Source organism: Psychrobacter pocilloporae, from assembly GCF_029872915.1.
Lineage (GTDB): Bacteria > Pseudomonadota > Gammaproteobacteria > Pseudomonadales > Moraxellaceae > Psychrobacter > Psychrobacter pacificensis.
Genome location: NZ_PGFT01000001.1, coordinates 2,422,200 through 3,072,783 on the forward strand (window position 1 = coordinate 2,422,200; position 650,584 = coordinate 3,072,783).

Below are 650,584 nucleotides of genomic sequence, written 5' to 3' on the forward strand. Positions count from 1 at the left end.
TCCTTCGAGAACTGGCCATCTTGGCAGAATACAGTCAACTCGATAGTGACGAGATGAATAAATGGTTTGCCCTACAGCCACAGTTTTTGTCCGCAGCACGCTTTAACAATGTACAAACGCAAGCAGTGCCTACTCTTGAGTCAGAGCGTGCTAACAGCGAGCCGGCCACACTGACAGAGTCTGTAGAAAACAAAGAGTCTTTGGAAAATCATGCGCAGAGTGTAGAACTCAAACTATTACACGCTGAGCAGCTATCAAGCACCCCGCCACCTTTTGATAGCCACTGGTACGAGTTGACAGGGTTCGAGCCTAAAAACCATGAACCTGTACAAGACATGCAATTGGCAACGGGTAATTACCTAAAAGCTATTGGACGCTCACCGGAGAACTTGCCGCAGGGTCGTCACAACGACATGCTGGTATTTGAAGAGATGCATGCTATTGCTTTGCCACATCAGCGCTGGTTACTGCAGTTGGCGAAAATCTCTGATATTTATCTTATTCGAAACCGACTGCGCATCAACTCTGAACCCGCCAATCCACCAAAGCCACCTTTGGTAAGCTTAGGATTGATCGGTGGCAATAATGACAACACGCCAGCGACAACGAGCGAAAAGCCGATAGAATATGATGCTTCCACACCGCTTTGGAAAAACCCTGTCATTCTTATTATTATACTTGTCATCGGTGTACTGGGGGCGCTCGCTACACTCAAATATCAATCGCAAAAGTCTGATGGCGTCGTGCTCGCCACCGAAGAAATATTAGCACAAGATATCACTGATGAGCGGCAGCAACAAGATGTCGCTATTGTGAGAGTGGACGATGAAGAGTCTGATACGGCAGAGACAGCACAAGCTCAATAAAGACATGTGCTTTTAATAAACTGATGTTCAAAACGGAGTCTTGATAGAAACGCATCAGCCATAAAAAAAGAGGCGCTATTTATATAGGCCTCTTTTTTATTGCTGTTGAGCTAAATAGTTAATTAACTATGTATAATCGAAACGCTTATTTAGACAAATCGCGACCACGGCTAGCTTCGATAGCCAAACGCAGACCATTTAGACGGATAAAACCTTCTGCGTCTTTTTGATCGTAAGCACCTGCATCATCTTCGAAAGTTGCAATTTTTTCGTCAAATAACGAATCATCTGACTTGCGACCGACGACGCTCACAGCACCTTTGTATAATTTTACACGTACCGTACCGTTGACGTATTCTTGTGATTTGTCAATTAATGCCTGTAGCATCATACGCTCAGGGCTGAACCAATAGCCATTGTAGATGATTTTTGCATAGCGTGGCATGAGCTCATCTTTTAGGTGGGCAGCTTCACGATCAAGCGTTAGTGACTCGATACCGCGATGGGCTTTTAGCATAATTGTGCCAGCTGGCGTCTCGTAGCAACCACGTGACTTCATACCAACATAACGGTTTTCAACGATATCTAAACGGCCGATACCATGTTTACCGCCGATTTCATTCAGCTTAATCATGACTTCATAAGGCTTTAGGGCTTCGCCATCGATAGCAACGATATCTCCTTTCTTGTATTCTAGTTCTAGATATTGCGCTTCATCAGGCGCGTCTTCTGGACTGACAGACCAGCGCCACATGTCTTCTTCTGCTTCAGTGTACGGCTCTTCTAGAACGCCACCTTCATAAGAGATATGTAGCAAGTTGGCATCCATTGAATAAGGCGATTTTTTCTTATTGCCTGCATAATCAATAGCGATGTCATGCTCTTTGGCATATTGCATTAAGCTTTCACGGCTTGATAAATCCCACTCACGCCAAGGAGCAATCGTTACCACGTCTGGTGACAAAGCGACAGCACCTAGCTCAAAACGAACTTGGTCATTCCCTTTACCAGTTGCGCCATGACTGATGGCATCGGCATTGTGTTCTTTAGCAATCTCAACCAAACGCTTTGCGATTAGTGGACGAGCGATAGACGTACCGAGTAAATACTCACCTTCATAAATGGCATTGGCACGGAACATCGGGAATACGTAATCACGGGCAAACTCTTCACGCAAATCTTCGATATGGATGTGCTTGATACCCATTGCTTGAGCTTTGGCTCGTGCTGGCTCAACTTCTTCGCCTTGACCGATATCAGCGGTAAAGGTGATCACTTCCGCATCATAGGTTTCTTGCAGCCATTTAGCGATGATTGAGGTATCAAGACCACCTGAGTATGCCAATACGATTTTATTAATATTTTTTGGATCAAGTTGAGCCATGAAAAACTCCTGTTATGAGAATTTAGTTTTAGTAAACGCGCTAAGATCAAATCGTAAGCAAGTTAAAAAGAAATTACCTGCTCAGTGTACATCATATTTACTATAGGCAAAAGTCTAACTGCCATAAGGCGTGTGCTTTTGGCTTAAATCTTAAAAAGGGTTAAATAGTACTCAATGAATTATGTACAGATATTTCGCCTTATATTTAGTCAACTGGGCAAATCTGTTATGATAGTCGCACAGTATTATCCTCTTTTTTTCCTTTATTTGACGATATAGAGCGCTTTGACACTATGACTGATTCGATTAGAGAATTAACCATCCTTCAGCCAGATGATTGGCATATTCACTTGCGCGACTATCAGGCTTTGAGCACCACTGTGCCGCACGCAGCAGGTAGCTTTAACCGTGTGATCTGTATGCCAAACCTTGTGCCGCCAGTCAAAAATGCACATGATGCGCAGGCCTATCGCGCGCGTATCATGGAAACTTTGGCAGCAAGCGATTTAAGTCTTGAGCGAAAATCAGCCTTTGATCCACGTATGACTCTGTACTTAACGGACAATACCACTGCTCAAGATATCGAATTGGCCGCACAGTCAGGCATCGTACAAGCGGTCAAACTTTATCCTGCTGGAGCGACCACCAACTCTGCCGATGGTGTTACCAATATCAATGCCTGTGTCGATGTATTTGAAGCACTAGAAAAGCACAATTTACCACTATTGATACATGGTGAAGTGACGCAAGACCATATAGATATCTTTGATCGCGAAAAACGCTTTTTAGATGAAGTGTTGGCGCAAATCATCGTCAAATTTCCAACATTAAAAATCGTGGTAGAGCATATAACGACCAGCGATGCAGCAGATTTTGTATTGGCTCAAGGCAACCATGTTGCTGCTACTATTACGCCTCAGCATTTAATGTTTAATCGCAACCATCTATTAGTTGGTGGTATCAAACCGCACTTTTATTGCTTACCTATCTTGAAGCGTGAAAGCCATCAAAAAGTCCTGTTGGATGTGGCCACGAGTGGTAATCCAAAATTCTTCTTGGGTACCGACTCTGCGCCACATGCTACCGACAAGAAAGAAGCCGCTTGCGGCTGTGCTGGTTGCTATAGTTCAGCAACTGCCCTGCCGTTATATGCCACTGCGTTTGATAGCGTTGGCAAAATAGATAAGCTAGAAGGATTTGCCAGTCGCTTTGGCGCGCAGTTCTACGGTCTACCTCTAAACGAGAGTACTATTACGCTTGTCAACACGCCTATGCAAGTACCAAACGACTACCCTTACTTTGATGGTGCATCATTAACGCCGCTCATGGCAGGTGAAACGTTACCTTGGTCGCTTAAGATTTAGTAGCCACACAGCCTAGCACTAACAAAGCAACCTATTATTTTTTCTATAATGCCAATGATACCTTTGTACTAAACCTCATTAGTGCAAAGGCGTTATCGATGTTATGAAATAATGATGTGCAATTCCATATACCAGCACGACTGATAAAAGTGATTGAACTTGATATGACCAATCAAAATACAGCAACCTTGCCTGACGCAGATGTCTCAAATTCCACGGATGACGACCTGAACGTAATTCCAAGTGCTGCTACTGAAGACAAGGGCGACGATGAGCAAACACCCTTGAGTCTAAAAGACCGATTTCGTAAGTTTTTGCCTGTCGTCGTCGATGTCGAGACAGCGGGTTTTAACTCTCAGACTGATGCGCTACTAGAAATCGCCTGTATTCCTGTACTACTTGATGAACATGGCGTATTTTACCCAGGTGAGGCATTCAATGCGCATATTGAGCCATTTGAGGGGGCAAATTTAGAGCCCAGTGCCCTTGCCTTTACTGGTATAGACCCTAACAACCCAATGCGCAAAGCCATTGCTGAAGATGAAAAAACGGCCCTTCGCCGTATCTTTAAAGGCTTAAAAGAAGTACGCCGCGAAGAAGAGTGCCGTCAATGTGTTCTGATTGGACACAACGCGCATTTCGATTTGGCATTTCTCAATGCAGCTGTGCTACGTACCAATAGTAAGAATCACAATCCTTTTCACAATTTTTCAGTGTTTGATACCGTGACTTTGTCTGCACTGGCATTTGGACAAACTGTACTAGCACGGGCATGTAAGGCAGCAGGACTCGAGTTTGATGGTAAAAATGCTCACTCAGCACTGTATGACACTCAAAAGACAGCCGAGCTGTTCTGTCACATACTCAATAATTATCCTATGCTCGCTAATGCGATGCACAATGAAGAAGCTACAGAAGCATCAGCTGATAACGATAGTGAATAAGTCACATATCATATATTGCCAATCATACATAATAGTGCTATTTGTAATATTTGATGACTTTGACATCTTGATTTGATAATCAATAGGGATATGATTGATATCACGATAAGCAGATGGAATTATTTTGTATAATAATAAATGTCATATTTTTGGACGACTAATATGACTACTTATGATGAATGTCGCGCTTAAGCGATGCAGTTATATCCTATAGATAGTTCAAGTTGCTCACTCTGCCTTGTTAGCGAATACTATCGAGGCCTAATAGGAGGAACTTTATTATGGATCCACAACTTAAGTTATGGGGAACCATCCTAGGCTATATGTTGCTCGCTTTAACTATTAGTGTTTGTACTTCCCTATGGGTTCGGTATCATTTAAAGCGCAATGATCTCCATCCTCGCCGTGCAATTAAAAAAAGATATTTAATTTTAAAAAGACGTAGAAAAAGGCTTGACAGGAAACGCAGACGCTACTAAAATACGCACCACTTCAGCATAAATGGTGAAAGCAGTTGAAGTGTTGTTACTAGTCCCCATCGTCTAGAGGCCTAGGACACCGCCCTTTCACGGCGGTAACGGGGGTTCGAATCCCCCTGGGGACGCCACTATTTGGCGTCACTTGTTAGCACTCAATAAGACTAACAATGGTACCACCGAAACCCCCACTCATAATATGTTATGAGTGGGGGTTTTTTATGTCTGCTCTTAATATCCAAGCTAGTTGTTTAAATAGAAAAAGCCAGCATTGAATCAATGCTGGCTTTTTCTTGTTTGTCTGCTCAACTAGATATAATTAGTATTTAGCTCGATGAGCAATCGTATGAACATACTTAAAATCATAAGAGAATTAACGCCTATAACTATATTATTTATCGATTACAGCATTAGCCATAGCAATGTGGCAGCTATCATCAAGCCGAGTACCGTCTGAATTAAAAAGAATGCTTGGTGTTGACCAACGACCTTACTCAACGTCACCCCTAGCGTACTGTATTTGACAGGAGGCGTATCAACGTTACCTGTTCTCGTTTGCTCTTCATAGTAGCCCTGCAATATGTCCAAGAACTTCTGCCACTCATTAGAATCCCACTCATACGGCTTAAATGGCATTAACTTTTTAAGCTCAGGCTCTTTAGTCATCCAACGCTCAAGGGTAATTGAACGTAATGACCAACTGGCAAAACGACGTTTGGTAATCTCAGAAAAATCTAAAACCTTCAATTCTTTATGTCGATCATCTATCAACAAACGATTTTTTAGGTTGGTTAGTGCCTGCTCTGAGCCTTCGACACACTGCAAAAAGTAGCCATTGCCATAGCAAAGAATACCCGTGATATTATCTATTTGATTGCGTTCGACCGCGATCTCTGAGATATCATTAAGCGTGCTAGGACTTGAAAGACCAGTAGAGGTAATCCGGCTTATATATACAAGCTGGCAGAGATCTGTCGTTACTGGATTTGTTGAATCGTTGATTGTTGACAATCAGCTTCTCCCTATTATCAGGTAAATGTCGCTAAAACAATCATGCTAACTTCAGAAAATATAGAGACAACATAACTAAGCGCAATGAATCGGTCTGATATATTATTGATTTTATAAGCTTTTTATATTAATTGTATTAAGTTAGTTACATCATAGGTTAGATTGGTCATCAAAGCAACCTTTTATTAATTGATAGTCTTGCTTATATACAAAAAACATGTTTTAAATATATATTATATATTAAATTAATATATCTTAACTTTTATTGAATCTAAAAATTGCCGTGAAATTGATGCGATATTGACAGTCATTACCTTGAGTTATCTGATATAAATACGAAGCAAATCTATAAATTTGATTAATGTGAGAATTGGATATCCAGAATTGCTGCCAGTAATATGGCGTCATCAGGATACGTAAGCTTGATGTTTTGTCGACTACCCGGCACCAAACGTATAGGTAGCGCTAAGTGCTCAAAAGCACTGGCTTCATCTGTGATGCTAAGCTGATGTTCAGACACATAGCGTAGGACGCGTTTTAGCTGACCTAAACGAAAAACTTGCGGGGTTTGTGCTTGCCATATGTTGCTACGGTCAATAGTGCATTTCGCATAAGGAATGAGTCTATCTTCCTCAGTAGGTGTGATTTTCTGATAGGAGCTCTTCAACGTATCGGCCGCCGGTGTCGCTAAGATAGCACCATAAGGCTCCCTCATGGCCGCTTTAATAACTCGATCGACATCTACACTCGGTACAGCGGGACGTGCCGCATCATGAATGAGTACCAAATCCGAATCATCGGCGCCTGACTCACTGATGGCCTCTACCCCTGCCTGCACTGACTGCCAACGCTCGGCCCCACCAACTGCGTAATATATAGGAAGCTCAAACTTTAGCTCCTGCGCTGTGCTGTCGTCTGCTGCTACGACCAATAGGCATTTATTAATATAATCGCTATGACCAAGCCTAGCCACGCTGTGCTGCAACAACGTCTGCTCTTGTAGCATTGTGTACTGTTTGGCAATGGATGCACCAAAACGGCTGCCGCGACCAGCTGCGACGATCATGGCGTGTATATTAGGGGTTTTATTCATAGTGTGATACTCATGGTTGAACCCATGACGATATATTTAAAGAGAGATAGTGAAAATGATAAGAATGACGGATGGCTTTATAATAAATGATGGGGCTTGATATCACATCATACAGATCGATAGCTATAGCTTAATAGCTACTATGCGTCGTTGGTGCAGTTGATACTTGGACAAAAGTTTCATTTGGTTTGATTAAGCCCAAATCTAAGCGAGCGTGCTCTTCTACCGCCTCAAGTCCAGTTTTTAGATCTTGCACATCGGTACGTAATAGATTGTTTGCTGCCACTTGGTTATCATTTAAGCGTTGTTGCTCTTCAATTTGAGCCGTCAACTTGTTATGTTCAAAATGGCCATTTTCCCCCAGCCAATACTGATATTGCAATCCCAAAAGCACTGCAACGGCTAGAGCAAGTAGTATAAATTGGCTAAAATATTTCATAAGAGGACAACGCCAAATAACATAGAAAGAATGATATAAGAGTTTTAAGATGATTAGGCGATACACAAATGATTATATATCGCCTAGATTCAATGATAAGTTCGGCTTTTGAGCTTAGACTTTTTGACGCATATTACACGTTAAAAAGCCAAGTCAGTCTGTTAACCACGTAGACCGATAAACTCTTCACGGCCACGGTAGCTTGCACGTACTTGCTGCTCGATGCGTAGCAATTGGTTGTACTTAGCAACGCGGTCTGAGCGGCATAGTGAGCCTGTTTTGATCTGACCGGCAGCGGTACCAACTGCTAAATCCGCAATGGTGCTGTCTTCGGTTTCGCCTGAACGATGCGAGATGATGGTTGCATAGCCATTTTTCTTCGCCATATAAATCGCATCTAGCGTCTCTGACAATGTACCGATTTGGTTGAACTTAATCAAAATGGCATTGGCAATATGCTTATCGATACCTTCTTGCAAGATTGTAGGATTGGTCACAAATAGATCATCACCGACCAACTGGACTTTATCACCAATCTGCTCGGTCAGATACTTCCAACCATCCCAATCTGACTCATCAAGACCGTCTTCGATAGAGATAATAGGATACTGACGCGTGAGCCCAACGAGATAGTCTGAGAACCCTTGGCTATCGAAAGCTTTGTTGCCTTCGCCTGCCAATACGTATTGACCGTTCTTGTAAAATTCACTAGCCGCACAGTCTAGCGCAAGATGAATGTCTTCACCCGCTTTGTAGCCGACTTGTTCGATCGCCTGCATAATAACCGTGATGGCTTCTTCGTTGCTACGTAGATTTGGTGCAAAACCACCTTCATCACCAACAGCGGTATTTAAGCCTTGTGATTTCAATACAGACTTTAAGCTGTGGAAAATCTCTGTACCAGCACGCAGCGCTTCTGAAAAGCTGGTAAAGCCAACTGGCTCAATCATAAACTCTTGAATATCAACGGTATTGTCCGCGTGCTCGCCACCATTTAGGATGTTCATCATTGGCACAGGCATGGTCAATGACGTCTGATTACGCAAGTTAGCAATATACTGATGCAATGGCAGATTCTGTGACTTGGCTGCCGCTTTGGCTGTGGCAAGTGACACCGCTAGCATGGCATTCGCACCAAGGCTCTCTTTGTTTTCTGTGCCGTCTAGTGCAATCATGGCATCATCAATACCCTGCTGTTCAGTCACATCTTTATCAATCAAAGCACTGCGAATCTGACTGTTGACGTTGGAAACGGCTTTTTTGACGCCTTTACCCATATAGCGAGATTTGTCGCCATCACGTAACTCAAGCGCTTCACGTGAGCCTGTGGATGCGCCACTTGGCGCCGCAGCACGGCCGACAGTGCCATCAGCTAAGATCACATCAGCTTCGATAGTTGGGTTGCCGCGCGAGTCTAAAATTTCACGAGCGCGAATGTCTTTAATTGCGGTGACGTTGTTGGTTTCTTCAGCGTACATAATGTCTGTTAATTCCTTTGGTCATGCCAAGTTTGTGAGATAAATAACGGCAGCTAGCATACAAAAAAGATAAAGAAAAATATCATATAGCCAATATACCTAGAATCCCTTCAAGCCTTTCTGCCATATGGCTGTATTTGCATATGAAGGAAGGCTTATTGAACAGATTAACGGTTGGCTATCGTGCTTGGCATCATAGCATATATTTTACCAAACTTCCCTTATCTTACACTGACTTGCGGTCATAAATATCATCATAGATAGGTATATCTCAAATACTCGTTTGGTCTACGTTGATGAAATATCAGTGCTAATACAGCAATTATTATTTCGCTAAACGCGTTTCATTGGTGTGCGGGTCAGATACCGTATTCTCAAGCGCAACCTCTGTCTTAAATCGTGTCAAGCGTAATGCATTCATCAAAACTGAGATGGAGCTGAGTGCCATCGCTGCTGCTGCAATCATCGGATTTAAGAAGCCCAAAGCGGCAAGCGGGATACCAAGGCAGTTATAAATGAAAGCAAAAAACAGATTTTGTTTAATATTGCGTAGCGTTGCTTGGGCAATCTTCTGCGCCGCATCAATATGCATGAGCGACTCGCCCATTAGACGGGCAGAAGCGCTGTGCTGCGCGACATCTGTTCCCTCAAACATTGCAAAGCTGGCATCGGCAGTGGCCATCGCTGGCGCATCATTGACCCCGTCTCCTGCCATCGCCACCTTATGACCAGCAGTTTGCAGCCGTGCAATTTGACTGGCCTTATCGCGTGGACTCATTTTGCCGTAAGCTTTTTCAATACCCAGCTGCCCTGCCACATGATCGACGACCGACTGCTTATCACCACTCATCAAGATCACATTAATACCCGCATTTTGTAGCGCAGTGATTGCTTGCGGGGTATCCGCTTTCAAGTCATCTGCTAAGGCAAATGCGCCTAGTGGCTCATCATTGATACTAATGGCAACGGTACTGGCAATTTGCCATACTTTTGGCATCAGCTTAGGTAACGTCATATTAGCAAATTCAGCCGTCCCGACGTTTACTCGTCCAAGTCCTTCGATGTTTGCCTGTATACCAGATCCTTTTATCACACTGATATCAGTCACATCGAACAAAGACAGCTGACGCTCTTTAGCCGCGTTGGTCAAAGCAGTTGCCAATGGATGACTGGCATGTGCTTCGACACTGGCGGCGATCTGCAAGACATCATTAACAGCGATCGACTTATCCATCATGACATGATCGACGATAGTGGGTCTGCCAATGGTCAGCGTGCCTGTCTTATCGAGCACCACCGTGTCAATATTCCCTGCCGCCTCGAGACTTTGCGCGTCTTTGAACCACACGCCATGACGCGCCGCAACCCCCATACCTGCCATGATAGCTGCTGGCGTGGCCAAACCAAGGGCACAAGGACAAGCAATGACCAATACTGATACGGCATGCATCAAAGCAGTATCGACCATACCAGTCAGCCACCATGTTAGGCCAAAAGTAACCAAAGCGATGGTCACTACAATTGGCACAAACACGGCGGTCACTCTATCAGCCAGCCTCGCCAAGTTAGCTTTTGAGCCTTGCGCATCACTCAATGCTTGCACCATATCGCCCAGCTTGGTGTCACTACCCTTGGCACTGACGCGATAGAGCAAACTGCCATTCTCCACCAAAGCACCTGCCAGTAATCCATCGCCCACTTCTTTTTTGAGCGCTATTGACTCACCTGTTAAGTGACTCTCCACGCACCAGCCGCTACCATCTGTGACGATGCCATCGGTCGCGATACGGCTGCCTTGCTTGGCACGCAAGATATCGCCTATTTGCACATCAGACAATGCAATAGAGTGAAAATCGCCATTTGGTTGCTGCTGTTCGACTTCATCTGGCGTCAATGACAACAGTAAATCGATACTGTTTAAACTGTGTTTTTTGGTACGTTCCTCCAAGTATTTACCAGTCCGCACAAAAGCAATAACCATCACCCCTGCTTCAAAATATACGGCTGGGCCATTACTAGCAACGTGTCCGCCCATGTGTCCACTTTGCAAGAGGCTCCCCAAAGTGCCATCGCCATGAGTAAGCCACAGATAAGTCGAATATGCCCATATCGTCACGGTACCAATCACCACCAGTACATCCATATTGGCAAGACCGCCTTTGATGGATGCCCATGCGCTCTTATAGAATGGTAACGCAAAGCCAAACTGTACAATCGTCGCTAAAATAAACTGAATCCAAATGGGCGGCATCCACGCCATCCCAGCACCCACCAACATGCCTGCCATACCCACCAAAAATGGCACCAAACACAACCATAAGCCAATCAATCGCCATGGATATTGGGTGGCTGTGTCTTCATCTGTTTTTGCAAATAAACTGTCGCTGGCCTGTAGATTGGCAACAAAACCCGTCTTGTTTACCCATTCTGTGACCTGTTCTGGCGTCGTTTGCGTTGGATCATAATCTACATTTGCCGTCTCACCAGCAAAATTGACACTCACTTCATACACCGAAGGCTTTTTATTCAGCACCTTTTCGATTCGTGAAGCACAGGCCTGACACGTCATGCCATCAATCGCCAATTGCAGATGCGCACGTTGCGGTGCAAGTGGCGTATTTGATTGAATGTCAGTCTCGACATCGTAGGATTCATCACTAGTGGTACGGGTAGTATCATTCATAAAAATAACTCTTTATAGCGTCTATATACTCATAGAAGCCATAATAAAATATCAGTGGATTGACAAAAAAATCAAATGAAACAAATAAAACACGATAACAATCAGTATGAATACGCTGTTTAGGCTATCCAATTATTATAGACAGACATATTGCAATATATTCAGGTAGCACCTATTAGATGGTCACAACCATCATCTATTCAAGTAAGCCTCAATCATTTAGTAAATAGCAGCAAACTAGGACAGCTATGGACGTAATCTATAATCAGAATTTTTAACCATTAAAAAACCAGCTAACATGCCAGTAATAACATGGTAGCTGGTTTTTTAGATAGATGACGACATTTATGAATTAGCGACAGTCGCCTCAAATCCAGCCTCATCAATGGCCGAAGCAATCGCTTCTGCACTGGTTTTGCTATCATCAAAGGTGACCGTCGCTAGATTGTCAGCTAGATCAACGGTGATCGTATCTAAACCGTCGATGTCGGCAGTAGCAGTATGTACACTTGCCACACAGCCGCTGCAAGTCATGCCATCAATTTGAATAATACGTGTTTGGCTTGCCATGGTTGGCTCCTTATTTTTATTAGTGAAAAGTAGCCTTGATAGCTGTTCTTCAATATTTACTTCTCAAAACCTATCAAAGTACCACTAAACTAGCATAAGCCCTATCATCAGCGACAGCAAGACACTTTGGTTGTTACTTTATTAACGAGATGCTATTAACAAGACAGGAACTTCTTAATAAAAACCTGAACGCTACTCATTGCTTATATAGCATTCAGATCGTCCATATATCTTAGTCTTTATGATGCGGATTTTGCGGCGCATCGATAGGAAATGGCTGAGTCACATAATCAACCATACTAATCGCCGCCGTCAAAGCATGAATACTCGTATCCGTATCATCATAACTGACCGTTGCAACATCATGCACAGGATCTAGATCGATAGCAGTCACGCCTGAGATATTTTTAAGAGCGGTCATTACACTATCTAGACCATCTTGATCGTCGATATTTTCTATACTGACTTGTGCGGTTTGAATCGCCATTGCATCACCCTCTTATCATTTATAATATCAATGAGTATCTAATGTCTCAAAGCCTTTGACCAGATCATCAATCTGCTTAAGCTGACGCAAAAACGGCTCTAGCTGGCTCATGCGCAGCGCACATGGCCCATCACATTTCGCCGTTTCTGGATTTGGGTGCGCCTCTAAGAAAAGCCCTGCCAATCCTGTCGCCATACCAGCACGTGCCAGTGTCGTAATCTGCTCACGGCGCCCACCTGCACTGTCACTACGCGCGCCTGGCTGTTGCAAGCTATGTGTCACATCAAAGAATACGGGGATATCCATCTGCTTCATGGTATCAAAACCGAGCATATCGACGACGAGATTGTTATAACCAAAGGCGCTGCCACGCTCACAAAGTATCAGCTTATCATTACCGCCTTCTAGACACTTATTGACGATATGACGCATCTCATGCGGCGCCAAAAACTGTGCCTTTTTGATATTGATAATCGCGTCCGTCTTTGCCATCGCATGAACCAAGTCCGTCTGACGTGACAAAAAAGCTGGCAACTGGATAATATCAGCAACTTCAGCGACTGGTGCTGCTTGATGAGGTTCATGTACATCAGTGATAATCGGTACTTGGAATTTTTCTTTAATTTGCCCGAGCCAATCGATACCTTGCGCGAGTCCCGGCCCTCGGTATGAATGCAGGCTTGAGCGGTTGGCTTTATCAAAACTCGCTTTAAACACATAGCCGATACCCAAGCGCTCACATATCTCAACGTATTGCTCAGCAATCTCAAACGCCAACTCTTTAGATTCTAAGACGTTCATCCCACCAAATAATACAAAGGGTTGATCATTACCAATGTTGATCGTCTTATTATTAGGCGTGTTAAGTGCAATGTGTGATTGCGCCGTTAATAGGTTTTCCATTTAGCCACTACCTCTTATTTTGTTATTAATATCTCCATCCCATATTGTAACCGATAGCCTGATTAAAAAAAGTATGCAAGCGTAATTAGAGATTATTAATGAGGATATTGACTCGTTAATAACAACAAACAACCTGAGTTGAGCAAAAAAAAGACCAATCCGAAGATCAGTCTTTTTTATAATAAATACTTTTACTTTACACTACATTATATAGAGTTACTCTATTATGAAGACTATTTTGCTTCGCTATGGTTCTTCGCCGCTTTGACAAAACTATTAAACAGTGGATGACCACCGCGTGGTGAGCTAGTAAATTCAGGATGGAACTGTACAGCAACAAACCATGGATGCTCGCTAATCTCTACCGACTCTACCAAATGCTGCTTGGCAGAATAACCAGATATAGTCATACCCGCTTGCTCTAATGGCTCAATATAACGGTTATTCATCTCATAACGATGGCGATGGCGCTCAGTGATATTGTTAGCACCATAAATCTGAGCAAGCTTGCTACCAGAAACCAGCTCTGCTTGCTGCGCGCCTAGGCGCATGGTACCGCCGAGGTCTGAGTCATCGCTACGAATCTGTAGCTCGCCGCGCTCATCTAACCATTCGGTGATAAGCCCAATGATAGGCTCAGCTGTCTTACGATCAAACTCAGAAGAGTTGGCATTGATATTCAGTACATTGCGCGCATACTCTATCACGGCCAGCTGCATACCAAGGCAAATACCTAGATACGGCACATTATTTTCACGAGCATAGGTGATGGCTTTTATTTTACCCATCGTACCGCGCTCACCAAAACCGCCTGGTACTAAGATAGCATTGGCTTCTTTTAGCTGCGCTAGTAGAGTGTCGTCATCTTCTAAACGCTCAGCATCGATGTAGTCGATTTTGACATCGACTTTATGCGTGATACCTGCGTGTAGCAATGCTTCGTTGATCGACTTATAAGCATCTGGTAGCTCAACGTATTTGCCAACCATCGCAACTGTCACTGTTCCTTCAGGATTTAGCTGGGCTTCAACCACTTTATCCCAATCGCTCAAATCCGCTTCGGGCACATCAAGACCGAAACGCTCACAGATGAGATCATCAAGGTCTTGCTCATGTAGCGTGCGCGGGATCTGATAGATACTTTGTGCATCTTCACACATGATAACGGCACGCTCTTCTACATTGGTGAATAGCGCAATCTTGCGACGGTTATCTTGTGAGATATGATGATCAGAGCGGCAGATTAAGATGTCAGGCTGTAGACCGATTGAGCGTAGCTCTTTTACAGAGTGCTGTGTCGGCTTGGTTTTGGTCTCACCGGCACTGGCAATATAAGGTACTAAAGTAAGATGCATCAGCATGGCACGATTGCGCCCCAGCTCTACTTGCATCTGACGGACAGCTTCCATAAAAGGAAGGGATTCGATATCACCGACGGTACCGCCAATCTCAATAATAGCAATATCATATCCTTCGCCGCTCGCGAGGATTTTGTTTTTGATTTCATCGGTAATATGCGGAATAACCTGTACCGTACCGCCAAGGTATTCACCGCGACGTTCTTTATTTAAAACATTTTGATAAATACGGCCACTGGTGAAGTTATTACTTTTACTCATTTTTGAGTGACGTAAAAAACGCTCATAATAACCCAAATCCAAATCTGTCTCTGCGCCATCTTCGGTGACGAACACCTCACCATGCTGAAACGGACTCATCGTACCTGGATCGACGTTGATATACGGATCCATTTTGGTCATCGTGACAGTCACGCCACGTGCTTCTAAGACCGCTGCAAGAGAGGCTGCGGTGATACCTTTTCCTAGTGAGGACACTACCCCACCGGTCACAAATATAAACTTGGTCATAGTACTCTGTCGGTAATTGGTAAAGAAGGATTTTACTAAAAATACGCCACAAAATATAGGGCAAAAATGCAAACTGTCTGAAACTCTTGTTTTCTACCTCAGCGGTAGACTTTTGTCACAAATAATACATACAACAAAAAAACCCACCCCGAAGGATGAGTTTTTTATAATACGTTTTCTAATGTTTAGATTAGAATTTGTATTCAATACCCGTACCTACAATCAAGTCATCTTTGTTATTGTCACGGCTGATTTGCCCTGCATAAATATGACCCGTGGTCGCTTTATTGAATGCATATTCTCCACCAACTGCGATTTCATTTACATCAGCATCTTTTACGCCTTTTTCGTCAGTGGTATTAACATACTGTGCTTTAACTGCCCAAGGTGTTGCACCAACTTTATATTTACCACTAATTAGCCAAGATTTTTCATCTTCACTGGCTTTGTTAACGCGGTTGTTGTTAACGATGCTATAATTATCGTAGTATTGGCTTTGTTGGTATAGAGCACCTAAAGTTAAGCCCGAAACCATATTCATTTTGCCCATATCTAAACCAGCAACCAAACGCCACGTATTATCAATCACGCCAGTATTTACATTGTTAGCACCCATGTCTTTGTCATAAGCACCGGCTAGATAAACACCATTTTTGTCATAGGCTAATAAAGCAGAATAACCGTTATCTTTTACTTTTCTATCACGATAGACTGCAGGCTTCGCACCAGATGCTGCGGAAACGAGAATATCACCGTCGGCATCAGTTTCTGATAATGCGGTAGCTGCCATAAAACTCACTGGCATACCGACAATAACAGGTGATTGATAGGCCACCATATTGTTAGCACGGTATTCACCTGAAACACCCGCATTTTTAATATCAAATAAGCTATCATTAAACACGTCAACTTTGTTTTGTGCAAGTTTCAATGGGGTATCATGGCGTCCCGCTAGTACAGTACCTAAAGTGTTGTGGGCTAAGCCTACATAAGTATTACGTGATCTAAACTGTTGGCTATCGTCATCAACATCAATACCATATTCCAATTGATAGACTAATTTAGTGGTATCAGTAAGATCATCTTCACCTTTAAAACCGATACGTGATTGATTAGAGTTAAGTTTAAATGTATCTTCATCTGTCTTGTTAGCTGCATCGTAGTCTGTACTAACATAATCTAAGGTTAAAAATGCTTTGCCATAAACAGTCGGTGCCGCTTGAGCTGTAGATACTAATAGCATTGCGACTGATGAGGCTAAAAATAGTTTTTTCAAAAGACATCTCCACTTTACGATTTGAATGATGAATTGGCTAGGATTGGCCGATATATATAATGGCAGGGTGACTACCCTATAGAACATTTATATATATGAGCTAGAAGCATTACTTAGACACAACTTTACCAACCAAATATTACAGTAAGGTGAAAAAACCAAAATTTACACAAATGTTATTATTAATTTTACGGATTCTGTTATTTAAGACACGCTGTTGTTCAAGACACAGTATTGATTACAAAACAAAAAAAACTCACCCCGAAGGATGAGTTTTTATATGCTATTTACTTGCGTGTGATATTAGAATAAGTATTCTAGACCAGCACCGATAGCGAATACATCAGCGTCGCCACGTGCATCAATCACTTCACCGGCTTGATCAGTTTCAGCATCTCTTACGATGAATAGACCGTTGTCTAGGTCAGCTGAGTTTTGACCGATATAAGCGTGAGCAATCATGTTGTCTTTGAAAGAGTACGTGCCACCCAATACAACTTGGTCTGAGTCATTGCCGTTAAGACCACTTAAGTTTTCAGTTTTGTTGTACTGAAGGTATACAGTTGCTGGACGAGCAAAGTTAGCCAGACCCATTTTAGCACTGATGATTAAACCATCTTCTTCATCTGCACCATCATAATCAGCTTGCTGATATAGTGCACCCAATTTTACTGGATAAGCACTGTACTTGCTCAAATCGATAGTCGCACTACCACGTAAGATCTCACCATCGATACTCATATCGTCATCTAATGCGATACCAGCAGTGAAGCCGTTACCTGGGTTGTACATCAATGATGCACCATAGCCTGCGTCACGACCACTCTCAGATATAAAGTCTTCATCAGCACTGTACTGTAATGCAAGCTCTAATGGTAGATCGTTGTATTTAGGAGCAAACCAGATGATAGAGTTGTTGATACGGCTACCATCAGTAAGGGTCAATGCTTCGCTCAATGTCCCTTCATCAAGAGAGCTTGAGCCGATGTTGTACCAATAGCCTTCAGTAACAGTTACGTTGTTGATGTAATCAGATACTGAGTAGTTACGACCAAAACGGAACTGACCGAAATCTTTGTTGACTAGACCAAGATAAGTGTCACGGCTTTTGAAAGCGATGTTGTCTTCGCCAGAATCATCGATATTGATGCCATACTCTAACTGATAGATAACATCAGTGTTAGCAGTCATAGCTTCAGAACCTTTGAAACCTAAACGCGAGAGGTTTGAGTTGATTTGTACTGAATCGCTGTCTGTACTGATGCTAGTATCGCCGTCCATAGTTTCGCGATCAAGTTCAGCATTTACGTAGTCAGTAGTAACGAATGCTTTACCATATAAGGTAGGTGCTGCTTGTGCGGCAGATACAGATAGGGCTGCGATTGCTGTCGCTAAAAGTAGTTTTTTCATGGGGTATCTCCACTTTACAATTTTAGTAATGAGCAAGCTATTATTAGCTGGCGCCCATAATGGTATCGTCACAAATCCTCAAAGATATAATGTGTAACTGGCTACCGAGATTAGTCAGAAACAAGTGTGGCGAAGTTCTATTACAGTAAGATAAAAAACCATGACTCACATGACTGGGATTAAACAACGTAACTGCCATGTAATCTTTAGTTTTTATCCTTCCATTGCGTAACATCCGTTACCAAACTCATACTTCGAGTACAAGCATAACAACTTTGACATAATTTGCAACATATTTTTTCGCTTTTTCGATACCCCCAGTATCAAATGACAAGTCACCTATAAAATCCAAATAGCTACAAAAAAAAGCACTATCTACTCAAGCAGATAGCGCTTTTATTGATTAATATCATTACTTATAGTATTAAAATATTTTAATAAAAACAAAATAATTGCCCAAGAAATAGCGCTATCCATTGATAAATAAATAGCGCTTATGAAGAATCGACCAACGTATTTATGACATATTTAGCGTTACAAACGAGCAAGATTAGATACTACACCTTAGACTTCAGCATACGCTAAAATACCCATTGCTAAGCCGGCCTCTCTAAGCATTGGCTTTTAGATCAAGGCGCGCTTGATGCAACAATGGTTCAGTATAGCCGCTAGGTTGCGCGCGTCCTTTAAAGACCAAATCACAGGCTGCTTTAAATGCATAAGAGTTATCAAAGTTATCTGCCATTGGCTGGTAATCACTATCGCCTGCATTTTGCTCATCGACGACTTTTGCCATACGTTTCATTGTGTCCATCACTTGCTGCTCGCTTACCACATCATGATGTAACCAATTGGCAATATGCTGGCTAGAGATACGTAAGGTAGCACGATCTTCCATCAAGCCAACATCATTGATATCAGGTACTTTGGAACAGCCTACGCCTTGATTTACCCAGCGTACCACATACCCTAAGATACCTTGAGCATTATTTTCAAGCTCTTGCTGCTTCTCTTCTTCTGTCCAATTGGTATTTTTTGCCAATGGAATGGTCAAAATATCATCTAAGCTCGCACGCTCACGTGATTTAAGCGTATCTTGTACATCGGCCACGCTAACTTGATGATAGTGTATGCTGTGCAAGGTAGCGCCCGTTGGTGAGGGTACCCAAGCCGTACTGGCACCAGATTTCGGATGAGCCGCTTTGGTGTCCATCATCTCTTTCATCTCATCAGGTTTTGCCCACATACCTTTACCAATTTGAGCATGACCTTGCAGACCAGTCTCTAGACCGATATCAACGTTCCACTGCTCATACGCAGGTAGCCATGCTTGCGACTTCATGTCGCCTTTTGGCACGAACGGACCGGCATTCATACTGGTATGCATCTCATCACCCGTACGATCTAAGAAACCTGTATTAATAAAGATAACACGCTCTTTTGCTTGGCGAATCGCTTCTTTCAGATTGACTGTGGTACGGCGCTCTTCGTCCATGATACCGATTTTGAGCGTATTACGCTCTAGACCCAATAAGTCCTCTGATGCGTTGAATAAATCATTGGCCATTTTAACTTCTTCAGGGCCATGCATTTTTGGCTTCACAATATACATAGAGCCTTGGCGTGAGTTTGATAGCTCGTTTTTGCCTTTGATATCATTGAGTGATAATAATGGTGTGATTAAACCATCCATTAAGCCTTCAAATATTTGCTCTTGGCCATTGCCTAAATCAACCAAAATTGCGGGGTTCTGCATGAGATGACCCACGTTACGAATCAAGAGTAGCGAACGACCTGGCAAAATCAGCTTACCGCCATCAGGTGTATTATATTCACGATCTGGGTTTTGTTTGCGAGTACGGGTTTTGCCACCTTTTTCAAAGGTCTCTTGTAGATCGCCGTTCATCAAGCCAAGCCAATTGCGATAGACTTCCACTTTTTCTTCTGCATCTACAGCAGCGACCGAATCTTCACAATCTTGAATCGCAGTCATGGCTGACTCAAGTAGCACGTCTTTGATATTTGCTGGGTCATCTTTGCCAACTGGATGATTACTATCGATCTGAATCTCAGCATGCAAGCCATTGTTTTTGAGCAAAATACCAGAGGGGCTATCTGCCTCGCCGACATAACCGACGAACTTAGCCGTATCTTTTAGCTCGGTACTGCTATCACCCTGTACGACTTCAAGCTTGCCATCGATCACTTTAAAACTGGTCACATCATTGTAAGAGCCTGATGCTAGTGTGAAGTGCTCATCTAAAAATGCTTTGGCATAAGCGACAACAGCAGCACCGCGAGTAGGATTATAGCTACCACTCGCTTCTTGACCATTGTCACTACTGATAACATCGGTGCCATACAACGCATCATATAGGCTGCCCCAACGTGCGTTGGTCGCATTTAATGCATAACGAGCGTTACGTACTGGTACGACCAGCTGCGGCCCTGCGATATGCGCGATTTCGTCATCGACATTTTCTGTACTGACCGTAAAGTCATCACCTTCTGGCAACAGATATCCAATTTCCTTCAAAAACGCTTTATAAGCTGGATAATCGATTTCGCCATCTTTTGCAGGGTGTTGTAGGTGCCACTCATCAATCTGTGCTTGAATCTTGTCTCGAGTTTCTAGCAACGCTTTATTACGTGGCGTAAATTCCTTGATAACCTTCTCAAAACCTGACCAATAACTGTCTGAATCAACACCAACTTTTGGCAGCACTTCGTTTTCAATAAAGTCATACAACTGTTGGTCGATGGCAAGAATGCCTTTTTGAATGCGATTGGCGTTAGAAGACTGGCCCATGTCGTTATCCTTATCTATTGGTGAGTATTGGTAATACTAAATTGCTACAGCGACTATTTAAGACACGTTATTTTTATCAACAATTATTTATACAATGAAAGATATCATTGCTACCTACGACAACCTATGGTATTTAATGCTGATAAATAATTATTCATTAAAGAGTTTTTCATCAGCCCTAAAATAGACTGTATAAATCTTCTGTTTTGATACAAGAATTGTCATTGGTATAATGCTTGCGATTCTCTACTAAGTGCTATTGATAGCAAGACACTGTGACTAAAGAGCAAAATCTCATCCTACTATCAAATAATAAAATAAACAAGCAAACGCCATTTAGAAAATAAATATTGGGGTTGTATAATAATGATATCGTATAAGACGTAAGCCTCACAGACCATGAATACTATCTAGAAATTAATGAATGCTCAGTTGAGACTAAACTGTAAGTAATCATTACCATTTATAGTTATATAGTGAAACCATTATAAAAATGGTATAGCAAGATTAAACGCTATTTTTCGCAGCCTCTGGAGACGCAGTCACAGCAAGCAAGAAAAGTAGCGTTTAATCGAGCGCGTTTCCTATGCTGTATCAATTTTATTGAGGTTCTACTATACTTAAATACTGTCCATGATCTAGACAACTTACTTAGCCGTAGTAACTGTAGCCCATTATTTTGAAAGCATCTATAAATTAGCTGCTTTAAATTCTCATTTATAAAAAAGCCCTTTTAGATTATGACTATAAACCAGCCCGACCTCTCGTCCTTACAATCATCAGCGCATGGTACTGATCACTACGATATTCATAAGGATAACCTCGAAAAAGAAGCGCCCTTTTCACCAGTAAATGTCGTTGACGAAAGCAGTATGGACGTAGGGGAAGACAGCGTCGATATTACGCATCTGCGTACTCCTATAAAGGTAGACCTATCCCCTATTTATAATTTTTTGGGTGCGCGCACGACGCAGGCGTGGGTAGATGCGGCTATAGATAACCTACCACTTATCATTCAGGATCATGCCAATTGCGAAAAAAAAGCCGCTGGCACTGCGATGAATTTGATATTTCGATATGAGTTCTCTTATGATTTGCAACGTAAATTGGCACAGCTCATACGTGAAGAGATGCTGCATTACGAGCAGGTGCTTGGCATCATGAACGAACGCGGCCAGGACTGGAAGTATTTGAGTGCAGGTCGCTATGCCAAGGGCATGCTGAAACATAAACGTACTTATGAGCCAGCAGCGATGGTCGATGTACTGATCATTGGGGCGTTCATTGAAGCGCGCTCTTGTGAACGCTTTGCAGCGTTGGCGGAAGTCATTGATGATGCGCGTTTAGCAAAATACTATCGCTATCTACTAAAGTCAGAGAGCCGCCATTTTGAGGATTACCTTGCGCTTGCCCAGTCATTATCAGATGATAATATCGATGAGCGCGTTGCATTTTTTAAAGAAGTAGAAGCAGAATTAATAGACAGTCCAGACGCGGAGCTACGCTTTCATAGTGGTACGCCTGCTTAATAGACAGGCATCATTCGTTTGTACTTTGAAATCTATAGGTTTTTGAAATCTATAGGTTATAGACACAAAAAAGGCATTACCGTTATTGGGGTTATATTTGAACAACGGTAATGCCTCTTTATTTATGCTGATTATTTTCTGACGATCAGCGATACTTTTATGGATCAGAGATACTGGTATATAAATAGTATTACTTATCATCTTCCATCAATGGGCTGTCGTACTGCTTGTCACTCTTAGCCACATTATGCGGATCATGATCGCCTGCTGCTTTGTCTGCTGCCGCTGGATTTACTTTTTGTAGAGCGTCGTCTGGTACGATACCGTTGTTGTCATCTGCATCTTTTAGACTATACTCATCAGTGATGGGCTTGTCATTTGGCATATTTGTCTTACTCCCTATAATAACTATTCATCCAATATTGTAAGCGCCTTTAACTGCTATCTAAATAATGTAGATATCAGTCGATAATTACGCAAATATCATAGTCTTTTGCTCAGCTTTCTATTGTCGTTCTAGTCTTTATCATCAGGATTTAAGGTGCGAGTCTGAGCATTATCAACATTAGCATAGCGATTCATGTTGTTAATTTTTTGGCTATCAGGCCCTTCGCTTGCAACGGTGCTTTCATTGATATTATCATCAAAACCATTACCTGGTTGATCACGGCGATCTGGCTGGCGCGCTGGGTTATCACCATCATTGACGTGCTCAGACTCCACTACACCCTCTTCAAAAGTGTCGGTACCTTTATTTTCATTGACGTTTTCTTCGAGCTTCTCATGGTTTTTCACCGTTTGAGCACTGTCTAAAGTTTCATGCGTGTCCGTTTCTGCGATTCGAGTTTTACTTAAAGCAGGATCTCTGGTTTCCATTGTTTTGTCCTTATTATAATTATTGTTCGTATCGATAACATATTGTGCTTATCATTTGTTAGTCGTCTCGACTCAGATCATAAGCATTTAGGTCCGATACGTTTTTGCCACCCGCAGGCAGATTTTCTTCTTTGCGCGGGTCGACATAGACCTCGTCTGTCTCCTGTGAGGCTTGTTCCGGCCCATCTATATTTGGCTGGTACTTTCGGCCTTCGTAGCTGCCTTGAGGATTTTCTTGCGTCGTAACGGCGGGATCCTCTACAAGGAATTTTTCTTCAGTATTGTTTTTTTCTGGCATGGTCATGGCGTCTCCCTCGCATTATTTATTATCGTTATCTGATTAGTGCTTTGGACGTATGCTGCAAACACACTCTTATTTGTCAGTGCGTAGGTCATCCTCAATGAACGCTGTTTGCTCTTCTTCGCTTAGTGATTCAGGCGCATCGACTTTTTTGTTGTCTTCTAGATTTTTCTCAATCTCTTGACCGTTTGCTTGCTCTGCTGCTTTTTTGATGTCTGAGGTATCATTGTTCGTCGTACTCATGATTTATTCCTTATTTTTATTGTTGACTGAATTTAGAGTTTCTCCGGTGCGGTATCATTATGTACTCAGCCACTTTTAGTCAGTTGCTTTTGTTCAGTTACTTTTAGATAGATGAGTGATGAGGTTTTTGATAAAAATAATAAACTGCACCAGAACTGATGTTAATTATAGGTAGGATACTGTGAGATTCACCAGTGTACTGCCGTATCAATATGTGAATAAATGTGAGGTTACAACACAGTTTGTAACTTTTACAGCGCATTAACCAGAAAAACCAAGCACTGGTATGTACCAATACTTGGTTAAATAGTGTTTGACTAAATAGTGCTTGGTCAAATGATGAAGATAGCACTCAATCAGTTAGCTGGACTCTTCAACACCATTAATCACTTTCAATAAGTGCTCTTGAGCAACGTGTGGCACCTCCCCTGCTGCTGGCTGAAGCTGCTGCCAAACGCCTGTGCCATCCAGTGTCCACGCTTGCGTGTTGTCTTGTAAGTAATTGATCAAACCATCTTGATATATCTGCTTAAAAAGCTTCTTATTTTCGATTGGAAAGGCCACCTCAACGCGGTGGAACAGGTTACGATCCATCCAGTCTGCGCTGCCACAATACAAACGCTCATCCCCATTATTATAGAAATAATAAATACGAGTATGCTCCAAAAATCGGCCAATAATAGAGCGTACAGTGATGTTTTCAGACAGTCCTTTTACTTGCGGACGCAAGCAACACATAGAGCGCAGGATCAGCTCAATCTTGACACCTGCCTGCGAGGCGTCGTACAGCTTATCGATCAGGCGCCGCTCGGTCAAGGCATTGGCTTTGACGATAATATGAGCGCGCTTGCCTGCTTTAGCATGAGCAATCTCATCATCGATAAAGCTCATTAGTTTTTCGTGCAACGTAAAAGGGGCATGTAGCAGTTTTTTGAGATTGGCAGGTTTGCCCATACCAGTGAGCTCTTGAAATATCTTATGCACATCTTCTGAGATATCAGGATCGGCACTGAATAAACCATAATCTGTATAGACCTTGGCATTGGCCGCATGATAGTTGCCTGTGCCTAGGTGGACATAGCGGCGGATTCGATCTTCTTCACGGCGCACGATGAGCATGAGCTTGGCATGGGTCTTGTAGCCGACGATGCCATAAACCACAACCGCACCTGCTTCTTGTAAATAGTTGGCGACAGCAATATTGGAAGCTTCATCGAAACGCGCACGCAACTCAATGACGGCAGTGACTTCTTTGCCGTTACGAGCGGCAGCGGCAAGCGCTTTGACGATCTCTGAATTGGTACCTGAGCGGTATAATGTCTGCTTGATCGCCAACACTTTGGGATCGCTAGCTGCCTGCCAAAGCAGATTAATAATGGGTAAAAATGCATGAAACGGATGATGCACCAGTACATCGCTTTTACGCATAGCGGCAAACATACTGGATGATTTATCTGATTTATCCATCTCTCGGCGAAAGGCTTTTGGCACGGCATAAGTAAATGGCTGATAACGCAGTCCCGGAATATTAAAATCAAACAATAAGCGCGTCAGATTCACAGGGCCATTGACACGATACAGCTGATTGTCATGCAACTCAAACTCGTTGAGCAGATACTCACTGATGTGCGCTGGACAGTCGGTTGTGACCTCAAGACGGACTTTGTCACCGAAGCGGCGATTTTCAAGCTCGCCTTCTAGCGCTTTGGCGATATCTTCTACATCATCCGCCAGATCTAAATCTGCATTACGCGTGAGCCTGAACTGATGACAACCCGTCACACTCATACCAGGGAACAGCTCACCGATATGCTCATGAATGATGGCTGATAGCATCACATGATGCTCTTTACCGCCCGTTAGCTCATCTGGCAGACGAATCACACGCGGCAGACTGCGCGGCGCTGGTACAATCGCCAAGTTGATGTCGCGACCAAAAGCATCTTTGCCTTCTAATGTGGCAATAAAGTTTAAGCTTTTATTGACCAAACGCGGGAATGGATGCGCAGGATCAATGCTAATCGGTGTCAATACTGGCACGACTTGCTCGGTAAAATAACGCTTCATCCATGCAGACTGCTCGGCATTGAGCTCATCACGTTTTAGGTAGCGGATATCCTCGAGCGCAAGAGCGGGCAAAATATCTTCATTCAGAATGCGATATTGCTCATTGATAGCGTCGTGAGTGATCGCAGAGATCTCGTTTAACACCTCGCTTGGGCGCATACCATGCGCACTGGTCGATACGTCACCGATATTGAGCTTTTGCATGATACCTGCAACACGAATCTCAAAGAATTCGTCGAGATTCGATGAAAAAATAATGAGAAAAAACAAGCGCTCAAGCAGTGGGTGACGAGGACTGGCTGCCTGCGCCAATACACGCAGATGAAACTGTAATAAGGACAGATCTCGGTTGATATAACTGCTGGGTGAATAACTGCCGTCTTCTAAGCGTTGCCAGTCGATGTCGGTCAGATCATTATAGTTACTGCTTACGCTCATATTTTTATTAACGTTTTCGTTGCCATCTTCACTCACACTATTAACGTCGATCATCTTGTTCATATCACCGCTGTTCTGATTATTATTTATCTCTACCACGTTACTACTCCTTTTGCGTTATCGATACGCCGTCGTCTTTATACTATCGTCTTAAAGGTTATTAACTATAGTCGGTTCACTATAAAATCGATACAATAAGATTAAACGCTATTTTTCGCAGCCTCTGGAGACGTAGTCACAGCAAGCAAGAAAAATAGCGTTTAATCAAATGAATTTATTATCCTGTATCGTTTTTATTTAGACTTAACTATATTATTCTTTCCCGTTATTCTTGTTGTTAAGGCTTCTTTTAAAAGATTAAGACGCTTGCGGTAATACCGCATTTTTCATACGTTTTTTGATAATACGTTGCTTGTTGCGCAAGCCTCTGTCACCTTGATTGTCTTCGTAATACTTCGGATTGGTAAGCATCCCAATGAGGAGCGCTGATTCGTCTCGGTTCAGATTGGCCGCAGATTTATCAAAATAATGGTGCGCGGCGGCATCGATACCATAGATACCATTACCAAATTCTGCCACATTGAGATAAGCGGTCAAGATACGCTGCTTGTCCCACAGCGTTTCTATCATGACAGTAATGACAGCCTCTTCTGCCTTACGCACATAAGAGCGATGCGAAGTCAAAAATAGGTTTTTTGCCAGCTGTTGGGTGATGGTTGAACCACCAGCGGACATTTTGCCCGTTTCTTCATTTTTCTTTTGTGCCGCTTTGATACCGTCGATATCGAAGCCATTGTGCTGGCTAAACGTGGAATCTTCACTCACGATCGCTGCTTGTTTGACAGACTTGGCGATGGCATCGTACTCAGCCCATGTCTGCGTGACCGTGCCACCCGTTAGGCGATGCGTCAACATAAACATGCTGTTGTTAATCGGCTGCGTTTTCCAGATTAGTAGTAGTCCGGTGACCAAAATATGGAATGCGACAACCAATAACATAATAGCCAATAACAGACGTTTGATAAACTTGCCAAAACTTGTCATGCGCGATATCCGAGTGATTAAAAAAGTAATAAGATAATATAGGTCATCTGCTAATAACTAAAAACAGCAACTATGAACCAATAGTCCTAAAATAGCTGTCATTTCCTTTTATTAACAAGCAGTCATTAGTAATGACCAGTAGCAGGTCATCTTACCTAATCTCACAATCGCTGTCATTATTTACACCACTTCTTTATGATGTAATAATAAACCAACTATTTTTTACTTTTTATCAAAATAGCCTAATAATCAGCATTTTTTGGCATACTTTAAGCTCAGAGATCTCACCATGCATAATAATAGTATAGAAGTATTACGAGCGCGTGTTATTGCCGCAAGCCCAAACCTCAATACTACTGAAAATAGCAATCAATGGTGGCTACTAGGGACCTCTGGCTGTCATTTATGTGATATCGCTGAGCAAATACTTGCACAGTTTCAGTCGGTACAACCAATCACTTACCAAAATGTCGATATTGCAGACTTTGATGAGGCGCTTATGATGGATTTTGCCACGTCTATCCCTGTGATTTTGACTCCATCACAGCGATTAAATTATCCGTTTTCAGTGATGGATTTGCAGCAACTGCTTACGTCATAACATCAAACCGTCTATACATTATTTGTAGTGAGGATCCTATGATAAATCTAGAAAAAATGACCGATATTGAAGATCTGCGCCGTGTCGCTGAGCGTAAAGTGCCGCGTATGTTCTATGACTATGTCGATTCAGGCTCGTGGACTGAGACCACCTATCGTAATAACGAGACTGACTTTGACCGTATCAAGCTGCGCCAGCGCGTATTGGTCGATATGGATAACCGCAGTCTGGCAACGAGTATGATCGGTGAGCCAGTCAAGATGCCTGTAGCCATCGCCCCAACGGGATTTACCGGCATGATGTGGGCAGATGGTGAGATACATGCCGCACGCGCCGCTGAAAAATTCGGCGTGCCCTTTTCACTCTCAACCATGAGCATTTGCTCTATCGAAGATGTCGCCACTCATACTAGTAAGCCGTTTTGGTTTCAGCTCTATGTCATGCGCGATCAAGACTTTATGGCCAATCTGATTCGCCGTGCCAGAGATGCCAATTGCTCAGCACTTATCTTGACCGCCGACTTACAAGTGCTTGGACAACGTCACAAAGACATCAAAAATGGTCTATCCGCACCGCCCAAACCCACATTAACCAATATCATCAACCTCATGACCAAGCCGCAATGGTGTATGAATATGCTGGGCACCAAACGTCGCACGTTTGGTAATATCGTCGGTCATGCACAAAATGTTGAGGATCTGTCATCACTCTCTGCTTGGACGGCAGAGCAATTCGATCCACGTCTGAGCTGGGACGATGTAGCGCGTATCAAAGACATGTGGGGCGGTAAACTTATCATAAAAGGTATCATGGAGCCTGAAGATGCTATTATGGCGGCTCGCAGTGGCGCGGATGCCCTAGTCGTCTCAAACCATGGCGGTCGTCAGTTGGATGGCGCGTTATCTTCTATCTCTGCCCTCGCAGACATCGTACAGGCAGTCCATGCCGAAAACAGCGACATCGAGGTGTGGCTCGATAGCGGGATTCGCTCAGGTCAAGATGTACTAAAGGCTATCGCATTGGGCGCAAAAGGCACGATGATCGGTCGCGCTTTTCTCTACGGATTGGGAGCGTATGGTGAAGACGGGGTGCGCCGCGCGCTTGAGATTATCTATAAAGAGTGTGATATATCTATGGCATTCTGTGGTCATACCGATATCAATACTGTCACGGATAATATCTTGGTAAAAGGCACGTATGAAAACCTCAAAGTGGGTCGTTTTTAGAGCGGCTTAATGTCTAGCGATCGACGTTTAAAACTGGCTATACATAACATAATTTGCTCATACCCTTTATACTGTCTCTATAACTTTTTGATGACAGTTAGCCTTTATGACCATTCAACAATTATTAAAAACAGCGCCCGTCACTACCCTGCTATTAGCCAGCTTTATCGGGCTATTTGTCATGCAGCTAGTCACGGGCGTCGATGCCAATAACCCGTCAACTGAAGCGTTAGTTAAATGGGGTGCCAACGCCTTACCCTTAACGATGATGGATGATCCATGGCGCTTGGTGAGTAGTGCGTTTTTGCACATTGGTCTCATGCATCTCCTATTTAACGGCTTTGCCATGTATTTTTTTGGGCAGATTGCCGAGCCGATATTTGGCTCAGCCAAGTTTTTGGCATTGTTTTTACTAGCAGCCATCGGTGGTAACTTGCTCAATAACTATGTCACATGGCAAAGTATCATAGAAGGAACAGGACAGCCCGGCCTATCAGCGGGAGCTTCTGGTGGTATCATGGGTATCGGTGCGGCGTTACTGATCGCTGCCCTGTTTAAAATATCGGTCAATGGCATGGTACTCAATCTCAAGAGCTTGATCATCATCATGGCGATTAATTTGGTTTATGGCTTTGCCGTACCGGGTATCGATAATGCCGGTCACATCGGCGGCGCGATTACTGGCTTGCTTATCGCCTTGCCTATTGCTCTCGTTTATCGTAAGCGAGAGCTGGCACAGCAAGCAGCTATGGCGCAAGCTCAGCAAGCTTATCAAAACGCGGTCCAAGCGAACTATGCAAGCAATCATCAGCCAAGCTATCAAACGAGCTTACACGATAATCAGCGCGGTAATCCGCCGCTTACCAATATATTTGCTGATAATAATATCCAAACCCCTGTAGACTTAAACAACACCGCAGATACTGCCGATTTCGACCAAAGTGGTGGCTATATAAATAACTACCCCACTTATATTGATCCCAAGAAATTTGCACCAGAGCCTGTTAACGTGAGCATAATCTGGCAACTATTGCCATGGCTTGCGATGCTGATTATTAGTATTGGCTTTGTCTGGTGGTGGCAAGATATTCATCAGCAAATCCTACAAGTGCTAAAAGCCATTGAGTAAATGCTCATACTTATCTATCATTGCTAAATAACTACCAATAACAGCCGAATTATTTAGACCATTTATTCTTATTCGCTTTTTGCTCGTTTTTTACCTGACCTTACTACCCCGTTATTTATACTCACTTACGAGACCCAATTATGTCAAAACTTGCAGCGCAACCTCACTTCTCTACGCGAGCCATGCTGAGCACATTAACCGCTACGGCATTACTCAGTGTGTCTAGCATGTCTAGTGCCATCCCTTTTCTTAATAAAAACCTACCGACTGACAAAGACGCCGAATTGAGCGTTGGGGTCAATGCCATGGCGGTAAAATCCGCCTATGATCTCGAAGACAGCACTGAAATGCGTGTGTTACCGGGCGTGTTTTATGACAATAATAGGATCTATGCGCGCGGTGCTCAAGCGGGTGCGTATTTGATCAATGATGGTGTCAATCAGCTCTCTGCTTACGCGCAGCTCGCAGGGAATTCGTTTGATCCTGATGATGCTAATGGTGCCCTGCAAGGTCTCGATGAGCGCAAACTATCCGCAGAAGCAGGTATTAGCTACCAGCGTCGCACGCCTATCGGTGCGTTTCGTGGTCAGTTTGCGACCGATGTGTTGGACGAAAGTGGCGGCAATACGGGTCGTTTAACCTACCTTGCCAAAATTACTAGAAACAAGCTGACGGTCTATCCAAGCATCGGCTTTGAGTACCATGATGCGGCCTACAATGAATACTACTATGGCGTCAGTGAAGAAGAGTCAGCAGAAACAGGCGTTGCCGCTTATAAATCTAACTCGAGCTTGAATCCGTATGTCAGCGTTAGTGCCAACTACGACTTTAACGATAAATGGGCAGGGTTTGCCAATCAAAGCGTGAGCTATGTACCCAATGAGCAATATGATAGCCCAATGGTCGACTCACGTACTGAAGCGTCGACCACGCTTGGTTTGCTTTATAAGTTTTAGGGATTGATGTTAAAACTTAAGTTACGATATTTGACGTAGGCTGGGCTTTTAGCCCAGCTTTTTGTTAAGTGACATGATAAAAGGAGAGAAGATGGCTGACTTATTAAGTGTAATAAAACGCGATTTTGATGAATTTCACAGTAGCGGAAAAATTGAGCGGGCTAAAGCGTTAACACGAATAACAGGCATGCACATGAACCATAACGAATATCCCGAATATTTTTTTGGTGATCTCAATGCCAAGTTCGTTTTAGTGCACCTTATGCCTAAACAAAACGATAACTTAGATGCAACATATCAAGGTGAGTTAAAATTTCAAGATTTTACAGACTACGTTATGTATTATCAGCACTTTGGTGAAAATCACTACGGTAAATCTCTGAAGAACAGACGTAAATCAATATTTGATACCAAACAAGTTCACTTTATTCGCCCCTTTAATGCCTTGAATTTAAGCGCTGATGATGAGTTCGTTAACTTACAGTGCGTCATAGATGACAAACTACAGCTCGAGCTGGTTCCGTTTGGTTCAAGCTCATTTAAAACTGATTTGATGACTCACGAAGCGTTGCAAACTTACATAGAACTCTTATTAGATACTATTATTAAAACAGATAGAGACTATGTCATTTTTTGCGGTAAAATATTTGAAAGCTTATTAAGAGCTCATATAGTAAAAAAAGAAGACTATTCTTTTAAACTGATAAAAACTGATGGCTCATTATCAAAAAACAATGCAAAATTCTCACGTTTGATTTTACGTTATAAAGGTCAAGAGTTTAAGGCAGGCATTGCTCATTCTTTTGCACAGCAAGGATTAACAGGCGCTGTCATGGAAGATTACGGTAAAAAATGTTGTGAACGTTATGATCAATAGTCCATATAAATAATACTGTTAAAAAAAGACCTTGCCGCCCCTCATTTAAGGATGCGACAAGGTCTTTTAATTTATATAGGACTAAGTATCAGATTAAGACGGATGTACCATATCAGCAGGAATGACCCACTCATCAAACTGCGCTTCAGTTAATAGCTCCAGCTCAACCGCCACCTGCTTCAACGTTTTGTTTTCTTTATAAGCCGTCTTAGCGATTTTTGCCGCGTTTTCATAACCAACATGACGGTTCAATGACGTCACTAGCATCAATGAGTTATGCAAGAAGTCATCGATTTTTTCTTTGACTGGCTCGATACCAACCGCACAGTTTTCGTTGAAACTGTTGCACGCATCGCCCAGTAGCTTGATAGACTGTAATAGGTTAAAGGCGATCACTGGCTTATACACGTTTAGCTCAAAGTTACCTGACGCGCCCGCCATGCTGATAGTCGTATCGTTACCCATGACCTGAGCGACAACCATAGTCATTGCTTCTGACTGCGTTGGGTTTACTTTGCCTGGCATGATAGAAGAGCCTGGCTCATTTTCAGGAATCGTCAACTCACCCAAACCACAACGAGGACCTGATGCCAACCAACGTACGTCGTTAGCGATTTTGTTTAAGCTAGCGGCTAGTGTTTTGAGTGCGCCTGATGCAAATACTTCTGCATCACGAGCGGCTAGTGCTTCAAATTTATTTGGGGATGTGACAAATGGCAAGCCCGTCAAAGTCGCTAGTTGCTCAGCTGCTTTTACTGCATAGTCAGGATGGGCGTTTAGACCAGTACCAACCGCAGTACCGCCTAGTGGCAATTCATATAGACCTTGTAGCGCATTGTCGATGCGAGTCAATGCATGGTCAAGTTGGCTGACATAACCGCTGAACTCTTGACCTAAGGTCAAAGGTGTAGCGTCCTGCAAATGTGTACGACCAATTTTAACAATGCTATCGAATTCTTTGGACTTTTTATCTAAGGTATCGCGTAGTGCTTTTACCGCTGGAATCAATAAGCTGTTGATTTGACGCGCAGCCGCCACACGAATCGCCGTTGGGAAGCTGTCGTTGGTAGACTGTGCATGGTTCACATGGTCATTTGGGTGAATTGGCGTGTAGCTGCCACGCTCAGAACCCGCGATTTCGTTAGCACGGTTGGCCAGCACTTCGTTCATGTTCATGTTTGACTGCGTACCAGAACCGGTCTGCCATACCACGAGCGGGAACTGATCGGTAAGACCACCATTGATGATTTCATCTGCCGCTTGTACGATAAGGTCGCGCTTGTCGCCTTCGATACGCTCTAGGCTTGCATTGGTAATCGCAGCGGCTTTTTTGACCAGTGCCATCGCTTCAATCATTGGACGCGGCAAAGTCTCGCCACCGATTTTGAAGTTTTCGCGGCTACGCTGTGTTTGCGCGCCCCAATAGGCATCAGCTGGGACTTCTACGTTACCCATGGTGTCTTTCTCAAGTCGTGTTGCCTGATTCTGTGTCGACATAACTACCCTCTTTGATGGTTTGTTGTTTTATGACTGCTCTAAAAAATGCAACATCCGCTGCACATAAAGGAGAATACGATATAAAGTGGCATTATGATAGCATGACTAGGACGTGTTGAATATTCACAAATCGCTTTGGTCAATGCCTAAAAACGAATGTCTAAAAGCGCCCCTCATCAATCTGATATGTCATTGGATAAGATACCTATGCACTCTGAAACCATGCCCACTGAGTCAAAAATGCTTAACTCACAAGAACCTACGCTAAGTAATCCACCCAGACGGCACTTCACTCGCCAGCGTCGTCAATTAAGTGATGGCGCGCGTAGGAATATGGCGCAAGCAGCGAGCTTGCATTTGAGCAAATTACAGCAGCGGCTATCAAAAAATGCACGTATTGGGCTATATTATGATGGATTTGGCGAGCTACCCACTCAGCCACTGCTGGATTGGTGCATATGCTTAGGCTATTCTCCTTATTTACCTGTCGTTGGTTCTCTCGGTCGTACTAGTAATGGCAGTGATGATAAACGGTTGCGTTTTGTACCTGTTTACCACTCAAAACTAATCAACCTCCCCACTCGCATTCATCAGCTCGGCATGAAACAAAATCATAGCCGCGCTCTGCTCTGGGCGTCAGAATTAGATATGATCATCTGTCCGTTAGTCGCGGTAGATAAACACGGCAATCGTATGGGCATGGGTGGCGGTTTTTATGATACGACGCTTGGCAAAAGCTATCGCTCAGGGGCCAAGAAACCATTAAAAATTGGCTGGTGTTATGACTTTCAAGTGGTTGAACAATTAGCGCGTCAGCCGTGGGATGTGCCATTAGATGGCTTAATTACGCCAAGTGGCTTAAGGTGGTTTTAATGAAAGACGATGAACAATTTGAAAAAGACTCTAGCGCTGCTGTTTCCAGTGCAGACAGTGTGGATGAATATTTGCAAACATTAGGCAATGAGGACGCTAGAGAGCAACGTTATTACAGTCAAGAGCAGCCGTTTAGCACTGATGAGATGACACGATTAGTCAATGAAGAACGCTTAAATGAGCTGCTCGCGCAAAGTGATGCGTTTTTGAGCAGTTTGAATGGTGAGATTGAGGATTTTGATGAAGATTGTTAAAAATATAGGCAGTTTGAGCAATTAATAGAAACGAAAAAAGGCGAGTATAGTGATTGTTTATACTCGCCTCTCCTATCAAACCCAATCATTCAAATCATTTACTAAAGCACCATCGCGGCTATCCAACCAAAGGCCAGCAGCGGAATGTTGTAATGTAAGAAAGTCGGTATCACACTGTCCTTGATATGGTCATGCTGTCCATCAATATTAAGACCCGATGTGGGACCCAATGTCGAATCTGACGCAGGAGAACCGGCATCACCCAGCGCGCCAGCTGTACCGATAATTGCAACGGTTGCTAATGGCGAAAACCCTAAAGAGATACATAGCGGCACATAGATCGCGGCCAAAATAGGAATGGTCGAGAAGGACGAGCCGATACCCATGGTCACAATCAAACCAATCAAGAGCATGATAAAGGCTGCCATCGCTTTATTACCACCGAACAGTGACGCCGCCCCATCAACGAGTGGCTGAATCTGCTCTGTCGCTTTCATGACTTCAGCAAAACCTTGCGCGGTAATCATAATAAAGCCAATCATCGCCATCAATTTGATACCATCATTAAAGACACCATCAGCATCACGCCATTTCACCACGCCTGTCGCCATAAACACGCCAAAGCCAAACATCGAGCCAAGTAGTAGCGAATCAGTGTATAGCTGCACGACGAAAGCCGTCACGATAGCAGCCAATGCAACCAGCGTCTTTAGCTTGCTTTGCGACTGAGCGCCAGCGGCTGTTTTACTTAATGCATCGCCTTCTAAGACGGCATCATGCGCTTGCTGATCTATCGCTATTTGCTGATATTCGCGCGGCTTACGGTAACTGATAAATACCGCGACCAGCAGACCAATGAGCATGCCAAGCGCAGGAATTGCCATGGCCTTCACCACAGAAATATTGGCAACATCAATGCCCGCTTCACCGACGTTTTTTAGCATAATTTGATTGAGGTAAATATCACCAAACCCATACGGTATAAACATATAGGTGGTGACCAGTCCAAAGGTAATCAGACAGGCAATCAGGCGGCGATCTATCTGCATACGGTTGAACGCCAAAAGCAGTGGCGGTACCAGCAGTGGAATAAAGGCAATATGAATGGGGATTAGGTTTTGGCTAAAACAGCTCATGGTAATAAGACCTGCAAACAGCATGTACTTAATCATCCCACTCGTGCCCGCGGCATCAATGCGTCTAATCACCGCCCCTGCCAATGACTGCGGCAATCCCGAGTGCGCGATCGCCACGGCAAACGCCCCTAGCAAGGCATAAGATAGCGCAATCTGTGCGCCATTACGGATACCTTCTTGGAAGGCATTTAACGTATCGGTAATACCAAGCCCTGCCAGCAATCCACCTGCCAGCGCCCCGATTAATAAACTAAGCACCACGTGCACGCGCGAAAGTGACAGTCCTAGCATAATAATAACTGCCAGCAGTACCGCATTGATGGCCATGTATTGCCCCTTGCTCTTTATAACTTGGTCTCATTGAGACTGATGAATAGTAACACTGATGACTAGCGCTATGATGTCTAAAATACTACCCTAACAACCCCTGTTTTTAGACGGGCGCCAGTTTACCTTATTTTGGATATAAAGCCCATGCATAGAACCGATTAGACACCCGCATCTCACACACGCTCTCGCTATCTAATGGTGAGATTTTACTTATTTAATCCAGACACAGCATTTTTAATCCAACTTTTTAATCCAATAACCGCATTGAAACGTCGGCGTTTGTCGCACTATTTAACAAAGATAACTGTGCATCTTTGCCAATGAGACTTGCAATTTTATATGCGGACACCATTTATCTAGACATGAACCACGAACTTGACTTTACAAGTCCGGGGAAAGAGGAAAAATATATGAGTGAACATAAAATAACCCAAGACAATATCGACATTGATGTCGACGTTTCATCTACTGCTACAGACAACAATGAGGCAGAGACCTTATCGAATGCAGCACAAAAAGCGGCGTCAACCAATGAGACAGACACTGGTCTTGATAACACTGACTCTAATAATAAAGATGTAAACGACAACCAACCTGAAAACTACTTGCCACTCTTGGCATTGCGAGATGTCGTCGTCTATCCGCACATGCAGATTGCCTTATTTGTGGGACGTGCGCCATCGGTGAAAGCCGTTGAGCTGGCGCAGGCTGAGTATGGCAACAAAGTACTGGTCGTCGCCCAAAAAGACTCATTGACCGAAGACATTGATCAAGACAACTTGTATCAATACGGTACCGTGTGCCGCATCGTCAGCACCATGCCGCACGATAGCGATGAGAACTGCATCAAAGTACTCATCGAAGGTCAATATCGCGCCCGTGTCGACAATATCGAAAGTCATGACGACTTATTGATGGCGAGATTTGAGCGTGCTGATCTCGATGTCAGCATGGATGAGAGCCAGAAGAAAAACACTATTCAGGCGTTGACCACCCTGTTTGAAGGCTATGCGGATGCGCGTCTGCGTAATGCCCGTGAGCTAACTCGCGTGGCCAAACGCATCGATGATTTGCTTGAACTGGTTTATTTCATCTCAACCCGCGTGTCAATGGATTTGGATGTTAAACAGTCGTTCTTAGAAGAAAATGATATCAAAACGCATATCAACACCTTGACGGAATATCTGGTCAAGCAAAGTGCTGAGCAAAATATCGAGCAAGATATTCAAGATGCGGTCCGTCAGCAGATGGAAGACAATCAGCGCGAGTACTTCTTAAATGAGAAGATGAAAGCGATCAAAAACGAGCTATCAGATCTCAATGATGGCGCGTTTGATGGCGAAGATGATGTCGCTGAGCTAGAGCAGCGTCTAGAAGATGCTGACTTGCCAGACGATGTGCGCAAAAAAGCGGAGCAAGAGTTTAAAAAGCTCAAAATGATGCCACCTGCATCAAGCGAATCGTCAGTGGTACGCAACTACATTGAGTGGATTTTGGATACGCCGTGGAATGCGACGACCAAAGTCTCAATCAATCTAGACAAGGCAAAAACGGTCTTAGACGAAGATCACTATGGCTTACAAGATGTCAAAGACCGCATCTTAGAATATCTCGCCGTACAATCTCGCGTGAAAAAACTGCGTGGCCCAATTCTTTGTCTCGTCGGTCCTCCAGGTGTGGGTAAAACTTCACTGGGTGAATCGATTGCGCGCGCAACGGGTCGTAAGTTTGTCCGTATGGCGCTTGGCGGCGTCCGTGATGAAGCGGAAATCCGCGGTCATCGCCGTACCTATATCGGTGCGATGCCAGGTAAAATCGTGCAGTCACTGGCCAAAGTAGAAGTCAAAAACCCACTATTCTTATTGGATGAAATCGATAAGATGGCGCAAGACTTTCGCGGTGATCCAGCATCAGCATTGCTCGAAGTATTGGACCCTTCACAGAACGATACCTTTAACGACCATTATTTAGATATGGACTTAGACTTGTCGCAAGTGATGTTTATCTGTACGGCTAACAGCATGGATATTCCACCTGCGCTACTTGACCGTATGGAAGTCATTCGTCTGCCAGGTTATACCGAAGAAGAAAAGGTCAATATCGCGCAGAAATACCTCGTGCCAAAAGCGATCAAGAATAATGGCCTTAAAGAAGGTGAAATTGAAATCGTTGAAGCGGCCCTACACAGTATCGTGCGTAGCTATACCCGTGAAGCGGGTGTGCGTAACCTTGAGCGTGAAGTCAATAAAATCTGCCGCAAAGTCGTTCGCGGTTCGGTTGAGACTCATGGCGCGCGCGCACCGAAAAAAGCAGAGCGTCAGCTGGTGGTGGTCGATGACAAAAACATCGATGATTATCTAGGCGTCCATCAGTACGACTACGGTCTGGCAGAAGAAGAGCCTGAGATCGGCCGCGTGACTGGTCTTGCTTGGACACAAGTGGGCGGTGAGCTACTTACTATCGAAGCGGTGGCGATGAAAGGCAAAGGTGAGCTGAGCTTTACAGGCTCACTCGGCGATGTGATGAAAGAGTCGATTCGCGCGGCAATGAGCGTAGTACGTGCTCGCGGTGACAGCTTAGGGATTGATTATGAGACCTTTAAGACTACTGACGTCCACGTCCATATGCCAGAAGGCGCCACGCCAAAAGACGGTCCTTCTGCTGGTGGTGCATTGACGACTGCACTGGTCTCTGCCTTGACAGGTATTGCCATTCGTCCAGATATCGCCATGACAGGTGAGATCACCTTGCGCGGCAAAATCCTACGTATCGGTGGTCTCAAAGAGAAGCTACTGGCAGCGCATCGCGGCGGCATCAAGCATGTCTTGATTCCAGAAAGTAATGAGCGTGATTTGGCTGATATCCCTGATAATGTCAAAGAAGGCTTGACCATTCAGCCAGTTGCGACGATTGAAGAGATTTTAAAGGTTGCTTTGGTAGATATGCCAAAACCGCTCAAGCCTGCAAAAGTAACGGTTGATAAAACGGCAGGCAAAGCGCTACACAACTAATTGAGTATTCGTTAGTCAATGCTTAAAACATAAAAGCCGCTCATCACTATGATGGGCGGCTTTTTTTTGGCAATAATAAACAACAATCTCTCTAGAGCCTTGTGATATATTTTAGACAAATGTTTATTTGTTGGAAAGTTATAATGTCAAATAATTTACGGATGCCTTTAGCGATAATAAGCGCCTTATTACCTCTCGCCCTACTAGGTTGCCAAACAAACAACCTCAATCATTCAGCGCAAACCAGTACCGTCATTGACGATAAAAACTGGTCAGCGGCTACCCTCAAACCCAGACTGTTTCAAACCATTACAGGCTATAACTGGCAATTAACACAGATTAGTGATGATAAAGGCAAACTCACACGCCTCAACCTTCAGCCGCCGCTAATGATGGACGTTCGCCCAGACCTGTTAACTTTTGATGACGGCTGTTACCGATACATCGTGTCCTTTGATATGTGGCTGCCTCTACCTTATCCTTATACACAAGCATCAATACAAGATACAACTAAATCACCAGTCACGGCTGCTGATTGCACTGCGATATATCAAGCAACTACCCAAGATTGGCGCGGTAATACAATCATCCCTAGCGATACAGCACATCTATTAAACGCAACTTTTAAGCCTTATGCAGGAACGAATTTTACATTTGTTCCCGCGCTGCCTCAGTCAGTACGTGCTACCAAAACCTTAGAAAAACAGCTGGCTTTAAGAACGGATAAGGGCAAAACCCTAATCTTTACGGGCACGCCTAAACCTGAACGCTCCGTAGCTGGCATACTACTCACCAATGAATTATTAGAGGGCTATCGTTGGCAACTGTTACAAGTGACGGACCAAACAGGCTCCGTCATGAGCGAATTTACGCAGACAGAAAAGCCCATCACCCTTTCCTACGGTTTGGATAACTATGGTGGCGATGAAAGTGACGAAAAAAATGGTTTTGAGTCAGGTATATATGGTCAAAGCTTTGGTATCTCTGTTGGCTGCAACGGCGTTAGTGGGCCTTATGCCCTTTCTGTCAATCAGAATTTACTCACTGGCGGTTTTCCTTCCACAATGATGAGCTGCGGTGACGCTATTGATGACATTGAGTCACGGCTTCGACGTATGATGGCCTATAGCACGAGTCGACTGATCTTAACGCACGCGGATAATAAGGCAAAGGCAACTATAGAGCAGTCAGAGCAAAACTACTTACTCACCCAAACGCTAGATTCTGGCGAGATGTTGGTTTGGAAAAATATCAAAAAAAATAAATAAGCCATTCAACACTGAAAAAAGGACACACTCATGAAAAAACTGATGCTCGCCAGCGCGTTATTTTGCAGTACTGTGCTTGCCATATCAGGCTGTCAGTCGATGAGTAAAAATACCGTATCCGTAGCGTACAGTACCACACAAGCCGATACGCTCGATATTCCAAAGAATCAAGTCATGCAATGGAGTAGTGGCTACAACTGGCAACTGTCAGAAGTGACGCGAGATGATGGTCAGCTTATCCCTATCCAAAGTACGAACCCCATACGTTTGGCTATTGATCCAGGTAGACTGCATTTTTATCAGGGCTGTACGCACGATAAAATCGACCTATTCTCTGGTGCACCCCCATTCAGTTATAGCAGCTATATTGTACAGCTACCTGCGACCTGCACGAACAGCAGTACTGATGACTATAATATTCGCACGTTGTTTGAGGACTATGGTACGTATATGTTTGGGATTAAGTTACTACCTACAACATCCCTAACAGCACAGGACGATACCACAGCCTCGCCAAAGCGCCTTGCACTGACTATGGAAAATGGCAACCAACTTATCTTTACAGGGATAGCAAAACCGCTACTTTCACCACCGATAGGGTTACCAATCAGTACTAAACTGCTAGCGAACTATAAGTGGCATTTGGAAAGCGCGGTTGCCAATCATTATGACGAGCAAGGAAAGCTGATGAATAGAGAACCGATTAGTGATTTTTATCATCCTGATTATCCCATTTCATTCGAGATTTTTAGTCAATCTGAAAATTCAATCATCTCTTTTGGTTCGAATTGCAATGGCTCTGGTGCACCTTATTTTCTACTTGACGATAATACGCTAAAGGTTGGCATGATTATCAGCACAATGATGGGCTGCGGCGAAACAGGCAATCGCATTGAAACCACGCTATTTAACTTTATGCAGGAAAGCAGCAGCACCCTGACGTTAAGTATGCAGCTACAATCAGCAACAGGTAATAAAGGCGATTATCCACGTTATAACTTACTGCAAACCATGGCAACAGGCGAAACCTTAATTTGGAAAAATGAGCCAAAGAAAATCCCTTAATACATTTTCAATCCTATACGTTACTTACATTTATTAACCGATTGTTGCGCATTTAATGAATAACTATAGGGTTTGCTTGGCTATACTGACGATGATGTTAACGAATATCGATACGCGCTCTAACAGAACAATAAATACAGATATTTGTGACTTTAACTACGTTCTAAATAATGAATAAAATAACTGGAGATAATAATGAATAAGACAATGCTTGCAAGTGCCCTACTATGCGGATCAGCGTTAGCCATGACTGGTTGCCAAACGGTCGAAGGTCAAATGCAAACAGGCAATCCTGTCAATCAGCCAGCACTAAAATCTACCATCAAAGCGGTGAGCGGTGATAAGAACGAAGTCGGACAGATGTTCCTGCGTCCTGTCGATGGCGGTGTACAAGTCTACGGTAAACTCATGAATCTACAGCCGGGCCAAACGGTTGCACTACATATTCATGAGACAGGTAGCTGTGCTGATATGGGTAAAGCGGCAGGCGGTCACTTCAATCCTGACAACAAACCACACTCTAATCCCGATGACATGAATGGTCATGCAGGTGACCTACCTAATCTGACAGCAAATGAAGATGGCGTCGCTACTATCAACTATGTAAACAAAAAAATCACGGCCGATAAGGCAGGTAAGTATAGCGTGAATCGCCGTGCCTTTATCGTCCATGCTGGCGCTGACGACTACACCAGCCAACCATCAGGCGCATCAGGCGACCGTGTTGCTTGCGGTATTATCGAGATGAACTAATACTATATATATTAGCCATAAAAAACCTCTTAACTATATTGTATATGGTTAAGAGGTTTTTTTATGACTGGTAGAAAAGTGGTTACTCTTCTACCCACTCGCCTTTACGCCAGTACACACCCCAACGGGTGGCCTTGCCGTTTTTCTCAGAGCCGATGTACTGCTCTTTTTTCTTACGTGACCAACGTAATATAGTTGGGTTACCATCTGGATCTTCATCTGGTCCCTCAAACAGATATTGGAACTTGTCTTCCATCTTGTCTTTAATTTCCCGTAGCTCAGCGAGCTTGGGCGCACGAGTCTCACGCACCTTTGGAAATTTAGAAGCCGCTAAGAACATGCCTGCCGCCCCTTCACGCAAAATGAAGTAATCATCATGTTTGGTCGATTTTAGCTCTGGTAGATGAATAGGATCCATACGCGGCGGTGCTGCTTCGCCTGTTTTTAGCACCTTGCGGGTGTTATCGCATTTCTGACAAGCAAAATACGGACCAAAGCGACCTGTCTTTAGCTCCATCTGACCATCACACTTGTCACAGTCGATGGTTGGCGCATCTGATCCTGGTACTTCAAACTTACCTTCTTCTAGAATATAACCGTCACAATCAGGGTTATTACCGCAGATGTGTAGCTTGAGACCACCATCGACGATATAACCATTCATCGCGGTGCCGCATTTCGGACAGCGTTTTTTCTCCATCAAATCTTTGACTTCTGCCGTTTCATCATCCCCTTCTGGATCATCTAGATTGGCAAATGCTTCGACTGGCATTAGATTTTTGGTGCCTTTACAGCGCTCTTTTGGCGGCAGGTTATAGCCCGTACACCCTAAGAATACGCCTGTTGAGCCTGTACGCAGCTGCATCGGACGATCGCAAATATCGCAATGCACATCTGGCACATCGGTTGGATCATTCGGACGCATACCATCTTTGCCTTTGGCATGCTCAAGGGTGGTTTTGAACTCACCATAGAAATTATCGAGCACGTCTTTCCAATCTTGCTCACCCTCGGCGACATGATCGAGCTTGTCTTCAAGCGCAGCAGTAAAGGTATAATCCATCAAGTCTGGGAAGCTTGCGGTCAATCTATCGGTGACGATATCGCCCATTTTTTCGGCAAACAAGCGCTTGTTTTCGAGCTTGACATAGCCGCGGTCTTGAATGGTGGAGATAATTGAGGCATAAGTCGAGGGACGACCAATACCTTTTTTCTCAAGCTCTTTGACAAGACTTGCCTCAGTATAGCGCGGTGGCGGCTTGGTAAAGTGTTGGCTCGGATCGAGCTTATCTAGGGTGAGCTTATCGCCTTTTTTGACATCAGGGAGCAGCGTATCATCAGTTTTGGCCGGCGGCATAACACGAGTATAGCCATCAAAAGTCATCGTACGGCCGCGCGCTTTTAGCTCGACATTACCCGCCTCTACCAAAAGATTGACTGATAGATACTTAGCAGGCGTCATCTGACAAGCCACAAACTGCCGCCAGATCAGCTCGTATAAACGAATAGCATCACGCTCAACGCCTTTCATTTGCGTTGACTTTAAGTTGACATTAGAAGGACGAATCGCTTCATGCGCCTCTTGAGCACCTTGCTTATTGCCATAAAAATTTGGCTTTTCTGGCACGTATTTTGCGCCATAGCTGTCTTCAATATGACCACGGACAGCCGCGAGCGCATCGCCAGACAAAAAAGTCGAATCGGTACGCATATAAGTGATGTGACCCGCTTCATACAGACGCTGCGCCAAAATCATGGTCTTTTTGACCGAAAACCCTAGACGCGTACTGGCTGCTTGCTGCAAAGTTGAAGTGATAAAGGGTGCGCTAGGACGTGACTGGGTTGGCTTCTCTTCACGCTCTTTAACGATAAAATCGCTTGCTTTGAGTATCTCAAGCACTTTATCGGTTTGCTCTTTATTACCAAGCTTTAGCGTTTTGCCGCCCTGCTTGGTCGCCTCTAGACGGATACCGATTTGCTCTGCATCTGAGGCTTTTTTGGTTTTATCATGAGCGACATGTGTATCTGCATGAATCTGCCAGTATTCTTCTGGAATGAACGCGCGAATTTCATGCTCACGCTCAACAACCAAGCGCATAGCAACTGACTGCACACGGCCTGCTGATAGTCCGCGAGCAATCTTTTGCCATAATAGTGGCGATACCATAAAGCCAACGACACGGTCCAAGAATCTGCGCGCTTGCTGAGCATTGACGCGATCGATATCAAGCTTTGAGGGTTGTTTAAAGGCATTTTGGATGGCTGATTTGGTAATCTCGTTAAAGACCACACGTTGATACTTGCTATCAGGCCCACCGATAACTTCTTTTAGATGCCAAGCGATCGCCTCCCCCTCTCTATCCATATCCGTTGCCAGATAGATTTTGTCAGCGTCTTTGGCCAGTGCTTTGAGCTCTTTGATGACCTTGGTTTTGTTTGGCAATACTTCATAGACCGCCGCCCAATCATGCTCTGGATCTACGCCCATACGGCGCACCAGTGCTTGCTGTGCTTTTTCTTCTTTGGTCAGACTGTCATCTTTTTTGGTCGTGGTTGCTTTTTTTGCGCTTTTATTTGCACTAACTGGCAAATCACGGACGTGGCCGATGCTCGAGCGTACGATAAAATCATCGCCAAGATATTTATTAATCGTTTTTGCTTTGGCTGGTGATTCTACAATCACCAAAGACTTGCCCTTTGGGCTGTCAGCAGCTGATGCTGCGGTTTTTTTGGTTGTGGTTTTTGCCATATTTGACGACACCATAATATAAGTGATTAAAAGTATAAGTAGATTGAAAGTAACATTACAGTCAGCAGCAGAGTAATTTATGGGTGCTGATGATCAGGGGTTAGCCATGACTCAGCGATTTATAGTAATAGTAGCTGCTGATAAAAAAGGTTATAAAACAAATTATAACCATAAAATAAAGATATAGTTATAAAGACGTTACACTGCTAAGCGATAAACTGTCAACTTTAAATAAACTGAATATGAAAAACTACTTGCATATCGCCCTTTAATGGAGACAAAAAAGCGCTTTACTAGCCTCTCGCGTCTTTTTGCATTTGTATCGCCCATTTCTCAAGATTGGCTTTGAGCACTAACAGATCTGCCTCAATCCGTTGCTGATGATACGTGGGATTAGAGTTTGGGCGCACGTAAGCAATGTCTTCCCAATAAATGATAATGCTATTGGCCTTGGTCATCAGCCCTTTAACAAACGGCTCAATGCTCACTGGTAGCTCTAATGGTGCTTTGTCCAAACTAAAATCGGTTTTTTTCACCGTCACATTATTGCTGCTTTGCGTAGAGCGAATGGCACTTGGAATATGGAGTGTTTTTGCATCATCGCTGGTATCAACAAAACTGCTATCTGGTCGCCATTGTCCATCGATCACTTGATAGCGTGTGTGCGGCAGTTTGGTCTCTTCTAATATCAGACAATACTGTCCAAGCATACCGCGGCCATATTCATTATCACGACCTTTGATCCAATCAGGGCAAGCAACGAGCTTTGGATTAAGCTGCAAACGGCGTGCGGTCATACGCAGCTTGTCTAAACGCTGATCGATACCATTCGGTTTGAGCGCCATCATACTCCCTAAGACGAATAGTACAATGATAACGCCAATCAATGTTCCCATGATGCTCTGGCCTTTTAACTAAATAAAAATGATGCTAAACAATATCAATATAACTGCCACGGCTAATAACCGCTGTCTACGCCAACAGTAAAAATAACGGCTTTATAAATAACTATCCTATAAATCGTTAACGTGAACTGGCTGCTACTCACATGACAGATAACGATATAGCAAGACTTATAATGAGCTCGAACCCGCAAAAATCAAGCACTGCCACTCAACTACTATTCAAAAACTGGCTATATGGCTCACTCTTTATTTGTCAGTTATACTGTTAAATCAGACATTTAGCGTGCCTAATCATCAGTAGCATAGCCACATACAAAAACCAGATACAAAAAGTGGTCGGCGTAAAAAAGTGCTATGATAAACCATAATTTTAAACGCGCGCAGGTTTATTATGAATTATCTTATTAAGTCAAACTCGTCAAGCGCTTATATCGCTAGCAAGCTGACAGGTAAACTCCTGAGCAACACTGGCATAAGCTTATCATTACTTGGCGCAATCGTACTAACAGTGTCAGGCTGTGCCACTACCCAAAGCCTGACCCCGCAGCAATGTCAAAGCAGTAACTGGCAAGAAGTCGGTTATGCCGATGGTCTACAAGGTCGTTCAGGGGCTTACTTCGGGCACTATACCAACAGCTGCGCCAGTGTCGGAGGCGCCAGTCCTAACCGCATACAGTGGGAGCAAGGACGACAGCAAGGTCTCAAAAACTACTGTACCGAGCTGAACGCTTATAAGCTCGGTCGCGAAGGCTATGACTGGCAGCCAGTCTGTCCATTAGAAGGTATTGAGAAATTAGAAGAAGCTTACTCTCAAGGACGCTACTACTATATCCGTCAGCGCGATCTGGATTACTTGCGCTCGCCTTATCCGTTTGGTTACGGACATCTGGGCTTTGGCTACCGTCCATTTGGCTATGGCTGGTAAAAAGAAAACCTCAGTGATGACTTAATTTGAGGTTTAAGTCGTCACTGAGGTCGGAGAGAAGCTTATTATTTTGATCGTTCTTATTATTGTTATGGCGCTCGTGCTATTCATTGGCTTGTTGATTTATATCGACAATTTTTTGCTGTAACGGACGTTGCATTTCGCTGCTTATTACTACTTACTACCGTTTATCGCTGCTATTATTCATTGACAAAGGCAATCTTGGTAAGTCCTGCTTGACTGGCAGCCGCCAAGACCTGAGCGACCGTATCATACTTACCTTCTTTATCGGCGCGCAGTTGTACTGAAGGATCTTTGCCGGTTGCGCCTTGCTCCTGCAAACGCGCCTCTAGCGCTTCCATGCTGATGGGATCGCTGTCCCAAAATATCCCCGCGTCTTTATCAATACTGATTTGAATGGCTTCTGGCGGCGTTTGATTGACCTCAGCACTGGTCTTTGGCAAATCTAAAGGAACCGTCGGATTCAGCACGGTCGCTGTCAATAAAAAGATAATCATCAATACCAGCATGATATCGATAAGCGGAATGAGGTTCATCTCATTCATACCTTGAACGTCATCATCACCCAGTTGAAATGCCATAATTATTCTCAATACTTGTGTTTATTGTCATGCCACCAAGAGGTGCTTTTTTATTCTGCCACAGAGCTGCTGTAGTGGCGCGCTTGCTGCGTGTCTACTGCTGCATCGATAGTATTTGAGCGATTGCCTTTAACCGCCTGCACCGATGTTGCGCCCGCATTCGGGCTAGTAGACGATGGCACAGGCTCAGCAGACCCGGACAACAGATCATGTGCTCTATCATTGGCTTGATACATCACACGGCGATTGATACGTACTGCTAGGTTGTAAAACACCACAGCTGGAATAGCCACAGCGATACCAAGACCCGTCATAATTAGTGCCTCACCAACGGGGCCTGCCACTTGTCCCAATCCTGCCTGTCCACTCATACCAATATTATGCAGCGCGTGGAAAATGCCCCACACCGTGCCAAATAAGCCGATAAATGGCGCGATCGCTGCCGTCGTTCCAAGAATAGGTAAGCCGCGCTCGCTGGCAAAACGGTAGCGCCCTATGTGCTTGAGTAACGTCTGTTCAGTGACCAAACGACGAGCGGCAGCATCGGAGCCGACCAAATCGGCCTGCTTTGCTTGTAGTTGTTGACTCAAGTCATCTGCTACACTGGTCGCCAGTTTGCGACTTTGCAATACGCGGACGATACCTGTCACCCAAGAGAGAATAGATAACGCAAGTAACAAAAAGAATAACGTCTTTGTCACCATGTCGCTGATCTGCCAGTATTGCATAAAGTCCATATCAGACTCCTTAATGTTTTATGCCATCACATGCTACTAAAATGAGTATCATGCCTTGTCTTATTATGAAAGATTATCAATAAATACGTTGTTATAAAATATAAATACTTAAGGAACCGCATAGCTGATCGGCAAGGTCACATTGCCCACCACGGGTGCGCCATTCTTGGTAAAGGGTTTGAACTTGCCAGAGCGTACTTGACGCTGGGCTTCTTTATCCAGCAAAGTATTGCCTGAAGACTGCGCCACTCGCACGCTATCGATACCACCTTGTTTATTGACACGCAATACCAATACCACGTTGAGCGTATCACCTGAACGCGCTCTACGTGCCGCACGATCAGGAAAGCTAAAGTTTGGCGCAGAGGCCCAATTGGCAGCGCTCGCAGTAAAGCTTACAGGCTCATTACTCTGTGCTCGAGCAGCAGCTTCCGCAGCTGCCTCAGCTGCTTCTCTAGCGGCTTGTGCTTGGGCGGCGGCTTCTGCTTCTCTAGCAGCTTTTGCTTGTGCCGCAGCCTTAGCATCCGCGACTCTTTTGGCTTCTTGCGCTGCTCTGTCTTGTGCTTCTTGAGCGGCTTTTTTGGCTCGAGCAGCAGCCTCTTTGCGCTGTTCATCAGCAGCTGATGTATCAACTGTCGGTTCTGGGCTGATCTTTTTGGGTGCTGCTTCTTTTGGTACAGGCTTTTGACTACTCTCAGTAGATGTTTTTTCGGTTGCGATGATTGGCGGTGTTTCAGATACTTTTTTCACCACAGGCTTCGCTGGTTCTATAGGTGTCTCGACACGCTTCTTAGGCGGTGGCTCTGCTTTTGGCTTTTGTACAGGCTTAGGTTGCACTTCTTTTTTGACGGTGACCTTTTTGACCTGCTGCACAGGTTCTTTCGTTTCTACTTTCGCTACTGCATTATTAGCAGGTAACGTCACAAACTCTATTTCGACAGGCGTGATATCTTCTTTTGGCGCAGGCTGTGGTTTGGGCGTTTTGATCACCGCCAAGGCGACTGCGGTGAGTACATGCAGCCCTACTACTACGAGAAGAGATAGCAGTATCAATCTGGTTGGTGGTGTCTCTAAATCCGTTGAACTCATAACAGCCTAATGTTTATTATCCGAGGTGGAATGGCGTTGATAATAATGCAAACGATAATTATTATCAATAATAATTTATAATATTTTCTTTGCTTTGTGAACTCATTGCCTCTTATCTCTGACAGATGTCCTATAACTATTGAGCATTACTGCCATCTCGCCCGTATTTAGCTCGCTTTTTTAATAAGTCTTTTAGATAAATACTTATCGTCAATAAAAATCATTATCATTATTATTATTGATAATGAGTCTCAACTACTTTATCATAACGGCTGTTTGGTTTTTCCGTATCATGATCAAAAACTGATACCCATAAAAATATCCAAACCATAAAACGCTCAACCCAAAAGAATAAGGCTAGAGAGTAAAACTGACAGGCGCTCTATCGGCACCCCTTTGATATGAGCATTACTCTGCCCAGCTGCTCTCATCATTTTCTATTTCTATTGTGCTACCTGTGCAGTTGTCTTATTAACAGACTGCTTAAACATCCTGATATACCGAGTCCCTTATGTCTACTACCCCATTATCACACCGTCGTACTAATCCTATTTTTAAACGTCCATTATTGATGATGACAGCTCTAGTCACTGCTATCAGTGTGACAGGTTGTAGCTCGCCTGAGACTGACACCGCTGATGCTACAGCTACCAATCAAACGGCCAATGAGTCGTCAAACGTGGCCAATAACGATGCCGTCTCTGCTGAAAAAATCACGGTGAATACGGTTAAGGGTGATGTTGAATTGGCAATGAGTCCCTCACCGTTGGTGGTTTATGACATGACCTTGATGCAAGACTTGGCAGCACTAGATGTGGCTGTTGACGGTATGCCAGGCAGTTTGTTGTTAGACAATTTACACTCAAAAACGCAGCCTGAACCAAAAGCGGTCGGCACTGTGTTTGAGCCAGATCTTGAGGCATTGAATGCCATGCAACCACAAGCAATATTGGTGGGCTCACGCATGGCAGAAAAGTATAATGAGCTGTCAAACATCGCGCCGACGTTGGATATGTCTATCGACACGGCTAATATTTATGAGTCGAGTAAGCAGCGTTTGCATGATTTGGGTGCGTTGTTTGGCAAAAGCGATCAGGCCGCTAGATTGCAACAAAACATAGATACGCTTATTGACGAGACAAAGGGTGTCACTAAAGATAAAGGCACTGGTCTGGTCGTTATGGTTAATGGCAATAAAATGTCAGCATATGGCGATAAATCTCGTTACGGGTTTATCCATACGGTGCTAGATGTGCCAATGGCAGATAAGCAAATTGCCGATGCCCCTCATGGACAGCCGGTCTCTTTTGAATATATCCAAAAAGCCAACCCAGACTGGTTGTTTGTTATCGATCGCAGCGCCGCGATTGGTGAAGATGGTATCGGTGCCAAAGCCGTATTGGACAATCCGCTGGTCGCGCAAACCAACGCTTGGAGCAAGCAGCAAGTGGTTTATCTAAGCCCAGACTCTTACCTAGCGTTTGGTGGCTATTACCAATGGATGCAGGATCTCACAACGATTAAAGATGCTTTTGCTAACGCTAAATAACGTCGTTCTCTATACAAGCGATTATTGCACAAGTAGGTAATTATTACCGTTAACCTTGCTCATTTTTAAGCCAATAAAGATTATGTCGTTATTTTCACACCGTGCTCGTGCTAGGCTCAAACCTAACGCTTCTCTGCCAGTATCAAATTGGCAAGGAAGCGCTAGCCATACTTTAGGCTCGAAATATCGACGTGCTGCCATGCCACCGTGGTTAATCAACACCGCAAGCCTCATTATCATGGGGCTTTTGGTGTTATTGAGCTTATCTATTGGTGTGGCTGACTTTTCGTGGTCGGGTATCTTACAAAGTATCATTAGTCATAGTGCAAACTCTGATAGCTCGCTACTACTGGTCAGCCGTATCCCGCGCACCGTTGCGATTATTTTGACGGGCATTGCGATGGCAGTGGCGGGAATGATCATCCAAGTGGTGCTAAAAAACCGCTTTGTAGAGCCGTCCATGGTCGGTGCTACCCAAAGCGCCGCGCTCGGTTTGCTGGTAGTCAGTCTGCTATTTCCTGCCAGTGCGCTCATTGTGAAGATGAGCGTAGCGACCATCGCCGCTGTATTCGGCATGATGCTATTTATGCTATTGATTCACCGTATTCCGCCGACTGATTTTTTGATGGTTCCACTGATTGGTATTGTCTTCGGCGGCATTATCGAAGCAGTCACTACCTTTATCGCCTATCAAACCGAATCGCTACAGATGCTCAGCGTGTGGCAGTTTGGGGATTTCTCAGGCGTCTTGGCAGGTCGTTATGAGCTTTTGTGGCTCACGGGCGCGCTGTGTGTACTCGCCTATATCATCGCCGATAAGCTAACCATCGTTGGTTTGGGTGACAATATCGCCTTGAACTTAGGTATTAGTAAACGCCAAGTGACGTGGATTGGTGTGGGGATGGTGGCCATGATGAGTGCCGTTGTCGTCGTGACGGTCGGTATGATTCCTTTTATTGGCCTCGTCGTGCCAAACATTGTGAGCCGACTGATGGGAGATAAGTTGCGTCGTAGCTTGCCTGCAGTCGCGCTACTTGGTGCTTCGGCAGTATTGCTGTGCGATATTATCGGTCGCTCGATTCGCTATCCATTTGAAGTGCCTGTTGCCACCATATTTGGCGTGGTCGGTACAGTGCTGTTTTTATGGCTATTACTGCGCGCGCCAGCTGAGCAATAAGACTAAGCAGTAAAGCTGAATAATAAAACAGCAATCTTTAATCGATTAACCACTCACTTACCGTCGTTCATTTTTTGCCTTATTTAGATAAGCTTGGCATCATAGGATTTATTTATGTTCTCATCAACTAAGCTTAGTGCCACAAAGGCTCGTTCTACGGAAACCAACACAGCGATAGATAACTCATCTGCAGCAGATGGTCAGTATTCAGCTGCTGCCCAAGGTCAGTTAGCAAAGCTTTGGGCATGGATAGCTGCGCATCCGAAATCCATTGCAGCTATTATTCTACTGATCTCGATGACCTTGTTTATGACACTCAATGTCAATGGCTATTGGGACTTTGCGCTACCGCTACGCGGCAAAAAACTGCTGGCACTGATGGTGGTTGGCTATGCGATTGGCGTGTCGACGTTATTGTTTCAAACGTTGACTCACAATCCAATTCTAACGCCCTCCCTACTCGGGTTTGATTCGCTCTATGTTTTGCTACAAAGCTTACTGGTTTTCTTTTTAGGGGCGATTAGTTTTACCAGTCTCGATCCTATTGCCAACTTCACGCTAGAGATTGTCCTGATGTTTGGGGCATCTTTATTATTATTTAAGCTATTATTTTCTAAAAGCAGTCAGGATCTGACACGCTTGATATTGGTAGGCGTTATCTTTGGTGTGTTGTTCCGCAGTTTATCAGCACTCATTGCACGGCTGATTAACCCTGATGATTTTGTGGTCGTACAGTCCGCTAGCTACGCGCAGTTCAATACGGTCAATCCTCAGCTATTAGGCATTAGCCTATTTATCTGTATCATCACTGCGGTGTTTGTCTGGCGCTGGCGCTACCAATGCGATGTGCTGATGCTCGGACAAGCCCAAGCCATTAACCTTGGTATCCATTATCAACGTCTGGCATTTGGCCTATTAACTGTTATCGCAGTGCTAGTCGCCACAGCCACGGCACTGGTCGGTCCAGTGACTTTCTTTGGTCTATTGGTTTGTGCATTGACCAATCGTATCGCTCGACACATGTATCATACTGAGCGGCTGATATTGGTCAGTTTGGTCGCTATGATTTGCTTGGTGTTGGGTCAGACACTCTTTGAGCAAGTGCTAGATATGGCAGGCGTATTGTCCGTTGTGATAGAGCTCGCAGGTGGCCTCGTGTTCTTGGCATTGATATTTATGTCCCAGCGCCGTTCGTTATAACGACTTAGCCGACATTGTTTATTTGGCTGATGCTGTTGATAAAGAAAGCCCTAAGACTTTTTAAATAAGACGATTATGATTAAACTGAATAATATCTCTCACCATATTGGCAAACAAAAAATCTTGCATGACATTACGTTGTCCCTACCAACGGCGCAGGTCATTGCTTTGATTGGGCCTAACGGCGCTGGAAAATCGACGTTGTTTTCTGTCATGGCTCGCTTGCAACCGTTACAGGCTGGGCAAGTGAGCTTCGCTGTAGATAATGAGGAACGTGATATTGTCAGTTGTCAGGCGCGCACACTTGCCAAGACGGTCGCGATGCTCGGACAAGACAACCATGTACAAGGACGACTGCGCGTGCATGAGCTGCTGATGTTTGGTCGTTACCCTTATCATCAAGGACAACCAACCGCAGAAGATCAGCAAAAAGTACAGGAAATCCTCGAACGCTTTGAGCTTGAGCCACTTGCCGAGCGTTTCTTGTCAACGCTATCAGGTGGACAGCGTCAGCGCGTGCTGATTGCGATGATTGTCTGCCAAGATACGCCCTATCTATTGCTTGATGAGCCACTCAATAACCTAGATATGTATCATGCTGGTCGACTCATGCGTGAGCTACGTACGCTTAGCCACAGCCAGCAAAAAACCGTGGTGATCGTCCTACATGATATCAATCAAGCAGCACAATTTGCCGATACGGTCGTTACAATGAAAGCAGGAGAAGTGATGGCTGTTGGTCGCCCTGCTGATGTTATTACTCAAGAGACAATGAAAGATTTATACAATGTCGATGTGACTGTGCTCAATCATCAGGGTCGTCCTGTGATTGTTGATACGGTGTAAAACCCCACTTCTTCTTATGTAAAAAAGCTCAATATAATGCTAGTACATTGGTACTAGCACTATATTGAGCACATCAATTTTATGTTTTAATATCTATTTGAGCTTTTGCAACGCCTTTAAACGCTGCTGTCGGCCTTTCCACCATAGATACACACCTGTCCCTGATAGCACCGCAACTGCCAGTCCAATCATTGCCAAAAATGCTTGATACAGTCGATGGCTCCAACCTTGACCTACATGTCCCATATGCAGCGTTGACAGCCATTGGTCTACTTTATTACCAAAACCGCTTTGATAACCAAAACTAACACGCGCAACCTCTCCTGTGGCAGCATCAACCGTAATAGATGACGCGCCGCTGTGTGTACCAATATCTCTATCTGTTTTGAAACGCATTTGCCATTGCTCGTCCTCTGCAACCCAGCGGATACCCAATAACTGCTGTACAGCCGTGCCATTCTGCCGCGCCGCAATATCGGCTTGTGCACTCAGATAGGCAATGCTGTTGCTCTTATTGACTGCTTGAGCAATGGCATCCGCTGTATTGCGGCTATCGTTAACAGTCGTATTTGAGTTTATAGACTTATCTGCCCTACCCTGATTTTCTACTGTTTTATTCGGTTCAGGCTTGGTTGGCGGTCGCCCTCTTTCTTTTGGCGTCAGTCCGACCACTGCCTGCATCACAGGCTGATAAACGGGTTTTAGATTAAACCCAACGCTCGACCACGCGATGACAAACAGCATCACCCATAGCCACAGACCAAAAGCATGATGCAAATCATAGTTAAGCTTAAAGGTATTGGTCTTAGTACGGATTTTCCATGCAGGTAGCCAGCGCTTAAACAGCGAGGCGCGTTTTTTGCTAGAGACTTGTTTTGACTGACTCGATTTGACTGCTCGAGGAAACGTTAAGTAAAAGCCAATAAAGCAATTAATCGTCCAAACTAGCGAGACAATGCCCAAGACCCATTTACCAATATCACCCAGCAATAAATCACGATGCAGCCAAAATACCTTCCACATGGTATTGTGCCATGCCCATGCCTCCTTATCACGCGTACCGATAATCGCGCCGGTATAAGGGTTGACATAAACCTCATTAAAAGCAGGCTCAGGCGTGGTAGGCTTGCCGCCGCGCCATCTATCTACCGAAAACACCGCTGACTTGCCCGCCTCAATGGTCGTCGGCAAACTTGAAAAACCATATTGCGGATAGGTACGGATCACACTATCATGCAGCGCAGCGACAGACTGTATCGGCGTGTTTTGCGCCTCGACACGCGCCAGTTTATGGTTAAACAAGTCATCTAACTCATGATGAAAAGCGAGCAGCGCCCCTGTCAAACCTGCAAGCAATAAAAAGCCTGCCACCACAAGACCCGTATAGCGATGAATCCACAAGCAGGCTTGACGAGGATTGAATGTAATCATTGGTCTTGGTTCTTTATTATATGTTGTTTGGGTAGGTATTTATCCGTTAGCACGTCATTGCTGCTATAGCCAATCCAAAAGCCAGTAGGCAATAAAAAGCCAGCTCCCATGTACAGACAGCTGACTCTATAAGTACGATTAGACTCAAACCAGATAAGCTATATTAGAACTGATACGTTAAAGACGTTTTGATATTACGTCCCATCTCAAAATCAGTATAGGCATCATCGATAGAGTTGCGAGATGCATGACTTGCATAAGTCTCATCAAAGATATTGTAGACACCTAGCGTGGCCTTTAGACCTTCGATTTGAGTTGGTGCATAAGTCATAAAGATATCATGCACGTCATAGCCTGGTTTTTCGTTGTCATCACCGGCGGTATTTGGTGTCACATCGGCGACATAAGTACTGCGCCAGCCAAGCTCGGTGGTGCTGGTTGGAGCGTAACCAAGATTGACCATGTACTTGTCACCAGACTCTGAGCCACTGCCGCTGACAGAAGAGATATTGTAACCCGTATCTTCGCCTTTGCTACGTGCACGAGCATAGCTTAGACCCATGTTGAAATTATCTGCGCGATAATCAGCTGATAACTCTACGCCTTTGATCTTAAAATCTTCGTCATTGTTGATGACACCTTGGCAGGCTTCAGGGGCAGCACTTGTACCTAGTTGCCCAGTGGTACAATTCATACCAGTTCTACTGCCACCTGCACGTACGAACTCAATATAGTTTTCGATATTGGTTTCAAAGTACTTAGCGCTCAGTTTTAAAGAGTCATCAGCCATGGTCAAACCACGCAGCGTTGTCGCAATACCGATTTCTGCATTGTCACCTTCTTCTGCTTTTAGGTCATTGTTCACATAGGTATCAACACCGTCGGAATTAAAGATCGTTTGGCTAAGATCTGGGCCATTAAATAACTGCGTATAGCTCGCAAATAGCTGGGTACGCGGTGCAATCTCATAGCTGGCGGCCAATGCGCCAACGACATTGTCGTAAGTCTTGCCAGCCGATACGTACTCTGGAGATTCATAACGGTCATAACGGACGCCTGGCGTTAAACTAAGCTTACCCATTTGCCATTGGTCTTCTAGATAGACTGAGGTATTGGTTGCCTCATCAGTGCTCGCTTTGCCAAAATCACGTGTCATCTCAGATTCTTTTTTGTAATGCTCAACCCCAGCGATTAACTTATGAGTCCCTGGCAAACCATTGATAATATTGCTATCAACGATACTGGTGTTCTGTATTTTGCCGCCTGTGGTTTTGACTTCCGCATCAAACTCAAACCCAGGTACGCCATCAGAGTTACGCAAAATCTGCGTGCTGGTCTGATATACATTGGCGTCTACATTGACCAACTGGTTGGCAGGACTGTATGCGTAGTCAAGCGCATAGGTATCGCGTTTGACTTCCTGCGGGATGATTGGGTTCCAGCCACCAGCAGGAAAATCTGGACGTAATGGGAACTTACCTTTGTTTTCGGTACGGCTAAAGCTAGCGCCTACATGATGATCACTACCGACATACGCACCCGCTTTTAATAAGATGTTTTCGCCTTCGCTATCTTCCGTTTGGATTTTACGGCCTTTACCATCTTCACCAGCATTAGCATCACGTTTGCCATAATAAGCCAGTAAATCAACATTTTCTGTTGGCGCACCATATACAGTAGCTGAGGTTAGCAGTTCATCATTGTTGCTGCCGTAGCCTGCATGCAGCTTAGCACCTACTTTTTGACCAGGCTTAAGTAAATCTGCCGCGTCGACTGTCTCAAAAGCAACCGCACCGCCGATAGCATCATTACCGAGCGTCACTGAGTTATTGCCCACTGACACCTCTGCTTGTTTTAGCAGATCTGGATCAATCGTGACATCACCCATATGGTAGAACAACGCGCCTTCTTGACGTGCGCCATCAATCGTTACTTTTAGATTGGTATCATCAAGACCACGTACACGAATACGTTGGTTGACTGATGAGGTACCGCCTACGCTTACCCCCGGTACGACGTCCAGAAAATCGCTCAGATGGCTTGCTTGAGCTGCTGGCGTATAGTCATCTATATAGACAGAGTCTTCTTGTACACTATCGCGGACAGAGCTATTTGCTGTCACGGTAATCGTTTGCAACGTCGTATTTGGCATATCTGCTGCCGTTGCAGCACTGGCAGCTTGTGCACACAATGCCGCTGCTACACCCATAGATAGCACAGTCAATCTGCTAGATAACTTTACTTCGCGCATAACACATCTACTCACTTTATTTACTGTCAAAAATTAGAATTATTTTTAAAACCTATCATCGAATAGTCCTGAAAATAACGCCTATCAGAAGATTCATTACCTTAAAAACACTCAATCATGTCGTGCAAATAACACTATTAATACTAATGATAATGATTAGCGTTTAAATAATGAGAGGCATAATAACTAAGTATTAACAATTTGGCAATAATTAATATCATACATTCTCAATTCTAGTACTTAGTACGCCAGGTGGACGTAGCAATACAACGCAGCAACGCTTGGTACTAACTATAAATATGCTATCGAATATGATGCTGGCCACGAGTTGAATCTATATAAACAAAGCTTAAAAATCATCACTTCTATCATCACGTCTATAGCAGCCTGCTATTAACTTAGCTCATCACTTGTATTTCTTGTACTACTGTACTAGAATGCTGATACAAGCCAAAAATATCATGGTTATCCTGGCTATTTTTGATTAAGACGACTGATTATAAGACGATAAATTATGAGTACCGACCCTTATCACAGCTTACTGAGTCATCTGGCAAACTGTACTGATAGCACAGAGATTGAAAAGCTACTCAGTGCCCTGCTGACAGATAAAGAGCAGCATGATATTGCTAACCGCATTCGTATCTTTGACTTGCTTGATCGAGGTATCACGCAGCGTGACATCTCTGAGCAACTAGGCGTTGGTATTGCTACTGTCTCTCGCGGTGCTAGAGCCATGCACAGCCATGATGTGAGTGCATTACTTGCGACTCATAGAGAACGGTCTTAAACCACCGATCCCAATACCGTTTACCCTTTTCCTCATTACTTTATTAATTGTTGATTGACACATATTTGAACCATTTTGGACTTTATTATGACTGCTAGTACGCCCATACATACCCAACCTGCACCTATCGATATCCCGAGCAAACCACAACGTATCAAGCTCACGCAAGATATCGATTTTTTTGCATTATTCAAACGTATTGAGAGCGCTTTTGACACCTGTTATTTGCTCGAATCATTGGGTGAAGAAAGCCACATCTCACGCCACCATGCCATCGGCTTTGATCCTGTGACCACCATCGCTGCTATTGACCGTAATACGCTCGCTATCACGGACAATAAAACGGCTGAAACGACTCGTTATCAAACTGAAAATCCTTATCAATTGCTCCGCGCCATCACGCCGCAACACGTCATCGCGCGCGATCAAAGTGGTGGTCTCGTTGGCTACTTGGGTTATGACTGCGTCAATTTTTTTGAGCCAAGCCTGACGGCCAAAGCCAGTGACGACTTTGAGCCGTTCAAATTCGGTGTCTATTTAGATGGATTGACGCTCGATAAAATGACGGGTGAGATTTTCTACTTTTATTATCCAACCGCTCAACAGAATAATCGTATTGAGCAAATCAAAGCCCTACTTGATGAGCCAGTTCCCAGCTACGAAGCGCCCACCGTTGAATTTTTGGGCGATGGTATGAGTCAAGAGGAGCATGCCAAGGTAGTGATGCAGGTCAAAGAAGACATCATCTCTGGTCGTATCTTTCAGTGTGAGGTTGGCTTTAAGTCCAAATATCGCATTACTGGCGACAAGATGCCGATTTATGAAAAACTACGCGCGGTGAATCCTTCACCGCACATGTATTTTATGAAATTTGCTCAGCAGTGCATCATTGGCGCTTCCCCTGAGCTACTGTTTCGCTTGCGTCAAGGCGAGATGGAAACTTACCCACTCGCAGGTACTGCCAAGCGTGGCGTCGATGTAGCAGAAGATCGCAAACTTGCTCGCGCCCTACTCAACGATGATAAAGAAATTGCCGAGCACAATATGTTAGTCGACTTGCATCGTAATGATATTGGCCGCGTGGCGCGATTTGGCACGGTAAAAGTGCGTAGTTTGATGGACATCAAGCGCTTCTCGCACGTACAGCATATTTCCTCTGAGATCGTCGGCATCCTGCACCCTGACGAAGATATGTTCAGTGCCCTTGCCAGCAACTTCCCCGCTGGTACGTTATCAGGCGCTCCTAAGGTAGAGGCTATTAAGGTGATTAACGAGCTTGAACCAGATGGTCGCGGCGCGTATGGCGGCGCGCTGGGTTCATTTAACTTCAATGGTGATTGCATCTTTGCCATTCCAATTCGTAGCCTGTTTATTAGCGGCGAGTCAGCCTACGCGCAGACGTGCGGCGGCAACGTCTATGACTCAAACCCAGCGGATGAGTATTTGGAGATTCAGCGCAAACTATCAGCAATGAAAGTGGTGCTCGACAGCTTTATGACAGCATAATTCATACTAAGCATCATCGCCAGCTGACACTATTTTACCCAGTTATATTTTTACAAAAGAGTTTATACACCATGAATGTTTTAATTATCGATAACTACGACTCGTTTACCTTCAATCTGTACCAATATGTGGGCGAGATTCTGCAAACCTTGAGCGATGATAAAGAAACCAGCGTTACCGTGAAGCGCAATAATGAGATTACCCTCGCAGAGGTAGAAGCAATGAATCTGGATAGAATCATCATTTCACCTGGCCCTGGCTCCCCTGATGATCCTGCCTATTTTGGTATATGTAGCGAGGTCATCGAGAAACTGGGCAAAACTGTGCCACTACTCGGCGTGTGCCTCGGTATGCAAGGTATCGCGCATGTGTTCGGCGGCGATGTGATACGCGCTAGTGTGCCGATGCATGGCAAGGTCTCATCGATTCGCCATGATGGTAAGGGTATCTATCAGGGCTTGCCGCAAGCGCTTGAGATCATGCGCTATCACTCACTTGTGGTGAAAGCCGATACCATCCCAAGCTGCCTAACGATCACCTCAGTTGTCGCCAATGACGAGCGAGCGACATCAAGCTTTGATGAAGCTGCGCTGACGGGCGATGAGATTATGGGACTAAAGCACAAAGAATACCCAATCCAAGGCGTGCAATTTCACCCTGAGTCCTTTGCCACTGAAGGTGCTAAGCGGTTGCTGAGTAACTTTTTACTGCAGGTGTAAATGCTACTATCCAGCCACGTCTTCCATTTTAAATAATAGTCGATTGAATTTAGACCACGCCCTAGTAGCAGTTTATAATCTTTTAATGATAGACTAAAAGAACAAACAAAAGACAGCCCTTGAACCGGTTGTCTTTTCTTATTGCAATATGGCTTGGTGCTTTTACATCACAGGCGCTCTGGCAATAGCCCAATGTCATTTAGATCGTAAGAAGAAACCACTATGGCAAATATCGACAGTACAGCGGCGATACACTCGCATCAGTCATGGATAGGCATTGTCCAAATCATTACCGCGGCAACCTGCTGGGGGACGCTTGGAATATTCTCAACCTACCTCAATCAAATGGGCTTTAGTGGTTGGCAAGTCACGATATTACGCATCGTGACAGCGGCAGTGATTGTGCTAGCCATGTTACCGACCCTATGGCCACAGCTGATCAAACTACGACCCAAGCAGTGGTTTGGCTTGGCACTTCAGTCCTTGATTGGTGTACTGGGGATGTCCGTCTGCTATTTTTTTGCTGTCAGTTATGTTGGCGCGGGCCCTGCGGTGGCTTTGCTGTATACCGCGCCTGTGTTTAGCCTGCTATTCTCAAAGTTTTTGCTCAGTGAGTCCGTCACGCGAAAATCTATCGCGCTGGCATTCATGGCGGTTTTTGGGGTTGGGTTGACGATGCTGGGTGAGCAAGCAGAGGTCAATTGGGGTGTTTTGCTCGGGTTGGCAGCAGGGATGTGCTACTCCTTATACGGCGTGCTCGGTAAGCGCGCGATGCATGACGCGCATCCAGCTCCTTTGGTGTTTTTTACCTCTGTGATCATCAGCGCGGGCGGGCTGCTACTACTACCCGAAACGTATCACACCTATGAGCAGCTAATGTCGTTACCACTACTGACTTGGGGCTATGTGTTAGGGCTGTCGCTCTTGGGTACTGTCGTGCCCTTTGGCCTGTATATGAAAGCGCTGGAGAAATTGCCTGCCTCGCGTGCATCTGTGTTTACGATTTTTGAGCCGTTGACGGCGATTGCGCTGGCAATGATACTGCTACATCAAGCTCTGTCTTGGATTCAATATCTGGGCGTGACACTGATTTTGCTGGCGGCGTTGTTAAATGCAGTGGTTAATGGCACGACCACGCGCGTCCCTCGCTGGCTTAAAAGACGGCAAACGGTCTAGCCTTGTTATTTGGTTGTCTGGTAGGGCGCGATAACTAAATCTAGATTAAAAAAACGACGCAATAGATAAACTTTATTAAAAGGTATTTTTCTCGCTTGCTGTATCTCCGCTGACAGAGGCTACGTAAAATTTACCCCAAACCGTCAAACTCAAATTATACACACAAAAAAAGCCCTCAATGGGCTTCTTTCCAACTAAACATATTGCAACGATATAAATCGCTTACTGCTCGATACGCTGCAAAAATGCCTGCGTCCGCGGATGCGTTGAGTCTTCAAACAGCTGCTTAGCGCTGCCCTCTTCGACAACGACACCGTCTTCGATCAAGACCACGTGATCTGCCACATCACGGGCAAAGTTGATTTCGTGAGTGACCACCACCATCGTCCAGCCTTCTGACGCCAACTGCTTCATCGTCTCAAGCACATCTTGTACCAGCTCTGGATCTAGTGCAGACGTTGGCTCATCAAACAATAGCAGATCAGGCTCAATCGCCAGCGCACGGGCGATGCCAATACGCTGCTGCTGACCACCCGATAGCTGGAACGGGTACAGCTCAGCTTTGTCCGCCAGTCCGACTTTTTCAAGCAATACCAGCGCGTCTTTACGCATCTCAGCCTTGTTTTTACCTTGTACCACTATCGGACCGAGCATGAGATTTTCGATCGCAGTCTTGTGCGGAAACAAATTATAAGACTGAAATACCATGCCTGATTTGCGCTGCAAAGCGAGCAGCGTTTTTTTGCTTGGCTTAGTTGCAAAGTCAACTTTTAGGCTGTCATCATCGAATGCAATGACCCCTTTATCAGGAATCTCCAGCGCATTGAGACAGCGCAAAAACGTGGTTTTACCCGAGCCTGAGGGTCCTAATATGACGACCACCTTACCTTTATTGATGGTCAAGTCGATGCCTTTTAGCACCTGATTGCCACCAAAGGCTTTATGAATATTAGTGACTTTGATCATAAAAATTCCTGTTGTGCTAGGGCGTGTCTATTGAGCCATAACTTATTTTACTACGTAGCTTATTTTGCTACATAACGATCAAGGCGCGTTTCAAGCTTGCCTTGGATAAAGGTCAAGAACAGACAGATACCCCAATAAATAATCGCTGCTTCGGTATACACCAGCATAAATTCATAGTTACGAGCTGTGATGATCTGCGCTTGTTTAAACAGCTCAGTGACCAATACCAGTGATGCAAGTGAAGTGTCTTTTACTAGACTGATGAAGGTATTAGATAATGGCGGCACTGACACGCGCAGCGCTTGCGGTAAAATCACATGACGGAAAGTCTGTAAATACGTCAAGCCAACCGTTGAACCCGCTTCCCATTGCCCTTTTGGAATCGACAAAATCGAGGCGCGCACCGTCTCTGATGCATACGCACCAATGTTGAGCGAGAATGCAATGATCGCTGAAGGAAACGGATCGAGCTTAACGCCTACACTTGGTAAGCCGTAGAAAATAATAAATAGCTGCACCAGCATCGGTGTACCCCGAATCGCGGATACATAGATACGGGCCAAACGATAAATAATCTCATGGAACCAACCAGTACGCGGTACGATTCGAATCAATGCGACGGTCAAGGCAATGGCCATACCGATAGAAAACGAGATCAATGCCAGCGGTATCGAATAATAGATACCGCCTTTGAGCATTGGCCAAAACGACGAGATGACAATCTGTGCTCGATCAGGACTCATAAATGGCAATAATGCCAATAAGTCAGCAAGCACAGACGTGATAGAAGCCAACATTACTTCTGCTGACTTACATCAGCACCAAAGAACTCTTCGCTAAGTTTGGTGAGTGTACCATCAGCAGCGAGTGCGGCCATTGCTTCATCCAATTTTGCCACCACTTCATCGTTGCCTTTGATAAGCACGAGACCTGAGCCTGTTTGTTCACTTGGTGGGGCTGTCAGTTTGATCTCAAGATCAGAATCTGGGAATTTTTTGAGATAATCAAGCACGGCTAGATTGTCATTCATTGTAAAGTCAGCGCGGTCTTGCTTCACCAATTGAATCGCTTGCGCCATACCATCGACAGGGACGATTTCTGCGCCGTATTTTTCTGCCAGCTCGCCGTAGTTACTGCTGAGTGATTGAGCCGTACGTAAGCCTTTTAGGTCATCCCAAGAGCTATAACGGTTGTCATCAGTCGGTGCCAATGCAACCGCGCCTGACCAGCTATAAGCCATGGATTTGTCATATTTGGCTTGACGCTCAGGCGTCGTTAAGCTGACTTGGTTGGCTACCATATCAAAGCGTTTTGAATCCAAACCTGCTAGCATCGCATCCCACTGAGTCTCTTTAAACTCAACATCAACGCCCAGTTTGTCCGCGACTGCGCGAGTCACTTCGACGTCATAACCTGTCAGCTTGCCACTCTCATCATGATAGGTAAATGGAGGGTACGTACCCTCTGTACCGACGTTAATCGTGCCGCCGTTATTGATACGTTGCAGCAAATCAGAACCGCCTGTTGACGCAGTGTCAGTGGCAGTAGTGTCAGCTTCATTAGTATTAGACTGACCACAAGCGGCAAGCAAAACAGTACTAGCAGCAAGGGCTAAAAGAGTACGACGTTTCATAAGACGTCCTTATAAAAGTAGATAAATGAGATAAAAGGGTTTACATGAAAACAGTTAGCGCCAATAAATAGGGAAAAGCCGATACAAGAGGGCAATATAATAATCGCCCTGCAACATTCGGCTTTGGTTGCTCGATTTGAGGTTAGTCAGCATATTTTTCAATGCTGCGACCCTGTTATTTTCGAATTTTTATAGCGTATGATCATTCAATAGGCAGCCGATCAGACGTTCATAGTTGCTACTGGATCAATCGCTGCTCATAAATATAATATCTTACTTTAGATAAAAAAGCGTACAAACTCCGTGAGCGTGCGTCAGGTAATGACCGCCATTAGCGCAAAACTACAACTCACCCGAGAATTGATAGCGATCTCCTGCATGCCACATCTTGACAAAGGTGACGACTTGACCAGCTGAATAAGTCTGGCGACGCAATACCAATGTCGGCGACTGCGGCGCAATCTGCAACGCATCTGCCACCTCGTTTGGTGCTGCAAGCGCACGTATGGTGTAGCTGCCACTCTCTAGCGGTATTTTGGCAACCAGATAATCACTGGTATTAACCACGGTAAAATCCTGATCAATAAAATGTGGCACTTTTTTGGCATCAACCCAGCGCTCTTCGAATTGTATGGGCTGACCATCTGCAACGTGAATGATTTTCACCTCGTATAAAACGGGCGTATCACTAGCGTCTGTATGAGTCACGGTAGCCATTTCATCAATACCAAACTTACGGCGCAACTCATCATCGAGCATAGCAGCAGTCACCGCGCGCTTACTCACCACTTTTGCTTCATAATCGCGATTGGCAGATTTGAGATCCTCTGCGATATTACGCACTTCTACAAAGGTATGGTTGAATTTCTGCTGCGCGACAAAGGTTCCTGAGCCTTGACGCCGCTCCAATACACGCTCTTCGCTTAGCTCTTTGAGCGCGCGATTCACCGTCATCCGTGAGACACCAAACTCTGTCGCCAGTGCCATTTCTGTAGAGATCGCACTGCCCGCTTGCCATTTGCCAGAGTGAATATTGTCTAATATCGCATTTTTAATCCGCTGATACGCCGGAATCGTTTTTGTCATATTTGTTTTAAACCGTCAGTTCCGCTAATAAATAAGAGTAGCGCCATAATATCACGACAATCATGCGAACTTTTATTCATATCATTCTATCAGTTATGCTCTTTTTTTCATTAATTCTAATTTTTATCAAAAATCCTTGCATGAAAAAAGCATCTTTGATAATTTGTATATACAATTTATAGCAATTCTAAAAATCTTGATCTAGCTACTCTATATTTCGATGCCTTTATAGACTGCCTATAAAACACTTACTCTTATTATTTTATCGCCCTATGAGCTACCACAAGGATATGACCATGACTACTGAAAACGGAACCAACAAAAAACTTACCCGCCGTGATGAGTCTCGCGATATCGCCGCCCCTACTGGCAGCACGTTGCACTGTAAAAGCTGGCTGACCGAAGCGCCGTATCGCATGCTGCAAAACAACCTACATCCTGATGTAGCAGAAAACCCAAAAAGCCTTGTGGTATACGGTGGTATTGGACGCGCCGCGCGTAACTGGGAGAGCTATGATCAAATCCTAGAGTCGCTCAAAGAATTAGAAGATGACGAAACCTTACTCGTACAATCAGGCAAGCCTGTGGGCGTGTTTCAAACTCATGAGAACGCACCGCGCGTATTGATTGCCAACTCTAACCTAGTACCACGCTGGGCGACATGGGAGCACTTCAATGAGCTCGATCGCAAAGACTTATTTATGTACGGTCAGATGACGGCAGGTAGCTGGATTTATATCGGTACGCAAGGCATTGTCCAAGGTACATACGAGACTTTTGTCGAAGCAGGTCGTCAGCACTATAATGGCAGCTGGGCGGGTCGTTGGATTTTGACCGCAGGTCTTGGCGGTATGGGCGGTGCGCAGCCACTAGCCGCAACCTTTGCAGGCGCAACCTCATTGAACATCGAATGCCAGCAATCAAGCATCGATTTCCGTTTGCGCACGGGTTATGTCGATAAGCAAGCGCGCGATCTCGACCATGCTTATGAATTGATTGAGCAGCATACCAAAGCAGGCGAGGCGATCTCTATCGCGCTACTTGGTAACGCTGCAGATATCTTGCCTGAAATCGTTAAGCGCGCTCGTGAAGGAGACATCAAACCTGATTTGGTGACCGATCAAACCTCAGCGCACGACCTGATCAATGGCTATCTACCAAGCGGCTGGACTGTTGAAGAATGGAGGTCCGCTCAAGAAGATCCAGAGCAACATGCAGCTCTCACCAAAGCCGCTGCTCAATCTTGTGCCGTACACGTCCAAGCGATTTTAGACTTGCAAGCGATGGATATTCCAGCGACCGATTACGGTAATAATATCCGCCAGGTGGCGTTTGATGAAGGGGTTGAGGATGCCTTTAATTTCCCCGGTTTTGTCCCTGCTTATATTCGTCCGCTGTTTTGCCAAGGCAAAGGCCCATTCCGCTGGGTGGCGCTCTCAGGTGATCCAGAAGACATCTATAAGACCGATCAAAAAATCAAAGAGCTGTTCCCAGAAAACACCCACGTCCATCGCTGGCTCGATATGGCAAAAGAGCGTATTCAGTTCCAAGGCTTGCCTGCACGTATCTGCTGGTTGGGTCTGGGCGAGCGTGACAAAGCAGGTTTGGCATTTAATGAGATGGTCAAAAACGGTGAGCTAAAAGGCCCAATCGTTATCGGTCGTGACCACCTCGACACGGGCTCGGTCGCCAGCCCCAACCGCGAGACCGAAAGCATGAAAGACGGCTCAGATGCGGTATCTGACTGGGCACTATTAAACGGCATGCTCAATGTCGCAGGCGGCGCAACGTGGGTATCACTACATCATGGCGGCGGTGTCGGCATGGGCTACTCGCAGCATTCAGGCATGGTCATCGTGGCGGACGGTACAGATGCCGCAGCCAAACGCTTGTCACGCGTATTGGTCAATGACTGCGGTTCAGGCGTTATGCGTCATGCCGATGCAGGTTATGAGTTGGCGATTAAGACAGCGAAAGATTATGGTTTAAATCTGCCAATGATCAAATAGTTTGAACTACCTTAATATTATAAAAACAAACACTTATATGACTATGCAACTAGGATTACCCTTATGAGCAACATCAAACAACTTACCCTACACCCACGCCAGCTTAGCTTTGAGATGCTACGCGACATCTACGATCAGCCCGTGGTATTGAGCTTGCCTGAGAGTGCGTATGAGGCGATTGACGCCTCGCATAACAATGTCAAAACCATTATTGAGCGTGATAAGAGCGCCTACGGCATTAACACCGGCTTTGGTCTGCTTGCCAAAACCCGCATCAGTGATGACCAGCTTGAGCTGCTACAGCGTAACCTAATCATTTCTCACTCGGTAGGTACAGGTGATGCGCTACCAGAGAGCGTGGTGCGCCTGATTATGGTGATGAAAGTTGCTAGCCTAGCACAAGGTGTGTCTGGCGTACGTCGCGAGGTGGTAGATAGTTTACTTGGTTTAATCAACAATCAAATCACCCCAAATATCCCAGCCAAAGGCTCAGTTGGTGCCTCTGGTGACTTAGCGCCACTATCACATATGACACTTGCGATGATGGGTGAAGGTGATGTGTTTGTCGCTGGTAAAAAAGTGCCAGCTGCTGATGCCCTAGCAAAGCATGGACTTGAGCCAATCACATTGGCAGCCAAAGAAGGCCTTGCGCTTATCAACGGTACGCAAGTCTCAACTGCGCTAGCATTACGTGGTTATTTCTTAGCGCGTGATTTACTTGAGACTGCTACTATCGTCGGCTCACTGTCAATTGATGCCGCCAAAGGCTCAGATTCACCATTTGATGCGCGTATTCACGAAGTACGCGGTCATCATGGTCAAATAGAGATCGCCAAAGCACACCGTCAACTGATCAAAGGCAGTGCTATCCGCGCCTCGCACGATGGTGAACAAGATGATCGCGTTCAAGACCCTTATTGCTTACGTTGCCAGCCACAGGTCATGGGTGCTTGTCTTGATATCATCAACCAAGCAGGGAAAACGCTGCTCATCGAATCTAATGCGGTAACAGACAATCCGCTTATCTTTAATAATGAAGATGGTCCGGTCGCCATATCAGGTGGTAACTTCCATGCTGAGCCAGTCGCTTTTGCCGCGGATATTTTAGCATTGGCAATCGCTGAGATTGGCTCGATGTCTGAGCGCCGTGTCGCTTTGCTGATCGATGCAACTTTGTCAGGTGGTCTGCCACCATTCCTAGTCGATAACGCTGGGGTCAACTCAGGCTTTATGATTGCTCATGTAACCGCAGCAGCACTGGCTTCAGAAAACAAATCTATCGCCCATCCAGGCAGCGTCGATAGCATCCCGACTTCTGCCAACCAAGAAGATCACGTCTCAATGGCTACCTATTGCGCACGCCGCCTATATGAGATGGCGCAAAACACTGCGACTATCATAGGTATTGAGCTATTGGCCGCTGGTCAAGGTATTGATTTTCATCGAGGACTCGAGACATCAGAGCCGTTGACTGTGGCACATCAAAAACTACGTGAAAAAGTGACGTTCTATGATAAAGATCGCTACCTCGCCCCTGATATCGAAGCGGCCAAGCAGTTAGTACTAGACGGTACACTTGCTGAGCATTGGCAAGAACTACGTCAAAACTGGTACGAGTCTAAATAAGCATTGGCTGGTAAAAGGAGAGCCATGATGGCAGTCACAAACATGACCACACCCATTAGCCATACACCTGCTGATATGACTCAGTGGACAGGACGCGCAGAGCCGTTTGAGACTGCACGCGCCCGTTATTGGTATCAGCTTGCTCAGCCTTATGAGGCTCAACATATTGGGCTAATTGGCTTTGCCTGTGATCAAGGCGTCAGACGCAATCAAGGCCGCGTGGGTGCTAGAGCTGCCCCGCCATTGATTCGTCAAGCTTTTGCTACGCTGCCAGTCATCGCTGATTTGCAACAACGTTTTGATAGTCAATTATCAACCTTATTGGGTGATGCTGGCGATATTCATTGTGATGACAATGATGGCTTTGCCGACAGTATTCTTGAGCAAGCTCAGATCAAATATGCCGATGCAGTGAGCACTATCGTCAAGCAAGGTGGATTACCCATCGGGCTTGGCGGTGGTCATGCCATTGCTTATGGTAGCTTTTTGGGATTATGGCAGGCCTTAGAAAAGGCAAACGATACAACTATCAGCACAAACACAGCGCCTACTATCGGGATTATTAATTTCGATGCCCATCTTGATATTCGTCAGTCTGATGTGGCGACTTCTGGTACACCGTTTCGCCAGATTGCCGAGCATCTTGACGCACACGATCAGCCCTTTCATTATTGCTGTATTGGCGTCAGTCGCTTTTCTAATACCGCCGCGCTCTTTGATCGCGCTGAGCAACTGGGTGTACAGGTTATTAGTGATGAAGACTGTCATTATAAGCCTTGGGACACCATTACCGAGCAGGTCAAAAGCTTCATAGATCAGGTTGATATTATTTATCTCACTATTGATATGGACTGTCTCCCCTCTAGTGTCGTTCCGGGTGTCAGTGCGCCTGCTGCTTTTGGTATTGAGCTTGGTTTTGTTGAGCGTATGGTCAAGCTGATTGTGTCATCAGGCAAAGTAAAAATGGCAGATATTGCTGAGATCAACCCGACCTTTGATGTGGATAGTCGTAGCTGCAAAGTCGCTGCTCGACTGCTGGCAACGATTGTAGAACAGCACTTACTTGTCAGATAGCTCTTACAAAAAAGGTCTTAACAGGTTACTCGCCTCCCAATTATTAGGAGCATACTATGAATGAATCAGAAAATTTTAAAGAGCAGACGCTCGACGAATCTACTATGACCTCATTTGACCACCTTATTATCAATGCCAATATTGCGACGTTTTCAGCGCACTATGGTTTTAATAACGATAAGAATGAAGACGCTCGTAGTATCCCATATGGTCAGTTAGAGAACGCGGCTATCGGTATTAAAGACGGCAAGATTGCATGGATTGGGGCACAAGAGCAAATCACGACGCATCTGCCACATTATCAAGACAATCAGGTTACAGACGCCAATGGCAAATGGCTAATGCCTGGGCTTATCGATTGTCATACGCACATTGTCTACGGTGGCAACCGCAGCAATGAATTCGAAGCGCGTTTGCAAGGGGCCAGTTACCAAGACATCGCTGCACAAGGCGGCGGTATTGTCGCAACCGTGAGTGCCACCCGCGCCGCCAGTATTGAGACGCTATTTACCCAAAGTGAAAAGCGCCTAGTCGCGCTGATGAAAGAAGGCGTCACCAGCATCGAGATCAAATCAGGTTATGGTCTTGACTTAGATACTGAGCGCAAAATGCTTACCGTCGCACGCCAGCTTGGCGAAAAATACGACATCCACGTCAGCACCACGTATCTTGCAGCGCACGCCTTACCACCTGAATATAAGTCTCATATGCAGGACCGTGCGGACGACTATATCGAGCAAGTCTGCGAGTGGCTGCCCATTCTGCATGCAGAAGGCTTGGTTGATGCAGTCGATGGCTTTTGTGAAAACATTGCGTTTAGTAGCGATCAAATCAGACGCGTTTTTGAGGTTGCACGCTCCTTAGACCTGCCGGTCAAACTACACGCTGAGCAGTTATCTGACATCGGCGGTAGCGCTTTAGTTGCCGAATACAAAGGGCTATCTAGCGACCATCTAGAGCACCTATCAGAAACTGACATAGAGAAAATGGCTGCTAGCAACACGGTTGCGGTGATATTGCCCGGAGCGTTTTATACCTTGCGTGACACCAAGCTGCCACCGATTGAGGCACTGCGCAAGCATCAAGTTCCTATGGCGATTTCAACCGATTGTAACCCTGGTACATCACCTTTGACATCGCTGTTGTTGGCAATGAATATGGGCTGTACGCTGTTTTACCTCACGCCTGAAGAAGTATTGGCAGGATCAACCGTTTATGCAGCCAAAGCTTTGGGTCTATCTAATAAAGGCAAAATAGAAGTGGGCTGTGATGCTGATTTAGCACTATGGGATATCGCCCGCCCTGCTGATTTGGCCTATCAGATGGGACTGAACCCTATTGCAGGCACTATGTTTCAAGGTCAATGGCGTGATAAAGCTTAACGAATACGCCTTGATTTATCGTCACTAAAAAAGCCCCTATCATTGAATGATGGGGGCTTTTTGGTCGTTACGTTACAAGTTTTATGAAATAGCAGAAAAAATTTATCATAACCTTAGTTTAAATAGGGATTTACTATATCAATATTTTTAGTAAGGATTTATAATACCCTTTTTTAAACAGGGTTATTTTTGGCTAACTATAGTTCATAAATAAAAATTACCACACAGTATAGAGAAAGCGATATGCGTACAGACTCATTTCAACAGATATTGGAAGACTTAAACAGCTCATCAGCAGATGTTGAAGCATCTGCCCTAATCTCTAACGATGGTCTGATGATTGCCTCAGCTCTACCAACTGGCGTTGATGAAGATCGCGTGGGTGCGATGTCAGCAGCACTGCTATCATTAGGCGACCGTGCAGGCCGCGAATTGGCACGCGGTAGTATCGATCGCATCATGATTCAAGGCGAAAAAGGCTATGTGATTATGACCTCATCAGGCGATGAAGCGGTACTCACTATCATGGCAAAACCCAATGCCAAGCTTGGTTTGATATTCTTGGACATCAAGCGCGCCTCAGAAGCCCTAGCAAAACTCATTTGATTGGTGGCTTTGGCTTTTTGACGAGTGCCCTATGTACTCGATTTTACTCATTATAAATATAACGACCAACGAAGGAGATGACCATGGGTTCTCCAATCCCTGATGCACACAAGCCTGACCTGCCTGCTGAGCAAATCACCCTGACCTATCATGATGGCACCTCTCGGACTGTCTATGATACAGGTGTAGAGCGTCCCTACCCAGATGGTAAGCTCATTGTCTCACGTACCGATTTAGACGGCATTATCACTCACGTCAACGACGCCTTTGTTGAGATTAGTGGCTACCACGTCGATGAGCTCATCGGTCAACAGCACTATATTCTGCGTCATCCTGATATGCCAAAAGCCGCTTACAAAGACCTGTGGGATACTGCTGAGTCTGGACAAAAATGGCATGGCTATGTCAAAAATTTATGCAAAGACGGCAGTCACTACTGGGTATATGCCACGGTCGTGCCCAATGTTCGCCGCGGCGAAACTGTAGGATACACTTCAGTACGCCGTAAGCCATCACGCAGTAAAATCGAAGCGGCAATGGCTCAGTACGCCCAAATGAAACAAGATGAGGAAGGCTAAATCATGACGACACACAATATGTTAATCGCCCCTGATTTTTCGCCTGAGCGCTTTGCTGGCTGGCATATGTTTAACACCTTGATTCAAAAGCGTGCCAACCTAAACATGCACCTCAATATCCCAGCCTCACATGCTGAGCAAGAGACCTTGATTGAGGCAGGTGATATTCAAATTATCTACGCCAACCCTTTTGATGCCGCTGCCCTCATCCGTGAGCAAGGCTACCGTGCAGTTGCACGTCCCATTGGCAAATCTGATGAGATGGTCATTGCCGCGGCGGCCAATAGCGACATCAATCACTTAGACGATATCCATAAAGGCGCAACCGTTGCGATGGCAGACAATCGAGACGTCAAGCTGATCGGTTTGCGCCTGCTCGAAGCTGTCGATATAGAAGAATCTGACCTCAACTGGGATATCACTGAGACCTATCAAGCAGCTGCTCGTAAAGTCATCAAAGGCGATGCCCAAGCGGCGTTTTTCTTGGCGGAGATTTTTCACAGCTTCTCACGCTTGACCAAAGCTCAGCTCTCAGTATTGATTGAAAGTGATCTGGCAGACATAAGCCACGTCCTTCTCATCAAAGACGACTTTCCAGATGCGCAAATTTTTATAGAAGCCATTCTGGATTTGCATAGCGATGATGATGGAAAAGAAGCCTTAACTGAGCTTGGTATGCCTGAAGGGTTTGAGGCAATGAGTGAAGAGGATGCTGAATTTATGATTGATTTGATGCAGACATTGCTGGATTGATGACTCATTGACACTCATATTATCAGAGGTTGTTTTGCTGAATGAGCTCATAGCCTGAGGCGCTGGTTGTCGTCACGGCTATGACACAAGGAGACCATTATGTCTGACTCAGACCTGATCAAAGAAAACGAGAAAGTGGCGCACCGAGTCTTTCGGTTTTATTCACGCAAAGTGTTTTTGGCACCCAACAACCGTTACTTTCATGAGCAGCGCATCAACGCCGCCTTATTACTCACCGAAAAAGAACCCCTACAGGGCGCGGTAGCAGACTTTTTCTATGGGTGCTGGTTTGACATTCCATACGATGTCAATAATTTGTTTACGCGTATCAAAGACCGTTTGACCCCTGAGGCCAAGCAAGGGTTTCGCGATTGTATTGATAAAAAAAGCTATATTCAGCGCAATAGTATGCTGGCCACTCGCTGGAGCGTTTTGGTATCACCGTCGCTCAATGAGCAAAAACAACGACTGCGCATCAGTAGCGATGATGCGAAAGAAATCGCTAAAGACATCACCGCTGAGCTGCTGCAAGCACGTGCGGATCAAGACTGGGGCACGCTTGAGCAAATTGAAAATGAGTTTTTTGCCTACTGTACGGCGCGCAACGATCGTCTGGCATTTTCCTTAGTATGGTTTAGCTTGGGCAAAAGTGATTGGCAATTTGATCAACGCTGGGATAACTGCCAACAGCATTTGGATCAGACCATCAAGCCTACCACGACATCATAAACTGTCATGCGTTTATAACTTAACTTCTATCACTTTTTACCACTTTTTCATCGCTAAGGTAGCCGCTATGTCTTCTTATTTGAATGCCGATAAGACCTATCTAACCTTAACGCCTGCTGGTATTTTTGAGGCGTTTTCACAGAATGAGCCGACTGACGAGCAGTTGGCGCTACAAGACTTGTTGTCTTATGGACAGACGCTGCTTGCTGCTGATTGGTTGCAGCATTATTCTGATATATGGCTACAAAGCTTTATCGAGCAAGGCTGGATTGAAAAACTGTCTTTGCTTTTGCCAGCGCCCAATCTACCATTGGATCAGTTTTTGCCTTACGTAGTCGCGAGCTTATCTGGCAAACGCCGTGCCGCAATTGGCTCTGATGAAGGGTTTTGTCTGGCTCGGATTGGTTATAGTCAAGAAGAAGCGGACATGCTCAGTGTCGCTGCTGCTGACTTTTCCGGCTTTATGCTGCGCCAAAAACAACGCGGCTGGGCAGTAGAGAGTCAAGCGATCTCGTTTTTTCAGCAAGTCGACTTGCTCATACCTGAGACCAGCTTTGTGTTTTTATGGATCGATGGCGCAGGTTATGTGCTCATCATCGATGGCGAACCCTTAACCAACAGTCGCGCCTTTGTAGAGCTGGTCTGGGCGCTCAAGACCTCTGGACTCAAATTTCTAAATTGATTCAGCAGCACACGCCAGCTTTAATCCTCTCTTGTATGGGCTTGTCAAAATAAACGACAAGCCTATCATGCCAGCATAAAAGCCACTCAACATCTCTCATGCGCTTCTTTTACCGTCCGCTTTCACCAGCCCTTTTATCCAGCAATAACAATACCTTCAGAATTAACAATAACTTGTCATCGTTTAAGTCATACTCTCCTCACACTTGTAAGACGCTTTTCTTGGCGCTGCCTAGTCTTTTCTAAAACAATAGTTTCTACAAACGCTCATTTTCTACCATTTCTAAGATTTAGATACCCCATTCCAACGTCCTACCTCATCGACAGTGGCAACCTTTGCCAAACCTTGCACTTTTGCTTATTTTTTAGGACAGTTTATGACTTCGCTGACCACCGTGCGCGTGCGCTATCAAACGATCGAAATTGGCAATACTGACGTTTGCACCCTGCGTGACAATCAGCAATTTAGCGATCCTGATGATGAGGCATTAAATTTGGGTATTTGCTCTGCTTCTTGGCCGATGTTTGGGGTGATATGGCCGTCAAGCTTGGTGCTGGCCAATCACATGCTTGATTACGATATCGCGGGCAAACGAATTTTGGAGGTGGGCTGCGGCATGGCGCTATCAAGTTTGCTGCTCAATCATAGACATGCTGACATCACAGCGACCGACTATCATCCGACCGTTGAGTATTTCCTTGATAGAAATACCACACTGAATAATAACAGAGGCATCAATTTTGAGCATTTAGACTGGTCAGAGGATAACAGCCATCTTGGCAAGTTTGATATCATTATCGGCAGTGACTTGCTCTACGAAGACCAACATATTGGGATATTGGCTGAGTTTATCGAACGTCATGCGCTGCCAACTTGTGAGGTCATCGTCGTTAACCCTGGACGCGGGCGTAAAAACAAGCTAACCAATAAGATGATTGAGTTTTGCTTTAGTAGCAAGCACGTCAAACCTGACAATACGACTTATCTAGCGTTGCCGTTTAAGGAGCATATTTTGACGTTTTCAAGATCGGCCGTATGATATAAATAGAGTCCGTTATACTATAAGGGCTTGCCACTCTTGACGCGTAATCTTGTACAGCACATGCTCAGCCAGTCGATGCTCAGCATCGAGCATCGGATGAGAGAAGTTGTCCTGCGTATCAGTCATACCAAGACACTGCATAAGCTTTTGCGAGCGCTTATTGATAACCGCCGTAAATGACACCACGTCCTCAAGTGCCAGTTCGGTAAACGCAAAATCCAACGCTGCACGCGCCGCCTCGGTGGCATAGCCTAGCCCCCAATAATCCTTGTGCAAACGCCAACCAATCTCAACAGCAGGAGAAAACGGCATATCAGCATGCGCGTTATTTAACCCAACCATACCGATAAAATCATCGCTTTTATCTGCGCTATCTTTACGAGCCACCGCCCAAAATCCCCAGCCATGCTCTTCAATCAATTTTTGACACTTATTGGCAATGGTATTACTCAATGCAGGGGTTAATAACTTGGGAAAATAAGCCATCACTTCAGGATCAGCATTCATCTCGGCAAACAGCGCAAGATCACTTGCTTGCCACTGTCTTAGGTAGAGACGCTTGGTTGCTATCATGCTTGTCATGTCAGTCGCTTACTATTCATATTCGTTCAGAGTGCTGATCAAGCCAGCCTTTTTTTTGAGCAAACGCTAGCTGTGCTGGCGTATCGATATCATAACTGAGCTGCTTATTGATCACTGTATGTATTTGGCTTGGCGGTAATGCTCTGATTAAATGACGCAAGCCTTTATCACCTGTCAATTCAGTTTGCCATTGTCTGAGTAAACCTGTATCAATCACTAGCGGTAAGCCGATGATATTTTTTGGCTCTGTAGCGCTTAATTCATCTGAATACGTCCAGCTATGATAACTGCTGGCTACCACAGACTGTTCACCAGCCAGCAAAGCCATTAAATGCGACTGATCTAATAGAACCTGATCAACCCCCATGATAAGCACGCGCTCGATTGACGAATTTCCAAGACCCGCAATGCTCTCAATACCCAAACGCAAACTGTCCGCCATACCAGTTTCAGGTTTTGGGTTTACTACAGCTTGAACCGCTGGATATTGCACAGCCAACTCTGTAACTACACTAGCAACTGCAGGATGCTTATCAGGAATCACAACGATGACGGCTTGCGCATTGGTGCTCACTGCCGATCGGATCATGTGCACGATTAATAGCTCGCCATTCTTAACGAGCAGCTGCTTAGGTTGGCCAAGGCGCTGACTGAGGCCACTTGCCAATATGATGACCGCATGATTTTGCACCTGTCTGTCCTTGTCTTCTAAGACGATACTACTCATACGGTACTCGGCACAATATCAGCATCCGTATTACCAACGCTTGCTTCTGAATTCGAGACCCTACTGTGAGAGCCTTCTACTGATGCAGTTTGATCGTGCATGACTGCATTTATCTGTGCCATGATACCCAGTGCGAGTGCCTCTGGACCATCTCCTCCTAGCTTATAGCCAATCGGATAATGCAGTTTTTGAACGCCAGTATCCAAGATAGCAGGATGATCCATGTTAGCGCTTATCTCATTGATTAAGCGTTCGGTACGATAGCGCGGCCCTAACTGTCCTAAGTATCTATAGTTTTGCGCATGTGCTAATAGTATCGCCAAACGAGCGCGGTCTTGGGTCAGACTATGTGACATAAGAGCGATCGCAGCATTTTTACTCAGCGTCAGCAGGGTATCACTGTCCTCTAAAGATAATGACATTACTGCATCTGCCTGAGGAAAGCGCATACGAGTCGCATATTGCGCGCGACTGTCTATGACCGTGACATGCCAATCTTGTAGCTTGGCCATGGTCACCAATGGCATCACATCATTACCTGCGCCACAAATTAATAAACGCAATTGTGGTTGCAGGCGTTGTACGAGCCACTCGGTGGTTGCCTCGTCCGTTTTTATGGTCACGTATTCAGTATTGCTCTCAGACAGCTTGTACTCTGCTAACTTTTCTACAATATCGGCCATTATATTCGAAGGGTTTATTATCTCTTGTTTTGGTAAATTTTCCGAATTGTGATATTCGTCTAGATTGATACGCAGGCCAACTTGCAACTCGGTATTCTGACAACCGTTGTTGCGAATCAAAGTAGCGACCATAACTGGCTGCTGATGACGTCGCACCTGACGCACTGACTCTAAAAATGGTGCGGCTGTTGCCAGACGCTCAAACAGCACATGCACACGTCCATTACAGCCAAGCCCAAAATTCAACTCATCAAAGTCCATGCCATCCAAGTCGTCTAGATCGTCTGTATCGCCAGCTTCTTTGTTGATCGCTACCTGCGCTTGACCATTATCAGCGTACTCAATGTCATCACCTGTCTGATAAACCTGCACATTGGCACCGTCACGCGTGAGCCAAAAGGCACGTTTGATGATGTGAGGCTCCAAGCAACCACCGCTGATCATTCCGACTGAACGACCATCTTCACAGATGAGCATCATGGCACCAGCGCGGCGATACGCTGAGCCTTCTGTATGAACGACAGTAGCCAATACAGCATCAACACCTTGCTGCTGAGCCTCGCTTGCCAGCTTCAGAATGTCAGCGACTTGATTCATAATGCCTCTTATTTAATAATTGTTTTTTGTTAGTGAATTTTTTGCTAGTAATAAAATATACTACCGACTCAGTTACAAAAACCCGCTCAGTAAGCGGGTTCTTGTCATACATAAGCTGATAAAACTACTCTGGCATCTCATAAAGCAGCTTGTCGAGGGTAATCGGGAAGTCATAAACACGCACACCGACCGCATTATAGATAGCATTGGCAATCGCGGCAGCAGCACCTGAAATAGCCGTCTCACCGATACCTTTGATGTGCATTGGATTGGTATAAGGATCATCTTCTTCTACCAATATGACATCTAACTGCGGTACGTCCGCATTAACTGGCACATGATACTCGGCAAGGTCATGGTTACAGAGACGACCGTCACGTTTGTCATGAATCACTTGTTCCATCAACGCTGAGCCAATACCGAACACCATACCGCCATAGCATTGCGACGTTGCAGTTTTGTGGTTCAGAATACGACCAGCGGCAAATGCACCTGTCATACGTTTCACCCGAATCTCACCAGTGACTTTATGAACCGCCACTTCAGCGAAGTTCGCACCAAAAGAGGCTTGGCGATGGCTCTTACCGTTCTTACCCGGTTTTATCTGGCCTTTGGCAGTGATTTTTTGCTCGTCATAGTCAGCGACCACATCCGCAAGCGCATAAGACTCTGTATTATCAAAATCATACTTTTGTGATGCTGACTGTCCTGATAGTGAAAGACCTGTGGTTTGCGATAGCTTATCAATAGTGCTGTCAGCAAATGATTGGCCGCTCTTTTTGGCAGCTTCCATTGCCGTTAAAGCATGCTCGCCTGTTTTCTTGATTTGACCATTGTCTAACTGAATGTTGTCAGGATACAGACCAACTTTTTCTGCTAGCATTTCACGCAGCTGCTCACAAGCAAGATAGACACCACTACCCGCACTCGCAGCACCCCAACTGCCACCTGAGCCTGATGCTGGTGGCGATGCAGTGTCACCTAGTTTCATCTCAACATGGTCGATAGGCAGTCCTAACAGGTCTGCCGCTACCTGAGAAAACACCGTATAAGACCCTGTACCGATGTCTGTCATGTCTGTCTCGATAACTGCTTTGATACCAAGTGCTTTTGACTCATCTACCTGTAGGGTTGCACGTGCTTCAGATGGCTGTAGTTGGTTACCACGGGCAGCCGCCGCCATGCCTGTACCTATCCACCAGTCACCTTCTAATTGACTGGCAGGCTTGGCGTTTCGCTCACTCCAACCAAAATGCTCAGCACCTTGTTCCATACAGGCAATCAATTGGCGCGTCGAGAAAGGAATATCTTTACTCGGATCTTGCTCTGGCTCATTACGACGGCGTAGTTCAACCGGATCAATATCCAACTGTGTGGCAAGCTCATCCATGGCACATTCAAGCGCGATCATACCTACCGCTTCGCCAGGCGCACGCATAGAACCTGACAACACTTGGTTCATGTCTACCATCTCATAATTCACACGGCGGTTTTTGCCCCTATATAGATGGTGCGTAGATAGAGCAGTTGGCTCAAAGAAAGCCTCACCTGGCAAATTACTAGAGATCGTATCGTGAATCAATGTATCGATCACGCCGTCGTTGTTCGCGCCGATTGCGATACGCTGACGCGTGTTTGAACGTCTGACCGTTGCTTCCATCACTTGTGAACGCGTCATAGTGATTAACACAGGACGACCCAGATCTTTTGCAGCAATCGCCGCTGCAATAGATTCAGGAGCAATACCGAGCTTACTACCGAACCCACCACCCACATAGTGTGCGATCAGTTGTACTTGATCTTCATTTAGGTCCAGAGCATCCATGACTTGCTGTTTGCAAGAAGCGAGCATCTGATTGGAAGTATACAGAACGAGCTTATCGCCTTCCCAATGAGCCAACGTTGCATGGGGCTCCATTGGAGAGTTGCTTTGACTTGGGGTATGATAAAAGCGATCAACGGTCACTGACGCATCAGCTAAGCCTTGGTCTGGATCGCCTTGGACATTATTTTTATCAGAGCCTTTTTTTTCATCTACCGCATGGGCGTTAGAGAGCTCTTGGGTAAAGTTCAGTGCCGCTTGGTCAGTCTCATCCTTATAAGTCACTTTCAGCGCTTTAGCGCCTTCTCTTGCCGCCTCAAAAGTCTCAGCAACCACGACAGCAATAGGCTGGCCATGATAAAAAATCTCGCTAACCCCTTGCTTGGGTGCTTTAGTTTTTGTCCCTTGTTGAGAGTTACGCAAAAAGTGCTCAGGATCGGTCACGACTTTAATAATATTAGGAATGCCTTTTAGAGAGTCACTATCGATACTCTCAATTTGACCTTTAGCAATGGTCGCGCCTACCAATACACCATAGGCTTGATTGTCCAAGTGTATTTCGGCACTGTATTTCGCTTGACCGCTAACCTTTAGGGAACCATCAACACGGTTGATTGGCTTACCAACTAACTTGCTTGCCGTTGTGCTAAATAGCGTTTCAACAGGCTCATCCATGGTCAGTTTTTTGGTTGGTTCTGACTGGGTGATTGATTCTAATAGTGCCATGATTATGCTCCCTCGCCCGCTAATGCGCGCTGAATAACTTGTTTTAGTAGGCGACGCGTCAACGGTATTTTAAAGTCGTTCTGACCATTACCTTTGGCATCACGCAATAATAGATCAGCGGCCTGCGTGATAACGTCGCTATTGCCATCGGTATCCGTTAATAGTGCCTCAACCTCTTCATTACGCCATGGCTTGGTACCGATGCCACCGAACGCCAAGCGTACTGTCTTTAGGTTGCCATTGTCGTCAGCATCGATGACTGCGGCACAAGATACCAGTGCAAAGGCGTAAGAAGCGCGATCACGCACTTTGTCATAGGTATGCATGCCCTTAATAGGGGCAGGTAATACAACATGAGTAATCAGCTCGCCTGCTTCTAGCACATTTTCGATATGCGGCGTGTCTTTTGGCAAACAATAAAAATCTTTGACATCGATAGCGCGAGTCGAGCCATCTGCTTTAACTGTCTCTATCTTGGCATCCAGTAAGCGCATTGCCACTGCCATATCGGATGGGTGCTGAGCAATACATGAATCACTGGTACCTAAGACAGCTAGGGTACGGTTCTCCCCGTTGATAGCAGGACATCCTGTGCCCGGTTCACGTTTATTACAAGCGCTGTCTGTTTGATAAAAATAATAGCAACGAGTACGCTGCAAAAAGTTGCCGCCCGTTGTCGCTCTGTTACGTAGCTGACCAGTCGCTCCTGCCAAGATAGCTCGGGACAATACTGGATAGTTTGCAATCACCTCAGGATGCGCGGCCAAATCGCTATTGGTCACAAGCGTACCAATACGTAAACCACCATCGGCAGTCGTTTCCACTTGCTCTAATTCTAAACGAGTGATATCGACCAGTTTGATTGGGGTTTCGATCTCTAGTTTCATAAGATCTAATAAGTTAGTACCACCTGCGATAAAAGAAGCGTCTTTGCTGCTAGCAGAGGTTGCGGCTTGCTTAGGTGCATCAGCGCGGCTATATTCAAAACGTTTCATGAGTGGTCTCCTGCCTTACCTGTTATTGTTTTGTTATTCGCTGAGGCTTTATGGAACTGAGCCTCGCTTGACGGCGGTGACCAAATACCTGTTACGCTTGAGTTTTGCGCAGCGTTGTCAACTGTTTTAGAAGTAGACGCTGATGCTTCATTCTCAAGCACTTGTGAGATGGCTTTGATGATATTGGGATAAGCGGAGCAGCGACAGACATTACCACTCATGCGCTCAGCGATTTCTTGTACCAGAAGGCTATCAGGATGTTGTAAGTCTGTACTCACATGGCTTGGCCAATTTTGTTTTACTTCTTCTATTAAGGCAGTCGCTGAACAAATTTGACCTGGGGTGCAATATCCGCACTGAAAGGCATCGTTATCTTTAAAGGCTTGTTGCAGCGCCGATAGTGAGTCCGGCATACCGATGCCTTCGATGGTCGTAATCTCATCACCATCATACATGATAGCAAGTGTGAGACAAGAGTTGACTCGGCGACCATTGATGAGCATGGTACAAGCACCGCATTGGCCGTGGTCGCAGCCTTTTTTGGGTCCAGTAATTTGTAAATGTTGACGACAGACGTCGAGCAGTGTCGTACGGGCGTCAAGATTCTCGAGCTGATAATCCTGCTTATTGATTGTTAACGTCAAGGTAGACATGCTGGCTTCTCGCTGGCAGATGAATATAATGGGTGAAAAAAGCGCCTTTTAGCTACATAGCTACGGCGGCAATAAATCCATTATGGCGTACCAAAAAACTTGTTTTGTTTTTATTTTGTAGTGGTTAGAGTGTAGTTTCTAATCCACTCGCATTTTGGATATGAGCGGCGGCAATGACTGAAGAGTTATTGATAATCATTTACCTATCTAAACCTCAATACTGCTCATTGGTTTATAATCACTAGATATCACTGACCAAACTCCTAAATATAGACCTCATTCTCTTAATATTGACTGAGTGTTATTATCCAAAGCTGATTCAACCAAGACGCTTTGGCTGATATGTCTAGCTATAAAATACCGTCATAAAAAATAAACAATAATGCCTGCGAGGATATATGAGCACATCAGAAAAACCACTCCGAATAGACATCGTCTCAGACGTTGTATGCCCTTGGTGCGTCATCGGCTATCGCCAGCTGGCAGCAGCACTTGAGCAAACCAACACAAAACACACCATTCATTGGCATCCGTTTGAATTAAACCCCAATATGCCAAGCGAGGGGCAAAACTTGCGTGAGCACATTATCGAAAAGTATGGCTCGACTAAAGAAGAGTCAGATGCTAGCCGAGTCAGAATGACTGAAGCTGGACAGGAAGTTGGCTTTGAATTTAATTTCAATGATGACACTCGCATGCACAATACATTTAATCTGCATCAGCTGCTGCATTTTGCAGACCAGCAAGGATATATGCATGAGTTAAAACAAGCGTTATTTGCGGCACATTTTACCGATAACAGAAACATCTCCGATATCAATGTGCTTGCTGACATTGCAGCTGAGACTGGACTGGATCGTAGTGAGGCACTGGCAGTGCTAGAAGGTCAGTTCTTTGCAAAAGAAGTGCGAGCAGAAGAACAGCATTGGCAACAGCAAGGCATTCAAAGTGTGCCGGCGATTATCTTCAACGAGCGTCATTTGGTCAGCGGTGCGCAAGGGGTTGAAAATTACATCAGCATATTAGAACAATTGGCGAATATGACTGACTAAACCGTCTGTCATTGTAAAAAATAAAATAAAAAAAAGCTGCTTCAAAATTGAAGCAGCTTTTTTTATTGTAGCGTCATCAGGTTAAAACTGTGATTTTGATATTACTGTCAGTAACGACGCTTAGAAATTGACAACCGTACGAATGCTCTCGCCTTTGTGCATTAAGTCAAACGCTTCGTTCACGTCTTCTATTGGCATCGTGTGTGTGATAAAGTCTTGTAAAGGAATCTCACCTGCCAGATAGCGCTCGACATAACCTGGTAGCTCCGTACGGCCTTTCACACCACCAAATGCTGAACCTTTCCAGACGCGACCCGTCACTAACTGGAATGGACGGGTTGAGATTTCTTGTCCAGCACCAGCGACACCGATGATGACTGACTCGCCCCAACCTTTGTGGCAGCACTCTAGCGCTGAACGCATGACATCAACGTTACCGATACATTCAAACGAATAATCCACACCGCCATCGGTTAGCTCAACAATAACTTCTTGAATCGGTTTGTCGTAGTCTTTTGGATTGATGCAATCGGTTGCGCCTAGTTTTTTAGCCAACTCAAACTTGCTCTCGTTAATATCAATCACAATGATACGGCTGGCTTTTGCCATCGCCGCACCGATGACTGCGGATAGTCCAATGCCGCCTAGACCAAAGATAGCAACGGTAGCGCCCTCTTCGACTTTAGCCGTATTCATGACCGCACCCATGCCTGTGGTAACACCGCAACCAAGCAAACAAACTTCTTCTAGTGGGGCCTCTTTATTGACTTTAGCCAAAGAAATCTCTGGTAAAACCGTGTACTCAGAAAACGTTGAGCAACCCATATAGTGATAGATAGGCTCGCCGTCTTTGTAAAAACGCGTCGTGCCATCTGGCATCAAGCCTTTACCTTGCGTCTCGCGTACTGCTGAGCAAAGATTGGTTTTGCCTGAGCGGCACATTTTACAAACGCCGCACTCTGCCGTGTATAACGGAATGACATGATCACCGACCTGAACGCTGGTTACGCCTTCGCCGACTTGCTCAACGATACCGCCACCTTCATGACCCAAAATCGCTGGGAATACGCCTTCTGGGTCTTCACCAGATAAGGTAAACGCATCTGTGTGACAGACACCACTGGCCACGATTTTTACCAGTACTTCGCCTTTACGTGGTAGCATGACGTCTACTTCTTCGATAGACAATGGCTGCTTTGGGCCCCAAGCGACGGCGGCTTTTGATTTGATAAATTTATCTGACATAGGAATCTCTCTTTTTGATTGTTATCGATGGATTGTAACGTAGCGTAAACTTAAAACGTCATTCACGCCCAATCATTATTTTTGTTCAATAAGGCTATCTGCTTGTTTTAATCGTCACGATTTCTGTGACTAAAACGGATAAAGACAAACTGAGCTTATCTTGCCTGCCCTATATAGGCAAGCATCGATGACCATAAAGCAGCATCTATTTACATTGATACTAACCATTATATTTATTTCTGAGAAGATAACAATATGCTATATTTGCAAATATCTTTTACATATTGGTAATAATCATGCGCTGGGAAGGGATTAGTGAGTTTGTCTGTGTGGCAGAGTACGGGAGCTTTACGCGCGCTGCAAAAGCGCTTGGTATCTCGACTGCGCAAGTCAGCCGTCAGATTAGTGCGTTAGAGGAGCGACTGAAGATCAAGCTGCTATATCGTACAACGCGTAAAGTCTCACTCACCGAAGAGGGCCGCGTGTTTTATCAGCATTGCCGCAGTGTGCTCGATGGTTTGAACGCGGCTGAGCAAGCGGTGAGCAATTTGCAATCAAAGCCTCAAGGCAGAATCAAACTGACCGCGCCTGTGACTTATGGCGAGCAACAATTGCTGCCCTTAATCAATGATTTTATGATGCAATATCGGGACATTGAGGTGACCGCTTTTTTGAGTAACCAAAAAATTGATTTAATCGAGGGTGGCTACGATTTGGCCATTCGTATTGGCAAGTTGTGCGACTCTACGATGATGGCAAAAAAGCTTAGCCTGCGCACCAATTTTGTCTGTGCGACACCAACCTATCTCAATCAATACGGGGTACCACGCACGCTTGACGATCTCAGCCAGCACAACTGTTTACTAGGGACACGCGACTATTGGCATTTTGTCGAAGATGGTACAGAAAAGAACTTGCGCGTCTCTGGTACCATACAGTGCAACAGCGGTTATAGTCTGGTTGATGCGGCGTTAAAAGGGCTGGGTATCGTACAACTGCCCGATTACTACGTACAAAAACATCTGGCATCGGGTGCGTTGGTGAGCGTACTCGACGACTATAGAGAACCCAAAGAAAGCATTTGGGCCATCTATCCACACAACCGTCAACTATCGCCAAAAATCAGACTACTGGTCGACTATTTGGCAGAGCGCTTGGTATAACGATCGATTGGAATATATTGCCATCCCCTACCTGATGACGCACAATGGATATTCGCCATGACTCACTAATGAATCGCTCAAGGATATCGCCATAATTAAGATCGTCTCTGATGAATTGCGAGCAAACCGTCGCCATTGATTTACCACAAAAAATCCTCATTAGCAAAGATGCCAATAAAAAGGTATGTCTCTCATACAACAATCCTGACTACCTAAAGACACGCCACCATATCAAAGGCTGTGATACTGAGCTTGATAATGCCTCAAAAGCGCTCAACGCGATCAGCAAGGCGGCAGTTGCCAAATAATACCAAACCAGAAAAGTATCATCTAAGCAAAAAAAAGGTGGGTGAGCAAAATCTCTACCCACCTTTTTCTTTGTGTAACTTATAAGCTGCATCAGTCACTATCAGATAACGATATTTCAGACTGCAGCTCTACTTTTAACTTCTTGGCGCACTCAATAATTTTTTTCCTGTCGGCAGGCAGTGCCCCATTCTCAAGGGCTGTTTCGCGCATTTGCACAGTAATATCATAATGCGGGTAGCTTGCGGTGCGGTGGAATAAACGTGGATCTACCTCAATCAATGCTGCAAAATCATGCAGCTCTTGCAAACTATCCGCAAGCATATGACACCATTTATAGCCTTTGAATTTTATCTGCACAAAATCTACATATACCGCCATATTACACTCTCTTGCTAACTCATTTTATTGAACAGTTCTAAAGCAATTTATCAGACATATAATAATTAAGACGTCCAATCTCAATACCAAGTGATTGAAAAATCACAGTAGATCGCGTACATTTTTTTTCAGCTGCTTAAGTAGTTTTTGATATTCACTATGGTTAGTATCCAAGTTACTCAAACGCCCATAACGTAACTGACGGTAGTTTTGCTTAATTTCAACCAGCTTTGTCTGAATCGCTATCGGGTTTTCACTGTTTGTTAAATGACTTGCATGACGGCGAGTATCGTCATCTAGGCGACTATCGATAGCAGATGCTAAGCGTTCTAGCCAAGCTAACTGCCCTTCATGATCCTCTCGAGCCAATAATTTATCGCGCTTGCCGATATGTTTTGAGAGCTGGGCAAGCAGCAAATCTGCTGGATGCCAGCGTTTGCGCCGGCGGCGCCAAATGATGAATACTAAGGTAGTCATAATAATAACAGCACTGGCCGCTAACCAGATGATTTGCTGCATGATAGAGCTGATGTTGAACCATTTTAGGAGCGAATCTGCTTGTTTGTCTTGGTCATAACCGACCACGTCTTTTTGCCAGTAATAGCTGGCTTGGTCAGACAAGCGACGTAGTGTTTGCAGCATTTGATACTGCTGATAGCTGATTTGCGCGCTGGCACCACTGCCAAACATGGCTGCGCCTTGCTGCTCGGTCATTGCATTCATACCCTGCTCAACGCGCTCAGGCGCCACAAATGACGTGGGATCGACGCGTACCCAGCCTTGGCCTTCGAGCCAAACCTCAGTCCATGCATGCGCATCCATCTGCCGCACTTCCCATACGTTGCCATTGCGACTGGGCTCGCCCCCTTGATAGCCCGCTATCACCCGCGCTGGGACACCAGCTGCGCGCATCATAAAAGTAAAGCTTGAAGAGTAATGCTCACAAAATCCTGCTTTGGTCTGAAACAAAAACTCATCGATACGATCAGTATTGAGTCGTGGCGGTGACAACGTATAGCGAAACTCTGTTTGATTGATCCAGCGCTCGATAGCAGCCATGTAGCGCACGGGATCTGAGCCTGATTGTACAAATAACTGCTGAGCAAGCGCGCGTGCTTGCGGATTACCCTCTGCTGGTAGTGCCAGATTTAGGCGTCTTGATGCATCAGTCAGAATCGGGTCAATACGCATCGGCGCAAACTGCAATACATCATAACGCAGCTGCTGCGTGACTGGCTGATCTTTTGATAATGTAAAGTTGGAAGTAATGTTGATATCTGGCTGCTGAGAAAAAGGATAATCGAGCCCGAATAACCAGTTCTGCTGAGTAGGTTCTAGGATAATTTGATAGCGAGTAGGTGTGGCTTGCACTTGCTCGGGAACAGTAGCAAAGGCATTTTGAATCCATGTAGGGGTTTGCGATCTAGTCGACCATTGGCTTACCTGATTGCTTGGTCGCCAGGTAACTCCGTCAAAATCACTAAACACGAGTCCGCGCCAATATAGTTGCTGTTGCGGTGGACGCTCATCGCCAAACTCTACGCGAAAAGCCAGCTCAGTTGACTGGCCTAAATTGGCAAAATCACCGGGTGACATACTATCAGACACACCTGTGGTCGCTTGCTGACCTGATAGTTGTACAGACCACAGTGGCGGCAGTCTTGGGAAAAATAGAAACAGCACCACCAACAATGGCAGTGCCCCAATCCCTAACACCCCTAAAGTACGCAGGCGTCCATCACCGTCATCATTGCTATCGTCGTTTAGGGCAATAAACGCCAATAGTACAATCACCGCTCCTACTATCACTTCTAGAGTGGTAATCAAACCTTGATCCATCAAAAACAAGGCCGCCAGTACAAATAACGATAGATTCAACACCACGTAAGCATCGCGCCGCTTGTACAGCTCCCAAAGCTTACTAGCGAGACATAGCACCAAAAATGCTACGCCCATGTCCAGCCCAAAGGCTGTGTTATACGTTAGCCACAGACCCACTAGGCCTAATAAAAAACCCAGCATCTGCATGCTTTGATAGACACGTTTTAAATGCGAGAGTTTTTTTAGCCGACTCTTGAGACGCGGTAGTTGGGCAATAATACTAATCGCCGCAAACCCGATTAACCATATTGGCAAGTGAGCAGCATGTGGCAACACGACTGCTATTTGAGCAATTAGCACCCAGTGGTAGGCTGGTAGAGCCAGTAGTCGCCGATACCATTTATTATCAGCTGCTATGCCACTTTTCGCTTGTATATTTTGACCGAGTGCTAACTGCTCAAATCTTGCCGTTTTTGTGGCATCGGTTGCAGAAAACTGTTTGGGTTCATTCATGGTGCTTTCGCCAGCCTTAGCAAGCACGCTTGCGCAAAAGTCTCGCCATCACCCACCGCTGCGCTAGTAGGCGTATCATTGGGTAAACGCATTTGAAAGGGCACGCCTAATTGACCCAATGTCAACGCCCCATGAGCCAATTGCGCAAGCTTCTGTTCATGATGAGCACCTGGCATATCTGCATAATCAAGCGTTTGCTCATGACCGACAGGGTCTGCAAAGTGTTTGGTAAACATGCCTTGACCCCGTGCCACATGGCCCCAAGAGACACGAGCCAGCGACTCCCCTTCGAGATAATTATCCAGTCGCTCAAAGTCGTCTTGCCCTTGTCGATATTGTCCGCCAATTGGCAGATCCTCCGAGCTTGCAACTGAATACTGCACCTGCCAGTCAAATGCTTCAGGTTTGGGATACACCCAAGTCTTACGCGCAAAATAGACATAAGACCAAGCACGCATAATACCCAAAGGATAAACGGTTTTAATTATTAGTCGTGGCAGCTCAAGAGGACCGCGATTGTAAGTTTGAACAGGTAGGCGAATAGTTTGCTCACTTTGTAGACTCGTTACGAGTATGGAGCTTTGCCGATTCGTGCCACTTTTATCCTTCTTGTCAGCTGCTTGCTCAAACTCAAATAATAACTGTCGCCGTGGTTGACGGCTCTCACTTTTGAGTTGCAGTGTCACCCAAGCAGGAGTACCGGCCTCTGTCATAGTCACTTCTAGCAGACGCACTTGCAGACCCGATATGTGCGCAAAAGTCACATGAAAACTAATCAACCAAACGCTGACCAGATAAAAGCACAAGCCAAGTACCAAGTTATTGCCATAATTGATACCCGCGATAAAGGTAATCACTAATAGCACAGCAAATAGCATACCCTCACGACTAAAAAAAATATAGACGTTGCGTAGATTGAGCGTCGCGCTATCATTTTTGGGTGCGCGCGAGGCAAACCAACGGCTCATTGCTGACCTGATTGACGCGGTTAAGGCTTTTGGTAAAAAGCTCATGACTACCCTATTCTTACCATGTAATTGACTCTAGTCGCTAGTCCTCAGACTAACGGACTCGATGATATAGCCATGTATTATTAAACCTGCTCGTACTTCAATATAGATAACTAAAAATATAGACAGCTAAACGATGACAGGCACGTCTGCTAAAATGCGTTGGGCGATGGTCTGCGGTGCTTGCCCACCTACCACTTGTGCAGGTGCAAAACGCTGCCCGAGACGATGATCAGCCACGGCAGCAAAGACCGCTTGGATATCTTCAGGCGTCACCTCCATATGCCCCGACACATAAGCATAAGCCTGTGCAGCACGCTGTAGCGATAGCACGCCACGTGGTGATAACCCATGATACTCTTGGCTTGCTCGAGTCTTTGCAACAAGTCTTTGTAGGTAATCCAATACCACGTCCGCCACATAAACTTGTTTTACGCCTTGTTGTGCCAATAGCACAGCCTCAGTATCAAGCACCGTATCTAGATCCTTTAATAGCTCACGGCGATCTTGACCTTTTAGCAGCTCACGCTCTGCCATAGGTGATGGATAGCCCAATGACACACACAGCAAGAACCTATCTAACTGTGATTCAGGTAACGGATAGACGCCAGCTTGTTGCAGTGGGTTTTGGGTTGCAATAACAAAGAACGGCTGCGGCAAGGGATAAGTTTGTCCATCTTGCGTCACTTGTCGCTCTTCCATTGCTTCAAGGAGTGCGCTTTGCGTCTTGGGGCTGGAGCGGTTGATTTCGTCAGCAAGTAGCAGTTGAGTAAAAATAGGACCGGGACGAAATTCAAAACGCAGTTTACTTTGGTCATAGATACTCATGCCTAAGATATCGGCAGGGAGCATGTCATTGGTGAACTGCACTCGGCTAAAACTCAGGCCTAACAGCTTAGCCAAACCTTGAGCCAGAGTTGTCTTACCCATACCAGGTAAATCTTGTAGCAATAAATGCCCACCTGCTAGTATGCCACTGAGTGCCAATTTAACTGCTTGCGGTTTGTCCAATACAATTTGGTTCAATTGCGCCATCAATTGTGCAATTTTCTGCTGATTGCATTGCAAATCGGTGCCACTAGGAACGGATTGACCAAGCGTTTTGGCTATTTTTTGATAGGTAGGTGATGGTGCTCTATCGTTAGGGGCATGGGTCATAGTAAATTATCGGCTCATTTTTTGGGTCATAACGATCAACCAGTAAGGTCAGTTCGCATCATCTACGACGATCGGCGCATCAGCGCGGAGGGTTGATAAATACGCAATAACATCCGCGCGCTCTTTAGCATCTGGCATAGGGTCTGATAGCATCTTTGAATCTGGCATGGCTTTTTGTGCATCCGCGATATAGGGATCGAGTGTTTTGGCGTCCCATACCCATCCTGACTCTGTGAGCCCTTCGCTATAAGTGTAATCTTTTAGCTCAGCAGCTGGTGCGCCGTATATATTCATTAATTGCGGGCCCTTTTTATTGAGACCAGCGTTGAGCTGGTGGCATTGACTGCAAGCATCTTGATAAATTAACGAGCCATTATCTGCATCTCCATTGACATATAATGGTAGTGTCACAGGGTCGCGATGATCAGGCGGGGTATGCTCACAAGCAGTGAGCAATAAAACAGCGGCAAAAAGACTGCTTATTTGATATTTACTAATAATAGACATTTTGGCAATCTTTGGTTGGTGAGCATTGGCGATAAAGATTTTGTAGCATCGCAATATGTTAACTGGCAATCTTTAGCGTTTTGCTAGGCTTTTCTAAATAGTATCCTTGCAGATAGCGCGCCCCCACACTCCATGCGACTGACATAGTCGCTGCATCTTCAATATACGGCATTAGCACATCAACATTTACCTCATTGATGCGCATGATAAGTGATTTAACCGTGTCTAAGTTATCTGCTGAATTGATATCTTGTACATAGTTACGCGCCAAACGCACGATATCCGGCTGCACTAAATTGGCAATTTCGATAGATTTGGCAGAAGAACCAAAATTAGTAATGCCCATTTGACAGTTGACTTCGTTAAGGGCCGAAAACTGGGATTTTGCCACAGTTAAATGATCCGAGATGTCTTTTTCGTTAAATTGCAACGTTAAGACACCAGCGGCGCCGCCTACTGCCTTGATCAGTTGGCTTGCAACATTAGGCAGTTTCTTATCAATTAATGAGGCACTGGTTAGCTGCACCAATAGTCTGGCTTCAGGATGCTCTTTACGGACATCATTGATTTTTTTGCACGCATTAATGAGTACCCAGCGATCTATCTTTTCAAGTAGCTTGTGTTTTCTGGCCACAGCCATAAACTGATCAGGAGTCAATACCGTGTTATCGGCATCGGCCAATGGCAGACGTAGATACACTTCAAAAAAGTCACTACGATCTTGATTGATATCGTATATTGGTTGAAATGACAGCTCAAATCGACTGTTTGTAATAGCATTAATCAGAGACTCAGCAAGCGCCTGATCATCACTATTGGCATGCTCACTCGGATCATATAGATGATAAGTACCACCATGGTTAGAGGTTTCGACCATGATCTGGCTAATAGCATCCATAGCACGCTCTATTATTATAGCGGGCTCTGCGGTATTTTTTTCGATTTTGACGATTGCGATACTTACCGTGGTACTCGTCGTACGCTTATCTACCTCAATGAGCATCTCACTGATACGCGAACCGATGTTCTCAGCCAGCTCTTCGAGCTCTGAGGTAGTTTTGTTTTTGACAAGTATCATAAATGCGGTATCACTAAAGCGGCTGACATGTCCATCCGATACCAGTTCATCTAGTGCATAGGCAACCTGTTTGACAGTCGTATCTACTCCTTGCAGACCGAGGCTACTTCTTATTTTTCCAATGTTATCGAGCTGTACATAGAGCAATGCTGCTGTCAGCACGCCTTGAGTTGCTTGCTGGTGCACTATCGCCATTTGCTCTTCAAAGCCGTGGCGATTATTCACACCTGTCAGGTTATCTTTACGCTCTGCTTCAGCCAAGCGTTTGGCAACCTCTGCGCTGTTGCTAGCATTTTGTTGTATGATAATCTGAGTAACGGGTTCGCCATCTAAAGTCGCAGATGCCAACTGTAATTTTGCCTCAAAAGTACTGCCATCCGTACGCACGCTTTCAAAGTTAAACTCGACTTCGTCACGGCTACCTTTGTCGAACTGACGTAGAAATTGCTTGAAGTCCTTGACACTATCGCCACCTGAAATCAAATCAATCACAGGTACCCCTATGACATCATTCATTGACCGAAAGCCAAACAGTTGAAGATAGGGATCATTGGCAAAGATATGGATACCTTCATCGATATAGGCAACTGCACTTTTCGAGTTTTTAATCAGCACATTGGCACGTTGCTCTGCTTCTGATAGGACATGGCGTAGTTTCTTGAGCTCACGGCGACTACGCAAGCTGTCATGCTGTAAGCAGATAGCCATAACGATAGCCATCTCTTGATCAGCCTTGAGTGCTTTGACCATGGTTCCGCTCATCACCGCAGGCAACCCTTCATCATTACACGCGGTCGATATTGCCTCACCCTTCATCAAATAAATCATCGGCAAATCAATGCTTTGCTCTTGAATGATGCCAACCACATCCGTAAAGCTCATATCATAAGCACTAACGAATACCAGCACATCCCACGACTGGCGCAGTACTTTTAGTAGCTCTTCTTTATCATCCAAAAATCCTAAATTCACGCTGTCATAATAATCACTCAGTAGATGTACAAGACGCTCAGCATAGAGCTGATCATCGTTAATCACTAATAGATTTAAGGTGGACTGAATGCGCATAGGTGGCCTTTTAATCTTATGGTTGTATCTTTATCTCTTATTTTTGACACCTTATACTGTTTCCAAAAATTAATCTGGCTTAGAAAACATTATAGAGAGTAGGCTCAGTAAGTATTGTGATAGTAGCTGAGTTTTAGTTGGCGTAATATATTCTAGCGCCCGAGGCATCTTATAAATTAGAGTAACAATATCGCTCATTATAGACAATAATTTGATTGACTGCAGGTTAACTTATGACCTTGTTTGTTTAATATCATTATCAAAAAAAACATCAGCCTTTTTTCTTATACGGTGCAACCCCTCTTTCTTTCAATATAGTAGAACCTCAATAAAATTGATACAGCATAGGAAACGCGCTCGATTAAACGCTACTTTTCTTGCTTGCTGTGACTGCGTCTTCAGAGGCTGCGAAAAATAGCGTTTAATCTTGCTATACCATTTTTATAATGGTTTCACTATAAATACATAAATAGACATTATTTTGCTATTTCGTATTGACTAAACCCTTCAGTTATCATCAATCTACGACCCAAACGTAGATGGGTTTGTTTACTGCTGATACGCATGATGACTCTATCACCAGGCTGAAAGTAAGACGAAGGTACAATCAGCGAACTCATGGTTTGCAGCTGCTCATCCTTACCCAGAATCAGCGCTGGCACAAAACAATGCTTCTGTGGGTCCCTCCCTTCCAAGCGCAATCCGCATGCCACAATCTGATGACCAAGCAATTGCCATTCAACCTCTTTGTTTTTGGTATCAAAATGCCGCCAACGTACTACCCCTATTGACCGATCAGGCTGCTCTGTCACATCAGGTTGACAGAGTAAGAACAAACTCATGATATGTAATGATGGCGGTGTGGTTGCAGCAAGCTCGCCATCTATCATATCCATATCAAGAGCTTCCTCTCCAACATGCTCTTCATTCAACACATCTACTGTTGGCACCAATCGCAGTGTACGAAATAATGACAGACTGTCATGGCTGTCAAACACCTCTATGTCTAATACGCTATTACTGTTTTGCTCTGTATTAAACGTGTCATAACGAGGGCGCTCATCTATGGATAACTCATCTATTGCTATCAAGCTAGCAAAGCTGCTTGAGTCAGCAACATGGTGATGGATACTGTTAAAACCAGCGATTAAACTCGCACGGTGTTTGAGACTATATTTAGTAGGCAGCGTGAGCTGTGGTTGTAGATAACGATAACTGACTGTCATTGATATTGTATTCAACAGACCGTGTCCTATCCCCACATTACTGCTCTCAGTGGATAGCTGCCTACGTGAATTAAAATACTGCACCATAGGAGTCAGCTCTAAAAACAAACAGTCATAGCGATCTTCATAGGGATTTATCTCAGAGTTGGGCGTTAGATACGTTGGTGGTTTATCACTCTGTAAATCTACGAACACGCGTGTTTCCGTCTTTGGTTCTATTGTCGCAACAATATAATGAGACCATTCAGGCAATAAACGTTGTACCAATAGAACATTAGGACGACGCATGGCACATACATTCAATAAACTATGCAAACATATTTGGCAATAAAGCTGATGAATACTATTTGTGTAGGGTGTCACTGTTTCTCGATTCAACTCGAGATGAGACACACGCTGTTGATAAGCGAGGTGGTACAACTGATTAATTCTGAACCAGAGATAATCTGATGGCTTGCGATAGCAAAGTGCCTCTTCACACAATAGCTTGTGGTACCTCAGCAGCGACTGATAAATGGCAACCGTAAGCGTATTGGCGCGCTTTTTATTGGTATTAAAATAGCGCGGAAAACCTTTCTTTAAAATATTTTTTGGCGGACTGTTTGATATTAATTCTTGACGACGTACAACCTTGTCATAAGCCAAAATAATTAAATAATGCAAGGATTTTACTTGAGCCACATAACCCAACTGCACCTCACTCAGCGCGCCTGTTTCATAAATATACTGCTGTCGTAACGTGGCAATCAACCGATCTGAAGCATCGCTCACAGCCGTCATCAGTTTAAGGCATTGAAGCTCATCTATATTGGCCTCGCATAATACGGAGAGAACTTTTTCTAAGTGCTCAGCTTGCTGCTCTTGGGTTTGTGAAGATAGCGTTGTCAATAGTTTGAGCAAATGATGCTCTTGGCCGCTCACTGATTGGTTTGGCGTTGGTAGTGGCTCTTTGGAAGAAAGGGCTTCTTGAAACTTAGATAAAGTTATCATCAGTATTCCTACTCACTGTTGGTCACTCTGAGTAAGTTGACAAGAGGCAAGTATGCAACCACACAAAGTAGAGCAATATCAGGTAAAAAGCATGCAAACTGTGTATTGTTTTAAAGAGACTATGGGTATGAACGATAGAAGTTTTATTGTTAGACAATATATTTTAGGCGTTCTATCAATATAATGTCTGATACCGTGACCCCCTTCTTATAAAAATCAGTCACTGACCAATTTTTATCAACAATCGTCTCTTTTTAACAGGTTTTTTCTGCACCCCTATATTGCCTGCATTAAATATGTTTGTAAATATCAATCGGCACCTTAAATGGCCTATTCGGCAGTTCTCTGACCAACTTAGGTACCAAATATCCCGGTAATGCTGCCAATATCGACCAGTAGAGCTCAATTGACGACCGCTCGTCGCTATCAAAATGCGCGGCACCAGCCACCTTATCCAATACGTACAAATAATACGGTAGTACGCCACAAGCAAACAAACGCTGGCTTAATTCTGTCTGAGCATCGATATTATCGTTAACACCTTTTAATAGTACTGCTTGATTTAGCATCGTCACGCCAGCTGCGCGAGCACGTTGAAGGTACTCTGCTGTCAGATCATCAATCTCATTTGCATGATTGCAGTGAATCACCATCACGATACGGCAACGACTTTGAGACAGTCTGTCTAATAGTGCGTCATCCAATCGGGCTGGAATAACCAACGGTAGACGAGTATGCAGTCGAATTGTCGTCAGCTGCGGAATAGATTCCAAAGTATCTAACCATGCAAACAGACGTCTATTGGTCACATTTAAAGGATCACCCCCGCTCAGAATCACTTCATTGATTTCAGGATGCGCGCTGATATAGTTGATGATATTTTCTTTTGCATCAGCAGTTGGCATATTGGCGCTATAGTCGAAATGCTGACGGAAACAGTAGCGACAATGAATCGCGCACGCCCCAGTAATCGTCAGTAATACTCTTGATTGGTACTTGTGCAGCATTCCTTTGACAGGGTTTTGGCTGTTTTCGCTTAAAGGATCTGCTACATAGCCTGTTACGTTGATTTGCTCTTGTTGGTCTGGCAGTATTTGTCTTAATAGCGGATCATCACGGTCGCCCACAGTCATTTTTGCCACGAAGCCGCGCGGCACACGCAGCACAAAATGCTTCGGCACATAGACGTCTGCGCGTAGTGAGTCGAGTTTTAGGAGACTGAGCAACTCGTCAACAGAGGTAATGGCTTCCGATAATTGCGTTTGCCAGTTTTTTTGTGTGATTAAATGGTTTATCATGACAGCCTACTACCTGTGCCCAAAATCGGATATTATACGCCCTTAGTGTCTACCCTATCAAAGTATATCGCTAATACGTAAGCACTTGGCTTGGCAGCAACTTTTGGTACAGTCAGCCTCATATCTATCTACTACCATATCTACAACCCCTAGGAGTCTCTTGTGGCAAGTTTTTCTACTAATGAATTTAAAGCTGGTCTAAAAGTCATGCTGGATGGCAACCCTTGTGCCATTCTTGAAAACGAATTTGTCAAACCCGGTAAAGGTCAAGCCTTTAACCGCGTTAAGCTGCGTAATCTTCGTAGTGGTAAAGTACTGGAGCAAACATTCAAATCAGGCGACAGCTTAGAAGCGGCTGATGTGATGGATACGGAAATGAACTATCTATACAATGATGGTGAGTTTTGGCACTTTATGCACCCTGAAAGCTTTGAGCAAATTCAAGCTGACAAAAACGCGATGGGCGACGCGATACAGTGGTTAAAAGAGAACAGCAATGCTCTATGCACCATTACTTTGTTCAATGGCACACCTTTATCAGTAACGCCGCCTAACTTTGTTGAATTACAAATCACAGAAACCGATCCTGGTGTACGCGGTGACACCTCAGGTGGCGGCGGCAAGCCGGCTAAGCTAGAAACTGGTGCCGTGGTACGTGTACCGCTATTTGTACAGCAAGGTGAAATCGTCCGTGTTGATACGCGTACGGGTGACTACCAAACTCGTGTAAACTAATAGCGCAATAAGCATGATTGATCGCTGAGATTGTTGTGTTGATCACTAATAAAAAAGCTTAACCGCTATATAAACGGTTAAGCTTTTTTGTGTTTACAGCGGCTGTATTCATTGTCGCATAGTCGCCTTTAACGTTTGGTAGCGCCTAGTATTTAGTTAGTCGCGCCTAATATTTAATAGTCATTGTCATGGCAATTATCATGATAACGACCTGTGACTTACTCCTCTTCTGATAGCTGCTTTTGTATCAACCAATATTGTACTAAAGCATTTAGCTGCTCCTTTTTAAAAGGTTTGGTGCAATAATCTTGCATACCCACTTTTAAGTACTTTTCGCGCTCTCCATCCATGGCATTGGCAGTCAAAGCGATAATAGGTGGTAGGTCTTGAGGGTCATAAAGCTCATGCAGCTTAATAGTGGCCTGTACACCATCCAAAATCGGCATGTGATGATCCATCAAGATGACATCATAACGTTTGGGAAACAAGGCAAAAGCTTCAATCGCTTGTTGACCATCAGTCACATGAGTGACGGTATGACCGCTATTGGTCAATGCCTTTCTGGCAATAATGGCATTGACGGTATCATCTTCTACCAATAAGATATGACCTGCACGCTCGTGGCTAGGCTCTGCCATTGTGAGATCATGAGAGTCTTGCCATGTTTCGTATTTCTCTTCATCAATAGTCGGTAGCGGCAATAACACTCGAAATGTAGTACCAACGCCTACGGTACTATCGACACAAATATACCCACCCATCAGATCGACAAGAGATTTGCAGACGGAGAGCCCAAGACCTGTACCACCATAAAGGCGATGCGTGAATTTATTGGCTTGATCATAAGCATCAAATATTGCCTCTAATGACTCAGCTTTTATACCGACACCTGTATCTGTGACCTCAATACATAAGGTCATATTTTTATCCGCCTTACGTTCTAACGTCTCCTGCCTCATGCTATTTTTGTCAATATTTTCGCGATAGCAATTATTCATATGCTTGACATCAATACTCACTCTCCCGCCTTCACGGGTAAACTTAATCGCGTTATTCACAAGATTTGCGATGATTTGTTTGAGGCGTACTGGATCCCCTTTCACATAAGGTGATAATGACTCGGTATAATGATAATCTAGCGTCAAACCTCGTTGACGTGCCTTAATAGAAAATAGGCTGACCACTTCATTACATAATGTAGATAAATTGAGTGGGATAGAATCGATAGTCATTTTTCCAGACTCAACTTTCGATAAGTCCAAAATCCCATTAATAATCACCATCAAATGCTCATTAGAGACTTTGATGTTATCTACATACTCTCGCTGTTCAGCGCTAAGCTCGGTGTCACCTAGCATCTCTACCATACCAATGATACCGTTCATTGGTGTTCGTATTTCGTGACTCATATTGGCCAAAAAGTTAGATTTCATCTCATTGGCGTGTTTGGCATCACGTTCTTTATCCTGTAGCTTCAACGCATCTGCTGCCATCATCGCAAACTGCGCCAATACCTCTTTTTGTTGGTCACTAAAGCTATGGTTGGGCTTGGTATCCATCAGGCATAATGAACCTAACCGGTAACTTTTATTGCCCTCATGCAAAATGATCGGTGCACCCGCATAAAACCGCAAATGAGACAAGCCAGTAACTAATGGGTTCTGACGAAAGCGACTGTCCTCCAATGCATCTGGCACCACAAAGACTTCGTTAGATAAAACCGTATAATTACAAAAGGCTACTTCACGTGTTGTGGTACGTACACTCTCAGTCTCACTGTTGAATTTGCAGGCTGTTTTTAAATATTGCGTTTCCTCATCCATAAAAGTGATCGTTACCACCGGCACATCAAAAAACAGCTTTACGAGTGCAACGAGTCGATCAAATGCAGGCTCCTCATCTTCATTGAGTACCTGATATTTTTTCAACTTGTTGATACGCTCTACTTCATCTACCGCTACTGGGTAGCTGCTTTTAGGTGAGTTAGATATAGACAAGATCGACTCCATTAAATAATATCAGACGCTCGATTGGTGACTCGTCTGCTTTATCAATAATTGTAACGCTTCATTGACCATAATCATTGCGACCACCGATGTGACGACCACTGCCGACCCATAACCACCACATTGTAATCCGCCTGCTTGGCAGCTCTTATCCACATGTGGTGGCTCGGTAGAATAAACACATTTGATACCGAACTTCTCTTTTAGCGCGCTATTGATGCCTTTTTCGTGGCGCAGCTTGTTACGCAATTTGGCAAGCAATGGATCTTGATAGCTATCACGCAAGTCGCTCACTCTTATTTGACTTGGATCTATCTTACCACCTGCACCACCTGCACAGACCAGCTTTAATTTATTAAAACGGCAATGTAGGGCAATCGCCAGCTTGGCATTCATATCATCCACGCAATCTAAAATTACAGTAGGCCTACCTTGATCGGCAGCTGCTTTCGCTTCGTGGCGACTCGGCAGTAGCGCTGCGACGTTTTCGACGGTCAAGAAATCATCAACGAGATTTAAGGTGACTTGAGGGTTGATCTCCTTAATACGTGCCGCCATTGCCTCAATTTTGCTTTGACCAAACGTACTGTCTAACGCCGGTAGCTGCCGATTGACATTAGAGGCCACCAAAACGTCCAAATCAATCAAGGTAATCATACCGACTGCCGTACGTGCCAGCGCTTCTGCCGCCCAAGAACCAACACCGCCTACCCCAATGATATAAACATGCGACGCTGCAAACGTATTGACAGCTGATGTGCCATAAAGCGTACGCGTACCTTGGAAGCGGCGGTCATACTGCTCATTTTTTTCATCTACGCTAGCTTGTACATTATCATATTCGGTAGTGACTGGCTCTACGACTGGGTGCTCAATTTGTCTGGTTTCATTCATAGCTTTTTAAATACTCTTTTTAAATATTTTGACTGTGCTTACTTCATCTTTTAAGTATAAGTTTAATAATTATGTTGGGTAGGCCCAGTTTACTTTTAGAGCATCGCAGCTATTTTGCCATAACTGCTTAGCAAGTTTATCCTGTGAGACACCCAATAATTCACTTAAACTCGACAATACCCAAGGCAAATTAGCAGGAATATTCCTATCATGTGCGTGGGCTGCCTCCCATTCATTGTCTAGGCTTTGTCCAACGGCTGAATGCTGACTATTTGAATTTTGACACATAATCGGCGTCATATCCGGACAGTCTGTCTCAATCACCAAGCACTCAATACCATATGTATCCACAGCGGCCTGAATAGCACGGCGCAGTTTTTTGGCGTTCGGATTGGTCACCTGACCTGTAACACCCAGCTTAAACCCTAGTTTCACAAATGCCTTGGCTTCTTGTTCACCACCACTAAAACTATGCGCAATACCGCCCAATGTATGAGCATCGTATTCATGCGCTTTTAATATAGCAAGCGCTTCGGCATGCGCCTTACGAATATGAAGCATCACTGGCAACTGATAGGTCACAGCGATATCTAGCTGCGCCTTAAAGAACCGCTTTTGTTTATCAAAAACATCAGGCTCTTTCATTGCGTCAGTAAAGGTATCCAAGCCAATTTCACCAATGGCTAATGGTCGACAGGCAGCAACCATTTGTGCCAATTCTGTCAAATGAGCATCAGTATGCTGCTCGATATAAAAAGGATGTAAGCCTAGCGCAATATGGGTACAGAAATCAGACTCGTTATGCTCGCCAGTGTCTATGCCAAAACGCTTTGATAACTTATCGATCAACTGCTTAGTGTCATACATACGCTCAAAATGCTGATAAAGATAACCAACCAGCACAAGATGACGTATACCTTGATGGTAAGCTTTTTGCACCTGTTGCTCTCGATCATTATCAAATACTGGCGCATCAAAATGTGTATGGGTATCAATGAGCGGATAACAATTGCTCAAGGCTTGATTTACCCTATTTGATGACTCAGGACCAGACATAAATACCCTCCAAAAACAACGTGTTTAGCAAAATACCTTATCAACCATCATATTATACACATGGTTGTAGTAACAGCTTATTCAAGCAATGCCTCGTTTATTATAAAGCGCTATGCGCCCCTACTGGGTATCCTTATCCCCGTGATGAGCATTCTTATTTTTTAAATTTGCGATATTAGTGTCAGTCACCTTATCGGATTTTCGACTACTACGCCGAGGAATAATCAATAAGGCGGTGGCCACAGCACCCAAGACCAGCCAACTTTTACCCCTTTTATGATTTGCCATGACTGTCTCTACCTATTGATACAGCACCAATTTTATGGATATAAATGTGCATACTTATTTTTATCTCACTAAAGTTTAGTATACGTAAAATACGACGGTCGCTCTGTTTAGCTGTGTTACGAATACGCAAGCCAATGTATGATGTAATTTTTGTTTATTACACCGTACATTGGCTTGTGCTGATTTAATATATCAGTTGTTTAAAGTGGTGGTTAATAACTGCTTTAACGATTGAGAGGATATGTCGTTATACCATCGTTGGGACTATCTACCTTAGTGAAACCTTGAGGGGTTGACCGCAGGGTTTGATCGCGCTTAGGAATAAGGGGGTTGAGCGGCATCAATTCATAGTCTGAATCGACATTACCATCCCAGCCCTGTGTTCCACTCAACGGGAGCTGTTTGATCGTACCATTTTTATCGATGACCAATTGCAGTACACGCATCTGGTTAAATTTACGCTCAGTCACACTGGCAACCGCGCCGCCATCACGTAAGATGGTTGGTTGTAAAAATATGATCAAGTTACTCTTTTGAGTACTGTCATTGTCGGAGCGGAACAACCTGCCAATCACTGGTACATTTCCTAAGCCCGGAACTTTTTGCTGGCGTGTGGTGCTATTGTCACGCATCAAACCACCTAGGGCGATGGTCTGCTGATCATCGGCTAAAATCGTTGTATTAATGAGACTTTTATTGGTAGTCAAACCACTAGCATTGCCAGTAGTACCTGGTACGACGGAAGATACTTCTTGTGAGACCTCCAAACGTACGGTGCCATTATCACCAATATGAGGGATAACGTTAAGATTGATACCAATATCTTGACGATCAATGGTCTGGAAAGGGTTGTTTGAGTTATTACCACTAGTAGTATAAGAACCTGTGACAAAAGGTACGTTTTGACCAACCAAGATACTGGCCTTTTCATTATCCAATGTCAAAATAGACGGCATGGACAATAGATTGGCACTAGTAGAAGAGTCGAGTGCCTGCAAAATGGCACCATAAAATTCCGTATTACCCTGACTGTCTTTTCGGCTATCGCCAATCCCAACCAAAGCACCAACGATAGAGCTGGCAGCGGAGCTAATACCTGCGGCGCTCGCAGCAGCACTACCACCCAATGCGGCAGCGGCCAAGGTGGTCGCACTAGCACCGACATTATTGAAGTTGACGACACCATAGCCACTATTGGCATTACCAAGCGCCCACTGAACGCCTAGCTGGGTTGCATCATCACCTGAGACTTCAACGATAGCAGCTTGAATTAAGACTTGGGCGCGGCGACTGTCCAATTGATTGACCGCATCTTCAATCTCAAACATGAGCTCAGGGGCAGCATTAACGATAACGGCATTTTGCGTCTCGTCAGCGATGATACTAAAGGGTTTTCCACCAACGCCTGTACCGCTTCCACTGGTATTGCTAGCAGGCACAACTGATGTACTACTGCTACTGCCAATACTCTCACTCGCCGCACTGTTAATGGTTGCCCCTGTACTGCTTGCATCATTTAAAGAAGCGGACTCTAACGTTGAGGTGGCTCCAGCGCTATTAATCGATTGATTGGCCAAAAGGCCTCGTAGCATATCGGCAATATGGCTAGCACTGGCATACTTTAGGCGAAAGACACGTAAACCGCTCAGTCTTCTTGTCGGTGTGGTATCTAGTTGATTAACCATCTCCTGTACTTTGGCAATCATCTCAGGACTGCCTTTGACCAGCAATCGATCACTTGATGAATCAGCGATCACTTTGAGCTGATTATTACCACCTTGTGCTTGTCCGCTACCAGCGCTTGCCACCAAGGCACTGATTAGCTCCATCATACGTTCGGCATCGACGTGGCGTAGTGGTATCACTTGCAGACTGTCATTAATATTGCTATCCAAGTCACGGATAAGTGCGGTGAGTTGATTCAGGCTATCCGCGCGATCTGATAGCACCAGCGCGTTCACACCAGGCACAGCGGCGGCATGTGCAGACTGTGGCATCAAAGGTCTTATAACGCCCAACACTTCTGCTGCTTGAGTGTTTGTTAAATAAATCACTCGGGTTGCGAGCGACTCACCGACACTATTGCCGCGTAAATCAACGGCGACACCAGACTGCTTGGCGACATTGTCTGGCACCAGTTTGATCGTCGTACCTGACTCTATCGCTGCAATCCCATTGACCTGCATGACACTTAAGAACAGCTGATAAATCTCATCACGCGATAAGGCTTTGTTTGAGATGACCGTCACATTGCCGTTGATACGAGGATCAAGGACAAAGTTTTGGTCGGTGATGGTTGCCACTTCATTAATAAAAGCTTTGATATCGGCATCTTGTAAGTTTACCTTCCAGCTCTCAGCACTCGCTAGGCCCATGCTAGCAGCCCATAAGGGTACCGCTAGGCAAAGAGGACGACACAGGCGCATCAAACGCGGCAGGATACGGTGTAACGGTGTGGCTGAAAATTGATGAAAACTTACCATATTGATAATTACCTACAGTGATATTGCGTCATATGTACTGAGTGTTTAACGAGCAATCTTTGCTAAAAGTCCGTCTTATTAGAACTGTTGACGGATAGTAATAACTTGCTCACCACGTTGAACCTCGATTTGTGCTTCGCCTGCTTGCTGTACTTGCTGTAATACGCTTGCATCCTGAGCAGGATTATTGCCCACGTTTTGCCCGTTTACTGTCAACACTTTGTCACCTGGCTCCAGTCCGAGTCGATTGCGTAACTTCGATGGCATCGCTGCGGTGACTTGATAGCTTTCACCTGAGGCCATCACGCCCATTCTACTTAAATAACTGGCAGGATTTTCTTGCAGCGCGGTGACCGCCTCTTCAATCGCCGTTTGCGGACTGCTTTCACCATTCGTCTCTGTCGGTTCAGGCGGCGTATCTTGTAGTGTCTGAGGCGCAGTCGGTAACATACTATTGTCTGGCAGACGCTGATTACTGACGCCGCCTGCCAGCATATCACTTTGATCTAGCGGGATAGCATCTGGCATGCTAATCACTGTTTCTTTATCATTGGCATCCGCGATAATAACCGAATTCCAGTCAACAGCGACAAGAATATAGTCGCTGTCTTTTAGTCCATCACCAATTCGGTAATTTTTCACCTCACCATTTATGTTAAGCAACGCTGAAGACATGCTCTCCGGTATGGCGAGTAGTACGCCTTTAAGCTCAACATTGGGTGGTGGCTGGACTGCCGCTGCAATAGGGTCAGGATCAGCAAATATCGCAAACAAACCACTATAGTCATTGGCAGACTTTGTATTGTTTTGCAAAGGGGCTAGCGGCAATGCTGGTGCTAAGGGCGCTGCTAATAGTAACCACAAAAGACGCGCCGCTGTCCAACATAGCCAAGCAATTGCCAGTAGCAACAACCACCCTGAAAAACGATTGAGAGTATTCACGACAGGCTTTAAGCTGGCAGCAATATTTGACATTTAAGGTGCCCCCAGACCAGCTAGCAGCGGCTGGCGCACACTAACGACTGGTGTATCCTGCGGTGCTTGCCCTTTATATTCAGGCATGTTTTCTAGTAGGCGCTGAGTCAGACTGACATCTAGCATGTTATCCCCGTCTATATACAGATCGCCTAAGCGCTTATCTTGATTATTCAATAGATTGATATGCAGCAGGTTTTTATTGTTTTTTTGCTCAGCACTCAGCTCAGCTCGCAATGCAGGCATAGTAATATAAAAAACCTTACCACCACTTGGATAGCCGACTTCACCGCCAACCCAGGTCAACTGACCATCAGCTTCACTAAATCCCGCCGCATTTTTAGCAGACTCATTCTCAGCGGATTCCGATGATGCATTGTCGCTAGACTGACGCTTTAACGAAACGCCATTGACTTGAATGGGTGTGTTAGGCAGTTGCCAATCAACCACACTTACCAAAGTCTCAGGAGCAATCTTTCCGCTCATATCATCAACTTGCCATGAGTTTAAACCCAGCTTTACCTGTCCGTTCAACCTCGTTTGCTCTGAGTTGATAGTCACATCGGCACCAAGCTTGCCTGTGAGCAGTTGCCATGGCTGCCATGACCATTTGGCCATCCCTGTGAGCGGTGTCGATGATAGAGGAATTTGCCAAATGGCAGAGCCCTGCCATACATTGCCAGACACATGCTGCACATAAGGCGTATTGGGTGCATACTTTTGGACTAGCCATGCCGCTGGCATTTGCAATAGGGCAAATAAGGCAAACAATACAAATCCGATCAGCCACCAAAGCTTGCGGGGACGCTTATGAGACAACTCAGATACTTGGGCCACGGTTGCACAACTCTTATATAAGACAAAAACGTCATTATCATAACAAACAATGACCTATAGATGACAGAAAAAAAGCCAGTATCTTTTTACCAAAATATTGGCAATAGAGATACTGGCTTTTTTATTTTGCAAAGCTTCAGCGTTTATGACTAAATGATTGTAAATAAACCATTATCCATAAGACTGATAAGCTCCGTCCCGTACTGTGTTACGACTCAAAACTATCTAATTGGATAGCCTAATTAGATAGCAAAATCCTCAAGGTCACGACCTGCTGCTAGCGCTTCAACCAACCATGTTGGCTTACGTCCGCGACCAGTCCAAGTTTCTTCCTTGTTATCAGTATTGCGATACTTAATACTGCGTTTTTTCTCTAGTTTTTCACCAGCTTTTAAGATCTCTTCAATCGTAGCGTTGCTGTCTTCTGCAATTTGCTCAAACTGAATATAAGCATCATACAAACGCTGATGCTGTTTTTTGGCAATAAGCTGCTGTGCATTTTCGCTGATGGCACGTAGTTCATCTACGTTTAAGTTATCTAAATCAATTGCGTTATTTTTACTCATAGTAAGTCCAACTGTCGGATAAAAAATATCACCTCAATAGAGACATTGTACCTATTGAGATACCTGAATGATGACTCATTCATTATTCAAAAATTAATAGTTTTTAAGGGTTAATTTGATTTTTGATTAATCAAAGATTATTCATAATTATTTTAATAAACATGAATAATAAAAATATTGCTGGCAAACACAAGCATTCATTATACCTTATATAGCAAATGGCTATCGACAATAATTACTTATCGAAACTTAGCTCAACAAATTTCTATTTTCTATAGTGTTTCTTAAATGCGGTATTCCCTGAATATTAGTACTTTTTCATTTTTTAATAAAATAATATTCATTAATACACTATATTAATAAATCTGCTTTATTAGCATCTGATAACTAGGCGCTGTAGCAAAAACATATGAGCTTGCGAACGAATGCTTGTCTAAACCCTAACGACTTTTATTTAGCCTTTTTGTGCACTCAGCTCATTCATCAACCCATGAGCAGATTCAGCATTTAGCAGGTAAGGGTTAAAACCAATAGTCGTAGAGTACTTTAAATAGATTGCGGCGTTCTCTTCGGTCGGAGACGCATAGTTCATCGACCATTTCGCCCACTCCCTATGCTTTAGCTCACGTGTGTCAATAATCTGTAGGTCGTGATGACGCTCATCGGAAATGAGACTGTATAGCAATCGATTAATTTGCGCTCTTGGGCCTTCTATCGTCTGCAAAAAATAATCTTTATTGAACGTTAGCATCCCAGTGATACTATTAGCAGCGTTATTTATCTGTGCTTGCTGTAATATTTCATTGAAATCGGTCGCTGATACATTTGGGTTTGCACGGCTAGCATAGGTCATGCTCACTAAGATATGGGCATCTGCGTGTGTTGATGTCATGTTTGTTCTCTTATACAAATATTATGAAAGCGGATCGCATTTATAGGCATTACTCAATTAACCAAGGGCATACCACGGTTTTTTCTTTTGAGAGGCACGCTGCTCTTCTTGCTCTTGAAGCTCTGATAAGGTGTCAATCAACATCATAATCTGATTGGTGCTCATCAAATAAGGATTGAATTCGTTACCTGTCGAAAACTTCAGTGCCAGCCCCTTGTTCTCATCGCTTGGAATCAAATACTTCATTGACCATTTGTTCCAATGACGCTGCTCAACCTCACGGCATTCTATGACTTGCAGGGAATGATGACGCTCATCTTGCACAAGCTTTCTAAGCAAGCCATTGATAATCGGCCTAGCCCCTTCGATACTTTGTAAAAAGTAGTTATGGTTAAACACCAACGCACCAGTGATGCCATTGCGCTCATTGTTTTGCCGAGCCTGCTCAAGGATACGAGTGACCTCACCATTAGCATTATCAGTGTTGTAACGGCTGATATAAGTCAGACGCAAAATGATATGCTCACCCTGCCGCATTTTTAGACTATTTGACTCTGAGAGATCGACTGATTCCATAATTTTTTCCAATTAATTTGCTAGATTTATAAAAAAGGCGGTGCAGGTATTGCTAATCACTCATCAATGGCCGTACTAACGTGACTGTTGAATTTTTTTCATAAATTTGCTCATACCACGTGCTAGATTCGCGTTACTGCTCTTTTGTACTTCTTGTGCCAACAGTAATAATTGCGCGCTGTCCTCACACTGCTCTAGACTCAGTAAATAGCCCCAAGCTTCTGCAGGTGGTGCATTTTTTTCAATGTAGGTCGCCAAGTCAGATTTAAGGGTTCCATAGTTGGCACCAGCAACTTTTGCCTTAAACATACTACCGATAGACTTTTTGCCAGTCTCTGCAATTTTGCTTGGCGGTTTGCTATTAAAAGTACGATCGAACTCTATCTCAGTACTGATATCAAATGAGTTGTCTGTAGATTGAGGTTGCTTAGCGACTGGTACTTGAGGAACAGTAGGTGCTTCGTTTACAGTAGATACCTGAGGCGCTGTTTGGATTTGCGAACTAGCGTTAGCAGCACCAATCAGTTCAATACACTCAAGCTCTAAAAGCAACTCAAATAAAGGCCCAACACCGCCAAAATCAGCAAACATTTTGCTATTATCAAGCGTATCAAGGTAGTTTTGATACGTGCGTTTGCCATCAATCATAATCAGCAATGTTCTCGCTTCTCGCGGCAATATACCGAGACTTTGAGACTTTATTTCTGCTCTACCTAAATCGCTTTTGCGAAACACGTCACCGTAGTTCATGCTTTATACTCAGTATTGACAGCAAGATAGGCATCTTACCGATAAGACGCTGACCCAGATAATTTTTGTTCTTTTCAGCCATGAATGGCCAAACTCTGATAGATTTGAATTTATTGTTAACTGATGCTTTACATGCAACTTTGGCGCTTAAAATCAGCTACACTATTTAATTAAATAGAGTATATCAATGTCATTAATAGACTGTTAGCACTAATTGAATTGGATAGCACAAACGGTTTATATAAGGTATAGAAGGTAGTTTTTATAAGTTTCAATATAAAAATTGAAAATAAAAATAATGACAACAACGCTTTTAAAAAATAACGGTTATAGTCAATCCTAAATAAAACAGATACATTATATATCAAGGTGGAACTGGTCTAAATTTCCCTTGCGTGCTGTGCCTACGCAGACAGAGGCTGCGAAAAATTTATCCCAGTCCCACTGTATCGTTTTTATACTGAATTCACTATACATACAACAGTGAATAACCACACTTCCTTGATAAACCACTCAATAGTAATCGCATATATTTCCAGCCTTTAATAGCAGAATGAAAAATAAACATAAGTTTTTTTTATTAGCAAAATAACAATAAGTAAGTCTATTATTTGATACTTAATCTCTGATATCGCGTGAATATAAACATATAGGTAATTTTCTAATAATTTATTCATAAAACTAAAAAAACCCGCTATTAACGGGATTTTTAATTCAAAGATACTTGTTCAAATCTCTATCTTTTAAACAAAAAAAGAGCCTATAAATATAGGCTCTAATGACTTTTCTCTACACTATCAGGTTATTGTATTCCTAAAACGGGATATCATCGTCTACAGGGCCATCTGGCATTGCCGTAGGCTTAGATTGCGCGGGTTGATTAAACTGATTTTGCGGCGCAGGTGCATTTTGGTTATTAAAGCTGTTCTGACCGCCACTCGGTTGGTTATTGTAGCCGCCTTGCTGTGCTGGCTGGCTACCTGCTTGCTGACCGAAATTATTTTGGTTGCTTTGACCGCCTCGGTTGCCGTAACTGTTTGAGTTCTGTCCACCTTGATTGTTACTAAAGCCTCCATTATCGCTTTGGCCACCACTCATACCATCAAGCATCTGCATTTGCTCAGCTCGAATCTCAGTGATATAACGGTCTTGGCCGTTCTGGTCTTGGTACTTACGCGTACGCAAGCTACCTTCGATATAGACCTTGCTGCCTTTACGCAGATACTGCGCGGCAATTTCGCCTAAACGGTTAAACAGTGAGATACGATGCCACTCTGTCGCTTCTCTTTTTTCACCGCTTTGTTTATCCGTCCACTGCTCAGATGTCGCAACCGAGATATTAGTCACGCTACCGCCATTATTGAACTGGCGTGCCTCAGGATCTGCTCCAAGGTTACCGATGATGATAACTTTATTAACTCCGCGCATGATACCGTCCTTTTACTTATGAATAATTATTCGATAGAAAAAATGATTCCTATCAATGATATGATTTTACTTTAACCAATTTTTGTTTAAATATCTAGCAGGTTTTATTAATATACGACAACAAATGTCGCCTAGACATATTAATTAAGATTTAAAATTTTAATAGATAAAGATGCTGTTATTTTGCCATTTTAAAACGCTGATGAAAACTTTCAAACTATATCAATTCTGGTTAGCACCTTGATTGCTATCACGTAATTTAGAGGAAGAGTTCTTGCGATGCATACTTAATGTCACGCTGCCAAGCTCGACGCCAAACTTTGTCATCACTGAACGATTGAGCATGACATCGTCATTAATGAGATACATCCAATCGTCAAAATTCACTTTGTAGGTTTTGTCCTCGACTGGCAGATTTAATACATAATCCCAATGCAGGGTATTGCCTACCACATCGCCTGTTGCCTCGCCAACGACGTCGTCTGCTGTACCAATCCAGCGTCCATTACTTTTCTCAGTCAGTCGCCATATACGCTGCGATTTTGACCCATCTGCCCACGAAAATTTTTCGTCCAGAATTATGACATCATCGCCTTCGTGAGTCGCATCGATATCGACATAAAAGCGTTTTTTGACCTCACCATCACGCCCTTGGAACATGCCCCACCCCTCGATTTGACCTGAGAAAAACTTATGCATATCAAGCGTTGGTGTGGTGTTCTGATAGGCTTGAATATTTTGCGTGGCACAGCCAGAGGTCAGTAGCGCGACTGAAAGTCCAAAACCTATCGCCAGCTTATTAAACTTACTCATATCAATTCCTTTTAAATAGAGATAAATATCTGACACTCACCGATTGATGATTATCTATACGCTACACGATCTATACGGCTGCTGCCCATTCAATTCTGCCTATTTGCCCTTATTTCTATAAATTTGGGTCTCTGCCGCTATTTAAATATCTAGTGGGCTTTGTGCCAGATGCGACAGTGCTTGTCGCGAATCATCCGTCAGTTGGGTCTTGTCTAATTTTAAATAAGCGACCTGTTCTTTTGCCATAACGACCAGCTCATCCACGCCATCAACTGCTAGCATCTGCCGAGACCAATCTTGGATATTGATGTTTTTAGGAATGGTTACTGTCGTGCTCGACAGATAAGGTGGCTGGGCAATGGGGATAATCAGCAGCAATGCGATGCCCATGACAAGTGACAAGAGCCCCCATGCCAGCAAGTTAGACTGATTCAATAGCAGCCCGCCCATCGCGCCACCAACAAAAGCCCCTAAAAACTGGCTAGATGAATTAAGCCCCATCGCGGTTGCTTTATTGGCGACTGGTGCACGCTTAGATATCCAAGATGGAATCGTCGCCTCAAGTAAGTTAAAACCCATAAAGTACAGTAGCAATCCAAAAATAATACCAACACCAACCTGACTACCAAAAGCAAGAAATGCCAAGGCTGCAGTCATTAAGGCGATAGCAGCTAGAAAGACTTGGCGCATTTTACGCTTCTTTTCAGCGATAATAATAAAGGGAATGGCGACGGCAAAGCCGACAAACAATAGCGGCAAGTAGACCAAGCCTTGCTGACGTACCGATAAACCCATCACCTCTGTGAGCTGATGCGGCAAGAGGACAAATATCGCTGTCATGGTCAAATGCAGCGCAAAAATTCCAACGTGCAAACGGTTTAAGTCGCCGATTTTGAGCACAGTAGCGAGTTGCTCACCGATCGATTTGTTATCCAGATTGTGCTTGAGCACGCGCATTGGCGTGGGTACGACAAAAAGTAGCAGCATCGCTAAAATAGCAAATGCTGCCGTCAGCCAAAATAATCCTGAGATACCAAGCGAGCCTACTAATAACGGCCCAAAGGCAAAGGCGAGCATGATGGAGGTAGCAATAGTCAAGCCCATCGTCGCCATTGCTTTGGTACGCATCTCCTCACGCGTCACATCAGCCAATAGCGCCATGAGTACAGCAGAAACCGCGCCACTGCCTGCCAGCGCTCGACCAATGATCACCTGATAAATATCAATGGCATTGGCGGCAATAATACCGCCCGCCGCAAACAGTATCAGACCAAGCATGATAATCGGCTTACGCGGAAACTTATCGGCGGCAAGGCTCATCGGTATCTGAAAGATCGCTTGTCCTAGTCCATAAATACCAACTGCCAAGCCAATCAAAAACGGCGTCGCGTGTGCATAATTGTCACCATAAACAGAAAACACCGGCACAATCATAAACAAGCCAATCATACGCAAGGCAAAGATGCCACCGACTCCGAGGATTGCCCGTTTCTCTACGCTATTCATACTTGCCTCACTGATTGATCATTGCTGTTTTTTCACTGCTGGTACTTGTACTGCACCATGATTTATCACTACTGGTTTATCAAGACACTGGCCTATAAATCAAGCCCCCTAGTATAAGACATTCGCCGTTTGGTTGCCGAGACTTTTGTCTTACTGACGCCCCCGCCTATAGCGCATCAACCCAAGCCATTCATACTACGCAATTATTTTGTTACCAACTGCGTCAGATGCGCAATCATACCTTGAATAATGCGGTCGCCATAACAATAAAGTAAGGCGTTATAAACATTATTATTCATTAGCTCGAACGACAGTTCAAACGACAAACTCCTCTGTAAAATGACATTTTTGGTCAAAACCATAACAAACGATGCCTGTTACTTATCAGGGATTTGATTTAGATTTGCTTAGTCGAACAGAAATCAATCGCATCAAAGACTGCAAAATAAGCAAACAGTAAATTGGCATGTATAGCCCTTACTTCACGAACGTATGAACACTTTATAAAAGCACTATTTATAACCATATTTTTTATAACAGAGCTATTTATAACGACATTATAAATTTAGAAATCATTCGCGTTTTTAACCCATAATTTTACTGATCTGTATTTACCTTTTAATTTGAGATATTTCCCAATACTCTTTTAGCAAATAGGAAACCCATAAACGATGGCACATGACCATATCGCAATACGCGGCGCACGTACTCATAATTTAAAAAACATTGATTTAGACATTCCACGAGATAAATTCGTGGTAATCACTGGTTTATCCGGTTCTGGTAAATCGTCCTTGGCTTTTGATACGCTATATGCTGAAGGGCAACGTCGCTATGTCGAGAGTTTGTCAGCATATGCGCGCCAGTTCTTATCGCAGATGGAAAAGCCGGAAGTCGATAGCATCGAAGGCTTGTCACCGGCAATTGCTATTGAGCAAAAATCGACCAACCATAATCCACGCTCAACGGTCGGTACGATCACTGAGATTTATGACTACCTGCGTCTATTATACGCGCGTATCGGTACGCCTTATTGCCCAGAGCATGGCGAACCTATGGTGGCGCAGTCGGTGACCGAGATGGTCGATCAGGTTATGGCACTCCCCGATGAGACCAAGCTTATGATCCTTGCGCCAGTAGTGCGTGAGCGTAAAGGAGAGCATACAGTGCTGCTTGAGCAATTGATCGGTCAAGGGTTTGTACGCGTACGCGTCGATGGTCATGTCTATGATACTGACGAGCTACCGACACTCGATAAAAAGAAAAAACACACCATCGAAGTGGTGGTTGATCGCTTTAAAGTACGTGATGACTTGGGCAACCGTGTCGCTGAGAGCTTGGAGACCGCGCTACGTTTGGGACAAGGTCTAGTGACGCTGCACTTTATGGATGGTAACCCTACTGAGGGCGGCTCTGATAATCAAGTGATGTCTGCCAAGCACAGCTGTCCGATTTGTGATCGCGCTGTACCTGAGCTTGAGCCGCGCATGTTTAGTTTTAACAACCCCTACGGTGCTTGCCCAACTTGTGATGGACTCGGTAAGCGTCAGTATTTCGCTGCTGAAAAACTTATTACTCACCATGAAAAATCGCTTAATCAAGGCGCGATTAACGGTTGGGATAAGCGCCACTCGTACTATTTTGGGCTGCTAACCACCGTTTGTAACCATTTTAATATCGATATGGATACGCCGTGGACGGAGCTGCCCAAAAAGCAGCAAGAGCTGATCATGCACGGCTCAGGTAAAGAGAAGCTCACCTTTAACTTTACCGATGAGCGCGGACGTAAAACCAATAAAACCGTTCCTTTTGAAGGCGTACTACCCTATCTTGAGCGCCGTTATGCCAAAACGCAAAGCAACTTAGTGCGGGACGAGCTGGCAAAGTATCTGGCTGACACCACGTGTAACGTTTGCGATGGCGCGCGCCTCAATGAAATCTCGCGTAACGTGCGTGTCGATGAACAAACCATCGCTGAAATCGTCAAGCTCTCCATTGGCGACGCGGCGGACTATTATAAGACTCTAAAGATTGACGGTCATAAAGGTGAAGTGGCAGAGAAGATCTTTAAAGAGATTAACGAGCGCTTAAACTTCTTAGTCAGCGTTGGCCTCGATTATCTAACCCTAGCGCGCTCTGCCGAAACCTTATCCGGCGGTGAAGCGCAGCGTATTCGTTTGGCCAGTCAAATTGGTGCGGGTCTGATGGGCGTGATGTATGTCCTTGATGAGCCGTCGATCGGTCTGCATCAGCGTGATAACGACCGCTTGCTTAAAACTTTAACACGCCTGCGTGATTTAGGTAATACCGTACTGGTCGTTGAGCACGATGAAGATGCGATTCGTCAAGCGGATCACGTCATCGATATCGGTATTGGGGCTGGCGTACACGGTGGTCATATCATCGCCGAGGGCACGGTCGATGAAGTGATGGCAACGCCAGACTCGCTCACCGGACAATATATGTCGGGCGAAAAACGCATTGAGATACCAAAAGTGCGGCATAAAGCCAAAACCGTAGAGGTCGAGGTTAAAGGTAAAGCTAAAGCCAAAACAAAAAAGGTACCGATGACTATCGAGCTCAAAGGCGCCTCAGGCAACAACCTAAAAGACGTCGATCTGAGCCTGCCCGTTGGGGTGATGACGTGTGTCACGGGTGTATCGGGTTCTGGTAAATCAACGCTGATTAACCGTACGCTTATGCCTATCGCCGCCACACAATTAAACAATGCCTCAACGCTAATCGCAGATAAGCATGACAGCATTAGCGGTCTTGAGCATTTGGATAAAATGGTCGATATCGATCAAAGCCCAATTGGTCGTACCCCGCGCTCCAATCCTGCGACTTATACTGGCGTCTTCACTCCCGTGCGTGAGATGTTCGCCCAGACACCAGAAGCCCGCGCACGTGGTTATAAAGCTGGGCGCTTTAGCTTCAACGTCAAAGGCGGACGCTGTGAGATGTGCCAAGGCGACGGTCTCATCAAAGTTGAAATGCATTTTTTACCGGATATGTATGTGCCGTGTGACACCTGTGAAGGCAAGCGTTATAACCGCGAGACCTTAGAGATTCACTATAAAGGCAAAACCATCGCTGACGTGCTCGAGATGACGGTAGAGGACGCCACTGAGTTCTTCTCGGCGATTCCAGCGATTTATCGTCGCCTGCAAGCGCTAATGGATGTGGGACTGAGCTACATTCGCTTGGGTCAGTCTGCACCGACCCTATCTGGCGGTGAAGCGCAGCGGGTGAAACTGGCACGCGAGCTTGCTAAACGCGACACGGGACAGACGCTCTATATCTTGGATGAGCCAACCACAGGTTTGCATTTCCATGATATCGATAAACTGCTCAACATCTTGCATGCGCTACGTGACAAAGGTAATACCATCGTGGTCATTGAGCATAACTTGGATGTCATCAAAACCGCGGATTGGGTCATTGATCTTGGCCCTGAAGGCGGTAAAGGCGGCGGCATGATCATCGCTGAAGGTACGCCAGAAGAGGTCGCAGAGGTCGAAGGCTCACACACGGGTGAGTTTTTAAAGCCGATGCTTACGCAGGTGGTTTCTGAGGCGGGTTAGTTTAGTTAATTGTTTGGTTTTAATTTAAAGGCTGCTCTTTTGGGAGTGGCTTTTTTGTTGGGTATCAATCTAATCACTTGCTCATTTTATCTCCAATCAGTAAGCTATGGCTTTATCTCTGAGAGCTATAGCTAAATGTGATATTTGACCAACAACTCTCTTTATCAAAAATCACCTCAAATAATAGAGTTCCAATTATGAATGGATTTAGATTATATAACCTAGAAATAGATAGCAAAGCACTTAATACTGGCAGAATAGAACTGGTTGATTACTCCAATTCTTCACATGACAATTATTTTACACTAATTATTGGAAATAATGGAACCGGAAAAAGTAGAATATTAAGTAAAATAGCAAGGTTTTTTAAAGGAGAAGACAAACATTATAAAGAAAACTATTTATTTAATCGTTTAGAATTTGAATACAACTTTTTACCATCAAAAATAATAGCCATAACAAACAGTATTTCAGATAAATTTCCTATCGATAAAATCCATAGAGAATCTAAACATTCTACTCTTGAATTGCATCACAGAGATTTGTATTACAACTATCTAGGAATGAGAAATAAGTTAAATAGCTTTTCAAGTACAGCTTCGATGAATCGGGCTCTAGAAATAATTCTTGAAAGTTATTCACAGTTTGAAATCTCAAGAAACTATAGACACATATTTGATTATTTGAATTACGAACCTGTACTGAGCTTAGAATACAAGCTAAAAACTTCGTCATTTAATTACTTTTACGAAGGTATTAATCCAGAAATGTTAATAGCTTATGCTGAAAATTATTACGAAAATAAATTTTTTGACAATAATAAAGACACAATAAATACAGTAAAAGAAAGGGCTTATGAACTATGCAAATTTATCAATTCTAAAATTTTTTCTAGAAAAAATACAAATGAAATAATTATTAACTTTTCAGAAAAAAATATTAATAGAATCAGACAAAACAACTCCTTATACATTGAAAATATTCATGAATATGATTTAATTAATATCTTAAGGAGAATAGGAATTATCAGTACACTTAGAGTTCAGGTGTATAAAAAAGGTGGAAATTCATTCAATTTTAGAGAAGCAAGCTCTGGAGAAGCAAATATTTTAACAACATTAATATCACTTGTACCATTGTTAAAAGATAATAGTTTAGTACTAATTGATGAACCTGAAATAAGCCTTCATCCCTTATGGCAATCTAAATATATTGACTTGTTAAATAAAATTCTAGAAAACGTTTCTGGCTGCCATATAATTATTGCTTCTCACTCACCCTTTTTAGCTTCTGATCTAAATCCAAGTAATTCCTCTGTAGTATCTCTAAAAAATAAAAAAGGCATTATATACGCAAAAGGAATTGAAAAATCAACTTACGGATGGTCAGCTGAGGATATTTTGCTAAATGTTTTTGAGATGGAAACAACTAGAAGTTTTGATTTATACCAAAGCGTTTCTAAAGCTCTTTTACTATTAAGCGATAATAAAAGATCTAACGAGGAACTAAAGCTTATTCAAAGAAATTTAAAGTCTTTCTACCCTTCTCTTCTTGATAACGATCCTATAAAACCTGTTATTGAAGCAATATTTAAAGCGATTTCTTATGACTGATAGGATCCATACTCCATATACTTTTTCTGAAGAAGAACTACAACGTATCAAAGACAACTTTACTTTTCATGGCGACTGGGAGAAGGTAGTATTTGATGATATTAAAAAAAATATTGTTGATCATCTGAGACAACAACAAGGGAATACTTGTTGTTATTGTAAATACCAACTAGGCTATGATATTAAACAAGTTGATATTGAACATATAGTACCTAAAAGTAAGTATGAGAAATTTACTTTCAATGGTAAAAATTTAGCGTTGAGTTGTCCAGCTTGTAATACGATAAAAAGCACTAAAGAAGTTTTAAAAAAAACAGTAGTAAGGTATCCACAAAATAGCAACCATTTTAGAATAATCCATGCACATTACGATAATTACTCAGAACATATAGACATAGTCAATAAATGTATTTTTGTAGCCAGAACAAGTAAAGGTTCTGAAACAATTACTTTTTGTAATTTATTTAGATTAAGTGTAATTGAAGAGAAGGTTAAAGCATACCAAGATATAAATTTGAACTCGATATATCAGATAGTTAGTAATTTAAGTGATGTAGATCCAGACGTTAAGAAGAAATTAATTGATATAATTCTAGATACTATTCGTTAGGTATTTATGAATAAATATTAAATAATCGTCTTGAAACGCGGTCTGGCTCCGATTGTGGTGGTCACCTTTGGAGAGTCATAGGGTTTCGGGATAGGCTTTATGAAGCCTCTCCCTAAACAAACTCCCGCTCAACATCCATTATCCTTGCATCCACCGTGCGTTCTATTTTTTCTTCGATCTGACTGCATTGCGACTCGATGTCCCGTTTATAGAGTCCGACTATAACGAATGTCCATTCGCTGGCGTCATGCCGATCGCGCGCGCCGCTTTCGCACACCGCAACGCTTGGCGTATTGCCAAAACGTGCGTGCAGGCCGCCCATACGTTGGCGTTTTTCTTTTAATGAGCTACAACCAGGTAGCGCAAAAGTCAGCGTTAAGATAGCGATATGCATTTTATTCTCCTTGTGACAGTGGTTTACGCTTTATAATAGTAGCAAATAAGCAAGGCAAGTTATGCTATCTTTACCTCTATCCATATCGATATCGCAGCCAATATGCACATTCCTCCAATGACTTCTATCAGCTACGTACAGCAGCAACGCATCACTCGACTCTGCGTGCGCTGCGGCTTACTCCTTATGCAGTATGGCGCTGAGTCTGCCGTGGTAGTGGACTTATCGAAGCGTTTGGGGTTTGCATTGGGAATGAGTAGCGTCGAGTGTTCGCTAAATTTTAATGCGATCACTTTGACGACTATCTGTGATGAGCGCTGTATTACCACCACCCGAGATACGATCAATCAGAGTATCAATGTCAATTTATTGGTACAAATTCAGCAAATCGTCAATAAAACCGAAGCTACTGTCGATCGCAATGAGTTGATTGACCGCACAACGCTTGCGTTTGATGAGTTGGATAAAACCGTATATCCGACATGGCTAGTCAGTATATTTGTTGGTGCGTCATGTGCAGCGTTTGCTTATTTAAATGGCGGCAGTTGGTCGATTACCGCCGTAACCTTTATCGCTGGTATGGTGGCAATGTTCACCCGCATCTACTTAGCAAAGCACCACTTCAATCCCTTTATCACCGTCATCGTGACGGCTTTTATTGCCTCGCTCATTGGCGCGACGACCTATTATTTTGATATTGGCAATAATGCCGATATTGCCGTGGCTTCTAGCGTGTTGCTACTGATTCCAAGCTTTCCGCTGATTAACTCTTTGTCCGATATCTTAAAGGGCTATGTCAATATTGGGATTGGTCATGCCGTCTTTACCTATATGCTGACCTTATCCGCGTGCGTTGGCATCGTGATGGCGCTGGTGTTACTACGCATACAGCACTGGGGGTTTTAGATGTGGTTTATTGAGACCGTTGTGCTGTCGTGTATTATCACCCTTGGTTGGACGCTGATGTTTAGCGTGCCCAAACGCTATATTTTGCCGTGTCTGCTGATGACGGCGTTTGGCTTTGGGTTAAAAACGGCGCTGGTCTATCAGCATATACATCTGGTGGTGGCCAGCTTTTTTGGCGCGATGCTCGCCAGCTTTTTGGGGGTGTACTTTTCTAAAAAATACACCCTACCGCCCAAAGCGTTAATCTCACCCAGCGTCATCTGTATGATGCCAGGTATCGCCGCTTATAAGGCGATGGTCAGTATGGTGCAGATTGGTTACTTTGGCTTTTCAGACGAGTTATTTAGCCAAATGATGGTGTATTTATTCGAAGCCTTGTTTGTGACCTCAGGGTTGGTGCTGGGTCTGTCCATTCCTGGGTTGTTATTTTATAGACGTCGCGCCATTGTTTAGGTATCGTTTATAGTATGTTGGGTCCTTGCCCATTTTCTTCATAGCGGCTGTTTATGTTGTACTATACCCACAGTGGTCGGTTGCACTCTGCCGCGAAAATACTCAAGACAGCACTTATCAATCATACATACAAGGATAAAACATGAGCAAACATTATGATTATATCGCCATTGGTGGCGGTAGCGGCGGTATTGCCTCAATCAACCGCGCGGCCAGCTACGGCAAAAAATGCGCCATTATCGAAGCGGATGAATTAGGCGGCACTTGCGTCAATTGGGGCTGCGTACCCAAAAAGGTGATGTGGTACGGCGCGCAAGTCGCCGAGGCGATTGAGAAGTACGCGCCAGACTACGGATTCGAGGTTGAGTTAAAGAATTTCGATTTTCAAAAACTCATTCAAAGCCGTCAGCAGTACATCGAGAATATCCATCGCGCTTATGACAATAACTTAGCCAAAAACGGCGTGGAAGTGATTAAAGGCTTTGCTAAATTCGTCGATACCAATACGGTTGAGATCAATGGCGAGCAAATCACTGCTGACCATATTTTGATTGCGACGGGCGGACATCCTATCAAGCCTAATATCAAAGGCGCAGAGCACGGTATCGATTCTGATGGTTTTTTTAAATTAACTCATTTGCCCAAACGCGTCGCTATCGCAGGCGCAGGTTATATCGCTGTCGAAATCGCAGGCGTGCTGAACAGCTTAGGCGCTGAGGTACATCTATACGTGCGTCAGCATTCGCCGCTGCGCTCTTTTGATCACACTATCGTCGAGGCGCTGCTGATAGAGATGGAGCAAGACGGTATCCATCTACATACCAACACCACCCTTACCGAAGTCAATAAAAACGAAGATGGTAGCTTAGAGCTATTTACTAAAGATGGCACGCTTGATACGGTCGATAGCTTGATTTGGGCGATTGGCCGCGCGCCTTCAACCGACAACATCAACCTACAAGTAACGGGCGTAGAAACCACCGAGTTTGGCAAAATCAAAGTCGATAAATTCCAAAATACCAATGTCGATGGTATTTACGCGGTCGGTGATATTATCGAAAACAGCATTGATCTGACACCAGTTGCCATCGCCGCTGGTAGGCGTCTGTCTGAGCGCTTGTTTAACAACAAGACCAATGAGCATTTGGTTTATGATTTGATACCGACGGTTATATTTACTCATCCCGCTATCGGTACTATTGGTTTATCTGAGATTGACGCGGTCAAGCTACATGGCAAAGACAACATTAAGTGCTACACCTCGACCTTTACCTCGATGTATAGCGCCGTGACTCAGCATCGCCAAAAGTGCGTAATGAAGCTGGTGTGCTTAGGTGAGGAAGAAAAAATCATTGGCCTACATGGCATCGGTTACGGTGTCGATGAGATGCTGCAAGGCTTTGCCGTAGCAGTGAAGATGGGCGCGACCAAAGCAGACTTTGATAATACCGTTGCTATTCATCCAACCGGTGCAGAAGAGTTTGTGACGATGCGTTAGACAGACTGAATGAGAAGAAAGGCTATTTTTAACAAATGGCCTTTTTTATTGTCTATTTTTGCTTTAGTGTAAAACCACATACAGACAGCACAATCCTGATACTGCTATGATGCGTTTAATAATGACCGTTGCGAGATGACTGTGTGGCAGGTGTACCTTTTTATATTACCCGTGGGCTTAGGCATCATGACCTTGGCAGGAAGTTTGCTATTTTTATTCGCTTTTCTCATGTCTGATGATAATGCCACGCGCGTGCCCGCTTTTACTTGGTTCAAGCGCTTAATTATTGTGGCATTTATCTTGCTCAGCATTGGGCTGTTTATGACTTTTGGTCACTTTTGGGGGCCATCAAGATAGGGGCTATGCACTGACCCTTTTTTCTAACTCCAATAACTCTAAGTCTTCACGTTTTGGCTCGCCATTATTACCATCGTTGGGAAACGGTATTTTATTACCATTTAACTGATAGCCACGGCGCTGATAGTAAGCCAAAAGCTCAGGCCGATGGCTCAAGATTGACATGGTTAAGCGTGCAGGCTGTTTATCAGTGCCATTTTCAGTTGATAACAGATGTCGTATGGCAAAAGTCTCGGCAGCCTGTAGTACCACATTGCCAACGCCCTGCCCTTGCAGTTCAGGATGTACCGCAAACATACCGATATAGGCTTTTTTGTTTGAGTTGGCATCAGTTTTTATATCGACAGCGATACAACCAAGTATTTCACCTGTTTCCTCTGCATCACGCTCACCTGTCGTGGTTTTTGGATAGACAAACAGATAGTGTGTGGGATTATTAATCGTACTCGCCAGCTCCTCTGCCGTGATACGGATACCGCCGACTAAGTCAGCCTCATTGGTCCAGCCCGCTGTCTCTCGATAGCAGCAGTTCAATAACCGCTCAAGTGCGCCAATATCACTCGCGTCAGCCTGACGTAAAAATACGGCATCTTTGCTCAAATTACTTTTATTCATATTATAGTGTTCCTTTTTTATTTATAAAAAAACTGGCCTAGTTTCCTAAGCCAGCTTAAATACTAATACTTATCTGTCTATAGTACTAGCGCGATAATGCATGCGCCTGATCAATCATATCAAACCCTGCGTTAAGCTGTGCGCGCGTTGGTGCATGACCTCGGCGTAATAGTTCAGAGAAAGCAACCAGCTCTTTATCACGTCCGAGCGTACTTGCCGCACTCGCACGTGTATCCGCGCCTTCGTCATCAAAATAATATTCGATATAGTCGAGCGTATCTGGCGTACCAAATAGGATATTGTGATCGGGCGTTGCCGCATGACCGCTATAGCGTAGGCTTTTGCCATATTGCATGGTCCAAAAGAAGGGAATGCGCGCCTCTAGCGAATCGACATTGTCATCGTTTAGTATTGCGGCTGCCGTGACCATGCCATGCTGCAACGCCACGCGCCAATGTTCGATACGCATACGACCCATTTGGTTGGTAGGTTTAGCAATATCACCGAGCGCATAGATACCATCGCGCAGTTGTAGATGAGCGTCAACTTGCACACCATCTGGATCATTGACCTCATGCAATATCTCTGTGCGCGGGGACACACCTGTACCTAAGACCACAATATCAGCATCAATATGCTCGCCATTCGCCAACGTCACACCGCCTACATTTGAGAAAGCCTGATTATTGCTATCTCCATCCTTGTCCACTTGACGCTCAATCTTAGTGATTTCATTGACGGTTGCATCGAACACAAAGTTAATGCCCTTCTCTTCATGTAGCTTAATTAATGCGTTACTCACCGTTTCTGAGACGATATTGCCCATCACACGGCTGCCTTGTCCAATCACGGTAATAGAAGCAGTCGTGCCTGCTTGTGCCAATGCCGAAGCGGTCTCCATACCGATAAAACCTGTACCAATAATCACCACGCGCTGGTCATGACTAGCCGCTTTGATCAATTTGGCATCTGCCATACTGCGCAAGGTATAGACGCCGTCTACATCTGCTCCTTTGATGGGCGGAATGGTCGGCGACGCCCCTGTTGCCACCACTAAGAAGTCCGCTGTCTGCCGCGTGCTATCGCCGTTTTCATTTTCTATCACGATGGTCGCCTCATTAGGCAATACTTCGCTGACCGTTTGATTCAGATGCAGATCAATATCGTTGCTACTCGCCCAATCTGATCCGCCCAATAATAGCTTATCTTCATCCATGTTCCCTGCCAAAAAGGCTTTCGATAATAATGGGCGGTTATAAGGAGCTTTGTCATCTTTGCTAATCATGGTGATTTTGCCGCCATAGCCACCTTGGCGCAACTGATGCGCGGTCATAAACCCAGCACCGCCACCACCTACGATAATGGTGTGAGTGTCCGTCAATTTGTCGTTTTCTATCGGCTTGTTTATCGTGGCTGAGGTATCAACCGTCACATTGTCACCGTCATTGATAAGCTCATACTGCGTCAGACCCTCTGTCGCTATCGGTTCTAGAAGCGACCCATCGCGGCTATCAAAACTTGCATGATGCCAAGGACAAACCACTCGATGACCGCAGCGTAATCCATCACCCAAATTTGCACCCGCATGCGGGCATTTACCATCGAACGCATGGAACTCATCGTCATCACGAGTGATTAAAATGATACTATCGTCGTCTTGCTTGTACGATTTCATTCCGCCATTTGGAATATCCGATTTTGTTATCGTGACTGTGTTGATCATCGCCTTGGTCATAATGCTTCCTTAACAGTTATAATGAGTTCCTGATGACGGCGTGTTGAAAATAGCCCTAACCATTCAGAGCGATTCAACCTACCTTATTATTTTTAGCGTTCTATAGATTGATAGTAGCAAGACCATTTGACACACGATGTTTTTTTGTATGCGTGCTGCGTTGCAAAACGTAATTGCGCCGTTTTTATCAGCGTCTTTGCTATCTCCATTTATTATAAATAAACACAATAAAAGACTATTTTATGACTCCTCAAGACACCTCTAACGATATTGAAAACAACTCCGCTCCTCAGTCCGTCTTAGATAGCGACTCAGATAGCGATACAAATAATCAGGCTGCCGACAGTTTTGATCTCAGTGATATTGATATTGCCGCTGTCACTGACACCGCAAACTTACCGCAGCCAAAGCCTCAACCGATACAGCGAGCTACTTATAAAGCAGATGCTACCGACTTTGTGGTCAACGAAATACTCCCGCTGGAGTTGACAGGTGATGGTGAGCATCTATGGCTGCATATTAAAAAACTAGGCATGAACACCGCGTATCTGGCAAAACTGTTGTCAGAGTGGGCAGACATACCGCTACGTGATGTCGGTTACTCAGGACTGAAGGATCGTCATGCGGTGACGACCCAGTGGTTTAGCCTGCGTATACCCAAAAAGCAGTTGCCGCCTACGGAGTTTGCGCCGATAGATATTGGCGAGCATGAATCTGTCGTTATTCTGGCGCAGCACTGGCATAATAAAAAGCTCAATCGCGGTACCCACCGTGCCAATCAATTTATCATTACCTTGCGTGATATTGAGTTTACGAATGATGATGAAAACACTGAATCAACTGAGCAATCGTTATCCACTCAGCAGACCGCTAAGCAACGCGTCGAGGAGCATTTAGCACGCATCGATGAAACAGGTGTGCCTAACTACTTTGGCCCACAGCGTTTTGGTCGTCAGGGTAATAATGTCAGAGAAGCGTTGGCGCTATTTGCCCGTCCAGCGCGCGAGCCAAAGCCGCAACCCAAAAAGAGCAAACGCAAACGTGCGCCGCGCGAGCAAAATACGATGGAGCTGTCGGCAGCCCGTAGCTTGATATTCAATGAGATATTGGCAGCGCGAGTTCGTAATGGCAGCTGGGACGCTGGCCTAGCAGGGGAAGTATTTAATCTGGATGGTTCGGGGTCGATATTTACCAGTGAGGAGATAGACGATACGTTACGCGCTCGTATGAGTAGCGGCGATATTCATCCAACTGCCGTATTGTGGGGTACAGGTAACGATAAAGTCAGTGGCAGTGCAGCCGCGTTAGAAAACGAAGTTGTACAACACAGCCCATTACTCATGCAGCTAGCAACGGGATTGGAGCAGCGTGATATCAAAGCACAAAGACGCCCGTTAAGACTGCCTATTGAGCAATTAAGCTGGGAGTGGCGGGATGAGCAGATATTGGTATTGAGCTTTACGTTGACCACTGGTAGCTTTGCCACTAGCGTGCTAGCAAGTTTGGTTCAGCAGATGGATTCATGATTGAGTTATTGATAGTGCAGAGGGGCAGCTAACGGTTTTTGTAGAGTGAATGGATACTACCATTTTTTTCAGCAAACATATGGTTGGCACTGACGACTTGATTGCGTCCACGGTGCTTGGCTTCATAAAGAGCCTTATCTGCTGCGCTAATCAAACGTTGGCAGATGTCGCTAGGCAGTTTTTGCATGAATGCCATTTGGCTCTCAGCGCGCTGAGTGGCAATCGGCTTGATAAGAGGTGATGCATTTGATTGAGACTGGGCTTTTTTTGCTAAAATAGATTTATAGTTTTTGGCAATGCAAGCTCTTTCTTGATGGGTCAAGGTATACAGCCCAAAACTCGCTGTCACGCTAAAATCAAACACATCACCGACATTGATGATATGCTCAGCAATACTAAGCCGTAATTGCTCCGCAATCACCATTGCACTATCGTGCGACGTATCTGGTAGCACAACCAGAAACTCCTCACCACCGTAACGGCTAATGATGGTTTCATCTGATAACGACTGCAATAGCGTCTGCGATATTTCGATCAACACTTGATCCCCCACATCGTGGCCATAGTTATCGTTGATGCGTTTAAACCAATCCAAATCAAAGAGCATCACGCTCAAATCCTGATTGTCTTGTACCGTTGACAACGCATACTTCATTTTCTTCAGGCCGTAGCGACGGTTTTTTAGCTTCGTGAGCTCATCTTGATTGGCATACTGCAAGGTTTCTTGCCTACTATCATCTAAAACCAATAGCAAAGCACGAAATATATAAACGATAAAAATCGCTTTCGGGAATGCTAAATACAAGTGGGTTGAGCGCCAAAAAAAAGCTGATGAACGCTGTATCTCAGTGATACTATCCCAACTTAATACATTATTTTCAAACGCTGAAGCAGCAACGGCATTTTCAACCGCCATAATCTCGTTGTAAGTCAAATAATTATGAGTTTCTAGTAACGGGTGGATAACGGTCAACTGACGCAGATTGGGTAAAGTGATACCAAAATAAGGCGAGGTAATGGCCAATAACATAAGTATGATTTGTAGCCAAAACATGCGCCAAGCATAGCGGCGTTTGATGAGCATCATGCCAAGCATCGCACCGCCAACTAGCGATACTCCAGCAAACAAGCTGCTATAACCTATCACCACGATGACGGTAGCAATATAGAATGTATAAGTCAGTACTAGTGCGATTTGCCATCTGTCTAAAATATCCCGCCTACTTCCAGAGTGCGGCAAATATTTGACCATACATAAGAAAAATAAACCCATTACGCTGATTCCCAGCCATAGCGGGTACAGATAGTGCATATTGACATAGGCATGGAGCGCATCTTGTCGCCACCAAACGAACAGACACCACAGCCAATGCAAGGATACTTCCATGACAATAAATAACGCCATCAATGACGTTCTGTCAGCCGCTTGCCACTCAAAAATCATTTGAGAGAGCTTTTTGTATCCAAGATGAGAGACCGACACAGCCATAGATGGGCTACCGCAGAAAATATAAATGCACTGACTTTACAGGCATTGTGATCGAGTTAATCGAGTTAAAGGGCGTTATACCTTTTATAAACTTTTCTAGATATCCCTTTAAGTGTTACAAGTTCTGTCTGTATTATCAATCTGTTTTGTACATTTATTTATCAATCAGCAGTTTTTGAATATACAGTTTTGAGCGTCATGATATTCACATAAAAGACTCAGTCATCTTGGCGACGAAACACAAAAGTGACTAACCGCTAAAATGTCCATAAAACATGATAAAACCATCAGACTAAGCAGGCGTGTTAAACAACTCCCAAATACCGCGTTGATCTTCATTTAAGATAGGCACATCCCCTAAGCAGCGCCACGGCATATTGCTACCATGAAAGTCACTGCCAATCGAGGTGACAAGATTGTGCTCGGCAATACTACGATCAACCATTCTGCGCGTGCTGATTGGTTCACTTGTGGCTGGTAGCTCACAAGCGTCACCGCCAAGCTGAGCAAACTCCCCAATCAGCTTGCGCACTCGTGTGGCCGATAGCTGATAACGCGTGGGATGCGCGAGCACCGCTCGACCACCGCAAGCATGAATCAGCTCAATCCCATGCTGCATCGTCAACGCCTCGATCGCCACGTAAGCAGGCTTATTATCTGCCAAATATTTATCAAAGGCTTTTTGAACGGTTTTGACCTCGCCCCGCTCAAATAATACCTGCCCAATATGTGCGCGTCCAACCGCTTGTGGGTTGCCACCTGCCTTATCGAGTACGGCTTGCCACAACTCATCGAAATCTATATCCAGCAGCTCACTGAGCTTTTTGGTGATGCGCTGACCACGTGTGGCCCGACTGTCTTGTAGTTGCTGCAGAGTAGCATGCATCTTTTCGCGATCAGTAAAGTCCAGTCCCAGCACATGAATGATCTTATTGGTAGATTTGTTTTTGCCATAGCCACCGCTCAACGTATGCTCACAGCTGATTTCCACCCCATTGATCAGCTGTATATCATAAGCATTAGCGGCTTCTCTTGCCTCATCAATGCCTGCTAGCGTGTCGTGATCAGTCAATGCCAGTACATTGATGCCCGCTGCGTGCGCGCGCTTTACTACTTCAGTTGGTGCGTAAGTACCATCCGAACAGGTACTGTGACAATGTAAGTCATATTTCATAAGATAAACCTTAATATTTTAAAAAATAAGCGTATAAACAATTTAGTAGTAGATAGTCACTATTCATATTGGTTGCTATTGATTGCTATTATTAATGATAATGTCTGAGCCAACTCTCTGGATTTAGCGACTATTGCTGCTGTATTTGATGGTTATATTTGGTTAGCGCTATGGTCATTGCTCGCAATAAGACCGTATTACTCTGTAGGTGACGTATATCGCAGGATTATCGTGTTGATTGCTTTTTTTTGCGGCAGTAGACGTGTAAACTACCTCATACGTTTTTGTTGGACACAACCTTTGCTATGAAAGCATTATTAGACTTTATCCCTTTGATTGCCTTTTTTATCGCGGCGCGTTATAACGGTATTTTGGCAGCGGCAGGGGCTTTGCTCGTCGCTACTATCATTGTTTATGCCATTCACTTTATTCGCCAAAAAGGCAAGTTTGATAAGCAACAATGGGTCGTCTTACTATTAACCATTTTGTTTTGCGGTGGCACATTGCTGCTGCGTGATGATATCTATCTGCGCTGGAAATCGCCCATTATCAATGGTATTTTTGCGTTGACCTTGTTTGTCAGTGCCGCTATCAATAAGCCATTAATGCAGCTAGCAATGAAAGAAGTATTTACTTTAACACTTAGTGGTTGGAAAAAACTGACCGTTGCTTGGGCACTTTTCTTCGCCCTCATGGCTGTACTCCATTATATTACAGCATTCACCATGTCAGATGAAGCGTGGATTAACTTCAAGACTTATGGCTGGATTCCGATTATGCTGGTATTCGTCGTGGCTCAGTTTGCTGTACTCAAAAAGCATCTCAACCCTGCGCTGACGGACAAAACCACTAAATAACAGTTATGCGCTGATTGCAGCTACTGTCTTATAATTGATAAAACTGCTTTTAGAGCTCAAAGTAATCAGCCGTTAGCGTTATACGATGTATTTCAAATCAATCATTACGTTTTATTATCAACTAAGGAAGTTCCATGTCTTTATTTGTCATTATTGGTCATGATGTGGCTAATAGCAGCGCACAGCGTCTGATTACTCGCGCTGAACATATTGAGCGATTACAGGCGCTAAGTCGTGAAGATCGTCTGGTGATTGCAGGCCCAACGCCGATCGAACATGGCAAGAGCGATATGTCAGGCAGCTTAATCATTGCTGAGTTTGACTCTATCGAGGCGGCACAAGCGTGGGCAAACGATGAGCCTTATTTACGTGATGGCGTTTATAGCCACGTGGATATCAAGCCATTTATCCAAGCATTGCCTGCGCCCACTGATAAAGTAGCTGCATCGTGAGTCAGAAAGTCCTTTATTTGAATACTCGATTCTATAAAAGTAGCTTGGCTAGCCTGCTACTGATGGCAGCAGTATCAGTGCAAGCCGCGCCAACGGCACCCAACGCAGAGGCAGCGAATCCTACAGTAGCCTCTATAAATCAACCTGCTGTAGGCGATGCAGCAACAAGTTCAGCACTAGATATCAATGATACTCTGGCAGCACAGTTGCAACCGTCTACTAAAGCACTGTCCGAGGCCAATCAAGAACTACTCAGCCGTAATGCACAATTGCAACGCCAAGTAAATGACTTGCAGACTCAAGCAAACGTCTTAGTCTATGAGAGCAAAGGTCAGCTGTTTTTGTATGGTGCATTTACCGTTTTGATCAGTTTATTGGTGGGTATTTTTATCTCGTGGCTGGTGTTCGTTCGCCGTGATCGCTGGTAAGCGATGCGCTCTTTATAGATTTAGCCTTTTACCTGCTCTATTCTGCGACGTCTCATTGTATTTTTATGAACTTGATTCTGTCATCAACAACATTTTTATTATAGTAAATCATCCTACTAAGAAGTTTCCATGTCTATCGCTCATCACACAAACGCTGAACCATTAAACACTATCACACCTGCCAAGGTTGAGTGGCAAATGGATGATACTGGAAATATGGTGCCAGTATCTGGTGAGTTCGGCGATGTGTATTTTTCGCATGCGGATGGTCTGGCAGAAACACGTCATGTATTTTTAGCGCACAATCAGCTGCCTGATCGCTTGGCAGGCCTTGTACCACAGCAATGTTTTACGATTGCCGAATTGGGTTTTGGTACTGGGCTTAACTTGTTAGCGACTTGGCAGTTATGGCGACAGCTGCGCGATACCTACCCACAACTGGCAGATGCCCGCCTACATTTCATTACCACTGAAAAATTCCCAATACCGCTTGCAGATCTGACGCACATACTTGCCCTATGGGGTCAACGTGCTCCTGAGCTTGTAGCGTTGATTGAGCCACTTTTGGCTGCGTATCCGCCTCTTATCGCAGGCTGTCATCGTTTGGATTTTTCTTATGATAATCTGACGGTCGATATATGGCTTGGTGATGCAGCTCAGAGCCTTAGCAAACTGGCAATAGAGCGCTCTCAGCAGTCTGCGCCTCAGCCTCATATCGATGCGTGGTTTTTGGATGGCTTTGCGCCTTCTTGCAACAGTACCTTGTGGGCTGACAGTATTTTTGCACAGATGCAGCGCTTATCGCGTCCGCATACCACCGCCGCCACTTATAGCTGTGCAGGTATCGTCAAGCGCGGGCTCAAGGAACATGGCTTTGCCATCAAAAAGGTAAAAGGTTTTGGTCGAAAGCGAGAAATGCTCACCGCCATTATGACCGATACAGACCATATTGACGTTACTAGTGATAATAAAAGTTGTGATAACGAAAGCCACGATGCGGAGCAGATAACAACAGATAGCACCTTTAATCACACTGCCATCATTGGTGCAGGCGTTTCAGGGTTGCTAACGGCTTGGTCGCTTGCCAATCGCGGCATTGCGGTCACTTTATTAGACAAAACGGCGCCTCTGGCTGGCGCTTCAGGCAACCCTCGAGCATTGCTTGCCCCAAAAATGACGCCAATTCACCACGTTGATGAGCATTTGCATACCATCGGTTATCTTTATAGCAGCAGGCTATATCGAGACCTTAATCAGAAAGCCACACAGCTCAATACAGCGCCAGTACTAGAGCCGACTGGAGCGCTTGATTTACTGGTGAAAGCCAATATTGGCACCGAGCAAATCGCAGATTATCCTGATGAGATGGCAACCACCCTACCCCATGAGCAAGCACAGAATATTAGTGGAATAAAAGAGCAAGACTTATCAGAGAACTTATACTTACCACAGTCTGGTTTGGTCAATCCGCAAGCATTGAAAACTATTATATTGACACATCCGCTCATTCGCTTTCAGCAATTAGAAGTGAGTGAAATTAACGAAACTGAACAGCAAGTGTGTATTGAAGGCAGTGATCAAAATCAGGAGACTGTCTCTATTCTTGCTGATCATGTCGTTATTTGCGCCGCCTTTGAGAGTCATCAATTAGATGAGCGTATTTTTGATTGCCGTAAAATTCGTGGTCAACTGTCTTGGTTTCGTCCTAGCCTAGAGCAACTGATAAATTTGCCAAAAATCCCGCTTAAATATAGTGGTTACTGTGCGCCCTTTAACGCACAAGCAGGAGATGATAACCTAAACACTGTCACCGCTGGCAAGCCATATCTATTATTAGGCGCAAGTTTTATCCGCAATGATATAGGTACTGACATTCGAGATGAAGAACATCAGATTAACCGAGACAAGCTCGTTGCTGCCATTCCTGAGATGGCATCTATCGTGCCAGCCGATACTAGCCTGTGGCAAGGGCGCGCTGGCATTCGCACTCAGACACCTGATTATCATCCAATCGTTGGGCAACTAACCAACAGTCAGCGAATTTGGACGATGAGTGCAATGGGTGCAAAAGGTTATGCGTTGGCACCCATCTGCGCTGAAGCGTTAGCGGGTATGATGCTAGGGTCATTTGCGCCACTATCTAATGCAATGCTCGCACGTCTATCGCCCAATCGTACCCGTTTGCAAACACCGCTCACTTGATATCATTTAGGATGATATTCATGTACATCAAAACAACGCTTTCGACGATTCATATTATCTTGTGATATCTTTATTTAATGTTCATTCCGACAATGAGATAAGCATCATGAGCTATCATCAAACCACCATCACCCTACCTACTTATGCCCGTGGTATTCATGTCATCACGCCTATCATCGAGGAAGCCATTGCTCAGCTCATACCGTCCAGCGCCAAAGCGGGGCTGGTTCATTTGTTTTTGCAACACACGTCAGCCAGTCTCGCCATTAATGAAAATGCTGACCCAGATGTAAGATTGGACACAGAGGATTGGCTCAATAAAATCGCCCCATCCGATCAGCCAGAGTACCGCCATACTTTAGAAGGCTCCGATGATCTACCAGCGCATCTCAAAAGCATGATGCTTGGGGTAAGTTTGACCATTCCTCTGATAGATGGTGTCTTGGGTCTAGGTATGTGGCAAGGGGTTTACTTATGTGAGCATAGAGACGTGACTGGATATAGCGGACAACGCAAGCTGGTTATTACGGTCAATACGTAATAATATAGAGTCAACCTGCCACATTGATATAGCGCGCTATTAACGGATAAACCTGATTATGACCACTTTTGTCTTAAAATTACCAAGCTCAACAAACGCTAAGGTTCACTGTCTCAAAGCTTCTGCTCTTTTTTTGAGTGTGTTTTTGCTGACTGCCTGTCAAGAAACGCCAGAACCTGAAGCACCTACCGAAACACCAACACAGACAACGCCTGTCACCACAAATATCAATGTCAATGAAGCGGCGGATGACAGTATAGAGAATGCTCAGAACCCATCACAGACTGAAGCTAATTCAGAGCGCGATGTGAGCTTGACTGAACTAGAGCAAGACCTTGGAGGCACTGTCGCTGCACCAAGTAATACTGCTACATCGCCCAATCCAGAACAGGCCATCAAAGGCGCACAAATCACTGATGTCCGTTACAAAAGTGAAGCAGGCGACACCTTATCGGTCGTTTTTGAAACGTCAGCTGCAGGGTTGCTCAATGCCATCGTCACTCGACCCAACCAGCCAAAAATGACACTCAGCGCACCAGAAGGTCAAGGCAACAACCCCACTTATCGCTCAGCTGACGGTAACGTCCAACTGGTGAGTCATGCAGGTGGCGGCACCATTGATCTTATCCAAAACAATACCGTCACTAGCTTTGATGCAGTCAGTGCTGAAGCAGAAGTCGTCACTGAATAAGTGCTAATTGCATCCTTTTTGAAAGTCTTATCTTAAATAATTAAAAAGCGGCAAACGTTACTATCGTTGCCGCCTTTTTTCACTAATACTGAATGCTCTCCGCTTACTTGCATTCACTCAAATTTCTAATATATAACTTTATTTATCCAAACCCAGTCGATTGACCAAAAAGTCCGACCAACCAGCTTATCGCCGTCCATATCCCCCAACCAACAAATACAATCACGATGAGTCCCAATATGTCAGGGATATGCAAGTACAGCCACGCTACTATAGAATTGCGCCAAAATGCACCAAAGCGGCCTTGCTGCTTGTCTTCTAATGACTGATGTAAAAAAGGCCGATCCATATGCATGGTTTCAGTGATGCCGTACTCCTGATGCAAATGCTCGTGTACGATACCCAATGTCTTGCGGCTAGGGCGAATAAAAATATCTAGCAATGTCCCAATGCCGGGCACAATACCGACCACCATATCAATCAGCGCCAGTCTGACCGCAGGTGTCATTTTATCGGCAGGAACACCCAGCTGACGACCCAGTATAAAAGCATAGCTGGTCAGTATCAGTCCTGCGACATCCCCTGCGAGAGGAATGGTAGAGAGCGCCGCATCCGCACCTATGCCTTGCTTGGTAAAAGGCACGCGGACAAGAGAATCCATTGTATTAGCAAACTTTGCCAGTTTACGCTCGGTGGCAATGACTTGCTCGCGTGTCAGTCCCTGCTCAGCAAGTTTTGCCTGATAATCGACGACTGAGCCATTTGTATTAGAGGATTTCTTTGCTTTAAATCTCGACAACTTCTTAAATTTATCCATTTAGAGTCGTCCATATACAAGCAATTGCAACGAGGGCAAAAACATAGCGTCCTACCCAGATATTGGCTAAGAATGCCTGAAAGCAAGCCTGCGCATTGCGACTGGCACAAGCGCTGTTTTGTTTGGCAAACATCATCGCCACCAATGCCAATCCGAATACGGGTGTCACGCCTAGCGTTGTTGGGGCAAAGTAATGCCACATAGCCGCGCCCATCATCAGCAAAAATAGCATTTGCAGGATTGAGATAATAATCACATCATAGCGGCCAAATAATATCGCCGTTGATTTGACCCCAATCTTGAGATCATCCTCGCGGTCAGCCATTGCGTACTGCGTGTCATAGGCCACCGTCCAGCACATATAAGCAAAGAATAATAGCCAGCACCAAATATCGGGAGCGCCCTGCACCGCCACATAAGACATCGGTATGGCCCAGCCAAACGCCGCTGCCAAAAATACTTGTGGCAGATGGGTATAGCGTTTCATAAAGGGATAAATAAAGGCCAATACAACAGCACCCAGCGACCAATAAAAAACGGCAACGGGTAAGAAAAACAGCAAACTGGCACTGAGTAATACCAGTACCAAAAATGCAGCAATGGCTTCTTTGCCAGATAGACGTCCATCTGCTAATGGACGACCTTTGGTGCGAGTCACATGACCATCTACTTTACGATCCGCAAAATCATTAATCGCACAACCAGCGGCGCGCATAAATATTGCACCGAGGGCAAATATTACAAATATCTTGAGCGTTGGCAGACCTGCTGTAACTCCTTGCTGCTGGGCTTGGCCCATGGCAGCTAACAGTACGCCCCATAATGTCGGCCATAGTAGCAGCTCAATACCCACTGGTTTATCAAAACGCGTGAGCTGGATATAGGCTTGTAGTTTGTCTTTGAATGTCATGGCTTCTTATTATCGTCAATAAAGAGTGTTATATGCTTTTTTGCTAGGGCGTGTCGCTATTTTAAAAATAGTGATAAACGTTTGAATTAGGGACACGCCCTAATCGTTAGATTTGTTTCCATAAGTTATTCGCCTCAATTAGAGACAATTCAGGATACTGTTTACGTAACGCTTTAATCGCAGGGATTTTATCTTTATGTGCTGCTTGTTCGCAAAAATGCCAATTGCTCTTGTGGACTGCTCAATTCCTTTAAACGTGCTTCAAGCCGAAGAATCTGAGTGCGCAGCATGATATTGACCAACAATAACAATAAGCCTGCACCCATGACCCAAATGATTAGCGCTGACATTTCCTGCTCCTGAATACATGTATTCTAAATACTCAAGCTAATGAATGACGTATGTTTATGCTGATACACTTATTTATCACAAACAGTGGCTATGAAATAATCCTCGAAAAACCGATGTCAGGCAAAATACCCATCAAAGCGCACGGCTTCATTATGCCAGCTTTCACTAACCGGCTCATCGGCAAGTAATGGCGCAAATTGTGGCCGCTTGACGATCACGCGACCTTGTCCTTGCGCGCTTCGACTCACAATTGCCTTAGCACTATTTAGCAGTCGGCGCTCTTCCTCTAGCGTTGGTGGACGCGCCAATTGATGCAGCGCTTGCATGTGCTTGCCGACTTTGGCACCTTTACCTGTCTTACTGTCTTGGTAGCTATCCTCTGGAAACATGGGATCTAAATACACCACATCGACTGCATTGCCATCATTCGATATATCGTCAGCTTTTAGGCTCGCAAAATAACTCAGTGCATCAGTATTGATAATATGTAGACGGCTCATGAGCTTTTGCCAATTAGGCTGCGCGCTCATACGCTCTTGTTCTACAAGTAACAGCAACGCCATTAGCGGCTGCTGCTCAAGCATAATGACTTGTGCGCCAGTACTGGCCAATATCAAACTATCATGGCCAAAGCCGGCCGTGGCATCGATAACATGGCTATCTGCGGTAATCTTTGCTGCTTGCAGTAATAGCTCCGACTTACGACCAGCACTCACCACGCGGCGTTGCAATTTATCCCACTCTGGTGACACGCTCAGTCCATCACTAAGCCACGATAGCTTATCTTTTTTATCAAGCAGCAAAATAAGTTGAGAGGATGTTTGGCTCAGTTGCTGGCGACGTTTTTGTGTTAATTTCTCCGTGGAGAGCTCAGTCTTTAGGACGATTGGTAATTTGTGCTCAGCTATCAATGCCTGTAAGCGCTCAATCTGAGCTTGTTGGTTGTCATTCACATAGAACAATTGGCACTGTACAAGGTCACCTGACTTATTATCTGTGTGATGCAGCGCTGTCATAACCATCATCCTTTTTACTTATAACTGCTTACTTTTTACCTATAGCATTACAAGCCATCGTACAAATCTAGCCCGCCATTTGGTAACCAAAGCCCCAAGCCGCGACCAACACGATAACACCCGTGATAATGCGTAACCAAGCAAAAATAGTAAAGTCACGGCGACTCACCCATGCTACAAGCAAGCGAATACAGAGTAGCGCCACGACAAACGACACGATGGTTCCAACACCTAATACCAACCAGTCTTCACTACTACTCAGTATCTCCCTATGCTTAATCAAATCCAATAAGGCGGCGCCAACAATAACAGGAATACCCAAAAAGAAAGAAAACTCAGCGGAGGCTTTACGCGAGACTCCAAGCCATAGCGACCCAATGATCGTCGATCCTGAGCGTGACGTGCCTGGTATCAGAGCCAGACACTGAAATAGGCCAATCATTAAGGCCGTTTTTATACTGACATCTTCTGCTTCTTTTGCAATGATGGTTTTAGGGCGCTTTTCCACATAGAATATGAGCAGACCACCGATGATGAGCATAATGGCAACGACAATAGGATTAAACAAATAAGCTTTGATTTCATCAGCAAAGGTAAAGCCAACAATCATCACAGGAATGGTCGCGACAATGAGACTGAGTCCCAGTTGCCTAGGATTGGTCATGCCTTCTGCTTTACCTGTTATGAGACCCATCAATGCTTGCCACAGTCTGCCCCAATAGTCATATATCACTGCCAAGATAGCACCAAGCTGTACCACGACCACAAACAAATCGACTTTTTCTTTGGTCCAAAATCCCATCACATCGGCTGATAAAATCAAATACCCCGTGCTGGAGATGGGCAAAAACTCTGTGATACCTTCCACGATACCCATGATGACAGCTTGAACGAATAACAGTATATCCACAATGACTTTCCTAAAAACAGGCCGATTGGCTGTCCTATGTTGACGTTGGTTTTATATTGATTAATGCTTAAAAAATACTCAAAAGCTACGCTTTGCCTTGCTCTTTAAGTGTTTTCCAAGCTTGGTTACGTAGATATTTTGGTAGCGCTTGCGCCGCCTCCGTACCACCATCGTTTGCAAACTGAGCAACACCAAGCTGCCCGATGATAACAGCGTCTGGCCAGACGTCTTCATGGCACACTTGCTGATCATGCAATGCTAATAGCATCGCGCCATTCCCCGCGATAGGGAGATTCAGTGCTGTTTGGCTATCATAATCTAATAGCTGCTCAGTGCTATCACTGCCATAAGCCCGTACTGGCTGCATGATGCTATAACCTAACTCGTCGTCAACTACCAACTCATACTGTCCGAAATAGACTTGCTGCATACGAGCATCAAGGGCGCTGTATAGGTGTGTCAGCCCGTACTGCTGATACGCAGATTGTGCAATCGCTTGTAGGCTAGAGACACCAACACAAGGCAAGTCATGCGCGACAGACAACGCTTGCACCACTGCCGTGTTGATACGAATACCGCTAAACGCACCCGGCCCGCGATTAAATATTAAAGCCTGTATATCAGCAAGACGTAGCTGCGCCTCAGATAGTGCAGCATCAATCATCGGTAAGATCTGCTGAGTTTGCTGACGCTTGCCTGTTTCGGTATGGTTCGACAGTACCTGTCCGCTCGAATCTAAAATCGCGATCGAACACTGATCGAACACGGTATCCATTGCTAAAAACATCACAACCTCGGCTTTTACTTTTGGCGTTCTAAATGGGTTTGTCAGATCTTAATAATTTTTAATAGTTATTTATTATTTATGTACTATCAAAATTTAGACAGAATGAAACAGCGCCTATCATAGCATTTAGGCTAAATGAATTTTATCAATTTCTACGCTTTTCCACACTTTATTCATCTGTACTTATTCATAGCTAACCATAAAAAACCCTAAAGCTTAGGTAGCTTTAGGGTATATATAAAATACTTCCAGTATGCATCACGATGGCTTAGAAGCGTGTTTTAAACTTCTTTGGCGCTTGGTTTTGCATTTCTTGCATTTGCTTTTGCATCTCTTCGGTGCTTGGCATATTGTTCGGATCCAGTCCCATTTGCTTGGCCATTTGTTCTGGATTCACGTTTTTAGTGCCTTGCTGACCGCCGCCAAACAATGGGCCACCACCGCCTGCGCTACCACCACCCATGAGGCCTTGCATAGACTTCATCATTTTACTGATGCCTTCAGGCTTTGAGATCATTTTCATCATTTTTGCCATTTGCTTGTGCTGCTTGAGCAAACGGTTAACATCTTGAATCTCACGGCCTGAGCCTGCAGCGATACGGCGCTTACGACTTGGATTAATCTTATCAGGGTTTTTGCGCTCAAACGGCGTCATTGAATTAATCAACGCCTCCATCTCACGTACTTTTTCTTCTGGCTTGGCATCTTCGACGGCTTTTTGCATGTCTGAGCCGCTCATACCTGGCATCTTATCTAAGAAACCTGCCATACCACCCATGCTCTTCATCTGCTGGAACTGGGTTAATAGATCCTCAAGGTCGAAATCACCGCCTTTTTGCATCTTTTTCGCCATTTTTTCGGCTTTATCACGGTCGATTTTCTGCTCAACCTCTTCGACCAAACTCAGTACGTCGCCCATACCAAGGATACGCTGGGCAATACGCTCAGGGTGGAATAGCTCTAACTCGCCTAGTTTCTCACCGCGGCCCAAGAACTTAATTGGCTTGCCGGTGATAGCACGTACAGACAGCGCCGCACCGCCTCGTGCATCGCCGTCAGTCTTAGTTAAGATAACACCCGTCAATGGCAACGCATCATTAAAAGCTTTTGCGGTATTGGCGGCATCTTGACCCGTCATTGCATCGACGACGAATAGTGTCTCAGATGGGTTAACCGCCGCCGTTAGCGCCTTAATCTCATCCATCATGGTATCGTCGATATGTAGACGACCTGCCGTATCAATGATAAGGATATCTTGATACTGGATTTTGGCCTCTTCAATCGCACGCTTTGCGATATCGATTGGATTTTCATCCGTGCTTGAGTTGACAAACTTGGCATTTACCTGACCGGCAACTTGCTCAAGCTGTTTGATCGCCGCTGGACGGTAAACGTCGGCCGATACCAGCATGACTTTTTTCTTTTGACGCTCTTGTAGATATTTGGCCAATTTACCAGCTGTGGTCGTTTTACCCGCACCTTGCAAACCTGCTAGCAAATAAACCACAGGCGGTTTGCCTGTCATCTCTAACTGCTGATTGGCACTGCCCATCATTTCGGTCAGCTCGTCGTGTACGATTTTGACAAAGGCTTGACCTGGCGCTAGCTCTTTTAGCACTTCAGCACCAAGCGCTTGCTCTTTGACGCGTTTGACGAAATCACGAGTGACAGGCAGTGCTACGTCAGCTTCTAACAATGCCATACGTACTTCACGCAGGGTGTCTTTGATATTGTCTTCAGTCAGTTGTCCAGATCCTACGATATTACGTAGGCTGGACGATAAGCGTTCTGTTAAGGTATCAAACATAAATAACTCTCAATTAAAATGGTTTTCAATTAAATAATACGCAATTAAAATAACTTTCAATAAAATGGTGGCGAATCAAACGATTCAAATGGTTCATCAATACTATTAGGATGGACTATCAAATACTGGGACATTCTCTTATAAAAAATCATATTATCAATACTATAGCATCAACACGACTCAAAACTTATAGTGGTTTTGCAAAACTTGGCTCTGATATTTATAAGTGACTTACGATATATTTTGCGGATTGCTGCTTTGTCAATCATATTTATAAGCAATAAGTAAGATGATGCTCAACTGGCACCCATTTTATGATAAATTGGACGATTATTCTAATCATTCTGATAATACCACTTTAGCGACACATTGAGCGGCAGTTTATGCTCAGTATAAGATGAGGCTTTTTATCTGTGCACCTTGCATTCTTACTTGCTAGCATGGCTTATGTCTTAGTCAGCCTCCATATTGGTTGGGCGCTGATTCAGGACAAACCTATTCATAAAGGCGTCAGTTTGGGGCTTTTATTGGTAGGGATGGCCGCACATGCGACCTTACTTTATCCATATGTAGTGACGCTTTATGGTCTGAATTTCAATTTGTTCAATATCATTAGCCTGACCAGTTTATTCTTCTTATTCTTTTACCTGCTGTTTTGTTTGTACCGCCCTATTCTGAGCCTTGGTATTTTGGCTGCGCCTACTGCACTAATAGGTATGACCGTCGGCTATATTGGCCGCGCACCCTATCAACCGCTTACTGAAGTCAGTGTCGGTCTTGAAGCTCATATCCTATTATCGTTAGCGGCCTATTGTGTGCTGTTAATGGCGGCAGTACAAGCGCTATTTTTGCGTCTACAAATTCGCGAGCTCAAGCATCATACCATTCACCGATTTTGGGTCAATAAATTACCCTCATTACAAAGTATGGAGAGTCTATTATTCGATATGCTCTTGGTAGGCTTTGTATTACTCAGTATCGCACTGGGGATTGGGTTTATCTATGTCGAAGATTTGATGGCACAGCATATCGTGCACAAAACAGTATTTAGTCTGCTCTCGTGGTTATTATTTGGTACGTTGCTGCTTGGCAATTGGCGCGCAGGATGGCGAGGCAAACGTGCGGCGAATATCACTATTTATGCCTTTATTCTGTTAGCGATTGGCTTTGTGGGTAGTAAGTTTGTTTTGGAAATGCTGATATAAAATATCACATTATAAAAAAGGCGATCAGTAACTGTTGCTACTGACCGCCTTTCTTACTCAATTTTCTACTGATTTTTTAGTTAAAAACTACGGTCTTGTTGCCTGCTACAATCACACGGTTTTGCACATGCCAATTGACAGCACGTGCCAATACATTACGCTCGATATCACGGCCAATAGCGCGCAACTCTGTTACCCCTTGGCGATGGGTCACACGGTGTACGTCTTGCTCAATAATAGGCCCTTGATCCAGCTCAGCAGTCACATAGTGCGCTGTTGCGCCAATCAGCTTGACGCCTTTATCATAAGCCTGACGATAAGGATCTGCACCCACAAACGCAGGCAAGAACGAATGATGGATATTAATCACTTGCATCGGCCAACGCTTCACGAAATCAGCTGACAATATCTGCATATAACGCGCCAACACTAGTAAGTCATTACCTGCCATCAGCTTATGGATTTGCTCCTCCGCTTCTACCTTATTCTCTTTGGTCACGGGCACATGGTGAAAGGTAATGCCAAAGTTTTCGACCGCTTGTTGTAAATCAGGATGGTTACTCACCACGCAAGTAATCTCGCAATCCAGCAAGCCACGCTGGTGTCGCCATAATAAGTCCAATAATGCGTGATCAAACTTTGACACCAAAATACCCACTTTGGTCTTGGTAGCATTGTTATGCAGACGCCAGTCCATGTTATGGCGTTTAGCCACAGTATGTGCAAAGCTGGCTTCAAAGTTCTCAATGATATCGCTCAAGCCTGCCAACGCAAATTCCAAACGCATAAAATATTGACCACCTTCATGAGCTGTTGAATACTGATCTAAGGTGATGATATTCGCGCCATAGCGATGAATAAATTCAGAGACTGCCTGTACGATACCCGCCTGATCTTTGCATTTGATGAGCAATGTCGCTGTATCAGTAAAGCTAGGAATCTGTTTGCTCTGAGAAGCGATGTTTGTTGTACGTGATGATGAAGCCGTTTTGGTGTTGTCTGACATAATACGCCCAATATAAGAAGTGATGACTGTTCGCTGAAAAATTGCTGGCAGCGGAGTAAACCGGTTATTTTAATCTTTTTTGCGATGCTTTGCTGAGCGAGTTGGTTGTTTTTGGTTATTTAGGATAATTTAGTTATTTGAGAATATAACGTAAAAACCCCCAACATAGGGTTGGGGGTTCTATACTTTTAGCTTAATTGACTTTATATAAATCTAATCAGTTTTGTAGAACTGTTTGCAGCTGGAGATGGCGTTACCACTGTTAGTTTAAGTTGATCGTTAGGGCGGCAACCACTGTAGCTAAATGTGTAGCTGACCGCACCATCTGTTACCTTGCCAAAAGTACCATTTCCTACTGGTACACCAGCTCCTAAGTTAACAACATCAGGTACAGTCAAACTACCAGAAACGAGTTCAGCTTCGCATGTTGAACTTGTATCTGCTACTGTCAATGAAGAGTCTGCTGGTAAATTACCACTAGAGGCCGAACCTGTACCGTTTGTACCGATAGATACATTAAACGAAGATGAACCTGCTGTAACAATAGCAACCGTATTTGGCTCAGCATTTGATACTTGAATTCTGCCATCCGCCAAAACGGCTGTAGGAGAGTAACTGGTCTTATCTTCAGCTGCGATGCTAATATTCGTTCCAGATGGCATGCTAACCGTTTGAGCGCCGTTACCGTACATTTTGAAGTCTACTTCAACAGGAGAGTCCAAATCAGTTAATGGGTTTGCTGGCAAAGTTCTTCCCAAACTTGGATATAGAGGACTGTTTGATGCCAAACCTAATACAACCTGATAACGTAAGATAGCATCTAATTTGTCATCACATGTTCCGTCAATATTAGGATAACTGAATGATGAGCTACCGCATTGTAGATTAGAAGCATTTCGGCGATAGATAAATTCACCTAGATTATCATCATACTGGTTATTTTCATTATCATCTCGGAAGAAGTCACCGATATTACGGGTTAGTATATCTCCAGCACTAAACTGGTTATCCCCATCTCTATCTATATAGCTTTTGTCTCCTTCTACATACGCCATAACAGAGATACGATCATCTACAGGACGTGGATTTTGCGTACTAAATTCCACGCTACATTGACCATTAGCAGTTGCACAACTTGGAATAATTCGACCACCTTCGCTAATAAAACTTACGACTGTACCATCAGGTACAGGGTTACCTACTCTATCCACTAGTCTTGCTGTCACAGTAGCAATATCACCATCAACGCCAGCAGCTAATACGTTTTTACTTAGTGAAATACTAAAGCCATTTTGTGTGGCACGTCCGGTCGCTACAGAAACATTTTTAGATAAAGCAAAGACACTACTGTTCGATACTAAAGCGGCCTTTATCTCTACTGGGCCAGGTAAGGCTCCAGGATATAAATTGACTACGACCCTACCTTGAGAATCACTCGTAACTGTCTCAGGGGCTCGATTGCCCAGACTCACGAAACTAAAGTCAGTAGGAGCGAACACCTTACTTATCTGAACTCTTTGGTTAGCGGCAGGTCTACCATTTGAATACACAGTAAATTCTATACTTCCTGAGCGTGACGAACCGCTATTATTGGCACCTAGCTGTACATCATCTGTAGTGGTATATACTATTGAGCTGGCTTCCACACCTTCAATATTAACGGTTACCGTTTGGCTGTTAGAAGGATTACTTACAGGTGCAACTGTAATGGTTTGCTCACCTTCACATAAGTTGCCATTATCATCTATTGCTTGATAAGTTGCAGACACATCACCTTGGTTGCTTGAAACCATACTATTATTGTCAAAAGTGCCACAGCTCGTATCGAACGTAACTGAAATATTGTTTTGATTGGTATTACTAATGACATCTCTTGTCTTCAACGTAATATTTGTACTACCACCTGATTCTAGACTGCTAGAAGATAGAGCAACATTTGTTAATACAACCTCTAAGGTTTGCAAAGAGAAATTATAACCTGGGGTAGTTGCGGTTAGATCCTCATAACTGGCAGTTGCTCTGAGTTGGTAACTACCTGTCGTACTATTATCTAACGGTTTGACAGATATGTTCGCTTCACCGTCCTCATTAGTTAGTATGGCCGCATTACTAGTGCCGAAGATTACATTTTCACCTTCAAAGGTTACCAACGCATTGCTAACTGGTGCACCATCGTTATCGGTTACCACGACTTTTGCATTGGCTCCTGTAGATGTTATAGTACGGGTAATATTGCCATTAGTATCTGTCAGCGCGATAGGTGTGACATTTAGCTCACCCACTTCTTGGCCTCCATTATCAGACCCATTACCCGTACCGGGCTGTTGCGTACCCAAATCAGGCGCCGGTGCAACCGTATCCGTGCCCCCACCACCACAACCCGCTAAGGCCAATGATAAGGTTAGCGCTGTCAGTTGAAACAATTTAGAAGTAGGTAGCAAATGATGTGACATGTTTTGACTCCGCATGAGCAGTAATTTATTCGAGCAAAAAGGCAGAAAACCATTACACAGAATTAAATAAGATTGGTAATGATACTTAGATTTACAGTGATACCGATGTATTAACAGATTGTATTAAATATATAACAGCAACTTTACTGACTTTTGTTATAACTTACAACCAAAAATTAATCTTTACTATTAAACAATCAACAACATAGCACGCTCATTTCAGGGTATAATATCTCTCTTTAAACCAACAACTATCATAAAAATATTTGAGTATTTGTCTGTTTTATGGTATAAATGTCGGCTTTAAAATTTTCTGAATTGGTCAGCCTGTTATTTGCCTTTAGATAACAGCAAAACCAGCTCAACCTTCATATAGTTTTGTTTGGTGCAAAGCTGCCGCTTGCTGTGTCCATGCCGCATAAACGTGCAACTTGCCCAGACTGGTATGAGAAAAACTCATACCTCATAGATTAGGAGTTCGCCATGTCTCGAGTTTGCCAAGTGACTGGAAAGCGCCCTATGGTGGGTAATAATGTTTCGCATGCAAACAACAAAACCCGTCGTCGCTTTCTGCCAAACCTTCACAACCATCGTTTTTGGGTAGAGTCTGAAAACCGCTTTGTACGTCTACGTGTGTCTACCAAAGGTATGCGCATCATTGACAAACTTGGTATCGATAAAGTGTTAGCGGATCTACGCGCACAAGGTCAAAAAGTTTAAGTTAAAAATAGCAGCTGAGTGATGACTCTCATTATTTAGCTGCCGTTTTGCTACATTAGCTGTGGCAACTTGCTCTTTGAGACACGTACCTATCGTTTGAAGACCCCTCATTTACAGGAAAGCTATCATGAGAGATAAAATTAAATTAGTATCAACAGCTGGTACTGGGTATTACTACACCACTACTAAAAACAAGCGCACTATGCCTGGCAAAATGGAAATCAAAAAGTTTGATCCAAAAGTACGCCAGCACGTGATCTTTAAAGAAGCTAAAATCAAATAATCTTCATTTTATCAATGGTATTATTTGAACAAAAAAAGGGTTTATCAATGGATAAACCCTTTTTTTATGTTTGTATATTTAGCTATCTTCAGCTCACTAATAACTAGATCAACTGTAGTGCGTTGGTTCTTTATCATATACATGCGCATGCCACTTACTCATTTGCTTTTGCATAATGACCTGAATCGCAGCATGAATCATGTGTTGACCAATCACTTGAGTGTCACTACCAAGTAGCTCTTTTAGCTTGTCAGAAAAGTCGATAGTCATCAGCGGCGCTTCATCTTGCTCGGCATCACGCAACAACAATCTACCATCATCTGCTTCCACTAACTCTAAGGTGGTTTCTTTGGCAAACCCTGCAAACTGATCGCTACTTTCGTTGTCTACTTCTATATCATTATCGATATCATATGGCATTAATATGTTCCTTATTATCCCGTTTAGTACTGGTAGAGAAACTAGTGATTGCAAAGCCGTTATTTATTGAAAACAAACGCATTCGGCAAATCTATCATCTTACAGTAACGCGGGTAAATCTGTCTTACTCATACAATGGACGCTTTAACACTAGAATTCAAGGGCTATCACATCAGTCTTCACTATAAAAAACTTGGATGCCTTGCAATAAGGACACATTAGCGCCAATAGCGCAGTTTCGCTAACGTAAATAAGAAAGCAACGAACATCCCAAGGTAATAGACCAGTTTTAGCTCAAGGGTGGGATCGCGGTATTTAAAAGGCAGAGCAACAGTCGCCGTTGCAGTCGGAAGTATCAATAGCATCAGCAGCCAGTTCTCAATCACATTGAGCCAACCCTGTAAATCCGTCCCGTTACGCAGTGAAGCGAGCCCCATCAAAAGACAAGCTATGATTAAGCTGGTAAATAAGCCATTTGGTAAATCTTTTGGATAGATAATTTTGGCAATACTGGCCGGTACAATTCGCATATAAAATTCCAGCCATGCACATAGAACATGGCTTAATGATTAAAAAGTATAAAATAGCACGTCACAATGCAAGCATAAAAAAGCACTATATTTATAGCAAAACCCTTTAACTATAAGTGCCCATCAGCCATAACATCGATACACAAGAAGTCAAATAGCCCAAACTAATGGCATTCCAGCTCTCGATATGCAGTCCTTTAACCTTGTTGACTATACGAGAACCTACCCAAAAAAACAGCGGAATACCTAACATGAACGCAGGCACAATGACCGCAGCATGGCGCAACACTGTTCCGACATCATCACCCACCATCAAACGAAAGCCATAACCTGCCAAGCTCAGTACCAGCGCAAATATAGCCATGCCAATGGTAATACCTTTGGGCACCAAGCTACGTTGTGTCTCACTTTTCGGTGTCTGATCAGTATGTTTCATCGTCTCAGAAGGTTTCAATGAGTTGGTAGAATGTTTGTTGTCCATGATTCACCTTTACATGACTGGCCACTGCGCACAATTGCAAATGATATGGCCTACTTCAATACTGTTTTTTGGTCGCCAACACCGTTTATCGATCATGTCACAATATGCAGATTAGCTATTATTGGCTAAAGCCAACTCTGCGCGCATCTCATCAATAGCCGCTTTATAGTCTTTTTGGTTGAATATCGCAGACCCAGCGACAAACATGTCAGCCCCTGCTTCAGCAATCGCACGAATGTTGCTGGCTTTGACACCGCCATCTACTTCTAATCTGATATCTCGACCACTGGTGATGATACGCTGACGTACCTGACGTATTTTGTCTAATGTGTTATCGATAAACGACTGACCGCCAAAACCAGGGTTAACACTCATCAATAAAATTTGATCCACTTTATCCATCACACAATCTAGATGGTGTAATGATGTGGCAGGATTGAGTACCAAACCGCACTCTGCCCCACCATCTTTGATAAGCTGAAGAGAGCGATCAACGTGATGACTGGCTTCTGGATGAAAGGTGATGATACTTGCTCCCGCTTCCAAAAACTGCTCAATCATACTATCGACAGGTGATACCATCAAATGGACATCAATTGGCGCTTCCACACCATAGTCACGCAATGCCTTACAAATCATGCTACCAAACGTCAAATTGGGTACGTAATGGTTGTCCATTACATCAAAATGAATCACATCAGCACCCGACTCTAATACCTTCTCCACTTCTTCGCCCAACCGCGCAAAGTCAGCTGAGAGTATCGATGGGGCAATAAGATAAGGTCTAGCAGGACTGTTCATAATTGGGCTACCTAATTCATGTTTATATAAGATATGGATAGATTAAAAGAAAATTCTAATTGGCTCACATATGCTGCGAGCCTTTGACATATTGATACTAAATACTTAGTTGTTTAGCGCTGCTTGTATTGGGTCTTACAATAAGCACGACCAACTTCAAAAGAGCGCTTTGCCTCATGCTTGGTAGCACGATTACTCACGCGCTTGCGCTATAAACGAAAAGATGATGGCTTTAACGTTTGGCGCATAAATTTGATAACCGCAGTCTCATCGAGACCATAGCTATGCTCTATCGCACCGAATGGCGTTCTGTCTTCCCATGCCATCTCTATCACGCGAGATATTTGCGTCTCATCAAGTACTCTCTCACCTGCATCGTTGACGGTTTTTGCGATATACTCTTTTGCTTTCGCTTCGGATACGTGGTCACTATCGACATCATGTTGCTTTTTTGCCAAAGCAGCATCCATATCCGCTTGCATAGTCGTTTTTGTAGCGCTTGTATCTGCTGACTTATTCTTCGAATTAGAAGCTGTCAAGTCTTGATAACCTGCCATAAAAACTACCTTTTAAACATGAATGCAATAGCAAAAAATGTATTACGGTCATCTGAATGACCTCTTAGCTCATCTGAGCCATATGCCAATGATGCTCGATATGATCATTAATCACCGTTTGGATAAAATAATAGCTGTGGTCATGCCCCGCTTGATAGCGTAATGTTAAGGGCTGTTCGGCTTTCGCACAAGCGTCTTGTAGTTTAGAAGTCTGTAGCTGACCTTCTGCTAAGAAATTATCAGCCGCGCCTTGATCAACCAAAATACTGGCATACTGCTGTCCCACTTTTTCGATCATCTGCGCCGCATCGGCTTGTGCCCATAGAGACTTATCATCACCGAAGTACTCTGTATAGGCGGCTTGCCCCCATGCAGACTCACTGGCAGCACACACTGGCGATAATGCCGATACGCTGACAAACTTACTCGGATACTTGAATCCTAGTAATAACGCGCCATGGCCACCCATCGAGTGCCCTGTAATACCGATGCTATCGATAGGAAACTCTGAGCGTAATAAGTCATATAGCTCATCAACGATGTAACTTTGCATATTGAAGTTGTCTGACCACGGTGCTTGAGTGGCATCTACGTAATAACTTGCACCTTGACCAACAAAATAGCGCTCATCATTTGGTACATCGCTGTCTTCACTACTTCTAGGCGAAGTATCAGGTGCGATAAGTATCATACCAAGCTCGCTACATTTTTGTTGAAAATGACCTTTATGCGTCACATTGTCCGCGTTACACGTCAGACCCGATAGATATAATATCGCAGGACAACGTCGTCCAGCCAAGGCCTCATCAGGTAGATAAATACTAAACGTCATAGAGGTTTTGGTAGACGTCGATTCGTGACTATAATAATGCTGCTCACCATTAAAACAGCGATTTACACTTTTTTGGGTAAGCTGTTTATGGTTAGACAAACTATGACTATAAGAATTCTGCATGAGTGATATCCTTTTTATTCAAAAAACCAACGATGGCGTTTAATAAGTGCTCGTTATTTGATACTAGCATTTGCCAGTTACTAGATCATTTCTCATATTTATTCGGCAGCTGCATCTACTTCGCCTACCGATAGATTAGCAGTAGTTTCAGGTAAAGCATTGACGGTCGTAGAAGCAGTATTATTCGTAAGACTTGCAACTGAAGGTCGCGCTTTATCAAACAGCACTTGCTCAAATGCAGGTAAGGCGGTTTCCATCAAACTGCCGATTACCATCTGCGGCTCTGATGGCTCAAACCCCATTGCGCTCTCACGCTCATTGACACGTATACGAGCATCCTTAAAAGCCAACTCAAAACTGGTATTCCCTCTCAAGCTTTCAGCAAAAAATGCTTGACCAAAATACGTCATCTCAGCCGTATTGGTACAACCAAAAGATGCTTTGTCAGCGGCTGATGCCGTTATCACCACTGTGGTCGGAGACGCTAGTTCATCGATGAATGATCCCGAATAACAAGCAGACACCACAATCACACGCCAGCGAATACCCGAGGCGTCCAGTGCTTCACGAAGCCATGCAGCATCTAGATTGTCCATCGCGATTGGCGGATTCGCTAACTGAACGATATCCTCGTTACCATGTGAAGACAACGTCAAAAACAACACATCTTCATCAGCATTCATCTGCTGACCGATCTTCTTTAAGCCGCGTAGGATGCTGGTTTTGGTCGCAATTGGCTCGTCCATCCAACTATACGTATTGTTAATCAAAGACAACGAGTGCCCGCTGGTCCCAAAACGCACATCAAACAGCTCACGTACTTTATTGATCTCAGAACGAAAGACGTTTTGACTAGAGAACCCTGCCACACCCATAAAGTACCAGTCGGTTTTGCCATCGATACTTGGGTCTATACTATTTAATGCTTGCTGTAATAAACGGGGCTGCTCATATAGTGCCGCCTCTTCCAACACAGGCTCTACTGGAATTTGCTTAAAGATAGGCTGATCAGCGACATTGCGCTGCCAGATCGTCAACAATGCCACAGCACCAACTAGGATAATAATTCGCTCCCACCATGGTATGCGCAGGCGACGAGAAAAAATCCATAGCAAAGCAAGCGTCTGCCATAAAAACAATACCAAAAATAGTATGGGTAAAAACGAGTAACTCCACTCAGGTAACCAGCCATAGCTACCAAAAAACTGTACCAAGCTCTGCAATAATGCAGATAAGGTATCAGCAACCAACCAAAGAACGACGGGCACAAAAACCAGTGTCTGATTGCTGGCTCGCCGTGCCAAAATAATACCGCTTAATAAAATAATCATCGGCCAGATCAAATAACTGACCAGCCCCTGCTCATTGAATATACTACCACTTTCAGCCGCCAACCACGAAAATAGGACGTTACTACCAAGTGCCAATAAGGCAAATACAGCAAACTGTATAAAGGTGGGCTTTACCCAAGAAAACGCCCGAGTTGAACCCACCAACATCCACAAAGTTGCGATAATATTGGCAGCGAAATTAAGCGAAAAACGCTGGAGCGATACGGTTTTTAACGACGTAAGTGACAAAGACTTAGACCTCTAGCCAGTCGAGAAAAATAAAATGACCCAATGATAACTATCATGATGTCGTCGCCGCTTGATGTAATCGACTTACGATTTTTTCACGGCTGTAGACATCTATTTATATTGAATTCACGATGGAATGTTTATCGAAGATGACTAGCATTAACCAATAGTTTAGCTCGCTAATCTATCGCGATTGTAACGGATTGTCGGTCAAGAGGATAAGGATGATTTGTAAAATTCATTCAAATATAACCATAAACCTCAATAAAAAAGGAGGCCTTGCAGACAAGACCTCCTTTTACATCAATTACCAGACATTATCTCATCAATAGCTCATTAACGCGTTTTAGATAAGCGGCTGGATCCTCTAACTGACCGCCATCTGCTAACAATGCTTGATCAAAAATCACTTGCGCCAAGTCGTCAAATTGCTCACTGCTCTCAAGCTTTTTAATCAGCGGATGATCTGGATTGACCTCTAGTGTTGGCTTACTCGCTGGTACATCTTGACCCATTTGCTGCAGCATCTGAATCATTTGTGGCGATAACTCACCTTCACCAACAACCAAGCACGCAGGGCTATCAACCAAACGCGTCGAGACTTTGACATCTTTAGCACGCTCACCAAGTGCAGTTTTGAGCTTATCAACGACAGGCTTTAGAGTTTCTTCAGCTTTTTCGGCTTCGGCTTTTTCGGCTTCATCCTGCAAGTCACCCAAATCTACCGCGCCTTTTGCGATGTTTTGTAGCGGTGTCTCATCGAATGAGGTCAAGAAATTCATTGCCCATTCATCGACACGGCTGGTCATCAAAATAACTTCGATACCTTTTTTCTTGAATAGCTCGAGCTGCGGGCTGTTTTTTGCCGCGGCTAAGTTATCAGCCGTTAGATAATAGATCGCTTTTTGCCCTTCTTTCATACGAGCTTTGTAATCTTCAAAACTGGTCTCAAGACCGTCTTGCGTGCTGGTTGCATAACGTAATAGCTTAGCAATACGTTCTTTATTGCCGGCATCTTCGCCCAGACCTTCTTTGATGACATCGCCAAACTCTGCATAGAACTGCGCAAATTTTTCTTGCTTATCGCTGTCTTCGCTATTGGCAAGGCTTGCCAGCAAAGTCAAGATACGGCGCGCGTTACCATCACGGATAGATTTTACATCACGTGACTCTTGTAGTAGCTCGCGGCTCACGTTCAGTGGTAAGTCAGCAGAATCGATCACCCCTTTCACAAAGCGTAAGTACATCGGTAATAGCTGCTCAGCATCATCCATAATAAAGACGCGCTTTACATAAAGCTTTAGACCGTGCTGCTGCTCGCGAGTGTATAGATCCATCGGGGCTTTTTTAGGGATATATAAAAGCTGGGTATACTGTACGCGGCCCTCGACACGGTTGTGCGTCCACGTAAGCGGCGCGTCCATGTCATAAGTGATGTTTTTATAAAAATCGACATACTCATCATCGTCGATTTCAGAGCTTGAGCGTGTCCATAGCGCACTGGCTTTATTGATGGTTTCCCACTCATCAGTGAGCACCATTTCGCCACCAGTAGGCGTGTCATCATTTTCGTCATCGACGACATCTTCTTGCCAGATCTCTTTACGCATTTGAATCGGCAGACTGATATGGTCAGAGTATTTATTGACCAAGCGCTTGATCTTGCTTCGGTCTAGGTAGTTATCTTCGCCCTCGCTATATTCTTCTTTTAGGTGCAAAGTGATCGCGGTACCGCGCGTGTCTTTGGTAATAGGCTCAACCGTAAAGCTACCAGTGCCATCTGATACCCAGCGCACGCCTTTATCAGCAGGCTCACCCGCTTTACGTGATTCAACGCTGATGGTGTCAGCCACGATAAAACCTGAGTAAAAACCAACACCGAATTGACCAATTAATTGTCCGTCTTGTTTTTGTGATTCAGACAATTTATCCAAAAAGGCTTTGGTGCCTGATTTGGCGATGGTACCTAAGTTTTCGATGGCATCGGTTTCATTCATCCCAATACCGTTATCAGTAAAGGTAATAGTTTTGGCGTCTTCATCGACGGCGATACGGATTTTTAATTCGCCATCGTCTTCATAAAGGCTATCATCATTGGTGGCTTCAAAGCGCAGCTTATCGCAAGCATCCGACGCGTTAGAGACGAGCTCACGGACAAAAATATCAGCGTTAGAATATAGTGAATGCGTGACCAAATGCAGCAACTGCGCCACTTCTGCTTCAAACGTATGTTTTTTTAATTCTGGATTCAGACCTTCAGCTTGAGTTGCTTCACTCATAAAAACTCCTTTAAATTCTATGAAAGACCTATTATCAGATAACGATATACTCACTAAGGCCGCTCTCATAATGTTAGAGACCCTGCCGTATGTGATACCGTTAAACTGTCTATACTAATAGGGTCATTGAGAAAAAATTCAAGCTCAAAAGCCCTATTCAATAAAAAACACCGCGCTTGTTTATCAAGGCGGCGTTCTGGTATCAGTCATTTTTTAGCGCAAGAACAAAAGCTAACCACTATTCTGAATAAGCCTCTATTAATAACTCCCAAATAGTCGTCAGTTTTTTGGAAAATTGAGTATATGCTTTCATAGTAACCTCTATGTCGATTGATATCATCTGGTTGGTAATATCGTCTTATTAGCTACTATTAAAACCATTTCTCCAATATTTGTATAATTAATTGATTACAACATATCGTTTCGTTTTCCAAAATTACTAGACAGTTGATTCTTTCTCTTTTAACGTGGCATCGGGCGAATGGTGAGAATCTGTTCGCTACGACCGAACGGCCCGTATATATCGTGCAATACTGCACTGGTCAACCCAATACCATCATCGCCATATTGTTGTACGGCTTCAATACCGAGCCAGCGACCTTTAGGGACACGGTGCATATGGATTTGCAGGTCTGTATTAGGGAACATCCACTCTAACTTAGACAACCCAAGACCCAATCTTGGTACAACACCATTGGCCGTATCGACCATGCCCAGCAGATGCACCATATCATCAGTGGGTACGCCCTCTACCATCTCGACATCGTTGGTTATCCAAACCATGCCGCGACCTTCTCGGCGATCTGGAGCGGCCACCAAACGCACACTTTCAATAAACCCGCCCGGCCAGCCTTTCATGTCTTCCCAAACGGGCAACTCTTCAGGTTTGTATTTTGCTGGTTGATCTTCAAGTCCGGCAATCTCACTGGTATCTTGCGTCATCAGACGCCACGCTCGAGCAATGATGGCATCACGGCCACGGCTACTCATAACCGCTTCAATCAATTCAATGGTCTTGCCCGGTCGAATACAGCGAGTGGTGACGGTAAAATCGTCCAGCGGTATCAATCCTAAAATGTCAAGGCTGATACGAGCGATACGCATATTGGCTTGCGGCGCATAATTGTTTAATTCAGCCATAAGCAGTCCTGTCGCTGGGGCCATATGCTGTTCGTGCTCATTCCAAGCGCCTTGTGCATGCTTGGTTGGCTGGTAATGCGCCAGACTAACTCCGTCTTCTGGCTGTTCGCGTTTAATAAATTTGTAATAAGCAGTCATAACTATTCTCTATTTCCTATATTTGGCATTTTCACCTGTATTTTTTATTTATGCTTGTATTTTCTATTTATGGGTAAGCTCTTGTTTTCTTAGTATGAGAATACCGCGAGCTTTTTGTATGAAGAACAGTAAGCAAATCATTATGACTGCGAGTACAGCGTAAAGAACGCTTTTTTCTACCATAAACTTCATGATATTCATAAACAGTACAAAGACCACTGCCACCATGACAAGCATATTGAGTCTCAGTTGCTTATTCACTTCAGCGAGCGTGGCTTCTGCCAATACAAATCTGGCTTTTGGTTCTTTCATGCGAGCTTATCCATATAAATGATGATTCATACAAATACGAGGGCGTGTCCTAATTACTTACCAACTTGATTACTTACCAACTTGGGTGACAGGAATCCGCAAGGCTTTCGGCAGACTAAACGTTACGTTTTCTTCAATACCAGATAGCTCACTAGGCAGATCGCCCCCCCAGTCCTGCAACTGTTGTAACACTTCTTGGATCAGCACTTCAGGCGCAGATGCGCCAGCGGTCACGCCGATACTCTGCACACCATCCAACCAACGCTTATCCATCTCACTAGCGTTATCAATTAAATATGCACGGCAATTCATACGCTCTGCTAGCTCGCGCAGACGATTAGAGTTTGAAGAGTTTGGCGAGCCGACGACTAAAACGACTTCGCAACGACTGGCCAAATCTTTTACCGCATCTTGGCGGTTTTGGGTGGCATAACAGATGTCGTCTTTACGGGGACCTTGAATACTAGGGAACTTTTCACGCAGTGCATCGATAACACGAGCCGTATCATCCATCGATAGGGTTGTTTGAGTCACAAAAGCCAAGCGTTCGGCATTTTCCACAGTGAGAGCAGCAACATCAGCTTCGTCTTCCACTAAATGGATTTGCCCACCGTTTTTTGCATTGAATCGACCCATCGTGCCTTCTACTTCTGGATGTCCGGCATGTCCTATCAACACGGCATCCATACCGTCTTGTGCAAATTTTGCCACTTCAATGTGTACTTTAGTGACCAAAGGGCAAGTGGCATCAAATACGGTAATATCACGGCGACCAGCTTCATCTTCGACTGCTTTAGAGACGCCGTGAGCAGAGAAAATCACCACAGACCCATCCGGTACTTCGTGAAGCTCTTCGACGAATACCGCGCCCCGATTTGCCAAATCCGACACCACAAATTTATTATGTACAACTTCATGACGGACATAGATGGGTGGCTCAAAACGTATTAGTGCTTCATTAACAATCGCAATCGCACGGTCCACACCAGCACAAAACCCACGGGGATTGGCAAGATAAATTTGCATAAAAAGGCCTATCGTCGGATAATTTATATCTAAAGCTTATGTATAAAAGCTTTGATTCAAAAGTTGGGGCAAAATCAATGCTCTACTTTAGCATAATTTGATTTTATTGCCCTCAAAAATAGCAGCGCACTCATTGCAATATGTCAGGTGCAAACATCAACATGCTAGCTACATATTGCAAAACCCACTTTATCTCATATAAAAGCAGTTTATAATGACGCAACTACGATGATTTCTATCGCCATACATGATGGCGTTTTTTCTTTTTTCCAGTCTCTACCACTGACTGAATCGTCTTTTAGTCTGTTACTAAGACGCATTTTACTAGCACATATTCCATTAGGATAAATTGTATGACAGGTTCATTATTTATTGTTACTGCCGCCTCAGGTACGGGCAAGACCTCACTGGTTAAGCAATTACTTGCTACGACCAACGACTTAACGGTCAGTATCTCACATACGACTCGCACCCCGCGCCCAGGCGAGATTGATGGTCAGCACTATCATTTCACAGATACTGATAGTTTTACCAATGGTATCAATGCGGGTCTATTTTTAGAGCATGCAGAAGTATTTGGTAACTATTATGGCACGTCAGAGAAAAGCGTACGCACCCAACTAGCAGCGGGGATTGACGTTATCTTGGAGATTGACTGGCAAGGGGCGACGCAAATCAGAGAAATCTTTGCCGATGCCATTATGATTTTTATTCTACCACCCAGCATTGCTACATTGCGCCAACGTCTCTCAACCCGTGCGCAGGATTCTGTAGAAGTGATAGAGCGCCGTCTAGCTGGCGCGGTCACCGAAATGGCACAATACGTAAATGCTGACTATGTCGTGATCAATGATAATTTTGATGTAGCCTTAGCTGAGCTAAAAGCGATTATCGTGGCGGATAGACAAACCCTTAGCCGTCAGCAGCAGCGTTATCATCGCACGATTAGCAACTTGCTAAATAAGCAAGTAGAAGAGTAAACTAGGCTACAATGCTCGTCAGGTGCTTATCTAACAAGTAGATATAAAAAGCAACTACGCGACTTGGCAAAAAATGCTATAATATTTAGCTATCCCCTTTTATGTATTTGATATTATTTTTATTGAGTGGCGGGCAAGGTCCGTGGCTAATAAAAACAACCGAGGTAGCTATTTATGGCACGAGTAACGATTGAAGATTGTTTGGATAATGTTGATAATCGCTTTGAGCTAATTTTGGCCGCAAGCAAACGCGCCCGTCAATTGGCCAAAGGTATTGCCGAGCCGTTGGTTGATGTCGATAATGACAAGCCTACAGTATTGGCGTTACGTGAAATTGCCGCTGGAAAAATCACCCGCGACATTCTAAATCAACCAGAGCATAACTTTGCAACGAGCTCATTAGATTTAGCATTGTCAGGCGATCATAGCTTCTAAAAAGCTATTTTTGATAAGGTTTGTTTTGCCAAGTCTTTGAAGCTGATAATGGCTTTATAAGATAAACATAACTTTATTGATAACAAAAACCACAGCATAGGCTGTGGTTTTTTGGTTGTAACTGTATTGTATTTGCTGTTTTGATAGCCATTTATCTATCAAAATAGCCCACTGAGTCAAATTTTTTCATCGCCTACTCGCTTATCAGTTGACATTGAATGCGATTTGCGATTAATTAGAGAATGGCCTATCCCTACTTAAGTTTCGTATGGTTGGTCAATATTCAGTCACCATTCACTGCTTACTTCAATCCATAATCAAGTCAGTCATGGACAATAGGATCGTCATTTATGAGTCAAACCCTACCCAAACTCAGTCATCATCTCGTCGATGACGCTCAATATAACTTGCTGCGTTCAGTCGGTTATCTCACTGCTGCTGAGCGCCGTGACATTGTTGATGCCTGTGAGTTCGGTGATATTGCGCACATTAAAGACAAGCGTAAATCAGGGGAACCTTATATCACTCACCCTATCGCAGTGGCTGAGATACTGGCGGGCTTTCGCTTAGATCGAGATACCATTATTGCAGCGATTTTGCATGATACGGTCGAAGACACCGACGTGAGTGACGAGCAGCTCGAGCAGCGTTACGGCAAGATAGTGGCTAGGCTGGTCGATGGTGTGACGAAGCTAAAATCCTCCTCTCACAATAAGCAGCAAAACAAAGCCGCGACCTTTCACAAAATTTTGACCGCCACACTCGCAGATCCACGGGTACTTATCATTAAGCTTGCGGACCGCCTGCATAACATGTCCACGCTTGATGCCGTGCGCCCTGAAAAACAACGTACGACAGCACAAGAAACGTTAGATTTTTATGTGCCATTTGCACGCTTGATGGGGCTTAATGATATCGCCGATTATATTGAGGTGCTGTGTTATCGTAACCTTGATTCTGATATGTACAACAAGATATCTGACAAGCTGCTACAGCATGGACTTGGGCGTAATTTCCAAAGAGAAGCCATTCATCGTTATCTGAGTATCGTGCTTAATAATTTGGGGCTCAACGGACTGGTCAAAGTATTAGACAACCGCGTGGTCATTTACCGTCAGTTTTTCCGCAATCGCGGAGAAATTAACACGCTGCTACGTCACTATGCATTTGAGATTGTCCTCGATAATATCGAAGCTTGTGACAAGTTGGCGTATTATCTTATTAAAAAGTATCAAATTGATGATACGCACATTGCTGATAATATTCGCAGGCCGTTACCAGGTGGCAATCAATCACTCACGCTCATTTATGAGCGCGACAACGATGTCGTAAAAGTGACTATTTTGACCAAGCAAATGCAAAGTGCTGCAAGGCTCGGCGTTATCGGTGCAGAGCACGCCTCTGAAGTCAGTCAATCAGTTATCCAAGCGTCACTGCGTAACATGAAAGACTTGGTCGATGAAGACAACTTAAATGAGAATAGTCCTAACTTTTCGGCAGCGGTCTCGACTATTAATGAGCTGATGGATTATTTGCATTCGAGTAAGATTATTTGTTATAGCCCGCAAGGTCGTGCCTATGAGCTACCACAAGGGGCAACGGCATTAGACTTTGCTTACGCAGTCGGGCCTATGGTTGGTAACGTCGCTGTCGGTGCCAATATCGATAATAAAGCAGCAAAACTCGGTACCGTGGTAAAAAACGGACAGTCCGTTGAAATTGAGATAAACAGTCACTCAGAACCAAAAGCAGAATGGTTAGGATTTGTGGTGACCAACAAAGCGCGTGAAGAGATATTACGTTGGTTCAAAGACTTATCTACCGCTGACAAGCAGCATCATGGTCGTCAAGCGTTAGATCGTGCCCTTAAAACCTATCAAAAAACGCTCGATGACCTAACAGAGGATGATTGGAAAGATCTGACTGAATGGCGCGGTGTGACTGAAAAAAACGCCCTATTCGAACAAATAAGCTCCGGTACACTACTGCCACAGCTTGTAGTCACTCGTTTGTTTAACGATGAAGTCAGTGACGTACAAGCCAAAGCGCACAACGAAGACATGACGCAGCCACAGCAGCTGATCGCCAATGCCTCTGGGGTTGAGCTCGATTTTGCTAACTGCTGTCATCCAATCTATGGTGACCCTATCGTTGGGCACTTATCTCGGCACGGCTTGGTCGTTCATCGACACAAATGCTTTTCGCTTGACGACATTCGTAAAGACAATCCCTATCAGGTGATTCAACTGCGTTGGCGTAGTGATAACGCTGTAAAACAAGGTGAAACAGACGAGCATGATATAAAAAATAGCGGCAAAATACGTTTTCCTGCTTACTTAAAGCTGTCTATTGCGCTTAGCGATGAGCAAATCAGTAAAGTGATTTATCATCTGCGCCAGCTGCATATGGGGGTTGAGACCGTTGACGTGCGTAATAGTGATACTATCATCCATATCATCGTACGCAGTCGCAATCACTTAGCTCAAGGCATTCGTGAGCTGCGTTCATTACTCGGCTTCCCTAACATCATACGGCTATATCAATTATAATAACCCTGCCTGTCTAGCAAACTCTTTGTCTAGTCAGATTTGAACGCATCGCGCTGAGGTTTTGACAACCTCTAAAACAATAATAGGCACTGTTGCTTGTCAGTGAGCAGCAGACCAACGAATAAAATACGAAAAGGACACAATATGGCTCGTCAAACAATCCAAACAGATAAAGCTCCCGCAGCTGTAGGCACTTACTCACAAGCCGTAAAAGTTGGCAACACCGTTTATATTTCAGGTCAGCTTGGTTTTGACCCTGAAACCATGGAATTAAGAGAAGGTTTTAAAGCACAGGCTGAGCAAGTGTTCGAAAACATTAAAGCGATCTGTGAAGCGGCTGGTGGTAGCATCAACGACGTGGTTAAATTTAATGTATCTTTGACTGATTTAAGTGACTTTGCGGTTTTAAACGAAGTATTTGTGGCGAACCTAAGCGAGCCATATCCTGCTCGTGCTGCCGTACAAGTCGCAGCCCTACCTAAAGGTGGCGTGGTCGAAATCGAATCTATCTTATATATTGACTAAACTGATAGTAATTTTTTTAGATACTCCTATAACAGTCAATCTATCATAAGCTTAGCATCATGCTAAGCTTATTGGACTCTGCCTCTTTTTCTTCATTTCACATCAATATTAATCTGATAAGACTGCGAAGCCGTTTATGTTGGTACAAGTTGCGCTGCCCGTACCCCTTTATCGGGTGTTTGACTATAGCTTACCGGCGGATATGCTTGCTTCGCCAGACCGTCTGATGCCGTCAATTGGAAGTCGCGTTGAGGTTTCATTTGGTCGCCAAACCTTAATTGGTATCGTGATTGCTCATGTTTCTGAAGATGAAAGCAGTGTACCCGTCAATAAAATCAAACCGATTAATAAATGTTTGGACGCTGACCCTATTTTGGATCCCAGCATGCTCAAGCTGGCTTATTGGCTGGCGCGTTACTATCATTATCCACTCGGTGATGTCTTAGTCGTCATCCTGCCAAGCCTTGTCCGCCAAGGTAAGCCACTAGATCTGCTAATTACTCATTGGCGAATATTGCCACATATCACTGATGATGATTTTCGTGCCAATGCAAAAAAGCAAAAGCAGCAGTTTGACATGCTAAAGCTACATGGTGAGCGCGGTGCTAGTGAAGATGTTTTGCTATTAGAAGGGATGCAGCGAGCATTTTTAAAAACGCTCGAAGACAAAGGTCTAATCGAGCGCTATATCCAAACCAAGCAATCCCCTTCTCCCGTGAAATTGGCAAAAATGCCGCTTGATCTCAATGATGAGCAGAAACTTGCCGTTGATGCCATCGTTGCTGCGCATAAATCTGAAATCTATACTGGCTTTTTATTAAATGGTATTACTGGTAGCGGCAAAACTGAAGTCTACTTACAAGCGATGCAGGCGGTACTAGAAGCAGGCAAACAAGTGCTGATCTTGGTGCCAGAAATTGGTCTCACACCGCAGACACGTGCACGCTTTGCTAGTCGATTTGCCGCTCATATTGTTTTGCTGCATTCCGGCTTGACTGATACCCATCGTTTGCAAGGCTGGCAAGACTGCCGCACCGGTCATGCACAAATTATCATCGGTACGCGCTCAGCAGTGCTCTATCCATTTGCAGCATTGGGATTGATAGTCGTTGATGAGGCGCATGATGGCTCGTACAAACAGCAAGACACACTGCGTTATCATGCGGCTGATGTCGCACTCTATCGCGGCCTACAGCACAACATACCAGTCATATTAGGTACGGCAACGCCTTCTCTTGAGCATCTGAAACTGGTCGAAGACGGCAAGCTGATAGAGTATCAACTACTGACTCGTCCCGGCAATGCCAAGCCTGCAACCATGCAACTGATTGATGCGCGCCTGCAAAGCACTCACCAACAAACACAAGATAATGGCGATCGCTATGACACGGGGCTGACAGACTCAATGATTGGGGCAATTAAGCAAACGTTAGATGCCGGTGATCAAGTCCTGGTATTTTTGAATCGTCGTGGCTATGCGCCTGTTTTATTGTGTGAGGCTTGCGGTTGGCAGGCAGATTGTCCCCGCTGTGATGCTCATTTGACCGTTCACTATAACAGTCTGGCGCAGCGCAGCGGCTATTCAGGTAGCTCTTATTTAAAATGCCACCATTGCGATTGGCAGGCATACATTCCTACAGTATGCCCTGATTGTGGCAGTCAAAACCTAGATGCCAAAGGCATGGGTACGACAAGGCTCAGCGAAAACCTGCATGCAATCTTTGCCAATCCCCAAACCAGCAAAGTGATTTATCCGATTATTCAAATTGACCGTGATACCACCAGGCGCAAAGACAGCTGGGAGAACATTTATCAGCAAATCAATCAAGGCGATCCTGCGATATTAGTTGGTACACAAATGGTGGCTAAAGGTCATCATTTCCCTAATGTCACGCTGGTCTGCTTACCCAATGCCGATCGCGGATTTTTATCAGCAGACTTTCGCTCACCTGAGCATACAGCGCAGCTCATGATACAAGTAGCTGGCCGTGCGGGTCGAGGTGACAAAGCGGGTCGCGTGTTGATCCAGACCCTACAGCCTGACAATGAGTTACTGTTAAAACTGGTCAAAGATGGTTATTTATCGTTTGCCCGCGAGCTATTGCAAGAGCGTAAAATGATGGGCTTACCGCCTCACAGTTATGCCGCACTGATACGCTGTGAGGGCAAGACGCTGGCAGCCACCACTCAAGCGCTCAAAGATGCCATTGCTCACTTACCCAGTGCGCACCATCTTGCGGTTCTTGGTCCTATTGACGCTCCGATGAGTAAAAAGAACAGCCGCTATCATGCGCAGCTACTACTCTTAGCCAAAGATCGTGCGCACTTACATCATGTATTGAACCAATGGTGGCAGCCCGTACTTGCCTTACCAAGTGCTAAATATCTCAAGCTAACCTTAGATATCGACCCCATTGGTTGGTAAAACCGACACTTATCATTCGTCGGTGTTCTATATAGTGTTGTAATTTTTGTGATTTGTGCCTCCTAATGATTTTTACTTCGTCGTTACAGCTTCTCAGGCGTGGCTATGTTAGATTTATAACCACTATCAGGTGGTATGTATCCAAAAACCTCCTGCTACCTGAACCACAATGGATATTGTTTACTAAACCTCGCTATTAGCTGACTTGAGTGTTGTTATGAATCAAAATAATCTTAGCACTGACGAGCACGATCATAATCACCATAGCCATGAGTACAGTCATGACCATGACGACCAGTTAGAATCGTCATCATCGCAAGATACCAAAGGTTATCAGCGCACCTTGCTGTTTAGCTTTATTATCATCACCGGTTATATGTTTATAGAGGCTATTGGCGGCTGGCTTACTGGTAGCTTGGCGCTATTGTCCGACGCAGGTCACATGCTGAGCGATGCGGTTGCTTTGGGCGCGACCTTGATGGCATTCAAAATTGGTGAAAAATCAGCCACGCACCAAAAGACATTTGGCTATAAGCGTTTTGAGATACTGGTCGCGACCCTGAATGGCGCTACGCTCGTTTTTATCGCCTTGATGATTTTTTATGAAGCGATCAAACGCTTTAACTCTCCACCAGAAATCGCAACCCAAGGTATGCTGATTGTGGCGACGGTCGGTATGCTGGTCAATATCTTAGTTGCATGGCTTATGCACCGCGGCAGTCATGCGGTAGAGGATGACGGACACGAGCACAGTCATCATAGCGATACTAAAAAAGAGCGTAAAAAACCTGCCAACTTAAATATGCAAAGCGCGTACTTGCATGTGCTTAGCGATTTGATGGGCTCTGTTGCTGCTATTATCGCTGCGCTATTGATGTTGGGGTTTGGTTGGGTATGGGCAGATGCTGTGGCATCCGTGATTGTCGCCATTCTTATATTAGTCAGTGGATACCGTGTCGTACGTGATTCTGTGCATATATTAATGGAAGGCACCCCTGCCAACATATCGCTAGTCAACGTTGAGCAAAAATTACTCGCACACCCTCAAGTACAAAAAGTCCATGACCTACACGTTTGGAGTATTACCAGTGGCCTACACGCCCTATCCTGCCATGTTGTAGTCGATGGAGACATGAGTATTCATGAGTCGAGTAGCCTCATTGCCAATCTTGAACAAAGCCTATCAGCGCTCGGTATTCATCATGCGACTATTCAAGTTGAAAGTTTGTCACATCCAAAAAACAGCTCACATAGTGAGGCTCTTGTTTGCGATATTTCGGGACAAGCACCTGCTGGCAACAGTCATATTGGTCATAATCATTAAGAGCAAATACCAGTATTGTTAGAAACCTGACCAATTATTGGTTATGTTTTATCAAATGATATAAATAAAGCAATATGTGCCAAATAATCCAAGCAGCCACCAACACCCAAAGGCTGATACCAACCATGAGTAACATCATTCTGACCCATATATCGAGGCAGCCATTGCAGATATTTGGCAAATAGACTGAGCCCATGTTTGACATCATCAGCAACCAAAACCCAAGTGCGAGTATGACACCGGTACAAATGACGATAAAGGCTCTTTTGTCAATCATCTTCAATGAGGCTCGCCACTTAGGACAAGCTGTCAGTTCTGATGAGTAGTTACTCATAACGGTCATTCTCAATAATCTGATTGGCTATAAATCATTGTTGTCTTACATAGTATTAAAAATGAAAACCTATGAGCCAATAAAATAATAAGGTTTCACTTAAGTTTGCCTAAAACTTGTTTCTACGATTGTAATAGCATGTTAAAACTGATGAAAAACCCTATCTCTCGACCATATTTTTGATATAAATTCTGTATACTTAAGACTGAATACCCCTTTTCACGATCTATTGATGATATAACATTATGTCTAGACGTTCAGCACCCTTTGTCGCCCCAGACTATATCGATGATCCTACGTCAAAAGACGGCAAAAAACACGCCAAAGTTTTGCTATCAACGCTGCAAGAAGATATTGCAAACTTTCGTCATGAGCAATTTCCGCCTGATATTTTGCGCCAGATTCGCGATATGCCTATCTATGAAGGCAACTTAGCAGAGGTACAGGCTTATCAGCAACGTTGGCAAAATCTACTTGAGCGCGCCAAGGATTTTTATCCAGCGGCCAATATGCCACCTGATTATCTGCCACTGCCTGCCAGTCTTGAGATACCGCAGTTTATCTACCATGTTCAGCGCCTACATTTGACCAAAACGCGAGCCAAGGAATCTAAAAGCTTTGGCTCAGTTGGGGCACTGACTGATAAATGTGGTGACTATACTGATGATGAAGTCGCTCGCATGACAGCGGTACTGGATAATGATGACGACGCTCGTTTGGTCGCTCATCGTGAGTTTATTGATCTGCGCGCTTATGTGTTTTGCCGCGATAGCAAGGGTGAGATGCTAGAGCCTGAACGGGTACGTTTTTATCGTACTGGTCTTATTGTCCATGCTTTGCCTGATTTTAAGATTGTCGACAGCAGGCAAACACCGCGCAAGCGCCGCAACGACGCTTATAACAATCCGCTTGCAGATAATGGTGTTTGGAAGATTTATCGCAAAAAATAATGTATGTTTATGCTATATTTTTTCGCGAGTCTAATTTTAGTTATACCCGTTTTAAATTGCTTATTTTGTCCTAATTTCTGAGGATTCCAGATGTTCGCTGCCGCCGCCGGCTCACCAAATTTAATGTTACAGGCCACTATCTTTTTGGGAGCAGCGCTGCTCTTTGTTCCCCTTGGTAAACGCTTCGGTATTGCAACGGTCCTAGGCTACCTCATCACAGGGCTTATATTGGGTCCAAGCGGTTTGGATGTGGCGGGTGATGCTGAAAGTCTACTGCACTTTTCAGAGTTTGGCGTGGTCATGCTGCTATTTATCATCGGGCTTGAGCTGCAGCCATCGCGGCTTTGGGCGCTGCGTCGCTCTATATTCGTTCTTGGCGGTCTACAGGTTGGGCTGACTGGTACACTATTGATGGGGCTATTGCACCATGTTTTCGCCTTACAGCTAGATACTGCTTTTATCGTTGGCTTTGGTTTAGCACTCTCCTCGACCGCTTTTGTGCTACAGATATTGACCGAAAAACAGCAACTTTCGAGCACACATGGCCGCGAAGCTTTTACTATCTTACTATTCCAAGATATCGCGGTTATTCCTTTATTAGCAGTCATTCCGTTCCTATCGGGGGTTCGTGAGCAAAGCTACGATTTACTGTATTTTGGGAAAGTATTTGCCGTGTTTGCTGGTCTCATCTTTGCCAGTCGTTATGTGGTTCGACCATTCTTTAAGTTTGTGGCCTCAAGCGGCGCTTCAGAACTACTAACAGCGGTCGCGTTGTTTATTGTCATGGGCGTGTCTATTTTGATGGGTCAAATTGGTCTATCAATGGCACTAGGTGCATTTTTGACAGGCGTGTTGTTAGCTGACTCTGAGTATCGACACGAGTTAGAAGCCAGTATCGAGCCGTTTAAAGGATTGCTATTGGGTCTATTTTTCATGTCGGTCGGTATGCTCACTGACGTCAAACTCATTTTGGCCAAGCCGATATTTATCATTGGCTGTGCCCTCGCTTTAATGTTTATCAAATTTGCAGTGATTGCAGCCATTGCCAAAGTATCTGGCAACCGCTGGCCAACCAGTATCAGATTGGGTGTGACCTTGGCGCAAGGCGGTGAGTTTGCCTTTGTTCTGTTCAGTGTCGCCACCGCCCAAAGTGTCTTACGTCCTGATCTTGCCAATACGCTAAACCTTGTTGTTACGATCTCAATGGCACTGACACCATTAGCCTTTTTGTTGTTAGAAAAAATAGGCGAACCATTATTTGCCAAACGCAAACCAAGTCGAGAATACGACACCATTCCCGATCATGAGCATCAGGTAATTATCGCAGGCTTTGGCCGAGTCGGTCAGATCATTGGTCGTGTGCTTCGTATGCATAATATTGAATTTACAGCCATTGAACGTTCTGCCAACCGAGTAGATTTCGTGCGTAAATTTGGTAACCAAGTCTATTACGGCGATCCAAAAAACCCTGAGATTCTACGAGCTGCTGGTATTCAAAAGGCGCGTGTCTTTATTTTGGCAATCGATGATTTAGAGCGCTCCATCACTACCGCTCAGTATTTACGCAAAAACTATCCTGAGCTGATTGTATTAGCCAGGGCGCGGGATCGTCAGCATTACTACCGCTTACGCGAAGTTGGTGTGCGTCACATTTGGCGTGAGACTTACTTGTCATCTTTAGACATGTCACGTGAATCGCTACAGCTACTCGGTATCTCTCCGGAAAAAGCTCGAGAGACAGTAAAAACATTCCGTGATTATGATGATGACTTAATTGAGCGTCAGCAAGCCATTTACGATGATGAAGCCAGCATGATTGAGTCTGCACAATCAGCGATGGCAGAGCTTGAAAGCCTATTTGATGAAGATATCGGCAAAGCGCGCAAGATGGATTTGACCGATTTCTACGACGCCTTAAAGAGCCAAGCGACGCCAGTTGACGAACCACACGATACCGCAACAGACTCTAAACACTAGCAAAAACTAGATAGGTATAGCCCCTAGTCAGATAGACAGTTTTTAGGGGCTTGTTTTTTATTTAGTGAGCTTGTGCAATCCCAGTTATCACTGTCTGGTATATGATAAAAAACCAATGTCTGCTCGTTCAGATAGCGGATTGGAAATGTCACGTTCTGGATCGTAGCAATTACCGCGCAATCCGTCTCTAGCACACCAGCCGCTTGACTATCGACATGCATACGTACCTGTTGCTGCTCGGTACTGAGTGGCAAATCTACAGGACACCGCCCAGTCTGCTGATAAATCAACGCCACTCGGTTTTGGGCATTTTTGGCAATGTCATAAGCATCAAATAGCACCTCATTTTCTTTTGGTTTGGCGATAATAGGTAAAAACTGCACCTTAATGACCAATAATGCAAAGGCGAAAAAACCAAACCCCAATGCTAAGCCAAATAAACTGACGCCGCCTTCTTTTTTCAAATGCGCTTGTTGTGCCGCCTCATCACGTGGATAATCGTTAATCGCATCCGCGATCTCACGTCGCGCCATCCGGTAATAATATGCATCTGTCCAGCGTGCCACCATAGCAGACCAAAACAACCAAATAATCGCAGCAATACCGATCCGCGTCGCCATTTGATAAACGTCTGGCACATAAGACATCGCCACAAACTCAAAGGCAACAAGCACAATGGCGACATTAAGCTGAATAAATGACCATCCTGCCACGCTATACACAATGGCATCCATATAGCGTTTACGGTATAACAGCCAAGGAAACGTCATAAAAAATGCAGCCCAATGCCATTTTGGCGACAGATAGCCTTGCTGATCAAACTGCTCAAAGCGCTTGAGATAATAGCGCTGGGTACGATCACCGATAAACCATTGATCCAGTTGCTTGCGTTTAGCAGGTGTTAATGACTCTTGATAAAACGGTGGCGGTGAATCTGTCTCAATAAATAGCATGGCAATACGCTCTACTGACTCTAAAAAACATCCTTAACGATGACACTATGATAACGCTAAAACCCATATCTAGGATAGAGAAACGACAGAACTGAGCAGCAAACGCGCTAAAATAAGATTGTACGTTCACAGTTGTATGGATTTGACTTATAATGAGTCAACATCACCCACTTAATTAAGCCTTACAAATCCTATGAGTCAACATTCTGATATCAATGACACCATCAACAGCCTTGACACTACTGATGAGCAAACCTCTAATAATACTAGTGCGCCTATCGATACGGATACAAACGCTAGACATGAGATAGAACCTGGCTCTGACAAACATATCCGCATCGTTAATACTTTTATGAAGCGGCGTACGCACATGAACAAAAACGCCGAGCTAGCACTTACCGCGCCAGAGTTTTCTGAGTATCTGGTCAATAACAGTTTCGGCAATGGCGATCTTTCAGGTATTGATGATTTGCGAGCATTGTTCGCTGATAGTCCAAATGGTTCTGACGCACCGCTGACCTTGGAGATTGGTTTTGGTTTGGGTGATTCATTTATCGAGATGGCAGCCGCAGAGCCCGCGCGCAATTTTGTCGGTGTCGAAGTGCATGAGCCAGGTATTGGTAAATGCGCTTATATGGCAGGAACGCAGAACTTGAGCAATGTCAAAATCATCAATGGCGATGCTATTCAATTGCTGAAGCAATTACCAGAAAATCATATTGACCGTATCCAGCTTTACTTCCCTGATCCATGGCAAAAGAAGCGTCATTACAAACGCCGTTTCGTCAGTCCTGAGCGTATGGCTATCGTTACGCGCAGTCTAAAACAAGGCGGCTGGTTTCATACAGCCACGGATTGGGAGCACTATGCATTTTGGATGGTTGAGGTATTGGATGGGTTTGCTGGATTGACCAACAAAGCAGGCGCAGGCAACTTCACCGACCGTCCTGACTTTCGTCCAATGACCAAATTTGAGCGCCGCGGCCTTGAGCGTGGTCACGGGGTCTGGGATTTGATCTATATCAAAGACTAGCAAACACAATCTTGCTATCGATAATTTTGACAAAGCGGCTATTCTATTTAGCCGCTTTTTTATGCCCGTTTATAAGCTTGCTATCACAGCAATAAATATGCTTGGCGGGTCGTTGGTTGCTTTTATCTCGTCATACTCTTGACTTCAAAGCCCTATAGTATGGTAATACGTGGAAGAATCACAAATTGTAATTATGTGAAACATAGCGGCCAGAGCACAGTTTGTCAACGAAAAATCATCTTCAACGCACAATATTGGAAGCTTGCAATATATAACCTATACACGCAAGCATAGATACCATAAGGGCTTCAAGAGTTCTCCCCATAAGCTGTGGATAACCCTGTGTATAAGTGGCCACTTGACAACCATATGCCTAGGTAACTTAAAGGTTAAGATAAAATCGTTCATTTTTTGTACAATTTAAAAATCATTTAAAAACAATAACTTATATTAAATATAAAGCCATAAAAAATTATTTTAAATATTTTTAAAAATAATTTAGCCGTTTATAATGTTTCACAACCAGTAAAAATGAGTACATTATTTGCTGTGGACAACTCATAAGTCTATTGACAAACATAGCTGTTATCAGTTTCAAAAACACATTTGAAGAGATGGCTATCTTCGTGAATCCTCACTCTTATATCGTACGACATTCAGTGTCGTTTAGCGTCGTCCAAGACTCAATATCGCGCTTGGATTTTGTTATAATTACTCTATCGAATCAATAGCACTACAGAGATTCAGATAGCTATTAGCCGTTAATATCCGACTCAAAAGCTATTGTAACTGTGATTGATTATGAACTTATTTTTACTTCTCTCGTTATTTAATTTTACTGTATAGTAGAGCGATATCTCGATATTACTACTGATAGCAGTCATATGACAACCTGTGTATTTAAGCCAGTTGTCAGAGCGCGAATAGCTATATGATTTATCTTATTAGCGCTGCTCAGTATGCACCAGTTATCACTCTTAGACGTATAAATCTTTTATCTATAGCGCCAAATCAATTATCAAAAAAGGAATCCAGTATGGACGACAATAAAGCCAAAGCCCTCAAAGCGGCATTAGGTCAAATTGAAAAGCAATTTGGTAAAAATACCATCATGCATCTGGGTGATGATTCAGCCATTCTTGATGCCGATGTGGTCTCAACAGGTTCTCTTGGTCTAGATATCGCACTTGGTATTGGTGGATTGCCGAAGGGTCGTATCATCGAGATCTACGGCCCTGAGAGCTCAGGTAAAACCACAATGACCTTGCAAGCAATCGCGGAGTGTCAAAAACAAGGCGGCACCTGTGCATTTATCGATGCTGAGCATGCGCTTGACCCTGTGTATGCACGCAAGCTAGGCGTCAATACCGACGACTTATTACTGTCACAGCCTGATAACGGTGAGCAAGCGCTTGAAATTACTGACATGCTCGTGCGTTCAGGCGCAATCGATATGATCGTTGTTGACTCGGTTGCTGCCTTGACTCCGCGTGCAGAAATTGAAGGCGAGATGGGCGACTCACATATGGGCCTACAAGCGCGTCTGATGAGCCAAGCGCTACGTAAGATTACTGGTAATGCTAAACGCTCTAATTGTATGGTTGTGTTTATTAACCAAATCCGTATGAAAATTGGTGTTATGTTTGGTAGCCCAGAGACTACAACTGGTGGTAATGCCCTTAAATTCTACGCCTCTGTACGTATGGACATTCGCCGCATTGGTGCGGTCAAAAATGGCGATGACATCATCGGTAACCAAACTCGTGTTAAAGTCATCAAGAACAAAATGGCACCGCCGTTCCGCCAAGCTGAGTTTGAGATTACTTATGGCGAAGGTACCAACCACTTGGCCGAAGTGATTGACTTGGGTGTCGAGATTGGCGCGGTTGGTAAGGCAGGTTCTTGGTACAGCTATGGCGATGAAAAAATCGGTCAAGGTAAAGCCAACTCTGTGCTTTTCTTAAAAGAAAACCCTGCTATCGCCAAAGAGATCGAAGATAAAATTCGTGATGAAAAGCTTGGTAAGAAAAAAGATAGCAAAGCGCCTGAAACTGACGATGTAGAACTGGCACCTGACTCTGTACAATAATGGTCTGTCTATTATCAGTAGCTGCTATAAATAATCATGACTTATTATGAAAATTAAAACATTGGCTGAAATCTTAGCTGAGTCGGAAACCGGCTCAGCTAGTTCTGTTGATAGCAAACGAAAAAAACCTACTAAACACTCCTATCAAAACACATCTAACAAATCAGGTAAATCTAGCAAGCTTTCTAAAGTCCCAGATCAAGATCATTCAAGCACTAGTGAGCCTACTGTTGACACATCATATTTTGAAGAATCTTCTGCTAAGATAAAAAAAAACTCTAAATCCAAAAAACGTAAAAAACGCTTTCATCCAGCTGCTAACTTCACCGCTGAGTCAAGCGATACACCTGCTTATCAGCCACCTGAAGCACAAACCATCAAAGAGATGCTGGCCGAGGTCAAGAACAGCGTACATAGTGGTGATGCAGAGAATGACATAGCTGAAAACGACAACTATGCTCCCTCGTTTGAGCAATCAGAATGCGGAAGTGAACGTCCATCATTTGATGATAGTGCAGTAGAAAACCAAAACGATAATATACCAGCCGCGCTTAAAGCTTACCTGCGTACCCCAGAGCAAAAACAAGCAGAGATTGATGCTATCAAAGCTGAGAGCCGGCTACGTTGGCTTGCCTTCTATTACTTGTCACGACGCGAATACGGCAAAGCTGAGCTCAAGCAAAAGCTAATCGACAAAGAACAAGACCCAGAAAAAATAGATGCCCTACTTGATGAGTTTGAGGAAAAAGGCTATCAAAGTGACTACCGCACCACTCTTATGCTGATACGTGAGAATATCCGTAAAGGTCGGGGACGCGGGCGTATCAAGCAAGAGTTCTATCGCAAAAAAATCGCGATGCCAGGTAACATCGATGAATTGATTGATATGGCAAATAGTGAGTCTGAAGAGTTTAGTGAGTTTGTAGATGATAGCTCAGACAGTCTGGTAGATGGGGTAGATTGGCTAAAACTGGCTGTGGTAGCCCGTACCAAAAAATACGGTGATGACTTACCTACTGAGCAAAAAGACAAAGCCAAACAACTGCGATTTTTGCAGTACCGAGGGTTCAATACAGATATCTGCTTTGCAGCACTCAACTACACAGTGGAAACCTTAGATGAGCGATTTTAAAACTTTAATACTACTATAATAGACATAAAAAAGAGCACGTCGTTAGACGCACTCTAAATTTATGACCCTAAGCTTTTTTAACTCAGTCTGTCACTTTAAAGTACCGAGACGATTAGATAGCTGGCTGATAATTTGATCAATCTCTTCGTTGGCTTCTACTTCATTATCTAAATTACCATTGGGCGTTAGCTGGTTCATTACCTCAGGTAGTAATTCAGCCAAACCTTGACGTACTTCTGTTTCGTTTGCACCCGTACGCGCTGCTACTTGCTGAATCTCACGCTCATCAAACAGCTGATTTATCTCATTTGGGTCCAAGTTCTCGTTGGCCTCATTCGTGCTCATCCAAGAACGTACTTGTTCAGCATGACCCATACCAGTAATTTTCGATAGTGCACCGCCGATACCGCCATTACGCTTGATCCAGCTCAGCACCATTGGCATAAGGACAGCGATAAGCATCCCCTTACCACCAAAGCCACTGCTGTTACGCTGACCCCCTAGTACACTGCCTAAAATATCGCCCAGTCCACCAGCGCCTGAGCTGACGCTACCACGCTGATTACCACCAGCCAGACCACCAATGATATCATCTAAACCAAAACCATTATCTGGCTTACGATCGTATTGCTGCGGATTGTAGCCACCTGCTTGACTACCGCTGCCCAATACGCTGCCTAGTATATCGCCCAAGCCACCTGTACGACGTGGATTGATACGTTGATTCACTGGATGGCGTTGAGCATCCTCTGGATTCATTGCACTACGGGCCACTTGGCTCACTAAATTCCCTAATAAACTCATGATCTCTTCCTCTTATCGTCATATTATTTATGATACAAGCCGACTGCCTACCGTTGTCCATACTGGTTTTTCATGGCATAAACTGGAAGTACAATGCAGTTGGTTCATATACTTTATTTATGAGTTTCAATATAACAAAACTCTTTGGAGACCAAGATAGGTATTTTGTTATGACATGTAGGCATTCGTAAGCCTATAACAGATGAGTAAGACTAAATAGAAACGTGAAGATCAATCAGTATATTTTACCCTGTTTAATCCTTATTAATATTGGCTAAAACACTAAGCGTTCGCCATTCCTCTGGGCTTACTTGATCACAAAATATGGTGATAGATAGAGGGCGCTGATAAGGCTCTACTATGTTGAACTCAAGATTTATCGCCCATTGATAGTAATGTGTAGAGAGTAGCTGTGCTTGCCACAGCTCATCGCCTCGACTTGTCTGAATCAACAACTGCCACTGTTTATCCATACGTTGATCAAGTGGCGGCTGACTCAGATGTCGTAGTGTCAAACGTGTCAGAAATAAATAGCCAACAATGGCTAGCGAGACAGTCAAAATCAGCAAATATTGCCACCATGCCAAAGCCGCAAGCCACGCTAAGACAATCATGATCGCACTTAAACCCACATAGAGCAGCCGGCGTAGCCGACTGGTAGAATGAATAGCTGTATCAATGCGCAGCGCCGTTGCTAGGGTCATATGGGCGCGCCATGAGAAATCATCAGTATTGTGCCTATCAAATACAGAGCCTCTAAACCAAGTCTTTGGTGTGTCGCCATGTTTTTATTTTATTAACGAGTGCCCATATATCATCCTCTGCTGGACGATTTTGATTGGTAAAATAATCCAATAGATCCGGGTCCTCATGGGTGAGCATTTGGGCAAAGGTCTCTTGCTCAGCAGAATCTGCTGTCAGATACAGCTCTTTGACATAAGGATCGATATAAAAATCTAACTCTTTCAAGCCGCGACGAGCTTGATAAATAATACGGCGCTGCTCATTGGTCGGTTCTGGCTGAGTGATACTGGTCATAAAGATACTCTCTTTCATTTCAATAGTTTTTGATGTGGTATTCAATCATAGTGGAAAATTAGATTGTAGATATTGTATTTATCACGGTGTGGCTTTATCGAGTATTTGTATTAATAATACAATGCTCATGATGGTACGCTGATAATTGACTCCATAGTGCCACTGCTTGCTGCATCATGCTTACATTATGCGTGCGAATGATGCTGGCACCTTGTTGTAGCGCAAATATCCCAGCAGCAGTCCCTACTGCGTCTCGTTCTATGGCTTGAGTGGTCTGTACTGTTTTGACACCACTATTGGTCAATACCTCTCCTAAAAAGCGCTTACGTGAAATACCAAACATCATTGGCAAACCCAATGCCTGTAAGCTGTCTAACTGACTTAATAAAGCACAATGATGCTCATAGTTTTTGGCAAAACCAAAACCTGGATCAATAATAATATTTTCCTGCTTAACCCCAAGGCGCGTTACCTCTTTGATACGTGTGGTCAGTTCTGTGCTCACTTCATCAATCACATTATCATACTGTGCCAGATTGTTCATCGTCGTTGGCTCACCGCGCATATGCATCAGCATGACAGGAATATCAAGGCTAGCGGCCAGTTCTGCAGCGTCAGTACGTTTTAACGCCCTGACATCGTTCCAAATATCAGCACCAGCATCAAACGCTGCCTGCATGACCTCTGGGTTGCTGGTATCAATAGATAACCAAATATCATCTCCACAATGCTGGCGTATAGCTTGTACCACTGGCACAACCCGTTGTAGCTCTTCAGTAGTCGATACAGTATCTGCATTGGGGCGAGTAGATTCACCGCCAATATCAATAATAGTAGCACCGTTATCCATCATCTGCTGACAATGAGCAACGGCATTCTCTACCGCATTAAACCGCCCACCATCCGAGAATGAATCTGGCGTTACATTCAAGATACCCATGATATGCGGCTCAGACAAATTCAAGGTTTTATTACGGCTCGATATTTTATAGTTGGGTAAAGGCTGAAATAATGACATGAGCGATCCATCATAAATAAGTTGTATAAAATAGCTCGAGAGTTCGTTATCTGTGCTTATGATACCAGTAAATCTTATGACGTCCTAAGCCCTTAAAAGAATGATGACAATAAAAAGGCCCTTTATGATAAAGGGCCTTTTATTAAACTTCAATCAGAACTGCCTTACATCGCCGGTAATGGTGGCGGTGTAGAAGTAGTCGTCTTAATGTCATTTTTTGACAAGTTGACTTCGTTATGTTGATAGACTCTTGGTGGACGCGGTTCTTCACCTGCTAGAATATCTTGCAGCTGGTCACGGTCGATGGTTTCCCAATTCATGAGCGCTTCAACCATTGCATGCATTTTATCTTGATTGGCTTCAATCAATTCGCGAGCGATATCGTACTGCTCTTCTAGCATACGGCGCACTTCTTCATCAACCTTTTGCTGCGTGGCTTCTGAAATCGTACGACCACCACCGCCAAAGTATCCTTGCGAGCTGTCATCATCTTCATACACCATGATACCTAGTGCATCAGACATACCATACTTAGTGACCATCGCTCGTGCCATTTTGGTTGCACGTTCAAAATCATTTGAAGCACCTGTTGACATCTGATTAATAAAGACTTCTTCAGCAATACGACCACCGAACAAAATCGCAATGTCGTTTAACATCTTAGATTTATACATGCTGGTTTGATCGTGCTCAGGCAGCTGCCAAGTAACACCAAGCGCAAAACCACGAGGCATGATAGTGACCTTATGCACCGGATCTGTACCTGGCAGTAGTTCAGCTACTAGCGCATGACCCGCTTCGTGATACGCGGTCGCACGGCGCTCTTCTTCGCGTATCACCATAGATTTGCGCTCAGGACCCATGTATAGCTTGTCTTTTGCATCTTCAAAATCATTCATGTCGACACTGGTCTTGTTACGACGCGCGGCAAACAAGGCTGCTTCGTTTACAAGGTTAGCAAGCTGTGCACCACTGAACCCTGGCGTACCACGAGCAAGAGAACCTGCATCGACACTGATGGTGTTCGGCAACTTTCTTAAGTGTACTTTTAAGATTTGCTCACGGCCTTTGATATCTGGCAAGCCCACTTGAACCTGACGGTCAAAACGACCTGGACGCAACAATGCTTTATCAAGCACGTCAGCACGGTTGGTTGCAGCAATAACGATAACACCTTCATTGCCTTCAAAACCATCCATCTCAACCAATAATTGGTTCAATGTCTGCTCACGCTCGTCGTTACCGCCGCCCATGCCAGAGCCACGATGACGACCGACTGCATCAATCTCATCAATAAAGATAATACAAGGGGCGCTCTTTTTCGCCTGCTCAAACATGTCGCGTACACGTGATGCACCAACACCAACAAACATCTCAACAAAATCAGAACCTGAAATTGAGAAGAATGGCACTTTAGCTTCACCAGCAATGGCTCTTGCTAGCAATGTCTTACCCGTACCCGGTGGACCTACCATCAAGATACCACGAGGAATCGTGGCACCAAGTTTGGTAAATTTATCCGGATCACGTAAAAAGTCAACCACTTCAACGACTTCTTCTTTGGCTTCTTCACAACCAGCCACATCTTCGAAGTTCACCTTGATTTGGTCTTCCGTCAGCATTTTGGCTTTTGACTTACCAAAGCTCATTGGGCCGCCGCCTTTACCGCCTGCACCGCCCTGCATATTACGCATAAAGAATAAAAACAGACCAATAATCAGTAAAATTGGGAAACTGGCTATCAGTAGTTGCATCAATACGCTTTGGCGCTTTGGTGCGGTCCCTTGGACTTCGACTTGGTTCTCACGTAGCATTGGCATCAACTGGTCATCTGACACAGCCGGTCTAATGGTCTCAAAAGATGAGCCATTTTTCTTTTCGCCGGTGATCTGTTCGCCGTCAATTTCGACACTGGCTACTTGGTTTTCTGACACAGCGGTCACAAACTCAGAGTAGTTAAGGTTATCTGGCTCAGATGATTGATCAAAGCCGCTAAACACCAGCACTAAAACGCCGATTACCACCAGCCACAATAAGGTATTTTTTACCATGTCGCTCACTAGTTATTCCCATCCCTTACTTATTGGTGTGTTTACTAAACACGTGACGTCTATAAACGTATTGCTCATTTTTAACGAGTATCCCGATAATAAAAAGCTGCTAAATTAAATTTATATGATTTACAGGTAGCATAAAAATTGCTTTTATAAATAATCAGTATGAGATAAACATAGATATACGATCATTGAGCTTGTAAAACGCTTATTATCAGACGACTTTGTCTAAAACGTATGCTAAAAACAAAGGTAATATACCATGATATATGGCGCTAACCTGCATAATTCAAGCAGGTTTCACGATTATTCAGTTAATGAATGTAGCGCTTTTTATACGACCATAATGATAGTTTATGGTGACTGATTAACTCGCTTACAATAGTAGCAACTCATTGATGTTAAAACTATTTAATCGCCACCCAAAACATCTCTTTTGAGCGCGGACGTGACGCACTTGGTTTTATACTACGAATCTTACTAAAATCCTGCTGCATCTGCTTGCGTAATTCTTGTGTGCCTTCGCCCTGAAACACTTTCATAATAAGTGCGCCACCTTTTGGTAAGGTTGATAAAGCAAAGTCCACTGCCAGCTCGCATAAGTACATCATACGCGGCTGATCGATAGCGCTATTCCCCGCCGTATTGGGTGCCATATCAGACAATACCACGTCGACTTGCTTATCGCCTACTTCTGCCATAATGGCGTCAAACACTTCAGCTTCACGAAAATCACCTTGAATAAAGGTAACATTAGGCAAAGCATCCATCGCCAGAATATCAGAGGCAATCAAGATACCGTCGTCACCAACCAACTGTCCCGCTACTTGAGACCAACTGCCAGGCGCACTACCCAAATCTACCACCGTCATGCCTTTTTTAATCAGGTTGGTTTTTTCGTTAATCTCTAATAATTTATAAGCGGCACGGGCACGGTAGCCATCTTTTTGAGCCTTTTGTACATAATGATCGTCAATGTGCTCTTTCATCCAAGCACTGCTGCTCTTTGATAGTTTTTTGTTTTCGATACGCGTGGCCAAAATACCTGCTCCTATTGCTTTACTAAATCTAGCTGCTTTAATTGCGCTATCGCTTACAAACTGATACTAATCCGTTGCGGATTATTCTAAATACGGTGTTAATCAGATTTTTTATTCATGGTTGGTCGCAAACTGACCAAATTCTATTGGTTAAATGACTGTTTTATAAGGCAGTAGCGTTTATAATGTACCAAACATTCAGTTTAACATTTTCGTCACGTAAAATCGTGCAAAATCCTGCTGATCTCATGCAAGATGGTCACAGATTATCTATAATGATCCATAACTGTTTTTGACAGTACCATTTTTATTTTTACCAACACCTAGGAATTCTATGCAACTCGATAACGCTACCATCAAACGTCTAAAAGGCATCGGTCACGAGCTAAAGCCTATCGTTATGATCGGCAACAAAGGTATTACCCCAACCATTACCGAAGAGATTGATCGCGCGCTAACAGATCATGAGCTTATCAAAGTAAAACTGCCTGCTGGCACCAAAGAAGAGCGCGACATCGTTGGCGCTGAACTTGCTAAAGCAGCTAATGCGTCTTTGGTCCATTCTATTGGACGTATGGCATTATTGCTACGCCAAAATCCAAATGCCAACCCTAAACTGTCTAACCTAGCACGTCACGCGCAGTAATATGTCATGACAAGCTTTGCTTGAATAACAGTAGGCCGCATCAGCTTAAATAATGACGGTAACTATAAAAGCCGCGATGCATCTTGCTCGCGGCTTTTGTCTTGTCTGCTGGTTTTGGATCTGCTTAGTGTAACGTATCAGCCTAGGGCATATCCCTATTTAAAAATGGTGATAAACGTTTGAATTCGAGGTGCGCCCTAGTTATTCGGTTTAATCTTTTACCATTAATTTTTAAAAGTATTATAGAGTTTGATAAATAATGAACCAATTTTTTAATCTTGTTATAGCCGCCGAGACGCTAGAAAAAGACGCACAGCAACTGGACGTGACGGTAGAAGCATTACAGCGTATTTGTGTCAAGGTGAACGCTAAGATCGTTCGACAGCCAATATTACAATTACAGTTAACCTATCAAATTACTTTACCCAGTCAAATATTAGCCAATCAATTGGTTTGGCCAACTTGGCAGCAAGCCCGAGTAGGATTTGCTGATTATCTGTGGGAAGAGACTTGCCTTGAATGCTTTATCATGGGTGACACTCTAAGTGATGAGGCTGCTACTGAGACTCAAGACGCTGAATCTTACATTGAGATTAATGCCAACCCTGATGGCCGCTATGCACTCTATGAGTTTAAAAGCTATCGTCAACCTGCCACATTGCCACCAGCACCTTTATACGAGACTGATGGACACACACGTGCCTCTATTGAGTGGACGGATAATATAAATACACAGGACATAATACAGAAATCGTTGTTTGACAAATCACCAGCAGCGTATTCCATTCATCGCTACGAGCGAGGCTTTAACGTTCCTCTGGTCGAACTTCCTAATCAAAAATACGCCATTGCAAATACGATTATTGAGCAGATACATCCTTGTGTTATTTTACAGCTCGGTAAGACCGCTTTATATTTTGCCTCTCAGCACGCCTCCCCGCCTGATTTTCATAATCAAGACTATTGGCCAAAATTTGCACTTTGATTTACTTTTATGATCTGCACTCACTTAGATACAGTTATTATTAGATATCATTAGGGCGTATTGAACATTCGAAAATAGGCACTGCTGATCGCTAAAATTGTTCCAGACAAGGCACAAAGCGACGATAATGCAGATGCCTTAGCGAGATTTGTAACGCAGTATGGGGCAATTTTAGCATCAGCCCCAACGATAAAAGCAGGGGACAGGACTCTTTTTTGCCGCTTCATCGTTAAAAATAAGCGCTTAGAATGACTAAACTTATTATTTTTAACATCGAATCGCCTAAAAAATAGTCGCTGTCAGTGCCATGGTCGAATGTTTAACACGCCCTATTTAAAGCACAAAAAAAACCCAGCAATGTCATAAAGAGCATTACTGAGTTTGGAGAAAACTTTTAATTCGTTTAACTGATACTTATTTGTCAGCCATCGCAAGGTAGATACCACGGTCTGATGCATCATCAACATACTGCGAATCACGCCATGTGGTATAGCTGTAAGTACCGCTATATGGGCTGATGCTGTTTTGACGGAAATCAGATACCCAGTCATTGCCATCAAAAATCTGGATATGACCATGTGGACGGCTTGAGGTGCGGTTATAGACAACGACGTCACCAACTTGAGGTTCCATATCGTTACTAATTTTGGTAAAGCCTGCTTGGGCTAGTGTGCCACGAGAGGCATATTGATAAGCTGAAGGATTAGGCGTAAATTTGTAACCTGCTGACTGTAGCGCTTTACGTACATAGCGAGCACAGTAGCCAGAACTTCTAGATAGTGCAACTCGTGAGGCATGTGCTGCTGCGATAGCAGGAGCAGAATTGCGATCAGGAACACGACTTGCTTGCTGTTGACGCTGCTCATATGACAAACGGCTAGTGAGTGACGCAAGCTGATATTCTTTTTGCTTAGCATGAGCGCTTAAATTGTCAATGGCTTGACTGATCTCATCGTTGCTATATACATGAGCACCACTGTTAGTGCTGTAGATGTTGCGACTAGAACCATAGTTCGCAGAAGTAGAGATATTTGTGATGGTATGACTCAAGGTATTATTTGGTTGAAAGGTTGTTTCGGCAGCACCACTCGTCTGTGCGATACCCATTCCCAATACTGACAAAATTAATAAAGCTTGTTTCATAAATTTACTACCTATTGTTAATACAAGTCTGCTCGTCATCCGTGACGAAACATCAATTAATTTAGAGGATATAATCATTAAAAAACATGATAAAATCCTTATCACAACAGCTCGTTCTTTTATAGTGACTAACACCAGTATTACCACCCGTTTAGTCAACTACCTCATAAAATTTTGCTATATATCGCTTTTAGCATGTCTATTCTACATATCGAGTTTGTCACCTAATAGATGAGTCATCACGATGTCAAAAAAACAGCCTAATCGGCTTGCCCAGCTTATAGATCATCAAGCCTTTGCTGGTAGCGCGCTACCTCAACCTCTTGCTAATAACATGCGGCTATATATAGAAGCGACCAATGAGGTAAAAGAGCTGCTGGTAGACTGTCTACCTGAGGAAATCCTCAATACTTGTTGGGTCGTAGGTTTAACCTCTGAGCAGTTAATACTCAGTGTGGGTTCGATGACAGCTGCTAATCATATTCGCTATTTACAGAATGCGTATTTGCAAGTATTAACAGAGCAGTCAATTACATTTAAACAACTCAAGCAAATTCGCGTTGTAGTAGCTAAAACATTTGCTGATAATTATTCATCTAGACAATCATCAGCGTTATTAGCAACCTTGCCCAAACCTAGTAAAGCCAATGAAAATCAGGCTCTTAGCCAAAACACAAAACGGACTATATCACAGGCTGCAGAGCATGTCACCACTGATGAAAATCTAAAAAAAGCCCTCCTACGCCTAGCAAATCATTAAAAATACAGATATTACAATGTAAATTTATGTAAACAAAACCATAAAGTGAGATTGGTAACGCTGCTTTTTTGTAATGTCTTAAACAAAAAAAATCATCTATTGGGGCCATTCAATTTATGAATAGCACCAATAGATGATTTGGAAATCACCTACAGCTTTTACGCACTCTGCCTTAGAATAAAATTCACAAAATGCTATAAACTTTATATTTAAAATATTGCATATTATATAAATGTAATTATAGCGTTGCTATGTAATATTGCGTAAATGTTTCGATACTTCGTGTATATTCCTGTATTTATCCTTCAACTGCTAAACCATTTAGCGGTGAATATTCGATCGGGCATGTTACATTGTCATCAAAAGTTACAATTTCAAAGTTATTTTTATCAGAGAGTATTTCACGCACTAACAAATTATTTAATGCATGACCAGATTTGTAGGCATTGAAACGACCGACGATAGGATAACCAATCAGATATAAATCCCCGAGCGCATCTAAAATTTTATGGCGAACAAATTCATCATTAAAGCGTAGGCCTTCTTCGTTAAGAATATTGGCATCATCGATGACGATGGCATTTTCCATACTGCCGCCCAAGGCCAGATTATTCTGACGCAATTGTTCTATGTCACGCAAAAAGCCAAAAGTACGTGCTTCGCTTAGCTGCTCAATAAAGTTTTGGGTAGAGAATTGCAGTTGAGCATGTTGAAAATTTCTGTCGATGGCAGGGTGATCAAAGTCAATCTCAAAATTCAATTCAAATCCATCGTAAGGGCGTAGCTCTGCCCATTTATCATCTACTTTGACGCGTACTGGTCGTACAATCTTAATGAACTTCTTTAAAGCATCTTGTTCACAGAATCCTGCATCAAGTAGCAAAGCAACAAAAGGAGCGGCACTACCATCCATAATCGGTATTTCTGAAGCAGAAACACGAATCAATAGATTATCTACCCCAAGCCCAGCGATCGCACTTAGCAAATGCTCAACCGTACCTACACGCGTACCACCAAATACTAAGTTTGATGACATCATGGTGTCTTGCACCAAAAAAGCACTTGCTGGAATAGGCTCGCTGCCTACAATATCAGAGCGCTCGAAAACAATACCAGTATCAACCGGCTGTGGATGAAACTCCAAGTCAACAGGCTGACCACTATGGAGACCAGTACCTGTAACGGCTATCGCTGTCTTTATGGTTCTTTGGTTCATGGCTGTCTTCTCACATATTTTGTTACAATTGACATAGTGTACCACTACCTTCCCCATATCCGCTACAAATAAAAAGGGTTAATTTCCTTATCTCTTTGATTGATAACACTTATCGTCATTATCTCATCATATATTTTCACAGTTTTATGCCCTGTTGAAGGCTTCGAAACACTAGATTCTGGATATATTTTTTCGATCAGAAACATTTTGCGATACTCCTGATTGTGTTACTCTCCTTTTATAGGCCAGTCTTTTCTATGTAGACACAAAAAAGCCAGCGTTTGAGCGCTGGCTTTTTTTAATTTAATACTAAAAAACTATTTGTTCTGTTGACGCTTCAGATAGTCTTGGATGCTATTGGTTTTAGTTTTTGTCTGCTCTTGAGGCGCGCTTGGACGTGCAGTATTAACGTTATCTTGATGCAGTTGAGCTTGTGATTTCTTCTGACTATTTAATGCACTGGTATGTACATTAGGATCAACAGGTTGTGTACTATTGACAGAAGGAATCGGCTGCTCCACTACTTCTGGCTCTTGCCCTGCGTTTTCATCTAAGGTCAGACCTGTTGCAATAACCGTTACATGCAAGTCATCACCCATTTTTTCATCGATTACAGAGCCGTAGAAAATATGAGCATCGTCGATATCCGTAATCTCTTCAACGATAATGCTGATTTTGCTCATCTCGTCCAGTGATAATGACTCAGAAGAAATCACGTTGACCAATAGACCTTTCGCATTTTCTAGACGTAAATCATCAAGTAGTGGTGATCTGATGGCTTTTTCGGTGGCTTGACGTGCACGATCATCGCCACTTGCACGGCCAATACCCATCATTGCATGACCTTTAGCCGTCATTGCCGTACGGATATCGTTAAAGTCAATATTGATCATACCTTCGCTAGCGATAGTCTCTGCAATACCTTGAACCGCATGTAGCAAAACATCGTCCGCTTTTTTGAAAGCGTCTTGCATAGAGATGTTACCGTATACGCTCATAAGCTTGTCGTTTGGAATCGTGATAATCGAGTCCACGAAATTAGTCAACTGCTCGATACCTGCTTTCGCAGCTTTAATACGTTTGCCACCTTCAAATTTAAATGGTGTGGTCACAACCGCAACCGTCAACACCTCCATTTCTTTGGCAATACGTGCAACCACGGGTGCTGCACCTGTACCTGTACCACCACCCATACCAGCAGTGATAAATACCATATCTGAGTTTTCAAGCAATGCACGGATAGCTTCTTCTTCGCTTTCTGCTGCTTCACGACCAACTTCTGGATTTGCACCTGCACCTAGACCACGGTTCGTTTTTGCACCAAGTTGTAGTTTGTGCGGTGCAGTCAGACGATCTAGCGCTTGCTTATCTGTATTAGCACAGACGAACGTTACACCTCTAATCCCTTGTTGTACCATATGTTCAACCGCATTACCGCCGCCGCCGCCAACACCGAATACAGTGAAGCTCGCTTGGCCGTTATTTTGAAGCTGGTTATCATCTGGCATGGTGTATTTTGACATAAAAAAGATTCTCCAGTTGCAGATAGCGTGTAGGTCGATACGTAGTAACGCACTCATATGGCGCGCTATCGACATACTATATATAAATGTATTTAAATAAAACAGGGCTATGGATCAAATAGTTCAGCGCGGACCATAATAGGTCATCATCGCTTAAGGTATTACTGTTACTGCTTAGCGTATTACTTTCAATATGACTTCAATTTTTACTTACTTTATTTAAGAGCATCCTACAAAAGCGCTTATGCTCTACATGTTTGGTAAGTATGTCTATAGTATTTTTTTCAACACATCAGCAAAACGTTTGCCTGCGCTTTGAAAGACCCCTGTGACTCGATTTTTTTGAATCGTATCAGGTTCGCTTTTTTCACTGCGGCGAAACTGCTCACTTTGACTATATAATAGTGTGCCAAAAGCTGTTTGGTAAGCCCGGTCATTGACCTGACTATTAAGCTGTTTAAATGACTCATCGTTATCAAAATGATTGTAAGCACTAATAGCAGGATGCGTATTGGTCAATACCACTGGCATTTTGAGCAGCCGTTTAGCAAACGGTATCATTCCTTTAATCGTACTACCGCCGCCTGTCAGCACGATACCTTTGTCAATATAGCCTATTAAACCTGCTTCATGCAGTTGACGAGCGACTTCAGTGAATATCTGCACATAACGCGCTTCAATGATACGTGCTAAATTATAGATACCGATGTTGATTTCATCGCTCGATCCTTGCGGTTTAAACAAAAAGAATGAGCTTGGGTCGACACTATTGGCATCAGCCGTACCATGAGACTTTTTCAGTTTCTCAGCTTCAATCATCGATATACCAAAATCAGCTGAAATATCCATTGTTACTTCATGGCTGCCAGTAGCAATACAATGCGTAAAAATCAATTTATTTTCTTTGTAAACACAAATACTGGTCGTACTGGCACCGATATCTACCAAGCAAACCCCTTGCTGACGCTCTTCGGTCATTAAACTGTATTCAGCACTGGTCACTGCATCAAATACGATATGGTCAATACCGACATCGCAGCTTTGTAGTAGTTTTTGAATATTTTGGCGGCTAGCGACAGGCATCATCATCATGTGATACATCACAGTGATATTATGTGCCATCATCTCAATTACATCGTCGACCATGAAGTCTTGATCATCAACATAGATACCTTGCTGGCAGCAATGCATGAGATAGTAATCGGATGGCAGATCGCGCGACTTGGCATTAGACAAGGCCTGTACCATATCTTTGGCACGTACGAACTCGTCCTCAACCCTCACCTCTCCAGCACTGTTTTTACTAGATAGCTCAGGTGTTGCGAGCGTCAACCACACGCTATGCACGCGGCAATTGGCAGTATCCTCTGCTTCTTGGATGGCTTGCTTGATAGCACCTTGTAGGCGTTCACGATGCTTAATTTGGCCTTGATAAAAATCGCTATTTTTAACTTGCCCTACGCCTAAGATACGAATGTCTTTTGCAGAGACAACATTGCCAATTACGACATACACTGCCGTGGCACTTAGATGGACAACAACCAAATTTTCGTTATATTTCATGGTAGCAGACAAATTATTACTAAATAGGAGCGCAAATAATGCCATCCTATTGAATCATTAAAAAAAGCGCTGTTAATACGCTATGATGTTGTACATATATTATTCATTTTGGGCAAACAGTTTCGACTCAAGTAACCACTCATCAGTATTACTTCAATTATTTGGGCTCATCAACTGGCGGCGCTGACATATCCCAGGCAATCGTAAAACCATTCTTGTAGCGTAAGTCTACAGATTGCATCTCATCTCGGCGTCCGCTTAACTGATTACCAAGTAACTGGCTTAGATTCAGTAATTTTTGTGCGGTGTTCTCATTATCGACGATGACGCGCAAGCCATTATCAAAACGAATGAGCCAAGTCATTCTTGGTGACAAAATAATGTCTTCAACCTGCATATCAAGTGGCGCATACCAATCATTGACTTGCTGCATTTGCTGCATAATGACTGGCGCTTGAGCCATTTCACCTTGCAGAGTAGCAAAGCGCTCTTGCGTCAAGTCGCTACTATCAGCAGGAACGAACACAGATCCTTTGGCATCAACCAAGCGCTCTGTTCCAAAATTAGCGACTGCTTGCTTAGGTAGTGCAGTAACTACAATGCCGCGTTGCCAGTCTCGAGAGATACTCACTTGATCAACCCATGCAAGGCTTGTCGTAATATCTCTTAATGCTTGCAAATCAGAAGTAAAAAAACTGCTGACCTTTTGCTGATCCATCACTGTCTGCAATGAGTTGTATTGAGCGGTAGAGAGCCCTTGATTGCTGATATGAATCTCAGCAGGCGGTGCATCACGTAACGCTTTACCACCCATTATCAATATTAGTACCAATAATCCTAATACCAATATCATAAAAAGATATCGGGCCGAGGTTGGTAATTGGAGTTTGGATGCTGGGCGACCGGCTTTATCACTCATCAAGTCAGTTACCTCGTTGACAGTTTGAGCCATAACGACCTTTGTCCCTATATTTGCATAAAACTGATCATGCTAATTATTGACGTAAATCTGCAAGTTTTTGCAGAAGCTTATTAAAGCAATATATTATCAAAGACTGTCAATAAAAAGACTGATAGTCAGCGATTATTCTTATTTAAACGTAACATTTTTCTTGGGTTATGAATAACTTATAGGTTATCCCTACAAAAAACGTAAATATTACTAAAACAAAGCTATTCTTACAATATTAACGTATTTTATAGGCAAACAATAGCGTAACGCTCGCTAGTAGCCTTGAATTTACACAAGTTTACATGAAGCTATGTTATAGCAGCTCTAGTGATACATTGACGGCTTTTTTGACTAAAATCGCCATGCTACAAAAGTGATAAAGCTGAGAAATTATAAACCTCTATATAATTTCTCATTGCCCATGCTTTAACATAGCTCATTTACTCAATATGGTTGTCATCAGACTCATTGCTAAAAAATCGTGATAAATATGATGAGCGCCACATCAAAAAATTAGACTGTCTGAGATAATATGTGCCAGCACAATGTGTCAAAATCCATGCCTCTAGCTTTGGCTGCCATTGGTACCAAACTATGACTGGTCATACCGGGCACGGTATTGATCTCAAGCAACCAGAAATTCCCTGCTTCATCCTGCATGGCGTCAATACGTCCCCAACCTTTTGCATCTACAGCACGGAATGCCGCCAGACTTAACTCTTGCAGATGCTTCTCATCAGCAGCGCTCAATCCGCAAGGAATATAGTAGCTGGTATCGTTACGATTATACTTGGCCTCAAAGTCATAGAAATTGGTGATATCAGCAGGCTCAAGTCGAATGACAGGATAAGCTTCGTCATCGATAATCACAATCGTAAACTCACGACCTGTGATCCAGCGCTCAGCCATCACGGCATCACCACACTGTACGGCAGTAGCATAGGCCGCAGGCAATTCATCGAGATGATTGACCTTGGTCATGCCAATACTTGAGCCTTCGTGAACGGGTTTAATGATAAGCGGCAGTCCTAGCATATTGACCACTTGCTGCCAGTCGGTATCAGCCGTCAATAATGAAAACGGTGCTGTGGATAAGCCGCAACCTTGCCAGAGCTGTTTGGTACGCACTTTGTCCATACCTAATGCTGATGCCAAAACGCCAGATCCCGTTTGCGGTATATCAAACCACTGTAATACACCTTGCAGTAGACCGTCTTCGCCGCCACGACCGTGCAAGACATTAAACACGCGATCGTAATCACGTAATTCTGTGATGTCTTGATGCTTAGGATCAAAATGAGTGGCGTCGACACCTTGGTTTTGCAGTGCCTGCAATACAGCCGCACCGCTATCCAAAGACACGCTGCGCTCATTGCTGCTACCACCATAGATCACAGCGACTTTACCAAACTGAGCGGCATCTTTTACATGACCAGTCATCGTACTGATAGATTTTTTATTCTCTTCCTCATTTGGCGAAATGCTCGCGTCGCTTTGTCCTGCTTGTGCAGCCGCCGCCAATGCTGGTTCTGGATTGGTGATGGCTGATCTATCTTCGGTATCATCGATAGCGAGGTTCTGAGTACTCATGTTTTCTTTATTATTAGTCGTCATGAAGATAGTTCCTAAATTTTAGCTTACTTGATGTAAAGATTATTGGCAGCCAAATCAATAGCGATATGCCCCACATTACCCGCGCCTTGCGTGATAAGCATGTCATTGGCTTTTAATAAACGCTGCATCACAGGGGCAAGATTGTCTTTGTCAATAATCGTCGGTTCAACTTCACCGCGCAGACGAATACTACGCGCTAATGACTTGGTATCAGCGCCTATAATCGGGCTTTCACCTGCTGAATATACATCCAATAGTAGCAGCTCATCAACACTTGATAGCACTTCGACAAAATCGTCATAACAATCACGGGTACGGCTATAACGATGCGGTTGAAATAACATCACTAAACGGCGATCAGGAAAGCTTTGGCGAGCGGCTTTGATGGTTGCGTCAACTTCTTTTGGATGATGACCGTAATCATCAATCAATAGGACATTGCCATCATCGATATCGACTGAGGCATGCTGCTCAAATCGGCGGCCTACCCCTGCAAACTTCTGTAGGGCACGCTCAATCGCGGCATCATCAACACCTTCATCCGTGGCCATGGTGATAGCAGCCAGTGCATTATAGACATTATGTGTACCAGGTATGTTTAATGTCAGACGCAATGGCTCACGGTCACGGCGCAATACGGTAAAGTGCGTCTTGGTACCTTCTGCCACCAGATCGACAGCTTGTACGTCATTAAAAGGCTCAAGGCCAAAGGTCAATACTGGGCGACCAATGTCATCAATCATCGCATACAGTTCAGGGTCATCACCGCATACCACGGCCAACCCGTAAAACGGCATGTTTTGCAAAAACTGAATATAAGCAGCTTTTAACTTATCGAAGCTGTTCTCATAGGTTTCCATGTGATCTTGATCGATATTGGTCACAATTGCTGCCATTGGGCGCAGTGATAAAAAAGACGCATCGGACTCATCCGCTTCTGCTACCAAGAAACGGCTGTTGCCTAGTGCTGCATTTTTACCTGAGGCATTTAGCTTACCACCAATCACATAGGTAGGATCTAGCTGTCCTTCTGCCATCATGGTGGTGAGCAAACTGGTCGTCGTCGTTTTACCATGCGCACCAGCAACGGCAATACCATGACGATAGCGCATCAACTCGCCAAGCATATCGGCGCGGCGTACGACTGGCAGGCGAGCTTCAAGTGCGGCTTTTACCTCAGGATTGCTACGATCAATCGCTGATGACACGACGATCACGTCAGCGTTGGCAATATTTTTGGAATCATGACCAATCGATATCTTGATGCCAATCTGCTGTAGACGCTTGGTCACCAAGCTTTCTGCAATGTCAGAACCACTGACTTGATAACCTTGATTGTTCATTACCTCAGCGATGCCGCACATGCCTGAGCCACCAATACCAATAAAATGCAAATGCTGAATACGGCGCATTTCTGGTATTTCAATCAAACGCTTAGGAAGGGCTTTGGCAGAGGTAGACATAAAATTTTCTCTTTATTAAGGGATAATAAAAATTGAAGGACAGTAAAATATGATCAGTAAAAAATAACGAGTGGCAAAAGCCGAAACTATAAGGCTTGCCAAATAATATCAGCCACTTGTTTACTCGCACTGCGATTGGCAAGCGCATGACCTTTTTTGGCCATCTCAAGGCATTTCTCTCGATTGAGTACGCTAAGCTCATCGCTTAAACGTTTGGCCGTTAGCTCTGACTGTGGCAATAAAACCGCAGCAGCATGCGAGGTCAATGTGCGCGCATTGGCAGTTTGATGATCATCAACCGCATGTGGTAGCGGTACAAAAATAGCAGCGATGCCGACATTTTGGATTTCAGTCACTGTCAATGCACCAGCGCGGCAAACGATAATATCTGCCCAGTTGTAGGCCGCCGCCATATCATCGATAAAGGGTTGCACTGTGAACTGATGCTTGCTTAAATCTTGCTCACTATAAGCCGCCTGAGTGGCTGCTTCGTTATTGCGTCCGCATTGATGGAGGACTTCAAACGGTTGGTCTAGCAAAGCCAGTGCTTTTGGCACGGTCTCATTCAATACCTGAGCACCAAGCGAGCCACCCACGACCAGCAGTTTAAGCGGTGAGCTATCATTGATATCATAACGCACCTTTGGCTCTGCGACACCAGTGATGGCGTTACGCACAGGATTGCCAACTGTTTCAAGCTTGGCATCTTGTTCACTATTGGCAAAAGTGTTCTCGAATGCTTGTAATACTTTGGTAGACAGCTTAGACAGATAACGATTGCTCATACCAGCGATGGCATTTTGTTCATGGATAATCAGCGGTGTATTGGTCAGACGTGCAGCAAGTCCACCAGGCGCACTCACGTAGCCACCGAACCCAACGACCACATCGATCTGGTTACTGCGAATCACTTTCACCGCAGCCATCGTCGCTGACAATAACGTTACTGGCAGCTTAACTAAACGACCCACGCCCTTACCGCGCAGCCCCTGCATATTGATGGCATGAAAAGGATAACCCGTCGGTTCAACCAAACCATTTTCCATACCATTTGGCGTTCCAAGCCAATGAATAACCGCACCGCGACCGGTCAGCTCGTCGCTCACTGCAAGCGCGGGAAAAACATGTCCGCCCGTCCCAGCTGCCATCATCAATATGTGCGGTGTTTTCATGGAGATCTGCCTATCTTTACTTTACTGATATGAAGGATTTGTCCTACTACTATGATGCCATTTACTAAAAAAATGACACGGTAAAAGCCCGCATAGTATAGAGGAAATCATTGTCTTATATACAGTACTTTATGCAGTAGAAATAACAAAAAAACCAAGCCATGAGCTGGCATGACTTGGCGTCATTTACTACTGACATACGACCATACAAGGCAATGATAAACGAGGTATTAAGACGTACTTTCTTTAATGGACATCTGTCTTAGACTGTCTAAAACTATACCGTAAATTTATTTTCGATTGCCATGATAAAGTCGGTCGCGATATCGGTACCGCACTGATCATCAATCTCACGTACGCACGTTGGGCTGGTGACATTAATCTCAGTAATACGCCCACCGATCAAGTCCAAACCCACGAACATCAGACCTTTTTCTTTGACAATCGGCGCCACAACTTCTGCCACTTGACGCTCAATATCGGTTAATGGCATCGCCACACCGCGACCACCTGCGGCAAGATTGCCACGGGTCTCGCCTTTGCTTGGGATACGCGCCAAGCTATAGTCGACCACAACGCCATCTACAATAAGTACGCGTTTATCACCTGCTTTAATCTCTGGCAAATAACGCTGCGCCATGATTGGTAAAGTCTCAAGCTCAGTCAGCACCTCAATCGTCACGCCAATATTTGGACTATCAGCAGTCAGACGGAAGATACCCGTACCGCCCATACCATCTAGCGGCTTAACGATGACATCTTGATGCTCAGCGATAAACTTGCGAATGTGAGCCTGTTTGCTGGTCACAATCGTTGGGCTCATATACTCACTAAACCACGTCGCAAATAATTTCTCATTACAATCACGGATGGCTTGCGGATCGTTGACCACGAGCACGCCTGCGGCTTTGGCATGATCAAGCATATAAGTGGCATAAATAAAGCGCATATCAAACGGTGGGTCTTTGCGCATCAAAATCACGTCATAGTCAGCAACTGAGCCTGTCGTTTTATCACCCAGTGTATAAAAATCTGCAGGATCACGCTTCACCGTAAGCGGCTGAGTATCGACCATTAATTGTCCACGATCCAACCACAAGTCATGAATCTGACAGTAGCCAAGCTGATGACCACGGTCTTGAGCGGCCCACATCATAGCGAGACTGGTGTCTTTTTTATAATTGACCCGCTCGATAGGATCCATAATGACGAGTATTTTTAGCGATTTTTCTTGGTTTTGTTGGCTCATTGTTTGACTCATGGTAGGGCTCACTTACGTTATATTATTAGTATAAAACAGGCTCAGTGCCTAACTATACACCGTACTGCTCACGGTAATGTTGCATTTTGGCTAACTGGGTCGCGTCTTTATGTTGGCCGTTTTGTGCACCATGGTCATCTGCCAGATAGCTGATCAAATCATCGATATCGACCAATGCCCGTACTGGTACTGCTAGTGTTGCTGCAAGCTCTTGAATAGCAGAGTGCTCAGCTTGGCCTTTTTCTTTGCGATCAAGCGCGACGATAATACCCGCAACGCTTGCTCCTGCTTGCTCTAAAATCTCGACCACTTCACGCATCGCTGTGCCTGCTGTGATGACATCGTCAAGCACCCAAACAGCCTTGCCACTTACGTCAGCACCGACCAAATTGCCCCCTTCACCGTGGGTTTTGGCTTCTTTACGATTGTAACCCCATTTTGCATTGATGCCATGATGTAGCCATAACGCTTGTGCGGTCGCTGCGACAAAAGGAATACCTTTATAAGCCGCACCAAAGATGACTAGCTCTTGCTCATTACCGTCATTATTTGCCGCAATTATCTGTTCAGCTAAGGCATCTGCATAACCACGTGCTAGCAGTGATAACATCTCACCCGTTGCAAGCAAACCTGCATTAAAAAAATATGGACTGATACGACCAGACTTGAGGACAAACTCGCCGAATTTAAGTACTTGGTTATCTAAAGCCAGTTGAATAAATTGATGAGATGAAAACGTTGGGTCTTGCGGGCGCGATACGTGAGACATGATGACATTCCTATAGGCAAAAAGAGGGGCGAAAAAATTTGCATTATTGTACGCATTATTGATCAGCTTGACCAACCGTTGATCTCGTAATCCTGCATATTGGCATAGCGAGTCAACAAACCACTACGCGACGAGATATTAAAATAACTCTGTCCATCTGCCCGCACTTGTATCTCCCAGCCTAAATGATACGCAGCAACAATGATGTGACCAGCAAATATCCGGATCTGACGATATGCATGGCGCTGCGTAGGCTCACAGACAATCTGACTGAGCAAATAACTACGTACGTGCTGGCAAATTTGCGCGGCACTATAGCTATGATTGATACTTTTACGAGTACTACATTGCTTTAGCGCATGGACAGCAGCGCTACAGGCCATAATATCTGTCGCCAAACTGCCCTCGCCTGTCTCAAATTGCTGCGGTTGCAAAATCACTTGCCAATCATCGGCATACAGGCTACTCAGCAGTTCATCAGGATTATAGCGTTTGATCAATGCGCGCAGAGAGGCTAAAGACTCGTTAACTTTGTCATTGTTATTTGGCTCAGCCATCTCGTCGCTATCAGCAGAGCCAAACCCATAACGATTGAGTTTTGGATAGGTACGAATCGCCTGCTGGATATCTGACATATCTAATAATGTCATCTTTGATAATGGCGATAATAAGGGCTGATCACTGTGATTTTGATAAAAGCTATCAGGCAATTCGACAAGCTGTGCCGCCTTGAGTAACGATAGATGCTCCGCCAAGGCTTCTGAAGCAATCAGCGACCATTTTGATAAGCTATCTGCATTAGGCTGATAGAACCGCGTCGAATTACCATAAAGCCGGCGCAGCTGACCATCTAGGCGACGAGCAGGCTCAGGAATATCACTCAATGGTCTGGCAGGATCAAGGGGAGATCGTTTGGGATCAAAGTTCGGATGTACGATCGCAGGTTGCTGTGAATCAGCTAGCATAGAAGACTGCCCAGCATCGCCTTTTGTGAGCTTGCTACCTTCTGCTGCCAGACTAGCGTGAGACAAACGGTCATCAGAAGTAAACGGCTGAGTCATGAAATCTCCATAAACTATCACATATAAAACGAACAAAAACGTTCAAACCGAACAATGATCTTAACGCTAAAAACTACGCTTGATGGTCTAAAATATCACGATAGCCTGTTTGCCAATCAGCATACTCAAGCCAAGCTAACGGAATGTTGCTATGTAAACGCTTTCCTGTCACTGATGTCTTTTTGTCATCGATAGTAGGCGCAGCTTCACCGACTTGTTCACTCAACCAAACGCCAAGCTCAAAGGTGGTTACAGGCCTGTAGTCTGTCGCAAGATAGAGTGGCTTTGGTGCGGCTGTCGTCAACACATTGGCAATGATAGTGACCAAGTCGCGATCCATGATACGATTGCTCCAATGCTCGGCGGCTACTGGCTCTTTTTGTGGCTCGCGCGCTTTACGCACGCGCATAAGGCGCTCACGTCCATAAATGCCGCTAGGACGAATGATGATGGCTTTATCACCAAAGCTTTGCTGCAGTGCTTGTTCGGCTTGTAATATAACCTTTGATGCGTCACGCTCAGGCGTCATAGGTTCAGTATGCTCATCGATCCATTCGCCATTGTCTTGACCGTAAACACCAGTAGAAGAAATAAACACGACGCGCTGCAGGTTCGCCAGATTAGCAGAAAGCGTTGCCAAATGCTGGCTGATCGCTAAGTAACTGTCATGATAACCGCTGGTCGAATACTCATCAGGGGTGACGATAATCGCAATATAGGTAAATGATTGCAGCTGCTCGCTCGTCAGAGTCAGCGCATCAGCCTGCAAAAAATGGGCGCTATCCACTAATGCATAATGATGACGCTCACTACGAGCCAGCCCTGTCACCGAAAAGCCGTCTTGTGCCAGCTTATTGGTAACAGGCAAGCCGATATCACCTTGCCCGATAATAAGTATATTTGGTGTACTCATAAAGCATCTTTCCTTTTATACCACTTATACAACGATTACAGCGCTAAAAGATAACTCTACTTAAAAATACCGTCTGTATGACAGCTGTATATCCTCATTCGCATCGACGCGCTCTTGCCAGTCGTAGCTGGCATTGATACGTAGTGCTTGTTTTTTATCAATATCGTATTGTAAACCGAGGCTTGAGATCGGTTGCCAATAATGACCACGAACGTTGGACTCATCGCTGCTGCCATGATACCAATATGGCAATTGCAATTCAGCTTGCGCGCGTAACTGATTGTTAATCTGATAACGACAGCCGGCATTAACGCCTGCCCCTACCCGAAAGCCTTTATTGATAGCGCGCCCTGCTTGCGCGGTCCCGGCCAAAAACGTATAGCATAGTTGCGGCGGCATCTGACCCGTACCACTGCTTGGCGTACCAAATGCCCACGACCAGCCCGTCTCATAACCCACACTACCCACCAGATGATCTCGCCCGCCCTCTTGTGAGCCATCATTCACTCGCGTCGCCTCAATGCTTGTACCCCACGTTTTGCCTTTTTTGCCAGCATTGATAGGATTAAAAGAGCGTCCACGAATCAAAGTCGCATTTTGCAAGACCACGCTGTCTGGTTGATTGGGCTTATCATCATCTGTGTCATATAGACGTAAGGTCGCAGCTACCCCTTCTAAATTAAAAAACTGTGAATACCCTGACGCGTGGTCAAGCGTATCATGAAACCCTGCTCTAAACCCAATATCGATATAGTCATTGTCACCGCGCTGACCGATAGCTATCACTCCCAACTGTAGTGGATGCCTATCTATTGGATTATTATCCGATACCTCGATTTGACGTTTGCGTAACCGTTGTCCATCATCTGATAGGCTTGATACAGGATTGATCTGTGCCGATTTTATCTCATTTAAGGTTTGTTTGGCGCTGTTATAATAGCCCAACTGCGCGCGTTGTTGCTTAACGTCATTAAGCTGAGCTTGACGCAACGTATTGTCGGCCGGTGTATAAGTGGCATTTGCCAAAAGATTTTGACTGTTTAATAACTGAATGACATCAGAGGGCACGACCACATAAGCCAGTTGCTTCAATAAATTCTGCTGCGGACGAATAACGTCAATCAGGCGCAGAATCTCAGAAGCACAATTATCCGTGGTAAAGTAATATGGCATTTTTAGCGACTTGGTCTCCCAAACATGGCGCATAACCTGCTGTACTTCACTAGATGTCAGATTCAACTGATACGTCCACGTATCACGCTCGTCATCTTGTAGATACTTTGCGAGCTTTTGGGGATAAGGATCAATCTCGATGGCGCTGTCATAACTGCCAATCATGGATTTGGTCGCATAGATTGGAAAGCTATCGTTTGGATCACCATCCACCGTATAATTGAGCGCATACGCCTGACTGATTTGATTGGGATCTGCTACGCTCGATTTTGAATCAATGCGCAATAACGTATGACCAAAGGCAGAGAGTGGGTTGTCCAAATACTCCTCAGCAAACACAATAGATAACTGCTCAGGCGCCAATGTCGACATCCAGTCATCCAGCTCTGGACACTCATTTGTCAGACTCGCATCATCGATAGCTAACTTTTCTTTTAGCCATGCCACTCGTGCTGGAAAACGGCACAGAACGGAATTATTATTTGCTTGAGTTTTTATATGAATGTTTGCTTGGTTATTACCAGTTGTCTGCGATGTGAATTCTTTTGCCAGTGCGACTAGTGTCGCGTCTAATTCTGCGGCTGAATCCTGCTGACCGTTATCACTCAAAAAAAAGCGTGGATCATCGACCAGACTCTCCGTTTTCTTTTTAGATAAAATGCTGCTTTGATCATCGTAAAAATACAATAAGCGTCGCCATGTTGTATTCTGTGCTAGATTGTCAGTTTTTGCCTGTCGACGCCATGTTGCCAGTAACTGCTCTGTCGCCATATCTGACCCAGACGCAATATTATTTTGAATATTGTTTCCAGTATTACTGAGAGTAGATGTCTCAATGCGAATAGCATCTTTAGCGTCACTAGGTGACGTACTATCTGATAATTCAGATGAGAGCGCTCCTTCGGTGACCAATAAAGGCGTCGGTAAAAATGCCTGCGTGTTTGCAGAAAACAATAGCGCCGCTATCGCCAATGGCAGTCGCGCTCGCTGACCAACGGTTATTAGAGTATAAGTTCCAGACGTAGACATCGGTTTTATAGACATGAGGCAGGCTCTCACACGTTATTATTTATACGCTATTCGCGCTGCGAAGGTTTATTCTGCTAGAGACTCAAATGATATAAGCAAGCTGCGACCATCTAACTACTTTGATAGACTTTCTATCACAACATCACCAATACTGTTATAAAAAGAGAGCTTTATGCCCGATTCATCATTATCTACATTGCCAATGACAATCACAGATGGTTTGCTGTCAGCCGCTACTTGGCTGGCCTCACCAAACTATAATATCAGGCCAAAAGGTCTAAGTATTGATGCCATCATTATTCATAATATTAGCCTACCACCCAATGAGTTTGGTGCGTGCGACTCTAGCGGCACGCATTATGTAAAAGCATTATTCACTAATCAATTAGATTGGGATGCGCACCCTTATTTTCAGACAATCAAAGGTGCAGAAGTGTCAGCGCACCTGTTTATTGAGCGTGACGGGGCTATCACTCAGTTTGTCAATTTTAACGAACGCGCTTGGCACGCTGGACGCTCTAGCTACTTAGGCCGACCTGAATGTAATGATTATAGCATTGGCATTGAGCTTGAAGGGTCAGATTTTGTGTCCTTCACTTCCGCTCAATATGAGAAGCTCGCAGCGGTAATCGCGGCTATTTATGAAGCGTACCCGAAAACGCAGCGACATTTGACAGGGCACAGTGATATTGCGCCAGGGCGTAAGACGGATCCTGGTGATTATTTTGAATGGGCAAGGTTGCGGGAGCTAGTTGCAGGGTTATTACGAAATAACTCTTTATCACTGCAAAAATGATTTCCACATCCAATCCATTTATCTCCGTGATGAAAGTGCTATAATTCGTCAGTTTTTTTGCAACAGCAAATCAGCACACTACCTCTTACACAACCCTGTACACAACTTAGCAAGATAGGTTCTCATGGCAAAAAGTCGGTTATTTCGTTCAACCATGGTGGTCAGCAGCATGACCATGTTATCGCGTATTTTAGGTTTGGTACGCGATGTCGTATTGCTAGGGGTTTTTGGGGCTGGCGGTTTGATGGACGCCTTTTTGGTCGCCTTCAAAATCCCAAACTTTTTGCGACGACTGTTTGCTGAAGGGGCGTTTAGCCAAGCATTCGTTCCTGTGCTGTCCGAGTACAAGGAAAAGTACAGCTTACAGCAAGTACAGATTTTAGTCAGTCGCACCTCGGGCGCACTCTTGCTGGTGTTGTCGATGCTGACAGTTGTTGTTATCTTAATCGCGCCTTGGGTAGTGACGTTGTTTGCCCCCGGGTTTGCCGATCAACCTGACAAATTTGCCATTACCGCTGAATTACTCCGCCTTACCTTTCCTTATTTGCTGTTTATTTCTATGACGGCTTTTGCCAGTGGTATTTTGCAAAGTTATGGCCGTTTTGCTGCGCCCGCCTTTGCCCCAGTCCTATTGAATTTATGTATGATTGGTGGTGCGCTGATTTTGGCGCCGATGTTTGATACGCCTATTATGGCGCTTGGCTATGCCGTGGCGATCGCAGGACTATTGCAATTCTTAATACAACTGCCTCAGCTATGGCAACAAAAACTACTGGTCGCGCCCAAGATTGACTTTCAGCACGAGGGTGTTCGCCGCATTCTAAAATTAATGCTGCCGGCTATCTTTGGTGTGTCTGTCACTCAGATTAACTTATTGCTGAACACCGTTTTTGCCTCATTGATGATTGGTGGTTCGGTGTCTTGGCTCTACGCAGCTGAGCGTATGAGCGAGCTACCACTAGGGCTAATTGGTGTAGCGATTGGTACGGTCATATTACCAAGTCTGTCAAAAAGTGAAGCGCAAAAAGACGATGTTAGTTTCAAAAAGACCATCGACTGGGCCGCGCGCCTTATCATTTTGGTCGGTGTGCCTGCCTCGGCTGCGCTCTTTGTACTCGCAGATGTGCTGATGCAAGCCCTGTTCTTACGTGGTGAGTTCACCCTTCGTGATGCCCAGATGAGTGCACTGGCATTGCGTAGTATGGCAGGTGGTATCTTAGGATTCATGCTGATCAAGATCTTTGCCCCTGCATTTTTTGCGCGTCAAGACACCAGAACACCTGTCAAAATCGGCATCATTTCTGTTATTGCCAACATGGTATTTAGTGTCATTTTTATCGGGATATTTTATTTCTTAGAAATGCCATTACATGGTGGCCTAGCCTTGGCAACGACGGGCGCAGCGTTCGTAAACGCAGGCTTGCTCTATTACTTCTTACACAAGCGCGATATTTTCCGTTTTGGCCCCCATTGGAACAAACTATTCACACAGTTTGCCATTTCAACTGGCTCCATGATCGGCGTACTTTATCTCATGTTACCCTACTTTCCTACTGATGAAGCCCAGTGGCAACGCATCATCGCACTCATGATTATGTGTGTCGCCGGAGCGCTCGTTTATGGCGTGGTATTGCTAGCGACAGGTGTCCGTCCTCGCCAGCTCAAACACGGTTAAGCCAACGTAGATATAGGCATGAGCTTGGCTTACGAAACCAAAACAAGCCTATCATCAGAATTGACAATGCTTGCCACCAATCGTTGTCATAATGACCTATTAATGAATAACTGACATTTGAGGTTCGATATGACAACGAAACAGCCACTCTTCCAGCGCTTACCGCTTCTCCTTGCAACAGGTGTACTCGGTACTGGACTACTGCTGAGCGGTTGCAGCAACAATGAGTCTGCAGACACTGAAACTGCTACCAACAATGAAGAAGTTGCAGCTGTCGTTGATACTTCAGAAGAAGACACAGCAGATAGCACAAGTGAAACGACTCAAGTCACAGATGATACTGAGAATACAACGACCATTGATAATGACAATATCAATCCAGTCACTGCTCCGATTAACCAAAAAAGCCTAGTGACCAATCCAACTCAAGCGGGTACACCAGAGGACACGGTCAAAAAAGCACTAAATAGCTTGTATTATGGTGATGTGAAGGATGCGGCAGGCTACTATCAAGTAGATATGGCAAATTTTGAGCAAGAGCTTGCCAACACTCAATCGGCGTTTCAACAAACGGTCGATGGCGTGACGATTACTGATACAACGTACAATGATGACAAAACGCGCGCTACTATTACGGGCGAGTTGATGCTCAAAGGACAAAGCGACCCTGCACCATTGACCTATCAACTACAAAAAATAGATGGTCAATGGAAAATTTTGGGTTAAGGCATTTTGCTCTAATTATCTGCAATGTTGTCCGATGCCACGGCTTTACCAAGCATCACAACATCAGCGATAAACCCGTCCATATCGCAAACTTCTGGCATATATCCCCACTGCTCAAAGCCAAGTTTACGGAACAGTCCCAAACTTGGCTGATTGTGGGCAAAGATAAGGGCAACGATATTTCTGATTCCTAAACTGGGCGCTTGCGTCAACATCCAGCGTGTCAACAGACTGCCCAACCCTTTACTCTGATAATCTTGGTTCAGATAGATGCTGATTTCAGTGCTGATATGATAAGCGGTACGCGCATATAAATCACTGAAACTGCCCCATGCAACAATTGGTAGTTTTGTACTCTGTCTATCGGCATCACCTTCTAGTAATGCTTTGACTACATAAATAGGCCTCGTTGGACTATCTAAATGCTCATCGAACCAAGCTGTACGTTCTTCGAGCGTTACTAATGCCAAATTTGCCGTTGCTTGTTTGCCAGGAATACTTTGGTTATAAATCGCCAAGACTTCTGCCAAGTCTTCTTTACTGGCACGTTGTACCATAAACTGCCGGGTCAGCTGATGTGTCAACGGGGCAGTTGCTATGATATTTAAGGCAACATCGGACATAGAGTCTCCATATTAATTGGCATTATTATTGGTATTCATGATGATAGTAAAAAATCGTCATACTGATAATAGACGTATGTACAAACCATGAAATTCATAGATCGTCATTCATACTTGCATTATCCGTAGACTATAGGATGTTAGTGTGGCTATTTTACTTTATAATGGCTAATTTTCGACACATCAATTTTGACCATAGATGTGTTTTTTCGTTTTTTATCTGGTCTCATCATAGCTGAAAACTTATGAAAACCTATTTTCTTGAGCAACTGATTGCATCATCAAATGCCGCGTCTACTACTAATGACCCAGTAGAGTTAGCGCCTTGTGTGCTCACTATTGGCAATTTTGATGGCGTACACCTTGGTCATCAGGCAATGCTGGCACAAGTTCGTGATATTGCGCATACCCAAAACTTGGACGCTGCGGTCATGATATTTGAGCCACAACCACGTGAGTTTTTTGCGCCAGCTAAAGCCCCTGCGCGTTTGACCAATCTAGCAGAAAAGCAGGCACTCCTAGCACAACATGGGGTTAAAACCTTAGTGGTGGCAGGTTTTGATGAGGACTTTCGCTCATTATCAGCACAAGCCTTTGCCGATATATTAGCCAAGCGCTTAAATGTAAAAGCGCTGGTACTAGGTGACGACTTCCGCTTCGGTCATGATCGTACTGGCGATAGTCAGTTTTTGCGCGATTATGGTTTGGATGTGACTAACCTACATACCATCACTGATAGCAATATTGACAACGACCACTTGAATGATGTCAATAATGAGGCTGCACGTATTAGCTCTACTCGCATCCGTGACTTGCTATTGGCAGGTGATATTCATGCTGCCAATATACTGCTGGACCGCGACTACGCCATTACGGGGTCGGTCGTCCGTGGCGATCAAATTGGTCGCACTATGGACTTTCCTACTGCCAATATTGATTTGCAGCGAATAAAACCCGCTTTGCACGGTATTTTTGCCGTTGATGTCGTCAGCTTAGATGAGAATGGAGAGGTCATACCTGATGGTTTAATAAAGCTGGCTACTGATAATAATATAGGCGTCGCAGGTTTGCGTCCACATAGTTTGTTCGGTACCGCTAACATTGGCAAAAGACCCTCTGTTGATAAAGGTGATGACTGGCGATTGGAAGTACACTTTCCCAAACTAAAAGCAGATTTGTACGGGTTGAATCTAGAAGTGCGCTTCTTGCACTTTTTGCATGGTGAGCGTCGCTACGATGGTTTGGACGCCTTGAAAGCGGGTATTCATCAAGATGTCACTGACCTACTAGAATGGCGTGATAATCAAGTTTAGCAGTCAGACGTATCTTACATTTTATCAAGTCCAAACTTCTTTGCTGTTGCGATTCCGGTATGTCCTTGACGATAGTATGTGATGACTTTGATCTTAAAGTCTAGATCGTAACGCATAAAAATACCCCATAAGTTGTGTCCAACTTATGGGGGTCAGTTCAATATATTAGGTTTTTTATATCAGCTTTTAGGCATCAGGATGCATTCGTACATTTAACTCATCAATCGTCTCTACCCATGCTGCATCGTTTTGCCATTCTTCTTGCAAGAACATACGCTGGCTATCGGTCCAGAAATTAGCTTCTATCAATTTCTCTTCACTTGATAACTGGTTGTCTGCGATAAACTTATCAATTGCTTCATCAGAGCTATCTAGACCTAACTGAGCAAATAGCTCATTCATATTATATTCTGGCTCACCCAACATACTTTTCTCCTTAAATGGTGTAGTGGTAATTGTGCTTATTATTCAAATTAACCCATTTATTGTAGCAAGCTTTGTGCTAATAGCTGTTAATCAACGTTTATCTAACGTTATCAATTGTATAGGCAGCAAACAGATATTGCCATTTCAAGAGATGCGATAGATTACTTTTTATTTCATCATATCTTTTGGATAAAGAAACTTATAGACATAAAAAAGCCCTCCTATATTAAGATTAAGAGGGCTTTTTTTCACTCATTACTTAAGTTAAGACAGCTATATAACTGCTTAGCTTATTAGCTTATGGTAGTAGGTGTGCTACTGCATCACGCTCTTCGCTCAGCTCTTGCTCAGTGGCGGCCATTTTCTCTTTTGAGAATTCTGATGACACATCAACGCCGTCTACGATAGACCAGTCGCCGTTTTTGCATGTGCATGGGAATGAGTAGATAAGGCCTTCAGCGATACCATATTCCCCATTTGAATAAACACCCATAGAGACCCAGTCGTTCTCGTCAGTACCGAGTGCCCACGTGCGCATATGGGCGATAGCAGCGTTGGCAGCAGAAGCTGCAGATGAGGCGCCGCGAGCTTTAATGATGGCCGCGCCGCGCTGCTGTACTTCTGGGATATACGTGTTTTCGTACCAATCACGATCAACCAACTCTAGCGCTGGTTTGCCATTGACAGTCGCAGCCGTTAGGTCTGGATACTGGGTCGATGAGTGGTTGCCCCAGATGGTCATGTTTTTGATGTCATTAACAGTGCTGTCAGTTTTTTCGGCTAGCTGTGCCATCGCACGGTTATGATCTAGGCGAGTCATGGCAGTAAAGTTACGTGGATCTAGGTCTGGTGCGTTACGCTGAGCGATTAGCGCGTTGGTGTTGGCAGGGTTACCGACGACCAATACTTTTACATCACGGCTAGCGACTTCGTTTAATGCTTTGCCTTGTGCTGAGAAAATCGCAGCGTTGGCTTCTAGTAAGTCCTTACGCTCCATACCTGGACCACGTGGACGGGCACCGACGAGTAACGCGTAGTCAGCATCTTTGAATGCCACATTTGCATCATCAGTTTGGACAATACCAGCAAGCAATGGGAATGCGCAGTCTTCTAGTTCCATGACCACACCCTTTAGGGCATCAAGCGCTGGTGTGATTTCAAGCAATTGCAAAATAACTGGCTGATCTTTACCTAGCATCTCGCCAGATGCAATACGAAATAGCATCGCGTAGCTGATATTACCAGCGGCACCAGTGACGGCAACACGTAAAGGCTGTTTCATTGACATTGAATACTCCCTAATTGATGATTAGATCATTCATGATTGTAATAGATGATTATCTTTTTAGATATCGACTTGTTTGCTGCACAAAGGCAGCGCTAAACCGAGAGCTAGTGTAGCACTTCGTTTGGCAAATCGTCTAGAGACAATCAGAGGCTTGCCGCGGATTCTCACGGATTATATTGTTACATTTTATACGAAAAGAATATCTATAAGCTCAGAGCCTATAAATAAAGGGCTGTATAATTTTTAGATACGGCCCATAGTATGTTTTATCGCTATGAGACGAGTAAATAAGAGCATAAAAATGACAATGTAATACGGGCAAGTTTACTCAGATTTTATTAAAAACAGTACCGAAAAGGATGTAGAAAAAGAACGGTAGACTATCTAAAAAATAGTTAAATAAAAGCTATCTACCACCTGAAATGATGAATTGGCTGCCGCAGTTATCTACAACATTGTGACAAGTGCCAAAACTGCTACCCTCATAGCACACATGGATATCCGTCAGTATCGATTGACGACGACTGCCTTCTTGGCAAATGAGATCGACACTATTTGATGACATACCACTATTTAGGCGCGTCATTTGACTAATAAATCGAGATTTAGAGACTGTATAACTGTTGCCCGTATTCAGCTCGTTAGGAAGCTTTAGTTCACCAGCGTAGTTAGTGATTTGTCGGAAGTAGCGACTGGCACTCAGTGGGCTACAAGCACCATAGCGCTGCCACGTTTGGCTACGTACTGTCGTATCAGGCATGATGCGATTGACAACCTTTAGTTGTAGTGGTGTCAAACGTGGCTCGCTACCACGACCACAGCGTTCGCCGTAGCCCATGTCTAAGCCTGAAACTGTTAACGAATAGCCTTCTAGACATTGACGCATGCGGGCTCTTGTCGGCTGCATGCTACATAGCGCGGGGGTCATCTCGACCATCAATACGCGCTGGCCAGCTTTGACCGTGCTCGCCGCATATGCTGGCGTAAGCATAAGACCTTGTATGATTAACAAAGCACCAAAACTCGTCGTTTTATTAACTTTACCCATATGATGCCTATTTTTCAAACTTCCACGGAACTGCACCAAGAAACTGGATGTCTTAAATTTTGAGCTTGTTTCTGCTTTCGTATTAGATGACCGGGGCACCTGAATCAGTAACGGTTGCCGAGTTTTCGATAATACAGGCAGTTTGAAGTATTTTTTGATCATAGGGCTGAGAGCAATTAGCAATGATAAAACATGGGCTATCACTTAAATCATTGTGCTAACAGCATTAAACACATAGCGATCTAAGAACAAGACTGAAGAACATACACGTCAATTAAAGCAATGGTAACAAAATGTCTTTTTTAATCTATAGCAAAAACGTAAACGTTGTCGTGCTCGTCAACAATTGCAAAATTAAGTTCAGTATTTATTGTATAAAGTACTAAGACTTGCTGCCATTTAGCCCATAAAAAATAGACCGTTAACTATAAAAGCTAGTGGTCTATTAAATACGAATTCACTGATTAAAAAGCAGCAGGTACTGTACCCATACGTTGACTGATTGGCTGACCACGACCCAGCAGACTACTATAGATAGTAGCGTTTTCCATCACGTGTTTGACATAGTTACGCGTTTCAGGAAAGGCAATCGATTCGACATATTGATCTGCGGCGATTGCGCCATAGGTTGGTTGCCAGCGTTTGGCATTATTAGGACCTGCGTTATAGCCTGCGGTTGCCAGTACTGGCTGATAGTTCAGTTTACTTAAGATATCACCCATATACCATGTACCATAACGGATATTGGTATCACCACTATTGGCACGGCTCGCACTATAAGTCTCACCTAAGTTACGCGCGATATATTTTGCCGTATCAGGCATGATTTGCATCAACCCACTGGCGCCTACATTTGAGCGCGCAGAAGACACAAAACGGCTCTCTTGACGCATGATGCCATAAGCCCACGCTGGATCAATGCCTGCTGATTGACTATAACGCACCACTGACTCTTGGTGTGGCATAGGGTGCGAAAGTGCCAAGCTATTAACTCTATCGGTATTATCGACGGCATAAATCGCCCGATCGAGCCAGCCCATGTCATACGCTTGACGCGCCGCCGCGATAATGAGATTGTCATCACGGTTATCGCGTGCTTGCTTCACAGCCCAGTTCCACTCGCGGTTGGCGTAGCCGCGACTCGCGTCAGAGTTGTATAGTGCAAATGCACGGGCAAAGTGTGGGTTTTGCATCACGCGCGCGCGGTCAGCGGTACTGACATTAGGCAAATTGCTACCACCTAAGCGGCTGGCATCAAAGCGCTGACCGATCCTGTCTTTTGCCATCAAGCCATAGTAGTCATTATTTTTCGCTAGGTTTTGATACATTTTTTTGGCGGTATTGCGCTTACTGCTATTGCTTGATTGTTCATAGGCGCGTGCCAGCCAGTATTGCCACTGACCATCCTTCTGAATTTCACCATCCATTTTTGAAATAGCTTCAACCACATCATCCCAGCGGCCAAAGCGGATTGCCGCCATGGCATAGTCTTCCGCTTCTTCAAAGTTAAAGTCATCATCTAAGCTATTGCGGAACCAGTCTACTGCTTCAGCATTAAAACCGTCATCGGTATTGTGGTTCATGCGCTTCACGCCAAGCGTACGATAGGCGTAACGACGCGTTTCGTCATTTAATAACTTTATAGCGCGCTGATTGTCTTGCTTGATATCGAAGTCTAACTGCAGTGCCGCTTCTCGATAGGATTTATCTGCGACACGGCCAATAGCATATAGGTATAGGTATTGATTGGTTTGACTGGCGGGCTCGCGGCCAAAGCGGCTAAAAAACGATGAAGGATTGAGCTGAATTTCACTAAGCGCCGAATAGGCAATCGGTGTCCCTAAGCGCGATGACAATGCCATGATGTCGCCGGTCTTACCGACACGCAGCATCCGCTTGAGTCGAGCGGCGCGATCCTGATTGCTAATCAGCGCGTTGTTATTCATCTCCATCGCTAGCTGGTCACAAAGGGCTGGCTGCTTTTTGGTGGTTAGCCAAACATCAGATTTGGCAGCCATGGCACGCATGGTATCACCGCCATTATTGAACCCAAGGGCGATAGCGCAGCGCTCACTGGCATCAGCATTGGTAATCAGATTCGCCACTTGTCTGACAGAGGCGTAGTCATTCGACCCCGCTTTGGTCTCCGCAAAGTCAGCCACTAGCTTCTCGGCCATGACCGTATCTGGATACTGGCGTACAAACTGCGATACGGCCGCTGAACTTTGTGAATTGAGGTCTAGATTCATCCGCCAGTAAGTTGGATACATGGCAAATAGACCACCGCTCATGATTTGCTCATAATTATAGAGCGCACCCACATCCCCACGATCCGCTGCGATAGCCGCTGCCATAAATGAGTCAATACTACGGTCTTGCTGATAATTTTGCTGATAGTTACCCTCTTGTTGGTAGCTTTCCTCATCACCCCACGTCAGCTCTGCACAAGCCACTTGTGACATACCAAGCGCACTTATAGCGGTTGCCACACTCAATGCGCTTATCCACAACGAGCCTACTGTGAGTCGTTTCGACGTCTGCTTTTGACTGGTAAATTCTTCATCCTTGATGCTATGAGCAACACGCAACTTTGTCATACTGACTCTCTTTATAATATCTCTACAAATATTTGAATAAGGGTTCGCTAAGTACCGCCAAGGGTATCGCAATCATCATACTATACTCATTGTGCTTTCAACTATCTCCTTTACCTTTTGTTAATAAATAGGAGAGCACGGTGTAACATAGAAATGATAACGAGCCTCAGTTTTTATAAATGGTAATATTAATCACAGTAAATAATTGATACTGCTATGAATTATTTATCATATTGACAACCCATCGCCTATGCTAATTTTTCACATTAGTACAGGGTTGTGATAAAATACGCCACCTGTTAATCGGCTACTCCGTTATATTTTTGGTCAATCATGGACTTTCCCTTATGAGTGTTACTGTATTCAATCCCCGCATCGATGACGATGCTGCTGCTGAGACGACTGTCACCGCACGTGCTGTCACTGCACTCAAGGAGCAAAGTTCAGCCCAAGCACCAGTCGAAAAATCATCGACTAAAAAAGTCTTTATCACCACCCAAGGCTGTCAGATGAATGTCTATGATTCAGACAAAATGCTCGATGTGCTCGGTGACTCGCACGGCATGCAAGTGACGCACAACATTGATGAAGCCGACGTGCTGTTGATGAATACCTGCTCTATCCGCGAAAAAGCGCAAGAAAAGGTGTTTTCAGAGCTTGGGCGCTGGCGCAAACTCAAAGAAAAACGTCCTGATCTCGTGATTGGCGTTGGTGGCTGCGTGGCCTCACAAGAAGGCGACAATATCCAAAAACGCGCGCCTTATGTGGATATGGTGTTTGGCCCGCAAACCTTGCACCGTCTGCCTGAGCTGTATGATCAATCCAACGATCAGCGCCACGTGTCACCCAAAAACCGTATCGGTACGATTGACGTATCCTTCCCCAGTATTGAAAAGTTTGACTTTTTGCCTGAGCCAAGAGTAGAAGGCTACAAAGCCTTTGTCTCAATCATGGAAGGCTGCTCAAAATATTGCTCATTCTGCGTCGTTCCTTATACACGCGGTGAAGAATTGTCGCGTCCACTTGACGATGTGCTGGCTGAGATTGATAGCCTTGCCGCGCAAGGTATCCGCGAAATCAACCTACTTGGTCAAAACGTCAACGGCTATCGCGGCGAAAAAGACGATGGCAGTATTTGCCGTTTCGCTGAGCTGCTGCATTATGTCTCGCACGTCGATGGTGTGGAACGTATTCGTTATACCACCAGCCATCCGCTTGAGTTTACCGATGATATCATTGACGCTTATGCACAATTGCCAGAGCTGGTATCGCATCTGCATCTACCTGTACAAAGTGGCTCAAACGCGATTTTGGCGGCGATGAAACGCAACCATACCATCGATGTGTATATCGATCAGATCAATAAGCTCAAAGCCATCCGCCCAGACATTCACTTGTCGAGCGACTTTATCATTGGTTTCCCTGGTGAGACTGATGAGGATTTCCAAGACACGCTAAACTTAGCAAAAGAGCTGAACTTCGATCACTCGTACAGCTTTATCTACTCCAAGCGTCCGGGCACGCCAGCTGCTGAGTTACCAGATGATGTCAGCTTCACCACCAAAAAAGCGCGTTTGGCTGAGTTCCAAAAAGTGATCGTTGACTCGACATTGGCCAAAACGCATGAGATGGTCAGTACAACGACTCGCGTCTTGGTTGAACAAGTCGCCAATCGCCATCCAGACTGCCTAATCGGAACAGCAGACAACACCCGTACGGTGATGTTCCCTTACGATCCTGAGCGCAGTGATGAGCTGCTTGGTAAAATTGTCAGCGTACGTGTCACCGATTTTGTCAGTCCGCACATGGTAAAAGGCGAGCTAATCGAAGTATTAGCATAGTGGTTAAGTAACAATGGTTAAATTATAAGTTTGAGTAAGAATAAAAAAGCCGTTCACTATAATAGAGAACGGCTTTTTTGCGGGTGAATGTTAACCATCACTATTCTGATAACCAATCTGTCTTCCGTAGCTGCTGCTTGGTCTCGCGGCGACGTTTCTTGCGGACGATATCGATATCTTCTTTTTCATGAATACCACCCTTTCTTAACAGTGGATCAAGCGCCAAGTAATTACGCGGTTTGACAGTGCCTAGCGAGTGCTGTGCACCTGATTCAGTCTGCTTGTCTAACTGTCTCTCAATTTGTTTGGCTTTCTTTAACGTTTGTTTTAAGCTCATATAGTTACCTATTAGATCTCTTGCAAAAGTACCAGTTCATTGACTTCAACTGACGGAGTTACAAGGGCTGACGATGACTTATGCAAGAAGTCTAATAACTTTTTATAGCATAAAACTATTAATTACTTCAGCAAACAAGGCCGCTGCAATGATGATAAAGATAATGCCGCAACCACGATTAAGCCATGCTAAACGATTACCAACATCGAGCCAACTTGCCAGCTTTTTTCCGCCTAGCGTATAGACAATCTGCCAAATCGTTTCGCTCATGAATAGCCCAATGGTCAATAAGATATATTGCGGCCATAGTGGCGCACTAAAATTAATAAACTTAGGAAAGAACGCTGCGAAAAATAATATCGCTTTTGGATTAGATAAAGATACCCAAACCCCTGTACGGAATAAAGTGAGATTGCTCGGACTTGTCTTGACCGCAGCACTCGACAGCGAGCGCGGCTGCGGTGTACCAGCTTGACCTTCAAAAGCCCCATAGTCGGCCTCAACCTCAGCACTTAACTCTTTGGCATCGCTCATCAAGCTACCATCACCCGCATCACGCCATGAGCTGATGCCCAAATATACCAAGTATGCCGCGCCCACGGCTTTGATAATTGTGAGCAGCCATGGCGACTGGCGACTGATCACATCCAGCCCAAGTAAAGTCGATAGCAGCAAGATAAATAGCCCAAGGCTTAACCCTGCCAGCGTCCATAATGTGCGCTTCACGCCATAGTTCATGCCATACTGGAATGCCAACAACATGTTGGGACCTGGTGTTGCGGAAATCAAAAACGTACTTGCGAAAAATACTGCAAACAGATGCCAAGACATCAGCTAACCCCTACTTTGTTATATATAAATGCTTCTTATACGAACAGCCACATCGCCAAAAAAAGAAATACCGCCATTCAGGCGGTATTATTGATACTTCTCACATTATATACATATGTTTGCCACTTTTATAGCGTATCGACACCTCTATAAGCTACTTGGCAGTACAACTGTCTAATAGTTTTTGCAAAAAGCCGTCACAACGTTTGATTTCGATCAGTTCTACATATTCATCCGCTTTGTGTGCCTGCTCAATACTACCAGGGCCACAGATGATCGTTGGGATGCCTGCATTGGTAAACTGACCACCTTCCGTTGCGTAAGCGACTTTATGACGCTCATCATCCCCTGTCAGAGCTGCTATCAATGATTGTAGCTCAGCGCTGTTATTATCCGTCATGGCAGGAACACTCTCTTCCTGCATCAGCTCGATACCCGTCTCAGGCGCACGCGCTTGCATTTGCGCATTTAACTCAGCAACTTTTGCTTGAATGGGCGCTAGTATATCGTCTTGGGTCATGTGCGGCAGGTTGCGATAGTCAAAAGTGAACTCACACAGATTGGGCACGATATTGGTGGCTGTACCGCCGTGTATAGTCCCTACTGACAATGTCGAATAAGGCACGGTAAACAATGCATCATTGTCATCACGAGTGCTCAGTTCTTCAGCAAGCGTGTCGACATAGCCCACCAATTTGCTTGCATAGCTGATCGCATTGACCCCTTGTCCAATCAATGAAGAATGCGCCGATTTACCATGGACACGGCAACGATACACCGCGATGCCTTTGTGCGCGACCACCATCGCCATATTGGTTGGCTCACCGACGATGCAATAATCAGGGGTGATACCGCGCGCTTTTAAATCCGCCAAAATCAATGGCGCACCCAAACAGCCCACCTCTTCATCGAACGACAGCGCGAGGTGCAATGGGCGACGCAGCTGACCGCTATTTGATAGCTGTACAGCTTGTGGCAATATTGTCAGCGCACACGCAATAAAACCCTTCATATCGCACGCACCGCGTCCGTATAGCTTGTCACCACGTATCGTCGCGGTGAACGGCTCTGATGTCCAGTCTTGACCATCGACAGGCACGACATCAGTATGACCTGAGAGCACCAAACCGTTATTAATTTGGTCAGCGTTTTCGCCAGCGGGTACGGTCACAAACAAGTTGGCCTTGGTCTTTGCCTCGTTAAAGGTCAAATCTACCGTCAGACCAAGCTGCTCACAATACGCTCTCACATCATGAATCAATGCTAGATTGGAGTGTCGACTGACCGTATCGAAAGCGATAAGCCTAGACAGCCAATCAAGGCTATTACTCGGATGCGTAGCAGGGTTTAACTGTTGGTCATTGCTAGCATTGTCATTAGTATCTTGGATCATAAAATATCCCTATTATGATTTTTAAGAATTATGTCTTAAAAGTCATTTCTTAAAAGCCATTTCTTAAAAACTATGAGGTATCAGATTTGTCTTATGATGGATTATTCTGATTCATCACGTCAAGCACGGGTGGCATCGGTTTTGGCAACTTGCCTTCTGCTTGTAGCTCTTTGGTGGTTTTGGCATTGATAGATAGTCCAGCAATCAGGGCGATGTCTTTTACAGGCTTGCGCTTACGCGTCGCAAAACTCACAGGCACCATACGAGCAAACTCGTAGATATAAAGATAAGACTCCTCTCCCCCCTCAAAATCCTCTTCTTCTTCTAACCGAATGCCACCAATTTTAGCCAAATCTGAGAGCATCTCATTCTCTTCGCTACTCAAATTACAATCAGTAATACCAAAACCCGTCATAAAGCCGTTTGACCACTGTTTCAATGCCATCACGCGCTCGTATAAATCATGTTCATCATCAGGGATCAGCGGCATATAAGCGTAGGCATCATCTTTATCTTTTAACTGAAACACCGTGTCTTCTGCTTCTTCTGTCAGCAACGTCAATGCCGCCTCTGGTAGCGGTGCAAAGCTCAGCTCTTCAAACACCTTTGCCCATGTGGCCTCATCAGGCGCGTTACACGCCGTCATCAGCCCTGTCATCAGGCCGTGCACCTCACTGATAGACACGTCCGTCCAATCATCAAACGCAGTCAGCCAAGTATTCCAGCCAGAGATATTATCATTCATAATAGAGGTCCTAGTAGTTGATTACTGTTCAAAAAATAAAAATAGTCACGACAAAATGTCTGGGACAAATCATCGATAGATAAAAGTAAAAAGACAAAGCCTCGTACTTGTAATTACTTTGTTGATATAGATATTATGCGGTCACCTATGGCATTATTAAATGCAGCGAACAAAATTCATTCACGCTTACTTGTTAAGGATAAAAACTGACTATGTATGATCAACTTAGAATATTAGAAAAAATGGTACTCGACATCAAAAAACAGTATCAGCTTGTCAGTGCTGAACTTAGCAGCCTAAAACAACACCCTGTTAGCGATGCAAAAGAAGTCTCTGCTCTAAAAAACAAGCTTGATGCCAGCCACAGCGAGCGTGATGGCGCAAAAAAACAATTAAATGACCTCGACAAGCGCTATCAAAGCCTTGCTGAAGCGCACCATATGATTGGTGAAGAACAAGACAAACTACAAAAACAAATCAGCCAATTACAACAACAAAATAGCGAGTTGCAAAAGCACAATAATGAATTAAAGCAGCAGTATAGCAATATCAAACAACAAAACAGTGAACTGCAAAAGAAGAATCAGTTGGCAGCAGAGCGTACGCAAGTCGTCTTGCAACGCTTAACCCGCATCGATCAAGCAGAAAGCTAACGCATTCCTGTAATAGATAGCAAAATATGCTACTTATTAAACCGCCCAACGCTATTTGTAAAACCTGATATCACTCATTCCACTGACCAGACATTGTAGGATGTATCATGACCGACAACCAAAGCAACGCTATAGAAAAACAGCCAAAAAATAACCCATCACAAAATACTCAAGTACCGAATAAAGACGTAGCCGTACAAAAATCCACTCAATCGGGGGCGAGCACATCCAGCACATCGTCTCAAGCCAATGGCAAAGCGGCTGAGCCCCAGATCAAAAAAGTCGATATCGCGATTGCTGGCGTGACTTATCCAATTTTTTGTCCCGTTCATGAGCAAGAAGAGCTACTATCGGCGGTCTCTTATATCAATAACTATGCGCTTGATCTAAAGCGAGATGCACCAAGCCTCAGTCAAGAAAGCATACTGGTGCTGTGCTGCTTGAATTTATACGAAAAAATCCATGCCAACCAAAGAAGTGATGAAGACCGCTTGCAAAAAGATAAGCAATCACAGGCATTGCTAAATAAAATCATGAAAGACGCCCACTCTATTTTGTAATAGTGCGGTGTTGTCTCAGCAGACAGATCGTTCAAAACATGCATGATCTAATAGTGTGCGATATGATGAAAAAGCATCAAATCTATTAGCGCTTAGCCTACTAAAGCTAAGCGCTTTTTTATGGTCAATCGTTTTTATCTACCTGCTTACGCATAAGGTTTGTAAGTCTTGCCTGCGTGAAAGTCTGCCTGATGCTCATAATTGCAAAAGAATAATTCTTGGGCTGATTCAGTATTACCATCCCTGGTTGTCGCTAAGCTAGGCTTAGTTTCAAGGACACCGCGATATTCCGCCAAACTGTTACCACAAAAATTGCACTGACGCGGTGTGGTGACATCACCCTCTTTTGGCATCATGCTTTTGGGTGGACGTGGGTACATAAACTTGTAAAAAGCCCACATGGAAGCCCAGATAATAAGAATGACAATAATAACGGCAAACACGGCAGCGCTCCTTCAACGACAAATAAACGTAATGAATAACAAGAGTGATGACACTTACCATGATCCAAGACGCTCGAATGCCTAAATTTTACCGTCAATAATGGTAATGGCACAATGCCTTTACGGTTAATTGTCGATGATGCTGGGTTGTCATTCATAGCACTGACGAATAGCCAAGTGCTATAGCAACAAAAAACTGGCCACAGTGAGCCAGTTTTTGTATCAAAACCTAAGATTAAAGGCTAGCAGTTATAGCTGTAGCTCGCTGATATCAGCCACAGACAAGAACAAGGCGCGTACCTGCTTGAGCAAGGCTAAGCGGTTATTTTTGAGCGCTGCATCGTCGCTGTTGACCATCACATTATCAAAGAACTGCGTCAACGGCTCATCTAAGCTCGCCAGCGTTTGCAATACTTGCGTATAGTCCGCTTGCTCAAGCAATGGCTGTACCACTGTCTGTGCTTGCTGCACATTTGCATATAAATTTTGCTCAGCAGTCTCAGATAGTAGCGCTTCATCGACCGTATCAGCAACATCGACTTCTGACTTGGCCAATATATTGGCAACACGTTTGTTTGAATCCGCGAGCATTGACGCTTGTGACAGCTCGCTAAATGCTTGTACGGCGCGAATACGCTGATCAAAATCAAGCGGCATATGCGGGTTAATCGCTTGTACGGCCTGAATCGTATCGACGCTGACACCCTGCTCGGTATACATCGCACGATAGCGCGAGTTTAAGAACGCCATCACTTGGGTAAAGGTGTCACCCATTTTGGCAATCTTGGTACCTTCAGCATCGCTATAGCCTTTAATCGCTTGCTCAACGAGCGCTACCAGATTAATAGGTAACTGCTTTTCAATCAAAATGCGCAAAATACCAATGGCAGAACGACGTAGGCTAAACGGGTCTTTTGAACCCGTCGGTGCTTGGTCAATCGCAAAGATACCAACGAGCGTATCTAGGCGATCAGCCAACGCTAAGCAAATACCAACTGGTGTTTGCGGTAATACATCACCACTGAACTTGGGCAGGTATTGCTCTTCCAAGCTTGCTGCAACTGCCTCAGGTTCCTCATTCAAACGTGCATAATACGTGCCCGCGATACCTTGCAATTCAGGATACTCACCGACAAGCGAGCTGGCCAAATCTGCTTTGGATAAAATACCCGCACGTACAGTGTCATCGACGTTGATATCGTGGCCTTGCTGCTGCATTAGGGTAGCAATAAACGCGGCAAGCTTAGCAATACGCTCAGACTTCTCCCAAATCGTACCCAATTTGTCTTGGAATACACGAGTTTTTAGGCTCTCTGTGAGTGCAAATAACGGCTGCTTTTGATCTTGTAAGAAGAAAAACTCGGCATCAGCCAAACGTGGACGCACCACTTTTTCATTACCTTCAATAATCTGATTGGGGTCTTTAGACTCAATATTGGTGATAAAGATAAAGTACGGCTGCAATTTGCCCGTTTTATCCGTCAAGCAAAAATACTTTTGATCCGCTTGCATGGTCGAGATAAGCGCTTCTTGTGGCACTTGTAAAAAGCGTGCTTCAAAGCTTGCTCGTAGCGCAATGGGGAAATCAACCAATGCGGTAACTTCGTCCAACAAATCCTGCGGTACGATAGCATCAGAATTAACTTCATCTGCCAATGCTTTGACTTGGTTTTTGATCAGCATTTGGCGCTTATCAAAATCTGCCACGACTTTTAAACCATCTAACAGTTGCTCATAGTCATTGGCATGAGCAATATCATGGTAGTCAGGGCTGTGGAAACGGTGCCCACGAGTTTGCGAGCCTGTCTCATGCCCTTGGATAGTGGCATCGATAACAGTGTCATCCTGCATCAATACTACCCACTGGACGGGACGAACAAACTCGTTGCGACTGGCACCTGAGCGCATACGTTTGGCAATCGGTAGGCTATCTAACGCTGTTTGAAAAATAGCTGGCAGTAGCTCGGTAGTCGCTTGACCACTGATCGTTTGCTCAAAGCCGACATAGTCACCTTTATCGGTGTTAATGGTCGTAAGCTCGCTCGCTTCGATACCTAAGCCTTTAGCAAAACCTATCGCCGCGCGGGTTGGATTGCCATCGCTATCAAATGCCGCTTTGATAGCTGGTCCGCGTTTTTGCTCAGTGCGGTCAGGCTGCTTATCGCTAATGCCTTCAATTTGAATCGCCAAACGGCGCGGTGTGGCAAAGGCTTTGATGCTATCAAAGGTGATCTCAGCTGCAGATAATTGCTCAGTGACACTAGTTTGCAGCGCATCACGCAATGGTTTTAGGCTTTTTGGAGGTAGCTCTTCACACCCCAGTTCAAATAGAATAGTACTCATGGGATGCTCCTATTGCTTGTTCGTCGGTTGATTGTTGTCAGTGGTTTCTTTTGCTAAGCTGTCTGTTGATGAGCCTTCTGTTGCCGCGTCTTCTTTTGGCAAATACTTCTCAAGAGCTTCGGCACGGTGCGCCTCATCAGCCAATGGGAAGCCTAACTTGGCACGAGCTTCGACATAACCAAACGCAACCTTACGCGCAAGCGTACGTACACGCAGAATAAAGCGTTGACGCTCAGTGACCGAAATCGCACCGCGGGCATCAAGCAAGTTAAACGCATGAGAGGCTTTTAATACCATCTCATAGGCTGGCAATGGCAGGCCTGCTTCAACCAACTTATCTGCTTGCTGCTCATAAAAATCAAACATCTCACCCATCATTGGCACATCAGCGTGCTCAAAGTTGTAGGTCGATTGCTCAACTTCGTTTTGATGGAACACATCGCCATAGGTGACGCGGCCAAACTCGCCATCTGCCCAGACTAAGTCATAGACGCTATCAACGCCCTGCACATACATCGCCAAGCGCTCAAGACCGTAAGTGATCTCGCCAGTGACTGGGAAGCACTCAATACCGCCGACTTGCTGGAAATAGGTAAACTGGGTCACTTCCATACCGTTAAGCCAAATCTCCCAGCCAAGTCCCCACGCGCCAAGCGTTGGTGATTCCCAGTTGTCTTCCACAAAACGTACATCATGCACCAATGGATCGATACCAATAGCGCGTAGCGAGTCCAGATATAGCTCTTGAATGTTAGGTGGGTTCGGCTTTAGTACGACTTGGAACTGATAGTAGTGTTGTAAACGGTTTGGATTGTCACCGTAGCGACCATCAGTCGGGCGACGCGATGGCTGTACATACGCAGCGTTCCAACGCTCAGGACCTAACGAGCGCAAAAACGTGGCGGTATGAAACGTGCCCGCGCCGACTTCCATATCGTAAGGTTGCAATACCACGCAGCCTTTGTCAGCCCAATAATTCTGTAAGGTTAGGATTAAGTCCTGAAAAGTCATCGGTTGAGGAGTTTGGTCTTGTGTCATCGGGGTTGTCGCTTCGGATGTCATAGTTTGGGTTTTCATAGTAAGTCACTGTGAAATGGGTATGATTAAATAAATCTCTGATAGTACTCATCACCTATTTGGCAACGACGCTATTTGCCTGCTCACCTTACTAAAAATTGACTATTTTATCCATATTTACGTTAACTAAATTTGCGTTGTCGATAAAAACACGCGACTATATCCCTGATTTACGACCGAACTAACATAAAAGAAGCCTGACCGGCGACTGATCTTGAAAACAAAAAAATACCCAAATGCGTGAGCATTCGGGCAGGAGGAAAATTGTATCTTGGGCATCCTGATGATTCAGGCTTTTTATTTTTGGAGACTACTTGTTGGACAACTGCTTGTGGTACAGATTTATTTCTTTTAACGGGTATTAATGCCTAAATATCAAGCTTGGTTACTGATAGGAATCGCTATTGGCTTTTGGCATGACTATCCATAATACGATATAGATCAAAATACCCGGTACAGCAGCGCTTAGCGACGAGACAATTACAAATAGTAATCTGACCCACGTAGGTGACCAGCCGACATATTCTGCAATACCGCCCATCACGCCCGCTATCATGCGATTATTTTGTGAGCGATGTAATTTTGCTAACTTAGCCAAACTAAATACCTCTCTGTTATCTATTTTTATAATGTATTTTTTATTTTTTCTTGCTTTTTTAGTCTCAAGGCTACCTTGCCTTGCCAACTTATAAATAAGTATATCAATTCTTGAGAATTTATCTGTTGAAGGTATAGACGTACTTTGTGAGTTTATGATACGTAAGCTTGCCCTAACCTGTCATATCACCACGCAAGCCCCTGATTTTAAATAATTATTTCAAAATGTTTCAGAATTTACTTTGTTGCTAAAACCTTGCTTTAGCTATTTACACAGTTCATTATTTTTTAAATGAATCAAAGAGATAAGTGGTGTTTTGATAGCAACTTGATAGTGGTAATAAATGCTCAAATCTTCAATTGTCAAAAAATCATCACTCGCTTTTTATTTTTAGATTCACACAAAAACCGCTGATGAAAAACATAATAATCTGCGTAAGAGTCAAATATAAGTCAGATTTACAATAACCTACCTGTAAATCCTCCAAAACCTTTATACCATGCTCATAAGTAACTCAGGTTTTAGAGAATTTATCCTTAAATCTGAAACAAATATAAGCCCAAAACAGAATAAGGATGGCTATGTACGACAACGGATTGATGATTGGACACTTTGAGCCCTTACATTTGGGGCAAATGCGCAGCATATTAGAAGCAGCAGGACAAGCAAAGACCCTGCATATCGTCATTATGACGCATCCATCACCGCATCCAGATTTTACGATCACCTTACAAGACAAAGCGCGTTGGCTACAGATGGCCTGTGCGGATTTGCCATTTATTCATATTCATACTACTGATGAGATCGAGTTACCGCTTCATGAGCATCTTTATGATAGTAATGATAGTAGCGAAAATGTCAGGATCGATGTGGCGACTAGTAATGTCAAATTGCAGCGCTTGATAAAGGCATTAGCACTCCCTGCAGAGACAGCATTGTTTATGGCGGAGAACCACCCACTGACGCAGAGTGATTTACAAGAGCAACTTATCTTACAAGTGGTCACTACTACGCTACAGCCTGAGTTCGACTCGTACGCCATTGCTCGCGAACCAGTCGCCCATTGGTCAGCAATCCATCCAGAGGCACGCGCTAACTATACAAAAACCGTTGCGATTGTCGGCGGCGAAAGCTCTGGCAAGACAACACTGGTGCATAAGCTGGCTAATTACTATGGTGCCAGCTTTGCGCTGGAGATGGGCCGTCTGTATGTGGGCACAGATTTGGGCGGTAGCGAAGTTGGGCTGCAGTACAGCGATTACGGCCCTATTTGTCTGGATCATGCGCAAGCGATACGCGATGCTAAAGCCAATGCAACAGCTCCGGTTACGATCGTTGATACGGATTTTGTCACCACACAAGCGTTTTGTGAAGAGTACGAAGGTCGCACGCATCCTTTTGTCGCTGCTTGCGTTGATGAGTTTCGCTTAGACCACACCATCATGCTCGATAATAATACGCCATGGGTTGATGACGGCATGCGCTCTTTAGGTACGCCTGAAGCACGTGGACGGTTCGAGCAGCGCTTGCTAGATATTTTTGCGCGTCACGATATCGCGCCGCATATGATTGACCAGCCCGATTACGATGCTCGTTATCAGCAAGCACTGCAATTTATCGATCAGCATATCTATGGCAAAACATTATAAGAGGCATCAAAGAGTGCCCTATTTATCATCATTTATTCAGCTAGCGCGTTACAGTTAACATTATGTTGTCGTTAGCACTATATTGAAATCAGTATCAATTTTAGAGGAAAAATTTATGCGTATTCAGCTACTGGATAACATCACCGGAGAATGGTCAATGCAATGGATCATCGTTTGGTTTATTTGCGGGGTCATTGCTCTGTCCGCAGGTTTTTGGCTCACAACCGACCATACCACGCTTGATTGGTTTTACTTGGCTGTCTCGTTTATTGGTCTGATTTGTGTGGTGTCACTATCTTTTCGAAAAAACGTCATGGGCAATGGCTTTGGTATGGGCGCAACCGCAGGAGAAGTCATTGTACAGGCCACATCTGGCGCCGTAGGTCTGATGCTCGCGCCTCTATTTAACTTTTTTACCCATGTCTATGGCATTTTTTATTGGTCAAAACACACCGACCCTGATGGCGACATGATCCCAAAATCAGCGAGCAAAGCGGTGTGGTTGATCACTGCCGCATTTATCATCATCGGTCTTGCCCTTTTCCCAACCGTCAATGATCTACTGGCGAGCTACGGTTATGCGGTCGTCGAGGATGATAATAGTCTGTTTTTGGGATTTATCTCTTTCTTTTGGATCAACGTCATTGCCTTTGTGCTGTCTATTACCGCTCAGGCAGCCATGATTCTGCGTTATTCCTTTAACTGGTGGTTATGGATCATCGTCAACTTTGTCTGGCTGATCGTCAATCTCATGTCTGGCAACTATATTTTTGCGATTCAAACCATGGTGTATCAGGTAAACGCCTTTGTCGGTCTCTATGAGTGGCATCGCAGCGAACGAGGTTAATAGCAACATCTGTAGAAAAAAGCGTTTGAGATATTGAGATAAGTCTTACCAATATCGCATTGGCAATACGAGCGAAATTGACTGTGCCGTCTAACAGATAACATGGTGGACACGCGCAATTAGTGCTACAACTGGTACTAATTGCGCATGTTAATATTTAAATTGATAGCGCATGTCGGCGTCTTATTTCATTTACTAACAAGGAGGTTAGTATGTCTCGTCAACCCAAAATGTCCAAACGCACGCTTGAGCAGTGGCTCAGTGAGTATGCGGTCAGTCACCAAAACCTGATTAATAAGAAAATCCATTGGCTATGTGTGCCGACGATTTTTGTGAGTTTGTTGGGGATGGGAATGTCGCTGTCTGTATGGTTTACTCTCGTACTGAGCGCATTAGTCTTATTATTTTATATACGCTTATCGACCCCGCTATTTTTGGCAATGGGGCTGTTTATTCTGATTTGTCTGTCGGTTATGGCGGCTATGCCATGGGGATTCAAAGCGTGGGCGGCAGTATTTGTTGTTGCTTGGATTGGTCAGTTTATTGGTCATAAAATCGAAGGCAAAAAACCCTCGTTTTTTGAAGATTTACAGTTTTTATTAATCGGTCCAGCATGGGTCGCCAACAGTTTGATGCAACGTAAATAATCATTAAATTGTCGCATCAGTTCTGCAAATATCCAATGTAGCTTTGCTGTCTTTACCCTTTATTCATAAAAAAACGCCACCCGATGCTTGGGTGGCGTTTTTTACGTGCTCTGTAGTTTATTTAGCAAACTTCCTAAGCAAGGCCATAGGTTGTCTATTCTCAAACAACAACATTAAGCACCAAACACTTTCATACGCTCATCAAGTGGCTTGAATTCTTTGTCGCCTGCTGGCTGCTCAATCTTACCAAATACCAGCTGTGCTTTTAGCTCCCAATCTGCATCAACATTCCAAGTGCTCGCGACTTTCTGATCGATCACTGGATTGTAATGCTGCAAGTTTGCACCGACATCAATGCTTGCTAGTGCCGTCCAGATGACGTATTGATGCATTGCGTTGGTTTGAGTTGACCAAATTGGGAAATTTTCAGCGTATAAAGGCGCTGCTTCTTGCATGCCTCTTACCACTGCTTGGTCTTCAAAGAATAGTACGGTGCCAGCACCCGATCTAAAGCCAGCAATTTTATCTTTGGTAGATTTAAACGCTTCTTCGTCACCGACGATAGCGCGTAAGGTCTCTTCAGTCATATCCCATAGTTTGTGATGATCATCGCCGAATAACACAACGACACGCGTTGATTGCGAGTTAAATGATGATGGTGTATGCAAGACAGCATGCTCAACTACTTTTACGACTTCATCGTTAGATACTGGCAGCTGGTCGCTGAGTGCGTATATAGAACGGCGCTTTTCTGCTAATTGTTGTAAGTCTTTTAGTTCTGACATCGTACTTCTCCATATTGTTGTAGGAATGATTTGCTCTGGGTTGATAGACCTTGTCGATCTTGTGATCAACAAGTCGTTATAAAACAGTTTATTTATGTGGGCTATTATCGGAACAATTTACCTGAAACCCCATGTATTTTTTGTAAAAAAACTTAACGATGATGATTACCTTTGAAAAATAGATTAATAAATTTTTCGTGTTGATAATTAGCCTTTGAAGCCTTTGGGTAGTTCTGGTGCCACCAGACGCTGCATATTAGAATCCACTTCACCAAAACGCTCATGACCATTGTTCCAATCAATGACCGATTGCTTGAGCTCCTCTTTGTTGTCAGCGACAAAATTCCACCACAGTAATACTTGGTTGCTTAGAGGCTCCCCACCAATGAACATCAAACGTGTGCCCTTGTTTGCGACCAGCGTTATCGTTGTATCGTTAGAAACGTCTGTACGATGAAAACGTAATAACTGGTCTTTCTTGTATACTTGACCTTCAGACTCTAGCGCACCGACAACCACTAAAATACCGTACTCAAAGCTCGCCTCCAAATTCAGCGTGACGTCTCCATCTTCTAAAAAATGTACATCGATACCAACTATCTTTGAGTACTGCAACGTTGGCGCTTGATGGTGCTCACCAGATGCTGATTGATAACTACCCGTGGTCAGAATCAGCTCGACGTTGCCCTCAGTCCATGCTGGCAGCTCTGGGTAATGATGAAAACTGCGTTCAATCTGCTGGTCAGTGGGTAAAGCTATCCATAGCTGTATCATATTGATACTACGTGCAGCGACGCTTGAGTGAGCAACATCTGAGTCAGCATTGTCCAAAAAAACGCTTTGTTCTGTGTGGCTAATACCTTGCATCAGCCCAGTACCTGCGGTCATGAGGTTGACTTGGTTTTTGGCAATGACTTGCTCGCTACCCAAGCTGTCCTTATGTAAAATCTCACCATCAATCATCCAGCTAAAAGTTTGTAGATTGGTATGGGGGTGGCGACCAACTTGAACCCCTAAATCATCTTGAGCAAACTCAGCTGGCCCTGCGTGATCCAAAAAGCACCATGCGCCAATCGGTTGTTTGCCTTTATTGGGTAATAACCGTGCGATAGGAACACCACCAACCTCCGTTGATCGTGGCTTTAGAGTTCTAATCGTCATGTGGCACCTCTTGATCTGTATGCGGTTAGTCGAGCGAACGAACGATGCTACGGCGCTCATCCGTGATCTACATAGAAAGCGGCACTTCCATCACTAATACTGTTGCCGCCTCTTTCACTTCCATAGTGACGTCCTTAGTATCCCAAACCCCAAGGCCATCTCGAGTAGACAAAATGTTACCGTCTATCACGACTGTTCCTGCAATCACAAAAATATAAACACCATTATTAGGATTGTTTAGTTGGTAGGTCTGCGTCACGCCTTCATCAAACTCTCCCATACTGAACCAAGCATCTTGATGAATCCAAACCCCTGCATCATCTGCATTTGGTGATAGAACCTGATTGAATTCATTGGGCGTCATGATGGTTCCCATGTGCACTTGCTGATAGCGAGGAGCAACACTCATTTTATTTGGCATGACCCAGATCTGTAAAAATCTCACAGCTTCTTCACGACTGCCATTCATTTCACTATGAGTGATGCCTGTGCCCGCTGACATGACTTGGATCTCACCCGTCTCAATCATGCCCTCATTACCGATGCTATCGCCATGCGCAAGTTTGCCAGCTAGAGGAATGCTGATAATTTCCATATCACGGTGCGAGTGCTTGCCGAACCCTTGACCACCAATGACAAAATCATCATTGATGACACGTAACACCCCGAAGCCCATACGCTCAGGATTATAGTAATTGGCAAAACTAAAGGTATGACGGCTTTTTAGCCAGCCGTGATTGGCATCGCCGCGGGAGTCTGCTGCATGATAGATCGTTTTCATTATTTATCCTTAACTGTCCATACGTTTATTATCTATATATTTGTTATTAATTCACGTGATTGAACAATGTATCTATTATAATTGTTGACTATATAGAGATAAACAGACATAAGTGCAAATAACTATTCTTTTTATTAGAACAATAATGAGGCATCGATAATGGGACAGTTAGAAGACATGGCAATGTTTGTACGCATTGTCGAGGCAGGCAGCATCACTAAAGCCGCCGAACAATTAAATATTGCAAAGTCAGCCGTCAGCCGCCGCCTAAAAGACTTGGAGGCACGCCTAGGCACTCAGTTGATCAGCCGTACGACGCGCCACTCTCACTTGACACAAGCAGGTGAGCAGTATTATCAGCAGGTCAACAGTATCTTAAACGCGGTTGATGCCTTGAACGAGACTACCAATGATACGCCAACGCGCATTGGGGGTACGCTAAAGATGACCGCGCCATTATCGTTTGGTCTTATGCATCTGACTGATGTGATTGATGAATACGCCAATCAGCACCCAAACCTGAAGTTTGAATTGGATTTTTCTGATCGGCATGTTGATCTGATTGAAGAAGGATATGAGCTGGCTATTCGAATCAGAGAGCTACGAGATTCTAGTTATCAAGCAAAGCCGCTGGCACGGATTCGTTGCGTCATCTGCGCCAGCCCCGACTATTTAAAAAAAATGGGCACACCTGATACATTAGAAGATTTGGAGGAGCATGAGTTTTTGCAATACAGTCTTGGTCAAACAAACAATATAGAGCTGATTGACGCCCAAGGAAAAAAACATTATCACGCGATGAACGCCAAAATTAAAGCCACCAATGGTGAGTTTTTAACGGATTTGGCAGTAAAAGGACATGGCATTACCGTCATTCCAACTTTCATCGCTTATAAAAAGCTGGCACGTGGCGAGCTTGTACCGATTTTGCAGCAGTATCAATTGCCAATACTAAACGCTTATGCCGTCTATCCAAAAAATCGGTTTTTATCGCAGCGTTGTCGTTATTTGATTGACTTCATTGCTGAGCGCTTTGGTGATCATCCGTATTGGGATGATTTTTGATAAGATTTGATTAAGCAAGGTTAATCTTTTACAAAGTATAGCGTTGCAGCTACTCTAATCTAAGAAGCGATCTACTAGCAATAATTTCACGTTACTCGGTAATAGATGAGATTTCACCAATCAGCTTCTTAGTCTTATATCTTGCTTCTGCTAATGCCATCTTGTCTTGTGCCACAACGGTCAATACACATGGTTTGCCGATATAGTCTGTTTTGACAAATAGCATATTGCCAGACGTGGCTTCAACGATTGTGATATCGCACTTACCTTGTTTCATCTGGGCAGCTGATGAGTCGCTGAGCGCTGATAGCGTACTGCTCATCGCCGCAAACTTGTCAGATTGGTTGCTCAACTCTTTGATCGAGAAGCAGCTAATAGGAAAACCATCTGTGGTGCATAAGCTGACCAATACGATTTCTCTATTGGCCTCACACAACGCTTTCATGTGACCCAAAAGTGCTATTTTTGCAGGTGATTTTTCGTTTTGTGTAGTCATATCTAACATCAACCTTGATTGTTCAGGGTATTAAATAATGATAATAGAGACACAGCGGACTCTTTGTTTCTTGGATCTACATTGATCACAGGCGCGACTATATCGTGTTCCATCAGCATGACTCTGATCTCTTGTCCGAGCACAGCCACGCTTTGTTTATCGGCATCTTCGCAGTGAGTAATACCAACGATACAGGTCGTCTGCTTTTTTGCTGGTGCAAAAAAGTGTAGCAGTTTATCTAAATTTGCATAACCAGGCGTCTCGCCATGCTTGATTAAGATGAGCAAACCCCACAAAGAGTGGTTGACAAATTCCCACAAAAAAGAAAAACGCTCTTGACCTGGAACTCCATAGATACCTAGTGCCATATCATCAGATAAAGTAATTCTGCCATAATCAATACCGACAGTCGTGTACTCTTTACCAATATCGATACTCGATCTTGCCTCTGTCTCAAAAGGGCTGATTTCACTCAACGTCTTAACCATTCGAGTTTTTCCAGCACCTACTTCACCAATGATAGCTAACTTCTGATAATTCAATTTTTTACCTCATTCCTAAGAATTTCTTGATCGCGCCATAAAACTTATTAGGCTTTTTTTCATTAACCTTTGGCTCGTCTAACGGCTGTGTCTCTGTCACGCTCAGTATACCTGATTGATCAAACCCATTGATTATTTCTGTGACTTGAGGAGACGAACCAAACTCACCACTAGCGACCAATGTATCAAACGGATAAGGTTTTTTTGTCAGTTTGACACATAAATCCATAATCATTTGAGGATTACTGACATGATTTAGGTCAGGCCAAGCCAATAATTTGAGACTTTTACCTTTATAATCCTTTTGGGAGGCGGTATTAGACTTGTGTATATCAAAAAATGGCTGAATACGTTTTGTTTGCTGCTCATCGAAACTGTTTAAGACAACGCTATTTTTTTCAATAAAATCATCAAAAAAAGTGCCTTGATCCACAAAGTCGAACACGCTGATGCCCCAATTACGAAAGCTACGTTCAGTTACACTTTTATTCAGAAAAACCCAGATATTTTCATGCCTAGTATCAGATGATATCTTAGCCATCAGTCTATCTACTTCAATATCAGGACCTTCCAGCACCTGAAGATACTGCCCTTCACGATAGGATATGATGCCTGTGATGTGTGACTGTGGATTATTCTTACTAGAGACGCTAATGATGTCTGATAACCCACTAGGCATACGAATACTGCGATCTTTGATAGGCACTCTGCTGACGTATGCAATACATTTCATTTTGCCACCATTTGATAGAACATCTAAAACTTAATTAAGTTCTTATAATTATATATAAATTAATAATTCGTTATATACATACTGTATATAACGAATTTGACCTTATTGTGTATCCTAGGTAATACATCAGATGTAATAAGGCAGAATCAATAAACTATAGTAGAGCCTCAATAAAATTGATACAGCATAGGAAACGCGCTCGATTAAACGCTACTTTTCTTGCTTGCTGTGACTGCGTCTCTAGAGGCTGCGAAAAATAGCGTTTAATCTTGCTATACCATTTTATAATGGTTTTACTATAGTGACTGGCTCAATTGATTTTGGCCAAATTATATTTCTAGTTTGCTTTCGATTGACTGTACTTTACGGCGTGCCAATGCAAGGTTCGCTTTTGATTTATCAAGTACTAAGTAGATAAATAAATCTTCATGACTGGCTGTCGGACGAATGATGTGTAGCTGAGACTCTAGTGTGATCAACATATCTTCGATTTCACCTTTGATATCTAGTGATTTCATCGTTGCTACTTTTGCCTTTACAACTTGTGAGTTACCAGCAGCAGCCAGCTCAAGATCGACACCGCCACCAATCGTGCCTAACACCATACCTGACATATAATCCACAATGCAGGCACCCATCGCACCATCAAGATCCATTAACTCTTGTAAAGACTCATTGATATTTGACATACTTTTTCCTATTTTTCTGTGTTGAGATAATTCTCGATTAGAGACACTTGCATAATCGAGCAATATCAAATTATGCTAAGCTGAATTGACTATATAAACATTAGTATAACTTAAATATGCTTACTTGCACTTAAGGAATTATGATAATTGAATACGAATAATTAAATGTATTTTTAGGTACAGGAACTATAGCGTAATCGTAAACAAATTTCCGTAGTGACTGTTATTATATTCTATATACGGGGTCAGGTCACATTTCTACTTGACCATTCAAGGAGAAATAACGACCACTAGGTAGGAAAAATCATACTAATTGATAATGATTATATTTTAGAGCCTAGAAACTATGTTTTTGACGTTAAATGGTAATCACCCCAAAAAATAATAACACTTAAAAGTAGAAACTAACTGCTAAAATACCAGCAGGAGTTTTGATATGAGCAAACGAATGACTGAGACCCAAATCGTATCGATATTAAAAGAAGAAGACGCTGGGATACCTGCTAAAAAGCTGTGTCGTAAATACGGGATTGCTAGCTCGACTCTTATAATGAGGAACGTTAAGAAACAGTCTGGGAGACTGTTTTAGTGACGCAAGACGAAGTGATAGCGAAGTTAGATCCAAGTATGGTGGTATGGAAGCCTCTGATGTCAAACGACTAAAAGAGCTTGAAGAAGAAAACCGTAGGCTTAAACAGATGTATGCTGATTTAAGCCTTAAAGCGCAAATGCCCGAAGAGATCATAAAAAAGCTATAGCGCCTGTACCCGAGCGCAAAGTCTGGGCGCAAGAATTACAGGCGCAGTATGATGTCAGCATTGCAGTGAGTTGTCAGGTTGTCTGCATAAGTCGAACCGCTTACTACTATAAGCCTAAGCTATCTGATGATAGTGAGATTATTGATGTCTTAAACAAGCTTACTGACAAGCACAATCGTTGGGGTTTCCCAAAGTGCTTTAAACGCATACGTAAGCTTGGCTATCAATGGAATCATAAGCGAGTACACCGTGTTTATACCGCGTTAAACTTAGACCTACGCCGTAAGTCTAAAAGACGGCTACCAGCACGTAACCCCCAGCCGCTAAGTGTGCCAAATACATTAGGGCACACATGGTCTATGGACTTTATGAGCGACAGACTACACAACACTATTCGCTTTCGAACCTTTAATGTGATTGATGATTACAACCGTGAAGTATAGTTGATCCAATTTGAGAGTGGTACAAGGCAGCCGAGTGCAGATGTATCTGTCATACTTCAAGCAAGGTTAACGCTGTAACGCTTTTATAGTGGATTGACTATATTAGGCATTGATATTGGTACCAGTATGCCTTCACTCCGAGTAATTCGTTACCTTGACCAGCTAGCCGAGTGGCATGGCTATCCTAAGCAAATTCGTGTGGATAACGGCAGTGAGTTTACATCCAGCGTATTCACTGATTGGGCATCAGCTCATGGCATCTATATTGATTATATCTAGCCTGGCTGTCCTTATCAGAATGCTTATATTGAACGGTTTAATCGCAGTTACCGCAATGAGGTTTTAGACTGTTATTTATTCAATGATTTAAATGAAGTTACTCAACTGACTGAGGAATGGATCAAGGTTTATAACAACGAAAGACCCCATGATTCACTTAATGATATGACACCTGCTGAGTACAGGCAGGTGGCTTAGTTATTCTACGATGATGTTGTGTTAAGAATGGGGTATTTACAAAAGCACTCAAGTATTTAAGTTGATACGCCTAGTGCATAGCACCCATGACAGCTATTGCTATATTCTCTTCTTTCCATAGAGCGTCGATCTGTACTTTATCTTCCATTATTTATCTAAAAAGTAGCGCTAAGTCGGATTTTACGCATAAAAAAAAGCCTCACTATAAAGTGAGGCTTTTTGTGCTTTTTCAAGCCATATTTGGAGCGGGAAAAGAGATTCGAACTCTCGACCCCAACCTTGGCAAGGTTATGCTCTACCACTGAGCTATTCCCGCTTATTATCGAATCATCGTGTTGTTAACAACTACTCCGTCTCGATAGGCTGGCTATTTTAGCAAATATTCTGTGGGTGTCAACACCTTTTTTAAAAATTATGGCTGATATTTCCAGTCCAGACCTTCGTTTTTGAGAAAATACCACATAAGCAATTGATTTAAAAACGGAATTTCTTTTAGAAAAATATAAATTATTTCATATTAATAATAGCACTTTAAGGTTTATCCTCTGACATTGATACCTACTACTTCGGTTAAACCCTATCAGTCCATAGTTTACCTTACGTCACGTTTGTAAAAGATTATAAATTTTTTTGCTATCACTAAAAGCAAAACGTTACTTCATTATGAACAATGTCTATTTCACTTACAATCATACGCTCTATTGTTACTTTTCCTATCTTGGTTTTACTTGGTTAACATTATTATACTTATTTACAATGATAGCTCTAACAGGCTTTTACTGTCTTAGTAGGTGATTGGACGTCGATAAAGAGCCATAAAAAATAGCGCCATTACTTGCTGCAACGAGATTTACTTTGTTTGATTTTTCTTTTTACCATTTATCGAGAGGATGCTTTTTATGAAAAAACTATTGACCACTGGTGTGATGGCGGCTTCATTGTCCGCGCTGACATTGACTGGTTGTACCAGTACGACCAATACTGGTGCCGTCGGCGTCGATCGTCAGCAGTTATTGTTGGTTTCTAGCGAGCAAGTATTGCAACTGTCAGCACAGAGCTACGCGAAGACACTGCAAGATGCAAGATCAAAAGGTGTATTAGATACCAATACCGCCCAATTGAATCGCTTGAAAAACATTGCTAATCGTTTGGTTGGTCAAGTGGGTGTTTATCGTGCAGATGCAGCAAGATGGAAATGGGAAGTACACACGATCAAATCTGATCAGTTGAATGCTTTTGTTATGCCAGGTGGTAAGGTTATGTTTTACTCAGGCATTATTGACCGTCTGAACTTAACTGATGATGAGATTGCTGCGATCATGGGTCATGAAATCTCTCACGCATTACGTGAGCACTCACGTGAACGCATCTCACGCGAATACGCGACCCAAACAGGTATCGGTGTTGCTGCTAGTATCTTTGGTCTATCACAAGGTCAAGCGCAGCTAGCAAGCGTTGCTGGCGATCTAGGCTTGAGCCGTCCGCACAGTCGTACCCAAGAGAGCGAAGCCGATCAAATTGGTCTTGAGTTAATGGCGCGCGCAGGTTATAACCCGCAGGCCGCTATTACTTTATGGCAAAAAATGCAGCGTGCGAGCCAAGGCGAGCCGCCTCAATTCCTAAGCACTCACCCAACGAGCAGCAGCCGTATCGCGGAGCTACAATCATTGATGCCAAAAGTAATGCCACTGTATCAAAAGGCGCGTCGTTAACACGTGACTTAGCGTATTAAGCTACGACTCATGAAGTGCGCAAATACCAAAAAGCAAAGTACAGACTCTGAGCTGTGCTTTGCTTTTTACTTTTACTATTTATGGTTGTCACAATTTAAGAGGTCTTAAAACGCGCGCTATACTGGTTTCTATGTCTGCTATAATGCCGATAGATATCATTTGCAGATTGCCTAATAGAGTTGCGCAATATACATTGAAGGATTGTTATGAGCACTACACCTACCGCCGATGCACTTCATGCCAAACTACAGGCTCTAGAGCCGCAGCACATTGAACTAATCAATGAGTCAATGGCCCATGCTGGCTATTTCGAAGGCAAAGAAAGCCACTTTAAGCTCACTATTGTCAGTGAGGCATTCGAGGGCAAGCGACTGGTCGGGCGTCACCAGCTAATATATGGATTGGTTACGCCTTTATTGACGTCACAAGGCGGTCAAGTACATGCCTTAGCCATTCATGGTTATACACCGACAGAGTGGCAAGGTCAAAGCCCTGACAGTCCATTATGTGCGGGTCAAAATAAATAGCTGACAATAAAATGTTTTAAATAAGCCCATATAATGCAGTTCTAGCAGGAGCAATATTCGATGAAACATCTACACATGCTGATGGCAGTACTGACCATTGTGCTGTTCTTATATCAGAGCTACTTAGTGCTCAGCGCAAATAGACGCGCGCCACGCGTGGTCAAAATCGCCACTCATATTATCTATGCATTACTGATCCTGTCAGGTGCGATCATGCTCATGCAACTGATGAGTGTTAATGCGCCTGTACAGTGGGTATTTGCCAAAATCATCTTACTTATCGCAGCGATTAGCTCAAGCATCAAAGCCTTTAATGCCCATGCGACACCCACTCAGAGCAAAACAGGTATCCTGATTTCAGCTATCGCATATGTTGGCATTGTAATACTCGCCTTTGTCAAACCCGCCAACCTATTCTGATAAGCAATTGTCGTTGTAGCAGCGCTTTAATATTTTGAGTAAATATTGTATTGCTATCGCACAAGCAGACGTATTGATAAGACCGTAAAATATTTAACCATTTATATTTTTTCAATATCTTAAACATGCTATTTTTGCTATCTTAAATAGATATAAATACAATTACTTAGCTTAATGGAGCCACTATGAAAACGTTTACCAAAGCGACACTACTGGCAACAGTTGGCGTTTTTGCGCTCTCAGGCTGTGCCTCTACGGGCAATGTCACGCCGCAATATGTGCCGCCCAGCACTTATCAAAACTATGATTGCCAAGCATTGAGCCAAGAATACAATCGCGTCAACCGTTATGTCGAAGCGGCGCGCAATGAGCAATCTACTTTTGCAGCGTCCGGCGTGGGCGTGGGGATTTCTGCAGGACGCTGGGGTATCTCTCCCAATATTAGCTTTGGGGTTGGCAAAAGCAATAATACCAAAGCGCGTGACGCAAAGTTATCGCGGCTCTATGGTGAGCGCGATGCGATTGTCCAATCTGCCCGTATTCAACGTTGTAGTTTTGCCAATGGCATCAAGATTTATGGTGAATAAGATTTAGCGATCTGCACTCTCGTTAAGATAGAATCGTGACATAACAAAAAAGCCAATACGCGCTCAGCATATTGGCTTTTTTATGGCTATAACTTTGATGAGTCATAATCTAATCTGAGTAATACTACTTACTTTACTAAGCCCTACGCCTGCAGGCTTTGCACCCACTGGATGATTTGATTGCTTGGTAGTGCGCCTGACTGACGCGCGACTTCCTTACCATTTCTAAAAGCAACCATCGTCGGTAAGCTTCGGATATTATAAGGGGCTGCCGCTTGCTCGTATTTATCCGTCTGTACTTTGGCAAACACTACCTGCGGCAATTGACCAGCAGCCGTCTTGAACTCTGGTGCCATCATAATGCACGGCTGGCACCAGCTCGCCCAAAAATCTACGATGGTCAATACGTCGTTTTTTTGGATAACCTTATTGGCCGTTTGTGCATTAAGCTCATGCGGGCTTGCGGTCAATAATGATTGACTACATTTACCGCATTTCGGTGCAGCGCTTAGCCGTGCAGCCGGAACACGGTTGGTGGCCTGGCAATGCAGGCATACTAAATGAAAACTGTGTTCACTCATTATCTGTGTCCTATTTTAATTGTTCTGGAGTGTCTCGATCGGTTTGTATCAATAATTTTAGCATAGTCATTTATAGATAAGTGCCTACCCTACAGCCCGATACGATATATCATATTTTTTAGTCATGACACGCTTTGATTTATTCACCAAGGACATTGATAGGTACTTTTAGATAGCGCGTACCGTTGTCCTCTGGCGCGGGAAGGTTCCCCGCATCAATATTCACTTGTACCGCTGGTATAATCAGACGCGGCATGTCCAAGGTCGCATCGCGGCGCTCACGCATTTGCACAAACTCTGCTTCGTTGATACTGTCTTTGACATGGATATTTCCTAATTTTTGGGCAGCAACGGTAGTCGTTGGGCAGTGCTGGCGACTCTCACGCGGATAGTCATGGCACAAGTACATCACGGTATCTTCAGGGAGTGCGAGCAGTTTTTGAATAGAGCGATAAAGCGTCTTTGCGTCACCGCCTGGGAAATCACAACGAGCCGTGCCCACATCAGGGGCAAATAACGTATCGCCGACGAAGACCACTGTTTTCTCATTATCAGCCGCCACATAAGCCATATCAGCACGAGTATGACCTGGCACATACATGGCTGTGATTGTAATACTGCCGAGCGCTAACGTCTGACCGTCGTCTGTCAAAATATCAAACTGACTGGCATCCGTGCGAAAGCTGGTATCAAAATTAAAGATTTGCTTAAATATTTTTTGTACTTCAGTGATGTGCTGACCGATGACCAATTGTCCACCAAGGCTTTCTTTGACATGGATCGCCGCCGATAAATGATCCGCATGAGCGTGCGTCTCAATAATGTATTTCAGCGCCCAACCGCGCTCACGTACGAACTCAATGACCTCGTCAACACTGCTTGTGCTCGTCCTACCTGATTTTGCATCAAAGTTTAATACTGGATCAATCATGGCACATAGCTGCTGCTCGACATCAGCCAGTACATGTGTGTAGGTTTCTGTGTCTCTGTCTAAGAAAGAATGAACTTGCATGGCTGCCTCTTTGTCTATTTATGAGTGTTGTGGCAATGTGGTTTTTATATTCAATTAACGCTTAAGTATGATATTGAGTCGTATATAATGATTGCTTATCATTACGATTTATTTGTTATTACTAATATAGCAACTGCAATACATTTTATCAATTTATATAATGTAAATAATGATATCTTGCTATGTGGCGCGATATCATTGATAATCAACCATATATTATTAAAAATAATATGGTAGTGACTGCCCTATTATATAAGGAGCTTATTCTGGCTACTTCTACTTCATCAATGAGTACATCTACTCACAGCGCTAACCATGATACCTCCTCTGATAGCGCCGACTTTTCATCTATTGATCTTGCCAAACAAATGCAACAAGCATCGATGCAGGCCAGCCAATTACTAAAGTCGCTCTCTCATCCTGATCGCCTACTTTTACTTTGTCAGTTGACACAAGGTGAGTACTGCGTCGGTGAGCTTGAGGGGTTGGTTGGTGTTGGACAGCCAAGCTTGTCGCAGCAACTGGGTATCTTGCGTAAGGATGAGCTGGTTGCCACTCGCCGTGAGGGCAAGCAAATTTACTATCGTATCGCAAGTGATGATGCTTTAGCCGTATTAGATCTGCTTTATCAGAGATTTTGTGCCAAAACCGAATAATGCCGTACTCGCCTGACTGTTTTATACTGCTTTCTATCTTGGTGATGTATTAATATGTCTTCTATCGCTGCACGTCTGATTCCTACTTGGCTGCGCCAATACCAGCTCACAGCATTACCGACTGATCTGGTCGCAGGACTGGTGGTGGGCGTACTGGTGATACCACAAAGCCTAGGTTATGCGGTACTTGCTGGTCTGCCGCCCGTGTATGGTCTGTATTCTGCGATCGTACCTGTACTCGTCTATGCTTGGCTTGGTTCTAGCAACGTACAAGCTGTTGGGCCCGTCGCGATCACTGCCATCATGACGGCCAGTGGTCTACTGCCTTATGCTGAGCAAGGCACAGAGCAGTATGCCCTGATGGCGAGTTTATTGGCATTAATGGTAGGGGCATTGCTGTGGATTGCAGGGCGGCTAAAGCTTGGCTGGATTATGCAGTTTATCAGTCGCGGCGTCTCAGCAGGGTTTGTGAGCGGCGCGGCAGTGCTTATCTTTGTCAGTCAGCTGAAGTATCTGATGGCGATACCTATCGCTGGTAGCAGCTTGGTTGGCTATTTATCTACCATGCAGTGCTATGCCAGTCAGGTGCATCCGCTGACCTTAGTGATTGGTATTATCGCGTTTGTACTTTTGGTCGCTAACCGCTATGCGAGTCAATGGGTATGGCGAACGTGGCTGTCATCATCGTATGCCAAATGGGCCGAACGTTTATTTCCATTGGTTTTACTGGGTATTGCTATCGTTCTAAGTATTCTATTGCACTGGAATTCGTTAGGGGTTGCGACCATTGGTCGTATCCCGCATGGTCTACCCAGCTTTACACTACCGCATATGACCGACCTACAAGAAGCGCTCAAACTCTTGCCGACCGCAGGATTGATGGCACTAATTGTTTTTGTCTCTAGCAGTTCCGTTGCCAGTACTTACGCACGCTTGCGCGGTGAGAGCTTCGATGCCAACCATGAGCTGACGGGTCTTGGTCTTGCCAATCTATCTGGCGGACTGTTCCAGAGCTTTGCGGTCGCAGGTGGCTTTTCACGCACGGCGATCAATGCAGATTCTGGAGCAAACACACCCCTTGCCAGCCTTGTGACGGTGCTGGTAATGATTGCCGCGCTGATTGCCTTTAGTAATGCACTTGCACCCTTGCCTTATGCGTTACTCGGTGCAACCATCATGGCCTCTATCATTGGTCTGATAGATATTGCGACTTTAAAGTCTGCTTGGCAACGCGATCGCTTGGATGGAGCTAGCTTTTTAGCAGCGTTCGTCGGTGTGCTCATATTTGGGCTAAATACGGGTTTGGTTATTGGGCTAATGGTGTCATTCGCCAGTCTCATCTGGCAATCAAGCAAGCCACATGTCGCCATCGTGGGACAGCTGGGCGGTACCGGACACTTTCGCAATATCAATCGTCACGATGTGGTGACTTTTGACAATTTATTGATGCTGCGTATCGATGAGAGTCTGTTTTTTGGCAATAGTGAATCGGTACACCGCCGTATTCTAAATGCCATGCAGCAATATCCAGCAGCGCAGGAAATTATTTTGATCATGGCCGCGGTCAATCATATTGATCTGACAGCACAAGAGATGCTCAGTACCTTAAATAAAGAGCTTGCGCTGCAAAACAAGCGCTTACATTTTAGTTTTATTAAGGGCCCTGTCATGGATATCATCGGGCAGACCCCGCTCATTAGTGAGCTGTCAGGGCAGGTATATCTCAGTACGTTAGATGCCGTCGATGCCTTGAAAGACATTTAGCTGCGTCATTATTTTTGTACCGCGCTTTTAATCGCTACTGTCGTCTATCGTACAATATCGCTATGATAGAGCCTGTGTTATGCTAGATTGACTGAACATAGGCTAATGGTACATAAACACATATCACCCGTCGTTTCAGTCTCAACAATGCATGACCTTATTTTTATCATCTCTGCCACGAGCTCAATAATAAATATATATTAATAACGATAACTGAAGCTATTTATGACCGATGACCTAACGATTTATAAGCAAATTTATCCAAGCCAATGTATCAAAATTGCCGAGCTTGGCTATCGCTCAGTACTCAATATACGTCCAGACGCTGAGATCGAAACACAGCCTAACAGCTGTGATTTGGCAACTGCTACAAAAGAAGCAAACTTAACCTATCATCATCTACCATTCGATGATGAGCGCTTGAGTATGCTGACCGTAGAGCAGTTTGCTGAGTTTTATCATGCGATGCCAAAGCCCATATTGATGTTTTGCGGTACGGGCGCACGCGCCAAACTGCTGTATCAAAGCGCATTGATGCAGGGCTTGCTATAGTCATATTGCTCGCTTTGGCTCAATCATAAATGTATTTTACACCACCAACTCAACCAATAAAAAAGGAGCTCCTATGAGCCATGAAGTTAGCTTTACGGGACAGATCACCCCTGACCAAGTCCCTATGATTGCCGAAAATGGCTTTAAAACCATTATCAACAACCGTCCTGACGGTGAAGAACCAAATCAGCCAACCAGTGCAGAGATTGAAGCTGCTGCTAAAGAAGCAGGACTTGCTTATAAAGAGATTTCATTCTCAGGTAATGGCTTGACGCAGCAGCATGTCGAAGCATTTGCAGATTTCTTTAACCAAGCTGAGCAGCCAATGCTTATCTTTTGCCGTACGGGTAACCGCTCAAACGGTATCTATGAAGCCGCCAAGCAAATGGATTTGTTAGACGACTAACACGCGCCTTTACGCGCATATATAGTCGCCGCATACCGTGATCAGCTGCGCCTGTCCAAAATTTGGATGGGCGTTTTTTTGTTTGTACATTTAGACAAGTTCAATTTTGTTAGTAAATAAATCAAGGGTATGATAAATTTAGTCTAGTGAAGGAAACAGCAATTGGTTTAAGTCTGGTTCTGAATTTAAGCATCTGTAAAGATCGCTGCTGGGTAGAAAGCTACCTCAGTTAAACTAATATCATATTGTGAGCAGTTAGCACAGATATTCTGTACTATTAGTGTAATAAGGTATTGAAGCATCATAGCGACAATCTCCGTAAGCATGAAAGTTATTATTTCCAAAAAAAAGGGGCGTTACCTCTTATGGTGACGGCAGAACAGTTTCATCACGTTTTCATCAATCGCTCTTGCGTAAAAATGCTAGCCCCGTTCCTTCACTCCAAATACGCCTCGTAATTTTATGAAAAATAAAGATAATATAGACGACTGGTACAAGATTAAAAAATACCCTCATATTGGATACCCTTCTAAAAGTCGCCGACAGACCATATCATATATAAAAAACAGAGATAAAATAGCTGTCCACGGTTTTGCTCCATTCATTCACAAAATCATATCTACGAATCGGTATAGAAAAGATTATGATAGTGATGGAAAATCAATAAATAGTAGAAGACGTACTAATAGAAGTAGAAAGAACAGAGATATCTATTATGCGAATAATTTAGATTCAAATATTTATGCCTACTACTCTTATATACTAAATATCCATTATGATGAAATACTAGAAGAAAAGTCACTTAGTGAAGTAGTTACTGCTTATCGCAAATCACGAGAAAATCCTGATATCATTCAAAAAAATTCAAAGAGAAATAATATTGATTTTGCGGATGAGGTCTTCAGATATATTAAAAATCAGGTGGATATTAACGGTGACGTTGTTGCTATAGCTTTTGATATCAAAGATTTCTTTCCTAGTTTAAGTCATAGAATTCTTAAGCAAACATGGTGCGATGTTCTTAAAACAGATCAGCTGCCAGCTGACCACTATAACCTTTTCAAAAATATTACTAGATTTTCTTATGTTGAAGAAAGCCACCTTTTTAATCTATTTAAAAATAGAGTTATAGTAAGAAAAAAAGATGGTAGCTTGATAGAAAAATCTATAGAACGTATTGAACATCTATATAATAAAAATGCTGTTGCATATTGTGAAATGCAAGGTATACATGAAATTCGTAGAAAAGGTCTCATACGAACAAGTAAAAGAGTCAATGGAAAGATTATAACTACTGGTATATGTCAAGGCTCTGCTATTAGCGCAATATTGGCAAATATATATATGCTGAACTTTGATGAGTTAATTCACAATGAGATATCAAAAATCGGTGGGCTTTATAGGCGCTACTCTGATGATATGATTGTCATCTGTCCATCAGATAAAAAGTCAGATATTATTCAGCTTTTTGAAGAAAACATTAGAAATATAGAATTAAATATTCATGAGGATAAAACACAAGTTTTTCATTTTTCTCATTATCAAGGTAGGATAATTTGTAAGCAAGAGTTTAATGGTAAGATAACCCCGTATAGCGCGAATAGAAATTTTGAGTATCTTGGTTTTAGTTTTGACGGTGAATATGTCCGTTTAAAGACAAGCTCTTTAGCTAACTACTACCGGAAAATGAAAAAAGGTGTACGAAGAAGTGGCTTTTATAGCAGTAAGATAAACAACGATACTAAAGGTGAAATATTCAAAAGAAGACTATATAAAAGATATTCTTATATTGGCTCCAAACGCTGCGTGAAATATAAACGTATACAAGGTACTACAAACCAGTGGCATCCTGATAAGCATATAATAAATTGGGGTAATTATATAACCTATGCGAAAAAAGCTCATGCAAAGATGAGTAGTTATAGTAAGATTGACTCGCAAATTAAGAATCACTGGAAGAACCTACACAAAGAGATTGAGAAATCTAAAAAACCTTATTAAATAATTTTTTAATATATTTTTAGTCACAAAAAAAACCACTTTAGCCAAGCTAAAGTGGTTTTTTATTTGATAAGACTTCGAGTATAACGTTTTACTGTTTTTGCTCTAATGCCTCTTTTACTGCTTTTTTGCCCCATGCACTCAGATCGAGATCTAATTTCTCATACTCTTGCGCATCGAATAACGGCTCTTTGACGCCTGATTTTAATTGACGGGCAAAGTCGTCAAGTAAGCGCTTGGCACGCGGGAACAGCATAATCAAGGCCAATAAGTTGGCAAGTGCCAGTACGCCCATCAATGGATCGGCGAAGAAGAACACGCTGGTAGCTGCTGGAGCGACTGCGCCCAAGAATAAGATCGCAACCACCACAACACGCAACACCAAGGTTGCCGTTTTAGTATTCTTCTTAACCAAGAAGTTGATCGCATTTTCGCCCATGTAGTAGTTATACATGATAGAGCTTAATGCAAATAATAGTAGCGAGATGGTCAACACATACTGAGACCAATTACCCAGCTGCGCGGTGAGCGCTTGCTGCGCGAGTACGATACCATCAACTTCGGCACCTGGCTGATAAACACCGCTGAGCAAAATCATAAATGCCGTGGCACTACAGACCACGATGGTATCGATAAATACCGACAGTGACTGCGAGATACCTTGACTGACTGGATGCGTGGCATAAGCAGTGGCGGCAATGTTAGGCGCAGAACCCAAACCTGCCTCATTAGAGAACAGGCCGCGCTTCATGCCTTGCTCAATCGCCACACCGATACCGCCACCAACGACGGATTCAATACCGAATGCATTTTTGACAATCATTGCCATCAGTGCAGGCAGATCGGCGATATTCAACACGATGATAATTAGTGCCATCCCAATGTAAATCAGCGCCATCACAGGAATCACAACGTCAGCGACTTTTGCAATACGCTGGATACCACCAAAGACGATAAATCCACCCGCAACCACCAGTACCGCACCTGATATCCAGCGATCAATCCCGAAGCTTTCAAGCGCGGAACCTGCTACTGTATTACCTTGGAATGCGATAAATCCAATGGAAAAAGACAGTAGTAAAGCAATAGCATAAATGACAGCGAGCCAACGATAATCTTTACCTAAACCGTGTAAAATATAAGTTGCAGGGCCACCGCGAAAGTTACCATCATTGTCTCTGCGCTTGTAAAGCTGAGCCAAGCTACATTCAACAATACTGGTCATCATGCCGATGAGTGCCACAACCCACATCCAAAAAACTGCACCGGGACCACCTAAAGAGATTGCAACGGCAACACCAGCAATGTTACCACCGCCAACACGTCCGCCGATCGAAACAAGCAACGCCTGACGGGCAGAAATGCCGTCGTCTCCTACTTCGTCCGTCTTAAATACACGGAACATACGTTTAAAATATGTAAACTGAGCGAACCTGCCCACAATGGTAAATAATAAACCAAAAATAATTAACATAGGCACGAGTGCCCAGCCCCATGTTAGATCCCCGACTAGGGCAAAAAAAGATTCTATATATTCCATGCCTATTTTCCTTATAGTTCGTGACGCTATGATAGGTTTTATTGGGCTTATTATCGCATCTAAGACCCATATTTGTAACGAAAATGGCGCATTTGTAACGTAGATGATGACATTTTTCAAGAGAAATTGCTTTGTTCACTCATCAAAATGACTGGTTTTTAAACTTTAGGCGCTATTCTATAGAAAAATTCCTATAAAAACGCAAAAAAAAGCCACCTCAATTAAGGTGGCTTTTTCTTCTAATATTAATTCTGATATTAAAACTTACTGCATAACCAAATATTCAAATGCTGCCAATGCTGCTTTACTACCCTCACCCATTGCAATATTAATCTGCTTAAATGGTACGGTGGTCACATCACCGCAAGCAAAAATACCTTTGCGATCGGTGCGGCAGCGCTCATCAATCTCAATCTCACCAAAGCGGTTTAAATCGACAAAGCCTTTGACAAATTCAGTGTTAGGTACGAGACCGATTTGTACAAACACGCCTGATAAGTCACGCTCATGCGTCTCGCCTGTGCTGCGATCTTGGTAGACGATAGATGATACCTTTCCATCAGTCGCCTTAATTTCTTGCGTCGCCGCACCAGTAATGAATTCAATATTGGATTTTTCTTTGGCTTTATTGATCAATACTTGGTCTGCTTTTAACTCATCAGCGAACTCTAATACAGTGACGTGCTTAACAATACCTGCCAGATCTAACGCAGCCTCAACGCCTGAGTTACCACCGCCGATCACTGAGATGTCTTTACCTTTGAAGAATGGACCGTCACAGTGGGCACAAAAAGCCACGCCTTGACCGATATTTTCTTCTTCGCCCGGTACGCCAAGCTTACGCCATTGGGCACCTGTCGCCAAGATAATACTACGAGTTTCAAACGTCTCGCCGGTATTTAGATTGATGCTGTAGTTTTCTTCTTCTGTCTCGCCGATATCTTTCACACTGACATGCTCTCTTAGCGTGATATTGTACTCAGCTAAGTGCTTAACGAAATTAGTCGACAAATCAGTACCATTGGTTAAAGGTACAGAGATTAAGTTTTCGATATCTTGCGTGTCTTTGACTTGTCCACCGATACGATCAGCGACCATGGTGACTTTTAAGCCTTTACGCGCGGTATAAATAGCTGCTGCAACGCCTGCAGGACCTGCACCAATGACAGTGACATCTTGCTGCTCTAATTGCTCAGCATCATCTTCCACATCTGACAACAGATCAGGAAACTGCTCTTGTAATTTTCCAATCAGTTTGGCAGTGTCAATCAGACCATTGGCAAATGGTTTACCGTTCAAGAATACGGCCGGTACACCTTGGATTTTGTTTGCTTCTACTTGCTCTTGGAAGAGCGCACCATCGATCATCTCATTGCTGATACCATCGTTTAGTAGCGCAAATTGATTCAACGCCTGAACCACTTCTGGGCAGTTATGGCATGATAGTGACACGTAGGTCTGAAACTGTAGCGGCTTGTTGAAGCGTTTGATTAGCTTTTGGATACCTTCATCCAATTTCAGCGTATGACCACCCGCTTGCAAAATGGCTAGGATCAATGAGGTAAACTCATGACCACCAGGAATACCACTAAATACGATACCTGTATCAGCAGTCTCTCCATCAACATGACTGACTACTTTAAAACTAATCGCGCTTGGCAAACTGTCATCGATAACCTGCTCATCGAAATTGATTTTGTCAGTCGTACCCGCAATCTTGCTCAAAAAGTCGATCAATTCAGCGCGCTTATCGTGCTCACCGCTGCCCAATACAAAAGTAATCGGGCGCGTCATGTTTTCGCTATATGTCTTAACTGCGTCTAATAAATTTTGATCTATCATGTTAGTTCCTCATTATGACTGAATATGTAACGGCAACTATCGAACTGCCTGTTTAAATATGAAATTCTCACACTTAATAATTTTATAAAAAACCTTGTATATATCGAGCTTTCGCTCTTGAATGACCCTATTATCAGGTGTTCGCAGTATTTGGGCAAGCTGAGAAACTCAAACTTTACGTTTTATAAAACCAATCGTTAATAGGTTTAATTAATTAAATACAAATATACTGGTAGATAATAGCCATAGTATCTAGGCTATTTTTTCGCTACAATCGAGAATAGTTCTTAAGTTAAGCCGTCTTTTTAACACCATACGCGATTGCTTATGAGAAGCTTGCGTTTCATGACAAGGATGAACACATGAGAAAAACAGATACTTTCCACGATAACAGAGATATTATTGCCGAACTGAAGCTCAAAGACAGTCATTTCGCGAGTATTTTTGATGAGCATACCGAGCTTGATCAAAAAATCAATTATCTCGAAAAAGATCTAGTCAAGCATGCCAGCCGTGAAGAAGAAATAGAACAAATGAAACGGCGTAAATTACATCTCAAAGACGAGATTTATAAGATTATTGATAAAAATAAAGAACAATCTCGCGCCTGATATAGTCAATCCTAAATAAAACAAATACATTATATATCAAAGTGGAACTGGTCTAAATCTTCCTTGCGTGCTGTGGCTATGCAGACAGAGGCTGCGAAAAATTTATCCCAGTCCCACTGTATCGTTTTTATACTGAATTCACTATATAGTCAATCAATATTAAAAGTGGTACAAGGCAGACGAGTGCAAGTACTACAGTAGTAGGCTAAACGAGTCTAACGCTGTAACACTTTAATAGTGGTTCGACTATACTACGCCTACTACGCTTATGATCAATAAATAAGACTCATAAGATTGTAGCTAGCGCCATAAAAAACCCCATCAACATCAGTTAATGGGGTCTTTATTTGTAGAACTGATTCACACTAAAAGTATAAAAGTCAGCGCTACTTTATCTAAGGGATGAAATAGCTACTTAGATTTTACCAACTAGGTCAAGACTTGGCTTAAGTGTATCGCCGCCTTGCTCCCAAGCTGCTGGGCAAACTTCGCCATCGTTCTCACGAACATACTGAGCGGCTTTTACTTTACGTAGCATATCTTTTGCGCTACGGCCGATACCGCCAGCATGAATTTCTGCTACTTGGATCAGACCATCAGGATCTACTAGGAACGTACCACGCTCTGCTAGACCTGCTTCTTCAATCATAACATTGAAGCCGCGAGTGAGTTTACCAGTAGGATCGCCGATCATTGGATACTGTACTTTGCCGATCGCTTCTGAAGAATCATGCCATGCTTTGTGCGTGAAATGCGTGTCAGTTGATACTGAGTATACTTCAACACCCAAACCTTTTAGCTCGTCGTAATGAGCGGCCATGTCTTCTAGCTCAGTTGGGCAAACAAAGGTAAAATCAGCTGGGTAAAATAGGAAAATCGCCCAGTTGCCTTTTACGTCTTCTGAAGTAATGGTTTTGAACTCACCGTTTACATAGGCATCGGCTGAAAATTCTGGGATTGCTTGATTGATAATAGACGCCATGATTGGCTCCTCTCTTGTTGAGTAAATTAAAATTATTTATAGGGATTTTTTAACTAGCCCTTTAGCTTTCTGGGCTACCCGACAAACTATACGCGAATTCTACGGTTAATCCAGTTAAAAGTTTTTAATGTGATGTTTTGTTTTATTAAACTTGTTAAACTATGCTTTCTATATCCTATCATTGGTACATAACTGGTAATTTGCTGCCTTATAGAGGCTTACTGACAGGATAAATTACATTAAAAACCCATTAAAAGAGAGGTTTTATGATTACTTTACGACAACTTGAGTTTGCCTTAGCCGTCGCCAAACATCGTCACTTCAAACGTGCTGCCGAAGATTGTAATATTTCGCAGTCTGCCCTGAGCTTGGGTATCGCAGAATTAGAAAAACAGCTAGATACACAGATTTTTGAGCGCAATAACAAGCAAGTACTGATTACGCCTATCGGTCAAGAAATCCTCACAAGGGCACAGCGCGTGTTCTCTGAAGTGAGCGATTTGACCACACGCGCCCATAGCCATCAGACACCGCTGGCGTATCCGATGACCGTTGGTATCATTCCCACGATTGCGCCTTACTTGCTACCAAAGGTTCTACCAGCCCTGCGTGCTCAGTATCCAGAGTTTCGCATGACGATCGTTGAGCAGCAAACCGAGCGGTTGCTTGAGCAAGTGCGCTACGGTCATATCGATACGGCTATCATTGCGCTGCCATATGCTGTAGATGGCCTGCACAGTTTTGAGTTTTGGAGTGAAGACTTCTTTGCCGTCTTCCCAAAAGACGATGTACATGCCAAGCTTGATACCATCAGCGCTGACGAGCTAGCTACTGCCAATCTTATGCTCCTTGGTGAAGGCCACTGCCTAACCGATCAGACGCTATCTGTCTGTCATTTTGACCGTGCACAGATGAAATCAAGCTTCTCGGATGCCAGTCTAAACACGCTGATTCAAATGGCGCTTGCCAACATGGGCACGACCCTAGTGCCTGAAATGGCACTCGATCAGTTGCACTTGCAAAATCAAAATGCTGTCGCTGTACCTCTAGCTGAAGAAGGACCACACCGCCATATTGCTTTTGTCACCCGCTTAAATTATGCCCGTGTCGATGATATCAGCTTGCTCGGAGAAGTATTTAATAAGGCATTTAAAGATGCGGCTAATACAAAATAAATGGCAAGTGACAAAGGTTAATTATGAATGAATTGCCACCTATAAATATGGAGCTGGGCAATCATTTTTACTTATGCTTGTCTGCTCTCAATAGTGATGTGACACCAGACGACGCACAAACCCTCTGGCAAGATATCTCTGTGCGCTACGGTGAACCACAACGAGCTTATCATACCCTGAGTCATATTGAGCAGTTATTGGTACAGTTTGAAAGCATTAAACACCATCTAACTGCTCCGTATATCGTGGTGTTGGCACTGTATTATCATGATGTGATATACGACCCAACACGCGTAGATAATGAGCAAAAAAGCGCTGAATATGCCGTAGGCGCGTTGAGTTCTTATCTACGCTCAGAGCAGTGCCAAGACATCTACGCATTCATCATGATGACGGCCAATCATCAGGTAGATGAGTCGATAGATAGTGTTAAATACAGTGATGCGGCATATCTGCTAGATATGGATTTGAGTATTTTGGGTGCGCCTTGGTCTACCTATCAGCAGTATGCACAAGCGATACGTCAAGAATATGCACACGTCGCAGATGACAACTACCGTGATGGGCGCACTGCGGTATTACAAGGATTACTAGCGCATCCCAAACTCTATTTGACTGATTATTACTATAGCCAATTAGAAGCGCAAGCTCGGGACAATATCAAGCGCGAGCTTATTTCGCTCGCAGCTTTATAAATAACTCACTACCTTGCCGTGCTGGATGTGAATTATAGCTAGGTTCCATAATATCAATATCAAAATGGCTTTGAAAACGCTGCTGGTACTCTTCTTTAGTGCCACCAAATGGTGGTTCCTCTCGTCCAAAGTCAGTATCAAATAACAAACCAACCAGTTTGCCTTGTGGTTTTAGTAACCTTGCCATCTGCTGCACATACTCATCACGGCGCACTGGATTAATCGCACAAAAAAACGTCTGCTCCAGTATCCAATCAAATTGATACTGCTCAGCTGATAAGTTAAAAAAGTCCGCACAAATTAACTGCTCAGATGGGAAGTCGGGATAACGCGCCGCAAAGGCTTCAATCGGGGCTGGCGCAAAATCGACCAACGTGACATTGGTAAATCCTTGCTCATATAGATAGCCTACCTCGTAAGCATTACCAGCACCTGGTACAAGTATTGCCTCATCCTTGGCACTTTCGAGTAGCTGGTCAATGTAAGCTTTGAGCGGTGGTGATACTTGTCCCATATCCCAGCCAGTACTGTTTTTCTCATAGCGCTCCTGCCAAAACTCAGCTTGATTGACATTTTCCATCTGCCATCCTTGTATATAAAATTGGATTTAAACGACACGATTTGTATCGTTATTTCTTATCATATCAGTCTTATCAACATGTGTCGCCGTTTTAAATAGGATGAAAAAAGAGAGACAAATTACTCTCACACAGTGAAAGCCATTTAGATGGGAAAGTCGCTCAAAGAATTAATGGACTCATAGACGAAAGTTATTCTAAGTGTGGCAAAAGGCTTATCAGAACGATGTCATCAATATATGGATCTCTCAATCCAACTGCCCTCTCTTGCCTGCCAGTATATTATGCCATTGCCGATAATCTGGCATGGCACTCGCCACCGTTTGCCAAAATGCAGGGCTATGATTGGCATGATGCAAATGGCACAGTTCATGGACGATCACATACTCGGTGCATTCGATAGGATAGGCAGGAAGATAAACGGACAGCCAGATTCGCTTCGCGCGCGTGTTGCAGCTGCCCCAGCGTGTGTGCATTTTTTTTACTCGTATCTCATTGGCGTAAGTGCCAACGATTGGCTGCCATTTCTCAAATAGCGACGGCATGACATCGGAGAGCTGCTGGCGATAGTAGGCAACTTTTTCACCATGACTTAAGGTAAGTGGCTGTACTTTACCCCATAAATAAATAGGCTGGTCAGCAGTTGTAAGGTCTGATAGTGCGCCTTGTTTACGCTGGTGTTGCTCTAGTACTTGTGGATGGTGGTTAATCGCCCAAGACACTCGCCGCGCCACCGCGTCAGCAGCTTGTGAATCACTAATATGCAGTGGTACAGAAACCATCAAGACATGCGGCTTTAAACGAAAATTGATGTTTTTGACACGCTTTTTGCTGATATGTAGCTCAATATCTACCTGTGCGAGCTGCTGTCTAATAGTATCTAAACGGATTTCCAAGCTAATGTTTTGTCTCCTCAATGACAGTAACTGTGCCAATGGCTACGTATTATAACGCTTGCAAATGGTTATCAAAGGACATCATATGCAACTGGCTGTCTGTACTAATATGCTTATCATCTTTACCATTCAATTTTGAATCTGGCGAAACACTTACTCTTAGCGCGGTCAATTGCCCTTGCCCATCACTTACAATAAATTCTGATGACTCGATAGGATCGTCGACTTTGTTCGTTGATCTACTGGCACTGGATAAGACGGATGCCCCTGCACAATCAGGCAGGCTCACATCATCAATCAACTCTCGAGTATGTAAGTCATAAATTGCCGCACAGCCACCAATCGGAGTGGTCACACAAAGCAAATTACGGTCGCTATCAACGGCGACGCTCGCAATATATTGATGAAAGCGTTGCCATTGATTGTTTGGCATAGTCAGTGGCGCAAAGCTAACATCACCGCGCTGGTGAGTCAGTACTAACGGTACATTGATATGCTTTTCGCCTTGGAACTGAATACCGATCATGACAGTGCCATCATTGTGCATCGCTAAATGACGTATGCTCATCTGATTGTGCTCAGGCACCACTTGCTCAAGCAGTGTGCCGTCATGACGATTCAGGTAGACCAGCGATGGTCGCATAGTGTCTAAATTTAGCTCTTCACGTGAGGCCTGCTCAGTCTTAATGCCACCGTTTGCAATGACTAATGTTTCTCCATCGGGATGCATAATCAGCTCATGCGGGCCGATGCCATAAGAGTTAAATTCTGCTACTTTTTTATAAGCGTCGTTAGTATCATAAACACCGATTTTACCTGCCAGACTGACGGTGTCATTTTCAGTCACATACAGCAGCTCACCATCTAAGCTATAGCAAGCATGACCATAAAAGTGACGATGTAAATCCGCTTTGATCGCATGTTGTACTTGTCCATTTGAGGCATCAAGCACCCAGAATTTTTCACTTGGACGACGACCCATGACGACGACATCGCGCCTTTGGTCGACATTGCTATCCTGAACTTGAGATTCAGATACATTTGTAGGCTGAACAACGATGTCATGGACACGCTCAGGCATGGTCGTCTGCCAAACGATTTGTCTATCAGCATCAATGCCTACCACGCCAAAGTCATGCTCATTTTGATTCAATGACGCGTTATTTTTTGGCATAGAGGCAACGCCGCTGACCCAGCGAACAGGCCGTGCGAGCATCGTCGTCGTATGCACAGCAGTAAGATCAAGCACGTTACTCTCATCATCTATCGCTTGATGATAAGCCTGCTGCCACTTCACCGCTGCTTGCTGACAAGCATAGCGAAAGCGTTTAAGGTTTGGCGTTGAGCCAGTGGCCGGCTGCAATGCTTGTAACTGCGCTCGCATACCCGCCACATAATCTTGTAAACTGGCATCTGGATGCTGCTGCTTACGATAATGATGGTGAATACCGACCAGAGCCGCGGTGCCGACTGCCGTGAGCATTGACGTCGTCAAAAGCTCACGGCTTATTGAACTGGCTTTTGGCTCATTTGATCTGTCATGATGCTCACCTTCTGACACCGTATTACCTTTAGCAGTAAACATCACTTAATCGCCATCGGTGCTATTAAAGCCCACACGGATACCGAGTGCTGGGATTAACTCGCGTTTAATCAAGCGAGTGACGGTAGTGAGATGGTCATATAACGCTTGTTGATCGTCTTTGTCTGCGGCTGATAAATCTTCTGGCATTTGTGCCAATAGGGTCGTGGTATCAGCCAGTGCCGTCGATAGATTATTAGCGACTGTGCTCTCATCATTGCTATTAAGTATCGCCGTCAATACGGGATCTGTCATGGCTTTATTGATAGCATCTAGTTTTGCATTGATAATAGCTCGGCTTTGACCAGCAGTAGCCGCTGGCAAATGACCTTTTGCTTTACCCGTCAGACCGAGCGGCTGGTCAATAGCATTAGACTTCATTGTCTCAACTAATGACAATAGCGAGTTAAACCATTGGTTCAAGCCTTGATCGCTCTCAGCAGACTTGTCTATCGCCAATAACTCAGTCGCGTTTTGCTGCCAGTTTTTGTCGATGTCCTTTAGGCGTGTGCTCAAAGCACCACTCGCACTAATCACGTAAGCGCATTGACCAGCATTTAAGCTCTCATTGGCAAACAAGGCTTCTTCTAGTCCTGGTACACCTTGTACGATAGCGCTTTCGCCCGCGAGCTGCTCTGGCGTGAGTGTTGGATTGGCAGCAATCAAATCAGACACACCGCTATGTACCAAGCCGCGCTCATCAGGATAATAGTTGATGTACAGATTGCTCATGCTGGCAGTCGCAGGACCAAAATTAATCATCTCAGCACTCGACCACGCTTGTGCCAATACTAACCACTGCGCGCGTAATGCCTGTAGCTCAGCGCCGCTGACGGGTGCTTGCTGACAATGTTTCTGCGCCAATTCATTTAATAGATCACTTTGCTTTGCGGCACTAGCATACGCAGGAAGGACAATGTCCTCTGCCACATGCGTCAAATACGTTTTTTGAGTCTCAGGGCTGATATCTACCGCAACGATCTGCGCAGTGCTTTCCTTGCTGCTTTCTGCTGAGCTGTCAGTAGCTGTATTGTCTTTTGCAACTTCTTGACTATCCACTTCTGCAGATTTTTTGTCGTCGGCAGGTTTAACACAGCTAATCAGCAGACCGGCACTCAATGCAGATAGCGCCATCGCCAAAGCGTGATTTATTTTCATAGATTTCTCGGTAATGTTATAGGTAGTAATTTATAGCGTTTTTATGCTGATTTTATAATAGTGACTGTATTACAGTGACCTTATTATAGCGACTTTAAGAACGCATTTAGCTCGGCGCGACCTTGCTTGTCTAACTTCAATACTTGTTGCTGTTGCTTTTCGGCTTCTCCGCCGTGCCAAAGAACCGCTTCCATCAGCGTACGAGCGCGTCCATCATGCAAAAACGTCGCTTGTGGATCAACCGTTTGCGCAAGTCCCACGCCCCAAAGTGCGGGCGTGCGCCATTCATAAGAATTGGCTAAAAACTCAACTTGAGCGTCTTTGGATGGTAGCTTACCCGCGATAGTACGATCAGCAAGGTCATCTCCCATGTCATGTAGCAATAAATCGGTGTAAGGATAAATCACTTGTCCATGCTGCTCAAGATGATCGTCGTCAGTTTTTGGCAGCTGATATCTTGGCGTATGGCAGCTTTGACAGCCCATGTCATAAAAACGCTTTTTACCCGCCAGCACAAGCTTATCATCCGCATTACGGCGGTGCGGCACTGCCAAATTACGGGTATAAAACTCCACAAACTTGGCAACATCGTCGTTCACTTCAACGGGCGGTTTGCCATTGCCTTGCTCATCAGCACCTGTTGTCGCATTTAAGCAGACGGTCTGGGTCGGCATGCAGGACTCATGAGGACGAATGTTTGACGTCAACCCCATGTCTTCGTTAAAAGCACTTTGATTTTGGGTAATCAGTTTGGTTTGACCGGCTTTCCAGCCAAAACGTCCAAGCGCACGTTTACCCGTCTGTGGATCCATCACCCAATTGAACTTACCACTGATGTCGCTATTGCTATTATCGTTTGCTTGTTTTTTAATATCATCCTCAGGTATTTGCTCTAGCAGCCCAAGCCCAATCATTGGGAGCGCCACTCGTGGTGATACCATCATCGCCTCATCAAAAGCGCCATAACCAGGGTTGGTCAGATTAAAGGTTGGCGCACGTAGCGTCTCAATATGCCCATCAGCGAAAGTGACTGGCTTATCTGTCCACTGCACCGCAATTCTGGCTTCAGCAGGGACACCTTGGATACCCCGATCTTGCAATTGCCCACCATACATAGGGTGGACGACCTTTTCAATCAGCGAGTCCTGTAACTGTTGTCGCTGCTCATCCGTTGTTGCTGGCATAGAGAGACGAAGCAATAAACTGTCCGCATCATCATCGGCAGTCATGGGCGCATGACCGCGGCCGTCTTTGATATGGCAAGACTGACAAGCCGCCACATTGAATAGCGCACCAAGCCCATCTCGACTGTCGGTACTGGCAGGAGCGACGACCCAAGGCTGCTTAAAGAATGCATTACCGATAAAAAACGAACCCTTACGCGACGCTGTCAGGTTCGATGAAGGCTTAGAGTAGCTTTCAGCACTGGTAATACTGATACCCGTATCACCGCCTTGCTTGATCTCTTGAGGATCAAAGCTGATCAATTGCTGCATCGGCACGCCAGCCAGTGCTTCGATATTTTCGGCACGTTCAAAGGTGAGCGGTTGAGTTGTTTCACTGGTGCTTGCGCTGCCCTCATTATCCGAGGTCTTATTCGAAACGCTATCAGCTGGTTGACATGCGCTTAGCGCCGCTGCACCCATCATGAGCAGTGCAAGCTTGGATGGCAAATTTTGTATTATGGCAGAAGGAAGAAGAAAAACAGAAGACTTTGGATAGATGGCTTTCATAAACATCAAGCGCCTTAGTTTTAGAGTAGAAACATCAAGTCGATATCGATCACGTTGTCATTGGCATCGATAGTCTGGTTCAGAATATAGCCTTATTGGCCTATTTTGAAACGGATAAATAGACGTTGCCAACCATCGTTGATAACGTCTATTTACCCAACTGATCATTTTATCAAGGTAAGTCTTATACAGATAATAAGCACCTTTTAGCTACTTGGTGTCTGCTTAAAACTGTGACCCTGCATCTGCATCAAGATTATCAATACCAACGGCTTTTGCGGCATTTTCGATACCAGCGGTCAGCTCTTGCAAGCTATTAATACCCGCTTCTACCCAGCCGCGACGGATATTCTGCTCTTCAGCAGAAACGCCTTCTTGACTTGCTTGACCAACCGTTGCAATCATTTGGTCAATTTTGACGCCTTCTTTCTCGCCCTTTTCAACCATGACGTTGAATGCACCTTCGACTTTACTAAAGTCAGCGGCCAATTTATCAGCTTCCTCTACATGACTGCTGTCAACGAGATAGTCTTTAACACCATAGCCACCGACTGTTTTACCAGCGACTGTCTGGTAGCTACCATTAAAGACATTTTGGATACCGCGGGCATTATTGGCATAGCTCAGATGCGTCAAGTCACTAAAGCATTCGTGCTCATCTTCGGTAGACCCTGTGACAAAAGCGACCTGCATACGCTCAGACGCAAGCTCACCCAGTGCTAAACTACCCATTTGGTACATGATCTGACGCAGGCCATTGTCATATTTACGCGCAAGCAAATCACTGCGTAAAGTATTTTCGGTATCAGGCTGCCACTGGGCTTCCATTGCGGTCAAATCATCCACCAATAATTGAGTAGCGGCTTTTAAAAACTCACCGCGGCGCTCACAAATACTGGCATCTTCATTGACCGTATCACCGCTGGTACATTGTTCAGCTTCCGTCACATAATCAGTGACTGGGCGATTACCCGCGCCTTCTTTTACGCCATTGGTGTCTTGACCCCATAGCATAAACTCAATCGCATGATAGCCAGTCGTTACATTGGCTTCGCTACCGCCAATCTCGTTCATGTCGGCAAGCAGCTCAGGTGTAATTGTACTGGTATCTTGCTTGGTACTACCGACCGTAATGCTATCGCTATTGATGATATTTTCTTGACTGTTGTACTCACCTTCATAGTCATCACTGACATAATCGATCAGCGCCTCATCTAGCGGCCAAGCGTTGATTTGACCTTCCCAGCTATCGACGCTTTTGATCGCGCGCTTATCATTTGCCGTCACAAACCCTTCATCAAAACGGAAAATTTCCGTCTGTGAGTACGGCTGACGAGCCGCTTTGTACGCAGCTTTGGCAGCATCAAGGTTGGCTTGTGTCGGTGTTGCCACAAACGTATTTACCGCTGTCTGGAGTTTTTCGGCTGTCTCTAGCGAATCCTTGTAGGCTGCATGGGCCATATTTGCGTAGCTGATGACTAACCTATCAATATGTGCTTTTTCGGCAGCTGATATTTCTGTATTGTCGCCTGTTTCTGTGCTTACAACCTCTGTCTGCGTCTCAGTAGCAGCAGTGTCTTCTTCGGTTTTTTTGGTACAGCCCGATACCATTAACAATCCTGCAAGTGCAACAGCTAAAGTAGTTGGTAAAATCTTACGGCGTGTTTCTGTGGTAATCGTCATACAAATCCTCAAAGAGATAGCAAAATTCGTTTTGGTTAAATGGCTTCCATCATATCGATTATCAAATCACGCCTTAATCAGCTGATTTGATCTCGTATATTTATGCTTATCGCATATTATCAAGCTTGTAACTATTCAGTAATAAAACACTAACAAATTATAGTGTTATTGATAATCGTTATCAATACTTAATTTTATGTTAATAATCATTAATCTTTATGATCCTTTTATAAAATGTCATCAAATACTAAACGAGCACTATTCTATTTTGGACAGCAGATATTATACCTGCGCTATCCTAACTATCGAGTTTGTTCAATCAAAATTTAGCGCATAAAAAAAGAGCCAACATATCGCTGACTCTTTTTGCTAGATAAGTGCGTGAAAATCATTTGCACCTATCAAATAGCTATATAGAACTGTCGATTAGTTGACGCTTTGTGGTGCATTAACCGTTAGCTCAACACGGCGGTTTTGCTGACGACCAGATTCAGTGTTGTTAGTAGCAACTGGACGTGACTCGCCATAAGCAACTACATTGATACGGTTAGAAGCAATACCGCGAGCCGTTAGATAGTTGGCAACTGAGTAAGCACGGTCGCGTGACAGACCCATGTTGTAAGATGCTGAACCTTGGCTATCAGTGTGACCAGCGATCGTGATTGTGTTCTGGTTATACTGGTTCATGGTTGAAGCAAGCTTGTCTAGCGTTGGCTTGAATGATGAGTTAAGTGTTGCACTATCAAACGAGAAAGTGATGCTACCTGGCATAACAAGATCAATGTTACCCGTGGTTGGGTTTTGGTTAACAGTCACGCCTGTACCAGCCATTTGCTGCTCAAGCTGACGAGCCTGACGCTCCATGTAATAACCAACGCCAGCACCCAGTGCCGCACCGATAGCAGCATCACGACCAGTCTTTTCGCCGCCTGTTGCTTTTGAGATAGTTGCGCCACCTGCTGCACCAACTAGGCCGCCCAATGCAGCTTTATTCAAACGTTGCTGCCCAGTGTTTGGATCAGTCGTACAACCGCTAAGTGCTAGACCTGATGCTACTGCTGCAATTAATAATGTATTACGCATGATATTTCCTCTATAAGTTTAAAATATTATAAATCGTGCTTTATCAAGATTGTCCGTTAATCTTATTAAGTACTTATTTACTTTCGTCATTATTATGGCAATTACAATCTAACTCTGTGTAATATTTTGTCACACCTATGTATGAGAAGTGCAGATTAACTTTACGGTATTTCTTAGCATCTAAACTATCCAATACCTGTTCCTTGTTATCACTAGTCACGTTTACACTCGTACACTGCGAAACGTTTCTGCTAAAATTATGTGGCCAAATTTCTCATCGTCAAATGACCGCTGTATCAGGAATTAACCAGCAACGCTTCTATGATTAGCGCTTAGTCCACTGGATTATTGGTCATCAATCATATGAGCAGTTTTGGCAATATCTAAAACATCGACTTGTGAAATATATGGCTTACTTATTAATTAAACTGAACCAAGAGGATTAAGCATGCGACTGACATCTACCATTCGAAAACTGCACAAACGCACGCCCAAACTGGGTAAGGCGGTTTCATTAGCGACAGCAGCAAGCGTTATCACTGCCAATAGCTTTGGTGGTAGTATTCCTTTGTGGTTGATGGGTGTCAGCAAAGTCATCACGGGTGCACCTATTGCAGATAAAGCGGTCATCAAAATCGCGACTTACTGGATCAGCAGCAACAGTGCACTAATCGATGACATGCTGCCTCGCAAAGATTGGCGTATCAGCCTACCAGATGATATTCGCATCGATGGTAAATACCTTCTGGTCAGCAACCACCAATCTTGGGTCGATACCAGCATCGTGCAATACATTGGCGAAAAGCGCCTGCCATTGACGCGCTTTTTTACTAAATTTGAGCTGATCTATATTCCCATCGTTGGGCAAGCTTTTTATTTTTTAGATTTCCCCATGATGCGCAGGCATTCCAAAGAAGCCATCGCCAAAAACCCAGCACTTAAAGGTAAAGATATCGAAGAGGCCAAGCGTGCCTGTGCCCTTTTAAAAGACAAGCCGTTCACCTTGCTAAACTATCTAGAAGGTACGCGCTTTACCAAGGCCAAACATGCCAAACAGCAGTCTCCTTATACGCACTTGCTAAAACCACGAGCAGGCGGCTTATCCCTTGCGATTAACGCCCTAGGCGAGGATATCGATGGCATACTGGATATGACCATCGTCTATCCTGATGGCGTACCAAGCTATAGCGATCTGTGGAAAGGCAATATCAAACGTTTGGGCGTGGATCTAAGATATATTGATATACCAGATGCGTTGTTTGAGGGAATTAAGCAAGGCGGCTATGAAAATGATGAGGCAATAAAAGCACAGATGTTTGACTGGGTTGAACACATCTGGCGTCAAAAAGATCAGCGCATCACTGACATGCTGGCTGATTTTGAGACAGCCCCTGAAACTCAAGTGGCTCAATAAATGACTCACTTACGCCGTAAGTCATCACATACCTTTTAAAAGACGCAGCACTCATAGTCCGATAACGGACAAAATCTAGTCATACTGCCATAAGCGCTTGAGTAATCAATAACGCAGGGGCTAATGATGATACGTGAGCACTGTACTGATGATAGTCGCGTTGCAAATGATCATTATTACTTTATAAGTGGCTATGCATGATTTTTAATCATAGATGGGTTGTTTTTTGGCCTTATTCATTGATAATGTGATTAATCATGTACGCATCGATTTTTGATGGTTATTTTTAATAGCCGTCAAAAATTTACTCATTTCTTTGTGCCATTTATCATTTATAAGGTATGACTGTGCCCGCCTCTCCTACTACCAGCCCGCCTATTGCAACTGCACCGGTGTCGCCTCATCTTGCAAATAGTGAGCCGCCAAGGCCAAACCGTCCAAAACCCAGTCGTTTAAAGCTCACTTATGATATCGTGATGCTTATCGCTATCAGTATTGACCTTCTGCTGATCAGTCTGGATGCTGTATTGATGAGCGACTTTAGTGCCAATGCTGCACAATGGCTGTCAGTCAGCGAGGGACTCAACTGGTATCAGGCGACGTTGCATGAGCCGTTGCGTACCGCTGGTGGGTTTTTTACCATATTTTTGGTTGCTGAATTACTATTACGCTGGGCAATCGCAATCAAAGAAAAAGTCTATTATCGCTGGTTTTTCTTCCCTTTTGTCCACTGGTACGAAGTCTTAGGCTGTTTTCCGCAGCTACGTTTGTTACGGTTATTTAGAGCCGTTGTTATCGGACGCCGATTGTACCAGCTTGGCTACCAAGTACTCCCGCAGCCATGGATCAATCGTATTAAGTTCTATATTGACCTATTATTAGAAGAGCTCTCTGATCGTGTCATCCTGACGACCATCCAAAATTTTAGGCAGGAATTGACCAACCCTGAAACGCACAAATCTTTTATCGAGTCAGCCATCACGCGCAACCGTGCTGAGATTGAAGCGGCTGTATTATCCATTCTGCGCTCAGAGCTTGCACCAAAACTACAGGAGCTGACTGCCTCATCAGGTGGTGGCAGTCTATTAGCCAGCGAAATGGGCAACGCTATTGAAGAAGGTCTAGCCAATACTCCTGAGCTGCGACGCTATTTGCGCATGATTCCTATCGCCGGTAGCCTGATCGAATCACAACTGCAGCATGTCGGACACAACATCGGTGAAAACGTTGTTTATGCCTTAAATAAGCGCCTGCTTGACCCTGAGCGGCTTGACGCATTGATGGTGGAGATTGCCCATGGTATTGCGCAAATAGACACCGATAATAGTGCACTTGATACTCTGATTTCGAGTATCATTGATGACAGTTTGACTGCATTTGAAGCACAAGTAAAAGTACAACAGTGGAAGCATCAAGACATGCTAAATCTATAGCAGAGCTGGCTATGAGCATGACACAATAATAACAATGACACCGTGAATACAGCGACAGAATTATTTTTAAGGGTTTATATATGACAGTTTCAGACAATAATAATCAGACTGCAAGCGCAGCACCAGCCTTAGCCCTATATGGCAAGATGCTGACCTTTTCACGTTTACAGTTTAGTACCAGCGATCTAGGTACTATTGAAGCCCAGCTTACTGAGACATTGAGCAACAAATCCAGTAATATCCCAATCCTTATCGATAGCGACGTCGAGCAAGATTTATCTGCCTTAGTAGAGCTATTATGGTCATGGGGACTACAGCCGATCGGTGTGGTGACAGGCCTACTTGATGATCAAGCGCGCGAGCAGCGCTTGGCCATCTTTCCTGCAGATGGTAAACGCATTGAACGTATCGTACCTAGCAAAACAGCCCCTACACCGTCCAATAAACCTAAAGAAGATAATCGCGCAAAATCAGCCAACGATACTAGCACCGAGAGTGCGGCAAATATACCTGCCACTGAAACCACCATCTCCAGTCTTCCAGATGAGACATTGTTAAGTGCTCAGCATATTACCAGCCTCATCTACGACCAGATGCTACGCTCAGGCCAAAGCTTAAACCATGTCGGCGGCGATTTGATTCTGACAAACAGTGTGAATAGCGGTGCTGAAGCCATCACTGACAACAGCTTACATGTCTATGGACGTGCGCAAGGCCGCTTGGTGGCAGGCGCAACAGGCGACAAAGATGCTCGTATTTTCTGCCAAGTTTTCAATCCTTCTCTGGTTTCTGTAGCAGGCACTTATTGTTTGCGAGACAACCTACCTGAGCACGTGATTGATAAACCTGTACAAGTCAAGTTTGTGGAAGGTGAAGGCCTAGTATTTATCGTAATGGATGAAGCTTAATTATTGCTCAGTTAAAAATAATAAACGGTTAGGTGATTGTCTAGTAAAGTAAACTGGGTAAGGTAAGCTGTAATTATATAAGCTGCTGTGTCAGATAAATAAAACAAGATATATTAAATTAATCGTTACAATTGAGCTATTATTAAGTGTTGGTTCTAACGTTATTTGCCGTATATTTAAATAGCTATCATACGGCTAAAAATTATCGCCATTAACTGTAAAATTTATAAGCAAAAGCCCTTTATAGCTCATATCTCAGTTGTTTTTCTGCTTTAATATAGACTTGCTATAAATATCTATATATTTATGCTAGGCTATCTTCGCAGATAGTACATATATAGTTAGTAGATAAATACCATGCAATTGTGCTATTTATATAAAAGATATCCCATTGATTCATAGGAGTGTGCCATTGTGGCGAAGATAGTTGTAATCACTTCAGGTAAAGGCGGTGTAGGCAAAACCACGACTAGCGCCTCTTTTGCCGCTGGTTTAGCATTGCGTGGCTATAAAACGGTTGTAATTGATTTTGATGTAGGTCTACGTAATCTAGACTTGATCATGGGTTGTGAAAACCGAATTGTTTATGATTTCGTTGATGTCATTACCGGTAGCGCACGCTTGTCGCAAGCACTTGTCAAAGACAAACAGCTTGAAAACCTGTATATCCTTCCTGCTAGTCAGACGCGTGATAAAGACGCATTGACGGATGAAGGTGTCGCAGAGGTCATGACTGAGCTGTCTAAACAGTTTGACTATATCATCTGTGACTCACCTGCTGGTATCGAGCGCGGTGCACAGTTGGCCATGTATCACGCTGACGAAGCCATCATTGTTACCAACCCTGAGATCTCTTCAGTACGTGACTCGGATCGCATCATCGGTATTTTGCAAAGTCAAACGAAAAAGGTTGAAGAAAACCTAGGCTCTGTACGTGAGCACTTGGTTATCACTCGTTACAATGCAGAACGTGCTGCTGCGAACGAGATGATGGACATCGACACTATCTCAAATGACATCTTAAAAGTACCATTGCTCGGCGTTGTGCCTGAGAGCCATTCTGTGCTCGAAGCATCGAACCACGGTGAGCCTGTTATTCATTATACCGACTCTGTTGCTGGTCAATGTTATGATGATATCGTCGCCCGTTTCTTAGGCGAAGAGCGTCCACTACGTCATATTGATGTGAAGAAAAAGAGTTTACTACAGCGCTGGTTTGGGGGTTAATGATGACTAAGAAAAAAGGATTTTGGAGTAGCCTATTCGGTACTGACGATGGCAGTAGTGCAGGCAGTGCCAATCTAGCTACCGAACGTCTCAAGGTTATCGTTGCTAGCGAAAATCGTCTAAATAACCGCCTAACGGTTGATCGTATCGAAAAAATGAAACGTGAAATCTTAGAAGTGGTCAACAAATATGTGAATGGCGTGCAGATTGATGATGTCAATATCAATCATCGCTCAGAAGACAGCTTAGATGTGTTAGAGATGAACATTAATTTACCTGAACACAAAAAGTAAATTTGTAATCAGACCTTTAGACCGTAAGCACTTTCATTTATCACTTAAAAAGCCCTAAGTAATGTACTTAGGGCTTTTTTGCATCTTTAAGTTTATTGGTACGGCATGCTGTATACAGCATTCGAGCATTGATCAATAGCAGATCATTTCATACGTGATATTAAATTGTCTTTTTTGATAAACTGATGATACAAGGCAGCACCAATATGCAGCGCTGTAAAACCGATGATCATTGGCCAAATAATATCGGTATGTAAATCATTATAAAAGCGGGCCAAACTCCTATCAGGAGTCACAAACACGGGTATTTGGAATAAACCAAAGATATCGACAGGACGACCACCATATACAGTCATCAATAAACCAGCAAGCGGCATAGCAATCAGAATGGCATAGAGCGCAAAATGCGATAACTTAGAGACCATCGATTGCCATTTTGGCATTGGTATAGACGGTGGCGCTTTGGTAAAGATGCGGTTGATAACTCGCGCAATCATCCAACACAACAAGCTTATCCCAAACGCTTTGTGAAATCCGATATATAGATTGCTATCGAGATTTTCATGCAGCAGTATCATCACCCATGTGATCAATAATAAAACTGCGCTGATCCAATGAAATATACGACTGCTGAGCGACCATTTTGATACGTTAGAATTATTCATGAGCGGCTCTATAGTTTTTATTAAACGTTATTTATAATTGATATTATATATAGGGCAGCAACTCATTCAATAACAAAAAGTAATCAGCATTGCTCGGGTACTACCTATGAGGTGAAGCATAACTGAAACTTAGACGAGAATCTAGTCATCTGAATTCACCAAATGATGCGCAATTTTGTCCAAGTCTGGTACCAAATAAACATTGTCGTCAATCATAACGGTTTGATACAGATAAGAGAGCACAACGTTTTCGTCATACTGCCCTTCTATTTTATCAACGCTAGTATCCGCAAACTGCTCGGGAAGCTCTGTATCTTTGACGTCAGAAATACGGGCTTGTAATTGGCGCAACTCACCTGCCGTTTGCAAAGCAAATCGATGCTCGGTGGTATTGCCCTCTAGTATGATGACTTTCTCTGGTGTTCTATCCTGCGGTAACAAGTGAAAGACAGCAAGATTTTGCGCTTGCCACTGATACTTGGATATACGCTCTTGATAATCGTCGACGCTCAAAATCAAACTGCTCGGAATAATCCAATCGGGTTGGTTAGATGCTGGCACGATAGTCACATCGAGCATACCATTGTTGGTTGTCAGTAAACTTACCGCTTCAAATGAGTGTTTCAAAATTTGTTTCATACGTCGCTCACAATCAGTTAGCGTGAATGGCTTGCTGCCCTTTCACCAATATAATCAGTCAGTTTTTTTGCCAAATCTGTCGGACTACCAACGAAACCACAATACCCTGAGTCAATAATAGCCTGAGGTTGACTCGGACATGCACTCAAACTAGGGTCTTGCGCCCACAACTGGCTGTTGTTGTCTTGAACCATATCCAAATACTGAGAGCCATCATTGCCCATACCCGAAAATATAATATTGATTAGATCGCTACCATAAACATCACTGGTATTTTTTAGAATCTGACCAATAGCAGGCTTATATTCACCGCTCCAAGCTTGATCTAACAAGATGACCCTACCAGCTGAATCACAGACTATTTGCTTATCAATAGGGGCTATGAGGCAATGCCCTGCTCGCAAACGCTGCGAGGACGCGATAACCTCACAGCGCCAATCATTATGGCGATTGAGTATCCGTGGTAACGTACCAATCATGGTCTGATTGAAATGATGCGCCAATAAAATACACACTGGCAGTGTCGCTGGCACATTGTCTAAAAATTCTTTTACCGCACTAGGACCGCCCATAGACGCGCCCAAAAATACGACATACTGCCAGCTTCTTTCAGTGTCATCGCCCTTGTATTCGGGAGTATCGATCAGGGCTGGTAGTGCTAAAAGCTTTGCAAGTTTACGTTTTAACTTACGCTGCCATTTACCATATTGCTGTGCCTCATTGAGATATGGTGCTTGGCTAAAGCCCACCAAGACAGCCGCTGATTTTGACGCGATTGTTGCGGTTGCTACACTGTCATCATAATCACTGTCTATCAGCCAAATATCAATATCTACATTAGACAGCTCACTTTTTGCTTGCCACTGTGCTCTTGACACACAACCTACAAGGGTAAAGCCGCAACTACGTACGGTATCTGAAAAAGCCAAGCGCTGGCGATGATCCTCTGCCATCACCAGCACTTTGATATCATGATTGCTTTTTTGTCGCAGTGCTAAAACACGTGCATTATCCGTCATTAGTTAGGCTAACCTCTTCACCTAGTAGTCTTTGAATTTTTTCAAGAAGCTCTTTTTCTTGGAATGGTTTACCCATATAGTCGTTCACCCCAATCTCTAGAGCACGCTCACGATGTTTTTCTCCAGTACGTGAGGTAATCATAATAATTGGGATATGCTGTAATCGACTATTGAATCTGACCTGAGTCGCCACCTCGAATCCATCCATACGCGGCATTTCGATATCTAACAAGATCATATCTGGTGTTGTATCTTGTAGTATCTCGATTGCATCGATGCCATCTTTTGCAACCGCCACATTGAATCCTTGACGCTCCAAGAAGCGAGACGTTACCTTACGTACAGTCACTGAGTCGTCGACTACCAGTATCGTTGATTTGGTGGCGATACGTCCTCGCTTGGTACTCGCAGATTTTGAGAGGTTTTTGACCAGCTGTGCATTACGCATTAATGCAATTAAGTCTAGGATGAGCATTACCGATCCATCACCCATGATAGTAGCCGCTGAAATACCCGGTATATTCGATAATTGCTGTCCTAGAGGCTTAACAACAACTTCGATACGTGATCCTGCAATCTGATCAACTTGCAGTGCAATATTTTGCCCTGTGCGGTTTTTAATAATAATCAGCGGCAGACTGGTGTTGGTATTAACCACCAGCTCGTTCAGTTTATTACCAGATAAGATCTCGTTGAGATAGCGTACACGATACTCCGTGTCTTCAAAGTTCAATGTAGCATCATCTGAATGATAATAGTCATAGAGCTTTTCTGGGTTAACCCGTACCACGCGCTCAATCTGTACCAATGGTATTGCATAGTAACGATCTGCGGCGCGCACAACCAGCGCATCAGAAACAGCAACAGTCAATGGCAAGCGCATCGTAAATTTAGAGCCTTCTCCAAGCTCGGAGACAACAGAGACCGCACCGCCTAACTGACGAATTTCACTAATAACAACGTCCATGCCAACGCCGCGTCCAGAGATCTGTGTCACCTGCTTACTAGTACTCAGCCCAGCATTAAAGATATATTGCATAATATCAAGATCAGAAAGACTGTCATCGTCTGCATCAATAAGACCTTGAGAGATCGCTTTATTTCTTACCGCTTCTACATCGATACCACGGCCATCATCTGATAGTTGGATGACAATCTCACTACCTTCACGATGTACCTCAAGCGTAATATTACCACTGCGCTCTTTACCTGCTTTTAGACGTGCTGATGTGGTTTCGATACCGTGATCGACAGCATTTCGTAGCATATGCTCAAGCGGTGAGGTAATCCGCTCTAGGATGGTTCTGTCCATCTCATCATCAGCGTTGATGATGGTCAGCTCAACCGATTTATTCAACTCATTAGCCGTCTGCCGAACAATACGCTCAAGACGCGGTGTCAGACGCGTGAATGGTACCATACGCGAATTCATCAGCCCATCTTGCAACTCAGTCTGTGTCCGCGATAGCTGTAGCAACAGGCTTTCACTATCACGAGTCTTTTCTAATAGAGTATGATTAATATCCACCAAATCCGAGGCAGATTCTGTCAATGATTTTGATAATTGATTCAGTGAAGAATACTGATCCATCTCGAGAGGATCGAAATCCTCATTATCAATCAGCTCATCATCTATTTGTGACAAAATCTGAGCTTCAAGCTCAATCTCCATACGGCGTAACTGATCTGCCAGTCGCTGTACCGTTGTACCCATCTCTTCGATACTATTGGTCAAGCTACTAATACCCATATCAATACGGGCGCGGTTAATCGCTGACTCACCAGATAGATTAATCATATGCTCAATCAGACCACCTGAGATACGAATCATTTCATTACTACTAGTGCTGTCGTCCTCCTTATTGGTATTACTGAACATAGATGGCATCTCGCTAATATCTTTTGCAAGATAGTGAGAGTCTTGGTTTTCTTTGGCAATCAAAATTGCTTCGCGCTGAGACTGTAGGGATTCTTTAGGAACTTGTTTGAGACTATCAGGATTTCTCCCAAACTGCTCTAACGCCTCGATCAATAGTGCAGGTGTTGGCGGATTGACATGATGCTGAAGTATAAATACGGCATCAGCAAGCCAATCATGACTGGCAACTAGCAATTCTAATACTTTCTGAGTAGGGGGACGACGGTTACTCACAAAATCCGTATAAACCGACTCCATTTCATGCGCCAAATCAGCGATACCGGACGCAGTCACCATTCGGGCACCGCCCTTAATCGTATGCAGATCTCGCTGAAGTGCTTGTAATGCTGTGGTATTATTTGTGTCGTTCAAGAACAAATGCAGGTATTTATTACGATTGGTAAGCTCCTCCGCCTCTTCTAAGAACACCGATAATATGTCTGGATCAGGCAACCCATTAGCCCATGATTGCTTAATCATGGTATCTAGGCTGAGCAATTCTGATATTTCGGTATTGCTAATGGCCTCATCCGCCACTACGTTTTGAATGTCTGGTTCAAGATAGTTTTTCGGTACTGGTATGATCAGCTCTACCGTTTCTGGTAAGGTTTTTTCTTTTTCAAACGTTCTTAGTTGCTCAATCAGCTCTGAGGTGAAAAAGGATTTTTTATGATTCACGATATGCATCACTTGTTGCGACATCGTGTCTTGCACCATTTGCATAATCTCAAGCCACTGTGTCGTCGGCTCTCGTCTGTTTTCTACAAAAGACTCATAAACACTTTCTGCTTCATGAGTTAGATCACCAATACTACGAATGCCAGCCATCCGTGCACCACCTTTAATGGTGTGCAAATGACGCTGTAATACTTTTAGCGAGTTGATATTAGTAATATCGTCACGCCATTTATTGAAACTCTCATCTAGGGCGTTATCAAGTTCTTGAGCTTCTTCTAAGAAAATCTCTAATAGCTCAATATCCGTATCAATCGTTTCAAATTGGATTTTAGGTGCTGAAATAGCTCGAACGACAAAGCCTTCGTCGTTATCATCAAGGTTATCATTTTGATAGATACCTTGTAGCTCACTCATTACCTGCTGGTCTATTTTCAATGACGTACTACCAGCTAGGGCATCGAATAGCCCAATCAACTGGGCATGACCTGATAGCAGAATAGATTGAATGTCTCTATCTCTCGCTTTATCAATATTATCACTCAGGTAACTATAGGCATTACCTAGCTCATTCAGAACGGTAATGAATTTTGGAAATGCTTGAGCTTTATCTATTAAACAGGTGATTTGTGAAATTTGCTGCGCGATATAGTCTTGACTGTGTTCTTTTTCAGCATGACCAAGCGCCTCCTCTAACTCCCACTCAGCATCTAATAACGTGTCGATATTATTATCTAATAACTCTTCTATCGTTGGTTTGCTATTAGTAACAACGGTCGCATCAGCATCACTAATGACATACTGCTCAGCCAGCATTGCTTGCAATGACGCTATGTCTTGCTCTTGCTGACTGTGTGAATCTTCTACTATGACACTACGCTGCTGAATATTTTGTTTGTAGCTACTTAAATAACCATTTATCAGCTTGGCAGATTGAGCTAAAGCCTCTAGATGTTGGGCACTCATCGCTATATCTTGCTGATGCAATAGCTCCAAACTGTGCTCTATCGCTGCGCTAACTTCGCTGATAGCAGCCAAAGCACTGGAGCCAGATGCGGCTCGTAATGTGTGAAATGCACGTACTATTTCATCCGTTATCTCAATCAGTTGCTGATCTTGATTGTCGCTGACAAATTGATCAATGTGATGAAGTAACTCTTCTGCTTCATCAATAAATATCTTACAAAATGCTTTTTCTTCTTCGCTTTGAGGCGCTAAAACAACAGTTGCCTCTGCCATTTTTTCGTTGACAGAATGGAAGGTCTGTAGCGTCATGTCTATCGCTTCATTAGTCTCATCATAGGTAGGACTGTCTTCGTCTATGCTAGTTATCAATACAGGCTCTTGCGCGGCGTCAGCTTCAGCTTCAGAATGGCTTGTTGCTTGCTCATATAAGCGAGAGTAACTAAACGCATCACCCTGTTGCTTACTATAGGCATTGGCGCAGGCAATCCATAAGGGCACTAAAGCTGGGTAATCTTGGCTGTTATTTTCAAATGCTACTAACATTTCAGGATAAGCGGCCAATACATCTGACATCAGCTGACACATATCATTTGAGACAACAACACTATGATCCAATACGCGATTAAGCATATTCTCTATCGCCCATGCTAGCTCGGCGGTGTAGTTAGCGCCCACCATGCGACCAGAGCCTTTTAGAGTATGAAAACCGCGACGGATATCTTTTAGAGCGGCAAGGTCAGTCGAGGCTAGCTGCCAACCTTCATATAAAGGTACGATTTCGGCAAGTACTTCCTCGGCCTCTTCTATAAATATCTCTTTAATATCAGGATCTGCATCATTCGCATCGGCTGCTAATTGCTCGGTTTCTTGCATAAACGGGATAAGTACTGCTGGAATCTCTAAACCAGATAGCGATTCTGGTATATTTGTATTATTGCTTTCAGAATCTGCTCCTTCAGCACCATCAACGCTCGAAAGTAATGTTTCTAACGATACATCATCCATTGAATCAGAGTCATTGATACCTAACGCTACTTCAGCTGATGTTTCAGTGATTCCAGTCTCAAACGTATCTAAACCAGCATTGACAGGCTGCTGCGTCATTAGGTTACGACTTTTCAGAATAGTAATAGCAGGATCAGAGCTCGGTAATTGTTGTGCGGCAAAATCTGTCAGTAGCACTGGCAAACGTTCCGCCGTCTCTATTACCAGACGTACGACATCGTCTGTTACAGGGAGTGTCTTATCCAACAGACGGTTAAGTAGGTTTTCTATTGACCACGCCATCTCACTGATGCTAAAGGCACCAACCATGCGGCCTGAGCCTTTTAAGGTATGAAAGCTTCTACGGACTTCGGTCAAGGGTGTTAGATTTTGTGAATCCTGCTGCCAAATAGGAAGAAAATCTTCTAAATCAGTAATGACGTCGTTCACTTCTTCGATAAAAATATCACGAATCTCTTCATCAACTTCAAAGTTGTCAGGCTTGAGTTGTTCACGAGCACGCAGCAATGCATCACTCTCTACATTAGGATTAGTATCAGTGGTGTCTTGCGTTGCTATCACCGTTTCATTATCTGAGCTGGTCACAGGTGCGATCTCACCACTATCATCATAACGAAGCACATTCATCGCGACTGGCTTTTGCGTCAGCCATGTATCGTGAGTTGTTTCTGGTGATTTCGCATACGCATTAAGAAGCTGTGATGCTTTCGCTGCATACTCATTTGCCTGCGTCAATAAGTTTTGATCAAAGACTTGCTGCGCAAGATAGTCGAGTAACAATTCAATCGAGGTCAGACTCTCTGCCAAGGCTTGGGTCACATCCCAGCTAAGTACAGCAACCTCATGAGTGAGCAGTTGTGTGAATATACTACCTATATTTTCTACCGTCTCACTAATGACTGGCAGTCCCATATCATCAAAAGCATGGGCAATCTTGTCAAAGTCAGCAATGACTGGTAAAGACTGGATATCTTGACGTTGTATATACTCGTTAAAGCTTTCCTTGATCTCTTCAACGGCAATACGTAGCTCACGTAAGTCACTGTCAGTAGAAACTGACTCATGTCTATCTTTATCCTTTACATCACTGCTATCAAACGCTTCAGGTATAATAGCAAAAGAAGAAGAAGCGCCAATTTTGAGTGATATTACCTGCTCGGTATCGTAAATAGCACTATATAGCTCTTGTAACTTGCGCTCTATGTGCCATTGCTGCTGCGTAAACTCTGTCTCTGATAAGCGTGCTTGCTCTAAATCTGTAAGGATCGATTCAACTTGCGACGCATATTGCACCCAACCTCGACTCTCAAGCTGGCTCTTTATATGTCGTAGAGGGTTTATTAGCGTATCTGGCTTATCTAGATTGAAGATAAGAGTCTCAATCTCACTGAGCAATCGCGTTAAAAAACGTAAGGTCGCAGGCTCACACTGTGATATCTCATTAAGGGTAGATTGAGTTCGCTCGCTACTATTCTCTAGGTAGATGAGCTGAATATAGACACTGTTGATTAAGCCTTTAACAAGGCTCGAAGATAAGTGCGTAGGCTGAGTAGCAGATTCTATGACGCGATCAAGCTGACCCAATAGTGGCGCATAATATTCAGGTGATGGCGCTTCATTATGGGCAAGATCACTCAGCCACAACTCGCTCAAATACCATAGACGCTGTAAATCATTGTCTTGAGTATTCTGCCATAGATATTGACTAACTTTTTCTAAAATTTGTAGAACAGGTGCCTGATTGATATTGGCAACCAGCAATTTTTGTACTTGCTGTCGCCACACCAGTAACATCTGCTGATAGTGTTGATCTTCTAAATTGGTCGTAACATTACTCGTGGGTACTGCGATCTGAATGCTATTGACAATATCTTCATGAACCATACCTTCATGAGTATCATCATTGTTTAGATGCGCATGCTGGGTATCAGTAGCATCTATAAATGCATCTGCTTCCACACCTCGTTGCGATAGTATCTGGGCAAGCTCATTAGTAGCCTTATTTATTAGAGCAGGGTTGTATTTGCCTAGATGCGTATATTGACTGAGCGCATGTTGCAATAACTTATGAGAAAACTTGCCTATTTGACAGTCTCTAGCAGACAGATTGTGACTAGCCCCCAAGCTCGCCATAAAACTCAACTTATTGGCAAGATCTGCTAGTAGAGGCAAGCGAATCATAGTCAGCGCACCACTAACTTGATAGTAGTGCGATGTCATCTGTTGATAACTGTCGATATCGGCACCTGATTGCCAGCCATCAGATATCTGTGATAATTGCTCATTGAGCAGTGGCGACAACCACTCAAGCGTCACTATGTCATTGGGCTGCTTTTTCATAGGTTTATCCTAACTCGTCTAGGCACTAATTTAGGCACTAATTTTTTGCCACACATTCACTTGTGGGTGCGCAATACGGCGCATATTCGAAGGGCGCCAAAACAACGCCTCACCTGGAGCCAATATAATATATCCCTCTACCGCACACTGCTCTGATAGCCATGCCAAAATATCACGCTGATCAAACTTGCGAAAATACAGCAGCATGTTTTGGCAGATAATCACATTTTGAAGATGCGAAGTGGGTGATTTTTGTTCAATAACATTGTGTAGAGCAAAGCTAACATAAGGTCGTAAAGCTGGCGCTACTTGCCAGTCAAACTGAGTATTGATAGACCTTTCTACTTTACTAGAAGTATCAGCCATACTCAGCTCATTACCTGCATTTTTGGTGATCAAAGGGTAAACAAACTGCTGACAATTTTGAGGAATTAATGAATACTGCCGTTGATCATATTGTCCTAATCGCGCGTTTGTAATCGCTTGCTCGCTCACATCTGTTCCCAGTATCACATGATTGGATAACTGCGCTGCTGTCAGACTCATGGCCAGTGACCAAGTCTCGTGCCCACTTGCACAACCAACGCTCCAAATGCGAAAGGGCTTACTCCTGTCATCTGCACACTTGTCTATTGCATATCGTGTGATGAAATCGATAGAAGGTTTATGACGAAAAAAGCGACTCTCATGAATCAGCACTTTGTCTAATAGCTGCTGACGAATCTCATTATTCTTTGGTAATTGATACCAGAGCTGCTGAGTAGTGAGTCCATTTAATGTTGCTGTGTGGTCAATGGCATTGGTCAACCACTGCAGCTGTGTATTTGGCAATATAAAGCCAATCTCTTGTTCTATATATCTCTGCCATTGCTGTAAATTAGCACTATCGCCCTGTATCATCTCATCACCCCATACAGGTTCAAATGTATTAGATAGAGCCTTTTCTGCTTGTATATGATTGTTCACGTCGCCTGCTATTATTAATGCTGCACGGCGTCAGAACCTATACAGCATTTTAATTAAAATCTTATACAAAAAGACGTATCGATACCGATTCAATATTCAAGCTAAAAGGTTAGACAATTTCTGATAAGGTTTGTTCAGAGTTAATCATTTCATCATCTAACAATTCATCATCATTGGATACTTTAAAGCCAGTAACCGACTCTTGTAGTGCGGCAGCCATTTCACTCAACTCACCAATAGAACGTGCTGTGGCCAACGTACCAGATGAGGTTTGTGAAGTAATATCTTGAATGATATTCATAGTATGAGAAATATGGCCAGCAGATTCAGCCTGCTGTAATGCAGCATTTGAGATGTTCTGAATCAAGTCAGCCAACGTGTTAGAAACGCTCTGGACCTCTTCTAGTGCTTCACCAGCATCTTTTGCCAAACGAGCACCACGTACTACTTCAGATGTCGTCGATTCCATCGACATAACCGCTTCGTTGGTATCCGCCTGAATGGTTTTTACCAATGTTTCAATCTGTTTGGTCGCATTCGCTGAACGCTCAGCCAGACGCTGAACCTCATCAGCAACAACTGCAAAGCCTCGACCAGCCTCACCTGCCATCGATGCCTGAATGGCGGCGTTCAATGCCAGAACGTTGGTTTGGTCTGCAATATCGTTAATCAAGCCAACGATATCACCAATCTCTTGAGAAGACTCACCAAGGCGCTTGATACGTTTCGATGTCTCTTGAATCTGATCACGAATAACGTTCATACCTTCAATCGAACGCTGTACAACTTCTGCCCCATTATAGGCAATGGCAACTGAACGCTGAGCAACCGTCGCAGACTCTGACGCATTATTCGAAACTTGGTCAATTGATACGGTCATCTCATTAATAGCGGCTGATACACCAGCAATTTCTTGCGCTTGATGTTCAGAAGCTTCAGCAAGCTCAACAGCGTTCATCTGCGTTTGATCTGAAGACTGTGCAACTCGGTCGGCAGTACTGTTAATAACCAAGACCAATTGACGTAATTGGTCAATTGCGAAGTTTACTGAGTCAGCAATTGCCCCTGTAAAGTCTTCTGACACGGTAGCATTGACCGTCAAATCACCTTCTGCCAAATCCCCTAACTCATCAAGTAGGCGTAGAATAGCGATCTGGTTACGTTCATTTTCTTCTTGAATTTGACGAGCTCGTTCAGACTCTGCTTCTGCTTCTTGACGGCGGCGTAAGGTTTCTTTTTCAATCAGCAAACGCTCCGATCCACCACGTTGCTTAAGCAATTGATACGAGGCAAACATAATACCCAAAGCACCGATAGCAAAGACAAGTGCTGGTAAAACAATTGTTTGGTTAAAGTTAGTAAAGTCTTGACTCACCGATAACACCGCGTTAGCCAACCAAACGACACAGACCACACTCAGCAGAATAAAAAATCCTAATAATAGCTTCCACGTATTATTGGTCTCTTTGCCTTCTACAGTTGTGTTGCCTGTACCAGCTACAGGTTTTCTTTTAACATCACTCATCTTGCGTATCCCTTTCAAACAATCGTCAAAGTCTTATCGTGACTGACTTTGACAATCTTGTTGTTATCAAAACAATGATTAGCAAAGCCTGTATAAACTGACATCCCACTGTATCGTGTCAGCCGCTATTAATCTGTCGTTACCGAATAAATAGATGTTTTATTATCGATTACTATATCGCAGCATCTGAATACTGCAGATCTTGTGCCAGCAAGCTTGGCATGAAAACGTACCACTCCTGCTCGTCTTTCAAAAACTTACCATGGTTATAAGGTGCAAATGGTGAATTGGAATCAATCGCTTCTGGGCGGTAATGTTCCTGAGTGAACTGTTCGATACCAAGCACTTGATCGACCAGTAGCCCTGAAAAGTTATTATCGTGATCGATCACAATAACTTTGCGCTGGCTTAGCTGTGGCAAGCGGCTTGGCACTTGTAAAAAGCGTGACAAATCCGTCAGAGGTAGTAGTCGTCCGCGAATATTGGCAATACCTAGCATCCAAGGCTTTACTAGAGGTAAGCTAGTGTATTCTGGCATGGATAACACCTCTGATACCTGACCCATAGGAGCAACTAAGCGCTGACCACCAATCTCAAATACCACCCCTTGCCAATCAAACTCTTGACCACCGCGGCGACCGCTTTTGCGCGCACGTGCCAAATCTGCTAGACGCAGAAGCTCAATGAATCCTCTAGAGGCCACAAGTTACTCCATCACTTTGCGAATCATATTGACCAATACGTTTTCATCGACTGGCTTATTCATATACTCTTTGGCGCCTTGACGCTTGCCCCATACTCTATCGGTTTCTTGATTTTTGGTACTGATCATAATGACAGGTATATGAGCGGTGGTTTTGCCGCGAGTGATTTTCCGCGTAGCCTGAAAACCGTTCATTTCTGGCATTACTACATCCATTAAAATGACATCTGGCAGATGATCAGCTGCCATCTGACAGCCCTGCTCGCCATTTGATGCTTCTAGTACTTGAAAGTTATTTTTAGAAAGCATGTCGCGAAATTTCGCCATTTCTGATGGTGAGTCGTCAATGACTAAAACGGTAGCCATAGGATTTTCCTTTATTTTCTAAAATATCTATGAGGATATATTGTTGATAAAACGACTGAAAATAATGGCCAACAACTTATTCGTGATTTATTTTTATGCTAGTCACTTAGTATGTTAGTCACTTAAATAGTGAGTCATTATTTTTAATCTTAGCAATCACTATATTTGAGTCTATAGAGCTGATTAACGGTACTGGTTAATCGCATCAAAAAGCTCATCTTTACTAAATGGTTTGGTCAAATACTCATCAGATCCGACGATGCGGCCACGGGCTTTATCAAATAAGCCATCTTTAGATGACAACATAATCACGGGTTTATTAGCATAATCAGGGTTATTTTTTATGAGTGCACAAGTCTGATAGCCATCTAAGCGCGGCATCATGATGTCGACAAAAATAATATCTGGGTTGTTATCAACAATTTTTGCTAAGGCATCGAAGCCATCTATAGCGGTTACGACTTCACAACCCGCTTTTTGTAGCAAGGTTTCTGCGGTACGGCGAATGGTTTTTGAATCATCAATCACCATTACTTTCAAACCTTCAAAATTATTTTCCATTATCATTATCCTATGAACGACTATTTATTCGTAACGCTCTCTGTCTATATAAAGCTCTAACAATCATCTTAAGTCATGATATCAGTCAATATGAGACCAATACAAAAGACTGAGACTTCATTAGACCTTTTATGACAGTGAATACCTTTTATCAGTGTCTGCCCATCAAACACAGCGTCAACATGAGTTACTATACGCACTTTGCTCGTAATAAGCTCATAAAATTGAGTGCGATTTTTAGCTTTTTAGGCCTGATATTTTACTTCTATAACCATCAAGCAAAGTCGTATTATCTCTTAAAACACTCAAAAGTTTTTGAACTCACTTACTTTCAGTGACAACGTCATTTAAACAATGAGGCAACCAACTTTATGATATCCCTGCATTATATAGAATCAATAACCACATTGCTGAATAATTTTCTTTTGTGATAAAAATGTATCACAGTATTTCGTTATGTTTGTTTTAGCACAGTTATTGATGCTTTTCCAGTCATTAGCGAATTAATGTTCTAACTAATGAGTATCATAAACCGCTGTTCTTATTTAATAAGTCGGCAACCTCATCTATTTTCTTATGACAAACGCTTACGCTATCTAAGATTAGTAAGTGTGGCGCAATTGTTCCACCGCGTATCTATTCACTATATAATGAAACGACGACTATAACGGTGACTGCTATGACAGCCTTTAAACATTCCAAAAAAAGCCTCTACTTGCTCAGCGTTTTATTGCTTGCTGCTTGTCAACCCTCACCATCTGAGAATGAATCAGTCGCTCCCGAAAACACGGCAACGGCAGACTCCCCCGTTGTCATTACCAGTGATAGTGTCACGATCACACCAGAACACATACTCAGTATAAAGTCTTCCCGTTATCAGCCAAGTCTAGGGCTGCAAGGTAGCATCGAGCCTATCAAACAAACCAAATTTGTTGCAGTACATCCCGTCAATATAGAAAAAACGTTCGTTAGCGAAGGTCAATGGGTAGAAAAAGGTACGCCTTTACTAGTTGTCAGGCGTTTGGCGGCGGTGAGTGATCCTACCGTAAAATCAGACACATCTACAGAAGCCAACTCTTCTAAAGAAGAGATAGTGACAAGCACTACCAATAATAAGAAACCAGAGAGTACACCAAGTATCGACGACAATTCTGACTCTAGCTCTACTAAGGCTTTATCTGTTGATAATGATGCTAATGTAAATAATACTAACAATGATAAAAAAGAGTCGTCAGCAGCAAACCTTGTCACAGATAATAGTGACAACACCGATGGTAATGGTATAAAAGCTGCTACTAAAAAACCGAACCCACAATATAATTTGGTGACGATAGCTGCTAGCTTTTCAGGTCGTGTAGAAAACCTATATGCCACAACTGGTGAAAAAATGGCGGCGCGCACGCCCCTATTAGAAATTAGTGACGAGACCAAATTGCACTTTGCGGCGACACTACCCATTCAAGCGGAGCCTCAGCTTTCAGTTGGTCAGACCGTCAATTTTACGACCGAAGGTATCACTGACAAGTTTACAGGTCAGGTCAGTAAGCTTGTGCCTACTAGCCAGCCAAAAAAACTGTTGGTGTATGTTAACGTCATTGACAATGAAGCCAGCCGTGACAAGCTACAACCAGAAATGAAGGTCACGGGGCGAGTCAATTATGGACAAATAGACGTAGGTACTATCGTGCCCAAGCGCGCCTTGCATGATGTTGACTTAACAGAGTTACAAAAACCGCCTTATATGCCGCTTAAACCGTTGACCGCCAATGTCTGGATTATTGGCCAAGACCAGCGTCTGACACGCCAGCCTATTGAGGTTGTTGAGTATGATCCGACCACGCAACAATATTTGATTGCTGGTGTGAGTAACGATAGTTTAATTTGCTTGGCTGACTTACCTATTGACTCTGAAGGCAAAAAAGTCATCGTGTCATAGCCATTCACGCTGACAGTTACATTTGGTAGAAACATTAACAAAGCCTATCTTGTTTTGTAACAGCATCATTAGGCAATATAGTCGTACTATATATAGCACTATCCGAGTATTTAGGACTATTTTTATCACTACGTATTTTTATCATCATGATAGTTCAGTACTCTAAAACACCTGAAAACTTAGAGGCTCAGAGGTTTAATGGCATAGAATGTAAAAACTACTGATACTTCTATCATAGTTAAGCGACTAGCATAGTTAAGCGACTAGCACACATTAGACCTTTGGCAAATTATAAGAACAATTAGAGGATATCCCATGAGCAAGCAGATTTTATTGATTGAAGATGATCCAGATTTAGCAGAGCTGATCAGTGATTATTTGACCATGAATTACTATGACGTCCATCATGCAGGTTTGGGTCAAGAAGGCCTTGATCTATTAGATACCAAAGAGCGCGATATCGATTTGGTGGTGCTTGATTTGATGCTGCCCGATATGGATGGTATGCAGGTCTGTCAAAAGATCCGTGGCAATAAAAACAACATGACCAATAAAGTACCTATTATCATGTTGACGGCCAAAGGTGATACCACAGATCGCGTGTTGGGCCTTGAGATGGGTGCCGATGACTATATCGCCAAGCCTTTTGAACCGCGTGAGCTATTGGCTCGTATCCGCGCTGTGATTCGCCGTCATGAGCAACCAAACCAAGCAGACAGCCAGTCAGATAGCTTGACGTTTGGCCGCTTAAGCGTATTTCCTGACAGTCATGAGGTGACGATTGATGATGAGCCGGTACGTTTGACCACGCATCAGTTTCAATTACTACACTACTTTGCCACGCATTCTGGTAAAGTACTCAATCGTGAGCAGCTCTGGCAGGCGATGCCAAATGATGACAGCTCAGACAATATCGACCGCGCCATTGATGTGCATATTTCACGTTTACGCGCCTTGATTGAAGACAACCCTCGCCAGCCCAAACGTATCATCACCGTACGCGGCGTCGGTTATCAATTTGCCACCGATCAGGTCTGATTTTTTGCTCATATTATGAGCGGCAGCACGCTATAAACGGCAGACCATATAGTAACCGTTTTGAATCGTTATAAACGTCTGATAATAGAGATGGTTTAATGCAGCACTTGGGTTTTCGTTCCGTATTTGCCAAACTATTTGCCAGCGTTATGCTGGCGCTTATCTTATTTGCAGTGGCGATGGTGCTGTTGACCCAGCTGGTCCATGATAAAGATGCGGGAATTCGCTCCGAGGTATTGGCCACTCAGATCTTAGGGCAAATCGATCCTTTTTTGCATGAGCTAAATACCGCCATTAGCAAAGACAACCGTTTGCAGTCGCGGTTTATGCTGGCGGTCGTCAAAAAAAGCTTTGATATTTTTGACGAGTCTTTACAGGCCAAAATGGGTCTGTATGACAGCGATGGTCATTTGCTGATGCAAACCGACCACAGCGATTTGCCATTAGAGCTGCCGCCTACCCCATCTTTGTTATCACGCGTTTTCCCTTCTTTTTCTGATACCGCCACGACCCAGCAAGCACAAGTATATAGCAGCACAGGCTATACGCTGCTGTACGAATCGCGTTTACCGCCCAAAAAACCAGCCCTTTCTGCGGCATTGAACCTATTTACTGGCACCTTATTGCTGCTGCTTATCATGGCAGGGGTTTTGTGGATTATTGCTCGCACCATGACGTGGCGTATCAATCAGATGAGCCAGCAGATGACGCAGCTGGGTGATGGTGATTTTACCGTGCGAGTCAATGCGCGCGGTAATGATGAGATTGCTTCCTTGGCGCGCGGTTTTAACCAAGCGGCACAAAAAATCGAGCACCTCGTTGATGCCAACAATTTATTATTGGCGCATGCTTCTCATGAGTTGCGTACGCCTATCACGCGCATTCGCTTGCAGATTGAAATGATGGATATGTTGGCAAGCGGGCTGCCAGCAGATACCAAGTCCAAGTTTGACAAACGCGCTCATGCCATCACTCGCGATCTGTCAGGTCTCAATGATTTGGTCGAAAGTATATTGTTGGTCAGTCGTCTAGACGCAGGTCATGCTTTGCAGCAAATTGAAAACTTGGATTTATACGATTTGGTCAATCAAGAACGTCAGCACTATCCTGAAGCCACGTTGATTGGTGAGCACATCATGATCGACGGTCAATCATCAATGTTGACTCATCTCATTCGCAATCTACTGACCAATGCCATGCTTCACGGTAAGCCGCCCATTACCGTGTTACTGTACGGCGTTCAGACTATCGAAGATGCTGGCACTGTTCCTGATTACCTATTGCAGACCGTGCTCTCTAGCAGTTTCACCGATTATAATAGCTTGTTGGATTTTGACTCTTATGAAGAGCCGCTTGATACCAATAGTGATGAGCAGGAGTCTGCTTCTCCCGAAAATGCCGACTCTACTCTGAGCAATAAAGACAAAATTGATTCAGTCGAGCCAATAGCTGTCTTGCCAGCACCGCCAATCTACAAAAATGGTGAAAATCTAACAGTCGGTGAAGATGTAAATGCTGATCTTAACTTTATTAAAAATATCCCAAGTTCTGTAAAACCTGATGCTCATATTACTAGCACCGATTTAGATAAAGTGATTTGGAAGGCCGTTCCTGATTCTAAAGACACTTCAGACTCTAATAAAGACGCTAAGAAATCCGTACATGATAATCTTATCGAATCTACAGATGGAACAATCGACAATCGTGCGCATGCTCTTGAAAACGATAGCAATCGAAAAACTGACAAAGTAGCAACTGATACAACTATCCACAAAAATGGCAGCAAAGATAAAGCGAAAAACAGTGCTAAAGCCAACACCCAAAATAATAACGAAGCCGCAGCCACACCGCGCAAAGAAGGCTTATTTGCTAAGCATCTAAAAAAGGCAAAAACTGAGCCGGTGCGCCCACTACCGAAATACGCGGTGCTAGCGGTGATTGATGAAGGCACAGGTATTCCTGAAGAAAAACGCGAAGAAGTGTTTAGTCCCTTCGTACGGTTACAGCAAAAGAATAAAGGGTCAGGGTTGGGGCTTTCTTTGGTTTCTCAGATTGTCACCGCGCATCAAGGGCGGATCACTACTGATACGCTAAACGGTCATACTCGCTTTTTAGTCGCCATACCCGTTGAACATAACCCTCATTACAATCAGCATGAGTAATCAGCTATATTTGAAAATACGTTACTTTGTTGATATTACTCCCACTGATACCCCTCAAACATTCCTTCCTTAATAGCTATTCATCATAAGTCAGTCACGGATGTGCATATCCAAAGTGACTGATAATATGCTATATTACCGCCCCTTATTATACGGTTATTGACTATTGTCGTTTTGATGGGCTTCTTATCTAGTAATAGAAGCATAACGACACACGATGACCATTAAAAAATTTATTGAATTTTGAGCCCTCCATGAATGACATGATTGTCTTAAACGATGTGACCAAAAGTTTTTTAAGCGACCGATCAATCAAAGACAAAGACGGCAAACCACATTGGTTTACTGCTGTTGAGCCGACATCTCTGACTATCAAACAAGGCGAGATTTTTGGTCTAATGGGCTATTCAGGCGCAGGTAAATCTACCTTGTTGCGCTTGATTAACATGCTTGAGCGTCCAGATTCAGGCCAAGTGGTGATAGACGGTACTGACTTGACCACGCTATCTGCCAGTGAACTGCGTATTGCTCGTCATAATATCGGTATGATTTTTCAGCAGTTCAATCTCATGACTAATCAAACCGTTTTTGACAATGTGGCGTTCAATCTAAAAATCTCAGGCTATCCTAGCCGCGATATTCATAAACGCGTTATGGAATGTCTTGAGATTGTCGATTTAACTGATCGCGCTGGACATTATCCTGCGCAGCTATCCGGTGGGCAAAAGCAACGTGTCGGTATTGCACGCGCGATTGCCCCGAGTCCAAAAGTATTGCTGGCCGATGAGCCAACCAGTGCGCTTGACCCTGCAACGACTCGCAGTTTGCTGACTTGTTTGCGCGATATCAATGAGCAACTTGGTGTGACCATCGTCATCGTAACCCATGAGATGAGCGTCATTCGCAGACTCTGTGATCGCGCAGCATTATTGCATCAAGGTCAGCTATTAGAAGTGGCCGATGTACGAGATGGTCTGATTCAGGCAACTACCCCGATTGGCAAAGGCTTAGTCGTTGAGGACTAATGAGGCAGGAGAAATAAATATGTTAACTGGTACTGAATTATCCGCCTCTATAGACAAGCTGCTTGCCCTACGCAAAGAGATTATGAGTGCGTTTGTTGATACGTTTATCATGCTTGGTATTTCAACCACGGTCGCCATCCTTATCGGTGGGCTCTTTGGCGTATTCTTGTTTTTGTCTAGTGACCGACAATTTTTGCAAAACAAGACACTCTATGGCGTACTTGGCGCCATTACCAACTTTATGCGCGCCTTCCCTTTTGTGATTTTGATGATTGCGATGAGTCCGTTTACCAAAGCTATCGTCGGTACTGGTATCGGTCCTATCGCCGCCTCTCTCGTCCTTGCGATTGCAGGTTCGTTTTATTTTGCGCGTTTGGTTGAGCAAAATTTGCGTGAAGTACCGCGCGGTATTATTGAAGCAACTGAATCGATGGGCGCCAGACCTTTTACAATCATCAAAGTACTGCTCAATGAAGCGCGCTCAGGATTGGTACTCTCGGTCACTATTCTTTGTATCAGCTTACTCTCTTACTCAGCAGCGGCTGGTATGATCGGCGGTGGTGGTTTGGGTGATTTGGCCATCCGTTATGGCTATTATCGCTATCAGACCGAGGTGATGATTTTTATCGTGCTGGTGTTGTCAGTGATGGTGATATCGATTCAAGCGTCTGGCAACTGGCTCGCCAATCGTTTAGACAAACGTTAAACCGCTTTAGAGAATACTTGACATTACGAGCGACTAGGTTTATTTTTGGCAACACTCAACCCTTATCTCAGCTCTCACAAAAAAGCAGCATTACTATTTATAATGTTGCTTTTTTAATGTTCAGACGATAAATGTTTCACTCAATTTTATTCATTATTAAGGACATATTATGAAACTAACAGATATCAGCCGTCAGTTAGCCACCGCATTTGCCGCGGTTGGCGTATCAGGTTTGGTCTTAGTTGGTTGCAGCAACTCATCAGCGCCAGAAGCGAACCAAGAGCCTGTTACCGAAGGTGCCACTGCAGAAACGACTGCGAGTACTAGTGACATCGATCCTGAACACACCAAAATTGTTATCGGTACGACTGAAGGTGATTTTGCTGATATGGTTCGTAACCAAGTAAAAGGCACACTTGAAGCTCAGGGTTATGAGGTTGAGTTAGTTGCATTTACTGATTATGTTCGTCCCAACCTTGCCTTGGCAGAAGGCGACTTGGACATCAACATCTTCCAGCACAAGCCATATCTTGATACCTTCAAAAAAGAGAACAACCTTGATCTCGTTGAAGTATTCCAAGTACCAACCGCACCACTTGGTATCTACTCAGGCAAAAAGTCTAGCCTAGATGAAGCATTCAAAGGCATGAGTGTTTCTGCGCCGAACGATCCAAGTAACTTTGCTCGTGCGTTGGTCATGATGGACGATCTTGGCTGGATTAAACTAAAAGACGGTATCGACCCATTGACTGCATCAAAAGCTGACATCGCTGACAACAGCAAATACGATATCGATATCGTTGAGCTAGAAGCGGCTCAATTACCACGCGCGCGTGATGAAGTTGACTTTGCAGTAATCAACGGTAACTATGCAACTGACTCTGGCATCAAGCTGACTGAAGCTTTATTCCAAGAGCCAAGCTTTGCTTATGTGAACTGGTCAGCGATCAAATCTGCTGATACTGGTAAGAAATGGGTCGAAGATGTCACCAACGCCTATAACTCAGAGGCTTTCAAAAAGTACGCGCATGAAACATTCCCTGGCTACAAGTACCCAAAAATCTGGGGTTCTGACACTAGTGCAAGCACTGATACCGCAGCTAAAACTGACAGTACTGAAACGGTAGAAACAGAAGCCGCGGCTCAATAAGACACTAAAATCATCAGTGCCCAGCCATACGGGTACCTCAATGATTATCGACGCTCATCACTTAACCCTGGTGGGCGTTTTTTAATGTCTTCGTTTTGCTGATCTTACCTCTTTTTAAGCTTCCTATCATCCTAACAGGTTATCGAGTTCACGTTACAGCCTGTTTGTCCTTTGTAGGGATGCGTCACACGCTCTTCCACTTTGCTCTAGTTTTTCTTATAGTAGACAAACTTGATTATTAGATGAGCTAAACAACTGCTAAGTTTTCCTACTAGTATTAAATGTTTTGTTTAAAACCATTTTTAACTCAAGACATACTATAAATTATAAATAAAATAAGGATAAAAATATGAGCGCTAAAAACTATAATATTCGTACCGCAGGACAAGCAAATATTCCCGTTTTAGGACTGGGTACTTGGCAATCAACTGGTCAAGACTGCATAGACGTGGTTAAAAAAGCCCTAGAAATGGGCTACGAGCACATTGATACCGCTCAAGCTTATGGCAACGAAAAAGAAGTGGGTGAAGGTATCAAGCAATCCGGCGTGGCGCGCGATAAATTCTTTTTGACGACCAAAATTTTTCCAGATGACATGAAATTTGAGCCAGAAAAGCTCAAAGCTGCAGCTAAAAAGTCTCTAGAAGATTTGGATGTAGAGTACGTTGATTTGTTACTACTGCATTGGCCAGATGATCGTGTACCATTATCTGAGACCATCCCTGCCTTGTGTGAGCTGCAAAAGCAAGGGTTGACCCGCCATATCGGTGTGTCTAATTTTAATATTGATCACATCATCGAAGCCAAAAAATATGCGGATGTACCTATTGTCGTAAACCAAGTAGAATTCCATCCGTTCATTAAGCAAGATACCTTGCAGGCATTTTTGAATAACCATCATATTTTGCTAGAAGCTTACTCACCACTCGCTCGTGGCGATGTATTTGATAACGATATCATCAAAGAGATTGCAGATAAGCATAACGTCACGCCAGCGCAGATTTCATTGGCATGGATCTTATCAGACAAACACCGCGTTGCCATCCCAAAAACGTCTAACCCTGATCACTTACAAGGCAATTTAGACGCCATCAAAGTAGAGTTGAGTGCAGATGAATTAGAAAAAATCGGCAAGCTAGCCAGTTCTGATGGTCGCAAGATTGAGCATCCTGATTATAGCCCTGAATGGGATGACTAATCATTGATTGAATAGTCTCAGCTCAAAAAAAGGCCACCGATTATCGGTGGCCTTTTTTATATATGGTTGATACTTATGATAATTACTGTTGCAAGGTTTCCGTTTCATGGATTCTTTGGGCAGGATTGTATTGCTCAGAAGAAGGCACTGCCCCGCTACGATTGTTTTCTTTCATTGATTTAGCGACTTCTGGTGGCATATAGTTTTCGTCATGCTTTGCCAATACTTCACCAGCGACAAAGGTATCTCCTTGCATTTTACCGGTGGCTACGACGCCTGAGTTTTCGGCAAATAAGTCTGGCAGAATACCTTGATAAGTCACAGGTACGGTTGATTGAAAGTCAGTAATCGCAAACTCAACATTCAATGGATTGTCTGCTGCACGCTGGACACTACCAGCCACCACCATACCTCCAGCACGAATACGCTTGTCTTGAGGCGCCTCACCTTGAGCGATAGCGGTCGCATCAAAATAATAGTCGGTTTGCTGCCCGATAGCATAAATAACCAATATGACTGCTACAGCTGCACCTGCCAGCGTAAACATCACCCACATCAGCTTTTTCCGACGAACTGCATTCATACCTCTACCTCGTTGATGAGTCTCTGTTTTAAATACAATTAGCCCATAAAACAGAAAATATTAAAGAAACGACGATTAGAAAAACGCTTGCAAGAAACATTGTCAAAAAATCTTTCTAATCGTAATCTTCTAATGATCATATGATAGCATTTTTCGGACAAATCAATAAGCCCTATAGCTACTCGCAAGGTCATATTTTTGTCAATAAAAGCATATAGTTTCTTACGCTAAAACCCTGATATTAATATATTTTCTCAGTCAGATTGCTTGGTGATCGGTGTGGATTTTTTGGTCGTGCGCTGTGCCTGACGTGCTTGTTGAATCGTCAGCTGCTTGATAAGCGCTTGTCTTTGTCTGCGACTATAAATAATAAAGGCCAGCATCACGCCGATGGTAATCGCCCAACATGACCATACAAAGACCCCATGCTTACCCATGGCGATAAACTCAGATATGCTATAAAAGTAAGGCTGCATAGTAGGTTCCTAGCCGTTATTTGTGTTGAGCACGAATGTATTCTTTGACCCACGCTTTGCCTTGGTCACGATGTAAGATCAGCGTATTGGTACGATAAATCGCCATGGTCGCAACCAACAAATAACTACCGATAATCATGAGCAACAGTGGCATCCACATGTCAGCTGACATCTTCGGTGCTTCGGTCAGACTGAAAGTGGCACCTTGATGTAAGGTATTCCACCATTCTACGGAGTACTTGATAATCGGTAGATTCACCGCACCAACAATAGATAAAATAGCAGCCGCTTTACCACGATTGGCCGTGTGCTCAAAAGCAGCAAACAGCGCCATCACCCCTGCATACAGAAACGCTAATATCAGCATTGAGGTAAGACGCGCATCCCATACCCAGTAGGTCCCCCATGTTGGCTTGGCCCAAATAGACCCTGTGAGCAAACTGATCACACAAAGCAAAAACCCCATCGGAGCAAGTGCCTGCGCGACCAGACTGGCTGTCTTAATCTTCCACACCAAATAAATCACCCCCAAGACGGCAAGGGAGAAATAGATAGAGATAGCAAGACTGGCTGCTGGAACATGGATAAAAATAATACGGTAGCTATTGCCCTGCAAATAATCAGGCGGCGCAAAAGCAAGACCCCATACGCTACCAATGAGCAAACAGAGACTGGCTAATATCGCGAGCCACTTGACCCAAGGACTAAAAATCTGAAAGAACTGCTTGGTGCCTACGGTGGTCAAGAAGCCCTGCCAAATGCGCTGCCATAGGCTAGGAGACGAGACGTTATTCAGGTTGGGCATGGGAATAAACCTATTACACAGCTTACTGGTCATGACCGATGTGGCCTACAAAAGCACACTATCAGCTCACCTGCTGGCGTTAAACACTGGATAGAATCTACAAAGAGCTGTTTACGTATTCAATTGACTATTATAGCAAAATTGCCCGTTTTCAACACGATGTTAATACATGGCGTTTAGATAACTGGATTTAGACGACTGGGTTTTTAGTCTTTCGCAAATGTACTTAATTGAGCCATGACATTTTTAGGGTCAGCGCAATGACCCACGGCATCACTAGAACGGAGAGGATACTCCCTGCCAGCAATAGCGCCAAGATGGGCAGACCATTTAAACCAGTCGCAAATAAGTCTACCGCGCCTGTAGCAAAAATTAATACAGGCAGCTGCATTGGCAATGCAATCAATGGTACCAATACCGCGCCATTCTTCAATGATAGCGTTAGGCTACTGGCGACTGCGGATAGCATCAAAAGCATCGGACTGCCTGTCACGATAGACGCCATCAATATCCCCGCCTCAAACCAACTCAGCTGAAATAAAGGGACTGCCAGCAAACTGAGTATCGCCACGATACCACTACTAAAAATCCAGTGAATGACCAACCTAATAAGCACCCATAGCGGCAATGACGCTTTGGCGACGACCAATTGTGCAAGCGTACCGTTATCAAGTGCAGGCTTGAACAAGCCATCAACACCCATCACCAAGGACAGCAATGCAGCAATCCACACGGCTGATACGCCAAGACGCCGCAAAAGCGCAGGCTCACTACCGACCGCTAGTGGAAACAAGGTGATAATCACTAAAAACAGTACCAATGGGTACAACCATTGTACCGCCCCTTGCTGCTTAACTTGCCATTCACGGCGCCACAACTGCATAAACCCAATACTGCGCGGCGTTGTGACAATAACATTTGATTTTTTATTCGCGGTTATGGTTGTGCTCACTTGCATTGGACTGTCTGTCATTATTCATCCTTTTACCGATACTGATGGTACTGATAGCAGTCATATTTAGACCATGTAATCTGACAAATCGAGCATTTGATTGGCAACACCAACGGCTTGATGACTGGTCATGAGTATCGAGCCACCAGCATGAGCAAAGTCGCATAACCGTGCTTCCATACGTGCCACCATATCGACATCGAGTGCGGTAAACGGCTCATCAAGTAACCACAGCGGTGTCACATCTGGCGTCAATAAATACAATCTTGCCAGCGTGATGCGCCGTGTCTGACCAGCGGATAGATGACTTGAGCTGATTGTTTCAAACCCCTGTAGCCCAACCCAAGTGAGTGCATCGTCAATATCAGTAGCGCTAGGCGTGATGCCATATAAGTTTAATAAAAATGTCAGGTTTTGTGCCACGGTTAGATTTGGATGGATGCCAAGCTGGTGCGAAACATATAACGGTTGAATAGGTAGACCTGATAGACCTTGATAAGAAATCTCACCTGTTAAAACCGGTAATAATCCTGCCAGCTGCATGAGTAACGTGGTCTTTCCGGTTCCATTTGCGCCAATCAGATGACAAATACTACCCGCTGACAGGTGCAGCGTCACCCCTTCACAGAGCGGTATCTCGCCGCGCTGAACCGTCATCTCATCAAGCGTTAGTACAGGCGTATCCAAAACCGTCATCAAAACCTCTGGTTATTTATCAAGCAGCAATCAATATTCATCACAAACAAAGGTAATATTCGTGGCATAATACCCTATGCTCACCACAAACACACAGTATAACAAATTGTCGATTACTCTTACTTCAAAAAGTACGAACTCAAAAAAATACGACCTCAAAATATGACTTCAAAATCTATGCAGACTTCACAAGATAGCCAAAATCAAATGCCAGATGCAGAGACTAACAGTGTCAATGTAGACACCAACTTGTCAAAAGCACCATTAACCAGCCGCTTGACGATAGACAGCTTGATTGACGCGCAAGTTGATTTTATGCAGCAGTGGTTGCACAAGCAGGCCGAGCCTTTATCGATGGAAGCTTGGCGCTGGTTTGGTGCTCAGCCCTTAAGCAACTACATCAATTGTGACCATTTACAGCATTTAATGAAAGACTGGCTGTTAAATCAGCCAATGACTGAGGTGATGCGTACAGATATCCGTGATATTTTGCATACCATTATCTATCACCCAGTCAATGACAACGTGCCTTTGTCTGAGCTGGTCGATGACACCCAAGTTCAAACTCTTGCTAACTATATTGGTAGCCATGAGCAGCAGCGTAACGTCCTCATTCATACGCTGGTGGGTAACGAAACCTTTGCGGATCTATTGACCCAAACGCTCTATCACGCTATCAATGATTTTATGGAGACCACGCTTGATAAAGCGGGCGGTGTTGGTAAACTGATGAAGCTTGGGCGCAGCTCGTTTGAGAAAGCGACCAATAGAAACCTCGATGAAAAACTACAAACGTACTTGCATCGCAATATCAAAGACTTGACGCGCAAAGCTGAAGCCAATGCACAAGCGCATTTATCAAATCAAGAAGTGGCGCGTTTGCTCATCATGGGCTGGGATCGTATCAAAGACCAACCAATCAGTGAGCTACAAACTTACTTAAGCGATGAGCCTAATAATAGCAGTATCGACCATATCGAAGCGGGTATCCAGCAAAGCTACAACCGCCTGCGACTGTCACCCTATCTACACAGTTTGGTATCAGCGAGTATTGATACTTGGTATGCCAATCATCAATCCGACACGATAGCGACCATTGCGGCGAGTTTGCATATCAATGAAGAGGCTATGGCGCAATGTAGCAACACTCTATTACCTATCGTATACGACGCCATTGAAACACCTTGGTTAACGGCTCATATTCGTGACATGCTAGAAGCATTCTATGCACAGCCTGCTGTCAAAGAAGGCTTGGCGCTCAATCACGATTAATTTACACCCCTTACTTGTCAGCATACGATTATGAGTCAACACGATAAACTCAGCCTGTGGCAAAAAATCAAACAGTTACTGACTGCTTCTGCCCCGCAGCCAGTAACTGATGCTGCGAGCAAGAAAAACAGGATGGCTTCTGCTAATACCAGTACTCAAGCAGCGGACAGCATCAGCCCTGTAGACGGTTCTCATTCGGGCAATGATCAATTGCCAACGCCTGATGCCACGCTCAAAACCGATGAAAAAAACACAGCCCCACCACATCATAACGAGACGCCCATCGTTGATTGCTTAAAACAGTACTTCAATGATAAGCAATGGCACTATACGCACTATCTTCCCAAAACCGGCGACAGCCAGCAATCGCATCATTTATCCCTAAGAATGCGTCATAAAAAAATAGACTGTGGTTACCTGTTTCGTGTTCAGGAAAAAAATAAACTGTTAGCAATCTATGGCATTTTGCCGTTTTTGATACCAGAGAGTCATCAGAGCGCTGCCCTACTACTCATCACTCAAATTAACTATGACATGCTGATTGGCAACCTAGAGATGGATGTCAATGATGGGGAAATACGCTACAAAAATGCGATCGATGTCGAAGCGGTTGGTATCGATACTGAGATCATTGAGCACTCACTACAAAGCGTCGTTGCGATGACCACGGTTGCAAGCGAGCTATTTGGCGACTTGATTAATAATCAAGACCCTGCTGAAGATATGCAGACATTACTGACAGAGCTGCGCCAGCAATCAGATGCACGCACATTCTTTTTGCCAACTCAGTATGTTCAGTAATCCACTGATTCTGATGGCTATCCGCAGCTTTTACAATTCCTCACCAACCCCTTATTTTCAAAGCGTTTAAACTTCTCTATCCTTAAAACACTTTTCAAAAAAAACATGCTTTAACACTATGCTAAAAATCGCCTATTCTGACGTGTTTCGTTATAGCGTGCCCGACAAGCATCGCTTTCCCATGCAAAAATACACCATGATACCTGAGCGCTTATTGAGTGAGGGCACGATCAGTCAAGATAACTTCTTTGCTCCTGCCTGCTTAAGCGAAGAGGAGATTTTGACCACTCATACAGCAGAGTACTGGTATCAGCTCAAAACCCAAACGTTACCGCGAAAGGCGGCACGAGCAATTGGGTTTGAGATGACACCGCAGCTGGTGGAGCGCGGTCGCTATATCGCCCATGCAACTTATGAGTGCGCGCTATATGCTCAGCAATATGGCGTGGCGATGAATGTCGCGGGCGGCACCCATCATGCATTTGCCGATCATGGCGAGGGGTTTTGTGTGTTTAACGATGTCTGTATCGCCAGCAATTTATTATTAAATCGCGGACAAGCGAAGAAAATTTTGATTGTGGATTTGGATGTCCATCAAGGCAATGGCAATGCCAGCATTATGGCGGATGAGCCACGCGTTTTTGTCTTTAGCATGCATGGCGCTAAGAACTACCCGTTTCGCAAACAAGTCTCTGACCTAGACATTGAGCTCGATAATGATACAGACGATGCGACCTATCTTAGGTTATTAAAAGACACCCTACCACGCTTGATTACTGAGGTTGCACCAGATATGATTTTTTATCAGTCTGCAGTCGATGTGCTGGCGACCGATAAACTAGGTAAACTTAGCTTAACGCAAGCAGGTTGTAAGGCGCGTGACGAGTACGTATTGCAGCAAGCAAAAGCCGCTAGCATTCCAGTTGCTATCGTCATGGGTGGGGGTTATTCTGAAAATATTGAAGATGTGGTCGAGGCGCACTGCAATACCTTTCGAGTGGCACAGCAGCTGTATTTTGGTGAAATAGCTGGTTAAGGTTCAGCGCATGTATGGTGGAGACAAAAGAGTAAAATAAGATTAGCGAGGCTTATATGGCAAAAATACTGATTGTAATTGGCATCGTGTTAGTGGTTGTCGGGGTCATTTGGCTGGTTTTTCCCAATGCCTTTTCGTGGTTCGGCAATCTGCCAGGCGATATCAAACACACCTCAGGCAATACACGGGTTTATTTTCCAGTGGTCACTATGGTAGTTATCAGTGTTATCGCGACCATCGTGTTAAATTTATTCAATCGTTAACCTGAAAAACACTCCCTATAGTCAACTTACTTTAAACCGAGTCAGTGCTACTGGGAGGTTGTTTGTGCCGCATCGAACGATAGCAGCACGTAAGCAAGATTTATACCAGTAGCCCGTAATAGTTGATGGTTTGATTCTGTTTATTACTGACCATACTACAAAAACGCCATCACCCCCTGCCAGCCCACACGCAGCCCTAGTACGGTGAGAATCACTAAAATAAGCTGACGAAAACGCGCTTGTGGCAAATAACGACGTAGACGAATTCCGACTAAAAGCGTAACAATAGATATCACACTGAGCAAGGCAATCAGCTGCCACTCACCGCTACTCAATGCCATGATAGGCTCACGCAACACGATAATTTGTGCCACTTTGCCTAAGAAATAACACATGTTACCCACTTTAGCGATGGTGTTTTTATCGTCACTGGCAGAGAGCAGATACATCATCAGGATGGTCGACATCGCATTGGTTGAGCCGCCAATGACGCCTGCACCAAAACCAACAGCAATCAACATGGGCTTCGTATCTGGTAAGCGGATTTGTTTGCCCAGCATGCTACTGGTGACATAAAAACCAATGACCGCCGCCAGCATCAATAGGATATAAGCACTATCGACCCATAGCAGTAGCTTCGCACCTAGAATACTGCCTAGTAAACTGGTAAGCGCAAGCAGCCAATAGCGTCTGCCATAATAAATGAAGTTTTGCCAAACACTGCGCTCACCACCTGCTAGCCAAGTCATGATATTAACCACTAGCGAGGGGAAAATCACCAATACAATGGCATATGGCAATGGGTACATGCTAGCAAGCGCGGTAGTCGTGACGAGCGTCGCACCAAGTCCGCTAATACCGTGTAGCAGCGATGCCAGCGCAAAAATGAGCGTCAGCACTAGCATCTGAGTGCTATCGTCACCAGCTATATTAGTCATATTGTTTATACCATTTGAGGCTCAGCGCCTATATTTATACCACTAGCTGTTTTGACATTGAGCGATTGTTTCACCAATAATACTGGCTAACTGCTCAGCGATCTTGTCTTTGCTGGCTTTGTCTAACGTTATCGCATCACGCTCATAGCGCTCAGAGAAAAATACCTGCATGGCATTATCGTCACTAGCAAAACCAATATCTGCCCGTGAGACATCGTTACAGGCAATCATATCTAGCGCTTTTGCAGCTAGCTTACCACGCGCATAACGCTCGACATCCTGTGTTTCTGCGGCAAAACCAACGACAAACAGTTCTGGATGAGCAAGAGAAATCGTCGCTAAAATATCAGGGTTTTTAACCAAGCTGAGATTCATAGCATCTTGTGTCTTTTTAATTTTTTGCGGTGCGGCTTCTTCAGTACGATAATCTGCTACTGCGGCGGTCGCGATAAAGATATCTGCCTTTACGAATTGGTGTTCAGTATAAGCCTGCGGTAGTTCATGCTCATCACCGCAACCACAATCGCCATGATGGTCATGGGTGTGAGAATGACTATGTTCATGTGCGTGTTCATGTGCGTGCTCATGAGAATGGTCATGCTCATCTTCAAGATCCAATTGAAGCTCGCTATGCGTACCATCCACACATTGCTGGGCAGCGATCAGCATATCTTTGGCAGACAGCACATCAATTCGTGTGACATTAAGTGGCGTGGGCAATGCCACTTTACCACCAGCGATTAGGATCACCTCTGCGCCAGCCGCCACGCAAGCTCGTGCCAACGCAAAGCCCATTTTTCCTGAAGAATGATTGGACAAATAGCGCACAGGATCAATTGCTTCTACTGTAGGTCCTGCGGTAATGACCACTCTTTTGCCTGCTAATAATTGCGGCGTCGTGTTCATTGCTTTGAACAAGAGTACCTCAGCTAACAACTGCTCAGGCTCAGGCAGCCGCCCTGCGCCCACGTCACCACACGCTTGTTCACCGCTGGCTGGCTGGATAATCTGATAGTTCATATCACGTAGGGTTTGTACATTCAGATTTACCGCAGGATGCGCCCACATCTGCTGATTCATGGCAGGAGCGATAATGACTGGTGCGGTTGTGGCAAGGCACACTGTGGTCAACAAATCATCAGCCATTCCCATAGCCAGACGTGCGAGCGTATTGGCGGACGCAGGGGCAATGACAATTAAGTCCGCCCATTTAGCCAGCTCAATGTGCCCCATCCCCGCTTCTGCCTGCTCATCGAGTAATGAGACATGCACCTCGTTACCCGTCAACGCTTGCAGAGTCAGCGGTGTGATAAATGCTTGTGCGCCTATCGTCATAATGACGCGCACATCAAAGCCTGCCTTAATCAACAAGCGGGCAAATATAGCAGATTTATAAGCGGCGATACCGCCAGTAATAGCAAGCACAATATTGGACATAAGCGTAGCATCAATAAAAAAGTGAAAAGATAAAATTGCGCTTATAGTAACAACTATGAGATAAATTGGGTAAAATTTTCCGTATTTACCTCAGATAACAATTAGCAATTTATTCTTAAGGAGTGGCAATGGCGATTAAAGACTGGCATGAGGATGACAGACCACGCGAAAGATTATTGAAATTCGGTGCCGCTCACTTATCTGATGCGGAGATACTGGCCATATTTTTACGTACGGGTACGCAGTCACAGTCAGCGATTGAGCTCGCGCGTCATTTGATCGATCAGTTTGGCAGCCTAGCTGAGCTGCTTGCCGCACCGCAAAAAACCGTTCTTGCTTGTCATGGGATCGGTCCCGCCAAGTACGCTCAGATATTGGCATCGCTTGAGATGGGCACACGTTATCTGGATAGTAAGCTAAAAACGGGGCAAGCACTTGGGCGCTCGCAAGTGGTCAAAGATTATATCAGCACCCAGTTACGCGGTGAGCATCGTGAAGTATTTGCTGTCCTCTGTCTGGACAATGCGTTGAACCTGTTAAACTTTGAGATACTGTTCACAGGTGGCATCTCATCGTGTTCCGTCTGTATCAAGCATGTACTCCGGCACGCACTAAGCCATGCGGCTAGCCAGCTCATCATTGCGCATAACCATCCTCATACCGATGCCAAGCCCTCAGCTGCTGACAATCTACTGACCTATGAGCTAAAAAAAGCGTGTGACCTACTAGATATCTCACTGGTCGATCATATCATCGTTGGACGTAACGATACCTTATCTTATGCCGAAAGCAATCTGATACCTTTTGGTTAGTTCATGACACTGACCACTCAACTGGTCAGCAAATTTGAGCTACTTGGCAAACCCTACTCATTAGAATCTATTGGGTATGATACCTGATACATATTATCGACACAGCGTAGCACTTTGGCTATTGATAGTCATCAACATCTGTTTCATATTAGTAGCTTGTTCTATGGCAGCTGACGCAGTACGCTTTTGTTTTAGCCGTATACAGTATAAGAGTCTGCTAGCAGCACCAAGGTTACTTATGCTGCCAACTATTATATGGATAGAACTGTTTGTTATAAGACACAACAATAATCATAACGGTTCATATCTTTTTATTTTCTTATATTTCACACTTTTTATTTAGTATCCCACAGGAGATAGTCATGGCAATTGGCTTGTTTATTTTGGCAGTCATCATTCAATTAGCTGTGGTCTTGGCCATCTTTTTGCTGTCCTTATCACGAGTCACGGGCAGTATTGTTGCCTTGATCACCGTCATTGTTACTGCCATTATCAGTCCATGGTCGCTCCTCTTAGGGGTGCCCATCGCGCTGCTTTGTTTGGTTTTACTCATCACTCCACTGCGCCAATCACTCATTACCAAACCTGTCTATAAGGCTTTGGGTGGTGCAATGCCTAGTATGAGTGATACGGAGCGTGAAGCACTGGATGCTGGTACCAGTTGGTGGGAAAAAGAGCTGTTTATGGGAGCGCCAAATTGGGAGGCTTTTGCCAATTACCCTTATCCAAAGCTCTCAGAGGAAGAGCAAAGCTTCATTGATAACGAAGTAGAAACGCTATGCGCTATGCTCGATGAATGGCAAATCCAGCACAAAGATAAAGAGCTTTCACCTGAAGCGTGGCAATTTATCAAAAGTAATGGCTTTTTAGGTTTAATTATTCCAAAAGAGTTTGGTGGTCTAGAATTTAGCTCTTATGCGCAAAGCCGCGTGATGAGTAAAATCGCGTCGCGCTCACCGACTGCGGCAGTGACCTGTATGGTACCCAATTCGCTCGGTCCTGGTGAGCTACTAATGCACTATGGCACGGACGAGCAAAAACAGCGCTGGCTACCGGGTCTCGCCAAAGGTGATGAAGTACCTTGCTTTGGTTTAACGGGTCCTGAAGCGGGCTCTGATGCAGGTGCGATCCCTGATACAGGCGTCGTCTGTTATGGCACGCATGAGGGCGAGCAGGTACTTGGTCTGCGTATGAACTTCTCCAAACGCTGGATTACATTAGCACCTATCGCTACTGTCGTGGGTTTGGCTTTTAAGATGCATGATCCTGAAGGGCTGCTTGGAGATCCCAACAAAACCGATTATGGTATCACCTGTGCACTGATCCCTGCCAATCATGAAGGGGTGGTCACGGGCCCACGTCACAACCCAATCGGCTCGCCATTTATGAATGGTACGGTCGATGGCAAAGATGTCTTTATCCCCTTAGATTACATCATCGGTGGTGTCGAAAACGCTGGTCGCGGTTGGCGTATGCTGATGGAGTGCTTGGGCGTGGGTCGTGGTATCTCCTTGCCTGCTCTATCGACCTCAGCCAGTGAAATGACCTATCTGTCTGTCGGTGCATTTGCAAAAGTTCGCGAACAGTTCAAAATATCAGTCGGTAAATTTGAAGGTGTACAGGACGCCACCAGTCGCATGGCAAGTAACACTTATATGTTAGAAGCGTTCCGTCATTTGGTAACTTGCGGGTTAAACCAAGGCGGTACGCCATCAGTCATGACTGCAATGGCAAAATATTATGCGACCGAAACCATGCGTAGTGTGGTCAATGATGGTATGGATGTCGTTGGTGGTCGTGCCGTACAGATGGGCCCACGTAACTTCTTAGCGATACCTTATCAAGCAATTCCTGTATCTATCACTGTTGAGGGTGCCAATATTTTGACCCGCTCGCTGATGATTTTTGGTCAAGGCGCGATGCGTTGTCATCCTTATCTATTCGATGAGCTGCAACTGCTACAGAGTGAGGATAAAAAAGCGGCAACCCAAAAGTTCGATACGCTGTTCTTCAAGCATTTAGGCTATACCTTTAATCGCGGTGCAAAAGCCTTTATCGCAGGTTACGTCGGTGGTAGTGATAATGCGCCACGTTTTGCTGATGCCTTTACTCGTCCTTATTACAAGCATATCAACCGCCTAAGCGCAAGCTTTGCCCTAACTGCAGATATGGCGTTAGGACTGTTAGCAGGGGATCTAAAACGTAAAGAGATGCTGTCTGGTCGCTTAGCGGATATTCATAGCTACTTATTTATCGCGACGGCTATTTTGCAATTTTATGAGCATGGTAGTAAATCCGAAGCTGAGCGTTTACATGCCAAAGTTGCACTCCAAAACAGCTTATATACGATTCAAGAAGCTTTTGTGTCTTTCTTTGCCAACTTCCCTAATCGTATGGCCGCCAATGTGGTGAGCTTTGTGACTTTTCCAAGTGGCCGTATCTTTACGCCAGCAAGCGATGAGCTAAAACGTCAGCTGGGTGATACCTTTATGGATGATTTTTCTGCCAACCCATTCCGCGATTATCTCAAAACCATGGTTTACTACAATACCGACCCAGATGATGTGACAGGCCGTATGGAGCATGCTTATCAGACCTTGGTTGAGATCGAACCACTGTGGCAGAAGTTTAAAAAGGCAGAACATAAGGATAGCTTTGAAGGCCTAACCTTCGAAGACCATGTGGTACATGCGAGCCAAAACGGCGGTATTACTGAAGAAGAGGCAGAAGTGCTGATTCAATACAATGCCATGCGCTTTGATTCATTATTAACCGATGTATTTGATAAGCATCTATCAGAAGCTCAAGAGCGCGATAATCCACATACGCTCGAAAATGCAGTCAATCAACTGACCAATTATGCTGAGCTAAAAAAAGAAGTAAAAAACAAAAGTAGCGTATCGACTGACAGTGAGATGCCAGTCACGCATGAGTTAAATGATACGACAAATACAGAACCACAGACTGGTGATGCCAATCCTAATCACGGCTATGAGAGCGATGGTGATGTAGAAATGGTCAGTGAGCAAGATACTGTGAAAGAAATCAAGTCACAGGCGAATTTTGAGAAATCAAATCCTGAAGCCGAAGCGCTTGAGCATCGTTACCGTGATGCAGAGTCACACCTCAATGAGCGTATGAGTAACAACCACAGTCGCCGCATTGCTCCACATGATGAGGTCGACGAAAGCGCAAGTGACAAACACCATCAAACCTTAGATGATCAGACGCATCTGCCGCGCGAACGTGAAGAAGATGATAAGGTATAACTAAAAGGTCAATTCAAACGCGTAAACTCATGAGTATCGTGATTATTCATGACGATAAATATAAAACTTCAAAAGCCAGACTGTCCACACGTGACAGTTTGGTTTTTTTTGGAGTTGCCAAAATGTAAACGTATTTTATGACATCAAAGTGATAACACTGGCTTAATATCAATAGTTTGATATATCCATTTACCCTAAAAACTCTTTCATGAATATATTGTTTCATATCAGAAACAAACCGTTTACAATAAATAATCACTATTTTATGGGCACATAGTTGTGACAGGGATTGTTCTCTTGGAATAAAATGATAAAAAAATCTTGCAGTGCCCTTAACTATTCTTTTATATTGTCCTCGAAAATGTGACATCAAGCGACAATCACAAGAACTTAATAGTCATAACACGCATTATAGTTAGATTGGCAAACACGGTCACATAGATTTGGGTGACACTGACTATAGCGCTGTTATGCACACAAAGGATATGGATATGTGGAAAAATATGGGACTGACAGGCAAGATTATCGTTGCCATGGTGCTCGGTATCATACTGGGTCTATTTTTAAACTACTCAGGATTGAATGGCGAAGGCAGCTTCGTTAATACTTATATCACAAATGGTGTCTTTGCTATTATCGGCAAGCTATTTGTTAACTCGCTAAAAATGTTGGTCGTACCTTTAGTACTTATCTCACTGATTTGCGGTGTGTGTGGCATTGGTGATATCCGTCTGCTAGGACGTATTGGTACCAAAACATTTATGATCTATATGATGACAACCGCGCTTGCTATTGCAACGGCGATTGGATTGGGTGTGCTATTTGGTATCGGTAAAGGCATGAATATCGAATCCGAAGCCACGTTTGAAGCTGCATCAGCGCCGCCACTGCTTGATGTATTCTCAAACATTATCCCCTCAAATCCCATCAGTGCGATGGCAAATGGCGACATGCTATCGATTATTTTCTTTGCCATTCTAATCGGTATCAGTATTTTGATGGTGGGTAAACCTGCCAAAGGCTTGGTTCAGAGTCTAGAGCTTATCAATGAAGTCATCTTGAAGATGGTGACCATCATTATGAACCTAGCCCCTTATGGTGTATTTGCACTGTTAGCCAAGGCGATGTCTGAGCTAGGCTTTGAGTTAATTTTGTCACTGCTAAGCTATATGGCAGTATTGGTTGGGTCTTTGGTCTTCCATTTCTTCGTTACTATGATGATTGTACTAAAAGTCTCTTCAGGTCTATCTATCAAGACCTTTTTGGCAAAAATGCGCGAAGTACAAATCTTTGCGTTTAGTACGTCAAGCTCAAACGCAACTATTCCGATTACCTTGCGTACCGTTACTAAGCGTATGGGTGTGAATAACTCAGTTGCTTCGTTTACCGTTCCTTTTGGTGCCACCATCAACATGGATGGTACAGCCATCATGCAAGGGACAGCGACCATCTTTATTGCCAATATTTATGGGATTGATTTGGGCGTGACAGAATATCTAACCGTTATCTTGATGTCAGTACTGGCCTCTATCGGTACGGCTGGTGTCCCTGGTGTCGGCTTGATCATGCTATCGATGGTATTTGCGCAAGTTGGCTTGCCAATCGAAGGTATTGGCTTGATCTTGGGTGTGGACCGTATCCTTGATATGTTACGTACGGCTGTCAACGTGGGCGGTGATGCTGCCGTGACAACTATCGTAGCAAAATCAGAAGGTAAAATGGATCTGGCGCTATACAACGATCCTAACGCTGGTGCTAAAGACGTGTTCGATGGTCACATCGATGAAGAAAACGAGCGTGAATTCTCTAAAGTCATGAATGATGGCATCATGGGTAGTGAGTACGATGACGTTGATCGTCGCCACTAATCATCTCTGCTAGATAGACATTCATAAAACAAAAAACCTCAGTCACATTGGCTGAGGTTTTTTGTTGGATAACGTATTTGGTTACTCTCATTTAGCCAAAAACGTATTTGGTCAACATTGCCAAACACACCAGCACAATCATCGGACGAATCAGCTTACTACCGCCCTTGACGACCATATGTGAACCAAAATAGGCACCGATGGTTTGTCCCACCATCATTGCCAATCCCACTTTCCACAACACATTGCCACCCAAAATAAAAAATATCAGTGAGCCGATATTGGTCGATAGGTTCAACACTTTTGCGGTGCCTGTCGCTTCAATAATCTGACGACCACGTAGTGCCACATTACCCAGCGCAAAAAACATCCCTGTGCCGGGTCCAATATACCCATCATAAAAACCAATCAACGGGGCCACCCCTTTTTGCCACTTACCCTCTGATATACGGGGAGCGGCCTCTACCTCACCAAGCCTAGGGGCAAATAAGGTATAAATACCGATAGCGGCAATCAAAAAAGGGATCAGTTTTTCAAGCAAATCAGGTGGTGACATCTGCACCGCAATGGTACCCAAGACAGAACCGATAAACGCGGCAATAATAGCCACTTTAATACGCTGCGGTTTGACGACGCCCTTTTTTATCATGGTAACAGACGCAGCCAATGCACCTGACGCCGCTTGTAGCTTATTGGTGCCAAGCGTGAGCACTGGAGGGATATTGGCCAGTAGCATGGCAGGTATGGTCAACAGACCGCCGCCGCCAGCAATCGCATCAATAAATCCTGCCAATGCTGCGACAGCCGCAAGCATCAAAATAATCTCTAGTGAGAAGGTTAAGTCCATAATACTGACCTACAAAATATGGTGATAGGTGATAAAAGAAAAGAAAGCCTCAGATACTAGGCTAAAAACTTACTAATGACACTACTATCGTTGGTAATAGCTATTGTTGATAGTAGTAGTGATGAGACGATAAATTCCCTGAAAACTTCTTAAGACATGAGATAACGTCATAATGCGTCGATCATTATAGATATAAAACCGCAAAAAAAGCCAAAAACGTCACAAAGTCTGCTAGATTTAGCCAATAGCGTTCCAAATCTCTCATATAACGGACAATTTGTTAAAAAGATTTAACGACTTACAACTATTTTGCTCATCGCAGCGCCTTTATAATGTCACTATCATTGAGACGATATAATGGGCTAATGGCGTTATTTCAGCGTATTTTATTGTCTATATTAATAAGAGTGTGAGAAACTGTTTTTGTCTGCTTGCTATATCGTCATGAATAATAGCGTGGATATTTGAGATTATTTAGTAAATTGTACTTAGGAGATGAGGATAATATGGCAATACGAAGGATTAAGGCATTTTTTGAATTTGAGGCAGCAGGCGGTATCGTCTTAGCACTGGCTGCCGTTGCTGCAATGATCATTGCCAACTCCCCTCTTAATGTTTGGTACGAAGGTTTTATTCACGCACCAGTTGCCATTCAAATTGGTGAGTTTGCCATTGCCAAAGATGCTCACCACTGGATCAATGATGGTCTAATGGCCGTTTTCTTTTTCTTGGTCGGGCTTGAGCTCAAGCGTGAAGTATTGATTGGTGAGTTGTCTAACGTCAAGCAGATTATCCTACCAGCTGGTGCAGCACTGGGCGGTATGATCATGCCTGCGATTGTTTATCTACTCTTTAACTACAATGAGCCTGAGTTTTGGAAAGGTTGGGCCATTCCTGCGGCAACAGATATTGCTTTTGCGCTTGGTATTTTGAGCCTTCTTGGCAACCGTGTACCCAACTCTCTAAAAGTCTTTTTGGTCTCTATTGCTATTTTTGATGATATCGGTGCGATTTTGATTATCGCTCTGTTTTATACCAGTGAGTTGTCACTAGAGTCGTTAGCTTTGGCTGGCCTATGTCTGCCATTCTTGTACCTTCTTAATCGTCGTAACGTCACTAGCATCACGCCTTATCTACTTATTGGTATTATCATGTGGATTGCAGTGCTCAAATCGGGTATCCATGCAACATTGGCCGGTGTGGTCTTAGCACTATTTATTCCTATGTTTGACCGCACTGATCCTGAGCACTCTCCGCTTGAAGAGCTAGAGCATGACCTACATAACACCGTCGCCTTTGGTATTTTGCCAATATTCGCTTTTGCCAACTCGGGTATCTCACTCGAAGGCGCAGGTCTTGCTGAATTATTCCATTCAGTACCACTAGGTATTGCCGCAGGTCTGTTTATCGGTAAGCAGTTGGGCGTCATGATTATGTGCTGGTTAATCTTTAAGCTTGGTATCTCAACCATGCCAAAAGGTATGAACTATAAGCAAATCTACGGCGCAGCGCTATTGTGCGGTGTTGGTTTTACCATGAGCTTATTCATTGGTAGCTTGGCGTTCGCTGGCGACACCACTATGTTTGATGAGCGCTTGGGTATCATCATGGGTTCTATCGTTTCTGGTATCGCAGGTTACATCATGCTCAAAGTGAGCTTGAAAGATAATGTCAGCGGCACATCAGTCGATTTGACTCGCTCTCATTAATAGCAAAACGAGTGACTTATGAGCCTATTAGCTTATAAGTCGCTTTTTATTATCTGCAAAAACTTTTAATGAAAAATGTGTATTCAGCCAAGGTTGATTATTGTTAATGAACCCGCTGTAGCATTAGCAATAATTGTCATGTCGGCAGACGAGAATATCCAATACATCGTGCCTGCCGTATCGTTAGGGCGAAAGACGCGCGTGTAAGACTGCCGTTCTTATCTGATGAAATATATGACCTAAAATCTCGTATCAGTACGATACAAAGACAACGAGAGTCATTGAGTCCATCAATTAACGCTTATAAGTGATGGTTATGGATCGCTCTTACGATACGAATGTTGTTTTATAGCTGACTTATAAAGGTGTTTGATCATATGGATAAGAAAATCAGCAATACTGCAAATATTCCCACCAATAAGACGCAGCATCCATCAACAGCGTTGTATTTGCGTCATGGGCGTACGACTGCTATCGATGACCATAGTGATTTGCAAGTGTTAAAGCGGATTAAGCGATATCTACTACCAAAAGACTTTGCTATCTCGCCTGCGCTACTAGAGGAGATAGTCGCCGGCTACGATATTGGCGATCCACTCGCAGATGATTTGGCCGCTAACAATATCCGCTTTGCAAAGCCCCTACAACAGATTATCAGCGGCGGCGATGGTCTAGACCTAAATAGCGATCTCGCAACCAACGCCTCATTTAATGCACTAACCGAGCAATTTAGCAGTCATCCTGATTGGTTCGATCCCAAACTCGCTCAAATCGGTGCGGTCGCCTATCGACGCTATCCACTGATGCTCATTTGGCTACTGCGTAATGTCGCGCTGATGGCAGGTTATAGCATCCCAGCCCTATCACTACCACTCATTCAGACGGGCGCGTTGATGCACGATGCGCTACCACGGCTCATGCGTACCTATGCCTATATCTTGGCGGTGTCTGAGCATCCACAATCAGATATGGGCATGCGCAATCACTCTCAACCTATCGATCAAGTATTGGCGATTGGCTCTGAGGGCTGGCGACAATCCATCAAAGTACGTCAGATTCATACATTGGTACGGCAAAACTTGCTCAAAGGTAAGGGCAATGCTGCTACAGGCGTGATACCAAACGCCGAGCAACATCATAACCCTGATGGTAGCTGGAATACCGATTATTGGGGCGTGCCGATTAACCAAACCGATATGATTGCCACCCATTTACAGTTCTCGTTGTTAATTATGCGTGGCCTACGCCTGCTCGGCGCCCGTATTAGCCCTGAGGAAGCGGAAGGTATTTTGCACTTATGGAATCTTGCCAGCTACTGGATGGGCGTTGATTTAGAGCGTCTGCCAAAAGATGAAGCGGCTAGCTGGGAATGGCTGTATACCTACTTATCAATACAGCAGCTAGACTTTAAGACGGGGCAGCCACTGGCAAAAGCCTTGCATGATCTACCGCGTCAGTTGATGGGCGAAGACAATCGACGTGGACGCTTTGTGGAGATGGTCAATGCCAGTGTGACACGCACCTTAGTCGGTGATGACATTGGTGACGGCTTAGCTTTACCAAAATCAAAGATACGCTTTGGCGTATTGTCTTCAGTGCCGATTCTTTTTGCGCTTGATACTGCGCGGCAGCACAATGCAACGGTTGCCCAAAAATTAGAAGCATTTCGTGCCAAGCGCCAAGACAATATGAATTGGTGGCTTAAAAAGAACGATGATTATTATAAGTAGATGATATCTATCAGCGTTTGTTTTCTACGCGGTAATACCATTCTAGCTGACGATCAAACCCAGTTTCTAGCAAACTGGCAATGACGCGCCCTGTCAGTCCCCACACCGTCTCACCATCCACTTGCCAACTCGGCGTCAGTATGGTCGCGGTTTGTTCTTGCATTTTATATTCTACCGCATACTCCACCGTTGGCTGGTTGACTAACGACTCTAAATCCGCCCAAAAGATACGCGATATCTCTCCCACTTCAGGAACTAATACCAGACCTGGGGCGATGAGCGCGACAATGGGACGTACACTCATACCGCTTTTGGACGTTTGGATCGGTAGTTGTCCCAGTAATTGCACTTTATTAGGTGGCAGCGCCGTCTCTTCACAAGCTTCACGTAATGCGGTCACGACGTTGTTGCCATCACCTATCTCATGTTTGCCGCCTGCACAGGAGACCTCTCCTGCATGGCTGTTCATATGAGCGGCTCGGCGCGTCAATAAAAGCTTGGGTCGACGCTCATTGGTAATTGCCACCAATATTGAGGCATCGGCAATCGGTGTCTGATACAAGCTGTCCAAAATACGCGTACTTTGTGAGGTGTTGCCACTCTCGTACATCGCTGGACTCGTGAGCGCATTCAATGTCTCGTGTTGTACTCGCTCGGCCAGTTTTCTGAGTGTGGGATGACGAATAAAGCTTGGGACAGCGACGCTAAACTTATTAAAAAAATCAATATTTTCGGGTACGGTCATTATCAAATCCTATGAGTGGTCATTTTCATATTACTCATGAAAATACCGGTGCCAGCATAACAGTATAACCTGTCGCTAGTATGGCAGCCTTTTTTATTAATCAGATTATCGCTTTTGTAGATGTATCTCATATTTACGTTATTTTCGACAAAGTGCGATTTATTGATGCATCAGCTGACTGCTATACATACAGTAGAACCTCAATAAAATTGATGCAGCATAGGAAACGCGCTCGATTAAATGCTACTTTTCTTGCTTGCTGTGACTGCGTCTCCAGAGGCTGCGAAAAATAGCGTTTAATCTTGCTATACCATTTTTATAATGGTTTCACTATATATGTGGTCACTATGATAAATATAAAACGGCTTACCGCTTGTGTATAAGCTTTGTTATATAGACTGAGCCTCTATCCAAGTGAGCCTTTCAACTAAATGTCTATTTTTTTGCCGCGTCTTTACACCTTTCTAAATCACTCAATATCTCATACCGTCTGTCTCAAACGGTGATCGTTTTATTAATTAAGATTTTCTCAATATCCTTTTTGCCTGGTACTTATCAATGATAATAAGTATCATAACTGCAGCTTTAAATTACCAAACATTAACCGAGTAATATTTCAAAAAATGCATTTGGGTATTATGATAACTGCTAGCAAGACTATGAGGCGGACATCCTAAAATAGCATTATAAAAATACTGAGGCCAACGTCATAGGATTGCTGTAATAACAATAAACAATACCTCAAAAGAACAAAGGATACAGATTATGACAGACCAAATCGACAACATGATGCCACCTGCTGAATATATCAATGATAACTATAAAGGCTCAGGAAAACTGGCTGATAAGCGCGTTTTAATCACTGGCGGAGACAGTGGTATCGGTCGCGCAGTGGCTTTTCATATGGCACGTGAAGGCGCCAAAGTTGCCATCCTTTATCACTCTGATGAAGAGAGCGCCAATGAGACGCGTAAAGGTATTGAAGCAGAAGGCACAGACGCGGTGGTACTGCAGGGTGATACAGCAAATAGTAGTAGTTGCAAAGAGGCAGTCGAAGCGGTCGTGGCACAATGGGGCGGCATTGATGTGCTAGTCAATAACGCTGGTATGCAAAAGCCGTATCATGATTTGTCTGAAGTCAGTGATAAAGACTGGCAACAGCATTTCGATGTCAATATGGCAGGAATGTTTTATGCAACCCGCGCCGCCCTTGAGCATATGAAAGAAGGTGATAGCATCATCAATACGACATCTGTTAATGCGTATGTCGGCAATGATGTATTGGTGCCGTACACCGCAACCAAAGGCGCTATCGTTGGCTACACCCGCGCGTTATCGCAACAACTACTTAGTCGCGGTATTCGCGTCAATCAGGTAGCACCAGGTCCTGTAGTGAGCGAGATTCAACTGGTATTTAAAGACTTTGATAAAGATATTTTAGAATCGATGTCCTCACCAATGGGGCGTATGGGTCAGCCACGCGAGATGGGCGCTGCCTATGTATTTCTTGCTTGCCAAGACAGTAGCTTTGTGACTGGGCAGACCTTACACATAAACGGAGGCATGATTACCAATGGCTGATATCATGGATTCTCCTGACTCTTCTGACCTGCTATCTGTCTGTTGGGCAGATAGCAGTAGTCATCGCCGCTGGTTGCTCGCTGAAGGACAACGTTTGCTCGATCATTATGCCAAAGCGCGCGTGCCATCAGGGTTTGCTACTTTGGGTCACGATGGCAACATGGTAGATGACACAGCAAAGAGCATCATCACTGCGAGGATGGTGCATTGCTATGCGCTAGCGGCACTAATGGGTATACCGGGGACGGCAACACTTGCTGACCATGGCCTAGATGCGTTACTTGATGGCCCATTGCGCGACTCGGTACATGGCGGTTGGTTCAGTGATGCTTCTTCAACTCATGAAAACCCATCACGCAAAAACGCCTATCTGCATGCGTTTGTCGCGCTTGCTGGCGCGTCTGCTAGCATTGCTGGTCGCCCGCGCGGTACAGAGTTGATGGAGGCTGCAATAACAATCATTGATCAGCATTTTTGGTTAGAAGATGAGCAATCAATGCTGCCTTCTTTTGCCGCTGATTGGTCTGATCCCGAAGATTATCGCGGCGCCAATTGCAACATGCATACGACCGAAGCCTGCTTAGCACTGGCAGATGCTACGGGTGAAACGCGCTGGCTAGACCGCGCACTACACTTAGCCAAGCGCTTCGGTCATGATATGCCTAGTACTTACGATGGTCGCCTACCTGAACATTTTGATAGTGAGTGGAATCTGTTGCCCGACTACGATGCGAATGAGCCTTCTGATGACCTGCGTCCTTGGGGACTCACACCTGGTCACTTTGCAGAATGGGCAGGACTGCTGCTCAAGGTTGAGTCTGCTTGTACGGCACGTGATTATGAGGTGCCTGATTGGCTGCTACCTGATGCCATCGCATTATTTGATAGCGCTATCAATCGTGGCTGGGCACCTGACGGTCAGCCCGGCATGGTTTATACCATTGGCTGGGATGATGAGATTTCAATACCAAACCGTCCTTACTGGGTACAGGCGGAGATGGCTAATACCGCACTAATGCTATCGCGCCGTACGGGTGATCCGCGCTTTGAATATTACTACCGCTTAGCTTGGGATTATATTGCCAGTACTTTGATTGATCTTGAGCACGGCGGCTGGCGTCATGAGGTAGATGCAGATGGCAACTTAAGTACGGTCATATATCCGACGCGCGAAGATCTTTATCATGACTTTCAAGCCACGTTGACGCCATTGATTCCTATCTCTGCGTCGGTAGCTGGTGGACTACGCACACAAATGCTCAAAATAAAAACCTAATTGCTATGATCTAATTTTTATGACCTAATTCCTATGTAGGATATACTCGATAATATAAGAACGCTTTGATGGCAATTAAAATGCGCTATCAGAGCGTTTTCTTTGTAATCATAAAAATTAAATAAAATAACTTTTTCGTTAAAAGTAAAAGGATATCCTCAAAAGTATTTGTCACTATCGCTGCTGTATACAAAAGCAAACATCAGAACGGCAAAAAAACTTTTAACATAAGTGGACATACAATATTTACTAATAAAGGTAGTTGGTATGAGCTATTGTCTCCAATGCGGTCATAAAGCAGAACGAAAAATCCCACCTACAGATAATATGCCGCGCTTGGTGTGCCCCAATTGTCACTATATCCACTACGAAAACCCAAAGGTTATCTGTGGTTCGCTAGTCGTACACGAAGACAGAGTCCTACTGTGCCGCCGAGCGATCGAGCCGCAATATGGGCTATGGACGATACCTGCAGGTTTTATGGAAAACGGCGAAACCATGGCTGAAGGCGCCGCACGCGAGAGCTACGAAGAAGCTGATGCCATCGTACTGAATCCGCATCTATACTGCATTTATGACCTACCAGATATTGGGCAGATCTACTCTATTTATCTCGCCGATCTAAAAGATGGTGCGTACGGTATTGGCTCAGAAAGCCTTGATTGTGCGCTATTTAGTGAAGAAGATATTCCATGGGATACGCTCGCCTTTGAGGCCATTCGCCTTACCTTAAAAAACTATTTTTCTGATCGTAAGCAGTATAACGAGTTGTCAGAATTCCCGATCCATCAAGACAAAATCGGCAAAGATTTGAGTATCAAACGGTACTAAGCAAATACTACATACAAAAAAGCCAAGCATCATGCTTGGCTTTTTATATTTAACTTTTAATAAAGAACAAACCTAATTGTCTTAGCTCTTAATTCTACATACTTCAAAACCAAGACCTTTCACCGTCTCTTCTTTATCATAAGGTGCTAACACGGCACGTACATGGTTTTGACCTTGCAGATATTGCTTGGCAACACGCTGCAAGTCATCGATAGTCACGGCTAGGATAGCGGCGCGCATTTTACGTTGCCAGTCAGCACCGCGATGATGCAAGTTGGCAAAGCACGCTTTGATCGCCTCCCCTGCAGGCGAGCCCGGTTTATCCATACCGGATATAATACCCAAAATGGCCTCTTCTAATTGCTCATCGTTTTGTGGCTCGTTTAAGATCCACTCAATACTGGCCTCAAAATGCTCAAAGGTTTCAGCGCACTGCGGATCGCGGTAACTAAAAAATTTAAAGGCGCAAGCATTGGCATCATAGCCCGCACCGCCGCCATAAGCACCGCCGCGCTCACGAATGGCACTGTGCAAATAGCCATTACGTAGGTAAGGCGCTAATACCATGAGTGCGGCAGTATCAGGATGGTCAGCCGCTGGTACCGTATAAGCGCTGGCATTATGGTAAACGTTGGTTGGCACCAGCCATGCTAGATCTGCAACATCGAGCACATCGTTTTTAACATCGTCGCCACTCTCTAATACCTTGACTGCATTAGTCTCACCATTTAACGCAGTATCTATATGCAGATTTGCAAACTCACTTGGAATGTTAGCTTCAGTGTTGATTACATTCTCAGCAGCTTGTAGTGCTTGGCTATCTTTCCAACTATTGACGATGAGGCCACTCAAGCGTTCCGTTTGCTCGGCTTCACAAATGATGATGGCATGCTTAGGTAAGCTGATCAAACGTTGATGCAAGTCCATCAAACTGGTCGCTAATTGATCCCACTGTGCATCATCAGTACTGGCATGACCCAAGAACGCTTTTAGTGCGTTTAGTGCTGGTAAACCACTACGCACATATTCTAGCTGCGCTTGACGACTCATACCGCGACTGGCGGTTTGCATTGCATATGAGTGACCAGAACCTGCCAAATTAGATTGCCAGCTGGCTTGACGCTGCTGCAAGATTTCTTTGATACGGCCATGCTCAGTAAAGATGCTATGCTCCATCACCTCTTTGAGCAAATCAATCGCTTCAGGTTTGCGGTTGAGCGCGCGCGTTGCCACGACAAAATAGCTGCTAATCGATTGACTATCATCCACGTGGGTACGCTGGCTGATACGAGCGGTCACACCCGAAGAATGCGCGGCTTGCTTGGCCTGCATCTCATGGGCGCTGAGCGAGTCTGTGCCCAGCTCAGACAGCAAGCTCAGATAGATAGGCAACAATGGATGATTAATCACATCATTGACTGGCAGCTCAGCGACGCTGCTGTTACCAATTGCCTCAGTCAACGGCACAATGACTTGATAGTAATAGATACCGTTAGTACCTGCTTCGTACTCAAATAGGGTACTGTCTTGTCCGCTTAAACGTACTTGTTTTTGCACGCCTTCTTTAAAGCTAATATCTGTTGGTACGTCTTCTAGACCTACCTTTGGCAATAAACTCAAATCATCAGGCGCGGCTTGGCGTGCGGCCAGATCTAATGCTTGCTTGTGCAAGATGTCTTTGTCATCAGCGCTCAAGTCCATCGCGATGGTATCTAAACGCACTTGCTCTGCTGCAGCAAGGCGCGCTGATTTTTCGCTATCTGGCGTCATGGTCACGCGCACACGGTGCTGATTGTCCAGCAGATGCGTTTTGATTAAGTTCGGTAGCCACTGCGGATCGACCACTTGCTCGCGCAACCACTGTAGATGCTCATCCACTTCCCACACATCGATAGGGTTACCATCATGAATGGCAGTACTAAAGCCCTCTAACATCAGGTTTAGACCATAAGGAATGCTATCACCGCCAATATGGCGCTGATCAATTTCAATCTGATGCAGAATGGTTTCGATCGTTTCGTCATCAACTGGCGAGTTTGCCACCTCAGTCAGCAAGTCAATAATGCCTTGCTCGACCGCTTCGGCATGCTCTGGGTTAGAGCCGCGCAGTCCCGTATAAAAGACCATTTCATAATGGCTGTCATCCAGCCCTAATAGCGGACTTGGCGCTTTGCCCAGTGGATGGCTGTCCAAATAAGCACGTAGTGGCGAGCCTGAATGCTCAATCAGTACGCCTTCGAGCAAACGCAGCGCCAAACGCTGCTTAGGATCAGTGATCGACGGCAACAACCAAGCGACCACGTGATGGGTCTGATCTGGACCGGCTTCATCAGCAGTGTACGTGTCAATTGCACTAATAGGTGCAGACAAACGCTGCTCTGGACGCGATACGTGTTTTTTACCTGCTTCGAATTGAATCAAAGCATCTTCGTGTATTTTCGCTTGCGTCTCAGCAACAGGAATATTACCAAAACTCATGATGACACTATTCGATGGGTGATAGTGACTCTCATGAAAAGCTGTCAGCTCAGTATGCGTTAAGTCAGGAATCTGAGCAGGATCGCCACCTGAATTGTAGTGATAAGTCGTCGTTGGGAATAGATGATGCGCAACTGTATGATAAAGCTGATCAATCTCACCACTCATCGCGCCCTTCATCTCGTTAAAGACGATACCTTTAAACTGTGGCTTATCGTTTTCGTCCAGCTCTACGCGGATGCCTTCTTGCGCAAAATCAAGCGGATGAATATTGGGAAAAAACGACGCATCAAGGTACACAGCAAGCAAATTAAAATAGTCGTTTTTGTTTTGCGTGGCATACGGATACGCCGTCCAATCGGCTGCGGTCATCGCATTCATAAACGTGTTTAATGAGCGCTTGATCATTGAAAAGAACGGGTCACGTACTGGGAATTTCTTAGAGCCACACAATGCGACGTGCTCCAAAATATGCGCCTCGCCTTTTGAGTCCATCGGCTGAGTACGAAAACCTACTAAAAACGCATTTTCATCGCTTGGGTGCGCTAAATGATAATGCATCGCGCCTGTCTTCACATGCTGACTGATCAGCACATCCATCGATAGCGCCTCAATATGGCGATGCTCAATCAGCTCAAATGCTGGATGCAACGTGAGATCAGCAGTAAATGGAGTATCAGTCATAGTTATCCTTATCGCTTACAATGCGTATCGTGTGCCCTGACTATCAGGGTAAATAGAGTGGTAAAAATTATTGAACTATCAGTCGTAAAAATGGCTATTAAAACATTTTGACTTACAATTTCTGAAAAAACTGAATGCTAAAACCCAATACTGGCTTCTGAACTCAATTATGCAGGTATTTATAGTGACTATATTGGCTAAAAAAGAATTGGCTTAGCGCTATTAGTGGGGTTTGGTCGTTGATAAGTCAAGTCAGCACATGGGCAATAATATATCGTGAAATGCTCGCCACTCTTTCAAACAACCCAACACAATTCCAACAAAAGCCACATTCAAATGATGATCATATCGCTTAACAGAGACCGTTTGCACTGCTATAGTCAATCAATATTAAAAGTGGTACAAGGCAGACGAGTGCAAGTACTACAGTAGTAGGCTAAACGAGTCTAACGCTGTAACACTTTAATAGTGGTTCGACTATACCATGAAGTTCGCTACCAATAGGAGCTAGGAGCACCTCATGAGCTACCAACACGTTTTACTGGTTACTGACTTATTATCCGATGCAGACAAGGTTGCTCTAAAAACCAAACGTATACTCGCAGGCTCTCCTAAGGCCAGACTGTCTGTCCTGCATATTGTGGAAGACGATATGGTGCGCTTTGGGTATGAATTAGTACCTTCCTCTAGCCTATCAGGCGATGTCCATAATGAAAAATGGCAAAAAGCGCGTGCTAAGCTGGCGCAGTTTCTGGAGTGCAACGAGCTAGAAGCAGTCAACTCTGAGGTGACAGCTGCCATTTCTAACAGTAAAGGTATTGTTGACTACTGTCATGAAAAAAAGGTCGACTTACTCATCATTGGACGCCATGAACGTCACGGTATCGCCGCTTTGTTAGTCGGTGCAACAGCCGATAGTATCTTGCCAAACGTCCCTTGCGACAGCCTAGTCGTCAAGCTTGATGAGCCAGTATCAGAATAAGGGGTCTGGCTCATCATTCGAGTTAACCTGTTATTTGTTAGCATTGCACTCGGGTGTTGTTCTATATCAAAGTCTATGTCTCAGAGATAGACAAGCATTACTTAACAGCGCTCTATAGTAGTGCTATAGTAAATACTATCTGACATGAGGAAGACGTTATGAGTTACGAACATATTTTACTGGTCACCGACTTACTCTCTGATGCGGATATCGTCGCGCAAAAGGCCAAGCGCATCGTTGAAAACCGTCCCGGTTCTAAGTTGTCTGTGCTGCATATTGTCAAAGATACCATGGTGGGCTTCGGCTATGAGCTGGTACCTGCGTCAAGTCTTTATGATGAAATTGATGACGAACGCTGCCAAGAAGCACGGGCAAAACTGGCACAATTCCTTGAACGCAACCAGCTCAATGCGGCAACGTCAGAAGTCACTACCGCTATCTCTAGCAGTGAAGGTATTGTCAGCTACTGTCATAAACACGACGTCGATCTGTTGGTAATTGGTCGCCATAAGCGCACGGGCATTGCCGCATGGATCAGTGGCGCGACAGCAGATAATATCTTGCCTAACGTGCCTTGCGACAGCTTTGTAGTAAGGCTTGATAAACCAGTTTCGACGTAGCAATTTGCTTTGGCTATATGGAATTATCAGTTAACAAAAAGCGCCCTATCATGATTGATACGGCGCTTTTTTATTCCTCACATTTTGACATTATCTCAGTTAATCTTGTTGGATAATATCTATAAACGTCTGCCAAATGGGGCTTTGATGACGGGCTTTGTGCCATACCAGCCACCATGTCCGCGACAGATCGATTCCTGCAACGCTTACTTGCACCAGCTCACCTGTTGCCAATCCTGTCTCAATCACATGCTGCGATAGGCAGCCAAGACCAATGTCTGCACTCACCATATGTTTGATGGCTTCTGATTGGTGTATGGCCTTTACCACTTCTGCATTGGGTAGATACTTTAGCAACTGCTCATCGATAATCTGCCGTGTGCCCGACCCTGCCTCACGTACGAGTAGCGGCAACTGTGCTAGCTGATTAATAGTCAGCTGATAGCAGCCCTCATCTTGGCTATAGGTAGCGACGTTCTTTAACCATTTACTATCACGTTTGGCAAATATCATCAGCGTATCCGTTCGCCATTCGCGCTGCTCAATGGCTTTCATGTCTATCGGACGCGGCATCCCTTCTACTAAAGCAATATCGATATTGAGCTGCTCAACCTCACTCACCACCTCCTGAGTATTGGCAATATACATATCGACATTGGCATCTGGTAGCGCCTCATATAACTTACCAAGCAATGATGGCAGCACGTAATTGCCAATCGTGGTACTCGCCCCGATATGTATCTGCCCCGCCTGATATTGGTGATAATGTTCAAGCGTGAGCGATTGCCCCAAGATAGCCTGTGCCTGTATATAAATAGGATGGGCATTGGGATGCTGATTAAGCCTGCGACCGACGCGCTCAAACAATGGCATCTGTAATCTAGACTCAAGCTCTGTCAGCGCACTGCTGACTGCCGACTGTGATAAATGCATCTCTTCACTGGCACGGCTGGTGCTACCTGTCTGGTAAATACTGACAAAAACAGCGAGCTGCTTAAGTGTAATCTTTGGCAATGTCTGTACAGATTTTTTCATGTTATTGATGATGCCTTATGTCATTTTTTAGCCTGTCTTATTCGCTATACATGTCTTTTTTTGCTACTCATGCGCGGTATATCTATTTCTACCGTAAACACTAACCTAAAATATCGATAGTTTATATCTTATTAATCTGTTTTTATTATAAATATAGTCAGCTTATACTGTCTACTCATAAGCTTATGCTTATTTTAATATCAGTAATAGGATATGCCTCTTATGCATACACTAGCCAAATCAGTCAGTCGCTCAGTGAGTAAATACATTCCAAGCCAACGCCACTTGGCTGGTTTGGCTGTGGTACTGATCGGTGGTTTGTTTTGCTTATGGTTAAACACGAGTTTGAATATGTGGTCAAACGGGCGTATCGTTGGCTTATCCTCTTTAACGCTCGCCATCTTGCTGGGTATGATATTGGGTAATACCATTTATCCCAAGTTCACTGAGCGTCTAAACGGCGGTGTTTGCTTTGCTAAGGGTCAGATTTTACGCCTCGCGATTATGTTTTATGGATTTAAGCTGACTATGACGCAAGTTGCGAGCGTTGGTATGCCAGCGATTATGACCGATGCACTCGTATTGACGTCGACCTTTCTACTGACCTATTGGCTAGGTACTAGATGGTTAAAAGTCGATAAAGAAACGGTGATTTTGATTGGCTCAGGCGCAAGTATTTGCGGTGCTGCTGCCGTCATCGCCGCAGAGCCAGTGGTCAACGCGCAAGCCCACAAAGTCACCATCGCTGTGGCAACGGTCGTGGTATTTGGTACTATTGCGATGCTGCTCTACCCTTTTTTATATCAGCTTGGTTGGTTACGGCCTTGGCTCAGTGCCGAGCAGTATGGCGTGTACACGGGCTCAACCGTACATGAGGTGGCGCAAGTCGTGGTCGCAGGCAATGCAATCAATACTGAGATTGGCGATACCGCTGTCGTGACCAAAATGATACGCGTTATGATGCTCGCGCCTTTCTTACTTATGCTCTCATTTGCGCTAACCAAAGATCGCCCCGTAGATAATGCCGTTATAGACGATGAGGACAGTAAAAACGAGGCAGCGTCATTTATGACCCGCGTCAAGCAAGTCAAAGTGCCATGGTTTGCGTTTATTTTTATCTTAATCGTGCTGCTGCATACTTGGATACCAATGTCTAAAAGTATCGAGCAAAGTATGGTGATGTTAGATGATGTGATGCTGACGATGGCGATGTTTGCGTTAGGCTTAACCACACATATGAGCGCTATCAAACAAGCTGGCGTCAAGCCGCTGATTTTAGGAGCAGTGATGTTTGCTTGGTTGCTGCTCGGCGGCGGGGTTATCAATATCGCTATCAGCTCATTTGCCTAAAACTAGAAAGGCCAACGATAGTGAAGTCGTTGGCCTTTTTTATTGCTCGTCTGTATAAGCGATGATAGCCATCATAGACGACAACTATTTATAATCTTATAACCTACAACCTATGATTGCAGACGAAAAAAAACGAACCCAAAGGCTCGTTTTTTTATCCTGCTCTATTTATCTATAAAAGACAAATTAGATAGCAACGATGTTATGTGCTTGTGGGCCTTTTTGGCCTTGAGTTACAGTGAACTCAACTTCTTGGCCTTCAGCCAAAGTTTTGAAACCTGAGCCTGAGATTTCGCTGTAATGAGCGAAAACGTCTGCGCCGTTTTCTGGAGCGATGAAACCAAAACCTTTAGCTTCGTTGAACCACTTAACTGTACCTTTTTGAACGTCTGACATAGTCATAACCCTGATATTTAATTTATTTGTGGTCTAACAGACCGATAACGCTTGCAAATAGCTACTGAACGATAAATATTAAAACGAAGGATTATAACTAATACTACGAGGTAATGATTTGGTGCAGAACTGCTCTTAAGCTTGAAAGTATTATAGGGGGAACATCCTAGTATCGCAAGCCTTATCTCAGGTTTTATGTAACTGGACTTAACTATTGCCCTATATATTGGCGACTTTATTTGGCATTTGGCAGACGAAACAAATAGACGGCAACCCCGCTACAGACCAGTGCTACCAGCCATGCCGCCCATGTCATATCAGCGGGCAGACGATAAAACAACATAATAGTTGACGCGGCCATCATGACCGTTGCCAAAACCTTGGCATAAAGCGGCACGGCATGATTTTCTTCCCAATCGCGGACGTATTTGCCGAAGTATTTGTGATTGATTAGCCAAAAATGAAAGCGCTTAGAGCTACGCGCCCAGCAGCCTGCTGCAAGTAGTATAAAAGGCGCAGTCGGCATCACGGGTAGCAAGATGCCGATGAGACCCAGCACAAAAAACAACCAGCCTAATATGACAAATGTCCAACGCACCGTTGGGCTGTGGTGCTGATTGGTCTTTGGGCGGTAGTAGAAGTGCTTTTTTTGGCTCATAAAGAATGTCGTTGGATAGTGTCAGATAGTCAGGTTTTGGCCGGCAAATTTATGACAAAGACGGCGGCTGATAGAACTCACTAAGGATGCCGTATCAGGAGACAGGCTACAAGACTATTTTTATGAGGGTTTTGCTATCAATCGGTATGTTTGGTTAGTGATTGGGTAAGTACCAATGACAAATACTGCGCTCTTCTACTAACACGTCGATTGCAAGCGCTTATAAGATTGAAAGCGCTTATAAAAAGCCGTCACAAATGAGAACTGTTATAAAGGGCGGTTAACGAGCGTCAGTCATCACCTTTCATTGTCATTCCTGATACGCTTGCATCACCGCTTACAAGTCGTCTATAGTAGAACCTCAATAAAATTGATGCAGCATAGGAAACGCGCTCGATTAAATGCTACTTTTCTTGCTTGCTGTGACTGCGTCTCCAGAGGCTGCGAAAAATAGCGTTTAATCTTGCTATACCATTTTTATAATGGTTTCACTATATGATAATGCAGTAGCCATCAATAATAGTCATTAGCAGTACTGATCAAAACTAATGCAGCACCACTCAATCTTGTCGGGGTGCTTTGCTTTTAACCTTGTAACGATTGTTAAAACCATCGCTGAGACACACCCGTGAACCTGAAGCAGTTAGCACTGACGTAGGAAACAAGCGTGACACTTTTTAATGAATCTTTTGGCCATACGTTCATGGTGATGGCGTAGCTGACTTTGAGAGTTTGCCTTTCTTGTTTTGCCTTTTTTGTTTTATTTAAACAGCATCAGTCTGATTGTTTTCTATCATTAAAAAGGAAACAACCATGCAGCCGACCACCAAATTGACCCTTACCCTCGAATGGTTTTTAAACCCTGATCACCTGCCCTTTATCGCGGGTGTGACCACAGGCGCATATGAGCAGGCAGGGCTAGATATCACTATCATTGAGCCTGATGACCACTATGATGGCTTTGCTGAATTGCAAAACCAAAGTATCGATCTGCATATAAATGAGCCGATTCATCTGTTTGAGCATTACGCGCCGAATCTGCGTGCGCTTGGCTCCTTTTTTGAGACCGATGGCGGCATATTGATGCAGCAGTCCAGTATGGATAAGCTCAAGAACAATCAGCCGATTCACATTTGTACCCCAGCGGCTGAAGGAAAAACCAATCGCATTGGCTTTGAGATATTAGCCCGCTATGCCAAGAAAAACGGCTTTAGTATCAGCCGTGATAATGTGACCTTTGTGCAAAAGGACTTTTACCATATAAAAAACCTGCAAGAAGACCCAAGCCTTGATGGCGCTTGGCTGTGCTTTTATAACTTTGAAGGCGTTGAAGCAACTCATGAAGGCCTAGACTTTACGTTTATCGATCAGCACCTGTCACCTTATCCGAATTTTTCGGCGTTAGAAATCCTCACAACTGATGAGATCTATAACGCGAAAAAAGACGCGATAGATACCTTTATCCAAGTGACCAATCAGATGACGGAGCTGTGTAAAAATGATCCAGAGACTGCCCACCATATGTATTACAACTATAGTAAAACTGAGGCGGACGCGCTGATGGATGCCATCATTGATAATACGTTAGGCAGATTGATTACACCGATCACACCTGATTTAAGTAAATGGCAAGAGCTACGCGAGATGCTGACCGAGATCGATATTGTGACCTTAACCGATGAGCAGTATCAATCGCTGTGGGTGCTGTAGGCGTTAAAATAGTTTGAGTAATAAAAAACCGCCATCGTTTTACTGTGGCGGTTTTTTATTTGGTGATGATAGAATAATTAGATTACTACTGCACGATACCAAGTTGCTTGGCTTCTTTAAGCCAGCTTGGGAACTCTTCTAGCATATTTTCATACAAGGCTTCTTCGCTAATGTCATCCAAATCATCGAGTTCAAAAAAGTCGCAATTATCAACCACGCGCCCTGCCATGTCGTCTAGTTTTTTTAGAATGCCATAACCACGACCACCCAAGCCCACAAACTGCCAAAATATCGGCAGTTTCGCCGCTTCCGTCATAACTCTTGTAATACCGCGATTGTCATTCACCCCGCCATCACTGATAAATAGCACGTAGATAGGCACATCTAAGCCGTCTTTTTGATAAAACTCCGTCACGGCTTTCATGACCTCTGCTTCGTTATTAACGCGTGGACCAAGTGCCCATTTGCGCCAGCCGCCATGAGCGTTGTCAATAAAATCATCATAGTTGCTCAGTCCAATCTCGCCCAAATACTGCGGATCTCGGGCAAACGCCCAGCAGTCTAGTGCTTGGTCATCATCGAAGCTCACTGCCAATGGCAATATGCGATTGACTACCTCTTGCACGCGGCCTTGTTTATATTGTCTGTTCATTGAGCCTGAGGCATCTAGCACCAACGCTACTTTTGCGGTTAATTGCTGCAATTGGCGTTTCTCAAGCGAGATGGTGACTTTTTTGGCAAGATTCACCAGTTTTGGGGCTTTGTCTAGTATGACCTTTTCTAAAGGGACTTTTGAGGTATTGATCTTGGCTGGGGCAATGGTTTGTGCAGGCACAGTATCACTATGATCTTCCGCTACGTCACCGCCAAAATGCTGCACGATGGCAGCAAGTCCACCATTAAAGCCTTGCACGACGTTGGAGACTCGCCACACGCCACCCTTACGATACAGCTGCATCAGCATACTAGCTTGCTGCTGGGCAAAATCTGCTGCTTGATACGCTGCCTGTACCTTTTGCGATTGTTGCCAAAGGCCAATCTCTAACGATTGAATTTGATTGAGCGGCGTGTCGGCTGATAACACAAAAAACAAGCTGTCTATATTCGCAGACAGTTTGGATAAATTCACTTCAAATTCGGCTTGGATACCTTTATTCGCCGTTGGCTGCGACTCGTAATGGGTGAGCTTGATTTGTCCGCAAGGTGAGGTTGGGTGATTATAAAACACCATGTAATCATCATTGATCAGTTTGCCCGCTGCGTCTAAGGCAAAGCAGCTGATGTCCATCTCGATTGGGCTTTGGCGAGTGAATTTGAGCGTGATTGGTGCGGTCTCGTCAATAGCAAGGTTGCTTAAAGGAGCGCGTTGTCCGACGGTAAGATGGTTCATGGTGTTCCTTAACGTTGAGTGTTATTCCTTTAAAGATAATAGACTAATTACTGGTATTAAAAAACCGTTACAGCATGATGCGGTAACGGTTTTTCCGCTCTAGGCAAGCTAAAAATTAATTTTTAGTTATTGAAAATTAATTATCTATCCGACTCTTTAAACTTTCAATCTGTAACTAACATCTTAATCATACTTTGGTGGAATTACTAGAAAACTCTTCAATTCTAAAAAACTTATCATTTTGATGAAGCTCTATAGTCAATTCCACCTAAAAGTGTTATAAACTAATTATCAAATTCAATTGTTATTATAAAGACCATGACTTACTCACTAGATTTTCGTATGCAAGTACTAAAAAGCTTAGACGAGGGTATGACCTTTGCCGAGGCGGCTGAGTTTTATAATCTGAGCCCAACCACCATACAGAACTGGAAGCGGCGTATTCATAGCAAAACAACCAGGCAAACCAAACCCTATAAAATACCAGATGACGTGCTACTTAATGATGTCAAAGAACATCCCGACGATTACCAGTATGAGCGAGCACGTCGTTTGAACTGTAGTAAAACAGGCATTCATCATGCCCTAAAACGGCTTGGTATCAGTCAAAAAAAAGACCTTAGAACATCCAAAAGCCTGTCCGATTAAAAGAGCGATATATCACAGTAAGCTTGATATCTTTAAACAACAAGGCTATCCCATTGTTTACATGGATGAAAGCGGCTTTGAGTACGAGACTATTCGCTCTCATGGGTACACATTAATTGGTACACCTTGTATTGATAGCTACAATTGGCAAGGTAAAAAGCGAACCAACGTTATCGGTGCTCTCTATGAAAAGATGCTGTTTGCACTAGATTACTTTAAGCACAACATTAACAGCAGCATATTCTACAACTGGTGCAAACAAACCCTAATCCCAAGTCTTAAAACCAAATGCGTGATTGTGATGGATAACGCTCGATTTCATAAGAAGAAGCGCATTCAAAAGCTACTGAATAGGCATGGTCATCGTATTCTATGGCTGCCACCGTACAGCCCTGATTTGAACCCTATTGAAAAGAAATGGGCACAAGTAAAGTTTCTACGCCAAGGCTGGTTGGAAAACGACTTATCCAAGTTGTTTTATGATGTTTGTCCTAACCATAACAATTTTATTTTGAACTGACTATACAATAATGGCATCTTTAATTTCAGGATTTGTAAAACTATCAAACTTATCTTCGATAATAGGCAGTATTAATTGTCCATTGACCGTAAAAACCATCTCATATAGTTTTTCCAAATAAGATATATCAATAATCTCAACTTTATCTTGAGTAGCAAATCTTGGATAAGGTAATTTTATATCTTTATCTTGAATATATGCCATATAAGCTATATCAAAAGAGGCTACTAACATTTGCTTCTTACCACTACCAGTATTCTGTGTCAAAGAATCAATATTAAACTTAAACAAGGTTCTTTCTTCATTCGGAGAGAAGGTTACAAACCATTTTTCTTTATATAACTCATTTGAAAACCTAGAGAAATAACTGTTAAATTTTTGGAGATTAAGACTCTTGAACGTATTTATACTTTCCTCTAATTTAAAAGAAAGATCTTCTAAATTCTTCTCAGCGTTAATTTTATCTTTTGTTGCTTTTTTTAATTGATTTATTTGTGTTTCAATACTAGAAATATCCATTTTATATCTTTCGATTTCATTATTTAGTTCCGTATATTCCCTTAAAGAACCCATACTTCCCAACTTTTTAAGAACATTATTATATTGACTTGCAATACAAGTATATTCATCATTCAAAGCCTTATTTTCATTATCTTTACGTACCACCCTATCTCTTAGATAACTAATCTCTTTCGATAACATAGAGTTATGAAACTCTATAGTCTGTTTGAATTTTTTCTGTATATCAATATCTAAAACCCCTGCTTCTTTATACATATATTCAATAGTTCGAACATCATCTTTAAACAAGCTATCTTCAACTGCTTTGATTCTTTCAATTAAAGTATTTTTCTTAAGTACGACGCTATTGATTGAGTCTTTAATTTGATTTAGCCTGTCTTGTATAAGAAAGAGTTCATTTTCATCTTTCTCAAACTTGTCATCAATTTTAAAACTATCTCTTAACCCTTCTTTTTCTCTAACACTAACTCTAAGCAAATCTATTCTTTGCTCAAGACCTTCAGGAATTATAGAGTTTAAAGCTTTAAGATTTTTAGTTGCTTGTTGGTATTCAGAGTTCATAACAGCTTTAGTGCTAAGTAGATCAGGTAAGTTAAATCCAAATAGAAAAAAATGCACTAACTCGTAATCTTGTTGACTCGTGGCTTGATGAAGAAATTTTAAAATATTGAGCTATGCTGAAGAAACCGTACAACTAAACTTGGTAAACTAAGCACAATTATAGGAGTTTACCATGACCAAGAAATTAAGAACCTACAGTAACGAATTTAAAGCTGAAGCTGTCAAGAAGATAGCAGATAATAATGGCAATATCTCAGCTACTGCAAAGCAGTTAGGTATTGCCATGCAAACGCTATCAAACTGGCATAACAAAGCCAATCAAGGCAAGCTTGTTGGCACAGAGCAATATGATCCTGACCTTATGAGTGCTCTTCAAGAAATAAAGCAGCTCAAGCGTCAGCTCAAAGTGGCTGAAGAGGAGCGCGAGATTCTAAAAAAGGCGACCGCGTACTTCGCGAAAAACAGCCCGTAAAGTACGCTTTTATCAAAGACAATCGTCAGATATTTAGCACCACTACTATGTGCCGTGTATTAAGCGTTAAGCCCTCAAGCTACTACGATTGGCTAAGTCGTGACATCAGCGAACAGCAGGTACACCGCAATCAGTGCGAGCTACTAGTTAAAGCCGCTCACAGTGAAATGAAAGAACGTTATGGCGTAGATCGATTGCATGCTCATCTAAGCAAACAAGGCCACAACATTAGCCTGTATATGGTAAGAAGCATCAAAGAGGAACACGGCATCAAATGCCGTCGTCATAAGCGCTTTAAAGTCACTACTGACTCAAACCACAACAAGCTGGTCTATGACAATGTTTTAGATCAGAGGTTTGACGCTAAGCGTCCTAACGAAGCATGGGTCAGCGACATTACCTATATCTGGACTGCTGAGGGCTGGTTATATTTAGCTGGAGTGAAAGATTTATACACCAAAGAGCTTGTCGGCTACGCTATCAATAAGCGCATGACCGCTGATTTAGTATGCCGTGCACTCAATATGGCAATCAAGAACAAACGACCTACTCAAGGACTGATTGTTCATTCAGATAGAGGTAGCCAATATTGTAGCCATGCGTACCATAAGATTATCGAGCAGCATAAGTTTACAGGCTCAATGAGCGGCAAAGGTAATTGCTATGACAACGCACCTATAGAAAGCTTCTGGGGCGTCTTGAAGAATGAACTAGTATATCATCAAGATTATAAAACGAGGTTTGCAGCCATTAGCGATATCATTGGGTATATTGAGCTGTATTATAATCAGACTAGGATTCAAAAGGGCTTGGGCTATCGAGCGCCAAGACAGGTGTGGTTTGACTACTATCGTCAGGCTGCGTAATTAAAATCTCCCAAGTTTGGTTCTACGGATTTGACAGCATGGGTCATATTTGAAATTTGCTTATCGCTACGCCTTACAAACTTAGGTATAACCTGTCTAAAAGTTGGTTTAGTTACATCACTATTAAATAGTCTAATTTTTAATTGTAAACAAAATTTTTCAAAGCTTTTCATCTTCTCATTTTGAACAAAATTTACTATTTTAATAGGATTATTATTTATAGGATTATAAGTAATCTGCCTATACAGTTCAAAATCTCTTTCACTAGGTTTATCGAAATCTTCAACAAACGATAAATTAAACTTAACTTCATTTTTAGTTAAAAAATCTTTTACAGTAACATCAATTGCTCCCGACTCTTCTTCCGTATAAAATTCGGAAACCTTACCACCTAAACAAAAATTTATACATCGCATCAAGGTGGTCTTTCCTAGATTGACCCATGCTGTCAAATCCGTAGAACCAAACTTGGGAGATTTTAATTACGCAGCCTGACGATAGTAGTCAAACCACACCTGTCTTGGCGCTCGATAGCCCAAGCCCTTTTGAATCCTAGTCTGATTATAATACAGCTCAATATACCCAATGATATCGCTAATGGCTGCAAACCTCGTTTTATAATCTTGATGATATACTAGTTCATTCTTCAAGACGCCCCAGAAGCTTTCTATAGGTGCGTTGTCATAGCAATTACCTTTGCCGCTCATTGAGCCTGTAAACTTATGCTGCTCGATAATCTTATGGTACGCATGGCTACAATATTGGCTACCTCTATCTGAATGAACAATCAGTCCTTGAGTAGGTCGTTTGTTCTTGATTGCCATATTGAGTGCACGGCATACTAAATCAGCGGTCATGCGCTTATTGATAGCGTAGCCGACAAGCTCTTTGGTGTATAAATCTTTCACTCCAGCTAAATATAACCAGCCCTCAGCAGTCCAGATATAGGTAATGTCGCTGACCCATGCTTCGTTAGGACGCTTAGCGTCAAACCTCTGATCTAAAACATTGTCATAGACCAGCTTGTTGTGGTTTGAGTCAGTAGTGACTTTAAAGCGCTTATGACGACGGCATTTGATGCCGTGTTCCTCTTTGATGCTTCTTACCATATACAGGCTAATGTTGTGGCCTTGTTTGCTTAGATGAGCATGCAATCGATCTACGCCATAACGTTCTTTCATTTCACTGTGAGCGGCTTTAACTAGTAGCTCGCACTGATTGCGGTGTACCTGCTGTTCGCTGATGTCACGACTTAGCCAATCGTAGTAGCTTGAGGGCTTAACGCTTAATACACGGCACATAGTAGTGGTGCTAAATATCTGACGATTGTCTTTGATAAAAGCGTACTTTACGGGCTGTTTTTCGCGAAGTACGCGGTCGCCTTTTTTAGAATCTCGCGCTCCTCTTCAGCCACTTTGAGCTGACGCTTGAGCTGCTTTATTTCTTGAAGAGCACTCATAAGGTCAGGATCATATTGCTCTGTGCCAACAAGCTTGCCTTGATTGGCTTTGTTATGCCAGTTTGATAGCGTTTGCATGGCAATACCTAACTGCTTTGCAGTAGCTGAGATATTGCCATTATTATCTGCTATCTTCTTGACAGCTTCAGCTTTAAATTCGTTACTGTAGGTTCTTAATTTCTTGGTCATGGTAAACTCCTATAATTGTGCTTAGTTTACCAAGTTTAGTTGTACGGTTTCTTCAGCATAGCTCAGATTGTTACTGCTTCCTGTATCATTATTATAGCCTACTACTAAATTCAAGCCTTTTTTGAATGATACTTCTCTTATTACTCTGTTAGTGGAAGTGCTAATCACTAATTCTTTCAGATACATAAGTAATCTCTCCTTCCTCGTTACCAGTTATAACTCCAATCATAAATAACCAGTCTAGAACAAGCATAAACCTGCTAAAGGGTATAGATTTATGTTCATTGAATTTCTGATAGAGTAAACTCAAATGCACATTGCTAAGGTTAGACTCTACCATTAGCTTGATTAAGGTAGAACCTAGGTAATACAATGATGCATCGGGTCTATCTTTACTAAGTATTAGCATTGCTTACTCGAAATTTATAGGAGGTTTATCAAATATTTTACATTTAGCGAATACATGAAATATTACATAGTCCACATGATTGATCTCATCAATAGAAAGTTTTCCTGTATATACGCTTCTCAGTTCATTAGAAATTTCTGTATCTAAGCTAAAGATTAGTGCATCAGGAGAAATGTTTTGACAACTCAATAGCCTATATTTTTTACATACATAATTGATTATAAGTTGTCTAACATCTGCAAACCCATTCATTTCTAGGTCTCTAAGTCTTGTCTCTACAACCGTATATCCATCTTTAAATTCATCATAATATTTATCGTAAATAGATATCTCATTATAAGAGATTTTCTTTTCAATGCTATATGTCTGATAATCTTCGTTACTCAAACTAGCATCTTCTCTTTTTTCAATATTTAAAATATTCATTAAAAGATTCTGTATAGCAGAACCTTTTGGTTCAGGAACTTCATTGATAACTATATCTCTTTCAGCGTTAAGCTGATTACCATCTCCTGAATTTATATTAGTGACTGAAGGTCTATCAAACATAATTATTTTTTATCCGTATCATTGAGATTGATATCTCTTCCAGCATTATATTGACTCCCTTTGCCAGAATTAATATTACGAGAAATTTCTGCACGATGAGACTTTTTACTCGTATATTGCTTAATCAATACCAAACCAAGTATGCCTAGAACAACACTCAAGATTCCTAGCCAATTGTCTAAGATCCATTCCATAATATTTTAGTCCATCTGAGAAATTTTCAAAATCTCGAATTTAAATTAAACGACATATAGTGTCTCGTTGTGTAAAAACATAACCTACTAGTGAAGTATAACGGTAATACTATAAAAACTGATAATTATATCTTTGAATTCAAGTCTTACTATATGCTGGCTTCACTCCTAAACCACGATTGATAGAGCGGGGTTAGCTACATAGTTAAAAACTACAACGCCTTCAACTGCTCCATCTGCGCTGTCATCGCCGCAAGCTGCCCTTCTAGCTCAGCCAGTTTCGCTTTCTTAGCATCGACCACTTCCGCAGGTGCTTTACTGACAAAGCCTTTATTGCCTAGCCTTTAGTTGTTTTGGTTATGAAATAAGTCATAAAAATACGAGATTTACCAATACTCAGGTTTTAGAATTGGTTTTTTTGCGGTAGGCACTTTATCAGGTAAGTGGCTATCTGCCAGCTCATCATCGGTAATATAGGAGCGTGTCCAGTTTGCATATTTGCTTAGCCTCTCATTCTGTGGGCGACGGCTATTAGCACGTATAGGGATAATAATGCCAATGACAATAGCATCTCCCATATCTTCCCTTAGCGCTCTAAGTGCGGGCTCGATATCAGTATCATTGGTGACAAAAACCACTTGCTGTGCTTTGTTCTGTATTGCATCTCGATAAGCGGTCAATGTAATGTTAACGTCGGTTTGCTTCTCTTCTAGACGCCATACTTCAACACGGTCACTTTTATCAGGTGGTTGTTTGTATCTGAGTAAGTTGCCCTTCTCCAGTGCATAGTACCCTTTTATAATTTTCATGTTACTAGGATACATTTTTTCGAGTGCTCTATGGTACGCCTGCTGAGCGTTTTGGGCAGCTTCTCCTTGCGTTGATATCTTCGACTTGATATCTGCGGTAAAAAAGTACACAGTCTCAATCACCGCATTTGGATCTTGTGCATGAATAATACGATTTGCAAATAGGTGGTATAAATCCAACCATTTATCATCACTGTGCTTTAAACAGCCATAAAACAGGTTATAGCCATCAATATATACATTGGTTTTCAAGTTTAACCGCCTAACTTTTTTGTCGATATAAAAAAACCGCTACAGCATGACACTGTAACGGTTTTTTTGCCCTATGCAAGCTAAAAACTTAATTTTAGATACTAAGGGTGAGTTGTAAATTTATTATATCTACCCCAAAGGTATTATGCAAATATATTTAGTGCGTTTATTTGCAATGAAATTACTAATTTACAACGCCTTTAACTGCTCCATCTGCGCCGTCATCGCCGTCAACTGCCCTTCTAGCTCAGCCAGTTTCGCTTTCTCAGCATCGACCACTTCCGCAGGTGCTTTACTGACAAAGCCTTCATTACCGAGTTTACGAGCGATACCGTCGGCTTGCTTTTGTAGCTTATCAAAAGATTTACCCAGACGTTTTAGCTCAGCGGTTGGATCGATCAGCCCTTTCATGGGTACAAGGACGCGTAGCTGGCCAACCATGCTCGATGACGACAGTGGCACTTCATTGCCTTCTTTGACGATATCCAAACTCTCAACTTTGGCAAGCGCTTTGAACTGGTTTTTGATACGTGATAGACGCGCTTCTTCATCGGCAGAGACGTTTTGTAAGAGTACTGGCAGACGTACGGCGTTACCCAGTTTCATCTCACCACGGATGTTACGGACGCTAGCAATCAGCTCTTGTAACCATGCCATATCCGCTTCGGTCTGCTCACTGATTTGGCTGGCTTCAGTTTGTGGATAGTCAGCGACCACGATGCTGTCGGTGTTTTTGCGACCCAGTAGCGGCGCGATGGTCTGCCAGATTTGCTCAGTCAGATACGGCATGATTGGATGGCTAAAGCGTAGCGCCGTCTCTAATACGTGCAGTAGTACATAGCGGATTTGCGCTTTACGCGCATCCGTCACCGAGTCATCATTTAGGCTGGCTTTGGCAAGCTCCACGTACCAATCACAGTACTCGTTCCAGATAAACTCATAGATATCTTGGCTGACCATATCGAGACGATACTGGGCGAAATGCTGATGAATGTCTTTGATACTAGAGTTCAGACGACTCATGATCCATTTTTCTGGTAGTTCCCATACGTCAGGGTTCGCCGTTTGGTCGATAGGCTTGGCATTGCTGTCACCATCGACACAGTTCATTAGGACAAAACGGCTGGCGTTCCAGATTTTATTACAGAAGTTACGATAGCCCTCAACGCGTTTCAGATCAAAGTTGATATCGCGACCGGTACTGGCTAATGAGGTAAAGGTAAAGCGCAGCGCATCGGTACCGTAGGCTGGGATACCCTCTGGGAACTCTTTACGTGTTTGTTTTTCAATCTTAGCCGCGTCTTTTGGATTCATCATATTGCTGGTGCGTTTTTCGACCAGCGCTTCTAAATCGATACCGTCGATTAGATCGATCGGATCTAAGACGTTACCTTTTGATTTTGACATTTTTTGACCGTTGCCATCACGGACGAGACCATGCACATAGACGGTCTTAAACGGCACTTGCGGCGTGCCGTCTTCGTTTTTGACAAAATGCATGGTCAGCATAATCATGCGCGCGACCCAGAAGAAAATAATATCAAAGCCCGTGACCAAGACGCTAGTTGGGTGGAAAGTCTCCATCACGCGTGGATCGGCGTTGACGTCTGCCCAGTCAAGCGTACTGAACGTCCATAGACCCGAGCTGAACCACGTATCGAGCACGTCATCATCTTGGCGCAATACCACATCATCGCTTAGGTTGTATTTAGTGCGTACTTCCGCCTCATCACGCGCGACATACACCTCACCTGTCGCATCGTCATACCATGCAGGGATACGATGACCCCACCACAGCTGACGGCTGATACACCAGTCTTGCAGATCGGTCATCCATGCCATATACATGTTTTTGTACTGGGCAGGGACAAACTCGATGCTGCCGTCTTCTACCGCGTCAATCGCAGGCTTGGCAAGCTCTTTGACCGCGACATACCACTGATCGGTCAACCATGGCTCAACGATCGTACCGCCACGCTCAGCGCGCGGGGCTTTAAGTGCGTAGTCCTCAATGTCTTCTAGCCAGCCCTGATCGCCTGCTTGCTCAACAAGGAACTTACGCGCGGCAAAACGCTCAAGTCCGGCGTACTCGCTAGGCGTAGTCTCTAGCTCTGGCTCACGTGTCTGCAAATCAGGATAGACTTCCATCGCTGGCAAAATGTTGGCGCGCTCATCGAGAATATTGATGAGTGGCAAGCTATGACGACGACCCAATTCATAATCGTTAAAGTCATGCGCTGGGGTAATTTTGACACAGCCTGTACCGAAGTCGCTCTCGACATAGTCATCAGCGACGATAGGCACGACGCGACCCGTGATTGGCAAAGTAATGGTTTTGCCGACCAAATGTGCATAACGCTCATCGCTAGGATTGACGGCGACAGCCGTATCACCAAGGAGTGTCTCAGGACGGGTGGTTGCGACGACCAGATAGTTTTTGCCATCTTGAGTGGTTAGGTCTTTATCGGTGAAATGGTAGCGGAAATGCCACAAGCTGCCTTTTTCATCGTGGTTTTCGACTTCAAGATCTGACAGCGCAGTTTGGAATTTTGGATCCCAGTTGACCAAACGCTTACCACGATAGATAAGACCATCGTCAAACAGGCGTACGAATACTTCTTTTACCGCGTTAGACAAACCATCATCCATGGTAAAGCGCTCACGAGACCAGTCAACCGAGCTACCCAAACGACGAATTTGGCTAGTGATACTGCCGCCCGACTCTTCTTTCCATTCCCACACTTTATCGATGAAATCTTCACGTGTCATATCACGGCGGCGGATGCCTTGCGCTTCCAAGCGACGCTCAACAACCATTTGGGTTGCAATACCGGCATGATCCGTACCTGGTTGCCACAGCGTGTTGTCGCCATTCATACGGTGATAACGTGTGAGCGCATCCATGATTGCATTGTTAAACCCATGACCCATATGCAGCGAGCCCGTGACATTTGGCGGTGGCAGCGCGATAGAGAACGATTCATCTTTATCAAATGTTGGGGCAAAATAGCCGCTTTCTTCCCAGCCTTGATACATACCTGCCTCGACTTGTGCAGGGTTATAGGCGTTTTCTAATTGATTGAGTGCCGCTTGAATAGAGGCAGTTAGGTTATGGTTACTCATAATGGCATTATCTTTTATTGATTGAATGTGATCAAAGTTAATTGAATTAAAGAGAATATAAAAATTAGGAAAATAATGAATAGAGTGATTTTAACGCAGATAGGCAGATTTTGTTAGATGGTAAGGCAATTTATAAAGCCTGAAGGTCATTTTTCATGCCGTTATCGAACAATTAATAACCGCAATTGGTTAAACACTCAACAGAACCTACCACAGTCATACGCTAAAATAGCATCGATAGCGTTGTATCAGCTCTATCCATATACCAGCCGACCAACAGTGAATCACCCTTGTCCCAAAATAACAGACCTAACCAAAGCCGTCGTCAGGATGCTCAGGATATCCTACCAGATAGCGCGCGCGTGAGTACCACCAGTCATTCATCTCAGGATGATGATGTAAGCGATCCTCATAAAAAAGACAATATGGCGCACAGTCATACGCTACAGCACAGTCACACTCCTGAAAACAACGATATAGATATTCATACGCATAGCCACGCAGATGATCATATAAAAGCCACCGAAGATTTAGACAATGATGACCTGCCAGAAGAAATCAGCGACGAAGACAAAGAAACCATTAAAAAGTTGCCAGTGACGATAATTTAAGCCAAGCGAAAAGCTATGCCAGTATTTTGGTGGAGCAAGTCATCCATGCCAAAGAAACCTTTGAGCGCTCGCTTGGCTCGCTGTTTACCAGCGCCTTTACAGCTGGGCTTGAGATTGGTATCAGCTTTTTTGTGATTTTATCGGCGTTTGCCTTACTTAATGATGTGCTGCCGAGTCGCTATGCGATGGTACTGTCCTCCCTGCTCTATCCGATCGGCTTTATTATCGTGGTGATTGGTCAGTCGTTATTATTCACTGAGCAGACCTCCCTACTCAGTCTACCTGTGCTAAACAAGATTGAACCACTGCATAAGCTGCTGCGTCTATGGGGCATCGTTATCGCTGGTAACATCGTCGGTGGCTGTTTGTTTGCCGCTTTAATAATTGGTTTGGGGCTGCATATGCATCTGTTTACCGACCATGCTATCGATGCTTACGCTGAGCATATCTTAGGGTTTGAGTGGTGGGTCATCTTTGGTAGTGCGGTACTGGCAGGTTGGATGATGGGCGTGGCGGCATGGCTAGTCACATCTGCACGCGATACCCTTAGCCGTATTGTTTTGGTTTCCATTATCACTGGTAGTATCGGGTTTTTGGGTCTGCATCACAGTATCGTTGGCAATATTGAAGTGTTTTCAGCATTGCTGTATGGCAATACGGTCAGCCTATGGCACTATTTGATATTTTTAGTCGTGGTCTTGGTGGGCAATACGGTCGGCGGCGTGGTATTTGTCGCGGTACTCAAAAACCGCACATTCTTGTTTGAAATTGAAAGGGTCAAAGAGCAGGCCGCTGAGGCACGAGCAGAAGTAGATAGGCGCAGATTTTAGCGTTGAGCGATGCTATCCGTATTGAATCAACCCACACACTTTAAGAAACCATGATAAATATAACAGCCCACAATAACTCTCATCATAAAAAGTATATTGTGGGCTTATTTTATTGGGTCGTGCACTGCGTACTTAGCAATGCACTGCGGCTTACATTCTGATTAAACTACATTCTTCTTGCAGCCAATACGCTATTTTCTCTGTCTACTCTATTCGCTTTATTGTGTTGCGCGGTAAATACTCTGACCATGATACCTGCGGTTAAGAACATGATTAGCGTATAAATAGCTGGAGTCAACGACATCTTATAGTTAGCGAGCAGCGTCAATGCCATAAACATCGACAGCGTACTGTTTTGTAGACCCACTTCCATGGTGATTGATCTTCTCTGCGCAGGATTTAGACCGAACCATTTACTGGTGTAATAACCAAGCGCCATCGTCGATACGTTCAATATAAGCGATACAGGGCCAGTGGCAACTAAGGCCTCGACCAAAATATCTCTTTGCACATATCCTAAAAAAATTACCAAGAAGCTCAAAAATATCACACCAAAACGAGACACCATCACCTGTGCCTTATCGGCGAAGCTTGCCGCATAGCGTTTGATGAGCATACCAATACTAACTGGCAGTATCGTCAGAGTAATCAAGCTGATCATGGTCTTGGCGACTGGCAACTGAAACTCACTACCAGCACCCATGAAGTACACGAGCGAAAAACTCAGCACGATAGGAATGGTAAAGACGGTGATAACACTGGCGATCGCCGTCATCGTGACCGAAAGCGCGACATCCCCTTTTGCCAAATAAGTAAATAAGTTAGATGTCGTGCCACCAGGACACAGTACTAGCAGCATAACGCCAACGGCATACTCAGGCTCGAGTGACATGAAAGTTGCCAAGGCAAAACCGACCAATGGTAAGAATAGTAGCTGATTGGTCAGTCCGATTGCGACTGCTTTGGGATATTTGACGACTCTTTTAAAGTCATTGGTAACTAAGGACAACCCCATTCCCATCATGATCAAAAAAATACTAATGGGAATGACTTTTGAATTGACAAACGTGATTAACTCCACACCTTCCATAACTACATCCTTGTAGATATAACCCTTACACGGGCAGGTTTATGACAACGTTATGATGCTCAATCAGCCAATCCTGCTGATATCTTGGGTAAAAGCCACCGACATTGTCAGCGTTTTTATACGACACTTTGTACACAACACTTTTTGGAATCATCACTACTGACATACACCCAAAAAATGTCGAAACATTGAAAGTCAGTATATCGTTGTAAAAGTGTATGTATTTGATTTTTCTGACTACTGGTCAGTCAGCGTTGGGTTTTGTGCTGCGACAACCACAGAGGAGAATCTAAATAGCAGCGCTACGAGGTATTAAGAGATGCTAGGAAGTGCAGAAGGTACACGTGCAGGCGATGTGTGTGTAGCAGAAACGATAGGTGTGTGATCAGTACTGATGACCGCCGTGCCATAAGCAATGGCTTCTACCATACTGCCCAATTGGTTGATGTTAGTGACTTCTAGACGTACACCATAAATATGAGTATAGCCTTTGGCTTTCGCTTGTGTACGCATACGGACGATTGCCTCACGGCGCGCGCGATCAAGCAGGGTCTCATAGGTGGTTAGGTTTTTGCCAAAGAGACTAAGCACGCGAGCAATAATCATCTTAAAGTAATCTTGAGCAATAACGACGCTGCCAAGAACTAGCGCGCCCTCACTACCGACAGCCAGCTCAGGACGGTAGAAACGCTCGCTTGAAACCGTAATATCCCCTAGCGCCTGCTCTGCTACTGTTAGCTGTGCCAAATGCTGACGCTCGTAACGCGACCCAAAAAACCAACCAGCGGCGAATAAAAAGATAAACGGCCCATAATTGATAAGCACTTGCGTGAGTGAGTCATTCATGGGACGTTTCTCATTATAAAAATCATTACGGTTTTTAGCATTGTGTTTTTTAGTGCTACAGCTTTTAAAGCGCTAAGATCAACCAAAAGGGTTAAAACGCGGTAGATCATCTGGCGCAGTCTGGACTTGAGGATTGGGTGTTTGACCGGACGGATAGTGATTATCGCTTGGTGGGTTCTGGAGCTGCTGCGATACTGGTACCGCTTTGACCGCTGTTCCATAAACAAACAGCTCAGAAGCCCCTTGGGCGATACTAGAGGTAGAGAAACGCAAGCCGACGACAGCATCGGCACCAAGCGCTTCTGCCTTGACCACCATACGATCGATCGCTTCTTGGCGTGACTCTTCCAACAGCTCGGTATAAGCGGTCAGCTCGCCACCAACGATGTTTTTTAGCCCAGCAAATAAGTCTTTGCCCACATGCTTTGAGCGCACTGTACTGCCATACACAACATCTAAGCGCTCGGTAATTTGATAATTGGGTAAGTGTTCAAGATTGGAGAGTTGCACAGCCATAGTAAGACCTTATCGGTGACTTATAATGTATCTAAAAGAATGACCAGAGCTGCATGATGCAGTATAAATAAAAGACAGTACTATCAGCAGTACTGTCTTTTAGAATGACTAGTCATTGGTATGAAACAACAAAAACAGCTCGGTCAAATTGCCTTCGATGCTGTTGGCCATTTGAACCATCTTATCTTCATCGCGACGCATTGCTTCTAGCTCTGGATCTTCATCATCAATGCCGCTTAATACAATCATTGGTAAGGTCAACACAGCCACGTCTTCTGCTGTCTCTTCGTCTTCAAACCAATCACTTGCTTCATCGCCATACATGGCATCAACAAAACCAATCGACCAAGCCACAATATCTGACTCATCTGAAAAATCAACTGCCACTTCTTCGTCACCAGCATCTTCACCAAATGGCAGCTCAATCGGAGTCTCGTTTTTTAGCTCAGCCATGATCGAGTCACGCCAGCGCTTGATACCATCGATGACGTTTTCTGGAATCTCACTCACATGACCCTCAAAAAGCGCGTCCATCCAGTTCGGTAATGGGCGACCAATGACCGTCGCTGTCAAAAAACCATGCGCAGCGACACTATCGAGCACGAACTGGCTCTCTTGGTTATCCAAATAATCGAGCAGTTCATCAAAACTTAATTGGTTATTCATGGCTTAACAGTCCTTGAGAGATAGCCAACGTCAATCACAGTGATCGATCGGTTAAAGGCAAAAGGGTTTTAAAACAAAGGCTGCTTGAATAGTGAAAAACAAGCAGCCTTTACAACGTAAATATCATTCAATAGAGCGGGTTACACACGTTTATAAAAAGTAATAAACATCTAGCAACCTATATGACTGATTAGATGATGGTCAATCATTAGAGGACTTTAGTCAGCTTAGACAATGATGCCAATGAATTAAAAATCGTCGTCATCCCAATCATCACCATCTTCATCAAAATTGTCTATATCATCTAGATCATCTTTTAATTCTTTAGCCAAACGCTTCTCTTCTAGCAAATTATCGATCAGTCGACGCTTCTCAAGACTACTTAAACGCGTACGTACACTTGTCTCAGCTTCTTCAACCATCTTTGCGTCATCATCGTCGACAAAATCATCATCAAAATCGTCGTCAATATCAGCGTCACTCATGACAAACTCCTATCATTTTTAGGCAAGGGTATTAAATATACATCAATATATATATGCCTTATAAAGTCTCTATTGAAAGTTGTCAATCCTTTTTCTTAATATGTCACATTTCAGCCTGAGTACCAAGACTATGATATCAGTTATATAATGGACAATTGTAGTATAAATGAGCCATGTTAATACTGCTATGTCGCTGACTCATCTTCGTCTTCAATCATGAGCACGGCATTACGAACATCTGCCAAACGCTGAATCATCGCGTCGTTCCCGCCATCGAATATCGCACACTCGCGCTCGTAGACAGTGGTTGGGCGCATGATGCTATGGACCTGTACATGATTGCTGATTTGTTTGAGGCCAGCAGCTGGCAGCAATATCAGCAGTTGCTCTTTTTTACCGATGCTCTGTAGTAGATGGGTCATGGGCTCTGACTGCGCCTCATCACTCACGCCTGCTTTTGCTGGTAGTGCAAAGCGCGACAGCTCGATATGCTTGTCATGAATGATTTTATTGAGCATCAAGTACAGCTTGGCAAGCATGACCCCAGCCAGTGCTACTTTGGCATGGCTGTTGTCCGCTTTTAGCACCACGCTTGCACCATTGTCCTCAAAGTGTGCCTCATTGGTCGCACTGACACCCAGTAGTAATGGCTGTTTGAGTAGTTCGGTCACCGCTTGATTGAGCAGCTGCGTGCATAGCGCTAGATAAGGCAGGCGCTGCGCCGGTGCAAGGCGCTCAAGCATATTGAATTCATCATGAAAGAGGATTTGCACTCTCACGCTATCGACTGCGCGTGTGGCAGACAATTTAGACGTCTGACCACCAGATTGCGAACTATGACTATGACGCTTTGCGGTGCTAACAACCTTGTCTTCAATATCGCCTTCAGACGTAGCTGTTAGACTGCCAGTTTCGTCGCTGCTGCTTTGGTTTTGCTGTGTTCTTAGGTACTCATTGACTTCGTTATGTACATTGAATGTGCGTGCGTTCGTTACTTTATTCTCTGTAACGCTTTCAGAAGCACCACTAGATAGTCGAGCATCAGCTGGGTTGTTAACTGTGCCGCCTGTGCCGCGCTCAAGGTCACGGCTGTAGCCGCTCTGATCGCCCTGATTGTACTGCTCGCGATACAAGTCCTGAATATTACGGCTCAGCGCACTGATTTGCTCTTTGGTCGGACGAGCAAGATAGCCATAGATTAACCACAGTAATAAATGCAGCAGCATCGTACCGATCACAAACGGCCACTGCATCGCGATGATTTCACCTTTACTAACGTCTTTTAACGTCAGTGCAACGCTACCAATCACCGCATCGCCGTTAGTTGCGATTTGGCGAATCGTATCACCTTGCTGCATCGGCGCGTTGCCCACAGGCACCAAAATATCGTCTTTATTGTCTTTAATCAGTATTCTTGTTACGTCCTGCTCGCTGGTATAACGGTTAGCAATCACACTGAGACTGACACGGTCTTTGTTTTCTAAAGACAACCTTGCTTCATCAATCAGCTGGGCGACCATTTGCTCGCCTTTTAACGCACGACTTTTGCTCAGCTGCTGATCGGTACTGATGACCAATAACAACGTCTGCAAACAAAAACTAACCAGAAGAATAATGGCAAACAACCCTTGCCGCGGCGCTAAATACGTCATGATATGTTAAACTTTTTTGGAGAAAAGAAATTAAAAAACGAGTCTATTGCTCATTTTTTGGCTAATTTTTAAACAATTGTAATGCGCGAATATTGATCGATATTCACGGAAAATCGATAGTATTTCATTGAAATCAGTCATCATATAAAATGCTACTATGTAAAATGACACTTATTTATTGAGCTAAATTTGAACGATGATACTATCGCGCGCTGCCTCATGATTATCGCTGCTATTTTTGCCACAGCATCGTTACCAAGGGGTCAGTTTAAGTCATCTACTATATCACCATAATAAGCCTTATAGCGTTAGTCGATTTATAAATTTATCATAATAACTTTGTTGCATTTCAGCAGATTTTAGGCGCTGATAAGCATTTTTGAACACCCATGATACTTTGCATGTCATCTATAGGCGCTGCTCAGTAAAACTGTTATTATTCCCAATCTTATATGAGCATACAAGGGACAATTGAGCCATGCCAAAAAATACATCTTATTCGTTACCAAAAGACAGCAAAGCATGGCAACAAGCCGTCGACTCTATTGCAGAATTATTACCTGATGATACCAATCTGCGAGATTTTGATGCGCTACAGTCGCTGCCTGTTTTTGCGCTCATTGTCGTGCTGCCTACTCAAGTATCAGCGATGGACATTCATCAATATGTTCAGTCTTGGGTCGATGAGCAGCCAAGTTGGCATTTGGTGACGGTCGCTGAGGATACTGAGGCGAGCTTTGTTAATATTACGGTCTCTGATACAGAGCCAACGGCAGCCGATGCACAGCGTCTGCCCTTTACCAATGCTCAAGTATACCGCTATTTGTTGGTACCTGTGACCGATACGCTGATGCACCCTGGCAAAAAGACCGCCGCCGCTCACATCATTGACGATCAGCTGACCACTCGTCTGCGCCATGACTTGTCTGAAGAATACAACCGCACACGCAGTGCGGATAGTACAGGCAATCTAGACATCGTCGATTGTCACATCCTATCGGTCGGTCATATGCTACGTACTCACAAGCTTGCCTGTTTTGACATGGATTCGACGTTGATTGAACAAGAGGTCATTGTAGAGCTGGCAAAAACGGCTGGTATTGGTGAGCAAGTTGAAGCCATTACTGAGGCGGCGATGCGAGGTGAAATTGACTTTGATGAATCATTTGCTCAGCGCGTGGCCTTATTAAAAGGTATCTCTACCGATGTGCTTGATGATATTTGCAACCGCTTGACGTTATCGGTCGGTGCCCGTACCACCATTAGTGCGTTAAAAGCCTTGGGCTACCATACGGTACTGGTGTCTGGTGGCTTTACTTACTTTGCCCGCTATATCGCTGAGCAGTTAGGGATTGACGAAGTCCATGCCAATGCCTTAGATATCGAAGAAGGAAAAGTGACCGGTCACATACAGCTGCCCATTATAAATGGTGCCAAAAAAGCCGCGATTGTCGAGCATACGGCTGAGCGCTTGGGGATCGAGATGTCGCAAGTGGTCTGTGTCGGTGATGGTGCCAATGACTTGCCGATGATGGCGCTTGCCGATTTAGGAGTGGCTTATCATGCCAAGCCCATCGTGCAAGCACGTGCTGATGCCGCGATCAATGTGACAGGACTTGAGGGGACATTATATGCGCTTGGTTATCCAGCATTTGCCTCTACTAAATAAGCGCATCACCCCTTAGATTTCCGATAAACGGGATTGATGTCTGTCTCATTAATCCCGCTTTTATGCGTTAGCACATGTTTCATAAAATGATGTTGCTTTAATTTTTAAGTACGTTTCGTTGTAATAACGCCAGATATTTATTTTTAGATAACATTTATTCTCAGATAATAAAGGACTGTTCATGACGGCACCACAATCCCCACGGCCAAACCAGCCGTCAGTAGCAGAGCCATTAGACGCAAGCACGGTCCCCGTCTCTGTCCCTGTGTATACGAATAACCCAAAAGAGCTGCTAGGGGTTTATGTCAAAGGCATGGCGATGGGTGCTGCTGATATCGTTCCTGGTGTCTCTGGTGGCACTATTGCATTGATTGCAGGGATTTATGAGCGCCTGATTAATGCACTCGGTAGTATCGGCCCCAACCTTTGGCAGATATTTCGACAAGACGGCGGAATCAAAGGACTCGCTGCGGTATGGCGACAAGTTGATGCGACATTTTTATTGTGTTTGATACTTGGTATTGCGACGAGTTTTGCTACCTTGGCTGGTATTATCAAATATTTGCTAGACAATCAACCACTGCTTATTTGGTCGTTCTTTTTTGGACTGGTCATCGCAACGGTATTTATCTTATTAAGTGAGATTAAGCGCTGGAATATAGGACGTGTGGCGCTGTTTGCTGCCGGAATCATTGCTGCTGTGGTCATTAGTAGTCTGCCATTACTCGCGGCGACACCTAGCTTACCGTACTTATTTTTTGCAGGCGCGATTGCGATTTGCGCCATGATATTGCCTGGGGTCTCAGGGTCTTTTATATTGTTGTTGCTAGGTGCCTACGATACCGTATTAGAAGCCGTGCATACTCTTAACTTTACGGTACTATTAACTGTGATGGCGGGCATGGCAACTGGATTGTTATTATTTACCCGTGCTCTAAAATGGTTATTAGCCCGCTACTATCAAGCCACCTTGGCATTGCTGACCGGTTTTATTGCCGGCTCTTTGGTCAAGGTATGGCCGTGGAAAGTAGATGTATTAGGCGCTCTTAACAGCGAGGCGATCAATAACGTTATGCCATGGCAGTATCCTACTGGTCCCCACTGGCTGACCACAGTTGGTCTTATGCTACTCGGTGCTATTTTGGTGTCGTTACTATCTTGGTGGGGCAGACGGACCAATAAGGCTTAACTGTTGATCCTCCCTGTGTAAATATTTGATTAAAAAGCCTCTGTTTGAACCATTACAACGGCTCCTACCCTCCCCAATATAAGCGCCCTTTTTTGCGGCGCTTAGCCTACCAGCTAACGATTAAAAATCGTACAAGCTATCCAAAAAAAAGCAACCTTAATCTAAAAAATCAAACGTCAACGGTTGTCGCAAAGTCGCCTAGCGCCTCTTTAGCTTTGCTCAGCAACCTTCCATAATAGTCTCATTGGAGTTCACCTTATGAATAGCGAGATGAATGATGGCAATGACTATTTTTTCTTTTATTGGCGTAGAGATGTGGAGCAGCTCAGCATGGCTAGGCTATAGCTTGCTAGCAGGTATGATCGTGGCGCTCGCTCTATCATCGCAGCGTTGGCTGTTGCTATATTTATTTGGTGGTATGGTCTACTGGTTGGCTGTTGAGATGATACAGAATATCTTGGTAGGTCGTCCGATGCTATCTGCGCTTTCGGAATGGCACCGTTACGTCATCGCGATGGGAATCAGCTGGTTACCTTTGGCCGGCTGGGTACTATACCGAGCACTACGCTACGAGGATGTGAGTCATGCAGTCAGTCGGCAGCGCAAGTTAGAAGCGGCTCGCTATGTCGAACATACGCCTGTTTACGATGATGATTATAAGCCACGCTTTCATTGATACTGCCATACTGATATGAATACCCTACCCATAACAGTGATATTTAATGTTACAAGATACTTAACGCTTTCTACTTAACTCCTAAAGAGTTGAAATCACTCAGTAGGTTATAATCTAGTTATATGTTTATCATAAAAACTGGTATAAAGTACGATTTATTTTTATGCCCCATTCTTTAGGAGTTCCACTATGTTTACTATTCCTGTATTAGATATCAAATCTGACCCATTAGATGCGTTATTGGCCGTGGTTGGCTATCGTCTGTCCATGCTCGCTGATAGCGACAACGAAGACGTCAAAGCACTCTTTGCCGATCGCAATGTCACGATTGAGTTTGCCAGCACCGAATCTGATATCGCGCGTTCTTTTCGCTTTGATAATGGACAATTTAGTCAACAAAGTGGTCATGCAAAAGCAGCAGATTTGACCATTACTTTCAAAGATTCTATGACGGGCGTCAAGCTATTGACCAAAGGTAGCTTGCCTGCATTTATGACTGCCGTGCAAGAAGGCAATCTAAGCATCGAGGGTGACTATAGCCTAATGATGTGGTTCAACAAACTTGCTAAGCACATCGTGCCAGCTGTTCCAGAAGAGTGTAAACCCTACCTCCAAAAAGCCAAGCCTTATGCGTATAAAGCACAGAAGTTTGCTGAGCACTGGGTGGGTTTTGCTAAGCATAAATTGGGCAAGTAAATAGCTGATCCTTTCCTATAAATGAGTAATGCATTGCATGATATTCACTGGTAAAATGGCTGAAATAGGATCAACTAGATAGTTGCTATTTATGTGCGCTATTGTGACAATTATACATGCTCTCTAGCAGTGTTCTGATTTTCTAAAAAGGTTGCGGTATACTATACGGCAACCTTTTTTATTACCTTATAAATGACAATAGACACATACATTGATATTACCTGATACCATTTAATTTTATAAAAGGATTTACCTTATGGCAGGACTGCTTAGCATCTCTGAACCAAACGCCGATAGCACAACTGACCTACTCAGCCAACCTGATACTCACAAAGCCGCTCGCACATACAGTCGTGACGACATCGCTCAGTTGTTTGATTTGCCTTTGATGGACTTGTTGTTAAAAGCCCAGACCATTCATAGAGAGCACTTTGTCGCTAACGAAATACAAATCAGTACGCTACTGTCTATTAAGACGGGTAACTGTCCTGAGGATTGTGGCTATTGCTCACAATCAGGTCATCATCGCGATACGACGAAACTGCAGGCAGAAAAACGCATAGAAGTGGATAAAGTCATCGCCGCGGCCAAACGCGCCAAGGCAACCGGTTCATCTCGCTTCTGTATGGGTGCTGCATGGAAACACCCAAGCGCCAAAGACATGCCTTATGTGGTCGAGCTTATCAAAGAAGTCAAAGCGTTAGGACTTGAGACTTGCATGACGTTAGGTATGCTCGATACCAATCAAGCGGCGCAACTCGCGGATGCAGGACTGGATTATTACAATCATAACCTAGATACCTCGCGCAGCTATTACGAGCAAGTCGTCAGCACGCGTAGCTATGATGAGCGCTTAGATACCATCGAAAACGTACGCAACTCTGGTATCAATGTTTGTAGTGGTAACATCGTTGGTATGGGTGAGAGCCGGGATGACCGTATTGATTGGGTGCATGAGCTCCTAAAAATGCCGAAAGCCCCTGAGTCGATTCCTGTTAACCTGCTAGTCCCGATTAAAGGCACACCGATTGGCGATAAAGTATTGGCAGAAGGCCAGTTATCAGTGCTAGAGTGGATTCGTACCATTGCCGTGGCACGTATTTGCTGCCCGACTAGTTATGTGCGTTTGTCTGCTGGCCGTGAAAGCTTATCAGATTCAGAGCAAGCCTTGGCATTTATGGCGGGTGCTAACTCCTTCTTTTATGGCGACAAGTTATTGACGACGGGTAATGCCAGTCAATCAGGCGACGACAGACTCATGCGTGAGCTTGGTCTCACCAAGCAGTTTGCCGCACCAAGAGCGCCCAAAGTGTTGCCTGTGATGGATGCGATGAGCGGTCATCAATCGCAGATGGTATTGGCCGATTAGTTTGGCTGTTTGCTGCTAACAACAATTTATGAAAACAAGCCTGATATTACACGGCTGATAATAAGAGATTAAGTAATGGCAGATTATTTTAACTGGATTAAAGCTGCACACATCATCTCGGTGGTCTGCTGGTTTGCGGCGATATTTTATTTGCCGCGTCTGTTTGTCTATCATGCGATGAGTGACGATAGCATCAGCCAAGAGCGCTTTACTATTATGGAGCGCAAGCTGTATCGCGGTATTATGACGCCATCGATGATAGCGACATGGATATTCGGTCTATGGATGTTAGGACTGGGCTGGGATGTTTATAAAACCCAAGGCTGGCTACACGTCAAACTACTGCTCGTCGTGTTGCTATCAGGCTATCATGGCGCTTGCGGCTTTTATCGCAAAAAACTGATTGATAACCCTCATTATAAATCCCATAAGTTTTGGCGCTGGTTTAATGAGGTACCTGTTTTTGCCTTGGTGATTATTGTCATTTTAGTGGTCGTTAAACCATTCTAAAATCCAGTCGAAATGCTTATAACTGATGACCTACCAATAAAAAGCGTCCGCCACTTCCATAAGTGACGGACGCTTTTTTATTCATTTTTTGGACTGTCTACCAAATATTATAGATCAAACACTAGGCCGCATGATTTGATAGACATTGCTCAAATCATAAACACGATAACGCGCCGGCTCACGGCGGTTTTCACCAGCATAGCTTAATATCAATGCTTGCTTAGCACGCTCATCGACCCAACCGACGAACAGTCCACTGTGCTCAATGCCATTGTAGCCATGATTGATATAGTAAAGCCAGTCACCTGTCTCAATGTCGCTACTATTGGCATAAGGGCCTTGCGCATACGTGCCTTTATGAATGGTATTACGTGAAACTCCCGCTCGATTAAACACCGCATTCAAATAATCCCAGCAGCCGCCTTTGATAATCGTCCGCTCATTCAGTGCCATTTTACGTGCCGTGCTGACCACTTCGCGGGCAGCCATACTGCTTTGCGTCTCCGCACTACTCAATAGCGGTAAATACTCGCTATCGACATTGTCATAACTCCCTGATAAAAATGCTGGCAACACCGTAGGTGCCTGACGCTGCATTTCAGGATAACGGTAAGTGGTACTTAACGCTGGCTGATTGCCATAACTGCTCATGCTATCATTGCTATATGATGGTGAGCGCGCGCGTTGAATAGTAGATTGTGTACTGACTTTGACGGAGGGAACTGCTGGATAAGAAGACATATAGCGCGCACTAGAGTCAGACTGGACGGACTTTTGAGCGATAAGGGCACTCATACTATCTGCATGGGCTTGTATGCTACAAGTAAATAATAATAAACTGCAAGACGCTGCGACTGACGACATAGGCAAACGCGACATGACTAACTCCTGATCAAAAAAGTATCAATGACAGTATGGATAATAGTGAAGATTGAATTTTGTAATCTTACTTATAAACCATTTAGACAGGCATCTGCAAGAACTATTCACCTTAGATTGGCGATAGACGGTATAAAAATCATGACGAATGGTCATAATAAAGAAGAGCGTTCAGAAGGGTCAAAGAAGACAAAGCGCGGTGGTGTTAGATAGGATAGAGACTGGAGTGACTTTTAATGAATCAAGCGACCGAGGCGTAAAAATACTAATCACTACTCATTTTAATATTTACGTGGCGTTTTGTCAGTGCTTGCCCTTCTAATATGGCTTTAGTCACTTTCGCCTCTTGGGCACTCTCAAAACCAGTAATATGATACTTGCGTGCCTCACTGCTATCGACAATCTGCAGCCCATCACCGATAAGCACAACTCTATCGTCGTCAGTCAAATGAATGTGTTCACGTTTGCCTAGATTGTCATGTACCAACTCATCCGCTCGCACCCATAATGTACCGCTACTAATCATGCCACTCATGGCTTTTTTATGCTGCTGACGTTTTTTGTTAAAAATAAAACTACCAACGATAAGCAGTGCCAGCGCACCGATAGCCAATCGCTCAGACAATAAGCTCATTGCCATAGCGACTGCCACCGCCCCTATCAGTAATGCAGACCCAAACCAAAACATACCGTTGTCAGCATTATTCGGCTGACCCTGTAAGGTGATTTTGGCGCCATCATCAGTCAGCTTGAGCATGCATTGTTACCTATTGCGAAATGTAAAAAGTGTTTTTTATGAAAAAACTGCCTATCAGAAACCAACAGGCAGTTATCAAAACTAAAAATAAAGACAGCAAATTTTATCTAAATACCAGACTACCAGCCAAGTGCAGTCTGCTGCATTTTAATCAATTCAGCAATGCCTGTTTCAGCCAATGACAGCATAGCGTCTGCTTGAGCGCGAGTGAACGGCTTTTCTTCAGCAGTACCTTGAAGCTCAATAAACTCACCTTTTTGAGTCATAACGACGTTCAGGTCGGTATCACAGCTAGAGTCTTCTTCGTAGTTCAGATCAAGATAAGCTTCACCACCTTTCATACCAACAGAAACCGCAGCAACCAATCCAATCAGCGGATCAGCTTTGAGTTTTTTGCTCTTTTGGATAGTTTCTAACGCATCGATCAGTGCAACTGCCGCACCAGTGATACTGGCCGTACGAGTACCGCCATCCGCTTGCAACACATCACAATCAAGATAGATGGTGTTTTCACCAAGCTTACTTAAATCAATCATGGCACGTAAGCTACGACCGATCAGACGCTGGATTTCCTGCGTACGGCCTGACTGCTTGCCGCGAGCCGCTTCGCGTTGATTGCGAGTATTGGTTGCGCGTGGCAGCATACCGTATTCGGCGGTTACCCAACCTTTACCTTTACCTTTGAGCCAGCGCGGTACACCAGATTCGACACTGGCCGTACATAGCACTTTGGTATCGCCAAAACTGACCAATACTGACCCTTCAGCATGCTTAGTATAGTGGCGCTCAAAGCTGATAGAACGAAGTTGGTCAAGTTCACGATTGTCAATACGCATAAAAATTCCTAGTACAATGTTATAAAAGCAGTGTCATAAAAGTACGCTATCAGTGGCTAATAAGCAGACCGACAGGTATCTGGTAGACTAAAATCTTAAGATATCCTAACGTGACAGCGGCGCAATGGCAAGATTCACGCCCGCCATTGCGCCGTCAGTTAGGCAATAATGGACGATAGAGGCTATTCTAAGCCTTCCATCTTACGCAATTCTTTACGTAGGATTTTGCCAACGTTCGACTTTGGTAATTCGTCAACGAACTGTATGTGACGCGGACGCTTGTAGCCAGTCAGTTGTTTTTTGCCGTACTCAAGCAGCTCTTTTTCAGTAACATCGCCTTTTTTGACCACAAATAGTTTTGGCTCTTCACCGCGCTCATCATTAGGAACGCCAATGGCACCGCACTCTACCACAGCTGGATGCTCACTCATGGCTTCTTCGATTTCATTTGGATATACATTAAAACCAGATACCAAGATCATGTCTTTTTTGCGATCAACAATTTTGATAAAGCCTTTTTCGTCCATGATGCCAATGTCACCGGTTTTTAGGTAACCACTAGCGGTAAAGGACTCGGTTGTTTCTTTTGGACGGTTTTGATAACCAATCATCACTTGTGGACCTTTGACGCATATCTCACCGCGATCACCCAGCGCGACGACGTTTTCTTCTTCATCGATGAGCACGACATCGGTGCTAGGTGCAGGAATACCAATCTTGCCAGTAAACTCTGCGATGGTCATTGGGTTAAAAGCAACGACTGGTGACGTCTCAGATAATCCATAGCCTTCAACGATAGGTAGACCTGTGATTTTATGCCACTCTTTGGCAACGCTCGGCAATACGGACATACCACCGCCGATAGAGGCTTTTAGATTAGAGAAATCTAGGTCTGCAAAGCTGTCTTTGTGCACTAAGCCATTAAATAGCGTATTCACAGCTGGGATAAAAGAAGGTTTGTATTTACCCATCTCTTTGATAAGCCCATCGAGATCGCGCGGGTTAGGAATAAGCAAGCCTGTATAACCCTGGTACATGCTACATATACCGCATACCATAAATGAGAACACATGATACAACGGCAGTGCTGTCAAGATGATATCTCTGCTGTCTATATCATCTTCGAACGCACTATTCATCAGTGCACTAACCTGTAGCATATTGGCGACTAAGTTGCCATGAGATAGCATTGCCCCTTTCGCCACGCCTGTCGTCCCGCCTGTATATTGTAGTAATGCCACATCACTCAAGTTCAACTCAGGACGCTCATAATGACTGGCAGAGACTGCGCCCAATGCCTCCTTAAAGCTCACGCTATTTGGGATTCGATAAGGAGGAATCATTTTTTTGATATGACGAGCGACGAGGTTGACCACGACCCCTTTGACCGTACCCAGCATATCCCCAATCTTACAGACGACAACATGCTCAATCTGCCCTTTATCTTCGGCATCTTGATAGGTTTTCGCAAAATTCTCAACGATGAATAAGGCTTTGGCACCACTGTCATGGAGCTGATGGGACAATTCGCGACTGGTATATAAAGGGTTTACATTGACGAGTATCATACCGGCGCGAATGACACCTAACGCGATGATCGGATACTGTAAGAGGTTGGGCATCATAACCCCAATCTTATCGCCTTTAACCAACCCTAGCGATTGCAAATAACTGGCAATCTGGCGGCTATATAGGTCCAATTGCTTAAAACTAATCGAAGCGCCCATGCAAATATAGGCCGTTTTTTGGCCATAACGGTTAAAATTACGCTCAAACACATCAAGTAAAGAGGTACTGTCCTCTGGCATCTCAATCGTAGCATCAATGCTATAACGCTCATAAGCGCTCAACCATGGACTGTCACTGGCGATAGTCGGCATAGTAGGGAATGCATTGTCTTGATAAATATACTCAGATGCATTGCCTTTATCACTAGTGCCAGCGTTATTATCTGTTGTCTCTTTATTGATATTGTCCGTCATAATTTTCCTTAAATATTACTGTTAAAAACATAGAATACTTTATATAAAAATTCTGTTTTTTTTGATGGTGTAATGTTTGATGCAGCATGGTGAAATCGTATTAAATAAGCTCACAGGTCAGCGTAGCTATATCATTTTTATAATAATCGCTTTGCAAGTCATATTGAGTAAAATCATCACTCTATTATAAATAAAAGCAAAAACCTCTTGGCTGGCACTATAGCAGTTTTACTAAAAATTCTCTATCTATACTCCTTATGCCCCACTATTCACAACAAGCACAAAGACAAAAAATGATAAGGCAGCACGAGACAACCTTATCATTTTGGTTATAACAATAACTAAATCTGGTTACTCAGCATATTACAAGTACCAATCATAGAGGTACTTATAAATAGCCAGTGATAAAACCCCATCTAAAGATAAGCCTTCGTAGATTAACCGTGGTTTTTCTCTTCGAGTGCTCGTAAGTCTTTACGTAAGATTTTACCGACGTTCGATTTTGGTAGCTCGTCAATAAACTCAACATGGCGAGGACGTTTGTAGCCAGTTAAGTTTTCTTTACCGTAAGCGATGACTTCATCAGCAGTCAGACTGGCGTCACTACGTACCACGTAAATCTTCGGTACTTCACCGCTCTTCTCATCATCGATACCGATCACACCACATTCCAAAATCTTTGGATGTGTCGACATGGCGTCTTCTACTTCGTTTGGATAAACGTTAAAGCCAGATACCAAGATCATGTCTTTTTTGCGATCGACAATCTTAAAGTAACCGTCTTCATCCATGATACCGATATCGCCTGTGCGGAAATAACCGTCAGACGTCATAACCTCAGCGGTCGCATCTTCACGCTTCCAGTAGCCTTTCATCACCTGCGGACCACGAATACTAATCTCACCACGCTCACCCAAGGCCACTTCATTGCCTTCTTCATCCAAGATAGCCATATCAGTGGCAGGCATTGGCAAGCCGATGTTTCCTGAGAACTCACCCGTACCATGTGGGTTCGCTGACGCAACTGGCGAGGTCTCTGACAGACCATAACCCTGAACGATGATATTGCCCGTTACCTGCTCCCATTTGGTCGCCGTGTCTTTGAGTACTGCCATACCGCCGCCCATAGACATCTCAAGCTTGCTATGATCTAGCGATTGGAATTCTTCGTTATTGGCAAGCGCGGTAAACAAAGTATTTACTGCTGGGAAAAACGCTGGTGGATAGTCTTTATATGCTTTGATCAAACTTGGTAGATCACGTGGGTTTGGTACTAGCAGCCCGATGCAACCACGGTATAGACCAAACATACCGCAGACCGTAAACGAGAAAATATGATATAGCGGCAGAGCCGTCATAATCACTGGCTGCTCATTACTCTTCTCAAACTTATCAAAAGCATCGCCTAAGTAGGTATCGCTTTGGATCAAGTTAGCCACCAAGTTACCATGCGTTAGCATAGCGCCTTTGGCCACCCCTGTCGTACCGCCCGTGTACTGAAGTACAGCGACATCATCGAGGCTGATATTGTTAGGACGTTTATAGCTTTTAGCAGAAAAAAGGTTCATTGCTTTTTTGAACTTGACGCTGCCTTTGATATGATAAGCAGGCACCATTTTTTTGACGTGACGTACCACGGCATTGACAATAAAGCCCTTGAGCGGACTCATCATATCACCCATTGAGGCAACTACGACATGATCGACTAAGTCTTGGCCGATATCTTCATAAGTTTTGGCAAAGTTCTCAAGCAAAATCAAAACTTTGGTATCTGAATCTGTTAACTGATGTGACAGCTCTTTGCTGGTATAAAGTGGGTTGACGTTGACCAATGTCATACCAGCACGTAGCACCCCTAGCACCGCAACTGGTAGCTGCAAAATATTAGGCATCATTACTGCCACTTTATCGCCTTTTTGTAGTCCTAATGACTGAAGGTAAGCGGCAACTTGTTTACTATAGAGATCCAACTCTTCGTAAGACAGCTTAACATCCATACAGACAAACGCCGTTTTGCCTGCATGATTGATAAAGTTTTGCTCAATGATATCAATCAATGAGGTGTTGGCTGGCGGCATATCAATATCATACTGAATGCCAAGTTTTTCGTATGTTTTGAGCCATACTTTGTCGTTGCGACGAATCAGGTTACCTTGATCTTCCATAATCTTTTCTCTCCTAGTAATAATACATTACCGTCAGCTCATGCAAATCACAGTGTGATAAACAGACGAAAAATCAGAGCGCAGTCTCAACATCATGATGACAAGCGAGGCTGCGATATAGTCGTAAGGTGATGAGCAAACAATGTAGTGGTAAATAGCCCTTTGTTCATTAACATACACACTTTATATAGACTACTCAATACAAAAGATTGTTATACGAGTTCTCAAACTGGCTTGACGGCTGATATTTTCATTAATATCAATTATTTATACCAACAAAAACTGGTCATGTCACTGAATTTTACCCACAGTATCTCTTTTATTTTAGTCACAATATTTACATAATAAAATTGCCTTCGCCTGTGCTCTCGAGGGCATCAGCTGGCCCAGTGAGCGTTATAAACTTATAGCAAACTTCCTCTTTGTCACTGCCTGATCGAGATATGCTAATTCTTGTCACTAATTCGGCACTGTCACTCTGAGATATTTATTAAAAACAAATGTTAGTTTTACTATACTTAACTTTATCTATAAAAGCCACGTACGGGGACATGGTAAGTAAAGTCTATAAAAGCCAGTATAAGCACGTCATGAGCTGTCGTATATTCTGATACATGTCTTTTTAATTGGATCAATATCCTTTACGATAGCACTATCTTATTTTTACGTGAATATCGCGCCCAACCTAAATGAGCATACGGTGCAGTTCACACCTATACTATGCCTAATTATACAAACCATACTAATTAAAAACTCATAAGCGAAGTCTATTTTATGTCTGATGTTATTGATCCTACTGTTGCCCCAATCATTCCTAATGAGCCGATGGATACTCGCTCAGTGGCAGAGTTCACTGAGCAGGCCTACCTCAATTATGCCATGTACGTCATCATGGATCGGGCGCTACCAAATATCGCTGACGGCCTAAAACCTGTTCAGCGCCGTATTGTCTACGCCATGAGCGAGCTTGGGCTAAAATCCTCTGCCAAGGCAAAAAAATCTGCGCGTACGGTCGGTGATGTGCTCGGTAAATACCATCCACATGGTGATAGCGCGTGTTATGAAGCCATGGTATTAATGGCACAGCCGTTCAGCTATCGCTATCCGCTTATCACGGGTCAAGGTAACTGGGGTAGCCCTGATGATCCTAAGTCCTTTGCGGCCATGCGTTATACCGAAGCCAAAATGTCTGCTTATGCCAACACCCTACTTGCAGAGTTGGGACAAGGCACGGTCGATTGGCAAGATAACTTTGACGGCACGATACAAGAGCCAACCACACTACCCGCCCGCCTGCCCAATATTTTATTAAACGGCACCACAGGAATCGCGGTTGGCATGGCAACTGACATTCCGCCGCATAACCTTAACGAAGTGGTACGTGCTGCTATTCGTCTACTAAAAAATCCTGAGCTGTCTGTTAAGCAGCTTACCCAGTCAATACCAGCACCAGATTTGCCAACGCCAGCTGAAATCATCACGAGCAAAAAAGACTTGCAGACGATGTATGAAACAGGGCGTGGAAGTTACAAAATGCGCGCGACTTTTCATATCGATCCCAAAGAGAAGAATTTAGTCATTATTGACGCGCTGCCCTACCAAGTCTCAGGCAACAAAATCCAAGAGCAAATCGCCAAGCTCATGACGGATAAAAAACTGCCTTGGATTACCGATATTCATGATGAATCAGATCATGAGAACGCTTGTCGTATCGTATTAGAGTTGCGCTCAACGCGCGTCGATGTCGATCGCGTTATGAGCCATCTGTTTGCTAGCACCGATCTTGAGAGCAACTACCGCGTCAATATGAACATGATTGGCCTCAATGGTAAGCCGCAGGTCAAAAATCTAAAAGAAACCTTAGAAGAATGGCTCATTTGTCGCCGCTCAGTGGTCACGCGCCGTCTGCAATATCGCCTCGACAAAATCGATAAGCGCTTGCACGTCCTTGCAGGTTTGCTAATTGCGTATCTCAATATCGATGAAGTGATACGCATCATTCGTGAAGAAGACGATCCAAAAGCAACATTGATGCAGGACTATGACCTGACTGACATTCAGGCCAATGCTATCTTGGATATTCGTTTGCGTCAGTTGGCAAAGTTAGAGGAAATTGAGTTACGCCGCGAGCAAGATGAACTCGCTGCCGAACGCGCCAGCATTCAGGATTACTTGGACAATCCAGATAGTCTGACCAATCTGATGATTGAAGAGCTCACCGCCGATATGAAAGAACACGGCAATGAGCGTGTGTCGCCATTAGCAGAACGCGAAGAAGCACAAGCATTAAAAGAGTCAGACCTCGTACCGAGCGAGCCGGTCACCGCTATCCTATCGAAAGCGGGCTGGATTCGCGCGGCCAAAGGCCATGATGTTGATGCCGCTGGTATGAGTTATCGCTCAGGGGACAGTTATCAAGCGCACGTGCGCGGCAAGTCCAATGAGAAAATTTACGTCCTCGATAGTACAGGACGCAGCTATAGTATTGATACGCACAACCTTGCCTCCGCGCGTGGTCAAGGCGATCCGCTGACCAGTGTGTTAAAACCGCCAGCAGGTGCCAGCTTTGAGCAGCTATTGACTGGTGCTGACGATCAACGCATCATTCTTGCCAGCTCGCAAGGTTATGGCTTTATCAACACCCTTGGTAATTTAGACAGCAATCAAAAGGCAGGCAAGAATGTCATTAACCTCGCTGCCGATAGTCGCCTGCTGTCTGTCGCTCGTATCGATGCGCCAGTAAAAATGGCGGATAACACTGACGACGAGACCACCAAGTTAGAGATAACGCCTGACCATGTCGCAGTGGTAACCAATGCCGGATATCTACTAATATTTGCCCTCAATGATTTGCCCGAACAGGCTCGCGGTAAAGGAAACAAACTGATTAAGCTGAAAGATGATGAAGAAGTGCTGGCTATTACGCCACTCAGTTTACAAAACAGCCTCGTCATTACTGCTGGCAAACGCCACGTGACGCTAAAGCCAAATGACTTGGCTAACTATACGGGCACTCGCGGTAATCGCGGCGGACAGTTACCACGAGGCTTTCAGAATGTAACGAGTGTTGAGGTTGGGTAGTTGTGGTCTCTCAAGTTTGATCAAGCTAGATTAAAACCCAGCTATCACGCATCAAAAAGCCGCCCATACACAATGTATGGGCAGCTTTTTTGTACTAATAAAGGTTTGTATTACCAAGAACAAAAATTTGTACTACAGCAGAAAAATGTCTGGCCATATTTGAATATTAAAACTAAGAGCCACCGAAACTAGAAACGATCAAAAGTAGAGTGAAAAAACACAGTTGTAGCGAACAGATACGCTCCATTTACATATCGTTAAGCAGTTCATCTGTGAACAGCGCATCCATAAAACTTGTGATTCGATCTTTCGGCATTAGGTAGGGATTAAAGTCAGTACCTGCCGAAAAATGTCTGAGGGTATGCACTTCATATTCAGGAGTTGGTGTTAAGTATCTGATCAAAAATCCATCCCATTTACGTGTCTCTACCTCTTTAATATCTACAACATGGATAAAAAGATGTGGACGTTCCGTGATAATCCTCGTTATCAGCTCGTTGACATCAAGTCTTGAACCTTCAATATTTTGAATAATATAGTTGTCGTTGATGGCCAGTGCTGAGGTTATACCGCTTTTCTCGTTGTTTCGTCTTGCTATCTCAAAAGTACGGGCCATTTTCACGCCATTATCTTTTTCGCGGTTTTTGCCAATATACGTTAGACTGGTGAGAATGTGAGCACCGTTTTTATTTCTCTCGTCTGAAATCATTCCCTTCTCTCTTCTAAATTAGAATTCAATAAATCTACGCATAAGGTATCTAATTAAAAATCCATTTAACTTAAGATACTATTTAAGAATTACCCTAATCAATAGCCCCTTATTTTTTTGTTATATAGTTACTAATTAATAACCTTAAGTTATTAATTCTCGAAGACCCATCTTGTATTTTTATTCCAATTCCACTCAAAAAAAATCTAAAAACAGCATCTATAATATCTTTCTCTGAGAGTTCTGTAGCGAGAACAACTCATCAACTCTTTCTTCACAAACCTTTTCAGTCATTATGTCGTTATAATTTTTTTTGATCTGCAAAAATCTCATGTAAAAAGTTCTCAATCTGACTACTTCTCATAAGGTAAGGATTATAGTCAGCACCTGTCGAGAAGTTTCTCAAAGCATACAATTCATCTTCATTACTTGACGTTAAATGTTTGATTAAAAAACCATCCCATTGGCGTGATTCTATTTCTTCTATGTTGATAATGTTAGGAAAAATAGTTGGATGCTCGTCTAATATCTTGTGCAAGGCAGTACTGATAGCAGGTCTTGTTCCCTGAAAGCTTTGGACAAAATAGCCTTCACTGATAACTAAAGCTGAAACGATGCCGTTTTCTTCGAAATACCTTCTCCAATACTCAAGTGCACGAGTCAACTCGATGCCTGAGTCTAGATCGACATTTCTGGCGATATATGTCATGTTGATAAGAATGTGCTCGCCATTTCTTTTTCTGTTCTCTGAAGCATGGCTTGTCGTTGTATGCATAAGAAACCCTATTTGCAAAATACTTATCTAAATTAAGATACACTTTATTATAAAATATAATCAATGAAATTATTACGTTTTGACCGAATTTTTACCATCTATTATTATTTTTTAAATTGTGAAATGACCTTTTTAATGAGATAGGACACCAGTATTTACTGCCGCGAATTTTACTACAAATGTTGGTGAAAACTGTGTGATTGTATTATTCTAATAGCTCAAAAGCCTAATCTATATCTGACTATAATTACTATTTTTTAATCCAAAAATAGCAATTACTAAGCTCTCCTTGATCGAAAATCTCGAGTTTTCAATGTTTTGAATAAAATAATGATCCTTAATGACAAGCGCTGAAGTGATATTGCTTTTTTCGTTATTTTTTCGTGCCGTCTCAAAGGTACGAGTCAGCTTTATGCCATTATCTTTCTCACGATTTTTACCGATATATGTGAGGCTAACCAGAATATCTGCCCCGTCTTTATCTCCCTCCTCCAAAACTTCAGTACCAGATTCTGAGATGTAATCAATAACTTTATGCATAAAAGATTCCAATGATCAAAAGCCACTTTAAATTAAGATATCCTTTACTCTAAAGTACAATCAACAACATTTTGTATTTTTTAGTAGGTTTTTACCCGTTATTACTATTTTCTAGAGAGGCAACGTTGCAGTTTCAATAAGATAGCGTACTCATACTCCTATCGCTACATCGTAGTACTATAGTCAATCAATACTAAAAGTGGTACAAGGCAGACGAGTGCAAGTACTACAGTAGTAGGCTAAACGAGTCTAACGCTGTAACACTTTAATAGTGGTTCGACTATACAGATTTTGATACATTCAGTGCGGTAGTCTTGTCTGATAAAAAATGAAGCTGAACTATTTTTCGCTATAACACTAATTTAACCCCAAAATAGGAATCACCAAATCTTCTTCATCAGTGAGGTGTTGCGACAGTAACTCACTTGCATCCATTAAGCGCTGATGCAATTGCTCAACCAGCGCTTTATCTTCAGTATTGCTTGATGCTAGCCTGCTATTTAGCACTTGCAGCTCATTAAGTAGTGTATCTAAATGCACATGATCACGATCTAATATCTCAAACCCTGCTTTTAGTTGAGGGTACATGCGCATGAACTGTGGAAAGTAGCCTGTATCTTCAATATTATGGTGCTGATGTAATTTAAAAATATATTGATTAATCCGTGGTGAGATTTGTGAGCGGTATTCTAACCATTCAATATCACCAGCATGATAGGCATCACTGATTTGGATAAGAACGTGTTGGCGTTTACGTATGTCAGCGTGAATACTTAGCCAAAACGATGTCTTATAAACATAGTCGTTACTGAACCATTGATCTGGTGGCAGTTTGTCATACAAAAACAGCCATTCTGATTGTAATCGGCTCTCAGGGTGACGTGGCATAGACGCATCGAGCGTGTTATCTGCTATGGCATCATGATTTGATTTTGGGGTAGAAGCAGTCATAATCTTGTCCCTATAAATTATTTTGCTTATTCAATTTTCTCTATAAGTGCTTGAGTCGTTATCAATAAACCCTCTTTAAAGAACTTAGCTCAGAAAACGACATAGTAATTTATTAGATAAAATTCATTAGATGAACTAAAAAATATTTAATTTAAGTGTAGTCTATATATAGTCTAAACATAGAATGTCAACGGTATCTTCGGTAATACGTTAGCAATTTTATGAATCATCAAAGTGAATAGCGTAAGACCCATGCGTTACACAACCTAGTCAAAACCATCCTCATTTTTGGCTAATGAGCCTGTAGGATAAGACGAATAATAAAGTCGCTCAGGCATTAGTAATCAGCTACTATTACCTTTAGTAGCAGCGCTTAAAATGTAGAGGATCATCATGTTTATCGAAGATAAAATTGCTCAAGAAAGTATGAATACCAAAGTTTCTACACCTAAAATCATCTTTTTCGATATCGATGATACCTTGAGTCGCAGCGGCGTCATTGCCGAACATAATAAAGCAACCCTTGAGCAACTGGCAGACACTGATATCAAGCTGGTGATTTCAACTGGGCGCTCCAAGGCCATATTGCCTGAGGATATCTTAGCATTGCTTGATGCAGATATATTGGATGCCATTATTTGTATGAATGGACAGTATAGCTTTGATAAAAAGGGCCGAATCAGCCACTATCCATTGTCAGATGAGCAAACAGATAAAATCGTGCGTCTTTGCCAGCAGAGCGACTTGATTCATAAGTTTGACTCTGCTACTCATATCGCATGGTCAGATGAAAACGACCGTTTGCGTGAATTCAACGCTGTCACACCCAACTCTATTCTTGACCCTGAGTATTACAAGTCAAATATCGTCTATCAATGCTCAGTATTTTTTAATAATCAATTCGATAAAATGCAGGACATCGATTTTGCGCAGTATGATTTAAAGCTGGTACATTGGCATCAAATCGGTGCAGATATTTTGCCAGTAGATGCTTCAAAAGCGCGCGGCATCAAAGATGTCTGCGAATACTATGCGGTCGATGTCAGCGAGTGTATGGCGTTTGGCGATGGTATGAATGATTTAGAAATGTTTGATTTGGTGGGGTTTGCGGTTGCGATGGGGGATGCTCAGCCCGCTCTGATAGAACGAGCTGATTTTGTCACTGGTACGATTGAAGAGTATGGTATCCAAGCCGTGCTTGAGCAGTTCTACACTGCCGCGTCCACCAAATAAAAACCTTGCTTGAGCCTATATCAAGTACCCGTTAGCTTTTTGCTAAGGCATCGTCAAACCACCATCAACCGCGATGGACTGACCGGTGATAGCCACGCTCAAATCAGACGCCATGAGTAGTACAGAGTTAGCAAAGTCGGCAACTGAGGTGGCTTGACGCAGCGGCGTGGTGGTAGCGATATAGTCAAAGACTTCCTCAGTCGTGAGGCTGCTAGCATCGGTAGTCTTTAACAGGCCGCCTGCTAATAGGTTTACGCGAATGCCGTGCGGACCAAGCTCGCTAGCTAGATTGCGCGTGAGCCCCAGCAGCGCCGATTTGGCGGTCGTATAGTCATAATAAGTCACGACAGGATTGTAGACAAGGTTGGTTGAGATATTAATGATTTTACCCATCTGCTGCGCTTTCATCTGTGGCAATACCGCTTGTACAGTGTTGACCGCGCCTTTGACGATACCGTCGATTTGCTGAGAAAAATGCGCCCACTGCACGGTCTCGATGCTAGTATTGTCAGCACTAGGGTCAAATTGATAGTGTGGCAATGCATTATTGACCACAATATCGATACGACCATGACGGCTAATAACTTCAGCCGCCATGGCCTTTACCTGCTCAAGCTTGGTGACATCCGCCTGATATACGAACGCCTGCCCGCCTGCTGCCATGATATCAGCCACTACCGTCTCAGCCGCCTCTTTACTGTTGAGGTAATTGACACAAACGATTGCGCCAGCTGTTGCCATTTGCTGAGCAATTTGTGCACCAAGTCCACGACTGGCGCCAGTGACGATGGCGACTTTGTCCGTAAGTAATGCTGGTATAGCGACAGGTCTGTTAGTAGAGGTACTTTGAGTCATCACGCGGTATCCTTTATTATTGTGGTATGGTTCATTGAGAGCCAAGTGCTTTTTGCGATTTTGCGCTTGAGCCTACGTTTATAGTAGCATGGTTATATCACCTCATTGCCCAGCACCTTGTGAGCAGTTTTTTAGAAATTCGACTGATTATCATCTGTGTTCAAATCAGCTGTTATGACAAATTTGATTTGTCTCATGAGCGCTATGTATGCGCATTACGACATATTGTCTTAGTAATAGCCCTTTAAATTGTGCAAAGTGATAACCATAATAGTGTTATTAGCGACATTAGGCATTAATTGCCTTATCATTTTTATCCGCATCTTTGATTTGAATTGTCTTTATTTAGGAGAGGTATTTTGACCCATTTATCATCGTTCCATTCAAGCAGCCCGGCACGCTTTGGACGTATGCTGCCAAAAGCATTACTAGCAGCCACTGTTGGCTTGGCATTATCCAGCTGTAGCAATTCTGACAATGCGGCAGATGCTAGCGCTGCTGCGAGCAATGAGACGCTTAATCTGTATAACTGGTCAGAGTACATGCCACAAGAGATTTTGGATGGTTTTGAGGAAGAAACTGGTATCACGGTCAATTACACAACGTTTGATTCCAACGAAGCCATGTACGCCAAACTCAAATTGCTTGATGATTCTAGCCAGTATGATTTGGCCATTCCATCGACTTATTATGTCGAAAAAATGGCCAAAGAAGGGTTACTGCAAGAGTTAGATAAGTCTAAATTAAGTAACTTTAAAAACCTCGATACGTCATTTACCAACACCAAAGTCGATCCTGACAATAAATACTCTATACCGTACATGTGGGGTAGCACCGGTCTTGCGATCAATGGCGATAGTGTCGATCCTGCAACTGTGAATAGCTGGAACGACCTATGGGATCCTAAGTACAAAGGTCAGGTGATGCTTACCAACGATGTGCGTGAAGTGTTCGGTATGGCGTTACTGACGCTAGGCTACTCGGGCAACAGTAGCAATCCTGATGAAATCAAAGCGGCTTACGACAAGCTTACAACGTTAATGCCAAACGTCAAAACGTTTAACTCTGATGCGACACGTATGCCGTACATCGAAGGTGAGACGTCTCTTGGCATGACGTGGAATGGCGAAGCAGTCATGGCGAATGACGAAGGTCTAACGAGCCTGGCTTATAAATACCCAACTGAAGGCGCTATCTTGTGGATGGACAACTTTGTCATTCCAAAAAATGCCAAACAGGTTGATGCAGCACATAAATTTATTGATTACTTATTGCGTCCTGAAAACGCCAAAATCGTGAGTGAAGAAATTGGTTATGCCTCACCAAACCAGGCAGCACGAGAGCTGATGGATGAAAGCGTTCGCAACAATCCAACGATTTACCCATCTAAAGACGTGTTAGCCAAAGCGGAATTCCAAGAAGATGTGGGCGATGAAGCACTACAAGTGTATCAACAATACTGGGATAAGCTAAAAACGGGGCGCTAATAGCCATGGTTTAATACCTTTAAAATAAAGTAAATCTTTAAGAAAAAACGCTGATCCTAAATGGTCAGCGTTTTTTGTGCGTTATAAATGCAAATCTGTCTCGCCGCCCTGCTCTTTCATCCGGCGCTGCTCACGGCGCTGATAACCCAGCCCAGATGCAGCAAACCAGTGTGGCTTAGAGGTTTGTAACAGATCACTCAATTGCTGCAACTGGGTTTGCAACGTCTGTGTTAACCAAAAATACCCCTGCCACTCAAATGCTAAGTGCTGCACACTTGGATATTCTGACACAGCAATACGAGTAATCGGGCGAAACACTTCATCGCTTGGACTTCGGAGTACCGCCGCCATATGCTGCATGGCTTGCGTCAATTCGTGCTGATAATGCATCAGTAACACATGGTTTTCTTCATCAATTTCGATATTCGCCAAACGCGGAGCAGCGCTTAATAATAAATCAATCGTTCCGATAATATTACGATGGGTACGCTGAATGGTCTCTAGCGTCTCTTTTTCGATTCCTGACTCACTTGCTGTCGCAGCGATATGTGGACGCACAGCTAGCAGGCGCTTATTGATCTGTTGTAATGTGGTGACCAACGCTCTATCAACAGGTACTTCTCCAGCTGAAAAAGCCACTGGATTTGATTTATGGGTCGTGTTGCCCGCCGCTCCGTCCGCTGCATCAATATGATTACCCACGCCAGCATAGAGACTGCTACAAGCGTCAAGATTACTACTCAATAAAAACCGCCACATCAACGTTGATTTGAGCGGTAAAATCAGCGTCACTGCTACCGAAACACCTGTACCCAGTAAGATATTTAGCGCGCGGTAGATGCCATCTTGACCGATGCTGTTGTGACCCAAGTCAGAGACAATCATCAACATAGTGATACCCGTTAGCAGCCCTGTATATCCGAGCTTTCTGACGGCTAAATAGCCAATGATGCCGCTTAATATACCGATAAGTGCATAATCGATCCATAGCCATGCACCTGCATTTTGAATGAACCACAGCACCCCAAGGGCCGTACCTATGCCTAATAGAGTACCCAAGACACGCTCTTTGGCTTTGGTATAGATAGCGCCTTGATACTGCAATAATCCCAAGATAATAAAAACCGTAATGGTGGTCCACTCACCATGCGGCAGGTTGGTAAGTTTATTGGCCAGTAGCGCCAGTATGACAGCCGTTCCTAAGCGAATGGCGTGCAAGACGTCGGCATGTTGATAGCGAACATAAGGCTCAGTAAATGGAGCAGTAATAAGCTGGTAAAGGGTTGATTTCACGCAAGGCTACTCTTTTTAGTGAATAAACGAGTTTTAGTGGATAAATGAGGTAAACGATAAAGCATATAGGGTACGCAAAAACATGCTAGCAGTCGAGCCTCGATTTACCAAGCATCACTCAAAAAAAACGCCTTTTGTCTGATAAAAGACAAAAGACGTTTACATCACAAACCACTAATAAATCGTGGAATCTAAATCGAGGTAATTATACTTCTAAAAAGTCTAGTATACCTTCTGCTGCTTCGCGGCCTTCCCAAATAGCCGTCACGACCAAATCAGAGCCACGTACCATATCACCACCTGCAAAAATTTTGGGATTCTGCGTTTGGAATTTAAAGGTTTGTTTTTCTGCAGCCAACACTCGACCAGAGCTGTCCATTGCCACTTGCTGCGACTCGAACCAATCAGCAGGACTTGGTCTAAAGCCAAACGCCATAATCACGGCATCACATGGGATAATCTCTTCAGAATTAGGAATCGGCTCAGGACGCTGACGTCCGCGGTTATCTGGCGCACCCAAGTGCGTCGTGACTACTTTCACCCCATTGACCTTGCCGTTTAAGCCAATGATTTCAGTAGGCTGGCGGTTGAATAAAAACTCAACCCCTTCCTCACGAGCATTGACTACTTCGCGGCGTGAGCCAGGCATATTTTCTTCATCACGGCGATAAGCACAGACGACTTTTTCAGCACCTTGACGAATACTGGTACGGTTACAATCCATCGCTGTGTCACCACCTCCTAGTACGACAACTCTTTTGCCTTTAAGGTCGATGTACTCTTCGGCATCTTTTTCCCAGTCATTACAACGGTTGACGTTGGCAATCAGGTAATCTAGCGCATCGTAGACGCCTGTCAACTCTTCACCAGCGAAGCCGCCACGCATATAGGTGTATGTACCCATGCCCATAAAGACCGCGTCATACTCAGCCAATAGCTCATCAATGGTGACGTCTGTACCGATCTCTGTCTCTAAGCGAAATTCCATACCCATGTCTTCAAAGATGACACGGCGGTTACGCATGACGTCTTTTTCCATTTTGAACTCAGGAATACCAAAAGTTAATAAGCCACCAATTTCAGGACGTTTGTCAAAGACGACAGGCTTGACACCATTTCTGACCAAGATATCTGCGCAACCAAGACCTGCTGGTCCTGCGCCAATGATAGCAACTTTTTTGTCTGTCCAAACAACTTCAGACATATCTGGGCGCCAGCCAAGTGCAAACGCGGTATCGTTGATATATTTCTCAACATTACCAATGGTCACTGCCCCAAAGCCATCGTTCAATGTACAAGCGCCTTCACACAAACGGTCTTGCGGGCAAACTCGTCCGCATACTTCAGGCAAGGTATTGGTGCGATGGCATAATTCAGCCGCTTGGAATATCTGTCCTTCTGTCGCCAACTTTAGCCAGTTAGGAATATAGTTGTGTACTGGGCATTTCCACTCGCAGTACGGGTTACCACACTCAAGACAACGATGCGCTTGCTGAGCAACAGCTTCGTTTTCAAAAGGTTTATAAATCTCAACAAACTCTGTTGAGCGCGTTGCAATGTCTTTTTTGGTTGGATCAAATCTCGGTACATCTAAAAACTGGAAGTTATTTTCTAAGCGTTTTGCCATGGTGCTATCTCTTTTATATAAGGCTCTTTTGCAGTGGGTGGCGACAGTCATGCGATGTGTTGTTTGTCTAAAATCTAAGACATATATCACTGCTGTCACGTACCTGCTGAAAACCTGTGAGTTAAAACGTCTCTAAAAACGGAACGCTGGCTACCCTAATTAAAGTCATTGTCGATTCCTCAATACGATCTCTTAAGACAATCGATTGACACGACCGACAATGACAAATCGGCTATTGTGGGTCGGCCATGGTAGTTTTAAGAAGACTTGCAATGTTCGCCGCTTTTGGCTTCACCAAATAGAATTTACGAACATAGTGCTCAAAGTCGTCCAATATCGTCTGACCCCACGCACTGCCTGTTTTATCTACATGAGCTTCAATCACTTGTTGTAAGTGAATGCGATGCTCTTCTGTTTGCTCGCTTGAGATACGGTTGAGATCGATCAGTTCATGATTGCAACGATCAAAGAAGTCACCTTCCATGTCGAGTACATAAGCAAAACCACCCGTCATACCAGCGCCGAAGTTGAGCCCAGTACGGCCAAGAATCGTGACGATACCGCCAGTCATATATTCACAGCAATGGTCACCTGTACCCTCAATGACTGCATGCGCACCAGAGTTACGGACGCCAAAACGCTCACCTGCGGTCCCAGCAGCATATAACTTACCGCCCGTTGCACCATATAGACAAGTATTACCGATGATGGCGGTTTCTTGTGCCGTAAAGTTTGAGTCTTTAGGTGGATAAATGACAATCTCACCGCCAGCCATGCCTTTACCCACATAGTCATTGGCATCGCCTTCAAGCTCAATATTTAGGCCGCCAGCATTCCACACGCCTAAACTTTGCCCTGCAGTACCTGACAGGCGAAGCTTGATCGGCATATCGCTCATGCCAAGGTTGCCCCATACTTGTGCAATCTCACCAGAGATACGAGCACCAATAGAGCGGTCACAGTTGCCAATGAAATAGCTATAATCGCCGCCTGAGCCTTGGCGAATATTGACGAGCATATCGCGAATCATCTGCTCAGCGAGCAAGCCTTTATCAAACGGCTCGTTACGCTCCACCTGACACGTTTGGGCTTTGCCCACACTAGCTGGGTGACTAAATAGCAATGGCGTTAAATCAAGATGACGCTGCTTGTCCGTATTACCTTCTAAGATATCTAGCAAGTCAGTACGACCGACCAGCTCTTCCATACTACGAACACCTAGCGCTGCTAACCATTCACGTGTTTCAGTCGCCACAAATTTAAAGAAATTAATCAGCATTTCTGCTTCGCCAATGAAATGCTCATCACGCAGCTTGGCTTTTTGGGTAGCAACCCCTGTTGGACAATTATTTAAATGACAGATACGAAGGTACTTACAACCAACCGCAATCATCGGCGTGGTACCAAAGCCAAAGCTTTCTGCACCAAGAATGGCAGCCTTGACGACATCCAATCCTGTTTTTAAACCACCATCGGTCTGAACACGTACCTTATCACGTAATCCATTCACTCGTAGAGACTGATGGGTTTCAGCCAAACCTAGCTCCCATGGCGAGCCTGCATGATGGATAGACGATAGCGGAGATGCTGCTGTACCACCATCATAACCTGAGATCGTAATCAAATCGGCATAGGCTTTTGCAACGCCTGTCGCGATCGTACCAACACCGGGACGCGACACCAATTTAACGGATACCAATGCATCTGGATTGACTTGCTTCAAATCAAAAATCAGCTGCGCCAGATCTTCGATAGAGTAAATATCATGATGTGGCGGCGGTGAAATCAAGGTCACGCCTGGCACCGAATAACGCAAGCGCGCAATCAACGCATTCACTTTACCACCAGGTAGCTGACCCCCCTCGCCCGGTTTTGCGCCTTGAGCGACCTTAATCTGCATCACTTCTGCTGAGCGCAGATATGCAGGTGTGACCCCAAAACGACCAGAGGCCACTTGCTTGATCTTTGAGTTACGCAACGTGCCATAACGCGCAGGATCTTCACCGCCCTCACCAGAGTTTGAACGTCCACCGATAGTATTCATCGCCATTGCAATCGATTCATGCGCCTCAGGAGACAGCGCGCCTAACGACATGCCTGCTGAGTCAAAACGCGTCAAAATCTCAGAGATGTCTTCAACATCATCGACATCGATACTGTTGTCAGTCTTTAGTTGCAACAAGTCACGTAAGGTCGCCACTGGGCGGCCATTGACTAGATTGGCATAATTCTGATAATTCTCATAATCGCCCGTACGTACTGCCGTATGCAGGCTGTTGATCACGTCAGGGTTAAAGGCATGGTACTCTTTATTGAAGACAAATTTGAGCAAACCGCCCTGATCTAGTGGCGCACGACGCTTAAATGCGTTGGCAGCCAGTTGCGCTTGGTCAGCGGCAAGATCTGCAAAGGTAGCGCCTTTGATACGGCTTTGTACGCCTTTAAAACATAGGCTCACGACCTCTTCAGAAAGACCAACTGCTTCAAACAGCTGCGCACCGCGATACGACACAATGGTAGAGATACCCATTTTTGATAAGATTTTTAGCAAACCTTTATCCAAGCCTTTGCGGAAATTAACGCGGGCTTGAATTGGATCACCAAGCAACTCACCAGTAGCCACCAAGTCATCGATGACATCATAAGCCAAATATGGATAGACGCAGGTGGCGCCAAAGCCAATTAATACCGCCACCTGATGCGAGTCACGCGCCAGCCCCGTCTCGATGATGAGATTGGCATCGGTACGGATACCTTCTGCAATCAGGTAATGGTGCACGGCTCCTGTGACCATGATGGCATTGGCAGGTACTTTTTCTGCATCGATCTCTTTATCAGACAGTACGATCAAGGTATTGCCCGAACGGATTTTATCTGCCACTTCTTCGCAAATAGCAACGATAGCATCAGATAACTCTAAAGTACGGTCATAGTTCAGATCGATACGAGCCATCTTGAATGCTGGATCATCCAAGGTTTCAAGCTGCTGCATCTTGCTGGCTGACAAGACTGGTGATGACAAAATAATACGGTGAGCATCTCTTGCTGATGGCGCAAACACATTAGTCTCAGCACCTAGGCAAGTTTGTAGTGACATCACGATTGATTCACGTAATGGATCGATTGGCGGGTTGGTCACCTGTGCAAATTGCTGACGGAAAAAATCACCGACATGGCGGATTTGCTGCGATAGTACTGCCATTGGCGTGTCATCACCCATCGAACCTACTGGCTCTTGGCCATTCTCTGCATTAGGACGGATGATCTCTGTACGCTCTTCATTGGTGATGTGATACATTTTTTGTAATGCTTTTAACTTGTCGCCACGGCACGCTTGCGCTGCTAAGGTTTCTTCTAAGCGCTCATCATCACGGACACGTGTCGCTTCTTCACGCAGCCACTTTCGATACGGATGCGCATTTTTCAGCAACGTTGCAACAGCAGTCGTATCCATCACTTGACCTGTCAACGTATCAATAACCAGCATTTGACCTGGGCCGACACGACCTTTTGCCAACACATCTTGTGGTGAGTAGTCCCAAACACCAACCTCTGATGCGACGGTGATATAACCGTTCTTGGTGGTCACCCAACGTGACGGACGCAGACCGTTTCTATCGAGCATACAGACGGCATAGCGTCCATCTTGGATCACAAGCCCTGCAGGACCATCCCACGCTTCCATATGCTGCGAATAAAACTCATAAAACGCTCGCAAATCCATATCCATGCTATCGACGTTCTGCCACGCTGGTGGCACCAAAATCGACATCGCATGGAACAAATTCATACCACCAGACATTAGCACTTCAAGCATGTTATCTAGGCTTGATGAATCAGAACCTGTACTGTTTACAAGCGGCGTCAATTCATTCAAGTTCGGCAGTTTGTCTGATTTGAGCTTTGGCGTGCGTGCTTTAGACCAGTTGCGATTACCTGTAATGGTATTTAATTCACCATTATGAGCCAGATAACGGAACGGCTGTGCCAATGGCCAACGCGGCAAAGTATTGGTGGAGAAACGCTGATGGAAAACCACGATATGTGACGCCAAGCGCTCGTCTTGAAGATCCAAGAAAAATGCTGGCAGGTCTGATGGCATGACCAAACCTTTATAAATAATGGTCTGGCAGCTTAATGAACATACGTAAAACAGCTCGTCATCTGTCAGGCGCTGCTCTGCTTTTTTGCGTGCAACAAACAGCTTACGGTTGAAATCTTCAGCAGCCAAGTTATCTGGCGCATTGACAAATACCTGCTTAAAATCTGGTAATGTCTCACGGCCGATCTCACCCACAATACTCAAATCAAGTGGCACATCACGCCAGCCAGCGACTTCTAATCCTTGGGCGGTAATCTCATCGCTCAATACTTGCTGGCTATGCTTGGCTTTACCATCATCCAAATTGACGAACACCATACCAACGGCAAAGTTGTCTGTGATTGCGAATTGCTGCTCATCAGCGATCTGTTTAAAGAAGTCGGTAGGCGTCGCTAATAGTAGACCGCAACCATCACCAGTTCTACCATCTGCCGCCACACCACCACGATGTGTCATGCAACTTAAACTATGAATGGCGGTTTTTACCAAATTATGGCTGGCTTCACCCTTAATATGAGCAATTAGACCAAAACCGCAATTATCAGAAAAATCATCTGGCGTGGCCAGGTGTGTTTGCGAGGAAATCATTGACATAGCTTGTCCTTTTAAGTAGACGGGCAACTTACATCTCCAATGCGGAGCATAAGCTGGTACCCGTAAGCAGAACGGGCTGATAGTGGATATTCGGATAGTTGAATTAGTAAATGGTGCGAGGCTCAATCAACATCATGCTATAAAAGCAAGTAACCCTTTGACCCTCTTGGTCATTAAGTAATGTCGTGACATATGCGTCATATATTAAAGACAGTGAATGGCAGCCCTTTGAAACAGAGTAATTTATACCCCCAAATGCCAATTGCCCAATCAGTAATACGTTATGTCGTTCGTTTAAGCATCGTGTGTTATGTCGTTATATCTAGCAATGAGAGCTGGACATCCAACCATTTAATAATCGTGCATGTGGTTCGTCTTGAATATCTGACGCTCTGTATTCAAGCGCCTTATTCACTCTAAAAAGAGTGACAATAAGAGAGGTTGCGTCACTTACAATGATCTTGATGTCGGTTGTAAGTAGCCGCGCTTGAGACAACAAATTTCAGTAATAAACTCTATAAATGATAGATCTATCACTAAATGCTTGTTTAACAATAGTTTTTTACGATAACTATACAGAACGTCGCCCACAGTTATATTAGTTAATGATTCACAAAAAATCTAGTCTTTTCTATCGATTCATCAGCCATAATTTGTATATGGTCTCATTACTATTGGTTATAGGACGATTAAAAACCTATTAGAAATATAATATAAAGCGCCTATGTTAGGGTTACCTGAGGCAATGGATGATATCTGTCTACCTTGAATACTTTGCCCCAAAATAGCGACAGTAGCCACTAATATATTAAAAAAACGAAGTATAAAAAAACCCACTAACCAATTAGCTAGTGGGTTTTCAATAACAAAAAATGCGTATCAGTTGCTTTTGTCCTCTATTAACGACTTGATACTGTCACTATTATTTTTAGGCGCATTATTATTTTTAGGTGCATTTGCATTAATCTTTGCCCCATTGTTGCTCGTATTGGGCGGTTTTGGCGCAGGTACAGCGGGTGGTTTTTTAGCGGTGCTATTATCTGCACCTGCTGTTGACGGCTTTTTATTTTCCTGCTTGGAGTTATTGGTATTACTTTCCGTTTGACTTGATGCCTCATCAGTTGACTGTGGCTCATTACCAACTGTGCGCTCTTCTGTGACAGATAATGTTTCAGAGGTATCTGCAGATTGACGGATGCTTTCTACTGGGGCGCTATCGTTAGAGGAACGTTGACTATCGCGACTCGTATTAGTGTTAGCGGCTTCTTGCTCATTAGCCGTATTGTTGACTGCTTGCGCTTGCTGACGTACTGGTATTTCACGCTTAGTCGGTTTTAGATTGACAGCGCGCGTGCGCTTCGTACTTAAGTCTTTTACTGGATCAGGACGCTCGTAGTTATCGATAATACTTACGTATCGATTGATCTCCTCCGGTAGTACACGTACATTGGCAGGCAGTTTAAAATCTGTGAGCTTTGCTGCCCCAACGGCCTCCTGTGGACTACTCATGATTCCGTAAGTCAGCATATAACGGACTTGATTTTCACTATCAAGATAGCGGAAATAAGCGAACTTATCACGATCTTCACGGCCTTCTAAATAACTGACAATCACGTCATTTTCAGCGACATTCATCACCTGCACGGTCCACTTACCCTTGTTGGCAAGTAGATAGCGCTTGTCTTTAAACTCGTCAGGATAATTACGCAAATCACGGACAGTCGTATCAAAACTAATCGGCTGTACATCGGTATCCAGCTCGTGAAGCGACTCGATTTTTAATGGTTGCTCAAACTCATCAGCCAACATTTGCGGTGCTGATACTGGTTCATTTTCAATTTTGGCACCCATCGCTGGCGTTTGGCTTAGCATCCAGACCAACGCTGTCACAACACCTAATAGTAACGTCGCGACCAGCCAGATCAGGGCTTGACGACTGTATGATTGGCCAGCGGTACGCGTCTTCGATTTTGATGCTGCCATAGGAATATCCTTGGTAAAAACATATTTAAGAGCATTACATCAATGCTCATTCAAATAGAAGTGCAGTGAGTGCAGCCTATGAATCTGCTGTACATATCAAGTTTTGGTACGAATACTCACTAAAATTTTGATACATTATGCGCTGTGTTGTGACAATACTTCGAGCAACATATCGTTATCGAAGTCATTGGTCACTACTGCACTCCCTATTGATTTTAACAAAATCAGCCGGATTTGTCCTTGTTTCACTTTTTTATCGTGTCCCATCAAGTCCAGAGCAGTTTGTACATCAATGGCAGGCGGTTTGGTTGGCAGGTTACCTAGCATCAAAACACGCTCAATGCGCTCAACCTCATCAAGGGTCAACCAACCAATTTTTTGGGACAGTTCAGCTGCTTGCATCATGCCCGCCGCTACCGCCTCACCATGCAACCAATTGCCGTAACCTTGATGGGTCTCGATCACATGACCAAACGTATGCCCAAAGTTCAACAGGGCACGCACACCTGACTCTCTTTCATCTTGAGCGACCACATCTGCTTTGTATTGACAGCAGCGCTTCACGGCTTCGCCAAGTACTGCCAGATCCAACGCCATCATTGCAGTTAAATTCTCTTCAAGCCATGTCAGGAATGCTTCATCCATGATAAGCGCATACTTGATAATTTCAGCGACTCCTGCTGACAGCTCACGTGCAGGCAATGTTTTGAGCGTACTCATATCAGCGAGCACCATTTGTGGCTGCCAAAATGCCCCAATCATATTTTTGCCTTGCGCATGATTGATGCCCGTTTTGCCGCCAACGCTAGAATCGACTTGCGATAATAAGGTCGTTGGAATTTGGATAAAGTTGACCCCGCGCATAAAACTTGCTGCAGCAAAACCTGTCATATCACCCACCACGCCGCCACCAAGTGCGATAAGCGTGACATCACGATTGAAATGCTCTGCCATTAGTGCATCATATATTTGGTCAATGCTTGTCTGGTTCTTATATTGCTCACCATCTGGTAACACGCAAACTTTTACCGTAAACTGCTCTGCTAGCTCGTCTTCTAAAGCTTGCAAATATAGAGGTGCCACGGTATCGTTAGTCACAATCAATACTTGGCAACCCTTAATATAAGGTGCGACTTGCTTTGCCATACTGCTGTCTTTTGACGTCGCATCTTCAGTAATAATGATTGGATAATCATGACTTTGCGTACGAACTGTTAAGCTATCATGAAACAGTGACGTTGCCATGAGACACTCCTTAAGCATTTATAATTGGGTAAAAGTAGCTGAGTATACCTACCTATCATATCAATAGCTAATATCGGTCTACTCTTTATTGTCTTTTGGTGTTGTGTCAGTACAATCAAAAAATGCGTTCAGCTGCTGCATTAATTGGCTGACCATATGACGCGGATAAGTGTGACCAGTGGGCATAATAATATGCGCGACCTGACGATATAATGGATCGCGAATACTATATAGATCTTGCAGTATTTTTCTAGGATTAGGCTGTTGTAAAAGAGGCCGTGACTTGTCTTTAGAAGTGCGGGCCATTTGCACATCGACTGGGGCATTGAGATAAACCACGATGCCACGCTGTCTTAAGAACTCTCGGTTTTCAGCAGCCAATACTGCGCCACCGCCAGTTGCCAATACAATTTGGGGGGCTTGAGTCAGCTCATCAATGGCACGTGTTTCACGCTCACGAAAACCCGCTTCACCTTCTTTGGCGAATATCCAAGCAATGTCAGCACCGGTTTGCGATTCGATATACCAATCACTATCTACAAAAGTGCGACCTAACTGCTTGGCCAGTAACTTACCGATCGTCGTCTTCCCCGCTCCCATCGGACCCACTAAAAACACCGACGGCAATTCCTGCACCATAATACTCACTCAGCTAAATTAGCTATCATACAACGTCATTGATATTCTGGCTAGTAATGCGCTGTGATTATTGTTAGTAATATTTAGCGCTTAACGTCCATTAATCCATGCATATAGCTCGCAATATTAAAGATGCTAAGTTTATGCACAAAAAAAAGTAAGCACTAAGGCTTACTTTTTTAGTGAATAATAAACAAATTTATGATTAATTTAAGCGAGTTGTACCATCATTGATCAATTTTGGTGTGACAAATATCAACAGCTCTTCCTTATTGTTATTGCGCACATCTCTGCGGAATGCACGGCCAATGTATGGTAAATCGCCTAAAAACGGCACTTTGTCCACGTTATTATTAGTGCGGTTTCTAAAGACCCCACCCAATACCACCGTTTGACCATCTTCAACGATCACATTGGTTGAGATAGAATCCTCAGAAATAGCCACCTGATTGTTGATAATAGTCGGCGTACCATTAGTAATAAGTAACTGCAGACCAATTTTGCCATCAGGGGTAATATTTGGCGTCGCCTCTAAACTCAGTGCCGCTTCTCTAAAACTGGTTGTAGTTGCGCCGCTCGCTGAGGCTTCTTGATAAGGAATCTGGGTGCCAGAAGAAACTTTTGCGGTTTGCTTGTCGGCCGTCAACACTTTCGGGGTTGAGATGACTTCACCGCGATTGTCCGCTTGCAATGCTGATAGTTCAAGATCAAGCATCACATCAGATAAACTTAATAAGCCAAAAGCGATACTACCGGCTGGATTATCCACCCCTAAATCAACGTTTAAGTTATCAGGACGGCTGATGTCATATGAAGGATAAGAAACCGTTTGTCCATTGACAGTCGTGGTTTCTACGTCAAACTCTTTTAAGTCCCATAAAGTTTGATCACTACCACCAACCAACAAGCTACGATTATTGGCTGCACCATTTGATAAGATTCCCCAGCGAACCCCAATCTCTTTACTAAAGCTGTCAGTGGCACTAACAATACGTGCCTCAATCATAACCTGACGCACAGGGATGTCAATCTTACTAATGAGTTTGTGAATATTTTCGATACTGTCAGCCACATCTTTGACAATCAAGGTATTGGTACGCTCATCAACTGTTACCGTACCACGATCCGACAACAACGTATTATTGTCATTTCCACGATTTGTAAGTCCGCTCGTGCCCCCTATACCGCTACTACCAGATGAGCCACTTCCTTGAGAAATCAAAGTCAGGACATCTTGTGCTTTTGCATAGCTCAAACGAATATATTCAGTACGTAATGGCGCATAAGATTGAACAGCTTGCTGCGCTTCAAGCTCACGTGCTTCTTGTTCAGCGAGTTCAGTAGAAGGCGCAACCAAAATCACATTACCATTTTCGCGCTTGCCTAGATTTTTACTTTTTAGAATAATATCGAGTGCTTGATCCCAAGGCACGTTGATCAAACGCAAGGTGATGTTACCAGCGACTGAATCACTCGCAACGATATTCATCTCAGTAAACTGCGCTAAAATATCTAACACGCTGCGAATTTCAACGTCTTGGAATTCCATGGACAGTGGCTCGCCGCTGTATACTCTCTCCTCAAGTGTCGGCTCACGTAGCAGCTCAGGCTTGCTAATACTAATATTTAACTGATTGCCTGACTGATAAGCTTGATACTCGTAATCATCAAACATATTAATAGTGATGACACCATTTTGTCCTTGGTTTTTAGTATCGATGCTACTCACCAGACCACTATTAATATTTAATCGACGTAGCAAGTTTCTTGGGACCGTACTGCCTGTTAAACGTACGACAAGCTTATTACCTTGGCGTTGTACATCTACCGGAATGGCTTCGTTGGCAAGTACCATGCTGACGTTACCGCCACCATCATTACCTGCCGAAAAATTGACCGCGCTGAGACCATCATAGCTGTATTGCTTACTCACTTGTGCCGAAGCAAGTTGCGGGTTCAACAGTGGATTAACTCTGACTACCATCGTATCGGCTGGTACTTCGTTTTCTACCACGACGGTATTATTTGTACTGACAGCTGCAACGGGAACCGTGCTGGTCTCAACGATTGGCGTGACGACTGCAGTGGTGGTGATGCCGCTAGAGTTATTAAGGACATCTTGTACAGGGTCACTAGTAATCACTGGACGATCAGGATCTGTAATGGTCAGTAGTAGCTCGTTACCCTCAATCGCTGTTGTATAATTGCCTGATTGCTTGAGGCCAACGATAAGACGCGTCGTACTGTCGCTACTCAACGTGGTGACATCATTGACCATACCGATATTGTATTCGTTGAAACGACTGGCAAGACCGTTTTGTACTTGTTCAAAGTCTAATACCAAGCGGCTAGGATCATCAAGCTCGTAGGCTGCAGGCAATACTGGTAAACCTGTGAACCCCAAACGCATTTGTGTCACTGCTGGTGCAGTTTGCACTACAGACACATTATTGATGCGCTGTGCAGCGTGGGCGCTACTACTTACTGCCACCATGCTGACTGCCAGTGCTGAAATGGCAAAAGCAGAAGAAACGCGGTTGCTCATCATCATTACCTTGTTATTGCGTACTGTCATTATTTATTCCTCAAAAAATCTGCCGACTTAGCTTATAGGGGATACCAGCGACTGGGGTTTTTCAATAAACCCAGCGCGGCTGTCTGGCACAATTTCAATCAAATTGATCTGGGTCGGCGTGATTTCAACAATACGGCCGTCATTCAATCCAAGATAATCACCTACCTTCACACTAGCAACTGAACCATCAGGACGTTGTACCAATGCGTATCGCTGACCTTCAGGCGACACTACTACGCCTCGAAAAACCAGTTGCGATAACTCGTATTGTTCAAGTGGTTCTTTTACACGTGTAATATCTGGGCGCACGCCATCAATAGAAGTGGTAGGACCCTCTACATTCACCAAGCTCGGTGGTAAAAACGGGCTGCGCTGTGAGCTTGCACTATAGACGAAGTCTTCTACTAGTTCAGCTTTGGGTGGTGGTTCGATAGGCTGCGCTGGCTGGTTACGGATGTCAGTCATCGCTTGCTCTGCCATACCGATACGATCCGTACAGCCAGTCATCGCTAGCACTGAGATACTTAAAGTCAACAGCATGGGTAGTTTTTGCATACTCATTAGTTACCTCCTGCATTTGCATCAGTAGCGGCGGCATCACCTGCAGGAGCCGTTTCATCTTCAGGAGTCGCTTCTTTTGAACGATAGGTTTTGGTTTGCAAGACTAGATTAAGCTCAGGTAAAACATCTAAGCTCGGTTGTGGGTTACTCACCTCAAAATCGTGCATGGTGATGATACGAGGCAGTGCTGCAAGGCCACTAATAAAACTACCAAACTGATGATATTCACCTAAAGCAGCAATGCGAATCGGTTGCTCAATGAAAAATTCATTTTCAATCTCAGGTTCGACAGAGATGTCTTGAAAACGAATATTACTACCGACACCTGTCATATTGATACCTTCTACCAGCTCTGACACACGCGTGTCTTTTGGCAACTGGTCTAATAAGGTATTAAACTCCGTCTCCATCTGAACGACCTGTGCTTGATAGGCTTGTAGGTGACGCGCGCGCGATTCTTTTTCACGATAGCTTTCAAGCAAGGTCTGTTGCTGACTTTCAGCAGCATTGATCTCATCGATTTTGCTACTAATTGGTAGCGCCCATGATAGGGCCGCTATAAAGGTAATAATAAGACCGATCACCGTCACCTTCACTGGTAGCGGCCAGCTGCCATAATTTTCAGAGTCTAGTGACTCAAAACTGCGACGAAATTCATTAAGATCAAACTGCTTCTTTGGTTTTGAAGCAATTTTTTTGGTCTTAATCAGGCTTTTTTTACGGACAAGTTTCATAACTCCCCTCCCACACCATCTTCCGCAGGGACAGGCGTTTCTGATTGTACTTTAGTCGTCACTACGAACTGTACATAACTGTCTTCAGGATAGACTGGACGCGGTGTCTCACCAGCCGTAGTGACGGTATTATTTAGTACAGGGGCCGCTTCATAAGCGCTAATGTTCTGTTGAATATTGCTAACTGCTGAGTTACCCATCCACTTGCTACTATCAATATTACGAATTAAGCTAGATACAATGTTTGGGTTATCAGCCAGACCAGTCAATGTTAATACATCGCCTTCGCGTTTGAGATTGGTTAGATAAAGCGCTGGTGGAATCGCTCTTGCCAGATCATCCCACAAACGTACTGGTACAGGACGCCGACCTTGCAAGTCTTGAATGACCTGCATACGTGAGATAATATCTTCACGGCGCTGCTCTAAACTGTCAATCTCAGTCAATGCGGTGTCTAAGCGTGCATTTTCTTGTTCAATCAAAGCATTAGCATCAAGCTGTTCATCAAGCTCATTGTTAAAATAGCTCCATGAAGCAAAGGCCGCCAATAAAGTGAGCAAAGTCACCGCAACGATCAGAGTCATAAACTCTTTGTTACGACGCTCGCGCTCTTCTTGTCGCCAAGGTAAAAGGTTAATACGAGCCATTAGTCAAAGCTCCTTAACGCAAGACCGCATGCAGCCATTAATCCTGGCGCGTCAATGGTCAATTGCTCATTATCAATATTAGGCGCAATGGTCATATTGGTAAACGGATTGGCAACACTAACTCTCACACCGAGTTTTTGTTGTGCCATCCCAGCAAGACCTGCAATGGAGCTACTACCACCCGCAAGTACCACGTGGTCAATACTGCTATACTGACTTGAGGAGAAGTAAAATTGTAAGGAACGAGTGATTTGCTGAATGGTATTTTCTATAAACGGGGTCAAAACTTCAGGATAGTAGTCATCAGGCAATGTGCGCTCACGTTTGCTCAGCGTTGCCTCTTCAGCTGACAGTCCATACCGGTTTTGAATCGCTTCTGTTAACTGAACACCACCAAACAATTGCTCTCGACTATAAATAAACTCACCATTTTTTGCGATATATAAAGTGGTTTGATTATGGCCGATATCAACCAAAGCGACCAGTTCTGGCATATTGGGTAGATTATCCGCCATCAGTCCAAAAGCACGCTCTATCGCATGTGATTCGATATCCATGACTTTTGTTTGCATCCCGCCAAAAGTCAATGCATCCACACGTTGATCTACGTTTTCTGAGCGAGATGCTGCCAGCAGGACTTGAACCATATCTTCGCTAACCAAAGAGGGGCCTAATACTTCAAAATCTAAATTCACATCCTCTAAAGGATAAGGTATGTATTGATCAGCATCGAGACGTATCTGTGCTTCACGCTCAACATCGCTTAGCATCATATCCATATCAATAATTTTGGTGATGACGGCAGATCCTGATACGGCCGTTGCAGCATTGCTGCCCGCAACTTGGCAACGTCTTGCTAGACTCGCTATAATGTTGCCAACCGCCTCTGTATCAACTAGGAGTTTGTCGACGACTACACCTTCTGGTAGTCTCTCAATACCGTAAGATTTTAGGTGGAACATGCCTTGTTGACGCTGTATGTCCACTATTTTTACTGAAGTGGCACAAATATCCACACCAATCAAATGTCGACTTTTTGAAGTAAATAGCCTCACAAACTCTATACCTTATATTAAGTGTACAATCTGATAGTTATTTGTAATAATTGAATACAATACTTTACTTAATTGGTAGATTCAAGCGTTTAAAAATATATTAAGGCCTACTTACACATTTATTATGACCTGTTGATTTTGTTCAAGGTATAATACCTTATCCGCTACAAATTCTAATGAATAAGTCTTATTATGGCTAAAAAAAATGCTACCGCTCGTCTCATTCATTTCTTGGTGGGACTTTTTGTCGCTTGCCTAGCATTGGCAGTTATCTTAGCGCTTGCTGTACCTATTGGTTTTTATGGGATGGCGATGTATTTATCGCCAACTTTGCCCAGTATTCAAGAGATAAAAACTGCCAATTTAGAAATGCCATTGCAGATTTATAGTAGCGATGACAAATTAATCGGCCAATACGGCAATCGTTTATCGTTACCAGTCACATTTGATGAAATTCCTGAAGATTTGACTCACGCTTTTTTAGCGGCAGAAGATGCTTCTTTCTTTCAGCATAGTGGCATCAGTATCAAAGGTCTTGGGCGCGCGGTCACTGAAGTGGTGACTGATGATGACAGTCAGACTGGTGGCTCAACTATTACGATGCAGGTCGCCAAAAATTATTTTTTAAGTCCTGAGCGTACTCTAAACCGCAAACTGACGGAATTATTTTTAGCACGTAAAATCGAAGACGAGCTGAGTAAAAATGATATTTTGACTTTATATGTCAATAAGATTTATTTGGGCGAAGGTGCTTATGGTATCCGCGCCGCTGCCAAAAAATACTATAGTAAATCACTAGATAATCTTACTATTGCTGAAATGGCAATGCTTGCCGGTTTACCAAAAGCCCCTTCTAAATATAATCCTGTTGCCAATCCTAGCCGCGCGTTGACTCGGCGTAACTGGATTATTGGCCGTATGTATGAGTTGGGTTATATCACCAAAGCTCAGCATGATGAGGCCGTTAACTCCCCCGTTGGCATTAAGCTATATCAAGAAAAACTCGACGTTAATATGCCCTATTTGGCAGAAATGACACGTGCGACCTTAGTTGAACGCTATGGTGAGCAAGTCATGCACAGTGGTTGGCGCGTTCGTCTCACGGTCGATAGTAAGGCACAAACGGCGGCAGAGGCTGCCATATTAACTGGGTTGATTGCTTACGAGCATCGTCATGGTTGGCGCGGCGCAGAGGCAAATGACGAGCCTCTCGAAAACTTTCAGCGCTATAGCAATATGTCTCCTGCCAAAGTTACCAAAGTCAACTCTCGTAGTTTTGAAGCGATATTACAGTCTGGTGAAAGTGTAACGGTCAATTGGTCTGGCATGAGCTGGGCACGCAAATACATCTCTGCCAATCGTATCGGTTACTACCCTAATAATGCTAGCCAAATAGTGAGCAAAAACGATATTGTCCGCGTGATACCTACCGCAAATGGTAATTGGCAACTAGGGCAGATACCCAAAATACAAGGTAGTCTGGTTTCATTAAATCCAGAAACCGGCGCGGTTAATGCATTAGTAGGCGGTTTTGATTTCAAACACAGTAAGTTCAACCGAGCCTTACAAGGATGGCGCCAACCTGGCTCAACCATCAAACCATTAGTCTATACCGCCGCTTTGGAAAAAGGCTACCGCCCAGACAGTATTGTTTCAGATCGCCCTATTCAAGTAGGCGACTGGAAACCTAAAAACTCTGATGAACGCTTCTTAGGGGATATCACGCTACGTCGTGGTTTGTATTTATCTCGCAACTTGGTTTCTATCCGTCTCCTACAAGCCATTGGTATCTCTGATGCGCGCAACCTCTTAGATGAGTTCGGCCTAGACAAAGAAAAACTACCAACAACTTTATCGTTGGCTCTAGGGGCAGGACAAGCAACCCCATTGCAAATGGTAACGGCGTATTCAACCTTTGCAAATGGTGGTCACCGCGTACAACCTTACTTTATTGAGCAAATTTATAACTATAAAAATGAGTTATTATTTCAGGCCAATCCACTTCAGGCTTGCGCCTTATGCTTTAATGAGCAACTTGAAGCGGTTAATAAAAACCTGATAGAAGAATATAACAAGTCATTAGAAGATAAAAACAGTACTACTGAAGAATTGGCTACCGAGAGCACAGAGCTAGAAAATAGTGAAAATGTAGAAGTAACGGATGAAGCAATCGACCTTACCGTCTACGACGCTGGTCCACAATCAGATCGCCTAAAAGCACCTGTCGTACAATACATAGCAGCCAAACAAGCACCAAGAATATTAAAGCCTAGAGTAGCATTTGAAATGGCAGATATTTTACGTGATGTGGTGCAACGTGGTACTGCAGTACGAGCAAAAGCCTTAGGCCGTGATGATATTGGCGGCAAAACCGGTACAACCAACGAAGCCAAAGACGCTTGGTTTGCAGGGTTTCATCCTACCAATGCAACGGTTGTATGGATGGGGTTTGATCAGCCAACATCTATGGGTCGCCGAGAGTATGGTGGTGTGGCTGCCCTGCCCATCTGGATGGACTTTATGAAAACTCAGCTCAAAGACACGCCAAACCAATGGGTGTCTATCAATAACCGCTCAAAATCTAAAAAGCAGCAACAGCAAATTATAGAAATGACCGATGATGGTATTATAACTGATGATGACGACATCTCTGATAATAGCGCACCAGCAAAACCGGTCAAGACTCAAATTCAGCAGCGCAAACCGACAGTCGCCGAGCCCACTGCAGATACTAACAACTCAGCAGTAGCTCAAGCAAACAATAGCCGTAGTAACGATAGCGTGCCGCAAAACCCTTTATCGGTCACGCCGGTCCAGCGTATGCCCCCGATGCCAGAGTAATCTACTGGTATCTCTAGCTACCGATATAAAAAAAAGGCTTATTCAGTCATCACTGAATAAGCCTTTTTTTGTAGATATTATATTTCGAATAGACTCATCCTGCTAAAACTCAACCATCCCTGCACGTAGTTGCTCGATCAGTTCTAAAAGCTGATTACGCCATTCTCTTATCGTTGCCTCATCAGGTAACCATTGATTTGACAAAGTAACGACATTCACAATAAGGTCGGGCGCAGATAAATCGCTACTTGGTTTTTCATCCACAACCGTATCTGGTGGTACCGCATAGAGACAACGCTCATAAGCGCGCTCTATATTTGCAATAAAGCCTTGCTGCTGCAATTGCTGCAAACGCTGAATCTCAGGAGATACCTGCGTGCGCTCGCTTAGTGCTTGCTCAATATCTGACAAAGTTGGTGCGGTCATATTTAAGCTATAAAAATGACCCAGTTCTTGAGTGAATGCCAGCAGCGCACCATACAAATGAAAAATAGCCGTTTCACAATGAGCTTGATATAGCTGCTTATCATTGGTGCTGCCTGCTGCTTGACAAGAGAGACGGCAGAAATACAGTTTTTGATTGGTACGATCTGCTTGATATTTGGCAACGCGAGTTTTACCTGCCATGTGCGACTTATCCTTCTATAGATAGTAAATTGAGGCTTATTTTCCAGTGTACTATTTTTTTAGATAATAGCACCATGCCTTTCTCAGTTTTTATACACACAAAAAAGCCAGCGACTTAGGCTGGCTTTTTCTTAAATTGGGAATGAAACAAAATACTTAATACGATTAATTATTTTGATTTAGCTCTTGAGCAAAGGCCTCATCAAAGCTTGCAAAGTCTTTGCTGTCAGTGCTTGCAGTCATATCAAACGCTGCATTTAGATCACTGTCTTGTAGCTTCTGATCCGCTGTCTCTTTGCGTGCCTTGTGATAAGCAAGACCCGTACCTGCAGGAATCAAGCGACCAACCACCACGTTTTCTTTCAGACCACGTAGCTCATCCACTTTACCAGTCACAGCCGCCGCCGTTAGTACACGGGTTGTTTCTTGGAAAGACGCCGCTGAGATAAAGCTTTCCGTTGCAAGACTTGCCTTAGTGATACCTAATAATTGACGTTCAAACTGTACTGGGAATTTGTCTTCCGCTTCTAGTTTCGCATTCAACGCTTTGATATCTGCATACTCGACCTGATCACCTTTGAAGTGGCTTGAATCGCCGCCGTCAGTGACTTCAACTTTACGCAGCATCTGACGAATAATAACTTCGATGTGCTTATCGTTGATTTTTACACCCTGCAAGCGATAGACGTCCTGTACTTCGTTGACGATATAATCAGCAAGTGCCGTCTGGCCTTTCAAACGCAAGATATCATGCGGGTTTTGTGGACCATCTGCAATAATCTCACCACGTGCTACCGTCTCGTTTTCAAAGACGTTGATTTGACGCCATTTTGGAATCAGCTCTTCATGTACTTCGCCATCTTCATTGGTAATAATGAAGCGGTTCTTACCTTTGGTCTCTTTACCAAAGCTTACGACACCTGTCATTTCTGCCATGATGGCGTGATCTTTTGGACGACGTGCTTCAAATAGATCAGCAACACGTGGTAGACCACCGGTAATATCTTTTGTACCAGAAGAGGCTTGTGGGACACGGCCTAGAATCGAACCTGCTGCTACTTTTTCACCATCGCTCACGCGAATGATCGTTTCAGCTGGTAAGAAGTAAACCACTTCTTTGCCTTCGTCAGTGTTCAAGATAATGGCAGGACGTAAGTCTTTTGCTGAACTTGAACGGTCACGAGTCGCTAGAATCTCAAACGAGCTCATACCAGTGGCATCATCAACCTTAACGGTCGCCGTTGAACCATCAACGATATCACTGAAACGTGCTGTACCAGCAAATTCTGTGATAATTGGATGGGTATGCGGATCCCATTTAGCGATGGTTTGACCGCTTTCAACCTGCTCTTCGTCTTTCACAAGAACGCTTGAACCGTACGGTACTTTATAGCGCTCACGCTCACGGCCAAGCTCATCAGTCAACGCGATTTCAGCTGAACGCGATACGATGACTAAGTGACCATCAGTATGCTGTACCGTTTTCATGTTTTCAAAGTGCGCTTGACCAGCATTACGTACAGAGATGCTGTTGTCCACAGATGCTGAACTCGCGGCCCCGCCCACGTGGAACGTACGCATGGTCAACTGAGTACCTGGCTCACCGATGGACTGAGCGGCCATAACACCAACTGATTCGCCGATGTTCACTTTATGACCACGTGCAAGGTCACGACCATAGCATTGTGAACACACACCATGTTCGATATCACAAGTAATCACCGAACGTACCCAGATATCATCGATTGCGTTGTTATCAAGGACATTAACCCAATACTCATCAATCAAGGTACCCGCTGGAATCAATACTTTTTCACTGTCATCATTGTAAGTAACGTCACGGGCAGTCACACGACCAAGTACGAGATCACCTAGCTTCTCAATGATTTCACCACCTTGGATATGTGGCTTCATGAGTAGGCCTTCTTCAGTACCACAGTCATCACTGGTGATCACCAAATCTTGCGCCACATCAACTAGGCGACGAGTTAGGTAACCCGAGTTAGCCGTTTTCAGTGCTGTATCCGCTAGACCTTTACGTGCACCATGCGTTGAGATGAAGTACTGTAGTACAGTCAAACCTTCACGGAAGTTCGCTTTAATTGGTGTCTCAATGATTGAGCCATCTGGTTTCGCCATCAAACCACGCATACCGGCCAACTGACGAATCTGTGCCGCACTACCACGAGCGCCAGAATCCGACATGATAAAGATCGAGTTGAATGACTTCTGCTCGTCTTCTTCGCCTTGCGCGTTGATAACTTTATCTGTTGCCAAATTATCCATCATCGCCTTAGCGACTTTGTCATTGGTACGTGACCAGATATCAACGACTTTATTATAGCGCTCACCAGCGGTCACAAAGCCTTGCTCAAATTGATCTTCGATTTCGCGAACTTCGCCTTCTGCCACTTCGATGATTTGTTTTTTCAGTGGTGGAATGACCATATCATCGATACCGATAGACACACCAGATAGCGTTGCTTGAGCAAAACCAAGATACATCAATTGGTCAGCAAACATAACGCTTTCTTTGACGCCCACTTTACGGTAGCAAGAGTTGATCAAACGAGAGATATTTTTCTTCGTCATCTCTTGGTTACACTCATCAAACGTCATACCTTTAGGCATGATGTTCCAGATAAGTAGACGACCAGCAACCGTATCTTTGATACTGGTTTCTTTGGTCTCGTTACCGTCTTCGTCAATTTGCGTTTCAGTGACACGCACTTTGATCTTCGCGTTTACATGCAAATCATTTGAACCAATTGCACGCAAAGCTTCGTTGACGGTCGAAAATATCATGCCTTCGCCTTTGGCATTGATAGACGAGCGACTGATGTAATATAGACCTAGTACAACATCCTGTGATGGTACGATGATCGGATCACCGTTCGCAGGTGATAAGATGTTGTTAGTAGACATCATCAAGGCACGCGATTCAAGCTGTGCTTCTAGGGTCAATGGCACGTGAACGGCCATTTGGTCACCATCGAAATCGGCGTTGAATGCAGTACAAACAAGCGGATGCAACTGGATTGCTTTACCTTCGATCAATACTGGCTCAAATGCCTGTAAACCCAAACGGTGAAGGGTTGGTGCACGGTTCAGAAGCACTGGATGCTCACGGATAACCATGGCCAGCATATCCCACACTTGTGGCTCTTCACGCTCTACCATCTTTTTGGCAGCTTTAATCGTAGTCGCTAAACCATGAGACAATAGTTTGTTATAAGTAAATGGCTTGAATAATTCTAGAGCCATTTTCTTCGGTAGACCACACTGATGTAAACGTAGTGTTGGGCCTACAACGATAACCGAACGACCAGAGTAATCGACACGCTTACCAAGTAAGTTCTGACGGAAACGACCTTGCTTACCTTTGATCATATCAGCCAAAGATTTCAATGGACGCTTGTTACTACCAGTGATGGCACGACCGCGACGACCGTTATCAAGCAACGCATCCACTGACTCTTGCAACATACGTTTTTCGTTACGTACGATGATATCAGGTGCGCTCAGCTCAAGCAGACGCTTAAGACGGTTGTTACGGTTGATGACACGGCGATATAGATCGTTTAGATCTGACGTCGCAAAACGACCACCTTCTAGCGGTACTAACGGGCGCAAATCTGGTGGTAGTACTGGCAAGATATTCATTACCATCCACTCAGGCTTGTTATTAGAGTCACGGAATGCTTCTAATAATTTAAGACGCTTAGACATTTTCTTAAGCTTGGTCTCAGAACCTGTTTGTGGAATCGCTTCACGCAGCTCATCAATCTCAAGATCCATATCGATATCTTTCAATAGGTCTTGGACAGCTTCCGCACCCATCTTGGCAGTGAACTCGTCGCCAAACTCTTCAAGTGCTTTGTAGTAATCTTCATCATCAAGCAACTGATACTTCTCTAAAGAAGTCAGACCAGGATCAGTCACGATGTAGCTTTCAAAATATAGGACACGCTCAATATCGCGCAATGTCATGTCTAGCAATAGACCGATGCGGCTTGGTAGTGATTTTAGGAACCAAATGTGTGCCACAGGACTGGCTAGGTCAATATGACCCATACGGTCACGACGGACTTTCGCAGTGGTGACTTCAACACCACATTTTTCGCAGATAACGCCTTGGAACTTACGGCGCTTATATTTACCACATAGACATTCAAAATCTTTTACTGGGCCAAATATTTTGGCACAAAAAAGACCATCACGCTCAGGTTTGAACGTGCGATAGTTGATGGTTTCAGGTTTTTTTACTTCGCCATGCGACCATGACTTGATGACGTCAGGTGAGGCTAGAGTAATTTGAATGCTATCAAACTCTGTATTACCGTTGCCGGTAGGGCTTTGCATGATATCGAGTAAATCTTTCAAGTTGCTTCTCCGTTATCTTTATAATCATCTGACAGCGTACCATTGACGCAGATAAGATGAATGAAGGCAATGAATAGGGTTGAGACAAATCACTAAAAGCAGCAGCAATAAAGCAGACTGCCTTTAGTGGACAACTAAGTTAAACAACGGGCTAGTTGCTTTGTTTTAACTCAATATTAATACCCAATGATTTGATTTCTTTGGTCAGTACGTTGAACGACTCAGGCATGCCTGGATCCATATACTGCTCACCATCAACGATGTTTTTGTACATACGAGTACGGCCTTCAACGTCATCCGACTTCACCGTTAGCATTTCTTGCAACGTGTAAGTCGCGCCGTATGCTTCTAGTGCCCACACTTCCATCTCACCGAAGCGCTGACCACCAAACTGAGCTTTACCGCCGAGTGGCTGCTGCGTGACTAGAGAGTAAGAACCCGTTGAACGCGCATGCATTTTGTCATCAACCAAATGGTTAAGCTTGAGCATGTACATGTAACCCACGGTCACTTTACGGTCAAATTTCTGACCTGTACGACCATCATATAATGTCTGCTGACCATCGCGATCCATACCAGCAAGCTCAAGCAGGTCTTTGACTTGGCTTTCTTTTGCGCCGTCAAATACTGCTGTGCCCATTGGTACACCGCCACGTAAGTTGTCTGCTAGCGCCATGATGTCATCATCACTTAAGCTATCAAGATCAACTTGCTCACCGCCTACTTGGTTATAGATTTTGTCCAAGAAGTCACGTAGCTCTTTGATCGCTGCTTGAGATTTGAGCATACCATCAATCTTCTCGCCCAATCCTTTCGCTGCCATACCCAAATGCGTCTCTAGAACCTGACCAATGTTCATACGAGATGGTACACCAAGTGGGTTCAATACGATGTCAACGGTATTACCATTTTCATCATAAGGCATGTCTTCAACTGGCATGATGCGCGATACCACACCTTTGTTACCATGACGACCAGCCATCTTATCACCAGGCTGAATACGACGCTTAACCGCTAGATATACTTTAACGATTTTTTGTACGCCATGTTGTAAGTCATCACCAGCAGTCAATTTGCGTTTTTTCTCGGCAAACTTCACATCGATGTCTTTTTGCTTATCAACCAAGTAATCAGAGATTTGCGTCAGACGCTCAGAGATTTCTTCTTCTACTGGCTGGATATCAAGCAATGTTTCAAGGCTCATATCTTTCATATCAGCCAATGCCATAACCGTACCGGCTTTTAGACCAGCACCGCCGCTGACTTTTTGGCCATCTAGTAGAGTACCAATACGACCGCGAGCCGCTTCTTCAAAGATACGTAGCTCTTCTTTCAAATCTTTGCGATAGCTATCAAGCTGCGATTTTTCAATCGCTCTTGCGCGTGCGTCTTTTTCAACGCCATCACGGGTGAAGACCTGCACATCAATAACCGTACCTTTACTTGAAGTTGGTACGCGTAGTGAAGTGTCTTTCACATCCGCCGCTTTTTCACCAAAGATAGCGCGTAGTAGTTTCTCTTCTGGCGTTAGCTGCGTTTCACCTTTTGGCGTCACTTTACCAACGAGAATATCACCAGCATCAACTTCAGCACCGATATAGACGATACCTGCTTCATCAAGACTTGATAGTGCGGCTTCACCAACGTTTGGAATATCAGCCGTGATCTCTTCTGTACCTAGCTTGGTATCACGAGCCACACAAGTCAATTCTTGGATATGAATCGTAGTGAAACGATCTTCTTTTACGACTTTTTCAGATAGTAAGATTGAATCTTCAAAGTTGTAACCATTCCACGGCATAAATGCGATGCGGATGTTCTGACCAAGTGCTAGCTCACCAAGATCCGTTGATGGACCATCAGCCAAGATATCACCCAAAGCAATCTCGTCACCTTGGTTAACGATGATACGTTGGTTGATACAAGTGTTTTGGTTAGAGCGCGTGTATTTGATCAAGTTATAGATATCAATACCCGCTTCACCAGCAACCATCTCGTCTTCGTTGACACGAACCACGATACGTGATGCATCAACATCTTCAATCACACCGCCACGCTTAGCGATGACACAAACACCTGAGTCACGAGCAACGTGACGCTCCATACCGGTACCTACCAATGGCTTATCAGCACGCAGGGTAGGAACCGCCTGACGCTGCATGTTCGAGCCCATCAAGGCACGGTTAGCATCATCATGCTCTAGGAACGGAATCAGACCTGCTGCAACCGATACTACCTGACTTGGTGATACATCCATATGCGTCACTTTTTCTGGCGGCATACGAACAAATTCACCATAGCTACGTACACTGACCATCTCGTCAGATAACGCGCCATCCTCAGTCATCGGAGAGTCAGCCTGTGCAATAACAGTACCGACTTCTTCGATTGCTGATAGATATTCAATATCATCAGTCACTTTACCATCAACCACACGGCGATATGGCGTTTCTAAGAAGCCAAAGCTGTTGGTTTTAGCAAATGTCGCTAGTGAGTTGATCAGACCAATGTTTGGACCTTCAGGAGTCTCAATAGGACATACACGGCCATAATGCGTATCATGTACGTCACGTACTTCAAAGCCTGCGCGTTCACGAGTTAGACCACCAGGTCCTAACGCTGATACACGGCGCTTATGGGTAACTTCAGACAATGGGTTGTTCTGATCCATAAACTGTGACAACTGGCTTGAACCAAAGAATTCTTTAACCGCAGCCGCTACTGGCTTAGAGTTAATCAAATCTTGTGGTGACAAGTTGTCTGACTCTGCTGAGCTCAAACGCTCTTTTACGGCACGCTCAACACGTACTAGACCAACACGGAATTGGTTTTCTGCCATCTCGCCCACTGAACGAATACGGCGATTACCTAGATGGTCAATATCATCAACATCGCCGCGACCGTTACGAATTTCGATAAGTTCTTTTAGAACATTAACGATATCATCGTTGGTCAATACACTGCGTTCGCGCTGTACGTCTGGATCATCGGTGTTTTCAAATGGCAGACCAAGACGACGGTTGAACTTCATACGACCGACGTTAGATAGGTCATAACGATCGGCGTTGAAGAACATGCTCTCAAACAGTTTCTCAGCCGTTTCAACCGTTGGCGGCTCACCTGGACGCATAACCTTATAAATTTCGATCAATGCTTCTTCGCGGGTTGAGGTGCTATCAGCACGTAGCGTATCAGCAATATAGCTGCCTTGGTCGATATCGTTAGTGAACAGAATGCTGAACTCTTTGATGGCACCACTGGCTTCAAATGAGTTCAATTTTACCAATAACTCGTGGTCGATTGGCGTGTTCGCTTTAGCGATGATTTCATCATTAACAACGATGTCTTCAGCTAAAATACGCTCATATAGGTATTCATCAGGTACCGCAATTTTCGTCATACCTGCTTCTTCAAGCTGACGGATACGGCGTGCGTTGATACGTTTGCCCTGCTCTACAATAACGTCACCTTCAGGTGATACGATATCAAACTGCGCCATTTCGCCACGTAGACGATCAGCAACTAGATCAATTTCAAACGTCTCTTCAGCTTTATAAACAGCAACTTTATCAAAGAACAAATCTAGAATTTCAGATGTAGTCAGGCCAAGTGCACGTAGAATGATAGAAGCCAATAGCTTACGGCGACGGTCAATACGAGCAAAGACTAAGTCCTTTGCATCAAATTCAAAGTCTAACCATGAACCACGGTAAGGGATGATACGCGCGTTATAAAGCACTTTACCACTTGAATGCGACTTACCTTTATCATGGTCAAAGAACACACCAGGTGAACGATGTAGCTGAGATACGATAACACGCTCAGTACCATTAATAATGAAAGTACCGTTCGCAGTCATCAAAGGTATCTCGCCCATGTAAACGCTTTGCTCACGGATATCTTTGATAGCGGCTTTGCTATCTTTATCTTTGCTATCTTTATCTTTGATGATCAAGCGAATTTTGACACGCATCGGCGCCGCAAACGTTGAACCACGTAAGATACACTCACGCTCATCAAATTCAGGCGTACCTAAATAGTACTCAACAAATTGCAACTCCGCGTTACCAGAGTGACTCTCAATTGGGAAAATAGAGGAATACGCAGCTTGCAAACCAGTATTCTCACGAGCTTTTGGCTTTTTATGCTCTTGCAAAAATTGCTCATAAGAATCTACTTGAATAGACAATAAATAGGGAACGTCCATTACAGTGGGCAATTCAGCAAAACTTTTGCGAATACGCTTTTTTTCAGTATAAGAATATGCCATCGAGAGTCCTTACAGTAAACGTGGAAACAAATTAAAAGCGTGGCCAGTATGCATAAATACGATGCACACTTAGCGACGTAAACGATAATATAAAACGGGTTTTCGTGTTCAGTTCATGTCTTTTCTGTCAATTACTACTTTACTCATCAGTGCTTACCTAGCACACTTCACTTAATCTCGTCTTTGCTTGCTAAATTCATGGTAAGTGAATCAATCTATATGACTGTTGCAACCAAAAAATTCAATATTATATAGTCTATAATGCATTGCCTATGAGGCTTAATTTACAAATACATTGCTGGAAAATCACGTCTATTAAGATTGCATATAAGCCACTTGCCATCTAGACTGCTTATTACCGAACTATGTTCCCTACACATGCAAACTGTCTATAAGACTTAATATCGACAGTCATGCCACACCAAATAGGCAACTTATGATCAACAGCTTTTTCAGAATACCGCTTTTTTCAGGATTAATAATCGGGGTAACTATAACTTTAAGAATCAGTATAAACTATAGTGTTGATAGGAAAGCATGCAGACACAAAAAAATGCCAAACATCTACAGACGTTTAGCTGATATTAACTGATTTTAAAAACTGCTATGTGTTCTTGCATGTATATCGTCTGTCCTTTTGATGGGTATCCACCGTTAATGCATACGTATGTTGGCAGACACAAAAGGTCAAGCTACGAATTATAATAAAAAAAAGCTGGCAATGCAAGGCATTACCAGCTTTTTTTTTCTGTACAGTGTTAAACTTATTTTAGTTCAACAGTTGCACCAGCTTCTTCAAGTTTCTTTTTCAACTCTTCAGCTTCAGCTTTAGATGCGCCTTCTTTGATTGGAGCTGGAGCGCCTTCAACCAAATCTTTCGCTTCTTTTAGGCCAAGACCAGTTGCTTCACGTACGGCTTTAATTACGCCAACTTTCTTGTCGCCGAAGCTAGCAAGAACAACGTCAAACTCGTCTTTTTCTTCAGCAGCAGCAGCGCCACCAGCAGCAGCAACAGGTGCAGCAGCAGCAACAGCAGCAGTTACGCCGAATTTTTCTTCCATATCGCTGATTAGCTCAACGATGTCCATTACTGACATTTCAGCGATTGCGTTTAACACATCTTCTTTAGATAGTGCCATGAGAACTCTCCGTTATCTGATAAAAATTAATTGATTTTAATATCGCTTTGATTGATTGCCGAATGTGGCAATAAACTTCAACCAAAATTAGCAATGTTAAAGTTACGTTAAAACAAGCAATTAAGCAGCTTCTTTTGCGTCTTTGATTGCCGCTACAGTGCGAACGAACTTGCCAGGAACAGCGTTCATAGTCTGGACAAGCTTGGTCACTGGTGCGTTCATAGTAGCCATCAAGATAGAGATTGCTTCGTCGCGAGTTGGTAGCTTCGATACGCGCTCTAGCTCTTCTGGACCATAAACTTCACCACCGACTGATACTAATTTGGTCTCTAAAGCTTTGTTATCTTTACTGAAGTCGAAAACGACTCTGGCAGCAGATCCCAAATCTTCCATAGAGAAAGCCAAAAGTAGTGGACCAGTCATACGGTCTGACATGCTCTCAAACTTAGTGCCTTCAAAAGCACGTTTTGCCAGGGTATTTTTTACCACTTTCAAAACGACGCCTTTTTCACGGGCTTGTACGCGAAGCTGAGTAAGCTGTGCAACACCAATACCGTGATATTCGGCAGCTACTGCTGAGTAAGCATTAGCAGCAACTTCAGACACTTCAGCCACAACTTGTTGTTTTTGCTCTAGCGTTAATGCCATAAGTTGACTCCTTTAATCTTATCAATCTGCTTATCATAAAAGCGCTAAAAATCGAAATTTCTGCAAGCTTAAATTTCAAGCTAGGACTGACTTGATACGACACATTACCAGCGGATTCAATTAATAAAAAAAGCATCTACTGGTAACGACTGATTACGGCACCGTTATCAGAATGACGTTGAGTAATAGTTTGAAGATTATATAAATAACCTTACCGCCCTATTCGCTCGTGTCTTAAACTGTATGGGCCACCGTCTGCGTAGGACAACTAAGATTTTCATCTGTCGTCGATTAACAAAAGTGACTCAGTGTCATATTTAACCATTCGAAAATTGTTACTTATGACGCTAAACCACTCTCTACCTACGGTCTTAGACAGCGTAGCAAATACTACGCTGACCTAATTTTTGAATATAGTATGTGCTCATCATTCAAAATACTTGAAGTTCAAGTACTCAAAAATAGAGACTTTAATTATTTTGCAGTACGATAAGGAACAGCGTCAATCGTTAGACCAGGGCCCATCGTGCTAGACAAGGTGATTTTCTTGATGAAAGTACCTTTAGAAGTAGCAGGCTTAGCACGCTTTAAATCAGAAAGAATCGCTTGCGCGTTTTGCTCGATTTGCTCAGCAGTGAAACCAACTTGGCCGATAGTTGCATGGATAATACCAGCTTTATCAACACGGTACTGAGCCTGACCCGCTTTCGCATTAGTCACAGCTTCAGCAACGTTTGGCGTTACCGTACCAACTTTAGGGTTAGGCATTAGACCACGTGGACCTAGGATCGTACCCAATTGACCAACAACACGCATAGCATCAGGAGCTGCGATCACAACATCAAAGTCCATGTTACCGGCTTTGATTTCTTCTGCTAGGTCTTCAAAACCAACGATGTCCGCACCAGCTTCTTTAGCGGCTTCAGCAGCAGCGCCTTGAGCAAATACAGCAACGCGTTTAGTTTTACCAGTACCAGCAGGTAGATTGGTTGCACCGCGAACGACTTGGTCAGATTTACGTGGGTCAACGCCCAAGTTTACTGCAATATCGATAGACTCTTTGAATTTTAGCGCTGGCAAATCGTTTAGGATTTGAACGGCTTCTTCTAGCGTGTATTGTTTTTCGTTATCAACACGGCTTTGAATTTCTTTTTGACGTTTGGTTAGCTTAGACATTATACACCCTCCACGGTAATACCCATTGAACGTGCAGTACCAGCGATGGTACGGACAGCAGCGTCAAGATCAGCAGCCGTTAAATCTGCATTCTTAGTCTTAACGATTTCTTCTAGTTGTGCACGGTCCACTTTGCCGACTTTAGCAGTGTTCGGTGTACCTGAACCTTTAGCGATGCCAGCAGCTTTACGTAGTAAGTACGCAGCTGGTGGTGACTTCATGATGAAGGTAAAAGATTTATCGTTATATACTGTGATCTCAGTTGGGATCGGTAGACCTGGCTCCTGGCCTGAGGTCGCAGCGTTAAATTCTTTACAGAACGCCATGATGTTCACGCCTTTTTGACCCAAAGCTGGACCAATCGGTGGTGAAGGATTTGCTTTGCCTGCAGGCACTTGCAGTTTGATGTAACCATCAATCTTCTTAGCCATGATACTCTCCTAAATGGGTGATAGCGCCAAATCAACGTGATACGACATATAACTGGTTGACTAACAGCTCCCCGGTTGATGAACTTTTTGCTGATTTAGTCTAGTTTTTCAACTTTACTAAACTCAAGCTCAACCTGCGTAGGTCGATTAAATACGTTTACCGTTAAATGTAGTTTAGACTTCTCATAATCCACTTTTTCTACTAACCCTTTAAAGTCAGTGAATGGACCATCGATAACCAATAACTCTTCGCCTGGCTCAAATAGAGTCTTAGGACGTGGGTCAGTTTCAGTCTGGTTCAAACGGTTTAAAATGCGATCAGCTTCTACTTGCGTAATCGGTGCAGGCATCTCAGGCGTACCACCGACGAAGCCCATAATACGAGGGCAATCTTTTACGATGTGCCAAGTATTATCGTTCATCTCCATCTGGATCAATACATAACCTGGAAAGAATTTACGCTCGCTCTTACGCTTTTTGCCGTCTTTCATTTCGACGACTTCTTCAGTAGGAACCAGTACATCACCGAATGACTCAGCAAAGTCACTACGGTTAATACGATCAGTTAACGAACGTTGTACTTGTTTTTCATATCCTGAAAACGCTTGGACAATATACCAACGCATATCACGCTCCTGATCATTATGAATAAGTCGTTATAAGTAAATCTCGTTAATAGTCACTAATACATGCTATTAACCGATAAAGATACCAACGAACCAATTAAAGAAATTATCTAATAACCAAATAAAAAACCCAACAATTCCGATCACGACAATGACTTGCCATGTGTATTGAAAGGTTTCGTCTTTACCTGGCCATGTCACTCGGCGAAGCTCAACACCTGCGTCTCTTAATAATATTTTAAAAGCACGACCTTGATGCGTCAGCGCCAAGCAAATTAATGCAAATACAACAAGTGCAACAATAATACCAATACGTACCCAGACATCGTTGGCAGGTTGCCAATAGCCTGGTAAATATTGATTAACGAGAGTCGCACCGATCAAAACAATTGCGGCAAGTAGCCACAAAATCAAATCTTTGATTGAGCCAGTCTTAGCAACTTCAACAGCAGAAGTACCGCTCGCTGAGATGTGCTTATTTTTAGACAGCATTCCACCAGCAACCGCCTTGGCATCAGATAACTTAGTCTCGAGGTTATCTTGATTATTGCTCATAAAGAACTCGCTTCGGAGATGATGGGGTACAACAAAGATGAGATAAGAAGATGGCAGGCGATGTAGGACTCGAACCTACAACCCTCGGTTTTGGAGACCGATGCTCTACCAATTGAGCCAATCGCCTATGGATGTAAAGGACAGCATTATACAATATCCAGCATAGAATGCAAGCCTTTGGCGGTAAAATTGTTAATTTTTACCTGATATTACATCTATCAAAAGTCACTATATTAATTATAGGCTTTCTCGTTATGGTTTAGATTAACCATACACGTTAAATGCAGCGCTAATATAGCAAGCTATGTGGCAAATTACAATACAGTGCATTATAAATAAATAGCCAGTATCAAAAGTCACTCCATCAAAAGAACCATTTTACCAAAACTTAGATCTAATGCTGCAAATACCCCTATTTACCTCCAAAAAAAAGCCACCCTAGATAGGATGGCTTTTTTATGACTAATTCATAATCTCATTACTGAGACTTAAGTCTTAGTTCAATACGTTAGCAACAACACCAGCGCCTACAGTACGGCCACCTTCACGAATAGCGAAGCGTAGACCTTTGTCCATAGCGATTGGGTGGATAAGCTCTACGCCCATCTCAACGTTATCACCAGGCATGACCATTTCAGTACCGTCTTGTAATTGGATTGCGCCAGTTACGTCAGTGGTACGGAAGTAGAACTGTGGACGATAGCCGTTTAGGAATGGTGTGTGACGACCACCCTCTTCTTTTGACAGTACGTATACTTCTGCGTCAAATTTGGTGTGAGGCGTGATTGAACCTGGCTTCGCTAGTACTTGGCCACGTTGTACGTCTTCACGCTTAGTACCACGTAGTAGTACGCCACAGTTTTCGCCAGCACGACCTTCGTCAAGCATTTTACGGAACATCTCTACACCTGTACAGGTGGTTTTTTGAGTGTCACGGATACCAACGATTTCGATTTCGTCACCAACTTTTACGATACCAGATTCAACACGGCCAGTTACTACGGTACCACGACCTGAGATTGAGAATACGTCTTCGATTGGCATTAGGAATGCTTTGTCAACGTCACGCTCTGGCTCTGGGATGTAGGTGTCTAGTACGTTTAGTAGTTCTACAACGGCTGGTTGGCCGTATTTTTCTTGTGAGCCTTTTAGGGCTTCAGTAGCAGAACCGTGGATGATTGGGGTGTCATCACCTGGGAAGTCATAGTCGTTCAATAGTTCACGAACTTCCATTTCTACTAGTTCTAGTAGTTCTTCGTCATCTACCATGTCACATTTGTTCATGAATACGATGATGTATGGTACGCCAACCTGACGTGATAGCAAGATGTGCTCACGAGTCTGTGGCATTGGGCCGTCAGTTGCTGATACAACTAAGATTGCGCCGTCCATCTGAGCGGCACCGGTGATCATGTTTTTAACATAATCGGCGTGACCTGGGCAGTCTACGTGTGCGTAGTGACGTGTGTCTGTGTCATATTCTACGTGTGAGGTGTTGATGGTGATACCACGTGCTTTTTCTTCTGGTGCTGAGTCAATAGATGCGTAGTCTTTTGCTTCGCCACCAGAGGTGATTGCAGCTACGGTTGCGATTGCAGCGGTAAGGGTGGTTTTACCATGGTCAACGTGTCCGATGGTACCGACGTTGACGTGTGGCTTGCTACGTTCAAACTTGGCCTTTGCCATGGGTATTTCCTCTTTTTTTTGGTTCCAAGGCTTAATTCATATAAATATGACAATTAAGAAAATCTTGGTCACCTTAAGATAATTGTTAAAAGGTTACACATACTAATGTGCAGATATTATAAGAAAATTGCGACCAATAACAAGTCTTTTAACAAGTTATTGGCCGATTCTTTAGTGACAATACACAGAGATACTCTATATTGTCACCTTTAGTAAGCTTTATTTACTCGTCATCATCTTTAGAGTTGTACTTAGAGATGATTTCAGCAGCAACTGATTTTGGAATTTCAACGTACTTTTGGAATTCCATTGAGTAAGTTGCACGGCCTTGCGACATAGAGCGCATTTGAGTGGCATAACCAAACATTTCCGCTAATGGTACTTCAGCACGAATCTGTTTAGTGCCACCAGGTAGGTCTTCCATACCCTGTACCAAACCACGACGACGGTTAAGATCGCCCATGATGTCGCCCATGTAGTCTTCAGGTGTTTCAACTTCTACTTTCATCACTGGCTCAAGTAGCGCTGGATCAGCTGCTAAGAAACCTTTTTTGAAGGCCATAGAACCTGCCATCTTAAATGACAATTCATCAGAGTCAACGTCATGATAAGAACCATCATACAAAGTCGCTTTTACGCCAACTACTGGGTAGCCTGCAAGTACGCCGTTTTTCATGCGCTCTTGGATACCTTTATCAACAGCACCGTGGAATTCTTTTGGTACCACACCGCCAACAACTTCTTCAGCGAATTCATATTCAGTGTCGCCAGCTGGATCAAGTGGTTCAAGACGTAACCATACGTGACCAAACTTACCACGACCACCTGTTTGACGTACGAATTTGCCTTCTTGTTCAACAGTGTTACGAATCGTCTCACGATAAGCAACCTGAGGTGCACCGATGTTTGCTTCAACGTTGAATTCACGCTTCATACGGTCAACAAGAATCTCTAGATGCAGCTCACCCATACCACTGATAATCGTCTGACCAGATTCTTCGTCAGTGTGTACACGGAACGATGGATCTTCTTTTGCCAAACGGCCAAGCGCGATTGACATTTTTTCTTGGTCAGCTTTGGTCTTAGGCTCAACCGCTAGAGAGATAACTGGTTCTGGGAATTCCATACGCTCAAGCGTGATCACGTTGTCTTCGTCACATAGCGTATCACCAGTCGTTACATCTTTCATGCCGACTAGGGCTGCGATATCACCTGTACGAATCTCTGCAAGCTCTTCTTGAGAGTTTGCCATCATCTGTACAATACGGCCAACACGCTCACGCTTCATTTTAACTGGGTTATAAACACTGCTACCCTGCTTCATGACACCAGAATAAACACGTACGAAGGTTAAGTTACCAACGAACTTGTCGTTCATGATTTTGAACGCTAGTGCTGAGAAAGGTGCTTCATCTGATGCTTCACGGCTGCCTTCGCTTTCGTCTTTGTCATCAAGAATACCTTTAATAGCAGGTACGTCAATTGGTGCTGGTAGATACTGGATAACCGCATCTAGCATCTTTTGTACACCTTTGTTTTTAAAGGCAGTACCACAAAGAAGTGGGATGATTTCGTTATCAATAGTCAACTGACGAATAGCACTGTGGATCTGCTCTTCAGTCAACTCACCATTTTCTAGATATTCGTTCATCAACTCTTCATTGGCTTCAGCAGCACTTTCTACAAGGTACTCGCGATACTCGTCCGCTTTGTCTTGTAGTTCAGTTGGGATATCACGCTCATCATACTGCATACCTTGAGACGCTTCGTCCCAATAGATAGCTTTCATAGTCACTAGATCAACAACGCCTTCGAAGTCATCTTCTTTCCCAATTGGAATAACCAATGGTACTGGCTTGCCGCCAAGACGGGTTTTGATCTGTTCGATAACACGATAGAAATCAGCACCAACACGGTCCATTTTGTTTACAAATGCAAGACGTGGTACTTTGTATTTGTTCGCTTGACGCCATACGGTCTCAGACTGTGGCTGAACGCCGCCTACTGCACAGTAAACCATGCAAGCGCCATCAAGTACGCGCATAGAACGTTCAACTTCGATCGTGAAGTCAACGTGACCTGGGGTATCGATGATGTTGATACGGTGTTCGTCAAACTGTTTAGCCATACCTGACCAAAAACAAGTTGTTGCTGCTGAGGTAATAGTAATACCACGCTCTTGTTCTTGCTCCATCCAGTCCATAGTGGCTGCGCCATCATGTACTTCGCCAATTTTGTGGCTAACACCGGTATAGAATAAAACACGCTCAGTAGTGGTCGTTTTACCAGCATCGATGTGCGCTGAAATACCAATATTGCGATAGCGTTTTAGGGGAGTTTTACGAGCCATAGTGTTTTCCTAGGAAAAGTCGTGTATATAATAATGTATTGTGTCTCTACCTCATACTCTATGACAAAGCGTTCAGCTTCGTAATATTACTTACTGATTATTGAGCCTAATACGGACAAAAAAAGAGCAAATACTAAGAATAGTGTGGCATCAAATTTGGGATGTTCTCTAATGAAAGGATGAAAGTCATACTTGTTAAGAGAGACATCTTGATAGATGTCCGCCACCCCAGTCATTAATAAATAACATTTATATATGACCGAATGATGATGGCGGCAATCAATAGAATAAACAACAATGTAAGATTAATGAGTATGAGCTATTAATCTCAAGCTACTGTTAAAAAGTAGCTTAGAAACGGTAATGAGAGAATGCTTTGTTAGCATCTGCCATGCGGTGAACTTCGTCACGCTTTTTCATAGCAGCGCCTTTGCCATCAGCAGCATCATTCAATTCGCCAGCTAAACGCAAAGCCATTGATTTTTCAGAACGCTTAGCAGCAGCTTCAGCTAACCAACGCATAGCCAAGGCAGTACGACGGGAGGGGCGTACTTCCATTGGTACTTGATAGGTTGCACCGCCAACGCGGCGAGCTTTTACTTCTACCATTGGGCGTACATTTTCAAGCACTTCTTCGAAGAAAGATACTGGATCTTCAACTTTACGCTTCTCACTTACTGTCTCAAGTGCACCGTAAACGATACGCTCAGCAGTAGATTTTTTACCATCACTCATTACATGGTTGATGAATTTTGCAACAGTTTGGCTACCAAACTTAGGATCCGGTAGGATCTCACGGGCAGCAACGACGCGACGTCTTGGCATAATAAATTTCCTTATCTTCAGGAGTGTCTAACATTCACAACATCGACTACTCATCATTAGGGTATAGCAGTGAGTTATCAGTTAGCCTTACTGCATGGTGGTATGTTTTAAGAGCAAATCACTGATATAAAAGTAATATGACTACTGACACCAAACCCATGCACAGTTATTGGGTAGTACAAAAAGCTTTGTTAATAACGTTTAGTTATTAAACTTTAGGCTTCTTAGCACCGTACTTAGAGCGACCTTGCTTACGGTCTTTAACGCCTGCACAATCTAATGCACCGCGAACAGTGTGATAACGTACACCTGGTAGATCTTTTACACGACCACCACGGATTAGAACTACACTGTGCTCTTGTAGGTTATGACCTTCGCCGCCGATGTAGCTTGATACTTCATAGCCTGAAGTCAAACGTACACGACATACTTTACGCATGGCAGAGTTAGGTTTTTTTGGCGTGGTAGTATATACACGAGTACATACACCGCGACGCTGTGGGCACGCTTCCAACGCAGGAACTTTTGACTTTTCCTTGATGGTTTTGCGACCTTTACGAATCAATTGGTTAGTTGTTGCCATAAGGCATCCTTCTCCCGTTTGGTATAAAACAAAAAATGGGCCAATGCACCATCTATCTGACAATAATTGCAGATTTCTGGGCACCCATTTTTAGGACAGTGTATTATAAAGAGTTGTTGCTGCTATTTCAACCACTTATGAATGGTTTCGCTTTACAACATTTGATAGATATGCATTCATCCTCGCATTATATCACTTTATCGTTTTTTTGCCGAAAAACAGCGTCATAAATAAAGTAAACAAGGCAAGCTCAAGCATCATTAAGAAAAGATATTCGAATATAAATGCTACTTGATAGTAACTAAGTGGTGGTATTTATCCTGATTTCAAGTCACTCTACTCAACCCAACCAAGATAAATACCATTGTGCTTATTAATATACAACCTAACTAGCAAATAATATGTCTATTACTTGGCTTTTTTATCAGACGTTTGCTTTTCTGAGTCTTTTTTGCTAATGGTTTCTTCTGTATCGCTATTTTCTTCTGTCTTTTCTGTGTCTTTCTGCGCATCGTTATTACTGGCTTTTTTTACTTCAGCCTCGCTATTACTATCATCAGTAATGGCACGATTGGCAAGTTTTGCCTCTGGCGCAAAAGTCGCTTTAGCAACGCCAATCACTTCATCAATCAACTGACTGTTATAATGTACGCCGATGGCTACTGCTGTAACGGGAATAAAACGGCGAACCCATAATAGGTTTATTTTGTCCAAATCAATTCCTACTTGTCTAGCAATACTGTCTATTTGCTCAGCATAGTAGTTTACGTTTTGATTTTTTAGACCCAAGTTCTTCAGCTCGCTATGCAACCCGTGGCTCTGAGCATTATCCAGCAAACCTTTACCGATACCCATACCTGCTAGCAATGCTTGTTTTTCTTGCATTTTGCTTAGATCGGCACTTGAGAGCAATTCGTATGCCATTTTCACACCTTGTTTACCTGTGAGCGGCTTATTGTATATAGCTGCAATTTGGTAGACAGTGCGTAGAGATACCAATAATAGCCATAAGGTATCAGCAAGTAGACCTGGCAGTCCTGCTAAACCCGTAAGGCCGCCCATTGCTGCAAGTGCACGGTTTTGGTTAGCGATGTCAGTTGCAAGTGCATAACGCTCTTCATCATCTAAACTAGCAATATTGGCAAAGCGATGCTCGTTCGGTAAGTCTAATTGACTCCAGTTTGATGCAAGTTTCGCAACTTGAGCAAACGCGCTATCTACTGTCGATTGAAAAAAGCTGTTTGGTACGACTTTTTTGGCATATTTGCCATAAGTAGCAAAACGTGGACCTAATAATTGCTGCGTAGCCTTTAAGGTTTGCTCACGAAATAAGTCTTGTTGATAATCCTCATCGCCTAAATCTACCGCTTTGTATTGGCGCGGTTTGCCTGTTTTGGCATTCATGCTATCAATCATGGAGCCCACGCGCTCTAGGTTGTTGCGTGTGAAAGAGCCAATAGTATTGATACTTTTTGAAAGAGTGCTAGGCTTTGCCATTGTGATGTCCTTAATATGATGAATAATAATGTGATGAATAATTTTTTTAGTAATAGTGATATGAATGTATTTAATCTTCAAGCTGTCAGTGTAATAAGTCAAGGCCGTTCCTGTCAGTGCGAACAATGTTATCGCAATCACAAATTTTGTATCTAAAAGTACAACTTAATTTTTGTCCGACTTAACCATAGCCTTTAGCTTGCCCACATTGTTTTTCATAAACAATAAAGCGATTGCTCAAACAACAAGGTTTCATAGCCACTCAATTTCTCATTACCTTGTAGCGATAGAGGCTATTTCGCCATTATTTTACACTTGTCCAAAGATTTTCACTGCTTGATACGTTATCATGTGCCGTAAGTGAGAGCATAATTGTACACTGAAATGACATTGTCTTTAATAGTCTGGCGTTAGCTAAATTCATGCTATCGTTATCTACATAGGCTGTTTTTTCATTATAATGCTCAAATTCATTCATCGTTAAACATTACATATAGATTTACAACGATTATTGCAACCAATTGCTAGCAAGTCGTTACTCATAAGGAATAGCATATGCGCCGCGTCGTCATCACTGGAGCAGGGATTGTCTCTTGTATCGGACATGATCTAGACACTGTCACTACCGCTCTTAAAGAAGGGGAATCTGGTATCACATATAATGATTCTTACGCTGAGCACGAGTTTAAATCACACGTGAGCGGTAGTATCAATCAATCAGAACTGGATACTAGTGGTATCGATCGTAAACTCAAACGCTTTTTTAGTGATGCCAGTCTGTACGCTTATGTCAGTGCACTAAACGCCATTGAACATTCAGGACTGTCACTTGACACCATTAATAACAATCCACGTGTGGGTGTGGTCGCAAGCTCAGGCGGTGCGTCAACAGAAAACATCGTGAACGCTGTGGATGCCATGCGTGAAAAAGGTCTACGCGGTGTCGGTGCGATGGCTGTACCTAAAACCATGGGCAGCTCAGTATCAGCAGCCCTAGCCACTGGTCTAAAAATCCAAGGTGTCTCCTACTCGCTTTCCTCTGCTTGCGCAACCTCGACTCATTGTATCGGTCATGCCGCTGAGCTTATCCAACTGGGTAAAGCTGATGTAATATTGGCTGGTGGTAGTGAAGCTGAGCATTGGACACAGTCTTGTATGTTTGATGCGATGGGTGCAGTGAGTACTCAATATAACGACACACCAACACTCGCCTCAAGAGCTTATGACAAAGATCGCGACGGGTTTGTGATTGCTGCTGGTGGCGCGATGGTTGTGGTAGAAAGTTTAGAGCACGCACAAGCACGTGGCGCCAACATCTTAGCTGAAATCGTCGGCTACGGTGCTACCTCTGATGGTGCAGAAATGGTTGCCCCAAGTGGCGAAGGCGCTGTACGTTGTATGCAACAAGCCTTAGCTGAAGCTGGCCTAGAAAGCGTTGATTATATCAATAGCCATGGTACCAGCACACCGCTGGGCGATATCACAGAACTCAAAGCGATTGCTAAAGTTTTTGATAATGATGTCAGTAAAGTACCTGCGATCAGCTCAACCAAATCGATGACAGGTCATAGCTTAGGCGCTGTTGGTGCGCAAGAGCTGATTTACTGCCTACTTATGCTACAAGACGGCTTTATCGCACCGAGCATCAACGTTGACAACTTAGATCCTGCAGCTGAAGGTTTCGATATTGTTACCCAGATGCGTGAATCAAACCTTGAAACCTTGATGAGCAATAGCTTCGGCTTTGGTGGTACTAACGCCACGCTCATCATCAAAAAATTCGACGCTTAAACCATGCTCGCACCAAATCAAACGATAACTAAGCAGACAGATTCTACGCCATCGCCAGCTAGTAAATCTAGCTGGCGTTTTGGTGATTTGTCAGCGGCTGAATTAATGCCACAGCTAAGACGCCATTTACTTAACCAAGATGATGCAGCAAATTGGCAATTGGCTTGGTTAAATAATGATGGACGACCAGTAATTGGCTTACTGCCTAAAGTCAGCTGGTCGGTTTATCCAACTGATCAAAAACCTGCTAAAGATTCAGTCAATACTTATAGAGTGGTTAAAAACTGCCGTGATAACTGCTCTACTCATAGCGAAAATACCATGACAGCCTATATGAGTTATCTAGAATGGCAAAATGAGCTTATTGCTTATAGCAAAGCTTATGATACCGATAATAATAGCTCAAATAACGTAAACCCGAAAAGCACAAAACCCTGTTATCATCATGGTCTGATTGGTTTTATCGGTTACGATATCGCTGCTTATGAGTTAAGTCCTGCAGACAGAATCGAATTGGCAAATCAGCCTTGTGCCTCATTAGGGCATTACGATATTTATCTAACACCCGCAGCCGATACTGATACTGGTTGGGAGCTAAAAAGTATTCAAACCAATAGTAGCCCTAATGAAGCTGTCGGCAACAAGTCAAAAGATGAGTTCATAGTTGCTCTGACATCCTACCTAGATGAACTGGATAAAAAGCTGTCCGACAAACATCTTAATCAAGCACAATCTAAGTACACATCACATACTATACCTGTCGTCCTAACGGCACGATGGAGTAAGCGTGATTATCAGCAAGCATTTGATCGTACTCAAGACTGTCTAGAGCAAGGTGATTGCTATCAAATCAACCTGACGCAAACGTGGTCGGGCTACTTGCCATATAAAAACGATGCGACTCAACCAACTTCAGCGCTTATCGATTATCTGCCTGCGCTACATCATAATACCAAAGCACCTTTTGCAGGCTATTTGAGCGTTGATGGTACGAGCGTTGATGGTACAAGTGTTGAGCACTTTGATATCTTTAACCACAATTTTGAGTTATTAAGCTGCTCGCCTGAGCTGTTCTTTACTTTTATCAAAAACAAAGTGACTGATAAGCACCATATTCTGACCAAGCCAATCAAAGGCACTATGCCTCGTGGCTCCACTGACAAGCAAGATGAATCGTATAAGCAACAACTGGTCGATAGCGAAAAAGACCGTGCCGAAAATGTCATGATTGTGGATTTACTACGCAATGATTTGGGTAAATATGCCAAAATCGGTAGCGTAAAAGTGCCGCAACTGTTTGCGATTGAGAGTTTTAGTAACGTGCATCATATGGTCAGCACTATTACTGCTGAGCTAAAAGCGGATACGCATCCATTAGCTGTATTATTTGGCAGTCTGCCTGCTGGCTCTATCACTGGCACGCCCAAAAAACGAGCCGTCGAAATTATCTCTGAGCTAGAGTCTACACCACGCGGTGCTTATTGCGGCACCATGGGTTATATGAATTTTGATGGCAGTGGTCAATGGAATGTACTCATTCGTACATTGCAAGCTGGTGCTTCATTAACTGATGAATTTAATAAAGAAAAACACATAAATCTGTGGGCGGGTGGCGGTATTACGGTCGCGTCTGATTGTCATGCTGAATATCAAGAGTGCTTAGATAAGGTAGGCAATCTACTGGCGGTGTTGGCGAAAAAAGTATAAACGACTGAAATACTATTTTGCGCTGGCCTCTAAAGAAAAAAGCCTGCTTAACATTGCGCTAGCAGGCTTTTTTGGTACTTATCGATAGCATTTACTACACAAGCAGGTAAACCATTAATCAGCCGTCATGCTAGTCTCTGTATGCAGCTCTTTTAGCGTATCAATCAAGCGCTCATGCTGCTCGGCGGTACCAACAGTAATACGCAAATACTCACTAATGCGCGGCTTATCAAAATGGCGAACGATAATCCCTTGATCACGCAATGCACTCGCCACAGCACTTGCATTACCATCTTTTGGACGGGCAAAGATAAAGTTGGCATGCGAGGGCAATACTTTATAGCCTAGCGCCGTCAACTCTTCGGTCAATGACGTACGCAAATCGATAACCTGTTGGCGCGTTTGATCAAAATAATCCACATCTAGCACACTTGCCGTCGCACCAGCTTGCGCTAGCTTATCCAGTGGATAGCTATTAAAGCTATTTTTCATACGCGTCAATGCTTCAATCAACGAAGCACTACCAAAGGCCATCCCAACACGTAAACCAGCAAGTGACCGTGATTTTGAAAAGGTCTGCGTCACGATAACGTTGTCACACTCATTGATTAAACTGACCGCTGAGACTTGCGAGCCTGTACTGTCTGCATCAGCCTGCGCAAAATCAATGTATGCCTCGTCAATTACAATCACCGCATTGGAATGCTCGCTGGCTAGCTTACGGATATCAGCAAGCGATAGGAGTAAACCAGTCGGCGCATTTGGGTTGGCAATGATGATACCGCTACAAGGCTGGCGATAAGCATCAGGATCAATACTAAAATCGTCTTCTAATGGGATTTTGACGAGATGCACGCCAAAAGTCTGCGCGTAGACAGGATAAAAGCTGTAGCCAATATCAGGTGATAAAAGCGGACGCTCTTTTAGGAAGAAACTGGCAAATATAAGCGCCAATACTTCATCTGAGCCATTACCGACAAATACCTGATTGACATCAAGGTCATATGCTTGTGCCAATGCAGCACGCAGGTCATTGGACTCAGGTGCCGGATATAAACGCAGCTCTTGCGCTTGCTGGGTGAGTACTTTAGCGATTGCCTCCCCTACTTTTGGTGAGGGCGGAAATGGGTTTTCATTGGTGTTCAGTTTGCATAAATTGTCGTGCTGTGGCTGCTCACCCGGTACATAGGGTGATAAGTTGCGTGCTTTAGACGACCACAGCCTATTATCTATCTTTGACTCACTCATAAATTATCCTACTAATTAGCCATACAGACTATTAAAAATATCTATCAAAAGTAAAAATGAAGACGCTCAAAATATCTTACTGATAACGATAACGGGCTGAGCGCGCATGGGCTTCTAAGTCCTCTCGCTGCGCTAGAATATCAGCCGTCTTGGCCAATGGCTTGCTGCCGGATTCACTGCAATAAATAATTGATGATTTCTTCTGAAAGTCATAGACACCTAAAGGTGAAGAAAAGCGCGCAGTACCAGATGTTGGTAGCACATGGTTCGGTCCTGCACAGTAATCGCCAATCGCTTCAGGCGTGTGGCGACCCATAAAGATAGCACCCGCATGACGAATATCCTCTAGCAATGCATCAGGGTTATCAACGGATAACTCCAAATGCTCAGGGGCAATACGATTAATCAGTGCCATCCCCTCGCTACGATCTTTCACTAAGATAAGTGCACCACGATTTTGCAGCGAGTCACGCGCGATATCTGCTTTTGGCAGCTCAGCGAGTGCTCTTTCTATCTCTAACTCGACTTCTTTTAACTGCTCTTCACTGGTCGTCACAAAGATAGCTTGAGCGATACGGTCATGCTCTGCTTGCGACAACAAATCCATCGCGAGCCAATCAGCTCGATCTTGTGCTTCACCCTCTGCATATACCAACACTTCTGAGGGGCCTGCAATCATATCAATGCCGACTTGTCCAAATACTGCGCGTTTGGCTGCCGCGACATACTTATTACCCGGCCCTGTGATTTTATCCACCGCTGGAATGGTCTCAGTGCCGTAGGCTAAAGCTGCTACCGCCTGTGCGCCGCCAATGGTAAAGACACGGTCAACTTGAGCCAAATGAGCGGCTGCTAATACCAAAGGATTGAGCATCCCTTTTGGCGCTGGTACGACCATGATGACTTCAGCGACGCCAGCCACTTTGGCAGGGATAGCATTCATCAATACTGATGATGGATAAGATGCCAAGCCACCCGGCACATAAATACCAACGCGATCAAGTGGCGTAACTTTTTGACCTAAGCGATTGCCTAGCTCATCTTCATATTGCCACGTTTCTTGCACTTGGCGCTCATGAAAGGTCTGTACCCGAGTAGCTGCTGTGGTCAATGCCGTTTTTACATTCTCATCCAGATTGGCAAATGCATCGGCAAGTGCTTCTTTAGACAGCTCTAGCTCTTGCATCGTTGTCGCTGGATGCTGATCGAATTGCTGAGTTAATGCCAATACGACGCTATCACCATCCGCACGTACTTGTGCGATGATATCGTCAACGGTATGCAATAATTCAGCATCACTGACGGTTTCAAAGGCAAGCAGTTGTGTCAATTGATTGTCAAAATCGGCATCTTGGGTACTTAACTGGCGCATGACCTAATCCTATATCTGAGCATAAAATACTGCTGAAAATAAACGGCGTGAATATAACTAAAGTATGCTTATTATTCACAAATATGGCGACTTACTGGCTGTCTTCTTGTCTAAATTTTACGGTGATTTTATTTTTTCGCAAGCTAATACAACAAAACCAGTGTAGCACGCTATGACAGACATAGAGCGCTAAACTGGTTTAAAAATTCGTATCACCATGCTTTATATTACCAATGATTGACACCGGTTTACTAGGCATTGGCAATACTGTTTTTAAAGCTATCTAAAATGGGTTCTAGTAACGCAAATTTGCGCTTATAGCTGACTTGATTGACGATAAGACGTGATGACACATCACAAATATGATCGCGCGCTTCAAGTCCATTCGCGCGTAGGGTATTACCCGTATCAACCACATCGACAATCAAATCGCCCAAGCCCACCAATGGTGCCAGCTCCATTGAACCGTAAAGCTTGATAACATCAACTTGCTGACCTTGGCTCGCAAAATAAGCGCGCGCTACATTGACATATTTGGTCGCGATACGCAGACGACGATTGGGCAGTGGTGCGTCTTTTACGCCAGCGGTCATCAATTTGCACTGAGCGATTTTTAAATCAAGCAGTTCATACACGTGGTTCGCGCCATGCTCAAGCAGCACATCTTTACCTGCTACACCAAAATCAGCCGCACCGTGCTCGACATAGGTTGGTACGTCGCTTGCACGCAAAATTAATACACGTACATTTGGGTTTGAGGTTGGAAAAATAAGTTTGCGCGAGGCTTCAGGGTCTTCTAAAAGATCAACACCCGCTGCACGTAGCAGTGGCATCGTCTCTTCTAAAATACGGCCTTTTGATAACGCCAACGTTAGACCTGAAAACGCATCGTTTACTTCGTTTAGTAGACCATCGGCTGGTGCAGGTTTGCTTGTCTCAGTCATAATGACATCGTGTCCATATGCAGTTAGTTTCCCCATTCAAGGGAAGTTTTAATGTATAACGTAATTCATGTATAAACTACGGTTGACCTATCAGTATTAGCCGTTGGTATTGACACGCTGGATATTCACACCAAGGCTACGCAGCTTGTCTTCGACATGCTCATAACCACGGTCAATATGATAAATGCGGTCAATCAAGCTCTCGCCTTCTGCCGTTGCAGCCGCCATCACCAGTGACATAGAAGCGCGTAAATCTGTTGCCATAACTGGTGCCGCCGTAAAGTTCTCGACACCTCTGATCACCGCAGTATGTCCATCCACTTGGATAGATGCACCCAAGCGGTTTAGTTCAGGTACGTGCATATAGCGGTTTTCAAAGATGTTTTCGATAATGGTACTGGTCCCATCAGCCAGACAGCAAATCGCCATCAACTGAGCTTGCATGTCTGTTGGAAAACCTGGATGTGGCTGAGTCCGAATATCCACTGGCTTTGGACGACCTTTCATCTGCGCGCGAATCCAGTCATCACCTGTGGTGATCACTGCACCCATCGCTTCAAACTTCTCAAGCACTGGGTACAATAAAGAGGCTGTAGTTTTTTTGGTCAACACATCCCCTTGAGTCATCAAGGCACCAGCAAGATATGAGCCTGTCTCAATACGATCCGGTACCACTGAATACTCACAACCGTGTAGACGTTCGACCCCTTCAATGGTCATCGTCGAAGTACCGATGCCGCTGATTTTGGCGCCCATCGCAACCAGCATATTGGCTAAATCGACTACTTCTGGCTCTAATGCACAGTTAGCCAAAACGGTCGTGCCTTTAGCTAATGCCGCTGCCATGATGACGTTTTCCGTACCGCCAACTGTCACCATATCAAATGAGAAGTGGCAACCAATCAGCTTACCACCTTTAGGCGCTTGCGCTTTCACGTAACCGTTCTCTACGCTGATTACCGCACCCATCGCTTCAAACGCTTTTAGATGCTGATCAACAGGACGTGAACCAATCGCACAGCCACCTGGTAACGACACTTCAGCTTCGCCAAAACGCGCCAGTAATGGACCTAATACCAAAATTGACGCGCGCATGGTTTTTACCAAATCATACGGCGCATAAAAGTTATCAATAGTTTTGGTATCACAAGTGACCGTATCGCCCTGCTTTTGGATATCAATCCCCATGCCACTGATCAATTCAATCAATGTTCGTACGTCTTTTAATGACGGCACATTATGCAATGTCGTTGGCGTCTCAGCCAATATCATCGCAGCAAGCAATGGCAAGGCGGCATTTTTGGCGCCTGAAATAGTAACTTCCCCTGCGATACGACTACTACCAGTGATTAAAAATTGATCCATAAAGGTGACAACCTAGCGATGAGTATAGAAAATGGTGAAAACGAGCAGTAAAGAATCCTTATGTCTGTTAAACGAACTCTTCGATTGCCAGTTAGATAGATAGCTATATAATTAGCCTTTTGATTGAGCGTCCCACTCAGCAGGCGTTAGCGCTTGAATATTGAGGGCGTGAATATCGCCACTCGCAATCTTATCATTAACCAGCGCATAAATGGCTTGCTGACGTTGAACGGCGCGTTTGCCTTCAAAGCTTGCATCAACCACGCGCACGTCAAATTTATTGCCTTGATTGGCAGCTTGGATAAAAGCGTCTGGGAAGTGAGTCTGTAAAAATGCGATCAAATCGTCAGCGTTCATGCTCATAAAATAGTCTGCCTTAACGTTTAGAATAGGGTATAGATTTAAAGTGATGACATTATAACAAGAGTTTGCCTATCTTACAGTACTGTCTTGCTCAAGTATATTTGAGGACTGAAACCGTATCGAAAAATAAGCAGTCAAAAGCCCATGATATGAATAACAACAAGCTATTTGAGCATTGTGTCTAGATACGTCACTACTTGCGCGCGTACATCATTGACCCAGCGTAACGGCGGTGCCATTGCTCCAATGATAGTTGCGTGACTCGCGCCTTCGATCTCACCAGTCTGCACCGTTACCCCTGCCTCTTTCAATGCTTGCGTCATTTTGAGTGCATTGGTTGGATGCACCACTTTATCTTTTTCTGCGGTTAATAACAAATATGGTGGCTGTGCCCCTTTGATCTGACGGTCAGGCATGACTTGATCAGGTGTGGCATCCGAGGGAAAAGCTGACGCACTACTAAACTTACGGAAGTCATAACTGTAAGGCCCTGCAATACCGATAACCGTCGCAATGTCTGTTGGCTTAATACCATAGGGCGCTAAAAAGTCTTCGTTGGCGACGGCTGCGACTGCATTAAACGCGCCAGCAGAGTGGCCCATGACAGCAACACGTGACGGATCAGCATGCAAACTGGTCGCATTCTCGATACTCCAAGCAATCGCTTGGGCCGTATCATTGACATAATCAGGATAGACGCGCTCAGGTGCTTTGCGATAATTAATCACTGCGGTGACATAGCCTGCCTGCGCTAAGCTTTGACCGACAAAGGCATATTGATCTTTATTACCACTCTCCCAAGAACCGCCATGCACGAATAACACCATAGGGTAGTCATTATTGATAGCGCTTTGGGCTTTCATTGCCTGTGCCAAGGGCTTTGGATAGTAAATATCTAAATCTTGCAAAGGCTCATCACCGTATAAGATATCTTTACTTACCCCTACACCGCCACTAGAAGTAATGCCATTGACAAAGCCTAGCGGTGATAATGCCTGTGCACTTTGGGTGGCAAGCGCGATGCTGCCTAGCGCCAATGCTGCCGCTCCTACAACCCTTAGTCTGCGCGGGTGTTTACCAAAAGAATTATGATCAAAGTTCTTGCAGTTGTTCGCACCTGTCTTTTGTTTTATGTGATTTACCGAATCCTGCATTGCCAATACCTTGTTACAGTTATGGATCTTAAGATATGCATCTTATAGTTATGAATCATGCCTAACATCGTGAGCGCTCTATGGTCTCATTAGAACCTCTGATTCTGTGACGTTTCACTATTGATATAGTACTCACTGGCTGAGGATTTCTCGTGCTTTTACTGTTATATCTATTTAGGCTTATTGTGATTAATATCAAAAAAAAGCTACTAGCATCCTATGATGTGACGGGTATCACATATAGCGAAGTAGCTATTATACAAGCTCTTATTTATCGTCAATCATTGCTTGGTAGACTCAGCTTGGCAAACTCAGTAGTTTTACTGATTTTGATAAAGATCGATATATGGGCTTGATGATGGTTGCGCCGTAGTCGCCTCTTCTTCCGTTATTACTATCGGCGTTGCGGTACTGACAGCAGTATCTTGGACAGCTGGTGCGACTGCCGGATTGGCTAGGTTATTCTCGTACATAATATCATCATCGTTTATCTTTACACCTCTATCATCGACAACTGTCGTCAGCAGTACCAGCTCGGTCACCCCAACAGTGCTGTTCGCAATATCAATTAAGTTACTTTGTTGGGTGGGTGTCATGCGGCCCATAATATAGACCACGCCATTGTTGGTGACTGCTTTGATCTGTGAGGTTTTGACGCCATCGCTGGCGGCTATTTTTGCCAGTAGTTTTGAGGTGATATAACCATCATGAACCGTTGAGCTATAGCCTTTTGAAGCACTTACTTCCATCTCGTTGTAGACACGGCGTACATCTGGCATGGAGCTGACGACCTTTTCTACTTCTGCTTTGAGCGCTTCAGACGGTACTTCCCCTGTGAGCAGCACTTCGCTATTGAAGCTATCGATACCCATACGGCTGGTCTGCTGCAAGTCTTCTTTTAACCCATACACGTTGATTTTGGCAGTATGCTCGATACTACGATCTAGTAGACGCTGTGGAATGGTGCGCTCAGTCATTGGCACACCGTAAGTTCCTTCTGTACTGTTGGTCAGATAGTTGGTGGCACAGCCTGTACTGACCACACAAGCAGCAAGCATAATGCCCGTCGTAATACAGCGTGATGAACCAAAAATAGCAGTGCGCAAATGCATCCGTGTCATTGTTTACCTCTTAGAGCATGGTGGTGACGGTGTTATAAATTCAATGAGTTGAGTCAATTTTTATCTAGCAGTGATAAGACAAATTTTGTTAACAGCTACTTTACTTAATTTTGGCCAGCAGCGGTTAGGTTTTTGGTAACGAGTATTGCGCGCTAGATTCAGTCAGGCGCGCGAGTCATCCCGTATTTGCGTTATATATTTACTACCATGCACTGGCTACAAAGGCACCTTTAAGCCATTGCAGCTCATCACTCAACGGATTCTCTTTTGAGCTGAGCTTACCCGCCGTATTATAAGCAATGACATCAAAGCGGCAGTCATAATGAGCGTACTCAGGATGCTGCTGCAAAAAACATTGCGCCGCTTTAATCACTTTACGCTGCTTGCTTGTCGTCACGCTGAGTGCTGCATCGCCATAGACTGACCGCTTGCGTTGACGAACTTCGATAAATACTAGCGTTGACCATGCAGGTCCTACTTCCGTCATAATCAGATCTAGCTCGCCTATTTTTGGCTGTTGCCAGTTTTGCGCCACCAACCGTAACCCTTGTGCTTGTAAATACTCACACGCCTGCTGTTCAAACAGGCTGCCTTGGCGTTGTTTCGGTGAGGTTAAAATCAAAGGTTTGTGATTCGCCATAAGGTCAATTCGTCTGCTTAACATTTGAGAATTATCATAGCACAACATGCTAAACTAGCCACTTCTGCGCGTTATGCTCTCAAAATCTATCGATTTATTCACTCACTATTTGACTGAAAAATCATAGATAACGACTGGATATAATGGCGCACTATTATTGTTAATAACCCGAGGTTTTCATGTCTACCCCTACTGCGATGCCAGCTTGTCTCTATATCGTTGCCACGCCGATTGGCAACTTGACCGACATGACGCCACACGCGATTGCTGTTTTAAAGCAGGTCGCGATCATTGCCTGTGAAGATACTCGCACTTCAGGTAAGCTGTTGTCGCATTTTGGTATTGATACCAAAGGAAGCAAAACGGATGAGGCAAAAAGCTCAGAGACCCATCATGCCACAAGTAGTGTAGAAGATGATGAGGCCACAACGAAGCAAAAAGGTCATAACAAGCTATGGGCTTATCACGAACACAATAGCGCTATTCAAACGCCTAAAATCATTCAAATGATTGAGCAAGGTCATTCGATTGCCTTGATTAGTGACGCTGGTACGCCACTGGTTAGTGACCCAGGTTATCAATTGGTACAGGCTGCACATGAAGCTGGCGTGACCGTATCTCCTATCGTTGGGGCTTCTGCTGCTATTGGCGCATTGTCAGTGGCAGGGTTGCCATCAGATCGATTTAGCTTTATTGGGTTTTTACCAGCCAAAACTCACGGCCGTCAAAAACAACTGAACGATTTGATCGCACGTACCGAAACTCTGATATTTTATGAAGCGCCGCATCGTATCGTATCTAGCCTGGAAGATATGGCGACGATATTTGGTGCAGGCCGTGCAGTGACTTTTTGTCGTGAATTGACCAAAACGTTTGAAACCGTACATAAGAGCACCCTTGGCGATTTAGTCGAGTTTGTCAAAGCAGATGACAATCAGCAACGCGGTGAGATCGTCGTGGTCGTCGCTGGCGCCGGTGTGGCAAAGGATACTGACGACATCAGTACTCATGATAAATTGCTACAGCGTTTGCTAGAGGATCTATCGGTCAAAAAAGCAGCCGCGCTGGCCTCTGATATCACTGGTGTAAAAAAGAATGCACTTTATCAGCGTCTACTAGAGCTGCAAGCTGACTAGTTTTTAACAATAAGAAAGATAACTGTTTATAAATTAATTGAAGAGAGGTAAGCAATGTACGATGTAATGGCGATAGGTAATGCGTTGGTTGATCACGAGTATGTGCTGTCAGATGCGGCACTAGAAGAGACCGAGCTGACCAAAGGTAATATGACACTAGCAGAGTTTGAGGAGCAGCAGCAACTACTGGCTTACTTTAAGTTGGCTGAGATTGAGCCATCAAAACAAGCCGGCGGTGGCTCAGCAGCCAACACGATGTTCACCTTTGCTAGCCTCGGTGGCAAGCCGTTCTATGCATGCCGCGTCGGTGATGACGATCAAGGGGCATTTTACCTCAGAGACTTGCACGAAGCAGGCGTTGCCACATCAGATAAATCTATCCATGAAGGCGGTGTGACCGGCTCATGCGTGGTCGCTGTCACCGAAGATGGCGAGCGTACCATGCAGACCTATCTTGGCACCTCAAGCGAAATCGCAGCTGACAATGTTGATTTTGATGCGTTGACGCAAGCAGACTGGCTATATTTAGAAGGCTATTTGGCCATGTCTGAAAGCATTCAACCAGCAATGACGCAACTGCGCCAACAAGCCGGTATTCATAATGCAAAAATTGCCGTGAGTTTTGCGGATCCTGCGGTAGTGAAATTTGCCAAAGACGGCCTGCTTAACATGCTCGGCAATAAAGTTGCCGTGATATTCTGTAATAGCGAAGAAGCCAAGCTATTCACCGATAAAAAACAAGTCAAAGCCGCTGCCCGTGCTTTGCTTGAACATTGCCAAACAGCGGTCGTCACTGATGGTGCCAACGGTGCGGTCATTGCCCACAAGCCTGATGACGAATCGGAGATTGAAGTTTACGACGTAGCAACGCCAGCAGTAACGAGTGTCATCGATACCAATGGCGCAGGTGATAACTACGCGGGTGCCTTCTTGTATGCGCTATCACAGCATTATAGCTTGCCAGAGTGTGGACGTCTTGCTAGCGAAATATCGTCACAAGTCATCCAGCAGTTTGGACCACGTCTTGCCTCGCAGGATTACCGAGATATCGCTCAGCGTGTCCTATCTGCTTAAATGCTGAATATGTATATTTAACGCAAATAAAAAGTCCATATCAAGTCGATATGGGCTTTTTTGTTTATAGATTATAATCACTCAAATAATTTTCCTAAATGAGCACGCTTTTATATTAGGGCGTGTTGAACATTCGCAAATAGGCACTGCTGATCGCTAAAATTGTTCCAGACAAGGCACAAAGCGACGATAATGCAGATGCCTTAGCGAGATTTGTAACGCAGTATGGGGCAATTTTAGCATCAGCCCCAACGATAAAAGCAGGGGACAGGACTCTTTTTTGCCGCTTCATCGTTAAAAATAAGCGCTTAGAATGACTAAGCTTATTATTTTTAACATCGAGTCGCCTAAAAAATAGTCGCTGTCAGTGCCATGGTCGAGTGTTCAACACGCCCTAAGCAGTAGCTAATGCTTGCGCAAGATCGGCTTTGATGTCTTCAATATGCTCGATACCAATAGACAAACGTACCATATCTTCACTAACGCCAGCTTGCTCAAGCTCCTGCCCATTTAACTGGCGATGCGTCGTCGAGGCAGGATGACAGGCCAATGACTTGGCATCACCGATATTCACCAAGCGCGTAATCAGCTGTAGCGCATCGATAAAGCGCGACCCTGCTTCCAAACCGCCTTTTACGCCAAAGGTCAAAATAGCAGAAGGTGTGCCTTTCATATATTTTTTGGCAAGCTCATGCTCAGGATGGTCAGACAGGCCAGCATATTTTACCCAAGCGACCTTGTCATGGTCACGTAAGTATTCTGCAACCGCTTGTGCGTTCTGTACATGACGCTCCATCCGTAGGCTCAGCGTCTGCATCCCTTGCAAGATACTAAACGCATTAAGCGGACTAAGCGCCGCGCCCGTATTGCGTAGCGGTGCGACACGAGCACGCGCGATAAAGGCAGGCGCGCCCACGTCTTTGACAAAATTCACCCCATGATAACTGGCATCTGGTGTGTTCAGTAATGGGAAACGCTCAGGATAATCGCCCCACGCAAACGTACCACTATCGATAATCGCACCACCAATCGACGTCCCCGTACCGCTCATATACTTAGTCAATGAATGCACCACAATGTCCGCACCAAACTCAAACGGACGGCATAGCGCAGGGGTCGCAACGGTATTGTCAATCACGACAGGCACACCGTACTCGTGAGCAATATCACTGAGCGCCTGAATATCTACGATATTACCTAGTGGGTTACCGATACTCTCGGCAAAGACCATTTTCGTCTTATCATCGATTAAATCACGAATGGCTTCTGGATTTTTGTGGTCAAAAAAGCGCACCTCGATACCTTGACGCGGCAATGCATGCGCAAACAAATTGTAAGTCCCGCCATATAGCGTCGATACGGCGACGATATTGTCACCTGCTTCACAAATGGTCTGGATCACATAAGTGATAGCAGCCATACCAGAGGCGACCGCAAGCGCACCGATACCACCTTCAAGCGCAGCAACGCGCTCTTCTAGCACCGCATTGGTCGGATTCATAATACGCGTATAGATATTGCCCGCGACCTTTAGATCAAACAGATCAGCACCATGCTGAGTGTTATCAAACGCATAGGAGCTGGTATGGTAGATAGGTACGGCGACAGATTTGGTGGTCGGCTCCACGCTATAGCCAGCATGAATCGCCAAGGTCTCAAGACGCTGGTTGTTCTTTAGTTCTTGGGCTGCTTGTTCATCACTCATCGTACATTCCTTTGTATGGATCAAATGTATTGATCAAGATTTACTGATTCAAGAGTTCGCGTTTAAAAACTATTTTAAAAAGCTGTCTGCTAAATCATAGCAATAAAAAAAGCTGAGTTCATCATAACTCAGCTTCTTTATTAAAAGAATAGCAAAATACTAATTGTTTAATGACAAACATGCATAAGCGTTTTTATAACCGCTATGCTGCTTTTATTGGTTTTTTGCATTTATTTATAATAAGCATTTTCTGTGCGCGTATGGTCGGTATCATCAACCACTTGCGTCAGTTCTGGTATTTGCTGCTTAAGCTGTACTTCAACGCCTTGACGCAGTGTCATATCAACAGCTGAACAGCCTTGGCAACCACCGCCAAACTTCAAGACCGCGGTCAGGCCAATACCTTCTTCTTCAATCAATTCAAGCAACTGTACGTCACCGCCATGCGCTGCCAAGCCAGGGTTAATCTCTGACTGCAAGACATAGTTAATACGCTCTTCGACACTGGCATCAGCACCTACTTTCGGTACTTTAGAGTTTGGCGCGCGGAAGGTCAGCTGACCACCAAAACGATCTTTATTGTAATCGATGACCGCATCTTCCAAATAAGGCACCGAGGCCGCTTCGATAAAGGCTGAAAAATCATCATAGGTCAAGCACAAATCAGCGCTGTCTTCTTCGCCTGGTTGGTTGTAAGCCATGCAGCACTCTGCGCGCGGCGTACCAGGATGCTCAACGAAGATACGCACACCGATACCATCAGTGTCTTGCTTGGCTAACAAGTCTGCCAAATAGCCTTGAGCAGACTCAGTGATGGTGATATTGCTTTTTGCTTCAACTTGCTCAGTATCTAATGCTGACTCATAGTCAGCGGCTTGATTTTGCTCACTCATAATGTTTCCTATGCGTTATGACACAAGCGCAATATCTATTATGGCGACCGTGTCGTGAATTTGAATTTTTCAAAATTTTTATGGCTTATATCAGTTTGCAAGCCATCAGTGCTTGAGGTTTATTATTGTAATGCACTGGCAGCAATAGTCATAAAATTTAATCCGTCTATAATGGCCATTATACCTGAATCAAGGAGTAATTCCGACCGCGCTACTGTGAATTGAACCGTGACCGCTGCAAATGGTTGTCATTGGTTTTTTCAATGGCACTACAAGTCAGTAGATTAGGCATTGTTTATATAATGACTGATAAGCTACCCTCTATATAAAGACAGCTGCATTATTTATCAAGCAGACTAAATATAAATATTGCCTACTAAGGATACACCCCTAAACATCTTTCCACTTGTCAGAAAGTCACAGGCTGTGTCAGTATTAGCGTCATTAATTTTTTATCAATAAAAATAAATTGTAGGAAATTGGCGTCTATGAGTGAATTATCAGAGCAAGCTTCAGATAAGCAAAACCCCGAGCGAAAAAACAGCACACACTACCGTTATTTGGTTTTTATCGGGCGTTTCCAGCCGTTTCATTGTGGGCACAAGGCAGTCATTGACGAAGCGCTCAAACGCTCTGATGAAGTGATTATGCTGATTGGTTCGGCCAATCTACCACGCAGCTTACGTAATCCATTTAGCGTCGCTGAACGCGCTGCAATGATCAAGGGCGCTTACTCAGCAGAAGACGCCGCTCGTATCCATTGCGTCGGTCTAGACGATGCGCTCTACAATGACACGCGCTGGCTACAATACGTCCAAGCAGGCGTGAAATCGGTCACGGGTGATTTGCAAACGGATATTGGCTTGATTGGTCACTCAAAAGACAGCTCATCATATTACTTATCGCTGTTCCCTAACTGGGCATCGGTGTCAGTACCCAATTATCATAATCTATCAGCCACGCCTATTCGCGACAGCTATCTGATGGGCGCTACGCCAACGCCTGAGCGCACGCCTGAGTCAACGCGCAGCGTCCTCGATGCATTCAAAAAAACGGACGACTATCATCAACTGCATGAAGAAGCGGACTTTATTGATAAATACAAAAGACAGTGGCAATCTGCCCCCTATCCACCAACCTTCATGACGGCTGATGCGTTGATTGTACAATCTGGGCACATCTTACTAGTCGAGCGACGTAGTATGCCAGGACGCGGATTGTGGGCATTACCGGGTGGTTTTTTAAACCCAAAAGAGACGCTATTTGACGCTTGTATTCGCGAGCTGCGTGAAGAGACACGCCTGAAAGTGCCTGAGCCCGTATTGCGCGGTTCTTGCCACAGTCAGCATACCTTTGATGACCCGTATCGTTCAGCACGCGGACGCACCATTACCCAAGCCTTTTACTTCCAGCTCAAAAACGACCCAAAAGGGTTGCCAAAAGTCAAAGGCGGTGATGACGCAACCAAGGCTTTTTGGCTGCCACTGGCAGAGCTTGATGCCAAAATGATGTTTGAAGATCATTATGCGATTATTACCAAAATGGTTGGCTTATAGTTTTTTAACAAATGATTACGTAAGCGATAGCTGTCTCAATCATTAATAAAAACCTCACTATTTACTTTGTTATTTTTATACCAGTGCCGATAGACGGCACTCAACCGCCGCCACTGTTCTTTCAAGGCAGCTGCGGCAGCTCAAAGCAGAGGAGTTCTGTGATGTACACCAGTAATCTAAACAATTTAATCTTAAATAGTGACAGCTATAAAACCTCACATTGGGTGCAATATCCAAGTGGTAGTGAGTATCTGTCCAGCTACATTGAAGCACGCAAAGGCGACTATGATGTGGTGTTCTTTGGTCTGCAGGCCTTTATCAAAGAGTACCTAAGCACTCCTATCACGCATCAAGATATCGACGAAGCCGAAAAAGTGATTAAAGCGCATGGCTTAACCTTTAATCGTGCGGGCTGGGAGCACTTGATTGAAAAACACAACGGCTATTTGCCACTGCGTATTCAAGCCGTTCCTGAGGGCAGCATCGCTCCGGCATCAAATGTAGTCTGCCAAGTTATCAACACTGATCCTGAGTTTTATTGGCTACCAAGTTATATCGAAACAGCGCTATTACGCGCGATTTGGTATCCGTCAACGGTCGCTAGTGTCTCTCGCTATTGCAAAGAGATTATCCGCCAAGCGCTAGAAAAATCAGCGGACAATACAGAGTCGCTACCTTTTCGCTTACATGACTTTGGCGCGCGCGGTGCGTCGAGTCAGGAGACGGTTGCCCTTGGCAGCTTGGCGCATTTGGTCAACTTTGCTGGTACCGATTCAATGACAGCACTTATTGCAGCCAGTCGCTGGTATCAGATGGGTGATGACATGCCTGCGTTCTCTATCCCAGCGGCCGAACACAGCACAATGACGGCTTGGGGACGTGATGGAGAAACCGCTGCTTTTCACAATATGATTGAGCAGTTTGGCGGCACAGACAAAGCGTTTTCGGTGGTATCAGACAGTTACGACCTATGGAACGCGATCGATAATATCTGGGGCGACGCCTTAAAAGACGACATCAAAAACATGGGCGGTACCTTGGTCATTCGACCAGACAGTGGCGAGCCGACTAAAGTGGTTCGTGAGGCTTTAGAGCGTTTGGCGGTGAAGTTTGGTACAACTGTCAATAGCAAAGGCTATAAAGTGCTGCCTAATTATGTGCGCATCATTCAAGGTGATGGCATCAGCGCACAAAGCTTAAGCAAAATTATTGATGTGGTGTTAAAAGCAGGGTTTAGCATAGAAAATGTGACCTTCGGTATGGGCGGTGGTTTATTGCAACGAGTCAACCGTGACACCATGAGCTGGGCGATGAAATCGAGCGCTATCTGTATCGATGGCACATGGAAAGATATTTATAAAGACCCTATCACCAGCCGCTCAAAACGATCGAAAAAAGGACGATTGGCACTGGTACAAGATGGCAATGGTCAGATCAAAACCATAAAAGAGCAGGCATTGGGTGCACCATCAGACAACCTATTACGCGATGTCTATGTTGATGGTCAATTATTGATTGAGGACAGCCTTACAACTATTAGGGAGCGTGCAGGATGGTAGACACCAACAAACTAACATCTATCGCAAAAGATGTATTATTTGCGCCTGTTTATCTTTATCAAGGACGCAAAATCAAGCGTGAAACCGTTCGTTTGCCGGAGCCAAACGGCGAAAGACATGGTATGGTTGAGCTATCAAAAGCAGATGATGGACTGTCATCTAAAAGCCAAGAGACGCTCAATTTGATGATCGTGGGCGACTCAGCAGCAGCAGGTGTTGGCAGTCAGACTCAGCAAGAAGCGCTGGTTGGTAAGCTGATTCCGATATTGGAACAGAATGCCGTTATTCGATCGAACTTTGCACAGCTCAATTGGTCATTACAAGCGACGACTGGTCATACTAGCTTTGATATTTTGCGCAGATTATATGTCCTCCCTACTCCTGACCAACCTATCGATGTGATGTTGCTGAGCGTTGGGGTCAACGATACGACGTCCAATGTGGCAGTCCACAAATGGCAACAACAGATCGAAGACATCATCCATATTGCACAGCGCAAGTTTGGTGTCCGCGAATTGATTTTTTTGAGCTTACCACCGATGGCGCAGATGCCTGCGATTCCCTCCCCACTCAATAATTTTGTTGGGGCAAAGGCCTCAATACTTGATGAGATATTGCAAAAAGTCTGCGCTGCTCATGACGGTGTCAACTATATGGCAACTGACTTTGCACGCATGATAAAAGAGCATGGCAATGGTCAGCCTATTGATATTGCCGTGATGTTCGCCAGTGATGGCTTTCATCCTAGCAGCCTAATGTACGGTTATTGGACACAGCAAATTGTAGAAAACATTACGCAGTTATTGGCTCCATCTGCCATTCAGGCTGATGACCAAACACACTCAAGTGTTAGTGCCTAAAAACACATGTGTTTAAAAACAAAAAAAACCGCTGAATCATCAGCGGTTTTTTATTACTTAGCAAAACACATTTACACCATAGGTATAAATTATTCAGCAGCGTCAGCAGCTTTCTTGCTACGGCCACCAAATGCACCAAAGCGTTTGTTGAAGCTTGCAACACGGCCTTCAGTAGAGGTTTTACGTTGCTCACCAGTATAGAATGGATGCGACGCACTTGAGATATCAAGTGGGTAGTATGGGTATTCTTTACCTTCGTATTCGCGAGTCGCTTTAGTCTTAGCCGTTGAACGAGTCAAAAAGAACACGTCAGCGTTTGTATCATGGAATAAAACTTCTTGGTAATCAGGATGGATATCTTTACGCATAATAAACTCTCTAGGTCCGATGTATGTATGGCAATTTGCGTCAACATCATGAGCGATGTCTCAAGCAAACGAAAACATACGTTACTGAGGCACTAAGGACATTATAAGTATGGCAACTGCGTCACTGGCTTATTCCAGCACAAAGCACCACTCTTCTGCTCACTTAGCCTTTCCCCAGCGGGAAAATTAAACCGCGATTTTAACGGTTTTTGTCACCCAACGCAAGCCGCAGTTGTGATAGAGATATGTGATAAGTTGTCACCAATACACAAATAGTGTTGAGATGTACGAGTTAACCCAGTACAATAATTTGGTTAGTTTAATTAATCAATTATATAGATATCTGTAGTTAAGCTAACGAGCTTTAGCTTTTCTTTGCCATTTATCTATCGAACATTTATGCGATATGGCTAGTCAGTTTTCTACAAAAAATATCGCATTCTTTGTTCATCGGTAAGCACAACTTCCCTAACACTAAATAAGGACTATTCAATGATAAACACTACCATCAAAACCACTACTAAGGCACTATTAATCAGCTCAGCACTTGCTATCACGACTATGGCAAGCGCTGCTCTACCAACTCAGTGGCAACTAGATAATTCACATACTCGTGTCGGTTTCTCTGTTGAGCATATGGGATTTTCTACGGTTATGGGGCACTTTAGTGATGTCGACGGCACTGTACAGTTCGATCTAAAAAACCCAAATCAAACTCAATTTAACTTTGTTGTAGATACAGACAGTATTGATACTGGTTGGGAAGCCCGTGACAAGCATCTGAAAACCGATGAGTTTTTCAATGTTGAGAAGTACCCTACCATGAGCTTTAAATCCACTCAGGTTAACTTTATCAATCCACAACAAGCAAAAGTCACTGGCGACTTTACTTTACTTGGTCAAACCAAACCATTAACACTTAACCTAACGCTAAAGAAAATCGATAACAGTCCTTTGACCAAAGAACCTGTGGTTGGCTTCCGTGCAACAGGTAATATCGATCGTACAGCGTATGGCATGGACGCTTACTCACAAGGCATCACCACCAACGTCCCTATTCAGATAGATGGTGAGTTGGTAGAAAAGAAGTCAAAATAAGTCTTGTTAGCTTCTAGCATTTACTACTAGCCATAAAAAAGCAGCCTCTATGATAGGGCTGCTTTTTTGTCTTAAGCTACTTTTACCTTAAGATAATATCATGACACCTTATTTGGTTGGAATAACATGCCAAACGTCGAATTTGTCATCGCCGTCTTTGTCACCCACCTTTGTATCATTAGCATAGAAGTATAATGGTTTACCATTCATCGCCCATTGATACTTACCATCTTCACGCTTGAACGCCGCAAACTGGCCAGAAGCTTTAGCATTGCTTGGTGCTTGGAAGATTGGCCACACAACTTGACACGCTGTGCCGCAATCTGACTTATTCATTGAATCTTTGTCATAGGTATAAAGCGTCATGTAATTGGTTGCATCAACCAACACGCCATTTTTGCTAGCAACAGGGGCAGTGTTATTATTGGTCGCTTGGACTTCGTGCGTGCCTGACATGTCATTTCCAACAACACTTTTTAGGGTCGTACAGCCTGTCAATGCTAATACGCCAGTTAGTGCAGATAACATCATGATATTTTTCATAGCAAATTCCTTGTCATTTTGATAATTGTAATAGTAAATTTTATGAGCCATTTTTATTTTATGATGTGAAAGTGATAAAAACAAAGCTTTAACTTTACTTGAGCAAAATGAATATAACACACAGTTTTTAGCGATAATGGCCATCAATATACAAACTTACAAAAGTGGCTGAATCTTACAAAATGCTTAAACACAGGCCTTTTTGGCTACAGAAAACTGACCTTATCCCCATTCTCCAGATGTTGCACTCGACCTCGCCTATTAGAAACTGCCCAAGGCCACCTCACCTCGTTGACAAAACTCATGCATCTACTTACGTATTTGTCATCATATTGTCTGTAGTTCTTCGTAAAATGAACTTATAGAAATGAAGTATTACTACACAATAGAAAATACCTCTGTTGTGGCTTATAAATAAATATTGAACTTAGCGACCTTCGCACGCATATCAATAGTTACAAGACATTTAACGATGATACCAGCATGGCCTGATGCAAATGCTACTAAGGATATAATGACGACAATGACTCAGTCTTCTAATAAAAATCACGCTCATTCTGTCAAACAAGATGATTCTTCTAAGGTGCTGTCTTATGGAGATCATCAAAACTCGCCAATCAAACGTCCTACTAAACGCGTCGGTATTTTGGGCGGCGGTACTGCAGGCTCAACGATTGCTATTCGCCTTGCCGCACTAGGGCTTGAGACTTATTTGTTTGAGAAGAAAAAATCACTCATTGATGGCCCACCAATGTGCCACTTGCATGCTGGCGGCAACTTGTACCGCGAGATACCTGATGAAGATTGTGTGGCGCTCCTCAAGCAATGTATTGACATATTACGTCTCTATCCTTATACCATCGACGTTCGTCCTACTGTATTTGCGGTGCCGACACGCGATGAAGGACTGCCTGAAGACTTGCTGCCGCGTTTGGATATTTTGACAGAAGCTTATCAAAAACTTATCGAGCAGGATGTCAACAATAAAGTACTTGGCGAACCTGAGGATTACTATCAGCTCTATAGCCATGAGCAGTTGCTTGAGTTGTCTGAGCGTGAGCAAGTTGAAGTACCAAGTACGGTTGATGAGTGGATGATACCCGTTGCCAAATACTTAGACTTAAATAAGGTAAAATTTCCACTGATTGTCGTACAAGAATATGGCTGGAATATATTTCGCTTGGCGGCTTCTGCGCAGTTGGCGCTTGAAGAATATGATCATGCCCATGTCTTTACTGACACCACAGTACAAAAAGTAGTCCCTGTGGATTGTGAAAACTGCACCAATGCCGATCACCATGTTACCAAATGGCGCATTGACTATCAGCAAGCAAACGACTCTCAAGCTGAATCTATCGAAGTCGATTATTTGGTCAATGCTTGCGGTTTTCGCACTGGTGTCATCGATGATATGGTCGGCGTAGAAGTCACGCGCATGGTCGAGTTTAAATCCTCTTATGTCACCCATTGGGGCGATGCAGGTGGACAGATACCTGAGATTATTGTGTATGGTCAACGAGGTACGCCCGAAGGCATGGCGCAGTTAACCCCCTATCCGGGTGGGTATTTTCAGATACATGGCATGAGTAAAGCCATTACCTTATTTGATGACGGTCTGGTCGCATCTAGCTCAGACAGCGCTCAGCCTAAACTACCACAGCAATACGTACACTATATCGAGGATGGCTGGGACAAAGCGCCACTACAAGCGCGTAGCCAGCAGGCGATTGAATATGTGGCTGAGTTTGTACCGACATTCAATAGTGCACGCACTGTTGGCAATGCGCTATATGGTGGGCAGCAAATTCCTGGAGAAGATGATACGTTGCGAGTGGCTGACGTAAGCTTGTATTCTAATATACGTTACGCTCGCGCCGAAAACGTCAAAGCATCTTCAACCTTGATCGCTGCTGATCAGATAGTGAATGAGCTGACGACGCTCGGATTGATACAGAACGATACGCCAATGAATCGTAGCCGCTACGCACACGAATGGTCGTACTTGATACATAACGATGGTCTGGCTGTTGATAAGGTTGCACGTGTACTCGCTGAGCAGCGTGGATTTCCAATAGCAATGGCAGATGTCAATCATAGTATTCGTGAAGCAGCACTGGATGATCTCTCACCCGCTGGTGTATAGCAAGTATTAGTCATTTCTAGCGTTTACGGTTAGCTTTATGAATATAAAACTGACTATAAAAAAGGAGCGGACAACCAATAATCGGTTATCTGCTCCTTTTTTACGTGGTTGCTTTTAATTGCTCGATTTTATAAAGCTTAGCTGTTGCTACCAGCCATTTTTTCTGTATCTACATGATCATTGATGGTCACGACGGTCTGTAGCATCTCGATTGCCTCGTTGATGGTATTGCACACCACCAAACGATCTAAATCTTGCTGCTTCATAAACCCTTGCTCGGTGGTATATTTTAGATGCTCAATCATACGGTCATAAAAACCATTGATATTGAGAATAATCATTGGTTTTTCATGTTGATACAGCTGACGCCATGTGGCGATTTCCATAATTTCTTCTAGTGTGCCCAGTCCGCCCGGCAAGGTAATAAAGGCATCAGCATACTCTGCCATAACGGTCTTACGCGTGTGCATGGTATCGGTCAAATGCAAGCGAGTCAGCTGCTCATGAGCGATTTCGTGCTTGAGCATAAAGGTTGGAATGACGCCTACCGCCTCAGCGCCGCCTTTGATGACCTCATCTGCGACCGCGCCCATAAGACCAATGCTAGCACCGCCATATACCAGTCCCATACCGTTATCTGCCAACGCACTGCCAAGCTCGCGTGCTGCCTGCTCATACACATCATTGTTGCCCAAGCGTGAACCGCAATATACGGCCACTAGCGGCATCGTTAGTGTTGATTTATCCACGGCTTTTTCTATATTGGTGATATCTTTGCTCGTGATTACATCATAAGTATCATCGTTGATTTTCATTTGCATATAGTTTCCTTAATTTATCGATCATTTTTTTATTGAGTGTTTGTTATTCGTAAAGGTCAAATACCACACGTTTCATTTATAGTGTTATGCATATCATTTATAGAATGAGTTCAACCAAGTCATACAAAACTTGAAAGTCATATTTGAGTACCTGTCTCGCTAGTATTTATCTTAACATAAGCAATGCTACCACATAGTCACAACGATTTATCACTACGCAACAACTACATTTTAAAGATGGGAATTGATGACTCATCGCAGTTTAATAATCACTATCTACTCATAAAAAACATAAAGGTATCACGATGGATAATCACAACGCTGTTTCTGCCGCAGAGTATGCAGAAAGTATTATTAACAATCCTTTGATTAGTCCTAATATTGCTGATGGCGCAACCAATATCGACACGTACTCGTTGAGCATCATGACCGATCGCAATCGAGTGTTGGCCGCGACCGTCTATCGTCCTAAAGAGGGAACGACAACAGCGATTATGATCGCGCCCGCCACAGGAATCAGACGTCATTTTTATCATAGCTTTGCTATCTATTTAGCAGAGAGCGGCTTTGGCGTACTGACTTTTGATAATGAAGGGATTGGTGAGTCGCTTTCGACCAATCTGGCAAAGTGTGATGCTTCGCTCATAAGTTGGGGGCGACACGATATGCCTGCCGTACTTGATGCGCTGCAAGATGAGTTTCCTGAGGCGTCTTACCACCTTATCGGTCATAGTGCAGGTGGCCAGCTTATCGGTTTGATGCCAAATTATCAGGCGATTACGTCCGTATTCAATGTCGCGTGCTCTTCAGGCCGTATCAAAAACATGGGCATGCCTTATAAGCTCAAAGCCATGGGATTTATGGATGCCTTTATCCCACTATCAAACTTAACCTTAGGGTACACACCATCAGACAAAATCGGCATGGGCGAGCCACTACCGCGCGGCGTGGCTCGTCAATGGCGTGAATGGTGTAATGGCGCAGGCTATATCAAGACTGCTTTTGGTAAAAGTATACACACCCATTTTTACGATGCACTCAGCATGCCAGCATTGTGGCTTGGCTTTAGTGATGATGATATTGCCAATAGCGAAAACATGGATGACATGATACGCGTATTTACGAACATGCCCGTCGAAAAGCGGTTTTTAAATCCTGAAGATTTCGGATTAAATCATATCGGTCACATGCGCTACTTTAGCAGTAAAACCAATGCTAAAGCGCCAGAGCTGTGGCAAATGGCAGTAGATTGGTTTAGTAAAGGTGAATAGCGTTGTTCATCCATCAGTATAAGAGGCCGTCGCGACTGATATCATTTATTTGTATCAATACACAAAGTCGGTAAATGCGCTTTTATTACTTAGCATTGTTTGTTTTTTCTGCTTCTATCCGCTTCTTTAGGGCAGAATACAGTGACGGCTGCATATTATGAATATTGCCTATCATCCATTTAACATAGCTGATAGGCACCTCTTTGATTGGCTTACCTTTATGCTTGCCAAATGGCATCTTGCTCACAGGCGTCGCTTTATTTGAGATAGCATGTGCCGCTGCAAAATCGGTCGGCGCAATCTCTAAACGCTCGCAGCAGGCTTGATAAAGTAGATAACACATCCGTGCATCCCCTAGCGCATCATGAGCGGCAATCGTCATCGTGCTCGCCTCGCCCTTACCCAATAATTGCTCGATACACTTAGACTGACCATAAGCGCGCCACTCTGGAAAGGCAGCACGCGCGAGTCTCACAGTACAAATCAGCTTAGCAGAAGGGCTGCCAATCACTCGCCAATCAAAGCGTACATTATGACCAATCAAATACTCTGGCAGCTCAAACTGATCCAGCTCAAAACGCTCAAGACCAGCCACGTCAGCATCAGTAATACCATGCACCTTGATGACGGCAGGGGATATAGAGCGGCCGCTATTGAAGTACTTCATCCATTCAAATCCAGTTGCCACGTTGATCGTCGCCACTTGAATGGGTCTCGGATCACGGCCTTGATCGGTTTCAGTATCGATGACAAGCGCTGTTTCAGCCATAGTAGCCGTATCTGTCATGTCAGCGGTGTTCAAAGCATCATTCATAAAAAATTAACCATCCATAGCACCATCATCGCTCAACCGAAGCGTTAAGTAGATAAAGTTATATTTGCTGTGCTTGTATTTAACCACACCTGTATTTATGGGGATAAAAGCCATAGATAACAATGCGATACATACCTTAGCAGATAGGGCTTTTATAATAGGGATTCAGACAATACCAAACAGATAAGAGACATCAATGCTAGCAGATGGAAAAAACCAACCACCGAAGCCTTCTTTTGTCAGTCGTGTACTCGGCGTACTGATTAAGGCGGTTGTATTGCTAGGGTTTTTATTTGTCTTTGATAAGCTGCTACCCAGCATTAGCGAGCAGACCCAATCGTTTGTGGTCGCCAAATGGCAGCAGATGAGCCTATTACAACAAGAACTGCCAACAGAGAACAGCTTGCCAAATCCGCTACCAGACAAGCGTCTGACCGATACGTGGGGTGCGGCACGCAGTCAAGGGCGCTCACATGAAGGCATCGATATCTTTGCAGAACGTGGCACGCCGATACAGTCAACCACGCAGGGAATTGTGAGTAAGGTTGGTGAGAATAACTTGGGTGGGCGCGTGGTCGTCGTGGTAGGGCCTGGCGGTGCTGGTCATTATTACGCGCATCTAGAAGACTATGCCGATATTGCGCCCAATGATTGGGTCAATCAAGGCGATATTATCGGTTATGTGGGTGACAGCGGTAACGCAAAAGGGACACCGCCACATGTACATTACGGTATTTATATCAATGGCAGTGCCGTCAACCCTTACCCGCTGTTGCAAAAAGACTAGGTATACTAAATTAGGCATGCTAAATAAATCCGCATGACGAGTCTAAACAATATGGGCAAGGCCTGTACTAATTTGTCGCAGCCGATCTCACATACGCGGCTGGAAATACCACACTAAATGTCGACCCCTCTCCCTCTATTGAGTCAATCTGCAACTGCGCCTCGTGCTGATGCAAAACGTGCTTCACGATAGCCAGCCCTAATCCTGTACCGCCTGTGGCACGACTACGCCCTTTATCAATACGATAAAAGCGCTCCGTCAAACGCGCAATATGCTCTGGTGCGATACCAAGTCCATCGTCCTCAACGGCAAATCGGCACCCATCCGATGTCTGCGTCCAACTGATGGTAATATTACCGCCTTTTGGCGTATATTTAATCGCATTAATGACTAAGTTGGACAAGGCGCTGATCAAGTACACCTCCGACCCATATAACCCGTCATAGGTATCTATGTGCAAATGAATGGTGTGCTTGTACGCTTGGTTATATGCCTGTGCATCATCATAGATATTGGTGAGGAGTTTGGTCATATCGACATCATTAAACTCATGCGTCTCTTCGATTTCAATCTTGGAGAGCAGTAATAAGTCATTTACGATTCGATTCATACGGGCTGTTTGCTGGGTCATCAGCTCAAAACCGCGACGCCACTGTGGCGGCATGTCTGGTTGGTGAGAGAAGTTCTCCAAATAGCCCATCATTACTGTCAGCGGCGTGCGTAGCTCATGAGAGACATTCGCCACAAAGTCTTGGCGCATTTGCTCTAAATGCTGTACGCGGGTCACATCATAAATAAACAATAGCTTCTCGTCACCAAAAGGCGTGAGCTCACACTTTAGATAACGACTGGGATCGCGCCACGATTCTATATGAATACCATCATTGGGCAGGGTGGTGTTTTGATAGTACTGGCGAAACTCGGGCACAATGATAAAGTCAAACACACTTTGGCCTTTGTCAGCTGGCTGCAGTGACAAGAGATCCTGCGCCGCCTGATTCCACCACTCTAACCCATCATCTTCATTCAGTAAGATGACCGCATCTCGCAATGCTCGCAGCGCACTTCTGATTTTCTCTAATTGCTCCGCCGCATTTTGGCTAGCGATTTGTGCTGGCGCATCTTGCTGGTCATTATTATAGTTATGGTCTTTTTTCTTTTTTGCTGGCGCTATCTTGTTCATTTCTTATCCTTACCACTATCCGCTATTTTATTTATTGTTATGGTGGCATTGTTCATACAAGATCAAGTTATCAAAAATCAACTTATATAAGATTAGCTTGGCTCAATAAGACTAGAGAACCGATAGCCTGTACCGCGCACCGTTTGTATCAATGTATCACAATCATAAGGACGCAGTAGTTTACGTAGACGCTTGATATGTACATCAATGGTTCGATCTTCGATATAAACGTTACCGCCCCAAACCTGATCGAGCAGCTGCGTTCTTGTGTAAGCGCGCTCTGGGTGACTCATAAAAAATGCCAGTAGACGATATTCTGTCGGGCCGACCTCGATGACTTTTCCTGCGGCTGTCACGCGCTGGCTTTTGGTATCGAGACTCAGCTGACCAATTTCGATAGGCTTGTCGCTACTCATCGCGCTACTACGGCGCAAGACGGCTTTGATTCTGGAAATCAGCTCGCGCGTCGAAAAAGGCTTGGTCATGTAATCATCTGCACCTGCATCTAGGCCGTGAACCTTGCTGTCTTCTTCGCTTTTGGCCGTTAGCATAATGACGGGTATCTCAGAGAGCATCTCATCGCTTTTGAGCATACGACAAAAATCAACACCGCTCTTGTCTCCGGGCAACATCCAATCTAATAATATTAATGACGGTCTATGATCGACCACTTGCTGATGCGCTTCTGATACGTCAGCCGCTTGTAGGCTATCAAACCCAGCCATTTCTAGCGTCATCACAACCATTTCACGAATCGCAGGTTCATCTTCAACAATCAAAATTTTCTCATTATACATAGGACATTCTCGGTGTTAGCGGACAAAATCTGGCATATAAAAAGGCGATAAATACTCACCAGTCTCTATCTATTAAACGGATTAATTATGACAGCCTGATGACACTCTGATGTCAGATCTCCAATAGAAAATTAAGTGGTCCATCATTGATGCTTTCAACTTGCATATCAGCGCCAAACTGACCAGTGGCTACATTCGGATACTGGGTTTTGGCATAGTCGATGAGTTGCTCGAACAGCACTTGGGCCGCATCAGGTGCCATCGCGCCATCAAAGTCAGGGCGGCGACCTTTATCCGTTTTTGCCATCAGCGTAAATTGTGACACTAATAACAATCCGCCGCCGACTTGCTGGACGTTTTTATCCAGTTTACCAAATTTGGCAGGATCGTCATCATTTTCAAAAATGCGATAGGTCAATATTTTGTCAATCATTCGCTTGGCGGCGGCGAAATCGTCATCATGACCCAACCCAATATAGGCCAATATCCCATGATCAATTTTGCCAACACAATGCTCATCGATAGTGACGCTGGCACGGCTCACTCGTTGTATCAGTGCTTTCATTTACGACCTTCTTTATTTATAAATGGCTTACAGTTTATGGTCAGACAATAATACGCTGTCCATGATAAAATATGGCCATTAACTTGCCTATGCAATAATGACATCACATCCTATTTTGGTAGCCTTATTATGAATGTATTTACCACCTTACAACAGCTGGTACCGCAGCAAAAGCTCAGTAAAGTCGCTGGACGTTTGGCCGCCAGTCGTCATCCTTATGTCAAACGCACCTTTATCCGTGGTTTTGCCAAAGCTTATAATATCAGCCTAGATGAGTATGAGCGCCAGAGCCTTAATGCTTACGAGAGTTTTAATGACTTTTTTACCCGTGAACTAAAAGAAGATGCTCGCACCATCGATACCACCGCAAACGGCATCGTTAGTCCTGCTGACGGTATCATCTCTCAGCTTGGGCAAATTAAAGATCATAAAATGCTACAAGCCAAAGGGCGTCACTATGACGTTGGCCAATTGCTGGCTGATAGCGAAGATGGCCGTTATTTTGCCGATGGTAGTTTTGCGACAATCTATCTAGCCCCTAGCAATTACCACCGTGTTCATATGCCATTTGCCGGTACGCTGACCAAGACTCGCTATGTCCCTGGTACGCTGTTTTCGGTCAACAATACCACGGCAGCTAATGTGCCGGACTTGTTTGCGCGTAATGAGCGTTTGGTCTGCATATTTGATACCAAGTATGGCAAAGCGGCCGTTGTCATGGTAGGCGCTATGATTGTCGCTGGTATCGAAACCGTCGCCACTGGCAAAATTACCCGCACGGATGATATACAAGAAGCGGATCACGATATGCAGTTTGCGGCAGGCGAAGAGCTTGGTCGTTTTTATTTAGGATCAACGGCTATCGTAGTGTTGCCAAAAGCAGCAAAAGCCGACTGGCAAGAGACCATGAAAGCCAATAGTTTTGTAAAAATGGGTCAATTACTGGGTGTCACGAAACCGTAATTTATTTCTAATATAATAAAAAATAAAAGCCCAGTGAAGCGTATATCACAATGCTCAACTGGGCTTTTTTATACCTAGCGTTTTTATAGATTTACGCGTCGATCAACCATCCTTGCTGGGTCGCATAGTCAATATTGTGTGATAGCCATTTATGAATAGGAGCAAAGCTGTCTTGAATAAACGCATGTGCACCTGCCACTTGACTACGTGTCACTCCAAGCTCACGCCACGTTTTGCCTTCAGTATTTAAGTTGAGCAAAAATGGCAGTAAGCGATCGACCACTTTAAGTAGCGCAGTCTCTTTACTACTGCCTGTCTCTTGCGCCTCCCAAATCTCACTCAAATTGCCAATCCCATTGCCGCGTTCGCCTTGCAATCTGGCGATACCCGCTCGCTCCTCAACATGTGCATCATGACGCGAGTCGGCGTACAAAAACGTATCGCCCGCATCAATCTCGCCCAAATCATGTACCAGTGCCATCTTTAGCAATTGTTCATGATTGACATCCAGCTCAAACAACTCAGCGATCGACCAGCATGCCATTGCTAAGTGCCAAGAATGTTCGGCAGAGTTTTCTCTGCGATCAGTCTCAGTCACGTAACTACGGCGATTCACGCGTTTGAGCGCATCTAGCTCTAGTAAGAAATGAGTGACGTCCTCTATATCGATAGTTACAACGGATTTTTGATCGGTCAATGACGTCAGTGTGTTTGAAGACATATTTCTCTCTGATTTTTTGATAATTTTACACATTACGGTGTGGCTAACAACAAAATAGCGCTGATGTTATCAAGCGCTATCTCTTATAAGTCATTGGGTCAAATGACTGAGCACCCTATTATATAACCATCTACTTAATCAAATTCAGAATGGTTTTGAAAGCAGGGTCTTCACTGCTACGGCACAACTCAAACAAAATGGTTTCTACTGTCGAGATTATCCCACCTGCACGGCGAATACGGCGAATGGCTTGTTTTTTGTCGTATGGAAAACGCGAACCAACGGCATCGCCAATAATGACCGGTTGCATACCATTGTCTAGCAAATCAAGCGCGGTCTGTAGCACACAGACGTGTGCCTCAACTCCGATAAGCAATACGGTACTACGGTTTTGCTGCGCTAAATGATGCCATGTGTCATTGTTATCGCAGGCACTAAAGGTGACTTTTTCAAAGCTCTTTGCATTGTCGCCCTCTAGCACATCACGAAGCTCTGGCAAGCTATCGCCCAATCCTTTTTTATACTGCTCGTTGAGCATGATGGGAATACCAAGCGCTTGCAGTCCTTTGATTATGGTCACTGTTTTTTTGACGATATTTTCGTGATCATAAATGTACGGCGTGAGGCGTTCTTGTACATCGATAATCATCGCTTGGGTGTTTTCGCGAGCAATTCGGTAAGTACGATCAGTAATCATGGTAGACATAGTACACTCCTTGTACGGCTGATATTTATTATAAAAAGCTATTTTAGAATGGTCATTATTAGAGTTGTCATCAATAACATCTTAGCTCAGCTCACCCTTATTTAGTCACAGTTTCTTGAATGCGTCAATGGAGATAATTTTCATACGTACCTGTGTGCTCTTTACTACGCCAAGCATTAACTCGCTTATTATATTCACAAAAAACCCCCAGCCATCACGGCTAGGGGTCATTATTAGAATATTTTTAATCAACAAATGTTACAAACTGGTTGCCGATTTTAAAATTAAACACGCTCGATAATAGTCGCGATACCTTGACCCAGACCGATACACATGGTTGCAAGGCCAAGCTCGGTATCTGACTGCTCCATTGCATTGAGCAATGTCACTGTGATACGAGCACCTGAACATCCTAGTGGATGACCTAGAGCAATCGCGCCACCGTTGATGTTGACGATATCTTGCTTGTCCGTCAAGTTCAACGCTTTTAAGACTGATAGGCCTTGTGCGGCAAAGGCTTCGTTTAACTCGATGGTTTGCATGTCATCGATGCTCATGCCAGCACGCTTCAAGGCTTTGTTGGTGGCTGGTACAGGACCATAACCCATAATCGCTGCGTCACAACCAGCGACAGCCATGCTACGAATACGGGCGCGCGGCTTTAGACCAAGATCTTTGGCTTTTTGTGCGCTCATGACTAGCATCGCTGACGCACCGTCAGAGAGTGCAGATGACGTCGCAGCAGTCACTGTACCGCCTTTAGGGTCAAAGGCTGGGCGCAGTTTTTGCATTTGCTCCATGGTTGCATCAGGGCGAATCACTTCATCCACGGTACATAGTTGCAAGCGACCATCTGCATCATGACCTTCGATGCCGATGATTTCATTATCAAAACGGCCTTCAGTGGTCGCAGCCCATGCACGGCGATGCGATTCAAGACCAAAAGCATCTTGCTCTTCACGCGTAATGCCATTCATACGGCCTAGCATCTCAGCGGTCAAGCCCATCATATTTGAGGCTTTTGCATAGTGCTTAGAAGCGGCAGGGTTTAGATCAATACCATGCATCATGCCGACGTGACCCATGTGCTCAACACCGCCAATGATAAACACATCACCTTGGTTGGTCATGATTTGTGCAGCTGCGGTATGTAGTGCCTGCATAGATGAGCCGCACAGACGGTTAACCGTTTGTCCACCAGCAGTCTTTGGAATACCTGCCAATAGGCCAATATTACGACCGATGTTCATGCCCTGCTCTAAGGTCTGGTTGACACAGCCCCAAATAATATCTTCGATGTCATTGGTATCGAAGTCGTTACGTTCTACTAGCGCGCGTACCAGTTCAGCGGATATGGTATCCGCACGTACATGGCGGAACATACCGTTTTTAGATCTTCCCATCGCCGAGCGTACGCCATCTACGATGACCACATCTTTTGGACTTAAAGTTGTCATACTATCTTCCTTTTCAATTTTTATTGTCAGTGTTGTCGATTTAATCGGGCTCTATAGCCATCTATCACGCGATCCGTACATCAGTACGATAACTATCTAGATGTTTTCGCGCTGGATATTATCGCGGCAGGCCAGACCTGATAAAACCGACCAAAACGGTGCGTCTGCTATTTTTTTATCACCGATAGCGACGTCAGCAAACGCACCCCACTTATCCTAATACGGTATGTTCGTTACGCTGTGGCGTAAAAAGTCTCGCCAGCGGCTGCCATATCGCGAATCTTCTGCGGCGCTTCATAAGCTTTGCCAAGGTGTGCGTATTTTTCGCATAGTGCCAAGTAGTTATCGAGACCCATTTGGTCGATATAACGACAAGGACCACCGCGGAATGGCGGGAAACCGACGCCCATAATCATCGCCATGTCAGCCTCGGCAGGCGTGCTGACGATGTTGTCTTCTAGGCAGCGAACCGTTTCGTTGCAGAAAGCCAGCATAGTGCGGTCGATGATGGTTTGATCATCAAACTCTTTTTTGTCGCTATCTGTCGTGGTTTTAAGTAGCTCATAAGTGGCGTCGTCAGCGACTTTCTTTGGCTTACCGCGCTTGTCAGTTTCATATTTATAGAAACCTACGCCGTTTTTCTGACCGAGACGCTCATTCTCATATAGATGCTGAATCGCCCCTTTATAGTCTGGTTTCATGCGGTCAGGGAAACCATCCGCCATCACTTCTGCGCCATGTACACCTGTATCTAGACCGACCACGTCGATTAGGTATGCAGGGCCCATTGGCCAGCCGAATTTTTCCATGACTTTATCAACATGAGCAAAGTCAGCACCTTGCTTGAGCAATAAATCAAACGCGCCAAAGTATGGGAACAAGACACGGTTGACCAAGAAACCTGGGCAGTCGTTGACCACAACTGGCACTTTACCCATTTTTGAGGCGAGTGCTACGGTAGTCGCGATGGCTTCTTCAGAAGATTTTTCACCGCGAATCACTTCAACGAGTGGCATGCGATGTACTGGGTTGAAGAAATGCATACCGACGAAGTTTTCTGGGCGCTCAAGCACTTCTGCTAAATGCGTAATAGAGATCGTTGAAGTATTCGAAGCCAAAATCGCGTCTTCTTTGACTAAGCCTTCGACTTCTTTGAGTACCGCGTGCTTCACTTTTGGATTTTCTACGACCGCTTCGATGACGATATCAGTCTCGCTAAAGTCGCCATAGTTCAAAGTAGGACGGATGCGGCTTAAGGTTTCACCCATTTTCGCTGGGGTCATCTTCTTACGTTCAACCATTTTACCAAGCAGTTTGCTGGCTTCACCCATACCAAGATCTAATTGCTCAGACTTGATATCTTTCATGATAATTGGCAAGCCTTTGCTGGCCGCTTGATACGCGATACCGCCACCCATGATACCAGCGCCTAGCACAGCGGCTTCATTGATATCATGTGCAAGCTTGCTGTGTTTTTTGGCCAGTTTTTTGACTAGCTGATCGTTTAAGAATAGACCAACCAAGCTCTCTGCTTGCGGGGTTTTGGCCGCTTTGGCAAAGCCAGCAGCTTCAACTTCAATCGCTTTGTCACGTGGTAGGTTGACGTGCTTTTCAATCGCTTCAATAGCAAGAGCTGGTGCTGGGTACTGCTTAGGATTGGCTTTAGCGAAAATAGCACCTTTGGCACTATTAAATGCCATGGCTTGCTCAAGCTGGTTTAGCTTAACAGGAGCCAGTTTTTCTTCACGTTTTGCTTGCCAATCAAGCTCACCTGAGATACATTTTTTGACCAAATCAATGGCTGCATCTTGCAAGTCGTCAGCTGGTACGGTTGCATCAACCAAGCCGAGTTTTAGCGCATCAAGTGGTTTTTTTGGTGTGCCAGTGGCGATAAGCTCAAGCGCGTTATCGATACCAATGATACGCGTACTACGAACCGTACCACCGAAGCCTGGGAAGATACCTAGCTGAGTTTCTGGTAGACCGATAATCGCTTTGTCACTCATGACGCGGTATTCACAAACCAAGGTCATCTCACAGCCGCCGCCCATTGCCGCGCCATTGATGGCAGCCACTTTCGGGAATGGCAAATCTTCAAAACGATTGAAAGCGTCATTGATATGAACGACCCAATCTTTGATCTCGCTTTCTGATTTTTTGAAAGAAGCCACAAACTCTGTGATATCAGCCCCAGCGATAAACACGCCTTTGCCTGAAGTGACGATAAGACCTTTGACGTCGTCCGCTTTTTCTAAAGCAGTCACGGCTTCACCAAACTGTTTGTTGGTTTCGGCATCAAATTTGTTCACGCTCTCATTTTCGGCGTTGTAGTGCATGTTGGCGATGCCATCTTCTAGCATTGTCACCGTGATGCGATTTCCTTGGTATACCATTTGAAACTCCTTTCTATATAACGAAAGCTACGTTTTGAATTAAAATAAATAGCCAGTTACTGTTAGTAAAATGGGTAATAGCACTGTGCGCCGCCTTCAAGACAAACATCGTCATGACGACAAACCACTAGCGGGCGCACAGTGAAGGTGTCTTTATTATCCAGCGCTCATGATTTGATACTTATTTTGACGTCTCTTGTACCCCATTACACGGCGCTTCATTTATATGTTGCAAATACCGCTATTAAAATACTGACTGAGACATGGTCTAACACTGACAATTGCTGAATTAATACGCTCAGTAAAAACCCATTACAGTCAATATCAGACCATTTTCACGTCAATTAGTGTAGGGGATTATGCCCCCAACTGTCACAAGCTAATGCCATACTCGCAAGTCACTCTTAAATCACCTGTAGGCATTTACCTTATGCGCAAAGTGTCTTAGTGAATACTTGTATACTGAGTTGCTATTTTGAATGTATTCGGTCTTGCTCGTCTTTACGGTCTACCACCTCAAGGGTGATAAACCGTTGGTGTAGCCCAATTAATATAATTTACTTAGCTTGCGCTTTTATCAAAACATATTCAACCAGCAAGTGACATCAGCGATGCGTAACCAAGACTTGTTGTAAGATTACGATTGTATTGCCTCGTTTTTGGATAAATCAGAGCTATAAAATGCAAAAAACAAACGATTGATACCGTGTCTCACACGAGCAATATGGCCTATCATGCTACACTAATACCGTTTGTACCTTATCCTTAATAAGTTTTCATTGTATCCCTGATAAATGGTTGGATTATGACGGTTTCCCTTACTTCTAGCGCTATCTCTTCTGGCTTTGCCCCTTTTAACGCTGTCTCTTTTCAAAGCACTGAGCAATTTCATGGTGCTGTGCGCGCGCAACTGGCAAAAGATATTGAGGTCTTGTTTGCTTATGCCAAGCTGCCTAGTCCACTGGTAGACGCCTGTCGTTATGTCATGACGGGACAAGGTAAATTGGTGCGCCCATTGATGGTTGCCAGTGCTTTTGCCAGTATTAATAGCGGTGATAGTGAACGTAAAGACGAGCGCAATGACGACATCGACATGCTCAATTCTGATCTGGACTCATTGCTAGAAAACGACTCAGACTATGATATGTCGCGCCGTGCTGCATTGGCCGTAGAGCTACTACATACCTATTCGTTGGTGCATGATGATTTGCCATGTATGGATGATGACGAGCTGCGCCGTGGGCAACCGACTGCTCATATTGCCTTTGATGAAGCGACGGCACTGCTGGCAGGCGATGTATTGCAGACGCTCGCGTTTGAAGTATTGACCGCGGAAATGCCAACCTTTGCGCCATTCGATGCGCATATTGCAAGTCAGCTATTGGCCATATTTGCCCCGCGCGCTAGACGCATGGTGTCAGGTCAAATGCTGGATCTCAATGCCGAAGCCAGTACTGATATTGTGCAAAACGATTTAGAAGCCATCCATCGTGACAAGACAGGCGCACTGATTGAAGCGGCGATGCTCATGGGCGGCGTCTGTGCTGGCGCAACGGCTCCACAGCGTATGGCATTGCAAGAGTGCGCCCAACATATCGGTCTTGCCTTTCAAGTTCAAGACGATGTATTGGACGTCACGATGACGACTGATACGCTTGGTAAGCCTGCGGGTAGCGATGAAAAATTGGACAAATCTACCTATGTAAAACTGATGGGCGTCGATGACGCGACCAGCTATGCGCAATCGCTATTTGATGATGGGCGCGCGGCTATCAGCCGTGAACTTAGCAATAATCAAGACAACACTGTCAAAAACAATGATGCGCTACTGGCATTGATTGAATGGCTGTGGTCACGTAAGAAATAGCTAGTGAATAGCCGCTGAATAAAAACAGCTCAGAAAGTTTTATCACCTCAACCGGCAGTGAGTGGTCAACATGGACAGTAACCCTACCCCGCGCATTTACCTCGGCACTGGTGGCTATAGCGACACGGATTTGCTCGGCACGCTGTACCCACAAGGCACCAAAAAGACCGACTTTTTACGTGAATACGCCAAACAATACGGTGCAGTCGAAATAAACAGCACATTCTATGCGCCCATCGGGCAAAAAGCCTTTACCGGTATGATTGATAAGGCCTACGTACAAGCCGATAGCGAGTTGAAGTTTGCCGTCAAGCTGCACCAAGATTTTACTCATGCACGTAAAGGCACTGCCGCACACGCACAGGCTTTTCTTAACGCCTTGTCGCCACTTATTGAAACAGATGCTTTAGCGCCGTTACTGCTCCAGTTCCCACATGGCTTTGATCGTACTCGTGAGCATCGGCTATATCTAGCCAATCTAGTCAGTTGGTTTGGCGATTATCCGCTAGCAGTCGAGTTTCGTCATAACGGCTGGCACACGCCGCAAGTGGTGGATAGCTTTCGCGAACAAGGGCTGATTTGGTGCAGTGTCGATTATCCCAAAGTCAGCGGGCTGCCGCCCTCGCGCCTGATATTTACCGAACGTACGGGATATCTGCGAATGCATGGCAATAATTTGAGCTGGTGGGATGCGATGAGCGCGGCTGATCGTCATGACTACCGCTATAGTGAGGCGGAGATGCAGGGCTGGGCGCAAGCGATTGCCAATCAGCGTCAGCATTTTGATGTGCTATATATCTTTTTTCAAAATACGGTGAAGGCGCACGCGTACTATAATATTGCGATGCTGCGAGAAGCGTTGGGTAATTTTGGGTTTGAGGTTTTGTAGGATTAAGTTTAAATAATAATCTTAACTATATTTGTAGGCTGGGTTTTTAACCCAGCATTTTATCTTTGCAAAGTTTCAAAGCTAGGTTAAAAAACCAAATTACGTCTACTAAATATTATCAACTGGTATCAATTATGAAACATCGTTTTGTACTTACCCTAGTCTTATTATCTTGCTTTCAATTGGGTTGTGTCAGTACAACAAAAAGTATAGATATAAATAAAAATAATATGGAACAAAAAGACGTTATTGTAGAGCCAGCCAAAGTTGTTATAGAAGAAAAAAAAGCTCGTAAAAGACCGACTGATCTTTTTACTCATTATCCATCTGAGTCACAGATGGTGGCTATTATCTATGGCGAGTTTGTACTTAAAAATAATTGTCTATTGCTTGAGCTTACTGGACAAGATGCTTTTATAACCCCTGTCTTTCCTCAAGGCAAAGCCACTTTTTTAATAGAGGAAAATGCTGTTATGCTAGGAGATATTAAAGTGCCATTGGATGTACAAGTAGGCACAGGCGGCGGCGCTTTACCTAAAAATAACGTGGTTTATGCTACTAAAGGTGATGCGTCATGCCTAACAGATAGAGTGTTTATAACAGATGCTGATGTGATTGCTATTGAAGAGGACACAACAATTAAATAAGGTCTATATTCATTAGCGGCTCCCAAACTGTCCATTAAAACCAAAAAAAGGACGCCTCTCAGCGTCCTTTTTTATTAATCGAAACTTAAGCGTCAAGATTACTCTTCAACGCCTGCGTCTTGACCTTTATATTTTGCGTTTGCGTAGTCCCAGTTCACGAGCTTGTCTAGGAAGGTATCTACGTAGTCAGGACGACGGTTACGGTAATCTACATAGTACGCATGTTCCCATACATCACAAGTCAATACAGCGACTTGGTCGTGTGCCAATGGGGTATCAGCGTTAGCAGTTTTGGCGATTGATAGTTTGCCACCCACTTTATCAGCGACTAGCCATGCCCAACCTGAACCGAACTGAGTCAATGCTGCGTTTTTGAACTCTTCGCGGAACTTGTCATAGCTACCGAAATCTTCTTCGATTTTTGCTTTTAGATCGCCAGTAGGTTCGCCGCCGCCGTTGGTTGGCGTCATGCAGTTCCAGTAGAACGTGTGGTTCCAAACCTGAGCGGCTTGGTTGAACATACCTTGCTTGCTGTCATCTTTGGCAGTTGCTTTGATGATTTCTGGTAAGGTTTTGTCTTCTAAACCAGAACCTGGTAGTAGCTCATTTAACTTGTTTACGTAAGCAGCATGATGCTTGTCATGATGATATTCTAGCGTCTCGGCACTGATATGTGGCTCTAGCGCGTCTTTTGCATATGGGAGATCTGGTAAAGTAATATTTGACATAATTATTTTATCCTTGCTTATTTGGCCACTCATACTACTGTCTCTCTAAATACAGACATACCTAAAATAGATACGCCTTAAGAATAGAAACACTTGGTATCGAGCTAAATTGGCTGAGTTTGTTGTTTGAAGTGAATGTTATCGCTTAATACACGTGATTGCTTAACACTGTATCACGTATTATTATGAATCCAAAATTAACCTAGCTGTTATTGTTCGTCCAAAAGCCAAGTGTTTGACTCTATAGACTTTTATTAACTTAATATTCACAAGCTATAAGATATATTTCACTGTAGCTTGGTCACTATTATAACAACAGCCCCTAATAATATCAGTTACCAAATGTTATAGCTCGTATATTCTGCATCGTCACTAGTTATTTATTCAACGATGACCTTTTACCTCGTCAAACCCTATGTCATCAGTACTAACATCGTTATCTAGGTCGATCTATATAGCATCTATAAAAATACCAAAAGTTAAAGCTCGGCTAATTCATTCATATTTTTTATATAACGGAACGACCCTATGAGCACTACCGATACCGTACAACTTGTTCCCCAATCAACCTCTGATAACCAGTGGGTGCTCGCCAGTAATAATAAAGGCAAATTGGCTGAGTTTAAACGGCTATTTGCCGAAGCGAACTTGGACGTGACGATTGTCCCGCAAGGTCAGCTCGATATCGACGATGCGATAGAAGATGGGCTCAGCTTTGTCGAAAACGCCATTATCAAAGCACGCCATGCTAGCCGTATCAGCGGCTTGCCTGCGATTGCTGATGACTCAGGACTGTGCGTGCCTGTACTCGGTAATGCCCCCGGCATCTACTCGGCGCGCTATGCTGGCGAGCATGGCAATGATAGTAAAAACAACGCCAAGCTCATTGCTGACTTGCAGCCATTACGCACGACCCAGCCTGACACACCGATTGAGGGTATGTTCGTTTGCGTGCTGGCTATGGTGCGTCATGCAGATGACCCATTACCGATTATCGCTCAAGGCTTATGGCACGGTGAGATCTTAGACGCACCGCATGGCGACGGCGGTTTTGGCTATGATCCATTGTTTTGGTTACCTAATCTACAAGCCAGTGCGGCAAGCCTAAGCGCGGCTGATAAAAATCGTCTCAGTCATCGGGGGCAGGCTATTCAGCAATTATTGGCACAACTGCCTTTATAGGTTCTCTTATAAAAACTTTATAGGTTCTCTTGTAAAATAAGTGCGCTTGTCATCGAAAAAAACCTTAGAAACCCTGCCGTCAAAGAGATAATTTTTACTTTAATAAGCAGATAGATTATACTGTTCTACTTTTAAAATTTTGTTGAAGGCCGTTATTTGCCTGTATAATTCACCAAAAAGCGTTATTATGCGGTGCATTAACGGTTTATAACTGATATTTGGTAACCCTGACAACTTCGACAGTGTCACCCTTTAGTATCAGCGGCGATTGCTACTGGTGCTGATTTTGAAGTGGCGGGCTTATCATTATCCCCTATTTATTCCAGCGGCAACCGTCGTACACGCCCGTAATTTGAGGCACGGTTTGTCTATTACCATTTAACCCTAAGTACTATCTCAGCAATCAAACGTACTACTTAATCCTAAAGGTGTAATGAACATGGCTACAGATTTGCAAGTCACAACCAACAAGCTATCTAATAAAGAGACTCAGCTCACGGTTAAAGTACCCGTTGAAAAAATCCAAAACAAAGTAGAAGGCCGCATCAGCCAAGTGGCGAAAACCGCCAAAATCGACGGTTTCCGTAAAGGCAAAGTGCCAATGTCGCACATCCGCTCACAGTACGGTGCGGGCATCCAGCAAGAAGTGATCAACGATGTGATCCGTGATACGGTCTTTGAAGCGATCAAATCTGAAGACATCCGCGCGGTTGGCATGCCAAACATCGACGACGTCAAACTTGAAGACGATTTCTTGGTATATCAAGCCACCGTTGAGATCTTCCCAGAAATCGACGTACAAGGTATCGATGAAATCGAAGTTGAGCGTCACACGGCAACCGTCAGCGATGAAGACGTCGACACCATGATCGAAAACCTACAAAAGCAGCGTCAAGAGTACGTTGAGAAAAAAGGTAAAGCGACTAAAGATACTCAGGTCACTTTCGACTTTGAAGGTTCAATCGACGGCGAGAAGTTTGAAGGCGGTAGCGCTGAAGACTTCAAACTAGTCATCGGTAGCGGCCAGATGATTCCAGGCTTTGAAGACGGTATCAAAGGCATGAAAGCTGGCGAAGAAAAAGTTATCGATGTGACTTTCCCAGAAGATTATCAAGCAGAAAACCTAGCAGGTAAAGAAGCTCAGTTCAAAATCAACGTAAAATTGGTTGAAAAACCTAAGTTACCTGAGATCGATGAAGAGTTCCTTGAGCTATTTGGCGTGACCGAAGGCGGCGTAGACAAACTAAAAGAAGACGTACGCAAAAACATGGAACGCGAAATCAAGAACGCCGCGCGTAGCCAAGTGAAGCAAGCGACTTTTGATGCATTGCTAGAAAAGAACGAGTTTGACGTACCAAGCGCCATGCTAGAGCAAGAAATCGAGCGTCAACGCAACATGATGATGCAACGTTTTTCTCAGCAGTTTGGTGCGAGCGCTGATAGCTTCGATAAAGACATGCTGCCAAATGAGCTCTTTGAAGAGCAAGCGCTACGTGCAGCCCGTCTTGGTATCATCGTTGCCCGTGTTATCGACACCGAAGGTCTAGAAGTGGATCAAGAGCGTGTTGAAACCTTCATCAAAGAAGCGGCTGAAAACTACGAAGATCCAGCGGAAGTGATCGAGTACTACACCAATGACAAGCAGCAACGCGCTAACATTGAGTCTGTGGTACTAGAAGACCAAGTAGTAGATTACTTGATCAGCCAAGGCAAAGTGACTGACAAAGAAGTCAGCTACCAAGATTTGCTAGCGGCTCAGCAACAACAGCAGCAAGGTATGTAATCTAGACTGAGCGCTGTATGGTGTTAAACCATAACACCATACAGCACGCTTGTTCTACATATCAAAAAATACGGCCCCGATCATCGATCGGGGCCGTATTTTTTTGTGCACGCTCAATGGCTTTTTCGATTAACCAATCGCTAGCATGGTCGTTACGCAAGACGTATCAGCTAAAACTACGCTCAAAGTCTTGCAATAATACACCCTATACTAGAGCAGGTACAAACACCGCGCCCAGTCCAAGTACGACTAGCCCGCGCTGTAACCATAAGTTACCACCTAGGCGCTGCTGTAGCTGCTGGCTGACCAACGTACCAACTGCATATAGCGCCAGCATCGTCACTAGCATCCCTGCATAAAAACCCAACTGACCACTTACGCCAGCATTCGCTGGTACTTCAAGGGCATGTGCCAATCCATGAAAGACCGCCAAACCACCAAAACCAAACAACGATAGTTGCTGGATGCTTGGCGTATGCGCTGGCTGCGTACGCGCTGAAAAAGCTTCTTGTCGACTCTTATCACTCATCAAAATCAGAGCCAATACGACCACTGATAGCGATATGGCAATCTCAATCCATCCAGATGATGCCGCAAACCCAACACCGCCAACCAACACCCCAATAGTGCCCAAAACGGCCCCTAGTGATAATCCAGCTGTCAGTGACATCATACCTAGGCGCTGCTTTTGTAGTCCATAAAACAACATGCCCATACCGACTGCCAAAAACAGATGATCAAGACCCGTCACTGGATGCAGCAGTCCCGCTTGCAATGTGCCCAAAAACGAGGGCGCTTGTATAGTAGCCGAGTGAATATGACCCGAATGTGCCTGCGCCAACGACGGTACCATCGTAAAGGTTGCAAGCGTCATTGAAGCCGCTGCTATTTTTCGAGAAGATAAAGCCTGTGAAAAACGGGCTTTATGACTGTGGTGCTCTTTTGTATGTTGTGTCATGGGGTTGACTCCTTATGATGAATATTTTAATGATTGATGAGGGGCTATTGGTTAAGCGAGCATACCGTGCTCTTTGATAAAGGCAATAATTTCATCCAGACCATCACCGGTTTTCATATTGCTAAAGACAAAAGGCTTATCGCCACGCATTTTTTTGGCATCGCGCTCCATCACCTCAAGCGATGCGCCAACCATTGGCGCAAGATCGGTTTTATTGATGATTAATAAATCCGACTTGGTGATACCAGGGCCTCCTTTACGAGGTATTTTGTCACCCGCTGAGACGTCAATGACATATAAGGTCAAATCAGACAGCTCTGGGCTAAAGGTCGCGGCAAGATTGTCACCACCCGACTCAATGATAATCAATTCTAGGCCTTCAAAGGTTTCTTGCAACTCGGCAATGGTCGTCAGGTTTATCGACGCATCTTCACGAATCGCAGTATGCGGACAGCCGCCCGTTTCTACGCCGCGAATACGTTCAGCGGGCATCGCATTATTGCGTGTCAAAAACTGCGAATCTTCTTTGGTATAAATATCATTGGTGACAACTGCCATATTGATCGTATCACGCAAGTTTTGACACAATTTTAGGGTCAAAGCGGTCTTACCACTACCGACTGGCCCGCCGATGCCGAGGCGTAAGCAGGATAAAGAAGCAGGCGGATTTGACTGGTCATTATCAATATGTGAGTCAGGTGTAGATTGGGTGCTTTTTGGTTTGATCGGGGTTAGAGACATGGTAAGCTCCTTAAATGTTTCATATAGGAATAGTGATAAATAGAGATAAAGGTACAGTTATGAGCGGAACAACCGGCTGTATTGCTCCTCATGCATACTTGAGAGAATCGCCAAATTGGGCAAGCTATTAGAAATATTGAGCCTGTCATAGAGGTCTTCGCACAGCTTTTGACAACCCTGATGTTCACTCATATTGAGCGTGTCGGTCGCTTTTGATGACGTGATTACATCCTCAAAGGCTTGCTGTATGCTATCGCTCAGCGCTCCAACTTCAGAGCCAAGATCACTTTGCAGCTGCCACAAGATACGCTGACCCGCCATTTGCCCGAGTGGTACGGTCTTGACAGCAGCGAGCACCATATTTTCCAATTGAGCAAATCCATAGGTGGTCATCGACTGCATGAGTGGCAGCTGCCAATGCTGGGCAATGTGAGCAAAAAGTGGTAAATAACCATCATCAGGTATCTCAGCAGGTATACCAAGATTCAGTACCTCGTTGAGCCAAGATACCATTGCTTGTGCCAACTGCTGCGACTCTAGTATAAACTCTTTACTCTCAAGGCCTGCATGATAATCATGTGCCAGATTTGCCGCTAGCGCTTCATGACCTTGATCAAGCGCACACATGATCAGTGCCAATATAGGTAGCTCGTAGCCAATGATAGCCAGCGCAAGATAGTCTTGCATAAAGGTAAGCGTACTGACTTCATGAGAGATAATGCCTGACTCAATCGCTGACTCTACGCCTTGCGAGTAGGTATAGCTACCAATCGGCAAGTTACTAGAGGCCAGCATCAACATCTGCCCAAGTTGGACAGACTGAGTAGGCTGAGTACTGCCATCAACCCTCATTTGAATGACCTATAGACACATTATGTTGGCTGTGGCTGTCATCATGGTTATGATTGTGATTGTGATTGTGGTTGTTGTCATGGTCATCATCATGGTTATGCGCGTCATTATGCGAATGCGTATGAGCGTGAGAATGGCTATGCGAATGCCCGTGTCCTGTCTGATAAGCGCCTGTTTCAGGCTCAAACGGCACTGATGCAGACTCAGTATGCAGCCCAAGATTTTCTAGCATTTGTGCCAGTACATGATCGTTTTCAAAATACAGCGCGTACCCTGCTGCACTGTGCTCAAACATCAACGGCACATGGCGATTGCCCAAATGATACGCGCCTTTCATTAATAAAAAATCATCGGCTGCCATCACTTTGGTCACCGCTTGCGGCTTGGCAATAACTTGCATTAACTCCCCTGCGGCATTGGTGAGGACGTCATCTCCTTTTAAGACACCAGTACGCGGCAAATCGATACCGACCGCCTCCCCTGAAACTGTCACAGCTCGAAATCGCGAATGCTGACGAGTATCAAAGTCCAAAAGCAGATAGTCATCCGCTTGGCGCTGGGCAGTCAATTGCGCTTGTTGGATATCACTTAAGGTAGGGAGACGGGTATTAAATATTTTCATAAATATAATGCTCTGTTTACTGTGGCTCAAATGATTGAATAATAGTATTGATAATAAAAGTGCCCAAAATGGCTGTCAGCAATCAATGAGAAGATCACGCCAAAACCAGCTCTCTATAAGCCTGTGACACGCTTTTTAAGACAGCCTTTAGCCGTTTGTCTTTAAATCTTAAAATAAAAATCAGAATAAAAAATAACGCTGTGCCATGGGCAGTACCTCAGCAGGCTCACAGGTAAGCGTTTTGCCATCGGCACGTACTTCGTAGGTCTCAGGATTGATGTCCATATCTGGGCAGTAGCTGTTGAGGCGCATATCGCTTTTGCGAATCTCACGTATCCCGTGGACAGGCTGAATCACTTTGGTCAGTCCAAGCTGCTTATCGACTTGTTTGTCTATCGCCGCTTGCGACATAAAAGTGATACTGGTTTGAGCGACTGACTTTGGATACGACGCAAACATAGGACGATAATGCACAGGCTGAGGGGTGGGAATAGAGGCGTTGATATCGCCCATCGGTACCGCAGCGATCAGGCCGCCTTTGATGATGCATTCAGGTTTTACCCCAAAAAACTTGGGCGACCACAGCACCATATCCGCCCATTTACCCACTTCAATGGAGCCGACCATATCGCTAATACCATGCGTAATCGCAGGATTTATCGTATATTTTGCGATATAGCGTTTGATGCGAAAGTTATCATTGTCCGCGCTTTGATCGTAGTCGGTCAGAGTAATATGCTGCGCTTGATGCTCTGTTTGTGCTGTCGCATCTGGAGCCAGATGACCACGCTGAACTTTCATTTTGTGCGCCGTCTGCCATGTGCGAATGACCACTTCACCCACGCGCCCCATCGCTTGTGAGTCACTACTCATCATCGAGATAGCACCCAAATCGTGCAAGATGTCTTCAGCCGCGATGGTTTCTTGACGAATGCGGCTTTCGGCAAATGCTACGTCCTCAGCGATAGCAGGGCTTAAATGATGACAAACCATGAGCATATCGAGGTGCTCGTCAATAGTATTGACGGTATAAGGCCTAGTAGGATTGGTGGAAGATGGCAGCACATGCGACTCGCCAATGGCCTTTAGAATATCAGGCGCATGGCCACCGCCTGCGCCTTCGGTATGAAAGGTATGGATACAGCGGTTTTTAAATGCGCCTAGTGTACTCTCAAGATAGCCACTTTCATTTAACGTGTCAGTATGAATCGCAACTTGCACATCATAATCGTCAGCAACGCTCAGACAATTATCAATAGCTTGCGGCGTCGTACCCCAATCTTCATGTAGCTTTAACCCCACGGCACCCGCTTCGATTTGTTCAGCAATTGGAGTGGGCACACTCACATTGCCTTTACCCAATAGCCCAATATTCATAGGGATACTATCGGTAGATTGTAGCATTGAGGCAATATGATATGCCCCCGGCGTACAAGTAGTCGCGAGCGTACCTTGGGCAGGGCCTGTGCCACCGCCTAGCATCGTGGTCACCCCCGACATCAGCGCCGTCTCACACTGCTGAGGCGCGATAAAGTGAATATGACTATCGACGCCGCCTGCGGTGAGGATTTTGCCTTCACCAGCGATGATTTCGGTCGCGCCGCCAATCGGAATATCGATGGCAGGCTGGATATCAGGATTGCCCGCTTTACCAATCGCGCTGATACGGCCATTTTTGATACCGATATCGGCTTTGTAGATACCCGTATAATCTACAACCAGCGCATTGGTAATCACGGTATCTGCAACCTCAGCCCCCAGCAGTTGCCCTTGACCCATACCATCACGGATGACTTTGCCGCCGCCAAATTTGACTTCTTCACCCTTAATCTCGGTAGTATGGCTAGTACCTTCATCACTTTGTGACGTATTCGCTTGGTCAACAGCAGTATCTTTATGGCTGGTCAAATCCGCCTCAACTTGTAGCCAAAGCTCAGTGTCGGCAAGACGCACTTTATCCCCTGTGGTAGGACCAAAATGCTCTGCATAAATCTGCCGACTCACCCGCTTTTGCGAAGTAGCCAGTTTCTTTTCATCGGTCTTATCTGGTTGAACCGCGCCCATGACACGACCTGCAAAGCCATATACTTCCTGCTTGCCAGCATAAGCCACCAATTCTACCTCTCGCGACTGCCCCGGCTCAAAACGAACTGCCGTGCCGGAGATGATATTTAGGCGATACCCACGGGTCTGCTCTCTATCAAAGCTCAGCGCATCATTGACTTCATAAAAGTGATAATGCGAGCCGATTTGGATCGGTCTATCGCCAGTATTACTCACACTGATGGTCTGTACTTGTCGTCCTTGGTTTAGGATAATGTCACCATCTTGGATGTTATATTCGCCTGCTTGCATGGGAGCCGCCTTATTTTGGAGTGATCATTTAGTGATAGACAGAACTATACGATGGGATTGTGTACCGTGACCAATTTGGTACCATCAGGGAAGGTCGCCTCGATTTGCACTTCATCGACCATCTCTGCCACCCCTTCCATGACATCATCGGCAGACAGGTAAGTAGCCCCTTCACTCATTAATTCAGCCACTCTTTTGCCATCTCTAGCCCCTTCCATCAGCAGCATACTGATATAAGCGATGGCTTCGGGGTAATTGAGCTTAACGCCGCGGTTTTTGCGGCGCTCAGCCACCATGCCAGCGGTAAATAGCATGAGCTTGTCTTTTTCTGTTGGCGTCAGATGCATGGCAAATCCTTATTTTATTTATTATAAAAGTTATAGCAGATTATCAGGTCGTGTGGCTTAGCTATGAAAAACCGTAGACTTAGGTGTCCCAAATACGCGGACGGCAAGGCTCAAGCTGCCACCAATGATGTCGCAAGCCTTCTCTGATTTGATAAAAAGCTTCAAAACAGCCGCGCACATCTGAACCGATATACCGAATATTAATGGCTTGACCGTTATGAGTACAATAAACCGGTAATCTAGCCTCAGTAATCATATGGCGTAATGCAACGATGGTATTGTCTAAATAGCGAGCTAGGGCCTGCTTCATCGTTGCTAAGGCTGTCTCGTCTGATTGTGCGGCAGAGGCAGGCAGTGCAGCGTTGTCATGTACATCGCTCAAACTTGGCACTGCCCAAAATGACCCATAAATATGCTGATCTGCTAGTCCTAGACTCGATGTAAACCAGCGACTTTGGGCAGCCTGTTTGACACGTTCAGCAACGATAACCTTACCTTCTCGGTAGATATTTAATCCAGTATGATAACGCCCTTGCAAGAACTGCTCATCATATGCTTGCCGCCCAAATACGCTAATCTCCCAAGTCAGCAAGCTAGATGAGTCAGCTAAATCAAAACGGCTCACTGCATGCATATTGGCTTCGTTATAAATAATACTCTCTTGTGGTAGCCATTCTAAGCGAACATGTGCGGCGAGTTTGGCTTGCAGATGTTGGCTTGCATAGGCAGCTATCTTGTCTTGGCTCATACTTTGGTGCGTGTCGTTGTCGTCCGACCGAGCTTTATGTTTTTGGCTGACACCGTCATTACCATACCACTTGCCAGCCCCTGGTGTAGTGATAACAGCATGGCTGCCATTGTCTAAATGCAACTCTATCGTCAGCGTATCACCGCCTGCGATACCTGCTGGCGGATATAACATCAATATATGACAAATGCCTTGCTGCCCACGTGGCTCAGGATATAGGGCACGCTGTACCATAAGCGCGCCCGTGTGCTCACGATGAGATAGCCGCGTCTTAGCGGTAGCAGCCGCAATTTTGGCAATATCTGTGCGCTTAACAGTGTCAAAACTCAATGTTAAAGAAGAAGCCCAACTCATTTTATATACTCATTTGCTCATTTTACTCATTAAATACAATCTAGTAATCTGGTTCCTGACCAAAAAGTCAGTTAATTTCACTGTCTATACAAGCATTATGCCAACTCATATGCAAACACTCTTACATACACTCCACCATCACACCCAACATAATGATTTTACTTTGGTTTTGACTGTATATTTTTTCTTACTAACATGACAAAGCTGGTTTAGCTATTTTTTAATCAGCCTTTTACCGCTGATAACTATTAGATAAATAACGGTTTGCACCAAATTGTGGCGTTTTTCGTTAATATGCACCATTTTTTAGCATTCAAACTTGGACTATTAACACACTATGTCAGGCCGCACTTTCTACTTATAAGAATAACTATGAGTAAATGCACTTAAGGATTCTTTTGACAACCCACATTTGCACAATTGAATAGTAAGATAGGTAGATTGCAAGGCAGTTAATCAGGTATTCTATGTTAAAAGTATGGTGAGACACTGCTCTATGATATCCATATCGGGGTAAGTTTCTGTGGGATACGCCTGATTTGCAGATAGAATCTGCCTTTTTTGGATATTCTTTCAACTTATATATAAAAATATAGCGGACTCACTTTTTCACCTATTTTATGTACAAACGGGTTTTATAGGCTTGAATAGTGGGCGTAGTCCCCCTATAAACTACCCATTAGCACAAAACATACCAGACAATAAAACCATTTTAACTGTTTTTTATTTTATCCCTTTATCGATAGGACTTTTCTATGACAGATTATGAACGCATCACTGCTAACCCACATTTTGATATGCTAATGAGCGCTCACAAAGAAGTACAAACCACCCAAGCGGCGCTAGTACCAATGGTGGTTGAGCAGTCTTCACGCGGTGAACGCTCGTTTGATATTTTTTCACGCCTATTGCGTGAGCGTGTGATCTTTTTGACAGGCCAAGTCGAAGACCATATGGCCAATCTAATCGTCGCACAGCTGCTATTTCTAGAAGCTGAAAACCCTGACAAAGACATTCATTTGTATATCAATTCACCAGGTGGCTCAGTAAGTGCAGGCTTGGCAATCTTTGATACCATGAACTTTATCAAACCTGAAGTATCCACCATCTGTATGGGCGGTGCTTATAGCATGGGCTCATTCTTGTTGGCCGCGGGTCAAAAAGGTAAGCGCTACTCACTCGCCAATGCTCGCGTGATGATTCACCAGCCATCAGGCGGCGCGCAAGGCCAAGCGACTGATATCGAGATTAATGCTCGTGAAATCCTCAAAATCCGTGATCGCCTAAACCGCATTTTGGCTGAGCGCACCGGCCAGCCACTCGAAAAAATCGAAAAAGACGTCGAGCGCGATTTTTGGTTAGATGCTGAGGAAGCCAAAGAGTACGGTTTGGTTGATGAAGTATTAGAGCGCCGTCCTGAATCTTTGTAATCTCAAATAAGCGCTACGCCTCTCAAACGAGTGCGCCATCATAAGAATAGTTATAGTCTGTTTGTATGGTAAATCAATATGCCGCTCATACCTGATAGATCGTAAGCAGGTATGAGCGTTCAACCAATACAACCATCGATATGTCGCAAATAGACTAACCAGTTTTAAACTTTAGGAGCGCCTTTTATGGCAGAAGATAACACCCCGCATTGTTCGTTTTGTGGTAAAGCCAAAAGTGATGTACAGCAGCTGATTGCTGCTGATGACGCCAATATCTGCAATGAATGTATCGAGCTATGTACTGATCTAATCGCAGACAGTGCAGAACACAGCGATGACGACAGCGACGTAGATACCTCATGGGTCAACAAAAAGCTACCTACCCCAAAAGAGCTGCGTGCCAAGCTTGATGAGTATGTCATCGGTCAGGACGCTGCCAAAAAAGCGTTATCGGTCGCGGTATATAACCATTACAAACGTCTAAAAGTCAGCCAGACACTTGCCAATAACAGCAAAAAAGCCAAAATCGGTGCTGATGATGCGATGGTAGAATTGGCAAAAAGTAACATTTTGCTGATTGGCCCAACGGGTTCTGGTAAGACCTTGCTGGCGCAAACCTTGGCTCGTCTGCTTGATGTGCCATTTGCAATGGCCGATGCCACCACCTTGACCGAAGCAGGGTATGTCGGTGAAGACGTTGAGAACATCGTGCAAAAGCTACTACAAGCGTCTGACTACGATGTGGCCAAAGCGGAACAAGGCATCATCTATATTGATGAAATCGACAAAATTAGCAAAAAAGGTGATAACCCATCGATTACCCGTGATGTATCGGGCGAAGGCGTGCAGCAAGCGCTGCTAAAGCTGATCGAAGGCACCGTTGCTGCGATTCCGCCGCACGGTGGTCGTAAGCATCCACAGCAAGAGCTGATCCAAGTCGATACCAGTAACATCCTAATCATCGTCGGCGGCGCGTTTGCAGGACTTGATAAAGTCATTCAGCAACGTACCGAAAAAGGTGGTATCGGCTTTAACGCAGATGTTAGCTCAAAAGACGACAGCCGTCGTAGCTCAGACTTGCTACAAGAAGTTGAGCCAGAAGATTTGATCAAGTTTGGTTTGATTCCTGAGCTCATCGGTCGTCTGCCTGTGCTTGCAGCGCTCAAAGAGCTTGATGAAGAAGCCTTAGTCCAAATCCTTACCGAACCTAAGAACGCACTGGTCAAACAGTACAAGTACTTGTTCGATATGGAAGGTGCTGAGATCAGCTTTACAGATGAAGCACTTGATGCCATCGCCAAAAAAGCAATGGAGCGTAAAACTGGCGCGCGCGGTCTACGTTCTATCGTAGAAAACGCCCTGCTTGAGACCATGTATGAGCTACCTTCTATGGAAAATGCCAAGACCGTGATGGTTGATGCAGAAGTCATCAATGAAGGTAAAATACCTAAAATTGCTTAATGCATAATGCGACTTAGATGGCTCATTATTAGTAATGAGGTATTCAAAAAAAGCGTCTGGCCTTATAAGCCACGGCGCTTTTTTATGTCTATCGATCGCCTAAATTATTTATCAAAAATTTGATTAACCTTTATATTCCAAGAACACTTAACAGTATAGTGCTTTAGAGATAATTGACGCTCCTCATTACAAAATGATAGCAGTATTTATCAATCGCAAGTAGACCTCATGATTAATCATGCTAATGTAGATAGTCTATTGCGACTTTTATTCTACTGCTGTTTTCCAACGTCTATGGCACCTATGAATACTCACTCTTAATAATACAAAGGACTGTTTATTATGCTTAACAATATAACCACGATGGCGTCCTCATTACGCCAGCACCTGCCCTTTTATACACCCAGCGAACAAGATAATGATATTGCACCTTATTACCAAAATCATGTCGCCGCCATTACTGGCGCAGGTTCTGGGATGGGACGCGAGCTTGCGCTTCACTTAGCAAAAATGGGCTGTCATGTGGCGCTATCAGACATCAATGTAGAACAACTGACACGAACCAAAGAGATGCTGGTTGGTTATGATGTTAAGGTCACCATGACTGTACTTGATGTATCAGACAATGACGCTATGCAAGCGTGGGCGGATAGCGTGATGCGCGACCATGGCAAAGTCAATTTCATCTTTAACAATGCAGGCGTGGCCTTCTCTTCGACGATAGAGGGCGCTAGTATTGAGGAGCTTGAATGGGTGATGGATATCAATTTTTGGGGCGTGGTTTATGGCACCAAAGCGTTTTTGCCACTCATCAAAAACAGTGTCAAACAAAGCGAGGTGACGAGTGATAATCAAAACGATCAACCCCGCCAGTTTAAAGAACATGGTCATGTGATCAATATCTCCAGCTTGTTTGGTTTGACCGCTCAGCCTTCATATTCTGCTTATAATGCCAGTAAGTTTGCGGTACGCGGCTTTACAGAAAGCCTGCGTCAAGAGCTTAACATTCAGAATTGCGGTGTATCAGCGACCTGTATCCATCCAGGCGGTATCAAAACCAATATTGCCAATAGCGCACGTGGCAATGATAGTACCAGTACGGTCGGTATGCCTACTGGTGATAAAGCCATTAAAAGCTTTAATAAACTGTTGAAATTTGATGCCAGCGAAGCAGCTTGGATTATTTTACATGCCGCTGCGACCAATCAGCAGCGCTGCTTAATTGGGAATGATGCCAAAATGGTTGATGCCATTCAGCGGGTATTCCCATCACATTATAGTGAAGTTATAAACGACATCACTCAGTTATCGCGTAAACTAAAACCAAGACGCAATAACAAGCGTAGTGATAAAACAAGTACCGCACCATAACTAACTGACGCTCCTTAAATAAAAAAGCCCTACTGTTTTTGAACAGCAGGGCTTTTTTGTTGTATGGTCACGAATACAAATTTTTAACCGTTTTTAGGGCAGCTTCATATCACCAGCGACTAGCCAGCCCATACGGCGCATGATGTAAGCGACCAAACCTGCAATCACTGCAGGCAATACAAACATCAGAAGGACAATCGCTGTCCATAATTGGGTCGTACTCATGATTTCTTGTGATGCTTCAATAACGCCGAACACACCAACCAGACCAGCGGTACCCATGCCCGCCCCTGTCGCCGTACAAGCCAAGCCAAATCCGACAGTCGCGATAGGGCCAACGATCGCGCTCGCAATAACGGCAGGCAGCAAAACGATAGGTTTTTTTAGCACATTAGGGATTTGCAGCATGCTGGTTCCCAATCCTTGAGATATCACGCCACTAAATCCATTATCCTTAAAACTGGCCACGGCAAAACCAATCATATGCGCGGCACAGCCAACAACTGCGGCACCGCCCGCCAAACCCCCAAGGCCAATCGCAATACAAATGGCAGCGCTCGATGTCGGTAGCGTCAATAAGATACCAACGACGACTGCAATCACGATACCCATCAGCAATGGCTGTAGCTCAGTTGCCGCGTGAATCCCTTGCCCAATCGCATTAACTGCCGCAACAACAGGCGGATTGAGCAGCGCACAGACCAATAGCGCGATACCACACACTGCTAAGGGCACTAATAAAATATCGAGCTTGGTCTTGCCTGCGATCCACGTACCAGCGCGATAAGCGAATACAGACGTCAGATAAGCGCCGATTGGGTTGCCTGGCAGTGCTACAAAGGTCGCAGGGCCACCCTCTTGTGGTATGAATAGCGTTCCTGCCATTAGTGCTTCAGAATGCGCACCCAACATACCTGCTACAAGGCAGCTAAGCATCACGAGTGTTGGCGCTTTTAAATAATAAGCGATACCTACCCCAATGCCCGCCCCCATCAATATTGACGCAAGCTTACCCACGGCGATTAATGCGGGCAAATTCAACCAGCCACCGATTTGCGAGATAATCAAGCCAGCAATTAGTGTGACAAATAGCCCTAACGCCATGCCCGTAAAGGCATTGATAAAGTACTTTTGAAAGAATGCTTTGATAACGCCTGCTTGCGGTACTGCTGAGGGAGATGCTGTCATAACCATACTCTTTATGAATATTTTGATTAAGGAGAAAAGATAATAGAGTGCTTAATAAATTAAAGAGATAAAAAAAGCGTCATGACGACGCTTTTTTATGATCACAAATACTTCTTATATATACCGATTATTATATATAGCGCTTGGACTAACGACGCTGTTCAACGATAATAGAGTCAATACCGTTATTTTGTAGGCGCTGCTGTGCTGTTGTCACTGCCTGACGGTTACTTAACGGACGCGAGATTACCTGATAGATAGGTAAGCCATTACCTGTCGTATTTTTGACTACTCTGGCATCCACGCCTGCCATCAATACTTGGGCGCGGCGACGATCTGCTTCATCTGCATCACTAAAGCTATTGATCTGCAAAATATAGGTCGCAGCAGGTTTGGCCGCTTGAATACTTGCCGTACCTGCTCCTGCATTGTTGTTACGGGTCGCAGAGTTGCTGGTGTTAGCAGGTGGCGTGCCATCATAAGTTGCGTCCTCTTCAACAACAACAATATCGTCGCCCGCAGCAGTATTACTACCGCCACTGGTCTCGCCTGCAGGACTTTCCACATTACCAAAGCTACCAGCATTATCTATACCATTAGCTGCCGTACTATCCGGCTGGGTCACGACGACATCCGGCTCAAACGCGCCAATATCTCCTATCTGATCGTTATCAATCTCAGCGATATCTTCATCAGGAATGGTTGCCATCTCTTGATTGGGCAAAATATCGTAGAATTCATAATCGCCATTATCGGTATCAGTATCTACGCGCGGCTGCACCTGCCTGTCAGGATCGTTCTCGGCGCTACCATCAGCGGGACTAAAGTTGAATAATGGTGAAAGGTAGATAAATACCCCGATCATAAGGGTCAATACCGCCCCAACAAACATCCACAATAAGCCCGATACGCTACTTGATTTGCGCTTTTCTGTTGCGCCTTTCGGTTTTTTGGCTAGCATGGATCTCGTTCTCCCTACTGAATTTAACGGTCATCATCGAATTAATGCTATTGGCTGTCTATACTCATGTCACATGTTAGAAAATGACTACATAGCAGAAGGTGCTGACAAACCAAGCAGACCAAGGCCGTTCGCCAAGACCTGTCTAACTGCTTTGGACAAGCGCAAACGTGCTTGCATCAATGCCATCTCATCTGAGCTTGGTGTTTCACCTGTCGTGAGACTGACAGGCAAAATGCGATTGGTGTCATACCAACCATGGAACAATGCAGCAAGCTCTTTTAAGTAGTTAGTCAAGACATGCGGCTCGTAGCCAGTCGCTGCACGTAATAGTGTCGCTGGATAACCAGCTAACAGTTTAATCAACTCGTCTTCATTGGGCGCATTAAGCAAATCTTGATGTGCCAAACCAACAGCATCATCTACTGCCAAATCGTAGGTTGCCAGTTTTTCTAATACACGGCAAACGCGCGCATGCGCATACTGAATATAATACACTTGATTGTCTTTGCTTTGTGATTTGGCAAGCTCTAAATCAAAGTCAATGTGTACTTCAGGCTTACGCGCGACATAGTAAAAACGCGCCGCATCATTGCCGACTTCTGCACGTAAATCACGCAAAGTAACGAACTGACCTGAGCGTGAAGACATTTGTACTTTTTCACTGCCGCGCCACAATGCCACAAACTGTACGAGCACGACATCAAGACGTTCAGCATCAATCCCCAACGCGAGCAGCGCCGCTTTTACGCGTGGCACATAACCATGGTGGTCGGCGCCCCAAACGTTAATCACTTTGTCAAAACCGCGATCAAACTTGTTTTTATGATAAGCAATATCCGAGGCAAAATACGTCGACTGACCATTAGCACGGCGAACCACGCGGTCTTTTTCATCACCAAAATCGGTCGATTTGAACCAGATGTTGCCGTCTTTTTCGTACAAGTAACCTTTGTCATCGAGTATTTGTAGGACAGGCTCAATCTCGCTATCAATCGATCTTTCACTGAACCAGCACTCGTAGCTCACACCAAAGTCATTCAAATCGTCTTTGATATCGGCCAAAATACTGCTCAAGGCGGCATTTAAAAACAGCGCATAGCTGTCACCAAGCAAGGCTTTGCTACCCGCAATCAAGCCATCAATATGCGCTTCTTTGTCACCTGAAATGAGCGTTTTTTCGCCATCCGCATTGATCTCAAACTTTGCGTCTTCTGGTACGTCTTTGGCAACATCGGCAAAACGATGAACGTAGCTGTCACCATGCTGCGTTTTTAATGTCTGTGCGATATCACTGACATAATCGCCTTGGTAGCCGTTGATTGGGAACGTGATTTGCTCACCATTTAGCGCCAAATAACGCAAATAGGTACTGGTCGCCAAAATATCCATCTGACGACCCGCATCATTGACATAATACTCGCGAGTGACGTCGTAACCGATGGCTTCTAGTAAGTTTGATACGCTCATACCAAACGCTGCACCGCGTCCGTGACCGACATGCAGGCTTGAGGTCGGATTGGCAGAGACAAACTCGACTTGTACCTTTTGACCATCAAACTGATTACTCAGACCAAAACGATCTTGCTGAGTAAAAATATCGTCCAATACCGCAAACTTAGCCTCTGAGTTTAAAAATACGTTGATAAACCCAGGACCGGCGATTTCTACTTGGCGAATGTCTTGATTCTCAGGGAGTGCATTGACGATTTTTTCGGCAAGTTGGCGTGGATTGGCCTTGGCCGCTTTGGCCGCCGTCAGTGCGATATTGCTGGCAAAATCACCGTGGCTTAAATCTTTCGTACGCGTGATTTGGCTGTTGTTCTGCCAGTCGCTTGGTAGCGTACCATCTGCTTGTAGGGTTTGAATGGCATCATTGAATAGGGATGCAAGCGTATCAATTTGGGCTTGTGACATAGGGATTTGAACTCAATTAAATAAACAACAAAAACGGTGCGAATGCGAGCAGTCGATAACTGCTTATTATAGTGCCGACCGACATTGCAGGGATAAAATAATGCAAAAAGATAAGTAATCTGTAAATATAACAATCTTTGCGCTTTATTGCACCATTTGCGCCAAAATTAGCCCTAAAATCTTACCGTTATGACAACTAATATTGATAATTGGGATTAATATAAATTTTGTTCGCTCGTTTGCTGATGCTTAGTAAAATAAATCTGGTATAAATAATATAAAATCAATGAGCGAATGACTTTGTCAATTGTAGCGTTCCTGTTGCCCGATACTGGGCAGTCGTTTATACCCAACCGCTTACACGTTATAATGATGGTTTATATTGCGCTTCTATGACGCTTTTACGCCATAGAAGACGCGTTATTACCCTATAGGATTACGCTATGTTTGCTATTGCTGCCAGTACGGTCACCAGTTGGGGCTTGTACGTCTTACTGCCGATATTCATCGCTTTCTTATTCTTTATCATGTGGGATATCTCTAAAACTTCTGATGCTGGGCGCGCAGGTACCTTTTGGATCTTTTTGGCCCTTGGCGCAGGCTCTGTTGGTTTCATCCTTAAAATAGTCATGGAAGTCGCTTTCAAAAAATGGCTGATATAATCAGTCATTTTTCGTCATTAAATCCCAAATATTTCTTATCGAGCCTTATCGATAATTGCTTGTGTTTGCTTAGCAGATAGATCATATAATGCAGCGTCACTTCCAGCGGGCTGCAATGTCCCATAGTTTTTATTATTTAACCACAGCTCAGCCTTATCTTTGGATACTTTTGATGCCAACTGAATTTGTGCCTTTGGCAGCGCTACTTTTGGCGATACGGTGAATAGCACTGAAACAGGCTTATCTATTGAGGCGTCACTTGAGTAGCCTGCCACTCGGCAAGTACGCGTATTATCACAAACCACTTGCCAGTCGTCTTGTACAAAACCTGAATCTTTGGATGGTGTCCCGTATCCTGCGAGAGCAGGTAGCGATAGCAAGCTGATGGTAGCTACAATAAAAGTCTTGCTACTTTTTCGCAATCAAAGTCGCACGCATGGGTGCAGGATATCCTTCGATGGTCTTAGTTGAGTCATTAGGATCTAAGAAGTCTGCTAACGAATGATAGGTCATCCATTCGGTTTTTCGTTGTTCCTTCATTGAGGTGACAGCCACATCGACACAACGCACTTCTGAGAAACCTGCTTTTTCTAGCCAACCTATCAATGCGGCGACCGATGGTAAAAAATACACGTTATTCATCTGCGCGTAGCGGTCGTGCGGTACTAGGACTGTATTGGCATCGCCTTCGATAACTAACGTCTCAAGCACTAGCTCACCGCCTTTGACCAACTGCCCTTTCAACTGTTGTAAATGCTCGAACGGTGACTGGCGATGATAGAGCACACCCATGCTAAATACGGTGTCAAACAGTTGGCTATGCTCTGGCAAGGCCTCGAGCGGCACAGGAATATAATGCGTACGGTAACGGCCTGTATTATGAGTATGGGCATCCGCGCTACCGACAAAATGACGAATCGCCATAAACTGATGGTAAAACAAGCATGACGGATCAATAATAATGACCGTGTCCGCGCCAGCCCCTGCCATACGCCAACCGTGATAGCCAGAACCTCCGCCCACATCCAATACACGCCGACCATCAAGCCTACTTAAATGCGGCGCAACACGTTGCCATTTCCAATCACTATGCCACTCGGTATCGATCTTAATACCTGACTCATCATCGCCGATTTGACCGCCAATCTGAAATGGGCCTTTACGCCACGGCATCAACTGCTTTAATAACGCCGTTGTTTGTTTGCGCTGAGACTCATTTAGACTTGCCTCAATCGTCAATATATCGCTGTTGAGATCGACGTGATTGACAGCCAATTGTGGTAAACGAGCGACTGACGCTTGATAAGCAGGCGCATGTGCGTAGTTAGCTTTGTCCTTGATGTCATTTAACCATGTTGGCAGTCGCGTCAGCCACTCATAAGCGCTCGGCTGCTGCTGAGCCAGCTCTAATAGGGTTAAATATAGTTCGCGTTCGGCGTGCGTAATTGTGTCGTTTAGCATAGAAGCAGATTACCGTAATGATGAAGAAATAACTGTGTTAAAAGTAAGGATTATTTAAACGCCACAATAGAGACAAAATTTAAAAACTGAAACCACGTCAGATGACGTTTAAAGCCAACCTGATCTAACCGTGCATGATGCTCATCTAGCGTATCGGTAATCAGCACGTTTTCTAATGCATTACGCTTGCCACTGATTTCCATTTCGGTATAGCCATTGGCACGCTTAAAGTCATAATAACGCTCAACCAACCACGCATCATACTGCTCATCAAAGGCATGAGTTTTTTCGGTTAATACCAGTATGCCGCCTTCGCTCAAGGCCGCATAGATTTTTTCTAATACTGCGACTCTATCGGCTGCTGGTAAAAACTGTAGCGTTAGGTTTAAAATCACCATGTCGCATGGCTCAAGCTCAACGTCGCGAATGTCTGCAGTAATGACTTCGATATCGTGCTCAGGATAATTGTCACTCAATAACGTCGTGGCTTCGGACGTCATCGCGGGGGAGATATCAATCGCCTTAATCTGCAAGTCTTGCGGGTCAAACTCACCAGCCAGCGTCATACTGGCGGCACCAAGCGAGCAGCCCAAGTCATAAATACGGCTAACGCGTTGACCACTATCGCCCTGCTGACGATACTTGCAGTGACGACGGGCAAATATGGGCAGCATGGCCAATACCTGACCATAACCGGGTACGCTACGGCGAATCATATCGGGGAAACAAGCCACCACTTGCTCATCAAAAGAAAAACGCGCCGCTTTGTCCAGCGGTGTGGTAAATAGCGTATCATGCTGGATGGCTGGGGCAGTATCGGGCGTTGGCTGGCTCATGGTCACACTCATTATTCAAATAAAATGATTGGCAAACCGCACCGTTTTTATTAGCGCTGCGGTCATACCACACGTAGCAAAAGCCCATTATAACATTACTGTTTGTTACTTATCGCCACCAGATGCCCTGCTAAGCTAAACGATATTGTTTGATAGATAACACCTAGGCAAACAACGATGATTTTATATTTATAAAAATAGGAAAAAATTATGCAAACAATCGTATTAGGCGGTGGCTGCTTTTGGTGCACCGAGTCTGTCTTTTTATCCGTAAAAGGCGTGCAGTCTGTCGTTTCAGGCTATATGGGCGGCGATGCAGTATCAGCCAATTATGAAGCCGTATGCGGTGGTGACACTGGACACGTCGAAGTCATCAAAGTCGAATTTGATGAGACGACCGTCCCGTTGGAAGTCATCCTCGACGTATTTTTTGCCACGCATGATCCCACAACGATGGATCGTCAAGGCAATGATGTTGGCAGTCAGTATCGCAGCGTGGTCTTTTATACTGAGGAAGATCAAAAACCAACGGTTGATCGCACCATTAATAAGCTGCGTGATATGGGCATCAATGTCGTCACAGAAGTACACCCTGCTGTTGAATTTTACCGCGCAGAAGAGGCGCATCAAGACTTCTTTAACAGAAATCCAGGACAGGCTTATTGCAATTTTGCCATACCACCAAAGCTTGCCAAACTGCGTAAAGAATTTAGTCAATATATGACGAGCTAAACGATTGATTAACAAATCCTGCTTGCTAACAGCCAAATGCTTATAAAATAGGTGTTTGGCTTTTTATTGTGTTCAGCATTTTCAAATAAGACGTTATTATAAAGATATCAACAAATACCTATAGATAGGCGTAAATTATGAATCCCGAATTTTGGCACAAACGCTGGCAAGAAAAGCGTATCGGATTTAATCAGTCAGCTGTTAATCCATTATTAACTGAGTATATTGATCACTTAGATTTAGCAGTCGGTAGCCGTATCTTTGTTCCTCTTTGCGGCAAATCTATCGATATGGTTTGGCTCGCGGCACAAGGGTATGATGTGGTGGGCGTTGAGTTGGTTGAGACAGCCGTACAAGCATTCTTTGCTGAACAAAATATCCAACCTATTGTCTCTCAGCATGTAGAAAATCCAGATATTAAATACTACCAAGGTCAGCTGGTAGATGGTGATGAGCAGCGAAATATTACACTCTGGGCCGCTGATATCTTTGCTTTGACCTCTACAGATCTAGGTACTATCGATGCGATATATGATAAAGCAGCTTTGATTGCTCTGCCAGCTGATATGCGTCCCGACTATAGCGAACAGATACGTAAAGTTAGCGACAATGCGCCACAATTGCTAATAACGCTTAATTACGATCAAAGTAAAAAAGATGGGCCGCCGTTCTCTATCAATCATGAGCAAGTGCAGCAATATTATGGCAGTCACTATCAGATTTGTAAGCTAGCAAGCGAGCCTAGCTCTATTGGCTCCATGCCTGACCTAAAAGTGACAGAGCAGGTTTGGCTATTGAAATAAGCAATAAAGAATTGGTTTGCGCAGCAATGATCAATGTTCAATCATGATGGAGAAGCGCAATGAAAATATTCGTTGGTCTGATAAGTTTGATTGCTGTCTTACTGGTCGTGCTCGCAGGGCCACTCTATCAATTTGGCATGATCGGTTTAGCGACTGCATTTACAGGGTTTAAATTTGGGGTATTTGCTGGTATCGCGGCATTGATACTACTAGCCATACAGCTATTGTTTAAACGAAACACGGCGAGTATTGGTAGCGCGTTAATCTCGGCAGTGCTTGCCATCACTGCCATTGCTATTCCTTTAAGCATGATGAATACCGCCAAAAACGTACCGCCCATCCATGATATTTCTACCGACTTGATGAACCCACCTCAATTTGTGGCGATTGCCCTACTACGCGCTGATGCACCCAATCCAGTCGCTTACGATGGTATCGAGACCGCAGAGCAACAGCGTATCGGTTATCCTGAATTACAGACATTACGCTATGACCAAACGCAACCTGAATTGGTTGCGGCAAGCACACAAGCCATTGAAAACTTGGGCTGGGAGCTGGTCAATATTGATGCAGATAAAGACATTATAGAAGCGATAGAAGCGACGGACATCACTGCTTGTTTCGGTTTTAAAGACGATATCGTCGTCCGTATCACGGATAGCGAGAATGAACGTTTAGTCGATATACGTAGTAAGCCGCGGATTGGTGGCGGCGATTTGGTTAAAAATGCGGCGCGGATTCATGGCTTTATTAAAGAGTTGGATAATTTGCTAGCTAAGTAGATAGGTTCTATTTGCTAAAAAATTTCTGAAATTTAAATGCTGTCTGACACTTTGAACTTTTAGCTCAACAAAATACTCTCCCAACCTCACGCCATCGTCAATTTATCGTAACCATTCATAATCTTAGTACTTCGACAGCTTTTCTTTACTGTTTAGATTGGTTACTCTACCTTGATACCACTTTTAGCCTTTTGATTTTTGTCTCTTAGCAGCCAACTTAACGTTTATAGGATATTTTCATGCGTTTGACTCCTTTTTCTACCTTGTCATTGCTTAGTGTTGCAGTTGGCATTAGCCTTGTGAGCACTGCCCAAGCAGCTCAGCCGCCCGCTCCAGATCTGTCCAATAGTGAATTTCAGCAATGCTTGGATGGCCTAAAAAATTCGAGCAAGTTTCGCGGTGTCAGTAGCTATACCTTTAACAACTATCGTCCAAGCCAGCCTGATCCTAGTGTCATTCAGTCACTCAACTATCAGCCAGAGTTTCAAAAAGATGTCTGGGATTATCTCTCAGCGCTAGTAGACAAAGAGCGTGTCGAAGATGGTATTCGTGCCAAGCGCCAGTGGCGTGACACGCTGCGCCAAATCGAATCGCGTTATGGGGTAAAAGCAGAGCATGTGCTTGGCGTATGGGGTGTAGAATCCAACTTTGGTCAAACCTTAGGTAAAAAACCCTTGTTTGAATCGTTAGCGACATTGTCTTGTTTTGATCGTCGTCAAAGCTACTTTCAAGGTGAGTATGCCAATGCCCTAAAAATCGTACAAAATGGTGATATCGCGCCCAATGATATGACAGGCTCATGGGCAGGTGCGTTTGGGCAAACGCAGTTTATGCCTAGTACCTTCTTAGAGCTAGCAGTAGACGGTGATGGTGATGGACGTCGTGACCTTGTTAATAGTGTGCCTGATGCGCTCGCCTCTACTGCAAATTTTTTAGACAAACGTGGTTATCGTACGGGCGAGCCTTGGGGTTATGAAGTTAAACTACCTGATGGATTTTGGGCGGCTTCCAACCGTAAAGACAAAAAATCTATCAGCCATTGGCGCAATCAAGGTCTAACGCTGGCTAACGGCAGTCCGCTGCCTTATGACTTGAGTCGTGCGGGTTTATTGCTACCAGCTGGTGTCGATGGTCCTGCGTTTTTGGTTGGTAAAAACTTTGATACGTTCTACTCGTATAATGCTTCAGAAAACTATGCTTTGGCGATCGCCCATTTATCAGATTTGATTACTCGCGAAGACAGTAGCAAAACAGACTTTATCACTGCTTGGCCAACAGACGATCCTGGTATCAGTCGTCAACAAGCAAAAGATATTCAGCAAGCCTTACTAAATGCAGGCTATGATATTGGTGGTGTTGATGGCATCATTGGGGACAATACCCGTACCGCTATCCAGCAATATCAGACCAGTCGTGGCATTTTCCCAGCAGATGGACGCGCAGGCCAAAAGTTCTATCGTGCTATCATTGGTAATGCAGCACCAAGCCCAGGGCAGTACGGTCAGCCAGCAAATAGCCGTCCTTTGAACCCTGCGCCTGCTGATCGTATGGGGCAGCTAATTGAGCAGCAGACCACTACGCCTAATAGCTATTCTTCTCAACCATCGATAAGTCCTTCAACTTCTACTAATACGCGCTATCGCCGTGTTGCTAGTGCCGATGGGACGATCAAGCTAGTTCGCATTGACGAAGGGTCATAATAATGTAACGAATAGTCCTACCGTAAATCATTAAAAAAGCCATGCTATGATTAGCGTGGCTTTTTTATGTTTGATGCCTAGTGAAGACCTTCACCTATCACATCGATATTTAAAGAAAGATTTAGACAATGGGTGGCGGGTTTGGCTTACCGTTGTCACCGTCCCAGTTTTCACGAGCGTTATCGTCTAGATCAGCAGCCGTTTTTGGCTCCCACTTGCCATTTTCTTTCCAAGTCGCATCACCCCAGTCTTCATCTTCTGCTTTTCTATCCAAATCTTTGTAGGCTTGGCTAGGGTCGATACCGCGACGTTTCATATCTGCCACTTGTTCTTCTAGTGTATGAAATTGATCAGCGTCATGCATGTTTTTCTCTAGACCATCAAGCTCTCTTAATAACTCGTCATTTTTAGCGTTGCTCATTGTATGCTCTCCTTAATCGGTCAATAGTGTAATACGTTTTATGCATTTTTAATTTTAATACCAGTTTTAATATAAATAAGATTAGTATCTGATGGTTCTTATTATCACGAGTCTTGAATCGATTCACAACCATTGCCGCGTATGCTTTGTATTACAAAACGTAGTCATGGTCACCGTGAGCATTTCTGCAGAGAATTTTTGATGATATTAAAGGGTAGCAGTCATGAGGATGGATCTTATTCAGACGTTTGAGAATCTTCATTTTCTAGTAGGCTTCTGGCATGAAAAGTAAGCTTCCAAAGCTCTTGTGACAAACGTGTACCGTAGGTCGTCAATTGTATCCAGTTGGCGCTTACTAGCTGACGTTGTAGGTTATTGAGATCATCTTGAGAGATTTGGCAGCGTGAGACAGCGTGAACGTTTGGCATATCGTTTTTGATATCTATCTCAGCTTTTGGCGCGATCAGACGATTAATGGCATTTTGTAGCCCGTAGCTCGAAAATGTAGACGGTATTTTCATTAAGGTGATTAATACTTCTTGCCAAGATAATATTACTTCTCTGGTAACATCCTTCAAGTTACCACCTTCATAAGCTTGAGCACTATATTGCACATCAAACGTTTGTGTCAATACAATTGGTTTGCTAACATTGTCAGCCGCAAAACTCTCATCAACAGAACGTTCTTTCTTGGTATTAGTATTAGTATTCTTAGATAAGAGATCAGCAAGTCTTTCGGCGACCGTTTGTCGACTAAATTTAATCATCTCCTCAGTCGCTCTCACCCAGCCACCTCTCACTTTATGACTGGCTACTGCGCTGTAGTAGGCTTGTACGAGTAACGCTTCGATATCGTCCTCTGTATCATAGTAATAAATCTGATTTTCTTGCCTAGAGACGAGTTTAATCAGTTCTTGTAATTGGCGACTGACACCCGTTTCTTGGTAGTGATTTTTGATGAAAATCAGTAGGGGCTTGGCTTTAGCTTTGGCATTCAGGTAACTCAAATGCATTTGGCTCACGCCTGTCTTTTGTACGGCTCCGTAACTGTCTCCAATGATCATCAATGCATAATCACAAGAATCAATACATTGTCGACCATATAGCGAAGCTTTTGGCAACTTGCTAGACACATCATAAGTCAAAAACGCCCGTACTTGAAAAAATATCGCTACGCTGTCCAACACCAATAATTGATCGTTGTCAGCACATATAACATGAATATGATAGCGGCGATGTGGCACGATTACCTCTGAGCTTAGGTTGCGGCATAAAAGGGAATAAAACGAAATAGAGCAAAAATATCTTGTTTTGTATCAACTCGCACAGTCTTGCGAAAATACATTCGACGTATTTTAACCACATCCATGCTGCAATAAAGGTTTTTGCATAAATATCTTTGCTCACCATTACTCAGAATAGTATTGCAGTATAGTCTCTTGACCAAGTAAGCGTTCAATCAAAGCGCTTAGTCTATCACTATATTTAGTCGCATGGAAAGTTAATGGCTGTCTGATATCAACATTTGTCTTATTAATCGCACTCAAATCCTGAGTACTTGTCTCATTATAAAGAGTGGCTGACATCTGATTTGCGACCAATAGCTGCTTGACTCGTTCAGCGATGGCTTGCCCAGAGTCAACCACCTGTATGGCCAACTGCTGCTGCGCAATTTCGTCTAATAAAAACGATTTAAAAAATGGATAATGTGTACAGCCTAGCACGAGATGATCAATTCCTTCATTTGCAAATACTTGTATTTGTTGGCGCAAGCGCTGCGCGGTCTCATCTTGTAATGGCATGCCAGCCTCAACCCAAGGTACCAGCTGTGGATCAAAATATTTTGTCACCACCGTACCATTTGGATTGGCAAAATTGGTAATAACGTCATTAAGCAGCCGGCCATTGAGCGTCGCCTTCGTGGCCAATACCGCGACATGACCGCTGTTGCTTGCCAATATCGCAGGCTTTAACGCTGGTACTAGACCTACAATAGGCATATTCGGATAAGAGCGTCTCGCTGTATCTAGGGCATAAGCTGATGCGCTATTACAAGCGATCACAATCAGCTTACAGCCTTGCTTATGCAGCCATTCAACGGCTTTTAGCGTGAGCGACTCGATATCATCGCTCTCGCGGTTGCCATAAGGGACATTTAAGGTATCAGCGTAATATATATAGCGCTCATTAGGTAGTTGCTGGGCTAAATGCAAATAAACCGATAAGCCGCCAATCCCCGAATCGAATAGTCCTATTGGAGCACGTTGAGCATCATCAATGCTGATTGCATCGATAACCATTGCATTCATGCCAGCATTGTTAATAGAAGTGTTTGACAGCACATGACTATCCAAAATATTTGTTTGTTCTATATTTGCTTGACTTGTTGTCATCTGATTTGCAGCACTCGCCATCGTTACTTCACCGCCACTTTTAGATACATATCATCATCTCTATATTATCTCTGATTTCTACTCAATCAGAGATATCTGCGTTTCTTGTATTATGACATCTCCACTGATGAAATAGATTTTATTGTCATAATCTATAAATGCTGCTGTTGATGTATTAACGTTTAACGGTCTGGCATAGTCATAGAGTAAGACTTCCCACCGCTTTGTAAGGTCAACATCGTCTTACCATCATGCTCTGTTAGTTCACCAATCTCCGTCAAATGATAAAAGGTATTTCGTCCAATCAGCGCGTTCAGACCATTTCTTACTGGCATATAAGGGCGTATTTGCGACTCATCTATACGGGCTGCGGCATTATCAGGCTGATATGCTTGTAAGCTAATGGGATGCTCATCGTCCAAGCGCACCACGTCACCGGTGGTGGTCACAAACTCCAACCAGCTCACCTCATTTTCTTTTACGATACCGACATCATTGATCAGCAATGGCACATCTTCTACTTGAATACGGATTTTTTGCACAGGAGTTTTCAAAAAATATTCGGTTACACCGTCACTCTCTTCTTTCCACAAGATGGTTGCAAAGAGATTGACGAGTGACTGTCTGGTCATTTTCCCACCCTCATGCCACCACTCGCCATTTGCTTTTATCACCAGATCCATATCGGCAATATTTTCTGGATGCCATTTATCAAGTGGCGGTATTTCTCGTCCTTCACGAGTGGCAGCGGTTGATTTGAGATATTGGCTGAGGGCATTCATATTATTTAGACTGGAGGTCTTATTGACTGGGGCTTCCAAATTATTTCCGTTATTCCCATCAGTATAATTGTTATCATTATTCATCGCACAATCCTTTATCTAGTATTCAAAGTTTGGCAAATCTATTATTACTATAAATTTTTGTTTCGGGTATGATGAAGCTTTATCATCTAAACACCCTTATTGTTTCAATATAACCTTAACACCGTTGCTCATAAATGCGTATCGTGTTTGTAGGACTTTTCTTTTATAATGAGTAACGATTTTTTATTGAAATGGTCAAGTGGATTTTGTATTGATGACACATTTTTATCGGGCAGCCATATGTCTGAGTGACGTTAGCGCCGCAAATCTATTATTCGGTTGTTACGCTAATGATGCCCTGAGATAAGCCACTAAAGTTTAGGAGTAGGTATGCAAGAGCAAGACAATCAAGCGCCAGTTGTAGACAGCACTACTGTAGACGCTGACGCACCAGTAGTAACAGAGACGGCAGCGCCAGTCGTAGAGCCGGAACCTGAGATCGAGCGTGAGTCCATGGAGTTCGATGTCATCATCGTTGGCGGCGGGCCTGCAGGTCTCTCTGCTGCTATTCGTTTACGTCAGCTCGCTATCGAAGCAGGCAACGATGAGTTTATGGTGTGTGTGGTCGAAAAAGGCTCCGAATTTGGTGCCCATACCTTATCAGGTGCAGTCATCGAACCACGCGCCTTGAATGAGCTGATTCCAGACTGGAAGGACAAAGGCGCTCCACTTAACGTACCAGCGACGGAAGATCGGTTTTATTATCTAAACTCTGCCACACGTTCAACTCAAGTACCGCACTCATTGATTCCAGGCCCAATGCATAATGACGGTAACTACATTGTCTCATTAGGCAATGTGGTTCGTTGGTTGGCTGTACAGGCAGAAGAGCTTGAAGTGATGATGTTCCCAGGATTCCCTGCCGATGACATCTTATACAATGACGATGGTTCGGTAAAAGGGATTTTGACTGGTGATATGGGTGTGGCTGCCAATGGCGAAGCCAAGCCAAGCTTCGAGCCTGGCTATGAGCTGCTGGCCAAATACACTATTTTTGCCGAAGGCAGCCGTGGACACTTGGGCAAACGCTTAATCAGTCGTTTTGATCTAGATAAAGACTCTGATCCTCAGCATTACGGTATCGGTCTAAAAGAATTGTGGGAAGTCGAGCCTGACAAGCATGAGCAAGGCGTGGTCATGCACGGTCTTGGCTGGCCGTTGACCGAAACTGGCTCAACTGGCGGATGGTGGTTGTACTTCGATGAAAACAACCAAGTAAGCTTTGGCTTAGTGGCGGATCTGTCTTATCACAACCCTTACATGTCGCCATTTGATGAGATGCAGCGCTTGAAGACCCATCCTGTTATCAAGCGTGTTCTAGAAGGTGGTAAGCGTATTTCTTATGGTGCCCGAGCGTTGACTAAAGGCGGGCTTAACTCATTACCAAAATTCACATTCCCAGGCGGTGTGTTGGTGGGTGATGATGCTGGTTTCTTGAACCCCGCAAAAATCAAAGGCACCCATACCTCGATGAAGTCAGGCATGCTCGCCGCCGAAGCGATCTTTGAAGCGCTACAGGCAGAGCGTCAGCATGACGAAGTAGTGGCTTATAGCACCATGTACAAAGAATCATGGCTCTATCAAGACAACTATGAGGCACGCAACTTCTCTCCTGCAATCCACCGCATGGGTCTGTTTATGGGCGGTGCTTTCACCTTTATCGAGCACAACTTATTAAAAGGCAAAATGCCGCTGACCTTGCATGATAATGTACCAGATTACGATCAGTTAGAGCGCGCCAATCATGCTTATCAGCCGACTTATCCCAAGCCTGATGGCAAGCTGGTATTTGATAAATTGTCATCGGTATTCATCTCAAATACCAACCACGCAGAGGATCAACCAACGCATCTGAAGCTGACTGATCCAACCGTGCCTATCTCAATCAACTTACCGCTCTATGCTGAGCCTGCACGCTTGTATTGTCCAGCGGGTGTATATGAAGTGGTCAAAGATGCTGAAGGCGCCAAATTCGTCATCAATGCGCAGAACTGCGTGCATTGTAAAACATGTGACATCAAGGACCCATCACAGAACATCACGTGGGTAACCCCAGAAGGTGGCGGTGGCCCTAACTATCCAAACATGTAAAAGATGATGTAACATCATAAAGATCAATAAGAACCGCTCTTCTCTATATAAAGAGAAGAGCGGTTTTTTCGTTTAAGCAGACTATGTTGACCTACTACTTATAACTCTAAACTCTCTGAGAATAGAATCTAATCCATCCAAGCATGACGATTGGCCTCGTCTTTCGGCTTCACGCAGCTGTCAGGATTAAAGATGGTTTTCCGTTCTATAAGCTGATTTTACAATCAGCACAATCGCTGCTGAGAGTTGGCTACAGTGAGCCATGTCTTAAAAACATCATGATGACTGCTTGATGGTTATTGTTCGCTGCACAAAGACGAAGGCCATCGCTGAAGTACAGTCTAGCGATAAGTGACGGTATTTTGACTAAAGCGCGGCTATTTCGTTCAGCTTATATCTTTTTTTACCTATTCTATGAACCATAAAATCTATACATTCAATTTATTGCTGCCATTTTATAACCGTATTCATTTGTATCCATACGCAATAATTAACTTTTGTTTTATTAAATAGTGGATATCACCTTTATTTCAATTAAAAATACGATATTAGTAATAATTTGCCTACAATGTCCGATTACCGTTATACTCGAATCCACATGAGGACAAGATCATTATTGGGATAAAAAATATTAGCAATCAGCCATATTTTTTAGCATTTTAAATCACCATGAAGGTTGTGGATTTAACAAAATTGACATATAACTGTCCATATATCCGATATTTACTGTGGGTAAAACATTACCTGTTTGATACTGAGTAGTTGTATTTATACATATTTTGTTACAAAAAGCTTGTGAAATATACTTATTGTGAATTACTGAGATTTTGTATATATTCCCAATAGGGTTTAGATGATTGATGCTTATAGTATCGATATAACCCTATTATGGCGTACACGTTTGGATCATTACCCAATGACGTTCTACCATAACCATCATGGTGATATAACCACCATGTGAACAAGCCATACTCTCTTTTGTCAAGAAGACAAGAGTTAAAAAAGACAGCGGATTGTCTCTCTTCGGCACCACTCCCTCTTTTTTTCATGATGATGGCAATAGCGTTAAGCACTGACTGGCCAATCACCGCATGCTTACGCGTAATAATGACCATGTACGACCTGTAATCGTTTGTCTATCTACTGTTTTTAGTCACCACAAGTGTGCTAAAAATATAACAAGCGTTATCCACCTGTTGGTTTGATCGGCCATTTGATCGCTTGGTTTGTATCTAATCTATATACCGTTAATAGCTTCTACAATCAGATTGGGTGTTATTAACAAAGTATTGGTACACATTATCATTGAATGGCTATCGCCAACCACTCACCCTGTTTTATGTAAGACAAAAGGAGTTGTCCTATGAAAAACCATGATGATCCCTCTGGATATTGGCGTGCCAATGTGCGGCTGATTTTAGGTTGCCTAGTCGTTTGGGCGCTGTGTTCCTATGGCTTTGCTATTTTGCTACGGCCTTTATTGGCGGGCATCGCCATTGGCGGTACTGATCTGGGCTTCTGGTTTGCGCAGCAAGGCTCTATTGCGATCTTTATTATCATCATCTTTTTTTACGCGTGGCGTATGAATAAGTTGGATAAACAATATGGCCTAGACGAGGAATAGCCTTATGAGTCAATTTGTAATTAATATTATCTTTGTGGGGCTGTCTTTCGCGCTATATTTTGGGATTGCGATTTGGGCGCGTGCAGGATCGACCAGCGATTTTTATGTGGCAGGTGGCGGTGTACACCCCGTACTCAATGGTATGGCAACAGGCGCAGACTGGATGAGTGCAGCGTCATTTATTTCTATGGCAGGTCTACTCGCGGCAGGCGGCTACGGTGCGTCTTCTTATTTGATGGGCTGGACAGGTGGCTATGTGCTACTGGCCATGCTACTGGCACCTTACTTGCGCAAGTTTGGTAAATTTACGGTTCCTGATTTTATTGGGGACCGTTTTTATTCTAAGACCGCAGCCATGGTAGCAGTTGCTTGTTTGATTATTGCGTCAACCACCTATGTTATCGGTCAGATGACGGGTGCAGGCGTGGCATTTTCGCGCTTTTTGGAAGTCGAGAACAACACAGGTTTGATTATTGCAGCATTTGTGGTGTTCTTTTACGCGGTACTTGGCGGTATGAAAGGGATTACCTATACGCAGGTGGCGCAGTATGTGGTGTTAATTATCGCTTATACCATTCCTGCGGTCTTTATCTCGCTTGAATTGACGGGCAACCCGATCCCTGGGTTTGGTATGTTCTCAACTCATACAGAATCAGGCTTACCGCTATTGACCAAACTTGATCAAGTGGTGACAGATTTAGGCTTTGCCTCGTATACCGCTGATGTGCCCAATAAGCTAAATATGGTGCTGTTTACGTTGTCATTGATGATTGGTACAGCAGGCTTGCCGCACGTCATCATTCGCTTTTTTACCGTACCCAAAGTGGCCGATGCGCGCTGGTCAGCGGGTTGGGCATTGGTCTTTATTGCCCTGCTCTACTTCACTGCGCCTGCGGTAGGCTCTATGGCACGTTTGAACTTACTTGATACCATCTACCCACAAGGCGTGAATGAGCCTGCGCTCGAGTATGACCAACGTCCAGATTGGATGCGTACATGGGAGCAAACAGGTCTAATCAAATATAACGATCTAAACGGCGATGGCCGCATTCAGATGTATAACGATAGTGGCCTTGGCGCAGCGGAGCTGGCTTTAACCAATGCCGAAACCGAAGGTGGTGATGTTGGCGCGGCTACTACGGCGGTTGACGCCGCTCGCGTCTTACACGATCTTGAAGCTGAAGGCCGCTTTGCTGATGCAGGCTGGGCAGGTAACGAGCTAGATGTCAATAACGATATCTTAGTATTGGCAAACCCAGAGATTGCGCAGCTACCACCATGGGTGGTTGGTCTGATCGCAGCAGGTGGTCTGGCCGCGGCCCTATCAACCGCCGCAGGTCTACTGCTCGCCATCTCATCAGCCATCAGTCATGATTTGATCAAAGGTCACTTTAACCCCAATATCACGGATAAAGGCGAGCTGATGGCGGCGCGTATCTCAATGGGTGTCGCGATTGTGGTCGCTACATGGTTGGGTATGAACCCACCAGGCTTTGCTGCTCAGGTGGTGGCACTGGCCTTTGGTATCGCAGGGGCGTCGCTCTTCCCTGCCTTGATGATGGGTATTTTCTCAAAACGCATCAATAATGTCGGCGCGATTGCCGGTATGCTCACAGGCCTAATTACCACCTTGGTCTATATCTTTATGTACAAAGGCTGGTTCTTTATCGCTGGTACGGCCAACCTACCTGATACGGCTGAATACTGGATTCTTGGTGTCTCGCCACTGTCATTCGGTGCGATTGGAGCGCTATTGAACTTTGCAGTTGCCTTTGCAGTCTCTTACGGTACCAAAGCGCCTCCAAGAGAGATTCAAGAGTTGGTCGAAAGTGTCCGTTACCCACGCGGCGCAGGTGGTGCGGTTGATCATTAAGCCGACTTTCGTTTTTATCTGTTAAGATGACCATCACTCATGAGCCACAGCTGCTTGTGGGTGATTTTTTATGGTATCACTGCTTGATTGATGAATTAACCAACTGACACATTGACCCACCGCTTTGAGGATTTATTTTATGATTTATGAATTTATTGCGACCATCGCTGCTGGGTTTGGTATGGCTGGGTTGGCTCTGATTATCACACATTTGAGCAAACTGGCAGGAAAGCGTGCGCCCAAGTGGCTGATTCCATTGTTTGCTGCCATCGGTATTTTTGCGTTTCAGATTCATCAAGAATACAACTGGTACGATCAGCAAGTGGCTCAGCTGCCAGAGGGTGTCACCGTCATCAAAAAAATCGAGGATACCGCTTGGTTTCGACCTTGGTCTTACCTAAAGCCTCAGACCGTGCGCTTTATGGCTGTTGACAACGAACGTGCCCGCAGTGCCGATCAGGGTCTATATTTGGTCAATTTATATTTGTTTGAGCGGCGTATGAGTGTACAGCAGATGCCACAAGTGATTGACTGCCGTGCGCCTGCACGTGCCGATTATAGGATACCTGTAGCCAAAGACCGTGAGCTTGGCTTGAGAGAATATGTGGCAAATACCACCCAATGGCGACCGCTAACTACTGACGATCCTTTGTTTTTGAGTATTTGTCAGTAAAACCAGCAAAACCACACCATGACAAGATGGTTAAATCAGCAGCCTTAAGCACTTATTGATGGCGACTGACACTGGTATAGTGATGCTTGGAAGTTGCCCCCAGCAGTAACCCTGCGCACAATCCCCCAAAATGTGCTGCAAACGAGACTCCCGGCTGCGGCATCAGACCTTGCTTGATGGTCAGCCAGTAACCTGTTCCCATGATAATACAGGCCAATAAATATCCCCAACGCCGCGCAAATAATGCGCCGCCTATCATGTAACCAAACATCGCAAAACACAATCCTGATGCACCGATATGAATAGAAGATGGTGACCCGATCACCCATGTCACCAGCCCTGAAGCGATGACCAGCTTGATAATGGTACGGTAAGCGTTTTTCTCAAACAGTCCAAATAAAAATAAAATTTGTAATAGCGTGACAGTATTACCAATCAGATGTGACAAATTGCCATGCATCGTCCATGAGGCGAATACTCCGATCATACTGCCCACATCTAACGCGCGCGGTACAATCCCAAAGATATTCCACAGTCCAAATAGCGCCACTTCATTTAAAAAAAACATACCCCACATCGGTATGAGTACAAAAGCGTATAAACCAACAACCTGCTTTATTCGCGCCACAATCAAGTTGAGAAATTGCTGCCAATTCATATACCATCCTATTGTTTAAATTTCGCTTATCTGTACATGCTCAATGATTTACTACAAATAGTGGGCGCACAGCAGGCTTGAATGACAATAATGTTGCATCTTTATCATTAGTTAGATAGCTATCACCGTGCAGTAACGACGTCGAACGATAAGGAACCAAGGCTGTAGGTATAAATCGACGTGCTGCATCGATATGCTTGATTGAATCATCAAAGAATATATGCGGTGCAAATGTCCTAAGCACTGCTGTTTTTTCCAGCCCTCCTAAAAAAAATGCCATATCGACATTCACGCCCCACTCTCGCAGCGTTTTAATAGCGCGCAAATCAGCAGGTGCATTACGGGCGGTCACAAGCGCAATTTTGATTGGCGAATACTGTAAACCAGCCGGTAAACGTTCCTGTAAATTTGACAGTTTGATCAATAGCTCAGCGTAAGGGCCTTTTTCAATCGGTAAATCACGCATTTTTACTTCACGATCGTGAAAAGCTCGTAGCCCCTTTTGCTTATAGAGTAACTCACCTGAGTCATCAAACAATACTGCATCGCCATCAAAGGCAATACGTAGCTGATCCGTATCTAACTTATAGGTATTGACAGGAGTAGCGTCCAATATCGCACAGGCACAGATATTGGCATCCGCCACTTGCTGCGCATCTTCGCGATTAGTGGTCAAAAACAAATCCACATTAAAATCTTTGATATAGGGCGCCACAGGACTTCCGGATACAAAGGCGGAACGTGAAATATTCAAACCGTTGTCACGAATGGCATTGAGCACTTGAATACCAGTATCAGGACTGCTCTTTGAGACGATGACGACTTCCACAAGTGGCGATTCGGTCGTTAAATCCGCTGATAGACAGTCGTTACAGTAATTATTTAGATTCAGCAGCGCTTTGATTAATGGATATCCTGCACCACTATCTAATGGCTGATCTTCACGCTTCGCCATATAATCGCGAAACTCCTTTACTGCCTCGTCAGGGCGCTGCTGTAGTAGCTGTAAAAGGTGGTTCTCAGACTCCGTTAAGTCAAACAATGCTGTCGCTGATATAGCCACTATTAAAGTATTGGTTAAATCGACTGCCATATTATCCGTTCTCTATTCTAAGCATGGTATTGGTTAATGCTCATCAGTTTAGCAATTAAACCTCAGTAGGTAAGTAAGATTTTATTATTGGCAACTCTTTAATAGTAAGCCCTTTTGTACTGATAATTGATTAAATAATACTTAATTTTAAATACTAATTATTAATATAAACTATATAATACTATTGAAATATATCCCCTTGGCCTCAAATAAATAGCTAAGAGTAATAAATCAATGCTCACCAACAGATATTAAAAAATCAGGAAAGAATAATGAATAATACTGTAGCGAATAACAAAAAAGATACTGTGACCCAATCGCGTCAAATCGAGCAGCTTTTTGCTGGGGTCGATACCCAAGACGGCGCTGGTGTTAAACTCACTCGCGTACTGACGCAGCAGCTGCAACAGCGCCTCGATCCGTACTTGATGCTCGATAACTTCAAAAGTGACAATCCAGATGATTATGTCGCAGGGTTCCCCAATCACCCGCATCGCGGCTTTGAAACCATTACTTATATGATTACAGGCCGTATGCGTCATCGTGATAGCGCGGGTAACGAAGGGCTATTACAAAACGGCGGCGTGCAGTGGATGACAGCGGCTAGCGGTGTGATCCATTCGGAGCTACCGGAACAAGAAGACGGCGCGATGGAAGGCTTCCAGCTTTGGCTTAATCTACCTGCCAAAGACAAAATGAACGAGCCTTGGTATAAAGACTTTCAAAGTGAGGACTTGCCTAAATACACAACTGAAGATGGCGTAGACGTTACGGTAATCGCAGGTAGATCGCATGGCGTCGAAGGAGCGGTCACGCGCGACATTACTGAGCCGACGTATTTGGATATTCATCTACCCGCAGGGACTAGCTTTAGCCAAGCGATTCCAGCCGATCATAATGCGTTTGCCTTTGTCTATCGCGGTACGGTAGACATTGAAGGCGAAATCGTACCGACTAAAAATATGGCTATCTTAAAAAATGATAAAGATGCCGATGGCGTGACTATTACAGCAGATAGTGAAGAAGACACCAAAGTGATCTTAATCACTGGTCGCCCACTACGCGAGCCGATTGTGCAATACGGTCCCTTTGTTATGAACAGTCAGCAAGAAATCATGCAAGCCGTCACTGATTTCCAAAGTGGTAAGTTTGGTGAAGGTGCTTAGTGGTTAGCTTAGTTTGTTGAATACTTTATTAAATATCAAAGCCCGTATTAGTTCGCTAATATGGGCTTTTTTTGTGGGAAAAATATTGCTTTGGTTGTTTGCGCAGTCATACCGAGCGGCAACTCTAGTTAAGTACGAGCATTAATAAGCACGGTCTAAAACTCATAGTTGAACGTCAGCAGTTGAGGTTTGATTTTGAACCTATGGTTGAGGTTGGAAAGTAGTTCTAGTTAGAACATTAAAGAAATATAGCTATTTCAAAATAATTATACTCACTATATTAAAAATATGGTGGTATTCTAAAAAGTATAATAACGATAAAAGTTTAGAAGAACTCACGTTCTATTCTTTAAGTTTACAAGGTGTCCAAAACATTATAAATTGTTCAAATTTTAATCAACATACTTTTTGACACACCATCTGAGTTACTTCTTGTAGTTTTATACGAATGCTATCACATTGGACTCTTGAATTGAGAATGCGTTTGTCGAAATTCAGGCTTTTCTTGCTTAGGATTATATACTAACGACTGCTTATCGTTATCTACTTTACTACCTAAAATGTCTCTGGCTTCACCAAGTGACCAAACTGTAGATAAATCGTCAGTTAAATTACGGTACACAGCGTTAAATCCTTTAGGTTTTCTTAAATTATATACAAATTCCGGCAACTTAATCTTGAAGTTATATGCAGGGACTTTTGGTAATGCACTTATCGCAGCATAAGTGTTATAAACATGAACAAGCTTTGTCACTGGAACACCTTGGCGTGTATTTAAACCATATTTTACACGTAGATTGTTTGATGCTTTATTAAAGCTTGTGACTAATTTCAAAACTTTTCTGTTGGCAGATGCAATTTCAGACTGATCAAATAGTTTTCGAATTTCCCTGATTTGTTCACGAGCTTCTATAAACTCTGAGTTGTTGCGTATCGAATATGCAGCAGCAACAATTTGAGAGGGATCTCCAGTTTCTTTCGCAAGCCAAGCAGAGAACATTGGTAATGTTGTAGCTGTTGCTACAGACAGACCAGCATTATGAATGCTTACTAAATCTTCTGATGCAACTGTCGAAAAATGATCAACAATATTTTTTGCATATGAAAAACCGTAATTACAAGTCTGACTTAAGTAAGTCTGCTGATATGCTTGTCGAATGGGATATAAGAATGTATCTGCTTGTAGATATCTAGCTGTTAGAGAATAAAAGACTGAACGATTAGCAAGCCATACTAGTGCAGCAACGAACGCTTTGATGGCATTACTTGCCTCCCCGCTTGATTTACCACCATTACTCCAGCGAGCTTCAGGTACTTTATAACCACTACTAATTGGATTCCCATAACGATCTACTAAAGCTACATTTCCACTCGTACGCTGACCTAATTCTGATGCATCATTTAATTCGGAAAAAATGGACGCAGCGAGATTGCCGTATTTTTTAAACTCCTCTGAACCGTTTGCTAGTCCTTTTAAAGTTAAATGATAAACACTAGAGCTTATATCCCACGTGCAGACAATATGCGTTTGAAGAAGTTCGATCAGTTTTTTGAAATCTGAGTTTACAAACTCACCCCCTCTAATTTCGGGACGTATAGAATCAGCTTTTTCTTTTGCTTGTTGCTCTATAAGGTCTAAGTTAAAATCACCTTTGTTCAAAAAATCAATATTAGGAAAAGCAGCTATTCGTGAATCTCTATGCTTTGGAATATAATCATCTACAGCTACAATACGATCATAAAATAGAATAGCTTGTAAATAATTCTCTAATGCTACTATGTCAGTATCTGTAGAATCCTTAGATTTCGTAAGAACATTACCACTCAAACGTTCAACCGCTGTGAGTGTAGAGTTATCTACTAGTGCATAGGTCATTTAAAATTACCACTCAAACTAAGTTAATATTAGTAAATAATATATTTATTGAACGCAAGATATTAAATTTTATCTCTACAGTCTATTTTAAAAAAAACAGTTTACATTACAATTTAAAATCAATAGCTGTCAAAGTCTATTTATAACTGAAATATCATGTTAATACCATTATCTATTTCTCATTCTACCTTTAGGATCTGATATTCCTAACTTTCGTGGTTGAATTATTACTATTCGTCCATCAGATCTCTGAAGACCTCGTTTTATTGCAGCCATTCGCCCATCTGAACTTTGTAAACCCGTACCTTTATTTGGGATAGCTACCATACGTCCATCACTACCCTACATTCCTCTACCATTTAAAGGTATGAGAACCATACGTCCATCTGAACCTTGTAACTCACGATAGCCTTAAGGAATGTTTATCGCTATACCATCACTTTCAGTGAGTTTTATAGACATCTTTGATCTCTCCCTTAAATATGAAAGTAGAAATACAAAATGTATTATTTAATTTAGCACCAATTATTGTAGGCAACAATATAAATATAGAGACAAAGAAAAAGCCCCCTTTGCTAATGCAGAGGGGGCTTTTAGGAATAGAGAGCTGACGATGACCTACTCTCACATGGCCGGAGCCACACTACCATTGGCGCAACGATGTTTCACTTCTGAGTTCGGGAAGGGATCAGGTGGTGCCATCGCGCTATTGTCGTCAGCAAAGGGGTTAGATATGAGTCTGTTCGTGTGACTTTTGATAAGTACCACTTACCCTAACTGAATCAAGGTTAACGGTGATATCGAAATGTTCTGTCTGTTTCTATAGCCTAGGCTATATAAGATAGATTAATTAGACTTGATACAAACCACTTGGGTGTTGTATGGTCAAGCCAAACGAGCAATTAGTACAGGTTAGCTACACACATCACTGTGCTTCCACACCCTGCCTATCAACGTCCTAGTCTTGAACGGCTCTTTGGGGAAATCTAATCTTGAGGTGGGCTTCCCGCTTAGATGCTTTCAGCGGTTATCCCATCCGAACGTAGCTACCGGGCAATGCCATTGGCATGACAACCCGAACACCAGTGGTTCGTCCACTCTGGTCCTCTCGTACTAGGAGCAGATCCTCTCAAATTTCCAACGCCCACGGTAGATAGGGACCGAACTGTCTCACGACGTTCTAAACCCAGCTCGCGTACCTCTTTAAATGGCGAACAGCCATACCCTTAGGACCTGCTTCAGCCCTAGGATGAGATGAGCCGACATCGAGGTGCCAAACACCGCCGTCGATATGAACTCTTGGGCGGTATCAGCCTGTTATCCCCAGAGTACCTTTTATCCGTTGAGCGATGGCCCTTCCATACAGAACCACCGGATCACTAAGACCTACTTTCGTACCTGCTCGACTTGTGGGTCTCGCAGTTAAGCGCGCTTTTGCCTTTATACTCTTCGACCGATTTCCGACCGGTCTGAGCGCACCTTCGTACTCCTCCGTTACTCTTTAGGAGGAGACCGCCCCAGTCAAACTACCCACCATACATTGTCCTCGGTATTGTGATACCTGAGTTAGAACCCCAACATGACCAGGGTGGTATTTCAAGGATGGCTCCACCAAGACTGGCGTCTCGGTTTCAAAGCCTCCCACCTATCCTGCACAAGTCAGGTCAAAGTTCAATGTAAAGCTGTAGTAAAGGTTCACGGGGTCTTTCCGTCTAGCCGCGGGTACACAGCATCTTCACTGCGATTTCGATTTCACTGAGTCTCTGCTGGAGACAGCGCTGCCATCATTATGTCATTCGTGCAGGTCGGAACTTACCCGACAAGGAATTTCGCTACCTTAGGACCGTTATAGTTACGGCCGCCGTTTACTGGGGCTTCGATCAAGACCTTCGCTTACGCTAAGCCCATCAATTAACCTTCCAGCACCGGGCAGACATCACACCCTATACGTCCACTTTCGTGTTTGCAGAGTGCTGTGTTTTTAATAAACAGTTGCAGCAGCCTGGTATCTGCGACTGCCAGCAGCTCAAGGAGCAAGTCCTATCACCACCAACAGCGTACCTTCTCCCGAAGTTACGGTACCATTTTGCCTAGTTCCTTCAGCAGAGTTCTCTCAAGCGCCTTGGTATTCTCTACCTGATCACCTGTGTCGGTTTAGGGTACGATTCGTTTATAACTATTGCTTAGAAGCTTTTCCTGGAAGCATGGTATTTGCCACTTCGCTGTACATGTACAGCTTGCTATCAGATCTCGGTATAGAATAGCCCGGATTTACCTAAGCTATAAACCTACATCCTTTCACCTGGACAACCAACGCCAGGCTGACATAACCTTCTCCGTCCCTCCATCGCATTATAAACAAGTATCGGAATATTAACCGATTTCCCATCGACTACGCCTTTCGGCCTCGCCTTAGGGGTCGACTCACCCAGCCCCGATTAACGTTGGACTGGAACCCTTGATCTTCCGGCGTGGATGCTTTTCACACCCATTATCGTTACTCACGTCAGCATTCGCTCTTGTGATACCTCCAGCATGCTTTACAACACACCTTCACAGGCTTACACAACGCTCCCCTACCACTTGAAAACAATTTTCAAATCCGCAGCTTCGGCTCCTAGTTTGAGCCCCGTTACATCTTCCGCGCGGGCCGACTCGACTAGTGAGCTATTACGCTTTCTTTAAAGGATGGCTGCTTCTAAGCCAACCTCCTAGCTGTCTATGCCTTCCCACCTCGTTTCCCACTTAACTAGGAATTTGGGGCCTTAGCTGGCGGTCTGGGTTGTTTCCCTCTCCACGATGGACGTTAGCACCCACCGTGTGTCTCCCGGATATCACTCATCGGTATTCGGAGTTTGCATCGGTTTGGTAAGTCGGTATGACCCCCTAGCCGAAACAGTGCTCTACCCCCAATGGTGTTCGTCCGAGGCGCTACCTAAATAGCTTTCGGGGAGAACCAGCTATCACCGAGTTTGATTAGCCTTTCACCCCTATCCACAAGTCATCCCCTGGCTTTTCAACGACAGTGGGTTCGGTCCTCCGGTGCCTGTTACGGCACTTTCAACCTGCTCATGGATAGATCACTCGGTTTCGGGTCTATACCCTGCAACTAGTCGCCCTATTAAGACTCGGTTTCCCTACGGCTCCCCTAAACGGTTAACCTTGCTACAGAATATAAGTCGCTGACCCATTATACAAAAGGTACGCGGTCACCCAACAAGTGGGCTCCCACTGCTTGTACGCACACGGTTTCAGGTTCTATTTCACTCCCCTCACAGGGGTTCTTTTCGCCTTTCCCTCACGGTACTGGTTCACTATCGGTCAGTCAGGAGTATTTAGCCTTGGAGGATGGTCCCCCCATCTTCAAACAGGATTTCTCGTGCCCCGCTCTACTTAATATGTTAACGCTAATGTTTCGAATACAGGACTATCACCTACTATGGTCAGCTTTCCCACGCTGTTCTTCTACATTAGCATTAATCGGCTTCTCCCCGTTCGCTCGCCGCTACTAGGGGAATCTCAATTGATGTCTTTTCCTAAGGGTACTGAGATGTTTCACTTCCCCTCGTTCGCTTCCTAATAAATTAGGATACCTACCTTATGGTAGGTGGGTTTCCCCATTCAGAAATCTCCGGATCACAGGATATTGCCGCCTCCCCGAAGCTTATCGCAGGCTGTCACGTCTTTCATCGCCTCTGACTGCCAAGGCATCCACCATGTGCGCTTCATTACTTGACCATACAACCCCAAGTAGTCTTTCGACTTCTATGTGTCATACAATCTAATTATGATAACGATATCACCTATGTTTATACGCTTGATTCAGTTCTCTTTACTTTTTTAATAACTCATCCCTGGGATAACAAACAATGTCGTTAAGAGGTGAGTTATTAAGGTTAAGATGGGCGCGTGAATACGCTCATCCTAACCCAGACTCATATCTATGTTTTTAAATAGTTCCTATGCTCTCGTCGAGTCATAGTTTTCTGTATAAAACAGAAAGAAGTAATCGTGTGCAAATCACTTGTTTCTATTTGATACCTATTTTATTTAGCACGCTAAGCTTAGCTGTATGTAGTGGTGGAGCCAAACGGAGTCGAACCGTTGACCTCCTGCGTGCAAGGCAGGCGCTCTACCAACTGAGCTATGGCCCCTGAGCGAGGATACAATCGAAGCACTGCTTCGATCCGAGCGCAAGAGGAAATCCCTTAAAGGGGATTTACTTAGGGCTCTTTCACCTACATTAATAATGGTGGGTCTAAGTGGACTCGAACCACTGACCCCCGCGTTATCAACACGGTGCTCTAACCAGCTGAGCTACAGACCCTGATACGTCCTAAAACGTAAGCTTAAACTAAAGAACAACTTGTTGTGAATTCTTGCTGACCGAATGCTGTCTATAAGGAGGTGATCCAGCCGCAGGTTCCCCTACGGCTACCTTGTTACGACTTCACCCCAGTCATCAACCACACCGTGGTGATCGCCCTCACTAAGTTAGGCTAACCACTTCTGGTGCAATCAACTCCCATGGTGTGACGGGCGGTGTGTACAAGGCCCGGGAACGTATTCACCGCGGCATTCTGATCCGCGATTACTAGCGATTCCTACTTCATGGAGTCGAGTTGCAGACTCCAATCTGGACTACGATAGGCTTTTTGAGATTCGCATCACATCGCTGTGTAGCTGCCCTCTGTACCTACCATTGTAGCACGTGTGTAGCCCTGGTCGTAAGGGCCATGATGACTTGACGTCGTCCCCGCCTTCCTCCAGTTTGTCACTGGCAGTATCCTTAGAGTTCCCACCCGAAGTGCTGGTAACTAAGGACAAGGGTTGCGCTCGTTGCGGGACTTAACCCAACATCTCACGACACGAGCTGACGACAGCCATGCAGCACCTGTATCACAATTCCCGAAGGCACTCTCGTATCTCTACAAGATTCTGTGTATGTCAAGACCAGGTAAGGTTCTTCGCGTTGCATCGAATTAAACCACATGCTCCACCGCTTGTGCGGGCCCCCGTCAATTCATTTGAGTTTTAACCTTGCGGCCGTACTCCCCAGGCGGTCTACTTATTGCGTTAGCTGCGTCACTAAGTCCTCAAGGGACCCAACGACTAGTAGACATCGTTTACGGCGTGGACTACCAGGGTATCTAATCCTGTTTGCTACCCACGCTTTCGAGCCTCAGTGTCAGTATGATGCCAGGAAGCTGCCTTCGCCATCGGTATTCCTTCAGATCTCTACGCATTTCACCGCTACACCTGAAATTCTACTTCCCTCTCACCTACTCTAGCCTAACAGTTTCAGATGCAGTTCCCAGGTTAAGCCCGGGGATTTCACATCTGACTTATCAAGCCACCTACGCTCGCTTTACGCCCAGTAATTCCGATTAACGCTTACACCCTCTGTATTACCGCGGCTGCTGGCACAGAGTTAGCCGGTGCTTATTCTGCAGCTAATGTCATCGTCCCCGGGTATTAACCGAAGAGTCTTCTTCACTGCTTAAAGTGCTTTACAACCAAAAGGCCTTCTTCACACACGCGGCATGGCTGGATCAGGGTTCCCCCCATTGTCCAATATTCCCCACTGCTGCCTCCCGTAGGAGTCCGGGCCGTGTCTCAGTCCCGGTGTGGCTGATCATCCTCTCAGACCAGCTACAGATCGTCGCCATGGTAGGCCTTTACCCCACCATCTAGCTAATCCGACTTAGGCTCATCTAATAGCGAGAGCAACAAGTTGCCCCCTTTCTCCCGTAGGACGTATGCGGTATTAATTCGAGTTTCCCCGAGCTATCCCCCACTACTAGGTAGATTCCTAAGTATTACTCACCCGTCCGCCGCTCGACGCCTGATAGCAAGCTATCATCGTTTCCGCTCGACTTGCATGTGTTAAGCCTGCCGCCAGCGTTCAATCTGAGCCATGATCAAACTCTTCAGTTTAATCTTGCTTGAAGTCTTCACTATAAATAGTAAGACGACTTCTAATCTTGGCTCATCTAATCTGGCAAAATCGCTCGTAATTATGTTCGTAATGAATTAACTTTGAGTTTTTCTGCTGTCTTAAATGATAATTTTTATAGTTGGTGTTCTACCGAAAAGATAGTCGACCAACTTTATTTTTTAGCATTCTGAATCAGCAAAAATCCACACAAGTTGTTCTTTAGTTATGCTTTTAAATAGTTTCAATCACTGTCGTCCAGTCATCGATATATAGGGTATTACTTACGCTTTTCGCCTTCCCTGTTGCCGGTTAAGCTATCTAGCGAGCCGACTATCTTATCATAATGATTTGAATTGTCAAGACTTTTTATAATTTGTTTCGCCAGGTTAACTGGGTTATTAATATGTAATCTACACATCTCTCACTGCCAGTCCGTCTGATGAGGGCGTATTATAGAGGGTTTATTTATTTAGTCAAGAAGTATTTTCTATTTAGTTCAAACAATTTGCATCATTCAAATCAGTAAATCACTTCCCTTTCGACTGGGACGCATTATACGCGGGTTTGAGGCTGGGTCAAGGCTAATTGATCCTTTTTTATAATTATTTTGCCAAATAAAATGAGCAGCTATTGATCAGGAAATTATTATTAAAATGCCGACAAAGAAAAGCCCCTTGATACGTTAGTATCAAGGGGCTAATCAGGAATAAGGAGCTGACGATGACCTACTCTCACATGGGCGAACCACACTACCATTGGCGCAACGATGTTTCACTTCTGAGTTCGGGAAGGGATCAGGTGGTGCCATCGCGCTATTGTCGTCAGCAAAGGGGTTAGATATGAGTCTGTTCGTGTGACTTTTGATAAGTACCACTTACCCTAACTGAATCAAGGTTAACGGTGATATCGAAATGTTCTGTCTGTTTCTATAGCCTAGGCTATATAAGATAGATTAATTAGACTTGATACAAACCACTTGGGTGTTGTATGGTCAAGCCAAACGAGCAATTAGTACAGGTTAGCTACACACATCACTGTGCTTCCACACCCTGCCTATCAACGTCCTAGTCTTGAACGGCTCTTTGGGGAAATCTAATCTTGAGGTGGGCTTCCCGCTTAGATGCTTTCAGCGGTTATCCCATCCGAACGTAGCTACCGGGCAATGCCATTGGCATGACAACCCGAACACCAGTGGTTCGTCCACTCTGGTCCTCTCGTACTAGGAGCAGATCCTCTCAAATTTCCAACGCCCACGGTAGATAGGGACCGAACTGTCTCACGACGTTCTAAACCCAGCTCGCGTACCTCTTTAAATGGCGAACAGCCATACCCTTAGGACCTGCTTCAGCCCTAGGATGAGATGAGCCGACATCGAGGTGCCAAACACCGCCGTCGATATGAACTCTTGGGCGGTATCAGCCTGTTATCCCCAGAGTACCTTTTATCCGTTGAGCGATGGCCCTTCCATACAGAACCACCGGATCACTAAGACCTACTTTCGTACCTGCTCGACTTGTGGGTCTCGCAGTTAAGCGCGCTTTTGCCTTTATACTCTTCGACCGATTTCCGACCGGTCTGAGCGCACCTTCGTACTCCTCCGTTACTCTTTAGGAGGAGACCGCCCCAGTCAAACTACCCACCATACATTGTCCTCGGTATTGTGATACCTGAGTTAGAACCCCAACATGACCAGGGTGGTATTTCAAGGATGGCTCCACCAAGACTGGCGTCTCGGTTTCAAAGCCTCCCACCTATCCTGCACAAGTCAGGTCAAAGTTCAATGTAAAGCTGTAGTAAAGGTTCACGGGGTCTTTCCGTCTAGCCGCGGGTACACAGCATCTTCACTGCGATTTCGATTTCACTGAGTCTCTGCTGGAGACAGCGCTGCCATCATTATGTCATTCGTGCAGGTCGGAACTTACCCGACAAGGAATTTCGCTACCTTAGGACCGTTATAGTTACGGCCGCCGTTTACTGGGGCTTCGATCAAGACCTTCGCTTACGCTAAGCCCATCAATTAACCTTCCAGCACCGGGCAGACATCACACCCTATACGTCCACTTTCGTGTTTGCAGAGTGCTGTGTTTTTAATAAACAGTTGCAGCAGCCTGGTATCTGCGACTGCCAGCAGCTCAAGGAGCAAGTCCTATCACCACCAACAGCGTACCTTCTCCCGAAGTTACGGTACCATTTTGCCTAGTTCCTTCAGCAGAGTTCTCTCAAGCGCCTTGGTATTCTCTACCTGATCACCTGTGTCGGTTTAGGGTACGATTCGTTTATAACTATTGCTTAGAAGCTTTTCCTGGAAGCATGGTATTTGCCACTTCGCTGTACATGTACAGCTTGCTATCAGATCTCGGTATAGAATAGCCCGGATTTACCTAAGCTATAAACCTACATCCTTTCACCTGGACAACCAACGCCAGGCTGACATAACCTTCTCCGTCCCTCCATCGCATTATAAACAAGTATCGGAATATTAACCGATTTCCCATCGACTACGCCTTTCGGCCTCGCCTTAGGGGTCGACTCACCCAGCCCCGATTAACGTTGGACTGGAACCCTTGATCTTCCGGCGTGGATGCTTTTCACACCCATTATCGTTACTCACGTCAGCATTCGCTCTTGTGATACCTCCAGCATGCTTTACAACACACCTTCACAGGCTTACACAACGCTCCCCTACCACTTGAAAACAATTTTCAAATCCGCAGCTTCGGCTCCTAGTTTGAGCCCCGTTACATCTTCCGCGCGGGCCGACTCGACTAGTGAGCTATTACGCTTTCTTTAAAGGATGGCTGCTTCTAAGCCAACCTCCTAGCTGTCTATGCCTTCCCACCTCGTTTCCCACTTAACTAGGAATTTGGGGCCTTAGCTGGCGGTCTGGGTTGTTTCCCTCTCCACGATGGACGTTAGCACCCACCGTGTGTCTCCCGGATATCACTCATCGGTATTCGGAGTTTGCATCGGTTTGGTAAGTCGGTATGACCCCCTAGCCGAAACAGTGCTCTACCCCCAATGGTGTTCGTCCGAGGCGCTACCTAAATAGCTTTCGGGGAGAACCAGCTATCACCGAGTTTGATTAGCCTTTCACCCCTATCCACAAGTCATCCCCTGGCTTTTCAACGACAGTGGGTTCGGTCCTCCGGTGCCTGTTACGGCACTTTCAACCTGCTCATGGATAGATCACTCGGTTTCGGGTCTATACCCTGCAACTAGTCGCCCTATTAAGACTCGGTTTCCCTACGGCTCCCCTAAACGGTTAACCTTGCTACAGAATATAAGTCGCTGACCCATTATACAAAAGGTACGCGGTCACCACGCATGGTGGCTCCCACTGCTTGTACGCACACGGTTTCAGGTTCTATTTCACTCCCCTCACAGGGGTTCTTTTCGCCTTTCCCTCACGGTACTGGTTCACTATCGGTCAGTCAGGAGTATTTAGCCTTGGAGGATGGTCCCCCCATCTTCAAACAGGATTTCTCGTGCCCCGCTCTACTTAATATGTTAACGCTAATGTTTCGAATACAGGACTATCACCTACTATGGTCAGCTTTCCCACGCTGTTCTTCTACATTAGCATTAATCGGCTTCTCCCCGTTCGCTCGCCGCTACTAGGGGAATCTCAATTGATGTCTATTCCTAAGGGTACTGAGATGTTTCACTTCCCCTCGTTCGCTTCCTAATAAATTAGGATACCTACCTTATGGTAGGTGGGTTTCCCCATTCAGAAATCTCCGGATCACAGGATATTGCCGCCTCCCCGAAGCTTATCGCAGGCTGTCACGTCTTTCATCGCCTCTGACTGCCAAGGCATCCACCATGTGCGCTTCATTACTTGACCATACAACCCCAAGTAGTCTTTCGACTTCTATGTGTCATACAATCTAATTATGATAACGATATCACCTATGTTTATACGCTTGATTCAGTTCTCTTTACTTTTTTAATAACTCACCCCTGGGATAACAAACAATGTCGTTAAGAGGTGAGTTATTAAGGTTAAGATGGGCGCGTGAATACGCTCATCCTAACCCAGACTCATATCTATGTTTTTAAATAGTTCCTATGCTCTCGTCGAGTCATAAGTTTCTGTATAAAACAGAAAGAAGTAATCGTGTGCAAATCACTTGTTTCTATTTGATACCTATTTTATTTAGCACGCTAAGCTTAGCTGTATGTAGTGGTGGAGCCAAACGGAGTCGAACCGTTGACCTCCTGCGTGCAAGGCAGGCGCTCTACCAACTGAGCTATGGCCCCTGAGCGAGGATACAATCGAAGCACTGCTTCGATCCGAGCGCAAGAGGAAATCCCTTAAAGGGGATTTACTTAGGGCTCTTTCACCTACATTAATAATGGTGGGTCTAAGTGGACTCGAACCACTGACCCCCGCGTTATCAACACGGTGCTCTAACCAGCTGAGCTACAGACCCTGATACGTCCTAAAACGTAAGCTTAAACTAAAGAACAACTTGTTGTGAATTCTTGCTGACCGAATGCTGTCTATAAGGAGGTGATCCAGCCGCAGGTTCCCCTACGGCTACCTTGTTACGACTTCACCCCAGTCATCAACCACACCGTGGTGATCGCCCTCACTAAGTTAGGCTAACCACTTCTGGTGCAATCAACTCCCATGGTGTGACGGGCGGTGTGTACAAGGCCCGGGAACGTATTCACCGCGGCATTCTGATCCGCGATTACTAGCGATTCCTACTTCATGGAGTCGAGTTGCAGACTCCAATCTGGACTACGATAGGCTTTTTGAGATTCGCATCACATCGCTGTGTAGCTGCCCTCTGTACCTACCATTGTAGCACGTGTGTAGCCCTGGTCGTAAGGGCCATGATGACTTGACGTCGTCCCCGCCTTCCTCCAGTTTGTCACTGGCAGTATCCTTAGAGTTCCCACCCGAAGTGCTGGTAACTAAGGACAAGGGTTGCGCTCGTTGCGGGACTTAACCCAACATCTCACGACACGAGCTGACGACAGCCATGCAGCACCTGTATCACAATTCCCGAAGGCACTCTCGTATCTCTACAAGATTCTGTGTATGTCAAGACCAGGTAAGGTTCTTCGCGTTGCATCGAATTAAACCACATGCTCCACCGCTTGTGCGGGCCCCCGTCAATTCATTTGAGTTTTAACCTTGCGGCCGTACTCCCCAGGCGGTCTACTTATTGCGTTAGCTGCGTCACTAAGTCCTCAAGGGACCCAACGACTAGTAGACATCGTTTACGGCGTGGACTACCAGGGTATCTAATCCTGTTTGCTACCCACGCTTTCGAGCCTCAGTGTCAGTATGATGCCAGGAAGCTGCCTTCGCCATCGGTATTCCTTCAGATCTCTACGCATTTCACCGCTACACCTGAAATTCTACTTCCCTCTCACCTACTCTAGCCTAACAGTTTCAGATGCAGTTCCCAGGTTAAGCCCGGGGATTTCACATCTGACTTATCAAGCCACCTACGCTCGCTTTACGCCCAGTAATTCCGATTAACGCTTGCACCCTCTGTATTACCGCGGCTGCTGGCACAGAGTTAGCCGGTGCTTATTCTGCAGCTAATGTCATCGTCCCCGGGTATTAACCGAAGAGTCTTCTTCACTGCTTAAAGTGCTTTACAACCAAAAGGCCTTCTTCACACACGCGGCATGGCTGGATCAGGGTTCCCCCCATTGTCCAATATTCCCCACTGCTGCCTCCCGTAGGAGTCCGGGCCGTGTCTCAGTCCCGGTGTGGCTGATCATCCTCTCAGACCAGCTACAGATCGTCGCCATGGTAGGCCTTTACCCCACCATCTAGCTAATCCGACTTAGGCTCATCTAATAGCGAGAGCAACAAGTTGCCCCCTTTCTCCCGTAGGACGTATGCGGTATTAATTCGAGTTTCCCCGAGCTATCCCCCACTACTAGGTAGATTCCTAAGTATTACTCACCCGTCCGCCGCTCGACGCCTGATAGCAAGCTATCATCGTTTCCGCTCGACTTGCATGTGTTAAGCCTGCCGCCAGCGTTCAATCTGAGCCATGATCAAACTCTTCAGTTTAATCTTGCTTGAAGTCTTCACTATAAATAGTAAGACGACTTCTAATCTTGGCTCATCTAATCTGGCAAAATCGCTCGTAATTATGTTCGTAATGAATTAACTTTGAGTTTTTCTGCTGTCTTAAATGATAATTTTTATAGTTGGTGTTCTACCGAAAAGATAGTCGACCAACTTTATTTTTTAGCATTCTGAATCAGCAAAAATCCACACAAGTTGTTCTTTAGTTATGCTTTTAAATAGTTTCAATCACTGTCGTCCAGTCATCGATATATAGGGTATTACTTACGCTTTTCGCCTTCCCTGTTGCCAGTTAAGCTATCTAGCGAGCCGACTATCTTATCATATTGATTTGAATTGTCAAGACTTTTTATAATTTGTTTCGCCAGGTTAACTGGGTTATTAATGTGTAATCTACACATCTCTCACTGCCAGTCCGTCTGATGAGGGCGTATTATAGAGGGTTTAACTTTTGTGTCAACCTGTTTTGTTGATGTTTTTGGAATTATTTTAGTGGAATATAAAATGGTAGTTTTTTCAATGGGTTGGAGTTGGTTATTTTTGATGCACTAGAGATGAGTAGATATGTGCCCTTGATTATGTTTTATCCTAGTAAAAATATTTAGTTCCAGTAGATAGATGCGTTTTACCACCTTTTAGCTTCATTCTATATTGGAACAGTCCTCTCTATAGTTATACTTTACAACTTACCCATCCTCTCAAAAAACGCCTTATATGCAGCGACTTTCTTATCCAACGATAAGGGATAGGCGCGTGAGGTCGATGGTAATCTATATAAGGTTAAGTTATTGACATCCATTTTTTTCTTATCTGCATCCTGCCATTGATAAGGGTAATCCATACTTTGATTGGTTTTTGGATGTTTTGATTTGGCAATTGGCTCATCTAATAACCCAAGTAGCACTTCGGTCGCCTTGCCTCCTGTCGTAAACAATGTCGCTACCTTTGGCACTTGCGGCAAAATACTATCCAAATCAACTGGCGTCACCACGGTTAGGTTTTTATCCGAAGCATTGCCAGTCTCACGAATGGCTTGCTTGACCGTTGGGCAAGACGCTATACCACGCTCGAACATAAAATTGCGTATGCGCTCAGGGTCAAAGCGCTTCTCATCGCCGACTCTAAAATAGTCGGCGTCATCAAAAAACACTCGGCCATAGATACGCCACATATCATTATAAAAATTGGGATAATGAAAGCTCATTGCCCATTTATCGCTAGTCGGCGGAAACGTACCCATCATCATGACCGTGGCATTTGGTGGTAAAACAGGCGCAAAAGGATGATTTTCAATTTCTCCTGATGAGCTCTCGGTTGCTACTATCTCGTTATTAGCCTTGTTATTAGCGTATTCTTGGGTGTTTGATGGTTTTATAGTCATGATATTCTTCATCAGAAAAGCGGTTTTTTTGGTATCATAGCAAGCCTAGACACTACTGCACTTATGATAATTTCATACAGTCAAACTTAGTCGATTCAAATAGTGCGACAATATATAGTCGCTTAGCCTGAGCGGTTTAGGCTTGGCTGCCAATTGTGAGTGTCTAACTGATCACTTTTGGTGACATTACACTCTTATACAAGTAGCACGTTTATTTGATTTGCATGGTCATTGAGGTTTTTATTTTACTATCAATGAGACCAAACAGAGTTAAAGTGGGGTAAGTGTTTGTATCTTTTTATATTAATAGCAACCGCAATGACTGCGCACGCATCAGACAAAAAACCAAGAGAATACTTATGAGTGATTTAAACAACGATTTAAACATTACGGTCATTGATCATCCATTGGTCCGTCATAAACTCAGCCTCATGCGCGAAAAAGACTGTAGTACTTATAAATTTCGTACATTGACCAAAGAGCTTGCACGCTTGATGGCTTATGAAGCAAGCCGTGATTTTGAAATTGAGACCTTCCCAATGCAAGGCTGGTGCGGCGAAATCACGGGTGAGCAAATCATTGGTAAGACTGCGACTATCGTGCCGATTTTACGTGCAGGTATTGGCATGCTTGATGGGGTGCTCGATCTAATTCCTACTGCTAAGATTTCTGTGGTCGGTCTACAACGTGATGAAGAAACGTTGCAGCCAGTACCATTCTTTGAAAAATTTGTCAGTCACATGGACAAGCGTCCTGCGCTAATCATTGATCCAATGCTAGCTACGGGTGGCTCAATGGTTGCGACCATCGAGATGCTAAAGAAAAATGGCTGTACTAATATCAAAGCATTGGTATTGGTAGCTGCACCTGAAGGCGTCCGCTTGGTAAACGAAGCACATCCTGACGTGACTATCTATACCGCTGCGTTAGACAGCCATTTGGATGAGCAAGGTTACATCATCCCAGGTCTAGGCGATGCGGGTGATAAAATCTTTGGTAAGCAGTTATCTAATAGATAAATCTCATTGGGGTAAATAAAGCCGTCATCAAAATTATGGCAACAGCAGACAACATCAATAATAAGGATAGATCATGAACGTATTGATTACAGGAGCGAGCGCGGGTTTTGGTAAAGCGTTGGCAGAGCGTTTGGTGGCTAATGGTCATCGCGTGATTGGTTGCGCTAGACGTATCGATAAGCTGAATGCTTTAGCAGAGATTTTAGGTGAGAACTTTTTACCTGTGGTGATGGATGTGAGTGATACGGATTCTATTCCGCAAATCATTGCTGACTTGCCTGATGACTTTAAACAGATTGATGTCTTGGTTAATAATGCAGGATTGGCGCTGGGTACAGAGCCTGCCCACAAAGCCAATCTCGATGATTGGATGCGCATGACTGATACCAATGTTAAAGGTCTAATGTCATTGACTCATGCAGTCTTGCCAGTCATGGTCGAGCGTGATAGCGGATATATCATCAATGTCGGCTCGATTGCTGGTAGCTGGCCATACTTTGGTGGCAATGTGTACGGCGCAACTAAAGCGTTTGTCAAACAGTTCAGCTTAAATTTACGTGCTGACCTTGTCGGTACGCAGGTGCGTGTGACCAATATCGAACCGGGCGTAGTCGCGGGTACTGAGTTTTCAAACGTGCGCTACCATGGTGATGACGATAAAGCAGCTAAAGTCTACGATGGCTTTAAGACCATGACAGGTGAAGATATCGGCGATATATTACTGTGGTTGATTGAGTCGCCTGCGCATATCAATGTCAATCGTTTGGAAGTGATGCCAGTCGCGCAAACCTATAACGGTCTAACGGTGGCTAAAAAAGACCGTTAAAAGCGCATCTATTCGATAATCAACGTAACTCGTAAGACCGAAGCAATATAGATGACTCTATATTGCTTTTTTTTATGTCCTCAATTGTTACCTCATTTACCAAGCGTAAGTCCTGAAAGTCCATAATCAATACTTCATTACGCAGGCGCTCGCTAGTGCGTTTATTATGACGTATGGGAAACCCTAATACTTGCTTACTGACGATGGTGATTTGATTAACGATTACCTTTGAATGAGAAACCTGATGGGTTGTCATTTTTTGTGCGTTAATGATTGCCGTGGCTGGATTTACGGTGGTGGTGAGTAGCTTTGTTTGTCGTACCACTTTGGACATCTCTCCTGCAAAAAATAATACCTGACCTAATGGCATATATTGCGCATGGCGCGTCAGCTCGTTACGAAATAGCGCAGGCATATCCATGTTGAAGCTGTCTTCCGTCTGCTGATAGAAGGCGGCAAAACTGCGCTGAATATAGCGCCCAAAGACAGTTGCGTTAATCCACTCTTGATAGACAGGGTTGTTTAGCAGCAGCTTGGTGAAGTCTTCTGGTTTTATCTCAGCGCTCTGGGTCAGTATCGCTATCAAGAATTGCTGCGAATCTATAAAAGTCTGCTGCTCCCATACTAGCGGATAAAGGCTCATATCTAACGACGCTAAAGTCGCTCTACTCATACTTAGGCCTCCTTTTAAGAGTCAGGTTGTTATTTTTATTTATTATGATTGATAAATTAGCGCTGATGATTATTCGGTATTGCAAGCTCACTTTTATGCTATGGTCAATGAGCTGATTTTACTATAACAGTCTTACTGCAAGTATATCGGGTCTGTTGAAGTCAGCAACCTCAATTATGGCTACTATGCGAGCGCACAGAATAGAACTCATGATAAAAAAATTACTCACACTGCCAATACCCGACCAGTATCAAGTGCAAACTACTCATATTACGATGACTGATGGCACGCGACTACCTATCTCTGTTATCGGACAAGGCGCGCCTGTGCTGATGCTGCATGCCTACGGCATGGATGCACGTGAATTTTTACCTTTTATACTGCCACTGATTGGCAAATATGAATTTTACTTGCCACATTTTCGGGGATTTGGTGCCGCAAAAAATATCGAGGTGACGCCGTTTGATTTTGTCAATCAGTACGCTGAAGATATTGATGCCATCATCGATCATGTTTGCATAAACCGTAACGTAGAGTCGTTACCCGTTGCTGGGATTTCGATGGGGGCATTGGTGATGTGGTCTTACTTTACCCACTTTGGCACATCCCGTATCAGCCGCTATTTGAACATCGATCAAAGCCCTGTGATTCACAACCAACCAGATTGGCAAGGTGGATTGTTTGGTGATCGGCAAAAAGAGATGTTTGCCGTGTTTCAAGAAATTGTCGATAGGACACTACCGTATGCGCAAGTTGAAGACTTTACGCACTTGCCGTTTTCTCTCAAACGCCGCGTGACCGATGTCGAAAGATTGTTTTCTTTACTGTCTGTCAGCCGTCCACGTTCAAAAGCTGTCGTACAAGCACTTACTCATCAAAACGATCATAAGCTGGCATTTTATAATCACCAAACATGGCAACACAAAATGCGCTGCCTGCAGGCGTATCTCGCCATACCTTATGATTTTCGGGCAGTTATAGAAAACGTCACCATCCCAGTCGTGAACTTAATCGGAGGTCGCTCACAGCTCTATGACGCTAAGTGGCAGCAGAAAATAACACGCATGCTACCCAATGCTCGTGACGTTATCCTGCCGCGCTCAGGACATGCCGTGCCAATAGATCAGCCATTGCAATTTTATAAATTATTAAAAGAATTTCTACAATATTAGCTAGGATTTTACACAACCGCTTTACAATCCCTACTATAACTTTACAACCTGTCATAGCAATTGTTTTGGACTAATTCTATACTTAAAAGCTGATGCCAGTATCAGTGAATGACCACTTCTAGATCACTAGCTTTAAATAGTGATTACGAAAAATAGTGACTATGAATAGCATTTACTGTTAAGCATCACTCCAAAAGCATATGAATACAATAATACCAAAAGGATCAGATCATGCCCTACGCTACTGTTGCAACTCAAGACGATCAACCGGTCGAACTCTACTACGAAACCCAAGGTACTGGCAAACCTGTCATCCTCATCCATGGTTGGCCACTCAGTGGTCGCGCTTGGGAAGCACAGCTGCCTGCATTGGTCGAAGCTGGCTATCAAGTCATTACTTATGACAGACGCGGCTTTGGTCAGTCATCCAAACCATGGAACGGCTACGACTACGATACCCTAGCCCAAGACTTAAAAGGTCTTATGGAGGCGCTCGATTTGCAAGATGCCACCATCGTTGGATTCTCCATGGGCGGCGGTGAAGTGGCTCGCTATCTGGGTAAATATGGCTCCGAGCGTGTGAGCAAAGCGGTACTGGCCTCTGCTGTCCCACCGTACCTGTTTAAGACAGATGATAACCCTGATGGCGGTCTCGAAGAGTCAGATATTCAAGGATTCTTGGATGGGGTCAGTGATGATCGTATTGCCTTTTTAAATGATTTTACTAAGAACTTCTTTACCCCAAAAGATGGTAAGTTGTTAGTCAGCAAGCCCATGCGCTTATACAACCGTGATATTGCCGCATTTGCTTCTGCTAAGGCGACACTCGATTGCGTTAAATCCTTTAGCTATACCGATTTTCGCGATGATTTAAAAGCGTTTGATGTACCGACATTGGTCATACATGGTGATGCGGATCAAATCGTACCAATCGAAGCCAGTGGTGAACGCTCTCACGATATGATTGCAGACAGTAGATTACATGTCATTGAAGGCGGTCCACATGGTATCAATGTGACCCATAGTGAAGAGTTCAATAAAACGTTGATTGCATTTTTGAACAGCTAATTGACTCGCCATATATAGAACAAAAAAAACGACCTCGACGGGTCGTTTTTTACTCAATCGGTTAAAATATAAGAAAGTACAATCAAGTTTTTAATGTTTTAGATTTTCATAAAAGGTGTCTTTTTCCCACTGAGCAGGCTCTTCTTCAAGGAATAAAGTTTCAAAACGCTTAAATTCAAATTCCTCGCCAAGGTAATCATAAATACTTGCTGCAGTAGCGTAAACCCAACGCTTATCTTTTCTTTCATTAAAGTTTTCTGAATCAAGTACTTCTTTAACTCTACTCATCACTTCTTTTGATGTTTCTTGAGCAAGTCGCTTAAAGAATATCTTATCTTCTTCTGAATCTAATGCATTAGACTTAATTTTATAACAATTTGCTAAGTTCTCACCGTTGTAATAATCTTTTTTGAGGATAAAACCGCGTCGATAGTAGCGAATAGCCCTATCTATATCATCGTGGCTTTCAGACTCGTCAAACAACCTTTTAAAAATAGCTCCAGCTATACCAGTCGTTTCAGGATTATTAGAATTCTCAGGGTCTAGTTTACGAATTATATTTGAGCCAGATATGAGCGCTGTCTTCTTGTCTGGTTTTTTTGATTTATACGTATGCAAAGCCAACTGTTGTAATAAATAATCATCATCAGGGCGAATTTTTAATAATTCCTCTATGATATTTACCGCTTCTGAATGCTCACTATCTTTTACACTTGCAGAGAGGCGTTCTTTTAATTCAAAGTATAGATCGTCATCTTCTTCCATCTCTTCAATCAGTTCGCTCATTTCAGCATCGCTGACTATTGGAGATTTTAGATTAGGCAAAAAAGTGTAAACTGGGCTATCAGGCTCTTCATCATCGTAATCTATACTGTTTATTTTATCTTTGAGCTGTTGTTTAACTCTTATAGCCTCACGATTCCCTATATCTTTTTCAAGGTGTTCATAAGTAATGGTTGAAATATGATCTAGATCAAAATAAAACTTACATTTATCTTCTTTCATTAAAATAGTGGCTTTTCTTTTCAGAGCATGTCTTATACCTACTTCATAAATGGCATTTGGATTTGATGTTGAGATGTCAGCAATCACCAAATCTGCTTCCAACAACATCTTATACATTTTCAAGTCAATCACTCCTGAATGATGTATTTCATCTGCCCTAATACATTTGTAATTTAATTCTTCACAAGCTGGCTTTATAATGGCGTCAAACGTAGCATCTAAGTCCAATGTTCTTCCTGAAGCATAGTCAACCTTTTCTCCAAAGCCCATAACGACAAAACATATCTTTTGAGCTTCCTCTAGTTTATCAGCTGAATTACTCATAACCTACCACCGCATTATCTAGTGCTTCTATCACTCTAGCTTGTGTAAAGCTGGTAGCCCATGACGTTTTTATATTCAATAGTCCAGTAGGAGAAATATTAGATTTTTCTATCTTTACAGCGGCAATTTTTAGTCCTAACTCTTTTGCCCTAGCAATCTCCCAATTCATCCAGTCGCTTTCATGAGACAACTTACCCACAATAACGAATAGATGAGTAGCATCTTTCATTTTACTACTTATACCTGCTTTAACTCTACTTGCGTCCTCACTATTGATTGCTGTTTGAACGCTACGATTATCAAATTCAAATACAAAACGTGGATGATTGCTCCAGGCCTGTAGTAAATACTTATAATGCGCATCTTCTGAGTGATCGTAACTTATGAATACCTTATGAGCCATAATAAATTCGTCCTGAATTAAAGTGTAATTCATATATGGTATTAAAAGTAAGAAAATCAACATTAGTAGGTGATGTTTTTACTATGTAAAAACTTTCTATATCACCCCACTCTCAACTTATTTTTCTAAGGTATTGGTTTACTTAGTTTTTAAAATTTCAGTTAAAACAATTAGAATTTTAAATTCTATAAAAATCAAAGGCCTACGATAAGTTGAGATTGGCGTTATATCGTAAGTATGTTTTTTTAACTTAGTCAACCAACGCTTTGATTAATTCAAACCGCAGGAGCTCTTTACCCTCAACGGTGACGGTTTCAGTAAACATCGCAAGCGGGCGTACCCACACGCCATATTCACCATAAAGACAACGATATACCACGAGCGACTCTTCGGTTTCTGAGTGCTTTGCGGTATGCAGCACTTGATAGAGGCTGCCTTTGTAATGGCGGTAAATGCCTTGGGGAATGGTTTTAGTCATAGCAAACTCCTACTATTAAAAATGGCTGCTAATTATCACTTCATAAAAAAGGTCGACAATTACTGTCGACCCCACCTTTAGTCATTCTTATAGGTTATCTAACCAATCGTCACTTTCGCATAGGCTTTCTTGCCAGCTTGAATCACAACTGTTTGACCTGAGGTTAAGCTAAAGCCAGCATTGACCACCTCACCATCGACTTTGACTGCATTACGCTTGATCATGTCTTTTGCCGCTGCACTATTTTTTGCTAAACCTGCTTGGTTTAATATCTGTGTGATAAACAAGGCCTCTTGACCCTCTTCAAGCGTCAATGTCACTTCTGGCAAATCAACGGGCAACTCACCATCTGCTAGGACATTGCCCGCTGATTTATGCGCGTTGGCAGCGGCATCCGCATCATGGAAACGCTCAATCAATTCTTCGGCTAGGATACGTTTGATTTCTTGTGGATTACGACCAGCTTCCATTTCCGCCATCAAGCCTTCGATTTCGTCCATTGGCTTAAAGCTCAAAAACTCAAAATAGCGTTGGATTAAGGTATCTGGCATCGACAGAATTTTTTGGTACATGGTGCCTGGTGCATCATAGATAGCAACATAGTTGCCGAGCGACTTAGACATTTTATTGACACCGTCCAAACCTTCTAAGATCGGCACCGTAATACACACTTGCGGCTCTTGACCATAACGGCCTTGCAACGTACGACCCATCAATAAGTTAAAGGTCTGATCTGTACCACCTAGCTCAACATCCGCTTTTAGGGCGATAGAATCATAGCCTTGTACCAATGGGTAGAGAAACTCATGAATTGAGATAGGTGTTTGCGATGCGTAACGTTTCGAGAAGTCATCGCGCTCAAGCATACGCGAGACCGTCTGCTGGCTCGCAAGCTGAATCATATCAGCGGCGCTCATGTCACTGAACCACTCAGAGTTGAAGACCACGCGGGTTTTTTCTTTGTCCAAGATTTTGAATACTTGCTCAGCGTAGGTCGTAGCATTGGCTTTGATTTGCTCATCAGTCAATGGCGGACGCGTGCTATTTTTACCAGAAGGGTCACCAATTTTAGCGGTGTAGTCACCGATTAGAAAATAAATCTCATGACCCAAATCTTGAAAATGCTTGAGTTTATTGATCAGTACCGTATGACCTAAATGCAAATCAGGCGCGGTAGGATCAAAGCCTGCCTTGATACGTAGCGGACGGTTGAGCTTTAGCTTAGCCACTAAGTCGTCTTCAGATAATATCTCTTGCGTACCGCGCTGAATTAGGGCCAGTTGTTCTTCTAGGGTGTAGGTTTGATCGGTCATGATGCTCTCTATATATCGCTTGAATTGGGATTTTTAGGAATATTGGTTACTGGCGCAACCCCTTATGACGTTTAGAAGCTCAAAGGGTTAGAAAAAATGCTAGAATTTGACGGATATACTAGCGTTTTTTAAGGTAAATTGCCATGACCAACCCCGCATCCATTGCTGACACTGAACACAATGCTATCGCCGACTTACTTATGAATAATGGTTTGGGTAATGGCTCAGACGATATTGATGATTTGACCGATGATAATTCGAACTATGCCACACTGACCGACGCGCTTGAGCAAACGGTGTTTGAAAGCTTCGATGATGGTTTATATATCGGCATGATGTCAGGCACCAGTTTGGACGGGATGGATGCGGTTATTTGTCAGTTTAATCATGACATGGGCGATAAAGAAACTACCAACAAAGAAAGCATCAGTGATGAAGGCAGCAGCCAACCACCAATGCAGCTGCTGGCGACGTATAGTCAAGATTTTCCACCACGATTGCGTGAGGTCCTACTGGCATTATGTCAGCCCAATGGTGTGAATCAACTCGTACCAGAGGCCGATGAGCCAACTAGCGAGCTTGACTGGTTTGGTTGGGCAAGCCGCGAATATGCGGAATTTGCCAGCGAAGTAGTCAATACCTTATTACAGCAAGCAGATATCGATGCTGAATCAGTACTGGCGATTGGCTGTCATGGGCAAACGGTACGCCATCGTCCGCAGATGGGTTTTAGCTTGCAATTGGTCGATGCCAATATCATCGCTGAGCGTACTGGTATTAGCGTTGTCAGTGATTTTCGCCGCCGTGACATGGCAGTTGGTGGTCAAGGTGCGCCTTTGGTACCTGCCTTCCACCAAGCACTGTTTGGCACATCCGATAATACACGCGTGATATTAAATTTGGGTGGTATTGCTAATATAACCGTCTTGCCTGCTGATGGAAAAGATCAGGTTGTTGGCTACGATACGGGACCTGCAAACTTACTATTGGATGCGTGGACAGCATTGCATAATGATAATAGCTATGATGCGAGCGGTGCTTGGGCGCAGTCTGGGAAAATTATCGAGCCACTACTCGAGCAGCTGTTGGCACATCCGTTCTTTACTCAGCCTCATCCAAAAAGCACGGGGCGCGAAGTTTTCAACTTAGCTTGGCTACAAGATGAGCTACAAACATTCGATCAGGCTTCTGTCTATACCCGCTACTCATCTGCAGATGTACAAGCCACTTTGACTGAGCTAACTGCCATCAGTGCAAGCGCGCAGATCAATAATTTTATAACTACTGATAAAAATAGCTCGGTGTCTGTCTGCGGTGGCGGTGCTTTGAACGATTATCTGATGACGCGTCTGCAAGCCCATCTACCCCACTCTACAGTGATGACCACAGATCATTTAGGGCTGGCACCAACATGGGTAGAGGCAGTCGCTTTTGCATGGTTAGCCAGACAAACATTGATGGGTGAAACTGGTAATCTACCCGCTGTAACTGGTGCCAATAAAGGCGTGGTATTGGGGCAAGTTTGCTTTGCCTGACCAGTTAGATTTTAGTTTACATACGTGCACCAATGTGTTTTATAATAACTTTAAAAACGCCATCCTCTTAGGACCCGTAAGTATAGGACATATCGCATGAGCCAACACAGCACTTCACCTATCGACCAAGCCACCAATGATGACACAAATAATATGACCGCAGCTCCTGTATACAAATCGCGTCAAAAACCGCCTCATTATGAGCGCTCTGATGATATGCGTGTGGTGGTGACTGGTATGGGTGCCATTACGCCGCTTGGTCTAGACGTGGATAGCTCATGGACCAAATTGCTCAATGGCGACAGCGGTATCTCACCGATCACCCATTTTGATGCGACTGGCTACCGCGCACAAATCGCAGGTGTGATCAAAGACTTCGATGCCAAGCAGTACATGAGCGCCAAAGATGCGCGCCGCTATGATGAGTTTATACATTATGGGATTGCAGCGTCTTCTATGGCATTGAAGAATGCTGGGTTTATCGATGAAGTCAGTGCCGCTGATGCACCCGTACAAGGGGTTGACCAAGATCGCTTTGGTATTATCTTGGGTTCAGGTATTGGTGGTATCCAAACCATCGAAAACAGCCGAGATACCCTACGTGAAAAAGGCGCAGCCAAAGTCTCACCCTTTATCATTCCAGGCTCTATTGTCAATATGGCAGCGGGATTGGTCGCGATTAAACACAACTTAAAAGGTCCAAATCTTGCGACCTCAACGGCTTGTACCACTGCGACTCATGCCATGGGTTTGGCAGCGCGTTTGATCGCCTACGGTGATGCCGATGTCATGTTGGCTGGCGGTAGTGAAAAAGGCTCAAGCCCACTTGGTATAGCGGGTTTTAGTGCCATGCATGCCCTCTCCACACGTAACGACGAGCCAACCAAAGCATCACGTCCGTTTGATAAAGGCCGTGACGGTTTTGTACTGGGTGACGGTGCTGGCATGGTCGTCTTAGAAAGTCTTGCTCACGCCAAAGCGCGCGGTGCCACCATACTGGCAGAGCTGGTCGGGTTTGGCATGAGCGATGACGCAAGTCATATTACCGCACCACCAGAAGATGGTAGCGGCGCTGCAAAAGCCATGCACAATGCCCTCAATGATGCTGGGATTGAACCCGCAAGCGTCGGTTACGTCAATGCGCACGGTACCAGTACCCCTGCAGGTGATGTCGCTGAATCAATTGCTATCGAAACAGTATTTTCGCCAGTGAAAGACAGCATTTTGGTGAGCTCAACCAAATCTATGACAGGACACCTACTTGGTGCAGCGGGCGGCGTAGAAGCCATATTTACGGTGCTTGCCCTACAGCATCAGCACGTACCACCGACGATTAACCTAGAAGAGGTTGAGGACAACTGCAATCTCGACTATGTGGCCAACCAATCACGTAAGGTCGATAACCTGCAATATGCTGTATCCAACAGCTTCGGCTTTGGCGGTACCAATGGATCCTTGATATTTGCACGCTGGCCTGTCAATCAATAACTCATAGCCAAAAGCCTATCGTGCGATACGATACCGCTTTATCGTATGCTCACTTTGTCGCTTCGCTACTTTGCCATGTTGTAACGTTGGTGTCAGTTTGGCTACGTTTGTCCACTTGCAGCCCCTTATCGTACTTGCGTATGATAAGGGGTAATTTTTGGAACATTTATGGAAGATACCATGTCAAGCTACTCATTTTCCCATCAGTTTTATCAGCGCTGGACGTGTGCACCTGAGACCGTACGCGCAGCCATTACCCAAGAGCTAAAAGACATCACCACCCTACTACAAGCAGAGACTGTATTTGAGAGCTTTGAGTTCGATACACATGATTTGGATGCGTATGTGGATGAGCTGTATGACAACTATAATGCCGAGCAAGCCATCGCTAAGGCAATCATAGACAAACAAGAACAAGAACGCGCGGCGGCTGAAAAGCAGCAGTTGGAAGAAGCCCAGAAGAAAGAGGCCGAAGAGACGGCGCGCAAAGCAGAAGCAGCTCAAAAAGAACAAGAAAAAAATGAGGAGCTGGCTGCAAATAAAACCCATAATAAAAAAGACAATCTAACCGAACAAGAGGCTGTAGACGATGCGGTGGATCATCTAAAAACTGAGAAAGTCAGCACGGGCGCAGCAAGTGGTGAGAATAACAACAGCACTGACAGTCAGACGATTAGCAAACAGGATGCTACCCTGAGTGATAAACCCATCAAGAATATACCAGACAATGCCAATACCACGATCAACTTGGTACTAGAAGACAGTGAGCTGGATGCGACGGATCGGACACTGATTCGTGAGCTTGAAAACCAAATCGACGACTACTTGAGTGAGCAAATGATGCTGATGTCTGAAAACCTAAAATCTTGGCTACGTGCCGAGATGACTCAGCATTTCAGCGAGCAAAATACGTCAGCTACCACTGAAAATGCCTCTGCAAAAAACATTCATTAACGGCAATAATTTCTATTTTCTAAAAAACCTTGCAGCACAAACATTAAAAAGCCCCGTAAATTATTTACGGGGCTTTTTAATGTTTGCTTGAAAATTATTGACCTTGTTTTATACCACTTTCAAAAACGTAAGTAACAAGGCAAACAAGCGTAGGTACTAGATCCAGTAGACTAAGCGAATTTGACACCACTCATTATATTACTTGAGCTAGGTACTAGATGGCTTTGGTACGTTCAGTCAACCACTCAAGGGCAGCGCCTTCCACTCGATCATTCAGCTCAGCATACACTTGGCTATGGTAGTCATTGAGCCAATCGATCTCGGTTTGATCCAGTAATGATGGCTCGATCAGACGCGTGTCGATTGGGCAATAAGTGATGGTTTCGAAGTGTAAGAATTGACCAAATTCTGTCTCAGTAGGGCTAGGAACTGGTGTATTCACAACCAAGTTTTCGATACGGATACCCCATTTGCCCTCGCGATACAAACCTGGCTCATTACTTGAAATCATACCGACTTTCATCGCACGCTCTTTTGGTGTGCTGGCGCTATAAGCAATGACTTGCGGGCCTTCATGCACGTTTAAGAAATAACCAACACCGTGACCAGTACCATGACCATAGTCCATCTGAGCTTGCCACAATGGTGCGCGGCAAATCGCATCAATCAATGGGGAGGCAATACCATCAGGGAAGTGAGCACGAGCGAGCGCAATATGGGCTTTGAGTACGGTCGTAAAGTCACGTTTGTGCTCAGCGGTAACTTGGCCAATACCGACCACGCGAGTGATATCTGTCGTACCGTTTTGGTACTGAGCACCTGAGTCAATGAGTAGTAAACCACCTTCACCCTCAGCCACATCAAGATAGCTAAACTGCTCTGGCGTTGCGCGGTAATGCGGTAATGCCCCATTTTCATTGAAACCCGCGATAGTTGGAAAGCTTGGCGATACATAATGCGGCTGACGGCTACGTACCTCTATCAGCATACTATCCACATCCAGCTCACTCAGGCGCTCGCCTGCTGCTAGACGCTGCTCAAACTCAGAAAAGAATTCAGCTAAAGCCGCACCGTCTTGACGCATTGCCTCACGCACATGATCGATATCTGAGTCAGACTTGACAGATTTGAGCAGTGTACTCGGTGCCATTTGCTCAACAAAGCCAATATCGTCTGCCATTTTGGAGAGTGTCCCAACGGCAACTTTATTTGGGTCTAACAGTAATAAATCTTCTGGTGTTAATGAGCTTAATGCATCCTGTACAGCAGAGTAATCAGCCAATGTGATACCGCTATCTTTTAGACTTTGTACAATATCTTCGCTCACTTTATCGGTATCAACAAATAACGTTGCGCTGTCTGTATCAATCAGCATATGTGCTAAGAACACTGGGTTATAATCAACGTCAGCGCCGCGCAAGTTCGTCAGCCAAGCGATATCGTCTAAGCTTGAAAGTAAATGATGGGTCGCACCTACTTTTGCCATGCCTGCGCGTACTGCCGCAAGTTTTGCAGTCGCAGACTGCGCAAGAAACTGCTCATCATGTGCATACAACTTAGCATTTGGCAGTGCTGGACGATCTGTCCAAACGCTCGTCAATACATCACGTTCAGTGATCAAGGTAATATCATTGGCATCAAATGCACTCAATAGTCGATCTTGCTCAGCGATAGAGAGCACATTACCATCAACTGCCACGCTATCTCCTTCTTGCAAATGATCGGCCAGCCAGTCGATATGATTTGGTTGACCAGGTGCCAGCTTCTCCAACGTGATACCCGTACCCTCTAGCTGCTCAGCGGCATGTACCCAATAACGGCTATCCGTCCATAGACCAGCAAAATCAGCAGTCACGACAAGCGTCCCTACTGAACCCGTAAATCCTGATAGCCACTGACGGGTTTGCCAATACTCTGGCAAATACTCAGACAGATGTGGATCGGCAGAGGGCACGATAATCGCCGTGAGATCTTGAGCCACTAGTGTTTTGCGTAGCGTATCGATACGCGCTTGGATGATTTGTTTATTCATTGAATGTGTCCTTATTTATTTTAGATAAATTATTTAGAAATCGAGAGGTGAGTAGCAACTATGAATAGTCGTCTTATTAGATGCTGCTTGATAGTATTGCAGTAGAACATAACTAGATGTTTGGGCAGAATGTAGGCTTTCAATAGCCTAAAAAATATCTCACTGATTGAAATAATAAAACGTGCTGCCAGTTATGGTAACACGTCTTATCATGAGTTATGGACTGATTCTAAGGGCATGATAGAGGATTTGCATACACCAGTTATCTGTCTTTATTGGCTTACCTCGTCAGCGTGCTCGCTTTTTTGCAGCATATTATTGATAGGTTTGGCCAATACCAACAGTATCACGGCAGAGACTACCAAGAAGATCGTCATGGTGGTAAATAAAGTCGGCAAACCTTCGATTTTGTCTGCTGAAACATGACCACCAAAGAATGCCGCAACCAAGTTACCCATCGCAATAGAAGCAAAGAACAACCCCATCATCTGACCTTGCATGCCTTTTGGTGCAAGCTTGGTCATTGATGACAGACCTACCGGGCTAAGCGCAAGCTCACCAAGGGTCAATAACAGCAGACTTCCTACCAGCCATAAGGGCGACGCTAAACCAGCACCAGGCGCTAAGATGCTTTTTGAGGCAAAAATCATCAAGGCAAAACCAGCAGCGGCAAGTAGCATACCGAGTGCAAATTTCGCCATGCTGCTCGGCTCAAGACCTCGGTTACCCAGCTTGACCCAAATGATACTTACGATCGGTGCCAATATTAAGATAAATAGTGGGTTCAGCGACTGAAACCAAATGCTTGGTATTTCAAACCCCATAACATTTAGATCCGTATAACGATCGGCAAATAAGTTAAAAGAGGTAGGCTGCTGCTCAAAACTTGACCAAAATAGCGTCGAGCCAATGATTAAAATAAAGCAGATCAGCAAGCGCAGTTTGTCCGTCTTATCCAACCGCGGTGAAATAAACATAATGGCAAAGTAAAGGATGACGACGGCTGCAATGATATAGGTCATATACTCCGCCACCATCTCAGGATTGAATGACACCATACCCGTAGAGATTAACAGCACCGCAGCGACCAACAATGCCACAAAACCACCTACCCAACGGCCAATGTTTTTGTAGCGATCATTGGATTGCTCCCATTCAGCATCGATACCTTTGGCCTGCGCATAACGCGTCAAGTTCTTGCGGGCGATAAAGCGGTAGGTAAGCAAGGATACGAGCATCCCTAAACCACCAACGCCAAAACCGACGTGCCACATGCCTTTTTCTTTGAATACGCCAACGATGAGCGCCGCCAAGAGTGCGCCAATATTGATACCCATATAAAATAAGGTAAAACCGCCATCACGGCGAGCGTCACCTTTAGGATACAAAGCCCCTACCATCACTGAGATACAGGTCTTAAATAGCCCTGACCCCAAAACGATACAGATCAAACCGACGAAAAACAGCGTCATACCAAACATGGCAGAAAGCGCAATACATAAGTGACCAAGGGCAATCACAATACTACCCCACCACAGGGCACGCTCTTGACCCAGCCAGTTATCTGCTAGCCAACCGCCCGGTACGGCTGCTAAATATAATGAACCAGCAAAAATACCATAGATAGCAGACGCCGTGACTTCATCAAACCCAAAACCACCACTACTCACTGTTGCTACCATAAATAGCACGAGTAGCGGACGGATACTATAGTAAGAGAAACGTTCCCACATCTCAGTAAAAAACAACGAGCGTAATGGCGCAGGATGACCCATAAAGCCATTGTCTAGTGCTTGCAGCTCAGCCGCACTAGCTTCTGATTTTGATTGTGTACTCACAACTTTATTCCTTTAAAGGTTATTTTGGTAATGACCAAATACCTAATTATTCCGATAAGCGGTCATATAGGCGGAACATTGTTTCACTTGGTTATACCCAAGTAAAGAAAAAGTTGGCTAAAACTTACACAAACACCCACAAAAAAGCTCGCTCTCAATTACTGAGAACGAGCTTTTTTGTGGTCTTCAATGCAGTCCTATCGTATTGATATTACTGTTAGTAGAGACTTTGATAACCACTCATTTAAGAGTCGTTTTTTGCTATATAAACTATCAATTGCAATGTCAAAAATTACTGCGCTACTGCTGTGTCATCAGCGGCGGTGCCAGCATCCCCAGCATCTAAATCACCATCCGCTTGCTCAGCAGTTAAATCAGCATCGGCAACTGCCGCTTGGCTTACTGTACCAGAAGCGGTCGCTGTACCTGCTTCTGCAGTGACGACTGCACTATCTGCATCTGTCGCTGGGGTGACGGTTGCATCTGCAGCCGTATCAGGTGCTGCTGCATCTACTGGTGCTGTTTCAGCATTTGCTTCAGCTGGGGCAGCAGCGTCTTCGGTAGCAATGGCTTCTGCCTCATCAGCCGCTTCTGATGCTTCCGTTGGCGTCGCCGTGATGTGCTCGCCTGCTGGACGCAAAAACGCAGAAATACCAATAAGTAAGACAATGCCTAAGAATAAGGCAATGCCGCCTAGAGTGTATAACAGCTCTTTTTTTGGATTGTTATTGACGATACCTTCTGACATACCTTATCCACCTTGCACAAAATATTTGAAATATTGACCTATTATATCGCAATTTATACTGATTTGTGAAAACCCTTAAGTATTTAAAGGGTTTATTATCATCAATTTTACTATTCGCTTTTAGCGTTGATGACAGTTATTTACCCAAACGTACTAACTTCTTAGGACGCTTACCCAAGTAACTCAGTATCAGCAGTAGCGCTATAATAAACAAAATAGGATATTGGCCAAAACGCATAAACGGCGTATTACCAACGCGCGCCTGTATATTACCGCGTAGTACGGTGCGCTCAAACTGCGGAGCACGCGCTACGATGCGACCTTTATGGTCGATGATAGCTGTCACCCCCGTGTTGGTCGCACGCATAAACCAGCGACCATTTTCGAGCGCGCGCATCTGTACCATCTGTAGATGCTGTAGCGGGCCTGCCGACGTACCGAACCACGCATCGTTTGAGATGGTCAATAAAAAGTCTGTGCCAATCGCGTTTTTGCGCGTGGTATCTGGATACGCCACTTCATAGCAGATAGCAGCGCCCAAATTATGACCGCGCACTCGTAGCGGTGACTGTTGGTCACTACCGCGGCTATAACTCATGATGTCTTGGCTACCTGCCAGATTTGGCAGGATATCAAGCACACCTTCAAACGGAATATATTCACCAAAGGGTACCAGACGCTGTTTTTTATACAAGCCATCTGCCTGAGCCCCTAGCGCTACCACACTATTATAAAACGGCGCATATTTATCTTTACTGGCATCAAACGCAGCTTCGTCCTTATAAGGGATGCCCGTCACCCATGCCGTGTCCGTCTCTTTGGCCATTTTGACCATTTCATTGATAAAACCGACCGCCTCTGTCTGAAACATCGGAATCGATGACTCAGGCCACAACACAATGTCACGCCCCCACTCATCGCGAGTCAACGTTGCGTAGATTTTTAGGGTTTCTATTTGATACTCAGTAAGCCATTTTAGATCTTGCGGGATATTGCCTTGAATCAAAGACACTGACAAATCAGGCGTGCCTTTTGGTTTGGTCCACTGCGGATTGATCAACCATAGCGAGCAGCTAACAACCAGCAAAGCTATCGACGGAATCATATAGCCTGCGCGGCGACGTAGTAGCTCAACGAAGCTGGCTCCCAATAATACCGCCACAAAAGAAACCGCAAACACCCCTGCAACAGGCGCCAAGGATGACAACCAATACTGCTCCGTAAACGCGTAACCGACAAACAACCAAGGAAAGCCTGTGAATAGCCACGTTTTCATCCACTCTTGGAGTACCCAAAGCGCAGCAAAAGATAATGGCTGTTTGCCAACCACTCGATTAAAAATCAGCGCCAAAAAGCCATGGAACAGCCCCATGCCAAGCCCCATCAGCGCAATCATAATCAGCGCAAGCCATACGGGCGTCGAACCATAGACATGAATAGATGTGTACAGCCAAAACGCACCCACACACCAAAGCCCCGTACCGTATGCCTGACCAATTAGAAAGGCGCGGCGACCTGTCATCTCCGGCATCAACAACGCATACAAAATAGCAGGCGATACCAAAGCGATGGGCCAAATACCATAAGGCGCGAGCGCAAGTATAAAAGCTGCCCCTGCCAGCAAAGCAATCAGTACCGTCAGTCCCAGATGTAAGCCTTTTGGCTGTTCAGGGTTCAGGCGTTTTTGTAAATCAACAGTAGACAGACGCATAGCAGTTATCCAAGACCATATTTTTCAAAATTTTACAGCTCAGCACTGAGACAAAACCCAAGCAAAAACTGACTGCATAATGCTTTATGCAGGACCATAAATAAAATCCACCCATGATACCAGTCAAAACCCATCAATGGGTAAATTTGCGTAGCGAAAGTCTCATACCAAAATACAAAAGGCAGAAAGCAAAAAACACGATGGTTCATCGTGTTTTTCAATTTACTCATAAGTTTGATTGATTACTGAGTTCATACTCCGTTGCTGCGTCATGTCATGATAAGAAGGTTAATGGCTACCTATCAGTATCTGCTGATCAGGGTTGGTTTTAGTGATTTCTAAATTTTGGATAAATCGTCCTTCGACATCAGTGATGGTGATTTGCCAATCATCTATCACCACGCTTTCACCCTCTAAATCACCAACGAAGCCAAGCGCTTGCATGACCAGACCGCCCATCGTATCGACATCGGTATCATCAAAACGACTGCCAAGCTCCTCATTACAGTCTTCAATCACCGTGGATGCTTGGACACGCCATGTGTTTGGCTTTTTAGGATCAGGGACGATATTATTAATATCGCTGTCTTCATCGAAGTCATCATGCTCATCAACGATGTCACCAACGATCTCCTCTAACAAGTCTTCCATGGTCACGACACCACCAAAGTTGCCAAACTCATCGACGACGATCGCCATATGCACTTGCGTGCGCTGCAATGAGCGCAGCAGAGTATCTGAACGAGCTGTTTCACTGATATATAATGGCTGGCGCACCAAGTCTTTGAGGCGTTTGCTATCGATTTTGTCTTCTTGGTTGCGTACCATGTGCACCAGAATAGGAATCAAATCTTTTGCCAATAAGATACCAATGACCGCATCATCATCTTGGCTATCGAACACAGGATAGCGCGAGTGCGTCGTATCAAGAATGATATCCATCACTTCAGGGAGACTGGTGCTTTCGTGCAGACCAATCACTTGCGGCCTTGGCGTCATGATTTCGCGCACTTGTGTCGCCGGCAGATCGAGCACGCCTTCTAACATATCGACCGTATCGGGCTCTAAAAACTGGCGCGAGTCTTGTACCAGACGAATCAATTCATCACGGGTTTCGGGGGCGGTCGATAGCCAGCGTTTTAAGCCGCGCATCGACCAACTACTCGGGCTGGGAGTGTCGTCAGACATGGTGGTGTGATTTAACCTCTTTAGTTAATGGCAATTAGAATAACCGTTCATAAAATAAGTAGAGCCTAGATGGGGACAAAAGCGCCAAATAAAACAGCGAGCTTATCATTATCTGTGTAGCAAACAACAGACATACCAGCACAATTTAGCTTCACTTTATCGCAAGCCTCACCGACATTCAACGACAAATTCACTCAAATTGTATTGTCAGTGTGTTATAAACTTTGCTATGGTCAAAGCCATTATTTATCAAAACAAACTTTATGTCGCTACGCTCCGTTTTTTACCGCTTATTATCATCGCGTTCACGCAGCCAGCTTGCAGATAGCCATTCTGTCAGTCGCGATTTGGACAACAGATCAGCAGATAACAAACCACCAAGACCGACATGGCGACATCGTATTGTTATTTTTTTGATCGCTATCACAATATTGCTATCAGCAATATGGTTGCTATTAGCGATTTGGTATCAGTACGGGATAAGCTCTGTACTCACTTGGCTTGCAACACTCATCATCGTGGGTATATTAGCTGCGCTGCTAAGTATGCGTTATTGGCATACAGTCACAAAGATACTTCTCAGTGACTCATTGTCTAATAAAAAATCAATTCATAAAAACACAGCGATTAGATACCTCATTGGCTTATACGGAGCAACTTGGCTCATAGGTCTAGGCTGGTTTTTTTCTATCGAACCCCAGCAAGATCGCGACTGGATGGCTGAGGTCGACCAGCAAGTGGCTTATGAGCGCGATGCGACCAACCCTGATTTGATTACCTTAACCAATGTCCGTAATTTTGATTGGCGCACAGACGAGGACGCCACAGAGCATTGGGAGACGCGCACGATTGATTTATCTAAACTCTCTGGTGTTGATGTAACCAACTCTTATTGGATGGGGCCACTGATTGCTCATACTTTGGTCAGTTTTCGCTTTGAAGACGATAGACCACTTGCCTTCTCATTTGAGATTCGTAAAGAAAATGGCGAGTCGTTTTCGGCACTGGCGGGATTTTTTAGACGGTATGAGCTGAGCCTGATTGCCGCCGAAGAGCGCGATATTATCTATACGCGCAGCAACGCGCGCGGTGAGCAAGTCTATCTGTTTCCTATCAGCAATTTGCAGCAACATGAGGTGAGATCGTTGTTTGAATCTTACCTAACAGCAATGGATGAGCTCAATACCAAACCCGCTTGGTACAACACATTGACGAGTAACTGTACTAATATTATCTTTTATATGGCGCGTATCGTCAGTGGTGATCGCCTGCCGTGGGATTATCGAATTTGGGTCTCTGGTTGGCTACCAAACTATCTATATGATGTCGGCATGCTGGATGCTGCGCCTGAAAAACAAAACCAGCCTTGGTCGATGGATACGTGGTATGAGCGCACTCATATTAATCCAAAATCTATGGGCTTCAACAACCTGTACTCTATTGCCAATAGCCGTGAGTTCTCTCGGCAAATTCGTCAAGACATTCCGATACCACCACTGGCCGGCTCTCAAGCTAGTGCTGAAGCAAAAGCCAAATCAGCAGCTCAAGCATCTCATTAGCGCGATAATCTACCCTATAGCAGTTATGGATTCACCCAATTAACCACGCGCGTTTCCATTTCTTCATCAGACATACCAATCTCCGACACACAGCGGCCAGCGACACCCACATTGGCCGCACGCATCTCGTGCTGGGTGACTACCGCATCCTGAGTCAATAACAGATGCCAGCTTGGCAAATTCTGTCCTTTATACAAGCGCTTATAGGCGCAATGCGATGGCAGCCACATCATGTTGGGCAAGTTGTCCATGGTCAGCTGAATACAATCTGGTACATGCTCTTGGCGCGTCGCATAATGTTGGCAATAGCCTGTCGCACAGTCCATGAGCTGGCACGTCACATCGGTATACTCGACCAGCTCTTCGTCATCATCATTATCGATGTATTTAATTAAGCAGCAGCTGCCGCAGCCATCACACAACGCTTCCCATTCGCTATGATTTAGCTCGTTTAAGGCAAATCGTGACCAAAACTGCGGACGCAGTGGCTCAGACCTAGAATCAGTGTCAGCATTATTAGGAAATAAACTTACCGACTGCTCAAGCTTAGCATCTGGATGGACGCCTGAATGCAAGCCTGATTGTTCATCATTTTTGTTTAAGAAATTTATAGTCATAGGGTCGCAGTAGCATTTTGATAAAGAGCGTTACACTATTATAGCTGTTTTTGCTAAAGATGGGCGTTAAGGTAGTACGAGTTAGAAAACGAACCATCACAATGACAAATAATCAAAACGACGAATAATCAAAACTCATAACATAAAAAAGGACAATCCTATGTCAGTTAAGACTTTCGAGTTAATCAGTACCACCGAAAATGGTGTTGAACTTATCAGCTATGTGGCACTACCAGACAATGCTTCTGATGATAACCCAGCAGCAGGTATTTTGGTCGCACCAGAATGGTGGGGCGTGGTCGATCATCCAAAATCAGTAGTAGAGCGTTTGGCAGAAGCAGGCTACGCAGCAGTTGCAATGGACGTTTATGGCGAAGGCAAACTCACCACCGATGCGGCGCAAGCTAACATGTGGATGGAGCAAGTGCTTGATGATCAAGACATGCTGATGGCACGCTGCCGCTTGATTTTGAACGACTTTAGCGATCAGTTATCAGTTGACGGTGACAATCTAGGCGCAATTGGTTACTGCTTCGGTGGTAAAGTTGTCCTAGACATGGCTCGCGAAGGCATGCCGCTAAAAGCGGTTGCTACCTTCCATGGTAACCCAACGCCAAAACAACCAGCAGACAAAAACTTTAAAGCAAAAGTATTGGTCGCTCATGGTCGTGATGATTCAATGGTATCAATGGACGCCATTGAAGGCCTAAAATCAGAGCTAGACGCGGCTGACGTAGACTACACAATCGATGTCTATGACAATGCTAAGCATGGCTTTACCAACCCACATGCCGATGAGCGTGCGGCAAACAATGACGTGGATCTTGGCTATAACGAAGCCGCTGCTAAGCAAAGCTGGGAAAATATGCTTGAGTTTATGAAAGCCAATTTGGCATAAAAAAGATCTGGTATAAAACTCATAAAGAAGGGCAGCTTAACCATTAAGCTGCCCTTTTATTTTGGGTTTTGTTTTATCAATGACCTTTTGGGTAAGTAATCAGAGCGGTCTTGTGCTTCTTAGCAAATCACGTCATTATCACATTACTATCAATTGGATTGAGCGACGAAGATGTTATATCTATTGGTAACCCAGTTGGGTTGGCTGGCCTTTACAATTTTATTGATCGTGGTAGTCGCGCTATACACCAAGATAAAGCGAGAAATCACGTATTTGCGCCGCGATGTGACAAATCTACAGGCTGAACTTGAGCAGCAAAAAAATCGCAGTATGAACGCTTCATCTACCCATTTGGCTGATGAGCGTGTTTATACGCGCGCGAGCGCTAGTGAAGGCAATACTACTAAAAATGATGCTGCTAAGCATGCAATTTTTGATTCACAACAGCGGTCTATAGATAATCTTTCAACGCTGTCATTTACATCATTGCCACCACCAGTGCCTGTTACTACGCCAACTCCGACCAAAAATAAAATAGCAAATGCGCCGATTGAGCCTGATGAACGCTCACTACCTATTGTGACGTCGCTCATTCATTCAATCAAAAACTGGTTTTTCGGTGGCAATCTCGTCGTTCGGGTCGGCGTATTGGTGCTGCTAGTAGGCGTGGTGCTACTGCTGCGGTTACTCAGCGAATATATCGAAATTTCAATTACCACAAAGCTTGTAGCAATTGGCATCGCGGGGCTTGCGTTGGCAGCACTTGGGTTAAAGCTCACGGCAAAACGCTTTTCGTATGGGATTACGCTACAGGGCGCAGGCTTAGCGATTACATATTTGAGCACCTTTTTTGCTTATAGTGTTTATGAAATCATACCAAGTATTCCAAGCTTTATTGGGCTTGGATTATTGTCTGCTGTGACCATTGCCCTTGCTGTACGCCAAAACGCTTTTCCGCTCGCGTTGTTAGCGTTGTCTGGTGGATTTTTTGCGCCGATTTTGACCAGTGAAGATACTGGTAGCTTAGTCGCCTTATTCAGCTACTACCTATTATTGAATGTCACGGTTGCTGTGATTGCTCATTATCGTCCATGGAAGATACTGAATCTATTTGGCGTAATTGTCACGTTTGGATTGGCCTACTATTGGGGCAGCACGCAGAATCTTGATCCAATTATTGAGACGCAGCTTTGGCCATTGGTTTTGCTTATTACATTGCATTGGTTGCTTTACTTGTTTGTCGTCATTCGTTACGCGCAGCAAGTTATTGCCTACAACGCACTTAGCGAAAAAGCCCTTAGCCATATCGATAGTACAAATAATATCAAGCGTTTTGATAAAGCTACCGTAGGCAACAATGCCTATTTATTTCCCATCGATACGGGCTTACTGTTTTCAGTACCGCTTCTGTCTTTCGGCTTACTTTCGGCTTTACTTGATAAGATTCCTAATGCCTTGACCATCACTAGCGCGATTTTGGCGACTGTCTACCTTGGGCTGGGCTGGTTGTTTATCCAGCGCAGTGAGCGCTATGCTTTAATCACTGAAGGCATGCTGGCTTTAGGATTTGGGTTTTTGGCGCTGATGATTCCGCTGGCGCTAGATGCGGAATGGATTGCCTTTGGTTGGTCAGTACAGGGACTTGCTCTGGTATGGTTTGGCAGGCGTTCATTGCGGTCATGGTCAGTATTATTTGGTCTACTATTGCAACTCATCAGTATTGGCATGCTCGTGACCACAGCGATATTCTCTAGCAACGACTATCCGGTTTTAGCCTTTAGTATTTCAGCAATTGCTTATCTGGCGACCATCTTTATCTTACGCGCTAGCAACTCCCCTACGATGTTAATGAATAAGCTAGATAACAGTAATAAGCAAAATCGTGACGCTATAACGCCTTCTACCATAAAGGCACAAAAGCGTGACAACCCATCAGATACGATAACCAATTATGCTCATGCACTGGGTATCAATGATCAAGCGGCACAGCAATGGCTGAACGCTATCAGTCATCAAAGCCATGCGTTCAAACTCGTCTGGCACAGTCCTAGATTAATAAAGTTTTTAACGTTGACAGCGATAGCGTGGATGCTACAAGTGCTGATACTTGATTTGCATCATTGGTTTGATAGTTGGCAATCAGATACGACAGTCATTGCGCTGTCAGCACTCATCAGCCTGGCCGCCTATTGGGTCATCAACCGTTATCGTCCGTGGGCAGAGATTAGACAGCTGAGTCGTGGATTATTGTTATTGTTTTATTTCATGCTAATACTGCAACTGCCACAAAAATTCGAGCGAAATCTAACATGGGCAACAGCGGAATGGCTGGTATTCATAGGTTTGATAATTGGCTGGTTACTGATAGGCCAGCTATGGCTAAAAACATGGTCTGATACTAAAAACACGGTACGTTATACTGAGGTAAGCTGGCTCGGTACAGGGCTGTTACTGATTGCTGCGGCTGCGCATTATGGCCTACCAGACTCTGATGGCGTGATGGCTATCTTGTTTTCAGCGGTACTCATACTATTTGGGTTATGGTTCAATCATCGCTATCTTAGTCAAAATGAAGAAAGCACCTCGACTGATAAAACTTCAGAACAAGGCCTGCTGTATTGGTTTAACTGGCAACAGGCACTATTAGGTTGCGCTGCCATTTTTGCTCCTGTCGCCCTACTTTGGGTTGTTCTTACCAATTGGTATTATGACGGTGTGATTTGGGGATTGTCTTATTTTCCATTATTTAACCTATACGACATCACCTCATGGCTGACGCTATCGGTTGGTTTTAGTCTGTATTATATAAGCCAAAAAAACCGCGATGAGACACTTATCGGAGCAAGTACAACTGCCAAATCTAAGCGCATATTTACCGCTGAGAATTTGCTAATCATATTGGGACTGATCAGTTTTTGGTTAATCTCCAGCATGTTGGTCAGAACGCTACACGCCTTTATCGGCACGCCACTTTGGGACGGTGCTCAGGGCGGTGCATGGAGTAGCGAGCAAGTACAGACTGGATTGACAATTTTATGGACGCTCTTAGCCTTGGTCGCCACCATCCTTGCCAGCCGCTATTGGCAGCGCGCGCTTTGGTTTATGGGGATTGGTCTACTAGGCATTGTCGTACTCAAGCTGGTCTTAGTCGATTTGTCACAGACCGAAGCGATTTGGCGAGTGATATCCTTCCTTGGCGCAGGTAGTTTGATTCTGCTCATTGGTTATTTGGCACCCTTACCACCAGCGTACGAGGAAACAGAAAACCATACTAAAGAATAGCGATAGATTTGGTCGAGTGAAATTGTCCCGTGAGCAAGGTGGTTCTGTAGTAAACTGGACAGCATTAGAAAGTAAACATTGATTGTTTTACTTTTAGCATTTTTTATAAAAGGTTATGAAAGCAGATGGATAAGAGAGCAAGTATTCAGTGGTTCCCTGGGCATATGAACAAAGCCCGTAACGAAATCAAAGAAATCATGCCGCAGATGGATGTGGTCATCGAGGTCATCGATGCGCGTATTCCTTATAGTAGTGAAAACCCAATGGTCGCAGCCCTACGCGGCGAAAAACCTGTTATCAAAATCCTGAACAAAGCTGACCTTGCCGATCCTGAATTGACCCAAATCTGGATGGATCATCTTGAGCAGCAAGATGGGGTCAAAGCCATTGCCTGCGATACTGAAAAAGCCAATGACGTAAAACGCATCATCGCCATCTGTAAGCATCTCGTACCCAATAAAGTCGGGACTGGTCGTCAAATCAAAGCGATGATTATGGGTATCCCAAACGTGGGCAAATCAACGCTGATCAATACGCTGGCTGGACGCGCCGTGGCAAAGACAGGTGACGAGCCAGCGGTAACCAAGTCGCAGCAGCTGATTAAGCTTGACGATGACATCATGCTCTATGACACGCCCGGTATGCTATGGCCGAAAGTTGAAAATGAAAACTCTGGCTACCGTCTAGCCGCAACGGGCGGCATCCGTGATACGGCGTTTGATTTTGCTGATGTCGCCAGCTATACCGCTGAGTATTTGCTTAGCGCTTATCCTGAGCTACTAAAAACTCGCTATAAAATTGACGAGCTGCCCAAGACCGATTGGGAGTTTTTTGAAGTGGCGGGTCGTAATCGCGGCTGTGTGCGTTCGGGCAATCAGGTCGACACCTACCGCATGTCTGAGATTCTCATCAATGAGCTACGTAGCGCAAAAATTGGTCGTATCACGCTAGAGACACCAGCGATGATTGAGGCAGAAGAAATCGTCGTCGCAGAACAGCGACTCGCTGCTGAAGAGAAAAAGAAAGCCCGCGAGGAAGAAAAACGCTTACGTCGTCTAAAAACGCGGAAGAATCGGAAGTAGGTTTGGTTCAAGGCTCATTACTCAAAAAATAATTGCCTATATAAAAGCCCTTGTGGGCTTTTTTTATGTCTTTATTCTCTGTATAACATAAGTATCGTATGTCAAAAATACAAATATAGAGAATAAGTAATGACAGATTACAACTTAATGAAAGATTTCACTTTTCATGAAAGAGATGAGTTTACACGTGAGCCTATCGCTGAGAAAATCATTAAGCTATTAGATTCAGATATTGAAGTATCACCACTTATAGTTAAGTCTAAATAAAAACGATACAGGATAATAAATTCATTTGATTAAACGCTATTTTTCTTGCTTGCTGTGACTACGTCTCCAGAGGCTGCGAAAAATAGCGTTTAATCTTATTGTATCGATTTTATAGTGAACCGACTATATCATTGACGGTAAATGGGGTACAGGCAAAACGGAGTTTTGTTTTAAACTTAAAAATCTGATTGAAGCAGATAGTTCCAATAACTATAAAGTTGGCTATGTAAATGCTTTTCAAGCTGATCATGCTAACGAGCCATTATTGACTTTAATTTCAGAAATTGTAAGTTTTTACCCTAAAAAAAGTTATCAGCGAAAAAAATTGATAAAAAATGCTGTTCCTTATTTACGCTTGGTTGGTGGTATTGGTTTGAAGGCAGGATTAGGCTTTGCTTTTGGACGCTATGCTGCGGATATACCTGAAGCGTTTACTAAGGGTATGGAAACCATAGAAGAAGGTTCAAAAGAGTTAATAGACCTTTCTTTAGAGTCTCTTATTGAAGACCAAGCTGAGGCTGAGAGAAGCCTACAAACCTTAAAGGATGCATTGAACAATATTGCAGCAGACAATCCTGTTATTTTACTGATTGATGAGCTTGATCGCTGTCGTCCAGATTTTGCAGTGATGATGTTAGAAACCATCAAACACGTTTTTGATGTTAAAAATGTGCAGATCATCTTGATTACTAATGCGGAGCAATTAAAAGCCACCATTAAACACAGCTATGGTAGTGAAACCAACTCCCATGATTATTTATATAAATTTTTTAAGTATCAGATCAACTTGCCCACTTCTACAAAAGATATTGAGGGTGGAACAGTCGAAAATAATGTCGCTTACTTTAAAGCCACAGTACGGGCAAGCAAAGTCATTCCACAAGAATTTAAAGACAATGAGTTTATCTACGAGATTCCAAGTTTCTTGGATCTCAGTAACTTATCACTTCGTAATATCGAACAAATTGTACGTTGTATCGAAACGCTAACCATTTTTGAAAATGAAGAGCAAAGTAAGTCACCGATTGTTGAGCAGATTTTGATGGTCTTCCTATCATTTGTTTATATGATGGATAAAGAGCTATTCAATCAGCTTTCAAATAACAAAGTAGTTAACAAAGACTTCTTAGACTTTATGCAATGTACTCGTTTAGTTTTACCTACAGACCGTCCGATAGTGCAGCAAAACTATACAAGAAGCCTAACTTTGATGATCTTCAACAAATTGAATAATCACCGCAACATTCATATATCAGAAGATAATTCATATAACGGAAAGGACATTCTAAGAGGTATTATGAGTAAAATTAGTTTAGAGGAAGAAGCTGACATTTATTCTAGTTGTGTAAAAGAAGATAGCTATGTACATGCATACATCAACCACACTATCAATAACCTCCTACTTTTCGATATCGTTAAGTAGTTATTTTTATTATATTATTCAATGGTATTGCACCAAAGTTAAGTCGTAGAAAATACGTGTATCAGGTATACTTACTCATCTTCAAAAAACCAAATAATAGAGCCTATGACCCAGCCAACTGCCAATTTTGAATCTTCTGACACAACTTTTAACCACGCCACCTCTTCCCTTAACACCTTCACCCCGCGCCTACTCGATTGGTTTGCCGAAAACGGTCGCCACGACCTACCGTGGCAACAGCACCAGACCGATACGCCCAATCCTTATATCGTTTGGTTATCCGAAGTCATGCTCCAGCAAACACAAGTCACCACCGTGTTGCCCTACTTTGCGCGTTTTATGGAATCGTTTCCGACCGTGCAGGATTTGGCCGCCGCCGACTGGGATGTGGTCGCCGAGCATTGGGCGGGGCTTGGCTACTATGCACGCGCGCGTAATTTGCATAAAGGGGCAAAGCAGCTGGTTGCAGTAATCGAGGAGACGGGCGAGTTCCCGCAGACGCTCGCAGGCTGGGAAGCGATTTCTGGCGTTGGCCCATCAACGGCTGGGGCGATTATGGCGATGGGATTGCACCACTATGGCGTTATCTGCGATGGCAATGTCAAACGGGTATTGACGCGCTGGGCCGCCATTGACAGTGACATTACCAAATCTGCCACGACCAAAGAGTTATGGGCATTAGCGGAGCGTTTAACGCCCGCAGATCACTCAGGACTGTTTGCGCAAGCCATGATGGATATGGGCGCAACGTTATGTACGCATAGCAAACCTACTTGCCTATTATGCCCGCTACAAGAAGATTGCTTGGCACATGCTGAGGGGCGCGAGACTGATTATCCTGTCAAAGCGAAAAAACAGCCCAAACCGAGTAAGTTTAGCGATGCATTGCTGATAGAAAATATAGACGGTGAGATATTGTGGCTACAACGCCCTGATAATGGCATTTGGGGTGGATTATGGAGCTTGCCATTACAGTTCGTAGAAAAAATTGACGGTAAAGCAAATAGCAAGATAACTGGCAAAACTACTGCTAATAAATCAGTCACGAGCGACGATAAGTCATCAAGCTTGACAAGTGGCGTGCGCAGTAATGAAAAAGTCTATGAGACAGAGTTCACCACGGCTGAGCAAATTATCAACGAATGGCTAATAAAGAATGAACTGGTAACCGAATCAGTTAGCAATACCTTATTATATGACGCCCCTATCAAGCACTCATTGACGCATTTCCATTGGTATTTAACACCGCGCAAACTCACTGCCGATGCTGCGCAAACGATAGAACTCAACGAGAAACTAACAGCAGCCGCGATTGATTTTAAATGGCTGACCGAACAAACAGCACAAGACAGTCTAGGATTGCCTCGTGCGATGATTAAAATCTTAGAATAAAAATTAGTGTAAAAAACTGACATAAAAAAAGCGACTCATTATTGATAATGAGTCGCTTTTTTATAATGAAAGCTAATAACAACGCTAAGGCTAGGGTTAAGACTTTGGTACACGCAAGCGCATTAAGCCTTCTTGTTGCACGGTGGCGACCAGTTTGCCATCTTGCCAAAACTGCCCATGGTTCAGCCCTTTTGCATTGGACGTGGTATCACTCCACATGTCATAGAGCAGCCAGTCATTCAAATCAAATTCACGGTGGAAGTGCATAGAGTGGTCAATACTAGCCGCTTGCAACCCGCTGGTCATAAAGCTTACGCCATGTGACATGAGCCCCGTGCCCACCAAGTAAAAATCAGACGAAAACGCCAATAGCGCTTGCTGAATCGCCACCGGCTGATTGCCCAGCTCGCGAATACGCAGCCAGTTGGCTTGCTTAGGTTTCATTGGTTCTGGATTGATCGGATTGCGCGGTTTGACAGGCTTTATCTCGACATGACGGCGGCGCATAAACCGTGCTTTGAGCGCATCTGGTACTTTGCCCACGTACTCTTCTTTTAAATCTTGCTCGGTCAATAGATCTTCTGGCGGTGGATAAACAGGCATGTCTTCTTGATACGCAAGGCCATCCTCCATGGGAGAAAACGACGCAATCATCGAAAATATCACTTGCTCAACAGGCGCTTTATCGCGTACTTCTTTGTACTGAATAGCAGTCACTTCACGCGCAGATAAACTGCGACCATCACGCAGACGGCGCACTTGATAGATCACTGGTTGATTGATATCACCGCCACGCAAAAAATACCCATGCAACGAGTGACAAGGCTTGTCTTGATCTAATGTATGCGCTGCTGCCATGATCGCTTGGGCCAATACTTGCCCGCCAAATATACGACTGCCCACATAATCATGGCTCTTACCCTCAAAGACATCGGGGGTAACCTCAATAAGCGCGATTGTAGCTAGCAGCTCATCAATCAGTTGTGAATTATCGGACATGACAATATGTTTCCTTATTTTTATCAAACACGCTCAGCATCCAAAAGTAAGCATCTAACAATCTCGATGCCATATAGCCGCTGCGCTTGAATTTAAAATAATATGAGATCGCTTGCTAATATATACAAGAGAGACTTTAGAACAAACACACAGCCATAGCTCACCAGGCCATGGCTATCTGTTCATTTTCGATAGAAAAGGTAAATATCTTACCCAATATTGTTGGCTTTGACTAGTTACTGTCAGCTTACTCATAAGTATTGCTTAACGATTTGCGATAAAAAATCGCATCTACTTTACTCGTCCAAGCAATCTCATTCATAAAAAAACGAGATGTCTAACAACATCTCGTTTTTGACTATCATCTAAAAGTTTATGGCTTTACTGCTACCAGTACGCGAATAGAGTCCGGCACTAGCGATAAGTTACCAAGCGCTTGCTCCCCTTGGGCTTTGAGCTGCTCTAGGCGCTCAATCTCTTCGGGGCGTACATTTGGATTGATGGTTTGCAGATGCTTGAGACGTTTGATCTCACGTGACCACTGCTGACTAAAGCGCGCACTTGCTTGTTCACCAATCTCCGCGATTTGCTTACGTGCGATGTCTTCAGCCTCGTAATAACGCTGCTCGATCACATCGCCGCGCACTTTGATCACTTGACGAGCACGGTTTTTGTCCAAGCGTTCCACATGCGGCATGATCATATCAGCACTGATACGAGCCGACAAGTCACTACCCTGCTCACTAATAAAGACACGGATATTTTGCGTGGTCAAGGTCGCTGGCAGATTGAGCACTTTTGGGGCGATGGCTTCGACACGGAAGTTTACTTCTAACAATACCATCCCCTGCGGCACAGCGGCGCTTTTTAGCATAGCCACTGTCGTATTCCCAAAGGTGCTGGTACTGGCCAGCTCATAGATAGCGCGCATCAATGGATGCTCGTGCGTGATAAAATCGATATCTTCACGCTGAAGCGCTTGCTCACGCTCAAAAGTCAACGTCATACCATCTTCATCACCAAGCGGCAAGCCATCGATATAGTCGCTGATCTCAGTGCTATCAATCGGTGCGATGACCCACGAGCCATCACGCTGGATATTATGGTCGATATTGGCAGAGGCAAAGAAGCGCTCAATGAAATGCGGCAACAAATTATTGCCATCAAAGTCACGCATGGCATCCGCAATACGTCCAGCAACACGCGGACGACACGAGTTGTACTCTAGCAGACGATCACGGCCCGCTTGTAGCTGCGCCTCTAGGCCCAAACGCGTCTGTAGCGCCTCATCAATGATGTCTTGTAAGATAGCATTGTTATCCGCAGTATCCGCGCCTTCAAGTACAGGCTTGAGCTCTTGGATATACTGCTCTTGCACGCTTTGTGCCGTTGGTGATATTTGGTTAAACATATTCAGCGCATCGTTATACCAATGATACAGACGCTCTTGCGCCGTGCCCTGTACGTAAGGCACATGCAGCATGATCTGCTGTGTCTGACCGATACGATCTAGACGTCCAATACGCTGCTCCAAAGTATCTGGATTGGCTGGTAAATCCCAGAGTATCAGCTGGCTTGCAAACTGGAAGTTACGACCTTCAGAGCCAATCTCTGAGCACAATAATATTTGTGCGCCTTCACTATCCGCGAAAAATGCTGCTGCTTGGTCACGCTCAAGCAGGGTCATCTGCTCAGTAAATATAGCGGTTTTGATGCCGGCATGCAGACGCAATACAGCCTCTAAGCTCTCTACTGTCGCGCCACTGCGAGCGATTAATAGCACTTTTTGTTGCTTAAGCTCACCGCGTAAGATATCAACCAACCAAGAGACGCGTGGGTCATCTTCTAGCCAGCCCCCATCTGGTTGATTCTCTTCGCCCCATAGCTGCTCACGCAATTTGCCATTGGTTTGATAGCTGTCTTTCCACGCGTCAGGGAGCGGCAGTGGATGCGGCTGACTGCTACGACCATAGAACCCTTTGACACTCTCGCGCGTGTTGCGGAACAAAATACGACCAGTACCGTGACGATCTAATAGCTCGTTGAGCGCATAGGTACGCAGTTTGTCGTCTTCATTAATCGTAGACAGCTCATCCATCCTGATGTCTAATAAATTGCTCAATGCGGTGATTTGACCGTTATTGAGCGGTTTGTCTTCTATTAATACACCAGCGACTGCTGCCGTCTCCGCAAACGCTTCTTGACCATCAATGAACTCATCTAGATCATCGAAGCGATCTGGATCAAGCAGACGCAAACGGGCAAAATGACTTTGCGCGCCAAGCTGCTCTGGCGTTGCCGTCAATAACATCACGCCTGGCGTCTCTTCTGCAAAGTCTGCCACCAGATCATATTTATCATTGCCGCCTTGCGCCTCATCCCAATGCAGATGATGCGCTTCGTCCACGACCAATAGATCAAATCCTGCCTCCATCGCTTGATCATACAAATCAGGATGGTCAATCAACAAGTCCATACCGGCGATGATGCACTGCTCAGTGGCAAAGACATTTTGCTCAGGATCATGTTCTTTGATCGCAGCAGTGCGCACCAAATCAAACAATGCAAAATTCAGATTAAAACGACGACGCAGCTCAATCATCCATTGATATTGCAAGCTGTCTGGCACCAAAATTAAAACACGCTCAGCTTTACCCGTTAGTAGCTGCTGATGGATAATCATGCCCGCTTCGATGGTTTTACCAAGGCCCACTTCATCAGCGAGCAGGACACGCGGCGCGATACGCTTACCGACTTCGTGTGCGATATAGAGCTGATGCTCGATGATATCAACACGCGCACCCATCAACCCTTTGAGTGGATGGCCTGCCAACGCTGATTGCATACGTAAGATATCTTGGCGCAGCTCGTACCAATCGCCGCGCTCGATACGACCAGCGAGCAAGCGCTCAAGTGGCTTGGCTAGCGTGATATTGGCAGCAAGGCGCGTCTCCATTATTCCTTTAGAAGCAGGGCCGCCCTCGTGTTCATCGACGCCATATTTGAGCACACCCATGACTTCATCGACAGCATTGACTGTATAGCTTTTGCCATCTTGGTCATAGATCGTATCGCCAACCTTAAACACCACACGCGATAGTGGCGCAGAGTTTTTTGCGTAGACGCGCGTCTCTTCACTTTGTGGAAATAAAATATGCACACATCGATCATCGACGTCGATCACCACACCTAAGCCAAGCTCAGACTCCGTATCAGATAAATAACGTTGGCCAACGGCGAATTCAGTACTGTGCAATGAAGCAATAGAGATAGTCATAAGGCGATGTCTTTTGTACTCAGATAATTAAAAATTAGATAGCAATGGTGGCTTGCGATAGCAGTCAGGTTAAAAATGAGGCAAATCATCAATAGATGCAAACGCAGTGTCATAATCTTAGTGAAACCAATAGCCAAGCCTTACCATTATATAACGTTAGCGGCTAGATGAGTGCGTTAAGTTCAATTTTCAAGAGGCGGCTTATGATACCCATGACTTTATAAGGTCTTTGGGCCCAATCATGCTCAGTAAATCCGCTCATGATATAAATTACTTTGTTTTTAAACGCTTATCACCACTTAGCCAATATTTAATGGATTCGTTTTTGACTAAAAACTCCAACGTGCTACATTAAGCCCATAACGATTCATTTGACAACTATTTCTATCTATAGGACAACAATAAATAAGGAATCATGATGCAAGCCGTTTTTTTGGATAAAGGCACTTTTTCTGATGGTATTGACTTACCTGCACCAGCAGGCATAAGCGATTACGTCACTTATAACGATACGCCAAAAGACACGGACCTCATTATTGAGCGCTGTAAAGATGCCGATATCATCATCACCAATAAAGTGCAAATTGGCGCAGAGGTGATCGCTGGCCTACCCAAGCTAAAATTGATTCAACTGACCGCCACTGGCATGAATAACGTCGATCATGAGGCTTGCGATAAACATGGCGTAGCACTTTATAATGTGGCGGGATATGCGGTAAAAAGCGTGCCTGAGCATACCTTTATGCTCATGCTGACTGCGATGCGTGCCGGTATTCATTACCATCAAAAAGTCGCTGATGGCACATGGCTAGCAAACGGGAATTTTTGTCTGCTGGATATTCCGCTGATAGATTTGGAAGACAAGACGCTAGGCATCATTGGTATTGGCACCATTGGCAAGCGCGTAACCGAAATCGCGCGTGCATTTGGTATGACAGTTCTATGGGCGGAGCATCAAGGACGCACGCCGCGCAACGACGATTATACGGCATTTGATGAGGTATTAGCTCGTGCAGATGTCCTCAGTTTGCATTGTCCATTGACTGAACAAACCGAACACCTCATTAATAAAGATACCTTGGCAAAAATGAGCAAACAACCGCTCATCGTCAATGTCGCTCGTGGCGGCGTCGTTGATAGCCAAGCATTGACTGATGCGATTAACAATGAGCAAATCATCGGTTATGCCAGTGATGTATTTGCACAAGAGCCCATCGCGAACGATGACCCATTACTCAGTCTCAGCGACCATCCACGCGTCATATTTAGCCCGCACAATGCTTGGGGCAGCAAAAGCGCCCAAGAGACCTTGTGGCAGATATTAAGCAAACAAGTTGCTGACTTTATCGATAATCAGCATCAATAGCGACTATCGATCAATTAAAACCTAACGACTGAACCGCAACCAGTCGTCTTTTATTTTGCGGTATTTGAGCATCACACGGTCGCTAAGATAGTTGTTGGTCACGTACCACGGGTAGCGATCGCCTTGCTTCGGCAGTCTGTCTTGGGCACGCCTGACATATCCAGACGATAGCGAGCCCATCACCGTATCTGCTTGGGCGTAGGCGGTAGCATTCGCCGCCTGTGCCTGTGGCAGCGCGACTTGGTAGCGGTTTTTGTGCATATAACTCAACAGCCGCACCACATATCGACACGCCAGATCAATCTTTAGCGTCCATGAGGCATTGGTATAGCCAAATAAGGCCGCCATGTTAGGCACGCCTTCGATCATGACTGCCTTATACGTCATGCGCGTACCGATATCAATGGCCTGCCCGTCGATATATACCGCTGCTCCGCCTAGCATTTGCAGCTTCAATCCGGTTGCTGTGACGATGATATTAGCCTCAAGATGCTCGCCTGATTGCAGCATAATACCGGTTTCAGTGAAGTGGTCGATCTGATCGGTGACCACTGCTGCACGTTTACCGTGCAAAGACTTAAATAAGTCACTGTCTGGCACAGCGCATACGCGTTGATCCCACGGATTGTAATCGGGCATAAAGTGCTCGACATCAATGCCGCTACCTTTTAACTCTTTTGTCACGCCGCTTTTTAGCACAGCTTTCATCAGCTTGGGCGCGTGAGTGGCTAATTTATACAGCCCTTGCTGCCGCAACACGTTGCGCGCTCGCAGTACCGTATAAGCCTGCTCTTTTGATAAAGGTGAAAACTTGCCTGATAGCCAGTCGATAGCATGATCATCGCCCGGTACGCTTGCCACATAAGTGGGTGTCCGCTGTAGCATCGTGACATGACGCGCACACTGCTCGCTGCTTTCATCTACCAGTGCCGGCAATAGCGTCATTGCAGTGGCACCGCTGCCAATAATGACCACTTTTTTGTCATTATAATCTAAATTACCCCAATGCTGCGGATGGACAATACGACCGCGGAAATCTTCTTCTCCCGCAAAATAAGGACGATAGCCTTGCTTATAGTCGTAGTAGCCCGTAGCACCGACCACGAACTTTGCCGTCTTAACGAACACTTCTCCGCTGGTATGGTTTTTTATGGTTGCTGTCCATAACTTATCCATACTCGACCATGATATTTGCTGAACTTCATGCTCGTAACGAATATGCTCCGTAATACCAAACTCGCGCGCCGTATCAGCGATATAACGCTTAATATCGCCACCTGCTGCCAGCATTCTATAATCTAGCCACGGTCTAAAGTTATAGCCAAAGGTTAAGGCATCAGAATCAGAGCGGATACCAGGATAGGTAAATAAATCCCACGTGCCGCCCAAATCAGCACGTTTTTCTAATATGGCAAAGCGCTGCGAGCCTCTTTTGTTGTTAACTGATTTGTTCTGCCTTTGTTTTTTTGCACCTTTATGACCAAATAGATTTTTATGCGCTAGTTGCTGTAAGCGGCAGGCCATACCGATACCCGCAATGCCCGCACCAATAATCAGCACTTCATAATCAGCAGGCTTACCCCTTTGCGACTGTCTACGTGCGAGGCGACTTTTAATCGCCTGTTTGGTAGTAGCGATATCAAGCATATTCTCATCCTTGTGTTTACATGATCAGCGATAACCTTAGTGCTTCTATTAATCGCGCGCTTCGACTTCATATTCAGGCAGCTAATGCATCAAAATGGGCATGGACTTTCCCAGTCCATCCAAGCACCCAATACTGGATGCTTTAAGCGCAATTGCTGCGCATGTAGATTTAGCCTTGGCGCAATCTTGAGTGCCGCGCCTTCAGCATATATCGGATCACCAATCATCACATGACCTGCATGCACCATATGCACGCGTAGTTGATGGCTGCGACCTGTCACTGGTTTTAGCATCACTCGGGTAACTGGTTGACCATCACACATTTCGTGCGCTATGACTTCATACAGTGTTAAAGCATGCTTTGACCAGTCATGATCAACGATATGACGCGGCTTGGTCGTCGGCTCATAGCGTACTGGCACCGATATCTCACCCGCTGCGCCCACCTGCTCCCATTCCCCAAAAACTCGTGCTTGGTATTTTTTCTGCGGTAAGCGTTCAATAAACTGTTTACTGATATTGGTTTGGGCGGTGGCATTTTTTGCAAAAATAATCAGACCTGACGTGTCCATATCCAGTCGATGAATCAGTTTTACCGCTGGATTGGCACGCTCAAGCCGAGCAAGCAGGCTTACCTTGAGAGTCTTGCCATCGACACTTAACAGCCCTGCCGGTTTATCCACTACCCAAATATCATCATCTTCGTACACCGTAATCTTTTGCGCAAATTGTTTGAAAAACTCAAGTGGATAGGCATTTTCTTGCGCGTTGAGAGCGTCGACTTCTTCATCAGTAAAAGGCATAAACTTAACTACTTATATAAATTAAACGTAATATGGGGCTTTGGCGGCTGTTATTTTGGCACAGTAGCGCCCTATTTATTGAGAGTAAAAGTGGGATGATTCAATGTAAAAACAGACGGCTAAAAGTGCTCAAAAAGTATGTTTTAGCAAAGCAATGATCACACGTAACAGAGAAAACCCAACCTGTGTCATTCTGTTTTGATTTATTGTGCTAATCGTAATTGTTGAACAATTTAACCAGCCTAAATCTGTCAAGACTGAGCAAACATGTTAATATAATGGCACATTTTCACCACTTCTAAACGATTCTTTGACCACTGACCCACTTATTATTAGATAAATATGACAGCTGGTGTGTGGTGACAGAATAAATAAAACAAGAGAGATAAAATTATGTCAGACCTTATTGTTAATACTACCGACACAAACTTTGACCAAGACGTTCTAGAATCAGATCTTCCTGTATTGGTAGATTTTTGGGCAACTTGGTGTGGTCCTTGTAAAGCGATTGCGCCTATTTTAGAAGATTTAGCGACTGAGTACCAAGGTAAAGTTAAGATCGTTAAAGTTGACGTGGATAACAACCCACAAGCAGCGAGCCGTTTTGGTATCCGCAACATCCCAACTTTATTTGTCTTCAAAGACGGCGAAAAAGTAGATTCAGTGATGGGTCTACAGCCAAAAGCTGAATTGGCCAAAGTATTGGACAAGCATTTATAAGTTGAATGTTCTCATTTCAAAGTTTTTTGAATCAATGAGCTAAAGCGATAAAGAAAGCCATTATCTGATAACGATAATGGCTTTTTGCTTGTTTTTTGTGCAAAAAACTTGATTATACGAATTTTTTGGCAAAATTTATTGACAACGCTATTGTGAAGACCGTATAGTCTGCTGACAAGAGAAAACCATCTGTTTTCCTAGTATCTTGTCGCTATTCTCCTCGTGTTTATCAACAAAAACACAATCGTCATTATAAACACCATTGCTAAACGAAATGACTAAACGCAATGACTGATATTGAGTTTTTGACGCAGACTCTTATGTAGCCTTTTTTATTCCTAATTCTTATGACCTTGCATCTAGCGATAGCAATGCGTCTATAAGCAGACATGCAATACCAACACTACATAAGCCATTGCGCTGTACAAATACCTTCTATCATCATATTACTGTCGTTTTACTCACTGTCGTGACTTGTGCTGCTAATGGCATCTCTCATCTGATCAATTGCTAATGACCTATCTATGAATCTAACTGAATTAAAGAAAAAATCAATCTCTGAGCTGTTGGCTATTGCCAAGGAAATGGGTCTTGATAACATGGCGCGTAGCCGTAAACAAGACATTATCTTTGCTATCTTAAAAACCCATGCCCGCAACGGTGAAGCCATCTATGGTGACGGTGTGCTTGAGGTGCTCCCTGATGGTTTTGGCTTTTTACGCTCATCAGAAGGCTCTTATCTAGCAGGTCCTGATGACATCTATGTCAGCCCTAGTCAAATTCGCCGCTTCAGCTTAAAAACGGGCGACAGTATCGCTGGTACGATTCGCCCACCAAAAGATTCTGAGCGTTATTTTGCGTTACTAAAAGTTGGTGAAATCAACTTTGATACGCCAGATCGCTCACGTCATAAGCTGATTTTTGAGAACCTAACACCGCTATTCCCTACTGAGCAGCTAAAGCTTGAGCTTGGTAATGGTACTACCGAAGATCTGACAGGGCGTATCATTGATTTGATCGCACCAATTGGTAAAGGTCAGCGCTCTATTATTGTCGCACCGCCAAAAGCGGGTAAAACGATGTTATTGCAATCTATTGCTCAGTCCATCACTCGCAATAATCCTGAATGCTACTTAATCGTCCTGTTGATTGATGAGCGTCCAGAGGAAGTCACCGAGATGGAGCGTACCGTGCGCGGTGAAGTCGTTGCCTCTACCTTTGATGAGCCACCTCAGCGTCACGTACAAGTGGCTGAGATGGTCATCGAAAAAGCCAAACGTCTGGTCGAGCATAAGCAAGATGTGGTGATTTTATTAGACTCGATCACTCGTCTGGCACGTGCCTATAACACCGTTATACCATCATCAGGCAAAGTATTGACCGGTGGTTTGGATGCCAATGCGCTTGAGCGTCCAAAGCGTTTCTTTGGCGCTGCGCGTAATGTCGAAGAAGGTGGCAGTTTGACGATTATTGCCAGTGCGCTGATTGATACTGGTAGTAAGATGGACAGCGTGATTTTTGAGGAATTCAAAGGGACGGGCAACCAAGAAATCACCCTTGAGCGCGACTTGGCCGAAAAACGTGTCTTCCCTGCAATCAATATCAAAAAATCAGGCACACGCCGCGAAGAGCGCTTGTTGGACGAAGATAAACTACGTAAAGTCTGGATTTTACGTAAACTGCTGCAGCCGATGGATGGCGTCCAAGCTACTGAATTCTTGTTAGATCGTCTCAAAGAAGCGAAAACCAATGACGAGTTCTTTGAGCAAATGAAACGCAAATCACAGAACTAATTTACGCATATTTTTTCCAAGCATGCCATTGTTTGCTTGATATAAAGACTGCCGTTCGGTGGTCTTTTTTATTTCCGATTGCCAAAATACTCGCCTACCTATTTTTGCGCTAAGTACCTCATATAAGCAAGTACCCGTTTTATGATACAGTGCGGCAACATCAATTACATGTCGTTTGCAAAGTTTAGCGTTTTTACTACGACTAACTATCTACTAACCCACTATTATGGCAGACAGTAGGAATACATTTGAAAATATCATGGACATTGTTTTTTTAAAGGTATTATATTTCAAACTTGACGAATAAATAGGTGATAATGTGAAATTTGCTAAGACGATCGCAATGACAGCAATTACGAGCTCAGCACTCATCATGACTGGTTGTAATTCATATGGTGGTATGAGCAATACCGCTAAAGGCGCAACAGCAGGTGCCGCAGCTGGCGCACTTATCAGAAGTAAAGGCGACAGCAAAGACATCGCTCGTGGTGCATTGGCTGGTGCAGCTATTGGCGGCGCTGGTGGTTACATTCTTGATAACAACTAAAAACTTCTACACTGATATTTCTTAATAATGCGTTGAGTCATATCAGATAGAAGATAATAAAAAAGCCTGCAATTGATTGCAGGCTTTTTTATGTCAAATTTTTGCGTGGTTATTGTTGTACTGATAACCCATAGGCGGAGTTGCAAAAAATAATCTTACTTTTAAAGCGCACCACTAAAGGTATCGCAAGATTGTACATTACCGCTCTCTAAGCCCCGCGTGAACCACTCAACACGCTGCTGGCTAGTACCATGCGTAAAGTTATCAGGCGCAACCGCTCTACCACTCGCCTGTGCCAATCGATCATCACCGATTTGACCAGCCGCATTGATGGCTTCATCAATATCACCCGCTTCTAAAAACTGTACACGCTCTTGGTTACGCTGCGCCCAAACGCCAGCAAAGCAATCTGCCTGCAGCTCTTGTAACACTGACAACTTATTGGATTGTGCTTGGGTCACTTGCCGACGGGCTTCATTGACCTGCTGACTAATACCTAGTAGCGTCTGAACATGATGACCCACCTCATGTGCGATAACATAAGCCTGCGCAAAATCCCCCGCTTTACCTTGGTTTTCCTGAGTCCCAGAGCCTTGCTGATCCCCTGCGATACCCAGATTTTGACGCATCTCCACAAAAAATGATGTGTCTAAATAGACCGTTTGATCGCCTGGGCAATAAAAAGGCCCTGTCGCCGCGCTGGCACTACCGCAAGCCGAATTTACTTGACCATTGAACAGAATTAGCGAGGGCTCTTTATAAGTACTACCCGCTTCGTTAAATATCTGATGCCAGACCTCTTCAGTATCCGCCAGCACAACTTTGACAAACTGGGTATCTCGATCGTCACTTATCGCAGGTTCGCTGGAAGTTCCATTACTACCACCACCAGCGATTACCTGACCTGTTTGCAGCGCAGTCATAGGATTTACCCCAAATACCAACCATAAAATGCCTGCGATGATAATACCGCCAATACCACCACCTATCATTTTGCCGCCGCCCGTACTAGAGCGAACATTAGAACTGCCTCGTCTGCCTTGCCATTTCATAGTTTATTCCTCAAATATACGAGATATAATCACTCGTATTGTTCATTATTCATGTTGTACAGTATGCCGCTCAATACGTTGATTTGATTTTTGGTTTGCTCACTCACAAGCAATTTTTCTTAATATAAATAGCGCTAATTATCATGGCTTATTTGTCCCATATTTACTTGTCCCATATTAATGGCGTACTTGTGCCTCATTAGACGAGACAATCGGCTCTAATTTTACTTAACTAAACACCATACATACGTTAAATTACAACCAAAAGTAGGACTGCATATTGTGCCGTAACAGTCTAATGTCATTGATTATACGTCGATTAATCGGGTTTGTTGTATTAAAAATACTATCGAACAGATGAAGTAAAATATTATTTTAAATATTATTGTTACTTAATTGTACAACCCTATTTCCATTTTCATATAAAACATATAGAATGCGTGGAAGCTGAGTAGCTGTAACTAAGACTAATTGAATTCTGAGAAACCTCGGAATTCGTCCTTTGTTGCTGCTACTGCTCATTTCATTTTTCCGGAGAAAACCTTATGAAACTTAAATTACTTGCTCTAGCTGGTATCATGACTGCAACTATGGGCCTAACTGCCTGTGACAGCAACAAAGAAAACGCTGCTGAAGATCTATCTGACGCGCAAGAAGAAGTGCAAGACGCACAAGAAGAGCTAGCTGAAGGCGCTGCTGACGGTGAAGCTATCCCTGCTGATGCTGACGCTGCTGTTGCTGACGCTGAAGCTGACATCGCTGACGCTCAAGTGGCAACTGCTACTGACGAAATGGACGCTGAAGTTCCTGTAGACGGCACTACTACTAGCGTTGACGTAGCTAGCGAAACTGATACTGCTGCTGTTGACGCTTCTGACGAAGTTGTTGTTGAAGAGCCAGCTCAGTAATTTATTGTTCATACAATAAATAAACGGTAATAAAAAAAAGAGAGCCTATGCTCTCTTTTTTTATGCCTGCAATTTATGACAGCTAGTTACCTATAACCATACTTGGTATTTATTGGCTATACAAGGCTATAGCGAAAACAAGCAAGCTGTCATACTCAATAACACACTAAGTATCAAATAAACGCTCATCAACTTTCTGACGAAACTTTTGTCCTGTCTTGAAAGTCACCACGCGGCGCGCGGATACGGCGACAGGCTCTCCTGTTTTAGGGTTACGGCCTGGACGGCTGTTTTTGTCTTTAAGCTCAAAGTTGCCAAAGCCTGAAAGCTTGACCTCTTTGCCATCAATCAAACTATCTGACAGCTCATCAAAAAAGTTCTCCACCAGACAGCGACCTTCTTGGCGTGTCAGATTTAGATGACTCATTAAGTGCTCAATTATGTCAGATTTGGTTAAGGTGCTCACAGTACGACTCCTATGCTATGTCGTGATGTCGAATATCATGGTTTAGCGGTATGAGGGTTAAGTCTAATTATTATAAAGGTTTTTTGAGTAGTTTTTAATAAACTATACATTAAAATCCTTTATTAATAATGACTTAACTTGTTTTACAAGTAAAAGGGTTATAAATAATAGTTTTTACGAATAGCAATGCTCCATAGCCTCATAACTGAAGAGGCTATAGGGCATTGGGTCTTTTAAAGACTAAATATTAGCTGTCACGTAACTGGACTGCGTGTTGATCCGTTAATGCCTGTACAACCTTATCAGTGGCAGTTTTTACAGCTTCATCTGATAGGGTTTGTGTAGCATCTTGCCATACAAGTGCAAACGCCAATGAGCGCTGACCAGTCGGTACTTTATCGCCTTGATACACATCAAATAGCCACAGATCAGTCAACAAATCACCTGCCGCAGCTCGTACCGTTGACTCTAAAGTCTGCAAACTGATATCACTGTCTACTAAAATAGCAATATCACGGCGCACTTGTGGGAACTTGCTAGGCGTCGTAATCGAATGCTGCTCACGAGCAATCGTCAATAGCGGTGCCAGTGACAATTGGGCAACCCATGTCGTTGGCAGATCCAACTGCTTAGCAGTATTTGGATGTAGCTGACCCAACCAACCAACATAGATATCATCGATATATAACTCAGCGCTTTGTCCTGGATGCAGGAAGCTCAGCGCACTACGCTCATAGCGAATACGGGCGCTATCGATCTGCGCTGGTAATAACTGTTCAATATCATGTTTGAGATCATAAAAATCTAAGACGCGGTTTTGATAAGCCTGCTCACTCCATACATCACCCACTGCGACCAATGCAATGCTTGGGGTTTGCACCAAATCACTGATACTTTGTCCAACAAAGCTAAGACCCGTCTCAAAGAAACGTACGCGTGGCTGCTGACGATTCAAGTTATATTGCACGCAAGGCAGTAAACTTGACAGCAAGGTACGACGCATGACCGCCAAATCACTAGAGATAGGGTTTGCCAGTGCCAACACCTCTCCTAGCGCTTCATCATCAAGCAATGCTTCTAATTTTGCATCACTAAAGCTAAAGCTGATGGCTTCCATATAACCGTTATCGACCAGTGCTAGCTTCATCCCATGAGTCAAATCTGCAGTATCGTCATAATCCATGCTGACTTGCAAATATGGCAATACGCTTGGAATATTGTCATAGCCATAGATACGGGCAATTTCTTCGATGAGGTCTTCCTTGATACTCATATCAAAACGGTAAGACGGCGGCTTACAAATCAATGCGTCGTTTTGCTGCTCTACCTCAAAACCTAATTGAGTTAAGATACGTACCATCTCTGATGGCTCGATATCAATACCAATAACATCACGTACTTTCGCGATTGGCAATGTAATCGGTTCGCGTGCTGGCAGATGCTCAAGGTTTTCGGCCGTGACTATTTGACCTGCTTCGCCGCCCGTGATGCTTGTGATCAAGTCACAAGCTCGTGCCAAGGCAAGTTCCGGCAATTCAAAATCGACCCCACGCTCAAAACGCTGTGATGCATCGGTATGCAATCCAAAACGGCGTGCGCGCGCAGCGATAGCCAGTTGATTAAAGAAAGCGCTTTCTACCACGATATTGGTCGTACTATCGGTGACACTGCTACGCTGACCACCCATAATGCCAGCCAGTGCCAAGGCACCTTTGTCATCAGCAATCACAAGCTCATCACCGGTTAGCGTAACCGTTTGCTCGTTGAGCAAAGTAATGGTTTCATCAGGCTGTGCCAAACGCACAACGATATCACCTTCGATGGTATCGGCATCAAAAGCGTGTAGCGGTTGCCCCAATTCCATCAAAACATAATTGGTCACATCGACCAAGAAGTTGTGTGAACGTAGTCCTGACTGTACCAATGCATCTTGCATCCATTTTGGAGTATCGATGCTACGATCAATATTGCTAATCGATTGCAACAGATAGCGAGGGCACGCCTCTACCGCATCAACAGTTACAGCGGGCGTTGCACCATTATCAGAAGCGACTACATAGTCAGGAATCTCTGGCAACTGTACAGGCAAGTCATTGATGACTGAAATCTCGCGAGCGATACCGCGAACGCTAAAGCAATCACCACGGTTTGGGGTGATAGAGATATCTAATATCTGATTATCTAGACCTAAATACTCACGGATATCGGTACCAACTGGTGCATCTTCAGGCAACTCAAGCAGTCCATCTATATCATCTACCAAGTCAATTTCAGAGGCGCCGCATAGCATGCCGTTTGAGGCAACACCGCGTAGCTTGCTTTTCTTAATCTTAAAACCTTTTGCGTCATCGCTTGGTAGTATCGCACCAACGGTAGCAACCGGTGCTTTCATACCGACGGTCACATTAGGTGCGCCGCAGACAATTTGCAGCGGCTCAGCGTCGCCAATATTTACCTGCGTGACACGCAGTTTGTCTGCATCTGGATGCTGCTCAACGCTGATAACTTCACCGATGACCACACCGCTAAATGCACGGGCAACTGCGTAACGGTCATCAATCTCAAGCCCTGCCATCGTCAGCTGTTCAGCCAACTGTTCGCTGGTATTTTGGGGATTTACCCATTGACGTAGCCACTGTTCGCTAATTTTCATAAATATCTCGGATCAGAATTTTATAATAAAGATGTTGGAGTAAAGCTTGGCAAATTAACTTGTTGTATTAACAAGGAGCACTTTTATATCAACAAAAGCACGTTAGCCAAATTGCTTTAAGAAGCGCACGTCATTTTGGAAAAACAAACGTAAGTCATCAATACCGTAATACAACATCGCAAAGCGCTCGATACCCATCCCAAATGCAAAGCCTGTGTATTTGTCGCTATCAATACCGCAATTGGTCAATACTTGTGGATGTACCATACCGCAGCCCATCACTTCAAGCCATTTGCCGTTATCATCTAAGATATCTACTTCTGCAGACGGCTCAGTGAATGGGAAAAATGAAGGACGGAAACGTACGGTCAGCTCTTTGGCAAAAAATGCTTCTAGAAACTCACTAATCAGACCTTTTAGCTCAGCAAAAGTGCTCGACTCTGTGACCATAAGGCCTTCTAACTGATGGAACATCGGTGAATGGGTTTGGTCTGAGTCGTTACGATAAACACGGCCTGGGCAGATAATACGAATCGGCGGATCGTTCTTTTCCATGGTACGAATCTGCACTGGGCTGGTATGCGTACGCAGTAGATAATGCGCATCGAAATAGAATGTATCATGCATCGCGCGTGCAGGATGGTGCGACGGGATATTCAACGCTTCAAAGTTATAGTAATCGCTCTCAACTTCAGGGCCGGTGGCAACATTGAAGCCCGCTTGAATAAAGTACTGCTGCATACGCTGAGTAATCATCGTTACTGGATGCAGATGACCTTTTTGACCACCGCGAGCTGGCAACGTAATATCAATGCTCTCTGCTTCTAGCTTGGCGTTGAGCGCGGCGACTTCTAACTGCTGCTGTTGATCGCTCAGCGCTTGCTGAATGCGGCTACGCACCTCGTGCAACCAGCCACCGTAGGTTTTTTTATCATCAGCATCGAGTTTGCCCATCTGCTTTGACCAGCCCGTCAATGGGCTTTTTTTGCCAGTCAATTGCACACGCAAGTCTTGCAAGGTACGCGCATCAGTTACTTGTAGAATCAAAGCTTCAGCAGCACTCGCAAAGTCGGTAAGCTGAGCTTCATTGAGCTCGTTTAGCTCTGAAGACAAGGTCGGTAGCGCCGACAAGTCGTTGGTAGCAGCAGGGTTAGTCATAAGACGCATTATTCCTGATTTGAACGGACTATTAATTGTAGGGGTTTGACCAAATATTGCAAACCATTTATCCCGTTATCTTCATAAAGATAAGTGGTCTAAAAGGCTTGAATATTTAGACAGATAAAGAGCAGGTGCTGGTATCCACTCAGACTAAGTAAATACACCATAATTTAAAATAAAAAAAGCCACCGACCAGCGGTAGCTTTTATTAATATCGTACTATTAATCAATATTAGTTCTATTCGTTTAGACGCTTACTTAGATAAATTTTATATCTACTTAATCTCTAAAGAGTAGTTAATATTTATGCTAGTTCCGCTTTTGCTTTTTCGACCAATGCTGTGAAAGTCGCTGCATCATGCATAGCGATGTCTGCTAGAACGCGACGATCGATTGCGATGTTTGCTTTTTTCAAGCCATTGATAAAGCGGCTATAGCTTAAGCCGTTTAAGCGTGCACCAGCATTGATACGTGCAATCCAAAGACGACGGAAAGTACGTTTTTTGTTGCGACGGTCACGATAAGCATATTGACCAGCTTTGGTCACTGCCTGTACCGCTACGCGGTAAACACGTGAACGGGCACCGTAGTAGCCTTTTGCGCGTTTTAAGATTTTTTTGTGACGGCGATTTGCCTGTACACCACGTTTTACACGGGCCATAATTTACTCCAAGATTTTGTAATCACTGTTAAGCGAGTGATGATGCTGTCAAATAACAAACATCATTGTCAGATTGCAAAGTCAACTATCATTTCATCAGATAGTTTTCAATCAAAGATAGATGACAGTAGGCTATTAGATGTATGGGCACATACGACGAATGGCTGCTTCGTCAGATTTATGTACCAACTTAAGACCACGCAACTGGCGAATACGCTTAGGTGATTTCTTGGTCAAAATATGGCTTTTGAATGCTTGTTTACGTTTAAAGCCGTTTGCTGTTTTTTTGAAGCGTTTAGCGGCACCGCTTCTGGTTTTCATCTTAACTTTCATGATGATTTGCCTCTTTTTCTGTTTTAGAACCTGGTCGTCAAATAGTCATACCGAATAATCGCTATATAAATAACCACTAAACCTCTATTTGCCTCGAGGTGGGAGGCGGTATTTTAGCAGATAGTGCCTTGTTTTGCCAAGTAAAGTTTTGGCTAACCTTTACTTGGCAATAAAGACCGTTAGCCAGCATGAGTAGCGCTACAGCGCAGCTCTTAAAAACCTCATAAAAATGGTCAATTTTCATCCAAATAGATTGAATGTCAGCTGAAGCTGTGCTTAAGTAGATACTTAAGTTACATCATAATATGAGTGTCATGAAAGCACACTCATTTATTAAGTGTATACAGCCTTTTATTTGTTCATCATTATTATGATTCTGCCAACCTATCGCATGATAAGTAGCATAATTGTTTGCCACCACTTTAGGAGATAGTGTGTCAAAGCAAGAGTTGGTATTTGAGGATTATTTATTTGTTTTTGAGACAGTGATGCGCGTGCGTCATACCGAAATCGACTTGGGACAGCATGTGACCATCGAATCTCTGACTGCCCTTCTGTCCGAAGCGCGACTAAGGTTTCTACACGCTAAAGGTATTAAAGAAATCAATTCAGATAACCAGGGCTTAATTATTGATACATTGCAGTTGGTTATTTTGAGTCGTATACGAGTATGCGAAGAGCTTTTGTTTGAAGTCGGTGTTGAGCCAATATATGATAATGGCGGTAGCATCGTGATAAAGATCACACGTATGCACACAGGTGAAGTGGTCGCCAAAGCAAGACAACATTTTAGGAATTATGATTTTAATCTCAATAAAGTGATTAAGCTCGATAACACGACCAAAGAGGCTCTATATCCTCATTTATTTAGGCTGTAAAATAGCGAGTCAATATCACCTTTCTCATTTTAATGCTCGCGCAGCTTTCATATGACATCATATTTCAGAGCATTTTAGACAATCTCCTCGCTCCAATCATAAGTAGTATAATTACTTATTGATATTTTTACTCTCTAACTATAAGACGACACATACATTATGACTCTACCTGCTTGGCTGACTGCCGTAACTTTTAATGCTGATGGTTTGATTCCTGCAATTGCTCAAGATCACAAGTCAGGCCGTATTTTGATGATGGCTTGGATGAATGCAGACGCATTACAGCTCACCGTACAAACGCAGACCGCGGTTTATTTTTCGCGTTCGCGTGGCAAATTGTGGCACAAAGGCGAATCATCAGGTCATACGCAAACCGTCCACGATATTCGTCTAGACTGTGACGCAGACGTGATTGTGCTAAGCGTGACTCAAGCGGGCGGTATTGCTTGTCATACAGGCCGTGAGTCTTGTTTTTATCAGCGTTTAGATCTATCAGGCCAAACACCTGAATGGCAGACAGTCGATAAAGTATTGAAAGACCCTGCGGATATTTATCATTCTGATAAATCTGCTAGCACCAATGCTGAAAACGAAAATGCTAGCGCGACCATCGACTCTAATAACACTCAAGCGCAAGTCGATAAAGGCTCTGTGCTACAACAGCTCGATCAGGTATTGGCAGAGCGCAAACAAGCCGATGCCGACAGCTCTTATGTCGCCAGCCTATACGCCAAAGGCTTGAATAAAATATTAGAAAAAGTCGGTGAAGAGAGTACAGAGAGCATCATTGCTGCCAAAGATTTTGCTCACTGTGATGAAAATAAAGACAAAGCTGCTTTTGAGGCGGCGCGCCACGAGCTGATCTATGAAGTGGCAGATGTCTGGTTCCATACTTTAGTCGGACTGGCATGGTTTGACATAGAGTCAGACGCTGTACTAAATGAGCTAGGTAGACGGTTTGGCTTATCAGGTATCGACGAAAAAGCGGCTAGATAGTTATTAAGATACAAAAAAAAGCATCGACCCTGTTTGATTATTGTTGATTTCACCTATTTGTAATAACTGCAGGTTATAATATAGCTCTGTTTTATCTCGAATTATATGTGATGCTTTTTTTGATACATAACTTTTTTATCAATTCAAAGCAGGCTTTATCAACACAAAGCAGACATATGAAGACTGAAAACTAAGTCACAAAACCAGGTCACAAGGATACCATTATGGGTAGTTTTTCTATTACGCATTGGCTGATACTATTGGTCGTCGTCGTTGTCGTATTTGGCACTGCAAAACTAAAAAACGCGGGCAAAGATTTGGGCGGTGCGGTTAAAGGCTTTAAAGAAGCGGTCAAAGATGAAAATACAGAGCATGCCAAAAAACGCGTGGTGCTTGACCATGATGGCACGGCCCATACCGACGAGCGCCCAGCAACCACTAAGGTTGATGACAAGCATAATGTATAGCATCTAGACAGTGATAGCGGACCATTATGTTTGATATCGGGTTTTCTGAACTACTTCTCTTTGGCGTAATCGCCCTAATCGTCTTGGGCCCAGAAAAACTGCCACAGGCAGCGCGTACGGCTGGGCAATGGTATGCCAAAATTCGCCGCACCGTCTCCACATTACAGTCTGAAATAGAGGCCGAGCTAGACTTGGCTGAGACACGCCAACAAATGCAAAAAGAGCTGGCCAAAATTCGTCAAACCGAAGCCGATATGAGGCGTGAGATGGCGGAGATGCGCGGCAATATGAAGGCTTTTGAAAGCTCACAAAACCATTCTCTAAAAGCATCAAATGAAGCGGTAGCGAGTGATAGAAATAACAAAGCTGACGACACAAAAAATCATCAGCAATCAGCCATACCAAAAGCATTCGACTACTCTTATGCAACTGACGAGCCACAAGATACTTTAGAGAAAGGTCAGTTATCAAAGCACGGTAACAGCAACGATGATAGTGATATGGCCGCGCCCGTTACTCAAATCCTTAATACCCGACCGTGGGAAAATATGTGGTTCCGTTTGGGTGCTTACGATAAAGCTCGTCGCCTCCCAATGCCACCTTATCTACCGAACTATAAAGCCGATACCTTACTAAATAGCTCGGTAAGTACGCAGACTTCTGATAATAAGCAGGGGACTGACTGATGCAACTACTCAAACGCAAAAAAAGCCGCCAAGAAAAACTCACTGATTCAGATATTCCTGCTTTAAATGGCATTAATCAAGACGGTAAAGCAACAACTGATAGCACTCAAAATGAATCATCAGAGGATGTTTTAAGCGCATTGGGCGATATGCCTATCACTGAGCATTTGATTGAACTACGCCGCCATCTAATCAAAATGTGCGTGGCTGTTTTGATCATATTTTTGGGGTTGGTCGGTTACTCACGTGAGCTGTATAACTTTTTATCGGATCCATTGGTGGCACAGTTGCCTGCCAATTCGACTATGATTGCCACAGATATCACCTCGAACTTTATGGCACCGATACGTTTGACGGTCTTCGTTGCTGCCTTTTTGGCGATGCCTTATATTCTTTATCAGATATGGTCATTTGTTGCGCCAGGTTTATATAAAAAAGAAAAGAGAATCGCTATCCCAGTGCTGCTGTCTTCTATATTTTTGTTTTATGCAGGTGTGGCGTTTTCTTATTTTATTGTGCTCAAAGGGGTCTTAAAGTTTTTTATTCTATTTGCCCCGCAAAACGTACTACCGATGACCGATATCGACAGTTATCTGAGTTTTGCTTTAAAGCTATTTATGGTGTTTGGCTTGACCTTTGAGATTCCAGTTGTGACCTTGCTATTGATATTGGCAGGGATTGTCTCCATTCAGAGTCTAGAGGAAAAGCGTCGTTATATCATTGTGGGCTGTTTTGCTGTGGCTGCCGTGGTCACGCCACCTGACGGGGTATCCATGCTGATGCTAGCAATCCCGATGTGGTTACTGTTTGAGCTTGGGTTATTTTTGGCAAAAATCTTGATCAAAGAAGAACCTAGTACTGACCTGATATCAACAATCAAAGAATAAAGCATTTACCCGTCTGACTTATCTTGTTTTCTTCTTGCCCCACGCGTAAGCTTAGTGCTTATTGTCACGATTGAGTACCACCATCTATGAGCCATTGTTTATCCAGTGGCTTTTTTTGCCCCTTGTGTTTTTAATCACTTCTTGTATTTAGGTAGCTTTATTATGTCCGCATCGATGCCAGCTTATATGAGCGATCCCACTGATGAGCAGCTCGCCGCGCTGAATATGGCGATGGACCAAAAATCATTTAAAGTGGTGGCGTACGCAGGCGCTGGTAAGACCACAACGCTCAAGCTAATCGGTGAGCGTTTGCGAGGTCGCGGACTGTATCTGGCCTTTAACAAAGCGATTGCCAATGATGCTCGTTCAAAGTTTCCACCACATGTCGAGTGCCGTACTTTTCACTCATTAGCTTATCGTCATGTTGCTCGTGATATTACCGCCAAGCTGTCTTTGCCGCGCTTTTCACCTAAGCGCCTCGGTGATGATTTGGGCTTGCAACCTGTGCAAGTGCGTCGGCAAATGGATGGGGTTAATAAATACATTACGCTGACACCAGCACGGTTGTCTCGATTCGTCAGTGACGCAGTAAGTAATTTTTGTAGTACACATGCCAGCTACCCTGCGCCAAGGCACATACTGTTTCCAAGCTGGCTCGATGATTCAGACGCCGAGCAATTACGCGAGATGCTCTACCCTGCCGTTGAACAGCGCTGGCTACAGTCGATCGATGCGCGTCATCCTGCGGGCATCGGGCATGATATTTATCTCAAGCTGTGGGCATTGTCCAAGCCGAGCATCCCTGCGGACTTTATTTTATTTGATGAGGCGCAAGATGCTGATCCATTGATGATGGGTATCTTGACCCAGCAGTCGAGACAAGTTATCTATGTGGGCGACGCGCACCAGCAGATTTATGAATGGCGCGGCGCTGTGAATGCAATGAAAAAGCTGCCGCTACCGCAGACATTATTGACACAGTCTTTTCGCTTTGGTGAGCCGATTGCAGAAGTGGCAAATACTCTATTAAAAGCACTACAAGAAGACGTGCCGCTAAAAGGCAATCCAAACAAACAGTCTTCTACTGATAAAGGTATGGTACACAGTAAAAAAGACGCCATTTTATGCCGTACCAATGCTGCGGCGATGTCGCAATTACTCACAGGGTTAAAGCACGGGCACCGTGTAGCGCTACAAGCAGATACTGATCGCATGCTCAAATTCTGCCAGGCAGCTGAAAACTTAAAAAATGGTAAATCGGCTTATGGTGTACCCGAGCTCGCTTATTTTTATAATTGGGGCGATGTACAAGAGTACGCTGAAACCAATGAAGGCAGTGATCTTAAAACACTGGTCAAACTGGTCGATGATCACGGCACTAATGTACTAAGCCAAGCGGTCAATAGTCTCACCAGTATCGAAAATGCGGATTATGTCATCTCTACCGCGCATAAGGCCAAAGGGCTTGAGTGGGGCAAAGTACAACTAGATGATGATTTTTACTACGATGTGACGACCAATGCGGTCAAGATAAGTCCAGAAGAGCTGCGCTTGCTTTATGTCGCTTGTACGCGGGCGCAGAGTAATCTAGATATTCATAATATTAAAGACTTGATATCAGGATTGCAGACAGGGAAAAAAGTGATTTTTGGCAATACTTAACCACTTTTTTGGTTGCCAACCTAACGCCTCAATCCACTTCACATTATAACGACCTTTTAACAGCGCATCACAAGTATGAATAATATTCAGCAACACCAAGCACATCAAAATACCATGCATCAGTTATTTGCCAATCCCGTCCGCCTCCTCGCCCCCATGGAGGGCTTGACCGATCCACTGATGCGCCAAATTTTAACGCAAATTGCAGCAGACTTAGGTCGTCCCTATGATTGGTCAGTCAGTGAATTTATTCGTATCACCCAGCATGTCTTGCCAGCCCATGTGTTTTATAAATACGCACCAGAGTTACATCACAATGCCAAAACCGCCTCCGGCACGCCCATTCATGTGCAGCTTTTGGGTAGCGACGCGCAGCTGATGGCAGAAAACGCCACTTATGCTGCCGAGCTTGGCGCGCCTGCGATTGATATCAATTTTGGTTGCCCTGCTAAGACCGTTAATAGCCATCGCGGCGGCTCGGTGCTGCTTGATGAACCCGAAACCATGTATCAGATTATCAGTGCGGTACGTGAAGCCGTTCCTGCTCATATTCCTGTCTCGGCCAAGATTCGCTTGGGCTATACCGACACCTCGCGCATGGATGATATTCGCGGCGCGATTGCTGCTAGTGGCGCTGATTGGCTCACTATCCATGCACGCACCAAAACCCAAGGTTATAAGCCGCCTGCCTATTGGGACAAAATCCAAAGTTTTAATGCACTTGATATTCCTGTGATTGCCAATGGCGAGATATGGAGCGCAGCGCAAGCAAATGACTGTATGACTCAGGCAGGCACGTCACATCTCATGTTAGGTCGCGGCGCAGTCACACGACCTGATTTGGTTGCGCAAGTCGATAACCATACTGAAAATCATGATGACAGCGGAAAAAACACGGCAACCTTGCTATGGCAAGATTTGATCGCCCATCAAGTTAAGTTTTTGGAAGGCGCAGCAAAGAACGATGTGGTATTGGTTGGGCGTTATAAACAGTGGTTAGGGATGCTCACCAAAGGCTATGCTGAGGCGCAAACAGTGTGGGAAAGTATCAAGCGAGAGAAAAACAAAGCGGTGATTATCAATGCACTACAAGCAAGCGTACAATAATAATCACCTGATCATATGTGGTCTACTTAGTAAATATAGACGGGTAACGCTATACACTGACTCGTATCGCCAGATAAAATAGCATCAGACAGCATGCCATTGATAATACCCAAAGGATAGAGCGAAACGTCGATAAGTTGGTGATATAAGCGGTGCAATAACCAATCCGAATGATCACATATAGCCAAGCCAATACGTTGATAATCGATTGTGGTACAAAGAACAGCATAGCCACCAGCACTGCCGCCAAAAACACTGGCAGAGTTTCATAGCTATTTTGCTGCGCAGCATTGGCACGTGCCGCCATTCCAGTTGTGTGCTGAAAAAAATCGCGAGGATGTGCATTATTTATGACCCTAAAGCCGCCAGATACTTTTGCAATTATTGATACAGCCCAAGGCAATAAGCTCGCTACCACCATCGCCAAAATGGCAGACGCAACTTTATCAGAAACCAAGTCAAAAAATGCACTGATCATTATATAAGTCCTTAGCCTGCAATCACTTCGAAATCATGGGTAATATTGACCCCACCTGCGACCAGCATGCGACTGGCTGAGCAGTATTTTTCTGCGGATAAATGAATGGCCTTTTCGACCTGTTTGTCTTTAATGTCTTGACCAGTGACCACAAAATGCAGATGAATATCGGTATAAACAGCTGGTACAGTTTCGGCGCGCTTGGCGGTCAGCTCACAGCGTACATCCGTGACATCTTGACGCGACTTTTGGAGGATTGACACCACATCGTAGCTGGCACAACCACCCAGCCCTAGTAAGACTAGCTCCATTGGGCTTGAGCCTTTTTCTTTGTCCGCATCGATTTGTACATTGTGCCCTGACGGTGACACGCCCATGAACGCTTTGTTCTCTTGCCATGTGACGCTTGCTTTTGATTCTGACATTGTAAATGTTCCTTACTGTAATTGGCATAAGCCTATTTTTATTGTTTGAAATATATGCAGCTTGGCTAGTGTAGCATAAGCCAAAGCAAGATTTGATAAAGCCATTGTTTGGCTATGGTGTCGTGAGAAAACAATTTCTTGGTTTTACTCTCTTCTTCAATAAATGATTTGAGCACTATGAAGCTATCGTTACTCGCATCGATATTTATCAAATTTTTATTTGAAAAACCTACAAAAGTCTGTTTATAAATAATTGATTTTAAAAGGTAAAACTCGTGAAACATTTTATAGCAAAATACTGTTACACATTCTGCTTGTTTCTTGGTTTAATAACGGTAATGAATCTTGTTTTTAGCTGATATTGATAACCATCACCTTATAATAATTATGATTGCTATCGCAGTATCAGATGAAAACAGGCTATTTTTAAACAAATTAAAAAGGTTTAGTCATGATAGATGCAGACGGCTTTCGCGCCAATGTCGGCATCATCTTGGCAAATACACAAGGGCAGGTTCTGTGGGCAAAACGTATTGGTCACAACGCTTGGCAATTTCCGCAGGGTGGTATCGACCGCGGGGAGACGCCGATGGATGCAATGTATCGCGAGCTCTGGGAAGAGGTCGGTTTACACCCGCGTCATGTGGAGCTACTGGCAGTCACTCAAGACTGGCTGCGCTATCGTCTGCCAAAACGTTACGTACGCCATGGCCAGCACCCCTTATGTATTGGGCAAAAACAAAAATGGTTTTTGCTACGCTTAGATGAGCCAAATACCCAACATATCCGCTTTGATGAAGGGAAACCTGAATTTGACCATTGGCAATGGGTCAGCTACTGGTATCCACTCGGACAAGTGATTCACTTCAAACGAGGCGTGTATCGTCGCGCCCTACAAGAGCTGGTACGTGAGCTACCCTTAAAGCAAGAGCTGATCTTGCCTGAGCAAAGCAATCATTTGATCCAGTCTTAATCAGTAAAACGTACTTTTATTGTTTGTCATATTACAAAAAGCCTGTATCCAGTGATGCAGGCTTTTTTGTGTGAATGTTTTTAATAATGATGTATAGGTTCTCGTGAAATCAGTAGAAGTTATCACTGACATTGAATAATAAGTTTTTACTCACTAGCCACTGAATGCGGATACTCTCGACTGACAATGTGAGCGGTGATCTCTGAGCCTTTTCCCTTCTCTTGCCTCAAAGTTAAAATGCTTTGTGTCCGTGTTCCATAAGTAGGCTTGCTGGTGTCAGTATTGCCAAAGCTCACAGGCTCAATATAAACAGAGGATAGGGTCTGCTCAAGCTCAGTGCTCATCCCGGTATCTGGCAACTGATCATCCGGTGCCTTGGTATTATCTGACAACACATTGAATGCAGCTGCTTGCCAGTAGCTAGCCGCGCTGTCCTCGGCAATTAGCGGTAGCACTTCTTGGCGCAAACGTCCACGCAACCGCTCGGTCTTAAACCAGCTATCCTCTGGCTGACCGTTTGAAATCACATGCAATCCTGTATGCAGTGGCGTAGGTGCATGACCACGATTATTAACAATGACTGCTTGCCTAGCGTCACCGACGATCAGATTAAAGCCTGCATAAGCTTGTAATTCAATCTGCCGTGCAAACGCCATCGGACTGAGCGTACTGGTCAAAAAACGCGTTACCAACTCACCACGTGAACGCTCATTAATACCTGCCTGCACACCGTCCCGAAAGTTCAATACGGCCGCCCAGCGTCCATTTTGCTGATAAATAGTGTCATCCTCGCCTACTGTATCTGTTAGCGACTGCTGATGAATACCTAGCCATGTACCGCCGCTTTGACGGTCACGCCCTGCATAAATCGGCTGATCAGACCATTGATGCAGCTTCTCTGTCGGACGCTGCAAAAACTCATCGCGATTAGACAATAGCACTAATGGCAGCTCGTCAAACAACTGCCAAGCAATGGCGACAATACACATAATATTCCTTTGATAAACGTTTATGGGGCGCAAGATTTTTGGTAAAAATAAACATCATCGCTTAAAACTGATTTGCTGAGCAAGTATCATTTATCGATCACCACTCAATATCTTATTGGCAGGGTAACTGATTTGGGAGGTTGAGCGTATCACCTGTGACTGTTTACTCGGCACGTTGAACTCCCACGCTACCATGCCTTGATTGTCATTCCAATTACGCTCGGTGACAGGCGGCGTGTGGGTAACGGCGACTTTGAGACTGTCATCACGGCTGATAGGCTCGCTCCCCAATACTTGCAGGCGCACAGTGCGGTTATGCTGATTGGTAAATTCATAGGCTTGGGTGGTTGTTAGAGTTTGGGTGCGGTTGAGCACACCTTTTTCCCCTTGCTTGTCTTCATTGATTAGCGCTTTGACCATCATGCTAGGATCACGACCAAAACCAATCCCCTGCTCTTTTAGCATTTGATAGTTATAGCGCGATTGTCCAACATAATTGTCATCACGGTACAGCTGTAGTGAGCCGTCCACCCACTCTGGCGTCAGAAATGGCGCTGATGCATACCAATAGGCGGCCGTCTCAACGCTCGGGGTACTACGAACCCACAGCTTACTGCTGCCAGACTGCTCGCCAATGACAGTACGCACTCGCCTGCCACCACTGGGTATCGTCACTCGCTGCGGCAAGCGATATTCAATAATACCGTTTTTATTTTGGCTACTGACCGTAAAGTTCGGCAGTGGTGCCATATTTGGTGCTCTAGAATCGTCGCTATAACCTTCTCTGGCAGATACTACGACAGGCGTGTTATCCGACATAGGTATTGCATACTCAACATTTTGGTTTTCTTCATAAAGTGATAGGCGTGGCACATGAGGCAGTCGTCCTGTCGCGCGCTGGTTGGGGTTGGCTGTACTGAGAGTGACAGGAACGTTGGTCCAATTCTCGCCCGTTTGTTGGGCGATAATCGCAGAAGCGGTGATATTTAGGTGCTCGCTATTGGTGTTGAGACGCGCCTGATACGTAGGCTCCCAGCCTGCGCCTTGTACTTGATAATGCAATTTAATGCTATTTGGCGCGCGACTGGCAGTGCGTACACTCACTTGGGTCACATTACTCGCCGTTGACGTGACACTGCTTGCCATCATCTGATTTAGTGTATCTTGGGCGCTTGCTTGTCGCCGCTCCATCTCAATAATACTTTGGTTAATACGGGTCGCCTGCGCCTCTATATCGCGTGCGTTACTAGCAATCGTACTCGCCGTGTTGACTTGCGTGGCCTTAGTCAAATTTTGCAAATAGGCTTTTGCTAAGCGCGCCGCTTCTAATTCCGCATTAATACTAGCTAAAGTATTTTGCTGTGTTTGTACCTCGGCATCGCCTTGATATTGGCACTGGATTGCTTGCTCTCCTGTTAACTCTTCAATACTGATTTCACCAATATTGACATTACCCACCGCCTGCACGCTGAGACTGTCTTTATCAATATAAGGTGATAGGCACGAAAATACCACGGTTTGCTCACCGCTACCAGTAATGGACAATGCTCGTGTCACACTCGCCAGCCCTTGATAGACAGTCACTTGCTCGATACTACTCGTTGCCGCTTGGGCGATGGGTAAGCCTAATACCGTACTGCCACCAAGCACAAGTGGCAAAACCATAAGGCGCGATCGTTGCGAGCGCCGTGATGAGGTGCGAGCATGAGCCGTTAGGCCAGACCACTGTGTTCGGTATGCGTTCATATATCTTTCCTTGAGGGTGTGATTAATCATGGCGTCAGCGTAATCTGTTCATGAGATACGTATGTGAAATAATGTCTATTCTATAGGCATTACCGTAGCCGTTTTGCCAGTCTTTGGCAATAAATGCTTTTGTTCGTTGTGCTATTTTGATAATAACGGCTCTTTTTTTGCTACCAGTCTGTCAATTGCACCAATTTTTTATCTCCTTCCCCGTTATGGTGCGCTCTATTAACAATCGTGCACTAAATTAACGAAAATAATAGAAAATATTTTTTTATTGCTCAAATATTATACGATTATTGGCATTTTTGACTTGGCACGGAACTTGAACGCTTAATAACTGTTCAGGAGCCATACTTTATCTTTTGTGTCTATTTAGGAGATGTCCATGTTTTCGTTACCCACTTTAGCCAATCCTCAGTTTGTTAATGCTCACCTACATGGCAAAATCAAATCACGTTTTTCATTATTAGCGATTGCCGTCGTTGGTAGCCTGAGTCTTACTGCTTGTCAAAAGCCTGCCGAAACTGCGACATCGACTGAGACAACAACCGAAACCACGACAGAAACAACAACCACTCCTGCCGCTGATGGCGACACGATCAAAGTAGGCATCTTGCACTCGCTATCTGGCACCATGGCCATTTCCGAAACTTCGCTAAAAGATACCGCACTGATGACCATTGACGAAATCAATGCCAATGGCGGTGTGCTCGGTAAGCAGCTAGAGCCTGTCGTTGTTGACCCTGCCTCTGACTGGCCCTTGTTTGCTGAAAAAGCGCGTCAGCTGCTCACTCAAGACAAAGTCGATGTGATTTTTGGTGGTTGGACCTCGGTCTCGCGCAAGTCTGTCTTACCCGTGGTTGAAGAGCTGAACGGCTTGATGTTTTATCCCGTTCAGTATGAAGGACAAGAGCAATCAGAAAACATCTTTTATACTGGCGCGGCGCCCAACCAGCAGGCCATTCCAGCAGTTGAGTATTTGATGAGCGAAGAAGGCGGCGGTGCAGAGCGCTTTGTATTATTGGGTACCGATTACGTCTATCCACGAACCACCAACCAGATTCTAAAGGCATTTTTGAAATCAAAAGGCGTGGCTGATGAAGACATCATGGAAGAGTACACGCCATTTGGTTTTAGCAACTATCAAACCATCGTCTCGAATATTAAAAAATTCTCAACAGGCAAAAAGACGGCGGTGATCTCTACCATCAATGGCGACTCAAACGTGCCATTCTATCGTGAGCTTGCCAACCAAGGTATCAAAGCCTCGGATATTCCCGTCATGGCATTCTCAGTTGGCGAAGAAGAGCTGCGCGGTATCGATACCAGCTTGCTACAAGGACACTTGGCGGCATGGAATTACTTTATGTCGATCAAAAATCCCGTCAATAACGATTTTACCAAACGCTATAAGCAGTACGCCTTGGACAAAAACCTACCGAATGCCGATAAGGTTGTGACCAACGATCCTATGGAAGCCACTTATGTGGGTATCAATATGTGGAAACAAGCCGTGGAAGATGCTGGCACCACCGATGTTGATAAAGTCCGTATTAGCATGGCTGGACAGACATTCGATGCGCCCTCTGGCTACACCCTCAAGATGGATGAAGAAAACCATCACTTATGGAAGCCTGTCATGATTGGTCAAATTCGCGCCGATGGTCAGTTTGATACGATTTTTAAAACGCCAGAGGTCATCCGAGCGCAGCCATGGAGCGAGTATATCCCGAAATAAATGGCTCCCTCAATAAATAGGTGCTGAAAAGCGCATGGTGGTAGCAAGTATGAATAGTCGACCAATATACTATATCAATGAACGAGCCAACGCCTACCCGCTATCTTGAAGTTCAGCACTTATTCTCAAAATTTTAAGTACCTCCAAACCTTATCACGGCTTCTATGACTTACTGCGTTAAGTAATAGAGGACAAGGATTTGTTGTCTGTAAAAACAGGGAGCCGCACATGCAGCACCATACTTTACGCCCATTGTTGGGGCAGATATTATCCAAAAGCAACAATGATCAGCAAGCATTAGCAAAGACATACGCGTCTAGTATCTCAATGGTTGTGCCGCGACGGCTGCTGGTATTAATCGCCTTACTGTTAGCGGCCTTCACCACCATCGTTCATGCAGATGACGGTGCTCAATCGGCAAATATCGCCACTGTGACCTCAGAGTCGATGACCGATGGTAGTGACACGCTGCGCACCAATAATGAGCAGTCATTGACTACCCCGACACAGCCTACGACGGCAGTATCAGGCGATGCTATTCAACAATTTGTGGCGGGCGATTTTAGTCAGCGCCAAGCCATGCTAAGTGCTTGGCCAGGATCGGTTGAGAGTTTGGACAATCTGGTCGAGTTGATTGCTAATGATGAGCTGTATCAAGGCAACCGTGGGCAAACGTATTTGCTCAATGCAGAGGATCAGCTCTTCACATATCCCGACAAAACCGAAACGTCTGATTGGCCAAGCGATTTGTCCCAAGTCACCTTGACCAATACCTTACGCTCGGCGCTTATCTTTGGACAGGCCAAGGTAAAGCTCGAATCTGACAAGCCAGCACAGCGCTTGCAGGCTGTGGAGATTTTGGCAGATAACATTGACCAAGTCGATCCAGCCATTATCACAGCCGCTGCCGCAAATGAGGACAATGCCAACGTTCAAAAAGCACTAACGGCTCTACAGGCTCGTATTGATTTCAAAAATGGCGATTTACCCACTCAGATTGAGGCTGTGAACCTACTCGCTGATAGCGATAATCCGCAGGTATTGGTTGATCTTGAATCTGCCCTTGCATCTGACAACTTGGATCCGACGCTTGAGGCGGCGCTCAGTGATGCCAGAGATAGCGTGGCACGCCGTATTGAGATAAGCACATGGACAGGTCATATTTTCACTGGCATGAGTACCGCCAGCATTTTACTACTCGCGGCACTTGGCCTTGCGATTACTTTTGGTTTGCTTGGCGTGATTAATATGGCGCATGGTGAGCTGATTATGATTGGTGCGTATACCACTTATGTGGTGCAAAACTTATTTCAAGCTTATCTGCCAGATATGGTTGGCTGGTATTTGCTTGCGGCGGTTCCCGCTGCATTTTTGGTCAGTGCTGTTATCGGTATGATTATTGAGCGCATTGTGATTCGTCCGTTATACGGTCGTGAACTAGAGACCCTATTAGCAACCTTTGGTGTGAGTCTAATCTTAATGCAATTGGTGCGGATGATTTTTGGCGCGCAAAACGTTGAAGTCAGCAATGTGGCGTGGCTCAGCGGTGCCTATCAAGTGTCATCAAGTTTGGTACTGCCTTACAACCGTATTGCCATCATCGTATTTACCGTCATTGTCGTGGCGCTACTGGTGTACTTGCTCAATAAGACTCGCTTCGGATTATTTATACGCGCCGTCACTCAAAACCGTCAAATGGCACGTGCCGTCGGTATCCCTTCTGCGCGCATCGATATGATGGCATTTGGTTTGGGCTCTGGGCTGGCTGGTATGGCTGGTTGCGCGCTTGCTCAAGTGGGCAACGTGGGTCCTGATCTGGGTCAGACGTATATTATCGATACCTTTTTGGTCGTCGTCGTTGGCGGGGTCGGACAAGTATGGGGCGCGGTTTTGGCCGCCTTGGGATTGGGTGTCAGTGGTACGGTGCTTGAGATTGGCATTGGCGCGGTGTTAGCCAAGATTGTGTTGTTGGTTCTTGTGATTCTGTTCATTCAGAAGCGGCCACAAGGTTTATTTGCCCTCAAAGGCCGCTTTGTCGAATAAGGAGACTCTTATGATACTGACCAAATTACTGTCTGATACAAGGCGTAGCGCCATTTTAATAGGTTTGTGCTTTGCCGTGCTATTGATACTCCCTTGGCTACACTTAATGCCAGAGACGTCACCCTTTCACCTATCCGCCTACTGGATTACCCTAATTGGCAAAATCATGGCATTGGCAATGGTGGCCTTGGCACTAGATCTGGTCTGGGGCTACGCTGGTATTTTGAGCTTGGGGCATGGTTTATATTTTGCGCTGGGTGGTTATGCATTTGGCATGTACTTAACGCGTGAGACTGCTGGCGATGGCTTGCCTGATTTTATGCGCTTTTTGAGCTGGACTGAGATGCCATGGTATTGGGCCGGCACGCAGCATTTTTGGTGGGCGATGGCATTGGTGGTTTTGGTGCCAGGTGTGATTGCCTTTATCTTTGGTTTTTTTGCTTTCCGCTCAAAAATCAAAGGTGTTTATTTTTCTATCATCACTCAGGCCATGGTCTATGCCGCTGCCCTGCTATTCTTCCGTAACGAGACCGGCTTTGGTGGCAATAACGGCTTCACGGGCTTTACCACGCTTCTAGGCTACGACATTACTGCTGCCTCAACCCGTTCTATGCTGTGTTTTGTTACCGCCTTGGCATTACTCCTCTCTTACATGGGTCTGCGTTATTTAATGAACCAGCCTTATGGACGCGTATTGGGTGCGATTCGTGATAGCGAAAACCGCTTGCAGTATTTAGGCTATCGCACGCTGTGGTACAAGCTCTCCGCTTGGGTATTGTCCGCCGTCATTGCTGGTATCGCAGGTGCGCTTTATGTGCCGCAAGTCGGTATTATCAATCCAAGTGAGATGAACCCTGTGAACTCAATCGAGATGGCCGTTTGGGTAGCCACTGGTGGTCGAGGCAGCTTGGTGGGTGCGATTTTGGGAACAGGTGTGGTGAATGCAGTAAAAACCTATTTTACGGTTGTCTATCCTGAGTTTTGGCTATTGATATTGGGCGGGCTGTTCGTTGTAGTCACCTTATTTTTGCCCAATGGTATCATGGGCTTGTTCGATCGCTTCAAGAAGGAGAAACAGTAATGCTAACTGATAAATCAACACCATCTGAGCAGTCAATCCATGAGTATGGGCGTACTCATGGTGGTACGAGTCGCAGCCACCCAAAGCCAGCAGGCGTCGATTTTAGCCATGGCATTGCGCTATATCTAGAAGAGGTGAGCGTTTGGTTTGACTCGTTTCGCGCACTCAACAATCTGTCGCTCTATATTGAGGAAGGTGAGCTGCGCTGTATCATCGGTCCCAATGGCGCGGGTAAAACCACGCTGATGGATGTCATCACTGGTAAAACCCGCCCTACCGAAGGCAGTGTGTTTTTTGGTCAAACGCATAATCTTGCCAACCTATCTACCGAAGAAATCGCTGAAGCGGGTATCGGGCGTAAGTTTCAAAAACCCACCGTGTTCGAAAATTTTACGGTAATGGATAATTTGCTACTTGCTGCGCCAAAAGACAAGCGCGTGGTCAAAAGCTTGTTCAACAAACTCGATGCCGATACGCGCGATACCCTCAATTCGACCCTTGAGCAAATCCGCTTGACGGACAAAATCAATAAGCCAGCAGGCTTACTCTCTCATGGTCAAAAGCAATGGCTAGAGATTGGTATGCTGTTGATGCAAAGCCCCAAGCTCATTTTGCTCGATGAGCCTGTGGCTGGTATGACGGATGCCGAAACTGAGCATACTGCCGAGCTGTGCCTGCGCCTCAAACAGAACCATACCTTAGTGGTGGTCGAGCATGACATGACTTTTATCGATGCGATTAGTGAAAAAGTCACCGTATTGGCACAAGGGGCGATATTGGCCGAAGGTACCTTGGCGGAAGTGCAAGCCAATGAAGCGGTGATTGAGTCCTATCTGGGTCGATAGTTGGACAATGATTCAATACATCATTAGCCCATAAACCGCGAGGCTATGCAAACGCCAAGCTATGCAAATGCCAAGCTATGCAAATGCGAAACCCTGCAAATATTAAAAATCATTGAAAGATTAGGAGACCGTCATGTTACAAGTCAATGGTATCAATCAATATTACGGCGGCAGTCATATTTTACGAGATGTCTCGTTTACAGCGCCTGTAGGCGCGTGCAGTGTGGTACTTGGACGTAATGGCGTGGGCAAAACCACGTTACTCAAATGCCTGATGGGGATATTACCGATCAAATCAGGACAAATTTTGCTCAATGACCAAGACATCAGCAAACTCTCCCCCGAGCAGCGCGTGCGAGCAGGTTTGGCTTATGTGCCGCAAGGACGTGATATCTTTTCGACACTAACGGTAGAAGAAAATATCTTAATTGGTATGGCAAAGTTTTCACGCGCTAAAGCCAAGCAAGTACCCAAGCATTTATATGATATTTTCCCAGTGCTTGATGAGATGAAACATCGCCGCGGTGGTGATTTGTCTGGCGGTCAGCAGCAGCAGCTTGCCATTGCTCGTGCGCTCGCCTCCGAGCCGTCTGTCCTTATTTTGGATGAGCCAACCGAAGGTATTCAGCCGTCTATTATCAAAGATATCGGTCGTGTGCTTCGCGACTTGGCTGACAAAGGGGACATGGCGATTGTACTGGTTGAGCAGTTTTATGAGTTTGCCGAAGAGCTTGCTGACAATTACACCGTGCTCTCGCGTGGCAAGGTCATCTCTCAAGGTGCAGGCGATACGATGGTCGACAACAAGGTACAAGATTTGGTCGCCATTTGATGACTCTTTCTCATACTTAGATAGTCATGCTTGCTCTTTGCCACTGATAATTGTGTCTCTATCTTACGCTGTGCATCATGAGAAACTCTTTATGATCGGTCTAAACCGCTCGCCTCTCTTCTATCATCCATATCTAGGGCATCAAATCAATGCCCTAAATCGTCAATACCGCGTGCTTGCCTTGATAGCAATTGTGTATGACCAGCGCTTGAAATTTGCTATTATAGTCAGCACTTTATTATCGATATTATGACACTCTTATGATGATTCATCCTCAGTACGATCCTGTCGCCTTGGCACTTGGGCCCGTCGAAGTCCACTGGTATGGCCTCATGTATTTATTGGCGTTTGCTGCCGCTTACGGTCTGGCATGGTATCGCAGCACCAAGCGTGAGGGCTGGACAACAGATATGGTCTCAGATCTTGTGTTCTTTGGTGCACTGGGCGTTATCTTGGGTGGCCGTGTCGGTTACGTGTTGTTTTATCAGTTTGGCGAGCTGCTACAAAACCCAGCCTACCTCTTCAAGGTTTGGGAAGGCGGCATGTCATTCCATGGTGGCCTGATTGGTGTCATGCTTGGGATGCTGTACTTTGCTCGCAAATATAAAAAGACTCCGTTTCAAGTGCTCGATTTTATCGTGCCTTGCGTGCCGACGGGCTTATTGTTTGGGCGTATTGGCAACTATATCAATGGCGAGTTATGGGGCCGTGTCTCTGATGGTGGCTACAATTGGCTCACCTACTTTCCCCAAGCGGCTGGCTTTGATATGCAGCAGCTACAAGCCAATCCTGCGCTACAAGAGGTGATGACCGAGGTCAATGGTCAGTATTTATTGCCTCGTCATCCGTCACAGCTGTATGAAGCCTTTGCTGAAGGTCTGCTGTTATTCTTGTTCCTGTGGTGGTACTCATCAAAGCCTCGTCCGCGCATGGCAGTAACTGGTGTTTTTATGCTGGGCTATGGCTTGAGCCGCTTCATCATTGAGTTCTTCCGTCAGCCTGATGTTGACCAAGGGTTTATTTTGTTAGGCTGGGTGACCAAAGGGCAAATATTGAGCACGCCTATGATTATTATTGGTCTGTTTTTAATCGGTTACGCTTACAAGCGCGGCATCTACGATTGGGGTAAGCATGCCGCTTACTAAGGCTATCGCCTTACCGATAAAACGATTAATCACTTGAATAAGAGGGTACGCCTCATAACGCCTACCCTAGCAATACTTTTAACAATGACAGCTTCTATGTGGATTATTAGCCTAATCTGTGGACGCTGTCAGCAGTAATTAAAGAGCACTTTTATGAGCAATGGCACCCAAAGTAACAACGAGCAAGCGTATCTTGATTTGCTGCGCCACGTCTTAGACAATGGCACTGAAAAAGGCGATCGCACGGGTACGGGTACGCTGAGTCATTTTGGCGCGCAGCTGCGTTTTGACTTAGCGGCAGGTTTTCCATTATTGACGACCAAAAAAGTCCACTTTAAGTCCATTGCTTATGAGCTACTATGGTTTTTGAGTGGCAGCACCCATGTTCAATATTTGCAGGACCATGGCGTGCGTATCTGGAATGAGTGGGCGACAGCGGAGCAAACCGCACGTTTCAATCGTCCTGAAGGTGAGCTGGGCCCTGTCTACGGTCATCAATGGCGTAACTATGGTGCAAGTAAAGACGCGGACGGCAGCTACAACGATGATGGTGTCGATCAAATCGCACAGGTCGTTGAGCAAATCAAGACCAACCCCAACTCGCGCCGCTTGATTGTTTCTGGCTGGAATCCAGGAGAGGCAGAGCAAGTGGCACTACCCCCGTGTCATACACTGTTTCAGTTTTTTGTGGCGGATGGTAAGCTCTCTTGCCAGCTGTATCAACGTTCGGCTGATCTATTCCTATTATACCCCCATAACAATAATGCACAATACGGAGTAATAGATCGTATATAATGCAATACATAACTTAGTCTATGTATTGAGATAGTGATTATTATGGATGTTAAAGTTTGTTCTGATACAAAGTTAGATTTATCTAAGTCTTGTTTACTCAATGAGATTCCAAACTTATCATTGAACAAAACCGTAAAAGTGAATGGTGTTGGAGTATTTGATGATGATGGCAAGATCCTTCCTCTTGTTTCTGAGTATTTGTCGTATCGAACCAAACATCAAATAATCTCTTATAAATCAGCAGTTACTTATGGTAGAAACCTAAGCTACTTCTTAAGTTATATTCGTAGTCGTCCAGATTATGATGACAGTGAATCTGATGAAGTATTTATTACAGTTCCAAAATACGTAATTCAAGAATACCTGACATTTTTAATTCGTGAAGATCATAAGAACTCATCTACTGTTAGAAGTAGAGATGAGACAATACATGCCTTCATCGAATACCTTTGTAGCCCTACAGAAGACCGTGATAAGCTTAGAGAAGATAACCCATATAGCGATGGCTTGCTATCAAAACCACCAAAGCGCACACCCATTAGCTCTTGCACACTTGATGACCTTTTTATATTGATTGAATTTACTGATTCAGAACGAGAAAGAGCTTTACTCCAATTTTTATACGACTCTGGCTTACGTCGTTCAGAACTACCTAGAGTTACTCTTCAGGACTTTAACGATACTAACAACTTCAATTCTGAAAAGTTTATTTCCTCCGATAATGAACAGCCTATCCATGCTGATTACGTGCCTTTAAAAGTCAAAGGAAGTAAAGGCCGTGGTAATCAAATTAAGCCACGCTGGACTTTGCTTAGCTTAGCAACTATCAAACGTGTGCAGAAATATCATGCATCTCCCCTGTATAAAAAATATGCCCGTAAATATGTAGACCCGTCTAAAACCCCAGCATTTTTTAATGCTAAAGGTACTCCCTACACGCCTAGTGCAATCAACAAATTGCTTGAACGTATAAGTGAACGTGCAATAAAGAAAGGTCGCCTTGATCGAAGCATCTCTCCTCACAAGTTAAGGCACGGAAATGCTTATTCAATATTGCAGTCAAATGATTTAGGTTCCGATTACTTAGATCGGCTCGTTATTGTGCAAAAAAACTTAGGGCACAACCATCTCCAGACTACACAGATATATACAAGTATCCCCCAAGATATCTATAACAGTATGTGTGATGAGAACGGTGACTTATTAACTAGGGCCGAGAAGATGAGGCGCTTGTCTGAACAAACGCAATTAAGAATTGGCATTAAGGACATCAAATGAAAAACATTGGAATAACCATTGATGAGTTTCATGAGGATTTTCCTGAGCTAGGGATTTTAGGTGCAGACTGTAAAATCGTTGAAGAAAAACAACCAATTAAAGACGCCGAAGCAGCTGTTATAGAATGGGTATCGAAAACAACTGCGGATACAGAAGCATTATGGGAAATACCAATTAGTAAAGCGGATAATACTTTAGGCTTCAGTGTAGCTGTTAAGCATATTCAGAGTGCTGTAGGTGTCTCATACTCTGTTGCACAAAAATATAGGAGTCTTACTACTCCTTTAATTGAAAGGATGATCGAAGAAGGGATTCTAATAATACCAAGTGAAAGCTACGAAGCGGCTGGCATCGAAAACACTAGAAAACTTTTGAATTGGTACAGAAAGCTAACTGTAGAGGAAAAGCACACTTTACCTATTTTCGGCAACAAAATTTCGATAGGAAAAATGTCTCCAGAACAACTACCTATAAAAAAAGAATCCTTAAGATTTAGTGTTGTTAAAGATGCTTGGGAATTCATTCACAAAGACTTAGAAAAAATTGGAATTATTGATCCAAATTATAGAAGCGTTGCTGAAAGAACAAGCGAAGCGAATGTCAATAGAAGAAATCATAGTGAAAGTCAGATAGAGCGTTTTCATAGACTCGCAGCAAGAGAGCTAAATGCAGCTGATGACTTCTTCCCTCCTTCAAAATTAGAACCGTTTATTCAGGTTGAGCAACTGTTTGCTTGTAGTAGCAAAACTGTCTCTTCAAAATCAGGCAAGAGTAATTATAGAGTTGCGAGTAGTTCATTTATAGAGTTCTTATCTAAACTGTATGGAAATAAACCCTTTAGAATCGTAACAACTTTTGATGAATACCTATTATCTAGATATCGGAAATATTTAGAGGACAAGGTAATAAATAAAGAAATATCAAGTTATCATGCAAATACAGTTTTGAGTTCAGTCCGTATAACATTGAATCGGCTGACTCAAGTACGCGATATAGAATATAGCTTTTTCAATATAAATGGATTTGCTACAACTAGAGAAACAGATGTTAAAAAGCCATTTACAATGAACGAGCGACTTCGAATATTAGAGGCTATTGAAAAAGGATTGAGCGAATCTAGAAAAGCCCTCAAACCTTATAAGAAAACGGGTTTAGGCAGCAATCCTTTGGACGAAAAGGGTTCAGTCATTAGAGGCCTTTCGACACTAGAGAATGCGCGATGGCTCTTTGAAAACCGCTTAATGTGTAAGCCAGTTCATTACAATACAGCTAAATCACCTATTGAGAAGTCTTTCTTAAGAATTATTAATGATTCAGATAAGGGTTTGATAGAGGTATACAACGACTGGGGCATTACCCCAATGATAAATATGGATACACTAACGCCTTACGTTTTAAGGCTTGCTCAAATTACTGGTTTAAATGCAAATCCTTTACTTTCTCTTGATATAAACGATTATGTAGATTCCCATCCGGCAACATCGCGGCCTTGTCTTAGATATTGGAAAGAAAGGTCTGATGGTCATAAAGAATACCACCTCGATCTTTTTAATGCAGAACTGACATGGCTTACGTCATCTCAAGCTAAGTCTATAAAAATTATTTTTGAAGAATTAGTCCAATTGACGAGTAGTTTTCGACAAGATATTGAAGATGATGCCTTTAAAGATAGGTTGTTCATCTATCAGTCGAATAGTACAAAAAAGCACGGCAGAGTATCTCCACTATTAGGAAACAAAGAAAAAAATGCAAAAGCATTGGGAGCTAGTTTGTCCAGGTTTGTTAAGAAATATAATTTAAAAAATGATGCAGGAGATCCCCTAACTCTTACAATAAGTCGGTTTAGACCAACATTTGTTAGTGAGATGCTTAGAAATGGCGTAACTGTACGTGAAATTCAACTCATGTTGGGTCACTCCTCACTCCAAACAACTCTCGGTTATATAGATTCTCTAGATTTTAACTCCATGAGTAGAATGAAGATAAATGATGAATTAGAAGAGATACATCAATCGACTCTGGATAAAAAAGTTGAGAAAGTGCCAGAAGATATAGAGTCCAAAAAAAATGATGAGTTGGTAACAACCTTTCATACTCCTCTAGCTGAATGCAGAAATATTTTTGACCCACCAGATTTTGTAAAAAATCTTTCATCCTACATACCTGGTACTCCATGCTCACAATATAACAAATGTTTGGGTTGTGACAATGTCATTATTACAGCTAAGAATCTGCCTGAAATTTTTGCAATGAAGCGCGACTATACGCTTTTGAAAGAGCACTCCCGTGTCATGGATACACCCTATGGGCATGTTATTTCAGAGAATTTAGAACTGATAAAAGGCATCACAGAACCAGAACTATCTAATTTTTCCTTAGAAGAATTAGAAAATGGACGGCGTTTAGCAGAATACATTGAAACGACCACACTAGTTGATGGAGTAATCTAATGGACTATGAAAAAAAGCTGAATGTATTAACAGGTTTTGCAGAACATCGTTTATATGTTTTAGATGCTCTAGACCATGCGACAGTTCAAAAGAAGAAACAACTTCAAAATAATTACACAGATGACATAGAGTATGTGACGTACCTTATGGACAAACCTGTATCGAAATTATCAAAGTTTTCTGACGACTTTTGGGACTTTAATGACGACTATCCTAATGCTGCACGAAATGTTCAGGGCGCAAAGCTCCGCATTAGTTTTTCAAAGTATACAGATATCCCAAGATTCGTTTTAATAGAAATAAAAATCATATTCGAGTTGGCCTTGCTAAACAATTCGATTTTCAAGCTTCAAAGTAAGGAAGGCCAAAGTCGAACAAAAAAAGTCTTAAAAGCAAACTCTTTAATTACAATTTTTGAAAATGGATTAACGTTTATTAGTGAAATATTTAAGCAGGCATCTCATGAGTTAGGCTATGAGTTTGTTCAGGAAAAAATCAGAACACTGTCCGATATAACACCCGAACTGTATTCCAAAGCCGCTGAAAACTATGATCGTATAAAAGATATAGAGCTAGATAAATTTTTCAAATATCTACGCAGCCCAGCGTCGGTTCAGTATGTATTTGAAAAACCTATCGCTTATGTAGAGTTAAATAGCCTAAAATGGAAGAAACTCGCTAATACTAATAGTTCGAAAAAAGAACAAGTACTGCCAGATCTGGTATTTGAATCTCTCTCGAAAATGGCTTCCTTTATCATAGTTGACTTTTTAAGTGCTATAGGAGCTTCAGCAAAGATATCAGATCCTAACTCTTTAGAACGTTTCAATACGAGCGAATATTTATCATGGGCAAACAAAGAAAGAGTAACCCACGAAATTTTCAACGCCTATATTGCTATTAGATTAAGAACCAAAGGTTATCCTCCGAGTTTCGTTACAAATATAGTCAAACCTTATAATTGGATGCTTAACAAAGACTCTAATGTCATGGGTGGAACGACTTTACGTAAAGAATTGAAAAAACGTGGTTACAAGTTAGATGATCTTAGAGAATACTTTAACCTCGTAGCGTATGCATGCACATATGTAGTAGGCCAGTATACAGGTATGAGACCATCTGAACTATCAGAAATAAGAGTTCAAGATTGTTCGTGCTTAGTTCAAGATGATGGCGTTTGGCTTATTGAAAGTACTGTTAAGAAACATAAAGATGAAATTAGTACAGGCTTGTTTGATGACAGATGGGTAGCTATACCGATTGTTAAAGATGCAATATTAGCAGCATCGTATATTTCAAAAATTAAAGTTTCACCTTACTTAATTTCTAATGTAGATACTGTTAAACCAGGTAGCTCCCCTCAGTCGATGGCTAGTAAGGGTATTACACATCAAATGAATAGTTTTATAGGCCAACTGTTAGGCAAAAACATTGCTGATGAACTGAAGTTTAATCCTTACATGCTAAGACACACATTAACATATCAATTGTTTAAGGCTGAAGTTGGATTGCCTCTTATATCGTTTCAATTGAAACACTTTGTAGAGAGCATCTCTAAGTACACATCTACTGGCGCTACCTCGTCAGTTACGTTAGGCTACGGTGATATAGGTGAGATGCTGTCAAAAGACGGTAACCGAAAAGGTGATACGAAATCACTGCGCCGAGCAGCTGAATTAGATGCTATTAAAACTGCCCATAATCCAAATGGTACATATTATGGTGGTAAAGCGAGTGAGCATAAAAAAGGTCTGATCAAGACGTTTAGTGGATATATAGCTGAAGGATACACAGAGGATGAGGTTTATGAGGCTATGGTAGATCAAGGGGTTGCCATGATCTATATGGGACAAGGGCTTTGCTATGGTGGTAGAGCAGAAGAGTATGACTCAAGCCTACCATGTATTGGTTCACTACGTTGTAATCCAGCTCGATGCAAACAAGCCGTTGTAACTACCAAGCATGCTCCCAAATGGCGTGAAGTTTACATGTTAAATAAGAATAACCTCAATAAACCAGAATATTTGGAGTCTCGTGAACAAATTCTAGCAGCAATGAACGAGGCCAAAATGGTATTGGAAAATCTTGGTGAGGCAATCGAACTATGAGTAATGAAGCTTATGATCAAAAAAATAATGATGACTATGAAGCAATTACTTCTGCTCTAAATACTGCCCTAATAGATCTTCAAAATAACAAAAAACTAAAACCCACTATAGCGCAACTTTCGAAGATGACTGGTATTCATCGAAATACTATTACAAACCGTGGTTGGCCTGTCCAAAAGCTAAATCAGATCAAAGATATCAGAAAAGCTGAAGAGAAATCGCGTAAAGAAAAAAAAGCTATAGATAACGCTGATGTTAAGAATGCGCTTGAAGCAAAAATGATTCAAGCACAAAATGAGGTTATCTACTGGTTTAATGAATATCAAGATATAAAAAGAGTCGCTCAACACTCAGATAAACGGTTACAAAAAATGAGAGAGTCACGAGATTTTTATAAAACACAATCTGATACAGATAAAAGGTCGTTATTAGAAGCTAGACAGGAGATTAAAAAACTGAGACAAATGTTAGCTTTAAAAGATGCAACACCGAACCAGCTGATGCACTAATCTATCGAAAACTACCTATGCTATAAAAAGTATAAACTTAATTTCCTTGTACTTAAAAGCTAGCAAGAGCTTAGCTAACAAATATATACCTTATAGCATAAATCACATATATTAATACTTTATGCCTAACAGAAATTTATCACTTTTCTCAGCTTTCACTTTATGCTGATATCAAACTGAGAATGGATACGCGATAGACTCATGATACTGATACCCTTCCACTTCAAAATCGTCCAATGTTACCCATGTCTCAATATCTTCGAGAGACTTAATTTCAGGGTTAATGTGAAGTTTAGGGGCTGGATACGGTTCGCGTTTTAATTGCACGTCACGCATTAATTGTAATTGATCTTCATAAATATGTGCATTTACGATCTTATGATAAGCTTTTCCGGCCTCGTGGCCCGTAATTTGAGCCATGAGAGCTAGTAAGGTAAACACTTGAATCTGATTAAAATTTTGACCTAATGGTACATCACATGAACGTTGTGATGAAGTCAAATAAAGCTTGCCACCTAACAACGAAAATGTATGAGTATGCATACAAGGACGTAAACATCCCATATGAAACTCACCTGGATTGTAGAAGGTTAGAATTTCACCTCGGTCATCAATACCGTTTCGCAAGTTATCATAGATCTTATGAAGCTGGTCAAACTCCTCTCCTACTGAATTACGCCACCTGCGCCCCTGTACACCATAAACTCGGCCCATATCATCCTTACCTTTACGATAAGGATTAGCTAACCAAGCTTCATTTTCATTGGCATTAGCGTTCCATGTATTACATCCAATAGCTCGAAACTGAGCTGCGCTATCATAACCACGTAGATACCCTAATAATTCTGCGATAGCTGCTTTCCAATAACTCTTTCGAGTAGTTACTAAGGGAAACTCATTAGCTCCTACATTGTAGTTTAAATCAGCATTAATAACGGTTAAGCAGCGTTTTCCAGTCCGTTCATTCTCGACCCATACACCCTCATCAACTATACGTTGACATAAATCTAGATACTGTTTCATTCAATAACCTTAGTTGGACTACAAACTTATCTCAAAAGGTGATTTTTGTTGAACTGCGTGGACAATACATTTTACCTTTTGATTTCATTGAGCATTATAAAGTTTCAAGGCTCAATTGTACAAACCTGTTCGTAACAACTAATTGTCTTAATAACTTATCAACAGGCTATGCCCCAATGGATCCAATGAAACCGAATCATTCTATCTAAAACCATTTACCATAATGCAGCTTTATAGGAATAAGGATTACTGCTGGCATACCTAACCCCAGTTCGGGATAAGGGCTCAAAAAAAAGATAAAAAAAGAAGTCCGAAGTTGCTAAAGTGAGTTTACCAAGACAAACTTCACAACAAGGACTTCTTACATGGACAACCTAACCGAACTCTACTGCCATATTGACGACTTTTATCAGCAATTCAAACCTGAGTTTGACGCTCATTTAATCGCAACGGGACACCAAAGGTTAAGAGCATGCCAGATAAGTGTAGCAGAGATTATGACCATCTTGGTACTGTTTCATCAATTACGTTATCGACAGTTTAAGGCGTTTTACTACCATCACATGCTTGGCATGATGAAACAGGCGTTTCCAAATCTGCCGAGCTACTCGCGATTTATAGAGCTTGTGCCGCGCAGTCTCATGCCACTGTGCAGCTACTTGCAAAGCATGATGGGCGACTGTACGGGTATCAGCTATATTGATTCAACCAAGATAGCAGTTTGTCATAACAAGCGTATCTACCGTCATAAAGTCTTTAAGGGACTTGCAACCCGAGGCAAAAGCAGCATGGGCTGGTTCTATGGCTTTAAGCTGCACGCCATTATCAATCATAAGGGCGAGCTTGTATCTGTTAAAGTCACTGCGGGTAATACGGATGACAGAGTGCCTGTTAAGGATATGGCAACGCCTGTGTTTGGCAAGGTGTTTGGGGATAGAGGCTATATCAGTAAAGCCCTAAACGAGTGGCTCACAAAACACAGTGATACCACGTTGATAACCAAACTTCGGCGTCATATGAAACCGCAAGTACTCAAGCCTATGGATGAGGCACTACTCAATCATCGCTCTTTGGTTGAAACGGTGTTTGGAGAGCTTAAAAACTTGTGCCAAATCGAACACTCACGCCATCGTAGTGTCACGGGGTTTATCACAAACTTGCTGTCAGGGTTGATTGCTTATTGCTGGTTTCCCTATAAACCCACCATCAAAAATATGCCTCAGCAGGGACAGGTAGCGACATTGTAAATAGTATCAATGAGTTACAATGTGGTTTATCCCGAACTGGGGTTACCTAACAACAAGCCTAATGGTTAGGCATTAAGCTCTTTGCTAACCTTTTAATATCGCTAATCTTAACAAAATCTAGTGACTTGGCATACTATAGTGATCTGCGATTAGTTCAACAGTGCGCAATTGGGTGCGTCGCGAATAGCCTTGAACAACCAGCATTATCTCATCGACCCCTGTCTGCTCCTGAAGGCTCTCCAAACTTTTTGCGACCTCGGCAGCAGTACCATGGAGGGTTTGATCAGTATACTGCTCAATAATCTGGCGCTCTTGCGTATTGCCTTGAAAAGCCGCTACTTCATCAGGGGGCAGTAAAGCAAAAGGCTTGCGTTGGAACATTCTCAACATTGCCATGGCAGACGAAGTTGACTGGCGACGTGCTTCTACAGGATCTTTATCCGCAATAGCGCCAATGCTGACCAAACTGTATGGCTTGGCTAGGATTTTTGATGGACGGAAATTCTCTCGGTAAATTCGCATGGCATTTAAAACATCAGCACTGCCAAACTGCAAAGCGAACGCATAAGGTCTGCCAAGCTGTGCTGCCAAATGCGCAGAGTAAGTTGATGACCCCAAGATCCAGACATCAGCTGTGGTCTTCGATGGTGGCACTCGATTTTGCTCGGCCTGCCATGGGCCTGGCACCGCATGAACCTCACTATAAGGATGGTCTTGTGGAAAACTATTTTCTAAAAAGCCCAACAACTCTGCGACTTGCTGAGGAAACTCATCGTTTGCCGCATGGTGACGACGCAAAGCTGAAGCTGTTGCGCCATCCGTACCTGGTGCCCTTCCCAAACCCAGATCAATCCGCCCTGGCGCCAGCGCATCAAGCATACCAAATTGCTCAGCGACCACCAGAGGCACATGATTCGGTAGCATAATGCCGCCTGCACCAAGCCTAATGCGCTCAGTTTCCCCCGTTAGACGTGCAACCATCATCTGCGGCGAAGGAACCGCGGCGCCAGGCATGGCATGATGTTCAGACATCCAAAACCGCTGAAAGCCCCTTTTATCCGCCAGTTTCGCAAGCGCAATCATCTCTTGAAAGGTGTTCTCTACTGTGTGGCCAACGCCGGTGAAGGCATTGTCGAGTACCGAGAGAACGAAAGGTGCGTTGCCAGAATTATTTGGCATATTCATAAACTGTCTCAGTTATGCAGTGTTTATTATATGTGGCAACACACTTTGAGCATTGCCACACAGGGAAGCTTCTAAAAATTGACTTCTAAAGAACTAGAATTTATAGGTTTGACCATCATTAGGAACAAGCGCACGCTGTTTGTCTAAGTGTTTTTCTTCGATAAAACGGCGCAGCTCTGCCTTCGACAGTGCGCCATGATTGACCGTATCCATGTGCACATTAATTATCTGAGCATTAGGTGAGAATTGATACGCACGGTATACATCGTCTTTACCCATAATAATAGAGTCATCGACAAAGGTAGACAGCTTTGCATAGCCTGTATTAAGGATGACCGCATCAGGCTTGTAGCGAGTCAGCGCATTCTCTACGTCTTTATTCCAAATGGTATCCCCTACTACATAGACGGTCTTGTAGTTTGGCTTCTGGAACACAATACCCATCGTTTTACCAAGTGCCTGAGCAAGCGCTGGAACTTTGTACATCTCATCAGTGCCATGCTGTCCGATGGTTTTATTGATTCTAGTGCCTTCAAACACCACCCCTTGCTCTGTCAACACTCTGACATCGGTAAAGCCATCTTTACGCACGATTGCCGCATCGGCTTCATTTTGGGTAAAAATTGGCATATTACGAGGGACCAGGTTGCGTGCAGCATCGTCCCAATGATCCGCATGTAGATGGGTTAAAATAATGGCGTCAGCCTTTAGCACCTCTGCAACAGATACCGGCAAATCTACCATTGGATAGCGTATTTGGCTATTTAACGTATCTGCAAACCCTGGATAAGCGTTTTTAGCCGCGAGCATAGGATCCACTAAAAACGTGGTACCGTCATAATCAAGCTTAATCGTGGCATTACGGATTTGCTGAAATTGAACGGTATTGGTCGCCGTCTGTTTTACCGCGTTAGAATTGGACGCTGGACTGGCAAAGGTGGTACATGCGGTTAACAACATGACACCACTTAATAGTGTGGTGCCGGTCAGAGATTTCGATATTTTCATAATTTGATACCTTATTGATGAGTCTATATTATGAGTTAATAATGGTTTGCTTAAAAACTTATAACTAACGCGCAATCCAAGTTTGGGTGTCAATCACTTCGCCATATAGAAACTCAATCGCTGCCATAATGGTGGCATGAGCATGAGCTGCGGGTACGGTCGTGCCATTAAATTCAAGATCAAGCGTGGCACAGGCATCATGGATGGTGGTCGTTGTATAGCCAAAGTCAACCGCAGCACGAACGGTTGCATCAATACACATGTGGCTCATGGCGCCAATCACGGTAACGTCTTTGATGTCTTCTTTATCAAGCAGATCTTTAAGAGAGGTCTCACGAAACGAATTGGGGTAATGCTTCACAACAACGGCTTCACCTTCTATAGGCTTTACTTTCTCATTGATTTCTACACCATCAGTACCAGGCGTAAAGATTGGTGCGTCAGCAGAAGGCATTTCATGACGAACATGAATGACGGTATGGCCTTTTTCTCTAGCAGATTCAATCACCAAAGCTGCATTATCAGCGGCTTCATTAATACCAACGAGTGATAATTTACCTTGCGGAAAATACTCATTTTGAATATCGACAACGATCAGTGCTTTTGTGCTCATGATGATTCCTTTTTTTATCAAAGTGACTGTATAGGCGTCTATTTTACAAGCTCTGTGCTACACTAACGAGTGGCTACATCGACACATAAGAGGTTAATAACGACATATGAATCAAAAACATGCTATTGAAATAGGCTTGATTGTCTATGAGAAAGCACAAATGGCGGCCATCCTTGGGCTGACTGACTTACTGATGGTGGCCAGTAAAATCGCTGCCAAACATCAAGATACAACGGATCTGCCTTTACAGGTCAGTTACTGGGAAATTAAGGGTTCTAATCTGCGTCCTACCTGCAATTTTTCGAGCAATCCTGATGGCTCAGGAAGGTTAGCAGCTATCATCATTCCACCCACGTTAGAGACGCCAATTGCAAAGCAAGCAGCGGCACCATGGCTGGAATGGCTAAGAGATCAGCATTCCACAGGTGTGATACTGTCATCCGTCTGCGCCGGTGCTTTTTTGTTGGGCGAAACAGGACTACTATCTAAGCGCAAGGCGACTACGCATTGGGGTTATGCAGAGGATTTTAAGCAGCGCTTTTCTGATGTGGATCTTGATGTGGATCGCATTATTATCGAAGACGGCGATATTGTGACCGCTGGTGGCGCGATGGCTTGGACAGATTTAGGACTTAGAATGGTAGATCGCTTTCTTGGCTCACAAGTGATGAATGAGACCGCTCGTGCATTGTTAATTGACCCCTCAAGGCGTGAACAATGCTATTACAGTGCGTTCTCACCCAACCTCACCCATGGTGACGCGGCCATACTAAAGGTGCAGCATTGGCTACAAAAAACAGAAGCACGGGTTATTGATTTATCCACCCTAGCCAGTTGTGCGCAGTTAGAGGAGCGCACTTTTCTGCGCCGTTTCCATAAGGCGACGGGCATGACATCAACAGAATACTGTCAGCGATTACGCATTGGTAGTGCAAAAGACTTTCTACAGTTCTCTTTAATGCCTGTTGAGCAAATAGCGTGGAAGGTGGGTTATAGTGATGTTAGTGCGTTTCGTAAAATATTTAAGCGTGTTGTTGGTTTGACACCAAGTGAGTATCGGCGCAGATTTACTCTGGATAAAGAGTAATGTACTCAGGCGATTACTTTTTTAAAGCGCATCAATAAGATGCAGTTGCTCATTCCAGCTTTTCTCCAACTGGTCAATATTTTCAGATGTGATTCAGCCCATCGTCCTTTCTGTCAAACAGATAGGCTGCGCGTTTATAAGGCTGATTCATTGCGCTTGTGCAGGGAAACCGCCTTTTGCTAAAGCAGCTGTCATCTGCTCAATACTGGCGATGGTTTCGATACTGACCACTTTGGCTGCTAAATCAATCTTAACCTTGGCCTTTGAGTCGATATTCTGAATAGCTGCTGTCACACCACGGGCACAACCGCCACAGTTCATATTTGCAATCAATAGTTTCATACCCTTTCTCCAAATAAGTTTTATTTCATCACTAAGCTTAAGCCTTGTCATAATGGTAAGGTCAAACACATTTTTGAAAAAATATACTTGACCTTACCATGATGTCAACCTATATGCTGTTGATAATAGATTGAACATGATAGAGGCTGTTATGAATTCAGAAAATAGTAAGTCTTATCTTTATAGTGAGACATTGCCCATTGAGGGTATGACTTGTGCTTCATGTGTGGGACGAGTAGAAAAAGCATTAAAAAAAGTTGAAGGTGTTGAAAATGCTGAGGTGAATCTTGCGACTGAAAAAGCCATGATTTCCTCATCTCAACCTTTAGACCTTATCGCAGTAACCAAAGCCGTAGAACGAGCCGGTTATAAGATCTTGGCATCTCAGCCGATTGAGCTGTCGATAGAAGGTATGACTTGTGCTTCCTGTGTTGGACGGGTAGAAAAAGCATTAAAAAAAGTTGAGGGCGTACAACAAGCAAACGTCAACCTTGCTACTGAACGCGCATGGGTACAAGGCAACGCTCAAGTACAGAGCAGCGATTTGATTCAAGCCGTTAAAAAAGCGGGATACCATGCGAAGCTGGTTGAGCAGGATCAAAGTGACCAACAGGACAAGAAAGCCACGGAACAGCAGCAGCTGAAACGAGATTTAATCATCTCTTTGATTTTGGCCGTTCCGGTTTTTATTCTAGAAATGGGGTCACATATGATTCCAGCTTTTCATATGTGGGTCGTGGACAATATCGGCACGCAACAAAGCTGGTTGATTCAATTTGTTTTGACGACGCTGGTTCTTATCTTTCCAGGGCGACGTTTTTATCAAAAAGGTATTCCGGCATTATGGCGTTTTGCACCGGATATGAATTCATTGGTCGCGGTTGGAACACTGGCGGCTTATAGTTTTTCGCTAGTCGCAACATTTATTCCACAAGTTCTACCCGAGGGCACTGTGAATGTTTATTACGAAGCGGCCGCTGTGATTGTAAGCTTAATTTTATTAGGGCGTTATTTTGAGGCAAAAGCCAAAGGACGTACCTCTCAAGCCATTCAACATCTAGTGGGTATGCAGGCAAAAACAGCGCGTGTTCACCATAATGGGCAAGTGAATGAAGTACCGATTACAGAAGTAACCACAGAAACGATCGTTGAGATTCGTCCCGGTGAGCGTGTTCCTGTTGATGGTGAAGTGGTTGAAGGTCAAAGCTATATTGATGAATCCATGATTACGGGTGAACCCGTTCCTGTTAAAAAACAAGTGGGTGATCAAGTGGTAGGAGGGACGGTCAATCAGAATGGAACATTGAATTTTCGGGCAACGGCCATTGGCGACTCTTCGGTATTGGCGCAAATCATTCGCATGGTTGAACAGGCTCAAGGATCTAAATTACCGATTCAGGCATTGGTTGATAAAGTCACTATGTGGTTTGTTCCCATGGTCATGTTCTTAGCAGCTCTGACTTTTGCTGTGTGGTTTGTTCTTGGTCCTGAGCCTGCTTTGACGTTTAGTCTCGTTAATGCCGTTGCTGTCTTAATCATTGCTTGTCCCTGTGCAATGGGATTGGCAACCCCTACCTCCATTATGGTTGGTACAGGTCGCGGTGCAGAAATGGGCGTCTTATTCCGTAAAGGTGAAGCGTTACAAGCTTTACAGGAAGTTAAAGTCATTGCGGTCGATAAAACCGGCACCTTGACCGAAGGTAAACCAACCTTAACGGATTTTCATGTCCAACAAGGGTTTCAACATGAGCAAGTCTTGCGTATTGTGGCATCGGTTGAAGCAAAGTCTGAACATCCCATTGCCGTAGCCATTGTTCAAGCCGCAGAACAACAAAATATCAGCTTATTACCGATTACCGCCTTTGACTCTGTGACCGGACTAGGGATTAAAGCGGAAGTGACAGGTCAAACCATTCATATTGGTGCTGATCGTTATATGAAGCAATTAGAGCTTGATGTTACACCTTTTGAAAATGAGGCTGCACGCTTAGGACAAGAAGGTAAAACCCCACTTTATGTCGCGATTGACCAAAAGCTAGCAGCCATTATTGCCGTTGCAGACCCTATTAAAGATACCACTTATACTGCTATTGCAGGTTTACATCAACTGGGCTTAAAAGTGGCAATGATTACAGGCGACAATCGGCATACCGCCCAAGCAATTGCAGCAAAATTACATATTGATCAAGTGGTCGCAGAAGTGTTGCCTGATGGAAAAGTAGATGCACTACGTCAGCTGCAACAACAGTATGGACGAGTGGCTTTTGTTGGTGATGGGATTAATGATGCCCCTGCTCTTGCTCAAGCGGATGTCGGTCTGGCAATTGGGACAGGGACAGATGTGGCAATTGAAGCAGCAGACGTGGTGTTGATGTCAGGTAGTCTACAAGGCGTCCCTAATGCGATTGCTTTAAGTAAAGCGACTATCAAAAATATTCGACAGAATCTATTTTGGGCATTTTTCTATAACATTGCCCTGATTCCAATTGCCGCAGGGGTTTTATATCCAGCATTTGGTATTTTGCTGTCACCCATTTTTGCCGCAGGAGCAATGGCGCTATCCTCTGTTTTTGTGCTAGGTAATGCCTTACGTTTAAAGTACTTTCAGGTGCCAGCGATTAAAGCATAGATTATATTAAGATAGGGTTAAAGTAGCCGTTTGGCTTTAACCCTTTTTATATCAGGAGGAAAGTTATGAATATCGGTCAAGCGTCAGAGCGATCAGGAATCTCTCCCAAAATGATTCGCTATTATGAACAAATCGGTTTGCTTGATACCGCCAAACGCTCGAATTCAGGTTATCGAATCTACTCTAATCAAGATATAAAAAACTTATGCTTTTTAAGACAGGCTCGTGATTTAGGTTTTTCCTCCAAACAGATGAAAGAATTGCTTAATTTGTGGAAAAATACAGATCGGCAGAGTGCTGATGTTAAAAAATTAACACTGACACATATAGAAACTTTAAACCGAAAAATAGCTCAGTTGCAAGATATGGTGAGCTTATTACAGATTTCTGCTGATCATTGCTCAGGTAATGAAAACGCAGAGTGTGCCATATTAGAAGATCTTGAACAGGGTGAATAAAATAAATTGAACAGGGTGAATAAAATAAATTGCATTTGATCTTATCTATTTCCTTATCTATATATCAGTCTGAAAAACGTATACCTGCGGTGAACTAATCAGGTGCTTTCACTGGTTCGGTACCCTAGTGAGGACTTGAATCTTAGCCTGTAGCTAAGTGTAGTGGTCAACTAATTTAGGACACCTAATAAGAGGTTTTTATTAAAGTAACGTTTCTCTTTTTCTAGCGGTGTTAAATAATTGTTGAAAGTATGCGGTCTCACGGTTTGATAATAGCCCCAGATATAATCAATAATGGCACTTTTAGCCTCAGCGATATTCTCATAGCCATTCTTTGGCATCCACTCTGTTTTAAAGCTTCTGAAGAAGCGCTCAGTTGGGGCATTATCCCAACAGTTTCCGCGACGGCTCATACTTTGCGTCATGCCATTACAACTTGCCACGGATTCAGCAAATGTCTTACTGGTGTAATGGGTTCCCTGATCAGAGTGAAACAGCACATTACTTGGTTTTAGGCGCGTCTCATACGCCATCTGCAGCGCTTTGGTTGTCAGTATGCTGTCAGGCGAATCTGACACCGCAAAGCCCACTACACGCCGAGCATATAAATCTAACACCACAGCAAGACAACACCAGCCGCCTTTGATGCGAATATAGGTCACATCGCCCGTCCAGACTTGATTGGGTGCTGTTGGGCTAAAGTTACGGTTCAATAGGTTTCCATGGATTTTATGCGTGTTATCAGCGTGCTTATATTTATGCGTCTTCAATTGACAGCTTTTAAGCCCCATCTGCGCCATAAGTTTACCTACCATATAACGGGACAGCTTGATGCCGTGTTCATTCATCATGATGGCGGCAATACTACGAGCGCCTGCTGAGTGCTTTGAATCGTTGAATATTTGGCGTATTAAGGCTTTGATTTTGACGGCTTCAAGGCTAATTGGCTTGGGCTTTAGTCCATAGTAGTAACTGCTTTTCATCACGCCAAACAGTTTGCACAGAAGGCTTTTATTGACCTGTTTGTCTTGCTCTGCAAGCTGACTAATTAGCGATAGCCGTTCAGGCTGTCCAATGCCAGCAGAGCGGAAGCCTTTTTTAGAATATCGCGCTCCATAGTCAGCCGCTTAACCTGCTTACGCAGCTCTTGAAGCTCGCGCTGTTCATCCGTTAAAGCATTGCCGACTTTAGGTGCTTGGCCACTCATTTCTTGACGGTACTGACTCAGCCATTTCTGCAGAGTGGATTTACCTATTCCTAAAGAATCGGCCACGTCAGGTATGGTGCGGTTGTGGTCAACAACTAAACTGATGGCTTCTAATTTGAATTCTCGGGTATATTGGTTGCGTTTGTTGGTCATACTATTTTCCTTCTTTGGGTTAGTATAACCTCTTAGCAGCTGTCCAATTTTATTATGCCACTACAAAGCGATTTCAATAGTTATAGGCTATTGGGTTTAATTAGTGTACATCTGAGTGTACTTGATAAGATTAGCTTTGTGATTCTTTGACTAGGATATTCCCTAATAACCTAGTCTTTATTCATCCTCTGTCCTTATACCCAAGTTGTTACAACCTAATTGATATCCATTGTCACAAGCCTTGGAAAAGTACTTTTTCGCTATAACTGTATTTCGACGTACGCCTATGCCATTAAGATACATCATGCCAAGATTATATTGAGATCTAGCATCTCCTTGATTGGCGGCTTTTAGATACCACTTACCGGCTTTAGCATAATCCTGAGGAGCACCTTCGCCATAGCTATAGATTGTTCCAAGTTGGTATTGGGCAGGAACATATTCTTGGTCAGCGGCTTTTGTATACCACTCGATAGCTTTAGGATAATCCTGACGTACCCCTTTACCCTCGTAGTAAGCGTTACCAATGTTGAATTGAGCCTCAACATCGCCTTGGTTAGCTAATTTCTGCCACGCCTCAACGACTTTGGCATCATTTTGACGCACACGCTCGCTCTTTCGATGTGGTACGCCATTGATGAATTTCATCGGACCAATCCCTTGGTTAACAGCTTTTGTGCGCCAATCGATATGCTTATCGTAATCCTCACGTGTACCTTTGCCATCGTAATTGTGGTAAGTTCTACTAAGTTCAAGTTGAGCCTTAGCATAGCCTTGATTAGCGGCTTTTGTGAACCATTCAATAGCTTTAGAGCGATCCTGATCTACCCCTTCGCCATCGTCGTACATAATTGCAAGGTTATATTGAGCAAGATCATATCCTTGGTTGGCAGATTTTGTATACCACTCAATGGCTTTAGCGTTATCCTCGCGTGTACCTTCGCCCTCGTCATACATTACTGCAAGGCTATATTGAGCCTCAGCATCGCCTTGATTAGCTTGTACTGCAATGTCTTCAAATTCTTTTTCAACAGCTGATTTTACGGCTGAAACTACGTTTTGAGAACTACTTATTTGAGTAACAATGGCTTTATGACACCCTGTCAGCAGAATGCCAGTCAGTAAAAATGTTGCTAGCCTTTTTTTCATAGCTGTTCGTCCTGTTCGTTAATCAAGATAACACTACAATTTATCATTTACATGCCTATCGTGATGATCTTAAATACATTAGTAGATAGTATTGTTAGGCATACTTATAAAATTTACACCAGTGTTTGATTACAGTCCCCTAAATTTGACAGTCTTACCATATCAAAGTAAAGCGACCAAGATTGACCCCTGCCGTCAATCCCGTAGACTTAAATTTGGGAGATTTTAATTACGCAGCCTGACGATAATAGTCAAACCACATCTGTCTTGGCAATTTATAACTCAAACCCTTTTGAATCCTCGTTTGGTTGTAGTACAGCTCAATATAGCCAATGATATCGCTGATGGCTGTAAATCTTGTTTTATAGTCTTCGTGATACACCAACTCATTCTTTAATACGCCCCAGAAACTTTCTATCGGAGCGTTGTCGAAACAATTGCCTTTGCCACTCATAGATCCTGTAAACTGATGCTGTTTAATGATCTTGTGGTAGGCATGGCTACAGTACTGACTGCCTCTATCAGAATGAACGATTAGCCCTTTAGTAGGTCGTTTATTCTTAATCGCTATGTTGAGTGCACGGCATACTAAATCTGCGGTCATACGCTTGTTAATAGCGTAACCGACAAGCTCTTTGGTGTATAAGTCTTTAACACCTGCTAAGTATAGCCAACCCTCATCTGTCCAAATATAAGTGATGTCACTGACCCAAGCCTCATTAGGGCGATTGGCATTAAATTTCTGTTCTAGACGGTTTAGATAGATAAGCTTGTTATGGTTTGAGTTGGTGGTGACTTTAAAGCGCTTGTGACGACGGCATTTTATGCCATGTTCTTCTTTGATACGTCTGACCATGTACAAGCTAATATCATGGCCTTGCTCTATGAGCTTTGCATGCAGTCGCTCAATACCATAGCGCTCACGAGTTTCACTGTGAGCAGCCCTAACCAGTAGCTCAGACTGATTACGATGTACCTGCTGACAGCTGATATGACGACTTAGCCAGTCGTAATAGCTTGATGGCTTAACACTTAGCACACGGCACATAGTGGTGATGCTAAAGAAGTGCTGGTTATCTTTGATAAAGGCGTACCTGACTAGCTGTCACTGCGGACATAGCCCTTCGCCTTGCGTCACTAAAACAGTCTCCCAGACTGTTTCTTAACGTTCCTCATTCGCAAAGTACGCCGTGGCCTCATTCGAACATAGCTCTCATCTTGCGTCGGGGCGAAGCGGTGCTTCGCTTTATCCCTCCTCATTTAGTATTTCGCGTTCCTCTTTAGCCACTTTAAGCTGGCGTTTGAGCTGCTTTATTTCTTGAAGAGCACTTATAAGATCAGGATTATATTGTTCTGTGCCGATAAGTTTGCCTTGATTGGCTTTATTATGCCAATTAGTTAAGGTTTGCATGGGGATGCCAAGCTGCTTTGCGGTCGCTGAAATATTGCCGTTGTTGTCCGCTATCTTTTTAACAGCTTCGGCTTTAAATTCGTCACTGTAGGTTCTTACTTTCTTGGTCATGATAAACTCCGGTTAATACGCTTAGTTTACCAAGTTTAGTTGTACGGTTTCTTCAGCATAGCTCACTCAAAGCTAAGTCTAAGTTTCAATATATGAAAAATAGTAAAGCCATAGGAGCAATGACTTTTATGGCTTTTTTAATTTGGAGGTTTTATCCTAGATTCTGTGTAACTGCCATTTAGATTAAAGGCTTACTAACACGATCATCAAACATAATCATAAAGTGATTTTCTGATGTCTTTAGGGTAGTCAAAGAATACCGTTAAGCCATCCTAGTACTGCGTCAATAAAAAATAGGTTATATCAGCTGATTCTCTTGCCTGTAATGGCTTGGTGTCATGCCATAGTTTTTTTTGAAGGCGCTAGAGAATGCACTGTTATCGATAAAGCCGCTTGCTAATACGATTTGGCTAATAGGCAGCGTAGTATGTTTAAGAATATATTTGGCGTGTTCAAGGCGCAATCGCACGTAATACTGTTGCGGTGAACAACTAAAATTTTTGTTAAATATGCGCTGTAATTGTCTACTTGATAATCCAAGATGATGGGCAATATCCTTAATGCTTAAAGGCTCTTCAAGATTGGTTTTCATCAATGCAATAGCATCTATTACATTGGTATAGCTACTGCTCAGTATTTTTGGCTTGGGCATATGCTGTACGTAAGTAGGCTCACGTATAGAGGTGATAATAAACATGTCTTGTATCTTGGAAACGATATGATGACCATGATGCTTATTGATGATATGTAAAGTCATATCCAATGCGCAAGCTCCACCTGAACAAGAATATAGCTGCGGTGCTATTGTAAATATTTGGTCATTAAAAATAACACCTGGATAGCTTTCTTGGGCTACGCTGATGTTCTCCCAATGCAATGAGGCTGCTTGCTGCTCAAGTAAGCCCGCAGCAGCCAATGCTAGCGCTCCTGTACACAAACCGCCAAGTGCAATATCCCGTACTGCCAATCGCTGAATTAAGGTAATGAGCTTACTAGATTCCAAGTAATCTGTTTGGTGTCCTCCGCATACAAATACCAAGTCGCAGGTTAATAAGTAGTCGAGTGGTGCAGTATGACTTAACTTAATACCGTTACTACTACTGGTTTTATTGTCATCGAACCCTGCCACCACCCACGAGTATAAGAGTTGCTCGCTCACATAATTCGCCATTCGAAGTGGCTCAATGATATTGCTGAACGCGAGCATGGTAAAGCCATTAATCAGTAGAAACCCAATACGCCTAGGCTTGTCTATCATCTTTTCCGTTATCTGAGTCATTTTTTGTCGCCTTCAGAACATACCTAAAATTCTGGCTAATGTTAAGTTGTTTGTCTATATGTCCGATTATAAACATAAAATGTCGCTTATGAAAAAATACCTTATGAATTTTACCTCTATTATCGAACGTGTTCTCAGTTAATTATTACCTACTTTGGAGACGTTCCATGTCAGCACTAAAAGACCTTACTAGCACGTTATCTTCTACAGATTTTTCTCGAGAATTGATGAATTCATTAAACCTAACCTCTTTAGATGGCTCATTAGATAATCTGCATCTCCCAAGTCTAATCGAAATTAAAAACGGCCAGAAAGTGCAACCGACTTTTAGTCATCAAGAATATGCAAATCGTCATGAGAAACTTCGTGAGTATTTAGATAATCATGGCATTGTGGCGGCGCTTTTCACCTCGATACATAACATCAATTACTACTCTGACTTTATATATTGCTCTTTTGGGCGACCTTATGGACTAGTCGTTACTTCAAAAGAAGTCGTGTCAATCTCTGCTAATATCGATGGTGGACAGCCTTGGCGGCGTACTGTGGGCGACAATAATATTGTTTACACTGATTGGCAGCGTGATAACTATTTCAAAGCCATTGCTCAACAAATTCCTCATCACGGCCGTGTAGGTATTGAGTTTGATCATTTACCAATGGATCGCTTTGCTAAGCTCAAAGCTATTTTACCCAATGTAGAGTTTGTTGATATTAGCCTAGCATGTATGACCATGAGAATGGTTAAGTCCTCTGAAGAGATAGCGCTAATAACAAAGGGCGCTCAGGTCTGTGATATTGGTGGGGCGGCATTGGTACAGGCTGTTTATGATGGCGTGCCCGAATACGAAGTTGCCTTGGCATCTACACAAGCGATGGTGAAGGCTATTGGGGAGCAGTTTGGTCAAGTAGAACTCATGGATACATGGACATGGTTTCAGTCAGGTATTAATACGGATGGTGCCCACAATCCAGTAACCAATCGTCGTGTCCAGTCGGGTGATATATTGAGTCTTAACTGTTTTTCTATGATAGCAGGCTACTATACCGCGCTTGAACGCACATTGTTCTTGGATAAATGTGATGCAGATTCACTACGCTACTGGCAGATAAATTGTGAAGTGCATGAAGCAGGTCTTGAGCTTATAAAACCTGGCGTGCGCTGCTGCGATATCGCACATGAGCTGAATAAAATTTATGCAAAATACGACTTATTAGAAAAACGCAGCTTTGGTTATGGACATTCTTTTGGTGTGCTCAGCCATTATTATGGACGCGAGGCAGGACTTGAGCTACGTGAAGATATTGAAACAGTGCTTGAGCCAGGTATGGTCATCTCTATGGAGCCGATGATTATGATTCCAGAGGGCATGCCGGGTGCTGGCGGTTATCGAGAGCATGACATTTTAGTCATCAATGAGACGGGCGCTGATAATATCACAGGCTTTAAGTACGGCCCTGAGCATAATATTATCGGTCGTTAATGTAGGGGAGTGTCATCAATCAATACTGTCTATATTGAGTGGGCTAACATGAATAAGTTTCTTATTTTAAGCCCGCCAATATAGATGATGATGCGCCTCGCACAATGCAATTATTTTCACATTTTACTTATTAAGGAAATAACATTATGGACCTGTTTCTTAACAGCTGGACGTTATTTTGGTTTTTGACCATTAATGTACTGACGCTATTACTGGCAGTGAGTTATTTCTTCGTAGAGCGTCATAACAAGTAATGTAGTAAACGATACGAGGAATCGACATGTTTATTAATTGGATGATATTGTTAGCAGCAATTGCACTTCTCATTGTATTGGCTAGTAAAGCGTCAAAAGTCATGTCAGCAGATGAGGAAAGTGGTTTTTTAGTAGCCGGTCGCTCATTAGGGCCTTTTGTTATAGCAGGTACTGTCGTGGCGACTGGGTTTAGTGGTTGGGGCTTTATGGGTTCACCTGGTGCCGCATACCAATACGGGACGATTGAGCTTTTAGGTAATTTCTTTTTTGCACCAGCCATGGTCGTCGCCGTATTATTCTTTGCGGTCTATTTGCGTAATAGAGCCATGAAGATGGGTAGTAGTACCATTCCTGAATTTATTGTCAACTTGCACTGTAATGATCGAAATTCAATATCTGCTCGCACTTTGCGTATTGTCACGTCTTTGGGCATGGTTATATTTTTGACCGTATTTTTGACGGCTCAGATTAGAGCGCTTGGTATGTTGGGTAGTAGCTGGCTCGGCATTTCACCTCTTCTGGCTTCTGCGCTTTTATTGGTGATTATTACTATTTATACCATGGCAGGCGGATTGCTCGCTGTTGCTTGGACTGATACTTTTATGGTGATTGGGATGGCTACCGCTGCCATTTATATAGTGGTTCAGGTGTTCACTGACATTCCGTTAGCAGATATGATGACGCAGCTGAATGCGATAGATCCAAACCTTGTCAATCCAGAGAGTTCTAACCCATATGGTAATGCCAAAGCTTCTGTTTTTCTAGTATTTGTCTATGCGCTTATCTTTAGTACTGCATTGCCTTATATGTCAGTACGTTTTTTGGCGATGAAATCTAATATTAGTATTGCCAAAACAGGCTTTTATACGGCCATTCTAGGGTGTATTTTGAGTTTGGTGCCTATCGTTGGCTTATATGTTCGTATCAAAAACCCAGGTCTGATCAATCCCGATGAAGCAATGCCTTGGTATTTAGCCAATGCTATTCCAAGTGTGGTAGGTAGTGTGATCACTTTGTTTATTCTTTTTGCTATGAAGTCTACGGCAAACTCTATCTTGCATACCTTATCAACTGCTGCCTCACATGATTTGCGTTTGGCTATATTTGACAATAAACCTCGCACTGAGGCTGAACTATTGAAACTGAATAGATTGTGGGTCGCTATTGTGGCTGCTATCGCCTTCATTTCTACTTTCTTCTTACCTGAAGCGATGCTTAGCTATCTAGGCATATTCTCTAGCGGTACTTTAATGGCAGCTCTATCTGGTGTACTTTTGGTGACTATCTTTTATAAAGGCTCAACGATGGCTGCTATTGCCTCTATTATCGTCGGTGCTGTTTGCAGTAGTTATCTCTTAACATCAGGTATTGTCGGCTGGGTAGAGGGGCCTCTTATCGGATCAGCTGCATCAGCCATCACTTACGTGGTCGTTAGTGTATTGGTTCCTAATAGAGTCAAAGCCATATCAGAAGAATCTGTCAGCGCTTAGATATAGATACTTATATTTATGAATACTTAACAGAGCCTAAACTAACCGCTGAGTTTATTGACTGATAGTCATAAATTCAGCGGTTTACGTATCCAGTAAGGCTGGCAAGTATGAGTTGTATAGATAAGCTAATGCTGATTAACACTCAGTCATTTTGTACCAGTTTTATATTTACTCAATGATATTACGAACATTTTATGTTCAATAATAGAGGTGACTAGTCGTGGAAGTATTGAAAACCAGACCTATAGCGGTTGATGTCAAGCCATGGATTGGCACCATACAAATTGTCATGGCGGCCATATGTTGGGGCACACTTGGTATATTTTCGACTTATCTTAGTCAATTAGGTTTTAGTAGTTGGCAAATTACGATATTGCGTATCATAACGGCAGCTATTATTGCTATAACGATGTTGCCTAAGATCTGGAAACCATTAAGTAGGCTAACACTCGGTCAATGGTTTGGGCTTGGTCTACAATCCCTAATTGGCGTGCTGGGTATGACGGTTTGCTACTTATTTGCAGTGCTTCATGTGGGAGCAGGCACAGCAGTCGCATTACTCTATACGGCGCCAGTCTTTAGCTTGATATTCTCGCACCTATTATTAGATGAGCGAATTACTTATAAAGCTGCATTGTTAGCAATTGTAGCAGTGATTGGCGTTAGTATGACTACGATGGGTGGCACTACTGAAGGGAATTTGGGTATTGCCGTTGGGCTGCTTTCTGGCGTTTGTTACTCTTTATATGGTGTGCTTGGTAAACGCGCCATGCATCATAAACACTCTGCACCACTTGTCTTTTTTACGTCAATTTTGTTCAGTGGCATTGTATTATTGTTCATTCCTACCACGTATACAACTTATTATAAGCTGATACAGCTTCCCGTTATTAGCTGGATATATGTACTGGGCTTATCTTTGGTAGGTACGATTGCACCTTTTGCATTATATATGAAAGCATTAGAAAAACTACCAGCCACACGCGCGTCAGTATTTACTATCTTTGAACCTTTGACCGCAATATTTTTGGCAGTGTTGCTCCTGCATCAAATGTTATCAGGTATTCAATATATAGGCGTTTTTTTGATTTTGCTCGTTGCTTTATTAAATGGGCTAACAAATTCGACCAATGTACAACTGCCGAGATGGTTTAGAAGACAAAAATTATCGTAATTTAGTCTTATAAACATTATTATTTATAGTACAACTCTCTCAAATCAGTTGCTGAGCTCTCAAAAATATTGAGGTGCGCTACAAGTTAATAGACAGTTATTGAAAGCACTCTAAATATTGAGTATACAACTTAGAGTTCGATTCCTGTATAGGGAACCGAACCAGTGCGAGCGTCTGATTGGTTCGCCATAGGTATACCCCAAAGGAACCAGCTATTTCACCCTTTAAACCTATTAACAGACTACTCAAAATAGACTGTTAATATGGAACTATCTATAACAGGCTTTTGAATTATGGGACTGGTCGCCGCGCTTTTGCCCTATCATTAGCCTATACCTTAACAGTAAAATCATTAAATAATAACTCAACCTATCATTAGTCTTGTTTTACATATTAAACGATAGTATTATTCTTAAACACTAAATTACAAGTCTAAACGATAGGATAATGCTATGACAGTCAGAATTTATGTAAGAGCGAGCACTAAAGACCAAGATGCCAAGAGAGCCTTGTCTGAGTTGATTAGCTTTAGCAAAAGCTATGAAGATGACCATGCTGAGTATGTTGAAAATTACAGTGGTACTAAGTTAGATAGACCAGCGCTTACTAAATTGCTTGTTGATGCTAATCAAGACGATATATTGCTTGTTGAGAGTGTAGATAGATTGAGTAGATTATCCCAGGATGACTTTGCTATTTTAAAGCAAAGAATTAAAGACAAAGGGTTAAGGCTAGTAGTAGCAGACCTACCCACCACTCATACAATTAACGTTGGTATGAGTGGTGAAATTCTAAACGTAGTAAATAACATGCTCATAGACTTATTAGCTACGATGGCTAAATTAGATAATGACAAGCGTAGAGAGCGGATCAAACAGGGTTTAGCTAGAAGTGGTTATAAGCCCTCAGGTAAGAAGCCTAATATAGCAAAGCATAAACGTATCTTAGAATTAGATAGTCAAAACACTATGACAAAAGATGAGATAGCCAAGGCGGTTGGTGTTGGTGTGGCTACTGTCTATCGAGTATTAAAAGAGAGCTAGTGTCTTAGGTATTTTAGATAGATATACATCCTTTTCATTGCTCCTATTCATTAGTTTTAATATATGATACAAGTATTTATTAAGAGCTCCTTTGATAGGAGTTTTATATTTACCTTAACTCATAATACCGTCTATTAATATGACTCTATAATTAAAGCATTTGAAGGTTGAACTCAATGCAACTAAAACCTATCGCTGATGTACTCAATCCACTTAATTTAAATTCGCCCGACTTAGAAATGTTACGTCCAGATGAGAGACGATATACAACACTACTTATGCAACCTGATGGTCCTATATTCGCAAGTAAAGAAAGAATAGGAGCATTCGATCAAACTAAAGCCAAGATTAAAGGTAAAAAATTCTTAGAAACTGCAAATGAACGTGGTGCAACTCTTGCGATTACCCCTGAGTATTTTTTGCCTTGGGATACCTTATCAGAAGGTATTGCAGGGGGGTTAGTACCATCTGATAATGCTTTGTGGGTTCTTGGTACTGAAAGTATCACACAAGAGGGACTTGAAAGTTTCAAACAACAAGTTAGTGATCTGTGCATTATTATTCACGAGCCTTTAGAAGATCTTCCTCGAGATCGTCATCTTCTCGGTACGGTAGCACTTTTATTTCAGACAACACATATTGATGGCACAAAAAAACTCATAATATTAATTCAGTTTAAGACGTATCCATCTCGTGACGATTTGTTTTTTGAGGAATCTGTTTTAAGAAGAGGTTCGGTCGTTTACCAGTTCAAGGGTATTAATGGCCCATTAACTGCTGCCGTTATTATTTGTGCAGATGCTTTTGCTCTTGCTGAACTGGACCCTCAATCATTAAGTGACTTCAGTAATCAATCGACACTTATACATATCCAACTCAATCCTGATCCTAGAAATTCTGCTTTTAGGAGGTATCGCACAGCTACTTTTGGTACTGATCCTAGGGTAACAAACTGTCATATTGTTTGTCTTAACTGGGCACAATCCATTGTGCAATGTGATGAGCAAGGAAACGGAATCCATGACTGGCAAAATATAGCAGGATCAACTTGGTACTGTCCTGCCGATTCATGTTCATACAAAGACGAAGTTATTTTGCCTAATCATAAACTTGGTTTGTACTATGCTTATATGAAAGAGCGTCGACACGCTTTACTCTTTCATTATGACGAGGCAGTATTTGAAATATTAGTTCCTAAGATTCTTAGTTTCGGAAATGCAGTTGTTGCCAATCGGAATGGTCCTGTTGCGGTAAGTCGATATGAATGGAAAGAAGACATTAATACGTGGAAGAATGATGTTCCTCCTCCCGAAACAGGTTTTGATAATTTGATAGACAAAACTCCTGATACACGATTAGCACTAACTCACGTATTATCAGAAAACAATGCTATGAATATCGAGCGAGTGCTTGCTTTGAGTGCAGGAGCTATACCTGGAGTAGATGACTGGTATATAGCTAAAAATATAGATTCGTGTCAAATAGAGAAAGATGAAATAATTAATAGAGTGACAGTGGCTCAAGACAATAGTGAGCCTGCCACAAATTTTCGAGATATGAGACTCAAACCAGTTACACATATTCATCATGAACTTATAAACTACGAAAAATGGCCTCCACAGGTTTCAGACATTGATAAGGGTTCCACAATAAACTGGTCAAAAAGAAGCCCTAATTTCAATGTATTAACTTCTGATAAAAAACCTACACTTATTGTTTATCTAGGAGATTCTCCGTCAGCTGATGAGCTAAGTAAAAAAGGGGATATGTTTTACCATCTATTGCGCAAAGAAGGCGGTCCTCATCAGAATCGATTTTGCCTTATATATCGAAAATATGGAGAAATAAAATTCGCTTCGATTCCTACAATGACTCGCATCGATAATCCTATAGAAGATCAAACTGACATTACGTCTGTTACTCCATTTTAAAACATGAGAAATAAAAATGAATGATGTAACCACAGTACTTGAAATAATAAAAAAACAATTTTCAAGCATCCAAGATTTAGGTAAGGGTTTATTCCGATGTGAGCGGTCTTATTCAGGAAAAGTTTTCGCCACAGTTTACTTTGATATTTCAGATGATGTAGTAAAACGTGCTAATAATTTGCACGATTTCCAAGAAGGTTTGTTAGGAGCTGACTTCTTCAAAGTAAATGTTGATAGACGTTGGAATAACTATTTGTATTTTTGGGCAGGTCCAAAATCAAAAAAAGATAGTAAATTTTCTGAAGCGAAGTCTTCTATCGAAAAGGATAGACACTTTGCTCGGAAGTTTGTCCTTTCAGCAGATGAACTCTCAGGACATCTTTGTAGTATAAGTAGCCAAACGTCGCAACCGCATATTAGCGAAGATGCTAGTGTTCGATGGGGAGAGTTGTTAACTTCTGCTTCACTTGGCATAATACTGGAGAAGCGTCCACGTACTCGAGTTATTGAACTTATAAGTTCTGGAGAGGCATTCGTTTTAGATAATAGTCCAGTAGATAAATCAGTTTTAAATTTCGACCAAGATCCATTGGGAACAGGGTTTTTGCATCATTTACAGATTAATGGTTTTAGGCCAGCAATAAATGATAGCAAATTCTCATTTAGCAATGTAAACCTGATATTTGGTCAAAACGGTGCAGGTAAAACCTCTCTACTCGAATCAATAGAGGGTCTTTATTGTGGTCGAATACGGAGAGATTCTGATGCAAATATTAGTGGGATACAGGGTTGTTTAGAAATGCCGAATGGCTCTCTAGTTAATGTTAAGACTACAACTATTGCTTCAGTTATCAAAGAACGTAATCTCAGTTGGTATGGCCGATCTAATCAGCTATCAAGTGCGATTACAAACTCATTTACTAGATTCAACTTCCTTGATACAGACGCCGCTTTTAGACTCGCAAGTGATAATAATGCTGAGGATATAAAGGAAGATCTTAGCCTTTTATTGGTTGGGCCTGAAGCTTCATCCCTATGGACATATATTAAAAAGATAAACAGCGATATAGCCGATAAATATTCTGAAGCTTGCAAACAAATTCCATTTCTTTTAAAAGAAACGGATTATTTAGGTCGTGAACTAAAGCGTTTAAAAGAGTCACCCTCTGAATCAGCCACTCTAATTAAAACATATCAAGCAGGTTTGCAAGCCATTGGTATCAAATGGGATCTAGTAGAAAAATCAACATCTATTAATTTGTCCGAAAGAACTGACTTAGAGTACTTATTGAGAGGCTTTAGGAGTGCTATTTCGGTTGTCCAATCTACATCAGTTACAAAACGATTGCTGCAAGACCACAAAATATTGGTTATGGAAACTATCAATACTTTAAATGATAGTGTCAAAGAGTTTAATGCTATAAGAAAAAAAACTATAGATACTGAAGCGCTGATGAGTAAATATAAATCTGACCTTCATCTACTCAGAAGCTGGATGACATATTGCGAGAATGGTGCTCCGATAGTTCATGAATCCATAGCTCAAAAAACCAAAGCTCTTTCAGTAGTGCGTAAAACCATCGGTGACATATTTATTGATGATGTATATGAACTGTCTGAAAAGTATGAGTTACATTCTATTAGTGATGCTTTGCAAGCTGCAACTGATAATTTGAAACGTGCAACACAAGAAGAAGCTTCTTTTATCAATAGTCTTGAGCAAATAGAAGGACTAGAGGAATCAGTAGACGCATTACGTAGTGATCTGCGTTCTGCAGTAATCTCCATTATAGATCGTACAGGAGATCCAAATCACTGTCCTGTATGTATGACATTTCATAAAGAAAATGAATTATTACAAAAGATTGAAAAGCTTACTTTAGCAGAGGTGTCATCGACTACCGAAACATTACGCCAATCTGTTAAGTCGGCGAAAATGTATGCACAACAAGAAAGAAATGAAATCAAGTCTTTAGAGGCTTTGAAACGTTTTGCCGATACAAATATGCTCTCTAGCAAGCTTGTTGTAGGTGATATTCAGGAATTACTATTATCAAAATATCATGATATTTCTGTTCTTAATGAAGAATTATCAAGTCTTGAGTCCAAATTTGAATCGCTAAGCTTGCTTGGCATAGACTGGAGTAAATATGATGAGATTCGCCATGCTGCAACTATAGTTTTAGGTAAAAATGGTCACGTCTCTTCTTTGGAAGATGTTAATAAACATATACTTCTATTAAATAAAAATATTGAGATAACGTTCAAAGAACTCTCAAATCTTAGGCTTAATTTGAAAGAAATAACTGAGAAATCTTTGCATGGTTCTGCGCCTATAATTGTTCCAAATGACTTAAGTATTACTCCAATAGGACTGTTATCAAATGTGAAAGAAATAGCCGACAACCTTGAAAGCTCGATTAATTTTTTACAAGCAGCCGAACAGCAGATTGATTTAGATAGTAAAGACTCTTTCGAGGAAATCATACTATCTCTAGAGCAAATTTTAAATGATTTTGACCGCGCTTATTATGCTTTTCAAAATGAAGTAGTAGCGAAAACAGAGTTAGTTAAGAAAATGGAAGAGCTGAGCAAATCTACCGAACAGCTATATAAATATTCTTTAAATCGGGATAATTTAGAGAAGGCAAAAGTTTTACTTGACCATATAATACAAGATTACTCTCTTGAAAAAGCAACACAAAAATCTCTTGAGTCTATTCGTACACATGTGAGTAGTATATTCTCAAGAGTTCATGCCCCAATTGAATATACACTTGGGGACTTTCAGAGTGAAACACTGCTAGTTAGTCGCTCAGGAACAAACCACGGTATAAATCAAGTAAGCACTGGTCAAAGAGCAGCATTTGCACTATCTATTTTTCTTGCTCTTAATCTAAGTGCAGAAAGTGCCCCTCCAATCATTCTTATTGATGACCCTATAGCTCATATAGATGATTTAAATGCTCTCTCGTTTATAGATTATTTAAGAGATCTAGCGATTGAAACTAATAAGCAGATTTTTTTTGCTACAGCCGACTCAAAGCTTGCAGCCCTCTTTGAGAAAAAATTTGAGTTCCTAGGTGATCGCTATAAAAAAATTGTTCTAACCAAGTAAGCGACGTCTTCAATGGGTGAGTCATACAGTCTTTTACAATTTAATAATTGCATCGATTTCCTGATATGAGCGGTTCAATCCTAATAGGCTATTAATACACAACATATGTTAGAGTATAGGCTATCACTAACGCTAGCTATATAGGAAACGTACTGCCATGGCTGGTATCAACAAATTAGAATTATCCGAAGCGGACATTATCAGTAAGTTCATTCTACCTGCCGTTATCGGTTCAGGCTGGGATGACATGACCCAAATTCGTGAAGAGGTTAAGCTTCGTGATGGTAAGGTTATCGTTCGCGGTCAAATGGCAGTACGTAAAACAGTCAAGTCTGCTGACATTGTTTTATATCACAAGCCTAATCTGCCGCTTGCTGTTATCGAGGCCAAAGCTAATAAACACTCTATTGGTAAAGGTATGCAGCAAGCGCTTGATTATGCTGGGCTGCTCGAAGTACCGTTTGTATTTTCATCTAATGGTGATGGCTTTATTTTTCATGATAAAACCAATAGCACTATCCTCGAAACAGAGATTTCACTATCAGACTTCCCAACACCAGCTGAGCTATGGGATAAGTATTGTCAGTGGAAAGGCTATACGCAAGCTCAGTTGCCTATCATCACTCAAGACTATCATGATGATGGCAGTGGTAAGTCACCACGCTACTATCAGCTACAAGCCATCAATAAGACCATAGAGGCCATTGCTTGCGGACAGAATCGTATCCTGCTCGTGATGGCAACAGGAACGGGCAAAACCTACACTGCCTTTCAAATCATTTGGCGTCTGTGGAAAGCGAGAGAAAAAAAGCGCATTTTGTTTTTAGCTGACCGCAATATTTTAGTCGATCAAACTCGCGTTAATGACTTTCAGCCTTTTGGCACTGCGATGACCAAAATAGAAGGTCGTACGGTTGATCCTGCCTTTGAGATTCATCTTGGCTTATATCAAGCGTTAACAGGCCCAGAAGAGCATCAGAAAGCCTTTAAACAGGTTGCACCAGACTTCTTTGACCTAATTGTCATTGACGAGTGCCACAGAGGCAGCGCTGCTGAAAACAGTGCTTGGCGTGAGATATTGGAATACTTTAATAGCGCTACGCAGGTCGGTTTGACAGCGACCCCTAAAGAGACTGAAGAGGTATCTAATTCTTATTACTTTGGCGACCCTCTTTATACTTATACCTTAAAGCAAGGTATCGAAGATGGATTTTTAGCGCCCTATAAAGTGGTTCGGGTTGATATCGATATTGATATGCAAGGCTGGCGTCCAACGAAAGGACAGACAGATAAGCATGGTCAACTGATTGAGGATCGTATCTATAATCAGAAAGATTTTGATCGTAGTTTGGTGATTGATGAGCGTACTGAGTTGGTGGCACAGACCATCACTAGCTACCTTCAGCGCACTGACCCCATGGCCAAAACCATTGTATTCTGTAATGATATTGATCATGCAGAGCGGATGCGCCGTGCTTTGATTAACTGCAACCCAGAGCAAGTCAAAAAGAACGAAAAGTATGTTATGAAAATCACGGGCGATGATGAGTTAGGCAAAGCGCAGCTTGATAACTTTATCAATCCAAAAAAACCTTATCCTGTGATAGCGACGACCTCAGAGCTGATGACAACAGGCGTCGATGCTCAAACCTGTAAGCTCATCGTGTTAGATCAAAACATCAAATCGATGACTAAGTTTAAGCAGATTATCGGCCGTGGCACCCGTATCAATGATAAATACGGCAAGCTATGGTTTACGATTCTCGACTTCAAAAAAGCAACTGAGCTATTCGCAGATGAGCGCTTTGATGGTGTTCCTGAACGTATCATGACTGTGACGCCATCGCAGATTAATGAAGGCAGCGACGAGCTTGACGAAGTGGTAGATGGAGAGTCAGACGCAGAATTAGATATTGTCAATGGCACTGACCCAGCCTATACAAACCAGAGTGATGATAGCGGCTTTGATTTAGGGGCTGGTATGGGTGATGACATAGGTGTCAGTGAACCCGCGAAAAAATACCATGTGAAAGGTGTAGCTGTCCAAGTCATGGCGCAGCGTATCCAGTATTATGATACTGACGGTAAGCTAGTCACCGAGTCATTTCAGGACTATACTCGCAAAACCTTCAGCAAGCAGTTCGCTAGTTTGGATGAGTTTATAAAGCGTTGGAACGAAACTGAGCGTAAACAAACCATCATTGATGAGCTGGCAAATGCTGGTATTATTTGGGAAGTATTGCAGGAAGAGATCGGGTCAGATATGGACCCCTTCGACCTGATTTGTCATGTGGTTTATGACCAACCGCCCTTGACCCGTCGTGAACGTGCGGATGAAGTCAAAAAGCGCAATTACTTTACTAAATACTCAGATACCGCTCAAAAAGTACTGAATGCCTTGCTCGATAAATATGCTGATGCGGGTGTAGAAGAGATCGAAAGCTTGAACGTGCTTAAAGTAAAACCACTTGATCAGCTAGGTAGCCCGATGGAAATTGTCAGAGAAGGCTTTGGTAGCAAAAAAGACTATCAGCAAGCCATCAGTGATCTTGAAAACGAAATCTATTGGGCACCGCCACCCAAACAAGCTTAAGTAACTAGAAAAAATTAGCTACAATCCATATATCTAAGCCTCTTATTGAGGCTTGTTTTATTCATACTGTTTATTAAAACCTATCGTTTATTAAAAAGAGAAACTACATGTCAATCAGTTCGGTTATTAAGTCTATTCAAGATATCATGCGTCAAGATGCTGGTGTCGATGGTGATGCCCAACGTTTAAGCCAATTGTCATGGCTATTGTTTCTCAAAATATTTGATGCACAAGAAGAAGCGCTTGAGTTCGAACAAGAAAACTATAAGACCCCCATCCCTGAGCAATACCTTTGGCGTAATTGGGCGGCTGATCCCGAAGGTATCACTGGTGATGAGTTACTAGAGTTCGTAAACGATGAAATATTCGTTGAGCTAAAAAACCTGACAGCGCCAGTAGATACTAACCCACGTGGCTTTGTGGTGCGTCAAGGTTTGAGCGATGCCTACAACTATATGAAAAACGGCACGCTGCTACGCCAAGTAATTAACAAGCTCAATGAAGTGGACTTCAATCGTTCAGATGAGCGCCATCTGTTTGGTGATATTTATGAGCAACTGCTACGTGATTTACAGAGTGCGGGTAATGCAGGTGAGTTCTATACCCCTCGTGCCGTGACGCGCTTCATCGTTGACCGTGTCGATCCAAAGCTGGGTGAGCGCATTATGGATCCAGCCTGTGGTACAGGTGGATTTTTGGCCTGTTCGTTTGATCATGTCAAAAACAACTATGTTGCAACTGCTGAAGATCACCAAGTACTACAGCAGCAGATTTTAGGGTTTGAAAAGAAACAACTGCCACATTTGCTTTGCACGACCAATATGATGCTGCATGGCATCGAAGTACCCGTACAGATACGTCACGATAACACCCTAAATAAGCCGCTATCGAGCTGGGACAGTGATATTGATGTCATCGTAACCAACCCACCTTTTGGCGGCACTGAAGAGCATGGTATAGAAAAGAACTTCCCTGCTGAGCTCCAAACACGCGAAACGGCAGATTTGTTTTTACAATTAATCATCGAGGTCTTGAAAGATAAAGGTCGTGCTGCTGTTGTGTTGCCTGATGGCACCTTGTTTGGTGAAGGGGTAAAAACTAAGCTAAAGAAAATGCTGACAGAAGAATGTAATCTGCACACCATCGTGCGCCTGCCAAATGGTGTGTTTAACCCTTATACAAGCATTAAAACCAATATTCTCTTCTTTACCAAAGGTCAGCCAACCAAAGATATTTGGTTTTATGAGCATCCTTATCCTGAAGGCGTCAAAAACTATAGCAAAACCAAACCAATGAAGTTCGAAGAGTTTCAAACAGAGATTGATTGGTGGGGTGATGAATCTGATGGTTTTACCAGTCGTATCGAAAACAATCAGGCTTGGAAGGTCAGCATTGATGAAGTCATCGAGCGTAACTATAACCTCGATATCTCCAACCCCTACCAAGGTGAAGTCATTGATTATGATCCTAATAAGCTACTGGCTGACTATACTAAACAGCAACAGAGCATCGATACGTTACGCAGCCAATTAAAAGACGTGCTGGGCGCTGCGCTGTCTGCTAACACGACAGAGGGCAAGTAGCTATGAATGTAAAGACGAGCTTAGAGATGAGTAAAGACATAAGCAAGCCAGAGCAGCTAATCACTGAACATATCGATATCTGGACCAGCGCTATACTAGCTAAGTCGACTAGTGGACGTGGCAGCAGTAAAAAGTATGAGCTGTATGGTATTACTAAATTACGTGAACTGATCTTGGAGTTAGCTGTATATGGAAAGTTAATTCCACAAGATCCTACGGATGAGCCCGCTGCGGTTTTACTTGAACGTATTGCGGTAGAAAAATCTCAGTTAGTCAAAGATAAAAAGATAAAAAAGCAAAAAGCATTGCCGTCATTGGAAGAAGCTGGAGTTGAGCAGAATACTTTACCACAGGGATGGACGTGGGCATTTATGCCTCAAGTGATAGCCCACGATGACTATGCAATTAAGAGAGGACCTTTTGGGAGTGCTTTAAAAAAAGCATATTTTGTTAATTCTGGCTATAAAGTATATGAGCAGCAGCATGCAATAAACGATGATTTTTCACGTGGAGAATATTATATTGATGAGACAAAGTTTAATGAGCTGAAAGCATTTGAAGTTAAGCCTTATGACTTGATTATTAGTTGCTCTGGTACTGTTGGTAAAGTCGCAATAGCCCCACCAAATATGGAGAGAGGAGTCATTAACCAAGCTTTACTTAAAATAGCTTTGAATAATAATGCACTTATAAATGAATATTTTAAAATCTTATTCCCTGCCTTTTTTATGCGTACAGATACATTGTCTGATCTAAAGGGGACCGCCCAAAAGAATATGGTTTCAGTTGATACATTAAGGAAAGAACCATTTCCATATCCTCCATTAGCAGAACAACGCCGCATCGTCGCTAAAGTCGATGAGCTGATGCTGCTATGTGATCAGCTAGAGCAGCAAACCGAAGCCAGTATCGACGCTCACGCGACGCTTGTAGAAGTATTATTATCCACGTTGACAGATAGTGCGGACGCTGATGAGCTAGCACAAAATTGGGCAAGAATTGCCGAGCATTTCGATAGCCTATTTACGACCGAGCAAAGCATTGACGCTCTAAAGCAAACCGTTTTGCAATTGGCAGTGATGGGTAAGCTAGTTTCACAGAGTTCAGATGACGAACCTGCTTCAGTATTGTTAGAAAAGATTGCGGAAGAGAAAGAGCAGTTGATTCAAGAGAAGAAGATTAAACCACGTAAAGCATTACCACCTATTGAAGATGAAGAAAGATTATTTGATTTGCCCTTAGGTTGGGAATGGTGTCGATTAGATGATATATGCGATGGTATAACTTCTGGATCAACGCCACCTAGGAGTTCATTTATAGATGATACAGGTATCCCATACTTGAAGGTTTATAATATAAGAAACCAAAAAATAGATTTTGAATACCAACCACAATTTATTGAGGAAGGTTATCACTCTTCAAGTTTGAAGCGCTCTCAGCTTTGCCCAGGAGATGTGATAATGAATATCGTGGGTCCACCTCTTGGAAAGATAGCTATCATTCCCGATACCTATCCAGAATGGAACTGCAATCAGGCCATTGTGATGTTTAGACCATTCATTTCGAATCTAAATAAATTTATCTATACCTACTTAGTTTCAGGTATGTTTCTTGATAAAATTGCGCTTATAGGAACAGCTGGTCAGGACAATATTTCAGTCACAAAAAGTCGTTCAATCTTATTACCAACACCACCTCTTGCAGAACAACATCGCATTGTTGCTAAAGTCGATGAACTAATGGCTATTTGCGATCAGCTAAAAGAGAAGCTAAAGCAGTCCCAAGAGACGCAAGTTCAGCTTACCGATGCGTTGGTTGATCGGGCTTTAGGGTGAGTTTTAGTGTTAGAGCAATCATGTTTTATATGCTTTGGTAAAACTAAAAGAAATAAATAAGACCTTCTATTAACAGCGATATTTTAAAATCAGGTATAATAACCTTGTACGTATAAGTCGTATTGTGCAGAATTAAAAGTGCACAATGCTATTATAGTTGTTAAGGCTATATTATTAGGCGTCTTGTGCATAAATTAGGGGTTATAATATTCCTAGGTGTGCCCTTTAACATTGCCAGTTATGCGTTATTGACGCATATGGTCGCGCAGGTTTGCGGCCTAGAAGTTGGTGAATTTGTTTGGACAGGTGGTGATTGCCACATTTACCAAAACCACCGCGAGCAGGCTGAGCTACAACTGACACGTTCGCTATATACACCGCCAACATTGACCCTAAACCCAGAGGTGAAAGATATTTTTGCCTTTAAATACGACGATATTAGCGTCAATAACTATGAGTCTCATCCGACCATCAAAGCCAAAGTTGCCGTTTAAAATACGTCTCATGCACGACAATAAATAAGACGGTGAGTTAAAATACAGACGTTTAAAAATATAATAGAAAGGACCCATTATGAGCTATGCCCACACTGAAGTTGCCCAAATCGCCGCCATAAGTAGCAATCGCTGTATCGGTAAAAACAACGAGCTGCCGTGGCATATCTCACAAGACCTGCAGCACTTCAAAAAAATGACCACACGTGACTCGCAAAATACGGCCTCTAGTAGCGATATTCAGGGCATCGTCATTATGGGTCGCAAGACGTTTGAATCCATGGGTAGCAAGCCTTTACCAAAGCGTGTGTGCTTTATCATCTCTACTCAAATGGACTATGCAGAACAGCAAGGACTGGTCGGACATGAATACGCGCATGTGGTGCATAATTTAGATGATGCCCTTACTCATGCCGCAAGTTTGGCACATGGGCTACATCTGGAGACGATCTGGGTGATTGGCGGTGAGCGCGTCTTTAGCGAAGCACTGATGTATACCGACCGCATTGAGCTGACCCACGTAGATACTGATATTACGGATGGCGATGCGTTCTATCCTGAGCTACCAGATCGCTTCAAAGTAGCAGAAGAATCTGAGCAAATGCACGATGAAAAAAGTAATTTGAGCTTCAAATTTACGACCTATAAAGTAGAAAAGACTGACCAATAGTATTTGATTGACTCAAAAAAAAGGTCAGCTTCAGATATGTATATTTATCAAAGCTGACCCTTTTTTATTTACTATCGTTTTAGCGTTACAAATCTACTCGTGTAATACTTTATAAACCGTCTTTGCCAGTACAGGGCCAATCCCTTGTACACCTGCCAACTCTTGCTGTGACGCGCCAAGCAGTTGCTGCATACCACCAAAGTGATTGAGTAAATCGCGGCGGCGCTTTTCACCAAGACCTGGAATAACCTCAAGTACCGATGAGGAGCGGCGCTTGTCGCGTTTTTTGCGGTGCGCGGTGATCGCAAAACGATGCGCCTCATCGCGAATATGCATCAGTAAATGTAATGCTTTGCTATCCATAGGCAAATCTAATGGCTCATGATCCAAAAAGTGCAACACTTCAAGTCCCGCCTTACGCCCTTCCCCTTTGGCAACACCAATGAGCAAGGCATCACCAAGAATGCCCAATTCAACCAGCACTTCTTTCGCCATACTCAGCTGACCCTTACCACCATCGATAAGCAACAAATCAGGCAACGGCTGCTTTTTATACCGCCTTGTCAGCACTTGCTTCATGGCTGCATAGTCATCGCCGCCTTGGATATCATGAATGGCATATTGACGGTAATCACGCCTGCGCGCACCGCCTTGATCAAATACGACGCAGCTACCAATGGTCGCCTCGCCCATGGTATGCGAGATATCAAAACATTCAATGCGATCAATGGTGCGATCAGTCACCTCAGCCAGTACGTCTTTTAGTGCGCCAAAGCGTGCGTGCAATTCTAAATAATCACCAAGCTTAGTCTTTAGCGCATTACTGGTATTGAGTGTTGCCAAATCTAGCCACTCTGAGCGATGCTCACGCACATTGGTTTTGATGACTACTTTGCTGCCAAAATGCGTTGCTAGTGCTTCGCTTACCGCTACCTGATCAGGAATCTCATGACTCAATATAATCTCTGCTGGCAGATCGTCCGTCACCTGAAAATAAAACGAGGTAATAAAATCTGATAGGTTATCTGCTAGCGGCTCGCTACTGTCCACATCAGGGAAATAGTTTTTACCGCCTAACACGCGACCACCGCGCACGGTCAGCACGTTGACGCAAGTCATGCCCGCCTGACTGGCAATGGCAATCACATCTGCCTCACCTTGCACCGTATAGACAGCTTGCCTTGCCTGTACTTCGCGTAGCATCGACAATTGATCACGGTACAATACCGCCTTTTCAAAATCTAACGTTTCGGCAGCGCCTTCCATTTTCTCGATCAGCGTACTATGAATATCACTAGAGTCACCCTTCAAAAAGCGAATGGTGTTATTCACATCTTCTGCATACTCTTCCGGCGATACCAGTCCAACGCAGGGCGCGCGGCAACGCTTAATCTGATACTCCAGACAAGGGCGCTGGCGCTGCTTAAAAAAGGTGTTGGTACATTGGCGCATTTGAAACATTTTTTGCATCAACACCAGCGTTTCTTTTGCTGCATGGGCAGAGGGAAATGGGCCAAAGAAACGACCTTTTTGATGATTGCCTTTGCCGCGTCCATACGCCAAACGTGGATAAGGCTTATCCGCTGAGATAAACACGTATAGATACGACTTATCATCACGTAGCAAGACGTTATAAGGCGGGCGATACTCTTTAATTAAGTTCTGCTCGAGCAACAACGCCTCGGTCTCACTACGCGTGATAATGGTCTCAATATTATGAATCCGTGCCACCAGTGCCCGCGTTTTTGGATGATCGATCGTCTTGGCAAAGTAACTATTCACACGGCTTTTTAGCGACTTGGCTTTACCAACGTATAAAATATCGCCGTTTTTGCCCAGCATCTTATATACCCCTGGCAAATTAGGCAAGTTCTTGATCAAATGCTTAAGACGGGCTTTTTTGTCATCGACAGGATTCAATTCTGAGACAGTAACCATAGAATGTATTGCTCTTAAAAATCTTAGTAATACTGCTAGTTATGGGGCAGGAATCGTGGTTTTGCAAGCTGATTATTGCCTCGATAGCACGCACAAAAAAGCCAGCTTTATGCTGACTTCGTTTGTTCGGTTATATGCTAATCATCAATGGTCTAATGACGGAAGTTTGCCATTAACGCTGGAATACCTGGCAACATACCGACGATAGCCATCACGCCAGTCAGTACCACGAACATAATACCTGGTATGATCCATCGGCTCATTTTAGTCAAATTAGCACTGCGCTCTTTTGAGCCAATCAAGCCCAAATTATCAAGCAATAGCGTGAGTGACCAACCAAAGGCTGGGTTCACTAAGGCAGAAGCAAACACCACAATAGCAGCAGACTGCGTGGTTTTACCTTCGCGCGTCATCTCCATGCCAGCCTCTAAGAGTGGGATGAAAACCCCAACGATCAATGCCACGCACATCACGGGTTGCCAGATGGCCAAATCCATTGGATAGCCCCAAACACCTGCGATAATACAAAACAAGGCCGTCAATAGCGCACCAGCAGGAATCGGACGCCTAGCAATCGCCGCAGGGACAATATACGTTCCCCAAGATGACGCAAAGTTGGCACCGCCTAGCACAGAGCCCACTACCTGACGAAATGAAGCGCTGGTCATCGTGTCATCGATGTCCATGAGCACTTTTTCAGTACGCTTAGGGTAGCTGATTTTTTGGAATACCTGATGACCCAAGAAATCTGGTGACCACATCGCAACTGCCAAGATAGCAAACGGCAATACCACAATGAAGCTTTCAATCGTCGGTAGCCCTAACATCCAACCTGTATTCTCACCCCACCAATACATTGGGTTCATATGCGGTAGACCTGGTGCCGTTTTGAACGCAAAAGGTGCGCCCAATGCAAAAGCAAGACCGCCACCTAACACGCAACTGAGCGGAACCGCAAGCCAGCGCTTTTGCCAATGCTCAAGCAATGCATATAGCAGGATAGTCGCTAGAATAATAAAGAAAGCAATGTGCGACATACCAATCCCTTCTGCCCAAGCAAAAAGGTTCTTAACCTGTGACGTCGTACCGATAAACCCTAAGTAAATTAAGAGACCACCGCATACGCCTTTACTGGTTAAATTGGCCAGTAAGCTTCCTCCTTTACTAATAGCAAGTAGCAGGCCAAAAGCCCCAATGAGTAGGCCAAAAGCCATTGGATGCCCACCTGCAGCAACGACAATGGGAATCAATGGAATAAGTGGCCCATGAGTACCAGCGAGATTGGCTGTCGGTAGCAGAAATCCAGAAAATAAGATAATAAAGAACGAGACAATCAACAGCTCATAACGAACGTTTTCTAAAACAAACGCATCACCTAAGCCGAGTGGTCCTGCAAAAGTTGCTGCAATAGCGCCCACCATGACCACTTTACCGATGGTCGCTGCCATCGCTGGGATAGTATCTTCATACTCAAAACGATAATCACGAAATGGTAAATTGGGACGCCAACGTTTTGGCTGCATGATTTGTAATTCGTGGTTGAGATAGGCATCTCGACTGTCGAAGCTTGAGCTTGGCTTATGCAAATCTATATAACTGCCTTGCAATTCGCTGTCTTGATTGGCTGGGTGTGGTCGCGGCGTATTAGACCCTGAAGATGAGGCCTGAATGTTACTCATCACATTTCCTTGTGTTGATTAGGTTTTGAATACTTTTTTGGTTTGGCGTTAGCTAAATGACCAATCGGTCATGATAAGCAGAAAACCATTGTATGTTAAGGCATAAGGAAATGCGAATTTAAGATGAATTAAAAAGACTACATGTATCGTTATAAAAAATAAATTAAAGTTTTCATTGGATACAATAATAAATTTAATAGGAAACTATTGGGAATAAACAGCGCTAATTTGGACATAAAATTAAATTAAAGGCCAATTTTCTTAAGAATAACTGACATCTGAACATTTTTTATCATATAACTAAATACTAAAGATAGTCATATTAAATATTGCTTTGCGATAACTATAAAGACTATGCTTAGTTACGCTTTGAAACTAGCGAGCGCAGTCATTTTTAACTATGATAAATGTCTTTGTCGTTTATCGTCTAATAGCAAGCACTAAGAAACAGCGCTACCCATATCACTGAAAAATCAATAAAAGCAACAGGATAGATTTATGAGTGTGCTACCCAGCAATTTTGAGACTTTGAAGCGTCGAGCCAAGCAAAGTATCATGCCGCTACTGACCCCGCATCTTTTAAAGCTGCGACTCAATACTTACGCGCCCTATATCGGTGCAGGCATCAAAATCGACCACATCAGCCTCGATCAGGGATTGTGCGTGGTCAGCATGGAACTGACCACTCTCAACAAAAATATCGTCGGTACTCAATTCGGTGGTAGTTTATACTCCATGGTAGATCCCTTCTATATGCTCATGCTGATGCATCAATTAGGTAGCAACTATGTGGTCTGGGACAAAAGCTCACATATTGATTTTATCGCGCCCGGTAATAGTAAAGTCACCGCACGAATGAAAATACCTAGCACTGAGGTGATTACCATTCAAGAGTTGGCAAAAGACGGTGAAGCTGTATTTCGGGAATACCAAGTCGATATCGTCGACGATCAGCAAAAGCTCATTGCTACCGTGACCAAAACCTTGTATATCAGACTACGCAAATACAGCAAATCTAAAGAGCAAGCCAGCCGAATTGAAACACCCCATACTGAATAGTTTTTGGCTACTTTACTGGTAAGGCTTTTTGACTAATGACAAGGCATAGTATCTATCAGCTGTGAATATCCAGTTAACACCCAGCAAATTTAAATTGATAAGCGCGCACATACAAAAACCCCAATCTAGCATTCGCATAGATTGGGGTTTTGTCTTTTTTGGTATGGCCCGCTTATTTATAAATAAACCTATGAATAAGGGCTTGTATCTACTATTACCTTATTTGAGTCAATCCTAAAATAATACGATCAACTCAAAACGGCAAACTTGTACTTAGATACCAGGTGCAGTATCAACGGCATCAGGTACACCAGCGTCAGTCTTTTTCTGAGCTGGACGTGGCGCAAGTTTTTCGCGGATACGTGCTGATTTACCAGAACGCTCACGTAAGTAGTACAGTTTCGCACGGCGAACAGCACCGCGGCGTTTCACTTCAATGCTATCGATCAGTGGTGAGTGCAGCTGGAATGCACGCTCAACACCAACGCCGCTTGAGATTTTACGTACGGTAAACGCTGAGTTTAGACCGCGATTACGCTTAGCAATTACAACGCCTTCAAAAGCCTGTAAACGCTCACGCTCACCTTCACGTACTTTTACTTGTACCACAACGGTATCGCCGGGTGCAAAGTTTGGGTGTTCACGCAATTGAGCGTTTTCGATGACCTGAACCAATGGATGCTTGTTGCTCATGAGAGTTATCTCCTCACATTAGATAATAGAGGCTTTACGCATATCACCTGTTTGTAATAATTAATTGTATCTCTTTATAATAAGACACAACGTAAATGGGTTATAACCAACGGCCACTATGCGATGACTCGTTTTATTATTGCTCAAAATTCTATTTGTTAACTGTTTATCAAGCTTAATGACGATAAAGTCAGGTATCAACAACCTACTTTTTATCTGCTTTTGCTAGTGCTTCAAGCCATTTCGCTTGCTCTACCGTCGGAGTAAACGCTTGCCACAAATCCGGACGACGCGTTTGCGTACGACTGACTTGCTGAGCAAAACGCCACTTAGCGATATTGGCATGGTGTCCTGACAGTAACACTTCAGGAACCGCCATACCCGCAAACTCATGCGGCTTGGTATAGTGTGGACAATCAAGCAAGCCATCGACAAACGAGTCCTGCTCTGCTGACTTGTCATCCCCCATGATATCGGGCAAACGACGTATCACACTATCCATCAGCACCATTGCTGGTAGCTCACCACCAGTCAACACATAATCGCCTAATGATACTTCCATATCGACATATTGTGACAGTAGGCGCTCGTCGATGCCTTCATAACGACCGCATAATAAAATCATGCCATCATAATAAGTCATACCGACGACACTACTCTCACTAAGCGTTTGCCCTTGCGGTGACATATAAATCACCGGACAATGCTCACTATCGACACGGCAACCGTATTCCTTGGCACGCAAGCGTGCATCCTCAATGGCTTTTGACAATGGCCCAGCCATCATCACCATCCCAGGACCGCCACCATAAGGGCGCTCATCAATACGGCGATAGTTATCAGTGGTATAATCACGTGGATTAATGCATTCAATCGTAACTTGCTCCTGAGTCACTGCCCGTCCCGTGATTCCAAACTCACGAATCGTGGCAAACATCTCAGGAAAAATACTAATGACGGCAAAATACATCTGATGTCTACTTACATTGAGGCTAAAACAATCGGTGTGACTATTAATAAATTCTGATAATAAATTCTGACTAAAAAGCCAGAAGCGATATCACCAGAGGCAATATTAATAATCACTTGGCCATGCCACAAGTACGGTTTTTTCAGTCGTATCGACTTCTATCACCGTTTGCTTATGCCATGGAATTAGGCGCTCTTCATTATCCAAACTGTCTGAATTGGCTGCCACGCGCATGATGTCATGGGCACCAGTTTCAAACATTTCAGTGATATTGCCTAAATACTCGTTCTGCTCGTTCATCACGCGCATACCGACCAAATCCGACCAATAATATTCGTCTTCAGCTGTTTCCGGCAAGACATTTTGTTCGACCCAAACGGTCACACCGTTCATGGTCTCAGCAACATTGCGATCAGGAATCTGCTCAAATTGAGCCACAAGTCCTGTGCCTTGCTCACGCCAAGCTTTCACAGTCAAAGGTTTCATGCCAGTAGCAGTTTTCATCCACCACGGCTTCATGTCGAATATTGCTGTACGATCATCCGTATCGCTAAATACCCAAAGCCAACCTTTGATGCCATAGGGCTTCTTGAGTTGACCAATTTTCATGAGATCACTAGCGTTTGGAGTGGATGACATAGCAGCTAACCTAACAATGATTACAACAACAATTGCAAAAACAATTGTGTCAAAAGCGATAAACAGTTAATGGCGCACCCTGGTCAGACCAGTTACGCTATGTGTTCTAAAGTCTACTGAATCAGCTTGTAATAAGACTACGAGCGACTCAATAACAACGGAAACTTAAGCAGTTGCTTCAGTTTGTGCTGCAGACTTGTTGTAAGCTTTTGCTAATGAAGCAACGCGATCTGAAGGTTGTGCACCTTTTGCGATCCACGCATTGTACGCTTCCATGTTTAGGCGTACTGCTTCTTCAGACTCTTTAGCGAGTGGGTTAAAAAAGCCGATGTTTTCAATGTAGCGACCGTCACGCGCGCGGCGTTGATCAGCAACAACTACTTGATAAAATGGGCGTTTCTTGGCACCGCCCCGTGCTAAACGAATAACAACCATGTGAATTCTCTCTTTCGCAGGTATACCAAAAAGGGCATAATTATATCACAGTCTTGATTTATTGAAAACATAAACTGTGCTTATTTAATTATTTATTAACAATAGCTTAAATACCCGTCTATGTAAAACATAATCGAGCATAACCGTACGTTTTATACAATTATTAAGGACTCTCTATTTTAATCAGTTACTAAAATATACCGCGCTTTAGATTTGGTATTATTAAAATATTGGAGAGGCACATAACAAACTGCTTAAATGAATAGCGTCACAGTAAGATTCATCGATTATGCTATTCTATGGTGTGTTGAAATAGACTGGCACACCCTACTCTCAGCCGCCATGTTTAGAAATAACCTGCTCTTTCTCCAAAATACAATTGCGGCTTAACTCAAAACCAAATTTAATCAGACATTTTCTTAATCTGCTGGATTTATATGATTACTCCAAACTCAAAGCCCCGTCGCAAAGGTTGGCTGCCACGTTCTTATTCCAATACTTGGCTGACAACCTTGATGGTCGCTTTTATTGTTCTCATAAGTGTGAGTTTGTCGATTTTATTCTTTTGGCGCAGTCTTTATCTGCCAGAACTCAAAAACCATGCGCGTTATTTGACAAGTGAGCTGCGATTAATCAATAGCGTAAACGAAGACTGGCAATATCGTCCTGATATCCGCCAATGGGTGTATCAACATTCTCATGTCGTGGTGGTGAACAACCCCAGTGACTTTCCAGAGGTGGCTGACAAAGCATTTGTGAGCTTCTTTACTGATGTGCTGCAGTATGAGATTGGTGCACAGCTGGGTCGACCTGTCGAAGTTTATTTCAAGTTCAAACCAACACCGCAGCTTTGGGTACAAGACAGCCGCGATGACAGTTTCTGGATTCGTGAGCCAGTGGTTTATTACTCGCAGTACAGCCCAACATTGCTCATATTGTTTTTGATTGGTTTGCCTATCTTATCGCTGCTAACGATTATTTTGTTAGCTAGGCAATTGAACCGCCCTTTACGTTATCTACAACGTGCAGCGACTAACTATATTCGTCTGGGTCATGCGACCACACTGCCAACGCAAAAAGGCCCTACCGAGATACGTCAAGTAAACATGGCTTTCAACCGTCTATTTACAACATTAAATCAAGCCCAAAAAGAGCGAACCATCATGCTCGCTGGTATCTCACATGACTTGCGTACGCCATTGACTCGTATGCGTTTGACTGCTGAGATGCTACCAGATGATTTTTTTCGTGAAGGGCTAATTTACGACATTGAGGATATGGATGCGATTTTAGAGCAGTTCATCTCATTTATGAAAGACGGCTCCGATGAGCCAGTTAGCTTGACCAATTTGGACACGATATTTAATGAGATCATGGTGCAGTTCGCACCCATGAAGTTCGTTTATCAATCAGAGTGTCACAAGGTCATTCCTGTACGCCCCTTATCCATCAAGCGTCTCATCATCAACCTGATCAATAACGCCAATCGTTATGGCAAACCGCCGATTTATCTATCAGCCACGGTGATACCAACATTTATAGAAACGGTTGAAGAAGAAGATAGCGATGTCGTCAGTGAGAACGTTGTCAATAAAGAAGCACAAGAGCAACTGATGATTTGTGTGCGTGACTGCGGTGACGGTGTGGCAGAGGATCAATTGGAGCGTATCATGCAGCCATTTGAGCGTGGGGAGACCGCACGTACTACCCAAGGTAGCGGTCTAGGACTAGCCATTGTAGACCGCATTGCACGATTACATCATGGCACAGTTGAGGCCATCAATCATCCCGATGGTGGGTTGCAAGTATGTGTGCGTATACCTCTACTCTCTAAAGTTGCTGGAGACAATACTTTGGCTGCTGATGCAGTCGATGACACATCTACAGTCGATAGTATTACATCGAATGCAGACAACTCTTAACACTATAGCTCAGACAAACCCTGCGTGGATAAATTAATCTTTGCTACCAATGATAGGCGGAATATATTCAGCACTATTAGTAAATGCTAATGGCTGAGTAATTTCTTCTTTGGCTGTCTTTAGCGTTTGGGTTGTTGATGGCTGCTTTAGAAACAAGTAGTAACCCAGCGTAATCGCATTCAATAGCACCAAGCCACCAAATAAATATGGCATCCTTTGCCTCCTGTATTGTCAAACTATCCTAGAATAAGCTGCTGCAAGCATGACACCTGATTATCAAAATATTGGTAATCAGGTTCGTTTAATGATGACAACTTTTTACTTGTCATCATTGTTCAGCATTGTTATTTAGTATCAAAATCGCGTTCGCTTTTTTCTTGCGTCAATTCATCAGCAGCCAAAACTTGTGTCAATGGTTTGATAGGCCATGTCATTACGAATCTTGCGCCGCCAAGTTCTCGGCTCTCATCTACTTTCATACTACCATTAAACCAAAAGGCAATGCGCGATACAATAGACAGACCTAGGCCGTAGCCGCCTGATGCTCGTGTACGGCTATCATCCAAGCGCGAAAACGGTATAAATACTTTTTCACGATCAGCCTCAGGAATACCATGACCGTCGTCTTCGACGCTAACGAAAGCATTGCCCTTCTTAACACCAGCACTCACGATAATAGTAGTTTCAGCATAACGTAAAGCATTACCTGCAAGATTCTGAATCACACGGTGCAGATAGCGTCGATCAGCAATCGCGGTTACTTTCGCATTTGGCAAGTTGGTCACTATTTTAATCGGCTTACCTAGTGCATTGGTCTCACGCTCAATCTGCTGTAGCAGCTCTCTGAGATTTACTGGTTCTAAATCTAATTTTGGCGAGCCCTCTTCGAGCTTGGCATAAGTTAAAATCTCATCAATCAAGCCATTCAGTGATTCGATATCTTCATCGATATAGTCACGCTGCATAAAGCGTGAATCTTCGTCATCAGTATCAGCCAGCATATCTACCGCAAATCGAATACGAGCAACTGGCGTACGAAGCTCATGTGATACGGCTCGCGTGAGCTCTCGTTGCGACTCAATCAAACGCTTTATATGTGACGTCATTGCGTTAAAGGTGGCTGATAGACGTGCGATCTCATCTTGACCAATGACTTGTACTTGAATATCAAGGTTGCCTTTACTCACCTCATTAACACCAACTTGAATCAGCTGTAGCTTGCGCTCAAGTGGGAAAATGAGCGCATAAACACCCAAACTGATTAAAAACATACTAATCAGGATCATACTAATAATCAAATTAAGTGGAAACCAGTTAAATAAGGGTACAGGGCCTATCAAGACTGCCATATCATTGATTTCAGACGGAACCACTATCTTGATGGCCGAGCTACTGGTACTACTATTAGGGTCTTGTAATGAGATGACCACTTCATCGCGGCGTAGGCGTGACATTTGATCTGAATCTAAATCGAGCGTGTTAACAGGCACAAATGCCAGAGGAAAAGAAAATTTCTCCTCAAGTTCGGCCAAGCGTGCACGTTTATCAGACAAGGTGACTTCATAAGACAAATCGTCCAATAAAAAGACCGCAATTGCTCTGACTTGTTGCTCCGTAACCTCCGATATCCGTGCTGTTAGGACATTCTCATTATCCGGCAAGCGATAATAAACATCTGCATACACAGGCTGTTCGACATAACGCACAACGGTATTGTCATTTTCAAAACGTCTCAGCTCGCTTGCGGTAAAATCTATGTCATCAATAGGTATGATTTTAAAATTTGCCCCGAACAAACTACTTGCATCAGACAACCAGTATTCACGCTCTTCTGCAGTGTTTTGGTGAGAAATACCTTCGCTCACCAAATGAAAAGCCCCCATTGCCATGTTTTCACGGTAGGACTGTACACGCTCCTTATTGATAGTACCCATCAATAACTGCGCAAACAATGCTACGCACAAACAGACTATGAGTAGTCCAGCATAGATACGAACAAAAATACTGTGTTTTAAAGAAGAGACTAATGACATACGTGCCGTGACCAACTTAATAAATAAAAACTGCTGATATCTTATAGCCTATGAGCACTGCTATATTACTAATATCAAGCTCTGTAGAATAGAATGATTAAACGCCAAATAATATACTCAAGTTCATATACCATTATGTTCCATAAAAAACGTGCAAATAGTTTATGTATTTAATCAGCGTCTATAATAATTGCTTAATTAAACCACATAACACCGCATTTAAGTTTAAAAATTAAAATTTAGCCACAAAAAAACCAGCATAATGGCTGGTTTTTTTGTGAAGTGATTCTCAATATTTCATGACTATATGAATCAGTTCGACCTAGTTACCTTCTTTCACGAACAGGTAGCCTTTACTACGTACTGTTTTGATACGTTTTGGGTTCTCTGGATCATCACCGATTTTTGGACGGATACGCGAGATACGTACGTCAATAGAGCGATCTTGACCATCATATTCAATACCGCGCAGGCGCTCAAAGATATCTTCACGCGATAAAATGCGACCAGCATTCGATGCAAGTAACCATAATAAATCATATTCGGCGCTAGTAAAATCTACCAGCTCATCACTAAGCGTGACTGAACGACCACCGTTATCGATGACCAACTCACCAAACTCTAGACGCTGTGGCACATCTTCTGATGGTGCATTTTCTGAGCGGCGCAATAACGCACGAATACGAGCTAATAGTACGCGCGGCTGGGCGGGTTTGGCAACATAATCATCAGCACCCATCTCAAGGCCGAGTACTTGATCCATGTCTTCAGTACGGGCAGTCAACATCAGAATTGGATTTTGATAATGCGGACGCACTTCACGGCATACGGTCAGACCATCGCTACCAGGAAGCATAACATCAAGTACGACCATGTCTGGTTGCTCATTGACGATACGGCGAATAGCGCGGTTACCATCAGTTTCAATTGCTACTTCTAAACCATTTTTGACCAAGTAATCTTGAGTCAACATGGCCAGACGCTCATCATCTTCAACAATCAAGATTCGGGGGGTGTTGTCTTCTTCAGTCGTTGTCATTGTTATATCCTCTAATACATCTAAATTAAAAGCAGTAAAAGTAAGAGCGGTAAAAATTAATAGCACCATAAAGTGGCACAATCGATGTTCGTATAGCTGTTACAAACTTAGCAGCACAGTATACTATTAAACCTATCGCTTGCTATACTATAGCTGATAGTCGTTAACAAAACCTATAAACTATACCGAATAAAACTTTAGTTTACGTCCAAGAATAAAGTGATTTATCCTCTACTGGCTAATCGTTTTATTCTGATTTGCCAATCACTGCCTAAATACATATAAATTGTCAAAATGAGTGATACATTAAGCTTACATGCGCTCAATCATCACTCCCTATTTACAATGTTTCATTGTCTAATATAACGACATATTACGATTGTCGCCAGTCACTTTTGGACAAATTCTCATATTATTTTATGTGACAATGGATGAGTGGCTATATTTTAAAGAAGACATGAATGATGGATTCATCTATTTGAATTTAGTGAATTTAGCTTAAAAAAGACTGACAATAAAAAATCCATAGGCACAAAAAAACAGTCCATAAAGGACTGTCTTATTGTTGCTTGAGAATCCAAGCTAAAAATATCTAACCAAAACTCTGCTTTACGCGCGGTTTTTATACTTGCGAATAGTTTGTAATTGTCCGACTGATTCTGCAAGCGACGCTAAAGCTGCATTGGTTTGTAGTGTATCAGACTGATTGACCAGCATTTGCTCTGCTTTTTTGCGTGCTTCAACGATTTTGCTTTCGTCAAGATTGTGCGCACGCATAGCGGTATCAGCCAATACAGTTGCCATTTTTGGTTGTACTTCTAGTACACCACCTGAAACATAAATGATTTCTTCTTCGCCGTTTGCTTTTTGCACTCGCATTGCACCCGGTTTTAGCAAAGTAATCAGCGGTGTGTGACCTGGCAATACACCAATCTCGCCTTCGGTACCAGTAGCTATTAACATGCTAATTTCGCCTGAATACAACTCTTCACGAGCACTTACGACGCGACATTGTAACGTTGCCATACTTAACTCCTTACCATCAAAGCGCAATCAAAAAACAGTAAACACTGCGATGCGTTACTAAAGAGTAGATATAAAATTTATATTATACCTACTCATTAACTCATGCTCATACAACTTACGCTGCAGAAGACTTCATTTTTTCAGCTTTAGCAACAACTTCATCGATGCTACCAGCCATGTAGAATGCTTGTTCTGGCAGGTCATCATACTCACCTGAGATGATTGCTTTAAAGCTAGCAATGGTATCGCGTAGTGGTACGTATTTACCAGGTGCACCCGTAAAGACTTCAGCGACGTGGAATGGCTGAGACAAGAAGCGCTGAATCTTACGAGCGCGATAAACAACCAATTTATCTTCTTCTGATAGCTCATCCATACCCAAGATAGCAATGATGTCTTTAAGCTCTTTATAACGCTGCAATACTTCCTGAACACCACGAGCAACGTTGTAATGCTCTTCACCGATAACTTGTGGATCTAGCTGACGCGACGTCGAATCTAATGGATCAACCGCAGGATAGATACCCTGTGATGCGATATCACGGCTTAGTACGACTGTTGCATCCAAGTGAGCAAACGTTGTAGCAGGTGATGGATCGGTCAAATCATCTGCAGGTACGTAAACGGCTTGAACTGAAGTAATCGAACCTGACTGCGTTGACGTAATACGTTCTTGCAGTAAGCCCATCTCTTCAGCGAGTGTTGGCTGATAACCAACCGCTGATGGCATACGGCCAAGTAGTGCCGATACTTCTGTACCCGCTAGTGTATAGCGGTAGATGTTATCAACAAACAACAGTACGTCACGACCTTTGCCAGTAACAGGATCTTTGGTATCACGGAAGTACTCAGCCATGGTCAAACCAGACAGTGCAACGCGTAAACGGTTACCTGGTGGCTCATTCATCTGGCCATATACCATTGCTACTTTAGACTTACTAAAGTCTTCAGTGTTTACAACGCCAGCTTCCTGCATTTCGTGATAGAAATCGTTACCCTCACGAGTACGCTCACCAACACCAGCAAATACTGATAAACCTTCATGTTTTAGAGCGATGTTGTTGATCAGCTCCATCATGTTAACGGTCTTACCAACACCAGCACCACCGAACAGACCAACTTTACCACCTTTAGCAAACGGGCAAAGTAGATCAATAACTTTAATACCCGTCTCTAGTAGCTCAGTGCTGTTTGATTGCTCAGCATAACTTGGTGCTTCACGGTGGATAGACCATTTATCATCAGCAGTAACAGGACCTTCTTCATCGATAGGACGACCAAGAACATCCATGATGCGACCTAGCGTACCAGTACCTACAGGCACAGAAATCGGTGCACCAGTATTAGTAACAGGTAGGTTACGCTTTAAACCTTCGGTTGAACCCATTGCAATAGTACGTACGATACCATCACCTAGCTGTTGCTGTACTTCTAGGGTGGTTTCGGTACCATCTACTTGCAAGGCATCAAAAATTTGAGGAACTTCATTACGGTTGAACTCAACGTCAAGAACCGCGCCAATAATCTGTACAATACGACCGCTACTCATTGCGTTCTCCTTGAACTTCTATATATAGGTGTAGTCAATTATGAAACAGCAGCAGCACCGCCAACGATTTCCGAGATTTCTCGGGTAATCGCCGCTTGACGCAGCTTGTTATAAACCAACTGTAAATCGTTAATAAGGTCACCAGCATTATCTGTTGCCGCTTTCATCGCGACCATACGTGACGACTGCTCAGAGGCAATGTTTTCCATTACCGCTTGATAAACAATCGACTCGATATAGCGACCAAGCAATTCATCAATCAACGTCTTGATGTCAGGCTCGTAGATATAATCCCAGCTAAGTTCTGTCTGTAGACCACTGTCTTCATCACCAAATGACTGCTCTGGTAGAGGTACCAACTGATTAACAGTTGGCTTCTGAGTCATCGCATTGACGAATCGGTTATAGACCACATAGATACGGTCAAGTTTACCGTTACTGTAGTCCTCAAGCATGGCTTGAACCGGTGCATTTAATTGCTCAAACGTTGGTTTGTCACCATAATCGGTCACAGCCGATGTAACATTACCACCAAAGTTTTTGAAGAAGCTGACACCTTTGGCACCGATGACTGCAAACTCAGCTTGTACTGACTGATCTTGATAATCTTGGATACTTTTAGTTAAAGCTTTGAATAAGTTAATATTCAAACCACCCGCTAGGCCACGGTCAGAGGTGATGACAATATAGCCAACCTTATTGACTGGACGCGATACCATATACGGATGTTTGTAGTCTGATGAGGCATGCACCAAATGTGAAATAACCCGGCGCATACTATCAGCATACGGGCGACCCACTTCCATGCGCTCTTGAGCACGGCGCATCTTACTCGCTGCTACCATTTGCATGGCACGAGTGATTTTCTGGGTGCTTTTAATACTGGTGACTTTGGCACGTATCTCTTTTAAGCTTGCCATAATGATTCCAATATAAGAGGGTTAAAAAGCATTGGCGCATGCAACAATCATTTGATATACAACATCACTTTTATAGAATAACATTTTATATCTTGTGGCATTACGCGATCTAATACCGGTCATGGTTAAGACAGTGGCGCCAATATCTAGTCAGACAACGCGCCACTTTTCTAACGACAGTCATAACCACTTCGGCTTAACCCGTTAAATTAATAACTGTGATTTTGTTTAAAGGTCTCTAACGCTGACTTTAAACGACCTGCGATATCATCATTGTAGTTCGCAGTGTCATCAATCTCACGCATCAATTCACTTTGTTCATCATGCATATAACGCAAGTAGGCTTCCTCAAAAGAACCAATCTTCTCGACTGGTACGTCAGCTAAAAAGCCTTCGTTTGATGCATAGATAACCGCTGCTTGCTCAGAGATTGACATTGGCTGATACTGCTTTTGCTTCATCAATTCAGTCACACGCTCACCATGATCAAGCTGTTCGCGAGTGGCGTCATCAAGATCTGAGGCAAACTGAGCAAATGCTGCCAATTCACGATACTGAGCCAGTGCGGTACGAATACCACCAGAGAGCTTTTTGATGATCTTAGTCTGAGCAGAACCACCAACACGCGATACCGAGATACCAGCGTTGACTGCTGGACGGATACCTGAGGCGAATAAGCTAGACTCTAGGAAGATCTGACCATCAGTGATCGAAATGACGTTGGTTGGTACGAATGCAGATACGTCACCAGCTTGTGTTTCGATGATTGGTAGTGCGGTTAAAGAACCAGTTTTACCTTTCACTTCACCGTTAGTGAACTTTTCTACGTAATCCGCGTTTACGCGTGATGCACGCTCAAGTAAACGTGAGTGTAAATAGAATACATCACCAGGATAGGCTTCACGACCTGGCGGACGACGTAGCAATAGTGAAATCTGACGATAAGCAACGGCTTGCTTTGATAAATCATCGAATACAATCAGTGCATCTTCACCGCGGTCACGGAAGTATTCGCCCATCGTACAACCTGAGTAAGGCGCGATATACTGTAGTGCTGCAGGCTCCGACGCTGAAGCTACCACAACAGTGGTGTATTCTAGTGCGCCAGTTTGCTCAAGCTTACGTACCACGTTAGCGATGGTCGAACGTTTCTGACCGATAGCCACGTATATACACTTAATGCCTGAAGCTTTCTGTGCGATGATCGCATCGATAGCCATTGCTGTTTTACCAGTCTGACGGTCACCAATGATAAGCTCACGCTGACCACGACCGATTGGGATCATAGTATCTACGGCTTTATAACCAGTCATCACTGGCTGATCTACTGACTGACGATCGATAACACCAGGGGCGATCTTTTCAACTTTGTCAGTCATCTTGGCATCGATAGGACCTTTGCCATCAATAGGATTACCCAAAGCGTCAACAACACGGCCTAGCAGCTCAGGACCTACGGGTACTTCAAGAATGCGACCAGTACAATAGGCTTTTTGACCTTCTTGTAATTTTAGGAAGTCACCTAGTACTACTGCACCAACAGAATCACGCTCTAAGTTAAGCGCCATTCCGTAGACTTCACCTTCAAACTCAATCATTTCGCCGTACATGGCATCTTCAAGACCATGAATCTGCACGATACCGTCAGATACTTTGACAATCGTGCCTTCATTCTTTGCAGTTGCACCCGCATCAAGGTCTTGAATACGCTGCTTAATCAGGTTACTGATTTCCGCTGGATTCAATTGTTGCATTGCCTTGTTTCCTTTAATTTATGATAACCCGCCCACTGACTCAAATGCTCTTACTGTCACGCAGACATTATATGACTGCGTCGATAAATGGCATTAGGCAGTTAGCTGTGTTTTTAACTGTTGTAACTTGCCGCGCATCGAATCATCAATGATTTTGTCACCGACTTTGATTGTAGCGCCTGCCAATAAGCTTGGATCCACTGATTCATGAATGACTATGCTTGCATTTAGTGATGTAGCAAGACGCGTTTGCAGCATTTGACGCTGTTCATGGGTCAATGGGTAGGCAGAAGTCACATATGCGTCAAGCTGCTTTAAGCTTATTGCCTTGTGACGGCGATAATGCTCATAAACTTCAGGAAGCAGCGCCAGACGCTCTTGTTGCGCCAACTGCTTAACAAAATTATTGAGCTGGGGTGATACTTTAGGGTAGCTAATACTGTTACCGTAGCGAGAACCTTTGCTCTCGCCCAGTAGCTGTTTAAAAGCAGAGTCGCTATCACCGGCTACTTGTGAGCCATAAAGATCGACCAAAGCAGCTGACTTATGCTCAGCAGAAACAGCTGGATTGTCTAGCCAAGTACTGAACGACTTGTCATTGACAACAGTGCTAGCGACAAGTAAGAAATCTTCCCACTCGTTTACAGCGCCGTTTTCATTGGCATAGTCAAACGCGGCTTTAGCGTACGGTCGTGCTAAGGTTGATAAGTCAGCCATTATATCCTCACAATTACAGCTTCGCCGCCAGTTGGTCTAACATACTGGCATGTTTTTGCACATCGACTTTGTCTTGCAAAATCTTCTCTGCACCAAGTACAGCCAGTTCAGCAACTTGGGCACGTAATGATTCACGCGCTTGATTGATTTCTTGGTCGATAGACGCTTGCGCTTGTTGACGAATGCGCTCGCTTTCCGCTTGGGCTTGCGATTTTGCATCTTCGATGAGCTGATTGGCACTCTTGTTTGCTTGCTCGATTAGAGCGGCAGCCTTGGTCTTTGCAAGATCAAGTTCCTGCTGGACATTTTGCTCCGCGGTTGCCAAATCTGCTTTTGCTTTTTCTGCGGCATTCAAACCTTCAGAGATTTTGCGCTGACGCTCATTGATGGCACCGATAAGTGGTGGCCACACGAATTTCATGCAAAAAACCACAAATATTGCAAAAGCAATGGCTTGACCGACGAGGGTAAAATTGATATTCACGTGATCACCTCTTTGTTAATGAAAAACCAGTTTCATTGATCATGTTTGGTAGTCAAATCTTGACTATATTTAATAGAAAACCCTTGAGCACCAAACATGTACAACTGAGCTTTCGGATTAACCTGCTAGAGGGTTAGCGAACAACAATAGCATAGCAATACCAACACCGATCATCGGAATAGCATCCAAAAGACCTGCTACGATGAACATACGAGTTTGCAACTGTGAGCCAAGCTCTGGTTGACGAGCAACGCCTTCTAAGAATTTACCACCTAGAATAGCAAAACCAATACCTGTGCCAAGTGCGCCAAGACCGATAAGTAGTGCTACTGCGATAACTGTGTAACCACCTAATACTGGATCCATTGATGTATCCTCATTTACCTATTGAATGTCTAATTAATGTTCAGTTGATGATGCAAGCGACATATAAACTATCGTCAGCATCATGAATACGAACGCTTGAAGTGTAATAACTAAGATGTGGAAGATAGCCCACGGTACCGATAACGCCCATTGAATCCAAAACGGCATTAGAGCAATCAGTATGAAAATCAATTCCCCAGCATACATGTTACCAAACAGACGCAAACCGAGTGATACAGGTTTTGCTATTAAGGTAACTGCTTCTAGGATGAAGTTGATCGGGATCAAAATCGCTTGTACGATTGGGTTTTTGGCACTAAATGGATGCAGTGTTAACTCACCGATAAAGCCGCCCAACCCTTTTTCTTTAATGCTATAAAAGATAATCAGTGCAAAGACAGAGAACGACATGCCAAGCGTGATGTTAGGATCAGTCGTTGGAACAATCTTAAAGAAAACATGATGGGGATCATGACCCATAGCAGCGCCAACTTGGCCAGCTAAACCTGGAATAAAATCAACAGGGATCAAATCCATCAAGTTCATCAAGAAGATCCAAACAAAAATAGTCAACGCCAATGGCGCGATCAATTTTGATGTACCACTATAAGAATCACGAACGTTGTTATCAACAAACTCAACGATCATCTCAACCGCTGCTTGAGTTTTACTTGGTACGCCTGAAGTAACCTTTTTGGCAACCATCCAAAAGATGGTACAAAATAAAATACCCAGACCCACTGACCAGAGCATAGAATCAAGATGGATAGCGTTAAAGCCCATTTGCGCTGCTTCTTCAGCAGTATGAGCGACTTTCCAACCTTCGCCCGGCAGATAACCGTACGTCCAATTCGTTAAGTGGTGAGAGATATATTCTGATGATGTTTGCTCGGATGCCATAATGTAAGCTTCTTATTAATCAACGATTTAATCAACTACCAAAAATATGGTTGTCATCTGATGGGGTTTGTTATTTCTATTTGCCCTGCAATTAAGCAAACAAATAAATCATACTAAAAGCACCCATGTAACCAACAACATCCAACCCATAGTTCTATTACTAATGCTATATTTGATAACTTGACATAAATTTTAGCTATCAAAAAAGGGCTTATGATAACTCAGTAATAGCCCTTGCATGTATACGCAAAATTATTATATATGTGCTTGTCTACTGGCCGTTTTTTTACGACCGGCGCTTAGTGCAGCGCTTATAAACAAAATATTTAGCTGTCTATATTAATGCAGCGTAGTATTCGTGTAAAGTCAATTATGATTTTATTATCCAATGTATGAATAAGTTAGCTGACAATAACGGCTACTAATATAGTTAGTCGTCCATAACTAAACTGTAAAAATTTAATCATCAATGATATTAGTAGCTAAATTGACTCTACCCTATCATTGTGTCGTTGCATACTACGCCTCATATAAAGGCTCATACTTCGATTTTTATAATCAATGGTGCTGTCATGGGACAGTTTTGTACTTTGACTTTTTGAACTAGTCATAGAGAAGTTGGACGGCAGGGTGACTTGCCATTACTATGAATAAATTATCTATGTAGTGATCATTTATTAGCGCTAGCGTATATGCCACAACATCCAACTGTGACTAATTTGCATTACCATAAAACCGATAAATAGCGCAGGTGCCGATAGGGGTTGTACGGTAATAAAAATTAGTGCGAAACCAAACACAGTCAATAGCCATTTAGCCATCTGACCTCGATATAGCTGGCTAACGATATGTTGGCGCGCGCGATATCCAGTGTACCAAAAGATAAAAAAAGCAAAAACAACTTGAGTCGTAAAACTGAGCAGCGCACCAATGGCGGCGCTTTTTGCTACAGTAAGCTCACTACGTAACCAAATCGTATCTATAATCCAAGCAATAATGATAAGGATAAACAATATCCATGCTTGCCGTTTGATATAGATGCCTATTTTATCTTTTTGCGTGCGTTTGGCAGGCTTGGTCATCGATATTCCTATAGCCTTTCAGCATTGGGATAATATAGCATACTTACATCACTTTTATCCGTAAATGACTTACTCTACAGGCATTATCTTTAAACCAAAATAAAACGCCACTTATTATAAGGAGACAGCCACTATTAAGCAAGTAAAATATGACTTTTATCAGTCACCTAACGCAACCCACTAGTATTGCTATGTTACGTAGCCGTACCAGATACTTGAAAAACAGCTGTCTCACTCTTTTTAAAACTTTAGCTTATAGAACAACCCTAACGAATAGATTCCTATTCTAGGATATACATTGGTGGATTTGCTGAGCCATTTCTGTCCATCCTTCTACAAAGTCTTCGCTATCGCTCATGTCTTCGATTTGGACAGTGGTATTGATAGGCTGCAATTTGACAAGCAATCCTTTGCTAGCGGTGCTCTGATTGACTAAGCACATTTGTTTGGTTGGACGATTATCATTAAGCCAGCGCAATTGACTTGCTTTTGGGGCAAGGTGATGGTCTGGGCTTAAGCTACCTGCCAGCTTTATTTTTGTGGCATCTTCAATATATTGATAGGCATCGTGATAGGCCCAGTAAGGGCGCTGTTTTCGTGTGGATTGCTGTATCTTCGCTACAGCATTGTCCATACGCTGTGCAAATTTTTTGGCGTTGGCTTGGTAGGTACTTTTATACTCTGGATTGGCATGGCTATGAATAACAGCTAAGGCACGAGTAATGGCCTTTGCATTTTCAGGATCGAGCCAGATATGTGGATCAAACGTGCCCGCAATAGGCTTTCCTTGAATATCACGAAGAGGATGCCGAGTAAAAGCATCAAAAGCAAATAAGTCAATGGCATTAGGTGCCATCTCCAAACTGCCAGTCAGGCTGTTTTCTAATGAGGGACCAAACCAAACCACAAATTTACTGTCTTGAATGGCTTTCTTATCACTTGGACTAATACTGCTATGATGCCCCACATCGCCAGCTTGTAAAATTTGGTTAGCAGAAGGTGTGCCTTCCGTTACGGCTTGACTGAGTAAAAACATGGGATGATTGCTGACACTGACCGTTGCTGCGTGCGCGCTTAATGTAAAAGAGCCTAAGACTACCAATCCTGTAATCAGTAAGCGCTGTAACGTAATGATTGAGCGTCGTAAATAAGTAAAAGCAGAGTTCATGGTAAGCTCTTTAATCAATGAGTAACAAAGTTATGAGTCACAGTGTCGTGCCGCATCATTGGATAAAAAATGATCAATATATATAAGCGATGTGAGACAACTGATTCGATTTCACGTTTATTATGTTATACTATAACAATAGAAAACGCTATCATAAAAAACGTCATGCGATTACCATGCTATTTTGGGAGCCTGTACTATGTCTACTACCTCATCGAATTGCGAACATTTACATGATGTGCAAGATTTGACTCCGCATGACGTTATTGAACGCTTAGCAGCAGCAAAAGAGCACTGTCGTCTAAGTGGTGCACGTTTTACCCCTTTGCGCCAGCAAATATATCAGCTGGTTTTAGAGTCTGATCAACCTGTTGGTGCTTATGACTTAATCACGCAATTGCAGCAAATGCGCCTCTTTGAGATGGATGATAGTGATACGCTAAAAGCATCTGGCTTATCAAAGCAATCTGTAGAAAAACCATCAACCAAAAAGCGAGCGCCAAAAAATGTTGCGCCGCCGACGGTTTACCGCAGCTTAGAGTTTTTACTAAGTGAAGGGTTGATTCATCAATTAACGTCTATCAATGCTTATGTTCCTTGCTGCCATCCCAGAGCACAGCACACAGCTGCCTTTTTAATCTGCGATCAGTGCCAGCGAGTTCAAGAATGTAGCAGCTTACCAGTACAAGAAATGATGAGTTTCGCTGAACAAGATGTCGGTTTTACGGTTGAGCGTAGTGTTATTGAGCTGAGTGGTCGTTGCCAAGTTTGCCAGTAAGATTTATTGAGGCTCTTTGGTTGCCTGAAAAGTACGTCGCTGTCCTTGATTGTTTATTTGTATTATCCATTTACCTATTCGTTGTTATCCTATGAGCCTGTCTACCTCACCCTCTAACCAGTCGACTACTGCTATTGTGAATAGTAGTACCACGAATGAAGCTGGCAAACTGCTGAGCTTGAACGACGTCAGCTACCATATCGGCCACCAACGTTTGCTCTCACATATTGATATCGATATTGCAATCAATGAGACCGTCAGTATTATCGGACCTAATGGTGCGGGTAAGTCAACGTTGGTCAAGCTTATTTTGGGTCTGATCGAATCCACAAAAGGCAGTATCACAGCTCATCAACAGCTACAGTTTGGCTATGTACCGCAGCGATTCGCTGTGCCACCCATATTGCCGCTGCGCGTCTGCGATTTGTTGGGACAAGCAGATAAGAGACGCCTTACCGCTGAGCAGCGACAGTTTATCTTTGATAATTTATCACTAACGCATTTATTGTCACGACAAATGCTGCAATTATCAGGTGGTGAGACGCAGCGAGTGCTACTGGCAAGGGCGCTATTAGATAAGCCCAATTTACTTATTCTAGATGAACCGATGCAGGGTCTCGATCCTGATACCGAGGTTTGGTTATATCAATTTATCGATGAGTTGCCGGAGTTTTTGCGCTGTGCGATGCTGGTAGTATCACATGATCTGCACTGGGTAATGAAAGGCAGTCGCCGTGTCATTTGTCTCAACAAGCACATTTGCTGTGAAGGACAACCAAGCGAGCTTGCTATGAGCTCTGAGTTTCAAAAGCTATTTGGTCATCATTATGAGCAGCCATATGTGCATCAGCCACATGCTTGCGAGCATCATGCACCAAGCGAGCTATAACGATAATGACCAAAAACAATGATGAACTAAATCGAAAATAGCTAACATCAAATTCGTTAAAGCCAGCGTTACCAGACCGATAGACAGCACTAACTTTTCTTATAAAAATTTTACGGACACTTCTTATGACCGCTTGGTTAGCCATTATTGCACCTGCTTGGATCGCTGGCAGTATTTTAGCCCTACTATCAGCGCCTTTAGGATGCTTAGTCTTGTGGCGACGCATGGCATTCTTTGCCGATGCTTTAGCACATGGTACCTTGCTTGGAGTCGCACTTGCTGCTTGGTGGCAGTTGCCCATGGGTATAGGTGTGGCATTGGTTAGTGCAGCGGTGGTGCTGTGTCTGGTACTGATGGATGATGACCGTCTGCCAGCTGATGCCGTGCTTGCGGTGGTAGCCGTCACGCTGTTGTGTTTGGGGCTATTGACTTTAACGCAGCTGACCAATCAACAAGCCAATGTCTTGGGGTTTTTATTTGGCAATTTACTTGAACTGGACTGGGCGGATTTGCCACTACTCGCTGGTAGTGTACTGGCTGGGTTGGGGCTACTATTGTATATTTGGCCCGCTCAAATAAAACTTGCAACTCATGAAGCATTAGCTCGCATTCAAGGCATTAACCCGACCCGCCAGCGACTATTTTTTATGGGTGTTCTTGCAGGGTTCTGTGCGATTGCGCTACAAGCTGTTGGAAGCTTATTGATCAGTGGTTTATTGGTATTACCTGCACTAACGGCACGCTTATGGTCTTCATCACCAAAACAAATGGTGATCACAGCGTTTATCATTGCGCAGCTCGGCGTGACGCTTGGCGTGTGGGGAAGTATCTGGCTAGATATCCAGACTGGACTCTCTATCGTATTGATATTAGCGATATTGTTTTTTATCGCGCTAATGATTTCGAAGCTAGCCAAAATAAAATTTCGGTCAGCGCGCTAGCGTGCTGATATATAGGCTATAGCAGCATTATACATCTGCTTTAGTCAACTTTATTTCATTGATATCACTAGAGCTTTCATTGGCTTTATGTTATAAACTTGCTTTGCCATTATTTGTACCGATTCACTATATGACTCGTCATTAATTAGTGTTAATAATAGATTAGGGCGTGTTGAACATTCACAAATAGGCACTGCTGATCGCTAAAATTGTTCCAGACAAGGCACAAAGCGACGATAATGCAGATGCCTTAGCGAGATTTGTAACGCAGTATGGGGCAATTTTAGCATCAGTCCCAACGATAAAAGCAGGGGACAGGACTCTTTTTTGCCGCTTCATCGTTAAAAATAAGCGCTTAGAATGACTAAACTTATTATTTTTAACATCGAATCGCCTAAAAAATAGTCGCTGTCAGTGCCATGGTCGAATGTTCAACACGCCCTAATATAATTTTGAAAATAGTAGATCATTTATCCATATTCGTTCTCACAATGACCATTGTTTTGATTCGATAAGGGACCGACCCAATGCCGAACTATCCCGTCAATAAAATCAGCACGTCCGATGAACAGATAAATATTTTACAAATCACTGATTTGCATCTATCTACGCCTGTCGCTGCTGATACTGACAGTAGTCATGTCAATGAAGTGGGTGATTGTCAGCGTAATTTTGAAGCTGTACTGCAGCAAGCACTGAGTGAAGATATTCGCTGTGATTTGATTATCGTGACTGGCGATCTGGTCAGTAAAGTAAAGCCCGCCACCTATGACCATATTTTTGCCGTACTACAGGCAACTCAAATTCCTTTTGTATGTATCGCTGGCAATCACGATGTGACTGATGAGAATGGTGAAGACTTGCCGTTTTTTCAGCGGACACTCATTGCCCAGCCTGCTGACTCACGCTTACTCAGTCGGCACATCATTGAGAGTGATCACTGGCAGCTACTGTTATTAGACTCGTCTATCACAGGGAAAGTGGCAGGTGAGATAACCACTACAGATATTGATTGGTTATGCAAACGGCTTGAGGCATGTGATAAGCCTGCGCTTATCGCCCTACACCATCACCTCATCCCAGTAGATTCTGACTGGATTGACACCCATATGGCGCAAAACGCTGAAACTTTTTGGGAGTATATGGCGCCTTTTGAGCATTTACAGGTAATCATTAGCGGTCATACTCACCAAGAGCAGATTCGTCATCGTCAAGGTGTGACTGTTTATAGCACACCATCTACCTGCTATCAATTTAAACCTTATTCGCATGATTTTGCTTACGATGAAGCTTGCTTGCCTGGTTACCGCTGGTTGCAATTAGCCAACAATGGAAAGGTTGCAAGCTGGATTGAAAGACTGGATACTTAATGCCCATATTTATTGGTGCATAAAATAGCTATAGCGCTTACACGTCAAGGATTTAGCACCTATTAACTGAAGTGGCACTAGAGAGTAGATTAAGCAAAAATGAGATCAGGATAAAAAATAACTTCATTATTATTAAAAACAATGATACAACTTGTAAAATGAAGCGAAATGACCTGATATCTCACATTAGTCAGCAATATAGTAGCTAAAATCGTTTTTCACAGTCAGTCATTTACCACATGATTGCAGCCATGCTATTGAACGAAAATTTTGCATCGCAGTATACCTAAGCAATGGTGTGTCGATACCGATAGACCAGCATAACGATATTATTTGATCAGCTGTGTTACTTGTGTTACCAAGTGGTAAAACGTTTGATAAAAGGACAAATTATAGCGTTTGTAAAACTGATAACGTCTTGTCTTTTGATACGTCGTTTTATTGAATTAATTTGAAAAAGTAGGATACCTATATGAGCACCGTGACCACAAATCCAAGTGAAGTCAAGTTTACTCCTTATGTGCCAGCCCCAGACGAAGAGTATATGTCTGATGCACAGTTAGAGCATTTTAAGGCGATTTTGTTGGAATGGAAAAACCAACTGATTGGCGAAGCGGATCGTACCAAAAGCTACATCCAAGACGAATCAAGCGCCATGCCTGATATCAATGATCGTGCCACTCAAGAAGAAGAGTTTGCCCTTGCTTTACGCACACGTGACCGTGAACGCAAACTTATCCGCAAAATCGACAAATCCATATTGGAAATCGAAAATGATGACTATGGATTTTGTGAAACTTGTGGCGTAGAAATCGGTTTGCGCCGTCTAGAAGCACGTCCAACCGCAACCCAATGTATCGACTGCAAGACCTTGTCTGAGATTAAAGAACGCCAAAACCAAGGCGCTTAAATCAGATAGAACTAAGATGACTGTAAAACAAAGCGACCCTATGAGTGGTCGCTTTTTGCATTTTAGACGACCGTTTAGATGACTGCCTCTTCACGCAAACGCTCCCCCTACTCTGTGTTGAGTAGAGGGAGCGTTGGTGAAATGTTGCCTTTGCTCACGAAACAATCTCATTTAATAAATATCTTTTGGACCTGATTTTTATTATTCTATCTGTATTATTTTTATCGATAGCCATTTATTGTGAAAACTATTCCTACTGATACGCCATCTCACACCAAATCATCCCAGCCTATTGGCCGCTTTGCCCCTTCACCAACGGGTGAGTTGCACCTTGGTTCTTTGACCACGGCACTTGCAAGCTTTTGCCATATCAAATCGCTCGGTGGACAGTGGCTGCTGCGTATCGAAGATACCGACACCGAGCGCTGTGATAGACAGTTTACTGAACAGATTTTGATGGACTTAGAGGTGCTTGGGTTGCACTGGGACGGTGATGTCATTTATCAGTCTGAACGTATTGATATTTATAACGAATACTTGTCTTCATCGTTACGCCCATTGACCTACGGCTGCCAGTGCTCACGCAAATACCTAGAGCAATATTGGGCGCAAGAGGAAATTAATAGACATCACAATAATGCTAACTTAACACAACCATGCAATCAAACGCAGCCAAACAGACAGCGTTACCCACGACGCTGTGTTGCATCTGGCCTTGATAGGCAACAGCATAAATTACGTATACAGCTGCCAGACTATAAAATTGGCTTTCACGATGGTATCCAAGGACTGCAATGGGACAATCCGCAGCAGACACTAGGAGATATGGTGGCTCGTCGTCAAGACGGTATGATCAATTATATACTGGCAGCCAGCATTGATGACGGCCTACAACAGGTAACTCATATCATGCGTGGTTTGGACATTTTACCCATGACCACAGCACAGATCAGTATCATGCAGGCGGCACAACTGCCAACCATCGACCATTGGTATCATTTACCATTAATCAATAATGCTGACGGTCAAAAGCTCTCTAAGCAAAATCTTGCGCAGCCAATTGATACCTCAGACCCAAGCCGTCTCATTACTCATGGATTAGAGCTACTCCAGCAACCAAAGGTCGATATCGACACACCAGCCAATATGCTCAAGCAAGCAATTGCTCAATGGGACAATACGCCGCTACGAGGGAAGCAGCAGTTGAATTCGCCTTATTGAAGATAACTAAAAAGCAACTCACAAAAAAAATAGATAGCAAAAAGCGCCACTGTTTGCGGCGCTTTTTTAGTGCTTGATCATAGAATGTATAGACTAATTTAAACTTTTTAGTAGTAGCGGCATTGGCTCTTTTCAATCTCAGGACTTTCTTTATATATTTTTAATAATAAAGCCACCATCATCAAGCTAATCAACATTGAAGAACCGCCATAACTAAAGAATGGCATGGTGAGACCTTTGGTAGGAATGGCACCCATGTTCATCGCCGCATTAATAATCGTCTGCGCAATAAACACCACACCGATACCGAACGCGGTATAGCTCATGCGCATTTGGCGACGTTTTAGCGCGTTGTAACTGATACGCATCGCACTACCGATAATCAATGCTTCAAGTATCAATACCATACTGACACCAACAAAACCCAATTCTTCACCCGTAATCGCCAATAAAAAGTCAGTATGCGCCTCAGGCAAATGCGACAGTTTTTGCACGCTTTCGCCATAACCAACCCCGGTAAACTGTCCACGGCCAAAAGCAATCAGACTACGTGCCAGCTGATAATCGGTATCCTGCACATCATCAAACGGATCCATGAACGACATCACACGTACCAATCGATACTCTGCCGTGGTCACCATCAACACTGCGCCACCAACGGCTGCCGCACCCAATGCTAAGAAATGCTTATAAGGTGCTCCAGCGATATAAAAAATCGCAAATAGCGTCCCCAAAATAACGACAAAAGAACCAAAATCTGGCTGCGACAATAGCAGTATCGTTATCAGTACCACCACTAGCATAATGCGTAAAAAGCCGTCTAGGCCATTACGAACCTCAAAAGAGCGGCGCACCACAAAATCAGAGACAAACACAATCATGACAAGCTTAGCCAACTCGGCTACCTGAAAGTTAAAGCCTCCCAGCGTGAGCCAGCGCTTAGAGCCGTTAATGGGTGTACTAAACAGCGTTGCCACCAGCAAAATACCAGTAATACCCAACAAAAGAAACTGCGTTTCAGTCTTATATAGCGTCCGTAACGACACACCATAATAAGGGATAATGGCGACGATTAACCCAATCGTCATGTAAAGTAGCTGATTATTGAAAAAATACAGCTCCGTCATACCGCGACTGAGCGCAAAAGGAATAGAAGCAGAAGCCACCATCAGCAGACTAAGTACCATCATGCAACCTACGCTCGATAGTAAAATTGCGCGCGCTGATGGCATAGAAAGCACACCATCTGAGCCAGAGGCTTGCTTGGTTTTGGGCGAAGAACGAAAAAAAGAAGAGAGCGCCATAATTTTATATACACTAACAAACGAAAAAACACGACGTCTATGAAACGCCACCGTTTAAAAAATCATAAAGTAAATCTTACTAGATAGACGATGATAAAAACCCTCAATCATCAAAAAATGCTTGAGCAATCATTTATCTAGCAACCAGAGTCATTACGATCGACAGTAGCAGCAATTTATAAGCAAAACAATCATTTATACGAGAAATGCTGCTTTGGTTAATAAGTAACTCACATGCTACTACACTATCTAAGCTAATCTGTTCGAGCCCATAGCCATTTAAAACTTTTAACTGATAATCGTGCTATCTGATTGTGCCGTGTCTAACTGAGCAACCAATCGACTGAAATGCTCACCGCGAGCCGCATAACCACTGTATTGATCAAAACTGGCACAGGCAGGTGACAACAATACCGCTTGCACTTGCGATAGGCTGCTGGCAGTGACTTGCTGAATAGTGACAAAGGCGTTTTCTAATGTTTGGCATTGATGCAATGCCACATCGTCGCTTAATTTCGTTGCGCGTAAATGCTGCTCAATCTGCTTGCCATCCTCACCAATAAACAGCACTTGGCTGACATACTGATTGATAAAGGGCGTCAACTCGCCAAACTGCTGACCTTTACCTTGCCCGCCCAAAATCAATAATAGCTTACCATCTTTTGGTGCATAGACCGCGCCTAGCCCTTCGATAGCAGCCATGGTCGAGCCAATATTGGTGCCTTTAGAATCATCAAAATAGTCGATATTAGCAAAGCTCCCTATATACTGGCAGCGATGCTCAAGACCTGTGAATTGCTGTAACGTTTCGAGCATACTCTCAAGGGGCAAACCTGCAAGCTCACCGAGCGCTAAAGCTGCTTGCGCGTTTAGCAGATTATGACGTCCTTTCATCAACAGTTTGTCTGCGGACAGTAACCTTTCTGTACCACGCGCAATAAATGTTTGACCTTCCCCATCTGTTATCAGGCCGTACTGTCCTTTGTCAGGCGCATGGATGCCAGTACTGATCCTTGGCAGATTGTCTGCAACCAATGGACGGGTGAGTGCATCCTCACGGTTGATGACGACGGACTTAGCGCCTTGGAAAATACGATGTTTGGCCTGATGGTAGCCCAGCATATCACCATGGCGATCGAGATGATCTGGTGACATATTGAGGACAGTGGCAACCTTTGCCCCCAAATTTGTGACGGTTTCTAGTTGAAAGCTAGATAGTTCTAGCACCGCCAGCTCCATGTTCGTATTATCCAGCAAAGTGAGTGCTGGTATCCCTATGTTGCCGCCTACACCCACATTGATACCAGCGTCTGCTGCCATTTGCCCAACTAAGGTGGTCACGGTGCTTTTGGCATTGGAGCCTGTGATCGCCACGATCGGCACCGTACAAGCCTCACAAAAAAGCTGAATGTCGCTGACGACGGGAATATTTGCGTGACGAGCTGCTGCAATGGCAGGTGTGTCAAGCGAGATACCAGGACTGATAATAATGCGGGCAGCTTGCTGCAATAATTCTGCGTCAATGGTACCAAACTGACGAACCTCAATCTCATCTGGCAATTGTGCTGCCAGTGTAGGCGCGACCTGTGCATCTGTTACCGCCACTTGATAGCCTTGTTTGGCAAGATAATGCGCGACCGATAACCCAGACTGTCCCAAACCAACCACGACCTGTAGACCATTACCCTTGTGGATCAAGGTTTCTGTTGCGTTATGAGCGGTCATATCTATTCCTTCTATTGAACGAGCGAGATGTCATCAAGCACACTGATGCGGATAGCGACTCCAAATGACACCGTCGAGATGACAAGCATCATAACGGTATCGTTCAGATTTCGGTACTGATTTTTTATGTGTTTGTGCTATTATTCGCCTATTTTTATATTCAGTGGCTAATGCTATAATAGCTAACTTAATTGATGCGTGACACTGCTATATGATAAAGCAGTTCACCCAAGCATTTTAGTTTATCATGTTGTCACATTAATCGCGCTATTGTCACGTCTCTTTAGCAATGATTCATGTGTTACAACGAGATGTCAGACCCGCATTCTTTTCTGGCAGATTATTGATTACCCTCTACTGCAGCAAGTGATTGCTGATTCTATGTCTTACGATAGGTCTTTTTTATAGCCTATTTTAAGCAATCTGGTTCAAACCATATTTTAGGTAGTTTTATTGCTCTTATCATCTTTTTGAATATTGATGAGCGTATTTGTGATACCAAAAAAATCAGTAGACATACTTATGATTGACCTTTCACATTCCAACACGGCAACATGACCTGTGCATGTTGACGTAAAAGAAAAATGAATAGCTATTTTTAGTGACACGATCATTTTATAAATGAGTAATGATTACTTTTTTTGCCTCTAACCCTATGTAGTTTACTTATGATATCTTTTGTTGATAACTTGCGTGACGAGTGGTTCTCCAACGTTCGCGGTGACGTTTTATCGGGCTTGGTTGTCGCCTTGGCGCTTATTCCAGAAGCCATTGCTTTCTCTATTATCGCAGGTGTGGATCCAAAAGTCGGCCTATATGCCTCATTCTGTATCGCTGTGGTGATCAGTTTTGTCGGTGGTCGTCCAGGTATGATTTCGGCAGCAACGGGTGCTATGGCCTTAGTCATGGTTGATTTGGTTGCCGATCATGGTTTGCGGTATTTACTGGCTGCGACCTTATTGTGCGGCGTCATTCAGGTCGTCATGGGCATCCTAAAGCTTGGTAATTTGATGCGCTTTGTCTCGCGCTCAGTCGTCATTGGCTTTGTCAACGCACTGGCAATATTGATATTCGCCGCCCAGTTACCAGAATTAAATCCCATGACTGAGCGTGTCGGTATGACGGTATATATCATGACAGCTGTGGGTTTGGCAATTATTTATCTGTTTCCACTTATCCCTAAAATAGGCCGTGTGATTCCCTCTCCATTGATTTGTATCGTTGGTTTGACAGCGGTCGCCATGTATATGAATCTTGATATTCGTAACGTCGGTAACATGGGTGATTTGCCAGATTCGTTGCCTGTGTTTTTATTGCCTGATATTCCATTGAACCTAAATACATTGTTGATTATTGCTCCTTATTCTATTGCGCTTGCCATTGTGGGTTTATTAGAGTCTATGATGACTGCGACGATTGTCGATGAGCTGACCGATACGCCAAGTGATAAGAACAAAGAATGCCGTGGTCAAGGCATAGCTAACGTGGTGTCAGGTTTCTTCGGTGGTATGGCAGGCTGTGCGATGATTGGTCAGTCAATGATTAATGTAAAATCCGGTGGACGCACGCGCCTTTCTACCTTGATCGCAGGTGTAGTACTGCTTATCATGGTGGTGTTTTTGAGTGAATGGGTCAGCCAAATCCCAATGGCAGCCCTCGTTGCTGTCATGATTATGGTATCGATTGGCACGTTTAACTGGCAATCTATTCGCGAATTCAAAACCCATCCGATGTCATTCAATATAGTGATGCTAGCGACGGTATTGACCACTGTCTTTACGCACAACTTAGCTTATGGCGTTGGTGTTGGCGTGTTGCTATCTGCCTTAGCATTTGCCAATAAGATTGGTCAGTTCTTAACCATATTCAGTGAGTACGATGATAGTAGCAATACCCGTTATTATTATGTTCAAGGACAGGTATTCTTTGCCTCTACGACACAGTTTTTGAATAGCTTTGATACCAAAGAAGCGGTAGACAGCATTCAAATTGACGTCAGCAATGCACATTTTTGGGACATCAGTGCTGTTGATACCTTGGACAAGCTGGTCATGCGCTTGCAACGTGAAGGTATTAATGTCAAAGTGGTAGGACTCAACAATGCGAGTCGAACACTGATTGACCGCTTCTCTATTCACGATCGCCGAGATATTGGCTTATTAGATTAAGCAAATCTACGTCTAACTTGTCATTGATGTATGGCAAGGTTGTATGGCAAGGTTTTGTGAATCGATGGATAAATAGACAGCTGCGTTGGTCAAAAGAGTTGGGTATGTACGTGATGCCTTAGCCCTACGCTGAGTGGCTGATTTTGATGATTAGAATGATGTGGCCGTTTTATGAGTAACTTAAAACCAGATAGTGTCATTGCTTGCTTGGACTGTCCTGATCATGTTCAAGCTGTATTAGAGGCCAGCATGTGGGCTTCTATTCGCTTGCGCGCGCCTGTAGGACTGCTACATTCAGTCCCAAGCTTACAGCAAAAAGCTGCAATCAATTATTCTGGTTGTCTCAATATCGATGATGAAAATGCCTTGCTTGAGCAGTTCACAACCAAAGAGCATTTGGGCAACTGTGAACTAAAAGCACAGGGCAGACTATTACTGTCTCAAGCTACCACGTATTGCGAGCAAAAGCCTCATAAGCTTAAAACTTATACCTTGCATCGTCATGAAAACCTGAACCAGAGTATCGATTACGTCGATGACAAAGCACAATTGATCGTTATCGGTCATCATGTCACGTGCAAATCGACATTAGGACAACTGATTAGAGTCAGCCACTGCCCCATTTTGGTGACACATGCACCATTTTTGCCCCCTACTACCGCTTTGTTTGCTTTTGACAACAGTCCAACATGCCATAAGTTACTTAATTGGTTGTGTAAGACCCCGCTCGTGCGTGCCTTGACCATTCATATTGTCATGATCGGTAAAGAAACCTCTGATAACTGTGACGCCCTACGTGAAGCATACGCGAAGCTCAAGCAAGCAGGTATCAAATCTAAAAAAATATTATTAGACTGCCGTGATGTTGCGGCGGCTTTAAATTACTACCAAAACCAAAACGATATCGGCCTACTCATAACAGGCGCGTTTGGCCAATCGCGTTTACGTGAGTTGCTACAAGGCAGCGATACTAAGAAGTTATTAGGCAGCACCAAAACACCATACCTCCTTTTTCCTAAGGCTTAAGCATCGTTTTATCTACACACATAGCCTATCTATATAAGCGCAGAGCACCAATGACTCTTTTGGTCTCTGCCGCTTACCGCGACCTCTCCTCTATTTAGCTTTAATCAGCTGTCATCAAACGTTCATTTTATTACTAAACTCAAGTTAGCAAATCGTCACATGAAATAGAGGGATAGCCTCCCCAAGCACCTACAAAGTTGGTTATAATAAAGTTTTCATTAACCAAACGCTAAAGGTTGATTCGCTTTTACTATGTTTATAATGATGGCTCTCATCATTACATCGTCACCCATATACTCTGTTGCAACCGCGGTTATTTTTGAATAAATAAACCCAATTCTACCTCCCCCTTGAGTAGGTTGGCACAGTTCTTGAATAACTTATCGTAAGCAAAGCAGAGATACGACGATGCACCATAATGCCTCTATCAATCTGCGGCATCACACAAATAAGGAATTTTTTATGAAGCTAATCACTGCGATCTTAAAACCGTTTAAGCTCGACGATGTGCGTGAAGCGCTTTCTGACATCGGTGTTAAAGGTGTTACCGTCACTGAAGTCAAAGGTTTCGGTCGTCAAAAAGGTCACACAGAGCTCTATCGCGGCGCAGAATACGTGGTGGACTTTTTACCTAAGGTAAAAGTCGAAGTCGCTGTGATCGACGAGATGGTCGAACCTGCTATTGAAGCAATCACTCGTATCGCTAGCACTGGCAAGATTGGTGACGGCAAAATCTTCGTCACTGCGCTTGAGCAAGTCATTCGTATCCGTACGGGCGAAACCGGACCTGATGCTATCTAGATTTGAGGCCATATCTATAAACATCGATTTATAGAGAAAGGCTCTTACTGCATTTTTATCTATCGGTCATACCGATATCTATATTGTAAATTCAAGGGGAATTTAAATGGAAAGTCAAATCTTTGAGCTCCAGTATGCGCTCGATACGTTTTACTTTTTGATCTGTGGGGCATTGGTCATGTGGATGGCAGCTGGCTTCACTATGCTAGAGGCCGGATTGGTCCGATCAAAAAATACGGTCGAAATCTTAACTAAGAATGTCGCGCTATTTGCGACCGCCTGTACTATGTACATGATATGCGGCTACGCTATTATGTATGGTGGCGATCTGTTCTTGAGCGGAATTGCAGGCGGCGACACCTTGGTAGAAGACGCGTTAGCAGCCTCTGCCGAAAATGGCTTTAGTGGTGACTCTGTCTACTCTGCAGCCTCAGATTTTTTCTTCCAAGTAGTCTTTGTAGCGACTTGTATGTCAATCGTTTCAGGTGCTGTTGCTGAGCGTATGAAGCTATGGGCTTTCTTATTATTTGCTGTTGTCATGACTGGTGTTATCTATCCATTAGAAGGCAGTTGGACTTGGGGCGGCAACGATGTCTTTGGGTTATTTAACCTAGGTGACATGGGTTTCTCTGACTTTGCAGGCTCTGGTATCGTCCATATGGCGGGCGCTGCTGCTGCTCTAGCAGGTGTATTACTCCTAGGACCCCGTAAAGGTAAATACGGTCCTAAAGGTGAGATACGTGCGATTCCTGGCGCCAATCTTCCACTTGCGGCGCTTGGTACATTGATCCTATGGATGGGTTGGTTCGGTTTCAACGGTGGTTCAGTACTCAAGCTTGGCGATATCGCCAGTGCCAACTCTGTTGCCATGGTATTCTTGAACACCAATGCTGCTGCTGCTGGCGGTGCTGTGGGTGCTCTGATAATCGCTCGTATCATCTTTGGTAAAGCGGATCTAACCATGCTCCTAAACGGTGCATTAGCCGGCCTAGTCGCCATTACTGCAGAGCCATCAACCCCTTCTGCGCTACAAGCCACTCTTTTCGGTGTTGCCGCTGGTGTCATCGTCGTATTATCAATCTTAGCGTTAGATAAAATCAAAATTGATGATCCAGTGGGTGCAATCTCAGTTCATGGCGTGGTTGGTCTGTTTGGTCTACTAATCGTACCAATTACCAACCCAGCATCTACCTTCATCGGTCAGATTGCAGGCGCTGCGACCATCTTTGTTTGGGTATTTGTTGCAAGCTTCATCGTTTGGGTCATCATCAAAGCTGTCATCGGTATCCGTATCTCTGAAGAGGATGAATATGAAGGTGCTGATATTGCAGAGTGTGGTATGGAAGCTTATCCAGAATTTATCAGATAAGACCTCTTAATAGTCTAAACCCTATCGTTCGATACGCTGATACTACTTACCGTAGTGTCAGCGTTTATTATTTTATTGAGTAACCTCCCCTTACTGACACAATAAAATGTAAAACATAAAAAATCCCGCAGTACCTTTCGGTAGTGCGGGATTTTATCTATTAAGTACAGATCTGATAAAAAACTACTTGATCGACTTATTTCTTTTTCCACTCTTGGCTACGAGAGAATGGACCAATATAGCCTCTTAGCTTCAAAGTATTACCACTTAGATTTGCCGTCATACGATAATCTTTGCCTTTTTCAGGATCAGTAATCGTACCACCGCTGTATTTACCGCCACCATCAGATTTTAGACCTCTAATAATGGTCGTGCCTATATGCTTTTTGCCTTTGGCTGAGTTAGTAGCAATAAGCGTACCTGTCAGTACCCCATTTGACTCAGTAATTTTTACCGTACCTTTTGGCTTGCCTTCATCATATGTCTGCCAAGTCGTATTGGCTAATGGGTCAGCAGCAAATGCCATACTAGCAATACCAATACCAGCAACGGCTAACGTGGTTTTTGTAAATAACTTCATAGATTGACTCCCTTCATACAATGATTGCTCGAAACATTATGTTTCTGATCTCCTATGCTTATCCTTTGCTAGAATCTTTTATTACAAGCTTTGCGATTCCCTACTTATAAAGCGTAGGTTATCGATATTGCTCATAACTCTTTGTCAAAGATTTTGAGCGACATAAGCGATGTCTTGACTCATTATAATCAATTTTCCGACTTTGCCTAGTAATTTTTTTATACTTTATTATTTCTATAAAATAAAACCATATCAAAGACTTACAAGAAGGGATTGTCGATATCTTTGCCCAATTGGTCATCATTTTCCTTTGACTTATCATCATTATTATTATAAAGGTTTTTACTTTCAAATATGTTTATGACCCGACTCATTAGCTCATGCAATTGCTGAGCGTGTTCATATCCGGATGCATCCAAAGTCAGGTCAATATCACCATAGATGATGATTTTGTCCTTTTGGTTTTCAATAACAAGATCACCAACCTGCATGCTTTGGTGATCATTGGCGAATGGGTCAATCATGTGTGTATCCTTATGGTGTATTTAAAACTCAAAAAGTATTCTACGTTTTGCTCTATGCCTTTAACTGCGCAAGTAACCACTCCAAAATAGCCCAGACGAATAGCATCCAATCCGGCTCCTGAGCTGACGCATCAGTTGTGTCTGAACTCTCACCTGCCTTCAATGGCAAATCCAATGCTTCTCGCTTGGTTTGAATGTCCAACATCGGCAAGACATCGATACCGGTTTCAGCGGTCAGCTCATCGATACTAATAACATCAATGCGTTCAGATTCGTCATTTGGTGCGTAATATACCCCTGCCTGATTGGTCGCGGGTATATACACTGCTTTGAAAAAATGGCTGGGTACAAGCACACGATTGGCAAGCTGCTTGGTCTTTTTATTGGTAAATGCGACGCCAGTAATGGTATAAACCTCACCGTATTGCTGGGTCAAATAGCGAGTAGCAGACTCAATATTACGCCAAATATAACGATTATTGCGCGGCGACTGCGGCGCGATATTGGCCAGACTAAAACTATCATATTGCTGGCTGCGCGTTGCCATATTGGCATTTGGTGCTAGGTGTCCGCGATCATAACCAGAACCTGAATAGTCAGACAATGACGCGCGTGCTGTTTCTGGGAGCTTGCTTTCTTCGTGAAAACTGTCTTCACGGTCGATCTGTTTGGCTTGCTGCAGACGCGCACGATCTAGATGTTCTGCTGACCACAGCGGTGTCCGTGATACACCAGAGTACATAACGGCAAAGCCATCCATGCATAGTGTTTGTGTCTTATTACTTAGCTTGGTGTTGGTAAATTCAGGATAGATACCACCATAAAAAGATTGGCTACACTGCGTGAAATTATCAGCATGTGCCTGATTAACACCTATTACAACTGTCATGACAGTCATTAGTATGCTGTGTTTAACTCCATATGTGCGCTCACGGAAACTTATCATTCAATCTTCAACCATTTATACTCATCATTGCGTATCTGCTATCCTAGCAGGCAGTTAGCAATAAAGAAAGATAGCGCGCAAGTCGTGACATTTTAAATGGTATCCGCTATACTTAGGCGTTCAAAAAACGGTGAAGTGGGTGAGTGGCTGAAACCGCACGCCTGGAAAGTGTGTATACGTTAATCGCGTATCGAGGGTTCGAATCCCTCCTTCACCGCCAATCTTATAATATCCTACTTTTCCCACCTTGTCCCAAACGCTCCCATATACCTTTGCAGCCCTTTATAAATAACGCTTCTAGCGTTTTTTTTATGCCTACTACTTTCCCAATCTATCCGAACATAACCCACCTATCCCGCGGCTTGTGTTGGTCTATTCGTTGGTCTATTATTTCATTAGACCTCAAAAAGACCAACATTTAGGCTTTATGATTCAGCATTAGACCAACGTACTTGTTGTATTTCTTGATTCATATAGCTTTAAGCCATAGGGAATAGACCAACATGCTAAGCGATAGTAAGATCCGCAAGCTTAAACCTAGTGAGAAATGCACACCTTCACGTCCTGACAAATACAGTGATCAGCAAGGCTTACAGCTATTAGTACGCAATACTGGCACAAAGACATGGATAAGCGCCTATCGCTTTGATAGTAAGCAGACACGCCTCACACTCGGTACTTACCCCATCATGTCGCTTGCTGAAGCTAGACAAGCCAATACTGACATTAAAGCGCTGCTCGCTGATGGTATCGACCCAAAAAATAAAAAGCGTCAAGACAAGCTTGCTAACATCCACGCGCAAAAGTTCAATAACTACGCCTTAGACTGGCTCGCTGAGCGCAAGCGCAACGTTAAGCCGCGTACCTATCAGCAAGACTATAACCGGATGCATAAAGACGTATTGCCTCATTTTGAAGGCATTGCACTAAAAGATGTAAGCTTTGAGGATTGTCGATCGATGGCAGATGAGATCGAAACGCGTGTGAACACAAAAGGTGAGCCGCCACGTGAGGTGACTAGACGCACTATTGATCTGGTTGCTAATGTTTTAAGACGTGCCAAACGCGAACGCATCATCGACCAAAACCCAATCGATGATCTAAAAGCACTCTATCCTAAAGCCAAAAGTCAGCACATGAAGCATGTAGATATCAATGAGCTGCCTGCCCTACTCCAAGCTATCGAAGGCTATCATGGTCACGACCAAACCCGATTAGGTATGAAATTCTTAGCATATTCATTCTGTCGTACCATCGAGCTGCGTATGATGAAGTGGAGTCATATCGATTTTGCCAATCGCTTATGGCGTGTTGATATTGATAACCTTAAAATTGCGCGTAAGCATGTCGTACCGCTATCAGATCAAATGCTGGCAGTATTAGAAGAGATGAAAGCAATCACAGGGAAATATGAATATGTGTTTTACCACACGGGTATGCATCAGCCGTATAGTGAAGAGTTTATCAATAATGCGCTCGATATCTTGGGTTACGCAGGCAAACAGACAGGTCACGGCTTTCGTCACATCGCCTCTACCAACCTAAACGAGCTTGGCTATATGGGCGATGCGATCGAAAAGCAGATGGCGCATGATAAAAAAAGCAGCATTCGCGCGGTTTATAACCACGCGCAGCACTTAGAAGAACGGCGTAAGATCATGCAGGTCTGGGCGGACTTTTTAGATCTGCTCCGAGACAAAGGTAAGGTAGTAGACTTTCAAACAGCAAGGCAGCAAATTGAGAGGTCGTTAGGTAGTTATCAAGCTGATGGCCTTGAAGCAATTGATAAACAACACCTTATTCAAGCGCTTATTAATAAGGGTATGACGAAAGTAGAGTTGCAGGAGCTATTAGAATAATTTGATAATTTTTTTATAAAGTTAGCCATTCAAAACATTAGATCAAACACTTAATAATTACATCAAATCGAGTGGCTTTCCCTACTAAACCACCTAGTTTTTGTTGAAAACTTTTTTATATTCATTTTCAATGATTTGACTTATAACCTTGTTGGCAGTCGTTCCTTTAGCTTTCATGATAGAGTCCAATTGATCTTGATTTTTCTTATATATCTTGACTTCACTTAAATCTTCATTTTTGTTGCTCGTTGAGAATTTAGCCCATGCGTCTTTCATGTTCTCTATAATTTTGGCTCTATATGATATTTCAGATATTGACTCAAGATCAACTGTAGGGTCGCTCATATCTATATTTTTAGTAAGAGTCTCATATGTGTATTTTGCATTTGATAGGACATCAAGACTCGCTAAGATTAAATTATACTTGTCCTCTATAGAGGAGGGTATGAAGATATCCTGAAGTATAAGGTGATCTCTCTTGTCTGAGCTTAGATAATTATAAGCCCATTCAATTTGATCACTATCATCACCCTTGAGCCACTTAATTTCTCTATCAGTACGATTTCTAAAATATACAGATTTAATAGTTTCTATACGCCATATTAACGGAAGATTGTTTTCGACTACATAATTTGCATAATACGGAAGGGTGAGTGGAGTGTAGTTGAAATGCATAATCTCATATTTTAAATAATTCGAAATATGAGAAATTAACTCAGTACCTCCAACCATAGTTTTATTGTAAAAAAACCCTTGAACTAAATAAGCGATGTGCAGGGCGCTACGAAGATCACCTTTTATCCAGTTCAATGAGCTATCTGGCAGCTGGTTGTTAATTTTAAATCGCATTAGCTCGTGAAAGTATGGAATTGGATATGGCTGAGACTTGAATATGCTGATCAAAGTGGATTTGAACGCTCCCTTATCAAATTCGATATTAGCTGATAAATTTCCCAAATATACATTGTGCGCAAATACCAAGCTCTTGCAATCCTCCTCATTAAAACTTCCAATCGTTTTATAAAAATCCTCATGGTTTTTCCAGTTTTGCTTTGCATGGTAAAAATACAAGTCAGTACTAAATTTATATTGCTGAGCCTGATGATATGCATTAGCTTGATTTAGCACTTCTTGATTTAAACTAGTAGATGGCTGATTATCGCCTTCTACTACAGCCCCATTATTATCAGATGTAGCTGTTAAAGCCATAGAAGCACATCCACTTTTTTCAACCGGGATTTCGTAATTGTCGTTCAATCGATCATAATTATGAGCCGAGTTTCCATCATTATAATTCGAATTATTAGCGTATATCATAGCCAGATTTCCTTCAAAAAAACTCTTAAAAAGTGGGTTAATAGTCTATTTTAGTAGGAAAAAAGTATGTATTTACTACATAAGAACTCCCTAATATAGAGGCGTGAGCAGTCTTACACCGTTTTTTAGCTTAAAATAGACTGAATTTATTCTTTCATCTTTCTGCTTTGACTATACCTTGTATATAAGTTTCGTTCTAGCAATAAGTGTGAGTGATTTCGGCCTAATATAAATGCTTCGTTTAGGTACTATCTGCGTGCCCTTGAATGGATGATTTCATCACTAAGCGGGATGGGCTCCACTAAGCAAGAACAATATATGATACGTTTTGACAACCCCAGTCAGCTAACTCCATCCTAATCGGAACTCTAACGCAGACAGCAATACTGCATCTGCTCCGATAAAAAAACATCAAGCACACAAGCAAAAAGCTGCTCTTTGGCAGCTCATCCTTAGTGGGTTATTTATATTATTAATAATGCCATTATCATTTATTCTAGTGCTGAGAGCGCAACTCTCAGCAGTTAATATTATAAAAATACAGACTGACCTTACCCTATGAAACCAACTTCATAGGAGCACTACCATGCCGTATTCACATCTTAATCAACCTCTAGTTGTCGCTAATGTTCACAGTCTGGTTACGGACATACTGGCGAACACCATCAGCTTTAATGAGACTATGGATAAACTGAACGGGTTGTATTACCCGTTCATGAATCATCTCAATACTGAGTTATTTTATACACAGCCAGTCTTAGCATTTTTTAGTAGCACTCAAGCGATCGTTGGTGATACCTATCCAGAAAATGTGATTTGGGATCATGATAAAACAAAGCGTTTTATCAACATACTGTCATGCTATAAAAATGATATTGAGAATGAACGTCAGGCGTTCATTTATCAAGAATCGTACAATAAAAGGGAATTAAAGAACTATGTACACAGCCTGATTAATCATTACTCACGACTGCTCTTTATCCGTATCGACCTAAAATACGTAAAAGAAACCAGCCACCATGTATCTATTGAAGATTTTGACTGTCACATGAGAAAATTTAGAGATCTTATCGGTAATAAGAAAACATGCTTTGAGCATCTGCAAGGCTATGCATGGGCTCTTGAACAAGGTGGTATTGAGGGCGGACTGCACTGTCATTTACTCCTAATATACGATGGCTCAGAAAGACAAAATGACTGGTATCTAGCAAAAGAGGTAGGTGAAAAATGGAAAATGATGACAGGTGGTTTAGGTGAGTACTATAACTATCACGATACAGAGACTAAGCAGAAGTATGAGAAAAATGGCAAATTGGGTATTGGCATGATCTATCGTGATAATGCTAAGAAAGTTGAAAACGCGGTAACGTCAGCTTTATACCTAACCAAACCAAGCAAGCATGAGCAGCAGCTTAAATTGTGGGTGCCAAACATGCGCACCTTTGGTCACGGTATTTATAGAACCCCAAAACGTAGAGGCATAATCTCATAGCAAAATAATTTCAGATATATAGTATTTCCATGAGATGAGCATCGATGTCATCGTTGCCTTATCAATCTAACCCTAAACGCATCATCAAGGCCTGCTTTATAGCAGGCCTTTTTATGCCTCATTATCAAGGAGATCCTATGAAACCCATCTGTCCCAATTGTCACTCTTCTCATGTCATCGAAAATATAGATACCAGTATGCAAAGCATTTCAGAGCATGTGCTCTCACCAAAGCTGTTAGTCAGTCTTAGCGTGAGCGTCTGCAAGTACTATAAGATCAATCCTGTGATTGGCATGGTCGCAGGCAGCGCCCTTGCCACCGTCATTAATCTGGCACAACAAAGACTAATGCAGCCTCCACTCATTAGAGCGGCTATCCTGCCTCGCTATTTATGCCGTACCTGTCAGCATACCTTTAGCGTCTGACATGCTCATTTATTGAAACCTTCAATGACTCATGTAGCAAAGCATGAAATCAGTCAAACCACTTATTTTATTCAACAATAAAAGGAAATATTCTTATGGCACATTTACTCGAATCTATGGCGTACGTCGGTGACACCCCCTGGCATGGACTAGGGCAAGAGTTATCCCCCAAGCAGCCTATTGAAGTCTGGGCCCGTGAGGCAGGTATGGATTGGCGTATTGAGTCCTCAGACGTCAGCTACATGGCAACCAATGATAAAGGCCAAAACCTGATCATGCCTTTTGATAGCAATAAGGTGCTGTATCGCAGTGATAACTTGGAGCCGTTGTCAGTGGTCAGTCAACGCTACCAAGAAGTACAACCGAGTGAGATTCTAGAGTTTTATCGGGATCTCACCGAACAAGCTGACTTTGAGCTAGAAACAGCAGGAGTGCTTAAAGGCGGTCGTAAGTTCTGGGCACTCGCTCGTACTGGTCAATCAGCAACACTACGAGGTGGTGATGTCAGTCATGGCTATCTACTTCTAGCAACCGCTTGTGATGGGACGCTTGCGACCACAGCGCAGTTCACCAATATTCGCGTGGTGTGTAATAACACTTTAGCGATCAGCTTGGCTGATGGCAGCGGCGGCGTTGTAAAAGTACCGCATAGCACTAACTTTGATGCTGATAAGGTCAAACGGCAACTAGGCGTATCTGTCAGTCAGTGGGATGCGTTTAATTATGAGATGAAGCAGCTAACCAACAGACGAGTGACCCAAGCAGAAGCGGCCAATTATTTAAACCGGGTGTTTAACGATGTCAAAGACGATGGCCTTATTCTGTTTAATACCGCTAAGAAGGAGAAAGAAGCGGTTCCGAATGCTCGCGCTATGAATCAAGTGATGACTATGTTCAATGGACAAGGTCGCGGTGCAGATTTAGACTCTGCCAAAGATACTGCTTATGGCCTGCTGTCTGCGATGACAGAGTTTGTCGATCATGAACGCCGTGCTATGTCGAGGGATCATCGCTTAGACTCAGCTTGGTTCGGTGCAGGGGCTAAACTTAAAGATAAAAGCTTAGATGAAGCGCTGCGCTTAATTGCTTAATCTCTTAATGACTTTGTTTACTCAATGAATCAACCACGCCTTTGAGCGTGGTTTTTTTATGCCGCTAATCAAACAAAGTACCGTATTACTTATGAATAATAAATCTAACGAAGGAGTTCATCATGAACATGATCGCATTAAACAATACAACAATCATTCAGCCAAGAGCTAAGCGTGTAACCGTTAAGAGTAAGGCTTCAATCAAAGCTCGGCACAATAGCGAAGAGTTGCCAACGCCTAAAGTAGATAATAAAGCGGTTAAGCCATCTGCTAATCAATCAAGCACGGCTAAGCGTTTGGTCAACACCAAAAACTTAAGTCGTGAAGAGTGGCTAGCTGTTCGCAAGCAAGGTATCGGCAGTAGTGACGCTGCTGCCGCTTGTGGTATCCATCCGTATCTATCGATGCTTGAGCTATGGATGATTAAGACAGGACGCATGGAATCAAGCATCGATGAAAGCTTAGAGGGCTACTCACCTCTTTACTGGGGTAACACGCTAGAGCCAATGGTGGCTAAATACTATCAAGAACATACAGGCAATAAGGTAAGGCGTGTGAACGCTATCTTGCAACATCCTGAGCAGCCATTCATGCTAGCAAATTTAGACTATGCCATTACTGGTAGTGAGGAGGTACAAATCTTAGAGTGCAAAACCGCTGGTGAACATGGTGCCAAACTTTGGAAGGATGGTGTTCCGCTCTATGTCACCTGCCAAGTTCAGCATCAGCTGGCGGTGACGGGTAAGCAGGCAGCGCACATCTGCGTGCTGCTTTGTGGTCACGAGGCTAAGATTTATAAGGTTGAGCGCGATGAAAAGTTGATCGCAAGCATCATCGAGCATGAGCGTTTGTTCTGGCAATACGTGCAGACCGACACCCCGCCAACCCCTGATCATTCAGAATCTGCAGCTCGAGCATTAAAGCAGCTTTATCCAGCGCCTCAGCCGTCAAGCAAGGTCGACCTGCGAGATGACGACGGAGCCAACAAACTATTTGAGCAGTTACTGAGCTACCGTGACTATATGCAAGAGTTAGAGCAGCGTCATAATCAAGTTAAGCATCAGCTGCAAACACTGATTGCCGATAATGAAGTCGCTGTGTTTGAAAAAGGGGCTATTTCATGGAAACGCTCGAAAGACAGTGTCGGTCTTGATAGCAAAGCGGTTATCAAAGCGCATCCTGAGCTACTAGCGAAGTTTAGTAAAACTAAGCAAGGTAGTCGCCGCTTTGTCATCTTAAACGATTAAGCTATCTATCTCTTAACTATCAATATATTCATCAAACAATCAAAGCCAATCAATCGAAGTAAACACATAACCGCCCAGCCATCAAAGCTGGGCTTTTTTATGGGCAAACACAATTTATTAAACCTATAAGGAATATCACCATGATTAAAGGTCTCACCATAACCCCGCCCGTACTTGGCCGTATCAGCATTGGACGTGTCATTCAAAAAGACGGCAAACGTCTTCCTGCTAAAGACGATCAATTCACCATCACCAGCCAAGTTCAAAATAAAGACGGCTGGATCAATCATCCACTAGACGAAAAGCTACGTGCAAATAATGACGGTAAGCTCAGACATATTCCCGTACGTATGTTGTTTAACGATCCGACACTAAACCTACGAGCTGAGTACACGCTATTTGATCGGCAAACGGGCAGACCGCTATGCGTAGGTGACGGTGAGAGCTGTCAGCGGCGCACAAGCAAGGGTGTAGAGCAACTGCCTTGTCCATCCCCTGATCGCTGTCCACTCGCGCAAGGTGGCGCGTGTAAGCCATATGGTCGCTTGTACGTTAATCTCAGTGAAGACGATGAGCTTGGTACGTTTATCTTTCGCACCACAGGCTTTAATAGCATTAGAACGCTTGCAGCACGGCTGAGCTATTTTGCAGCAGTATCAGGCAATAAGCTGTCCTGTTTGCCACTGCAACTAACCCTACGAGGTAAAAGCACGACGCAAAGCTATCGAACGCCGATTTACTTTGTGGATTTAACCTTGCGTGATGGTGTGACACTTAAAGATGCAGTACAACATGCCAGAGCGATTGATAATGAACTGAGTGAACACGGCTTTGATCAAGCGGCATTAGAGGAAGCCGCGAAGCTTGGCTATGTGAATTCGTGCTTTGAGATTGATAGCGATAGTCTACTTGATGTGGTCGAAGAATTTTATCCAGTAGAGACTGATGATGTCAGTAGTGTTCAGCAAGGGAATTATCAAAACAGGTTAGCGACTCATAACGTGACTAGCATTGAGCAAGGATTACGGCAAAGTGTTACAGCGGTGAGCTAACGCATTCAAAGCAGATAGGTGACATAAAAAGGAGCGGATTCATTCTGCTCCTTTTTTATTACTTCAACCCAAGACTAGAGAACGGACTGTATAGGATGCCGTAAAAAAATATGGGACTCCCTCACTGTATGAGAGATGACGCTCTCATTAACTAATAAGGAGATATTCATGGAAATTTTAAACACAGGCACTCAACAAAACGTATCAACACGAAGCATGCCGCAAATACCTCGCATGCTACCGCTAAAGCAAGTCGTACATTATACAGGGCTTAGCAGCACTACGATTTACGACATGCTCGATAAAAGATCAGACCGTCACGATCCCACCTTCCCCGTTCAGGTTAAGC

The 650,584-nt window shown here is 43.9% G+C and carries 545 protein-coding genes, 8 tRNA genes, 6 rRNA genes and 9 pseudogenes (1 of these 568 running past the window's edge); 242 read left to right on the top strand and 326 right to left on the bottom strand.

The window, feature by feature from the left end; all coding sequences use genetic code 11:
- Positions 1-866, top strand: partial view of a hypothetical protein gene (locus tag CUR83_RS10305; protein ID WP_284719597.1) — the 3' portion only. Its footprint begins 412 nt before the window's first position; only the last 866 of its 1,278 coding nucleotides appear in the window; its start codon lies off the left edge, out of view; its stop codon occupies positions 864-866.
- Positions 867-1,011: 145 nt separating this feature from the next.
- On the opposite strand, the gene CUR83_RS10310 is transcribed toward CUR83_RS10305, so the two are convergent.
- Entirely contained in the window at positions 1,012-2,250 is a 1,239-nt protein-coding gene (locus tag CUR83_RS10310) for an argininosuccinate synthase (protein ID WP_071002124.1), read from the bottom strand.
- 293 nt (positions 2,251-2,543) lie between these two features.
- On the opposite strand from CUR83_RS10310, the gene pyrC reads away from it, so the two are divergent.
- The 3 genes from pyrC (at position 2,544) to CUR83_RS10325 (ending at position 5,165) form a co-directional block, all read left to right on the top strand.
- On the top strand, positions 2,544-3,614 hold the full coding sequence (gene pyrC / locus CUR83_RS10315; RefSeq protein WP_093071330.1) for a dihydroorotase: 1,071 nt from the start codon (positions 2,544-2,546) through the stop codon (positions 3,612-3,614).
- Positions 3,615-3,778: 164 nt separating this feature from the next.
- The gene (gene rnt, locus CUR83_RS10320) at positions 3,779-4,558 is read left to right on the top strand and encodes a ribonuclease T (protein ID WP_223333204.1); all 780 of its coding nucleotides are present in this window, start codon (positions 3,779-3,781) and stop codon (positions 4,556-4,558) included.
- Positions 4,559-5,089: 531 nt separating this feature from the next.
- A tRNA-Glu gene (locus tag CUR83_RS10325) sits at positions 5,090-5,165 on the top strand.
- Between the two features lie 271 nt (positions 5,166-5,436).
- On the opposite strand, the gene CUR83_RS10330 is transcribed toward CUR83_RS10325, so the two are convergent.
- The 12 genes from CUR83_RS10330 to CUR83_RS10385 all read right to left on the bottom strand — a co-directional run bounded on the left by CUR83_RS10330 (position 5,437) and on the right by CUR83_RS10385 (position 21,061).
- The gene (locus CUR83_RS10330; protein ID WP_223333206.1) at positions 5,437-6,045 is read right to left on the bottom strand and encodes a BLUF domain-containing protein; all 609 of its coding nucleotides are present in this window, start codon (positions 6,043-6,045) and stop codon (positions 5,437-5,439) included.
- A gap of 358 nt (positions 6,046-6,403) precedes the next feature.
- On the bottom strand, positions 6,404-7,138 hold the full coding sequence (gene ispD / locus CUR83_RS10335) for a 2-C-methyl-D-erythritol 4-phosphate cytidylyltransferase (protein WP_284719598.1): 735 nt from the start codon (positions 7,136-7,138) through the stop codon (positions 6,404-6,406).
- 130 nt (positions 7,139-7,268) lie between these two features.
- The gene (locus CUR83_RS10340) at positions 7,269-7,577 is read right to left on the bottom strand and encodes a septum formation initiator family protein (protein ID WP_058024088.1); all 309 of its coding nucleotides are present in this window, start codon (positions 7,575-7,577) and stop codon (positions 7,269-7,271) included.
- 161 nt (positions 7,578-7,738) lie between these two features.
- Positions 7,739-9,055, bottom strand: a complete 1,317-nt coding sequence (gene eno / locus CUR83_RS10345; RefSeq protein ID WP_058024089.1) for a phosphopyruvate hydratase — start codon at positions 9,053-9,055, stop codon at positions 7,739-7,741.
- 325 nt (positions 9,056-9,380) lie between these two features.
- Positions 9,381-11,738 carry a heavy metal translocating P-type ATPase gene (locus CUR83_RS10350; protein WP_284719599.1) on the bottom strand — a complete coding sequence of 786 codons (2,358 nt, stop codon included), beginning with the start codon at positions 11,736-11,738 and terminating at the stop codon, positions 9,381-9,383.
- A 345-nt stretch (positions 11,739-12,083) separates the two neighbouring features.
- Positions 12,084-12,308 (bottom strand): heavy-metal-associated domain-containing protein, encoded by a 225-nt coding sequence (locus CUR83_RS10355; protein ID WP_071002129.1) that lies wholly within the window; start codon positions 12,306-12,308, stop codon positions 12,084-12,086.
- A 232-nt stretch (positions 12,309-12,540) separates the two neighbouring features.
- A complete protein-coding gene (locus tag CUR83_RS10360; RefSeq protein WP_071002130.1) occupies positions 12,541-12,795 on the bottom strand; it encodes a heavy-metal-associated domain-containing protein in 255 nt (84 codons plus the stop codon).
- A gap of 27 nt (positions 12,796-12,822) precedes the next feature.
- On the bottom strand, positions 12,823-13,698 hold the full coding sequence (gene kdsA, locus CUR83_RS10365; RefSeq protein ID WP_075106794.1) for a 3-deoxy-8-phosphooctulonate synthase: 876 nt from the start codon (positions 13,696-13,698) through the stop codon (positions 12,823-12,825).
- A 233-nt stretch (positions 13,699-13,931) separates the two neighbouring features.
- Positions 13,932-15,566, bottom strand: coding sequence for a CTP synthase (locus tag CUR83_RS10370; protein WP_058024094.1), 1,635 nt, complete (start codon positions 15,564-15,566; stop codon positions 13,932-13,934).
- Between the two features lie 190 nt (positions 15,567-15,756).
- Positions 15,757-16,842 carry a porin gene (locus CUR83_RS10375; protein ID WP_284719600.1) on the bottom strand — a complete coding sequence of 362 codons (1,086 nt, stop codon included), beginning with the start codon at positions 16,840-16,842 and terminating at the stop codon, positions 15,757-15,759.
- Positions 16,843-17,145: 303 nt separating this feature from the next.
- Positions 17,146-18,252 carry a porin gene (locus CUR83_RS10380; protein WP_284719601.1) on the bottom strand — a complete coding sequence of 369 codons (1,107 nt, stop codon included), beginning with the start codon at positions 18,250-18,252 and terminating at the stop codon, positions 17,146-17,148.
- 610 nt (positions 18,253-18,862) lie between these two features.
- Complete coding sequence (locus tag CUR83_RS10385) at positions 18,863-21,061, bottom strand: malate synthase G (protein WP_284719602.1); 2,199 nt, start codon at positions 21,059-21,061, stop codon at positions 18,863-18,865.
- Positions 21,062-21,933: 872 nt separating this feature from the next.
- Here CUR83_RS10385 and CUR83_RS10390 point away from each other — a divergent pair.
- Positions 21,934-22,590, top strand: coding sequence for a MiaE family protein (locus CUR83_RS10390; protein ID WP_058024125.1), 657 nt, complete (start codon positions 21,934-21,936; stop codon positions 22,588-22,590).
- Positions 22,591-22,780: 190 nt separating this feature from the next.
- On the opposite strand, the gene CUR83_RS10395 is transcribed toward CUR83_RS10390, so the two are convergent.
- The 6 genes from CUR83_RS10395 to mtgA all read right to left on the bottom strand — a co-directional run bounded on the left by CUR83_RS10395 (position 22,781) and on the right by mtgA (position 27,559).
- The gene (locus tag CUR83_RS10395) at positions 22,781-22,975 is read right to left on the bottom strand and encodes a hypothetical protein (RefSeq protein WP_212564273.1); all 195 of its coding nucleotides are present in this window, start codon (positions 22,973-22,975) and stop codon (positions 22,781-22,783) included.
- A 131-nt stretch (positions 22,976-23,106) separates the two neighbouring features.
- Entirely contained in the window at positions 23,107-23,466 is a 360-nt protein-coding gene (locus CUR83_RS10400) for a hypothetical protein (RefSeq protein WP_071002138.1), read from the bottom strand.
- 58 nt (positions 23,467-23,524) lie between these two features.
- The gene (locus CUR83_RS10405; RefSeq protein ID WP_071002139.1) at positions 23,525-23,770 is read right to left on the bottom strand and encodes a hypothetical protein; all 246 of its coding nucleotides are present in this window, start codon (positions 23,768-23,770) and stop codon (positions 23,525-23,527) included.
- 69 nt (positions 23,771-23,839) lie between these two features.
- Positions 23,840-24,010 (bottom strand): hypothetical protein, encoded by a 171-nt coding sequence (locus CUR83_RS10410; RefSeq protein ID WP_167337591.1) that lies wholly within the window; start codon positions 24,008-24,010, stop codon positions 23,840-23,842.
- Between the two features lie 360 nt (positions 24,011-24,370).
- Positions 24,371-26,515 carry a polyphosphate kinase 1 gene (gene ppk1 / locus CUR83_RS10415; RefSeq protein ID WP_284719841.1) on the bottom strand — a complete coding sequence of 715 codons (2,145 nt, stop codon included), beginning with the start codon at positions 26,513-26,515 and terminating at the stop codon, positions 24,371-24,373.
- Between the two features lie 357 nt (positions 26,516-26,872).
- Positions 26,873-27,559 carry a monofunctional biosynthetic peptidoglycan transglycosylase gene (mtgA, locus tag CUR83_RS10420; RefSeq protein WP_277078156.1) on the bottom strand — a complete coding sequence of 229 codons (687 nt, stop codon included), beginning with the start codon at positions 27,557-27,559 and terminating at the stop codon, positions 26,873-26,875.
- A gap of 289 nt (positions 27,560-27,848) precedes the next feature.
- On the opposite strand from mtgA, the gene CUR83_RS10425 reads away from it, so the two are divergent.
- The 5 genes from CUR83_RS10425 to CUR83_RS10445 all read left to right on the top strand — a co-directional run bounded on the left by CUR83_RS10425 (position 27,849) and on the right by CUR83_RS10445 (position 32,348).
- A complete protein-coding gene (locus CUR83_RS10425) occupies positions 27,849-28,160 on the top strand; it encodes a glutaredoxin family protein (protein WP_058024101.1) in 312 nt (103 codons plus the stop codon).
- 38 nt (positions 28,161-28,198) lie between these two features.
- The gene (locus tag CUR83_RS10430) at positions 28,199-29,386 is read left to right on the top strand and encodes an alpha-hydroxy acid oxidase (RefSeq protein WP_071002141.1); all 1,188 of its coding nucleotides are present in this window, start codon (positions 28,199-28,201) and stop codon (positions 29,384-29,386) included.
- A gap of 106 nt (positions 29,387-29,492) precedes the next feature.
- Positions 29,493-30,515 (top strand): rhomboid family intramembrane serine protease, encoded by a 1,023-nt coding sequence (locus CUR83_RS10435; RefSeq protein ID WP_071002142.1) that lies wholly within the window; start codon positions 29,493-29,495, stop codon positions 30,513-30,515.
- 140 nt (positions 30,516-30,655) lie between these two features.
- A complete protein-coding gene (locus tag CUR83_RS10440) occupies positions 30,656-31,471 on the top strand; it encodes a MipA/OmpV family protein (RefSeq protein WP_284719603.1) in 816 nt (271 codons plus the stop codon).
- A 91-nt stretch (positions 31,472-31,562) separates the two neighbouring features.
- On the top strand, positions 31,563-32,348 hold the full coding sequence (locus CUR83_RS10445; protein WP_284719604.1) for a hypothetical protein: 786 nt from the start codon (positions 31,563-31,565) through the stop codon (positions 32,346-32,348).
- A 93-nt stretch (positions 32,349-32,441) separates the two neighbouring features.
- Here CUR83_RS10445 and fumC read toward each other — a convergent pair whose 3' ends face one another.
- Positions 32,442-33,845, bottom strand: a complete 1,404-nt coding sequence (fumC, locus tag CUR83_RS10450; RefSeq protein WP_284719605.1) for a class II fumarate hydratase — start codon at positions 33,843-33,845, stop codon at positions 32,442-32,444.
- Between the two features lie 156 nt (positions 33,846-34,001).
- Here fumC and CUR83_RS10455 point away from each other — a divergent pair, with 156 nt between their 5' ends.
- Entirely contained in the window at positions 34,002-34,718 is a 717-nt protein-coding gene (locus CUR83_RS10455) for a 5-formyltetrahydrofolate cyclo-ligase (protein ID WP_071002146.1), read from the top strand.
- Positions 34,718-34,972 (top strand): hypothetical protein, encoded by a 255-nt coding sequence (locus CUR83_RS10460; protein ID WP_071002147.1) that lies wholly within the window; start codon positions 34,718-34,720, stop codon positions 34,970-34,972. The genes CUR83_RS10455 and CUR83_RS10460 overlap by 1 nt, the downstream gene beginning before the upstream one ends.
- A gap of 101 nt (positions 34,973-35,073) precedes the next feature.
- Here CUR83_RS10460 and CUR83_RS10465 read toward each other — a convergent pair whose 3' ends face one another.
- On the bottom strand, positions 35,074-36,435 hold the full coding sequence (locus CUR83_RS10465; protein WP_284719606.1) for a Na+/H+ antiporter family protein: 1,362 nt from the start codon (positions 36,433-36,435) through the stop codon (positions 35,074-35,076).
- A 608-nt stretch (positions 36,436-37,043) separates the two neighbouring features.
- Between CUR83_RS10465 and lon the strand changes: the two genes are divergently transcribed.
- From lon to CUR83_RS10485, 4 genes are all read left to right on the top strand, one after another.
- Positions 37,044-39,449, top strand: coding sequence for an endopeptidase La (gene lon, locus CUR83_RS10470; protein WP_397467071.1), 2,406 nt, complete (start codon positions 37,044-37,046; stop codon positions 39,447-39,449).
- Between the two features lie 143 nt (positions 39,450-39,592).
- A complete protein-coding gene (locus CUR83_RS10475) occupies positions 39,593-40,717 on the top strand; it encodes an META domain-containing protein (RefSeq protein ID WP_284719607.1) in 1,125 nt (374 codons plus the stop codon).
- A gap of 30 nt (positions 40,718-40,747) precedes the next feature.
- Positions 40,748-41,782: an META domain-containing protein gene (locus tag CUR83_RS10480; protein ID WP_284719608.1), complete on the top strand. Its 1,035-nt coding sequence runs from the start codon at positions 40,748-40,750 to the stop codon at positions 41,780-41,782.
- A gap of 195 nt (positions 41,783-41,977) precedes the next feature.
- The gene (locus tag CUR83_RS10485; protein ID WP_071002151.1) at positions 41,978-42,535 is read left to right on the top strand and encodes a superoxide dismutase family protein; all 558 of its coding nucleotides are present in this window, start codon (positions 41,978-41,980) and stop codon (positions 42,533-42,535) included.
- An 82-nt stretch (positions 42,536-42,617) separates the two neighbouring features.
- Here the strand turns inward: CUR83_RS10485 and topA are convergent, their stop codons facing one another.
- Positions 42,618-45,284, bottom strand: a complete 2,667-nt coding sequence (topA, locus tag CUR83_RS10490) for a type I DNA topoisomerase (RefSeq protein ID WP_284719609.1) — start codon at positions 45,282-45,284, stop codon at positions 42,618-42,620.
- A 293-nt stretch (positions 45,285-45,577) separates the two neighbouring features.
- Positions 45,578-46,180: a hypothetical protein gene (locus CUR83_RS10495; RefSeq protein WP_071002153.1), complete on the bottom strand. Its 603-nt coding sequence runs from the start codon at positions 46,178-46,180 to the stop codon at positions 45,578-45,580.
- Between the two features lie 400 nt (positions 46,181-46,580).
- On the opposite strand from CUR83_RS10495, the gene CUR83_RS10500 reads away from it, so the two are divergent.
- Entirely contained in the window at positions 46,581-47,114 is a 534-nt protein-coding gene (locus CUR83_RS10500; RefSeq protein WP_058024115.1) for a DUF2799 domain-containing protein, read from the top strand.
- Positions 47,115-47,314: 200 nt separating this feature from the next.
- Here the strand turns inward: CUR83_RS10500 and CUR83_RS10505 are convergent, their stop codons facing one another.
- From CUR83_RS10505 to CUR83_RS10515, 3 genes are all read right to left on the bottom strand, one after another.
- Positions 47,315-47,716, bottom strand: coding sequence for an ExbD/TolR family protein (locus CUR83_RS10505; RefSeq protein WP_071002155.1), 402 nt, complete (start codon positions 47,714-47,716; stop codon positions 47,315-47,317).
- A 50-nt stretch (positions 47,717-47,766) separates the two neighbouring features.
- Positions 47,767-48,453 (bottom strand): MotA/TolQ/ExbB proton channel family protein, encoded by a 687-nt coding sequence (locus CUR83_RS10510; protein ID WP_071002156.1) that lies wholly within the window; start codon positions 48,451-48,453, stop codon positions 47,767-47,769.
- A 108-nt stretch (positions 48,454-48,561) separates the two neighbouring features.
- The gene (locus tag CUR83_RS10515; protein ID WP_284719610.1) at positions 48,562-49,542 is read right to left on the bottom strand and encodes an energy transducer TonB; all 981 of its coding nucleotides are present in this window, start codon (positions 49,540-49,542) and stop codon (positions 48,562-48,564) included.
- A 511-nt stretch (positions 49,543-50,053) separates the two neighbouring features.
- On the opposite strand from CUR83_RS10515, the gene CUR83_RS10520 reads away from it, so the two are divergent.
- The 4 genes from CUR83_RS10520 (at position 50,054) to CUR83_RS10535 (ending at position 54,314) form a co-directional block, all read left to right on the top strand.
- Positions 50,054-51,091: a siderophore ABC transporter substrate-binding protein gene (locus tag CUR83_RS10520; RefSeq protein WP_093070508.1), complete on the top strand. Its 1,038-nt coding sequence runs from the start codon at positions 50,054-50,056 to the stop codon at positions 51,089-51,091.
- Positions 51,092-51,290: 199 nt separating this feature from the next.
- Positions 51,291-52,268: an ABC transporter permease gene (locus CUR83_RS10525; RefSeq protein WP_071002159.1), complete on the top strand. Its 978-nt coding sequence runs from the start codon at positions 51,291-51,293 to the stop codon at positions 52,266-52,268.
- 114 nt (positions 52,269-52,382) lie between these two features.
- A complete protein-coding gene (locus CUR83_RS10530) occupies positions 52,383-53,468 on the top strand; it encodes an iron chelate uptake ABC transporter family permease subunit (protein ID WP_284719611.1) in 1,086 nt (361 codons plus the stop codon).
- A gap of 75 nt (positions 53,469-53,543) precedes the next feature.
- The gene (locus tag CUR83_RS10535; RefSeq protein ID WP_093070513.1) at positions 53,544-54,314 is read left to right on the top strand and encodes an iron ABC transporter ATP-binding protein; all 771 of its coding nucleotides are present in this window, start codon (positions 53,544-53,546) and stop codon (positions 54,312-54,314) included.
- Positions 54,315-54,407: 93 nt separating this feature from the next.
- Here CUR83_RS10535 and CUR83_RS10540 read toward each other — a convergent pair whose 3' ends face one another.
- Together CUR83_RS10540 and CUR83_RS10545 are read right to left on the bottom strand one after the other, a co-directional pair.
- Positions 54,408-55,745 carry a PepSY-associated TM helix domain-containing protein gene (locus CUR83_RS10540; protein WP_093070516.1) on the bottom strand — a complete coding sequence of 446 codons (1,338 nt, stop codon included), beginning with the start codon at positions 55,743-55,745 and terminating at the stop codon, positions 54,408-54,410.
- A gap of 163 nt (positions 55,746-55,908) precedes the next feature.
- Positions 55,909-57,996, bottom strand: a complete 2,088-nt coding sequence (locus tag CUR83_RS10545; protein ID WP_093070519.1) for a TonB-dependent receptor domain-containing protein — start codon at positions 57,994-57,996, stop codon at positions 55,909-55,911.
- 514 nt (positions 57,997-58,510) lie between these two features.
- On the opposite strand from CUR83_RS10545, the gene CUR83_RS10550 reads away from it, so the two are divergent.
- From CUR83_RS10550 to CUR83_RS10565, 4 genes are all read left to right on the top strand, one after another.
- Positions 58,511-58,786: a Trp family transcriptional regulator gene (locus tag CUR83_RS10550; protein WP_093070521.1), complete on the top strand. Its 276-nt coding sequence runs from the start codon at positions 58,511-58,513 to the stop codon at positions 58,784-58,786.
- An 87-nt stretch (positions 58,787-58,873) separates the two neighbouring features.
- The gene (locus tag CUR83_RS10555; protein ID WP_252962605.1) at positions 58,874-60,292 is read left to right on the top strand and encodes an anthranilate synthase component I family protein; all 1,419 of its coding nucleotides are present in this window, start codon (positions 58,874-58,876) and stop codon (positions 60,290-60,292) included.
- Between the two features lie 71 nt (positions 60,293-60,363).
- The gene (locus CUR83_RS10560) at positions 60,364-61,011 is read left to right on the top strand and encodes an anthranilate synthase component II (protein WP_284719612.1); all 648 of its coding nucleotides are present in this window, start codon (positions 60,364-60,366) and stop codon (positions 61,009-61,011) included.
- A gap of 222 nt (positions 61,012-61,233) precedes the next feature.
- Positions 61,234-62,187 (top strand): DMT family transporter, encoded by a 954-nt coding sequence (locus CUR83_RS10565; RefSeq protein WP_071002165.1) that lies wholly within the window; start codon positions 61,234-61,236, stop codon positions 62,185-62,187.
- A gap of 222 nt (positions 62,188-62,409) precedes the next feature.
- On the opposite strand, the gene CUR83_RS10570 is transcribed toward CUR83_RS10565, so the two are convergent.
- From CUR83_RS10570 to CUR83_RS10585, 4 genes are all read right to left on the bottom strand, one after another.
- Entirely contained in the window at positions 62,410-63,153 is a 744-nt protein-coding gene (locus CUR83_RS10570; protein ID WP_071002166.1) for an amino acid ABC transporter ATP-binding protein, read from the bottom strand.
- A 59-nt stretch (positions 63,154-63,212) separates the two neighbouring features.
- Positions 63,213-63,950 (bottom strand): amino acid ABC transporter permease, encoded by a 738-nt coding sequence (locus CUR83_RS10575; protein ID WP_284719613.1) that lies wholly within the window; start codon positions 63,948-63,950, stop codon positions 63,213-63,215.
- A complete protein-coding gene (locus tag CUR83_RS10580) occupies positions 63,950-64,786 on the bottom strand; it encodes an amino acid ABC transporter substrate-binding protein (RefSeq protein WP_277077548.1) in 837 nt (278 codons plus the stop codon). The genes CUR83_RS10575 and CUR83_RS10580 overlap by 1 nt, the downstream gene beginning before the upstream one ends.
- 342 nt (positions 64,787-65,128) lie before the next feature.
- Positions 65,129-65,872, bottom strand: coding sequence for a histidine utilization transcriptional repressor HutC (locus CUR83_RS10585; RefSeq protein WP_223333253.1), 744 nt, complete (start codon positions 65,870-65,872; stop codon positions 65,129-65,131).
- A gap of 296 nt (positions 65,873-66,168) precedes the next feature.
- On the opposite strand from CUR83_RS10585, the gene hutU reads away from it, so the two are divergent.
- The 10 genes from hutU (at position 66,169) to CUR83_RS10635 (ending at position 76,350) form a co-directional block, all read left to right on the top strand.
- Positions 66,169-67,881, top strand: coding sequence for a urocanate hydratase (gene hutU, locus CUR83_RS10590; RefSeq protein ID WP_284719614.1), 1,713 nt, complete (start codon positions 66,169-66,171; stop codon positions 67,879-67,881).
- Positions 67,882-67,944: 63 nt separating this feature from the next.
- Positions 67,945-69,507, top strand: a complete 1,563-nt coding sequence (gene hutH / locus CUR83_RS10595; protein ID WP_284719615.1) for a histidine ammonia-lyase — start codon at positions 67,945-67,947, stop codon at positions 69,505-69,507.
- 42 nt (positions 69,508-69,549) lie between these two features.
- A complete protein-coding gene (gene hutG, locus CUR83_RS10600; protein WP_284719842.1) occupies positions 69,550-70,581 on the top strand; it encodes a formimidoylglutamase in 1,032 nt (343 codons plus the stop codon).
- A 56-nt stretch (positions 70,582-70,637) separates the two neighbouring features.
- Entirely contained in the window at positions 70,638-71,963 is a 1,326-nt protein-coding gene (gene hutI / locus CUR83_RS10605; protein WP_284719616.1) for an imidazolonepropionase, read from the top strand.
- Positions 71,964-72,206: 243 nt separating this feature from the next.
- Positions 72,207-72,569: a roadblock/LC7 domain-containing protein gene (locus tag CUR83_RS10610; RefSeq protein WP_010201036.1), complete on the top strand. Its 363-nt coding sequence runs from the start codon at positions 72,207-72,209 to the stop codon at positions 72,567-72,569.
- Between the two features lie 83 nt (positions 72,570-72,652).
- Positions 72,653-73,147 (top strand): PAS domain-containing protein, encoded by a 495-nt coding sequence (locus CUR83_RS10615; RefSeq protein WP_058024428.1) that lies wholly within the window; start codon positions 72,653-72,655, stop codon positions 73,145-73,147.
- 3 nt (positions 73,148-73,150) lie between these two features.
- Positions 73,151-73,900, top strand: coding sequence for a PhnD/SsuA/transferrin family substrate-binding protein (locus tag CUR83_RS10620; protein WP_075106833.1), 750 nt, complete (start codon positions 73,151-73,153; stop codon positions 73,898-73,900).
- Between the two features lie 99 nt (positions 73,901-73,999).
- Positions 74,000-74,629, top strand: a complete 630-nt coding sequence (locus CUR83_RS10625; protein WP_284719617.1) for a hypothetical protein — start codon at positions 74,000-74,002, stop codon at positions 74,627-74,629.
- A gap of 67 nt (positions 74,630-74,696) precedes the next feature.
- Positions 74,697-75,311 carry a hypothetical protein gene (locus CUR83_RS10630; RefSeq protein ID WP_284719618.1) on the top strand — a complete coding sequence of 205 codons (615 nt, stop codon included), beginning with the start codon at positions 74,697-74,699 and terminating at the stop codon, positions 75,309-75,311.
- Positions 75,312-75,687: 376 nt separating this feature from the next.
- Positions 75,688-76,350, top strand: coding sequence for a class I SAM-dependent methyltransferase (locus tag CUR83_RS10635; RefSeq protein WP_284719619.1), 663 nt, complete (start codon positions 75,688-75,690; stop codon positions 76,348-76,350).
- 15 nt (positions 76,351-76,365) lie between these two features.
- Here CUR83_RS10635 and CUR83_RS10640 read toward each other — a convergent pair whose 3' ends face one another.
- The 6 genes from CUR83_RS10640 to CUR83_RS10665 all read right to left on the bottom strand — a co-directional run bounded on the left by CUR83_RS10640 (position 76,366) and on the right by CUR83_RS10665 (position 83,138).
- A complete protein-coding gene (locus CUR83_RS10640) occupies positions 76,366-76,935 on the bottom strand; it encodes a GNAT family N-acetyltransferase (RefSeq protein ID WP_284719620.1) in 570 nt (189 codons plus the stop codon).
- A 16-nt stretch (positions 76,936-76,951) separates the two neighbouring features.
- Positions 76,952-77,662 (bottom strand): nucleotidyltransferase family protein, encoded by a 711-nt coding sequence (locus CUR83_RS10645; RefSeq protein ID WP_284719621.1) that lies wholly within the window; start codon positions 77,660-77,662, stop codon positions 76,952-76,954.
- Entirely contained in the window at positions 77,659-78,942 is a 1,284-nt protein-coding gene (locus CUR83_RS10650; protein WP_284719622.1) for an XdhC family protein, read from the bottom strand. Before CUR83_RS10650 ends, CUR83_RS10645 begins: the two co-directional genes overlap by 4 nt.
- 124 nt (positions 78,943-79,066) lie before the next feature.
- Complete coding sequence (locus CUR83_RS10655) at positions 79,067-81,490, bottom strand: molybdopterin cofactor-binding domain-containing protein (protein WP_284719623.1); 2,424 nt, start codon at positions 81,488-81,490, stop codon at positions 79,067-79,069.
- 2 nt (positions 81,491-81,492) lie between these two features.
- The gene (locus tag CUR83_RS10660; RefSeq protein ID WP_284719624.1) at positions 81,493-82,485 is read right to left on the bottom strand and encodes an FAD binding domain-containing protein; all 993 of its coding nucleotides are present in this window, start codon (positions 82,483-82,485) and stop codon (positions 81,493-81,495) included.
- Positions 82,482-83,138, bottom strand: coding sequence for a 2Fe-2S iron-sulfur cluster-binding protein (locus CUR83_RS10665; RefSeq protein WP_284719625.1), 657 nt, complete (start codon positions 83,136-83,138; stop codon positions 82,482-82,484). Before CUR83_RS10665 ends, CUR83_RS10660 begins: the two co-directional genes overlap by 4 nt.
- Before the next feature lie 398 nt (positions 83,139-83,536).
- On the opposite strand from CUR83_RS10665, the gene CUR83_RS10670 reads away from it, so the two are divergent.
- On the top strand, positions 83,537-84,190 hold the full coding sequence (locus CUR83_RS10670; RefSeq protein ID WP_284719626.1) for a DsbA family oxidoreductase: 654 nt from the start codon (positions 83,537-83,539) through the stop codon (positions 84,188-84,190).
- A gap of 120 nt (positions 84,191-84,310) precedes the next feature.
- On the opposite strand, the gene CUR83_RS10675 is transcribed toward CUR83_RS10670, so the two are convergent.
- A complete protein-coding gene (locus CUR83_RS10675) occupies positions 84,311-85,420 on the bottom strand; it encodes an S-(hydroxymethyl)glutathione dehydrogenase/class III alcohol dehydrogenase (RefSeq protein WP_425301328.1) in 1,110 nt (369 codons plus the stop codon).
- A 311-nt stretch (positions 85,421-85,731) separates the two neighbouring features.
- Between CUR83_RS10675 and CUR83_RS10680 the strand changes: the two genes are divergently transcribed.
- Complete coding sequence (locus tag CUR83_RS10680; RefSeq protein WP_284719627.1) at positions 85,732-86,598, top strand: LysR family transcriptional regulator; 867 nt, start codon at positions 85,732-85,734, stop codon at positions 86,596-86,598.
- A gap of 110 nt (positions 86,599-86,708) precedes the next feature.
- Positions 86,709-86,906 (top strand): DUF302 domain-containing protein, encoded by a 198-nt coding sequence (locus tag CUR83_RS10685; RefSeq protein ID WP_284719628.1) that lies wholly within the window; start codon positions 86,709-86,711, stop codon positions 86,904-86,906.
- A gap of 91 nt (positions 86,907-86,997) precedes the next feature.
- Here CUR83_RS10685 and CUR83_RS10690 read toward each other — a convergent pair whose 3' ends face one another.
- From CUR83_RS10690 to epmB, 8 genes are all read right to left on the bottom strand, one after another.
- On the bottom strand, positions 86,998-87,285 hold the full coding sequence (locus tag CUR83_RS10690) for a DUF4031 domain-containing protein (RefSeq protein WP_284719629.1): 288 nt from the start codon (positions 87,283-87,285) through the stop codon (positions 86,998-87,000).
- 102 nt (positions 87,286-87,387) lie between these two features.
- Positions 87,388-89,619: a transglutaminase TgpA family protein gene (locus CUR83_RS10695; protein WP_284719630.1), complete on the bottom strand. Its 2,232-nt coding sequence runs from the start codon at positions 89,617-89,619 to the stop codon at positions 87,388-87,390.
- Entirely contained in the window at positions 89,616-90,587 is a 972-nt protein-coding gene (locus CUR83_RS10700; protein WP_284719631.1) for a DUF58 domain-containing protein, read from the bottom strand. The genes CUR83_RS10695 and CUR83_RS10700 overlap by 4 nt, the downstream gene beginning before the upstream one ends.
- Before the next feature lie 171 nt (positions 90,588-90,758).
- Positions 90,759-91,787 carry an AAA family ATPase gene (locus CUR83_RS10705; protein ID WP_284719632.1) on the bottom strand — a complete coding sequence of 343 codons (1,029 nt, stop codon included), beginning with the start codon at positions 91,785-91,787 and terminating at the stop codon, positions 90,759-90,761.
- Positions 91,788-91,835: 48 nt separating this feature from the next.
- Positions 91,836-92,294: a c-type cytochrome gene (locus CUR83_RS10710; protein WP_058024410.1), complete on the bottom strand. Its 459-nt coding sequence runs from the start codon at positions 92,292-92,294 to the stop codon at positions 91,836-91,838.
- Between the two features lie 58 nt (positions 92,295-92,352).
- Positions 92,353-94,440: an EAL domain-containing protein gene (locus CUR83_RS10715; protein ID WP_093070590.1), complete on the bottom strand. Its 2,088-nt coding sequence runs from the start codon at positions 94,438-94,440 to the stop codon at positions 92,353-92,355.
- Between the two features lie 476 nt (positions 94,441-94,916).
- Positions 94,917-96,656 carry a hypothetical protein gene (locus CUR83_RS10720; RefSeq protein WP_284719633.1) on the bottom strand — a complete coding sequence of 580 codons (1,740 nt, stop codon included), beginning with the start codon at positions 96,654-96,656 and terminating at the stop codon, positions 94,917-94,919.
- Between the two features lie 290 nt (positions 96,657-96,946).
- Positions 96,947-97,954 carry an EF-P beta-lysylation protein EpmB gene (gene epmB / locus CUR83_RS10725; protein ID WP_284719634.1) on the bottom strand — a complete coding sequence of 336 codons (1,008 nt, stop codon included), beginning with the start codon at positions 97,952-97,954 and terminating at the stop codon, positions 96,947-96,949.
- A 162-nt stretch (positions 97,955-98,116) separates the two neighbouring features.
- Here epmB and efp point away from each other — a divergent pair, with 162 nt between their 5' ends.
- Positions 98,117-98,689 (top strand): elongation factor P, encoded by a 573-nt coding sequence (gene efp, locus CUR83_RS10730; protein WP_058025610.1) that lies wholly within the window; start codon positions 98,117-98,119, stop codon positions 98,687-98,689.
- Between the two features lie 218 nt (positions 98,690-98,907).
- Here the strand turns inward: efp and CUR83_RS10735 are convergent, their stop codons facing one another.
- The 13 genes from CUR83_RS10735 to CUR83_RS10795 all read right to left on the bottom strand — a co-directional run bounded on the left by CUR83_RS10735 (position 98,908) and on the right by CUR83_RS10795 (position 113,759).
- Entirely contained in the window at positions 98,908-100,686 is a 1,779-nt protein-coding gene (locus CUR83_RS10735; protein ID WP_227517190.1) for a GAF domain-containing hybrid sensor histidine kinase/response regulator, read from the bottom strand.
- Between the two features lie 21 nt (positions 100,687-100,707).
- Positions 100,708-101,589, bottom strand: coding sequence for a tRNA threonylcarbamoyladenosine dehydratase (locus tag CUR83_RS10740; RefSeq protein WP_071002195.1), 882 nt, complete (start codon positions 101,587-101,589; stop codon positions 100,708-100,710).
- Between the two features lie 69 nt (positions 101,590-101,658).
- On the bottom strand, positions 101,659-102,645 hold the full coding sequence (locus CUR83_RS10745; protein WP_071002196.1) for a TatD family hydrolase: 987 nt from the start codon (positions 102,643-102,645) through the stop codon (positions 101,659-101,661).
- A gap of 512 nt (positions 102,646-103,157) precedes the next feature.
- Positions 103,158-105,416 (bottom strand): type II secretion system secretin GspD, encoded by a 2,259-nt coding sequence (gene gspD / locus CUR83_RS10750; protein ID WP_284719635.1) that lies wholly within the window; start codon positions 105,414-105,416, stop codon positions 103,158-103,160.
- Between the two features lie 78 nt (positions 105,417-105,494).
- Positions 105,495-106,391: a type II secretion system protein N gene (locus CUR83_RS10755; RefSeq protein ID WP_212564249.1), complete on the bottom strand. Its 897-nt coding sequence runs from the start codon at positions 106,389-106,391 to the stop codon at positions 105,495-105,497.
- The gene (gene gspN, locus CUR83_RS10760; protein WP_212564248.1) at positions 106,392-107,228 is read right to left on the bottom strand and encodes a type II secretion system protein N; all 837 of its coding nucleotides are present in this window, start codon (positions 107,226-107,228) and stop codon (positions 106,392-106,394) included.
- A 242-nt stretch (positions 107,229-107,470) separates the two neighbouring features.
- Positions 107,471-107,794, bottom strand: a complete 324-nt coding sequence (locus CUR83_RS10765; protein WP_186473828.1) for an H-NS histone family protein — start codon at positions 107,792-107,794, stop codon at positions 107,471-107,473.
- A gap of 454 nt (positions 107,795-108,248) precedes the next feature.
- Positions 108,249-108,686: a BLUF domain-containing protein gene (locus CUR83_RS10770; RefSeq protein ID WP_093070607.1), complete on the bottom strand. Its 438-nt coding sequence runs from the start codon at positions 108,684-108,686 to the stop codon at positions 108,249-108,251.
- A gap of 57 nt (positions 108,687-108,743) precedes the next feature.
- Positions 108,744-109,262 (bottom strand): BLUF domain-containing protein, encoded by a 519-nt coding sequence (locus CUR83_RS10775; RefSeq protein WP_093070610.1) that lies wholly within the window; start codon positions 109,260-109,262, stop codon positions 108,744-108,746.
- A 75-nt stretch (positions 109,263-109,337) separates the two neighbouring features.
- Positions 109,338-110,012 carry a hypothetical protein gene (locus CUR83_RS10780; protein WP_212564246.1) on the bottom strand — a complete coding sequence of 225 codons (675 nt, stop codon included), beginning with the start codon at positions 110,010-110,012 and terminating at the stop codon, positions 109,338-109,340.
- Between the two features lie 813 nt (positions 110,013-110,825).
- Positions 110,826-111,440, bottom strand: coding sequence for a single-stranded DNA-binding protein (ssb, locus tag CUR83_RS10785; RefSeq protein ID WP_212564245.1), 615 nt, complete (start codon positions 111,438-111,440; stop codon positions 110,826-110,828).
- A 222-nt stretch (positions 111,441-111,662) separates the two neighbouring features.
- Positions 111,663-112,253, bottom strand: coding sequence for a DUF3833 domain-containing protein (locus tag CUR83_RS10790; RefSeq protein ID WP_093071193.1), 591 nt, complete (start codon positions 112,251-112,253; stop codon positions 111,663-111,665).
- A 141-nt stretch (positions 112,254-112,394) separates the two neighbouring features.
- The gene (locus CUR83_RS10795; protein WP_212564244.1) at positions 112,395-113,759 is read right to left on the bottom strand and encodes an MFS transporter; all 1,365 of its coding nucleotides are present in this window, start codon (positions 113,757-113,759) and stop codon (positions 112,395-112,397) included.
- Positions 113,760-114,430: 671 nt separating this feature from the next.
- Between CUR83_RS10795 and uvrA the strand changes: the two genes are divergently transcribed.
- The 3 genes from uvrA (at position 114,431) to CUR83_RS10810 (ending at position 119,566) form a co-directional block, all read left to right on the top strand.
- Positions 114,431-117,343: an excinuclease ABC subunit UvrA gene (gene uvrA, locus CUR83_RS10800; protein WP_284719636.1), complete on the top strand. Its 2,913-nt coding sequence runs from the start codon at positions 114,431-114,433 to the stop codon at positions 117,341-117,343.
- A gap of 197 nt (positions 117,344-117,540) precedes the next feature.
- On the top strand, positions 117,541-118,956 hold the full coding sequence (locus CUR83_RS10805; protein ID WP_284719637.1) for an ATP-binding protein: 1,416 nt from the start codon (positions 117,541-117,543) through the stop codon (positions 118,954-118,956).
- A complete protein-coding gene (locus CUR83_RS10810) occupies positions 118,949-119,566 on the top strand; it encodes an HNH endonuclease (RefSeq protein WP_284719638.1) in 618 nt (205 codons plus the stop codon). Before CUR83_RS10805 ends, CUR83_RS10810 begins: the two co-directional genes overlap by 8 nt.
- Positions 119,567-119,678: 112 nt before the next feature.
- On the opposite strand, the gene CUR83_RS10815 is transcribed toward CUR83_RS10810, so the two are convergent.
- Positions 119,679-119,960 (bottom strand): DUF503 domain-containing protein, encoded by a 282-nt coding sequence (locus tag CUR83_RS10815; RefSeq protein ID WP_284719639.1) that lies wholly within the window; start codon positions 119,958-119,960, stop codon positions 119,679-119,681.
- A gap of 117 nt (positions 119,961-120,077) precedes the next feature.
- Here CUR83_RS10815 and CUR83_RS10820 point away from each other — a divergent pair, with 117 nt between their 5' ends.
- The 3 genes from CUR83_RS10820 to gorA all read left to right on the top strand — a co-directional run bounded on the left by CUR83_RS10820 (position 120,078) and on the right by gorA (position 122,817).
- Positions 120,078-120,866: a threonine/serine exporter family protein gene (locus CUR83_RS10820; protein ID WP_284719843.1), complete on the top strand. Its 789-nt coding sequence runs from the start codon at positions 120,078-120,080 to the stop codon at positions 120,864-120,866.
- Entirely contained in the window at positions 120,867-121,319 is a 453-nt protein-coding gene (locus tag CUR83_RS10825; protein ID WP_068037441.1) for a threonine/serine exporter family protein, read from the top strand.
- A 142-nt stretch (positions 121,320-121,461) separates the two neighbouring features.
- Entirely contained in the window at positions 121,462-122,817 is a 1,356-nt protein-coding gene (gorA, locus tag CUR83_RS10830) for a glutathione-disulfide reductase (RefSeq protein WP_284719640.1), read from the top strand.
- A 360-nt stretch (positions 122,818-123,177) separates the two neighbouring features.
- Here the strand turns inward: gorA and CUR83_RS10835 are convergent, their stop codons facing one another.
- Together CUR83_RS10835 and CUR83_RS10840 are read right to left on the bottom strand one after the other, a co-directional pair.
- Complete coding sequence (locus tag CUR83_RS10835; protein ID WP_284719641.1) at positions 123,178-123,789, bottom strand: GNAT family N-acetyltransferase; 612 nt, start codon at positions 123,787-123,789, stop codon at positions 123,178-123,180.
- 85 nt (positions 123,790-123,874) lie between these two features.
- Positions 123,875-125,524, bottom strand: a complete 1,650-nt coding sequence (locus tag CUR83_RS10840) for an FAD-dependent oxidoreductase (protein WP_284719642.1) — start codon at positions 125,522-125,524, stop codon at positions 123,875-123,877.
- A 242-nt stretch (positions 125,525-125,766) separates the two neighbouring features.
- Between CUR83_RS10840 and truD the strand changes: the two genes are divergently transcribed.
- Positions 125,767-127,050 carry a tRNA pseudouridine(13) synthase TruD gene (truD, locus tag CUR83_RS10845; protein ID WP_093071219.1) on the top strand — a complete coding sequence of 428 codons (1,284 nt, stop codon included), beginning with the start codon at positions 125,767-125,769 and terminating at the stop codon, positions 127,048-127,050.
- Positions 127,051-127,078: 28 nt separating this feature from the next.
- Here truD and CUR83_RS10850 read toward each other — a convergent pair whose 3' ends face one another.
- Together CUR83_RS10850 and CUR83_RS10855 are read right to left on the bottom strand one after the other, a co-directional pair.
- The gene (locus CUR83_RS10850; protein ID WP_093071220.1) at positions 127,079-128,539 is read right to left on the bottom strand and encodes a GGDEF domain-containing protein; all 1,461 of its coding nucleotides are present in this window, start codon (positions 128,537-128,539) and stop codon (positions 127,079-127,081) included.
- 292 nt (positions 128,540-128,831) lie between these two features.
- Positions 128,832-129,713: a PHP domain-containing protein gene (locus CUR83_RS10855; RefSeq protein WP_093071221.1), complete on the bottom strand. Its 882-nt coding sequence runs from the start codon at positions 129,711-129,713 to the stop codon at positions 128,832-128,834.
- A gap of 305 nt (positions 129,714-130,018) precedes the next feature.
- Between CUR83_RS10855 and ispZ the strand changes: the two genes are divergently transcribed.
- The 6 genes from ispZ to CUR83_RS10885 all read left to right on the top strand — a co-directional run bounded on the left by ispZ (position 130,019) and on the right by CUR83_RS10885 (position 134,884).
- Positions 130,019-130,570: a septation protein IspZ gene (ispZ, locus tag CUR83_RS10860; RefSeq protein ID WP_071003109.1), complete on the top strand. Its 552-nt coding sequence runs from the start codon at positions 130,019-130,021 to the stop codon at positions 130,568-130,570.
- Positions 130,571-130,704: 134 nt separating this feature from the next.
- Positions 130,705-131,022: a YciI family protein gene (locus CUR83_RS10865; protein ID WP_071003108.1), complete on the top strand. Its 318-nt coding sequence runs from the start codon at positions 130,705-130,707 to the stop codon at positions 131,020-131,022.
- Entirely contained in the window at positions 131,019-131,450 is a 432-nt protein-coding gene (locus tag CUR83_RS10870) for an SH3 domain-containing protein (protein ID WP_071003106.1), read from the top strand. Before CUR83_RS10865 ends, CUR83_RS10870 begins: the two co-directional genes overlap by 4 nt.
- Positions 131,451-131,579: 129 nt before the next feature.
- Positions 131,580-133,652: an FAD-dependent 5-carboxymethylaminomethyl-2-thiouridine(34) oxidoreductase MnmC1 gene (gene mnmC1 / locus CUR83_RS10875; protein ID WP_212564238.1), complete on the top strand. Its 2,073-nt coding sequence runs from the start codon at positions 131,580-131,582 to the stop codon at positions 133,650-133,652.
- Positions 133,653-133,758: 106 nt separating this feature from the next.
- Positions 133,759-134,193 carry a secondary thiamine-phosphate synthase enzyme YjbQ gene (locus CUR83_RS10880; protein WP_212564237.1) on the top strand — a complete coding sequence of 145 codons (435 nt, stop codon included), beginning with the start codon at positions 133,759-133,761 and terminating at the stop codon, positions 134,191-134,193.
- Between the two features lie 58 nt (positions 134,194-134,251).
- Positions 134,252-134,884, top strand: coding sequence for a hypothetical protein (locus CUR83_RS10885; RefSeq protein WP_284719643.1), 633 nt, complete (start codon positions 134,252-134,254; stop codon positions 134,882-134,884).
- Between the two features lie 142 nt (positions 134,885-135,026).
- Here the strand turns inward: CUR83_RS10885 and CUR83_RS10890 are convergent, their stop codons facing one another.
- The 7 genes from CUR83_RS10890 to ffh all read right to left on the bottom strand — a co-directional run bounded on the left by CUR83_RS10890 (position 135,027) and on the right by ffh (position 141,482).
- Positions 135,027-135,701 (bottom strand): DUF4112 domain-containing protein, encoded by a 675-nt coding sequence (locus CUR83_RS10890; protein ID WP_212564236.1) that lies wholly within the window; start codon positions 135,699-135,701, stop codon positions 135,027-135,029.
- The gene (ubiA, locus tag CUR83_RS10895) at positions 135,694-136,611 is read right to left on the bottom strand and encodes a 4-hydroxybenzoate octaprenyltransferase (protein ID WP_284719644.1); all 918 of its coding nucleotides are present in this window, start codon (positions 136,609-136,611) and stop codon (positions 135,694-135,696) included. The genes CUR83_RS10890 and ubiA overlap by 8 nt, the downstream gene beginning before the upstream one ends.
- Before the next feature lie 194 nt (positions 136,612-136,805).
- Complete coding sequence (locus CUR83_RS10900; protein ID WP_284719645.1) at positions 136,806-136,961, bottom strand: hypothetical protein; 156 nt, start codon at positions 136,959-136,961, stop codon at positions 136,806-136,808.
- A gap of 117 nt (positions 136,962-137,078) precedes the next feature.
- Positions 137,079-137,978, bottom strand: a complete 900-nt coding sequence (locus tag CUR83_RS10905) for a class I SAM-dependent methyltransferase (protein WP_284719646.1) — start codon at positions 137,976-137,978, stop codon at positions 137,079-137,081.
- Positions 137,979-138,045: 67 nt separating this feature from the next.
- Positions 138,046-138,888 carry an undecaprenyl-diphosphate phosphatase gene (locus tag CUR83_RS10910; RefSeq protein WP_277077111.1) on the bottom strand — a complete coding sequence of 281 codons (843 nt, stop codon included), beginning with the start codon at positions 138,886-138,888 and terminating at the stop codon, positions 138,046-138,048.
- An 85-nt stretch (positions 138,889-138,973) separates the two neighbouring features.
- Positions 138,974-139,675 (bottom strand): tRNA (adenosine(37)-N6)-threonylcarbamoyltransferase complex dimerization subunit type 1 TsaB, encoded by a 702-nt coding sequence (gene tsaB / locus CUR83_RS10915; RefSeq protein ID WP_284719844.1) that lies wholly within the window; start codon positions 139,673-139,675, stop codon positions 138,974-138,976.
- 268 nt (positions 139,676-139,943) lie between these two features.
- Positions 139,944-141,482 carry a signal recognition particle protein gene (gene ffh / locus CUR83_RS10920; RefSeq protein ID WP_284719647.1) on the bottom strand — a complete coding sequence of 513 codons (1,539 nt, stop codon included), beginning with the start codon at positions 141,480-141,482 and terminating at the stop codon, positions 139,944-139,946.
- A 413-nt stretch (positions 141,483-141,895) separates the two neighbouring features.
- Between ffh and CUR83_RS10925 the strand changes: the two genes are divergently transcribed.
- Complete coding sequence (locus tag CUR83_RS10925; RefSeq protein ID WP_284719648.1) at positions 141,896-142,687, top strand: cytochrome C assembly family protein; 792 nt, start codon at positions 141,896-141,898, stop codon at positions 142,685-142,687.
- A gap of 76 nt (positions 142,688-142,763) precedes the next feature.
- Here CUR83_RS10925 and purU read toward each other — a convergent pair whose 3' ends face one another.
- Positions 142,764-143,693, bottom strand: coding sequence for a formyltetrahydrofolate deformylase (gene purU, locus CUR83_RS10930; RefSeq protein ID WP_083328935.1), 930 nt, complete (start codon positions 143,691-143,693; stop codon positions 142,764-142,766).
- A 203-nt stretch (positions 143,694-143,896) separates the two neighbouring features.
- A complete protein-coding gene (locus tag CUR83_RS10935; protein ID WP_212564231.1) occupies positions 143,897-146,146 on the bottom strand; it encodes a hypothetical protein in 2,250 nt (749 codons plus the stop codon).
- A gap of 483 nt (positions 146,147-146,629) precedes the next feature.
- Between CUR83_RS10935 and rpmB the strand changes: the two genes are divergently transcribed.
- The gene (rpmB, locus tag CUR83_RS10940; RefSeq protein ID WP_057761372.1) at positions 146,630-146,866 is read left to right on the top strand and encodes a 50S ribosomal protein L28; all 237 of its coding nucleotides are present in this window, start codon (positions 146,630-146,632) and stop codon (positions 146,864-146,866) included.
- A gap of 127 nt (positions 146,867-146,993) precedes the next feature.
- Complete coding sequence (rpmG, locus tag CUR83_RS10945; RefSeq protein ID WP_010201403.1) at positions 146,994-147,149, top strand: 50S ribosomal protein L33; 156 nt, start codon at positions 146,994-146,996, stop codon at positions 147,147-147,149.
- A 108-nt stretch (positions 147,150-147,257) separates the two neighbouring features.
- Here rpmG and CUR83_RS10950 read toward each other — a convergent pair whose 3' ends face one another.
- The 11 genes and pseudogenes from CUR83_RS10950 to ispH all read right to left on the bottom strand — a co-directional run bounded on the left by CUR83_RS10950 (position 147,258) and on the right by ispH (position 157,368).
- Positions 147,258-147,569, bottom strand: coding sequence for a hypothetical protein (locus CUR83_RS10950; protein WP_071003085.1), 312 nt, complete (start codon positions 147,567-147,569; stop codon positions 147,258-147,260).
- A 218-nt stretch (positions 147,570-147,787) separates the two neighbouring features.
- On the bottom strand, positions 147,788-148,099 hold the full coding sequence (locus tag CUR83_RS10955) for a hypothetical protein (protein ID WP_058024609.1): 312 nt from the start codon (positions 148,097-148,099) through the stop codon (positions 147,788-147,790).
- A gap of 106 nt (positions 148,100-148,205) precedes the next feature.
- The gene (locus CUR83_RS10960; RefSeq protein ID WP_071003769.1) at positions 148,206-148,535 is read right to left on the bottom strand and encodes a hypothetical protein; all 330 of its coding nucleotides are present in this window, start codon (positions 148,533-148,535) and stop codon (positions 148,206-148,208) included.
- Positions 148,536-148,691: 156 nt separating this feature from the next.
- Positions 148,692-149,381: a ribulose-phosphate 3-epimerase gene (gene rpe / locus CUR83_RS10965; RefSeq protein ID WP_284719649.1), complete on the bottom strand. Its 690-nt coding sequence runs from the start codon at positions 149,379-149,381 to the stop codon at positions 148,692-148,694.
- A 113-nt stretch (positions 149,382-149,494) separates the two neighbouring features.
- Positions 149,495-149,776: pseudogene (locus CUR83_RS10970) on the bottom strand (TIGR03643 family protein).
- A gap of 226 nt (positions 149,777-150,002) precedes the next feature.
- Entirely contained in the window at positions 150,003-150,893 is an 891-nt protein-coding gene (gene fghA, locus CUR83_RS10975; protein WP_212564228.1) for an S-formylglutathione hydrolase, read from the bottom strand.
- 98 nt (positions 150,894-150,991) lie between these two features.
- Positions 150,992-152,473 carry a C13 family peptidase gene (locus CUR83_RS10980; protein WP_212564227.1) on the bottom strand — a complete coding sequence of 494 codons (1,482 nt, stop codon included), beginning with the start codon at positions 152,471-152,473 and terminating at the stop codon, positions 150,992-150,994.
- Between the two features lie 317 nt (positions 152,474-152,790).
- The gene (gene htpG / locus CUR83_RS10985; RefSeq protein ID WP_284719650.1) at positions 152,791-154,752 is read right to left on the bottom strand and encodes a molecular chaperone HtpG; all 1,962 of its coding nucleotides are present in this window, start codon (positions 154,750-154,752) and stop codon (positions 152,791-152,793) included.
- Positions 154,753-155,214: 462 nt separating this feature from the next.
- Positions 155,215-156,030: a thioesterase family protein gene (locus CUR83_RS10990; RefSeq protein ID WP_212564225.1), complete on the bottom strand. Its 816-nt coding sequence runs from the start codon at positions 156,028-156,030 to the stop codon at positions 155,215-155,217.
- A 63-nt stretch (positions 156,031-156,093) separates the two neighbouring features.
- Entirely contained in the window at positions 156,094-156,342 is a 249-nt protein-coding gene (locus CUR83_RS10995) for a hypothetical protein (RefSeq protein ID WP_212564224.1), read from the bottom strand.
- Positions 156,343-156,411: 69 nt separating this feature from the next.
- On the bottom strand, positions 156,412-157,368 hold the full coding sequence (gene ispH / locus CUR83_RS11000; RefSeq protein WP_058024602.1) for a 4-hydroxy-3-methylbut-2-enyl diphosphate reductase: 957 nt from the start codon (positions 157,366-157,368) through the stop codon (positions 156,412-156,414).
- Positions 157,369-157,721: 353 nt separating this feature from the next.
- On the opposite strand from ispH, the gene gmk reads away from it, so the two are divergent.
- From gmk to CUR83_RS11030, 6 genes are all read left to right on the top strand, one after another.
- Positions 157,722-158,348: a guanylate kinase gene (gmk, locus tag CUR83_RS11005; RefSeq protein WP_071003072.1), complete on the top strand. Its 627-nt coding sequence runs from the start codon at positions 157,722-157,724 to the stop codon at positions 158,346-158,348.
- 174 nt (positions 158,349-158,522) lie between these two features.
- Entirely contained in the window at positions 158,523-158,783 is a 261-nt protein-coding gene (gene rpoZ, locus CUR83_RS11010) for a DNA-directed RNA polymerase subunit omega (RefSeq protein ID WP_071003070.1), read from the top strand.
- Between the two features lie 350 nt (positions 158,784-159,133).
- Positions 159,134-161,332 (top strand): RelA/SpoT family protein, encoded by a 2,199-nt coding sequence (locus CUR83_RS11015; RefSeq protein ID WP_093071154.1) that lies wholly within the window; start codon positions 159,134-159,136, stop codon positions 161,330-161,332.
- Positions 161,333-161,476: 144 nt separating this feature from the next.
- The gene (locus CUR83_RS11020) at positions 161,477-161,857 is read left to right on the top strand and encodes a RidA family protein (protein WP_093071156.1); all 381 of its coding nucleotides are present in this window, start codon (positions 161,477-161,479) and stop codon (positions 161,855-161,857) included.
- A 136-nt stretch (positions 161,858-161,993) separates the two neighbouring features.
- The gene (locus CUR83_RS11025; protein ID WP_284719651.1) at positions 161,994-164,282 is read left to right on the top strand and encodes a primosomal protein N'; all 2,289 of its coding nucleotides are present in this window, start codon (positions 161,994-161,996) and stop codon (positions 164,280-164,282) included.
- Between the two features lie 217 nt (positions 164,283-164,499).
- A complete protein-coding gene (locus CUR83_RS11030) occupies positions 164,500-165,606 on the top strand; it encodes a cation diffusion facilitator family transporter (protein ID WP_284719652.1) in 1,107 nt (368 codons plus the stop codon).
- 34 nt (positions 165,607-165,640) lie between these two features.
- Here CUR83_RS11030 and CUR83_RS11035 read toward each other — a convergent pair whose 3' ends face one another.
- On the bottom strand, positions 165,641-165,940 hold the full coding sequence (locus CUR83_RS11035) for a hypothetical protein (protein ID WP_093071164.1): 300 nt from the start codon (positions 165,938-165,940) through the stop codon (positions 165,641-165,643).
- 245 nt (positions 165,941-166,185) lie between these two features.
- Here CUR83_RS11035 and CUR83_RS11040 point away from each other — a divergent pair, with 245 nt between their 5' ends.
- Both CUR83_RS11040 and CUR83_RS11045 read left to right on the top strand, forming a co-directional pair.
- On the top strand, positions 166,186-166,890 hold the full coding sequence (locus CUR83_RS11040; RefSeq protein ID WP_058024595.1) for a hypothetical protein: 705 nt from the start codon (positions 166,186-166,188) through the stop codon (positions 166,888-166,890).
- Positions 166,891-166,980: 90 nt separating this feature from the next.
- Entirely contained in the window at positions 166,981-168,867 is a 1,887-nt protein-coding gene (locus CUR83_RS11045) for a monovalent cation:proton antiporter-2 (CPA2) family protein (RefSeq protein WP_284719653.1), read from the top strand.
- Positions 168,868-168,890: 23 nt separating this feature from the next.
- On the opposite strand, the gene CUR83_RS11050 is transcribed toward CUR83_RS11045, so the two are convergent.
- Entirely contained in the window at positions 168,891-169,820 is a 930-nt protein-coding gene (locus tag CUR83_RS11050) for a DUF2628 domain-containing protein (RefSeq protein ID WP_093071169.1), read from the bottom strand.
- Positions 169,821-170,013: 193 nt separating this feature from the next.
- Here CUR83_RS11050 and trmB point away from each other — a divergent pair, with 193 nt between their 5' ends.
- The 3 genes from trmB (at position 170,014) to CUR83_RS11065 (ending at position 174,074) form a co-directional block, all read left to right on the top strand.
- Positions 170,014-170,853: a tRNA (guanosine(46)-N7)-methyltransferase TrmB gene (gene trmB, locus CUR83_RS11055; RefSeq protein WP_093071171.1), complete on the top strand. Its 840-nt coding sequence runs from the start codon at positions 170,014-170,016 to the stop codon at positions 170,851-170,853.
- A gap of 1,036 nt (positions 170,854-171,889) precedes the next feature.
- Positions 171,890-172,942, top strand: coding sequence for a recombinase RecA (recA, locus tag CUR83_RS11060; RefSeq protein ID WP_071003057.1), 1,053 nt, complete (start codon positions 171,890-171,892; stop codon positions 172,940-172,942).
- Between the two features lie 46 nt (positions 172,943-172,988).
- Positions 172,989-174,074 (top strand): regulatory protein RecX, encoded by a 1,086-nt coding sequence (locus tag CUR83_RS11065; protein ID WP_093071174.1) that lies wholly within the window; start codon positions 172,989-172,991, stop codon positions 174,072-174,074.
- A gap of 90 nt (positions 174,075-174,164) precedes the next feature.
- Here the strand turns inward: CUR83_RS11065 and CUR83_RS11070 are convergent, their stop codons facing one another.
- The 6 genes from CUR83_RS11070 to CUR83_RS11095 all read right to left on the bottom strand — a co-directional run bounded on the left by CUR83_RS11070 (position 174,165) and on the right by CUR83_RS11095 (position 180,028).
- Complete coding sequence (locus CUR83_RS11070) at positions 174,165-174,878, bottom strand: YidB family protein (RefSeq protein WP_093071177.1); 714 nt, start codon at positions 174,876-174,878, stop codon at positions 174,165-174,167.
- A 254-nt stretch (positions 174,879-175,132) separates the two neighbouring features.
- A complete protein-coding gene (locus CUR83_RS11075; protein WP_093071180.1) occupies positions 175,133-175,582 on the bottom strand; it encodes a hypothetical protein in 450 nt (149 codons plus the stop codon).
- Between the two features lie 52 nt (positions 175,583-175,634).
- Positions 175,635-175,916: an FAD assembly factor SdhE gene (locus tag CUR83_RS11080; protein WP_058024586.1), complete on the bottom strand. Its 282-nt coding sequence runs from the start codon at positions 175,914-175,916 to the stop codon at positions 175,635-175,637.
- A 94-nt stretch (positions 175,917-176,010) separates the two neighbouring features.
- Positions 176,011-176,934 (bottom strand): dihydropteroate synthase, encoded by a 924-nt coding sequence (folP, locus tag CUR83_RS11085; protein ID WP_093071183.1) that lies wholly within the window; start codon positions 176,932-176,934, stop codon positions 176,011-176,013.
- Positions 176,935-177,098: 164 nt separating this feature from the next.
- Positions 177,099-178,994 (bottom strand): ATP-dependent zinc metalloprotease FtsH, encoded by a 1,896-nt coding sequence (gene ftsH / locus CUR83_RS11090; RefSeq protein ID WP_093069415.1) that lies wholly within the window; start codon positions 178,992-178,994, stop codon positions 177,099-177,101.
- A gap of 401 nt (positions 178,995-179,395) precedes the next feature.
- The gene (locus CUR83_RS11095; protein WP_284719654.1) at positions 179,396-180,028 is read right to left on the bottom strand and encodes an RlmE family RNA methyltransferase; all 633 of its coding nucleotides are present in this window, start codon (positions 180,026-180,028) and stop codon (positions 179,396-179,398) included.
- Positions 180,029-180,362: 334 nt separating this feature from the next.
- On the opposite strand from CUR83_RS11095, the gene CUR83_RS11100 reads away from it, so the two are divergent.
- Entirely contained in the window at positions 180,363-180,674 is a 312-nt protein-coding gene (locus tag CUR83_RS11100; protein WP_058024582.1) for a YhbY family RNA-binding protein, read from the top strand.
- A 259-nt stretch (positions 180,675-180,933) separates the two neighbouring features.
- Entirely contained in the window at positions 180,934-181,659 is a 726-nt protein-coding gene (locus tag CUR83_RS11105; protein WP_284719655.1) for a DOMON domain-containing protein, read from the top strand.
- A 414-nt stretch (positions 181,660-182,073) separates the two neighbouring features.
- Here CUR83_RS11105 and CUR83_RS11110 read toward each other — a convergent pair whose 3' ends face one another.
- On the bottom strand, positions 182,074-182,802 hold the full coding sequence (locus CUR83_RS11110; protein ID WP_284719656.1) for a CHAP domain-containing protein: 729 nt from the start codon (positions 182,800-182,802) through the stop codon (positions 182,074-182,076).
- A gap of 244 nt (positions 182,803-183,046) precedes the next feature.
- Between CUR83_RS11110 and CUR83_RS11115 the strand changes: the two genes are divergently transcribed.
- Positions 183,047-183,562: a hypothetical protein gene (locus CUR83_RS11115; RefSeq protein WP_186473717.1), complete on the top strand. Its 516-nt coding sequence runs from the start codon at positions 183,047-183,049 to the stop codon at positions 183,560-183,562.
- 298 nt (positions 183,563-183,860) lie between these two features.
- Here CUR83_RS11115 and lpxC read toward each other — a convergent pair whose 3' ends face one another.
- The 12 genes from lpxC to CUR83_RS11175 all read right to left on the bottom strand — a co-directional run bounded on the left by lpxC (position 183,861) and on the right by CUR83_RS11175 (position 199,286).
- Positions 183,861-184,778 (bottom strand): UDP-3-O-acyl-N-acetylglucosamine deacetylase, encoded by a 918-nt coding sequence (gene lpxC / locus CUR83_RS11120; protein ID WP_071003046.1) that lies wholly within the window; start codon positions 184,776-184,778, stop codon positions 183,861-183,863.
- 317 nt (positions 184,779-185,095) lie between these two features.
- Positions 185,096-186,301: a cell division protein FtsZ gene (ftsZ, locus tag CUR83_RS11125; RefSeq protein ID WP_240366541.1), complete on the bottom strand. Its 1,206-nt coding sequence runs from the start codon at positions 186,299-186,301 to the stop codon at positions 185,096-185,098.
- A 270-nt stretch (positions 186,302-186,571) separates the two neighbouring features.
- Positions 186,572-187,909 (bottom strand): cell division protein FtsA, encoded by a 1,338-nt coding sequence (ftsA, locus tag CUR83_RS11130; RefSeq protein ID WP_058024576.1) that lies wholly within the window; start codon positions 187,907-187,909, stop codon positions 186,572-186,574.
- A 112-nt stretch (positions 187,910-188,021) separates the two neighbouring features.
- Positions 188,022-188,816, bottom strand: a complete 795-nt coding sequence (locus CUR83_RS11135; protein ID WP_071003045.1) for a cell division protein FtsQ/DivIB — start codon at positions 188,814-188,816, stop codon at positions 188,022-188,024.
- 513 nt (positions 188,817-189,329) lie between these two features.
- On the bottom strand, positions 189,330-190,430 hold the full coding sequence (locus tag CUR83_RS11140) for a D-alanine--D-alanine ligase (RefSeq protein WP_425301302.1): 1,101 nt from the start codon (positions 190,428-190,430) through the stop codon (positions 189,330-189,332).
- Between the two features lie 23 nt (positions 190,431-190,453).
- The gene (gene murC, locus CUR83_RS11145; protein WP_284719657.1) at positions 190,454-191,893 is read right to left on the bottom strand and encodes a UDP-N-acetylmuramate--L-alanine ligase; all 1,440 of its coding nucleotides are present in this window, start codon (positions 191,891-191,893) and stop codon (positions 190,454-190,456) included.
- An 86-nt stretch (positions 191,894-191,979) separates the two neighbouring features.
- A complete protein-coding gene (murG, locus tag CUR83_RS11150; protein WP_284719658.1) occupies positions 191,980-193,065 on the bottom strand; it encodes an undecaprenyldiphospho-muramoylpentapeptide beta-N-acetylglucosaminyltransferase in 1,086 nt (361 codons plus the stop codon).
- A 277-nt stretch (positions 193,066-193,342) separates the two neighbouring features.
- Positions 193,343-194,314, bottom strand: coding sequence for a glutathione synthase (gene gshB / locus CUR83_RS11155; RefSeq protein WP_071003766.1), 972 nt, complete (start codon positions 194,312-194,314; stop codon positions 193,343-193,345).
- A 64-nt stretch (positions 194,315-194,378) separates the two neighbouring features.
- Complete coding sequence (gene pyrE / locus CUR83_RS11160; protein ID WP_252962833.1) at positions 194,379-195,095, bottom strand: orotate phosphoribosyltransferase; 717 nt, start codon at positions 195,093-195,095, stop codon at positions 194,379-194,381.
- 62 nt (positions 195,096-195,157) lie between these two features.
- Positions 195,158-196,156, bottom strand: coding sequence for a hypothetical protein (locus CUR83_RS11165; RefSeq protein ID WP_284719659.1), 999 nt, complete (start codon positions 196,154-196,156; stop codon positions 195,158-195,160).
- Positions 196,157-196,229: 73 nt separating this feature from the next.
- A complete protein-coding gene (locus CUR83_RS11170) occupies positions 196,230-197,069 on the bottom strand; it encodes an SDR family oxidoreductase (RefSeq protein ID WP_284719660.1) in 840 nt (279 codons plus the stop codon).
- 60 nt (positions 197,070-197,129) lie between these two features.
- The gene (locus CUR83_RS11175) at positions 197,130-199,286 is read right to left on the bottom strand and encodes an Lnb N-terminal periplasmic domain-containing protein (protein ID WP_284719661.1); all 2,157 of its coding nucleotides are present in this window, start codon (positions 199,284-199,286) and stop codon (positions 197,130-197,132) included.
- A gap of 157 nt (positions 199,287-199,443) precedes the next feature.
- On the opposite strand from CUR83_RS11175, the gene ampD reads away from it, so the two are divergent.
- From ampD to CUR83_RS11190, 3 genes are all read left to right on the top strand, one after another.
- Positions 199,444-200,067: a 1,6-anhydro-N-acetylmuramyl-L-alanine amidase AmpD gene (gene ampD, locus CUR83_RS11180; protein ID WP_058024569.1), complete on the top strand. Its 624-nt coding sequence runs from the start codon at positions 199,444-199,446 to the stop codon at positions 200,065-200,067.
- A gap of 124 nt (positions 200,068-200,191) precedes the next feature.
- Positions 200,192-201,742 carry a murein biosynthesis integral membrane protein MurJ gene (gene murJ, locus CUR83_RS11185; RefSeq protein WP_093069399.1) on the top strand — a complete coding sequence of 517 codons (1,551 nt, stop codon included), beginning with the start codon at positions 200,192-200,194 and terminating at the stop codon, positions 201,740-201,742.
- 129 nt (positions 201,743-201,871) lie between these two features.
- Positions 201,872-202,468: a nuclear transport factor 2 family protein gene (locus CUR83_RS11190; RefSeq protein ID WP_284719662.1), complete on the top strand. Its 597-nt coding sequence runs from the start codon at positions 201,872-201,874 to the stop codon at positions 202,466-202,468.
- A gap of 11 nt (positions 202,469-202,479) precedes the next feature.
- On the opposite strand, the gene CUR83_RS11195 is transcribed toward CUR83_RS11190, so the two are convergent.
- On the bottom strand, positions 202,480-203,091 hold the full coding sequence (locus CUR83_RS11195; protein WP_284719663.1) for a GNAT family N-acetyltransferase: 612 nt from the start codon (positions 203,089-203,091) through the stop codon (positions 202,480-202,482).
- Between the two features lie 245 nt (positions 203,092-203,336).
- On the opposite strand from CUR83_RS11195, the gene ribF reads away from it, so the two are divergent.
- Complete coding sequence (ribF, locus tag CUR83_RS11200) at positions 203,337-204,404, top strand: riboflavin biosynthesis protein RibF (protein WP_284719664.1); 1,068 nt, start codon at positions 203,337-203,339, stop codon at positions 204,402-204,404.
- Between the two features lie 186 nt (positions 204,405-204,590).
- Here the strand turns inward: ribF and CUR83_RS11205 are convergent, their stop codons facing one another.
- The 4 genes from CUR83_RS11205 to CUR83_RS11220 all read right to left on the bottom strand — a co-directional run bounded on the left by CUR83_RS11205 (position 204,591) and on the right by CUR83_RS11220 (position 209,763).
- Positions 204,591-204,830 (bottom strand): DUF2789 domain-containing protein, encoded by a 240-nt coding sequence (locus CUR83_RS11205; RefSeq protein WP_093069393.1) that lies wholly within the window; start codon positions 204,828-204,830, stop codon positions 204,591-204,593.
- 298 nt (positions 204,831-205,128) lie between these two features.
- Positions 205,129-206,118 carry a malate dehydrogenase gene (locus CUR83_RS11210; RefSeq protein ID WP_178379285.1) on the bottom strand — a complete coding sequence of 330 codons (990 nt, stop codon included), beginning with the start codon at positions 206,116-206,118 and terminating at the stop codon, positions 205,129-205,131.
- Between the two features lie 406 nt (positions 206,119-206,524).
- Positions 206,525-207,166, bottom strand: a complete 642-nt coding sequence (locus CUR83_RS11215) for a T2 family ribonuclease (RefSeq protein ID WP_058025029.1) — start codon at positions 207,164-207,166, stop codon at positions 206,525-206,527.
- A 464-nt stretch (positions 207,167-207,630) separates the two neighbouring features.
- Entirely contained in the window at positions 207,631-209,763 is a 2,133-nt protein-coding gene (locus CUR83_RS11220; RefSeq protein ID WP_284719665.1) for a lytic transglycosylase domain-containing protein, read from the bottom strand.
- Positions 209,764-210,110: 347 nt separating this feature from the next.
- On the opposite strand from CUR83_RS11220, the gene miaB reads away from it, so the two are divergent.
- Positions 210,111-211,604, top strand: coding sequence for a tRNA (N6-isopentenyl adenosine(37)-C2)-methylthiotransferase MiaB (gene miaB, locus CUR83_RS11225; RefSeq protein ID WP_284719666.1), 1,494 nt, complete (start codon positions 210,111-210,113; stop codon positions 211,602-211,604).
- 100 nt (positions 211,605-211,704) lie between these two features.
- Here miaB and CUR83_RS11230 read toward each other — a convergent pair whose 3' ends face one another.
- The 4 genes from CUR83_RS11230 to CUR83_RS11245 form a co-directional block, all read right to left on the bottom strand.
- Positions 211,705-211,941: a hypothetical protein gene (locus CUR83_RS11230; RefSeq protein WP_227517145.1), complete on the bottom strand. Its 237-nt coding sequence runs from the start codon at positions 211,939-211,941 to the stop codon at positions 211,705-211,707.
- Positions 211,942-212,043: 102 nt separating this feature from the next.
- Positions 212,044-212,772, bottom strand: a complete 729-nt coding sequence (locus tag CUR83_RS11235) for a LysE family translocator (RefSeq protein ID WP_075107157.1) — start codon at positions 212,770-212,772, stop codon at positions 212,044-212,046.
- A 154-nt stretch (positions 212,773-212,926) separates the two neighbouring features.
- Positions 212,927-214,165 carry an acetylornithine deacetylase gene (argE, locus tag CUR83_RS11240; protein WP_284719667.1) on the bottom strand — a complete coding sequence of 413 codons (1,239 nt, stop codon included), beginning with the start codon at positions 214,163-214,165 and terminating at the stop codon, positions 212,927-212,929.
- A 91-nt stretch (positions 214,166-214,256) separates the two neighbouring features.
- Positions 214,257-214,910: a UPF0149 family protein gene (locus CUR83_RS11245; protein ID WP_071003031.1), complete on the bottom strand. Its 654-nt coding sequence runs from the start codon at positions 214,908-214,910 to the stop codon at positions 214,257-214,259.
- Between the two features lie 212 nt (positions 214,911-215,122).
- Between CUR83_RS11245 and CUR83_RS11250 the strand changes: the two genes are divergently transcribed.
- Together CUR83_RS11250 and CUR83_RS11255 are read left to right on the top strand one after the other, a co-directional pair.
- Positions 215,123-215,563, top strand: coding sequence for a hypothetical protein (locus CUR83_RS11250; protein WP_071003030.1), 441 nt, complete (start codon positions 215,123-215,125; stop codon positions 215,561-215,563).
- Between the two features lie 107 nt (positions 215,564-215,670).
- Positions 215,671-216,123, top strand: a complete 453-nt coding sequence (locus CUR83_RS11255) for a cell division protein ZapA (protein WP_071003029.1) — start codon at positions 215,671-215,673, stop codon at positions 216,121-216,123.
- A gap of 146 nt (positions 216,124-216,269) precedes the next feature.
- Here the strand turns inward: CUR83_RS11255 and CUR83_RS11260 are convergent, their stop codons facing one another.
- The 4 genes from CUR83_RS11260 to CUR83_RS11275 all read right to left on the bottom strand — a co-directional run bounded on the left by CUR83_RS11260 (position 216,270) and on the right by CUR83_RS11275 (position 220,584).
- On the bottom strand, positions 216,270-216,566 hold the full coding sequence (locus CUR83_RS11260) for a hypothetical protein (protein ID WP_071003028.1): 297 nt from the start codon (positions 216,564-216,566) through the stop codon (positions 216,270-216,272).
- A 249-nt stretch (positions 216,567-216,815) separates the two neighbouring features.
- Positions 216,816-218,909 carry a glycine--tRNA ligase subunit beta gene (gene glyS, locus CUR83_RS11265; protein ID WP_071003027.1) on the bottom strand — a complete coding sequence of 698 codons (2,094 nt, stop codon included), beginning with the start codon at positions 218,907-218,909 and terminating at the stop codon, positions 216,816-216,818.
- A 9-nt stretch (positions 218,910-218,918) separates the two neighbouring features.
- Positions 218,919-219,920, bottom strand: a complete 1,002-nt coding sequence (glyQ, locus tag CUR83_RS11270; protein WP_223333560.1) for a glycine--tRNA ligase subunit alpha — start codon at positions 219,918-219,920, stop codon at positions 218,919-218,921.
- A 451-nt stretch (positions 219,921-220,371) separates the two neighbouring features.
- Entirely contained in the window at positions 220,372-220,584 is a 213-nt protein-coding gene (locus CUR83_RS11275; RefSeq protein WP_071003026.1) for a PspC domain-containing protein, read from the bottom strand.
- A 581-nt stretch (positions 220,585-221,165) separates the two neighbouring features.
- Here CUR83_RS11275 and nadR point away from each other — a divergent pair.
- The 3 genes from nadR (at position 221,166) to CUR83_RS11290 (ending at position 223,727) form a co-directional block, all read left to right on the top strand.
- Complete coding sequence (nadR, locus tag CUR83_RS11280) at positions 221,166-222,233, top strand: multifunctional transcriptional regulator/nicotinamide-nucleotide adenylyltransferase/ribosylnicotinamide kinase NadR (protein WP_071003025.1); 1,068 nt, start codon at positions 221,166-221,168, stop codon at positions 222,231-222,233.
- Between the two features lie 115 nt (positions 222,234-222,348).
- Positions 222,349-223,080: a nicotinamide riboside transporter PnuC gene (gene pnuC / locus CUR83_RS11285; RefSeq protein WP_071003024.1), complete on the top strand. Its 732-nt coding sequence runs from the start codon at positions 222,349-222,351 to the stop codon at positions 223,078-223,080.
- Positions 223,081-223,292: 212 nt separating this feature from the next.
- On the top strand, positions 223,293-223,727 hold the full coding sequence (locus CUR83_RS11290) for an Mpo1 family 2-hydroxy fatty acid dioxygenase (protein ID WP_071003023.1): 435 nt from the start codon (positions 223,293-223,295) through the stop codon (positions 223,725-223,727).
- Between the two features lie 173 nt (positions 223,728-223,900).
- On the opposite strand, the gene CUR83_RS11295 is transcribed toward CUR83_RS11290, so the two are convergent.
- The 3 genes from CUR83_RS11295 to CUR83_RS11305 form a co-directional block, all read right to left on the bottom strand.
- Positions 223,901-224,512 (bottom strand): nitroreductase family protein, encoded by a 612-nt coding sequence (locus tag CUR83_RS11295; RefSeq protein ID WP_071003022.1) that lies wholly within the window; start codon positions 224,510-224,512, stop codon positions 223,901-223,903.
- 207 nt (positions 224,513-224,719) lie between these two features.
- Positions 224,720-225,673 (bottom strand): pirin family protein, encoded by a 954-nt coding sequence (locus CUR83_RS11300; RefSeq protein WP_284719668.1) that lies wholly within the window; start codon positions 225,671-225,673, stop codon positions 224,720-224,722.
- A gap of 67 nt (positions 225,674-225,740) precedes the next feature.
- Positions 225,741-226,454, bottom strand: a complete 714-nt coding sequence (locus tag CUR83_RS11305) for a pirin family protein (RefSeq protein ID WP_212564195.1) — start codon at positions 226,452-226,454, stop codon at positions 225,741-225,743.
- Positions 226,455-226,613: 159 nt separating this feature from the next.
- Here CUR83_RS11305 and CUR83_RS11310 point away from each other — a divergent pair, with 159 nt between their 5' ends.
- Positions 226,614-227,519 (top strand): LysR family transcriptional regulator, encoded by a 906-nt coding sequence (locus tag CUR83_RS11310; RefSeq protein ID WP_212564194.1) that lies wholly within the window; start codon positions 226,614-226,616, stop codon positions 227,517-227,519.
- Positions 227,520-227,610: 91 nt separating this feature from the next.
- Here the strand turns inward: CUR83_RS11310 and CUR83_RS11315 are convergent, their stop codons facing one another.
- The 4 genes from CUR83_RS11315 to CUR83_RS11330 all read right to left on the bottom strand — a co-directional run bounded on the left by CUR83_RS11315 (position 227,611) and on the right by CUR83_RS11330 (position 229,979).
- On the bottom strand, positions 227,611-228,015 hold the full coding sequence (locus tag CUR83_RS11315; protein WP_143007412.1) for a roadblock/LC7 domain-containing protein: 405 nt from the start codon (positions 228,013-228,015) through the stop codon (positions 227,611-227,613).
- Positions 228,016-228,023: 8 nt separating this feature from the next.
- Positions 228,024-228,557, bottom strand: a complete 534-nt coding sequence (locus CUR83_RS11320; RefSeq protein ID WP_284719669.1) for a GTP-binding protein — start codon at positions 228,555-228,557, stop codon at positions 228,024-228,026.
- A 4-nt stretch (positions 228,558-228,561) separates the two neighbouring features.
- Positions 228,562-229,290, bottom strand: coding sequence for a BLUF domain-containing protein (locus CUR83_RS11325; protein ID WP_284719670.1), 729 nt, complete (start codon positions 229,288-229,290; stop codon positions 228,562-228,564).
- Between the two features lie 329 nt (positions 229,291-229,619).
- On the bottom strand, positions 229,620-229,979 hold the full coding sequence (locus CUR83_RS11330; protein ID WP_071003016.1) for a hypothetical protein: 360 nt from the start codon (positions 229,977-229,979) through the stop codon (positions 229,620-229,622).
- 572 nt (positions 229,980-230,551) lie between these two features.
- Between CUR83_RS11330 and CUR83_RS11335 the strand changes: the two genes are divergently transcribed.
- The 4 genes and pseudogenes from CUR83_RS11335 to CUR83_RS13410 all read left to right on the top strand — a co-directional run.
- On the top strand, positions 230,552-230,737 hold the full coding sequence (locus CUR83_RS11335; protein WP_342021340.1) for a transposase: 186 nt from the start codon (positions 230,552-230,554) through the stop codon (positions 230,735-230,737).
- A gap of 191 nt (positions 230,738-230,928) precedes the next feature.
- Positions 230,929-231,174, top strand: a pseudogene (locus tag CUR83_RS11340) (hypothetical protein); the annotation flags it as partial.
- Between the two features lie 108 nt (positions 231,175-231,282).
- Positions 231,283-231,459 (top strand): annotated as a pseudogene (locus tag CUR83_RS11345) (DDE-type integrase/transposase/recombinase); the annotation flags it as partial.
- A gap of 12 nt (positions 231,460-231,471) precedes the next feature.
- A pseudogene (locus tag CUR83_RS13410) lies at positions 231,472-231,657 on the top strand (integrase core domain-containing protein); the annotation flags it as partial.
- A gap of 241 nt (positions 231,658-231,898) precedes the next feature.
- Here the strand turns inward: CUR83_RS13410 and CUR83_RS11350 are convergent.
- Positions 231,899-231,973 (bottom strand) — tRNA-Gly (locus CUR83_RS11350).
- Positions 231,974-232,556: 583 nt separating this feature from the next.
- On the opposite strand from CUR83_RS11350, the gene CUR83_RS11355 reads away from it, so the two are divergent.
- The 4 genes from CUR83_RS11355 (at position 232,557) to CUR83_RS11370 (ending at position 234,924) form a co-directional block, all read left to right on the top strand.
- Positions 232,557-233,369, top strand: a complete 813-nt coding sequence (locus CUR83_RS11355; protein WP_071003015.1) for a M48 family metallopeptidase — start codon at positions 232,557-232,559, stop codon at positions 233,367-233,369.
- A gap of 227 nt (positions 233,370-233,596) precedes the next feature.
- Positions 233,597-233,917, top strand: coding sequence for a BolA family protein (locus CUR83_RS11360; protein ID WP_284719673.1), 321 nt, complete (start codon positions 233,597-233,599; stop codon positions 233,915-233,917).
- A 60-nt stretch (positions 233,918-233,977) separates the two neighbouring features.
- On the top strand, positions 233,978-234,337 hold the full coding sequence (locus CUR83_RS11365; RefSeq protein WP_071003014.1) for a SirB2 family protein: 360 nt from the start codon (positions 233,978-233,980) through the stop codon (positions 234,335-234,337).
- A gap of 185 nt (positions 234,338-234,522) precedes the next feature.
- A complete protein-coding gene (locus CUR83_RS11370) occupies positions 234,523-234,924 on the top strand; it encodes a hypothetical protein (protein ID WP_071003013.1) in 402 nt (133 codons plus the stop codon).
- A gap of 143 nt (positions 234,925-235,067) precedes the next feature.
- Here CUR83_RS11370 and trxA (CUR83_RS11375) read toward each other — a convergent pair whose 3' ends face one another.
- Positions 235,068-235,505 (bottom strand): thioredoxin, encoded by a 438-nt coding sequence (gene trxA / locus CUR83_RS11375; RefSeq protein ID WP_212564187.1) that lies wholly within the window; start codon positions 235,503-235,505, stop codon positions 235,068-235,070.
- A gap of 139 nt (positions 235,506-235,644) precedes the next feature.
- A complete protein-coding gene (locus CUR83_RS11380) occupies positions 235,645-236,517 on the bottom strand; it encodes an MBL fold metallo-hydrolase (protein WP_284719674.1) in 873 nt (290 codons plus the stop codon).
- Between the two features lie 182 nt (positions 236,518-236,699).
- On the opposite strand from CUR83_RS11380, the gene CUR83_RS11385 reads away from it, so the two are divergent.
- The 5 genes from CUR83_RS11385 (at position 236,700) to CUR83_RS11405 (ending at position 241,896) form a co-directional block, all read left to right on the top strand.
- Positions 236,700-237,173, top strand: coding sequence for an ArsR/SmtB family transcription factor (locus tag CUR83_RS11385; protein WP_284719675.1), 474 nt, complete (start codon positions 236,700-236,702; stop codon positions 237,171-237,173).
- A 54-nt stretch (positions 237,174-237,227) separates the two neighbouring features.
- Positions 237,228-238,937 carry a SulP family inorganic anion transporter gene (locus CUR83_RS11390; RefSeq protein WP_284719676.1) on the top strand — a complete coding sequence of 570 codons (1,710 nt, stop codon included), beginning with the start codon at positions 237,228-237,230 and terminating at the stop codon, positions 238,935-238,937.
- Positions 238,938-239,162: 225 nt separating this feature from the next.
- Positions 239,163-239,489 (top strand): protein tyrosine phosphatase family protein, encoded by a 327-nt coding sequence (locus CUR83_RS11395; RefSeq protein WP_058025715.1) that lies wholly within the window; start codon positions 239,163-239,165, stop codon positions 239,487-239,489.
- Between the two features lie 73 nt (positions 239,490-239,562).
- Entirely contained in the window at positions 239,563-239,895 is a 333-nt protein-coding gene (locus CUR83_RS11400) for a protein tyrosine phosphatase family protein (RefSeq protein WP_071003008.1), read from the top strand.
- Between the two features lie 462 nt (positions 239,896-240,357).
- Positions 240,358-241,896, top strand: a complete 1,539-nt coding sequence (locus CUR83_RS11405; RefSeq protein WP_284719677.1) for a reverse transcriptase domain-containing protein — start codon at positions 240,358-240,360, stop codon at positions 241,894-241,896.
- A gap of 91 nt (positions 241,897-241,987) precedes the next feature.
- Here CUR83_RS11405 and CUR83_RS11410 read toward each other — a convergent pair whose 3' ends face one another.
- Together CUR83_RS11410 and ahpF are read right to left on the bottom strand one after the other, a co-directional pair.
- Complete coding sequence (locus CUR83_RS11410) at positions 241,988-243,436, bottom strand: alanine/glycine:cation symporter family protein (protein WP_284719678.1); 1,449 nt, start codon at positions 243,434-243,436, stop codon at positions 241,988-241,990.
- A 264-nt stretch (positions 243,437-243,700) separates the two neighbouring features.
- Complete coding sequence (ahpF, locus tag CUR83_RS11415; protein ID WP_252962815.1) at positions 243,701-245,278, bottom strand: alkyl hydroperoxide reductase subunit F; 1,578 nt, start codon at positions 245,276-245,278, stop codon at positions 243,701-243,703.
- 362 nt (positions 245,279-245,640) lie between these two features.
- On the opposite strand from ahpF, the gene CUR83_RS11420 reads away from it, so the two are divergent.
- A complete protein-coding gene (locus tag CUR83_RS11420; protein ID WP_240365428.1) occupies positions 245,641-245,889 on the top strand; it encodes an HP1242/YdcH family protein in 249 nt (82 codons plus the stop codon).
- A 415-nt stretch (positions 245,890-246,304) separates the two neighbouring features.
- Here the strand turns inward: CUR83_RS11420 and ahpC are convergent, their stop codons facing one another.
- On the bottom strand, positions 246,305-246,871 hold the full coding sequence (gene ahpC, locus CUR83_RS11425; RefSeq protein WP_284719679.1) for an alkyl hydroperoxide reductase subunit C: 567 nt from the start codon (positions 246,869-246,871) through the stop codon (positions 246,305-246,307).
- 266 nt (positions 246,872-247,137) lie between these two features.
- On the opposite strand from ahpC, the gene CUR83_RS11430 reads away from it, so the two are divergent.
- Positions 247,138-248,046 (top strand): hydrogen peroxide-inducible genes activator, encoded by a 909-nt coding sequence (locus CUR83_RS11430; RefSeq protein ID WP_058025493.1) that lies wholly within the window; start codon positions 247,138-247,140, stop codon positions 248,044-248,046.
- 23 nt (positions 248,047-248,069) lie between these two features.
- Positions 248,070-248,741, top strand: coding sequence for an HD domain-containing protein (locus CUR83_RS11435; RefSeq protein ID WP_284719680.1), 672 nt, complete (start codon positions 248,070-248,072; stop codon positions 248,739-248,741).
- On the opposite strand, the gene CUR83_RS11440 is transcribed toward CUR83_RS11435, so the two are convergent.
- The 7 genes from CUR83_RS11440 to CUR83_RS11470 form a co-directional block, all read right to left on the bottom strand.
- Positions 248,719-249,321 (bottom strand): methyltransferase domain-containing protein, encoded by a 603-nt coding sequence (locus CUR83_RS11440; protein ID WP_284719681.1) that lies wholly within the window; start codon positions 249,319-249,321, stop codon positions 248,719-248,721. The two genes, CUR83_RS11435 and CUR83_RS11440, sit on opposite strands and share 23 nt — an antisense overlap.
- 246 nt (positions 249,322-249,567) lie before the next feature.
- Positions 249,568-250,215 (bottom strand): M48 family metallopeptidase, encoded by a 648-nt coding sequence (locus tag CUR83_RS11445; protein ID WP_284719682.1) that lies wholly within the window; start codon positions 250,213-250,215, stop codon positions 249,568-249,570.
- A gap of 49 nt (positions 250,216-250,264) precedes the next feature.
- Complete coding sequence (locus CUR83_RS11450) at positions 250,265-251,800, bottom strand: DUF1513 domain-containing protein (protein ID WP_284719683.1); 1,536 nt, start codon at positions 251,798-251,800, stop codon at positions 250,265-250,267.
- Positions 251,801-251,803: 3 nt separating this feature from the next.
- Positions 251,804-252,955, bottom strand: a complete 1,152-nt coding sequence (locus CUR83_RS11455; RefSeq protein ID WP_284719684.1) for an imelysin family protein — start codon at positions 252,953-252,955, stop codon at positions 251,804-251,806.
- A gap of 83 nt (positions 252,956-253,038) precedes the next feature.
- Positions 253,039-254,688 carry a di-heme oxidoreductase family protein gene (locus tag CUR83_RS11460; protein WP_284719685.1) on the bottom strand — a complete coding sequence of 550 codons (1,650 nt, stop codon included), beginning with the start codon at positions 254,686-254,688 and terminating at the stop codon, positions 253,039-253,041.
- 225 nt (positions 254,689-254,913) lie between these two features.
- Positions 254,914-256,371: an imelysin family protein gene (locus CUR83_RS11465; protein ID WP_284719686.1), complete on the bottom strand. Its 1,458-nt coding sequence runs from the start codon at positions 256,369-256,371 to the stop codon at positions 254,914-254,916.
- Positions 256,372-256,797: 426 nt separating this feature from the next.
- Positions 256,798-257,454, bottom strand: a complete 657-nt coding sequence (locus CUR83_RS11470) for a YiaD family glycine zipper/OmpA-like lipoprotein (protein WP_212564182.1) — start codon at positions 257,452-257,454, stop codon at positions 256,798-256,800.
- 448 nt (positions 257,455-257,902) lie between these two features.
- On the opposite strand from CUR83_RS11470, the gene CUR83_RS11475 reads away from it, so the two are divergent.
- The 5 genes from CUR83_RS11475 to minE all read left to right on the top strand — a co-directional run bounded on the left by CUR83_RS11475 (position 257,903) and on the right by minE (position 262,729).
- A complete protein-coding gene (locus CUR83_RS11475) occupies positions 257,903-258,868 on the top strand; it encodes an acyltransferase (RefSeq protein ID WP_212564181.1) in 966 nt (321 codons plus the stop codon).
- 341 nt (positions 258,869-259,209) lie between these two features.
- Positions 259,210-260,301, top strand: a complete 1,092-nt coding sequence (locus CUR83_RS11480) for a hypothetical protein (protein WP_223333420.1) — start codon at positions 259,210-259,212, stop codon at positions 260,299-260,301.
- A gap of 80 nt (positions 260,302-260,381) precedes the next feature.
- Complete coding sequence (gene minC, locus CUR83_RS11485) at positions 260,382-261,209, top strand: septum site-determining protein MinC (protein WP_284719687.1); 828 nt, start codon at positions 260,382-260,384, stop codon at positions 261,207-261,209.
- Positions 261,210-261,623: 414 nt separating this feature from the next.
- Complete coding sequence (gene minD / locus CUR83_RS11490) at positions 261,624-262,436, top strand: septum site-determining protein MinD (protein ID WP_058025481.1); 813 nt, start codon at positions 261,624-261,626, stop codon at positions 262,434-262,436.
- A gap of 2 nt (positions 262,437-262,438) precedes the next feature.
- Entirely contained in the window at positions 262,439-262,729 is a 291-nt protein-coding gene (gene minE, locus CUR83_RS11495; protein ID WP_071003763.1) for a cell division topological specificity factor MinE, read from the top strand.
- Between the two features lie 143 nt (positions 262,730-262,872).
- On the opposite strand, the gene CUR83_RS11500 is transcribed toward minE, so the two are convergent.
- The 9 genes and pseudogenes from CUR83_RS11500 to pilG form a co-directional block, all read right to left on the bottom strand.
- Positions 262,873-263,394, bottom strand: a complete 522-nt coding sequence (locus CUR83_RS11500) for a cytochrome b (protein WP_284719688.1) — start codon at positions 263,392-263,394, stop codon at positions 262,873-262,875.
- Positions 263,395-263,535: 141 nt separating this feature from the next.
- Positions 263,536-264,033: a hypothetical protein gene (locus CUR83_RS11505; protein WP_284719689.1), complete on the bottom strand. Its 498-nt coding sequence runs from the start codon at positions 264,031-264,033 to the stop codon at positions 263,536-263,538.
- A gap of 17 nt (positions 264,034-264,050) precedes the next feature.
- On the bottom strand, positions 264,051-265,052 hold the full coding sequence (locus tag CUR83_RS11510; protein ID WP_058025478.1) for a chemotaxis protein CheB: 1,002 nt from the start codon (positions 265,050-265,052) through the stop codon (positions 264,051-264,053).
- A complete protein-coding gene (locus CUR83_RS11515; protein WP_284719690.1) occupies positions 265,042-271,956 on the bottom strand; it encodes an Hpt domain-containing protein in 6,915 nt (2,304 codons plus the stop codon). Before CUR83_RS11515 ends, CUR83_RS11510 begins: the two co-directional genes overlap by 11 nt.
- Positions 271,957-271,986: 30 nt before the next feature.
- Positions 271,987-272,922: a CheR family methyltransferase gene (locus tag CUR83_RS11520; protein WP_071002989.1), complete on the bottom strand. Its 936-nt coding sequence runs from the start codon at positions 272,920-272,922 to the stop codon at positions 271,987-271,989.
- A gap of 109 nt (positions 272,923-273,031) precedes the next feature.
- A pseudogene (locus tag CUR83_RS11525) lies at positions 273,032-274,105 on the bottom strand (methyl-accepting chemotaxis protein); the annotation flags it as partial.
- A gap of 514 nt (positions 274,106-274,619) precedes the next feature.
- Entirely contained in the window at positions 274,620-275,150 is a 531-nt protein-coding gene (locus CUR83_RS11530) for a chemotaxis protein CheW (RefSeq protein ID WP_071002987.1), read from the bottom strand.
- Between the two features lie 3 nt (positions 275,151-275,153).
- Positions 275,154-275,516 carry a response regulator gene (locus CUR83_RS11535; protein ID WP_071002986.1) on the bottom strand — a complete coding sequence of 121 codons (363 nt, stop codon included), beginning with the start codon at positions 275,514-275,516 and terminating at the stop codon, positions 275,154-275,156.
- A gap of 183 nt (positions 275,517-275,699) precedes the next feature.
- Positions 275,700-276,077, bottom strand: a complete 378-nt coding sequence (pilG, locus tag CUR83_RS11540; protein ID WP_057761576.1) for a twitching motility response regulator PilG — start codon at positions 276,075-276,077, stop codon at positions 275,700-275,702.
- A gap of 679 nt (positions 276,078-276,756) precedes the next feature.
- On the opposite strand from pilG, the gene CUR83_RS11545 reads away from it, so the two are divergent.
- From CUR83_RS11545 to CUR83_RS11575, 7 genes are all read left to right on the top strand, one after another.
- Positions 276,757-278,013 (top strand): efflux RND transporter periplasmic adaptor subunit, encoded by a 1,257-nt coding sequence (locus CUR83_RS11545; RefSeq protein WP_071002985.1) that lies wholly within the window; start codon positions 276,757-276,759, stop codon positions 278,011-278,013.
- Positions 278,014-278,328: 315 nt separating this feature from the next.
- On the top strand, positions 278,329-279,051 hold the full coding sequence (locus CUR83_RS11550; RefSeq protein ID WP_058025471.1) for a response regulator transcription factor: 723 nt from the start codon (positions 278,329-278,331) through the stop codon (positions 279,049-279,051).
- Between the two features lie 98 nt (positions 279,052-279,149).
- Positions 279,150-281,213, top strand: coding sequence for a sensor histidine kinase (locus CUR83_RS11555; protein ID WP_284719691.1), 2,064 nt, complete (start codon positions 279,150-279,152; stop codon positions 281,211-281,213).
- A gap of 254 nt (positions 281,214-281,467) precedes the next feature.
- Complete coding sequence (locus CUR83_RS11560) at positions 281,468-282,238, top strand: methionine ABC transporter ATP-binding protein (protein WP_284719692.1); 771 nt, start codon at positions 281,468-281,470, stop codon at positions 282,236-282,238.
- Between the two features lie 19 nt (positions 282,239-282,257).
- On the top strand, positions 282,258-282,944 hold the full coding sequence (locus CUR83_RS11565) for a methionine ABC transporter permease (protein ID WP_071002982.1): 687 nt from the start codon (positions 282,258-282,260) through the stop codon (positions 282,942-282,944).
- 169 nt (positions 282,945-283,113) lie between these two features.
- On the top strand, positions 283,114-284,094 hold the full coding sequence (locus CUR83_RS11570) for a MetQ/NlpA family ABC transporter substrate-binding protein (RefSeq protein ID WP_093069302.1): 981 nt from the start codon (positions 283,114-283,116) through the stop codon (positions 284,092-284,094).
- Positions 284,095-284,443: 349 nt separating this feature from the next.
- Positions 284,444-285,292, top strand: coding sequence for an aldo/keto reductase (locus CUR83_RS11575; RefSeq protein WP_284719693.1), 849 nt, complete (start codon positions 284,444-284,446; stop codon positions 285,290-285,292).
- An 82-nt stretch (positions 285,293-285,374) separates the two neighbouring features.
- Here CUR83_RS11575 and ccmE read toward each other — a convergent pair whose 3' ends face one another.
- The 5 genes from ccmE to ccmA form a co-directional block, all read right to left on the bottom strand.
- Entirely contained in the window at positions 285,375-285,875 is a 501-nt protein-coding gene (ccmE, locus tag CUR83_RS11580) for a cytochrome c maturation protein CcmE (RefSeq protein ID WP_223333408.1), read from the bottom strand.
- A gap of 254 nt (positions 285,876-286,129) precedes the next feature.
- Positions 286,130-286,351 (bottom strand): heme exporter protein CcmD, encoded by a 222-nt coding sequence (ccmD, locus tag CUR83_RS11585; protein WP_284719694.1) that lies wholly within the window; start codon positions 286,349-286,351, stop codon positions 286,130-286,132.
- A gap of 16 nt (positions 286,352-286,367) precedes the next feature.
- The gene (locus CUR83_RS11590) at positions 286,368-287,156 is read right to left on the bottom strand and encodes a heme ABC transporter permease (RefSeq protein ID WP_058025463.1); all 789 of its coding nucleotides are present in this window, start codon (positions 287,154-287,156) and stop codon (positions 286,368-286,370) included.
- A 226-nt stretch (positions 287,157-287,382) separates the two neighbouring features.
- Positions 287,383-288,039 carry a heme exporter protein CcmB gene (locus CUR83_RS11595; RefSeq protein ID WP_284719845.1) on the bottom strand — a complete coding sequence of 219 codons (657 nt, stop codon included), beginning with the start codon at positions 288,037-288,039 and terminating at the stop codon, positions 287,383-287,385.
- A 135-nt stretch (positions 288,040-288,174) separates the two neighbouring features.
- The gene (gene ccmA / locus CUR83_RS11600) at positions 288,175-288,804 is read right to left on the bottom strand and encodes a heme ABC exporter ATP-binding protein CcmA (RefSeq protein WP_284719695.1); all 630 of its coding nucleotides are present in this window, start codon (positions 288,802-288,804) and stop codon (positions 288,175-288,177) included.
- A gap of 162 nt (positions 288,805-288,966) precedes the next feature.
- On the opposite strand from ccmA, the gene CUR83_RS11605 reads away from it, so the two are divergent.
- From CUR83_RS11605 to CUR83_RS11620, 4 genes are all read left to right on the top strand, one after another.
- Positions 288,967-290,076 (top strand): hypothetical protein, encoded by a 1,110-nt coding sequence (locus tag CUR83_RS11605; protein ID WP_284719696.1) that lies wholly within the window; start codon positions 288,967-288,969, stop codon positions 290,074-290,076.
- Between the two features lie 30 nt (positions 290,077-290,106).
- A complete protein-coding gene (locus CUR83_RS11610) occupies positions 290,107-290,877 on the top strand; it encodes a type III secretion system chaperone family protein (protein WP_284719697.1) in 771 nt (256 codons plus the stop codon).
- A gap of 118 nt (positions 290,878-290,995) precedes the next feature.
- Positions 290,996-291,913: a histone deacetylase family protein gene (locus CUR83_RS11615; protein WP_284719698.1), complete on the top strand. Its 918-nt coding sequence runs from the start codon at positions 290,996-290,998 to the stop codon at positions 291,911-291,913.
- A 56-nt stretch (positions 291,914-291,969) separates the two neighbouring features.
- Positions 291,970-292,176, top strand: coding sequence for a DUF2905 domain-containing protein (locus CUR83_RS11620; RefSeq protein WP_071002974.1), 207 nt, complete (start codon positions 291,970-291,972; stop codon positions 292,174-292,176).
- A 155-nt stretch (positions 292,177-292,331) separates the two neighbouring features.
- On the opposite strand, the gene CUR83_RS11625 is transcribed toward CUR83_RS11620, so the two are convergent.
- Positions 292,332-293,114: a sulfite exporter TauE/SafE family protein gene (locus CUR83_RS11625; RefSeq protein WP_284719699.1), complete on the bottom strand. Its 783-nt coding sequence runs from the start codon at positions 293,112-293,114 to the stop codon at positions 292,332-292,334.
- Positions 293,115-293,156: 42 nt separating this feature from the next.
- A complete protein-coding gene (gene coaBC, locus CUR83_RS11630; RefSeq protein ID WP_093069285.1) occupies positions 293,157-294,551 on the bottom strand; it encodes a bifunctional phosphopantothenoylcysteine decarboxylase/phosphopantothenate--cysteine ligase CoaBC in 1,395 nt (464 codons plus the stop codon).
- Positions 294,552-294,679: 128 nt separating this feature from the next.
- Between coaBC and radC the strand changes: the two genes are divergently transcribed.
- From radC to CUR83_RS11645, 3 genes are all read left to right on the top strand, one after another.
- A complete protein-coding gene (radC, locus tag CUR83_RS11635; RefSeq protein WP_093069282.1) occupies positions 294,680-295,363 on the top strand; it encodes a RadC family protein in 684 nt (227 codons plus the stop codon).
- A gap of 362 nt (positions 295,364-295,725) precedes the next feature.
- Complete coding sequence (locus tag CUR83_RS11640; RefSeq protein WP_284719700.1) at positions 295,726-298,632, top strand: acyl-CoA dehydrogenase; 2,907 nt, start codon at positions 295,726-295,728, stop codon at positions 298,630-298,632.
- 491 nt (positions 298,633-299,123) lie between these two features.
- Positions 299,124-300,500, top strand: coding sequence for a dicarboxylate/amino acid:cation symporter (locus CUR83_RS11645; protein WP_093069278.1), 1,377 nt, complete (start codon positions 299,124-299,126; stop codon positions 300,498-300,500).
- Between the two features lie 91 nt (positions 300,501-300,591).
- On the opposite strand, the gene CUR83_RS11650 is transcribed toward CUR83_RS11645, so the two are convergent.
- Positions 300,592-301,347: a TSUP family transporter gene (locus CUR83_RS11650; protein ID WP_093069277.1), complete on the bottom strand. Its 756-nt coding sequence runs from the start codon at positions 301,345-301,347 to the stop codon at positions 300,592-300,594.
- Between the two features lie 506 nt (positions 301,348-301,853).
- On the opposite strand from CUR83_RS11650, the gene nhaA reads away from it, so the two are divergent.
- Together nhaA and CUR83_RS11660 are read left to right on the top strand one after the other, a co-directional pair.
- Positions 301,854-303,056 carry a Na+/H+ antiporter NhaA gene (gene nhaA / locus CUR83_RS11655; protein WP_071002969.1) on the top strand — a complete coding sequence of 401 codons (1,203 nt, stop codon included), beginning with the start codon at positions 301,854-301,856 and terminating at the stop codon, positions 303,054-303,056.
- A gap of 377 nt (positions 303,057-303,433) precedes the next feature.
- Positions 303,434-304,786 carry an oxygenase MpaB family protein gene (locus CUR83_RS11660; RefSeq protein WP_071002968.1) on the top strand — a complete coding sequence of 451 codons (1,353 nt, stop codon included), beginning with the start codon at positions 303,434-303,436 and terminating at the stop codon, positions 304,784-304,786.
- A gap of 10 nt (positions 304,787-304,796) precedes the next feature.
- Here CUR83_RS11660 and CUR83_RS11665 read toward each other — a convergent pair whose 3' ends face one another.
- A complete protein-coding gene (locus CUR83_RS11665; RefSeq protein WP_071002967.1) occupies positions 304,797-305,531 on the bottom strand; it encodes an NUDIX hydrolase in 735 nt (244 codons plus the stop codon).
- Positions 305,532-306,296: 765 nt separating this feature from the next.
- Here CUR83_RS11665 and CUR83_RS11670 point away from each other — a divergent pair.
- From CUR83_RS11670 to CUR83_RS11680, 3 genes are all read left to right on the top strand, one after another.
- Positions 306,297-307,112, top strand: a complete 816-nt coding sequence (locus tag CUR83_RS11670; protein WP_071002966.1) for an SDR family oxidoreductase — start codon at positions 306,297-306,299, stop codon at positions 307,110-307,112.
- A 4-nt stretch (positions 307,113-307,116) separates the two neighbouring features.
- Positions 307,117-308,388, top strand: coding sequence for an AGE family epimerase/isomerase (locus CUR83_RS11675; protein ID WP_284719701.1), 1,272 nt, complete (start codon positions 307,117-307,119; stop codon positions 308,386-308,388).
- 267 nt (positions 308,389-308,655) lie between these two features.
- Positions 308,656-309,219, top strand: a complete 564-nt coding sequence (locus CUR83_RS11680; protein ID WP_058025448.1) for an NUDIX hydrolase — start codon at positions 308,656-308,658, stop codon at positions 309,217-309,219.
- 81 nt (positions 309,220-309,300) lie between these two features.
- Here the strand turns inward: CUR83_RS11680 and CUR83_RS11685 are convergent, their stop codons facing one another.
- Positions 309,301-312,381, bottom strand: a complete 3,081-nt coding sequence (locus tag CUR83_RS11685) for an insulinase family protein (protein ID WP_284719702.1) — start codon at positions 312,379-312,381, stop codon at positions 309,301-309,303.
- A gap of 520 nt (positions 312,382-312,901) precedes the next feature.
- On the opposite strand from CUR83_RS11685, the gene CUR83_RS11690 reads away from it, so the two are divergent.
- Complete coding sequence (locus CUR83_RS11690; protein WP_093069268.1) at positions 312,902-313,363, top strand: universal stress protein; 462 nt, start codon at positions 312,902-312,904, stop codon at positions 313,361-313,363.
- 158 nt (positions 313,364-313,521) lie between these two features.
- Positions 313,522-313,983 (top strand): universal stress protein, encoded by a 462-nt coding sequence (locus CUR83_RS11695; RefSeq protein ID WP_058025444.1) that lies wholly within the window; start codon positions 313,522-313,524, stop codon positions 313,981-313,983.
- Positions 313,984-314,082: 99 nt separating this feature from the next.
- Here the strand turns inward: CUR83_RS11695 and CUR83_RS11700 are convergent, their stop codons facing one another.
- Positions 314,083-315,018, bottom strand: a complete 936-nt coding sequence (locus tag CUR83_RS11700) for a LysR substrate-binding domain-containing protein (protein ID WP_212564169.1) — start codon at positions 315,016-315,018, stop codon at positions 314,083-314,085.
- Positions 315,019-315,240: 222 nt separating this feature from the next.
- Here CUR83_RS11700 and CUR83_RS11705 point away from each other — a divergent pair, with 222 nt between their 5' ends.
- Positions 315,241-316,368: a YeiH family protein gene (locus CUR83_RS11705; RefSeq protein ID WP_284719703.1), complete on the top strand. Its 1,128-nt coding sequence runs from the start codon at positions 315,241-315,243 to the stop codon at positions 316,366-316,368.
- A 186-nt stretch (positions 316,369-316,554) separates the two neighbouring features.
- Here CUR83_RS11705 and cspE read toward each other — a convergent pair whose 3' ends face one another.
- Both cspE and CUR83_RS11715 read right to left on the bottom strand, forming a co-directional pair.
- Entirely contained in the window at positions 316,555-316,764 is a 210-nt protein-coding gene (cspE, locus tag CUR83_RS11710; protein WP_025644841.1) for a transcription antiterminator/RNA stability regulator CspE, read from the bottom strand.
- A 235-nt stretch (positions 316,765-316,999) separates the two neighbouring features.
- On the bottom strand, positions 317,000-317,422 hold the full coding sequence (locus tag CUR83_RS11715) for a YbaN family protein (RefSeq protein ID WP_284719704.1): 423 nt from the start codon (positions 317,420-317,422) through the stop codon (positions 317,000-317,002).
- A gap of 813 nt (positions 317,423-318,235) precedes the next feature.
- Between CUR83_RS11715 and CUR83_RS11720 the strand changes: the two genes are divergently transcribed.
- Positions 318,236-319,132, top strand: coding sequence for an ABC transporter substrate-binding protein (locus tag CUR83_RS11720; RefSeq protein ID WP_284719705.1), 897 nt, complete (start codon positions 318,236-318,238; stop codon positions 319,130-319,132).
- 85 nt (positions 319,133-319,217) lie between these two features.
- Here the strand turns inward: CUR83_RS11720 and CUR83_RS11725 are convergent, their stop codons facing one another.
- Positions 319,218-320,522, bottom strand: coding sequence for a VWA domain-containing protein (locus CUR83_RS11725; protein ID WP_284719706.1), 1,305 nt, complete (start codon positions 320,520-320,522; stop codon positions 319,218-319,220).
- A 318-nt stretch (positions 320,523-320,840) separates the two neighbouring features.
- On the opposite strand from CUR83_RS11725, the gene CUR83_RS11730 reads away from it, so the two are divergent.
- Positions 320,841-321,170 carry an IS630 transposase-related protein gene (locus tag CUR83_RS11730; RefSeq protein WP_071002316.1) on the top strand — a complete coding sequence of 110 codons (330 nt, stop codon included), beginning with the start codon at positions 320,841-320,843 and terminating at the stop codon, positions 321,168-321,170.
- A complete protein-coding gene (locus CUR83_RS11735) occupies positions 321,118-321,690 on the top strand; it encodes an IS630 family transposase (RefSeq protein WP_156770979.1) in 573 nt (190 codons plus the stop codon). Before CUR83_RS11730 ends, CUR83_RS11735 begins: the two co-directional genes overlap by 53 nt.
- On the opposite strand, the gene CUR83_RS11740 is transcribed toward CUR83_RS11735, so the two are convergent.
- Positions 321,691-322,773, bottom strand: a complete 1,083-nt coding sequence (locus CUR83_RS11740) for a DUF2326 domain-containing protein (RefSeq protein WP_284719707.1) — start codon at positions 322,771-322,773, stop codon at positions 321,691-321,693.
- Between the two features lie 172 nt (positions 322,774-322,945).
- On the opposite strand from CUR83_RS11740, the gene CUR83_RS11745 reads away from it, so the two are divergent.
- Positions 322,946-324,111 (top strand): IS3 family transposase gene (locus CUR83_RS11745; protein WP_284719421.1). Its coding sequence is split into 2 segments (ribosomal slippage): positions 322,946-323,204 and positions 323,204-324,111, totalling 1,167 coding nucleotides; the frame shifts between segments, so codons are not numbered across the junction.
- Here the strand turns inward: CUR83_RS11745 and CUR83_RS11750 are convergent.
- From CUR83_RS11750 to CUR83_RS11780, 8 genes and pseudogenes are all read right to left on the bottom strand, one after another.
- Positions 324,099-324,563, bottom strand: coding sequence for a hypothetical protein (locus tag CUR83_RS11750; RefSeq protein WP_284719708.1), 465 nt, complete (start codon positions 324,561-324,563; stop codon positions 324,099-324,101). The two genes, CUR83_RS11745 and CUR83_RS11750, sit on opposite strands and share 13 nt — an antisense overlap.
- 30 nt (positions 324,564-324,593) lie before the next feature.
- A protein-coding gene (locus CUR83_RS11755; protein ID WP_284719421.1) for an IS3 family transposase occupies positions 324,594-325,759 on the bottom strand; the annotation gives its coding sequence in 2 pieces (ribosomal slippage) (positions 324,594-325,501 and positions 325,501-325,759; 1,167 coding nt in all).
- 160 nt (positions 325,760-325,919) lie between these two features.
- The gene (locus CUR83_RS13475; RefSeq protein ID WP_425301308.1) at positions 325,920-326,168 is read right to left on the bottom strand and encodes an ABC-three component system middle component 6; all 249 of its coding nucleotides are present in this window, start codon (positions 326,166-326,168) and stop codon (positions 325,920-325,922) included.
- A gap of 3 nt (positions 326,169-326,171) precedes the next feature.
- Positions 326,172-326,717 carry a hypothetical protein gene (locus tag CUR83_RS11760; RefSeq protein WP_284719709.1) on the bottom strand — a complete coding sequence of 182 codons (546 nt, stop codon included), beginning with the start codon at positions 326,715-326,717 and terminating at the stop codon, positions 326,172-326,174.
- A gap of 2 nt (positions 326,718-326,719) precedes the next feature.
- A complete protein-coding gene (locus CUR83_RS11765) occupies positions 326,720-326,911 on the bottom strand; it encodes a hypothetical protein (protein ID WP_284719710.1) in 192 nt (63 codons plus the stop codon).
- 212 nt (positions 326,912-327,123) lie between these two features.
- Positions 327,124-327,243 (bottom strand): annotated as a pseudogene (locus CUR83_RS11770) (hypothetical protein); the annotation flags it as partial.
- Positions 327,244-327,297: 54 nt separating this feature from the next.
- Positions 327,298-327,972, bottom strand: a complete 675-nt coding sequence (locus tag CUR83_RS11775) for an NYN domain-containing protein (protein ID WP_284719711.1) — start codon at positions 327,970-327,972, stop codon at positions 327,298-327,300.
- A 189-nt stretch (positions 327,973-328,161) separates the two neighbouring features.
- Entirely contained in the window at positions 328,162-331,095 is a 2,934-nt protein-coding gene (locus tag CUR83_RS11780) for a valine--tRNA ligase (protein ID WP_284719712.1), read from the bottom strand.
- 290 nt (positions 331,096-331,385) lie between these two features.
- Between CUR83_RS11780 and CUR83_RS11785 the strand changes: the two genes are divergently transcribed.
- Together CUR83_RS11785 and CUR83_RS11790 are read left to right on the top strand one after the other, a co-directional pair.
- The gene (locus CUR83_RS11785) at positions 331,386-331,706 is read left to right on the top strand and encodes a hypothetical protein (RefSeq protein WP_227674120.1); all 321 of its coding nucleotides are present in this window, start codon (positions 331,386-331,388) and stop codon (positions 331,704-331,706) included.
- A 29-nt stretch (positions 331,707-331,735) separates the two neighbouring features.
- Complete coding sequence (locus CUR83_RS11790; RefSeq protein WP_227674151.1) at positions 331,736-332,536, top strand: formate/nitrite transporter family protein; 801 nt, start codon at positions 331,736-331,738, stop codon at positions 332,534-332,536.
- A 166-nt stretch (positions 332,537-332,702) separates the two neighbouring features.
- On the opposite strand, the gene CUR83_RS11795 is transcribed toward CUR83_RS11790, so the two are convergent.
- From CUR83_RS11795 to CUR83_RS11820, 6 genes are all read right to left on the bottom strand, one after another.
- The gene (locus CUR83_RS11795) at positions 332,703-333,626 is read right to left on the bottom strand and encodes a bile acid:sodium symporter family protein (RefSeq protein WP_212564161.1); all 924 of its coding nucleotides are present in this window, start codon (positions 333,624-333,626) and stop codon (positions 332,703-332,705) included.
- Between the two features lie 312 nt (positions 333,627-333,938).
- Positions 333,939-334,472, bottom strand: coding sequence for a YbjQ family protein (locus CUR83_RS11800; RefSeq protein WP_284719713.1), 534 nt, complete (start codon positions 334,470-334,472; stop codon positions 333,939-333,941).
- A 78-nt stretch (positions 334,473-334,550) separates the two neighbouring features.
- Positions 334,551-334,988, bottom strand: coding sequence for a YbjQ family protein (locus CUR83_RS11805; RefSeq protein ID WP_284719714.1), 438 nt, complete (start codon positions 334,986-334,988; stop codon positions 334,551-334,553).
- Between the two features lie 108 nt (positions 334,989-335,096).
- Positions 335,097-335,654: a UPF0149 family protein gene (locus CUR83_RS11810; RefSeq protein WP_093069248.1), complete on the bottom strand. Its 558-nt coding sequence runs from the start codon at positions 335,652-335,654 to the stop codon at positions 335,097-335,099.
- A gap of 248 nt (positions 335,655-335,902) precedes the next feature.
- A complete protein-coding gene (locus CUR83_RS11815; protein ID WP_057761656.1) occupies positions 335,903-336,139 on the bottom strand; it encodes a PA3496 family putative envelope integrity protein in 237 nt (78 codons plus the stop codon).
- A 185-nt stretch (positions 336,140-336,324) separates the two neighbouring features.
- Positions 336,325-337,791, bottom strand: a complete 1,467-nt coding sequence (locus tag CUR83_RS11820; protein ID WP_284719715.1) for a hypothetical protein — start codon at positions 337,789-337,791, stop codon at positions 336,325-336,327.
- Positions 337,792-338,269: 478 nt separating this feature from the next.
- Between CUR83_RS11820 and serB the strand changes: the two genes are divergently transcribed.
- The 6 genes from serB to hemJ all read left to right on the top strand — a co-directional run bounded on the left by serB (position 338,270) and on the right by hemJ (position 343,900).
- Positions 338,270-339,460, top strand: coding sequence for a phosphoserine phosphatase SerB (gene serB, locus CUR83_RS11825; protein WP_284719716.1), 1,191 nt, complete (start codon positions 338,270-338,272; stop codon positions 339,458-339,460).
- A 181-nt stretch (positions 339,461-339,641) separates the two neighbouring features.
- Positions 339,642-340,649, top strand: coding sequence for a DUF368 domain-containing protein (locus CUR83_RS11830; protein ID WP_284719717.1), 1,008 nt, complete (start codon positions 339,642-339,644; stop codon positions 340,647-340,649).
- A gap of 283 nt (positions 340,650-340,932) precedes the next feature.
- Positions 340,933-341,325 carry an AciT family ciprofloxacin tolerance protein gene (gene aciT / locus CUR83_RS11835; RefSeq protein WP_227517140.1) on the top strand — a complete coding sequence of 131 codons (393 nt, stop codon included), beginning with the start codon at positions 340,933-340,935 and terminating at the stop codon, positions 341,323-341,325.
- A 189-nt stretch (positions 341,326-341,514) separates the two neighbouring features.
- Positions 341,515-342,021, top strand: a complete 507-nt coding sequence (locus tag CUR83_RS11840) for an SCP2 sterol-binding domain-containing protein (protein ID WP_071002949.1) — start codon at positions 341,515-341,517, stop codon at positions 342,019-342,021.
- Positions 342,022-342,277: 256 nt separating this feature from the next.
- Positions 342,278-343,390 carry a biotin synthase BioB gene (gene bioB, locus CUR83_RS11845; protein ID WP_071002948.1) on the top strand — a complete coding sequence of 371 codons (1,113 nt, stop codon included), beginning with the start codon at positions 342,278-342,280 and terminating at the stop codon, positions 343,388-343,390.
- A gap of 75 nt (positions 343,391-343,465) precedes the next feature.
- Positions 343,466-343,900, top strand: a complete 435-nt coding sequence (gene hemJ, locus CUR83_RS11850) for a protoporphyrinogen oxidase HemJ (protein WP_071002947.1) — start codon at positions 343,466-343,468, stop codon at positions 343,898-343,900.
- 114 nt (positions 343,901-344,014) lie between these two features.
- Here the strand turns inward: hemJ and CUR83_RS11855 are convergent, their stop codons facing one another.
- From CUR83_RS11855 to CUR83_RS11875, 5 genes are all read right to left on the bottom strand, one after another.
- A complete protein-coding gene (locus CUR83_RS11855) occupies positions 344,015-344,779 on the bottom strand; it encodes a hypothetical protein (protein WP_071002946.1) in 765 nt (254 codons plus the stop codon).
- 265 nt (positions 344,780-345,044) lie between these two features.
- Positions 345,045-345,536: a hypothetical protein gene (locus CUR83_RS11860; protein ID WP_284719718.1), complete on the bottom strand. Its 492-nt coding sequence runs from the start codon at positions 345,534-345,536 to the stop codon at positions 345,045-345,047.
- Between the two features lie 119 nt (positions 345,537-345,655).
- The gene (rph, locus tag CUR83_RS11865; RefSeq protein ID WP_284719719.1) at positions 345,656-346,372 is read right to left on the bottom strand and encodes a ribonuclease PH; all 717 of its coding nucleotides are present in this window, start codon (positions 346,370-346,372) and stop codon (positions 345,656-345,658) included.
- 182 nt (positions 346,373-346,554) lie between these two features.
- On the bottom strand, positions 346,555-348,354 hold the full coding sequence (locus CUR83_RS11870) for an AMP-binding protein (RefSeq protein WP_284719720.1): 1,800 nt from the start codon (positions 348,352-348,354) through the stop codon (positions 346,555-346,557).
- 437 nt (positions 348,355-348,791) lie between these two features.
- Complete coding sequence (locus CUR83_RS11875; RefSeq protein WP_284719721.1) at positions 348,792-350,519, bottom strand: AMP-binding protein; 1,728 nt, start codon at positions 350,517-350,519, stop codon at positions 348,792-348,794.
- A gap of 774 nt (positions 350,520-351,293) precedes the next feature.
- On the opposite strand from CUR83_RS11875, the gene parC reads away from it, so the two are divergent.
- Positions 351,294-353,600, top strand: coding sequence for a DNA topoisomerase IV subunit A (parC, locus tag CUR83_RS11880; RefSeq protein WP_284719722.1), 2,307 nt, complete (start codon positions 351,294-351,296; stop codon positions 353,598-353,600).
- 247 nt (positions 353,601-353,847) lie between these two features.
- Here parC and CUR83_RS11885 read toward each other — a convergent pair whose 3' ends face one another.
- The 4 genes from CUR83_RS11885 to CUR83_RS11900 form a co-directional block, all read right to left on the bottom strand.
- Entirely contained in the window at positions 353,848-354,309 is a 462-nt protein-coding gene (locus CUR83_RS11885) for a BLUF domain-containing protein (protein WP_212564154.1), read from the bottom strand.
- A 301-nt stretch (positions 354,310-354,610) separates the two neighbouring features.
- Entirely contained in the window at positions 354,611-355,084 is a 474-nt protein-coding gene (locus CUR83_RS11890; protein WP_186473591.1) for a BLUF domain-containing protein, read from the bottom strand.
- Positions 355,085-355,315: 231 nt separating this feature from the next.
- A complete protein-coding gene (locus CUR83_RS11895) occupies positions 355,316-355,624 on the bottom strand; it encodes a BLUF domain-containing protein (protein ID WP_284719723.1) in 309 nt (102 codons plus the stop codon).
- Between the two features lie 357 nt (positions 355,625-355,981).
- Entirely contained in the window at positions 355,982-356,575 is a 594-nt protein-coding gene (locus tag CUR83_RS11900; RefSeq protein WP_083328929.1) for a hemerythrin domain-containing protein, read from the bottom strand.
- A 393-nt stretch (positions 356,576-356,968) separates the two neighbouring features.
- On the opposite strand from CUR83_RS11900, the gene CUR83_RS11905 reads away from it, so the two are divergent.
- Positions 356,969-357,808 carry a Cof-type HAD-IIB family hydrolase gene (locus tag CUR83_RS11905; protein ID WP_083328928.1) on the top strand — a complete coding sequence of 280 codons (840 nt, stop codon included), beginning with the start codon at positions 356,969-356,971 and terminating at the stop codon, positions 357,806-357,808.
- Positions 357,809-357,850: 42 nt separating this feature from the next.
- Here the strand turns inward: CUR83_RS11905 and CUR83_RS11910 are convergent, their stop codons facing one another.
- Positions 357,851-358,663, bottom strand: coding sequence for a 3-oxoacyl-ACP reductase (locus CUR83_RS11910; protein WP_071002938.1), 813 nt, complete (start codon positions 358,661-358,663; stop codon positions 357,851-357,853).
- A gap of 359 nt (positions 358,664-359,022) precedes the next feature.
- On the opposite strand from CUR83_RS11910, the gene CUR83_RS11915 reads away from it, so the two are divergent.
- Positions 359,023-360,150 (top strand): ABC transporter substrate-binding protein, encoded by a 1,128-nt coding sequence (locus tag CUR83_RS11915; protein WP_071002937.1) that lies wholly within the window; start codon positions 359,023-359,025, stop codon positions 360,148-360,150.
- Between the two features lie 81 nt (positions 360,151-360,231).
- Here the strand turns inward: CUR83_RS11915 and CUR83_RS11920 are convergent, their stop codons facing one another.
- The 11 genes from CUR83_RS11920 to pilM all read right to left on the bottom strand — a co-directional run bounded on the left by CUR83_RS11920 (position 360,232) and on the right by pilM (position 377,205).
- Positions 360,232-361,443, bottom strand: coding sequence for an FUSC family protein (locus tag CUR83_RS11920; protein ID WP_284719724.1), 1,212 nt, complete (start codon positions 361,441-361,443; stop codon positions 360,232-360,234).
- A 205-nt stretch (positions 361,444-361,648) separates the two neighbouring features.
- On the bottom strand, positions 361,649-363,070 hold the full coding sequence (locus CUR83_RS11925) for a glutamate synthase subunit beta (RefSeq protein ID WP_058024467.1): 1,422 nt from the start codon (positions 363,068-363,070) through the stop codon (positions 361,649-361,651).
- 232 nt (positions 363,071-363,302) lie between these two features.
- Positions 363,303-367,766 (bottom strand): glutamate synthase large subunit, encoded by a 4,464-nt coding sequence (gene gltB / locus CUR83_RS11930; RefSeq protein WP_284719725.1) that lies wholly within the window; start codon positions 367,764-367,766, stop codon positions 363,303-363,305.
- An 879-nt stretch (positions 367,767-368,645) separates the two neighbouring features.
- Positions 368,646-369,749, bottom strand: coding sequence for a hypothetical protein (locus CUR83_RS11935; protein WP_284719726.1), 1,104 nt, complete (start codon positions 369,747-369,749; stop codon positions 368,646-368,648).
- Between the two features lie 135 nt (positions 369,750-369,884).
- Positions 369,885-370,994, bottom strand: coding sequence for a 3-dehydroquinate synthase (aroB, locus tag CUR83_RS11940; RefSeq protein WP_284719727.1), 1,110 nt, complete (start codon positions 370,992-370,994; stop codon positions 369,885-369,887).
- Between the two features lie 78 nt (positions 370,995-371,072).
- Positions 371,073-371,633 (bottom strand): shikimate kinase AroK, encoded by a 561-nt coding sequence (gene aroK / locus CUR83_RS11945; RefSeq protein WP_093071072.1) that lies wholly within the window; start codon positions 371,631-371,633, stop codon positions 371,073-371,075.
- A 205-nt stretch (positions 371,634-371,838) separates the two neighbouring features.
- Positions 371,839-374,208, bottom strand: coding sequence for a type IV pilus secretin PilQ (locus CUR83_RS11950; RefSeq protein WP_186473575.1), 2,370 nt, complete (start codon positions 374,206-374,208; stop codon positions 371,839-371,841).
- 27 nt (positions 374,209-374,235) lie between these two features.
- The gene (locus tag CUR83_RS11955) at positions 374,236-374,769 is read right to left on the bottom strand and encodes a pilus assembly protein PilP (RefSeq protein ID WP_058025948.1); all 534 of its coding nucleotides are present in this window, start codon (positions 374,767-374,769) and stop codon (positions 374,236-374,238) included.
- Positions 374,769-375,503 (bottom strand): type IV pilus inner membrane component PilO, encoded by a 735-nt coding sequence (locus CUR83_RS11960; RefSeq protein ID WP_071002930.1) that lies wholly within the window; start codon positions 375,501-375,503, stop codon positions 374,769-374,771. The genes CUR83_RS11955 and CUR83_RS11960 overlap by 1 nt, the downstream gene beginning before the upstream one ends.
- Positions 375,500-376,150, bottom strand: a complete 651-nt coding sequence (locus CUR83_RS11965; protein WP_212564148.1) for a PilN domain-containing protein — start codon at positions 376,148-376,150, stop codon at positions 375,500-375,502. Before CUR83_RS11965 ends, CUR83_RS11960 begins: the two co-directional genes overlap by 4 nt.
- Entirely contained in the window at positions 376,150-377,205 is a 1,056-nt protein-coding gene (gene pilM, locus CUR83_RS11970; protein WP_284719728.1) for a type IV pilus assembly protein PilM, read from the bottom strand. The genes CUR83_RS11965 and pilM overlap by 1 nt, the downstream gene beginning before the upstream one ends.
- A gap of 192 nt (positions 377,206-377,397) precedes the next feature.
- On the opposite strand from pilM, the gene CUR83_RS11975 reads away from it, so the two are divergent.
- Positions 377,398-380,046 (top strand): penicillin-binding protein 1A, encoded by a 2,649-nt coding sequence (locus CUR83_RS11975; protein ID WP_093071068.1) that lies wholly within the window; start codon positions 377,398-377,400, stop codon positions 380,044-380,046.
- A gap of 102 nt (positions 380,047-380,148) precedes the next feature.
- Here the strand turns inward: CUR83_RS11975 and CUR83_RS11980 are convergent, their stop codons facing one another.
- The 15 genes from CUR83_RS11980 to CUR83_RS12050 all read right to left on the bottom strand — a co-directional run bounded on the left by CUR83_RS11980 (position 380,149) and on the right by CUR83_RS12050 (position 400,842).
- Positions 380,149-380,673: a DUF6586 family protein gene (locus CUR83_RS11980; RefSeq protein WP_093071066.1), complete on the bottom strand. Its 525-nt coding sequence runs from the start codon at positions 380,671-380,673 to the stop codon at positions 380,149-380,151.
- Positions 380,674-380,838: 165 nt separating this feature from the next.
- A complete protein-coding gene (gene rpoC, locus CUR83_RS11985; protein ID WP_071002925.1) occupies positions 380,839-385,056 on the bottom strand; it encodes a DNA-directed RNA polymerase subunit beta' in 4,218 nt (1,405 codons plus the stop codon).
- A 151-nt stretch (positions 385,057-385,207) separates the two neighbouring features.
- The gene (gene rpoB / locus CUR83_RS11990) at positions 385,208-389,326 is read right to left on the bottom strand and encodes a DNA-directed RNA polymerase subunit beta (protein ID WP_284719729.1); all 4,119 of its coding nucleotides are present in this window, start codon (positions 389,324-389,326) and stop codon (positions 385,208-385,210) included.
- A 764-nt stretch (positions 389,327-390,090) separates the two neighbouring features.
- A complete protein-coding gene (rplL, locus tag CUR83_RS11995) occupies positions 390,091-390,465 on the bottom strand; it encodes a 50S ribosomal protein L7/L12 (RefSeq protein WP_093071059.1) in 375 nt (124 codons plus the stop codon).
- 120 nt (positions 390,466-390,585) lie between these two features.
- Positions 390,586-391,113, bottom strand: coding sequence for a 50S ribosomal protein L10 (rplJ, locus tag CUR83_RS12000; protein ID WP_071002922.1), 528 nt, complete (start codon positions 391,111-391,113; stop codon positions 390,586-390,588).
- Positions 391,114-391,587: 474 nt separating this feature from the next.
- On the bottom strand, positions 391,588-392,289 hold the full coding sequence (gene rplA / locus CUR83_RS12005) for a 50S ribosomal protein L1 (RefSeq protein ID WP_071002921.1): 702 nt from the start codon (positions 392,287-392,289) through the stop codon (positions 391,588-391,590).
- Entirely contained in the window at positions 392,289-392,720 is a 432-nt protein-coding gene (gene rplK / locus CUR83_RS12010; protein ID WP_071002920.1) for a 50S ribosomal protein L11, read from the bottom strand. The genes rplA and rplK overlap by 1 nt, the downstream gene beginning before the upstream one ends.
- A gap of 95 nt (positions 392,721-392,815) precedes the next feature.
- Positions 392,816-393,346, bottom strand: a complete 531-nt coding sequence (gene nusG, locus CUR83_RS12015; RefSeq protein ID WP_071002919.1) for a transcription termination/antitermination protein NusG — start codon at positions 393,344-393,346, stop codon at positions 392,816-392,818.
- 69 nt (positions 393,347-393,415) lie between these two features.
- Complete coding sequence (secE, locus tag CUR83_RS12020) at positions 393,416-393,901, bottom strand: preprotein translocase subunit SecE (RefSeq protein ID WP_093071056.1); 486 nt, start codon at positions 393,899-393,901, stop codon at positions 393,416-393,418.
- Between the two features lie 51 nt (positions 393,902-393,952).
- Positions 393,953-394,028: transfer RNA gene (locus CUR83_RS12025), tRNA-Trp, on the bottom strand.
- Positions 394,029-394,396: 368 nt separating this feature from the next.
- The gene (tuf, locus tag CUR83_RS12030; RefSeq protein ID WP_071002260.1) at positions 394,397-395,587 is read right to left on the bottom strand and encodes an elongation factor Tu; all 1,191 of its coding nucleotides are present in this window, start codon (positions 395,585-395,587) and stop codon (positions 394,397-394,399) included.
- Between the two features lie 223 nt (positions 395,588-395,810).
- Positions 395,811-397,937 (bottom strand): elongation factor G, encoded by a 2,127-nt coding sequence (gene fusA / locus CUR83_RS12035; protein ID WP_212564142.1) that lies wholly within the window; start codon positions 397,935-397,937, stop codon positions 395,811-395,813.
- A gap of 351 nt (positions 397,938-398,288) precedes the next feature.
- Positions 398,289-398,762, bottom strand: coding sequence for a 30S ribosomal protein S7 (rpsG, locus tag CUR83_RS12040; RefSeq protein WP_057761735.1), 474 nt, complete (start codon positions 398,760-398,762; stop codon positions 398,289-398,291).
- 208 nt (positions 398,763-398,970) lie between these two features.
- Positions 398,971-399,345, bottom strand: coding sequence for a 30S ribosomal protein S12 (gene rpsL, locus CUR83_RS12045; protein ID WP_011281154.1), 375 nt, complete (start codon positions 399,343-399,345; stop codon positions 398,971-398,973).
- 408 nt (positions 399,346-399,753) lie between these two features.
- Entirely contained in the window at positions 399,754-400,842 is a 1,089-nt protein-coding gene (locus CUR83_RS12050) for an EcsC family protein (protein WP_284719730.1), read from the bottom strand.
- 555 nt (positions 400,843-401,397) lie between these two features.
- Between CUR83_RS12050 and CUR83_RS12055 the strand changes: the two genes are divergently transcribed.
- Positions 401,398-402,633, top strand: a complete 1,236-nt coding sequence (locus tag CUR83_RS12055) for a beta-ketoacyl-ACP synthase II (RefSeq protein WP_284719731.1) — start codon at positions 401,398-401,400, stop codon at positions 402,631-402,633.
- A gap of 3 nt (positions 402,634-402,636) precedes the next feature.
- Complete coding sequence (locus CUR83_RS12060) at positions 402,637-404,340, top strand: anthranilate synthase component I family protein (RefSeq protein ID WP_284719732.1); 1,704 nt, start codon at positions 402,637-402,639, stop codon at positions 404,338-404,340.
- Positions 404,341-404,454: 114 nt separating this feature from the next.
- On the opposite strand, the gene hisC is transcribed toward CUR83_RS12060, so the two are convergent.
- The 8 genes from hisC to CUR83_RS12100 all read right to left on the bottom strand — a co-directional run bounded on the left by hisC (position 404,455) and on the right by CUR83_RS12100 (position 412,595).
- Complete coding sequence (hisC, locus tag CUR83_RS12065) at positions 404,455-405,588, bottom strand: histidinol-phosphate transaminase (protein ID WP_071002914.1); 1,134 nt, start codon at positions 405,586-405,588, stop codon at positions 404,455-404,457.
- A gap of 76 nt (positions 405,589-405,664) precedes the next feature.
- Positions 405,665-406,960 carry a histidinol dehydrogenase gene (gene hisD, locus CUR83_RS12070; protein WP_284719733.1) on the bottom strand — a complete coding sequence of 432 codons (1,296 nt, stop codon included), beginning with the start codon at positions 406,958-406,960 and terminating at the stop codon, positions 405,665-405,667.
- 251 nt (positions 406,961-407,211) lie between these two features.
- Positions 407,212-407,904 carry an ATP phosphoribosyltransferase gene (gene hisG / locus CUR83_RS12075; protein WP_071002912.1) on the bottom strand — a complete coding sequence of 231 codons (693 nt, stop codon included), beginning with the start codon at positions 407,902-407,904 and terminating at the stop codon, positions 407,212-407,214.
- Positions 407,905-408,000: 96 nt separating this feature from the next.
- Positions 408,001-409,269, bottom strand: a complete 1,269-nt coding sequence (gene murA, locus CUR83_RS12080; RefSeq protein WP_058025508.1) for a UDP-N-acetylglucosamine 1-carboxyvinyltransferase — start codon at positions 409,267-409,269, stop codon at positions 408,001-408,003.
- Positions 409,270-409,380: 111 nt separating this feature from the next.
- Positions 409,381-409,632, bottom strand: a complete 252-nt coding sequence (locus CUR83_RS12085; RefSeq protein WP_058025509.1) for a BolA family protein — start codon at positions 409,630-409,632, stop codon at positions 409,381-409,383.
- A gap of 164 nt (positions 409,633-409,796) precedes the next feature.
- A complete protein-coding gene (locus CUR83_RS12090) occupies positions 409,797-410,786 on the bottom strand; it encodes an alpha/beta hydrolase (RefSeq protein ID WP_284719734.1) in 990 nt (329 codons plus the stop codon).
- Positions 410,787-411,106: 320 nt separating this feature from the next.
- A complete protein-coding gene (locus tag CUR83_RS12095; protein ID WP_223333335.1) occupies positions 411,107-411,907 on the bottom strand; it encodes a BON domain-containing protein in 801 nt (266 codons plus the stop codon).
- Between the two features lie 202 nt (positions 411,908-412,109).
- The gene (locus CUR83_RS12100) at positions 412,110-412,595 is read right to left on the bottom strand and encodes a YraN family protein (RefSeq protein ID WP_071002909.1); all 486 of its coding nucleotides are present in this window, start codon (positions 412,593-412,595) and stop codon (positions 412,110-412,112) included.
- A gap of 131 nt (positions 412,596-412,726) precedes the next feature.
- On the opposite strand from CUR83_RS12100, the gene rsmI reads away from it, so the two are divergent.
- Together rsmI and CUR83_RS12110 are read left to right on the top strand one after the other, a co-directional pair.
- Complete coding sequence (gene rsmI / locus CUR83_RS12105) at positions 412,727-413,683, top strand: 16S rRNA (cytidine(1402)-2'-O)-methyltransferase (RefSeq protein ID WP_071002908.1); 957 nt, start codon at positions 412,727-412,729, stop codon at positions 413,681-413,683.
- 54 nt (positions 413,684-413,737) lie between these two features.
- Positions 413,738-414,757 (top strand): adenosine kinase, encoded by a 1,020-nt coding sequence (locus CUR83_RS12110; RefSeq protein WP_071002907.1) that lies wholly within the window; start codon positions 413,738-413,740, stop codon positions 414,755-414,757.
- Between the two features lie 394 nt (positions 414,758-415,151).
- On the opposite strand, the gene CUR83_RS12115 is transcribed toward CUR83_RS12110, so the two are convergent.
- Both CUR83_RS12115 and nfuA read right to left on the bottom strand, forming a co-directional pair.
- On the bottom strand, positions 415,152-416,462 hold the full coding sequence (locus CUR83_RS12115) for an O-acetylhomoserine aminocarboxypropyltransferase/cysteine synthase family protein (RefSeq protein WP_093070375.1): 1,311 nt from the start codon (positions 416,460-416,462) through the stop codon (positions 415,152-415,154).
- Positions 416,463-416,692: 230 nt separating this feature from the next.
- Entirely contained in the window at positions 416,693-417,355 is a 663-nt protein-coding gene (nfuA, locus tag CUR83_RS12120; protein ID WP_058025134.1) for a Fe-S biogenesis protein NfuA, read from the bottom strand.
- Between the two features lie 488 nt (positions 417,356-417,843).
- Between nfuA and CUR83_RS12125 the strand changes: the two genes are divergently transcribed.
- The 3 genes from CUR83_RS12125 (at position 417,844) to CUR83_RS12135 (ending at position 421,330) form a co-directional block, all read left to right on the top strand.
- Positions 417,844-418,911 carry a bifunctional nicotinamide-nucleotide adenylyltransferase/Nudix hydroxylase gene (locus CUR83_RS12125; protein ID WP_284719735.1) on the top strand — a complete coding sequence of 356 codons (1,068 nt, stop codon included), beginning with the start codon at positions 417,844-417,846 and terminating at the stop codon, positions 418,909-418,911.
- A 161-nt stretch (positions 418,912-419,072) separates the two neighbouring features.
- The gene (locus CUR83_RS12130) at positions 419,073-420,470 is read left to right on the top strand and encodes a nicotinate phosphoribosyltransferase (protein ID WP_093070380.1); all 1,398 of its coding nucleotides are present in this window, start codon (positions 419,073-419,075) and stop codon (positions 420,468-420,470) included.
- Positions 420,464-421,330: an SGNH/GDSL hydrolase family protein gene (locus CUR83_RS12135; RefSeq protein WP_093070382.1), complete on the top strand. Its 867-nt coding sequence runs from the start codon at positions 420,464-420,466 to the stop codon at positions 421,328-421,330. Before CUR83_RS12130 ends, CUR83_RS12135 begins: the two co-directional genes overlap by 7 nt.
- 89 nt (positions 421,331-421,419) lie before the next feature.
- On the opposite strand, the gene CUR83_RS12140 is transcribed toward CUR83_RS12135, so the two are convergent.
- The gene (locus CUR83_RS12140; RefSeq protein ID WP_075107333.1) at positions 421,420-421,698 is read right to left on the bottom strand and encodes a type B 50S ribosomal protein L31; all 279 of its coding nucleotides are present in this window, start codon (positions 421,696-421,698) and stop codon (positions 421,420-421,422) included.
- Between the two features lie 492 nt (positions 421,699-422,190).
- Here CUR83_RS12140 and CUR83_RS12145 point away from each other — a divergent pair, with 492 nt between their 5' ends.
- Positions 422,191-422,796 carry a YceI family protein gene (locus CUR83_RS12145; protein WP_071002900.1) on the top strand — a complete coding sequence of 202 codons (606 nt, stop codon included), beginning with the start codon at positions 422,191-422,193 and terminating at the stop codon, positions 422,794-422,796.
- Between the two features lie 108 nt (positions 422,797-422,904).
- Here the strand turns inward: CUR83_RS12145 and CUR83_RS12150 are convergent, their stop codons facing one another.
- The gene (locus CUR83_RS12150; protein ID WP_071002899.1) at positions 422,905-423,339 is read right to left on the bottom strand and encodes a COG4315 family predicted lipoprotein; all 435 of its coding nucleotides are present in this window, start codon (positions 423,337-423,339) and stop codon (positions 422,905-422,907) included.
- Between the two features lie 523 nt (positions 423,340-423,862).
- Here CUR83_RS12150 and CUR83_RS12155 point away from each other — a divergent pair.
- Entirely contained in the window at positions 423,863-425,482 is a 1,620-nt protein-coding gene (locus CUR83_RS12155) for an FAD-dependent oxidoreductase (RefSeq protein WP_284719736.1), read from the top strand.
- Positions 425,483-425,619: 137 nt separating this feature from the next.
- Here the strand turns inward: CUR83_RS12155 and CUR83_RS12160 are convergent, their stop codons facing one another.
- Positions 425,620-426,303 (bottom strand): LOG family protein, encoded by a 684-nt coding sequence (locus tag CUR83_RS12160; RefSeq protein ID WP_075107332.1) that lies wholly within the window; start codon positions 426,301-426,303, stop codon positions 425,620-425,622.
- A gap of 305 nt (positions 426,304-426,608) precedes the next feature.
- On the opposite strand from CUR83_RS12160, the gene CUR83_RS12165 reads away from it, so the two are divergent.
- On the top strand, positions 426,609-427,574 hold the full coding sequence (locus CUR83_RS12165; protein ID WP_186473539.1) for an alpha/beta hydrolase family protein: 966 nt from the start codon (positions 426,609-426,611) through the stop codon (positions 427,572-427,574).
- Between the two features lie 85 nt (positions 427,575-427,659).
- Here the strand turns inward: CUR83_RS12165 and CUR83_RS12170 are convergent, their stop codons facing one another.
- On the bottom strand, positions 427,660-428,388 hold the full coding sequence (locus CUR83_RS12170; RefSeq protein ID WP_227511617.1) for a putative quorum-sensing-regulated virulence factor: 729 nt from the start codon (positions 428,386-428,388) through the stop codon (positions 427,660-427,662).
- Positions 428,389-428,584: 196 nt separating this feature from the next.
- On the opposite strand from CUR83_RS12170, the gene CUR83_RS12175 reads away from it, so the two are divergent.
- Positions 428,585-429,175 carry a M23 family metallopeptidase gene (locus CUR83_RS12175; protein ID WP_093070392.1) on the top strand — a complete coding sequence of 197 codons (591 nt, stop codon included), beginning with the start codon at positions 428,585-428,587 and terminating at the stop codon, positions 429,173-429,175.
- A gap of 67 nt (positions 429,176-429,242) precedes the next feature.
- Here CUR83_RS12175 and phoR read toward each other — a convergent pair whose 3' ends face one another.
- The 3 genes from phoR to dtd all read right to left on the bottom strand — a co-directional run bounded on the left by phoR (position 429,243) and on the right by dtd (position 431,720).
- The gene (gene phoR, locus CUR83_RS12180) at positions 429,243-430,358 is read right to left on the bottom strand and encodes a phosphate regulon sensor histidine kinase PhoR (protein WP_093070394.1); all 1,116 of its coding nucleotides are present in this window, start codon (positions 430,356-430,358) and stop codon (positions 429,243-429,245) included.
- Positions 430,359-430,450: 92 nt separating this feature from the next.
- Entirely contained in the window at positions 430,451-431,155 is a 705-nt protein-coding gene (phoB, locus tag CUR83_RS12185; protein ID WP_058025125.1) for a phosphate regulon transcriptional regulator PhoB, read from the bottom strand.
- 112 nt (positions 431,156-431,267) lie between these two features.
- Entirely contained in the window at positions 431,268-431,720 is a 453-nt protein-coding gene (gene dtd, locus CUR83_RS12190) for a D-aminoacyl-tRNA deacylase (protein ID WP_212564129.1), read from the bottom strand.
- 129 nt (positions 431,721-431,849) lie between these two features.
- Here dtd and asd point away from each other — a divergent pair, with 129 nt between their 5' ends.
- Positions 431,850-432,683 carry an archaetidylserine decarboxylase gene (gene asd / locus CUR83_RS12195; protein WP_212564128.1) on the top strand — a complete coding sequence of 278 codons (834 nt, stop codon included), beginning with the start codon at positions 431,850-431,852 and terminating at the stop codon, positions 432,681-432,683.
- Positions 432,684-432,774: 91 nt separating this feature from the next.
- On the opposite strand, the gene CUR83_RS12200 is transcribed toward asd, so the two are convergent.
- From CUR83_RS12200 to fadB, 4 genes are all read right to left on the bottom strand, one after another.
- Complete coding sequence (locus CUR83_RS12200) at positions 432,775-433,404, bottom strand: HD domain-containing protein (RefSeq protein WP_277077261.1); 630 nt, start codon at positions 433,402-433,404, stop codon at positions 432,775-432,777.
- Positions 433,405-433,534: 130 nt separating this feature from the next.
- Positions 433,535-434,110: an isochorismatase family protein gene (locus tag CUR83_RS12205; protein ID WP_058025121.1), complete on the bottom strand. Its 576-nt coding sequence runs from the start codon at positions 434,108-434,110 to the stop codon at positions 433,535-433,537.
- A gap of 284 nt (positions 434,111-434,394) precedes the next feature.
- On the bottom strand, positions 434,395-435,567 hold the full coding sequence (gene fadA / locus CUR83_RS12210) for an acetyl-CoA C-acyltransferase FadA (protein WP_071002892.1): 1,173 nt from the start codon (positions 435,565-435,567) through the stop codon (positions 434,395-434,397).
- A gap of 233 nt (positions 435,568-435,800) precedes the next feature.
- Complete coding sequence (fadB, locus tag CUR83_RS12215) at positions 435,801-437,960, bottom strand: fatty acid oxidation complex subunit alpha FadB (RefSeq protein ID WP_071002891.1); 2,160 nt, start codon at positions 437,958-437,960, stop codon at positions 435,801-435,803.
- Between the two features lie 805 nt (positions 437,961-438,765).
- On the opposite strand from fadB, the gene CUR83_RS12220 reads away from it, so the two are divergent.
- From CUR83_RS12220 to CUR83_RS12230, 3 genes are all read left to right on the top strand, one after another.
- The gene (locus CUR83_RS12220) at positions 438,766-439,827 is read left to right on the top strand and encodes a polyprenyl synthetase family protein (protein WP_284719737.1); all 1,062 of its coding nucleotides are present in this window, start codon (positions 438,766-438,768) and stop codon (positions 439,825-439,827) included.
- Positions 439,828-439,897: 70 nt separating this feature from the next.
- Positions 439,898-440,716, top strand: coding sequence for a DUF72 domain-containing protein (locus tag CUR83_RS12225; RefSeq protein WP_284719738.1), 819 nt, complete (start codon positions 439,898-439,900; stop codon positions 440,714-440,716).
- 134 nt (positions 440,717-440,850) lie between these two features.
- Entirely contained in the window at positions 440,851-441,363 is a 513-nt protein-coding gene (locus tag CUR83_RS12230) for a hypothetical protein (protein ID WP_071002888.1), read from the top strand.
- 98 nt (positions 441,364-441,461) lie between these two features.
- On the opposite strand, the gene CUR83_RS12235 is transcribed toward CUR83_RS12230, so the two are convergent.
- Positions 441,462-442,091, bottom strand: a complete 630-nt coding sequence (locus CUR83_RS12235) for a superoxide dismutase (protein WP_075107319.1) — start codon at positions 442,089-442,091, stop codon at positions 441,462-441,464.
- Positions 442,092-442,619: 528 nt separating this feature from the next.
- Here CUR83_RS12235 and rdgB point away from each other — a divergent pair.
- A complete protein-coding gene (rdgB, locus tag CUR83_RS12240; protein WP_284719739.1) occupies positions 442,620-443,273 on the top strand; it encodes an RdgB/HAM1 family non-canonical purine NTP pyrophosphatase in 654 nt (217 codons plus the stop codon).
- Between the two features lie 439 nt (positions 443,274-443,712).
- The gene (gene tig, locus CUR83_RS12245; protein WP_093070414.1) at positions 443,713-445,056 is read left to right on the top strand and encodes a trigger factor; all 1,344 of its coding nucleotides are present in this window, start codon (positions 443,713-443,715) and stop codon (positions 445,054-445,056) included.
- A gap of 205 nt (positions 445,057-445,261) precedes the next feature.
- Here tig and CUR83_RS12250 read toward each other — a convergent pair whose 3' ends face one another.
- The 7 genes from CUR83_RS12250 to CUR83_RS12280 all read right to left on the bottom strand — a co-directional run bounded on the left by CUR83_RS12250 (position 445,262) and on the right by CUR83_RS12280 (position 452,033).
- Positions 445,262-446,014, bottom strand: a complete 753-nt coding sequence (locus tag CUR83_RS12250; protein WP_093070416.1) for a HupE/UreJ family protein — start codon at positions 446,012-446,014, stop codon at positions 445,262-445,264.
- A gap of 51 nt (positions 446,015-446,065) precedes the next feature.
- Positions 446,066-446,755, bottom strand: a complete 690-nt coding sequence (gene ureG, locus CUR83_RS12255) for an urease accessory protein UreG (RefSeq protein ID WP_212564119.1) — start codon at positions 446,753-446,755, stop codon at positions 446,066-446,068.
- 57 nt (positions 446,756-446,812) lie between these two features.
- Positions 446,813-447,607, bottom strand: a complete 795-nt coding sequence (locus tag CUR83_RS12260; protein ID WP_186473525.1) for an urease accessory protein UreF — start codon at positions 447,605-447,607, stop codon at positions 446,813-446,815.
- Complete coding sequence (ureE, locus tag CUR83_RS12265; protein ID WP_186473524.1) at positions 447,597-448,229, bottom strand: urease accessory protein UreE; 633 nt, start codon at positions 448,227-448,229, stop codon at positions 447,597-447,599. Before ureE ends, CUR83_RS12260 begins: the two co-directional genes overlap by 11 nt.
- 180 nt (positions 448,230-448,409) lie before the next feature.
- Positions 448,410-450,584 carry an urease subunit alpha gene (gene ureC / locus CUR83_RS12270; RefSeq protein WP_284719740.1) on the bottom strand — a complete coding sequence of 725 codons (2,175 nt, stop codon included), beginning with the start codon at positions 450,582-450,584 and terminating at the stop codon, positions 448,410-448,412.
- A gap of 44 nt (positions 450,585-450,628) precedes the next feature.
- Positions 450,629-450,931, bottom strand: a complete 303-nt coding sequence (ureA, locus tag CUR83_RS12275) for an urease subunit gamma (RefSeq protein ID WP_057761815.1) — start codon at positions 450,929-450,931, stop codon at positions 450,629-450,631.
- Between the two features lie 79 nt (positions 450,932-451,010).
- A complete protein-coding gene (locus CUR83_RS12280) occupies positions 451,011-452,033 on the bottom strand; it encodes an urease accessory protein UreD (RefSeq protein ID WP_284719741.1) in 1,023 nt (340 codons plus the stop codon).
- Between the two features lie 803 nt (positions 452,034-452,836).
- Here CUR83_RS12280 and clpP point away from each other — a divergent pair.
- The 3 genes from clpP to CUR83_RS12295 all read left to right on the top strand — a co-directional run bounded on the left by clpP (position 452,837) and on the right by CUR83_RS12295 (position 456,295).
- Positions 452,837-453,463, top strand: coding sequence for an ATP-dependent Clp endopeptidase proteolytic subunit ClpP (clpP, locus tag CUR83_RS12285; protein ID WP_212564481.1), 627 nt, complete (start codon positions 452,837-452,839; stop codon positions 453,461-453,463).
- Between the two features lie 186 nt (positions 453,464-453,649).
- A complete protein-coding gene (gene clpX / locus CUR83_RS12290; protein WP_071002879.1) occupies positions 453,650-454,924 on the top strand; it encodes an ATP-dependent protease ATP-binding subunit ClpX in 1,275 nt (424 codons plus the stop codon).
- A gap of 342 nt (positions 454,925-455,266) precedes the next feature.
- Positions 455,267-456,295 (top strand): SDR family NAD(P)-dependent oxidoreductase, encoded by a 1,029-nt coding sequence (locus CUR83_RS12295; RefSeq protein ID WP_083328923.1) that lies wholly within the window; start codon positions 455,267-455,269, stop codon positions 456,293-456,295.
- 93 nt (positions 456,296-456,388) lie between these two features.
- Here CUR83_RS12295 and CUR83_RS12300 read toward each other — a convergent pair whose 3' ends face one another.
- The 3 genes from CUR83_RS12300 to argS form a co-directional block, all read right to left on the bottom strand.
- Positions 456,389-457,483, bottom strand: coding sequence for a PTS sugar transporter subunit IIC (locus CUR83_RS12300; protein WP_212564115.1), 1,095 nt, complete (start codon positions 457,481-457,483; stop codon positions 456,389-456,391).
- A gap of 148 nt (positions 457,484-457,631) precedes the next feature.
- Positions 457,632-458,444 carry an SPOR domain-containing protein gene (locus CUR83_RS12305; protein ID WP_071002877.1) on the bottom strand — a complete coding sequence of 271 codons (813 nt, stop codon included), beginning with the start codon at positions 458,442-458,444 and terminating at the stop codon, positions 457,632-457,634.
- An 87-nt stretch (positions 458,445-458,531) separates the two neighbouring features.
- The gene (gene argS, locus CUR83_RS12310) at positions 458,532-460,361 is read right to left on the bottom strand and encodes an arginine--tRNA ligase (protein WP_071002876.1); all 1,830 of its coding nucleotides are present in this window, start codon (positions 460,359-460,361) and stop codon (positions 458,532-458,534) included.
- Positions 460,362-460,804: 443 nt separating this feature from the next.
- Between argS and CUR83_RS12315 the strand changes: the two genes are divergently transcribed.
- On the top strand, positions 460,805-461,023 hold the full coding sequence (locus tag CUR83_RS12315) for a DUF2788 domain-containing protein (RefSeq protein ID WP_071002875.1): 219 nt from the start codon (positions 460,805-460,807) through the stop codon (positions 461,021-461,023).
- Between the two features lie 35 nt (positions 461,024-461,058).
- Here the strand turns inward: CUR83_RS12315 and CUR83_RS12320 are convergent, their stop codons facing one another.
- From CUR83_RS12320 to cmoA, 3 genes are read right to left on the bottom strand one after another with little or no spacing between them, the layout of a single operon-like run.
- Entirely contained in the window at positions 461,059-461,445 is a 387-nt protein-coding gene (locus CUR83_RS12320) for a DUF1176 domain-containing protein (RefSeq protein WP_071002874.1), read from the bottom strand.
- A complete protein-coding gene (gene cmoB, locus CUR83_RS12325; protein WP_071002873.1) occupies positions 461,432-462,484 on the bottom strand; it encodes a tRNA 5-methoxyuridine(34)/uridine 5-oxyacetic acid(34) synthase CmoB in 1,053 nt (350 codons plus the stop codon). The genes CUR83_RS12320 and cmoB overlap by 14 nt, the downstream gene beginning before the upstream one ends.
- A gap of 50 nt (positions 462,485-462,534) precedes the next feature.
- Positions 462,535-463,320 (bottom strand): carboxy-S-adenosyl-L-methionine synthase CmoA, encoded by a 786-nt coding sequence (cmoA, locus tag CUR83_RS12330; RefSeq protein ID WP_212564114.1) that lies wholly within the window; start codon positions 463,318-463,320, stop codon positions 462,535-462,537.
- Positions 463,321-463,530: 210 nt separating this feature from the next.
- Between cmoA and msrA the strand changes: the two genes are divergently transcribed.
- From msrA to CUR83_RS12350, 4 genes are all read left to right on the top strand, one after another.
- Positions 463,531-464,052, top strand: a complete 522-nt coding sequence (msrA, locus tag CUR83_RS12335; protein ID WP_212564113.1) for a peptide-methionine (S)-S-oxide reductase MsrA — start codon at positions 463,531-463,533, stop codon at positions 464,050-464,052.
- A 137-nt stretch (positions 464,053-464,189) separates the two neighbouring features.
- Positions 464,190-464,855 (top strand): thiopurine S-methyltransferase, encoded by a 666-nt coding sequence (gene tmpT, locus CUR83_RS12340; RefSeq protein ID WP_284719742.1) that lies wholly within the window; start codon positions 464,190-464,192, stop codon positions 464,853-464,855.
- A gap of 59 nt (positions 464,856-464,914) precedes the next feature.
- Complete coding sequence (locus tag CUR83_RS12345; protein ID WP_284719743.1) at positions 464,915-465,637, top strand: DUF1499 domain-containing protein; 723 nt, start codon at positions 464,915-464,917, stop codon at positions 465,635-465,637.
- 239 nt (positions 465,638-465,876) lie between these two features.
- Complete coding sequence (locus tag CUR83_RS12350) at positions 465,877-467,337, top strand: lytic murein transglycosylase (protein ID WP_284719744.1); 1,461 nt, start codon at positions 465,877-465,879, stop codon at positions 467,335-467,337.
- A gap of 121 nt (positions 467,338-467,458) precedes the next feature.
- Here the strand turns inward: CUR83_RS12350 and CUR83_RS12355 are convergent, their stop codons facing one another.
- From CUR83_RS12355 to CUR83_RS12370, 4 genes are all read right to left on the bottom strand, one after another.
- A complete protein-coding gene (locus CUR83_RS12355) occupies positions 467,459-467,758 on the bottom strand; it encodes a hypothetical protein (RefSeq protein WP_058024783.1) in 300 nt (99 codons plus the stop codon).
- A 236-nt stretch (positions 467,759-467,994) separates the two neighbouring features.
- Positions 467,995-469,002, bottom strand: coding sequence for a DUF4062 domain-containing protein (locus CUR83_RS12360; protein WP_240365511.1), 1,008 nt, complete (start codon positions 469,000-469,002; stop codon positions 467,995-467,997).
- A 165-nt stretch (positions 469,003-469,167) separates the two neighbouring features.
- On the bottom strand, positions 469,168-470,058 hold the full coding sequence (gene murI / locus CUR83_RS12365) for a glutamate racemase (RefSeq protein ID WP_379542925.1): 891 nt from the start codon (positions 470,056-470,058) through the stop codon (positions 469,168-469,170).
- A 275-nt stretch (positions 470,059-470,333) separates the two neighbouring features.
- Positions 470,334-471,017 carry a DUF1285 domain-containing protein gene (locus CUR83_RS12370; protein WP_093070458.1) on the bottom strand — a complete coding sequence of 228 codons (684 nt, stop codon included), beginning with the start codon at positions 471,015-471,017 and terminating at the stop codon, positions 470,334-470,336.
- A 453-nt stretch (positions 471,018-471,470) separates the two neighbouring features.
- Here CUR83_RS12370 and CUR83_RS12375 point away from each other — a divergent pair, with 453 nt between their 5' ends.
- From CUR83_RS12375 to CUR83_RS12390, 4 genes are all read left to right on the top strand, one after another.
- Entirely contained in the window at positions 471,471-473,108 is a 1,638-nt protein-coding gene (locus CUR83_RS12375; protein WP_186475467.1) for an electron transfer flavoprotein-ubiquinone oxidoreductase, read from the top strand.
- A 1,363-nt stretch (positions 473,109-474,471) separates the two neighbouring features.
- A complete protein-coding gene (locus tag CUR83_RS12380; RefSeq protein WP_071002865.1) occupies positions 474,472-474,732 on the top strand; it encodes a DUF4212 domain-containing protein in 261 nt (86 codons plus the stop codon).
- A 4-nt stretch (positions 474,733-474,736) separates the two neighbouring features.
- Positions 474,737-476,605: a sodium:solute symporter family protein gene (locus CUR83_RS12385; RefSeq protein WP_284719745.1), complete on the top strand. Its 1,869-nt coding sequence runs from the start codon at positions 474,737-474,739 to the stop codon at positions 476,603-476,605.
- 139 nt (positions 476,606-476,744) lie between these two features.
- Entirely contained in the window at positions 476,745-477,278 is a 534-nt protein-coding gene (locus CUR83_RS12390; protein ID WP_186475378.1) for a hypothetical protein, read from the top strand.
- Positions 477,279-477,330: 52 nt separating this feature from the next.
- Here the strand turns inward: CUR83_RS12390 and CUR83_RS12395 are convergent, their stop codons facing one another.
- The gene (locus CUR83_RS12395) at positions 477,331-477,936 is read right to left on the bottom strand and encodes a rhomboid family intramembrane serine protease (RefSeq protein WP_284719746.1); all 606 of its coding nucleotides are present in this window, start codon (positions 477,934-477,936) and stop codon (positions 477,331-477,333) included.
- A 40-nt stretch (positions 477,937-477,976) separates the two neighbouring features.
- Complete coding sequence (locus tag CUR83_RS12400; protein ID WP_186475376.1) at positions 477,977-479,029, bottom strand: 5'-nucleotidase; 1,053 nt, start codon at positions 479,027-479,029, stop codon at positions 477,977-477,979.
- A gap of 272 nt (positions 479,030-479,301) precedes the next feature.
- Between CUR83_RS12400 and CUR83_RS12405 the strand changes: the two genes are divergently transcribed.
- Positions 479,302-480,195 carry a pirin family protein gene (locus tag CUR83_RS12405; RefSeq protein WP_284719747.1) on the top strand — a complete coding sequence of 298 codons (894 nt, stop codon included), beginning with the start codon at positions 479,302-479,304 and terminating at the stop codon, positions 480,193-480,195.
- A 454-nt stretch (positions 480,196-480,649) separates the two neighbouring features.
- On the opposite strand, the gene CUR83_RS12410 is transcribed toward CUR83_RS12405, so the two are convergent.
- The 12 genes from CUR83_RS12410 to CUR83_RS12465 form a co-directional block, all read right to left on the bottom strand.
- Positions 480,650-482,071: a hypothetical protein gene (locus CUR83_RS12410; protein ID WP_284719748.1), complete on the bottom strand. Its 1,422-nt coding sequence runs from the start codon at positions 482,069-482,071 to the stop codon at positions 480,650-480,652.
- Between the two features lie 605 nt (positions 482,072-482,676).
- Positions 482,677-482,791, bottom strand: a 5S ribosomal RNA gene (gene rrf / locus CUR83_RS12415).
- Positions 482,792-482,952: 161 nt separating this feature from the next.
- Positions 482,953-485,809, bottom strand: a 23S ribosomal RNA gene (locus CUR83_RS12420).
- A 340-nt stretch (positions 485,810-486,149) separates the two neighbouring features.
- Positions 486,150-486,225, bottom strand: a tRNA-Ala gene (locus tag CUR83_RS12425).
- Between the two features lie 96 nt (positions 486,226-486,321).
- Positions 486,322-486,398: transfer RNA gene (locus CUR83_RS12430), tRNA-Ile, on the bottom strand.
- A gap of 73 nt (positions 486,399-486,471) precedes the next feature.
- A 16S ribosomal RNA gene (locus tag CUR83_RS12435) occupies positions 486,472-488,008 on the bottom strand.
- A 713-nt stretch (positions 488,009-488,721) separates the two neighbouring features.
- Positions 488,722-488,835: ribosomal RNA gene (gene rrf / locus CUR83_RS12440) — 5S ribosomal RNA — on the bottom strand.
- 161 nt (positions 488,836-488,996) lie between these two features.
- Positions 488,997-491,853: ribosomal RNA gene (locus tag CUR83_RS12445) — 23S ribosomal RNA — on the bottom strand.
- Between the two features lie 340 nt (positions 491,854-492,193).
- Positions 492,194-492,269: transfer RNA gene (locus tag CUR83_RS12450), tRNA-Ala, on the bottom strand.
- Between the two features lie 96 nt (positions 492,270-492,365).
- Positions 492,366-492,442: transfer RNA gene (locus CUR83_RS12455), tRNA-Ile, on the bottom strand.
- Between the two features lie 73 nt (positions 492,443-492,515).
- A 16S ribosomal RNA gene (locus CUR83_RS12460) occupies positions 492,516-494,052 on the bottom strand.
- Together the 16S, 23S and 5S rRNA genes with 4 tRNA genes alongside form the textbook arrangement of a ribosomal RNA operon.
- Positions 494,053-494,749: 697 nt before the next feature.
- Positions 494,750-495,451, bottom strand: coding sequence for a DNA glycosylase (locus tag CUR83_RS12465; RefSeq protein ID WP_284719749.1), 702 nt, complete (start codon positions 495,449-495,451; stop codon positions 494,750-494,752).
- A gap of 359 nt (positions 495,452-495,810) precedes the next feature.
- Between CUR83_RS12465 and upp the strand changes: the two genes are divergently transcribed.
- The gene (upp, locus tag CUR83_RS12470; protein ID WP_284719750.1) at positions 495,811-496,470 is read left to right on the top strand and encodes a uracil phosphoribosyltransferase; all 660 of its coding nucleotides are present in this window, start codon (positions 495,811-495,813) and stop codon (positions 496,468-496,470) included.
- 73 nt (positions 496,471-496,543) lie between these two features.
- Complete coding sequence (locus CUR83_RS12475; RefSeq protein ID WP_284719751.1) at positions 496,544-497,296, top strand: SDR family NAD(P)-dependent oxidoreductase; 753 nt, start codon at positions 496,544-496,546, stop codon at positions 497,294-497,296.
- Between the two features lie 19 nt (positions 497,297-497,315).
- Here the strand turns inward: CUR83_RS12475 and CUR83_RS12480 are convergent, their stop codons facing one another.
- Positions 497,316-497,969, bottom strand: a complete 654-nt coding sequence (locus tag CUR83_RS12480; RefSeq protein WP_284719752.1) for a hypothetical protein — start codon at positions 497,967-497,969, stop codon at positions 497,316-497,318.
- A 209-nt stretch (positions 497,970-498,178) separates the two neighbouring features.
- Between CUR83_RS12480 and CUR83_RS12485 the strand changes: the two genes are divergently transcribed.
- Positions 498,179-499,141: an alpha/beta fold hydrolase gene (locus CUR83_RS12485; RefSeq protein ID WP_284719753.1), complete on the top strand. Its 963-nt coding sequence runs from the start codon at positions 498,179-498,181 to the stop codon at positions 499,139-499,141.
- A gap of 231 nt (positions 499,142-499,372) precedes the next feature.
- The gene (locus CUR83_RS12490) at positions 499,373-500,209 is read left to right on the top strand and encodes an alpha/beta fold hydrolase (protein ID WP_284719754.1); all 837 of its coding nucleotides are present in this window, start codon (positions 499,373-499,375) and stop codon (positions 500,207-500,209) included.
- Between the two features lie 90 nt (positions 500,210-500,299).
- Here CUR83_RS12490 and CUR83_RS12495 read toward each other — a convergent pair whose 3' ends face one another.
- The 4 genes from CUR83_RS12495 to tyrS all read right to left on the bottom strand — a co-directional run bounded on the left by CUR83_RS12495 (position 500,300) and on the right by tyrS (position 503,732).
- Complete coding sequence (locus CUR83_RS12495; protein ID WP_284719755.1) at positions 500,300-501,538, bottom strand: TRAFs-binding domain-containing protein; 1,239 nt, start codon at positions 501,536-501,538, stop codon at positions 500,300-500,302.
- Positions 501,531-501,974, bottom strand: coding sequence for a TIR domain-containing protein (locus CUR83_RS12500; RefSeq protein ID WP_284719756.1), 444 nt, complete (start codon positions 501,972-501,974; stop codon positions 501,531-501,533). Before CUR83_RS12500 ends, CUR83_RS12495 begins: the two co-directional genes overlap by 8 nt.
- A gap of 217 nt (positions 501,975-502,191) precedes the next feature.
- Positions 502,192-502,419, bottom strand: coding sequence for a DUF1653 domain-containing protein (locus CUR83_RS12505; RefSeq protein WP_284719757.1), 228 nt, complete (start codon positions 502,417-502,419; stop codon positions 502,192-502,194).
- A 98-nt stretch (positions 502,420-502,517) separates the two neighbouring features.
- Positions 502,518-503,732 carry a tyrosine--tRNA ligase gene (gene tyrS / locus CUR83_RS12510; RefSeq protein WP_284719758.1) on the bottom strand — a complete coding sequence of 405 codons (1,215 nt, stop codon included), beginning with the start codon at positions 503,730-503,732 and terminating at the stop codon, positions 502,518-502,520.
- Positions 503,733-503,875: 143 nt separating this feature from the next.
- Here tyrS and CUR83_RS12515 point away from each other — a divergent pair, with 143 nt between their 5' ends.
- The 3 genes from CUR83_RS12515 to CUR83_RS12525 all read left to right on the top strand — a co-directional run bounded on the left by CUR83_RS12515 (position 503,876) and on the right by CUR83_RS12525 (position 507,709).
- Positions 503,876-505,267 (top strand): anhydro-N-acetylmuramic acid kinase, encoded by a 1,392-nt coding sequence (locus tag CUR83_RS12515; RefSeq protein WP_284719759.1) that lies wholly within the window; start codon positions 503,876-503,878, stop codon positions 505,265-505,267.
- A 153-nt stretch (positions 505,268-505,420) separates the two neighbouring features.
- Positions 505,421-506,755 carry a beta-ketoacyl-ACP synthase II gene (fabF, locus tag CUR83_RS12520; RefSeq protein ID WP_093071290.1) on the top strand — a complete coding sequence of 445 codons (1,335 nt, stop codon included), beginning with the start codon at positions 505,421-505,423 and terminating at the stop codon, positions 506,753-506,755.
- 168 nt (positions 506,756-506,923) lie between these two features.
- The gene (locus CUR83_RS12525; protein WP_284719760.1) at positions 506,924-507,709 is read left to right on the top strand and encodes a hypothetical protein; all 786 of its coding nucleotides are present in this window, start codon (positions 506,924-506,926) and stop codon (positions 507,707-507,709) included.
- Between the two features lie 214 nt (positions 507,710-507,923).
- On the opposite strand, the gene CUR83_RS12530 is transcribed toward CUR83_RS12525, so the two are convergent.
- From CUR83_RS12530 to CUR83_RS12550, 5 genes are all read right to left on the bottom strand, one after another.
- Positions 507,924-509,741, bottom strand: a complete 1,818-nt coding sequence (locus CUR83_RS12530; RefSeq protein ID WP_284719761.1) for an aminopeptidase P family protein — start codon at positions 509,739-509,741, stop codon at positions 507,924-507,926.
- A 272-nt stretch (positions 509,742-510,013) separates the two neighbouring features.
- Positions 510,014-511,516, bottom strand: a complete 1,503-nt coding sequence (locus tag CUR83_RS12535) for a peptide MFS transporter (protein WP_425301330.1) — start codon at positions 511,514-511,516, stop codon at positions 510,014-510,016.
- 355 nt (positions 511,517-511,871) lie between these two features.
- On the bottom strand, positions 511,872-512,327 hold the full coding sequence (locus CUR83_RS12540) for a hypothetical protein (RefSeq protein ID WP_240365528.1): 456 nt from the start codon (positions 512,325-512,327) through the stop codon (positions 511,872-511,874).
- Positions 512,328-512,463: 136 nt separating this feature from the next.
- Entirely contained in the window at positions 512,464-514,038 is a 1,575-nt protein-coding gene (gene lnt / locus CUR83_RS12545) for an apolipoprotein N-acyltransferase (RefSeq protein ID WP_284719763.1), read from the bottom strand.
- Between the two features lie 288 nt (positions 514,039-514,326).
- Positions 514,327-515,226: a transporter associated domain-containing protein gene (locus CUR83_RS12550; protein ID WP_284719764.1), complete on the bottom strand. Its 900-nt coding sequence runs from the start codon at positions 515,224-515,226 to the stop codon at positions 514,327-514,329.
- Between the two features lie 263 nt (positions 515,227-515,489).
- On the opposite strand from CUR83_RS12550, the gene CUR83_RS12555 reads away from it, so the two are divergent.
- A complete protein-coding gene (locus CUR83_RS12555; protein ID WP_284719765.1) occupies positions 515,490-516,785 on the top strand; it encodes an Lnb N-terminal periplasmic domain-containing protein in 1,296 nt (431 codons plus the stop codon).
- A 23-nt stretch (positions 516,786-516,808) separates the two neighbouring features.
- Here the strand turns inward: CUR83_RS12555 and CUR83_RS12560 are convergent, their stop codons facing one another.
- Positions 516,809-517,402: a YcgN family cysteine cluster protein gene (locus CUR83_RS12560; RefSeq protein ID WP_284719766.1), complete on the bottom strand. Its 594-nt coding sequence runs from the start codon at positions 517,400-517,402 to the stop codon at positions 516,809-516,811.
- Positions 517,403-517,562: 160 nt separating this feature from the next.
- On the opposite strand from CUR83_RS12560, the gene CUR83_RS12565 reads away from it, so the two are divergent.
- The 6 genes from CUR83_RS12565 to mutY all read left to right on the top strand — a co-directional run bounded on the left by CUR83_RS12565 (position 517,563) and on the right by mutY (position 525,746).
- Positions 517,563-518,300, top strand: a complete 738-nt coding sequence (locus CUR83_RS12565; protein WP_284719767.1) for a dienelactone hydrolase family protein — start codon at positions 517,563-517,565, stop codon at positions 518,298-518,300.
- A gap of 171 nt (positions 518,301-518,471) precedes the next feature.
- The gene (locus tag CUR83_RS12570) at positions 518,472-521,582 is read left to right on the top strand and encodes a DUF2339 domain-containing protein (protein WP_284719768.1); all 3,111 of its coding nucleotides are present in this window, start codon (positions 518,472-518,474) and stop codon (positions 521,580-521,582) included.
- A gap of 125 nt (positions 521,583-521,707) precedes the next feature.
- Complete coding sequence (gene ylqF, locus CUR83_RS12575; protein WP_223334080.1) at positions 521,708-522,664, top strand: ribosome biogenesis GTPase YlqF; 957 nt, start codon at positions 521,708-521,710, stop codon at positions 522,662-522,664.
- Positions 522,665-522,793: 129 nt separating this feature from the next.
- Entirely contained in the window at positions 522,794-522,931 is a 138-nt protein-coding gene (locus tag CUR83_RS12580) for a hypothetical protein (RefSeq protein ID WP_284719769.1), read from the top strand.
- 130 nt (positions 522,932-523,061) lie between these two features.
- On the top strand, positions 523,062-524,354 hold the full coding sequence (locus CUR83_RS12585) for a KAP family P-loop NTPase fold protein (RefSeq protein ID WP_284719846.1): 1,293 nt from the start codon (positions 523,062-523,064) through the stop codon (positions 524,352-524,354).
- A gap of 105 nt (positions 524,355-524,459) precedes the next feature.
- Entirely contained in the window at positions 524,460-525,746 is a 1,287-nt protein-coding gene (gene mutY, locus CUR83_RS12590) for an A/G-specific adenine glycosylase (RefSeq protein WP_284719770.1), read from the top strand.
- 96 nt (positions 525,747-525,842) lie between these two features.
- Here the strand turns inward: mutY and CUR83_RS12595 are convergent, their stop codons facing one another.
- Positions 525,843-526,745 (bottom strand): acyl-CoA thioesterase, encoded by a 903-nt coding sequence (locus CUR83_RS12595; RefSeq protein WP_284719771.1) that lies wholly within the window; start codon positions 526,743-526,745, stop codon positions 525,843-525,845.
- A gap of 373 nt (positions 526,746-527,118) precedes the next feature.
- Complete coding sequence (gene rapA / locus CUR83_RS12600; protein WP_212564100.1) at positions 527,119-530,022, bottom strand: RNA polymerase-associated protein RapA; 2,904 nt, start codon at positions 530,020-530,022, stop codon at positions 527,119-527,121.
- A 418-nt stretch (positions 530,023-530,440) separates the two neighbouring features.
- Between rapA and CUR83_RS12605 the strand changes: the two genes are divergently transcribed.
- On the top strand, positions 530,441-531,388 hold the full coding sequence (locus CUR83_RS12605) for a D-2-hydroxyacid dehydrogenase (RefSeq protein WP_186475408.1): 948 nt from the start codon (positions 530,441-530,443) through the stop codon (positions 531,386-531,388).
- 21 nt (positions 531,389-531,409) lie between these two features.
- Here the strand turns inward: CUR83_RS12605 and CUR83_RS12610 are convergent, their stop codons facing one another.
- Positions 531,410-533,035, bottom strand: coding sequence for a flavin-containing monooxygenase (locus CUR83_RS12610; RefSeq protein ID WP_212564099.1), 1,626 nt, complete (start codon positions 533,033-533,035; stop codon positions 531,410-531,412).
- Between the two features lie 89 nt (positions 533,036-533,124).
- On the bottom strand, positions 533,125-533,838 hold the full coding sequence (locus CUR83_RS12615; RefSeq protein WP_212564098.1) for an RluA family pseudouridine synthase: 714 nt from the start codon (positions 533,836-533,838) through the stop codon (positions 533,125-533,127).
- Between the two features lie 393 nt (positions 533,839-534,231).
- On the opposite strand from CUR83_RS12615, the gene trxA (CUR83_RS12620) reads away from it, so the two are divergent.
- From trxA (CUR83_RS12620) to CUR83_RS12630, 3 genes are all read left to right on the top strand, one after another.
- Entirely contained in the window at positions 534,232-534,558 is a 327-nt protein-coding gene (gene trxA, locus CUR83_RS12620) for a thioredoxin (protein WP_058023544.1), read from the top strand.
- A gap of 524 nt (positions 534,559-535,082) precedes the next feature.
- Positions 535,083-536,351, top strand: coding sequence for a transcription termination factor Rho (rho, locus tag CUR83_RS12625; protein ID WP_058023543.1), 1,269 nt, complete (start codon positions 535,083-535,085; stop codon positions 536,349-536,351).
- Between the two features lie 343 nt (positions 536,352-536,694).
- A complete protein-coding gene (locus CUR83_RS12630; protein ID WP_227517137.1) occupies positions 536,695-536,898 on the top strand; it encodes a glycine zipper 2TM domain-containing protein in 204 nt (67 codons plus the stop codon).
- A gap of 161 nt (positions 536,899-537,059) precedes the next feature.
- Here CUR83_RS12630 and ypfJ read toward each other — a convergent pair whose 3' ends face one another.
- Complete coding sequence (gene ypfJ, locus CUR83_RS12635) at positions 537,060-537,950, bottom strand: KPN_02809 family neutral zinc metallopeptidase (protein WP_071002832.1); 891 nt, start codon at positions 537,948-537,950, stop codon at positions 537,060-537,062.
- A gap of 545 nt (positions 537,951-538,495) precedes the next feature.
- Here ypfJ and CUR83_RS12640 point away from each other — a divergent pair.
- Complete coding sequence (locus CUR83_RS12640) at positions 538,496-538,858, top strand: hypothetical protein (protein WP_071002831.1); 363 nt, start codon at positions 538,496-538,498, stop codon at positions 538,856-538,858.
- Positions 538,859-539,024: 166 nt separating this feature from the next.
- On the opposite strand, the gene CUR83_RS12645 is transcribed toward CUR83_RS12640, so the two are convergent.
- The 5 genes from CUR83_RS12645 to rpmI all read right to left on the bottom strand — a co-directional run bounded on the left by CUR83_RS12645 (position 539,025) and on the right by rpmI (position 544,132).
- On the bottom strand, positions 539,025-539,324 hold the full coding sequence (locus CUR83_RS12645; protein ID WP_186474946.1) for an integration host factor subunit alpha: 300 nt from the start codon (positions 539,322-539,324) through the stop codon (positions 539,025-539,027).
- A gap of 247 nt (positions 539,325-539,571) precedes the next feature.
- A complete protein-coding gene (pheT, locus tag CUR83_RS12650) occupies positions 539,572-541,977 on the bottom strand; it encodes a phenylalanine--tRNA ligase subunit beta (RefSeq protein ID WP_186474947.1) in 2,406 nt (801 codons plus the stop codon).
- 102 nt (positions 541,978-542,079) lie between these two features.
- Complete coding sequence (gene pheS / locus CUR83_RS12655) at positions 542,080-543,135, bottom strand: phenylalanine--tRNA ligase subunit alpha (RefSeq protein ID WP_093071232.1); 1,056 nt, start codon at positions 543,133-543,135, stop codon at positions 542,080-542,082.
- 307 nt (positions 543,136-543,442) lie between these two features.
- Positions 543,443-543,799: a 50S ribosomal protein L20 gene (rplT, locus tag CUR83_RS12660; protein ID WP_071002829.1), complete on the bottom strand. Its 357-nt coding sequence runs from the start codon at positions 543,797-543,799 to the stop codon at positions 543,443-543,445.
- A gap of 135 nt (positions 543,800-543,934) precedes the next feature.
- Positions 543,935-544,132, bottom strand: a complete 198-nt coding sequence (gene rpmI / locus CUR83_RS12665; protein ID WP_058023536.1) for a 50S ribosomal protein L35 — start codon at positions 544,130-544,132, stop codon at positions 543,935-543,937.
- A gap of 434 nt (positions 544,133-544,566) precedes the next feature.
- Here rpmI and CUR83_RS12670 point away from each other — a divergent pair, with 434 nt between their 5' ends.
- The 7 genes from CUR83_RS12670 to CUR83_RS12700 all read left to right on the top strand — a co-directional run bounded on the left by CUR83_RS12670 (position 544,567) and on the right by CUR83_RS12700 (position 550,815).
- Positions 544,567-545,010 carry a thioesterase family protein gene (locus CUR83_RS12670; protein WP_093071233.1) on the top strand — a complete coding sequence of 148 codons (444 nt, stop codon included), beginning with the start codon at positions 544,567-544,569 and terminating at the stop codon, positions 545,008-545,010.
- 159 nt (positions 545,011-545,169) lie between these two features.
- Positions 545,170-546,006 carry a bifunctional phosphoribosyl-AMP cyclohydrolase/phosphoribosyl-ATP diphosphatase HisIE gene (hisIE, locus tag CUR83_RS12675; RefSeq protein ID WP_093071234.1) on the top strand — a complete coding sequence of 279 codons (837 nt, stop codon included), beginning with the start codon at positions 545,170-545,172 and terminating at the stop codon, positions 546,004-546,006.
- Positions 546,007-546,230: 224 nt separating this feature from the next.
- On the top strand, positions 546,231-546,473 hold the full coding sequence (gene tatA / locus CUR83_RS12680; protein ID WP_075106429.1) for a Sec-independent protein translocase subunit TatA: 243 nt from the start codon (positions 546,231-546,233) through the stop codon (positions 546,471-546,473).
- 26 nt (positions 546,474-546,499) lie between these two features.
- Positions 546,500-547,159: a Sec-independent protein translocase protein TatB gene (tatB, locus tag CUR83_RS12685; RefSeq protein ID WP_093071235.1), complete on the top strand. Its 660-nt coding sequence runs from the start codon at positions 546,500-546,502 to the stop codon at positions 547,157-547,159.
- Positions 547,159-548,046 (top strand): twin-arginine translocase subunit TatC, encoded by an 888-nt coding sequence (gene tatC / locus CUR83_RS12690; protein ID WP_093071236.1) that lies wholly within the window; start codon positions 547,159-547,161, stop codon positions 548,044-548,046. Before tatB ends, tatC begins: the two co-directional genes overlap by 1 nt.
- Before the next feature lie 162 nt (positions 548,047-548,208).
- Positions 548,209-549,708: a UvrD-helicase domain-containing protein gene (locus tag CUR83_RS12695; RefSeq protein ID WP_212564097.1), complete on the top strand. Its 1,500-nt coding sequence runs from the start codon at positions 548,209-548,211 to the stop codon at positions 549,706-549,708.
- A gap of 75 nt (positions 549,709-549,783) precedes the next feature.
- Positions 549,784-550,815, top strand: coding sequence for a tRNA dihydrouridine synthase (locus tag CUR83_RS12700; protein WP_284719772.1), 1,032 nt, complete (start codon positions 549,784-549,786; stop codon positions 550,813-550,815).
- Positions 550,816-550,864: 49 nt separating this feature from the next.
- On the opposite strand, the gene CUR83_RS12705 is transcribed toward CUR83_RS12700, so the two are convergent.
- Both CUR83_RS12705 and CUR83_RS12710 read right to left on the bottom strand, forming a co-directional pair.
- Complete coding sequence (locus CUR83_RS12705) at positions 550,865-551,293, bottom strand: MAPEG family protein (protein ID WP_379542902.1); 429 nt, start codon at positions 551,291-551,293, stop codon at positions 550,865-550,867.
- An 11-nt stretch (positions 551,294-551,304) separates the two neighbouring features.
- Positions 551,305-551,718: an OsmC family protein gene (locus CUR83_RS12710; RefSeq protein ID WP_058023529.1), complete on the bottom strand. Its 414-nt coding sequence runs from the start codon at positions 551,716-551,718 to the stop codon at positions 551,305-551,307.
- A gap of 451 nt (positions 551,719-552,169) precedes the next feature.
- Between CUR83_RS12710 and CUR83_RS12715 the strand changes: the two genes are divergently transcribed.
- Positions 552,170-552,691 (top strand): RNA pyrophosphohydrolase, encoded by a 522-nt coding sequence (locus CUR83_RS12715; protein WP_212564095.1) that lies wholly within the window; start codon positions 552,170-552,172, stop codon positions 552,689-552,691.
- A 146-nt stretch (positions 552,692-552,837) separates the two neighbouring features.
- On the opposite strand, the gene CUR83_RS12720 is transcribed toward CUR83_RS12715, so the two are convergent.
- Together CUR83_RS12720 and CUR83_RS12725 are read right to left on the bottom strand one after the other, a co-directional pair.
- The gene (locus CUR83_RS12720) at positions 552,838-553,680 is read right to left on the bottom strand and encodes an NRDE family protein (protein WP_284719773.1); all 843 of its coding nucleotides are present in this window, start codon (positions 553,678-553,680) and stop codon (positions 552,838-552,840) included.
- 90 nt (positions 553,681-553,770) lie between these two features.
- Complete coding sequence (locus CUR83_RS12725) at positions 553,771-555,426, bottom strand: DUF4139 domain-containing protein (RefSeq protein ID WP_284719774.1); 1,656 nt, start codon at positions 555,424-555,426, stop codon at positions 553,771-553,773.
- A 388-nt stretch (positions 555,427-555,814) separates the two neighbouring features.
- Between CUR83_RS12725 and urtA the strand changes: the two genes are divergently transcribed.
- The 11 genes from urtA to CUR83_RS12780 all read left to right on the top strand — a co-directional run bounded on the left by urtA (position 555,815) and on the right by CUR83_RS12780 (position 570,253).
- Positions 555,815-557,167: an urea ABC transporter substrate-binding protein gene (gene urtA, locus CUR83_RS12730; RefSeq protein ID WP_284719775.1), complete on the top strand. Its 1,353-nt coding sequence runs from the start codon at positions 555,815-555,817 to the stop codon at positions 557,165-557,167.
- Between the two features lie 447 nt (positions 557,168-557,614).
- Positions 557,615-559,210: an urea ABC transporter permease subunit UrtB gene (gene urtB / locus CUR83_RS12735; RefSeq protein ID WP_284719847.1), complete on the top strand. Its 1,596-nt coding sequence runs from the start codon at positions 557,615-557,617 to the stop codon at positions 559,208-559,210.
- A 10-nt stretch (positions 559,211-559,220) separates the two neighbouring features.
- The gene (gene urtC / locus CUR83_RS12740; protein ID WP_223334042.1) at positions 559,221-560,291 is read left to right on the top strand and encodes an urea ABC transporter permease subunit UrtC; all 1,071 of its coding nucleotides are present in this window, start codon (positions 559,221-559,223) and stop codon (positions 560,289-560,291) included.
- A 35-nt stretch (positions 560,292-560,326) separates the two neighbouring features.
- Positions 560,327-561,136 (top strand): urea ABC transporter ATP-binding protein UrtD, encoded by an 810-nt coding sequence (urtD, locus tag CUR83_RS12745; protein ID WP_284719848.1) that lies wholly within the window; start codon positions 560,327-560,329, stop codon positions 561,134-561,136.
- A gap of 133 nt (positions 561,137-561,269) precedes the next feature.
- Positions 561,270-561,968, top strand: a complete 699-nt coding sequence (gene urtE / locus CUR83_RS12750) for an urea ABC transporter ATP-binding subunit UrtE (protein ID WP_058023522.1) — start codon at positions 561,270-561,272, stop codon at positions 561,966-561,968.
- Between the two features lie 260 nt (positions 561,969-562,228).
- The gene (gene lgt, locus CUR83_RS12755) at positions 562,229-563,113 is read left to right on the top strand and encodes a prolipoprotein diacylglyceryl transferase (RefSeq protein ID WP_186474957.1); all 885 of its coding nucleotides are present in this window, start codon (positions 562,229-562,231) and stop codon (positions 563,111-563,113) included.
- A gap of 153 nt (positions 563,114-563,266) precedes the next feature.
- Positions 563,267-563,908 (top strand): thymidylate synthase, encoded by a 642-nt coding sequence (thyA, locus tag CUR83_RS12760; protein ID WP_284719776.1) that lies wholly within the window; start codon positions 563,267-563,269, stop codon positions 563,906-563,908.
- A 42-nt stretch (positions 563,909-563,950) separates the two neighbouring features.
- Positions 563,951-565,186: a tyrosine-type recombinase/integrase gene (locus CUR83_RS12765; protein ID WP_007394866.1), complete on the top strand. Its 1,236-nt coding sequence runs from the start codon at positions 563,951-563,953 to the stop codon at positions 565,184-565,186.
- The gene (locus CUR83_RS12770; protein WP_025646077.1) at positions 565,183-567,636 is read left to right on the top strand and encodes a tyrosine-type recombinase/integrase; all 2,454 of its coding nucleotides are present in this window, start codon (positions 565,183-565,185) and stop codon (positions 567,634-567,636) included. The genes CUR83_RS12765 and CUR83_RS12770 overlap by 4 nt, the downstream gene beginning before the upstream one ends.
- Complete coding sequence (locus tag CUR83_RS12775) at positions 567,636-569,744, top strand: site-specific integrase (protein ID WP_284719777.1); 2,109 nt, start codon at positions 567,636-567,638, stop codon at positions 569,742-569,744. The genes CUR83_RS12770 and CUR83_RS12775 overlap by 1 nt, the downstream gene beginning before the upstream one ends.
- Complete coding sequence (locus CUR83_RS12780) at positions 569,741-570,253, top strand: hypothetical protein (RefSeq protein ID WP_036600625.1); 513 nt, start codon at positions 569,741-569,743, stop codon at positions 570,251-570,253. The genes CUR83_RS12775 and CUR83_RS12780 overlap by 4 nt, the downstream gene beginning before the upstream one ends.
- Before the next feature lie 171 nt (positions 570,254-570,424).
- Here CUR83_RS12780 and CUR83_RS12785 read toward each other — a convergent pair whose 3' ends face one another.
- On the bottom strand, positions 570,425-571,276 hold the full coding sequence (locus CUR83_RS12785) for a thymidylate synthase (protein ID WP_036600623.1): 852 nt from the start codon (positions 571,274-571,276) through the stop codon (positions 570,425-570,427).
- Between the two features lie 365 nt (positions 571,277-571,641).
- Between CUR83_RS12785 and CUR83_RS12790 the strand changes: the two genes are divergently transcribed.
- Positions 571,642-572,523: an IS982 family transposase gene (locus CUR83_RS12790; protein WP_284719778.1), complete on the top strand. Its 882-nt coding sequence runs from the start codon at positions 571,642-571,644 to the stop codon at positions 572,521-572,523.
- Between the two features lie 117 nt (positions 572,524-572,640).
- Here the strand turns inward: CUR83_RS12790 and CUR83_RS12795 are convergent, their stop codons facing one another.
- The 3 genes from CUR83_RS12795 to CUR83_RS12805 all read right to left on the bottom strand — a co-directional run bounded on the left by CUR83_RS12795 (position 572,641) and on the right by CUR83_RS12805 (position 575,329).
- Positions 572,641-573,708 (bottom strand): LLM class flavin-dependent oxidoreductase, encoded by a 1,068-nt coding sequence (locus tag CUR83_RS12795; RefSeq protein WP_007394859.1) that lies wholly within the window; start codon positions 573,706-573,708, stop codon positions 572,641-572,643.
- A gap of 93 nt (positions 573,709-573,801) precedes the next feature.
- On the bottom strand, positions 573,802-574,716 hold the full coding sequence (locus tag CUR83_RS12800; RefSeq protein ID WP_284719779.1) for an MBL fold metallo-hydrolase: 915 nt from the start codon (positions 574,714-574,716) through the stop codon (positions 573,802-573,804).
- 64 nt (positions 574,717-574,780) lie between these two features.
- Positions 574,781-575,329 carry a cysteine hydrolase family protein gene (locus CUR83_RS12805; protein ID WP_144297046.1) on the bottom strand — a complete coding sequence of 183 codons (549 nt, stop codon included), beginning with the start codon at positions 575,327-575,329 and terminating at the stop codon, positions 574,781-574,783.
- Between the two features lie 106 nt (positions 575,330-575,435).
- Between CUR83_RS12805 and CUR83_RS12810 the strand changes: the two genes are divergently transcribed.
- Positions 575,436-576,416 (top strand): GlxA family transcriptional regulator, encoded by a 981-nt coding sequence (locus CUR83_RS12810; RefSeq protein ID WP_284719780.1) that lies wholly within the window; start codon positions 575,436-575,438, stop codon positions 576,414-576,416.
- A gap of 147 nt (positions 576,417-576,563) precedes the next feature.
- Here CUR83_RS12810 and CUR83_RS12815 read toward each other — a convergent pair whose 3' ends face one another.
- Positions 576,564-576,758, bottom strand: coding sequence for a heavy-metal-associated domain-containing protein (locus CUR83_RS12815; RefSeq protein WP_025646094.1), 195 nt, complete (start codon positions 576,756-576,758; stop codon positions 576,564-576,566).
- Between the two features lie 151 nt (positions 576,759-576,909).
- Between CUR83_RS12815 and CUR83_RS12820 the strand changes: the two genes are divergently transcribed.
- Complete coding sequence (locus CUR83_RS12820) at positions 576,910-579,387, top strand: heavy metal translocating P-type ATPase (protein ID WP_284719781.1); 2,478 nt, start codon at positions 576,910-576,912, stop codon at positions 579,385-579,387.
- Positions 579,388-579,452: 65 nt separating this feature from the next.
- Positions 579,453-579,845 (top strand): Cu(I)-responsive transcriptional regulator, encoded by a 393-nt coding sequence (gene cueR / locus CUR83_RS12825; protein ID WP_007394853.1) that lies wholly within the window; start codon positions 579,453-579,455, stop codon positions 579,843-579,845.
- 170 nt (positions 579,846-580,015) lie between these two features.
- Here cueR and CUR83_RS12830 read toward each other — a convergent pair whose 3' ends face one another.
- The 5 genes and pseudogenes from CUR83_RS12830 to CUR83_RS12855 all read right to left on the bottom strand — a co-directional run bounded on the left by CUR83_RS12830 (position 580,016) and on the right by CUR83_RS12855 (position 585,155).
- Positions 580,016-580,921, bottom strand: a complete 906-nt coding sequence (locus CUR83_RS12830) for an IS3 family transposase (RefSeq protein ID WP_342213132.1) — start codon at positions 580,919-580,921, stop codon at positions 580,016-580,018.
- Positions 580,894-581,205 (bottom strand): transposase, encoded by a 312-nt coding sequence (locus CUR83_RS12835; RefSeq protein WP_079690625.1) that lies wholly within the window; start codon positions 581,203-581,205, stop codon positions 580,894-580,896. The genes CUR83_RS12830 and CUR83_RS12835 overlap by 28 nt, the downstream gene beginning before the upstream one ends.
- A 177-nt stretch (positions 581,206-581,382) precedes the next feature.
- Positions 581,383-582,354, bottom strand: coding sequence for a tetratricopeptide repeat protein (locus CUR83_RS12840; RefSeq protein ID WP_284719782.1), 972 nt, complete (start codon positions 582,352-582,354; stop codon positions 581,383-581,385).
- Positions 582,355-582,583: 229 nt separating this feature from the next.
- Positions 582,584-583,876 (bottom strand): annotated as a pseudogene (locus CUR83_RS12845) (IS3 family transposase).
- A gap of 298 nt (positions 583,877-584,174) precedes the next feature.
- Positions 584,175-585,155 carry a GlxA family transcriptional regulator gene (locus tag CUR83_RS12855; RefSeq protein ID WP_051397418.1) on the bottom strand — a complete coding sequence of 327 codons (981 nt, stop codon included), beginning with the start codon at positions 585,153-585,155 and terminating at the stop codon, positions 584,175-584,177.
- A 227-nt stretch (positions 585,156-585,382) separates the two neighbouring features.
- On the opposite strand from CUR83_RS12855, the gene CUR83_RS12860 reads away from it, so the two are divergent.
- The 11 genes and pseudogenes from CUR83_RS12860 to CUR83_RS12910 all read left to right on the top strand — a co-directional run bounded on the left by CUR83_RS12860 (position 585,383) and on the right by CUR83_RS12910 (position 602,827).
- Positions 585,383-586,639: a M24 family metallopeptidase gene (locus CUR83_RS12860; protein WP_180952642.1), complete on the top strand. Its 1,257-nt coding sequence runs from the start codon at positions 585,383-585,385 to the stop codon at positions 586,637-586,639.
- A gap of 280 nt (positions 586,640-586,919) precedes the next feature.
- Positions 586,920-588,383 (top strand): sodium:solute symporter family protein, encoded by a 1,464-nt coding sequence (locus CUR83_RS12865; protein ID WP_025646105.1) that lies wholly within the window; start codon positions 586,920-586,922, stop codon positions 588,381-588,383.
- A gap of 223 nt (positions 588,384-588,606) precedes the next feature.
- Entirely contained in the window at positions 588,607-589,560 is a 954-nt protein-coding gene (locus CUR83_RS12870; protein ID WP_025646106.1) for a DMT family transporter, read from the top strand.
- A 452-nt stretch (positions 589,561-590,012) separates the two neighbouring features.
- On the top strand, positions 590,013-590,603 hold the full coding sequence (locus tag CUR83_RS12875) for a recombinase family protein (RefSeq protein ID WP_025646108.1): 591 nt from the start codon (positions 590,013-590,015) through the stop codon (positions 590,601-590,603).
- Between the two features lie 176 nt (positions 590,604-590,779).
- The gene (locus CUR83_RS12880; RefSeq protein ID WP_025646110.1) at positions 590,780-592,534 is read left to right on the top strand and encodes a hypothetical protein; all 1,755 of its coding nucleotides are present in this window, start codon (positions 590,780-590,782) and stop codon (positions 592,532-592,534) included.
- 16 nt (positions 592,535-592,550) lie between these two features.
- On the top strand, positions 592,551-595,652 hold the full coding sequence (locus CUR83_RS12885) for a hypothetical protein (RefSeq protein ID WP_025646112.1): 3,102 nt from the start codon (positions 592,551-592,553) through the stop codon (positions 595,650-595,652).
- A gap of 166 nt (positions 595,653-595,818) precedes the next feature.
- A complete protein-coding gene (gene hsdR / locus CUR83_RS12890) occupies positions 595,819-598,245 on the top strand; it encodes an EcoAI/FtnUII family type I restriction enzme subunit R (protein WP_252962780.1) in 2,427 nt (808 codons plus the stop codon).
- 107 nt (positions 598,246-598,352) lie between these two features.
- Positions 598,353-599,828 carry an N-6 DNA methylase gene (locus CUR83_RS12895; protein ID WP_252962761.1) on the top strand — a complete coding sequence of 492 codons (1,476 nt, stop codon included), beginning with the start codon at positions 598,353-598,355 and terminating at the stop codon, positions 599,826-599,828.
- A gap of 2 nt (positions 599,829-599,830) precedes the next feature.
- The gene (locus CUR83_RS12900; RefSeq protein WP_284719783.1) at positions 599,831-601,663 is read left to right on the top strand and encodes a restriction endonuclease subunit S; all 1,833 of its coding nucleotides are present in this window, start codon (positions 599,831-599,833) and stop codon (positions 601,661-601,663) included.
- A 206-nt stretch (positions 601,664-601,869) separates the two neighbouring features.
- Positions 601,870-602,157 (top strand): annotated as a pseudogene (thyA, locus tag CUR83_RS12905) (thymidylate synthase); the annotation flags it as partial.
- A 79-nt stretch (positions 602,158-602,236) separates the two neighbouring features.
- Positions 602,237-602,827: a dihydrofolate reductase gene (locus CUR83_RS12910; RefSeq protein WP_093070169.1), complete on the top strand. Its 591-nt coding sequence runs from the start codon at positions 602,237-602,239 to the stop codon at positions 602,825-602,827.
- Between the two features lie 93 nt (positions 602,828-602,920).
- On the opposite strand, the gene uvrC is transcribed toward CUR83_RS12910, so the two are convergent.
- Both uvrC and CUR83_RS12920 read right to left on the bottom strand, forming a co-directional pair.
- The gene (gene uvrC / locus CUR83_RS12915; protein ID WP_284719785.1) at positions 602,921-604,765 is read right to left on the bottom strand and encodes an excinuclease ABC subunit UvrC; all 1,845 of its coding nucleotides are present in this window, start codon (positions 604,763-604,765) and stop codon (positions 602,921-602,923) included.
- Between the two features lie 152 nt (positions 604,766-604,917).
- Positions 604,918-606,444, bottom strand: coding sequence for a DUF3360 family protein (locus tag CUR83_RS12920; RefSeq protein ID WP_284719786.1), 1,527 nt, complete (start codon positions 606,442-606,444; stop codon positions 604,918-604,920).
- A 498-nt stretch (positions 606,445-606,942) separates the two neighbouring features.
- Here CUR83_RS12920 and CUR83_RS12925 point away from each other — a divergent pair, with 498 nt between their 5' ends.
- A complete protein-coding gene (locus CUR83_RS12925; protein ID WP_093070162.1) occupies positions 606,943-607,503 on the top strand; it encodes a DUF4442 domain-containing protein in 561 nt (186 codons plus the stop codon).
- A gap of 273 nt (positions 607,504-607,776) precedes the next feature.
- Here the strand turns inward: CUR83_RS12925 and rplS are convergent, their stop codons facing one another.
- From rplS to rpsP, 4 genes are all read right to left on the bottom strand, one after another.
- The gene (gene rplS, locus CUR83_RS12930; RefSeq protein ID WP_058023515.1) at positions 607,777-608,196 is read right to left on the bottom strand and encodes a 50S ribosomal protein L19; all 420 of its coding nucleotides are present in this window, start codon (positions 608,194-608,196) and stop codon (positions 607,777-607,779) included.
- Positions 608,197-608,401: 205 nt separating this feature from the next.
- The gene (gene trmD / locus CUR83_RS12935) at positions 608,402-609,166 is read right to left on the bottom strand and encodes a tRNA (guanosine(37)-N1)-methyltransferase TrmD (protein WP_284719787.1); all 765 of its coding nucleotides are present in this window, start codon (positions 609,164-609,166) and stop codon (positions 608,402-608,404) included.
- A gap of 105 nt (positions 609,167-609,271) precedes the next feature.
- Positions 609,272-609,805, bottom strand: coding sequence for a ribosome maturation factor RimM (rimM, locus tag CUR83_RS12940; RefSeq protein WP_058023513.1), 534 nt, complete (start codon positions 609,803-609,805; stop codon positions 609,272-609,274).
- 165 nt (positions 609,806-609,970) lie between these two features.
- Positions 609,971-610,240 (bottom strand): 30S ribosomal protein S16, encoded by a 270-nt coding sequence (gene rpsP, locus CUR83_RS12945; protein WP_021812802.1) that lies wholly within the window; start codon positions 610,238-610,240, stop codon positions 609,971-609,973.
- Positions 610,241-610,677: 437 nt separating this feature from the next.
- On the opposite strand from rpsP, the gene CUR83_RS12950 reads away from it, so the two are divergent.
- Positions 610,678-612,162, top strand: a complete 1,485-nt coding sequence (locus CUR83_RS12950) for an ATP-binding protein (RefSeq protein WP_093070157.1) — start codon at positions 610,678-610,680, stop codon at positions 612,160-612,162.
- A gap of 33 nt (positions 612,163-612,195) precedes the next feature.
- Here CUR83_RS12950 and CUR83_RS12955 read toward each other — a convergent pair whose 3' ends face one another.
- The 13 genes from CUR83_RS12955 to CUR83_RS13015 form a co-directional block, all read right to left on the bottom strand.
- Positions 612,196-612,375, bottom strand: coding sequence for a hypothetical protein (locus tag CUR83_RS12955; RefSeq protein ID WP_058023511.1), 180 nt, complete (start codon positions 612,373-612,375; stop codon positions 612,196-612,198).
- Positions 612,376-612,506: 131 nt separating this feature from the next.
- Positions 612,507-614,195, bottom strand: a complete 1,689-nt coding sequence (locus CUR83_RS12960; RefSeq protein ID WP_212564091.1) for an ATP-binding protein — start codon at positions 614,193-614,195, stop codon at positions 612,507-612,509.
- Positions 614,196-614,517: 322 nt separating this feature from the next.
- A complete protein-coding gene (locus tag CUR83_RS12965) occupies positions 614,518-615,234 on the bottom strand; it encodes a response regulator (RefSeq protein WP_071002805.1) in 717 nt (238 codons plus the stop codon).
- Between the two features lie 609 nt (positions 615,235-615,843).
- On the bottom strand, positions 615,844-616,260 hold the full coding sequence (locus CUR83_RS12970) for a F0F1 ATP synthase subunit epsilon (RefSeq protein WP_093070152.1): 417 nt from the start codon (positions 616,258-616,260) through the stop codon (positions 615,844-615,846).
- A gap of 115 nt (positions 616,261-616,375) precedes the next feature.
- Positions 616,376-617,809 carry a F0F1 ATP synthase subunit beta gene (gene atpD / locus CUR83_RS12975; RefSeq protein WP_071002803.1) on the bottom strand — a complete coding sequence of 478 codons (1,434 nt, stop codon included), beginning with the start codon at positions 617,807-617,809 and terminating at the stop codon, positions 616,376-616,378.
- A gap of 38 nt (positions 617,810-617,847) precedes the next feature.
- Positions 617,848-618,729 carry a F0F1 ATP synthase subunit gamma gene (atpG, locus tag CUR83_RS12980; protein ID WP_058023506.1) on the bottom strand — a complete coding sequence of 294 codons (882 nt, stop codon included), beginning with the start codon at positions 618,727-618,729 and terminating at the stop codon, positions 617,848-617,850.
- Positions 618,730-618,938: 209 nt separating this feature from the next.
- Complete coding sequence (gene atpA / locus CUR83_RS12985) at positions 618,939-620,483, bottom strand: F0F1 ATP synthase subunit alpha (RefSeq protein WP_071002801.1); 1,545 nt, start codon at positions 620,481-620,483, stop codon at positions 618,939-618,941.
- A 93-nt stretch (positions 620,484-620,576) separates the two neighbouring features.
- Positions 620,577-621,200 carry a F0F1 ATP synthase subunit delta gene (locus CUR83_RS12990; RefSeq protein WP_093070149.1) on the bottom strand — a complete coding sequence of 208 codons (624 nt, stop codon included), beginning with the start codon at positions 621,198-621,200 and terminating at the stop codon, positions 620,577-620,579.
- A gap of 13 nt (positions 621,201-621,213) precedes the next feature.
- Positions 621,214-621,684 carry a F0F1 ATP synthase subunit B gene (locus CUR83_RS12995; RefSeq protein WP_071002799.1) on the bottom strand — a complete coding sequence of 157 codons (471 nt, stop codon included), beginning with the start codon at positions 621,682-621,684 and terminating at the stop codon, positions 621,214-621,216.
- A gap of 117 nt (positions 621,685-621,801) precedes the next feature.
- Positions 621,802-622,050, bottom strand: a complete 249-nt coding sequence (atpE, locus tag CUR83_RS13000; protein ID WP_010197960.1) for a F0F1 ATP synthase subunit C — start codon at positions 622,048-622,050, stop codon at positions 621,802-621,804.
- A 33-nt stretch (positions 622,051-622,083) separates the two neighbouring features.
- Positions 622,084-622,950 (bottom strand): F0F1 ATP synthase subunit A, encoded by an 867-nt coding sequence (atpB, locus tag CUR83_RS13005; RefSeq protein ID WP_058023502.1) that lies wholly within the window; start codon positions 622,948-622,950, stop codon positions 622,084-622,086.
- 683 nt (positions 622,951-623,633) lie between these two features.
- Entirely contained in the window at positions 623,634-624,032 is a 399-nt protein-coding gene (locus CUR83_RS13010) for an ATP synthase subunit I (protein WP_071002798.1), read from the bottom strand.
- 286 nt (positions 624,033-624,318) lie between these two features.
- Positions 624,319-625,200: a metal ABC transporter solute-binding protein, Zn/Mn family gene (locus tag CUR83_RS13015; RefSeq protein ID WP_284719788.1), complete on the bottom strand. Its 882-nt coding sequence runs from the start codon at positions 625,198-625,200 to the stop codon at positions 624,319-624,321.
- A 199-nt stretch (positions 625,201-625,399) separates the two neighbouring features.
- Between CUR83_RS13015 and CUR83_RS13020 the strand changes: the two genes are divergently transcribed.
- The 6 genes from CUR83_RS13020 (at position 625,400) to gluQRS (ending at position 631,309) form a co-directional block, all read left to right on the top strand.
- Entirely contained in the window at positions 625,400-625,978 is a 579-nt protein-coding gene (locus CUR83_RS13020; protein ID WP_058023499.1) for a Fur family transcriptional regulator, read from the top strand.
- A 91-nt stretch (positions 625,979-626,069) separates the two neighbouring features.
- Complete coding sequence (locus CUR83_RS13025; protein ID WP_083328917.1) at positions 626,070-626,867, top strand: metal ABC transporter ATP-binding protein; 798 nt, start codon at positions 626,070-626,072, stop codon at positions 626,865-626,867.
- 125 nt (positions 626,868-626,992) lie between these two features.
- The gene (locus CUR83_RS13030) at positions 626,993-627,808 is read left to right on the top strand and encodes a metal ABC transporter permease (protein ID WP_071002796.1); all 816 of its coding nucleotides are present in this window, start codon (positions 626,993-626,995) and stop codon (positions 627,806-627,808) included.
- Positions 627,809-628,335: 527 nt separating this feature from the next.
- Entirely contained in the window at positions 628,336-629,178 is an 843-nt protein-coding gene (locus tag CUR83_RS13035) for a metallophosphoesterase (RefSeq protein WP_071002795.1), read from the top strand.
- A gap of 472 nt (positions 629,179-629,650) precedes the next feature.
- Positions 629,651-630,088 (top strand): RNA polymerase-binding protein DksA, encoded by a 438-nt coding sequence (gene dksA / locus CUR83_RS13040; protein WP_071002794.1) that lies wholly within the window; start codon positions 629,651-629,653, stop codon positions 630,086-630,088.
- A 240-nt stretch (positions 630,089-630,328) separates the two neighbouring features.
- Positions 630,329-631,309: a tRNA glutamyl-Q(34) synthetase GluQRS gene (gluQRS, locus tag CUR83_RS13045; protein ID WP_379542900.1), complete on the top strand. Its 981-nt coding sequence runs from the start codon at positions 630,329-630,331 to the stop codon at positions 631,307-631,309.
- A 107-nt stretch (positions 631,310-631,416) separates the two neighbouring features.
- On the opposite strand, the gene ftsW is transcribed toward gluQRS, so the two are convergent.
- Both ftsW and murD read right to left on the bottom strand, forming a co-directional pair.
- Complete coding sequence (gene ftsW / locus CUR83_RS13050; RefSeq protein ID WP_186474963.1) at positions 631,417-632,613, bottom strand: putative lipid II flippase FtsW; 1,197 nt, start codon at positions 632,611-632,613, stop codon at positions 631,417-631,419.
- Between the two features lie 288 nt (positions 632,614-632,901).
- Positions 632,902-634,338 (bottom strand): UDP-N-acetylmuramoyl-L-alanine--D-glutamate ligase, encoded by a 1,437-nt coding sequence (murD, locus tag CUR83_RS13055; RefSeq protein WP_093070146.1) that lies wholly within the window; start codon positions 634,336-634,338, stop codon positions 632,902-632,904.
- A gap of 668 nt (positions 634,339-635,006) precedes the next feature.
- On the opposite strand from murD, the gene CUR83_RS13060 reads away from it, so the two are divergent.
- The 4 genes from CUR83_RS13060 to CUR83_RS13075 all read left to right on the top strand — a co-directional run bounded on the left by CUR83_RS13060 (position 635,007) and on the right by CUR83_RS13075 (position 639,702).
- Entirely contained in the window at positions 635,007-636,506 is a 1,500-nt protein-coding gene (locus CUR83_RS13060; protein ID WP_093070144.1) for a SulP family inorganic anion transporter, read from the top strand.
- Between the two features lie 171 nt (positions 636,507-636,677).
- Positions 636,678-637,532 (top strand): universal stress protein, encoded by an 855-nt coding sequence (locus CUR83_RS13065; protein ID WP_093070142.1) that lies wholly within the window; start codon positions 636,678-636,680, stop codon positions 637,530-637,532.
- A gap of 462 nt (positions 637,533-637,994) precedes the next feature.
- Positions 637,995-638,333 carry a P-II family nitrogen regulator gene (locus CUR83_RS13070; RefSeq protein WP_010197981.1) on the top strand — a complete coding sequence of 113 codons (339 nt, stop codon included), beginning with the start codon at positions 637,995-637,997 and terminating at the stop codon, positions 638,331-638,333.
- Between the two features lie 106 nt (positions 638,334-638,439).
- Positions 638,440-639,702 carry an ammonium transporter gene (locus CUR83_RS13075; protein WP_093070140.1) on the top strand — a complete coding sequence of 421 codons (1,263 nt, stop codon included), beginning with the start codon at positions 638,440-638,442 and terminating at the stop codon, positions 639,700-639,702.
- Positions 639,703-639,898: 196 nt separating this feature from the next.
- Here CUR83_RS13075 and CUR83_RS13080 read toward each other — a convergent pair whose 3' ends face one another.
- From CUR83_RS13080 to CUR83_RS13090, 3 genes are all read right to left on the bottom strand, one after another.
- The gene (locus tag CUR83_RS13080) at positions 639,899-640,282 is read right to left on the bottom strand and encodes a DUF2147 domain-containing protein (protein WP_058023491.1); all 384 of its coding nucleotides are present in this window, start codon (positions 640,280-640,282) and stop codon (positions 639,899-639,901) included.
- Positions 640,283-640,542: 260 nt separating this feature from the next.
- Positions 640,543-640,806, bottom strand: coding sequence for a hypothetical protein (locus CUR83_RS13085; RefSeq protein WP_093070137.1), 264 nt, complete (start codon positions 640,804-640,806; stop codon positions 640,543-640,545).
- A gap of 52 nt (positions 640,807-640,858) precedes the next feature.
- Positions 640,859-641,695, bottom strand: coding sequence for a DNA/RNA non-specific endonuclease (locus tag CUR83_RS13090; protein ID WP_227674111.1), 837 nt, complete (start codon positions 641,693-641,695; stop codon positions 640,859-640,861).
- Positions 641,696-641,881: 186 nt separating this feature from the next.
- On the opposite strand from CUR83_RS13090, the gene CUR83_RS13095 reads away from it, so the two are divergent.
- Both CUR83_RS13095 and CUR83_RS13100 read left to right on the top strand, forming a co-directional pair.
- Positions 641,882-641,972, top strand: a tRNA-Ser gene (locus CUR83_RS13095).
- 283 nt (positions 641,973-642,255) lie between these two features.
- Positions 642,256-643,611 (top strand): tyrosine-type recombinase/integrase, encoded by a 1,356-nt coding sequence (locus tag CUR83_RS13100; RefSeq protein WP_284718824.1) that lies wholly within the window; start codon positions 642,256-642,258, stop codon positions 643,609-643,611.
- Between the two features lie 93 nt (positions 643,612-643,704).
- On the opposite strand, the gene CUR83_RS13105 is transcribed toward CUR83_RS13100, so the two are convergent.
- Positions 643,705-644,928, bottom strand: coding sequence for a hypothetical protein (locus tag CUR83_RS13105; RefSeq protein WP_284718825.1), 1,224 nt, complete (start codon positions 644,926-644,928; stop codon positions 643,705-643,707).
- A 586-nt stretch (positions 644,929-645,514) separates the two neighbouring features.
- Here CUR83_RS13105 and CUR83_RS13110 point away from each other — a divergent pair.
- The 6 genes and pseudogenes from CUR83_RS13110 to CUR83_RS13135 all read left to right on the top strand — a co-directional run.
- On the top strand, positions 645,515-646,420 hold the full coding sequence (locus tag CUR83_RS13110; protein WP_144297489.1) for a YagK/YfjJ domain-containing protein: 906 nt from the start codon (positions 645,515-645,517) through the stop codon (positions 646,418-646,420).
- Positions 646,421-646,557: 137 nt separating this feature from the next.
- Positions 646,558-646,845: a hypothetical protein gene (locus CUR83_RS13115; protein ID WP_284718826.1), complete on the top strand. Its 288-nt coding sequence runs from the start codon at positions 646,558-646,560 to the stop codon at positions 646,843-646,845.
- A 95-nt stretch (positions 646,846-646,940) separates the two neighbouring features.
- Positions 646,941-647,936 (top strand): DUF932 domain-containing protein, encoded by a 996-nt coding sequence (locus CUR83_RS13120; RefSeq protein ID WP_284718827.1) that lies wholly within the window; start codon positions 646,941-646,943, stop codon positions 647,934-647,936.
- Between the two features lie 122 nt (positions 647,937-648,058).
- Positions 648,059-649,183, top strand: a complete 1,125-nt coding sequence (locus CUR83_RS13125) for a YqaJ viral recombinase family nuclease (protein ID WP_284718828.1) — start codon at positions 648,059-648,061, stop codon at positions 649,181-649,183.
- Between the two features lie 140 nt (positions 649,184-649,323).
- Entirely contained in the window at positions 649,324-650,235 is a 912-nt protein-coding gene (locus CUR83_RS13130) for a recombination directionality factor (protein WP_284718829.1), read from the top strand.
- Between the two features lie 168 nt (positions 650,236-650,403).
- A pseudogene (locus tag CUR83_RS13135) lies at positions 650,404-650,584 on the top strand (AlpA family phage regulatory protein); the annotation flags it as partial.

Bases quoted from the DNA above. Each gene is read 5' to 3' on its own strand.
- CUR83_RS12770 (WP_025646077.1), top strand. From the start codon at position 565,183: ATGAAAAACATTGGAATAACCATTGATGAGTTTCATGAGGATTTTCCT.
- CUR83_RS11020 (WP_093071156.1), top strand. From the start codon at position 161,477: ATGGCTCGTCAAACAATCCAAACAGATAAAGCTCCCGCAGCTGTAGGC.
- CUR83_RS12175 (WP_093070392.1), top strand. From the start codon at position 428,585: ATGCTAGCAGATGGAAAAAACCAACCACCGAAGCCTTCTTTTGTCAGT.
- CUR83_RS12515 (WP_284719759.1), top strand. From the start codon at position 503,876: ATGACCAACCCCGCATCCATTGCTGACACTGAACACAATGCTATCGCC.
- CUR83_RS12840 (WP_284719782.1), bottom strand. From the start codon at position 582,354: ATGAAAAAAAGGCTAGCAACATTTTTACTGACTGGCATTCTGCTGACA.
- rpmB (WP_057761372.1), top strand. From the start codon at position 146,630: ATGTCTCGAGTTTGCCAAGTGACTGGAAAGCGCCCTATGGTGGGTAAT.
- minE (WP_071003763.1), top strand. From the start codon at position 262,439: ATGACTAAGAAAAAAGGATTTTGGAGTAGCCTATTCGGTACTGACGAT.
- CUR83_RS11820 (WP_284719715.1), bottom strand. From the start codon at position 337,791: ATGACGTATTTAGCGCCGCGGCAAGGGTTGTTTGCCATTATTCTTCTG.
- CUR83_RS11065 (WP_093071174.1), top strand. From the start codon at position 172,989: ATGAAAATTAAAACATTGGCTGAAATCTTAGCTGAGTCGGAAACCGGC.
- CUR83_RS11300 (WP_284719668.1), bottom strand. From the start codon at position 225,673: ATGACGATTAGAACTCTAAAGCCACGATCAACGGAGGTTGGTGGTGTT.
- CUR83_RS12235 (WP_075107319.1), bottom strand. From the start codon at position 442,091: ATGTCAAATATTACTTTACCAGATCTCCCATATGCAAAAGACGCGCTA.
- CUR83_RS10670 (WP_284719626.1), top strand. From the start codon at position 83,537: ATGAGCACATCAGAAAAACCACTCCGAATAGACATCGTCTCAGACGTT.
- CUR83_RS11380 (WP_284719674.1), bottom strand. From the start codon at position 236,517: ATGCAAGTTCATTCTTTCTTAGACAGAGACACAGAAACCTACACACAT.
- rnt (WP_223333204.1), top strand. From the start codon at position 3,779: ATGACCAATCAAAATACAGCAACCTTGCCTGACGCAGATGTCTCAAAT.
- CUR83_RS11510 (WP_058025478.1), bottom strand. From the start codon at position 265,052: ATGACGGATAATGCACGTGTTTTAGCACTGCGACAAAAAAGCAATCAT.
- CUR83_RS11760 (WP_284719709.1), bottom strand. From the start codon at position 326,717: ATGTTTGATAGACCTTCAGTCACTAATATAAATTCAGGAGATGGTAAT.
- CUR83_RS13035 (WP_071002795.1), top strand. From the start codon at position 628,336: ATGCCGAACTATCCCGTCAATAAAATCAGCACGTCCGATGAACAGATA.
- CUR83_RS11925 (WP_058024467.1), bottom strand. From the start codon at position 363,070: ATGGCAAAACGCTTAGAAAATAACTTCCAGTTTTTAGATGTACCGAGA.
- CUR83_RS11455 (WP_284719684.1), bottom strand. From the start codon at position 252,955: ATGAAAATAAATCACGCTTTGGCGATGGCGCTATCTGCATTGAGTGCC.
- phoR (WP_093070394.1), bottom strand. From the start codon at position 430,358: ATGAACAAGATAGCGCCAGCAAAAAAGAAAAAAGACCATAACTATAAT.
- CUR83_RS10710 (WP_058024410.1), bottom strand. From the start codon at position 92,294: ATGTCTATTATTAGTAAATATCAAATAAGCAGTCTTTTTGCCGCTGTT.
- CUR83_RS10665 (WP_284719625.1), bottom strand. From the start codon at position 83,138: ATGTCTACCTTGACGTTAACAATCAATAAGCAGGATTATCAGCTCGAG.
- CUR83_RS11105 (WP_284719655.1), top strand. From the start codon at position 180,934: ATGAACCAATTTTTTAATCTTGTTATAGCCGCCGAGACGCTAGAAAAA.
- pilG (WP_057761576.1), bottom strand. From the start codon at position 276,077: ATGGAAAATAATTTTGAAGGTTTGAAAGTAATGGTGATTGATGATTCA.
- CUR83_RS12300 (WP_212564115.1), bottom strand. From the start codon at position 457,483: ATGACAGCATCTCCCTCAGCAGTACCGCAAGCAGGCGTTATCAAAGCA.
- tatA (WP_075106429.1), top strand. From the start codon at position 546,231: ATGGGTAGTTTTTCTATTACGCATTGGCTGATACTATTGGTCGTCGTC.
- murI (WP_379542925.1), bottom strand. From the start codon at position 470,058: ATGGTTATCGATGCAATCAGCATTGATGATGCTCAACGTGCTCCAATA.
- CUR83_RS11110 (WP_284719656.1), bottom strand. From the start codon at position 182,802: ATGAAACAAGCTTTATTAATTTTGTCAGTATTGGGAATGGGTATCGCA.
- pheT (WP_186474947.1), bottom strand. From the start codon at position 541,977: ATGAAAATTAGCGAACAGTGGCTACGTCAATGGGTAAATCCCCAAAAT.
- aciT (WP_227517140.1), top strand. From the start codon at position 340,933: ATGACTATTTTTTCTTTTATTGGCGTAGAGATGTGGAGCAGCTCAGCA.
- mutY (WP_284719770.1), top strand. From the start codon at position 524,460: ATGACCCAGCCAACTGCCAATTTTGAATCTTCTGACACAACTTTTAAC.
- rplS (WP_058023515.1), bottom strand. From the start codon at position 608,196: ATGAGCAACAAGCATCCATTGGTTCAGGTCATCGAAAACGCTCAATTG.
- CUR83_RS12785 (WP_036600623.1), bottom strand. From the start codon at position 571,276: ATGAAACAGTATCTAGATTTATGTCAACGTATAGTTGATGAGGGTGTA.
- trmD (WP_284719787.1), bottom strand. From the start codon at position 609,166: ATGTATTTTGCCGTCATTAGTATTTTTCCTGAGATGTTTGCCACGATT.
- CUR83_RS11895 (WP_284719723.1), bottom strand. From the start codon at position 355,624: ATGCATAAAGTTATTGATTACATCTCAGAATCTGGTACTGAAGTTTTG.
- rplL (WP_093071059.1), bottom strand. From the start codon at position 390,465: ATGGCACTATCTAAAGAAGATGTGTTAAACGCAATCGCTGAAATGTCA.
- CUR83_RS11905 (WP_083328928.1), top strand. From the start codon at position 356,969: ATGTTTATCGAAGATAAAATTGCTCAAGAAAGTATGAATACCAAAGTT.
- miaB (WP_284719666.1), top strand. From the start codon at position 210,111: ATGAGTGTTACTGTATTCAATCCCCGCATCGATGACGATGCTGCTGCT.
- fumC (WP_284719605.1), bottom strand. From the start codon at position 33,845: ATGTCGACACAGAATCAGGCAACACGACTTGAGAAAGACACCATGGGT.
- CUR83_RS11430 (WP_058025493.1), top strand. From the start codon at position 247,138: ATGATTACTTTACGACAACTTGAGTTTGCCTTAGCCGTCGCCAAACAT.
- CUR83_RS11500 (WP_284719688.1), bottom strand. From the start codon at position 263,394: ATGAATAATTCTAACGTATCAAAATGGTCGCTCAGCAGTCGTATATTT.
- CUR83_RS10525 (WP_071002159.1), top strand. From the start codon at position 51,291: ATGCCACCGTGGTTAATCAACACCGCAAGCCTCATTATCATGGGGCTT.
- CUR83_RS10575 (WP_284719613.1), bottom strand. From the start codon at position 63,950: ATGTTGGCTTCTATCACGTCTGTGCTTGCTGACTTATTGGCATTATTG.
- rplT (WP_071002829.1), bottom strand. From the start codon at position 543,799: ATGGCCCGTGTAAAACGTGGTGTACAGGCAAATCGCCGTCACAAAAAA.
- rdgB (WP_284719739.1), top strand. From the start codon at position 442,620: ATGAGCACTACCGATACCGTACAACTTGTTCCCCAATCAACCTCTGAT.
- CUR83_RS10880 (WP_212564237.1), top strand. From the start codon at position 133,759: ATGAGCTATCATCAAACCACCATCACCCTACCTACTTATGCCCGTGGT.
- CUR83_RS10780 (WP_212564246.1), bottom strand. From the start codon at position 110,012: ATGAACTACGGTGACGTGTTTCGCAAAAGCGATTTAGGTAGAGCAGAA.
- CUR83_RS11610 (WP_284719697.1), top strand. From the start codon at position 290,107: ATGAGTCAACACGATAAACTCAGCCTGTGGCAAAAAATCAAACAGTTA.
- uvrC (WP_284719785.1), bottom strand. From the start codon at position 604,765: ATGGTTACTGTCTCAGAATTGAATCCTGTCGATGACAAAAAAGCCCGT.
- fghA (WP_212564228.1), bottom strand. From the start codon at position 150,893: ATGCAGAATTCTTATAGTCATAGTTTGTCTAACCATAAACAGCTTACC.
- ftsZ (WP_240366541.1), bottom strand. From the start codon at position 186,301: ATGTCAAAATACACCATGCCAGATGATAACCAGCTTCAAAATAACGGC.
- glyQ (WP_223333560.1), bottom strand. From the start codon at position 219,920: ATGACTTTTCAGGACTTAATCCTAACCTTACAGAATTATTGGGCTGAC.
- CUR83_RS10810 (WP_284719638.1), top strand. From the start codon at position 118,949: ATGACTGATAGGATCCATACTCCATATACTTTTTCTGAAGAAGAACTA.
- CUR83_RS10380 (WP_284719601.1), bottom strand. From the start codon at position 18,252: ATGAAAAAACTACTTTTAGCGACAGCAATCGCAGCCCTATCTGTATCT.
- CUR83_RS11100 (WP_058024582.1), top strand. From the start codon at position 180,363: ATGCAACTCGATAACGCTACCATCAAACGTCTAAAAGGCATCGGTCAC.
- ahpF (WP_252962815.1), bottom strand. From the start codon at position 245,278: ATGATAGATCAAAATTTATTAGACGCAGTTAAGACATATAGCGAAAAC.
- argE (WP_284719667.1), bottom strand. From the start codon at position 214,165: ATGATCCAAGATACTAATGACAATGCTAGCAATGACCAACAGTTAAAC.
- CUR83_RS12095 (WP_223333335.1), bottom strand. From the start codon at position 411,907: ATGACACGGATGCATTTGCGCACTGCTATTTTTGGTTCATCACGCTGT.
- CUR83_RS12055 (WP_284719731.1), top strand. From the start codon at position 401,398: ATGCGCCGCGTCGTCATCACTGGAGCAGGGATTGTCTCTTGTATCGGA.
- CUR83_RS11840 (WP_071002949.1), top strand. From the start codon at position 341,515: ATGTTTACTATTCCTGTATTAGATATCAAATCTGACCCATTAGATGCG.
- rpoB (WP_284719729.1), bottom strand. From the start codon at position 389,326: ATGGCATATTCTTATACTGAAAAAAAGCGTATTCGCAAAAGTTTTGCT.
- CUR83_RS11165 (WP_284719659.1), bottom strand. From the start codon at position 196,156: ATGACTCAGCCGTTTACTTCTGATGACCGTTTGTCTCACGCTAGTCTG.
- CUR83_RS12345 (WP_284719743.1), top strand. From the start codon at position 464,915: ATGAAAATATTCGTTGGTCTGATAAGTTTGATTGCTGTCTTACTGGTC.
- CUR83_RS12385 (WP_284719745.1), top strand. From the start codon at position 474,737: ATGAGTCAATTTGTAATTAATATTATCTTTGTGGGGCTGTCTTTCGCG.
- CUR83_RS12110 (WP_071002907.1), top strand. From the start codon at position 413,738: ATGTACGATGTAATGGCGATAGGTAATGCGTTGGTTGATCACGAGTAT.
- CUR83_RS12480 (WP_284719752.1), bottom strand. From the start codon at position 497,969: ATGAGTAGAGCGACTTTAGCGTCGTTAGATATGAGCCTTTATCCGCTA.
- trxA (WP_058023544.1), top strand. From the start codon at position 534,232: ATGTCAGACCTTATTGTTAATACTACCGACACAAACTTTGACCAAGAC.
- CUR83_RS11765 (WP_284719710.1), bottom strand. From the start codon at position 326,911: ATGGAATGGATCTTAGACAATTGGCTAGGAATCTTGAGTGTTGTTCTA.
- CUR83_RS11410 (WP_284719678.1), bottom strand. From the start codon at position 243,436: ATGGAATATATAGAATCTTTTTTTGCCCTAGTCGGGGATCTAACATGG.
- gorA (WP_284719640.1), top strand. From the start codon at position 121,462: ATGAGCAAACATTATGATTATATCGCCATTGGTGGCGGTAGCGGCGGT.
- ccmA (WP_284719695.1), bottom strand. From the start codon at position 288,804: ATGACGGTTTTGGATACGCCTGTACTAACGCTTGATGAGATGACGGTT.
- pnuC (WP_071003024.1), top strand. From the start codon at position 222,349: ATGCGTATTCAGCTACTGGATAACATCACCGGAGAATGGTCAATGCAA.
- CUR83_RS12535 (WP_425301330.1), bottom strand. From the start codon at position 511,516: ATGGGTCATCCTGCGCCATTACGCTCGTTGTTTTTTACTGAGATGTGG.
- CUR83_RS12160 (WP_075107332.1), bottom strand. From the start codon at position 426,303: ATGCAAATGAAAATCAACGATGATACTTATGATGTAATCACGAGCAAA.
- CUR83_RS12485 (WP_284719753.1), top strand. From the start codon at position 498,179: ATGATAAAAAAATTACTCACACTGCCAATACCCGACCAGTATCAAGTG.
- parC (WP_284719722.1), top strand. From the start codon at position 351,294: ATGTCTGATGTTATTGATCCTACTGTTGCCCCAATCATTCCTAATGAG.
- CUR83_RS11740 (WP_284719707.1), bottom strand. From the start codon at position 322,773: ATGAACTCTGAATACCAACAAGCAACTAAAAATCTTAAAGCTTTAAAC.
- serB (WP_284719716.1), top strand. From the start codon at position 338,270: ATGCCAAAAAATACATCTTATTCGTTACCAAAAGACAGCAAAGCATGG.
- CUR83_RS11310 (WP_212564194.1), top strand. From the start codon at position 226,614: ATGGGACAGTTAGAAGACATGGCAATGTTTGTACGCATTGTCGAGGCA.
- topA (WP_284719609.1), bottom strand. From the start codon at position 45,284: ATGGCAAAAACCACAACCAAAAAAACCGCAGCATCAGCTGCTGACAGC.
- CUR83_RS11290 (WP_071003023.1), top strand. From the start codon at position 223,293: ATGTCTCGTCAACCCAAAATGTCCAAACGCACGCTTGAGCAGTGGCTC.
- cmoA (WP_212564114.1), bottom strand. From the start codon at position 463,320: ATGAGCCAGCCAACGCCCGATACTGCCCCAGCCATCCAGCATGATACG.
- CUR83_RS11190 (WP_284719662.1), top strand. From the start codon at position 201,872: ATGACAACGAAACAGCCACTCTTCCAGCGCTTACCGCTTCTCCTTGCA.
- CUR83_RS10445 (WP_284719604.1), top strand. From the start codon at position 31,563: ATGGCTGACTTATTAAGTGTAATAAAACGCGATTTTGATGAATTTCAC.
- nhaA (WP_071002969.1), top strand. From the start codon at position 301,854: ATGGCAATACGAAGGATTAAGGCATTTTTTGAATTTGAGGCAGCAGGC.
- CUR83_RS11400 (WP_071003008.1), top strand. From the start codon at position 239,563: ATGAGCCATGAAGTTAGCTTTACGGGACAGATCACCCCTGACCAAGTC.
- ccmD (WP_284719694.1), bottom strand. From the start codon at position 286,351: ATGCAGCCTTACTTTTATAGCATATCTGAGTTTATCGCCATGGGTAAG.
- CUR83_RS11170 (WP_284719660.1), bottom strand. From the start codon at position 197,069: ATGAGTACACCAAATATACTTATTATCGGGCAAGGTGATATCGGCTTG.
- CUR83_RS11560 (WP_284719692.1), top strand. From the start codon at position 281,468: ATGAATGACATGATTGTCTTAAACGATGTGACCAAAAGTTTTTTAAGC.
- rplK (WP_071002920.1), bottom strand. From the start codon at position 392,720: ATGGCTAAGAAGATTGATGGTTACATCAAACTGCAAGTGCCTGCAGGC.
- CUR83_RS10455 (WP_071002146.1), top strand. From the start codon at position 34,002: ATGTCTAAAAGCGCCCCTCATCAATCTGATATGTCATTGGATAAGATA.
- CUR83_RS12250 (WP_093070416.1), bottom strand. From the start codon at position 446,014: ATGACACAACATACAAAAGAGCACCACAGTCATAAAGCCCGTTTTTCA.
- CUR83_RS10835 (WP_284719641.1), bottom strand. From the start codon at position 123,789: ATGAATAAAAGTAATTTGAGCAAAGATGCCGTATTTTTACGTCAGGCT.
- CUR83_RS11255 (WP_071003029.1), top strand. From the start codon at position 215,671: ATGACCGACAACCAAAGCAACGCTATAGAAAAACAGCCAAAAAATAAC.
- CUR83_RS11360 (WP_284719673.1), top strand. From the start codon at position 233,597: ATGAGCACTACACCTACCGCCGATGCACTTCATGCCAAACTACAGGCT.
- CUR83_RS10580 (WP_277077548.1), bottom strand. From the start codon at position 64,786: ATGAAACGTCGTACTCTTTTAGCCCTTGCTGCTAGTACTGTTTTGCTT.
- CUR83_RS11405 (WP_284719677.1), top strand. From the start codon at position 240,358: ATGAAAAATAAAGATAATATAGACGACTGGTACAAGATTAAAAAATAC.
- CUR83_RS12630 (WP_227517137.1), top strand. From the start codon at position 536,695: ATGACAGCAATTACGAGCTCAGCACTCATCATGACTGGTTGTAATTCA.
- rho (WP_058023543.1), top strand. From the start codon at position 535,083: ATGAATCTAACTGAATTAAAGAAAAAATCAATCTCTGAGCTGTTGGCT.
- CUR83_RS11545 (WP_071002985.1), top strand. From the start codon at position 276,757: ATGACAGCCTTTAAACATTCCAAAAAAAGCCTCTACTTGCTCAGCGTT.
- CUR83_RS11515 (WP_284719690.1), bottom strand. From the start codon at position 271,956: ATGAAAAAGCAGCCCAATGACATAGTGACGCTTGAGTGGTTGTCGCCA.
- CUR83_RS11980 (WP_093071066.1), bottom strand. From the start codon at position 380,673: ATGGCAGGTAAAACTCGCGTTGCCAAATATCAAGCAGATCGTACCAAT.
- CUR83_RS12500 (WP_284719756.1), bottom strand. From the start codon at position 501,974: ATGAATTACACTTTAATTCAGGACGAATTTATTATGGCTCATAAGGTA.
- CUR83_RS13080 (WP_058023491.1), bottom strand. From the start codon at position 640,282: ATGAAGTTATTTACAAAAACCACGTTAGCCGTTGCTGGTATTGGTATT.
- CUR83_RS13015 (WP_284719788.1), bottom strand. From the start codon at position 625,200: ATGAACTCTGCTTTTACTTATTTACGACGCTCAATCATTACGTTACAG.
- CUR83_RS13120 (WP_284718827.1), top strand. From the start codon at position 646,941: ATGGCACATTTACTCGAATCTATGGCGTACGTCGGTGACACCCCCTGG.
- lpxC (WP_071003046.1), bottom strand. From the start codon at position 184,778: ATGAACCAAAGAACCATAAAGACAGCGATAGCCGTTACAGGTACTGGT.
- CUR83_RS12505 (WP_284719757.1), bottom strand. From the start codon at position 502,419: ATGACTAAAACCATTCCCCAAGGCATTTACCGCCATTACAAAGGCAGC.
- CUR83_RS11480 (WP_223333420.1), top strand. From the start codon at position 259,210: ATGACTGTGCCCGCCTCTCCTACTACCAGCCCGCCTATTGCAACTGCA.
- CUR83_RS12705 (WP_379542902.1), bottom strand. From the start codon at position 551,293: ATGATCAGTGCATTTTTTGACTTGGTTTCTGATAAAGTTGCGTCTGCC.
- fabF (WP_093071290.1), top strand. From the start codon at position 505,421: ATGACCGCAGCTCCTGTATACAAATCGCGTCAAAAACCGCCTCATTAT.
- CUR83_RS10900 (WP_284719645.1), bottom strand. From the start codon at position 136,961: ATGTCAGCGCTAATCATTTGGGTCATGGGTGCAGGCTTATTGTTATTG.
- ureC (WP_284719740.1), bottom strand. From the start codon at position 450,584: ATGCAAGCAGGCGAATATAACATCCAAGATGGTGACATTATCCTAAAC.
- urtA (WP_284719775.1), top strand. From the start codon at position 555,815: ATGTTTTCGTTACCCACTTTAGCCAATCCTCAGTTTGTTAATGCTCAC.
- trmB (WP_093071171.1), top strand. From the start codon at position 170,014: ATGAGTCAACATTCTGATATCAATGACACCATCAACAGCCTTGACACT.
- CUR83_RS10530 (WP_284719611.1), top strand. From the start codon at position 52,383: ATGTTCTCATCAACTAAGCTTAGTGCCACAAAGGCTCGTTCTACGGAA.
- CUR83_RS10370 (WP_058024094.1), bottom strand. From the start codon at position 15,566: ATGACCAAGTTTATATTTGTGACCGGTGGGGTAGTGTCCTCACTAGGA.
- CUR83_RS11955 (WP_058025948.1), bottom strand. From the start codon at position 374,769: ATGAGTATGCAAAAACTACCCATGCTGTTGACTTTAAGTATCTCAGTG.
- CUR83_RS12375 (WP_186475467.1), top strand. From the start codon at position 471,471: ATGGAGTTCGATGTCATCATCGTTGGCGGCGGGCCTGCAGGTCTCTCT.
- CUR83_RS13025 (WP_083328917.1), top strand. From the start codon at position 626,070: ATGAGCCTGTCTACCTCACCCTCTAACCAGTCGACTACTGCTATTGTG.
- CUR83_RS12140 (WP_075107333.1), bottom strand. From the start codon at position 421,698: ATGCGTAAAGATATCCATCCTGATTACCAAGAAGTTTTATTCCATGAT.
- CUR83_RS10700 (WP_284719631.1), bottom strand. From the start codon at position 90,587: ATGAGCCGTTGGTTTGCCTCGCGCGCACCCAAAAATGATAGCGCGACG.
- clpX (WP_071002879.1), top strand. From the start codon at position 453,650: ATGGCAGAAGATAACACCCCGCATTGTTCGTTTTGTGGTAAAGCCAAA.
- coaBC (WP_093069285.1), bottom strand. From the start codon at position 294,551: ATGTCCAATATTGTGCTTGCTATTACTGGCGGTATCGCCGCTTATAAA.
- rph (WP_284719719.1), bottom strand. From the start codon at position 346,372: ATGCGTATTGACAATCGTGAACTTGACCAACTTCGTTCTATCAGCTTT.
- CUR83_RS12100 (WP_071002909.1), bottom strand. From the start codon at position 412,595: ATGTTGTGCTATGATAATTCTCAAATGTTAAGCAGACGAATTGACCTT.
- CUR83_RS12880 (WP_025646110.1), top strand. From the start codon at position 590,780: ATGCAACTAAAACCTATCGCTGATGTACTCAATCCACTTAATTTAAAT.
- CUR83_RS11210 (WP_178379285.1), bottom strand. From the start codon at position 206,118: ATGTCAATGAAACAGCCTTTACGTGTTGCCGTCACTGGTGCCGCTGGT.
- kdsA (WP_075106794.1), bottom strand. From the start codon at position 13,698: ATGGAAAACCTATTAACGGCGCAATCACACATTGCACTTAACACGCCT.
- fadB (WP_071002891.1), bottom strand. From the start codon at position 437,960: ATGGTATACCAAGGAAATCGCATCACGGTGACAATGCTAGAAGATGGC.
- CUR83_RS10825 (WP_068037441.1), top strand. From the start codon at position 120,867: ATGTGGTTTATTGAGACCGTTGTGCTGTCGTGTATTATCACCCTTGGT.
- CUR83_RS11070 (WP_093071177.1), bottom strand. From the start codon at position 174,878: ATGAGTTTATTAGGGAATTTAGTGAGCCAAGTGGCCCGTAGTGCAATG.
- CUR83_RS11435 (WP_284719680.1), top strand. From the start codon at position 248,070: ATGAATGAATTGCCACCTATAAATATGGAGCTGGGCAATCATTTTTAC.
- CUR83_RS13085 (WP_093070137.1), bottom strand. From the start codon at position 640,806: ATGATTGACCCATTCGCCAATGATCACCAAAGCATGCAGGTTGGTGAT.
- CUR83_RS12570 (WP_284719768.1), top strand. From the start codon at position 518,472: ATGTTATATCTATTGGTAACCCAGTTGGGTTGGCTGGCCTTTACAATT.
- CUR83_RS11650 (WP_093069277.1), bottom strand. From the start codon at position 301,347: ATGGACTTAACCTTCTCACTAGAGATTATTTTGATGCTTGCGGCTGTC.
- tyrS (WP_284719758.1), bottom strand. From the start codon at position 503,732: ATGACCGATCAAACCTACACCCTAGAAGAACAACTGGCCCTAATTCAG.
- CUR83_RS12280 (WP_284719741.1), bottom strand. From the start codon at position 452,033: ATGAGTTGGGCTTCTTCTTTAACATTGAGTTTTGACACTGTTAAGCGC.
- CUR83_RS12810 (WP_284719780.1), top strand. From the start codon at position 575,436: ATGAATCAAAAACATGCTATTGAAATAGGCTTGATTGTCTATGAGAAA.
- uvrA (WP_284719636.1), top strand. From the start codon at position 114,431: ATGGCACATGACCATATCGCAATACGCGGCGCACGTACTCATAATTTA.
- CUR83_RS10960 (WP_071003769.1), bottom strand. From the start codon at position 148,535: ATGAAACATACTGATCAGACACCGAAAAGTGAGACACAACGTAGCTTG.
- CUR83_RS11385 (WP_284719675.1), top strand. From the start codon at position 236,700: ATGTGGCGCGATATCATTGATAATCAACCATATATTATTAAAAATAAT.
- CUR83_RS12965 (WP_071002805.1), bottom strand. From the start codon at position 615,234: ATGACAACGACTGAAGAAGACAACACCCCCCGAATCTTGATTGTTGAA.
- CUR83_RS12405 (WP_284719747.1), top strand. From the start codon at position 479,302: ATGAATAATACTGTAGCGAATAACAAAAAAGATACTGTGACCCAATCG.
- murG (WP_284719658.1), bottom strand. From the start codon at position 193,065: ATGAAAACACCGCACATATTGATGATGGCAGCTGGGACGGGCGGACAT.
- lgt (WP_186474957.1), top strand. From the start codon at position 562,229: ATGATGATTCATCCTCAGTACGATCCTGTCGCCTTGGCACTTGGGCCC.
- cueR (WP_007394853.1), top strand. From the start codon at position 579,453: ATGAATATCGGTCAAGCGTCAGAGCGATCAGGAATCTCTCCCAAAATG.
- CUR83_RS12595 (WP_284719771.1), bottom strand. From the start codon at position 526,745: ATGTCCGATAATTCACAACTGATTGATGAGCTGCTAGCTACAATCGCG.
- CUR83_RS11725 (WP_284719706.1), bottom strand. From the start codon at position 320,522: ATGAACCATCTTACCGTCGGACAACGCGCTCCTTTAAGCAACCTTGCT.
- purU (WP_083328935.1), bottom strand. From the start codon at position 143,693: ATGTCAGACAACACCAAAACGGCTTCATCATCACGTACAACAAACATC.
- CUR83_RS11665 (WP_071002967.1), bottom strand. From the start codon at position 305,531: ATGACCGTACCCGAAAATATTGATTTTTTTAATAAGTTTAGCGTCGCT.
- CUR83_RS12615 (WP_212564098.1), bottom strand. From the start codon at position 533,838: ATGCCTTTTACTGATGAAGAAGTCGACGCTCTCAACGCGCAAGAAAAT.
- CUR83_RS12085 (WP_058025509.1), bottom strand. From the start codon at position 409,632: ATGAGCATGAACGCTGACGATTTGATCGCATTTTTACAGACTCACTTC.
- CUR83_RS10400 (WP_071002138.1), bottom strand. From the start codon at position 23,466: ATGGAAACCAGAGATCCTGCTTTAAGTAAAACTCGAATCGCAGAAACG.
- CUR83_RS10840 (WP_284719642.1), bottom strand. From the start codon at position 125,524: ATGACCAAGGCGATGATCAACACAGTCACGATAACAAAATCGGATATT.
- CUR83_RS11215 (WP_058025029.1), bottom strand. From the start codon at position 207,166: ATGGGTAAAGTTAATAAAACGACGAGTTTTGGTGCTTTGTTAATCATA.
- CUR83_RS10885 (WP_284719643.1), top strand. From the start codon at position 134,252: ATGACCACTTTTGTCTTAAAATTACCAAGCTCAACAAACGCTAAGGTT.
- CUR83_RS11555 (WP_284719691.1), top strand. From the start codon at position 279,150: ATGCAGCACTTGGGTTTTCGTTCCGTATTTGCCAAACTATTTGCCAGC.
- CUR83_RS12155 (WP_284719736.1), top strand. From the start codon at position 423,863: ATGACTCAGTCTTCTAATAAAAATCACGCTCATTCTGTCAAACAAGAT.
- CUR83_RS12765 (WP_007394866.1), top strand. From the start codon at position 563,951: ATGGATGTTAAAGTTTGTTCTGATACAAAGTTAGATTTATCTAAGTCT.
- CUR83_RS10645 (WP_284719621.1), bottom strand. From the start codon at position 77,662: ATGAGTAGTATCGTCTTAGAAGACAAGGACAGACAGGTGCAAAATCAT.
- CUR83_RS12720 (WP_284719773.1), bottom strand. From the start codon at position 553,680: ATGTGTATTGTCGCCATTGCTTGGCAGTTGTTTGACGAGCTGCCATTA.
- CUR83_RS11645 (WP_093069278.1), top strand. From the start codon at position 299,124: ATGTGGAAAAATATGGGACTGACAGGCAAGATTATCGTTGCCATGGTG.
- CUR83_RS10770 (WP_093070607.1), bottom strand. From the start codon at position 108,686: ATGACATCAACACACGCAGATGCCCATATCTTAGTGAGCATGACCTAT.
- hisIE (WP_093071234.1), top strand. From the start codon at position 545,170: ATGACTCTACCTGCTTGGCTGACTGCCGTAACTTTTAATGCTGATGGT.
- CUR83_RS11670 (WP_071002966.1), top strand. From the start codon at position 306,297: ATGACAGACCAAATCGACAACATGATGCCACCTGCTGAATATATCAAT.
- CUR83_RS10610 (WP_010201036.1), top strand. From the start codon at position 72,207: ATGCGTACAGACTCATTTCAACAGATATTGGAAGACTTAAACAGCTCA.
- CUR83_RS10395 (WP_212564273.1), bottom strand. From the start codon at position 22,975: ATGCCAAATGACAAGCCCATCACTGATGAGTATAGTCTAAAAGATGCA.
- lnt (WP_284719763.1), bottom strand. From the start codon at position 514,038: ATGCGTCTGTCTACTGTTGATTTACAAAAACGCCTGAACCCTGAACAG.
- CUR83_RS11705 (WP_284719703.1), top strand. From the start codon at position 315,241: ATGCATACACTAGCCAAATCAGTCAGTCGCTCAGTGAGTAAATACATT.
- asd (WP_212564128.1), top strand. From the start codon at position 431,850: ATGAATGTATTTACCACCTTACAACAGCTGGTACCGCAGCAAAAGCTC.
- CUR83_RS10660 (WP_284719624.1), bottom strand. From the start codon at position 82,485: ATGAAACGTTTTGAATATAGCCGCGCTGATGCACCTAAGCAAGCCGCA.
- CUR83_RS11550 (WP_058025471.1), top strand. From the start codon at position 278,329: ATGAGCAAGCAGATTTTATTGATTGAAGATGATCCAGATTTAGCAGAG.
- CUR83_RS10475 (WP_284719607.1), top strand. From the start codon at position 39,593: ATGTCAAATAATTTACGGATGCCTTTAGCGATAATAAGCGCCTTATTA.
- CUR83_RS10410 (WP_167337591.1), bottom strand. From the start codon at position 24,010: ATGAGTACGACGAACAATGATACCTCAGACATCAAAAAAGCAGCAGAG.
- CUR83_RS10350 (WP_284719599.1), bottom strand. From the start codon at position 11,738: ATGAATGATACTACCCGTACCACTAGTGATGAATCCTACGATGTCGAG.
- CUR83_RS11950 (WP_186473575.1), bottom strand. From the start codon at position 374,208: ATGACAGTACGCAATAACAAGGTAATGATGATGAGCAACCGCGTTTCT.
- CUR83_RS11685 (WP_284719702.1), bottom strand. From the start codon at position 312,381: ATGACTGATACTCCATTTACTGCTGATCTCACGTTGCATCCAGCATTT.
- CUR83_RS11805 (WP_284719714.1), bottom strand. From the start codon at position 334,988: ATGGCTGTGCAACTCTCCAATCTTGAACACTTACCCAATTATCAAATT.
- CUR83_RS10755 (WP_212564249.1), bottom strand. From the start codon at position 106,391: ATGTCAAATATTGCTGCCAGCTTAAAGCCTGTCGTGAATACTCTCAAT.
- CUR83_RS11780 (WP_284719712.1), bottom strand. From the start codon at position 331,095: ATGAGTAACCATAACCTAACTGCCTCTATTCAAGCGGCACTCAATCAA.
- nusG (WP_071002919.1), bottom strand. From the start codon at position 393,346: ATGCGTTGGTATATTGTCCAAGCGTTTTCAGGATATGAAAAACAAGTA.
- CUR83_RS10615 (WP_058024428.1), top strand. From the start codon at position 72,653: ATGGGTTCTCCAATCCCTGATGCACACAAGCCTGACCTGCCTGCTGAG.
- CUR83_RS12780 (WP_036600625.1), top strand. From the start codon at position 569,741: ATGAGTAATGAAGCTTATGATCAAAAAAATAATGATGACTATGAAGCA.
- ispH (WP_058024602.1), bottom strand. From the start codon at position 157,368: ATGCAAATTTATCTTGCCAATCCCCGTGGGTTTTGTGCTGGTGTGGAC.
- CUR83_RS11810 (WP_093069248.1), bottom strand. From the start codon at position 335,654: ATGAATAACCAATTAAGTTTTGATGAACTGCTCGATTATTTGGATAAC.
- CUR83_RS10625 (WP_284719617.1), top strand. From the start codon at position 74,000: ATGTCTGACTCAGACCTGATCAAAGAAAACGAGAAAGTGGCGCACCGA.
- CUR83_RS11565 (WP_071002982.1), top strand. From the start codon at position 282,258: ATGTTAACTGGTACTGAATTATCCGCCTCTATAGACAAGCTGCTTGCC.
- CUR83_RS12555 (WP_284719765.1), top strand. From the start codon at position 515,490: ATGTCGCTACGCTCCGTTTTTTACCGCTTATTATCATCGCGTTCACGC.
- CUR83_RS10635 (WP_284719619.1), top strand. From the start codon at position 75,688: ATGACTTCGCTGACCACCGTGCGCGTGCGCTATCAAACGATCGAAATT.
- CUR83_RS10535 (WP_093070513.1), top strand. From the start codon at position 53,544: ATGATTAAACTGAATAATATCTCTCACCATATTGGCAAACAAAAAATC.
- CUR83_RS12580 (WP_284719769.1), top strand. From the start codon at position 522,794: ATGACAGATTACAACTTAATGAAAGATTTCACTTTTCATGAAAGAGAT.
- secE (WP_093071056.1), bottom strand. From the start codon at position 393,901: ATGAGCAATAATCAAGATAACCTCGAGACTAAGTTATCTGATGCCAAG.
- ahpC (WP_284719679.1), bottom strand. From the start codon at position 246,871: ATGGCGTCTATTATCAATCAAGCAATCCCAGAATTTTCAGCCGATGCC.
- murC (WP_284719657.1), bottom strand. From the start codon at position 191,893: ATGTCTACCTCTGCCAAAGCCCTTCCTAAGCGTTTGATTGAAATACCA.
- CUR83_RS12540 (WP_240365528.1), bottom strand. From the start codon at position 512,327: ATGTCAGAAGGTATCGTCAATAACAATCCAAAAAAAGAGCTGTTATAC.
- CUR83_RS13010 (WP_071002798.1), bottom strand. From the start codon at position 624,032: ATGACCAAGCCTGCCAAACGCACGCAAAAAGATAAAATAGGCATCTAT.
- CUR83_RS11700 (WP_212564169.1), bottom strand. From the start codon at position 315,018: ATGAAAAAATCTGTACAGACATTGCCAAAGATTACACTTAAGCAGCTC.
- CUR83_RS11450 (WP_284719683.1), bottom strand. From the start codon at position 251,800: ATGTTTACTGCTAAAGGTAATACGGTGTCAGAAGGTGAGCATCATGAC.
- epmB (WP_284719634.1), bottom strand. From the start codon at position 97,954: ATGATAAACCATTTAATCACACAAAAAAACTGGCAAACGCAATTATCG.
- gshB (WP_071003766.1), bottom strand. From the start codon at position 194,314: ATGAGCCAACAAAACCAAGAAAAATCGCTAAAAATACTCGTCATTATG.
- CUR83_RS13065 (WP_093070142.1), top strand. From the start codon at position 636,678: ATGAGTAACTTAAAACCAGATAGTGTCATTGCTTGCTTGGACTGTCCT.
- hutI (WP_284719616.1), top strand. From the start codon at position 70,638: ATGAATGAATCAGAAAATTTTAAAGAGCAGACGCTCGACGAATCTACT.
- recA (WP_071003057.1), top strand. From the start codon at position 171,890: ATGGACGACAATAAAGCCAAAGCCCTCAAAGCGGCATTAGGTCAAATT.
- CUR83_RS11535 (WP_071002986.1), bottom strand. From the start codon at position 275,516: ATGGCTACCGTTTTAGTCATTGACGACTCACCATCAGAAATGGCGAAA.
- CUR83_RS12205 (WP_058025121.1), bottom strand. From the start codon at position 434,110: ATGTCTACCATGATTACTGATCGTACTTACCGAATTGCTCGCGAAAAC.
- CUR83_RS12895 (WP_252962761.1), top strand. From the start codon at position 598,353: ATGTCAATCAGTTCGGTTATTAAGTCTATTCAAGATATCATGCGTCAA.
- CUR83_RS11365 (WP_071003014.1), top strand. From the start codon at position 233,978: ATGAAACATCTACACATGCTGATGGCAGTACTGACCATTGTGCTGTTC.
- CUR83_RS12350 (WP_284719744.1), top strand. From the start codon at position 465,877: ATGCGTTTGACTCCTTTTTCTACCTTGTCATTGCTTAGTGTTGCAGTT.
- ispD (WP_284719598.1), bottom strand. From the start codon at position 7,138: ATGAATAAAACCCCTAATATACACGCCATGATCGTCGCAGCTGGTCGC.
- atpD (WP_071002803.1), bottom strand. From the start codon at position 617,809: ATGAGTAGCGGTCGTATTGTACAGATTATTGGCGCGGTTCTTGACGTT.
- CUR83_RS11220 (WP_284719665.1), bottom strand. From the start codon at position 209,763: ATGACAAAGTTGCGTGTTGCTCATAGCATCAAGGATGAAGAATTTACC.
- CUR83_RS10310 (WP_071002124.1), bottom strand. From the start codon at position 2,250: ATGGCTCAACTTGATCCAAAAAATATTAATAAAATCGTATTGGCATAC.
- CUR83_RS10650 (WP_284719622.1), bottom strand. From the start codon at position 78,942: ATGAATCAAGTCGCTGACATTCTGAAGCTGGCAAGCGAGGCTCAGCAG.
- CUR83_RS13060 (WP_093070144.1), top strand. From the start codon at position 635,007: ATGATATCTTTTGTTGATAACTTGCGTGACGAGTGGTTCTCCAACGTT.
- CUR83_RS11505 (WP_284719689.1), bottom strand. From the start codon at position 264,033: ATGAAACAAATTTTGAAACACTCATTTGAAGCGGTAAGTTTACTGACA.
- CUR83_RS12990 (WP_093070149.1), bottom strand. From the start codon at position 621,200: ATGGCTGACTTATCAACCTTAGCACGACCGTACGCTAAAGCCGCGTTT.
- CUR83_RS11695 (WP_058025444.1), top strand. From the start codon at position 313,522: ATGAGTTACGAACATATTTTACTGGTCACCGACTTACTCTCTGATGCG.
- CUR83_RS11395 (WP_058025715.1), top strand. From the start codon at position 239,163: ATGACCGATGACCTAACGATTTATAAGCAAATTTATCCAAGCCAATGT.
- CUR83_RS11390 (WP_284719676.1), top strand. From the start codon at position 237,228: ATGTCTTCTATCGCTGCACGTCTGATTCCTACTTGGCTGCGCCAATAC.
- CUR83_RS11620 (WP_071002974.1), top strand. From the start codon at position 291,970: ATGGCAAAAATACTGATTGTAATTGGCATCGTGTTAGTGGTTGTCGGG.
- CUR83_RS10850 (WP_093071220.1), bottom strand. From the start codon at position 128,539: ATGGCTGTGTCGGTCTCTCATCTTGGATACAAAAAGCTCTCTCAAATG.
- CUR83_RS12390 (WP_186475378.1), top strand. From the start codon at position 476,745: ATGATTTATGAATTTATTGCGACCATCGCTGCTGGGTTTGGTATGGCT.
- CUR83_RS12775 (WP_284719777.1), top strand. From the start codon at position 567,636: ATGGACTATGAAAAAAAGCTGAATGTATTAACAGGTTTTGCAGAACAT.
- CUR83_RS12525 (WP_284719760.1), top strand. From the start codon at position 506,924: ATGGAAGATACCATGTCAAGCTACTCATTTTCCCATCAGTTTTATCAG.
- CUR83_RS12970 (WP_093070152.1), bottom strand. From the start codon at position 616,260: ATGGCAACGTTACAATGTCGCGTCGTAAGTGCTCGTGAAGAGTTGTAT.
- CUR83_RS11175 (WP_284719661.1), bottom strand. From the start codon at position 199,286: ATGTCTATAAAACCGATGTCTACGTCTGGAACTTATACTCTAATAACC.
- CUR83_RS11860 (WP_284719718.1), bottom strand. From the start codon at position 345,536: ATGCTCAAGCTGACTGATGATGGCGCCAAAATCACCTTACAGGGTCAG.
- CUR83_RS10655 (WP_284719623.1), bottom strand. From the start codon at position 81,490: ATGGCACTATTAGAATCAATCACCCAGTCAGAACCAACCAAAAAACTG.
- CUR83_RS11135 (WP_071003045.1), bottom strand. From the start codon at position 188,816: ATGGCTCAAACTGTCAACGAGGTAACTGACTTGATGAGTGATAAAGCC.
- CUR83_RS12060 (WP_284719732.1), top strand. From the start codon at position 402,637: ATGCTCGCACCAAATCAAACGATAACTAAGCAGACAGATTCTACGCCA.
- CUR83_RS12815 (WP_025646094.1), bottom strand. From the start codon at position 576,758: ATGAAACTATTGATTGCAAATATGAACTGTGGCGGTTGTGCCCGTGGT.
- CUR83_RS11935 (WP_284719726.1), bottom strand. From the start codon at position 369,749: ATGGCAGCATCAAAATCGAAGACGCGTACCGCTGGCCAATCATACAGT.
- ppk1 (WP_284719841.1), bottom strand. From the start codon at position 26,515: ATGAGCGTAAGCAGTAACTATAATGATCTGACCGACATCGACTGGCAA.
- CUR83_RS11355 (WP_071003015.1), top strand. From the start codon at position 232,557: ATGAAAAAACTATTGACCACTGGTGTGATGGCGGCTTCATTGTCCGCG.
- CUR83_RS10510 (WP_071002156.1), bottom strand. From the start codon at position 48,453: ATGGACTTTATGCAATACTGGCAGATCAGCGACATGGTGACAAAGACG.
- CUR83_RS11690 (WP_093069268.1), top strand. From the start codon at position 312,902: ATGAGCTACCAACACGTTTTACTGGTTACTGACTTATTATCCGATGCA.
- CUR83_RS10765 (WP_186473828.1), bottom strand. From the start codon at position 107,794: ATGAGTAAAAATAACGCAATTGATTTAGATAACTTAAACGTAGATGAA.
- CUR83_RS12145 (WP_071002900.1), top strand. From the start codon at position 422,191: ATGATAAACACTACCATCAAAACCACTACTAAGGCACTATTAATCAGC.
- CUR83_RS11640 (WP_284719700.1), top strand. From the start codon at position 295,726: ATGGCAATTGGCTTGTTTATTTTGGCAGTCATCATTCAATTAGCTGTG.
- ssb (WP_212564245.1), bottom strand. From the start codon at position 111,440: ATGCGCGGAGTTAATAAAGTTATCATCATCGGTAACCTTGGAGCAGAT.
- dksA (WP_071002794.1), top strand. From the start codon at position 629,651: ATGAGCACCGTGACCACAAATCCAAGTGAAGTCAAGTTTACTCCTTAT.
- tmpT (WP_284719742.1), top strand. From the start codon at position 464,190: ATGAATCCCGAATTTTGGCACAAACGCTGGCAAGAAAAGCGTATCGGA.
- CUR83_RS10340 (WP_058024088.1), bottom strand. From the start codon at position 7,577: ATGAAATATTTTAGCCAATTTATACTACTTGCTCTAGCCGTTGCAGTG.
- urtB (WP_284719847.1), top strand. From the start codon at position 557,615: ATGACCGATGGTAGTGACACGCTGCGCACCAATAATGAGCAGTCATTG.
- glyS (WP_071003027.1), bottom strand. From the start codon at position 218,909: ATGAGTACTATTCTATTTGAACTGGGGTGTGAAGAGCTACCTCCAAAA.
- CUR83_RS12950 (WP_093070157.1), top strand. From the start codon at position 610,678: ATGATTACTCCAAACTCAAAGCCCCGTCGCAAAGGTTGGCTGCCACGT.
- cspE (WP_025644841.1), bottom strand. From the start codon at position 316,764: ATGTCAGACGTTCAAAAAGGTACAGTTAAGTGGTTCAACGAAGCTAAA.
- gspD (WP_284719635.1), bottom strand. From the start codon at position 105,416: ATGGTAAGTTTTCATCAATTTTCAGCCACACCGTTACACCGTATCCTG.
- upp (WP_284719750.1), top strand. From the start codon at position 495,811: ATGAGTGATTTAAACAACGATTTAAACATTACGGTCATTGATCATCCA.
- radC (WP_093069282.1), top strand. From the start codon at position 294,680: ATGGCGATTAAAGACTGGCATGAGGATGACAGACCACGCGAAAGATTA.
- minC (WP_284719687.1), top strand. From the start codon at position 260,382: ATGACAGTTTCAGACAATAATAATCAGACTGCAAGCGCAGCACCAGCC.
- CUR83_RS12150 (WP_071002899.1), bottom strand. From the start codon at position 423,339: ATGAAAAATATCATGATGTTATCTGCACTAACTGGCGTATTAGCATTG.
- CUR83_RS12465 (WP_284719749.1), bottom strand. From the start codon at position 495,451: ATGACTATAAAACCATCAAACACCCAAGAATACGCTAATAACAAGGCT.
- CUR83_RS11370 (WP_071003013.1), top strand. From the start codon at position 234,523: ATGAAAACGTTTACCAAAGCGACACTACTGGCAACAGTTGGCGTTTTT.
- CUR83_RS11465 (WP_284719686.1), bottom strand. From the start codon at position 256,371: ATGACGATTACCACAGAAACACGCCGTAAGATTTTACCAACTACTTTA.
- CUR83_RS11870 (WP_284719720.1), bottom strand. From the start codon at position 348,354: ATGACGGACAATATCAATAAAGAGACAACAGATAATAACGCTGGCACT.
- CUR83_RS13100 (WP_284718824.1), top strand. From the start codon at position 642,256: ATGCTAAGCGATAGTAAGATCCGCAAGCTTAAACCTAGTGAGAAATGC.
- CUR83_RS12725 (WP_284719774.1), bottom strand. From the start codon at position 555,426: ATGAACGCATACCGAACACAGTGGTCTGGCCTAACGGCTCATGCTCGC.
- CUR83_RS10995 (WP_212564224.1), bottom strand. From the start codon at position 156,342: ATGAAAGAACCAAAAGCCAGATTTGTATTGGCAGAAGCCACGCTCGCT.
- CUR83_RS12165 (WP_186473539.1), top strand. From the start codon at position 426,609: ATGGATAATCACAACGCTGTTTCTGCCGCAGAGTATGCAGAAAGTATT.
- pyrC (WP_093071330.1), top strand. From the start codon at position 2,544: ATGACTGATTCGATTAGAGAATTAACCATCCTTCAGCCAGATGATTGG.
- msrA (WP_212564113.1), top strand. From the start codon at position 463,531: ATGCAAACAATCGTATTAGGCGGTGGCTGCTTTTGGTGCACCGAGTCT.
- CUR83_RS12560 (WP_284719766.1), bottom strand. From the start codon at position 517,402: ATGACTATAAATTTCTTAAACAAAAATGATGAACAATCAGGCTTGCAT.
- CUR83_RS13125 (WP_284718828.1), top strand. From the start codon at position 648,059: ATGAACATGATCGCATTAAACAATACAACAATCATTCAGCCAAGAGCT.
- rsmI (WP_071002908.1), top strand. From the start codon at position 412,727: ATGTCTACCCCTACTGCGATGCCAGCTTGTCTCTATATCGTTGCCACG.
- CUR83_RS12130 (WP_093070380.1), top strand. From the start codon at position 419,073: ATGTACACCAGTAATCTAAACAATTTAATCTTAAATAGTGACAGCTAT.
- fusA (WP_212564142.1), bottom strand. From the start codon at position 397,937: ATGGCTCGTAAAACTCCCCTAAAACGCTATCGCAATATTGGTATTTCA.
- rpsP (WP_021812802.1), bottom strand. From the start codon at position 610,240: ATGGTTGTTATTCGTTTAGCACGGGGCGGTGCCAAGAAACGCCCATTT.
- rpmG (WP_010201403.1), top strand. From the start codon at position 146,994: ATGAGAGATAAAATTAAATTAGTATCAACAGCTGGTACTGGGTATTAC.
- CUR83_RS12565 (WP_284719767.1), top strand. From the start codon at position 517,563: ATGTCAGTTAAGACTTTCGAGTTAATCAGTACCACCGAAAATGGTGTT.
- CUR83_RS10560 (WP_284719612.1), top strand. From the start codon at position 60,364: ATGAATGTTTTAATTATCGATAACTACGACTCGTTTACCTTCAATCTG.
- nadR (WP_071003025.1), top strand. From the start codon at position 221,166: ATGTACGACAACGGATTGATGATTGGACACTTTGAGCCCTTACATTTG.
- argS (WP_071002876.1), bottom strand. From the start codon at position 460,361: ATGTCACAAGCCCAAATTGATACGCTTGCATCCCTATTCAATGATGCC.
- CUR83_RS10795 (WP_212564244.1), bottom strand. From the start codon at position 113,759: ATGAATAGCGTAGAGAAACGGGCAATCCTCGGAGTCGGTGGCATCTTT.
- gltB (WP_284719725.1), bottom strand. From the start codon at position 367,766: ATGTCAATGATTTCCTCGCAAACACACCTGGCCACGCCAGATGATTTT.
- rplA (WP_071002921.1), bottom strand. From the start codon at position 392,289: ATGTCTAAGCTAACCAAACGTCAAAAAGAAATTCAAAGCCGTGTTGAT.
- CUR83_RS12855 (WP_051397418.1), bottom strand. From the start codon at position 585,155: ATGACTCAGATAACGGAAAAGATGATAGACAAGCCTAGGCGTATTGGG.
- CUR83_RS11960 (WP_071002930.1), bottom strand. From the start codon at position 375,503: ATGAAACTTGTCCGTAAAAAAAGCCTGATTAAGACCAAAAAAATTGCT.
- ureE (WP_186473524.1), bottom strand. From the start codon at position 448,229: ATGAAAATATTTAATACCCGTCTCCCTACCTTAAGTGATATCCAACAA.
- CUR83_RS11195 (WP_284719663.1), bottom strand. From the start codon at position 203,091: ATGTCCGATGTTGCCTTAAATATCATAGCAACTGCCCCGTTGACACAT.
- CUR83_RS11615 (WP_284719698.1), top strand. From the start codon at position 290,996: ATGCTAAAAATCGCCTATTCTGACGTGTTTCGTTATAGCGTGCCCGAC.
- CUR83_RS10545 (WP_093070519.1), bottom strand. From the start codon at position 57,996: ATGCGCGAAGTAAAGTTATCTAGCAGATTGACTGTGCTATCTATGGGT.
- CUR83_RS11305 (WP_212564195.1), bottom strand. From the start codon at position 226,454: ATGAAAACGATCTATCATGCAGCAGACTCCCGCGGCGATGCCAATCAC.
- ureG (WP_212564119.1), bottom strand. From the start codon at position 446,755: ATGTCTCTAACCCCGATCAAACCAAAAAGCACCCAATCTACACCTGAC.
- CUR83_RS12920 (WP_284719786.1), bottom strand. From the start codon at position 606,444: ATGAGTAACATTCAGGCCTCATCTTCAGGGTCTAATACGCCGCGACCA.
- CUR83_RS10745 (WP_071002196.1), bottom strand. From the start codon at position 102,645: ATGTCTGGTCCTGAGTCATCAAATAGGGTAAATCAAGCCTTGAGCAAT.
- CUR83_RS10435 (WP_071002142.1), top strand. From the start codon at position 29,493: ATGACCATTCAACAATTATTAAAAACAGCGCCCGTCACTACCCTGCTA.
- CUR83_RS11115 (WP_186473717.1), top strand. From the start codon at position 183,047: ATGTCAAAAAAACAGCCTAATCGGCTTGCCCAGCTTATAGATCATCAA.
- CUR83_RS13475 (WP_425301308.1), bottom strand. From the start codon at position 326,168: ATGCTAATACTTAGTAAAGATAGACCCGATGCATCATTGTATTACCTA.
- CUR83_RS10515 (WP_284719610.1), bottom strand. From the start codon at position 49,542: ATGAGTTCAACGGATTTAGAGACACCACCAACCAGATTGATACTGCTA.
- CUR83_RS11250 (WP_071003030.1), top strand. From the start codon at position 215,123: ATGTATGATCAACTTAGAATATTAGAAAAAATGGTACTCGACATCAAA.
- CUR83_RS11235 (WP_075107157.1), bottom strand. From the start codon at position 212,772: ATGTCTTGGCATCTGTTTGCAGTATTTTTCGCAAGTACGTTTTTGATT.
- CUR83_RS12230 (WP_071002888.1), top strand. From the start codon at position 440,851: ATGAAACATCGTTTTGTACTTACCCTAGTCTTATTATCTTGCTTTCAA.
- trxA (WP_212564187.1), bottom strand. From the start codon at position 235,505: ATGAGTGAACACAGTTTTCATTTAGTATGCCTGCATTGCCAGGCCACC.
- bioB (WP_071002948.1), top strand. From the start codon at position 342,278: ATGGCAGGACTGCTTAGCATCTCTGAACCAAACGCCGATAGCACAACT.
- CUR83_RS11965 (WP_212564148.1), bottom strand. From the start codon at position 376,150: ATGGCTCGTATTAACCTTTTACCTTGGCGACAAGAAGAGCGCGAGCGT.
- clpP (WP_212564481.1), top strand. From the start codon at position 452,837: ATGAGCGCTCACAAAGAAGTACAAACCACCCAAGCGGCGCTAGTACCA.
- CUR83_RS11660 (WP_071002968.1), top strand. From the start codon at position 303,434: ATGGATAAGAAAATCAGCAATACTGCAAATATTCCCACCAATAAGACG.
- ispZ (WP_071003109.1), top strand. From the start codon at position 130,019: ATGAAAGCATTATTAGACTTTATCCCTTTGATTGCCTTTTTTATCGCG.
- ftsA (WP_058024576.1), bottom strand. From the start codon at position 187,909: ATGGCATTATTTGCGCTCCTATTTAGTAATAATTTGTCTGCTACCATG.
- atpE (WP_010197960.1), bottom strand. From the start codon at position 622,050: ATGGATCCAGTATTAGGTGGTTACACAGTTATCGCAGTAGCACTACTT.
- CUR83_RS11245 (WP_071003031.1), bottom strand. From the start codon at position 214,910: ATGAATGATAATATCTCTGGCTGGAATACTTGGCTGACTGCGTTTGAT.
- CUR83_RS11715 (WP_284719704.1), bottom strand. From the start codon at position 317,422: ATGAGCCAAAAAAAGCACTTCTACTACCGCCCAAAGACCAATCAGCAC.
- CUR83_RS10390 (WP_058024125.1), top strand. From the start codon at position 21,934: ATGGACGTAGGGGAAGACAGCGTCGATATTACGCATCTGCGTACTCCT.
- CUR83_RS11440 (WP_284719681.1), bottom strand. From the start codon at position 249,321: ATGGAAAATGTCAATCAAGCTGAGTTTTGGCAGGAGCGCTATGAGAAA.
- CUR83_RS11830 (WP_284719717.1), top strand. From the start codon at position 339,642: ATGACGGCACCACAATCCCCACGGCCAAACCAGCCGTCAGTAGCAGAG.
- CUR83_RS10500 (WP_058024115.1), top strand. From the start codon at position 46,581: ATGAATTATCTTATTAAGTCAAACTCGTCAAGCGCTTATATCGCTAGC.
- ribF (WP_284719664.1), top strand. From the start codon at position 203,337: ATGAAAACCTATTTTCTTGAGCAACTGATTGCATCATCAAATGCCGCG.
- CUR83_RS12925 (WP_093070162.1), top strand. From the start codon at position 606,943: ATGAGTGTGCTACCCAGCAATTTTGAGACTTTGAAGCGTCGAGCCAAG.
- CUR83_RS12960 (WP_212564091.1), bottom strand. From the start codon at position 614,195: ATGTCATTAGTCTCTTCTTTAAAACACAGTATTTTTGTTCGTATCTAT.
- CUR83_RS10570 (WP_071002166.1), bottom strand. From the start codon at position 63,153: ATGATCAAAGTCACTAATATTCATAAAGCCTTTGGTGGCAATCAGGTG.
- truD (WP_093071219.1), top strand. From the start codon at position 125,767: ATGACTCCTCAAGACACCTCTAACGATATTGAAAACAACTCCGCTCCT.
- atpG (WP_058023506.1), bottom strand. From the start codon at position 618,729: ATGGCAAGCTTAAAAGAGATACGTGCCAAAGTCACCAGTATTAAAAGC.
- tuf (WP_071002260.1), bottom strand. From the start codon at position 395,587: ATGGCAAAGGCCAAGTTTGAACGTAGCAAGCCACACGTCAACGTCGGT.
- CUR83_RS10495 (WP_071002153.1), bottom strand. From the start codon at position 46,180: ATGGGAACATTGATTGGCGTTATCATTGTACTATTCGTCTTAGGGAGT.
- CUR83_RS11875 (WP_284719721.1), bottom strand. From the start codon at position 350,519: ATGGAAGATCAAGGTAACCTGATTCGTCGCAACGACAAAGTATGGCTC.
- CUR83_RS12805 (WP_144297046.1), bottom strand. From the start codon at position 575,329: ATGAGCACAAAAGCACTGATCGTTGTCGATATTCAAAATGAGTATTTT.
- CUR83_RS12220 (WP_284719737.1), top strand. From the start codon at position 438,766: ATGACGGTTTCCCTTACTTCTAGCGCTATCTCTTCTGGCTTTGCCCCT.
- CUR83_RS10905 (WP_284719646.1), bottom strand. From the start codon at position 137,978: ATGACAGCGCTGCATCACACAGATAATAAGTCAGGTGACCTTGTACAG.
- CUR83_RS12260 (WP_186473525.1), bottom strand. From the start codon at position 447,607: ATGAGGGTTGATGGCAGTACTCAGCCTACTCAGTCTGTCCAACTTGGG.
- tsaB (WP_284719844.1), bottom strand. From the start codon at position 139,675: ATGTTTTTAGCAATGGATACCGTGTTCGATCAGTGTTCGATCGCGATT.
- CUR83_RS12875 (WP_025646108.1), top strand. From the start codon at position 590,013: ATGACAGTCAGAATTTATGTAAGAGCGAGCACTAAAGACCAAGATGCC.
- CUR83_RS10685 (WP_284719628.1), top strand. From the start codon at position 86,709: ATGAATTGCGAGCAAACCGTCGCCATTGATTTACCACAAAAAATCCTC.
- CUR83_RS11890 (WP_186473591.1), bottom strand. From the start codon at position 355,084: ATGCATACAACGACAAGCCATGCTTCAGAGAACAGAAAAAGAAATGGC.
- CUR83_RS10695 (WP_284719630.1), bottom strand. From the start codon at position 89,619: ATGAATGAACCCAAACAGTTTTCTGCAACCGATGCCACAAAAACGGCA.
- CUR83_RS12605 (WP_186475408.1), top strand. From the start codon at position 530,441: ATGCAAGCCGTTTTTTTGGATAAAGGCACTTTTTCTGATGGTATTGAC.
- CUR83_RS12410 (WP_284719748.1), bottom strand. From the start codon at position 482,071: ATGACCTATGCACTAGTAGATAACTCTACACTCACAGCGGTTGAACGT.
- CUR83_RS13090 (WP_227674111.1), bottom strand. From the start codon at position 641,695: ATGACAGTTGTAATAGGTGTTAATCAGGCACATGCTGATAATTTCACG.
- CUR83_RS12225 (WP_284719738.1), top strand. From the start codon at position 439,898: ATGGACAGTAACCCTACCCCGCGCATTTACCTCGGCACTGGTGGCTAT.
- CUR83_RS11045 (WP_284719653.1), top strand. From the start codon at position 166,981: ATGTTCGCTGCCGCCGCCGGCTCACCAAATTTAATGTTACAGGCCACT.
- rimM (WP_058023513.1), bottom strand. From the start codon at position 609,805: ATGTCATCCACTCCAAACGCTAGTGATCTCATGAAAATTGGTCAACTC.
- CUR83_RS11590 (WP_058025463.1), bottom strand. From the start codon at position 287,156: ATGCCCAACCTGAATAACGTCTCGTCTCCTAGCCTATGGCAGCGCATT.
- CUR83_RS10550 (WP_093070521.1), top strand. From the start codon at position 58,511: ATGAGTACCGACCCTTATCACAGCTTACTGAGTCATCTGGCAAACTGT.
- CUR83_RS11475 (WP_212564181.1), top strand. From the start codon at position 257,903: ATGCGACTGACATCTACCATTCGAAAACTGCACAAACGCACGCCCAAA.
- atpB (WP_058023502.1), bottom strand. From the start codon at position 622,950: ATGGCATCCGAGCAAACATCATCAGAATATATCTCTCACCACTTAACG.
- CUR83_RS12370 (WP_093070458.1), bottom strand. From the start codon at position 471,017: ATGAATAATGATAACAATTATACTGATGGGAATAACGGAAATAATTTG.
- CUR83_RS10540 (WP_093070516.1), bottom strand. From the start codon at position 55,745: ATGATTACATTCAATCCTCGTCAAGCCTGCTTGTGGATTCATCGCTAT.
- CUR83_RS13030 (WP_071002796.1), top strand. From the start codon at position 626,993: ATGACCGCTTGGTTAGCCATTATTGCACCTGCTTGGATCGCTGGCAGT.
- CUR83_RS13105 (WP_284718825.1), bottom strand. From the start codon at position 644,928: ATGATATACGCTAATAATTCGAATTATAATGATGGAAACTCGGCTCAT.
- CUR83_RS12495 (WP_284719755.1), bottom strand. From the start codon at position 501,538: ATGAGTAATTCAGCTGATAAACTAGAGGAAGCTCAAAAGATATGTTTT.
- CUR83_RS11315 (WP_143007412.1), bottom strand. From the start codon at position 228,015: ATGACTACACAAAACGAAAAATCACCTGCAAAAATAGCACTTTTGGGT.
- CUR83_RS10815 (WP_284719639.1), bottom strand. From the start codon at position 119,960: ATGCATATCGCTATCTTAACGCTGACTTTTGCGCTACCTGGTTGTAGC.
- ftsW (WP_186474963.1), bottom strand. From the start codon at position 632,613: ATGGCGCTCTCTTCTTTTTTTCGTTCTTCGCCCAAAACCAAGCAAGCC.
- CUR83_RS12885 (WP_025646112.1), top strand. From the start codon at position 592,551: ATGAATGATGTAACCACAGTACTTGAAATAATAAAAAAACAATTTTCA.
- cmoB (WP_071002873.1), bottom strand. From the start codon at position 462,484: ATGCTAAACGACACAATTACGCACGCCGAACGCGAACTATATTTAACC.
- CUR83_RS11140 (WP_425301302.1), bottom strand. From the start codon at position 190,430: ATGACGACTAATAATAAAGAAAACATGAGTACTCAGAACCTCGCTATC.
- CUR83_RS13075 (WP_093070140.1), top strand. From the start codon at position 638,440: ATGGAAAGTCAAATCTTTGAGCTCCAGTATGCGCTCGATACGTTTTAC.
- CUR83_RS13070 (WP_010197981.1), top strand. From the start codon at position 637,995: ATGAAGCTAATCACTGCGATCTTAAAACCGTTTAAGCTCGACGATGTG.
- CUR83_RS11885 (WP_212564154.1), bottom strand. From the start codon at position 354,309: ATGATTTCAGACGAGAGAAATAAAAACGGTGCTCACATTCTCACCAGT.
- CUR83_RS11720 (WP_284719705.1), top strand. From the start codon at position 318,236: ATGCAGCCGACCACCAAATTGACCCTTACCCTCGAATGGTTTTTAAAC.
- CUR83_RS11570 (WP_093069302.1), top strand. From the start codon at position 283,114: ATGAAACTAACAGATATCAGCCGTCAGTTAGCCACCGCATTTGCCGCG.
- CUR83_RS12835 (WP_079690625.1), bottom strand. From the start codon at position 581,205: ATGACCAACAAACGCAACCAATATACCCGAGAATTCAAATTAGAAGCC.
- CUR83_RS12050 (WP_284719730.1), bottom strand. From the start codon at position 400,842: ATGGCAAAGCCTAGCACTCTTTCAAAAAGTATCAATACTATTGGCTCT.
- CUR83_RS11080 (WP_058024586.1), bottom strand. From the start codon at position 175,916: ATGACCAGTATCACTCAGCCAGAACCGACCAATGAGCAGCGCCGTATT.
- CUR83_RS10425 (WP_058024101.1), top strand. From the start codon at position 27,849: ATGCATAATAATAGTATAGAAGTATTACGAGCGCGTGTTATTGCCGCA.
- CUR83_RS12550 (WP_284719764.1), bottom strand. From the start codon at position 515,226: ATGTCTGACGACACTCCCAGCCCGAGTAGTTGGTCGATGCGCGGCTTA.
- CUR83_RS12475 (WP_284719751.1), top strand. From the start codon at position 496,544: ATGAACGTATTGATTACAGGAGCGAGCGCGGGTTTTGGTAAAGCGTTG.
- mnmC1 (WP_212564238.1), top strand. From the start codon at position 131,580: ATGTCTATCGCTCATCACACAAACGCTGAACCATTAAACACTATCACA.
- CUR83_RS10440 (WP_284719603.1), top strand. From the start codon at position 30,656: ATGTCAAAACTTGCAGCGCAACCTCACTTCTCTACGCGAGCCATGCTG.
- CUR83_RS10990 (WP_212564225.1), bottom strand. From the start codon at position 156,030: ATGACTGCTTATTACAAATTTATTAAACGCGAACAGCCAGAAGACGGA.
- CUR83_RS12820 (WP_284719781.1), top strand. From the start codon at position 576,910: ATGAATTCAGAAAATAGTAAGTCTTATCTTTATAGTGAGACATTGCCC.
- CUR83_RS13115 (WP_284718826.1), top strand. From the start codon at position 646,558: ATGAAACCCATCTGTCCCAATTGTCACTCTTCTCATGTCATCGAAAAT.
- pheS (WP_093071232.1), bottom strand. From the start codon at position 543,135: ATGACTAACCCTGCTGCTACCAACGACTTGTCGGCGCTACCGACCTTG.
- CUR83_RS10855 (WP_093071221.1), bottom strand. From the start codon at position 129,713: ATGAAATATGACTTACATTGTCACAGTACCTGTTCGGATGGTACTTAC.
- folP (WP_093071183.1), bottom strand. From the start codon at position 176,934: ATGTCATTATTTCAGCCTTTACCCAACTATAAAATATCGAGCCGTAAT.
- CUR83_RS11295 (WP_071003022.1), bottom strand. From the start codon at position 224,512: ATGTCAGAACTAAAAGACTTACAACAATTAGCAGAAAAGCGCCGTTCT.
- CUR83_RS11730 (WP_071002316.1), top strand. From the start codon at position 320,841: ATGACTTACTCACTAGATTTTCGTATGCAAGTACTAAAAAGCTTAGAC.
- CUR83_RS10385 (WP_284719602.1), bottom strand. From the start codon at position 21,061: ATGGGCCAGTCTTCTAACGCCAATCGCATTCAAAAAGGCATTCTTGCC.
- CUR83_RS11420 (WP_240365428.1), top strand. From the start codon at position 245,641: ATGAGAAAAACAGATACTTTCCACGATAACAGAGATATTATTGCCGAA.
- dtd (WP_212564129.1), bottom strand. From the start codon at position 431,720: ATGAAAGCACTGATACAACGAGTGAGCCGTGCCAGCGTCACTATCGAT.
- CUR83_RS10790 (WP_093071193.1), bottom strand. From the start codon at position 112,253: ATGAGTAAGTTTAATAAGCTGGCGATAGGTTTTGGACTTTCAGTCGCG.
- CUR83_RS10680 (WP_284719627.1), top strand. From the start codon at position 85,732: ATGCGCTGGGAAGGGATTAGTGAGTTTGTCTGTGTGGCAGAGTACGGG.
- rpoZ (WP_071003070.1), top strand. From the start codon at position 158,523: ATGGCACGAGTAACGATTGAAGATTGTTTGGATAATGTTGATAATCGC.
- ypfJ (WP_071002832.1), bottom strand. From the start codon at position 537,950: ATGAAATGGCAAGGCAGACGAGGCAGTTCTAATGTTCGCTCTAGTACG.
- CUR83_RS11910 (WP_071002938.1), bottom strand. From the start codon at position 358,663: ATGACTCAAAGTACCTCTACTAACAGACCTGTCGCTATACCAGCATTA.
- hutG (WP_284719842.1), top strand. From the start codon at position 69,550: ATGACCACACCCATTAGCCATACACCTGCTGATATGACTCAGTGGACA.
- CUR83_RS10820 (WP_284719843.1), top strand. From the start codon at position 120,078: ATGACTTCTATCAGCTACGTACAGCAGCAACGCATCACTCGACTCTGC.
- CUR83_RS11330 (WP_071003016.1), bottom strand. From the start codon at position 229,979: ATGTCAAATATCAATGAGTCTTTACAAGAGTTAATGGATCTTGATGGT.
- rpe (WP_284719649.1), bottom strand. From the start codon at position 149,381: ATGAACAGTCCTGCTAGACCTTATCTTATTGCCCCATCGATACTCTCA.
- thyA (WP_284719776.1), top strand. From the start codon at position 563,267: ATGAGCAATGGCACCCAAAGTAACAACGAGCAAGCGTATCTTGATTTG.
- CUR83_RS11795 (WP_212564161.1), bottom strand. From the start codon at position 333,626: ATGGAAGGTGTGGAGTTAATCACGTTTGTCAATTCAAAAGTCATTCCC.
- phoB (WP_058025125.1), bottom strand. From the start codon at position 431,155: ATGTATAATGAGAAAATTTTGATTGTTGAAGATGAACCTGCGATTCGT.
- CUR83_RS12700 (WP_284719772.1), top strand. From the start codon at position 549,784: ATGAATAATATTCAGCAACACCAAGCACATCAAAATACCATGCATCAG.
- CUR83_RS12795 (WP_007394859.1), bottom strand. From the start codon at position 573,708: ATGAATATGCCAAATAATTCTGGCAACGCACCTTTCGTTCTCTCGGTA.
- mtgA (WP_277078156.1), bottom strand. From the start codon at position 27,559: ATGACAAGTTTTGGCAAGTTTATCAAACGTCTGTTATTGGCTATTATG.
- CUR83_RS11675 (WP_284719701.1), top strand. From the start codon at position 307,117: ATGGATTCTCCTGACTCTTCTGACCTGCTATCTGTCTGTTGGGCAGAT.
- CUR83_RS10805 (WP_284719637.1), top strand. From the start codon at position 117,541: ATGAATGGATTTAGATTATATAACCTAGAAATAGATAGCAAAGCACTT.
- CUR83_RS12865 (WP_025646105.1), top strand. From the start codon at position 586,920: ATGTTTATTAATTGGATGATATTGTTAGCAGCAATTGCACTTCTCATT.
- CUR83_RS10520 (WP_093070508.1), top strand. From the start codon at position 50,054: ATGTCTACTACCCCATTATCACACCGTCGTACTAATCCTATTTTTAAA.
- CUR83_RS11015 (WP_093071154.1), top strand. From the start codon at position 159,134: ATGAGTCAAACCCTACCCAAACTCAGTCATCATCTCGTCGATGACGCT.
- CUR83_RS12900 (WP_284719783.1), top strand. From the start codon at position 599,831: ATGAATGTAAAGACGAGCTTAGAGATGAGTAAAGACATAAGCAAGCCA.
- CUR83_RS12315 (WP_071002875.1), top strand. From the start codon at position 460,805: ATGTTTGCTATTGCTGCCAGTACGGTCACCAGTTGGGGCTTGTACGTC.
- CUR83_RS11050 (WP_093071169.1), bottom strand. From the start codon at position 169,820: ATGCTATTTATTGAGACAGATTCACCGCCACCGTTTTATCAAGAGTCA.
- CUR83_RS10460 (WP_071002147.1), top strand. From the start codon at position 34,718: ATGAAAGACGATGAACAATTTGAAAAAGACTCTAGCGCTGCTGTTTCC.
- CUR83_RS12910 (WP_093070169.1), top strand. From the start codon at position 602,237: ATGAGCTATGCCCACACTGAAGTTGCCCAAATCGCCGCCATAAGTAGC.
- CUR83_RS12395 (WP_284719746.1), bottom strand. From the start codon at position 477,936: ATGAATTGGCAGCAATTTCTCAACTTGATTGTGGCGCGAATAAAGCAG.
- CUR83_RS11205 (WP_093069393.1), bottom strand. From the start codon at position 204,830: ATGTTGGGTGAGCCAGAATATAATATGAATGAGCTATTTGCTCAGTTA.
- hutU (WP_284719614.1), top strand. From the start codon at position 66,169: ATGACTACTGAAAACGGAACCAACAAAAAACTTACCCGCCGTGATGAG.
- CUR83_RS12170 (WP_227511617.1), bottom strand. From the start codon at position 428,388: ATGAATGATGCTTTGAACACCGCTGACATGACAGATACGGCTACTATG.
- CUR83_RS11575 (WP_284719693.1), top strand. From the start codon at position 284,444: ATGAGCGCTAAAAACTATAATATTCGTACCGCAGGACAAGCAAATATT.
- ubiA (WP_284719644.1), bottom strand. From the start codon at position 136,611: ATGACATTCAAAGACAAACTACAAGCCTATATCCAGCTCACGCGTTTT.
- CUR83_RS12790 (WP_284719778.1), top strand. From the start codon at position 571,642: ATGGACAACCTAACCGAACTCTACTGCCATATTGACGACTTTTATCAG.
- ylqF (WP_223334080.1), top strand. From the start codon at position 521,708: ATGGATAAGAGAGCAAGTATTCAGTGGTTCCCTGGGCATATGAACAAA.
- murD (WP_093070146.1), bottom strand. From the start codon at position 634,338: ATGACCGCTCATAACGCAACAGAAACCTTGATCCACAAGGGTAATGGT.
- eno (WP_058024089.1), bottom strand. From the start codon at position 9,055: ATGTACGCTGAAGAAACCAACAACGTCACCGCAATTAAAGACATTCGC.
- CUR83_RS12860 (WP_180952642.1), top strand. From the start codon at position 585,383: ATGAATTCATTAAACCTAACCTCTTTAGATGGCTCATTAGATAATCTG.
- CUR83_RS11040 (WP_058024595.1), top strand. From the start codon at position 166,186: ATGTCTAGACGTTCAGCACCCTTTGTCGCCCCAGACTATATCGATGAT.
- atpA (WP_071002801.1), bottom strand. From the start codon at position 620,483: ATGCAACAATTGAATCCAGCGGAAATCAGTAACCTGATTAAGCAGCGT.
- tatC (WP_093071236.1), top strand. From the start codon at position 547,159: ATGCAACTACTCAAACGCAAAAAAAGCCGCCAAGAAAAACTCACTGAT.
- CUR83_RS10890 (WP_212564236.1), bottom strand. From the start codon at position 135,701: ATGGATAAATTTAAGAAGTTGTCGAGATTTAAAGCAAAGAAATCCTCT.
- rplJ (WP_071002922.1), bottom strand. From the start codon at position 391,113: ATGGCATTAACGCTAGAGCAAAAACAACAAGTTGTGGCTGAAGTGTCT.
- ccmE (WP_223333408.1), bottom strand. From the start codon at position 285,875: ATGAATGCAGTTCGTCGGAAAAAGCTGATGTGGGTGATGTTTACGCTG.
- tatB (WP_093071235.1), top strand. From the start codon at position 546,500: ATGTTTGATATCGGGTTTTCTGAACTACTTCTCTTTGGCGTAATCGCC.
- CUR83_RS10955 (WP_058024609.1), bottom strand. From the start codon at position 148,099: ATGCGAATTGTACCGGCCAGTATTGCCAAAATTATCTATCCAAAAGAT.
- CUR83_RS10565 (WP_071002165.1), top strand. From the start codon at position 61,234: ATGGCAAATATCGACAGTACAGCGGCGATACACTCGCATCAGTCATGG.
- CUR83_RS12955 (WP_058023511.1), bottom strand. From the start codon at position 612,375: ATGCCATATTTATTTGGTGGCTTGGTGCTATTGAATGCGATTACGCTG.
- CUR83_RS11815 (WP_057761656.1), bottom strand. From the start codon at position 336,139: ATGAGTGACGCTGATATTGACGACGATTTTGATGATGATTTTGTCGAC.
- CUR83_RS11030 (WP_284719652.1), top strand. From the start codon at position 164,500: ATGAATCAAAATAATCTTAGCACTGACGAGCACGATCATAATCACCAT.
- urtE (WP_058023522.1), top strand. From the start codon at position 561,270: ATGTTACAAGTCAATGGTATCAATCAATATTACGGCGGCAGTCATATT.
- CUR83_RS12295 (WP_083328923.1), top strand. From the start codon at position 455,267: ATGCTTAACAATATAACCACGATGGCGTCCTCATTACGCCAGCACCTG.
- CUR83_RS12125 (WP_284719735.1), top strand. From the start codon at position 417,844: ATGAGTGAATTATCAGAGCAAGCTTCAGATAAGCAAAACCCCGAGCGA.
- CUR83_RS12200 (WP_277077261.1), bottom strand. From the start codon at position 433,404: ATGTCTTCAAACACACTGACGTCATTGACCGATCAAAAATCCGTTGTA.
- hemJ (WP_071002947.1), top strand. From the start codon at position 343,466: ATGGCAGATTATTTTAACTGGATTAAAGCTGCACACATCATCTCGGTG.
- aroB (WP_284719727.1), bottom strand. From the start codon at position 370,994: ATGGCAACGTCACTGTTTCATGATAGCTTAACAGTTCGTACGCAAAGT.
- gmk (WP_071003072.1), top strand. From the start codon at position 157,722: ATGACAGGTTCATTATTTATTGTTACTGCCGCCTCAGGTACGGGCAAG.
- CUR83_RS10740 (WP_071002195.1), bottom strand. From the start codon at position 101,589: ATGAATGAAACCAGACAAATTGAGCACCCAGTCGTAGAGCCAGTCACT.
- ampD (WP_058024569.1), top strand. From the start codon at position 199,444: ATGCCCGATTCATCATTATCTACATTGCCAATGACAATCACAGATGGT.
- CUR83_RS10715 (WP_093070590.1), bottom strand. From the start codon at position 94,440: ATGCGCATTCAGTCCACCTTAAATCTATTAGTGATTAACGATGATCAG.
- CUR83_RS12380 (WP_071002865.1), top strand. From the start codon at position 474,472: ATGAAAAACCATGATGATCCCTCTGGATATTGGCGTGCCAATGTGCGG.
- CUR83_RS10430 (WP_071002141.1), top strand. From the start codon at position 28,199: ATGATAAATCTAGAAAAAATGACCGATATTGAAGATCTGCGCCGTGTC.
- CUR83_RS11800 (WP_284719713.1), bottom strand. From the start codon at position 334,472: ATGAATGACTCACTCACGCAAGTGCTTATCAATTATGGGCCGTTTATC.
- CUR83_RS11230 (WP_227517145.1), bottom strand. From the start codon at position 211,941: ATGAGCTTAAAACAAACGTTAAAGAAAGCCAAACAAATTGAGAGACAG.
- hisD (WP_284719733.1), bottom strand. From the start codon at position 406,960: ATGCGCCAGTTAAGTACCCAAGATGCCGATTTTGACAATCAATTGACA.
- CUR83_RS10630 (WP_284719618.1), top strand. From the start codon at position 74,697: ATGTCTTCTTATTTGAATGCCGATAAGACCTATCTAACCTTAACGCCT.
- CUR83_RS12710 (WP_058023529.1), bottom strand. From the start codon at position 551,718: ATGTCAGAATCAAAAGCAAGCGTCACATGGCAAGAGAACAAAGCGTTC.
- CUR83_RS12400 (WP_186475376.1), bottom strand. From the start codon at position 479,029: ATGGCAGTCGATTTAACCAATACTTTAATAGTGGCTATATCAGCGACA.
- CUR83_RS10950 (WP_071003085.1), bottom strand. From the start codon at position 147,569: ATGCCATATGATATCGATAATGATATAGAAGTAGACAACGAAAGTAGC.
- CUR83_RS12135 (WP_093070382.1), top strand. From the start codon at position 420,464: ATGGTAGACACCAACAAACTAACATCTATCGCAAAAGATGTATTATTT.
- CUR83_RS10465 (WP_284719606.1), bottom strand. From the start codon at position 36,435: ATGGCCATCAATGCGGTACTGCTGGCAGTTATTATTATGCTAGGACTG.
- rapA (WP_212564100.1), bottom strand. From the start codon at position 530,022: ATGACTATCTCTATTGCTTCATTGCACAGTACTGAATTCGCCGTTGGC.
- CUR83_RS10935 (WP_212564231.1), bottom strand. From the start codon at position 146,146: ATGTCACATCATTTGCTACCTACTTCTAAATTGTTTCAACTGACAGCG.
- CUR83_RS10640 (WP_284719620.1), bottom strand. From the start codon at position 76,935: ATGACAAGCATGATAGCAACCAAGCGTCTCTACCTAAGACAGTGGCAA.
- CUR83_RS13110 (WP_144297489.1), top strand. From the start codon at position 645,515: ATGCCGTATTCACATCTTAATCAACCTCTAGTTGTCGCTAATGTTCAC.
- hisC (WP_071002914.1), bottom strand. From the start codon at position 405,588: ATGAGTGAGTCAAAGATAGATAATAGGCTGTGGTCGTCTAAAGCACGC.
- rpmI (WP_058023536.1), bottom strand. From the start codon at position 544,132: ATGAAAGTTAAGATGAAAACCAGAAGCGGTGCCGCTAAACGCTTCAAA.
- CUR83_RS11470 (WP_212564182.1), bottom strand. From the start codon at position 257,454: ATGCGTAATACATTATTAATTGCAGCAGTAGCATCAGGTCTAGCACTT.
- CUR83_RS11855 (WP_071002946.1), bottom strand. From the start codon at position 344,779: ATGTCGCGTTTGCCTATGTCGTCAGTCGCAGCGTCTTGCAGTTTATTA.
- CUR83_RS13020 (WP_058023499.1), top strand. From the start codon at position 625,400: ATGTCTACTACCTCATCGAATTGCGAACATTTACATGATGTGCAAGAT.
- urtC (WP_223334042.1), top strand. From the start codon at position 559,221: ATGATACTGACCAAATTACTGTCTGATACAAGGCGTAGCGCCATTTTA.
- CUR83_RS12715 (WP_212564095.1), top strand. From the start codon at position 552,170: ATGATAGATGCAGACGGCTTTCGCGCCAATGTCGGCATCATCTTGGCA.
- rpsL (WP_011281154.1), bottom strand. From the start codon at position 399,345: ATGGCAACAACTAACCAATTGATTCGTAAAGGTCGCAAAACCATCAAG.
- CUR83_RS12305 (WP_071002877.1), bottom strand. From the start codon at position 458,444: ATGCTAGCCAAAAAACCGAAAGGCGCAACAGAAAAGCGCAAATCAAGT.
- htpG (WP_284719650.1), bottom strand. From the start codon at position 154,752: ATGAGTGAAGCAACTCAAGCTGAAGGTCTGAATCCAGAATTAAAAAAA.
- CUR83_RS10480 (WP_284719608.1), top strand. From the start codon at position 40,748: ATGAAAAAACTGATGCTCGCCAGCGCGTTATTTTGCAGTACTGTGCTT.
- CUR83_RS12090 (WP_284719734.1), bottom strand. From the start codon at position 410,786: ATGCAGGATTCGGTAAATCACATAAAACAAAAGACAGGTGCGAACAAC.
- ureA (WP_057761815.1), bottom strand. From the start codon at position 450,931: ATGCATCTGACGCCAACAGAAAAAGACAAGCTCATGCTATTTACCGCT.
- CUR83_RS11680 (WP_058025448.1), top strand. From the start codon at position 308,656: ATGAGCTATTGTCTCCAATGCGGTCATAAAGCAGAACGAAAAATCCCA.
- CUR83_RS10555 (WP_252962605.1), top strand. From the start codon at position 58,874: ATGACTGCTAGTACGCCCATACATACCCAACCTGCACCTATCGATATC.
- rpsG (WP_057761735.1), bottom strand. From the start codon at position 398,762: ATGCCAAGACGTCGCGTCGTTGCTGCCCGTGAGATCCTACCGGATCCT.
- CUR83_RS11900 (WP_083328929.1), bottom strand. From the start codon at position 356,575: ATGACTGCTTCTACCCCAAAATCAAATCATGATGCCATAGCAGATAAC.
- CUR83_RS10485 (WP_071002151.1), top strand. From the start codon at position 41,978: ATGAATAAGACAATGCTTGCAAGTGCCCTACTATGCGGATCAGCGTTA.
- CUR83_RS12115 (WP_093070375.1), bottom strand. From the start codon at position 416,462: ATGAGTGATGAACAAGCAGCCCAAGAACTAAAGAACAACCAGCGTCTT.
- CUR83_RS11625 (WP_284719699.1), bottom strand. From the start codon at position 293,114: ATGACTAATATAGCTGGTGACGATAGCACTCAGATGCTAGTGCTGACG.
- CUR83_RS10355 (WP_071002129.1), bottom strand. From the start codon at position 12,308: ATGGCAAGCCAAACACGTATTATTCAAATTGATGGCATGACTTGCAGC.
- CUR83_RS12355 (WP_058024783.1), bottom strand. From the start codon at position 467,758: ATGAGCAACGCTAAAAATGACGAGTTATTAAGAGAGCTTGATGGTCTA.
- CUR83_RS10865 (WP_071003108.1), top strand. From the start codon at position 130,705: ATGTCTTTATTTGTCATTATTGGTCATGATGTGGCTAATAGCAGCGCA.
- CUR83_RS12610 (WP_212564099.1), bottom strand. From the start codon at position 533,035: ATGCTTGATATCGCTACTACCAAACAGGCGATTAAAAGTCGCCTCGCA.
- CUR83_RS13130 (WP_284718829.1), top strand. From the start codon at position 649,324: ATGATTAAAGGTCTCACCATAACCCCGCCCGTACTTGGCCGTATCAGC.
- murJ (WP_093069399.1), top strand. From the start codon at position 200,192: ATGGCAAAAAGTCGGTTATTTCGTTCAACCATGGTGGTCAGCAGCATG.
- CUR83_RS10705 (WP_284719632.1), bottom strand. From the start codon at position 91,787: ATGACCCATGCCCCTAACGATAGAGCACCATCACCTACCTATCAAAAA.
- aroK (WP_093071072.1), bottom strand. From the start codon at position 371,633: ATGGTGCAGGAATTGCCGTCGGTGTTTTTAGTGGGTCCGATGGGAGCG.
- murA (WP_058025508.1), bottom strand. From the start codon at position 409,269: ATGGATCAATTTTTAATCACTGGTAGTAGTCGTATCGCAGGGGAAGTT.
- CUR83_RS11605 (WP_284719696.1), top strand. From the start codon at position 288,967: ATGACTTCAAAATCTATGCAGACTTCACAAGATAGCCAAAATCAAATG.
- CUR83_RS11595 (WP_284719845.1), bottom strand. From the start codon at position 288,039: ATGCAGTTGTGGCGCCGTGAATGGCAAGTTAAGCAGCAAGGGGCGGTA.
- CUR83_RS10505 (WP_071002155.1), bottom strand. From the start codon at position 47,716: ATGGCATTTCAACTGGGTGATGATGACGTTCAAGGTATGAATGAGATG.
- hisG (WP_071002912.1), bottom strand. From the start codon at position 407,904: ATGACTGAGACAAGCAAACCTGCACCAGCCGATGGTCTACTAAACGAA.
- ffh (WP_284719647.1), bottom strand. From the start codon at position 141,482: ATGTTTGATACCTTAACAGAACGCTTATCGTCCAGCCTACGTAATATC.
- CUR83_RS10620 (WP_075106833.1), top strand. From the start codon at position 73,151: ATGACGACACACAATATGTTAATCGCCCCTGATTTTTCGCCTGAGCGC.
- CUR83_RS11035 (WP_093071164.1), bottom strand. From the start codon at position 165,940: ATGAGTAACTACTCATCAGAACTGACAGCTTGTCCTAAGTGGCGAGCC.
- CUR83_RS12530 (WP_284719761.1), bottom strand. From the start codon at position 509,741: ATGAATAAACAAATCATCCAAGCGCGTATCGATACGCTACGCAAAACA.
- pyrE (WP_252962833.1), bottom strand. From the start codon at position 195,095: ATGTCTCACGTATCGCGCCCGCAAGACCCAACGTTTTCATCTCATCAA.
- CUR83_RS10585 (WP_223333253.1), bottom strand. From the start codon at position 65,872: ATGACAAAAACGATTCCGGCGTATCAGCGGATTAAAAATGCGATATTA.
- CUR83_RS12490 (WP_284719754.1), top strand. From the start codon at position 499,373: ATGCCCTACGCTACTGTTGCAACTCAAGACGATCAACCGGTCGAACTC.
- CUR83_RS12640 (WP_071002831.1), top strand. From the start codon at position 538,496: ATGAAACTTAAATTACTTGCTCTAGCTGGTATCATGACTGCAACTATG.
- CUR83_RS12695 (WP_212564097.1), top strand. From the start codon at position 548,209: ATGTCCGCATCGATGCCAGCTTATATGAGCGATCCCACTGATGAGCAG.
- fadA (WP_071002892.1), bottom strand. From the start codon at position 435,567: ATGACAACTTTAAGTCCAAAAGATGTGGTCATCGTAGATGGCGTACGC.
- CUR83_RS10405 (WP_071002139.1), bottom strand. From the start codon at position 23,770: ATGACCATGCCAGAAAAAAACAATACTGAAGAAAAATTCCTTGTAGAG.
- CUR83_RS11025 (WP_284719651.1), top strand. From the start codon at position 161,994: ATGTTGGTACAAGTTGCGCTGCCCGTACCCCTTTATCGGGTGTTTGAC.
- nfuA (WP_058025134.1), bottom strand. From the start codon at position 417,355: ATGAGTGAGCAAAATCAAGCCGCTGACTATGAGTCAGCATTAGATACT.
- CUR83_RS11975 (WP_093071068.1), top strand. From the start codon at position 377,398: ATGGCTAAAAAAAATGCTACCGCTCGTCTCATTCATTTCTTGGTGGGA.
- CUR83_RS10690 (WP_284719629.1), bottom strand. From the start codon at position 87,285: ATGGCGGTATATGTAGATTTTGTGCAGATAAAATTCAAAGGCTATAAA.
- CUR83_RS12800 (WP_284719779.1), bottom strand. From the start codon at position 574,716: ATGAAAATATCGAAATCTCTGACCGGCACCACACTATTAAGTGGTGTC.
- CUR83_RS11075 (WP_093071180.1), bottom strand. From the start codon at position 175,582: ATGACCCTAGCAACGGCGCTGCGCATTGATACAGCTATTCATTCTACC.
- CUR83_RS10775 (WP_093070610.1), bottom strand. From the start codon at position 109,262: ATGGAATCAGTCGATCTCTCAGAGTCAAATAGTCTAAAAATGCGGCAG.
- CUR83_RS10720 (WP_284719633.1), bottom strand. From the start codon at position 96,656: ATGATAACTTTATCTAAGTTTCAAGAAGCCCTTTCTTCCAAAGAGCCA.
- CUR83_RS11460 (WP_284719685.1), bottom strand. From the start codon at position 254,688: ATGAAAGCCATCTATCCAAAGTCTTCTGTTTTTCTTCTTCCTTCTGCC.
- CUR83_RS10360 (WP_071002130.1), bottom strand. From the start codon at position 12,795: ATGGCGATTCAAACCGCACAAGTCAGTATAGAAAATATCGACGATCAA.
- tig (WP_093070414.1), top strand. From the start codon at position 443,713: ATGGCTACAGATTTGCAAGTCACAACCAACAAGCTATCTAATAAAGAG.
- hutH (WP_284719615.1), top strand. From the start codon at position 67,945: ATGAGCAACATCAAACAACTTACCCTACACCCACGCCAGCTTAGCTTT.
- CUR83_RS11325 (WP_284719670.1), bottom strand. From the start codon at position 229,290: ATGAAATGTATTGCATACGTCAGCAGAGTGCCTATCAAAGATCGCAGT.